This window comes from Pseudoxanthomonas sp., from assembly GCF_027498035.1.
Lineage (GTDB): Bacteria > Pseudomonadota > Gammaproteobacteria > Xanthomonadales > Xanthomonadaceae > Pseudoxanthomonas_A.
On sequence record NZ_CP114978.1, the window covers coordinates 2472023 to 3394768 of the forward strand.

The 922746-nt window shown below is 66.7% G+C and carries 783 protein-coding genes, 6 tRNA genes, 6 rRNA genes, 25 pseudogenes and 3 riboswitches (2 of these 823 only partly in view); of the genes and pseudogenes, 417 read left to right on the forward strand and 403 right to left on the reverse strand.

The window, feature by feature from the left end:
• The 3 genes from O8I58_RS10725 to O8I58_RS10735 form a co-directional block, all read right to left on the reverse strand.
• Window positions 1-18, reverse strand: the 5' end (the start) of a protein-coding gene (locus tag O8I58_RS10725; RefSeq protein WP_298315508.1) for a rhodanese-like domain-containing protein. 417 nt of this gene lie to the left of the window's left edge; the window shows 18 of its 435 coding nt (coding positions 1-18); its start codon is at window positions 16-18; the stop codon falls past the left edge of the window.
• Window positions 19-105: 87 nt separating this feature from the next.
• Window positions 106-516, reverse strand: coding sequence for a hypothetical protein (locus O8I58_RS10730; protein ID WP_298315511.1), 411 nt, complete (start codon window positions 514-516; stop codon window positions 106-108).
• Between the two features lie 50 nt (window positions 517-566).
• The gene (locus tag O8I58_RS10735) at window positions 567-1025 is read right to left on the reverse strand and encodes a YiiD C-terminal domain-containing protein (RefSeq protein WP_298315514.1); all 459 of its coding nucleotides are present in this window, start codon (window positions 1023-1025) and stop codon (window positions 567-569) included.
• A gap of 18 nt (window positions 1026-1043) precedes the next feature.
• On the opposite strand from O8I58_RS10735, the gene O8I58_RS10740 reads away from it, so the two are divergent.
• The 3 genes from O8I58_RS10740 (at window position 1044) to O8I58_RS10750 (ending at window position 4165) form a co-directional block, all read left to right on the forward strand.
• A complete protein-coding gene (locus O8I58_RS10740) occupies window positions 1044-1814 on the forward strand; it encodes a uroporphyrinogen-III synthase (protein WP_298315517.1) in 771 nt (256 codons plus the stop codon).
• A 105-nt stretch (window positions 1815-1919) separates the two neighbouring features.
• Window positions 1920-2906: a uroporphyrinogen-III C-methyltransferase gene (locus O8I58_RS10745; RefSeq protein ID WP_298315518.1), complete on the forward strand. Its 987-nt coding sequence runs from the start codon at window positions 1920-1922 to the stop codon at window positions 2904-2906.
• Window positions 2903-4165, forward strand: coding sequence for a heme biosynthesis HemY N-terminal domain-containing protein (locus tag O8I58_RS10750; protein ID WP_298315521.1), 1263 nt, complete (start codon window positions 2903-2905; stop codon window positions 4163-4165). Before O8I58_RS10745 ends, O8I58_RS10750 begins: the two co-directional genes overlap by 4 nt.
• A 4-nt stretch (window positions 4166-4169) precedes the next feature.
• On the opposite strand, the gene O8I58_RS10755 is transcribed toward O8I58_RS10750, so the two are convergent.
• The 3 genes from O8I58_RS10755 to O8I58_RS10765 form a co-directional block, all read right to left on the reverse strand.
• Window positions 4170-5192 (reverse strand): DUF4349 domain-containing protein, encoded by a 1023-nt coding sequence (locus O8I58_RS10755; protein WP_298315525.1) that lies wholly within the window; start codon window positions 5190-5192, stop codon window positions 4170-4172.
• Window positions 5193-5291: 99 nt separating this feature from the next.
• Window positions 5292-6503: an MFS transporter gene (locus tag O8I58_RS10760; RefSeq protein WP_298315528.1), complete on the reverse strand. Its 1212-nt coding sequence runs from the start codon at window positions 6501-6503 to the stop codon at window positions 5292-5294.
• Window positions 6504-6660: 157 nt separating this feature from the next.
• Window positions 6661-7941: an acetyl-CoA C-acetyltransferase gene (locus O8I58_RS10765; RefSeq protein ID WP_298315531.1), complete on the reverse strand. Its 1281-nt coding sequence runs from the start codon at window positions 7939-7941 to the stop codon at window positions 6661-6663.
• 222 nt (window positions 7942-8163) lie between these two features.
• Here O8I58_RS10765 and O8I58_RS10770 point away from each other — a divergent pair, with 222 nt between their 5' ends.
• Entirely contained in the window at window positions 8164-9048 is an 885-nt protein-coding gene (locus tag O8I58_RS10770; RefSeq protein ID WP_298315534.1) for a hypothetical protein, read from the forward strand.
• 107 nt (window positions 9049-9155) lie between these two features.
• Here the strand turns inward: O8I58_RS10770 and O8I58_RS10775 are convergent, their stop codons facing one another.
• The 7 genes from O8I58_RS10775 to glnA form a co-directional block, all read right to left on the reverse strand.
• Window positions 9156-9761, reverse strand: coding sequence for a superoxide dismutase family protein (locus tag O8I58_RS10775; RefSeq protein ID WP_298315537.1), 606 nt, complete (start codon window positions 9759-9761; stop codon window positions 9156-9158).
• A 51-nt stretch (window positions 9762-9812) separates the two neighbouring features.
• Window positions 9813-10406 carry a superoxide dismutase family protein gene (locus O8I58_RS10780; protein ID WP_298315539.1) on the reverse strand — a complete coding sequence of 198 codons (594 nt, stop codon included), beginning with the start codon at window positions 10404-10406 and terminating at the stop codon, window positions 9813-9815.
• Window positions 10407-10547: 141 nt separating this feature from the next.
• A complete protein-coding gene (gene ntrC / locus O8I58_RS10785) occupies window positions 10548-11972 on the reverse strand; it encodes a nitrogen regulation protein NR(I) (RefSeq protein ID WP_298315542.1) in 1425 nt (474 codons plus the stop codon).
• Window positions 11962-13014 (reverse strand): two-component system sensor histidine kinase NtrB, encoded by a 1053-nt coding sequence (locus O8I58_RS10790; RefSeq protein ID WP_298315545.1) that lies wholly within the window; start codon window positions 13012-13014, stop codon window positions 11962-11964. Before O8I58_RS10790 ends, ntrC begins: the two co-directional genes overlap by 11 nt.
• A 90-nt stretch (window positions 13015-13104) precedes the next feature.
• Entirely contained in the window at window positions 13105-14553 is a 1449-nt protein-coding gene (amt, locus tag O8I58_RS10795; RefSeq protein ID WP_298315548.1) for an ammonium transporter, read from the reverse strand.
• Between the two features lie 21 nt (window positions 14554-14574).
• Window positions 14575-14913, reverse strand: a complete 339-nt coding sequence (locus tag O8I58_RS10800) for a P-II family nitrogen regulator (protein WP_014159242.1) — start codon at window positions 14911-14913, stop codon at window positions 14575-14577.
• A gap of 335 nt (window positions 14914-15248) precedes the next feature.
• Window positions 15249-16658, reverse strand: coding sequence for a type I glutamate--ammonia ligase (glnA, locus tag O8I58_RS10805; protein WP_298315565.1), 1410 nt, complete (start codon window positions 16656-16658; stop codon window positions 15249-15251).
• Between the two features lie 223 nt (window positions 16659-16881).
• Here glnA and O8I58_RS10810 point away from each other — a divergent pair, with 223 nt between their 5' ends.
• Complete coding sequence (locus O8I58_RS10810) at window positions 16882-17721, forward strand: undecaprenyl-diphosphate phosphatase (protein ID WP_298315569.1); 840 nt, start codon at window positions 16882-16884, stop codon at window positions 17719-17721.
• Between the two features lie 140 nt (window positions 17722-17861).
• Here O8I58_RS10810 and O8I58_RS10815 read toward each other — a convergent pair whose 3' ends face one another.
• The 9 genes from O8I58_RS10815 to O8I58_RS10855 form a co-directional block, all read right to left on the reverse strand.
• Window positions 17862-18479, reverse strand: a complete 618-nt coding sequence (locus O8I58_RS10815; protein WP_298315572.1) for a YbhB/YbcL family Raf kinase inhibitor-like protein — start codon at window positions 18477-18479, stop codon at window positions 17862-17864.
• A 23-nt stretch (window positions 18480-18502) separates the two neighbouring features.
• Window positions 18503-19450 (reverse strand): hypothetical protein, encoded by a 948-nt coding sequence (locus tag O8I58_RS10820; protein ID WP_298315574.1) that lies wholly within the window; start codon window positions 19448-19450, stop codon window positions 18503-18505.
• A gap of 58 nt (window positions 19451-19508) precedes the next feature.
• Complete coding sequence (locus O8I58_RS10825; protein WP_298315577.1) at window positions 19509-20579, reverse strand: YheT family hydrolase; 1071 nt, start codon at window positions 20577-20579, stop codon at window positions 19509-19511.
• A gap of 2 nt (window positions 20580-20581) precedes the next feature.
• On the reverse strand, window positions 20582-21376 hold the full coding sequence (locus O8I58_RS10830) for a lysophospholipid acyltransferase family protein (RefSeq protein WP_298315582.1): 795 nt from the start codon (window positions 21374-21376) through the stop codon (window positions 20582-20584).
• A gap of 129 nt (window positions 21377-21505) precedes the next feature.
• Window positions 21506-21931, reverse strand: a complete 426-nt coding sequence (locus O8I58_RS10835) for a hotdog fold thioesterase (RefSeq protein WP_298315584.1) — start codon at window positions 21929-21931, stop codon at window positions 21506-21508.
• A 24-nt stretch (window positions 21932-21955) separates the two neighbouring features.
• The gene (locus O8I58_RS10840) at window positions 21956-23953 is read right to left on the reverse strand and encodes a phospholipase D family protein (protein WP_298315587.1); all 1998 of its coding nucleotides are present in this window, start codon (window positions 23951-23953) and stop codon (window positions 21956-21958) included.
• 8 nt (window positions 23954-23961) lie between these two features.
• A complete protein-coding gene (locus O8I58_RS10845; RefSeq protein WP_298315590.1) occupies window positions 23962-24549 on the reverse strand; it encodes a YceI family protein in 588 nt (195 codons plus the stop codon).
• A 7-nt stretch (window positions 24550-24556) separates the two neighbouring features.
• Window positions 24557-25033: a SixA phosphatase family protein gene (locus tag O8I58_RS10850; protein ID WP_298315593.1), complete on the reverse strand. Its 477-nt coding sequence runs from the start codon at window positions 25031-25033 to the stop codon at window positions 24557-24559.
• A 19-nt stretch (window positions 25034-25052) separates the two neighbouring features.
• Entirely contained in the window at window positions 25053-25682 is a 630-nt protein-coding gene (locus O8I58_RS10855; protein WP_298315596.1) for a nucleotide-binding protein, read from the reverse strand.
• A 129-nt stretch (window positions 25683-25811) separates the two neighbouring features.
• Here O8I58_RS10855 and O8I58_RS10860 point away from each other — a divergent pair, with 129 nt between their 5' ends.
• Window positions 25812-27296, forward strand: a complete 1485-nt coding sequence (locus O8I58_RS10860) for an AAA family ATPase (RefSeq protein WP_298315601.1) — start codon at window positions 25812-25814, stop codon at window positions 27294-27296.
• A gap of 220 nt (window positions 27297-27516) precedes the next feature.
• Window positions 27517-28317, forward strand: a complete 801-nt coding sequence (locus tag O8I58_RS10865; protein ID WP_298315604.1) for a hypothetical protein — start codon at window positions 27517-27519, stop codon at window positions 28315-28317.
• 53 nt (window positions 28318-28370) lie between these two features.
• Here the strand turns inward: O8I58_RS10865 and O8I58_RS10870 are convergent, their stop codons facing one another.
• On the reverse strand, window positions 28371-29288 hold the full coding sequence (locus O8I58_RS10870; protein ID WP_298315607.1) for an AEC family transporter: 918 nt from the start codon (window positions 29286-29288) through the stop codon (window positions 28371-28373).
• A 167-nt stretch (window positions 29289-29455) separates the two neighbouring features.
• On the opposite strand from O8I58_RS10870, the gene O8I58_RS10875 reads away from it, so the two are divergent.
• A complete protein-coding gene (locus O8I58_RS10875; RefSeq protein WP_298322908.1) occupies window positions 29456-33160 on the forward strand; it encodes an indolepyruvate ferredoxin oxidoreductase family protein in 3705 nt (1234 codons plus the stop codon).
• 430 nt (window positions 33161-33590) lie between these two features.
• Here O8I58_RS10875 and egtD read toward each other — a convergent pair whose 3' ends face one another.
• Window positions 33591-34577: an L-histidine N(alpha)-methyltransferase gene (gene egtD / locus O8I58_RS10880; RefSeq protein WP_298315610.1), complete on the reverse strand. Its 987-nt coding sequence runs from the start codon at window positions 34575-34577 to the stop codon at window positions 33591-33593.
• Complete coding sequence (gene egtB, locus O8I58_RS10885) at window positions 34574-35869, reverse strand: ergothioneine biosynthesis protein EgtB (protein ID WP_298315614.1); 1296 nt, start codon at window positions 35867-35869, stop codon at window positions 34574-34576. The genes egtD and egtB overlap by 4 nt, the downstream gene beginning before the upstream one ends.
• Window positions 35870-35967: 98 nt before the next feature.
• Between egtB and O8I58_RS10890 the strand changes: the two genes are divergently transcribed.
• A complete protein-coding gene (locus O8I58_RS10890; RefSeq protein ID WP_298315617.1) occupies window positions 35968-37122 on the forward strand; it encodes an aminotransferase class V-fold PLP-dependent enzyme in 1155 nt (384 codons plus the stop codon).
• A 54-nt stretch (window positions 37123-37176) separates the two neighbouring features.
• Here the strand turns inward: O8I58_RS10890 and O8I58_RS10895 are convergent, their stop codons facing one another.
• From O8I58_RS10895 to O8I58_RS10940, 10 genes and pseudogenes are all read right to left on the reverse strand, one after another.
• Window positions 37177-38310 carry an alpha/beta hydrolase gene (locus O8I58_RS10895; protein WP_298315620.1) on the reverse strand — a complete coding sequence of 378 codons (1134 nt, stop codon included), beginning with the start codon at window positions 38308-38310 and terminating at the stop codon, window positions 37177-37179.
• A 3-nt stretch (window positions 38311-38313) separates the two neighbouring features.
• Window positions 38314-40647, reverse strand: coding sequence for a TonB-dependent receptor (locus O8I58_RS10900; RefSeq protein ID WP_298315622.1), 2334 nt, complete (start codon window positions 40645-40647; stop codon window positions 38314-38316).
• 108 nt (window positions 40648-40755) lie between these two features.
• Window positions 40756-42184 (reverse strand): annotated as a pseudogene (locus O8I58_RS10905) (glycine betaine ABC transporter substrate-binding protein).
• Between the two features lie 44 nt (window positions 42185-42228).
• Entirely contained in the window at window positions 42229-42972 is a 744-nt protein-coding gene (locus O8I58_RS10910; protein WP_298315625.1) for an ATP-binding cassette domain-containing protein, read from the reverse strand.
• 42 nt (window positions 42973-43014) lie between these two features.
• Entirely contained in the window at window positions 43015-44160 is a 1146-nt protein-coding gene (locus O8I58_RS10915; RefSeq protein WP_298315627.1) for an acyltransferase family protein, read from the reverse strand.
• Complete coding sequence (locus tag O8I58_RS10920; protein WP_298315630.1) at window positions 44157-45449, reverse strand: lytic murein transglycosylase; 1293 nt, start codon at window positions 45447-45449, stop codon at window positions 44157-44159. Before O8I58_RS10920 ends, O8I58_RS10915 begins: the two co-directional genes overlap by 4 nt.
• 173 nt (window positions 45450-45622) lie before the next feature.
• Window positions 45623-46234: a DUF938 domain-containing protein gene (locus tag O8I58_RS10925; protein WP_298315632.1), complete on the reverse strand. Its 612-nt coding sequence runs from the start codon at window positions 46232-46234 to the stop codon at window positions 45623-45625.
• A 10-nt stretch (window positions 46235-46244) separates the two neighbouring features.
• Window positions 46245-47748: pseudogene (locus tag O8I58_RS10930) on the reverse strand (ATP-binding protein).
• A 6-nt stretch (window positions 47749-47754) separates the two neighbouring features.
• Complete coding sequence (locus O8I58_RS10935; RefSeq protein ID WP_298315634.1) at window positions 47755-48195, reverse strand: response regulator; 441 nt, start codon at window positions 48193-48195, stop codon at window positions 47755-47757.
• On the reverse strand, window positions 48192-50021 hold the full coding sequence (locus O8I58_RS10940) for a sensor histidine kinase (protein ID WP_298315637.1): 1830 nt from the start codon (window positions 50019-50021) through the stop codon (window positions 48192-48194). The genes O8I58_RS10935 and O8I58_RS10940 overlap by 4 nt, the downstream gene beginning before the upstream one ends.
• A 272-nt stretch (window positions 50022-50293) precedes the next feature.
• On the opposite strand from O8I58_RS10940, the gene O8I58_RS10945 reads away from it, so the two are divergent.
• From O8I58_RS10945 to O8I58_RS10970, 6 genes are all read left to right on the forward strand, one after another.
• Window positions 50294-51907, forward strand: coding sequence for an OpgD/OpgG family glucan biosynthesis protein (locus tag O8I58_RS10945; RefSeq protein WP_298315640.1), 1614 nt, complete (start codon window positions 50294-50296; stop codon window positions 51905-51907).
• Between the two features lie 330 nt (window positions 51908-52237).
• On the forward strand, window positions 52238-53425 hold the full coding sequence (locus O8I58_RS10950) for a glycosyltransferase family protein (protein WP_298315643.1): 1188 nt from the start codon (window positions 52238-52240) through the stop codon (window positions 53423-53425).
• Between the two features lie 136 nt (window positions 53426-53561).
• Complete coding sequence (gene rfbF, locus O8I58_RS10955) at window positions 53562-54335, forward strand: glucose-1-phosphate cytidylyltransferase (RefSeq protein ID WP_298315646.1); 774 nt, start codon at window positions 53562-53564, stop codon at window positions 54333-54335.
• Window positions 54336-54340: 5 nt separating this feature from the next.
• On the forward strand, window positions 54341-55387 hold the full coding sequence (locus tag O8I58_RS10960; RefSeq protein WP_298315648.1) for an NAD-dependent epimerase/dehydratase family protein: 1047 nt from the start codon (window positions 54341-54343) through the stop codon (window positions 55385-55387).
• Window positions 55384-55947 carry a dTDP-4-dehydrorhamnose 3,5-epimerase gene (gene rfbC, locus O8I58_RS10965; RefSeq protein ID WP_298315650.1) on the forward strand — a complete coding sequence of 188 codons (564 nt, stop codon included), beginning with the start codon at window positions 55384-55386 and terminating at the stop codon, window positions 55945-55947. Before O8I58_RS10960 ends, rfbC begins: the two co-directional genes overlap by 4 nt.
• A gap of 13 nt (window positions 55948-55960) precedes the next feature.
• Window positions 55961-57220 (forward strand): NAD(P)H-dependent oxidoreductase, encoded by a 1260-nt coding sequence (locus O8I58_RS10970; protein WP_298315651.1) that lies wholly within the window; start codon window positions 55961-55963, stop codon window positions 57218-57220.
• Between the two features lie 42 nt (window positions 57221-57262).
• Here O8I58_RS10970 and O8I58_RS10975 read toward each other — a convergent pair whose 3' ends face one another.
• Window positions 57263-58201 (reverse strand): LysR family transcriptional regulator, encoded by a 939-nt coding sequence (locus O8I58_RS10975; protein WP_298315653.1) that lies wholly within the window; start codon window positions 58199-58201, stop codon window positions 57263-57265.
• Between the two features lie 168 nt (window positions 58202-58369).
• Between O8I58_RS10975 and dctA the strand changes: the two genes are divergently transcribed.
• Both dctA and O8I58_RS10985 read left to right on the forward strand, forming a co-directional pair.
• A complete protein-coding gene (dctA, locus tag O8I58_RS10980) occupies window positions 58370-59683 on the forward strand; it encodes a C4-dicarboxylate transporter DctA (protein ID WP_298315656.1) in 1314 nt (437 codons plus the stop codon).
• Window positions 59684-59746: 63 nt separating this feature from the next.
• Window positions 59747-60910, forward strand: coding sequence for a mandelate racemase/muconate lactonizing enzyme family protein (locus O8I58_RS10985; RefSeq protein ID WP_298315658.1), 1164 nt, complete (start codon window positions 59747-59749; stop codon window positions 60908-60910).
• 57 nt (window positions 60911-60967) lie between these two features.
• Here the strand turns inward: O8I58_RS10985 and O8I58_RS10990 are convergent, their stop codons facing one another.
• The 9 genes and pseudogenes from O8I58_RS10990 to O8I58_RS11030 all read right to left on the reverse strand — a co-directional run bounded on the left by O8I58_RS10990 (window position 60968) and on the right by O8I58_RS11030 (window position 74082).
• Window positions 60968-61414: a universal stress protein gene (locus O8I58_RS10990; protein WP_298315660.1), complete on the reverse strand. Its 447-nt coding sequence runs from the start codon at window positions 61412-61414 to the stop codon at window positions 60968-60970.
• Between the two features lie 178 nt (window positions 61415-61592).
• Entirely contained in the window at window positions 61593-63800 is a 2208-nt protein-coding gene (gene uvrD / locus O8I58_RS10995; RefSeq protein ID WP_298315662.1) for a DNA helicase II, read from the reverse strand.
• A 77-nt stretch (window positions 63801-63877) separates the two neighbouring features.
• Window positions 63878-65146: a cation:proton antiporter gene (locus O8I58_RS11000; RefSeq protein ID WP_298315664.1), complete on the reverse strand. Its 1269-nt coding sequence runs from the start codon at window positions 65144-65146 to the stop codon at window positions 63878-63880.
• Window positions 65147-65186: 40 nt separating this feature from the next.
• Window positions 65187-66707 (reverse strand): tryptophan halogenase family protein, encoded by a 1521-nt coding sequence (locus tag O8I58_RS11005; RefSeq protein WP_298315667.1) that lies wholly within the window; start codon window positions 66705-66707, stop codon window positions 65187-65189.
• Between the two features lie 22 nt (window positions 66708-66729).
• Complete coding sequence (locus O8I58_RS11010) at window positions 66730-67749, reverse strand: cupin-like domain-containing protein (protein ID WP_298315669.1); 1020 nt, start codon at window positions 67747-67749, stop codon at window positions 66730-66732.
• A complete protein-coding gene (locus O8I58_RS11015; RefSeq protein ID WP_298315672.1) occupies window positions 67733-68440 on the reverse strand; it encodes a SapC family protein in 708 nt (235 codons plus the stop codon). The genes O8I58_RS11010 and O8I58_RS11015 overlap by 17 nt, the downstream gene beginning before the upstream one ends.
• Before the next feature lie 14 nt (window positions 68441-68454).
• A complete protein-coding gene (locus O8I58_RS11020) occupies window positions 68455-69954 on the reverse strand; it encodes a tryptophan 7-halogenase (protein WP_298315675.1) in 1500 nt (499 codons plus the stop codon).
• Between the two features lie 94 nt (window positions 69955-70048).
• A pseudogene (locus tag O8I58_RS11025) lies at window positions 70049-73136 on the reverse strand (TonB-dependent receptor).
• A gap of 319 nt (window positions 73137-73455) precedes the next feature.
• Window positions 73456-74082: a TIGR00645 family protein gene (locus O8I58_RS11030; RefSeq protein ID WP_298315678.1), complete on the reverse strand. Its 627-nt coding sequence runs from the start codon at window positions 74080-74082 to the stop codon at window positions 73456-73458.
• A 112-nt stretch (window positions 74083-74194) separates the two neighbouring features.
• Between O8I58_RS11030 and O8I58_RS11035 the strand changes: the two genes are divergently transcribed.
• Together O8I58_RS11035 and O8I58_RS11040 are read left to right on the forward strand one after the other, a co-directional pair.
• Entirely contained in the window at window positions 74195-74890 is a 696-nt protein-coding gene (locus O8I58_RS11035) for a glutathione binding-like protein (protein WP_298315681.1), read from the forward strand.
• A 178-nt stretch (window positions 74891-75068) separates the two neighbouring features.
• Entirely contained in the window at window positions 75069-77273 is a 2205-nt protein-coding gene (locus O8I58_RS11040) for a S9 family peptidase (protein ID WP_298315683.1), read from the forward strand.
• Between the two features lie 121 nt (window positions 77274-77394).
• Here O8I58_RS11040 and O8I58_RS11045 read toward each other — a convergent pair whose 3' ends face one another.
• Complete coding sequence (locus O8I58_RS11045; RefSeq protein ID WP_298315685.1) at window positions 77395-77862, reverse strand: hypothetical protein; 468 nt, start codon at window positions 77860-77862, stop codon at window positions 77395-77397.
• A 276-nt stretch (window positions 77863-78138) separates the two neighbouring features.
• On the opposite strand from O8I58_RS11045, the gene hemB reads away from it, so the two are divergent.
• The 6 genes from hemB (at window position 78139) to O8I58_RS11075 (ending at window position 82984) form a co-directional block, all read left to right on the forward strand.
• The gene (gene hemB / locus O8I58_RS11050) at window positions 78139-79128 is read left to right on the forward strand and encodes a porphobilinogen synthase (protein ID WP_298315687.1); all 990 of its coding nucleotides are present in this window, start codon (window positions 78139-78141) and stop codon (window positions 79126-79128) included.
• Window positions 79129-79139: 11 nt separating this feature from the next.
• The gene (locus O8I58_RS11055) at window positions 79140-79475 is read left to right on the forward strand and encodes a hypothetical protein (protein WP_298315690.1); all 336 of its coding nucleotides are present in this window, start codon (window positions 79140-79142) and stop codon (window positions 79473-79475) included.
• A 76-nt stretch (window positions 79476-79551) separates the two neighbouring features.
• A complete protein-coding gene (gene aroE / locus O8I58_RS11060; RefSeq protein ID WP_298315693.1) occupies window positions 79552-80391 on the forward strand; it encodes a shikimate dehydrogenase in 840 nt (279 codons plus the stop codon).
• 161 nt (window positions 80392-80552) lie between these two features.
• Entirely contained in the window at window positions 80553-81500 is a 948-nt protein-coding gene (locus O8I58_RS11065; RefSeq protein WP_298322911.1) for a methionine ABC transporter ATP-binding protein, read from the forward strand.
• On the forward strand, window positions 81497-82168 hold the full coding sequence (locus tag O8I58_RS11070) for a methionine ABC transporter permease (RefSeq protein ID WP_298315696.1): 672 nt from the start codon (window positions 81497-81499) through the stop codon (window positions 82166-82168). The genes O8I58_RS11065 and O8I58_RS11070 overlap by 4 nt, the downstream gene beginning before the upstream one ends.
• Before the next feature lie 15 nt (window positions 82169-82183).
• Window positions 82184-82984 carry a MetQ/NlpA family ABC transporter substrate-binding protein gene (locus O8I58_RS11075; protein ID WP_298315699.1) on the forward strand — a complete coding sequence of 267 codons (801 nt, stop codon included), beginning with the start codon at window positions 82184-82186 and terminating at the stop codon, window positions 82982-82984.
• A gap of 66 nt (window positions 82985-83050) precedes the next feature.
• Here O8I58_RS11075 and O8I58_RS11080 read toward each other — a convergent pair whose 3' ends face one another.
• A complete protein-coding gene (locus O8I58_RS11080) occupies window positions 83051-84625 on the reverse strand; it encodes a thioredoxin family protein (protein ID WP_298315702.1) in 1575 nt (524 codons plus the stop codon).
• A 230-nt stretch (window positions 84626-84855) separates the two neighbouring features.
• Between O8I58_RS11080 and O8I58_RS11085 the strand changes: the two genes are divergently transcribed.
• The 4 genes from O8I58_RS11085 to O8I58_RS11100 all read left to right on the forward strand — a co-directional run bounded on the left by O8I58_RS11085 (window position 84856) and on the right by O8I58_RS11100 (window position 89450).
• Window positions 84856-85887, forward strand: coding sequence for an NADPH-dependent curcumin/dihydrocurcumin reductase (locus O8I58_RS11085; RefSeq protein ID WP_298315705.1), 1032 nt, complete (start codon window positions 84856-84858; stop codon window positions 85885-85887).
• 85 nt (window positions 85888-85972) lie between these two features.
• Entirely contained in the window at window positions 85973-88105 is a 2133-nt protein-coding gene (gene dinG / locus O8I58_RS11090) for an ATP-dependent DNA helicase DinG (RefSeq protein ID WP_298315708.1), read from the forward strand.
• Window positions 88106-88273: 168 nt separating this feature from the next.
• Entirely contained in the window at window positions 88274-88705 is a 432-nt protein-coding gene (locus tag O8I58_RS11095; RefSeq protein WP_298315711.1) for a hypothetical protein, read from the forward strand.
• A gap of 148 nt (window positions 88706-88853) precedes the next feature.
• Window positions 88854-89450 (forward strand): TetR/AcrR family transcriptional regulator, encoded by a 597-nt coding sequence (locus O8I58_RS11100; RefSeq protein WP_298315714.1) that lies wholly within the window; start codon window positions 88854-88856, stop codon window positions 89448-89450.
• Between the two features lie 40 nt (window positions 89451-89490).
• On the opposite strand, the gene O8I58_RS11105 is transcribed toward O8I58_RS11100, so the two are convergent.
• Complete coding sequence (locus O8I58_RS11105; protein ID WP_298315717.1) at window positions 89491-90108, reverse strand: NAD(P)-dependent oxidoreductase; 618 nt, start codon at window positions 90106-90108, stop codon at window positions 89491-89493.
• A 116-nt stretch (window positions 90109-90224) separates the two neighbouring features.
• Between O8I58_RS11105 and O8I58_RS11110 the strand changes: the two genes are divergently transcribed.
• Window positions 90225-90605, forward strand: coding sequence for a winged helix-turn-helix transcriptional regulator (locus O8I58_RS11110; RefSeq protein ID WP_298315720.1), 381 nt, complete (start codon window positions 90225-90227; stop codon window positions 90603-90605).
• A gap of 12 nt (window positions 90606-90617) precedes the next feature.
• On the opposite strand, the gene O8I58_RS11115 is transcribed toward O8I58_RS11110, so the two are convergent.
• Complete coding sequence (locus O8I58_RS11115) at window positions 90618-91211, reverse strand: NADPH-dependent FMN reductase (protein ID WP_298315723.1); 594 nt, start codon at window positions 91209-91211, stop codon at window positions 90618-90620.
• Window positions 91212-91365: 154 nt separating this feature from the next.
• On the opposite strand from O8I58_RS11115, the gene O8I58_RS11120 reads away from it, so the two are divergent.
• Window positions 91366-92880 carry a succinyl-CoA:acetate CoA-transferase ScpC gene (locus tag O8I58_RS11120; RefSeq protein WP_298315725.1) on the forward strand — a complete coding sequence of 505 codons (1515 nt, stop codon included), beginning with the start codon at window positions 91366-91368 and terminating at the stop codon, window positions 92878-92880.
• A 68-nt stretch (window positions 92881-92948) separates the two neighbouring features.
• Window positions 92949-94217, forward strand: coding sequence for a glucosylglycerol 3-phosphatase (gene stpA / locus O8I58_RS11125; RefSeq protein ID WP_298315727.1), 1269 nt, complete (start codon window positions 92949-92951; stop codon window positions 94215-94217).
• A gap of 19 nt (window positions 94218-94236) precedes the next feature.
• Here stpA and O8I58_RS11130 read toward each other — a convergent pair whose 3' ends face one another.
• From O8I58_RS11130 to O8I58_RS11150, 5 genes are all read right to left on the reverse strand, one after another.
• Complete coding sequence (locus tag O8I58_RS11130; protein WP_298315730.1) at window positions 94237-94566, reverse strand: thioredoxin family protein; 330 nt, start codon at window positions 94564-94566, stop codon at window positions 94237-94239.
• Window positions 94567-94638: 72 nt separating this feature from the next.
• Complete coding sequence (locus O8I58_RS11135; RefSeq protein ID WP_298315733.1) at window positions 94639-95472, reverse strand: NYN domain-containing protein; 834 nt, start codon at window positions 95470-95472, stop codon at window positions 94639-94641.
• A gap of 300 nt (window positions 95473-95772) precedes the next feature.
• The gene (locus tag O8I58_RS11140; protein WP_298315736.1) at window positions 95773-97848 is read right to left on the reverse strand and encodes a pyrroloquinoline quinone-dependent dehydrogenase; all 2076 of its coding nucleotides are present in this window, start codon (window positions 97846-97848) and stop codon (window positions 95773-95775) included.
• A gap of 179 nt (window positions 97849-98027) precedes the next feature.
• Window positions 98028-99068 carry a dihydroorotase gene (pyrC, locus tag O8I58_RS11145; protein WP_298315741.1) on the reverse strand — a complete coding sequence of 347 codons (1041 nt, stop codon included), beginning with the start codon at window positions 99066-99068 and terminating at the stop codon, window positions 98028-98030.
• A 145-nt stretch (window positions 99069-99213) separates the two neighbouring features.
• Complete coding sequence (locus tag O8I58_RS11150; protein WP_298315743.1) at window positions 99214-99882, reverse strand: glutathione S-transferase family protein; 669 nt, start codon at window positions 99880-99882, stop codon at window positions 99214-99216.
• Between the two features lie 165 nt (window positions 99883-100047).
• Between O8I58_RS11150 and O8I58_RS11155 the strand changes: the two genes are divergently transcribed.
• A complete protein-coding gene (locus O8I58_RS11155; protein ID WP_298315745.1) occupies window positions 100048-101484 on the forward strand; it encodes an amino acid permease in 1437 nt (478 codons plus the stop codon).
• 77 nt (window positions 101485-101561) lie between these two features.
• On the opposite strand, the gene aqpZ is transcribed toward O8I58_RS11155, so the two are convergent.
• From aqpZ to proP, 3 genes are all read right to left on the reverse strand, one after another.
• Window positions 101562-102302: an aquaporin Z gene (gene aqpZ / locus O8I58_RS11160; protein ID WP_298315748.1), complete on the reverse strand. Its 741-nt coding sequence runs from the start codon at window positions 102300-102302 to the stop codon at window positions 101562-101564.
• Window positions 102303-102408: 106 nt separating this feature from the next.
• Window positions 102409-104412, reverse strand: coding sequence for a bifunctional 2',3'-cyclic-nucleotide 2'-phosphodiesterase/3'-nucleotidase (locus O8I58_RS11165; RefSeq protein ID WP_298315752.1), 2004 nt, complete (start codon window positions 104410-104412; stop codon window positions 102409-102411).
• Window positions 104413-104492: 80 nt separating this feature from the next.
• Window positions 104493-105983, reverse strand: a complete 1491-nt coding sequence (proP, locus tag O8I58_RS11170; RefSeq protein WP_298315755.1) for a glycine betaine/L-proline transporter ProP — start codon at window positions 105981-105983, stop codon at window positions 104493-104495.
• A 415-nt stretch (window positions 105984-106398) separates the two neighbouring features.
• Here proP and fabV point away from each other — a divergent pair, with 415 nt between their 5' ends.
• The 4 genes from fabV to O8I58_RS11190 all read left to right on the forward strand — a co-directional run bounded on the left by fabV (window position 106399) and on the right by O8I58_RS11190 (window position 112362).
• Entirely contained in the window at window positions 106399-107604 is a 1206-nt protein-coding gene (fabV, locus tag O8I58_RS11175) for an enoyl-ACP reductase FabV (RefSeq protein ID WP_298315758.1), read from the forward strand.
• A 79-nt stretch (window positions 107605-107683) separates the two neighbouring features.
• Entirely contained in the window at window positions 107684-108718 is a 1035-nt protein-coding gene (locus O8I58_RS11180) for a LacI family DNA-binding transcriptional regulator (RefSeq protein ID WP_298315761.1), read from the forward strand.
• A gap of 274 nt (window positions 108719-108992) precedes the next feature.
• A complete protein-coding gene (locus O8I58_RS11185; protein WP_298315764.1) occupies window positions 108993-111428 on the forward strand; it encodes a membrane-bound PQQ-dependent dehydrogenase, glucose/quinate/shikimate family in 2436 nt (811 codons plus the stop codon).
• 379 nt (window positions 111429-111807) lie between these two features.
• Window positions 111808-112362 (forward strand): flavodoxin family protein, encoded by a 555-nt coding sequence (locus tag O8I58_RS11190; protein ID WP_298315767.1) that lies wholly within the window; start codon window positions 111808-111810, stop codon window positions 112360-112362.
• A gap of 113 nt (window positions 112363-112475) precedes the next feature.
• On the opposite strand, the gene O8I58_RS11195 is transcribed toward O8I58_RS11190, so the two are convergent.
• From O8I58_RS11195 to O8I58_RS11210, 4 genes and pseudogenes are all read right to left on the reverse strand, one after another.
• A complete protein-coding gene (locus tag O8I58_RS11195; RefSeq protein WP_298315770.1) occupies window positions 112476-113357 on the reverse strand; it encodes an ABC transporter permease in 882 nt (293 codons plus the stop codon).
• Window positions 113354-114166, reverse strand: a complete 813-nt coding sequence (locus tag O8I58_RS11200; protein ID WP_298322914.1) for an ABC transporter ATP-binding protein — start codon at window positions 114164-114166, stop codon at window positions 113354-113356. The genes O8I58_RS11195 and O8I58_RS11200 overlap by 4 nt, the downstream gene beginning before the upstream one ends.
• Before the next feature lie 20 nt (window positions 114167-114186).
• Window positions 114187-115246 (reverse strand): annotated as a pseudogene (locus O8I58_RS11205) (ABC transporter substrate-binding protein).
• 38 nt (window positions 115247-115284) lie between these two features.
• The gene (locus tag O8I58_RS11210) at window positions 115285-116181 is read right to left on the reverse strand and encodes a TauD/TfdA dioxygenase family protein (protein ID WP_298315772.1); all 897 of its coding nucleotides are present in this window, start codon (window positions 116179-116181) and stop codon (window positions 115285-115287) included.
• 211 nt (window positions 116182-116392) lie between these two features.
• Here O8I58_RS11210 and O8I58_RS11215 point away from each other — a divergent pair, with 211 nt between their 5' ends.
• Together O8I58_RS11215 and O8I58_RS11220 are read left to right on the forward strand one after the other, a co-directional pair.
• Window positions 116393-116632, forward strand: coding sequence for a hypothetical protein (locus O8I58_RS11215; protein WP_298315775.1), 240 nt, complete (start codon window positions 116393-116395; stop codon window positions 116630-116632).
• Between the two features lie 143 nt (window positions 116633-116775).
• On the forward strand, window positions 116776-118326 hold the full coding sequence (locus tag O8I58_RS11220; protein WP_298315778.1) for a TerC family protein: 1551 nt from the start codon (window positions 116776-116778) through the stop codon (window positions 118324-118326).
• Between the two features lie 63 nt (window positions 118327-118389).
• On the opposite strand, the gene O8I58_RS11225 is transcribed toward O8I58_RS11220, so the two are convergent.
• From O8I58_RS11225 to O8I58_RS11240, 4 genes are all read right to left on the reverse strand, one after another.
• Window positions 118390-119871, reverse strand: coding sequence for an OprO/OprP family phosphate-selective porin (locus O8I58_RS11225; RefSeq protein ID WP_298315781.1), 1482 nt, complete (start codon window positions 119869-119871; stop codon window positions 118390-118392).
• Window positions 119872-119920: 49 nt separating this feature from the next.
• Entirely contained in the window at window positions 119921-120928 is a 1008-nt protein-coding gene (locus O8I58_RS11230; RefSeq protein ID WP_298315784.1) for an alpha/beta hydrolase, read from the reverse strand.
• Between the two features lie 503 nt (window positions 120929-121431).
• Window positions 121432-121614, reverse strand: coding sequence for a hypothetical protein (locus O8I58_RS11235; protein ID WP_298315787.1), 183 nt, complete (start codon window positions 121612-121614; stop codon window positions 121432-121434).
• A gap of 83 nt (window positions 121615-121697) precedes the next feature.
• Window positions 121698-122039 carry a hypothetical protein gene (locus O8I58_RS11240; RefSeq protein WP_298315791.1) on the reverse strand — a complete coding sequence of 114 codons (342 nt, stop codon included), beginning with the start codon at window positions 122037-122039 and terminating at the stop codon, window positions 121698-121700.
• 415 nt (window positions 122040-122454) lie between these two features.
• Here O8I58_RS11240 and O8I58_RS11245 point away from each other — a divergent pair, with 415 nt between their 5' ends.
• From O8I58_RS11245 to O8I58_RS11255, 3 genes are all read left to right on the forward strand, one after another.
• Complete coding sequence (locus tag O8I58_RS11245; RefSeq protein WP_298315794.1) at window positions 122455-123654, forward strand: serine hydrolase domain-containing protein; 1200 nt, start codon at window positions 122455-122457, stop codon at window positions 123652-123654.
• Window positions 123655-123732: 78 nt separating this feature from the next.
• Window positions 123733-124098, forward strand: coding sequence for a hypothetical protein (locus tag O8I58_RS11250; RefSeq protein WP_298315796.1), 366 nt, complete (start codon window positions 123733-123735; stop codon window positions 124096-124098).
• 184 nt (window positions 124099-124282) lie between these two features.
• Window positions 124283-124882 carry a nitroreductase family protein gene (locus O8I58_RS11255; RefSeq protein ID WP_298315799.1) on the forward strand — a complete coding sequence of 200 codons (600 nt, stop codon included), beginning with the start codon at window positions 124283-124285 and terminating at the stop codon, window positions 124880-124882.
• A gap of 167 nt (window positions 124883-125049) precedes the next feature.
• Here the strand turns inward: O8I58_RS11255 and O8I58_RS11260 are convergent, their stop codons facing one another.
• Window positions 125050-126000: a hypothetical protein gene (locus O8I58_RS11260; protein WP_298315802.1), complete on the reverse strand. Its 951-nt coding sequence runs from the start codon at window positions 125998-126000 to the stop codon at window positions 125050-125052.
• Between the two features lie 2 nt (window positions 126001-126002).
• Window positions 126003-126359 carry a PadR family transcriptional regulator gene (locus tag O8I58_RS11265; protein ID WP_298315805.1) on the reverse strand — a complete coding sequence of 119 codons (357 nt, stop codon included), beginning with the start codon at window positions 126357-126359 and terminating at the stop codon, window positions 126003-126005.
• 370 nt (window positions 126360-126729) lie between these two features.
• Here O8I58_RS11265 and O8I58_RS11270 point away from each other — a divergent pair, with 370 nt between their 5' ends.
• Complete coding sequence (locus O8I58_RS11270) at window positions 126730-127161, forward strand: hypothetical protein (protein ID WP_298315809.1); 432 nt, start codon at window positions 126730-126732, stop codon at window positions 127159-127161.
• A gap of 31 nt (window positions 127162-127192) precedes the next feature.
• A complete protein-coding gene (locus tag O8I58_RS11275) occupies window positions 127193-128332 on the forward strand; it encodes an XVIPCD domain-containing protein (RefSeq protein WP_298315812.1) in 1140 nt (379 codons plus the stop codon).
• Window positions 128333-128491: 159 nt separating this feature from the next.
• Here the strand turns inward: O8I58_RS11275 and O8I58_RS11280 are convergent, their stop codons facing one another.
• A complete protein-coding gene (locus O8I58_RS11280) occupies window positions 128492-129490 on the reverse strand; it encodes a LacI family DNA-binding transcriptional regulator (protein ID WP_298315815.1) in 999 nt (332 codons plus the stop codon).
• Between the two features lie 396 nt (window positions 129491-129886).
• On the opposite strand from O8I58_RS11280, the gene O8I58_RS11285 reads away from it, so the two are divergent.
• From O8I58_RS11285 to O8I58_RS11300, 4 genes are all read left to right on the forward strand, one after another.
• Window positions 129887-130456, forward strand: coding sequence for a sugar dehydrogenase complex small subunit (locus O8I58_RS11285; RefSeq protein WP_298315818.1), 570 nt, complete (start codon window positions 129887-129889; stop codon window positions 130454-130456).
• 68 nt (window positions 130457-130524) lie between these two features.
• Complete coding sequence (locus tag O8I58_RS11290; RefSeq protein WP_298315820.1) at window positions 130525-132135, forward strand: GMC family oxidoreductase; 1611 nt, start codon at window positions 130525-130527, stop codon at window positions 132133-132135.
• An 11-nt stretch (window positions 132136-132146) separates the two neighbouring features.
• Window positions 132147-133610 (forward strand): c-type cytochrome, encoded by a 1464-nt coding sequence (locus tag O8I58_RS11295; protein WP_298315823.1) that lies wholly within the window; start codon window positions 132147-132149, stop codon window positions 133608-133610.
• Between the two features lie 107 nt (window positions 133611-133717).
• On the forward strand, window positions 133718-135001 hold the full coding sequence (locus O8I58_RS11300) for a carbohydrate porin (protein WP_298315826.1): 1284 nt from the start codon (window positions 133718-133720) through the stop codon (window positions 134999-135001).
• Between the two features lie 57 nt (window positions 135002-135058).
• Here O8I58_RS11300 and O8I58_RS11305 read toward each other — a convergent pair whose 3' ends face one another.
• Complete coding sequence (locus tag O8I58_RS11305) at window positions 135059-135796, reverse strand: hypothetical protein (protein ID WP_298315829.1); 738 nt, start codon at window positions 135794-135796, stop codon at window positions 135059-135061.
• A gap of 11 nt (window positions 135797-135807) precedes the next feature.
• Between O8I58_RS11305 and O8I58_RS11310 the strand changes: the two genes are divergently transcribed.
• Complete coding sequence (locus O8I58_RS11310; protein WP_298315832.1) at window positions 135808-137007, forward strand: MFS transporter; 1200 nt, start codon at window positions 135808-135810, stop codon at window positions 137005-137007.
• A gap of 75 nt (window positions 137008-137082) precedes the next feature.
• Here the strand turns inward: O8I58_RS11310 and O8I58_RS11315 are convergent, their stop codons facing one another.
• Window positions 137083-137511: a hypothetical protein gene (locus tag O8I58_RS11315; RefSeq protein ID WP_298315835.1), complete on the reverse strand. Its 429-nt coding sequence runs from the start codon at window positions 137509-137511 to the stop codon at window positions 137083-137085.
• Window positions 137512-137713: 202 nt separating this feature from the next.
• On the opposite strand from O8I58_RS11315, the gene O8I58_RS11320 reads away from it, so the two are divergent.
• From O8I58_RS11320 to O8I58_RS11335, 4 genes are all read left to right on the forward strand, one after another.
• Window positions 137714-137947 (forward strand): hypothetical protein, encoded by a 234-nt coding sequence (locus tag O8I58_RS11320; RefSeq protein WP_298315838.1) that lies wholly within the window; start codon window positions 137714-137716, stop codon window positions 137945-137947.
• A gap of 163 nt (window positions 137948-138110) precedes the next feature.
• Window positions 138111-138821 (forward strand): outer membrane protein, encoded by a 711-nt coding sequence (locus tag O8I58_RS11325; protein ID WP_298315841.1) that lies wholly within the window; start codon window positions 138111-138113, stop codon window positions 138819-138821.
• Between the two features lie 187 nt (window positions 138822-139008).
• Window positions 139009-141597: a DEAD/DEAH box helicase gene (locus O8I58_RS11330; protein ID WP_298315843.1), complete on the forward strand. Its 2589-nt coding sequence runs from the start codon at window positions 139009-139011 to the stop codon at window positions 141595-141597.
• Window positions 141594-142856 (forward strand): ribonuclease H-like domain-containing protein, encoded by a 1263-nt coding sequence (locus tag O8I58_RS11335; protein WP_298315845.1) that lies wholly within the window; start codon window positions 141594-141596, stop codon window positions 142854-142856. The genes O8I58_RS11330 and O8I58_RS11335 overlap by 4 nt, the downstream gene beginning before the upstream one ends.
• Before the next feature lie 217 nt (window positions 142857-143073).
• Here the strand turns inward: O8I58_RS11335 and O8I58_RS11340 are convergent, their stop codons facing one another.
• The 8 genes from O8I58_RS11340 to O8I58_RS11375 all read right to left on the reverse strand — a co-directional run bounded on the left by O8I58_RS11340 (window position 143074) and on the right by O8I58_RS11375 (window position 152230).
• Window positions 143074-144852 carry a M56 family metallopeptidase gene (locus tag O8I58_RS11340; protein WP_298315848.1) on the reverse strand — a complete coding sequence of 593 codons (1779 nt, stop codon included), beginning with the start codon at window positions 144850-144852 and terminating at the stop codon, window positions 143074-143076.
• Window position 144853: 1 nt separating this feature from the next.
• Window positions 144854-145240, reverse strand: coding sequence for a BlaI/MecI/CopY family transcriptional regulator (locus tag O8I58_RS11345; RefSeq protein WP_298315851.1), 387 nt, complete (start codon window positions 145238-145240; stop codon window positions 144854-144856).
• Between the two features lie 392 nt (window positions 145241-145632).
• Window positions 145633-146025, reverse strand: a complete 393-nt coding sequence (locus O8I58_RS11350) for a hypothetical protein (protein ID WP_298315854.1) — start codon at window positions 146023-146025, stop codon at window positions 145633-145635.
• A 55-nt stretch (window positions 146026-146080) separates the two neighbouring features.
• Window positions 146081-147511, reverse strand: a complete 1431-nt coding sequence (locus O8I58_RS11355) for an efflux transporter outer membrane subunit (RefSeq protein ID WP_298315857.1) — start codon at window positions 147509-147511, stop codon at window positions 146081-146083.
• The gene (locus O8I58_RS11360) at window positions 147511-148560 is read right to left on the reverse strand and encodes an HlyD family secretion protein (RefSeq protein ID WP_298315860.1); all 1050 of its coding nucleotides are present in this window, start codon (window positions 148558-148560) and stop codon (window positions 147511-147513) included. The genes O8I58_RS11355 and O8I58_RS11360 overlap by 1 nt, the downstream gene beginning before the upstream one ends.
• Window positions 148561-148583: 23 nt before the next feature.
• The gene (locus O8I58_RS11365; RefSeq protein ID WP_298315863.1) at window positions 148584-150104 is read right to left on the reverse strand and encodes an MFS transporter; all 1521 of its coding nucleotides are present in this window, start codon (window positions 150102-150104) and stop codon (window positions 148584-148586) included.
• Window positions 150105-150249: 145 nt separating this feature from the next.
• Window positions 150250-151173 carry a LysR family transcriptional regulator gene (locus tag O8I58_RS11370; protein WP_298315866.1) on the reverse strand — a complete coding sequence of 308 codons (924 nt, stop codon included), beginning with the start codon at window positions 151171-151173 and terminating at the stop codon, window positions 150250-150252.
• Window positions 151174-151273: 100 nt separating this feature from the next.
• A complete protein-coding gene (locus O8I58_RS11375; RefSeq protein WP_298315869.1) occupies window positions 151274-152230 on the reverse strand; it encodes a LysR family transcriptional regulator in 957 nt (318 codons plus the stop codon).
• 146 nt (window positions 152231-152376) lie between these two features.
• Between O8I58_RS11375 and O8I58_RS11380 the strand changes: the two genes are divergently transcribed.
• The 3 genes from O8I58_RS11380 (at window position 152377) to O8I58_RS11390 (ending at window position 155427) form a co-directional block, all read left to right on the forward strand.
• On the forward strand, window positions 152377-152628 hold the full coding sequence (locus O8I58_RS11380; RefSeq protein WP_298315872.1) for a hypothetical protein: 252 nt from the start codon (window positions 152377-152379) through the stop codon (window positions 152626-152628).
• A gap of 218 nt (window positions 152629-152846) precedes the next feature.
• Window positions 152847-153032: a DUF2798 domain-containing protein gene (locus tag O8I58_RS11385; RefSeq protein ID WP_298322917.1), complete on the forward strand. Its 186-nt coding sequence runs from the start codon at window positions 152847-152849 to the stop codon at window positions 153030-153032.
• Between the two features lie 382 nt (window positions 153033-153414).
• A complete protein-coding gene (locus tag O8I58_RS11390) occupies window positions 153415-155427 on the forward strand; it encodes a TonB-dependent siderophore receptor (RefSeq protein WP_298315875.1) in 2013 nt (670 codons plus the stop codon).
• Between the two features lie 366 nt (window positions 155428-155793).
• Here O8I58_RS11390 and O8I58_RS11395 read toward each other — a convergent pair.
• From O8I58_RS11395 to O8I58_RS11410, 4 genes and pseudogenes are all read right to left on the reverse strand, one after another.
• Window positions 155794-156226: pseudogene (locus O8I58_RS11395) on the reverse strand (DOPA 4,5-dioxygenase family protein); the annotation flags it as partial.
• A 9-nt stretch (window positions 156227-156235) separates the two neighbouring features.
• Window positions 156236-156634, reverse strand: coding sequence for a hypothetical protein (locus tag O8I58_RS11400; RefSeq protein WP_298315879.1), 399 nt, complete (start codon window positions 156632-156634; stop codon window positions 156236-156238).
• Window positions 156635-156686: 52 nt separating this feature from the next.
• Window positions 156687-157409 (reverse strand): response regulator, encoded by a 723-nt coding sequence (locus O8I58_RS11405; protein WP_298315882.1) that lies wholly within the window; start codon window positions 157407-157409, stop codon window positions 156687-156689.
• Window positions 157390-160053: an ATP-binding protein gene (locus O8I58_RS11410; protein ID WP_298315884.1), complete on the reverse strand. Its 2664-nt coding sequence runs from the start codon at window positions 160051-160053 to the stop codon at window positions 157390-157392. Before O8I58_RS11410 ends, O8I58_RS11405 begins: the two co-directional genes overlap by 20 nt.
• A gap of 269 nt (window positions 160054-160322) precedes the next feature.
• Here O8I58_RS11410 and O8I58_RS11415 point away from each other — a divergent pair, with 269 nt between their 5' ends.
• On the forward strand, window positions 160323-160559 hold the full coding sequence (locus O8I58_RS11415; RefSeq protein WP_298315887.1) for a hypothetical protein: 237 nt from the start codon (window positions 160323-160325) through the stop codon (window positions 160557-160559).
• Between the two features lie 13 nt (window positions 160560-160572).
• Window positions 160573-160854, forward strand: a complete 282-nt coding sequence (locus O8I58_RS11420; RefSeq protein ID WP_298315889.1) for a hypothetical protein — start codon at window positions 160573-160575, stop codon at window positions 160852-160854.
• Window positions 160855-161151: 297 nt separating this feature from the next.
• On the opposite strand, the gene kdpC is transcribed toward O8I58_RS11420, so the two are convergent.
• The 6 genes from kdpC to O8I58_RS11450 all read right to left on the reverse strand — a co-directional run bounded on the left by kdpC (window position 161152) and on the right by O8I58_RS11450 (window position 166850).
• Complete coding sequence (gene kdpC / locus O8I58_RS11425) at window positions 161152-161745, reverse strand: potassium-transporting ATPase subunit KdpC (protein WP_298315891.1); 594 nt, start codon at window positions 161743-161745, stop codon at window positions 161152-161154.
• A gap of 65 nt (window positions 161746-161810) precedes the next feature.
• Complete coding sequence (gene kdpB, locus O8I58_RS11430) at window positions 161811-163871, reverse strand: potassium-transporting ATPase subunit KdpB (RefSeq protein WP_298315893.1); 2061 nt, start codon at window positions 163869-163871, stop codon at window positions 161811-161813.
• A gap of 10 nt (window positions 163872-163881) precedes the next feature.
• A complete protein-coding gene (gene kdpA / locus O8I58_RS11435; RefSeq protein ID WP_298315895.1) occupies window positions 163882-165579 on the reverse strand; it encodes a potassium-transporting ATPase subunit KdpA in 1698 nt (565 codons plus the stop codon).
• A gap of 10 nt (window positions 165580-165589) precedes the next feature.
• The gene (locus tag O8I58_RS11440) at window positions 165590-165682 is read right to left on the reverse strand and encodes a potassium-transporting ATPase subunit F (protein ID WP_298315898.1); all 93 of its coding nucleotides are present in this window, start codon (window positions 165680-165682) and stop codon (window positions 165590-165592) included.
• A 14-nt stretch (window positions 165683-165696) separates the two neighbouring features.
• Window positions 165697-166392 carry a TorF family putative porin gene (locus tag O8I58_RS11445; protein WP_298315901.1) on the reverse strand — a complete coding sequence of 232 codons (696 nt, stop codon included), beginning with the start codon at window positions 166390-166392 and terminating at the stop codon, window positions 165697-165699.
• A 281-nt stretch (window positions 166393-166673) separates the two neighbouring features.
• Window positions 166674-166850 (reverse strand): hypothetical protein, encoded by a 177-nt coding sequence (locus O8I58_RS11450; protein WP_298315903.1) that lies wholly within the window; start codon window positions 166848-166850, stop codon window positions 166674-166676.
• Window positions 166851-166946: 96 nt separating this feature from the next.
• Here O8I58_RS11450 and O8I58_RS11455 point away from each other — a divergent pair, with 96 nt between their 5' ends.
• From O8I58_RS11455 to O8I58_RS11495, 9 genes are all read left to right on the forward strand, one after another.
• The gene (locus O8I58_RS11455; RefSeq protein ID WP_298315906.1) at window positions 166947-167270 is read left to right on the forward strand and encodes a hypothetical protein; all 324 of its coding nucleotides are present in this window, start codon (window positions 166947-166949) and stop codon (window positions 167268-167270) included.
• A 284-nt stretch (window positions 167271-167554) separates the two neighbouring features.
• Window positions 167555-167917, forward strand: a complete 363-nt coding sequence (locus O8I58_RS11460; RefSeq protein WP_298315909.1) for an I78 family peptidase inhibitor — start codon at window positions 167555-167557, stop codon at window positions 167915-167917.
• 213 nt (window positions 167918-168130) lie between these two features.
• Window positions 168131-172588 carry a glutamate synthase large subunit gene (gene gltB, locus O8I58_RS11465; RefSeq protein WP_298315911.1) on the forward strand — a complete coding sequence of 1486 codons (4458 nt, stop codon included), beginning with the start codon at window positions 168131-168133 and terminating at the stop codon, window positions 172586-172588.
• A gap of 154 nt (window positions 172589-172742) precedes the next feature.
• Window positions 172743-174194, forward strand: coding sequence for a glutamate synthase small subunit GltD family protein (locus tag O8I58_RS11470; protein ID WP_298315914.1), 1452 nt, complete (start codon window positions 172743-172745; stop codon window positions 174192-174194).
• Window positions 174195-174271: 77 nt separating this feature from the next.
• The gene (locus O8I58_RS11475; protein ID WP_298315917.1) at window positions 174272-175459 is read left to right on the forward strand and encodes a benzoate/H(+) symporter BenE family transporter; all 1188 of its coding nucleotides are present in this window, start codon (window positions 174272-174274) and stop codon (window positions 175457-175459) included.
• Between the two features lie 237 nt (window positions 175460-175696).
• Window positions 175697-176722, forward strand: a complete 1026-nt coding sequence (locus tag O8I58_RS11480) for a glycoside hydrolase family 5 protein (RefSeq protein WP_298322919.1) — start codon at window positions 175697-175699, stop codon at window positions 176720-176722.
• Between the two features lie 408 nt (window positions 176723-177130).
• Window positions 177131-178174, forward strand: coding sequence for a glycoside hydrolase family 5 protein (locus O8I58_RS11485; protein ID WP_298315920.1), 1044 nt, complete (start codon window positions 177131-177133; stop codon window positions 178172-178174).
• 207 nt (window positions 178175-178381) lie between these two features.
• Window positions 178382-178999, forward strand: coding sequence for a hypothetical protein (locus tag O8I58_RS11490; protein ID WP_298315923.1), 618 nt, complete (start codon window positions 178382-178384; stop codon window positions 178997-178999).
• Between the two features lie 187 nt (window positions 179000-179186).
• On the forward strand, window positions 179187-179504 hold the full coding sequence (locus O8I58_RS11495) for a hypothetical protein (protein ID WP_298315925.1): 318 nt from the start codon (window positions 179187-179189) through the stop codon (window positions 179502-179504).
• A 38-nt stretch (window positions 179505-179542) separates the two neighbouring features.
• On the opposite strand, the gene O8I58_RS11500 is transcribed toward O8I58_RS11495, so the two are convergent.
• The 12 genes and pseudogenes from O8I58_RS11500 to O8I58_RS11555 form a co-directional block, all read right to left on the reverse strand.
• Window positions 179543-180403 carry a D-hexose-6-phosphate mutarotase gene (locus O8I58_RS11500; protein ID WP_298315928.1) on the reverse strand — a complete coding sequence of 287 codons (861 nt, stop codon included), beginning with the start codon at window positions 180401-180403 and terminating at the stop codon, window positions 179543-179545.
• A gap of 72 nt (window positions 180404-180475) precedes the next feature.
• Window positions 180476-181537 (reverse strand): NAD(P)-dependent alcohol dehydrogenase, encoded by a 1062-nt coding sequence (locus O8I58_RS11505; protein ID WP_298315931.1) that lies wholly within the window; start codon window positions 181535-181537, stop codon window positions 180476-180478.
• 168 nt (window positions 181538-181705) lie between these two features.
• The gene (locus O8I58_RS11510; RefSeq protein WP_298315934.1) at window positions 181706-182104 is read right to left on the reverse strand and encodes a YchJ family protein; all 399 of its coding nucleotides are present in this window, start codon (window positions 182102-182104) and stop codon (window positions 181706-181708) included.
• Window positions 182105-182109: 5 nt separating this feature from the next.
• The gene (locus O8I58_RS11515) at window positions 182110-182691 is read right to left on the reverse strand and encodes a manganese efflux pump MntP (RefSeq protein ID WP_298315936.1); all 582 of its coding nucleotides are present in this window, start codon (window positions 182689-182691) and stop codon (window positions 182110-182112) included.
• A gap of 8 nt (window positions 182692-182699) precedes the next feature.
• A riboswitch (yybP-ykoY riboswitch) is annotated at window positions 182700-182882 on the reverse strand.
• Window positions 182883-182928: 46 nt separating this feature from the next.
• Entirely contained in the window at window positions 182929-183465 is a 537-nt protein-coding gene (locus tag O8I58_RS11520; protein WP_298315939.1) for a cytochrome b, read from the reverse strand.
• 65 nt (window positions 183466-183530) lie between these two features.
• Window positions 183531-184133 (reverse strand): GTP cyclohydrolase I FolE, encoded by a 603-nt coding sequence (folE, locus tag O8I58_RS11525; RefSeq protein WP_298315942.1) that lies wholly within the window; start codon window positions 184131-184133, stop codon window positions 183531-183533.
• 265 nt (window positions 184134-184398) lie between these two features.
• Window positions 184399-184759 (reverse strand): annotated as a pseudogene (locus O8I58_RS11530) (DDE-type integrase/transposase/recombinase); the annotation flags it as partial.
• Window positions 184760-184820: 61 nt separating this feature from the next.
• Window positions 184821-185460, reverse strand: a pseudogene (locus O8I58_RS11535) (transposase); the annotation flags it as partial.
• Window positions 185461-185828: 368 nt separating this feature from the next.
• Window positions 185829-186689, reverse strand: a complete 861-nt coding sequence (locus O8I58_RS11540) for an IclR family transcriptional regulator domain-containing protein (protein WP_298315945.1) — start codon at window positions 186687-186689, stop codon at window positions 185829-185831.
• 229 nt (window positions 186690-186918) lie between these two features.
• On the reverse strand, window positions 186919-189345 hold the full coding sequence (locus O8I58_RS11545) for a membrane-bound PQQ-dependent dehydrogenase, glucose/quinate/shikimate family (protein WP_298315948.1): 2427 nt from the start codon (window positions 189343-189345) through the stop codon (window positions 186919-186921).
• 389 nt (window positions 189346-189734) lie between these two features.
• Complete coding sequence (gene mnmG / locus O8I58_RS11550; RefSeq protein WP_298315950.1) at window positions 189735-191624, reverse strand: tRNA uridine-5-carboxymethylaminomethyl(34) synthesis enzyme MnmG; 1890 nt, start codon at window positions 191622-191624, stop codon at window positions 189735-189737.
• A 511-nt stretch (window positions 191625-192135) separates the two neighbouring features.
• Window positions 192136-192669, reverse strand: a complete 534-nt coding sequence (locus O8I58_RS11555; RefSeq protein WP_298315953.1) for a hypothetical protein — start codon at window positions 192667-192669, stop codon at window positions 192136-192138.
• A gap of 146 nt (window positions 192670-192815) precedes the next feature.
• On the opposite strand from O8I58_RS11555, the gene O8I58_RS11560 reads away from it, so the two are divergent.
• The 4 genes from O8I58_RS11560 (at window position 192816) to O8I58_RS11575 (ending at window position 195289) form a co-directional block, all read left to right on the forward strand.
• Complete coding sequence (locus O8I58_RS11560) at window positions 192816-193772, forward strand: pyridoxal-phosphate dependent enzyme (protein WP_298315956.1); 957 nt, start codon at window positions 192816-192818, stop codon at window positions 193770-193772.
• Window positions 193757-194377, forward strand: a complete 621-nt coding sequence (locus tag O8I58_RS11565; protein WP_298315959.1) for a YdcF family protein — start codon at window positions 193757-193759, stop codon at window positions 194375-194377. The genes O8I58_RS11560 and O8I58_RS11565 overlap by 16 nt, the downstream gene beginning before the upstream one ends.
• A gap of 71 nt (window positions 194378-194448) precedes the next feature.
• Window positions 194449-194880, forward strand: coding sequence for a ketosteroid isomerase-related protein (locus tag O8I58_RS11570; protein WP_298315962.1), 432 nt, complete (start codon window positions 194449-194451; stop codon window positions 194878-194880).
• 91 nt (window positions 194881-194971) lie between these two features.
• Entirely contained in the window at window positions 194972-195289 is a 318-nt protein-coding gene (locus O8I58_RS11575) for an EthD family reductase (protein WP_298315965.1), read from the forward strand.
• 14 nt (window positions 195290-195303) lie between these two features.
• On the opposite strand, the gene bioC is transcribed toward O8I58_RS11575, so the two are convergent.
• From bioC to bioF, 3 genes are read right to left on the reverse strand one after another with little or no spacing between them, the layout of a single operon-like run.
• A complete protein-coding gene (bioC, locus tag O8I58_RS11580; RefSeq protein ID WP_298315968.1) occupies window positions 195304-196182 on the reverse strand; it encodes a malonyl-ACP O-methyltransferase BioC in 879 nt (292 codons plus the stop codon).
• A gap of 45 nt (window positions 196183-196227) precedes the next feature.
• Window positions 196228-196998, reverse strand: a complete 771-nt coding sequence (gene bioH / locus O8I58_RS11585) for a pimeloyl-ACP methyl ester esterase BioH (RefSeq protein WP_298322922.1) — start codon at window positions 196996-196998, stop codon at window positions 196228-196230.
• 52 nt (window positions 196999-197050) lie between these two features.
• Entirely contained in the window at window positions 197051-198250 is a 1200-nt protein-coding gene (bioF, locus tag O8I58_RS11590; protein ID WP_298315971.1) for an 8-amino-7-oxononanoate synthase, read from the reverse strand.
• A 318-nt stretch (window positions 198251-198568) separates the two neighbouring features.
• On the opposite strand from bioF, the gene O8I58_RS11595 reads away from it, so the two are divergent.
• Window positions 198569-199273 carry a ComF family protein gene (locus O8I58_RS11595; RefSeq protein WP_298315974.1) on the forward strand — a complete coding sequence of 235 codons (705 nt, stop codon included), beginning with the start codon at window positions 198569-198571 and terminating at the stop codon, window positions 199271-199273.
• Between the two features lie 21 nt (window positions 199274-199294).
• Here O8I58_RS11595 and O8I58_RS11600 read toward each other — a convergent pair whose 3' ends face one another.
• Complete coding sequence (locus O8I58_RS11600) at window positions 199295-200737, reverse strand: short-chain fatty acid transporter (RefSeq protein ID WP_298315977.1); 1443 nt, start codon at window positions 200735-200737, stop codon at window positions 199295-199297.
• A gap of 186 nt (window positions 200738-200923) precedes the next feature.
• Window positions 200924-201817, reverse strand: coding sequence for a 4-hydroxybenzoate octaprenyltransferase (gene ubiA / locus O8I58_RS11605; RefSeq protein ID WP_298315981.1), 894 nt, complete (start codon window positions 201815-201817; stop codon window positions 200924-200926).
• Window positions 201818-201936: 119 nt separating this feature from the next.
• Here ubiA and kdsA point away from each other — a divergent pair, with 119 nt between their 5' ends.
• On the forward strand, window positions 201937-202803 hold the full coding sequence (gene kdsA / locus O8I58_RS11610; protein ID WP_298315986.1) for a 3-deoxy-8-phosphooctulonate synthase: 867 nt from the start codon (window positions 201937-201939) through the stop codon (window positions 202801-202803).
• 15 nt (window positions 202804-202818) lie between these two features.
• Here kdsA and O8I58_RS11615 read toward each other — a convergent pair whose 3' ends face one another.
• Window positions 202819-203049, reverse strand: coding sequence for a hypothetical protein (locus O8I58_RS11615; protein ID WP_298315989.1), 231 nt, complete (start codon window positions 203047-203049; stop codon window positions 202819-202821).
• 227 nt (window positions 203050-203276) lie between these two features.
• On the opposite strand from O8I58_RS11615, the gene O8I58_RS11620 reads away from it, so the two are divergent.
• A tRNA-Arg gene (locus O8I58_RS11620) sits at window positions 203277-203353 on the forward strand.
• Between the two features lie 334 nt (window positions 203354-203687).
• Here O8I58_RS11620 and O8I58_RS11625 read toward each other — a convergent pair.
• Complete coding sequence (locus O8I58_RS11625) at window positions 203688-203900, reverse strand: hypothetical protein (RefSeq protein WP_298315992.1); 213 nt, start codon at window positions 203898-203900, stop codon at window positions 203688-203690.
• Between the two features lie 208 nt (window positions 203901-204108).
• Here O8I58_RS11625 and O8I58_RS11630 point away from each other — a divergent pair, with 208 nt between their 5' ends.
• A complete protein-coding gene (locus tag O8I58_RS11630) occupies window positions 204109-204876 on the forward strand; it encodes an SDR family NAD(P)-dependent oxidoreductase (protein ID WP_298315994.1) in 768 nt (255 codons plus the stop codon).
• Window positions 204877-205180: 304 nt separating this feature from the next.
• Here O8I58_RS11630 and O8I58_RS11635 read toward each other — a convergent pair whose 3' ends face one another.
• Window positions 205181-206374 (reverse strand): FAD-dependent oxidoreductase, encoded by a 1194-nt coding sequence (locus O8I58_RS11635; RefSeq protein WP_298315997.1) that lies wholly within the window; start codon window positions 206372-206374, stop codon window positions 205181-205183.
• 102 nt (window positions 206375-206476) lie between these two features.
• Between O8I58_RS11635 and O8I58_RS11640 the strand changes: the two genes are divergently transcribed.
• From O8I58_RS11640 to O8I58_RS11660, 5 genes are all read left to right on the forward strand, one after another.
• The gene (locus O8I58_RS11640) at window positions 206477-206734 is read left to right on the forward strand and encodes a hypothetical protein (RefSeq protein ID WP_298316000.1); all 258 of its coding nucleotides are present in this window, start codon (window positions 206477-206479) and stop codon (window positions 206732-206734) included.
• 41 nt (window positions 206735-206775) lie between these two features.
• The gene (locus O8I58_RS11645; RefSeq protein WP_298316003.1) at window positions 206776-208632 is read left to right on the forward strand and encodes a phytoene desaturase family protein; all 1857 of its coding nucleotides are present in this window, start codon (window positions 206776-206778) and stop codon (window positions 208630-208632) included.
• Window positions 208633-208727: 95 nt separating this feature from the next.
• A complete protein-coding gene (locus O8I58_RS11650) occupies window positions 208728-209546 on the forward strand; it encodes an SDR family NAD(P)-dependent oxidoreductase (RefSeq protein WP_298316006.1) in 819 nt (272 codons plus the stop codon).
• Entirely contained in the window at window positions 209543-210157 is a 615-nt protein-coding gene (locus tag O8I58_RS11655) for an NAD(P)-dependent oxidoreductase (RefSeq protein WP_298316008.1), read from the forward strand. The genes O8I58_RS11650 and O8I58_RS11655 overlap by 4 nt, the downstream gene beginning before the upstream one ends.
• 28 nt (window positions 210158-210185) lie before the next feature.
• Window positions 210186-210743, forward strand: coding sequence for a PepSY domain-containing protein (locus tag O8I58_RS11660; RefSeq protein ID WP_298316010.1), 558 nt, complete (start codon window positions 210186-210188; stop codon window positions 210741-210743).
• 34 nt (window positions 210744-210777) lie between these two features.
• On the opposite strand, the gene O8I58_RS11665 is transcribed toward O8I58_RS11660, so the two are convergent.
• The 7 genes from O8I58_RS11665 to O8I58_RS11695 form a co-directional block, all read right to left on the reverse strand.
• Window positions 210778-211176: a RidA family protein gene (locus O8I58_RS11665; protein WP_298316013.1), complete on the reverse strand. Its 399-nt coding sequence runs from the start codon at window positions 211174-211176 to the stop codon at window positions 210778-210780.
• Window positions 211173-211562, reverse strand: coding sequence for a Rieske (2Fe-2S) protein (locus tag O8I58_RS11670; RefSeq protein WP_298316016.1), 390 nt, complete (start codon window positions 211560-211562; stop codon window positions 211173-211175). The genes O8I58_RS11665 and O8I58_RS11670 overlap by 4 nt, the downstream gene beginning before the upstream one ends.
• Entirely contained in the window at window positions 211543-212478 is a 936-nt protein-coding gene (locus O8I58_RS11675) for a VOC family protein (protein WP_298316018.1), read from the reverse strand. Before O8I58_RS11675 ends, O8I58_RS11670 begins: the two co-directional genes overlap by 20 nt.
• Before the next feature lie 260 nt (window positions 212479-212738).
• Window positions 212739-213779: a hypothetical protein gene (locus O8I58_RS11680; protein WP_298316021.1), complete on the reverse strand. Its 1041-nt coding sequence runs from the start codon at window positions 213777-213779 to the stop codon at window positions 212739-212741.
• 56 nt (window positions 213780-213835) lie between these two features.
• Window positions 213836-214768: a nuclear transport factor 2 family protein gene (locus tag O8I58_RS11685; protein ID WP_298316024.1), complete on the reverse strand. Its 933-nt coding sequence runs from the start codon at window positions 214766-214768 to the stop codon at window positions 213836-213838.
• 61 nt (window positions 214769-214829) lie between these two features.
• Complete coding sequence (locus O8I58_RS11690) at window positions 214830-216962, reverse strand: TonB-dependent receptor (RefSeq protein WP_298316027.1); 2133 nt, start codon at window positions 216960-216962, stop codon at window positions 214830-214832.
• 105 nt (window positions 216963-217067) lie between these two features.
• Window positions 217068-217670, reverse strand: a complete 603-nt coding sequence (locus O8I58_RS11695; RefSeq protein ID WP_298316030.1) for an EF-hand domain-containing protein — start codon at window positions 217668-217670, stop codon at window positions 217068-217070.
• Window positions 217671-217909: 239 nt separating this feature from the next.
• On the opposite strand from O8I58_RS11695, the gene O8I58_RS11700 reads away from it, so the two are divergent.
• Entirely contained in the window at window positions 217910-218992 is a 1083-nt protein-coding gene (locus tag O8I58_RS11700) for a LacI family DNA-binding transcriptional regulator (protein WP_298316033.1), read from the forward strand.
• A gap of 232 nt (window positions 218993-219224) precedes the next feature.
• On the opposite strand, the gene O8I58_RS11705 is transcribed toward O8I58_RS11700, so the two are convergent.
• From O8I58_RS11705 to O8I58_RS11725, 5 genes are all read right to left on the reverse strand, one after another.
• Window positions 219225-221588: a TonB-dependent receptor gene (locus O8I58_RS11705; protein ID WP_298316036.1), complete on the reverse strand. Its 2364-nt coding sequence runs from the start codon at window positions 221586-221588 to the stop codon at window positions 219225-219227.
• 248 nt (window positions 221589-221836) lie between these two features.
• The gene (locus O8I58_RS11710) at window positions 221837-223321 is read right to left on the reverse strand and encodes a hypothetical protein (protein WP_298316039.1); all 1485 of its coding nucleotides are present in this window, start codon (window positions 223319-223321) and stop codon (window positions 221837-221839) included.
• Between the two features lie 75 nt (window positions 223322-223396).
• Window positions 223397-225601 carry a TonB-dependent receptor gene (locus O8I58_RS11715; RefSeq protein ID WP_298316042.1) on the reverse strand — a complete coding sequence of 735 codons (2205 nt, stop codon included), beginning with the start codon at window positions 225599-225601 and terminating at the stop codon, window positions 223397-223399.
• 102 nt (window positions 225602-225703) lie between these two features.
• Window positions 225704-227458: a hypothetical protein gene (locus O8I58_RS11720; RefSeq protein WP_298316045.1), complete on the reverse strand. Its 1755-nt coding sequence runs from the start codon at window positions 227456-227458 to the stop codon at window positions 225704-225706.
• A 589-nt stretch (window positions 227459-228047) separates the two neighbouring features.
• Window positions 228048-229628: a hotdog family protein gene (locus O8I58_RS11725; protein ID WP_298316049.1), complete on the reverse strand. Its 1581-nt coding sequence runs from the start codon at window positions 229626-229628 to the stop codon at window positions 228048-228050.
• A 380-nt stretch (window positions 229629-230008) separates the two neighbouring features.
• Between O8I58_RS11725 and O8I58_RS11730 the strand changes: the two genes are divergently transcribed.
• Entirely contained in the window at window positions 230009-231250 is a 1242-nt protein-coding gene (locus O8I58_RS11730; protein WP_298316052.1) for an MFS transporter, read from the forward strand.
• Window positions 231251-231360: 110 nt separating this feature from the next.
• Entirely contained in the window at window positions 231361-232509 is a 1149-nt protein-coding gene (locus O8I58_RS11735; protein WP_298316054.1) for an alpha/beta hydrolase family protein, read from the forward strand.
• Between the two features lie 64 nt (window positions 232510-232573).
• Here O8I58_RS11735 and O8I58_RS11740 read toward each other — a convergent pair whose 3' ends face one another.
• Window positions 232574-233566, reverse strand: a complete 993-nt coding sequence (locus O8I58_RS11740) for a LysR family transcriptional regulator (RefSeq protein ID WP_298316057.1) — start codon at window positions 233564-233566, stop codon at window positions 232574-232576.
• 181 nt (window positions 233567-233747) lie between these two features.
• On the opposite strand from O8I58_RS11740, the gene O8I58_RS11745 reads away from it, so the two are divergent.
• The 8 genes and pseudogenes from O8I58_RS11745 to O8I58_RS11780 form a co-directional block, all read left to right on the forward strand.
• Window positions 233748-234692, forward strand: coding sequence for an NAD-dependent epimerase/dehydratase family protein (locus tag O8I58_RS11745; RefSeq protein ID WP_298316059.1), 945 nt, complete (start codon window positions 233748-233750; stop codon window positions 234690-234692).
• Window positions 234685-235740 carry an SMP-30/gluconolactonase/LRE family protein gene (locus O8I58_RS11750; RefSeq protein WP_298316062.1) on the forward strand — a complete coding sequence of 352 codons (1056 nt, stop codon included), beginning with the start codon at window positions 234685-234687 and terminating at the stop codon, window positions 235738-235740. The genes O8I58_RS11745 and O8I58_RS11750 overlap by 8 nt, the downstream gene beginning before the upstream one ends.
• Window positions 235737-236033, forward strand: coding sequence for an antibiotic biosynthesis monooxygenase family protein (locus tag O8I58_RS11755; RefSeq protein WP_298316065.1), 297 nt, complete (start codon window positions 235737-235739; stop codon window positions 236031-236033). Before O8I58_RS11750 ends, O8I58_RS11755 begins: the two co-directional genes overlap by 4 nt.
• A 42-nt stretch (window positions 236034-236075) precedes the next feature.
• The gene (gene hisD, locus O8I58_RS11760) at window positions 236076-237365 is read left to right on the forward strand and encodes a histidinol dehydrogenase (protein WP_298316068.1); all 1290 of its coding nucleotides are present in this window, start codon (window positions 236076-236078) and stop codon (window positions 237363-237365) included.
• Between the two features lies 1 nt (window position 237366).
• Complete coding sequence (locus tag O8I58_RS11765; protein ID WP_298316071.1) at window positions 237367-238122, forward strand: SDR family NAD(P)-dependent oxidoreductase; 756 nt, start codon at window positions 237367-237369, stop codon at window positions 238120-238122.
• 111 nt (window positions 238123-238233) lie between these two features.
• Window positions 238234-239226 (forward strand): fumarylacetoacetate hydrolase family protein, encoded by a 993-nt coding sequence (locus tag O8I58_RS11770; protein ID WP_298316073.1) that lies wholly within the window; start codon window positions 238234-238236, stop codon window positions 239224-239226.
• 213 nt (window positions 239227-239439) lie between these two features.
• Window positions 239440-239898, forward strand: a complete 459-nt coding sequence (locus tag O8I58_RS11775; RefSeq protein ID WP_298316076.1) for a VOC family protein — start codon at window positions 239440-239442, stop codon at window positions 239896-239898.
• Window positions 239899-240191: 293 nt separating this feature from the next.
• Window positions 240192-241463: pseudogene (locus O8I58_RS11780) on the forward strand (malic enzyme-like NAD(P)-binding protein); the annotation flags it as partial.
• A 129-nt stretch (window positions 241464-241592) separates the two neighbouring features.
• Here O8I58_RS11780 and O8I58_RS11785 read toward each other — a convergent pair.
• Together O8I58_RS11785 and O8I58_RS11790 are read right to left on the reverse strand one after the other, a co-directional pair.
• Window positions 241593-241868, reverse strand: coding sequence for a hypothetical protein (locus tag O8I58_RS11785; protein ID WP_298316080.1), 276 nt, complete (start codon window positions 241866-241868; stop codon window positions 241593-241595).
• Between the two features lie 76 nt (window positions 241869-241944).
• Window positions 241945-242400 (reverse strand): Lrp/AsnC family transcriptional regulator, encoded by a 456-nt coding sequence (locus O8I58_RS11790; RefSeq protein ID WP_298316082.1) that lies wholly within the window; start codon window positions 242398-242400, stop codon window positions 241945-241947.
• Window positions 242401-242501: 101 nt separating this feature from the next.
• Between O8I58_RS11790 and O8I58_RS11795 the strand changes: the two genes are divergently transcribed.
• The 5 genes from O8I58_RS11795 (at window position 242502) to rpmG (ending at window position 245684) form a co-directional block, all read left to right on the forward strand.
• On the forward strand, window positions 242502-243395 hold the full coding sequence (locus O8I58_RS11795; protein ID WP_298316086.1) for a 2-dehydropantoate 2-reductase: 894 nt from the start codon (window positions 242502-242504) through the stop codon (window positions 243393-243395).
• 40 nt (window positions 243396-243435) lie between these two features.
• On the forward strand, window positions 243436-244053 hold the full coding sequence (locus O8I58_RS11800) for a LysE family translocator (RefSeq protein WP_298316090.1): 618 nt from the start codon (window positions 243436-243438) through the stop codon (window positions 244051-244053).
• A gap of 9 nt (window positions 244054-244062) precedes the next feature.
• Entirely contained in the window at window positions 244063-244911 is an 849-nt protein-coding gene (gene panB / locus O8I58_RS11805; RefSeq protein ID WP_298316092.1) for a 3-methyl-2-oxobutanoate hydroxymethyltransferase, read from the forward strand.
• A 360-nt stretch (window positions 244912-245271) separates the two neighbouring features.
• Window positions 245272-245508 carry a 50S ribosomal protein L28 gene (gene rpmB / locus O8I58_RS11810; RefSeq protein ID WP_014159265.1) on the forward strand — a complete coding sequence of 79 codons (237 nt, stop codon included), beginning with the start codon at window positions 245272-245274 and terminating at the stop codon, window positions 245506-245508.
• Between the two features lie 11 nt (window positions 245509-245519).
• On the forward strand, window positions 245520-245684 hold the full coding sequence (gene rpmG, locus O8I58_RS11815) for a 50S ribosomal protein L33 (RefSeq protein ID WP_093143674.1): 165 nt from the start codon (window positions 245520-245522) through the stop codon (window positions 245682-245684).
• 41 nt (window positions 245685-245725) lie between these two features.
• Here rpmG and O8I58_RS11820 read toward each other — a convergent pair whose 3' ends face one another.
• The gene (locus O8I58_RS11820; RefSeq protein WP_298316131.1) at window positions 245726-245974 is read right to left on the reverse strand and encodes a hypothetical protein; all 249 of its coding nucleotides are present in this window, start codon (window positions 245972-245974) and stop codon (window positions 245726-245728) included.
• A gap of 134 nt (window positions 245975-246108) precedes the next feature.
• Between O8I58_RS11820 and cls (O8I58_RS11825) the strand changes: the two genes are divergently transcribed.
• Entirely contained in the window at window positions 246109-247530 is a 1422-nt protein-coding gene (cls, locus tag O8I58_RS11825) for a cardiolipin synthase (protein WP_298316134.1), read from the forward strand.
• A 703-nt stretch (window positions 247531-248233) separates the two neighbouring features.
• On the opposite strand, the gene O8I58_RS11830 is transcribed toward cls (O8I58_RS11825), so the two are convergent.
• Window positions 248234-248890, reverse strand: coding sequence for an alpha/beta hydrolase (locus O8I58_RS11830; RefSeq protein ID WP_298316137.1), 657 nt, complete (start codon window positions 248888-248890; stop codon window positions 248234-248236).
• Entirely contained in the window at window positions 248887-249702 is an 816-nt protein-coding gene (locus tag O8I58_RS11835; protein ID WP_298316140.1) for a dioxygenase family protein, read from the reverse strand. The genes O8I58_RS11830 and O8I58_RS11835 overlap by 4 nt, the downstream gene beginning before the upstream one ends.
• A gap of 102 nt (window positions 249703-249804) precedes the next feature.
• On the opposite strand from O8I58_RS11835, the gene O8I58_RS11840 reads away from it, so the two are divergent.
• Together O8I58_RS11840 and O8I58_RS11845 are read left to right on the forward strand one after the other, a co-directional pair.
• On the forward strand, window positions 249805-250734 hold the full coding sequence (locus O8I58_RS11840) for a LysR family transcriptional regulator (RefSeq protein WP_298316143.1): 930 nt from the start codon (window positions 249805-249807) through the stop codon (window positions 250732-250734).
• Window positions 250735-250743: 9 nt separating this feature from the next.
• A complete protein-coding gene (locus O8I58_RS11845) occupies window positions 250744-252123 on the forward strand; it encodes an FAD/NAD(P)-binding protein (RefSeq protein WP_298316146.1) in 1380 nt (459 codons plus the stop codon).
• A 26-nt stretch (window positions 252124-252149) separates the two neighbouring features.
• Here O8I58_RS11845 and O8I58_RS11850 read toward each other — a convergent pair whose 3' ends face one another.
• The 3 genes from O8I58_RS11850 to O8I58_RS11860 form a co-directional block, all read right to left on the reverse strand.
• Window positions 252150-255593, reverse strand: a complete 3444-nt coding sequence (locus tag O8I58_RS11850; protein ID WP_298322925.1) for a hybrid sensor histidine kinase/response regulator — start codon at window positions 255591-255593, stop codon at window positions 252150-252152.
• Between the two features lie 229 nt (window positions 255594-255822).
• Window positions 255823-257106, reverse strand: coding sequence for a sensor histidine kinase (locus tag O8I58_RS11855; RefSeq protein ID WP_298316149.1), 1284 nt, complete (start codon window positions 257104-257106; stop codon window positions 255823-255825).
• Window positions 257096-257800, reverse strand: coding sequence for a response regulator transcription factor (locus O8I58_RS11860; protein WP_298316152.1), 705 nt, complete (start codon window positions 257798-257800; stop codon window positions 257096-257098). The genes O8I58_RS11855 and O8I58_RS11860 overlap by 11 nt, the downstream gene beginning before the upstream one ends.
• Before the next feature lie 289 nt (window positions 257801-258089).
• Here O8I58_RS11860 and O8I58_RS11865 point away from each other — a divergent pair, with 289 nt between their 5' ends.
• Both O8I58_RS11865 and O8I58_RS11870 read left to right on the forward strand, forming a co-directional pair.
• Window positions 258090-258752, forward strand: a complete 663-nt coding sequence (locus tag O8I58_RS11865) for a phosphatase PAP2 family protein (RefSeq protein ID WP_298316155.1) — start codon at window positions 258090-258092, stop codon at window positions 258750-258752.
• Window positions 258749-260455 carry a phosphoethanolamine transferase gene (locus tag O8I58_RS11870; protein WP_298316158.1) on the forward strand — a complete coding sequence of 569 codons (1707 nt, stop codon included), beginning with the start codon at window positions 258749-258751 and terminating at the stop codon, window positions 260453-260455. The genes O8I58_RS11865 and O8I58_RS11870 overlap by 4 nt, the downstream gene beginning before the upstream one ends.
• A 36-nt stretch (window positions 260456-260491) precedes the next feature.
• Here O8I58_RS11870 and O8I58_RS11875 read toward each other — a convergent pair whose 3' ends face one another.
• The 5 genes from O8I58_RS11875 to O8I58_RS11895 form a co-directional block, all read right to left on the reverse strand.
• Complete coding sequence (locus tag O8I58_RS11875) at window positions 260492-260965, reverse strand: hypothetical protein (protein ID WP_298316161.1); 474 nt, start codon at window positions 260963-260965, stop codon at window positions 260492-260494.
• Between the two features lie 824 nt (window positions 260966-261789).
• A complete protein-coding gene (gene zapE / locus O8I58_RS11880; protein ID WP_345781308.1) occupies window positions 261790-262893 on the reverse strand; it encodes a cell division protein ZapE in 1104 nt (367 codons plus the stop codon).
• Window positions 262890-263558 carry an alpha/beta hydrolase gene (locus O8I58_RS11885; protein WP_298316164.1) on the reverse strand — a complete coding sequence of 223 codons (669 nt, stop codon included), beginning with the start codon at window positions 263556-263558 and terminating at the stop codon, window positions 262890-262892. The genes zapE and O8I58_RS11885 overlap by 4 nt, the downstream gene beginning before the upstream one ends.
• A 147-nt stretch (window positions 263559-263705) precedes the next feature.
• Complete coding sequence (locus O8I58_RS11890; protein ID WP_298316166.1) at window positions 263706-265367, reverse strand: MFS transporter; 1662 nt, start codon at window positions 265365-265367, stop codon at window positions 263706-263708.
• Between the two features lie 12 nt (window positions 265368-265379).
• Entirely contained in the window at window positions 265380-266774 is a 1395-nt protein-coding gene (locus O8I58_RS11895) for a DcaP family trimeric outer membrane transporter (RefSeq protein ID WP_298316168.1), read from the reverse strand.
• A 254-nt stretch (window positions 266775-267028) separates the two neighbouring features.
• Here O8I58_RS11895 and acs point away from each other — a divergent pair, with 254 nt between their 5' ends.
• From acs to mgtE, 4 genes are all read left to right on the forward strand, one after another.
• Complete coding sequence (gene acs / locus O8I58_RS11900) at window positions 267029-268972, forward strand: acetate--CoA ligase (RefSeq protein ID WP_298316172.1); 1944 nt, start codon at window positions 267029-267031, stop codon at window positions 268970-268972.
• Between the two features lie 144 nt (window positions 268973-269116).
• Window positions 269117-269785 (forward strand): response regulator transcription factor, encoded by a 669-nt coding sequence (locus tag O8I58_RS11905; RefSeq protein WP_298322933.1) that lies wholly within the window; start codon window positions 269117-269119, stop codon window positions 269783-269785.
• A 24-nt stretch (window positions 269786-269809) separates the two neighbouring features.
• On the forward strand, window positions 269810-271519 hold the full coding sequence (gene aceK, locus O8I58_RS11910) for a bifunctional isocitrate dehydrogenase kinase/phosphatase (protein WP_298316175.1): 1710 nt from the start codon (window positions 269810-269812) through the stop codon (window positions 271517-271519).
• A gap of 216 nt (window positions 271520-271735) precedes the next feature.
• Window positions 271736-273139, forward strand: coding sequence for a magnesium transporter (gene mgtE, locus O8I58_RS11915; protein ID WP_345781309.1), 1404 nt, complete (start codon window positions 271736-271738; stop codon window positions 273137-273139).
• Between the two features lie 52 nt (window positions 273140-273191).
• Here mgtE and O8I58_RS11920 read toward each other — a convergent pair whose 3' ends face one another.
• The 4 genes from O8I58_RS11920 to O8I58_RS11935 form a co-directional block, all read right to left on the reverse strand.
• On the reverse strand, window positions 273192-275591 hold the full coding sequence (locus tag O8I58_RS11920) for a TonB-dependent hemoglobin/transferrin/lactoferrin family receptor (RefSeq protein ID WP_298316179.1): 2400 nt from the start codon (window positions 275589-275591) through the stop codon (window positions 273192-273194).
• Window positions 275592-275725: 134 nt separating this feature from the next.
• Window positions 275726-277186 carry a DUF2271 domain-containing protein gene (locus O8I58_RS11925; protein ID WP_298316182.1) on the reverse strand — a complete coding sequence of 487 codons (1461 nt, stop codon included), beginning with the start codon at window positions 277184-277186 and terminating at the stop codon, window positions 275726-275728.
• A 160-nt stretch (window positions 277187-277346) separates the two neighbouring features.
• Window positions 277347-278255, reverse strand: coding sequence for an EF-hand domain-containing protein (locus O8I58_RS11930; RefSeq protein WP_298316184.1), 909 nt, complete (start codon window positions 278253-278255; stop codon window positions 277347-277349).
• A 31-nt stretch (window positions 278256-278286) separates the two neighbouring features.
• Window positions 278287-279087, reverse strand: coding sequence for a DUF4198 domain-containing protein (locus O8I58_RS11935; protein ID WP_298316187.1), 801 nt, complete (start codon window positions 279085-279087; stop codon window positions 278287-278289).
• Window positions 279088-279282: 195 nt separating this feature from the next.
• Between O8I58_RS11935 and O8I58_RS11940 the strand changes: the two are divergent.
• The 6 genes and pseudogenes from O8I58_RS11940 (at window position 279283) to O8I58_RS11965 (ending at window position 287813) form a co-directional block, all read left to right on the forward strand.
• A pseudogene (locus O8I58_RS11940) lies at window positions 279283-281986 on the forward strand (bifunctional acetate--CoA ligase family protein/GNAT family N-acetyltransferase).
• A 181-nt stretch (window positions 281987-282167) separates the two neighbouring features.
• A complete protein-coding gene (locus O8I58_RS11945) occupies window positions 282168-283061 on the forward strand; it encodes a hypothetical protein (RefSeq protein WP_298316190.1) in 894 nt (297 codons plus the stop codon).
• A 273-nt stretch (window positions 283062-283334) separates the two neighbouring features.
• Entirely contained in the window at window positions 283335-283799 is a 465-nt protein-coding gene (locus O8I58_RS11950) for a hypothetical protein (protein ID WP_298316193.1), read from the forward strand.
• A gap of 295 nt (window positions 283800-284094) precedes the next feature.
• A complete protein-coding gene (locus tag O8I58_RS11955) occupies window positions 284095-285054 on the forward strand; it encodes a TerC family protein (protein ID WP_298316195.1) in 960 nt (319 codons plus the stop codon).
• Window positions 285055-285153: 99 nt separating this feature from the next.
• Window positions 285154-285960, forward strand: coding sequence for a rhomboid family intramembrane serine protease (locus O8I58_RS11960; RefSeq protein WP_298316197.1), 807 nt, complete (start codon window positions 285154-285156; stop codon window positions 285958-285960).
• A 227-nt stretch (window positions 285961-286187) separates the two neighbouring features.
• Window positions 286188-287813 (forward strand): FMN-binding glutamate synthase family protein, encoded by a 1626-nt coding sequence (locus O8I58_RS11965; RefSeq protein ID WP_298316200.1) that lies wholly within the window; start codon window positions 286188-286190, stop codon window positions 287811-287813.
• On the opposite strand, the gene O8I58_RS11970 is transcribed toward O8I58_RS11965, so the two are convergent.
• From O8I58_RS11970 to O8I58_RS11980, 3 genes are all read right to left on the reverse strand, one after another.
• The gene (locus O8I58_RS11970) at window positions 287810-288217 is read right to left on the reverse strand and encodes an acyl-CoA thioesterase (RefSeq protein ID WP_298316203.1); all 408 of its coding nucleotides are present in this window, start codon (window positions 288215-288217) and stop codon (window positions 287810-287812) included. The genes O8I58_RS11965 and O8I58_RS11970 overlap by 4 nt on opposite strands.
• Before the next feature lie 104 nt (window positions 288218-288321).
• Entirely contained in the window at window positions 288322-289341 is a 1020-nt protein-coding gene (locus tag O8I58_RS11975; RefSeq protein WP_298316206.1) for a ribonucleotide-diphosphate reductase subunit beta, read from the reverse strand.
• Window positions 289342-289469: 128 nt separating this feature from the next.
• Window positions 289470-291902: a ribonucleoside-diphosphate reductase subunit alpha gene (locus O8I58_RS11980; RefSeq protein WP_298316209.1), complete on the reverse strand. Its 2433-nt coding sequence runs from the start codon at window positions 291900-291902 to the stop codon at window positions 289470-289472.
• Between the two features lie 167 nt (window positions 291903-292069).
• Window positions 292070-292294, reverse strand: a riboswitch (cobalamin riboswitch).
• A gap of 231 nt (window positions 292295-292525) precedes the next feature.
• Here O8I58_RS11980 and O8I58_RS11985 point away from each other — a divergent pair.
• Together O8I58_RS11985 and O8I58_RS11990 are read left to right on the forward strand one after the other, a co-directional pair.
• Window positions 292526-293443, forward strand: a complete 918-nt coding sequence (locus tag O8I58_RS11985; RefSeq protein ID WP_298316212.1) for a ZIP family metal transporter — start codon at window positions 292526-292528, stop codon at window positions 293441-293443.
• 252 nt (window positions 293444-293695) lie between these two features.
• The gene (locus O8I58_RS11990) at window positions 293696-295921 is read left to right on the forward strand and encodes a TonB-dependent siderophore receptor (RefSeq protein WP_298316214.1); all 2226 of its coding nucleotides are present in this window, start codon (window positions 293696-293698) and stop codon (window positions 295919-295921) included.
• Between the two features lie 55 nt (window positions 295922-295976).
• Here O8I58_RS11990 and O8I58_RS11995 read toward each other — a convergent pair.
• Window positions 295977-297006 (reverse strand): annotated as a pseudogene (locus O8I58_RS11995) (patatin-like phospholipase family protein).
• A gap of 77 nt (window positions 297007-297083) precedes the next feature.
• Window positions 297084-297989 (reverse strand): AraC family transcriptional regulator, encoded by a 906-nt coding sequence (locus tag O8I58_RS12000; protein ID WP_298316217.1) that lies wholly within the window; start codon window positions 297987-297989, stop codon window positions 297084-297086.
• 228 nt (window positions 297990-298217) lie between these two features.
• Between O8I58_RS12000 and O8I58_RS12005 the strand changes: the two genes are divergently transcribed.
• The 3 genes from O8I58_RS12005 to O8I58_RS12015 all read left to right on the forward strand — a co-directional run bounded on the left by O8I58_RS12005 (window position 298218) and on the right by O8I58_RS12015 (window position 300674).
• Complete coding sequence (locus tag O8I58_RS12005; RefSeq protein ID WP_298316219.1) at window positions 298218-298517, forward strand: BufA2 family periplasmic bufferin-type metallophore; 300 nt, start codon at window positions 298218-298220, stop codon at window positions 298515-298517.
• A 65-nt stretch (window positions 298518-298582) separates the two neighbouring features.
• Entirely contained in the window at window positions 298583-300208 is a 1626-nt protein-coding gene (locus O8I58_RS12010) for an MNIO family bufferin maturase (RefSeq protein WP_298316222.1), read from the forward strand.
• 25 nt (window positions 300209-300233) lie between these two features.
• Window positions 300234-300674 (forward strand): DoxX family protein, encoded by a 441-nt coding sequence (locus O8I58_RS12015; protein ID WP_298316225.1) that lies wholly within the window; start codon window positions 300234-300236, stop codon window positions 300672-300674.
• 110 nt (window positions 300675-300784) lie between these two features.
• Here the strand turns inward: O8I58_RS12015 and O8I58_RS12020 are convergent, their stop codons facing one another.
• Window positions 300785-301789 (reverse strand): TIGR00266 family protein, encoded by a 1005-nt coding sequence (locus tag O8I58_RS12020; RefSeq protein ID WP_298316228.1) that lies wholly within the window; start codon window positions 301787-301789, stop codon window positions 300785-300787.
• Window positions 301790-301956: 167 nt separating this feature from the next.
• On the opposite strand from O8I58_RS12020, the gene O8I58_RS12025 reads away from it, so the two are divergent.
• The gene (locus O8I58_RS12025; RefSeq protein ID WP_298316231.1) at window positions 301957-304236 is read left to right on the forward strand and encodes a TonB-dependent receptor; all 2280 of its coding nucleotides are present in this window, start codon (window positions 301957-301959) and stop codon (window positions 304234-304236) included.
• Between the two features lie 119 nt (window positions 304237-304355).
• Here O8I58_RS12025 and O8I58_RS12030 read toward each other — a convergent pair whose 3' ends face one another.
• Both O8I58_RS12030 and O8I58_RS12035 read right to left on the reverse strand, forming a co-directional pair.
• Window positions 304356-306590, reverse strand: coding sequence for a TonB-dependent receptor (locus O8I58_RS12030; RefSeq protein WP_298316233.1), 2235 nt, complete (start codon window positions 306588-306590; stop codon window positions 304356-304358).
• A 148-nt stretch (window positions 306591-306738) separates the two neighbouring features.
• Window positions 306739-307365, reverse strand: coding sequence for a nicotinamidase (locus tag O8I58_RS12035; protein WP_298316235.1), 627 nt, complete (start codon window positions 307363-307365; stop codon window positions 306739-306741).
• Between the two features lie 181 nt (window positions 307366-307546).
• Here O8I58_RS12035 and O8I58_RS12040 point away from each other — a divergent pair, with 181 nt between their 5' ends.
• Window positions 307547-308242, forward strand: coding sequence for an MgtC/SapB family protein (locus O8I58_RS12040; protein ID WP_298316237.1), 696 nt, complete (start codon window positions 307547-307549; stop codon window positions 308240-308242).
• 9 nt (window positions 308243-308251) lie between these two features.
• Here O8I58_RS12040 and O8I58_RS12045 read toward each other — a convergent pair whose 3' ends face one another.
• Window positions 308252-308917 (reverse strand): epoxyqueuosine reductase QueH, encoded by a 666-nt coding sequence (locus tag O8I58_RS12045; RefSeq protein ID WP_298316239.1) that lies wholly within the window; start codon window positions 308915-308917, stop codon window positions 308252-308254.
• Between the two features lie 56 nt (window positions 308918-308973).
• Window positions 308974-311265: a 5-methyltetrahydropteroyltriglutamate--homocysteine S-methyltransferase gene (metE, locus tag O8I58_RS12050; RefSeq protein WP_298316241.1), complete on the reverse strand. Its 2292-nt coding sequence runs from the start codon at window positions 311263-311265 to the stop codon at window positions 308974-308976.
• Between the two features lie 212 nt (window positions 311266-311477).
• Window positions 311478-311733, reverse strand: a riboswitch (cobalamin riboswitch).
• Window positions 311734-311916: 183 nt separating this feature from the next.
• On the opposite strand from metE, the gene O8I58_RS12055 reads away from it, so the two are divergent.
• Complete coding sequence (locus tag O8I58_RS12055) at window positions 311917-312723, forward strand: YdcF family protein (protein WP_298316244.1); 807 nt, start codon at window positions 311917-311919, stop codon at window positions 312721-312723.
• Between the two features lie 449 nt (window positions 312724-313172).
• Here the strand turns inward: O8I58_RS12055 and rrf (O8I58_RS12060) are convergent.
• The 5 genes from rrf (O8I58_RS12060) to O8I58_RS12080 all read right to left on the reverse strand — a co-directional run bounded on the left by rrf (O8I58_RS12060) (window position 313173) and on the right by O8I58_RS12080 (window position 318357).
• A 5S ribosomal RNA gene (rrf, locus tag O8I58_RS12060) occupies window positions 313173-313287 on the reverse strand.
• Between the two features lie 153 nt (window positions 313288-313440).
• Window positions 313441-316307 (reverse strand): 23S ribosomal RNA (locus O8I58_RS12065).
• 239 nt (window positions 316308-316546) lie between these two features.
• Window positions 316547-316623: transfer RNA gene (locus O8I58_RS12070), tRNA-Ile, on the reverse strand.
• Window positions 316624-316642: 19 nt separating this feature from the next.
• Window positions 316643-316718, reverse strand: a tRNA-Ala gene (locus tag O8I58_RS12075).
• A 94-nt stretch (window positions 316719-316812) separates the two neighbouring features.
• Window positions 316813-318357: ribosomal RNA gene (locus O8I58_RS12080) — 16S ribosomal RNA — on the reverse strand.
• A gap of 781 nt (window positions 318358-319138) precedes the next feature.
• Between O8I58_RS12080 and O8I58_RS12085 the strand changes: the two genes are divergently transcribed.
• Entirely contained in the window at window positions 319139-320500 is a 1362-nt protein-coding gene (locus O8I58_RS12085; protein ID WP_298316247.1) for a 2-oxoadipate dioxygenase/decarboxylase HglS, read from the forward strand.
• Between the two features lie 175 nt (window positions 320501-320675).
• Window positions 320676-322376, forward strand: a complete 1701-nt coding sequence (gene acpA / locus O8I58_RS12090) for an acid phosphatase (protein WP_298316250.1) — start codon at window positions 320676-320678, stop codon at window positions 322374-322376.
• Window positions 322377-322524: 148 nt separating this feature from the next.
• Here acpA and O8I58_RS12095 read toward each other — a convergent pair whose 3' ends face one another.
• Window positions 322525-323421, reverse strand: a complete 897-nt coding sequence (locus O8I58_RS12095; RefSeq protein WP_298316253.1) for a LysR family transcriptional regulator — start codon at window positions 323419-323421, stop codon at window positions 322525-322527.
• 181 nt (window positions 323422-323602) lie between these two features.
• Here O8I58_RS12095 and O8I58_RS12100 point away from each other — a divergent pair, with 181 nt between their 5' ends.
• Window positions 323603-324805 (forward strand): MFS transporter, encoded by a 1203-nt coding sequence (locus tag O8I58_RS12100; RefSeq protein WP_298322939.1) that lies wholly within the window; start codon window positions 323603-323605, stop codon window positions 324803-324805.
• A 4-nt stretch (window positions 324806-324809) separates the two neighbouring features.
• Entirely contained in the window at window positions 324810-325190 is a 381-nt protein-coding gene (locus O8I58_RS12105) for a VOC family protein (RefSeq protein ID WP_298316258.1), read from the forward strand.
• Here the strand turns inward: O8I58_RS12105 and O8I58_RS12110 are convergent, their stop codons facing one another.
• Window positions 325191-325913: an SDR family oxidoreductase gene (locus tag O8I58_RS12110; RefSeq protein WP_298316261.1), complete on the reverse strand. Its 723-nt coding sequence runs from the start codon at window positions 325911-325913 to the stop codon at window positions 325191-325193. It lies immediately after the preceding gene.
• Window positions 325914-325986: 73 nt separating this feature from the next.
• On the opposite strand from O8I58_RS12110, the gene O8I58_RS12115 reads away from it, so the two are divergent.
• The 3 genes from O8I58_RS12115 (at window position 325987) to O8I58_RS12125 (ending at window position 328895) form a co-directional block, all read left to right on the forward strand.
• The gene (locus tag O8I58_RS12115) at window positions 325987-326619 is read left to right on the forward strand and encodes a TetR/AcrR family transcriptional regulator (protein ID WP_298316263.1); all 633 of its coding nucleotides are present in this window, start codon (window positions 325987-325989) and stop codon (window positions 326617-326619) included.
• The gene (locus O8I58_RS12120; RefSeq protein WP_298316268.1) at window positions 326616-327455 is read left to right on the forward strand and encodes an NAD-dependent protein deacetylase; all 840 of its coding nucleotides are present in this window, start codon (window positions 326616-326618) and stop codon (window positions 327453-327455) included. The genes O8I58_RS12115 and O8I58_RS12120 overlap by 4 nt, the downstream gene beginning before the upstream one ends.
• A gap of 339 nt (window positions 327456-327794) precedes the next feature.
• Window positions 327795-328895, forward strand: a complete 1101-nt coding sequence (locus tag O8I58_RS12125) for an NADH:flavin oxidoreductase/NADH oxidase (RefSeq protein ID WP_298316271.1) — start codon at window positions 327795-327797, stop codon at window positions 328893-328895.
• Between the two features lie 157 nt (window positions 328896-329052).
• Here O8I58_RS12125 and O8I58_RS12130 read toward each other — a convergent pair whose 3' ends face one another.
• Together O8I58_RS12130 and O8I58_RS12135 are read right to left on the reverse strand one after the other, a co-directional pair.
• Window positions 329053-330882 carry a tannase/feruloyl esterase family alpha/beta hydrolase gene (locus tag O8I58_RS12130; protein ID WP_298316274.1) on the reverse strand — a complete coding sequence of 610 codons (1830 nt, stop codon included), beginning with the start codon at window positions 330880-330882 and terminating at the stop codon, window positions 329053-329055.
• Between the two features lie 126 nt (window positions 330883-331008).
• Window positions 331009-332205 carry a LysR family transcriptional regulator gene (locus tag O8I58_RS12135; protein ID WP_298316276.1) on the reverse strand — a complete coding sequence of 399 codons (1197 nt, stop codon included), beginning with the start codon at window positions 332203-332205 and terminating at the stop codon, window positions 331009-331011.
• Window positions 332206-332564: 359 nt separating this feature from the next.
• On the opposite strand from O8I58_RS12135, the gene O8I58_RS12140 reads away from it, so the two are divergent.
• From O8I58_RS12140 to O8I58_RS12165, 6 genes are all read left to right on the forward strand, one after another.
• On the forward strand, window positions 332565-334841 hold the full coding sequence (locus tag O8I58_RS12140; RefSeq protein ID WP_298316278.1) for a TonB-dependent receptor: 2277 nt from the start codon (window positions 332565-332567) through the stop codon (window positions 334839-334841).
• 115 nt (window positions 334842-334956) lie between these two features.
• Window positions 334957-335628, forward strand: a complete 672-nt coding sequence (locus O8I58_RS12145; protein ID WP_298316281.1) for a 4-carboxy-4-hydroxy-2-oxoadipate aldolase/oxaloacetate decarboxylase — start codon at window positions 334957-334959, stop codon at window positions 335626-335628.
• Window positions 335621-336676: a 4-oxalomesaconate tautomerase gene (locus O8I58_RS12150; protein WP_298316283.1), complete on the forward strand. Its 1056-nt coding sequence runs from the start codon at window positions 335621-335623 to the stop codon at window positions 336674-336676. The genes O8I58_RS12145 and O8I58_RS12150 overlap by 8 nt, the downstream gene beginning before the upstream one ends.
• Before the next feature lie 33 nt (window positions 336677-336709).
• Window positions 336710-337732, forward strand: a complete 1023-nt coding sequence (locus tag O8I58_RS12155; RefSeq protein WP_298316286.1) for an amidohydrolase family protein — start codon at window positions 336710-336712, stop codon at window positions 337730-337732.
• A 119-nt stretch (window positions 337733-337851) separates the two neighbouring features.
• A complete protein-coding gene (locus O8I58_RS12160; RefSeq protein WP_298316288.1) occupies window positions 337852-339111 on the forward strand; it encodes an MFS transporter in 1260 nt (419 codons plus the stop codon).
• A gap of 74 nt (window positions 339112-339185) precedes the next feature.
• Window positions 339186-340445: a gallate dioxygenase gene (locus tag O8I58_RS12165; RefSeq protein WP_298316291.1), complete on the forward strand. Its 1260-nt coding sequence runs from the start codon at window positions 339186-339188 to the stop codon at window positions 340443-340445.
• Window positions 340446-340635: 190 nt separating this feature from the next.
• Here the strand turns inward: O8I58_RS12165 and O8I58_RS12170 are convergent, their stop codons facing one another.
• Window positions 340636-341979, reverse strand: a complete 1344-nt coding sequence (locus O8I58_RS12170; RefSeq protein ID WP_345781310.1) for a mechanosensitive ion channel family protein — start codon at window positions 341977-341979, stop codon at window positions 340636-340638.
• A 253-nt stretch (window positions 341980-342232) separates the two neighbouring features.
• Between O8I58_RS12170 and O8I58_RS12175 the strand changes: the two genes are divergently transcribed.
• The 5 genes from O8I58_RS12175 (at window position 342233) to O8I58_RS12195 (ending at window position 346985) form a co-directional block, all read left to right on the forward strand.
• Window positions 342233-342655, forward strand: a complete 423-nt coding sequence (locus O8I58_RS12175; RefSeq protein ID WP_298316294.1) for an XVIPCD domain-containing protein — start codon at window positions 342233-342235, stop codon at window positions 342653-342655.
• Window positions 342656-342701: 46 nt separating this feature from the next.
• Window positions 342702-343553 carry a formyltetrahydrofolate deformylase gene (gene purU / locus O8I58_RS12180; RefSeq protein WP_298322945.1) on the forward strand — a complete coding sequence of 284 codons (852 nt, stop codon included), beginning with the start codon at window positions 342702-342704 and terminating at the stop codon, window positions 343551-343553.
• A gap of 179 nt (window positions 343554-343732) precedes the next feature.
• A complete protein-coding gene (locus O8I58_RS12185; RefSeq protein ID WP_298316298.1) occupies window positions 343733-344488 on the forward strand; it encodes a glutathione S-transferase family protein in 756 nt (251 codons plus the stop codon).
• 281 nt (window positions 344489-344769) lie between these two features.
• Window positions 344770-345825 (forward strand): LacI family DNA-binding transcriptional regulator, encoded by a 1056-nt coding sequence (locus tag O8I58_RS12190; protein ID WP_298316300.1) that lies wholly within the window; start codon window positions 344770-344772, stop codon window positions 345823-345825.
• A 26-nt stretch (window positions 345826-345851) separates the two neighbouring features.
• Complete coding sequence (locus O8I58_RS12195; RefSeq protein WP_298316303.1) at window positions 345852-346985, forward strand: MFS transporter; 1134 nt, start codon at window positions 345852-345854, stop codon at window positions 346983-346985.
• 163 nt (window positions 346986-347148) lie between these two features.
• Here O8I58_RS12195 and O8I58_RS12200 read toward each other — a convergent pair whose 3' ends face one another.
• Together O8I58_RS12200 and O8I58_RS12205 are read right to left on the reverse strand one after the other, a co-directional pair.
• The gene (locus O8I58_RS12200) at window positions 347149-347361 is read right to left on the reverse strand and encodes a tautomerase family protein (RefSeq protein ID WP_298316306.1); all 213 of its coding nucleotides are present in this window, start codon (window positions 347359-347361) and stop codon (window positions 347149-347151) included.
• Between the two features lie 28 nt (window positions 347362-347389).
• Window positions 347390-348127, reverse strand: a complete 738-nt coding sequence (locus tag O8I58_RS12205) for an SDR family oxidoreductase (RefSeq protein ID WP_298316309.1) — start codon at window positions 348125-348127, stop codon at window positions 347390-347392.
• Window positions 348128-348249: 122 nt separating this feature from the next.
• On the opposite strand from O8I58_RS12205, the gene O8I58_RS12210 reads away from it, so the two are divergent.
• Window positions 348250-349158, forward strand: a complete 909-nt coding sequence (locus O8I58_RS12210; protein WP_298316311.1) for a LysR family transcriptional regulator — start codon at window positions 348250-348252, stop codon at window positions 349156-349158.
• 6 nt (window positions 349159-349164) lie between these two features.
• Here O8I58_RS12210 and O8I58_RS12215 read toward each other — a convergent pair whose 3' ends face one another.
• Window positions 349165-349854 (reverse strand): response regulator, encoded by a 690-nt coding sequence (locus O8I58_RS12215; RefSeq protein WP_298316315.1) that lies wholly within the window; start codon window positions 349852-349854, stop codon window positions 349165-349167.
• Entirely contained in the window at window positions 349851-351233 is a 1383-nt protein-coding gene (gene baeS, locus O8I58_RS12220; protein WP_298316318.1) for a sensor histidine kinase efflux regulator BaeS, read from the reverse strand. Before baeS ends, O8I58_RS12215 begins: the two co-directional genes overlap by 4 nt.
• 146 nt (window positions 351234-351379) lie before the next feature.
• Here baeS and O8I58_RS12225 point away from each other — a divergent pair, with 146 nt between their 5' ends.
• The 5 genes from O8I58_RS12225 (at window position 351380) to O8I58_RS12245 (ending at window position 358611) form a co-directional block, all read left to right on the forward strand.
• A complete protein-coding gene (locus O8I58_RS12225) occupies window positions 351380-352582 on the forward strand; it encodes an efflux RND transporter periplasmic adaptor subunit (protein WP_298316321.1) in 1203 nt (400 codons plus the stop codon).
• 9 nt (window positions 352583-352591) lie between these two features.
• On the forward strand, window positions 352592-355729 hold the full coding sequence (locus O8I58_RS12230; RefSeq protein WP_298316324.1) for an efflux RND transporter permease subunit: 3138 nt from the start codon (window positions 352592-352594) through the stop codon (window positions 355727-355729).
• Window positions 355726-357195: an efflux transporter outer membrane subunit gene (locus O8I58_RS12235; protein WP_298316327.1), complete on the forward strand. Its 1470-nt coding sequence runs from the start codon at window positions 355726-355728 to the stop codon at window positions 357193-357195. Before O8I58_RS12230 ends, O8I58_RS12235 begins: the two co-directional genes overlap by 4 nt.
• The gene (locus O8I58_RS12240; RefSeq protein ID WP_298316331.1) at window positions 357192-358403 is read left to right on the forward strand and encodes a multidrug effflux MFS transporter; all 1212 of its coding nucleotides are present in this window, start codon (window positions 357192-357194) and stop codon (window positions 358401-358403) included. Before O8I58_RS12235 ends, O8I58_RS12240 begins: the two co-directional genes overlap by 4 nt.
• Window positions 358404-358476: 73 nt before the next feature.
• Window positions 358477-358611, forward strand: coding sequence for a hypothetical protein (locus O8I58_RS12245; RefSeq protein ID WP_298316334.1), 135 nt, complete (start codon window positions 358477-358479; stop codon window positions 358609-358611).
• Between the two features lie 79 nt (window positions 358612-358690).
• Here the strand turns inward: O8I58_RS12245 and O8I58_RS12250 are convergent, their stop codons facing one another.
• Window positions 358691-359593 (reverse strand): LysR family transcriptional regulator, encoded by a 903-nt coding sequence (locus O8I58_RS12250; RefSeq protein ID WP_298316338.1) that lies wholly within the window; start codon window positions 359591-359593, stop codon window positions 358691-358693.
• A 100-nt stretch (window positions 359594-359693) separates the two neighbouring features.
• Between O8I58_RS12250 and O8I58_RS12255 the strand changes: the two genes are divergently transcribed.
• From O8I58_RS12255 to O8I58_RS12285, 7 genes are all read left to right on the forward strand, one after another.
• A complete protein-coding gene (locus O8I58_RS12255) occupies window positions 359694-360755 on the forward strand; it encodes an aldo/keto reductase (RefSeq protein WP_298316341.1) in 1062 nt (353 codons plus the stop codon).
• Between the two features lie 101 nt (window positions 360756-360856).
• A complete protein-coding gene (locus tag O8I58_RS12260) occupies window positions 360857-361900 on the forward strand; it encodes an aldo/keto reductase (protein WP_345781339.1) in 1044 nt (347 codons plus the stop codon).
• A 176-nt stretch (window positions 361901-362076) separates the two neighbouring features.
• On the forward strand, window positions 362077-363072 hold the full coding sequence (locus O8I58_RS12265) for an aldo/keto reductase (RefSeq protein WP_298316346.1): 996 nt from the start codon (window positions 362077-362079) through the stop codon (window positions 363070-363072).
• Window positions 363073-363428: 356 nt separating this feature from the next.
• Window positions 363429-364166, forward strand: coding sequence for a DUF6624 domain-containing protein (locus tag O8I58_RS12270; protein ID WP_298316349.1), 738 nt, complete (start codon window positions 363429-363431; stop codon window positions 364164-364166).
• Between the two features lie 29 nt (window positions 364167-364195).
• A complete protein-coding gene (queF, locus tag O8I58_RS12275; protein WP_298316352.1) occupies window positions 364196-365014 on the forward strand; it encodes an NADPH-dependent 7-cyano-7-deazaguanine reductase QueF in 819 nt (272 codons plus the stop codon).
• 259 nt (window positions 365015-365273) lie between these two features.
• A complete protein-coding gene (locus O8I58_RS12280) occupies window positions 365274-365807 on the forward strand; it encodes an RNA polymerase sigma factor (protein WP_298316355.1) in 534 nt (177 codons plus the stop codon).
• Window positions 365804-366553 carry an anti-sigma factor family protein gene (locus tag O8I58_RS12285; protein ID WP_298316357.1) on the forward strand — a complete coding sequence of 250 codons (750 nt, stop codon included), beginning with the start codon at window positions 365804-365806 and terminating at the stop codon, window positions 366551-366553. Before O8I58_RS12280 ends, O8I58_RS12285 begins: the two co-directional genes overlap by 4 nt.
• A 12-nt stretch (window positions 366554-366565) precedes the next feature.
• Here the strand turns inward: O8I58_RS12285 and dmeF are convergent, their stop codons facing one another.
• Window positions 366566-367546 (reverse strand): CDF family Co(II)/Ni(II) efflux transporter DmeF, encoded by a 981-nt coding sequence (gene dmeF / locus O8I58_RS12290; RefSeq protein ID WP_298316360.1) that lies wholly within the window; start codon window positions 367544-367546, stop codon window positions 366566-366568.
• Window positions 367547-367600: 54 nt separating this feature from the next.
• Here dmeF and O8I58_RS12295 point away from each other — a divergent pair, with 54 nt between their 5' ends.
• The 4 genes from O8I58_RS12295 to O8I58_RS12310 all read left to right on the forward strand — a co-directional run bounded on the left by O8I58_RS12295 (window position 367601) and on the right by O8I58_RS12310 (window position 369778).
• A complete protein-coding gene (locus O8I58_RS12295) occupies window positions 367601-367873 on the forward strand; it encodes a metal/formaldehyde-sensitive transcriptional repressor (protein ID WP_298316363.1) in 273 nt (90 codons plus the stop codon).
• A gap of 98 nt (window positions 367874-367971) precedes the next feature.
• Window positions 367972-368586, forward strand: a complete 615-nt coding sequence (locus O8I58_RS12300; protein ID WP_298322947.1) for a flavin reductase family protein — start codon at window positions 367972-367974, stop codon at window positions 368584-368586.
• Window positions 368587-368693: 107 nt separating this feature from the next.
• Window positions 368694-369083, forward strand: coding sequence for a tautomerase family protein (locus O8I58_RS12305; RefSeq protein ID WP_298316365.1), 390 nt, complete (start codon window positions 368694-368696; stop codon window positions 369081-369083).
• Window positions 369080-369778, forward strand: a complete 699-nt coding sequence (locus O8I58_RS12310; protein WP_298316370.1) for an alpha/beta fold hydrolase — start codon at window positions 369080-369082, stop codon at window positions 369776-369778. The genes O8I58_RS12305 and O8I58_RS12310 overlap by 4 nt, the downstream gene beginning before the upstream one ends.
• Window positions 369779-370041: 263 nt before the next feature.
• Here the strand turns inward: O8I58_RS12310 and O8I58_RS12315 are convergent, their stop codons facing one another.
• Window positions 370042-370944: an NAD-dependent epimerase/dehydratase family protein gene (locus O8I58_RS12315; RefSeq protein ID WP_298316373.1), complete on the reverse strand. Its 903-nt coding sequence runs from the start codon at window positions 370942-370944 to the stop codon at window positions 370042-370044.
• Window positions 370945-371280: 336 nt separating this feature from the next.
• Window positions 371281-372495 (reverse strand): MFS transporter, encoded by a 1215-nt coding sequence (locus O8I58_RS12320; RefSeq protein ID WP_298316376.1) that lies wholly within the window; start codon window positions 372493-372495, stop codon window positions 371281-371283.
• A 287-nt stretch (window positions 372496-372782) separates the two neighbouring features.
• On the opposite strand from O8I58_RS12320, the gene O8I58_RS12325 reads away from it, so the two are divergent.
• Window positions 372783-373685: a LysR family transcriptional regulator gene (locus tag O8I58_RS12325; protein WP_298316378.1), complete on the forward strand. Its 903-nt coding sequence runs from the start codon at window positions 372783-372785 to the stop codon at window positions 373683-373685.
• A 196-nt stretch (window positions 373686-373881) separates the two neighbouring features.
• Here the strand turns inward: O8I58_RS12325 and bglX are convergent, their stop codons facing one another.
• Window positions 373882-376068 (reverse strand): beta-glucosidase BglX, encoded by a 2187-nt coding sequence (bglX, locus tag O8I58_RS12330; RefSeq protein WP_298316380.1) that lies wholly within the window; start codon window positions 376066-376068, stop codon window positions 373882-373884.
• Window positions 376069-376218: 150 nt separating this feature from the next.
• Window positions 376219-377181, reverse strand: a complete 963-nt coding sequence (locus tag O8I58_RS12335; protein ID WP_298316383.1) for an aldo/keto reductase — start codon at window positions 377179-377181, stop codon at window positions 376219-376221.
• 237 nt (window positions 377182-377418) lie between these two features.
• Between O8I58_RS12335 and O8I58_RS12340 the strand changes: the two are divergent.
• The 3 genes and pseudogenes from O8I58_RS12340 to O8I58_RS12350 form a co-directional block, all read left to right on the forward strand.
• Window positions 377419-378177: pseudogene (locus O8I58_RS12340) on the forward strand (methyltransferase); the annotation flags it as partial.
• Between the two features lie 15 nt (window positions 378178-378192).
• Complete coding sequence (locus tag O8I58_RS12345) at window positions 378193-378447, forward strand: DUF2164 domain-containing protein (RefSeq protein ID WP_298316389.1); 255 nt, start codon at window positions 378193-378195, stop codon at window positions 378445-378447.
• 51 nt (window positions 378448-378498) lie between these two features.
• Window positions 378499-379041 carry a pseudouridine synthase gene (locus O8I58_RS12350; protein WP_298316391.1) on the forward strand — a complete coding sequence of 181 codons (543 nt, stop codon included), beginning with the start codon at window positions 378499-378501 and terminating at the stop codon, window positions 379039-379041.
• Between the two features lie 117 nt (window positions 379042-379158).
• Here the strand turns inward: O8I58_RS12350 and O8I58_RS12355 are convergent, their stop codons facing one another.
• Together O8I58_RS12355 and hrpB are read right to left on the reverse strand one after the other, a co-directional pair.
• Window positions 379159-379575 carry a hypothetical protein gene (locus tag O8I58_RS12355; RefSeq protein ID WP_298316394.1) on the reverse strand — a complete coding sequence of 139 codons (417 nt, stop codon included), beginning with the start codon at window positions 379573-379575 and terminating at the stop codon, window positions 379159-379161.
• A gap of 130 nt (window positions 379576-379705) precedes the next feature.
• A pseudogene (gene hrpB / locus O8I58_RS12360) lies at window positions 379706-382211 on the reverse strand (ATP-dependent helicase HrpB).
• Between the two features lie 68 nt (window positions 382212-382279).
• Here hrpB and O8I58_RS12365 point away from each other — a divergent pair.
• Entirely contained in the window at window positions 382280-383074 is a 795-nt protein-coding gene (locus tag O8I58_RS12365; protein WP_298322949.1) for a TatD family hydrolase, read from the forward strand.
• 16 nt (window positions 383075-383090) lie between these two features.
• Here O8I58_RS12365 and O8I58_RS12370 read toward each other — a convergent pair whose 3' ends face one another.
• The 5 genes from O8I58_RS12370 to O8I58_RS12390 form a co-directional block, all read right to left on the reverse strand.
• Window positions 383091-383600, reverse strand: a complete 510-nt coding sequence (locus tag O8I58_RS12370; RefSeq protein ID WP_298316397.1) for a hypothetical protein — start codon at window positions 383598-383600, stop codon at window positions 383091-383093.
• Window positions 383601-383666: 66 nt separating this feature from the next.
• Window positions 383667-384605, reverse strand: a complete 939-nt coding sequence (gene panE, locus O8I58_RS12375; RefSeq protein ID WP_298316400.1) for a 2-dehydropantoate 2-reductase — start codon at window positions 384603-384605, stop codon at window positions 383667-383669.
• Window positions 384606-384702: 97 nt separating this feature from the next.
• Window positions 384703-385734: an OmpA family protein gene (locus tag O8I58_RS12380; RefSeq protein WP_298316402.1), complete on the reverse strand. Its 1032-nt coding sequence runs from the start codon at window positions 385732-385734 to the stop codon at window positions 384703-384705.
• Window positions 385735-385872: 138 nt separating this feature from the next.
• On the reverse strand, window positions 385873-386676 hold the full coding sequence (locus O8I58_RS12385) for an ABC transporter permease (RefSeq protein ID WP_298316405.1): 804 nt from the start codon (window positions 386674-386676) through the stop codon (window positions 385873-385875).
• Entirely contained in the window at window positions 386673-387644 is a 972-nt protein-coding gene (locus O8I58_RS12390; RefSeq protein WP_298316408.1) for an ABC transporter ATP-binding protein, read from the reverse strand. Before O8I58_RS12390 ends, O8I58_RS12385 begins: the two co-directional genes overlap by 4 nt.
• A gap of 141 nt (window positions 387645-387785) precedes the next feature.
• Between O8I58_RS12390 and O8I58_RS12395 the strand changes: the two genes are divergently transcribed.
• The 6 genes from O8I58_RS12395 to O8I58_RS12420 all read left to right on the forward strand — a co-directional run bounded on the left by O8I58_RS12395 (window position 387786) and on the right by O8I58_RS12420 (window position 392806).
• Entirely contained in the window at window positions 387786-388496 is a 711-nt protein-coding gene (locus O8I58_RS12395) for an FAD-binding oxidoreductase (RefSeq protein ID WP_298322952.1), read from the forward strand.
• A gap of 57 nt (window positions 388497-388553) precedes the next feature.
• On the forward strand, window positions 388554-389141 hold the full coding sequence (locus tag O8I58_RS12400) for a hypothetical protein (protein ID WP_298316411.1): 588 nt from the start codon (window positions 388554-388556) through the stop codon (window positions 389139-389141).
• Window positions 389138-389332, forward strand: a complete 195-nt coding sequence (locus O8I58_RS12405; RefSeq protein WP_298316413.1) for a type II toxin-antitoxin system RelB family anti-toxin — start codon at window positions 389138-389140, stop codon at window positions 389330-389332. The genes O8I58_RS12400 and O8I58_RS12405 overlap by 4 nt, the downstream gene beginning before the upstream one ends.
• Before the next feature lie 92 nt (window positions 389333-389424).
• Complete coding sequence (locus tag O8I58_RS12410) at window positions 389425-390885, forward strand: alpha/beta hydrolase (RefSeq protein WP_298316416.1); 1461 nt, start codon at window positions 389425-389427, stop codon at window positions 390883-390885.
• The gene (locus O8I58_RS12415; protein ID WP_298316419.1) at window positions 390882-391628 is read left to right on the forward strand and encodes an ABC transporter ATP-binding protein; all 747 of its coding nucleotides are present in this window, start codon (window positions 390882-390884) and stop codon (window positions 391626-391628) included. Before O8I58_RS12410 ends, O8I58_RS12415 begins: the two co-directional genes overlap by 4 nt.
• On the forward strand, window positions 391625-392806 hold the full coding sequence (locus tag O8I58_RS12420) for an ABC transporter permease (RefSeq protein WP_298316421.1): 1182 nt from the start codon (window positions 391625-391627) through the stop codon (window positions 392804-392806). The genes O8I58_RS12415 and O8I58_RS12420 overlap by 4 nt, the downstream gene beginning before the upstream one ends.
• Window positions 392807-392886: 80 nt before the next feature.
• Here O8I58_RS12420 and O8I58_RS12425 read toward each other — a convergent pair whose 3' ends face one another.
• From O8I58_RS12425 to rpmH, 5 genes are all read right to left on the reverse strand, one after another.
• Window positions 392887-393918 (reverse strand): energy transducer TonB, encoded by a 1032-nt coding sequence (locus O8I58_RS12425; protein WP_298316425.1) that lies wholly within the window; start codon window positions 393916-393918, stop codon window positions 392887-392889.
• A 93-nt stretch (window positions 393919-394011) separates the two neighbouring features.
• On the reverse strand, window positions 394012-395358 hold the full coding sequence (gene mnmE, locus O8I58_RS12430) for a tRNA uridine-5-carboxymethylaminomethyl(34) synthesis GTPase MnmE (RefSeq protein WP_298316427.1): 1347 nt from the start codon (window positions 395356-395358) through the stop codon (window positions 394012-394014).
• Between the two features lie 104 nt (window positions 395359-395462).
• On the reverse strand, window positions 395463-397232 hold the full coding sequence (gene yidC / locus O8I58_RS12435; RefSeq protein ID WP_298316430.1) for a membrane protein insertase YidC: 1770 nt from the start codon (window positions 397230-397232) through the stop codon (window positions 395463-395465).
• A 13-nt stretch (window positions 397233-397245) separates the two neighbouring features.
• Complete coding sequence (gene rnpA / locus O8I58_RS12440; RefSeq protein WP_298316433.1) at window positions 397246-397686, reverse strand: ribonuclease P protein component; 441 nt, start codon at window positions 397684-397686, stop codon at window positions 397246-397248.
• A 91-nt stretch (window positions 397687-397777) separates the two neighbouring features.
• The gene (gene rpmH / locus O8I58_RS12445) at window positions 397778-397918 is read right to left on the reverse strand and encodes a 50S ribosomal protein L34 (RefSeq protein WP_014162171.1); all 141 of its coding nucleotides are present in this window, start codon (window positions 397916-397918) and stop codon (window positions 397778-397780) included.
• 196 nt (window positions 397919-398114) lie between these two features.
• Between rpmH and dnaA the strand changes: the two genes are divergently transcribed.
• The 11 genes from dnaA to O8I58_RS12500 all read left to right on the forward strand — a co-directional run bounded on the left by dnaA (window position 398115) and on the right by O8I58_RS12500 (window position 410221).
• Window positions 398115-399449, forward strand: a complete 1335-nt coding sequence (gene dnaA / locus O8I58_RS12450) for a chromosomal replication initiator protein DnaA (RefSeq protein ID WP_298316454.1) — start codon at window positions 398115-398117, stop codon at window positions 399447-399449.
• A gap of 297 nt (window positions 399450-399746) precedes the next feature.
• Window positions 399747-400850 (forward strand): DNA polymerase III subunit beta, encoded by a 1104-nt coding sequence (gene dnaN / locus O8I58_RS12455; protein ID WP_298316456.1) that lies wholly within the window; start codon window positions 399747-399749, stop codon window positions 400848-400850.
• Window positions 400851-400932: 82 nt separating this feature from the next.
• Complete coding sequence (gene recF, locus O8I58_RS12460; protein WP_298316475.1) at window positions 400933-402015, forward strand: DNA replication/repair protein RecF; 1083 nt, start codon at window positions 400933-400935, stop codon at window positions 402013-402015.
• Window positions 402016-402141: 126 nt separating this feature from the next.
• Window positions 402142-404610 (forward strand): DNA topoisomerase (ATP-hydrolyzing) subunit B, encoded by a 2469-nt coding sequence (gyrB, locus tag O8I58_RS12465; RefSeq protein ID WP_298316480.1) that lies wholly within the window; start codon window positions 402142-402144, stop codon window positions 404608-404610.
• Window positions 404611-404623: 13 nt separating this feature from the next.
• A complete protein-coding gene (locus O8I58_RS12470) occupies window positions 404624-405463 on the forward strand; it encodes a CPBP family intramembrane glutamic endopeptidase (protein WP_298316483.1) in 840 nt (279 codons plus the stop codon).
• A gap of 52 nt (window positions 405464-405515) precedes the next feature.
• The gene (locus O8I58_RS12475) at window positions 405516-406331 is read left to right on the forward strand and encodes a M48 family metallopeptidase (protein WP_298316486.1); all 816 of its coding nucleotides are present in this window, start codon (window positions 405516-405518) and stop codon (window positions 406329-406331) included.
• 149 nt (window positions 406332-406480) lie between these two features.
• Window positions 406481-407671, forward strand: a complete 1191-nt coding sequence (locus O8I58_RS12480; RefSeq protein ID WP_298316489.1) for a heme biosynthesis protein HemY — start codon at window positions 406481-406483, stop codon at window positions 407669-407671.
• A gap of 158 nt (window positions 407672-407829) precedes the next feature.
• Window positions 407830-408504, forward strand: a complete 675-nt coding sequence (locus O8I58_RS12485) for an energy transducer TonB (protein WP_298316491.1) — start codon at window positions 407830-407832, stop codon at window positions 408502-408504.
• A 69-nt stretch (window positions 408505-408573) separates the two neighbouring features.
• Window positions 408574-409329, forward strand: coding sequence for a TonB-system energizer ExbB (exbB, locus tag O8I58_RS12490; RefSeq protein ID WP_298316493.1), 756 nt, complete (start codon window positions 408574-408576; stop codon window positions 409327-409329).
• A gap of 46 nt (window positions 409330-409375) precedes the next feature.
• On the forward strand, window positions 409376-409807 hold the full coding sequence (locus tag O8I58_RS12495; protein WP_298316496.1) for an ExbD/TolR family protein: 432 nt from the start codon (window positions 409376-409378) through the stop codon (window positions 409805-409807).
• Between the two features lie 3 nt (window positions 409808-409810).
• On the forward strand, window positions 409811-410221 hold the full coding sequence (locus O8I58_RS12500) for an ExbD/TolR family protein (protein ID WP_298316499.1): 411 nt from the start codon (window positions 409811-409813) through the stop codon (window positions 410219-410221).
• Window positions 410222-410329: 108 nt separating this feature from the next.
• On the opposite strand, the gene O8I58_RS12505 is transcribed toward O8I58_RS12500, so the two are convergent.
• The 3 genes from O8I58_RS12505 to cls (O8I58_RS12515) are packed head-to-tail and all read right to left on the reverse strand — an operon-like array spanning window position 410330 to window position 412892.
• Entirely contained in the window at window positions 410330-411109 is a 780-nt protein-coding gene (locus O8I58_RS12505; protein WP_298316502.1) for a pyridoxine 5'-phosphate synthase, read from the reverse strand.
• Window positions 411099-411377, reverse strand: a complete 279-nt coding sequence (locus O8I58_RS12510; RefSeq protein WP_298316505.1) for a hypothetical protein — start codon at window positions 411375-411377, stop codon at window positions 411099-411101. The genes O8I58_RS12505 and O8I58_RS12510 overlap by 11 nt, the downstream gene beginning before the upstream one ends.
• 60 nt (window positions 411378-411437) lie before the next feature.
• Window positions 411438-412892 carry a cardiolipin synthase gene (gene cls, locus O8I58_RS12515; RefSeq protein WP_298316508.1) on the reverse strand — a complete coding sequence of 485 codons (1455 nt, stop codon included), beginning with the start codon at window positions 412890-412892 and terminating at the stop codon, window positions 411438-411440.
• Window positions 412893-412949: 57 nt separating this feature from the next.
• Between cls (O8I58_RS12515) and O8I58_RS12520 the strand changes: the two genes are divergently transcribed.
• Window positions 412950-414026, forward strand: a complete 1077-nt coding sequence (locus O8I58_RS12520; RefSeq protein ID WP_298322955.1) for a PA0069 family radical SAM protein — start codon at window positions 412950-412952, stop codon at window positions 414024-414026.
• A gap of 61 nt (window positions 414027-414087) precedes the next feature.
• Here the strand turns inward: O8I58_RS12520 and O8I58_RS12525 are convergent, their stop codons facing one another.
• Together O8I58_RS12525 and O8I58_RS12530 are read right to left on the reverse strand one after the other, a co-directional pair.
• Complete coding sequence (locus tag O8I58_RS12525) at window positions 414088-414456, reverse strand: BON domain-containing protein (RefSeq protein WP_298316510.1); 369 nt, start codon at window positions 414454-414456, stop codon at window positions 414088-414090.
• Between the two features lie 138 nt (window positions 414457-414594).
• Window positions 414595-415425, reverse strand: coding sequence for a dimethylarginine dimethylaminohydrolase family protein (locus O8I58_RS12530; RefSeq protein ID WP_298316513.1), 831 nt, complete (start codon window positions 415423-415425; stop codon window positions 414595-414597).
• A 153-nt stretch (window positions 415426-415578) separates the two neighbouring features.
• On the opposite strand from O8I58_RS12530, the gene O8I58_RS12535 reads away from it, so the two are divergent.
• Window positions 415579-416010: an Lrp/AsnC family transcriptional regulator gene (locus O8I58_RS12535; RefSeq protein ID WP_298316516.1), complete on the forward strand. Its 432-nt coding sequence runs from the start codon at window positions 415579-415581 to the stop codon at window positions 416008-416010.
• Between the two features lie 13 nt (window positions 416011-416023).
• Here the strand turns inward: O8I58_RS12535 and O8I58_RS12540 are convergent, their stop codons facing one another.
• From O8I58_RS12540 to O8I58_RS12565, 6 genes and pseudogenes are all read right to left on the reverse strand, one after another.
• A complete protein-coding gene (locus O8I58_RS12540) occupies window positions 416024-416311 on the reverse strand; it encodes a hypothetical protein (protein WP_298316520.1) in 288 nt (95 codons plus the stop codon).
• A 28-nt stretch (window positions 416312-416339) separates the two neighbouring features.
• Window positions 416340-417044 carry a 2OG-Fe(II) oxygenase gene (locus tag O8I58_RS12545; protein ID WP_298316523.1) on the reverse strand — a complete coding sequence of 235 codons (705 nt, stop codon included), beginning with the start codon at window positions 417042-417044 and terminating at the stop codon, window positions 416340-416342.
• A gap of 28 nt (window positions 417045-417072) precedes the next feature.
• Window positions 417073-418666 (reverse strand): annotated as a pseudogene (locus O8I58_RS12550) (APC family permease).
• Window positions 418667-418784: 118 nt separating this feature from the next.
• Complete coding sequence (locus O8I58_RS12555; protein ID WP_298316526.1) at window positions 418785-419789, reverse strand: class 1 fructose-bisphosphatase; 1005 nt, start codon at window positions 419787-419789, stop codon at window positions 418785-418787.
• A 71-nt stretch (window positions 419790-419860) separates the two neighbouring features.
• A complete protein-coding gene (locus O8I58_RS12560) occupies window positions 419861-420502 on the reverse strand; it encodes a response regulator (RefSeq protein ID WP_298316529.1) in 642 nt (213 codons plus the stop codon).
• A pseudogene (locus O8I58_RS12565) lies at window positions 420499-421743 on the reverse strand (histidine kinase). The gene O8I58_RS12560 and the pseudogene O8I58_RS12565 overlap by 4 nt, the downstream one beginning before the upstream one ends.
• Window positions 421744-421776: 33 nt before the next feature.
• Here O8I58_RS12565 and O8I58_RS12570 point away from each other — a divergent pair.
• From O8I58_RS12570 to lldD, 3 genes are all read left to right on the forward strand, one after another.
• Window positions 421777-422352: a methyltransferase family protein gene (locus O8I58_RS12570; RefSeq protein WP_298316531.1), complete on the forward strand. Its 576-nt coding sequence runs from the start codon at window positions 421777-421779 to the stop codon at window positions 422350-422352.
• Window positions 422353-422450: 98 nt separating this feature from the next.
• Window positions 422451-423254, forward strand: a complete 804-nt coding sequence (lldR, locus tag O8I58_RS12575; protein ID WP_298316534.1) for a transcriptional regulator LldR — start codon at window positions 422451-422453, stop codon at window positions 423252-423254.
• A complete protein-coding gene (gene lldD / locus O8I58_RS12580; protein WP_298316537.1) occupies window positions 423251-424396 on the forward strand; it encodes an FMN-dependent L-lactate dehydrogenase LldD in 1146 nt (381 codons plus the stop codon). Before lldR ends, lldD begins: the two co-directional genes overlap by 4 nt.
• A 263-nt stretch (window positions 424397-424659) precedes the next feature.
• On the opposite strand, the gene O8I58_RS12585 is transcribed toward lldD, so the two are convergent.
• A complete protein-coding gene (locus tag O8I58_RS12585; RefSeq protein ID WP_298316540.1) occupies window positions 424660-425862 on the reverse strand; it encodes an amino acid aminotransferase in 1203 nt (400 codons plus the stop codon).
• 267 nt (window positions 425863-426129) lie between these two features.
• Here O8I58_RS12585 and O8I58_RS12590 point away from each other — a divergent pair, with 267 nt between their 5' ends.
• Complete coding sequence (locus tag O8I58_RS12590; RefSeq protein ID WP_298316543.1) at window positions 426130-426432, forward strand: YciI-like protein; 303 nt, start codon at window positions 426130-426132, stop codon at window positions 426430-426432.
• 69 nt (window positions 426433-426501) lie between these two features.
• A complete protein-coding gene (locus O8I58_RS12595) occupies window positions 426502-426705 on the forward strand; it encodes a hypothetical protein (RefSeq protein ID WP_298316547.1) in 204 nt (67 codons plus the stop codon).
• A gap of 590 nt (window positions 426706-427295) precedes the next feature.
• Here the strand turns inward: O8I58_RS12595 and O8I58_RS12600 are convergent.
• From O8I58_RS12600 to adh, 8 genes are all read right to left on the reverse strand, one after another.
• The gene (locus O8I58_RS12600) at window positions 427296-427667 is read right to left on the reverse strand and encodes a DUF779 domain-containing protein (protein ID WP_298316548.1); all 372 of its coding nucleotides are present in this window, start codon (window positions 427665-427667) and stop codon (window positions 427296-427298) included.
• Window positions 427668-427705: 38 nt separating this feature from the next.
• Entirely contained in the window at window positions 427706-429847 is a 2142-nt protein-coding gene (locus O8I58_RS12605) for a TonB-dependent receptor family protein (protein ID WP_298316551.1), read from the reverse strand.
• Between the two features lie 232 nt (window positions 429848-430079).
• Window positions 430080-430532, reverse strand: a complete 453-nt coding sequence (gene azu / locus O8I58_RS12610; protein ID WP_298316554.1) for an azurin — start codon at window positions 430530-430532, stop codon at window positions 430080-430082.
• 89 nt (window positions 430533-430621) lie between these two features.
• Window positions 430622-431803 carry a porin gene (locus O8I58_RS12615; RefSeq protein ID WP_298316557.1) on the reverse strand — a complete coding sequence of 394 codons (1182 nt, stop codon included), beginning with the start codon at window positions 431801-431803 and terminating at the stop codon, window positions 430622-430624.
• A gap of 337 nt (window positions 431804-432140) precedes the next feature.
• On the reverse strand, window positions 432141-433370 hold the full coding sequence (locus O8I58_RS12620) for a c-type cytochrome (protein ID WP_298316559.1): 1230 nt from the start codon (window positions 433368-433370) through the stop codon (window positions 432141-432143).
• Window positions 433371-433395: 25 nt separating this feature from the next.
• A complete protein-coding gene (locus tag O8I58_RS12625) occupies window positions 433396-435108 on the reverse strand; it encodes a methanol/ethanol family PQQ-dependent dehydrogenase (RefSeq protein WP_298316562.1) in 1713 nt (570 codons plus the stop codon).
• 43 nt (window positions 435109-435151) lie between these two features.
• Window positions 435152-437401 carry a TonB-dependent receptor gene (locus O8I58_RS12630; protein WP_298316565.1) on the reverse strand — a complete coding sequence of 750 codons (2250 nt, stop codon included), beginning with the start codon at window positions 437399-437401 and terminating at the stop codon, window positions 435152-435154.
• A 286-nt stretch (window positions 437402-437687) separates the two neighbouring features.
• Window positions 437688-439217: an aldehyde dehydrogenase gene (adh, locus tag O8I58_RS12635; protein WP_298316567.1), complete on the reverse strand. Its 1530-nt coding sequence runs from the start codon at window positions 439215-439217 to the stop codon at window positions 437688-437690.
• A 241-nt stretch (window positions 439218-439458) separates the two neighbouring features.
• Between adh and O8I58_RS12640 the strand changes: the two genes are divergently transcribed.
• Window positions 439459-441360, forward strand: coding sequence for a sigma-54-dependent Fis family transcriptional regulator (locus O8I58_RS12640; protein WP_298316570.1), 1902 nt, complete (start codon window positions 439459-439461; stop codon window positions 441358-441360).
• A gap of 120 nt (window positions 441361-441480) precedes the next feature.
• On the opposite strand, the gene O8I58_RS12645 is transcribed toward O8I58_RS12640, so the two are convergent.
• Window positions 441481-441792, reverse strand: a complete 312-nt coding sequence (locus O8I58_RS12645) for a hypothetical protein (protein ID WP_298316573.1) — start codon at window positions 441790-441792, stop codon at window positions 441481-441483.
• A gap of 101 nt (window positions 441793-441893) precedes the next feature.
• Window positions 441894-442916 carry a sugar kinase gene (locus tag O8I58_RS12650; protein WP_298316577.1) on the reverse strand — a complete coding sequence of 341 codons (1023 nt, stop codon included), beginning with the start codon at window positions 442914-442916 and terminating at the stop codon, window positions 441894-441896.
• Window positions 442917-443225: 309 nt separating this feature from the next.
• On the opposite strand from O8I58_RS12650, the gene O8I58_RS12655 reads away from it, so the two are divergent.
• From O8I58_RS12655 to O8I58_RS12670, 4 genes are all read left to right on the forward strand, one after another.
• Entirely contained in the window at window positions 443226-446000 is a 2775-nt protein-coding gene (locus O8I58_RS12655; protein WP_298316582.1) for a TonB-dependent receptor, read from the forward strand.
• 251 nt (window positions 446001-446251) lie between these two features.
• A complete protein-coding gene (locus O8I58_RS12660; protein WP_298316584.1) occupies window positions 446252-449029 on the forward strand; it encodes a TonB-dependent receptor in 2778 nt (925 codons plus the stop codon).
• Between the two features lie 219 nt (window positions 449030-449248).
• Window positions 449249-450256 (forward strand): pectinesterase family protein, encoded by a 1008-nt coding sequence (locus tag O8I58_RS12665; RefSeq protein WP_298316587.1) that lies wholly within the window; start codon window positions 449249-449251, stop codon window positions 450254-450256.
• Window positions 450257-450402: 146 nt separating this feature from the next.
• Window positions 450403-454185 (forward strand): LamG-like jellyroll fold domain-containing protein, encoded by a 3783-nt coding sequence (locus O8I58_RS12670; RefSeq protein ID WP_298322958.1) that lies wholly within the window; start codon window positions 450403-450405, stop codon window positions 454183-454185.
• Window positions 454186-454196: 11 nt separating this feature from the next.
• Here the strand turns inward: O8I58_RS12670 and O8I58_RS12675 are convergent, their stop codons facing one another.
• From O8I58_RS12675 to O8I58_RS12690, 4 genes are read right to left on the reverse strand one after another with little or no spacing between them, the layout of a single operon-like run.
• Window positions 454197-454853 carry an HAD-IA family hydrolase gene (locus tag O8I58_RS12675; RefSeq protein ID WP_298316591.1) on the reverse strand — a complete coding sequence of 219 codons (657 nt, stop codon included), beginning with the start codon at window positions 454851-454853 and terminating at the stop codon, window positions 454197-454199.
• A 60-nt stretch (window positions 454854-454913) separates the two neighbouring features.
• Complete coding sequence (locus tag O8I58_RS12680; protein WP_298316593.1) at window positions 454914-455948, reverse strand: D-hexose-6-phosphate mutarotase; 1035 nt, start codon at window positions 455946-455948, stop codon at window positions 454914-454916.
• 33 nt (window positions 455949-455981) lie between these two features.
• Complete coding sequence (locus tag O8I58_RS12685; RefSeq protein WP_298316596.1) at window positions 455982-457589, reverse strand: carboxylesterase/lipase family protein; 1608 nt, start codon at window positions 457587-457589, stop codon at window positions 455982-455984.
• Window positions 457586-458623 (reverse strand): alpha/beta hydrolase, encoded by a 1038-nt coding sequence (locus O8I58_RS12690; protein ID WP_298316599.1) that lies wholly within the window; start codon window positions 458621-458623, stop codon window positions 457586-457588. The genes O8I58_RS12685 and O8I58_RS12690 overlap by 4 nt, the downstream gene beginning before the upstream one ends.
• 146 nt (window positions 458624-458769) lie before the next feature.
• On the opposite strand from O8I58_RS12690, the gene O8I58_RS12695 reads away from it, so the two are divergent.
• The 8 genes and pseudogenes from O8I58_RS12695 (at window position 458770) to O8I58_RS12730 (ending at window position 466784) form a co-directional block, all read left to right on the forward strand.
• Window positions 458770-459588 (forward strand): 2-keto-4-pentenoate hydratase, encoded by an 819-nt coding sequence (locus tag O8I58_RS12695; protein WP_298316602.1) that lies wholly within the window; start codon window positions 458770-458772, stop codon window positions 459586-459588.
• A 39-nt stretch (window positions 459589-459627) separates the two neighbouring features.
• Entirely contained in the window at window positions 459628-460623 is a 996-nt protein-coding gene (locus O8I58_RS12700; protein WP_298316604.1) for a TRAP transporter substrate-binding protein, read from the forward strand.
• A 13-nt stretch (window positions 460624-460636) separates the two neighbouring features.
• A complete protein-coding gene (locus O8I58_RS12705) occupies window positions 460637-461164 on the forward strand; it encodes a TRAP transporter small permease (RefSeq protein ID WP_298316608.1) in 528 nt (175 codons plus the stop codon).
• A gap of 3 nt (window positions 461165-461167) precedes the next feature.
• Window positions 461168-462451 carry a TRAP transporter large permease gene (locus O8I58_RS12710; RefSeq protein ID WP_298316611.1) on the forward strand — a complete coding sequence of 428 codons (1284 nt, stop codon included), beginning with the start codon at window positions 461168-461170 and terminating at the stop codon, window positions 462449-462451.
• A gap of 160 nt (window positions 462452-462611) precedes the next feature.
• Window positions 462612-463676 carry a LacI family DNA-binding transcriptional regulator gene (locus O8I58_RS12715; RefSeq protein WP_298316614.1) on the forward strand — a complete coding sequence of 355 codons (1065 nt, stop codon included), beginning with the start codon at window positions 462612-462614 and terminating at the stop codon, window positions 463674-463676.
• A 132-nt stretch (window positions 463677-463808) separates the two neighbouring features.
• Window positions 463809-464657: a 5-dehydro-4-deoxy-D-glucuronate isomerase gene (gene kduI / locus O8I58_RS12720; protein WP_298316617.1), complete on the forward strand. Its 849-nt coding sequence runs from the start codon at window positions 463809-463811 to the stop codon at window positions 464655-464657.
• Between the two features lie 63 nt (window positions 464658-464720).
• A complete protein-coding gene (gene kduD / locus O8I58_RS12725) occupies window positions 464721-465479 on the forward strand; it encodes a 2-dehydro-3-deoxy-D-gluconate 5-dehydrogenase KduD (protein ID WP_298316621.1) in 759 nt (252 codons plus the stop codon).
• A gap of 170 nt (window positions 465480-465649) precedes the next feature.
• Window positions 465650-466784: pseudogene (locus O8I58_RS12730) on the forward strand (GDSL-type esterase/lipase family protein).
• A 15-nt stretch (window positions 466785-466799) separates the two neighbouring features.
• Here O8I58_RS12730 and phhA read toward each other — a convergent pair.
• Window positions 466800-467690: a phenylalanine 4-monooxygenase gene (gene phhA, locus O8I58_RS12735; RefSeq protein WP_298316624.1), complete on the reverse strand. Its 891-nt coding sequence runs from the start codon at window positions 467688-467690 to the stop codon at window positions 466800-466802.
• 129 nt (window positions 467691-467819) lie between these two features.
• On the opposite strand from phhA, the gene O8I58_RS12740 reads away from it, so the two are divergent.
• From O8I58_RS12740 to O8I58_RS12755, 4 genes are read left to right on the forward strand one after another with little or no spacing between them, the layout of a single operon-like run.
• A complete protein-coding gene (locus O8I58_RS12740; protein ID WP_298316627.1) occupies window positions 467820-468299 on the forward strand; it encodes an Lrp/AsnC family transcriptional regulator in 480 nt (159 codons plus the stop codon).
• A gap of 10 nt (window positions 468300-468309) precedes the next feature.
• The gene (locus O8I58_RS12745) at window positions 468310-468675 is read left to right on the forward strand and encodes a VOC family protein (RefSeq protein WP_298316629.1); all 366 of its coding nucleotides are present in this window, start codon (window positions 468310-468312) and stop codon (window positions 468673-468675) included.
• A gap of 7 nt (window positions 468676-468682) precedes the next feature.
• Entirely contained in the window at window positions 468683-469297 is a 615-nt protein-coding gene (locus O8I58_RS12750) for a glutathione S-transferase family protein (RefSeq protein ID WP_298316632.1), read from the forward strand.
• On the forward strand, window positions 469298-469669 hold the full coding sequence (locus O8I58_RS12755) for a TfoX/Sxy family protein (RefSeq protein ID WP_298316635.1): 372 nt from the start codon (window positions 469298-469300) through the stop codon (window positions 469667-469669).
• A gap of 154 nt (window positions 469670-469823) precedes the next feature.
• Here O8I58_RS12755 and O8I58_RS12760 read toward each other — a convergent pair whose 3' ends face one another.
• From O8I58_RS12760 to O8I58_RS12775, 4 genes are all read right to left on the reverse strand, one after another.
• The gene (locus O8I58_RS12760) at window positions 469824-470150 is read right to left on the reverse strand and encodes a hypothetical protein (protein ID WP_298322961.1); all 327 of its coding nucleotides are present in this window, start codon (window positions 470148-470150) and stop codon (window positions 469824-469826) included.
• Between the two features lie 99 nt (window positions 470151-470249).
• A complete protein-coding gene (locus O8I58_RS12765; RefSeq protein WP_298316638.1) occupies window positions 470250-470648 on the reverse strand; it encodes a roadblock/LC7 domain-containing protein in 399 nt (132 codons plus the stop codon).
• Entirely contained in the window at window positions 470641-471186 is a 546-nt protein-coding gene (locus O8I58_RS12770) for a GTP-binding protein (RefSeq protein WP_298316641.1), read from the reverse strand. Before O8I58_RS12770 ends, O8I58_RS12765 begins: the two co-directional genes overlap by 8 nt.
• A 2-nt stretch (window positions 471187-471188) precedes the next feature.
• Window positions 471189-472025, reverse strand: a complete 837-nt coding sequence (locus tag O8I58_RS12775) for a hypothetical protein (protein WP_298316643.1) — start codon at window positions 472023-472025, stop codon at window positions 471189-471191.
• On the opposite strand from O8I58_RS12775, the gene O8I58_RS12780 reads away from it, so the two are divergent.
• Window positions 471987-472508, forward strand: a complete 522-nt coding sequence (locus O8I58_RS12780; RefSeq protein ID WP_298316644.1) for a hypothetical protein — start codon at window positions 471987-471989, stop codon at window positions 472506-472508. The two genes, O8I58_RS12775 and O8I58_RS12780, sit on opposite strands and share 39 nt — an antisense overlap.
• A gap of 74 nt (window positions 472509-472582) precedes the next feature.
• On the opposite strand, the gene O8I58_RS12785 is transcribed toward O8I58_RS12780, so the two are convergent.
• Complete coding sequence (locus O8I58_RS12785; protein ID WP_298316645.1) at window positions 472583-474814, reverse strand: NADP-dependent isocitrate dehydrogenase; 2232 nt, start codon at window positions 474812-474814, stop codon at window positions 472583-472585.
• A 298-nt stretch (window positions 474815-475112) separates the two neighbouring features.
• Here O8I58_RS12785 and O8I58_RS12790 point away from each other — a divergent pair, with 298 nt between their 5' ends.
• Window positions 475113-476279 carry a class I SAM-dependent rRNA methyltransferase gene (locus tag O8I58_RS12790; RefSeq protein WP_298316653.1) on the forward strand — a complete coding sequence of 389 codons (1167 nt, stop codon included), beginning with the start codon at window positions 475113-475115 and terminating at the stop codon, window positions 476277-476279.
• A complete protein-coding gene (locus O8I58_RS12795; protein WP_298316656.1) occupies window positions 476279-476701 on the forward strand; it encodes a hypothetical protein in 423 nt (140 codons plus the stop codon). Before O8I58_RS12790 ends, O8I58_RS12795 begins: the two co-directional genes overlap by 1 nt.
• A gap of 35 nt (window positions 476702-476736) precedes the next feature.
• Here the strand turns inward: O8I58_RS12795 and O8I58_RS12800 are convergent, their stop codons facing one another.
• Together O8I58_RS12800 and O8I58_RS12805 are read right to left on the reverse strand one after the other, a co-directional pair.
• Entirely contained in the window at window positions 476737-478149 is a 1413-nt protein-coding gene (locus tag O8I58_RS12800) for an XVIPCD domain-containing protein (RefSeq protein ID WP_298316659.1), read from the reverse strand.
• A gap of 18 nt (window positions 478150-478167) precedes the next feature.
• The gene (locus O8I58_RS12805) at window positions 478168-478767 is read right to left on the reverse strand and encodes a hypothetical protein (protein WP_298316662.1); all 600 of its coding nucleotides are present in this window, start codon (window positions 478765-478767) and stop codon (window positions 478168-478170) included.
• 263 nt (window positions 478768-479030) lie between these two features.
• Between O8I58_RS12805 and O8I58_RS12810 the strand changes: the two genes are divergently transcribed.
• Window positions 479031-480269, forward strand: a complete 1239-nt coding sequence (locus O8I58_RS12810; protein WP_298316665.1) for a dipeptidase — start codon at window positions 479031-479033, stop codon at window positions 480267-480269.
• A 208-nt stretch (window positions 480270-480477) separates the two neighbouring features.
• On the opposite strand, the gene O8I58_RS12815 is transcribed toward O8I58_RS12810, so the two are convergent.
• Window positions 480478-481485 carry an integron integrase gene (locus O8I58_RS12815; protein WP_298316686.1) on the reverse strand — a complete coding sequence of 336 codons (1008 nt, stop codon included), beginning with the start codon at window positions 481483-481485 and terminating at the stop codon, window positions 480478-480480.
• Between the two features lie 542 nt (window positions 481486-482027).
• Between O8I58_RS12815 and O8I58_RS12820 the strand changes: the two genes are divergently transcribed.
• The 17 genes from O8I58_RS12820 (at window position 482028) to O8I58_RS12900 (ending at window position 500786) form a co-directional block, all read left to right on the forward strand.
• A complete protein-coding gene (locus tag O8I58_RS12820) occupies window positions 482028-482438 on the forward strand; it encodes a hypothetical protein (protein WP_298316688.1) in 411 nt (136 codons plus the stop codon).
• A 916-nt stretch (window positions 482439-483354) separates the two neighbouring features.
• Window positions 483355-483660: a hypothetical protein gene (locus tag O8I58_RS12825; RefSeq protein WP_298316690.1), complete on the forward strand. Its 306-nt coding sequence runs from the start codon at window positions 483355-483357 to the stop codon at window positions 483658-483660.
• A 331-nt stretch (window positions 483661-483991) separates the two neighbouring features.
• The gene (locus O8I58_RS12830) at window positions 483992-484369 is read left to right on the forward strand and encodes a hypothetical protein (protein WP_298316692.1); all 378 of its coding nucleotides are present in this window, start codon (window positions 483992-483994) and stop codon (window positions 484367-484369) included.
• A 3002-nt stretch (window positions 484370-487371) separates the two neighbouring features.
• Window positions 487372-487782 (forward strand): hypothetical protein, encoded by a 411-nt coding sequence (locus O8I58_RS12835; RefSeq protein ID WP_298316695.1) that lies wholly within the window; start codon window positions 487372-487374, stop codon window positions 487780-487782.
• A gap of 2958 nt (window positions 487783-490740) precedes the next feature.
• Window positions 490741-491529: a toll/interleukin-1 receptor domain-containing protein gene (locus O8I58_RS12840; protein ID WP_298316696.1), complete on the forward strand. Its 789-nt coding sequence runs from the start codon at window positions 490741-490743 to the stop codon at window positions 491527-491529.
• Window positions 491530-492351: 822 nt separating this feature from the next.
• On the forward strand, window positions 492352-492531 hold the full coding sequence (locus O8I58_RS12845; RefSeq protein WP_298316698.1) for a hypothetical protein: 180 nt from the start codon (window positions 492352-492354) through the stop codon (window positions 492529-492531).
• 82 nt (window positions 492532-492613) lie between these two features.
• Window positions 492614-493108: a hypothetical protein gene (locus tag O8I58_RS12850; RefSeq protein WP_298316700.1), complete on the forward strand. Its 495-nt coding sequence runs from the start codon at window positions 492614-492616 to the stop codon at window positions 493106-493108.
• 440 nt (window positions 493109-493548) lie between these two features.
• The gene (locus tag O8I58_RS12855; RefSeq protein WP_298316702.1) at window positions 493549-494055 is read left to right on the forward strand and encodes a GNAT family N-acetyltransferase; all 507 of its coding nucleotides are present in this window, start codon (window positions 493549-493551) and stop codon (window positions 494053-494055) included.
• A gap of 405 nt (window positions 494056-494460) precedes the next feature.
• Window positions 494461-494754, forward strand: a complete 294-nt coding sequence (locus O8I58_RS12860; protein ID WP_298316704.1) for a hypothetical protein — start codon at window positions 494461-494463, stop codon at window positions 494752-494754.
• Between the two features lie 205 nt (window positions 494755-494959).
• Entirely contained in the window at window positions 494960-495385 is a 426-nt protein-coding gene (locus O8I58_RS12865) for a hypothetical protein (RefSeq protein WP_298316705.1), read from the forward strand.
• Window positions 495386-495477: 92 nt separating this feature from the next.
• Complete coding sequence (locus O8I58_RS12870; RefSeq protein WP_298316706.1) at window positions 495478-496143, forward strand: YoaK family protein; 666 nt, start codon at window positions 495478-495480, stop codon at window positions 496141-496143.
• Window positions 496144-496268: 125 nt separating this feature from the next.
• Window positions 496269-496811, forward strand: a complete 543-nt coding sequence (locus tag O8I58_RS12875; protein WP_298316708.1) for a GNAT family N-acetyltransferase — start codon at window positions 496269-496271, stop codon at window positions 496809-496811.
• Window positions 496812-496900: 89 nt separating this feature from the next.
• Complete coding sequence (locus O8I58_RS12880; RefSeq protein WP_298316711.1) at window positions 496901-497359, forward strand: DoxX family protein; 459 nt, start codon at window positions 496901-496903, stop codon at window positions 497357-497359.
• Window positions 497360-497430: 71 nt separating this feature from the next.
• Window positions 497431-497910, forward strand: a complete 480-nt coding sequence (locus O8I58_RS12885; RefSeq protein WP_298316714.1) for a GNAT family N-acetyltransferase — start codon at window positions 497431-497433, stop codon at window positions 497908-497910.
• A 455-nt stretch (window positions 497911-498365) separates the two neighbouring features.
• Window positions 498366-498707: a carboxymuconolactone decarboxylase family protein gene (locus O8I58_RS12890; RefSeq protein ID WP_298322964.1), complete on the forward strand. Its 342-nt coding sequence runs from the start codon at window positions 498366-498368 to the stop codon at window positions 498705-498707.
• A gap of 116 nt (window positions 498708-498823) precedes the next feature.
• Complete coding sequence (locus O8I58_RS12895) at window positions 498824-499285, forward strand: hypothetical protein (RefSeq protein WP_298316717.1); 462 nt, start codon at window positions 498824-498826, stop codon at window positions 499283-499285.
• Between the two features lie 136 nt (window positions 499286-499421).
• Window positions 499422-500786, forward strand: coding sequence for an Hsp70 family protein (locus O8I58_RS12900; RefSeq protein WP_298316720.1), 1365 nt, complete (start codon window positions 499422-499424; stop codon window positions 500784-500786).
• 152 nt (window positions 500787-500938) lie between these two features.
• On the opposite strand, the gene O8I58_RS12905 is transcribed toward O8I58_RS12900, so the two are convergent.
• Window positions 500939-502303 carry a glycoside hydrolase family 30 protein gene (locus O8I58_RS12905; RefSeq protein ID WP_298316723.1) on the reverse strand — a complete coding sequence of 455 codons (1365 nt, stop codon included), beginning with the start codon at window positions 502301-502303 and terminating at the stop codon, window positions 500939-500941.
• Window positions 502304-502577: 274 nt separating this feature from the next.
• Here O8I58_RS12905 and O8I58_RS12910 point away from each other — a divergent pair, with 274 nt between their 5' ends.
• From O8I58_RS12910 to O8I58_RS12940, 7 genes are all read left to right on the forward strand, one after another.
• On the forward strand, window positions 502578-505388 hold the full coding sequence (locus tag O8I58_RS12910; RefSeq protein ID WP_298316726.1) for a TonB-dependent receptor: 2811 nt from the start codon (window positions 502578-502580) through the stop codon (window positions 505386-505388).
• Window positions 505389-505647: 259 nt separating this feature from the next.
• Window positions 505648-506385, forward strand: coding sequence for a gluconate 2-dehydrogenase subunit 3 family protein (locus O8I58_RS12915; protein WP_298316728.1), 738 nt, complete (start codon window positions 505648-505650; stop codon window positions 506383-506385).
• A 2-nt stretch (window positions 506386-506387) separates the two neighbouring features.
• Entirely contained in the window at window positions 506388-508163 is a 1776-nt protein-coding gene (locus tag O8I58_RS12920) for a GMC family oxidoreductase (RefSeq protein ID WP_298316730.1), read from the forward strand.
• A gap of 10 nt (window positions 508164-508173) precedes the next feature.
• The gene (locus O8I58_RS12925) at window positions 508174-509553 is read left to right on the forward strand and encodes a cytochrome c (RefSeq protein ID WP_298316733.1); all 1380 of its coding nucleotides are present in this window, start codon (window positions 508174-508176) and stop codon (window positions 509551-509553) included.
• Between the two features lie 303 nt (window positions 509554-509856).
• Window positions 509857-510540, forward strand: a complete 684-nt coding sequence (locus O8I58_RS12930) for a heavy metal response regulator transcription factor (RefSeq protein ID WP_298322967.1) — start codon at window positions 509857-509859, stop codon at window positions 510538-510540.
• Window positions 510537-511985 carry a heavy metal sensor histidine kinase gene (locus O8I58_RS12935; RefSeq protein ID WP_298316735.1) on the forward strand — a complete coding sequence of 483 codons (1449 nt, stop codon included), beginning with the start codon at window positions 510537-510539 and terminating at the stop codon, window positions 511983-511985. The genes O8I58_RS12930 and O8I58_RS12935 overlap by 4 nt, the downstream gene beginning before the upstream one ends.
• 79 nt (window positions 511986-512064) lie before the next feature.
• Window positions 512065-512571 carry a hypothetical protein gene (locus O8I58_RS12940; protein ID WP_298316737.1) on the forward strand — a complete coding sequence of 169 codons (507 nt, stop codon included), beginning with the start codon at window positions 512065-512067 and terminating at the stop codon, window positions 512569-512571.
• Between the two features lie 9 nt (window positions 512572-512580).
• Here the strand turns inward: O8I58_RS12940 and O8I58_RS12945 are convergent, their stop codons facing one another.
• Window positions 512581-513492, reverse strand: a complete 912-nt coding sequence (locus O8I58_RS12945; RefSeq protein WP_298316739.1) for a LysR family transcriptional regulator — start codon at window positions 513490-513492, stop codon at window positions 512581-512583.
• A gap of 99 nt (window positions 513493-513591) precedes the next feature.
• Between O8I58_RS12945 and O8I58_RS12950 the strand changes: the two genes are divergently transcribed.
• Both O8I58_RS12950 and O8I58_RS12955 read left to right on the forward strand, forming a co-directional pair.
• Window positions 513592-514602 (forward strand): zinc-binding alcohol dehydrogenase family protein, encoded by a 1011-nt coding sequence (locus O8I58_RS12950; protein ID WP_298316741.1) that lies wholly within the window; start codon window positions 513592-513594, stop codon window positions 514600-514602.
• Between the two features lie 80 nt (window positions 514603-514682).
• The gene (locus tag O8I58_RS12955) at window positions 514683-515192 is read left to right on the forward strand and encodes a hypothetical protein (protein WP_298316743.1); all 510 of its coding nucleotides are present in this window, start codon (window positions 514683-514685) and stop codon (window positions 515190-515192) included.
• Window positions 515193-515202: 10 nt separating this feature from the next.
• On the opposite strand, the gene O8I58_RS12960 is transcribed toward O8I58_RS12955, so the two are convergent.
• Window positions 515203-515568, reverse strand: a complete 366-nt coding sequence (locus O8I58_RS12960) for a ribonuclease E inhibitor RraB (RefSeq protein WP_298316745.1) — start codon at window positions 515566-515568, stop codon at window positions 515203-515205.
• Window positions 515569-515658: 90 nt separating this feature from the next.
• Here O8I58_RS12960 and rmuC point away from each other — a divergent pair.
• Window positions 515659-517213: pseudogene (gene rmuC / locus O8I58_RS12965) on the forward strand (DNA recombination protein RmuC).
• 112 nt (window positions 517214-517325) lie between these two features.
• Entirely contained in the window at window positions 517326-517868 is a 543-nt protein-coding gene (locus tag O8I58_RS12970) for a glutathione peroxidase (protein ID WP_298316747.1), read from the forward strand.
• 155 nt (window positions 517869-518023) lie between these two features.
• Here O8I58_RS12970 and O8I58_RS12975 read toward each other — a convergent pair whose 3' ends face one another.
• Genes O8I58_RS12975 through O8I58_RS13000 form a run of 6 tightly spaced genes read right to left on the reverse strand, consistent with a single transcriptional unit; the run spans window position 518024 to window position 522180 of the window.
• A complete protein-coding gene (locus O8I58_RS12975; RefSeq protein WP_298316750.1) occupies window positions 518024-519055 on the reverse strand; it encodes an MlaA family lipoprotein in 1032 nt (343 codons plus the stop codon).
• A gap of 54 nt (window positions 519056-519109) precedes the next feature.
• On the reverse strand, window positions 519110-519421 hold the full coding sequence (locus O8I58_RS12980; protein WP_298316752.1) for an STAS domain-containing protein: 312 nt from the start codon (window positions 519419-519421) through the stop codon (window positions 519110-519112).
• Between the two features lie 7 nt (window positions 519422-519428).
• On the reverse strand, window positions 519429-520088 hold the full coding sequence (locus O8I58_RS12985; RefSeq protein ID WP_298316754.1) for an MlaC/ttg2D family ABC transporter substrate-binding protein: 660 nt from the start codon (window positions 520086-520088) through the stop codon (window positions 519429-519431).
• Entirely contained in the window at window positions 520085-520630 is a 546-nt protein-coding gene (gene mlaD / locus O8I58_RS12990; RefSeq protein WP_298316756.1) for an outer membrane lipid asymmetry maintenance protein MlaD, read from the reverse strand. The genes O8I58_RS12985 and mlaD overlap by 4 nt, the downstream gene beginning before the upstream one ends.
• 11 nt (window positions 520631-520641) lie before the next feature.
• Entirely contained in the window at window positions 520642-521391 is a 750-nt protein-coding gene (locus O8I58_RS12995) for an MlaE family lipid ABC transporter permease subunit (RefSeq protein ID WP_298316758.1), read from the reverse strand.
• Between the two features lie 3 nt (window positions 521392-521394).
• Window positions 521395-522180, reverse strand: a complete 786-nt coding sequence (locus O8I58_RS13000) for an ABC transporter ATP-binding protein (protein WP_298316760.1) — start codon at window positions 522178-522180, stop codon at window positions 521395-521397.
• A gap of 465 nt (window positions 522181-522645) precedes the next feature.
• Here O8I58_RS13000 and O8I58_RS13005 point away from each other — a divergent pair.
• The 5 genes and pseudogenes from O8I58_RS13005 to recD form a co-directional block, all read left to right on the forward strand.
• Window positions 522646-524985, forward strand: a pseudogene (locus tag O8I58_RS13005) (putative Ig domain-containing protein); the annotation flags it as partial.
• A 656-nt stretch (window positions 524986-525641) separates the two neighbouring features.
• The gene (locus O8I58_RS13010; RefSeq protein WP_298316762.1) at window positions 525642-526466 is read left to right on the forward strand and encodes an autotransporter outer membrane beta-barrel domain-containing protein; all 825 of its coding nucleotides are present in this window, start codon (window positions 525642-525644) and stop codon (window positions 526464-526466) included.
• A 54-nt stretch (window positions 526467-526520) separates the two neighbouring features.
• Window positions 526521-529889, forward strand: coding sequence for an exodeoxyribonuclease V subunit gamma (recC, locus tag O8I58_RS13015; RefSeq protein WP_298316764.1), 3369 nt, complete (start codon window positions 526521-526523; stop codon window positions 529887-529889).
• 634 nt (window positions 529890-530523) lie between these two features.
• Entirely contained in the window at window positions 530524-534147 is a 3624-nt protein-coding gene (locus O8I58_RS13020) for a UvrD-helicase domain-containing protein (RefSeq protein ID WP_298316766.1), read from the forward strand.
• Between the two features lie 79 nt (window positions 534148-534226).
• Window positions 534227-536191, forward strand: a complete 1965-nt coding sequence (gene recD, locus O8I58_RS13025; RefSeq protein WP_298316768.1) for an exodeoxyribonuclease V subunit alpha — start codon at window positions 534227-534229, stop codon at window positions 536189-536191.
• Between the two features lie 351 nt (window positions 536192-536542).
• On the opposite strand, the gene O8I58_RS13030 is transcribed toward recD, so the two are convergent.
• The 6 genes from O8I58_RS13030 to O8I58_RS13055 all read right to left on the reverse strand — a co-directional run bounded on the left by O8I58_RS13030 (window position 536543) and on the right by O8I58_RS13055 (window position 541438).
• Window positions 536543-536797 (reverse strand): hypothetical protein, encoded by a 255-nt coding sequence (locus tag O8I58_RS13030; protein WP_298316771.1) that lies wholly within the window; start codon window positions 536795-536797, stop codon window positions 536543-536545.
• 250 nt (window positions 536798-537047) lie between these two features.
• On the reverse strand, window positions 537048-537242 hold the full coding sequence (locus O8I58_RS13035) for a hypothetical protein (RefSeq protein WP_298323229.1): 195 nt from the start codon (window positions 537240-537242) through the stop codon (window positions 537048-537050).
• A 41-nt stretch (window positions 537243-537283) separates the two neighbouring features.
• Window positions 537284-537496: a KTSC domain-containing protein gene (locus O8I58_RS13040; RefSeq protein WP_298316774.1), complete on the reverse strand. Its 213-nt coding sequence runs from the start codon at window positions 537494-537496 to the stop codon at window positions 537284-537286.
• A gap of 3 nt (window positions 537497-537499) precedes the next feature.
• Window positions 537500-539284: an ATP-binding protein gene (locus O8I58_RS13045; RefSeq protein WP_298316777.1), complete on the reverse strand. Its 1785-nt coding sequence runs from the start codon at window positions 539282-539284 to the stop codon at window positions 537500-537502.
• Complete coding sequence (locus O8I58_RS13050) at window positions 539281-540504, reverse strand: SIR2 family NAD-dependent protein deacylase (RefSeq protein ID WP_298316780.1); 1224 nt, start codon at window positions 540502-540504, stop codon at window positions 539281-539283. Before O8I58_RS13050 ends, O8I58_RS13045 begins: the two co-directional genes overlap by 4 nt.
• 100 nt (window positions 540505-540604) lie before the next feature.
• Window positions 540605-541438, reverse strand: a complete 834-nt coding sequence (locus O8I58_RS13055; protein WP_298316784.1) for a restriction endonuclease — start codon at window positions 541436-541438, stop codon at window positions 540605-540607.
• A gap of 275 nt (window positions 541439-541713) precedes the next feature.
• Here O8I58_RS13055 and O8I58_RS13060 point away from each other — a divergent pair, with 275 nt between their 5' ends.
• Window positions 541714-542397: a DUF2306 domain-containing protein gene (locus O8I58_RS13060; protein WP_345781311.1), complete on the forward strand. Its 684-nt coding sequence runs from the start codon at window positions 541714-541716 to the stop codon at window positions 542395-542397.
• 140 nt (window positions 542398-542537) lie between these two features.
• On the forward strand, window positions 542538-543635 hold the full coding sequence (locus O8I58_RS13065) for a DUF5671 domain-containing protein (protein WP_298316787.1): 1098 nt from the start codon (window positions 542538-542540) through the stop codon (window positions 543633-543635).
• 23 nt (window positions 543636-543658) lie between these two features.
• On the opposite strand, the gene O8I58_RS13070 is transcribed toward O8I58_RS13065, so the two are convergent.
• The 5 genes from O8I58_RS13070 to O8I58_RS13090 all read right to left on the reverse strand — a co-directional run bounded on the left by O8I58_RS13070 (window position 543659) and on the right by O8I58_RS13090 (window position 547176).
• Entirely contained in the window at window positions 543659-543991 is a 333-nt protein-coding gene (locus tag O8I58_RS13070) for a hypothetical protein (RefSeq protein WP_298316790.1), read from the reverse strand.
• Between the two features lie 236 nt (window positions 543992-544227).
• Complete coding sequence (locus tag O8I58_RS13075; RefSeq protein ID WP_298316793.1) at window positions 544228-545151, reverse strand: type II toxin-antitoxin system RelE/ParE family toxin; 924 nt, start codon at window positions 545149-545151, stop codon at window positions 544228-544230.
• A gap of 249 nt (window positions 545152-545400) precedes the next feature.
• Entirely contained in the window at window positions 545401-546300 is a 900-nt protein-coding gene (locus tag O8I58_RS13080) for a hypothetical protein (RefSeq protein WP_298316796.1), read from the reverse strand.
• A 36-nt stretch (window positions 546301-546336) separates the two neighbouring features.
• On the reverse strand, window positions 546337-546744 hold the full coding sequence (locus O8I58_RS13085) for a hypothetical protein (protein ID WP_298316799.1): 408 nt from the start codon (window positions 546742-546744) through the stop codon (window positions 546337-546339).
• Window positions 546745-547011: 267 nt separating this feature from the next.
• On the reverse strand, window positions 547012-547176 hold the full coding sequence (locus O8I58_RS13090) for a hypothetical protein (RefSeq protein ID WP_298316803.1): 165 nt from the start codon (window positions 547174-547176) through the stop codon (window positions 547012-547014).
• Between O8I58_RS13090 and O8I58_RS13095 the strand changes: the two genes are divergently transcribed.
• Window positions 547175-547303 carry a hypothetical protein gene (locus O8I58_RS13095; RefSeq protein ID WP_298316806.1) on the forward strand — a complete coding sequence of 43 codons (129 nt, stop codon included), beginning with the start codon at window positions 547175-547177 and terminating at the stop codon, window positions 547301-547303. The genes O8I58_RS13090 and O8I58_RS13095 overlap by 2 nt on opposite strands.
• A 50-nt stretch (window positions 547304-547353) precedes the next feature.
• Here the strand turns inward: O8I58_RS13095 and O8I58_RS13100 are convergent, their stop codons facing one another.
• Window positions 547354-548184: an NAD-dependent epimerase/dehydratase family protein gene (locus tag O8I58_RS13100; RefSeq protein ID WP_298316809.1), complete on the reverse strand. Its 831-nt coding sequence runs from the start codon at window positions 548182-548184 to the stop codon at window positions 547354-547356.
• A gap of 89 nt (window positions 548185-548273) precedes the next feature.
• Between O8I58_RS13100 and O8I58_RS13105 the strand changes: the two genes are divergently transcribed.
• Window positions 548274-549113: a helix-turn-helix domain-containing protein gene (locus O8I58_RS13105; protein WP_298316812.1), complete on the forward strand. Its 840-nt coding sequence runs from the start codon at window positions 548274-548276 to the stop codon at window positions 549111-549113.
• 288 nt (window positions 549114-549401) lie between these two features.
• On the opposite strand, the gene O8I58_RS13110 is transcribed toward O8I58_RS13105, so the two are convergent.
• On the reverse strand, window positions 549402-550757 hold the full coding sequence (locus tag O8I58_RS13110) for a metallophosphoesterase (RefSeq protein WP_298316815.1): 1356 nt from the start codon (window positions 550755-550757) through the stop codon (window positions 549402-549404).
• A gap of 143 nt (window positions 550758-550900) precedes the next feature.
• Between O8I58_RS13110 and O8I58_RS13115 the strand changes: the two genes are divergently transcribed.
• Window positions 550901-551449, forward strand: a complete 549-nt coding sequence (locus tag O8I58_RS13115; protein ID WP_298316818.1) for a YdeI/OmpD-associated family protein — start codon at window positions 550901-550903, stop codon at window positions 551447-551449.
• A gap of 132 nt (window positions 551450-551581) precedes the next feature.
• Window positions 551582-553528, forward strand: a complete 1947-nt coding sequence (locus O8I58_RS13120) for a M61 family metallopeptidase (protein ID WP_298316821.1) — start codon at window positions 551582-551584, stop codon at window positions 553526-553528.
• Window positions 553529-553588: 60 nt separating this feature from the next.
• Here the strand turns inward: O8I58_RS13120 and O8I58_RS13125 are convergent, their stop codons facing one another.
• The 21 genes and pseudogenes from O8I58_RS13125 to O8I58_RS13225 all read right to left on the reverse strand — a co-directional run bounded on the left by O8I58_RS13125 (window position 553589) and on the right by O8I58_RS13225 (window position 577421).
• Window positions 553589-555631, reverse strand: a complete 2043-nt coding sequence (locus tag O8I58_RS13125; protein ID WP_298316824.1) for an FUSC family protein — start codon at window positions 555629-555631, stop codon at window positions 553589-553591.
• A gap of 19 nt (window positions 555632-555650) precedes the next feature.
• Complete coding sequence (locus tag O8I58_RS13130; RefSeq protein ID WP_298316827.1) at window positions 555651-557093, reverse strand: efflux transporter outer membrane subunit; 1443 nt, start codon at window positions 557091-557093, stop codon at window positions 555651-555653.
• Window positions 557090-558013, reverse strand: coding sequence for an efflux RND transporter periplasmic adaptor subunit (locus O8I58_RS13135; protein ID WP_298316830.1), 924 nt, complete (start codon window positions 558011-558013; stop codon window positions 557090-557092). The genes O8I58_RS13130 and O8I58_RS13135 overlap by 4 nt, the downstream gene beginning before the upstream one ends.
• Entirely contained in the window at window positions 558010-558219 is a 210-nt protein-coding gene (locus O8I58_RS13140; protein ID WP_298316832.1) for a DUF1656 domain-containing protein, read from the reverse strand. The genes O8I58_RS13135 and O8I58_RS13140 overlap by 4 nt, the downstream gene beginning before the upstream one ends.
• An 87-nt stretch (window positions 558220-558306) precedes the next feature.
• A complete protein-coding gene (locus O8I58_RS13145) occupies window positions 558307-558747 on the reverse strand; it encodes a MarR family winged helix-turn-helix transcriptional regulator (protein ID WP_298316835.1) in 441 nt (146 codons plus the stop codon).
• Window positions 558748-559379: 632 nt separating this feature from the next.
• Window positions 559380-560495 (reverse strand): annotated as a pseudogene (locus O8I58_RS13150) (IS3 family transposase).
• A 226-nt stretch (window positions 560496-560721) separates the two neighbouring features.
• Complete coding sequence (locus tag O8I58_RS13155) at window positions 560722-561654, reverse strand: alpha/beta hydrolase (RefSeq protein ID WP_298316838.1); 933 nt, start codon at window positions 561652-561654, stop codon at window positions 560722-560724.
• A gap of 231 nt (window positions 561655-561885) precedes the next feature.
• On the reverse strand, window positions 561886-562269 hold the full coding sequence (gene pcaC, locus O8I58_RS13160) for a 4-carboxymuconolactone decarboxylase (RefSeq protein ID WP_298316841.1): 384 nt from the start codon (window positions 562267-562269) through the stop codon (window positions 561886-561888).
• 40 nt (window positions 562270-562309) lie between these two features.
• Window positions 562310-562501 carry an alpha/beta fold hydrolase gene (locus O8I58_RS13165; protein WP_298316844.1) on the reverse strand — a complete coding sequence of 64 codons (192 nt, stop codon included), beginning with the start codon at window positions 562499-562501 and terminating at the stop codon, window positions 562310-562312.
• Window positions 562474-563091 (reverse strand): alpha/beta fold hydrolase, encoded by a 618-nt coding sequence (locus O8I58_RS13170; RefSeq protein ID WP_298316847.1) that lies wholly within the window; start codon window positions 563089-563091, stop codon window positions 562474-562476. Before O8I58_RS13170 ends, O8I58_RS13165 begins: the two co-directional genes overlap by 28 nt.
• A 28-nt stretch (window positions 563092-563119) precedes the next feature.
• Window positions 563120-564457 (reverse strand): 3-carboxy-cis,cis-muconate cycloisomerase, encoded by a 1338-nt coding sequence (locus tag O8I58_RS13175; RefSeq protein ID WP_298316850.1) that lies wholly within the window; start codon window positions 564455-564457, stop codon window positions 563120-563122.
• A gap of 686 nt (window positions 564458-565143) precedes the next feature.
• Entirely contained in the window at window positions 565144-565707 is a 564-nt protein-coding gene (gene pcaG, locus O8I58_RS13180) for a protocatechuate 3,4-dioxygenase subunit alpha (RefSeq protein ID WP_298316852.1), read from the reverse strand.
• 3 nt (window positions 565708-565710) lie between these two features.
• Window positions 565711-566421 carry a protocatechuate 3,4-dioxygenase subunit beta gene (pcaH, locus tag O8I58_RS13185; RefSeq protein ID WP_298316854.1) on the reverse strand — a complete coding sequence of 237 codons (711 nt, stop codon included), beginning with the start codon at window positions 566419-566421 and terminating at the stop codon, window positions 565711-565713.
• Between the two features lie 223 nt (window positions 566422-566644).
• Window positions 566645-567854: pseudogene (gene pcaF / locus O8I58_RS13190) on the reverse strand (3-oxoadipyl-CoA thiolase).
• A gap of 11 nt (window positions 567855-567865) precedes the next feature.
• Window positions 567866-568510 carry a 3-oxoacid CoA-transferase subunit B gene (locus O8I58_RS13195; RefSeq protein WP_298316856.1) on the reverse strand — a complete coding sequence of 215 codons (645 nt, stop codon included), beginning with the start codon at window positions 568508-568510 and terminating at the stop codon, window positions 567866-567868.
• Window positions 568507-569187 carry a 3-oxoacid CoA-transferase subunit A gene (locus tag O8I58_RS13200; protein ID WP_298316858.1) on the reverse strand — a complete coding sequence of 227 codons (681 nt, stop codon included), beginning with the start codon at window positions 569185-569187 and terminating at the stop codon, window positions 568507-568509. Before O8I58_RS13200 ends, O8I58_RS13195 begins: the two co-directional genes overlap by 4 nt.
• A 269-nt stretch (window positions 569188-569456) precedes the next feature.
• Window positions 569457-570764, reverse strand: a complete 1308-nt coding sequence (locus tag O8I58_RS13205; protein ID WP_298316860.1) for an MFS transporter — start codon at window positions 570762-570764, stop codon at window positions 569457-569459.
• 140 nt (window positions 570765-570904) lie between these two features.
• Window positions 570905-571798, reverse strand: coding sequence for a type I 3-dehydroquinate dehydratase (aroD, locus tag O8I58_RS13210; RefSeq protein WP_298316862.1), 894 nt, complete (start codon window positions 571796-571798; stop codon window positions 570905-570907).
• 49 nt (window positions 571799-571847) lie between these two features.
• Window positions 571848-573152: a carbohydrate porin gene (locus O8I58_RS13215; protein WP_298316864.1), complete on the reverse strand. Its 1305-nt coding sequence runs from the start codon at window positions 573150-573152 to the stop codon at window positions 571848-571850.
• A gap of 69 nt (window positions 573153-573221) precedes the next feature.
• Entirely contained in the window at window positions 573222-574748 is a 1527-nt protein-coding gene (locus tag O8I58_RS13220) for a right-handed parallel beta-helix repeat-containing protein (protein ID WP_298316866.1), read from the reverse strand.
• Window positions 574749-575069: 321 nt separating this feature from the next.
• A complete protein-coding gene (locus O8I58_RS13225; protein ID WP_298316872.1) occupies window positions 575070-577421 on the reverse strand; it encodes a Tex family protein in 2352 nt (783 codons plus the stop codon).
• Window positions 577422-577593: 172 nt separating this feature from the next.
• Here O8I58_RS13225 and O8I58_RS13230 point away from each other — a divergent pair, with 172 nt between their 5' ends.
• Window positions 577594-577950 carry a hypothetical protein gene (locus tag O8I58_RS13230; protein WP_298316875.1) on the forward strand — a complete coding sequence of 119 codons (357 nt, stop codon included), beginning with the start codon at window positions 577594-577596 and terminating at the stop codon, window positions 577948-577950.
• A 31-nt stretch (window positions 577951-577981) separates the two neighbouring features.
• Here the strand turns inward: O8I58_RS13230 and O8I58_RS13235 are convergent, their stop codons facing one another.
• Window positions 577982-579196 (reverse strand): MFS transporter, encoded by a 1215-nt coding sequence (locus O8I58_RS13235; RefSeq protein WP_298316877.1) that lies wholly within the window; start codon window positions 579194-579196, stop codon window positions 577982-577984.
• An 85-nt stretch (window positions 579197-579281) separates the two neighbouring features.
• On the opposite strand from O8I58_RS13235, the gene O8I58_RS13240 reads away from it, so the two are divergent.
• The 4 genes from O8I58_RS13240 to O8I58_RS13255 all read left to right on the forward strand — a co-directional run bounded on the left by O8I58_RS13240 (window position 579282) and on the right by O8I58_RS13255 (window position 582500).
• A complete protein-coding gene (locus O8I58_RS13240) occupies window positions 579282-580094 on the forward strand; it encodes an AraC family transcriptional regulator (protein ID WP_298316879.1) in 813 nt (270 codons plus the stop codon).
• Between the two features lie 256 nt (window positions 580095-580350).
• On the forward strand, window positions 580351-580833 hold the full coding sequence (locus O8I58_RS13245) for a hypothetical protein (RefSeq protein WP_298316882.1): 483 nt from the start codon (window positions 580351-580353) through the stop codon (window positions 580831-580833).
• 18 nt (window positions 580834-580851) lie between these two features.
• A complete protein-coding gene (locus O8I58_RS13250; protein WP_298316884.1) occupies window positions 580852-582138 on the forward strand; it encodes an XVIPCD domain-containing protein in 1287 nt (428 codons plus the stop codon).
• 188 nt (window positions 582139-582326) lie between these two features.
• The gene (locus O8I58_RS13255) at window positions 582327-582500 is read left to right on the forward strand and encodes a DUF1328 family protein (RefSeq protein WP_298322969.1); all 174 of its coding nucleotides are present in this window, start codon (window positions 582327-582329) and stop codon (window positions 582498-582500) included.
• A 60-nt stretch (window positions 582501-582560) separates the two neighbouring features.
• On the opposite strand, the gene O8I58_RS13260 is transcribed toward O8I58_RS13255, so the two are convergent.
• Together O8I58_RS13260 and O8I58_RS13265 are read right to left on the reverse strand one after the other, a co-directional pair.
• Window positions 582561-583616 carry a Rossmann-fold NAD(P)-binding domain-containing protein gene (locus O8I58_RS13260; RefSeq protein WP_298316888.1) on the reverse strand — a complete coding sequence of 352 codons (1056 nt, stop codon included), beginning with the start codon at window positions 583614-583616 and terminating at the stop codon, window positions 582561-582563.
• 54 nt (window positions 583617-583670) lie between these two features.
• Complete coding sequence (locus O8I58_RS13265; protein ID WP_345781312.1) at window positions 583671-584345, reverse strand: DUF3313 domain-containing protein; 675 nt, start codon at window positions 584343-584345, stop codon at window positions 583671-583673.
• A 148-nt stretch (window positions 584346-584493) separates the two neighbouring features.
• On the opposite strand from O8I58_RS13265, the gene O8I58_RS13270 reads away from it, so the two are divergent.
• Window positions 584494-585135 carry a TetR/AcrR family transcriptional regulator gene (locus tag O8I58_RS13270; protein WP_298316894.1) on the forward strand — a complete coding sequence of 214 codons (642 nt, stop codon included), beginning with the start codon at window positions 584494-584496 and terminating at the stop codon, window positions 585133-585135.
• 197 nt (window positions 585136-585332) lie between these two features.
• Here the strand turns inward: O8I58_RS13270 and O8I58_RS13275 are convergent, their stop codons facing one another.
• From O8I58_RS13275 to glyQ, 11 genes and pseudogenes are all read right to left on the reverse strand, one after another.
• Complete coding sequence (locus O8I58_RS13275) at window positions 585333-587480, reverse strand: S46 family peptidase (RefSeq protein ID WP_298322972.1); 2148 nt, start codon at window positions 587478-587480, stop codon at window positions 585333-585335.
• Window positions 587471-587977 carry a hypothetical protein gene (locus O8I58_RS13280; RefSeq protein ID WP_298316898.1) on the reverse strand — a complete coding sequence of 169 codons (507 nt, stop codon included), beginning with the start codon at window positions 587975-587977 and terminating at the stop codon, window positions 587471-587473. The genes O8I58_RS13275 and O8I58_RS13280 overlap by 10 nt, the downstream gene beginning before the upstream one ends.
• Window positions 587978-588130: 153 nt before the next feature.
• Window positions 588131-588505, reverse strand: coding sequence for a hypothetical protein (locus tag O8I58_RS13285; RefSeq protein ID WP_298316900.1), 375 nt, complete (start codon window positions 588503-588505; stop codon window positions 588131-588133).
• 54 nt (window positions 588506-588559) lie between these two features.
• Window positions 588560-588943, reverse strand: a complete 384-nt coding sequence (locus tag O8I58_RS13290) for a YbjQ family protein (protein ID WP_298316903.1) — start codon at window positions 588941-588943, stop codon at window positions 588560-588562.
• 80 nt (window positions 588944-589023) lie between these two features.
• Window positions 589024-589266, reverse strand: a complete 243-nt coding sequence (locus tag O8I58_RS13295) for a hypothetical protein (protein ID WP_298316906.1) — start codon at window positions 589264-589266, stop codon at window positions 589024-589026.
• 60 nt (window positions 589267-589326) lie between these two features.
• The gene (locus tag O8I58_RS13300; protein ID WP_345781340.1) at window positions 589327-590784 is read right to left on the reverse strand and encodes a translocation/assembly module TamB domain-containing protein; all 1458 of its coding nucleotides are present in this window, start codon (window positions 590782-590784) and stop codon (window positions 589327-589329) included.
• Window positions 590785-590851: 67 nt separating this feature from the next.
• Complete coding sequence (locus tag O8I58_RS13305) at window positions 590852-593176, reverse strand: translocation/assembly module TamB domain-containing protein (RefSeq protein WP_298316909.1); 2325 nt, start codon at window positions 593174-593176, stop codon at window positions 590852-590854.
• Window positions 593173-595230, reverse strand: a complete 2058-nt coding sequence (locus tag O8I58_RS13310) for an autotransporter assembly complex protein TamA (RefSeq protein ID WP_298316912.1) — start codon at window positions 595228-595230, stop codon at window positions 593173-593175. The genes O8I58_RS13305 and O8I58_RS13310 overlap by 4 nt, the downstream gene beginning before the upstream one ends.
• Before the next feature lie 74 nt (window positions 595231-595304).
• Window positions 595305-597458: a glycine--tRNA ligase subunit beta gene (gene glyS / locus O8I58_RS13315; protein WP_298316913.1), complete on the reverse strand. Its 2154-nt coding sequence runs from the start codon at window positions 597456-597458 to the stop codon at window positions 595305-595307.
• Between the two features lie 15 nt (window positions 597459-597473).
• The gene (locus O8I58_RS13320; RefSeq protein WP_345781341.1) at window positions 597474-598091 is read right to left on the reverse strand and encodes a glutathione S-transferase family protein; all 618 of its coding nucleotides are present in this window, start codon (window positions 598089-598091) and stop codon (window positions 597474-597476) included.
• A gap of 36 nt (window positions 598092-598127) precedes the next feature.
• A pseudogene (gene glyQ / locus O8I58_RS13325) lies at window positions 598128-599033 on the reverse strand (glycine--tRNA ligase subunit alpha); the annotation flags it as partial.
• Between the two features lie 92 nt (window positions 599034-599125).
• Here glyQ and O8I58_RS13330 point away from each other — a divergent pair.
• The 3 genes from O8I58_RS13330 to O8I58_RS13340 all read left to right on the forward strand — a co-directional run bounded on the left by O8I58_RS13330 (window position 599126) and on the right by O8I58_RS13340 (window position 602623).
• Complete coding sequence (locus tag O8I58_RS13330; RefSeq protein ID WP_298316915.1) at window positions 599126-600931, forward strand: GspE/PulE family protein; 1806 nt, start codon at window positions 599126-599128, stop codon at window positions 600929-600931.
• The gene (locus O8I58_RS13335; RefSeq protein WP_298316917.1) at window positions 600928-601653 is read left to right on the forward strand and encodes a glutamine amidotransferase; all 726 of its coding nucleotides are present in this window, start codon (window positions 600928-600930) and stop codon (window positions 601651-601653) included. The genes O8I58_RS13330 and O8I58_RS13335 overlap by 4 nt, the downstream gene beginning before the upstream one ends.
• 61 nt (window positions 601654-601714) lie before the next feature.
• Complete coding sequence (locus O8I58_RS13340) at window positions 601715-602623, forward strand: BPSS1780 family membrane protein (protein WP_298316919.1); 909 nt, start codon at window positions 601715-601717, stop codon at window positions 602621-602623.
• A gap of 167 nt (window positions 602624-602790) precedes the next feature.
• Here the strand turns inward: O8I58_RS13340 and tatC are convergent, their stop codons facing one another.
• The 4 genes from tatC to O8I58_RS13360 all read right to left on the reverse strand — a co-directional run bounded on the left by tatC (window position 602791) and on the right by O8I58_RS13360 (window position 605256).
• Window positions 602791-603564 (reverse strand): twin-arginine translocase subunit TatC, encoded by a 774-nt coding sequence (gene tatC, locus O8I58_RS13345; protein WP_298316922.1) that lies wholly within the window; start codon window positions 603562-603564, stop codon window positions 602791-602793.
• On the reverse strand, window positions 603545-603967 hold the full coding sequence (tatB, locus tag O8I58_RS13350; RefSeq protein ID WP_298316925.1) for a Sec-independent protein translocase protein TatB: 423 nt from the start codon (window positions 603965-603967) through the stop codon (window positions 603545-603547). The genes tatC and tatB overlap by 20 nt, the downstream gene beginning before the upstream one ends.
• Before the next feature lie 56 nt (window positions 603968-604023).
• The gene (gene tatA / locus O8I58_RS13355) at window positions 604024-604257 is read right to left on the reverse strand and encodes a Sec-independent protein translocase subunit TatA (protein WP_298316928.1); all 234 of its coding nucleotides are present in this window, start codon (window positions 604255-604257) and stop codon (window positions 604024-604026) included.
• Window positions 604258-604359: 102 nt separating this feature from the next.
• Window positions 604360-605256: a lipid-binding SYLF domain-containing protein gene (locus O8I58_RS13360; RefSeq protein ID WP_298316931.1), complete on the reverse strand. Its 897-nt coding sequence runs from the start codon at window positions 605254-605256 to the stop codon at window positions 604360-604362.
• A 156-nt stretch (window positions 605257-605412) separates the two neighbouring features.
• Between O8I58_RS13360 and hemH the strand changes: the two genes are divergently transcribed.
• Both hemH and O8I58_RS13370 read left to right on the forward strand, forming a co-directional pair.
• The gene (gene hemH, locus O8I58_RS13365; protein ID WP_298316933.1) at window positions 605413-606417 is read left to right on the forward strand and encodes a ferrochelatase; all 1005 of its coding nucleotides are present in this window, start codon (window positions 605413-605415) and stop codon (window positions 606415-606417) included.
• Window positions 606417-607271 carry an alpha/beta fold hydrolase gene (locus O8I58_RS13370; RefSeq protein WP_298316934.1) on the forward strand — a complete coding sequence of 285 codons (855 nt, stop codon included), beginning with the start codon at window positions 606417-606419 and terminating at the stop codon, window positions 607269-607271. Before hemH ends, O8I58_RS13370 begins: the two co-directional genes overlap by 1 nt.
• Before the next feature lie 28 nt (window positions 607272-607299).
• Here O8I58_RS13370 and O8I58_RS13375 read toward each other — a convergent pair whose 3' ends face one another.
• From O8I58_RS13375 to bamE, 4 genes are all read right to left on the reverse strand, one after another.
• Window positions 607300-608091 carry a M48 family metallopeptidase gene (locus tag O8I58_RS13375; RefSeq protein ID WP_298316935.1) on the reverse strand — a complete coding sequence of 264 codons (792 nt, stop codon included), beginning with the start codon at window positions 608089-608091 and terminating at the stop codon, window positions 607300-607302.
• 45 nt (window positions 608092-608136) lie between these two features.
• Window positions 608137-609039, reverse strand: a complete 903-nt coding sequence (locus O8I58_RS13380; protein ID WP_298316937.1) for a recombination-associated protein RdgC — start codon at window positions 609037-609039, stop codon at window positions 608137-608139.
• A 245-nt stretch (window positions 609040-609284) separates the two neighbouring features.
• The gene (gene ttcA, locus O8I58_RS13385) at window positions 609285-610154 is read right to left on the reverse strand and encodes a tRNA 2-thiocytidine(32) synthetase TtcA (protein ID WP_298316940.1); all 870 of its coding nucleotides are present in this window, start codon (window positions 610152-610154) and stop codon (window positions 609285-609287) included.
• 51 nt (window positions 610155-610205) lie between these two features.
• A complete protein-coding gene (bamE, locus tag O8I58_RS13390; protein WP_298316943.1) occupies window positions 610206-610778 on the reverse strand; it encodes an outer membrane protein assembly factor BamE domain-containing protein in 573 nt (190 codons plus the stop codon).
• Window positions 610779-610983: 205 nt separating this feature from the next.
• Between bamE and O8I58_RS13395 the strand changes: the two genes are divergently transcribed.
• Both O8I58_RS13395 and O8I58_RS13400 read left to right on the forward strand, forming a co-directional pair.
• Window positions 610984-611193 (forward strand): YdcH family protein, encoded by a 210-nt coding sequence (locus O8I58_RS13395; protein ID WP_298316946.1) that lies wholly within the window; start codon window positions 610984-610986, stop codon window positions 611191-611193.
• Between the two features lie 191 nt (window positions 611194-611384).
• Window positions 611385-612053 (forward strand): hypothetical protein, encoded by a 669-nt coding sequence (locus O8I58_RS13400; protein ID WP_298316948.1) that lies wholly within the window; start codon window positions 611385-611387, stop codon window positions 612051-612053.
• Window positions 612054-612099: 46 nt separating this feature from the next.
• Here O8I58_RS13400 and plsB read toward each other — a convergent pair.
• The 4 genes and pseudogenes from plsB to O8I58_RS13420 all read right to left on the reverse strand — a co-directional run bounded on the left by plsB (window position 612100) and on the right by O8I58_RS13420 (window position 617699).
• A pseudogene (gene plsB, locus O8I58_RS13405) lies at window positions 612100-614785 on the reverse strand (glycerol-3-phosphate 1-O-acyltransferase PlsB).
• Complete coding sequence (locus O8I58_RS13410; protein WP_298316950.1) at window positions 614785-615756, reverse strand: hypothetical protein; 972 nt, start codon at window positions 615754-615756, stop codon at window positions 614785-614787. The pseudogene plsB and the gene O8I58_RS13410 overlap by 1 nt, the downstream one beginning before the upstream one ends.
• A 300-nt stretch (window positions 615757-616056) precedes the next feature.
• The gene (gene pyrF, locus O8I58_RS13415; protein WP_298316952.1) at window positions 616057-616779 is read right to left on the reverse strand and encodes an orotidine-5'-phosphate decarboxylase; all 723 of its coding nucleotides are present in this window, start codon (window positions 616777-616779) and stop codon (window positions 616057-616059) included.
• Entirely contained in the window at window positions 616776-617699 is a 924-nt protein-coding gene (locus tag O8I58_RS13420) for an HAD family acid phosphatase (protein ID WP_298316954.1), read from the reverse strand. Before O8I58_RS13420 ends, pyrF begins: the two co-directional genes overlap by 4 nt.
• A 131-nt stretch (window positions 617700-617830) precedes the next feature.
• Between O8I58_RS13420 and O8I58_RS13425 the strand changes: the two genes are divergently transcribed.
• Complete coding sequence (locus O8I58_RS13425; RefSeq protein WP_298316956.1) at window positions 617831-618499, forward strand: YceH family protein; 669 nt, start codon at window positions 617831-617833, stop codon at window positions 618497-618499.
• A 60-nt stretch (window positions 618500-618559) separates the two neighbouring features.
• Entirely contained in the window at window positions 618560-619900 is a 1341-nt protein-coding gene (locus tag O8I58_RS13430; RefSeq protein ID WP_298316958.1) for a lysozyme inhibitor LprI family protein, read from the forward strand.
• A 94-nt stretch (window positions 619901-619994) separates the two neighbouring features.
• On the opposite strand, the gene O8I58_RS13435 is transcribed toward O8I58_RS13430, so the two are convergent.
• Window positions 619995-621974, reverse strand: coding sequence for a UvrD-helicase domain-containing protein (locus O8I58_RS13435; protein WP_298316960.1), 1980 nt, complete (start codon window positions 621972-621974; stop codon window positions 619995-619997).
• A gap of 231 nt (window positions 621975-622205) precedes the next feature.
• On the opposite strand from O8I58_RS13435, the gene O8I58_RS13440 reads away from it, so the two are divergent.
• Window positions 622206-622826 carry a thymidine kinase gene (locus O8I58_RS13440; RefSeq protein ID WP_298316964.1) on the forward strand — a complete coding sequence of 207 codons (621 nt, stop codon included), beginning with the start codon at window positions 622206-622208 and terminating at the stop codon, window positions 622824-622826.
• Here O8I58_RS13440 and O8I58_RS13445 read toward each other — a convergent pair.
• The 4 genes from O8I58_RS13445 to O8I58_RS13460 all read right to left on the reverse strand — a co-directional run bounded on the left by O8I58_RS13445 (window position 622774) and on the right by O8I58_RS13460 (window position 628158).
• Complete coding sequence (locus tag O8I58_RS13445) at window positions 622774-625659, reverse strand: serine/threonine-protein kinase (RefSeq protein ID WP_298316967.1); 2886 nt, start codon at window positions 625657-625659, stop codon at window positions 622774-622776. The genes O8I58_RS13440 and O8I58_RS13445 overlap by 53 nt on opposite strands.
• 19 nt (window positions 625660-625678) lie before the next feature.
• Window positions 625679-626248 carry an ECF-type sigma factor gene (locus O8I58_RS13450; protein WP_298316970.1) on the reverse strand — a complete coding sequence of 190 codons (570 nt, stop codon included), beginning with the start codon at window positions 626246-626248 and terminating at the stop codon, window positions 625679-625681.
• A 91-nt stretch (window positions 626249-626339) separates the two neighbouring features.
• A complete protein-coding gene (gene mutM, locus O8I58_RS13455; protein ID WP_298316972.1) occupies window positions 626340-627152 on the reverse strand; it encodes a bifunctional DNA-formamidopyrimidine glycosylase/DNA-(apurinic or apyrimidinic site) lyase in 813 nt (270 codons plus the stop codon).
• A gap of 190 nt (window positions 627153-627342) precedes the next feature.
• Entirely contained in the window at window positions 627343-628158 is an 816-nt protein-coding gene (locus O8I58_RS13460) for an ABC transporter ATP-binding protein (RefSeq protein WP_298316976.1), read from the reverse strand.
• A 68-nt stretch (window positions 628159-628226) separates the two neighbouring features.
• Here O8I58_RS13460 and O8I58_RS13465 point away from each other — a divergent pair, with 68 nt between their 5' ends.
• From O8I58_RS13465 to O8I58_RS13485, 5 genes are all read left to right on the forward strand, one after another.
• Window positions 628227-628772, forward strand: a complete 546-nt coding sequence (locus O8I58_RS13465; protein WP_298316979.1) for a TlpA family protein disulfide reductase — start codon at window positions 628227-628229, stop codon at window positions 628770-628772.
• 101 nt (window positions 628773-628873) lie between these two features.
• Window positions 628874-630073: a DesA family fatty acid desaturase gene (locus tag O8I58_RS13470; RefSeq protein WP_298316981.1), complete on the forward strand. Its 1200-nt coding sequence runs from the start codon at window positions 628874-628876 to the stop codon at window positions 630071-630073.
• A 132-nt stretch (window positions 630074-630205) separates the two neighbouring features.
• Window positions 630206-630490 (forward strand): EF-hand domain-containing protein, encoded by a 285-nt coding sequence (locus O8I58_RS13475; RefSeq protein WP_298322978.1) that lies wholly within the window; start codon window positions 630206-630208, stop codon window positions 630488-630490.
• A gap of 108 nt (window positions 630491-630598) precedes the next feature.
• Entirely contained in the window at window positions 630599-631459 is an 861-nt protein-coding gene (locus O8I58_RS13480) for an EamA family transporter (protein ID WP_298316983.1), read from the forward strand.
• A gap of 63 nt (window positions 631460-631522) precedes the next feature.
• Window positions 631523-631912: a MerC domain-containing protein gene (locus O8I58_RS13485; protein ID WP_298316985.1), complete on the forward strand. Its 390-nt coding sequence runs from the start codon at window positions 631523-631525 to the stop codon at window positions 631910-631912.
• Between the two features lie 3 nt (window positions 631913-631915).
• On the opposite strand, the gene O8I58_RS13490 is transcribed toward O8I58_RS13485, so the two are convergent.
• From O8I58_RS13490 to zwf, 4 genes are all read right to left on the reverse strand, one after another.
• Window positions 631916-633631, reverse strand: a complete 1716-nt coding sequence (locus O8I58_RS13490) for an ExeM/NucH family extracellular endonuclease (protein WP_298316987.1) — start codon at window positions 633629-633631, stop codon at window positions 631916-631918.
• 86 nt (window positions 633632-633717) lie between these two features.
• Window positions 633718-634236 (reverse strand): c-type cytochrome, encoded by a 519-nt coding sequence (locus O8I58_RS13495; RefSeq protein WP_298316989.1) that lies wholly within the window; start codon window positions 634234-634236, stop codon window positions 633718-633720.
• Between the two features lie 141 nt (window positions 634237-634377).
• A complete protein-coding gene (pgl, locus tag O8I58_RS13500; RefSeq protein ID WP_298316992.1) occupies window positions 634378-635094 on the reverse strand; it encodes a 6-phosphogluconolactonase in 717 nt (238 codons plus the stop codon).
• A complete protein-coding gene (gene zwf / locus O8I58_RS13505) occupies window positions 635091-636575 on the reverse strand; it encodes a glucose-6-phosphate dehydrogenase (protein ID WP_298316995.1) in 1485 nt (494 codons plus the stop codon). The genes pgl and zwf overlap by 4 nt, the downstream gene beginning before the upstream one ends.
• Before the next feature lie 134 nt (window positions 636576-636709).
• Between zwf and O8I58_RS13510 the strand changes: the two genes are divergently transcribed.
• Window positions 636710-637459 carry a GntR family transcriptional regulator gene (locus O8I58_RS13510; RefSeq protein ID WP_298316998.1) on the forward strand — a complete coding sequence of 250 codons (750 nt, stop codon included), beginning with the start codon at window positions 636710-636712 and terminating at the stop codon, window positions 637457-637459.
• A gap of 70 nt (window positions 637460-637529) precedes the next feature.
• Here O8I58_RS13510 and O8I58_RS13515 read toward each other — a convergent pair whose 3' ends face one another.
• Window positions 637530-637775 carry a hypothetical protein gene (locus tag O8I58_RS13515; RefSeq protein ID WP_298317001.1) on the reverse strand — a complete coding sequence of 82 codons (246 nt, stop codon included), beginning with the start codon at window positions 637773-637775 and terminating at the stop codon, window positions 637530-637532.
• A 235-nt stretch (window positions 637776-638010) separates the two neighbouring features.
• Here O8I58_RS13515 and O8I58_RS13520 point away from each other — a divergent pair, with 235 nt between their 5' ends.
• The 3 genes from O8I58_RS13520 to O8I58_RS13530 all read left to right on the forward strand — a co-directional run bounded on the left by O8I58_RS13520 (window position 638011) and on the right by O8I58_RS13530 (window position 640427).
• Window positions 638011-638298: a hypothetical protein gene (locus O8I58_RS13520; protein ID WP_298317004.1), complete on the forward strand. Its 288-nt coding sequence runs from the start codon at window positions 638011-638013 to the stop codon at window positions 638296-638298.
• A gap of 160 nt (window positions 638299-638458) precedes the next feature.
• Window positions 638459-639601 carry a DUF3182 family protein gene (locus O8I58_RS13525; protein ID WP_298317007.1) on the forward strand — a complete coding sequence of 381 codons (1143 nt, stop codon included), beginning with the start codon at window positions 638459-638461 and terminating at the stop codon, window positions 639599-639601.
• Window positions 639585-640427, forward strand: a complete 843-nt coding sequence (locus O8I58_RS13530; protein ID WP_298317010.1) for an alpha/beta hydrolase family protein — start codon at window positions 639585-639587, stop codon at window positions 640425-640427. The genes O8I58_RS13525 and O8I58_RS13530 overlap by 17 nt, the downstream gene beginning before the upstream one ends.
• A gap of 122 nt (window positions 640428-640549) precedes the next feature.
• On the opposite strand, the gene O8I58_RS13535 is transcribed toward O8I58_RS13530, so the two are convergent.
• The 4 genes from O8I58_RS13535 to O8I58_RS13550 are packed head-to-tail and all read right to left on the reverse strand — an operon-like array spanning window position 640550 to window position 643610.
• Window positions 640550-641446, reverse strand: coding sequence for a ParB/RepB/Spo0J family partition protein (locus tag O8I58_RS13535; RefSeq protein WP_298317012.1), 897 nt, complete (start codon window positions 641444-641446; stop codon window positions 640550-640552).
• Window positions 641446-642246, reverse strand: coding sequence for a ParA family protein (locus O8I58_RS13540; protein WP_298317014.1), 801 nt, complete (start codon window positions 642244-642246; stop codon window positions 641446-641448). The genes O8I58_RS13535 and O8I58_RS13540 overlap by 1 nt, the downstream gene beginning before the upstream one ends.
• A gap of 36 nt (window positions 642247-642282) precedes the next feature.
• Entirely contained in the window at window positions 642283-642936 is a 654-nt protein-coding gene (gene rsmG, locus O8I58_RS13545; RefSeq protein ID WP_298317016.1) for a 16S rRNA (guanine(527)-N(7))-methyltransferase RsmG, read from the reverse strand.
• 41 nt (window positions 642937-642977) lie between these two features.
• On the reverse strand, window positions 642978-643610 hold the full coding sequence (locus O8I58_RS13550; protein ID WP_298317017.1) for a 4'-phosphopantetheinyl transferase family protein: 633 nt from the start codon (window positions 643608-643610) through the stop codon (window positions 642978-642980).
• A gap of 197 nt (window positions 643611-643807) precedes the next feature.
• Here O8I58_RS13550 and O8I58_RS13555 point away from each other — a divergent pair, with 197 nt between their 5' ends.
• Complete coding sequence (locus O8I58_RS13555; RefSeq protein WP_298317019.1) at window positions 643808-644059, forward strand: GlsB/YeaQ/YmgE family stress response membrane protein; 252 nt, start codon at window positions 643808-643810, stop codon at window positions 644057-644059.
• Between the two features lie 80 nt (window positions 644060-644139).
• Here O8I58_RS13555 and xth read toward each other — a convergent pair whose 3' ends face one another.
• Both xth and O8I58_RS13565 read right to left on the reverse strand, forming a co-directional pair.
• Window positions 644140-644907: an exodeoxyribonuclease III gene (gene xth, locus O8I58_RS13560; RefSeq protein WP_298317021.1), complete on the reverse strand. Its 768-nt coding sequence runs from the start codon at window positions 644905-644907 to the stop codon at window positions 644140-644142.
• A 109-nt stretch (window positions 644908-645016) separates the two neighbouring features.
• Window positions 645017-646507, reverse strand: coding sequence for a coniferyl aldehyde dehydrogenase (locus O8I58_RS13565; protein WP_298317023.1), 1491 nt, complete (start codon window positions 646505-646507; stop codon window positions 645017-645019).
• Between the two features lie 50 nt (window positions 646508-646557).
• On the opposite strand from O8I58_RS13565, the gene O8I58_RS13570 reads away from it, so the two are divergent.
• Window positions 646558-647109, forward strand: coding sequence for a gamma carbonic anhydrase family protein (locus O8I58_RS13570; RefSeq protein WP_298317025.1), 552 nt, complete (start codon window positions 646558-646560; stop codon window positions 647107-647109).
• 84 nt (window positions 647110-647193) lie between these two features.
• Window positions 647194-648090, forward strand: coding sequence for a DUF2167 domain-containing protein (locus tag O8I58_RS13575; RefSeq protein WP_298317027.1), 897 nt, complete (start codon window positions 647194-647196; stop codon window positions 648088-648090).
• Between the two features lie 4 nt (window positions 648091-648094).
• Here O8I58_RS13575 and O8I58_RS13580 read toward each other — a convergent pair whose 3' ends face one another.
• Window positions 648095-648385: a YkgJ family cysteine cluster protein gene (locus tag O8I58_RS13580; RefSeq protein ID WP_298317029.1), complete on the reverse strand. Its 291-nt coding sequence runs from the start codon at window positions 648383-648385 to the stop codon at window positions 648095-648097.
• A gap of 154 nt (window positions 648386-648539) precedes the next feature.
• Here O8I58_RS13580 and O8I58_RS13585 point away from each other — a divergent pair, with 154 nt between their 5' ends.
• From O8I58_RS13585 to O8I58_RS13610, 6 genes are all read left to right on the forward strand, one after another.
• Window positions 648540-649232 (forward strand): RDD family protein, encoded by a 693-nt coding sequence (locus O8I58_RS13585; protein WP_298322980.1) that lies wholly within the window; start codon window positions 648540-648542, stop codon window positions 649230-649232.
• On the forward strand, window positions 649229-650230 hold the full coding sequence (locus tag O8I58_RS13590; RefSeq protein WP_298317031.1) for a stage II sporulation protein M: 1002 nt from the start codon (window positions 649229-649231) through the stop codon (window positions 650228-650230). Before O8I58_RS13585 ends, O8I58_RS13590 begins: the two co-directional genes overlap by 4 nt.
• Window positions 650220-651743, forward strand: a complete 1524-nt coding sequence (locus O8I58_RS13595; RefSeq protein ID WP_298317033.1) for a DUF4129 domain-containing protein — start codon at window positions 650220-650222, stop codon at window positions 651741-651743. Before O8I58_RS13590 ends, O8I58_RS13595 begins: the two co-directional genes overlap by 11 nt.
• A complete protein-coding gene (locus tag O8I58_RS13600) occupies window positions 651740-652903 on the forward strand; it encodes a DUF4350 domain-containing protein (RefSeq protein WP_298317035.1) in 1164 nt (387 codons plus the stop codon). The genes O8I58_RS13595 and O8I58_RS13600 overlap by 4 nt, the downstream gene beginning before the upstream one ends.
• On the forward strand, window positions 652900-653901 hold the full coding sequence (locus O8I58_RS13605) for an AAA family ATPase (protein WP_298317037.1): 1002 nt from the start codon (window positions 652900-652902) through the stop codon (window positions 653899-653901). The genes O8I58_RS13600 and O8I58_RS13605 overlap by 4 nt, the downstream gene beginning before the upstream one ends.
• Window positions 653902-654097: 196 nt before the next feature.
• A complete protein-coding gene (locus O8I58_RS13610; RefSeq protein WP_298322983.1) occupies window positions 654098-655399 on the forward strand; it encodes a DUF58 domain-containing protein in 1302 nt (433 codons plus the stop codon).
• Window positions 655400-655429: 30 nt separating this feature from the next.
• On the opposite strand, the gene O8I58_RS13615 is transcribed toward O8I58_RS13610, so the two are convergent.
• From O8I58_RS13615 to O8I58_RS13625, 3 genes and pseudogenes are all read right to left on the reverse strand, one after another.
• Window positions 655430-656428, reverse strand: a complete 999-nt coding sequence (locus tag O8I58_RS13615) for a hypothetical protein (protein WP_298317039.1) — start codon at window positions 656426-656428, stop codon at window positions 655430-655432.
• A 197-nt stretch (window positions 656429-656625) separates the two neighbouring features.
• Window positions 656626-657783: pseudogene (locus O8I58_RS13620) on the reverse strand (glutathionylspermidine synthase family protein); the annotation flags it as partial.
• Entirely contained in the window at window positions 657783-658319 is a 537-nt protein-coding gene (locus tag O8I58_RS13625) for a DUF1190 domain-containing protein (protein WP_298317041.1), read from the reverse strand. The pseudogene O8I58_RS13620 and the gene O8I58_RS13625, both read right to left, overlap by 1 nt.
• Window positions 658320-658481: 162 nt before the next feature.
• Between O8I58_RS13625 and ilvD the strand changes: the two genes are divergently transcribed.
• The 3 genes from ilvD (at window position 658482) to O8I58_RS13640 (ending at window position 662127) form a co-directional block, all read left to right on the forward strand.
• Entirely contained in the window at window positions 658482-660320 is a 1839-nt protein-coding gene (gene ilvD, locus O8I58_RS13630; protein ID WP_298317043.1) for a dihydroxy-acid dehydratase, read from the forward strand.
• 115 nt (window positions 660321-660435) lie between these two features.
• Window positions 660436-661113 carry a YoaK family protein gene (locus O8I58_RS13635; protein ID WP_298317048.1) on the forward strand — a complete coding sequence of 226 codons (678 nt, stop codon included), beginning with the start codon at window positions 660436-660438 and terminating at the stop codon, window positions 661111-661113.
• Window positions 661114-661224: 111 nt separating this feature from the next.
• Window positions 661225-662127 carry a cyclase family protein gene (locus O8I58_RS13640; protein WP_298317051.1) on the forward strand — a complete coding sequence of 301 codons (903 nt, stop codon included), beginning with the start codon at window positions 661225-661227 and terminating at the stop codon, window positions 662125-662127.
• Window positions 662128-662169: 42 nt separating this feature from the next.
• Here O8I58_RS13640 and O8I58_RS13645 read toward each other — a convergent pair whose 3' ends face one another.
• Window positions 662170-662730, reverse strand: coding sequence for a DUF2058 domain-containing protein (locus tag O8I58_RS13645; RefSeq protein ID WP_298317053.1), 561 nt, complete (start codon window positions 662728-662730; stop codon window positions 662170-662172).
• Window positions 662731-662816: 86 nt separating this feature from the next.
• Between O8I58_RS13645 and O8I58_RS13650 the strand changes: the two genes are divergently transcribed.
• Window positions 662817-663410: a YdeI/OmpD-associated family protein gene (locus tag O8I58_RS13650; RefSeq protein ID WP_298317055.1), complete on the forward strand. Its 594-nt coding sequence runs from the start codon at window positions 662817-662819 to the stop codon at window positions 663408-663410.
• A 61-nt stretch (window positions 663411-663471) separates the two neighbouring features.
• Here the strand turns inward: O8I58_RS13650 and O8I58_RS13655 are convergent, their stop codons facing one another.
• Entirely contained in the window at window positions 663472-663780 is a 309-nt protein-coding gene (locus tag O8I58_RS13655) for an RcnB family protein (protein WP_298317057.1), read from the reverse strand.
• A 209-nt stretch (window positions 663781-663989) separates the two neighbouring features.
• On the reverse strand, window positions 663990-664604 hold the full coding sequence (locus tag O8I58_RS13660) for a hypothetical protein (protein WP_298317059.1): 615 nt from the start codon (window positions 664602-664604) through the stop codon (window positions 663990-663992).
• 430 nt (window positions 664605-665034) lie between these two features.
• On the opposite strand from O8I58_RS13660, the gene O8I58_RS13665 reads away from it, so the two are divergent.
• A complete protein-coding gene (locus tag O8I58_RS13665) occupies window positions 665035-665883 on the forward strand; it encodes an NAD(P)-dependent oxidoreductase (protein ID WP_298317062.1) in 849 nt (282 codons plus the stop codon).
• 129 nt (window positions 665884-666012) lie between these two features.
• Here the strand turns inward: O8I58_RS13665 and O8I58_RS13670 are convergent, their stop codons facing one another.
• Window positions 666013-667134 (reverse strand): NAD(P)/FAD-dependent oxidoreductase, encoded by a 1122-nt coding sequence (locus tag O8I58_RS13670; RefSeq protein WP_298317065.1) that lies wholly within the window; start codon window positions 667132-667134, stop codon window positions 666013-666015.
• Window positions 667135-667301: 167 nt separating this feature from the next.
• Between O8I58_RS13670 and O8I58_RS13675 the strand changes: the two genes are divergently transcribed.
• Window positions 667302-667883 (forward strand): phosphatase PAP2 family protein, encoded by a 582-nt coding sequence (locus O8I58_RS13675; protein ID WP_298317067.1) that lies wholly within the window; start codon window positions 667302-667304, stop codon window positions 667881-667883.
• Window positions 667884-667909: 26 nt separating this feature from the next.
• Here the strand turns inward: O8I58_RS13675 and O8I58_RS13680 are convergent, their stop codons facing one another.
• On the reverse strand, window positions 667910-668281 hold the full coding sequence (locus O8I58_RS13680; protein ID WP_298317072.1) for a VOC family protein: 372 nt from the start codon (window positions 668279-668281) through the stop codon (window positions 667910-667912).
• 119 nt (window positions 668282-668400) lie between these two features.
• Between O8I58_RS13680 and O8I58_RS13685 the strand changes: the two genes are divergently transcribed.
• The 4 genes from O8I58_RS13685 to O8I58_RS13700 all read left to right on the forward strand — a co-directional run bounded on the left by O8I58_RS13685 (window position 668401) and on the right by O8I58_RS13700 (window position 670934).
• Window positions 668401-669486, forward strand: coding sequence for a DUF1615 domain-containing protein (locus O8I58_RS13685; RefSeq protein ID WP_298317075.1), 1086 nt, complete (start codon window positions 668401-668403; stop codon window positions 669484-669486).
• Window positions 669487-669616: 130 nt separating this feature from the next.
• Window positions 669617-669847 carry a hypothetical protein gene (locus O8I58_RS13690; protein ID WP_298317078.1) on the forward strand — a complete coding sequence of 77 codons (231 nt, stop codon included), beginning with the start codon at window positions 669617-669619 and terminating at the stop codon, window positions 669845-669847.
• 61 nt (window positions 669848-669908) lie between these two features.
• Complete coding sequence (locus tag O8I58_RS13695) at window positions 669909-670613, forward strand: glutathione S-transferase family protein (protein WP_298317080.1); 705 nt, start codon at window positions 669909-669911, stop codon at window positions 670611-670613.
• 90 nt (window positions 670614-670703) lie between these two features.
• Window positions 670704-670934 carry a hypothetical protein gene (locus O8I58_RS13700; RefSeq protein ID WP_298317083.1) on the forward strand — a complete coding sequence of 77 codons (231 nt, stop codon included), beginning with the start codon at window positions 670704-670706 and terminating at the stop codon, window positions 670932-670934.
• 55 nt (window positions 670935-670989) lie between these two features.
• Here the strand turns inward: O8I58_RS13700 and O8I58_RS13705 are convergent, their stop codons facing one another.
• The 3 genes from O8I58_RS13705 to O8I58_RS13715 form a co-directional block, all read right to left on the reverse strand.
• Complete coding sequence (locus O8I58_RS13705; protein WP_298317089.1) at window positions 670990-671883, reverse strand: ketopantoate reductase family protein; 894 nt, start codon at window positions 671881-671883, stop codon at window positions 670990-670992.
• 62 nt (window positions 671884-671945) lie between these two features.
• Entirely contained in the window at window positions 671946-673634 is a 1689-nt protein-coding gene (locus O8I58_RS13710; protein WP_298317092.1) for an FAD-dependent oxidoreductase, read from the reverse strand.
• Between the two features lie 164 nt (window positions 673635-673798).
• On the reverse strand, window positions 673799-674902 hold the full coding sequence (locus tag O8I58_RS13715; protein WP_298317095.1) for a tetratricopeptide repeat protein: 1104 nt from the start codon (window positions 674900-674902) through the stop codon (window positions 673799-673801).
• Between the two features lie 209 nt (window positions 674903-675111).
• On the opposite strand from O8I58_RS13715, the gene lepB reads away from it, so the two are divergent.
• Window positions 675112-675735 carry a signal peptidase I gene (gene lepB / locus O8I58_RS13720; protein WP_298317098.1) on the forward strand — a complete coding sequence of 208 codons (624 nt, stop codon included), beginning with the start codon at window positions 675112-675114 and terminating at the stop codon, window positions 675733-675735.
• Window positions 675736-675760: 25 nt separating this feature from the next.
• Here the strand turns inward: lepB and O8I58_RS13725 are convergent, their stop codons facing one another.
• Window positions 675761-676090, reverse strand: coding sequence for a DUF2782 domain-containing protein (locus O8I58_RS13725; RefSeq protein ID WP_298317101.1), 330 nt, complete (start codon window positions 676088-676090; stop codon window positions 675761-675763).
• Between the two features lie 99 nt (window positions 676091-676189).
• Between O8I58_RS13725 and polA the strand changes: the two genes are divergently transcribed.
• Window positions 676190-678955, forward strand: a complete 2766-nt coding sequence (polA, locus tag O8I58_RS13730) for a DNA polymerase I (protein ID WP_298317104.1) — start codon at window positions 676190-676192, stop codon at window positions 678953-678955.
• A gap of 531 nt (window positions 678956-679486) precedes the next feature.
• Here the strand turns inward: polA and hemF are convergent.
• The 3 genes from hemF to O8I58_RS13745 are packed head-to-tail and all read right to left on the reverse strand — an operon-like array spanning window position 679487 to window position 683535.
• Window positions 679487-680431: an oxygen-dependent coproporphyrinogen oxidase gene (gene hemF, locus O8I58_RS13735; RefSeq protein ID WP_298317107.1), complete on the reverse strand. Its 945-nt coding sequence runs from the start codon at window positions 680429-680431 to the stop codon at window positions 679487-679489.
• A gap of 60 nt (window positions 680432-680491) precedes the next feature.
• A complete protein-coding gene (locus tag O8I58_RS13740) occupies window positions 680492-681091 on the reverse strand; it encodes a hypothetical protein (protein ID WP_298317110.1) in 600 nt (199 codons plus the stop codon).
• A gap of 59 nt (window positions 681092-681150) precedes the next feature.
• Entirely contained in the window at window positions 681151-683535 is a 2385-nt protein-coding gene (locus O8I58_RS13745) for a S9 family peptidase (RefSeq protein ID WP_298317113.1), read from the reverse strand.
• Between the two features lie 247 nt (window positions 683536-683782).
• Here O8I58_RS13745 and O8I58_RS13750 point away from each other — a divergent pair, with 247 nt between their 5' ends.
• The 3 genes from O8I58_RS13750 to O8I58_RS13760 are packed head-to-tail and all read left to right on the forward strand — an operon-like array spanning window position 683783 to window position 687548.
• Complete coding sequence (locus tag O8I58_RS13750) at window positions 683783-685093, forward strand: AMP-binding protein (protein ID WP_298322986.1); 1311 nt, start codon at window positions 683783-683785, stop codon at window positions 685091-685093.
• Between the two features lie 59 nt (window positions 685094-685152).
• The gene (locus O8I58_RS13755) at window positions 685153-686517 is read left to right on the forward strand and encodes an AMP-binding protein (RefSeq protein WP_298317115.1); all 1365 of its coding nucleotides are present in this window, start codon (window positions 685153-685155) and stop codon (window positions 686515-686517) included.
• A complete protein-coding gene (locus O8I58_RS13760) occupies window positions 686517-687548 on the forward strand; it encodes a hypothetical protein (protein WP_298317117.1) in 1032 nt (343 codons plus the stop codon). The genes O8I58_RS13755 and O8I58_RS13760 overlap by 1 nt, the downstream gene beginning before the upstream one ends.
• Before the next feature lie 211 nt (window positions 687549-687759).
• Here O8I58_RS13760 and O8I58_RS13765 read toward each other — a convergent pair whose 3' ends face one another.
• Both O8I58_RS13765 and O8I58_RS13770 read right to left on the reverse strand, forming a co-directional pair.
• A complete protein-coding gene (locus O8I58_RS13765; RefSeq protein ID WP_298317126.1) occupies window positions 687760-688773 on the reverse strand; it encodes a chorismate transformation FkbO/Hyg5 family protein in 1014 nt (337 codons plus the stop codon).
• The gene (locus tag O8I58_RS13770; RefSeq protein WP_298317128.1) at window positions 688770-690164 is read right to left on the reverse strand and encodes an NAD(P)/FAD-dependent oxidoreductase; all 1395 of its coding nucleotides are present in this window, start codon (window positions 690162-690164) and stop codon (window positions 688770-688772) included. Before O8I58_RS13770 ends, O8I58_RS13765 begins: the two co-directional genes overlap by 4 nt.
• A gap of 134 nt (window positions 690165-690298) precedes the next feature.
• On the opposite strand from O8I58_RS13770, the gene O8I58_RS13775 reads away from it, so the two are divergent.
• The 10 genes and pseudogenes from O8I58_RS13775 to O8I58_RS13820 all read left to right on the forward strand — a co-directional run bounded on the left by O8I58_RS13775 (window position 690299) and on the right by O8I58_RS13820 (window position 698909).
• Window positions 690299-690568 (forward strand): ApeE family acyl carrier protein, encoded by a 270-nt coding sequence (locus tag O8I58_RS13775; protein ID WP_298317131.1) that lies wholly within the window; start codon window positions 690299-690301, stop codon window positions 690566-690568.
• Window positions 690543-691298: a COG4648 family protein gene (locus tag O8I58_RS13780; RefSeq protein WP_298317133.1), complete on the forward strand. Its 756-nt coding sequence runs from the start codon at window positions 690543-690545 to the stop codon at window positions 691296-691298. The genes O8I58_RS13775 and O8I58_RS13780 overlap by 26 nt, the downstream gene beginning before the upstream one ends.
• A 142-nt stretch (window positions 691299-691440) precedes the next feature.
• A pseudogene (locus O8I58_RS13785) lies at window positions 691441-692204 on the forward strand (lysophospholipid acyltransferase family protein).
• A gap of 11 nt (window positions 692205-692215) precedes the next feature.
• On the forward strand, window positions 692216-692512 hold the full coding sequence (locus tag O8I58_RS13790) for an ApeI family dehydratase (RefSeq protein WP_298317137.1): 297 nt from the start codon (window positions 692216-692218) through the stop codon (window positions 692510-692512).
• Complete coding sequence (locus O8I58_RS13795) at window positions 692509-693492, forward strand: lysophospholipid acyltransferase family protein (protein WP_298317140.1); 984 nt, start codon at window positions 692509-692511, stop codon at window positions 693490-693492. The genes O8I58_RS13790 and O8I58_RS13795 overlap by 4 nt, the downstream gene beginning before the upstream one ends.
• Entirely contained in the window at window positions 693443-694081 is a 639-nt protein-coding gene (locus O8I58_RS13800) for a LolA-related protein (RefSeq protein WP_298317142.1), read from the forward strand. The genes O8I58_RS13795 and O8I58_RS13800 overlap by 50 nt, the downstream gene beginning before the upstream one ends.
• Window positions 694078-696420: an MMPL family transporter gene (locus O8I58_RS13805; protein WP_298317145.1), complete on the forward strand. Its 2343-nt coding sequence runs from the start codon at window positions 694078-694080 to the stop codon at window positions 696418-696420. Before O8I58_RS13800 ends, O8I58_RS13805 begins: the two co-directional genes overlap by 4 nt.
• A complete protein-coding gene (locus O8I58_RS13810) occupies window positions 696407-696835 on the forward strand; it encodes a hotdog family protein (protein WP_298317148.1) in 429 nt (142 codons plus the stop codon). Before O8I58_RS13805 ends, O8I58_RS13810 begins: the two co-directional genes overlap by 14 nt.
• Window positions 696836-696942: 107 nt before the next feature.
• Window positions 696943-697689: a 3-oxoacyl-ACP reductase FabG gene (gene fabG / locus O8I58_RS13815; RefSeq protein ID WP_298317151.1), complete on the forward strand. Its 747-nt coding sequence runs from the start codon at window positions 696943-696945 to the stop codon at window positions 697687-697689.
• Between the two features lie 182 nt (window positions 697690-697871).
• Window positions 697872-698909, forward strand: coding sequence for an MASE2 domain-containing protein (locus O8I58_RS13820; RefSeq protein WP_298317153.1), 1038 nt, complete (start codon window positions 697872-697874; stop codon window positions 698907-698909).
• A 119-nt stretch (window positions 698910-699028) separates the two neighbouring features.
• On the opposite strand, the gene O8I58_RS13825 is transcribed toward O8I58_RS13820, so the two are convergent.
• Genes O8I58_RS13825 through O8I58_RS13840 form a run of 4 tightly spaced genes read right to left on the reverse strand, consistent with a single transcriptional unit; the run spans window position 699029 to window position 703435 of the window.
• Window positions 699029-700651 carry an NAD(P)/FAD-dependent oxidoreductase gene (locus O8I58_RS13825; RefSeq protein ID WP_298317155.1) on the reverse strand — a complete coding sequence of 541 codons (1623 nt, stop codon included), beginning with the start codon at window positions 700649-700651 and terminating at the stop codon, window positions 699029-699031.
• Window positions 700652-700668: 17 nt separating this feature from the next.
• Window positions 700669-701466, reverse strand: a complete 798-nt coding sequence (locus O8I58_RS13830) for a glycosyltransferase family 2 protein (protein ID WP_298317158.1) — start codon at window positions 701464-701466, stop codon at window positions 700669-700671.
• Window positions 701463-702248 carry a beta-ketoacyl synthase chain length factor gene (locus O8I58_RS13835; protein WP_298317161.1) on the reverse strand — a complete coding sequence of 262 codons (786 nt, stop codon included), beginning with the start codon at window positions 702246-702248 and terminating at the stop codon, window positions 701463-701465. The genes O8I58_RS13830 and O8I58_RS13835 overlap by 4 nt, the downstream gene beginning before the upstream one ends.
• Window positions 702245-703435 carry a beta-ketoacyl-[acyl-carrier-protein] synthase family protein gene (locus tag O8I58_RS13840; protein ID WP_298317163.1) on the reverse strand — a complete coding sequence of 397 codons (1191 nt, stop codon included), beginning with the start codon at window positions 703433-703435 and terminating at the stop codon, window positions 702245-702247. Before O8I58_RS13840 ends, O8I58_RS13835 begins: the two co-directional genes overlap by 4 nt.
• A 217-nt stretch (window positions 703436-703652) precedes the next feature.
• Between O8I58_RS13840 and O8I58_RS13845 the strand changes: the two genes are divergently transcribed.
• The 3 genes from O8I58_RS13845 to O8I58_RS13855 are packed head-to-tail and all read left to right on the forward strand — an operon-like array spanning window position 703653 to window position 707658.
• The gene (locus tag O8I58_RS13845) at window positions 703653-703907 is read left to right on the forward strand and encodes a YcgL domain-containing protein (RefSeq protein ID WP_298317166.1); all 255 of its coding nucleotides are present in this window, start codon (window positions 703653-703655) and stop codon (window positions 703905-703907) included.
• Complete coding sequence (locus O8I58_RS13850; RefSeq protein ID WP_298317168.1) at window positions 703900-707247, forward strand: ankyrin repeat domain-containing protein; 3348 nt, start codon at window positions 703900-703902, stop codon at window positions 707245-707247. Before O8I58_RS13845 ends, O8I58_RS13850 begins: the two co-directional genes overlap by 8 nt.
• A 54-nt stretch (window positions 707248-707301) precedes the next feature.
• Window positions 707302-707658, forward strand: coding sequence for a tRNA-binding protein (locus tag O8I58_RS13855; protein WP_298317174.1), 357 nt, complete (start codon window positions 707302-707304; stop codon window positions 707656-707658).
• Between the two features lie 21 nt (window positions 707659-707679).
• Here the strand turns inward: O8I58_RS13855 and O8I58_RS13860 are convergent, their stop codons facing one another.
• Window positions 707680-709491 (reverse strand): monovalent cation:proton antiporter-2 (CPA2) family protein, encoded by a 1812-nt coding sequence (locus tag O8I58_RS13860; RefSeq protein WP_298317177.1) that lies wholly within the window; start codon window positions 709489-709491, stop codon window positions 707680-707682.
• A gap of 115 nt (window positions 709492-709606) precedes the next feature.
• Here O8I58_RS13860 and O8I58_RS13865 point away from each other — a divergent pair, with 115 nt between their 5' ends.
• Window positions 709607-710395, forward strand: a complete 789-nt coding sequence (locus O8I58_RS13865; protein ID WP_298317181.1) for an energy transducer TonB — start codon at window positions 709607-709609, stop codon at window positions 710393-710395.
• 130 nt (window positions 710396-710525) lie between these two features.
• Here the strand turns inward: O8I58_RS13865 and rho are convergent, their stop codons facing one another.
• Complete coding sequence (gene rho, locus O8I58_RS13870) at window positions 710526-712322, reverse strand: transcription termination factor Rho (protein WP_298317184.1); 1797 nt, start codon at window positions 712320-712322, stop codon at window positions 710526-710528.
• A 224-nt stretch (window positions 712323-712546) separates the two neighbouring features.
• Window positions 712547-712888, reverse strand: a complete 342-nt coding sequence (gene trxA / locus O8I58_RS13875) for a thioredoxin TrxA (RefSeq protein WP_298317187.1) — start codon at window positions 712886-712888, stop codon at window positions 712547-712549.
• Window positions 712889-713108: 220 nt separating this feature from the next.
• On the opposite strand from trxA, the gene rhlB reads away from it, so the two are divergent.
• The 6 genes from rhlB (at window position 713109) to O8I58_RS13905 (ending at window position 718349) form a co-directional block, all read left to right on the forward strand.
• Complete coding sequence (rhlB, locus tag O8I58_RS13880) at window positions 713109-714881, forward strand: ATP-dependent RNA helicase RhlB (protein ID WP_298317191.1); 1773 nt, start codon at window positions 713109-713111, stop codon at window positions 714879-714881.
• Between the two features lie 141 nt (window positions 714882-715022).
• Window positions 715023-715709, forward strand: coding sequence for a cell division ATP-binding protein FtsE (ftsE, locus tag O8I58_RS13885; protein ID WP_298317194.1), 687 nt, complete (start codon window positions 715023-715025; stop codon window positions 715707-715709).
• 37 nt (window positions 715710-715746) lie between these two features.
• Window positions 715747-716715 (forward strand): permease-like cell division protein FtsX, encoded by a 969-nt coding sequence (gene ftsX / locus O8I58_RS13890; protein ID WP_298317197.1) that lies wholly within the window; start codon window positions 715747-715749, stop codon window positions 716713-716715.
• Between the two features lie 15 nt (window positions 716716-716730).
• Window positions 716731-717573 (forward strand): response regulator, encoded by an 843-nt coding sequence (locus tag O8I58_RS13895; RefSeq protein WP_298317199.1) that lies wholly within the window; start codon window positions 716731-716733, stop codon window positions 717571-717573.
• Between the two features lie 9 nt (window positions 717574-717582).
• Entirely contained in the window at window positions 717583-717945 is a 363-nt protein-coding gene (gene folB, locus O8I58_RS13900) for a dihydroneopterin aldolase (protein WP_298317202.1), read from the forward strand.
• Window positions 717942-718349, forward strand: a complete 408-nt coding sequence (locus tag O8I58_RS13905; protein WP_298317204.1) for a 2-amino-4-hydroxy-6-hydroxymethyldihydropteridine diphosphokinase — start codon at window positions 717942-717944, stop codon at window positions 718347-718349. Before folB ends, O8I58_RS13905 begins: the two co-directional genes overlap by 4 nt.
• Before the next feature lie 269 nt (window positions 718350-718618).
• Here O8I58_RS13905 and O8I58_RS13910 read toward each other — a convergent pair whose 3' ends face one another.
• Window positions 718619-719359, reverse strand: a complete 741-nt coding sequence (locus O8I58_RS13910) for a pteridine reductase (protein ID WP_298317206.1) — start codon at window positions 719357-719359, stop codon at window positions 718619-718621.
• Between the two features lie 204 nt (window positions 719360-719563).
• Between O8I58_RS13910 and O8I58_RS13915 the strand changes: the two genes are divergently transcribed.
• Both O8I58_RS13915 and O8I58_RS13920 read left to right on the forward strand, forming a co-directional pair.
• A complete protein-coding gene (locus O8I58_RS13915) occupies window positions 719564-721012 on the forward strand; it encodes a circularly permuted type 2 ATP-grasp protein (protein ID WP_298317209.1) in 1449 nt (482 codons plus the stop codon).
• Window positions 721012-721953, forward strand: coding sequence for an alpha-E domain-containing protein (locus tag O8I58_RS13920; RefSeq protein WP_298317212.1), 942 nt, complete (start codon window positions 721012-721014; stop codon window positions 721951-721953). Before O8I58_RS13915 ends, O8I58_RS13920 begins: the two co-directional genes overlap by 1 nt.
• Window positions 721954-722118: 165 nt before the next feature.
• Here O8I58_RS13920 and O8I58_RS13925 read toward each other — a convergent pair whose 3' ends face one another.
• Window positions 722119-722958 (reverse strand): proteasome-type protease, encoded by an 840-nt coding sequence (locus tag O8I58_RS13925; RefSeq protein ID WP_298317214.1) that lies wholly within the window; start codon window positions 722956-722958, stop codon window positions 722119-722121.
• A 148-nt stretch (window positions 722959-723106) separates the two neighbouring features.
• On the opposite strand from O8I58_RS13925, the gene O8I58_RS13930 reads away from it, so the two are divergent.
• Both O8I58_RS13930 and O8I58_RS13935 read left to right on the forward strand, forming a co-directional pair.
• Window positions 723107-724291: a class I SAM-dependent methyltransferase gene (locus tag O8I58_RS13930; protein WP_298317217.1), complete on the forward strand. Its 1185-nt coding sequence runs from the start codon at window positions 723107-723109 to the stop codon at window positions 724289-724291.
• 62 nt (window positions 724292-724353) lie between these two features.
• Entirely contained in the window at window positions 724354-724686 is a 333-nt protein-coding gene (locus O8I58_RS13935) for a VanZ family protein (RefSeq protein WP_298322988.1), read from the forward strand.
• Here O8I58_RS13935 and O8I58_RS13940 read toward each other — a convergent pair.
• From O8I58_RS13940 to O8I58_RS13950, 3 genes are all read right to left on the reverse strand, one after another.
• The gene (locus tag O8I58_RS13940; protein WP_298317220.1) at window positions 724683-726668 is read right to left on the reverse strand and encodes a hypothetical protein; all 1986 of its coding nucleotides are present in this window, start codon (window positions 726666-726668) and stop codon (window positions 724683-724685) included. The two genes, O8I58_RS13935 and O8I58_RS13940, sit on opposite strands and share 4 nt — an antisense overlap.
• Before the next feature lie 134 nt (window positions 726669-726802).
• Entirely contained in the window at window positions 726803-729139 is a 2337-nt protein-coding gene (locus tag O8I58_RS13945; protein ID WP_298322990.1) for a family 20 glycosylhydrolase, read from the reverse strand.
• A 19-nt stretch (window positions 729140-729158) separates the two neighbouring features.
• Window positions 729159-730241: a glucokinase gene (locus O8I58_RS13950; RefSeq protein WP_298317223.1), complete on the reverse strand. Its 1083-nt coding sequence runs from the start codon at window positions 730239-730241 to the stop codon at window positions 729159-729161.
• 706 nt (window positions 730242-730947) lie between these two features.
• Here O8I58_RS13950 and O8I58_RS13955 point away from each other — a divergent pair.
• From O8I58_RS13955 to O8I58_RS13975, 5 genes are all read left to right on the forward strand, one after another.
• Window positions 730948-733230, forward strand: a complete 2283-nt coding sequence (locus O8I58_RS13955) for a TonB-dependent receptor (protein ID WP_298317226.1) — start codon at window positions 730948-730950, stop codon at window positions 733228-733230.
• Window positions 733231-733453: 223 nt separating this feature from the next.
• Window positions 733454-735673, forward strand: coding sequence for a beta-N-acetylhexosaminidase (locus tag O8I58_RS13960; RefSeq protein ID WP_298317227.1), 2220 nt, complete (start codon window positions 733454-733456; stop codon window positions 735671-735673).
• A gap of 29 nt (window positions 735674-735702) precedes the next feature.
• A complete protein-coding gene (locus O8I58_RS13965) occupies window positions 735703-736854 on the forward strand; it encodes an anhydro-N-acetylmuramic acid kinase (protein ID WP_298317229.1) in 1152 nt (383 codons plus the stop codon).
• 199 nt (window positions 736855-737053) lie between these two features.
• Entirely contained in the window at window positions 737054-738601 is a 1548-nt protein-coding gene (locus tag O8I58_RS13970; RefSeq protein WP_298317232.1) for a sodium:solute symporter, read from the forward strand.
• A gap of 3 nt (window positions 738602-738604) precedes the next feature.
• Entirely contained in the window at window positions 738605-739597 is a 993-nt protein-coding gene (locus tag O8I58_RS13975; protein WP_298317234.1) for an N-acetylmuramic acid 6-phosphate etherase, read from the forward strand.
• A gap of 4 nt (window positions 739598-739601) precedes the next feature.
• On the opposite strand, the gene O8I58_RS13980 is transcribed toward O8I58_RS13975, so the two are convergent.
• From O8I58_RS13980 to O8I58_RS13995, 4 genes are all read right to left on the reverse strand, one after another.
• Window positions 739602-740003 carry a hypothetical protein gene (locus tag O8I58_RS13980; RefSeq protein ID WP_298317236.1) on the reverse strand — a complete coding sequence of 134 codons (402 nt, stop codon included), beginning with the start codon at window positions 740001-740003 and terminating at the stop codon, window positions 739602-739604.
• A 74-nt stretch (window positions 740004-740077) separates the two neighbouring features.
• Window positions 740078-742381: a family 20 glycosylhydrolase gene (locus tag O8I58_RS13985; RefSeq protein ID WP_298317238.1), complete on the reverse strand. Its 2304-nt coding sequence runs from the start codon at window positions 742379-742381 to the stop codon at window positions 740078-740080.
• A gap of 115 nt (window positions 742382-742496) precedes the next feature.
• A complete protein-coding gene (locus O8I58_RS13990; RefSeq protein ID WP_298322993.1) occupies window positions 742497-745181 on the reverse strand; it encodes a TonB-dependent receptor in 2685 nt (894 codons plus the stop codon).
• 148 nt (window positions 745182-745329) lie between these two features.
• Window positions 745330-746325 carry a glucokinase family protein gene (locus O8I58_RS13995; protein ID WP_298317239.1) on the reverse strand — a complete coding sequence of 332 codons (996 nt, stop codon included), beginning with the start codon at window positions 746323-746325 and terminating at the stop codon, window positions 745330-745332.
• 932 nt (window positions 746326-747257) lie between these two features.
• Between O8I58_RS13995 and O8I58_RS14000 the strand changes: the two genes are divergently transcribed.
• The 9 genes from O8I58_RS14000 to O8I58_RS14040 all read left to right on the forward strand — a co-directional run bounded on the left by O8I58_RS14000 (window position 747258) and on the right by O8I58_RS14040 (window position 759942).
• Complete coding sequence (locus O8I58_RS14000; RefSeq protein ID WP_345781342.1) at window positions 747258-749816, forward strand: TonB-dependent receptor; 2559 nt, start codon at window positions 747258-747260, stop codon at window positions 749814-749816.
• 140 nt (window positions 749817-749956) lie between these two features.
• Complete coding sequence (locus O8I58_RS14005; protein WP_298322995.1) at window positions 749957-752206, forward strand: alpha-N-acetylglucosaminidase; 2250 nt, start codon at window positions 749957-749959, stop codon at window positions 752204-752206.
• Window positions 752203-753348, forward strand: coding sequence for an acyltransferase family protein (locus O8I58_RS14010; protein WP_298317241.1), 1146 nt, complete (start codon window positions 752203-752205; stop codon window positions 753346-753348). The genes O8I58_RS14005 and O8I58_RS14010 overlap by 4 nt, the downstream gene beginning before the upstream one ends.
• Window positions 753349-753441: 93 nt before the next feature.
• Window positions 753442-754197 carry a GntR family transcriptional regulator gene (locus O8I58_RS14015; protein ID WP_298317243.1) on the forward strand — a complete coding sequence of 252 codons (756 nt, stop codon included), beginning with the start codon at window positions 753442-753444 and terminating at the stop codon, window positions 754195-754197.
• An 81-nt stretch (window positions 754198-754278) separates the two neighbouring features.
• Window positions 754279-755547, forward strand: a complete 1269-nt coding sequence (locus tag O8I58_RS14020; protein ID WP_298317245.1) for a sugar MFS transporter — start codon at window positions 754279-754281, stop codon at window positions 755545-755547.
• Window positions 755548-755583: 36 nt separating this feature from the next.
• Window positions 755584-756651: a LacI family DNA-binding transcriptional regulator gene (locus O8I58_RS14025; protein WP_298317248.1), complete on the forward strand. Its 1068-nt coding sequence runs from the start codon at window positions 755584-755586 to the stop codon at window positions 756649-756651.
• Window positions 756648-757712 carry an SIS domain-containing protein gene (locus tag O8I58_RS14030; protein WP_298317251.1) on the forward strand — a complete coding sequence of 355 codons (1065 nt, stop codon included), beginning with the start codon at window positions 756648-756650 and terminating at the stop codon, window positions 757710-757712. The genes O8I58_RS14025 and O8I58_RS14030 overlap by 4 nt, the downstream gene beginning before the upstream one ends.
• On the forward strand, window positions 757709-758860 hold the full coding sequence (gene nagA, locus O8I58_RS14035; protein ID WP_298317253.1) for an N-acetylglucosamine-6-phosphate deacetylase: 1152 nt from the start codon (window positions 757709-757711) through the stop codon (window positions 758858-758860). The genes O8I58_RS14030 and nagA overlap by 4 nt, the downstream gene beginning before the upstream one ends.
• Before the next feature lie 5 nt (window positions 758861-758865).
• A complete protein-coding gene (locus O8I58_RS14040; RefSeq protein WP_298317256.1) occupies window positions 758866-759942 on the forward strand; it encodes an acyltransferase family protein in 1077 nt (358 codons plus the stop codon).
• Between the two features lie 128 nt (window positions 759943-760070).
• Here the strand turns inward: O8I58_RS14040 and O8I58_RS14045 are convergent, their stop codons facing one another.
• From O8I58_RS14045 to O8I58_RS14055, 3 genes are all read right to left on the reverse strand, one after another.
• Window positions 760071-761186 carry a S41 family peptidase gene (locus O8I58_RS14045; RefSeq protein ID WP_298317257.1) on the reverse strand — a complete coding sequence of 372 codons (1116 nt, stop codon included), beginning with the start codon at window positions 761184-761186 and terminating at the stop codon, window positions 760071-760073.
• A gap of 64 nt (window positions 761187-761250) precedes the next feature.
• A complete protein-coding gene (locus O8I58_RS14050; protein WP_298317259.1) occupies window positions 761251-762660 on the reverse strand; it encodes an ATP-binding protein in 1410 nt (469 codons plus the stop codon).
• A 25-nt stretch (window positions 762661-762685) separates the two neighbouring features.
• A complete protein-coding gene (locus O8I58_RS14055; RefSeq protein ID WP_298322998.1) occupies window positions 762686-763393 on the reverse strand; it encodes a response regulator in 708 nt (235 codons plus the stop codon).
• Between the two features lie 245 nt (window positions 763394-763638).
• On the opposite strand from O8I58_RS14055, the gene O8I58_RS14060 reads away from it, so the two are divergent.
• Genes O8I58_RS14060 through O8I58_RS14070 form a run of 3 tightly spaced genes read left to right on the forward strand, consistent with a single transcriptional unit; the run spans window position 763639 to window position 768267 of the window.
• Window positions 763639-764847, forward strand: coding sequence for an efflux RND transporter periplasmic adaptor subunit (locus O8I58_RS14060; protein ID WP_298323001.1), 1209 nt, complete (start codon window positions 763639-763641; stop codon window positions 764845-764847).
• 13 nt (window positions 764848-764860) lie between these two features.
• Window positions 764861-766822 (forward strand): MacB family efflux pump subunit, encoded by a 1962-nt coding sequence (locus tag O8I58_RS14065; RefSeq protein WP_298317263.1) that lies wholly within the window; start codon window positions 764861-764863, stop codon window positions 766820-766822.
• Window positions 766819-768267, forward strand: coding sequence for an efflux transporter outer membrane subunit (locus tag O8I58_RS14070; RefSeq protein WP_298317266.1), 1449 nt, complete (start codon window positions 766819-766821; stop codon window positions 768265-768267). Before O8I58_RS14065 ends, O8I58_RS14070 begins: the two co-directional genes overlap by 4 nt.
• A 670-nt stretch (window positions 768268-768937) precedes the next feature.
• Here the strand turns inward: O8I58_RS14070 and O8I58_RS14075 are convergent.
• The gene (locus tag O8I58_RS14075; protein ID WP_298317268.1) at window positions 768938-769987 is read right to left on the reverse strand and encodes a YeiH family protein; all 1050 of its coding nucleotides are present in this window, start codon (window positions 769985-769987) and stop codon (window positions 768938-768940) included.
• Between the two features lie 85 nt (window positions 769988-770072).
• Here O8I58_RS14075 and O8I58_RS14080 point away from each other — a divergent pair, with 85 nt between their 5' ends.
• Window positions 770073-770975 carry a LysR family transcriptional regulator gene (locus tag O8I58_RS14080; RefSeq protein WP_298317270.1) on the forward strand — a complete coding sequence of 301 codons (903 nt, stop codon included), beginning with the start codon at window positions 770073-770075 and terminating at the stop codon, window positions 770973-770975.
• A 93-nt stretch (window positions 770976-771068) separates the two neighbouring features.
• Here O8I58_RS14080 and O8I58_RS14085 read toward each other — a convergent pair whose 3' ends face one another.
• The 7 genes from O8I58_RS14085 to O8I58_RS14115 form a co-directional block, all read right to left on the reverse strand.
• Window positions 771069-772010, reverse strand: a complete 942-nt coding sequence (locus O8I58_RS14085; RefSeq protein WP_298317272.1) for a bifunctional helix-turn-helix transcriptional regulator/GNAT family N-acetyltransferase — start codon at window positions 772008-772010, stop codon at window positions 771069-771071.
• A gap of 214 nt (window positions 772011-772224) precedes the next feature.
• Complete coding sequence (locus tag O8I58_RS14090; RefSeq protein WP_298317275.1) at window positions 772225-773454, reverse strand: multifunctional CCA addition/repair protein; 1230 nt, start codon at window positions 773452-773454, stop codon at window positions 772225-772227.
• A gap of 26 nt (window positions 773455-773480) precedes the next feature.
• Window positions 773481-775445: a transglycosylase SLT domain-containing protein gene (locus O8I58_RS14095; RefSeq protein WP_298317277.1), complete on the reverse strand. Its 1965-nt coding sequence runs from the start codon at window positions 775443-775445 to the stop codon at window positions 773481-773483.
• 75 nt (window positions 775446-775520) lie between these two features.
• Window positions 775521-776261, reverse strand: a complete 741-nt coding sequence (locus O8I58_RS14100) for an endonuclease/exonuclease/phosphatase family protein (protein WP_298323003.1) — start codon at window positions 776259-776261, stop codon at window positions 775521-775523.
• Window positions 776262-776307: 46 nt separating this feature from the next.
• Window positions 776308-777117: a thiol:disulfide interchange protein DsbA/DsbL gene (locus O8I58_RS14105; protein WP_298317279.1), complete on the reverse strand. Its 810-nt coding sequence runs from the start codon at window positions 777115-777117 to the stop codon at window positions 776308-776310.
• 83 nt (window positions 777118-777200) lie between these two features.
• Window positions 777201-777842, reverse strand: coding sequence for a thiol:disulfide interchange protein DsbA/DsbL (locus tag O8I58_RS14110; protein WP_298317281.1), 642 nt, complete (start codon window positions 777840-777842; stop codon window positions 777201-777203).
• 129 nt (window positions 777843-777971) lie between these two features.
• Window positions 777972-778802 (reverse strand): c-type cytochrome, encoded by an 831-nt coding sequence (locus O8I58_RS14115; protein ID WP_298317283.1) that lies wholly within the window; start codon window positions 778800-778802, stop codon window positions 777972-777974.
• A gap of 221 nt (window positions 778803-779023) precedes the next feature.
• Between O8I58_RS14115 and yihA the strand changes: the two genes are divergently transcribed.
• On the forward strand, window positions 779024-779656 hold the full coding sequence (gene yihA, locus O8I58_RS14120; protein ID WP_298317285.1) for a ribosome biogenesis GTP-binding protein YihA/YsxC: 633 nt from the start codon (window positions 779024-779026) through the stop codon (window positions 779654-779656).
• A gap of 16 nt (window positions 779657-779672) precedes the next feature.
• Here yihA and O8I58_RS14125 read toward each other — a convergent pair whose 3' ends face one another.
• Window positions 779673-780365 (reverse strand): VIT1/CCC1 transporter family protein, encoded by a 693-nt coding sequence (locus tag O8I58_RS14125; protein ID WP_298317288.1) that lies wholly within the window; start codon window positions 780363-780365, stop codon window positions 779673-779675.
• A gap of 255 nt (window positions 780366-780620) precedes the next feature.
• On the opposite strand from O8I58_RS14125, the gene O8I58_RS14130 reads away from it, so the two are divergent.
• A complete protein-coding gene (locus O8I58_RS14130) occupies window positions 780621-781985 on the forward strand; it encodes a glutamate--cysteine ligase (RefSeq protein ID WP_298317291.1) in 1365 nt (454 codons plus the stop codon).
• A gap of 59 nt (window positions 781986-782044) precedes the next feature.
• Here O8I58_RS14130 and O8I58_RS14135 read toward each other — a convergent pair whose 3' ends face one another.
• Together O8I58_RS14135 and O8I58_RS14140 are read right to left on the reverse strand one after the other, a co-directional pair.
• Window positions 782045-783583 carry a sensor histidine kinase gene (locus O8I58_RS14135; protein WP_298317293.1) on the reverse strand — a complete coding sequence of 513 codons (1539 nt, stop codon included), beginning with the start codon at window positions 783581-783583 and terminating at the stop codon, window positions 782045-782047.
• Window positions 783580-784293 (reverse strand): response regulator, encoded by a 714-nt coding sequence (locus O8I58_RS14140; protein WP_298323006.1) that lies wholly within the window; start codon window positions 784291-784293, stop codon window positions 783580-783582. The genes O8I58_RS14135 and O8I58_RS14140 overlap by 4 nt, the downstream gene beginning before the upstream one ends.
• A 594-nt stretch (window positions 784294-784887) precedes the next feature.
• On the opposite strand from O8I58_RS14140, the gene O8I58_RS14145 reads away from it, so the two are divergent.
• The 5 genes from O8I58_RS14145 to fghA all read left to right on the forward strand — a co-directional run bounded on the left by O8I58_RS14145 (window position 784888) and on the right by fghA (window position 788600).
• Window positions 784888-785286, forward strand: coding sequence for a hypothetical protein (locus tag O8I58_RS14145; RefSeq protein WP_298317297.1), 399 nt, complete (start codon window positions 784888-784890; stop codon window positions 785284-785286).
• A 345-nt stretch (window positions 785287-785631) separates the two neighbouring features.
• Window positions 785632-785907 carry a metal/formaldehyde-sensitive transcriptional repressor gene (locus tag O8I58_RS14150; RefSeq protein ID WP_298317300.1) on the forward strand — a complete coding sequence of 92 codons (276 nt, stop codon included), beginning with the start codon at window positions 785632-785634 and terminating at the stop codon, window positions 785905-785907.
• Window positions 785908-785964: 57 nt separating this feature from the next.
• A complete protein-coding gene (locus O8I58_RS14155) occupies window positions 785965-787074 on the forward strand; it encodes an S-(hydroxymethyl)glutathione dehydrogenase/class III alcohol dehydrogenase (protein ID WP_298317302.1) in 1110 nt (369 codons plus the stop codon).
• 70 nt (window positions 787075-787144) lie between these two features.
• Complete coding sequence (gfa, locus tag O8I58_RS14160) at window positions 787145-787720, forward strand: S-(hydroxymethyl)glutathione synthase (protein WP_298317305.1); 576 nt, start codon at window positions 787145-787147, stop codon at window positions 787718-787720.
• A 49-nt stretch (window positions 787721-787769) separates the two neighbouring features.
• Window positions 787770-788600 carry an S-formylglutathione hydrolase gene (fghA, locus tag O8I58_RS14165; RefSeq protein ID WP_298317308.1) on the forward strand — a complete coding sequence of 277 codons (831 nt, stop codon included), beginning with the start codon at window positions 787770-787772 and terminating at the stop codon, window positions 788598-788600.
• 75 nt (window positions 788601-788675) lie between these two features.
• Here the strand turns inward: fghA and O8I58_RS14170 are convergent, their stop codons facing one another.
• Window positions 788676-789590 carry an intradiol ring-cleavage dioxygenase gene (locus O8I58_RS14170; protein WP_298317311.1) on the reverse strand — a complete coding sequence of 305 codons (915 nt, stop codon included), beginning with the start codon at window positions 789588-789590 and terminating at the stop codon, window positions 788676-788678.
• A 179-nt stretch (window positions 789591-789769) separates the two neighbouring features.
• On the opposite strand from O8I58_RS14170, the gene O8I58_RS14175 reads away from it, so the two are divergent.
• The 9 genes from O8I58_RS14175 (at window position 789770) to virB11 (ending at window position 797773) form a co-directional block, all read left to right on the forward strand.
• Entirely contained in the window at window positions 789770-790450 is a 681-nt protein-coding gene (locus O8I58_RS14175; RefSeq protein ID WP_298317314.1) for a lytic transglycosylase domain-containing protein, read from the forward strand.
• Window positions 790447-790743 (forward strand): TrbC/VirB2 family type IV secretion system protein, encoded by a 297-nt coding sequence (locus O8I58_RS14180; RefSeq protein ID WP_298317317.1) that lies wholly within the window; start codon window positions 790447-790449, stop codon window positions 790741-790743. The genes O8I58_RS14175 and O8I58_RS14180 overlap by 4 nt, the downstream gene beginning before the upstream one ends.
• 10 nt (window positions 790744-790753) lie before the next feature.
• Window positions 790754-791038, forward strand: a complete 285-nt coding sequence (locus O8I58_RS14185) for a VirB3 family type IV secretion system protein (protein ID WP_298317319.1) — start codon at window positions 790754-790756, stop codon at window positions 791036-791038.
• Complete coding sequence (locus O8I58_RS14190; RefSeq protein ID WP_298317322.1) at window positions 791035-793422, forward strand: VirB4 family type IV secretion/conjugal transfer ATPase; 2388 nt, start codon at window positions 791035-791037, stop codon at window positions 793420-793422. Before O8I58_RS14185 ends, O8I58_RS14190 begins: the two co-directional genes overlap by 4 nt.
• Window positions 793422-794567: a TrbL/VirB6 family protein gene (locus O8I58_RS14195; protein ID WP_298317325.1), complete on the forward strand. Its 1146-nt coding sequence runs from the start codon at window positions 793422-793424 to the stop codon at window positions 794565-794567. The genes O8I58_RS14190 and O8I58_RS14195 overlap by 1 nt, the downstream gene beginning before the upstream one ends.
• Window position 794568: 1 nt before the next feature.
• The gene (locus O8I58_RS14200) at window positions 794569-795402 is read left to right on the forward strand and encodes a TrbG/VirB9 family P-type conjugative transfer protein (protein ID WP_298317328.1); all 834 of its coding nucleotides are present in this window, start codon (window positions 794569-794571) and stop codon (window positions 795400-795402) included.
• Window positions 795392-796456, forward strand: coding sequence for a TrbI/VirB10 family protein (locus tag O8I58_RS14205; protein WP_298317331.1), 1065 nt, complete (start codon window positions 795392-795394; stop codon window positions 796454-796456). Before O8I58_RS14200 ends, O8I58_RS14205 begins: the two co-directional genes overlap by 11 nt.
• Before the next feature lie 66 nt (window positions 796457-796522).
• Complete coding sequence (locus O8I58_RS14210; protein WP_298317336.1) at window positions 796523-796813, forward strand: hypothetical protein; 291 nt, start codon at window positions 796523-796525, stop codon at window positions 796811-796813.
• A complete protein-coding gene (virB11, locus tag O8I58_RS14215; RefSeq protein WP_298317338.1) occupies window positions 796814-797773 on the forward strand; it encodes a P-type DNA transfer ATPase VirB11 in 960 nt (319 codons plus the stop codon).
• Window positions 797774-797776: 3 nt separating this feature from the next.
• Here virB11 and O8I58_RS14220 read toward each other — a convergent pair whose 3' ends face one another.
• From O8I58_RS14220 to O8I58_RS14235, 4 genes are all read right to left on the reverse strand, one after another.
• Window positions 797777-798958 carry an arabinose transporter gene (locus O8I58_RS14220; protein ID WP_298317341.1) on the reverse strand — a complete coding sequence of 394 codons (1182 nt, stop codon included), beginning with the start codon at window positions 798956-798958 and terminating at the stop codon, window positions 797777-797779.
• Window positions 798959-799161: 203 nt separating this feature from the next.
• Window positions 799162-800319, reverse strand: a complete 1158-nt coding sequence (cfa, locus tag O8I58_RS14225) for a cyclopropane fatty acyl phospholipid synthase (protein WP_298317345.1) — start codon at window positions 800317-800319, stop codon at window positions 799162-799164.
• Between the two features lie 168 nt (window positions 800320-800487).
• Window positions 800488-801288, reverse strand: coding sequence for a Dph6-related ATP pyrophosphatase (locus O8I58_RS14230; protein WP_298317348.1), 801 nt, complete (start codon window positions 801286-801288; stop codon window positions 800488-800490).
• On the reverse strand, window positions 801285-802700 hold the full coding sequence (locus O8I58_RS14235; protein ID WP_298317350.1) for an aminotransferase-like domain-containing protein: 1416 nt from the start codon (window positions 802698-802700) through the stop codon (window positions 801285-801287). Before O8I58_RS14235 ends, O8I58_RS14230 begins: the two co-directional genes overlap by 4 nt.
• Window positions 802701-802805: 105 nt before the next feature.
• Between O8I58_RS14235 and O8I58_RS14240 the strand changes: the two genes are divergently transcribed.
• On the forward strand, window positions 802806-803723 hold the full coding sequence (locus O8I58_RS14240; RefSeq protein ID WP_298317353.1) for a DMT family transporter: 918 nt from the start codon (window positions 802806-802808) through the stop codon (window positions 803721-803723).
• A 51-nt stretch (window positions 803724-803774) separates the two neighbouring features.
• Here the strand turns inward: O8I58_RS14240 and O8I58_RS14245 are convergent, their stop codons facing one another.
• Together O8I58_RS14245 and O8I58_RS14250 are read right to left on the reverse strand one after the other, a co-directional pair.
• Window positions 803775-804110, reverse strand: coding sequence for a hypothetical protein (locus O8I58_RS14245; RefSeq protein WP_298317356.1), 336 nt, complete (start codon window positions 804108-804110; stop codon window positions 803775-803777).
• A 65-nt stretch (window positions 804111-804175) separates the two neighbouring features.
• On the reverse strand, window positions 804176-805120 hold the full coding sequence (locus tag O8I58_RS14250; RefSeq protein ID WP_298317359.1) for a DegV family protein: 945 nt from the start codon (window positions 805118-805120) through the stop codon (window positions 804176-804178).
• 348 nt (window positions 805121-805468) lie between these two features.
• On the opposite strand from O8I58_RS14250, the gene O8I58_RS14255 reads away from it, so the two are divergent.
• The gene (locus O8I58_RS14255; protein ID WP_298317362.1) at window positions 805469-806023 is read left to right on the forward strand and encodes a DUF924 family protein; all 555 of its coding nucleotides are present in this window, start codon (window positions 805469-805471) and stop codon (window positions 806021-806023) included.
• A gap of 70 nt (window positions 806024-806093) precedes the next feature.
• Here the strand turns inward: O8I58_RS14255 and grxD are convergent, their stop codons facing one another.
• The gene (gene grxD, locus O8I58_RS14260) at window positions 806094-807023 is read right to left on the reverse strand and encodes a Grx4 family monothiol glutaredoxin (RefSeq protein WP_298317364.1); all 930 of its coding nucleotides are present in this window, start codon (window positions 807021-807023) and stop codon (window positions 806094-806096) included.
• A gap of 60 nt (window positions 807024-807083) precedes the next feature.
• On the opposite strand from grxD, the gene O8I58_RS14265 reads away from it, so the two are divergent.
• Window positions 807084-807911: a polysaccharide deacetylase family protein gene (locus tag O8I58_RS14265; protein WP_298317367.1), complete on the forward strand. Its 828-nt coding sequence runs from the start codon at window positions 807084-807086 to the stop codon at window positions 807909-807911.
• Window positions 807912-808030: 119 nt separating this feature from the next.
• Here O8I58_RS14265 and O8I58_RS14270 read toward each other — a convergent pair whose 3' ends face one another.
• The 3 genes from O8I58_RS14270 to O8I58_RS14280 are packed head-to-tail and all read right to left on the reverse strand — an operon-like array spanning window position 808031 to window position 809777.
• Complete coding sequence (locus O8I58_RS14270; RefSeq protein ID WP_298323009.1) at window positions 808031-808708, reverse strand: methyltransferase domain-containing protein; 678 nt, start codon at window positions 808706-808708, stop codon at window positions 808031-808033.
• Between the two features lie 56 nt (window positions 808709-808764).
• Window positions 808765-809373, reverse strand: a complete 609-nt coding sequence (locus O8I58_RS14275; protein ID WP_298317369.1) for an SGNH/GDSL hydrolase family protein — start codon at window positions 809371-809373, stop codon at window positions 808765-808767.
• Window positions 809370-809777, reverse strand: a complete 408-nt coding sequence (locus O8I58_RS14280) for a MerR family transcriptional regulator (RefSeq protein ID WP_298317371.1) — start codon at window positions 809775-809777, stop codon at window positions 809370-809372. The genes O8I58_RS14275 and O8I58_RS14280 overlap by 4 nt, the downstream gene beginning before the upstream one ends.
• A 71-nt stretch (window positions 809778-809848) precedes the next feature.
• On the opposite strand from O8I58_RS14280, the gene O8I58_RS14285 reads away from it, so the two are divergent.
• Window positions 809849-810223 (forward strand): EthD domain-containing protein, encoded by a 375-nt coding sequence (locus O8I58_RS14285; RefSeq protein ID WP_298317374.1) that lies wholly within the window; start codon window positions 809849-809851, stop codon window positions 810221-810223.
• A 21-nt stretch (window positions 810224-810244) separates the two neighbouring features.
• Here O8I58_RS14285 and O8I58_RS14290 read toward each other — a convergent pair whose 3' ends face one another.
• A complete protein-coding gene (locus O8I58_RS14290; protein ID WP_298317380.1) occupies window positions 810245-811525 on the reverse strand; it encodes a pyridoxal phosphate-dependent aminotransferase in 1281 nt (426 codons plus the stop codon).
• 239 nt (window positions 811526-811764) lie between these two features.
• On the opposite strand from O8I58_RS14290, the gene rsgA reads away from it, so the two are divergent.
• Together rsgA and O8I58_RS14300 are read left to right on the forward strand one after the other, a co-directional pair.
• Complete coding sequence (rsgA, locus tag O8I58_RS14295) at window positions 811765-812859, forward strand: ribosome small subunit-dependent GTPase A (protein WP_298317383.1); 1095 nt, start codon at window positions 811765-811767, stop codon at window positions 812857-812859.
• Between the two features lie 70 nt (window positions 812860-812929).
• The gene (locus O8I58_RS14300; protein ID WP_298317385.1) at window positions 812930-813742 is read left to right on the forward strand and encodes a COG4705 family protein; all 813 of its coding nucleotides are present in this window, start codon (window positions 812930-812932) and stop codon (window positions 813740-813742) included.
• Here the strand turns inward: O8I58_RS14300 and O8I58_RS14305 are convergent.
• The gene (locus O8I58_RS14305) at window positions 813684-814646 is read right to left on the reverse strand and encodes a LysR family transcriptional regulator (protein ID WP_298317388.1); all 963 of its coding nucleotides are present in this window, start codon (window positions 814644-814646) and stop codon (window positions 813684-813686) included. The genes O8I58_RS14300 and O8I58_RS14305 overlap by 59 nt on opposite strands.
• A 117-nt stretch (window positions 814647-814763) precedes the next feature.
• Here O8I58_RS14305 and aceB point away from each other — a divergent pair, with 117 nt between their 5' ends.
• The 5 genes from aceB to O8I58_RS14330 all read left to right on the forward strand — a co-directional run bounded on the left by aceB (window position 814764) and on the right by O8I58_RS14330 (window position 819567).
• Window positions 814764-816410, forward strand: coding sequence for a malate synthase A (gene aceB, locus O8I58_RS14310; RefSeq protein ID WP_298317389.1), 1647 nt, complete (start codon window positions 814764-814766; stop codon window positions 816408-816410).
• Between the two features lie 151 nt (window positions 816411-816561).
• Window positions 816562-817872, forward strand: a complete 1311-nt coding sequence (aceA, locus tag O8I58_RS14315) for an isocitrate lyase (RefSeq protein ID WP_298317391.1) — start codon at window positions 816562-816564, stop codon at window positions 817870-817872.
• A gap of 90 nt (window positions 817873-817962) precedes the next feature.
• Window positions 817963-818334, forward strand: a complete 372-nt coding sequence (locus tag O8I58_RS14320; RefSeq protein ID WP_298317393.1) for a hypothetical protein — start codon at window positions 817963-817965, stop codon at window positions 818332-818334.
• Window positions 818335-818354: 20 nt separating this feature from the next.
• Window positions 818355-818591, forward strand: a complete 237-nt coding sequence (locus tag O8I58_RS14325) for a hypothetical protein (protein WP_298317395.1) — start codon at window positions 818355-818357, stop codon at window positions 818589-818591.
• A 37-nt stretch (window positions 818592-818628) separates the two neighbouring features.
• On the forward strand, window positions 818629-819567 hold the full coding sequence (locus tag O8I58_RS14330) for a 2-hydroxyacid dehydrogenase (RefSeq protein WP_298317397.1): 939 nt from the start codon (window positions 818629-818631) through the stop codon (window positions 819565-819567).
• A gap of 19 nt (window positions 819568-819586) precedes the next feature.
• Here the strand turns inward: O8I58_RS14330 and O8I58_RS14335 are convergent, their stop codons facing one another.
• From O8I58_RS14335 to speE, 7 genes are all read right to left on the reverse strand, one after another.
• Window positions 819587-820024, reverse strand: coding sequence for a GFA family protein (locus O8I58_RS14335; RefSeq protein ID WP_298317400.1), 438 nt, complete (start codon window positions 820022-820024; stop codon window positions 819587-819589).
• 52 nt (window positions 820025-820076) lie between these two features.
• Window positions 820077-821591, reverse strand: coding sequence for a YifB family Mg chelatase-like AAA ATPase (locus O8I58_RS14340; protein WP_298317401.1), 1515 nt, complete (start codon window positions 821589-821591; stop codon window positions 820077-820079).
• Window positions 821592-821623: 32 nt separating this feature from the next.
• On the reverse strand, window positions 821624-821878 hold the full coding sequence (locus O8I58_RS14345) for a ubiquinone biosynthesis accessory factor UbiK (RefSeq protein WP_298317404.1): 255 nt from the start codon (window positions 821876-821878) through the stop codon (window positions 821624-821626).
• 162 nt (window positions 821879-822040) lie between these two features.
• Window positions 822041-822700, reverse strand: coding sequence for a BUD32 family EKC/KEOPS complex subunit (locus O8I58_RS14350; protein ID WP_298317407.1), 660 nt, complete (start codon window positions 822698-822700; stop codon window positions 822041-822043).
• A gap of 526 nt (window positions 822701-823226) precedes the next feature.
• Window positions 823227-825533 (reverse strand): TonB-dependent receptor, encoded by a 2307-nt coding sequence (locus O8I58_RS14355; protein WP_298317410.1) that lies wholly within the window; start codon window positions 825531-825533, stop codon window positions 823227-823229.
• A 223-nt stretch (window positions 825534-825756) separates the two neighbouring features.
• A complete protein-coding gene (locus O8I58_RS14360) occupies window positions 825757-826866 on the reverse strand; it encodes a glycerophosphodiester phosphodiesterase (RefSeq protein ID WP_298317413.1) in 1110 nt (369 codons plus the stop codon).
• A gap of 188 nt (window positions 826867-827054) precedes the next feature.
• On the reverse strand, window positions 827055-827915 hold the full coding sequence (gene speE, locus O8I58_RS14365; protein WP_298317416.1) for a polyamine aminopropyltransferase: 861 nt from the start codon (window positions 827913-827915) through the stop codon (window positions 827055-827057).
• Window positions 827916-828083: 168 nt separating this feature from the next.
• Between speE and speA the strand changes: the two genes are divergently transcribed.
• The 3 genes from speA to O8I58_RS14380 all read left to right on the forward strand — a co-directional run bounded on the left by speA (window position 828084) and on the right by O8I58_RS14380 (window position 831805).
• On the forward strand, window positions 828084-829973 hold the full coding sequence (speA, locus tag O8I58_RS14370) for an arginine decarboxylase (RefSeq protein ID WP_298317419.1): 1890 nt from the start codon (window positions 828084-828086) through the stop codon (window positions 829971-829973).
• Between the two features lie 63 nt (window positions 829974-830036).
• The gene (locus O8I58_RS14375) at window positions 830037-830636 is read left to right on the forward strand and encodes a hypothetical protein (protein ID WP_298317422.1); all 600 of its coding nucleotides are present in this window, start codon (window positions 830037-830039) and stop codon (window positions 830634-830636) included.
• A 95-nt stretch (window positions 830637-830731) separates the two neighbouring features.
• Window positions 830732-831805: an acyltransferase family protein gene (locus O8I58_RS14380; RefSeq protein WP_298323012.1), complete on the forward strand. Its 1074-nt coding sequence runs from the start codon at window positions 830732-830734 to the stop codon at window positions 831803-831805.
• Between the two features lie 46 nt (window positions 831806-831851).
• On the opposite strand, the gene O8I58_RS14385 is transcribed toward O8I58_RS14380, so the two are convergent.
• From O8I58_RS14385 to radC, 6 genes are all read right to left on the reverse strand, one after another.
• The gene (locus O8I58_RS14385; protein ID WP_298317425.1) at window positions 831852-832601 is read right to left on the reverse strand and encodes an SDR family NAD(P)-dependent oxidoreductase; all 750 of its coding nucleotides are present in this window, start codon (window positions 832599-832601) and stop codon (window positions 831852-831854) included.
• A 28-nt stretch (window positions 832602-832629) separates the two neighbouring features.
• Window positions 832630-833481: a carboxylesterase family protein gene (locus O8I58_RS14390; protein ID WP_298317429.1), complete on the reverse strand. Its 852-nt coding sequence runs from the start codon at window positions 833479-833481 to the stop codon at window positions 832630-832632.
• A gap of 37 nt (window positions 833482-833518) precedes the next feature.
• Window positions 833519-833920: a hypothetical protein gene (locus tag O8I58_RS14395; RefSeq protein WP_298317432.1), complete on the reverse strand. Its 402-nt coding sequence runs from the start codon at window positions 833918-833920 to the stop codon at window positions 833519-833521.
• A 44-nt stretch (window positions 833921-833964) separates the two neighbouring features.
• On the reverse strand, window positions 833965-834780 hold the full coding sequence (locus tag O8I58_RS14400) for an SPOR domain-containing protein (protein ID WP_298317435.1): 816 nt from the start codon (window positions 834778-834780) through the stop codon (window positions 833965-833967).
• Between the two features lie 28 nt (window positions 834781-834808).
• Window positions 834809-836500 carry an arginine--tRNA ligase gene (argS, locus tag O8I58_RS14405; protein ID WP_298317438.1) on the reverse strand — a complete coding sequence of 564 codons (1692 nt, stop codon included), beginning with the start codon at window positions 836498-836500 and terminating at the stop codon, window positions 834809-834811.
• Between the two features lie 93 nt (window positions 836501-836593).
• Window positions 836594-837268 carry a RadC family protein gene (gene radC / locus O8I58_RS14410; protein ID WP_298317442.1) on the reverse strand — a complete coding sequence of 225 codons (675 nt, stop codon included), beginning with the start codon at window positions 837266-837268 and terminating at the stop codon, window positions 836594-836596.
• A gap of 203 nt (window positions 837269-837471) precedes the next feature.
• On the opposite strand from radC, the gene coaBC reads away from it, so the two are divergent.
• Genes coaBC through O8I58_RS14425 form a run of 3 tightly spaced genes read left to right on the forward strand, consistent with a single transcriptional unit; the run spans window position 837472 to window position 841487 of the window.
• Window positions 837472-838689, forward strand: a complete 1218-nt coding sequence (coaBC, locus tag O8I58_RS14415; protein WP_298317448.1) for a bifunctional phosphopantothenoylcysteine decarboxylase/phosphopantothenate--cysteine ligase CoaBC — start codon at window positions 837472-837474, stop codon at window positions 838687-838689.
• Window positions 838686-839144, forward strand: a complete 459-nt coding sequence (gene dut / locus O8I58_RS14420; protein ID WP_298317451.1) for a dUTP diphosphatase — start codon at window positions 838686-838688, stop codon at window positions 839142-839144. The genes coaBC and dut overlap by 4 nt, the downstream gene beginning before the upstream one ends.
• A gap of 18 nt (window positions 839145-839162) precedes the next feature.
• Window positions 839163-841487 carry a phosphomannomutase/phosphoglucomutase gene (locus tag O8I58_RS14425; protein ID WP_298317454.1) on the forward strand — a complete coding sequence of 775 codons (2325 nt, stop codon included), beginning with the start codon at window positions 839163-839165 and terminating at the stop codon, window positions 841485-841487.
• A gap of 168 nt (window positions 841488-841655) precedes the next feature.
• Here O8I58_RS14425 and O8I58_RS14430 read toward each other — a convergent pair whose 3' ends face one another.
• Together O8I58_RS14430 and pyrE are read right to left on the reverse strand one after the other, a co-directional pair.
• Window positions 841656-842312, reverse strand: a complete 657-nt coding sequence (locus tag O8I58_RS14430) for a hypothetical protein (protein WP_298317457.1) — start codon at window positions 842310-842312, stop codon at window positions 841656-841658.
• A 20-nt stretch (window positions 842313-842332) separates the two neighbouring features.
• Window positions 842333-842992 (reverse strand): orotate phosphoribosyltransferase, encoded by a 660-nt coding sequence (gene pyrE, locus O8I58_RS14435; protein WP_298317460.1) that lies wholly within the window; start codon window positions 842990-842992, stop codon window positions 842333-842335.
• Between the two features lie 103 nt (window positions 842993-843095).
• Here pyrE and O8I58_RS14440 point away from each other — a divergent pair, with 103 nt between their 5' ends.
• From O8I58_RS14440 to O8I58_RS14450, 3 genes are all read left to right on the forward strand, one after another.
• A complete protein-coding gene (locus tag O8I58_RS14440) occupies window positions 843096-843896 on the forward strand; it encodes an exodeoxyribonuclease III (RefSeq protein WP_298317462.1) in 801 nt (266 codons plus the stop codon).
• On the forward strand, window positions 843893-845248 hold the full coding sequence (locus tag O8I58_RS14445) for an AmpG family muropeptide MFS transporter (protein WP_298317465.1): 1356 nt from the start codon (window positions 843893-843895) through the stop codon (window positions 845246-845248). Before O8I58_RS14440 ends, O8I58_RS14445 begins: the two co-directional genes overlap by 4 nt.
• Window positions 845249-845345: 97 nt before the next feature.
• Entirely contained in the window at window positions 845346-845573 is a 228-nt protein-coding gene (locus O8I58_RS14450; protein WP_298317469.1) for a hypothetical protein, read from the forward strand.
• A gap of 46 nt (window positions 845574-845619) precedes the next feature.
• Here O8I58_RS14450 and O8I58_RS14455 read toward each other — a convergent pair whose 3' ends face one another.
• The gene (locus O8I58_RS14455; protein WP_298317472.1) at window positions 845620-845922 is read right to left on the reverse strand and encodes a ribbon-helix-helix domain-containing protein; all 303 of its coding nucleotides are present in this window, start codon (window positions 845920-845922) and stop codon (window positions 845620-845622) included.
• Between the two features lie 260 nt (window positions 845923-846182).
• On the opposite strand from O8I58_RS14455, the gene O8I58_RS14460 reads away from it, so the two are divergent.
• The 5 genes from O8I58_RS14460 (at window position 846183) to dld (ending at window position 851633) form a co-directional block, all read left to right on the forward strand.
• Window positions 846183-846734 carry a hypothetical protein gene (locus O8I58_RS14460; RefSeq protein WP_298317475.1) on the forward strand — a complete coding sequence of 184 codons (552 nt, stop codon included), beginning with the start codon at window positions 846183-846185 and terminating at the stop codon, window positions 846732-846734.
• Between the two features lie 36 nt (window positions 846735-846770).
• Window positions 846771-848357: a GMC family oxidoreductase gene (locus tag O8I58_RS14465; RefSeq protein WP_298317480.1), complete on the forward strand. Its 1587-nt coding sequence runs from the start codon at window positions 846771-846773 to the stop codon at window positions 848355-848357.
• Between the two features lie 120 nt (window positions 848358-848477).
• Entirely contained in the window at window positions 848478-849269 is a 792-nt protein-coding gene (locus O8I58_RS14470; protein ID WP_298317483.1) for an acetoin reductase, read from the forward strand.
• A gap of 73 nt (window positions 849270-849342) precedes the next feature.
• Window positions 849343-849876, forward strand: coding sequence for a lactoylglutathione lyase (gloA, locus tag O8I58_RS14475; protein ID WP_298317486.1), 534 nt, complete (start codon window positions 849343-849345; stop codon window positions 849874-849876).
• 32 nt (window positions 849877-849908) lie between these two features.
• Window positions 849909-851633: a D-lactate dehydrogenase gene (dld, locus tag O8I58_RS14480; protein ID WP_298317489.1), complete on the forward strand. Its 1725-nt coding sequence runs from the start codon at window positions 849909-849911 to the stop codon at window positions 851631-851633.
• Between the two features lie 24 nt (window positions 851634-851657).
• Here the strand turns inward: dld and O8I58_RS14485 are convergent, their stop codons facing one another.
• Window positions 851658-852776 (reverse strand): anhydro-N-acetylmuramic acid kinase, encoded by a 1119-nt coding sequence (locus O8I58_RS14485; RefSeq protein ID WP_298323016.1) that lies wholly within the window; start codon window positions 852774-852776, stop codon window positions 851658-851660.
• A gap of 32 nt (window positions 852777-852808) precedes the next feature.
• On the reverse strand, window positions 852809-854260 hold the full coding sequence (locus O8I58_RS14490; RefSeq protein WP_298317492.1) for a M23 family metallopeptidase: 1452 nt from the start codon (window positions 854258-854260) through the stop codon (window positions 852809-852811).
• Between the two features lie 181 nt (window positions 854261-854441).
• On the opposite strand from O8I58_RS14490, the gene tyrS reads away from it, so the two are divergent.
• The 8 genes from tyrS (at window position 854442) to O8I58_RS14530 (ending at window position 863352) form a co-directional block, all read left to right on the forward strand.
• Entirely contained in the window at window positions 854442-855650 is a 1209-nt protein-coding gene (tyrS, locus tag O8I58_RS14495; RefSeq protein WP_298317495.1) for a tyrosine--tRNA ligase, read from the forward strand.
• Between the two features lie 559 nt (window positions 855651-856209).
• Window positions 856210-857755 (forward strand): 16S ribosomal RNA (locus O8I58_RS14500).
• A 94-nt stretch (window positions 857756-857849) separates the two neighbouring features.
• Window positions 857850-857925: transfer RNA gene (locus tag O8I58_RS14505), tRNA-Ala, on the forward strand.
• A gap of 19 nt (window positions 857926-857944) precedes the next feature.
• Window positions 857945-858021, forward strand: a tRNA-Ile gene (locus O8I58_RS14510).
• Window positions 858022-858260: 239 nt separating this feature from the next.
• A 23S ribosomal RNA gene (locus O8I58_RS14515) occupies window positions 858261-861127 on the forward strand.
• Window positions 861128-861280: 153 nt separating this feature from the next.
• Window positions 861281-861395, forward strand: a 5S ribosomal RNA gene (gene rrf / locus O8I58_RS14520).
• A 404-nt stretch (window positions 861396-861799) separates the two neighbouring features.
• Window positions 861800-862153 (forward strand): glycine zipper 2TM domain-containing protein, encoded by a 354-nt coding sequence (locus O8I58_RS14525; RefSeq protein WP_298317498.1) that lies wholly within the window; start codon window positions 861800-861802, stop codon window positions 862151-862153.
• 275 nt (window positions 862154-862428) lie between these two features.
• On the forward strand, window positions 862429-863352 hold the full coding sequence (locus O8I58_RS14530) for a DUF808 domain-containing protein (RefSeq protein WP_298317500.1): 924 nt from the start codon (window positions 862429-862431) through the stop codon (window positions 863350-863352).
• A 35-nt stretch (window positions 863353-863387) separates the two neighbouring features.
• On the opposite strand, the gene O8I58_RS14535 is transcribed toward O8I58_RS14530, so the two are convergent.
• Both O8I58_RS14535 and O8I58_RS14540 read right to left on the reverse strand, forming a co-directional pair.
• A complete protein-coding gene (locus tag O8I58_RS14535; RefSeq protein WP_298317503.1) occupies window positions 863388-864002 on the reverse strand; it encodes a DUF998 domain-containing protein in 615 nt (204 codons plus the stop codon).
• 215 nt (window positions 864003-864217) lie between these two features.
• A complete protein-coding gene (locus tag O8I58_RS14540) occupies window positions 864218-864619 on the reverse strand; it encodes a winged helix-turn-helix transcriptional regulator (protein ID WP_298317506.1) in 402 nt (133 codons plus the stop codon).
• 107 nt (window positions 864620-864726) lie between these two features.
• Here O8I58_RS14540 and O8I58_RS14545 point away from each other — a divergent pair, with 107 nt between their 5' ends.
• The 3 genes from O8I58_RS14545 (at window position 864727) to O8I58_RS14555 (ending at window position 868476) form a co-directional block, all read left to right on the forward strand.
• On the forward strand, window positions 864727-865713 hold the full coding sequence (locus O8I58_RS14545; RefSeq protein ID WP_298317509.1) for an acrylyl-CoA reductase (NADPH): 987 nt from the start codon (window positions 864727-864729) through the stop codon (window positions 865711-865713).
• Between the two features lie 84 nt (window positions 865714-865797).
• Complete coding sequence (locus tag O8I58_RS14550; protein ID WP_298323019.1) at window positions 865798-866433, forward strand: Rossmann-fold NAD(P)-binding domain-containing protein; 636 nt, start codon at window positions 865798-865800, stop codon at window positions 866431-866433.
• 156 nt (window positions 866434-866589) lie between these two features.
• On the forward strand, window positions 866590-868476 hold the full coding sequence (locus tag O8I58_RS14555; protein ID WP_298317512.1) for a DUF1302 domain-containing protein: 1887 nt from the start codon (window positions 866590-866592) through the stop codon (window positions 868474-868476).
• Window positions 868477-868555: 79 nt separating this feature from the next.
• Here the strand turns inward: O8I58_RS14555 and O8I58_RS14560 are convergent, their stop codons facing one another.
• Window positions 868556-869455, reverse strand: coding sequence for a TIGR01777 family oxidoreductase (locus O8I58_RS14560; RefSeq protein WP_298317514.1), 900 nt, complete (start codon window positions 869453-869455; stop codon window positions 868556-868558).
• Between the two features lie 270 nt (window positions 869456-869725).
• On the opposite strand from O8I58_RS14560, the gene O8I58_RS14565 reads away from it, so the two are divergent.
• The 3 genes and pseudogenes from O8I58_RS14565 to gnd all read left to right on the forward strand — a co-directional run bounded on the left by O8I58_RS14565 (window position 869726) and on the right by gnd (window position 871827).
• On the forward strand, window positions 869726-870382 hold the full coding sequence (locus O8I58_RS14565; RefSeq protein ID WP_298317518.1) for a DUF2242 domain-containing protein: 657 nt from the start codon (window positions 869726-869728) through the stop codon (window positions 870380-870382).
• Window positions 870383-870605: 223 nt separating this feature from the next.
• Window positions 870606-870809, forward strand: coding sequence for a hypothetical protein (locus tag O8I58_RS14570; RefSeq protein WP_298317521.1), 204 nt, complete (start codon window positions 870606-870608; stop codon window positions 870807-870809).
• 111 nt (window positions 870810-870920) lie between these two features.
• Window positions 870921-871827: pseudogene (gnd, locus tag O8I58_RS14575) on the forward strand (phosphogluconate dehydrogenase (NAD(+)-dependent, decarboxylating)).
• 61 nt (window positions 871828-871888) lie between these two features.
• On the opposite strand, the gene O8I58_RS14580 reads toward gnd, so the two are convergent.
• Window positions 871889-873055 carry a PQQ-dependent sugar dehydrogenase gene (locus O8I58_RS14580; protein WP_298317525.1) on the reverse strand — a complete coding sequence of 389 codons (1167 nt, stop codon included), beginning with the start codon at window positions 873053-873055 and terminating at the stop codon, window positions 871889-871891.
• 225 nt (window positions 873056-873280) lie between these two features.
• Here O8I58_RS14580 and O8I58_RS14585 point away from each other — a divergent pair, with 225 nt between their 5' ends.
• The 7 genes from O8I58_RS14585 to O8I58_RS14615 all read left to right on the forward strand — a co-directional run bounded on the left by O8I58_RS14585 (window position 873281) and on the right by O8I58_RS14615 (window position 876900).
• The gene (locus tag O8I58_RS14585; protein ID WP_298317527.1) at window positions 873281-873796 is read left to right on the forward strand and encodes a CcdC protein domain-containing protein; all 516 of its coding nucleotides are present in this window, start codon (window positions 873281-873283) and stop codon (window positions 873794-873796) included.
• Window positions 873797-873831: 35 nt separating this feature from the next.
• A complete protein-coding gene (locus O8I58_RS14590; protein WP_298317530.1) occupies window positions 873832-874020 on the forward strand; it encodes a CPXCG motif-containing cysteine-rich protein in 189 nt (62 codons plus the stop codon).
• A gap of 80 nt (window positions 874021-874100) precedes the next feature.
• Window positions 874101-874502 (forward strand): hypothetical protein, encoded by a 402-nt coding sequence (locus O8I58_RS14595; RefSeq protein WP_298317532.1) that lies wholly within the window; start codon window positions 874101-874103, stop codon window positions 874500-874502.
• Window positions 874503-874714: 212 nt separating this feature from the next.
• Window positions 874715-875074, forward strand: a complete 360-nt coding sequence (locus tag O8I58_RS14600; protein ID WP_298317535.1) for an EF-hand domain-containing protein — start codon at window positions 874715-874717, stop codon at window positions 875072-875074.
• A gap of 207 nt (window positions 875075-875281) precedes the next feature.
• Entirely contained in the window at window positions 875282-875545 is a 264-nt protein-coding gene (locus O8I58_RS14605) for a hypothetical protein (protein ID WP_298317536.1), read from the forward strand.
• Between the two features lie 141 nt (window positions 875546-875686).
• A complete protein-coding gene (locus O8I58_RS14610; RefSeq protein ID WP_298317539.1) occupies window positions 875687-876412 on the forward strand; it encodes an HAD family hydrolase in 726 nt (241 codons plus the stop codon).
• Entirely contained in the window at window positions 876409-876900 is a 492-nt protein-coding gene (locus O8I58_RS14615) for a hypothetical protein (RefSeq protein WP_298317541.1), read from the forward strand. The genes O8I58_RS14610 and O8I58_RS14615 overlap by 4 nt, the downstream gene beginning before the upstream one ends.
• A 29-nt stretch (window positions 876901-876929) precedes the next feature.
• On the opposite strand, the gene O8I58_RS14620 is transcribed toward O8I58_RS14615, so the two are convergent.
• Complete coding sequence (locus O8I58_RS14620) at window positions 876930-879146, reverse strand: AAA family ATPase (RefSeq protein WP_298317544.1); 2217 nt, start codon at window positions 879144-879146, stop codon at window positions 876930-876932.
• 189 nt (window positions 879147-879335) lie between these two features.
• On the opposite strand from O8I58_RS14620, the gene dusA reads away from it, so the two are divergent.
• From dusA to O8I58_RS14640, 4 genes are all read left to right on the forward strand, one after another.
• On the forward strand, window positions 879336-880310 hold the full coding sequence (dusA, locus tag O8I58_RS14625) for a tRNA dihydrouridine(20/20a) synthase DusA (RefSeq protein WP_298317547.1): 975 nt from the start codon (window positions 879336-879338) through the stop codon (window positions 880308-880310).
• A gap of 17 nt (window positions 880311-880327) precedes the next feature.
• The gene (locus tag O8I58_RS14630) at window positions 880328-881239 is read left to right on the forward strand and encodes an arginine deiminase-related protein (protein WP_298317549.1); all 912 of its coding nucleotides are present in this window, start codon (window positions 880328-880330) and stop codon (window positions 881237-881239) included.
• Window positions 881240-881846: 607 nt separating this feature from the next.
• Window positions 881847-882530 carry a response regulator transcription factor gene (locus tag O8I58_RS14635; RefSeq protein ID WP_298317552.1) on the forward strand — a complete coding sequence of 228 codons (684 nt, stop codon included), beginning with the start codon at window positions 881847-881849 and terminating at the stop codon, window positions 882528-882530.
• On the forward strand, window positions 882530-883981 hold the full coding sequence (locus O8I58_RS14640) for an ATP-binding protein (protein WP_298317554.1): 1452 nt from the start codon (window positions 882530-882532) through the stop codon (window positions 883979-883981). Before O8I58_RS14635 ends, O8I58_RS14640 begins: the two co-directional genes overlap by 1 nt.
• A 30-nt stretch (window positions 883982-884011) precedes the next feature.
• On the opposite strand, the pseudogene O8I58_RS14645 reads toward O8I58_RS14640, so the two are convergent.
• Window positions 884012-884704, reverse strand: a pseudogene (locus O8I58_RS14645) (M90 family metallopeptidase).
• A 59-nt stretch (window positions 884705-884763) separates the two neighbouring features.
• Window positions 884764-885045, reverse strand: a complete 282-nt coding sequence (locus O8I58_RS14650; RefSeq protein WP_298317575.1) for a hypothetical protein — start codon at window positions 885043-885045, stop codon at window positions 884764-884766.
• 77 nt (window positions 885046-885122) lie between these two features.
• On the opposite strand from O8I58_RS14650, the gene birA reads away from it, so the two are divergent.
• The 9 genes from birA (at window position 885123) to O8I58_RS14695 (ending at window position 891497) form a co-directional block, all read left to right on the forward strand.
• Entirely contained in the window at window positions 885123-886133 is a 1011-nt protein-coding gene (gene birA / locus O8I58_RS14655) for a bifunctional biotin--[acetyl-CoA-carboxylase] ligase/biotin operon repressor BirA (protein ID WP_298317579.1), read from the forward strand.
• 2 nt (window positions 886134-886135) lie between these two features.
• On the forward strand, window positions 886136-886894 hold the full coding sequence (locus O8I58_RS14660; protein ID WP_298317582.1) for a type III pantothenate kinase: 759 nt from the start codon (window positions 886136-886138) through the stop codon (window positions 886892-886894).
• Window positions 886895-886904: 10 nt separating this feature from the next.
• The gene (locus tag O8I58_RS14665) at window positions 886905-887660 is read left to right on the forward strand and encodes an SPOR domain-containing protein (RefSeq protein ID WP_298317585.1); all 756 of its coding nucleotides are present in this window, start codon (window positions 886905-886907) and stop codon (window positions 887658-887660) included.
• Between the two features lie 30 nt (window positions 887661-887690).
• A tRNA-Thr gene (locus O8I58_RS14670) sits at window positions 887691-887766 on the forward strand.
• 168 nt (window positions 887767-887934) lie between these two features.
• Window positions 887935-888090 carry an entericidin A/B family lipoprotein gene (locus O8I58_RS14675; RefSeq protein ID WP_298317588.1) on the forward strand — a complete coding sequence of 52 codons (156 nt, stop codon included), beginning with the start codon at window positions 887935-887937 and terminating at the stop codon, window positions 888088-888090.
• A 196-nt stretch (window positions 888091-888286) separates the two neighbouring features.
• Window positions 888287-888496, forward strand: coding sequence for a CsbD family protein (locus tag O8I58_RS14680; protein WP_298317591.1), 210 nt, complete (start codon window positions 888287-888289; stop codon window positions 888494-888496).
• A 180-nt stretch (window positions 888497-888676) separates the two neighbouring features.
• Window positions 888677-889975, forward strand: coding sequence for a tryptophan--tRNA ligase (locus tag O8I58_RS14685; protein ID WP_298317594.1), 1299 nt, complete (start codon window positions 888677-888679; stop codon window positions 889973-889975).
• An 81-nt stretch (window positions 889976-890056) separates the two neighbouring features.
• A complete protein-coding gene (locus O8I58_RS14690; RefSeq protein WP_298317597.1) occupies window positions 890057-891016 on the forward strand; it encodes an MBL fold metallo-hydrolase in 960 nt (319 codons plus the stop codon).
• A 94-nt stretch (window positions 891017-891110) separates the two neighbouring features.
• Window positions 891111-891497, forward strand: coding sequence for a hypothetical protein (locus tag O8I58_RS14695; RefSeq protein WP_298317600.1), 387 nt, complete (start codon window positions 891111-891113; stop codon window positions 891495-891497).
• A 10-nt stretch (window positions 891498-891507) separates the two neighbouring features.
• On the opposite strand, the gene O8I58_RS14700 is transcribed toward O8I58_RS14695, so the two are convergent.
• The 3 genes from O8I58_RS14700 to fusA all read right to left on the reverse strand — a co-directional run bounded on the left by O8I58_RS14700 (window position 891508) and on the right by fusA (window position 894922).
• A complete protein-coding gene (locus O8I58_RS14700) occupies window positions 891508-891894 on the reverse strand; it encodes a VOC family protein (RefSeq protein ID WP_298317603.1) in 387 nt (128 codons plus the stop codon).
• Between the two features lie 58 nt (window positions 891895-891952).
• Window positions 891953-892711 carry an SDR family NAD(P)-dependent oxidoreductase gene (locus O8I58_RS14705; RefSeq protein WP_298317606.1) on the reverse strand — a complete coding sequence of 253 codons (759 nt, stop codon included), beginning with the start codon at window positions 892709-892711 and terminating at the stop codon, window positions 891953-891955.
• A gap of 174 nt (window positions 892712-892885) precedes the next feature.
• Window positions 892886-894922 carry an elongation factor G gene (gene fusA, locus O8I58_RS14710; RefSeq protein ID WP_298317609.1) on the reverse strand — a complete coding sequence of 679 codons (2037 nt, stop codon included), beginning with the start codon at window positions 894920-894922 and terminating at the stop codon, window positions 892886-892888.
• A gap of 477 nt (window positions 894923-895399) precedes the next feature.
• Between fusA and O8I58_RS14715 the strand changes: the two genes are divergently transcribed.
• Window positions 895400-895735 carry a DUF6172 family protein gene (locus O8I58_RS14715; RefSeq protein WP_298317612.1) on the forward strand — a complete coding sequence of 112 codons (336 nt, stop codon included), beginning with the start codon at window positions 895400-895402 and terminating at the stop codon, window positions 895733-895735.
• Between the two features lie 32 nt (window positions 895736-895767).
• Here O8I58_RS14715 and O8I58_RS14720 read toward each other — a convergent pair whose 3' ends face one another.
• From O8I58_RS14720 to O8I58_RS14750, 7 genes are all read right to left on the reverse strand, one after another.
• Window positions 895768-897033 carry a DEAD/DEAH box helicase gene (locus tag O8I58_RS14720; RefSeq protein WP_298317615.1) on the reverse strand — a complete coding sequence of 422 codons (1266 nt, stop codon included), beginning with the start codon at window positions 897031-897033 and terminating at the stop codon, window positions 895768-895770.
• A gap of 149 nt (window positions 897034-897182) precedes the next feature.
• Window positions 897183-898553: a dihydrolipoamide acetyltransferase family protein gene (locus tag O8I58_RS14725; RefSeq protein WP_298317618.1), complete on the reverse strand. Its 1371-nt coding sequence runs from the start codon at window positions 898551-898553 to the stop codon at window positions 897183-897185.
• 257 nt (window positions 898554-898810) lie between these two features.
• Window positions 898811-899170, reverse strand: a complete 360-nt coding sequence (locus O8I58_RS14730; protein WP_298317620.1) for an SH3 domain-containing protein — start codon at window positions 899168-899170, stop codon at window positions 898811-898813.
• 13 nt (window positions 899171-899183) lie between these two features.
• Complete coding sequence (locus tag O8I58_RS14735) at window positions 899184-900188, reverse strand: alpha-ketoacid dehydrogenase subunit beta (RefSeq protein WP_298323022.1); 1005 nt, start codon at window positions 900186-900188, stop codon at window positions 899184-899186.
• A gap of 46 nt (window positions 900189-900234) precedes the next feature.
• Window positions 900235-901320 (reverse strand): pyruvate dehydrogenase (acetyl-transferring) E1 component subunit alpha, encoded by a 1086-nt coding sequence (gene pdhA, locus O8I58_RS14740; RefSeq protein WP_298323027.1) that lies wholly within the window; start codon window positions 901318-901320, stop codon window positions 900235-900237.
• A gap of 187 nt (window positions 901321-901507) precedes the next feature.
• Window positions 901508-903277 carry a hypothetical protein gene (locus O8I58_RS19280; RefSeq protein WP_345781343.1) on the reverse strand — a complete coding sequence of 590 codons (1770 nt, stop codon included), beginning with the start codon at window positions 903275-903277 and terminating at the stop codon, window positions 901508-901510.
• Between the two features lie 22 nt (window positions 903278-903299).
• The gene (locus tag O8I58_RS14750; protein ID WP_298317623.1) at window positions 903300-905045 is read right to left on the reverse strand and encodes a Calx-beta domain-containing protein; all 1746 of its coding nucleotides are present in this window, start codon (window positions 905043-905045) and stop codon (window positions 903300-903302) included.
• Window positions 905046-905225: 180 nt separating this feature from the next.
• Between O8I58_RS14750 and O8I58_RS14755 the strand changes: the two genes are divergently transcribed.
• Window positions 905226-906095: a tryptophan 2,3-dioxygenase gene (locus tag O8I58_RS14755; RefSeq protein WP_298317626.1), complete on the forward strand. Its 870-nt coding sequence runs from the start codon at window positions 905226-905228 to the stop codon at window positions 906093-906095.
• Between the two features lie 220 nt (window positions 906096-906315).
• A complete protein-coding gene (locus O8I58_RS14760; RefSeq protein WP_298317629.1) occupies window positions 906316-907842 on the forward strand; it encodes a peptide MFS transporter in 1527 nt (508 codons plus the stop codon).
• 80 nt (window positions 907843-907922) lie between these two features.
• Here the strand turns inward: O8I58_RS14760 and O8I58_RS14765 are convergent, their stop codons facing one another.
• A complete protein-coding gene (locus O8I58_RS14765) occupies window positions 907923-908462 on the reverse strand; it encodes a MarR family winged helix-turn-helix transcriptional regulator (protein ID WP_298317632.1) in 540 nt (179 codons plus the stop codon).
• Between the two features lie 77 nt (window positions 908463-908539).
• Here O8I58_RS14765 and hppD point away from each other — a divergent pair, with 77 nt between their 5' ends.
• Both hppD and hmgA read left to right on the forward strand, forming a co-directional pair.
• The gene (gene hppD, locus O8I58_RS14770; protein WP_298317636.1) at window positions 908540-909649 is read left to right on the forward strand and encodes a 4-hydroxyphenylpyruvate dioxygenase; all 1110 of its coding nucleotides are present in this window, start codon (window positions 908540-908542) and stop codon (window positions 909647-909649) included.
• Window positions 909650-909704: 55 nt separating this feature from the next.
• Complete coding sequence (hmgA, locus tag O8I58_RS14775; protein WP_298323033.1) at window positions 909705-911063, forward strand: homogentisate 1,2-dioxygenase; 1359 nt, start codon at window positions 909705-909707, stop codon at window positions 911061-911063.
• 10 nt (window positions 911064-911073) lie between these two features.
• Here hmgA and O8I58_RS14780 read toward each other — a convergent pair whose 3' ends face one another.
• Complete coding sequence (locus O8I58_RS14780; RefSeq protein WP_298317639.1) at window positions 911074-911625, reverse strand: hypothetical protein; 552 nt, start codon at window positions 911623-911625, stop codon at window positions 911074-911076.
• 159 nt (window positions 911626-911784) lie between these two features.
• Here O8I58_RS14780 and O8I58_RS14785 point away from each other — a divergent pair, with 159 nt between their 5' ends.
• The gene (locus tag O8I58_RS14785; RefSeq protein WP_298317642.1) at window positions 911785-912405 is read left to right on the forward strand and encodes a lectin; all 621 of its coding nucleotides are present in this window, start codon (window positions 911785-911787) and stop codon (window positions 912403-912405) included.
• A gap of 110 nt (window positions 912406-912515) precedes the next feature.
• Here O8I58_RS14785 and O8I58_RS14790 read toward each other — a convergent pair whose 3' ends face one another.
• From O8I58_RS14790 to O8I58_RS14810, 5 genes are all read right to left on the reverse strand, one after another.
• Window positions 912516-913808, reverse strand: coding sequence for an APC family permease (locus O8I58_RS14790; RefSeq protein ID WP_298317645.1), 1293 nt, complete (start codon window positions 913806-913808; stop codon window positions 912516-912518).
• Window positions 913805-914608, reverse strand: a complete 804-nt coding sequence (locus tag O8I58_RS14795; RefSeq protein WP_298317648.1) for a L,D-transpeptidase family protein — start codon at window positions 914606-914608, stop codon at window positions 913805-913807. Before O8I58_RS14795 ends, O8I58_RS14790 begins: the two co-directional genes overlap by 4 nt.
• A gap of 19 nt (window positions 914609-914627) precedes the next feature.
• Window positions 914628-915479, reverse strand: a complete 852-nt coding sequence (locus tag O8I58_RS14800; RefSeq protein WP_298317651.1) for a MurR/RpiR family transcriptional regulator — start codon at window positions 915477-915479, stop codon at window positions 914628-914630.
• A gap of 850 nt (window positions 915480-916329) precedes the next feature.
• A complete protein-coding gene (locus O8I58_RS14805) occupies window positions 916330-917427 on the reverse strand; it encodes a dipeptide epimerase (RefSeq protein ID WP_298317652.1) in 1098 nt (365 codons plus the stop codon).
• Window positions 917424-918782, reverse strand: a complete 1359-nt coding sequence (locus tag O8I58_RS14810; RefSeq protein WP_298323036.1) for a C40 family peptidase — start codon at window positions 918780-918782, stop codon at window positions 917424-917426. Before O8I58_RS14810 ends, O8I58_RS14805 begins: the two co-directional genes overlap by 4 nt.
• A gap of 547 nt (window positions 918783-919329) precedes the next feature.
• On the opposite strand from O8I58_RS14810, the gene O8I58_RS14815 reads away from it, so the two are divergent.
• The gene (locus O8I58_RS14815) at window positions 919330-922221 is read left to right on the forward strand and encodes a TonB-dependent receptor plug domain-containing protein (protein WP_298317654.1); all 2892 of its coding nucleotides are present in this window, start codon (window positions 919330-919332) and stop codon (window positions 922219-922221) included.
• Window positions 922222-922688: 467 nt separating this feature from the next.
• Window positions 922689-922746: the 5' end (the start) of a TonB-dependent receptor domain-containing protein gene (locus tag O8I58_RS14820; protein WP_298317656.1), read on the forward strand. The gene runs 2747 nt beyond the window's last position; the window shows 58 of its 2805 coding nt (coding positions 1-58); its start codon is at window positions 922689-922691; its stop codon lies beyond the right edge, outside the window.

Below are 922746 nucleotides of genomic sequence, written 5' to 3' on the forward strand. Positions count from 1 at the left end.
GAGTTGTTCGAAGTTCACGGCAGAAGAAGGTCGGTAGGCGTGAAAAGGCCGGCGATTGTCGCACAGCGCGCTGTCCGGGACGTGCCGCCCCGGCGGATGGTTCCGTTATTGCCCCTGCCAGAGGTCGGGCAGGCCGTCCTGCAACCACCACTGGCCGTCGGCCTCGTCCCAGCGCCAGCGTTCGCGCACGCGCAGAGTGCGTTCGGCCATGGTGTTGCGGTTGACCACGCGCATCTCGATCACGCGCACCACGATGTCGTCCGGCTCGCTCATGCTGCCGATCTCGCTGTAGCCGGTGACTTCCACCTGCTTGTAGCGCGACAGCTCCAGCCCCGTCAGCCCGCGCGATTCACGCGCCTTCGGGTCGACCACGCTCCAGGCCTGTTCGAACTCGCCCCAGCGCATCGCCTTGGTGAACAGCGTCTGCGTATCGGTCAGCTTGCGCTGCTTGGCGCGGTTGCTCGCCGCCTGCGCCGGCAGGGCGCTGCTCACCAGCAGCAGGACGGCCAGCGTCATCCAGAAAAGTCGTCCCACGTCGATCGTCCCCTTGGCTTCTGGTCCGCATCCTACCCTTTGACCAGGGCCACGTAGCGGCCGGACAACTCGGCGGCCACGCCACCTTCAGGCAGCAGGACCTGAGCCCGCAGCTGCGCACGCGCCTTGCCGCGGCGACGGAAGGTGTCGACGAAATCCTCCCAGCGTGTGTCCGGATCCAGCCACGCCTCGGCGTGCAGATCCGACAACAGCGGCGCGCGGTAGTGCACGGTGCTGTCAGCCACGTACACCTCGGCGTCGAAACCCGCCTGCTGCAGCTTGAGCGTGACCAGCCCCCAGCCGGCGATGGTCATCAGCCCGCTGAGGCTGCCACCGAACGCGGTGCCCTTGTCATTGACGTTCGCCGCCAGCGGCGCCTCCACCTGCAGCCGTTCGCCATCGAAGTGGCGCAGCGACAGCTGCATCGCCGTCAGCGGCGGCATGGCCGCACAGGTGGCGCGCAGAGGAACGAGCAAGGCATCGAGGTCCATCACGTATTCTTCGTAGCCATGGGTCTGGACAAAGCGCGCGCATGGTACGTCATCTCGCTGCGACCGCAGGGGGAACATGCGGCGCTACGCCGCGCCGCCGCACGCATGCAGGCCGGCGTGATCGCGCTATCGCCCTGGGCGTTGGCGCCGCGCCGGGACGCCAGCACTCGCAACGCGCTGCAGGCCGCGCTGATGGCCGATGTCGTGCTGTTCACCAGCCCTGCCGCCGTGCGTTTCGCCGCGACGCTGCAGCCATTGGAAGCACGCGCCACCCAGGATTGGATCGCCACCGGTGCAGGCACGCGCCTGGCCCTGCACCGCGCCGGCATTGCCCGGGCCATCGCACCAACGCGCATGGACAGCGAAGGCCTGCTGTCGCTGCCGGCGCTGGCCGATCTGCATGGCCGAACCCTTGGACTGATCACCGCACCGGACGGTCGCGGCGTGCTGGCGCCGGCATTGGAAGCGCGCGGTGCCAGTGTGCGATTGGCCGAAGTCTATGAGCGCCTGTCCATCACCCTGCCGCCAGCGGCGGTCCAGCACCTTGAAGCCTTGGTCCAGCCAGCCTGCGTGGCCATCACCAGCAGCGGCGCCCTGCAGCAAGCGCTGCAGCAGCTGCCCCCACAAGCCGCCCAACGCCTGCGTGCCTGCGCGGCGATCACCGCCAGCGCGCGCCTGTCCGCACTCACAAAGCAGGAAGGTTTCGCAGATGTCGTGCAGGCGCAGGGGCCGCGCCCATCGCAGCTGATGCTCGCGGCGAACGCCTGGTTCTCACATCGCATCCGTTAGCATGCCGCGGCGCGCCATCCACGCCCCGCACGTTTCCCCGGAGTACCCGCTTTGAACGACGTCCTTGCCGACCGCGATCCATCCGACCGACCGCGCCGCAGCGTCATGCCCTTGCTCCTGGGCGTGGTATTGCTGGCCGCGATCGCTGCTGCGGGTTGGTATGGCTGGTCGCAATGGCAGGCCTGGAATGCACGCCAACAGAACCAGGCCCAGCAGCAGCTCGGTGCGCTGGAACAGCGACTGGACACGCTGCGTCGCGACCAGCACGCGCAGGGCGAACGCATCCAGGATGCGGCCGCCACCAACCGCGTGCTGCGCGATGAAGTCCTGGGCCTGAGCCAGCGCGGTGCACTGCTGGAAGACAGCGTGGCCAAGCTAGTCGACTCGACCCATCAGGGCGTTGCCGCGTTGCGCCTGGACCAGGCCGAGCTGGAACTGCACCTGGCCGCGCAACGCCTGACCATCGCCGGCGACCTGCCCGGCGCACGCCAGGCCTATGCCCTGGCCGCCGACACCCTGCACGGCCTGGACGATCCGCGCCTGCTCAACGTCAAGCAGGCGCTGGAACAGGAGCGGGCCGCGGTCGAACAACTCGGCGATGGCCCGCAAGCGAAGGCCGACGCGCAGCTGACCGAAGCCTCGGCCGCATTGGCACAGCTGCCACGGAAGGCCACCGTCGAAGACACCACGCGCCCGAGCTGGCAGCGGATCCTCTCGCCGCTGATCGACGTGCGCCCCAGCGGCACCCGCGTGGCGGTGGCCCCGGCCCAGCGCGCCGCGTTCGAAAACGCCCTGCAGCTGGAACTGACCCTGGCCCGGGCCGCGCTGGAGCGCAACGACCGGCCAGCATTCCAGGGCGCGATGACACGCGCCGCGGCGTGGCTGCCGCGGCTGTGGCCCGCCTCGCCGCAGGCCAGCGCAGTGGAAAAACAGTTCGGCCAGATCGCCGCGCTGCCGCTGCAGCCCGACCTGCCGGCGCAGGGCAGCACCCTGCGCCTGCTGCAGTCCGTGCGCAGCAGGCCAGCCGCGCCGACGCCACTGCCTGCAGCGCGCGCGCATGACGCCAACCCGGGCACCGGAGACACCCCATGAAGACCCTGCGCATCGCCCTTGTCCTGCTGGTGCTGGTGGCCGTGGGTGTCCTCGGCGCGCAATGGCTGTCGCACGAAGAAGTCCGCGACTGGGGCGAGGTGTTCGTCCGCGTCGGCGGCTACGACGTCAATGCCAGCCTGCCCGGCGCGATCCTGGCGTTGATCGCCGCCGCGCTGGTGCTGTGGATCGTGTGGACCCTGCTCACCCTGCCGTTCCGCGCCTGGGGCCGGCATCGCCGCAAGCGCGCCCGCGCCCAACTGATCGAAGGCCTGGAGTCGCTGCAGCACGGCCATTACCAGCGCGCCGAAAAGCAGCTGGACCGCGCCGCCCAGGACAGTGAGGTCGGCGTCATCGCCCGCACCGCCGCAGTCCGCGCCGCGCAGGCCCGCGATGACGCACCGGCGGTCGAACGCCATCTGCAGGCGCTGTCCGAACGCAGCGCCACCGCCCACGCCCTGCTCTTGGCCGAAGATGCCCTGGCCAGCGCCCAGCCCGCCCAGGCCCTGGTCGCACTCGATGCGCCCGATGCCCAGCCACTGCCACCGCGCGGCCTGGCGCTGCGGGCGCAAGCCCTGGCCCAGGTCGGCCGTGCAGGCGATGCCTGGGGCCTGCTGGGTCCGCTGCGCCAGCAGAAGGCCTTGTCGACCGCCGCATACGCCAGCCTGGAGACGCGCCTGGCCACGCAGTCGCTGCAACAGGCCAATGACGCCAACGTGCTGGCCGAACGCTGGGAAGCCCTGCCCAAGCCTCTGCGCACCGACGCCGACGTCGTAGCCGCCTATGCCGAACGCGCCGCCGCACTGCGCTGGGACGATGCCGCGACCCACGCGCTGGAACACGCGCTGGACAGCCGCTGGGACGAAGGCCTGATCGCGCTGTACGGACGACTGCCGGTGGGCAAGCTGGATTCACGCCGCGCCAGCGCCCAGCGCTGGCTGCACGGCCATCCCGACAGCCCGGCGCTGCTGCTGTCGCTGGCCCAGCTGGCCCGGCAGCAGGGCCAATGGCCACAGGCGCAGGACTTCCTGCATCGCGCCCTCGCCCAGGGCGCCGGCGCCGATGCCTGGGAAGAACTTGGCCACGGCCACGCCGCCGATGGCGATGAACTGCTGGCCCGCCGCAGCTATGCCAACGCGCTGTCCAGCCATCGTGGCGAATCCGCCGCGGCACTGCCGGGTCGTGACCTGCGTCAGCAAATCCACGACCACGCCGTGTCCGAAACGCGCGACGAGCACGGCCTGCCGCACCTGCGCGGCTGAGGCCTCAACGCGGCGCGCGCCTGCGCAGCAGGCGCAGTCCGGCACGCACCCCCAGCGCCACGGCCGCCAGCACCAGCCACAACGGCCAGGCCAGCGCCAGCCGCAACGCCAGCGCCTGCGCGCCTTCCCAGCCACCGCGCAGCGACTGCCCCAGCCGCCACAGGAACGACGGTGCATTGTCATCCAGCACCGCCGCTACATCCGGCAATTCGGTGCGGCGAATCATCGACGGCTGGTACAGCGAAAACGTCAGCGTGCTGAAGGCGATACGGTCTTCGGTGCGGCGCTGCTCCACCAGCGCACCGTCACGGCGCTCGCGCGCCTGGCGGCGTGATTCGATCACCGCCACCAGCTGGTCCGCACGCGCATTGCGTGCGCTCGCCTGGCCCAGTTCCTGTTCGGCCTGTGCATCGCGGCGCTCGGCCTGCGTCTGGGCCAGCAGGTCGAACTGCACATCGTCGGCCTGGAAGCGGCGTGCATCCAGGAACTCCACCTGCGCGGCCATCGCCCGCAGCAGTGCCTGGGTGTTCTCGCTGGGCACGCGCACGGTCAGCGTGCCGTTGACGGTGTATTCGGCCACTTCCAGCAGGCGCTGGTGGCCGATGGAGCGCTGCCGGGTGTCGAGCACGTGCGCGTTGATGTCGTTGAGCACGACAAAGCCATGTTGGCGCGCGACCAGGTCCTCGATCGCCAGCGCCGCGGCGTAGGTATCGCGCACCCGGAAACGCGCATCGGCGGTGCGCACGAAACGTCGCTGGCCGTCGGTGTAGGCATTGGCCGACGAGGCGAGCTGCTCAGGCGACACCGGCACTGGCTCCGATGCCGGACGCGGCGCCGCCCGTGCCAACATCATCGGGGCGGGCGGGGCCGGTGGCGCGAATGCATCCTCGGCCATCGGCGCGGCAGCGCCGGTCGCCATCGCTGCGGCATCGGCCGCCTGCGCGGCACCAGGCTGGCGCGCGCAGGCCACCAGCAGCAGGGGCAACACCACCACACAACGGACCACGCGTTCGGGGAAAGCCTTCATGGCACAGCATCCAGTTGGAGAACTGGAAGCTGCAAACGCACGGCCCACCGCAACGGGGTTGGCGCCGTTCGAGCCTCGACGCGTCGAACGCGCCCCGCGCTACTTCAGCGCGACATGCCGCCGCGCCAGCAGCAGGCTCAGGCCGGCCGCGCCCAACGCCGCGATGCACGCCACCAGGTAGATCGCGCCGAAATCCACCTGCGCCGCCAACAGGCCGGCCAACGGGCCGGTGATCGCCAGCGCCATGTCCAGGAACAGCGAGTAGATGCCCAGCGCGGTGCCACGGTTGCTGTCGGACACCCGGCGCACCGCTTCCATGCCCAGCGACGGAAACACCAGCGCGAAGCCCGCCCCGGTCACCGCCGCACCCAGGGCCGCATACAGCGGCTGCGGCGCCCACCAGATCATCAGCAGCCCGGCCGCTTCCACCGCCAGCGATACCACCGCCACCCGGTAGCCGCCGTAGCGCGTGATCGCATTGGGGAATACCAGTCGCGTCGTCACGAAGGTCACGCCCAGCATCGTCACCGCCAGCGCCGCATCGGCCCAATGCCGGTCGCCGTAATACAGCGCGATGAACGCGGTGATCGCACCAAAGCCGATCGAACCCAGCCCCAGGCACACGCCGAACGGCAGCATCCTGGCCAGCACCTGGCGCGCGGGGATGCGCTCGCCGGGCACGGTCTCCACGCCACGCCGCAACCACACCCCGATGAAGGCGCCCACGGCCAGCACGGAGGTCAGCGTGCCGATCATGAAGAAGTCGAAACGCCCCACCAACCACACGCCCACCGGTGCCGATACCGCCAGCGCGCCGTAGGTGGTGACGCCATTCCACGAGATCACCCGCCCGGTGTGCTGCGCACCCACCGCACCGATGCCCCAGGTGATCGTGCCGGTGGTGACCAGGCTTTCACCGCAGCCCAGCAGCAGCCGTCCGACGAACAGCAGCGCCATGCTCGCCACCGGCAAGGCCACGCTCATGGCCGCCGCAAAGGTCAGCGCACCTGCGCCTGCGCAGGCGATGAACCCGTACAACACCGAGGTCCGCGGTCCGCGCACATCGCACACCCTGCCAGCGAAGGTGCGGCTGAGCAGGGTCGCCACGTACTGCAGGCTCACCGCGAGTCCCGCCAGCACCGTGCCGTAGCCCAGCGTGGTGTGCACATAGCCAGGCACCACCGCCAGCGGCAGCCCGACGCAGGCATAGATGATGAAGTTGAAGACCACGATGCCCAGCACGCGCCGGGTGACCGGACCATCGGCAGCCACCGCAGCACCCGCCGGTGCGGATACGGAAGATTCGTTCAAAGCGATACGGGCGCGCCGCGGATCGCGGCGCGTACTCACTGTCAGTGGGGAGGGGAAACGCAGGCCATGATGCGCCCTCGCCACGGCCCACCGCCGCCTGAATGCCCGACGGCGTTGCCGAATTCTGGTCAGCGGATCAACACGCCGACCGGATCATTCAGCGTTCGACGATCGCCACCACGCCCATGCCGCCCGCGGTGCAGATCGACACCAGCGCACGGCCGCCGCCGCGCTGGGCCAGTTCCTTGGCGACGGTGCCGATGATGCGTGCACCGGTGGCGGCGAACGGATGACCGGCCGCCAGCGATGAACCGTTCGGGTTGATCTTGGCCGGATCGATCCGGCCCATCGGTCCGGGCAGGCCCAGGCGGTTGGTGCAGTAGTCCTCGCTCTCCCAGGCGCGCAGCGTGCACAGCACCTGCGCGGCGAACGCTTCGTGGATCTCGTAGATGTCGAAGTCCTGCAGGGTCAGGCCATGGCGCGCCAGCATCTGCGGCACGGCCACGGTCGGGGCCATCAGCAGGCCTTCGCCGTGGACGAAGTCCACCGCCGCGCTCTGCACGTCCTTCAGGTAGGCCAGCGGGGTGTGGCCGTGGGCCGCGGCCCATGCCTCGCTGGCCAGCAGCACCGCGGCGGCACCATCGGTCAGCGGCGTGGAATTGGCCGCGGTCAGCGTGCCGCGCCCGGACGCCTTGTCGAACGCCGGCTTGAGCGTGGCCAGTTTTTCCAGCGAGGTGTCCGGACGCAGGATGTTGTCGCGGCTGACGCCGCGGAACGGCACGACCAGGTCATCGAAGAAACCGCGCTCGTAAGCGGCGGCCAGCTTCTGGTGCGAGGACACCGCCCATTCGTCCTGCGAATCGCGCGAGATGTTCCACTCCTTGGCCATGTCCTCGCAGTGCTCGCCCATCGACTTGCCGGTGCGCGGCTCGCCCACGCCGGGGAACTCGGGCTTGAGCTCGGAGAACTTGAAGCCCTTCAGCAGCGCCCGGGCCTTGTCCTTCGGCGTCTTGGCACGGTTGGCCGCCAGCAGGCGCGCGCGCAGCTTCTTGCCATAGACGATCGGCACGTCGGAGGTGGAATCCGAACCGCCGCCGATGCCCGATTCGATCTGGCCCAGCGCGATCTTGTTGCCGATGTAGGCAATGGTGTCCAGGCTGGTGCCGCAGGCACGTTGCATGGTGATACCGGGTGTCAGTGCCGACAGGCCCGACGACAGCGCCGCTTCGCGGCCCAGGTTCCAGTCGCTGGCGTGCTTGATGACCGCGCCCATCGCCACTTCACCCAGCGCCTGGCCATGCAGGCCGAAGCGCTCGACCAGCGCCCCCAGCGTGCGGACCGACATGCCCAGGTTGCCGACATCCGAATAGGCGGTGTTCTGGCGGCAGAACGGAATGCGGACGCCGCCGAGGATGGCGACGGGACGGGGTGCTGACATGGAAGGACCTCGGTGGACAGCCGTGTTCGAAGAGGAGGGTCTGCGCATGCGCAGGCGTATGGCGAAGTGTAGCGGCGCGACCCGGTGGCGGCCATCGTCTGTCTCGACCTTGCGCGTGGGCGCGTGAATGACGCGCGTGGATGGCGTGTCACGGCTCCCGGGCCCGGGCTGGATAGAATGGCGCCACACGCACCGTCTTTGGCACGCAGGCAAGCAAACCGCATGACGCAAGCACACGAAACCGCGCAGGTGATGGGACTGGTGGCACTGGAACTGGCCGGCGGCGCACCGCCGCGGGTTGCGGCCCTGTCCCAGCAGGATGCCGGCACGCTGGCGGAGAAAATCGCCCGCGACCTGATCGGCCTGGTTCCGCAGGTCACCACGCTGGAGCTGACCCTGGCGGCCGCCCATTTCGACCCGGCCGAAGCCCTGCGGCCGGGCTGGCCGCTGCATCGCCGGCTGGACGAACTGCGCCAGCGCGCGCCGGGCCGCGATCAGGGGCCGCGCGTGATCGCCTTCGGTGCCGCGGCCGATGGCGCGGTGCCGCTGCCGTTCCAGGCCGATCCGGACCTGGTCGGCGGCGCGCTGCGGGTGCTGCCGTTCCTGCTCAGCGGCACGCCGGCCGATGTCGATGCGGTGGGCGAAGCGCTGGAAGAAGTCCTCATCGAACGCGGCATGGCCGGCGCCGATACTGCCCTGCAACTGCAGGATGGGCTGGGTGCGAAGGTCGAGCACGTGCGCTTCATGACCCTGCACGACCTGGCCGCGATGATGGCCTTGCAATACCAGCACCAGAACCTGGAAGGCCTGTGGCCGGTGATCGAAACCGCGCTGCTGGCCCCGGAAGACGAACAGTGGCTCGACGCACCACCCGAACCGCTGCTGCGCTACGCCGACGGCGAGGTGCGCATGGCGCTGCTGGACACCGCCGCCTGGAAGAAGCGCAACACGCCGCCGACCGAGGATCCCGAACGCCTGGCACGCAGCTACGAGCATTACCTGATGCGTCAGCGGCAGCTGGCCGCGGTGCTCGAAGCCCACGGCATCCCGGTCACGTTCGCCCATTGCCCGGACGATGGCGACCTGTGCGCGCATCTGAACGGCTGACACGCGCTTCGCACTGAAGCCCGGAACGAAACAAGGCGCCAGAAGGCGCCTTGTTTCGTTCTGCACCGCGCACGCCCACGCAGCAGCGCGGCGGCGCAAGCGCAGGATCACATCGCCGGAGCGGCCTCGATCACGCCGCAGGCCAGGCGGCCGCCGGCATCGCCGGTGGGCTGGGTCTTGTAGTCATCGGCCTTGGCGTGAACGATCACGCCCTTGCCGACGATGTCGTACTTGTCGCCCTTGCCGATGTCCACGTTGCTGGACAGCATCTGGTTGACGGTCGCGTTGCCATCGGCATCGGCGGTGATGTTGTTGCTGTCGCCGGCGTGGTGGACTTCGGCGGTGATCTGGCCGTGCTCCACGCCGTCCGGATTGAAGTGGCCGCCGGCGCTGGCACCGTCCGGTGCGCTGCAGTCGCCCTTCTCATGGATGTGCAGGCCGTGCTCGCCCGGGCTCAGGCCGGTCAGTGAACCGGTGACGTGCACGCCGCCTTCCATCGACATGAAGCTCAGTTCGCCAGCCACCTTGTTACCTTCGGTCGGCTTCAGGGTGACCTTGGCCATGCTCATGCCACCAGCCTCCGGTGCTGGCGTGGCGGCCGGGGCCGAGGCTTCCGGGGTCACCGCCTCGGGTGCGGCGGCGGGTTCGGGCTTGCTGCAGGCCGCCAGCGCCAGCACGGTAGCAGCGCACAGCAGGGTCTGGGTCAGTCGCATGGGTCTTCTCCTTATTACGGGGTGGAAAAAGCATGCGGGCAACGCATGCGGTCAGCGGATCACCTTGATCACGCCACAGGCCACCCGCGGGCCGGCGTTGCCGGCTGGCTGGGTGGCGTAGTCGTCGGGGTTGGCGTGCACGACCAGTGCGCGGCCGACCAGGTCGGTCGACCCGCCCCCGCCCAGCAGCACGCCACCCAAGAGGGTGTCGATGCGGGCCACGCCTTCGGCGTCGGCCACGATGTTGTCCATGTCGCCGAGGTGGTGCGCGCCGATCTTGGCGCTGCCATGTGGCTGGTGGGTGGGATTGAAATGACCGCCCGCGCTGCTGGCATCGACCGCACTGCAATCGCCGGTTTCATGCACGTGGAAGCCGAACCGGCCCGAGGCCGGCAACCCGCCGACGATACCGGCGATGCGCACGCCGCCCTGCACGGGGGTCAGGGTGAGCTTGCCGCTGACCAGGCTGGCCGACGCCGAACGCATGATCGCCTGTGCTTCCTGCGCCATCGGCGTGGCCACCGCCGCGGGTGCTGCGGGCGGAAGTGATTTGGGCGCGGGAGCGCTGCTGCAGGCCGCCAGGACCAGTGCGGACGCCAGGGTCGGCACGGTCAACAGGCGGCGGAAAGTACGGTGTGCAGGCATCAGGGCGGCAACGCTAGCGACGGCGGCGTTCAGGTGCAATGAAGGCACGACGTCACGCTGTGACAATCATGTCAGCGCCGGCGTGCCGCGAAAGCAGCCCGCGCGATCGCGACCGACACCGGATGCGGCACGGGACTGGCATCAGTTGCGCTTGCGGCCCGAACCGAGTTTGCGCGTGACCGTGTTGCGGCCCACGCCCAGGCGCGCGGCGGCGTCGGCACGGCGCCCGTTGGTGAACTGCAGTGCCGCTTCCAGCAGGATGCGGTCCAGGCGTGCACGCGCTTCGGCATGCAGGCCTTCGGCACCTTCGGCCAGGCGCGCGCGCGCCCACAGGCCCAGCAGCGCATCCCAGTCGCCCGGGCTTTGCGTCGCAGGCTGGGTGGTCCGGCTCAGGGATTGTTCGACATCACCGACGGTAATGGTGTCCGAAGGCGCCAGCGCGGCCAGGCGCCAGCACACGTTTTCCAGCTCGCGGACATTGCCGGGCCAATCGTGTGCGCGCAGCGCGTCGCGTGCGGACGGCGCGATGCGCTTGGCCGGCGTGCCCAGCTTGAGGCAGGCCTGGGCCAGGAAGTTTTCCGCCAGGCGCGGCACGTCACCGCGCCGCTCACGCAGTGGCGGCAACTGCAAGCGCACCACATCCAGGCGATGCAGCAGGTCGGCGCGGAAACGGCCCGCCCGCACCAGTCCCTCCAGGTCCTGGTGGGTGGCGGCGATCACGCGCACGTCCACGCGGATCAGCTCGCGGCCACCAACGCGGAAGAACTCGCCTTCGGCCAGCACGCGCAGCAGCCGGGTCTGCAGCGGCAGCGGCATGTCGCCGATTTCATCGAGGAACAGCGTGCCGCCGTCGGCCTGTTCGAAGCGGCCGTGATGGCGGCGCTGGGCGCCGGTGAACGCGCCTGCTTCATGGCCGAACAGCTCGCTTTCCAGCAGCTCGGCCGGAATGGCCGCGGTATTGAGCGCCACGAATGGTTTGCGCGAACGCGGCGATTCGTTGTGCAGCGCGCGCGCGACCAGTTCCTTGCCGGTGCCGGTCTCGCCGGTGACCAGCACCGACAGCGGCGCCTGCGCCAGCCGGCCGATGCCGCGGAACAACGCGCGCATGGCCGGGGTATCGCCGATCAGTTCCGGGGTGCCGCCATAGGACCCGGACATCGCCTCGGGCAGCACCACGTCGCTGGATTCGACACTGGGCAGCGCGCGCGCGGCCAAGGCCACCGCGTCGTCCAGATCGAACGGCTTGGACAGGAATTCCTGGGCGCCGCCGCGGAACGCACCGGCGGTGCTAGCCACGTCGGTATAGGCCGACATCACGATCACCGGCAGCTGCGGATGCGCATGCTTGAGCCGGTCGAGCAGCTTCAGTCCGTCTTCGCCCGGCATGCGCACGTCGGTGAACAGCAGGTCCGGCACCCCGCGCGTGCCCAGGGCCTGCAAGGCCGAGGCGGCGCTGTCGAAGCCGTCCACGTCGTACCCGGCATCGCGCAGGGCGGTGGCCAGGACGAAGCGCACGGAGCGGTCGTCGTCGACCACCCAGATGCGCTGGCTGTCTTCAATGGACATGGTGTCCCTCCTCGCCGGCGTCGCGCGACTGCGGCAGCAACAAAGTGAAAACGGTATGGCCCGGCCGCGAACGGAAGCTCAGCGAGCCGCAATGCTCGCGCGCGACCTGCTGGGCCAGCGCCAGTCCCAGGCCGCTGCCTTCGGCACGCCCGGACACCAGCGGCAGGAACAGGTGCTCGGCCAGTTCTTCCGGCACGCCGCGGCCGTCGTCGATGATTTCCAGGCGCAGCGCACGCGCATGCATCTGGTCATGGATGCGCAGGCCGTGTTCGACCCGGGTCCGCAGGGTGATCAGGCCCGCGCCAGCCTGCATGGCATTGCCGACCAGGTTCCAGACCGCCTGGGTCAGGCGGTCGGCATCGCCGTGGAGTTCGGGCAGGCTGGGGTCGTAGTCGCGCTGCAGGCGCACGGTCCAGCTGCCTTCGGTCTCGGCCAGGCGCAGCACCCGTTCCAGCACGGCGTGGATGTTGAGCGAGGCATGCGGCCGCTGCGGGGTCGGCGACAACAGGCGATCCAGCAAGTCGTTCAGGCGTTCGGCTTCGGCTTCGATCAGGCCGATGAGCTCGCGCTCGTCGGCATTGTCATTGCGGTGCTGGGCGCGGCGCGCCAGCAGTTGTGCGGCGCCCTTCAGACCGGCGAGCGGATTGCGCAGTTCATGCGCCAGGCCACGCAGGGCCGCCGCCAGGGCGCTGGGCAGCGCCTGGGCCGGGTCCAGCGCGGGAAAATCATCGACCGGGTGGGCTTCCATCAGCCAGCCACCGGCATCGGTACGCGACAGCCAGCCTTCGGCAAAGCGCGGCATCTCACCGGGAAATCCAAGCGCGACCCGATGCAGGCGCAGCAGATCGCGGTCCGTGTTGTCCATGAAACGGGCCATGGCATCGCCATCCATTTCCAATGCGGCCAGGGGGCGCCCGATCAAACGTCGGGGGCTGACGCCCAGCCAGCGTGCGAACGCGGCGTTGGCGCCAAGGACGGTGCCTTGCGCATCCGCCCAGGCCACCGGTGTGCTGAGTGCGTCCGGGGTGGGTGCGTCGGTCACGGGTCCTACGGGGTCTTCGAATAGCGGGGTTACGGAGTCCGGGGGCGGCATTGCACCATCTTAGTGCAATGCCGCCGTCCGGTTGCTGGATCAGGCCTCGTAGGCCGATTCGCCGTGCGAGGTGATGTCCAGACCCTCGCGCTCGGCGTCTTCGCTCACACGCAGGCCGAACACGACCTTGGTGATGAGCAACGCGATGACCGTGGCCACGGCGCACCAGACGATGGTGAAGCCGACGCTGACCACCTGCACCCAGACCTGGTGCCCGATATCCAGGTCCGCCTTGGTGCCGCCCAGCGACGCCGCACTGAACACGCCGGTCAGGATCGCGCCGACGATGCCACCGACGCCGTGGACGCCGAACACGTCAGCGGTGTCGTCGACCTTCAGCAGCTTCTTCAGGCCGGTCACGCCCCACACGCAGATCACGCCGGCCGCCAGGCCGATCACGATCGCGCCCAGCGGGCCAACCGTGCCGCAGGCCGGGGTGATGCCCACCAGGCCCGCCACCGCACCGGAGGCTGCGCCCAGTGCCGAGGGCTTGCCCTTGGAGATGGCTTCCACCACCGTCCAGCCCAGCACCGCGGCGGCCGTGGCCAGGATCGTGTTGATGAAGGCCAGCGATGCCACCGTATCGGCCGCTGCGGCCGAGCCGGCGTTGAAGCCGAACCAGCCAACCCACAGCAGCATCGCGCCGATGTAGGTGAACGGCACGCTGTGCGGCTTCAGCGCACTCTGGCCGAAGCCCAGGCGCTTGCCCAGGAAGTACGCGCCCACCAGGCCGGCCACGCCCGCATTGATGTGCACCACGGTGCCGCCGGCGAAGTCGATCGCGCCCATCTCGCCCAGGTAGCCGCCACCCCAGACGATGTGCGCCATCGGGATGTAGCTCAGGGTGAACCAGATGGCGGAGAACAGCAGGACCGCCTTGAACTTGATGCGCTCGGCGAAGGCACCGACGATCAGCGCGGTGGTGATGCCGGCGAAGGTCGACTGGAAGGCCACGAACAGGTAGTCGGGCAGGCCCGCGATGGGCGTGTTGCCGACCGAGTCGGGCGTGAAGCCCTTCAGGAAGGCGAACTTGGTGAACGAGCCGAAGAACGCATTGCCTTCGCTGAAGACGGCGCTGTAGCCATAGGCCACCCACAGCAACAGGATCAGCGAGAACACCACCAGCACCTGGCTGAGGATGGACAGGATGTTCTTCGAACGCACCAGGCCGCCATAGAACAGGGCCAGGCCAGGCACCACCATCAGCAGCACCAGCAGGGTCGAGGTCAACATCCAGGCCACGTCACCGTGGTCGAAGGTCGGTGCGGCTGCAGCTGCGGCCTCTGGCGCGACGGCGGCAGGAGCTTCGGCGACCGGCGCTTCCGCGGCGGGGGCTTCGGCAGCAGGGGCTTCGGTGGCGGCTGGCGCAGCGGTGTCCTGCGCAGCGACGGAGAAGGCAGTACCAGTTGCCAGGAGGCCGAATGCGGCAGCCAGGCACACCACTTGCAAACGGGTCTTCAACCCGGAGAGCAGACGACGAGTCTTCATGGGGGTTCTCTCCGAGTTGGGTTAGAGCGCGTCGGCGCCGACTTCGCCGGTGCGGATGCGGATGACCTGGTCAATCGAGGTCACGAAGATCTTGCCGTCGCCGATCTTGCCGGTCCCGGCGGCCTGCTGGATGGCTTCAATCACAGCCTCCAGGCGCTCGTCGGTGACGACGGTTTCGATCTTGATCTTGGGCAGGAAATCGACGACGTACTCGGCGCCGCGGTACAACTCGGTGTGGCCCTTCTGCCGTCCGAAGCCTTTGACTTCGGTAACGGTGATGCCCGAGACGCCTGTCTGCGACAGCGCCTCCCGGACTTCGTCCAGTTTGAACGGGCGGATGATGGCGGTGATCAGTTTCATGCACATTCCCCGATGGTGGATGGAACGACCGGCGCTGCCGGCCGACGTTGCTGCATTGCTACCCAGCGCCTGGCGCATCCCCGCGCCAGTGCCATTCGTGGAGCCACCCATGGGCCGCGCCGGACAGACGGGGCAAGGGCCCGCTGCTCGGCATGGGAGGGAGGGCGTTGCGGCCCATGGGTGCCCACCTTTTGCTTTCCCCGGTCCTGCGTACTGCGTGCGCGATCACCCCAGTCCTGCGTCACGCACCATCGATCGGCAAGACGGTGCGAGGAGAAAAAGTGCGACGATGGCGGAGGGTGGGAGGGGAGATCCGCCGCCATCGCCGCGGTTGCTCAGTTGGCGTAGTACAGCTGGTATTCGAGCGGGTGGGTCGCCGCGCGGAACTTGGTGACTTCCTGCATCTTCAGGTCGATGTAGCCATCGATCAGATCGTCGGTGAACACACCACCGGCCTTGAGGAACTCGCGGTCCTTGTCCAGCGCTTCCAGGGCCTGGTCCAGGCTGGAGCAGACCTGCGGGATCAGCTTCTCTTCTTCCGGCGGCAGGTCGTACAGATCCTTGTCGGATGCTTCGCCCGGGTCGATCTGGTTCTTGATGCCATCCAGGCCGGCCATCATCAGCGCGGTGAAGGTCAGGTAGCCGGACTGCAGCGGATCGGGGAAGCGGATCTCGATGCGGCGCGCCTTCGGGTTGGACACCCACGGAATGCGGCACGAGGCCGAGCGGTTACGGGCCGAGTAGGCCAGCATCACCGGCGCTTCGAAACCCGGGACCAGGCGCTTGTAGCTGTTGGTGCCCGAGTTGGCGAACGCATTGATCGCCTTGGCATGCTTGAAGATGCCGCCGATGTACCACAGCGCCATCTGCGACAGGCCGCCGTAGCCGTCGCCGCTGAACAGGTTGCTGCCGCCCTTGAACAGCGACTGGTGCACGTGCATGCCGCTGCCGTTGTCGCCAACGATCGGCTTGGGCATGAAGGTGGCGGTCTTGCCGTTGCGGAAGGCGACGTTCTTGACGATGTACTTCATCGCCAGCAGCTCATCGGCCTTCTTGACCAGCGAGTTGAACTTGGTGCCGATCTCGCACTGGCCGGCAGTGGCCACTTCGTGGTGGTGCACTTCGGTGGCGATGCCCACCTGCTCCAGCGTCTTGACCATTTCAGCACGGATGTCGTGCAGCGAGTCGGTCGGCGGGACGGGGAAATAGCCGCCCTTCACGCCCGGACGGTAGCCGCTGTTGCCGCCTTCGTACTTGGCGCCGGTGTTCCAGGCTGCTTCCTCGGAATCGACCTTGAAGAAGGTGTTGCCCATCTCGTTGGAGAAGCGGACCGAATCGAAGATGAAGAACTCCGGCTCCGGGCCGAAGAACGCCACGTCGGCGATGCCGCTGGACTTCAGGTAGGCCTCGGCCCGCTTGGCCACGCCGCGCGGGCAGCGCGAGTACGGGGTCATGGTGGCTGGGTCCAGCACGTCGCAGGTGATGTTGATCGTCGGATCGGCGTAGAACGGATCCAGGTAGGCGGTGTCGGCATCCGGCATCAGGACCATATCCGACTCGTTGATGCCCTTCCAGCCGCTGATCGAGCTGCCATCGAACATCTTGCCTTCTTCGAACAGGCCCGGCTCGACGATGTTGATCGGGAAAGTGACGTGCTGCTCCACGCCGCGCAGGTCAACGAAGCGAAGGTCGACGAACTCGGCCTTGGAATCCTTGATCAGCTTTTCGACTTTGTCGACGGACATCTTTGCTCCTCGAATCGGTGGTGATGTGGAATGTGTGACAGGGGTATCGCAAAGCGCGTGCCAACTCCAAAATCTGCATAACTCATTGTTTTTACTTGAAACACACCCCGCCCGACCCTCTCGAAATGCACCAATGAAGGGAACATCATTTCAATTTGCACCAATGACGTGCATTTCGAAACCATCGTATTCTTTTCGATCCCCCCCGCTTCGCCTACTCCCCATGTCCGAACTGTTCGCTGCACTGTTGCTTGGCATCCTTGAAGGCCTCACCGAATTCCTGCCCGTGTCCAGCACCGGCCACCTGCTCATTGCCGAGCGCTGGCTGGGCCACCGCAGCGACCTGTTTAACATCGGCATCCAGGCCGGCGCGATCCTGGCGGTCGTCCTGATCTACCGCCAGCGCCTGCTGCAGCTGGCGCACGGCTTCCTGAAGCCGGACCAAAGCGCACTGGCCACCATCGATGGCGACACGCCGCGCGGCTATGCCATGAAGCTGGCAGTGGCCTTCCTGGTGACCGCGGTCCTGGGCCTGGTGGTGAAGAAGCTCGGCTTCCAGCTCCCTGAAACCGTCACGCCGATCGCCTGGGCGCTGGTGATCGGCGGCATCTGGATGATCGCGGCCGAATACTTCGCCGGCCGTCGCGCGCTGACCCTGGGCGAGCGCGCCCGCATTACCTGGACGGTGGCCATCCTGGTCGGTATCGCGCAGGTCGTGGCGGGCGTGTTCCCGGGCACGTCGCGCTCGGCGGCGACCATCTTCGTGGCGCTGCTGGCCGGCACCACCCGCCGTTCGTCGGCCACCGAGTTCGCGTTCCTGGTGGGCATCCCCACGATGTTCGCCGCCAGTGGCTACGAGCTGATCGACGTGGTGCGCTCCGGGCAGGCCGCGCATGAGCCGTGGGGCCTGTTCGCGGTGGCGTTCGTGGCCAGTGCGGTGACCGCCTTCATCGCGGTGAAGTGGCTGCTGGGCTACATCCAGAGCCACCGCTTCACCGCGTTCGCGGTGTATCGCATGGCGCTGGGCGCGGCACTGCTGCTGTTCCTGCCCAGCGGCGCCTGAGCGACCGACCGGCGCCCGCAAGCAATGCCGGGGCATATTGACCTCGCCCCGTGGCGGCCCGAATGGCGACCGCAGTAATCGCGCACCACAAAAAAAGCCCGCGGTCATCCGCGGGCTTTTTGCTACGCAAGTTCCAGGGCTCAGCCCGCGGCCACCTTGGCGTTGAGCGTATAGGTGCCAACCCATTCGGCCTGGGCCAGCACATGGCCTTCGACCGCGGCCAGCAGCTCCTGGCCGGTAAAGCCCGCCTTGACCGGCAGGGTGGCCACATCCAGCGCGTACAGGCGGAAGTGGTAGTGATGCATGCGCAGGTCGTTGTACGGCGGGTACGGACCGTCATAGCCGAAATATTCGCCGCCCAGCTCGGCATTGCCGGAAAAATAGCCGGTGTAGTCGTTCAAACCCTGGCGCGCGCCAGCGGGGCCTTTCGGCGCACGCTTGCCCTTGGCGGTGAAGCCATCGCTGCAGCTGCCGGCCGCCAGTTCGCGCGCGTCCGCCGGAATGTCTGCCATCACCCAGTGGAAGAAGTCCGCGCGTGGCTGGTCCACCGGCACTTCCATGTCATGGCGGTTGGTGGTTTCCGCGACGGTCGGCACGTCCGGGTCCACGCAGACCAGGGCGAACCCGCGCGTGCCCTCAGGCACCTCGCTCCAGGCCAGCTGCGGATTGCGGTTGGGCGCGAAGCCGTTGGCGTGACCGCCGGCGAATTCGGCCGGGATCAGGGCGCCGTTGGTGAAGCTGTCACTGTGGATGCGCATGCACGTTCTCCTGGAGGAAGGATTCAATCGGCCGGGTAGCCCAGCCGCATCGCGACCGGGGCCAGCGTGGCGAAAGGCTCGGCCAGGGCCTCGGCGTACTGCCGCCAATGCCCCGCGGGCAGGCGCGGCGGGCCCAGATGCGCCGGCGCGGCCAGGTCAGTACTGAATAACTGGTTGATCTGCGCAGTGGCCGCAGCCGGATCATGGCCGATTGCGTCGGTGCGCAGGATCCGGTGCGGAAACAACTGCGCCTCGCCCAAGGTGACCACCTGACCCAGGCTGACGGCCAGCCAGTCCGCCGCGGCCTGCGGTGAATCCGGGGCGAAGGCCGCCGCCGCGCCGTAGGCCAGCCAGTCCAGCAGCATGTCGCGCGGATCGCGCAGGGCGATGACCAGGGTCGCTTCGGGCAGATACGGGCGCAGCACATGCAGCAGTGCGTTGTCCCACCACGGCAGCCAGTCGGCGACCGTGCCTTCAACCAGGCCGCGGCGCGGCAGCGTCGCCCACCAGCGCGCGGCGACCTGGGCGGGATCAAGGGTGCCATCGGTCAAGCCCGCGACCAGCGCAGGATCCTGGAAACCGTCATCCGGCGGACTGTCGCCGAAACGGTCGGCGCTGAAGTGATCGCGCACCGGTTCCATCACCGCCGCCAGCCGGTCCACCGCCGATCCCGGCGCGCCCCAGACCAGCACCACGCGGCGCGCATCGGGCGCGCGCTCGGCCATCGTGGGCCAGCCCTGGGCCGTCGCGCTCTGCGGCGGCAGCGGCGCACGCCCCTGCGCAGCAAGCTGTTGTTGCATGCGGGTCCAGGCGGCGATCGCCGCATCCGCCTGCCCGGCCGCGTCGCAGGCCAGGCCCAGCAAGTGCCAGCGGCCGGGCTGCTCGGGGGCCTGCGCCACCCAACCCTGCGCCAGTGCCAGCGCGCGCGCGGACTGGCCGGCGTGGAGCGCCCGGAGGATCTGGTCCTGCATGCCTGAACTACCTAGATCGGAACCCGCCCATTCTACCGGGCCGCCCGAAGACGGCCGCTCAGCCCCGGGTCAGCCGGTCGGTGACCCAGCGCTCGCCGAAGCCGTCGCAGTGGGCGTTCTCGATGAAACCGCAGTGCCCGCCCCAGCGGGCGACTTCGAGTTTGGCGCTGGCCGGCAGTTGCCAGTCGGCGAAATCGGCGAAGGGAATCACCGGATCGTCCTGGGCCATCAGGATGTTGGTCGGCACGGTCATCTTCGCCAGGCGATCGCCGGCGACCGAATAACCGTCCAGGTAGTTGTCCAGCGTACCGAAGTCGGTTTCGTTCTCGACCATCCAACGGGTCAGCTCGCGCACGCTCAGCGACAGGGTCTGGTCATCGTAGACGTGGCGCTCCGGAAACAGCGCCCGCTTGAGTTCCAGCGAGTGGCGCCATTTGCGCTGGAAATACCAGTGGTACAGCGGCAGGCCGCGCTCCATCCCCGTCAGTGCTGCATGCGGGTCCAGGACCGGGCACACCGCGGCCACATGCTTGAGCGGCAGGCCGGCTTCCGGTGCGCGCAGGGCCAGGCGCAGGGCGAAGTTGCCACCCAGCGAATAACCGGCAGCCACCATCGGCCGCTGCGGGAATTTTTCCGCCACGTCACAGGCCGCGTGCAGCACTTCCGGCAGCAGGCAGGAGTGGAAGATGTCTTCGTTGAGGTGATGGGTGTCGCCATGGTCGCGGAAGTTCAGCCGCACCACTTCGTAGCCGGCTTCCAGCAGGCTGGCGGCGGTCATGCGCATGTAGCTGGAATCGGCGCTGCCTTCCCAGCCGTGCAGCAGCAGCGCCAGGCCGCGGATCTCCATGCCGGGGATCACCGTATGCCAGCCCTGCAGGCGCACGCCGGCGCCGCCGTCGAAGATATGTTCTTCGCTGACCGCGCCCAGCGCCTGCAGCCTACGCAGGCCGCGACGCCGGCGCAGGTCGCTGGAACTCAGGATCGACTGCAGGTGGGCGTTGCGCAGCCAGCGCGGCGGCAGGTAGTCATCGGGCGAAACCGGGTCGCGTGAAGTCTGCGGCACGTCCCCAGCCGCCGCCGGCACCGGGCTGGCGCCGGGTACCGCAGGCCTGCCGCCGAAGCCGAGCATGCTCACGCATCCATCGCCGCGACGATGCGCGCGCGCGCGGTGTCGGCGATCTGCCGGCGGCCCTGCACCTGGTCGGGGAAGATCGGCTCCAGGAAGCACACGTCCGCCGTGCGCGACGGCTCGCCCAGCAGGCGCAGGAAATTCGTGAAAAAGCTCTCGCGCGGGCCGAAGGCCACCACCGCTTGCGCATCGCCGTGGTCACCGTAGCGCAGCGCGACCGGCTGCACCGGCACCGAGGCCTCGACGGCCGGCTGGAAGATGCGGGCGTGGAAGGGGCCGACCTCGCCACCATCGCGGGTGCGGCCTTCCGGGAACACCGCCACCGGCCGGCCCTGCTGCAGGCGCTCGAGCATCGCCTCCATCACCCCGCCCAGCGATTCGGTGCTGCCACGCTGGTGGAAGATGGTTTCGCCGCGTTCGGCCAGCCAGCCGACCACCGGCCAGGCGCGGATCTCCTGCTTGGCCACGAATCCAACCATGCGCTGGCTGTGGACCATCTCGATGTCCACCCAGCTGACGTGGTTGGAGACGAACATCACCGCTCCCTTGAGCGGCACGCCGCTGCTGCGCAGGCGAAAGCCGAAGATGCGCATCAGCGCAGCCGACCAGTGCTCGACGGAAAACTGCTTCAGCGTGCGCCCCGCCACCGGCAGGCCTGCCCACAGCGGCACCATCATCAACAGCAGCAGCGGCAGCATCACGAACACGTGCACCAGCAACAGCGGCGTGCGCAGCAGGTAACGGAATGCGCGGCCCGCACCGCTGGCCGCCGGCACGGGGGTAGATGTCGAAATCATGACGGCACGATACCGGAACGGCTCGGTGTCCTGCTACTGGAACGCCCTTAAATGCAGCGTTCCGTCAGCGGCCGGCAGGTTTTCACGCGTCCTTGCACGCACTCGGCGACAGGCGCTGGCGTCCTCGCATCAAACCGGCTTGTTGATCACCGCGAGCGTCAGCCGCGACAGGCAGACCAGCTTGCCGGCGGCGTTCTCGATGCGGATCTCCCAGACCTGGGTGCTGCGGCCGACATGCACGGCGCGTGCGGTGCCGGTGACCAGGCCACTGCGTTCGCCACGCAGATGATTGGCGTTGATCTCCAAGCCGACCACGGCCTGGGTCTGCGGGTCCACGCACAGGCCGCCGGCCATGCTGCCCAGGGTCTCGGCCAACACCACCGAGGCGCCGCCGTGCAGCAGGCCGAAGGGCTGGTGGGTCCGCGCATCCACCGGCATGGTGCCGCGCAACCAGTCATCGCCGGCCTCGGTCATGACGATGCCCAGGTGGCCGACCATGTTGCCGGCGGCCATCGCATTGATGGCATCAAGATCGACGGGGGCGCGGAAGGCCATGGGGAATCCTCGTGGATGTGTGGGTTACAGGATCGGCACCAGGCCGGCACCAAAGGCAATCAGGATGCGCGCGTACAGCCGTTTCGGGCCGATGCTGACTTCAGGGAAATCGCCGACCGAGGTGTAGCAGGCATGGAACATCGGGTCGTTGACCTGCAACGGCTCCGGGCACTTTTCGCTGCGCACGAATGCATAGCTGGTGGCGTAGCGCCACGGCCAGATGTCGAACAACGGCAACGAGGATGACACCTTGTCCAGGCTGTAGTTCAGGCCGGAAAACACGATCGGCTTGGCCCGTGGCGCGATCACCCAGGAGTTTTCCGGTTCGATGTCGCGGCGGATGCTGGCCTCCACCTGCTGGGCGAAGGCGCGGTCTGGGATGACCACCACCGCCTCGGTGTTGTAGTCGATCGAACGCGGATCGAAGTTGTGGGTGCCGATCACGGCGATATCGCCGTCGATCACCATCGACTTGGCGTGCAGGCCCATGCGCACGCCGGCGCGCTTGAGCGGCAGCGGGTCGCTGCCGGGCCCCTTGCTGAGGAACGAAGGACGGTTCTCGGTGCGCTGCAGGCGCCGGTCGATGCGGTTCTTCTGCCGGGCCCGGCGCTTGGCGCGGTCCTGTGCCTCGTCGCGCTCGACCACGCCGAACGGCCGGCTGCCCGGCATCCAGCCGCGGATGCGCGTGTCGCTGTCGTCCTGCTCGGCCGTGTCCACCGGCGACGCGCTGCCATCCGGCAACGCCACCGGCGGCGGCAGCATGGTGGCGTAGTCCACCGGCGCGTCTTCCGGGAACGGCTTGTACTCGTACAGGCGGAAGCCCAGCTTGCGCAGGTACATGCGCTTGTACTTGGCCGACACCGAATAGACGATCGGATTGTCGGTGGCGGCCAGGCTGTTGGTGGACACCACCACACGTGGCGGATCGGCCCGCTTGCGCAGGTTCTTGAAGAACTCCTCGGCCTTGTCGGACATCACCAGGTACGGGGTCTGCATCAGGATCTCGTCCCTGGCGCCGGCCAGCAGCGTCACCAGCTCGCCGTCCGATGCCGCCGCCGCTTCCGGATCCTTGGCCCGATGCTTGCGCGGCGTGTCGGCGATATAGCTGACCTTGCCCACGGGCAGCGCGCGCGCGACCAGGCGTTCGTCGATCACATCCGGATCGCTGGCGTCCTCGTCCATGTCGGCCACCCGATCGGGACGCTTGAAGTTTTCCGCCGGCATGGCGGGCACGCCCTGGTGCAGCAGGGCCTTGCCGACATCGTCCAGGCGTTCGACCGGGATGCTGCGCGGCGCGCTCCAGAACTGATCGAAGCTGCGGCCCATGTCCCCGCCTGCGGGACCTGCGATCAGCACGTCGCGATCACGGAAGTTGTACTCCGCATCCCAGTCGTAATAGTCGTCCTGGTAGTTGCGCCCGCCGGTGATGCCCACCGCGTCGTCCACCAGCAGCAGCTTGGTGTGCATGCGCTGGTTGAAACGGCGGAAGCAGCACAGCACGCTGGCCGCGTAATCCAGGTAGCCCGGCACGGCCTGGTTGAAGGTGGGGTTGTAGATGCGCAGCTGGAAATTGCGGTGCGCGCCGGACAGCGCTGCCAGCATGTCCAGGTTGGAGATCGCCGAGAGCTGGTCGATCAACACGCGCACCTGCACGCCACGCTTCGCCGCCGCCAGCAATGCGTCGAGCACCAGGCGCGAGCTGTCATCGGTGTCGAAGATGTAGGTCTGCACGTCGACACGGCTGCGCGCGGAGCGGATCAGGTTCAACCGCGCCAGCAGCGAATCCTCACCGCGGTCCAGCAACAGCGCGTAATGACGCGGCGCGGCGGGGGTGGATTCGGCCACCGCCGTATCGGCCAGCGCGCGCAGTGCCGAGGGTTCGGCACAGGCATTCAACCGGTCGCAATCGACCACCTGCGAACGCGCAGCCAGGGCGATATCCACCGCACGCGCATGCTCGGCCTGCGACAGGCTTGCGCAACCGCTGCCCAGCAGGGACAGCAGCAGGGCCAAGGCCCCCATCCATTGCCTCAAGGCGTATCCCCCGGCGGCTCGAGCCGCGCGTGCAGGAGGAACACCACCCGGTCGTTGATGGCCAGCTTAAGGCTGTCCATTTCGTAGTCGCTGCGGCGCACCGCACCGGACAACACCACGTCGCAGTCCAGCGCCGGGCGCAGGCACTGGGCCGGTTCCACGGTCAGGGTTTCCGGACGGCGGATGCCGCGGATGACCAGTTCACCGGCGATCTGGCCGCCACCGATCAGCGTGGCGGCGTCATAGGGATGGGAAACAAACACCACTTCGGGCCATCTTTTCGAGTCGAAGAACGCGCTGCCGCGCGCCCATTTTGCGTAGCGCTCATGATCGGCGATCTGCACGTCGGCCGTATACATCCGCAGCGACACCTGGTGGCGGCCATCGGGCAGCACGTTCACCACGCCGTCGTAGCGCGGGAACTGGCCTTCCAGGGTTTGCCCCCAGCGAGTGGAGAGTTCAAACCCCAGCCGGGTGTGCTGCTTGTCCAGCGGCATGGCACGCGATTGTGCCGCCGCCGCCGCGCACAGCGTCAGCCCGACGCTGGCGCAGGCGCGGATCAGATTCTTGAAACTCACGGCCATCTGAAACTCACGGCCACCAGAACGCCGACAGGGTGGCCACGCCCGGCTCCACCGGCCCTTCGCCGGCAAAGGCCAGTACCGCCACCGCACCCGGCGGCATGCCGCGGTACTCGCTGCTGCTGCCGCTGTGCAGCAGTGCGGCCAGCCGTTCCAGGCCCGGGTTGTGGCCCAGCAGCAGCAGCCGGTCGACGTCCCGGTGGGCATCGGCCAGCGCGATCAGGGTGCCGGCGGTCGCTTCGTAGATGCTGTCCTCCAGCCGCTGTTCGACATAGCCGGTGATCCCCAGCACCGCTTCGAGCGTCTCGCGGGTGCGGCGCGCCGGGGAATACACCGCCCGGTCGGGGATCAGCCGGTGTTCGCTGATCCACTTGCCAGCGGCTTCGGCTTCGCTGACACCGATCGGGGACAAGGGGCGATCAAAATCCGATTGCCCGGACGCGGCAGGTTCGGCATGGGCATGGCGTAGCAATATCAGTTCACGCATCGGGAAACCGCCTTGGCTTTCAGGCCTGGGCGAGCCACTTGAACAGTGGCTGCCAGTCTTCCTGGTGATCACGCACATGGGCCGAGTGATAGTCGAACAGGCTGCGGCCCAATCCAGCCATGACCACATACCCCTGGGTATCGCGCACGGTGGTCAACACCGGGTACGGCCACTGGCCCAGCATGTCCAGCGCCTGCTGGGCGACATTGGTCCACGGCTTGGCGCGATTGAGCACCAGTCCGACTGGAAGCTTACGCTTGTGCACGCGCGGCACCTTGGCCAGGGTATTGAGGAAGCCGACCGTGGCTTCGATGTCCAGCCCCGAAGGCAGCACCGGCACGATCACGGCATCGGCCACTTCCAGGAAGGACTCCAGGTCATCGGCCATGGCCCCGGCGCGTCCATCGACGATTACCGTCTCGGTATCCGGCGGCAGCTTGGACAACCATTTGCGGCCGGTGCCGTCGATGGGCAACACGGCGCTTTCCAGGCCGGCACGACGCTGGGCCCAGCGGGTCGAGGATCCCTGCGGATCGGCATCCACCAACACGGTGCGCTGCCCCTGCAGGGCGAAGTGGGCCGCCAGGTTGGTGGCGATGGTGGTCTTGCCGGCACCGCCTTTGGAGCTGGCGACCAGGATCGTCTTCATGCGCACACGCCTTTGCACTCGTCCGGGAAGCCGGAGCGTACACCGGACGACGTGAATACGAGAACCGCGAGCCCGGCCGAGCCGGCCACGCCGGTCTGCTAGTGTTCGCCGGCCCTGCATGGAGTGCACATGAGCGAACTGCAAGACCTCACCGCCCTGATCCGCGCCAACACCGCGTTGATCGTGATCGAGACCCAGGACGAGGTCCGGGTGGTGCACTTGTTCCGACAGGCCCTGGCCCAGGTCTGGCGTGCGCTGTATCGCTGGTCGGCCACTGAAGGCCTGCGTCGCCTGGACATGGACCGCGAGGATCCGCCCGAAGGCGCGCCCGAAGCCGGCGCCGCGCTGCAGGCGATCAAGGCCGCCGAACAGCGCGGGATCTACCTGCTACTGGATTTCGCCCACTACCTGGAATACGCCGGCCACCAGCGCGGCTTGCGCGACATCCTGCAGCGCCGCCACTGCCAGCCGCACGTGGTGGTCATCGTCGGGGCCAAGGTCGAACTGCCCGAGGAACTGGAGCCGCTGGCGGTGCGCTTCACCCCGCGCCTGCCCGATGCGGCGGCGCTGCTGAAGATGCTGCGCGAGGAAGTGGCCGCCTACCCGCCCGAGAACGGCGGCCGCCGCGTGGAAGTCGATACCGAGGCGGCCCAGCAGATCATCCGCAACCTGGCCGGGCTGGACCTGGTCGATGCGCGCCGCATCGCCCGGCACCTGATCTACGACGACGGCGCGCTGGGACCGGGCGACCTGCCGCAACTGGCCAAGCTCAAGTTCGAACTGCTCGGCCGTGGCGGCCAGCTGCATTACGAATACGACGGCACGCGCCTGGACGAGGTGGCCGGCGCCGACCGGCTCAAGCGCTGGATCGCCCAGCGCCGCAGCGTCTTCACCTCGACCACGCCGCCACCCGGCCTGGACCCGCCACGCGGGATGCTGCTGCTGGGCGTGCAGGGCTGCGGCAAGTCGATGCTGGCCAAGGCCACCGCCGCCGGTTTCGGCGTGCCGCTGCTGCGCATGGACCTGGGTGCGCTGTACGACAAGTACCACGGCGAAACCGAGAAGAACCTGCGCAAGGCGCTGGCCGCCGCCGAACAGCTGGCACCGTGCGTGCTGTGGATCGACGAAATCGAAAAAGGCCTGGCCAGCGGTGGCGGCGAAGACGGCGGCGTCTCGCGCCGGGTGCTGGGCACGCTGCTGACCTGGATGGCCGAACGCACCGCCCAGGTGTTCATCGTCGCCACCGCCAACCAGGTCCACGACCTGCCGCCGGAGCTGCTGCGCAAGGGCCGCTTCGACGAGATCTTCTTCGTCGACCTGCCCGGCCCGGACACGCGCGTGGAGCTGCTCAAGCTCCACCTGGGCCGGCGCAAGCTGCACGCCGAATCGTTCGAACTGCCAGCGCTAGCGGCAGCGAGCAACGGATTTTCCGGCGCCGAGATCGAGCAGGCCATCGTGTCCGGCCTGTATTCGGCCTACGCCGACAACCGCCCGCTGGACACCGACGGCCTGATGCGCGAGATCCGGGCCACCCGGCCACTCTCCGTGCTGATGGCCGAACAGGTCCAGGCGCTGCGCGACTGGGCCAGGGAACGCACGGTGCCGGCGCACTGACCCGGCTTCACCGCGGCCCTGCGCTCGATCCCGGCTTGAATCGACCACACCGCCGAGACACGCCGTGCCATGCAACGCCGGGAAGGGTGAGCGACACGCGTTCCCGCTACCGATCCTCACTAAAATCCTCGGTTTTTCAATTACTTGTCGCTTGCCGCATCTCCTTTCACTGCCGTACGCTCGGCGTCCCCACGCGGACCGATGGAGTGGAACGAACGCAATGGAGCAGCACCCTCACTCGCTTCCGGACCCATTGGAGACGGCGGGCACCGATACGCCTGGCGACGCACTCAGGCGCCTGGCGACCCACCTGATCCTGACGCATCAGCGAGCCGACGGCCGGCTTGCAACCCGGAACCTGGCCGGGCAGCTGGCTTCCGCAGCGGAGGCCGGCAACGTGCCGTTGCCGGCGCTGCTGTGCGCGGTGGTGTTGCAGCTTCCACCTGCCTCGGCACGACGCCTGGCGCCACGCGCGCCCTGGCGACGGAAGGGCTGCGTCTATCGCATGTTCGATGTGCTGGCTCCCATCCGCTGGTCGCGCTACCAGCTGCGCCAGTCACGTTATGCCTGGGTGCGCCAGCGCGCCGCCGATCGCCTGGGGGTTGGCGCGTTCACCCTGGTCGAGCGGGCCACCGACGTCGCGGTCGCCCGCTTCGCGCGCGTGGTCAACCTGCGCTGCTTCGCCTACCTGTTCGCGCAGGACCCGGCCTTCCGCAATCGGACCGTACAGCTGGTCCGCGCATTGGCCACACCCGTCCTGGCCAATCCTTCGGGCGCGGTGGCGCGCCTGAACATGGTTGCCCTGTCCGACCTGACCGCCTGGCACGGCACGGCCACGCCCTCGCATGCAACCGCCGATTACCAGCTCGGCGCCGAACTGGTGATGCTGGCCATCCCTGCCACCGTGTTCGACGACATCACCACGCAGATCCGCGCGTTGATGGAGGTCCATGGCAGCAACGTGCCGGACGTCGCAAGGCGCACCCCGGACATGCCGCCTACAGATCTGCAGGCCTGCTGAAACCGCCAGTTGGTGCGCGGGCGACACCACCCACGCAGGAAGACATCAGCCGCTCAACCCACTAGGTGCGGCAACAGCCAGGTCAATACCGGCAGCGTCACCAGTGACAGCACGATGGAATAGCCGGTAATCGCCGCACACAGGCGCGGGGCGAGGTTGTGCGAGATCGCCAGCGCAGCGGCGGTGATCATGGTGGGCATGGCCGACTCCAGCACGTTGACCTGGAACAGCTCGCCGCGCAGGCCAAAGGCATAGGCAATCGGCAATGAGATCAGCGGCATCACCACCAGGCGCAGCAGCACGCCGACGGCCAGCGGCTTGAGTTCGCGACGCGGCAGCCTGAGCTGGATCGACAACCCCACCGACAGCATCACCAGCGGCAGCATCGCATCGGACAGCTGCTGCAGGCCGCCGCCGATCCAGTGCGGCGGCGACGCCGGCATCAGCGTCAGTGCGAACGCCAGGGCCCACAACGGCGGGAACTTCACGATGCGCAGCGCGATCTGGCGCGTGGTCGGCGTGGTCTCGCCCGAGTAGCGCGCCAGGATGTAGATGCCCAGCGTGGACAGCATCAGGAACGTGCCGAACTGGTCGTACACGACGGCATAGGGCAGCGCATGGTCGCCGAGCAGCGCGCGCACCATCGGATAGCCGATGAAGCTGGAGTTGGAAAATCCCACGCAGATCAGCAGGGCGGCGTGCTCGCCACGCTGCAGCTTCAGCATCCGCGTCGCCAGCGTGACCAGCACGAAGGTCGCGCCCATCAGGATCCAGGGCGTGGCGACCAGGCCGATCAGCGACGGATCCAGGTGCAGGCGCGGCACGAAGGTCAGCACCGCCGCCGGCAGGCACACATAGAGCACCACCAGGTTGAGCACGTTGGCCGCGCCGTCCGGGAACAACTTCAGCCGCGCGAAGACCATGCCAAGGGCCAGCATGGCCAGGATCAGGGCAAACGCATCAAAGGCCACGGCAAGTCCTGGGAAGAGGATTCGCGCAGTCGTCCCGCGCTGCAGCATTGTCCGCGCCAGCCACCACGGCCGCAAATGCTGCATCGCCCACGCGCAGAAAGTTTCAGATGAACGCATTGCTAGACTCGGGCCGACGCCATCGCCACCCGCTTCCACCGGGCCAGCCAATGACCAGCACTGCCGAACTGATTTCGCCGTCATCCGCCAACACACCGGCCATCGCGACGCTCGACAACGACTACACGCTCGAACACAAGTACACGCGCACCGATGGGCGGATCTACCTGTCCGGCGTGCAGGCGCTGGTGCGGCTGCCGCTGATGCAGCGATTGCGCGACGACGCGGCCGGCTTGAACACCGCCGGCTTCGTCAGCGGCTATCGCGGCAGCCCGCTCGGTGGCTTCGACCTGGAGCTGTGGCGCGCGCGCAAGCACCTGGAAGCGGCCAAGGTGAAGTTCCAGCCCGGCCTCAACGAGGACCTGGGCGCGACCATGCTCTGGGGCACCCAACAGACCAACCTGTTCCCCGGCGCCACCGTCGATGGCGTGTACGGCATGTGGTACGGCAAGGGCCCCGGCGTGGATCGCAGCGGCGATGTGTTCAAGCACGGCAATGCGGCCGGCACCTCGCCGCTGGGTGGCGTGCTGGCACTGGCGGCCGACGACCACGCCTGCCGCAGCTCGACCCTGCCGCACGGCAGCGAAGAGGAATTCGTCAGCGCGATGATGCCCATCCTCAATCCGGCCGGGGTCCAGGACATCCTGGACATGGGCCTGGTCGGCTGGGCGATGAGCCGCTACACCGGGCGCTGGATCGGCTTCAAGACGATTGCCGAAACCGTGGAGTCCTCGGCCTCGGTCAACGTCGATCCGTTCGCGCGCAGGATCGTGCTGCCGGAGGATTTCATGATGCCCCCGGCGGGCCTGAGCATCCGCTGGCCCGATCCGCCGCTGGAGCAGGAAATGCGCCTGCATCGCTACGCCGTCGCGGCGGCACAGGCTTTCGCCCGGGCCAATCACATCGACCGCATCGTGCTGGATGCGCCACGCGCGCGGCTGGGCATTGTCACCACAGGCAAGAGCTACCTGGATGTGCTGCAGGCGCTGGAATATCTGGGCCTGGACCAGGCGGCCTGCGCCGACATCGGCATCCGCGTCTACAAGGTCGGCATGACCTGGCCGCTGGAACCGGTCGGGATCACGGCCTTCGCGCAGGGGCTGGAAGACATCGTCGTGGTCGAAGAGAAGAAGGCCTTCATCGAGCGGCAGATGAAGGAGCTGTTTTACAACTGGCCGGCTCACGCCGGTGCGCGTCCGTCCATCGTCGGCAAGTACGACGAAGCCGGCGAATGGATTCTTCCTTCGACCGGAGAACTCACCCCGGCCACGATTGCCGGGGTGATCGGCAGGCGCATCCAGCGCTTCGCCAACACCGAATCCATCGAACAGCGCTTGCACTGGATGGAAGCCAAGGAAGCCGAAATGGCGCTACCGCGCGCCAGCTTTCCGCGCGTGCCGCACTACTGCAGCGGCTGCCCGCACAACACCTCGACCGTGGTGCCCGAGGGCGCGCGCGCGATGGGCGGCATCGGCTGCCATTACATGGTGACCTGGATGGACCGGTCCACCGACACCTTCACCCACATGGGCGGCGAAGGCGTCACCTGGTCGGGGCAGGCGCCGTTCACGCAGACACCGCATGTGTTCCAGAACCTGGGCGACGGCACCTACTTCCACAGCGGCTCACTGGCGATCCGCCAATCCATCGCCACCGGCGTCAACATCACCTACAAGATCCTCTACAACGACGCGGTCGCGATGACTGGCGGCCAGCCCGTGGATGGCACGCTTACCGTGCCGGACATCGCCCAGCAGATGCGCGCGGAGGGTGTGCAGGTGATCGCGCTGCTGTCCGATGACATCGACAAGTGGCATGACCGCGCGGTGTTTCCCGATGGCATGACCTTCCACGACCGCAGCGAGCTGGATGCGGTGCAGCAGCACCTGCGCGCGGTGAAAGGCACCTCGGTCCTGATCTTCGACCAGACCTGCGCCACCGAGAAGCGCCGCCGCCGCAAGCGCGGCAAGCTGGTCGATCCGCCCAAGCGGGTGATGATCAACTCGCTGGTCTGCGAAGGCTGTGGCGATTGCGGGCAGAAGAGTTTCTGCGTGTCGGTGCTGCCGAAGGAAACCGAGTTCGGCCGCAAGCGCCAGATCGACCAGTCCAACTGCAACAAGGATTATTCCTGCGTGTCGGGCTTCTGCCCGAGCTTCGTCACCGTGCATGGCGGCAAGCCGCGCAAGGGCCAGCGCAGCGACGCGGCGACGCTGCTGGATGACCTGCCCGCGCCGGTCTTCAAGTCAGACCTCGCCCAGCCCTGGAACATCCTGATCACCGGCGTCGGCGGCACCGGCGTGGTCACCATTGGCGCGCTGCTGGGCATGGCCGGCCACCTGGAAGGCAAGGGTGCCAGCGTGCTCGACCAGACCGGCCTGGCGCAGAAAGGTGGCGCGGTCACCACCCATATCCGTATCGCGCGCACGCCGGAAGACATCCACGCCGTGCGCATCGCCGCCGGCGAGGCAGACCTGGTACTCGGCTGCGACATGGTGGTGGTCAACGACTACTGGGTGTTGTCCAAGGTCCGCGGCGAACGCGCGCAGGTGGTGCTCAACACCTACGAGGCGATGCCCGGCACCTTCACCACCCACCCGGACATGCAATTCCCGGCCGCCGAGATCATCGCCGGCGTGCGCGTGGCGCTGGGCGGGCGCGATCCGCTGCTGCTCGATGCCACGCAGCTGGCGACCGCGCTGCTGGGCGATGCCATCGCCACCAATCTCTTCATGCTGGGCTACGGCTGGCAGCAGGGACTGGTGCCGATCTCGTTCGAAGCGCTGATGCGCGCCATCGAACTCAATGGCGCCGCCATCGAGATGAACCAGCAGGCCTTTGCCTGGGGCCGGCTGGCAGCGATTGACCCGGCCGCCGTCGCCCAGGCCGCCGGCGTGATCCACACCCCGGGCACCCGCGAAGAACACACGCCGCAAGCGCTGCATCTCCTGCCGCCCGGCCAATGGGAAACCACCGAATGGGGTGCCAACAGTGCGCCGCGCAATCCGCACAACGCACGTCAGCTCCGCGACCTGCCCGAGACGGCCGCCGGCGACGGCGTGGCGCTCCTGCCGCTGGACGATGCACGCCTGTCGCGTTCGCTGGATGAAGCCATCGCGCGACGCAGCGCGTTCCTGGTCGATTACCAGGACGCGGCCTATGCGCGCCGCTATACCGATTTCATCGCCACGGTGCGCGATGCCGAAAGCGCCAGCGCGCCCGGTTCGACCGCGTTGACCGAAGCTGCCGCGCGCGTCCTGTTCAAGCTGATGGCCTACAAGGACGAATACGAAGTCGCCCGGCTCTACACCAATGGCGAGTTCCAGCGGAACCTGGAGCAGCAGTTCGAAGGCGACTACACGTTGCGCTTCCATCTCGCCCCGCCGCTGCTGGCCAGGAAGGACGCGCAAGGCCGACTGCTGAAACGGGAATACGGCCCGTGGATGCTCAAGGCCTTCGGCCTGCTGGCAAGGCTGAAGTTCCTGCGTGGCGGTGCGCTGGACATCTTTGCCCGCACCGAAGAACGACGCATGGAGCGGCAGCTGATCGAGGACTACCGCGCCACCGTGTCAGGACTGCTGACGACGCTCGACGCCACCCGCATCCCGCTGGCCGTGCAGATCGCCAGCGTGCACGAACAGATCCGCGGCTACGGTCACGTCAAGGACGCCAACCTGCACGCCGCCAAGGCCCGCCAGGCGCAGCTGCTGGCGCAGTGGAACAATCCGAAGGCGATCCCGATCGTGCAGGCCGCCTGACGCTTCTTGTAGAGCGGAGCTCGCTCCGCTGCACTCCGGTCAGATCGGAGGGAAAGCCCTAGCGGAGCAAGCTCCGCTCTACAAAAAAATTAAAGATCCGGCGTGCCTGACGGCGTCGCCATCCTGTAGAGCCGAGCTTGCTCGGCTGCGCTCCGGTCAGGTCATGGAAAAAGCCCTAGCGGAGCAAGCTCCGCTTTACAAAATAATAAAGACCCGGCGTACTGACGGCGTCGCCATCCTGTAGAGCCGAGCTTGCTCGGCTGCTCTCCTGGCAGGTTATGGGAAAGCCCTAGCGGAGCAAGCTCCGCTCTACAAAGGAATAAAGATCCGGCGTCCCTGACGGCGTCGCCATCCTGTAGAGCCGAGCATGCTCGGCTGCGCTCCGGTCAGATCGTTGGGAAAGACCCAGCGGAGCGAGCTCCGCACTCCATCAAGCCGGCTGCAACAGGCGCAGGCCGAACCAGTCGCGCGCGTCATTCCAGCCGTGGGTGGTCCTCAGGCCCGCATGCGTCGCCAGTGCGTTGAACCCGGCATCGGTGTACTTGTGGCTGTATTCCACCTGCATCGCTTCATCGGCTGCAAAGTCGAATGTCCTGCCCGCCAGCTGCACCGATTGCGCCCGCTGGCTGACCAGGAAGGTTTCGATGCGGCCGCGTTCGCGCGCATAGACCGCCTTGTGGCGGAATCCGCCCAGATCGAAGTCGCTGCCGATCTCGCGATTCAGCCGCGCCAGCAGGTTGAGGGTGAATTGCGCCGTGACACCGGCCGCATCGTTGTAGGCCGCCTCGATCAGCGCATCGTCCTTGTCCAGGTCGATGCCGATCAGCGCACAGCCATGGGCGCCCATCGTCTGGCGCATGGCGACCAGCAACCTGGCGGCTTCATCAGTGGTGAAGTTGCCAAGGGTGGAGCCGGGAAAGAACATCACCGTGCGCTGCGCCGGGCGCTTGGCCCCGGGCAGCGCCAGTGGCCTGGTGAAGTCGGCGCAGACCGGCAGCATTTCGATCTGCGGGAATTGCTGGGACAGCCGCGCGGTGCTTTCGATCAGGGCCGTGCGTGAGATCTCCACCGCCGTATAGGCCACTACATCGTGCAGGCTTTCGAGCAGCAACTCGGTCTTGCGTCCGCTGCCACTGCCGTATTCCACCACGTGCACGCCGGGGCCGATGGCCTGCGCGATCGAGGGCAGGCTCGCCTCAAGCAGGGCCAGCTCGGTGCCGGTGAGGTAGTACTCGGGCTGGCGGGTGATGGCCTCGAACAGGCGCGAGCCTTCCGCGTCGTAGAAATACTTGGATGGCAGGGTCTTGGGCGTCTTCGACAGGCCAGCCACCGCATCGGCGGCAATGTCGTCGGGCAACGGATGCAGGTCGGTCAACGCGGAGCGGGCGCGCATCAACGCGCTGGCGGCGGCATTCAAGGCAGATCCCTGGCAAGCCGCACGCCGGCGAACTGCCAGCGTGCATCGGCGGGGAAGAAGTTGCGATAGCTGGCGCGGATGTGGCTGCGCGGCGTTGCGCAGCTGCCGCCGCGCAGCACCCACTGCGCGTTCATGAACTTGCCGTTGTATTCGCCCAGCGCGCCCGGCCACGGGGCAAACCCCGGATACGGCAGGTAGGCGCTGCCGGTCCATTCCCAGACATCGCCGAACAGCTGCGCGAAGCCAGCCTCCGGGACCGCGGCAGAACGCGGGTGCAGCAGCCCGTCCTCGGCGAAGTTGCCGGCCATCGTGATGCCGGTGGCGGTCTGCTCCCATTCGGCTTCGGTCGGCAGGCGCGCGTCGGCCCAGCGCGCGAACGCGTCGGCCTCGAACAGGCTCAGGCCGCTGACCGGCGCGTCGGGATCGCGTTCGCGCCAGCCGCCCAGGGTGAACTCGCGTGCGCCGTCTTCATGCCAGTACAGCGGCCGCTGCCAGCCACGCGTTTGCACGGTGGCCCAACCATCGCTGAGCCAGTACGCGACCTGGTGGTAACCGCCGGCCTCGACGAAGGCCTGGAATTCGGCATTGCTCACCGGCCGGCTGGCCAGCGCATGCGCAGCCACCAGCGCGCGATGGCGCGGCGATTCATTGTCGTAGGCGAAGGCCTTCACCTGCGGCCAGGCATCAGCGCCGATCTGCACGATCTGTTCGTCGCGTTCGATCCAGCGCAGCGGCGACGCGCCGACACGGTCGTGGTGCAGGTTTTCACGATACGCCGGCTGCAGCGGATTGCTCCACAGCGCATGCCGGATGTCGGTCAGCAGCAGTTCCTGGTGCTGCTGCTCGTGCTGGATGCCGAGCTGCAGGATGTCCAGCGCCGCCTCGTCCAGCGCCTGCGCCTGCAGGCGTTCTTCCAGCTGCACTTCGACGTGGTCGCGATACGCCCAGACCTGTGCCAGCGATGGCCGCGACAACACGCCGCGCCGGGCACGCGCGTGCATCGGCCCGACGCTGGTGTAGTAGCTGTTGAACAGATAATCCCAGGCCGGATCGAACGCGCGGTAGCGCGCGTCGCTGGCCAGGATGAAGCGCTCGAAGAACCAGCTCGTATGCGCCAGGTGCCACTTGGCCGGACTGGCGTCGTCCATGCTCTGCACCATCGCGTCCTCGGCGCTGAGCGGCGCGGCCAGGGTGCGCGTCAACCCGCGCGTGGCACGGAAGCGTTCGAGCAGATCGGTCGTGCGCAATGTCCGGTCATCGCGGGGGATGGCCGCCGGTGGAGTTGCATGCATGCGTCAAGCTTAGGTGTGGATGGTGAAAGCCCTGTTAGATCGCGTTTTCACGCCGCGATAAGCTCGGCGGCATGCCGACGCGCACTGCAGACCTCATCATGCCACCGGTCGCCTGGGAAGATCGCCATGCCGCGTTCGCGCTGCCCGACGACGTGCGCTACCTGGATGTAGCTTCGACGGGGCCGCGACTGGCCAGCGTGCAGGCCGCCGCGCATGCCGCGGTGGAGCTGGCGGCCACGCCGTGGCGCAGCCCGCATGACGCGGTGATGCAGCAAGTTCAATCCGTCCGGCAACGTGCCGCCGATCTGCTGTTCGGCGGCGACGTGGACGGCGTGGCGATGATTCCTTCCGCGGCCTACGGGCTTGCGACGGCGGCACGCAATGTCCCGCTGGCACGCGGCGATGCGGTGCTGGTGCTGGACGGGCAGTTCCCTTCCAACCTGATTGCCTGGCAGCAGCGTTGTGCAGAAGTCGGCGCGCAGGTGGTCGCGGCAACCCCCGCGCCGGGGCAATCGCTCACCGATGCGGTGCTGGCCCAGCTCCAGGACACGCCGCGGATCGCGGTGGTGAGCCTGCCGCACTGCCACTGGCATGACGGGCGGCTGCTGGACCTGGATCGCATCGCACCGGCCGTGCAGGCGCGCGGCGCGGCGCTGGTGCTCGACCTCAGCCAGAGTGCCGGCGTGCTGCCGGTCCGGCTGGACCTGTGGAAACCGGATTTCGTGGTGTCGGTCGGCTACAAGTGGTTGCTCGGCCCGATCGGCCTGTCCTGGCTCTGGGCCGCGCCGCGCTGGCGCAGCCAAGGCACGCCGATCGAGCAGCACTGGATCACGCGCGATCCCGGCGCGGACTGGACGTTCCCCATCGCAGCGCCACCGCCGTTCCTGCCGGGCGCGCGCCGGTTCGATGCCGGCGCCATCAACGATCCGATCCGGCTGGCGATGGCCGCCGCCGGCCTGGCCCAGCTGCAGCACTGGGGCCTGCCGCGTATCGCGGCGGCGTTGGCCGAGGTCACTGCGGCACTGGATGCTGCATTGGAAGCACGCGGACTGGCGGACTGGAAGACGCCGGGCCACGCGCCGCATCTCACCGGGCTGCGCGTGCCCGGCGCCCGCCTGGACGCGGTGGCCGCGGCGTTCGCCGCACACCGGATCCTCTGCGCGCGGCGGCAGGGTGGCCTGCGGCTGGCGCCCTCGCTGACAGTGCGCCCCGCGCAGATGCAGGCCGTGGTGGAGATCGCTGCCAGCGCCTGACGCTGCAACCGCACTCGGTCATCCCGCGTGTTGCGGTGAGGACGCCCTGGTCGATCAACCCCCGCCACCGCCATGCCCGGTCCCGGCGACATGGTCGGCAACCACTGGCAAGCCGGCGTAGGACGACCAGGCGTTTGCGCAATCCGGCGCGCCAGGCGCCTGCGTCAAGCCCGCCTTGTCGGCCAGGAACTGGCAGCTGGCCGCGAACACCTGCGGCGCCGACTTCGAGCGCAGCGGCGAGGCAATCACGTGGTTGTCGGCCTGCGGGAAATCCACCATCTCGCGCGCGGCCGGCGGCGTGCCCAGCTGCGCGAACATCGCCCGCATCGCCGGCACCGAAACGGTCGGATCCTGGTGCTGCTCATCGCGGTAGAAGTAACCCAGGAACACCGGCATCCGGATCCTGGAAAACACCGCCGGCAGCATGCCGCCGCGGCTCAGCGCCACCAGCGCGCGATAGCCATCGACGTGGATCGCATCGGCCCAGTAGGCACTGCCGGCCGGATGCCGCAGCACCGGGTCGCCCCCATTCTTGCTCCACAGCAGCAGCTGTTCGCCCCAGGGCCACAACAGCGGCTGCAGCTGGTCGTCGCGTTCATGCACCAGCGGCGACCACAGCAGCAGCGCCTGCACCTGGCGCGGGTGCGCCGCCGCGGTCTGCACCGCCAGGGCGCCGCCCATCGAGGTGCCGATCAACACCACCCGGCGGCCCAGGGCCTGGCCCACCGCCAGCGCTTCGGCGGAGGCATCCAGCAGGCGCTGGGCATCGATGCCACGCAGCGCATCGGCAGCTTCCAGTCCATGCCCCGGCAGGCGTGGCAGGTAGAGGTTGCAGCCGAACACCCGCGCCAGCCGCTCATGCGCCGGCGCGCCCTCGCCCTGGCTGGCGCTGAAGCCATGCAGGTAGACGATCGCGCAACTGCTGCGCGCCGGATGCGCTGGATCGGCCCAGACGATGCGTGCGCGGGTGTCCTTGCGCAGCCCCGGCGTGGCGGCTTCGCGTGCATCGATCCAGGCCTGCAGGGCCAGCGGCGACTGCGGTACCGACGGCAGCGGCGAGGCCACCAGCCGCGGCACCACCCGCGGACCCAGGGCCAGCACGGCCAGCAACACCAACCCCAGGGCCAGCGCCAGCCACGCGTAGCGACGCCAGCGGCGCGGCGGCCGGCCCCCGACAGTCGTGGCCATGCCTCAGAACCGCCCCGACAGGCTGACCCCGAAGGTGCGTGGCGCGCCGCGGATGTAGGTCGGCAACCCGAACGTGGCGCCGGTGTTGCCGGCGTCGATCAGGTACTTCTCATCGGCCAGGTTGGCGCCGAACAGGCCCACGTCCCAGCGGCCGTTCTGGAAGGTGACCCCGGTGCGCAGGTTGACCAGCCCGTAGGCCTTCTGCGCCAACCCGGCGGTGTTCTCGTCGTCGAAGAACATCTTGTCCTTCCACTCATAGCTCGGGCGCAGGTAGAAGCGCCGGTTGCCACCGATGTCGTGGCCATACATCAACACCAACGACGCGCTGTTGTCCGGGCTCATGCGCAGGCGGTTGCCGCCCAGTTCCTGGGCCGACCCATCCTCGTCAACCGCGTTGAAGCGCGCCTTCATCCAGGTGTAGTTGAACAGCACACCCAGGTCGGCGTTGAAGTTGTGCTGCAACGACATCTCCAGTCCCGGCGCATGCGCGCGGCCGGCGTTCTGGGTCTTGTACTGGCCATCGACGTAGGCGCTGGACTGGAAGTTCTTGTAGTCGTAGTAGAACGCCGACAGGTCGTACAGGAACTTGCCCTGCGCCAGTTCGCCCTTCAGGCCGATCTCGCCGCTGGTCAGGATCTCCGCCGGCAGCTCGGTGGTGGCATCTGGCTGCACCTCGATCACGTTCGGCTTGCGGCCGCGCGAGACGCTGGCATACAGGTTGGCGCTGTCGCCCAACTGGTAGTTGGCCACCAGTCGCCCGGTCACGCCCCAGAAGCTGTCCGAAGCACGCAGCATCTGGCCGTTGGTGGTGGCGAACAGGTTGTTCGGCGTCACCGGGACACCGCTGGTGGTCAGGCCGAGCAGGCCCAGCGTGCCGGTGCCATCGGCGTTGATCGTGCGGTAGCCGGAGGTGATGTCTTCATGCGAGACACGCAGGCCGGCGGTCAGCTGCAGGCGGTTGGTCACATCGAAGCTGAGGTCGCCGAACGCTTCCACTGCATGGGTGGTCGATGCGTTGACGTAGCCTTCGGTGATGTCGTTGTTGAACGGCACATAGGCGCCGGCCAGCAGGTACTGGACCGGGTTGAGGTTGGATGCCACCAGTCCGTCGACCGCGCTCTGGTACGCAGCGTAGGCCGGATAGGACTGCAGCAGCAGCGGCCAGACCACGTTGGAGAACAGCGCGGCCTCGTCGGTCTGCAGCGTGACCTGCTGCTGGCCCTTCTCGTAGAACACGTTGCCGCCGACGAAGCCGCGCACGCGACCGCCACCGTCGTAGTTGAAGCGAAACTCCTGGCTGAGCTGCTTGCTCTTGACGTACTCGGACATCTCCAGCAGGTCCAGGTTGCTGCCGTCGGCGTCGAACTTCTCGTAGGAATTGAACCGGCGCAGGCCGGTGGTGGAGTTCAACTGCCAGCTGTCGCCCAGGCGGAAATTGCCCAGCACCGTCAGGCCCTGGATGCTGCGGTCCAGGCCGAGGTCGCTGCCGCGGTTGAGGTCCGAGTCGCCGTAGACATCGGTGGAGCCATTGCGGTTGGCCAGCGTGGCGCTATGGAAATCGGTGCCCGGCGGCGTGTCTTTCTGGTAGTTGAAGATGGCATCGACGCTGCCATCCTCCAGGTCGAAATGCAGGCTCAGGCGCGCGGCCTTGGTGTCCTCGCCATTGAGGTCGCCGCCGCTGAGATTCTTGACGTAGCCATCGTGCTGGGCATCGTAGATCGCCACGCGCGCGGACACCGCTTCGTTGAGCGGGGTGTTGTAGAAGGCGCTGAGCTTGTGGCTGGAATAGTTGCCCAGCTCGGCGTCGAAGCCGGAGGCCGTCGTGTTGCTGGCCTTGTTCTGGATCAGCGAGACCGCGCCGGCCTCGGCGCCACGGCCGAACAACGTGCCCTGCGGTCCACGCAGCACCTCGACCCGGTCCAGGTCATACAGCGCCACCGCCGAACCGCGCGAACGGCTGATGTCCACGCCGTCCTGGAAGATCGACACGCGCGAGGTCTGGGTGCTTTCGCCACTGTCGGTGGTGATGCCGCGGACCACGTAGCCGGGGTTGTTCGGGCTCTGCAGCTGGGCGTGGAAGCCCGGCACGAAGGCACTCAGCTCGTCCATGCGGGTGATGCCCAGCTTGCGCAGCATTTCGCCGCTGTAGGCGCTGATGGAGATCGGCACGTCGGCCACCTGCTGCTCGCGCTTCTGCGCGGTCACGGTGATGCGTTCAAGCTGCGAAGGCGTCGTTTCAGCCTCGGCCGCCAGCGCCGGCAGCGGGGCCAGGCAGGTCAACAGGGCCAGCGACAGCGGCGAGCGCCGCAACGGACGGAGCGTACGGATCAGGGTCATCAGCAAACAGACGGAAACGTGGCGAGCTGCCACCTATTCAGTCTGGCCGACGATCATGACAATTACGCTTTGCGCGACCGCCCGGATGCGCGCCGCGCGGCCACGCGCCTAGACCCTGGCCGCCAGCCGCAAGCCCCGCGGCGTCATCGCCCGTTCGAACAGCTCGAACATCCCCTGCACCAGCAACGCCAGCACCGCCGCCGGCACCGCGCCCTCCAGGATCATGCCGATGTTGTCCAGGCGAATGCCGGTAAGGATCGGCTGCCCGTAGCCACCGGCACCGATCAACGCGCCCAGCGTCGCGGTGCCCACGTTGATGACCGCGGCGGTTTTCACCCCGGCCAGGATCGTCCCCAGCGCCAGCGGCAATTCGACCCGCCACAAGCGCGTGTGCGCCGGCAGGCCAATCGCGGACGCCGTCTCGCGCAGGTCGCGTGGAATCCCGGTCAGGCCCGCATGGGTGTTGCGCACGATCGGCAGCAACGAATACAGGAACAGCGCGGCAATCGCCGGCTTGGCGCCAATGCCGAAGATCGGAATCATGAAGACGAACACCGCCAGCGACGGCAGCGTCTGCAGCACCCCGGTCAGCGACAGCACGACCTGCCCCAGGCGCGGGCGGCGCGCAGCGAGGATCCCCAGCGGCAGCGCAACGAGCAGCGCCAGGCCCAGCGAAATGCCGACCAGCGCCAGGTGCTCCAGGGTGCGCTGCGCGATGCGTGCAGCACGCCCGCTGGCCTGCGGCGCCTCCACGCCCAACCAGGCCGAGGCGACCTGCGTTTCGGTTTGGTGCTCCAGCTTGACCTGCGCGTTGAGCCGCTGCATCGCCGCCGCATCGATCCTGCCCTGCAACGACTGCAGCGCCTGGATGAAGCCGGGTGCGCGCTGCGCCAGGTCCTGTCGATACAGGAACACCGCCTGGTAATCGGGGAAGTAATGGCGGTCGTCCTCCAGCACCACCAGGTCGTAGTACGGGATCTCCGCATCGGTGCTGTACAGGTCGGTCACGTCGATCGCGCCGCTCTGCAGCGCGCGATAGGCCAGGTCGTGATCTAGCCCGCTGGGCTGCTGCGGCAACCGGTACGCATCGCGTACGCCCGGCCAGCCATCGACACGCTGCAGGAACTCGTTGCTCAGGCCGAGCTTCAGCCCGGGATGCCGGGCCAGGTCGCCCAAGGTGCGGATGCCCAGCTGCGCGGCGCGTGCCTTGCGCATGCCGAAGGCGTAGCTGTCCTCGAACCCCAGCGACCCGGTCATCGCCAGGCCCTTTCGTGCGAGCGCCGCACGCACCTGCGCGTCGTCGGCATCGGGTTGCTGCAGCAGCTCCTGCTTGAGCGTGCCGGTGTACTCGGCGTAGGCGTCGATGTCGCCCGCCTCCAGCGCGCGCCACAGGATCCGGGTGCCGCCAAGCTGGCGCCTGTGTTCGACCTCGATGCCGGCCTTGCCGTGCCTGGCCGGCGGCGATCTCGCCCAGGATCACCGCTTCGGTGAAGTTCTTCGAGCCAACGACTCCTTTGTCCTCTCCCAGTGCGGCCATCGGTGCGCACAGGAGCCACAACGCGACGCCCCATCCGGCCCACCTCATGCCGCATCGTCCAGGCTGCGCTGCGCGGTCAGGAACCGGGTGACGAAGTCATCGACCGGATGCGCCAGCAAGGCGCGCGCCGTGCCCTGCTGCAGCACGCGGCCGGCGCGCATCAACACCAGCGTGTCGGCCAGATAGGCGGCTTCGGCCACATCGTGGGTCACCAGCACCACGGTCTTGCGCAGATGGGCGAACAGCGTGCGCATCTGGGTCTGCAGTTCGTGGCGCACGATCGGATCGAGCGCGCCCAGCGGTTCGTCCAGCAGCAGCACCGGTGGGTCCAGCATCAGCGCGCGGATCAGGCCGACGCGCTGGCGCTGGCCACCGGAGAGTTCCGCCGGGAAGCGCACCAGCAGTTCGCCCGGCAGCTGGCAGAGCCGGGCCAGTTCGGACAGGCGCGCATCGATGCGCGTGCGCTCCCAGCCCAGCGTGCGGGCGAGCAGCGCCGCGTTGTCGCGCACGCTCAGGTGCGGGAACAGGCCGCCCTCCTGGATCACGTAGCCAATGCGCCGACGCTGGGCCAGCAGGGTATCGCGCCGCAACGGCTCGCCGCCGAAGCGCACCTCACCGCGGTCCGGCCACTCCAGGCCGACCAGCATCCGCAGCACGCTGGACTTGCCGGCGCCACTGGGGCCGATCAACGCCGTGGTGCGGCCGGGCGCGATCTCGAGATCGACGCCATCCAGCGCCACGGCCTGGCCGTAGCGGCGCGTGACGCCATGCAGGGAAAAGTTCGCCATGGCCCGATGCTGGCACAGGCCACGGCGACATGTCGCCCAACCTCAGCCAGCGGGTGACGACGTCGCCTTGCCCAGCGGCGCGCCACGCAGCCAACGCTGCTTGATCCAGCGCTCGGCCGGCAGCGTCCACGCCTGGGCGAAGGCCCAGGCCAGCACCCAGCACAGCGGCAGCAGCGCCAGATACCACCATGCGCCATGGCGCACGTCCGCGCCCAGCCGCCGGTACACCCCGACCAGCGCGAACACCACGAACATATGGGTCAGGTACAACTCGTAACTCAGCCGGCCGGCGCTGCGCAGCCAGCGCAATGTCCGCATCGGCGTGCGTGGCGGCATTGCGTGCAGGCCAGCGATCAGCAGCGCGGATGCACCGGTCAGGACCAGCATGTACCCGTTACCCAGCGACGCCCACAGCTCGCGCCCGCACAGCAGCACCGCCAGCAGGCCGATCACGCCAGCCGCGCGACACCAGCGCGCGGTGGAAGCGGGCATCGCCCAGTGCTTCACTGCCAATGCCGTCAGCACGCCGGCCGCAATCGCGGAGAAGCCAGGCAGATACGCCTTCTCCTGCCAGATCTCGTTGCCGTCCAGCGCCGCGCGCGTGACCGGCAACGACACCGCCAGCAGCGACAGTGCGATCACCAGCCACGCCCGCCTGCGCAGCACCAGGCACAGCAGCGGGAAGACCAGGTAGAACACCTCCTCGATCGACAGCGACCACAGCACGTCCCAGCCGCCGGGCAGCCAGCCGGTGCGGCCCTCGTACCAGTTGAGGGTGAAGCTCACCGCCGCTGCCAGCGCGCCCGGCAGCGATTGGTCGTCGCGTTCGATCACGTACTGCGCCACGCCCAGCAGGTGCATCGCCGACAACACCGCCAGCAGCAACGCCAGCGGCGGCACGATGCGGGCGACGCGGCGCAGGTAGAAGCGCCGCACGTCAATCCGCGCCAGCGATGGCGCCCGTTGCAGCGCATGCCAGGTGATCAGGAAGCCGGAGATCACGAAGAACACGAAGACCGCTTCGTAACCGTTGTAGCTCAACGCGCTCAACAGGCGGCGCGGCAGCCAGTCGGCCAGCGCGGTGTCGCGCAGCGGGATGCGCAGCGCCAGGTGGTGGATGAGCACCAACAGGATCGACACGCCACGCAGGGCGTCGATGCCGGCGTTGCGCTGCGACGTTTCGGTCACGGCGCAGGCGCAGGCGTTGCGGGTGCGGCCGCAGGCGGCAACGCCACCGGTGGGCCCGCCGCACGCAAGGCGTCCAGGATCTTCTGGCCGGCGCGACCATCGGCCGGCAGCAGGCCCAGGCGTTGCTGTTCTTCGGCAATCGCGCGACGGGTCACCGCCCCCATCAAGCCATCGGGCGTGCCGATGGCATGGCCACGGGCCAGCAACAGTGTCTGCAGCTCCTTGCGCGCCGCGCGGTCCAGCGGTGGATCGTCGGTGGGCCAGCGCGCGACCAGCGGCCCGCCACCACGCAGGCGATCAGCTAGCAGCGCGATCGCCAGCGCATAGCTTTCGGCGGCGTTGTAGCTGTAGATCGCATCGAAATTTCGGAACACCACGAACGCCGGTCCGGCCACACCCGCCGGCAGCAGCACCGCGGCTGGCGTGTCGCTGGGATCGATCGCGCCACCGTCGATGCGGGTCACGCCGCGTGCCACCCACTCGCGCAGCGGACGCTTGGCCTTGCGACCGGCCAGCAACGCATCGAAGCCCGCCGGCAGCTTCACCTCGTAGCCCCACGGCTGGCCGGGCTGCCAGCCGGCACGGTCCAGGTAATTGGCGGTGGAGGCCAGCGCGTCGGGCACGCTGTGGACCAGGTCGCGGCGGCCATCGCCGTCGCCATCCACTGCGATGCGCGCATAGGTGCTGGGCATGAACTGGGTCTGCCCGAACGCGCCGGCCCACGAGCCGGTCAGGCCATCGGTGGTCAGGTCGCCGGACTGCAGCAGCTTCAACGTGGCGATCAGTTCACCACGGAAGAACGCCTGCCGCCGTCCGAAGCAACTCAGCGTGGACAGCGACACCAGCAGCGGCCGCTTGCCCTGCACCCGGCCGTAGTCGCTTTCCACGCCCCATACCGCGGCCACGGTCGCCGCATCGACACCGCTGGCCTGGGCGACCCTGGCGAAGGTATCGGCATGTTCAATGAGCAGTGCGCGGCCATCGGCGATGCGCGCGTCATCCACCAGCGGCGCCAGATAGTCCCAGATCGGCGTGGAGAATTCGGGCTGGCTGTCCAGCAATGGCAGCACGCTCATGTCCGGCGTGATGCCGGCCAGGAAGCGGTCGAAGGCCTCGCCTGCCACGCCGCTGGTGGCGGCCAGGCCGCGCAGTTGCGCGCTGCAGGTGGCGAAGGCGCGCTGTTGTTCCGAGGTCGGCAGACCGGGGGCTGGGGACACCTGCTGGGCCTGGACGGACGAAGCCAGCAGCACCAACGCCAGCGGCAGGGAGCGTGCAACGATGGGAGGCATGGGCAATGCGCGGCGGGAAGGATCCTGGCGATTGTAGGCCGGGCCCCGGGCGGGTTCGCAGCGCCTCAAGGCCGCTGCTGTTTGCTGGTCGCGCCGAGCTTGTGGAAACCCCTGGGGACTCGGTTGCTCATCGGCAGGATCGCCGCACAGGACCCAGCGGGGTGGACTCCGCGTTACGCGTGGTGGGCTCGACCGCGGCGCCACACCAGCAGGCGGTTGTTCGCCGGCATCGCATGGTCCGCCTCCAACCGCAGGCCAATGCCGCGCGCCAATGCATCCACCGCCTCGAAGTCACGAATGCCGCTGGCCGGATCGCGCGCCTTCAGCCATTGATCGAACTGCGCATTGCTGTCGCTGGTGAACGCGCCGCCGTCGTTGAACGGCCCGTACACCGCCAGCGTGCCGCCGTCGGCCAGCACGCCATCGACGCCAGCGAAAAACGCCTGCACCTGCGGCCAGCCCATGATGTGCAGGGTGTTGGCGCTGAAGACCGCGTCGAATCGCGCGGTCGGCCAGGGACCGGTCGCCACATCCAGCGTCAACGGCAGTCGGGTATTCGGCAAGGCCGCCTCCTCCAGCCACTGCACGATGCCGGGCAGGTGCTCAGCCCGCTCGCTGGCCTGCCAGACCAGCCACGGCATGGCCGCGGCGAAATGCACCGCGTGCTGGCCGGTGCCGCTGCCGATTTCCAGCACGCTGCGCGCAGCGCGCAACGCCACGGACAGCACGGCAAGAATCGGGTCGCGGTTGCGTTCGCAGGACGGCGCGAAAGGTTTGTCGTGCATCGTCCAGGCGTCAGAGCGTGCCGGTGGCCAGGGCTTCGGCGACGGCCTCGAACACCTCGTCCAGTTCCAGCGGCTTGTCCAGCAGGTAGACCGGCAGGTCGCTGGGCAGCGCGGCCTGGTCGAACGGCCTGGCCGGGTCCTGCAACAGGATCACCGGTCCGCGATAGCCACGCTGGACCAGCGCACGCATCAGCGTCAGCGCCGGCAGCAGCACCAGATCGCTGTCGATGACGAACAGGCCCGGCATGCCATCGACGGTCACCGCCCGTAGCGCATAGGCGCCATCGGGTGCGCGGGCGGGGGCGTAGCCGTGGCTTTCCAGGGCCGAGCACAACAACGTCTGCCGGGTGCTGTCGCCCATCCACCAGCAGGATCCGCTGGCCCTGGCCGGACGCGACGCGCCTGGACTGCGGCGCCGGGTCACTGGCCAGGGTCGGCAGGAAGACCGAGAAGGTGGTGCCCGCCCCCGGCGTGCTGTCCACGTCGATCCGCCCCTGGTACTGCTCGACGATGCGCAGGCAGGACATCAGCCCCAGGCCGGTCCCGTCGGGCTTGGTGGTGAAGAACGGCGTGAACAGCTGCTTGCGGACCTTCTCGTCCATGCCGGTGCCCTGGTCGGACACGCGCATGCACACGGCACCGGGTGCGTCGTGCGCCGACACCGTCAGCGTGCCGCCGGCCGGCATGGCCTGGATGCCGTTGAGGCACAGGTTGATCAACACCTGCTGCAGCTCGACATAGTTGGCGTCGATCTCCATCGGGGCCAGCGGCGGCTGCAGCTGCAGCGTCACCTTGTCCGGCAGGCTGCCCTGTAGCAGCACCTGCACGGCCTGGAACAGTTCGCCCACCGACACCGGCTCGCGTGCCTTGCGCGCGCCGCGCACGAAGGACAGCATCGATTCGGCCATCTCGTGGCCGCGGCGGCCTGCCTCGGCGATCACCTCGCCCAGCTTGTGGATCTTGGGATCGTCGCTGTGGATGGCCAGCAGGTCCGGCACGATCAGCAGCGGTTGCAGGATGTTGCGCAGGTCGTGGCTCAGGCCGGCGGCCAGCATCGCCATCGAGTCCAACCGCTGCGAACGCAGCAGTTCCTTCTCCACGCGCTCGTGTTCGTACCTGCTGCGCGCTTCGCGGATCGCGCGCGCCGCCGCGGACGGCAGGCGCGCGGTCTTGTCCTTGAGGATGTAGTCGGCCGCGCCATCGCGCAGGGCCTGCACCGCGGTGTCCTCGCCCATGGTCCCGGACACGAAGATGAAGGGCACCGGCGGTTCCAGCGCCCGCACCGCCCGGAGCGCGTCGTAGCCGGAAAACCCCGGCATGCTCAGGTCCGACAGGACCAGGTCCGGATCGAATTCCTGCAGGGCGCGCCGCAGCCCGGCTTCCGAATCCACCCGCTGGAACTCGGCCTCCAAGCCAGCCTCCAGCAGTTGTCCGGAGGTCAGTTCCGCGTCTTCGGACGAATCCTCCACCAGCAGGATGCGGACCGGGCCAATCGGGGTGGTACTCAACGGCATCTTCAGTCAGTCCTGGCCCGGCGCTTCGTTCAAGACCGCCCAGAACGTGCCCAGGGTCTTGACCGCGGTGAAGAACTGGTCGATGTCCACCGGCTTGACCACGTAGGCATTGGCGCCCAGGTCCCAGCTGCGGGCCAGGTCGCTCTCTTCGCGCGAGGACGACAGGATCACCACCGGCATGGTCTTGAGGCTCTCATCCTCGCGGATGCTGCGCAGCACTTCCATGCCGTCCATGCGCGGCATCTTGATGTCCAGCAGCAGCACCGCCGGCAGGCCTTCGGCGCGGTCGGCATAGGCGCCGCGGCGGTGCAGGTAGTCCATCGCCTCCACGCCGTCCTCGACGTGCACGATGGGATTGACCAGGTTGGCTTCGCGCAGCGCGTCGATGGCCATCTCGGCGTCGGCGGTGCTGTCTTCGGCCAGCAGGATGGTGCGGATGGCACTCATGCAGTGAACTCCGGGGATGAAGGGGTGCGGGTGACCGGGACGTTGTCCTGGGAACCGGGGATGACGAAATGGAGCGTGGCGCCCTGCTCGGGCTGGGCTTCGGCCCAGACCCGGCCGCCATGGCGGGAGACCACCCGGCGCACGCTGGCCAGGCCGATGCCGGTGCCGGCGTATTCGCTGGCCTTGTGCAGGCGCTGGAACACGCCGAACAGTTTCCCGGCATAGGCCATGTCGAAACCGGCGCCGTTGTCCTTGACCCAGAAGTGGTGCCCGCCTTCGCCTTCCGGCGCGTGGCCCACCTGGATCCGCGCCACTTCGCGCTTGCTGCTGTACTTGACCGCGTTGCCCAGCAGGTTCTGCCAGACCTGGCGCAGCATGTTCTCGTCGCCTACCAGGATCGGCAGCGGCTGGATGTCCCAGTCCACGCGCAGCGGCAGGGCGTGTTCGTCGGCCCTGACGTTGGCATCGAGCATGGCGCGGGTTTCGTCCACCAGCGACTGCATGTCCACCGCCTGCAGGCGCAGCGCGCTGCGACCCAGGCGCGAATACACCAGCAGGTCGTCGATCAGCGAGGACATGCGCCGGGCCGAATCGCCGATCACCTGCAGGTAATGGCGGCTGCGCTCGTCGGCGGCATCGCCCAGGTGCCGGGCCAGCTTGTCGGAGAAGCCCGAGACGTGCCGCAACGGCGCGCGCAGGTCGTGCGACACCGAGTAGCTGAAGGCCTCCAGCTCGCGGTTGACGTCGGAGACCTGTTCGATCTTGCCTTCCAGCTGGCGGTTGAGGTCGATGATGCGCTGCTGGCTGACCTTCTGGGTGGTCACGTCGCTGATGGTCATCAGCACCGCTTCGTCGTCGCGGTCGGGCAGCGACATGCGACGGGCGTTGAGCAGCAGCACGCGCGACACGCCACCGGCGGTTTCCTGCTGCACTTCGTAGTCCCACAGCTCACGCCCGCGCGCGAAGACGTCGGTCAGGCGCTGGAGCACCACATCGTCGTTCCAGCCGTCGCTGACCTGGGCCAGGGTCAGATCGACCCCGGCTTCCCCTTCGAGCGCATACAGCTCGCCGAAGGCGGCGTTGTACATCAGCACGCGCTGGCCGCCATCCAGCAGCACGATCGGTTCGCGCACCGATTGCAGGATCGCCGATGAGCGCGCGGAACTGCGCGCGGCGCGGCTTTCGGCATGCAGGCGATGGGCGATCTGCCGGCCCAGCACCACAGTCACCACGGTCAGCAGCAGCAGCTGCACCAGCAGGCCACCCCAACCCACCCAGTTGGCCAGCCTGCGGGTCTTGTCCGACCCGGCGGTACGGCGGGTGGCGAACCGCTGCTCGGTGTCCTGCAGCGCGCGCATCAGCGGCACGATCGGATACTTGTCGACCAGTTCGGACATCAGCGCACCGCGCTGCTCCGGGGGCGCATCCAGCAGCGCCTGGGCGATGGCCACGCGCTGCTCCAGGACTTCCTTCAGCTGGCCCAGCCGGACCTGCTGCTCCGGCGAATCCCGGGTGAGGACCATGACATTGGCCAGCATGGGCTGCAGGGTGTCACCGCCACGTTCGACCCGGGTGCGCAGGCGCGGTGCGGGCACGCCCAGGCTGACCAGGACGGCCGACTGCTCGATCTCGTCGATCTCCACGTTAAGCGCGCCCAGCTCGGTCTGGACCTGGCGTGTATGGGCCAGCAGGTCGGCCGCGACCAGGGTGTCGTCCTGCAGCGCCTGCCGCAGCACGGCGGGCGCGACCACGATCAACAACACCGCCACCCCGATCAAAGGCAGTCGCCAGCGCCCCCACTCCACGCGGGCCAATCGTTTCCGCATTCACACCCCGGCTCACATGGAAATCAACAACTGCGATATCGCATCCGAATTGTCACAAAAACACCAAACCGCCGCATCCGGAGCCTCTGCCCGTTCAGCGTTGGCGCATGTCCGCGTGACCCACGAACATGCATCCGAGGCCAGCAGCAGGGCCTTGCAGATGACGGCCATGGTCGCACGTCCGGCATCGGTACTGCCCGCGCACTCACTCCACCATGGACCGGCCTTGGCTAGGATGCGACGCTTCTCGTCCCTGACCGCATCCCCTGCCCATGATCCGACGCCAGTTCCTCAGCCGCGCCGCCGGCACGCTTGCCGCCCTTGGCCTGCCGCCAGGCCTGTTGCTGTCCCAGTCCGCCTTCGCTGCGGCCAGGACCGGCAAATCCAACCTGGTGTTTGGTCCGGCCGAGCCGTTCGACTACGCCAGCCTGAAGGGCCAGGCCCGCGCACTGGCAGCCAAGCCCTATCACGCCCACGGCGGTCCGCTGCCGGCCGCGCTGGACGGACTGAGCTGGGACCAGTACCAGGCCATCGGCTACCGCAGGGACCACGCGCTGTGGGCCGGACAGGACGACAAGTTCCTGGCCCAGTTCTTCCACATGGGCCTGTACTTCAAGAAACCGGTGACCATGCATGAAGTCGCCGACGGCCAGTCCCGCGAGATCAAGTACAACGCCGGCATGTTCGACTACGGCAAGAGCGGGCCGGGCAAGGCCCGGCTGCCCGACACGCTGGGCTTTGCCGGTTTTCGACTGAACACCAAGGACGATCCCAGCCGCGATTTCGCCGCGTTCCTAGGCGCCAGCTATTTCCGCGCGGTCGGCAAGGAAGGCCAGTACGGCCAGTCCGCGCGCGGCCTGGCGATCGACACCGGTAGCGGCAGGCCGGAGGAATTCCCCGATTTCGTTGCCTACTACCTGGAAAAGCCCGACCCGGATTCGGACACGCTGGTGATCTATGGCCTGCTGGATTCGCCCAGCGTGGCCGGCGCCTACCGCTTCGCGCTGACCCCGGGCGAGCCGCTGCTGATGGACATCGACTGCGCGCTGTATCCGCGCACCACCATCGACCGCATGGGCCTGGGCCCGTGCACCAGCATGTACCAGACCGGCGAGAACGACCGCCGCATGGCCTGGGACTGGCGCCCGGAGATCCACGACACCGATGGCCTGGCGCTGCACACCGGCAGCGGCGAATGGATATGGCGGCCGCTGACCAATCCGCCGCAGCTGCGTTTCAACGCCTTCGCCGACAACAACCCGAAAGGCTTCGGCCTGCTCCAGCGCGACCGCGACTTCGACCACTACCAGGACGATGGCGTGTTCTACGAGAAGCGCCCGTGCCTGTGGGTGGAACCCAAGGCCGGCTGGGGCGAGGGCTCGGTGCAGCTGATCGAGATCCCGACCATCGACGAGACCTTCGACAACATCGTCGCGTTCTGGAGCCCCAAGGACAAACCCAAGGCCGGCGACGAGCTGCTCTACGGCTACAAGCTTTACTGGGGTTCGGCCGCGCCGATGGTGCCGACCCAGGCGGTCTGCGTGGCCACCCGCACCGGCCTGGGCGGGGTGGTCGGACAGAAGCGCAACCACTGGTCGCAGCGCTTCGCGGTGGATTTCACCGGTGGCAACCTCGCTGCGCTGGAAAAGGCCGACGCCAAGCTCGAGCCGGCGCTGCAGATCACCGGCGGCACGCTGGAAACCGTGTCCTGCCGGCCGCTACGCGAGCTCAAGGGCTTCCGGGTGATGTTCGACGTGGTCCCCGACAAGGACGACAGCAGCCAGATCGACCTGCGCCTGTACCTGAAGGACGCCACCGGCGCGCTCAGCGAAACCTGGCTCTACCAGTTCAGCCCACCGCCGCTGGCCGAACGCAGGATCTACTGATCCGCCCGGGGGCGCAGACGCCCCGGCGACGTATTTGGCACGGGCAGAAGGCCCGGCGAATCGGAGGCGTCCGGTTGGCCGGGCCTTCTGCGTTGAATCCCGGGTAACCGCCGAGTCGTGGTGCCTGCACGCCGCCCCCTTTCCGACTTCCGTCAGGACAGGGCGGATGTGCCGGGCAGCGCCGGCTAGCGGTTGCATCACGTGCGGTCGCGCGATTGCGACCGATGTTCCGAACCACGATGGTCCATCGCCCGCCTGGATGCGGCGATTCCCATTGGACGTCGGGCGCCACGTGCGTCAGGTACCCCCCAGCTTGACGAGGGATCTTCCATGGCCGACCGGTCTGTCCTGCTGTCTTCCAATTTCAACGCCTGGCCGGAGCCGTTCAATGGCCAGGCCTACGCTTTCCTCAACGTCATCGAGCAGGTCGAGGACGCCGACATCATCGCGCCGCGGCCTCCGCCCCATGCCGATGGCCGCGGCGTGAATCCCAGCGTCGGGTATCTGTGGAACGAACTGCGCCACCGGCTTGCCTCGCAGGCGTGGCGCCGGTTCGGCAATGCCGGGCTGTCCAACGCGCAGCCGGTCCACGTCGCGCGCGACTACGACGTGTTCCTGTTCGTATGCCAGTTCCCGCTGGAGCTCACCGCGCTCAAGCGCATGCATGGCTGGCGCGAGCGTTCGGAAAGGGCCTACGTCTACCTGCTGGAGGGTTGGCCGGAACGCTTTCCGGCGCAGGCGCAGGAGCTGCGCATGCTGGACCAGTTCGACCACGTCTTCGTGCTCAACGCCGAAAGCATCCCGGCGCTGCGCCAGTACACCTCCACGCCGGTCTCGTTCCTGCCCAGCGCCTGCGATACCGCGCTGGCGTGTCCTTACCCGGGCACGCCCCAGCGCGGCATCGACGTGCTCAGCCTCGGCCGCCGCATGCCCGAGCTGCACACCAAGCTCAGCGCACTGGCCGCGCAGGACGGGGATTTCTTCTACGTCCACGATGTGCTCAAGGCCGGCGCGGTCACCGACTGGGCCGAACACCGCGCCCAGTCGGCGGCGATGATCAAGCGTTCCAAATACTTCATCGCCTACGACTTCACCGTCGACACCACGGGCATCTTCAAGGGCGTGCGCAAGAACGCGCTGGCCACGCGCTACTTCGAAGGCACCGCCGGCGGCGCCATCGTGCTGGGCGCGCGCCAGCAGTGCCCGGAATTCGCTGACCACTTCGACTGGGAAGACGCGGTGATCGAACTGCCGCCGGGCACTCCGGACGTGGGCGCCTTCCTGTCAGACCTCAACAGCCAGGGCGAGCGCATCGAACGGGCACGCACCACCAACATCAGCCAGGCGCTGCGCCGGCATGACTGGGCCCATCGCTGGGGCCAGCTGCTGGACATCGTTGGCCTGCCACGCAGCGCACGCCTGCAGCAGCGCATCGAGCGGCTGGCCAGCATGGCGGCGATGGTGGAAGTCGCGCATGGCGCTCCCCGGGGGGTGCGACGGCATGACATGACGGCATGAGGGATTGGGGAACGCTTCACCCCGGCGGCGGGATGCCGTCGCCTCGCCTGCGCATGGACCAGGGCGGTCCGTGGCAGGAACAACACGCAGCCGGCATGCCGGCGAAGGACGAGCACGTGGCGCGGAAGGAGTTCGAATGAAGGCCGTCATCCTGGCCGGTGGCCTGGGCACCCGGATCTCCGAGGAAACCTCGGTGCGCCCCAAGCCCATGGTGGAAATCGGCGGCAAGCCGGTGCTCTGGCACATCATGAAGATCTACAGCCATTACGGGATCAACGATTTCATCGTGTGCCTGGGCTACCGTGGCGAGGTGATCAAGGATTTCTTCATCAACTACCACCTGATGGAATCCGACGTGACCTGCGACCTGTCCACCAACACCACCACCCTGCACAACTCGCGCGCCGAACCGTGGCGGGTGACGCTGGTGGACACCGGCGCGTCGACCATGACCGGCGGCCGCCTCAAGCGCGTCATGCCATACCTGCAGGACGAGGAAGCGTTCTGCCTGACCTATGGCGATGGCGTGTCCGATGTCGATATCGCCGCCGGCATTGAACTGCACCAGCGCGAAGGCCGCTTGGCCACGGTCACCGCGGTCCAGCCACCGGGCCGCTTCGGCGCACTGCGCGTGGAAGGCGACCAGGTCACCGGTTTCCGCGAAAAACCCGCCGATGGCGATGGCCTGATCAACGGCGGCTTCTTCGTGCTCTCGCCCAAGGTGGTCGATTTCATCGAAGACGACGCCACCGTGTGGGAGAACGCGCCGCTGGAAGGCCTGGTCGAACAGGGCCAGCTCAGCGTCTACAAGCACGAAGGCTTCTGGCAGCCGATGGATACGCTGCGCGACAAGAATTACCTCAACGACCTGTGGTCCACCAACAAAGCGCCGTGGCGCGTATGGGAGTGAAGACGATGCGCATCCTGATCACCGGCAACATGGGCTACATCGGTCCGGTCCTGGCGCGCCACCTGCGCCAGCGCTTTCCGCAGGCGCATCTGGTGGGTGTGGACCGCGGCTGGTTCGCCCACTGCCTGTCCGACAAGCGCGGCCTGCCCGAAGTGGTGCTGGACGAACAATGGTTCCGCGACGTGCGCGACCTGACCGCGCAGGACCTGACCGGCTTCGACGCGGTGGTGCACCTGGCCGCGGTGTCCAACGACGCGATGGGCAAGCGCTTCGAGATCGTCACCGACCAGATCAACTGCAAGGCCAGCCTGTCGGTGGCCCAGGCGGCGGCCGATGCCGGGGTGAAGCACTTCGTGTTCGCCTCCAGCTGCAGCGTGTACGGCGCCGCGGCCGACGGCACGCCGCGCTCGGAGACCAGCCCGATCGCGCCGCTCACTGCCTACGCCCATTCGAAGATCGACACCGAGACCGGCCTGGCGGCGATGAAGACGGACATGACCATCACGGCCTTGCGCTTTGCGACCGCGTGCGGCGCGTCGCCACGGCTGCGGCTGGACCTGGTCCTGAACGACTTCGTCGCCGGTGCGGTGGCCAGCGGCAAGGTCGAGGTGCTGTCCGATGGCACGCCGTGGCGCCCGCTAATCCACGTGCGCGACATGTCGCGCGCCATCGAGTGGGCGATCCAGCGCCCGGCCGACACCGGTGGCCGCTACCTGTTCGTCAACGCCGGCTCCGAGCGCTGGAACGTGCAGGTGCGCGACCTGGCCAATGCGGTGGGCGATGCCATCCCGACCGCCGAGGTTTCGATCTCCACCAACGCACCGGCCGACAGCCGCTCGTATCGCGTGGATTTCTCGCTGTTCGAAAAGCTGGCACCCTACCACCAGCCGATCGAAACACTGGAAGGCACCATCGCCGAGCTGCGCGACGAACTGCAGCGCACTGCGTTCTCCGACCGCAACTTTCGCCAGAGCGGCTTCATCCGCCTGCGCATCCTGGAAGGGCTGGTCGACAGCGGGGTGCTGGCGCCAGACCTGCGGGCGGCCGCATGAAATTCCACGAGACGCCGCTCAAGGGCGCGTATGTGATCGAGCCAGAGAAACGCGGCGACGAACGCGGCTGGTTCGCCCGCGTGTTCTGCGAAAAGGAAATGGCCGGCGCTGGCCTGGTCGACCGCTTCGTCCAGGTCAACAACTCCTACAACGCCGAAGCCGGCACGCTGCGTGGCATGCACTACCAGCTGCAGCCGGCCGCGGAGGTCAAGATCGTGCGCTGCGTGCGCGGTGCGCTGTGGGACTGCATCGTCGACCTGCGCCCGGATTCGCCAACCTACCTGAAGTGGCACGGCGTGGAACTCACCGCGGAAAACCGGCTGGCGTACTACGTGCCGCGCGGTTTCGCCCACGGCTTCGTGACGTTGGAGCCGGACACCGAGGCCTTCTACCTGGCCAGCGCGTTCTATGAACCCACCGCCGAACGCGGCCTGCGCTGGAACGATCCGACCTTCAATATCCAGTGGCCAGCCGAAGGCAGGATCATTTCAGACAAGGACGCCAATTGGCCGGATTTCGATCCGGACTACCACGGCGTGGACCAGCTGCGCGGCCTCTAACGAAGGAACCCCCATGGTGATCGATCGACTGCTGCAGGAACGCCAGGCCGCCGGCCTGCCCATCCGTGTGGGCCTGTATGGCGCCGGTTTCATGGCCAAGGGCATCGTCAACCAGATCGTGCATTCGGTGCCCGGCATGGTGTTGTCGGTGATCTGCAATCGCAACGTGGACAAGGCCCGCACGGCTTTCGAACAAGCCGGCGTCATCGCAGCGGTGGTCGATACCGGCCATGCCCTGTCCGAAGCGATTGCCAGCGGCACCGCCGCCGTCACCGACGACCCCGCGCTGCTATACGAATGCGATGAACTGGACTGCCTGGTCGATGCCACCGGCGCGGTCGAGTACGGCGCCCACATCAGCCTGGCGGCGATTGCGCATGGCCGCGACATGGTCACGATGAACGCCGAGCTGGACGGCACGGTCGGCCCGCTGCTGAAGAAAAAGGCCGATGCCGCAGGCGCGATCTTCACCGCCTGCGATGGTGACCAGCCGGGCGTGCAGATGAACCTGTTCCGCTTCGTCCGGTCGATCGGGCTGACACCGCTGATGTGCGGCAATATCAAAGGCCTGCAGGACCCGTACCGCACCCCGACCACCCAGGCCGGGTTCGCGGCCAAGTGGGGCCAGGACCCGCACATGGTCACCAGCTTCGCCGACGGCACCAAGATCAGCTTCGAGCAGGCCATCGTCGCCAACGGCACCGGCATGTCGATCCTCAAGCGCGGCATGACCGGCCATGACCATCGCGGCCATGTCGATGAGCTGACCAAGGTCTACGACATCGACGCGCTCAAGGCCGTCGGTGGCGCGGTGGATTACGTGGTCGGCGCGCAGCCCGGGCCCGGCGTGTACGTGCTGGCCACGCACGACGATCCCAAGCAACGGCACTACCTCAACCTCTACAAGCTGGGCGAAGGCCCGCTGTACAGCTTCTACACGCCCTACCACCTGTGCCACTTCGAGGTGCCGCTGTCGGTCGCGCGCGTGGTGCTGCTGCGCGACGCGGTGCTGCAGCCGCTGTGCGGTCCGTTGGTGGAAGTGGTCGCAACAGCCAAGCGCGACCTGCAGGCAGGCGAAACCATCGATGCGCTCGGCGGCTATCTCACCTATGGCCAGTGCGAACGCGCCGATGTCACCGCCGGCGAAGCGCCTGCTGCCGATGGGCGTGGCCGAGGGCTGCGTGCTCAAGCGCGCCATCGCCAGGGACACCGTGCTGACCTACGACGATGTCGAACTGCCGCAGGGCCGGTTGATCGACCGCCTGCGCGATGAGCAGGCGGCGATGTTCACCACCACGCCTGAAGCCGTGGGCGTCTAACTGGGCAGCGGCTCCGCACCAGGCACCGGCGCGGCGGCGGCGAAGAAGTCCCACATCGCCTCGGCCGCCTTCGGTAGGCGCGCGGCCGGACGGAACAGGCGGATCTCGATCGGGATTCGCAGCGTCGACGATGCCGGCGCCGCTTCCACCAGCCGGCCATCGGCCAGGTCGCGCGCCGCCAATGACCGCGGCAGCCAAGCCACGCCGTCGCCTGCCCGCGCCATCGCCAGCAGCGTGGCGGCCAGGTCGGAGGTGAACACCGGTGTGGCCTTGGCGATCACCGGCGCGAGCGGCGCATGTCCGGACAGGATCCTGCCCAGGCCCGAGTCGGCGCTGTAACCCAGGTACGCAGTCTTCGCGTTGGGGCGTTCACTCAATGGCCAGCGCGGGCGACCATCGTCGCGCGGCGCGCATAGCGGCAGCAGCACGTCGCCGCCGACCAGCACGCTGCGGAACTGCGACGGTTCCAGCATCAGCCGCATGCGCGGATGGTGGTGGCAGAGCAGGAACTGCGCGCCACCCTGCACCATCATCCGCTCGCAGGCGCGCATGGTGTCCGACACCAGCTTGAACGTGCCCAGCTCGGCCAGCTGCGGATTGCCGCGGATCCATTCGGGGAAAAAGGTGAAGGACAGCGCGTGGGTCGCGGCGAAGGTCAGCGACGGCGCGCTGCGACCGGCCACTTCCAGCGTCTCGCTGCGCAGCTGGTGCATGGAACGCACCAGCGCGGTGGCCTGGGTGCGGAAGTGCTCGCCGGCCGGCGTCAGCTGCACGCCCTGCCGCGAACGCTTGAACAGCGGCGTGCCCAGCCACTGTTCCAGCGCGCGGATGCGCCGGCTGAAAGCCGGCTGGGTGACATGCCGCAGTTCGGCGGCGCGGGAGAAGTTGAGCGTGTCGGCCAGGGCGACGCAGTCTTCGAGCCAGATCAGATCCATGATGCCTATTGTGCATCACGCGACGGTGGATTGGCATTGGATCAGCCGCCGAGCCGGCTCCTAGGATGACTGAATAACCGATGCACTCTGGCGGGGAAGGACGCCGCAGTGCATTGGCCATCCACTATTTCTGGCATCACGCCAGCATGTCGACGGGAGCGGACGAGCATGCAGGGGCAAGCGAAAAAGGGGCTGCTGAGGCAGCTCTACATCCAGGTGTTGATCGCCATCGTGATCGGCGGCCTGGTCGGCTATGCCTGGCCCGGTTTCGGCACGGCGTTGCAACCGGTAGCCGAGGGCTTCATCAAGCTCATCAAGATGATGCTGGCACCGATCATCTTCGCCACCGTGGTCGTGGGCATCGCCAAGATGGGCAGCATCCGCGATGTCGGCCGGACCGGCGTCAAGGCGCTGGTCTATTTCGAGGTGGTGTCCAGCGCGGCGCTGGCGATCGGCCTGATCGTGGTCAACCTCATGAAGCCCGGCGTGGGCATGAACATCGATGCGACCACCATCGACAGCAGCGAAGTCAGCCAGTACGTACAGCGCGCGCATGAAGGCGGCATCGTCGAGTTCATCCTCAGCATCATCCCGGCCACGCTGGTGGATGCCTTCGCCAAGGGCAACATGCTGCAGGTGATCCTGGTGTCGGTGTTGTTCGCCATCGGCCTGCTGCAGTTGGGCGAACGCGCCAAGCCACTGGTGGAGTTGATCGATACCGGCCTGCAGGGCCTGTTCCGGATGATCAACATGATCATGCGCCTGGCGCCGATCGGTGCCGGCGCGGGTGTGGCCTACACCATCGGCAAGTACGGCATCGGCACGCTGGCCTCGCTGGGCCACCTGATGCTGGGCGTGTACCTGACCTCGGCGCTGTTCGTGTTCGTGGTGCTGGGCGTGATCGCGCGCTGGGCAGGCTTCCCGCTGCTGCGGCTGCTGCGTTTCATCAAGGACGAAATCTTCGTCACCTTTGGCACCTGCTCCACCGAGGCGGTGCTGCCCCGCATGCTGGTCAAGCTGGAACAGGCCGGCGTGCGCAAGTCCACCGTCGGCCTGGTGCTGCCGACCGGCTACACCTTCAATGCCGACGGCACCAGCATCTACCTGTCGATGGCCGCGGTGTTCGTCGCCCAGGCCACCAACACCGACCTGCCGATCTACCAGCAGCTGGTGCTGATGGGCGTCCTGCTGCTGACCTCGAAAGGCTCGGCCGGCGTGGCCGGCGCCGGCTTCGTCGCGCTGGCGGCCACGCTGTCGACGCTGCATACCGTGCCGGTCGCCGGCCTGGTCCTGCTGCTGGGCGTGGACCGCTTCATGAACGAGGCGCGCGCGGTCGTGAACCTGATCGGCAATGCCGTCGCAACCATCGCCGTGGCCAAGTGGGATGGCGCGTTCGATCCGGCCAAGGCCCAGGAACTCATGCGTCGTCAGGACGCGGGCGAAGCCATGCCCGCGGCCATCGCCAAACCCACCGATCACTGACCTGCCGCGCTGCGCCCGTGCGCAGCCAAACCAATTTTCCGAAACGATTCGAGGAGACCCCGCATGCGCATTCTTGATGTTGTCGAAATCACCCAGCCGATCGCCTCGCCGATCCGCAACGCCTACATCGATTTTTCGAAGATGACGGCCAGCCTGGTCGCGGTGGTCACCGACCAGGTGCGTGACGGCCGCCGCGTGGTCGGCTACGGCTTCAACTCCAACGGCCGCTACGGCCAGGGCGGATTGATCCGCGAGCGCTTCCGCGACCGCCTATTGCAAGCCGAGCCCACATCGCTCCTCAACGACGCCGGCGACAACCTCGATCCGTCCAAGGCGTGGGCGGCGATGATGTCCAACGAAAAGCCCGGCGGCCACGGCGAGCGCTCGGTCGCGGTCGGCACGCTGGACATGGCGATCTGGGATGCCACCGCCAAGATCGCCGAGATGCCGCTGTTTCGTTACCTGGCGCAGATGAAGGGCCGCGAAGCCAACCCGCGCGTGTTCGTGTATGCGGCCGGCGGCTACTACTACCCGGGCAAGGACAACAGCGCGCTGCGCAAGGAAATGCGCGGCTACCTGGACCGCGGCTACACCGTGGTCAAGATGAAGATCGGCGGTGCATCCATCGACGAAGACCGCGGCCGCATCGAATCGGTGCTGGAAGAAATCGGCAGCGAAGCGCGGCTGGCGGTGGATGCCAACGGTCGCTTCGATCTGGAAACCGGCATCGCCTACGCCAAGATGCTGCGCGACTATCCGCTGTTCTGGTACGAGGAAGTCGGCGACCCGCTCGACTACGCGCTGCAGGCCTCGCTGAGCGAGTTCTATCCCGGGCCGATGGCCACCGGCGAAAACCTGTTCTCGCACCAGGACGCGCGCAACCTGCTGCGCTACGGCGGCATGCGCCCGGACCGCGACTACCTGCAGTTCGACTGCGCGCTGTCCTACGGCCTGGTCGAATACCTGCGCACGCTGGAGGTGCTGGAACAGTTCGGCTGGTCGCCGTCGCGCTGCATCCCGCACGGCGGCCACCAGATGTCGCTCAACATCGCCGCCGGCCTGGGCCTGGGCGGCAACGAGAGCTATCCGGACCTGTTCCAGCCCTACGGCGGCTTCCCCGACACGGTGAAGGTGCGCGACGGCCACATCGTCATGCCGGAACTGCCGGGCATCGGCTTCGAAGGCAAGTCTGACCTGATCAAGGTGATGCGCGACCTGGCCGAATAACGCGCGGCAGTGCATCCGCGGGACCCGGCCCCGCCCGTCCCGCGACGCGTCATCGGTTCAACGCACCACCAGCACCGGCACGGTGCTGCGGGTGACCACCTCGGCGCTCTGGCTGCCCAGCAGCACGCGGGTCAGCCCGCGGCGGCCATGCGAGGTCATCACGACCAGGTCGCTGCCGCGCTCCAGCGCGGTCTCCAGGATGCCGTCGGCCGCATACCGGTCCAGCACATGGACCGGTTCGGCTTCCACTTCCATTTCCGCGGCACGGTCCAGCGCCGGCTGCAGGATGGCGTTGGCGGACTGCTCGCGCTCGGCGCGGTATTCCGGCCCGGCCTCGTAACCGACCGCCCAGCCCTGCACGTCGGCCATGCCGCCGGCCCAGGGTTCGGACACGGTGACGATGTCGACCTTTGCGCCCAGGTGCGCGGCCAGGGACAGGCCGTGTTCCAACCCGCGCAGGGACAGGTCGGAACCATCGATGGCAATCAGGATTCTGGTGTACATGGCGTGCCTCCAGCGTCTGCGATGAAGGTATTGAACGCCCGTTAGCGTTAGCGCGCCTTGATCGTGATCAACGCCTAGTGATGCGGGGGCGTAGGGCGGGTCTTGACCCGCCATCATCGAAGTCCTGACCCGCCATCGCAATGCCCGCCGACCCGCAGGCGGTGGGTCAAGACCCGCCCTACGCCGGTTGCAGGTTGGCGTAGGCCATCACCAGCCACTTGGCGCCTTCGTCGAACTGCACCTGCACGCGCGCGTGCGCGCCGGCGCCTTCGTAATCGATGACCACGCCTGCACCGAACTTCGGGTGCGACACGTTGGAACCCAGCTTCAGCGCTGGCGCTTCCAACGGGGCGTGACCACCGCCGCGCGACGCACCCAGCGACGCCGGGCGCGAGACCTGCACCTTGGGCCGCACTTCGTTGAGCAGCTCGCGCGGGATTTCGCGCAGGAAGCGCGAGGGCACGTTGTAGTTGTCCATGCCGTGGATGCGGCGCGACTCGGCATAGGTCAGCACCAGCTTCTCGCGCGCGCGGGTGATGCCCACGTAGGCCAGGCGGCGTTCTTCCTCCAGCTTGCCGACCTCTTCCACCGAGCGTGCACTGGGAAACAGGCCGTCTTCCAGCCCGACCAGGAACACCAGCGGAAATTCCAAGCCCTTCGCCGAATGCAGGGTCATCAGCTGCACGCCGTCCTCGCCGGCCTGGGCCTGGCCTTCGCCGGCCTCCAGCGCCGCGTAGGACAGGAACGCGACCAGCTCGCTCATGGTCTCGGCCGCGTCGGCCGTGTCGTCCAGGTCCAGCGGATTGTTTTCCGCACGGGCGAAACGCGAAGCCACCGAGACCAGTTCGTCCAGATTCTCGGTGCGCGAATCCGAATCCAGCCCGCCCTTGCTTTCCTTGGCCCAGTGCTCGCGCAGCGCCGAGCGCGCCAGCACGTGGTCGATCTTGTCCTTCAGGTCCAGCTCGGCGGTCTCGCTGTTGAGCTGTTCGATGACCTGGGTGAACGCGGCCAGCGCGTTGCGCGCGCGCCCGGCCAGGTCGCCGCCCTGCGCGCATTGCTGCGCGGCATCCCACAGCGACAGCGAACCACCGCGCGCGACCCGGCGCACTTCATCCAGGGTGCGCTCGCCGATGCCGCGCGGCGGCGTGTTGACCGCACGCTCGAACGCGGCGTCATCGGCCCGGTTGGCGACCAGCCGCAGGTAGGCCAGCGCGTCCTTGATCTCGGCGCGCTCGAAGAAGCGCATGCCGCCATACACGCGGTACGGCACCTGCTGGGCGATCAGCGCTTCTTCCAGCGCGCGCGACTGGGCGTTGCTGCGGTAGAGCACCGCGACCTCGCCATAGCTGCCACCGTCACGCACCCACTGGCGCGCGCGTTCGACCACGTAACGCGCTTCGTCCATCTCGTTGTACGAGGCGTACAGGTCGATCGGGTCGCCCTGGCCGGCGTCGGTCCACAGCTCCTTGCCGATCCGGTCCGGGTTATGGGCGATGACCGCATTGGCCGCGCCAAGGATGTTCGCGGTGGAGCGGTAGTTCTGCTCCAGGCGGATGGTCTGCGCGCCGGGGAAATCCTTGAGGAAGCGCTGCACGTTTTCCACTTTCGCACCGCGCCAGCCATAGATGGCCTGGTCGTCGTCGCCGACCACGAACACATGCCCGGTGTCGCCGGCCAGCAGGCGGATGAAGCCGTACTGGATCGCGTTGGTGTCCTGGAATTCGTCCACCAGCAGCTCACCGAAACGGTGTCGGTAATGCGCCAGCAGCGCGGGCGTATCGCGCAGCAGCTCGTGCGCGCGCAGCAGCAGCTCGGCGAAATCGACCAGCCCGGCCCGGTCGCAGCGCGCCTGGTATTCAGTGTACGCGGCCACCATCGCGGTCAGCCACTCGTCGCGGCCTTCGGGCTGGATGTGCTGCGGGCGCCTGCCTTCGTCCTTCTGCTGGTTAATCCACCAGGCGATCTGGCGCGGCGGGTACTTGCCGTCGTCCAGTTCCAGCGACTGGGCCACGCGCTTGACCAGGCGCTGCTGGTCGTCCGAGTCCAGCACCTGGAAGCTTTCCGGCAGTTTGGCGTCCTGCCAGTGCAGGCGCAGCAGGCGGTGGGCCAGGCCGTGGAAGGTGCCGATCCACATGCCGCGGCCGCCGTTGCGCAGCTGCGCATCAGTGCGGTGGCGCATTTCGGCTGCGGCCTTGTTGGTGAAGGTCACCGCCAGGATGCCGTGGGTCGGCACGCCGTGGACCTCGTTGAGCCAGGCGATGCGGTGGGTGAGCACCCGCGTCTTGCCCGAGCCGGCGCCAGCCAGGACCAGGTAATGCCCCGGGGGGGCGGACACGGCCTCGCGCTGGGCCGGATTCAAATCATCGATCAGGTGGGAGACATCCATTGCCCCGCCATTCTACCGGGCCTGTCCAGCCCGGTCCGCCTGCCGGACGACCCGGCGTGTGCCGGGGAACGCCGTCGTCAGCGTCCCGGCCGCCCCGCGCCATGCACGGCAGACGCTTCGGCGCCGGCGCGGCCGCGCTGGAACGCCGCCACCATCGGCGAGGCCATCAGCGTGGTCACCAGGGTCATGCCAAACAGCAGGGTGAACAGGTCCGGGCCGATGACCCCGCTGTCCAGGCCGATCTTCATCACCACCAGCTCCATCAGGCCACGCGCGTTCATCAGCGAGCCCACGGTCAGGCTGTCGCGCCAGTCGTAACCACTCAGGCGCGCGCCCAGCGTGCAGCCGACCAGCTTGCCGACCACCGCCACCGCGATCACCAGCGCAAACCCGGCCACGCCGGCGCCGGCCAGGGCCTGCGCACTGGTGGCCTGCCCGGCCAGCGCGAACAGCACCGGCATCAGCAAGGTGATGGCCAGCGGCTCGATCCGCCCGGCCAGATGCTCCAGCAGGCGGTCTTCGCGCGGCAGGCAGATGCCGAACAGGAATGCGCCGAAAATGGCATGCAGGCCAATCCACTCGGCCGCCGCCGCGCACGCCAGCAGCCCGATCAGCACCCACACCAGCGCCGTCGGCGCAAAGCTGCCATCGCTGGCACGCGGGGTGAGCAGGCGCGCATACACCGGCCGCAACCCCAGGAAGACCACGCCCACCAGCACCAGCGCGCCGGCCGCGGTGAAACCCACCCCGCCATGGGCGCTGTTGCCACCGGTCAGGGTTAGCACCACCGCCAGGAACAGCCACACCGTCGCATCGTCGATCACCGCCGCGCCCAGGGCCAGCCGCCCGGCCGGCGTGCGGGTCATGGTGCGGTCCTTGAGGATGCGCGCCAGCACCGGGAAGGCGGTCACCGACATCGCCGCGGAAATGAACAACGCGAACGGCCAGAAGCCGATCCCGGCCGGGGCAAAGCGCGGGAACAGCCAGGGCGACGCGGCCAGGCCCAGCAGCAGCGGCAACGCGATGCCGGACAGCCCGACCGAGAACGCCGAACGCACCTGCGCCCTGGTGCCCTCGGGCGCGCGCAACTCCACGCCGACGATGAACATGAAAAGCACCACGCCCAGGTTGGCCAGGCCCGACAGCGGCGGCAGGCTGTCCTTGGTGAACAACGTGTGGTGCAGGTCGGGCATCCAGGCGCCGAACACGATCGGCCCCAGCATCAGGCCAGCGGCCATCTCGCCGATCACCGGCGGCTGCCCGAAGCGCTGCAGCAGCTTCCCGCACAGACGCGACGCGCCCAGGATCACCGCCAACTGCACCAGCAACAACGTGGTGGGATTCATCCGCGCATTCCTTCCGTTGGAGATCTGCCGAGCAGGCGCATCAGGCGCCTGCCCCGGCCAATGCCGGCGGCACGGCCGGGCAGTAGCGGCGCAGATACTCCATGTGTGCGGGCAGTTTTTCAACGACGTCCGACACGCGTTTGCCAATCCCGTCGAGGAACTGCCGCAGTTCCGCGTCCCCCATCAGGTCCGGCGCCGGATGGCGATGCCGCGGGGTGATGCCCTGGCCCAGCATCACCTGGATCCAGGAGTTCTCGGCGAACAGCTCGCCGGGGACGTGGAAGACAGTGCCGGTTTCGCGGAACAGGTCGATGCGATGCTGCAGCGTCGCCGGCAGTTCCATGTTGGCCACATATTCCCAGTACGGCGTGTCGCGCCGTTCGGTGGCGTGGTAATGCAGCACCACGAAATCGCGCACATGCTGCAGCTCGTCGTTGAGCTGAGCGTTGTACTCGTCGACGGCCACCTGGGTGATGACCTGCGGGAAGGACCGCATCAGGTTGACGATGCCGCGCTGGATCAGGTGGATGGTGGTCGATTCCAGCGGCTCGATGAAGCTGCCCGCCAGGCCCAGCGCCACGCAGTTCTTCTCCCAGCATTTCAGCCGACGCCCGGGGCGGAAGCGCACCGGCCATGGGTCCTTGATCACCTCGCCCTCGACGCTGGCCAGGAACTCGGCCTTGGCCTGGTCGTCGCTCATGTGCTTGCTGGAATACACGATGCCGTTGCCGACCCGGTGCTGCAGCGGAATCCGCCATTGCCAGCCCGCCTTGCCGGCAATCGCACGCGTATACGGCACCGCATCGCGCACCGCCGTGGTCTGCATGGCGATGGCGCGGTCGTTGAGCAGCCAGTGCGACCAGTCCTCGAATCCCACGCCCAGCGTCTGCCCGATCAGCAGCGCGCGGAAGCCGGTGCAGTCGATGAACAGATCGCCTTCGATCACGTCGCCGCGTTCCAGGCGCAGCGCGGCGATGTTGCCGCTGGCAGCGTCGGTCAGCACCTCGACGATCCTGCCTTCCACGCGCCGGCAGCCATGCGCCTCGCTCAAGGCCCGCAGGAAGCGCGCGTAGTAGCTCGCATCCAGGTGGTAGGCATAGTTCATGTGATGGCCAGGCACGTGCGCGAAGCGGTCGGCCAAAGCCGCTTTCAATTCGATGCAGTAGTCGTCGTAGCTGCCGGCCAGGCCGCGCTCGCGCCCCTTCAGCCAGAAATGCTGGAAGCCCGCGCTCCAATGGTCCTTGCCGGTGGCGCCAAAGGAATGGATGTAGCGGTGCTGCCGCGTGCGCCAGTTCTCAAACGAGATCCCCAGCTTGATGGTGCCTTGGGTGGCGGCCATGAACTGGCGCTCGTCGATGTCCAGCAGCCGGTGGAACGTGGCCAGTGAGGGAATCGTCGCTTCGCCGACGCCGACCGTGCCGATCTCCTCGGACTCGACCAGCGTGACCTGCACGACCTTGCCAAGCACGCGCGAGATGGCGGCCGCGGCCATCCAGCCGGCGGTGCCACCACCGGCGATCACGACGCGCCGGATCGGCGTTGTCTGCGGACTGTCTGTCATGCAACTGCTTCCTCTTGGGGCGTCAGCGATTCAAGCGCTGTAGCAGGCGTGCGCGCAGTTCGCGCGCGCGGGTTTCATCCATCGGCGCCAGCGCACCACGGGCCTCGGCCGCGATGTGCGCGGCGGTGCCGGCGTCGGCATCGAACACGTAATGACGGAACACCTCGCGCCAGTGTTCGCGCTCGTGCGCGGGCAGGTCGCGCACGCTCAACAGCGCCAGCATCAGCGCGTTCATCGGCGAATCCATGTAGGCCGGCGACTGCCGCCACCAGTAGTTCACCAGGATGTTGAACGGCGCCAGCCCTTCCATGTGATGCCACCACAGCGAGGGAATCAGCACGGCGTCACCCGGCTCCAGCACGGCCACCTGCGCGTGCTGCAGTGCCTGCGCGAAACGCGGATGCTGCTGCAGGTCGGGCGCGGCGAAATCCACCAGGCTCACCGCCTGCCCGGCCGGCGTGCGGTCCAGCGGGCCGATATACAGGTTGCGCAACTGGTCGGGCGGAAACAGCGTCACCCTGCGCCGGCCCGCGACCACGCAGGCAATGTTGTCGGGCACGTCCTGGTGCGCCGCGATGCGGGTGCGATTGCCGATCCAGATGCTGGCCAGTGGCGTGTGTGCGCCGAGATCAAGATCGTTCTCCGCGCGGAAGCCGGGCAGCCAGGTATCGATGGTGGTGGAGCCCACGTAGATCGCCGGTGGCGTGGCCTGTTCCAGGTATTTCAGCAAGGTGTCCAGCACCACCGGAAGCGGCACCCGCTCCTGGCGGAAATTGAAGCCCTGCTGGTCCTGCGTGTAGAAGAAACGGCCGCCCGATTCCGGCGCGGCGACCGAGGCCACGACCGGATCGGGCCGGGCGAAGCGCCGTAGATAGTCCACCGCGGCCTGTGCGGACACCGCACCGGCCCGCGCCATCGGCCAATCCCTGACCAGCCCACGCAGTACCAGCGGACGGCCCGCGGCCAGCAGCGCCGGATCCAGCGCGTCTGGCGCCAGGCCATGACGCTCCTCGATCGGCGCGGCGTCAGCCAGCGACGGCATGCGCGTGCTCCATGCGGCCGATCAGATCCCGCAGGTGCGCCATCGAGGCCACCGCCATGAAGATCGGCTCCAGATACCCCGCCTGCGACAGCGCGTGCAGCGCGACGGCGTCCAACGCACGTAACCGTTCCTCGTGGATGGTGTAGCAGCCGGTCAGGCGCCCGCTCTGCCCACCGGAAAGCTTGATGTCCAGCACGAAGGATTCCAGCAGCGCATGCGCAAGCAGTGCGTCGATGAAGGCAGCATTGCCGGCCAGCCCTTCGTGCAACGTGCGCAGTACCGAGGCGATGTGCTGCAGCAATGGTGTATGGCCGCCATGTTCGAGGAACAGCGGCTCGCCGGCCGGATCGATCCGCGGATGATCCAGGTCCACGTGCAGCAGCGGCTCGCCCTGCGCATCGTGGCCGATCGCGAACGGCTGGCGCTCGATTGCCAGTGGCAGGTAATGCGCATCCCAGCCGTCGCCGCGCAGGAACACGTTCTGTCCCGGCTGCAGCCCAAGCAGCGCCAGCGGGTGGAAGACGCCCTGTCCGTCCTTCTGGAACACGATCGGGTAATACGCCTGCAGCGCACGGAACTCGCCCGGGAAGGTCACCACCGACATCACCTCGTCGCCCAGGCCGGCGCCACGCCGGGTGCTGACGCGCAGGTCGCGATGGTCGATGTTGTTGAGCAGGGCGTGACGCGGCATCGGGAGGTCCTGGATCAGAGACGGGGCAGGCCGTGGGCCTTGATGTGCTCCACCAGCGCGCGGTGCGCGGGCAGTGCCGGCAGCATGCGCTGGGTCGATGCCGCACTTTCGGCGAAACAGGCTTCGGCAGCCAGAAGACTTTCGGCCAAGCGCGCCGGGCGCGGCTGCGGGCGCGCGCCCATGCCGTAGAGGATGTATTGCCAGCTGGCGGACGGAAAGATCTCTTCGCTGCGCGGAAAGTCGCTGCGCGAGGGCGGCTGGTGCTGCCACAGCTGCAGCAGCTCGCGCAGGCGCTGCGGGATCGTCTCTTCGCGCCGATGCGCCTGCCAGTACGGCGTCTGGCGGTGGCTGAGCGCGTAATGCAGCTTGAGGAATTCGATCACCCGCTGCCAGCGATAGGCGAAGCTTTCGTTGAAGCGTGCGGCCAGCAGCGCCATGTCGGCGCGGTTGGCCGGCATCTCGTCGGCCAGGCGCGCGGCCGCCAGTTCGACCAGGACCAGCGAGGAGGCTTCCAGTGGCTCGACGAACCCGCTGGCCAGGCCCACGGCCACGCAATTGCGATGCCAGGGCGTGGCGCGATAGCCGGGATTGAGATCGATGCGCCGTGCCGCCGGCAGGCTGGCGGCGGCCGGGCCACCGCTGGCCTCGATATAACGCCGCAGGTCGTCTTCGGCCTGGTCGTCGCTGGTGTAGGTGCTGGCGTAGACATGGCCGACGCCGCGACGCGCGGACAGGCCGATGTCCCAGATCCAGCCCGCACGCTGCGCGGTGGAGATGGTCTGGCAGGCGATGGGGCCGTTGGGATCGGCGTAGGCCACCTGCAACGCCAGCGCGCGGTCGTTGAACAGCGTGTCATCGACGCGAACCGGCGCGATCCCGTAGTGCTGGCCCAGCAACAGCGCGCGCAGGCCGGTGCAGTCGACGAACAGGTCACCGGCCAGCGCGTCCTGCCCACGAACCTGGAGCGCGGCGATGTCGCCGTTGTCGTGGCTCATCACCGCGTCCATGTGGCCCACGACGTGGCGTACGCCGAGCGTGCCCACGCAGTGCTGGCGCAGGAAACCGCCCAGCGCGGTCGCGTCCAGGTGATAGGCATAGTTGGCCACCGCCGCGTATTCGGGCGTGGCGAACTGCTTGGGGCCACGTCCGGCATCGCATAGATGCGGCTGGACGCTGGCCAGGTGGGCAAACGAAGCGTGGCCGCGCGCGTTCCAGCCCACCGCCAGCTGGGTATCGCCGTAACCCCTGGGCAGGGAGAAAGGATGGGTGTAGCGATCCTGCGCGCTGCCATCGACCCAGCCGACGAACTGCGAACCCTGCTTGAAGGTCGCATCGCACGCACGGACGAAATCGGCCTCGCCCACGCCGATCGCCGGCACGTCCGGAGATTCGAGCACCGTGACGTCCAGGCTAGGACCTGCACGATCGCGATGCTCGGCTGCGATCAGACCTGCGGTCAGCCAGCCGGCCGAACCACCACCCACGATCACGACATGACGGATGGCCTGCTCCACGGTTCCTCTCCCGCTCCGACACCGGTGTCCGTGACAACGCGAAGGGCCACTGGAATTCCAGTGGCCCGTGCGCAACTTCCCGTGCGGGCAGCGCTCAGAACCTGTAGCGCGCGCCGAACATGTAGCGTGGCCCGAACTGATCCAGCGTATACACCTGATGCGAATTCCGGCCGTGTACGCGAGCGGTTTCGTCGGTGACGTTGATGCCTTCCACCGACAGGGTCAGGTTCTCGGTGACCTGGTAGCTGACGTTCAAGTCGAGCTGGCCATAGGCCTCGGTATACAACGGGTTGGAGCCCTTTCCGTCAGTCAACGCATTGAGGAATTCGTCGCGCCAGTTGTACGCCGCACGCGCCTGCCATGGCCCCTTGTCGTAGAAGACCACGAAGTTGGCCGAATCACTCAGACCTGTCAGCGCGAACTGCGTTCCCAGCACGCCGTTGTTGTAGGTCAGGCCCGAATCGACCTTGGTGTAGTTGGCCGACAGACCGAAGCCGCTTTCCCCGAACACGTGCTGGATGTTGAACTCCCATCCATCGAGCTTGTCCGAGCGGTTGTTGACCGGACGGGAAATGTTGAACTCCAGCGACGGGTCGCCGGGCTGTCCAACGATGCTGCCCGTGGCCGCATTGACGCCTGGGTTGCCCATCGTAATTGGCGAAGATGTAGTTGCGGATGCAGACCCGGTTGCTGGCAGCGCAGCCACCGGTCCCGATGGCCTCGTTCCAGTAGGCGCCACCCGCAGGCGTGGTCAGGCCGGGAAGCGGGGTTTCGCGCACCGTCTGGCTGGCGATGAAGTTATCGATCTTCTTGTAGAAATAGCCAACCGACAGGTAGCTGCCTTCGGCGTAATACCACTCATAGGACAGGTCAAAATTCCTCGACACCAGCGGCTTCAGCCCGGGGTTGCCGGAGCTGCCACCACCGCCATCGAACCGGGCCGGGCTGCCGAAGCTCTGCGCGGCATTGAGGTCGCTCCAGTTCGGTCGACCGATGGTCTTGCCGGCACTGAAGCGCAGCTTCATCGCATCATTCAGATCGAGCGCCAGGTCCAGGCTTGGCAGCCAGTACTTGTATTCGCCGCTGCGCGTATTGAACTGAGAACCTTCATACACAAGGTTGAATTCATTTTCCGAAGCCCAGTTGACCGCAACGGGCGCCGGCTGCAGTGCGTTGGCCGTCACTTCGGTGTCTTCGTAACGCATGCCGATATTCACGCTCAGCGGCATCGCCAGATCGAAGGTATTGCTCCACTCAACGAAGGCGCTGCGCGATTTCTCGCGCACACGACTGTCGCCGACGGTGCGGCTGGCCGAGGTTCCCTGGACCGTCGCGCCGCTGTAATCGGTCGAGGCCAGGTAGTCCTCCGGCACGCCCAACCCTGCCGCCGTGCGCGCATTGGCCGCAAGCTGACGCATCGTCTCGAAGTCGAACAGGAAGAACGCGTCCGTGAAGTTGGGATTGCTGGAACCGGGGATATCGAAGAAGTCACCCATGTGTGCAATCGGGAAGGCTTCGTCCGGATAGGCCGCCGGACCTTCGGGCACGTTGCCGCCCCAGGTATCGAGCTGCACGTTGGTGAAGGCCGAGCGGTTCTTGTAATCGGTGCTGGACACACCGAAGTTCAGCTTGGAATAGTCCTCGAACTGGAACTGGCCGCCGACCTGGAACTGCTTGATCGTGGCCTTTTGATAGTCATTGCGGAACACCGAGCCGGTCGCCTGCATCATCGACGGATCGATCTCGGTCATGCCCGGCGGGAGTTCCAGGGTCAGGACCGGGAAGTCACCGCTGAAATCAAGGCCGGCGCCCTGGCGGAAGAAGCCCGCGGTGGACATGCTGTTGCTGGTGCCATACGGGCTGTCCGGGCGCGATTCGGCGCTGGAGTCGTGGTAATCGAAGTTCAGGCTGAAGGAATCATTGACCTGCCACTCCACGTTGAAACCCAGCGACTTGTTCTCGTGCACGACCGCGGTCTTCTGCGCGGCCATCGCAAAGTCCGAGCAACCCGGATCGGTGGCACCGGTGCTGTAGGTCCTGGGCGTGCAGGTGTAGGACTCGTGGTATTCCAGCGGCGACGACCCCGAACCCGGCGTCCAGGCGCTCTGGTCGGGCGTCATGTTCATCCACACCGACATGTCGTTGCGCAACGACTGGATCTTGTTTTCCGAATAGGTGTAATCCAGGGTCGCGGTCAGGTTGTCGGTCGGCGCGAACTGGAAGGCCAGCTGGCCATTGGTGCGTTGGCGGTGCACCGAGTTGATCGCGTAGCCCAGGCTCTGCGGCATCGAATAGACATCGTTGGCGCCCGGCCGGTTGGTGACCGCCGGCGAGCCATCCGGCTGCAGGTTGGAGTTGCGCGGAATGCCGTCGGGCTGCAGCGTGTCGATGTAGGGCTGCCAGCCATTGCCCGGCGCGACGAAGGCCGAGGCCGAACCCGACTCGCGCTCCTGGCGGCTCGCGCTCAACGAAATACCGAAGCGGTTGTCGGCCCAGGTGTTGCTGAAGATGCCGGAGATTTCCGGCGTGACCGAATCGCCCTTGTACTTGCCCGGCAGGTCGTCGTCGGACGTGTCCACCACGCCCTTGACGCCAGCGCTGGCGTGGAAGCCCGGGTTGTCCAGCGGACGCGCGGTCTTGATGTTGATCGTGGCGCCGATGCCGCCGACCGGCGTGCTGGCGCGGCTGGTCTTGTAGACCTCGACCGCGGAGATCGACTCGGAGGCCAGGTCGGAGAATTCAAACGCGCGGCCGCCGGTGGAGGTCGGCATCTGCCGGCCGTTGAGCAGCACCAGGTTGAAGTCCGGGCCGACGCCGCGCACGGTGACCTTGGAGCCTTCGCCATTGCTTCGATCGATCGACACGCCGGAGATGCGCTGCAGCGACTCGGCCAGGTTGGTGTCCGGGAACTTGCCGATGTCCTCGGCCACGATGCCGTCGACCACACCCTGCGAATCACGCTTCAGGTTGGCTGACGAGATCATGCTGGCGCGGATGCCCTTGACCTGGACCGCGTCCAGATCGGTCGGCGTGCCGGCATTGCCAGGTACCGCTTGTGCAGCCGGATCGATCGGCTGCTCCTGGGGCTCGGTCGTGGTCTGCGCAACCACTGGCGCGGACAGCGCAAGCAGCATTGCGGAAACAAGCAGCCGCTTTTGCGGCACGGTGTTGGGATGCTTCATGGAACGGCCCTCCCCAGGGAATTCGCAGCGTCACGGTGGCTGTTTGGCGCCGGAAGCGAACACAGCCCGCCACCAGCGGGGCGGATTTGTGTCATCCAGTGACAGCGCTGTCACGCCGCACCGCAGCACCATGGCCGAAACGCTTAAAGCCCGTAGGGAAAGGGCTTTTGAGTGCTGCCATGCAGCAAAAACAGTGCGCAGCCACACGCCATCCAGAGCATGTCTGGATGCACGTATGACAACGTTTACAGATGTGTGCCGATGCTTGCCAACCCCGCCACCAAATTCCTGCGGCCGGTCGTTGGCGGCCGCGCGCCCGTCAGTGGCTGGCCGGACGATCCCCTCGGGCAGGATGCGGGGCATTCATCAGGCGGTCGGTCCAGGCGATACCGATCGCCGACAGGATGAAGACGCAGTGGATGATGGTCTGCCACAGCACGCCGTCGCGGGTCAGGGTGGAGCAGGTCGCATTGGCGCCGATGCTGCTCGCCGCCTGGGCCAGCATGTCCGGCGAACAGAACGGCAGGCCACCCAGCGCGCCGGCCGCGATGAAGGTCTTGAGCAGGTGGATCGAGGAGATGCCGATGATGGCCATCGCCAGCTTCACCTTGAGCACGCTGGCGTTGACGTGGCTGAGCCACTCCGGCTGGTCGGGATGGTTCTCCAGTCCCAGGCGCGAGACGAAGGTCTCGTAGCCGCCCACGATCACCATCACCAGCAGGTTGGAGATCATCACCACGTCGATCAGGCCCAGCACGATCAGCATGATCTGCTGCTCGCCCATGCTCGGTGCCTCGTGGATGAGGTGGTAGAGCTCCTTGGCGAACAGGAACACGTAGACGCACTGCGCCAGGATCAGCCCCAGGTACAGCGGCAGCTGCAGCCAGCGCGAGGCGAAGATCAGGCCGGCGATCGGGTTGAGCTTGGGGTGCGGTTGCGGAGACATGGGCGGAACGCTCCATTACGTGGGCGCGGCAGCGTAGCGACGGGCCGGGACACTGCCAAGCGCAGGCCCCGCGTAACATCGGCTTCTTTCAGCACTGTAAGGAAAGCCCCCGATGATCGACCTGTATTACTGGCCCACGCCCAACGGCCACAAGATCACCTTGTTCCTGGAAGAAGCCGGGCTGGACTACACGATCAAGCCGATCGATATCGGCAAGGGCGACCAGTTCGCCGCCGATTTCCTTGCCATTTCCCCCAACAACAAGATGCCGGCCATCGTCGACCACGCCCCCGCCGATGGCGGCGCAGCGGTCAGCGTGTTCGAATCCGGCGCGATCCTGCTGTACCTGGCGGAAAAGACCGGGCGATTCCTGCCTGGCGATGCGCGTGCGCGGATCGAAGCGCTGGAATGGCTGTTCTGGCAGGTCGGCGGACTGGGACCGATGCTGGGCCAGAACCATCATTTCAACCAGTACGCACCGGAAAAGATCCCCTACGCGATGGACCGCTACGTCAACGAAACCCGTCGCCTGTACGGCGTGCTGGACAAGCGCCTGGAAGGCCGCGCCTTCCTGACCGGCGACGATTATTCCATTGCCGACATGGCCGCCTATCCGTGGATCGTGCCGCACGCCAAGCAGCAGATGGATCTGGTGGACTTCCCCAACGTGCAGCGCTGGTTCGAGGCGATCGGCGCGCGTGCGGCCACGGTCAAGGCCTATGCCCTGGCATCGCAGGTCAATCCGACGCTGGGCGCGCCACTGACCGATGAGCAGCGCAGGCATATGTTCGGCCAGCAGGCCAAGTAAGCGTCTATCCGCCGAGGCCCCACCTGTAGAGCGGAGCTTGCTCCGCTGGGTCTTCCCTGCGATCTATTCGAAGAGCAGCCGAGTCCCCAAAAGGGGATTGCAACAAGCTCGGCTTCGCAAGGAGACCGCTGACCCGCGCCCGCTTACCCTGCTCCAGCTCTCCCTTTCATCGCAACGCATGCCCACTCCACTACCCGCCACGCCCTTGACCCTCGACGCCATCACCGGCGACAAGCCGCTGAGCGGACCGACGCTGCTGAAGCCGACGCTGTCGCCCGACGGCACGCGCGTGGCTTACCTGCGCGGCCGCGACGACGAGCGCTATCGGCTGGACCTGTGGGAGTACCACCTGGCCAGCGCGCAGCATCGGTTGCTGGTGGAAGCCTCGGCCGTGCTGTCCGGCGAGGAAACCCTGAGCCAGGAAGAACAGGCGCGCCGCGAGCGCCAACGCATCGCGGCCTACCGCGGCATCGTCGATTACCAGTTTTCACCGGATGGGCAGCGCCTGTTGTTTCCGCTGGGCGGCGAGCTGTACCTGTTCGATCTTGGCGGCAGCGGCGCCGATGCCGTGCGTCGACTCACCCATGGCGAAGGCTTCGCCACCGACGCCAAGCTTTCGCCCGCGGGCGGCTTTGTCGGCTTCATCCGCGCGCGCAACTTGTGGGTGATTGACCTGGCCGACGGCACCCAGGTGCAGCTGACTTTCGATGGCAGTGCGGTGATCGGCAACGGCGTGGCCGAGTTCGTCGCCGACGAAGAGATGGCCCGGCACACCGGTTACTGGTGGGCGCCGGATGATTCGGCCATCGCCTTTGCGCGCATCGATGAATCCGGAGTGCCAGTGAAACAGCGGCACGAGGTGCATGCCGACCGCACGGTCGTGGTGGAACAGCGTTACCCGGCCGCTGGCGAGCCCAACGTGCAGGTGCGACTGGGCGTGATCGCCCCGCGTGCCGGCGCCGCGACGCAGTGGATCACACTGGGCGAAGAGGCCGACATTTACCTGGCGAGGGTGGACTGGCGTGATCCGCAACACCTGACCTTCCAACGCCAGTCGCGCGACCAGCAGACGCTGGCACTGATCGAACATCGCCTGCAGGACAACGTGCAGCACACGCTGCTGACCGAACATGCGAAGACCTGGGTGCCGCTGCACGATGCGCTGCGTTTCCTCGAGGACGGAGGCTTTGTGTGGGCCTCCGAGCGTAGCGGCTTCCTGCATCTGTATCGCTGCAGCGAAGACGGCCGCACGCAGACCGCGCTGACATCGGGCGCCTGGCCGGTGGATGCGCTGCTGGCCATCGACCAGGCCGCCGGCCTGGTGTACTTCAGCGCCGGGCTGGACGACGGCCTCCCGGCGCCGCGCCAGATGCAGCTATTCGCCGTGCCACTGGCCGGCGGCCCGATCCGCCAGCTGTCGCGGGACACGGGCATGCACGCCGCCAGCTTCGCGCGCGATGCGCAGGTGTACGTGGACAGCTGGTCCAGCACGACCGTGCCACCGCAGCTGACCCTGCACCGCGCCGATGGCGAACGGCTCGCCACCCTGATTGCCAATGACTTGGACGATCCCGCGCATCCATACGCGCCTTACAGGGACGCGCAACGTCCGCTCGCATTCGGCACGCTCATCGCCGCCGACAGCAGCACGCCGCTGCACTACAGCCTGCTCACGCCACCGGGCTTCGACCCGACCAAGCGCTATCCGGTCGTGGTGTACGTCTACGGTGGGCCGGCCGCGCAGACCGTCACCGACAGCTGGGCCGGCCGCGCCGATGCGCTGTTCAACCAGTACCTGGCACAGCAGGGCTATGTGGTCTTCAGCGTGGACAACCGCGGCACGCCGCGGCGCGGGCGCGACTTCGGCGGCGCGCTATACGGCTGCCAGGGCACCGTGGAAGTGGCCGATCAACTGGCCGGAGTGGACTTCCTCAAGCGTCAGCCATGGGTCGATGCAACGCGCATCGGCGTGTACGGCTGGTCCAATGGCGGCTACATGACGTTGATGCTGCTGGGACAGGCGCCGCAGGTCTATGCCTGCGGCATCGCCGGTGCACCGGTCACCGACTGGGCGCTGTACGACACCCACTACACCGAGCGTTACATGGACCATCCACAGGCCAACGCGGACGGCTATGCCAACGCCAGTGTATTCACCCATGCGGCGGGCATCGCGCCCGATGCGCTGCTGTTGCTGCACGGCATGGCCGACGACAACGTGCTGTTCTCCAATGCGACGCGGTTGATGAGCACGCTGCAGGCCGCCGGCACGCCGTTCGAGCTGATGACCTTCCCCGGCGCCCGGCACGGCCTGCAGGGCACCGACCTGCACTACCGTTACCGCCTGACCGAAGCCTTCCTGGCCCGCCGCCTGAAATCCTGACACCGCAAGCATCGCGCATGCGGCGTGGCGCTGATGCCGGCGCGATGAGCGTCATGGAGTCCGGCTTCAGCGGTGCGGCTTCTCTCCCTCCACAACGGCGACAAGGCGCGCGTGCCGCGCCCTACTCCGTGCGCGGCGGCTGCACCTGCGGCTGATCGTCGACCGGAGGCTCGGCGCCCGGCGGCACATAGATCGCCACGCCCGCACCCTGCTTCTGCTGGGTCGGAATGCCGATGCCGATCCCGCCGCCGACATGGCCGCCATAGGTGCCTCCGCCGACCGACACACCCACCGGCGAACGGCCACCGCCGCCCACGCCGATCAGCACGATGCCATTGGCGCCGAGCTTGGCGGCTTCGTTCTTCAGCCGCCGGACCACCGCGTCGGTCTGGCCCTGGGTGCCGAAACCGACCGCGCTTTTGGCATCGAGCTGGGCAATCTGGATGGACCCCGGTGGCACCGCCGTGTAGATGCGTACCGTGGCCGGGTCCACCGGCGGGCGGGCATCGGACAACATCACCTTGGACGTGCCGGCGCAGGCGGCCAGCGACAACAGCAACGCAGCGGCAAGGACAGGACGCAGGTTCATGGCACACCTTCTGTGGCAGCGAAATGGCAGGACGCCATCTTGACCCGGAATGATCGGCCAATCGCACTGAATCCGCACCGACACGCCCTTACCTGCGGGCACCGCATCCGGGCGTGAGGATGCCTTCACTGCTTTCCCACGGCGACGCAACCGCGCCTCCGCGCCAATGCGCGCAAGGCGAACCTGGCCGCGAACACGTCAGCGCCAAACCGTCCGTTGCAAGGGGCTGCGCCAAGGCCGGGCGTATCATGGCCGGGTTCAGCAGGAGTCCCCTCGATGTCTTACCCCGCCCAGCGTCCGCGCCGCATGCGCCACGACGATTTCTCGCGCCGCCTGATGCGCGAGAACACCCTGACCACCGACGACCTGATCCTGCCGGTGTTCGTGCACGAAGGCGAAGGCCGCATCCCGGTGCCGTCGATGCCGGGCGTGGAGCGGCTGTCGGTCGATGAGCTGCTGCGCGTGGGCGAACAGGCACTGGAACTTGGCGTCCCGGTACTCGATCTGTTCGGCGTGCCCGATCCGGCCGCCAAGACCGCCGACGGCCGCGTGGCCTGGGACGAGAACGGCATCATCCAGCGCGCCGCGCGGGCGCTCAAAAGCCGCTTCCCCGAACTGGGCCTGATGACCGACCAGGCGCTGGACCCGTACACCACGCATGGCCAGGACGGCCTGATCGACGACACCGGCTACATCCTCAACGACGACACCATCGAAGCGCTGGTCAAGCAATCGCTCTCGCATGCCGCCGCCGGCGTGGACATCCTCTCGCCCAGCGACATGATGGATGGCCGGATCGGCGCGATCCGCAGCGCACTGGAAGGCGCCGGCTTCATCCACACCCGGATCATGGCGTATTCGGCCAAGTACGCTTCGGCGTTCTATGGTCCGTTCCGCAGTGCGGTCGGCAGCGCCGGCAACCTGGGCAAGGGCAACAAGTTCACCTACCAGATGGACCCGGCCAACCTGGACGAGGCCATGCACGAGATCGCGCTGGACCTGGAGGAAGGCGCGGACATGGTGATGGTCAAGCCGGGCATGCCGTACCTGGACGTGCTGCGCCGGGCCAAGGACACCTTCAAGCGCCCGACCTTCGTCTACCAGGTCAGCGGCGAATACGCGATGCTCAAGGCGGCGGCCGCCAACGGCTGGCTGGACGAGCAGGCGGTGATGATGGAATCACTACTGGGCTTCAAGCGCGCCGGTGCCGACGGCATCCTGACCTACTTCGCCTTCGACGCGGCCAAGCTGCTGCGCCAGCGCTGATGGATACGGCGATGGCGCTACAGGCACTGCTCGGCCTGCCCATGGTCTGCGCCACCGCCTTCGCATTGGTGATCGCGCTGGTTGCCCCGCAGGTGCCGGGCCGGGGCCTGGCACGCTGGGGTGCGGCGCTGATGCTGGCCAGCCAGCTTGGCGCGCTGGCGGTCAGCGTCGGCCAGATGTCGTTGATCCAGCACAGCCTAGCCCAGGGCAGCGACGGCCTGCGCCAGGTGCAACTGGTGATCGGCATGGTCCACATGGGCCTGGGCGTGGTCGCGGTGGTGGGCATCTGCCTGCTGGCCTGTGGCTTCCTGCGTACCGCCCGGGTGGCCGCGCGCGCCACCCCGTAAAGCCGGTGCCGGCATGCCGCGCCGTCGACGCGCGGCGTGGGACACTAGGCCACTTCGGTTCCGCACGAGTTCCCACATGAGTCGCTACGCCCTGTTCGGCCGCTCCGTTTCCAAGTCGCCGTCCCCGCAGATCCATGCCGCGTTCGCCCGCCAGGCCGGTATCGCGATGGCCTACAGCGCCATCGACGTCGAACCCGAAGCGCTGGATGCCGCGCTGGATGCCTTCGTCGCCGGCGGTGGCCGCGGCGCCAACATCACCGTGCCGCACAAGGAAGCCGCCTTCGCCCGCTGCACAGCGCTGAGCGAGCGCGCCCGCAAGGCCGGCGCGGTCAACACCCTGCGCCTGGACGAGACCCAGTGGTACGGCGACAACACTGATGGCGCCGGCCTGATCCGCGACCTCACCGGCCGCCACGGCCTGGACCTGCGCGGCCGCCGCACCCTGCTGCTGGGCGCCGGTGGCGCCGCGCGCGGGGTCGCCCCGGCCCTGCTGGATGCCGGCGTGCGTGAGCTGGTCATCGTCAATCGCAACCCGGAACGGGCCGACGCACTGGCCGATGTGCTGGGCGAACCCGCACGCGCCCACACCCGCTACTGGGAAGACCTGGCCAACATCGGCGACTTCGAACTGGTCATCAACGCGACGTCCGCCGGCCGCGACGACGGCGTGCCGCTGTCGCTGCCGTTCGCCCTGTGCAACGACCTGACCGCGGCGGTGGACCTGAACTACGGCGAGGTCGCGATCCCGTTCCTGGCCTGGGCCCGTACCGCCGGCCTGCGCACCATCGTCGATGGCCTGGGGATGCTGATCGAACAGGCCGCCGAGAGTTTCGAGATCTGGCACGGGGTGCGGCCGGAGACCGACGCGGTGTATGCGCTGCTGCGGGCGCAGACGCCGGAGCCGAAGGCGGCGTGAGGCTTCGCGCCCTCCACCCGGCAGCCACTTGACCCGGTGATGCGCCCCTATAATTGCGTGCCACGCCGCACGCCGGCCCGCGCTTTCTGGTTGCTAATGCCGTGATTCAATTACAGGACGTCTCCAAGATCTACCGCACCTCCAGGCGGGACGTCACGGCGCTGTCTTCGATCAGTCTGGACATCCGCCGCGGTGAGGTCTTCGGCTTCATCGGTCATTCGGGCGCGGGGAAGTCCTCGCTGATCCGCCTGATCAACGGGCTGGAATCGGCGACGTCAGGCACGGTGACGGTGGACGGCGAAGCAGTCGGCCGTCTCGATGCGACCGCGCTGCGCGTGCTGCGGCGCCGGATCGGCATGATCTTCCAGCATTTCAACCTGCTGTCGTCGCAGCGCGTGCGGGACAACGTGGCGTTTCCGCTGCGGCTCGCCGGCCTGCCGGAACAACAGATCAAGGCGCGCGTGTCCGAACTGCTTGCCCGCGTGGGCCTGGAGAGCCATGCCGATGCCTTTCCCGCGCAGCTCTCCGGTGGACAGAAGCAGCGCGTGGGGATTGCGCGTGCCCTGGCGACGCAGCCGAGCATCCTGCTGTGCGATGAGGCGACCAGCGCACTGGACCCGCAGACGACGGCATCGGTGCTGGACCTGCTGGCCGAACTCAACCGCGAGCTTGGCCTGACCATCGTGCTGATCACCCATGAGATGGAAGTCATCCGCAGGATCTGCGACCGGGTGGCCGTGCTGGACCAGGGGCGCATCGTGGAAACCGGCCCGGTGAGCGAGGTCTTCCTGAATCCGCAGCACCCGACCACGCGCCGGTTCGTGCAGGAGTCCGAGCCTTCGCCCGAGGCAGGCATCGCCAGCAACGCCACTGCGCACGCGGGCCGGATCGTGCGGATCACCGTGCTGGGTGCCGATGTCGACCAGCCGCTGCTCAGCGAAGTCGTCAAGCACACTGGCGTCGATGTCTCGGTGCTGTCGGGCCGGGTGCACCGGATCAAGGACGTGCCGTATTCGCAGCTGGTCCTGAAGGTGTCCGGCCAGCAGGTCGACGCCGCCTTGCAGCAGCTCGCCGCGCTTGGCGCCCGGGTCGAGGAGGTGGGCGCATGAGCTTTTTCCAGCACCTTGACGCGGGCAAGTGGATCGAGATCCTGGCCGCCACGCGCGACACGCTGATCATGCTGGCGGCCTCGCTGCCGCTGACCCTGGCGGTCGGCCTGCCGCTGGGCGTGGCGCTGTACCTGACCGGCAGCAGCCAGCCCACCTCGCGTCCCTGGGTCAACCGCGGCGTCTCGTTCGTCATCAACGTGCTGCGCTCGGTGCCTTTCATCATCCTGATGATCTGCATGATCCCGCTGACGCTGCTGGTCATGGGCACCTCGCTGGGCGTGCGCGGCGCGATCCTGCCGCTGGTGGTCGGTGCGGCGCCGTTCTATGCGCGCCTGGTCGAAGGCGCGCTCAGCGAAATCGACAAAGGCGTGGTGGAAGCCAGCCTGGCCATGGGCGCGACCACCCGGCAGCTGGTGTTCCGCGTCCTGCTGCCGGAAGCCACGCCCGGCCTGATCGGCGGCGCCACGGTGACCGCGATCGCGCTGGTCGGCTTCACCGCCATGGGCGGTGCGATCGGTTCCGGTGGCCTGGGCGACCTGGCTTATCGCGAAGGCTACCTGCGCTCGCATACCGACGTGGCACTGGTGACCGTGGTCCTGCTGTTGATCCTGGTGCAGCTGTTTCAATTCGTGGGTGAGCGCATGGCCGCCCGCTACTCCCATCGCTAAATCCCTGGAATCGTCATGAAGCCACGCACCTCCCTCCTGTTCCTGATGGCCGCCGGCCTGTCTGCCTGCGGTGGTGGTGGCGCGCCCGCGTCCGGCTCCTCGCACCTGAGCGTGGCGGCCACGGCCGTGCCGCATGCGGAAATCCTGGAAGTGGTCAAGCCGATCCTGGAAAAGGAAGGCGTCCAGCTGGACATCAAGGTCTTCAACGACTATGTCCAGCCCAACGACCAGGTCGTCCAGAAGCAGATCGACGTGAACTACTTCCAGACCGAGCCCTACCTATCGGCCTACAACAAGGACCGCGGCACCCAGCTGGTGACCCTGGTCGGCGTCCACATCGAACCCTTCGGCGCGTACTCGCGGCGCTTCAAATCGCTGGACGCCCTGCCCCAGGGCGCCGATGTCGTCATCCCCAATGATCCAAGCAACAACAGCCGCGCGCTGATCCTGTTGGACAAGGCGGGCCTGATCACGCTGAAGGATGCGTCCAACCCGCTGTCCACGTTGCGCGACATCACCTCCAACCCCAAGCAGCTGAAGTTCCGTGAGCTGGACTCGGCGATGCTGCCGCGCGTGCTGGACCAGGTGGACCTGGCCTTGATCAACACCAATTACGCGCTGGATGCCGGCCTGGACCCGACCAAGGATGCCCTGGCGATCGAAAGCCGCGACTCGCCGTACGTGAATTTCCTGGTGGGCCGCGCCGATGAGAAGGACGATCCGCGCGTGCTGAAACTGGAAAAGGCGCTGACCAGCCCGGAAGTCAAAGCCTTCATCGAATCCAAGTACAAGGGCGCCGTCGTCCCGGCGTTCTGACGGCGCGTCGACCTGCATACGGCTGGACGCCTGGCGTCTCCAGCCGCTGCATCCCCTGCTTGAACCTCAGCTGCGCAGCCAGTGTTCGCATGCGGCCCGGTCGCTGCCGGCAGCCTCTGGCCTGGCGCACTGCCGTTGCATCTGCGTCTGCAGCTGGGCCAACGTGCTCGCGCCGTGATGCGCATCGCTCCATGCCGTCAAAGCCTTGCCCAGGCTCTCGAACCGTTGCTGGGTGCGCTGGTGATAGCCGGCGCCCTGGGTGTCGAGTTCGCCGATGACCGACGAGGCGGCCTGTTCGATGGCCGCGGCGTCGTTGGGCGTCAGGCGGATCAGGCCGGTCACATACAGCACGCCCCACTGCACGCGCGTGGCCGGACCTTCGGAACTCTCGTAAGCCTTGCGCAGCCACGCGACGGCGGCCTTGGTGTCACCGCGCTTCTCGGCCAGGTCGGCCAGGTCGGGCATGTAGTAATACGGCGTGTGGCTCTGGCTGAGTTCGGCGGTGAGCAGGGCTTCGGCGCCGGCGGCATCGCCGGCTTCATCCAGCAGCGAGGCGGCGTTGCTGATGGTCGCCTGGCGTTGGTAAGGGGTCTTTGATCCGGCATCGGCCGCGGCCACGCTGGCCTTGACCTTGTCCAGCAACGCGGTGGGAAGCGCGGCGTCCGGATGCTGCGCACGCTGCAGCTGGATTTCGGTGTAGAGCAGGCCGAGCTGGTCGTCGACATCGTTGCCGCGCGCCTTGAGCGAGCCCTGCAGCGCGCCGATCAGCTGCGCGCCAAGTTGCTCGAACTCGCCCGCATCGGGACTGGCCAGCTGCACCAGCGCCGGGCCGCGGTAACTGAGCAGGTCGAAGTTGGTACGGACTTCTTCCGGCGAGGACAGCGTGGCCTGCAGCAGGCTGCGGATCTGCGCCGGGTTCGGCTTCGGTCGCGCGGCATCCTTGGATGAGGATGCGTCAGCCAGCGCCAGCAGTTCGAAGCGCCGCTTCAGCGGTTCGTCCGGGGCTTGCCGGGCCAGCGCCGTGAACACCGCACCAGGGCCGTCGGCACCGGCGAGGTGATTGGCATCGACCTCCCAGCCGTAGTCGCTGAGCAGCTTCCAGTCGTCCGGCTGCAGTGCTTCAGGCTGGGCCAGCGCCGTGCGCAGGATGTCAGCCACCGAGGCGCGACGCCCGACCGCCAGCGTGAGCGCGGCGGTGATGCGGTCGGTGTCGCTGCCGCCAGCCAAACGCGTGATCTCGCGCTTGTCCGGGGTCAGGACGATCAGGGTCGGATAGCCCTTGACGCCGAAGCGCTCGCCCCAGGCCTGCGCGCCCGGCAGGTCGCCATCCAGGTACACCGGGATGTAGTTGCGGGTCAGCGCGATGAAATCCGGTTCCTGGAACAGCGTCGCCTTGAGCTTGTTGCAGGGCGGGCACCACACCGCGCCCCAATACAGCAGGACCGGCTTGCCGGATTCGACCGCTTCGGCAAATGCGTCGTCGACATCGCCCTTGCGCCAGGCGATGCCGGCCTGCGCGTCGTGTGCGGCTGCAGTCGCTGCCGGCGTCGCCGCGACCGGTGCGGCAGGCGGCGACTGGGCGCCCTGCGAGCAACCTCCCAGCAGGACAAGCGTGGCGGCAAGCGTGGGGATGGCGCGCATGGGAATCCGTTGGATGGTCGGGAGTGAGCCGGACGATTGTAGGAGCTGCCCGGCGCTGCATCGCATGGCGCTCATGTCGATTGGTTATGCCGTCAGTGGACGGCATGCGCATCGCCCGACCGGCGCAGCGGCGGCATGGAACACAGCTTTCGCGGTGTCCTGTTTTGCCGACCCGGGTGCCGGGCTACGGTGCCGCCGGAACATCCGCACCCAGCCCCAGGAGATCCCCCATGGCAGAAACGAACACGCGCGTTGTCCTGGCCTCCCGGCCCAAGGGCGCGCCCGTTCCAGTCAACTTCCGGCTCGAAACCCTGGCGGTCCCCGACCCGGGCCCCGGTGAAGTGCTGGTCCGCAATCTTCATCTTTCGCTCGATCCCTACATGCGCGGTCGCATGGACGATGGCCCCTCGTATGCCGCGCCGGTGGCGCTGGGCGATGTGATGCAAGGGCGGACGGTGGCGCAGGTGCTGCAATCGCAGCGCGCGGATCTGCGGCCCGGCGACCTGGTCGTTGCGCCAGGTGGCTGGCAGACCCACGCAGTGCTGCCGGCGCAGACGCCTGTCCGTCCGCTCGATCGCAATGGCCCCCCACTGATCACCGCGCTGGGCGTGTACGGCATGCCGGGCTTCACCGCCTATGCGGGCCTGCTGGAAATCGGTCGGCCGCAGCCCGGCGAAACCCTGGTCGTCGCGGCGGCCAGCGGCCCGGTCGGCGCCACGGTTGGGCAGATCGCCAAACTGCGTGGCGCGCGGACGGTCGGCATCGCCGGTGGGCCGGACAAGTGCCGCTACCTCAGGCAGATCGGTTTCGATGTCGCCCTGGACCACCGCGCGCCGGACTTCGCTTCAGCGCTGGAAGCGGCGGTCCCCGGCGGCATCGACATCTATTTCGAGAATGTCGGCGGCAAGGTCTTCGATGCAGTGCTGCCGCTGCTCAATGATTTCGCGCGGATCCCGGTGTGCGGCACGATCGCCAGCTACAACGCACGCGGCCAGGCCGGTGCCGGTCCCGACCGCGTGCCGCTGCTGTTGAGCCAGATCCTGCGCCAGCGCCTGACCGTGCGCGGCTTCATCCAGACCGATCTGCAGCATCTGTTCCCGCAATTTCTTGACGACATGGGCGCATGGCTGCAAGCCGGTGTGATCCAGCATCGCGAGGATGTGGTGGATGGCCTGGACCACGCGGTCGAGGCCTTCATCGGCCTGCTGGAAGGCAGGAACTTCGGCAAGCTGGTGATCCGGCTGGATCCGGACGCGCCGTAAGCACGAATGCTTCGCGCAGGACCCGCGGCGCGTTGGACGCCGCGTATCTCGGCCCACGCGACGCCCCCATGCGAAAATAGCGTCCATGAGTGATGGCACCGGCCCAGCAGCAAGCAAGGACACGGCCGAAGCGGGGCGCAGCCTCGACGAGGCGGTGAAGACACGCATCCGCGAGGCCTACACCGCCCTGCGCGACAACACGCCGGGTTTCACCACCCGCCGCGCGCAGAGCCAGATGATCGGCGTGGCCTCGCGGGCGCTGGGCACCAGCGGCGGCGTGGGCGTGGTCGAAGCACCCACCGGCGTGGGCAAGTCGCTCGGCTACCTGACCGCCGGCGTGCCGATCGCGCTGGCCGCGCGCAAGAAGCTGGTGATAAGCACCGGCACCGTCGCGCTGCAGGCGCAGCTGGTGGAGCGCGACATCCCCGCCTTCCTCAAGGCCACCGGCATCCAGGCCAGCGTGGCCCTGGCCAAGGGCCGCACCCGCTACCTGTGCACGCGCAACGTGGCCGAACTGCAGGGCGGCACGCCGACGCAGGAAGGCATGTTCGGCGACGAGGGCGCGCTCTACGACCGCCCGCTGACCCCGGCCGATGCGACCCTGGCCAACCGCCTGGCCAAGCTGTTCACCGACAACCAGTGGAACGGCGACCTGGATGCTTCGCCCGAGCTCGTCAGCCCGACCCTGCGTGGCCGCATCACCACCAACGCCGCAGGTTGCGCGGGCCGCAAGTGCACCTACGCCAGCCAGTGCCCGGTGTTGAAGGCCCGCACCAACGTGCGCGAAGCGCAGATCGTGGTCACCAACCACGCACTGCTGCTGTCCACCCTGTCGCTGGGCGACAACGAAAACGGCCAGCCGCTGATCGCCACGCCCAGCGAGATGCTGCTGGTGCTGGACGAAGGCCACCATGTCGCCAACGTCGCCATCGACCAGGGCGCAGCACGCCTGCCGATGGACGACATGAGCCGGCGCACCGGCCGCCTGCAGACGCTGATCGCGGCCACCTACCGCATGGTCGACAAGGACACCATCAGCCAGCTGCATCCCAACGAGGCGATCGACCTGGCGGTCAACGTCAGCCGCCAGCTCAAGGCCTTCCGCGATGCGCTGGATGCGGCGTGGACGCCCGACCCCAGCGAACGCGAACCACAGTGGCGCGCACCCAACGGCCGCCTGCCGGTGGAATGGTCGCCGTCCATCGACGCCCTCGCCGATGACACCCGCAACCTGCTCAACTGGGTCACCGCCGCCGCGCCGCTGGTCAACAAATCCAAGCAGGAAGACGCCACCAAGGAGCGTGTGCAGCGCAACCTGGGCATGGCGCTGGAAATGATCCAGGCCCAGTACGACCTGTGGGCCGGCTGGAAGCGCGAAGACCCCGACGGCGCCCCGCCGATGGCGCGCTGGATGACCCGCGACCGCGATGGCGACCTGGTCTGCCACTGCTCGCCGGTGTCGGCCGCGCACGTGCTGCGCCAGCTGCTGTGGAAGGAAGTCGATTCGGTGGTGATGACCTCGGCCACGCTGACCGGCGGCAATGGCTTCCAGGCGCTGTCCATCGACACCGGCCTGCCCGATCACGCCGAGATGGTCACCCTGACCTCGCCGTTCGACCTGGCCACCCAGGCGCAGCTGGTGGTGCCGAAATTCCCGGTCGCCCCGGATGACCGCGAAGGTCACCCGAAGGAAGTGGCCAAATACCTGGTCCGCGAGCTGGACTGGGGCAAGGGCTCGATGGTGTTGTTCACCTCGCGCTGGAAGATGGAAAAGGTCGCCGACCTGCTGCCGGTCACCCAGCGCAACCGCGTGCTGGTCCAGGGCGAAGGCAACAAGTCGCAGATCATCGGCGAGCACCTGCGCCGCATCGCCGCCGGCGAAGGTTCGGTGCTGTTCGGCCTGAACTCGTTCGGCGAAGGTCTGGACCTGCCCGGCGAAGCCTGCACCACGGTGGTCATCACCCAGGTGCCGTTCGCAGTGCCCACCGATCCGCAGACCGCGACCTTGAGCGAGTGGCTGGAGAGTCGCGGCCACAACGCCTTCAACCTGATCGCGATCCCGCACGCACTGCGCACGCTCACCCAGTTCGCCGGGCGCCTGATCCGCACCTCGACCGACACCGGCCGGGTGATCATCCTCGACTCACGCTTGCTGACCCGCCGCTACGGCCGCCAGATCATCGATGCGCTGCCGCCGTTCGCGCGGGTGATTGGGTGATTGGGTGATCATTCCATCAGCGGCTAGCAGGAAATGCGGCTGATCTGCCTGGATGTGCGGACATCCTGCTTAGTGATAACTTGATCGTCGAGCTCACGTTCACCGTGATCTTCAAAGGATGCGCCTCCGGGCGCTTATTGATTTCCAGCCCGCTCAAGGACCAATACGATGCATCACAAGGCCATGTTTGCCGCTGCCCTGCTGTCTGTTTCTTTTCTCGCTGCCGTGGGCAGCGCCAAAGCCGCAAGCTGTGAAGACAACTTCTCCGTGGAAGGCTCGTTCTTCAAGGGCAAGCAGTTCAAGACCTGGGCAGAGCACTCGGGTGTGAGCTATGACAGTGCTTTCCGCAAAGTCGCCCAGGCGGTTGCCGCCGGAGGCTTTGGTGCGGTCGCGTCCGACAAGGACACCGGCATCATTACTGCCGGTCAGGCCGTGACGATGGGCAACGGCTCGGTCGCCCCCCTGAACATCATCGTGCAGGAGAAGGCGGGAGGCCTGATCCATGTCGATGCCAATTTCAGTATTGCCGGGGGCCAATCCGCATCGGCTGATACCGCCAAGAGTGAACTCTGCAGGATCGCGAACGCACCTGCGGGCTGATTGCCAGCAGGCTGCTGCCCGGCTGGCGTCGTGGCCCGCCGGGCCAGTGTTTCTCCTGCAGCCGCTTTTTGTTCGCTCACGGACCTGATGTCGCACCACGACCCCGGTTTGCCGCTATGGTGGCCTAGTCACATTGCCCACCCCGCTCATGACGTCCGCTGCCCCCGCCCCGCTCCGCCGCCGTGCCGATGCCGCGCAGAACCGCGCGGCGCTGCTGCGTGCGGCCGAGGAGGTCTTTACCGAGCTGGGTGTGCAGGCGCCGCTCGATGCGGTGTCCAAGCGTGCCGGGCTGGGCCGGGCCACGCTGTTCCGCAATTTCCCGGACCGGCAGACGCTGGTCATGGCCCTGCTGGAAAGCGCGATCGAGCAGATCACCAGCGAATCCCAGCGGTTGCTGGGCACGCCGGACGAACTCATCCAGCTGCTGCACTTCATCCTGGACCGCATGGTGTTTCGTGCGCCGCTGGTCGAGTACTGGCAGACCTCCGGCCGCCTGCAGCCGGAGATGCAGGCAGCCATCGCATCGGTGATGGCGATCTTCGAACCCGTGATCCAGCGCGCGGTGGCTGCGGGCCGTTGCCGCGCCGATCTGGTGTCCCGCGATGTCCTTCCGCTGCTGGCGATGTTCAGTGGCTCGCTCTGCGGTTGCCCACTGGAACAGCGCGACGCACTGGCTGCCCGCACCTGGGTCTTCGCGATGGATATCGTCAAGCCAGCCCCGGCCCAGCCTCCGATCAAGGGGTGAGTCCCCGCCTGCACGACCGCGCAGGCGGGGCTTGTACCCATCAGTAGGCGATGCTGAAACGCTGGCGCACGTGCTTCAGCGTTTCGATTTCATCCAGCAGCGCAACGGCGTAATCCTCGTAGGAAATCGCGCTGTTGCCTTCGGCGTCGACCATGAAGGCATCGCCGCCCAGGCGGAAGCTGCCGGTGCGCTGCCCGGCATGGAAATACGCGGCCGGCGACAGGAAGGTCCAGTCGATATCGCTCACGCCACGCAGGTCGTCCAGGAACTGCGCGCCCGGCGTGGCTTCGGATTTGTATTCGGCCGGAAACTCCGGGGTGTCGAGCAGGCGCACGCCCGGCGCCACTTCCAGCGATGCGGCGCCGCCGACGACCAGCACCCGCTTGATGCCGGCCGCGCGTGCGGTGGTCAGTACGTGTTCGGCGGTGACCGTGGCAAAGCGCGCCGCGCTGACCAGCACGTCATGGCCGGCGAGCCTGGCGCCCAGGCCGGCCGGGTCGGCGGCGATGTCGCCTTCGACGAAGCTGACGCCTGCGCCGGCCAGGTCCTGCGCAGGCTTGCGGGCCACGACGGTGACGGTGTGGCCGCGGCGCAGGGCCTCGGCGAGGATGCGGCGGCCGACGTTGCCGGTGCCGCCGATCAGGGCGATGGAAGACATGGGTGACTCCTGTGGTTACGAAAAGGAACCATGGCATGATGAGCGCCTGGCGACGCCCTGCCAAGAAGGGATCGGTACGTCGCCAGGTAACCCCTGTGTAACCCATTGGACCTGCCATGACCCTGCGCCGCTCTTCCGCCCCCTATGCCGCCAACTGCCCGGTGCGCGATGTACTGGATCGCCTGGGCGACCGCTGGAGCACGCTGGTGCTGCAGGCGCTGGAACCGGCGCCGCTGCGGTTTTCGGCGCTGCAGCGGCAGGTGGACGATGTGTCCAAGCGGATGCTGGCCAAGACCCTGCGCGGTCTGGAAGAAGACGGACTGGTCACCCGCACCGTGTTCCCCAGCAAGCCGCCGGCGGTGGAATACGCGCTGACCCCGCTGGGCCGCAGCTTCGTGCCGCATATCGCCGCGCTGGTGCAGTGGGCCACCGACCACCACGACAGCATCCGCGCATCGCGCCTGGCCTACGCGACAGTCGACCGCGCCGCCGCCTGAGCGGCAGTCGCCTTAGCCCGCGTCGGCCTGGGCGTCGGTGCGCGCTTCGGCCGTCCTGGCGATCCACTGGCTGAAGCGCGCAACCCACTTGTCCAGGAACACCCGCGTGCGTTCGTCGGACACCTGGCCCTGGGCGTCGAACAGGTCCGGCTTCCAGGTGAAATACAGCTCAGGCTGGCCCATCAAGACCATGTCGCACACCGTGACCAGACCCTTGAGCGCGTTCTGCGCCGCGGCGGTGCCGATCGCGCCGGGACTGGTGCCGATGATCGCCGCCGGCTTGGCTTCCCAGCAGTTCTGGCCGTACGGGCGCGTGCCCCAGTCGATGGCGTTCTTGATCACCGGCGAGAACGAGCGGTTGTACTCGGGCGTCACGAACAGCACCGCATCGGCCGCTTCAACCCGTGCCTTCATCGCCAGCACGGCGGCGGGCGGGTCGGCCCACAGGTCGTCGTTGTACATCGGCAGTTCGTCCAGCGCGACCGGCAGCAGCTGCAATCGATCGCCAGCCAATGCAGCCAGTGCATGCACCAGCTTGCGGTTGATCGAATCGCGGCGCAGCGACCCGATCAGCACGGCCACGGTAGGGGAAGACGTCGACGACATGGCAGGCACCTGAGTGTGTGGAAGGCCGCTACGGTGACAGATGCGGCGTCAAGACGAGGATGCGTCCACGCAGCCCATCCGCCACGCCACCGAACCATGTCCAGGCCGCGATGCGCGGCGCGATAATCGGGCTCCCCACGCCAACACCGATCCCATGTCCGTCGAACGCATCCTGGACACCCGTCTTCATCAGCGCATCGTCTCCGCCGAAACCGCCGCCGCCATGATCCAGCCGGGCGAAACCGTCGCCATGAGCGGTTTCACCGGTTCGGGCTACCCCAAGGCCGTGCCACTGGCATTGGCCCAGCGCATTGAAGCGGCGCACCTGGCCAACCAGCCCTTCCAGATCAAACTGATGACCGGCGCCTCGACCGCACCCGAGCTGGATGGCGCGCTGGCCAAGGCCGAGGGCATCGCGCTGCGGATGCCGTTCCAGACCGATCCCGATGCCCGCAACCGCATCAACGCCGGCACCCTGGACTACATCGACATCCACCTGAGCCATGTCGCCCAGCATGTGTGGTTCGGCTTCTATGGCGAGATCGACACCGCGGTGGTCGAAGTCTCTGCCATCCGCGAAGACGGCGCGCTGGTGCCATCCACCTCGGTCGGCAACAACAAGACCTGGCTCGACCTTGCCAAGAAAGTGATCATCGAGGTCAACGAATGGCAGCCGTCGGCGATCGAGGGCATGCACGATGTGTACTACGGCACCGCGCGTCCGCCGCACCGCAAGCCGATCCCGCTGGAACACGGCGATGACCGCATCGGCCAGACCACGCTGCGCTGCGACCCGGACAAAATCGTCGCGGTGGTCCGCACCAATGGCCCGGACCGCAACAGCCCGTTCAGTCCAGCCGACGAGAACAGCCGCCTGATCGCCGGCCACCTGATCGAGTTCTTCAAGCACGAAGTCGCCAGGGGACGCCTGCCGGCCAACCTGCTGCCGCTGCAGTCCGGCGTGGGCAACATTCCCAACGCGGTGCTGGCCGGGCTGGCCGACAGCGGCTTCCGCGACCTGGAGGCCTTCACCGAGGTGATCCAGGACGGCATGCTGGACCTGCTCAAATCCGGCGTGCTGCGCTACGCCTCGTGCACCGGTTTCGCCTTGAGCCCGGCCGCCAACGAGGAATTCAAGCGCGACATCGATTTCTACCGGCAGCGCATCGTCATGCGCACCCAGGAGATCTCCAACCACCCCGAGCTGGTGCGGCGCCTGGGCTGCATCGGCATGAACGGCATGATCGAAGCCGACCTGTACGGCAACGTCAATTCCACCCATGTGATGGGCACGCGGATCATGAATGGCATCGGCGGGTCCGGCGACTTCGCCCGCAACGGTTTCCTGTCCACGTTCCTGAGCCCATCGACTGCCAAGAACGGGACCATCTCGGCCATCGTGCCGATGGTCAGCCACGTCGATCACACCGAGCACGACGTGGCGATCATCGTCACCGAGCAGGGCCTGGCCGATCTCCGCGGCCTGTCGCCCAAGCAGCGCGCGCGGGTGGTGATCGACCAGTGCGTGCACCCGGATTTCCGCCCGCAGCTTGAAGACTATTTCGATCGCGCCTGCCACCACAGCTACGGCAAGCACACCCCGCACCTGCTGCCTGAGGCACTGTCCTGGCACCAGCGCTGGCTGGACACCGGCAGCATGCGCGCCTGACGCACACCTGCCGGCCAGTGGCGCGCGCCTTGCCGGCATCGCCACGCGCCACTGGTTACCCTGTGCCGATGAAGTCGAGACCACCCGCGTTCTCGCAGGACCATGACGCCCTGCTCGCCTCGCTGGCCGCCACGCCGGACCTGCTGCTGATCCAGGACCTGGACGGCGTGTGCATGGAACTGGTGCGCGATCCGCTGACCCGGCGGATCGAGCGTCGCTACCTGGACGCGGCACATGCACTGAATGGCAGTTTCCAGGTGCTGACCAATGGCGAACACATCGGCACGCGCGGCGTGAATGCCATCGTCGACCGCGTGTTCGACGCCGATGCCGGCACGCACGGCCGCTATCTGCCCGGACTGGCCGCCGGTGGCGTGCAGCACCAGGACCGGCACGGGCAGGTGCGTCATCCGGGCGTGAGCGAAGCCGAGCTGGCGTTCCTGCAGACGGTGCCGATGCGCGCCACGCGCTTCCTGTCATCGCTGCTGCTGGGCGCGCCGTATCACGTCGAACCACACCAGCTGGCCTCGCTGGTGCATGCGGCCGTGCTGGACAATCCAGCCTCGCCGACGCTCAACCTCAACGTGCTGCATCGGCATTTCGATGCACAGCCAGGCCTGTACGCACAGCTGCAACGGCAGGTGCAGGCCTTCGGCCAGTCGCTGCTGCACGATGCCCATGCGGAAGGCCTGGAGGGCGCGTTCTTCATCCATTACGCGCCCAACCTGGGCCGCGATGCCGATGGCGTCGAGCGCCTCAAGCCCGCCGATGCACACAGCGCCGGCACCACCGACTTCCAGTGCATGCTCACCGGCGCGGTCAAGGAGACCGGCGTGCTGGCGCTGTTGAACCAGCACATCCACCAGCGCAGCGGACGCTGGCCGCTGGGCGAGGACTTCAACGTGCGCCGGGCACCGCGCTCCATCGATGCGCTGGTGGCGTTGGCCAAGGAGAAAATCGAACCGACCGACATGCCGCGCATCGTCGGCGTCGGCGACACGGTCACCAGCGTCGCACAGACTGTCGATGGACAGACGCAATGGCTGCGCGGCGGCAGCGACCGCGGCTTCCTCACCCTGATCCAGCGTCTGGGCGAGGCCTTCGGCACCGACAACCGCGTGCTCTACATCGACAGCAGCGGCGGTGAAGTGCTGCGCCCGGCGCTGGATGCGGCGCAGCTGCGGCGCAGCGCCGACGATGCTTCACTGTCAGCCCACGAGGCAGCGGCCGGCATCACCGATGCCGACGATCCGCTGCGACTGGACGTGGTGTTTCCCGGTGGGCATGCGCAGTACGTGGATTTCTTCTGCGCGCTGGCGCAGCGACGTGGTGCCTGATGCCTGCGATGGGCCGCTCCTACGGTTCCGGCAGCAGCGCCAGCGCGCGCTGGATGTCGTCGGCCGAGCGCGGGCGGATCATCCGCGCCACTTCCACGCCATCGCGCATCAGCACGATGGTCGGCCACAGCTTGACCCGGAACGTGCGTCCCAGCGGCCGGCCGCGGCCGTCTTCCACCTTGACGTGGGTGATGTCGGGGCGGGCGTCGAACGCCTGCTGCAGCGGCGACTGCGCGGAAATGCAGTGCGGGCACCAAGCGGTGCCGAATTCCACCGCAGTGATGCCGGACATCGCATCAATCTGTTCGCGCGCCGGTTCCGGCGTGGCAAAGCGTCCGGTGTAGGCCATCGTTCGCCCCTCCCAAGGCGGGTTGATCGGGCCACCCTACCTGCCCGCGCATGACGCGTGCACGAATGGCGGCTACAGCGAACGCACGTAGAGGTGCTTGCCGCCGTTGGCGCCCGGCGCCGGACGCTCTTCCACCGCGAAATGCTTGGACTGGCTGCGGAACAACCCGCTCAGCTTGGCGTGGCCATACAGGCGCTGGTCGAAGTCCGGGCGGATCTTGTTGAGATAGCCGCCGACCGTGCCCAGGAACGCCCAGCCCGATTCGTCGGAAGCTTCCTCGATGGCCTGGCGCAGCAGCGACAGCGGCGGCGTGCTGCCCTTGGCCTGCGCGGGTGCAACCACCGGCGCCTCTAGGTCGGGACCGGTCGCTTTGACCGCGGCACGCTTTTTGGCCGGCTTGGGCGCGGCGACCACGCGCGCGGTTTCCTGCGGCTCGGCCATGCGCAGCACGTCGTTGTAGATGAACTTGTCGCAGGCCTGGACGAAGGCGTCGGGCGTCTTGCGCTCGCCGAAGCCATAGACCACCAGGCCTTCCTCGCGCAGGCGCTGCGCCAGCCGGGTGAAGTCGCTGTCGCTGGACACCAGGCAGAAGCCATCGAAGCGATGCGTGTACAGCAGGTCCATCGCATCGATGATCAGCGAACTGTCGGTGGCGTTCTTGCCGCTGGTGTAGGCGAACTGCTGCACCGGCGCGATCGAATGCTTGAGCAGCGCGGCCTTCCATTGGGTCATGCGGGTGCTGGTGAAGTCACCATAGATGCGCTTGACGCTGGCCACGCCGTACTTGGCCACTTCCGCCAGCAGGCCTTCGATCACCGAAGGCTGGGCGTTGTCGGCATCGATCAACACGGCCAGGCGCTGCTGGTCGTCGTCGGCATCGGGCTTGAGCGAGGTCTTGTTTTTCATGGGCATTCCCGGCAGTGCAGATGGCATCGTACTGCGATGCCCTGCAACAGGATGTCGACCGGCGGAAACTGTTCCGGACATGCATCTCACCCGGGTGCGCTGCGCTTACCAGGGCTACGCACCGTAGAGCCGAGCTTGCTCGGCTGGGCCTTTCCCAGCGACCCGGCCGGAGAGCAGCCGAGCAAGCTCGGCCCTACGGGAATCGGGCGCGTCCAGACATAGGAGCGGACATGACCGCGACGCCCCTCACTGTGAAACCCAATCGCGCCCATGTCCCCCGAAGATGGGAAAAAAGCGCTCCTACGCTCGCCGCCGCCTGCGCCACCAAAGCACCGGCAGGGCCAGGATTACGATTGCCGCCAGCGCCAGCACCGTCATGCGCACCGCGATGCCGTGCTGGAACACCAGTTCCTTGCCGGTCCCGTCGAGCGTGTAGACCACCAGCGCGTCGTCCAGCTTGCCGAAGCCTTCGCGCCCGCCGGCGGCAATGGCGATGTATTGCCGGCCCTTCACCGCATACACCGATGGCGTGGCGTGTCCGCCAGCCGGAAGCTTGGTGTCCCACAGCAGTTCACCGCTGGCGGTATCGAAGGCGCGCAGCCGCGAATCACCGGTCGCGGCGATGAAGGTCAGACCGCTGGCGGTGGTCACCGCGCCACCGAGCAGCGGCATGCCGACGTCCAGCGGCAGCCAGGGCAGCACGTCTTCCAGCGTGCCCAAGGGGCGCTCCCATGCGACGGTGCGCGTGCGCAGGTTCACCGCCACCAGCTTGCCCCACGGCGGTGCCACGCATGGCGTGCCCTTGGGCGAGAGCAGCGCGCCGCGGCGCATGGCGTAGGGCGTGCCGTCCATGCCGTTGAATTCCTGGCCGGGGAAGCGCTCGCGCGCCTGTTCGGACGTCAGCGCCTCGTAGTCGGCACGCGGGATCAGCGCGACCTGCATCGGCAGGTCCATCACCGGCAGGATCGCCAGCTGCCGCTGCGGGTCCACTGCGATCCCGCCCCAGTTCACCCCGCCGGCCCAGCCGGGCAGCGCGATGGTCCCGCGCACGCTGGGCGGGGTGAAGATGCCTTCCGAGCGCAGGCCGCCGATCAGGTCGGCACAAGCCTGGCGCGAACTGGGCAGCACGCCCCAGGCGTCGGCCGCAGTGATCGGCGCATGCCGGGCCAGGCGCAGCGCGGGCTCCGGCATGGGCTGGGTCGGCGAGGCGTGTTCGCCGGGCACATCCGAGGCCGGCACCGGCACTTCGCTGATCGGGAACACCGGCTCGCCGGTACGCCGGTCGAAGGCGAACAGGAAGCCGGTCTTGGTCGCCTGCAGCACCGCTTCGCGCGGGCCCTGCGCGGTCTGCACCGTGGCCAGCGTCGGCTGCGAGGCCAGGTCGTAATCCCACAGGTCGTGGTGCACCAGTTGCTGCGCCCACACCCGGCGCCCGGTTTTGGCGTCCAGCGCGACCAGTGAGTTGGCATCGCGGTTGTCGCCCGCACGCTCGCCGCCGTAATAGTCCGGGCTGGCCGAGCCGGTGGGCACGTAGACCAGGCCCAGCGCCGGGTCCACCGACAGCGGTGGCCAGGCGTTGGCCGAACCCACCGTGGCGGCCTGTTCGACCTGCCAGCCGCTGGCGCGCGGATCGTCCGTGTTGCGCGGCACCGGATCCCAGCGCCACAGCTGCCGGCCGCTGCGCACGTCGTAGCCGCGCACCACGCCCTGCTCCTGCGTGTGCGCGCGGTTGTCGCCGACCGAACTGCCACTCACCAGCACGTCGCCAGCGACCACCGGCGGCGAGGTCACCGCGTAGTTGCGCCAGGGCTTGTCGGGTTCGTCGATGCTGTCGATGCCCACGTGCAGGTCGACCATGCCGCCATCACCGAAGCCGCGGCACGGCTGGCCGTTGGCCGCATCCAGCGCGACCAGCCGCGCATCCAGCGTGCCGAACACGATCCGCGCGGCGCAGGCCGCACCGGCGGTCGCCTGCGGATCGCGCCAAAAGGTGACCCCGCGCGAGGCCGGGTCGCTGTAATGCTTGTCGCGGGCGATCTTCGGGTCGAACGACCACAGCTTCGCCCCGCTCGCCGCATCCAGCGCGAACACGATGTCGGTGCCGGTGGTCAGGTACATCCGCCCGTCCACGACCAGCGGATTGGCCTCGAACCGCATCCGCTCAGGGTCGGACAGGCCGGCGCCTTTCTCGCCGGTGTGGAACGACCAGGCCACCTTCAGGCGGCCGACATTGCCCGGCGTGACCTGGGTCAGCGGCGAGAACTGGCCGCCGCCCGGCGCGCCGCCGTAATGCGCCCAGTCGCCTTCGGCCGCCGTGCCGGCACCGGCCAGCCATGCCAGCGCCGCCCCGGTTGCCCATGCCATCCATCCACGCATGACCCGCTCCCACCTTGTGTCGATGGGCAAGTCTGGGCGCCTCGTCACCACACCCGCCAGCGGTCAGTGACCGGCCCACGTCCCTCCGGGACGAACCGCGGGCACAGAGGGATGAATCCCGGGGCGAATCACGCCGCGAGGACGGCGACGCGGGTCCGTCGCACTGGACCAGCCCGGACTTACCGCACCAGCGACCAGGCGACAGCATCACCGGCACGCATCGGCACGCAGGTCGAGCCAGCCAGCGGAATGGTGGCCGGCACCGTCCACGGCGTCCGCTCCAGCATGATGCGGTCCTGGTTGCGCGGCAGGCGATAGAAATCGGGGCCATGGAAGCTGGCGAAGGCTTCCAGCCGGTCGAGTCGACCGACCTGCTCGAACGCTTCGGCGTACAGCTCGATCCCGGCATGCGCGGTGTACAGCCCGGCGCAGCCGCAGGACGTCTCCTTGGTCTCGCGCGCATGCGGCGCGCTGTCGGTGCCCAGGAAGAAATGCGGATCACCACTGGTCGCCGCTTCCAGCAAGGCCTGGCGATGGGTTTCGCGCTTGAGGATCGGTGCGCAGTAGTTGTGCGGGCGGATGCCGCCTTCAAACAGCGCATTGCGATTGAGCAGCAGGTGATGCGCGGTGATGGTGGCCGCGACGTTGGCCGGCGCGCTGGTGACGAAGTCCACGGCATGCTTCGTGGTGATGTGCTCCAGGACCATGCGCAGCCCTGGGAAGCGCGCCTGCAGCGGCAGCAGGTGGCGTTCGATGAAGATCTGCTCGCGGTCGAAGATGTCGACCGCAGGATCGGTCACCTCGCCGTGCAGCAGCAGCGGCAATGCGTGCTTCTCCATCGCCTCCAGCACTGCATGCACGCGCGACAGTTCACGCACGCCCGACTGCGAATTGGTGGTCGCGCCAGCCGGGTAGTACTTCACCGCGAAGACACTGTCGCTGGCCTTGGCCCGCGCGATCTCTTCCGGCGCGGTGTCCTCGGTCAGGTACAGCGTCATCAGCGGCTGGAACGCCGAACCGGCCGGCAGGCAATCGAGAATGCGCTGACGGTAGGCTTCGGCCTGCGCCACGGTGGCCACCGGCGGCTTGAGGTTGGGCATCACGATGGCGCGTGCGAACCGCTCGGCGGTGTGGCCGACCACCGATGCCAGGGCATCGCCATCGCGCAGATGCAGGTGCCAGTCGTCTGGACGGGTGATTTCAAGGCGCGTGGAAGTCATAACGTGTCGGCGGGAACCCATGATTCGAAGTGGCGTCACGGCACGTGCGAGGCCTCACCGTACCGAATCCGGCCGGGAAATCCTGTGCTGTGGGCGAGGCCGTCATGATATCGCTTCATGCCGCCCGGGCCACGCGCTTCCGGTATCAGGCGGATGCTGTTCCCGCGGCCGGCTGCGACTGCAGGAACACCGCCTCCTGCGCCGCGTAGGCGCGCTGGTAGGCCGGCCGTGCAGTGGCGCGTGCGACGAAGGCGGCCAGGTTCGGGTACCCGTCGACCAGGCCCGAACTGCCCAGGCGCAGCAGCACGCTGGCCATCATCAGGTCGCCCGCACTGAACGCGCCATCCAGCCACGGCGCCTCCCCGAGACGACGCGACAACTCGCCCAGCCGCTGATGCACCCGCGCTTCCAGCACCGTCATGCGCTGCGCATACCAGGGTTCTTCGCGCTCGAACAGCCAGGCCATCGAACGTTCGACGATGGGCGGTTCTACCGTATTGAGCGCGGCGAACATCCAGCTGATCGCACGCATCCGCGCGTGCGCATCGTCCGGCAACAGGCCCATGTGCCGTTCAGCGAGTCGCAGCACGATGGCCCCGGACTCGAACAGGATCAGGTCGCCCTCCTCATAAGTGGGGATCTGGCCAAACGGATGCCGCGCAAGGTGCGGCGGCTGCTTCATCTCGGCCAAGCTCACCAGCCGGACCGCATAAGGCTGGCCGACCTCCTCCAGCGCCCAGCGCACGCGCATGTCGCGTGCCAGACCCTTGCCGCGATCAGGCGAGGTTGCGAATGCGGTGATGGTCGGGGTCATCGGAATCTCCTGTTGCGTGATCGTCTGCCGTCACGACGCATGGGCGTGGCGGAAATCGACAGGGCCCGGGCATCCGGCGCACGCCCACGCCGGTGCACCACGACGTGCAATGTGCACGTGGCATCGGCCACACTCGCGGTCTTCATCTTCGATCGAGGCACACGCATGTCGAGCTGGCTGCGCCGCAAGGACATCAACACCGTCACCGTGCACGAAGCCGGGCGCCAGCTGGTGCCCACGCTGAGCTGGCCGCACCTGATCGCGCTGGGCATCGGCGCCATCGTCGGCACCGGCATCTACACGCTGATCGGCGTCGGCGCCAACCTGGCCGGGCCTGCAGTGCTGATCTCGTTCCTGGCCGCGGGCATCGTCTGCGCCTGCGCGGCGCTGGCCTACGCCGAGATGTCCACGATGATGCCCGCGGCCGGCAGCGCCTACACCTACAGCTACACCGTGCTGGGCGAAACCATCGCCTGGGTGGTCGGCTGGAGCCTGATCCTGGAGTACTCGCTGGTGGTCAGCACCGTCGCGGTCGGCTGGTCCGGCTATGCGGTGGGTTTCCTGCAGGGCCTCGGCGTGGACCTGCCGCTGGCGCTGACGGCCGGGCCGCACGCCGGCGGCCTGCTCAACCTGCCGGCGGTGGTGATTACCTTCGTCGTCGCCGGCCTGCTGATGGCCGGCACCCGCGAGAGCGCCACGCTCAACGCGATCCTGGTGGTGGTGAAGATCGTCGCGCTGACCGTGTTCGTGGTGATCGCGCTGCCGCACTTCGACGCCAGCCACATGCAGCCGTTCATGCCGCATGGCTTGCAGGAAACGGTCCAGAGCATCGACGCGGATGGTAAGCCGGTCACCGTGAAGTACGGCGTGATGGCCGCCGCGGCGATCATCTTCTTCGCCTTCTATGGCTTCGATGCGATCTCGACGGCTGCCGAAGAAACCAAGAAGCCCGAGCGCGACCTCGCCATCGGCATCGTCGGTTCGATGGTCGGTTGCACGCTGATCTACGTGCTGGTGGCGCTGGCCGCGATCGGTGCGATGAGCTACACGATCTTCGGCAAGAGCGCCGAGCCGCTGGCGCTGATCCTGCGTGAACTGGGCTCCCCCGGCGCGGCCAAGGTGATTGGTGCCGCCGCGGTGATCGCCCTTCCGACGGTGCTGCTGGCGTTCCTGTACGGGCAGAGCCGCATCTTCTTCGTGATGTCGCGCGATGGCCTGCTGCCGCGTGGCCTGTCCAAGGTCAACGCGCGTACCGGTACGCCCATCGCCACCACGCTGTTCACCGCGATCCTGGTCGCCGCGCTGGCCGGCGTGGCACGCCTGGACGAAATCGCCGCGCTGGCCAACGCCGGCACCCTGGCCGCCTTCACCGCCGTGGCCGCATGCATGCTGGTCCTGCGCAAGCGCGAGCCGGATCGCGCCCGTAGCTTCCGCACGCCGCTGGCGTGGATCGTCGGGCCGGTGGCGATCCTGGGCTGCCTGTATCTGTTCTTCAGCCTGCCCAGCAAGACCCAGCTCTACTTCGCGATCTGGAACGTGATCGGGCTGCTGGCGTATGTCGCGTATGGAAGGCGCAATGCGGTGCTGGGGAAGGGCCGCTGACCCACTGGATCTGGGACCCAGCAGGCGGATACTGCGGTGTTGCTCGGGCGAATCCCGGCAACACCGCAGGAAATACCTCAGCCGTTGCCGACAATGGCTGGTTCGTCGCGGCCCAGCCAGCCGTACAGGCCGCCGCCGATCAAGCCACCGATGATCGGCGCCACCCAGAACAGCCACAGTTGCGACACTGCGCCGGAGCCCGCGAAAAACGCCACGGCAGTTGAACGCGCCGGGTTGACCGAGGTGTTGGTCACCGGGATGGAGATCAGGTGGATCAGCGTCAGCGCCAGGCCGATGGCGATGGGCGCGAAGCCGACCGGGGCACGGGTGTGGGTAGACCCCATGATCACGATCAGGAACACCGCCGTCAGTACCACTTCGGTGAGGAACGCGGCCGTCACCGAATAACCGCCGGGCGACAGGTTGCCGTATCCGTTGCTTGCGAAGGCACCGGCGGCGGTGGGGTCGATGGCGAAGCCCGCGGCTCCCTTCGCAATGGTCAGGATGACAGCGCCGGCCAGCAGGCCGCCCAACACCTGGGCCACGATGTAGGGCACAAGATCCTTGCCCGGGAAGCGACGGCCGGCCCATAGGCCGATGCTGACGGCAGGATTGAAATGGCCGCCGGAAATGTGGCCGAACGCATACGCGCCGGTCAGCACGGTCAGGCCGAACGCCAGCGAGACGCCGACGAACCCGATCCCCAATGGATTGCCGTCGCCGCCGAATTTCGCAGCCAGCACGGCACTGCCGCAACCGCCCAGGACGAGCCAGAACGTACCGATGAACTCAGCGATCAATCGTTTTGAACGTGTCATGCCGATTCCTTTGCTGGAGTGACGGCAGCCGGTTGGCTGTCGTTGAACGTCATGCGCCTGCACACTCAGGACGTGCCAGCGCCAACCTTCCCCGACAGCCGATGGATCATTTCCGGCCTGACAGATCGATCGCACACAACGCCGTCCCGTCGCCATCTTGGCTGACTTCGCGGATCGGCGGGAGTTTCTCGGCCTTGGCGACATCCAGCTTGCCGGCCGGGCAGGCGAAGGTCAGTGGACCGGCAGCCTTGACCGGGGCGAAGCGCCAGGACGTCCGCTCGATGTCCTTCGCCGTCACGGTGCCCTTGTCCTTCAGCCACGCGGCCAGGATCTCGCGGCTGCCGTCGGGCGCAGCCAGGACCACGTTGCGGCCGTCCAGGCCGGGGAAGTCACCGCCGCCGCTGGCGCGGTAGTTGTTGGTGACCACGATGAAGGGCTGGGCCGGCTGCACCGGCTTGCCCTGGTAGGTCAGCGAGGTGATGCGCTGGCCGGCGGGCCTGGTGATATCGATGACGTAGGCGATGCCGCCCTGGATCTGGTCGACGTTGTAACCCACGTAGTGCGTGTTGATCAGCGCCTGCGGACCGGGCTTGGCCGGTTCGATGCGGTTGTAGCGCTGAGCCGATTGTTCCAGCCAGGCCTTGACCCCGGCGCCGTCGATCTTCACCGCGCTCAGGGTGTTGGGATAGAAGTACAGGTCGGCCGCGCTGCGCAGGGTCAGGGTGCCGGCCGGCACGTCGGTGTAGTCATCCGGGCCGCCGAAACCGGTGCGGAATGGCGAAGCCGCGGTCAGCACCGGCACGCCGGCCAGCTCCGGATGCAGGCGCGGCAGTTCGCGCTGCACGTAGTCGCGCTGGGCCGCGTTGACCACCGCCAGCGCACTGCTGTTGCCTTCATCGGCGAAGTAGCTGGTGAACGCCATTTCGCTCTTGCCGATGGCCGTGTTGACGTAGGCCTGCGCGGCGGCGTGCGCCTGCGCCACCAGCGGCGCGATGGCCGGGTCGGCCGGCACGCAGTCGCCCTTGGCCTTGCAGATCGGGCGCACCTCGCTATGCGTGGTAGCCGGGTCGATCACCCAGCGGCCGTCCTTGCGCACCAGCTGCAGGTCGATCACGCCCAGGTCCTTGCCGAAGAAGCCGCCCATCACCGCCGGCTTGCCGCGCACGAAGCCGCGCGTGGCATCGGTGTCGGGCAGGTCCTTGTAGCGCGGCCCGGGGAATTCGGTATGCGAATGGCCGAGCAGCAGCACGTCGATGCCGTCCAGGCCAGCCAGGTGCCAACCGCCGTTCTCCATGTCCGGCGTGTACGGCGCGGCGTTGAGCCCGCCGTGCAGGATGCCGACCACGATGTCCGGGTGCTGCGCTTCGAGTTCGGGCAGGTAGCGCTGCGCGGCTTCCATCACGCCGATGACCTTCACCTTGCCTTCCAGGTTCTGCTTGTCCCAGGCCATGATCGGCGGCGGAGTGAAGCCGATGATGCCCACGCGCAGCGGCACGGTCTGCGGCTTGCCGTCGGCACCGGTCACGGTGATCTGCCTGGTGACGACGGTGTACGGCTTGAAGATCGGCTGGTCGTCGCGCGTGCTGAACACGTTGGACAGCACCAGCGGATAGTTCGGCCCCTTGCACTTTTCGGTGGTGCCGCCGTCGACGTTCATCGGCGTGCCGCTGACCTGGGACAGATAGCCCAGGCCGTAATTGAACTCGTGGTTGCCGGCGGTGCCGCCGTCGTAACCCATCGCGTCGAAGGCCTTGTAGATGCCCAGCTCCTCGTCGCACTTGACCCGCTGCACCTTGGCCTGGAAATCGGCCAGCACCGTGCCCTGGATGGTGTCGCCGCTGTCGAACAGGAAGCTGTTGGGAAACTCGGCGCGCGCCTGGCGGATCAGCGTGGCCACGCGCTCGTAGCCCAGCGAGGTGTCTTCCTTCTGCTTGTAGTAGTCGTAGCTGAGGATGTTGGAGTGCACATCGGTGGTCTCCAGGATCGCCACCTGTGCGGTGGCGCCATCGGCCAATGCAGTGCTGGCAGATTCGGCGCCGGTGGTGGCACAACCGCTCAGCGCGGCAACGACGGACAGGGCAAGCAGGAGACGCGAAGAACGAGCGGGCATGGCAAGGCGGCCGTGGAAAGAACCGCGAAAACTTACCAGATCACCCCGTCCGGGAAATGACAGCCCTGGCTGCGATTCCGTCAGGTCGGCATGGCCTGCGAAGGCGGGTCCTGGCGCTCCGGAAGCTCCGGCAACGCGGCATCGACGGTCACCGGCTCGTCGCTGCGTAGCAGCGCGCGGGCCTCGGCATCGCTGGCCACCGCCGGCGGCGAACCACGCAGCGGCAGGTTGGCCGTTTCGCGCACGCAGGCCATGGTCACGATGCCGATCACCGCCGCACCCATCAGGTAGTACGCCGGCACCAGCGGATCGCCGGTGCGCTCGACCAGCCACGCGGTGACCAGTGGCGTGGTGCCACCGAACAGCGACACCGACACGTTGAAGGCGATCGACAGCGCGCTGTAACGCACCGGCGTGTAGAACAGCGCCGGCAGCGTGGACGGCATCGAGCTGGTGAAGCCCACCAGCGTCAGCCCCAGCAGCATCAGGCCCAGGAAGATCAACCAGTCATTGCCGCTGCCCACCAGCAGCAGGCAGGGCACGGCCAGCACCAGCAGCGCCGCGCAGGCGCCGATCACCATCGGCTTGCGCCCGAGCTTGTCACTGAACAAGCCACCGACCACGTTGAGCGGCATCATCACCAGCATCACGATGATGATCAGCAGCAGGCCCTTGCTCTCGGCATAGCCCATGGTGACGCTCAGGTAGCTGGGCATGTAGGTCAACAGCATGTAGTCGGTGACGTTGAACACCAGCACCAGGCCCACGCACCTGAGCAGCTGCGGCCAATGGACGCGGAATAGCGCAAGCAAGCCCGGCGCGTCGTGTTCGCGCTTGCCGGCTTCTTCGGCATAGGCCTGGAAGGCCGGGGTTTCCTCCAGCTTCATGCGCATGTACAGGCCGAGCAATCCCAGCGGGCCTGCGATCAGAAAGGGAACGCGCCAGCCCCAGTCCAGCATCTGCGCATCGCTCAGGGCGAAATGCAGGGCAGTCACCGTAGCCGCGCCGGCGATGTAGCCGGCCAGCGTGCCGAACTCCAGCCAGCTGCCCATGAAGCCGCGATTGCGGTCGGTCGCGTATTCGGCGATGAAGGTCGCCGCGCCGCCGTATTCGCCGCCGGTGGAAAAACCCTGCACCAGCCGTGCCAGCAACAGCAGGATCGGCGCCCAGATACCGATGCTGGCATAGGACGGAATCAGTCCGATCGAGAACGTGCCCAGCGCCATCAGGATCATGGTCGCGGCCAGCACTTTCTGTCGGCCGTACTTGTCGCCCAGCGGACCGAACACCAGGCCGCCCAGCGGCCGCACCAGGAAGGCCACGGTGAAGGTGGCGAATGTGGCGATCAGCTGCGCGGTCGGGCTGCCGGTGGGGAAGAACACATGGCCCAGGGTCACGGCGATGTAGCCGTACACGCCGAAGTCGAACCACTCCATCGCATTGCCCAGCGCCGCGGCACCGACGGCCTTCTTCAGCATCGGTCGGTCGACGACGGTGACTTCGTCCACGTGCATCTGGCGTCGGCGTTTGTACCAGCCGAAATGGGCGTGCGCGGCGTGGGAATCGGACATGTGCTTCTCCTTGAAAACGTGAGGTCATGGCCTCCCCACGCCCGCCAACCGGCAGGACACACGCTAGACGGAAATCACGGCGCGACGCGCCATCGCTGTCTGCAAGGGGAGCCATCCCGGACGGCCGCGTGGATCCAACGACGCTGCGGGATGAAGGACTGGGGAAATGGGGCGCGGTAGTCGCGCAGCCCAGTCAGGGCGAGCATTGTATACGACGGGCTGTGAAGCCCACCTTGACCGATGCGCAAAAAGCAGCCAAAAACAGCCAAATGCGCCGTATCGGCACGCTTCGTTGCGGTCATCGGCGCAGCGCATCGTCGCTGCATCGCTCGCCGCCATACGCCCGCGCACGTGGCCGTACGGCGGTGCGGGGATTAAGATGCCGCGCGCACAGCATTCCCACGAGGCATTCGTTTTGATCATCCATCCCAAGGTCCGCGGCTTCATCTGCACCACCACCCATCCGCTTGGTTGCGAACTCAACGTGCGCGACCAGATCGCCGCCACCCGCGCACAAGGGCAGCGCAGCGATGGCCCGAAGAAAGTGCTGGTGATCGGTGCCTCCAGCGGTTACGGCCTGGCCGCACGGATCACCGCCGCATTCGGCTTCGGCGCCGACACCCTGGGCGTGTTCTTCGAAAAGCCCGGCAGCGAGAAGAAAGCCGGCACCGCGGGCTGGTACAACGCGGCCGCGTTCGACAAGTTCGCCAAGGCCGAAGGGCTGTACAGCAAGTCGATCAATGGTGATGCGTTCTCCGACGAGGCGCGCGCCAAGGTCATCGAGCTGATCAAGACCGAGATGGGCGGCCAGGTCGACCTGGTGGTGTATTCGCTGGCGTCGCCGGTACGCAAGCTGCCCTCGACCGGTGAACTCAAGCGCTCGGCGCTCAAGCCGATCGGCCAGCCGTACAGCTCCACCGCCATCGACACCAACAAGGACGCCATCACCCACGCGTCGATCGAGCCGGCCACCGAGCAGGAAATCGAAGACACCGTGACCGTGATGGGCGGCCAGGACTGGGAACTGTGGATCAATGCGCTCAGCGACGCTGGCGTGCTGGCCCCGGCCACCAGGACCGTGGCCTTCAGCTACATCGGCACCGAGATCACCTGGCCGATCTACTGGCACGGCGCGCTGGGCAAGGCCAAGGTCGACCTGGACGCTACCGCACAACGGCTCAACGCCAAGCTGTCCGCCAACGGCGGCAGCGCCAATGTCGCGGTGCTCAAGTCGGTGGTGACCCAGGCCAGTGCCGCGATCCCGGTGATGCCGCTGTACATCTCCATCGCCTTCAAGGTGATGAAGGAACAGGGCCTGCACGAGGGCACCATCGAGCAGCTGGACCGCCTGTTCCGCGCACGCATGTACCGCGAAGACGGCGCACCGGCTGAAGTGGACGAGGAAAACCGCCTGCGCCTGGACGACTGGGAACTCAAGCCGGAAGTGCAGGACGCCGCCAAGGCGATCTGGCCCACGGTCACCACCGAGAACCTGTTCGACACCACCGACTACGCCAGCTACAAGCACGAGTTCCTGAAGCTGTTCGGCTTCGAACGCGACGACGTGGATTACGATGCGGACGTCGATCCGGACGTGAAATTCGACGTGATCGAACTCTGAGCCACCGGCACCACCGCCGGTCGTGAGCGATGCCCGCCCCGTGCGGGCATCTTCACTTTCAAGCCCTCGGACCCCTGCCATGCCCGTCCGCAAGACCAGTTTCCAGGACATCGCCGACCTCGCCGGCGTCAGCCCCAGCACCGTCGACCGGGTGATGAATGGCCGCGCCGGCGTCTCTGCCGTACGCCGCCGCAAGGTGATCGAGGCCGCGCGCCAGCTGGGCAGCAACCGCCTGCCGGCGTTGTCGGAGGACTACACGCTGCGGGTCCTGGTGGTGCGCACCGCCGAGGACGATGAGTACTTCCACCGCATCGATGCGGCATTGGACGCGGCCGCCGCGGGCATGCGCCCTCGCGTGGAGCTGACCCGTGTCCACCACGTGCGCGCCGCCGATGGCCTGGGCGCGATCATCAAGGACGCCAGCCGCCACTGCCACGGCATGGTCGTGCTGGCCCACGATGGCGCCGAGATCCGCAAGGCCCTGGGTCGTGCGGCCAAGGCCGAAATCCCGATCGCGGCGCTGACCAGCGACATCAGCTTCCAGCAGCAGCGCACCTACGTGGGCATCGACAACGTCGCGGCCGGGCGCAGCGCCGCTTTCATGATGAGCCGCTTCATGCAGCAGCCTGGCCGGGTGCTGCTGATGACCGGGCCGCAGTCCTACGTGGTCCACCGCCAGCGCACCACCGGCTTCGTCGAAGGCCTGGCCCGGCACGCACCGTGGCTGCAGCTGATCGGCCCGATCGACGTCGGCGACGTCAACGCCCGCGCACAGGTGGCCATGCGCAATGCGCTTCATGGGCACACCAGGCTGGTCGGCGTTTACAACAGCGGCGGCGCCAACGAAGGCGTGCGCAGCGTGATCGAAAGCCTGCCGCCAGCCGAACGCCCGGTGTGGTTCACCCACGAAACCCACCCTGGCAATATCGACCTGCTGCGTCGGGGAGTGATCTCGCTGCTGATCGACCAGGACCCTGCCGCGCAGGCGCTGGCGGGGCTGCAATCGATCCTCTACGCCAATGGCGAGATCGCGCTGCCGCCGGATCAGCACGTGCGTTTCCACCTGGTCACGATGGAAAACGTCGAAACCGCAGGGCTCGACCCACACCGATAGACCGGTTTCTGGGTGGATCTCGTCAGATTTGGAAAACCTGACGGTTTGGCCAGTTCGGGCGCTGTTTAACATCCCGCCCCGCGCTGGCCTGCATCGCTTCTCGCCAAGCAGGCTTCGACCGTTCCTCACAGGGTCTTCGTCGGATCCCGGCAACGCATGAGCAATCCGTGTGCGGTTTCGGCCGTGCCGACGGGCTTGTCCATGCGCGAGGAATTGCCCGGCGCTTTCTCCATCGCCCCCGGGCACTCACGCCCGGGGCACTCACGAGGCGTGTATGCGAAAACTATTGACGGGGCTGACCATCGTGGTTGGCATTGTCCTGGCCCTGGCGGGCCTGGGCTTGGCGGGAGGCGGGGCGTATCTGCTCTCCCTGGGGGGTTCCTGGTTCTATCTGCCGGCTGGCCTGGCGATGGCCGCGGTTGGTGGCCTGCTGGTCGCGCGGCGCGCGCTGGCGTTGTGGATCGCGCTGGGCCTGCTGGTGGTCGCGGCGATCTGGGCAGTGACCGAGGTCGGCATCGACTTCTGGCAGCTGGTGCCGCGCCTGATCGCCTTCCTGGTGATCGCGCTGGTCGCCTCGGCGGCCGCGCCGCTGCTGCGTCGCACCGGTGGCGCGCCTGCACTGGGGTGCAAGCCGGCCGGCGTGTTGGCGGCGGTGTTCGCCCTGGGCCTGGTGGCCTTCTTCACCGGCATGTTCCGTCCGCACCCGACGGTAGCGGCCGATGGCAGCATTGCGCCGGTGGTCAAGCCAGATGCCGGCCAGGCCGATGGCAACGACTGGAGTGCCTACGGCCGCAACACCAGCGGCGAGCGCTTTGCCCAGTTCGACCAGATCAACAAGACCAACGTCAAAGACCTCAAGGTCGCCTGGACCTATCGCACTGGCGATCTGGCCGTCGATGGCGCCGAGTACCAGGTCACCCCGCTCAAGATCGACGACACCGTCTACCTGTGCACGCCGTTGAACAAGGTGATGGCGGTGGACGCGACCACGGGCAAGGAAAAGTGGCGCTTCGATCCCAAGGCCGTGGTCAGCCCCAGCACCAAGGGCTGGAAGCGCTGCCGCGGCCTGGGCTATGCCGACCTGGACAAGCTGGCCGCCGCTTCGCCGGCACCGACCGCACCGGTCGCTGACGGCGTGGCCCCAGCCGCTGCACCCACCTGCCGCAAGCGCATCATCGAAACCACCATCGATGCGCGCCTGCTCGCCCTGGATGCGCAGACCGGCGAGCTGTGCCAGGACTTCGGCCACCAGGGCTATGTCGACCTGACCATCGGCATCGCGCCGGCTCCTGCAGCCAGCGACCAGGGCACCTACAACGTCACCTCCGCCCCGCTGGTGGCCGATGGCGTGGTCATGGTCGGTGGTCGCCTCAACGACAACCTGAGCGTCGACGAGCCGGGCGGCGTGGTCCGCGGCTACGACGTGGTGACCGGCAAGATCCTGTGGGCCTGGGATGCCAAGCGTGGCGCCACCGACGGCACCCTGGCGCCGGGCGAGCTGTTCCCGCTGGAAACCCCCAACTTCTGGGGCACCGCGGCCTACGACCCGAAGCTGGGCCTGGCCTACTTCCCCACCGGCAACCAGACGCCCGACTTCTGGACCGGCGACCGCCATCCGTACTCGGACGAGTACAACGATGCGATCGTGGCGGTGGACCTGAAGACCGGCAAGGAAGCCTGGCATTTCCGCACCGCCAATCGCGACCAGTTCGACTATGACGCGACCGCGCAGCCGATCCTGTACGACCTGCCGCAGAAGGATGGCTCCACCACCCCGGTGGTGATCCAGCTGACCAAGCGTGGCCAGGTGTTCATGCTGGACCGCCGTGACGGCAAGCCGGTCGCGCCGGTGGAATACCGCAAGGTCGCCACCGATGCGATGCCGGGCATGAACGTCGCCCCGACCCAGCCGTACTCGTCGATCGCCGTGGGCGCCACCGCGTTCAAGGAATCGGACATGTGGGGCGCGTCGATCTTCGACCAGCTGTACTGCCGCATCGAGTTCAAGCAGATGCGCTGGGAAGGCGAGTGGACGCCACTGTCGGACAAGCAGCGCACGCTGATCTACCCGGGCTACTACGGTGGCTTCAACTGGGGCGGCGGCGCGCTGGATGCCTCCACCGGCACCCTGATCGTCAACGACATCCGCATGGCGCAGTGGGGCCGCTTCATCAAGCAGGCCGAGGCCAAGCGCATCGGCCTGAAGCCCTCCACCGAAGGCGAGTACTCCGAGCAGGCCGGCACCCCGTGGGGCGTGGAACGCTCGATGTTCGTCTCGCCGCTGGGCGTGCCGTGCTTCAAGCCGCCGTTCGGCACCATGACCGCGATCGACCTGGCCACCGGCAAGACCAAGTGGCAGGTGCCGATGGGCAGCATCCAGGACGCGCCGGTGCACGGCATCGTGCCGGGCGTGCGCATCCCGCTGGGCATGCCGACCATGGGCGGCCCGCTGGTGACCAAGGGCGGCCTGACGTTCTTCCACGGCACGCTGGATTACTACGTGCGTGCGCTGGACAACGACACCGGCGCCGAACTGTGGCGCGGGCGCCTGCCGGTCGGTGGCCAGGGCGCGCCGATGAGCTACATCGGCAAAGATGGCAAGCAGTACATCGTGGTCGTGGCCGGTGGTGCGACGCGTACCGGCACCAACGACAACCGCGGCGACTACGTGATCGCCTACGCGTTGCCGGACAAGCCGTCCGCACCGTGATCGGGTGAACCCGCTTCGATGCGGCAGCCGTCGCATCGAAGCCATCGCCGCAAGGACACAGCCCGCTTCACGCGGGCTGTGTCTTTTTTTTGCGTCGGTTCGCAGGGCGAACGGCCTCACGGCAACGCCCATGTCCATCATCGTCCGTGGGCCTGGACACAGCGCCATGCGCGAAAGCCAACGCCCTCCCATCGGAACGCATCGTCATGCCTGCATGGCCATCGGGGCAGATCGGTGACCGCTATGCTCCGTCCGGGTGGCATGACACCCGTTCGCTGCAACCCATCAACGCCCGGGCCGACACCCTGTCACCCGGTACCCCACACCCGAAGACAGGCACGCATCCTGCACCGCACCTGCTTCCACCAAGGAGTCACCCATGGCACAGACCGCAGTCGTGTATTTTTCGGGCTACGGCCACACCAAGCGCGCCGCTGAAGTCGCCGCGCAGAGCGCAGGCGCGGCGCTGATCGAGATCGACGCCGAGGGCAACATCCTCGAATCGGACTGGGACACGCTGGACCAAGCCGACGCCATCCTGTTCGGCACCCCGACCTACATGGGCTCGGCGGCATGGCAGTTCAAGAAATTCGCCGATGCCACCTCCAAGAAGTGGTTCACCCGTGCCTGGCAGGACAAGGTGTTCGGTGGCTTCACCAACAGCGCCAGCCTCAACGGCGACAAGCAGGTCACGTTGATCTTCCTGCAGACGCTGGCCTCGCAGCACGGCGGCATCTGGGTGAGCCTGGGCCTGCCCCCGGCCAATACCAAGGCCGCGACGCGCCAGGACACCAACAACCTGGGCGGTTCGGTCGGCGCGCTGGTGCAGTCGCCTTCCGATGCCGGTGCCGACGAGATGTCCACGGGCGATCTGGAAACGCTCAAGCAATACGCCGCGCGCGTGGCCGGCATCGCGGTTCGCCTGCACGGCTGAAGCCGCTGTGTTCCAGTCGGCGACCCTGCCGGCCTGACCCCGCCTTGAGTCCGCTTGAACGACGAAGCCCGCGCGATGCGGGCTTCGTCGTTCCTGCAGGTACGCCAATCACCTCAGCGCTGCATGCCCCAGCGGCGCACGGTGATGCGCTCCAGCCCGGCGAACACCACCACTTCCACCAGCAGGCCCAGCACGATCACCATCGCCAGGCCGGCGAACACCTTGTCGGTGTAGAGCTCGTTGCGGTTCTGGAAGATGTACCAGCCCAGTCCGCCCTGGCGCGAGGTCGCACCGAACACCAGCTCGGCCGCGATCAAGGTGCGCCAGGCGAACGCCCAGCTGATCTTCAGGCCCGACAGGATCGCCGGAAGCGCGGCCGGCACCAGCAGCTGGAACACATAGCGCGGCCCGCGCAGGCCAAGGTTGCGGCCGGACATGCGCAGCGTCTCGGGCACCGACTGGAAGCCGGCGAAGATGTTCAGCGCCAGTGGCCACAGCACCGAGTGCACCAGCACGAACACCAGGCTGCCGTTGCCCAGGCCGAACCACAGCAGGGCCAGCGGCAGCAGCGCGATGGCCGGCAACGGGTTGAACATCGCCACCAGCGTGCCCAGCACGTCGCGACCGATGCGCGTGGACGCCGCCAGTGCGGTCAGCGCGAAGGCACCGGCCACGCCCAGCGCGTAGCCCTGTGCCAGCACCCACAGCGAGGTCGCCACCCGGCGCGGCAGTTCGCCACTCACCACGCCGTCGTAGAACGCACGCGCGGTCTGCATGACGCTGGGCAGCAGCAGGTCGTCATTGACCAGGCGGGCGGCGATCTCCCAGGCGATGGCCAGCACCAGCAGCACCAGCGCGCGACGCACGCCGGCGGGCAGCTGGCGATGGCGTGCCTGCGGCGCGACCGGCAGCGAGGCCTGCACGCGCACGACCTGGTGCTCGTATTCCGGGCGTACCGGCGGCAGCCGGCGCAGCGGCGTGGCGGCCGCACTCATGGCGTGGCCTCCTGGCGCGCGCGCAACGGCGTCGGTTCGGCCGCTTCGACCGGCGTCTCGAACAGCAGCCGGTGGATGCGCTGGGTCGCCTGCTGGAACGCCACGCTGGCGCCGCTGGTCGCGTCGAACTGGTGCGCGTTCAACTCCGCGCGCACCTGGCCCGGATGCGGCGACAGCAGCAGCACGCGGGTGCCGACCACCAGCGCTTCCTCGATCGAATGGGTGACGAACAACAGGGTGAAGCGCAGCTGCTCGGCCAGCTCCAGCAGCAAGCCCTGCATGCGCTGGCGGGTCAGCGCATCGAGTGCGGCGAAGGGTTCGTCCATCAGCAGTACGCGCGGCTGCATGGCCAGCGCGCGGGCGATGGCCACGCGCTGCTTCATGCCACCGGACAAGGTGTGCGGATAGGCATCGGCGAACTCGATCAGGCCCACCCGCGACAGCGCGTCATCGGCGCGCGCGATGGCATCGGCACGGCTGATCCTGCCCGCCGCGCGCAGGCCGAACACCACGTTCTGGCGCACGGTCTTCCACGGCGCCAGCTGGTCGAATTCCTGGAACACCACCACCCGGTCCGGACCCGGACCCTGCACGGCCTTGCCGTCCAGCCGGATCTGGCCCTCGCGCGGCGCGATGAAACCGGCCACCGCCTTGAGCAAGGTCGACTTGCCGCAACCCGAGGGCCCCAGCAGCACGAAGCGGTCGGCTTCGTGCACATCGAAACTCACCCGGTGGGTGGCACGCACGATGCGCGCGCCATCGGCGTACTCCAGGCTGACATCGTCCACCTGCAGCAGCGGCGTCGGCAGCGCATGCACGGTCACAGGCTCTAGCTCCCGCCCGCGATCAGCGGGTCATCGAAGAAGTAATCGCCCACCGCGGTCGGCGCCTGCTTGATCGCACCGACGTCGTGCATGAACTTGCCCAGCCCCAACGTGTTCTGCGGCGCGATCTTGAACTGCACCTGCGGGTCCTTCAGCACCTGCAGCACCTGCGCACGGTCGCTGCCGGGGTTGCGCTTGACGAACAGGTCGGCGGCTTCCTCGGGATGGGCGGTGACGAAGGTCGCCGCTTCATCCAGCGCCGCCAGGAACGCGTGGTAGGCCTTCGGGTTGTCCTGGCGGTACTTCGCGGTGGCATACAGCACCGTGGCCGAGGACGGCCCACCCAGGACCTGGTAGGAATCCAGGATCACGTGCGCCTTCGGATTACGCGCCAGCTCCTGCTGCTGGTACGGCGGGCGTGGAGAAATGCGTGGTGACCTCGTTGCCACCGGAAATGATGGCCGCCGCAGCATCCGGGTGCGGCAGCGCGACCTGCAGGGGGTCCAGCTTCAGCGCCTGGTCCTGGCCCCAGCGCTGGGCCGAGGCATATTGCAGGATCCGCGACTGCACCGACACGCCCACCGCGGGCACGGCGATGCGGTCGTCCTGGCCCAGGTCGTCGATGCTGGTCACGCGCGGGGAATTGCTGATCAGCTGGTACGGGAAATTGCCCAGCGAGGCGACGCCACGCACCTCCTGGCGGCCGCGGGTGCGGTCCCAGATGGTGAACAGCGGCCCGGTGCCGGCGCCGGCGATGTCGATGGCGCCACTGAGCAACGCATCGTTGATGGCCGAGCCGCCGGACAGCTGGCGGCTCTCGACTTTCAGGTCGATACCCTCGGCCTTGGCCTGTTCGGTGATCAGGCCGCGCGCCTCGGCCACGTCCAGCAGCAGGTAGACGATGCCGAACTGCTTGCCGATGCGCAGCGTGGCGCTTTGCGGTTCCTGCGCCGGCGATGGCGACGTCGTGCCGCCGCACGCCGCCAGCAGCACGCACAGCAGCGCAGCCAGCAACGGGAACAGGCCGCGCGGTCGGCGCGGGGCGGAAGCAGAACGTGGGGACATGGCGACAGCTCGGGGAGAGGGGAAAACAGCAGCGGCCGTCAGAACGGCGCGTCGCCTTCAATCGTGGTGCGGTAGAGCAGGCGGCGTTCGTGGTCCGGCGTGCCGGCGGCCAGGTGCATCACCGAACGGTTGTCCCAGAACACCAGGTCATGCGGCTGCCACTGGTGCCGGTAGACCAGCGATTCCCGCGTGCTCAGCGCGAACAGCTCGGCCAGCAGCGCATCGCTTTCGTCCTGCGGCAGGCCGACGATGCGCGTGGTGAAGTGCTCGCTGACGAACAGCGCGCGCCGGCCGGTTTCCGGATGGGTGCGCACGACCGGCTGCTGCACCGGCACGACCTCGTCGATCTGCGCCTGGGTCAGCGCCGGCCGGTACGGATTGCGCGCACGCAGCTCCTCGTACTTGGCCAGGTAGCTGTGTTCGGCCAGGCGGCCATGGACGGCACTGCGCAACTCCTGCGGCAGGGTGTCCCAGGCCAGGTGCTGGTTGGCGAACAGGGTGTCACCGCCTTCGCCCGGCAACTCTTGCGCGTGCAGCAGCGAGCCCAGGCTGGGCTTTTCCTTGTAGGACAGGTCCGAGTGCCAGTAAGCCCCGGCATCGCCCAGGCCGATCGGCTTCCCGTCCTCCTTGATGTTGGAGACGATCAGGACTTCCGGATGCCCTGCCAGCTGGAAGTTGCGCAGCACATGGATCTGCAGCGGGCCGAAACGACGGCTGAAGTCGACCTGCTGGGCCGGCGTGATCCGCGCATCGCGGAACACCAGCACGTGGTGGTCCAGGTGTGCCTGCTTGATCCGGGCGAAGGTCGCCGTGTCGACCGGGCGTGACAGATCCAGGCCGAAGACCTCGGCGCCGAGCGGCGCGTCGAAGGGCACGATCTGGACGGCATCAGGAAACGGCGCCGAGGGGGAGATGGCAACGGCAGCGGAGGCCATGGCAGAACACCTGTACACGGAAGGGAACCGGCGCTTCCCTGTGCCGGACCGCCACCCTAGGCAGGCCCGTGCCCGGCGTGAAATGGCGATCGGCACCACCCATATGCGTTTTCCGTCATAAGCGGGTGCATCAGTCGCCGTGGCGGGCATTTCCGCCGTTTGGCCTGCAGTGGGGTGGCATGCACTACCCTGCGCCAGCGTTGTGCCAGCCGTGCAACGCAACGACTTTTTTGTCGCCGCCATCCCTGGCGGCAATCCCCGGATCAAGTCCGGGGCAGGTGCTCCGGGCCATCGCTACGCGATGCCAAAAACCTGCTCCGGACAGTTTTTGGCGCGCCGATTGCGCTTGCAGGTGCCCGCCTCGCGCGGGCATCTGATTTTCCATAACGCTTGCAGTGATCCCGCAGCAGGCGGCCGCAACCCGGCGCCGGGCTTCAACCGCAGCTTCTGAAGATCGTATGGCAACCGCCAACGGCGCCACGCGCCGCGGGCGTCTTCCTGCGCGGCCTTGGGATGACAGGCCTGACAGCGGCCAACGGCGCCCTCACGATCCCATGCGAGACTGCGCGGCCTGACGTGATTTGAGATGTAACGATGGAATGGCTTGCCGACCCCTCGATCTGGGTGGGTCTTCTGACACTGGTTGTCCTGGAGATCATCCTGGGCATCGACAACCTGGTGTTCATCGCCATCCTGACCGACAAGCTGCCGCCCGCGCAGCGCGACAAGGCGCGCTTGATCGGCCTGGGCCTGGCGCTGGGCATGCGCCTGATCCTGCTGGCGACGCTGTCGTGGATCATGAAGCTCACCGATCCGCTGTTCGCCATCGCCGGCAAGGCGTTCTCCGGGCGCGACCTGATCCTGCTGATCGGCGGCGCGTTCCTGCTGTTCAAGGCCACCATGGAACTGCACGAACGGCTGGAGCCGTCCGAGGCGCACCACGGCCAGGCCAGGGCGTATGCCGGCTTCGGCCTGGTGATCACCCAGATCGTGGTGCTCGATGCGGTGTTCTCGCTGGACTCGGTGATCACCGCGGTCGGCATGGTCGACCGCCTGGGCGTGATGGTCGCGGCGGTGATCATCGCCATGGCGGTGATGATGCTGGCCAGCAAGCCGCTGACGCGCTTCGTCGGCCGCCATCCGACGGTGGTGATCCTGTGCCTGGGCTTCCTGCTGATGATCGGCTTCAGCCTGCTGGCCGAAGGCATGGGCTTCAAGGTTCCCAAGGGCTATCTGTACGCGGCGATCGCCTTCTCGATCCTGATCGAGGGCTTCAACCAGTGGTCGCGCTTCAACCGTGAACGCCATGCCCGGCAGAAGCCGTTCCGCGAACGCACGGCCGAAGCGGTGATGCGCCTGCTCGGAACACGCACCGACGCGCAGGACGGCCACGACGATCCGGAACAGGCACGGGATGCGACCGAAACCCTGCACCCGGCCGAACACGACATGATCCGCAGCGTGCTGACCCTGGCCGAGCGCTCGGTCTCGACGGTGATGACGGTGCGCGCCGACCTGGACTGGGTCGACACCAACCGCAGTCCGGCATCGACCGTGCAGAAGCTGATCGAGTCGCCGCACACGCGCCTGCTGGTCTGCGACGGCGAACTGGACAGCCTGCACGGCGTGGTCCAGAGCCGCGACCTGCTGGCCAGCGTGCTGCGCGGCGAAGCGCTGGACCTGGTCGTGGCGGCGCGCGAACCGCTGGTCCTGCACGAGAGCACCACCGCGCTGCGCGCGCTGGAGCAGATCCGCGAACACCCGATTCCGCTGGCGGTGATCGTCGACGAATACGGCGGCATCGAAGGCCTGGTCACCGCCAACGACCTGCTGGCCGCCATCGCCGGCGACCTGGCCGACACCCAGGATGCCGACTATGGCGTGGAAACCGTCAGCGACGATGTGTGGATCGTCGATGGTTCGATGAGCATGGACGAGATCGAACGCGCCACCGGCGTGGCACTGCCACGCTCGGTCAACTACCAGACCCTGTCAGGCCTGTTCCTCAACGCGCTGGACCGCCTGCCGGTGGCTGGCGATACGCTGACCGTCGGCACCGTCATCGCCGAAGTGACGACCCTGGAACGCCGCCGCGTCGGCAAGGCCCGCCTCAGCCGCCGCGCGGCGCCCGACAGCACCGTATAAACCGGCGTGCAGGCAGGCCCTGGCCTGCCTGCAGATCCAGCCCGGATCGGGAACACCAGCGGATTAGAACGCCACCTGCGCGCGCAGGCCCACGGTGTTGCCCGAGTCCTGGCCCTGGTAGCTGCCGACCTTGTTGTTGGTACTCCAGTGGACCACGTTGAGCATCAGCCGCGACCAGTTGTTGAGGTACCAGTTGACGCCCACCGTCCACGCATCGCCTTCGCCGCCACGGGCGGTGTCGGTGTAGTCGTAGTCGTCATAGCGGGCCAGCAGCTCGAACGCGCCCCAGCCCCCTTCGGTCACCGGATTGAGCACCTTGGTGGTGCTCCACAGGCCGGAGCGGGCGGAGAAGCCGGGCTTCTCGCCGGTCAGCAACCAGCCGGCGGAGTAGCTGCTGGCCTTCTGCTCGCGCGAGGCCTCGCTGGAGGAGTTGATGGTCCGCACGGTGGTTTCGGCGAAGGCCCAGCCGCTGCGCCACACGCCGCCCAGTTCCGCGCCCCATGCATGGTCGTCGGTCGGGTTGGCGATGGAGCTGGCCGAAACACGCACTTCGCCATTCCAGCCCAGTGCGACCTGCGAGGTCTTGTTGATGCTGGTGACATCGCCACCCAGGTCCTCGTACCAATACCAGCCGCCGACATGCAGGAATCCGGCGCTGCCCTTGACCGGATTCCAGTGGGCGCGGGCCAGGTAGGCGATGGTGTCGTTGGCACTGCTGTCGTTGCCCACGTCGTCGCCGGTCACCGCCAGGCTGGCGTGCCAGTTGTCGCCATAGACCTTGGTGGTCAGGCCCAGGCCGAAATAGCCGCTCTGCATGCCGCCGACCGAGGCCACCGCATTGCGCTCCATGAACGGCGTGGTGGTGTTGCCGGTGGCGCCGTCGATGCTGCGGTCCTTGAGCTTGTTACCCACGTAGAACTCGGTCGGCAGCCCGCCGATCCTGGTCTCGTAGGAAGCGTAGATATCCTTCAGCGTGACTGCGTTGCCGGCGAAATCCGCTTCGATCTTGTAGCCCACGTCGCCGTAGGTGCCTTCGGCGCCAAGGCGGCCGCTGGCCAGGTCGGTGCCGGTGACGTTGCGCGCATCGAAGCCCGAACCATGCGTGCTGCTGAAATCCATCAGCACCCGTCCGCGCGGATGGAAGGTGAAGGTGCCGTCGGCCGACTTGAACTCCGGCCCGCCCTTGCGCCAGTTGACGTTGCCGTCGCCACCGGTGCCCTTGGTTGCCATCTGCGCGACCTGCGCCTGCAGGATCGCCAGGTCATCGTCCTGGCGGGTATCGGCGACCGCCGCGGCGACCTGTACCTGGGCCGGATCAGGGGCGGGCGATGCCGATGCATCGGGTGCCGCCTGGTGTTCCAGTGCGGACAGGCGCTGGTTCATGGCCGACAGCTGCGTCTTCTGTTGTTCGATCTGCTGGGCCTGCAGTTCGATCATCCGGCGCAGCTGCGCCTCGGTTTTGCTGTCGGCCAGCGCCGGCAGGCTGACACCGGCCAAAGCGGCCGCCACGGCCGCGCCGAGCGCAGCCTTGCGTGCATGGATCATGGTGGTTCCCCGTGAGTGGAATGGAGGCCTGCGCGCGGCAGGCGCGGCGTCAGTCGCCATCGCCGGAAACAGCCGGCGCCTGTTTGCCTTGGTCATCCGCCGCGCCCGATGCGCCGGCCGGGGCCGTCCCCCCCAGGAAGCCATGCCGGCGTGCCCAGGTAGCGAACAGCCGCGGCCACTGCGCCGGCGCCGTGCCCGGGACGCCCATGCCCCAGCTGTGGCCACCGGTTTCGAATTCATGCAGCTCCACCGGTACCTTGGTCTTCAGCGCGGTCTGGTACAGCAGCAGGCTGTGGCCGACGTCGACGATCGGATCGTCCACGGCCTGGGCGATGAACATCGGCGGCATGTCGGCGCGCACGTGGTCTTCCACCGAATACGCACTCTGGTAGTCGGGCTGGGTGGACAGCTCACGCGCGCTGCGGGTCTTGTCCAGCGGCGGCTTCATCGACACCACCGGGTACAGCATGCCGAGGAAGTCCGGCCGCGAGGACAGCGTGTCCACCGCATCGATGCGCGGGTAGAAATCGTGGTCCCAGCGGGTGGCGGTAATGCCGGACAGGTTGGCGCCGGCGGACGAACCGATGATGCCGATCTTGTCCGGGTCCACGCCCCACTCGGCGGCGTGGCTGCGCATCAGGCGCATCGCGCGTTGTCCATCCTGGAACGGCGCTTCAGCCTTCCAGCCATCGGCCGGCAAGCGGTAATACAGCACCGCGCTGGTCACGCCGATCGAAGCGAGCCACTGCGCCATCGGCCTGGCAGCGGTGCCGATCTGGATGCGGAAATAGCCACCGCCACCGACGATCAGCGCGGCACTGCCGTTGGGCTTGGCGGCGCGATAGATCTCGATGCGGGGGTTGGAGACGTTGCTGACCGCGCCGTTGGCGCTGCCGTTGCTGCCGACTTTTTCAGGTCCGGACGTCGCCTTGGGCAAGCTGCCCGCGGGCCACAGATCGATGGTTTCCACCGTGCCGGCCTGCGCCCACGCAGTGGGCACGATGCCCAGGCAGGACAACAGGCACGACAGGACGATGACGCGGGTTGATACGCGCATGGATGGCCCCTCCCAAGGCTTCTGTTCCAGCACATGACCGTCGGATCGGCGGCGTATGTGCCCAATCGCCCGACGTGTCGCCGGGCGAGGCAGGATTTATAGGCCAACCCTGCTCGGCTGCAGATAGCGAATTGGAGTTAGGCCGATGGAACTATGCAGGACGCAGGCCCGGCGTTCGGCCTTGCGGAGGGACTGCCTGGTCCACGCAACGGCACAACGCCCACCGTGGATCGAAGCCTGTCGCCGACGCCTGGCCGCCAGCGCGCCAACCGGGACGGCGAGGCACAAAAAAAATGGCCGGGGGGAACCGGCCAAGAAGGGGATTGCCCCCGACCCTGCGTGCGACCTGCTCATGGCCGCGCCCGGGGTCCTTGCTGAGCGGCATCCATGGCCGGTGCGGGGCTGCTGTCGGGGGCAGGACCAGCATGCCTGCGCGCCTGGACGAGGTCTGTCGGTCGATGGCCCGCTGGCCAGTAGGAAAAGTCCGAATGCGGAGCGCGCGGCTACAGATCCAGCAGGCGTTCCAACTCCTGCAGCGCAATCGCACCACTGGCCACGTCCTCGGCCAGGGTGAAATCAAGATCGGATTCGGCATCGTCGTCATGGAGGGTATAGCCATGGCGTTCGAGCAGCGCGCGCTTCTGCGCGGCATTCAACAGGTACAGGACCGAGGGAAACTTCTGCATCGAGGGGCGGTGTGGCGGCAGGCCGGAAGCGGAAAACCCACGAATTCTAACGATGCCTGCGCCCAATGGCGGCCCCGCATGGCTCAGGCCGCGTGCTCGTCCAGCGTCGCCGTCCGCAGGCTCGCCCGCAGCCCTGCCCGGGCGCTGGTCCAGCCAGGACAACCGAAGCCGACCAGGATGGTATCGGTGGCGATCTCGAAGGCCGCGGTCTGCTGCGGGGTGAAATTGCGCGACAGGTCGTCATAGACCTCGGAGAACGCGCCCCACCAGTCGATTCCGTCGCCCTGGCTGTACTGCTGGGTGGCGACGTATTCAAGGATGAGATCGATGGCCTGGCGAACTTCCTGGTCGCTGACGCCACGGCGGAAAATGCGGACCTCCACGTCTGACGCGGCCTGCGCCAGGAAAGGATCAACTACGTTCATGCGATGCCACGGGGACTGAATTCGGGCGGCATGGTGGTGCCTGCATTGTTTACGGCGGGTATACGCAAACCGAACTTCCCATGACACCTGGCATGCAGCGCGCCGATGCCGCAACGCACCACGCGGCGATGCGCCAACGAGATCGCCGGAATGCATGCATCGCAGCGCTTTTCTGAATCAAGCGTGTCGTTTCAAAGACGCCAACCCTGGATGTCCAGGTGCTGACTGCACGGTCATCCCACGCGGCGAGGCCGCTCACGATCGTCATGCCCGGCGCCACGTCTTCGAACCTGCGGATGAAGCGCCGCACCTGGCCGACGTTGCTGTCGCAGCAATGTCATTACCGCACCGAACATGCGAGCGCACCCGCGTTTGCCGCAAGATGCGATGCACCGTTGCCGATCAAGGCTCCCGCATGCGCCGACTCGCCTGCTTCTGTGCCGTCCTGCTGTCCATCGCCACTGCGACCGCCGGCGAACCCATCGCCGCCGTGCGCGTCAACTTCGACCGCCATGGCATCACCGACAGCAGCGCGCGAGGCATGGCCGATGTGGCGACCCAGCGTGCGGTGACCCCGGACGATCCGGTACGCGTGGCGTCGATTTCCAAGCTGGTGGTCGCCATCGGCGTGATGCGGCTGGTCGAGGCCGGCACGCTGGATCTGGATGCCGACGTCTCCCCGCAGCTGGGCTGGACGCTGCGCAATCCGCGCTTCCCGAAACGGCCGATTACCTTGCGCCTGCTGCTGTCGCACCGCTCCAGCCTGACCGATGCGGCCGGCTACTACGCCACGCCACTGGATGGGCAGCTGAAAGACACGCTGGATGACCCGCGCGCGTGGGATACCGAACACGCGCCAGGCACGTTCTACCGCTACACCAATCTCAACTTCCCCATCGTCGCGGCGGTGATGGAGCGCGCGACCGGCGAACGCTTCGACAAGCTCATGCAACGGCTGGTGCTGGCGCCACTGCAGCTGGACGCCTGCTACAACTGGGAAACCTGCAACGACGCGACGGCCGCGCGCGCGGTGGTGCTGTACGACAAGGACGGTGTGGCGGTGAAGGACGACAACCACGGCGCCAGGCCGGCGTGTGCGGTGGTGCCGGCAGCCGATGGCCGCTGCGATCTGTCGCTGTGGAAGCCGGGCCGCAACGGCGCCACTTTCGCCCCGCAGGGCGGCCTGCGCATCTCGGCCAAGGGACTGGCCAGGATCGGTCGGCTGCTGCTGGGCGATGGCGAAGTCGATGGCGTGCGCCTGCTGGCGGCGAAGTCGGTCCGCACGCTCGAATCCCCGCTGTGGACCTACCGCCCCGGCAACGGCCAGGCCTTCGAGGACGACGACGGCGCCGCACCCGGCCAGGCCACCCTGTGCCGCTATGGCCTGGCGGTGCAGACCCTGGCCACCCATCGTCGTGGCTGCGGCGATGACCTGTTCGGCGATGGCATCGCCCGTGTCGGCCACGCCGGCGAGGCCTATGGCCTGCTGTCCGGCCTGTGGATCGACCGCAAGGCCGGCACCGGCGTGGCCTACTTCGCCACCGGCGTCGAAGTCACCCCTGCCGGCAGGCATTCGGGGTTCAGCGCGATCGAGGAAGCGCTCGCTGCACCTTGAGACCCATCGTCCGGCACCCTATCTCAATCCGGAATCAGCCGCCTGTCACCGGGCCGTTATCTGACTGATGGATCGCCCATGCTCGAATGGATGAAATCCCTGTTCAACCCCGTCTGGTACCGGCCGGAGAACCTGGCCCGCGTCTGGGTGCGGGAGCGCGTCGGCGCCAAGCTCATGCGCCTTTGCACGGTCATGGTGGTCCTGGCGCTGTGCACCAGCTTCATCTCCCTGCCGCTGGCTGGCTACGTCGACTCGGTGGGGCTGGATGCAGCGTTGTCGATGCTCGACCTGCAGCTCAGCGTGTGTCTCGCGTTGTTGATGGTGCCGGTGGTCGGCTTCATCCGGCGCAAGACTCCGAGACGGAGGCGGGTGAGCTTCCTGCGCAAATTGCGAAACCTCAGGTTGCTCAGGGAGCTTATCGCCACGCCCTGGTATGAACGTTGATTGCGGCGCCCTTCCCAAGCTACCCGGCCGCCGAGAATCCATCAGATCCAGACGTCAGCGGCAATCCGTGCGCGCACGTCCAGGATGATTGCCATTTTCGGAAATGGATTGTCTCGCCTGGCGGTCTGGTTGCCGGCGGGGCGGCCGCTTAGGCTGCCTGCACTTTCCCACCGAGCCCGCCACCATGACCAATGCCTTCCTCCACGCCCACAAGACGCGCCGCACCCAGTACGTGCTGGGCAAGACCCTGCCGCTGCCGCAGGACGAGCTCAGCGCTCTGATCCAGGATGCGGTCAAGCACACGCCGTCCTCGTTCAACTCGCAGAGCTCGCGCGTGGTGATCCTGTTCGGCGACCAGAGCGTCAAGTTCTGGGGCCTGGTGGCCGACGAGCTGCGCAAGATCGTCCCGGCCGATGCCTTTGTCGCCACCGAGCAGAAGCTGAGCAGCTTCGCCGCCGGCGCCGGCACCGTGCTGTTCTATGAAGACCAGGACGTGGTGAAGGGCCTGCAGGAGAAATTCGCCCTGTACGCCGACAACTTCCCGGTGTGGTCCGAGCAGGCCAGCGGCATGGCACAGCTGGCCGTATGGACCGCGCTGGCGACCGTCGGCGTGGGTGCCAGCCTGCAGCACTACAACCCGCTGCCCGATGCCGCCGCTGCGGCCGAATGGAACCTGCCGGCCAGCTGGAAGCTGCGTGCACAGATGCCGTTCGGTTCCAACGAAGCACCGTTCGGCGAGAAGGGCTTCATGGATGATGGCGAACGCTTCCGCGTCTTCGCCTGATCCATCACCGCGCCGGGCGCCTGACGCCCACGTGTGCTGACCCGCAACGCCCCGGTGGAGTCCTTCCACCGGGGCGTTGCGCTTGGGGAGATCCGTTCGCTTCCGGTGCAGGACCCTGGCTCCAGGTCGCCTCCGGCACCGATGTACGCCAACTTCAACGCGCGATGCTAGCTATGCCGCACGCCGACCTGCGGCGTGGGTCGCACGCTGCGATACGCAACGACCGCCATATGCACCAGGCTGTACAGGGCCACCAGCACCACCAGGCCCTTGAAGGCGCTGTCGCTGGCCTGGGTCATGAACGCCGGGCCATCCAGGACGGTCCAGATCATCGCCGCGCAGGTCAGCAGGCCCAGCCCGAGTTCGAGCCTGCGCAGCAGCGGCGACCAGCGGCCACGCACCATCACCGCGGCAAACAGCGGCAGGTTGAGCAGGATCAGGCCGAGCAGCACCGGCGCTTGGCGGTGCAGGAACTCCGGCGTGTACGTCAGCGCCGCATACGCGGCCGGCGCGGCGCGCCCATGCCAGAGCACATCCAGCATCCAGGTCGGATCGAGCAGCACCGCCACGCCACACACGATGCCGACCATCCCGAACGCCATCGCCACGCGACTGCCCTGGATGCGGTCCGGCGCACGCGGCGTCCATTCGGCGCGCTGCGGCTGGCGGCGGCGCGCCCATGCGGCCAGGCCGAAGCCCAGCACCAGCGCACCCGGCCACCACAGCGCGCCTGGCAGCGCGGCTCCCCACCAGCGGCCCAGACCCAGCCAGAACGCTTCGGCCGATGCCGCCGGCTGCTGCAGCTGGCCCAGCAGGCCCGCGCCCCAGATCACCGCAAGCCCGATGACCGTCGTCCACAGGAAGGCACGGCCGTCGACTGGATCGATGATGGTCACCGTGGGCCGGTAGCGCGCCGCCGCTTCCGCTGGCCGACCGAAGCCGCGTACCAGTCCAATCGCCATGTCAGCATCGGGCGCACGCCCGGCCGACGCGGCGCGGTCCTGCAGCTCCTCGTCCAGCAGGGCACGCAGCTCGAAAGCCACATCGTTGCGCTGCCGGCGCGGCAGGCGCACGGCGACGTCGGTGACATAGGAATCGATCACATCGTGTGCGTTCATCGTCATGCCTCTTCAAGGAGTCGGACCATCGCTTCGTTCATGCCCTGCCAGGATGCGGTGAGCTTCTTCAGCAATTTCCGGCCTTCCGCGTTGAGCGCGTAGTAGCGCCGCGGCGGGCCGTCCTCGATCTTCCATTCACTGCTCAGCACGCCCTGCGCCTCCAGTCGGCGCAGCAGCGGATAGAGCGTGCCTTCCTCGATCGGCAGGCCGCTGTCGGCCAGCGCCTGGCGCAGGCTGTAGCCATAGCGTGGCTTGCGCAGCTGCGACAGCGTGGCCAGCACCAGCACCCCGCGGCGCAGCTCCAATTCGAGTTTCCCGAAAGCCTCTATATCACCCATGCCGCGCACACTACTGTGCATCACACAGCCATGTCAACGAGGAATTCGGTCGGACGGATTCCCCGAAGAGCACCTGCAGTTCCGGCATCTCTTCCCGGCGAGACCGCGCGGACGCCTTGCCCGCCCGACACCTCGATCCGATGCTCATTGATCTAGCGATTGGTCTATGGCCATCGCACCGATGCTGTCTGGAGCACGCGGTCCAGCACTACCATTTCGACGAGAATCCTGTCGATTTACTGGGTGTCACGCTCCTCGTCGCCGTTGCGCGATACGCAGTGCACGTGCAAGAACATCGACGCTATTGCATGAATCCCAGGTTCAAGGAAATAACACCGCCTTTGGTTTAACCTCCAGGCTCTGTGCCACACCCTGCGTCACTGGAGGATGCATGCGAACAATCCACGGAAGCCGCGCGTCGACACCCATCGGTGGCTCGCCAGCGCCGCCTTACTCCAAGCGACTCAAACGCTCGCTCTGCACCATGGGCATGGCGTCTGCTTTTTTCCTCTCACTGACGGCGTGCGCCATGCAAGATACGGATACCTTTGATTCAAATGCTTGGAAGGCACAGCGCGGCGTAGAGTTCGAGAAGAACCAGCGTGTCCATATGCTTTCTGCCATGAAAAAATTCATCCATGTCGGAATGGCTCGCCAAGAGATCATTGCCCTTCTGGGAGAACCCGATTACAGCGATAAGGACGGCACGCAATCGCTCGATGTCTATTACATGGGGATTCCCGAATTCAGTATCGATACCCAGCAATACGAGATCCGCTACCAGAACGGAAAGATCACGAGTCATCGCGCATCACAGGGCTGATGGCGCTTAAGTACTTCAAGAGGAAACAAGGATGTCGGACAGAACTGATCTCAACGAGATCCGCACACAATTTCAGGTCGCCGAAGAGCCCCTCATTCAGTATCACCCAAGGCTCATGGGAATGGTGGACATTCCAGGAACTCATGCGGTCGAATTGACGGAAACAGAAGGAACACTCATCGACCGGATGGTCGGCAACCGAGGTCTTCCGGGTCTTTTTGACCTCAAAGGCACCTACGACCTTGCCTTTAGCGAAAGCAAAGCGCGCTATCCAAACAACCCGTTGCCCGCTGGCATTCCAGAAGAACGCAGCAACGAATGGCAACAGAACGACGGTCATCGTGACGCGTATCGACACGCCTACTGGAATGCATTATTGGGCAAGGAGTTCGGCGACGACTGGGCAACAGCGTTTGCCACAGCACATGAAGGGCGCCCCGGCAATCCGGCAAACAGAGAGGCCATGGACCTCTACAACAACCAGATTGGACGCGCTATTGCCATTGCAAATCCGCATGCTTCCAAAGAAGAGCTTGCAACACTTGTCGGGGGCGCGCTGCAGGAAGGGCGGCTTGTACTGATGGACAGCAAAGGTCAATTGGCTTGGAGTGATCAGGTTGCAGTGGGGCAACATGGACTTTCGCCAAACGAGGTCATCCAGGCGCAACGGAACACTCCAGAAATCGTTCCATCCGAGTCGTCCCTGCGTGGTCGTTCGAACTCATCAAGCGCTGCGGATGACGCCCCCTTCATTACCCCAGACAAGACTGGCCATCCGCGCCACAGCCTCCACCAGCAGTGCAGCGCTGGCGTTGACGCGCTCGACCAGCAGCTTGGGCGGCCGTCGGACCAGAGCAGTGCGTGCATGAAGGCCAGCCTGACCACGCTGGCGGCGACCAATGGGTTCGAGCGCGTGGACCATGTTTTGCTCAGCAGGAACAGTGGCGAGACGCAGGCCGGGCAGAACGTGTTCATCGTCCAGGGCGATCCGAGAGATCCGACGCACCTGCGTGCACACATGCCAACCGGGCAGGCGGTCAACACACCGGTGGACGTCTCGTTCCGCGAGCTGGCGCAGGTCGATCAGCAGCAGGCGCAGCTGCAGGCCACGCAGGTGATGACGCCGCAACAGGATGCGTTCGGCCACGGTGCACGCACGATGGGAGCATGAGCTAGGTGCTCGACCCCCGCTGCTCGCAGCGTCGATCATCGGGGCGCCACCTGACCCGTTGCTGATGTCGCGCAGCGCCTGCGGTTCCTCCGGTGCAAGCGAACACGCGGTTTGATGTTCAACTGCGTCGATGCTCGACATCAACGCGATCGGCCGGCGCTATCCGAGCTTCCTCACCGATCTGCGCAGGATCAGCTCCACGGGTACCACGGTATTCATCGCGGCGGCCGACGGATCGCGCATCCGCAACTGCAGTGACTGCACCGCCCATCGAGCCTGCTCCACGACGTTTTGCCGCAGCGTGGTCAGCGACAACATTTCGCTGGAGGCGGCGGGGATGTCATCGAAGCCGATGACAGACACATCATCCGGCACCCGCAATCCGAGCGCATGCAGGCCATTGATGGCGCCGATAGCGACGAAATCGTTGACGGTGAAGATGGCCGTTGGCGGTTCGGGTTGGCGCATCAGTGCATGGCTGCCGCGCCAACCCGAATCAGTGTCGTTGCGACCGATCTGCACCTGCGGCGTCAGCCCGGCCTCGGCCATCACCTGCAGATAGGTCTGCAGGCGCTCAGCGTCGGCCGGCTCCGGGCCGCCGCCGATATGCGCGATCCGGCGATGCCCCAGTGCGATCAGATGCAGCATGGCCGTGCGCACGCCAGCTTCGTCATCGGCACTGACCGTGGAAACATCGGGGTGATCGACACTGCTGCCCAGGTAGACGCAGGGCAGGCGCCGGGCGATCTCCGCGATGGCCTTGCCGCCATGCGGGGTACTGATCAGCAGCACTCCGGCCGCACGCAACGAGATCAGCCGGTCGCTCTCGCGCAGGCTGGACGCGTCATCCAGCGCACGCAGCGAGACCACCGAATCCAGGCCAGCGCGCGCCAGCTCGGCATCCAGCGCCTGGGCCAACTGCATGTGATACGGGTTCATCGGCTCGCCGATGGCCAGGCCGACCGTGTTGGACTGCGCCGACGCCAGGTGGCGGGCGGCCATGTGCGGGCGATACCCCAGCGCCGTGGCGGCCTTGACGACGCGCTCGCGGGTGCTCGGCTTGACCCCCAGGTCGCCGCGCAATGCCCGGGACACCTGCGCGCGCGACATGCCGACGACGTTGGCCACGTCCTCGAGCGTTGCATATTTTTCCGCCACACCACCTCCTGACCGTGCGCCTGGAAGGTCCTGGTTCGCAGTTCCGCCACCAGGCGCGCCGAGCGGCGGAAATCCTAACCCATTGACACCTGGGGACCGCCTGCCTACATTGCCCCGACCAAAAATGACCGCGCTCTCATTTTCGCCGATTGCAACACCCCCGACGCCACGATGTGGTGCTCGCCGGCGTTGTTTCCTCGTCAGGGAAGCACGACCCAATCACGCCCGCACCGATGCACGACAGACGAACACCCGTCTTTTTCAAAGAAAATGACCGCGCTCTCATGAATCGAAATACGCCGCTCGATCCGCACCCCGCGGGCCGACCCGGCCACCCCAATGCCCGGCGCGGCTGATGGCTCCTACGCGCCCACCACTCCCCATCGAGATCTCGCCATGACGCACCCATCGATCCCGCCGGAGCAGCATCCCGGCACCTTGCCCCGGCGCAAATTCCTGGTCACCGCCCTGTGGGGCATCGGTGCGGTCAGCGTGGCCACCAGTGCCACCTGGAGCTGGGCCCAGGCGGTATCCGCCACGGACACGCCACGCGCACCGGCCAGCTTCATCGCGGTGTCGCGGCTGTTGACCGGCCACACCATCGACGCATCGCTGGCCGACCGCGGCTGGGCGGCCATCAGCGCACGCGAGACCGACTTCGCCCAGCGCTTCAGCCAGCTGGAAGCGGCCATCACGCGCGCCGGCCTGACCGACATGCAGGGCTGGTCCGGCTCGGCCATCGCAGCCGATCCCGCGCTGAAGGCCACCGCATTGGCCATCGTCAGCGCCTGGTACCTGGGCGTGGTCGGCCAGGTCAAGGACCGCGCCGAGGATGGCCCGGCCTTCATCACTTACGAAGGCGCGCTGATGTGGCGGCCGACGCTGGATGTGACCGTCATCCCCACCTATGCGCGCGGCCGTCCGGGCTTCTGGAAGGACAAGCCGGCCAGCGTCGCCACCGACTGAAACGCCCCGCCCTCTCCCTCTTAACCCAGCCAGGAATGCCATCGCATTCCCGGAGCCAGGACCCCCCCATGGCCAATACCCAATACGACGCCGACGTCATTGTCGTCGGCTCAGGCGTGATCGGCAGCATCGCCGCCCATAACCTCGCCCAGCAGGGCAAGTCCGTCCTGCTGCTGGAAGCCGGCCCACGCGTGCCGCGCTGGAAGATCGTCGAGGCCTTCCGCAATTCCGGCAACGCCAGCTCCAACGGTGGCAACCGCAACCAGCCTTATCCCAACGAGGAATGGGCACGGACCTCGTTCACCCCGGGCTACATCGAAAACAGCGGGCCGGTCGAATACATCCCCGGCATGCTGCGCCTGGTCGGCGGCACCACCTGGCACTGGGGCGGCGCCTGCTGGCGGATCCTGCCCAACGATTTCAAGCTCAAGAGCCTGTACGGCGTGGGCCGCGACTGGCCGATCGGCTATGACGAGCTGGAGCCGTACTACGCCCGCGTCGAAGTGGAGATGGGCATCTCCGGTGACGACCACGCTGACTACAGCGGGCATGCCGGTGCCCCGTATCCGCCGCGCAGCATCCCCTTCCCGGTCCGTCCGCAGGAACTGAGCTACTACAGCCAGCGGTTCGCCGAACGCGTGGCCGCCGGCGGCTATCCCTTCACCTACCAGCCCAATGGCCGCGCCACCGATCCCTACGGCGAGCGCCCGGCCTGCGTGGGCAACAACAACTGTTCACCGATCTGCCCGATCGGCGCGCAGTACAGCGGCGATCGCCATGCCACCAAGGCCGAGCGCGTCGGCGCCACGCTGATCGACAACGCCCCGGTCTACAAGATCGAAAAGGCCGCCGACGGCAAGAAGATCGTCGCGGTCCACTACCACACGCCGGAAGGCAAGAGCGTGCGCCTGACCGCGCGCTATTTCATCATCGCCGCGCACGCGATCGAGACCCCGCGCCTGCTGCTGCTGTCGGACGTGGCCAACTCCTCGGACATGGTCGGTCGCAACCTGATGGACCACAACGCGTTCTCGCTGACCCTGCTGGCCGACGAGCCGCTGTGGTCCGGCCGTGGCCCGGTCCAGCAGGGCGACGTGCTGAAGTGGCGCGATGGTCCGTGGCGTTCCAAGCACGGCGCGATCCGCTACGAAATCGGCAATTTCGTCGGCAACGTGCAGATCGCCCAGCGCCTGCTCGCGCAGGGCGTGATGGGTCCGGAACTGGACCAGCGCATCCGCCACATGGCCGCACGCTGGACGCCGATCTCCTCCAACATCGAAAGCCTGCCCGACCCGAGCAACCGGGTCACCCTGCATGCCAGCAACAAGGACAAGTTCGGGCTGCCACTGCTGAACATCCACTACGACGTCAGCGACTACGTGCGCGCGGCCGGCGAAGTGGTCAAGCAGGATTTCGGCAACTTCCAGACCCTGCTCGGCGCCGAGGTGTTCGAGAAGAACGTCAGCACTTGGGAGAACCGCGACCATCCGATGGGCACGGTGATCATGGGCACCGACCCGAAGGACTCGGTGGTCAACCACGAGTGCCGCACCCACGACCACGACAACCTGTTCCTGGCGACCACGGGCGTGATGCCGGCCTCGCAGGCCAACAACCCGACGATGACCGGTGCGGCGCTGGCCATGCGCTCGTCAGACATCATCGCCAAGGAACTCTGAGGACCACCGACATGAAAAGCACGACTGCATTGAAACTGCTGGTCGGCGCCGTGTTCGGTGCCGCCGCCTTCGCCGCCACCGCGGCCGATGACAGCCACGAAGCAACCGCCATGCAGGGCGAGTACGTCGCCCGCGCGGCCGACTGCGCGGCTTGCCACACGGCCAGCGATGGCGGCAAGGCCTATGCCGGCGGCTACGCGATCCAATCGCCGCTGGGCACGATCTACGCCACCAACATCACCCCGTCCAAGACCGCCGGCATCGGCAACTGGAGCGAGGCGCAATTCGCCCGCGCCGTGCGCCAGGGCGTGGCCGCCGATGGACACCACCTGTATCCGGCCATGCCGTATGCCGACTACAGCGGCATCAGCGATGCAGACATCCATGCGCTGTACGTGTACCTGACCACCCAGGTCGCCGCAGTCGATACGCCGCCCACGCAGGTGACCAAGCTCGGTTTCCCGTATGGCATCCGCGGGCTGATGGGGTTCTGGAACCAGTTGTTCGTGGACAAGCCCGACACGTCCGCGCCGGCGCCGCAGGACCCGCTTGCGCGTGGCCGCTACCTGGTCGATACGCTGGGCCATTGCGGCAGCTGCCACACCCCGCGCAACCTGTTCATGGCCAGCGACAAGGACCAGTACCTGGCCGGTGGCGACGTGGCTGGCTGGCATGCACCCAACATCACTTCCGATCCGGTCTCCGGCATCGGTGACTGGTCCGAAGACGAACTCGCCCAGTTCCTCAAGACCGGGCACGTCGCAGGCAAGGCCCAGGCTGCTGGTGGCATGGCCGAAGCGGTCGAGCACAGCCTGCGCCACCTGTCCGACAGCGACCTGCACGCCATGGCCGCCTACCTCAAGCAGGTGCCCGCCAAGGCCGCCCCGGGCCAGGACAAGCCGGCCTCGAGCTATGGCCAGGCGCCGGCGCAGGCCTATGGCTTCGATGACCCGGACAGCACCCAGACGCTGCGCGACGCGGCGGCAAGCACGCCAACCGGCGATGCCCTGCTGGCCAGCCGCACCTATACCGATGCGCCCAAGGTCGAAGACGGCGCGCGCCTGTATGCCGATGCCTGCGCCAGCTGCCACCAGCCCAACGGCGGCGGCACCGGTGACCATTACTACCCGTCGCTGTCGCACAACAGTGCGGTCGGCGCGGCCAGGCCCAACAACCTGGTGATGGCGATCCTGCATGGCGTCGATCGCACCGGCGCCGATGGCCCGACCTACATGCCGGCCTTCGCCCGTGACATGACCGATGCCCAGGTCGCCGCGGTGGCCAGCTACGTCAGCCAGCGTTTCGGCAACCCGGCCACCAAAGTCGACGCCAAACAGGTCGCCGAACTGCGCGCCGGTGGTCCGGCACCGGCACTGAAGGCGCTGACGCCGTGGCTGCTCGGCCTGGGCGTCCTGGTGATCGTGGTGTTGCTGCTGCTGGTTTCCCGCCTGTTCCGTCGCCGCAAGGCGGCTTGAGCCGAACCCTCGCCGGTGCCCATGGCACCGGCAGTTTTCCGATGGCTGGGCGCATGCGCGTCCAGCCTTCTCCTGTTCTTGATTGACGTCTTTCGAAGGCCTTTCCCATGAAGTCGAAACACTTGCTGCCTGCCCTGATCCTGCTGCCACTGGCCGCCCCCGCGCTGGCGCAGGACAGCAATCCCTATCTGTTCGGCGGCTGGAATGGCGAGCGCCAGGCGCTTGCCGACAAGGGCGTCGAGTTCAATTTCGGCTACACCTCCGAGGATTACCGCAACGTCGGCAGCGGCGGCCGCTCGGTCGGCGCCCATGCCGGGCAGCTCACGCTGTCCAGCAAGTTCGACCTGGAAAAACTCTGGGGCCTGCCTGGTGCGGAAGTGCACCTGGACGTGAGCTACCGCGATGGCGACGACCTCCGCAGCCGCGGCGTGGACACGTTGATGCAGCCGCAGGAGGTCTACGGCCGCGACCAGACCTGGCGCCTGACCGGTTTGTGGTGGGGCCAGCACCTGTTCGATGACCACCTGTTCCTGAAGCTGGGCCGGCTCACCGTGGGCGGCGAGTTCGGCGATGTCGAATGCACCTTCGTCAACCAGGGCCTGTGCGGGACCGAGGCCGGCAACATCAACGGCGACTACTGGTACAACTGGCCGATCAGCCAGTGGGCCGCGGTGGGCCAGGTGCAGTTCGATGCCACCCATTACCTCAAGCTGGGCGTCTACCAGGTCAACCCGGCGCTGCTCGAACGCGGCCACAAGTTCACCCTCAATCCTTCCGGCACCACCGGTAGCCTGTTCCCGGTGGAACTCGGCTGGACGCCAAAGTTCGCAGGCGATCTGCCCGGCGCTTACAAGGTCGGCGCGTGGTACAGCAACATCGACAAGGCCGATGTCTTTACCGACGTCAACGGCGATCCGTCCGCGTTGAGCGGGCTGAATGCCCGCATGCGCGATGGCGTGTACGGCGGCTACTTCACCTTCGAGCAGCAACTCACCCGCGGGCACCAGAACAGCGCCCGCAGCGGGCTGCGCACCTTCGTCAACGCCACGGTCTCCGACCGGCGCACCAGCACCATCGACCGGACCCTGGCAGTCGGCGCCATCTATGCGGGGTTGTTTGCGTCCCGGCCGACCGACGAGATCGGCGTGGGCGCGTCCGCGCTGCATGTCAACGAACGCGAGAAGTCCTACCAGGCGCTGCTGTACCAGCAGGGCCTGAGCACCCTGCCTGCGGATGGCTCCGAGTACACCGCCGAGCTGTTCTACGGTTGGCAGGCCACCGGCTGGCTGCGCTTCCAGCCCGAAGTCCAGTGGATCTTCCACGCCGGCAACGGCGCGGCGAACCTGGACAACTACACCATCGTCGGCGTCAAGACGAGCATCAACTTCTGAGTGAAACCCGTGCCCGCCTGCAGTCGCAGCGGGCACTTTCGCACAGCGTGGGCAGCCTTATTCATTCGGTGCGGCAGCGTCCTGCGATTGGCGGATGCGAGCGGCGCGCTCCATCTGTTCCAGGTCCAGCGGCGGCGGGCGGGCGATGGCGGGCTGGACCTCGCCCTTGATGCCGGGGATCTTCTGCAGGCCTTTGGCGACGACCCCGGCGCCCTTTTCAAGCAGCAGTCCCAGGCCGTAGTAGAGATAGCCGCCGCTCTCGGAAATCTCCTTCGGTGACGGCGGCGGATGGTAGCTGTTGCTGAAACGATTGGACTCGACCTTGATCGGGTTATCGAATGCGTAGAGGTCCAACGCCTCTTCGTCCGGCGGCAGCGCGCGGACTTCTTCCAGCGTGGTGACCAGCGGGGCCTGTGGTGGTGTGGCACCCATCGGCGGTGTGGCGTCCTGCGCGACGGCCTGCCCCGCCAGCGTGATGCATGCGCCCACGCTGCCGCACACCCAGCACCTGATCCTGATCATCCGCGTCGTCCCCTCGTCGTTGCGGTGTAGCCAGCGCACGGGCGTGGCCATGTTGCTCCCGGCGCGTGCTGCACGACTGTAGGTGACGGTGCGGCGCGCGTGGTTTGTTTTCCGTTGCGCTGCAGCCTGCGCGATGGCGCCTGCGAAAGCACGGATGCGAGACGCGTGGTGTCGCCCGTGCCAGCCGCGCGCGATGCACCGATGCAGCGGGTGTGTTCCGTTGCCGGTCTCGGCCGGCACGCCCGACTTGCCTATGATGGCCGGCCACTTCACGGAGCGCCCACGTGTCCCCACACACGTCTTCCTCCGATGCACGCGCTGCGCGCTGGGCGTTGTTTGCCCTGGCCATCGGCGCCTTTGGCATCGGCACCACCGAATTCTCCCCAATGGGCCTGCTGCCCGAGATCGCCCAGGGCGTGGGTGTGTCCATCCCGACCGCAGGGCTGCTGATCAGCGCCTACGCCATCGGCGTGACGGTGGGCGCGCCGATCATGACCCTGCTGCTCAGCCGTTATGGCAAGCGCCCGGCGTTGATGCTGCTGATGGGCATCTTCACCGCGGGCAATCTGTTCAGCGCGTTTGCATCGGGCTACCTGCCGCTGCTGTTGTCGCGGCTGTTGACCAGCCTCAACCACGGCGCGTTCTTCGGCCTTGGCGCGGTGGTGGCCGCCAGCGTGGTGCCAGCCAACCGCCGTGCCAGCGCGGTGGCCACCATGTTCATGGGCCTGACCATCGCCAACATCGGCGGCGTTCCCGCATCGACGTGGATCGGCCAACACCTGGGCTGGCGCTGGGCCTTCGTCATTGCCGCAGCGCTGGGCGTGATCACCATGCTTGCGCTGCGTCTGGCCTTGCCGGTGGGTCAGCCCGGCCGCAAGCCCGATATCGCGGCCGAGTTGAAGGTGCTCACCCGGCCGCAGGTCCTGACGGCGCTGGCCACCACCGTGGTGGGCGCCGGCGCCATGTTCACCGTGTACACCTACATCAGCCCGTTGCTGACCACCTTGACCCACGCCAGCGGCAATTTCGTGACCCTGATCCTGGTGCTGGTGGGGGTGGGTTTCACGCTGGGCAACTGGCTGGGTGGGCGGCTGGCCGACTGGTCGTTGATCGGTTCCACGCTGGTGTTCTTCCTGTCGCTGGCGGTGCTGATGCTGCTGATGCCCTGGACCATCGGCCACACCTGGAGCGCGGCGCTGATGTTCGTGTTGTGGGGTGCGGCTGCATTCGCGATCGTGCCGCCGGTGCAGACCCAGGTGATGCAGGTCGCCGAACAGGCACCGGGACTGGCGTCGTCGGTCAATATCGGCGCTTTCAACCTGGGCAACGCCCTGGGCGCGGCCCTGGGCGGCGGCGTGTTGCAGCTGGGCCTGGGGTACACGGCCGTGCCCCTCGCCGGTGGCGCACTGGCGGTGCTCGGGCTTGGGCTGGTCGGCCTGAATCATCATCTCGCCAACGCCAGGTCCGCCGCGCCCGCGGTGTAGCGCTTGAGCGCGGGCGCAGTTGCCGTTCCGCGGTCTGCAGACCTGCGCATGATTCGCTGGCGCATGTGGCCGGGCTCAGTGCCCGGCTTCAACGCCCTGCGTGAGCGCTGATTGCTCCGCTGCCCTGCGCATCTGGTCCTCGGTCAGCGGCGGCGGCCTGGCGATGGCGGGTTGTTCGTAAGGCCGCATGCCGGTGAGCTGCTTGAAGCCTTTCCAGGTTTCGTACAGCCCGCGGTTGATGCCGTAGTTGATGTAGCCACCGTGGTGCAGCGCCATCTCCTCCGGGCTGATGCCGGCGTCATAGGCCTTGTCGAAGCGGTTGGAATCGACGGTGATGGGATTTTCGAAACGGTAGAGGTCCAGCACCTCTTCCTCGTCCGGCGGCAGGGCGCGCACTTCTTCCAGGGTCCGTACCACCGGCAACGCGGGCACAGGCTGCGATGGATCGCCTGCCTGCTGTGCACTAGCCGATCCCGCCAACGCGAGCAGCGCACCGGTCCACATGCTGCTTGCCTTCTTCCAGGTCCGTCCCAAGCCGAGTTGCTCCTTGTCGTGCCGCAGTGACTGATCGTGGTCGAGGCTGCATGGCTCCCCGATGGGGAAGCATTGAAGACGCAGGCGGGGACCACACCCACCGAAAGATACGCGATCCCGACGCCCGCCTTCTGCAGCCGCGCATACGCGTCGCCCGGATGCCATGACACCCATGGCGATCGGCGCCACGCGTGCGCGCATCACCAGGATCGAAAAGCACAGTCCCGGTGCCTGCCGCGCGCCGCTTCGAAGTGCGTCGGGCGCAATCGCCGAGCATCGGAACGCGCATGCAGGCCGCTCATCATTCCGCATCGCCTTTCAAGCGCGGCCGCTTGGCATCGGGCAACAAGCACACATCGGGATCACGCAATTTCGCACTGTGCTCATGCGCGTAAACCTGCTTTGAACGGGCCGTTAAACAAGACTTTTTAAAGCGTGAATATTTCGATGCGCTTCAGGTCGAAAGTCCTTTACTGACGCCACGTCGCACATGTGTCCGCACCGACGTCCAATCGCGCACACGCCGCTACGGTTTGGCATGTCCGCCCAAGTATTAAAGGAATCCTGAAGTGAAAAAAATCATTCTTTGCGCAGCCCTCGCAGCGGCTCTTGTTGCACCTTCCGCCTTTGCCCAGAGCAGCAGCGGCGACACGTATCGCCCCGATCTGGATGTCGGCCAGGGCAACTGGTTTGCCTCCGGCACGGTCGGTCGCACCGATGGCGGCACTGCCGGACGTTTCGGCAGCGGCGACTTCAACGCTTTCCATAGCCGCGACGGTCGTCGCACCGGCTACGAGCTCGACGGTGGGTATCGCTGGAAGCTCGGCCCGCAATGGGGCCTGGGCGTGGAAGGCGGCTACGTCGATCTTGGCAACCTGGAGGTCAGCAACGCCCTCAGCGACGATTCGATCAACGAGCGCAAGAGCGAGAACGCGCTGCGCGGCTGGACCCTGGGCGGCAATGCCCGCTTCAACCTGACGCCGGCCTGGTACATCGGTGCGCGTGGTGGCTTCTTCCGCGCTTCGGACAACGACGCCAACTACTACAACTCGGCAGGCCAGGATCTTGGCCTCACCAGCGGTGGCCGCGACGGTCGCAACAGCTGGTATGCCGGTGTCGGCACGGGCTGGAACGCCACCCAGAACTTCAGCGTCGGCCTGCATTACGACTACTTCCGCGCCAAGTCGGGCGAGCTGCGTGACCCAACGACCGGCGACCAGTTCGACGGTCCGAAGCGCTCCACCGCGCTGCTGGGCGTGACGGCTGAGTACGCGTTCTGATCCACGCATCGGCAACGCCATGATGTAGACCGCACGGGCACCTTCGGGTGCCCGTGTCCTTGTCCGCCCCGGCCAATTGCACGGACCGATGGTGCAGGACCTGCCCGCGTAACTGCTTGACCGACAAGGCGTCTCACCCGCTGAGACCAGCATCGGTTTCCCTGTGTGTCTTTGGGGAATGCAGACCATGGCCTACGCGCTGGCCCGCCGCACCGAAGATGCCGAACACGCCCTGGCCACCACCGATGGCCAACCGTCGAAAGATGGCGCGCTGTTGACGCAACGCCTGGAGCGCCGTTACCGCGATCGCATCACCGGCAGCTTCATGTTGCCCGGGCGCGAAGGCCGCTACGCGCCGATCCCCGACGACGTGCCGGCGGCGCTGGCCGATGCCCTGCGTGCGCGCGGGATCGAGCAGCTGTATTCGCACCAGGCCGAGGCCTGGGCCGCAACCCAGCGCGGCGAACACGTCGCCATCGTCACGCCCACCGCCAGCGGAAAATCGCTGTGCTACACGCTGCCGGTGGTGAGCGCGGCGATGGGCGGCCGGGATGGCACGGCGCCCGCTTCGAAGGCGCTATACCTGTTCCCGACCAAGGCGCTGGCGCAGGACCAGGTGGCCGAACTGCTGGAACTCAACCGCGCCGGCGAGCTTGGGGTCAGAGCCTTCACCTTCGACGGCGACACGCCGGGTGACGCGCGCCAGGCAATCCGCCTGCACGGCGACATCGTGGTGAGCAACCCGGACATGCTGCACCAGGCGATCCTGCCGCATCACACCAAGTGGGCGCAGTTCTTCGAGAACCTGCGCTACGTGGTGATCGACGAGATCCACACCTATCGCGGCGTGTTCGGCAGCCACGTCACCAACGTGCTGCGGCGGTTGAAGCGCATCTGCGCGTTCTATGGCGCCAACCCGCAGTTCATCCTGTGCTCGGCCACCATCGGCAATCCGCACGAACACGCGCAGGCATTGATCGAAGACCGCGTGCATGCGATCACCGAATCCGGCGCGCCCAGCGGCGACAAGCACGTGCTGCTGTGGAACCCGCCGGTGGTCAATGCCGATCTCGGCCTGCGCGCGTCGGCGCGTTCGCAGGCCAACCGGATCGCGCGCATCGCCATCAAGAGCGGGCTCAAGACGTTGGTGTTCGCGCAGAGCCGGCTGATGGTGGAAGTGCTGACCAAGTACCTGAAGGACATCTTCGACCACGATCCGCGCAAGCCGCCGCGCATCCGTGCCTATCGCGGCGGCTACCTGCCCACCGAGCGGCGCGAAGCCGAACGCGCGATGCGCGACGGCCGCATCGACGGGATCGTCAGCACCTCGGCGCTGGAACTCGGCGTGGACATCGGCAGCCTGGACGTGGTGATCCTCAACGGCTATCCCGGCAGCGTGGCGGCAACGTGGCAGCGCTTCGGCCGTGCGGGCCGACGCCAGCAGCCGGCGCTGGGCGTGCTGGTGGCCAGTTCGCAACCACTGGACCAGTACGTGGTGCGGCATCCTGACTTCTTCGCCGACTCGCCACCGGAACACGCACGCACCGCGCCGAACCAGCCGCTGATCCTGTTCGACCACATCCGCTGCGCCGCCTTCGAACTGCCATTCCATGCCGGCGAACCGTTCGGCCCGGTCGATCCACTGGTGTACCTGGAAGCGCTGGCCGAAAGCGAAGTCGTGCACCAGGAAGGCGAGCGCTGGGAATGGATCGCCGACAGCTATCCAGCCAATGCGGTGAGCCTGCGTTCGGTCGCCGATGGCAACTTCGTGGTGGTCGACAAGACCGACGGCAAGCAGAACATCATCGCGGAAGTGGATTATTCGGCCGCCGCGTTGACCCTGTACGAAGGCGCGATCCACATGGTGCAGTCCACGCCGTACCAGGTTGAACGGCTCGACTGGGAGGGCCGCAAGGCTTACGTCACCCGCACCCACGTGGGCTACTACACCGACAGCATCGACTACACCAAGTTGAAAGTGCTGGAGCGCTTCGACGGCACGGAAGCCGGACGCGGCGACAGTCATCACGGCGAAGTGCATGTGGTGCGGCGCGTGAGCGGCTACAAGAAGATCCGCTACTACACGCACGAAAACATCGGCTACGGGCCGGTCAACCTGCCCGACCAGGAGCTGCACACGACTTCGGTATGGTGGCAGCTGCCGCAGGCGACGCTGGGCAAGGCCTTCCCGTCGAAGCAGGACGCGCTGGATGGCTTCCTGGGCGCCGCATACGCACTGCACGTGGTGGCGACGGTCGCGGTGATGGCCGACGCGCGCGACCTGCAGAAAGCCGTGGGCAACGGCGACGGCGCGTGGTTCGCGGTGGCCGACCAGACCGGGCGCGGCCAGCTGCGCGGCGTGGAAGCAGGCGACGGCGCGGGCGTGCTGGAGCATGTCACCCTGGAGCAGGCCTTCGTGCCGACGGTCTACCTGTACGACAACTTCCCCGGCGGCGTGGGCTTGAGCGAACCGCTGTGGCTGCGCCAGGCCGAGCTGGTGCAGCGTGCGGGCGAACTGGTGCAACGCTGCGACTGCAAGGCGGGCTGTCCGGCGTGCGTGGGTCCGGTCCTGGCCGCGCATGAGGAAAGCGATGGCGCGTCGCCCAAGACCCTGGCGCTGAAAGTGCTGGCCTTGCTGTCGGAACTTGGCCAGTGCGACGAACGGCAGGCCGACGACGGCGTGGACACGCGGGTGTCGGCGTCGCACGACGAAGCGCTGGACGTGAAGCGACGCGCATTGCTATCCGACCGCGACGCGCTGGATCAGCTGCCATGAGTGTGAGCCTGGAGCGCCTGCGGGCTCTGCGCAGACAGGCTGGCGACACGACGGTACGGGAAGCACCTGCGACTGTGGCGTTGCAGGAGGGTGCCAATCCAATGCAGGCAGGCGATGGACATGCCTCGGGTGATGCCACTGCCGTGACCCGGACGACGTCCGATGCTCCAGCGCGCGCGGAGTTGAATTCGTCATCCCCGCGCAGGCGGGGCCCCCGCGACGTTTCTTCGGAACGGGCGCAAGGCACTGGACGCCCGCCTGCGCCGGCGCGAAGGGATCAGGAAACACTGACTGCTCCAGGTGCGAGCGAGCCTGCATCAGGCCCGCCGCGCCGACTGCCGCCTTCACAAGGAATCAGGCGCACCGGCGAACGCTCGGTCCTCGACTGGATGGCCCCGCCATCGATGCCCGCAGCCAACGACCAGGCGCGCCGCGGCGTGCAACCCACCAGCATCGATGCGCTGCGCCGGCTGATCGCCACGCGTGAGCGCAAGCCGGTGGCCGGTGCCGCAGTGGTCGCGCGCGCGACGCGTGAGCCACTGGATCGCCATCTGCCCGGCACCGAACTCTCGCCGGGCCTGCACCTGATCGAAGCCTTCGTGCCGCAGGCCATTCCGCCAGCGGCGCTATCGCTGTCCTTCGCCAAGCGCGCGGACGACGTCGTCGAGCCACGGCACCTGCTGTTCTTCGACACCGAAACCACGGGGCTGGCCGGCGGCACCGGCACGCGCGCCTTCATGGTCGGTGCGGCGGACTGGCATGACTGCCCGCAACGCGGACCGGGCCTGCGCATCCGCCAGCTGATGATCTCCACCATGGCCGCCGAAGGCGCGATGCTGCGCGCGTTCGCCGACTGGCTGTCGCCGCACACGGTGCTGTGCAGCTACAACGGCCGCAGCTATGACGCGCCGCTGCTGAAAACACGCTATCGACTGGCCCGCCTGCACGAACCGATCACCGCGCTGGATCACGTCGATCTTCTGCATCCCACCCGCCGGCGTTATCGCGGTACGTGGGAGAACTGCAAGCTGGCCACCATCGAACGCCAACTGCTGCGCATCGTGCGCGAGGACGACCTGCCCGGTTCGGAAGCCCCCGCCGCGTGGCTCACCTATCTGCGCGGCGGCAGCGCCCGCAACCTGCGCCGCGTGGCCCACCACAACCACCAGGATGTAGTGACCCTGGCCTTGCTGCTGCAGCGGCTGGTGCAGGCCGAGCAGGACGACCGCGAGGTGCTGGCGTTCGAGGAAGCGCCTTAGGGAAGGTCTGAACAACCCTGCTTTTGCTCGTCATTCCCGCGAAGGCGGGAACCTAGTGACTTTGCTTTCAATGACTTGAAGCCACGGGATCCCCGCCTTCGCGGGGATGACGGCAATTGTTCAGACCTTCCTTAGCGCACGCGTCTGGATGGAGTCGGCGACCCTTGCGCGCGCGGAGCGGCGCAGGGACTTCACTCGCGCTCCAGCGCGACGCGCATCACCCGTCGATGCGCTGGGCCAGGCCATCCTTGATGGCGCGGTCGATGATGGCTTGCGCTTCCTTGGCGGCGCGCTGGGCGATGTCGGCCTGCTTGGCGCCCAGGTCGGCCTGCTTCGCGCCGAGTTGCGCCTGCTGTTCGGCCAGCGCGGCGATCTTCTGCTCCATGCCCTGCTGGCGCGCGTCGTGCATGGCCGCGTCCACCTGGCGCCGGATGGCATCGGCATCGATCTGCGCAGCCTGCGCGTCGGCCGCAGCGGCGGCGGCATCGCGCAGGGCGTCCTGCTGGGATTGCGAGCGCAGCGCGTGTTCGTGCGCCTTCATCGCCGCCGCACGCGCCTTGTCGGCACCAGCCAGCGCGACCTGAGCCTGCTGCATGGCGCGGTCGGAAACCTGCGTGCTCAGCTGCGCCATCTGCCGGCCCAGTTCGCCCTGTTGCCGACCCAGCGCACCCTGCTGCTGGCCCAGTGCCCTGCTCGGTGCGTGCAGCGCATTCAAGCGCTGCACGGTCGCCGGATCGCGGATCACGTAAGTCTGCTGGTCACGCTGGAAGACGACGCTGTGCTGGTCATGGATGCTCAGCCCGGTGATGGACCTCGGCGGGACCGGGGGCGCGGGGGGCGCCACGGGCGGTGCCGGTGGAGGCGGCGGCACCGCGGCCGGCGGCGGCGGGACGCGTCTGCTGGTCACCGGCATCGCCGCCGGGGCTGCGGCCGCAGCGGGCGCAGGCGCGGCCGCGGGCATCGCATCGGCCGCGTCTTTGGCGCCAGTCACGACCACCGGCTTGGCCGCGGGCGCGGTCTGCGCCACCAGCCGCAGCGGCGTGACGCCGACCACGCCGACGAACGCCAGGATCAGGGCCGCGCCCAGGCGCGGGAATGCATCAGTGTGCTGCAGCATGAGCAGTCTCCGTTTGAGGCTCAGGTAGGACGGCGAAGCGCTGGCCAGACCGGCACCGGGACGCGGCGCCACGCCCAGCCGCATCAGCAGCCGGCCGTAGTCGCTGCGGCAATGCCGGTTGCCCGCGACCACCGCGGCATCGACTGCCGCTTCGCGCGCGACGCCGTATTCGCGCAGGGCCAGGTGGATCAGCGGGTGGAAGAAGAACAGGTGCTGGGCCAATGCGGGCAGCAGGCCCCAGGCCAGGTCGCAGCGGCGCAGATGGACCAGTTCATGGGTCAGTGCCATGTCCAGGTCGTCGTCGTTGATCGACGACAGGCCATGCGCCGGCAGCAGCAACGACGGTGCGAACACGCCCACCAACTGCGGCGAGGTGATCCGCGTGGACACCAGCAGCGGTGGCGTGCGGCGCAGGCCGTGGGCTTCGGTCGCCAGGCGCAGCGCGCCGACCAGCACCGCGTCGGTGCACAGCCGCGCGTCGCGCACCAGGCGGCGACTGGCGTTCCAGGCGAACGTGGTCCGGGCCAGCATCACCAGGACGCCGGCTGCCCACAGCGCCAGCACGACCAGCTGCCAGCTGATCACCGGTTGCGCGGCCGCTTCCGGCAAGCCGGCGATGGCTTGCGTCGTCGCATTGGCGCTGGCGACGAAGACCGGCGCGACCTCGACAGGCGCGGCCGGCAGCAGTGCAAGTTCCAGCGGCCTGGCGACCAGGCCCAGGACCGCCTGCAGCGACACCGACCACCACAACCAGCACTGCGTGGACGCCGGCAGGCGCGGCAGCGCACGGCACAACGCCCACACCAGCGCGGCCAGCAACACGGTCTGCACGCTGGTGGCCGCCAGGCGCTGCAGCAGTTCAGAGGCGATCATGTCCATGTCAGGACTCCTTGCGCTGCGATTGCAGCTTGGCGACGAGGGCTTCGAGTTCGGCCAGTTCGGTCTCGCTGACCTCGGCCCGCTGCGACATCCAGGCCACGAATGGCGACACCGAGCCCTGCAGGGTTTTTTCGACGAAGCTGCCGACCGCGCCCTGGACCACGTCATCCTGCTCGGCGGTGGTGGCGTAGCGGTACACGCCCTCGGCCTGGTGACGGGTCAGGTAGGCCTTGGTGCGCAGCCGTTCCATCATGGTCAGCACGGTCGAACGGGCCAGCCCGCGCGCCTCGCCAAAGCTGGCGGCGACCTCGCCGACCGTGGCCTCGCCCTGCTCGCCGATGTACTGGAGCAGGGCCAGCTCCTGATCCCCGATGCTCTTGCGGCGCATGGCCGTTCTCCGTTGCCTACACTTGTAGTCAACCTAGTCTTGACGACAGCTGTAGTCAACCCTGCCGAAGGTCATTCCCGACGAACGGACGGGGACGCTCTGTCGATCCTCGACGCTGAAGGCAATACGGCCTTTGCTGAGCTCCCGTCCGAACACAAGCAAGCCTTGCTCGGCATTGCCGAGACGATGACTTGGGTTGCCCACACCGGGCAAAGCTCGATAGGTTTCGATGACCGGCGGGACGAGCTGCCATGGCTGGTCGCTCTTGGAAATGCCGGCCACCCGCCAGCGGATGCCCTAGCGGATACAACGCGTCGTTGGAGGCATGCAATGGCATTACGCCGCGGCGCGTGACCAAGCCACGCCAAGCGCAGGCCTGGCAGCTCCTGCGCCTAACGTCGCGAATCAAGAAGTGCCTGACCGACCGAAATCGCGTGCTCACGCGTTACCACCATCTTCATGGGGTAGCCCCAGAATTTTTCATACATCACAGCAAACCCGGCGCTTGCGGTCCTTAGTCGCTCGCTGGGTTCAATGAATACGGCACCTTTGACGTAAGAACGCAGCGCGGTCTTGTTCCGCTTCATCCAGAGCGAGATCTGCTTGCGCTGGTCTTGCGTCTGCGCTTCGCCTGGAGTTGCAAGCCCTTCGTCGTTTAACAGGACGAAAGGGCGCTGCAGGGCCAGCAACGCTTCGAACTGCGTGAACATCACCGGGCCTTGTCCATCGCCTATCGATTTGTAGCGCGTCCAGACGAGCGGAAAATCAGTTGTATTCATCTGCATGATCAATCTTCATTTTCGAGTTGGAATATGGCGCCGCGGCGGACCTGGGTGTCTTCTATCCCCAGCCTTGTCCAAGGGCACGGTAGAGCGAGACCATTGCGACCGAGACCGCCGTGGTGCTGTCCGCTAGCGCCGCCTCGTTGTTGAGCATGGATTGCTGCATGGTGAGCACGTTGAGCATGTCGACCGTTCCGGCCTTGTACTGTTTCTGCGCGCTGTCCAACGCAATGCGGCTTTGGTTCACGGCTTCTCGCAGGTACTGCTGGCGTCGCTGCTGGGTTCGATATGCGGAGACGGCATCGTCTACCTCAGACCAGGCAAGCAAGACGGTCTTTTGGTACTGCAGCGCTGCTTCTTCCTGGCGCAGCGTGCTCAGTCGAAGGTTGGCGCGTAGCCGCCCACCATCAAATAGCGGCAGGCTCAGCACAGGGCCAATGCCAAACCTGCGGGCACCCCAATCCCCCATGCTCGATAGCTGTTGCGCCTGATAGCCGGCGTCACCGGAAAGACTGATCCGCGGGTAAAAGCTCGCCTTGGCGAGGCCGATATTTGCGGTTGCCGCATGCAGCGCGGCCTCGGCCCGCACGATATCCGGCCTGCGCTGCGCAAGTTCGCTCGGCAGGCCGACGGGCACGTTGATCGGTCCAGCGGGTACCGGCCTGGCTTGTCGAAGCTCAGTTGCCAATGCTCGCGGCGATTGGGCCAGCATGACGCTCAGCGCATTGATGAGCGAAGCCTGCTGCTGCTCAAGCGCGGGAATGCGCGCCTGGATCGCTGCCACCTGGGCTGCAGCACTGGCCACTTCCAACTGTGTCGCAACGCCCTCACCCAGGCGCACGTGGGTGAGATCCAGCCCCGCTTGCGCACTGACAAGATTGTCCTGCGTGATGGCTGTCAGCGCCTGTACACCGCGCAGCTGCAAGTAGTCTTGTGCTGTCTCGGCCATCACCGCCAGCGCCGCGCCCTGGCGATCGGCACGGGCCATCGCAATCTGCGCGTCGGCGGCTTCTACCTGGCGTCGCACACGCCCCCACAGGTCCAGCTCCCAGGACAGGGACAGCCCACCTTGGTAGAGCCCGTAATCATCGAGTCCCGCATGACCTGATGGATCTGACAAGCCGACCTGGCTGTTGCGCGCGCGCATGGCTGAGGCACCGGCGGACACCGCGGGACTGCGATCGGCTGCCGTCGAGCCGCGCACGGCTCTGCTCTGCGTCAAGCGCACATCCGCTATCTGCAGGTCCAGGTTGCTTTCGACGGCGCGCTGTACCAGTGAAACCAGCAGCGGATCACCAAACCTCTGCCACCAGGCTGGAGCAGCCTGGATAGGCGCCTGCTCAAGCTGTCCAGGTACATCGTCGGCCCGTTCAAACGACCACGCGGCCGGCAATGCCGGAGTTGGCGCGCGAAAATCCGGACCGGACACGCATCCAGCAAGGCTGGCTGGCAGCAGGGCGATGCCTGCAACCAGCAGTGCCTTGCGCATCACGCCCCCGCTCCTACAGCCGAATCATGTCCGCTATCCAGATCGATGTCCGCTTCCACCGACATGCCAACACGCAGCTGTCGGCGCAGCGCTTGGTCGTGATCCAGCAGCACCTTCACCGGGATGCGCTGCACGACCTTGGTGAAGTTGCCAGTGGCATTCTCAGGCGCCACCGCGGCGAAGGTCACGCCCGTTGCCGGGGCAATGCTGTCGACATGGCCATGCAGGACCTGGCCTGGAAACACGTCCACGCGTATCTGCACCCGCTGCCCCGGACGAACGTGGGTCATCTGGGTTTCCTGATAGTTCGCAATGACGAACGCATGCTGTAGCGGTACGACGGCCACAAGCGGCGTACCCGGAGTCACGTACGCGCCGACGCGCAAACCACGCCGCCCGACCATGCCATCGACCGGCGCACGTAGTTCGGTATGACTGAGATCGAGCTCGGCACGGGCCAGGGCCGCCTGGCCGCGCTGCACGCTGGCCTGGGCGGCATGCACGCCCGCTTCAAGCAAAGGTGCCTGTTGGATCGCCGCCTCCAGCGCTGCCTGGCGCTCAAGATGGTGAGCTTGTGCCGATTCGAGGCGTGCACTGGCCTGCTGTGCGTTCTGCACGGTGCCTGCGCCCTGGTCGGAGAGGTTCTGGTAGCGCCGTCGCTCGGCACCTGCCAGGCGCAGGTCGGCGGCATCACTCTGGACCACTGCACGTGCCTGGCGTACCAGCGCTCCCTGGCGTTCCAGCGCGGCCTGCGCGCTGGCCAACTGGGCCTGTGCACTCGCCAGATCGGCCCGTGCCGTTTCCCGTGCCACGTCGTAGTCACGCGCATCAATGCGCGCCAGCAGTTGGCCGCGTTTGACGGACTGGTTGTCTTCGACCAGGACGGCCTCGACAAAGCCGCCGACCTTCGGCGCGACCAGGACCGAATCTGCGCTCACATAGGCATCATCGGTGGACTGGCTGCTGCCATCACGCGTAACCGCCCAGCCAGAAAGGGCCAGCACGCACACGCCAAGGGCAATGAACAAGAGCGAAGTATTCCGTTGCATGAGGTAGCTCCTCGAAATCAGAATCAGGAAGGCGCGCGCGGGGGATAGATCCGCGTGGCCACAAGGGGAATCAGGACGATGAGGCCGGCCGCGATCGCGGCCACCAGCAGGTAGAGGTCGGACGAAGTCAGTGCCGTCACCTGCGCATGAAGGCGCGTGCCGAGACCCAACTGCCCGTCAGGTTCCAGGATCGGCATCTGGCCCAGGCGATCCACCAGAACACTGGAGTGGTAATGACTGCGCGCTGTCGTGAACGCGTCCAGCAAGCCGCTGGCCAGCACTGCCGCAAACCCTTTGACGGTGTTGAACCAGGACGATGCAAACGGGCCATCCTGCGGCGCCAATCCGGTGGTCGCCAGCATCAACAGCGGGATCACCGCCATCGGCTGGGCGAAGATCTGGACGGCCTGCAGGGCGTAGAAGTTCTCCCGCGTCCAGGCAGAGGTCACGTGCGATCCCATCCAGCATGCCAGCGACAGCATGGCCAAGCCGCACGCCAGCACCCAGCGGCAATCCACCTTGCGCAGGTTGCACAGCGCCGCAGTCAGCGGCAGGGCAATCAACTGCGGCAGCGCGACCCACAACAACACCGGTGCGGTCTGTCGCGGGCGGTACCCCTGGACTTTCGCGAGAAATGCCGTGGGGATCAGGATCACCGCCAGCAACACGAACAGGACGCCCCCCAGTGTGATCAGTGCGTGGGTGAGATTGCGGTTGCGCAGCAGTTGCAACTTGAAGAACGGCAGTGGATGGGACCACTCGTTGAACAGGAACAGGCCCAACAGGCCACTACCGCCGCCGATAAGCCACACGATGGCGTCGGAGGAAAACCAGTCAAGGCGCGGACCTTGGGCCAAGCCCAGCACCACCATGCATAAACCTGGCAGGCCCAACGCCAGGCCCACGCCATCGAACTGCGCGAAGCGCTCCAATCCAAGCGGATCCCGCGGAAGCCCCCAGGCCACCGCAGCCATTGCCACCATCGACCACGGCACGACCTGCCAGAACGCCCAGCGCCAACCCAGCCACTCCACGCTCAAGGCGGCCAAGGGCACGCCAAGACTGGGGCCGAACGTCGCGGTCAATGCATAACCAGCTAGTCCGTAGAGCTTGATGCCAGGTGGCAGGAAGCGCAGCGCGACAGACATCAGCATCGGCGGCAGCGCGCCGCCGGCAAGGCCCTGCATGGCGCGTAGCACCAGCAGCGTGGGCAGGTTCGGCGCGAATGGGCAGAGCACGCCCAGGACCGCAAACAGGGCGATGGCGACCATCGTGAATCGCCGGAGCGAAAAGGTGGCCGCGCACCACGGTGCGAAGGCCATGGCACTGACCGACATGGCCGTGTACAGGCTCACAACCCAGGTACCCTGATCGACGCTGAGCCCCATGGCACCGCGGATGTCTGCCAGGGCCATCTTGGTGACGTTCTCGTTGATGCCCGAGATGAGCACCGCCAGGAGCACGCCCAGCAGGCCGGTGGCGATTTTCCCGCCCAATGCCGAACTCGGCGCGCTGCTGGTCACCGCTGCCGCGGCCGCGCTCACGCCGCTAGCTGCCAGGCAACTGCGATCACCGTAAACCCCATCATCGTGCTGGCCCGTCCACTTGAGGACGCGCAGTCTAGAAAGGGCTTACCTGTCGGGAAATGCAGTGATCGCTAATCCTGCCGTGCGCCGGACGCACGCATGGCTAGCGTGAACCGGTCACCGCTGACTGCTCGTCGCAAATTTGCTTGATGGTGCGCCTGAGCCATTGATGGGCCGCGTCCTGGTCCAGGCGGGGGTGCCATGCCTGGGTCAACACCACGGTTTGCAAGGGAATGGGAAGCTCGAAGGTCCGCAGTGGCAAGCCAAGGCGCTGCACGGCCGCCAGCATGGCGCGCGGCATCTGCGGCAGGATCAGGTCGCCATCGACCGCCGCAAAGATCGCGGCATGAAAGGTCGGGACGATCAATGACACGCGCCGCCTGAGCCCCAGGCCGTCCAGCACATCGTCGATGGGGCCGTACATGCGTCCTCGCCGCGAGACCGCAATGTGATCGAAAGAAGCAAAGCTCCTGGCGTCGATCTGGCTGGAAAAGATGGGATGGGTCGCGTGTGCGAGTCCGACGAAGGACGTGCTGAAAAGCGTCTGCATCTTGATATCAGCGGCGAACTGACGCGTGGCGCTGATATAGAGGTCGATCCTTCCCTGCTCCATGGCGTCATCGTCCACGTCGCTTTCCGGGACGAATCGCAGGATCGCGCGTGGCGCCTGCTTGCGAAAAGCCTCGCGAAGCTGCGTTCTGTAGGCCGCGATGAAAACGTCATTGGCGCGGATGCTGAAGGTCCGTTCCAACGTGGCGAGATCGACCTCCCGCCCGGCATGGAACACCGAGTGCGCCTGCTCCAGCACGCCCCGGACCTGTTCGCGCAACTGCAGGGCCCTCGGGGTCGGAATCAATCCACGCCCAGAGCGCACCAGAATCGGATCACCCACCGCTTCGCGAATACGGGCCAGGGTCCGACTCATGGCCGGGGCGCTCAGATCCATGCGGCGCGCGGCGCCAACCACACTTCCCTCCTCGATCAACACATCCAGGGCAACGAGCAGGTTCAGGTCGGGCATTTGCATGCGCTCAGCATAATTGCTCGGCAATTGGGTGGCGAATATCGAGCGCGCGGCGCGCTTCTTCCATGCCCCGGGTGGGACATCAGGCGCCGGGGGTCAAACGCTAAGCGGCACCGCCGCCGTTGCCGTCTGCCAGCGGCTGGCGCCACGCCGCAGGCAGGCAGGAGTGCAGGTGCTGGAGAAAGGATTGCAATTTGGGGGTCAGATCACGGCGATCGCTCAGACACATGTGGATCCGCATCGGCTCAGGCTCCGCATCGAACTGCGCAACGCGCTCTTGCCCGGTCAATGCGACCAGTGTTCCCTGCGCCAGGTAAGGCTCGGCGACGAAGGCGGCCAGACGGCTAATCCCGGCGCCGGCGGCTGTCATCGCCGCAATGGCGTCTATGTCGTTGCTGACAAGCGCGGGCTTCAGCTCCGGCACGATGCGCTGCCCGTCGCGCACGAAGCCCCAGCGAAGATGGCGCCCATCAGCTGGCTGCCGAAACAGCACGCAGTCATGGGCCGCCAACTGTTCGGGATTTGAAGGCGATCCATGCCGTGCCATGTAGTCCGGCGCAGCACACAGCACGAATGGGATCACCGCGATGCAGCGAGCGACCACGGTATCTTCCAGCTGCTCCTGGATGCGCAGACTGGCATCGAGTCCGTCGCGCGCATGATCGGCAAAACCATCCTCGACGCGCAGCTCGAGCTCCAGGCGCGGATGGCGCGCACGTAGCGATGGCAACATCGGCGCGAGGACGTGACGCGCGAATGCTCCGCTGCTGGCGATCCGCAATCGACCGGAAGGTGCTTCGTCGTCAACGGTCGCGGCCTGGTGGGCACGCTCAAGCTGCCGATCAATCTCCCGGACCTGCTCGAAGTAGCGTGCTCCGCGCTCGGTCAAGGCCAGGCTGCGTGGGCTGCGATTGAGCAGGCGTACGCCCAGCTCAGCCTCGAGTCGGGCGATGTTCTGGCTGACGGCCGCCGCACTGATCCCCAGGCTTCGGGCACCGCCAGCGATGCTGCCCGCCTCGACCGTGCATACGAAGCTACGGATCAACTGCAGGAGATTCATGCGGGAAGAGATTAGCGAGGCCATGCATAAGTTGCGCTTGATATTGCTTCAAGTACGCCAGGACTGGTGGCGGCGCGGCGCGCAGCATACCGTCAATCACATCCGCACCGTCACGGTGCACACATTCGATGTCCGGGGAGGCTCGTGTGATCAACCTGATCCTGTTGCACGGAGACGAGCGCTTTAGCCGCCGACTTGGCAATGAGGCCCCGGAACTGCTTGAGCATGATGGCCTTGACTACTCGCTTCGGGCAGGTCCGCGCACTCCGCGGCCTACCGCTGGAAATTCAAGCGACCCGATCGCCGTCTATGCACCGGACGAAGCGACCGATGAGGAATTTCAGGAGATGTACGCAGCAGCACGCCCGCATGTGGCTGAGTTCAACCTGGCTTTCTGAGCCATGCATCGGGGCAGCCGGTTCTCGGACAAGACCTTAAGCAAGCCTTGATGTAGAACCAAGCCAATGGCGGCTACTGGCACCGTTGCCGTGGCGGCAGGATGGACTGCCATGTCAGTGCGACGTCTCCAGGAATTCCATCCGTGTCCTCACCCTTGTCCGCTAGCCGCGGACGCAGACTCCCGCGCCGCGCCACGCCCATTGTTTTTGCCTTCTACATGGCCACCATCATGGCCATGCTGATGTGTCTCGTCATTACCGCAGGCGAGAGCGGCACCGGACCCGGCTACTTTCATCAAGTACTGAGCGCCTATCGGTTGGCCATGCCAGCGGCGTTCTGCTGTGTGCTCGTTGTGCGGCCGCTGGTTCTACGCCTGGTGGCACTGACGGTTCACCCGCATTGAACCTCGTTCCAACCTGGCCAGGAAACGCTGGACGGCCTTGAGAATGGCCCGGGCTCTACCCCCGTCACCACGGTGCCCAGTCGTGAGGTAGCCGTGTCAGGAGAATGGCAAATATTGCAAATGCGACACATTCTCATGTAAGGTCCGCGCACTTAATGACCGCCTGGACGGGTGCTGGCCTGCCTATCTGGCCAAGGAGTGCACTGTGTCCTGGAATGTTGTTCGCGCCTCGGCGCCGCGTTGTTCTGCTCTGTCGCTTGGGCTGCTGGCCGCCTGCTTTGCCGCACATGCCCAAGATGCAGCGACTTCCCAAGCCGAGGCAGCACAGAACGACACAAAGGAAGCGCTCAGCTCCGCCAAGGACGCCCAACAGCTCGATACAGTGCTGGTCAAAGCCGAGCGCCTCAACCTCAACCTCAATCTGGATCAGAACTCGACCACCGGTGCCCTTGGCGCCAAGCGGCTGTTGGACACCCCGTTCTCGGTAACGGTCGTCAATCAGGATGAGATCGCCAAGCGTCAGGCCACGACCCTCGGGCAGATCTTCATCAACGATCCTTCAGTCTATGCAGCCGAACCGTCGGCGAGCACGAACTGGTGGGGGACGCAGATCCGCGGCATCGGCGTCCAGAACCACTACGTCGATGGCGTGCCCATGCTGATGGAATGGGGTGGCCAGTTCCCACTGGAAGCCGTGGAGTCCGTCCAGGCACTCAAGGGGCTGGGCGGCTTCATGTATGGCTTCGGGTCGCCCGGTGGCATCATCAGCTATCAGACCAAGCGCCCGACCGATGACCTGCTACTGGCCACCACGGTTGGCTATCGCAATGACAGCGTCTTTTCAGGTGCGCTGGACGTCGGCGGTCGATTGAATGGTCCGGACTCCCTGGGCTACCGGCTCAACGCAGCGGTGGAGAACGGCGATGCGTACAACGGATCGGGCATCGATCGAAAGATGGTGTCTCTGGCTGTCGATCAGCCGATTGGCGACAGCCTGACCTGGCATGCGGAAGTCATCCATGAGGACAGCACGCTCAAGCACGAGCCGCTGTATTTCTATTGGGACTCTTACGAAGGCGACCATCTCCCGGACCCGACCTACCAGTACGAAAATTTCAGGGTCGGCAATTCGTTCTACAAGTCCAAGACCCTGCATGCCACCACGGGCCTGAAATGGCGCATCAGTGATACCTGGAGCGCGGACCTCACCCTGGGAAGCAGCCGCCGCGAGCACTACTCCCACAAGATGTTCGCCGATCTGCTGGACGAGGCAGGCGATTACAACGGATACGTCTACGACTTCGGCGCAGTGCTGCGCAGCAGCGTCGCCCAGCTGGTCGTCTCCGGCAATGCCACCACAGGCCCCATCGAGCACGACCTGGTCTTTGGCTTCTCCCAGCAACGTACCTGGGACCAGTGGAGCAACGCGTTCTACTACAGCAACGATTTTGATGGAAACCTGTATCAGCGCCAGACGTTCCTGTCCGCGCACACGCCGAACTATGGCCTGGCACCGGTGAGCGCTGATCTTCGCCAGAAGGCGGTCTTCGCCAGCGACACGCTGCATTTCGGCGAACATTGGCAGGCCATCCTGGGCGCACGCCAGGTGGATTACGAACAGCGCGATCTGGATGGCGACCCGGATGTGGATAGCCGCTACACCACCTCGGTCGTGACGCCCACGGCCGCCTTGATCTACAAGCCGGTGGATGAGGTCTCGCTCTACGGCAGCTATGTGGAATCGCTGGAACCTGGCAGCCGCGTTGGCACCGATGCCAGCCCTCCCTATGCCAACGCCGGCGAGATCCTGGATCCGACGGTGAGCAAGCAGTACGAGATCGGAGCGAAATACCAGACCGGCCGGATCGGATTGACCGCCGCTGCGTTCCGGGTGGAGCGCGCCGCGCAGGTCGACCAGTTGCGCGATGGCCTTCGCTATCTGACCCAGGATGGCATGACGCTATACAAGGGCTTCGAGATCACCAGCAGCGTCGGCATCACCGACAACCTGGACCTGGGCCTGGGCGGCCTCTGGCTGGATGCGAGCCTGGAAGATCTGTCGCCCGACAACGCAGCACTACAGGGCAACCGCCCCGCCGGCGCATCGCGCAGGCAACTGCTCGCCAATTTCGAGTACCGGCCAGCGGCCGTGAATGGATTGAGCCTCCATGGCAACGTCCGCTACTCAGGCGATGCCTACTACGAAGACCAGAACCGGGTCCTCATTCCCGGGCATACGGTCGCGGGCCTGGGGTTCCAATACAACCTGACGCTGGCAGGCAGGGGCGCGACCCTGACGGGGAACATCAACAACCTGTTCAATCGGAAGTACTGGAACTTGAACACCATGGGCGAAGAGATCAACGGCTCGCTGGACCTGCGCATCAACTGGTAATGCTCAACGGCCGTCTGTCCTTGGCGATTCGGCCATGAAGATGTCGTTGGCCGCTTGCGGGATCTCCAGTAGCTCACCGGCGCGATCAGGCTGTGGTCGCCTAGGGAAGGTCTGAACAATTGCCGTCATCCCCGCGAAAGCGGGGATCCAGTAGCTCAGGTCATTGAAGGCAAAGTCACTAGGTTGACCAGCTATTCGGCTGTTGAGAAGCGATATCCGCCTTCGCGGGGCTTTCAACAGCCGAATGGCTGGTAATGACGAGCCTTGGCTCCGCGTGCCAAGTTGGGTTCGGGCGCCCTGTAAAGCCACCGAGCGCGACAGTCCCGGCACGTGATCCACACGTCGGGCACTGGGCGCGTGCGCGGCTCAGGTTTCCAGCGGAACCGTTGGCACGATGTTGGGATAGATGCGCTCCAGATTCCGCGCACCGCCCTTTTCCAGATCGGGCATGCCGTAACCATTGACCGGCTGCGAACGGTTGACCCACAGCGCGTAGTACAGGTGATCGGCGCGCTCATCGCCGGTATTGGGATGCAGCAGGATGGTCAGGCCCAGGCTGTTCAACTGCAGCCACGGCACCAGCACCGGCAGCAGGTCGTTGGTGAAGCCGAAGTAGAACGACGGCGTTACGTGCGGGCCGCGCGGCTCCAGGTTCCAGTTGCCCAGTTCGACCGGGAAGCGCTTCGCCTCATGGACTGGTGCCGACATCGGGCGGCGGCATGATCCCACGAAAGCTCGGCTTGCCCGGCTGAGTGAGGTTGTCGCCGATCTTAGGCGCCGCCGTGACGCTGCCGCTGGCCGGCGCAGCCTACCTCCAGAGCACGACGCCGTCAGGGCGAAGCAATAACGGCTCGGTCACCGTAAATCTCTTGCCCGCCTTCCAGGCACGCGTCCGGATCTCGACCTGAAACAACCCATCGTCGCGGGGCAGCCAGGCAATAGGTAGCGTTTCGAATCGATCGGCGTCGCGCCTGTCGGTGCCCGACTTGCCGAAGTTACCACCCTCCACCGCGCTCACATCGACTTCGAGAAAGTGACCATCGCGCTGCTTCAGATAAGCGGTCAGACGCGTTCCTGATGATGCGGGTACTGCGGTGATGGCCGCGGTCTTCTGAGTATTCCAAAAGGCATTGGCTGGTGGCTCACCAGCCATCGCCGCGCAGCTGTATCCAAAGCCCAGCAAAACGAGTGTGATGATGCGCGGCACGCGGCGTTCCCTTCTTCGTTGCGAACGTGGCGTCAAGCGCATCGACGCGCGCTCAGCCTCCAATGAATCGTAATCCCACGCCCGGCTCAGTCGCGATATAGCGCGGATGCAGCGCCGAATCTCCTAGCTTCACCCGCAGCTTGCCGACCAGGATGCGCAGGTAGTGGGTGTCTTCGGCGTGGGTCGGGCCCCAGACTTCGCGCAGCAGTTGCGGCTGGGTGACCACGCGGCCGGCATTGGCCAGCAACAGCGAGAGCAGCGCGAATTCCTTGCGGGTCAGCACCACCGACGCGCCGTCCAGGTGGACTTCGCGGCGGACCAGGTCGATCTGCAGGTGGCCGTCGTCGAACAGCGGTGATGCGCCGGCCTCGCTGACCACGCGCTGGCGCAGCAGGCCGCGCACGCGGGCCATCAGTTCCTGCGTGCCGAACGGCTTGGTGACGTAGTCATTCGCGCCGGCATCCAGCGCGGCCACCTTTTCGCTTTCGGCCGAACGCACGGTCAGCATCAGCACCGGCACCTGGCTCCACTGGCGCAGCTGGGCCAGCACCTCGTGGCCGTCCAGGTCAGGCAGGCCCAGGTCCAGGATCACCAGCTCGGCGCCCTGGGTGGCCAGCAGTTCCAGTCCGCTGCGGCCATCGCCGGCCTGCAGCACGAGGTAACCCTGCGCGCGCAAGCTGATCTCCAGGAAGCGGCGGATCTGCGCTTCGTCATCGATCACCAGCACGCGCGCTGGCGGCGCGCTGGCGACAGGATCACTCGAGGTCGTCGACATCGTCGGGGGGCGGCGGTTGCAGCAGGGGCAGGGTCATGCGGATCAGGGTACCGCGCCCGTCGCGACCGGGCAGGGCTTCGACGCTGCCGCCGTGGGCGCCGATCATGCCCTGGCAGATGGTCAGGCCCAGGCCGGTGCCGTGGCGGCCGCGATCGCCGCGCTCGACGCTGTAGAACATATCGAAGATGCGCGCGCGTTCGGCCTCCGGGATGCCCGGCCCGACATCGCCCACGTCGATGCGCAGGCCGCCCTCGGCCAGGCGCGCATCGACAGTGACCGCCTCGCCGGGCGGGGAGAACTTGGCCGCGTTTTCCAGCACGTTGAACACCGCCTGCTCCACCAGCGCCGGATGCACCCAGATCATCGGCAGGTCGTCGGCCAGGGTCATCGCCAGGCGCACATCGGGCTGGTAGCGCTGCAGGCGACGCGCAGCTGAGCCGACCAGTTCGTCCACGCCGATCCAGTCGCGGTTGAGGCTCAGGCCGTCGTGGCCCAGGCGGGTCATGTCGAGCAGGTTCTGGATGTAGCGGTCCAGCCGCTCGCCTTCGGTGAGGATGGTGTCCAGCAACGCGCGACGGTCTTCCAGCGGCATGGCCTCGGCATAGCCGGACAGGCTGCTGGCCGAGCCGATCATCGCCGCCAGCGGCGAGCGCAGGTCGTGCGACACCGACGACAACAGGGCCGAGCGCAGGCGCTCGGTTTCGTTGCCGACGCGGGCGGTTTCCAGGTCAGCGACCAGGCGCGTGCGCAGGGCGGCCTGGGCGATGTCCTCGATCATCGCCTCGGCCAGGCGGCGCTGTTCGTAACCCAGGCGCGGACCGGCGCGGTCCACATGCAGGCCGGCCACGCCGATGGCGCCCTGCTCGCCAGCGCGCATCGGCGCGAACCACCACTGCGCGCCGGCCAACGTGTCGGTGCCGCGTCCGCTGGCCGTGCCGTGGCGCTGGGTCCAGGTGGCGGCCGCCAGGTCGGTGTCACCGGGCGTGGCGACGACGCCGGTTTCGATGAGGTCATCCACGCGCAGCCAGGCCTGCGCGTCCAGCGCACGTTCCAGCGACAGCCGGCCGGCGTGCAGCACCTGGCCCAGGTCGGCGGCGGTGGCCAGTTCGCGCCCGAGCGTCTGCAGCGCGGTGGCGTGGCGGTTGGCCGCACGCAACGCCAGCACCTGCATGCGCAGGCGCGAGGCCAGTCGCCCGGCGACCAGCGCGGCGGCCAGGAACAGGAACACCGTGACCACGCCCTGGCGCGCGCCGATGGCAAAGGTGAAGCGCGGTTCGATGAAGAAGAAGTTGTAGGCGAAGAAGCACAGCGCCGCGGTCAACACCGCCGCGGTCATGCGCGTGCGCGTGGCCACCAGCACCACCGCCACGATGAACACCATCGACAGATCGTCCAGGCCGATCCAGCGCTGCGCCAGCCACGACAGGCCAACCGCAGCCAACGTGGCGGCCAGCACCAGCAACACATCGTGACGAGCCAGGCGCGTGCCGATCCCATGCGCGGCGCGACGCGCGCGGGCCCGTGCCAGCGGCGTGCTGACGATGTTGATCTCCAGGTGGGCGCCATGCTGGATCAGCTGCTGGGTCAGCGTGCGGTTGATCATCCGCGCCAACGGCCGCTCGCGCGTGCGGCCCAGCACCAGCGTCGACACGCTGTTGTGCCCGGCGCAGTCCAGCAGCGCATCGGCGATGCCCGGGCCATGCAGCAGCTCGGTGTCGCCACCCAGGCGTCGCGCCAGGGCAAAGGCCTGGTCGATTTCCTGCTGGGTGTCGGGATCGAACGCGCGCCGCTGCACGGTCACAACCGTCCACGGCGCGCCGCGGCGTTCGGCCAGACGCCGCGCCACGCGCACCAGGTACTCGCTCTGGCCGCCGCCATCGATGGCCACCAGCACGCGCCGGCGCACCGGCGTGCCGGTCTGCCCGCGCGCGGCATGCGTCTCGCGCAAGGCGTTGTCCACGTGCTCGGCCGCGGTCTGCATGGCCAGCTCACGCAGCGCGGTCAGGTTCGAGGGTGAGAAGAACGCCTGCAGCGCCTGCGCCGCCTGTTCCGGCAAATAGACCTTGCCCTGTTGCAGGCGTTCGACCAGTTCGCGCGGCGGGATGTCCACCAGCACGATGTCGTTCAGCTGGTCGAACACCACATCGGGCACGGTCTCGGACACGCGCACGCCGGTGATGCGCAGGACCATGTCGTTGAGGCTTTCCAGGTGCTGGACGTTGACCGTGGTCCACACATCGATGCCGGCATCGAGCAACTCCACCACGTCCTGCCAGCGACGCTCATGCCGGCTGCCCGGCACATTGCGGTGCGCCAGTTCGTCCACCAGCACCAGCGCCGGCTTGCGCGCCAGCAGTGCGTCCAGGTCCAGCTCGTCCAGCAGGCGGCCCTGGTGCTCCATGCGCCGGCGTGGCTGCTGCGGCAGGCCTTCGGTGAGTGCGGCGGTCTCGCTGCGGCCATGGGTCTCGACGATGCCGATCACCAGGTCGGTGCCGCGCTTGAGCTGCTCGCGCGCGCGGCTGAGCATGGCGTAGGTCTTGCCCACGCCGGGCGCGGCGCCGAGGAACACGGTGAGCTTGCCGCCGTGTTCGCGCGCAAGGCCGTCGATGAGGGCGTCGGCCTGGCGGGTGCGGGAGTCGGTCATGGTTGGGGATTGTCTGCTTTTGTCGCAGGTTGTGGCATGAGGTGCTTTGGCTGTGTGGAGATCAGAAGCAGAGCGTTCGCGCCGCTGCGCGGCACGCCCTACTTTTGTCTTGGCAAAAGTAGGCAAAACCGTCTTCGCCGGTCCCAAAAAGGGGATTGAAAACACTCGCCGGCGCGCTGCGCCGGTGCCCTGTGCTCCTCGCTGGACGCGGCACGGCGCGGAACTCGCTGCGCTCAAACACCGCGCCTCTTCGGCCACGCCCAGCTCCGGTGCTCGGCTCGCTTTACGGCTCGGTTGGATCAAGCGCGAACAGCAAAAGCCGAAGCGGCAGCGGCAGCGGCAGCGGCAGCGGCAGCGGCAGCGGCAGCGGCAGCGGCAGCGGCAGCGGCAGCGACGAGTATCGCGCTGCACCCTTTCAGATCGTCATTCCCGCGAAGGCGGGAACCCAGGGACGTTGCTTCCTCAAAGAAATGAATCAGCGTCTAGATTCACCAGGTGAGCTGTAAGAAATCAAAGTCCTTGGATTCCCGCCTTCGCGGGAATGACGGATTGAAGAGTGCGGCAAGACTCAGCACCACAGGCCCGCCAAGCCAAGCCAAGCCAAGCCAAGCCAAGCCAAAGTTTGCTTCGGCTCTGATCTGCGTTCACCCGATAAATGTTGAAAACGTTCTTTTTATTGCACGTGACAATTCTGTTGCAACGCTCGTTCCGGTGATCCTGCGTTTCTTTCTGTTTCTGTTGCTGTTGCTGTTGCTGTTGCTGTTGCTGTTGCTGTTGCTGTTGCTGTTGCTCAGATGTTGATCTTGATTCTGACGTTCAGCGCCTTAAAGCGAACCGAGCACCGCAGGCTGAAATGGACGAAGAGGCGCGGGTGTCTGAGCGTAGCGAGTTCCCGCGCCGTGCCATTTCAGGCGAGGAGCGCAGGGCACCGATGCGCAGCATCGGCGAGTGTTTTCAATCCCCTCTTTGGGACGGTGCTGGCGGTTTTGGCTACTTTTGACAAGTACAAAAGTAGCTCGCGCCGCGAAGCGGCGTGAAAGCCTTTGCCTTTGCCTTCGTTCCGCATGACGCACATAAACCATCCAAACCCACAAGCAATCAACGCCGAGCAACCACCGCCTCCAACGCCAGATTCAACTTCAACACATTCACCCGCGCCTGCCCCAACACCCCAAACTGCGGCCCCAACGTATGCGCCTGCACCAGCGCCTCCACCTGCTCGACCGGTAAACCACGCGCCCGTGCCACACGTGCAACCTGGATGCGCGCCGCAGCCGGCGAGATGTCCGGATCCAGCCCACCACCGGACTGGGTCACCAGGTCCGAAGGCACATCTGCACGCGCCACACCCTCGCGCGCAGCCACTTCGCTGATCGCTGCGTCGACGCGCTTGCGCAGATCAGGATTGCTGCGCGCCTGGTTGCTGCCGGCCGCGGCCATCGGGTCGTAGCTGGCAGCCGATGGACGCGGATGGAACCAGCCCGCGCCGGTGAACGGCTGGGCAATCAGCGACGAACCGACCACCGTCTCGCCTTGGCGGACCAAGCTGCCGGTGGCCTGGTCCGGAAACGCAGCGCGTCCCAGCCCGGTGCCGGCCAGCGAATAGACCAGGCCCAATCCAACCAACGTGATCAACGACAGCACGATGGCCGGGCGCCACGCGGCGCGGCCATGCAATACAGGGGACGACATGGCGATACCTCGAACGGGGTTCTTGTTGGGTAAGGACGCAAGCAGGTGGGCGAGGTCGACGCGGCTCATGCGCCCACCACCGCGGCCAGCAACAGGTCGATCAGCTTGATCGCCACGAACGGCAGCGCCACACCGCCTACGCCGTAGACCAGCATGTTCCGACGCAGCAGCACCGTGGCCGTAGCCGGACGAAAACGCACGCCGCGCAGGGCCAGCGGAATCAGCGCCGGGATGACCAGTGCGTTGAAGATCAGCGCCGCCAGCACCGCATTGCGCGGGCTGGACAGGTGCATCACGTTGAGCGCAGCCATCGACCCCATACCAATAGAAGCGGGCGCCGCGGCGAACAGCGCCGGCAGGATCGCGAAGTACTTGGACACGTCGTTGGCCAGTGAGAAGGTGGTCAACGCGCCGCGCGTGATCAGTTGCTGCTTGCCCACTTCCACCACCTGCAGCAGCTTGGCCGGATCGCTGTCCAGGTCGACCATGTTGCCGGCTTCCTTCGCCGCCTGAGTGCCGGAATTCATCGCCAGGCCCACGTCGGCCTGGGCCAGCGCCGGCGCATCGTTGGTGCCGTCGCCGACCATCGCCACCAGGCGCCCGCCGGCCTGCTCGGCGCGGATGCGGGCCAGCTTGTCCTCGGGTTTCGCTTCGGCGATGTAGTCGTCGACGCCGGCCTCGGCGGCGATGGCCGCGGCGGTCAGCGGGTTGTCGCCGGTGATCATCACCGTGCGGATGCCCATCTCGCGCAGGCGGGCGAACTTCTCCTTGATGCCGTGCTTGACCACGTCCGACAGCTCGACCACGCCCAGCACGTGGCGCCCTTCGGCCACCACCAGCGGCGTGGCGCCGCCGCGCGCGACCTGCGCGACGCGACCGGCCAGTTCCGGCGGCACGCTGCCACCCAGTTCGGCCACATGGCGGGCGATGGCATCGGTGGCGCCCTTGCGGATCGCGCGCCCGGCCACGTCCACACCGGACATGCGCGTCTGGGCGCTGAAGGCGAGGTAATCGGCAACTTCAGGTTCTGCCGTGGCGCAGCCCTGTTCGCGCGCCAGCCTGACGATGGATTTTCCTTCCGGCGTCGGGTCGGCCAACGAGGACAGCAGCGCCGCCTCGCGCAGCTGCGACGCGTCCACGCCCGCCAGCGCATGGAACACCGTGGCCTGGCGGTCGCCGTGGGTGATGGTGCCGGTCTTGTCCAGCAGCAGCACGTCGACGTCGCCGGCCACTTCCACCGCCTTGCCGGATTTGGCCAGCACGTTGGCGGCCAGCGCGCGGTTCATGCCGGCGATGCCGATCGCCGGCAGCAGGCCGCCGATGGTGGTCGGGATCAGGCACACCAGCAGCGCGATCAGCAACAGCGGATCCACGCGCACGCCGACGAACGCACCGATTGCCGGCAGCGTGGCCACCACGATCAGGAAGGTCAGCGTCATCGCCGCCAACAGCAGCGTCAGCGCGATCTCGTTGGGCGTCTTCTGCCGGTTGGCGCCTTCGACCAGGGCGATCATGCGGTCCAGGAAGCTGTGCCCCGGCTCGGCGGTGATCTTCACCACGATCTCGTCGGTCAACACCTTGGTCCCGCCGATCACGCCGCTGCGATCGGTACCGGCCTCGCGCAGCACCGGGGCCGATTCGCCAGTGACGGCAGCCTCGTTGATGGTCGCCAGGCCGCGCACGATCTCGCCATCGGCCGGGACGAACTCGCCGGCCGAAACGATCACGTAATCGCCGGTGCGCAGCTCGGAGGCCGGCGTGCGCGCCTCATGGGCGTGGCCACGCACCGTATCGACCTTGCGCGCCACAAGATCCTGGCGTGCACTGCGCAGCGAAGCGGCCTGCCCGCGGCCGCGCGCCTCGGCGATGGCTTCGGCGAAATTGCCGAACAGCACCGTCAGCAGCAGGATCGCGCTGACCGTCAGGCCGAAGCCCAGCGGCGCGTTGCCGCTCAGCGTGACAATCAGGCTGACGAGCGTGCCGGCCATGACCACGGCCATCACCGGGCTGTGCGCCAGCTTGGCCGGGTTCAACTTCAGCACGGCATCGCGCAAGGCCGCGCGCAGGCCGGCACCGTCGATGAGCTTTTGTTTGGCGCGATGGGAGGGAAGGGTTGTCGTGTTCATTGGAAAGGCCTTAGTGCGCGTTGAGCGCAAGGTGTTCGGCGACCGGGCCCAGCACCAGCGCCGGCATGAACTGCAGCACGGTCAGCACGGCGATCACCGCGATCAGGGTCAGGGCGAAGGTGGGCGTCTCGATCTGCAGGCTGCCCGGCGACTCGGGCGCACGGCGCTTGGCGCCCAACTGCGCGGCCACCACCAGCGGGATGATCAGCGCCGGGAAGCGGCCCAGCAGCAGCACCGCCACGCAACTCAGGTTCCACCACACCGTGCCATCGCCCAGCCCTTCGAAACCCGAACCGTTGTTGGCGAAGGCCGAGGTGTACTCGTAGAACACCTGGCTGATGCCGTGGAAACCTGGATTGGAGTTGCCGGTGATCGACGGGATGGCCAGGGTGAAGGCGGTGAAACCCAGCACCACGATCGGCTGCAGCAGGATCAGCAGCGCCAGCAGGCGCACCTGCGGCGTTTCGATCTTGCGGCCGAAGATCTCCGGCGTGCGCCCGGTCATCAGCCCGGCCAGGAACACGGTCAGCAGCAGGTAGACGATGAACTGCAGCAGCCCGCAGCCCACGCCGCCCCAGATCGCGTTGACCAGCATGTTGACCATCGCGACACCACCCGTCAGCGGCGCCAGCGAGTCATGCATCGCATTGACCGAGCCGTTGTTGACCTGGGTGGTGAGCGCGGACCACAACGCCGAGCCATCGACGCCGAAGCGCAGCTCCTTGCCTTCCATCAGCAGCGGGCTGGCGGCGGTGGCCGAGTGGCCTTCCGACCACAGCGAGGCGCCGGTGGACAACACCGACATCACCAGCATGCTGCCGAACACCAGGCCGGTGAGCTTCCTGCGCCCGGTGAAGCCACCGACCATGAAGACGATGGCCAGCGGGATCAGGACGATGCCCAGCAGCTCGATGAAGTTGGACAGCGGGGTCGGGTTCTCCAGCGGCATGGCGCTGTTGGGGCCGTACCAGCCGCCGCCGTTGGAGCCCAGCTGCTTGACGGCGACCATCGCCGCGACCGGGCCCAGCGGGATCTTCTGCGCGGTGAACGCGGTGCCCTGTTCGACCGGCGTGGCGGTGGGACCGGCCTGCAGCGTGGACGGCACGCCCTGGCTGGTCAGCAGCAGCGTCCACACCAGGCACAGTGGCAGCATGAAGCGCACGCTGGCGCGGATCACGTCGGCGTAGTAATTGCCCACGTTGATGCTGCGGTCGTCGCCCTCGCTGCGGCGCGCGTCATCGGGGAAGAACCCGCGCAGCGTCGCCACTGCCAGGGCCAGGCCCATCAGCGGCGTCACCACCTGCAGGCCGACGATGCCGGTCATCTGCGACAGATACGACAGCTGCGCCTGGCCCGAGTAATGCTGCTGGTTGGTGTTGGTCAGGAACGACACCACCGTGTGCAGCGCGGTATCCCAGCGCATGTTGGGAATCGCATCGGGATTGAGCGGCAGCCATGCCTGGGTCATGAACACGACCCAGGTCAGTCCGCCGACGATGGCATTGCTCAGCAGGAACGCGCCGACATAGCCGCGCCAGGACATGCCGCGGCCGGGCCGGGTGCCCAACAGCGCGTACAGCGGCTTTTCGATCAGGCCGAAGACGCGATCGCCGCGCATCGGCGCACCGCGCATCACCCGCGCCAGGTACAGGCCCAGCGGCCAGGCCAACGCGATGGCGATGACGAACAGGAGAAGGGTTTGGGTCATGTCGGCGTCCTCAGAAGTCTTCAGGACGCAGCACGACGTACAGCAGGTAGGCGGCGGCAATCAGCACCAGCGCACCGCAGAACAACGCAAGCCAGCCAGGCATGGCACATCTCCAGATCAGAAGGACGCTTGCACGGCCGCTTCCACGCGCGACCCGGCCAGGCCGGGGAACAGCGCGCGGGCGGCATGGTCGGTGTCGTGCCAGGTCACGCGCAGTTCGAACGGGGCCTTGAACGCCCACACCGCGCCGAGCTGGGCGTGCGAGTAGCTGTCGCCATAGGCGTTGTCTAGCCAGTAGTGGCCGACCGCGCCTTCGATGCGCCAGGCCTCGCCCAGCGGCACGCGCGTCCCGAGCTGCGCGTAGGTGCCGGTCGCGTCGGTGGCGAGCACGTCGTTGGACCAGCCGACCTGCAGCCAGCTGTGCTGCTTCCAGGTCAGCGTCGCGCCCAGCTCGGTCCAGTCGAGATCGACCGTGGTCGACGGATAGCGGTAATGGGTCAGGCTGGTATCGAGGGTCCAGTCCGTCGACAGCGCGCCGCTCCAGCCAACGACCAGATCCAGTTCGCTGCTGGCATGGGTCTCAGGCGAAAACTCGACGTTCGAGCCCCAGGCCGATGCGTAGATGCCGCTGTCGGCGGCCCACTTCACCCCGGCCTGCGTGGAGAAATCGCCCTGGGTCTGGGTGGTCCCGCGCCAGACGTAATCGTTGGTCAGGGTGGCATTGCCCGAGAGCGTTGAAGCCTGCGCGGCCGGGCCGAACAGGGAAGCCGCCGCCAGGCCGATGGCCGGCAGCGCGCGTTTGAACTGACGCACACACATGTTGTTGTCACCCCAGGCGGAACCGCTCCGCCGCAAGGTCGCCATGGTCCGGCCGCGCTGCGTAAAGTCTCCACGGCACACACGACCGCCCGGCGTAAAGAATGCATAAATTCCACGCGCTCCGGCGTGTCCAAGGCTGTTATCGAATGCAGTCGATGCCGCGTATCGAAGACTTCATGCAGCACCGCTTGCACCGGCATGGTCGCCGTTACGCGTGCCACGCCTCCAGTGGACCTCACGCACCGCGGTGCACCCTGCAACGCCTATGTCCATCTTCATTTGCCGGAACCCGGCGCCGGGTTGCGCTGGTCGATGACGAAATCTGCTCGGGCGACCAGGCCATGGCCCGGGGTCAGCTGGTGCAGTCTTCGGCCGTACTGACGAATGCCGCAAGCGACGATGCCTTGCCGGATGTTGACGCGGCTTTGAGCCATTCCGTCAGCGCGGGCCAAGGAGACTTTTTGACAACATCGACACCGAGTTTCATCAAGCCTCAACACGTAGCGGGCAATGCTTCGCTGCGTTCGCGCCCGACCGGAGAGACCCACATGCGCCTTGCCCTTGTTGCCGTAGCCGTTGCCCTGCCACTTGCCCTGTCCGCCTGTGCCTCGGCGCCGCTGGCGTTCGAACCGCTGGACGGCACCATTTCCGGCACCTGCCACACCGACATGGTCAAGGGCGCGGTCGGCCTGGCCGCCGCGCAGCCCACGCTGGAGCGCATCCGCGTGGACAGTGACAGCACGGCGCTGACCACCGGCGGCAACGGCGATGCCGCATCGACCGAAGGCGGCTCGACCGTCAACGTGCAGATCGGCGACAACAACGCGATCACCGCCGTCAGCTGTAGCGGCACCCAGGTCGCCGCCAACTGAGGTTGGCGTTTCCCGCACCGGCCACCATCACGGCCGCCTCAGGGAAATCACGACAGAACGCGGAAGGCCGGCGCCAGCGTCGGCCTTCTCGTTTTCAACACGGCCGCCTGGGCACGCGCCTGATTGCCAAGGCCCGCGCCGCCCCGGACGGTGGTGGAAGCAGGGCGCGGGGCACAGGCCACGCGCCGTCCAAGGTGCCGCGATGGCCATCAAAACACCGCCAGGCGTCCGCGCAGGCACGTCGCCGATGGTTAACATGGCTCCTCACTGTCCGGAGCCTTCGCATGTCACGCATCGTCCTGCCGCTGTCCCTGCTTGTCCTGTCCCTGGCCGCGTGCAGCGGTCCTGCGCCGGACGAACAGCAACAGGCCGTCGCCCAGTCCGAGCAACGCGCCGAAGCCGCGGCCACCAGCACGCCTGATGCCGCTCCGCCGGCCGATGCCAACGCCTGCGATGCCACCCAGGCCCAGTGGATCGTCGGCAAGACGCCGACCGAGGCCGACACCACCCAAGCCAAGGGCGATGCCGGCGCGTCCAGTGTGCGCCTGCTCAAGCCCGACCAGGCCGTAACCATGGAATTCAACGCCGCGCGCCTGAACATCGAAGTCGACGACCAGGGCGTGGCCGTTTCAGTGCGCTGCGGCTGAGGCAGGAAGTGCCCGGTTCTGGCGGCATTGCGGCGATGCGCGCACCGCTTTTTCGTTGCCCCTGAAACCGTCTGCGCACCATGTTGGCGCGACCGTTGCGGCGGCGCACCAACTTGTGGTGTTATCGCAAGTCCGGTGACACCTCTACTCGTCTGCGCCGCCCAATGAAGGGCACGGGTGCCGCCTCACCCTCCCTGTTTTGAGGTAGCACCAATGGCCCCCCGCAACCGCCACGGGCTGTACGACCCCAACGATGAACGCGATGCCTGTGGTTTCGGCATGGTCGCGCAGTTGGACGATCAGCCATCGCGCCAGCTCGTCGATACCGCCATCGCTGCGCTGTCGCGCATGACCCACCGCGGTGGCGTCGCCGCCGACGGCCTGACCGGCGACGGCTGCGGCCTGCTGATCCGCAAACCGGATGCCTTCCTGCGGGCGCTGGCGCGCGAGGCGAATATTTCGCTCGGCGCGACGTTTGCCTCGGGCCTGGTGTTCCTGCCCAACGATGCCGACCTGGCCGCGCAATGCCGCACCCAACTGGAAGCCGAACTGGCCACCGTCGGCGCGCGCGTGCGCGGCTGGCGCGTGCCGCCGACCGACGAATCGGTGTGCGGCGAACTGGCCAAGAGCACCCTGCCGCGCATCGAACAGATCTTCGTCGAAGCCGGCGAAGGCCAGGACGTGGAGGCCTTCACCCTGGGCCTGTTCCTGGCACGTCGCCGCAGCGAACAGGCCGTGCGCGAAGCCACCAATGACTATTACGTGGTCACCCTGTCGCCGCATTCGATCGGCTACAAGGGCATGGTGCTGCCGGACAAGCTGTCCACCTTCTTCCAGGACCTGCAGCGCAGCGACCTGACCTCCAGCGCGATCGTGTTCCACCAGCGTTTCTCGACCAACACGTTGCCGCGCTGGCCGCTGGCGCACCCGTTCCGCATGCTCGCCCACAACGGCGAGATCAACACCATCGAAGGCAACCGCTCCTGGGCGCAGGCGCGCAGCAAGGTGTGGAAGACGCCGAAGTTCGACATCGGCCAGTTCAACCCGGTCATCTCCATGCACGGCTCCGATTCGCAGAGCCTGGACAACATGCTGGAGCTGCTGATCGCCGGTGGCATGGACCTGCTGCAGGCGCTGCGCATCCTGGTGCCGCCGGCAACCCAGTCGCTGGAGTTCAAGGATTCGGACCTGGCCGCGTTCTACGAGTTCTACGGCCTGAACACCGAGCCGTGGGACGGCCCGGCCGGCATCGTCGCCTGCGACGGCCGCTATGCCGCGTGCATGCTCGACCGCAACGGCCTGCGCCCGGCGCGCTGGATGCTGAGTTCCGACCGTCACTTCCTGGTCGCCTCCGAAGCCGGCGTGTGGGAACTGCCGGCCGAACGCATCACCCGCAAGGGCAAGCTGGGCCCGGGCGAGATGATGGCCATCGACCTCAAGCGCGGCGACCTGCTGGATTCGGACGCCATCGACCGCGTCAATCGCGCGCGCGCGCCGTACAAGCAGTGGCTGCAGCAGGGCGTGACCTACCTGCAGACCGAGCTGATCGATCCGTCGCTGGTCGAGGAACCCTTCGACGAGAAGACCCTGCGCAGCTACCACAAGCTGTTCCAGCTCAGCACCGAGGAAGTGGAGCAGGTGCTGCGCCCGCTGGCCGAGATGGAGCAGGAAGCCACCGGCTCGATGGGCGACGACACGCCGATGGCGGTGCTGAGCCAGCACACCCGGCCGCTGTACGACTATTTCCGCCAGGCGTTCGCGCAGGTCACCAACCCGCCGATCGATCCGCTGCGCGAAGACTGCGTCATGTCGCTGTCCACCCAGTTGGGCCGGGAGACCAACATCTTCCACGCCGGCCCGGAGACGGTGAACCACGTCATCCTGAATTCGCCGGTGCTGAGCCAGCGCAAGCTGCGCCAGCTGTTGAAGATGGAGCAGTACGCGGCCAAGAACCGGCTGATCGACCTGTCCTACAGCGTCGAGGAAGGGCTGAAGGCCGGCATCGAACGGATCTGCGCCGCCGCCGAAGCCGCCGCGCGCGACGGCATGGTCATGCTGCTGCTGTCCGACCGCTACCCGACCACCGACCGGCCGATGGTCCATGCACTGCTGGCCACCGGCGCGGTGCATCACCACCTCTCACGCGCCGGCCTGCGCTGCGACGTCAACCTGATCATCGAAACCGGCACCGCGCGCGATGCACACCACATGGCCTGCCTGCTGGGCTATGGCGCCACCGCGGTGTATCCGTACCTGGCCTACCAGACCCTGTTCGACCTGGGTCGTCGCGGCATCCTGCAGCTGAAGAAGGGCGGCGAGCAGGCCCAGATCGGCCGCAAGTACCGCAAGGGCATCTACAAGGGCCTGTCCAAGATCATCTCCAAGATGGGCATCGCCACCATCGCCAGCTACCGCGCCGCGCAGCTGTTCGAGATCATCGGCCTGGACGATGACGTGGTGGAGTTGTGCTTCACCGGCACCGCCTCGCGCGTTGGCGGCGCCGGCCTGGCCCGCCTGGATACCGAAGCGCGCCAGCTCAGCGCACGCGCCTGGAACGACCTGCTCAAGCCCGAAGTCGGCGGCCTGATCAAGTACGTGCATGGCGGCGAATACCACATGTACAACCCGGACGTGGTGCTGACCCTGCAGCGCGCGGCGCGCAGTGGCCAGCAGGGCGACTGGCAGAAGTACGCCGATGCGGTGAACCACCGTCCGCCGTCGGCCCTGCGCGACATGCTGGTGCTGAAGAAGTCCGACACGCCCACGCCGCTGGACCAGGTCGCCGATGCGTCGGAGATCCTGCGTCGCTTCGACACCGCCGCCATCAGCCTGGGGGCGCTCTCGCCCGAGGCGCACGAAGCGCTGGCCATCGCGATGAACCGCCTGGGCGGGCGCAGCAACTCCGGCGAAGGTGGCGAGGATCCGGTCCGCTACGGCACCGAGAAGCGCTCCAAGATCAAGCAGGTCGCCTCCGGCCGCTTCGGCGTGACCCCCGAATACCTGGTCAACGCCGAAGTGCTGCAGATCAAGGTCGCCCAGGGCGCCAAGCCCGGCGAAGGCGGCCAGCTGCCCGGCCACAAGGTCAACGAACTGATCGCCAAGCTGCGCTACGCCAAGCCCGGCATCGGCCTGATCTCGCCGCCGCCGCACCACGACATCTATTCCATCGAAGACCTGGCCCAGCTGATCTACGACCTCAAGCAGGTCAACCCGACCGCGCTGGTGTCGGTGAAGCTGGTCAGCCATGCCGGCGTCGGCACGATTGCCGCGGGCGTGGTCAAGGCCGGCGCGGACCTGATCACCGTGTCCGGCCACGATGGCGGCACCGGTGCCAGCCCGCTCAGCTCGATCCGCTATGCCGGCGGCCCGTGGGAACTGGGCGTGGCCGAATCGCACCACGCGCTGGTGGTCAACCAGCTGCGCGACCGCGTGGTGCTGCAGACCGACGGCGGCCTGAAGACCGGCCTGGACGTGGTCAAGGCCGCGCTGCTGGGCGCCGACAGCTTCGGCTTCGGCACCGGTCCGATGATCGTGCTGGGCTGCAAGTACCTGCGCATCTGCCACCTCAACAACTGCGCCACCGGCGTGGCCACCCAGGACGAGCGCCTGCGCGCGGAGTACTTCACCGGGTTGCCCGAGCGCGTGGAAAATTACTTCCGCCTGCTCACCGAGGAAGTGCGCCAGTGGCTGTCCTACCTGGGCGCCAGGTCGCTGGATGAAATCATCGGCCGCACCGACCTGCTGGAACAGCTCAACGTCTCTCCGCGCGAAGGCGTCAACGTCGATCTGTCGCGCCTGCTGGCCGGCGCTCAGTTCGACAGCAGCAGCTGCGGCGCGCAGCGCCTGTATGAATCGCCCGACAGCCTGGCGACCCAGCTCGATGGCCTGCTGGCCGAACCGATCCGGACCAAGGCCGGTGGCGAACACCGCTTCCTGATCCACAACACCGACCGCTCGATCGGCACGCGCCTGTCCGGCGCCATCGCCAGGGTCCACGGCAACCAGGGCATGGCCGATACGCCGCTGCACCTGCGCTTCCGCGGCAGCGCCGGGCAGAGTTTCGGCGCGTTCAACGCCGGCGGCCTGCACATGGAGCTGGAAGGCGAAGCCAACGACTACGTCGGCAAGGGCATGGCCGGCGGCCGGCTGGTGGTGCGTCCGCCGCGCGGCGCGCGCTTCGAGGCCCGCAACACCGCGATCATCGGCAACACCTGCCTGTACGGCGCCACCGGCGGCGAGCTGTTTGCCGCGGGCCGTGCCGGCGAGCGGTTCGGCGTGCGCAACTCCGGCGCGCTGGCGGTGATCGAAGGCGCCGGCGACCACTGCTGCGAATACATGACCGACGGCGTGGTGATGGTGCTGGGCCGTACCGGGCTGAACTTCGGCGCCGGCTTCACCGGTGGCCTGGCCTATGTGCTGGACATGGATCGCGACTTCGTCGACCGCTACAACCACGAGCTGATCGACATCCACCGGATCAGCCCGGAAGGCTTCGAGAACTACCGCCAGCACATCCACACGCTGATCCAGCGCCACCGGGAACTCACCGGCAGCATCTGGGCCCAGCAGATCCTGGATGAGTTCCGCGACTACATCGGCAAGTTCTGGCTGGTGAAGCCGAAGGCGGCCAGCATCGAATCGCTGACCGACGCCCTGCGCAGGGCCGCGTGATGATCCACCGCCCTGCCGCACCGCGCCTGCCTGGCAAGGACACGCGAAAACCGGCGCGCGCGTAACCCGCGCGCCGACCGCTTCGACCTTCCTTCCACGCACGCCGCATTGCCCGGCCGAACACGCCGGGCGCACGACTGAGCCGAGACACGCCATGAGCCGCAAGCAAGCCTTCCAGTTCCTCGAATTGCCCCGCCAGATGCCCCAGCGCATCCCGGTGGAGCTGCGCACGTCCGGCGACTGGGGCGAGCTGTACGGCAAGTTCGACAAGGCCGACGCCCAGTACCAGGCTGGTCGCTGCCTGGACTGCGGCAACCCGTACTGCAGCTGGAAGTGCCCGGTCCACAACGCCATCCCGCAGTGGCTGCAGCTGGTCCAGGAAAACCGCATCCACGAAGCGGCCACCCTGTGCCATTCCACCAACCCGCTGCCGGAAGTCTGCGGCCGGGTGTGTCCGCAGGATCGGTTGTGCGAAGGCAGCTGCACGCTGGAGGAATTCGGCGCGGTGACCATCGGCGCGGTCGAGAAGTACATCGTCGACACCGCCCTGGCCACCGGCTGGCGCCCGGACATGTCCAGCGTCACGCCCACCGGCAAGCGCGTGGCTGTGATCGGCGCGGGCCCGGCCGGCCTGGCCTGCGCCGACAAGCTGGCCCATGCCGGCATCCACGCCGTGGTGTTCGACCGTTACGAACAGATCGGCGGGCTGCTGCAGTTCGGCATCCCCAGCTTCAAGCTGGACAAGTCGGTCATCGCCACCCGCCGCCACGTGCTGGAAGGCATGGGCGTGGAGTTCCGTCTGGGCGTTGAAGTCGGCCGCGATGTATCGGTCGCCCAGCTGCTGGAAGAGTTCGACGCGGTGTTCCTGGGCACCGGCGCCTACCGTTACACCGATGGCGGCCTGCCCGGCCAGGACCTGGAAGGCGTGCTGCCGGCGCTGCCGTTCCTGGTGCAGAACGCGCGCATCGTCACCGGCGGCGACACCTGGGGCCGGCCGATTGCCGGCTGGGAAGACAAGATCACCCTGCCCGACCTGACCGGCAAGCGCGTGGTCGTGCTGGGCGGCGGCGACACCGGCATGGACTGCGTGCGCAGCGCGATCCGCCTGGGAGCGGCCAAGGTCACCTGTGCCTACCGCCGCGACGAGGCCAACATGCCCGGCAGCGCGCGCGAAGTGGCCAACGCGCGCGAAGAAGGCGTGCGCTTCCTGTTCAATCGCCAGCCGCTATCGGTGGAAGCCGGTGCCGATGGCAAGGTCAGCGCGGTGCAGGTGGTCGAAACCCGCCTGGGTGAACCCGACGCTCGCGGCCGCCAGAACGCCGAGCCGATTGCAGGCAGCGAATCGCTGCTGGACGCCGACGTGGTGATCATCGCCTTCGGCTTCTCGCCGACCCTGCCCGAATGGCTGTCGGCGGTGGGCGTGGAAGGCCAGTCCAACGGCCGCATCATCGCCGGTGGCGAAGCCGATGGCCGCCTGCCCTACCAGACCACCAACCCGAAGCTGTTCGCCGGTGGCGACGCAGTGCGCGGCGCCGACCTGGTCGTGACCGCCGTGGCCGAAGGCCGCGACGCCGCCGCCAGCATCGTGACCTCGCTGCTGGGCTGATCCAACGCAGGCGCGAACCGCGCCTGCTTCCACCGGCACCGGTCCAACCGGCGGCCGCCTTGAAGAAAGTTGCGCCGATGTCCGTTTCGTCCCCCACCCGCGTCCTGCGCGATTCCTCCCTGTCGGCGCTCGCGGCCGGCTTTGTCACGGTGCTGGTGGGCTTCGCCAGTTCGGCGGTGATCGTGTTCCAGGCGGCCCAATCGGTCGGCGCCAGCCAGGCGCAGATCAGCTCGTGGATCCTGGCGTTAGGGCTAGGCATGGGCGTGACCTGCATCGGGCTGTCACTGCGCTATCGGGTGCCGGTGGTGACGGCGTGGTCCACGCCCGCGGCGGCGATGCTGGCGGCGACCACCACCGGCCTGCCGCTGTCCGATGCGATCGGCGCATTCGTGGTGTGCGCCGTGCTGGTGGCGATCGCGGGATTCTCCGGCGTGTTCGAGAAGATGCTCGGCCGCATTCCGCTGCCGCTGGCCGCAGGCATGCTGGCCGGCGTATTGCTGCGCTTCGGCCTGGATACCTTCGTCGCGCTGAAGACCCAGCCGGCGCTGGTGCTGGCGATGCTGGCCGTTTACCTGCTCACACGACGCTTGTGGCCGCGCTATGCGGTGATCGCCACGCTGCTGGTGGGCATCCTGGTGGCGGCCAGCAGCGGGTTGCTGCACCTGGGTGGCGTCACCCTGGCGCCGGCGCGACCGGCCTGGGTCACGCCCAGTTTTTCCTTCGCCGCGCTGCTGGGCCTGGCACTGCCGATGTTCGTGGTGACCATGGCCTCGCAGAACGTGCCCGGCGTGGCGGTGATCCGTGCATCGGGCTACCAGGTACCGGTGTCGCCGGTGATCGGCTGGACTGGCGCGCTGAACGTGCTGCTGGCGCCGTTCGGTGCGTTCTCGCTGAACCTGGCCGCGATCACCGCCGCGATCTGCATGGGCCCCGAAGCCCATCCCGATCCGGCGCGTCGCTACATGGCCGCGGTCTGGGCGGGCGTGATCTACCTGGTCGTCGGGCTGTTCGGCGCGACCGTGGTGACCCTGCTGGCGGCTTTCCCGAAAGAACTGGTGATGGCCATCGCCGGCATCGCCCTGCTGGGCACGCTCGGCGGCAGCCTGAGCGGTGCGTTGAAGGACGAAGGTAGCCGCGAGGCCGCGCTGGTGACCTTCCTGATCACCGCCTCGGGACTGACCCTGGCCGGCATCGGCGCCGCGTTCTGGGGCCTGCTGGGCGGCGCCCTGACCCTGCTGGTGCTGCGCCCGCGCGCCGCGCACTGAGTGGAACGGCCTGACTGCACGGTCAGGCAGGCGACGGTATCGGTTTCATCCTGCGGTTGCATTGGATGACCTAGGCTGGTCGCGGCGATGCATCCGCCTTCCCCCACCGCAGCCTGCGTTGCTGCCATGGCCACCCCGCGATCCTTCGCTGACGACGGCGCCGTGGTGGCCGCATGCCAGGAGTTGCCCATGCGCCCGACCCTCTTCCGCACCCCCGGCCTGCTGCTGGCGCTCGCAATGGCAGGCACGCCACTGGCGGCCATGGCCCAGCAGCGCGTGCTGCAGTACGCCGGCGTCAATCTGGCCGGCGCCGAGTTCAAGTCCAGCCAGAAGCCCGGCACGCTGTTCAAGGACTACACCTACCCATCGGAGAAGGATTTCGTCTACTTCGCCAGCAAGGGCATGAACGTGGTGCGGCTGCCGTTCCTGTGGGAGCGCCTGCAGCCGCAGCCTAAGGGCGAGTTCGACCCGACCCAGCTCAAGCTGCTGCAGAAAACCGTGGAAACCGCATCCAAGCACGGCATCAGCGTGCTGTTGGATATCCACAACTACGCCCGGTACAACGGCCAGAAGATCGGCAGCGACGCAGTGCCCGTGGAGGTCTTCACCGACCTGTGGACACGCCTGGCCAGGGAGCCCGCCTTCGCCAACAATCCGCGGGTGCTATTCGGCCTGATGAACGAGCCGCACGACATGGGCGCCAGCGACTGGGCGCAGTCCGCGCAGGCGGCGATCGACGCGATCCGTGCGGCCGGGGCGAACAACCTGATCCTGGTGCCGGGCACCGCCTGGAGCGGCGCGCACAGCTGGGGCAGCCTGACCGCCGGCCGCGGGACCTCCAATGGCGACGCGCTGGCCAAACTCACCGACCCTGCCAACCAGATGGTGTTCGAGGTCCATCAGTACATCGACAAGGATTCGTCCGGCACCAAACCCGAATGCGGCAGCGATGACAGCATCGGCGTGCGCCGGCTGGAAGGCTTCACCCGCTGGCTGCGCGAACACGGCAAGACCGGCTTCCTGGGCGAGTTCGGCGCCAGCACCGATCCGACCTGCCTGGCCGCGCTCGACAAGATGCTGGCCTACATGCAGACCAACGGCGATGTGTGGCGCGGCTGGAGCTATTGGGCCGCGGGCGGGTGGTGGCCACCGAGCTACATGTTCAACGTGCAACCGGACAAGGAAGGCAACGACACGCCGCAGATGGCGGTGCTGTCGAAGTACGCGCGTGAGGTGACCGGCGCGAAACAGAGCGCCGACTGAGGACACAAATCGACCATCGCCGACACCCTGACAGCCGCTCTCCCGAGCGGCTGTTTTTCCAGGCGCGTGTCCGAATGCACAGTTCCGCGCGATGCAATGTTTCCCGTGCCACGCGCGTGCACGGCACCCTGTCACAACACGCGACATGCCCGCCCTCGATCGCTTGCGCACGGCATGGGACATGCGAGATTCCTTGCTGACTTCGACAAGAGAGGGCGGGACCTGCTGCACGCGATGCAGCTGCGTTTCTCTTCGACGGAGTACCTCGAGCAACACGCCGACGTCAGTCAAGGCGGCACACCCGCGGATGCCACCCGCCGCCGCGCCGCCACGGATTCCGCCGCCAGCACGACGTCCTCCCCCATCGCGTGCGCGTACCGCCATGCCACGCCCGACAGGAATTCCCCCATGCGCCTTTCGATCCCCACGTCACTGTCCGCACTGGCCCTTGCCACCGCACTGGCCAGCACCTCCGCCGCACACGCCCAGACCACCCTCGCGTACGCCGGGGTCAACCTCGCCGGCGCCGAGTTCAACGCATCGGTCAAACCGGGCGTGCTGTACAAGAATTACGTGTATCCCTCGGATTCCGACTTTGCCTATTTCGCCGGGCAGGGCATGAACGTGATCCGGCTTCCGTTCCTGTGGGAGCGGCTGGAGCCCCAGGCCGGCACCACGCTGGATGCCGCGCAGTTGTCCTACATCACCACGGCGGTGACGCGCGCCAGGAACCATGGCCTGAAAGTCATCCTGGACCCGCACAACTACGCCAAGTACAACGGCGCGCTGATCGGCAGCAGCAGCGTGCCCGATGCGGTCTTCGCCGACCTGTGGAGCCAGCTGGCCAGCGCCTTCGCCAACGACGATGCCGTGATCTTCGGCCTGATGAATGAACCGGCCGGACTGTCGTCCACGACCTGGGCCGATGCCGCACAGGCGGCGATTGATGCGATCCGCGCCACCGGTGCGAAGAACCTGGTGCTGGTGCCCGGCGTGGCCTGGACCGGCGCGCACAGCTGGAACAGCGCCTCGGCCGGCGGCGGCGTGTCCAACGGCGACGCGCTGGCCAACCTGAGCGATCCGGCCGCCAACCTGGCCTACGAAGTGCATCAGTACCTGGACCAGGATTATTCGGGCACCTCGGCCACCTGCGTCAGCACCACCATCGGCGCGGACAAGCTCGAGGGCTTCACCGAATGGCTGCGTGCGAACAACAAGATCGGCTTCCTCGGAGAATTCGGTGCCGCCGATAACGACACCTGCATGACCGCGCTGGACGGCATGCTGGAGTACATGCAGGCCAACGATGACGTGTGGCTGGGCTGGACCTACTGGGCCGCTGGCGCGTGGTGGAACACGAGCTACATGTTCAGTGTGCAACCGGTCGATGGCGTGACCCGGGCACAGCTGCCGGTGCTGTCGGAACACGCCCGCGAAATCACCGGCAAGTAAGCCGTCGCTCACCGCGCGCGCCGGACCGAGGTTGGCGCGCGTGGAAAATGATCTGGAGACGATGCAAGAACGCAGGCCGCCACGCCAGGCGGCCTGCTGTTGCATGGCGCACGCGCTGCGCATGCGCGGTGTCCTGAAAGCGCCGCAAAAGGGGTTCTGAAAAGGACAGAAGCCGGCTTCCCCCACCCGGCACTCCCCGGAATTCCCATGCGTCCACGTCGCCCCCTCGACGTCCGCCTGCGTCTGATCCTGATCCTGCTGATGCCCTCGCTGCTGATGGCGTGCGGCAAGTCGCCGCCCGCTGCCCAAATAACCGCTCCGGCCGAACCCACGCCACCGCCGCCCGTTGCGGCATCCACGCCAACGGTGGCCAGCACGCCATGCGAGCTGATCACCGATGCGGAACTGCACGCGGTCTTCAGCAGCACCGTCAGCAGCAGGCCGGAGCGGCACGATGCCTTCGGCATTGCCGCCTGCGAATGGAATGGCGACTTCGGCCGCCTGCTGCTGCAGCAATGGCCATCCAAGGGCCACACCCCGCAGGACGAAGTCCGCGACCTGGTCAGCGGCTTCATCGACACCGGCATGCCCGGCGCGCGATCGCGCGTGCGGCTGGTATCGCTGCAGGGGCTTGGCAATTTCGCGACCGCGGTGGTCGAGGCGCGCGATGCGAAGAACGGCGTGCTGGCCGACATCGCGGTGCTGTCCATCGCCCGCAACGGGCAGACGCTGGTGTTCCTGACCGATGGCCTGGACGAGGACGAACGCGAGGAAGCGCTGCGCAAACTGCGCGAGCTGGGCCATTACGCCTACGCCCGGCTCTGAGCGGTTGCGCGCATCCGGTTGCGTGAGCGGCGGACCGCCGTCGTTCGCCCGACCAGGTAGCGGGCTGTGGCCTGACAGTGTCCGGGTTGATGCGCCCCGTGCCGTTGTTTCTTCACACGCGGCCTGCATTCGCTGCTGCGCGCCTGGAGGGCAATCCACAATGCGTGCTTCACATCGTCCCCTGCGCATGACCTGCACGTGGCTGCTCGGCGTGACACTGCTATCGGCCTACGTCCCGATGACGCAGGCACCGGCCGCGACTTCGTTCGCACCCACGATCAACGCCGTGTCCGGCCCGGCCGACAGCCTGGTCTGTGCGCTGCTGGCCGATGCCGGTACGCAGCTGCTGGTTGCGACCGCCGGTCATGGGCAGCTTGGAAGAATCCGCCGGCACGCCGGCATCAACAGCTGCGGCACCGAAGGCGACACCAGACGATCCGCCCGACGCGCAGCGGGCGTGGTCGATGCCATCGTGGCGTTGGCGGACGACAGCCACGGCCGCTGAGACGCCGCCGCAAGCCGCACCCAATCCACTCGCCGGCGTTACCCCAGCGGCAGCACTTCCACCGTCTGGGCCAGCGTGTGCGTGGCGCCAGGGGCCAGGGTGACGATGTCGCGCGCGGCGTTGGCCGCTTCCACGCACAGGAAGTCGTGCCAGGCCGCATCGGGCACATCGCCCATCGCCTGGGCACCGGCCTGGCCCGGGTTCCAGACCACCAGCGCATGGCTGCCGGTCGTGCTGATGCGCAGGCGACGCCCGCGTGCGGGATCGTGCAGCACGTAGTGCCCGCCGGCCGCGTGGTAGATGCGATCGCTACGGCCCGGATCGCGCGGATCGTCCAGTGACCAGTCGCCGGACTGGGCGAAGGTGTCGCCGGTGTACTTGTCGGCGTAGTCCAGCCCGTCCAGGCCTTCCACGCGCACCCGCGAGGCTTCGCCCACCGCGAAGTAGCTGTGCAGTGCCTGGGTGAAGCCGAGCCTGACATCGGACGGGTTGTGGGTGATCAGGGCCTGCTGCAGGCCGACGCCCAGCACCAGCGTCTGCCTCAAACGCAGTGGCGTGCTTGCATCTTCTGGCAGCGAGAGCGTCAGGTGCAGGTTGCCGTCGCCGTCCTCGCGCGTGTCGTCCAGCGTCCATGTCGTGTTGCGGGCGAAGCCGTGCTGCTGCGCGTCGGCCGGCTGGTTCTCCTTGCCGAAATACGGCCAGCACACCGGCACGCCGCCGCGGATCGCGCCGGGCGCCCCCTTGGCCAGCGGCGACAGCCACAGCACGTCATCGCCACCGGCCGGGATGAACGACAGCAGCTGGCCGCCATGCAGCGACAACGCCGCGCGGCACAGCGGCGTTTCCACCCGCAGCACGGGCAGGCCAAGCAGGGTGTCTTCGGTCAGGGTGTAAGGCATGTCGGCTCGCGCAAACAAAAACGGGCGGCCAGTCTAGCCAGCCGCCCGTTGTTCCGTCGTTGAGGCGAAGCCTTACGCAGCCTTGTCCAGCTTGGCCAGGTCCATCACGAAGCGGTACTTCACATCGCCCTTGAGCATGCGCTCGTAGGCGTCGTTGATCTGCGCCGGGTCGATCACTTCGATGTCCGACACGATCCCGTGCTTGGCGCAGAAATCGAGCATTTCCTGGGTCTGGGCGATGCCGCCGATCAGCGAGCCGGCAATCGTGCGGCGACGCATGATCAGGTTGAACACGGTCGGCGTGGGGTGCGGATGCTCCGGCGCACCGACCAGCACCATCGCGCCATCACGCTTGAGCGCGTTGAGGAACGGGTCCAGGTTGTGCGAGGCGGCCACGGTGTTGATGATGAAATCCAGCTTGCCGCCCTGCGCGGCCATCTGCGTTTCGTCCCTGGAGATCACCACTTCATCGGCGCCCAGGCGCTTGCCGTCTTCGCGCTTGCTTTCCGAGGTGGTGAACAGCACCACATGCGCACCCATTGCCTTGGCGATCTTCACCGCCATGTGGCCCAGGCCGCCCAGGCCGACCACGCCCACCGACTGGCCGGGACCGACCTTCCAGTGCGCCATCGGCGAGTACACGGTGATGCCGGCGCACAGCAGCGGGGCGACCGCGGCCAGGTTGTCGGTGCCGTGGGTCACGCGCAGGACGTACTTTTCATCGACCACCACGTGGTCGGAATAGCCGCCATAGGTGTTCTCGCCACCGCCGAACAGCGGGCCGTTGTAGGTGCCGGTGAAGCCGTTGTCGCAGTACTGCTCTTCGCCCGCCTCACAGGACGGACAGGTACGGCAGCTGTCGACCATGCAGCCGACGCCGGCCAGGTCGCCGACCTTGAAGCCGGTGACATCACTGCCGACGGCGGTGACGCGGCCGACGATCTCGTGGCCCGGCACCGACGGGAAGACGGTGTTCTGCCACTCGTTGCGCGCGGTGTGCAGGTCGGAATGGCAGATGCCGCAATACAGGATGTCGATCTGGACATCGTTCGGGCCGGGCGTGCGGCGTTCGAAAGCGAACGGCGCCAGCGGCGCATCGGCGGACAGGGCGGCGTAGCCGTGGGCATGGGACATGGGAATGCTCCGATGTTGGGAAAAAAGGGGGGATGCGCGCGCGACCGGCGGCAGGGGGTGCAGATGCTAGCCCCCCGGCGTGAAGAACCGGCTGCAACGCAGTATTTCGGCGGTCTGTTGACGCTTTCACCGCAGATGCATGCCATCGGCAGCGTGATCGCCTGCGGTTCAGCGCACCTCGCCATCCAGGTAGAACCAGTGCCCGTCTTCACGCATGAACCGGCTGTGTTCGTGCATGCGCTGGGCCGAGCCGCCGCCCACGCGCAGGCGTGCGGTGAACACCACTTCAGCCGTGTCCTCGCCGGTGACGGTGTGTGATTCCACCTTCAGGCCCAGCCAGGTGGTGCGCTGGCCAGGCGCGTCGGCCAGCGACAGCTCGGCCGGACGCGTAGACGCGTGCCAGCTGGCACGCAGGTAGTCGGCATCGCCCAGCACGTAGGCGCTGTAGCGCGAACGCATCAAGGCCTTCGCGTCCAGCGCGGGCGCACCGGCGTGCAGCGGGCCACAGCAGCGCGCGTAGGGCAGGCTGCTGTCGCAAGGGCAGGCAGTGGGAACAGGCGTGGCCATCGCGATCAACCTGCCGCGCCGCTGAGGTGCTCGTACAGGATCGCCGCACCGACCAGGATCAGGATCACGCCGCCCACCAGCTCGGCGCGACGCCCGATCACCGAACCCAGCGCGCGCCCCAGCATCACCCCCAGCGTGACCATGGTGAAGGTGCACAGGCCGATCACGCCGGCCACCACGAAGATCGGCACCTGCACGAAGGCCAGGCCCACGCCAACGGCCATCGCGTCGATGCTGGTGGCCAGGCCGGTCAGGGCCAGGGTGACGATGTTGCCGTGCTTGTGGTCGGCGCCTTCCGCATCGTCTTCGTCAGTCTCGTGCAACGCCTTCCAGATCATGTGCAGGCCCAGCGCGGCCAGCAGGACGAAGGCGATCCAGTGGTCCCAGGCTTCGATGTAGCGGGAGGCGGCCGAGCCGATCAGCCAGCCGATAACCGGGGTGATGGACTCGACCACGCCGAAGATCAGGCCGACGCGCAGCGCCTGCGGCCACTGCGGCCTGGTCATGGCCGCGCCCTTGCCAAGCGCAGCGGCGAACGCATCGGTGGACATGGCCAGGCCGAGCATCAGGATGGAAACGGGATTCATGGGGTTCAAAACACCAGGCCGGGAACGCGGACGAAACGAACGGCCCTGCACGCCGGCCATGAGCCGTGCTGGGCTGCTCGTTGGTCTCGCCAACCGAAAGTGGTTGCATCCGCCATGGCCGATGTGGGCCAAGTATGTTGACGGCTACGCTCGCTCCGCAGTGCGGAAGAGCCGGCTACTCCCCAAGGAGGTTCCCCGCCGGCATCGCCAACGGGGCGCGCAGTATACACATCGCCGTCAAAGCATCCGCTGGACCACGTTGTCCCGGCGCACCAGCAGGTGGAACAACGCCGCCAGGATGTGCAGGCCGATCACCCAGTAGAAGGCCGTGCCCAGCCACACATGGGCCGACTTCAACGCGTGCGACAGCGCCTCGTGCGTGCCGAAGAACCCGGGGATGCGGAACCCGCCCGGCAGCCCCACGCCCTTGCCATCGGCCAGGCCCGACACCAGGCCGAGCAACGGCTGGATGACGATGAAGGCGTACAGCAGCACGTGGGTCAGCTGCCCGGCCCGGTGCATCCAGCCCGGCGGCGGTGGCTGGATCGGCGGCGTGTGCGCGCCCAGGCGCGAGACGATCCTGGGCAGGGCCACCAGCAGCACCGCCAGGCCGAACAGGAAGTGGGACTGCATCACCAGCGTCCGCTCGGGGGTGCCCTTTTCCAGCAGCGTCCGCACGTTGATGGTGACGTAGGCCCCGGCGACCAGGACGACGGTCAACCAGTGGAAGACGCGGGTACGTGCGCTGTAACGCGTGCTGGACACCGGGGTCATGCGGGCCTGGGCGGTCGGGAAGACCTGGCGATCCTACCCCGTCCGGCGCGGCCCGATGGCCCGGCTCAGCGCTTGGTGCCGACTTCGATGAACTGCAGGAATTCAGCGCGCGTGCGTGCGTCTTCGCGGAACGCGCCCAGCATCTTGCTGGTGACCATGCTGACGCCGCGCTTGTGCACGCCGCGGGTGGTCATGCACTCGTGCGCGCCCTCCACCACCACAGCCACGCCGCGCGGCTGCAGCACGTCCTGGATGCACTGGGCGATCTGCGCGGTCATCTTTTCCTGCACCTGGAAGCGGCGCGCGTAGGCCTCCACCACCCGCGCCAGCTTGCTGATGCCCACCACCTTGCCGTCGGGCAGGTAGCCCACGTGGACGCGGCCGATGATCGGCGCCATGTGGTGTTCGCAGTGGCTTTCGTACTCGATGCCACGCAGCACGATCAGCTCGTCGTAGCCGGCCACTTCCTCGAAGGTGCGGGCCAGGTATTCGTGCGGATCGCGCTGGTAGCCGCTGAACCAGTCGCCGTAGGCCTTGGCCACGCGCTTGGGCGTGTCCAGCAGGCCTTCGCGGGCCGGGTCTTCGCCGGCCCAGCGCAGCAGGGTGCGCACGGCATCCTCGGCCTGGTCGCGGCTGACGCCGCCACGGGTGTTGTCCGAATCGCTCATGGCGGTCCTTTGATGAGGCAGAAAAACAGGGCCGGCATCGTACCGGACGGGCCGATGGGCGTCTTGGCAGGGGCGGAACGCAGCGGACCGCACGGCGGACAGGCCGGCTGTGGAGGTCCGTATATGACGCAAGCAGGAAATATTAAGAATCAATAACTTAGCCCACCACCGGCCGCCTATCGCGCGAACGCTCTACTAGCCAGGGTTCTACCCCCAAGACCACGGACGGTTGCGAAAGGGTGGAGAACCTCATCAACACTTCGTCGCCCTGGCGGTGCCAGGCCGCCATCTGCACCGCCCGGATCACCATCTGTCGGTCCTGCCGGTGATTCATTGACCAGCCTGCGGCCCGGTGGTCGAACAGGTCCAGCACGATGCACAGGTACAGCCTGCTCTCGCCGGTCATGATCTCGGTGATATCAGTGACCCACTTGGTCTCTGGCTCCAGAGCGCTGAAGTCCCGCCCCAACAGGTTGCGCATGCCCGGCGGCGTCAGCGCTGGCTGGCTGCGCTGACCGCACCGCTTCGGACGGACAACCCTGCAGGCCGTCAGCCGCCATCAGTCGAGCCGCCCGGTTCAAGCTGGCCGTCTCGCCTTCATCGGCAAGATCTATCCTGCGCTTTGACATGAACACTCCTCAGGCCTCCCGGAGCAACCTTCCTGTAAGTGTCCGGGATAATGGGGTGAACCCAGTCGACCGACCAGACCGCATCAGGCAGCGCCGGGATGTAGAGCGCAACGCGCTCTCGCTTGGGAAGGCGCCGCTTGGCGGCGCGACGCAGGTTGAGCTTCATGGCCTTGTACACGCGATAGATCCGCTTGGGGTTCCAGTCCGGGTGTGTCTTGCGCAGCTGATCGCTGCACTTCCAGAAGCCGCGGCTTGGGTGGGCTTCCACGAAGCCGGCGATGGCCGCGATCAACTCGGCATCGCGCACCGTCCAGTCCAATGGCGGCGCGTACCACGCCGCTCTCGACAGGCCGACACAGCCACAGGACCGACGCAGTGGCCGCCCATGCACCTCCACCAGATGCTGGACGGCTTGGCGCTTACGCGCCGGCCCTAGAGTTTTTTTGCGATCAGATCCTTCATCGCCGCGTTGTCCAGCGCCAGCTCGGCGTACATCCGCTTGAGCTTGGCGTTCTCGGACTCGAGCTCCTTGACCCGGCGCAGCTCGGAGGCTTCCAGGCCGCCGTACTTGCTCTTCCACTGGTAATACGTCGCTGTGCTGATCCCGGCTTGGCGGCAGAGGTCCTTGACCGGTAGGCCGCATCAGCCTGCTTGAGCGTGGCGACGATCTGCGACTCGGTGAACTTGGATGTACGCATGAAACCTCCTGGCTGGGAAAGATGCCAGAAAGTTCTACTTATGCGGTCTCTGTCAGGCGGGGGAGCTTACGCTTGATCTTCAGCGCCTTAGAGCGAGCCGAGTACCACAGGCTGAAATGGCCGAAGAGGCGCGGGTGTCTGAGCGCAGCGAGTTCCCGCGCCGTGCCATTTCAGGCGAGGAACACAGGGCACCGATGCGCAGCATCGGCGAGTGTTTTCAATCCCGTCTGTGGGACGGCGCCTGCGGTTTTTCTTCCTTTTGCCAAGACAAAAGGAAGTTGCGCGGCGAAGCCGTGCGAAAGCTCTGCTTCAAAGCAGTTGCTTCAACCCGGTGCAGCAGCGCGCAAGAAGCGCGCCAGAAAAAAGCATCAACTCAACACCGCCCCCAACCGCAACGCCGCCTCCCGTAGCGGCGGCAGCAACTGCGTATGCATCGTCTGCAGGCTGATGCGCCCGGCCTGCGTGCCGATGTTCAGCGCCGCCACCGTCTCGCCCCTGCGGTTGCGTACCGGCACCGCGATCGAACGCAGGCCGATCTCCAACTCCTGGTCGGTCAGCGACATGTCGTCGCGGCGGACCTTGGCCAGCAGTTCCAGCAGGTCGGTCGGATTGGTGACGGTGCGTTCGGTGCGCGGGCGCAGCGGATTGCGTTCCAGATAGCCTTCCAGCGTGTCTTCCGGCAGCGCGGCCAGCAGCACGCGGCCCATCGAGGTGCAGTACGCCGGCAGGCGGCTGCCCGAACGCAGGCCGATCGACATGATCCGCACGGTTTCGGCACGGGCGATATAGAGCAGGTCGTCGCCGTCGAGCACGCCCAGCGAGCACGACTCGTGCACCGCATCGCGCAACGCATCCAGCACCGGCTGGGCGGCCACCGCCATCGACGCCGAGGCCACGTAGGCGCCACCGATGGCCAGCACCCGCGGCAGCAGCACGTAGCCGCGGCCGTGTTCGCCCACGTAGCCCAGCTTGGCCAGCGTATACAACGCGCGCCGCACCGCCGCGCGCGGGATGCCGGTGTCGGCGCTGATCTGCGACATGGTCACCTCGCGCCCATGCTGGGCGAACACGCTCAACACCGCCATGCCGCGCGCCAGCGAGGTCATGAAATCCGGGTCGCCCTGGGCGCTGTCGATCTGGCGCATGATCTCGCGCGCCAGGCCACGCTCGCTGGGTGCGGGCGCGGCGCTAGCACGCCGGGTGCGGGAAGCCTTCGGGGAATCGGTCATTGCGTGGCGTACGTCGGGGCTGGGCTGGCGGTCTGCCATGGTAAGCGCATGCCGTCGCCGGTGCCCGCGGTGCCGGACGCCCCACGCCCCGCGCGAACGGAAGGAAAGACACTGTCCGCGTTGAATGGGAAAGTGCCACACCGCAGGCGGATTCGACGCAAACCGCGCCAAAGAAAACGGGCGGACCGCCACGCGATCCGCCCGTCATCAAACGCGATGATCCCAGTACTTACTTCTGCTCAGGCAACGCGTAGGCGATCACCGCGTCGCCACGATCCGGCGACTGGCGTGCGCCGCCGGCGGTGATCACGATGTATTGCTTGCCGTGCTGGGTGTAGGTCATCGGACCACCCTGGCTGCCCACGGGCAGACGGCCCTTCCAGAGCTCCCTGCCATTGGCCGTGTCGAAGGCGCGCAGGTAGTAGTCCTGGGTGCCAGCGATGAACAGCAGGCCACCCTGCGTGGACAGCGTGCCACCCAGCGTCGGCATGCCGATCTGCATCGGCAGGTGCATCTTGATACCCATCGGGCCGGTGTCTTCGACCGTGCCCACCGGCACCTGCCAGGCGATCTGGCGGGTCTTCAGGTTGATCGCCGTCAGGCTGCCGTACGGCGGGGCCTGGCAGGGCACGCCGAGCACCGACATGAAGCGGTTCTTGTTGACCGCGTAGGGCGTGCCCTTCAACGGCACCGCGCCCATGCCGGTGTTGACCGCTTCACCACCACTGGAGGCGGCCGCGACGCTGTCCTGCTGCTGCGGGATCATCTGCACCCACAGGCCCAGGCGCATGTCGTTGGCGAAGATGTAACCATGCACCGGATCGACCGACAGGCTGCCCCAGTTCATGCCACCCAGCGAACCGGGGAAGCTCAGCGACTTGTCCGTGCCCGGCGCGGTGTACAGGCCTTCATAGCGCATCTGCTTGAAGGCGATGCGGCACATCATCTGGTCGATCGGCGTGGCGCCCCACATGCCCGACTCGGTCAGCGGCCCAACGCCGATCTGCGGCATGCCCACCGACCGCGGCTGGGTGAACGAATACTGCTCGCCGGTGATGTCCGAGCCCTTGACCGGCGTCTCCTGCACGTCGGTCAGCGGCTTGCCGGTGGCACGGTCCAGCACGTAGATCTGCCCGGCCTTGGTGCCGATCACCACGGCCGGCGTGCTGCCGCCGTCCTGGTTCGGGAAATCGATCAGGCTGGGCTGCATCGGCAGGTCGAAGTCCCACAGATCGTTGTGCACGGTCTGGTAGACCCACTTCACGTTGCCGGTGGTCGCATCCAGCGCGGTGATCGATGCGCCGAAGCGATGGTCCAGGCCGGTGCGCTTGGCACCGTAGAGATCGGTCGAGGAACTGCCCATCGGCATGAACACCGTGTTCATCGCCGGATCGTAGGACATCGGCGCCCACGAATTGGGCGTGCTGCGTACGTAGGTCTTGCCGTCGACCGGCGCGGCCTTGTCGTCAGGGTTGCCCGGATCGAACGCCCAGCGCTGGGCGCCGGTGATCACGTCGAAGCCGCGGATCACGCCGCCAGGCATGTCGGCCTGCACGTTGTCGGCCACGCGCCCGCCCACCACCACCGTGGTCCCGGCCATCGTCGGCGCCGAGGTCAGCTGGTAGAACGGATCGGGCGCATCGCCCAGGCCGGCTTTCAGGTCCACCTGGCCATGCTGGCCGAAGCCTTCGCACAGCGCGCCGGTGTCGGCATCGATAGCGATCAGGCGGCCATCGATGGTGTTGTTCAACAGCCGGCGACGGCAGCTGGCGTTGTCCGCCAGCACCACCGGGGTGACCGGCGAAGCACCGGCCAGGGTCGGCTGCTGCAGCGGTGCATCGGCGTCGAAGTAAGCCAATCCACGGCAACGCTGCCACACCGAGGCCTTGGCGTTGATCTCGCGCTTCCACAGCTGCTTGCCGGTGGCTGCATCCAGCGCGATGACATTGTTGTGCGGCGTGCACACGAACAACTTGTCGCCTACCTGCAGCGGCGTGTTCTGGTCTTCGGCACCGTTGCCATCGCTGATCGCCACGTCACCGGTGTGGTAGGTCCATGCCACCTTCAGGTCTTTCACGTTGCCGCGATTGATCTGGTCCAGCGCCGCGAAACGGCTGCCACCGGCGGTGTTGCCGTAGGCGGCCCAGTCTTTCTGCGCATGGGCCGGATCAACCGGCGTCAGCCCCGGCCCATGCCCATCGGCTTCCACTTCCGGGTGCGCCACGAACATGCCGGCAAAACCGGCAGCGAACCCCACCGCGACCACCGCGGCCAGCGCATAGGCACCACGCCCACCCGTCTTGCCCGCCAGCCGCTTGAGCGTGGGATAGGCCAGGGCCACCAGCACGGCAAAGGCGGCCGGCATCATCAACCGCGAGATCAGTGGCCAGAATGCCAGGCCCGCATCCACCAGCGCCCACACGATGGTGAGCGCGAAGGCGAGCAGATACAGCAACGCGCCACTGGGCCGGCGCAGCAGCACCAGCACGCCGGCCACCAACGTGGCCGCGCCCATCAGGCCGAAATACAGGCTTCCGCCCACCATGGCCAGCTTCACGCCGCCCACCAGCAACACCACGCCCAGCAACACCAGCAGCACGCCCAACAGCACCAACGCGCCACGGCACAGGGCCGAAACTCCAGTCTGAGTCTTCACGACATCGTCCTTTGTTGTTCAAGGTCAGGAAGCGGCCACATCGGCCCTCCCCTCCGCCCGTGCACGCGGGCAACCTCAGCGGTGCGGGCGAGTCGGGTCCAACCAGTTCGAACGACGCGCATGGGGAATGACCTCATCGCCATTGCGCATCCGGAGCCTCCACGCAGGCCATCCATCGGGGACCATGCCTACCGACCAGCGGGACGTTCGCGCTTCGAATGATCGCGGCGATTATCACGCCGGGAATCGTCCATTCGCACGGGCCTCGGACAAACGGCAGCGAGTCTGAACAGGCAGGAACATCCCGCCAGAAAGCTGACGGGAAACCCTCCGTTTGCGTCTGTTCGGTGTGACGACGGCGCGGCACGGCGCACCGTCTGCGCAGAAACTCAGGCCACCGCGCTGCGGCGCGCGCGCTCCAGATGGACCAGCAACAGCGAGATCGCCGCGGGCGTCATGCCCGGAATGCGTTGCGCCTGCCCCACGGTCTGCGGCTGTACGCGTTCAAGCTTCTGCGCCACTTCCAGCGACAGGCCGCGGACGCCGGCGTAATCGAAGCCGACCGGAATCGCCGTGCCTTCGTTGCGCTGCTGGCGTTCAATCTCGGTGCGCTGGCGATCCAGGTAGCCGGCGTACTTGACGCTGATCTCGACCTGCTCGGCCACCTGTGCATCGTCCACGCCCGGCCCCAGCGCCGGCACCTGCATCAGCTTGGCGTAGTCCAGTTCGGGGCGCTTGATCAGGTCCAGCGCATTGGTCTCGCGGGTCACGGCCACGCCGAGGGTGGCTTCCAGTTCGCGGCCGATGCCGTTGCCGGGCGAAGCCCACAGCGCGCGCAGGCGGGTGGTTTCCTGCTCGACCGCTTCGCGCTTGGCCTCGAAGCGCGACCAGCGTGCGTCGTTCACCAGGCCCAGCTCACGACCGACCGGGGTCAGTCGCGCATCGGCATTATCCTCGCGCAGCTGCAGGCGGTACTCGGCGCGGCTGGTGAACATGCGGTACGGCTCGGTGGTGCCGTGGGTGATCAGGTCATCGACCAGCACGCCCAGGTAGGCCTCGTCGCGGCGCGGCGACCAGGCTGCTTTTTCCTGGGTGAAGCGTGCGGCGTTGACGCCGGCCAGCAGGCCCTGCGCGGCGGCCTCCTCGTAACCGGTGGTGCCGTTGATCTGGCCGGCGAAGAACAGGCCGGACACCTGCTTGGTCTCCAGCGAAGTCTTCAGCCCGCGCGGATCGAAGAAGTCGTATTCGATCGCATAGCCCGGGCGGGTGATGTGTGCGTGTTCGAAGCCGCGGATCGAACGCACCAGGTCCAGTTGCACGTCGAACGGCAGCGAGGTGGAAATGCCGTTCGGGTAGATCTCGATCACGTCCAGGCCTTCGGGCTCGACGAAGATCTGGTGGCTGGCCTTCTCGGCGAAGCGCACCACCTTGTCCTCGATGGACGGGCAGTAGCGCGGGCCGATGCCTTCGATCTGGCCGCTGTATAGCGGCGAGCGGTGCAGCGCGGCGCGGATAATCTCGTGGGTGCGCTCGGTGGTGTGGGTGATCCAGCAGCTGACCTGGGCCGGGTGCTCGGCGACGCTGCCCATGAAGGACATCACCGGCAGCGGATCGTCGCCGGGCTGTTCGTCCATCACCGTGTAGTCCAGGGTGCGGCCGTCGATGCGCGGCGGCGTGCCGGTCTTCAGGCGATCAATCGCGAACGGGCGCTCGCGCAGGCGCGCGGCCAGGGTGGTCGCCGGCGGATCGCCCATGCGCCCGGCCGCGTACTGGGTTTCACCAACATGGATCTTGCCGGCCAGGAAGGTGCCGGCGGTCAGGACCACGGCCGGCGCGTCGAAGCGCAGGCCGGTCTGGGTCAGGACCCCGCGCACCGCGTCACCTTCGATCACAAGATCATCGACCGCGGCCTGGAACAAGGTCAGGTTCGGCTGCGACTCGACGATGCGGCGGATCGCGCTGCGATACAGCGCGCGGTCGGCCTGGCAGCGCGTGGCACGCACGGCCGGGCCCTTGGAAGCATTGAGCGTGCGCCACTGGATGCCGGCCAGGTCGGCCGCATGCGCCATGGCACCACCGAGTGCGTCGATTTCCTTGACCAGGTGGCCCTTGCCGATCCCGCCGATGGCCGGGTTGCAGCTCATCGCACCAACGGTTTCGATGTTATGGGTCAGCAGCAGGGTGCGGGCACCGCCACGGGCCGCAGCCAGCGCGGCTTCGGTGCCGGCGTGGCCGCCGCCGATCACGATGACGTCGTAGGAATGAAAGGAAGCGCTCATGACGCGGATTTTCTCATGCGGGGATGCAGCGCGGCTGACAGCGGCACTCGGCTGCGAAAAAGTTGGCACGGCTCCTGCTTGGTACTTCCCGCACCCAACGTGGCAAGCGACTTCGGGCGCCTAAGGCTGGTATTGGAACAGGGGCCAGCCGCTAGCGCACGTTGGGGATGCCGGGGCCGGCAGTCGGGGGACTGTCGGCCCCACTTTTTTTCCGGATCCTGGCCACTGGCCCGGCAATCCCGCAAACAACAACGCCCGGCATTGCCGGGCGTTGTTGTTGTTAGGCGCCGACGACCGGCAAGGGCCGGAACAGGGGGGATCCAGATTTCCCACCGGGCGTCGGCATAGAGCTGGGAAGCCTTATGCCCCTGTTACGTCATAAAACGACGCAACCGGTCAACGACGGTTAGCTTGCGTGGACACTCCCGCCGGCGCAAGCCTTCGGCGCGTGTCACTGCCCGACCGAGTGCCAAAGTGAGACTCCCTTGGCACTCGTTGGCGCAGCGATCGGTCACGGCTTCGCCCGCCGCGCCGGCCGATCTGGCGCGGATTGCGATGATGCCGGGCGCGAAGGTCGGGCACTGCCTTCGGCACGCGGCGGCATCGGCCGGCCGGTTGGCGGGCGCAGACGATCCGGCAGCGTGGGGCGCGGACCATCCCCGCCGCCCGAAGACGGCGGACGCGGGCGACCATCGCCGGGCCGGCCGGGCCGCGGGCCACCCGGTGGTGGACGATGGCCGCCGCCATTGGCATCGGGAGGCGGGCGGTGATCGTTGCCGTGACCGCCATGCGGCGGGCGCGGCTGGGGACGGATCACGTAGTACGGGCGGTTGTAGTACCCGTAATAGCCTGGTGAATAGCCATAGCCACCATAGCCGTAGTAGCCGGACCCGTAGCCACCGTAATAGCCGTCCGGATAGGAATACTCGTACCTCGGGCTGCCGCTGTAATAGCCGCCCGGGCCGCTGCTGCGGGCATCGTCATAGTAGGTGGCACAACCACCCAGCCCGGCCAGGGCGATGACGGGAATCAGAAGACGTCGCATGGGTGGCCCCCCGGCCTGCACCGAACTGACAAGGTGTCAGCCTGGACCTAAACCATTGAACCCGTGATTAATTCTTGCCGGGCGTGCGCAGGCGTTGCGGCTTCATGCCATGCATGTCGTGAAGGGCATCGGTTAATCTTGAGCGCATGCCTGCCCTGCCCTGTTTCGACGACGTCCTCGACGCCGCCGCCCGGATCGCGCCGCACGCGCGCGTCACGCCGGTCCTGACCTCCCGCTCGCTCGACGCGCTTGCCGGTGCTCAGCTGTTCCTGAAAGCCGAACACCTGCAGCGCAGCGGCGCGTTCAAGTTCCGCGGCGCCTGCAACGCCGTCTGGGCGCTGGATGACACCCAGGCCGCCAAGGGCGTGGTCACCCACTCCTCCGGCAACCACGGCGGTGCGCTGGCATTGGCCGCGCGCAGCCGGGGCATTCCCTGCCACGTGGTCGTGCCCGAGAACGCGATCGAAGCCAAGCTCGCCGGGATCCGCCGCAACGGCGCGGTCGTGCACCTGTGCGCACCGACCATCGCCGCGCGCGAAGCGGTCTGCGCCCAGGTCCAGGCCGACACCGGCGCACACCTGATCCATCCGTACACCAACGTCCACGTCATCGCCGGCCAGGGCACCGCTGCGCTGGAACTGCTTGCCGAAACCGGTCCGCTGGACGTGGTCATCACCCCGATCGGCGGCGGCGGCCTGGCCTCGGGCACCGCCCTGTCGGTTCGCGCCAAAGCTCCGCAGGCCGAACTCTGGTTTGCCGAACCGGAGGGCGCCGCCGATGCGGCACGCTCGATGGCCGCCGGCAGCCTGCAGCTGGATTTCACGCCCGATACGGTGTGCGACGGCCTGCGCGGCACGCTCGGCGCGCCCAATTTCGAGCTGCTGCGCCAGCAGGACGTGCAGGTGGCAACCGTGTCCGAAGCGGACACCCTCGCCGCCATGCGCCTGCTCTGGCAGGTGACCAAGCAGACCGTGGAACCCTCCTCGTCCATTGCCCTGGCTCTGGTCCTGGCGCGGCCGCAGGACTTTGCCGGCAAGCGCATCGGCATCGTGCTGTCGGGCGGCAACGTGGATCTGGATGCATTGCCATGGATGGCCGCCTGAGCAGGCGCCGTCGACGCTGGGGCCTGGGTGGCTGGTGCTGGCGCCTGGCCTGCGTCGTCCTGCTGTGGCTGGCCGGCGTGTCGGCCTACATCGTCTGGATCGGCCAGCGTGACCAGGCCGCGCCGGCCGATGTCATCATCGTGCTGGGCGCGGCTGCCTACGACGCGCGCCCTTCACCGGTGTTCGAAGAGCGCCTGCGCCATGGCATCGACCTGTACCAGCGCGGCCTGGCCAGGCGCCTGCTCTTCACCGGCGGCTTCGGCGGCGCGGGCGCGCGCTTTGCTGAATCGCAGGTTGGTCGGCGCTATGCGCTCAGGGCCGGCGTGCCGGCCGGTGCGATCCTGATCGAAACCGTCTCGCGCACCACCCGCCAGAACCTGCAGCAGGCCGCCCGGCTGATGCAGGCCAACGGCTTGCATACCGCGATCATCGTCAGCGATCCGCTGCACATGGCGCGCGCCATGCGCCTGGCACGCGAGGAAGGTATCGACGCACTGGCTTCGGCCACACCGACCAGCCGCTTCCGCACCTTCAGCACGCGCTGGCGGTTCTTCCTGCAGGAGCTGTACTTCTTCCACCGTGATCTGTTCATGGAAGCGGTCTGACCCGGAAGCCGCCTGAGGCCGACGGCGCCGAGCGCTATCATCCACGGGTCTCCCGCTTCCCAGACATGCCCATGAAGATCGACGGTACCCGCCGGCAGGACCGCGCCACCGAACTGGTGCTGGCCTATTACGCGGCTTTCAATCGCGGTGACCGCGACACCATGCTGGCGCTGCTGACCGACGACATCGCCCACGATCTCAACCAGGGCGCCCGCGAAACCGGGCGCGATACCTTCGCCGCCTTCATGCGGCGCATGGACACGTCTTACAGCGAACAGCTGCGCGACATCGTGGTGATGGTCTCGCCCGATGGCGCGCGCGCGGCGGCCGAATACGTGGTCCACGGCACCTACCACCACAGCGATGAAGGCCTGCCCGAAGCCACCGGCCAGACCTACGTGCTGCCGGGCGGCGCGTTCTTCGAGATCCGCGGCGAGCAGATCGCCCGGGTCAGCAACTACTACAACCTGCAGGACTGGATCGCGCAGGTCTCGGCGGGCTGATCCGGCCCTGCTGCACTGCACGCCTGGCATTGCGGGCCGGCGTGCGATGCTCGCGCCTCCCCGCGCCGCATCCCCTCAAGGAGTGTCTTCGATGGTCAAGGTCAGCGTGATGTATCCGTTCAAGGCGGGCGCACGGTTCAACCACGATTACTACGCCAATACCCACATGCCGCTGGTCGCGGCGCGCATGGGCGGGGCCTGCCTGTACTACACGGTGGACAAGGGCCTGTCCGGCGGCATGCCTGGCAGCGATCCGGCTTACGTGGGCATGTGCCACATCTTCTGCGACTCGGTGGACAGCTTCAGCGCCGGCTTCGGCCCACATGCGCAGGAGATCCTCGGCGACATTCCCAACTACACCGATCTTGAGCCGGTGATGCAGATCAGCCAGATCGTCATCGGCCACTAGGCCGGACGGCCGCGTCAGCTGCCGCGGCGACGGATCGGAATGCGCGCCAGCGGCACCGACGCCACATCGTGTCCGCCTTCGCGGATCGGCGTACCGGCTTCCGGCGCCCAGGCGTGGGCGTACATGACTTCCCAGGTGCTGGGCAGCCGGCCTTCGGCGGTGCGCATCGGCTCGTAGGCCTGGGCGGCAGCGGCGAAGCGCGACCTGCCGGTCAGGCTGGCGCGGCGGTTGGCCAGCGCATTGGTCGCGCCGATCTGGCGCAACTCGCGCATCAGCGCCGGCAGGTCCGGATAGGTCAGGGTGAACTGGTCGCGGTCCAGCACCGGATCGCGGAAGCCGGACATCATCAGCGCATCGCCGAACTGGGCGATCTGCGCGAACGGACTGACATGCGGCGCCGGATCACCGGCAAAGGCCTCGCGCAGTTCCACCAGCGTCTGCGGACCAAAGGTGGAGCACAACAGCAGTCCACCCGGCTTGAGCACGCGGCGGAATCCGGCGAACGCCGCCGGCAGGTCTTCCACCCATGGCAGGCACAGGTTGCAGAACAGCACGTCGACGCTGTCGTCGGCCAGCGGCAGCGCGCGCGCATCGGCGGCAACGCGCGCGAACGGTTTCCACCAGCCGGCCTGCTTCTTCGCCTCGCGCAGCATCGGCAGGGCCACGTCCAGCGCGACCACCTGCGCCTTGGGCCAGCGCTTGCGCATGCTGGCCGCGGCCGTGGCCGGGCCGCTGCCCACGTCCAGCACCACCTGCGGCACGCGGGCTTCCAGGTAATCCAGGGATTCCAGCAGGCGCTTCTCCACCTCGTGGTGGAGCGCGGCGGCGGCGTCATAGGTGCCGGCCGCACGCGAGAACGCGCGGCGGATGTGGCGGGAATCGAAAATCGGCATGGCGCTATTGTCCGCCAGCACACGCGCCGGGGCGACCGGCAAGCGTCAGGATGCGCGGAACGCTTTGTCCAGGAACGGCACCAACGCCGCTTCCACCTGATCCAGATGGCCCAGGAACGGGGCATGGCCGCCACCGGCAATTTCCAGGAATGCGGATTGCGGGGTCAGCGCCGCGGCCGCTTCCATTCCGCGCGGGTGCACCAGCCGGTCGCGGGTGCCGGCAATCCACAGCGACGGCACGTCCAGCCCTGGCAGGGTGTGGCGCAGGTCGCTGCGTTCCAGCAGGCCAAGCCCGGCCTGCAAGGCGGCTGCGGTGGGTTCGCCGCGGGCGTAGAGCATCTGGCGCAACGCCTGCAGTTCGGCACGGCCCTGCTGCGTGCCCAGCGTATCCAGGGCGATGAAGCGCTCCAGCGTGCCGCGATAGTCCTGCTGCAACGCCACGCCGAACTGGGCGAACACCGCCGGGTCCACCGCCTGCGGCCAGTCCGGCGCGGTACTGAAACGCGGTACCGAGGACACCATCGCCAGCGCGCGCACCTGGCCTGAAACCGCCGCCGCCTTCAACGCGAACAGGCCACCCAGCGACCAGCCCAGCCATGCAGCGGGTGGGGTGGCGTCGCAGATCGCATCGACGCAGGCCTGCAGGGCCAGCGGCACCGCACTGTCGCGGCTGCCACCGTGGCCGGGCAGATCGACGACGTACAGGGTGAAGCGGTCCGACAGCCGCTCGGCCAGCGCACCGAACACGCCGCCGTGCAGCGCCCAGCCGTGGACCAGCACCAGCGGTGGGCCGCTGCCAATCGTCTCGATCTGCACGTTCATGTGCGCCGCGTGCCGGCGCCGAACCATCGATTCACGCGCCCGCGCATCAGGCCAGGCTGACCGCCTGCTGCTGCGGTTCGCGGGCGCGGACCAGCGCATCGACCAAACCGTCGATGTCTTCCGGCGAATGCAGCGCCGACAGGGTCACGCGCAGCCGCGCCCCGCCTTCGGGCACGGTCGGCGGGCGGATCGCCGGCACCCAGTAGCCGGCATCCTCCAACGCGGCCGACCAGGCCAGCGCCTGCGCATCGGCGCCGCATAGGACCGGCTGGATCGGCGTGTCCGACACCATCAGCTCCAGCCCGGCGGCGCTGGCCCGGGTGCGGAAGCGATCAACCAGGCCGGCCAGCTTGTCGCGGCGCCAGTCGTCGCGGCGCGCCTGGCGCAGCGCCTCGCTACTGGCCGCGGCCAGCGCCGGCGGCAGCGCCGTCGTATGCAGATAGGGGCGCGCGGTTTCGGCCAGGTGCTGGATCAGTGCGGCATCACCGACCACCGCCGCGCCATAGCCACCAAGCGCCTTGCCCAGGGTGACCAGCTGCAGCGGCGCTTCCTCCACGCCCAGGCGCGCTTCGGCCACGCTGCCGCGGCCGTTGGGACCACGCACGCCGACGCCGTGGGCGTCGTCCACATACAGCAGCGCCTTCTGGACGCGCGCCACCAGCGCCAGCGCGCGCAGCGGGGCGACATCGCCGTCCAGGCCGAACACGCCGTCGGTGGCCAGCATCGCCGCGCCCTCGGGCACGTTGCGCAGCTGGCGGATGGCGCCTTCGGCATCGCCGTGCGGATAGCGGCGCAGCCGGCAGCCGGCCAGGCGCGAGGCATCCAGCAGGCTGGCGTGGTTGAGCCGGTCCTGCACGCAGGCGTCGCCCTCTTCGCTCAGCAGCGCCTGCTGCACGGCCAGGTTGGCCAGGAAGCCGCTGCCGAACAGCAGCGCGGCCGGCATCTGCAGCCACTCGGCGATCTCCCGTTCCAGCGCCGCATGCGCGGCATGGTGCCCGCTGGCCAGGTGCGAGGCACCGGCGCCCACGCCATCGCGCGCGGCCGCGTCCTGCAGTGCGGTGGTCACCTGGAACTGCTGCGACAGGCCCAGGTAGTCGTTGCTGCAGCACTCGACCAGCCAGCGGCCGTCCACTTCGACCCGCACGCCATCGCGCCGGGTAACGGTTCGGCGCACGAGGACGCGGCCCTGAGCCACCCGCAGCTTGCGCAGCGACGCGATGCGGTCGTGGAGGTCGGGGCGGGCCATGGAGCGTCCTGTGCGATGGGTGCCAAGCCGGCTAGCGTAATTCAGTGGGACTGGTCGGTGATGACCGGCGGGCCGCCTTTTTCACGCCGCGCGTCCGCGCAGATGCCACTTCGACGGCACCGCCGGGACCAACATCCGTCGGTGAAGGCTGGCCACGCACCGTGGCGGCCCGGCGAACAGCCGCGCGAACAAGGCGAAGTTCCCTGCATGGCCACGCCGTGACGCGGCGATGCGACCGGCTTGGACGGAGCGTTGTCACGGCCTCTCGCAAGGGTAAAGTCCACGGGTCTGGAGATCGTGGGCAAGGCTGCCAACCGCATGGATGCGAAACACGTTGACCGATGGTTGCGACGCGCCGGCCAGCTGCTGCTGGCGCCGCGCTGCCTGGTCTGCAGCGAACCCGGTACCGGCGGCCTGGATCTCTGCAGTGCCTGCACCGATGCCCTGCCCTGGAACCACAGCGCCTGCCCGCGCTGCGCGCTCCCCACGCCGCACGGCGATCTCTGTGGGGAATGCCTGCAGTCGCCGCCCCCGGTGGCCGCGACCCAGGCCGCCTTCGTCTACGGCTTTCCACTGGACCGGCTGGTGCCGCGCTTCAAGTTCCACCAGGACCTGGCCGCCGGGCGGCTGCTGGCCGAGGTGATGGCCCAGGGTCTGGCGACGACGACCCGGCCGGATGCGCTCGTACCCGTCCCGCTGCATGCCACGCGCCTGCGCCAGCGTGGCTATGACCAGGCCCTGGAACTGGCCCGGCCTGTCGGACGTCGGCTGGACGTGCCGGTGCTGACCACGGTGCTGCTGCGCCAGCGCGACACCGCGCCGCAGTCCGAACTGGATGCCGCGGCGCGGCGACGGAACCTGCGCAAGGCCTTCGCGATTCGTCCGGACGTCGCCTTGCCGGCGCATGTCGCCCTGCTCGACGACGTCATGACCACCGGCGCCACCCTGCACGCCGCCGCGCGGGTGTTGCTGCGCGCCGGGGTGAAGCGCGTGGATGCCTGGGTCTGCGCGCGGGCTCCGTGAGCCCCGACCTCATTCCCTCGGTCAGCCGCCCGCCGCCGGCATCACCGGCGCCACGTATGGCAGGGTCAGGCCCAGCAGCCACAGCAGGCCGATCACCAGCGGGATGTGCACCAGCAGCTGCATGAAGGTGAAGCCAACGATGTCGCGCGCTTTCAGCCCAAGCACGCCCAGTAGCGGCAGCATCCAGAACGGATTGATCAGGTTGGGCAATGCCTCGGCTGCGTTGTAGACCTGCACCGCCCAGCCCAGGTGCGCGTGCAATTCGTTGGCGGCCTGCATCACGTAGGGCGCTTCGATCAGCCACTTGCCACCGCCCGACGGCACGAAGAAACCCAGCACCGCCGAGTACACGCCCATCACCGCCGGGAAGGTGTCCTGCGTGGCCACGTGCACGAACAGCTGCGAGAGATGGTGCGCAAGGGTGTCGCCATCGGCGCCCTTGGCCCCGGTGAGGATCATCGCGATACCGCCGTACAGCGGGAACTGGATCAGCACGCCGGTGGTGCTGGGCACCGCCCTGGCCACCGCGTTGAGGAAGCTGCGCGGCCGCCAGTGCAACAACAGGCCCAGCGACAGGAACAGGAAGTTGTAGGTGTTGAGATTGGCGATCGCGCTGACCAGCGGCTTGCTGGCGAACTCAGAAAACAGCCAGCCGAAGGCCAATAGCGACAGCAGCACGGTCAGCAGCGGGCTGTATTCCAGCCACTCGCCCGGGCGGGTGCGCGGCGGCAGCGCTGCCTTGGCCTCGGTCGCAACGGCTTCATCGAAGTCGGCCACGGTGCGCGCGGCCTTGCCGGTCGGCGCGGTCAGCCAGCAGATCAGCAACGACACGGCGATCAACACCGCGGTCAGCACGATCGACTGCCACAGGAAGATCGTCTCGGTGAAAGGCAGCACGCCGGTGATGTCCAGCAGGCCCGGCGGCATGGACGCCGGATTGGCCTGCAGCTGCGCGGCTGACGAACTCAAGCCCATCGCCCAGACCGCACCCAGGCCCAGATAGGCTGCCGCACCGGCGGCGCGGTAATCCATCTTCAGCTCGGTGCGGCGGGCCAGCGCGCGCACCAACAATCCACCGAACACCAGCGAAAACCCCCAACTCAGCAGCGAGGCCAGCATGCTGACCAAGCCGACATAGACGATGGCCCCGCGCCCGCTGCGCGGCACCCTGGCCAGCTGGTCGATGAAGCGCGCCACGACCGGCGCGGTCGCCAGCGCATAGCCACCGATGACCACGAAGGCCATCTGCATGGTGAAGGGAATTAGGCTCCAGAAGCCGCCACCGAACGCCTCGGCCGTGGCCTTGGGCGTCGCCCCGGCGGCCATGGCCGCGAGCGCGACGATGACCACGCCCAGCACCGCGAACACGTATGCATCGGGGAACCATTTCTCGGCCCAGGCTGCACTGCGCAGCGCGGCCCGCGCCATCAGGCCCTGGCGGGCTTCTCCATTGGTCGTTGCCATTCCCGGTCTCTCCGCGCGGTGTCCGCCGCATTGTGGGAACACCGGCTGCACCGGTCTGCTGGACCTTGGTCTTGGGTCAGGACAATGCGGGTTCCACCCCATCGCTCCCCGCGCGCAGGGAAGCGGGACGGAGTGAGTGGAAAGCGGATATCACCGATCCCCAGGAGAAGCACCCCATCGCCCGGGTTACCGCAGCAGCTGGTCGGCCACGATCCCCGCAAACACCGCCGCGCCAACCCAGTTGTTGTGCAGGAACGCACGGAAGCATGGCCCGCGCTCGCGATGGCGGGCGAGGAAGAACTCGTAGACCACCAGCAGCACGCCCACGCCCAGCCCGGCCCAGTAGGCCGCGCCCAGTCCGGCCCGGTGCCCCACCAGCAGCAGCGTGGCGAAGGTCAGCGCGTACAGCACGCCCTGGATCACCAGGTCCAGGTCGCCGAACAGGATCGCGGTGGACTTTGAACCGGCGCGGATGTCGTCCTCGCGGTCGACCATCGCGTACCAGGTGTCGTAGGCGGTCGCCCACAGGATGTTGGCCGCATACAACAACCAGGCCAGCGGCGGCACCGTGCCCTGCACCGCGGCGAAGGCCATCGGAATGCCGAAGCCGAACGCCAGGCCCAGATACACCTGGGGCAGGTAGGTGTAGCGCTTCAGGTACGGATAGCTCGCCGCCAGGAACGCCGCGATACCACTCAGGGCGATGGTCAGGCCGTTCATCGTCCACACCAGCGCGAACGCCACCAGCATCAGCACCGCGAACACCCACAGCGCCTCGCGTCCCGACACCCGCCCGGCGGCCAGCGGCCGATCCCTGGTGCGTTCGACCTTCGGATCCAGCCAGCGGTCGGCGTAATCATTGATCACGCACCCGGCCGAACGGGTCAGCCACACGCCCAGCGTGAACACGACCAGCGTCCACCACGGCGGCATGCCGCCCGCGGCCAGCCACAGCGCCCACCAGGTCGGCCACAGCAGCAACAGGACCCCGATCGGCTTGTCGCCACGGATCAGTTTCCAGTACTGGCCCAGCCGCCCGGGCGGCCGCACCACCGGTGCATCGAATCGTTCGTAACCCATCGTCAAAAGGTTAGCAGGCCGGGCGCGGCGGTGACCGGGTGAAGGCCGGCGCCGGGACATCACTAGAATGTGCAGGCTGCAACGTACCGCGCGCCCCCGACAAACCTCCGAGCCCTGCCATGACCGCCTCGACCCAACCTCTCGCCATTGCCGTCAACGACGCGATCCGCGTCGCCAACGACGCACCGTTCGTCCTGTTTGGCGGGCTCAACGTCCTGGAAGACCTGGATTCCACCCTGTTCGCCGCCGAAACCTACAAGCGGGTCACCGACAAGCTGGGGATCCCGTACGTGTTCAAGGCCTCGTTCGACAAGGCCAACCGGTCCTCGATCAATTCCTATCGCGGCGTCGGCCTGGACGAAGGCATCCGGATCTTCGAGGAAGTGAAGCGCCAGCTGGGCCTCGCGCTGATCACCGACGTCCATGAGGTGGCGCAGGCCGCGCCGGTGGCCGAGGTCGTGGACGTGCTGCAGATTCCCGCCTTCCTGGCCCGGCAGACGGACCTGGTGGCCGCCATCGCCAGGACCGGGCGCGCGGTGAACATCAAGAAACCGCAGTTCCTCAGCCCCACCCAGATTAAGAACATCGTCCACAAGATCCGCGAGACCGGCAACGAACGCATCATCCTGTGCGAGCGCGGCGCGCAGTTCGGCTACGACAATCTGGTGGTGGACATGCTGGGCTTCCGCGAGATGACCGAATCCACCGGCGGCCTGCCGGTGATCTTCGACGTCACCCACAGCCTGCAGCGACGCGATGCCGGCGCCGAAGCCTCCGGTGGGCGTCGCCGCCAGGTGCTGGAACTGGCACGCGCCGGCATGGCGGTGGGCATTGGCGGCCTGTTCCTGGAAGCGCACCCCGACCCCGACCACGCACGCTGCGACGGACCCAGCGCGCTGCCGCTGGATGCGCTCGAACCCTTCCTGGCCCAGATCAAGGCGATCGACGACCTGGTGAAAGGCTTCGCGCCGCTGGAGATCAGGTAAAGCACCACGCGCCCGTCACGGCGCGGGCATGGCCTTTGCCTGGGCACACCAACGCCATTCCACACGAGAGACCGGATGGTCATGCCCGGCCAGGCGTGCACCCACCCGGGCCATGATCCGCTCGCTGGGTAACCTGACCTGCTGCTGGGTGGCCCACGGAATGCACAGGCAGGCGGCCGGGATGAAGACGGCCTTCTTTTCCAGCTTCAACGCACAACTGGCAAGCAGCCGCAGCGAGGCCAGCACAAAGGACGTCTTCCGCGGCTCGCGTGGCAAGACAGGAAAACATGGTGCCGTTGCAGGGCGGCCACCAGCACACGGAACTGGGCAACCTGAGCGCACGGGGCCGCGGCGCCGCGCGCTGGGAGCCCGCTGGTGGAGGCAGGCCTCACCGGGGCGGTTCGCTTCGGGCGCCGCTTTCAGTGATAATGCCGCGCTGTCGCCGGCCCAGCCGCGACGGACTGCAGTTCCAAGCGCCTGTAGCTCAGCCGGATAGAGTAGTGGCTTCCGAAGCCATTGGTCGGGGGTTCGAATCCCTCCAGGCGCACCAGCAGACATCCCTGGAAAGTCCAAAACCCTCGAGGAATCGGGGGTTTTTTGTGCCCGACAATCCTGCGCTGCCCAGCCCGATCCATTGAAGTCCGACCTGCTGGGGGCATGGATAGGGAGCGGTCTCTACATCGATCTCTCCTGCAGGCGGGAAGCCATCCATGGCAGCGGAGCGCGCGCAACTTCAGTACGACTGCGAAGAAAACGCGCCGTCCTGATCGGGAGTGGATTGCTTGGAGCTCCCAGCCTTCCCTGGACAAAGCCCTGGGGCCTGAGTCCTCAGCGCGTGGCAGCGCCCGCGTCTGCGCGCAGGACTGCGCCTGCGATGGTTCGAATCAGCTGTCGCTGTCTGCCGCGCAACCCAGCGAACAGGAATTCCAGACCGTCATGCCCACCTGGCGTCGGCGTTGCTCCGAGGTGGTGGCCGTGTCGTTTTCACTGGCCGTCACGTCAGCGGCTTCGTCCGGCGAGAACAACCATCCAGCCGCCGCTTCCAGTCCATGCCGGACCGAGCTATCGACACCTGAAAAAATCATGCGCAACGTCATGAACTCATCTCCGGCACAGAAAAAACCACGCGATTTCCTGCTCGCTTTTAGCACTGGCCATCGAACCCCGGAATGGAACCTTAGTCGAACCCATGCCGCGCCAGGCGATGAAATAAGAGCGCTGAATGCCAGCAATCGCGAGTCGCGATTTCTGCCGCGGCGTTCCGCTGGTTATCGTGCGGAATTCATTGCATACACGAGACCGGACATGGATCGGCTGAAAGGAAAGATTGCAATCGTGACCGGGATCGGCAGCGGGATCGGCAAGGGCTGCGCGCTGCGCTTCCTGGCCGAGGGCGCCACCGTGGTGGGCTGCGACCTGGACCCGGTGGCCGCCGCGGCGACGGTCCAGGAAGCAAGCCAGCGCGGGCTGTCTCTGGACAGCGTGCATCCATGCAACCTGACCCGGCCCGAAGACGTGCAGGCGCTGGTCGCACATACGCTGCAGCGCCACGGCGGCATCGACATCCTGGTGAATGCGGCGGCATGGGGAGCATTCGAATTCATCGAATCGATGGATTACCAGTCGCAGTGGAAGACCACCCTGACGGGCGAGATCGACGTGGTCTTCCTCGCCTGCCAGGCGGTCTGGCCGCACATGCAGCAGCGCGGCGGCGGGGCGATCATCAACTTCGCCTCGGCCAATGCCTACCAGGCCCTGCCTGGGTCCGGCGCGCTGGCCCACTGCGCCGGCAAGGGCGCGGTCCTGGCCATGACCCGGCAGCTGGCGATGGAAGGCGGCCCGCACCGGATCCGCGCCAATACCATCTCGCCGGCGCTGGTGGTCACCGGCGCGACCCAGCCGCGCCTGGACAACGAACCCGGCTTCCGCGAGGCGGTGACCGCCAAGATGATGATCGGCCGGCTGGGCACGCCGGACGACATCGCCTGGTGCGCCACCTACCTGGCCTCGGACGAGGCCGGCTGGGTGACCGCCGCCGATTTCAGGCTGGACGGCGGCGCCACGGCCTGGTGACACGCTTTTGCGCGTGTCCCTGCGCATTGGCGCAAGAACGCCGCGGTGCGCTTCGCAACGGCGCACCCAGCTCCCAATCCCCTGCGCCTTCGACGCGCCCCTAACCAAGGCGGCTTTGCTCCAGATTGTTCAGTTGGTCAGAGCAGGACTCGCTATCGAGACACGGAGACAATACCCGCCCGGGGTGCGTCTACTTCCGAAGACCGTGCCCTGGAAGCTTTGGATTTGGCTTTGCACGCATTGCATCCAGGCACGACAAAGGCGGCCTGATGGCCGCCTTTGTCGTGCGTTGCGCCGATCCCCCTCAGATCGGCGATCGCAATACCTGCAGGGCCTCGGACATCAACCGGCTCTGCTCCAGCGGCGAGCCATGGCGCATTTCCAGCTCACCCAGCTTCACCGAGTTCTCGATCACATGCCGGCAGCGGTCGAAGCGCCGGTCGGTGAAGCGCTGCAGCGCCTCTTCCAGCGTGCCGCCCTTGCCCAGCTCCTCGGCCAGCACGATGCCGTCCTCGATCGCCATGCCCGCGCCCGAGGCCAGATGCGGCGTCGTGGCATGCGCGGCGTCGCCGATCAGCACCACCCGGCCGCGATGCCACGGCGGCGGCAGCAACTGCACTTCCAGTGGCTTGTAGTTGACCGACTCGGCGTTCTTGCCCAGCACCGTCTCGCGGATCTGCGGCACGAAGCTGCCGAAGCCGGCCAGCTTCTGGTACAGACGCTCGCGCTGCTGCTCCACTGTCAGCCACGGATTCTCCGGGTCGGCATATAACAGGAACATGTACATGTGAGTCGGCGAGACCGGGTTGAAGCCCAGCTTGATCTCATCGCCCATGAAGAAATGGGTGCGATCAAAGCCCTCCGGCCGCTCGGCCAGCAGGCGGAAGATCACCTGGCCGGTGAAGTTCGGCTTGGGTGCGTCCGGGAACAAACGCTGGCGGGTCTGCGAGTACAGCCCGTCGGCGCCGACCACCAGGTCGTAACGCTCCTGTCGGCCATCGCTCAACCAGGCCAGCACGCCGTCTTCGTCCTGGCTCAGGTCGACCAGACTCACGCCCAGCGACACCTCGATGCCGGCCGCCAGGGTCTTGTCGGCCAGGATCTTGTGTAGCACCGGGCGCAGGATGCCACCGGTCGCCGGCAGCCCATCGTCCAGCGGCGGGATCGGCATCTCGGTCAGCAAGGCGCCCTGCTGGTCGTGCATCTTCGCCCCGCTCCAGGTCGCGCCCTGGGCGACGACCTCGTCGAGCACGCCCACCGTGCGCAGCGCGCGCAGGGTCGGCCCGGTGATGGTCAAGCCTGCGCCATAGGCGCGCCAGTTGAGGTCGATATCGATCAGGTGCACATGCAGGCCCTGCTTGCGCAGCTGCAGCGCACAGGCAATGCCAGCCACGCCACCGCCAATCACCAGCACCTTGCGCACCTGCGCTGCCGGGACGGCCGCCACCGGCACGTCCTGCCCGAACGCGCCGAGCGCGTCTTCGCTTTGTTTCATCATGGACTTTCCCTCCCCCCGCTCGAGACATGGACAGTGCGAGGACCGGCTAACGCTAGGCGCTCGGCCCCAGGCTTGGGAAGCGGCTTCTCGTGATCGCAGCCATTGTCCGCGCTGATGCATTGCGCCGGATGCCAGGGCAAGGCCATCGCGACCGACATCGCCCGCGCGCGCCGATGTCGTTCGTCCGAGCGCCTGCACGGCCGGCGTGGGCATCTGCCCTTCCTGGACCTGTTCCAGCGGCGCCACGGCACCTGCAGGACGACGCGGTTCCGGCGCTGGGCGGCGGGCATGGCTGAACGCATTCCGATCGGCCATGTCCAGAATCACCACAAACGATTGGCCGTCACCGCGGTGCGCTGAATACAGTGGCTTCATTATCGAATGCATGTAGCGAAGCCATCTTGAACACCCACTACGACATCGTCGCGATGGGCGCCGGCCACAATGGCCTGGTCGCCGCCGCCTACCTGGCCAAGGCCGGCAAGAAGGTGCTGGTGCTGGAACGCAAGTCCCATCCGGGCGGCGGCGTGTCCACCCAGCAGCTCAACACCCCCGGCTACTGGCATGACGAGCACTCCAGCGTGCACATCATGATCCAGGGCAACCCGATGCTGCGCCAGGACGAACTGGGCCTGCTGTCCCAGCACGGGCTGAAGTACCACTACTCGCACGTGCCGCACGCGACGATCTTCCCCGACCAGTCGGTGCTGTACACCTACAAGGACCTGGACAAGACTTGCGAGTGCTTCGCCAAGGTGTCGCCGAAGGACGCCGAGACCTATCGCGGCTTCGTCAAGGTCAGCCAGCAGATCCTGCAGGTGTTCATGCCCGGCCTGTACTCGCCGCCGCCGCCGCTGGGCGAACTGGTGGCCATGCTGGACCGCAGCGACGAAGGCCGGCTGATGCTGGAGTACATGACCCGCGACTGCCTGAGCCTGGTCAACGACCTGTACGAATCGGACAAGATCAAGATCCACCTGCTGCGGCTGGTCAGCGAGAACCTGCAGCACCCCAACGAACTGGGCACCGGCATGGGCGTGCTGCTGATGCCGGGCATCATCCACACCTACGGCGTGTCGCAGCCGATCGGCGGCAGCGGCAAGCTGACCGAATCGCTGGTGCGCTGCATCGAGTCCTACGGCGGCGAAGTGCGTTGCAACGCCGAGGTGGCGCAGATCCTCACCCGCGACGGCCGCGCCAGCGGCGTGCGGATGGCCGACGGCGAGCAGATCCTGGCCAAGGACGCGGTGATCGGCGCGATCCACCCGCACGTGGTGCGCAAGTTCGTCGAAGGCGTGCCCGAGCCGGTGCTGAAGAAGGCCGAGCGCACCCAGCTGGCGCCGTTCTCGATCATGGTCAGCCATTACGACCTGAAGCGGAACTGCGAGTACTACGCCGGTGAGGACGTCGGCTACGCGACCATGCTGGAGTTCATGGCCACCGACAACCTCAACGAGATGCTGGCCGACTTCGACGACCTCAAGCGCGGCCTGATCACCGAACGCCGGCTGTGCGCCGGTGGCGATGAGAGCATCGGCGACAAGACCCGCGTGCCGGCCGGCGCCGGCATGTTCCACGGCATCACCTTCGCGCCCTACCAGGTGACCGACAAGCGCTGGAGCGGCCAGCACTGGGACGAGTTCAAGGAAGAGATCGGCGACCTGTCGTTGCAGCACTACCGCAAGTTCGTTAAGAACCTGGACAGCGACAACATCATCGCCCGCAAGATCGTCAGCCCGCTCGACCTGGAGCGCAGCTCGCCCAACAGCATGATGCGCGGCGACCTGCACGGCGTGGCGCCCTACTTCCACCAGAGCGCCGGCGCGCGTCCGACCCAGGACCTGGGCCAGTACACCGTGCCGGGCGTGGAGCGGCTGTACCTGGCCGGCCCATTCCAGCATCCGGGCGGCGGCGTCTACGGCGCCGGGCGCGCCACCGCGATCAAGATGTTCGAGGAACTGGGCATGGACTTCGGCAGCGTCGCCGGCGGCGTGCGCCAGGACACCGGCACCGCCGAGACGGTGGCGGCAGTCAAGCGCCGCGGCATGGTGCTGCGCGGCCCGGCCGACGAGGAACTCATGCAGGTCGAGTCGCTGGATCGGATCGGCGACGAGCTGGTGATCAAGGGCAAGAGCTTCGGCACCATGCCGATGGAAGCGCGCCTGGATGCCGACTCCGCGCGCGCCGGCCTGAAGCTGCTGGGCATGCGCAAGCTGGCGTTCCTGGCCTCGCTGCCATTCCGCAAGGGCCAGGCCTGAGGGCCACGGGATTCCCATGGGGACCTCCTACCCGGACTTCATCCGCACCGGCGCCCGCGGCGTCACCCACCACATCGGCATTCCGCACTGATCCCATGAACTCGCAAACCCTCAAAGGCAAGATCGCCATCATCACTGGCGCCGGCGGCGGCATCGGCAGCGCCACCGCCCGCGTCATGGCCCAGCGCGGCGCGCGGCTGGTGCTGGCCGACCTCCACCTGCCCGGCGCCGAGCGCGCCGCCGCCGAAGTGACCGCCGCTGGCGGCAGCGCCGTGGCCGTGCACCTGGACCTCAACGATCCGGCCAGCATCCAGGCGATGGTCGACCACGCCATCGCCACCTACGGCCGGCTGGACATCCTGCACAACAACGCCGCCGACCAGGACCCGCAGCTGACCATGCGCGACGGCAACATCGCCGACATGGACATCGAGGTCTGGGACCGGGTGTTCCGGGTCAACGTGCGCGGCACCATGCTGTGCTGCAAGGCGGCGATCCCGCACATGCTGGCCCAGGGCGGCGGCTCGATCGTCAACACCGCCTCCAACCTGGGCCTGCAGGGCCAGGTGATCCAGGCCGCCTATGGCGCCTCCAAGGCCGCGATCCTGCAGATGACCCGCTCCATCGCCGCCTCCCACGGCCGCCGCGGCATCCGCTGCAACGCGGTGCTGCCCGGCCTGGTGCTGACCCCGGCCGCGCGCGACAACCTGCCGCCGGCACTGCTGGAAACGGTGGAAAGCGAAACGCTCACGCCCTACCTGGGCGAGCCGGACGACATCGCCTACGCGGTGACCTACGTCGCCTCCGACGAGGCGCGCTACATGACCGGGCAGAACATCGTGGTCGACGGCGGCACTTCCACCCACGTCCCGGGCTTCGCCCGCTTCAGCACCCTGTTCGGCGCCGCGCAGTGAAAGTGGCGCTGCTGGGTGCCACCGGCAACGCCGGTTCGCGGATCCTCGACGAGCTGCTGGCGCGTGGCCACCAGGTCAGTACGATCATGCGCCGGCCGGCCAGACTGGCCAGCCGCGTCTCCAGGCAACTGACGTTGCTGGAGGGCGACGCCAGCGATGGCGCATCCCTGGCCGTGCTGCTGCGCGGCCACGACGCCGCGCTCAGCGCGATCAAGTTCCATCAGGTGCCGGCGGCCACGCTGATCCAGGCCGTCGCCGAGGCCGGTGTGCCACGCTACCTGGTGGTCGGCGGCGCCGGCAGCCTGCAGGCCTGGCCGGGCATGCTGGAAATGGACCGGCCGGACTTCCCGCCCAAGGTCGTGCCCGAGGCTCGGCTGGGCGCGGACTTCCTGCGCCAGCTGCGCGCCAGCGACCTGGACTGGAGCTTCCTGTCGCCGTCGCGGCTGTTCGTGCCGGGCCTGCGCAGCGGCCGCTTCCGGCTTGGCGGCGAGCAGCTCTTGTTCAACGCCGAAGGCACTAGCGCGATCTCCTTCGAGGACTACGCGATGGCGCTGGTGGATGAGCTGGAACACCCGGCCCATTCGCGCCAGCGCTTCACCGTCGGCTACTGACCTGACCCTGCCACCGGGAGCACCGGGCATGCGCAAGTACCACCGTTGGCTGGCCCCTGTCTTCGGGCTGTTCCTGCTGTTCATGAGCATCACCGGCACGCTGCTGGCGCTGGACGACATGACCTCGCCAACCGCGCTGGAACGCCGCGGCAGCAAACCGGTAGCGCCCAGCGCCCCGGCCGCGGCGCTGCCACTCGAGGAAAGCGCCGCCCTGCTGCAGAAAGCGCTGCGCCAGGCCGGCAACGAAAACCTTGCACTGCGTTCGATCACCTTATCCGCACAGGGCCCGCAACTGCGGATCGAGCTGCAACCACAGGGGCACGGCGCGTCGATCCTGTTCGACGCCCGCAGCGGCGTGCGACTCCCGCTGGCTCCGCCCGGGCCGGACGGGATGCCGGCCTGGCGGGGCAGTGCGCACGGCTGGCTCGAATACCTGCACCGCGGCGCCTTCGCCAGCTGGCCCGGGGTCATGCTCGTGCTGTTGAGCGGCATGGCCCTGTTGGTGTTTTCGATCACCGGCCTGACCGTCTACCTGGACATGGCCAGGCGCCGCTGGAAAAGCGGCCGTAAGGAATGGTTCTGGTAGGCAGCGCAGGCCAGCTGCCAGGCCCAAAGTGCCTTCAACCCAACGCCACGCCGTCAATCTCGACCAGCAACGCCGGCCGGGCCAGCGCATGGACCACCAGCAGCGTGCTCGGCGGATAGCGACCATCGGGAAACAGGCGCGGCATCAGGTCCGCCATTTCCGCTTCAAACGGCAGCACCAGCGCGCTGTCGACCAGATAGATCGTGATCCGCAGCAGGTGGCGCAGTCCCAAGCCCTGCGATTCGAGCGCGAGCCGCAGGTTCTCGAACACCTGCCGGGCCTGGGAAGCGACATCGACTCCCAGACGGCCTTCGGCGTCGCTGCCCGCCTGTCCGGCAAGGAACACCAGGTAGCCGGCCCGGCTCAGGTGCGAATAGGTCGCCGGAGGCGGCTTCAAGGTGGCCGGATTGAGGTACTCAGGCACGGGTGTCATTGGGACGCCTGGTCAGGCACCGGCGAAAGCGCCACCCAGATCCAATCGGCGTGCACCCGCACAGGCAACGTCATGAGGCGTTCGCCGAGGCAGGGCCCATAACTGCAGACGCCATCGACGATGTTGAAATGCGCGCCGTGGGCGTAGCAGATGATGTCGCTGCCATCGGCGCTCAGGAACCGGTCCTTGGCGTACTCCAGTGGCCGCAGGTTGTGCGGGCACAGGTTGCGGTAGGCATACAGCCCGCCGTCGCGCTTGACCACGAAGGCGCCATCATCGCCACGCGGATCGGTAGCGAAGCCGCGCGCCCTGCCGTCGGCCAGGTCATCCAGCCGACACACCGGTTGCCAGGGTGCCGGCAGCGCCTCAGTGCGGGTCGCCGCCACGCGGGAACCACAGTGGACGATGTTCGAACAGGAAGATCTGCGACGTATCCTCGGCCGCATCGACCTCACGCGGCACCCAGCTGTCGTCGTGCAGGTCCATGTCGGCGTCGTACTCGATCGCCCCGCCGAACGGGCTGTTGAAGTACCAGAAGTAGTTGGAACCGAAGATGTGCCGGCCCGGGCCCCAGAAGCCCTTCCAGCCCTTCTCGCGGAACTTCCAGCCAGCCTGCAGCAGCTCGCTGGCACCGGCCATGTGGAAGGTGAAGTGGTTGATGCCCAGCATGTGCTCGGGCGCCTGGATCAGGAACAGGGTGTGGTGTTCCTGGGTCCCGGCCGGGCGCAGGAACGGCCCCACGTTGGAGAAGCGGTCGATCATGCGGAAGCCCAGCCGTTCCACGTAGAAGCGCTCTGCCTTGGCCACATCTGGCACGAAGTACACCACGTGCGAGAGCGAGCGTGGCTCCGACATGGCGCCGGGGTCGGCGGCGACCACGTTCGGCGGCCGCTGCGGGGGCATGCCCGGCACGTTGATCAGCACCGGCGGGGCCACGATCGGCCGGCGCACGGTGACCCGGAAGCCGATGGCGATGCCGGAATCGTCGCGGCTGTGCAGCACGCCCTCGGCATCGAGCAGCGCCGGGCGGTCCTTGGACAGCTCGGCGCCGATCGCGTCCAGGGTCGCCTGGTCGGCGACGCCGTAGATGGTTTCTCGGATGTTGGGCGAGCGCGAGATCGCGCTGGGCAGGCCTGCGTCGCCGGCACGGCGCACCTCGATGGAGGTGCCGTCCAGCGCCTCGTAGAGGCCGCCTTCCATGCCACGGTGCGCCTGCTTCAGGCCGTAGTCCTGCAGGCAACGCACCGAGGCGTCGTAATCGTCGACGCCGAAGACCAGCGAATCCAGACCAATGATGTTCACGCACTTCCTCCCGATAGCCCCCGCCTTGTCCAGGACAGCGCTCAGGGCCGCCCCCACGACGGGGTTTTCCCACATTAGCCGGCCACTGTTGCCGGCGGAAATGGGGTTTCGCCATGCTTGCCATCTACGCGGCGCATACCCCGGGGCAGGCATGGGAACACCACGCCGTATCCGGCGGAATCCTCCGCACGATACGGCGTGGTCGAACGCCAGCAGCACCGGAGCCAATCGACGATGGACCGCTTACACGCCGCTGTGGATCAAGGCACCCACAACGACCTGGAGCCTGGTCCCAACAGGTGGACGTTGATCTGCGAACCCTGCAGCTTGCCGTCGTAGACCTGCAGCACCTGCATCGTCTCGCCCACCGCCGGCATCGGCTTGACCAGCCCCGCGCCCTTGCCGACCAGCTGCTTGTCCAACCATTGCTGCTGGGCATCCTGGGCCTGCTTCATCTGGTCGGGAATGAAGGCCGAGATCATGTGGCCGTAGAAGGGATACGGATACACGCGGCCGGGGACCATGCCGGCATCGACCACGATGCCCAGCTCTTCGTCGATCACGATCTCGCGGGCCTTGCTGTCGACCGGCCGGAACGGCGGGAACATGCAGCCCAGCGGCGCGTTCGGGTCGCCCGGTCGGTCGCTGTCGCCCAGGCCCGGGTCGATGACCTTCGAACCGGCTTCCAGGAACGAGCAATCCGGGTCAACCGCGATCTCGTAGGGAACCTCGGTGCTGAAGGCCGCCCGGCTCAGCTGCTCCAGTTCGGCGCGGCTCGCCTTGGCCCGGTTGCGCGGAGGCGTCATCCAGCGCTTCAGGTTGGCCGGCGCGTCCTTGGCCGAGTACGAGAAGCCATGGTCGCCACGCGAGCGGTTGATGAAGAACTCCAGCTCGGACAGCTTGCGGTCGACCACCTTGACCCGGCCCCACAGCATCGACGGGCTGCCGCCCTCTTCGATCTGCAGTTCGAAGAACGCCTGGCCGGCGACGGTATCGATGGCCAGCAGGTCCGGCCTGCCCGCCCGGGTGACCGAACTCCACAGCGTCATCATGCCCAGCGCGGCCGGGTGCGAGTTCTCGCTGGCCGAATACGCGCGCGCCAGCGGCAGGCGGTCGGGATCGCGCGCCACCATCGATTGCAGGAGCTGGTCGACCAGCGAGGACATGCACTGGCGGTCGCACGCCCCACTGGCAGTGGTGGGGGCGGCCTGTGCCGCCAACGGCACAACTGCACCGGCCAGGGCCAACAGCGGCGCGGCCAGCCAGGCCGTCGCCTTGGACGCATTCTTGTTCGTTTTCATGGAATCTCGCTTCTGAGTGACCCTCCACCCCGGCAGCCCGGGGTGGGGGCAAGGGATTACGGGGAGCTGGCCTCGGCCGGCACGTCCTGCTCGCAGTTGCAGTTGGTGTACTTGGACTTGCTGAAGGTGGCGTACGGCTCGGGCAGCTTGGGCCAGATCACCGAGGCGCGCTGCGGGCTGTAGGCCGGATAGCTGTACAGCGGCTTGCGGAAACCCTCGGGCAACTCGCCGCCCATGCGCTCGCCAGCCTCGCCCCCGGTCTGCTTCAGCGGGTGCCCCAGGGCCAGCGCGCCCAGTTGCTCATTGAGCTGCTTGAGCATGTCTTCCGGCAGGCCCGGCACGAAGTCGTAGGCCATCTGCAGGTGCCAGATCCTCCACTTGCCATCCTCCTTGATGAAGTCGCCGCCGTACTTCTCGTTGAACAGCATCGACTGCAGGTGGATCTTGCCGTCCTGGTACTGCGGCATCACCCCGATGCCCGGCGAATACCAGGCGCCCTGCGCGGTCTTGCCGTCGTCGGCGATCTCGATGATCGGCGTGGTGCTGTTGTGCATGACCCACTCGGCGCCGGCGCCGAAGAACGCATCGGTGTCCTTCACCGAAGGATCGATTCCTGACAGCTGCTTGCGCGCTGCCTCGGCGTCGGCATGGCTCTTCTCGCCGTAGGCCTTGCGGATGGTCTCCACCCCGTACATCACCCAGGCCGGGCTGCCGAAGGTGGCAGTGGCGGCGAACTTGCCGTTGCGCGAGACCCAGTAGCTGTCCAGTTCCTCCAGGTTGCGACCGGCGGCGTGCATGTATTCATGCCGGCTCATCAGGTTCTGGATCTGGATGGTGTCCACAGCGCGCTGGCCGTCGGAGATGCTTCCGGTCGCTGGCGCCGCCGCTTCAGCAGGCGCGCCCGGTGCGGTGCCTTCGACGGGCTGCTGCTTGCATGCGCTCAAGGCCAGGCCAAGTGCCAGGCCGGCCGCCAATGCTTTCATTTTCATCCGATGTTCCCTGCGTTGATAAAGGATCGGCCTGGCCTTGACGAGGCGCGGCCGCTGCGTTTCAGAAATTGACGTTGACCGCAACGCCATAGGTGCGCGGGTCGCTGACCATGGCGCCGGCAATGGCGGCATTGGGCACCAACGAGAACAGCAGCTGTGCCTTGTTCTCGATGTTGCGCACGTAACCACGCAGGCCCCAACGCCCGGATGCCGCGGTGTAGTTGAGCGAGAAATCGCTGCGGGTGAAGCCGGACTGGATGTCCCAGCCGCCGGCGACGTCGTCGATGCTGGAGTCGTACTTGCCCGAATAGCGCACATCAAGCCGCGCATTGATGCTGGCGCCAGAGGCCAGGTCCCAGTAGTGGCTGTAGCTGAAGAGTCCTGACAGCGTCGGCGAGTTCGGCATCTTCTCCCCCGTCCGGTCGACCACGCCCGAACTGTCGGTATAGACGAAGCGGCCAAAGCGGGCATGCAGGTAAGCCACGCTCAGGTCGAAGCGGTCGCTGGTGGTCGGCATCCAGCTCGTTTCCAGTTCGCCACCGTAGATGCGCGCGGTCGCTGCGTTCTGGATCTTCTGGCTGAAACCGCCCGAGGCGGTGGCATCCGGGTACGCCAGGTTGGCCTGGAAGTTCTTGTAGTCGTAGTAGTACGTGCTGGCGTTGATCTGCAGGCGATTGTCGAAGAAGCGGTTCTTGATGCCGGCCTCGAACGCAGTGATCTTCTCCGGCTCGTAGATGGATCCGTCGACATTGTTGATGCCACCGGCCTTCAGGCCGTTGCTGGCTTGGGCATACAGCATCGAGTGCTCGGCCAGGTCGTATTCCAGTCCTTCCTTCCAGGTCCAGGAATGCCAGCTGGCCGAGTAGTCCGGACCGACCGTGAAGCTGTGCTCGGCCTGGTAGATCAGGAAGTCCTTGGACTTGTCATCGATGGTGTAGCGGCCGCCGGTGACCAGGCGCAGCCGCTCGGTGACCGGAAACGTGGCCTGGCCATACAGCGCATAGGTGGTGGATTCGGACGAGCTCAGGATCAGGTCGCCGGCACTGGAGCTGCTGTGGGTGGCGTTGACCTTGAGCGTGGGGTCCGGGTTCACCGTATCGGTGGCGTTGAAGTAGTACATGCCCGCCACCCACTTGACCGGGCTGTCCTTGGACACCAGCCGGAACTCGTTGGATTTGGCGTACTCGGAGGTGTCCTGCGCACTGGCGCCGACGATCAGCAGTTCCGAATCCTGATACTGGTGGGTATGGGCATAACCCGGCAGCCAGGAGAAGGTGGCAAAGCCCAGGTCGTAGTCCAGCTGCGCATACACGCGCGACATCTCGGTGTCCTGCACGCCGGACACGACCACGGCCGCCCATGGGTCGGAACTGGACAGCGGCAAGGGCACGGTCGCCTGCGGCGTGCCGGTCTCACGCGAGTGGTCGGCGGTCAGGCGGATCTTCAGCTTGTCGCTGGGCTCGTACAGGAACTTCACCCGCGCTGAGTTGCTGTCCTCGGCATTGGCGCCATTGGAGAGGTAACCATCGTGCTTGGCGGTTGCGTAGGCCACCCGCACCGCCAGCTGGTCGTTGACCGGCAGGTTGATCGCCGCATCGGTGCGCACGGTGTTGTAGTTGCCCAGCTGCAACTGGGTACTGCCGGAGAACTCGCCCAGCACCGGGTCGTTGGTGATGATGTTGACGCTGCCGGCGTTGGAATTTCGACCGTATAGCGTGCCCTGCGGGCCACGCAGCACTTCGATCCGTTGTACGTCCAGGGTGTTGGCCAGGGCGACCGCGGCCTGCTGCTGGTAGAAACCGTCCAGACTCATGTTGACGGCGGGGTCTCCACCTTCTTGGGCGTCGCCGGTCGAGCCGACGCCGCGGATGAAGACACTCTGTCCCTTGCTGGTGTTCTGCATCACCACGGCCGGGGTCTGCGACAACACGTCGCCGATGTTGACCAGGCCACGCTCGCGGATCTGCTGGCCGTCAACGGCACTGATCGCCACCGCGGTTTTCTGGATGTTTTCCTCACGACGTTCGGCGGTCACGGTGACCTGGCCGAGGGTGCGCGGCTCGCTCTTGCCGGTGCTGGCAACTGATTGGGCGGCGGCCTGCGCATCGTCCTGCGTGGCTTCCTGGGCGACGGCCAATACCGGCCACTGCAGGGCCAACATCACCGCTATTGCCAGGGTGTTCTTGTGATTCATGGTGTTCTCCAATGCCTGATCACGGCCATAGCTCGCCGTGCCGCGCCGGGGGCGCTGTCGTTGCCGGGTGGTTGGAACGCAAGTGGGCGCCGGGCCCACGCGGGATCACTGCTGCACGGGCGCAGGTCTGTCTTTCATCAGCGGCGCCATCTTCTTGTCGAAGGCCTTCATTTCAGCCAACGTCAGCTTGCCATCGCCATTGGCGTCGATGCCGCCTGGCGCGGACTCGTTGAACATGCGCTCGTAGGTGACGCAGCCCTTATCGTCCTTGAGCATGTTGTAGGACGACAGCGGCGCCCCAGCCTTCACCACCCATTCCTGATAGCTCATGCAGCCGTCATGGTTGGCATCCACCTCATCGACGTAAGGGCGGATGTCCAACGAGCGTGGTGCCATCATCTTCGGCCCACCAGCCGCGGCGACGTCCTGCTCCGCGGCCAGGGCGGCGACACTGACACCCAGCAGCAGCGATAGCACGCCCATGCCGATCTTGTTGCGCGATAACTTCTTCATCGGTATTCGATCCAGACCCGTTGGAATGCGAAAAGTGGCGACAAGGCACGCAGCGACCACTCCCGCGCGGCACTGCGGAGCGGCGCGGTCGGAAAGGTGCATTGCGGTGGAGCGCGCCAGGGCGGCGCAGGCGACTAGGTGACGCGGCGGTGGCGCGTTCGATTGCGGTGCATGGTTACCCTCCCAGGCAATCATCAAGTCTTCGGTTGCCGGGAATAACGACGAGAAACCCGCCGGCGCCTTGCGAAGCCCCGGCCATCGTGGCGGGTGACTCCGGATTTACTTTGCATACGTATGCAAACCAATGCAAAAATGTACCTCGTTACTACGCAACCGACTATATTCAGGCGCGGGGCTCCCATGAAATCGAAATTGCTGATGACAGCAATGAGCAGGCTGAATTCCCGGCCACGCCGGTACAGGATCGCCACCTGATGCCACCCAGACTCCCGCCGGGCCGGCCGGCCACCGCCTCGGATGTGGCCGAACTGGCCGAGGTGTCGCAATCGGCGGTGTCGCGCACCTTCACCCCCGGTGCGAGCGTGTCCGAGATCACCCGCGCGCGCGTGCTGGCAGCAGCCGCCAAGCTCAACTACACACCCAACCACCTGGCCCGCTCGCTGAGCACGCAGCGCTCGCAGATCGTCGGGGTGGCGCTGACCTACCTGGACAATCAGTTCTACCCGCAGGTGCTGCAGCGGCTGTCCGACGAACTGGGCAAGGCCGGCTACCGCGTGCTGCTATTCATCACCCATGGCCGCAGCGAGGCCGACCCTGCGCTGGAAGAGTTGCTGCGCTACCGGGTGGACGCCTTGATCCTGGCCTCCACCAGCCTGTCCTCACGGCTGGCCGCCGAATGCGCGCGGGTGGGCGTGCCGGTGGTGATGTTCAACACCGTCGATGCCGACAGCACCACGCCCGGGGTCAGTGGCAGCAACGTGCTCGGTGGCCGCACCATCGCCAGCTATCTGGCCACCGGCGGCCACCAGCGCTTCGCGTTCCTCGCAGGCGCCAGTGAATCCTCGACCACCCGCGAGCGCGAGCGCGGCTTCGTCGAGCGCCTGGCCGAGCTGGGCCATCCCCGGCCGCGGCGCGAGGAGGGTTACTACACCTTCGACGGCGCTCTGGCCGCCACGCGCCGGCTGCTCAAGCCCGCCCAGCGCCCGGATGCGATCTTCTGCGCCAACGACCACATGGCGATGGCGGCATTGCAGGTGGCGCGGATCGAATTCGGGCTGGAACCGGGCCGCGACGTGTCCATCGTCGGCTTCGACGACGTGGACATCGCTCGCTGGCCCGGGTTCTCGCTGACCACCTATTCGCAACCGGCGGCGTCGATGGTCACCGAGACCATCCGCATCCTGCGCCAGCTGTTGGCGGGCAAGCCGCCCGCACAGCAGCGTACCCAGGTTCCCGGAAGGCTGATCGTGCGCGGCTCGGCCAGGCAGCCGGCCACCGGCGTACGCCAGGACGAAGACGGCATCGCGTTCTGGGAAGACGTCTCGGCAACGGCATAACGCGTGACGCCTGCCATTGCCGGGGCAATGGCACATCCGGCGCTAGCCGCCGAGGTTCCGTTCCCAGCACTACTGCAACTGTTCCGGCGCCAGCGAACTCACCGCCCACCCCGCCCAGCTGGATCGAGACGGCGTGGACAGCCAGGTGGCCGTACTGGCCGGGTTGGGGCCGTACCGATCGACTCCCGGCAAAGGCCCGTTGCGGCGGAAGCCGCGCCTGCACACGATCGCGTCAGTCAAAGTTCCAATTCAGGCGCACGCCGGCATAGCGACTCGAATCGCGCGCCGGCTGGCCGGTGATGGCAATCGCCGAGTCGCTCCAGATGCCGCTGAAGTTATCGGTGACGTTGACCAGGTAGAACTTGTCGAACACGTTGTTGACGAACAGCGAGGCAGTGAACTTGCCGTTGTTCCATTTGCCGGTCAGCGACAGGTTGAACAGGCCGAATGCCGGCTGCCAGGTGTACGGGTTGTTGTCGGCCTGCATGTAGGTGCCGCTGCGCCAGGCGTACTGACCGGACAGGGTCAGGTCGGGGCGCTTGGCATTGTTGCCAAACCAGGTGTAGTCCACGCCGACGTTGGCTTTGAACTTCGGCGCATCCGGCATCGATTTGCCGGAGAGGTCCTGGTAGGTGCCATCGACGCAGCCCTCGGCCTCGGTCTGGCTGGTATTGCCACCCCAGCACGGCGCACCCTGGAAATCGACGAATTTGGCCTGGATCCAGGCCAGGCTGCCAGTGACACGCAGGGCTTCGCTGGCGGCCCACTTCACGTCCGATTCGACGCCGCGGGTGCGCGCCTTGCCCGCGCTGGACAGGTGCAGGTCGGCCAGGTAGCCGTTGCTGGTTTCGTAGGTCTGGACCTGGTAGTCGCGATAGGTGGTCTGGAACAACGCGCTGTCGATCGTCAGGCTGCGATCCAGCAGCGACAGCTTCAGGCCCAGCTCGATGTTGTCGACGGTCTCGTTGTCCACCGGATCCAGCGCATCGTTCGAGGAAAGCGCTGCGGCGGTGTTGAAGGCCATCGGCTTGTAGCCGCGCGCCAGGGTCAGGTAGCCCATTGCATCGGGCGTGAAGTGCTTGCGCAAGGTCAGGTCGCCAACCCAGGTGTTTTCGCTGGCCTCGTTGCTGCTGTAGTAGTAGGTGGCCTGGTTGTCGTAGCTGCCGTACTTCCAGTAGCTGACCTTGTCATGGTTGAAGCGCAGGCCGGTCAGCAAGTCGAAATCGCCCGGCAGCTTCCAGGTGAAACGGCCGTAGGCATCCAGGGTCTTGGTGTTCGAATCCACCACGTAGTCGTAGGGATTGAAGAACATCGTACGCAGGCCGCTGCTCCATACGTCGGTCTCGGAGTAGAACACGCCGGCGACGAAGCTGACCGGGCCATCCAGCGGCGAGGCGATCTTGAATTCCTGCGACTTGGTGGTCGGCTTGAGGATGATGTGCTGGGCGTTGTCCCAGGACGCAGCGCAGAACGCAGCGGCACCGGTGAGATCGCACATCGCATCGGTCAGGCCGTCTTCCCAGTAGGTCGCGACGGCGCCCGCGTCCTGCACCATGTGCTGACGCTCGCGCTGGTAGGCGGTGGTCGAGCTGATGGTGTAGTCGCCCAGGCGCCAGTCGACGTTGGCGCTGAAGTCGCTGCCGCTGGTCTGTGCACGCATGTCCACCGGCGAGTTGTAATCGGTATTGCCCCAGTGCGGGGTGACCCCGGCCATCACTGCGGAGTACGCGGCGCTATCGGCCGTCACCGGCAAGCGCCCGGAGAAGATGTCCTGCTGGGTCAGGTACTGGTAGGTGAAGCTGCCGCCCCTGGCGTCGATCTTGTAGCCGTGCGCGGCCAGGGTCACGTCCACGTTGTCGGAGGGCCGCAGCAACAGCTTCAGGCGCGCGCCATCGCTGTCGGTCGTGGAGTCCTTGCTGGTGGCGATGTTGTGGATCGGCAGCACCACGTGGTGGTTGTAGGCCGACAGGCTGAACGAGGCTCCCTCGCTGATCGGGCCGGACAGGAACGCATCCACCTTGTTCTCACCGTCGTTGGTCCCCATCGCGCTGAACGCGCCGCTCCAATAATCGGTCGGCTTGCGCGTCACCAGGTTGATCACGCCGGCCGAGGCGGCACGGCCACCCAGGGTGGACTGTGGTCCCTTCAATACCTCGACGCTGGCCAGGTCGGACAACTCGTTGACGCCCGCCGCGTCGGAAGACACCGGCACGCCGTCGATCATGATCAGCACGCCCGAGGTCAGGCCGACGGTGGTCTCGTCGGCATTGGTGGAGATGCCGCGCATCGCGATCGGCACGCGGCCGTTGTTGGTGCCCTTCAATTGCACCGACGGCACCAGCTTGTTGAGGTCGGAGATGTCGCTGGCGTTGGCGTCTTCCAGCGCTTGCTGCGACACCACGGCGGCGGACACCGGGGTGTCCTGCAGACGCTCACTGCGCTTCTGCGCGGTCACGACGACTTCATCCAGGGTCTTGGTCTTGCTGGAAACTTCGTCCTGCGCATGCGCAAGCACGGGCAGCGCCAGGCAGGCCATGATGGCCAACGGAAGATGCCGGCGCGTCGGCGCCGGGGTGCAACGGTGGTACCCGGACATATTGGTTCCCTCCCAGGAATCATGTGCTGCGGACCAGATCGGAAGCGCTTCCCGCGGGACTACCGGCGGCGGCATCTACGCCACGGCGGCACCGTGTTCGCGATCACGCCAAACCTGAAAATTTCGTTCGTTCGGTCGCGTCGGCGGGGACGCTACTCCGGCCGCAGTGCAGCAATGAAATCGGATATTGGAATGCTCCCCATGGATGCCGGTGATGGTTGCCGGCCTGCCGGGTGGTGCCGATCGCGTCAGTGCGTGGGCTGGCCTTGCGTGATCTTCAGGGTGCCGCCACTGGCCAGGCGCTGGGTGCCGGTGAGCGTGCTGCCCTGGCCGGCCACGGCCTCGATGGTGACGCCGGTGGGGGCATCGATCTGCGCCAACTGCACGCTGCCGGCCAGCAGCACGCGGGAATTGCCGGTGGCCAGCCAACGGCTGCCCGAGTCCAGGCTGACTTCGGCATCGTGGATGGCCCCCTTCAGGCGGCTGTCCTTCAGGCTCAACTGCATGTGGCGGTCGCCGTCCTCATGGACGATGTTGCCCTCGACCTGGGTATGGGCCAGGCTGACGCGCACGCCGCTCACCTGCTCGCCGTTGACCTTGGTGGCGGCGCGGTCGTCATTGACGATCGCATGTACGAGCACGCCGTTTCCGGCCTCCAGCGTGGCCCCGTCGATCTCGATGTCAGCATTGGCGCTCTTGACCAGGATGGCATCGGAATCGCTGCGGTACTGGCCGCCCTTGATGGCCAGTTTGCTGATCTCCGCGGGCTTGCCCATGACGCTGTGGATCATCACGGTATTGCCGTGCGACATCGACTTGAGGCCGTTGAAGGTCAGGCTGCCGGGGCCGGCGACCACGCCGGCATAGCTGGGCACGTCGAAGCTGCCGCGGTTGATCACGACTGTGCAGTCGTGGTCGGCATAGGTGCCGTAGCCGCTGTTGTTCACCTTTACGATGGTGTCGTTGGCTTCCAGGTAGGAAGCGCCGGGCGCATCGGTGGACAACGCGCCCCAGCCATCGGCGATCACCGTGCTGTTGTAGAAATAGCTCTTGGAATCCCCTGCGGTCAGCGCGGCGCGTGCGGTGCCGGTAATCTTCAACGGCGCCGGCACCTCCATCATGCCCGGGCCGATGTGCGGCACGTAGCCGGGCGGCAGCGGGCCGCCATGCGCATGCAAGGTGGAGTCGTAGACCTTGAGCACGCCCTTGGACAACGCCGCAATGGTGCTGGCGATCACGCCATAGGTCTGGATGCTGCTGTCGCGGATGACCAGGGTGGCGCCGCCTTCGACCATCGCGCCGGCGCCCAGGCCGAGGAAGTCGTTGCTGCCATCCCCATGCAGGTCGAGCTTGGCGTGGCTCAGGGTGTACTGGCCATTGCCACGCACCAGCACCGCATTGAAATCGTTGCGGCCCTGGGTGGCGATGGCCAGGTTATCGGCACCGCCGTCCTTGACCTGGCCACCGCCAAAGGCGGTCGCCTCGGTTCTGTCCTTGACCACCTTGCCGTCGACCACGTACAGGCCGGCGCGGTAGTCGGTCTGGGCGGTGCTGGGCATCTCGGGGAAGCCGCCGCCGGCCGGGGCAGCCGCCGCGGGAGCAGCGGCAGGTGCGGTAACGGAGGCGGTGGCCGCGCCCTCCGGCGCCGGCGTGGCCTGCTGGCAGGCGCCCAGCAGCAGGGCGGTGGACAGGGCCAGGGACAGCGACTTCAGGGCAGGCAAAGGCTGGGACACGGGAAACTCCGGAAGATCGGCAGACAGCAGCCCGCCCCGGTATCGAGCCGGGGCGGGAGCGGCAACAGGGCGGGATCAGAAGCGCGCGGTGAAACTGACGCCGTAAGTGCGCGGCGCGCTGATCGATCCCATCGTGGCGGTGCCGGCGGCGTTGGCCTGGTAGATCACCGCTTCGTTGCTGAGGTTGTTGCCATAGACGCTGACCGTATACCGACCCGTGGGATCGTCGTAGCTCAGGTTGGCGTCGTAGATGGAATACGCCTTCTGCACGAAGTACTGCGGGTTGAGGTAAGTGAAATAGACCAGGTCGGTCACGTACTTGGTCGAATACTTGGCACCGATCCGGCCGGTCAGGCTGCCACCGTTGGCCAGGTCCCAGATATGGCTGTAGCCGGCGCTCAACTTCCACTTGGGCATGCGCGCCATCTCGCGGCCGCCCATGCTGGTGTAGCCATCCGAACTGGCGCCCAGCAGCACATCACCATGGGCGTAGTCGTTGTAGCTGTAGGCAGCCGAGAAATCCACGCTGTCCTGCGCGGTGAACAGCCACCTGCCCTCGACTTCGATGCCACCGATCAGGGTCGTGCCCGGGACGTTGGCGGTGCGGGTTTCGTACTCGGCCACGCTCGGGTCCGGGTACCAGTTGGTGCTCAGCTGGTAACCCTTGTAGCGGTACCAGAACAGGTCGGTGTTGAGCACCAGCGAGTTGTCCAGGAACTTGCCCTTCCAGCCAAGCTCCAGGGCGGTGATCGTTTCCGGCGCATAGGTGTAGATCTCGCCGGTGATCGAACTGACGCCGACGCCGCCCTGGCGGTAGCCGGTGGACAGGTTGGCGAACAGCATCGTGTTGTCACCCACGTCCTGCTCCAGGCCGGCCTTGTAGGTGAACTTCTTCATCGAGGCGGCGGCGACCAGCGTGGTGCCGCTGCTGGTGGTGTTGGTTTCGTACTTGTCGCGGGTATAGCGGCCGCCGATGGTCAGGCGGGTGGTGTCGCGCAACGGGATGGTGGCTTGGCCGAAGAGGGCCGCGGTCTCGTTGATGTTCTTGTCGGTCTGGGTATCGCTGTTGAACGAGTAGTTATGCACCCAGCCGCCGGAAGCGTCGTACTTGAGCCAGTACAGGCCGCCCACCCAGGTCACCGGCGAGTCGTCCTTGGATGACAGCCGCAGTTCGGTCGATGACTGGCTGACCGGGGTATGGGCATCCTCAAGCAGGTAGGAATAGACCTGCCGGTAGTCGCTGCTGAACGTCTGGTGGGCGGCGATGAAGGTCAGGTTGCTCCAGCCCAGGTTCCAGTCCAGCTCGGCGCGGCCGCTCTTGTTCTCGGTGCGCTGGTAGGGCTCGCAGCTGGGGGTGTCGGTTTCGCCACAGATGGTGCTGCCGGCGAAGCTCAGGGTGGAGTAGCCGGGCGCGTACCAGGCATCGCCGCGCGAATCGGTGGGCAGGTAGACGTTGCCGGTGCCCTTGCCACCATTGCGGGCGTAGTCGGCAGTCAGCAGCACCTTCACGTCCTCGTTGGGCTTCCACAGCCACTTCACCCGCGCCGACTTGCTGTCCTCATCGTTGAGGCCGTTGCTCAGGTAGCCGTCATGGCTGCTGGTGCCCAGCGCCACGCGCAGCGCGGTGGTCTGGGTCAGTGGCACGTTGAACGCGGCCGAAGTGCCCACCTTCGAATAGTTGCCGGCCTGCACGGTGACATCGCCAGAGGTCTCGCCCAGGATCGGGTCGTGGGTGATGATGTTGACGGTGCCGCCGGAGTTATTGCGGCCATACAAGGTGCCTTGCGGGCCGCGCAGCACCTCGATGCGCTCCACGTCGAGCATGCCCAGGTTGGTCAGTTCCGAACGCGCCTGGAACACCCCGTCGTAGAAGGTGGACACCGGCGAGTCCACGCCGGGCAGGCGCGCGCCGATACCGCGCACGTAGAAGCCACCGCCGGTATTGGACTGCTGGAACTCCACGCCCGGCACGTTGGCGATGGCGTCCTGCAGGGTCACCTTGCCCTGCTCCTTGAGCGCCTCGGCGTTGACCGCCGTGATCGCCGTGGCCACTTTCTGGATGTCCTGGCTGCGGTGCTCGGCGGTGACGGTGACCGTCTTCAGCGTGGTGGTCTCGTTGGCCCGCTGGGCCTTGCCTTCCTGCGACACGGCAGCGGGATCGGTGACACCATCGGGCTCGGCGACCTGCGCCCCGGCCACCGGAGTCCACAACGCGGCGGTGATCGCCAGGCACAACACACCCTTGGCACCCATCGCGGGCGCTTGGCTACGTATGAACATGATCCCCTCCCAGGGCTTTTCGATTGTGCGGATTCATCCGCCGCCCAATTGACCGTGGTCCGGGCGGGGTCTTTCGGCGCGATTGCTACGCTAGAACATGGGTCAATTCAGGGCCTGCACGTCCACCACCAACTTGCCCTGGTAGTGGCCCGGCTTGAGCGCCTGCACCTTGCCGTCCACGCTCAGGCTCAGCTTGTAACCGGGTGCGGCCACCACCTCGCTGCCCTTGGCCAGGTCCAGGCCGGTCAGGTACGAAGTCTTGGTGACGACCCAACGCGAACCTTCACCGACCTTGACGGTGGCGCCGTTGGCTTCCGGCGTTGGCGCGAAGGTGTTGATCACATGGCCGATCTGCCAGTAAGTTTTGTCAGTGGGCTCCTGGCCGCCGAGCGCGGCCTGGGTCCCGGTGGAAACCGCACCGACCAGGCTGGAATCGCGCAGCTCCAGGTTCAGCCCGCCTTGCTTGGTGCGGGTGTTGATGAAGTCGCCGGTGAGCTTCATGCCGTTGGCCAGCACGTCCACGTCCGGATGCGGCGGCGGCTCGGGGGTGGCGCCTTCCGGGCCCTGCTCGCCGACGATCGGTCCCGGCGGCGGGCCACCGGCCATCATCTTCTTCATGAACGGGTCGTCGTTCTCCATGGCCTGCAGCACGATGCCGTTGCCGGCATTGACCTGGGCATGGTCGAGGATCACCTGCCCGCCACGGCCTTTGGCCTCGATCGCGGTGGAACGCGAGTTGATCACGCTGCCCTTGTCCACGGTCAGGGTGCCGGCGCCGTTGCCGGCGTGCATCATCACGCCATAGCGGCCTGAATTGACCACGCTGCCATCGGTGAACACGCCCGAGCCCTGCCCGGCCATGATCAGGCCGACGTCGGCGACGTTGAGGGTGCTGTTGCTGAAGGAATCGATCGAGTCGCCAATCGAGTAAGCGCCGTAGCCGCTGTCGATGACTTCGATCAGGCTGTCCTTGACATACATGCGGGTGACCGCGGCATCGTCGGTCGACAGCGCGCCCCATCCCTGCGCCTTGATGTGCGCACGGGTGTAATAGACGGTGCCGTGGTCGACCAGGTTGGTGGCGCGGACGTTGCCATGCAGGCCCAGCATCCACGGCACTTCCATCATCTTGCCCACCTCGATGGTGAACTTGTAGTCGGCCGGCAGCGTGCCGTTGTAGACCTCGATGTCGGCATCGTTGACGTGCATGGTGCTCTTGCCGCCGACGAAGATCGCGGTGCGGATCGCACCGTGGGTGCGGATCTTGGGCCTGTTGACGGTGACCTCGGCGTTGCCGCTGGACATGATCGCCGCGCCGTAGCCGGCGAAGTCGTTGCCACCGTTGCCGACCAGGTCGATCACCGGCGCGTCCAGGGTGTACTTGGAGTCACCGGTCACCACCACGCCGTTGAAGCGCGCCTCGTTCGAGTCGATCCTGACGCCGCGCGCGCCCTGGTCGTCGACGCTGCCGCCCTGCACTGCCGCGGCCACCGACTTGCCAGCCACATAGCGGCCGTCGTTGACGTAGATCGCGCTGCGGAACTGATGCGGGTCGAGTTGCTTGTAGGTGACCACCACGTCGTCGGTGGGCGTCAGCACCACCTTGCCCCGGTAGCTGCCCGGCGCGATCGGCGTGGTCATGCCGTCCACCGTCATGGTCAACTGCTTGCCTGCCGCTGCCACCGGCAGCGCGCCTTCCTTGATGACCAGCCCATCAGACGTGGCCGGCGCCTGCACCACCCAAGGCTTGCCGGCGGCCAGCGCCAACGGCGCGGCGGCCAGCAACGAAGTGATCGCGAATGCCATCGCGGTGGTGCGGACGCGGGTGATACGGGCGGAACCTGACTGGACACGCATGTAAACCATCCTGTTGATTGATTCGTTTCGATTGGCTTTCCGGCGCCGTCCTGCGCCGTCCTGCAAGTGACCGGCATTGGCCGGCGTCGCCGCGGAGAAGCCCTTCTCCTGATGGCGGCCTGAATGCAGCGCATGGCAAGCCGCCCATCGACGATGCGCCGATCCTACGGAGCAGGCAGGACCGGGCGGAAATCGCGATTTCTAATGGGCTGCAACAGGCGATTCAATTTCTGCGGTGCAGCAATGCTTGAACGGCGACAAGCCATCGCACGCTCCAGCGACACCACGGAGCCAGCTGACCATGCATGAAGGACGCTCCCGAGAACGAGTCCATGCGCTGGACGCCGCACATTCGCGACGCACACCATTGGAGGGCATCGATCGCCGCGGCAGGGCGATAGGCAGTGACCACAGGCAAGCCACGCGACACTCGCGCCCGCGCCGTCCCGATCTCGCTACGCGCTGCACTGCTGGTCGCGAAGTGAGCGGAATGGCCAAGAGAAAAACCGCACCCGGAGATCACCGGGCGCGGCTTGGATGCGGCAGGTGCATGCGGTGCCGGCATTGGCCGCCGCCATCGGCACGCGGGCTACAGCCCGGCAGCGCCGCCCTTGTCCTGGGCCACCCGCTTGGACGGCAACCGCACGGTCGCGCCACCGGCGGTCCAGATGTGGCCGTCGATGGTTTCCACCCACCAGGCCAGTTCCACGTACGGCTGGCCATCGCGGAAGTACTTGTCGTAGACGTAGGACCTGACGATGGCGACATCGCCGGTGAGCCCGTGGGCATCCACGTCGCGTCCCTTCAGGAACGGGACCTTGTCCAGGAAGTGCTGCGCATCGGGATTGACCGGCACCGGCATGCCGAACTGGGCATGCAGCGTGGCCGGCATGATCCCCCAGCGCAGGTTGCTGATCCAACCGGCGTCGCCCATCCAGTTGTTGATGTGGTGGATGGCCGAATCGCGGCCGATGTAGTTCAGCAGGGGCGCACGCTCCTTGCCCTTCTTCTTGTGGATGTCGGTGGTATCGATGGCGCCGTCATCCTTGCCGCCGCCCGGGGCCTGCGCCATCGCGTTGTCGGGCACTGCCGGCACGTTGTCGGCCTGGTTGGCCATCCGATAGATGCCATCGTCACCGCGGACCATCTTCTTGAAGGTCTTCGGATTCATCACCTCATGCTTGAGCGTGCGGTTGCCGCCCACGCCCATCCCGTACGGCGCGACGGGGATGATGAACGCATCGAACGGGCCATCCAGGGTCCACGCTGGCTGGTCGCCAACCTTGACGTCCTCCCAGTAGCGCGGCGTGGCGCCACGCACTTCCTCATTCGCCCAGATCTTGCGGATCGTCTGCCAATCGGCATCGGTGTAGAGGTGCTGCGGCCGCTGGGTCCAGGTGGGCGCCTTCCACATCTGCATGAAGTCGAGCTTGCCGGCCGGCTTCTTCTCCGGGCGGTAGATGCTCACCGTCTCCATCACCCGGAACACCACGTCCTCGACTTTCTCGCCGCGCTGGTTGTAGATGCTGCCCTCGGTGCGGATCACGATATCGCGCGCGTAAGCGCCTTCGGTCGGGGTCAGGTCGGACAAATCGCGGCGGTTGGCCACCAGGTACAACTGGTCGCCCGGATAGACCGGCTTGTACGACGTGATGCTGTGGTTGAGCTGGGAGACCTGCAGCTTGTCGCGCGCCTCGCCCGGGTAGGGAACCATGAAGGTGTCGTCGTGGGCGGCGAAGGTCGGGAAGGCGAAGATGTCCCGGTAGCCCAGCGCGCGCGCGTAGGCGGCGTCGTTGAGCACGCGGTTGTCCGGATCGTACTTCTGGTTGTCGTAGCGGACCATCGCCTCGGTGACGGTGATCGGCCCACGCACGCCGGGCGTGCCGGCCGGCAGGTTGCCGTGGATCATCGCCTGCACGTCGATCGGTCCGCGTTGCAGCAGGGCCTGGTTGTCGGCCAGGTACTTGCCGACCAGGCTGGCCTCGCGTTCGCTGGGCACGCCGGGATGGACCCGCACGAAATCGCGGTCCTGCGTCGTCGCGCTTGCGGCGACGGCATCGGCATAGGCATGCCCGGACTGGCTGGCCAGCGGCAGCATCGCCGCGACCAGGATTGCGCCAGCGAGGCGTGTGACGAAACGCCCGTGACCGGGTACTTGCTTGGACTGCATGGGTTGTCTCCCTAGAAGGGCGCGGGCGCCGCCGGAGCCTCGGCTGCCGGCCACGCATCGCGCCTGGATGATGTCGGCGGCCCCCGCTCCCAGGGTGCCCCGCCGATGCTCACCCTAGTCAGCCCGGCCTGGTGTCGGAAATGGCGTCTCGCGCTGGCAGCAATCGGCACTGCCGATACCTGTCACGGTCGGCCACATGCCGCGACGGGAGGTGACTGGCGCCGGCCGCCACCCCCGCGGCATGCGGGATGCATCGCGTTCGCGGTTCTGCGGTATCGGCTTAAACGATTGGTGCCGGTGCCAGGCAACTCCCAGTATCGGCTGCAGCAAAAATTCCCGCGATTACCCGTTACTCATCTAGCCTGGGAGGGCACTGAAACATGGCATCCGTCACTGGGGTTTCCACCCCGCAACAGGCCGGTACCGCCACCGGCCTGTCCTTGATCCTGCCGGTCGCACTGTCGACCATGGGCGCGGTGCTGCTCGCACCGATCGTGCCCAAGTTGTTCGAGCAGTTCCACGACGTTCCCAATGCCAACTACTGGGTGCCGGCGCTGCTGTCGGTACCTGCATTGTGCATCGCGCTGTTCTCGCCGTTCGTGGGCGCGCTGGCCGACCGCATCGGCCGACGCCGGTTGCTGATTGCCTCGATGATCATCTATTCGTTCTGCGGGATGGCGCCGCTGGTGCTGGACGACTTCGTCGCGCTGTTCGCCAGCCGCATCGGCGTGGGCATCTGCGAAGCGGTGGTGATGACCTGCAGCACCGCGCTGATCGGCGACTGCTTCGCGCCCGCACAGCGTGACCGCTGGCTCGGTAGCCAGGCTGCGACGGCCGCGATTACCGCGTTCTGCATGTTTCCGCTCGCCGGAAAGCTCGGTGACCTGTGGGGCTGGCGCGGCCCGTTCCTGATCTATGGCAGCGGCCTGCTGTTCCTGATCGGCATCCTGCTGTTTACCCGCGAACCCAAGCGCAGCGAAGCCTTTGGCCTGGACGAATCGTTCGCCGGCAGCGCCCCGTCCGGTGCGTTCCCGTGGCGCCATATGCTCACCGTTTGCATCATCACCGTGGTCGGCGGCGTGCTGTTCTACATCCTGCAGTTCCAGATGGCCTCGGCGATGCAGGCACTGGGCGTCAAGAACGCCACCAACACGGGCCTGCTGATCTCCATCGCCAGCCTCGGCGTGCCGGTTGGCGCGATCACCTTCGGCTACATCAAGCGCTCGCTCCGCATCCGCTCGTTGCTGCTGCTGGAATTCGCGATGATGGCGATCGGCTTCTACGGCATGTGCAAGGCCACCAGCCCGCAGGTGTTCATCATCCCCGGCATCATCAACCAGATCGGCGCCGGCCTGATGCTGCCGACCCTGCTGACCTGGGGCATGCAGCCGTTGAGCTTCGAGAACCGCGCCCGCGGCACCGGCATCTGGCAGGGGACCTTTGCGGTGGCGCAGTTCTTCAGCACCCTGGCCTTCTCGTTCGTGATGGCCCGGGTCAGCGGCCTGCAACCGGCGTTCGGCGTGTTCGCCGGGGTGGCGGCGGTCAGCGTCGTGCTGATCGTGCTGTTCTCGCGCTTCATCACCGGCCGCGCCGATGGCGCCAGGGTGAACCCGGGGCACTGAGCGGCCGGATCGTTCCCGGACACGATCCGGCGGCGGCCTGTCCTTCGTCGCCGGACCGGTCCACTTGGCCGCCCTCGCCGGCGGCCATCTTCATTCTCAGGAGATGCTTCATGTTCGAACCCTTCCCCGGCAATTACGTCTGGAACCTACAGACCAACCTGGCCCTGGTCTGCGGCGGCAACCACGGCGAGATCGACGTGGCCAACCGACCCCTGATCGAAGCGGCCAAGGCCGGCGCCGATGCCGGGTCGGCGGCGCTGTTCGACAGCTGGATCGCGGTCGCCGACCAGGTGACCCGCAATGCCGCGGCCGACGAAGCCGCCGGCTATCGGCTGTCGGCCGGCACCAAATACCTGCGCGCCGCCGGCTACTACCTGGCCGCCGAGCGCATGCAGAGCCGCGACTATGCGCCGCGCTGGATTGCCTACGACAAGGGCCTGGCGCTGTATCACAAGGGTGCGGCGTTGCGCGGCCTGCACATCGAGAAGGTTGAGATTCCCTACGAGGATTCCAGCTACACCGGCATCTTCGTCCACGACGGTAGTGGCACCCCGCGTCCGACCCTGGTCTCGGTCAACGGCCTGGACTCGATGAAAGAGCAGGTCAACATGGCCGGCCATGGCGCCTCCAACCTGGAGCGTGGCATCAACACGCTGTTCGTCGACCAGCCCGGCACCGGCGAGGCGATCCGCAAGCGCGGCCTCACCGCCGTGTTCGATGCCGAGCGCTGGGGCTCGCCGGCGTTCGACTACCTGCTGACCCGCAGCGACGTGATCCCGTCCAGGATCGGCATCTTCGGACTGTCCTTCGGCGGCTACCACGCCCCACGCATCGCCGCCAACGACCCGCGCTATGCGCTGTGCGCGGTGATGGGCGCCAACCACGTCTGGGGTCGACGCCAGCGCGAACGGGTCAGGAACGAGGGTGAAAATCCCGTGCCGCACTATTGGGACCACGTGATGTGGGTGTTCGGTTTCGACGACCGCGACGCGTTCCTGGACTACGCCGACCAGATCACCCTGGATGGCCAGGTCGAGAAGATCAGGGTGCCGTTCCTGGTGACCCATGGCGAGAACGACCGGCAGATCCCCGCCTTCAACGCCCAGCTGTCCTACGACCAGGCGGTCAACTCGCCCAAGCGCGACCTGCGGGTGTTCACCCACGCCGACTTCGAAGTGGAGCATTGCGGTGCCGACAACGGCACCGCAATGCGCGACTACATCGCCGACTGGTGCGCGGAGACGTTCGCGCAGTTGTGATGCGTCGCCGCAGCGCGGGCATCTGCCCGCGCTGCGGGGCTAGTCGGCGTGCAGGCGTGGGCGGTTACGCGCCGGCCGCGCGCAACGGCACCACGCTGGCTGCCGGCTTGGCCGGAACGGCACCCAGCGGATGCACCGCCTCCAGTGACGGAATCTGCCGCGCCATCTCGATGATCCGCTCGCGCACCCACTGGTTGCCCGGGTCCTGGTCGCGATAACGGTGCCACTGCAGCACCTCCACCAGCCTGGGCACCTCGAACAACGGCCGCACCAGCCGGATCGGCAAGCCCTGCAGGAAGGTGCTGGCCATGCGCGCATGCAGCGTGGCGACGCGGCCGGTACCGACCACCAGCTGCGGCAACACATGGAAGGAATTGGTCACCACCTCGACCCGGCGCGCATCCTCGCCGTGCTGGCGGCCAAACCAGGTTTCGAACATCGGCAGTCCCTGGCTGCTGCTCTGGAAGGTGACGTGGCTGGCCGCCAGGTATTGCTCCAGGCTGATGGTGTCGCCGATCTGTTGGTTGTCGCGGGCCACGGCCATCACGTAGCTGTCTTCGAACAGCACCTCGTGTGACTGCGTGATCGACGCCAACTGCTCCGGATGGATGATGAAGTCCACCTCGCCGCTTTCAAGCTGGGCCGGGGCGCGCTCGCTCGGGGCACACAGGCGCCAGGTGATCCCGGGGGCCTTGCTGTGCACGCGCCGCAGCACCTCGCACAGGAACACCGAGGACACATAGTCCGACACGACGATGGTGAAATGCCGGCGCATCGCCAGCGGATCGAAATCCGGGCGGGTCGCGATGGTCGCGTCAATCCGCAACAGCACGTCGTTGACCGGCTCGATCAGGCTTTCGGCCAATGGCGTCAGTTCCATCTTGCGACCGACCTGGACGATCAGCGGATCGTCGAAGTAATCGCGCAACCGCGCCAGGATGCCGCTCATCGCCGACTGGGTGACGTACATCTCCTCGCCGGCGCGGGTGACGTTCTTCTTTTCCAGCAGCACTTTCAGCGCCGACAGCAGATTCAGGTCCAGCTTTTGGTATCGCATTGCTCACTCCGTCCAGCGCGCTTGAGCGCTGTCGGCGAGTCTAGGTCGCGGTCCACGATGCACGCATGCTGCGTCACAGCAATCGAGCAATGGGCGAACGTGATGCTGCGCATCGTGAGGTTCGATTTCCGCCGTATGGCAGCGCTGGCGAAGATGCCTCATCTTCTTCGACGCCTCTCCTATGCACCTGCTTGTTACCGGCACCAACGGCTTCATTGGAACGGCCCTGGTCGCTCGCCTGCTGCGCGACTGGCCCGGTCTTGAGCGATTGACCGCACTCGACCTGAAGGCCCCGGCCTTCACCGATCCGCGCGTGGTTTCCATGCCTGGCGACATCACCGATCCGGCCCTGCTGGCACGTGCTTTTGCCGAGCCGGTGGACGTGGTGTTCCACCTGGCCAGCGTCCCTGGTGGCGCCACCGAGCGCGACCCGGCGCTGGGCTACCGGGTCAACGTCGCCGCCACCGCTGCACTGCTGCAGCACGCGGCCGCCTCCAACGCCCGCTTCGTGTTCGCCAGCTCGATCGCGACGCTGGGTGCGTCCCTGCCTGACATCGTCGACGACAGCACCCCACTGCGCCCGACCATGAGCTACGGCGCGCACAAGCAGATCGGCGAGATCCTGCTGCACGATGCCAGCCGCCGCGGCCAGGTCGATGGCCGTGGCATCCGCCTGCCGGGCATCGTGATGCGTCCGCCGGCACCGGCTGGGCTGCTGTCGGCTTTCATGAGCGACCTGATCCGCGAAACCGCCGCCGGACGTCGCTTCGTCTGCCCGGTTTCGGCCGGCGCCCGGCTCTGGCTCATGTCATCGCAACGCATCGTCGACAATTTGTTGCACGCCGCGCAAATGCCCGATCCGGGCCTGCAAGTGCGCAACTGGACCCTGCCGGCGCTGCTGGTGACCGTGGCCGAACTGGTCGACGCGGTCGGCCGGCAGACCGGCCAGGACGCCGCCGCCCTGGTCGAGTACCAACCCGATCCGGCGCTGGAACAGGCGTTCGGTGCCTACCCCTTGCTGTCCACACCCGCTTCCGAAGCCCTCGGCTTCCAGCACGACGGGGACGCGGTCGCGCTGGTCGCAAGCGCCCTGCAAGCCGACCAGGAGCGCCTCGCCCATGCTTGACCTCGACACCGCCACGACCACCAATCCACTGCACGGCTTCCGCGTGGAGCGCAGCCAGATCCGCAACGTCGGGGTTGGCCTGCAACGCCCCGAATGCATCCTGGCCGAAGCCGACGGCACCTTGTGGACCGCCGATGCGCGCGGCGGGGTGATGCGGATCAATCCGGACGGCCAGCAGCACCTGATCGCCCAGCATGAGGCCGGCAACGACGGCAGCGCCGAGGACCTGATCCTGGGCAAGACCCTGCCCAACGGCATCGCCTTCGACCGCAACGGCGACATCCTGATCGCCAACTTCGGCACCGACGCGATCGAGCTGATGACGCGCGACGGCCAGTCGCGCACGCTCTACACCGAGATCGACGGCCAGCCGCTGGGCAAGATGAACTTCATCCTGACCGACTCGCGCGGCCGGATCTGGTTCACCGTCACCACCCGCCTGCAGCCGTGGACCCGCTCGATCAACGAGAAGGCCCCCGACGGCTATGTCGGCCTGATCGACGAGACCGGCATCCGCGTGGTCGCCGACGGCTTCGTCGGCACCAACGAGATCCGCTTCGACGCCAACGAAGAATGGTTGTACGTGGTCGAATCCAACGCGCGGCGGATCTCGCGGCTGCGGGTGCACGCCGACGGCAGCCTGAGCGACCGCGAAGTGTTCGGCCCGGCCGACCTGGGTGGCACGCCCGACGGCTTCGCCTTCGACGCCTACGGCAACCTGTGGATCACCCTGATCCTGGCCGAGCGGCTGGTCGCGCTGACACCGGAAGGCGAGCTGCTGACCCTGCTCGACGATGGCAAGCCCGAGCAGATCGAGATCTACGACCGCCACTTCTTCGCCGGCACCGTGACCCCGCAGCTGATGGATTCGTGCTCGGGCACGCTGGCGCCGTGGATGGCCAGCCTGACCTTCGGCGGCCCTGACCTGAAGACGGTCTACCTGGGCAGCCTGAAGGGCACCACGCTGGCTTCGTTCCGATCCCCGGTGGCGGGGCTGCCGCTGCCGCACTGGCATGCGCGCCGGACGCGCGCGGGGGAGCCCGCATGATTCTTGAGATCGCCACCTTTGACATCACACCCGGCGGCCAGGCGGGTTTCGAGCAGGCCTTCGCGGAAGCACGCAAGGTCATTGCGCAGGCACAGGGCCACCTGGGCCACGAGCTGCTGCGCTCGCACGAACAGCCGGCCCAGTACGTCCTGCTGGTGCGCTGGGAAACCGTCGAAGACCACACCGAAGGGTTTCGCGGCTCGTCCCTGTTCGGACAGTGGCGCGCGCTGCTGCAACCGTTCTTCGCCACCGCTCCGTCGGTCGGCCATTTCCATTCCATCGCAGCGCGCTGAAGCGCCAGCGATATCGCACACTCCATCACCGGGAACCACACCATGATCCGCCATATCAAGCAGGGCAAGCCGGCCGAGGCAAAGGCCGAACTCAACGCCCAGGTCCGCGACACCGTCGAGAAGATCATCACCGACATCGAAGCGCGCGGCGAAGCGGCGGTGCGCGAGTATTCCGAGAAGTTCGACAAGTGGAACCCGCCGTCGCTGCGGTTGAGCGCCGAGGACATCCAGGCCTGCATCGACAGCCTCTCCCCGCAGGCGATCGAGGACATCAAGTTCGCCCAGGCGCAGATCCGCCGCTTCGCCCAGGTGCAGCTGATGTCGCTGCGCGATGTCGAGGTGGAGACGCTGCCGGGCGTGGTGCTCGGCCACAAGAACATCCCGGTCAACTCGGTGGGCTGCTACATCCCCGGCGGCAAGTACCCGCTGCTGGCCTCGGCGCACATGAGCGTGCTCACCGCCAAGGTCGCCGGCGTCAAGCGCGTGATCGCCTGCGCGCCGCCGTTCGACGGCAAGCCGTCACCGGAAATCATCGCCGCCATGGCGCTGGCCGGGGCCGATGAGATCTACGTGATGGGCGGTGTGCAGGGCGTGGCGGCCATGGCACTGGGCACCGAGAACATCGCCCCGGTGGACATGATCGTCGGCCCGGGCAACGCCTACGTGGCCGAGGCCAAGCGCCAGCTGTTCGGCCGTGTCGGCATCGATCTGTTCGCCGGCCCGACCGAGACCATGGTGATCTGCGATGACAGCGTGGACGCCGAACTGGTCGCCGTGGACCTGCTCGGCCAGGCCGAGCACGGCCCGACCTCGCCGGCCTACTGCCTCACCACCAGCAAGAAGATCGCCGAGGAACTGCCGGGCCAGATCGAGAAAGTGCTGGCGCGCCTGGACACCGCTCCGATCGCCAGCGTTTCCTGGCGCGACTACGGCGAGATCATCCTGTGCGACACCGACGAGGAACTGCTGGCCGAGTCCGAGCGCCTGTGCTCGGAGCACGTGCAGGTAATGACCCGCGACCCTGAGTGGTTCCTGCAGCGGATGACCAGCTACGGCGGCCTGTTCCTGGGCCACCGCACCAACGTGTCCTACGGCGACAAGGTGATCGGCACCAACCACACCCTGCCGACGATGGGCGCTGGCCGCTATACCGGCGGCCTGTGGGTGGGCAAGTTCATCAAGACCCACACCTACCAGCGCATCCTCACCGACGAGGCCAGCGTGGCGATCGGCGAGGTCTGCTCGCGGCTGTGCGCGCTGGAACACTTCTCCGGCCACAAGGAGCAGGCCGACATCCGCGTGCGCCGGCTCGGCAAGCCGCAGGCCGCCTGAAATGACCGCGGACGCACGCGCGGTCGCGGTCGTCACCGGCGGCGCCGGCGGATTGGGTGCGGCAATCTGCCAGTCACTGGCACAGGCGGGACTGCGGGTGGTGGTCACCTACCGCAGCTCGGCCGATGCGGCCAGGGCTTTGGCAGCCACGCTTCCCGGTGACGATCACCTTGCCCTGCCCGCCTCGGTCACCGACAGCACTTCGCTGCAGGCGCTGGCGACGTCGGTGCAGGCCGCCTGCGGCCGCGCCGATGTGCTGGTCAACTGCGCTGGCACCACCCGCTTCGTCGCCCATGCCGACCTGGATGGGCTGGACGACGCGCTGATCGACGAGATCCTCAGCACCAACGTGCGCGGCGCCATCGCCGCCACCCGCGCGTTGTTGCCTTTGCTGCGCGAAAGCCAGCTCACCGGCGGCGGCGTGGTGATCAACATCAGTTCGATCGCCGCGCGCACCGGGATGGGCAGCAACATCGCCTACTGCGCCTCCAAGGCGGCGCTGGACAACCTGACCCTGTCGCTTGCGCGTGCGCTGGCGCCGCAGGTGCGGGTGCTGTCAGTCGCGCCCGGCCTGGTCGATACCGAGTTCGTCAAATCGCTGGACGTGGAATGGCGCGACCGCCAGTGCGCATCCACCCCGCTCGGCCGGCTCGCCGAACCGGCCGAGATCGGCCGTGCGGTGGTGGTGGCAGTACGTGACCTGACCTTCTCCACCGGCTGCATCCTGCCGGTCGATGGCGGCCGCCCGCTTGGGTGAGGACGACCCGCTTGCACGGCACCGCCGCGCGGGTCGCCCGAGCGCCCGGCGCGCTGCGCCGGACCGGGTCGCACCGAGATGCACTTTCCTTCTACCGATGAGAAACCGCCCATGAAACTCGCCTCCCTCCGCAACGGCACCCGCGATGGCCGCCTGGTGGTGGTCTCGCGCGACCTGACCCGCGCGCTCGATGCGACTTACGTGGCCGCGACCATGCGCGCGGCCATCGATGACTGGGCAGTGGCCGAACCGGGCCTGCGCGCGCTGGCCGCCACCCTGGAAGACGGCAGCGCCGACGGCGCATTCGCCTTCGACCCGAGCCAGGCCCTGGCCCCGCTGCCACGCAGTCACCAGTTCGTCGATGCCTCGGCCTTCCTCAACCATGGCGACATCATGGAGCGGGCCTACGACCTGGCGATCAAGAAGACCCCGGGCATGTGCATCCTGGTGCCACGCCAGGGCGACGATTTCCGCGGCCCGCGCGATGACTACGAATTTCCAACCGCCGAAGACCAATGCGATTTCGAAGGCGAGTTCGCGGTGATCACCGACGACGTGCCCATGGGCGCGACGCCGAAAGAAGCACTCACCCACGTCAAGTTGGTGACCATCCTCAACGACGTGAGCATGCGCAAGCATCTGTTCCGCGAGATCTCGCTGGGATTCGGCCTGGTGATGGCCAAGCCGGCGACGATCTTCGCCCCGGTGGCGGTCACCCCCGACGAACTGGGCGAGGCCTGGCACGATGGCCGGGTCCTGCTGGATATGCAGGTCCACCGCAACGGCGAACCGTTCGGTCACCCCAACGGCCGCGGAATGGACTGGAGTTTCGGCGAACTGCTGGCACAGCTGGCCTATAACCGCCGCCTGGGCGCCGGCATGGTGCTGGGATCGGGCACGGTGTCCGACCGCGACTATCGCAACGTCGGTTCGGCCTGCCTGGCCGAGCGACGCGCGCTGGAAAAACTGGACAGCGGCGAATCGGTGACCCCGTTCATGCAGTACGGCGAATCGCTGCAGTTCGAGGTGTTCGGGCTCGACGGGCAGTCGGTGTTCGGGGCGATCGACACACGCCTCGTGCCGGCCACGCCCGCCAATGCCTGACTGCGGCGCACCGCCTGCCGCGGGATGTGGCGCTGGCCCGGCCACCGTTGCGGCCTCCTCGCTGGACATGCTGCGCTACACCGAAGGACTGTAGTACCGATGCTCGGAACTACAGTCCTTGTTGCACGCCAGTAACGATGCCGACATCACGGTCCATCCCACTGCCGGCTATTTTTCCCTCATCGTCGCCCGACGCCTTCCAGGTTCATGATCATGTCGACCGAACACGCTGCCGCCAGCGCGGCCACCGCGGCGCTGCCGCTCAAGCACCACCACGGCGCGATGAGCGTGCCCGATCTGAACGCGGCCATCGCCTGGTACGCACGCGTGCTCGGCTTCGCGTTGGAGCGCCGCTTCCCGATTCCGGCCATCCCCGCCGAAGTGGCGATGCTGCGGCGCGGGCCGATGCGCATCGAACTGTTCGAGGTGCCCGGCGCTGCACCGCTGCCACCGGAACGCCTGCTGCCGGACAGCGACAACCGCACCCACGGCAACAAGCACGTGGCCTTCGCCGTGCCCGACGTGGATGCCGCCGCCGCGCACCTGCACGCACAGCAGGCCGATGTCGTCTGGGTCAAGCGTTTCCCGTGGGGCGCCAACATCTTCCTGCGTGATCCGGCCGGCAACCTGATCGAACTGGTCGAAGAACCCGAGCTCTGGCAGGCCGACTGACGGCCAATGCGGCATCCCGGGTCCCACGACCGCTGGCGTCCCTGATCAGCCTGCTGCCGAAAGCCGATGCACGGCCACGCCAGTCATCGGAGCCGATGCTCGCCAGCATCGGTCGAATCGATTTGTCGGCCCGGGGTGCAACTTCCACTATCGCAGGCCAGGGTCCCGGCGGCACGCGTGATGGTCCGCATCGGGACACGCGCCGTTCCACCAGCGATTCCCATGCCGGCGCCAGCGCCGCATGGCCTGCGTCCGGACTGGCCGTGACCTTCCCTTCCCATTCGATAGCCGCCATGAAGACAGACGCCCATCCCCCGAGCCCCCCTGCAGCGACCGACCAGCGCGAAGCCGCCCTTGCGTACCATCGCTGGCCGCAGCCGGGCAAGCTGGAGGTCCGGGCGACCAAGAACGTCGCCAGCCAGAACGACCTGGCCCTGGCTTATTCGCCAGGCGTGGGTTACGCCTGCGAGGCGATCGTCGCCGATCCGTCCCAGGCCGAGGCGTTGACTGCACGCGGCAACCTGGTCGGCGTGGTCACCAACGGCACCGCGGTACTGGGCCTGGGCAACATCGGCCCACTGGCCGGCAAGCCGGTGATGGAAGGCAAGAGCGTCCTGTTCAAGCGCTTCGCCGGCATCGATGCGTTCGACATCGAACTCGATGCCAACGATCCGCAGCTGCTGATCGAGATCGTCGCGGCGATGGAGCCGACCTTCGGCGGGATCAACCTGGAAGACATCAAGGCGCCGGAGTGCTTTGCGATCGAGCGCACCCTGCGCGAGCGCATGGGCATCCCGGTCTTCCATGACGACCAGCACGGCACCGCGATCGTGGTCGGCGCGGCGGTGACCAACGCACTGCAGCTGGTCGGCAAGCGCATCGAAGCGGTCAGCCTGGTGGTCTGTGGCATGGGGGCGGCCGGCGTGGCCTGCGTGGACATGCTGGTCTCGCTGGGCCTGCGCCGCGAGCAGGTGCTGGCCGTGGACCGCAGCGGTGTGATCCACAGCGGCCGCAGCAACCTGGATCCGACCAAGGCGGCCTACGCCCACGACACCGACAAGCGCAGCCTGGCCGACGCCCTGCACGGCGCCGACATCTTCCTCGGCCTGTCCGGTCCAGGCACGCTGACCCAGTCCATGCTCGCGACCATGGCCGCCGACCCGATCGTGCTGGCCCTGGCCAATCCGTATCCGGAGATCCTGCCGGCCGACGCCCATGCGGTGCGCCCGGATGCGATCGTCGGCACCGGCCGTTCGGATTTCCCAAACCAGATCAACAACGTCCTGTGCTTCCCTTACCTGTTCCGCGGCGCGCTGGACGTACGCGCCACGCAGATCAATACCGCGATGAAGATCGCCTGTGTCCACGCACTGGCCGCACTGGCCGCGTCGCAAGTCAGCGATGATGGCAGTGCGCGGCTTGGACGCGACTACCTGATCCCGCATCCGCTGGACCCGCGCCTGCTGGTCGAACTTCCCGCCGCGGTCGCCAAGGCCGCCATGGAAAGCGGTGTCGCCACGCTGCAGATTTCCGACCTGGACGGCTATCGCCAGCGTCTCGCGGAGTTGGCCACGCGACTGGCGTAAGACTCAAGGACGGCAGCCGTACGGAGCGAATCTCCGGCAATGGGCTCGCCCGCCTGCACCGGGTGCGTCAGCACGGCCGCCTGACCGGCAACGTGCGCGGCCACCGGGTTATCCCCATACGCGCCAGTCAGCCCGAAAGCCGCCGAGGGATGCAGGCCGTGATCGACCAATGCCCCTGTAGTCACAGGTCAGAACATCGAATCCATGGCCGAAAAGATAAGTCGCGAAACGGGAATAGAAGCGTGCCACGACCGATGTGGCTGGATTGACGATCACGACCGGCCGGAAGCCCGCTTTGGCGTCACCGTGATGCCGCCAGATCTGGCCTTGCAGCTTGTCGCCATCAGCGGCGTCGAAGGCCATCGGCTCTGGCGCAAGGCTCATACAGCGTCCAAATCGCGTAACCCGGTTGCCCGTCAGTCCTTCACCGCCAGAATCTCGGTCGCTGCCATCTGGAGCACTAGAAAACTGCGAGGGGCCTGGGGCTCACGACATCCTTCATGACCAGCGTGGACGTCAATCTCAGCACACTCGGCAATGAAGCCAGCTTCTGGTCGTACAGCTGCTGGAATGCCGCCAGATCGCTGACGATGACATGCAGCAGGTAGTCAGGGTCACCAAAGAGACGCTGGGCCTGGGTGACCTGAACGACATCGGCGACAGCCTTCTCGAAGGCTTCGACGGCAGCCCTGTCGCCGTCACGAAGGGTCACGAACACGACTGCCGAGAAAGCCAGGCCCACGGCGGATGGATCAAGTTCCGCTCGATATCCCCTGATCACACCGGCCTGCTCCAACGCCCGAACCCTGCGGTGGCATGGAGAGAGGCTCAGCCCGATTCGCGCTGCCAGGTCCGTCACGCTCAGGCGCCCGTCCATTTGCAGCTCAGAGAGAATCTTCCTGTCGTAAGCGTCCAATCGAGATTTCCTCCTAATCCAGGCCCTGCCAGAGGGCAGATATAGGAACACATTTCCCATTCTTGCGAATACCATTTTTCGCCACCAAACGGGAAAGTTCGATGAAGACGAGAGCGGGGCCGCGCGTAGCGATCATTGGGCCAGGCGCAATCGGGCTTTCAATCGCGGCCATCCTGGCGAAAGCAGGCTGCTCGGTTGAAGTGTGCGGCGGCAGTCACAGGTTTGAGCACTGCACCGTTGTTGATGCGCGTGGTTCGTGGAGCTTCCCGGTTGCCCACCATGACAATCCATCTGCGCTCGAGGGCATCAACATCGCGGTGCTGGCGACAAAAGCCCAGCACACCGATGCCGCCCAGCACTGGTTGAGGGCCCTGCCGGACGGGACCAGCGTACTCATCGCACAGAACGGGATCGAGCTTGAGGAGCGTGCCGTGAAGCACGTCGGCCAATCCGCATTGATTCCCTCCGTGATGTACCTCAATGCCGAGCGCACCTCCCCAGGTTGCGTGACCATCCGACAGGTTGGCGACGCAGATGTGTGCCTGCCTGATGTGCAAGGCGGCCGGATCTTCATCGATCTGCTGAAAGCCGGAGGCCTGCGCGTCGCGACATCTGCGGACCTCAGGACGACAGCCTGGGCGAAGCTGCTGACCAACATCACGGCGAACCCGCTGACCGCGCTGACGGGTAGGCGGGTGGACGTCATTCGGGAAGCTGGAATCACCTCGCTCGCAAGAACCCTGATGAACGAGGCTGCAGCCGTCGCGCGCGCTGACGGCGCCGCGCTGACCGACCGGCATGTCGAGGACGCGCTGCAGTGGCTGCTGAATGCTCCGCCAGACGCCACGACATCCATGCGGGAGGACCGCCTGGCGGGCCGTCCGATGGAATACGACGCATTGACCGGCGCCGTCCTTCGGGCCGCAGACCGGCACGGGATGGATGTTCCCGCCAATCGCCTGATCCATTCCTTGCTCGTGGCGGTACAGCCTTGAAGCGTGCCAGCGACGTCGCTCCCCAGCATCCAGCACTGACATGACGACCCATCTCCTTCTCGCCTTCTGGGCGGTGTCCATTCTCTTTGTGATCACGCCCGGCGCCGACTGGGCTTTTGCCATCTCCGCCGGCATCCGTGGAAAGGCCGTCTGGCCAGCCGTCACAGGCCTGCTCTCTGGACACATCGCCGCAACGCTGGTGGTCGCAGCCGGTGTGGGCACCCTGGTGGCACAACAACCGGATGTCCTGACTGTTTTGACCTGTATCGGCTCCACGTACCTGCTTTGGCTGGGGATCAGGATGCTCCTCGCCCGGACCGTCGACATGCGCGCAAGCCCAACCGGGGAGATATCAGCGCTGAGCTGGTGGACAAAGGGCGCCTGTGTGAGCGGCTTGAACCCAAAGGTCTTCCTGCTCTTCCTGGCCTTGCTTCCCCAGTTCGTTGATCCCACCTCCCGCTGGCCCGTTTCGGCTCAGATGGTGACGCTGGGCCTGGTCCATATCCTGAGCTGTGCCGTGGTCTACGTCGCTGTCGGATTCGGCGCAAGAAAAATGCTGGGCGCCCGCCCCAGCGCTGCAACAACCGTCACGCGCATCTCTGGCGCGGCCATGCTCGCAATCGCCATGGTCCTTCTCATTCGGCAATTTTTCAGTTGATCCCTGCACATGACTAAAGAGCAAACCTCCCCCTACGGCACCGGCTCCAAGCCCTGGGACAACGCCACACGCGTTCGCATCCCTCACTTGAAGCAGATGAAGGAGCGTGGCCAGAAGTGGGCGATGCTCACGTCCTATGACATGTACACGGCCGCGATCTTTGAGGAGGCCGGGATTCCCGTCCTCCTCATCGGCGATTCGGCATCGAACAATGTCTTTGGCAACGAGACCTCCCTCCCCGTCACGGTGGACGAACTGCTGCCCCTGGTGCGCGCCGTCTCGCGATCATCCAGGCGTGCACTTGTCCTGGCCGACCTTCCCTTCGGCTCTTACCAGGCATCTGCCGAGCAGTGCTTCCACACCGCCGTGCGCTTCATGAAGGAAGCTGGCGCGCACGCCGTCAAGCTTGAGGGCGGCGTGGAGATGCTGCCGCAGGTGGAGAAGCTGAGTCGCAATGGCATTCCCGTCATGGCCCATATCGGCTTTACCCCCCAGGCAGAGCATCAGCTGGGTGGCTACAGGATTCAGGGCAAGGGCCAGGACGCGCAGCGCCTTATCGACACCGCGCTCGCATTCGAGTCGGCAGGTGCGTTCTCCCTGCTTCTTGAGATGATTCCGGGCGATGTCGCCGCGCGGATCACGTCATCGGTGTCCATCCCGACTGTCGGCATAGGTGCTGGAAACGCCTGTGACGCGCAGGTTCTGGTCTGGCAGGACATGGCTGGCTTGCGCACTGGCAACCTGCCCAGGTTCGTCAAGCAGTACGCAGACCTGCATGGCCAGCTGCTCTCCGCGGCAAGGGCTTACGCGGAAGACGTGGCGGCGGGCACTTTTCCCGAAGCCAAGCACACCTTCTGACCGACCGACGCCCCTCCCGACACCCCGGGTTCCTCCGGTTCTCCCGGGCTGTCCTGAATCAGGCTTGGGGATTCCGCTGCCGCCATCCGATCGGCCGCGGATGCGCTGGTCGCGCCGATCCGCAGGATGGTTCCTGTCCGCCGCATCCCGGCCGCAAGTGCTTGCACGGACAGGGAAAGCTGCCCATAATGCGCGGCTCACTGCGTCCGGCTCCTGCCGGAACAGGACTGGAAGCGCGATTCCGGCCCGCCAGCAGTGGTTCCAACCTCCCGTATCGCATGGCCTGGTCCGCTGTCGGATTCAGGCCGGGGCCGCCATCTCCCAGGCTATGGGCGATCAAATTCATATCGAGGTGCACAGATGTCCCGTGTATGCCAAGTGTCCGGCAAGCGCGTGATGACGGGTAACAACGTCAGCCACGCCAACAACAAGACCCGTCGTCGTTTCCTGCCCAACCTGCATGAGCGCCGCTTCTGGGTTGCCAGCGAGAACCGCTGGGTCAAGCTGAAGGTTTCCGCGCACTCCCTGCGCACCATCGACAAGAACGGCATCGACTCCGTTCTGGCTGAGCTGCGTGCGCGCGGCGAAAAGATCTGAGGAGATAAGTCATGGCAGGCAAGCGCGACAAGATCCGTCTGATTTCGACAGCCGGTACCGGTCATTTCTACACGACCGACAAGAACAAGAAGAACACCCCGGGCAAGATGGAAATGAGCAAGTACGACCCGGTCGTGCGAAAGCACGTGCCCTACAAGGAAGGCAAGATCAAGTGACGTGATGGCCCGTGCGCGATGCGCACGGCTTTGCCATCACGTCATCCCCGCGAAAGCGGGGATCTGGTGCCTGAGAAGAAACCCGCCGCAAGGCGGGTTTCTTCGTACAGGCCAACGACGATCTCATCGCGGGCGCTAGCGCCCGCCTTTGCCGCGCCGTCATCCCCGCGAAAGCGGGAGGCGCCTTTCAACAGCGTGTAGCGCTGGTCATCCAGCGCCTTGAAACAAAAAGCCCGCCGCAAGGCGGGCTTTTTCGTGGACGGCCCATGGTCTTCCACGACAACGGGCACGCTGCTCCGGCTGGGCTCGCCTTCTCATTGCACCCGGATGCCACAACGGCTGGCACCACCCTGACAGCCCCCTCACTATCGTGTTCACCGCGCGGACGGCAGAATCCGGGCATGACCCGATCACCGGAGCTTCGATGACCGAGCCGTCCTCCATCGGCGCGTGGCTGCTGGCCCTGGACTGGGTGATCCGCCTGGCCGCGCTGGCGTGGATTCCCTCGCGCACCACCCCTGCGGCCGCACGCAGCTGGCTGCTGCTGGTGTTCTTCGTGCCGCTGGCCGGGCTGCCGCTCTACCTGCTGCTCGGCCATCCCTGGCTGTCACGCGAACGCCTGCGCCGCCAGGCCGAAGCCTCGTTGCTGATCCGCGAAGAACAGAAACTCCTCGGCGAACTGCGTTGGGCACCGGAAGGCGACGGCGCGGAAAGCGAGATGGTCCCGTTGATCGAGCGGCTGGGCGATTTCATGCCCACCCACGGCAACGCGGTGACCCTGCTGGATGACTACGACGCCTCGCTGCGGGCGCTGCTGGAAGACATCGCCACCGCGCACGACCGCGTGCACCTGCTCTATTACCTGATGTTCGCAGACCAGGTCGGCGACCTGGTCTGCGAGGCGCTGCTGCAGGCCGCCGCACGCGGCGTGGAATGCCGGCTGATGCTCGATGCGGTCGGCGCGAAACCGGGCATGCGCGCCTATGCCGGGCGCCTCCGCGCCGGCGGCGTGCAGGTGCAGGAACTGCTGCCCGGCGGCCTGCGCTGGCGTCGCAGTGGCCGCATCGACCTGCGCAACCATCGCAAGCTCGCCGTGATCGACAACCGCGCCGGTTACGTGGGCTCGCAGAACCTGGCCGATGCCGGTGCGTTCGTGCGCGGCTATCCCAACCGCGAACTGGTCGCGCGCGTGGAAGGCCCGGCGGTGTCGCACCTGGAAGCGGTGTTCGCCAGCGACTGGTACCTGGAAACCGGGGAGCGGCTGGACGTGATCGCCACCACGCCGGTGCGCGATGCGAACGTGGCCGCGCAGCTGCTCCCGAGCGGCCCTGCATATCCGTTTTCCAACGCGCGCGACGTGGTCTGCGCGCTGATCCACCTGGCGCAGAAAAAACTGGTGCTGACCACGCCGTACTTCGTGCCCGACGACGGCACCCTGAGCGCGCTGCGCATCGCCGCGCTGTCGGGCGTGGACACGCAGTTGATCCTTTCGCGCAGCAACAACCAGCGGCTGACCGCATGGGCGCAGGAGTCGTACTACGGCGAGCTGCTGGCCTCGGGCGTCAAGATCGCGCACTACCGCCCGCATTTCCTGCACGCCAAGCACCTGAGCGTGGACGATTCGATGGCCCTGGTCGGCTCGATGAACCTGGATATCCGCTCGTTCGCGCTCAATGCCGAAATCGGCATGCTCTGCTACGGCGCCGACGTGGTGACCCGCATGCGGCAGGTGGAGGCGGAATACCTGGCCGACAGCGATGTGCTGACCCTGGCCGAATGGAACCGGCGGCCTGCGTGGAAGCGGAGTCGTGAGGGCATTGCGCGGTTGGCGGATTCGTTTATCTGAGTTTTGCTTTTTCGGCTTTTTTACTCAGCCGATTAGTGCCGTTTGCGAGGTGGAGAAAAAGTAAAAGCTTTCGCGCGGCTTTGCCGCACGAGCTACTTTTGTCTTGGCAAAAGGTAGCCAAAACCGCCAGCGCCTGACACTCGCCGCCGCGTTGCGGCGGTGCCCTGTGCTCCTCGCCGAAAACGGCACGGCGCGGGAACTCGCTTCGCTCAGACACCCGCGCCTCTTCGGCCGTTTACAGCTCCGGTGCTCGGCTCGCTTTGAAGGCGCTGAAGATCAAGGGCGGAGCAACAGCCAAGCAACAGCGAAGGCAAGAGCCTCAGCCGGAGCGGCCTAGCAAGCTCAACCTCAGGCAAAGGCTTTTGGCGAATGACGAGCCAGACGGGCTGTTCCGCTCTTCGCTCTTGCTTCGGCTCTCAAACCCTCCGTGAGGCACGGCGAAGGGGCGAGGTAAGACCCGCAGAGCCTGCCCCGTACTTGATACGGGGGCGCCGCACATGGAAGTGCGGCGTTTTTGGAAGGGACATGGATGTCCCTTCCAAAAATCCCTCGGCCCGTAGCGGACCTGCGAAGCAGGCGTGCCGCCCCGGGGCGTGTTTCTTTGCCCAGCTTTCTTTGCACGAGCAAAGAAAGTGGGTCGGGCGGCGAAGCCGCACGAAAGCTCTCGCTCCTAAAAAAGACGTCCCGCGTCGGATGAGGCGGCTCAAACCGCCACAAACTCCGGCAACCGCGCCTCCACCCATGCCACGAAATCTGCCCGCATCTGCGGGGTCAGCTCGTGGTCGGCGTCATACGCCTTCAACGCATGCGCCACGCCATGCCCGGCCAACAACGCCTGCGCGCGTTCGGCGAAGAAATAGCCAAGCTTGGAATCGCGCGTGCCGTGCAGCACCAATCCGTGCAGCGCGTGGCTGGCAATGTCGGCAGGAATCAGCGGCTCGATCTCCGGCAGGATGCGCCCGCTCAGCACGCCGAAGCCGGCCACCGATGCCGGCGAGGTCAGCGCCACGCTGGCGCTCATGATCCCGCCCTGGCTGAAGCCAGCCACCAGCGTGCGCGATGGCACGATCCCCAGCCGCGTTTGCTGTTCGGCGATGAAGTCGATCAGCGCCCGACGGCTGGCGTCGGCCTGCGCCGCGTCGATCTGCGGGCCCTCGGCGGTGAAGCGCACCGGGAACCACGCATGCATGCCCGGCCCCAGCGCCAGCGGCGCGCGCACCAGGACCACCTGCAGGTCCGCCGGCAATTCCAGCGCCAGCGGCCACAGGCTGCCTTCGTTGGCACCCACCCCGTGCAACAGCACCAGCAGGCCGCGCGGCGTGCCGCTGGCCGGGCGTTCGATGTAATGCAGCGCGCTCATGCCGCGGCCTGCACGGTCAGCGCATCGTCGAAGCGATAGATGTCCATCGCCAGGAAGCCCATGTCGATGCCGGCATCGATGCGGGTGGCGCGGAAGTGTTCGCCGGCCGCGCCCATGGCCACGTAGATCGGCTGCCAATGCTCATCGGTGGGATGGGCACGCTCGGCATCGGGTGCCTGGCGGCGGTAGTCGAGCAATGCGTCCACGTCGCCTTCGGCCAGCTTGCGCTCGACCCAGTCGATGTAGGGCTGCACGTACGGCGCCTGCTTGCCTTCGCTGTAGCTGCGCCAGTCGTGCAGGTTGTGGGTGATGCTGCCCGAGCCGATCACCAGCACGCCTTCGTCGCGCAGCGGTGCCAACGCGCGGCCCACCGCCAGCTGGTGCGCCGGACCGGCCATCGGCTGGATCGAGACCGGCACCACCGGGATATCCGCATCCGGATACAGCAGCCGCAGCGGTACCCACACGCCGTGGTCCAGGCCGCGCTGCGGATCGATGTGCGGGTCCAGACCGGCCGCGTGCAGCAGCTCGGCCGCGCGCAGGGCCACCTCGGGCGCGCCCGGCGCCGGGTACTGGATGTCGAACAGCGCCTGCGGGAAACCGCCGAAGTCGTGGATCGTCTCCGGCTGCGCGGCACCGCCCACCAGCGGCGCACGCGCCAGCCAATGCGCGGAGGCGACCACGACGGCCTTGGGCCGCGGCAGGTCGCGGGCCAGCTCGGCCAGGCGCATGCCGACCAGCTTGGGGTCCAGCGCGGTCATCGGCGAACCGTGGGAGATGTAGAGCGAAGGCAGGCGGGCGGTCATGTTCATGCAAGCACCTGTTCTGGAAGAGAACGAGGGAGCCAGCCTATTGCGTCACCGTTAGCGGATAAACTCCACGGGAAGCCAGAATTTGTTACGGGGCAAGAAACAATGGACACCATCGAAGCCATGCGCGTCTTCGCCACGGTGGTCGAGCGCAGCGGGTTTTCCGCCGCCGCCGACGCCCTGGACATGTCCACGCCCAGCGTCACCCGCCACATTGCCTGGCTGGAGCAGCGCCTGGGCACGCGCCTGCTCAACCGCACGACCCGCCACGTCAGCCTGACCAGCGCCGGCGCCGCCTACCACGAGCGCTGCCTGAAGCTGCTGGCCGAATTCGCGGCCACCGAGGCCGCCGTCGCCGCCCAGTCTCTGGAACCCTCGGGCACGCTGCGGGTCAATGCACCGGTGAGCTTTGGCATCGCCCGACTTGGAGACCTGGTGGCCCGTTTTGGCCAGCTGCATCCGCAGGTGACCATCGACCTGGACCTGTCCGACCGGCTGGTCGACCTGGTGGAGGAAGGCTACGACGTGGCCATCCGCATCACCCGGCAGCCGGCCGGCTCGCTGATCGCCCGTCCGCTGGCCGAATCGAGCATGGCCCTGTGCGCCTCGGAAGACTATCTGCGCCGCGCCGGCATGCCGCAGACGCTGGCGGCCTTGGCCGACCACGACGTACTGGGCTACCGCTACTGGGCCGGCGGCGACGAATGGCGCCTGGAAGGACCCGATGGCGAAGAAACCGTGCGCGTGCGTGAACGCCTGCGCGCCAACAATGGCGACATCCTGCGCGAGGCCGCCATCGCCGGCATGGGCATCACCCTGCAACCGGACTTCATCGTCGGCGATGCCATCGCCGATGGCCGGCTGGTCCGCATCCTGCCGCAATACGACATTCCCCCCGTGCGGATCTTCGCGGTGTACGCCAGCCGCAGCCACCTGGCGCCGAAGGTCCGCAGCTTCATCGATTTCCTGGTCGAATCCCTTGCCGACGGCTGCCCACGGCAGCCGGTGGCGGGCGACCCGCCGGACGCTGCTTAGGAACGCCTGATGTTTGCTTCAACCCCGCTTTACGACATCGCCATTGCCGGTGGCGGTGCCGCCGGCACCCTGCTGGCGATCCAGTTGCTGCGCGCCGCCCGCGCGCCGCTGCGCATCGCCGTGCTGGAGCCGCGCGCCCAGCTGGGCCGCGGCGGTGCGCATGCGACCCGCCATGCCGAACACCTGCTCAACGTCCCCGCCGGTGGCATGAGCGCGTTCAACGACGCGCCCGGCGATTTCGTCGACTGGCTGCTGGCTGGCCAGGTCGAGGCCACGCGCGAGGCGCTGGCCGCGCGCTTCGTGCCGCGTCGTGCGTTTGCCGATTACCTGACCCAGCGCCTGCAGGAGGCGCGCGACGCCAGCACCGGCGTCATGGTGCATCTGCAGACCCGCGCCACCGGCATTGAACGCATAGCCAACGGCCTGCGCCTGGAACTGGAAGACGGCACCACGCTGTCGGCCACCACCCTGGTCCTGGCCACCGGCAACGCACCGCGCCCCCTGCCCGCGCGCGGCGCGTCGGCGCTGCCGGCGGCGCAACGGATCGAGGCCTGGGACACCGTCGCGGTGGACAGCATCGCCGCCGATGCGCAGGTCTGCGTCATCGGTTCGGGCCTGAGCATGGTCGATACCGCGATGGCGCTGCTGACTGCCGGCCACCGCGGCACGCTGCACGTCCTGTCGCGCCATGGCCTGATGCCACTGCCGCACGTCGAGGGACAGCCGCCGTCGTACGCGCTCGATGTCGATGCATTCGCCGCACTGCCGCTGCGCGGCCGGATGCATGCCCTGCGCGCGCATGCCGCGCGGGCAGTCGCCGCGGGCACGCCCTGGCAATCGGTGATCGACGCCCTGCGTCCGCACGTGCAGCGCCTGTGGACCACGCTGTCGTGCGTCGACCAGCGTCGTTTCCTGCGGCATGTGGTGCGGTTGTGGGATGTGCATCGCCACCGCATCGCCCCGGCGGTCCATGCCCGCCTGCAGCAGGCGCTGACCAGCGGCCAGTTGCAACGCCACCGTGCGCGGCTGGATTCGGCCATCGCTGGCGAGCGCTGCGTGCAACTGCAGGGCCATGGCCCGCACGGGCGCACGCTGTCGCTGGAAGCTGCGTGCGTGGTCAATGCCACCGGCGTGGAGCTGCGCGTGCAGGCCATGCGCAATCCCCTGCTGAGCGAACTGACCGGGCGTGGCCTGGCCCGGCCGGGACCACATGGGATCGGGCTGGATACCGACGGCGATGGACGCGTGCTGGAGGCCGATGGCGTCGCCCAGGCCGATCTGTTCGCGCTGGGCAGCCTGCGGATGGGATCGCTGTGGGAGAGCCTGGCGATTCCCGAACTGCGCGGGCAGGCGGAGGCGATTGCCAAGGCGTTGCTGGGCGCTCGGTAGGCGCGGCGCAGTGCGGGTGCCGCGATTCAGGTGCTGCGGTCGGTATGTGCGGCCAGGAACGAGCGCAACGAAGCGGGCTTCACCGGCTTGGTCAGCAGGCGATAGCCGCGTTCGCGCGCTTCCACCTTCAGCTCGTCGCGGCCATCGGCGGTAAGCAGCGCGCCGGCAATCGGGCGCGGACTCGCAGCGCGCAATGCATCGAGCGTATCCAGTCCCTCCAGGCGATCGTGCAGGTGGTAATCGACCAGCATCACCGCCGGGCCTTCGGCGACGCGCTCCAGCGCTGCATCGACGGTGCTGGCGGTGATCACATCCACGCCCCAGCGACCGAGCAGCACGCGCATGCCGTCCAGGATCTCCTGGTCGTTGTCCACGCACAGCACTTTCAAGCCAGCGAGCGAATCGCTGGCCGGCGCGCGCCGCGGACGCACCGCTGGTTCGCTGATGCCGGCTGCACGCGGCACGGTGATCGAAAACATGCTGCCCTTGCCGACATTGCTGCGCGCATCCAGCGGCGCATCCAGGACGCGCGAGATGCGCTGGCAGATCGACAGGCCCAATCCAAGGCCCTGCTCGCCCCAGTCGAACGGCTGCTGGTAGCGCTGGAACTCGTCGAAGATCTGGCGCATGTGCTGCGGCGGAATGCCAGGCCCGGTATCCCACACCTGCAGCTCCAGCAGCGCGCCGCGGCCACGCATGCCCAGCACGATCCGGCCCGAACGCGTGTAGCGCAGCGCGTTGGCGATGAAGTTCTGCAGCACCCGGCGCAGCAGGCGGCGATCACTGCGCACCGGCGCGGTGCCGCGGGTATGGATGCGCAGCTGCAGGCCACGGCCACCGGCCACCGGCGCGTACTGCGCGGCGAGTTCGCGCAGGATCTCCGCGGCGTCGAAGTCGGTGAGTTCGGCGCGCAGGCGATTGGCATCCATGCGCGAGACGTCCAGCAGCCCGTCCAGCAGTTCCTCGGCCGCGCGCAGTGAGGCATCCACGCGTTCGGCCAGGCGTATCTGCTCGGCTGCATCGCCGCCGCTTTCGCGCAACGCCGAGGTGAACAGCCGCGCGGCATTCAACGGCTGCAGCACGTCATGGCTGATCGCGGCCAGGAAGCGGGTCTTGGACTGCTGCGCCGATTCAGCCTCCTGGCTGCGCTCGGCCACGCGCTGTTCCAGGTTTTCATTCACCTCCAGCAGCGCCAGTTCGACGCGCTTGAATTCGGTCACGTCGTTGTAGCTGGTCACGTAACCGCCGCCGGGCAGCGGCTGGCCGCGCATCTCGATCACCTGGCCGTCGCTGCGCACGCGTTCGAACACATGCGGCGAACCGGCACGCATGTAGCTGATGCGCTTGTTGACCTGCTCTTCCACCTGGCCGTCGCCCAGCTCGCCCTTCTCGGCGTTGTAGCGGATCAGGTCGGCAACCGGGCGGCCGACGTAGAGCATGCCTTCGGGATACCCGAACATGGTCTGGTAGCGGCGGTTCCAGGCGACCAGGCGCATGTCGGGATCGACCACGCTGACCCCGGAGCTGATGTTCTCCAGGGTGCTGGACAGGATCTCGCGGTTGAAGCGCAGCTCCTGGCCGGCCTCGTCCAGCACCGCCACCACTTCGCCCAGTTCCATGCCCGAGCCGCGCAGCACGCTGGTCAGCACCAGGCGCGCCGAGGCGGCACCGATGGCCGAGGCCAGCAGGCGTTCGGTGAACTGCACCCAGGCGCGGTCGGCGTTGGCCTCGGGCTTGAGTTCGCGGCCCAGCTCCTGGGCCTGTTCGGCGAAGGCGCGGCCGGCATGCCGCTCGCCGACCACGCGCTGGGCCAGCGAGACCAGGTCGGCCACGCGCACGTTGCCCGGCCACTCGCTGGCGATCAGCGCGCGCCGCTGCGCATACGGGTCAAGGAACGGCACGATCCGCAGGCGTTCGTCCAGGCTGGGACGCCAGCGCGCCGAGACGATCATCATCGTGCCGGCGTTGAGCAGCAGCGACCAGAACGTACCGTGGGTCAGCGGGTCCCAGCCGGTCAGGTTGAACAGCTGCTGCGGACGCAGCCACGACACGCCGAAGGGACCGGTGGTGAGCCACTCCGGCCCCAGCCAGCCCGACGCCGACAGGGTGGGCAGCAGCAGCGTATAGGTCCAGGTGGCAAAGCCCACCGCCATGCCAAGTTCCACGCCGTGGCGGCTGGCGCCGCGCCAGTACAGCGCGCCGAACAATGCCGGGGCGAACTGCGCCACCGCGGCGAAGGCGATCAGGCCATAGCTGGCCAGGGTGCTGTCGACATTGCTGTTGCGGTGGTACGCGTAGGCGCACAGCGCCAGGACCAGGATGGTGAAGCGGCGGATCCACAGCACGCGCGTGGCCATGTTGGCGGCGTCATGGCGCTCGCCCCAGCCGCGGCGCAGCAGGATCGGCATGACCAGATCGTTGCTGACCATGGTGGCCAGCGCGATGCTGGCCACGATCACCATGCCGGTGGCCGCCGAAAACCCGCCGATGTAGGCGGCGATGGCCAGGCCTTCGTTGCCGATGCCCAGCGGGAAGGCCAGCACGTAGGTATCCCCGGCGATCGCCCCATGGCCACCCAGCAGTTCGGCGCCGGCGGTGGCGATGGGCACCACCATCGCCGAGATCACCACCAGGTACGCACCGAACAGCCAGCGCGCGCGGCGCACGTCGGCCACGTCGCCGCATTCGACCACCGCCACGTGGAACTGGCGCGGCAGGCAGACGATGGCCAGGAAGCCGAGCAGGGTCTGGTTGAAGAAGCCCACCGGCGGGGCGTTCTCGAACAGCGTGCGGGCCGACTCGCCCAGCGCCTGTTCGCGCGCGCCCAGCCAGCGCCAGGCGAACACGCCCACCGCCACGATCGCCGCCAGCTTGATGATCGATTCCAGCGCGATGGCCAGCATCATGCCGTGGTGGTGTTCGGTCGCATCGACCTGGCGGGTGCCGAACAGCGCGGCGAACAGCGCCATCAGCAGCGCCACGTACAGCGCCGGATCGTGGAAGAAACTGGTGGTCTGCGGGTTGTAGCCGGTCAGCACGCCCAGGCTCATCGCCACGGCCTTGTACTGCAGCGCCAGGTACGGGATCACCCCGACCAGCGCGATCACCGTGACCAGCGCCGCCAACCGGCGCGAGCGTCCGTAGCGCGAGGAAATGAAATCGGCGATGGACACCGTGTTCTGGCTGCGCGCCACCAGCGCCAGGCGTTCGATGATCCGCCAGCCGAAGATCAGCAGCAGCAACGGGCCCAGGTAGATCGGCAGGTAGCCGATGCCGTTGCGCACCGCGCTGCCGACCGCGCCGTAGAAGGTCCACGAGGAGCAGTACACCGCCAGCGCAAGCGAATAGATCGCCGGCCGCAGCCAGCGCCGGTTGGGATAGAGCGGATAGCGGTCGCCGAACCAGGCGATGCCGAACAGCAGCACGGCATAACCGATCGAGATCCCCAGCAGTACCCAGCCTGAAATCATCATGTCCCCTGGAGGTCGCGCATGTGGCGCGGCGCACAGGCGCGCCGCATGGAGCGCTGCAGTTTACGTGGCGGGGAAAACGCGTGGGGCCAGCATCGGCCTGCTGTAGCGCGGAGCTTGCTCCGCTGGGGCTTTCCCGATGGTCTGAACGAAGCGCAGCGGAGCAAGCTCCGCTCCACAGGATTCGTGCCTGACGATCCGACCAAAGCGCAGCGTGGCAAGCTCCGCGTTACGGGGTTTGCGCCGGCGCGAAACTCAGGCGGGCCACCGTGCCGCGGCCCGGGTCGGACTCGATCCGCAGCTGCCAGCCCAGGTGTTCGCACAGGCGCGCGATCAGGTCCAGGCCGATGCCGCCGCCGTCGCGACTGCCGCCACCACGGGCCAGGCGTCCGTACACGGCGCTGATTTCTTCCGGCGACATGCCGTGGCCGGGGTCGCGGATGACCACGGTGGCATCGGGCTCCAGGCCGACTTCGATCCGGCCACGGTCGCTGTTTTCCACCGCGTTGCGCAGCAGGTTGCCGATGGCGGCCTGGACGATGGCCAGCGGCGCGCGGATCACGCACTCGGGCAGCGGGGCCAGCACCAGCTCCAGGTCACGGCCTTCGGTCAGGTGGCGATGGTCGTTGACCACTTCCGGCAGCAGGTCTTCCAGCGACACCACATCGGCGCTGCGGGCCAGGCGCGAAGGGTCCTTGGCCAGGACCAGCAGCAGCGAGATCAGCTGCTCGACGTTGCGTGCGGTGCGGCGCACGCGCAGCAACGGCTGGCGCGCGGCGGCGGGCAGTCCGGGTTGCTCCAGGGCCAGTTCGTTGGCGCCGGCAATCACCGCCACCGGCGTGCGCAGTTCATGGCTGGCGCTGTCGATGAAGGCGCGTTCGCGCTCGACGAAGCGCGCGTTGCGCTCCAGGTAATCGTTGAAGGCCTGGCCGATCACGCGCAGCTCTTCGCTGGCGTCGTCGGCCACCCGGATGCGTGCGTTGGATGCATCCGGCTGCAATCCGGCGATCTCGCCAGCCATGGTGCTCAGCGGACGCACCGCCAGGCCCAGGCCCCAGGCCATCAGCAGGCCGAACACGGTGATGGCCACCGTCGCGGTGCTCAGGGTACTCACCGTGACCCAGCCTTCCACGCCTTCGAAGCGGGTCAGGTCCAGCGCCAGCGCCAGCCGGCCCAGCGCGGTGTCATCGACCAGCACCACGTGCTTGACGCCATCGATGACGAAATCATCGTGCAGCCCGGGCTTGAGCGCGGCCAGGTCGGCCGGCACATGGGCGTCGGTCTGCAGGAAGTACATGTGCTCGGCCGGATCGTCGATCCAGTTGTAGCGCGGGTCGGCCTGGCGGCGTTCGACGAAGTGCTGCAGGTCCGAGCGCATCAGCGAGCGCCACACCTGGCGTTCGGCGTGTTCGTTGACCACTTCGCCGCCCAGCACCACCGCGGCGGTGACCACGACCAGGTAGACCAGCGCCCAGCGCAGCAGGCGCGTGCGCAGCGAAGACCTACGCGCCATCGGACGCACCGTCGGCACGATGTTCGGCGTGCAGGCGGTAGCCCACCCGCGGCAGGGTCTGGATCAACTTGGTCGCGAACGGGCCGTCGACGCTGCGACGCAGTTCATAGATATGCGAACGCAGCATGTCGCCGTCCGGCGGCTCCTCGCCCCACAGCGCGTATTCCAGGCGTTGGCGGGTGACGGCGGCGGGACTGGCCTGCATCAGCACTTCCAGCAGCTTGCGGCAGGCCGGGTACAGGTGCAGCGGCTCGCCGGCGCGGGTGGCCTCCAGCGTGGACAGGTCCAGGCTCAGGTCACCGACCTGCAGCACGCGCCGGCGGTTGCGGCCGTTGGCACGGGCCAGCAGCGCCTCCAGGCGCACTTCCAGCTCCTGCATGGCGAAAGGCTTGGTCAGGTAATCGTCGGCGCCGGTGCGGAAGCCATCGACCTTGTCCGGCAGTTCGTCGCGCGCGGTCAGCATGATCACCGGCACCGCGCTGGCATGTTCGGTGCGCAGGCGGCGCAGCACTTCGCGGCCATCCATGCGCGGCAGCATCCAGTCCAGCAGCACCGCATCGAAAGCCTGGGTGGTGGCCAGGTGCAGGCCGGTGACGCCATCGGGCGCGGCATCCAGGGCATGCCCACGCGGCTCGAAATAATCGAACAGGTTGGCGACCAGATTGCGATTGTCCTCGATGACCAGCAGCCGCATGACCTTAGCTCTTCTCCAGGGGGCGACCGCGATGCGGCCGCCGTGACCGCGCGCATGGTTGGGATGCCGATGTCGGAATTGCGTTGGAGCGCGCGGGCGCGGGCATTCTCCCATAGCCACCGGAAGCTGAACGGTTCAGCGCGAAGGGCGCCATTCCGACGCAGCTCCGACACGCGCCGACACAGGATCGATGGCGATCCTTCCGCAATACCGTGCGCTTGCCATGCAGATTCCCGCCGTTGCCAGACCGCGAGCGCTCGTTTCGCTCCGCTTCCAACCCGATCCCCTGTTGTGGGGCCCGCTGTGCGCGGCCGTTGCGGCCATCGCGCTGCTGCAGGGCCTCGGCGGGGACCTGTGGGTCGCCGACCACCTGTATGCCGCCGAAGGCGGCCGCTGGGCGCTGGAACACCACTGGATCACCGAGACCCTGGTCCACCAGTGGGGCAAGCGCCTGGACATCGTGGCGTGGCTGCTGCTGGCCATGGTCCGCGTGTCGCTGCCGCGCCATCCAGCGGCACGCGCCTGGGCCAGGCCGCTGAACTACCTGCTGGTCGCCACCCTCGCCGGCCCGCTGCTGGTGTCGTGGATGAAGTCCTGGACCGACGTCGACTGCCCCTGGGACCTGGTCCGCTACGGCGGCCTGCATCCCTATGTGGAGCTGTTCCAGCATCGCCCGGCCGGTTACGGCCCGGGGCAGTGCTTCCCGGCCGGGCATTCCAGCGCCGGCTATGGCTGGGTCGCCCTGTTCTTCGGGCTGGGGGCGATCAAGCCGCGCTGGGGCTGGATCGGCCTGGCGGCCGGACTGTCGGTGGGACTGCTGTTCGGCATCAGCCAGCAGCTGCGGGGCGCGCATTTCCTGTCCCACGACGTCGCCTCGGTCACGGTCTGCTGGCTGGCGGCCTGGGGATTGCAACGCCTGATGCTGCGCACCTCGAAGGAGGCACGGGGATGAGCACCCACCTGCCAGTGCCGCGCAAGCAACCCCACGAAGGCGGCATCAGCCTGCCCGGCTGGGTCCAGCGCCGGCCGCGGCTCACCAGCGATGCGCTGGTGCTGCTGGTCAGCCTGTATTTCGCCGTCTTCAGCAATGCCCGTTTCTGGTCCGCGGCGATCACCACACCGACCCAGCAGTGGCCGATGGCGATCGCCCTGTTCGCGCTACTGGTCGGGCTGCACGCGCTGCTGCTCGGCCTGGTGGTCAACCGCTGGACGGCCAAGCCGCTGCTCACCGTGATCCTGCTGGTCACGGCGATGGCCTCGCATTTCATGGTCGCCTTCGGCCTGTATCTGGATGCGGACATGGTCCGCAACGTGCTGGCCACCGACCGACGCGAGTCATCCGAACTATTGACCTGGGCGCTGCTGACGCCGCTGTTGCTGGGCATGGTCCCGGTGGCCTTGCTGTGGCGCGTGGAGCTGATCCGCCGCCCGATGAAGCAGGCGATCGGCGCGCGCGCACTGCTGCTGGGCAGTGCCCTGGCGGCCAGCGTGATCGCCGCGATGGCCGGCTACCAGCCGCTGGCGGCGTTGATGCGCAACCAGCATGACCTGCGCTACCTGGCCACGCCGGGCAACTGGATGGTCTCGCTGGGCAATGTCGCCTTCGCCAGCCCGCCCGGCGCCAGGAAGCCCAAGATCCCGATCGGCACCGATGCGATGCAGATGGCGGTCCGCCCGGCCGGTGCCAAGCCACGCCTGCTGGTGATCGTGGTGGGTGAAACCGCGCGCGCGCAGAACTGGGGCCTGGACGGCTACGCACGCGACACCACCCCGGAACTGCGCCAGGCCGGGGCGATCAACTTCCCCGACACCAGCTCGTGCGGCACCGCGACCGAAGTGTCGCTGCCGTGCATGTTCTCGCCGTGGGGCCGCCACGACTACGACGAGACGAAGATCCGCGCGCACCAGTCGCTGCTGCACGTGCTGGACCATGCCGGCGTCGGCGTGGTCTGGCGCGACAACCAGGCCGGCTGCAAGGGCGTGTGCGACGGCCTGCCAACGCAGTCGGTGACCGACTCGAAAGATCCTGAGTTCTGCAACGGCGAGCGCTGCTGGGACGGCATCCTGCTCAAGGACCTGGACAGCGCGCTGGCGATGGCCAAGACCACCGGCGGCGACAAGGTCCTGATCCTGCACATGCTGGGCAACCACGGCCCCAGTTACTACGACCGCTACCCGCCGGCGTTCGCCCGCTACACGCCGGCCTGCCAGGTGCCCGACCTGGGCCGCTGTTCGCAGCAGGAAATCGTCAACGCCTACGACAACGCGCTGTCCTACACCGACCACGTACTGGCGTCGGCCATCGGCAAGCTGGCGGCGCGTCCCGACGTGGACACCGCGCTGATGTACATGTCCGACCACGGCGAATCGCTGGGCGAGAAAGGCCTCTACCTGCACGGCGTGCCCTACGCCATCGCCCCGCGCGAGCAGACCCACGTACCGATGATCATGTGGTTCGGTGACCACTTCGCGCGCGACGAAGGCCTGGATGTGCAATGCCTGCGCCAGCGTGCAACGCAGCCGACCAGCCACGACAACCTGTTCCCGTCGGTGTTGGGGCTGCTGGACGTGAAGACTTCGGTCTATGACGCATCGCGGGATCTGTTTGCGCCCTGCCGCGGCCTTCCGTATTACAAAGCTCATCCGCCGGCGTAGAAGCCGTCGGCTGAACCGAGAAACAGTAGCTGGTAGCTACTGCGTGCTACCCATTTTCGTCGCAGTGAAGGAGATCAACTGCCACGCCGAACCATCCCAACGCTCAGTCGCGCTGTAGGACCATCCGGAATCCGTCCATGTGTGGGTCACGGTGTCGCCCACTGCCAGACTTGGCTTCGCATCCGGAATTCCTGCAGCAAAGGCCTCTTGCCGTGTCATGACATCCGAATGCACGAAAGCCGCCTGTACGTCCTTGCTATTAGGTGCAAGGGGGCTGCTATCAAAGCCGAATCGACTCAACGAGAAGGCGCCTGCACCCAACGCCTGATTCAATTCATTGACCGCCGCCTTTCCAATTACGGATCGCGAGATCTGCACCTGAGCGTCTTTTTTCATCGCTTCAAGCTTGGCCTGCATCTGGGCCGGCGTGAGCACTACCTGCGCGGATGCTGATTGCAACCCCACGCCAATAGCCAACATTCCAATGAATAGAGCGTATCCGACCTTCATCCTGTAACTCCTGTTGTTTCACTCCTGTGCGGCGACGGTAGCGATCACGCGCGCAAGCAAAAATGAATTCCGTCACAGAATAACCTCAGCACTAATCCCGGCAAGTATTCCCGCACCTTCTGCACTGATGGAATGATTGGAATTGATCACGTAAATAAGCCCGCTCTATAGGCTCCGCACCCGGGGATATCCGTAGGGCCGAGCTTGCTCGGCTGCTCTTGGCCGTTGCCGTTGCCGTTGCCGTTGCCGTTGCCGCGGATTTTGATCTGGCTTTGGCTCGGCTTCGGCTTTTGATCTTCAGCGCCTTAGAGCGCGCCGCGCACCGCAGGCGGAAACGGCCGAAGAGGCGCGGGTGTCTGAGCGCAGCGAGTTCCCACGCCGTGCCGTTTCCGGCGAGGAGCACAGGGCACCGGTGCGCAGCATCGGCGAATGTTTTCAATCCCCTCTTTGGGACGGCGCTGGCGGTTTTGGCTACTTTTGCCAAGACAAAAGTGGCTCGCGCTGCGAAGCAGCGTGAAAGCTCTGCATTTGTTCCTGCTTGATTGAATTGTTCGAAGCCGAAGCAATGCTTTCACGCGCTTCGCGCGCGCCCTACTTTTGTCTTGGCAAAAGTAAGCAAAACCGTCTTCGCCGGACGCGATCCGCCGCTGCGCTGCGGTTCCCTGCGCTTCTCGGAAGCCAGGGCACGGCGCGGAACTCGCTGCGCTCAGACATCCGCGCCTCTTCGGCCCTGCCTTCCTGCGATGCTCGGCTCGCTCTACGGCTCGGGTAGACCAAGGTCACGAACAACAGCAAGTTCAAAAGCGGGGCGACAGCCGCCGCATTCACCCGCGGTGCGGCGTCCCCAGATACTCCGCACTCTGCATCTCGATCAACCGCGACGCCGTGCGCTCGAATGCACCAGCCAAGCGCGTGCCGGCATACAGCTCCACCGGTGAAGTGTCGGCGCTGCAGACCAGCTTGACGTGGCGGTCGTAGACCTCGTCGATCAGGTTGACGAAACGCCGTGCGGCGTCCTCGTTCTTGCGGTCGAAGTGCGGGATGCCGCCGATCAGCAGCGTGTGGAACTCACGCGACAACTCGATGTAATCGGTCGCCGAACGCGGGCCTTCGCACAATTCGGAAAAATCGAACCAGGCGATGTCCTTGCCGCGTCCGCGCAGGGCAATCGCGCGGCCTTCGATTTCGATCTCGCCGGCCTGCGCCGGATCGCCGGCCAGCTCCTGCCAACGCTGCGCCAGCCAGGCGTCGGCGCCCGCGTCCAACGGGGTGCGATACACCGGCGAACGGGTCAGCGCGCGCAGTCGATAGTCCTGCTCGCCTTCGGCGTACAGCACCACGCAGTGCTTCTGCAGCGCGGCGATGGCCGGCAGGAAGCGATCGCGCTGCAGGCCATCCTTGTAGAGGTTTTCCGGCGCGGTGTTGGAGGTCGTCACCAGGGTCACGCCCTGGGCGAACAGGCGCTCGGTCAGGCGGCCGAGCAGCATCGCATCGCCGATATCGGTGACGAAGAACTCGTCCAGCACCAGCACCCGCAGCGAATCCTTCCAGTCCTGCGCGATGCGTGCCAGCGGGTCGCTCTGGCCTGCGTGTTCGTGCAGCTTCTCGTGGATGTCGCGCATGAAACGGTGGAAGTGGGTACGACGCTTCTGCTTGACCGGCAGCCCGTCGTAGAACAGGTCGACCAGGAAGGTCTTGCCGCGGCCCACGCCCCCCCAGAAATACAGGCCGCGCACGGCCTGTGGCTTCTTCCAGAACGCGGACAACCGATCCAGGAACCCGTCCTGGTCGTCATCGCACAGCCCGATGTGGATCCGGTCCAGCTCGGCCAGCGCCGCGTGCTGGGCGCGGTCGTCGCTCCATTTCCCTTCGCGCGCGCCCTGCGCGTAGCGCTGCGATGGCAGCAGGTCCGCCTGCGGCGCGCTCACGCGCTGGCCGCCGGCAGCCAGCCCTTGACCGCGTGCTGGATGGCACCGCGCAGGTCGATCAGCTTGCGATGGAAGAAGTGGCTGGTGTCGGGCATGCGCACCAGCGTATGCGGTGCGTCGATGGACGCCAGCCAGTCGAACACGGTCTGCGGGTCGACGATTTCGTCGCTTTCGCCCTGCACCACCAGCCAGCGCGGCGGCGGCTGCACGCCCTCGAACGCCCAACCGCGCCCGGTCGGCGGCGCGATCGACACCAGCACCTGTGGCCGCAGCGATGCGCTGGCCTTGAGCGACACGTAGGCGCCGAAGCTGAAGCCAACCAGCCACAGCGCCGCGTCCGGATGTGCGGCGCGGACCCAGGCCACCACCGCGGCCAGGTCATCCAGCTCGCCCACGCCGTCGTCGAATTCGCCTTCGGACTGGCCGACGCTGCGGAAGTTGAAGCGCACCGTGGCCAGGCCCAGCTCGCGCACCGCGCGCGCGACCATGGTCACGACCTTGTTGTGTAGGCTGCCGCCATCGGTGGACAGCGGATGGCAGACCACGGCGATGGCCGCGACCGCGGGGACGCCGGCATCAGGCGGGTCGACGGCGAGCTCCAGCGCGCCGGCCGGGCCGTCCAGCAGCAGCATGGTCGATTCAGTGGGGAATGCGGGGGTTGGCATGGGCCCATGATAACCGCCGCTTCGCTCGCGCCCTCCAGGCCACGACGGCCGGGCCGCGCAAACAGCGACGCCGGCCCCTTGCAGGACCGGCGTCGGTGTGGGCCGGCGAACTCCGCCCCGGCCCGTGGCGCCCCTCCCAGGGTTGTCTTACTTGGTGATGTCCACGCCCTTGGTTTCGCGCAGGAAGATCGCACCAATGACCAGCGTCATGACCGCGATGCCAATCGGATACCACAGACCGTAATACATGTTGCCCGTCGCCGCGACCAGACCAAAGGAGATGGTGGGCAGGAAGCCGCCGAACCAGCCGTTGCCGATGTGGTACGGCAGCGACATCGATGTGTAGCGGATCCGGGTCGGGAACAGCTCGACCAGCCAGGCCGCGATCGGCGCATAGACCATGGTCACGAAGATCGCCAGGACGAACAGCACCGCGATGACCATCGGCTTGTTGATGCGTTCCGGATCTGCCTTGGCCGGGTAGCCGGCCGTGGTCAGCGCCGCTTTCAGCTCGCCAGTGAAGGCATCGCCCTTGGCCTTGCCGTCTTCCTTGGACAGGCCGCCGCCTTCGTACGAAGCGATCGCGGCGTCGCCGACGTTGACCGTGGCGACCGTGCCGGCCGGTGCCCGCTTGACCGAGTACGGCACGCCGGCCTTGGTCAGCGCGGTGGCAACGATGTCGCACGAGCTGGTGAAGGTTTTCTTGCCGATCGGATCGAACTGGAAGCTGCAGGTGTTCGGGTCGGCGTTGATGACCACCGGTGAGCTGGTGCGGGCTTCTTCGATGGCCGGGTTGGCGTAGTGGGTCAGCAGCTTGAACATCGGGATGTAGCCGACGGCCGCCAGCAGGCACCCACCCAGCACGATGCCTTTGCGGCCGATCTTGTCCGACAGCCAGCCGAAGAACAGGAAGAACGGCGTGGCCAGCGCCAGCGCGCCGGCAATCAGCAGCGCGCCGGTGGTGGCATCGACCTTCAGCGCCTGGGTCAGGAAGAACAGCGCGTAGAACTGGCCGCCGTACCACACCACGGCCTGGCCGGCGGTGGCGCCGAACAGCACCAGCAGCATCAACTTGAGGTTGCCGCCCTTGAGGCTGTCGCGGAACGGGGTCTTGGAGCCCTTGCCTTCGGCCTTCATCTGCTGGAACAGCGGCGATTCGCTCAGCTGCAGGCGGATCCACACCGACACGCCCAGCAGCACGATCGACACCAGGAACGGAATGCGCCAGCCCCAGGCTTCAAAGGCCTCGTTGCCCAGCGTGCTGCGGCAGGCCAGGATGATCAGCAGCGACAGGAACAGGCCAATGGTGGCCGTGCACTGGATGAAGCTGGTGTAGAACCCGCGCTTGTTGGCCGGTGCATGCTCGGCCACGTACGTCGCCGCGCCACCATACTCGCCGCCCATCGCCAGGCCCTGGGCCAGGCGCAGCACGATCAGGATCACCGGTGCCGCCACGCCGATGTTGGCATAGGACGGCAACACGCCTACCAAGAAGGTGGACAAGCCCATGATCAGGATGGTCACCAGGAAGGTGTACTTGCGGCCGATGCGGTCGCCCAGGCTGCCGAAGAACGCCGCGCCGAAGGGACGCACGAAGAAACCCGCCGCGAACGCCAGCAACGCGAAGATGAAGCCGGTGGTTTCATTGACGCCGCTGAAGAACTGCTTGGCGATGATCGCGGCGAGCGAGCCGTACAGGAAGAAGTCGTACCACTCGAACACCGTGCCGAGGCTGGACGCGAGGATGACCCGCTTGTGTCCGGAGGTCAGCGTACCGGTGGCAGGCTGCGAGGAAGCTGTCGTTGACATGGGTGTCTCCGGTTAGAAGCTGTATTTCACGGATGTCTGGATGCGCTTGATGTCGCCGGCGCGGTCGTCTTCCAGCTCACGACGGCCCCAGCTCAGTTCTGCGCCCAGGTCGAGCTTGGGGAACGGCGAATAGATCAGGTTGGCGTGCCAGGATTCGGACCGCTCGGTGACGCCATAGCCGGTGTATTCGACTTCGTTGTCCAGCACGGCCAGCGCGTAGTACAGGTTGGTACGCAGCTTGGGCGAGAACAGGTGGCGCCAGGCCACCCAGCCGCCATAGGCGTTTTCCGCATGCAGGCCGCCATTGGCATCGACCACCGTATCCGGCGCCAGGCCCAGGGCCATGTAGCGGCCGATGCCCTTGCCGCCGTTGACCTGGTAGCGGATGTCGTCGGTCTTGCCCAGGTTGAACTTGCCGGCGACGCTCAGCGCGCCGCCGGTCGCGTCTTCATCCAGCGACTTGAACTGACGCAGCAAGCCGGACACGCTGAAAATGCCCCAGTCGCCCTTGGTCTGCCACTTGGCGGTGATGTCCGGCAGCGCGTTGTCGCCGGAGTTGGAACGCACGCCGGTCTGGTAGGCGCTCATTGTGGTCTGCGGATTTTCCAGCGAGACCGAGAAGCCGCCATTGGTGTAGCGCAACTGCGCCTGGCGCACGAAGGCGATGCCGTCCACCGGGCCGAGGAAGTCGACCGAATCCGGCAGCACATCGGCATTCATGAAGTTGGACCAGGTCTGGCCGGCCAGCCAGTTGTTCCAGCTCACGTACGCGTGGCGCAGGGTGAGTGCATAGGTGTTGGTCGCGGTCTCGTTGCCGGCAAACGCATTGCTGCCACCGCCGAACATGTCCGCTTCGATGAACGCCTTGATCTTGTCGCCGTTCTCGGTGACGGTGTCGGCGCTGAAGTTGAAGCGCGAGAACTGCGCGTGGAAATCGGTGTAGCCATCACCGCCATCGGCACCCGCGCCGCCCACGGGCGTGGCGCTGGGCACGTAGAACAGGCGACCGGACGAGCCATCGGCGATGCGGCCGTCGGAAGTCTCGGTGTACATGCCGTCCATCTTGATGAAGCCACCGAAGGTGAAGGTGGTGTTCGGCATCGAATTAGCCATGACCGACTGCGCCTGGATTGGCTGCTTGCCGGCCGGCACCTTGGCCACGGTGGTGCGCACTTCGTCGAGCTGGGTCTGGGTCTGGGTGACCTGGCCCTGGGTCTGCGTGATCTGGGAGGCCTGCTGCTGGCTGGAATTCAGCAGTGCCTGCACCTGCGCTTCGAGTTGCGCCACGCGCGCTTCGAGTTCCTTTTCCTTCTTCGTCTGGGCCAGCGCAGCGCCGGGTACCAGCAGTGCAAACACCATCGCAACCGCAAGCGGCCGACGCGACATCGATGCAAGGCGTGTGGTCATTTCCCCTCTCCCAAGAAGTCCGTGATGTGCACGCGTGTCGCGCCTCCCCCGGGACGTGACCGCCGCAGAGTGCGGCGTGCGTGACAGTGCTCACCATTCACCTTTGGTCGAAACAAAGAGGCTTTAAGACCAAGGTCTAACGGGCTTGCTGCGCTGCGCAAACAGTGGATCGGTCAAACTTCTGGTCCCCGCGTCACCGCCGGTTTTTCGTCGCCCGGCCCCTTGTTCGCAACACGCTCCAATGAGGAGGTTCCATGTCCGATCTGTACCCCGTCGATCCCGCATTCGCCAAGCAGGCGCTGGTGGATGCCGAGACGTATGCGCGTGATTACCGCGCTTCGATCGACCAACCCGAGGCGTTCTGGAAAGCCGCCGCGCAGCGGCTCGACTGGATCAAGGAGCCGACCCAGATCAAGGACGTGAACTTTGATGTGGAGGATTTCCGCATCAAGTGGTTCGCCGATGGCGAGCTCAATGCCAGCGTCAACTGTCTGGATCGTCAGCTGGAAAAGCGCGGCGACAAGATCGCGTTGCTGTTCGAGCCTGACAGCCCGGACAGCGAAAGCTATGGCGTGACCTATCGCGAACTGTACGAACGCGTGTGCAGGCTGGCCAACGCGCTGCGCAGCCTGGGCGTGGTCAAGGGCGACCGCGTCACCATCTACCTGCCGATGATCCCCGATGCGGCCGTGGCGATGCTGGCCTGCGCGCGCATCGGCGCGGTGCATTCGGTGGTGTTCGGCGGTTTCGCCGCCAACTCGATCGCCGACCGCGTGATCGACTGCGGCAGCAAGCTGATCATCACCGCCGACGAGGGCCTGCGCGGCTCCAAGAAGATCCCGCTCAAGGCCAACGTCGACGCCGCGCTGAAACTGCCCGGCACCACCTCGGTGGAAACGGTGCTGGTCGTGCGCCACACCGGCGGTGCGGTGGACATGCAGGCACCGCGCGACCGCTGGTTCCACAATGTGGTCGATCCGCAGCCGGCGCAGTGCGAACCCGAGCGCATGAATGCCGAGGACCCGCTGTTCATCCTCTACACCTCCGGCTCCACCGGCAAACCCAAGGGCGTGCTGCACACCACCGCCGGCTACCTGCTGTGGTCGGCGTATACCCACGAAGTCGTCTTCGACCTGAAGGAAGACGACATCTACTGGTGCACCGCCGACGTGGGCTGGGTCACCGGCCACAGCTACATCGTGTACGGGCCGCTGGCCAACGGCGCGACCTCGCTGATCTTCGAAGGCGTACCCAACTACCCGGACAACTCACGCTTCTGGCAGGTGGTGGACAAGCACAAGGTCAGCCTGTTCTACACCGCGCCCACCGCGATCCGCGCGCTGATGCGCGACGGCGATGCACCGGTGAAGAAGACCTCGCGCGCCTCCCTGCGCCTGCTGGGCACGGTCGGCGAACCGATCAATCCGGAAGCCTGGCGCTGGTACTACGAAGTCGTCGGCGATTCGCGCTGCCCGATCGTGGACACCTGGTGGCAGACCGAAACCGGCGGCCACCTGATCACCCCGCTCCCCGGCGCGACCGCGCTCAAGCCCGGTTCGGCCACCGTGCCGTTCTTCGGCGTGCAGCCGGCCGTGGTCGATGCCAACGGCGTCATCCTGGAAGGCGAGGCCGAAGGCAACCTGATCATCACCGATTCCTGGCCGGGCCAGATGCGCACCGTCTACGGCGACCACCAGCGCTTCATCGACACCTATTTCCGCACCTATCCGGGCAGCTACTTCACCGGCGACGGCTGCCGCCGCGATGCCGACGGCTACTACTGGATCACCGGGCGCGTCGATGACGTCATCAACGTCTCCGGCCACCGGATCGGCACGGCCGAGGTGGAAAGCGCACTGGTCTCGCATCCCAAGGTGGCCGAGGCCGCCGTGGTCGGCTTCCCGCACGACATCAAGGGCCAGGGCATCTATGCCTACGTCACCCTGATCGCGGGCGAAGTGCAGAGCGACGAACTGCTGAAGGAGCTGATCGCGCACGTGCGCAAGGAAATCGGCCCGATTGCCTCGCCCGATCACCTGCAGTGGGCGCCGGGCCTGCCCAAGACCCGCTCGGGCAAGATCATGCGCCGGATCCTGCGCAAGATCGCCGAAAACGCGCCGGATCAGCTCGGCGACACCTCGACCCTGGCCGACCCGTCGGTGGTCGATTCGCTGGTGTCCGAGCGCAAGGTCAAGTAAGGGAGCGCGCCGCTCGTGAGCAGCGAATCGTCGAAAGCCGATCGCGTGGTCTGGCACTATGCCAACCGTGCCAGCCTGGATCCGTCGTCGCATGACCGCGACGGCGACCGGGCGCACGACCCCACTCCCACGGCCCCCGCATCCATGACCACCCTGCTCATCGCCGACGATCACCCCCTGTTCCGCGAGGCCCTGCGTGGCGCCGTGCAACGCGTGCTGCCGGGGGTGAACCTGCACGAGGCCGACACCGTCGATGCGCTGTACACGCTGGTGGAAGCCAACCCGGATGCGGACCTGCTGCTGCTGGACCTGAACATGCCCGGCGCGCACGGCTTCAACGCGCTGGTGCACCTGCGGGCGCTGCACCCGCAGCTGCCGGTGATCGTGGTGTCGGCGCGCGAGGAACCTGCGGTCATGCGTCGCGCCCTGGACCACGGTGCGATGGGCTTCATCCCCAAATCGGTCGATTCGGACACGATTGGTGAAGCCATCGGCCAGGTGCTCGATGGCGAGCGCTGGGCGCCGGAAGAAGCCCACAACGCCCCGGCCATCGGCCGTGACGAGGCCGAAGTGGCCCAGCGCCTGCGCGACCTGACCCCGCAGCAGTTCCGCGTGCTGCAGATGCTCGGCGCCGGCCGCCTCAACAAGCAGATCGCCTACGACCTGGGCGTATCCGAAGCCACCATCAAGGCCCACGTCACCGCCATCCTGCGCAAGCTGGGCGTCACCAACCGCACCCAGGCGGTGCTGATGGCCGGGCGCCTGTCGGTCGATCCGGGTGGCCTGATCCCACCGCCGGAAGACCAGGAATAACCTCGGCCCCGGTGGCCGTCCCGCATGGATGACGCTGCCGCCTTTGCCTCGCTGATCAGCGAGGCCTTTGCCGATTACCACGCGCAGTTCGCCGCGATCACCCAGCGCGCGCGACGCCGGTTCGAGCAGCGCGACTGGAATGCGGCGCGCGCCGATGCGGTCGAACGCATCGCCCTGTACGACGCCTGCGTGGACGAGTGCCGGCTGCGGCTGCAGGCGGTGCTGGGGCCGCGCGCGTTCGACCGGGTGCTGTGGCAGGCGATCCGCGACCGCTATGGCGGGCTGATCGAAGCGCTGATCGACCGCGAGCTTTACAAGACCTTCTACAACACCCTGAGCCGGCGTTTCTTCAAGACCCGTGGCGTGGATGCGCAGGTGGAATTCGTCGCGCTGGACATCGCACCCACCGATGCGATCACCCACCCGGTCGCGCGCCACAGCTATGCGGTATCGCTGAAGCGGCCCACCGACACCTTCGAGCGGGTGCTGGGCAACTACGCCTTCGACGTGCCCTACGCGCACCGCACGCGCTGCGCCGCGGCCGTGGCGGTACGCCTGCAGGATGACCTGGTCCACTGGGGCCACGACCCGGTGCGCGCCATCGAGCTGCTGGACACGGTGTTCTATCGCGAACGTCGCGCCTACCTGGTCGGCCGGGTGCTGGGCGAATCGCGCTTCTCGCCGTGCGTGATCGCGCTGATCCACGATGAGGACGGCCTGCGCGTGGATGCGGTACTGACCGGGCGCGCGGACGTGGCCCAACTGTTCGGCATCTCGCGCAGCTACTTCCATGCCGACCTGCCCACGGTGGGCGATGCGGTGGTGTTGCTGCGCACGCTGCTGCCGCACAAGCCCATCGACGAGCTATACACCGTGCTGGGCCGGGCCAAGCAGGGCAAGACCGAGCGCTTCCGCACGTTCTTCCACCACTTCGACGAACGCCCCAACGAGCAGCTGACCCGGGCCGACGGCACCCCGGGCATGGTCATGGCGGTGTTCACCCTGCCCAGCTATCCGCTGGTGTTCAAGCTGATCCGCGACCGATTTTCCGAAACCAAGCAGGTCACCCGCAAGGACGTGCTGGAGCGCTACGCGCTGGTGTTCAACCGCGACCGCGTCGGTCGATTGCTGGACGCGCAGCCATACCGCTCGCTGCGCTTCCCGGTGACGCGCTTTGCCCCGGACCTGCTGGAAGAACTGCGCCGCACCTGTGCCGGCAGCCTGGTGTTCGACGGCGACGACGTGATCATCGCGCTGTGCTACGTGCAGCGCCGACTGCGCCCGCTGAACCTGTACCTGCGCGAGCAGGCCGCCGATGCCGCGCGCGCGGCGGCGCTGGAATACGGCCAGGCCATCGTCGACATGGCCCGCAACAACATCTTCCCCGGCGACATGCTGCTGAAGAACTTCGGCGTGTCCCGGCACGGGCGGGTGGTGTTCTACGACTACGACGAGGTGCGGCTGATCACCGACTGCAACTTCCGCGACTGGCCCAAGGCCCAGAACGAGGAAGACCAGATGGCAGCCGAGCCCTGGTTCCATGTCGCGCCCGGCGATGTGTTCCCCGAGCGCTTCGCCCAGTTCATGGGCCTGCCCGCGGCCCTGGCCAGGACCGTGCAGGCCGTGCACGGGCAGCTGTTCGATGCCGGCTGGTGGCGCGCCCTGCAGGCCGAACTGGCGCAGGGCCGTTATCCAGATACGCCGCCCTATCCACCCAGCCTGCGCGTTGCCTGAACCGTTTGGCGTCGCCAGCAGGACCCAGGTCCGGCCACGATTGACCCCCGTGCGATGGCAGCGGAAAATCGCGCCACACCGGCGCAGCCCAGCGCGCCGGTCTCACTCCCGCAGGACTCCTTTCCATGCCCAGCGACCCTTCCAGTCGATCTCGCCTGCCGTCAACGGTGGCTGCGCGCTGAGCCTGTGCGGGTTCGGCCGGGCTGCCGTTACGGCATGCCCAACCAGGCCGTCCCGATGCACCTGACCCGCTTTTCCTTCAAGACCGCCGACCAGGCGGCCCTGCAGCTGCAGTCCTTCCAGTCGCTCAATACCGCCGACGTGGTCGAGCGGCTCAATCGCCTGAAACCCGCGCTGGCCTGTGCCACGTTCGTGGGGTTGGCCGACGACCGCGCCATCCACGTCCTGGAACAGCCCGAACTGCAGCGCGCCCCGGCGTTGCTGCTGGCGTTGCCACGCGCCCGCCAGGCGCTGCTGCTGGAAGGCATGGCCGACGACCGCGCCGCCGACCTGGTCCAGGCGCTGGACCTGGATTCGCAGGCCACGGTGCTGGCCGACCTGGCCACGCAGGCGCCGGCCAGCGCGCACGCGATCCAGAAGCTGATGCGTTACCGGCCGCGCACCGCCGGCAGCCTGATGACCACCGAGTACGTGGCCGTGCCGGCCGACTGGACCGTGGGCCAGGTGCTGGACCACGTGCGCGAAGTCGAACGCAGGCGCGAGACCGTCTACGCCATCCACGTGCTGCGCCCTGGCAGCGATGTGCTGCAGCAGGTAGTGACCCTGCGCCGGCTGATCACCGGGCAGGCCGGGGCCAACATCCTCAGCGTGGCCCAGGTCAATCCGCCGGTGACGGTCTCGCCGCTGACCGACCAGCAGGAAGTCGCGCGGCTGATCCGCCGCCATGACCTGCTGTCGATTGCGGTGGTCGACGAGCAGCAGCGGATGCTGGGCATCGTCACCGTCGACGACATCATCGACACGATGATGGAAGAAAGCACCGAGGACGCGCACAAGTTCGGCGGCCTGGAAGCGCTGGACGCGCCGTACATGCAGATCGGCTTCTGGCAGATGATCCGCAAGCGCGCCGGCTGGCTGTGCGCGCTGTTCGTCGGCGAGATGCTCACCGCCTCGGCCATGCAGCACTTCGAGGGCGAGCTGGACAAGGCGCTGGTGCTGACCCTGTTCATCCCGTTGATCATGAGTTCCGGTGGCAACTCCGGTTCGCAGGCGACTTCGCTGCTGATCCGCGCCCTGGCATTGCGCGAACTCGCCTTGCGTGACTGGTGGCGCGTGGCCCTGCGCGAGCTGCCCACCGGGCTGCTGCTGGGCGCGATCCTGGGCGTGATCGCCATCGTGCGCGTGGCGGTGTGGCAGCAGGCCGGCATCTACGACTACGGCCCGCACTGGATGCTGGTCGGGCTGACGGTGGGCGCGGCGCTGGTGGGGATCGTGACCTTCGGCTCGCTGTCCGGTTCGCTGTTGCCGTTCCTGCTGCAGCGGCTGCGCTTCGATCCGGCCAGTGCCTCGGCACCGTTCGTGGCCACGCTGGTCGATGTGACCGGGCTGGTGATCTATTTCAGCATTGCGTTGGCGATTTTGCGGGGGACATTGCTGTAGGGCCATCCCCGGCCCCGCACGCCATGACCAAGCCACGGCGTGCGGGTTCACCTCACAGGAAGTTGTAGCTGATGGTGAAGCGCGCGTTGCGCCCCGGCTGCGACCAGCGGCCGATGCCCTCTGCGCTGGTGTTGCCCTGGAAGATCGTGGTGCCGGCGCCCGCGGTGCGCACGCGGTTCCACAGGTAGTACTCCTTGTCGAACACGTTGTAGATGCCACCGGTCAGGTGCAGGCGCGAGGTGATGTTGTAGGTGCCGAACAGGTCGAGCAGCGTGTATTCGCGGGCCTTGTAGGCGTATACCGGCACCACTTCGACACCGTAGCTGGAGTTGGTGATGCTGGTGCCGTAATCCGACGGGTCCTTCTGCTGCTGGTGGGTGATGTTGGCCGTGGCGCTCCAGCGGCCCGAGGGCGCGTTGTAGCTCAGGCCCAGCACGGTCTTGGCCGGGATGATGCTGGCCAGCGGCTCGCCGTCAGCGTCCTTGCCCTCGTTGTAGGAGTAGGCCAGGCGGGCCAGCCAGCTGTCGGCCAGCAGCCACAGGCCTTCGGCTTCGACGCCCTTGACGATCACTTCGCCGCGGTTGATCGGCATGGTGTAGGTGTAGCCGTTGGTGATGGTGGTGACACCGCGGCTGGTGGCGCTGTACTGCACGTCTTCGTCCGCCACGTACTGCGCGGTGTCAATGAAGTTGCTGTACTTGTCGCGGAAGGCCGAGATGCCCAGGCGCAGGCGGTCGCTCTGGTAACGCCAGCCCAGCTCGATGTTGAGGCTGCGCTCGGCGTCCAGGTCCGGGTTGCTCTTGCCATCGGGCACCGACACGGTGGCGCCGTCGGACACGCGCGTGACTTCGGTCGTAGACGAGCTGCCGTACATGTCGTTGACGCTGGGCGCGCGGAAGCCGCGGCCGAACTGGGTCCACACCGACTGGGTGTCGGTGAACTTGAACTCAGCGCCCAGGTTCCAGGTCGGCGAGGAGAACTTGGATACGCCGACGCTGTTGGCGTCATCGGTGTAGCCCGATTCGCTGCCGGACGTGGCGCCCGTTTCCGGTGTGTACTTATAGCTGTCGTAGCGCAGGCCGCCGGTCAGTGAGAAGCGATCTTCGAGCAGCTGCACCTTGTCGCGCACGTACGCGGTCCAGTCGGTTTCCTTGGTGTCCGGCCACAGCGAGGCATCGGTGTCCTGGCTGTACAGCACGCCGGTGTTGCCCCAGCGCGAGTCGACCGAGTTCCAGTGGATCTTGCTCTGTTGCCAGGCCGCGCCGTAGACCAGCGTATGGCGCAGGCCACCAGCCTCGAAACGCTTGTCCAGATCCACCGCGACGCGGTCGGTCTTCTGGGTGTCGAAACGGTTCTCCTGGCGGCTGCACAGCGCGACGGTCGAACAGCTGGTGCCGTAGGTGGCCGCAGTACCGCTGGCTACCAGCACGTTGGTCTGGCCCTGGATGTAGGCCTTCTGGTGGTCGGCAGTGGCTTCGAGGGTGTCGAACCAGGCGTTGTCGGCCTTCCAGGTGTACTTGATGCCGTAGCGATCGCGGTCGTTGCGGTCCACGGCGGTACGCTCGTAATAGGAGCCGGTGCCGTCGCTGCGGGTCCAGTTGTCGACATCGTTGGTGGCGCGCGCGCGCTCGTAGACCACGCCGAAGGTCTGGTTGTCGGTGGCCAGGAAGTTCACTTTGGCCAGCAGGTTGTCGCTTTCGCGGTCGATCGGATCTGGCGTGCGGCGGTCCGCGCCCAGGCGCGCGATGGTGGTCTTGTACCAGGACTCGGTCTCGTGGCCATCGCGCTTGGTGTACACCAGCAGCGACTCGAACTTGCCGGTGCGGTTGGCGAAGGTCAGCGTGCCCATGTTCTCGTCGCTGCTGCCGGTGTAGCCGTACTTGATCGAGCCGAAGCTGTCGTTGCCGCTGGCCTTGAGGAAGTCGGCCGGGTCCTTGGTGGTGAACATCACCGCACCGCTGAGCGCGCCGCTGCCGGCGGTGATCGCGTCGGCGCCCTTGACGATCTCCACGCTCTTGACCGCTTCCAGATCCACGCTGCCGCGACCGGAACGGAAGAACTCATACGGCTGGTAGCTGCCCGGGTCCATGCTCTGCGGGAAGCTCAGGCCGTCGAGCGTCATCGACACGCGGTCGGCCTCCAGACCACGGATGTTGAAGCCGTTGAAGCCCGCGCGCCCCAGGTCGACCATCTCCACGCCGGGGACGTAGCGGATCGCGTCTTCCATGCTCTGCGCGCCCTGGTTCTGCAGGTCCTTGGACGAGAGCTTGGTGACGTTCTGGTTGTCGGATTTCTTGCGCGTCTCGGTAACGCGGATCGTGTCGAAGGTGCTGGTGTCGTCGGTGTCGGTGACGGCCGCACCGGCGACTGCGTCATCGGCCGCGTGTGCGGCCAAGGGCAGGGCCAGGCTGGCCGCGACGGCCAGGGCGAGCAGGGTGGGTTGCAACTTCATCGGGAAACTCCGCAGTGGGTGGTGGAAGGACGGCCCGCCCGGCCGGCATGCGGTGGGCGGGAGGCTCCTGGCTGCGGGTGCCGGCGATGCGGCGCTATGTGCGTTGCTGGGAAGAAAGGGGGATACGTGTGTTGCTAGGGTTGCGCGGCGCCGCGCAGGGTGATCGCGCCGATTTCCGACACGCCCGTGCGCTGGACCTGCACGGCTTTGTGACCATCAAGCTGGAACGGCAGGGTCAGCAGCTCATGCCCGCCGTCCTGGCGTGCGGCCTCGACCTGCACCAGGTAATCGCCTGGCGGCACGCGCAGGCCGGTGTCGTCGCGCCCGTCCCAGCTCACCGAATAGGCACCAGGCATCCGCGTGGGCCGGGCGATGCCCTGGATCGCCTGCAGATCGTCGCGGCCGTAGCGGCGCCACCACTGCGGCAGCTCCAGCAGGTAATGCGACCGATCGCCCAGCACCAGCAGCTGGCGTACGGCGGCGCCATCGGGCCGGGTGATCCAGATCGCCAGGTAGGGAGCGTGATAGCGCGCCGCCTGCAAGCGCGGGATTTCGTAATCCAGCACCAGCGCTTCGTCATCACGCACGGTGGTGGCCTGCGCGGCATCGTCTGCCAGCAACGCCGGCCAGTCACGCGAGACGAACGGGATGCCGGTCTCGCTGAGGATCAACGCCGCCACGCCGGGCGACGCATCCGCCAACGCCAGGCCATCGCGGATCGGCATCACTGACAGTGCGGTCGCGAGCGCGTCGGCGCTGGCGGCATCATCGGCGGTGACCGTGGCCGACGGCGCGAACTGCATCGGCCAGCCGGACAGCGGATCGAGGATGTGGCTGTAGTGGCGTCGGCCAACCTGATAACCGCGCGTGGCATGGCCGCTGGCAGCGATCGCGCTGCGTCGTAGGCTCAACATCGCGATCGGCGTGCCGTTATCGCGTGGATCACGCGCATCGGCCACGCCGACGCGCCACGGCGTGGCTTCGTTCGTTGCCTGCCAGTAAATCGCATCGCCGCCGATGTCGAGCTTGATCGCTGTGGCCTGCGGCGCAGCCTGGCGCGCGGCCGCCAGCGCGTGGTCGAGGATGTAGCCCTTGGCCAGGCCGTCGACGTCGAAGCGCATCACCTCTGGGCGGGTCAGCGGACCCGTCTGCGGCACGCCGAAATCGGCCTGCGCCAGCGCCGATGCCAGTGCGCGCAGTTCCGCACGCGGCGGCAGGGCGCCGCTGTCGACCGCCTGGCGCCAGCGCGCGGCCAGGCTGCCGAGGCGGCAACTGAACAAGCCTTCGGTCCGCGCGCGCCATTGTTCGCACAGCGACAGCACCGCGCGCAGGTCGGATGACACCGCCTGCGGGCCGGTGCCGGCATTGAAGCGCGCCAGCTCGCTGTCGTCGCGCCAGGTACTGAGCACCGCATCCAGCCGCGCGACCTCCGCCAGAGTAGCCAGCAGCGCAGCCCCCGCGACTTCTGGAGCGGCGTCAACGCGCAGCTCGAAAGAGGTCCCCAGCACGTCCTCGCGCTGGAACTGGACCATCTCCGCCGCCCGCGCATGCATGCCGGCCACGGTCAATCCCAACGCCAACGCAAGGCGCGGCACGCACGTCTTCATCTGCAGTCCCCCTGCAACCTGGTCAACGGACCACCCCGCGCCACCGCCGCGGCCGTGCTGGCCGCGCGTGGTCGGGACGTCACTGGATGGGTGGCCCACACAACGGATCCGGGTCCGCCACCCGCGGACCCGGACCGCATGACCGCAGTTAGGGCTGGCGCCTGGGCGCCGGCAACCTGGCATCGGCTGCATCGACAACGCCATCGTGGTTGCGATCGGCAGTGTCGAACAGGCGCTTACCCGAAGCCTGGTACTCGGCAAACGTCATCTTGCCGTCCTTGTCGGTATCGAGCACGCCGAAGCGCACGTGCACCTGGCGATCCTCGCCCTGGTTCAAGGTGGCGATGCGGCGATCCAGTCGGTCTTCGAACTCGGCCAGGTACTCGTCCTGGCTCAGTGCGCCATCGCCATCGCGGTCGGTGCGGGTGAACTGCGCGTTGCGGGCCTGGTCGAACTCGGCGCGTGTCACCTGGCCATCGCCATTGCCGTCGTAGAGCACAAGGAATCCTTCTGCGGTGTGGCTGCTCGGCATGCCCAGGCGGTCGTTGCCGGCATTGTCGAAACGTCGCGCGGCTTCGCCGGTCTTGGCTTCGCCCGGCTTGTAGGCCGACTTGGCCTTGCCCTTGTCGGCGAGCGCGCGCTGGCCGCCCTGCCAGGTCTTTTCGGCTGTGGCATCGAACTCGGCGCGCGAAATCCTGCCGTCCTTATCCGCATCCAGCGCGGCAAAGCGCGTGCGGGTTTGCTCGAGTTGCGCGGCGCGCTCACGTTCCAGTTCTTGCGCTTTGCGCGCCTCGAACTCGGCAACGTATTCGGCCTCGTCGACGGTGCCATCGTGATTGCTGTCGCTCGCATCGAAACGCACCCGGCGGAAGGCCTCGAACTCGGCCCAGGTCACGCGGCCATCGCCGTTGTCGTCGAACTCGGCGATGAAGGCCTCGACGTTGTTGCCGTGGCCTCCGATCAGCGGACGCGCTGATGCGGCAGGCGCCTGCGCGGCGGCAGCGAGGGGGAACAGCAGCGTGCACAGGCACGCGCCAGCGAGGACACCGGTTTTCATTGCAGACCTCTGGGGAGTCGGGAGTGTGGCGTTACGGGTTGAGGACGCGGAAGGTCAGCGTGTAGCTGTTGCTGTACTCGGCCACCGGCGCCGACGCCGGTGCCGGCGTGCGATGGCGGCTCAGCGCGACCCAGGTGCCGGCCTGTTCCAGCTTGAAGCGGGCTTGGCCCTGGGCATCGGTGATCAGCTCGACCACCCGCGGCTTGCGGTCCGAGCTCCAGACCGCCTCGGTGATCTCCACCTTCTGCGCGGCTAGCGGCTTGCCGTCGTACTGGACGACGAAGGCGAACTGCTCGCCGACATACAGATCGTCCGGGTGGTCGACCGGCACGAATTCAAGGCCTTCGCCGCGCGAGGCCAGGGCAGCGCGGTCGGGCGCGCCGACGCTGAGATAGGTCTCGGCCAAGGTGCGCGACTGGAAGTCGGAAATGACCTTGGCCCCGGCCGGGATCTTCACCGACGCATCGCGCGAGCTCTCGCGCTTGCCGCCGATTTCCCAGCTGCGGAACAGTGCGCCCAGGCGCAGGCCGGTGCTAAGCCGGTAGGTGCCGGCGGCCGCTTCGGGCAGGGTGAATTCGGCGACGGTGCGGGTCTTCATGGACTGCGCAACCAGCGCCTGGGCCTGGCCGTCGGGGCCGGTCACGCTGAAGCGGCTGTCGTCGAAGGCCGCCTCGGGGAGGAAGAAGGTTTCGGCAAACGCCGCATCCAGCGCCACGGTCTGCCCCGCATGCGGTGCGAAGTCGCTGGTCAACAGGTAGGGCGTGTGCGCGAGGGCAGGCGCGATCAGCGCGGCGCACAGGGCGCCGGCGGCAAGCAACGACATCGGTTTCATGGGGATCCCCGTTCCAGTGGTGGTGAAACGCTGGCGGAACGGATGTCCTGATGCTGGCGGGCGGCATTGTAGGGCAAACCACGCGCCTGATGAACAGCCACGCACCGGCATGCAGCCGGTGCGGCGCGTCATGCCGCCCGCGTGCCGGCCCGTGTAACGTTCGCGCATGAGCGCACGCGCGAACCACCCAATCGCATGAGTACCTATCGCCTCAAGTCCGTGTTCGCCCCGCAGTCGATCGCCATCATCGGCGGCAGTCCGCGTGAGCGTTCGGCCGGGCGGGCGGTGGTGCGCAACCTGAAGGCCTCGGGGTTCCCCGGCAAGATCGCCTGGGTCAATGCGCGCTACGGGCAGATCGACGGCATGGCCACGGTGCGCGAACTGGCCGACCTGGCCTACGTGCCGGACCTGGTGATCATCACCGCGCCGGCGCCGATCGTGCCCAAGGTGGTGGCCACCGCGGCCCAGCGTGGCGTGGCCGCGGCCATCATTCTCACCGCCGGTCTGGGCGAAGGCCCCGGCTCGCTGGCCGAGGCCACCGAACGCGCCGCGCGCGCCCACGGCCTGCGCATCCTCGGCCCGCACTGCCTGGGCGTGATCGCCCCGCACGCCAGGCTCAACGCCAGCATCGCCGCGCACACGCCGCTGCCGGGCGACCTGGCGTTGATCTCCGAGTCCAGCGCGATCGCCGCGGCGCTGGTCGAATGGGGCGTCGCGCACCAGGTCGGGTTCTCCGCCGTGGTATCGCTGGGCGATGCGCTGGACGTGGACTTCAGCGACCTGCTGGACCATTTCGCCACCGACCATCGCACCCGCGCGATCCTGCTCTACGTCGAATCGATCAAGGACGCGCGCAAGTTCATGTCGGCCGCGCGCGCCGCCGCGCGCGGCAAGCCGGTGGTGGTGGTCAAGTCCGGGCGCGCGCCCAGCAGCGGCGGCGCCACCCACACCCAGACCCTGGCCCGCTCGGATGCTGTGTACGACGCGGCCTTCCGTCGCGCCGGCCTGCTGCGCGTGGGCGCGCTGGACGAGCTGTTTGCAGCGGCACAGACGCTGGGCCGGCTGGGCACCTTCCCCGGCCGGCGCCTGGCGATCCTGTCCAATGGCGGTGGCGTCGGCGCACTGGCGCGCGACCAACTCGGCGCACTCGGCGGCACCCTGGCCGCGCTCTCCGGTGCCACGGTCGACAAGCTGGATCGCGTGCTGCCCGACTGGTCGCGCAGCAACCCGGTGGACATCGTGGTCGACGCCGATGGCGAGCGCTATGCCGCGGCCATCGAAGCCCTGCTGTCGGACAGCGAGAACGACGCGGTGCTGGTGGTCAACGTGCCGACCGCCTTCACCTCATCGGCCGATGCCGCGCGCGCCCTGACCCGCAGCGTGGGCGAACGCTCGCGCCACAGCCGGGCCAAGCCGGTGTTCGCGGTGTGGCTGGGCGGCGGCGATACCGCGCTCTCGGCGCTCAACGCCGCGCACATCCCCAGCTACGCGACTGAATCCGATGCGGTGGCCGGCTTCATGCACCTGGTGCGCTACCGCGAAGCGCAGACCGCGCTGATGGAAACCCCGCCCAGCCTGCCGGAAGACTTCGTGGTCGACACCGCCGCCGCACGCGCGATTGTCGAAGCGGCGTTGGCCGATGGCCGCCAGCGGCTGGACCCGATCGCGGCGAGCAACGTGCTGCGTGCCTACGGCATTCCCACCGCGCGCATCTGGGCCGCGGCCGATGCCGACGCGGCGGTCAAACGTGCCCAGCCATTGCTGGACGAAGGCCTCCCCGTCGCGGTGAAGGTCCTGTCGCCCGACATCACCCACAAGTCCGACGTCGACGGCGTGCGCCTGAACCTGGTCTCGGCCGAGGCCGTGCACGCGGCGACCAGCGCGCTGATCGAACGCGCACGCCGGCTGCGTCCGGATGCGCGCATCGACGGCGTGGTGGTGCAGCCGACCGTGCTGCGGCCCAAGTCGCGCGAGCTGATCGCCGGCATCGCCGACGATGCGGTGTTCGGACCCGGTGATCGTGTTCGGCCGCGGCGGTACCGCGGTGGAAGTCATCGACGATGTCGCCCTGGCGCTGCCGCCGCTGGACCTGCGCCTGGCCCACGAGCTGATCGGCCGCACCCGCGTCTCGCGCATCCTCAAGGCCTATCGCGACGTACCGGCCGCCGACGAACGCGCGGTCGCGCTGGTGCTGGTCAAGCTGGCCCAGCTGGCCGCCGATATCCCCGAGATCCGCGAACTGGACATCAATCCACTGCTGGCCGATGCCAGTGGCGTGGTCGCGGTCGATGCGCGGATCGCGGTCGCCCCGTCGCGCCAGCTGCACAAGGGCCGCGGCCATCCGCGGCTGTCGATCTTCCCGTATCCCAAGGAGTGGGAACGCCACATCACCCTGGGCGATGACAGCAGCGTGTTCGTGCGGCCGGTGCGGCCAGAGGACGACGCGCTGTTCCGCGCGTTCTTCGCCCGGGTCACCGACGAAGACCTGCGCCTGCGCTTCTTCCAGTCGGTGAAGCATTTCAGCCACGAGTTCATCGCCCGCCTGACCCAGCTGGACTACGCGCGCTCGATCGCGCTGGTGGCGATCGACCCGGCGTCGGGCGAGATGCTCGGCGCGGTGCGGCTGCTGGCCGATGCCGATTACGACCGCGGCGAGTACGGCATCCTGATCCGCTCGGACCTCAAGGGCGCAGGCCTGGGCTGGGCGCTGATGCGGATCATGATCGAGTACGCGCACTGGCAGGGCCTGCGCATGGTCGAGGGCCAGGTGCTGCGCGAGAACCGCACCATGCTGGCCATGTGCCAGCAGCTGGGCTTCACCCTCAAGCCCGATCCGGACGACCCGTCGATCACCAACGTCACCCTGCCGGTCAGTGCACCGGTGCGGCCCGTCCACTGACGCCAACACGGGCGAAAATCGCGCGCGGCGTCACCGTCCTGGGATTTCCTGCTGTCGCCTGTCATGGCGGTCACGGTAGGCTGCCCGATTCCGTCCGCCGCAGCGCGCGACGACGTGGCAAGGGGCGTGTGTGATCAGGGTGTCGATCGTGGGGTCTGACCTGCAGACGGAGGTGTCGCTGATGCGACGCCTGCAACGCATTTCCATCTTGCCGGCCACCGCCCTGGCGATGGGCTACGAGGTGGATGCCTGCGACCTGGTCGTGGTCCATGACGGCTCCACCCCGCACGTCGCCAGCACGCACGCCGCCAGGCCACTGTGGCTGATCGACGCCGGCGGGCGCCTGTCCGATCCGGCACAGGGGACCGCACCACTCAGCGAAGACGCCATCCGCCAGACCCTGCAGGCGTTGTACGCGCCGCATGCAGCCCAGGCCGAAGTCCGGCCCGGTCTCCCCCGGGCACCGTTCGCCCAGCAGCTGCGCATGCTGCTGGCCGGGCGCCGCGGCCAGGCCGTGCTGTCGCTGGATGGCGTGGACGTGCTGCAGCTGGACTTCGCCAAGGCCACCGCGCAGCCGTTGCACAGCGCGCGCCAGGCCGACAACGTGCCCGGCCTGCTCGGCCTGGGCTTCGAACGCCTGATGCTGCGTACCAGCGAGCAGCCAGCGGCCGACGAGGCCCCGGGCCTGCCGCTGGCGCCGCTGCTGTGGCAGACCGCGCTGCGCATGCGGATGGTCCCGAAGCTGATCGAACCGTTGACCGAGGCCACCGCCTTGCGCGTGACCCAATGGCCCGACTTCCGCGTGCTGGCCCACCGGCATGACGACTTCCGCCTGTGCACGCTGCTGCTCGAACAGGCCTGTACCGCAACAGCCGCCGCCGAGTTGCTGGGGATCGATGCCGGCGCGGCGCGCGCGTTCTTCAACGCGGCGTATCTGAGCGGTTACGCCACGCCCGAAGCAGGCATGCTCCCCTCGCCATCACCATCGGTGACGGCGCCAACGCCCCCCCGCTCACGCCTGGCCAGGCTGTGGCGCGGCATGCGCGGCGGCGGCAGGCGGCAGGGCGATGGCTGAGACACGGCGCGTGGTGGCCGGTGCAGGCCGCGTCGAAAGGCCCGCCGATGGTGCCGTGCGGGCCAACCGGATCTTCACCGGCGGACGGCTCGCCGGAAGCCGCTGACCGGGCAGGGGCATGACCGGGCATGACGCCCTGGACATGCACCGGCATCGTCCCGGCCAGCCTGGGTTTAACGCGCGACTGCTAGCGTGGGCAGGTGCCGCCTGGGTGATGCGCCTGGTGGCACGCCACGCGCACGCCTGCTGCGCCCCTTCGAAGGTCTTCGCCGTATGAACGCCGCCACCGTCCTGTCCCTGTTGCTGCTGGCCACCCCGCTCACCGCGCTGGCCCAGACCGATCCGCTGGACCTGAAGCTGAAGGACAGCACCTCCTTCTCTGGCGACGGTGATCCGCCGGGCACCTATTACGGCGACCACAGCGGCCCGGCGCCGGCCGACAAGGACAAGCCGCGCTCGGAGCTGGATGACGGCAAGGCCCACCTGCATGGCAGCTTCACCACCGGCATGGGCTATTCGAAGGGCTACGGCAGCAGCACCTACAACGCCGCCGACATCAACATCAGCAAGGCCTTCACCAGCGACTCCGGCCGCACCAGCGTGATGAGCATGGACATCCACGTCAGCAAGAGCGACGGCCCCGGCTATGGCTACGGTGGTTACCGCGGTTATGGCTATGGCCCGCGCTCGGCCTCGGGCGCCAGCTTCAGCTGGGCCCAGGACGCCGCCTCGGAGTGACAAAGCCGTCAGTCCAGGCGGTTCCTGAACCCCTGGCTCAGCTTTCCGATTGACCCGTCGCGGCGCCAGCCGCGACAATCCCCGACAGAAGGGGAGTAGCTCCCACGCGCTGTGATCGTCATGACGGGCCTTGTGCCCCGGTCCAGCGGCAACCGGTCCCAGTTCCACGGCCGGCTGTGAGCAAGACCTTCGCCGCAACGGCGAAGGTGTGTGCCCCGGATCCCTCCAAGATCTTTTCCGCGCGCAGACTGGACTCCGTCGCTCCCGTCCCTTGGCTTACGCGTGGAGAAACATGATGCAGACAATTGCCAACCCCTGGTTGTGGGGTGGATTCGTGGTGGTGGTGATCGCCGCCCTGTTGGCCGACCTGGTGCTGATGCGCCACGGTGGCCCGCACAAGGTCACCTTCAAGGAAGCGGTGTGGTGGTCGCTGGGCTGGGTGGCGCTGGCGCTGGCCTTCAACGGCGGCCTGTGGTTCTACCTGCGCGAGACGATGGACATCGCCAGCGCCAACCGGATCGGCCTGGAGTTCCTGACCGGCTACCTGGTCGAGAAGTCGCTCGCGGTCGACAACATCTTCGTGTTCCTGATGGTGATGACCTATTTCGCCGTGCCCGAAGAACAGCGCCAGCGCGTGCTGGTGATCGGCGTGCTGGGCGCGATCTTCCTGCGCGCCATCATGATCTTCGCCGGCGCCGCGCTGCTGACCCAGTTCCACTGGCTGTTGTACGTGTTCGGCGCGTTCCTGCTGTTCACCGGCATCAAGATGTGGTTCTCGGCCGGTTCCGAACCGGATCTTGAAACCAACCCGGCGCTGAAATTCATGCGCAGGCACCTGCGCCTGACCGATGGCTACGTGGGCAACGACCTGTCGGTCAAGCGCGACGGCAAGCGCTGGTTCACGCCGATGTTCATGGTGCTGATCCTGATCGCGGTGACCGACGTGATCTTCGCGGTCGATTCGATCCCTGCGATCTTCGCCATCACCACCGACCCGTTCATCGTGCTGACCTCGAACGTGTTCGCGGTGCTGGGCCTGCGCGCGATGTTCTTCCTGCTGGCCGGCATGGCCGACCGCTTCCACCTGCTGCCGTACGGGCTGGCGGTGATCCTGGTCTACATCGGCACCAAGATGCTGGTGATCGACTTCATCAAGATCCCGGTGCTGGTGTCGCTGTTCGTGGTGTTCGGCATCCTAGCCATCACCGTGTGGTTGAGCCTGGTCCGCCCGCCCAAACCTGAAATGCAGGGCTGATCGCTTTTCAAGCGAGCTGGCACCGCGCCGCGGCGTTCCACTCACGGGAACGTCGCGGCGCGCTTGTTTTAGGCCTTCGACGCCGCCATCGAAGCGGTCATGGACGCCCATCACCCCGACGACCCGCGATTCGATGCCACCGCGCAGGCGCGTGCCGACCGGCGGCGCCTGCTGCGGGCGTTCAACCTGTCGCTGGGCTTCATCGTGTTGATGGTGCTGGCGTATTCGGCCCAGGGCAGTTTCGACTGGCGGCCGTTCGCGATTGCACCGCACACGGCGCAGGGCCTGGTCGGCATCCTGACCGCGCCGCTGCTGCATGGTTCAGTCGAACACATCACCTCCAACGCCATCGCGCTGCTGATGCTGGGCACGCTGGCCGGCAGCGTGTATCCGCAGGCCACGCTGCGCAGCCTGCCGCTGCTGTGGATCGGGTCGGGCATCGGCGCGTGGTGGCTGGGCGATGCGGGCACGCGCCACCTGGGTGCCAGCGGCCTCGGCCACGGGCTGATGTTCCTGGTGATCGGGCTGGGCGTGCTGCGCCGCGACCGGGCGGCCATCGCCACCGGCTTCATCGCCTTCCTGTTCTACGGCGGCATGCTGCTCACCGTGCTGCCGCGCGAACCAGGCGTGTCGTGGCAGGCGCACCTGGGTGGCGCGGTGGCCGGCCTGATCGCGGCCTGGTGGTTCCGCCGCAGCGATCCACCGTTGCCACGCAAGCGCTACAGCTGGGAACTGGAAGAAGAACAGGCGCTGGTCGACGAGGCCGACACGTTGGAACCGCCCTCGCCACGCGAGGTGCCGGTGCTGTGGGAGCGCCCCGCGCCACCGCATGGCGTGGTCCTGCCGTTCCCCACACCAACCGCACCCCGGCACACGCCGGATGACAAACCGCAGCGGCCGGACTGACTCACCCGACGACGTGCGTTCCCTGTTGGTGTGGGAACGCGCGCTCCCTACCGCGCGAAGCTTGTGGCAATCCCATCCTGGGGACCCCGCTGCCTTTCGCGCAGGTCGAGGCGAAAGCCCCAGCGGAGCAAGCTCCGCTCTACATGCGACAGACCGCCGCCTTCTGTCGGGAAGTGCACAACACCCTCTAGACTGGCCGACATGCTCCCTGCCAGTGATTCGCGATGATGAGCCGTTACCTGGGCTGGATGGCCGCCCTGCTGATCCTGCTGCTCAGCGTGATGCTGGCGATGCATTGGCCGGGCTGGTGGTGGGTGGCTGCCGTCGCGGCTGCGCCCAGCGTGCTGGGACTGGTCGACGTGCTGCAGCGGACCAGCGCATTGCGTCGCAACTACCCGGTGCTGGCGCACTTCCGTTACGGACTGGAATCGATCGGCCCGGAGATCCGCCAGTACTTCGTGCAGAGCGACCTGGAGGACGCACCGTTCTCGCGCCAGCAGCGCCAGCTGGTCTACCGCCGGGCCAAGAACGTGATGGACGTGGTGCCCTTCGGCACGCTGCGCAGCACCTACGCGAACGACTACGAATGGATCAACCATTCGCTGGCCACCACCGACATCCATGACCACGATTTTCGCGTGGCCATCGGCGCCGGTCGGGCCAAGCCCTATTCGTCCAGCGTGTTCAACATCTCGGCGATGAGCTTTGGCGCCCTGTCTGCCAACGCGATCCGCGCGCTCAACGAGGGCGCGCGACGCGGCAACTTCTCCCACGACACCGGCGAAGGTTCGATCTCGCCCTACCACCGCGAGAAGGGTGGCGACCTGGTGTGGGAAATCGGTTCGGGTTACTTCGGCTGCCGGGGGGATGACGGGAAGTTCGACGCCGAACGCTTCACCGCCAACGCCACGCTTGAACAAGTGCGGATGATCGAGATCAAGCTGTCCCAGGGCGCCAAGCCGGGCCACGGCGGAGTGCTGCCAGCGGCCAAGGTCAGTGCCGAGATCGCCGCCACGCGCGGGGTTCCGATGGGCCTGGATTGCGTGTCACCGTCGCGTCACTCCGCGTTTTCCACGCCATTGGAGCTGCTGCAGTTCGTCTCACGCCTGCGCGAGCTGTCCGGCGGCAAGCCGGTCGGGTTCAAGCTGGCCATCGGCCATCCGTGGGAATGGTTCGGCATCGCCAAGGCCATGCACGAGAGCGGGCTGCTACCGGATTTCATCGTGGTCGATGGGGCCGAAGGTGGCACCGGCGCGGCGCCGGTCGAGTTCGTCGATCACATGGGCGTGCCGATGAACGAGGCGCTGATGCTGGTCCACAACACCCTGGTCGGGCTGTCGCTGCGCGAGCAGGTCAAGCTGGGCGCGGCCGGCAAGATCACCAGTGCGTTCGATATCGCCCGCACCATCGCGATGGGCGCGGACTGGTGCAATGCCGGGCGCGGCTTCATGTTCTCGCTGGGCTGCATCCAGTCGCTGAGTTGCCACAGCGACCGCTGCCCGACCGGCATCGCCACCCAGGACCCCAAACGCTGGCGGCACCTGGACGTGACCGACAAGGCCACGCGCGTGCACCTGTATCACACCAACACCTTGCGGGCGCTGGGCGAGCTGTTGAGCGCGGCCGGCCTGGATGATCCTTCGCAACTGGGTCCAGAGCACATCGTGCGCCGGATCTCGCCGGTGGAGATCCGTTCGCTGGCCACGCTCTACCGCTTCGTCGAACCCGCCGCGCTGCTCAACGGCAACATCCCGGAACACGCGGTGTTCCAGCAGTTCTGGGCCGAGGCGCGCGCCGACACCTTCCAGCCACCAGCGCGCATCCGTGCGCTTCGCCAGAGCAAGTCGCGCTAAGCATTCACCGGCAGCGCCGGCGCAGCGGTCGGCCGGCCCAGCGGGTCCAGCGCGATCATCACGAAACGCCCGCGCGTGCACAGCTTGCGTTCGCCGCTGAGCAGGTCCTCGGTGACCACTTCCACATCGACGTTCATCGAGCTGCGGCCGACCTTGACGATGGTGGCGATCACTTCGACCAGATCACCCTTGTGGATCGGCTGGTTGAAGTCGACCTGTTCCGAACGCGCCGTGACCACGGTGGTGCGCGCATAGCGCGAGGCGACGATGAAGGCCGCCATGTCCATCCACGCCAGCGCCTGGCCGCCGAACAGCGTGCCCAGGTGGTTGGTGTGGTCGGGGAAGACCATGTGCAGCAGGCGGGCCTCGATCGGCCGGGCCTCGGTGGTGGGAACTTCGGACATGGTGGGGGTCTCCGGAAACTAGGCGTGCGCGGGTGCACGGCACGCGCCATTGTCCTCCAGCCGGCCGGACAATGCTGCCCGACCGACACCGCGAGTCCCGCAGGTCAGAACGCGTGGTCGAACCCGACTTCACCCTGCACGCCGACCTGGTAGGACGACACCCGGCGCTCGAAGAAGTTGGTCAGCTCCTGCACGTCCTGCAGCTCCATGAAGGGCAACGGATTGCGCACGTTGTACTTGCGCTCCATGCCCAGCTTGGCGAAGTGGTTGTCCGCGCAGTGCTGCAGGTACTGGCGCATGTCGCGGGTGGAGATGCCGGCCACGCCGCCGGACAGCACGTCCTCGGCGAACTGCAGCTCGCATTCGATCGCCTCTTCCAGCATCGCGTAGACCTGCTGCTTCATCTCATCGTCGAACAGGTCCGGCTCTTCCTCGCGCACCACGCGCACGCCTTCGAAGGCGAAGTTCATGTGGCAGCTCTCGTCGCGGAACACCCAGTTGGTGCCCGAGGCCAGGCCCGGCAGCAGGCCGCGCGAACGGAAGTAATACACGTAGGCGAAGGCCGCGAAGAAGAACAGGCCTTCGATGCACGCGGCAAAGCAGATCTGGTTGAGCAGGAACTGGCGGCGGTGCGCGCGCGTTTCCAGGCGGCTGAGGTCCTGGATGGTGTCCATCCACTTGAAGCAGAACTCGGCCTTCTTCTTGATCGACGGGATGTTCTCCACCGCGGCGAACGCCTTGATGCGCTCGGCCGGGTCCGGCAGGTAGTTGTCCAGCAGGGTCAGGTAGAACTGCACGTGCAGCGCTTCTTCGTACAGCTGGCGCGACAGGTACATGCGCGCTTCGGGCGCATTGATGTGCTGGTACAGGTTCAGCACCAGGTTGTTGGACACGATCGAATCGCCGGTGGCGAAGAAGGCGACCAGCCGGTGGATCAGGTGGCGATCGGCCGGGGTCATCTTGTCGTGCAGGTCGGTGATGTCGATCTGGAAGTTGATCTCGTCCACCGTCCAGCTGTTCTTGATCGCGTCGCGATACATGTCATAGAACTGCGGATAGCGCATCGGGCGCAGGGTCAGTTCAAAACCGGGATCGAGCAGCATCTGGCGGGGTTGGGCGGACATGGGTTTCTCGCTTGTGTTCGGTATTGCTTTGAAAAAGCACGCGTGCGGCGCGCCGGATGAACATCAGGATCAGCGCGCATCGCGCGCCGACCGCGCCGCTTTCCAAAAAGAAAGCGGCGTGATGGGTCTTACTGGCAGGCCTCGCAGGCTTCCGGGTTTTCCAGCGAGCAGCTGACCGCTTCGTCCGGGGTGAACACCGGCTTGGGGGCTTCGCTGGCGCCGTGGCTGATGGTGGCCTTGGCGATGCGGGTGGCCGGACGCGAACGCAGGTAGTAGGTGGTCTTGATGCCCTGCTTCCACGCGTACATGTACATGGAGGACAGCGCGCCGATGTTCGGGCTTTCCATGAACAGGTTGAGCGAGGCGGACTGGTCGATGAAGGCGCCACGGCCGGCGGCCATGTCGATCAGCGAGCGCATCGGGATTTCCCAGGTGGTGCGGTAGATGTGGCGCAGCGTTTCCGGGATCTCGGCGATGCCCTGGATCGAGCCTTCGGCCAGCTTGATGGCGTCGCGGATTTCCGGGGTCCACTGGCCGAGCTTCTTCAGCTCGCCCACCAGGTAGCGGTTGACCTGCAGGAAGTCGCCGGACAGCGTCTCGCGCTTGAACAGGTTGGACACCTGCGGCTCCACGCACTCGTAGCAGCCGGCGATGGAGGCGATGGTGGCGGTCGGGGCGATGGCGATCAGCAGCGAGTTGCGCAGGCCGTGGGTCTTGATGCGCTCGCGCAGGGCATCCCAGCGCGCGGCGTCGTCGGGCACCACGTTCCAGGCGTCGAACTGCAGCTCGCCGTTGGCCGCGCGGGTGTCGGCGAAGGACGGATGCTTGCCGCGTTCCTGGGCCAGTTCGCACGAGGTTTCCAGCGCGTGGAAGTAGATGGTCTCGGCGATCTTGTTGGAGATCGCGCGCGCCTCGGCGCTGTCGAAGGCCAGGCGCTTCTTGAAGAACACGTCCTGCAGGCCCATGCAGCCCAGGCCGACCGGACGCCAGCGCAGGTTGCCGCGACGCGCGGTTTCGATCGGATAGAAGTTCAGGTCGATCACGCGGTCCAGCTGGCGCACGGCCAAGCGCACGGTCTCGGCCAGCTTCTCGAAATCGAAGTCACCGTGGGCGTCGAAATGGCGACCCAGGTTGATCGAGCCCAGGTTGCACACCGCGGTCTCGTCGTTGGAAGTGACCTCCAGGATTTCGGTGCACAGGTTGGACAGGTGGATCACGTTGCCGGCGCGCAAGGTCTGGTTGGACGCCTTGTTGCACTTGTCCTTGAACGTCATCCAGCCGTTGCCGGTCTCGGCCAGGGTGCGCATCATCCGGGCGTAGAGCTTGCGCGCGGAGATGGTCTTGGAGGCCTTGCCCTGGGCTTCGGCCTGCAGGTAGGCGCGCTCGAAGGCTTCGCCGTACAGGTCGGTCAGTTCCGGGGTGGTCTTGGGATCGAACATGGACCACTGCGCATCGGCTTCCACGCGCTGCATGAACAGGTCCGGCACCCAGTTGGCCAGGTTGAGGTTGTGGGTGCGGCGGGCGTCGTCACCGGCGTTGTCACGCAGCTCCAGGAAGTCTTCCAGGTCGGCGTGCCAGGTTTCCAGGTACACGCAGGCCGCGCCCTTGCGCTTGCCGCCCTGGTTCACAGCCGCGACCGACGAATCCAGCGTCTTCAGCCACGGCACGATGCCGTTGGAATGGCCGTTGGTCGACTTGATCAGCGAGCCGCGCGCACGCACGCGGGTGTAGCTGACGCCGATGCCGCCGGAGAACTTGGACAGCTGGGCGATGTCGCCGTACTTGGAATAGATCGACTCCAGCGAATCCTGCGGCGAGTCCAGCAGGAAGCACGAGGACAGCTGCTCGTGGGTGGTGCCGGAGTTGAACAGCGTCGGCGAGGACGGCAGGTAGTCCAGGTTGCCCATGCGCTGGTACAGCGCCAGGGCTTCGGGCACGTCTTCGCTCAGCGCGCTGGCGATACGCAGGAAGAACTGCTGCGGGGTCTCGATCACCTTGCGGGTGTGCGGGTGGCGCAGCAGGTAGCGGTCGTACAGCGTGCGCAGGCCGAAGTATTCGAACTCCTTGTCCAGGTTGATGTCGATCGCATCGTTGAGCTTGCGCGCGTTGGTCTGCGCGAAGTTCAGCAGGCGGTCGTTGATCAGGCCCACTTCGTGGCCGCGGCTGATCGACTGCGAGAAGGCATGGATCTCCTGGCCAGAGACTTCCTTGGCGATGAAGTTGGCCAGCAGGCGCGCGGCCAGGCGGCCGTATTCGGGCTCTTCGCCGATCAGCAGCGCGGCGGTACGGATGGACAGTTCGTCCAGTTCCTGGGTGGTGGCGCCGTCGTACAGGCCGGAGATGGTGCGGGTGGCCACGCGCATCGGATCGACCGCATGCAGGCCTTCGGCGCAGCGCTGGATGGCGCGCACGATCTTGTTCAGGTCCACGGCCTCGTCGCCGCCGTTGCGCTTCTTCACGCGCATCGCGGTCGCGGTCGGCGGCGAGGTCAGCAGGAATTCTGCATCGGCCGGGCGCGCAGCCGCGGCGGTATCGGTCTGGGTCACGAGTTGGTTCTCCATGCGTGGTGCACACCCCGCGCCTGTCCCTAAGCAGGCGTGGAACGGCGTTGGTGTTCGAGTGTGGGAAGGCGGCGTCGCAAGCGCCGCGACGCACGGGTGTACCGGCGACGGTGCCTGCTTCGCCAGCCATCTCCCCTCGGAGACTCCTCGGCCGGCACCGCGCGTTGTGCTTGCGCGCGGCTGTCGGCAGGTCTTCGGACTCATGGGCATGAAGGCCAGGCCTTCTCCTCCTCCGCCGCTTCCCGGGCCATGCAGGCCCCAGTGCTTTTATGACGAAGTCGTTCCCAATTACCGCTGCGGGGCAGTGTCGGCCTAGGCCCTACAGGCCGCACCGACTTCCCTTTTCATCCGTGGGCAAGCACGCCCGCGGAACCGACGGCCCCAAGATAGTGGGGTCATTCCCGGTCGTCAACGCTAAATGTAGTGAGTTTTCGACATGTCCAGATGCCATGGGCGTTCCACGGGTTTTCGCCGTGGAGCATCACCCGCACCCCGTGACCATGGCTGCGGGTTGCCGGGGAGTTGACGCGCCCTTGCCTGCCGGTGTCCGATCTTGCGCAGGCACCTTCCGCCGACCGGCGGTGACGGCACCCCTTCCGCGTCCCGTCCACGAAGAGTCCGCCATGCACGACAACGCTTTTTCCCCCGGTCACTCCACCCTGCGCCGCGCCGCGCCATTCCTGCTGCTGGCGTTGGCCGCCCTGCTCGGCGCCTGGCTGGTGCAGGCGGTGGTGGCGCACTGGGACGTGCAGCCCGGCCTGCGCCAGGCCATGCGTGATGGCCTGATCTGTGCCGGCGCCACGGCGCTGGGCGCGCTGCCGGTGCTGGCCATCGGCCGCATTCCGCAACGCCTGGCCGATTGCCTGATGGGCTTCGGCGCCGGGGTGATGTTGGCGGCGACCGCGTTTTCGCTGATCGTGCCGGGGCTGCAGGCTGCCAGGGAGCAACATTTCGATGGCGTCGGCGCCGGCCTGGTGATCAGCGTGGGCATCTGCCTGGGCGTGGCGATGATGTTGCTGATGGACCGGGCGGTGCCGCATGCACACCTGGACCAGGAGGGCCACACCACCCGCAGCGTCGCCGGACAGCTGGCCGAGTGGCTGCCGCCGCGGGTGATGCTGTTCGTGCTGGCCATCACCCTGCACAACATTCCCGAGGGCATGGCGGTGGGCGTGGCGTCGGGTTCGGGCATGGCCAATGCCGAACCCTTCAGCATGGCCATTGCCTTGCAGGACATCCCCGAAGGCCTGGTGATCGCACTGTCGCTGGCCACCGCCGGCGTGCGCCGCAGCCGCGCGGTGTTGATTGGCGTGCTGTCGGGACTGGTGGAGCCGGTCGGCGCGCTGGTCGCGGCGCTGGCGGTCGGCGCGTTCTCCACCCTGTTGCCGTGGGGCCTGGCGTTCGCGGCCGGGGCGATGCTGTTCGCGGTCAGCCACGAGGTCATTCCCGAATCGCACCGCAACGGCCACGAGACCTCAGCCACCATCGGCCTGACCCTGGGCTTCTGCCTGATGATGGTGATGGATACCGGCCTGGGCTGAAGGCAGGTCACCAGCGACGTCTGCCTGCGGGATTCCTGCGGGAATCGATGACGCCGCATCGCAGTCTGTGTCTTGCGCGTCATTTGAGAGTCATTTACATTTGCGCGCCGCGAGCGTCTGCATGACGCCTCGCACCCGGTCGTCCAGACCGGTGCCAGCCCAGCCTGGGCCAGCCCTCCCTCTGCTCATCGTGACCGTCCGCCGCGCCTTGCGTCGGTCATGGCCCCCTGCTGCCTGCGCATCGAGATCCCCATGACCGCCTCCGCTCTCCCGCGCGCGCCTGCCGCGCTGTTCCGCTCACCGCTGGCCACGGCACTGCTGCTCGCGCTGGGCGTGCTGGCCCTGCCCGCGCTGGCTGCCGATGAAGACAGCGACACCGAAACAAAACGCCATGCGCCCAAGACCCTGGGCAACGTGCAGGTCACCGGCAATCGGGTCGAGCCGTCCACCACCACGCGCCTGCCGATCAGCATCCAGGACACGCCGCAGTCGGTCAGCGTGATCGGCCTGCAGCGTCTGGAAGACGAGTCGATGTTCAGCATCAACGACGTGATGCGCAACGTCACCGGCGTCAACGTGTCCTTCTACGACACCCAGCGCCCGCTGTACTACGCGCGCGGCTTCCAGATCACCGACTTCCAGGTGGACAGCCTGCCGACCTACAGCGGCTCGACCAACCAGGAATACGACACCGCCTTCTATGACCGCATCGAAGTGATCCGTGGCGCCAACGGCCTGCTCAGCGGCGCCGGAATTCCCTCGGCCACGGTCAACCTGCTGCGCAAGCGCCCGGGCCGCGAGTTCGATGCGTCGGTCACCGCCAGCGCCGGCAGCTGGGATTTCAAGCGCGTGCAGGCCGACGTGAGCGTGCCGCTGACCAGGGATGGCCGTTTCCGCAGCCGCTGGGTCGGCGCCTGGACCGACCGCGACTATTACTACGACCGCTACAGCGAGAACAAAAAAGCCGGCATGGCCGTGCTGGAAGGTGACCTGACCGACAGCACCACGGTCACGGCTGGCTACCAGATCCAGGACAACAACCCGGTCGGTTCGACCTGGGGCACGGTGCCGTTCTTCGCCGCCGATGGCTCGAAGGCCAACCTGTCGCGTTCGACCAATTTCGCCCCGCGCTGGACGCGCTGGCAGCGCAAGACCAGCACCGCCTTCGCCAACCTGGAACAGCGCTTCGGCGAGGACTGGCTGCTGAAGGTCAACCTCGCGCACACGACCGGCGACGTGCAAAGCCTGCGCGCGTACGGCAGCGGCTATCCCGATCCGGTCACCGGCACGGGCACCTACATCCAGGCCAGCGCGGGCGAGACCAACGACAGCCGCGATGCGGTCGATGTGTACCTGTCGGGCAAGTTCTCGCTGTTCGGCCAGACCCACGACGTGGTGGTCGGCGGCAGCTGGCAGGACCTGCAATCGACCACGCCGGGCACGGCGCTGGTGTACCCCGGTGACTGGGTCGCACTGGGCAACGCACGCGCCTATTACGTGCCCAACCTGTACGACTGGGACGGCGATGCCGGCGCGGTCAGCTACACCCACACCGGCGCATGGCGCCAGGCCCGCACCAGCCAGCGCGGTGTGTACGCCTCCACTCGCCTGCACCTGGCCGAACCGCTGTCGCTGATCGCCGGCGCGCGCCTGAGTTCGTGGGAAACCCGCACCCGCGCGTATGACACCGCCGGCACCTATACCGGCACCAGCGGCCGCTACAAGGTCAGCGACGAGGTGACTCCGTACGTGGGCATCGTCTACGACCTCGTCCCGGACGTATCGGTCTACGCCAGCTATACGGAAATCTTCAATCCGCAGAACTACAAGGACAAGGACAACAACCTGCTGGCGCCGGTGGAAGGCTCCAACCTGGAAACCGGCATCAAGGCGCAGCTGTTCGGCGGCAAGGCGCTGGCCACCGCGGCGGTGTTCGAGGCCAAGCAGGACAACTACGCGATGCGCGACACCAGCCAGCCCGAAGGCTCGCTGCCCGATGGCAGCAGCGCCTACGTCGGCGTCAACGGCACCAAGAGCCGTGGTTGGGAAGTGGATTTCAACGGCGAGCTGCTGCCGGGCTGGACGCTCAACGCCGGCTACACCCACGTCAAGGTGACACGCGCACCAACCGATGCGATCTACGCCAACCTGCCGGAGGACTACCTGCAGCTGTCCACGCAGGTGCGCCTGCCGGGCAGCTGGGACCGCCTGAGCCTGGGCGGCGGCGTCAGCTGGCAGAACAAGGTGCAGGGCTTCAACATCCTGCGGCCCAATGGCGATGGCACCACCACGCCGGTCACGGTCACCCAACCGTCGTACGCGCTGGTGCACTTCAACGCCAACTACCGCATCAACGACCAGTGGACCGCGACGCTGTCAGTGCGCAACGCGCTGGACAAGACGTACTGGGCCAACCTGGACTACCAGAACTACGGCGAGCCGCGCTTCGTCTCGGCCAGCGTGCGCTGGCGGTTCTGAGTCACGCGTCTGCGACGCGTCGCCAGCCGCAGGGATGCGGCGGCGGCGCGTCGTTCTATTTAGCAGGCGTCACCGGACACGGCTCGCCGCGGAAGGTCAGACGCTGCAGCCGTGTCGGTTCCACGCACGGCGGCGCCTTGGGTTTTGCGGCCGCCGCCGCAGCTGCAGCGCGTTCGTGCTGCAGCTGGGCCAGGCGCGCCTTGATCTGCGGCATCACCGCCAGGGTGGCCTTTTCGCCTTCCAGGATCGCGGCGCCGCGCTGGGTGAAATCGGCCGCGCCGATATCGTTGACCTTGGGCCGGATCACCACGTCGGCACGCGCCAGCTCCTGCTGGCCGGCGCGCTGGCCCATGATGGCGATGGACTGGTTGACGATGCCCAGCATGCCGCTCGGCGTGGTGCCGTTGGCCTTGTTGGAGATATCCACGGCGATGACGAAGTCCGCGCCGAGCTGCTTGGCCGCATCCACCGGCACCGGACTGACCACGCCACCATCCACGTAGTGGTATTTGCCGATGCTCACCGGCTCGAACACGCCCGGCACGCTGGACGAAGCACGCACCGCCTGGCCGGTGTCGCCGAGGTTGAACATCGTGCGCTCGCCGTCTTCCAGGCGCGTGGCCACCGCAACGAAAGGCTTCTTGAGGCGCTGGATCGGGGTGTTGCCGACCTGGCCATTCCACGTAATCCTGCAGCGCGCGGCCCTGCACCAGCCCACCGGAGAACAGGCGCACGTCGCGGATGGACGACTCATCCAGCGCCACCGCCTTCTGCTGCATCTGGAACACATCCATGCCGCTGGCATAGAGCGCGCCAACCACGCTGCCGGCGCTGGTGCCGGCGACCACATCGGGCTTGATCCCGTTGGCTTCCAGCATCTTGATCACGCCGATATGCGCAAACCCCTTGGCCGCACCGCCGCCCAGCGCGATGCCGATCACCACCGGCTTGGTGTTGGCCGTCGGCACCGGCGGCGGCACGATGGTCGTCGCCGGCGGTGTGGTCTTCACCGCCTCGCCGCCACAGGCCGAGAGCAGGGTCACGCAGGCGGTCAGCAGCAAACAGGTCAGGCGAGGGGCAGGCATGGGATGGCGCGATGTGTGGAAAGTGCGCAGCTTAGCCAGCAAATGCCAAACGGTGGGCAACCCGGTGATGGAATGCCTTACTCGTCGGCGTTGCGGCTGCGCGCCTTGCCCGGGCCGATGCCTTCGAGTCGCTTGAAGAACCGGCGGAACGCCGCTTCGCTGCGATAGCCCAGCATCTCGGCCACCGCTGCCACCGACAGGCGCCGGTTACCCAGCAGGCGCCGTGCTTCGGTCGCCCGCCACTGCGACATGTACTGCATCGGCGGGGCACCGACGGTGGCGGTGAACAGCTCGGCGAACGCGGTGCGCGACATGCCCGCCACCTGCGCCAGCGACTGGATAGTCCAGTCTTCGCCAGGCTGTGAATGCATGGCCGAAAGCGCCAGCGACAAGCGCGCGTCGGTCATCGCCGCCAGCAGCCCACGCGGACGCTCTGCACTACGCACGTACTCGCACACGGCCATGGTGAACAGCGAATCGGCCAGCTTGTTCTGCACCATCTGCCGGCCCCAGCGACGGTCGCGGCTGGTAGCGGTGAGCATCTGCGCCAGCTGGCGGAAGGCCTCGCTGCTCTGTTCCGAGCGCACCACGAAGCAGGTCGGCAGCGCGTTGAAGATCGGGTTGTTGTTGCCCGAGACGAACTCCAGCTCGCCGCACAGCATCGTGGTGTCGCCGGGTTCTTCCTCCGGCGGCTGGTGCGGATCGGGCGAGGATGAGAGCAGGTGGCGCACGCCGCCGGGAAACACAATCAGGTCACCGCGGCGCAGGTGCAACGCGCATTCCAGCGCCTCGCCGCTGACCCAGCATTCGCCATCGGTCATCAGGTGGAACTGGCCGAAGTGCGTGGCCGGCTCGCGATCGAACCAGGTCCCGCAATAGCGCACGTCGGCGGTGATTTCCACGCGCATGCGATACGCGCCCAGCACCGTCTCCAACACGGCATCGCGGGCGTCGTCGAGTCCAGTGGTCTGGGCAAAGTCCATGTCACGCATCGTACGGCGCCCCATAGCGACGCGAACATGACCGCCAGCCCGGCCCGCTATGCCCGATCGTCCGGCCAGGCTGAACGATTCACGATTTCCGGACGCCTGGGCATATCCATGGAACGCACGGGGATGGTCCGCGCCCTGCGCCGGGAGCCCAATGCCTGCACCGGCCAACACCGCGCCGGTCCCGTGTCCGATGTTCCTCAAACCACAAGGATCCACCACATGAACAGCAAGTCCGTCACTGCTTCCGGCCTGTCGATGGCCATCGCCGCTGCTGCCCTGTTCATGGGCGCGCCCATGGCCCAGGCCGCCGACCAGGGCAAGACCGAAATGGGCCACTGCGTCGGCGCCAATGCCTGCAAGGGCCAGGGCGCCTGCAAGAGCGCAGCCAACGCCTGTAAAGGGCAAAACGCCTGCAAGGGCCAGGGCTTCACCGAAGCCACCGCCAGCGCCTGCAAGACCGTCGGCGGCAAGTTCGAGATGCCGGCCCCGGCCAAGAAGGCCGAGAAGTCCAACAGCTGATCCACGCCGGCCACGCCGCCCGCATGGGCGGTGGGGCCTTCTTCCTTTCGAAGCAGGACATCGCCATGACCGCCTTGCAGGGATTCGGACTGGGCTTGCGCCCGCAGCACTACGACGCGCTGTTGAACGGCACGCCGAACGTCGACTGGCTGGAGATCCTCAGCGAGAACTACCTGGTCGATGGCGGCCGCCCGTTGCACATGCTCGACCGCATCGCCGAGCGCTGGCCGCTGGCCATGCACGGCGTGTCGATGAACATCGGTGGCAGCGATCCGCTGGACCGCGACTATCTGGCGCAACTGGGCCAGCTGGCACGCCGCGTGCGCCCGCACCTGATTTCCGATCACCTGTGCTGGACGCGCCACGACGGCATCCAGCTGCATGACCTGTTGCCGCTGCCGCAGGATGACGCGGTGGTGCGCCACGTCGCCGCGCGCGTGCGCCAGGTGCAGGACACCTTGAACACCCAGCTGGTGCTGGAGAACGTCTCCAGCTATCTGCAGTTTTCAGGCGACACGCTGGACGAGGCGCACTTCCTTTCCGCGATCGTCGACGCCTCCGGCTGCGGCCTGCTGCTGGACGTCAACAACGTCTACGTCAACGCCCACAACCACGGCTTCGACGCGCGCGCGTTCCTCGATGCATTGCCGGTTCACGCAGTGCGCCAGATCCACCTGGCCGGGCATGCGCCCGATGCGCTCGGCAGCGGTCTGTTGATCGATACCCACGACGCGCCGGTCTGCGATGGCGTGTGGTCGCTGTACGCCCATGCCGTGCGCCGCTTCGGCGACGTGCCGACCATGATCGAACGCGACGACCACATCCCGCCGCTGCGGGATTTACTGGACGAACTCGACATTGCCCGCGCCGTCGCGGCTGGAGCAGGCCGCATGAGCGCCGTGCTGGCCCGCCGCCAGGCCGCGCTGCACGACTGGCTGCGCGGTGGCGATGCGGCGATTCGCATGCACGTGGCCACGCCACCGCAGGTGCCCGCCGATGCCGCCACACGTCTGCGCATCTATGCCGATGGCTACCGATTGCGCTTGATCGCCGTGTTGTCCCAGGATTTCCCCGTGCTGGCGCAGTGGCTCGGCACCGAACATTTCACTGCGCTGGCAGGCGATTACCTGCGGGACCATCCCTCCACGCGCCCGTCCGTGCGGCATCTGGGTCACGCGTTCGCCGACTGGCTCGCTACGCAATGCGATGTCGATACAGGCGCCGTGGAACTGGCGCAGTTCGAATGGACGCAGGGCGAAGTCTTCGATGCGCCCGATGCACGCGCTGCCACGTTGGCGGAGGTCGCGGTGCTGCCAGTCGAAGCCTGGCCGACGCTGCAACTGTCATTCCAGCCCGCACTGCGCTGCCTGCCTCTGCAAACGTGCGTGCCGGCACTGGTGATCGCACATGCGGCCGAACACCCCTTGCCCGAAAGCCCCGACGCAGATCCTGCCGACTGGCTGCTGTGGCGGCAGGACTTCGACGTGCATTGGCGCCGTCTGCCCGCGGACGAAGCCAGCGCGCTGCGGCACATGGCCGATGGCGGTACTTTCGGCGACCTTTGCGCGCAGCTGGAAGCCGAACACGGTACCGAAGCACCGCTGCGCGCGGTCGGCCTGCTCAAACGCTGGATCCACGACGGCCTGGTGACGGCGTTGCAGGCCGCACCGCAGGTCCACTTCGAACACTGACGCTGCACCCGACAGGAGACCTCCCATGCAACCGACCTCCGTGCGCCTGCACGCCTCCGCGCTGTCTTTCTTCCGCCGCATCGACTGGCTCGGCCCGCTGCTGGTGCGGCTGGTCTTCGGCTACTTCTGGGCCGAGACCGGCTGGGCCAAGCTGCACAACCTGGACTTCTTCAGCGCGCGCTTCGTCGAATGGGGCATTCCCTTCCCCGCGTTCAGCGCCGCGCTGTGCGCCGGCACCGAGTTCGTTGGCGGCGTGCTGATCCTGCTCGGCCTGGCCACGCGCCTGACCATGATCCCGATGCTCATCAACATGCTGGTCGCGCTGGTCGTGGTGGTGCTGCCGGGCATCTCGACGCTGGACGAATTGGTCGAGCTGGACGAAGTGCTGTACGTGACGCTGTTCGTCTGGCTGCTGATCGCCGGGCCAGGCCGCGCCAGCCTCGATCACCTGATCGCCCGCGCCTAGCGTGGCGGCGCTGCCGTGCACGGCACGGCGCTACCGATGCGTTGAAGCAAGCGCAAACGACAAAGCCGCATTACTGCGGCTTTGTCGCGGGTGGCCAGGGCGATGACGCTTTAGAAGTTGTTGTCGCCGTCCAGGATCCGCCCCAGCCCACCCAGCACCGAACCTTCGCCGCGCGAGCCGCCGTTCTGCGGCGCGGCCTGCAGCATGCGCCCGGCCAGGCGCGAGAACGGCAGCGACTGCAGCCAGACCTTGCCCGGCCCGGTCAGGGTGGCCAGGAACACGCCTTCGCCACCGAAGAACATGCTCTTGATGCCGGCCACGCGGCGGATGTCCATGTCCACGCCGCCGTGATAGGCCACCACGCAGCCGGTATCGACGTCGATGCGCTCGCCGGCGGCCAGCTCGCGTTCGACCACGGTGCCGCCGGCATGCACGAACACCCAGCCATCGCCTTCGAGCTTCTGCATGATGAAGCCCTCGCCGCCGAACAGGCCGGTGAGGATCTTGCGCTGGAAGGCGATTCCCAGCGACACCCCGCGCGCGCCAGCCAGGAAGCTGTCCTTCTGGCAGATCAACCGGCCACCATGTTCGGACAGCTTCAGCGCGATCACCGTGCCCGGGAACGGCGCGGCGAAGGCGACCTTGGCCTTGCCGCTGCCGGTGTGCGTGTAGACGGTGGTGAACAGGCTCTCCCCGGTGACCACGCGCTTGCCGGCCGAGAGCAGCTTGTCCATGAAACCGCCACCGGCGCCGCTGCTGCGGCCATCGCCGAACACCGTGTCCATCTGCACGGAGGAATCCTTAAACATCAGCGCGCCGGCTTCGGCCACCGCGCTTTCGCCCGGGTCCAGCTCCACTTCGACGAACTGCATGTCATGGCCGACGATGCGGAAATCGATGTCGTCCGCGCGCATGCCCGCGCTCGGCGGGGGCGGCATGTGTGACGGCGCGCTGCCGCCCAGCTCGGCCAGCGACGCGGCGGGCTGCCAGCCGGCCTGGCCTTCGCGCCAGGCCAGCGCGCCCGGGTTGCGGCGCGCGAAATCCTGCGCGGCGGTCGTGTCGAACGGGCCCGAGCGGGTCTGCTCGGCACCGGTGAGGAAGTACCACTGGCTCATGGCCGCATCACCTGTTGAAGAAGTGCGCCGAGTCTAGCCCGCACCCCTGACCGTTGCGCCCGTGCTCAAGGTCATTGTGGCGCCGGTTGCTGACGGCGCCACAGTTCTGCAACATGGTCCGCATCCTCGGTGTCGTGCCGCCGCCCGTCCGCCCAAGAGCTCTCGCCATGCCTCGATCGCCTCGCCTGCGCGTGCGTCCGCACCGCCTTGCCCTGTCGCTGGCCCTGGCATTGCCGCTGCCGGCCGCCCTGGCCCAACAGGCCGAACCAACCGCCGAAGATCACGCCCTGACGGCGGCGATCCTGGACACGGTCAAGGTCACCGCCCAGCGCCGGGTGGAAAACATCCACGACGTGCCGGTGTCGATCACCGCATTGAACGCGGAAAAGCTCGGCGTGCTGGGCTCCGGTGGCGGCGACATCCGCTTCCTGTCTGCACGCGTGCCCAGCCTGAACATCGAATCCTCGTTCGGCCGCGCCTTCCCGCGCTTCTACATCCGCGGGCTGGGCAACACCGACTTCGACCTCAACGCTTCCCAGCCGGTATCGCTGGTGTATGACGACGTGGTCCAGGAAAGCCCGCTGCTGAAGGGCTTCCCGGTATTCGACCTGCAGAGCGTGGAGGTGCTGCGCGGCCCGCAGGGCACGCTGTTCGGCCGCAACACGCCGGCCGGCGTGGTCAAGTTCGATTCGGTCCGCCCCTCGCAGGACCCCAGCGGTTACCTGCAGGCCTCGCTCGGCAACAGCGGCCTGTTCAACGTTGAAGGTGCCTACGGCGGACCACTGACGCAGCGCTGGTCGGCGCGCGTGTCCGGCCTGTACCAGCACAAGGACGACTGGGTCGACAACACCGATGCCGCCGGCCCGACCCGGCACCTGGAGGGCTACGACGAGTCCGCCGGTCGCGTGCAGTTGCTGTACGAAGGCGATGCGTTCGAAGGCCTGTTCAACCTGCACAAGCGCCACTTGAACGGCAGTGCGCGGGTGTTCCGCGCCAACATCATCACGCCGGGCACCAACGATTTCGTCCCGGGCTTCGACAAGGACAAGGTGTCCCAGGACGGCCTGAACTTCTCCAGGCTCGACACCTGGGGCGGCAGCGCCCGGCTGAGCTGGAGGCTGGATTCGGTCAACCTGTATTCGATCACCGGCTACGAGACCGCCGACTCGATCAACCACGGCGACATCGACGGCGGCTACGGCGCGTCATTCCTGCCCGACTCCGGCCCGGGCGTGATTCCGTTCGCCTCCGAATCGGCCGACGGCCTGCCGCACCACCGCCAGTGGAGCCAGGAATTCCGCGTCGAATCCAACGACTGGGGCGCCTTCGACTGGCAGGCCGGGCTGTTCTACTTCGATGAAGACGTGCGCATCGACAGCTTCAACTACGACTCGCTCAGCCCCGGCAACCCGCAGGCCGGCCATGCGGTGCAGGCACAACGCAACAAGACCTGGGCGGCGTTCGCGTCGGCCAACGCTGAGGTGACCGACGCGTTCAAGCTGCGCGGCGGCGTGCGCTATACACAGGACAAAAAGGACTTCACCGCCAGCGTGCTGGAATCGGCCCCGTTCGGCGCGCCGGTCGGCGGTCCTTACCCGGTCCATACCGACGTGGACGACGTCAGCTGGGATCTGTCCGGCGTCTATACGCTCAATCCCGACGTGAACCTGTACGCCCGCGTGGCCAAGGGCTTCCGCGCGCCATCCATCCAGGGCCGGCTGCTGTTCGCCGACCCGAGCGCACCGAACGGCGGCGTGTCCACGGCCGATTCGGAGAAAGTGATCTCCTACGAAATCGGCATCAAGGCCGACCTGTGGGACAAGCGCGCGCGCCTGGGTTTCGACGTGTTCCGCTACGACGTGGACGGCCAGCAGCTGGTCGCCGTGGGCGGCGCGGCCAACACGGCCATCCTGCTCAACGCCGACAAGACCATCGGCCAGGGCGCCGAGCTGGACCTTGAAGCCTATGTCGCCGACAACCTGCTGGTGACACTGGGCAGCAGCTTCAACGACACCCGGATCGACGACCCCAACCTGGCCGTGGCCGTGTGCGTCGCCTGCACCGTGACCGATCCACTGGATGCCAGCGGACGTGCGCTGATCGACGGCAATCCGCTGCCGCAGGCACCGCGCTGGATCCACAACCTGACTGCGCGTTGGGGGCTCCCGCTGGGCGATGGCAGCGAGTTCTACGTCTACACCGACTGGGCCTACCGCAGCGAAGTGAACTTCTTCCTGTACCAATCCACCGAATTCCGCGGCAAGTCCACGCTGGAAGGCGGCCTGCGCATCGGGTATGCGTGGGACTACGGCGACTACGAAGTGGCCCTGTTCGGCCGCAACATCACCGACCAGACCCGCATCGTCGGCGCGATCGATTTCAACAACCTGACCGGCTTCATCAACGAGCCACGCACCTATGGCCTCGCGTTCAGCGCGCGCTTCTAGGCGCGCTCCGGCAAAACAGCGCCCATGAAAAACGCCGCGTGGAGCCAGGCTCCACGCGGCGTTTGTTTTTCCCGAATCGATCTACCGCGACGCACGTCCTGCGCGCCGCGGCCACGCCATCAGAAGTTGGCGCGGAACGAGGCGCCGATGATGCGCGGGTCGTTGATGAAGCCGGTCAGGTTGTCGAAGTCGATGCCGCCGGTAGCGCGGATCTGGTTGGTGCAGTTGCGGCAGAACACTGAGGCTTCGTACTGGCCCGCATTCCAGCTGTAACCGATCTTCAGGCCGCCTTCGAACAGCGGCTGGCCGACGAACTCCTTGGACTGGTACAGGAAGAAGTTCACTTCGCTGCGATATGACCAGTCGGTGTAGAAGAACAGCTCACTGGAATCGCCCATCGGCACGCCGTAACGCAGGTTGACGTTGCCGATCCACTTGGCGGCCTGCGGCAGCGGATTGCCGTCGATGTAGGCCTGGCCGGCGGCGTTGACCGGATCGGTCACGGTGCACACCCAGGCCGAGCAGGTCGAGGTCGCCAGGCCCGGATCCTTGATCTCGGTGTGGTTGTAGCTGCCGTTGAAGCCGAAGCGCAGGTTCTCGGTCAGCAGCAGGTCGAAGTCCAGCTCGGCGCCGTAGGCCTCGCTCTTCTTGGCGTTCATCAGCTGCACGGCGTTGGAGGTGCCGCCCACGGCGGTCAGCTGCTGGTCCTTGATATCCATGCTGTAGACGTCGAAGGCCAGGCGGCCGCGGCGATCCCACAGGTCGGCCTTGACGCCCAGCTCGTAGGAATCCACGACTTCCGGACGGGCCACGGTCACCGGTACGCCAGTCGAGGGCGGGCCGAAGCTCGCACCGCGGTAGCCGCGGGCCGCGCGCGCATACAGGTTGACCGCCTCGCTCAGCGCATAGGTCGCGCTGACATCGCCGGTGACCTTGGAACCGCTGGTGTCACCGCCGATCGGCGGCGCGCTGTCGCGGTCCCATTGCAGGATGTCGAAGGTCTTGTGATCGTGGGTGTAGCGGATGCCGCCGCGCAGGTTCAGCGCATCGGTGGCCTGGTAGTTGAGCGAGGCGAAGGCCGCCCACGACGAGGTCTTCTGCCGGGTCAGGTCGTAGCCGGTCAGCGCGCCGCCACCGATGGTGTCGTAGTCGTACGCCTCACCCTGCACGTTGTCGTAGAAGTAATACAGGCCGCCCTGCCAGTTCAACGGACCGGCATAGTTGGACTGGGCGCGGAACTCCTGGGTGAACTGGTCCAGGCTCTTGATGCCACCGGCGGTTTCCACCGAGAACGGGATGAACCCCGGGCCATAGGGCTGCGACGGGTCGACAAACGCGCCGGCGCCGTAACCACCATCGATGTCACCACGGCTGTAGTACTTGGAAATGCCTTCGTAGCCGGTGATCGAGTGGAAGCTGACGTCGCCAGAGGTGAAGGTCAGGTTGGCGCTGCCGCCGTAGGTGGACAGCTCCTGGGCGTTGTGGCCATCGATGTAGGCCTTGTTCTCGTCGAAGCCATCGGCCAGCTGGTTGCTGCCAGCGCTGAAGATGTTGGCGCGGAACAGGCGCGCAGTGCCGTTGAGCTTGCGGGCGTGGGCGTTGAACAACGCGCTGAAATCATCGCCGGGCTGGAACAGCAGCTGCAGGCGCAGGGCCGCGTCGTCGTAGCCTTCCAGCTTCTGGCCGGTGACCTGGCTGGTCACCCAGTCGTCGCGGTGCTGCTGCAGCAGCGAGATGCGCGCGGCCCAGTCGGTGCCCAGCGGCAGGTTGAGCGCGCCTTCCACCGAGCTGGTGGCATGGGTGCCGTAAGAGACGCTGGCATAGCCTTCGGTCGAGCCCAGCACCGGTTTGGCGGAGTTGAACTTGACCACGCCGGCCGGGGTGTTGCGGCCGAACTGGGTGCCTTGCGGGCCGCGCAGCACTTCCACGCTCTTCAGGTCGAACATCGGGAAGCCTTTCAGGAAGGCGTTCTCGTAGACGATGTCGTCGTACACCAACGACACCGGCTGCGAGGCATAGGTGGTGAAGTCGGTGTTGCCATAGCCGCGGATGTAGAAACGCGGAAACACGCGGCCGTTGGACGACTCAACATTCAGGCTGGGGGTCTTGCCGGCCAGGACGCGCACGTCGGACGCGCTGGTCGAAATGGCATCCAGGAACTCCGGACGCAGGACGGTGGCCGAGACCGGGACGTTCTTCGCGTCCTCAGCCTTGCGGTCTGCAGTGACCTGGACCGAGTCCAGTTGGGCGACCGAGCCCGTGCTTCCTGCCTGCTGGGCAAATGCGCCGGCGACGAACGCGGCATTGATGGCAACGGCAAGCGTGCTGGCACGCAACAGGGTAGTGGCGGACATGGGGACTCCACGGGTGGCTGGGAACTTGCGGGATACGTGCTGCCGTGCAACACATTTAACGCAAAATACACACACACCCCGGGGCATTGTCAATGCCGCTCGTCCATGGCAAGGGACGCCAAGGACCTGACAACGGTGGACCGGAACGTCAGACGATGGCGATCCCGGCGTCCTGCAGCGCTGCATGCGTGGGCGCGTCGCCATCCGGCGTCACCGGACGGGTGAGTTCCCACAGGAACGACACCCGGAAGCCCTCGGCGCGCGCGTCCTGCGCGGTCCACAGCACGCACACATCGCGCGCCAGGCCGCAGACATGGACTTCGGAAATGCCACGCCCGCGCAGCCAGCCGGCCAGGCCGGTGCTGGGCCGTGCGCCATCGGGCCCGTGGTTCTCGCGGAAGGCGCTGTAGGAATCGACCTGCGGATGGGTGCCCTTGCGCAGGATCAGGTCGGCCGGCGTCCAGTCCACGCGCGGATCGAGCGCCGCGCCCGGCGTGCCCTGCACGCAATGCGCCGGCCACAGCATCTGCGGCTGGCCATGCAGGTCGATCACCTCGAACGGTGCATGGCCGGCATGTTGCGCGGCGAACGACGCGTGTGCCGCCGGATGCCAGTCCTGCGTGGCCACCACGGTGCCGTAGCGACGCGATGCCAGCAGCTGCGCGATGCCGGGCACGATCGCATCGCCTTCGAAACAGGCCAGCGCGCCACCGGGCATGAAGTCCGGCTGCAGGTCGATGACGATCAGCGCCGTGTCGGCGGAAAAAGCAGTCATGTGGATCTCTCTTCAAACGAGCCGCGAGCCTATCGACTGCCCGATCAGGCCTCAAGTCGCCGCATCGCATCCAAGCATGCGTGCCCATCTTGAAACCGCCTTGACCAAGGCAGGCCTAGACTCTGTCGCCTTGCTCGCACCTGCATGCCGCATCGCCGCGGGCGCCGCTGGAGGAAATCGCATGGTCACGACCTGGGACATCGCGCTGCGGCTGCTGCTGGCCGCGGCCCTGGGCGGCATCATCGGCGCCAACCGTGGTCGCCTGGAATGGACCGCCGGCCTGCGCACGCACATGCTGGTCTGCGTCGGCGCGTCGCTTGCGATCATCGTGTCCGAATACGGCTTCAGCGACGTACTGACCAGCCCACATGTGGTGCTGGACCCATCGCGCATCGCCGCGCAGGTGATCAGTGGCGTGGGTTTCCTAGGTGCGGGCACCATCCTGTTCCTGCAACGCGAACAGGTCATCCGCGGCCTGACTACCGCGGCCGGGCTGTGGGCAGTGGCATCGATTGGCCTGGCGGCGGGCAGTGGGTTGTATGCCGCCGCGATCATGGCCACCGTATTGCTGTGGAGCATCCTGGCACTGCTCAAGCCCATCGAGCGTCGCTATCTGCAGAAGCGCAGCGCGCCGGCCACTGGCCTGCGGATCACGCTGTCGCGCGGCTCGGCACTGGCGAAGCTGGAAACGGCATTGTCCGACCTGCAGCTCCCCGTGCGGCGCATGGTGCTCAAGCGGCATGACGACTGCGAGGACCAGGTGGACGTGCGCTGCCCGCCCGGCATCGAGCGCGCGCGTCTGCTTGAAGTCGCCGATGCGCTGGGCGATACCGACGGTGTCATCTCGGTCAGCCTGCTGGGGCCAGTCCCGCGCTGAAGGCACGCTTCATTCTTCCGGCGTGTCGCTTCCGTAATACAGCACGCCCAGCTGGATCCGATCGCGGCCCTGCGCGCGGCGGTGGCGGTTGGTGTCGCGCAGCGAGTACACGCAGCCGCAATATTCCTGCTGGTAGAACTGCTCGCGCTTGCTGATCTGGATCATGCGCTGGCTGCCGCCGCCCTTGCGCCAGTTGTAGTCCCAGTACAGCAGGCCCTGGTAGGGCGCCACGGCCCGTTGGCCGCAATCGTTGATCTGCTGCATGTTCTTCCAGCGCGAGATGCCCAGTGAACTGGTCATCACCGGGAAGCCATGTTCATGCGCATACAGCGCGGTGCGCTCGAAGCGCATGTCGAAACACATGGTGCAGCGGATGCCGCGCTCGGGTTCGTTCTCCATGCCCTTGGCCCGGGCGAACCAATTGTCGGTGTCGTAGTCGCCATCGACGAACGGCACTCCGTGCGCGTCGGCGAAGCGGATGTTTTCTTCCTTGCGCAGCAGGTATTCCTTCTGCGGATGGATGTTGGGGTTGTAGAAGTAGATCGTGTAGTCGATCCCCGAAGCCAGGAAGGCTTCCATGACCTCGCCCGAACAGGGCGCGCAGCAGGAATGCAGCAGCAGCCGGTCTCCCTGTGGCAGGACCAGGCGCTGGCGGGGGTTTGTCGTGTGTTCCATGGTGGACTCCGTTGCATCGACGGGCCCGGCGCAGCGGCCGGACCCGTCGCGTTGGCTCAGGCGGCCTGCGCGCACTCGGCGCGCAACTGCCGCGCCGCCTGCACCAGGGCGGCCAGCGCCGCCTTGGTCTCCGGCCAGCCCCGGGTTTTCAGCCCGCAATCCGGGTTGACCCACAGCTGCTCGGCCGGAATCACTCCGCGCGCCTTCTCCAGCAACGCCACCATCTCGGTCGTGTCCGGCACGCGCGGCGAATGGATGTCATACACGCCCGGTCCGATCGCGTTGGGGTAACGGAACTGGACGAATGCATCCAGCAGTTCCATGCGCGAACGCGAGGTCTCGATCGAGATCACGTCGGCATCCATCGCCGCCACCGCATCGATGATGTCGTTGAACTCGGCGTAGCACATGTGGGTGTGGATCTGCGTGGTATCGGCCACGCCACCGGCGCTCAGGCCGAACGCTTCCACCGCCCAGGCCAGATACGCGGCCCAGTCGGAACGTCGTAGCGGCAGGCCTTCGCGCAGCGCGGGCTCGTCGATCTGGATCACGCCGATGCCGGCCGCTTCCAGGTCCAGCACTTCGTGACGCAGCGCGAGCGCGATCTGCCGGCAGGTCTGCGACCGCGCCTGGTCATCGCGCACGAACGACCACTGCAGCACCGTCACCGGTCCGGTCAGCATGCCCTTCATCGGCCGCTGCGTCAGCGACTGCGCATAGCGCGACCAGTACACCGTCATCGGTGCCGGGCGGCTCACGTCACCGAAGATGATCGGCGGCTTCACGCAACGCGAGCCATAGCTCTGCACCCAACCCAACTTGGTGAACGCGAAGCCTTCGAGCTGCTCGCCGAAGTATTCGACCATGTCGTTGCGTTCGAACTCGCCATGCACCAGCACGTCCAGGCCGAGCGCTTCCTGCTCGCGCACGCAGCGCTGCGTCTCGGCCGCCAGGAAGAACTCGTAGTCGGCATCGGACAGCTTGCCGCTCTTATGCTGGGCACGCGCATGGCGAACCTCATGCGTCTGTGGGAATGAGCCGATGGTCGTCGTCGGCCAGCGCGGCAGCTTCAAGCGTGCGGCCTGCACCTGCGCCCGCACCGGATACGGCGAGCGGCGGCTGGCGGCATCGCCTGGCAATGCCGCCAGCTGCGCGGCGACCTGCGGATTGTGGACGCGCGGCGAACGACGGCGTGCTTCCAGCGCATCGCGCGCCTGCTGCAGACGCGGCTCGGCATCAATGCTGCCATCAAGTGCATCGGCCAGCGTGCGCAGCTCTTCCAGTTTCTGCACGCCGAACGCAAGCCAGCTGCGCAGTTCGGCATCCAGCTGCTTTTCCTGGGCCAGGTCCACCGGCACATGCAGCAGCGAGCACGACGGCGCCAGCCACAGGCGGTCGCCGCCCACGTGGCCCGCGGCGTAGCGCGCGAGCAGCAATGCGTTGTCCAGGTTCGCGCGCCAGACGTTGCGGCCGTCGACCACACCAATCGACAGCACGCGGTCCTCGGGTAGAGCTTTCAACACGTCGTCGAGCTGCTCCGGCGCACGGACCAGATCCAGGTGCAGGCCATCGACCGGCAGTGCGGTGGCCAGCGGCAGGTTTTCGCCCAGCGGGCCGAAATAGCTGGCCAGCAGCAGCTTGGGCCGGGTCGCGTGCGACAGCAGTGCGTAGGCGTGGCGCAGCGCGTCCTGCACCTGCGGGGTGAGGTCCAGCGACAGGATGGGTTCGTCGATCTGTACCCATTCCGCGCCCGCCGCATGCAGGCGCGACAGCAGCGCGGCGTAGGCCGGCAACAGCTGGTCGAGCAGTGCGAAGCGATCACTGCCATCGGTGGTCTTGGCCAGGTGCAGGAAGGTCACCGGCCCGATCAGCACTGGACGCGTCTGGATGCCCAGCGCCTTGGCTTCCAGATATTCGGCTACCGGCTTGTCGCCGCGCAGCGTGAACACCTGCCCGGCCTGCAGCTCCGGCACCAGGTAGTGATAGTTGGTGTCGAACCACTTGGTCATTTCCAGCGCATGCAGGTCCAGTCCGTCGCGCTGGTAGCCGCGCGCCATCGCGAACTGGCCGGCGAGTGGGTCGGCTTCGAACACCGGGCGGTAACGCGCCGGCACCGCATCGAACAACAGCGCGGTATCCAGGACCTGGTCGTACAGGCTGAAGTCGTTGCTCGGCGGTAGGTCGACGCCGGCGGCGCGTTGCCGCTTCCAGTGGCGTTCGCGGAGTTCGCGGGCGGTCTGTTGCAACTGGTCGGCGCTGGATTCGCCACGCCAGTGGCTTTCCAGGGCGTGTTTGAGCTCACGCCGCGCGCCAATGCGCGGGAAGCCCAGGTTGGTCACTCGTGTCATGTTGTTTCCTCATTGCGTTGGGCATTGAGGAACGAAGGAACCGCGCGCCAGGCGCCCGGTTGCCCGTACGACTGCCACGCCAGCGACCTTCGCCCCCGCGGGCGAACCGGTCTTCCAGCGGGACAGGCACAAGCAGATGGCTCCACGCGGACCGCGGAGTCATGCGCCCTCGCTTCTCCCGCGAGAAGCACCAGGTCGAAACGGACAGGCATGAAAGGCCTGCCGGTCGTGGCCGGTCTTCGGGCTCATGGACAGGACGCGTGGGGCGCGTCGCCTACTGTCCGCCGCTTCCCAGCCGCGCCGTGTGGGCGAAGCCAGTGCAGATGGCGAAGGTCGTTTCCAATAACCGCTGCGGGGCAGCTCCGGAATGGTGCGAACAGGCTGGGCCTGGGCGAACGTCACCGGATTCCCGTTTAATCCATCGCTTCATTGGGATGAAGCGATGAAACCACGACCCGCGCACGATACGCAGGCGCCGTTCGTGGGTCAAGCAGCGCCGAGGTTGGCCTTCCATGTTTGCCTCGAAGCGCGGCCGGGATCTCCGCCGCTGCGAGGCCGCTTCTCCCGGTCATCGCTTCTTGCACGCATGACATGGAAGACGGTCGCACCGATCTGCAACCATGCGCGTCTCCTTCTCTTCGGACGCACGCGATGTCCCTGCTGTTGCTTGCACTTGGTGTCGTGGTCGTCCTGCTGTTGTCACGTCTTCGCAGCCCGTGGCCGGCGCGTATCGTGGGCCTGTCCGGGTTGACCGCGTTCTGGCTGCTCGGCAACGGCGTGCTGACGGGCTGGATCGTCGATTTCACCCAGCGGGGGCAGACCGCGCGCAGCATCGCCTGGCAGCCGGATTCGGTCATCGTGCTGCTCGGCATGGGCATGCAGAAGCTGCCCCACGAAGGCGACGTCGAGCCACAATCCTTGGCCTATAGCCGCATCCTGCGTGCGGTGCAGCTCTACGACCGTTGCGCCCGGGCCACGGATGGCTGCAGCGTTCTGGTCTCAGGTGGGGATCCGGCCGGCCTGGGTAAGACGGAGGCCGAGTTGTACGCCTCGCTGCTGGAAGAAGCCGGCGTCCCGGCCGAGGCGGTGATCAAGGAGAACGCTTCGCGGAACACCTGGGAGAACGCCAGGTACACCGCCCGACTGCTGGCAGCGACCCATCACGGCCCGCTGGTCCTCGTGACTTCCGGACTGCACATGCGTCGAAGCCTGCTGTACTTCGCACACTTCGGACTGCATCCGGCCCCCGCGCGCAGCGACTACACCGCACCGTTTCCGTCCTGGTTCCCCAACAGCTACAACCTGCTGATCAGCGACCTGGCCACGATCGAGTGGCTCGGTATCGCGCGCTATCACTGGTACAACCTGCTCGGCCGCAACCAAGCGCCGGTCAAACCGGAAACTGAGACAGATCCATCTCCTGACAAACGGGCACTCACGCTTCCGTCCGCGCAGTAACTTCGATCTGTGGAGGCTTTGGGCAATACATGTTTGGAAGCCGGAACGCTGGGCTTTGGATGGCGAGCGTATGGATCAAAGCACCGCCAGCACTGCTGCTGCCCCAGCGGATCGGGCTACAAGGAGCCTGAGTAGCGCCGGACGGCTCAAACGTTAGCGCGTCCATCGGCCACATTACCTGGCGCTGGGCAGTGCCAGGAGCGATGCCTTCGACGACTTCGAATGCTTCCACAGCCCGCGCGTGCAGCGCGAGCTCGATGCCGCGGCTGAGATCTTCATCCCCTGCCCCGTAGTCCGTGGCAGGTTGTAGCGCCCGAGCCGCGCATTAATGCCAGCGTCTCCGTATTAACTCGCGCCAGCTTTTGCCAGTGCCGAGTCCTGGGCGCCCTTTTGCTTCGGGCAAAGAAGAACCCCGCAGATCTTTCGATCTACGGGGTTCTGGGGTAAGGCCCTGGCGATGACCTACTCTTGCATGGCTTAAGCCACACTACCATCGGCGCAGCTGCGTTTCACTTCCGTGTTCGGGATGGGAACGGGTGGGACCACAGCGCTAATTTCACCAGGGAGACAGTTGGAGCGTCGCTATCCGTTGAAGCTGGATTGAGCGCCTGACTCGCGTATTTACTTGTGACGTAGTGAGTTCGTTTTGATGCCATCGACACGTGTTGTCGAGGTTAAGTTGGTCATCGGGTTAAGCCCGAAGCCACTTGAGGTTATATGGTCAAGCCACACGGATCATTAGTATCAGTTAGCTCAATGCATTACTGCACTTACACACCTGACCTATCAACCACCTAGTCTTGATGGTTCCTTTAGGGGACTTGTGTCCCGGGAGATCTCATCTTGAGGCGCGCTTCCCGCTTAGATGCTTTCAGCGGTTATCGCTTCCGAACATAGCTACCCGGCAGTGCCACTGGCGTGACAACCGGAACACCAGAGGTTCGTCCACTCCGGTCCTCTCGTACTAGGAGCAGCCCCTCTCAAATCTCCAACGCCCATGGCAGATAGGGACCGAACTGTCTCACGACGTTCTGAACCCAGCTCGCGTACCACTTTAAATGGCGAACAGCCATACCCTTGGGACCGACTACAGCCCCAGGATGTGATGAGCCGACATCGAGGTGCCAAACACCGCCGTCGATATGAACTCTTGGGCGGTATCAGCCTGTTATCCCCGGAGTACCTTTTATCCGTTGAGCGATGGCCCTTCCATACAGAACCACCGGATCACTAAGACCTACTTTCGTACCTGCTTGATCCGTCGATCTTGCAGTCAAGCACGCTTATGCCTTTGCACACAGTGCGCGATGTCCGACCGCGCTGAGCGTACCTTCGTGCTCCTCCGTTACTCTTTGGGAGGAGACCGCCCCAGTCAAACTACCCACCATACATGGTCCCCGATCCGGATAACGGACCTAGGTTAGAACGTCAAGCACATCAGGGTGGTATTTCAAGGATGGCTCCACTGCAGCTAGCGCCACAGTTTCATAGCCTCCCACCTATCCTACACAGACGAACTCAACGTTCAATGTAAAGCTATAGTAAAGGTTCACGGGGTCTTTCCGTCTTGCCACGGGAACGCTGCATCTTCACAGCGATTTCAATTTCACTGAGTCTCGGGTGGAGACAGCGCCGCTGTCGTTACGCCATTCGTGCAGGTCGGAACTTACCCGACAAGGAATTTCGCTACCTTAGGACCGTTATAGTTACGGCCGCCGTTTACTGGGGCTTCGATCAAGAGCTTCGCCTTGCGGCTGACCCCATCAATTAACCTTCCAGCACCGGGCAGGCGTCACACCCTATACGTCCACTTTCGTGTTTGCAGAGTGCTGTGTTTTTGATAAACAGTCGCAGCGGCCTGGTCACTTCGGCCTCCCCCAGCTATTCACCAGAAGAGGCGCACCTTCTCCCGAAGTTACGGTGCTATTTTGCCTAGTTCCTTCACCCGAGTTCTCTCAAGCGCCTGAGAATTCTCATCCTACCCACCTGTGTCGGTTTACGGTACGGTCTGCGTAAGCTGAAGCTTAGGAGCTTTTCCTGGAAGCGTGATATCAGCAGCTTCGCCCTAAAGGGCTCGTCCTTAGTCTCAACGTTGCTCCCCCGGATTTGCCAAAGGGAACCGCCTCAACTCTCTCACCAGGACTACCAACGCCTGGCCTGCCTAACCTTCTCCGTCCCTCCATCGCACTTACGCGAGGTGCAGGAATATTAACCTGCTTCCCATCGACTACGGCTTTCGCCCTCGCCTTAGGGACCGACTAACCCTGCGTCGATTAACGTTGCGCAAGGAAACCTTGGGCTTTCGGCGTGGGGGCTTTTCACCCCCATTATCGTTACTCATGTCAGCATTCGCACTTCCGATACCTCCAGCAACCTTCTCAAGTCACCTTCAACGGCTTACGGAACGCTCCTCTACCGCGCATCACAAAGTGATGCACCCCAAGCTTCGGTTCACTGCTTAGCCCCGTTAAATCTTCCGCGCAGACCGACTCGACCAGTGAGCTATTACGCTTTCTTTAAAGGGTGGCTGCTTCTAAGCCAACCTCCTGGCTGTCTATGCCTTTCCACATCGTTTTCCACTTAGCAGTGAATTTGGGACCTTAGCTGTGGGTCTGGGTTGTTTCCCTTTTCACGACGGACGTTAGCACCCGCCGTGTGTCTCCCATACAGTCCGTCTTGGTATTCGGAGTTTGCAATGGTTTGCTAATCCGCGATGGACCGCTAGCCATAACAGTGCTCTACCCCCAAGAGGATACATATGAGGCGCTACCTAAATAGCTTTCGAGGAGAACCAGCTATCTCCGGGTTCGATTAGCTTTTCACTCCTAATCACAGCTCATCCCCGTCTTTTGCAACAGACGTGGGTTCGGGCCTCCAGTACCTGTTACGGCACCTTCACCCTGGCCATGACTAGATCACCCGGTTTCGGGTCTACTGCCCGCGACTATGCGCCCTTATCAGACTCGGTTTCCCTTCGCCTCCCCTATACGGTTAAGCTTGCCACGAACAGTAAGTCGCTGACCCATTATACAAAAGGTACGCAGTCACTCCTTGCGGAGCTCCTACTGCTTGTACGCACACGGTTTCAGGATCTATTTCACTCCCCTCTCCGGGGTTCTTTTCGCCTTTCCCTCACGGTACTGGTTCACTATCGGTCGATCAGGAGTATTTAGCCTTGGAGGATGGTCCCCCCATGTTCAGACAGGGTTTCTCGTGCCCCGCCCTACTCGATTTCACTGATATGGCCCTTTTAAATACAGGGCTGTCACCTTCTATGGCTAGTCTTTCCAGACTATTCTTCTAAAGCCATATCAGCTTAAGGGCTGTTCCCCGTTCGCTCGTCACTACTCAGGGAATCTCGGTTGATTTCTTTTCCTCCGGGTACTTAGATATTTCAGTTCCCCGGGTTCGCCTCCAGCAGCTATGTATTCACTGCAGGATACCGCCGAAGCGGTGGGTTTCCCCATTCGGACATTACGGGCTCAATGCTTGTTGCCAGCTCCCCCGTACTTTTCGCAGGCTGCCACGTCCTTCATCGCCTCTGATCGCCTAGGCATCCACCGTGTGCGCTTATTCGCTTGACCATATAACCCCAAGTTGCCTCAGAGCTACATGCCATGTTCCAGGGGTACAAAGCCTGCAACACGAATATAACCACTCAATTTCTTAGGGACTCGAAGTCCCCGCCTTAGCCTCAACGACACGTGTTTAGATGATCATCTAAAACGCTCGCTACGTCACAAGTTGTTAAAGAGCAGAATGCAGGCCTCAACGCCTGACACTCAAACTTTGAAAATTCGTATGCGCAATCAAACATCCAGAATGGTGGGTCTAGGAGGACTCGAACCACCGACCTCGCCCTTATCAGGGGCGCGCTCTAACCACCTGAGCTACAGACCCAATAAATCGTCGTGCCAGATGGTGGAGCCTGTCGGGATCGAACCGACGACCCCCTGCTTGCAAAGCAGGTGCTCTCCCAGCTGAGCTAAGGCCCCAAATAGGGACTATTCCGATCGGTCCGTACCGATCAGGAAACTCTGGATGCAGGTTACTTGTGTGGACGCCTACAAGAAGCGCTTGTCATGCTCAAAAGGAGGTGATCCAGCCGCACCTTCCGATACGGCTACCTTGTTACGACTTCACCCCAGTCATCGGCCACACCGTGGCAAGCGCCCTCCCGAAGGTTAAGCTACCTGCTTCTGGTGCAACAAACTCCCATGGTGTGACGGGCGGTGTGTACAAGGCCCGGGAACGTATTCACCGCAGCAATGCTGATCTGCGATTACTAGCGATTCCGACTTCATGGAGTCGAGTTGCAGACTCCAATCCGGACTGAGATCAGGTTTCTGGGATTGGCTCACCGTCGCCGGTTTGCAGCCCTCTGTCCTGACCATTGTAGTACGTGTGTAGCCCTGGTCGTAAGGGCCATGATGACTTGACGTCATCCCCACCTTCCTCCGGTTTGTCACCGGCGGTCTCCTTAGAGTTCCCACCATTACGTGCTGGCAACTAAGGACAAGGGTTGCGCTCGTTGCGGGACTTAACCCAACATCTCACGACACGAGCTGACGACAGCCATGCAGCACCTGTCTCACGGTTCCCGAAGGCACCAATCTATCTCTAGAAAGTTCCGTGGATGTCAAGACCAGGTAAGGTTCTTCGCGTTGCATCGAATTAAACCACATACTCCACCGCTTGTGCGGGCCCCCGTCAATTCCTTTGAGTTTCAGTCTTGCGACCGTACTCCCCAGGCGGCGAACTTAACGCGTTAGCTTCGATACTGGGTTCCAAGTTGAACCCAACATCCAGTTCGCATCGTTTAGGGCGTGGACTACCAGGGTATCTAATCCTGTTTGCTCCCCACGCTTTCGTGCCTCAGTGTCAGTGTTGGCCCAGATAGTCGCCTTCGCCACAGATGTTCCTTCCGATCTCTACGCATTTCACTGCTACACCGGAAATTCCACTATCCTCTACCACACTCTAGTGATCCAGTATCCACTGCAATTCCCAGGTTGAGCCCAGGGCTTTCACAACAGACTTAAACCACCACCTACGCACGCTTTACGCCCAGTAATTCCGAGTAACGCTTGCACCCTTCGTATTACCGCGGCTGCTGGCACGAAGTTAGCCGGTGCTTATTCTTTGGGTACCGTCAGAACACCCGGGTATTAACCGAATGCTTTTCTTTCCCAACAAAAGGGCTTTACAACCCGAAGGCCTTCTTCACCCACGCGGTATGGCTGGATCAGGCTTGCGCCCATTGTCCAATATTCCCCACTGCTGCCTCCCGTAGGAGTCTGGACCGTGTCTCAGTTCCAGTGTGGCTGATCATCCTCTCAGACCAGCTACGGATCGTCGCCTTGGTGAGCCATTACCTCACCAACTAGCTAATCCGACATCGGCTCATCTATCAGCGCCAGGCCCGAAGGTCCCCGGCTTTCCCCCGAAGGGCGTATGCGGTATTAGCGTAAGTTTCCCTACGTTATCCCCCACCAAAAGGTAGATTCCGATGTATTCCTCACCCGTCCGCCACTCGCCACCCAGAGAGCAAGCTCTCCTGTGCTGCCGTTCGACTTGCATGTGTTAGGCCTACCGCCAGCGTTCACTCTGAGCCAGGATCAAACTCTTCACTTAAAACTACATTGCCTTGCGGCAAAAGCTTTGAATGCAGATGTCTAACCCAAGCTACGTATCGCTTGCATTTCTACAATCTCTATGTGCTTGTATAAGTCATCTGCAAGATGGACAGCTCGTCCTTCCTGCAGGCGCCCACACAAGTCACCTGCGCATACTTTCAAAGAGCTTCGAAGTTGGCCTCAGCGCCTTCCTCGTTGGCTGCAGCGTTTCCGCTTCAGCGAGCCGCCCATTATAGGGCAGTTTCGGAGTTCGTCAACACCTCGTTGCGAGGGATTTTCGAACTTCGCTTCCGTCGAACCAGTCCGTTACCGCTGAACCGTTTCTGCCGAAGCGAGCCGCCCATTATGCGGCAATTCCGCGATTCGTCAAGCGCTTCGTTTGAAGCTTTTCCGAATCCCCGTTTCAACCTCGTCGGCAGTGCCGAGTCCGTTCAAGCGGGCCGCGAATTATGCGGACTTCCTGCGATTCGTCAAGCACTTCGTTTGAAGTCTTTTCGAACCCCTGCTTTGGTGGTTCCGGACATGCCGGGACTGCCGAAGCGGGCCGCGAATTATGGGCGGTTTTGCAAAAGCGTCAAGCACTTTTTCTGCCCATGTTGCTACGCGCCCATCCAACCCTGCCCGCACACCGGAAGCGGAGCGTCATCTACTGGAAGCGAAAGGAAGATCATGCCGCTGGCGCCGCGCCACCGTGGCGGCGCGGCGCCAGCACGCGGACAATGGCGGACTGCCGGACGCGCCCCACCGCGCCGGACTTTCCCTTGTTCTGGAGCGTCCCGATGTCCCGCGTCTTTCTGTCTTCCGATGAGATCCGCAGCCTGTTTGCCCAGGCAATGTCGGACATGTACCGCAACGAGGTGCCGCTGTACGGCGCGCTGGTGGAACTGGTGGCCAAGGTGAATGCCGAGACGCTGGCCGCCAACCCGGCGCTAGACGAGCAGATGACACGCAACGACGAACGAGCCCGCCTGGACCAGGAGCGCCACGGCGCGATCCGGGTCGGCAGCGCCGACGAGCTGGCCACGCTGCGCCGCCTGTTCGCGGTGATGGGCATGTCACCCGTGGGCTATTACGACCTGTCGGTGGCTGGCGTGCCGGTGCATTCGACCGCGTTCCGCCCGACCACGGCCGCAGCGCTGGCGCGTAATCCGTTCAGGGTCTTCACTTCATTGCTGCGCCTGGAGTTGATCGAGGACGCGGGCCTGCGTGCGCAGGCCGAGGAGATCCTGGAGCAGCGCGACATCTTTACGGAAGGCGCACGTGCCCTGATCGCCCAGTGCGAGCGCGACGGCGGGCTGGAGGAAGCCGATGCCCATCGCCTCGTGGCCGAGGCGCTGGAAACGTTCCGCTGGCATGGCGATGCCAAGGTCTCGCACGCGACGTATCAAGCGCTGCATGACGCGCATCGGCTGATCGCCGACGTGGTGTCGTTCCGCGGACCGCATATCAACCACCTCACCCCGCGCACGCTGGATATCGACGCGGCGCAGGTCGAGATGCAACGACGCGGCATGGAAGCCAAGGCGGTGATCGAAGGTCCACCGCGTCGTGCGGTGCCGATCCTGCTACGCCAGACCAGCTTCAAGGCACTGGAGGAAGCGGTCGCGTTTCCAGCAAATGCCGGTGAAGAACACGGCACGCATACCGCGCGTTTCGGTGAGATCGAGCAGCGCGGCCTGGCGCTGACGCCGAAAGGCCGTGCCCTGTACGACCAACTGCTCAACCAGGCGCGTGATGCCGGCGGTGCGGGAAGCACCGGCGCCGATTACGCCGCACGGCTGGCCACGGTCTTCGAACAGTTCCCGGATGATCTGGACACGCTGCGGCGCGAAGGGCTGGGCTATTTCCGCTACGCGCTGACTCGCGAAGGCCTGGCCGCGTCGGCCGCCGAGCGCGCGTTACCAGCCGATGCCTTGATCGCCTCCGGCCTGGCCGTAGCCGATCCAATCGTCTATGAAGATTTCCTGCCAGTCAGTGCCGCCGGCATCTTCCAGTCCAACCTGGGCGGCGCCGAGCAGCATGCTTATGAAGCACATGAGAGCCGCACGGATTTCGAGGCGGCGCTGGGAGCAAAGGTGATGGACGAATTCGGAATCTATGCGCAGTTGGAGCGCGATTCACTCGACGCCTTGTCCCGCTGATCGCCGGCCATTCGGCCGCAATCCCGGCTGTCTGAACGAAACACCGCCTGGGGACGCAATGACGTCAAACGGCGGCACAGGCCGTGACCTTTGTGCCTGACGCCTGTCATCGGCAATGGGCACACTAGCAAGCGCTCCGGAAGGGGCGCTTTCTTGTTTCCACGACCGGTCCACGATGAGCCAGCACGACGACACCCCTGATTCGCAGTCACCTTCCGATCCACAACGCCGTCGCCTGCTGGGCGGACTGGCCGCTGCTGGTGCAGCGCTCGCGGCCGGTGGCGAGGCCATCGCCGGCACGACGGCCAAGGCCAAGATGGCTGGGACGGCCAGGGCCACGCCGACAGCAGTGACCGATGCGCAGCTGGGCGAGCACATCGACACGGTCGTGGTGCTGTATGCAGAGAACCGCAGCTTCAACAACCTGTTTGCCGACTTCCCCGGGTTGCAGCAGCCGTTGAAGAGCCTGGATCCAGCCAGGAGCGTGCAGCACGATCGCGATGGCCAGCCGTTCAAGACGCTGCCGCCGATCTGGGGCGGGATGGTGCCCGACGTGCAGGTGGTCAACCACCGCAGCTACCAGGTCAAGCAGGATGACGTCATCGGCCTGCCCAACGCGCCGTTCGAACTGAAAACCCTGGCCGGCGAGCCACTGCCGCATGGCGTGGTCACCCGCGACCTGGTGCACGAGTTCTACCGCAACCAGATGCAGATCAATGGCGGTCGCAACGATGGCTTTGTCGCCTGGGGCGACAGCGGCGCGCTGCTGATGGGCCATTACGGCGATGCGGCGGTGAACCTGCGCCTGTGGCGGCTGGCCGAGCAGTACACCTTGTGCGACAACTTCTTCATGGGCGCCTTCGGTGGTTCGTTCTTCAACCACCAGTATCTGGTCGCCGCACAGCCGCCGTTCTATCCGGACGCGGACAAGGGTCCAGCCAAGCTGCATATCGCCGTCACCGCGAGCGGCACGGCCGAAGGCAACGCACTGATTCCGGCCGAAGGCAGTCCCGCCAGCGCGATGGATGGCGTGGCCAGGTTCACCTCGCGCCCCACCCTGACCCCGGATTTCTGGGCGGTGAACACCATCGGGCCGGCGTATTCGCCCGGCTTCAACGTGGACAAGCACGACCCGGCGCTGGCCGACGCCAGCAGCCCAAATACGCTGCCGCCGCAGCAGCACAAGCACATCGGCGACATGCTCAGCGCCAAGGGCGTGGACTGGGCCTGGTATGGCGGCGCGTTCCAGGCGGCGCTGGACGGCGTGGGCGACAGCAACGATGGCAGTTTCCCCAGCCATCCCAATTTCCAGCCCCATCACCAGCCGTTGAATTATTTCGTCAGCCTGGCGCCGGGGACGGCAGCGCGCAAACAGCATCTACGCGATGGCGGCCTGGGCGAAACCGCGGCCACCAACAGGTTCCTGGCCGATGCCGCGGCCGGCAAGCTGCCGGCGGTGAGCTATTACAAGCCGCAGGGCAACCTGAACATGCACGCCGGCTATTCGGACGTGGAAGCCGGCGACCGCCATCTGGCCCGTATCGTGCACGCGCTGCAGAACAGCCCGCAGTGGAAACGCATGCTGATCGTGATCACGGTGGATGAGAACGGCGGTTGGTGGGACCACGTATCGCCTCCCAAGGGCGACCGCTGGGGACCGGGGACGCGCATCCCGGCGCTGATCGTCTCGCCGTTCGCCAAGCGCGGGCACGTGGATCACACGATCTACGACACCGGCTCGATCGCCCGCTTCATCACCCGCCGCTGGGGCCTGGAGAAACTGCCTGGCCTGAAGCTGCGCGAAGACGCGATGGTTGCGGCGGGCGGCCCCCCGCCCGGCGATCTGACCGGGGCGCTGGATTTCAGCAGGGTGTAAAGCAACAGAGGCCGCCGATGGGCGGCCTCGTCCGTTGCGGCACGCGGGCACCGGCCTGTCCGCGGCGACACAAGCCTGCATCCGGCGCGGCTCCGCGCAGTTTGGCTTGCCCGCTGATGTTGCGGCCCAGGCTGCAGGGCACGCGGCCTTATGCCGCAGTCCAGCGCGCGGCCAGTCCCAGCAGGTGGCGCAGGACCGGGATGGTGTCGGCGGCCTGCGGCACGCTGGCCAAGGCCAGGCGGGCCATCGGCGCGGCGCCTTCGATATCGAGGTAGCGCACCCCGGGCAGTTGCACCTGCATGGTGGAAGCCGGCACCACCGACACGCCCAGTTCGGCCGCGACCAGGTTGACGATGGACGACATCTGCGGCGCTTCCTGGCTGATCAGCAGGCTGAAGCCGGCCTGGCGGCAGGCACCCAGGATCTCGTCGTACAGGCTGGTGCCGAAGCTGCGCGGGAACAGGATGAAGGCGTCGTTGGCCAGCGCAGACAAGGGCGCACTGGCGCGGCTGGCCAGCGGGTGCGCAGCCGGCACGGCGATCTTCATCGGCTCGTCGGGGAACTTGAGCAGCTGCAGTTCCTTCGGGGTGGACACGCTGTAGCGGATGAAGGCCGCGTCCAGCCGGCCCTCGGCCAGGGCGGTCAACAGGCCGGCGGTGTTGGTTTCCTCCAGCGCCAGTTCCACCGCGGGCCAGGCGCGACGGAAGTCGCGGATCAGCGCCGGCACCACCGGGTTGAATGCCGCCGAAGCAGTGAAACCCAGCCGCAGCCGGCCGCTTTCGCCCCGCGCGGCGCGACGTGCGGTGTCGGCGGCGCGATCCACGTCGACCAGCACCCGGCGCACGTCCACCAGGAAGGCCTCGCCGGCATCGGTCAGGCGCGCGCCCTGCGGGGTACGCACGAACAGCGGCGTGCCCAGCTCCTGCTCCAGCGCCTGGATCTGCTGGCTCAGCGGCGGCTGGTTGATGCCCACGCGCGCGGCGGCGCGGGTGAAATTGCCTTCCTCGGCCACGGCCAGGAAGTAGCGCAGGTGGCGCAGCTCCATCTCGCTCCATATCTAAAAAAGATAACGACCGCCTGCATCATATATTGGACCCGCAGTTCCAGCGCGCAGATACTGCCGGCCCCTCACCACCGCCACGGCCATGAACCGGCCCTCCGCCACTGCCCTGGGTGCCCAGGCAATACCTGTCGCCGCCGCCGACACCACAGACACGCCGCTGCCGATGGGCCGCATCCGTCTGGCCCTGTTCCTGGCCGGGTTCGCGACCTTCTCGCTGCTGTACTGCGTGCAGCCGCTGCTGCCGGAATTCGCCAAGAGCTTCGGTGTGAGCGCGGCGGCCAGTTCGCTACCGCTGTCGCTGGCCACCGGTGGCCTGGCGATCGCGATCTTCTGCGCCGGCGCGCTGTCGGAAAACCTGGGCCGGCGCGGACTGATGTTCGCCTCGATCGCGCTGGCCGCGGTGCTCAACGGCATCGCCGCCTTCATTCCGCACTGGGAAACCCTGGTGGTGGTGCGGGCGTTGTCGGGCATCGCCCTGGGCGGGGTGCCGGCGGTGGCGATGGTCTACCTGGCCGAAGAACTACCTGCGCACAAACTGGGCGCGGCCACCGGCCTGTATGTGGGCGGCAATGCGTTCGGCGGGATGATGGGCCGGATCGGGATGAGCTTCCTCACCGATCATTTCGACTGGCGCACGGCGCTGGCGGTGTTGAGCGTCTTTGACCTGCTGGTGGCGGTCGGCTTCGTCCTGCTGCTACCGCCCTCGCGGCACTTCGTGCGCCGTGCGGGCGTCAACCTGCGCTTCCACCTGCAGGCCTGGGGCGGGCACCTGTGTCACCGGCACCTGCCGTGGCTGTTCTCGATCCCGTTCCTGCTGATGGGCACTTTCGTCAGCGTCTACAACTACGCCGGCTTCCGCCTGGGCGGGCCGGAATTTGGCCTGAGCCAGAGCCAGATCGGGCTGATCTTCAGTGCGTACGTGTTCGGCATCGTGGCCTCGTCGGTGGCCGGGGTGGGTTCGGACCGGTTCGGCCGCGGACCGGTGGTGCTGGGCGGCACGGTGCTGGCCATCGCCGGCCTGCTGCTGACCGCCACCCACACGCTACCGATCATCATCTTCGGCATCGTGCTGCTGACCATTGGCTTCTTCATCGCCCACGCCGCGGCCAGTGCCTGGGTTGGCCGGCTCGGCGGCGCCAACAAAAGCCATGCCGCCTCGCTCTACCTGCTGGCGTATTACGTGGGCTCCAGCGTGGTCGGCTCGGTCAGCGGCTGGTTCTGGGAACACGGCGGCTGGAACGCGCTAGTGGGGTTCTGCCTGGTGCTGTTGTGCGTGGCGCTGGCCGCCGCCCAGGTGCTGCGCAAGGGCGCCGATGACTCAAAGCCGTATGGCCGCTTCGGCCCGCATCCACCGCGCGGAGAATGACGCGATGAAGATCGAACGCCTGGATCATCTGGTCCTGACCGTGGCCGATGTCGAGGCCAGCTGCGATTTCTACGCGCGCGTGCTGGGCATGGAGGTCGTGACCTTCGGCCAGGGCCGCAAGGCGCTGGCATTCGGCCAGCAGAAGATCAATCTGCATCCGCACGGCCGCGAATTCGAACCCAAGGCGCACGCGCCCACGCCAGGCTCGGCCGATCTGTGCCTGCTGGTGGATACGCCCATCGACCAGGCCGAAGCGCAACTGCATGCACTCGGCATCGCCATCGAAGACGGCCCGGTGGCCCGCACTGGCGCCACCGGGCCGATCCTGTCGCTGTACTTCCGCGACCCGGACGGCAACCTGATCGAGATCAGCCGCCTGGCGTGATCACCACGGCAAGCGCCCGCCTTCGGTGAAGAAGCTGCCGGTGCCCAGCTCTGACATGGCCACGCGCGCCACGGTGGCGGCGGCCTGTTCAACGGTGAGCGTGCCGCTGTGGCCATTGAGGTCGGTCGCGGTGTAGCCGGGATTGACCGCATTGACCGCGAAACCTTCGGCATACAGCTCCTTGGACAGCAGCACGGTGAAGGCGTTGAGCGCGCTCTTGGACGAGCAGTACGTCAACCCGTTGACGAAGCCGTACTTGAAGTTGGGGTCGCCATGCAGCGTGGCCGAGCCCAGCTCGCTGGAGACATTCACGATGCGCTTGAGCGTGCCGGCGCGCAGCAGCGGCAGCATCGCCTGGGTCACCAAGACTGGGCCGAACACGTTGGTTTCGTAGGTACCACGCAATGATTCCAGGGTGGCCTTGGACGGCGGTTCGATGTCCAGCGCGATGCCCGCATTGTTGACCAGCACGTCCAGTCGGCCGGCATCTTGCTGCACGGTGTCGGCCGCGACCTTCAGCGCCGCGACATCGGTCACGTCCAGTGCCAGCACGCGCACATCCAGCGTCGCCGGCAGGCTGTCGCGTGCGGCCTGGCCGCGCGCGACATCGCGGCTGCCCAGGTAGACGGTCCAGCCGGCGGCGGCCAATTGCCTGACCAGGCCCAGGCCGATGCCCTTGTTGGCGCCGGTGACCAGCGCAACGGGAGAAGTTGGGGTCGTCATGGTGAGTGTCCTTGCGTTGTCTTTGGGGACACCCAAGATATGCAGCATCTTTCCGCATGGGAATTCGCATTCCATGAGCGTCCTGCCCGACACCCTGCAAGCCCGCAAACAGCCGCTCCAGTCGCGCTCCAGGGCCACGGTGGAAGCAATCCGCGAGGCCAGCATTCAGGTTCTGATCGCGCACGGCCTGGCCGGCACCACCACCACGCGCGTGGCCGAGCGCGCGGGCGTCTCGGTCGGCAGCCTGTACCAGTACTACCGCAACCGCAGCACCATGCTGGCCGCGTTGCTGGAATGGCACCTGGACACGGTGGCCAGCGCGGTGGAGGACGCCGGCGCGCGCAAACGGGGCGCCACGCTCGACGAGACGGCCGATGCGCTGATCGAGGCGTTCGTGGCCGCCAAGCTGGAGCACGCCGACATCTCGCTGGCGCTGTATGGAATCGCGGAGATGCATGGCGGCGCGGCCCTGCTCCTCGCAGGACGCACGCGCATGGAGGCGGCGATGACGGCCATGCTGGGTTCGGTCCGTGATGCGCGCTTTGCCGATGCCACGCAGGTGTCCGCAATCCTGCTGGGCGCGATGGTCGGCCCCATGTGCGACCTGCTCAATGCCGGCGCGCCACGGGCGCGTGTCGCGCCGTTGCGCGCCCAACTCACCCTGCTGGCGCGTGGCTACCTGCATGCCGCCAAGGTCACGCCATGAGCGCAACGCCGGCCATCGCATCGCCTGTGCTCGGGACACACGCGCTGCGCGATTTCATCGAACGCCACCCGCGGATCTTCGTCTTGACCGGTGCCGGCTGCAGCACCGATTCGGGTATTCCCGACTACCGCGACGCCGATGGCCAGTGGAAGCGTGCGCAGCCGGTGACCTACCAGGCCTTCATGGGTGAACTGGCCACGCGCAAGCGCTACTGGGCACGCAGCCTGGTGGGATGGCCACGCTTTCTGGCGGCACAACCCAACGGTGTGCACCGCGCGCTGGCAGCGTTGGAGAACGACGGCCAGGTCTCGCTGTTGCTCACCCAGAACGTGGACCGCCTGCACCAGGCGGCCGGCAGTCGCGAAGTGATCGACCTGCATGGCCGACTGGACGTGGTGCGCTGCATGGGCTGCGAACGGCGCCTGCCGCGCGAGGATTTCCAGCACGCACTGATGGCCCGCAATCCTGGCTGGCACGACCTGGAGGCGGGTACCGCGCCGGATGGCGACGCCGACCTGGAAGCGAACTTCGATGCCTTCGATATCCCTGCCTGCGCGCATTGCGGTGGCGTGCTCAAGCCCGATGTCGTCTACTTCGGCGAGAACGTGCCACGCGAGCGCGTCCAGGCCGCGCAGCATGCGCTGGAAGACAGCGACGCGATGCTGGTGGTGGGTTCCTCGCTGATGGTCTATTCGGGGCTCCGCTTCGCCCAATGGGCACACAAGGCGGGCAAGCCCATCGCCGCCTTGAACCGCGGCCGCACCCGCGCCGACGACCTGCTGGCGCTGAAGGTCGAACACGACTGCGCCGACGCGCTGGCCTTCCTCCGCACCTGAAGAATGCAGGTGGCAGCCGCTTCAGCGGCGATGTGGGTTTGCCGGAAGACCCTATCGCCGCTGAAGCGGACCATCTGTAGAGCGGAGCTTGTGGCAATCCCCTCTTGGGGACTCCGCTGGGGCTTTCCCGCGGTCTGGCCACCAGGCAGCCGAGCAAGCTCGGCTCTACAGGGATGCCGCGACGGGGGTGAGAAGACGGTTGCTGCAACACAGGCCTCGGCCCGCGTACCCGCCGTCAGGCAGGGCCTGGCGACCATGACGCAGTGATCCACTGGTCCCGTTGAGCCAGCGCCGCCAAGGCAGTGCAATGGCGTTCCTGATCACCAACCGGATTGCGCCGTGAGCCAGCTGTTCTCGCCCCTCGCCCTGGGGCCACTGTCCCTGACCAACCGCATCGTGATCGCGCCGATGTGCCAGTACTCGGCCGACGAAGGCCGCGCCAGCGACTGGCATGCGCAGCACCTGGGCAACCTGGCCCAGTCCGGCGCCGGCCTGCTGATCCTGGAAGCGACGGCGGTCGAAGCACGCGGACGGATTTCCTGGGGCGACCTGGGCCTGTACGACAACGCCACCGAAGCCGCGTTGCGCACCGTGGTCGACAGCGTGCGCCGCTGGTCGCCGATGCCGCTGGGCATCCAGCTGGCCCACGCCGGACGCAAGGCGTCCACCCACAAGCCGTGGGAGCACGGCGGCGCGGCGATCGCGCCGGAGGCCGAACATGGCTGGCAGACGGTGTCGTCCACCGATCGGCCGTTCAACGAAGGCGCGCCGGCACCGCAGGCGCTGGACCAGGCCGGGATCGATGCGGTGATCGCCGCATTCGTCGAAAGCGCCCAGCGCGCGCATCGCCTGGGCTTCGAACTGATCGAGCTGCACGGCGCGCATGGCTACCTGCTGCACCAGTTCCTGTCGCCACTGAGCAACGACCGCACCGATCAATACGGTGGCACGCTGGAAAACCGCCTGCGCCTGCCGTTGCAGGTGTTCGACGCGGTGCGTGCCGCGGTGCCGGATACCGTGGCGGTTGGCATGCGCATCTCGGCCAGCGACTGGGTCGACGGCGGGTGGGACGTGGCCCAGAGCATCGCCCTGGCCCAGGCGCTGGAAGCACGCGGCTGCCACTTCCTGCACGTGTCCAGCGGTGGCCTGGACCCGCGCCAGCAGATCAAGCTGGAAGACGGCTACCAGGTGCCGTTCGCCAACGACATCAAGGCGCAGCTGAAGACCATGCCGGTGATCGCAGTCGGCCTGATCACCGACCCTGGACACGCCGAACACATCGTGGCCCATGGCCAGGCCGATGCCGTCGCATTGGCCCGCGGCATCCTGTACGACCCGCGTTGGCCGTGGCACGCCGCTGCCGCACTGGGCGCTTCGGTGCACGCTTCACCGCAGTACCTGCGCTGCCAGCCGCGCGGATTGAAGCACTTGTTCGGCTGATGCACGCGCTGTAGATGGTGCCGGGCGACGCCGTATTGATGGCCACGCCTGGCTGAGTCGGCCAAGCCGGACAGCAGCGGCACCATCGCGGCCAGGCGCAAAAGCAATGGCCGGCATCATGCCGGCCATTGCCCGTCAATCCTGACCCCGACGCGTCTTATTCGCGCGGCGCGTATGGCTGGAAGAAGTCCTTGCCCGCCCAGTCCGGCGTGGCCTCCGTAAAGAGCGGGGCGCCGCAGGTCTGATGCGTGCCGTCGACTCCCTGGCCGTCCTTTGCCGCTGCCGCGATCGAGGGGTAAGGGCAGATGAGGAAGGGGGACTTGATCGCGTCCTTGGCAGTGGCCACCTCGCCGGAAGGCAACGGCGGCAGGTCTTCCGGCTTCACACCCGCCGGCAAGGGCGGCAGATCACCCTTGCCACCTGATTTACCACCGCCTGGCTGGCCAAAGGACGACTGCGAAGCGGTAGCTGCTGGATGTGCAACGAATGCACCCGGCGCGATGCCGCGCTCGACCCAGTCCATCATGGGTGACAACAGGTCAAAGCTCGATGGACCCTCGCCACCGCCGCAATGGGCCACACCGGGCAGCAGGTACAAGCGCTCGAATGCCTCCACCTTCGCGTGACCCATCTGCTTCTCGACGGCCTCGTGATAGGCAATCGTGTTGATCGGCGAAATGTGCTGGTCACCCCAGCCATGCCACAGCATCAGTTTGCCGCCCGCATCAGCGAAGCCGGACAGATCTGGATTGGTCGCGTCGAACAATGGATGACGGGGGCGAAGCTTGTCGTAGGTTGCGGTCTCGAACTTGAGATCGGCCAGGGAGACGTCTTTTTTGCCATCGTCGAAGATCAGGCCATTCAGCGCGCCCAGGACGATCTGTTTGCTGAAGACGCCCTGCTTGGCATCTATCGGGACGAACACACCGGCCCAGTTGAGCTCGCTTCCATACTGCGGCCCGCCGACCAGCAGGCGCTCTCCGGTCTTTGGATCACGCGGGCCGTCGTAGATCTTGCGCACCGTCTCCACCTCGGCCGAGGTCAGGCATTGGCTGGTGTCGGCCGTGCCGCTGGCGCACTGCAGGATGCCGGGATCGAAATGACACAGACGCGGCTCAGCCACCAGCCCGTCCTTGATGCCGTCGAGTGCGTCGCAGGCCTTGAGCACCGCCGAGTGCAGCAGCGGCAGGCGATCGGCGATCAGCACGGCCCCGCCGTCGGCGCTGGTGTTGGAAACCGCCAGCCAGCCATGATGGAGGCTGTTCTGGACCTGGAAGATCAGCGCCGGGGCGCCTGCGATGATGCCGCTGAAGTCGTCCGGGAACCGCTGTGCCTCGACCAGGGCCTCGCGACCACCATCGGAACAGCCATTGAAGTAGGAATAAGCAGGATCTTGCCCGTATAACAGCTTGACCAGCTTCTTGGTCGCAACAGCAGTTAGATGCTGTGCCCGATATGCAAAGTCCGCCCGCTTCTGGGGGTCGTAACCGAAATCGCCACTCATGCCCTGGTGCCCCATGTCGGTGGCGGCAAGGACGAAGGCGCCGCTGTCTGACGGGACGCAGCCGTCGGCTGCACCAACCTGCATGTTGATGTTGCCGCACAGGCCGCCACATCCCAACTGCATGTAGCGCTGTGTCCAGCCTTCCAGCGGCATGCGGACCTGGATGTTGATGCTGGGTGCGAGCGTGACCTCGACCTGGCAAACGCTGCGCCCGTCGATATCGGCTTGATCAGCCTTGGTCACCTTGCTGCCGGCACCCCCAATGTCGGTCAGGTCGGCAGCGGTCAAGCTCGTGCACGCCTGCACCGGCGCGACTACGGCAAGCGCCTTGCCGGGACTGGGCGCAGCCGCGGCTTTCGCAGCCGGTGTGCCTGGGGGCGCTGGCGCCGGCGCGCGTTGGGAGCAGCCGGCCATGAGCAGAAGCAGCGACATGATGGTCGAGCCTGCAAGGAGCAGGGATCGCCCGCGGGGCGGAATCGACATGGAACCTCCTGTGAAACGAATGAGCGCCCGTGAGGGGCATGGGTGGGGCAGCCGACGTGGGCGGCCATCGGAGCATGTCCGTGGCAATCCTGCTATTTGATTTGCGGCAAGCGCCATAACATCCTGCTATTCGGTCGTCCTGCGAGAGGCATTCTTTGGAGATGCGACTGCGTGCAGGTCATCGATGAAGCGCTGTTGAGCGTTGGTCGGCAGCCACTCCCGGCGAATGGTCATGCCGATCTCGCGACTGGTCCGCGCAAGCGTGACGGGCAGCCTCGCCAGGGCGCCCAACTCGATCTCGCCGGCAACCTGCGTGGCTGAGATGCAGCCGATGTGATCGGTGAGGCGAAGCAGCTCCCGCATCAACACCATCGATCCGGTTTCCACCAGGCTCAAGGGCGACAGCCCGGCTTCCCGGAACATGCGATCGAAGGCCAGTCGCGTCGGTGTTTCCGGCGGCGACACGACAAAAGGAAAATCGCGGAGCCTGGACATGTCCAGGTTCCTGGCGCGTGCCAGCGGATGACCCGTTCTGGCCACGAACACCAGCGGGTCGTTGAGGAGATGGTGCTGTTCGACATCGGAAATGGGCGATGGATATCGCAGCGCACCGATCAGCAGGTCCAGCTCGCCCCGGCGCAGTCGGTTCAGCAGATCCTCGTAAGGCCCCTCCACCGTGCGTATGAGCAGGAGCGGATAGCGCTCGCGGAAGCGGGCGATCACGCGCGGCAGGAGCGAGAAGCGCGACAACGGCATGGCACCGACCACGATGCGACCGACTTCCTGTCCCAGCAGCGCCGCCAATTCGGCCTCTGCCTGCTCCAACTCCGCGAATGCCAGGCGCGCTCCCTGGGCCAGGGCCAGGGCCGGACGCGTTGCGATCATGCCGTGTGACGTGCGTTCGAACAGTGCACGGGCTGCGGCCTGCTCGAGCTGCGTTACCGCGCGATGGACAGTGGGTTGGGCCAGCCCGAGGCGGCTCGCGGCCAGGGTGAAGTTCTCCGTCTCGCAGACTGCGATGAGTGCCTTGAGCTGGGAGGTGCTCACGACATTGCGGAGCCGCGGCGACAGCGCATCAAGCGGCGGATGCAGGTGCAGGAACGTGCGCCTGATCCGCTCTGAAAGCGCAACGCCGGCAGGGGTCGTGAAGAGGCCCTGCGCCCGCCTCAGGAACAGCGGCTGCTGTGCGATGCGCTCCAGCTTGCCGATCACCTGCGTGACGGCAGGCTGTGAGACATGACACCGCTCCGAGGCGCGGGTCACCGAGCCAGTCTCGGCGACCGCCAGGAAGAGGCGCAGGTGTCGAAGATTCGAATTCAGCACGACCCGGCATACCCGATTGTGATGCACTGCATCATATCCCCTGCTGCCGGGGAACCAAGCACACCGCATGAATGGTGCGGGCAAATGAAAGCGCCGTTGCATTCCGAGGTCAAGACGACCCTGCAGGTCTATAGCGATTTCTTATGCCTCTGGCCGAACAAATGAATGGTCAGCCGCACAAGCCGGCGACACGATGTCGCCCGTCATCGGAATAACACGGCATCACACAACGCCCATCCTCCTGCACCGGTACGAGAGCCAAGCGACGTCGCGTCGGGTGGCGCGGAAGCAGGTTGCGGCAGAACCAGTTCCTACATCGACAACACACCACGCAACACGGTCCGCCTCGGGAGGGTGTCATGACCAAGTACCGTAAGTCCGCATTGGCCTTTGCCATCGGGTTCGCCATTGTCCAGGCCGATGCATCGGCCCAGCAGGCCCCGTCAACTGACGCATCCACAAACGATGCCGTCACGTTGAAAGAGGTGACGGTTACCGCCACAAAGCGCGCCGAGCCGCCATCGAAAGTGCCAGTGGCGCTTTCCGTGCTGGAAGGCGACCAGCTGCACGCACTTGGCGTGACCAGTGTCAGCGACATCGAACAGGTGGTACCAGGCGTGACCGTGGGCCGCGACCTGTTCGGCGTGAACGTCGCCATCCGCGGCGTCACCACCACCGACACCACGTCCAAGGGCGAGCAAGGCATTGCCTTCAATGTCGATGGAATCTTCATCGGGCGCCCGGCAATCCAGGGCCTTTCGTTCTTCGATATCGATCACATCGAAGTGCTGCGCGGACCGCAGGGCACGCTCTACGGCAAGAGCTCGACCGGGGGCGCGTTGAACGTCATTACGCGCAAGCCCGAGCTGGGCGTGACCTCTGGACGCGTCCAGCTGGAGGCAGGCAACTACGACACGCGCCGGGTCGAGTTCGGCCTGAACCTGCCGATCGGGCAGACGATGGCCATTCGCCTCGCCGGATCGGTCAACGAACAGGATGGCTGGCTCAAGCCCGTGGATGGCAATGCATCCGAAGGGTTCTACACGAGCGCAGCCGGACAGGATGCCAAGAACGACACCAGCAATCGTTCCGCCCGCCTGTCTTACCTGTGGCAACCCAACGATCAGTTGCGGGCACTGGTCAACGTGACCGGCGGCCATGTCGGCGGTACCGGTCCGGGCGTGGCCGTCGTCGACATGCTCAATGCCGGTGGCTCGTCGAAACTGCATATCCTGCCCAATCCCTTCAAATCCAAGCAGGACGAGGACTTCCTCAACTTCAACACCGATGTCAGCTATGACTTCGGCGGTGCGACCCTGACATGGGTGGGCGCCCGGCATCATTTCGAAGCGAACGATTTCAGTTCATCCAACAACAATCCCGATGCGAACTACCAGGGACCACCCGCTGGGTTCCAGTCACTCTATGGCTGGGGCCAGTATGCCGGGAAGGTCAACACGGACTCGCATGAGCTGCGTCTATCCAACACCGACCCGGGACGCGTGGACTACGTCGCAGGCTTGAACTACTACCGGGAAGACATCCACGAAAGCGACCACGACTGGACCGCGCCGGTCAGTGATCCCAGCTACGAAGCCAGCATCAACAGCATTGACCCGGTCAACAACACGGTACACACCTCGCGTGGCCTGTTTGCCCAGGCGACGTGGCACCTGAATGATCGATGGGGCGTCGTGACCGGCGCGCGTTACTCGTCCGATGAAGTCCGGCGTGTCGGCACGTTCGCGGCAGGCGCAGGGCCTTGGCCCGACGCCTCCGGTGGCACCTGCGTGGCACCCGAGGATTGCATCGGTCCTTCTGCTGACGGTTACCAGAAAGCGAATAAATCGACCTGGAGGCTTGGCCTCAATTACCAGGCAACGCCCGATGACCTCTGGTACGCCTCCCTCGCCACGGGCTACAAGGCTGGCGGCTTCAATGACTTCGATCCGGTCACCCTGAGCATGGGCACTTACGAGCCCGAGGAACTGCTTGCCTATGAGGCTGGCTACAAAGGCAAGTTCGGGCAGGCGGTCCGCCTCAACTCGGCCGTCTACTACTACGACTACTCCAAGATGCAGGTCAGCAGCCTGGTCAACATCTCCGGCAGCACGGTCATCTTCACCCGAACCGTGCCAGCGCAGATGTATGGCTGGGAGAACGACGCGACCTTCGACTTCTCGGCCAACACCAACGTGGTGGTCACTGCCGCCTGGCAGCACACCGAGTTCAAGGAGTTCATGGCAGGCGTGAACCAGGACGTGGACTGGTCGGGGACGGCCATCGACAAGACACCGAAGTTCGTCGGTTCGGTCGCGCTCAACCACAGCTTCATGTTGGGAAGTGGCGACGAACTGCGCCTGCGCCTGTACTCCAAGTACAGCAGCAAGTACCTGGTCAGCGACTTCACCACACCGGTCCGACTGACCCAGGACGACTACACGCGCAGCGACGCCAGCCTGACGTGGTATCCGGCCGGGCGCTCATGGAACCTGCAGGCATTCGTCAACAACATCGAGAACGATGTGCAGATGATTGGTCAGGTCAACACCTACAGCTCCTCCATCGCCAACGCCACGACGATCGCCGTGTCACAGCCTCGTATGTACGGGCTGCGTTTCAGTGCCGATTTTTGACCAGGTAAAGGGAACAACATGAAGCCTCCATTGCTTCGCGCGTTTGTAACAGCACCTCGATGCAGGACGGTCGGTCGCTGCTGGAGGATTCCGCAATCTGAGGGAGCGGCTTGAGATGCCCGTTGTGATCACGAAGGTGCAGCGGCCGGATGCGGCGACCGTAGATGGGCTGGCCCAGCTTGGGGTGGCCACGGTCCATGAGGCCCAGGGGCGGGCGGGATTGGCGCACCAGCGACTGCGGCCGATCTATGCCGGCGCACGCCTGGCTGGAACTGCCGTCACCGTCTCCGTGCCCCCGGGAGACAACTGGATGATGCACGTCGCCATCGAGCAGCTTCAGCCCGGTGACGTGCTGGTGGTCGCGCCCACCAGCGACTGCACGGACGGCTATTTCGGCGACCTGCTGGCAACCTCGGCCCAGGCACGCGGTTGTCGCGGGCTGGTCATCGATGCCGGCGTCCGCGACGTGCGCGACCTGACCCAGATGAAGTTCCCGGTGTGGAGCCGGGCGATCCATGCGCAGGGCACCGTCAAGGAGACACTGGGTTCGGTGAATGTCAGCGTGGTCTGTGCTGGCGTGCTGGTCAGGCCGGGAGACGTCGTGGTCGCCGACGACGACGGCGTCTGCGTGGTTGCCCGCGAGCAAGCCGCCTCGGTGCTGGCCAATGGCCTGGAGCGGGAGGCCAGGGAAGCGGAAAAGCGCGAACGACTGGCCCGCGGCGAGCTCGGACTCGACATCTATGGCATGCGTGAGCGATTGACGGCCAAGGGATTGCGCTATGTCTGAGGCAGTGCGGGCAATGTGGATGCGCGGCGGAACGTCCAAGGGCGCCTTCTTCCTACGGGAGGAACTTCCGGCGGACACCAGCGCACGCGACGCATTCCTGCTGCGCGCATTCGGCTCCCCCGACCCTCGCCAGATCGACGGCATCGGTGGGGCGGACCCACTGACATCCAAGGTGGCGATCGTCTCGCGTTCGGACCGTCCCGACGCAGACGTGGACTACCTGTTCCTGCAGGTCTTCGTGAACCAGGCATTGGTCAGCGACGCGCAGAACTGCGGCAACCTGCTGGCTGGAGTCGGGCCCTTCGCCATCGAACGCGGCTTGCTTGAGGCGGCGTGCGGCCGGACCGAGGTGCGTATCTTCATGGTCAACACCGGCACGTTCGCCACGGCCATTGTCGAGACGCCTGACCGCCACGTCACGTACGCAGGCGATGCCAGCATCGACGGCGTCCCGGGCACCGCCGCGCCGGTTCCGCTGATCTTTGCGGGTATCGCGGGGTCTTCCTGCGGAGCGCTGCTCCCCACCGGGAGGGCGGTGGACCTGATTGATGGGGTGCAGGTCACCTTGATCGATAACGGCATGCCCTGTGTCGTGCTGCGCGCAGAGGATCTGGGCGTGACCGGGAGCGAGGAGCCGAACGCCCTGGACGAGAACATCGTGCTGAAGAAGCGGCTGGAATCGATCCGGCTCCAGGCCGGCCCGCTGATGAACCTGGGCGATGTCCGGCAGCAGTCGGTGCCCAAGCTGATGCTGGTTTGCGCGCCGACGCGCGGCGGCGCGATCAAGGTGCGCTCCTTCATCCCTCACCGGTGTCATGCCTCGATCGGCGTGCTTGGTGCGGTCACGGTGGCCACGGCCTGCCTGCTTGAAGACACGCCAGCCCATGATTTGGCCCAGGTCCCACAGGGCTTCTCCAAGACACTGGCGGTTGAACATCCGAGCGGGTCGGCCACATGCGTGCTCGACATTGATTCGGCCGGATCGGTCACCCGGGCAGCGACCCTGCGCACCGCGCGAAAGCTGTTCGACGGCCTGCTGTTCGGCTGAACACTCCCAGGCAATACCAGAGAATCAACTTCAATGATCATCGATTGCCACGGTCACTACACGACCGCACCTGCGGGCCACGACGCCTTCCGCAAGGCGCAGGTCGCGCACTTCAAGGATCCATCGTTGCCCGCGGCGCAGTACCCGGCCATCTCCGACGACGAACTGCGCGAGAGCGTGGAATCCAACCAGCTGCGCCTGTTGCGTGAGCGCGGTGCGGACATGACCATTTTCTCGCCGCGCGCCAGCACCATGGCCCATCACGTCGGTGACGAAGCAGTGAGCCAGCAGTGGACCCGCCACTGCAACGACCTGATCGCGCGCGTGGTGCAGCTGTACCCGCAGACCTTCATCGGCGTGTGCCAGCTGCCGCAGTCGCCGGGCGTGTCGATCGAGCATTCGGTTTCCGAGCTGGAGCGCTGCGTCAATGAACTGGGCTTCGTCGGCTGCAACCTCAATCCCGACCCCTCCGGCGGCCACTGGACCGGCCTGCCGCTGACCGACAAGGCCTGGTATCCGTTCTTCGAGAAGATGGTCGAGCTGGACGTGCCGGCGATGGTGCATGTCTCCGGCAGCTGCAACGCCAACTTCCACGCCACCGGTGCGCATTACCTCAATGCCGACACCACCGCCTTCATGCAGTTCCTGCAGGGCGAGCTGTTCAAGGATTTCCCTGAGCTGCGCTTCATCATCCCGCACGGTGGCGGCGCGGTGCCGTATCACTGGGGGCGGTTCCGCGGCCTGGCCGACATGCTGGGCAAGCCGCCGTTGTCCGAACACGTGATGAAGAACGTGTTCTTCGACACTTGCGTCTACCACCAGCCGGGCATCGACCTGCTGTTCGAGGTGATCGACGTGGACAACATCCTGTTCGGTTCGGAGATGGTCGGCGCGGTGCGCGGGATCGACCCGCAGACGGGGCATTACTTCGACGACACCAAGCGCTACATCGATGCGCTGGACATCCCGCAGGAGGACAAGCGCAAGGTGTTCGAAGGCAACGCCCGTCGGGTGTACCCGCGGCTGGATGCACAGCTGACGCGTCGGGGCCTGTGATGATTGACGGAACCGCTTCGCTCGAATCCTCGGCCCCGCTGCTGCCCGGTGCATCATCGCAATCGATCGTAGACCTGCAGCAGTGGATCAATAGCCGGCCGGTCAGCCGTGGACAGTGGTTGATCCTGGCCCTGTGCTTCATCGTGGCGGTCCTGGATGGCCTGGACGCGGCGATCATGGGGTTCGTGGCACCGGCCCTGATGCACGACTGGAGCATCACCCCGGCAGTCTTCGGCTCGGTCATGGGAGCTGCCATGTTCGGGCTTGCCTGTGGCGCGCTGGCTGCGGGGCCCTGCGCCGATCGCTTTGGTCGCAAGGGCATATTGCTCGGCGCAGTGGCGTGCTTCGGCATCTTCGGTTTGCTATCGGCCTATGCCAATTCGATCGGAGCGCTGGCCGTGCTGCGCTTCCTGACCGGCATGGGGCTTGGTGCAGCGATGCCGATTGCCAACGTCTTGCTCTGCGAGTATCTGCCCTCGCGTCGTCGTGGCTTCCTGATGACGTTGATGTACACCGGCTTCAACCTCGGCTCGGGCTGCGGCGGCTTCATCAGCGCATGGCTGATCCCTTCCCATGGCTGGCAGGGCACACTGATCTTCGCCGGGGTGCTGCCGCTGCTGATGGTGTTCGTGCTGTTCCTGTTGCTTCCCGAATCGATCCGCTTCCTGGCGCTTCGCAAGGGCAACGACGCCCGCATCGCCACGGTCCTGCGACGCTACGGGGGGAGCTTCGCCCCGGACACGCATTTTGTCTGCAACGAGACGACCGTGCAGAAGCCGGGGGCCGGCCAGCTCTTCCGCAATGGATACACGTCGCTGACGTTGAAGCTGTGGATCACCAACTTCATGGGCCTGTTGGTGATCTATCTGCTGACAGGCTGGCTGCCGACCCTGCTCGGCGCGCGCGGCATCGACCTCGGTCACGCCGCAGTGGTCACCGCGATGTTCCAGATCGGCGGAACGGCCGGGGCGCTGCTGGTCGGTTGGCTGATGGACCGGACCACGCCGCGCAGGGTGATCGCAGGGGCTTATGCGGCTGGTGCCGTCTCGCTGGTGCTGCTGGGCGTGTTTGGCCAGGAGGGGTTCAGCCTGATCGCACTGGTGACCGCCGCCGGCTTCTGCATGAGCGGCGCCCAGACCGGCCTGAATGCACACGCGCCGATACTGTACCCAACCCTGATCCGCGGTACCGGCGTGAGTTGGATGCTGGGCGTGGGTCGGTTCGGCGCGATCGTGGGCTCGTCGGTGGGGGGGGTGCTGCTTGCCACTCCGCTGGGGGCCAGTGGCGTGATTGCACTGTTGTGCATCCCTGCCCTGCTGGCCGGCACGTCGATGGTCGGCAACCGGCCGCGGCCAGGCGAGAGGCGGGCCAGGCCTTGATGGCTTGCCGTGCAGCATCGGCAGGACGCTACCCACGGTCGTTTCATCCCGTTCTTGTGTAGGAATCAGCAGACATGGCAAAAATTTTGGGCGGCCTGGCCGTCTCGCACACTCCGACGATCGGCTTTGCGGTCGACCACGACAAGCGCGAGGACCCGGCCTGGAAGCCGATCTTCGAAAGCTTCGCGCCGATGCGCGCCTGGCTGGAGGAGAACAAGCCCGACGTGCTGCTGTATATCTTCAACGACCACGCCACCTCGTTCTTCTTCGACCACTACTCCACTTTCAGCCTGGGCATAGACGACAAGTACGAGGTCGCCGACGAGGGCGGGCTGCCGCGTGACCTGCCTGCCGTTGGCGGGGATTCGGAGCTGGCTGCGCACATCGGCATGAGCCTGGTGGCCGATGAGTTCGACATGTCCTTCTTCCAGGATCGCCCGTTGGACCATGGCCTGTTCTCGCCCCTCTCGGCGCTGCTGCCGCATGATGCCCAGGGCGGCTGGCCGGTCAGGATCGTGCCGCTGCAGGTCGGGGTGATCCAGTTTCCCGTGCCGACGGCGCGTCGCTGCTACCGCCTGGGCCAGGCGCTGCGCCGTGCGATCGAGAGTTATCCGTCCGATACCAAGGTGGCGATCGTGTCCACCGGCGGGTTGTCGCACCAGGTCCATGGCGAGCGCTGCGGATTCAACAACACCGCCTGGGACGAGCAGTTCCTGGACATGCTGGTCAACGATCCTGAGCCACTGACCGAGATGACGACGGCTGAGTACGCGCGCCTTGGCGGGGTTGAAGGCTCGGAGGTTGTCATGTGGCTGATCATGCGTGGCGCATTGTCGGCGCGGGTCAACAAGCTCCACCAGGGCTATTACCTGCCATCGATGACCGCCATTGGCACGTTGATCCTGGAGAACGAGGCCCGCACGCCTACGCCGGAAGTCAGCGAGCGCCGCCGCCTCCACGTGCACTCCCAGCTCAGCGGGGTGGAGGATCTCGAGGGCAGCTATCCCTTCGACCTGCTGCGCAGCCGCAAGGGTTACCGGCTCAACCGGTTCCTGCACCGCCTGGTTGTGCCGGCCTGGCGCGAGCGTTTCCTGGCCGACCGCGAGGCGCTGTTCGAAGAAGGCGGGCTATCGGAGCAGGAGCGCACCATGCTGCGCGACGTGGATTGGCGCGCACTGATCCAGTACGGGGCCAGCTTTTTCGTGCTGGAAAAACTCGGCGCAGTCGTCGGTGTCTCCAACCTGCATATCTACGCCGCCATGCGTGGGCAGAGCCTGGAAGAGTTCCAGAAAACCCGCAATCAGCAGGTCCTCTACTCCGTCGCACGCAAGTAGTACCCACGCTTGCGTGACGTGCGCCAGGAAGGAGGCGCGACACCGGGTTGGTGCTGATCGTCCGCGGCCTGCTGGAAGACGGCTGACTGACCCTGATGTTGCGCGACCGGTTCCTGTTCGCACAGCGCTCGGGGCCGCTGTGCGAACCAGCCATCGCCGTACCGGCCGGGAATGCGCGGGCAGCGCGGGCTCAGCCGGTAATCGCGGCGAGAATGTGCTTGCGGTCCAGCTGCTTGCCCTCGGCCTCGCGCATCAGCATGGCGTCGCTGGAGACCTGGAACACATGCAGGTCGAACGATGGCAGTACCGCCAGCAGGTGGTCGATGACGTCGGCCTGGATGCTCTCGTAACCGATGATTCCGGTCTCGCTGGCAAAGCACCAGATCTCCATCGGCAGGCCGTTGGCGTCCGGCTGCAGTTCACGCACGAACTGCAGCATGTCCGGCTTGATGCGCGGATGATGCTTCAGGTACTGGTCCACGTAGGCGCGGAACGCACTGAGGTTGGTGATCCGCCGTTCCACGGTCGGGGCGATGCCTTTCTCGGTGAACCCCGCCTTCCAGGCCTGGAACTCGCTGTGCTTGTCCTCGACGTAGGCATTGAGCAGGGGAAACTGGCGCAGCCGCTCGACTTCCTCGTCACTCAGGAAGCGCACGCTGTGCTGGTCCAGGTGCAGCGCGCGCTTGATCCGCCTGCCGCCCGAGGCGTACATCCCGCGCCAGTTCTTGAACGATTCGCTGATCAGCTTCTTGGTGGGGATCGCCGAGATGGTCATGTCCCAGTTCTGCACGGTGATGGTGTGCAGGGCGATGTCGGTCACGGTGCCGTCGGCGTTCTGGCTGGGCATCTCGATCCAGTCCCCGACCCGCACGCGTCCGTCGCTGCTGATCTGCACGCTGGCCACCAGCGACAGCAGCGTGTCCTGGAACACCAGGATCAGCACCGCCATCACCGCCCCCAGCCCGGTCACGATATGCGTGAAGGTCACGCCGGACAGGGTGGCGACCACGGACAGCCCGGCCAGCACGAACAGGACGATCTTGATGATCTGCAGGAAACCCTTGATGGGCCTGTTGCGAGCATCGGCACGGCGCTCATAGAGCACATTGATGACGTTCAATGCGCTGGAGATGGCCAGCACGACCGTCAGCACGATCCATGCCTGGCAGGACGCACGCAGGACTTCCTGCAGCTTGGCCGGAAGATCGGGGATCCAGCCCAGTCCCGCCTGGATCACCAGGGCCGGCACCACGTTGGCCAGGCGCGGAATCATCGACAGGCGCAGGGGTTTGCCGCCTTCGGACGTGTCGCCCCCGTTCTTCCCCCACCACGGCAACCGCGTCAGCAGCTTCCGCAGGGTGCGCAGCAACACCCGTTTCGTCACCCAGTTGGCCAGCCATGCCAGCAGCAGGAGCAGCCCCACCATGCTCAGGTCGTAGGCCCACGGATAAGGGGCCAGCACCCGCTGCAGCGCGTTGAGTCGTTCGTCCAGGAGCAACTGGTCGGCCTGCACGCCGGTCTTGGGGATTGCCATCAGGCGTTTCTCGTTCGATGTCTTGCGCTGCCCGCACGTGCCTGCGCTTCAGGCACCCGCAAGGGGGAGCATGGGGGCGACATGGTAGAGCCTCGGGTGCGACGACGGCGCGGTCGCCAGACCCGGACGTGCGTCCTTGAGCCAGGACGCACACTGCGGATAAGGTGCCCACGCTCGCCCGTGTCATTGGAGGACACATGCATTTCCGCTTTCATCGTCCAGGCCGCACCCCGTCCAGGCCGGAGCTTCGACCGTGAGCGCCGAGGCCCAGGCGCATTCCTCGGAGGTGATCGGACCGGACCATCCGGAACATCCCGAGCATCGGCTCTACGAACAGATCGCGCGCGGCGTGCACCAGCTCGATGCCGAAGTCGGTCGTGAACCCGATGACACCAGCGCCCGGATGATCGCCCGGCTGATGCCCCTGGCCCGCGAGAAGGGCTTCCGCCGCGTGGATCACGTGGTGCTGAGCCGGCATATCGGCCTGGTGGAACAGGGCGAACATGTGTTCCTGGTGCAGGGCCGGCTGGAAGATCCAGGCCACAAGCGCGCCTTCATCACCACCCAGGAAGCGGTGGAAACGCCGGTCGCCGAATCGTTGGAACGGCTGGAGGCGGCCAACGCGCGCCGCCGCCATCGACGCAAGCACCGCCAGGACGAACAAGACGACGATTGAAACGATTGGCCGCAAGCAGGGCGCCGGGCCTTAAAATCCCGTGCCTATGCCCCGCGACCACATCCTCACCCTCTCCTGCCCTGACCGCACGGGCATCGTCTACCGCGTCAGCGGCCTGTTGTTCGACGCCGGCTGCAACATCTCCGATGCCCAGCAGTTCGGCGATGCCGACACCGGCCGGTTCTTCCTGCGCGTGCATTTCGACCTGCCGCAGGCGCTGGATGCCGAGGCGCTGCGCGAACGGTTCGCACCGCTGGGCGCCGAATTCGCGATGGACTGGCAGATCCGCGACGCCAACGCCAAGGCGCGCCTGCTGGTGCTGGTCAGCAAGCACGGGCACTGCCTCAACGACCTGCTGTTCCGCACCCACAGCAAACAGCTCAAGGTCGAGATCGCCGCGGTCGCGTCCAACCATGCCGATTTCGGCCCGCTCAGCGACTCCTACGGCGTGCCTTTCCACCACCTGCCGGTGAACGCGGACAACCGCGCCGAACAGGAAGCCGCACTGCTGGCGCTGGTCGAACGCGAACGCATCGACCTGGTAGTGCTGGCGCGCTACATGCAGATCCTCTCGCCGCAGCTGTGCACCGCGCTGGCCGGGCGCGCGATCAACATCCACCACAGCTTCCTGCCCAGCTTCAAGGGCGCCCAGCCGTACCACCAGGCGCACGCGCGCGGGGTCAAGATCATCGGCGCCACCGCGCATTACGTGACTCCGGACCTGGACGAAGGCCCGATCATCGAACAGGACATCGCCCACGTGAACCACGCCATGACCCCGCGCGACCTGGTCCGCCTGGGCAGCGACATCGAATCGGTGGTGCTGTCGCGCGCGGTGCGCCGCCACGTCGAACACCGCATCCTGCTCAACGGCCACCGCACCGTGGTGTTCCGCTGATGGCCTCCTGGTTGCTGCTCGCGTTGCTGGCCCTGGCCGCCGGGCTGGTCCTGGCCCTGGTGGCGGTGGGCATCAAGCTGCTGCTGGAGAAGCGTCGCCGCTGATCGCACGCGGCCAGCACCGCGCCCGGGTGCAGCAGCCGTTAGCATCGTGCTTCCACACGCACCCGGGAGGGATGCATGAGCAAGCCGGTCTATCACATCGTGGGCAGCTACCTGTCGCCCTACGTGCGCAAGGTGCTGGTGTGCATGGGCATCAAGGGCCTGCGCTACACCATCGATCCGATCGCCCCGTTCCTGGGCGGCGATGACTTCGAGAAACTCAGTCCATTGCGCCGCATCCCGGTGTTGATCGACGGGCCGCGCGTCATCAACGACTCCAGCGTGATCTGCCAGTACCTGGAAGACCGCCACCCCACGCCGTCGCTGTATCCGGCCGACATCGGCGAACGCGCCCAGGCGCGCTGGCTGGAGGAATACGCCGACGCGCGCCTGGGCGAAGTCATCGTGGCGAAGATGTTCTACCAGCGCGGGCCCAAGCGCTTCCTGTTCAAGGAAGACCTGGACGAAGCATCGTTCAACCACGCGCGCGATGTGGACCTGCCGGCGTGCCTGGACTGGCTGGAACCGCAGATGCCGCAGGACGGGTATCTGCTGGGCGCGCTGTCCATCGCCGACCTCTCCATCGCCAGCTTCTTCCGCAATGCCGGCCTCGTGCGTTTCGAGGTCGACGCGGCGCGCTGGCCGCGGACCGCCGCCTGGCTGCGGCGCACGCTCGGATTGCCCGAGTTCGTACGCCTGGCAAAGATCGAAGACACCATCGCCCGCGTGCCGCTGACCGAACAGGCAACCGTATTGCGTGAACTGGGCGAACCGGTCACGCAGGACACCCTGGGCACCAGCACGCCACGCAAGGGCGTGATGCGGCTGGATTGAATGGTGTGCATGTTCGTGTGCGCTTCCAGCTCACGACGCGCATCGCGCTTGTCATGCCCCATGAAGTCACACAGCGTGCGGCAGGCCAGCCTGCCTTCACGCCACGCCGGCAAGGCCCGATGGAGCCCGACCTGCCCGCTGCCTGCAACAGGTCCGGGGCGGCTGCCATCGCCTGACGCCCGGGCTGGGCACGCGCAATCGCCCGACGTTTCGCGGCATTGAGTTTAGCGATAAACCTCCCTAGCCTGCGCGCCATTCTTTCACCGAGGCGGCGGTGTCCAGTGGCCAGGCGCAATCGCAGTTCCAGCGCAGTGACGCTCAAGGCCGTGGCTGACATTGCTGCGGTCTCGACCATGACCGTGTCCAATGTCATCAACGGGACCGGCAAGGTCGGCGCCGAAGCCAGGCAGCGCGTGCGGGAGGCCATTGCCCAGACCGGCTATGTGCCGAACATTGAAGCCAGGCGCCTGGCCGGCGCGTCCGGCACCCGGATCGCCCTGCTGTATCCGGACACCCGCACGCCTTTCCTGACCGAGGTACTGCTGGCCACGCTCAACGCCGCCAACGCACGCGGCACACAACTGTTGGTTCGCGATACCGCAGGCGTCCTGACCGCCGATGCCGAGACATTGGTGGCCCAGGCCCTGGCAGGCGGGGCCGAGGCGCTGGTCCTGGTGCCTCCGTTCGCCGAGTGCCTGGCCGACTCGCCCGTGTTTGGCCGACTCGGCATCCCCGCGGTCGCCCTTGCCGCAGCCGGTCCCTTGAACCAGATGCATACGGTCAGGATCGACAATCGAAAGGCAGCCGATCAGCTCACCTCGCATCTGATCGAATTGGGACATCGACAGATCGGCTTCATCACCGGCCCCGCAGGCCACGGCGACAGCGGGCAACGCCTGCGCGGCCATCAGGATGCGATGGCGCGTGCTGGCCTGCCCGTGCGCAAGCCGCATGTCATCGCCGGGGATTTCACGTTCCAGGCAGGCTGCGCAGCCACCGCCAGGATGCTTGCGGGCACACCGCGCCCCACGGCGATCGTGGCCAGCAACGATGACATGGCCATGGGTGCGCAGTGGGCCGCGCAGCAGGCGGGGCTGCGTCTGCCGGGCGCGCTGTCCGTTGCAGGGTTCGACGACACGGCCGCCGCGAGGCGCGCCTGGCCGGCGCTCACCGTGATGCAGCAGCCGATCGCGCAGATGGCGTCCACTGCGGTGGACCTGCTGCTGGATGCGCTGACGTGCGCGGCGATGCCGTCGTGGCGCGAGGTCATCCACCCCCACGCCCTTGTCACCCGCGACTCGACGTCCGCGCTCCAGGCCACCCGCACCCGCCGATAAGGCACTTCCCGAACGTCCATTCCCTCATGCTTTCTTCCCCGAAGTCCCAGCAACACGCCACCCGCATCGCCTTTTTCATCCCCGGATTCGTCACCGCCGTCTGGGCCACCATCGTGCCGTTTGCAAAACACCGCACCGGCATGGACGAAGCGACCCTGGGCGTCGTGCTGCTGTGTCTGGGCATCGGTTCGCTGGTCGCCATGCCCGTGGCCGGCGTGCTGGCCGCCAGGCAGGGCTGCAGGAACGTCATGGTGGCCAGCACCTTGCTGATGCTGGCCATGCTGCCGCTGCTGGCGCTGGTGGCCACGCCGTTCTGGCTGGGTGCCACGCTGCTGGTGTTCGGTGCGGCGATGGGCGCGATGGACTGCACGATGAACGTGCAGGCCGTGACCGTCGAGCGCGAAAGCGGACGCACGATGATGTCCGGGTTCCACGCCTTCTACAGCATCGGTGGCTTCGTCGGCGCAGCGCTCATGACCTTGATGCTGGGCTTGCGGCTGCAGCCGTGGTTCGCCGCGCTGCTTGCGGTGGTCGCCATGGTGGCGCTGGCCGCCGTCGCGCTCCGGCACTGGCGCAGCGACCGGGTCGAACAGGATGCACCCACGTTCGCAGTGCCCAAGGGCGTGGTGCTGCTCATCGGCCTGCTGGCCTTTGTCGCGTTCCTCGCCGAAGGCGCTGTGCTGGACTGGAGCGCGGTCTTCCTGACCGAGGTGCGCCAGGTCGATCCGGGCCATGCCGGCCTGGGCTACGTCGTCTTTTCGCTGGCGATGACCATCACCCGGCTGTTGGGCGATGCACTGGTCGAACGCTTCGGCCGTACGCGCTCGATCGTGCTCGGCGGCATGCTCGGGGGCGCGGGCTTCCTGGTCGCCACGCTCACTCCGGTCTGGCAGGTCGCGCTGGTGGGCTACGCGCTGATCGGACTGGGCTGCGCCAACGTCGTGCCGGCGCTGTTCTCCCTCACCGGCCTGCAGCGGGCCATGCCCGAGAGCATCGCCATCCCCGCAGTGACCACGATGGCCTACGCCGGCGTGCTTGCCGGACCGGCGCTGATCGGCTTTGTGGCGTACGGATCAAGCCTGGTCCTGGCCCTGGTCGGCGTTGCGATGGCGCTGTTCGCGGTGGCGCTGTGCGCACCCTGGCTCAGGATCGGAAACTAAAACACCCTTCTGTCGAACGCGCGTCGCCAGCGCCTGCGCCGCGCAGCCACCGATGAACACCCGCGAGGGCCTGACGACGAAGTCTTCGTGCATCGCCTCGGTCGTGCACCAGCGGGCAAGTCCCCAGTCCGTCACACGCGCCGCGCACGATCGCGGCCATGGATCAGGCCTTGGACAATCCCATTTTCGCCAACGTGAGGGTTTCGTCGGCGCGGCCCCAGCCACCGTCGGCGACTTCCTCGACCAGGACCATGCTGTAGGGGCGCACGCCTTCGCCAAAGTATTCGACGAACAGCGCCGTCGTGCGGTGGATGAGGTCTTCCTTGCGCGCGGCATCGAGGATGCCTTCGGGGAACTTGTAGTTGGCAAACGGCATGACAAAACTCCTAGGTTGTGGGGATGGATCAGGCAAAGCCGCCGTTGGCGCGCAGCACCTGGGCGTTGACCCAGCCGCCATCGGCACCGGCGAGAAAGGCAACCACCGCGGCGATGTCCTCCGGCGTGGCCAGGCGTTCCAGCGGCGGCAGCTTGGCCAGCTGGGCGATCTGTTCCTCGCTCTTGCCGGTCAGGAACAGCTCGGTGCTCGTTGGCCCGGGCGCGACGGCGTTGACGGTCACGTTGCGCCCACGCAGCTCGTTGGCCAGCACCTTCACCAGGCCTTCGACACCGGCCTTGGTGGCGATGTACGGGCCATAGTTGGGAAAGGACTTGGCGATCACGCTGGTCGACAGCGCGACGATGCGGCCGCCCTCGGCCACGTGCTGCGCGGCCCGGGCCAGCACCAGGAAGGCGCCGCGCAGGTTGGTGGCGACCATCGCATCGAACTTGTCCAGGCTGTCGGTGGTGATCGGTGCCATGTCCATCACGCCGGCGCTGTTGACCACCACGTCGACGCGGCCGAAGCGTGCGAGGGTTTGTGCGAACAGGGCGTCCACCGCGGCCGCATCGGCGACGTCGGCCTGCACGGCGATGGCCTGGCCACCGGCACCGGTGATGGCGTCTACGGTCTCGGCTGCCTTGGCCGCGTTGCCGGCATAACCAACCACCACATTGAAACCGTCGGCGGCCAGGCGCTGGGCGATGGCGCGGCCGATGCCGCGGGAAGCGCCGGTTACCAGCGCGGTCTTGGTCGAAGGGTGCATGGCGAAGTCCTCATCGTGTGCCGGCCAGGCCGGCGGGATGGGCACAGTCTGGCTATTGGCCCTGGCTGGATAAATCCGCACCAGTTGCCAGAACCATTCAATCTGGGACAACAATGGCGACCATGGACCGCTTCGACTCGCTGCACCTGTTCGTCCGCATCGTCGAGCTGGGCAGCTTCACCCGTGCCGCAGCCGAACTGGACCTGCCGCGCGCCACCGCCACCCATGCGATCAAGCAGCTGGAGGCCCGCCTGGGCAGCCGCCTGCTGGAACGCACCACCCGCCAGGTGCGCACCACCGTCGACGGCCAGGCCTTCTACGAGCGCTGCGTGCACCTGCTGGCCGACCTGGAGGAAGCCGAAGGCGCGCTGCGCAATGTCGCGGCCCGTCCGCGCGGCAGCGTGCGCGTGGAGATGCACGGCAGCCATGCGACCCAGCTGGTGCTGCCACGCCTGCATGAGTTCCATGCGCGCTACCCGGACATCGCGCTGGTGATCAGCAGCGGCGACCGGCTGATCGACCTGGTGCGCGAAGGCGTGGACTGCGCGCTGCGCAGTGGGCCGTTGCGCGACTCGTCGCTGGTGGCGCGGCGCGTGGGCACGCTGCGCGAAGTGGTCTGCGCCAGCCCGGGGTACCTGGCCGCGCATGGCACGCCCGTGCATCCCGAGCAGCTGGCGCAGCACCAGGCAGTGGGCTTCTTCGCGCCCAACCACGACATCGGCTATCCGTTTGCGTTCCTCATCGACGGCCAGCCGCGCGATTTCCCCATCGGCGGCTGGCTCAAGGTCAACGAATCACGCAACTACGTCGCCGCCGCGGTGCACGGCCATGGCCTGATCCAGATCCCGCCGCTGGGCGTGGCCGACGAACTGGCCAGTGGCGCGCTGGTGCAGGTGCTCGCCGACTGGGCACCACCACCGATCCCCGTGCACCTGCTGCTGCCCAGCCGCCACCCGCCGCCGCGTGTGCGCGCGTTCGTGGACTGGGTCACGCAGGTGTATGCAGAGGCGTTGGGCGATCCGCAGGGCTGAGCGCGCTCAGGCTTCCAGCCGGTAGCCCATGCCGTAGATCGAGCGGATCGGGTCTTCTTCCAGGCCGGCCTCGAGCAGCTTGCGCCGCAGGTTGCGGACGTGGCTGTCCACGGTGCGGTCGGTGACGACGCGGTGGTCGGCATACAGGTGATCGAGCAACTGTTCGCGCGACCACACCCGGCCCGGGCTGCCAAGCAACGTGCGCAGCAGGCGGAATTCGACCGCGGTCAGGTCCAGCGCCTGTCCATGCAGCAGCGCGCGCGTCGCCGCTTCATCGATGGCCAGGCCGGCCACCGGTGGATTGGACTGGCCGTGTCGATAGCGTCGCAACACGGCACCCACGCGCGCGATGACTTCCTTCGGACTGAAGGGCTTGCAGATGTAGTCGTCGGCGCCGACTTCCAGGCCAAGCAGGCGATCGATCTCCTCCACCCGCGCGGTGACCATGATCACCGGCACGTCGCTGATCGCGCGGATGGCGCGACACAGGTCCACGCCGTCGCGGCCGGGCAGCATGATGTCCAGCAGCACCAGGTCCGGGCGCCGCGCGTGGAAGGCCTCCATCACCCGCGCGCCATCGGCCACCCACTCGCTGTGATAGCCGGCCGCGTGCAGGTAGTCGCGCAGCACCGCGGCCAGGCGCGGTTCGTCCTCGACGACCAACACGGAACCGGCGCTGTCGGTCGGTATGTTCATGCGGCCAGCGGCAGGGTCAGCACGATACGCAAGCCGCCCAGCGCGGAAGGCTCGGTGGCGATGACGCCATCATGGGCCAGCACGATGTTGTGGCAGATCGCCAGGCCCAGGCCGCTGCCGCCGCTGGCCCGGTTGCGCGAGCCTTCCACACGGTAGAAACGCTCGAACAGGCGCATCCGCTTGTCCGCATCCACGCCTGGCGCGCTGTCCTCGATCACGATCCGCGCCTGGCCATCCACAGCCTGCGCCTGCACGGCGACCACTCCCCCGGCGTCGGTGTAACGCAGGGCGTTTTCCAGCAGGTTGGCGAACAGCTGCTGCAGCCGGCGTTCGTCGCCCAGCAACGTCAGCGGCGCGCCGTCGTCCGGCGCCATCACCGCCAGGCCGGCACCGGCGAAACGGCCGCGCATGCCATCCAGCGTGGACCGCAGCACCGCGCCCACGTCCAGCGCGCTGCGCTGGTAGGCCAGCGCACCGGACTGCGTCAGCGCCAGGTCGTGCAGGTCATCGATCAGCTTGCCAAGCTGCTGCACCTCGCCCTGCAGCGGCGCCAGCGTGGCCGGCGTCATCGGCCGGATGCCGTCCTGGATGGCTTCCAGTTCCGCCCGCAGCACCGCCAGCGGCGTGCGCAGTTCGTGGGAGATGTCGGCCATGAACGCGCGCCGGTTCCGCTCGGTGCTGTCCAACGCATCGGCCATGCGGTTGAAGTCGCGCGCCAGGCCGCCGATCTCGTCGTCGCGCCCGGCTTCGATGCGCGTGGCGTAGTCGCCGGCCGACAGGCGATGGGTCGCCGTGGCCAGGCCGCGCAACCGGCGCAGCAGCGCGCGCGACAGCAGCCAGGCCAGCGTGGCGGCCACCAGCACGCAGGCGATGCCGATCGCCCACCAGCGTTGCTGCTGCTGTTCGATGAAGGCGCGTTCGTTGGCGGCCAGCACGCGCTGGAACGGCACCATCGCCATCCAGCCCACGGTGCGGCCGTCGACCACGATCGCGCGCCGCACGTCCTCGTTGCCGATGTCGGGATTGCCGATCACCCGCTGGCCGTGCACATCCAGCAGGGCGAAGCGGAACACCGCGCCGCTCTGGTCCGAAACCGGCGGTGCGCGTAGTTCCAGGTCACTGGCATCGATCTCGCTGGGGCGCAGCAGCGTGAACCATGCATCGGGCTGGCCACGCACGAATTCCCAGCTGCCGTGCTTGCGGTATTCGGCTTCCAGGCGCGGCAGCAGGTGCTCCATGCGGCCGGTGCCCTGGTCGTTGAGATAGCCCATGAAGCCGCGTTCGAACACGATCCGGGTGGCCACGCCGTTGACCACCAGCACCACCGCGCAGGCGGCCAGCATGGCGCAGAACAACTTGGCAGTGATTCCGAATTTCATGCGGGCGGCGGGACTTGCGCAGCGGTGGACCGGGCCATTAGTGACGCCCGCGTCAGGCAAAGCAAGCACCTCGCGACAATCTCCATATTTGCTGCACATTTTCAGGGCACAGTGGCAGCCTGGAAAAAAACCCGAGTGCCGCCTGCATGCCAACCCTCCCTCACCGCCGTCCTTCCCTGCGCCCGCTGGTGCTGCCACTGATGCTGGCGGGCTGCCTGGCCGCGTGTTCGAAATCCGAAGCCCCCGCCCAGCCGCAAGCCACCGTCGGCGTGCAGGCCGTGTCCACCCAGCGCCTGGCGATGGACCAGACCCTGCCGGGACGCACGGTGGCCTACATGACCTCGGACGTGCGTCCGCAGATCAGCGGCATCATCCAGAAGCGCCTGTTCACCGAAGGCCATGAGGTCAAGGCAGGCCAGGTGCTGTACCAGATCGATCCGGCCACCTACCAGGCGGCTTACGACGCGGCCCGTGGCGACCTGGCCCAGGCCGAAGCGGCGGTGCAGTCGGCTAGGCCCAAGGCGCAGCGCTACCAGAACCTGGTCAAGCTGGACGCGGTGAGCAAGCAGGATGGCGACGACGCCATCGCCACGCTGCGCCAGGACGAAGCCGCCGTGCTCGCCGCCAAGGCCACCCTGCAGACCGCGAAGATCAACCTGGACTACACCCACATCACCGCGCCGATCAGCGGCCGCATCGCCACCTCCACCTACACGCCGGGCGCGCTGGTCACCGCCAGCCAGGACACCGCACTGACCACCATCCAGCAGCTGGACCCGATCTACGTGGACGTCAGCCAGTCCAGCGCCCAGCTGCTGGCGCTGCGCAAGCAGCTCGATTCCGGCGCGCTCAAGTCCGTCGACGGCAAGGCCCAGGTCAGCATCACCCTGGAAGACGGCAGCACCTACGCCCACACCGGCACGCTGGAGTTCGTCGGCACCTCGGTCGACACCGGCACCGGCAACGTCACCCTGCGCGCGGTCATCCCCAATCCCGACGGCCTGCTGCTGCCGGGCATGTACGTCAACGCCGTACTGCCGATGGCGATCAACGACAACGCCATCCTGGTGTCGCAGAGCGCGATCACCCGCAACACCAAGGGCGAGGCGGTGGCGAAGCTGGTCGGCAGCGACGGCAAGGTGGTCGAGCAGGTGGTGCAGACCGGCCTGGCGACCAAGGACCAGTGGGTGGTCACCGCAGGCCTGAAGGCCGGCGACAGGCTGATCGTCGATGGCGGCAGCAAGGTCAACGCCGGGCAGGTGGTCACGGTGGCCAGTGCCTCCTCCTCTGCCGGTGCCGCGACCGCGGCGCCTGCGGCGGCGCAGGCCGACTCCGCCAAGGCCGACTGAGGACCGCACATGTCACGTTTCTTCATCGACCGGCCGATCTTCGCCTGGGTCATCGCCATCGTCATCACCCTGGCCGGCACGCTGGCGGTCTTCACCCTGCCGGTGGAGCAGTACCCCGACATCGCCCCGCCCACGGTCTCGATCCGCGCCACCTACACCGGCGCCTCGGCCGAAACCACCGAGAACTCGGTCACCCAGGTCATCGAGCAGAACATGACCGGCCTGGACAACCTGATGTACATGGCGTCCAGCAGCACCTCGTCGGGCAGCGCGCAGGTCACCCTGACCTTCGCCTCGGGCACCGACCCGGACACCGCCCAGGTGCAGGTGCAGAACAAGCTGCAGCAGGCCCAGTCGCTGCTGCCTGATTCCGTGCAGAGCACCGGCGTCACGGTCACCAAGTCGTCCGGCAACATCTTCATGGTGTTGGCCTTCACTTCCGACGACGGCAGCATGAACGGCACCGACATCTCCGACTACATGGTGTCCTCGCTGCAGGACCCGCTGAGCCGGGTCAATGGCGTGGGCAACGTGCAGGTGATGGGCTCGGAGTACTCGATGCGGATCTGGCTGGATCCGGAGAAGCTGCGCACCTACTCGCTGATGCCCTCGGACATCACCAGTGCGATCAGCGCGCAGAACAGCGACGTCACCGCCGGTTCGCTGGGCGCGTTGCCTGCAGTGCAAGGCCAGTCGCTGGCCGCCACCGTGACGGCGCGCAGCCGCCTGAAGACCGTCGACCAGTTCAAGGCCATCGTGGTCAAGTCCGACGCCAGCGGCGCGCGGATCCTGCTGTCCGACGTGGCCAAGGTCGAACTGGGCAGCGAGAGCTATTCGGCGGTGAGCAAGTTCAACGGCAAGTCCGCTGCCGGCATCGGCATCGAACTGGCCTCCGGCGCCAACGCCATGGACGTGTCCGAGGCGGTCGAAGCCAAGCTCACCGAGCTGCAGCCTTATTTTCCGAGCGGGCTGAACTACCACGTGGCCTACAGCACCACGCCGTTCGTGAAGATCTCCATCGAGGAGGTGGTCAAGACCCTGATCGAAGCCATCATCCTGGTGGTGGCGATCATGTACCTGTTCCTGCAGAACTGGCGCGTCACGCTGATCCCGGCGATTGCGGTGCCGGTGGTGCTGATGGGCACCTTCGGCGTGCTGTCGCTGCTGGGTTATTCGATCAATACCTTGTCGATGTTCGCGATGGTGCTGGCGATCGGCCTGCTGGTGGACGATGCGATCGTGGTGGTGGAGAACGTCGAGCGGGTGATGAGCGAGGAAGGGCTGTCGCCCTACGAGGCCACCCGCAAGTCGATGGGCCAGATCACCGGCGCCCTGGTCGGCATCGCCCTGGTGCTGACCGCGGTGTTCCTGCCGATGGCCTTCTTCGGTGGCTCCACCGGTGCGATCTACCGCCAGTTCTCGGTGACCATCGCCTCGGCGATGATCCTGTCGGTGCTGGTGGCCATGACCCTGACCCCGGCGCTGTGCGCGACCATCCTGACCCCGATCGAGAAGGGTGGCCACATCACCACGCGCGGGCCGCTCGGCCGCTTCTTCGGTTGGTTCAACCGCTTCTTTGACCGTAGTGCCGAGCGCTATGGCCACGGCGTGGAGAAGGTGGTCACCCACCGCAAGCTCGGCGTGGGCGTGTACGTGGTGGTGCTGCTGGTGATGGGCCTGCTGTTCTGGCGCTTGCCGACGTCGTTCCTGCCCGAGGAAGACCAGGGCATGCTGATGGTGCAGGTCAAACTTCCCTCCGGTGCCACCCAGCAGCAGACGCTGAAGGTGATGGATGAGGTCACCGCCTACGTCCAGCAGCAACCGGAAGTGGACAGCATCATGTCGGTCGCCGGCTTCAGCATGGGCGGCAGCGGCCAGAATTCGGGCATGGGCTTTGTCAAACTCAAGGACTGGAGCGATCGCAAGGCCGATGCGACGTCCATCGGTACTCGGGTCACCATGGCGATGGCGCAGAAGTTCCGCGATGCGCAGATCTTCGCGATGGCACCGTCGGGCATTCCCGGCCTGGGCCAGAGTGCGGGATTCACCCTGGAACTGCAGGACACCGGCGGCGCCGGCCATGAGGCACTGGTGGCGGCCAAGAACCAGCTGCTGCAACTGGCCAACCAGAACAGCGCGGTCACCGCGGTGCGCTACGGCAGCCTGGAGGATGCACCGACCTTCGACGTCAAGATCGACGATGCCAAGGCCGGTGCGCTGGACCTGAGCCAGAGCGACATCAACGCCACGCTCAGCACCGCGATGGGCAGCACCTACGTCAACGACTTCGTCAACGGCGGCCGCATCAAGAAGGTCTACGTGCAGGGCGAAGCCAGCGCCCGCATGCTGCCGCAGGACATCAACCGCTGGTCGGTGCGCAACAGCAACGACGACATGGTGCCGTTCTCGGCGTTCTCCACCACCGGCTGGGGCTATGCGCCGGCCTCGCTGGCGCGCTTCAACGGCACCGCCTCGATGGAGATCAGCGGCCAGGCCGCCAGCGGCGTCAGCTCGGGCACGGCGATGGCGCAGATGGCTTCGCTGGTCAAGCAGATCCCCGGCCAGTTCGGCTATTCGTGGTCGGGTCTGTCCTACCAGGAACAGCAGTCCGGTTCGCAGGCGCCGCTGCTGTATGCGGTGTCGCTGCTGTTCGTGTTCCTGTGCCTGGCGGCGCTGTACGAAAGCTGGTCGATCCCATTCTCGGTGATGCTGGCGGTGCCGATCGGCGTGCTGGGCGCGCTGCTGCTGACCACCCTGCGCGGACTGGAGAACGATGTGTATTTCCAGGTGGGCCTGCTGGCCACCGTGGGCCTGGCGGCCAAGAACGGCATCCTGATCGTCGAGTTCGCCAAGGAGCTTGAAGACAAGGGCGAATCGCTGATCAAGGCCACGCTGCATGCATCGCGCCTGCGCCTGCGCCCGATCCTGATGACCTCGCTGGCCTTCATGCTGGGCGTGCTGCCGCTGGTGGTCAGTACCGGTGCCGGCTCCGGTGGCCGCCATTCGCTGGGCACCGGCGTGATCGGCGGCACCCTGGCCTCCACGGTGCTGGGCATCTTCTTCGTTCCACTGTTCTACGTGATCGTGCGCAGTCTGTTCCCGGGCAAGGGCAAGGCCGCAGCGCGCGACGCCGAGGTGACTCCATGATCCGTTCCTTCCTGCCGCGTGCCGTGCTGGCCGCGGCCTGCCTGGCCGCGCTGTCCGGCTGCGTCAGCATGGCCCCGCGCTATGCCCGTCCCGATGCACCCGTGGCGGCGCAGTTCCGCGACACCGCCGCCGCGGGCGCCAGCGACCAGACCACCACGCCGGTGGCCGAACTGGACTGGCAACAGGTGTTCCTGGATGCACGCCTGCGCCAGGTCATCACCCTGGCCCTGGACAACAACCGCGACCTGCGCATCGCCCTGCTCAACATCGAATCGCAGCGCGCGCAGTACCGGATCCAGCGCGCGGACCTGTTCCCCACCATCGATGTCAGCGGCAGCCAGTCGCGCAGCCGCACCAGTGCCAGCAGCAGCACCACCGGGACTGGCAGCGTCAGCCAGAGCGCCACTGCCGAAGTGGGCATCAGCAGCTGGGAACTGGACCTGTTCGGCCGCATCCGCAGCCTCAAGAACGATGCGCTGGAAACCTGGCTGGCCACGTCCGAGACCCAGCGCAGCACGCGCCTGACCCTGGTGGCCGAAGTGGCCGCCGACTGGCTGACCGTGGCCGCCGACCAGCAACGCCTGCAGCTGGCCCGGGACACCCTGGCCAGCCAGCGCCAGTCGCTCAAGCTCACCCAAGCCCAGCACGACGAGGGTGTGATGTCCGGGGTGGACCTGGCCGCGATGCAGAGCACGGTCGAGAGTGCGCGCGCCGACGTCGCCAGCTACACCACCCAGCTGGCCCAGGACCGCAACGCGCTGGAACTGCTGGTCGGTGCGCCGGTCGGCGATGCACTGTTGCCAGGCGCCGATGCGCTGGACGCTTCGGTCGCCCTGGCGCCGCTGCCGGCCAACCTGGATTCGCGCGTGCTGCTGCAGCGACCGGACGTGCTGTCGGCCGAACACACGTTGAAGGCGGCCAACGCGAACGTCGGTGCGGCGCGCGCGGCGTTCTTCCCGACCATCTCGCTGACCGCTTCGACCGGGCGCGGCAGCGATGCGTTGTCCAGCCTGTTCGACAGCGGCAACCGCACCTGGTCGTTCGTCCCCACGATCACGCTGCCAATCTTCGACGCCGGCGCGCTCAAGGGCGCGCTGGATGTCGCCAAGATCGAGAAGAGCATCGAAGTGGCCACCTATGAAAAGGCCATCCAGACCGCGTTCTCCGAAGTGGCCGACGCCCTGGTCGCACGCGCCAACCTGGCCGAGCAGCTGGATGCACAGAACGCCCTGGTCGATGCGACCCAGCGCAGCTACACCCTGGCCGATGCGCGTTATCGCAATGGCGTGGACAGCTACCTGGAAGCGCTGACTTCGCAGCGTTCGCTGTACAGCGCCCAGCAGGACCAGATCACCCTGCGCCTGACCGAAGCCAGCAACCGCGTCACGCTGTACAAGGTCCTGGGTGGCGGTGCGGATGCGCAGTCCGCGACGGCCAACGCCGACACCACGCAGACTGCGCAGTGAGTGAAGTGGCGGAACGCGACCGCCGCGCGGTGCGCCACGCACCGCCGCGGCTGGTGCTGCTGCTGGGTGCGCTGAGCGCCTTCGCACCCTTCGCCACGGACATGTACCTGTCCGGCTTCCCCGCCATCGCCCGTGACCTGCACACCGATGTCGCCCATGTGCAGATGAGCCTGTCCAGCTTCTTCCTGGGCCTGTGCGTGGGCCAGCTGCTGTACGGCCCGATGACCGATGCCTGGGGCCGGCGCGGCCCGCTGCTGGTCGGGATCTGGCTGTTCACCGTGACCTCGCTGCTGCTGGTGCTGAGCCCGCACGTCGAGCTGCTCATCGGCGTACGGGCGCTGCAGGCCGTCGGCGGCTGCGCCGGCATGATCGTGGCGCGCGCGGTGATCCAGGACCTGATGGAACCCCGCGAAGCCGCACGCACGCTGTCCACGATGATGATGGTGCAGGGGCTTGGCCCGGTGCTGGCACCGTTGCTGGGCGGCTGGTTGCTGGCCCTGGCCGGATGGCGCAGCGTGTTCGTGTTCCTGGCGCTGTTCGGTGGTGCCTGCCTGATCTCGGTCTGGCGCGGCCTGCCGGAAACACTGCCGTCCCACCGCCGCCGGCCGCTGCACCTGGGCGACAGCCTGCGCACCTTCGCAGCGTTGCTGCGCATGCCCGGTTTCATCGTGCCGGCGCTGACCGGTGCGACCGCGATGGCCGCGATGTTCGCCTACATCGCCGGCTCGCCGTATGTGTTCATGTCATTGCACGGCGTCAGCCAGCAGCACTACGGCTGGCTGTTCGCATTCAACGCCGTCGGCATGATCATCGCCGGCCGCGTCAACGTTGTGCTGCTGCGTCGGCTTTCCCCCATCGCGGTCCTGCGGGTGGCGGTCTGCGTGATGGCCGCCACTGCGGCGACGCTGCTGATCCTGCGCGACAGCCCGGCATTGCCGTTGCTGGTGGCGCCGCTGTTCGTGTGCATCGGCTGCGTGCCGATGGTCGCTGCCAACAGTGTCGCGCTGGCGATGGGCGTGGGCCGGTTTGCGGCCGGCAGTGCCTCATCGCTGGTCGGTGCATTGCAGTTCGGGCTGGCCGCTGCGGCCAGTGCGCTGGTCGGTACGCTGGACGATGGCTCCGCGCTGCCGATGACGGCGGTGATGCTGGGATGTGCGGGCACGGCCGTGGTGTTGGCCTGGTGGCCGCGGCGCGCGGCCGCGGCCTGAGTTCGCAGGCGCGCGGCCGCCTACCCGCCGGGCAGCTTACTCACGACCGGTCAGAGGGACCGCGATCGCGGTCGTGGCGGTCGCCATCCTGATGATCCCCATCACGATGGTCATCATGGCCACGATCATCGCCGTGGCGGCCAGGACCATCATGCCGTGGCGGCGGCAGACAGGCAGACAGGACAAGCGCGGTGGCCGCAGCCAGTAGCACGGTTCGCAGTTGCATCTCATCACCTCGTTGAGGAGTCGGTCCTGGCGAACCTACGCGCGCCCATGTGCAGGCCACATCACAAACCGGCGGACACGCCCTCCCGCAGGAACTCCACGAACACCCGCAGCTTCGGCGGCAGATGCTCCCGTGCCGGGTAGTAGATGTGGAACCCCGGGAACGGCAGCTGCCAGTCATCCAGCACCCGCACCAATCGCCCGGCTGCCAGGTCGGCCTCGGCCAGCTCCTCGAAACACTGGGTCAGCACCGCCCCACCCAGCGCCGCGCGATAGACGATCCCGCTCTCGTTGCTCACCAGCGGCCCGCTGACCGCCACATCGAAGTCCTGCCCATCGCGGGTGAACTCCCACGCCATCAGCCGACCGCTGCTGAGCCGGTGCACGGCGCAAGCGTGGTCGACCAGATCGGCCGGGGTCTGCGGCACGCCATGGCGGGCGAAATAGCCCGGCGTGCCCACCACCACCTGCCGGTGCGGCGGGCCGATCGGCAGCGCGATCATGTCGCGGGCCAGCGACTCGCCCAGGCGCACGCCCGCATCGAAGCCTTCGGCGACCAGGTCGACCAGATGCGGGTCGATGAACAGTTCCACCTGCACCTGCGGGTAACGCGCGTGAAAGTCATGCAGCCGCGGCAGCACCAGGCGTTCGGCCACCAGCCGCGGCAAGGTGATGCGCAGCAGGCCGGCCGGCGTGTCGCGCACCGCGTCCAGGTCCTGGAAGGCCGCGTCGATCTGCTCCAGGCCCAGCCGCACCCGTTCCAGGAACCGCGCGCCGTGTTCGGTCAGGCCCACCCGGCGCGTGGTCCGGTGCAGCAGGCGCACGCCCAGCTGGGCTTCCAGCGCGCGCACGGTCTGGGACAGCGCCGACGGGCTCACCCCCAGTTCGTCGGCGGCACGGCTGAAACTGGCGTGGTGGGCCACGCGGGTAAAGGCGACCACGGCGGGCAGTGGGCTGGCGGCCATTGTGAAGTCCTGCTTCAAGGCTGATGCGTATTTGGCCAGTTTATCGACATGGCGCCGCGCGCGATCCTGCCCGCCTTCCTTCCGGCTAAGGCCATGCACCATGCAACTCGACGATTACCGCCTGCTGGGCCGTTCCGGCCTGCGTGTCAGCCCACTGGCGCTGGGCACGATGACCTTCGGCCAGGACTGGGGCTGGGGTTCGGACGAAGCCGAAACCGCGCGCATCCTGGATGCCTACCTGGAACGCGGCGGCAACTTCATCGACACCGCCAACTTCTACACCTTCGGCAGCTCCGAAACCCTGCTCGGCCAGCTGCTGCCCGGCCGCCGCGAACGCGTGGTGCTGGCCACCAAGTACACCCTGAGCATGGACCCGGCCAATCCCAATGCCGGCGGCAACCATCGCCGCGCGATGCTGCGCTCGGTCGAGGACAGCCTGAAGCGGCTGGGCACCGACTATCTGGACCTGCTGTACCTGCACGCCTGGGATGGCACCACGCCGGTCGAGGAAGTGATGCGCGCCTTCGACGACCTGGTGCGCGCCGGCAAGGTCATGTACGCCGGCATCTCCGACACCCCCGCCTGGCAAGTCGCGCGCATGCAGACCCTGGCCGACCTGCGCGGCTGGAGCCCGCTGGTGGCGCTGCAGATCGAATACAGCCTGCTCCAGCGCAGCGTCGAATCCGAGCTGCTGCCGATGGCCGATGCGCTTGGCCTGGGCGTGCTCGCGTGGTCGCCGCTGGCCAGTGGCGTGCTCACCGGCAAGTACAGCCGCGCCGATCTTGCACCGCCGGCCGAGGCCAAGCCTACCGGCACACGGCGCGAGGTCGCCATCGCCAACGGCGCCCTGACCGAACGCGCGCTGGAGGTGGCCGATGCGGTGCGCGCGGTCGCGCAGGAGACCGGCCACAGCGCCGCGCAGGTCGCCATCGCCTGGCTGCTGCAACGACCGGGCGCCGGTGCGATCCCCATCGTCGGCGCGCGCACGCTGGCCCAGCTGGAAGACAACCTGGGCGCACTCGACATCACCCTCACCGCCGCGCAATGCGCGCGGCTGGAAGCGGCCGGCGCGGTGGAGGCGCCGTTCCCCCACGATTTCCTGCGCTCGCCACTGGTGACGCGCAACATCTTCGGCACGGCACGCGTGCAGGCACGCGCCTGATGCGGTCGTCTTTTCCCACCCAAGGAGTCCACCCGATGAAAACCCGCACCCTTGGCCGCAACGGCCCCACCGTATCCGCGCTTGGCCTGGGCTGCATGGGCATGAGCGCCTTCTACGGCGGGCGCAGCGATGACGCCACGTCCATCGCCGTCATCCACCACGCGCTGGAACGCGGCGTCAGCCTGCTCGACACCGCCGACATGTATGGCCCGCACACCAACGAAGTGCTGGTCGGCAAGGCCATCGCCGGCAGGCGCGACCAGGTGTTCCTGGCGACGAAATTCGGCATCAAGCTCGATCCCAGCGACCCGTCCGTGCGCGGCATCGATGGCCGCCCGGAATACGTGCAGGCCAGCGTCGAAGGCAGCCTCAAGCGGCTGGGCGTGGACCACATCGACCTGTACTACCAGCACCGCGTCGATCCCAACACGCCGATCGAGGACACCGTGGGTGCGATGTCGCGCCTGGTCGAACAGGGCAAGGTGAAGTATCTCGGCCTGAGCGAGGCCGGCGCGGACACGATCCGTCGCGCGCACGCCGTGCATCCGATCACCGCGGTGCAGACCGAGTATTCGCTGTGGTCGCGCGATGCCGAGGACACCGGCGTGCTGGCGGCCGTGCGCGAGCTCGGCATCGGCTTCGTGCCGTACTCGCCACTGGGCCGCGGCTTCCTGACCGGCGCAATCCGCTCACCGGCCGACTTCGAAGCCGACGATTACCGCCGCAGCAGCCCGCGCTTCCAGGGTGACAACTTCGCCGCCAACCTGGCGCTGGTGGACAAGGTCAACGCGATTGCCGCCGACAAGGGCTGCACGCCGGGCCAGCTCGCCCTGGCCTGGGTCCTGGCCCAGGGTGAGCCAGCGCGCTTGGCGAGCACGGCTCGCCGCGCTGGCGAACGCCTGGCCAGGGATGGCCAGGCCGGGGCATCCGAAAGCCAGCAGGGTTCCGCCATGGAGGGCCGCGAGGAACTTCACATCGTTCCGATTCCTGGCACCAAGCGCATCGCCTATCTGGACGAAAACCTGGACGCGCTGGACGTCGGCTTGAGCCCCGAAGAACTTGCCGCCATCGAAGCGGTGTTCACCCCACAGTCCGTGTCCGGCACGCGTTATCCCGAAGCGATGATGGCCGCGCTCAATCGTTGATGCCAATGCGTGATGCCGTCGACCACATCGGCTGCATCGCGCATGCGGAACACTGCAGCGCCCGGACGGGCGCAATGGGTCACGCGCACGCAAGGCCTGCGGCGGGACAATGGCGGCCTCGCCTGCATTGCATCCACGCGCAGGCACCGACGCTTCGCAACACAGGATCTCCCTTGATGAAAACCCGCACCCTTGGCCGCCATGGCCCCACCGTGTCCGCGCTTGGCCTGGGCTGCATGGGCATGAGCCAGTCTTACGGTGGCCGCGTGGACGACGGCAGCGCCATCGCCGTGATCCACCACGCGCTGGAGCGCGGCGTGACCCTGCTCGACACCTCGGACATGTACGGCCCGCACACCAACGAAGTGCTGGTCGGCAAGGCGATTGGCGACCGCCGCGACCAGGTGTTCCTGGCGACCAAGTTCGGCTTCGTGTACGAACCCGGCGCGACCCGGCCCAGCGGCGTCAGCGGTCGTCCCGAGTACGTGCGCAGCAGCCTGGATGCCAGCCTCAAGCGCCTGGGCGTGGACCACATCGACCTGTACTACCAGCACCGCGTCGATCCCAACGTGCCGATCGAAGACACCGTCGGCGAAATGGCGCGCGCGGTCGACGCCGGCAAGGTGCGCTTCCTCGGCCTGTCCGAGGCCGCGCCGGCGACGCTGCGTCGCGCCCACGCAACCCATCCCATCACCGCGCTGCAGACCGAATACTCGCTGTGGTCGCGCGACCCGGAAACCGATGGCGTGCTGGCCACCGCGCGCGAACTCGGCATCGGCTTCGTGCCGTATTCGCCGCTGGGCCGTGGCTTCCTGACCGGCGCGATCCGCTCACCGGACGATTTCGATGCCGACGACAACCGGCGCAACCATCCGCGCTTCCAGGGTGCCAATTTCGCCGCCAACCTGGCGCTGGTGGACAAGGTCAACGCGATTGCGCGCGAGCGCGGCGTCACCCCTGGCCAGCTCGCCCTGGCCTGGGTGCTGGCGCAGGGCGATGACCTGGTGCCGATCCCCGGCACCAAGCGCATCAAGTATCTGGACGAAAACCTGGACGCACTGGACGTGCGCCTGAGCGATGCCGACCTGGCTGCCATCGATGCGGTCTTCCCGACCGGCGCCGCGGCGGGCCAGCGTTATCCGGAAAGCAACATGGCCCAGCTCAACCGCTGAGCGTCATGCGATCAACCCGCTGTCGTGGGAGCCGCCATGGCGGCGATGGACATCACGGTAAATTTTCATCGCCACCATGGCGCTCCCACCGGTGCTAGCTACCTGCGTCATGACCAATGGCACATCGCATCCATGAGTAGGCAGGCGTAACTAGATATTCATTCGGATAAGGAACGTCCCCCATGCAGCCTCGTCGTCTCGTCCTGCTGTCCGCACTGCTTGCCGGCGGATGGATCACGCAGTTGCACGCCGCACCCGCTACCGCGCAATCGGCCTATGACGCCAAGGATTGGAAGACCTGCGCGGTGCTGTATGGCGCGTTGGCCGACCGGCAGCCGCCGCAGGCAGGTGCCCAGATGGGCGCCGCCAGCTGCCTGGCGCGCGCCGGCGAGCATGACGCCGCGTTCGCGCGGTTGCAGCGCACGGATTACAAGGATCGCCCGTCGATCGAGATAATCGCGAATGACGCCGATCTCGCATCGCTGCATGACGATCCACGCTGGCGCGCCTGGCTGGACGCCGAGCGCAAAGCGCAGGCCGCACGGGGCTACGATCCGGTGCTGGCCAAGGAACTAGCGGAGCGCACCACGCGCGACCAGGCTATCCGCGAGCAGGTGATGGTGCGGCCCCGCGACGTCAAGCTCAACCAGCAGGCCCTTGAGATCGATCGCGACAACACCGGCTGGCTCAAATCCGTGGTCGACCGGCAAGGCTGGCCGCTGGTGCGGCAGGTTGGATCGGAAGGCGCCAACCAGGCCTGGCTGCTGGCCCAACATGCCGATGCCGATCCCGCCTTCCAGGAGCGCGTGCTGGGATTGATGCAGTCGGCGGTGGCGCAAGGCGAAGCTTCCGGCTCGGACCTAGCCTACATGACCGATCGCGTTCGGCGCGCACAAGGCAAACGGCAGGTCTATGGCACGCAGTTCCAGCAGGTGGATGGCATGCTGCAGATCCAGCCAGTCGAGGACCTAGACGGACTAGACGCGCGGCGCGCTGCGATCGGGCTGGAATCGATGGCGGACTATGTCGCGCAGGGCGAGCGCCAGATGCATCGCAAGATCCAGTGGCCGCCGGCGTCTGAGCCCGCCAACTAGGCGACGGATGCAGGGCTTAAAATAGTGGCATGAATACGCCTGAAGACTCCCTGCTGGGCCGCGAGGTCGCCTATCCCTCGCACTACGACCCGGACCTGCTGTTCCCGATTCCGCGCGCCGGCGCGCGTGCGGAGCTGGGCCTGGACAACGCCGCCCTGCCTTTTGTCGGCCACGACCGCTGGCATGCCTACGAGCTGGGCTGGCTGGACCTGCGTGGCAAGCCGCAGGTCGCCACCGCGACGCTGACCGTGCCGCAGGAGTCGCCGGCGCTGATCGAATCCAAGTCGCTCAAGCTGTATCTCAATTCGCTCAATGCCGCGCGCTTTGCTTCGGTCGAAGACGTCTGCGCGCAGGTCGCGCGCGACCTGTCCGCGCGCGCCGGCGCGCCGGTCACGGTGGTGCCGGGCCTGCCAGTGTTCGGCTCCGAGTCCGGTGCCCTGCTGATCGACACGCTGGACGTGGACATCGACGACTACGGCCCGCCGAATCCTGCGTACCTGTCTGCTGCCGGCGACGCCGTCACCGAGACCCTGGTCTCGCACCTGCTCAAATCCAATTGCCCGGTGACCGGCCAGCCGGACTGGGGCAGCGTGGTGCTGCGCTACGAGGGGCCGAAGATCGACCGCGAAGGCCTGCTGCGCTACCTGGTCAGCTTCCGCGACCACGCCGGTTTCCACGAACAGTGCGTGGAGCGGATCTTCGCCGATGTCGCTGCACGCTGCGCACCGGCCAGGCTGTCGGTGGAAGCGCGCTACACGCGGCGCGGCGGGCTGGACATCAATCCGTGGCGCATCACGCCCGGCTGGGAAGACAGCGCACCGGCACCGCTGCGCGAGCTGCGCCAGTAAGTCCTGGCCTCGATGGACCCAAGCGCGGCGCCCATGGCGCCGCGCTTTTCTTGCGCGAAGGTGTGCCGCGCGACGGCCTCGACCTGCCGGCACCGATCCACCGCATCGCTGCCACCCACCAGTGCAGCAGGCGCGGTGCCGCGTCGGGCCGCCTCCCGGGGCGGCCATCGCGACGCAGGCGTGGGCATCGGCTCACGGGCCATGGAATACCCTGTCACCTCGCGCGTCTGACCTGTGACCTTCCGCCGCCACGCCGCTCATGGATTCGCCCGCCGCCACCGAACTGGATGACGCCACCTTGCGCACGCTGATCCCGCGCCTGCGCCGGTTCGCGCGCTCGCTGGTGCACGAACCGGCCGCAGCCGACGACCTGGTCCAGGCCACGCTGGAACGCGCACTCACCCATGGCCGCACCCGGCACACCGCCGATGCGCTGCAGCCATGGCTGTTCTCGATCCTGTACCGGCAGTTCGTCGATGAGCATCGCCGCCGCCAGCGCTGGCGGCGGCTGGCGCAGCTGTTCGGCCAGGCCGAACCCGAGCACGCGCCGTCGGCCGAAAGCATCACCACCACCCGCACCACCCTGGCGGCGTTCGACACGCTGCCGGCCGAACAGCGCGCGCTGTTGCTGCTGGTCAGCGTGGAGGGCTTCAGCTATCGCGAAGTAGCCGACACGCTCAAGGTGCCCATCGGCACGGTGATGTCGCGCCTGGCGCGTGCGCGGCAGGCACTGCGCGCGGCCAGTGATACCGCGCCCAAACCCGCGCGGCCCACCTTGAAGGTCCTGCGATGACCTTCCGCACCGCCCCCAGCGAAGCCGACCTGCACGCCTATGTGGATGGGCAGCTGCCGCTGGAGGCGCGCGCCGAGATCGAGCGCTGGCTGGGCGCCCATCCGGAGCGCGCCGCGGTGGTCGCCGACTGGAAGCACGACGCCGAACGCCTGCGCACCAGCCAGGCCATGCCGGAAAGCTGGCCGGTCAATCCCGCGCTGGAACCTGCGCATCTGCGCCGCCGCGTGCGGGCCCGTCGGCGCACACGCCTGGGCGTGGTGGCGGCGATCCTGCTGTCACTGGGCCTGGGCACCGGCGTGGGCTGGCAGGCCAGGCAGATGCAGATCGCCGCAAGCCGGTTGCCGATGGCCGATGCGGTATCGGCCTACCGGCTGTTTGCCGTAAGCGATCGCACGGACACGCTCGACCCAGCCGGTCGCGCGCAGCTGCAGGACTGGTTGACCACGCACTTCGGTCCGCTCGGCGCCCTGCCCGACCTGCAAGCGCAGGGCTTTCGCCTGGTCGGCGGCCAACGGCTTTCGACCGAACAGGGCGCGGCGGCGATGCTGGTCTACGCCGATGGCACGGGCGCACGCATCGGCGTGTACCTGCGTCCGGGCGGCTGGTTCCGCGAACCGGGCCTGCGCCGCGACGGCGACCTGCTGGCCCAGTACTGGTCGCGCGGCAACACCAGCTTCGCCGTGGTCAGCCCGTTCGACGATGCCCGCGCGCGCAGCGTGGCCTCGGTGCTCGGCCCGCAGGGCTGAGCGCGCATGCCATCAGGCCGCAGGCGCGGCGTTGATCTCCACCGTCACGTGGACCAGTTCTTCATGGATGGACAGCGCCTCACGCACGGCCTGCGGTGACAGCGGCCCGGTGGTGACCAGGCTGACGATGGCCGCGTACTGGCCACGGCCAACGCGCCACACATGCAGGTCGCTGATCGCGGTGGGCTGCGGCAGCGTGGCGATCACCTCGCGCACTTCCTCCACCACCGGCGCGTCCATTTCCGCATCCAGCAGCACCCGGCCGGTGCTGCGCAGCAGGCCCACCGCCCACACGGTCACCAGCACCGCGCCGGCGATCCCCATCACTGGGTCCAGCCACGATGCGCCGAAGAAACGGCCCGCCAGCAGCGCGACGATGGCCAGGACCGAGGTCGCCGCATCGGCCAGCACGTGGATGTAGGCCGAGCGCAGGTTGAGGTCGGCATGATGATCACCGTGTTCTCCATGCGCATGGCCGTGTGCATGTTCGTGGTGGTGATCATGTCCATGGTCGTGCCCGTGGTGGTGGTGACTGTGGTCATCCTTCAACCACCAGGCGCAGACCAGGTTTACGGCCAGGCCGATCACGCCCAGGACGATGGCCTGGTCGTAGTGGATCGGCAGCGGATTGACCAACCGCTGCAGTGACTGCACCGCCATCAGCAGCGCCACGCACAGCAGCAGCACCGCACTGGTGTAGCCGCCGAGGATTTCGATCTTCCAGGTGCCGAACGCAAAACGCCGGTCCTGGGCGAAACGGCGCGCACCGGCATAGGCCAGCAGCGACAGGCCCAGCGCCAGCGCGTGCGAGCTCATGTGCCAGCCGTCGGCCAGCAGCGCCATGGAATTGAAGATCCAGCCGCCGGCGATCTCGGCCACCATCATCACCGCGGTCAGCACCACCGCGCGGCGGGTGTTGCGTTCGCCCGAGGTGTTGCCGGTGACGTACTGGTGGTCGTGGCGGTGCGCGTTGACGGCGTGGTCGAGGGACATCGGGGTGGCCAGGGAGTTAAGATACCCCCCTAGGGTATATGAGGAATCGCCACGATGTCGCATGTCATCCACGACGCCACCCGGCTGAACCACCGGGTCAAGCGCCTCAAGGGCCAGGTGGCCGCGCTTGAGAAAGCCCTGGCCGGCGCGCCCGAATGCCTCGCGGTGCTGACCCAGATCGCCGCCATCCGCGGCGCGGCGCAAAGCCTGCTGCTGGAAGTGCTGGAAGGCCACATGCAGGAACACGTGGCCGAAGAGAAGAACGCCGCCAAGCGCAGCGCCGAGGTCAGCGCGGTCAACAAGGTCCTGCGCTCCTACCTGAAATAGGCACGCGCGCGTCGCGAAAAGCAGCGTTGCCGGCATCGCGACGCGCAGGCGTGCATGCTGCGCGCCTGATTCGTCCCCTGGATGCACGCGTGAGCCAGATGCACTTCTACCGGCCCGGCGATGGCCACGGCCTGCCGCACGACCCGTTCAAATCCATCATCGCGCCGCGGCCGATCGGCTGGATCGGCTCGGTGTCGCCCGACGGCGTACGCAACCTGGCGCCCTACAGCTTCTTCAACGCCTTCGGCGACAGCCCGCCGATCATCGGCTTCAGCAGCTCGGGCTGGAAGGACAGCGTGCGCAACGTGGAAGCCTCCGGTGTGTTCACCTGGAACCTGGCCACGCGCGCGCAAGCCGATGTCATGAACCTCAGCTCCGCGCCGTTTGCGTCGGATGTGGACGAGTTCGAACGTACCGGCCTGACACCCGTCCCCGGCCAGGTGGTCAACGCACCGTTCGTCGCGGGTTCGCCCGCGTCATTCGAATGCCGGCTCACCCAGTTGATCCAGCTTACCGACGTGGCCGGCAGCGCGCTGGATCAATGGCTGGTGCTGGGCGAGGTGGTTGGCGTGCACATCGACAAGCGCTACCTGGTCGACGGCATCTACGACACCGCCGCGGCCGCACCGATCCTGCGCGCCGGTGGTCGTGGCAGCTATGCACAGATCACGCCCGAGGCGATGTTCGAGATGGTCCGGCCCACCCGCGCCTGAGCCTGCATCACACCGATCCCGACAACGCCCGCATGTTGTCTTCGAAGACACCGCAACCATCACAGGCGTCGCCTGTGTCCCCTTTCTTCCCTCACCTGAGTACTGCCATGCCCCTGGTCCGGATTGATCTGCACGCCGCTACCACCGACGCCTTCCGCGCCACGGTCGGCGATGTGATTTACGACGCGATGCGCGCCACTTTGAATGTCCCGGAAGACGACCGCTTCCAGGTCTTCCACCAGCATTCGAGCAGCGAGCTGATGCTCGACCCGACCTACCTGGGCATCGCGCGCAGCGAGGCCTGCCTGGTGATCCAGGTGACGCTCAGCACCGGCCGCACGGTGGCGATGAAGCAGGCTTTCTACAAGGCGGTCGCCGATGGCCTGCACCAGCGCCTGGACCTGCGTCGTGAGGATGTCTTCATCAGCCTGGTGGAAGTGGCCAAGGAAAACTGGTCCTTCGGCAACGGCATCGCGCAATACGTCGATCCCGCATGAACCGGCCGCGTCCCGACCTGGTCCTGCTGCCCGGCCTGCTCAACGATGCCGACCTCTGGCGTGCCCAGCTAGCTGATCTGGCCGACCTGGCCGACTGCCAGGTCGGCGATTTCTCCAGCGTCGATTCCATGCGCGCGGCGGCCGGGCAGGTGCTGGACACGGCGCCGCCAACCTTCGCGCTGGCGGGGTTCTCGCTGGGCGGTTACGTGGCCCAGGAAATCCTGCGGATTGCACCGCAGCGCGTGCAGCGGCTCGCGCTGCTGGATACCTCCTACCAGCCTGATTCGCCGGCGCGGGCGCAGCAGCGACGTGGCCAGCAGGCGGCGGTGCGCAGGGGCGCCTTCCACGGCTTCGGCGAGACGCTGATGCGTGCCTACACCGACCCTTCGCATCACGGCGATGCGGCGCTGATGGAGCGCATCCGCGCGATGACCCAACGACTGGGTGCCGAAGTCTTCCTGCGCCAGAGCGCTTTCGAACGCGAGGACGGCAGCGCGGTGCTGCGAGCCTTTGATCGCCCGGCGCTGGTACTGGTCGGCGAACACGACGGCATCACCCCGCCCGCCGTGCACGAACAGATGGCCGCCCTGCTGCCCGATGCCACGCTGGTACGCGTGGCGCAGGCAGGACACCTGACGCCACTGGAGCAACCCGAAGCGGTCAGCGCCGCACTGCGTGCGTGGCTGCTGCGTTGACAGGCGCCTGGCTTCGGTCGGCGCCGCCAAGTGGCGATGGAGATTTCCCACAACGCCCGTCGCGGCGGCGGCTTCCATATATGGAGCGGAGCTTGCTCCGCTGAGGCTTTACCAGCGATCTGTTCGAAGAGCAGCGGAGCAAGCTCCGCTCTACAGAGGACGCAGACCCGGCCGACCCAACCCAGCGATGGAGATTTTCAACCACACCCATCGCGCACCGCCCACGGCACGCGGCCGTCAGCGATGCATGCACATTGGCGCACTCAGTCCAGCGGCATCTCGGTTTCGATCCAGCGGGTGACCGAATCGTGCCGCGGCGCCCAGCCCAGTTCCGCGCGTGCACGCTTGGCGCGCACGCGGCTGTTGGAACCGAACGAATAGCGCGCGTGGCCTTCGCCCCACACCGCCGAGGCTTCTTCCACCGTCCATGACTGCACCGGGCCCTGGCCCAGCCGGTTGGCGATGGCCTGGCCGATCTCCGCGTATGAGGCCTCGCCGTTCTCGACGAAATAGAACGCGCCGGCCGGGGCGTCCTTCAGCGCCAGCGCGTACAGCTCGGCCACGTCGTCGATATGCACGTTGGACCAGCGGTTGATGCCCTGCCCGACCACATGCACCGCACCGCGCGCCTGGGCCTCCTGCAGCAGCGGCGGAATCTGCACGCTGTCGCGGTGCAGGCCGCGTCCACTGCCGTAGATCATGGTGTTGCACAGCACGATGCCGCGCACGCCGTTGTCGCTGGCGGCCAGGATTGCGTTGTCCAGCGCGTGGCGCGCCTGCTTCTTGTCCTCGACGATCAAGGGCGTGTCCTCGTCGAAGATGTTGGGCGAGAGCACGTCGCCGCGCACGTCGTCGCCGATCACGCTGGAGCCGCTGGTGTGGATCAAGGTCTTGCCGCTGCCCTGCAGTGCGGCAAGCAGCGCGGTGATGCCGGCGCGATGGTCGCTGCTGGCGGCATTGATGACGGCATCGGCCTGCTGGGCTTCGCGCGCCAGGAGGTCGCCATCGTCCAGGGTGCCAAGCACCGGGGTGATGCCGCTGGCGGCGAGTTGCTCGGCAAGGTCGGGGCGACGGACCAGGCCGCGGATCTGGTGGCCGTCGGCCAGCAGGCGCTGGGCAACGGTGCCGCCGATGTAGCCGTTAGCGCCGGTGATGAAAATGTTCATGGTGATGCTCCTGAAAAATAAATGTGAGATAGCTTGCGGTGGGCCGGACGAGGAACAGGTGAGCGACGTGGGCCGTGGTTTTTGCCGTGGCCTTGCTTCAACGAGCCGTAGAGCGAGCCGAGCACCGGAGGCTGAAGCGGCCGTAGAGGCGCGGATGTTTGAGCGAAGCGAGTTCCGCGCCGTGCCGCTTCAGGCGAGGAGCGCAGGGGACCGCCGCAACGCGGCGGCTCGCGTCCGGCGAAGGCGGTTTTGCTTCCTTTTGCCAAGACAAAAGGAAGTCGCGCCGACAGGCGTGAAAGCCTTGCTTCAAAAGCCAACGCGCCAAGCGCGACAGCATCAATGCGCAGCGACGGCAATCCCTTCCGCCTTGGCGCTGACGCCCTCGCCGCGATCCAGTCGTCCGGCGAGTGCGGTCAAGCCGTAGGCACCCAGCACCACCAGCGCACCGATCCACGGGGTGTGGCGCAGGCCGATGTGTTCGACCACCAGCCCGCCCAGCGAAGCGCCCAGGGCAATACCGACGTTGAACGCGGCGATGTTCAGGCCCGAGGCGACATCGACGGCCTGCGGTGCGAAGCGCTGGGCCTGCTTGACCACGTAGACCTGCAGGCCGGGCACGTTGCCGAAGGCCACCGCGCCCCAGGCCAGCACCGTCAGCACCACCAGCCACGGATTGCCCATGGTGAAGGTCAGCACCAGTAGCACCGCCGCCAAGCCGGCGAAGATCAGCTTCAGCGCGGGGATCGGGCCACGGCGGTCGGCCAGGCGGCCGCCCCACAGGTTGCCGATCGCCACCGACACGCCGTAGACCAGCAGCACGCCGCTGACCGCATTGGCGGAGAAGCCGCTGAGCTGCTGCAGGATCGGCGCCAGGTAGGTGAAGGCCAGGAAGCTGCCGCCGTAGCCCAGCGCGGTGATCGCGTACACCAGCAGCAGCCGCGGCTGGGCCAGCACGCCCAGCTGCTGGGCGAAGGTCGCCGGCGTGCTGCGGGCGATATTTTTCGGAACGAACGCCACCGCACCGATCAACGCAACCACGCCCAGCCCAGCCACCGCCAGGAAGGTCGCGCGCCAGCCCAGGTGCTGGCCGATGAAGGTGCCCAGCGGCACGCCGGTCACCAGGGCCACGGTCAGGCCGGTGAACATGATCGCGATCGCGCTGGCGGCCTTGTCCTTGGGCACCACCGAAGTCGCGATGATCGAACCGATCGAGAAGAACACGCCATGCGCCAGCCCGGTCAGCACCCGCGCGACGATCAGCGCGCCATAGCCCGGCGCCATCCAGGCCACCAGGTTGCCGGCGGTGAACAGCGCCATCAGCGCGACCAGCAGGGTCTTGCGCGGCACCTTGCCGGTCAGCGCGGTCAGCACCGGCGCGCCAATGGCCACGCCCAGCGCGTACAGCGAAACCAGCAGGCCGGCCGAGGGCAGGCTGACCCGCAGGTCGGCGGCGATGGTCGGGATCAATCCGACGATGACGAACTCGGTGGTGCCGATGGCGAACGCGCCGAGGGTGAGGGCCAGCAAGGCCAGGGGGATGCCGCGTGACATGACGCCACTCCGCAAGAAAGGAAGGCGCGCAGTCTGGCCGCTGGATCGTTGCGGAAAAACCTCGTTATCCACCAATTACTTTTGCGTTTTGGTTGATAATCTGGCCGCTCGCCACGGGAAGAAACAAGCCGTCATCCCCGCGAACGCGGGGACCCAGGGCCTTTGCCTTTCCCGGTCAGCGCCCAAGTCGCTTGGTCCCCGCGTTCGCGGGGATGACGGCTTCTTCCTTATGTCGGTAGCGACTTCGTTGTCTCCGCCCACCTCCAATCCACCGCACCGAGCCGCCCATGAAAACCACGCTCGACGAACTACAAGCCTTCATCGCCGTGGTCGACACCGGCTCGCTCACCGCGGCGGCCGAAGCCCTGGGGCAGACGGTCTCGGCTACCAGCCGCAGCCTGGGCCGGCTGGAGGAAAAACTCCGCACCACCCTGCTCCACCGCACCACCCGCCGCCTGCAGTTGACCGAAGAAGGCGCGGCCTTCCTGCAGCGCGCACGCGCGATCGTGGCGGCGGTGGATGAAGCCGAAAGCCATATGGCGCACCGGCGCGAACGCCCGGCCGGACGGCTGCGGGTGGATGCGGCTTCGCCCTTCATGCTGCATGTGATCGTGCCGCAAGTGGCCGGTTACCGCGCGCGCCATCCAGAGGTGGAGCTGCAGCTGAGCAGCAACGACGGGATCATCGACCTGATCGAACGCCGCACCGATGTCGCCATCCGCATCGGCCCGCTGCGCGATTCCACCCTGCATGCGCGCCCGCTGGGCAGCAGCCGCATGCGCCTGCTCGCCAGTCCGGATTACCTGGCGCGACGCGGCCAGCCAAAGACGATGGCCGCACTGTCACAGCACGCACTGCTGGGCTTCACCCAGCCCGAGGTCCTCAACGACTGGCCGTTGCGCCGGGCCGATGGCGGGCTGCTGCACATCACCCCGACGATTGCCGCGTCCAGCGGCGAGACCCTGCGCCAGCTGGCGCTGGCCGGCAACGGCATCGCGCGGCTGTCCGATTTCATGATCGGCGCGGACCTCGCCGCGGGCCGGCTGGTCGAGCTGCTGGCTAAGGACACGCTCGACATCCGCGAATCGATCAACGCGGTGTACTACCGCAACACTGCGGTATCGGCGCGGATCACCTCGTTCCTGGATCATCTGGTCGAACAGCTCGGCCCGTCACCGTTTTCCAGCTGATCCAAAAAGAACGGCCACCTTGCGGCGGCCATCTTCGTCTTGCGTGATGCGGTGCCCGGCGCACTGGTGGGCAAGACCCCTTGCTCCTGTAGAGCGGAGCCCGTTGCCCCCCCTTTTGAGGACTCCGCTTGGGCTTTCCCCGCAATCGGACCGGAGAACAGCGGAGCAAGCTCCGCTTTACGGCTCCCGGGCGCGATCAGGCCTTCGGCGGCAGCAGCTCGAACTGCACCGGCGTGCCGCCCACCGACGAATCGGTGATCCACACGTCGAACACACCCGGCTCGGCGCCGAACACCAGGTCGGTGCCGGTGAAGGCCAGCAGGCTGCGGTCCAGCTGGAAGCTGACCTGCGCCGATTCGCCGGCCAGCAGCGCGATCTTGTTGAAACCCTTCAGCTCGCGCACCGGCCGCACGCGGCTGGCGACGCGGTCGTGCACGTACAGCTGCACCACGGTTTCGCCGGCCACCGCACCGGTGTTGGTGACGGTGCTGGTCAGGGTCAGCGTGTCGTCCCAGCCCAGCTTGTCTGCAGACAGCACCGGCGCGCCGTGTTCGAAGGTCGTGTACGACAGGCCATGGCCGAACGGATACAACGCATCGGCCGTCATTTCGCGCCAGCGCGACTTGTACTCGTGCATGTCCGGCAGCTCGGGGCGGCCGGTGCGCGGGCGGTTGTAGAACAGCGGCTGCTGGCCCGAATCCTGCGGGAAACTCACCGGCAGGCAGCCGGCCGGGTTGTAGTCGCCAAACAGCACGTCGGCCACGCCATGGCCGGTCTGGCTGCCCAGGAACCAGGTCACCGCAATCGCGGACGCCTCGCGCACCGCGCCGTGCAGGGCCAGCGCGCGGCCATTGCGCAGCAGCACCACGACCGGCTTGCCGGTGGCGACCAGCGCCTCGGCCAGGGCCTGGTGCGCGGGCGGCACCACGATCTGGGTGCGCGACTGCGCTTCGCCGCTGTAACGCTGCGGCTCGCCGATCGCCAGCACCACCACGTCGCTGGCGTTGGCGGCGGCCACGGCGGCGTCGATCCCACCGTCGATGGCCGCTTCCAGGCCACAGCCGTCGACCACGGTCAGCAATGCGTCGTCGGCCATCGCCGCGCGCACGCCGGTTTCCAGGGTGACGTACCGCGACTTGTCGCCGAACAGCGTCCAGCAGCCTTCGATGTTCTCGGTATCGCGCACGAACGGCCCGACCAGCGCGATCTTCTGCCCGGCCTTCTTCAACGGCAGCGCGTTGCCTTCATTCCTGAGCAGCACGATCGAGCGACGCGCGGCATCGCGCGACAGCGCCTCGTGCGCGGCGATGTGCGACGCATCGGCTTCGCGCACCGGATCGAGCGAGCGGTACGGGTTGTCGAACAGGCCGATCTGCTCCTTGACCCACAGCACCCGGCGCACGCCTTCATCCAGCTGCGCCATGGTCACTTCGCCGCTTTCGACCAGCCCGCCCAGGTGCTGCTCGTAGAAGCCGCTCTGCATGCTGATGTCCAGGCCGGCGGTGAACGCGCGGCGGGTGGCATCGCGGTCGTCGGCGGCATAGCCGTGGGCGACCAGCTCCATGTCGGCCGTGTAGTCGGACACGACCAGGCCGGGGAACTGCCAGGCGCCGCGCAGCAGGTCGGTCATCAGCCAGCGGTTGGCGCTGGCCGGCACGCCGTTGATGTCGTTGAAGGCGCTCATCGTGGTGATGGCGCCGGCATCGAAGGCCGCCTTGAACGGCGGCAGGTGCACGTCGCGCAGGGTCTGTTCGGAAATATCGACCGTGTTGTATTCCAGGCCGCCACCGACCGCGCCGTACGCGGCGAAATGCTTGGGCGTGGCCAGCAGGCTGTCATCGGCGGTCAGGCCGGCGTCGCCCTGGAAACCCTGCACGCGCGCGGCGGCAAAGGCGCAACCCAGCAGCACGTCCTCGCCCGCACCTTCGGCGCCACGGCCCCAGCGCTGGTCGCGGGCGATGTCCACGGCCGGGGCGAAGGTCCAGTGGATGCCGGCGGCGGTCGCTTCAACGGCGGTCGCACGCGCGGTGCGGCGGGCCAGATCGGGTTCGAAGCTCGCAGCCTCGCCCAGCGGGATCGGGAACACCGTGCGCATGCCATGGATCACGTCCGATCCCAGCAGCAGCGGGATGCCCAGGCGCGACTCTTCCACCGCCAGGCGCTGGGCCTCACGGCCTTCGACCGCGCCCACGCCGTTGAACAACGCGCCAATGCGACCGGCACGGATGCCCGCGCGCACCTCGGCGGCACCCTGGGCGTTGGCCTCGGGGTTCACGTCGGGGGCGAATGGCCGCAGCGCGTCGGCAAAGATGCCCAGCTGGCCCACTTTCTCTTCCACCGTCATCTGCGCGATGAGGCTGTCAATCCGTTCCGAGTTCGACATCCGGCCCTGCCATGAAAACGTTTCCATGCATTCTAAGCCATGCCCGGCGGAAGCCAAGCCCCGATGGCTGGCCCTGCCCTGCAGGCCACGCGAAACCACGCAGGCTGCACTGGCAGGGTCGATCTGTCGAGAGGCGCCCGTTCTGCCGGTTCAAGCGGCGCTGGCAGCCTCCAGCGCCTGGACCTGGGCCGGCGTCAGCACCAGGCGCGCGGCCTGCATGATCTCCTGCAGCTGCTCGACGCTGCTGGCGCTGACGATCGGCGCGGTGATCGATTCGCGCGCGATCAGCCAGGCCAGCGCCACCTGGGCCGGGGTGGCCGCATGCGCGGTGGCCACGCCATCCAGCACGTCCAGGATCGCCTTGCCGCGCGCGTTGAGGTACTGCTTGACCACCTGCGCGCCGCGGGCCGAACTCTTGGCCGCGTCGGCAGCGTGGCGGTACTTGCCGGTCAGGAAGCCGCTGGCCAGCGAGTAATAGCTGATCACCGCCAGGCCTTCGGCCTGCACCAGCGGCTCCAGCGCGTCCTCGTAACCGGCACGGTCGTAGAGGTTGTATTCCGGCTGCAGGGTTTCGTAGCGCGGCAGGCCCTGGCTTTCGGAACAACGCAGTGCCTGCTCCAGCCGCTCGGCGCTGTAGTTGGACGCGCCGATGGCGCGCACCTTGCCCTTGTCGATCAAGCGCGCGAACGCGCCCAGCGTGGCTTCCAGCGGCACCGACTCGTCATCCTCGTGGGCCTGGTACAGGTCGATGGTGTCGATGCCCAGGCGACGCAGCGAATCGTCGACCGCCGCTTCGATATTGTCCGGCGACAGGCCCGGGTGTTCGGCCCACTTGGCCACCTTGGTCGCGATCACGACCTGGTTGCGCTTGCCGCTGGCCTTGAGCCACTGACCGATCAGCGCTTCGGATTCGCCGCCCTTGTTGCCCGGCACCCAGGCCGGGTAGATGTCGGCGGTATCGATCAGGTTGAAGCCACCGTCGACGAAGGCATCAAGCAGCCTGCCGGTGGCGGCCGCGTCCTTGACGCTCCAGCCGAAGACGTTGCCACCGAAGGCCAGTGGCGCGACGGTGATGCCGGACCTGCCGAGCGGACGCTGTGGAAGGGATGTCATCTGGGGGGATCTCCTTGGTTCGCAGGCAAAATCGTGGCGCCACAGCCTAGACCGGGCGCGTTTAAACCTACGTGCAGGCAGGGGCTGCGGCAACCGGCTGCGGGCAACGCTGCGTGCTAGGCTCGGCGCCACTTTTCCTGCCAAGGAGCCGTCATGCGTCGTCCGCTTGTCATGTTCGCGTTATGCGCTGTCCTGACGCCGGCGCTGCCGGCCCTGGCACAGACCACGGCCACTGCGGCAACCACCATCACCGTCCCGGCACCGCTGCAGGCGGCCATCGACGGCAGCTGGCGCAAGCCCGCCGATGTCGCCCGCGACCGCTATCGCCATCCCGGCCAGACCCTGGCGTTCTTCGGCGTGCAGCAGCACGACACCGTCATCGAGATCACCCCGGGCAGCGGCTGGTACTCGGCCATCCTGGCGCCGTACCTGAAAGGCCAGGGCCACTACATCGCCGCGGTCGTCGACCCGGCCGCAGTTGCGGAAAGCTCGCGCGCCTACCAGCAGAAATCCAGGGACAGCCTGGAGGCCTTCTACCAGGCCTCTCCCGCGCAGTACGGCGAAGCCAAGTTGGTGGCGTACGCACCGGCCACGCCGAGCTTCGGCCCGGCCGATTCGGCCGACGTGGTACTGACCTTCCGCAACGTGCACAACTGGCGCATGGCCGACAACGACGCGGCGATGTTCAAGGGCTTCTTCGCCGTGCTCAAGTCCGGCGGCACCCTGGGCGTGGTCGAACACCGCGCGGCCAAGGCCGTGCCCGATGGCGATGAGAGTGGCTACGTGGGCGAGGAACAGGTGATCGCGCTGGCTACCGCGGCCGGCTTCAAGCTGGACGCCAGGAGCGAGATCAACGCCAACCCGCGCGACACCAAGGACTATCCCGGTGGCGTGTGGACGCTGCCGCCGACCAACAAGCACGCCCCTGCCGACGACGCCAAGTACCAGGCCATCGGCGAAAGCGACCGTATGACCCTGCGCTTCGTGAAGCCCTAACTCGCAAGGCGTTCCATGGCGGAGATCCGTTTCAGCGAAGACGAGAAGGCGCAGATCGTGCGCCGCATCCGGCTGTATTTCGACCAGGAGCTGCGCCAGGAGATCGGCCGGTTCGACGCCGAATTCCTGCTGGATTTCTTCTCCAACGAGGTTGGCGGTTATTTCTACAACCGCGGCCTGTCCGACGCGCAGGCGGTGTTGAGCAACAAGATCGACGAACTGGGCGAGGCGATCTACCAGCTGGAAAAGCCGACCGAGTTCCGCAAGTGAGGCGTGCGGCCGCACACTAGGCGGCCGTTCGTTCGTGCCACGCCTGCCGCTGTGCTGATCGCCTTCAACAAACCGTTCAACGTGCTGTGCCAGTTCACCGACCGCAGCGCGACGCCGCGGCGCACGCTGGCCGAGTTCGGCCTGCCCAAGAACGTGTATGCCGCCGGGCGCCTGGACTACGACAGCGAAGGCCTGTTGCTACTCACCGACGACGGCGGGCTGGCCCATCGACTGACCGATCCGCACCACAAGCAGGACAAGACCTACTGGGTGCAGGTGGAAGGCACGCCCATGCCAGAGCAGCTGCGCGCGTTGCGCACAGGGGTGCCGTTGAACGATGGCCCGACCCTGCCTGCGCGCGCGACGCTGCTGGAAACACCGCCACCCCTGTGGCCACGCGATCCGCCGGTCCGCGTGCGCAAGACCGTGCCCGATGCCTGGCTGGAACTGACCCTGCGCGAAGGCCGCAACCGCCAGGTGCGGCGCATGACCGCCGCCGTTGGCCTGCCCACGCTGCGGCTGGTACGCGCTTCGATGGGCGCAGTGGCGCTGGATGCGCTGCAGCCTGGCCAGTGGCGCATCCAGCAACCCTGAGCCGGGCGCCTTGAGGCCGGATAGCACGACGCCCGGTCATGCCGGGCGTCGTGATTTTCGTTTCGGCAGTGGTTCGATGCCCGCGTTGCGGCGCATCGAGCGCGCTGCCGCGAGGCCTCAGCTTTCGCCGGGCGTCTTGGGAGCCACGCGGCTCTGCTGTGCGGTGCGCGAGCGCACGCCGGCATTGCCACGGGTGGTGGCCGGCTCCAGCCGGCGCGCGCTGCCCTCGATGGCGGTGGTGGCCTGCTTCTGCTTGTACTTGCGGAACACCGCATAGCCGATCAGGCCGATGCCCACCGCCGCGGCCGCGCCCACGGCCACCGGGTTGCGCTTGACGAAATTGCCAGCGACCTTGCCGCCGGTGCGGACCGCACCAAGTGCGGCGCTGTTCTTGATGAACCGGTCCCTGGTCCGGCGCGAGGGCACCAGGTCGCGGACGCTGCTGCCGGCACTGCGCAGGCCGTCGCCGGCCTGGTGGACCAGGTCCAGGGCCGTTTCCAGCGCGCGATCGCTGATGTCGGTGAACTTGCTCATTGCTGGACCCCTTGGCCGATGAAAGGGGGCCCAGTGTCCCGGCAGGCATGTCGAGGCCATGTGTGCGGCAGTGCGGCAGACCGGCCGTGGGCTGAACACTTCGGCCTTTCTCATCCAGGGCCGATATCTTTCAGGTCCCGCGCGGCTTGGCCCGATGCGTCGCCATCGCGTTCCACGGATCGTCCGGCCACGGATGCCTGGGATACCGGCCCTTCATTTCCTTCTTCACCTCGGCATAGGTGTTGGCCCAGAAGCTGCGCAGGTCCTGGGTCACCTGCAGCGGCTTGCCGCCAGGCGAGAGCAGGTGCAGGGTCAGCGGAATGCGGCCGTCAGCGATGCGCGGCGTGTCGCCCAGGCCGAACAATTCCTGCAGCTTGACCGCCAGCACCGGCGCGCGCGGGCTGCCATCGTGCTCGACGGCGTAGTCGATGCGTCGCTCCATGCCCGACGGCACCGCCATGCGCGTCGGCGCCAGCGTGTCGATGCGCTGGCGGGTGGACCAGTCGGTGGACGACTTCAAGGCTTCGCCCCAGTTCGCTTTCGTCGAGCGCGTCCAGGCGGGTCTTGCCGGCGAAGGCAGGCTTGAGCCACACATCCAGCGTTGCCAGCAGCGCTTGGTCGGACAGGTCCGGCAGGTCGAGTTCCGGCATCCAGGCGCGCAGGTTGCGCACCCGGGCGCGCCATTGCTGCAGGTTGTCGGTCCAGGACAACGCATCCAGGCCCAGCTCGCGCACCGCATCGGTGAGTGCGGCCGCGGCGTGTTGCGGGTCGATCTTCCCGGCCGGGCGGGCGTCGAGCACGATCGCGTCGAAACGCGACTCGCGCTGGGCCACCAGCGCGCGGCGGTCGCCATCCCAGCGCACATGGTCACCCGTGGAAAAGTGACTGGCGAAGCGCGCCCGCAGGAAGCTTTCATCCACCGGCGCGCCGCGCAGGATCAGGCCATCACGCGCTTCGAACCGCAGTTCGTTGGCCACGATCCATGGCTCGCCGCGCAGGGCGCTGTCGTCGAACAACCGCGCGGTGCGGCCATTGGCCAGCGCATAACGCAGCGGGTCGGTGGCATGGCGATAGCCGATGCGGTCGGGGAAGGCCAATGCCAGCAGGTCGCCGAGCGCGTGGGCTTCGGTCTCGCGCGGCGGCGGCGCGTCTTCGCGCAGGCGGCGGCGCCACTGCTTGGCGGCCGCGTCGATGGCGGCAAGTGCGGAGCGATGCGCATCGGCCGGCGCGCGGCCATGCCGGAACGCGGCCAGCGCACGCCAGCGTGCGGCCAGGGCATCGCCACCACCGCGCAAGGGATCGCGCGCTTCCACCAGCGCGGCGATATCGCCGGCCAGTGCGCGGCTGGCACCGGCCGGCGCGGTCAGCAGCATGGTGGCCAGGCGCGGGTGGGTGCCGAGCTTCAACAGCTGCTTGCCCAGCGGGGTGATCGCATGGCTGCCATCGAGTGCACCCAGCCGCTGCAGCAGGTCGCGCGCGGCGGCCAGCGGACCCGGCGGCGGCGGATCAACGAAGCGCAGGTCGTCGCTGCCCCAGGCCGCCAGTTCCAGCGCCAGGCCTGCGAGTTCGACCTGGGCGATTTCCGGCCGGCGCTGCGGCTCCAGGCGCTGCGAGGCCGGCCACAACCGCCAGGCCACGCCTTCGGCGACACGGCCTGCGCGACCGGCACGCTGGTCGGCCGAAGCCTGGGCGATATGCACCACGTCCAGCCGCGAGAAACCGCTATTGGGATCGAAGCGCGGCTCGCGCGCCAGGCCGCTGTCGATCACCACGCGCACGCCCGGCAAGGTCACCGAAGACTCGGCCACGTTGGTCGCCAGGACCACGCGGCGACGGCCATCGGGATCGGGCTGCAGCACGGCCGACTGCTGTTCGACCGGCAGCTCGCCATGCAGGGCGAGCACGCTGACCTCGGCCAGGGCCGCGCTGTCGCGCAGCGCGGCGTCGACCCGCGCGATCTCGCGCTGCCCGGGCAGGAATACCAGCACATCGCCCGGGTGCGCAGCGATGGCCGCCTCGACCGCACGCCGGGCCTGCGGTTCCAGCGCCTCGTCGCGGCGCGCGGGGAAATGCGAAACGGCGACCGGCCAGCTGCGGCCTTCACTGGACAGGCGCGGCGCGTCCAGCCACTGCGACAGGCGCGCACCATCTAGCGTGGCCGACATCACCACGATGCGCAGCTCCTCGCGCAGCGCGCCCTGCACATCCAGTGCCAGCGCCAGGCCGAGGTCGCCGGCCAGGTGGCGCTCGTGGAATTCGTCGAACAGCAGCGCACCGACGTCTTCCAGCAGCGGGTCGTCCTGCAGCATCCGGGTCAGGATGCCTTCGGTGACCACTTCGATCCGGGTGCGCGCGCTGGTCTTGTTGTCGAAGCGGATGCGGTAGCCGACGGTGTCACCGACCACCTCGTTCAACTGCCTGGCCATGAAGCCGGCCGCGGCGCGCGCAGCCACGCGCCGCGGCTCCAGCATCACGATCCTCTTGCCGGCCAGCCATGGCGCATCCAGCAACGCCAGCGGCACCTGGGTGGTCTTGCCGGCGCCGGGCGGGGCTTCCAGCACCAGGCGCGGATGCTCCTGCAGCGACTGCATCAGCTGCGGCAACAGGGACGAAATGGGGAAGGACGCGGACGACATCGGCACAAGGATAAGGCGCGCGGGCCGTGCACCCTACAATGCGCGTCCCACGTCGCACCGTCTCCCGCATGCACCTGATCGATATCGGCGCCAACCTGACCCACGATTCCTTCGACCGCGACCGCGACGCCGTGCTGCAGCGTGCACGCGCGGCCGGCGTGGCCCAGCTGGTGATCACCGGCGCCAGCCGCGAGCATTCACCCAAGGCGCTGGAACTGGCGCGCGCGCATCCAGGCTTCCTGTTCGCCACCGCCGGCGTGCATCCACACCACGCCACCGAGTACACCGACGAATGCGACGCGGAGATGCGCGCGCTGCTCGCCCAGCCCGAAGTGGTGGCGGTGGGCGAATGCGGGCTGGACTACAACCGCGATTTCTCGCCGCGCCCGGCCCAGCGCAAGGCGTTCGAACGCCAGCTGCAAAGCGCAGTGGATACCGGCAAGCCGCTGTTCCTGCACCAGCGCGACGCGCATGCGGATTTCATGGCGGTGATGAAGCAGTTCGCCGGGCAGCTGCCGGCCGCGGTGGTGCATTGCTTCACCAGCACCCGCGAAGAACTGTTCGACTACCTGGACCAGGACTGGCACATCGGCATCACCGGCTGGCTGTGCGACGAACGCCGGGGCGCGCACCTGCGCGAACTGGTGCCGCACATTCCGGCCAATCGGCTGATGCTCGAAACCGACGCGCCCTACCTGCTCCCGCGCACGCTCAAGCCGCTGCCGAAGGACCGTCGCAACGAGCCGTCGTTCCTGCCGCATATCGCGCAGGAAGTCGCGCGCGACCGTGGCGAGGACATCGCGATCACCGCCGCCCACACCACCGACACCGCGCGCGCGTTCTTCGGATTGCCCGCGGCCTAACGGGCTGACGCCGGGGTCACTCGACCTTGTCGTCTTCCTGCTTGGCGTCTTCCATTGCTTCGGGTTCCAGCTCCTCGGCGGCGCGGTTGAGTTTGATGAACACGCCCCAGGCGATCAGCAGCACTGCGGCCGTGAGCCCGATCGCGCCGGCGTAGGGCAGCCTGGTCGGATCTTCGTGGACCAGTTCGAAGGTCATCACCAGGGTTTCGATCGACAGCGCGATCACGATGACCACCATGAAGCGCGACAGATACCGGCGCACGCGGGTTGGCCCGCTGACCTTGACGTCTCGCATCACCTCTTCCTCAAAGATCGTCTGGCCCAGCTCCATCGACACCAACGCGATGGTCAGCAGGCCGATGCATTCCAACACCAGGTTGAAGCGTGCGCGTGCGTCGCCCGTGTCCTGTTGGAAGGCGTGCAGCAGCTCGGTGCCGGCCATCCACATCAGGCCCACGCCGCACAGCACGAACAACACGATCACCACGACGTGGCCGACCAGGAACACCTTTTCGAACGCCTTCATTGCCGTGCTCCGCGCGAATCGTGGCGTCGGAGCATGGGCAGTGTGACGTCGCCTCCGCGCGAAGGCTCAGCCGGCGGACGCGGCCTGGAACACCTGCAGGTGGATCCACGCGGTTTCCAGGCGCGGCGCGCGCAGGCCGGCATGGGCCGCGCGATGGACCATGTCGCCGACGATATGCGCCGCTTCCACACGCTGGCCCGATTGCAGGTCGCGCAGCATCGAGGCGGTCAGGTCCGAACCGGGCTGGGTCAGGCGTTCCAACATGCTGACCTGCATGGTTTCCGGAATCGCCGCGCCGCTGGCCCTGGCCACGTCCACGCACTCGCGATACAGGCCGGTCATGAAATCGCGCCCGCCTTCGGCCGCGACGATCGCGCCGACGCTGCCGCGCAGCAGGCAGGTTGCCGCCGCCAGCGCCGTGAGGAAGCTGTACTTGGTCCACTGCGCCAGCGCGATATCGGCGGGATGTTCAAAATGCAGGCCCGCCTGCCTGCACACCGCAGCCAGCACCTGCGTGCGTACGCTGTCGGCTTGTCCGTCGCGCTCACCGAAGGTGATCGACGCGGCCTTGCCCAGGTGCAGCACTTCGCCGCCCTCGCCCTTCGTCGCACTGATGAAGCACAGCCCACCCAGCACCTTGTCCGCACCGAACCGCGCATCCAGCGCCGCGTAGTGCAGCAGTCCGTTGAGGATCGGCAGCACGGTCGTGCCCGGGCCGACCGCAGGCGCGATGGCTTCGATCGAACTATCCAGGTCGTAGGCCTTGCAGCTCAGCAGGACCAGGTCGAACGGCGTGTCGGCAGCCAGCGCTGGCAGCGCGTCGGCGGTGACATGCGCCACCGGCAACTGCGCATCGCCCACCGGGCTCTTGATGATCAGGCCATTGCGCTGCAGCTGCGCGGCGCGGCCCTCGCGCACCAGGAAGGTGACATCGGCCCCGCCCTGCGCCAGCCGTCCACCGAAATACCCACCGGTGCCACCGGCACCCAACACCAGAATCCGCATCCGACCATCCACGCAACAAGGGGACCGGCATGTAAACACGTGTACCTGCACCTCGCCAACGGTGTGCGCCAACCGCTGACGCGCACCACCGGGCGCGTTACTGCTTGACCAGCTCGACGCGACGGTTCTGCGCCTTGCCGTCTTCGCTTGCGTTGTCGGCCACCGGTTCGGCGGCGCCGAATCCTGCCGCCGACAACCGACCCGCATCGATGCCCTGCTCCGTGATGGCGGCGGCGACCGCCTTGGCCCTACCTTCGGACAGGATCTTGTTGTGCACCGCATCGCCGCTGTTATCGGTATAGCCGTTGACCGCCAAATTGAGCGGTGCATCCTCCTTGAGCAGTTGCACGACCTGGGTGATCTGCGGCTGCGAATCGGGCAGGATCTCGGTCTTGTCGGTAGCGAAGTTGACGTGCAGGGCGACCTTGCCGGTCTTGTCGATCTGCGCCTTCAATTCCGCCGCGGGTAACAGCCCGGCGGTGATCTGCATCGGGGCGGTCTCAGCGATGAGCAACCCGCCGCCGAACTGGTAGCTGGACAGGTTGATCCAGATGTCGCGATCGGCGCGATGGACGACAAACACCTTGACCGGGTTGCCAAGCACATTGCCAAGGCCATCGTTGAATCGCACGAGCGGATCGCCAGGCCAGGATTTGAGCGCGTCTTTCGCCACGTCCGGAATGTCTCCGCCGAAGATCTCCTGGCCGCCCATCGCGGTCACGACAGTCTCTATGTTGCGAGTCAGCTCCAGCTGCGAAAACGTCTTGCCGCTGGCCGTGCTGACGCCGGTCCACCAAATCTTTCCCTCCACCGGCTCAAGCCGGTCGCCGGTCCACAGCGGGACCTGGTCGAAATCCGCTGTCTCCGTCCGGTTAGTCGGCTCGTAACCATCAGGCAGCTTGATATAGGGGAAGGCACCCAGCGCAACGCTCGACACCGGCAAGCTGGCCACATCAAACACCTTGGCTGCGGGGGATGCTGTGGCTGGCGCGGATGCGGCCTGGTCAGTTGCGGCGGAAGTTACAGCCGCGGCTGGCGTGTCTTGCGATGTTGGCGGTTCCTGCTTCTTGCAGGCCCCCAAGCCCATGACGATCGCTGCCAACAGTGCTGCCGTGTTGACCTGATTCATGCCTGACTCCCTTGTCCGATGCGAGAGGCGCAGTCTAGTGGGCCGCTCGATGGCACGACAAACAAGGGGAGTTTTCAGGGTCCTGCCGTCAGCCGAAGCTGATGGACACCCCTGGCCAGGACAAGCACATCGCGTGGGTCAGCTCCGCAGTCCCACGCCACGCTTGAGCAGCCACAGGCCCAGCGCGCCCAGTGCCACCACGAAGCCCAGCATCAGTGCGTAGGCCACCCATAGCGGCACGTCCGAGCTGCCCAGCAGGCCGTAGCGGAACGCGTTGACCATGTAGAAGATCGGGTTGAGATGGGTCAGCGCTTCGGCCCAGCCCGGCAGCAGCTTGACCGAATAGAACACGCCGCCCAGGTAGGTCAGCGGGGTCAGGATGAAGGTCGGGACGATGGCGATGTCGTCGAACTTGCGCGCGTAGGCTGCGTTGACGAAGCCGGCCAGCGAGAAGATCGTCGCGCCCAGCAGCACCGTGGTCAGGGTCACCAATGGATGCGGCACGCGCACCGGGGTGAAGAACATCGCGATCACCAGCACGATTGCGCCGACCATCAGCCCGCGCAGCACCGCACCGGCGACGTAGCCCAGCAGGATCACCCAGTTGGGCATCGGGCTGACCAGCAGCTCTTCCACGTGGCGGCCGAACTTGGCGCCGAAGAAGCTGGAGCTGATGTTGCCGTAGCTGTTCTGGATCACGCTCATCATCACCAGGCCCGGCACGATGAACTGCATGTAGCTGTAGCCGCCCATGTCGCCCACGCGCGAGCCGATCAGGCCGCCGAAGATCAGGAAGTACAGGGTCATGGTGATCGCCGGCGGCACCAGAGTCTGGCCCCAGATGCGCAGGATGCGCGCCACTTCGCGGCGGGCGATGGTCCACAGCGCAGTCAGGTTGCGCTGGGTGTTGCTGGTGGTCGGTACCTGGGTCGGGTTGCTCATGCGGAAGCCTCCGTGGACGTGGCGGCGGGCGCGGCGATCATGCGCACGAACAACTCCTCCAGCCGGTTGGACTTGGTGCGCATCGAGCGCACGCGGATGCCGGCGGCCGCCAGCGCTTCGAACACACGGTTGAGGTCCATCGCGCGCGGCATGTCCAGGTCCAGCGTGTGCGGATCCGCCGCGATCAGGGTGGTGCCTTCGATCACCGGCAGCTGCGCGGGCAGTTCACCTTCGATATCGAACAGGAAGCCTTCCACGTCCAGCTGCGCCAGCAACGCGCGCATCGGCCCCTGCTGCACGATCCGGCCGTGGTTGATGATCGCCAGGTTGCGGCACAGGCTCTCGGCCTCTTCCAGGTAATGCGTGGTCAGGATGATCGTGGTGCCGGCGACGTTGATGTCCTTGAGCGTCTTCCACATGCCGCGGCGGATCTCGATGTCCACGCCGGCGGTGGGTTCGTCCAGGATCAGCAGCCGCGGCCGGGTCATCATGGCGCGGGCAATCATCAGCCGGCGCTTCATGCCGCCGGACAGCGTGCGGCTCATCATGAAGGCCTTGTCCCACAGCTGGGCGCGCTTGAGTTCCTCTTCGGCGCGCGGGCCGGCTTCGCTGCGCGGGATGCCGTAGAACCCGGCGTAGTTCACCAGGATGTCGTAGGGCTTCTCGAACAGGTTGAAGTTGATTTCCTGCGGGACCAGGCCGATCAGGCGCATGGCCGCATCGCGGTGCGTGTCGATGTCCACGCCGAACACCTTGACCGAGCCGGAAGTCAGGTTGACCAGCGAGGAGATGATGCCGATGGTGGTCGACTTGCCGGCGCCGTTGGGGCCAAGCAGGGCGAAGAAATCGCCAGGTTCGACATCCAGCGAGACGCCCTTGAGCGCTTCGACGCCGTTGTCGTAGCGCTTGGTCAGGTCGACGATGGACAGCGCCGGGACGTTGCCGGCCGCCGTGGGAAGAGAAGTCATTGGATGGGCCTTTGCGCGGACATCAAGGCCCGCTGGACAGCGATTGCCTATTATAGGCGCCCCGCCCAGAACGCCCGGGCACCAGACCGTTCCACTGCCTTGGCCATTCCCCAGTTCCCGCTGAAGCTCGCCGAACGCCGCATGATCGCGCCCACCGTGGGCCATTACGTGTTCACCCGGGCCGATGGCCAACCGCTGGACTTCATCCCCGGGCAGTTCATCCAGGTCCATTTCAGCTACGCCGACGGCACCGCCACGCGTCGCAGCTATTCGCTGGCCAACCTGCACGACCACGCACTGGGCCCGGGCGAATCGGTGGAGATCGCAGTGAGCTATGTGCCCGGCGGTTCGGCCACGGCGCTGTTCGAAGGGCTGGACATTGGTGGCGAGGTGCAGGCCAGCGGGCCGTTCGGCCGTTTCTGCCTGCAGCCGGGCGACCACAACGGCCGCTACCTGCTGATCGCCACCGGCACCGGCGTCACCCCGTACCGGGCGATGCTGCCGGCACTGGCCACGCTGATCCGCGAGCGCGGCATCGAAGTCATCCTGCTGCAGGGCGCGCGCAACCTGGGCGAGCTGCTGTACCACGACGAGTTCCGCGCCTTCGCCGACGCGCATCCGGAGTTCCGCTATCTGCCCTGCCTGTCGCGCGGCCTGCCCGACGCGGCCCATCCCGAGATGCGCCACGGCTACGTGCAGCAGTTCCTGGCCGAGATCGGCCCGGACCCGGCACGCGACATCGCCTACCTGTGCGGGAACCCGGACATGGTCGATGCCACGTTCGAAGCCTTGAAGGAAACCGAACTGCCGGTGCCGCAGATCCGGCGCGAAAAATACGTCAGCTCGAAATAAGCGGGCACTTGTCTTGTAAAGCACGCTTGACATGTCCGGCCACCCACGCGCAGGATGATGTCAACCTCCCTTGACACCTGGTGCGCCATGTCGACGCCTGCTCCTCGCTCCCTGCGCTGGCGCCTGCCGCTGATCGGGCTGTTTGTCCTGGTCACGGCCGTGTTGGCCTTGGTGCCGAGCTTGTTGCCCAGCCTCGGCACGTCCCAGCGCGACACCCTGCAAGGCATGGCGGCAGGCGCCGCCTGTTCACTGGCGTTGCTGCTGTTGGTCCTGGCGGTTCCCGCGGCGCGGCGCGCTTACTTCCAGCTGGTGGAAGCGCGCGAGCACGGCGGCCTGCGCGACAAGCGCGTGGCGTGGCTGTCGTGGACGGCGGTGGCGCTATACGTGGCGACCCTGGCCATGGCGCTCTACAGCACCGCCATGGTGTTGCACCTGCGCCAGCTCGACGAGCTGATGCGCAAGATCGAGATGGAAAGCTGGGCGCTGTCGGCGCTGGTGGTCTCGCAGGCCTACTTCGCCACCTGGGTGCTGCTGAAGGCGGGCCTGGTCCACGTCGATACCGGCAACGCGCTGCTGTGGCTCGGCGTGTGGCTGCTGATCGTGCGCACCGGCTTCTATGTCTGGCTGATGCGGCGCTACCTGTGAACAGCCGCGTGCGCGAACTGCGCGAGGCGCAGGGCTGGTCGCAGGCCACGCTGGGCGAACGTCTGGGCGTGTCGCGCCAGACCATCAACTCCATCGAAACCGGCAAGTACGACCCCAGCCTGCCGTTGGCCTTCCAGATCGCCCGGCTGTTCGGCGAGCCGATCGAGGCGATCTTCCTGTTCGATCCGTAATCCCCGCCCCTGCCTTCGGTCACATCCGTCGGCACGACACGTCGTGTCAGCATCCACGCAGGAAATACCGCTGTCCTTCAAGGAGTGTCCTCATGCAGCACCGTTGGTTGTTCCCCGCCCTGATCCTGGCCGCATGCGCGCCAGCGGCGCAAGGCCGTCCCCTGGGCAAGCTTGAATTCAAGCCGTGTGCGTTGAGCGCGCCGCTGTCCGCCAGTGTGGTCCAGGCACAGTGCAGCACCCTGGCGGTGCCGGAAAATCCCAAGGACCCGCAGGGCCGCAAGATCAACCTGCGCATCGGCTGGATCCCAGCCCAGCAGGACACCGCGGCCGAGCCCGACCCGGTCTTCATGCTCGCCGGCGGCCCCGGCCAGTCCGCGCTGGACAGCTACCCGCAGGTGCAGCCGGCGTTCGCGGAAATCGTGAAGAAGCGCAACGTGATCCTGGTGGACCAGCGCGGCACCGGCGGCTCCAATCCGCTGCAGTGTGCGAACCCCGCCGAAAGCATGGACACCGATTCGCCACAGGCTGCCGGTGATTACGCGCGTAGCTGCATGGCGCAGCTGCAGAAGAAGGCCGACCTGCGCTTCTACACCACCGGTGACGCCATCGCCGACCTGGACACCGTGCGCCAGGCCATCGGCGCCGACAGGATCGACCTGGTCGGCGTGTCCTACGGCACCCGCGTGGCCCAGCAATATGCGGCCACCTATCCGCAGCACACCCGCGCGATCGTGCTCGATGGCGTGGCGCCCAATTCGCTGGTGCTGGGCAACGAGTTCGCGCAGAACCTGGAGCACGCGCTGGACCTGCAGTTCGGCCGCTGCGCCAGGGATGCGGCCTGCACCCAGAAGCTCGGCGATCCACGCCAGCGCCTCAATGCCTTGATGAAGACGCTCAAGGACACACCACCGACGGTGAGCTTCCGCGATCCAGCCACCGGCGAGGCCAGGCAGGAAACCCTGCATGCTGGCGACGTTGCGGTGCTGGTGCGCATGTCGGCGTACCTGCCGCTGATGACCGCCACCTTGCCGCTGCAGTTTTCCGAAGCCGCGCAGGGCCGCTACGACACGCTGGCTGCGACCGCCAAGATGATCGGCGGCTCGCTGGCCGATGCGATGGCGATGGGCATGCAGCTGTCGGTGATCTGCGCCGAGGATGGCAGCGAGCTGAAGGCCGATCCGTCGCAGGAGGGTTCGCTGCTCGGCAACGCCATCATCGAAGGCTTGAAGGCGCAATGCGCGGTGTGGCCGAAAGGCACGCGCGCAGCCAACTTCCGCAAGCCGCTGTCCACGGACGTGCCGGCGCTGCTGCTCAGTGGCGAGTTCGATCCGGTCACCCCGCCACGCTATGGCGACGAAGTGGCCAAGGCGCTGCCCAACGCGCGCCACCTGGTGTTGCGCGGCCAGGGCCACAACGTCATCGCGGTCGGCTGCACGCCGCAGCTGTTGGGCAAGTTCCTCGATGGACTGGAGCCGAGGGCGCTCGATGGCAAGTGCCTGGACAGACTGACCGACACCCCGCCTTTCACCGGCTTCTACGGATGGGACCCATGATCGCCCTGCAGAATCTCCACAAGACCTTCAAGACCAAGAAGAGCGAGGTCAAGGCCGTCAGTGGCGTGGACTTCACCGCCGCCGATGGCCAGATCACCGGTCTGCTTGGCCCCAATGGCGCCGGCAAGACCACCACCCTGCGCATGCTCTACACCCTGATGCAGCCCGACGCGGGCCAGGTGCTGATCGATGGCGTGGACGTGGCGACCGACCCGATGGCCGTGCGCCGCTCGCTGGGCGTGCTGCCCGATGCGCGCGGCGTGTACAAGCGCCTGACTGCACGCGAGAACATCGCCTACTTCGGCCAGCTGCACGGCCTGGACGGCGACACGATCAACACGCGCACCGAGCGCCTGGTGCAGGCGTTGAACATGCAGGACTTCATCGACCGTCGCACCGAAGGCTTCAGCCAGGGCCAGCGCACCAAGACCGCCATCGCCCGCGCGCTGGTGCATGACCCGCGCAACGTGGTCCTGGACGAGCCCACCAACGGCCTGGACGTGATGACCACGCGTGGCCTGCGCGAATTCCTCAAGCAGCTGCGTGGCGAAGGACGCTGCGTGGTGTTCTCCAGCCACATCATGCAGGAGGTCGCCGCGCTGTGTGACCGCATCGTGATCATCGCCAAGGGCACCGTGGTGGCCGCCGGCACTGCCGACGAGCTGCGCGCGCACTACGGCGAAGAAAACCTGGAAGACGCCTTCGTCAAGGCGATCGGTTCCGAGGAGGGTCTGGTCGCATGAACAGCCTGAAGACCCTGTGGATCGTGATGTGCAAGGAACTGAAGGATCTGTTCCGCGACCGGCGCACGGTATTCCTGTCGCTGGCACTCGGCCCGATCCTGCTGCCGATCCTGCTCATCGGTGTGTTCACCCTGACCGAAAACCGGATCCGCGACCTGTCGGAAAAACCGCTGGAGCTGCCGGTGATCGGCAAGGACAACGCGCCAAACCTGATCGCCTGGCTGGAAGGCCAGAACGTCACCATCAAGGATCCGCCGAAGGACATCGCGGCGGCCATCGCCAACCAGAAGGAAGACGTGGTCCTGCGCATCGGTGACGACTATGCCGAGAAGTGGCGCAAGAGCGAACCGGCGCCGGTGGAAGTCCTCAGCGACAGCACCCGCCAGAACGCTGAAGTGCCGGTCAAGCGTGTGCAGGCCTTGCTGAAAGCCTATAGCGGCCAGGTCGGAGCGCTGCGCCTGCTCGCCCGCGGGGTGAGTCCTTCCACCGCCGCACCGCTGCAGATCGCCGACACCGACCTGGCCTCCGAAGAAGCCAAGCGCGGTCGTCTGGTCGGTGTGCTGTTGCCTTATCTGCTGATCCTGAGTGCGTTCATGGGTGGCGCCTACTTGATCATGGATGCCACGGCTGGCGAGCGTGAGCGCCAGTCGATGGAGCCGCTGCTGGCCACGCCGGCGGCACGTGGTGCGATCGTCAGCGGCAAGGTCGCCGCGGCGTGCGCGGTCGCGCTGCTGTCGCTGGCCTTCACCCTGCTGATGTTCAAGCTCACGGCGGTCATCTCGCCGACCGTGGGCCGGCAAATGGCGGTGAGTTTCTCCACGATCGCCATGCTGCTGCTGATCCTGATGCCGATGGTGTTCATCGGGACCACGCTGCTCACCTTCCTCTCGGCCACCGCCAAGAGCATGAAGGAAGCACAGAGCCACATGAGCTACCTGATGCTGCTGCCGATGCTGCCCTCGATCATCCTGATGGTGAATCCGGTCAAGACCCAGCTCTGGCAGTTCGCGGTGCCGTTCCTGTCGCAGAACCAGCTGATCCTGAAAGTAGTCCGCGGCGAAGCGATCGAGGTGGTGCAGTGGGCGGTCTATCTTGCGACCAGCTTCGGTCTGTCGGGATTGATGTGGTTCCTGGCGGTGCGCCGTTACCGTGGCGAACAACTGGCGATCTCGGGCTGACGAAATCCCGATTCGACACGTGCCATGCAGAAGGGGCCGGATTTCTCCGGCCCCTTCTTTGTACTGCGCTTGCCGGAGGATCAGCCCGGATTGAAGGCGATCGTGCGGCGGGTGGTGCTGATGCCGCCGGTGGGCTCGAACTTCCAGCGCTTGACCGCGGTGAGCGCGGCGCGGTCGAACAGGCGCGGCGGGTTGGCTTCGACCACCCGGGCATTGGTCACGTCGCCGTCGCCGCCAATGGTGATCTCCACGACCACCTGGCCACTGGTGTTGGCACGCAGTGCGTCCATCGGATAACGCGGCGGCGGGGCGCTCAGCAGGCGGCGTTCGCCGGAACTGGCAGCGGCCGGTGCGGCAGGGCGTGGCGCGGGCGCTTCGGCGACCGGTGCGGGGCGCTCGACCGCCGCCGCCGGGCGCGGTGCTGGTGGCGTGTCGGCCGCTGCTGCCCGCGCGGATTCGGCGCGGGCGGCCTCGGCACGCTGCTGGGCGGCCAAGGCATCGGCGGCCTGTTTCTGCTGCGCCGCCTGTTCGGCCACGCGCTGGGTTTCCTTGGTCTTGGCGTCAGCGGCCGCCTTGGCCTTGCTGGCCTCGTCGGTGGTCTGCTGGGCAACGAGCTTCTCGCCGCTGGTGATGGCCTGGCTCAGGCGCGGCAGCGCCGGTGCCTTGGGATCGGCCTTGGTGATCAGCGCCTGCAGGCGTTTGGCTTCCTCGAAGTCCTTGCGGCTGATGCTCTGTTCGGCGGCGATCACCGTGTAGGGCATCAGGTCGGTCAGGGCGCTGGTGGTGGCCGGGTCGTCGGGCTGCTTGTCGCGCAAGGCCAGGTAGTACTCCATGGCGTTGTCGCCGCCCGGTGCATAGATCCGGTTCTGGCTCAGCGCCGTGTTGGCCGCGGCGCGCAGGTCATCGGCACTCATGGCCTGGACGCTGGCAGCCACGGCCGGCTTGGGCGGGGTATCGGCGGCGACGGCCTGGGCGGCGGTGGCCGGATCGTTGGGACCGGTGCTGGCGCTCCCGGTGGCGGCGTCAGGCTGCTTGGGCGAACAGGCCGCCAACAGGCCCAGCAGCGCGAGCGCTGCCACGGGCCGCAATGCGGTCAGTGTGTGCTGTGACATCTGGTTGTTTCCCCTGGGTGAGCATTTCTTGACGAATGCCTGCGAGGTGAAAATCGCGGTAATCGCCAGGTGTTGTCAACAGGCGGCAAGCGCCTATTTGCCGATACAGAACGTGGAAAAGATCCGCCCCAGCAGTGCATCGGGTGAGATCTTCCCCGTGATCTCCCCCAGCGCGTCCAGTGCGAGCCTCAATTCTTCAGCGGCCAGCTCAAGAGTTTCGTGACCAATCTCTCGTTTTGCGTTGCCCGCGTGCCCCAGCGCCAGCTCCAGCGCCAGCACGTGCCGGGCGCGGGCCGAGAATTCCCCGTCGGCCGATTCGCTGGCCTGCCCGGTCACCAGTGCCTGCAGGCGAACCACCAGTGTGTCGATCCCGGCGCCGGTGCGGGTGGAAATCCCCAGCGCGTGGTCCGGCACCGTGGCCGTATCGGCCAGCAGGTCGATCTTGTTGTACAGCCACAGCTGGCGGGTGCCAGGGTCGAGCACGCCGGCAACCGCAGCCTGGCCGGCATTCGGATCGCGCGCGTCCACCATCACCAGGGCGATATCGGCACGCTGCAGTTCCTCACCGGCGCGGCGCATGCCTTCGCGCTCGATCGCATCACCGCCATCGCGCAGACCAGCGGTATCGACCAGGGTCAGTTCCAGGCCGTCGACACGGATGGTTTCGTGCAAGGTGTCGCGGGTGGTGCCGGCCACGTCGGTGACGATGGCGCGCTCGCGCCCGGCCAGTGCATTGAGCAGCGAACTCTTGCCGGCGTTGGGCGGGCCCACGATCACTACGTGCAGGCCATCGCGCAGGCGACGGCCGCGTTCGGCTTCGGCCAACAGTTGGGTCAATGCTTCGATCACCGCGTCCACACCGGCGCGCACCGCTGCGCCACCGAGTGTGTCGAGCGGTTCGTCGACAAAATCGATGGCCGCTTCCACGTGGACCCGCAGCCGCACCAGCTGTTCGGACAAGGCGTCGACACGACGCGAGAACACGCCGTCGAGCGAGCGCCGCGCCGCGCGCGCGGCGCGCGCATCACCGGCGGCGATCAGGTCGGCGATCGCTTCGGCCTGGGCCAGGTCGAGCTTGCCGTTGAGGAACGCCCGTTCGGAAAATTCGCCTGGCCGCGCCGCACGCGCACCCAGCGCACAGGCCCGCGCGACCAGCGTACGCAGCATGACCGGACTGCCATGGGCCTGCAGTTCCACCACGTCCTCGCCGGTGAAGCTGGCCGGCGCAACAAATGCCAAGGCGATGCCATCGTCGATCACCGTGCCATCGCCATCGACGAAGCGCGCGTACCGCGCCTGCCGCGGCTGCAGTTCGGCGGCGCCCAGCGCGGCCGCAATCGACAACGCCTGCGGTCCGGACAACCGCACGATGCCTACGCCGCCCGCGCCCGCCGCAGTGGCAACGGCGGCAATGGTGTCGGGCATGTTCGGTGTCGGCATGGGCCCCTCCTGGTGTGCGATGGGCCTCGTGCGGTGCCCCATAACGAAAGCCCGCCTTGCGGCGGGTCTTCGTTGAATCTTATGCGATGTCCGGCGGGCCTGGCTTACTTGCCCTTGGACTTGAGGTCGTCCTTGGTGTGGCCCTTGCCGTCGGTGTCGGGCTTGGCCAGTACGGGCTGACCATGGATGCGGCCCATCCACCACTGCTGCAGCAGGCTCAGGCTGCCGTTGGTCACCCAGTACAGCACCAGGCCAGCCGGGAAGAACGCCATGGTCACGCCGAAGATCAGCGGCATGAACTGCATCATCTTGGCCTGGGTCGGGTCCATGCCCGGGTTGGGCGACAGGCGCTGGGTCAGGAACATCACCGCCACGTTCAACACCGGCAGGATGAAGAACGGGTCACGCGCGGTCAGGTCCTGGATCCACAGCATCCACGGCGCCTGGCGCAGCTCGACCGATTCGTTGAGCACCCAGTACAGGCACAGGAAGATCGGCATCTGGATCAACGTGGGCAGGCAGCCGCCCATCGGGTTGATCTTCTCCTTCTTGTACAGCTCCATCATCGCCTGTTGCAGCTTGGCGCGGTCTTCGCCGTAGCGTTCCTTCAGCTGCGCCATGCGCGGCTGGAAGCGACGCATCTTGGCCATCGACTTGTATTGCGCCGAGGACAGCGGGAACAGCACCAGCTTGACCACCACCACCAGGCCGATGATCGACCAGCCCCAGTTGCCCAGCAGCGTATGCAGGTGGCTCAGGATCCAGAACAGGCCCGAACCGATCACCGCCAGCGGCGCGAAGCGGCTGTAGTCCACCGCGCTGTCCAGGCCCGGGATGCCCGAGGCCTTGATCTTGCTCACCAGCTTCGGACCCACCCACAGGCGGGCGTCGGTCGTGCCGGTCTGGCCGGGTGCGACGGTGACGCTGGGGCCGGTTTCACTGACCAGGTAACGCTGGGTCCCGCCGATCACGCGCTCGTCCAGCGACACCTTCGTCGGCTGCTTCGGGTCCGGGACCCAGGCGCTGAGGAAGTGGTGTTCCAGCATCGCCGCCCAGCCACCGGTGGTGTCCTGGTTGAGCTTGCCGTCTTCCAGATAGTCCTTGTCGAACTTGCGACGTTCGTAGGCGCCCGACGCGGTGCGCCATGCGGCGCCGACCAGGCTGAAGGCATGCGGGTTGGTGAAGCCACCCTTGACCGGCGGCGGCGGCACGCGTTCCAGCTGGCGATAGACCACCGCGGTCCACGGCGTGGCGCCGGTATTGGTGACCTGATCGGACACGCCCACCAGATAATCGCCGCGATGCACGGTGAAGGTACGCACGATGCGCACGCCGCTGCCTTCCCACACGAACGGAATGCTCAGGCTGTCCTGGCCAGCGGCCAGCGCGTACTCGTGCTGCGGCTGCTCGGGATGGAACACCGCGCTCTGGTCCGGAGCCGCGCCAGACTGCGCAATCCAGGCCAGGCCCGCGGTGTACAGCTGGGCCGAACTGTCGTTGAACAGCTCGACCGGCGGCGCGCCTGCATCGCGCGTCTGCGGGTACTGCAGCAGCTGGGCGCGCAGCACCTTGCTGCCGTCGATCACCAGCTTGAGCGTATCGGTGCTGACGGTGACCTGGGTACCCTGCACGGCCGGCGCAGCAGCAGCCGAACTCGCCGGCGCGGTGGCCTGCTCGGCGACGGTCGCCGAGGGCGATGCCAGGCCGTCGGCACTGGGCACACCGTTGCCCTGGTCAGGCAGGCCGGTCGTGGTGGCAGTGGCAACCGGCGTGGCGGGCTGGTCCTGGGCGGTCTTCCACTTGCCCCACTCCATCCACAACAAGGTCGCCACCATCAGCCAGGCGAAAAACAGGAAAACACGGGTCTGGTTCATCAGGCAGGCAGTCTCAGCCGGTTGCAGCGTCCGGCGTGGAAATGGAGGAAGAAGGAGTCATCGATGCGGGGCGCATTGTGCCGCCGGTGCCCGGAGGGGGCAACGCACCGGCACGCACCAGCAGCCCCATGAAGGCCTCGCGCAGCTGCTCTGGCGATGCCGCGGCCGCCGACGGGCGTGCCACCAGTACGTAGTCACCGCCACGCAGTTGCGCGCGCAGCTGACGGAACTGGTCGCGCAAGGCTCGCTTGATGCGATTGCGGCCAACGGCGCGCTTGTCGACCTTGCGCGAGACCGCCAGGCCCAGGCGCACGCCCTCGCCACCGGCGGCCCAGTGCAGGGCCAGCATCGGTGCGGCGGTGCGGCGCGCGGTATCGAAGACCCGTGCGTACTCGGCCGATGTCCGCACACGGGCGGAGCGGGGAAACGAAAAGCCAGGCATTTCAGAGCTCATGGCACGACAAAGCCCGCACCGTTGTCTGGCGCGGGCTTGGTGTGCAAACGCTTTGCGATGTCAGCGCCGCGCAATGGCGCGGCAGCTGGCATCAGGCGCAGAGCGTCTTGCGGCCCTTGGCGCGACGACGGGCAAGAATCTTGCGGCCATCAGCGGTCTTCATACGGGCACGGAAGCCGTGATCGCGCTTGCGCTTGAGGTTGCTGGGCTGGTAGGTGCGCTTGGTGGCCATGAGTGACTCTGACGGCGTTGCGTGGAAAGAACCGGAAATTCTACGGGGCTCCAACTTGCCGAGTCAAGTCTGCCTGTGGATGGATCTGTGGATGACCCGTGGGCCAGCGGTGCATCGTGGTACCCTGCGCGCCCCTTTTTCCCTTGTGCCACGCAGGTTCTTTCATGACCTGCGGGCAGGATGACCGATCTCGCAAATGGATGCCTGGCCCCGCTGCCTAGAACGCCTGGAAGCCGAATTACCGGCTGAAGATGTCCACACCTGGCTCAAGCCGCTGCAGGCCGAACAACGTCCCGACGCGGTCGTGCTGTACGCACCCAACGCCTTCATCGTCGACCAGGTGCGCGAGCGCTACCTGCCGCGCATCCGCGAGCTGCTGGACCATTACGCGGGGCTGGACCAGGTCTCGCTGGCGGTCGGTTCGCGCGCCAAGGCCCCCGAGCCGGCACCTATGGGCGGCGCGCCTGCGTCCCTGGGCACCACCGCCACTGCGCCCATCGAGCCGTTCGCCGGCAACCTGGACAGCCACTACACCTTCGACAACTTCGTCGAGGGCCGCAGCAATCAGTTGGGTCGCGCCGCAGCCTGGCAAGCCGCGCAGAAGCCTGGCGACCGTTCCCATAATCCGCTGCTGCTGTACGGGGGCACGGGCCTGGGCAAGACCCACCTGATGTTCGCTGCCGGCAATGAGCTGCGCCGCCAGAATCCAGCCGCGCGGGTGCTGTACCTGCGCTCGGAGCAGTTCTTCAGCGCCATGACCAAGGCCTTGATCGAGCGCTCGATGGACCAGTTCAAGCGCCGCTTCCAGCAGGTCGACGCGCTGTTGATCGACGACATCCAGTTCTTTGCCGGCAAAGACCGCACCCAGGAAGAGTTCTTCCACACCTTCAACGCGCTGTTCGACGGCCGCCAGCAGATCATCCTGACCTGCGACCGGTATCCGCGCGAAGTGGAAGGCCTGGAACCACGGCTGAAATCCCGCCTGGCCTGGGGCTTGTCGGTGGCGATCGACCCGCCGGATTTCGAGACCCGCGCGGCGATCGTGCTGGCCAAGGCGGCCGAACGCGGAACCAACATCCCAGACGACGTGGCGTTCCTGCTGGCCAAGAAGATGCGCTCCAACGTGCGCGACCTGGAAGGGGCGCTCAACACGCTGGCCGCGCGTGCCAACTTCCTGGGCAAGGCGATCACGCCAGAATTCGCTCAGGAAACCCTGCGCGACCTGCTGCGCGCCCAGCAGCAGGCCATCGGCATCCCCAACATCCAGAAGACCGTGGCCGACTACTACGGCCTGCAGATCAAGGACCTGCTCTCCAAGCGCCGCACGCGCTCGCTGGCGCGTCCCCGGCAAGTGGCCATGGCGCTGACCAAGGAACTGACCGAACACAGCCTGCCGGAGATCGGCGATGCGTTTGCTGGCCGCGACCACACCACCGTGCTGCACGCCTGCCGCCAGATTCGCACGCTGATGGAATCGGACGGCAAGCTCAAGGAAGACTGGGACAAGTTGATCCGCAAACTCAGCGAGTAATAACGCGCCCCGTGGCGCGGCGAGGTGGATATGCTGTGCAGGTTGGCCGGTGCGATGAACAACCGGTGGGTCGATGGGTCCTGAAGCTGTGGATAAGGCGTGGATCGAATTCAACGCCAAATTTGTCCACAGCTTTTCCCACCAGACGTGCCAGACCTATGCACCGGGTTTTGATCGAAAAAAACATATACGAAACAGTGGTTTGGACGTGTTTTCCCGCAAAACAGCCCCTACCATCACCACCAGCTTTTAAGATTTATACACTTCTAAAAACCTAAAGCACCGGGACACCACACGATGCGTTTCAGCCTGCAGCGAGAAGCTTTCCTCAAACCCTTGGCGCAAGTGGTCAATGTCGTCGAGCGTCGCCAGACCCTGCCCGTGCTGGCCAATTTCCTGGTGCAGGTGCAGAACGGGCAGTTGTCCCTGACCGGTACCGATCTGGAAGTCGAGATGATTGCGCGCAGCGCTGTCGAAGACGCCCAGGATGGCGAGACCACGATCCCGGCACGCAAACTGTTCGAAATCGTGCGCGCCCTGCCCGACGGCAGCCGGATCACCGTCAGCCAGACCGGCGACAAGGTCAGCGTGCAGGCCGGACGCAGCCGCTTCACCCTGGCCACCCTGCCTGCCAACGATTTCCCCTCGGTGGATGAAGTCGAAGCCAGTGAGCGGGTCACCGTTCCGGAAGCGGCGCTGAAGGAGCTGATCGAGCGCACCTCCTTCGCCATGGCCCAGCAGGACGTGCGCTATTACCTCAATGGCCTGCTGTTCGACCTGCGCGATTCGATGCTGCGTTGCGTCGCCACCGACGGCCATCGCCTGGCGCTGTGCGAGTCGGGCCTGGAAACCGGCGGCTCTGGCACCAAGCGCCAGATCATCGTCCCGCGCAAGGGCGTGACCGAGCTGCAGCGCCTGCTGGAAGGTGGTGAGCGCGTGCTGGAGCTGGAAGTCGGCCGTAGCCATATCCGGGTCAAGCGTGACGATGTCACCTTCACTTCCAAGCTGATCGATGGCCGCTTCCCCGATTACGAGGCCGTGGTTCCGATCGGTGCCGATATCGAAGTGAAGCTGGATCGCGAAGTGTTGCGCGCCGCGCTGCAACGCGCAGCGATCCTGTCGAACGAGAAGTATCGCGGTGTCCGCGTGGAGCTTTCGCCCGGGCAGATGAAGATCAGCGCGCACAACCCGGAGCAGGAAGAAGCCCAGGAAGAGATCGAGGCGGAGACCAAGGTCGACGGCCTGGCGATCGGCTTCAACGTGAATTACTTGCTGGATGCCTTGTCCGCGCTGCGCGACGAGCACATCGTGATCCAGCTGCGCGATGCCAATTCATCGGCATTGGTCCGCGAGGCCAGTAGCGAGCGCTCACGTCACGTCGTGATGCCGCTGCGCCTCTGACCCATCGGCTGCACTTGTTCCACGTGAAACACACCAACGCCCGGCTTCAACCGGGCGTTGTCAGTTCAGGAAGATCGACACGATGCACGTCACACGACTGGCGGTTGGCGGTTTGCGCAGGTTCGCCCAGGTCGAACTTGCACCGCTGCCCGGCCTGAACCTCATTACCGGCGACAATGGCGCGGGGAAAACGAGCCTGCTGGAGGCCCTGCATCTGATGGCCTGGGGCCGGAGCTTTCGCGGACGGGTGCGCGATGGGCTGATCCGGACGGGTTCGGACGCTGTGGAAGTCTTCGTTGAATGGCGCGAGGGCCAGGATGCGCGAACGCGCCGGGCTGGACTCCGGCATAGCGGGCAGGAATGGACAGGACGCCTGGATGGCCAGAACGTGGCCCAGTTAGGGGATCTGTGCGCTGCGTTGGCGGTTGTCAGTTTTGAGCCGGGCAGCCACGCGCTGGTGACCGGGAGTGGAGAACCCCGGCGCCGGTTCCTCGATTGGGGCCTGTTCCACGTGGAACAGGACTTCCTTGGCGTGTGGCGGCGCTACAACCGGGCGCTAAAGCAGCGCAATGCCCTGCTGAAGTCCGGTGGTGGCGGCAGCCAGCTCGATGCCTGGGACGCCGAGCTGGCCGATTCCGGTGAAGCGGTGACCTGGCATCGCCAGACCTACCTGGATCGCCTGCGGGACCAGCTTCGGGAGGTCGCCGATGCGCTGGTTCCCATGCTGGGCCGGGCGCAACTGGAATTCCAGCCGGGTTGGCGGCGTCAGGAGCTTTCCCTGGCCGATGCCCTGCTCGTCTCGCGTGACCGCGACCGCCAATTCGGCCATACCGGGGTCGGGCCGCACCGGGCGGACTGGCGGGTGGAGTTCAGCACCTTGCCCCAGCGCGAACCGTTGTCGCGCGGGCAGGCCAAGCTCACCGCGTTGTCCTGCCTATTGGCCCAGGCCCAGGATTACGCGGCTCAACGGGGTGAATGGCCGGTCGTTGCGCTGGACGACCTTGCTTCGGAGCTGGATCGCCGGCATCAGGCCGGTGTGCTGGCCCGGGTCATGGCCACCGGTGCCCAGGTCTTCATCACTGGGACAGAAGCGCCTGCAGCACTCGAACAGGTCTCGCCGCAGGTGTGGTTCCACGTGGAACACGGTGAAATCGTCCAGCGCTGACGCCCCAGCCGCCGGATCAGGGCCAGAAGGGGCGCGGTGCTATAATTCTCGATTCCTTTCAAGTGCCGGCGGCACCCGCGAATCCTTTCGTGGCGCGCCCCGGCCGTGCAGGCGATCGACACGCGAATGACCGAAGAGACCACACCGGCAACCCCCGGCCAGAACGGCAACTACGACGCCAACAGCATTACGGCCCTGGAAGGTCTGGAAGCCGTCCGCAAGCGCCCCGGCATGTACATTGGTGACGTGCACGACGGCACCGGTCTGCACCACATGGTCTTTGAAGTCGTCGACAACTCGATCGACGAAGCCCTGGCTGGCCACGCCGACAGCGTGGTCACCACGATCCACGCCGACGGCTCGGTATCGGTGTCGGACAACGGCCGCGGCATCCCGGTGGGCAAGCATGCGCAGATGAGCGAAAAGCTGGGGCGCGAAGTTTCCGCCGCCGAGGTCGTGATGACCATCCTGCACGCGGGCGGCAAGTTCGACGACAACAGTTACAAGGTTTCTGGCGGCTTGCACGGCGTCGGCGTCAGCGTGGTCAATGCCCTGTCGGAAAAGCTGCTGCTGGATATCTTCCAGGGCGGCTTCCACTACCAGCAGGAATTCAGCAACGGCGCAGCCGTCGGCCCGCTCAAGCAGATCGAGCCCAGCGCCAAGCGCGGCACGACCCTGCGCTTCTGGCCCTCGACCGTGGCCTTCCACGGCAATACCGAATTCCACTACGACATCCTGGCCCGGCGCCTGCGCGAGCTGTCGTTCCTGAATTCCGGCGTCAAGGTTGTCCTGGTCGACGAGCGCGGCGAAGGCCGCCGCGACGATTTCCATTACGAAGGCGGCATCGCCAGCTTCGTCGAGCATCTGGCCAAGGCCAAGAACCCGCTGCACCCGCATGTGATCTCGGTGACAGGCGAGCACAACAACATCACCGTGGACGTGGCCCTGCAGTGGACCGACGCCTACCAGGAAACGATGTACTGCTTCACCAACAACATCCCGCAGAAGGACGGTGGCACGCATCTGGCCGGCTTCCGCGGCGCGCTGACGCGCGTGCTGAGCAACTACATCGAGCAGAGCGGCATCGCCAAGCAGGCCAAGGTCAGCCTGACCGGCGACGACATGCGTGAAGGCATGATCGCCGTGCTGTCGGTCAAGGTGCCCGACCCCAGCTTCTCCTCGCAGACCAAGGAAAAGCTGGTCAGCTCCGATGTGCGCCCGGCCGTGGAAAACGCCTTCGGCACGCGCCTGGAAGAGTTCCTGCAGGAGCACCCGAACGAAGCCAAGGCCATCGCCGGCAAGATCGTCGATGCCGCCCGCGCCCGTGAAGCGGCGCGCAAGGCCCGCGACCTGACCCGCCGCAAGGGCGCGCTGGATATCGCCGGCCTGCCCGGCAAGCTGGCCGACTGCCAGGAGAAGGACCCGGCGCTGTCCGAGCTGTTCATCGTCGAGGGAGACTCCGCCGGTGGCTCGGCCAAGCAGGGCCGCAACCGCAAGAACCAGGCGGTCCTGCCCCTGCGCGGGAAGATCCTCAACGTGGAACGTGCCCGCTTCGACCGCATGCTGGCTTCGGACCAGGTCGGTACCCTGATCACCGCGCTGGGCACCGGCATCGGCCGCGACGAATACAACCCGGACAAACTGCGCTACCACCGCATCATCATCATGACCGACGCCGACGTGGACGGTTCGCACATCCGCACCCTACTGCTGACCTTCTTCTACCGGCAGATGCCGGAGTTGATCGAGCGCGGCCACGTCTACATCGGCCTGCCGCCGCTGTACAAGCTCAAGCAGGGCAAGCAGGAGCTGTACCTGAAGGACGACCTGGCGCTGAATGCCTACCTGGCCAACAGTGCGGTCGAAGGCGCTTCGCTGATCCCGGCCACTGGCGAGCCACCGATTTCCGGTGAAGCGCTGGAGCGCCTGCTGATCCTGTTCGCCAACGCGCGTGACGCGATCAACCGCAACGCCCATCGCTACGATCCGGCGCTGCTGGAGGCGTTGATCGATGCTGCGCCGCTGGATGCATTGCTGACCCTGTCCGAGGAGGCGCTGCGCACCGAGCTGACGACGCTGGAAGGCATGCTCAACAGCAAGAGCATCGGTAGTCCTCGTTACACTCTTGAACTGCAGCACGCTAACGAGCAGCGCCCGGCTGCCCTGCTCGCCCATCGCCGCCACATGGGCGAGGAGCTGACCCAGGTGCTCGCCATGAGTGCATTCGAGGGCGGAGAGCTGCGCTCTCTGCGCGAGGTGGCCGCCCAGCTGCATGGCCTGGTGCGTGAAGGCGCCCAGATCCAGCGCGGCACCCGCAGCCAGGACGTGTCCAAGTTCGCCCAGGCGCAGGCCTGGCTGCTGGACGAAGCCAAGAAGGGTCGCCAGATCCAGCGCTTCAAGGGCCTGGGCGAAATGAACCCCGAGCAGCTGTGGGAAACGACGGTCAATCCCGATACCCGGCGCATGCTGCAGGTGCGGATCGAGGATGCCGTCGCCGCCGACCAGATCTTCAGCACGCTGATGGGTGATGTGGTGGAGCCGCGCCGCGACTTCATCGACGCCAACGCGCTGAAGGTCTCCAACCTCGACGTCTGACGGCCGCGTGCGCATGGATGCCGCTGTGCGTGCCGTGGGGCACGGGCCGGAGACGCTGCCCCCACCGAACGCCGTGCTGCCCCTTGGGCGGGCGCTGCGGCGCTTCTCGCTGGATCTGCTGATCGTTGCCGGCTTGTTCGCCCTGCTCTCGCTGCTGGGCGCCCTGGCCTGGGGAGTCTGGCGTGGGGTGGAGCTGGCATTTCAGGGCATGCCGACCGACCCCAAGGCGATCATGCAGGCTGTGGGAAGCCCGGGGCCGTTGGCGACCATCGCCTTGAGCGTCATCAGCGTTGGAGGCACCGCGGTGCTGGCCATGCTGTGGCGTGCGCCGCCCAAAGCGGCCGAACGGATCGCTGCTCGCGCCTCCTTGCGCAGCCCCACAACCTGGGTCCTGGCGGTGTTCACCGGTGCCGCCGCCATTACCTGCAGCTTGATCGTGGCGCAGATCGCCGCCGCCATGCAGGAGACCCTGGACCCGTCCAACATGAGCCTGGTCCGCGGCACACTCCACCAGTACCCGCTCCTGTTGCTGGTCTTCGCCGTGGTCGCCGCACCGGTGTACGAAGAAATCCTGTTCCGCCGGGTCCTGTTCCGCCGGCTCTGGCGCGATGGCTGGCCGATGCTGGGCGCAGTGCTGAGCGGCATCCTGTTCGCCTTCATGCATGAACCGCCTTTCGTCGGCGGCAAACCGTTGGCGGCCCAGCTGCCGCTATGGCTGGTCTATACCTGCATGGGCCTGGCCTTCGCGTGGGTCTACCGCCGGACCAATTCACTGGGTGCTTCGATCGCCGCGCACAGCCTCAACAATGCCTTCGCGATCGGCGTGATGATGCTCTCCGGTGTCGCCAATTGACCGTTCGGGTTTGACGAAAAATTCATGGCTTATGTGTCAACACTGACACGCAATGAAGCCCAACTCCCGCCGCCTTGCTGCCCCGTTTCTGTGCGGCCTGACGCTGAGCCTGCTGGCCACGTCCTGCGCGACCATGACCTCCTCCACCGGCCGACGCCAGAATGTCGGCGGGGTGTCCCAGCAGCAGCTGGACCAGCTGGGTGCGCAAGCCTTCGCCGAGGCCAAGAAAAAGCAGGCCGTCAGTACAGATCCCAGGCAGAACGCCTACGTCCGCTGCGTGGTCAACGCGCTGGTGGCACAGCTGCCGCCGGCAGAGCGCGCGATTCCGTGGGAAACCGCCGTGTTTTCCGACAAGGAGGCCAACGCCTTCGCCCTGCCCGGTGGCAAGGTCGGGGTGAACGCAGGGATGTTTCCCGTGGCCAGAACCCAGGACCAGCTGGCCGCAGTGATTGGCCATGAAATCGGCCACGTGGTCGAGCATCACTTCGAAGAGCGCATCACCAACCAGGTGCGGACCTCGCAGGTGCTGCAGATCTTCGGCGCGCTGGCTGGTGACTACGGTTCGCTGGTCACCCAGGGCGGCGGAATCGCCGCCAATGCCGGATTCCTGCTTCCCAATTCCCGCGCCCAGGAAAGCGAAGCCGATGTGGTCGGCCAACGTCTGATGGCGCAGGCCGGCTTCGACCCGCGCCAGGCGGTCGACCTGTGGCAGAACATGTCGGCGGCCGGCGGCAATCGTCCGCCGCAATGGCTGTCCACGCATCCTGATCCGAGTTCCCGCATCCTCGAATTGAAGCGCCGTGCAGACGCACTCGTGCCCACCTGGCAGGCCGCGCAGGCAGCTGGAAGACGGCCCAGATGCAGCTGATCGCAGGATCAGCACAAACGCGCTGCAAGGAACAACGAAATCCGCACACATTGTTAAAGCGATTCTGCTAGTTTGCCGACCCGGCTTTCCATTGGCCCGTTGTTCAGCCCCCCGCACCCACGTAAAACCGATTCCGCAAGAGGTGATCCATGTTGTTGCGCACCCCGAAACATGCCCTGCTCTCCCTGGCCGTCATTGGTCTGCTCGCCGGCACCGTTGCCGTTGATGCATCGGCACAGCAGACGCGTGAGCGCGCAGATCGCAAGAAAGGCGAGACCAAGCAGGAAGTGCTGTATCCGGAAGCCACGCGCCAGGCACCGGAAGCCAAGAACTCCCGCAAGGTCGCGCCCAAGGCCGAGAAGATGATCAAGGCCTACAACGATCAGGATTGGGCCAAGGCGCGGGCCGATGCCGATGAGATCATCGCCAACCCGGATGCCAACGATTACGACAAGGCCCTGGCCGCACAGATCGCCTCGCAGGCCGCCTATAGCACTGACGACGAAGCCGCGACCGTGGCGTATCTCAAGCAGGTCATCGACCTCAACGCGCTGGACAACAACGGCCACTACCAGGCCATGTACATGCTGGCCCAGCTGCAGCTGCAGGCCGAGCATTACCCGGAAGGCCTGGCCACGCTCGACAAGTACCTGGCCGAAACCAAATCGACCAAGCCGGAAGACCTGGCGCTGAAGGGCCAGGCGCTCTACCAGGCCGAGCGCTATGCAGAGGCCATTCCGCCGCTCAAGCAGGCCATCGCCGCCGCACCGGAACCCAAGTCGCAATGGGTGCAGGTCCTGATGGCCAGCTACGAGGCCAACAACCAGTCCGCCGAGGCCGTGCAGCTGGCCGAACAGCTGGCTGCCAAGTCGCCGAACGACAAGAACGCCCAGATCAACCTGGCCGTGATGTATTCGCAGAACGACCAGAAGGACAAGGCCGCCGCGATCCTGGACAAGCTGCGCGCTTCCGGCCAGCTGACCGAAGAGAAGGAATACCGCCAGCTCTACGCGACCTACAGCAACATGGAAGGTCAGGAGAAGAACACCATCGCGGTGATCCAGGACGGTCTGGCGAAAAATATCCTCAAGCCGAACCTCGAGGTGTATCAGATCCTGGCCCAGGCGTACTACTATTCAGAGCCGCCTCAGCTTCCCCAGGCCATCGAGTCCTGGCAGAAGGCGGCGCCCATGGACACCACCGGCGAGACGTATCTCAATCTCGCGCGCGTCCTGATGCAGGAAGGACGTCCAGCCGAGGCCAAGAAGGCCGCTCAATCGGCGCTGGACAAAGGCGTCAAAAAACCGCAGGACGCGAAAAAGATCCTTGGTTCCAAGTGATCGTTTGAAACCGATTACACAGCAGTGGATAACTGCTGGAATCGCGACAAAGGATTGGGTTAAGCTGGGGATTCCCCTGCACTTCTGCAGTGGAATCCAACCGAACCGACATCGGCGTGCATCACCGCACGCCCCGTTTCCATTGAGTCCACTGGCGCATGACTGAACAACTTGTCATCAATCGCTACAGAGAGCAGGAAGAGCCCAACGGGCTCAACTGGTCCCGCATCATTGGCTTCGCATTCGTCATTGCGTTGCATGTTGCGGTCTTCCTGCTTCTGTTGATTCCCGCTGTCGCACCGCCGGCGCAGAAGGAGGAGGAACAGAAGATGCTGGTTCAGATCGTCGACCCGCCGCCGCCTCCCCCGCCGCCGCCGCCGCCGCCGCCGAAGCAGGACACGCCGCCGCCGCCGGTGAAGGAACTGTCGCCGCCGAGGCCGACGCCCGTCCCGCCGCCGCCGGAAGCGCCGCCGGTGGACGTGCCTGACCCGCGCCCGGTCGATACCTACACGCCGCCTGCCCCGCCGTCACCGCCTGCTCCGACCCCGGACATCGGTGCCAGCGTGGACATCTCGTCCAAGAACATGAATCCGCCGCGTTATCCGCCGTCGGCCGCCCGCGCTGGCGTCGAAGGCACGGTGATTCTGATCATCGACGTCGATGCCAGCGGCAACGTCACCAACGTCTCGGTCGAAAAATCCAGCCGCAATCGCGATCTCGACCGTGCCGCGATGGAAGCAGCACGCAAGTGGCGCTTCAACCCCGGTAAGTCAGGCAGCCAGAGTGTCGCAGGGCGCGTCCGCGTCCCCGTCGACTTCAGCATGGGCGGCTGACCCGGAACTGTTACACCCAGATAAGCGTCACCTAACCTCTCCACCAAATTTCCAACAAAGGTAAGCGTCATGCTGCAGGAAACTCTGATCGCCGCCGCCGCGGGAGGCACCAATGCCGCCGCTGCTCTCAACCAGATGGGCTTCTCCCACCTGATCTCCGAAATGACCGGCAACCCGGGCTCCTTCGTGGTGTCGTGGGTGGTGTTGCTGACCCTGGTCATCATGTCCGCTGCGTCCTGGTACTGGACCATCGTCAACATCATCAAGGGCGTGCGTCTGCGTTCGCAGGCTGATCGCGTGACCTCGGCTTTCTGGGAAACCAGCAACGCCCAGGACGCCATCCGCATCATGGAAGAGCAGCCGCGCAACGAGCCGTTCTCCAAGATCGCGCTGGACGCCGCCCAGGCTGCTGCCCACCACCAGCGTGCCGAAGGCACCGGTACCGGCGAAGCCCTGAGCCGTTCGGAGTTCGTCGACCGCGCCCTGCGCCAGGCCGTCACCCGCGAGAGCACCAAGATCCAGTCCGGCATGATCCTGCTGGCCACCGTCGGCGCGACTGCTCCGTTCGTGGGTCTGCTGGGTACGGTGTGGGGTATCTACGGCGCCCTGATCAAGATCGGTGCGACCGGCAACGCCGGCATCGACGCCGTCGCCGGCCCGGTGGGTGAAGCGCTGATCATGACCGCTATCGGCCTGTTCGTCGCGATCCCGGCCGTGTTCGCCTACAACTTCTTCAACAAGTTGAACTCCACCACGATCGCCAAGTTCGATACGTTCGCGCATGACCTGCACGACTTCTTCGCGACCGGCGCCCGCGTGCGCTGATTCGCGTAGATAACGAACTTACCGACTAGAAGTATCCGGAGGCCGTATGGCATTCAGTAGCGGGGGCGGCAGTGGCGGCCCCATGGTAGACATCAACGTGACGCCCCTCGTGGACGTGATGCTGGTGCTGCTGATCATCTTCATCATCACCACGCCGCTGATGTCGCAGAAGGTCAAGGTGCAGTTGCCCGAAACCACGTTCGTCCCCAACCCGGATGAATTGGCCAAGCGCACGCCGCCGATCAACATCGCGGTGCTCGAGGACGGTTCGGTGTACTGGAACGACGAGCCTGTGACCAAGGACGTTCTTGAGTCGCGTCTGTCCTCGGCGGCCCAGCAGACACCGCAGCCGTCGTTGAACCTGCGTGGCGACAAGACCACCAAGATGTCCACGATCAACGAGATCACGCGCATCGCGCAGGGTCAGGGCATGCTGGACGTCGGTTTCGTTTCCACCAAGCCAACGAAGGGAGGCTGAGCCATGGCCTTCAGTAGTGGTGGTGGCAAGGGCGCCATGTCCGAGATCAACGTGACCCCGTTGATCGACGTCATGCTGGTGCTGTTGATCATCTTCATCGTGACCGCGCCGATCATGACGTACCCGATCGACGTGGCGCTTCCGCAGCGTTCGACGACACCGCCGCCGACGCAGGAACCGCCGCCGCCGATCGATCTGCGGATCGACGCGTCCAACACGGTGTACTGGAACAACAATCCGGTCGCGGTCAGCGCGCTGCAGAGCATGATGGAGAACGAGGTCCAGAAGGACCCGACCAACCAGCCTCAGCTGCGCATCGACGCCAATCCGGATTCGCAGTACCAGACGATGGCCCAGGTGTTGGCTGCAGCGAAGAACGCACAGATGCTCAAGATCGGTTTCATGCAGCAGTAATCGATCCGCGCATTGCTTGAAAGACAACGCCGCCCGAAGGGGCGGCGTTGTTGTTTGCGTCAGCGAATCACGTCGAGCGCCAACGCGAGCTGGCCGCGCGGAAAACGATCAGCGCCGGCGAATGTCTGTCGTGATGTCCAGGTAGCGGCGCACCGTGGTTTCCAGCCCGTCGTACAGGGCTTCGGAAATCAGCGCGTGGCCGATGGAGACTTCCTGTACGTTCGGCACCTCGGCGAGGAACAGGCCGAGATTGTCCTGGCTCAGATCGTGTCCGGCATTGACGCCCAGGCCGAGCTGCCCGGCGCGCAGTGCGGTTTCACGAAACAGGCCGAGCGTGTCCTGTGGATCGCCAGCCGGCCAGGCTGCCGCATAAGGGCCGGTGTACAGCTCCACGCGATCGGCGCCCATGGCCACGGCCGTAGGGAGCCCCGTGCAGCCGGCATCGACGAACAGGCTCACCCTGCAATCCCAGGCCTTGAGCTGGCGCACCAGCGGCGCCAGCCGGACGCTGTCGCGCTCGAAATCAAAGCCATGGTCGGAGGTGAGCTGATCGTCGGAGTCAGGAACCAGTGTCACCTGCGCCGGACGGAGCTGCGCGCACAGATCCATCAGGCCGGGATAGCCCACGCGCGGCGGCGCGAAGGGATTGCCTTCGATGTTGAGTTCGACCTGGAATTGCGCGGTGAGTCCGACCAGAGCGACCACGTCTTCGGCGGTGATGTGGCGACGATCCGGACGCGGATGCACGGTGATGCCCTGGGCACCAGCGGCCAGGCAGGTGTGCGCGGCCCGCACGACATCGGGTTCGATGCCGCCGCGTGAATTGCGCAGCACCGCGATCTTGTTGACGTTGACGCTAAGCGCGGTCGTGGCAGATTCAGTTGCCATCGCGCGGTTCCATCGAGGTGGCCGAAGCGCTCTGCCCGGCGGCCTTGCGTGCAGCGGCCTGCTCGCGCAGGCGATGCAGCTCGACCGGGTCGATCATGCCGCGGCCGCTGGTGTCGCTGTTGCCGGCGCGGGCCGAATACCAACCCATGATCCAGGCAACCAGCAGCGCCAGCGCGGCGAGCATGCTGACCGCCATCAAGACCATCGACGTGGTGCGCAGGGCCACGGCCATGGCGCCCAGCGAAAGCAGCAGGAAAAGCCAGTACATGAAGTGCCCGTCCGGTAAGGAGACGCTGTCGATTCTACCGATCTGGGCCAGCCCCGCGCGCTATAGAAATGGCGATGCCAGTCGGGCCAATGCCTCGGGCAGGCGGTTGCGCCAGAGGGAGCGGTTGCGTTCGTTGTGCACGCGGTTGGCGTTGGCGAATTCGCCTTCCAGCAGCGTGCTCAAGCGCGCGTTGAAGGCCGGTTCGCGGAACAGCAGCGCGACCTCGAAGTTCAGGCGGAAACTGCGGTGGTCAAAGTTCGCGCTACCCAGGATCGCCAGGTTGTCATCGCACAACAGCGCCTTGGTATGCAGCATGCGCGGGCCGTATTCGTAGACTTTGACCTTGGCTGCCAGTAGCTCGTCGAAATAGGAGCGCGCGGCGAAGGTCACCAGTTTCGAATCGCTTTGCTTGGGCACCAGCAGGCGCACGTCCAGGCCAGCCAGCGCGGCCGAGGTCAGCGCCATCATCGCCGCCTCGCCAGGGACGAAGTACGGGGTCACCAGCCAGACACGGCCGGTGGCCTCGTGGATCGCGCCCACCTGCAGGCGATGGATCGCTTCCCAGTCCGAATCCGGGCCGGATGTCAGCACCTGCACCGCAATCTGGCCATGTGGCTGTTCCACGTTCGGCGCCCACAGCGTGGTGCCCTTGAAGTCTTCGCGCTTGTGGCCGCTGGCATAGATCCAATCCTCCACGAACACCTGCTGCAGTCCGCGCACGATCTCGCCTTCCAGGCGCAAGTGCAGGTCGCGGTAGGCATTGGTGTTGAGCGCGTCGTTCTCTTCGTCGGTGATGTTGATGCCGCCGGCAAACGCGACGGTGCCGTCGATCACCACGATCTTGCGGTGCGTGCGCAGGTTCACCCATGGCCGGGTGAAGGGACGGAATTGGGTGGGGTGGAACCAGCACTGCTGGCAGCCGGCGTCGAGCAGCGGTTTGAGGAAGCGCTGGTTGACCCTGCCCGCGCCGACGGCGTCCAGCAGCAGACGCACGTGCACACCGGCGTTCGCGCGTTCGATCAGCGCATCGCGGATCCGCGTGCCGGTGCGGTCGCGTTCGAAGATGTAGTACTCCAGGTGCACATGATTGCGTGCCCGGCTGATCGCCTCGACCAAGGCATCGTAGGTTGCCGCACCGTCGACCAGCAGGTCCACGCGCGTGGCCGATGACGGCGGCAGACCGGTCACGGCCTGGCCCAGCAGTGCCAGCTCGGTGCAGATCTCGCTGGGCGGACAGATGGCTTCGTGGGCGCCCATGCCATCGCGCGAACGGTTGCGGCGCAGGCGCTGGCGTTTGATCTTCTGCGGACCCAATGCGAAGTAGATCAGAAAGCCCAGGTACGGTAGCGCCGCCAGCGACAGCACCCAGCTGACGGTGGCCACGGGTTCGCGCTTCTGCAGGATGATCCAGCCGCCGAGCACCAGCAGGTAAGCCAGCCAGGCGGCGGTGAGGTAGGTCTTCAGGTGCGGAATATCCGCGATGTCGTGCCAGAGCGTGGCGAGCAGGGCGAGCATGCGGCGATTCTAGAGGCTGTCGCGGACGCTGAGATGCGCGCTGGCTACGCTGATGGCATGGGCGAGGCGATCAAAGGGCGTGGTTCGACCGGTTGGCTGCCGGGGCGTTTTGCCGTGACCACATCGGATGCGACCGACGACGGCTGGCACGAACGCGACCAGGATGGCGAAGTGGACGTGCTGCCGCGCACGCAGGTCACCGAGGAGCGTGCGCGCAGCATCATCAGCCGCAACAGCTCGCCGGACCTTCCGTTCTCGCAGACGCTCAATCCCTACAAGGGCTGCGAGCATGGGTGTTCGTATTGCTTCGCGCGCCCAAGCCACGCATATCTGGACCTGTCGCCGGGCCTGGATTTCGAAACCAGGCTCTATGCCAAGACCAATGCGCCTGAAGTCCTGCGCCGCGAACTGGCCAAGCCCGGGCATCAGGTCACGCCGATCTCGCTGGGCATCAACACCGACGCCTACCAGCCGCTCGAACGCCGGTTGAAACTCACCCGCCAGCTGATCGAAGTCTTCGCCGAAACCCGGCACCCGTTCACCCTGATCACCAAGAACGCGCTGGTCGAACGCGACCTGGATCTGCTCGCGCCGCTGGCTGCGCAGAACCTGGTGCATGTCGCGTTCTCGATCACCTCGCTGGACAACAAGCTGTCGTCGAAGCTCGAACCCCGTGCCTCGGCACCGCACGCGCGGCTACGCGCGATGAAAGCGCTGAGTGATGCCGGCGTGCCGGTCGGGGTGATGTTCGCGCCGGCGATCCCGTGGGTGAACGACGCGCATCTGGAAGGCGTGCTGGAAGCCGCCCGCGAGGCCGGCGCGCGTTCGGCCGGCTACGTGCTGCTGCGCCTGCCGCATGAAGTCGCGCCACTGTTCCGCGATTGGCTGGCCACGCACCTGCCGGATCGCGCTGCGCACGTGATGAGCACCGTGCAGCAGCTGCGCGGTGGCAAGGACTACGACAGTCGCTTCGGCAGCCGCATGCGCGGGCAGGGCGTCTATGCGGATCTGCTGGAGCGGCGGTTTGTGCTGGCGAGCAAGCGTTTCGGCTACGACCGACAGCGCTGGCCGGCGCTGGATTGCAGTCGCTTCATCGCCCCGCGCAAACCTTCGCCGCAGGGCGAGCTGTTTTAAGCCGGAACAACAACGGCGCCCGAAAGCGCCGTTGCCGCGCTGCTTGCAGTGCAGGCCCGGACTACATCTTGCCGCCGACGACCAGCTTGTCGGCTTCGACTTTCTTGACGCCTTCGATCGCCTTGGCCTTGGTGACGGCGCGGTCCTTCTCGGCCCGGGTGGCGGCATGGCCGCTCAGCCAGACCACGCCGTCCTTGGTTTCCACCGAGACATCAGTACCGGATACGCCTTTGCTGGCCAGCAGGTCCGATTTCACCTTGGTGGTGATCCAAGTGTCCGTCCCGGGCTGGTTGGATGTTTCCGGCGGTGCCTGGGTGTCATGCGCCATGGTGCTGTGGTCGGCGCTGGTGGACTGGGCCATGACCGGCGCCGCCACGATGCCGAGTGACATCACGCCGACGAACAGCAACGAAGTACGTTGGGTCTTCATGGTGGGCTCCTTGGCAGAGCGTTGAGGTGGGCGCACCGTGACCTGAATCCGGTTGGGCGACGGTGACAGGAAACGCCTTCCCGTCGTCGCGCCGATTGAACGAATCGTGCTGCGTCGCGCCAGCGGTGCGGCAAACCCTTATGCCAGGCCCGGTTCGTCCAGGCGCAGGGTCAAGCACTTGGCTGAACCGCCGGCTTTGAGGAACTCGTCCAGTGGCGTTTCGCGCACGCGGTAACCGGCCTGTTCCAGCTGTGCGCGCAGCGCCGGCGTGGCACGGTTGAGGATCACCACGTTGTCCAGGTTCACGGCATTGCAAGCGAAGGCCAGCGCGTCTTCTTCCGAGACGGCGATGCGTTTGTCGGCCGGTACGCGCGCGGCGATGGCGGCCTGGGCGGCTTCGTCGAACGCAGCGGGGAAGTACAGCAGGTGGCCGCCGGACAGCGGGCACAGACAGGTATCCAGGTGATAGAAGCGCGGATCGACCAAGCGCAGCGGCACCACGTCGATGCCCAGCAGCGCGTGTAGCGCACCGGCGGCGCGGGCGTCGCTGCGATGGCCGTAACCGAACCACAGGCGTGATGCCGCGCGGTCTAGCAAGGCGTCACCGGCGCCTTCGAATTCGATCCCGTCCAGCAGGTCCACGTCGAACCGATGCCCGGAGAACCACCGGGTGAAGTGGGCTTCCTCGCCGGCGCGCTCGGCATGGCGGAAGCGGCTGGGCACGGCCACGTCGCGATAGACCAGGCCGGCGTTGGCGGTGAACACCATGTCCGGCAGGCCGGGCACGTGTTCGATCAGTTCCACGTCGGCGGCATCGGCCACCAGCGCCCGCAGGTCGTCCCACTGGCGCCCGGCACGGGCGCGGTCGGCCTGGTCGCGGTTGCCGGTCATCCAGGGGTTGATGTCGTATTCCACCGAGAAGTGGGTGGGCGGGCACATCAGCACACGGGGGCGGGGCGAAGTCGACATGGCGGCAGGCGTCTCGTGAATGGCGTTATGTCATGCTAGGTCGCGCGCTAAACAGTCAACAGCACGCACAACGCCATTGTTTTTCCACAAGCTGTCATTTCGATGACAGTCGTTGGCGAATCGCCAGAATCGCACTGCAGCATGGACACACCCATGGCCGATACCCTCGACGCGCTGGACCAGGATCTCATCGCCTTGTTACGGGCTGACAGCCGCATGCCCGCGGCACTGCTGGCCAAGCAACTCAAGGTTTCACGCAGCACCGTGCAGAACCGCATCGCACGGCTGCAGCGCAGCGGCCTGTTGCTGGGGTTCACCATCAAGCTGGCCAGCGAAACCGGCCTGCACGGCGTGCGAGCCATTACCCAGATTGAAGTCCGCGGTGGCGCCACCGACAAAGTGGTGGTGGCGCTGCGGCGCCTGCCCGAAGTGGTGAGCGTCTATTCCACCAACGGCCGCTGGGACCTAGTGGCCGAAGTCCGCACCGAGGACCTGGCCGGCTTCGACCAGGCCCTGCGCCGCCTGCGCGACATCGAAGGCATCGCCGCGTCGGAGACCAGCCTGCTGCTGGCCGAGCAGCGCTGACTGAAGCGTTTGATCAGCTCAATGTACGGATCTGCGAGAGCGTCCATGCACCCAGCGTGATCATGGTCAGATGGAGCGCCGAGATGATCCAGCTGGTTGGCTTCAGCCAGCCACCTGAGGGCAGAGCGTTGGCTGAGATGCCTGCCGCGATACCCGCCAGCGTGCCCAATCCAGACAGGGCCAACACGACTCGAAGGTCCAACCAGTTGGGCAGATGCGTCAGTAACCAGGGCAGGGCGACCAGCGCGCCTCCGGATAGCAGGACCAAGGCTAGACATAGATTGCGACGGCTTTCATCCATGAAGCACCTCGTAGACGTGTGAAAACTCTCAGCGTGTTTCGCCGTACAACGTCGCCGCCGGCTGGAACAGCGCCCAGCTGGTGGCGATGTATTTGTCGCCGCCGATCGGGCGGTTGCCGCGATGGGTGTGGGTGAAGGCGGTCGGGGCGATCAGCAGGCTGCCGGTGCGCGGCGCGATCTTGCGCTGCTGGTGGAAGAACTCGGTTTCGCCCGCGTCGAAGTCGTCGTTGAGGTACAGCGTCCACAGCACGTGGCGGTGCAGGGTCTCGGCGTGCTTGTCCTTGGGATACAGCTCGCAGTGCCAGTAGGGATAGCCGCCTTCGCCGGCACGGTAGCGTTGCAGGTTGATCTGGCCCGGGCGCAGCACCGTCATCAGCAGCTGGGACAACCTGGCGTCGTCCATATCCAGCATGTCGTCGTAGCTGATCCGGCTGGTCTGGCCGGCTTCGTCGGTGTGCTGCAGCATCACCGGCGCGATCAGGGCGAACGGGTAGCGCCGCAGGTACTGCATCAGTCCGCCGAACACGGCCTGGTTGAGCGCCTGTTCCACGTCCGACCAGCCGTGCTGGCCACTGATGCTGATGTCGCTGCTGCGCTTCAGGTCCGGATAGTGGCCACCGCCGACCAGGCCAGGATGTTCCTGGCCGCTGGCTTCGAAGCGCTCGACGATGGCCGCGCAGGTGGCGGCATCGATGGTGTCGTGGAAGACCTCGATGAAGTCGGCTGGTTGCATCGGCCCACGATACCAGCGCGGTCCGGCCTCAGCGGGAAGTGGCCTCGGCCAGGGCCGGGGTGCGCCAGCCTGCGCGCACGCCCCACAGGTAGAACACCACGCCCACTACGGCCACCACGGCCAGGTCGGCGCCGTAGGGCAGGTAACCACGGCCGCCGAAGGTGGTGCTGCCGGCCCAGGACAGGAACGCCACGACCGGCAGGTACGCCACCAGCCAGGCCGCGCCGCGGAAGTGACGGGCGAAATCCTGCCAACCCTGCTTGCGCTGGTAGTAGACGTAGACCGGCAGGGCAACGCCCATCAGCAGGATAATCTGCCCGGTCAGCGGCCAGCGCGCCCAATACAGCAGCTCGGTGGCCATGACGAAGGCCACGCCGGCCAGCACCGGCAGGGCGACCAGGCGGAACGGACGCGCCAGGTCCGGCGCGCTGCGGCGCAGGGACATCGCGCTGACCGGGCCGGTCAGGTAGGAAATGATCGTCGCCACCGAGATCACCGCCGCCAGCGTGCCCCAGCCGCGGAAGAAGAACAGGAACAGATACGACACGCCCAGGTTGAAGCCACATCGCCGGGCGCGGCACGCCCCAGCGCGGATGCAGCCGGCCCAGCACCGCCGGCAGCGTGCCGTTGCGCTGCATGCCGTAGATCATTCGCGAGGTGGTGGCGGTATAGGTGATGCCGGTGCCGCTGGGGCTGATGAAGGCATCCACGTACAGCAGCATGGCCAGCCAATGCAGGTTGACCAGGATCGCCAGCTCGGCGAACGGCGAACTGAAATCAATCCCGTGCCAGCCGGCCTTGGCCAGCAGGTCCGGCGGCACCGCGCCCAGGTAGGCCACCTGCAGGATCACGTAGACCACCGTGGCGATGGCGATCGAACCCAGCACCGCGAAGGGAATGCTGCGGCCGGGGTTGCGCGCTTCGCCAGCCAGGTTCACCGGGCTCTGGAAGCCGTTGAAGCTGAAGACGATGCCGGCCGTGGCCACGGCCGTGAGCACCGCGGCAAAGTCGATGTTGTGGCCGTCGCCATGGACGCCGACGCTGAAATTCTCCGCGTGGAAGCCGCTGGCGACCAGGGCCAGGCCGGTCGCGGCCGGTACCACCAGCTTGAACACGGTGATCAGCGTGTTGGAGCGCGCGAACAGCTTGACGCTCCAGAAATTCAGCAGGAAGTACACCAGCACCAGCACGGCCGCGATCAGCAGGCCGGGGATGCCCAGCTCGCCATGGCCATCGGGCAGGTGCGTGTACAGCCCCTGCGCCCAGGCCCAGGGCCAGGACGCCATGTACTGGACCGAGGCTTCGGCCTCGACCGGGATCACCGAGACGATGGCGATCCAGTTGGCCCAGCCGGCGATGAACCCCACCAGCGAGCCGTGCGAATAGTGGCTGTAGCGCACCATGCCGCCCGATTCGGGGAACATCGCGCCCAGTTCGGCGTAGGTCAGTGCAATCGTGGTGATGATCGCCGCGCCCAGGACCCAGGCCCAGACCGCGCCGGGACCGGCCAGGCCAGCCGCGCGCCAGGCGCCGAACAGCCAGCCAGAACCGATGATGGAGCCCAGGCCGGTGAGCATCAGGGCGAAGGGGCCGACATCGCGGCGCGGGGAAGACTGGGACATCACGGACAACCTGCACTGGCGCCGCATGCGCGGCCACAAGTCCTCGATTGTCTCAGGAACCTGTCGCCACCGTCAGGTTCCACTCGGCGCCGGCGTTGGCCGGCGCCCTGCAGGGCCTTCAGGCCTGGGCGTGATAGCGCTCGGCCGCTTCGACTTCGGCGCGTGAGCCCATGAACACCGGCACGCGCTGGTGCAATTGCTCGGGCTGGATGTCCAGGATGCGGGCGCGGCCGGTGCTGGCCAGGCCGCCGGCCTGTTCCACCAGCAGGCCCATCGGGTTGGCTTCGTACATCAGGCGCAGCTTGCCGGCCTTGCCCGGGTCCTTCTTGTCCCACGGATAGATGAAGATGCCGCCGCGGGTCAGGATGCGATGCACGTCGGCGACCATGCTGGCGATCCAGCGCATGTTGAAGTCCTTGCCACGCGGGCCTTCCTGGCCGGCCAGCAGGTCGGCCACGTAGGCCTGCATCTGCGGTTCCCAGTGGCGCTGGTTGGACATGTTGAGCGCGAATTCCTTGGTCTCGACCGGGATCTGCATGTTGGCCTGGGTCAGCACGAACAGGCCCTGCTCGCGGTCCAGGGTGAAGGCGTGTGTGCCGTGGCCGGTGGTCAGCACCAGCGTGGTCTGCGGCCCGTAGATGCAGTAACCCGCGGCGACCTGGGTGTTGCCCGGCTGCAGGAAGTGTTCGTCCTTCGGGTCGTCGATGCCCTCGGGCGGGCAGCGCAACACCGAGAAGATGGTGCCGACCGACACGTTGACGTCGATGTTCGAGCTGCCGTCGAGCGGGTCGAACAACAGCAGGAAGTCGCCCTTGGGATATTCGGCCGGAACCGGCTGGCAGTGGTCCATTTCCTCCGAGGCGCAGGCGGCCAGGTGACCGCCCCAGGCGTTGGCTTCCAGCAGGATGTCGTTGCTGATCACGTCCAGTTTTTTCTGTGCCTCGCCCTGCACGTTGCCGGTGCCGGCCTCGCCCAGCACGCCGCCCAAGGCGCCCTTGCCGACCGCGATGGAGATGGTGGTGCAGGCACGCACGACCACGGAGATGAGCTGGCGCAGTTCGGCGCCGATGCGCCCTTCGCGCTGCTCTTCGACCAGGTAACGGGTGAGGGTGACAGGCTGCATCGTGGACGGTGCCTCATGACGTGGGGGTGGGCATTGTCGCCGCAATCGCATGACAGGCGCAGCCCACGCCGTCAGATCACCCGTAGCGTGATCGCCTTGAGCACCGCGCGGGTGCGGTCGCGGGTGCCGAGTTTGTCCAAGATGGTGGAGACGTAGTTCTTCACCGTGCCTTCGGCCAGGAACAGCGTGCGCGCGATTTCCTTGTTGGAATACCCACCGGCCAGCAGCCGCAGGATCGCTACCTCGCGTTCGTTGAACGGTTCACGCGGTGCGTCCTGCTCGCGGTACTGGTAGCGCGCGCGGACCGGATCGGTGCTGACCGGCTGCAGCAGCGTGTCGCCGGCGGCGACCCGGGCGATGGCCTCGCGCAGGTCTTCTGGCGCGGCGTCCTTCAGCAGGAAGCCCTGCGCGCCGGCCTGGGTCGCGCGCAGCAGCAGGTCGGCATCGTCGAAGGTGGTCAGCAGCATCAATGGCGTGGCGTTGCCGGCCGCGCGCAGCTGGATCAGCGCATCGATGCCATCGATGCCAGGCATGCGGATGTCGCTCAGCACCACGTCCACCGGCGCCTCGGCCAGGCGTGCGATCAGCTCGGCGCCGTCGCTGGCTTCGAACACCACCACGATGCCTTGCTGTTCCAGCAGCGCCCGCAGGCCGGCGCGGACCAGGGCCTGGTCGTCGGCCAGGGCAACGCGGATTGGAGCGAGATCGGTCATGCGGGAATCCTGGCGGCGATGCGCAGCGCACCGCGTGGGTTGGTGTCGAGGGTCAGGGTGCCGCGTGCGGCGGCGATGCGTTCGCGCATGCCGGACAGGCCGATTGCCTTCGCGCAGGCGCGCGCCGCGCAGGCCGTCGTCTTCGATCTGCAGCAGCAACGCATCGCCCTCGCGCAGCAGCTGCACGAACAGGGTATCGGCATCGGCGTGGCGGGCGGCGTTGGTCAGGGCTTCCTGCACGATGCGCAGCAGGGTTTCGGCCACAGCCGGGTCGGCGACGGTGGCGTCGTCGGCGATCTCCAGCTGCAGGGCAGGGCGCGGCATCGGTGCGGCCAATGCACGCAGGGCCGTGTGCAGGTCCAGCCCGCGGGTATCGCGCAGCGCCTGCACCACGTGTCGGATGTCGTCGAGCAGTTCGCTGGAGAGCTGCTGGGCGATGCGGACCTCGCTGCGCTGGCCCAGCACCGGATCGGCGGCCAACGCGCGCAGGTTGAGCTTCATCGCGGTGAGCTTGTGCCCGGCCACGTCGTGCAGCTCGCGCGCCACGCGCAGGCGTTCGGCATCGCGCGCGCTGTCGGCCAACAGAGCGCGGGTGGCAAGCAGGTCGGCGTTGACCAGGGCCAGGGCGTCGCGCGCGCGCCGAGCGTTGAGCGCGTAGTACACGCACAGCGCGCTGAAGACCTGGAAGCTGGCATTGATCAGCACCACGACGAACGGGTTGCCGAAGCCGGCGCGCCGCAGGATCCAGTAGAACGCGAAATTGGCGGCCAGCGCGCTGACCAGCACGATGCGACGCGGCCAGAACCCCATGGCCATCGCCACCCAGATCACCAGCAGGACCGGGGCCACGCCCGGCCGGGGATCCAGCATGATCAAGGCCAGTGCCAGCAGCGGCATCGCCGCGGTCGGCAGCCACATCCACGGCCCGCGTTCGCAGCGCTCGGGCAAGGCATTGGCCAGGACGAACAGGGCCCCGAAAGCGGCCAGCAGCAACCAGCCCGAGAGCCGCCCGGCGGGGCTGTCCAGGTACGGCATGACCAGCGCCACGGCACCCAGGGCGATATAGCCGGCCAATGACAGGGGTTCCAGCAGGCGACGAACGATCTCTCTCATGGGCGCAGATGCTGACCGCGCCGCGCAACGCCCGCAATGGATGCAGGGCAAGTGGTGACTTCCGGCAGGCTCACGCGGTGACAGGTGGCATCTGTGAACCAGTGGACGAACGTGCACACTGATCGCATCGGGCTCGCGCTCATGCCGCCAGGAGGTTCCCCATGCGCATCGACCTGCCGCAACTGCTGTTCTGGATGGTTTGCGCCGCCTGGTGGGCGATGGAGGTCTTCATGAGCCACCGTCGCCGCAGCCAGGACGACCCATCGCGTGATGCCGGCACGCTCAAACTGCTGTGGACGGTGCTGTATGCGGCGATCTTCGTGGCCGTGGTGTTGTCGATGCGCGGGATTGGCCGTTGGCCCGCCGAATGGCGCGAGCCGCTGCTGTGGGCCGGGACCGCGCTGGTGTTCGGTGGGCTCGTGTTCCGGCGCTGGGCGATTGCCGTGCTGGGCCGCCAGTTCACCGTGGATGTGGGCATCCAGCCAGGGCATGTGCTGATCACTGCCGGCCCGTACCGCGTGCTGCGCCACCCGTCCTATACCGGCGCGCTGGCCTGCTTCTATGGATTGGGCGTCGGCCTGGGCAGCTGGGCGTCGCTGGTGGTGATCGTGATTGCGACCACGGCGGCCTTCCTGCACCGCATCCAGGTGGAAGAGCGCGTGCTGGCCCAGGCGTTCGGCCCAGCCTGGGCGGCCCATGCCCAGCGCACCTGGCGACTGCTGCCAGGCGTGTGGTGATCCTAATGATTCAATTGGTCCTACCAAGTGATGGTAAGAGCCGGCGTTTAGTTCCGAGCAGGTTGCTTTAACGGCGGGATGGGCGTTCAATACGGCGCATGAGCACCATTATTGGTCAGACCGAAGATGTTGGCGAACCTGCGCCACGGCGGATTTCCGATCGTGTCGCAGCGCAGGTGCGTGCGCTGATCCGCACCCGCGGGCTCAAGGCTGGTGATCGCCTGCCGGCCGAACGCGCGTTGGCGCTGGAGCTGGCGGTATCGCGCTCGGCGCTGCGCGAGGCCATCGCGCAGCTGGCCAGCCAGGGCCTGCTGGTCAGTCGTGTCGGCGGCGGCACCTATGTGCAGCCGGCCGCATTGGGCTGGCAGCAGCAGCGCATCGTCGCCCCGCTCAGTGGCCTGATGCAGGACAACCCCGACTACGCCTTCGACGTGCTGGAGATCCGCCATGCGCTGGAAGGCGAGGCCGCCTGGCATGCCGCCCAGCGCGCCACCGACGATGACCGGGCCCGCATCGGCGCCAGTTTCGAAGCGATGCTGGCCGCGCATGGCCGCGGCGACCACCTGGCCGAAGCGCGCGCCGATGCCGATTTCCACCTGTCCATCGCCGAGGCCTCGCACAACCTGGTGCTGCTGCAGGTGATGCGCGGCCTGTTCGACCTGCTGCAGTCGAGCATCCGCGAGAGTCGCGAGAAGCTGTACCTGTCGCCGCGCACTTTCGAGTCGCTCTCGCAGCAGCATCGCGTGCTGATGGACGCCATCGTCCGTGGCGATTCCGCCGCCGCGCGCGATGCTGCGCAGTCGCACCTGCGCTTCGTCCATGATTCCCTGCGCGCGCTGGACGAAGACCAGGCCCGGCGCCTGCGCGCCTCACGCCTCCCCACGCCCGTGGACACGCCATGATCATTTCCGCTTCCACCGACTACCGCGCCGCGGCGCAAAGTCGGCTGCCGCCGTTCCTGTTCCACTACATCGATGGCGGCGCCTACGCCGAGCACACGCTGCGCCACAACGTGTCGGACCTGTCCGACATCGCCCTGCGCCAACGCGTGCTCAAGGACATGTCGGCGCTGGACCTGCGCACCGAACTGTTCGGCGAACAACTGTCGCTGCCGATCGCATTGGGGCCGGTCGGCCTGACCGGCATGTTCGCCCGCCGCGGCGAAGTGCAGGGCGCACGCGCGGCCGCGTCGCGCGGGATTCCCTTCACCCTGTCCACCGTGTCGGTCTGCCCGATCGAGGAAGTGGCACCGGCGATCAATCGGCCGATGTGGTTCCAGTTGTACGTGCTCAAGGACCGCGGTTTCATGCGCAACGCGCTGGAGCGCGCGCAGGCCGCAGGCGTGACCACGCTGGTGTTCACCGTGGACATGCCGACACCGGGCGCGCGCTATCGCGACGCGCATTCGGGCATGAGTGGGCCGAACGCGTCGATGCGCCGGATGTGGCAGGCCGCCACGCATCCGCGCTGGGCCTGGGACGTGGGCCTGCACGGCAAACCGCACGACCTGGGCAACGTGTCGGCCTACCTGGGCACGCCGACCGGGCTGGAGGATTACATCGGCTGGCTGGCCAACAATTTCGATCCCTCGATCTCGTGGAAGGACCTGGAATGGATCCGCGAATTCTGGAAGGGGCCGATGATCATCAAGGGCATCCTGGACCCGGACGACGCGCGTGACGCGGTGCGGTTCGGCGCCGACGGCATCGTGGTGTCCAACCATGGTGGCCGCCAGCTCGATGGTGTGCTGTCCACCGCGCGGGCCATGCCGGCCATTGCCGATGCGGTGAAGGGCCAGATCAAGCTGCTGGCCGACTCGGGCATCCGCACCGGCCTGGACGTGGTGCGCATGATCGCGCTGGGCGCCGACGCGGTGCTGCTGGGCCGCGCCTGGATCTACGCGCTGGCCACCGCCGGTGAGGCCGGCGTGGCAAATCTGCTGGACCTGATCGAAAAGGAAATGCGCGTGGCGATGGTGCTGACCAGCTCCAGGACCATCGCCGATATCGGCCCGCAGTCGCTGGTGTCGCGCGCGCATCTTTGATTTGTCCCTGCTGGAAGCCACTGTCTCTTCAAATCTCGCGGTGGCGGCCTTCCTGTAGAGCGGAGCTTGCTCCGCTGCTCTTCGTTCGGCCCATGAGAAAGACCCCAGCGGTGGGAGCCGCTTCTACGCCGATGATTTCCACGGGCAGGCCTCATCGCCACTGCAGTGACTCCCCCACAAAGCGCACAAAAAACGCCGGCAATGCCGGCGCTTTTTGATTCCTCGCAATGCCGCCCGGTCAAGCGGGCGATGTTGCCAAACCCTCAGCCTTTCACCACCGAAGCGATGGCCTTGGCCACGCGCTCCAGGTTGCCGGCGTTGAGCGCGGCCACGCAGATACGGCCGGAGGTGATGGCGTAGATGGCGTGTTCTTCGCGCAGGCGCTCCACCTGGTCCTTGGTCAGGCCCGAGTAGCTGAACATGCCGGCCTGCTTGGCGATGAAGCTGAAATCGCCGGCACCGGCGTCGGCCAGCTGCTGCACCAGGCCTGCGCGCAACGAATGGATGCGCTCGCGCATCGCGGTCAGCTCGGTTTCCCAGTCCGCACGCAGCTCCGGGTTGTTCAACACGCCGGCCACCAGCGCCGCACCGTGATGGGACGGGCTGGAGTAGATGGTGCGGATGATGCGCTTGACGTGCGACTGCACCGCCTTGGTCTGCTCGGCGGTGGCGGCCACGATGGTCAGTGCGCCCACGCGCTCGCCGTACAGCGAGAACGACTTGGAGTACGAGCTGGCGACGATGAAGTCGGTGATGCCGGCCTCGACCACGGTCTGGATCGCAGCCGAGTCCTCGACGATGCCCTTGTCGAAGCCCTGGTAGGCCATGTCGATGAACGGGAACAGGTCGCCGTCCTTCAGCACCTGCGCCACTTCCTTCCACTGCGCCACGGTCAGGTCGGCACCGGTCGGGTTGTGGCAGCACGCGTGCAGCAACACGGTGGTCTTGGGCTTAAGTGCCTTCAGATCGGCCAGCATGCCGGCGAAGTCCACGCCATGGCTGGCAGCGTCGAAGTAGGTGTACTCATCGACCTGGAAACCGGTGGCTTCGAACACGGCGCGGTGGTTTTCCCACGACGGACGGCTCAGGGCCAGGGTCGCGTGCGGCAGCAGCTTGCGCAGCACTTCGGCACCGACGCGCAACGCGCCGCTGCCGCCCACGGTCTGGGTGGTGGCCACGCGGCCGGCGGCCAGCAGCGGCGAATCCTTGCCGAACAGCAGCTCGCGGGTGGCCTGGGTGTAGGCCGGCAGGCCGTCGATCGGCAGGTAGCCGCGCGGCTTGGCTTCCAGCGCCAGCGCTTCTTCGACCTTGCCCACGGCCTTGAGCAGCGGAATGCGGCCGGACTCGTCGTAGTAGATGCCCACGCCCAGGTTGACCTTGCCCGGACGGGGGTCGTGGTTGTAAGCCTCGGTCAGGCCCAGGATGGGATCGCCCGGGACCTGTTCAACAGATGCGAAAGAAGACACGGCGTGACTCGATGTGGCGGGAGAAAGAGGGGGCGCATCCAGCGCGTTTTCCGGCCCGTGGCGCCAGGCGCCGGAGCGAAAAATGGGGGCCAATCGTAACAGGGCCGGACCGGCCAGACCCAGCAGCGGCCCGGCTTTTTGTTCCGCCAGACGGTTACAGGCGACAACGTTCGGCCCGGCGCGGCGGCGGTGACGTTGCGGGCATTGAAGGTGGCGTCATCGGTCACCACACTGGCGACCCGCCTTCCCCCGCGCCGGAGCCTGGCCATGCACTTCCTGCTGCTCTACGACACCGCACCGGATTACCTGAGCCGCCGCGGGGAATTCCGCCGCGCCCACCTGGCGTATGCGCAGGCCGCGGTCGCCCGCGGCGAGCTGGTCCTGGGCGGCGCCGTGGGCGATCCGGCCGACAGCGCGCTGCTGCTGTTCCAGGGTGACAGCGATGCGGCTGCGCGGGCCTTCGCCCAGGACGATCCGTATGTGCGCAACGGCGTGGTCGTGGGCTGGACGGTCAAGCCGTGGGCCACAGTGGTGGGCGCCACGGCTAGCCAGCAGCTGACGCTGGACTGAGGTTGGCGCACCGCGCGCGGGCGGCGGTTCTAGACTGCCGCTTCCACCTAGGCCGAACCGGGATATTCGATGGACACCGCTAACCTGGTCTGGGGGATGCTGTTCGGCGCCATTGGCGGCGGCTATATGGTCTATGGCGTGCGCCAGAAGATGCTGGTGCCGTCGTTGTGTGGATTGGCGTTGGGATTGTTTACTTGGTTTGTGGATTCAGCGTGGTTGACGGTGGTCATCGGGGTCGTGCTGATGGCTGGGCCGTACTTCTTCCGGTTTTGATTGCTTCGCTTGGTCGTTGATTTTCGCGAAGTGCAGAGCTTTCGTGCGGCTTCGCCGCACGACCTACTTTCTTTGCTTGTGCAAAGAAAGCTAGGCAAAGAAACACACTCCGGGCGGCACGCCCTCGCTTCGCGAGGGTTCGCTATGGGCCGAGGGATTTTTGGATGGGACATCCTGTCCCGTCCAAAAACGATGCACATCCATGTGCATCGCCCTGCGGGTCTTTGCCTCGCCCCTTCGGCCTGCCTCACGGAGGCCTGAAAGCACGAGCAAGAGCAGGAGCAACACCGCGCGCGGCGCCGATTTTGTTCTTTGCTGTTGCTCCGCTCTTGATCTTCAGCGCCTTCAAAGCGAGCCGAGCACCGCAGGCGGAAACGGCCGAAGAGGCGCGGGTGTCTGAGCGAAGCGAGTTCCCGCGCCGTGCCGGTTCCGGCGAGGAGCACAGGGCACCGGGCTGAAAGCCCGGCGAGTGTCAGGCGCCGGCGGTTTTGGCTACTTTTGCCAAGACAAAAGTAGCTCGCGCTGCGAAGCAGCGTGAAAGCCCTGCTTCTGAAGAAATGGGCAAAAAACCCGACCTGCGAAAGGAAAGGTCAAACCTTCCCCTCCACCTTCAACGCCGCAAACTCCTCATCGGTGAACAACCGCGAGCGCACCAGGAACCGTACCCCCTCGCCGTTCTCCAGCGAGAACATCCCGCCGCGCCCGGGTACCACGTCGATGATCAGCTGGGTGTGCTTCCAGTATTCGAACTGCGAGGGGCTGATGTAGAACGCCGCCCCGCCGATTTCGCCCAGCTGCACGTCGTTGTCGCCGACGATGAAGTCGTCGGTGGGGAAACACATCGGCGAGGAGCCGTCGCAGCAGCCGCCGGACTGGTGGAACAGCACCGGTCCGTGGCGCTGGCGCAGCTTGTCGATCAGCTGCAGGCTGGGGATGGTGGCGATGACCTGACGGGTGTCCATGGCGATCTCCTGGTGCGATGTGGGGTGCGGAGCGTGGATCAGCCGCCGTCGCCGCCCCAGGTCCAGCGGCCGCCGACCATCACGCCGCGGCCCGGGCCGGGTTCGTAATAGCGGCCGTTGCCTTCGTTGACGATGACCGAACCGATGTAGTCCTGGTCCAGCAGGTTGTCGACGCGGACGAAGCCCTTGAGCGCGCCATGGGTGAAGTCCCAGCGGTAGCCGGCTTCCAGGTTGGCCAGGAAGTAGCCCGGCGCCATCGCGCTGCCCTGGTCGTTGGCGCTGACGTTGCTGACGCCTTCGCCTTCCAGGCTGGCGTTCCAGGCGCCGTGGCGCCAGCCCAGCGTGGTGCTGAACTGGTTGCGTGCGGTGCCGGGAATGCGCGTGCCGGCCGCGACCAGCGTGTTGGCCACAGTGCAGCCGGCGGCGGTGCAGATCGGGAAGCTGTCGCGGAAGGTCGCGTCCAGATAGGTGTAGGCCACGTCCAGCGACCAGTCCTGAGCCAGCGGCACGCCGGCGCTCAGTTCCAGGCCCTGGCGGCGGGCATCGCCGACGTTGCGATAGCTGCTGCGGCCGCCGACGTTGCGGGCCACGGCCAGTTCGTTGTGGGTACTGGCGCGGAACAGCGCGACTTCGGCATGCGCGCCGGACTGCGCGCGCCATTTGGCGCCCAGCTCATAGTTGCGGCTGACCGCCGGCTGCAGGTCGAAGGCCAGGCCGGCGCCGCCGTCGGCGCGGTAGCCGATCTCGTTGTAGCTGGGCGTTTCGAAGCCGCGACCGGCCGAGACGTAGAACCGCAGGTCGTCGGTGGCGGCGAAGCTCAGGCCGGCCACCGGCGTGGTTTCCGAGTAATCCTTGCTGCCGCTGTCATCGGGATTGGTGCCGACGATGTAGTAATCCTTCGAGGCGAAACGCACCTGGCTGTGGCGCGCGCCGACCAGCAGCGACCAGCGTGGGATGAATTCCCAGAACGCCTGCGCGTACTGGTCGAAGTTCTCCACGGTGTTGCGCTCGTTGCGACGCAAGTCGCCGCGCACGCCCAGCACGTCGCCGACATAGTCGTTGTAGCCGGTGCGGTGCTGGCGCTGGCGCTCGAAGTTGCTGCCGGCGGTGACTTCCAGCGGACGCCTGGCCAGTTCGCCATCCCACGACCAGCGGCCATCGACGCCGCCGTAGTCGTTGTCCAGGTCGATCACGCCGCCGGAATTGAGCGGATTGGCCTGGGTGGTGATGGGCAGCGACAGGTACTGCACCACCTTGCGGTTGCCGCCCCAGGCGCTGATGCGGACTTTCTGGTGTTCGCCCACCGGCAGCGTGTACAGCGCGCCCAACTGGTTCTGCTGGATCGACTTGCGAGTGTTGTACTGCTCGGCTTGCGAGGTGGCCTGGGTGCGGTCTGCCTGCACCTGAGCCCAGGTCAGGCCCAGCGGGTCCTGCGCATCGGACTGGAAGCTGTTGCCGACCAGGTCCAGCGTCCCGGCGGCGCCAAGGTCGAAGGTGAACTTGGCATTGCCCGAGTTGCGTTCGGCCGCACTGTGATCGCGATAGCCATCGGTCATGAAGCGCTGCACGGCCACGTTGTAGCCGACCGGGCCGCTGGTGCCGCGCACGCGCGCGCCGGCGGTCCAGCTGTCATCGCGGCCGTAGGTGGATTGCACGGTGAATTCCGGGGCCTGGGTCGGCGCGGCGCTCCACAGCTGGATCACGCCGCCGGCCGAGTTGCCGTACAGCGCCGAGAACGGCCCGCGCAGCACTTCCACGCGCTCGCCGCCCAGCAGGTTGAAGTGCGACACCTGGCCCTGGCCATCGGGCATGGTCGCCGGGATGCCATCGGAATACAGGCGGATGCCACGCACGCCGAAGGTGGAACGCGCACCGGCACCGCGGATGGAGATCTGCGTGTCCTGCGCGTAGTTCTGGCGGTCGCGCGCCAGCAGGCCGGGCACGCCATCCAGGTAGTCGGAGACATTGACGTCGTTGTGGCCACCTTGCCCCAGGTCCACGGTGGTGGTGGAGGCGGGCACGTCGAACGCAGGAACGCGCTCAAGACGTGTGGTCACCACCACGCGATCCAGCGTGACCGGATCGGCGGCCGTGGTGGCCTCGTCGGCCAGGGCCGGCACGCTGGTGAACAGGACGGCCATGCAGGCCGTATGCAGCAGGGTGGTGCGCGGGGATTTCATGGGCGTGCGTTCTTCTTGTGCGGAGGACGGCGGCTGGGTCGTCAGCGCGACGTCGTGTGCCGCCAGTGTGTGCGGAACGGGGCTGCCGTCGCACGACGACATGTTACGACTTTGGTCGGACCGGCCCGGTCGACGCGACACGGGAAAAAGATGGGAATCCGTCCGGAGCCGGCGCAACCCCGCGTCCGCAGGTGCGCGGTGACCGGCACACCTGTGGCGCGCAGCGGCGGCATCAGCCGAAGACGAACTTGCCCTTCATGATCGACGAGTGCCCCGGGAACGAGCAGAAGAAACTGTAGTCGCCACCCTTGGTGAGCTTGGACGTGGCGAAGGTGACGGTGTCGGACTGGCCGCCACCGATCACCTTGGTATGGGCGATCACGCGCGCATCGTCGGCCTTGATGAAGCCGGCGGCCATGCCGGCCTTCATGCCATCGGCGTCGATGCCGGCCATGTCCGCGGTCTTGGCCAGCACCCAGTCGTGGCCCATCACGTTGGCGGCCAGCTTGCCGGTGTGCTTGAGGGTCACCGCGACCTGGGTGCAGCTGGATTCGATCTTGATCTCGGTCTTGTCGAACTTCATCGCGTCATCGCCGTTGATGGTGACCGCACAGGTCTTGGCGAACGCGGACGGGGCCATCGCGGCCAGGCACAGCAGCAACAGCGTGGGGATCAGCTTGCGCATCGTTGACTCCATTTCATGCAGGGGTGGCGGGGAAAAAAGACCCGCACCGCACGCATCCCCCGCGGACACGTACGGCACGGGGTGAAACGCTAGAAGAAGATGATGCCGCCGACCGAACCACCGTTCATGTCCACGGTGGTGCCGTCGAAGCCTTCCGAACGCGTGCGGCTGCCTTCCAGCGCCAACGTCACGGATTTGGTGATCTGCCAGTACACGCCCAGGGTGGCGTTGGCGTTGGACTTCAGGCCGCCGGTAGCCAGGGTTTCGTCGCGGTTGCGGCTGATGCCGTAGTTGGCGCCCAGCTTCACCTTGTCGGTGATGCCGAAGGTGCCCTGCGCCAGCCAGTTGGTGGACTTGGTGTCTTCCTGGTCGCCATCGGCCAGGATGCCCAGGCCGGTGCCGGTCTGGATGTTGACCAGGCCGCCGAAACGTCCGGCGGTGACCGACGCACCGGCTTCGAATCCGCGCATGGTGAACTGGTCGTCCTCGTCGAGCTCATTGTAGAAACGCTGGGTCTTGGCGCCGACCCAGGCCTTGAAGTTGTCGTTCTTCCATTGCACCTGGCCCTGCACCTGCGGCGTCGACTTGGACTCGTAGGCGCCGTTGTTGCCGACCGGGCTGATCAGGGCCACGGTGGCACTGAAGCCATTGAGGTCGGGGCTGGTCCAGGCGATCTGTCCGTAGTTGCCCAGGTAGGTGTAGCCGGCGCCGATATGGCCCAGCGACACGCGACCACGCTGGGTGGCCTGGACCGGCGCGCCCACGCCCATCAGGGTCATGTCGCCCAGGATCGCGTTGGAGCCGAACACGCCGTAGTCGCGGCCCAGCTTGAAGCTGCCGATGTCGGCGTTGCCGATGGTGAAGAACGCCTGGCGCACGTCCACGCCACTGTTGGGGTCGATGGCGCTGTCGGTGGCGGTGTGGGCCATGATCGCGATCTGGCCGCCGATGTCGTAGCCCTCCTGCTCGGTGGAGAACTTGGTCACCAGTGCGTTGGGCAGCAGCCCGTTGCCGATGGTGGTGCGGCTGGATTCGCCGCCGCAGCCCAGGGCCCGTCCGGCCAGGGCCAGGCCGCCGACCGCGCCGCTGCCGCAGCTGACGCTGGTGTAGTAGGCGTTGATGTAGCCGCCCACGTCGATCTTCCAGTCGCCTGCGGTCATTTCCACGGCATTGGCCGCTGGCAGCGCGGCCAGTGCGATGGCCGCCGACAGCAGGCGTAGCGGCAGATGGTGTTGGCGGTGGCTGGCATGTGGATGTGTCTGCTTGCTCATGTCGTTGTCCCTCCCCGGGATGCACGTCGGTTTGCCGGTCGGTGGCGCCGGCCTCGGTTGAACCGCCGCTGCGGCGGTCCCAACGGGGCCGGTCCGCGACGGCAGGCAATGCGGCGGCCAGGCGCAGGCCCTTGCGGGAGCCTGCACACGTGCTGCCTCTGGATGAATCCGCGTGCGTCCGTTGCGGGGTCGGACGTCGCCCAAGCTCCCGTGCCATCGGCCTGTGGTGCAGGTGGTGGCACTGGCGTCGGTGGGTGCGGGGAGGCGCCACCAACGGTGCGGCGTGTTGCTTCAATCCGGTCGCGCCGGCGTTGCCATCGGCGCGACCGTGTCGCGGTTACTGCTCGGTGCCGTGATAGACCAGGGGCACCTTGGAGGCCTTCGCGTCATCGAAGGTCAGTTCCTTGTCACCGGCGGGATAGCCGTTTTCCTGCAGCAGGAACGCCATGATGTCGGCGTACATCTTCGGGTCCAGGCTGGCTGGCTGCGTCGCCGGCATGTTCTGCGAGACGATGGTGAAAATATCGCCAACGTGGAAGTTGGCCGCCGGGTTGGCGAAGTGCTTGCCCTTCAATGCCGGGCCGGCACGCCCGGCCAGCGTGTCGCCATGGCAGAGCGCGCAGTTCTCTGCGTAGTCGGCCTTGCCCTTGTCGGCCTGTGCGCTGGTGTAGAGCTTGTCGATGGCGCCACCGCCTGCAGCGGCCGGGTCTGCCTTCGGTGCGCCGGGCGTGTTGCTGGCCAGCTGCGCGCCACGCTGCAGCATCGACAGGGTCGTTGCATTGGCCTGGCTGTTGCCGGATGCCGCATCGGCGACCACCGCATACGGATCGAGCAGCTTGCCCAGCGCGCCGCTGGCCTGCAGTGCCTTGATGCTGGCGTCGAAGGACTGGGCCACCGCAGCGTTGGCCGGGTCGTACAGCGCGACCAGGTTCCAGCGGGCGTGCGGCTCGTCCAGCTCGGCGTAGTCGAACTGCTTTTCCTCCTGGTGCTGGGCCAGGTAGCCCACCACGGACGGGCGCCACAGCATCGCCGCGCCGACCTTCTTCTGTTCCAGCGCGGAGATGGCGTCATCGTTGGTCAGGTGCACGTCGGCCTGCAGCTTCGGGTAGTCGACGAAGTACAGATTGGGCGTGGTCTGGTAGGTCACCGCCACCTGGCTGCCTTCGGGCAGCCTGGACAGCGAATGTGCCGGTGCGGCCACCGGCGTCACCAGCACGAAACCGGTGCGGCCGTAAGCACTGGTCGCCTTCAGCCCATCCGGCAAGCCGCTGGCGGAGGTATCGACCGGGAAGCCCATGACCAGCTGGCAGTCGTTGGCCGCCATCTTGTTGAACTCTTTCAGGTCGAAGCCTTCCTCGTCGTCGCCGGTGCCATCGAAGGCATGCACGGTGAGGGTGGTCTTCTGCTGCTTGGCCACGGCCGCGGCGATGGCCTTGTCCATCTCCACGGTCGGGCTGGAACTGTCCACGCAGACCGAGACGGCGGCCTGCGCGGCGCCGATGCCGCTGGCGACGAGCGCCAGCGACAGGACGGTGCGGAGGAAAGTGGGGTGCGGGGTGTGTTTCATTTCCTGGCTCCGGTGACTTGATTGCTTACAGCGAGAACACGTACAGGTGGCCGCCCAGCGGAAGGTTGCGGACCTTGGGATCCTTGGCCATCTCACCGCCCCAGATCGGCACGGCGCCGCCCCAGCCGGCGAACACGCCGACGTATTGCTTGCCGTTGACGGTCCAGGTGGAGGGCACGCCCAGCACGCCGGAGGCCATCTGCGGGCTCTTCCACAGGACCTTGCCGGTCTTGGCGTCGAAGGCGTACAGGTAGCCATCGGCGCTGCCGGAGAACAGCAGGCCGCCGGCGGTGGTCAACATGCCGCCGTTCCACGGCAGCTCGGACGGGAAGGTCCACGCCTGCTTGCCGGTGTTCAGATCGATCGCCTGGACCGAGCCCCAGTGGTTGGGGAACGCCGGGTCACGCTTGACCAGGAAGGTCTCGCCCAGGAACGGCAGGCCCGCCTTGTAGCTGACCGCGCCGCCCTTCATGGTCATGCAGGTGTGCAGCGTGGGCACGTAGGCCATGTGCGTGTCGGGGCTGACCGAGATCGGCCACCAGTTCTTGCCGCCCAGGAAGCTGGGGCAGGTGAACACTTCCTTGTCCACGGTCGGGCGCATTTCCGGATCGGTGATGGCCTTGCCATTGGCGTCGAAGCCGCTGACCGAGGTGGCCGTGGCGAATTTCTCGGCGTAGATCAGCTTGCCGTTGGTGCGATCGATCGCATAGAACCAGCCGTTGCGGCTGGCACTGACGATGGCCTTGTACTTCTTGGTTTTGTAGGTGATGTCGGTCAGCACCGTCTCGTTGGTGCCGTCGTAATCCCAGGTGTCGTTGGGCGTGTACTGGTAGTGCCACTTGATCTTGCCGTCGGCCGGGTTCACCGCGATGACCGAATCGGTGTACAGGTTGTCGCCCGGGCGCAGCGTGGCCAGCCATGGGCCGGGATTGCCCACGCCCCAGAACAGCGTATCGGTGTCGGCGTCGTAGGAGCCGGTCAGCCACGCCGCGCCGCCGCCGGTTTCGGCCGCGCCCTTGGGCCAGGTGTCGCCGCCCGGTTCGCCCGGTAGCGGCACGGTGTGCAGCTTCCACACCTGCTTGCCGGTGTTGGCGTCCAGCGCCTCGACGAAGCCGCGCGCGCCGTACTCGCCACCGGACACGCCGACGATCACCTTGCCCTTGACCACCAGCGGCGCCAGCGTCATCGCATAGCCCACGTCGGGTGCGTTGAGCTGCTCGTTCCAGGCGACCGTGCCGGTCTTGGCGTCCAGCGCCACCACATGGTTGTCCAGCGTGGCCATGTAGACCTTGTCGCCGTACAGGGCCACGCCGCGGTTGACCACGTCGCAGCAGATGGTCTTCAGGCCGACGTTGGACAGGTCGTGCTCATAGGTCCACAGCTGCTTGCCGGTGCTGGCCTGGAAGGCGATCAGGTGGTTCTTCGGCGTGGTCACGAACAGGTAGTCGCCGTTGACGATCGGCGGGGCTTCATGGCCCATGTCCAGCGGGCTTTTCCAATCCCAGGCGGGCTTGAGGTTGGCCACGTTCTTGGTGCTGATGGACTTGAACGGCGCATAGCCACGGCTGGTGTAGTCGCGGCGGTACATCAGCCAGCCATTGTCGGTGGCCGCGCTCTTGAGGCGCGCATCGGTGACCGGCGCGTAGTCGGCTTCGGCCGCGGCAGCCAGGCCGGTGCAGGCCAGCAGCGTGGCCACGACCAGCGCCTTGCAGGTGATGGATGGACGGTGGTGTTTCATGTGTCGCTCTCCTGGGTAGTGGGTTGCCTTGGGGACGTGACGCTCAGAAGCGGTAGCGGGCCCCCACCCAGCCACCACGCGGGGCGCCCGGCCCCAGGAACCGGGGATCGGAATCCCCGGGGAAGACTTCGTCGGGCTCGCCCAGCGTTCCGAAGCTGGCGTAGCGCTTGTCGAACAGGTTTTCGACGCGCGCGCTCAGCTGCAGGCGTGGGGTGACATCCCACGTGGCCTGCAGGCCGAACAGCGCGTAGCCGGCGATCTGCGGCAGGTCGTTGGATTCGTCGCCGCGCAGGTACTGGCTGCTGCGGTACTGGGCATTGGCGCCCACGCGCAACGTTGGCGTCAGCGCCACTTCCACCGCGGCCTTGAGCTGGTGACGCGGCAGGCCCGGAATGCGGTCGCCGCGCTGGACGGTGATCAGGCCATCGTCATCGGCGGTGGGATTGTTGGCCGCGTTTTCCTGGAAGCCGTCCAGGTAGGTCGCATCCAGCCACACATAGCTGGCCGACCACTCCACCACGCCATCATGCAGCGCGCCCTGGGCATTGGCTTCCAGGCCCTGGCGGCGGGTGTCGCCGACGTTGGCGAAGAACCCTTCGTTGGAGGTGGTGCCGCCAGTGGTCTGGAACAGGATGTCGTCGTGGCTGGTGGTGCGGAACAGGCCGGCCTGCCAGCTGAGCGTGTGGCCGACCTTGCCGCGCAGGCCGGCTTCCCAGCTCTTGGCCACCACCTGGTTGAGCGGTGGGTCGGAGATGAACTGGTTGGGCAGCTTGCAGGGCGCGTCCTCATCCGAACAGGTCAGCTCCACCGGCGTGGGGGCCCGGGTGGATTCGCTGTAACTGCCGTAGGCGGTGAGCGTGTCGTTCAACTTCCACGCCAGGCCGGCGGCCGGATTGAGCCGCGAGAACACATGGTTGCCATTGAGGTCCGGGTTTTCGCCGGACTGGTCGGCAATGCGGGTGCGGGTCTCGTTGTAACGGGCCGACACGGTCAGCGCGAGCGCATCGGTGACGCTGAAGGTGTTGGTGGCATACCAGGCGTAGGTGCGGGTGCTGGCGTAGACATCCAGCGCGTCCTCGGGGATTTCCAGGCCCGAATCGCGCGAGGTGCTGCGGTCGTCCAGCAGCACCGCCGGTTCGACGATGCTGGCGTAGCGCACGTTGCCGCTGAGGAAATCACCGCCGACCACCAGCTGGTTATCGTGCCCGGCGATGTCCTGCGAGAACACGATCTGCACGTTGCCGCCGTGCGCGCGCTGGCGACGCTTGCCGATGTTGTTGACCGCGTCGTATTCGGATGAGATCGGGTTGCCGTTCTGGTCGACGATGACTTCCTGGTTGCCGTCGTCGTCCTCCTCCTCGCACAGGATGTCATCGTCGGCTTCGCATTCCTCCGCTTCGCTGCCGTCGCCGTTGAAGCTGCGCGTATCGACCTTGCGGTCGTAGACCATCGCGCTCAGCACGGTCTCGTCGTTGAAGTGGAAGCTGCCGCGCAGCGTGGCCTGGGTGAGGTCGTTGTCGGTCTGGTCGGGCGCGGTGAAGATGCTGTCGCGGTCGCGGCGCAGCTGTTCGATGGACTGCGCGCCGTTGCCGGTGAGCCGGGTCTTCGCCTTGGCCAGCGACAGGTCCAGCGTGGCGCGCTCGCCATGCCAGCCGAGGTTGGCGAAGTAATGCCGTGCGTGGCTGGGCGAGAGGTCGCGCCAGCCCTGTTCGTACAGGTTGTCGGCCAGCACGTAGTAACCCCACGCGCCGTTGTTGCCGCCGGATTCGACGCTGGCCACTTCGCGGCCGAACGAGCCGCCTTCATACGACAGCTGCGTCCCCGGGTTGTCGAAGCCGTTCTTGCTGTGCAGGACGATCGCGCCGCCCAGCGTGTTGAGGCCGAATACCGGATTGGCGCCGGTGACCACGTCCAGCCGGTCGATGGCCTGCTGCGGCAGCAGGTCCCAGTTGACGGTGTCGCCGAAGATCTCGTTGACGCGCACGCCATCCTGGTAGACCGCGATGCCCTGGGCGATGCCCAGCAGCGGCGAACCGGTGAAGCCGCGGAACTGCACGTCCGGCTGCAGCGGATTGCCCTGCACGCTGTTCAAGGTGACGCCCGGGACCGAGCGGTCCATGGCCGCGGTCAGGTCGACCGAACGCATGCGGTCCAGCTGGTCGGCATCCAGTCCACGCACCGGGTACGGCGATTTGTCGGCCGGCAGCGTCGCATCGCCAGACGGCGTCACACCGACCACGTCGAGCGTGGGCAGGGTGGTGATGCCTGGCAATTCGTCTGCAAGCGCGGGCATGACAAGGACGCCTTGGGTCAGCAGTGCCAGCGACAGCGCCCTGACCAGGGCGTGGCGCGATGGCCTGCGGAAACGGGATGGGAAAGCGCGGTGTGCATCGCCTGGCATGCCGATGGCATGCATTGCACGGGCGCAGCAGTCCTGCGGGTCGCCATTTCGGACGGCCATATGAATCTCCTCGACAACGGTTGCGGGGACGCCGGGAGACGTGGCCGGTGAAGGCCACGCCACCGCGGCGCTGGATCGCACCCCGACGCGGGGAGGTGCGGTGCGATCCATCAACCGGTCAGAAGAATCCGAGCTTCTTGGGCGAGTAGCTGACCAGCAGGTTCTTGGTCTGCTGGTAGTGGTCGAGCATCATCTTGTGGTTCTCACGGCCGATGCCTGACTGTTTATAGCCGCCAAACGCCGCGTGTGCCGGATAGGCGTGGTAGCAATTGGTCCAAACCCGGCCGGCCTGGATGGCGCGGCCCATGCGGTACAGGCGCGAGGCATCGCGGCTCCACACGCCGGCACCCAGGCCGTAGAGCGTGTCATTGGCGATCTCCAGCGCTTCGGCTTCGTCCTTGAAGGTGGTGACAGAGACCACGGGCCCGAAGATCTCTTCCTGGAACACGCGCATCTTGTTATGGCCCTTGAACACGGTGGGCTTCATGTAGAAGCCGCCGGCCAGGTCGCCACCAAGCTTATTCTGCTCGCCGCCGATCAGCACTTCGGCACCTTCCTGCTTGCCGATGTCGACGTAGGACAGGATCTTTTCCAGCTGCTCGCTCGACGCCTGTGCGCCGATCATGGTGTTGGGGTCCAGCGGGTCGCCCTGCTTGATCGCCGCCACGCGGGCGATCACTTTTTCCATGAACTTCTCGTAGATCGATTCCTGCACCAACGCACGCGACGGACAGGTGCAGACTTCGCCCTGGTTGAAGGCGAACAGCACGAAGCCTTCGACCGCCTTGTCGAGGAAATCGTCGTCCTCGGCCATCACGTCGGCGAAGAAGATGTTCGGCGATTTTCCGCCCAGCTCCAGGGTGACCGGGATCAGGTTCTGCGAGGCGTACTGCATGATCAGGCGGCCGGTGGTGGTTTCGCCGGTGAAGGCGATCTTGGCGATGCGCGGGCTGCTGGCCAGCGGCTTGCCCGCTTCCAGGCCGAAGCCGTTGACCACGTTCAGTACGCCCGGCGGCAACAGGTCGCCGATGACTTCCATCAGCACCAGGATCGAGGCCGGGGTCTGCTCGGCCGGCTTCATCACCACGCAGTTGCCGGCGGCCAGTGCGGGCGCCAGCTTCCAGCACGCCATCAGCAGTGGGAAGTTCCACGGGATGATCTGGCCGACCACGCCCAGCGGCTCATGGAAGTGATAGGCGATGGTGTCCTTGTCGATCTCGGAGATGCCGCCTTCCTGGGCGCGCACCGCGCCAGCGAAGTAGCGGAAATGGTCGGCGCACAGCGGCACGTCGGCATTGAGGGTTTCGCGGATCGGCTTGCCGTTGTCCCAGGTCTCGGCGTAGGCCAGCAGCTCCAGGTTCTGTTCGATGCGGTCGGCGATCTTCAACAGGACATTGCTGCGCTCGGTCGGCGAGGCTTCGCCCCAAGCAGTCTTGGCGGCATGGGCGGCGTCGAGCGCGGCCTCGATGTCGTCCTTGCCCGAGCGCGGGATCTGGGTGAACGCCTTGCCGGTCACCGGCGAGATGTTGTCGAAGTACTCGCCGCCCTTGGGTTCGATCCACTTGCCGCCAATGAAGTTGGCATAGCGCTTCTTGAAGATGGACTGCGGGTCGGTGGACAGCGGCTTGGTGCTGGTGACGGCGTTCATGCGGAAGCTCCTGGTGCGGGGTTGTGTGGTGCCCGTTCGGCTCCCGAAGAAAGCGCAAGGGCGGTGCCAAAAAACCGGTGTTGCGACGCGTCACGAGGTTTTCCCATGGGATTGCGAAACTCCCGCTTCGTCGCTGCTGCAACGCATCACAGCTACTCGTTGCGCATGCGCGCCGGCTGTGATGTTTATTGGGACAACGCACTGTTGCGGTGTCGCAAATTGCGACACCCCGGAGAGGAATGTGGCACAACAGCAATCCCAGTCCGAACGTCATCTTGGCCAGGCCAGGCGCGCTTTCTTCGAACACGGCGGCGCGCCGGTGGGCAAGGTGCCAGACACCATCCTGCGCTCGTGGGTGCGGTGCCAGCGCCAGGGCCTGGCCGTTGAAGCCTCGCCCAGCATCGAGCCGGTCACTGCCGGCCGCCTGCGGGAAATGCGCGAGCGCCACGAGAAACTCTGGCGCCTGGCGCGGGCCGAGCTGGAACTGCTGTCCGGTGATGCGGCGTCCACCGGCAGCATCGTGATCCTCACCGACGAGGACGGCTGGATCCTGGATGCCGAAGGCAGTGCCAGCTTCCTGGACCGTGCCGGCCGCGTCGCGCTGATGCCAGGTGCCTGCTGGAACGAAGCACAGGTGGGCACCAATGCCATCGGCACGGCGATTGTCGAAGGCCGCTCGGTCGTGGTCCACGGTGGCGAGCACTACCTGACCCCGCACGGCATCCTCAGCTGCTCGGCTTCGCCGATCTTCGACCCGTATGGCCTGCAGGTGGGCGTGCTGGATATTTCCGGCGACTCCAAGGTGCAGCACATGCATGCGCTGGGCCTGGCACGGCTGGCGGTGGCCAACATCGAACACCGCTATTTCGACGATGGTATTCCCGATACCGAACTGCTGCGCCTGCATCGTGACCCCGCGCTATTGGGCACCGCGCGCGAAGGCCTGCTGGCGTTCCGCAATGGCCGGTTGATGGCGGCCAACCAGGCTGGGCTGCAGCTGTTCGGGCTGGAACGTGGCGAGCTTGGGCGCGCGTCCTACACCGCGCTGTTCGAAGATGCGCTGGGCAAACTGCGCGACGACGGCATGCTGCTGGATCGCCAGGGCCGCGCGCTGTATGGACGGGTGGACGATGGCGAAGCACGGCCCAAGCGTCCGGCTGCACGTCCTCCCATCACCGTGTCGGCCGCGGTCACGCCGCAGCCCGCGGATGCGCCGTTGTTCGATGCCAGCCAGGAAGCCGAACTGGTCCGTGCCTGCCGCGTGCTGGATGCCGGCCTGCCGGTGCTGGTGCAGGGTGAGACCGGCACCGGCAAGGAAGTCTTCGCACGCGAGCTGCATCGCCGCTGCGCGCGTGCCGGCAAGCCGTTCGTGGCGGTCAACTGCGCGGCCCTGCCGGAAGGCCTGATCGAGGCCGAACTGTTCGGCTACGAGGACGGTGCCTTCACCGGCGCGCGCAAGAACGGCAATCCCGGGCTGCTGCGCCAGGCCGATGGCGGGGTGCTGTTCCTGGATGAAATCGGCGACATGCCGCTCGCACTGCAACCGCGCCTGCTGCGGGTGCTGCAGGAGCGCGAACTCTCGCCGTTGGGTGGTGGCAAGCCGATCAAGCTGGACTTCGCCCTGGTCTGTGCAACGCACCGCGAGATGGACCAGGCGATGGCCGAAGGCCGCTTCCGGCCCGACCTGTATTACCGCATCGCCCACCACACCGTGCGTATCACGCCGCTGAGCGCCAACGGTGACCGCGCCGGGCTGGTACAGGCGCTGTGGCAGCGCCTGGGCCAGGGGCGCGCGCTGACCGACGAAGCGCAGCGGCAGCTGTCCGGCTACAGCTGGCCCGGCAACCTGCGCCAGCTCACCGCCTGCCTGCGCACGCTGGTGGCCCTGAGTGAGCCGGATGCATTGATCGGGATCGAACTGCTGCCGTCCTACCTGCACAACCTGCGACCGGTGCTGCATTCCTCACCGTTGATGGGTGCTGCGGAGGCCGCGTCGGGATTGGATGCCATGGCCGAAGCGGCGATGCGCCAGGCGTTGCTCGAATGCGAGGGCAATGTCACCAAGGCCGCGCGCAAGCTCGGCATCAGCCGCAGCACGCTGTACCGCCGTCTGGGCGAAGGCATGCACGGCAGTCCGAACTAGCCGGCCACGCCGGCGGGAGCCGCGTCAGCGGCGATCGGACGTCACCGGGAAAACCCATCGCGGTCGTGCCCCCGAAAGGGGGGATAAAGGCCGCGCCCACGGGCGGCACTCGCGGAGAACCTAGGCCGCGCTTGCCTGCGCGACCTGGCGACGGAACATGGCGTCGAGCAAGGCGCGCATGCGGCCCAGGTCGCGCATCGCGGCCGTGGCCAGTGTGTCGTCACTGGCTTCCAGTACATGCTGCGCGGCGTCGGAGAGATCGTGCAGCACCTGCGCCGCATCGATATCCAGGAAGATGCGCAGGCTGCGCAGATGGCGTTGCAGTGACTGCTGCAGTGACAGGTCGGCGCTGCCCGGCTGGGCGGCAATCGCGTTCAAGGTCAGGTCAAGCTGGGAGAGTTCGTCGAACAGCTCATCGGCACTTGGGCGCATACAGGTGTATCCCGTGGGTTACCTCGTTCGTCACACGAACGCGGTTTGCGCGATCCTCGGGTCAGTGACGTGAACAGGTGGTTACGGGCGGCCCTGGCCGTTCAGCGACGCACATCCAGCCGGTCCTCGCCCATCAGCGCGTGGACTTCGGCCTGGCTGACCCGATTGAAGTCGCCCTCGATGGAGTGCTTCAGGCAGCCGGCGGCCAGCCCGAAGCCCAGTGTTTCGGCGTCGGGCAGCTGCGAGAACAAACCATGCAGGATCCCCGCCGCGAAGGCATCGCCGCCGCCGATACGGTCCACCACGGCCGACAGCGTGCGCTCGGGCGCAAGGTGCACCTCGCCGTTGCGGTTGAACAGCATCGCGCCCAGGCCCTGGTGGTCGACGCTGTAGGTCTGGCGCAGGGTGCAGGCCATGTGGCGCAGGCCTGGAAAGGCTTCGAAGGCGGCGCTGGCGGCGGCGCGATTCCGCTCGGTGGTCTCGGCCTGGTCAAACGACAGGCCCAGGACCACCGCGATATCCCGATGGTCGGCGAACAGGACCGTGGCCTGTTCCATGAGCTGGCGCAGGATGCCTGGCGCATTGCCCTGCCAGGCCTGCCATAGCTGTGGCCGGAAGTTGCCGTCGAACGACACCCCCAGCCCCAGTCGACGTGCCGTCCGGGCGGCATCGATGGCGGTCTGCGCCACCGCGGCGCCCAGCGCTGGCGTGACACCGGACAGGTGCAGCCAGCCGGCGCCATCGAGCAGCGCCGGCCAGTCGTAGTCGGCCGGGGTGCCACGTGCGAAGGCTGAGTCGGCGCGGTCGTAGATCACCTCGCTGGGCCGTTGCAGCGCGCCGGTGGTCAGGAAATAGAGGCCCATCCGGCCCGCGGCCGCCTCGACGCGCGAGGTATCCACCCCGTGCCGCCTGAGTTCACCCGATGCGGCATCGCCCAGCGCGTTGGCGCTGACCCGGCCGATCATGCGCACCGCGTGCCCCCATTGCGACAGGGACACCGCGACGTTGGCTTCGGCCCCACCGATATGCACGTCCAGGACAGGGGACTGCAGCAGCCGTTGGCGCCCGGGCGCGCCCAGCCGCAGCAGCAGTTCGCCATAGCAGGCAACAATGCCGGTTTTCATCCAGTACACCCTCCAGAACACGGGCGGCGACCTGTGCGCGCCCAACGCCCATTAGCCTGCCATAGGAATGGCTATCGGTGTCATTTGCGATTCCGCGGGAGTGGCATGAAACCCCGCGAATCTGGCGATTTCGTTTGAAAACAGGCCTCTCCGGCCTGGCGGCGTGGTCGCGATGGTGCATTGCAAGATGCTCACCGGCGGGAGTGTTGTTAGATTTTTGACCAGCGGTGTCATTTCTCTCCGCGGAACGAGCGGCACGGGGTGCCGGCTTCGGGCAAACCATGTTCATGCGCCCTGGGAGGGGATCTCATGCGAACCAAGACACGTCGTCGTCTGCCATTCACGCTGCTTGCCCTGTCGGTCGGCATGGCCCTGCACGGCGCCGGCACCGCACAGGAAGTTCCTGCCGCGACGGCAGACCAGCCCGCCGACAGCGCCTCGCCTCAGGCCGATGCGGTCGATGCCACCGACCTGGGCAGCGTCAAGGTGACCGGCTACCGCGCCAGCGTCGAGAAGGCGCTGGACATCAAGCGTGCGGAGAAAGGCATGGTCGACGCGATCGTGGCCGAGGACATCGCCAATTTCCCTGACCTGAACCTGGCCGAATCGCTGCAGCGCATTCCCGGCGTCACCATCACCCGCGACGCCGGCGAAGGCCGCAACATCTCGGTGCGTGGCCTGGGCGCGGATTTCACCCGCGTGCGCATCAACGGCATGGAGGCGCTGGCCACGGTCGGCGGTAGCGACCAGAGCGGCGGCACCAACCGCAGCCGCGGCTTCGACTTCAACGTGTTCGCCTCGGACCTGTTCTCCGAACTGGTCGTACGCAAGACCGCGTCGGCCGACGTGGAGGAAGGTTCGCTCGGTGCCACCGTGGACCTGCGCACCGCGCGGCCGTTCGACTACGACGGCTTCACCTTCGCCGCCAGCGGCCAGGGCAGCTACAACGACATGTCGGAGAAGGCCTCGCCGCGCGTGGCCGCGCTGATCGCCAACACCTGGGCCGACGGCACCTTCGGCGCGCTGCTGTCGGTGGCCTACTCCGAACGCAAGGTCCTGGAGGAGGGCAGCGGCAGTGGCCGCTGGTACGGCGGCACCAGCAACGGTGGCTTCAGTCCGGACTCGCCCTTCCAGGAGGGCCTGGCCGCGAACGTGTGGTCGCCGTACTTCCCGCGCTACACCCTGCTGGAGCACCAGCAGAAGCGCCTGGGCGTGACCGGCTCGCTGCAGTGGAAGCCCAGTGACGACACCGAATTCTCGCTGGATACGCTGTATTCGAAGATCGATGCCAAGCGCAAGGAGAAGTACATCGAGGCGATCTCCTTCGCCTACTCGGCGCAGAAACAACAGATGCTGCTCAACGATGGCTACATCGATCCGACCTCCGGGGCGATGCTGTATGGCCAGTTCGACAACGCCGGCATCCGTTCCGAGCAGCGTTATGACGAATGGAATACGACCTTCAAGCAGATCTCGTTGAGTGGCGAACACCGCTTCGGCGATGCGTTCAAGATCAACGGCCAGATCGGCACGTCCAGTTCCAAGCACGACAATCCGATCCAGACCACGATCATCATGGACAAGGCGGTGGATGGCTACAGCTATGACTACCGCGACAGCTACACCTCGCCGGTATTCGATTACGGCGTCGATCCCACCGATGCCAGCGGCTGGACGCTGGCCGAAATCCGGATGCGACCGCAGTACGCCAGCAACGAGTTCGACACCGGCTCGCTCGACTTCACCTGGAACATGGGCCCGGCCTTCACTCTCAAGGGCGGCGTGCTGGCCAAGGACTACAAGTTCCGCACCAGCGAATACCGCCGCACCTCGGAAACGGCGGTGCCCACGTTCGCCGACGGCACCACCACGGTGCCGGTGGACTTCACCGAGATCGCCAGCCTGTCGGGCATCACCGGCTATCCCAACAGCTGGGTGATTCCCGACCTGGACGCGGTGGCCGATGCGCTGGATATCTACAGCGGCACCGGCACCTTCGCACTGAGCGAGCGCGTCGCCAGCACGCGCCGGGTCGAGGAAAAGGATCGCGGCGGCTGGCTGATGGGTGAATTCGCCTTCGACATCGGCGCCATCCCGTTCTCCGGCAACCTCGGCGTGCGGTACGTGAAGACCAGCCAATCCTCCACCGGCTATTCAACCGTCAATGGCGACGTGGTCCTGACCACGGTCTCGCGCGACTACAACGACACGTTGCCGTCGTTGAACCTGGTGGCCGAGATCACCCCGGACTTCCTGATCCGTTTCGGCGCGGCCAAGGTCATGGCGCGACCGAGCCTGAGCAGCCTGACCCCGGGCACCACCCTGAGCCTGTCCAGCGGCTACCGCTACGTCAATGGCGGCAATCCCTACCTGGATCCGATCCGCGCCAAGACCGCGGACCTGGGCTTCGAATGGTATTTCCAGGAGGGCGCGCTGCTGGGCCTGGCGTTGTTCTACAAGGACATCGACAGCTTCGTGCAGGGCACCAGTACGGTGATGCCGTATTCGGCCGGCGGCCTGCCAGCGAGCCTGCTCGACGGCACCGGCGTGTCGGTCGATGAGCTGTTCACCTTCACCCGCCCGCTCAATACCCCGGGTGGCGACCTGAAGGGGGCGGAGTTCAACTACGCCCAGCCCTTCAGCTTCCTGCCGGGCAAGTGGAGCAACCTCGGCCTGCAGCTCAACTACACCTACGTGCAGTCGCAGATCCAGTACCTGACCAGCACCGGCGCCAGTTCGCTCAATACCGACCTGACCGGGCTATCGAAGAACGCCTACAACGGCACGTTGTTCTATGAAGGCCCGAAGTTCGGCGGCCGCGTGTCCTATACGCATCGGGATGGCTATTACACCCAGGTCCCGGCAAGCGTGGCCGGGTTCTCGTTCCACGGCATGGACGCGGTCAACACCGTCGACGCCTCGCTGAGCTGGAAGCTCAACGACCGCCTGGAACTGAGCCTGGAAGGCATCAACCTCACCAACGAGGTGTCCTACGAGTGGGTCGGCACATCGGCGTGGAAGTTGCCGCTGACCTATGCCCAGACCGGGCGCGAATTCCTGGCGGGCGTGCGCTACAAGTTCTGAGCCAGGGTGACGGCGTCGCGATGACCATCGGTGTCATGCGCGCCACCCCGGTTCCGGCCGTCCGGGTCGGGATCGGGGAACGCGCCCACCGGGCATGTCCCGGGACATGCCGCGGATTTGCCGTGGAACCTGCTGCACTGCAAGATGCTGCTGCATTTTTCAGCTGATAGTGTCGCTTTGACCAGCGGTGTCATTTGTGGCGATCCGTGCGCGATGACCGCTCACTTCATGTGCCCTCGGGAGGGGTGAACATGCAATCACGTTCTCGAATCAGAAAGACACCGGTTACCTTGCTGGCCTGTTCGATCGCCCTCGCCTTGCAGGCCGTGCCGGCGCTGGCGCAGGACGCCAGCGTGGCCCAGGCCGAAGCCGCGCAGGAAACCGCGCCGGCGCAGACCCCGACCGAGCTTGGCGCGGTGACCGTCACTGGCTACCGCGCCAGCGTGGAAAAGGCACTGGACATCAAGCGCGCTGAAAAGGGCATGGTCGATGCCATCGTGGCCGAGGACGTCGGCAAGTTCCCCGACAACAACCTGGCCGAATCGCTGCAGCGCATCCCGGGCGTGGTCGTCACCCGCGACGCCGGTGAAGGCCGCAACATCTCGGTGCGTGGCCTGGGCCCGGATTTCACCCGCGTGCGCATCAACGGCATGGAGGCACTGACCACGGTCGGCGCCAGTGACCAGAGCGGCAGCACCAATCGCAGCCGCGGCTTCGACTTCAACGTGTTCGCCTCGGATCTGTTCAACCAGATGCTGGTGCGCAAGACCGCCTCGGCCGACGTGGAAGAAGGTTCGCTCGGCGCCACGGTCGACCTGCGCACGGCGCGGCCCTTCGACTATGACGGCTTCACCTTCGCCGCCAGCGGCGAGAGCAACTACAACGCCATGGCCGAGAAGGTGGACCCGCGGGTGGCTGGGCTGGTCGCCAACACCTGGGCCGACGGCACCTTCGGCGCGCTGCTGTCGGTGGCCTATTCCGAGCGCAACATCATCGAGGAAGGCAGCGGCACCACGCGCTGGGCCAACGGCACCACCAACAACGGCTACAGCAGCGCTTCGCCGTTCGCCGAGGCCAATAGCACCTCGGTCTACAGCCCACGCATCCCGCGCTATACGCAGATGGAGCACGACCAGAAACGCCTGGGCGTGACCGGCTCGCTGCAGTGGAAGCCCAACGACGACACCGAGTTCTCGCTGGACGGCCTGTACTCCAAGATCGACGCCAAACGCTACGAGCACTACATCGAGGCGATCAGCTTCAGCCGTGGTGCTTCACAGGGCGGCAAGCCGGAGATGGTGGTCAACGACGGCTACGTGGACCCGAGTTCCGGCGCGCTGCTGTACGGCCAGTTCGACAACGTCGACGTGCGCTCCGAAAACCGTTACGACGAGTGGAATACGGTCTTCAAGCAGCTCAGCCTCAATGGCGAGCACCACTTCAGCGACAGCTTCAAGATCAACGGGCAGGTGGGCACGTCCAGCTCCAAGCACCGCAACCCGATCTCGACCACGGTCATCATGGACAAGCTCAATGTCGATGGTTACAGCTACGACTATCGCGACAGCCTGACCTCGCCCACGTTCAACTACGGCATCGACCCGACCGATGGCAGTGGCTGGACCCTGGCCGAGGTGCGCATGCGCCCGCAGTACGTCGATAACGATTTCGACACCGGTTCGCTGGACTTCGAATGGAACTTCGGCCCCAGCTTCACCCTGAAGGGCGGCGTGCTGGCCAAGAACTATTCGTTCGGCACCAAGGAGCTGCGCCGGAGTTCGGAACTGGATGTCCCGGACTTCGCCGACGGCACCACGACCATCCCGGTGGAGTACACCGCACTGGCCAGCCTGCAGGGCATCTCCGGTTCGCCCGGGACCTGGGTGGTGCCGGACCTGGATGCGCTTGCCGATGCGCTGGGCATCTATAGCGGCACGGGCATCTGGACCCTGGCCGAGCGCGCCGCCAACACCCGCAGCGTGGAAGAGAAGGACCGCGGCGGCTGGTTGATGGGTGAGTTCGGTTTCGATATCGGTTCGATCCCGGTCTCGGGCAACGCCGGCGTGCGCTACGTCAGGACCAGCCAGTCCTCGACTGGTTTCGCCACGGTCGGCTCGGCGCTGGTCAACACCACGGTCGAACGCGAGTACAGCGACACCCTGCCGTCGTTGAACCTGGTGGCCGAGATCACCCCGGACTTCCTGATCCGCTTCGGTGCGGCCAAGGTGATGTCGCGTCCCGGCCTGGGCAGCCTGACACCGGGCGTGACGGTCAATGTTTCCGGCGGCGCGCGCACTGTCAGCGGCGGTAATCCGAACCTGGACCCGATCCGCGCCAAGACCGCGGACCTTGGCTTCGAATGGTATTTCCAGGAAGGCGCGATGCTGGGCCTGGCGCTGTTCTACAAGGACATCGAGAGCTTCGTGCAGACCACGCGCACGGTCGCTTCCTATGCGAGCAGTGGCCTGCCGCTCAGCCTGCTCGACGGCACTGGCGCGGCCGCCACCGATGATTTCGTCTTCAGCGTGCCGCTCAATACGCCGGGCGGAAAGCTGAAAGGCGCCGAGTTCAATTACATCCAGCCCTTCACCTTCCTGCCGGGCAAGTGGGCCAACTTCGGTACCCAGCTCAACTATACCTACGTGGATTCGCAGATCCAGTACCTGACCAGCAGCGGTGCCAACTCGCTCAACACCGACCTGACCGGGCTGTCGAAGAACGCGTACAACGCCACGCTGTTCTACGAAGGCCAGAAGATCAGCGGCCGGGTGTCCCTGACCCACCGCGACAGCTACCTGACCCAGGTGCCGGCCACCGAAACAGGCTTCGACGTCCACGGCATGCGTGGCTCCAACCTGGTCGATGCCAAGCTGACCTACAAGATCGACGAGAAGCTGGACATCAGCGTCGAAGGATCGAACCTGACCAACCAGGCGTACTACGAGTGGGTCGGCTCGGACATGCAGCTGCCGCTGACCTACAGCGAAACCGGCCGTCAGTACTCCATCGGCGTGCGTTACAAGTTTTGAGCGCCGGAACTGGCCTTGTCCGCAGGGTACAACCCCGCAGGCCGACACCTGCCGTCCATCGCGAGCGTGCGATGGACGGCGCCTGCGTCGTGATGCCGGCGGCGACCCGATGGACCGCCAGGTCGAGCGGCCCGCTTCGAGCCGGGCGCTTCCGGCAACCGCTACGATGGTGCCGCCGCGCATGACCACGATGCCGCGCGACCGAGGCCTTTCCATTCCATGACCCGCAGACCCGACGCCAAGACGATGCCGGCTTTGACCCGATGTTCCGAGCGGCGGCCGTTGCGGCCACTGCTGTTCCTGATGCTGCTGGCGAGCCTGCCGGCGATGGCCCGCGACTGGGTGGTTGCCGCCGATGGCAGTGGCGACTATCGAACCCTGCAGCAGGCGCTGGACGCAGTGCCCGATGGCAACCGCGAGCGCCAGGTGATCCGCCTGCGCGCGGGCTTCTACCCGGGCGTGGTGACGGTGGCCAAGGGCAAGGACCAGGTCAGCGTGATCGGCGCTGGCGCCGGTGCCAGCGTGATCAGCTGGAACAACTACGCCGACCGGATCGACCCGGCCACCGGCAAGGCGCTGCGGACCAGCGGCTCGGCGACGATGTACGTGTATGGCGATGGGTTCATCGCCGAAGACCTCACGATCGAGAACACCGCCGGCAACGTCGGCCAGGCATTGGCGTTGTATGCGGCCGCGCCGCACGCCGGGTTCCGCAACGTGCGCCTGCTCGGCAACCAGGACACGCTGTACACCCATCTGGGCAGCGTCCTGCATTTCAAGGATTGCTACATCGAGGGCACGGTCGATTTCATCTTCGGCGGGGCCACGGCGTTGTTTGACGACTGCACGGTCGTCTCCAAGGGCCCGCTCGGCTATGTCACCGCCGCCTCGACCCCGGAAGGGCAGCGTTTCGGCTATGTGTTCCGACGCGCGATCCTGCGCGGCGAAGGCAGTGCCACCACGTACCTGGGGCGGCCGTGGCGTCCGTTCGCGCGCACGGTGTTCATCGACAGCGACCTGGGCGGGCACCTCTTCGCCGCCGGCTGGCACGACTGGGACAAGCCTGATGCGCAGGCCACCACCTACTACGGCGAGTTCGGCAGCAAGGGCGCCGGCGCCGCGCCCGAGGAGCGGGTGTCGTGGTCGCATCACCTGTCCGGCGATGAAGCCGCGCAGTACACGACGACGGCGATCCTTGGTGACTGGCGCCCGTTCGAAGGGGACTAGGGCCGAAGCCGGGTTGGCCGATGCGGAGGCGTTCGCAACCGGCAAGGCTGCAGAACAGGGGATGCGCCGGCGGCGGTGTTGCGATGATGGCAAGCGAAGGGAGTGGGCTGGTGCGATCGAGGCAGGTGTGGACATGGGTGGCCCGGCTGGGCCTGTTGGGGCTGTGCAGTGGCTCGGCGTGGGCGGCACAGCCACCGCAGCTGCTGTTCCGTGTCAGTGCCGATCATGGCTTCGACGCCGATGTCGCCGGCGGGCAGGCGGTGCCGAACTTCCGCGACAAGGTGAAGCTGGTCGACAACGGCAAGTCGGGCAAGGCCATTGAATGGGCCGACGATGGCGTGCTGTCGTGGAACGCGCCGGGCAACCTGTACACCCAGCGCGGCACGCTGTCGTTCTTCTGGCGCTCGCGCGAGCCGGTGGGGCAGGCGCCGTTCGTGATCTTCCGGGTCGGCTATGCCGACCACACCAGCTGGGACATGGCCTGGCTGCGCATCGACTGGAACGGGCACGGCTTCGATGCCTTCGTCACCGACGCCAACCTGGCCCGCGTCCGGGTCTCGTTCGACCTGCCCGCCGCACCGGCCGCCAGCGACTGGACCCACATCGCCTTCGCCTGGGACGAAACCCTTGGCGTGCGCCTGTACGTGGATGGCAAGGAAGCCGCGCGCAGGGACACCACCATCGACCTGGACGCCGGCCTTGACCAGTTCGGCCTGGCCGGGCGGGTGATGTCGCCGCACCAGGTGCAGAGCCGCTACAACTTCCTGCGCGGCAGCGACTTCGACGAGATCCGCATCTACGACCGCATGCTCGACGGCGCCGGCATGGCCGCGCTGGCCGCCCTGCGCGACCCCGCATCGGTCCAGTCCGCCGGCGACGTGCAACAGGCCTGGCTGCATCGCTATGGCTGGGACCGGCACGCTCCGCCGGTGCTGGACGCGTCGGTCACCGCGATCCGCAAGGTCGAGTTCGCCGATGCGCGTGACCTGAAGGCTTGGATGTTCAAGGGCACCGACGGCATCGCCGAAACCACCTGGCCCGGTGTCTACAACCGCTCGCGCCTGGCTGGTCGCACCGACTACTTCGAGCTGCCTGACTGGAACGTCTACGTGGAAGGCGGCAAGGCCCTGGACCTTGCCCTGCCCGACGAGCCGTTCAACCGCATCGAGATCCGCGGCGCCGCCTATGGCCGCGCGGCCTGGTCGGCACAGGCTCTTGCCAGCGACGCGTCGGCGCAGATGCTGTTCGAGCGGCCGCAGGGCGTGGTGCGCAGCGTCGATCAGTTCGCGCCGCTTCGTGGTGGGCACCTGCGCTTCACCAATGTCGAACAGGAAACCCCGATCCAGGAGATCTGGGCCTACAACGTCGCCGCCGGCCAGGTGCCACGCGGCGCGGCCACGCTGGACTACACCGTGCAGGCCAATGCGCTGCCGGACTACGACAACCTGGCCGAGCTGCGCGCGTTCATCGACGGCCGGTATCCGGTGGCCGAGCGCAGCACCGTGGTCGCCCTGCCGAACCGCGCGCCGGCGCGCGTGCGCAAGCCGATGGCCGCTGTGCAGGACGCGCGGCCCATCGTCCACATCCTGGTGCCGTCCACCCTGGGCGATCCGCCGCCGGACCAGCCGCTGATGCGCAGCTGGGCCTATGGCTGGACCAACATGCATGACGGCCTGGACGGCATCGCCATCGACCTGCCCGCGCTGGACCTGCCGGCGGTGCGCGATGGCCTGATCCCGCTCAATCTCCAGGTCAAGGACCCGATCTGGCCGGCGCGCGACATGATCGATGTCAGCGTGTCGGTGCGGCCTGGCCAGGCGCGCACGGTGTGGCTGGACCTGCGTGACCGGATCCTGCCCGACCAGGCGCTGTACCTGTCCATCGCCTCGGCTGCGCCGGGCTTCAACGCCGCCGCGCTGGAGGGTGCCGGCATCCACCTGGTGTTCAAGCCGCGCGCGCAGGCCGTGGTCGAACACGTCGCGGACCGCTTCAACCAGGCGCGCGACAACTGGGGCTTCCTGGTGGAAGAACACACCACCTCGCGCCGCCAGCTGCTGTATCGCCGGCTGGAGCGCGACATGCACGACCTGCTGCGGGTGGACCCGGAGCACACGCTCGGCCGGGTGCTGTGGAACGACATCAGTTACGGCAACCAGGACGCGCTGCCGGTCGAACAGCCGGTAGCGCCCAAGGACGTGCCGGCATGGGCGTTCTGGCAGCTCGAGGACCTCAAGCTGTCGCGTGCCTTCGTCAACTGGTGGATCGACCAGCGCCAGGTGGACTACGGCGATTTCGGTGGCGGCATCTCCGACGATACCGACCTGACCCAGCAATGGCCGGGGCTGGCGCTGATGGGCGTGGACCCGGACAAGTTCAATGCCTCGATGCTGGCGCTGTCCGAGGCCAACTACCGCAACGGCATGTTCACCAACGGCCTGTCCACGATCGAGACCGATGAGCTGCACTCCTACGAGGAAGGCATCAACCTCAACAGCGAGCTGCTGTACCTCAACTGGGGCGATCCACGCACGGTCGAGCGGATCATGCAGACCACCCACGCGCTGACCGACATCATCACGGTCAACCCGCATGGCGACATGCTGTTCTCCAGCAACTGGTTCGGTGGCCGCAAGGTCTATCGCGAGCCCAACTGGCAATGGCAGAAGCCGTACTCGTTCCCCATCGTCCACCCGCTGATGCAGCTGGGTGCGTACAACGCCGACCCGACCGCGCGTGGCCTGATCACCGGCCTGGCCGATGGCTACCTGGCCCACGCTTATACCAACGCCAAGGGGCAGTGGGCGTTGCCCAACGAGATCCACTGGGCCACCGGCGCCACCCGCGGCGGCGAGCTGTTCGATGGCAGTGGTGGCTCGGAACTGATGCACACCTTCTGGGCGGCCTGGCGCTTCAGCGGCGACGACAAGTACCTCAGGCCGCTGGACTATCGCGTGGATCGCGCCGGGCCGGGCGGGCTGTCGCTGCTGGGCGAGAACTTCCTGGATGCGCTGGGCAAGCGCGACAGCTGGGGCCAGCGCATCGCCGCCGATGCCGACAAGGACGACGCCTCGCCGTTCGCCCGGTTCACCGCCTGGGAGGACAGCGGCGACACCGCGCAGCTGGCGACGCTGTTCCGTACCGAAGCCCGCGAGAAGCAGCAGAACTTCTATCTCAACACCGATGGCCAATGGTGGAGCGACCGGGTCGAATCACCGACCGAGTCGCTGCAGCGCGCGCGCCTGGGCGGGGTGGCGCTCAAGCGCAACCAGACCTGGCAGGGCAACACGGTCAGCTGGCGCTTCGATGATCCCGACGGCGCGGTCCAGGTCGGCCTGCTGCTGCCGCGGCCCACGCCCATCAGTTTCACCGTGATCGGCTACAACCTGTCGTCCAAGGCGCAGGCCGCCACGATGACGGGCTGGAACATCAGCGCCGGCCGCTGGCGCATGACCAGCGGCGTGGATCGCGATGGCGATGGCCGCATCGACGGCAAGGCTGAAACACGCGAGTTCGACTGGCAGAAAAGCGGCACGGTTGCGGTGCGTTTCCCGCCGCGCCAACAGTGGGTGATGACCCTGGAACTGGTCACGCCTGCCGCCACCCCGGTCGAACAACGTGCCGACGTCGGTATCGGCATCGGTGACGTGCAGCGGGCCGATGGTGCAGTGATCGTGACGGTGCACAGCCTGGGCCATATCGACGCACCGGCCGGCCTGGTGTTGCTGGAGGACGCGCAGGGTCGCCGCGTTGCGCAGGCGACGTTCCCGGCATTGGACGCCCCGCGCGACCTGCAGCCCCGGACCGCCCAGGTGCGCCTGGAATTGCCAGCCGGCTTCAAGGCCGAGGGGGCGCGGCTGCGCCTGGTCACCAACGGTGAGGTGCCCGAGGTGACGCTGCGCAACAACACGCTGGCGCTGCCGGCGCGGTAAGCGACGCGGGACTACCGCGCGCTGTCGCGCAGCTGCAGTCCGTCGGGGTGAGACACGGCCTGCAGCTGGTGGAAATCCCGCGCGCTGCGGTGCGGCGTCTCCAGGGGATCGGCGTGGGTGGCGGTGATCACCAGCACCTCGGCACCGGCGGCTTCGCCTGCGCCGATCCCAGCCGGTGCGTCCTCGAAGATCAAGCAATGCTTCGCATCAACGCCCAGCCGCGCCGCGGCCAGTCGGTAGCCGGACGGATCGGGCTTGCCGCGTTCGACGTCCTCGGCTGCCACCATCACGGCAGGCGGCGACAAGCCCGCCGCCTGCAGCCGGCGCACGGCCAGTTCGCGCGGCGCGGAAGTGACGATGGCCCAGGCCTGCGGCGGCAGGCTGGCGGTGAACGCCGCGGCGCCGGCGATGGCCTCCACGCCGGCCATGTCCTCCAGCTCCCAGGCGGTGATGCGTGCGGCTTCGACGTCGGCATCCATGCCCGGTAAGGCCACCCGGCGCACGGTGTCGATGGCACGCGCACCGTGGATGGTGGGGATGAAGGTCGCCACGTCCAGGCCGTGTTCGCGCGCCCAGCGTGTCCAGACCCGCTCGGCGGCGGCGATGGAGGTCAACAAGGTGCCGTCCATGTCGAACAGGAAGGCGGCGTAGTGCGGGATGGCGGTCAATGCGGTGTCCAGCGGCGGGGCAGGCCAGCCTAACGGCCGTCGCCTGTGTGCCGGGTCAACTCACGCCGGGTCCACGCGGATCCGCTGCACCAGCCGGTGCTGCGCGCCGGGGACCAGTTCCACCACATCGGCGCCGGCGTTGGTTGCTTCCAGGCACACGTAGTGGCGCCAGCCGGGGCCGATGTCGGGGCTGCGGGTCTCGACGGCGATGCCGGGGTTCCAGGTCACCACGCTGTTGCTGCCTTCGGTGCGCAGGTGGATGCGACGGTGCAAGATCGGATCGTCAATGGTGTAGTCGCCAGCGGTGCCGGTATAGAGGCGGTCGGCCTGGCCGCCGATATCCGCCAGCGACCAGTCGCCACGCTGGCGATAGGCGTTGGCGAAGCCTTCGGACTTTTCGCGATAGGTCGCGCCATCCAGCCCCCGCACGCGCACCTGCAGCGCATCGCCGACCCGGTAATACGTGTGCAGCGCCTGGGTGAAGCGCACCGGCGTGGTGCCGGTATTGGTGGTCAGCAGGGTCTGCTCGAGCGTCTTGCCCAGCTGCACGGTCATCTGCAGCGACAGGCCCAGGCCTGGCAATGCCGGCGGTGCCATCACCACGCTGAGCGCGCCGTCTGCCGCGCGTTCGGCCGAGACGACCCGCCACGGCAGCGTCCGCACCAGGCCGTGCGCGGGCATGTCCGCGCGCTGGCCCTGGCGGGCGAAGTACGGCCACAGCACCGGCACGCCGCCGCGTACCGGCGCGGGCGGGCGCGGGCTCAGCGGTGACAGCCACAGCACCTCCTGCCCGCCATGCGGCACGTAGGACAGCAGGTGGCCGCCGAACAACGCGATCACGGCCGTGCCCTGTGGCGTCTCCAGCTGCACTGCGTCATAACCTTCGAACTGCACCCGCGACAGCCCCGGCACGTCCGGCAGCGTGGTCATCGCGGCGACCGGTTCGGCCTGCACCGCGGCGAACGCGGTCTCGCCGACATCACCGATGCCGGCGGGCGCCTGCAAGGTGCGCGGTGCCGCGCAGGCGCACAGGACCGACGCCAGCAAGGCACCGAGCCACCACGGTGCCGGGCGCCGGTGCCGCAAGGTGAGCATGGGGTTGCGGCGAAACGACACGCGCGGCGGCGCTCAGAACGTGCCGCGCTGGACGAACGGCACCTGCGCGTACAGCCGGCGCTCGCCTCCGCGCGGGTCGTCCTGCAACTCGCTGGTGTCGTCGAACACCATCGTTTCGCGGCGTGCCATCGAATACGGCTTCCAGGCCGGCAGCCCGGCGTGGTTGGGATCGCCATGGCGGGCGAAGGCCAGCAGCGTGTCGCACATCTGCGTGGCCATGCGCCTGGCGGCCGCGCTGGTGCCGGTGCGCGAACCGGGCTGGGCGATGGTGTCGAACACCAGCGGGATGTCCAGCGTGTGGCAGGCGCGGAGTCTGGCCGCGGGGCCAGCGCGGTCGTACCAGTCCAGCTGGTAGGCCCAGGTCGGCGCGCCCTGGCGCGCGCGCGCTTCGAGTTCCTCCACCGCACCGCGCCACGAGCGCCCGGCGGTGGTGGCGGCGAAGAACACGTCCGAGGGCGTGGCGTGCGGATAGAGGCGGCGGTATTCGGCGATGACCGTCGCCGGCAGCAGGTCGACGAACTGCTGCTGCTCCAGCAGCGCCGGCAGTTCGTCCCAGGACAGTTCGAAATGGTGCGGGTCGTTGCCCAGGAAGGCGCGGGTTTCGTCGTGGGTATTGCCGATCACCATCGGCAGCTGCGCCGATTGCCGTGGCGCCTCCGGCCAGAACGGATGCGCCGGCAGCACGCCGCCGTCCATGACCGGCCCCAGGTACAGGGCGGTGTCTTCCGCGCGCGACGGGTCGCGCACGTGCAGGCCTTCCAGCAGCCGTTCGACCGGCAGCGTGCGCAGGCCTGCGGCGTCCTTGACGCCCAGCGCGTCCATGTAGATCCGCGCGCGCTGGGTGGCCGCACGTGGCCCGCAGGCGGTGACCTGCTGGCCGCTCATCGTCCAGGCGCGGTGGAACAGGCCCTGGGCCGCGGGCATCGCCATCAGTGTGGCGATCTTGGCGCCGCCGCCGGACTGGCCGAACACGGTGACATTGCCGGCATCGCCGCCAAATTCCTGCGCATGCTGGCGGAGCCACTGCAGCGCCTGCACCAGGTCGAGCTGGCCGACGTTGCCGGAGTCGGCGAAGGACCCGTCGCCCAGCTGCGCCAGGTACAGATAGCCGAAGGCATTGAGCCGGTGGTTGACGGTGACCACCACCACGTCGCCGCGCCTGCACAGCGGCACGCCATCGTAGAGCGCGTCGCTGCCCGAGCCGTTGTTGAACGCGCCACCGTGGATGTAGAACAGGATCGGCCGCTTGCCGCCATCGCGCAGCGCCGGTGTCCAGATATTGAGGAACAGGCAGTCCTCGCTGGTGGCTTCCTCGGCCTTGGCCTGTGGCGCGGCGGCGCCAGCTCGGGTGGCATCGCGCACGCCCTGCCAGGGCTGTTCCGGCAGCGCCGGCTGGAAGCGCCGGGTCGCGGTGTCTGCGCCGTACGGAATCCCCTTGAAGACCTTGATGCCGCCGTCGTTGTAACCCCGTAGCTGGCCGCTGCGAGTGCGGGCCAGTGGCGCATCGGCGCTGGCGCCGTGCGTTGCCTGGGCCGACCACGCCGGTGCAGTGGCCAGGGCCAGGCCACCGAGCGCGGCCTGCCGCAGGAATGCGCGGCGCGCACCGCCGTCGTGGCTCATCGTGCGGTCTCCGCGGACTTGCCCGCATCCCCTTGCGTGTACTGCCAGCGCATCCAGTCCATCGCCAGCCGCGGCCAGGCCGACAGGGTCAGCCCGTCGGCCTGGCCGATGCCAAAGCCGTGGCCACCCACCGGGAAGACATGCAGTTCGGTGGACACCTGGTGGGCCAGCAGCGACTGGGCATAGACCAGGGTGTTGGCCACCGGTACCACCGTGTCGTCCTGGGCGTGCACCAGGAAGGCCGGCGGACTGGCGGCAGTGACGGTGTTCTGCGCCGAATAGGCTTGGCGCGCGGCGGCGTCGTTGCCGGCACCGAGCAAGCGCTCGCGCGAGCCGGCATGGGCGATCTCCAGCCCCAGGTCGATCACCGGGTAGACCAGCAGCTGCAGGTCCGGCCGGGCCGACTGCCGGTCTGCAGCGTCCAGCGGCGCATAGACCCTGGCATCGAAACGCGTGGCCAGGCTGGCGGCGACATGGCCGCCGGCGGAGAAACCCAGTATCCCGACCTTGTGCGGATCGACCTGGTAGTCGGCGGCGTGGGCCCGGATCAGGCGCATGGCGCGCTGCGCGTCGGCCAGCGGCACGTCGCGCGGGTCCGGGTGGCCTTCGGCCGGCAGCCGGTAGCGCAGCACGAACAGGGTGAATCCGCCACGCTCGACGAAGTCGGGCACCAGCCCGGTGCCTTCGTTATCCAGGACGATCCGCCCGTAACCGCCGCCGGGCGTGACCAGCAGGGCCATGCCGTTGGGCCTGGCCGGGCGGTAGACCACCAGGTAGGGATGGCTGACCCGGTCGATGAAACGGTCTGGCTTGGCCGAATCGTCGCTGCGGTCGGTGATCCGGTCGGCGTCTTCCAGCGCGGTATCGCCCGGGGCCAACCCACCGGGCCACAGCAGGATCCGGCTGTCACGTTCGCCCGGCGACTCGCCGGCGCGGTGTTCGGCGGCCGTGGCGGTCGCCGGCCCGCAAAGACAGGCCAGCGCGGCCCAGGCCAGCAGGCGCGCTGCGGCGCCCCAGGTTTTTCCAGTCTGCATTTGCAACCCCTCCCAGGGTGTCCAGCGAGGCGTGCATCAAGCCATGTCGCGGTGCACATTGCCAATGACACCGGTTTACCATATACATCGACCCCAGGCGCTGTCGATGGGCAGTGCAACAACTTCCGCCTACGCAGGACACCGTCTTGAGCAAGGACAGCAACCAACCCGATCCGCCGCCCGCCGATGCCGACGCCATTGCGCGCAGCTTCGTGCGGGCCCGCCAGCAGGGCGTTTCGCTGCCGGGGTTCCCCGGGACGATCCCGGAAGACCTGGAGCGCGCCTACGCGGTGCAGGACCTGGCCATCGCCCAGTGGCCGGACACCGTGGTCGGCTGGAAGGTGGGCTACATCGCCGCCGGGCGCCGCGACGCCAGCGGTGACGACCGCCTGCTGGGCCCGATCTACGCCCGCCAGTGCTGGGATGCCACCGGTGCCATCGTGGAATTCCCCGTGTTCGTGGGGGGCTTTGCGGCGGTCGAGGCCGAATACGTGCTGCGCCTGGAACAGGACGCGCCTGCCGACCAGCTGGCGTACACGCCCGAACAGGCCGCGGCCATCGCCTCGACCCTGTTGCTGGGCGTGGAGATCGCCAGCAGCCCGCTGGCCACCATCAACCAGCTCGGGCCGCGCGTGGTGGTCTCGGATTTCGGCAACAACAACGGCCTGATCCTGGGGCCGGTCGTCCCCGATTGGCAGGCGCTGGACGAAACCGCGCTGCGGGCCGAGACCCTGATCGAGGGCCGCAGCGTCGGCACCGGCGGTGCGACCCTGCTGCCGGGCGGGCTGCGGGCGGCGTTCGCGTTCGCCCTGGGGCGTTCGGCCCGGCGCGGGCGGCCGTTGAAGAAAGGCGATCTGATCGCTACCGGCAATGCCACCGGGATTCACGACATCGAAGCCGGCCAGCAGGCGCTGATCCGGTTCGAGGGATACGCAGAAATTTCATGCAAGGCCATCGCCGCGTAACGTTGCGCACGATGGGGTGACAACGCGCGGGAGGGCGCCATGATCACTCGCAGGACCATGCTCGGTGCCACTGTGGGCGCGCTTGCCGCGTTGCCACGGCTGGGCCAGGCAATCACCCGGACCGGGGGCGGGCAGCTGCTGACCGCCAGCGACGTCCACGTGGCCGACTACCCCACCGTGCAGGCGGTGCAGTGGATCGGCCAGACCCTGGAGCGCCAGACCGGCGGGCGCCTGCGCCTGCGCATGTATTACGCCGGCCAGCTGGGCCGCGAGGCCGAGGCGATCGACATGGCGCGCTTCGGTGCCATCGACATCACCCGGGTCTACGCCGGTGCGCTCAACAACGCGTTTCCGCTGACCAGTGCGCTGTGCCTGCCGTATGTCTTCGATTCGGTCGCGCACCTGCGCCGGGCCATCGATGGCGGGGTGGGCGACGCGGTGCTGCGTGGCTTCGAAACGCGCGATCTGGTCGGCCTGGCGATCTACGATTCCGGCGCGCGCTGCTTCTACAACACGCACAAGCCGCTGGTCGAGCCGCACGACCTGCACGGGTTGAAGATGCGCGTGGCCGCCTCGGACATGTTCATCGAACTGATGCGGATGCTGAGCACCAATCCCACGCCGATGTCGCTGGGCGAAACCTTCCAGGGCATGGAAACGCGGATGATCGACGGCGCGGAGAACAACATCCGCAGCTTCCATTCCAGTCGCCATTTCGAGGCCGCGCATTACTGGTCGCGTAGCGAGCACTCCTACGCGCCGGACGTGTTGTTGATGTCGCGCCGCAGCTTCGAGGCGCTGCGCCCGGACGACCGTGCGCTGGTGATCGAGACCGCGCGCGCCTCGGTGCCGGTGATGCGTCAGCTGTGGGATGCCTCCGAAGACCAGGCGCGGGCCGCGGTGGTCGCCGCCGGGGTGAAGTTCAACGACGTGGATACCCCGGCCTTTCGGGCCGCGACCGCGCCGCTGCTGGCCCGCTACCGGGCCATGCCCGGGATCGAGCCGCTCTACCGTCGCATCCGCGATTTCGCCTGAGGACGCCATGCGAATGTCCGAGACTCAAGTTGCTTCATTCCCGTTGCCTGTTGCCGGCGTGGGCCGCGCGCTGGACCGGCTGGCCAGCGGCGTGATCGGCATCGCCGCCGCCGCGTTGCTGGGCCTGGTGGTGGTGCAGGGCTGGCAGGTCTTTGCCCGCTACGTGCTCAACGATTCGCCCAGCTGGACCGAGCCGGTGACGCTGCTGCTGCTGAGCACGGCCATGTCGATGGGCGCCGCGGCCGGGGTGCACGACAACCGCCATTTCGGCTTCTTCCTGCTGGCCCAGCGCGCCCATGGTGGCCTGCGCACCGTGCTGGAAGCGATCAGGCCGCTGGTGATCGTGGGCGTGGGGGCGGTACTGGCGTGGTGGAGCGGGGTGCTGCTGCTGGACGGCCTGACGATCAAGGCGGCCGGCGCACCGCTGCCGCAGAGCATCAACTACGCGCCGCTGTGCCTGGGCGGTGCGCTGATGGTGGTGTTCGGGTTGTACCGGCTGGTCCTGGCGCTGCGCCCGGCGGCCGTCGAAGGGGAGGGCTGAACCATGGGCATCGCATTGTTGTTCGGGGTGTTCATTCTGCTGCTGGTGGTTGGCGTACCGGTCGGGTATGCGCTGGGCGCGGCGGCATTGGCCGCGCTGCTGTACTTGGATCTGCCGACGGTGGTCCTGGTGCAGCAGGTGCAGGCCGGGGTCGGCTCGGCGGCGTTGATTGCGATCCCGCTCTTCATCTTCGCCGGTGAAATCATGCTGCGTGGTGGCATTTCCGAGCGGCTGATCGCGCTGGCCGCGTCGCTGGTCGGGCGCATGCGTGGCGGCCTGGGCCAGGTCAGCGTGCTGTCCTCGCTGTTCTTCGGCGGCGTGTCCGGTTCGGCCATTGCCGATGTCTCGGCGGTGGGCGGCACCATGATCCCGCAGATGGTCAAGCGCGGTTACGACCGCGATTTCGCGGTCAACGTCAGCATCACCGCGGCACTGGTCGCACTGCTGGTGCCGCCTTCGCACAACCTGATCCTGTTCTCGGCCGCGGCCGGCGGCGGGCTGTCCATTGCCGACCTGTTCGCGGCGGGCATCGTGCCGGCGCTGTTGATGACCGCCGCGATGATGGTCACCGGCTATGCGGTGGCACGCCAGCGTGGCTATGGGGTGGAGCCGTTCCCGGGCATGCGCGCAGTGATGCTGCGGCTGGTGTCGGCCCTGCCGGGCCTGGGTTTGGTCGGGCTGATCTTCTTCGGCATTCGCGCTGGGATCTTCACCGCGGTGGAAAGCGCCGCGCTGGCGGTGGTCTATGCGCTGGCGGTGACGGCGCTGCTGTACCGGCAACTGGGCTGGCGCACCTTCCTGGCCACGGTCACCCACGCGGCGCGCACCACCGGCGTGATCCTGTTCGTGATCGCCACCGCGGCGGTGTTCGGCTGGCTTCTGGCCTATCTGGAAGTGCCGATGCGCGCGGTCGAGTTCCTGCAGTCCTTCGCCCACAGCAAGGCGATGGTGCTGCTGATGATCATCGTGATGCTGCTGATCCTGGGGACCTTCATGGACCTGGCGCCGATGATCCTGATCTGCACGCCGATCTTCCTGCCAGTGGCCAAGGCCTATGGCATCGACCCGATCCACTTCGGCCTGGTGCTGGTGCTGACCGGTGGCATCGGCCTGGTCACCCCGCCGGTGGGGTCGGTGCTGTTCATCGGCACGGCCATCGGCGAGATCAGCGTGGCCCAGAGCATGCGGACGATCTGGCCGTTCTGGCTGGCGGCGCTACTGGTGCTGCTGGCGGTGACGTTCTTCCCGCAGTTGTCGATGTGGCTGCCGGCGCTGCTGCGCGCCTAGCGGCGCCAGGCCGCGGGAACCCCGCGACGGGCAGGCGCGGCGGGCGCGGGCCTGCACGGCCGCAACGCAGGAGGCACGGGCCGGTGCGCCGGCCTGGCCGGTCCAACGGCGGTTGACCGCCGACCCGCTAGACTTCCTTCTTTTCGCAGCGGGGACCGTCATGTCGCGCAAGAAAGCTGAAGCGCCCACGTCCAGCCTGCCTGCGGGCCGGGTCGCGACGATCAACGACATCGCGCGCCTGTCCGGGGTGTCGAAGAAGACCGTGTCCCGGATCATCAACGATTCGCCACTGGTCCGGCCCGACACCCGCGACAAGGTCCAGGCACTGATGCGCGAGGTGGGTTATTCGCCCGACCCGCTGGCGCGCGCGCTGGCCTTCCGGCGCTCATTCCTGATCGGCATGGTCTACGACAACCCGACGGCGCAGTATGTGGTGGACATGCAGAACGGTGCGCTCGACGCGCTGCGCGGTTCCAGCTACGAGCTGGTGGTGCATCCCTGCGACACCCGCAGCCCCGGCTACATCGAAGGCGTGCGCCGCTTCGTCCAGCAGCAGAAGCTGCATGGCGTGATCCTGGTGCCACGCGCGTCCGAGGACCAGGCGCTGGCCGACATGCTGGCCCAGATCGGCTGTCGCTACGTGCGCATCGCGTCGCTGCCGCTGGATTCGGGCTCGCCCACGGTGGTCACCCACGACCGCGAAGGCGCCACCGAAGCCGCCGACTACCTGCTGTCGCTGGGCCACCGCGACATCGGCCTGATCACCGGCCCCAGCGTCTACCGTTCCAGTCAGGAGCGCACCGCGGGCTTTCTGGAAGCGCTCAACCGGCGCGGCATCGAGCTGCCCAAGGCGCGCGTGGTCGAAGCCGGCTACACCTTCGAATCCGGCGTGGCCGCGGCCGAGAAGTTGCTGCTCAAGGGCAAGCGCCCCAGCGCCATCTTCACCGGTAATGACGAAATGGCGGCCGGCGTCTACAAGGTCGCCCTGCGGGCCGGCATGATCCTGCCGCGCGAGTTGTCCATCGTCGGCTTCGACGACAGCCCGCTGGCCTCGCGGCTGTGGCCGCCGCTGACCTCTGTCCGGCGCAATACGCGCGACACTGGCCGCACCGCGGCAGCCATGTTGATCCGGCCGGACGATGTGCCGGTCACCACCCTGCCGGCTGCCAGCGTGCGTCCCCACCTGGTCGTGCGCGACTCCTGCCAGCCGCCGGAAACCGACTGAGTCCCGAAAGATCAGGGTCATTGCGGCCATGGTCGTGCAACGCAAAATGACACCGGTAGCCAATCATCGTTAGACTGGCCCGGTCGATCACGTCAGCGCCCCCTGTTGGCGCCCACAGCCACGGAGCCTGCCATGTACTGCAAGACCCATTACGCCACCCATCCGGCCGCCATCGAAGGCGTCGACAACGACGCCCTGCGCGACCTGTACCTGCTGGACGGCCTGTTCGCGGCCGGCAAGGTGGTCCTGAAGTACACCCACTACGAGCGCTTCGTCCTGGGCGGCGTCAGCCCGGGCGCCGAGCCGCTGCGCCTGCCCGACCAGACCGAACCGGCCTCGGCCGCCGGCCACCCGTTCCTGGAGCGGCGCGAACTGGGCGTCATCAACGTCGGTGGCGGCGATGGCACGGTCAGCGTCGACGGCACCGTCTACACGCTGGGGCCGAAGGATGGCCTGTACGTGGCCATGGGCAGCAAGGACGTCGTGTTCGCCTCGCAGGATGCCGCTAATCCGGCCCAGTTCTACCTGGCCTCGACCCCGGCCCACGCCCGCTTCGAGACCAAGCAGCTGTCGATCAAGGACGCCGTGGCGCTGGATCGCGGCGCGCTGGAAACCAGCAACGAGCGCACCATCTACCAGTACATCGTGCCGGCCACCTGCCAGTCCTCGCAGCTGCTGCTGGGCCTGACCGTGCTGAAGCCGGGCAGCGTCTGGAACACCATGCCGCCGCACCTGCACGATCGGCGCAGCGAGGTCTATTTCTACTTCGACCTCGGCGCGAACGATCGCGTCTACCACTTCATGGGCGAGCCGCAGGCCCAGCGCCACATCGTCATCCAGAACAACGAGGCGGTGGTCTCGCCGCCGTGGTCCATCCACATGGGCGCCGGCACCAGCAACTACGCCTTCATCTGGGCGATGGGCGGCGAAAACCTGGACTACACCGACATGCACGTGCTGGACATCTGCCAGCTCAAGTGACGCCAGCGTTCCGCGTTCCACGCGTCCCCGTTCAACCGCCCGCAACCAACCCGGAGCCACTGCATGGCAGGCAATCCTTTCAGTCTTGAGGGCAAGGTCGCCCTGGTCACCGGCGGCAACGTCGGCCTGGGGCAGGGCATCGCCGTGGCCCTGGCCCAGGCCGGCGCGGACATCGTGTCGGTCGCACGCCGGCCGTCGGACGAAACCGGCGAACAGGTCCGCGCCGCCGGCCGTCGTTTCCTGAGCATCGAAGCCGACCTGGGCAGCCTGGCGCCCATCGCCGGCATCGTCGCCGACACCTTGAAGGCCTTGGGTGGCCTGCACGTGCTGGTCAACAACGCTGGCATCATCCGCCGCGCCGATGCGGTCGATTTCAGCGAGGACGACTGGGACGCGGTGATGGACGTGAACCTGAAAAGCACGTTCTTCCTGACCCAGGCGGTGGGCCGGCACTTCATCGCGCAAGGGCACGGCAAGGTGATCAACGTGGCCTCGATGCTGTCCTTCCAGGGCGGCATCCGGGTGCCGTCCTACACCGCCAGCAAGTCCGGTCTGGCCGGCATCACCAAATTGCTGACCAACGAGTGGGCCGGCAAGGGCATCAACGTCAACGCCATCGCCCCGGGCTACATGGACACCGACAACACCGCGCTGCTGCGTGCCGATGCCGCGCGCAACAACGCCATCCTGGAGCGCATCCCGGCCGGTCGCTGGGGCAATCCGGACGACCTGGGCGGGGCCGCGGTATTCCTGGCCAGCAGCGCTTCGGATTACGTCAACGGCGCCATCCTGCCGGTCGATGGCGGCTGGTTGGCGCGGTGATTTCCAGCGCCCTGCGCGCAGGGCGCTGAGATCGCTGTAAGCCCCGCTTCCCCGCGGGAGAGGAGGGGGCGGGGTACGGGCGAAGCCGCACGGTGAGCGAAAGCGCCAGGCTTCATCGCTTGCCACCGATCTGCCGGTACTGCGCCCTCTCCGCTGCAAAGGCCACGTCCATGCCGCGCATCCTGATCTGCCTGTTCCTCCTGCTGGGCTGGGCGCTGCCGGTTGACGCCCAACCCCGCCGCGTCTTCCTTGCCGGCGATTCCACTGTGGCCGAATACGGGCCCGATCGCGCCCCGCAGGCCGGCTGGGGCCAGGTGCTGCAAAGCTACCTGGACCCGCAGCGCTGGCAGGTCCGCAACCATGCCAAGGGGGGGGCGCAGCGCCCGCAGCTTCATCGCCGAAGGACGACTCGAAGCCATCGCCGCCGAACTGCAGCGCGGCGACGTGTTGATGATCCAGTTCGGCCATAACGACGCCAAGTTCGAAGACCCGAGCCGTTACGACGCCCCGGACACCGATTACCCGGCGTTCCTGCTGCGCTACATCGCCCTGGCCCGTGACAAGGGCGCCACGCCGGTGCTGGTCACGCCGCCACCGCGGCTGCTGTACGACTTCGGGTCGCTGCTCGACACCCACGGCCTGTACACCCGCGCGATGCAGCAGTTGGCCGCGCGCGAGCAGGTCGCCCTGATCGACCTCAACGCCAGCGCATCGGCGTGGGTCCGCGCGCTGGGCGAGCAGGCCGCGCGCCCGTACTTCCTGTTCGTGCCTGAGCAGGACAAGGCCGACGGCACCCACTTCAGCGTCGCCGGTGCCACCGCGATGGCCTGCCAGGTGGTGCGTGGCTGGGTGGCCGTCGACCAGGACGTGCGCAGTGCGCTGGTGCGCGACATCGACTGCGACATCCCCGCCGATGCTGCTGATCGTCGCGCCAACCAGCCACGGCCTTCGGTGGTGGAGCGCGCCACCGACCGCGCCATCGAACAGCCCGGCCCACATGCCGGCGCCGGTCGGACCACGGCTTATCCGTTCTTCGCCGAGGCCAGGGACCTGCCGTTCGTGCTGCGCAAGCGCGTGCTGCATCCGGGGGCTGGCATCGGCCTGCACCTGCACGACAAGGACGAGATCTACTACATCGTCAGCGGCAATGGCCTGTACGTGCTGGATGGCCAGCCGTACCAGGTGGCTGCGGGCGATGCATTGCTCACCCGCCCCGGCAGCACCCACGCGCTGCAGCAGCAGGGCACGGACGACCTGGTGATCCTGCTGGCGTATCCGGCCAGGGCCGTTGTCGAACTGCCCTGACCATGCGGCACCGGATCAGACATCCCCACCTTCGGCCCAACCTTCACCCGTGCCGCGATGGAACACCTGGTCGCTGTCCTGCACGCGGCCGGCGGGCAGGGCGTCGGCGTGTTCCAGCTGGGCGTAGAGCGGGGTGAAGTCGGGCGCGGTGGCGTCGATCAGCTGGTCGAAACTGTCGATCACGAAGTAGGTCTTCTGGTAGTCGTCGATGCGGTAGCGCGTGCGCATGACCCGCATCAGGTCGAAACCGATCCGGTTGGGTGCGTTCGATTCCAGCGCGTACAGCGATTCGCCCTTGGACGAGACGATGCCACTGCCGTAGATGCGCAGCCCCTGCGGCGTGCTGATCAGGCCGAACTCCACCGTGTACCAGTACAGCCGGGTCAGGTTGACCAGTGCTTCCGGGCCGATGCCGTGCGCCTTGACCCCGCCGCGGCCGTAGGCCTGCATGTAGTCGGAGAACCTGGGGTTCATCAGCAGCGGCACATGGCCGAACAGGTCGTGGAACAGGTCCGGTTCGGCGATGTAGTCGATCTGCTCCGGCTTGCGGATCCACCAGGTCACCGGGAAGCGCTTGTTGGCCAGGTGCTCGAAGAAGGTCAGTTCCGGCAGCAGGCCTTCCACGCCGACCAGCTGCCAGCCGGTGGCTGCGCCCAGCACGACGTTGAGGTCGTCGAAGCGCGGGATCTGGTGCGCGATCATGCCCATCGCATCCTGTGCGGCCAGGAACTCGTCGCAGGCGCGGCCCTGCAGCAGGCTGCGCTGGCGCTCGAACAGCTGGCCCCAGGTGTCATGGTCGGCGTCGGTGTAGCTGTCCCACGGCTGGGCCACCACCTCGGTCGTGTAGACCGGCACATAGCCCTTGTCGGTGAGCTGGTTCTCGACGCGGCGCGGGGTGGCGTTCATGCGGATTTCCACAAGACAGGACAGGCCTGCCACGCTACCGGCAACCCGGCGCAACAGGCTTGCGAAAGTTGCACTGCGTACGCCGTCCGGCGCAATCTAATTGCGTCATTGTTTGTTGCGACGCAGAAAATGGACGCCAATCCCACGCTGGATCGCACGGATCTTCGGCTGCTGGCCCTGTTGCAGACGCAGGGCCGCGCCAGCAATGCCGAGCTGGCCGCGCAGATCAACCTGTCGCCGTCGGCCTGCCTGCGCCGTACCCAGCGGCTGGAGGCGGCCGGGGTGATCAGCAGTTACGGCGCGCGGCTGGAAGCCCGCGCGCTGGGGCTGGGCCTGCAGGCGTTCGTGCGCGTGCAACTGGAACACCACGACCAGCCGACCATCGACCGCTTCGCCGCCGCGGTGACCAGTTGGGACGAAGTGGTCGCCTGCCACGCGCTGACCGGCGACATGGATTACCTGCTGCAGATCCTGGTGCGCGACCTGGACCACTTTTCGCGTTTCCTGCTGGACAAGCTGTTGGCCGCCTCTGGCGTGGCCGACGTCAATTCCAGCTTCGTCCTGCGCACGGTCAAGGATGCCGCCGGGATTCCGCTGCCCACTCCCTGAGGAGCCTGTGATGGATGAGACCACCTTGAAGTCGCTGCAGCCGTTCGTGCCGGGCGGCGCGGACTATGCCGCCAGCCGCGCGTTGTTCGCCGCGCTGGATTTCGTCGAAGCCTGGGACGTGGGCGATGTCTGCGGGTTCCGCAGCGGCGCGGTGGAATTCATCCTGCAGGATTTCCACGACGATCACTTCGCCCACAACCTGATGCTGCGGATCTGCGTGGCCGATGTGGATGCCTGGTGGCGGGTGATGCAGGCGCGTGGGCTGGAGCAGCGCTTCCCGGGCTTCCGGCTGGGCACGCCGACCGATTTTCCGTGGGGCCGCGAAGTCCACATGATCGACCTGGCCGGCGTGTGCTGGCACGTGGCCAACGCGTGAGCGCCCGGTGCTGACACTGCTCGGAAAACCCACCTCGATCAACGTGCGCAAGGTCCTGTGGCTGTGCGAGGAACTGGCGCTGCCGCTCCTGCACGACCCACTGGATGCGCCCGGCGACGGGGCGCGGCTGCGGGCGCTCAACCCCAACGGCCTGGTGCCGGTGCTGATCGACGGCGACGCTGTGCTGTGGGAATCCAACACGATCTGCCGCTACCTGGCCGCGCGCGAACAACGCCACGATCTGCTGCCGGCCGATCCCCTGGCGCGTGCGCGCGTGGAGCAGTGGATGGACTGGCAGGCCACCGAGCTCAACACCACCTGGCGGCCGGCGTTCATGGCGCTGGTACGACGCAGCCCCGCCTATCAGGACGCGGCCGCCACCGAGGCCAGCATCGCCGGGTGGAATCGGCTGATGACGCTGCTGGATGCGCAGTTGGCGCACACCGCTGCGTATGTCGCCGGAAGCGACTTCACCCTGGCCGACATCGTGCTGGGCCTGTCGGCCAATCGCTGGCTGATGACGCCGATGGCGCGCCCGGACCTGCCGGCGGTCGCGGCCTGGGTCGCACGCCTGGAGACGCGTGCCGGGTATCGTGCGCATGGACGCAACGGAGTTCCCTAGATGGCCACCGATCCGGATTTCATCGCTTACGTGCATGCCCAGTCCGCGCTCGGCGCGGTGCTGGAATCGAAGAAGATGTTCGGCGAATACGCCCTGTACCTGGACGGCAAGGTGGTCGCGCTGGTCTGTGACAACCAGGTCTTCCTCAAACCCACCGCGGCCGGGCTGGCGCTGCTGCACGAAGTCATCGAACAGCCGCCCTATCCCGGTGCCAAGCCGCATTACCTGCTGGCTGATGCGCTGGAAGACACCGATGCCCTGCAGCGCCTGCTGCGGGCCACCGCCGATGCGCTGCCGATGCCGAAACCGAAGAAGGTGGCAGCGAAGAAAGCCGTGGCAAAACGCGCGGCACGCAAGCCCGGAAAGACCTGATCCGCCACGATGGTCAGTCGTCCCGGCGAATGAAGCCGAGCAGCCTGCGCCTGCGTGGTGCGCGCCGGGAGGCTGTCGCTTGCGGTGACACCATCGGGTCGCGGCGGCACCAGCCAGCACGATGGCTGGCTGGTCGACCGACGCGCGTGGCCTGCTACATCTCCAGCTTGGATTCGACGTCGAGTACGGAACGCCGCGCCATCGCGAGGTTGGAGCGCGTGCGGTCCAGCACCAGGTAGAAGAACAGGCCTGGCGAGGCCGCGACCGGACGCATGATGTGGTACGCCTTGCCCAGCGAGATCAGGATGTCCTCGATGTTGTCATTGAGGTTGAGCGAGCTGGCGGTCTTCATCTTGGCGCGGATGACCTCGGTGTTGCCGGCCGCGGCCAGCTCCAGATCGATGCCGCCGCCGGCCGAACCCAGCAGCATGCCGCTGGTGTAGTCGACCAGGGCAACGGCCTGAGCGCCGTCCAGGCTCATCAGAGTGTCGAGGGAGTCTTTCAGATTGGCCACGGGAAACCTCTTTGTGGTTGGGTGGTGGGACATGGGTGGAACATGAAGCGGGACTTGCGGTGGAACTCATGTGCCTCGGAGGTCGTCGGCGATGCGCCGGCTGCAGGCGCGGGCGGCCCACAGCACGTTGCCGGTGAGGATCCGGCGCTCGCAGGCCGCCATCAGCAGCAGCGGGACCGGGGCCGGGATGGCCAGCATCAGGACCTTGCCTGCGCTGGCTTCGGCCATCAGTGATTCCAGCTCGCCCAGCGCCAGCTCGCGCCCGACCGCCGCGGCCAGGGCCAGCATCGAACTGGTCATCGCCGCCAGGCGTTCGCCGCTGCCGGGCGCGCCATTGGCGACCGCGATGGCAAAGCCGTCCACGCTGGCGACCACCGCGCTGCGCACGCCGCCGACCTCGCTGGCGAAGGCCTGCAGGTGTGCCTGGACCAGGTCGCGCTGCTGCGCGGGCAATCCATCAATCATGGCGGCCGACCAGTTCGGTGGATTCGATCTCACTCATCAGCACATCCATCACCATCAGGATCTGGTCGACTTCGCGTGCGTCCAGCGGCAGCACCGGCAGCGGCCGGCCGCGTTGCTCAAGGCGCCCATGGAAGGGGTCAAGGCTGGCATCGGGCTTCAGATCCAGGCGCGAGATGCCGACCACGGTCGGCACCTGGGGCGCGTGGGCTGCCAGCGCATCGAGGTACGTATCGAAATGGGCCGCGGCCTGGTCGCTGGCGCCATCGACCAGCACCACGATCCCGGCCGCGCCGGTCAGCAGGATCGGCCAGATGAACTCGAAGCGCGCCTGCCCCGGCGTGCCGACCAGGCGCAGCCGGTCGCCATTGGGAAGGTCGACATCGGCGTAGTCCATCGCCACGGTGGTCAGCGCCTTGGTCAGGCTGGCGTCGGTGTTGTGCACGTCGGTGTCCACGACCCGGCCATTGGCCACGGTTCGTACCAGCGTGGACTTGCCCGCGCCCATCGACCCCAGCACCACGATCTTGTGCTCCCGCACGTTCAACCTCCTCTTGTGCGACGCACGCCGCGCCACATGCTGGCCAACAGGGCGCCGGGGCCACGGTGGCGGGTGGGCGGTGGCGTTGGCTCCACCGCGGTTTCAGCTTCCACCTGGGCGTAGCCGGACAGCCAGGCGGCGTTGAAGAAAGCGCGGACCGCGCCTGGGTCCACGCCGAGGGCATGGCTGGCTTCCATCGCCGTGCAGGCACGGCGCAGCAACAACGAGCACAGGCGGAAGTCGTCGTGACGATGGGCCAGCACGCGGAAGTCCGGCCAGCGCTGTAGGCGCAGGCGGTGGTTTTCCTCCATCGGCGCCAGCAACAGCGGTGTCGTGGTCATGCGCAACCCGGCCTGCCACAGCAGGGGAATCAGGGCGACGCTGTGGAGTTCGACAAACAGTGCCGAATAGCGCGGCGCCGGCAGCGTGCGCAGCGCGAGCTTTTCGAATGTCCGGCTGAGCAACTGGGCTGGTGGTTCGTCGAGGCCCGTCGCGCCGGGCGGCACGAGGGCCAGCAGCCGGCGGAAATCCAGCAGCAGGACATCGTGTCCGTCCAGCGACAGTGCGGCCACCGTACCGGCCTGCAGCAGGCGCGCGCGCAATGCCTCGCTCAGGGGCGAGGGATCTTCGGCTGGCGTGTCGGGGGCAACGACAGGCATGGCCGTCGCGCCTGGTGCGGCGATGGCCTGCAGGCGTTGCAGGGTCTCCTGCACCTGCGCATCGGCCAATGGCGCGGGCGGCTGGTGCAAGGCGTCACAGAGCGTGCCGTCCTCGCGCAGCGACCACATCGGCAGCCAGGGATGGTTGGCGACGATGCGCTGTGCCGCACTGCGCAGCATGGCATCGTCCCGGACCACCAGCAGGTCGCAATCGGCGAAGTCATGGGACAACTGCAAAGCTGGAGACTGCATGCCAGCCGTGGCCTGCAACCGTTGCAGCAAGTCGAGCTCGCCGTGAAGGTCCGATCCGAGGATCAATACCTTGGTCATGCGACAGTTCCTCATCGCACCACGCACTGCATGATGCCGGTCACCCCCCTGGCGACCGTCGATGTCATGAATCTAGGCGGCCGCCAACGCGCTGTGGGTGATGCAGCACGCAGTTCCGTGAATGCAAGGATGATCGCGTTGAACAGGTGTGAGGTGTTCGATGTTTACGGACACGACAACATCCGCGTCACTGTCGGGATTGTCACCGGCACGACATACCGCGGTGATGGTTGGCAGGGTTTGTCGAGCGAGGCCCGTATGTGCGGATCGATGATTCCGGCGCGACGCGCGTTGGCCAAGTCCATCCCCGCCAGGCCGTCGATCGCGATGTAGTGCGGGCAGCCCAGAATGAGAACGGGCCCGCTTCCTTGCGAAAGCGGGCCCGTTGCTTCATCGCGGCGGTGGGCTTACTTGCCCAGCAGCGCCAGCGCGTCGTTGAAGGTCTTGCTGGGACGCATCGCGGCACCGACCTTGGCCAGGTCCGGGTGGTAATAGCCGCCGATGTCCTGCGGCTGGCCCTGGGCACCGTTGAGCTCGGCCACGATGGTGGCTTCGTTGTCGGTCAGCGCCTTGGCCAGCGGGGCGAACTTGGCCTTCAGTGCGGCGTTGTCGTCCTGCGCGGCCAGCGCCTGGGCCCAGTACAAGGCCAGGTAGAAGTGGCTGCCGCGGTTGTCGATCTCGCCGACCTTGCGGGCCGGGGACTTGTCGCTGTCCAGGAACTTGCCGTTGGCCACGTCCAGCGCCTTGGCCAGCGTGGCGGCGGCGGCGTTGTCGTAGGTCTGGCCCAGGTGTTCCAGCGAGGCGGCCAGGGCCAGGAACTCACCCAGCGAATCCCAGCGCAGGTAGCCCTCTTCGACGAACTGCTGCACGTGCTTGGGCGCCGAACCGCCGGCACCGGTTTCGAACAGCCCGCCGCCGGCCATCAGCGGCACGATCGACAGCATCTTGGCGCTGGTGCCCAGCTCCATGATCGGGAACAGGTCGGTCAGGTAGTCGCGCAGCACGTTGCCGGTCACCGAGATGGTGTCCTGGCCCTTGCGGATGCGCTCCAGCGAGAACTTGGTGGCTTCCAGCGGCGGCAGGATGCGGATATCCAGGCCGGTGGTGTCGTGGTCATTCAGGTAGGCCTGGACCTTGGCGATCACCTGCGCGTCGTGGGCACGCGCGCTGTCCAGCCAGAACACGGCCGGGGTCGCGCTCAGGCGGGCGCGGGTCACGGCCAGCTTGACCCAGTCCTGGATCGGCGCGTCCTTGACCTGGCACATGCGCCACAGGTCGCCTTCTTCCACGGCGTGTTCGAACACGGTTGCACCCGCCGCATCGGTGACGACGACCTTGCCGTCGCCGACGATCTGGAAGGTCTTGTCGTGGCTGCCGTATTCCTCGGCCTTCTGCGCCATCAGGCCGACGTTGGGCACCGAGCCCATGGTGGCCGGGTCGAACGCGCCGTTGGCACGGCAATCATCGATGGTGGCCTGGTACACGCCGGCGTAGCAGCGGTCCGGGATCACCGCCTTGGTGTCCTGCAGCTCGCCCTTGGCGTTCCACATCTTGCCGCTGTCGCGGATCATCGCCGGCATCGAGGCATCGATGATCACGTCCGACGGCACGTGCAGGCTGGTGATGCCCTTGTCCGAGTTGACCATCGCCAGTGCCGGGCGCTTGGCGTATTCGGCATCGACGTCGGCCTTGATCGCCTCGGCCTGCTCGGCCGGCAGCTTGGCGATCACCGCATACAGGTCGCCGATGCCGTTGTTGGGGTTGAAGCCGACCGACTTGAGCACTGCGCCGTGCTTGGCCAGCACGTCCTTGTAGAACTCGCCCACCACGATGCCGAACAGCACCGGGTCGGAGACCTTCATCATCGTGGCCTTCAGGTGCACCGAAAACAGCACGCCCTGCGCCTTGGCATCGATGATCTGCGCATCGATGAAGCTGGCCAGCGCCTTCTTGCTCAACACCGCGGCATCGACGATCTCACCGGCTTTCACCGCCACCTTGTCCTTGAGCACGGTGGTGCTGCCATCGTTGCCGACGAAGCTGATCTTCAGCGCGCCAGCCTCGGCCACCGTCACCGACTTTTCGCTGCCGAAGAAATCACCCGATTCCATGTGCGACACGTGGGTCCTGGAGTCGGTCGACCACTTGCCCATGCGGTGCGGGTGCTTGCGGGCGTAGTTCTTGACCGACAGCGGCGCGCGGCGGTCGGAATTGCCTTCGCGCAGCACCGGGTTGACCGCGCTGCCCTTGGTCCGGTCGTAGCGGGTCTTGATGTCCTGCTCGGCATCGGTGGCCGGCGCGTCCGGGTAGGCCGGCAGCGGGTAGCCCTGGTCCTGCAGTTCCTTGATGGCGGCTTTCAGCTGCGGCACCGATGCGGAAATGTTGGGCAGCTTGATGATGTTGGCTTCCGGCGTGGTCGCCAGCTCGCCCAACTCGGTCAGGTCGTCGGCAACTTTCTGCCCGGCGCTCAACAGGTCCGGGAACTGGGCCAGGATGCGGCCAGCCAGCGAGATGTCGCGGGTCTCGACCACGATGCCGGCGGTGTCGGTGTAGGCATCGACGATGGGCAGCAGCGACTGGGTCGCCAGGAACGGGGCTTCGTCAGTCAGCGTGTAGATGATCTTGGGCGTGTTGGACATGCGGGATCTGTCTCTCTTGCGGATGCGGGGACGCGGGAATGTGAAGCGCGGCGCACGCCGGTGGGCGAATCGGGGGGCTGCCCATCGAACGTGCCGCTGGCATCAAGGCCGGGCCTCCGGCGTGTTCCTTGCCGCAGGCGGGGCCGTGAGCAGCCAAGCACGCCATTGTCGCGGCTAACGCGTGGCAGGGCAAAGCTGCGCACCCGTATGGCGCGGGTTGCTGTGTTGCAGTCGTCGTGCCGCAGCAATGGTTGCCGCGGAAAGCATCAAATCGCGCGCGGCCTTCTACAATAGGCGCATGAACATGCCCAACCCCGCCGTCCGCCTGAAGAACGCCTGGCGTTCCAGCCACCCTTGGATCTTCCAGAAACTGGTGGACAAGCCGCCGCAGAAGCCCAAGCCCGGCACCATCGTCGACGTGTTCGGCGTGGACAACGCCTGGGTGGGCCGCGGTTTCTACAACGGCCATTCGCGCATCGCCGTGCGCATCCTGGAAACCGATCCGGACGTGCAGGTGGACCAGGCCTGGTTCAACGACAAGATCGCCCAGGCGGTGTCGCTGCGCCGCGACGTGCTCAAGCTGGATGACGTGTCCGACGCCTGGCGCGTGGTCCACAGCGAAGGCGACGGCCTGTCTGGCCTGGTGGTGGATCGTTATGGCGACCTGATCGTGGTCGAGTTCTTCGCCGCCGGCATGTTCCGCCACCGCGAGTGGGTGTTCGAGGCGCTGCGCCTGCAGTTCCCGGGCTGCCGCTTCCATGTGTTCGCCGAAGAACACGTGCAGAAGCAGGAGAGCTTCGATTTCCACAGCACCTCGGGCACCGAGGCCGAAGTCATCACCGAATACGGCGTGAAGTTCCGCGCCGACCCGGCCGGCGCGCACAAGACCGGCTTCTTCGCCGACCAGCGCGAGAACCGCCAGTGGCTCAGCCAGCTGGCCGCCGGCAAGACCGTGCTGGACCTGTGCTGCAACACTGGCGGTTTCGCGGTGTACGCGGCCGCGCGCGGCGCCAGTGAAGTGGTCGGCGTGGATATCGACGAAGACGTGATCGCCATCGCCAAGGGCAATGCCAGGCTCAACGGCGTGCGGCCCAAGTTCGTCCAGGCCGACATCTTCCCGTACCTGCGCGATGCCGCTGCGCGTGGCGAAAGCTACGACATGGTGATCCTGGACCCGGCCAAGATGACCCGCGACCGCGAGCAGGTGATCCCGGCGCTGAAGAAGTACCTGGACATGAACAAGCTGGCGCTGGGCGTGGTCAAGCCCGGCGGCCTGTTCGCCACGTTCTCGTGCACCGGGTTGGTGGCCGAACATGAGTTCCTGGACATGCTGCGTCGCGCGGCCTACTTCTCCGGCCGCACCATCCAGATCCTGAAAGTCTCCGGCGCCGGCCCCGATCATCCGTTCATGGCCCACGTGCAGGAATCGCGCTACCTCAAAGCCGTGTTCTGCCGGGTGTTCTGATGAGCACGGCGCGCGCGGCGGGCAGCAGACTCACCCGCGCGCTGTTCGGCCTGTCCGACTTCGTCGCCAGCCTGGTGCTGGTGTTCGCGGTCCTGGGCATGGTCCTGGCGCCGATGGTGCTGACCCAGCCACGCGTCAACGGCACCGAGCCATTGACCCATGTGGAAGGACTGCTGGTTGCGGCCGACTGCGCGCTGCTGGCGCTGGGCGCCTGGTTCACCGGTCGCCGGCGCATCACCGGCCTACTGGTGCTGATGGTTGCGGCGGCGGTGGCGTTGCTGCTGCCCGCCGCGGGCGTGTTGTTGCTCGCCCTGGTGTTGATGGCGATCTTCGCGTTGCCCCTGTTCTGCGCATGGCGTGAGCTGCGTGGACAGCGCGGGGCGGCGCCGGAAAGCACGGCCCCGCGTCGCGCGCCAGACTGACGCGGAGGCGCGGCGGCGTGTCCGCGGGCGTTGCGCTACAGCGTGACGCGCTGCGGCTCCTGCGTGGGCTGCGCCTGCGTGGTGGAGGCGGGATCGCGGGCCTGGTTGATCGCATCCACCCGCTGCAGGGAATCGGCCTGCGGGGTCTGCATGGCCAGGCCGGCATCCATCGACGCCCGGCGCTGGCCGGGGTCCTGCAGGTTGCCTTCCACCAGGAAGATGTTCGGGCCGCCCCCGGCGCTGGTGCCGCGCCCCAGCATCACGTGGTCGACACGATGGAAGCCCTGTTCCTTCGCCAGGACCAGCAAGCTGTGGCTCATGCGGCTGGCATCTTCGCCCCGCGCATAGCCCTGTGCAGTCACGCCCGCTTCGATCTGCTTGAACAACGGGTGGTCCGGATGGCCCGCCTGGTCCGGTGCCAAGCGCGTCGGTGATCCATCGGGCGCGGCCGCGCCCTGGAACACGATCGGTACGTGGGTGAAGGTACTCGCGGTGTGGTCGAAATGGTGCGCGGTCGGTGGCGTGGTGCTGGTGTCCTGGTACGGCATGGCGCTGGTGTTGCGACCCAGGTTGATGCCGTTCTGTTCCATCAGGTCTTCGCTCAGGTGCAGCTGCTGCAGGTTCATCTGCAGCGAAGCCTTGCCATCGCCGTAGGCACGTTCGGACTGCACGATCAGGCCGACGCCCCACGACCCGTAATAGTTCGCATAGTCCGAGTTGCCGTTGTGGCCCAGTCCGGTCTCAGCCGGGGAATGGTCGAAGTAGTTCTTGCCCATGCCTTCCACGTTGTGCGCGGTTGGCTGCAGGTGCAGGTCCGCATCCAGGCTGAGGTTGGGCTTGGCGGTGTAGGTGTAGTTGGGCGGCGTACCGGCGCGATCGATGAAGTCGGCCGCTCGGAACGGACTGGCGGTGTAGACGTCTTCCAGCGTGGCGGCGGGCTTGCCGGTCTGGACCATGCCGACCAGCGCATTCCAGCCGGCCACTTCGGCGCCAGCTTCGTCACGGCGGTTGGCGGCGATCAGGTTCCCCAGCACGGGCGTGTAGTCATGCGTCGCGCCCTTGCTTTCGGCGACTTTCTTCGCGTCATCGATGAAGTCCTGGGTGGCCTTGCTGGTCGCGGCATTGTTGAAGCCGTGCTGCAGCTCATGGCCCAGCACGAAGGTCGGCTCGGCGGCGTCGAACGGCGTGCCGGCGTGCGGCGTGGCCAGCACCGACAGCGGCAGGCGCATTTCCTTGGCGCTGCCGTCGTACTCACCGCCGGCGTTGGTGCCGACCGGCAGCGGCACGATGTGCTTGAGGTGCCCCGCCTTGACGGCATCGTTGATCTGGCTCACCAGCGCAGGCGAACCGTTGATGACATGGGTGAGGTTGGCGGCGTGGTCGGCGCTCACGCCGGGCTGCTTGGCGAATTCATCCACCAGCGCCTGGGCTTCCTTGGTCAATGGCATGTCGGCACTCCTTGGCCTTTAAGGGATGGTCACCATGCGTACGCAGCGGTGCGCGGCGGCCTCGGCGGTCTCGCCCTGCGGATAGACGCTGACGCGCAGGCCGGGCTTGTCGAACCATTCCTTGACGAAGCGCCCGTGCTCGGCGCGATACGGGGTGCGGGTGAACCCCATCGCTTCCAGCTTGGCGGTGAAGGCGTCGTAGTCCATCTGGCAGATCGGCGTCATCGGCGCGTCGGCCTGCGAGGGATTGAAGGCGAATTCGAACCTGGACGCATCCGGCGTCGTCGCATCCAGCCCCACGCCGTAGGTCCACTGGGTGTCGAGGGCCTCGCCGAAGCCGTAGCGCGCGCTGCCATCGCGTGCGGTCTCCATCGGGATTCCCATCACCTGGCTGATGTGCGCGGGTGTCAGGTCGGCCAGGCCGTGGCTGTCGTCGATCAGATCCAGCACGCGTTGCAGGGCCTGCGGTGCGTCGAGCCTGGGTGATGCGATGGAAGCGGGTGCGGCGGTGGTCATGGCGGGCTCCTCCTTGGAAGACGTGGCGCGTAGGGCATGCGAACACGCCGGCAACGCCATGCAGGCGGCCAGCAGCAGCGGAGTGGAACGGGCAGGGCTCATGTGGCGGGGGATCCTCATGCAGCGGTGCGGTCTTGGCAGATAGGGGACTGACAAGCGGTACCGGAGTGAAGCACCAAGTGCCAGATGGCGCAACACGACGTGTGAGGAGGTGAGAACTTCGACAACGTCGGGCCTGTTGCGATGCTGCGCCCGGGGCCGGAGTGGAACGCGGTTCACACCGACGAGCAGGTTCTGATCCCGGCCGGCGGCGCGGCTATGATCGGGCCGTGCATCCTCCCCTCCCACTTGCGATCCGAGACCATATGAAACGTCGCGCTTTGAGTCTTTCGCTTGCGCTGCTGCTGGCCGCGCCGGCCGTTGCCGGTGCCGTCGAGTTCACCCCGCAGGAGCTGGCCCGCGCCACAGCCCTGCAGAAAAAACTGGTGACCCTGGATTCGCACCTGGACACGCCGGCCAATTTCGAACGTGCCGACTTCGACATCCTAGCCGCGCACCCGGGCAACCTGCTGTCGCAGGTGGACTACCCGCGGATGGTGCAGGGTGCGCTGGATGGCGGCTTCTGGGCCGTGTACACCGGCCAGGGCGACCGCAGCGAGAAGGCCCACCTGGACGATCGTGATGACGGCCTGCAGCGCCTGTCGGTGATCCATCAGCTGCTGGCCGCGCACCCCGACACGTTCGAGGAAGCCACGACCCCCGCCGATGCAGCGCGAATCAAGGCCGAAGGCAAGCGCATCGTCTACATCAGCATGGAGAACGCCAGCCCGCTGGTCGCCGATCCCTCGCTGCTGTCGTTCTATTACAAGCAGGGCCTGCGCCTGATGAGCACGGCGCACTTTCTCAACAACGAGTTTGCCGACTCGGCCACCGACCCCAAGGGTCCGGAATGGCACGGGCTGAGCCCGGCCGGCAAGGCGTTGGTGCAGCAGGCGCAGAAGCTCGGCATCGTCATCGACCAGTCGCATGCGTCCGATGACGTGTTCGACCAGTTGATCGCTATGTCGCCGGTGCCGATCCTGCTTTCGCACAGCGGCGCACGCGCCGTGCACGACCATCCGCGCAATATCGACGATGCCCGCTTGAAGGTGCTGGCCGCGCATGGCGGCGTGATCCAGATGAATTCCTATAGCGGCTACCTGATCGACAACGGTGCCAGCCCCGAGCGCAAGGCCGCCGAAGGCGCGCTGATGGGCAAGTACGGCGACTGGGAACACATGAAAGTCGCCGACGGCGCCAAGCTCACCGCCGACCTGAAGGCGCTCGATGCCAAGTACCCGGTCCGCAAGGCCACGCTGGATGATTTCCTGGCCCACTTCGACCACACGCTCAAGCTCATCGGCCCCGAGCATGTCGGCATTGGCATGGACTGGGATGGCGGCGGTGGCGTGGCCGGCATGGAGGATGTGTCGGACCTGCCCAAGATCACCGCCTGGCTGTTGCGCAAGGGTTATACCGAACAGCAGATCGCCGATATCTGGGGCGGCAACGTCCTGCGCGTGATGCAACAGGCCCAGGACTGGGCGGCCAGTCAGGCGCACTGATCCTTCGCCTCCAGGCAACGGCCAAACCGGAAAGGCGGCGAGAAGGACCTGTGTGTAGAAGTGGCCCATGGCCGAAAGGCTTTACCGGGGACACCTCATCGCGGCCATGGGCCGCTCCTACAACGGCCATGCATCAGCACGTAGCCCGGGTAAGGCCAAAGACCGCACCCGGGGAGATCTTGCGGCCAGGTGTGCGGCACCATCGACGTCAGCGGTCCAATGGACTGAGCACGCCATGGACGCCCCGGTTCAACACGTGCGTGTAGATCTGCGTGGTGGTCACGTCCTTGTGGCCGAGCAGTTCCTGCACGGTGCGGATGTCGGCACCTGTTTCCAACAGGTGCGTGGCGAAGCAATGGCGCAGGGTGTGCGGCGTGACCGGCTGGTCCAGGCCCAGGCCGATCGCTGCGCGACGGACTGCGCGCTGCAGCACCTTTTCATCGATGTGATGTCGCTTGCGCACCCCATCGCGCGGGTCTTCTGAAATGCGCGTGGCGGGGAACACGTATTGCCAGGCCAGCTCCTGTGCCGCGTTGGGATATTTGCGCGCCAGCGCATGCGGCAGATGCACCCTTCCAAGCCCCACCGCCAGGTCGCGTGCATGGAGCAGGCGCGTGTCCTGCAACTGCCGTTCAAGCACGGGCCGTAGCGTTCCCGGCAGTACCGTCACCCGGTCCTTGCCGCCCTTGCCATCGCGCACCAGCAGCATGTTGCGCGCCAGATTCACGTCCTTTACCCGTAGGCGGATGCATTCCATCAGCCGCAGGCCGGCGCCATAGAGCAACCCGGCCATCAACGCCTCACGACCTGACAGCTGTCCCAGCAGTTGGCGGACCTGCGTCTGCGAGAGCACCACCGGCAACCGCCTTGGAGCCTTGGCCCGCACGACGTTCTCCATCCAGGGCAGATCGATGGCCAGCACTTCCCGGTACAGGAACAGCAGTGCCGACAGTGCCTGGTTCTGGGTGCTGGCTGCCACATGGTCGCGCGTAGCCAGCCGGGTCAGGAAAGTCTCAACATGTGCCCCGTCCAGCTGCGCAGGATGGCGCATGCCATGTTCGCGGATATACCGGCGAATCCAGCCCAGATACGCCTGCTCGGTGCGCAGGCTGTAATGCTTGACGCGCAACCGCGCGCGGACCTGTTCCAGCATGCGTGGCCTCGGCCGGACCTGCTGCGCGTCTTTTATCGGGGTATGCAGCTCGTCATATGACATCGCAGGGCCTCCATGCCCTCCATCCATCGCCATCCTGACCAGCAGCATTTTCCAGGACAATCAGTAACGTCTTCAATCAACGTAGGAATTTCCCGATTGACCAGTTCGAATCGCCGGCAGAAGATGCGGCATACGCCCCAGCTTGGGGTCTACTAGTAGTTAGCCGCCTCACCAGACCATCCGCAGTCCCAAGGGGGAGCACGTGGGAAACATTTTGGCAGTTGTTATCTGGGCCATCATCATGGCTTGGATAAGTGCATACGCGACAAAGAAGACAAAGGAACTTGAGGGCACAAGAAAATTGCGAGCAATTCAAGCCCTTCTCGTAATAGGAGTGGCCGCTATAGTTGCCTTCGCCTATTACAGAATAAAATCTTCATACAGCTAGGGCCGCCGCAGAGAGGTGGCTAACAATTCATTCAAGCCGAACTTGTTTCGTTACAGCAAAAGCGTGGCAGAAAAAGCTTGCCACGCTTTTGCCTCCACTACACAAGTCGGCTTAATTCAGGCGTTAGAGCTGCACTGGTGCATAAAGGGGGCACATGAGAAAGCCAGATCAGACCAAAGAGATTGGCCAGGCAATCGTGGTAGCCACAAAGCCAGAAAACCTTGACGCTCTCAGAGTCTGGGCGCAGACAATGCTTGATATAAGAGCCAGTAAAGCGCCTGCTCTACAGAAAGCTAAGGCCGCAATAGTGGCTTCCACGGACAAGAAGGTTCTGGCGCCGATCCTTCAAGTTGCTTGGAAAGAGTTGAAGCGTGTTGGCTGGGAGGAACGTGGGCTCCCCGCACGTATGGCTATGGCTGCAGCAGTCGCTGCACTAACTCTTTCTGGGCAAGGCGCTGGGATAGCTGCGTTGGGTGGCGCAATTGGCGTTCCACTCTTTGTCGTGTTTGGCGCGGGCGGTGCTCTGGCTGGGGTGATTGTCGACGAGATCAGGCGAAAGAAGTGACTATTGCCTGCAGCCCTAACAATTCATTCAAGCCGATGCCGCTTCACGGCTCGGCTTAATTCAGGCGTTAGAGCCCACGTGAGATTCCCGGCACCGACAAATGAAGAGATCGCTGAAGTTGAGAGTACGGTTGGCTACTCCCTCCCATCCGCGCTCATTGGGCTTTATGCAAAACGTGGAAATGGTGGCTTCGGGCCGGACTATGGCTTGCTCGGCTTGGGTTCCGGCCATCTGACGGACCAAGGCGACACGGCTATAAGCCTCTACCGCATCTTCAATGAGCCAGACCCTGAAGATCCTGGCTGGGCTTGGCCCAAGAGCTTACTTCCCATCCTCCACGTTGGCTGCGCCATCCACTACTGCATAGACTTGGCCGAGCCAGACAATCCTGTCGTCAAGTTTGATCCAAATGGGTTTGGTCCGGGGGACAACTGGCACGCTGCGTTTTCGGTAGCTTTTCCAAAGCTGGAGCCTTGGCTTGGTGGGCTCTAACAATTCATTCAAGCCGATGCCGCTTCGCGGCACGGCTTAATTCAGGCATTAGGCCTCGCATGACAGCACCCCGACGAGTTGCAATCGCATACGGCGTCATTGTTGCTTTGGCCGCAGCATGGGCTTGGTACGTAGACGTGCGCCTTCTTCACTCCGCTCAGGAGCATCTCTTGCCCGACATTGTGCTGGCGGCTGTGTCACTTCCCGCGTCGCTCTCCGTCGGCCCTATGTACGAGACCTGGCCCACGTTCTTCTCACGCCCTTTCACCCCACTCGCCTGGCTGACCCTTTGCGGCGCTGGGCAGATCACCTTATTGTTCCTCGCTTCGGGTCTGCTGCCGCGCGTATTGCGCAGCGAGGCCTAACAATTCATTCAAGCCGAACCCGCTTCGCGGGTCGGCTTAATTCAGGCGTTAGGCCGCTTATGGACATGGCCGCAAGGTCAAGAAAGCCGCATCTCGCAGTTTGGCTGCTTACCTGCCCACTTCTCTTGGTCGCGGCGGTCCTGGTGCTGCCGCGCTTCAACCTCTATGGCACGCCCGCAGAGAGGTACACGCTTCTTGCTCTCCTGGCTTTGCCCTTGGTCGGCGCGATTGGCATCGCCCGTTACATGCAATCCACGCTTCTGGCTCGGCTGCTGCTCGCAGCGGGCTATCTGATTGCGGGCCTTGTGTTAGCTCTGTACGCGGTTATCTTCGTCGGCTGTTCGTGGGCAGGCGCATGCTTCTAGTGCGCGGCCTAACAATTCATTCAAGCCGAAGCCGCTTCGCGGCTCAGCTTAATTCAGGCGTTATGCGGCTGTAGGGCAGGGGAGTTTGTTCGTGCTGCAATCGGATCGGCCGCATCACATCCAGCATTATGGTTCGCTTGTACTGGCGCTGGTTTGGCCTTCGGACAACGCCCATGGCTTGCGTCGCGGTTTCGCCTCTGGTCCTTCGGTGGCTTGGCCGGGTGCGCTGACGCGCACGGCTGTTGTGGTGTCTGGTACTTTGCCGCATAACAATTCAATCAAGCCGAACTGGCTTCGCCAGTCGGCTTATTTCGGGCGTTAGGTGCCCAAAGTGAAACTCCGCACTTTGACAAAGGTTTTCACCTTCCTTGTAGGCGCATGCATCGCCTTGCTTGGAGTGGTTTGGGTCTTCGTGGCGGCATCGGGCGCGGTCAAAACCGATCCAGTCGCAGGCTATGTTGCTGGTGCTGGGTTCTTGCTGGTAGCAGCGCCACTGCTGGCATTTCCCTTTTCTACTCGCGCCGCCAAGTCTTTGCTTGTTCTTGCCATGTTCGTTCTAGCGTTCGGCATGCTTTGGCTTGCATTCCAGCCCAGCTCGCCTGCCAATCACCCAGCGCTTGTCCAAGTGGCTGCTATCGCATTTGCTGTAATGTTGGTCGCACGTGTTGTGCTGGTTCTGCGCCGCAAACGTTCCGCGTTGGGCACCTAACCAGTCGTTCAAGGCGGACGGCTACGCCGCCGCTTAACTCCAGCGTTAGGCCCCTTGCTCAGCAGGATCGCAAACTTGATAGATCTCAAACCAACTCGGCTTGCACTCGGTGCAGTCTGGGTTGGCTGCGCGCTTCTACTGGGGCCTTTCGTTGTTGTCCTGCTTGTTGTGGGCTTTCGCGAGCCCGGACTTCTTGCGCTGGGCCTAGGAGGTGCCGCCGGTTTTCTAGGTGCCTTTTTCCGCATCGGCGCCGGCCGCCGTTTTTTTATGCTTACCAAATGGGAGCGCGGAGGCATAGCCATTTCCATAGCCAGCGGGGTAGCTGCCTCATTCCTCGCGGCACTCGCTTTGCCCGGAAACATCTACTGGAGCACACTCACTCCACCAATTGGGTTAATCGGCTTGCTTCTTCTGGCAGGCTCACTCAAAGGTCCCGCACCGGGGCCTAACAATTCGTCCAAGCCGACGCCACTTCGTGGCGCGGCTTAACTCAGGCGTTAGGCCGCGGGAGATAAGGTGCGCGACATTGACGCAATCATTGCTCAGCTGTATCTGACACATCCGAACATATCGGCAGCGCAGCTTACTGTCTTACATCCCGAGAGTGACGATGACGGTTTGTGGTTCTTCCGCCATCCGGCTACTGACATTGAGGTGCAACTTGAGTCCAGTTCCGGATCTTGCCCGTTCTTGTTTGAAAGTTCGAGGTCGTCTGATCGGCTCACCGCGAGCAATGTCGAGCAAGCTGTTGCATTCGTGGTCGCTGGACTTGGCCTCCCCGGGCCAGCGGCCTAACAATTCATTCAAGCCGAACCCGCTTCGCGGGTCGGCTTAATTCAGGCGTTAGGCCCGTCAGGAAAGACTGTGGCGATTGGTAAGAACAGCAACTTAGAACTGAAAGCGTGCCCCGCTTGTCGCGGTAGCGGTAAGGTCAAGTGCCCTGACTGTCACGGCAAGGGAAAACCTCATGACTGTCAAACCTGCTGGGGCACATCCAGTGAGCCGCTGAGTGGCCGGAGTGTTCTCTGCCACAGGTGCAAAGGTTCAGGTCGTGTTTCGCGCATCTGAGCTTGCGGACGGGCCTAACAATTCATTCAAGCCGAAGCCGCTTCGCGGCTCGGCTTAATTCAGGCGTTAGGCCGCTCTGGAGATTCGCGCATGTGCAACGCATGGAATCACGATCCTAGCTGCACATGCGGTTTTGGCGGAGAGGGCACGGCAACAGAGCCTGATATCGCTCGTAGTCGTGTCGCTGGCACAGTATCTCAATGGGACCATTCAGATGAATTCTGCAGCCCAACCAACTGCCCAGAATGTGGCGCTAGTGTCTACTTTATTCGCCACAACGGCGGCTCTGTTTGGCTAGATGAGCTTGGTAGTCCCTGGCCAAAACATGGTTGCTTCGATATGACCTACGTTGGATACAAGATCAAAAGCACGATCACCGAGATAACTAGCAGACTTGGCGTCGTGACAGAGACAGAGGTACTTGAGCCTGGGGAGACAGGCCGCATTGTTATTAAATGCAATGACGGATCCGTCATTGACTCAAGATTCAAGACGAATTGGGATTTGGTAAAACTTGTCGGCATCCTGGTGGCTATACATCGCACAGATACGGGACTATCCATCGTGCGCATTGGAGCGGCCTAACAATTCGTTCAAGCCGAACCCAAATCGTGGCGGCGCCCACGTGCCTACGCTACGCTAGCACGCAGTCGCCGCCCCGCTCCGGGTCGGCTTAACTCAGGCGTTATGCGGCTGTAGGACAAGGAGAGTTCGTTCGTGCTGCAATCGGATCGGCCGCATCACATCCAGCATTATGGTTCGCTTGTACTGACGCTGGTTTGGCCTTCGGACAACGCCCATGGCTTGCGTCGCGGCTTCGCCTCTGGTCCTTCGGTGGCTTGGCCGGGTGCGCTGACGCGCACGGCTGTTGTGGTGTCTGGTACTTTGCCGCATAACAATTCAATCAAGCCGAACTGGCTCCGCCAGTCGGCTTATTTCGGACGTTAGGCGTGTTGCTTTTTGTTGGGCTGGCATCGCGGCTTGCTGATACGTCTTGGCTAGCTGACACTTGTTAGGTCACCGCATCGGAGCGTTCACGTGACAAGCCCTGCATCGGAAGCATCGCAAGACATTCAGCACGTCGGCTTGCCAGCCTGGCCGGCGACCTTCGTTGGGCCATGCTGGCCTAACCAGTCAATCAAGCCGAAACCGCTTCGCGGTTCGGCTTATTTCCAGCGTTAGGTGGCTGCCATGACATTTCGTGAAGTTCACATACTCTCGTACTTCTCGCTGCTCACTGATTTGGCTGCATCCTTACAGAGCTGGCCCGAGTTTCATGGCGGCGACGAGTATCACGTTGACCTATTGGACTGCCGCGAGAAGGTAGCTGTCCGTCTCATCGAGCCAAATGGCGAGTCACCGTACGTTTCGGTTGCGGGGCAAGGTCGCGGGCGACTCTTTGATCAAGTTCTTGGTTTTGTCATCCACTCGTTGGCAGCTCACAGTGACAATCTGATGGTGGACCGTGTTAGCTAGCACGCCACCTAACAATTCATTCAAGCCGAACCCGCTTCGCGGGTCGGCTTAATTCAGGTGTTAGGCACCTAAGGAGAAATATGGACGTCTTACGGAAAATTTCAGCGAGTCTCCTGGCTTTAGCCCCACTGACAGCGGCTGCCGCTGAGGCTGCCGAGAAGACTCAAGATGCCGCTACTAGGTCAGGCGTCTCGGCCATCTGGATTCTTGCAAACGTCAGCTACGCAGGGATGCGCGCGCAAAATAGCTCCAGCGCCGTCTGGCGAATCGTTGCATTTATTTTTGGCTTCCCTGGCACCTTTATTAGCTTTCTGGCTATTAAGGAGGGTGGTGAGAGAGCCTATGGAGTTGAGCTCCCCCGCCGCGCGCCCCCCAGCAACGGTGCCTAACAACTCAATCAAGCCGAACTGGCTTCGCCAGTCGGCTTATTTCTGACGTTAGCCCGCAGGGAGCGCTTCATGACGTTCAAGGTCGGACCTTCAAAGCCCCTCGATGAGATCTCTGCACAGGACGCGCAGACACACCCTATCTGGCTTTGGGTGTGGGAGGTCGGTCCCGAGGATCAGGCCGACGATGAGACTTGGCAGTGCCCTGTCCTTGATACAAAGGATGTCTCGGAAGCAATGACGGAACCGGTCATTACTCTCATCACTAAGGACAGCAGCCTCATTGCCTCTGCTAGCTACATGTCGGAGAGCGAGCAACTTGAGGGCATTGCCGTCTGGCAGGGCGGCGCCTGGGTTGGGATTGGCGAGGCAGCCCTGCCTACACCAATCACGCTGGTTGCCGTCCCAACAATACGGGGCATCGCAAACGTTGAGTTCATTTGCAGCCAACTCGCCGAAGATCGTGCATCGCGTGCGGGCTAACAATTCATTCAAGCCGAACCCGCTTCGCGGGTCGGCTTAATTCAGGCGTTAGGCCGCATGGACAGATTCAGTATCATTTTGATAACTACGTTATCTTTCCCGTTCGTGCTGTGCGCATGCGCCCCGGATGAGCAGGGTAGGCCAGCAACCACGCTATGCGCAAAGGCATCATTTCGTGTAACTGGAAGAGCTGACATCCTTGAAGCACGGGAGTTATTCTATAAATCAGCACTCCTTTTACGTAAAAACTTCTCAGATACCAGCCATACATCAACGGGCAATGAGCTTGCTCCTTGGTCATACACGCATGCGGAGATCACGACAGGATTTGGCCCCAAGATAGTCCTAGGAGGTCATAGCGACTATCCGTTAGGCAACGGCAATGACCCGGCATCAGATATGGACATTTACTTGTTCGATGTGCGGCAGCCGGACAAGGTTAAGCCGTGCGATCAACATGCAAGGATGCTCTACGAACAGGTAATAGACGTTATGGGTAAGAGATGGCCTGTTACACATTCAGGCATTCAGCCTCATAAGCTGCGGCCTAACAATTCATTCAAGCCGAACCCGCTTCGCGGGTCGGTTTAATTCAGGCGTTAGGCCGCTTATGGACATGGCCGCAAGGTCAAGAAAGCCGCATCTCGCAGTTCGGCTGCTTACCTGCCCACTTCTCTTGGTCGCGGCGGTCCTGGTGCTACCGCGCTTCAACCTCTATGGCACGCCCGCAGAGAGGTACACGCTTCTTGCCCTCCTGGCTTTGCCCTTGGTCGGCGCGATTGGCATCGCCCGTTACATGCAATTTACGCTTCTGGCTCGACTGCTGCTCGCAGCTGGCTATCTGATTGCGGGTCTTGTGTTAGCTCTGTACGCGGTTATCTTCATCGGCTGTTCGTGGGCAGGCGCATGCTTCTAGTGCGCGGCCTAACAATTCATTCAAGCCGAAGCCGCTTCGCGGCTCGGCTTAATTCAGGCGTTAGACTTCGCCTATGAACCACACGCACAACTTTGAGGAGTCAGGCTGGGCTTTCGACGCCCTGGTCAACACCGCGTCGTTTACAACGAGGCACGTTCTTGAAGGTTCTCGGCCAATCCTCGAGGTTTATCACGACCATGACGGAGAGTGGCAGTTCATGTGTGGCACAACCAATGCCACGGCGGATGCAAAACTTGTCTGCCTTGGCTGCGTGATTGAGCGTGACCCGACCCTCACTCAGCTTGCCGACATGCCAGCCGGGTGGCTTGCTTACCGAGAGTCACCGGAGCATCCGTGGTCCAGAGAGGAGTACGCGGACAGTGATACAGCGGATGAGGTCTAACAATTCATTCAAGCCGAACCCGCTTTGCGGGTCGGCTTAATTCAGGCGTTATGCGGTTGTAGAGCAAAGGAATTTAGTTCGTGCTGCAATCGGATCGGTCTCATCACATCCAGCATTCTGGTTCGCATGCGCTAGCGCTGGTTCGGCCTGCGGACAACGCGCTTGGCTTGCGTCGCGGCTTCGCCTCTGGTCCTTCGGCAGCTTGGTCGGGTGCGCTGGCGCGCACGGGCGTCGCGGCGTCTGGTACTTTGCCGCATAACCATTCAATCAAGCCGAACCTGCTTCGCAGGTCGGCGTATTTCAGGCGTTAGCGAGCAAAAGGAGACTCCATGGCACGGACCTATAGAGCGCATCACCTCGCAGCTTTTGCATGCCTCGCGATAGGCTGCAGCGGTGTAGCAAAGTTTCCTGGCACCAGTGGCTTGGTTGGACTTTTCGGCTTCCTTGGCCTCGCAAGCTGCTTCCTCCTTGAGCCATCGCTGGCAAGCCAGACTAATCTCCGCCAGCTCCGACACCCCAAAAAAGCTAGCTTGGCCATGGCAACATCTTTGGCATTCGTGGTTACCAGCGTCGCCATCTGGGGCTTCGCTCGCTAACAATTCATTCAAGCCGAACTTGTCCGCTGACGTGGCCAAGTCGGCTTAATTCAGGCGTTAGGGCTCACTCATGGGTAGAACCAGCGGATCGAGCTTCAACAGGCAGGAACTTCTCGCCAGTGAGATTGCAGTTTGCTATTACTGCTCAACCCAGTTCTCCCCGTCTGAGATAGCGTCATGGTGTGATGGTGACGAGCCTGGCCAAACCGCTATCTGTCCCTATTGCAGCGTTGACTCTGTTGTTGGTTGGAATGGCGCGGTGGATCCGGAGTGGGTAGCCACAATGCATAATTCGGCATTCGGGTAGCACGGTAGTGAGCCCTAACAATTCATTCAAGCCGAACCCGCTTCGCGGGTCGGCTTAATTCAGGCGTTAGGTGCCATGACAAGCATCCCGGTAGTTGATCCAAATAACCATTGCGGAGTGGTCGCATCGCTGCGCTGACATTCGGCGCTCGTCACGTAAATTCCTGATCGGCTGGCTCGTTCTTCTGGAACTTCTAGTCATGCCACCCATTCTCGGTTGGGTAAAGCCATATCCGTACTCGCTGCTTGCGGGATTCGGTGCCCTATTTGTGCTGGCTGCCCGCGCTCAGTTTTCCCGCTATACGCTTCAGTGCCCTAACTGTGGCAACCAGCCCGTTGCCGCTTGGCAGCAAACTCCACTATGGCAAATTGACCACTGTTCAAGGTGTAATCATTGGCTGCGAGACCCAAGGCGCGGCAATGGCACCTAACAATTCATTCAAGCCGAACCGGCTTCGCCGGTCGGCTTAATTCAGGCGTTAGGCGGTCGGCGGCTTTTTCAGTGTGGGCCAGTGATTGCTTTTCGTGCAGTGACTGCCGGACACTTCGCTGGGGTTAGATCGGAGAGATTACGGGTTGGGGATTGCATCGGACGCATCGCAGGACAATCAGTGGGTCGGCTTGCTGGCAAGGCGTGCTCCTTGCCCTGGGCACTGCTGGCCTAACAACTCAATCAAGCCGAACTGGCTTCGCCAGTCGGCTTATTTCGATCGTTAGGCCCCTTTTGGAGAGTTTCGTTGATCTTCATTTCGCACAATTATAAAGACAAGGCCCTCGTCGAGCAGATTGCCTTGCGGCTCAAGGATATCTTTGGCCAAGAGAACGTCTTCTACGATTCTTGGTCTATCCAGCCGGGCGATGGAATCATCGACAAGATGAATGAAGGGCTAGGTGCTTGTAAGCTCTTCCTATTCTTTGTGTCGAAGAACAGTTTGCTAAGCAACATGGTCAAGTTAGAGTGGCAAAACGCTGTGCTCCAAGCAGCCAAAGGAACGAGCAAGCTCATTCCAGTGAAGCTTGATGATTGCTTTATGCCGCCTATCCTGGCCCAAAACTTGTACATCGACCTATATGGTCACGGCCTTGAAGTTGCTCTTCGGCAGATCGTAGATGTTTCCGAGGGCCGCAATACCTTTCAGGCTGGTCCGCAAGAGTTCTCTAATCTGCGCGCGTATGCCTATGAAGATGGTGCCTCAACCTTCATCGAATGCCATGCCGAGCACTATTTGGAGCCTATTTCAAATTTCGTATTTCTCGTGGAGAACAAGGCCGGCGAACTGAACTTCGTGTACAAGTCGGGAAATACGTGCAATGCCGGCTTCAATGAAGGCGTCAAGCTAGACAACGGCATGGTCGTGAACGGGCAGCTAATCGGCGTCGACCGCGGAACGGTGCCAGGCTTCCCTGTTGTCGTGCAGGTCATCCCGGTCGGCAGTGCCAAGGTTCGCCTGATAGGTGTGCTGCACGAGAAGAAGGCAGGCAATTGGTCCGGCATCCCGGTGGTGGCCGGTCGCAAAGGGGCCTAACAATTCATTCAAGCCGAAGCCGCTTCGCGGCTCGGCTTAACTCAAACGTTAGGCGACGCTTAGCCGTTTGGCGAATTCAAACCAGGGCAATAGGGGGCGTTCTATGGGTGGATTGAGCTTGTGGCATTGGAGCATTCTTCTGGTCTTCTCGTTGGCGTGGATAATCCCGCTCTGGCGAATCGTCGGCAAGGCTGGCTTTCCAAGCGCACTATCCCTTCTAGCGCTTGTGCCCGTCGTTAACTTCGTAATGCTTTGGGTCTTCGCGTTTGTTCGTTGGCCAGTTCGACGGGATGCCGCCTAACAATTCATTCAAGCCGAAGCCGCTTCGCGGCTCGGCTTAATTCAGGCGTTAGGCCCCTTGCTCAGCAGGATCGCAAACTTGATAGATCTCAAACCAGCTCGGCTTGCACTCGGTGCAGTCTGGGTTGGCTGCGCGCTTCTACTGGGGCCTTTCGTGGTTGTCCTGCTTGTTGTGGGCTTTCGCGAGCCCGGACTTCTTGCGCTGGGCCTAGGAGGTGCCGCCGGTTTTCTAGGTGCCTTTTTCCGCATCGGCGCCGGCCGCCGTTTTTTTATGCTTACCAAATGGGAGCGCGGAGGCATAGCCATTTCCATAGCCAGCGGGGTAGCTGCCTCATTCCTCGCGGCACTCGCTTTGCCCGGAAACATCTACTGGAGCACACTCACTCCACCAATTGGGTTAATCGGCTTGCTTCTTCTGGCAGGCTCACTCAAAGGTCCCGCACCGGGGCCTAACAATTCGTCCAAGCCGACGCCACTTCGTGGCGCGGCTTAACTCAGGCGTTAGACCGCAAAGGAAACTCCATGACGCTTGAAGAAGAAGCAGAAGGTGCTACCAAGCTGCTGGCCGGACGGGTAGTTGAGACTATCTGGCGTCGTCGCCCAGGAGAGATCGTTATCCAGTTCACCGATGGGAGTCGACTTTTTGTCGACATCAATGACGCTTCCCTTGAGCTTTCCGTCACCAATTGCAACGGCGGTTAGTCAAGCTGCTAGGCAGCGGCCCAACAATTCATTCAAGCCGAACCCGCTTCGCGGGTCAGCTCAATTCAGGCGTTGGCGCCTTATGACAATTGATCAGCAGGCCCGAGCAACTTTGGCCGAGTCAACTCGCTGGCTCATTGGCGCTCGCATTACCAATTTCCAGTTCGACGATACGGTGCCAAAGTCAGCCGATCCGGCGATCCGTGAAATCTACAACCAGTTTTTGTGGTTGCTCTACTGTGACCTTCGGGAGCATCGCCTGATCGGTGCTGACAAACTGTCGCAAATGCAAAGAGACATGGCAGTCCGCTGTGTACTCTTCCTCAAGTCGGGTCTTCCTTACTTGTGGCCCGTTCTCTCTCGCGGTCAGTCCGTACTGCTAACCTTTGGCAACTTGCTGACATTTGGCTTGGCCGGACGCATCTACTTCCGTTGGCTAAGTTCCGCCGGCGACATGTCGTACTGGCCATTCTTGTCTCAGTCTCAGTACGCTGCCGCACTCGGCGCGCCTGTGTACCTATCCGGGACGGGCGCTAACAAATCGTTCAAGCCGATGCCGCTTCGCGGCACGGCCTAACTCAGGCGTTAGGCCTCTATGAAACTTCGCATATGTCTTGTCGCCGCAATTGCAGTTCTACTGGCTAGCTGCACTACTGGCCGCTCCGATATCACGGAAAACGAGTGTGACATCTCTTGGATTGGAAGCAGTCAACTATCGCCTCAGAGAGCGTGTGACCTGCGAGCTCTCGCGAAGCGCTGTGCTGCGTCTGATCGTTGTCAGATCCAATGCGAAGCTAGGGGTGGCCCTCCAAACGTAGGCGGTGGGTGTGCTCATGTGTGCAGTAGTGACATACAGACTGATGGGGACATTGCAAAGAATGGAGGCACATTTTCCACCACAGAGTCCGTCGCTTGCTACAACCAGACACGGTAGGCGGCCTAACAATTCATTCAAGCCGACGTTGCCTCGCGGCGCGTTTTAACTCAAGCGTTAGGAATTCCTTCGACGATCCCGCCATGCTGCATATCCGTCAGTTTCAAGAGTCCGACTCGATCACCGAACTTACGTCATTGCTTCATCGGGCATATGCTCGTCTCGGCAACATGGGGTTGAACTACACCGCAGTGAGTCAAACACCGGAAGTCACCGCCAAGCGCATTCGCGGCGGGAACTGCTTCGTTGTCGCCACCGGCCCGAAGCTCGTCGGAACAATCGTTGCCCAACCAACATATGCAGAGAATGAGTGTGAATACTTCACCCGCCCCGGTGTAGCGGCGGTACACCAATTTGCAGTCGACCCGGAGCATCAGGGTTCAGGCATCGGCCGCATGCTCCTTCAACGCGCAGAGCAATGGGCCAAAGAGTCTGGCTTCGTTGAGCTCGCGATGGACACTGCCGAACAAGCCACACATCTCATTGAACTCTACGCCCGTCTTGGCTACCAGCACGTCGGTTGGGTTCAGTGGCATGGCAAGGTGTATCGCAGCGTGGTTCTTAGCAAACGCCTCGCCACGAATGCCTAACCCTTCCTTCAAGCGGACAGTCAACGGGCTGCGCCCGTCGTTTGCCACTTAAGTCAAACGCTAGGCGCGATAAATGAGCCGAGCTGATACTCGTAGAAAAGCGAGGTCTGATCGATTACTTGCGAAGCGCAAGGAGTCTGCTTCCGCGCGAGCCGAGGTGAGTAGCCGCAAGCAACAGCAGTATGATGCGTTTTTGGATGAGCACGGCCATCGCTTCAGGACAAGAGATAAGCTCCTCTTACGACCTAAGTTCATCGCCGGTCTACTTTGGTGGCCCATCAAGATTTGGTCGCCGGACGAGTCTCTACATCAACAGCGGCGTCGCGGCCGTCATGGCAATCGCGCCTAACAACTCATTCAAGCCGAGCCCGCTCCGTGGATCGGCGTGCTCCGAGCGCTAGCCGCATGAAACGGTCCACCGCATCCAATGTTGCAATCGCTCTGGCCGTGTTTTCCTGGCCACTCGTGTGCTATGGGGCAATGTCGCAGCTTGGCGACTACGCGCCATCAACGCCGAACGAGGTCATCGTGGCCAGTCGGCACCGGTCGTTCTCCATCCTGGTCGTTGGCTTGTTGTGCTGGGTATCTTCCATCTGGCTCTCCGGCTATGGCTTTTCCGGTGCCAAGGTTCGCTCGTCCATTGCGTTTGCCGGCTGCTTGTCGCTGCCGTTGGTTGCTATCGTCGGTCTGTGGAGCTGACAATGTGGCCAAAGATGGGCTGAAGCCGAATGGCCGGTCATGACCAGCAGAAGCGGGGGTTATCCGGTCTTTTTCTGACAGCCGTTCAAGCCGGAATGGCTTCGCTCTTCCGAGAGGACGTTGTGGATCAGCTCGGCGGCTCGGATCGCGCTGTTGTGGGCCGCCAGCACAGCTGACTGGGTTGAGTTGAGGATTGGGTTCGATGATGAAGCGATTGCTGCCGCTGATGGTCATGCTGGGGGTTTCGGGCGGCGTCAGAGCGGCCAGCGTCTGCGAGCGCCTGCCCGTGGATCCGGAGTTCCCCGCCGGCTTGAGCGGTAGTTACGAGATCGTGGGGAAGGATCCGGCAAAGGGGACTGTTTACACCGGCACTCTCACCCTCGACTACGGTAAAGACAGCTATGTGCTTAGCCGGGGTACTGACGGTCAGACGCTTCACGGCGTTGCCTGGATTCAGCGTTGTGGCGTGGACAAGATCAGGACCCTGCTCGTCCGATATGACACGCAGCCAGCAATAGAGATGGCCTGCGCGCTGCAAACAGATGGTGACAACTATTATCGGGCAACATGCAGGACGCGACAGGGCGGGGACCAATCGGGTGGGCTGGAGGCTTGGTTTCAGAAGCCATAAGTGCGCGCATTGACGAACCATTCGAGAAGAAGCCGCTCTGCGGCTCGATTTAAATCAAACAGCTGGACTGTTTTCAGGCGCGACGCGGCCCGATGATTTCAAAATTTCCTCGTTGGGTGTGGGCCGGAACATGGGTGCTTGCCTTCATCGCGGGCATCGTCAATGTCGTGGGTCTGCTCGGCTTCGAGCATCAGGGCATTACCCATCTCACGGGTAATTCGTCTTTGCTGGCTGAATCGCTGGCCACGTTGAATATTCCGGGGATGCTCCACTTCTCGGCGCTCATTGGTTCTTTTGTCGCTGGCGCGGTCATCAGCGGAATCCTCATCCGGGACAGCGCACTTCAGCTCGGCCGCAGGTATGGTGTCGCGCTGTTTCTGGTGTCGTTGCTGCTCTTTACCGCTGTTCCACTGCTTCAGCATGGAAGCGCGTATGGCATGTATGCCGCCGCGTGTGCGGTTGGCCTGCAGAATGCCATGGTGAGTACGTATAGCGGGGCTGTCGTTCGCACGACACACGTGTCCGGCATGTTCACGGATCTCGGCATCTTCCTTGGCCATGCATTGTGCGGCCTACCTGTTGATACGCGGCGCTTGCAGCTCTGTTTACTGGTCATCTCAGGGTTCGTCTGCGGGGGAATCGCGGGAACTTTTGCGTTCCGAGCGTTCGCCTATTCCGCGCTCCTGTTCCCGGCGGTCCTCACTGCGGCAACTTCCATTGCTTATGGGATCTATCGGACTCGCAAGGTGCGCGGGTAGTCCGTTGGTAATCAGCGGTCCAACAGTTCGTTCAAGTCGCCCGGCGTTTCGCGGTCGGGCCTATGCGTGTTCCACATCTCCGCGCTGCTACGTGCAGTCGGCTTCACCCAGGCGGTAAGCGTCGAATGTTCAATCCTCCAGACTCCATCGTGGGGGCAAGCGTCCGCCTCAGGCGCTCAACGCCGGCCGATTCCGAAGCGATGTTCCGGGCAGCTTCGGACCCCGATGTCATGCGCTTCATGGAATGGCCAGCGCACGAATCGGTTGCCGACGCCGAGGCCTATATGGGTGGCTGCACCGCGCGTTGGGCTGCCGGCGTGGAGTATCACTGGGTCATTGAACGCAGTGCCGGTGGCCCGCTACTCGGCTGCATCGCCTGTCGCGTGAAGGGGCACGCCGTCGATTTCGGGTACTTCCTTGCCAGGTCGGCCTGGGGGCAAGGCATCGCCACGGAAGCCTCTTCGCTTCTTGTCGCCTGGCTCCAAAGCCAACCGGCCATCCTCCGCATCTGGGCCACTGTCGATGCAGAGAACGCCAGATCGGCAAGCGTCCTTGTGCGGCTGGGGATGCAACGCGAAGGCCTGCTCCGCATGGCGACATATCGGCCTAATATTGGTGGCCTTCCCCGAGACACTGTCGTCTATGCCCTCTGCAAATCCGACGCCTGACCCCTTCATCGGAGGGGCCTCCTGCGCCTACGCGGAAAGTGCCCTCAATTCGAACATCAGGCATCACACCACGTATCCGGGAGCAGTTGATGGATGACCTGATCCTCATCATGGTCTGCGTGGCACCACTGGCCATTCGTTGGGCGACGGCGGCGGGGCGGGACTTTGATGCTGCACGCTATGCCGCGTTCGGGCTTGGGGTGGCCTTTTTGTATTTCTCACTCGGTCACTTCGTTGTAACCGACCAGCTCGTTCAAATGCTGCCTGGGTGGGTTCCGCAAAGACGGCTGGTTATTTACACCACCGGTCTTCTGGAAGCGTTGACGGCGGTTTCGCTATTTACCAAGCAGTGGCGACGTATCGGCGGCATCGCCGCGGCCGTGATGCTTGTGCTGTTCCTGCCCGCAAACATTTATGCGGCGGTTCACCATGTCGGCGTAGGCGAGCATCAGTCCGGTCCAGGCTATCTGTGGATTCGCATACCCATGCAAGTGTTCTTTGTTGCATGGGCGCTCTGGCCCGTATGGCGGCGTCGCAGTGACGCCTGACAGTGCATTCAAGCCGAGCCCGCTTCGTGCGTCTGCATGAATCAGGTATCGGGCGCCATGAAGAGGCCGTAATGAACATCTTTCCGTTCGAAGTACAGCACGCCAGTGGCGTCGTCGATCTCATCCTGCCGATACAGCAGATCGAATTCGAGGTCCCCGTCTCGTTGGAGGCACAGCCGGACCTGCAGGAGATCCCCCGCTTCTATCAGCATGGCAACGGTAACTTCTGGGTCGCCGTGCACGCTCAGGAAGTCGTTGGCACGGTGGCGCTGCTGGACATCGGAAACAACCAGGTTGCGCTGCGAAAGATGTTCGTCGGTGCCGGGTATCGAGGCCCCCGGCATGGCACGGCCAGCCGTCTGCTTGGAACCGTTGTTGCCTGGTGCCAGGCCCGTGGGGTCCAGGAGATCTATCTCGGTACGACCGCCAAGTTCCTTGCGGCACACCGGTTCTACGAGAAGAACGGCTTTCACGAGATTGCCCGTACCGCACTGCCGGCTAGCTTTCCCGTCATGCTGGTCGACACGAAGTTCTATCGCCGGGTGCTCTAGGAGCATGGCGCCGCGCCCTTCCTTCGAGCCAACCGGTTTTCGGCCAGCTACTCACGTTGTAGGACAGGCCACTTCGAGGAGGCGCATGCCATCGGTGAAATCGCTGCGGACGCACTTGGTGGAGTGTCGGGCGCCTGTTCTTCGAATTCATCTTCGAGCTGGTTATTCAAGGCATCGGGCAGGCGTTGATTCGAGTCGTCAGGCCATATCCGGAGCCAGGTGACACCGCCTGCACTCTCGTTGGCATACTCTTCTGGACTGCAGTCGGCGCCGGTGGCTACGTCATCTACCGCGTGGCAGCGGCCTAGGGATGGTCTGAACAATTGCCGTCATGATCAGCAAATGCCGGGGTGTTCAGACCTTCCTTGGCAATGCATTCAAGGGAAAGCCGTTTCGCGGCTCGGCTTGACCCAGATACACAGCCGCATTGGAAATGAACCGGAGGTCTTATCATGATGCTCGACTGGCAGTCATATCGTGGGCAACTTGCGCAGCGGATCGGGGAAATCGGCCATCTGAGCCCAGACACGATCCGCGGCTATCGTGGCCTTAGCCAGGCTGGTGAAAAAGCCAATCTGCTCGGCGCGAAGACCCGCGAACTGATCGCGCTCGCCGTTGGTGTCACAAGGCAATGCGATGGATGTATTGCGGTCCATACCGCCGCGGCGATCAAGGCGGGTGCAACACAGGAAGAGATTGCAGAGGCGCTCGGCGTTGCCATCGCCGTCAATGCCGGTGCTGCCCTGGTTTATTCGTCGCGGGTCATGGATGCCTTGGCCACCACGGATGCGGCTTAGGCATCTGTTCTAACGGGGCCGGCTTCGCGGTTCGACCCGGACGGGCCGCGATCTTCGATGATTTCGTCAACCCGATCCATTCGCAGCGGGTCAGTTCAACTCAGGCGTCAGCTGTCGTGAACACATTATTCAACTGTTTGACGGTTGTGCTTCTGACCCTTTCCGGAGTCGCGGGTTGTTCCAAAGAGAGGCAACCTGTGCCGAATCAAACGCCGGGATCGGGCGTTGGTGACCAGAAGACGGAAAGCGAAGGGCCCAGCAAGGACATTTTCAGAATTTACGACGAATTCGTCGCTGCGCAGACCGTTGCTGGTGAATGTGAAGTTCATGAGCCGGGACTTGAAGAACAGCACAGGAAAAATTTCCTCTCCGTAAGTCGCGCGGTGAGAAGGGAGTTAACCGGAAAGCATGGGAAGCCTGAAAGTACGCTCGACGAATTTCTCCGTGGGCATGATGCGGTGGTTCGTACCAGAACTTTGGAGATGCTCAGATCCCACCCGTGCGACAGTGCGGACGCGCGGGTCGTCATCGAGCGTTACAGGGCGCAATCCCAGTGGAAAGTGCCTGCTGGCCGGTGACAGTTCGTCGCGGCGGGTACCGTTTCATCGCTGATCCGCACCGTACGAGTTCCGGCCCGGGACTCGCCACCGATTGCACCGGACGCCGCGCTCCTGCACAGTGCGCGGCCCCTTTCGCGCAGTGGCGTTTTCCCTCATGAAGCTCGGCATCGATTTCGGCACCAGCAACTCGGCCGCGGCAGCGGTGGTGGACGGGGCGATCGTGCCGGTGCAGTTCGGGGCGGACGCGCAGTTCAAGACCTCGGTGTACTTCCCCGAAGTCATGCGCGAGCCGGAGGATTTCACGCTGACCTCGGCGCAGGAATACCAGCTGGACCAGCTGATCGATGCCGGCCGCCGCGATGCACAGCTGTCCGGCCACGCCCGCACCGAAGAGGCGCTGCGTGCTGCGGCGCTGCGCGTGGTGCGCCGGGAGTGGATGGAGGCGCAGATGCGCGAGCCGCGCAGTTCGGCGGCGCTGCTGCAGAACGCGGTCTACGGCGAGGACGCACTGGATGCGTATTTCGCCGAGGGCGAGGGCAACCTGGTGCAGAGCCCCAAGTCGATGCTGGGTTACGACCTGCACCCGCGCGCCAAGCAGACCATCACCGGCATCGCCACCCACATCCTGGAACACATCCGCCTGACCGCGCAGCGCCAGCTGGGCCAGCCGGTGCGCGCGGCCACGCTGGGCCGGCCGGTGCAGTTCCGCAGCTCGATGGGCGATGCCGGCAACGTGCAGGCGCTGGACATCCTGCACGCCGCGGCGCTGGCGGCGGGCTTCGATGCGGTGGATTTCCTGGAAGAGCCGTCCGCGGCCGCCATGCGCCACCACGCCGCCAGCGACGCGCGGCATGAGGTGGTGGTGGTGGACATCGGCGGCGGTACCACCGACGTGGCCCATGCCGATGTCGGCGGGGACGAAGCGCCCCGCGTGCGCAGGGCCTGGGGTATCGCGCGCGGCGGCACGGACATCGACCTGGCGCTGAGCCTGGCCGGCTTCATGCCACTGTTCGGCCGCGGCCAGACCCGCGTGCCCAATCACCACTACACCGATGCGGCGACCGTGCACGACCTGGCCCGCCAGCGCGACTTCGCCCGCGTGCGCTTTGGCGACAAGGTGCCGCAGCCATTCCGCAACCGCCTGCACGCGCTGCAGGAAACCAGCAACACCGCGCGCCTGTCGCGCAATGTCGAACGCAGCAAGATCGCGCTGAGCGCGACGGCCACGCATGTCGCCGATCTGGGCTACATCGAGCCGGGCCTACGCGCGGAGCTGCAGGCGGAAGGCCTGGCCACGGCTGCGGGCGGTTTCCTGGGTGAAATGACCGTGCTGCTGGACCAGGTGGCGGCCGATATCGGCCACGATCCGGAAGCGGTGTTCCTGACCGGTGGCATGTCGCGCGCGCCGTATGTGCGCGAGGCGGTGGCGGCAGCCTTCCCGCGTTCGCGCATGGTCCATGGCGACCCGTCCTTCGGTGTCGTGCAGGGCCTGGCGCTGGCGGCTGCACGCGGCAACTGAGGCCACTGCGCCGCGTTGCCGGCGCGCATCGATAACGGTGCTGTCGTCGGGAAGACCCAGCGCGAGGCACCTGTCGCGCGGAGCCTGCTGCGCTGCGCTCCGGTCGGTAGGGAAAGCCCCAGCCGAGCAAGCTCGGCGCTACAAGTCGGTGCCTACGGCGACCAGGTGAAGGTCGCCAGGCTCTTGCCTGGCAGCGTGTAGCGGAACGTGGCGTCGCCTTCGCGCACCGAGAACGTGCGCGGCAGCGGTGCCGAGTTGGTCACCACCAGCACCCGGCCGCCATCGGGATTGATGAAAGCCACGTTGTCCACGCCGTCGACTTCATCGCTTGAGCCCACGCGATGCGCCCCCGGCGGCACGAAGCGGCTGGCGTGGGCCAATGCGTAGTACTCGTCGGTGCGGGTGATCGTGCCGGTGCGCGTATCGATGTCGACCACGCCGCGGCAGGTGTCGCAACCACCGGTGTGCGGGCCGCCGTCCTGGTCCAGCGCCAGGTTCCAGAACAGCACGCCGCGTGCGTCATGGCGCACCGATTCGATGATCAGGCGTCGCGCCTGCAGGGTCAGGCCGCCGCTGATCAGCGGTTCCCAGGCGCCGCCCGAGCATTCGGTCATGTAGACGTCCTTGTCCGGAAAGGCGGCATGCACCGGCGACTGCGCATCCGGCGTGCCTTCGTAGCAGTGCCAGGCCACGGCGTTGACGTAGCGGCTGGCCTTGGGATCGTTGAGCACGCCCAGCGGTTCGTGCGGCTTGCTCCAGTTGTGGTCCCAGTCGAACAGCAGCGGCGCTGCTGCACCACGCGCGGCCAGCAATGGGCCGAGGTGTTCGCCGATGAAGCGGGCGCGCGCCGGCGCGTTGAAGCGCATGCCCGGATAGCTGGCCGGCTCGAAGTCCGGTTCGTTCTGCACGGTCAGCGCCCAGATCGGGATGCCTTCTTCGGCATACGCATCGACGTACTTGAGCAGGTAGCGGGCGAAGGCGTCATACGCCGCAGGGTCCAGCGTGCCCTGGATCAGGTTGCGGTTGGATTTCATCCACGCCGGGGCGCTCCATGGCGAGGCCATGACTTTCAGGTCCGGATTGATCGCCAGCGCCGCGCGCGTCACCGGCACCACGTCGGCCAGGTTGGGCGCGATGGAAAAGTGCGCCAGCTGCGGATCGGGCGCGTTGCCGGGGCTGTCATCCAGCGAATAGTGGCTGCGCGAGAAGTCCGAGGCACCGATGGTCAGCCGCGCGAAACTCAGGCCAATGCCGTCGCCCTGGCGACCGAACAGCTCCTGCAACAGGTTGGCGCGTGCTTCGGGCTGCAAGTTCTGGATCAGGAGTGCCGACGCGTCGGTGATCGAGGCGCCGAACCCGACCATCGCCTGCCGCTGGTCCAGCGGAGCGATGTCGATGGCGAGCGGCAGGTCCTGGCCGTTGCCGAAGGTGGCCGGTGCCATCGGCGCCAGCGCGTACTGGTGGTTGTTGGTGGTCAGCCAGACCTGGGCCTGGCGCGCCGGTGCTGCTGCTGACACGCTCGCCACACTCAGCGTCAGTAGAGCGAACAGGCAGCGGACAGATGGGGCGCGTGCGGGACAGGGCATGGACATAAAGCCAGTCAAAAACGGACTGCAACCCTGCCGCAGACCTGCGCCAGGCGCATGCTGCGGCGCCGCATAGGCACGAGACGCGACCGCGCTTAACGTCGGTTTTACGTGGAATCGTTTTTTCACTGGAGTGAAACGATTGACACACTCTGACACCAGATCGTATGACAGCGCTGTCAGACCGCCCTGGGAGGGCTACAACATGGCTTCATCTTCCGCATGGGGGCAGCGCGCCTCCACGTTGCGTGCGCCCGTCGCACGCCGTCTCGTTTCTGCCTGCTGCCTGGCGCTGCTGTCCATGCAGGCCCAGGCCCAGCAACAGTCCGAGGCCCCCGCCTCGGCCACCGACAGCATCGCCCAGCAAGACGCCAAGACCCTGGACAGCGTCAAGGTCACCGGCATCCGCGCGGCCATCGCCAATGCGGTGGAGAAGAAGAACGAGGCGACCTCGATCGTCGAGACCATCTCGGCCGAGGACATCGGCAAGCTGCCCGATGTGTCGATCGCCGACTCGATCTCGCGACTGCCGGGCCTGGCCACCCAACGCGTGGACGGCCGCTCGCAGGTGATCAACATCCGCGGCATGTCCGAGCAGTTCGCTGGCACGCTGCTAAACGGCCGCGAACAGGTCAGCACCGGCGACAGCCGTGGCGTGGAATTCGACCAGTATCCGTCCGAGCTCATCAACGCGGTCACCGTCTACAAGACCCCGGATGCGGCGCTGATCGGCCAAGGCCTGTCGGGCACAGTCGACCTGCAGACCATCCGTCCGCTGGACCTCAGCGAGCGCCGTGTGGTGTTCGGTGGCCAGGGCGAATACAACTCGCTGGGCAATGTCAGTGCCGACGGCAAGGACAAAGGCTACCGCGCCAGCGCGTCGTACGTGGACCAGTTTGCCGATGACACCATCGGCGTGGCGCTGGGTGTGGCGCGGTTGAACTCGCCGTTCCAGGAGCAGCACTACAAATCGTGGTGGTGGGCCGATCTGGACCGCGTGGACTGGGATGGCCCGTACCAGACCGGCCGTCCGCTTAACGCCATCGCCTTGCAAGGTGACGAGGCTTGGGTGAAGTCGCGCGACCTGCAGCGCGATGGCGTGATGGGCGTGTTCGAGTTCAAGCCCAACGACCGCTTCCACAGCATCCTGGACCTGTACTACTCCAAGTTCGACCAGGACGAGACCACCCATGGCCTGATGTGGAGCAACGATTCGTCGTTCGTGGGCGATGCCGGCGGGGTGACCTACAGCAACGCCCAGACTACTGACGTCAACGGCTATCCGGTGGTCACCAGCGGCACCCTCAACGGCGTGCAGCCGGTCGTGCGCAACGACAGCAACCGGCGCCAGGACAAGCTGTTCTCGGTGGGCTGGAACAACGAATTCAAGGTGACCGAATCGGGGGCGCTGACCGCCGACCTGAGCTACTCGCGGGCCAAGCGCGACCAGTCCGCGCTGGAACTTTACGCCGGCCGCCTGGGGCCGCAGAGCGTGGACTTCAATATCAAGACCACCCCGGGCTATTCGCAATTCGGCTTGCCGGATATGGCCGATCCCGACGCGGTCTACCTGTGGGATCCGCAGCTGTACAACCACGATGGTCGCCTAGAGATCTCCGAGCAGAAGGACACCATCAAGGCCGGACGCCTGAACTGGACCCAGCAGCTGGACAACGCAGTGATCCGCAGCGTTGATATCGGCGCCAACTTCAACAAGCGCACCAAAGAGAAGGTTGCCGACGTGTACTTCGCCTTCCTGCCGGGCGAAGATCGCACCCCGACCCTGGTCGATCCGTCGCTGCTGTATTCGCCGACCTCGCTGGGTTTCGTTGGCATGGGCGACATCCTGAGCTTCAACCCGCGCGCACTGCTCAACCAGTACTACGACGTCACCCTGAGCGAGAGCAACGACGACCTGCGCAAGGACTTCATCGTCGAAGAGAAGGTCAATACCTTCTACGTGCGCGCCAACATCGACATGGACCTGACCGACACCATCCGCGTGCGCGGCAACGCCGGCATGCAGTACATCACTTCCGACCAGTCCTCGACCGGCTTCAACGCCGCCAATAATTCGGTGCTGGGCTCGCAGACCCTGGGCAAGCAGTACAGCGACTTCCTGCCCAGCGTGAACCTGATCTTCGACTTCGGCGAAGGCTGGCTGATCCGTGCGGCTGCGGCCAAGACCCTGATGCGTCCGCCGATCAATTACCTCAGCGCCGATTCCAGCGCTGGAGTGGCAACCACCGGAGCCGAGATGGGCCTGTGGTCCGGCAGCGGCGGCAATCCGTTGCTTGAACCGTACCGGGCGATGGCCTTCGACCTGTCGTTCGAGAAGTACTTCGGCGAGGGCAGCTATGTCGGCCTGGCGCTGTTCCGCAAGAACCTGCAGACCTATATCTACCGCCAGAACCTGGAATGGGATTTCAGTGGCTATACGCCTGATCCAGACGCGCCGACCCCGATCTCCAACATCGGCACCTTCACCACCTGGGCCAACGGCAAGGGCGGCTACATGCGCGGCGCCGAGCTGTCCACGGCGCTGGCTGGCAACCTGATCAGTGATGCGCTGGATGGCTTCGGTGCCCAGGTCAACGTGTCCTACACAGAGTCGTCGATCGACCCCGATCCCAACGACGACTCGGCCGGCACCGACACCATTCCAGGCCTGTCCAAGATCGTGGCCAACGCCACCCTGTACTACGAAAAACACGGCCTCGGCGCGCGGGTGAGTCAACGCTACCGCGATGGCTACCGCGGTGAGTACAGCGCCTTGTTCGGCCAGCGCCAGTACCGCAACACGCTGAGCGAGCGCACCACCGATCTACAGCTGAGCTATGCCTTTGCCGACACCAGTCGATTGAAGGGCCTGTCGCTGCTGTTCCAGGTCAACAACCTCACCGACGAACCATTCCGTACCGAAGTCAGCGAAAGCACCGGCACCGGCCTGTTCTTCCCCGAGGAGTACACGCAGTACGGCCGCCAGTACATGCTTGGCTTCCGCTACGAGCTGTAAGCAGACCGCATGACCACCGCCGGCGCCTGGTGTGTCGGCGGTGTTGCAGCGAGCCGGGCGCGTGTTCGTGATCGGCGAAAGATTCGCCAGTGATGCGCGAGGCGCATCGCGCAATGCGCAAACGGCATTGGGCCACAGCGGGATTCACATCAAGAATGCAGGCCTGCCGCGTTAATCGCGGCGGGCTTCTTGTCGTGCTGCCGGTCGGTACCAGGATCAAGAGCTCCCCAGCCAACTCTCCACCAGGGAGGAGTCAGCCATGTCCGCCTCGGACGATGATGCAACCTCGGTGTCGCCTTCACGACGCCGCTTCTTCCAGGGTCTGACCCTGATTCCCTTTGCCGCCGCGCTGCCAGGTTGCAGCGATGACAAGAACGGCTCAACGGCAAACGCGGCGACGGCGCGTTCCAGGCCGGAAGACTTCAAGCCCAGTTTCTTCAGCGCCGCGGAGTTCGCCTTCGTGGTGGCGGCTTGCGACCGCCTGATCCCGCACGATGAGGTTGGCCCCGGTGCGGTGGAGTCGGGCGTGCCAGAGTTCCTGGACAAGCACATGCAGACGCCTTACGCCAATGGCGCGATCTGGTACATGCAGGGGCCGTTCGTCGAAGCCGCCAAGGAGTTCGGCTACCAGGGCAAGCTGCCGTTGCGCGATCTGCTGCGCGTGGGCATTGCGGCGATGGACGCGCACTGCAGGCAGGCCTTCGACGGCAAGACCTTCTCCGGGCTGGAAACCGCGCAGCAGGAAGCGCTGCTGAAGGATGCCGAGGCCGGCAAGCTGGAGCTGGAAGGCATTTCTTCCAAGACCTTCTTCTCTTACTTCCTGGGCGAGGTGAAGAACGGCTACTTCGCCGACCCGGTCCATGGCGGCAACAAGGACATGGGCGCGTGGAAGATGATCGGTTACCCCGGCATGCGTGCCGATTACATGGACTGGGTCGAGGTGCGTGACAAGCCGTATCCGCTCGGGCCCGTCGATCTGGCCGGCAGGAGGGGCTGAGCATGGCGAACACCAAACCGAAAGTGGATGTGATCGTGGTCGGACTGGGCTGGACCGGTTCGATCATGGCCAAGGAACTCACCGATGCTGGCATGAACGTGGTGGCGTTCGAGCGTGGCCCGGATCGCGACACGCAGCCTGATTTTTCCTATCCGCGCGTGGTGGACGAGTTGGAAGGTTCGGTGCACCGGCGCTACCTGCAGAGCCTGCACCAGGAGACCGTCACCGTGCGCCACGGCCTGTCGGACACGGCCGTGCCCTACCGGCAGATGGGTTCGTTCAAGCCCGGCACGGGCGTGGGCGGGGCGGGCAGCCACTGGTCGGGCTGCCATTTCCGCCCGCTGCCCGAAGACATGAAGCTGCGTACCAACGTCGAGCAGCGGTACGGGAAGAAGTTCATTCCCGAGGACATGACGATCCAGGATTTCCCGATCACCTATCAGGATCTGGAACCGCACCTGGACATGTTCGAAAAGGTCTGCGGCACCTCCGGCAAGGCCGGCAACCTGGGCGGACAGCTCCAGGCGGGCGGCAATCCTTTCGAGGGCGCACGCTCCAGCGAGTATCCGCTGCCGCCGAACCCGAACTACCTGGGTGCCGAATGGTTCTACAAGGCCGCGCGCGAGATGGGCTGGGACCCGTATCCGATCCCGGCGTCCAATGCGTCGCGCTCCTACGTCAATCCGTATGGCTGCCAGATGGGGCCGTGCAATTTCTGCGGCTTCTGCAGTGACTACGGTTGCCTGAACTACTCCAAGGGCACGCCGAACGTCTGCGTGCTGCCGGCGGTGCGCCGCAGCGGTCGCTTCGAGCTGCGCGCGCATTCGCAGGTGCTCAAGGTCAACCTGGACAGCACCGGCAAGAAGGCCACCGGCGTGACCTACCTGGATGCGCAGGGCCGCGAGACCGTGCAGGAAGCCGATCTGGTCCTGTTGTGCGCGTTCTCGCTGTACAACGTGCACCTGATGCTGGTGTCGGGCATCGGCACGCCGTACGACCCTGAAAGCAACACCGGCACCATCGGTCGCAATTATTCCTACCAGAACCTCAACCGCGTGGTGTTGTTCTTCGGCAAGGAGGTGCAGGCCAACGGCTTCATCGGCAACGGCGGCGCCGGTACCACGATGGACAACCTCAACGGCAAGCAGCTGGACAACGCGGCGGCGGGGTTCGTCGGCGGCGGCATCATCTGGGCGCGCCAGCCGGGCGCCGGCCCGGTGCGTGGCATCAACGTGCCGCCGGGCACGCCGGCCTGGGGCAGCCAGTGGAAACAGGCTGCGGCCGATGCGTTCCGTCATTCGTTCTATTACGAAGTGCAGGGCGCGTGCATGTCCTACCGCCAGCACTACCTGAGCCTGGACCCGACCTACAAGGATGGCTTCGGGCGGCCGCTGCTGCGCATGAACTTCGACTGGCACGACAACGAGATCAAGGCCTCGCAGTTCCTGGTGGACAAGGCGCTGCAGATGAGCAAGTTGCTCGATCCGCAGGCGTTGTCCGGCGATGCCAAGAAGCCGGGTACGCACTACAACATCACCAACTACCAGAGCACCCACACCTGCGGCGGCGCGATCATGGGCGACGACCCCAAGACCTCGGCGCTCAATCGCTACCTGCAGAGCTGGGATGTGCCGAACGTGTTCGTGATCGGTGCCAATGCCTTCCCGCAGAACAACGGCTACAACCCCACCGGGTTGGTCGGTGGCCTGGCGTACTGGGCGGCGGCGGCGATCCGCGAGCAGTACCTCAAGTCACCCGGTCCGCTGGTCCAGGCGTAAGGAGGCCACCATGAAGAAGTTCCTGCTGACCGTGGTGGCGCTGGCGGTGATCGTGCTGATCGCCGCGCTGGTCTATGCCTTCATTCCCACCAGCACGCCGGCCATCGCCGGCGGCGAACCGGCCGCCAGCGATGCCGCGCTGATCGAACAAGGGCGTTACCTGGCTGCGGCCGGCGACTGCACCGCCTGCCACACCGCGGCCGGCGGCCAGCCGTTCGCCGGCGGGCTGCCGATCGCCTCGCCCATCGGCACGATCTACAGCACCAACATCACCCCGGATGCGGATACCGGCATCGGCCAGTATTCGCTGGACGACTTCGACCGCGCGGTGCGCCACGGCATCACCCCGGCCGGCGGCACGCTGTATCCGGCGATGCCGTATCCCTCGTACGCACGCATGACCGATGCCGACGTGCGCGCGCTGTACGCGTACTTCAAGCACGGCGTGCCGGCGGTCAAGGCGCAGAACCGCGGGACCGACATCCCCTGGCCGCTGTCGATGCGCTGGCCGCTGGCGATCTGGCGCAAGACCTTCGCGCCGGATCCGCACGCCACCGGATTCGATGCTACCGCCTACACCGATCCGCAGATCGCCCGTGGCGCGTACCTGGTGCAGGGCCTGGGCCATTGCGGCAGCTGCCACACCCCGCGTGCGCAGACCTTGCAGGAGCTTGCGCTGAGCGAACACGGCGACAAGGGCACTGCCTATCTGTCCGGTGGCCAGGTGATCGACGGCTGGGTCGCGGTGAACCTGCGCGGCAACGCGGCCGATGGCCTGGGTGACTGGTCGCAGCAGGACATCGTCGACACGCTCAAGACCGCGCGCAATCCGCATGCGGCCGTGGTCGGCAACGCGATGGCCGATGTGGTCGAACACAGCACCCAGCACCTGAGCGATGCCGATCTCAAGGCGATGGCCGCTTACCTGAAGACGCTGCCTGCCTCGACCGGCGACGCATCCGCGTTCAAGGCCGACCCGGCCACCGCGACCGCGCTGCAGTCCGGCATCAACGACAGCCGCGGTGCCGAGCTGTACGTGGACAACTGCGCCGCCTGCCATCGCACCGATGCCGAAGGCTATCCCCATGCCTTCCCGAGGGTGGCAGGCAACCCAAGCGTGCTGGCCCCGGACCCGACCACGCTGGTGCGGCTGATCCTGGCCGGCAGCGCGCTGCCCTCCACCCAGGCCGCGCCGTCCAACCTGGGCATGCCCGGCTTCGCCTGGCGCCTGAGCGACGAGGAGGTGGCCAAGCTTGGAACCTTCGTGCGCAACAGCTGGGGCAACAAGGCGCCGGAGGTCAGCGTGGCCCAGGTCAAGGCGGTACGCGACAGCCTGGCCAAGGACGGCGCGCCGCACGATCCAGCCCAGACCGATCCTGGCGGCAAGTAGTCCAGCGGCGGCATGCACCACCCACGCAACGCCCGGTCCGCCGGGCGTTGCGGTTTCCGCCTGACGGGATTGTCAGCGCCGCGTCAGGAAGGCGATGGGGGCCGGCGGACAGAATCGGTGCCACTCCCTGACGTTCCGATCGCTGCCCTGGCGGCGCTGTCCGGTCGTTCCGGGTTGAATGCCGCGCACGTCGTTTCCGGCGTCCGTGGAGTGGATTTGCCACCGCCGCAGGCGCCCCCGCGTCTGCACGCCTGAACGGACCTTCGCCGCATGAGCCAAGTCGCAACGCCGTACCATGACGCCATGAAACTGCTGATCATCGAGGACGAGCCCAAGACCGCCGGCTACCTGACCCGGGGCCTGGGCGAAGAGGGCTACAGCGTCGATCACGCCGCCAACGGTGTCGATGGCCTGCACCTGGCGCTGACCGGCGACTACGACGCGGTGGTCCTGGACATCATGCTGCCGGGCATGGACGGCCTGCAGGTGATGCAGTCGCTGCGCGCCCAGCGCGATACGCCGGTGATCATGCTGACCGCGCGCGACCAGGTGGACGATCGTCTGCGCGGCCTTGGCGCCGGTGCCGACGATTACCTGGTCAAGCCGTTCTCGTTCCTGGAACTGCTGGCCCGCGTGCAGGCCATCACCCGCCGTGGCCGCGCGCATGAATCCACCCAGATCCAGGTCGGCGACCTGCACATCGACCTGCTGGCCCGTCGCGCCACCCGTCGCGGCCGCCGCCTGAACCTGTCGGCCAAGGAATTCGCGCTGCTGGCCGCACTGGCGCGCCGCCGCTCGCAGATCCTGTCCAAGACGGTGATCACCGAGACGGTCTGGGACATCAATTTCGACACCAACACCAACGTGGTCGAAGTGGCGATCAAGCGCCTGCGCGCCAAGCTGGAGTACCCGGGCGAAGCCAAGCTGCTGCACACCGTGCGTGGCATGGGCTACGTGCTGGAGTTGCGCGAGGACGACGCCGAATGAGCACCCGCTCCATCGCGGCGCGGCTGGGCCTGATGTTCGGCCTGGCGGCCACGGTGGTGCTGGCGGTGCTGGCGGTGTCACTGTTCCTGTTCCAGTCCTACGAGCTGCAGCGGCACAACCGCGATCAGCTCAGTGCGCGGTTGATGATCGTCGAGCGCCTGTCGCTGCGTGCCACCGATGGCGAGCACTGGGCTTACTTCCGCGACAAGCTGGCTGACTTCACGCCCGAGGACGGCAGCCTGTATTTCCTGGTGGAAAGCAGCGACCCGCGGTTCCGCGTGGGCACCGGCTTCCTGGACCGGGCGCAGTTCGATGCACAGGCCGAAGGCTTCGGCGAAGCGATCCTGCCCAACGGCCAGCGTTACCTGACCCTGGCGCACACGTTGCCGGCCGCGGGCGAGCGCCCGGCGGTGCGGCTGATCGTGGCCGAAGGCCAGCGCAGCATCGAGGCGGCCGAATGGCTGCTGGCCGTGGGCATCGTGGTGCTGTCGCTGGTGGCCATCGCCGCGGTGTCCGGGCTGGGCTGGTGGATCGCCCGGCGTGGCCTGGCACCGGTGGACCGGCTCAGCGCCTACGCGCGCCGGCTGGATGCGCGCGACCTGACCCTGCGCCTGCCCGCCGACCACCTGCCGACCGAGCTGGATGGCATGGTGATGTCGCTCAACGAGGCATTGGCCCGCCTGCAGCGCGCCTACGAACAGCTCAACGCCTTCAACGCCGATGTCGCCCACGAGCTGCGCACGCCGCTGGGCAACATGATCGGCGAGACCCAGGTGACCCTGGCCCGCGCCCGTTCGGCCGATGCGCTCGAATCGACCCTGCAGTCCAACCTGGAAGAACTGGAACGGCTGCGCGCCATCGTCAACTCGATGCTGTTCCTGGCCCGTGCCGATCGCGGCGAATCCGCGCGCGACCTGGTCGAGGTGTCATTGCGCGAGGAGACCACCAAGGCCGCCGAGTTCATGGACATGGTCATGGAAGACGCGGGCATGGCGCTGCAGGTCGAAGGCGACGCCCGCGCCCGCGTGGAGGGCTCGCTGTACGCCCGGGCCATCACCAACCTGCTGGACAACGCGCTGCGCCACGGCGACCCGGGCGGCACCATCGAGGTGTTCATCGCCGAAACCGGCGACACCGTCAGCGTCACCGTGCGCAACCGCGCCGCGCCGATCGCGCGCGAGGCGCTGGACCATCTCTTCGATCGTTTCTACCGCGCCGATCCCTCGCGCACCGGCTCCGATCAGAACCACGGCCTGGGCCTGGCCATCGTCAAGGCCATCGCCCAGCTGCATGGCGGCACCGTGTTCGCGATGTGCGAAGACGGCTATGTGTCGGTCGGCCTGCGCTTCCCGCGCGTGGCGGCGCTGGGCGAGGCGGCACGCGTCGGGCGCCGGGCATCGCGCCGGGGGCGCACGCCCAGGATCAGCCCGCAGCCTTCGGCCTGAGGTTCCCGGGTGGCCCTGCGGCCGCCGTCGCCGGTACATTGCAGGCCTCGCATCGCCCGCCGACGGGCGCGGAAGGTCCATGCTCGCCATCGTCTTCAACACCATGCTGGCCGTGACCGCGGCCGCCGCGCCGGCCACCAGCGCCGTGCAGGTACAGACCGTCATGCCCGCGCGCTGCATCGCCGTCTACCAGGGCTCGCCCGAGGGCTCGCACCTGCTGGTGTCGGCCGACAGCCTGGATACCCTGGCCAGGTCCGATGCCGCAGGCCTGCCGCTGGACGCGCGCATGACCCGGATCATGGGCCTGCGGGCCAAGGCCCTGGTCGAACAGGCCAAGACCGCCAAGCCTGATGCGCAGGGTTGCCGGCAGCTGAGCCTGACCGAGGCCGGCGACGCCGGCCTGGCGCTGATTTCCCTGATCGAAGCCGGCCGCGTCGCGGTCTGGTCCGACCCGCGCCACGCGCTGGTCCCGGTGATCCGCACCGAACAGGGCGCCTGCAGCCTGGACGCCCCGGTCGCCGGCTTCAGCGCCCAGATCGTCGGTGAACCCAAGGCTTTCCTGGTGCTGATGACCTGCGTGGTCTGAGGCAGCGCTTCAGCCTGCGGGCAATCGCGCGGTCAGCGCTTCGAAACGCGGCTGCAGCAGCGCGTGCAGCTGGCGGATCGCGGGCGAGAACTGCTTGCGGTGTGGGCAGACCAGGTGCAGTGGCACGCTCTCGCCGTGCTGCGGGAACAGCAGTTCAAGGCGGGCATCGCGCACGTCATCGCAGACGTCCAACCACGACTTGTAAGCGATGCCCTGGCCGGCCACGGCCCAGCGGCGGGTGATCTCGGCGTCGTCGCTGAGCAGGGCCGCGCGCATCGGCACCACCTGGCGGCGGCCGTCCACTTCGAAAGCCCATTGATCATGGGTGCGCCCGCCCAGCGTGTAGAGCAGGCCGTCGTGCTGGCGCAGGTCGTCCAGCGTCTGCGGGCGTCCGCGCGCGGCCAGGTACGCCGGCGACGCCACCAGCACCCGGCGATTGGCCGGGGCCAGCGGCAGGGTCACGTAGCGCGCATCGTCGAACCGTCCCAGCCGGAAGGCCACATCCACCGGATCGCGGAACACGTCGGTCACCTGGTCGGACAGGAACAGCCGCAGGACCAGCGCCGGATGCGCGGCGCGGAATTCGGTCAGCCATGGCAGCAGCGCGTTGCGGCCCAGGTCCGAAGGCGCGGCCACGCGCAGCACGCCGGTCAGCGGGCCATCGGCGGCGCGCAGGCGCTCGCGCCCGGCATGCAGGGTGTCCAGCACGTCCCGCGCGGTGCCCAGGTACTGCTCGCCTTCGGTGGTCAGGCGCAGCGCGCGGGTCGAACGCACGAACAGGCGCAGGTCCAGTTCGCGCTCCAGCCGCTTGATCGCGGCGCTGGCCTGGCCCGGCAGCAGGTTGGCCTCGCGCGCGGCCGCCGAAAAGCTGCCCAGCGCAGCGGTACGGACGAATAGCGACAGGTCATCGAAACGGATCATCTTCACTCCAGCAGTGAAACTGCTTCCCGATTGTGCGTCTTTCTCACGAAAAAGCGCGCGCCACAATGGATGTCTGATCCGCCTCTACTGGAGTTGCCCATGAAAGCCATTGCCTACACCCAGGCCGGCCTGCCGATTGAAGACCCGGCCTCGCTGATCGACATCGAACTGCCGCTGCCCGAGCCGGGAGCGCACGACCTGCGGGTCAAGGTGCAGGCCATTTCGGTCAATCCGGTCGATACCAAGGTCCGCCACCGCGCCGAAGTCAGCGCGCCGCGGGTGCTGGGCTGGGATGCGGTCGGCACGGTCGAGTCCGTCGGCAGCGAGGTGAGCTTGTTCAAGACCGGCGACGTGGTCTTCTATGCCGGGGTGATCAACCGCCCGGGCAGCAATGCCGAATATCACCTGGTCGACGAACGCATCGCCGCGCGCAAGCCCGCGACGCTGGAAGACGCCCAGGCCGCGGCCCTGCCGCTGACCGCCATTACCGCCTGGGAGCTGCTGTTCGATCGCCTGCGTATCCCCGAAGGCGGCGGCGAGGGCCAGGTGCTGCTGGTCACCGGCGCGGCCGGCGGCGTGGGTTCGATCCTGGTCCAGCTGGCACGCAAGCTGACCGCGCTGACCGTGGTCGGCACGGCCTCGCGCGCGGAAACCCAGGCCTGGGTCAAGGAACTCGGCGCCCACCACGTCATCGACCACAGCCAGCCACTGCTGCCGCAGCTCAAGGCGGTCGGGATCGAACAGGTCCAGCACGTGGCCAGCCTGACCCACACCGGCAGCTACTACGCCCAGTACGTCGAGCTGATCGCGCCGCAGGGCCAGCTGGCGCTGATCGACGACCTGCCCACGCTGGACGCCATGCCGCTCAAGCCCAAGAGCATCTCGCTGCATTGGGAGTCGATGTTCACCCGCGCCGTCTACCAGACCCCGGACATGCAGGCCCAGCACGACCTGCTGACCCGCGTGGCCGCGCTGATCGACGCCGGCACCCTGCGCACGACCTTCGGCGAGCACTACGGCACCATCAACGCCGCCAACCTGCGCCGCTCCCACGCGCTGATCGAAAGCGGCAAGGCCAAGGGCAAGCTGGTGCTGGAAGGCTTCGACTGAGTCGCCCCGGCGCGGTCCGGCCGGGCCATCGCGCCGCCTCCCCGGCATACTCGCGCTTTGCGAGACACGGGACGATGGACATGGACGGTCGGCAGCAGCCAGCACCCGCTGCAGGGGTGCTGACCTATCGTGCGACAGGGCTGGCCCACGTGGGCAGCGCGGTGATCGGCCTGTTGGCGCTGGCGTTTGCCGGCGCCGGCTTGCGCAGTGGCGCGTACGGCATGGCGGCGGTCGCGCTGATGCTCGGTGCGATCCCCGTCTGCGCCACCCTGTGGCTGCGCCTGGAACTGACGACCCGGCAGCTGCGCTATCGCACCGTGCTGGATACCCGCACGCTGTCGCTGGACCAGATCAGCGCTGTCTGGATCGAGGCCCCGCGCGGCGCCTGGTCGTACTGGCGCGCGCTGCCGATGCTGGTGCTGTCCGTGCATGGCGCCAAGCCGCTGGTGCTGAACCTGCGGACCCTGCCCGATGCCGCCGTGGTGGCGCTGGGTCAGGCGCTGCATCAGCGCGGTATCGGGATCGGCGTGGCCGATTCACCGGCGGCGCGCAGGACGGCCGCACGGATCTGGCCGCCGTCGCGCCGCTAGGAAGGCGCGGTCAGTCTTCGACCGGCACGCCGGCCTGCTGCATGCAGCCCCAGCCGGTGCAGTTGCCGGCGTAGTGTTCGGCCACGTCCTGCAGGTACTGCTCGAAATGGGTGATCTCGGCATGGCGCGGGGTCATGTTGGCCACCACCAGCACGCTCCAGGATGATGCCGGTTCGTCTTCCACGGAGGATTCCAGCTGCACCTTCAGCTCGTTGCGGAACAGGAACATCCCGCAGTCCAGCGCGGACTGTTCGTCCGGGAATTCCAGGGTGAAGTCGATCTCGCGCGGGATGCTCAGGTCGTCGCCGGCCGAAGCCAGGCGCCACAGCACATCGCCGTTGTCGTCATCGGGAAACAGGGCGGGATTGCGTTGCATGCGGACGGTCCATCGGCCATCGGGCAGGGGCCGGCAGGATAGCGCGCGCCGGCGCATCTGCTGAGACGTGCGGCCGATACACTGGCTTCCATGCAACCTGACATCCTGATCCTGGGCGGCCTGATCGTCGCCGTCATCGCGCTGCAGCTGGTCCTGCTGCTGCGCCGTTCCAACACCACCGCGCTCGAAAACACCTTGCGCGAAGAGCAGCGCGGCGGCCGCGGCGAGCTTCGCGAACAGCTCGAAGGCCTCGCCCGCCAGCAGGACGCGCGCATGGACAGCTTCGCGCGCAACCTGGCCGAACTGGGCGTGCGCATCGACCAGCGCCTGGACGTGTTGCGTGACACCCAGAGCGAGGACGCGCGCAAGGCCCGCGAGGAAGGCGCGCTGTCACAACAGCGGGGCGCCGACCTGCTGGCTGCGCGCCTGCAGGACATGCGGACCCAGCTGGAGGTCTTCGGCCAGCAGCAGGAAGCGCGCATCGTGGCGTTCGGCCAACAACTGTCGGCGCTGCGCGAGCAACTGGCCGAAGACGCGCGCAAAGTCGCGCGGCGAAGCCGGCGAATCGCAGCAGCGCTTCGCCGATGCGCAGGGCCTGCGCCTGACCGAACTGACCCAGCGCAACGAAGCCCGCATCGCCGAGATGCGCGCCACCCTGGACCAGCAGCTGCAGCGCCTGCAGGCCGACAATGCGGCCAGGCTGGAACAGATCCGGGTAACCGTGGACGAGAAGCTGCAGGGCACGCTCAACGAGCGCCTGGATGCGTCCTTCAAGCTGGTGTCCGAACGCCTGGAGCAGGTCCAGCGCGGCTTGGGCGAAATGCAGCAGCTGGCTACCGGCGTAGGCGACCTCAAGCGCGTGCTGACCAACGTCAAGAGCCGCGGCGGCTGGGGCGAAGTGCAGCTGGAGAACATCCTCGAACAGACCCTCACCGCCGAGCAGTACGCACGCAGCGTCAAGCTGCGCACCGACAGCAACGAGATGGTCGACTTCGCCGTGCGCCTGCCTGGCCGCGGCGATGCCCACGATGCGCCGGTGTGGCTGCCGCTGGATTCCAAGTTCCCGCACGAGGACTACGAGAAGCTGCTCAACGCGCAGGAGCTGGGCGATGTGGAAGCGGTACGCGTGACCGGCGCGCAACTGGAGCGCGCCATCCGCATCCAGGCCAAGTCGATCAGCGACAAGTACATCGTGCCGCCGCAGACCACCGACTTCGCGGTGATGTTCCTGCCCACCGAAGGTCTGTATGCCGAAGTGATCCGCCGGCCCGGACTGGTCGACCTGCTGCAGCGCGAGCACCGCGTGGTGATCGCCGGGCCAACCACCGTGACCGCGCTGCTCAACAGCCTGCAGATGGGCTTCCGCACGCTGGCCATCGAACAGCGCTCCAGCGAGGTCTGGGCGCTGCTGGGCGCGGTCAAGGGCGAGTTCGGCAAGTTCGCCGGCATCCTGGAAAAAGCCGAGAAGCAGATCAACACCGTCGGCAAGAGCCTGGGCGACGCCAGCCGCAAGACCCGCACCATCGAGCGCAAGCTGCGCGGCGTGGAGACACTGACCGAATCGCAGTCCCAGGCCCTGCTCGGCGACCTGGGCGGCGAGACCGCCGACGACACGGAGGCGACAGGCGAAGACGAGGACAGTTGAGCATCGGTCCGCGCGCCTGCCACACGATCCCTACATCGCGCTAACACCGTCCCTGGCGCCACACGTTTAGACTCGCCGCCATCCCTCCCATCTCACATTCCCAGGCCTCGCCATGACCACGCTTTACGACATCCCCCTGAAGACCATCGAAGACCAGCCGGCCACGCTGGGCGATTACCGCGGCAAGGTGCTGCTGGTGGTCAACGTGGCTTCCAAGTGCGGCCTGACCAAGCAGTACGAAGGGCTCGAGGCGCTGTACCGCGGCAAGCATGACGCCGGTCTGGAAGTGCTGGGTTTCCCGGCCAACAACTTCAAGGAACAGGAGCCGGGCAGCAATGCCGAGATCGCCCAGTTCTGCAGTGCGAACTTCGATGTGACCTTCCCGCTGTTCTCCAAGATCTCGGTGGCTGGCAACGCGGTGCATCCGCTGTACCAGGCGCTGGTCGATGCCCAGCCGGTCGCCACCGGCGAAGGCCCGATGCGCGAGAAGCTGGTGAGCCTGGACATCAAGGTCAACCCGGCGCCGGGCGTGACCTGGAACTTCGAGAAGTTCCTGATCGGTCGCGATGGCCGCGTGGTCGCGCGTTTCGCCCCGGACGTGGCCGCCGACGATCCGCGCCTGGTCGCAGCGGTGGACGCAGCGCTGGCCGCCTGATCCGGCCAAGCTTGCGACCGGCGTGAAAAACGGCAGGACAGCCGTTTTTCATGGCTCGGCCGCCCGAAGCGGTGGCACACAGGGAGGTGCGCCATAAAAAAGGCCGCCCTTGCAGGCGGCCTTTTCTTTGCAACGTCACCCGGCGGATGCCGGACTCAGCCGCCGGTGGCCGGGAACACCGACGGGATGGCATCCATCGGCACGGTCGGGTTGTCGTCCTCGTCGCGCAGGTAGTCCGGCAGATCGTCGTCGGACTTGCCCTTGCGGCGGTTGCGTTCGCCCTCGTCGCTGATCTGGTAATTGCGCCGCTGCAGCCAGCCATCGCGGAACAGCGCGTATTCGTCCAGCGCGCCTTCACGCAGCGAGTCGATCGCCATCAGCTGGGTACGCACGTCGACCAGCTGCAGGCCCTGCAGGAAGATGCGGGCCTTGTCGTTCTCGATGCGCTGCAGCGGTGAAAGCGGCGCGTCGCCGACCAGGCCGAAGGTGTCGCGCACGGTGCGCGGACCGAACAGCGGCAGCTCGACGTAGCGCGACTGCTTCCAGCCCCAGACACCCAGAGTCTGGCCGAAATCCTCGTCCCGGTTGGGGACCTGCTCGTGGGTGGCCACGTCGAAGATGCCGACGACGCCGAAGGTGGTGTTGATCAGGAAGCGGCCGAAGGCGTCCCAGGCTTCGCCCGGCTTGCCCTGCAGCAGGCTGTTGACCACCGTCAGTGGCTGGCCGAGGTTGTCGAAGAAGTTGTGCACGCCGTTGCGCACCGGACGCGGCACCACCTTGACGTAGCTGGTAGCCAGGGGCCTGGCGACATAGCGGTCGACCCCCATGTTGAACACGTGGACCTTGCGGTTCCACTTCTCCCATGGGTCGTAGCTGGGTGGTGCGCCCGCGGCCGGCGGCGGCAGGGTGGGATCGGCCACCGGGTTGTACGGCGAGCCGCCGTAGATGGCGCTGAAGTCGTTCTCCGCACTGGTCGGCGCGGTGGTGGACGCGGCAACCTGCGGTTCGGACGCAGTGGCGTCCGGAGTGGCTTCCGCTGTCGCGGTCGAGGCTTCGGCGGGCACGGGCGCGTCGGTCGGTGCGATCACGCTGGACGCGGGGGGCGTGGAGGCGACCGGCTTGTTCGACGCGCAGGCCGCGACCAACGTGGTCAGCAGCAACAGGGGGATGACACGCAAGGTTTTCATTTCCAGATCCCTATGGGGAAACCCGTGCGCCGTTGTGGGGGCGCACGACGCCGGTCAGTCCGGCTGAGACGCCGGGACATAGTCCAGCGCGGGGGTAAGGCGGTAGGCGGCGCATAGTTCGGACAGACCGGTCGGCGCGCCTTCGACCGCAACGCTGGCGATGCCGGCCGCGCGCAGGCGCGTGGCGGCGGCCACCAGCAGGGCCAGGCCAGCGCTGTCCACGCTGGGCACTGCCGACAGGTCCAGCCGCTGCGCGCCGTCCAGCACGCGCAGCGTGGCCGGCCACAGGGCCCGGGCGGCGGCACGGTCCAGCGCGCCGGTGAACACCAGCGCATTGCCGTCACGTTGGACCGAGGCCTGGCTCATGTGGACCTCAACGCCCGCCGCTGCTGCCGGAGGCCTGCAGGCGGCCGGCACGCAGGTCGGCGGTGACCTGGGCGATCGACTTCTGCCGCAACGGTGCGTCGAACTGGTTCTTGAAGGTCTGCACGTAGGAAATGCCTTCGATCATCACGTCGAAGATCTTCCACTGGCCACCGACGTTGCGTAGCAGGTAGTCCACCGGCACCGGGTCGCCGCTTTCGCGCAGCATCTCGCTGGACACGCGCACGCCCTTGTTGTTGGGCAGCGGGGTCTCGGACTTGATCCGCACGCGCAGGCGCTGGTTGAAGTCCAGCAGCGACTGGCCGTAGCGGGCGGTCAGGTTGTCGGCCAGGGCGTCGGCGAAGCCGTTGACATCGGCGTCGGAAGCGCCGCGGCCGTGCAGGCCCAGCACCAGGCGCGCGGCGTAGTTGCCGTCGAACGCGGTGTTGAATTCTTCCTTGATGAAGGTCTTCAGCGCGGCCGGATCGGCCTTGAACTCGGCCCGGCGCTGCTCCAGCGTGGTCAGCACGCGGGTCGCATTGCCCAGGACCAGGGCGCTGGCCGAGCCCTGCGCAGGCGCAGCGGCGGCCGGCGCCTGGGCGAGCGCGGCGGTGGGGGCTGCCGCGGCCAGGACGGCGGCCAGGGCGAGGGTGATCATGGAACGCTTCATGGGGTGTCTCCCTTGGGGGCGGCAGGCGCCGACGCGGCTTGCGCGTCCGGAGCTGTCGCGGAATCGTCGCCGGCAGGCTTGCCACCGCCGCTGAACATGTACTTGCCCACCAGCTGCAGCAGGTCCACCGCCGGCTGGGTGTAGGTGATCTCGTCACCGGGCTTGAGCGGATCCGGGTCGCCGCCAGGCGACAGGCCGATGTAGTTCTCGCCCAGCAGGCCGCTGGTGAAGATGCCGGCCGAGGTATCGCTTGGCAGGTCCTTGTACTTGCCATCGATGCGCAGGGTCACCACCGACTCGAACTGCTTCGGGTCCAGGGTGATGTCGCTGACCTGGCCGATGACCACGCCGCCGATCTTGACCGGCGCCTGCACGCGCAGCTGGCCCAGGTTGGTGAAGCGCGCCTTGAGTTCGTAACGGCTGCTGCTGCCGAAGCCGAAGGAACGGTTGGTCGAGGCCAGGGCCAGCACCAGCAGCGAGGCCAGCGCCAGCAGCAGGAAGGCGCCGACGGCAAATTCGAGTCGTGGTCCGCGTGCGGCCATGGTGATCTCTCTTACTGAAACAGAAGGGCGGAAAGGACGAAATTCAGCATCAGCACCAGCAGCGAGCCGTTGACCACCGCGCGGGTGGTGGCGACCGAGGTGCCTTCGATCGTGGGTTCGGCGTGGAAGCCGACATAGGACGCGACCAGCGCGGCGACGCCGCCGAACACGGCCGATTTCATCAGTGCCACGCCGAAGTCGTCCCAGGCATCGACGCTGCCCTGCAGGGCCGACCAGAAGGTGCCGTTGTCCAGGCCCAGCACCTTGACCGCCTCGAACCAGCTGGCGCTGATCGCCAGCGAGCAGAAGAAGCCGGTCAGCAGCGGCACGGTCAGCACCGCGGCCCAGAAGCGCGGCGCGACCGCCTTGGCGATCGGGTCGATGGCCATCAGCTCCAGCGCCTTGATCTGGTCGGTGGCACGCATCAGGCCCAGTTCGGCGGCGATGGAACTGCCGGCGCGGCCGATGAACAGCAGCGCGGTCAGCACCGGGCCCAGTTCGCGGTACAGCGACAGGCCCAGCAGCGTGGACAGCGCGTCGGAGGCGCCAAAGGTGGTCAGCGTGCGATAGCCCTGCAGGGTCAGCACCAGGCCAACGAAGGCGCCGCCCACGGCGATGATCGGCATCGAGCGCGCGCCGATCTTGTAGATCTCGCGGACCAGCTCGGCCCAGAAATCGCGGGTTGGTACCGAAGAACGCAGCACCGACAGCGAGAACAGCCCGGCGGCGCCCAGTGATCGGATCGAAGCAGCAAATGCCATGGCTTACGCCGCCCGCGCCGAGGCGGCGCTGTCGAAGGGAATCGGGCCGTCCGGTGCGCCGCGCAGGAACTGGCGCACCAGCGGGTCCTGGCTGGCTTCCAATTCGGCTGGCGTGCCGGAGAACACCAGTCCACCGTTGGCGATCACCAGCGCCTGGTCGCAGACCGGCATGGTTTCGTGCACGTGGTGGCTGACGATGATGCTGGTCAGGCCCAGCGAATCGTTGAGCCGGCGGATCAGCGACATGATCACGCCCGAGGCGATCGGGTCCAGCCCGGTCAGCGGCTCGTCGTAGATCATCAGCGGCGGGTCCAGCGCCAGCGCCCGGGCCAGGGCCACGCGACGGGCCATGCCGCCGGACAGCTCGCGCGGGAACAGGCCTTCGGCCGTGCGCAGGCCGACCGCATTGAGCTTCAGGTCCACCAGCTGGCGGATCAGCGCATCGGGCAGGTCGGTATGGGCGCGCAGCGGCAGGGCCACGTTCTCGCCCACGGTCAGGTCGGTCAGCAGGCCATTGCCCTGCAGCAGCACGCCGACGTTCTTGCGCAGCTCGCGCAGGGCGCGGGTGCCACGCGGGATCGGTTGGCCGAACAGTTCCACCGTGCCCGAGGCCGGGACCAGTTCGCCGGTCAGCGCCGCCAGCAGCGTGGACTTGCCGCTGCCCGACGGGCCCAGCACGGCCGTCACGCTGCCGCGCGGCGCGCTCAACGTCACGTCGCGCAGGATGGCGCGGCCGCCGCGTTCGAGGCGCAGGTTGGCAAGGCGGATGGTCGGAGTCGAGGAAGTCATCGGCAGGTGTAGGGGGCCTGGTCGGTTCGGGCTGGTGTGCGTGGCGTGGATAAAACGACGGAACAGCTTCGTCGCACCGCCCTGAATAAAACCGCACTGGTCAGTATGCTTATTGTGACAGATCGGACACGGTTGCTGGCATGGGCCGAAAGTGACGGGCGCGGGACGCGTCGTTGCACGGGTCTCGCCGAGTGCGACCGGCCGTCCCAAAGGACATGGACGCAAGCCCCATAAGGTCACACCAGCCCGGACAGGGGGGCTTGCGGCGGGAAGTTCTGCTCTAATGCCGCCTGGGGATCCGGGCATCCATCAGCGACAGGGGGTCGCGATGTGGCCGGAGCTGGGAATGATTGAATGATCGTGCGTCTTTTTGCTTGGGGCGTGCGTGGCGCCATCGGTGCCATGCCGTCAAACACCGTTACTGCGAATCGGCGTCTGATGCCGTGGCTGATGTTTCTAGCCTTGATGGTCTTGGCGCCCTTGGCCGGTGCCGAGGTCCCGCCACAGTTCGAGGGCGTGTCGCCAGCCAGCGGTCCCAGCAGTGGCGGCACCGAGGTGGTCCTGACGGGGAGCAACTTGACGGGCGCCACTGCGGTGTCGTTTGGCGGAATCGCTGCGGCCAGCTTCACGGTCGAGAGTGACACACAAATCCGTGCCATCACGCCGGCTGGGAGTGCGGGTAGCGTCGACGTGGCTGTCGCCTCGGCTAACTTCACATTCTTTAGGCAAAACGCGTACACGTATCTTCCGGCTGCGCCGGTCGCTACCATCATTGACATCACCCTGTCCTATGGTGATGACCCCTTCACATTCCCATTGTCATTGACTTCTGCCACGGCGACGTCGGTGGCCATTGTGACGGTGCCTAGCCACGGCACCGCCGTTGTCTCGGGGACTTCGCTCATCTACACCCCGGCCGCGTCCTATGTCGGTCCAGACAGCTTCCTCTATACCGCCAGCAACGCAGGCGGGACGTCTGACCCTGCCACGGTGAGCATCACCGTCAACCCACCCACGCTGGTATACACGCTGGTCAACCCGTCTGGAGGGGTGGTCGGCGTGGCGTATTCACAATCCTTGGCCGGCGCCTCGGGGGGAGCCGCGCCTTACACCTATGGCATTGGCTCGGGCACGCTGCCGCCCGGGGTGACCCTGGCGGCCGACGGCGCGTTGAGTGGCACGCCCACTGCCGCAGGCACTTTCAATTTCACTGTTACTGCGACCGATGCCAGCACGGGCACCGGGCCGTTTTCCATCACCAGCAGCACACTGAGCCTGACGATTGCGGCCCCGACGCTTACGCTCACCCCAACTACCGTGCCCACGCCAGTGCTGGGAACGGCCTACAACACGAGCATCGTGGCCAGCGGCGGGCTTGGGCCCTACACGTATGCGATCACGTCCGGCGCATTGCCTGCAGGCCTGTCGTTGAACATTTCGACTGGTGTCATTTCCGGTACGCCCACGGCCGTCGGCGCAAGCGCTTTTACGGTAATGGCCACTGATGCGCAGGGCTTCGCAGTTGCCCAGGCCTACACGCTGAACATCACGGTAGGTCCCCCGGGGGTGCCAACCATTGGCGTGGCCACAGCGGGCAATGGCCAGGCGACCGTAACGTTTACCGCACCTGCCAATACCGACGACGCAGCAATTACCGGCTACACCGTCACGTCCAGTCCCGGTGGCATCACCGGCACGGGAGCCGCCAGCCCGATCACCGTCGCCGGGCTGACCAACGGGACCAGCTACACCTTCAGCGTCACGGCCACCGGCAGTGGGGGCACCGGTCTTGCTTCAGCGGCCTCAGCGGCGGTCACGCCGATGGGCAGCCAGACCATCACCTTCCTGAATCCTGGCAGCTTGAATTTCGGCGCCACCTACACACTTGGGGCCACGGCCAGTTCGGCATTGCCGGTCAGCTACGCGTCCAGCACGAGCAGTATCTGCAGCGTGATTGCCGACACGGGAGTCGTCACGGGCAAGGCGCCCGGCAGCTGCACCATCACCGCCAGTCAGGCAGGGAACGTGGCTTACACCGCGGCCGCATCCGTGACACAGACGTTCCAGGTCGTGGTGCCTGGTGGCGCGGTGTCGATCACCAGCAGCGGAACGCTGCCGCCGGCCATCGCGGGGACCGCGTACTCGTCGCTGATCAACGCCAGTGGGGGCGCACCGCCCTACACGTTCTCGATCACGGCCGGGGCACTGCCGATCGGTCTTTTCCTCACATCGGCCGGAACGCTGGGTGGAACGCCGCTCGCCGCGGGAACCTTCAGTTTCCGCGTGCGGGCAGCTGACAACGCAGGGCAAACGGCCGAGGAACTTTTCACACTGGTGGTCGCATCCCCGGCACTGGCATTGACTCCGGCGACGCTGCCGGCTGGTGAGGTGGGTCAGGCATACAGTCAGACGCTGACGGCCAGTGGCGGTGTCGCGCCGTACAGCTATGCGATCACGTCCGGCGCGTTGCCTGCAGGGATCGCGTTGTCCGCCACCGGTGTGTTGTCGGGCACGGCAACGGCCGATGGCGAGTTTCGTTTCCGCGTGCAGGTCAGTGATGCACTGGGCTTCTCCGGCGAGGCCGATTACGTCTGGTCGGTGACGCCGAACGCGCCGCAGGTGGCCGACGATGCGGCCACGGTGCTCGGCGGCGGCAATGTGCTGATCGCGGTGACAGGCAATGACCAGGGCACGATCAATGCAATCGCAGTGACGTCCCCGCCTGCCCATGGCCAGGCCGTGGTGGAAGCCCTGCAGGTGCGTTACACACCGCAGGCCGGGTATTCGGGCGATGACAGTTTCACCTACACCGCGAGCGGTCCGGGTGGAACGTCGGCACCTGCCACGGTGCGCGTCACGGTCAACCCGTTGCCGGTGGTGATTGACCATGCCGCCGCGGCCACTGCCGGCACCGCCACCACCGTAGAGCTGACCGAAGGCGCCAGCGGTGGGCCGTTTACTGGTGCCACGCTGGTTTCGCTAGCACCGGCCGATGCGGGCACGGCAGTGATCCAGCGCAGTGGTCCCGGATCGAGTGCGGGCTATACCTTGACCTTCACACCCTCGGCCCAGTCCTCGGGCGTGGTCGTGGCGCGCTACACCTTGACCAATGCCTACGCGACCTCGGCCCAGGGGACGGTGACCTTTCAGGTCAGCGCCCGCCCGGATCCTTCCAAGGATCCGGAAGTCGCCGGGCTGATCGAAGCGCAGGCGGCCTCGGCGCGTCGCTTTGCCACGGCGCAGATCGGCAACTTCCGCCAGCACATGGAAACCCTGCACGGCGGACGCCAGGACGGCACCGGCTTCCGCAATGCCGTCACCTTTTCCGCCAGCTCGCGCTGCGAAGAGAACATCGGCCGCTTGCCGGGACAGGCCTGTGAGCGGGTGGCCGAGCGTGACGTGCAAATGCCGCAGGACCGTCGTGTCGTGCACCGGCCGATCAGCGGGGGCCACTGCTCGGGTTGTGGAGTGCCGGCACCATCCGTTCGGGCGGCACCCAGGGCAGCGGCCAGCGCACTAACGTGGATTTCCAGACCGATGGCGTCAGCGTGGGTGCGGATTACCGCGTCAATGGCCGGTTCGCCTGGGGCGGCGGCTTTGGCTGGGCGCGTGACGACAGCGATGTTGGCCAGCACGACAGCCGCAGCGATGCCACCGCCCAGACCATCGCGCTGTACGCCAGCTATCACCCGGGGCAACGCTGGTTCGTGGATGGCTTGATCGGCTACCAGAACCTGTCCTTCGATCTGGCGCGTTACCTCACGGCCAACGGTGGCCGTGTTGACGCCAACCGCGACGGGCGCCAGTGGTTGGCTTCGTTGTCGGTGGGTGCGGACCTGGCTTTCGGCCAAGGCCTGACCCTGACCCCCTACGGTCGCGTGGATGTGGCCCACGGCACGCTGGATGGTTATGTGGAGCAGGGCGATGCGTTCTATGCGCTGCGCTATGCATCGATGGATGTGGCCACCACGACCGGCAATGCGGGCATGAAGCTGGATTTCCGCCGCCGCATCGGCTGGGGCTGGTTTGCGCCGCTGCTGCGCATGGAGTACCAGCACGACTTCCAGGGACGCAGCACCGCGCGCTTCGGCTATGCCGATGTGCTCGGCGCCATGCCTTACAGCAGCACGGCAGCCGATCAGGATCGCAATCGCTTCAACGTTTCTGCCGGCGCCCAGCTGCAGACCGAAGGCGGCTTCAGCACCCGCCTGGAAGTGCAGAGCACGCTGGGTAACGGAAGCGACAGCGATCATGGCGTGATGCTCAACATCGAGAAGCGCTACTAAGCCACGCCGGCCGGGTCGCATCGGTTGCGACCCGGCTCCGGCACAATGATGCGCATGCAGGATTCGCGCCCGGACTTTCGCCTCTATCCCTCCAACTCACTTGAAGTGCTGGCCGGCCTGCTGGCGGCCGAACTGCGCCGGCCCGTACCCGGACAGTCGATCCTGGTCCCCGAGGTGGTGCTGATCCCGCAGGTGGCGATGCGCCGCTGGCTGCAGGCCACGCTGGCCGCCGCGCACGAGGTGGCGGCGAATCTGGAGTTCCTGACCCCTGGCGAGTTCATCGCCCGCGCGCTGGAAGCCAATCTCGGCAAGGCCCAGGACGAACTGGACGCGGCCACCCTGCAGTGGCGCCTGTATGCCGCACTGACCGATGACGCCCTGCTGGCGCAGCCGGCGCTGGCCGCCTTGCGCGGCTATCTGTCCGGTGATGACGCCCTCAAGCCCTGGGCCCTGGCCGGCGAACTGGCCAGCGTGTTCGAGAAATACCAGGCCTGGCGCCGCGACTGGCTGCTGCGCTGGGAAGCCGGCGCCGATCCGCTCGACCCGCAGGCCGTGTTGTGGCGACACGTGGCACAGGGCCGCGGTTATCGCGCGCGGCGCATCCAGGATTACCTGGACCGGTTCAGTGGCGACACCGCCGCGCTGCCGGTCGGGCTGCCCAGGCGCGTGTTCGCTTTCGCCACGCTCAATATTTCACCCGACGTGCTGCGCGTGCTGGCCACCCAGGCGCGGGTCGGCACGATGCATTTCTACCTGCCCACGCCGACCCAGTCCTACTGGGGCGACCTGCAGACCCTGGCCGCGAGGTTGCGCGAGGGCGATGCCAACCCGTTCGGTGACGAAGCCGGCGAAAACCGCCTGCTCCAGGCCTGGGGCGCGGCCGGCCGCGACTTCATGGCGGTGCTGGGCAGTTACGAAGTGGTCCACCCGACCGGCGAGATCGCCGCCTACGACGACCCGGAAGAACGCGCTGGCCGCACCCGCGCCGACGGTGGCCTGGCAGACAGCCTGCTGCACCGGCTGCAGGCCGACCTGTTCCACCGTCGCGGCAGGCCGGGTGGCGCGCTGCGTGACACGCTGGACCGCGACGACCCCAGCCTGCAGGTCCATGCCTGCCACACTCGCCTGCGCGAACTGCAGGTGCTGCACGACCAGCTGCGCGGCTTGCTGGAAGACCCGCGCTTCGACCCGCCGCTGCAGCCGCGCGAGATCGCCGTGCTGGCGCCGGACATCGATCCCTACGTGCCGTACCTGGAAGCGGTGTTCGGCGGCCGCGGCCAGGACGACCGCATTCCCTACGCGCTGGCCGACACCAGCCCGCTGGCCGGCGAGCCGCTGGCCGAGGTGTTCGTGCGCCTGCTTGGCCTGCCGGTGTCGCGCTTCGGCTTGAACGAAACCCTGGACCTGCTGGCCAGCCCGCCCCTGGCCGAGGCCGCCGGGCTGGATGCGGCCGCGTTCGAACGCCTGCACGGCTGGCTGCAGGCCGCCGGCGCGCGCTGGGGGCTCAATGCCGAACACCGCGCCCAGCACGCCGCGCCGCGCGACGACGCCTACACCTGGCAGTTCGCGCTCGATCGGCTGCTGCTGGGCTATGCCAGCGGCAGCGAGGACGAGATCGAAGGCGTCGCGCCATGGCCGCAGCTGGAAGGCGGCGCGCTGTCGGCGCTGGACGCCTTGATCCGGCTGCTGCGGGTGCTGTCGCGCGCGCAGCAGGCGCTGGGCGAAGCGCTGCCGCCGCAGGCCTGGCGCGAACGCCTGCTCGGCCTGCTCGATGCCTTGCTGCCGCAGACGCCATCGGCCCAGGCAACGCAGCGCGCGCTGGACCGGCTGCGCAAGCTCATCGACGACTTCGCCAACGCGGCCGAGCGCGCCAGCTTCGACGCGCCGCTGCCGGCCGAGGTAGTGCGCGCGCATTTCGCCGCCGTGCTGGCCGAGGCCGACACGCGCGCGCCGCTGCTGACCGGTGGCATCAGCGTCGGCCGCATGGTGCCGATGCGGCTGTTGCCGTTCCGCGTCATCTGCCTGCTGGGCATGAACGATGGCGATTTCCCGCGCCGCGATCCGGCCGCCGGGCTCAACCAGCTCACCGCGCAGCTGGGCACCGACCAGCGCCGCCACGGCGACCGCTCCACCCGCGAGGACGACCGCTTCCTGTTCCTGCAGCTGTTCGCCTCGGCGCAGGACGCGTTCTACCTGAGCTACCTGGGCGCAGATCCGCGCGATGGCAGCGTGCGCGAGCCGTCGGTGCTGGCGACCGAACTGATCGCCGCCGCCGCCGATTATCACGTCGACGCCAAACAAGCGGCCGAGGCCATGACCGTGCGCCATGCCTTGCAGCCGTTCGCGCCCGCTGCGTTCGGCGCCGATGGCGATCCGCGCCGATTCAGCTATCGCGGCCAGTGGCAGCCGGCAGCGGGACGCATCGGCGGCCACCGCGAACGCCTGAAGCCCTGGTTCGATCACGCACTGCCGGCGCTGGAGCACATCGAAAGCGAACTGTCGCTGGACGAGCTGCGGCGTTTCTTCACCGCACCGGCCACCCAGTTCCTGCGCCAGCGCCTGGACCTGCGCCTGGCCGACGAAGCCGAAACCAGCCAGGACGTCGAGCCGTTGCTGCTGGCCGGTGGCGGCCTGGAAAAACTGCAGCTGCAGCACGAAGTCTTCGACGCGCTGCTGACCGGTAGCGATGCGGATCTGTACGCACGCCTGCGGGCCCGCGCGCTGCTGCCGTCCGGGCCATTGGGCCGGCGTGAACTGGACGCGCTGGTCGATGCCACCCGGCCGTATGCCGAGGCGTTGTCCGCATGGCGCAGCGATGCCGAGGCGACCTCGCAGCGTGTGGAAGTGGAACTGGATGGCGTGCGCCTGCACGGGCGATTGGCGGGCCTCTATCCACACGGCCAGGCGCAGCTGCGTTTCGGCGCCCTCAACGGCCCGGCCGCGATCCGCCAGGGCCTGGACTGGCTGCTGGCCAGCGCTGCCGACCTGCGTTTGCCGCAGGTGCGTTTCCATGACGGTGGCGAAGCCGGCATCGGCCCGTTCGAGCGCCCCGTACTGGCGCCCGACATCGCGCGCACCGTGCTGCGCCACCTGCTGCAGCTGCGCCGTGACGGGCTGCAAGCGCCGCTGGTGTTCGGACCGTATAGCGGCTGGGAATATTTCAACGGAGCCGATGCCGACAAGGCCACCAAGGCCGCCGCGGCCAAGTGGCGTGGCAGTGACCGCGCATGGGGCGAAGGCACCGCCGAAAGCTATCGCCTGGCCCTGCGCGGCCGCGATCCCTTCGCCGATTCCACGCTGCTGGCCCAGTTCGCCAACACCAGCTTCGCCGTGTATCGCGCGGTGATGGACGGCGCAATCCACACCGGCTTCGGCGAAGACCGCAGCTTCACGGTGGAAGCGGATGCGGAGGTGGACGCGTGAGTGGCAGCGAGCGTGGATTTGAAATGCGGCGCCGTCAGCTGCCTTCGTCTTCTCCCCGGGTTTCGATCTGGACTTGGCGTGTTGCGCATTTCGCGTGCGTCATCGGGTCGGGACGTGACATCAATGAAGGGCGTCATCTCTGCGAAGGCGGGAGGCGCTTCACAACAGCGCATTGCGCTGTTCATCCAGCGGCATTGCACATTGAAGGCGAAAGTCCCTGGATCCCCGCCTTCGCGGGGATGACGATAGAAATTTCTTCGAGGGCCCTTAAGTGCCCGACTGGCGCTAACTCAAAATCCCTTCCTGCATCTGCATCTGCATCTGCATCTGCATCTGCACCTGCACCTGCTCTTTTTGCCTTTGCTTCAAGCTCCTCGCCTTTGACCCACCCGAGCCGTAAAGCGAGCCGAGCATCGCAGGAAGCCAGGGCCGCAGAGGCGCGGATGTCTGAGCGCAGCGAGTTCCGCGCCGTGCCCTGGCTTCCGAGAAGCGCAGGGGACCGCCGCGTAGTGGCGGCGCGCGTCCCGGCGAAAACGGTTTGGCCTACTTTTGCCAAGACAAAAGTAGGTCGCGCAACGCGCGAAAGCTTTTTCGCTCCCCCGACGATGCAGGCAGATCACCCGGGAGGACGCGAATGAACGAACAAGACCCCTACCTCACCCTCCCCCTCACCGGCACCCGCCTGATCGAGGCCTCCGCCGGCACCGGCAAGACCTTCACCCTGGCCACGCTGGTCACCCGGCTGGTGGTCGAACGACGCCTGCGCATCGGCCAGATCCTGGCGGTGACCTTCACCGAGGCCGCCACCCAGGAACTGCGCAAGCGCATCCGCGAACGCCTGGCCGTCGCTGTGCGCGTGATTGGCATGGCGCCGACCGAAGAGGAAGCACCCGACGTCGCACTGAGCCGCGCGATCATCGCTGCGCACCTGCAGGACAGCGACGAAACCGCTGACGCCCTGCAGCGTCGCCTGCAGCAGGCCGCCGACGAGATCGACCTGGCCGCCATCTTCACCATCCACGGCTTCTGCGCGCGCGTGCTGCGTGAACATGCGCTGGAAAGCGGCCAGACCTTCGCCCCGCCGGAACTGCTGGCCAGCGACCGCGAACTGCGCGATGAACTGGCCGCCGACCTGTGGCGCGTGCATGCGGCCGATCCACACGATGTCGATGCGCTGGTCGGGCTGTGGAAGGAAGGTCCGGATGCGCTGGCCCGCGACCTGGGCAAGCTGATCGCCCAGCCGGTGCTGTTGCCTGCGCCGACGCCGGCCGATCCGGGCGATGACCCCGAGGCCGCGCTGCACGCCGCCGCGCGTGCGCTGGCAGAGGCCTTCGCCGCGCATGGTGATGCCTTCCTTGCCGACCTGTTGAAGGCTGTGGAAGACAAGGTCCTCAACAACACCAGCTACAAGCCCAAGTGGATCAACGAATTCTGGGTCGAGCTGCGCCAGTGGTGCCGCCGGGGGCACTGGTCGGTTCCCTTGGGCGCGCGCCTTGCGCAGCTTTCCGTTGAAGCACTCGAATCCAAGACCAGCGTCAAGCACGTCGGTCGCACCCCCACCTCGCCGATCTGTGCGTCGATTCCCGCCTATCTTGAAGCTGTCGCCGCGCAGGCGGCAGCCCGCGAGCGTGAGCGCGTGCGCCTGCTGCACCGCATCCGAGACGAAGCGCGCCTGCGCCTGGCCCAGCTCAAGCAACAGCGCCGCGTGCAGACCTACGACGACCTGATCGACGGCGTGGCCGTCGCGCTGGAAGGACCGCACGCCCACGCGCTGGTGCAGCGCCTGCGCGCGCAGTACGCCATCGCGCTGGTCGACGAATTCCAGGACACCGATCCGCGCCAGTGGCGCATCTTCCACACCGTGTTCGGTGATTCGGATGCAACGCGTGCGCTGGCCCTGGCGCCGGCGCTGTTCTTGATTGGCGATCCCAAGCAGGCCATCTACGGTTTCCGTGGCGGCGATGTGCAGACCTACCTGGCCGCCGCAGCGGTGGCCGAACAAGCGCCGCCGCTGGATCGCAATTTCCGTTCGCGGCCCAGCGTGCTGGCCGCAATCGAAGCGCTGTACGCGCAGGCTGGCGAGGGCGCCTTCATCGAGGCCGGCATCAGGTTCCACCCGGTTGCGCCCGGCACCCAGCGTGTCGATGCCGATTACCAGCGCGATGACAAACCCGCGCCGGCGTTGACGTTGTGGCGTGCACCAGCGTCGGAGCAGCTGGATGCGAAGAACCAGCCGAAGGTACACAGCTCGCCGCGCTCGCGCGAGCTCGCCACCGATGCCTGCGTGGCCGCCATCCATGCGGTGCTGACCGAAGCACGTGCGGGCAGGGCCGCGATCAAGGACAGGCCGATCCAGCCGGGCGACATCGCCGTGCTGGTGCGCAAGCATGGCGAGGCCACGCGTATCCAGCAGGCGCTGGCTGCGGTTGGCATTCCCGCCGTCGCTGCCGGCAAGCAGAGCCTGTTCGCCACGGGCGAAGCACACGAACTGCTGACCCTGCTGCTGGCCCTGCTGCACAGCGCCGACGATGGCCGCCTGCGCGCGGCGCTGGCGACGGTGCTGCTTGGTGTGGATGCCAGTGGCATTGCAGCGTTGGAAACCGATGGCGATGCGCATCGCGCCTGGCAGCTGCAGGCGCTGGACTGGCGCGAACGCGTGCAGCGCGGCGGTCCGCTCGCCCTGGTCAGCGACCTGTGCGCGGCCCAGGCCGAGCGCCTGCTCGGCCTGCTCGATGGCGAGCGCCGCCTGACCAACTACCTGCAGTTGGGCGAACTGCTGCAGCACGCGCAGGCACGCGCGCTGGGCTTGCATGGCCTGGTCGACTGGCTGGTCCTGCAGATCAGCGAGGCCGACAGCGACGATGAAACCCAGTTGCTGCGCCTGGAATCCGACGCGCGCCGGGTGCAGATCGTCACCCTGCACAAGTCAAAGGGCCTGGAGTATCCGCTGGTGTTCCTGCCGTTCGTGGGCATCGGTGGCAAGCCGCCCGATCCCGGCCACGCCTGCGTCGTGCAGGATGCTGGGCACCAGCGTGTCCTGCACTGGAAACTGCAGGCCGAGACTTCGGGTTGGAGCGCCGCGCGTGATGCCTGGATCGAGGCGCAGCGTGCCGAAGATGCACGCCTGCTCTACGTCGGCCTGACCCGCGCCGAACACGCGCTGTGGGTCGCCACCGGCGACTTCTACAACGTCCGGCAGACCGCGCTGGCACCGATGCTGCAGGACCGCGATGCGCTGGCCGCCGTGCCGGGCATCGTCATCGAAGGCGACACGCTGCCGGTCGTGCCCGCATGGCTGCCGCCAGAAGCCGAAGCCGCGCCACCGCAGGCCCGCCACGTTGCGCGCGCGCTCTCGCATGACTGGTGGGTCTATAGCTTCACCCAGCTGGCCAACGCCGACAGCGGCGCCGAGTCGGTGGCCAGTGCCAATACCGTCGCCACAGCCGGCGGTAATGACGAACCCGCAGGCGACGCCGAGGATGTCGCGCCGGTGCCGGCCGAGGTGTTCGATCCGCGCTTTGCCGGCAATCGCTTCGGCGTGGTCCTGCACGATGCGCTGGAACGCAGCGACTTCGCCCTGTGGCAGCACTGGCAGCCTGGTGATGTCGCGCCGGCCGCGGACATCGAGATCATCCATGGCGCGCTGAAAGCCGGCGGCTATCCGGCCGAGGACATCGACGACGGCACCGGCGTCATCACCACGATGATCGGCCAGACCCTCACCGTCGCCCTGCCCGAAGGCGTGCGCCTGTGCGACGTGCCGGCCGATGCACGCCGGCCGGAAATCGAATTCCAGTTCGCCCTGCAGCCGACCGCGGTCGATGCACTGCTGCACCTGCTGCACGCGCATGGCGTGGTCCGCGAACGCCACAGCTTCGGCCTGCGCCGCCAGTTGGAAGGCCTGATGACCGGCCTGATCGACCTGACCTACCATCACGATGGGCGCTGGTACGTGCTGGACTACAAATCCAATCGGCTGTCCGCCTACGACGCCGCATCGTTGCAGCGCGCGATGGCGCACAGCGAGTACGACCTGCAGGCGCTGATCTACACCCTGGCGCTGCACCGCTGGCTGCGCTTCCGCATCGCCGATTACGACTACGCACGCGATTTCGGCGGCATCCGCTATCTGTTCTGCCGTGGCCTGGACGCCACGTGCGTCGATTCGCCCGGCGTGCACGCGCAGCGGTTCGCCCCGGCGCTGATCGAAGCGCTGGATGCGTTGTTTGCTGGCCAACACACGGAGGCAGCGGCGTGAGCCTGATGACAACGGCATGCGCTTTGGCCCTCTCTCCCACAAGTGGGGGAGAGAGGACAGAAGCGAGGCGATTCGGCCCATGACTTCCAACCTCCTTGCCGCCCTCCTGCGCGCCGGCGTGTTGCGCACGCTCGACCACGCCTTCGCCCAGAGCCTGCGCCGGCTGGAACCAGACACGCCCGACGACGTCCTGGCCGCCGCCGCACTGGCGTCGCTTGCCGTGGCCCAGGGCCATGCCGGGTTCGACCCCGCGCGCCCGCAGCTGCTGACCGACGCACCGCTGGACTGGCCTGACGCCGTGCAGTGGCACGCCGCGATTGCCGCTTCGCGCTGGGTCGCCCGGCCTGTCGAAGCCGCCGAGGCCAGCGCCACCGACGCGCCGCTGGTGCTGGAAAACAACCTGCTCTATTTGCGCCGTTATCGCGAGTACGAACGCCGGCTCGCGGTGAACCTGCAGCGCATCGCCGCCCAGGCGCTGGACGCAGGCGACACCCCCCGAAGAGGGACTTGCTTCGCTGCGCAGGCGGTCGCCGAGGTGTTCGCCACGTTGTTCCCCCGAGGGCGCACGGGCGAAGACCGCCAGGCACGCGCCGCAGCACTCGCCCTGCGCCGCGCGCTGTTGCTGGTCACCGGCGGCCCCGGCACCGGCAAGACCACCACCATCACCCGCCTGCTGGTGCTGCGCATGGCGCTGGCGCAACAGTCCGGCGCCACGTCGCCGCGCATCGCGCTGGCCGCGCCCACCGGCCGCGCCGCCGAGCGCATGGCCGAAAGCCTGCGCAAGGCCGCCGCCGGCATCGTCGCCAGCGGCGTGGACGCAGCGCTGTGCGCAGGCCTGCCGGAAAGCGCCAGCACCCTGCATCGCCTGCTCGGCACCATTCCCGATTCGCCGGTATTCCGCCACACCGCCGACAACCCGCTGCCGTTCGACGTGATCGTGGTCGACGAAGCCTCGATGGTCGACCTGCCGCTGATGTGCAAGCTGGTCGAAGCGGTGGCCGACGGCACCCAGCTGATCCTGCTCGGCGATGCCGACCAGCTGCCGTCGGTGGAAGCCGGCGACGTGCTGGCCGCGATCCTCACCGCCGCCGGCCCCGGCGATGCGCTGGCCGCCGCCGATGCCAAGGCCTTGCAACCCCTGCTGGGCGATGCCGTGCCGGTCGATGCGGATGCCAGCGGCCTGCACGGCCACCGCGTGCAGCTCACGCGAGGCTATCGCCAGGATGCCGACTTCGACCTGCAGCCGCTGGCCAACGCCACGCGCTATGGCGACGCCGAGACCGCGCTGTCGCTGCTGCGCGACGGCGACCTGCGCGGCGTCACGTTCCACGAGGACGTGCTGGACCCATTCGAGGCACGGCGCGAGGTCTTCCTGTCGCACTGGCGCGCCCTGGCTGACGCGCCCGATCCGGCCACCGCCCTGCTGCTGGCCCAGCGCCTGCGCCTGCTCACCGCCGTGCGCGAAGGCCCGCAGGGTGCACGCGGTTTGAATGCGCGCATCGAGGAACTGCTGTCCGGCCGCCGCACCGGCAGCGCGCCGGCCTATTTCCACGGCCGCCTGCTGCTGGTCACCGAAAACAGTTACCGCCATCGCCTGTTCAACGGCGACATCGGCATCTGTCTCAGGGACGGCAGCGGCGCGCTGATGGCCTGGTTTGCCGGTGGCCAAGATGGCGGCGTGCGCCCGTTCCATCCGTCTGCCTTGCCCGCACACGAAAGCGCCTTCGCCATGACCGTGCACAAGGCCCAAGGCAGCGAGTTCGACGAGGTCTGGCTGCAACTGCCGCGCGCGGCGAACCGCGTGCTCTCGCGCGAACTGGTCTACACCGCCATCACCCGCGCCCGCACCCGCCTGCACGTCGCCGGCAGTGCCGAAGTCCTGCGCGATGCGCTGGCACGACACGCCGTGCGCATGTCGGGATTGGCGTGGCGGCTGGGCGGCAGCACGCCGCCGGAAGCGTTGCAGATTGCCGAGCCAACGCCGACGGCAACGCCAGCATCGTCCATCAACGAAACGCCGCCGCAACAGGGTGCGTTGTTCTGATTGATTGGTGTATTGGCCAAAACAGCCGGTGCAATCAGTCGTCATTCCCGCGAACGCGGGAACCCAGGGACGTTGCTTTCGTTGTCCCCGCGAGCGCGGGAAGCACCCTGCGACGGTGAGCAGTGCTGATCATCCAGGGATACTTCAGTCGCCATCACCGCGAAGACGAGGATGCAGTGGCTTCAAATCATTGAGCGCAAAGTCACTGGGTGACCAGCCATTCGGCTGTTGTGAAGCACCTCCCGCCTTCGCGGGAATGACGAGCCAAAGACAGATGATTCGAGGATTCGCTTGATCCTGCGTCCCCGCCTTCGATATGCAGATCAAACCAGGAACCCGCACCAGGCGAACCTACTTCCCCGCCGCCCGCATCTCCGCGGCCTTCTGCGCCAGTTCCTTGATCTTCAGTTCGCGCGCGTGTTCGGCGCGCTTCAGCGCGGCGCGGGCTTCCTTGATGACTTCGTGCGCCAGGTTCTGGTTGGTGTGCAGGCGCTTGGCGTCCATCGCGGTATCCAGCTGGTGTTGGGCGCCGGCCACGCCCTTGTCGACGCGATACAGCGGGTCCTGCGCGTTGGTGGTCAGCGGTGGGTCGTAGCGCTTCTTCATGGCAGGTCTTCGGAATCAGGGCGCCACGATAGCCAGCCTGGCCCGACGTTGCACGCGTCGTGTCGCGATCAGCCGGCGCAATAGCGCGTGTTCACAGACGGTGCGCGGCCCTCGCACTGATGCCGTGCCCGGCCTCGGCGCGAATGCCGCCGCCCTTGCCGTCATCCCCGCGCACGCGGGGACCCAACGCCTTCAAGCCAAAATCCCAGGCAAAAATGGCGTGGCCTGCTGCTGGCCGCGCCGTGATGGCTTACTTGGTCTCGACGCGCTGGTACTGGTCGCTGCCGGTGTTGAGGTGGCCGTTGGCCTGGTCGATGGCAAAGCTCGCAGTTTCACCGTCGTTGTTCACCTGCCGCGCGCCGTCCTTGTAGACGGCGGGGTAGCTGTCGGTCCTGAGCTTGCGGCTGAAGAATTTCGGCGTGAAAAAAAGGCCAGCAACGCCCAATTGACAAGCGCGTGCCGACCTCCGGAGTTTCCTCTTAACCTTTAGATCTGGCTGCAGGCGTAAGAATTCTTTATATCGGAGTTGAAAAACTGCCCGATTGAAGCGGATTGCATCATTTGGTCATAAATTAATTGCGGAACATTGTAATATTCATAAACAGCCCCATTTTTTAAAAATTCAATCTCAAGTGTTTCCGAATCTGATTTGTATCCAACAGATGCAATGTTTGAAGAGCTGACGGGTTGGCGCTCCATGTGCTAATCCTCCTTCCAACGTGGGTTTTGTGAGCGCCAAGTGGCGACCACGGCCGAGTAATCTTCTTTTTGGCGGGTTCGCCGCCAGCTTTCATTTACTTTTGGATCTTCACTGGCGGGCCTTTTTCCTTCCTCTGGCAATATTACGCGGCAACGAACAGGGAGTTTTGCGGCTTCGCCAGTGATTACTGCTTCACCAGTGCGAAGCACTGGTAGGCTATCCACGACACCGCTTAAGCTGTCTGGGAGCGCCGCTTGGACTTTGCTCCTATCTGAAGCATTGGAAAGTCTTAAAGAGAAAAATGTCCCGCACTGTGACAGGATCGTGTCGTCAATCTCCGCGGGTCTTTGACTTACGATCATTGCTCCGATACCAAATTTACGTCCCTCTTTTACGATGCGTTGGACTGCATCTCTAGCGAGGCTTACCTCTCCTTGACCAAGGTATCGGTGAGCCTCTTCCATTACGACAAGTAAGGGCCGCTGTCTGCCGCCTTCGGTTCTTTCGCGGCTCCAAAATAAAGCTTCATAGATTATGTTGAGAATTCCGCCGATAAGGCGCATAAGGACCGAGCTTGGAACCCCGGATAGATCAAGTACAGTTATGGGCTTGTCATGGCCAATCCAGTTTTCAAGGAGTTCTGGCAAATCACTTTTCGGAACTCCGTCAAGGTTTGGCTCCCAGTCGCCTGGATGAAGCATGAAGTCAAACTGACGATCTAGAAGTCGAGAGCGCAACTGGTCTAGCTGACGTCTTATTGACAAGACATTTGTCTTGTTCACGAATGGTGTGCTGTTTCCTGCGCCAGGAAGCGGGTAGCTAGGTGCGGTAAGAGTAAAGGCGTCGCCGGGAGCGGTTTGGGCTGATGTAATCTGCGTATTCTCTTTCCAAGTTTTTATTTCTGGATCAAGCAATGAGAACCAAAGTGCCTTGAGGCTGAAGGGGAGTGGGCTATCGGCCGTTAGTGAATTCTCATCGACACCCATCGGCTTTTGCTTCTTCGCTGCACTCAATTTCATACGAAGGATCTGGTCTTGAATAGCGGAAATTGCCTTCTCTTCCGTTTTCCCAAGTACAAATCCGAGCAGATCGCCTAAGTTGAGTGCCCAGTACGGGATGTTGAGAGGTGACTCGCCCGCCAGGGGGTTAACACGAAAGACCTTGGCAACGTCTCCTAGGGATTTTCCATACTCTCCATGAATATCGATCAACAATACCCGGGCGCTCGGGAAGCTGCTGTTTTCGCCTTGGCCTGCGGAGATCGATCTCAGAAGGCTACTCACCGTTGTGGATTTTCCCGCCCCGGTTGATCCGAGGACAGCGGAATGGCGAGTGACAAGCTTGTCGAGGTCAATGCGAACAGGAATGCTCTCTGCACCCGAGAGGCGTCCTACCGTTACTTGTCCAGCCTCGCTTGTCCCATAAATGCGTACAAGGTCTTCTTCGACGACGAGGTGTACTTGATCGTTGATTGCTGGATACTGGCTTATTCCGCGTTCGAAGGTGGTTTCGACTACTTCTCCTACTAGCTGGACTTTCATCCATCGTTCGCCGCGGGCCTCGGTATTTACTAGCGTCTCTGGAGTGGCAGAGGCTCCGACGTCTGAAATAATTCCATAAAGATCATGGTATCCCTGTGGAATTCTAACGAAACTGCCAACTTGTCCAACACGATAGCTTCTACCTCCGATTATCGCTATTCCGGAGGCGATTCCTTCGTATTGTTTAATGCTTATGGTTGATCCGGCGACAGCGCCGACATGGCCCAGCAAAGTTGACAATTTCATTTCTTGTTCTCAACGTCGAAGGGAGGCTCAGCCACAGCTGGGATAGCGAGTGGTGGGCTTGTCAATATTTGAATTGATCGCGAAGCGGAGAAAAATTTAGCGAAATCCTCAATTGCGCCGAGAGTAAACTCGTAAGGTTTGTCTCTTTCTGATTTTCCCCAATATGAGGATCGAATTGCTCCCCAATCCTTGGAAGGCAGCTCCTGTGGGACCTTCCAATTTCCGCGAGTTCCGTTAATTATGGCGGCATCGCGAGCATATACGCTGAAATTTTGCAGTCTCGCGCCTATCTCGCTAGCACAGGTTTCGATTTCAAGTTTTTGAAATTGAAAGGCGAACACACTAGCTGATGGGTTTGCAGCTAGACCCTCGTCAATTCTCGCTGATATATGTGCGTCGGCAAACGAGAAGCCGACCGAGATAAGTAAGGTGTCTGATGTTGCCAGGAAGGCTCTCAGTCTGTCGAGGAGAGCGGCATAGGGAGCCTTCTGAGTTTGTTCATATTTTAGGTGCTCAGGGAAAACTAGATGATTGGAGCTTGCTATTCCAGATCTGATTACTTCTCCCTTCTCATTGGATCGCCATCCCAGTGATCCGTGGAGCTTCCATAATCGTGTCCATCGCTTAGGAAGGTCATTGTTTGCAACAGTTACGGGGTCGAAAAATGGGTGTCTTCCGCCCGTGAAACCATCGAAATAAGGGGCTCGAACTCTTTCAAGGGCTTCTTCGAGTAGTAGATCGTAATTCGTGGTGAATATTTCAACGGGATGTTCACGTGCAGCGCCAATTATCCACGTGACGAGGTCGCTATAGGCTGACCCGCTTTCTGGCAAGGTCACATTTACAATTTCACCAATTTCTTTGCATATTTTCTCGCCAAGAATGGCGTATCCCGGACCATCAAGGTCATGAACTTTTGCAGCGCCAATTACTTTTGCGAGCGCCCTCACGCGCGAAAGTATTGTCTCAATGTCATCTTTAGGTGCGAGTTCTTTCTTCAGTTCATCAATTTGCTTTTTATATTCAGGGGTGAGATTTTTCAATACGGTTTTGGTCAGGCCGGCGACGGCTGGTATGAGCGGGTACGTGTCATCACTGTTCTTCATGCCGGCGGGAGCGCCTGCGCCGAGCAGTAGTCCTATTCTTTTTCGACCTCCGGCGATGATGGTTCGCAGGGCGGCCATATATTGATCTGGGTTATGGACTGTCTCATTCGGCATTTTTAGTCCTAATTCTCGGTCTAGATTATTTGGTGGCGGCGGAGAGCAGGGATGGAAGAACGGGGGGCTAGAGTGCGCTTTCTGGCCTTTGATGAATCACTCAGGCGGTCCCCCTGCATCTCGGGAACTGGCTACACCCTAGAAACGCCTCACCCGTTCGCCGATTGCTCCGCTGAACCAACGCGCTGCCACAGCGCGGACAAGCCGTCGGCGCGACGGGTGCAGGCGCAACTTCAATGGGCAACAGAACCGGCTCGATGCGGGCTTGTTGAGGGATAGGTGCCGGTGCGGCTTCGCGTTGCACCGCGCGAATCATCTCCAGCAACTGCTCGCCGCCCATCAGCTCAATCGGCTTGCCCTGGGCGAAGCGCTCGGCGTCCTTGGTATAGCTGCCGATGCAGACGATCTTCACTGCGTGGGCCTGGTGGTGGGCGAGCAGGCCGGCCATTTCGCGCACGACGCTGACGCCGACCTGCTGGCGCTTCCACTGCTTGCATTGCACCAGGGTGCGGCGGCCGTCCTTGCGCAGGATCAGGTCGATGCCGCCATCGGCGCCGCCCAGGCCGGTTTCCTCCACGGCATAGCCCTGGCGGCGGAAGGCTTCGCCCACGAGCAGTTCGAACTGGCGCCAGCCGCCTTGGCTGAGGCTTTCCAGATCGGTGCGGGTATCGAGCAGCTTGCGGCGCTGGCGACTGCGGAAGAAGGACATCAGCGCGCCCAGCCAGCACACGGCCAGCACCAGCCACGCCAGCGGCGCGAGCGTGCTGCCGTCGTGTTGCTTGAATCCCGATGCCAGCAATCCGCCGTGGTGGGTCATCCACCAGACGACGCCATGGCGCACCGCGATGTATCCCATGATCCCGGCGATCAGCCCCACCGGCCACGGCATGGCGGCCAGCACCCCGATCCCGCCTTCCCTGCGTCTACGCCCCATGCAAGAAACCCCCGTTCCTGCCTGGGAACATACCGTGCAGGCGGGCGATTGTCAGCCGGGGTTGTCCTGCGCGCGGCGTTGGCCATGTCCGGCGTGATGATGTGCTGCGCCGGTGCTGCGGTCACCTGCTTGCTTCGCGCCTGTCCGCTGGGCTTGATCGGCGGCATTGCTTCGCTGGCGGGCGCTGCCTGTCGCACTGCGCCAAGGCCGGTCGCGGCCGCGTGTTAGCGTGCCGGCGGCGCTGCCCGGCCATGCCGGGACACGGGAGATGGACGATGACCGGATCATTCCAGGGCACGGCAAGGGTTGGCCGTTCGACCGCCGCGTTTGGCGTGGTGGGGATCGTGTTGTGGCTGGCGCTGGGCGTGTTGGGCGTCGGCTTCCTGCATGCGGCGTATCTCAAGTACGCGTCGCTGGATTCACCTGCGTACGCCATGTTCCTGTCGCGGCGGGGCTGGTTGTGGTGCCATCTGGCCGGTGGCGTGGTCGGCATCGTGCTGGGGCTGCTGCAGTTCGCCACGCAGCGCTGGCGGCGGGCGTGGCGCCTGCATCGCTGGTCGGGCCGGGTGTACTTCGTGGCGATGCTGGTGGCGATGTTCGGCGCGGCCGGGTTGATCGCGACCTCGCCGGCACCGGTGGTGATCCGCCTGGCCTTCACCGCGACCAGCCTGGCGTGGCTGGTCACGGCGGGCTTCGGCCTGGCGGCGATCCGTCGCGGGCGGGTGCAGGCCCACCGGCGTTGGATGGTGCGTGCCTATCTGGTGACGCTGGCACCGGCCGTGTTCCGCCTGGCGCTGGCGTTTGCGGTGGGCCACGGCGTGGCGCCTACGCCGGCGTTGATCGCGGTGATGCTGTGGGGCAGCTGGGTGTTGCCGCTGCTGGTCCACGCGTTGGGCCAGCGCGTGGCTGCCACCCTCAGCGCAGCAGTGCCCCGTGAAGCCGACGCACGACCGCAGTAACCGGTCGCGGTACCTGCGAGCGCAGGTAAGCCATGGGTGGAAGCAGGGTGGCTTGCATCGCAACAGGTACGCCGGCCGCACGGGGTCGCGCGGGCTGCCGATGCGGTAGGCTTCACCGCATTCAAGGAAAGGGGATGGGCATGGCCGCCGCAACACAGGACCTGGAACGTTTCGTGCGCGATGCGCTGTCGCAAGGGCAGCCGCGCCCCCAGATCGAAACCGTGCTGGCGCAGGCCGGCTGGCCGCCGGAGCAGGTGCGCAGCGCGTTGTCGGTGTTTGCCGACGTGCCTTTCGCTGTGCCGGTGCCGCGCCCGCGGCCGTACCTGTCCGCACGCGAGGCGTTCTTCTATCTGGTGCTGTTCGCCACGCTGTACATGTGGGCGTTCCAGATCGGCAGCCTGCTGTTCGACCTGATCAACCATGCCTTCCCCGACCCCAGCAAGGACTACGACATCTGGGGGCGCGGCCGCGAGTCGATGCGCTGGTCGGTGGCGTGGGTGCTGATCGCCTATCCGGTGTTCCTGTTCGTCGCGCGCAGGCTCTCGCGCGAGCTGGCGCGCAGCCCGGTCAAGCGGCTCTCGGCGGTACGGCGTTGGCTGACCTACCTGACGCTGTTCATCGCCGCGACCACGCTGCTCAGTGACATGGCGGTGCTGGTCTACAACGTGCTGGGCGGCGAACTGAGCGTGCGTTTCGTGCTGAAGGTGCTGGTGGTGGGCCTTACTGGCCGGCGGGGTCTTCAGCTACTACCTGCTGGACCTGCGCCGCGAAGAGGTGGAAGCATGAACACACCGACCTTCGGCCGTGCCCTGTTGGTCGCCGCCACGCTGGCGGTGATCGCCACCGTTGCGGCAGCCATCGTGGTGATGGGTACGCCCGCCCAGCAGCGCGCGCTGCGGCTGGACCAGCGCCGTGCCAACGATCTAGGCCGCATCGTCGAAACCGCGCGCGAGTACGCCGACCGCACCGGCGCGCTGGCGCCGGACCTGACCACGCTGGCCACGCGTCCGGGCCTGCGCCTGGCCATCATCGATCCGGAAACCGCCGTGCCCTACGCATACAAGGTGCAGGGCGCGCGTGAGTTCCAGGTCTGCGCGACCTTCGCCACCGATACCGCGGCCGACGACACAGACGCACGCGCCTCACGCGACGAGGACTGGCTGCATCCGGTGGGCACACAGTGCTTCAACCGCAGCTGGAAGCCAGAGCCCAAGCAGGCCGAAGCCACCGCGCAGTAACGCGGGGGCTGCCGGCAGGGCGATCAACGCCCCGAATTGTCGTCCGGCATCAACAGCACCAGCGGCGCGCAGGCCGCGGCGGTGCAGCCGAACGTCCGCACCACATCGCCGCTGGTCCAGGTCGCGGTGGCGGCCGCATTGATCCGGTAGTCCCAGGTCCTGCCTTCGGCCTGCAGCTGGCCGCTGATGGTGCACGGCAACCAGTAGAAAGCGTCTTGGGTGCCATCGGGATATTCGCGGCTGGCGGCGAAGAAGCGTGCGACGCCCGCGCGGTCCAGTGCCCAGGCCTTGCAGCTGGCTTCCAGCGCGGGATCGGGTGCCCTCCCCACCTCGGGCGTGTAGACAGCCGCTTCCACGCTTCGGATGACGAGGCTGGAGCCGGTGGTGGGTCGTTGTGCCGCGTCCGGCTCAGCGGGTCGGGCCGGTGGGTTGCTGCACGCCGCCAGCAGCGGCAGCGCCAGGCACGTACAAGCCATCGCCCTCGCCCTGCGTCTTGTACGAGATGGTGTCGTGCTTGTAGAGGTCATGGTCGTCCAGTTTATTGCCGCGCTACAGGAGCAGCTGCATCAGCCGACACCCAGGACCGCCATCGCTACCGGTACGGTCCCGGTCCCTTCCACACCAGGTCGCCCTGTTTGTAGACGGCGGACATGGTGATGATCTGGCGGGCATCGCCGATGTGCTTGGCTTCTTCCGAATCGGGATCGAGCGCGCGGCACTTGCCGGAGCCGCGGCGCAGGGCGATGTCCAGCGAGCAGGCCATGTAGAGGCGCGTGCCGGGCAGGGGAATGGCGAACTCCTTCATGCCCTGGGCCATCCAGGCGCGCACCTTCTCGTCGCTGGTGGTGTCGTAATAGACCTGGTAGCCGCCCAGCTCCAGGCTGTTGCCGGCCGAATTGAGATCGTTGCGATTGCCGCGGCTGGGCGAGGGACTGTTGCCCGGGCCCATGTCGTCGAGTGCGGTGTCCTGCGCCTGCATGCCCGGCGGGCGGCCCCATTGGGCCGAGCGTTGCTGGCTGGGCGGCGGCGGGCTCTCAGGTGCCTGGCTCTGCTGCTGCGGGCGCTGGGCCTGGGTGGGCATGGACCAGCTGTCCGCGGCGGTGGTGGTGGGAATCTCGTCGGTGTCGTCGGGCACCGGGTCGGCAGCATGATCGACCAGCGTGGTCTGCACGCGCGATGCGACCGGCTTCTTCTGCACGGTGGGTTTCTTCGGTTGCTTGGGCGTGGGGGGCGTCGGCGCGCGCGTGGGTGGCGGGCTCGGCGGGGTCTTGGTCGCCGGGTCGGTCGTGGCGCCAAGGAACTCCATCTTCATCCGCCCGCCGCTGGCACCGCCCTGCGGTGCCGAGATGACGGGCAGGGAGGAGTGCAGCAGGATCAGCAGCATGAGCAGATGCAGCAGAACGGTCAGGATCGCGGAGATCCACGACTGCAGGCGTTCGCTTCTGGTGGGCTGGTCGCCGGGGCGCGCACGCCTGAATCCGGCCGGGCTGTCCGCGGGTGTCGACGCGTTGCTCATGCCATCGGGGCGTCGATGCTGCGGGACTTCATGCGGTGTCTATGGCGTGCTGTGGCTGGGGTGCGCATCGTAACGCGGACACACGCAGGTTCACTTGTCAGCGCCTGTCGCTGAAGTTCCGTCCGTTGCGGTGATTCAGCCAGCCACCGGCAAGCCTGGCGTCGTACGGATCAGCCGTGGCGGCGGCCAGCAACAGCGCAGGGCCCTGTGCGACGGGACGGGCGCCGCGAGGGACGTGCCCCGGTTACATCACCTTCCAAGCGTGGGCGAGACCTGCTGATCCTGCGAGGGCGGCCCGGCAGCGAGTGCCTGGCTGCGGGCCAGGGCGTCTTCGAGCGCGAGCGCAGGCTGGGACAGATCCGTCTGGACCCGGAGTCCGGGCGTTTGCGATGAGAATACCCAAGCGGTGTCCTGATGCACCGAGGCCTGGGCCTTCACGGCGGCATCGAGGACATGTGCGTCGGCCACCGATGCGGGTAGCTGGCCTCGCAAGGCCTTGAACATCGGGGCGGCAGGATGATCATTGTCCAGAGCGGGCTGCTGGTCCTGTGGGGCGGGGAGCCTGCCGGTGCTGCGGAGCCAGGGCACCACGGCGGTGTCGTAATGGCCGCCGTAGTAGTCGCGATAGTCGCCTTGAGGGGCGACGGAGGGATGCTCGTTGCCGAATGCGGTGGCGATGCCGGACAACGCTGCTTCGCGGTTGATCCTTCCCGCCGAAAGATCTCCGGCGATCTTCTCGTACGCCACGTGGTTGCTGCCCGCGATCCCGATGTCTGGTCCCCCTGCCGCGCGGATCTCGTCCCTGACCACGGCATTGCTGAGCGTCGCGGTGGCCTCGTTGCGGAGCGAGCGATTCACATAAGCGTCGCGTGAGCTGTAATCCTCGGGTTCCTTGAAGCTGTGGTGTCCGTACTCGTGCGAAAGCGATTGCACGATGGCCGCGCCGTGCCCCATCTGGTTCCGATCAACGACGATGCGCGAATGTGGGGCGTCGTAATACGTGCCTTTCCCGGCGTCGCCCCACTCGACGGTGAAGCCATCATGCCGAAGTTGCTGCAGGTCCTGGCGCAAGGTGGCCGACTGTTGAAGCAGCACCGTGACGGTCGGGTCCTGGAGCGGTGTTGCGGGCGGCGTCGTTGGGTTAGGCATTGTGCAATTCCTTTGCAGCGTGCAGGGACGTTCGCGTCAGTGCTTGCGGATTGAAAGCTGGACCAGGTGCTGCTGGCTGTTGTCCATGCCAAGCACGATCGTCGCGTCGCCTTTGTGGACTTCCCAATAGGCGCTGGAGCTGGGTGATTCCGGACGTGGCGGATTGGGCGTGGCGCCGGCCCATTGCGCGCCATCAAACGGGATGCCGCCCTCATCGAAAGACAGCAGCAGCACGCTCGTCCCCTGTCCGTCGATGCTCGACCGAAGCGTGATGTCGTGTACGGGAACTCCGGCAAAGTTTCCGGTGGCCGCCGTCTGTGTGCGCCAGCCATCCTGCTCGGCGGGAGCACCAAGCTCGCTTCCAAGCAACGTCTGCAGGCGCGCAGTGTCATTGAAGGGGGTGGCGATCAAGCGATCCACATCCTGTTTGATGCGTTCGATCACGGCATTGCTCCTGCTGGTACTGGTGGGGTCGACCGACGTCGACGGCGGAACGGGCGAAGTCGTACATGCTGCAACCGTGCAAGCCAGCGACAGCACGAGGCAACGGCACGGTAGCGAGAAAGCTGGCCTCATCCTGGATCCGCGCTCCTTGGGGATTGTTCAATCTAGAAGATGTGAACCGGGATGTAAAAAGCGTCCGGCGAAATCGTGACAGGAAGCTCCTGGATCCGTCCTTTCAGCGACGGCGTGCGGCAAATGTAATCAGCGTCAGGGCTCCCTGCACTCGGCCAGCACCAACGCGCGTAGCCAGCGGTGTCCGGTATCGGCGTGCAGGTGCGGGTGCCACAGCTGCGAGACGGTGATGTCTTTGCCCGGCGCGGGCAGGTCGAAGCGATGCAGGCTGGCCGACCCGACCTGGGTGCGCACCGACATGCGCGGCCCCGCCGCGCGCCTGAGCATCGAAGAGAGCATCCCCAGCCTGGTCGACACGATCACAGCGCAGGAAGGAACAGCAGGATTGCAGTACCTGGATTACCTGGGGCGGACGGTGCCCTGGTGAAACACCGGCGCCAGTGGCCAAGCTGGCACCGGCACCATGCGCTCCGTGGCCTACATCCGCCCCGCGGCCAGCGCGTCCGCAAGGCGTGGAAAGGCCGGTTTGAAGCCGAGATCCTCGCGCAGGCGGCTGCCATCGGGAAGCGCGCCGAAAGCTGCAGCACGTTCGGCATCGGTGCCATCGGGCGGTGGCTGGCCGACCGCTGCGAACAGCGTCGCCAGGTCGGGCGCCTCATCGTCGACCACGTTGTAGATCCGGTACGTGGGCGAAGCCGCATCCAGCACGCGCATCACCGCCTGGGCAATGTCCGCATGGTGGCCGAGCGCCATGCGTTGGCCCGGCGGGAAGCCGCGCGCGAACGGAATGATCTCCTCGATGTGCGGATCGCCGTCGCCGTAGACGAACGGCAACCGGAGTATCCGGACATCCAGCCCTTCGACCCCCAGCAACACGCGTTCGGCGGCGAGTTTGCTCAGCGGGTAGGCATCCATGGGCGCGCAGGGATCGTCTTCATGGGCCTGGCGTCCAGCATTGGGGCCGTAGACCAGGCCCGTACTCAGAAACACGAAGCGCCCGACGGACGCATCGCGGGCTGCGCTGGCCAGGTGTCGCGTGCCCAGCTCGTTGACCGCGTGCGCCTGTTCGGGCGTCGCGCCCCTGAAGAAGGCGGCGCAATGCACGACGGCATCGATGCCGCGCATGGCGGCGGAAAGCGAACCGGGGTCCAGGAGATCACCGCGGACGAGTTCCGCCTGATCGCCACAGATCGCCGCCGCACGGATCGGGTCACGGACCAGAGCACGGACGTGATCGCCGCGTCGCACCAGATGGGCAAGGAGCCTGCTTCCAACTTTTCCGGTCGCACCGGTGAGGAGAATGTTCATGTGGCACAGCGTAGACCGCGATGCAGGCGCGGAATTGGAAGAAACGGCCAACGTTGCATGCGCGCCATGGCTGCGATCAGAATCCTTCCATGCCCGCCGACTTCCATCGATATCAGCTGCCAAAAGGTGCGTTGATGCCGAATGCCGTCGCCGCGCTGCTGGTGGACGAATGCAGTCGCGATCTGGCGCGTGTCGTCGTGCCCAGTCCGGAGGTGCATGTGGTGGTCCGCTTCGGGTCCTCAGTGCCCGGCGGAGTCGACGTGCATGCGCTTGGCATCCGGCCGACGGTGCACCGCAAGTTGGTCCGGGGCGGGCAGCGCGTCATCCTCGCGCGCCTGCGATTGGGAACCCACGCGGCAGTGCTTGGCAGCCCGGCATCTGAGCTGGCCGGACGGGTCGTGACGCTTGAGGATCTGTGGGGAAGGAGCGCGGCACAGTGCCTGCTGGACAGGCTCGCCGGTGTCCGGGATGTTGAACCTGCAGCCAGGATCCTGGAGCGGGCCATCGCCGCACGGACCACGAACAGCCGCCGATCCGATGCCCGGCTTTCGCTGGTGACAGCCGCTGCGCAGCGGCTGGAACATGCCAGCGTCAGCGCGGTTGCCCATCAGTTGAGCATGAGCGAACGCCATCTGCGGCGTGTGTTCAGTGACGCGACCGGCCTGAGTCCGAAGACCTTCGCCAAGTTGAAGCGCTTTGGGCGTGCCGTGGAGGCTGTGGAAACCACGGCTGAGACGTCCTGGTCACAGGTGGCGGCGGGGGCCGGATACTACGATCAGGCGCACATGATCGCGGAGTTCCGGTCCATTGCCGGCGTCACGCCCCGCGCGTTTCTCACAGAGCTGCGGGGGCAGGCGGATGATCAGCTGGCACGGGTCGCGGTCCATGTCCTTGACGCGGGCGAATGGCGCGCCGCGGAGCAGCGTTGATCGCAGTTGGGGAAGGTCTGAACAACCCTGCTTTTGCTCGTCATTACCAGCCATTCGGCTGTTGAAAGCCCCGCGAAGGCGGGAACCTAGTGACTTCGCTTTCAATGACTTGAAGCCATTGGATGACCAGCCATTCGGCTGTTGTGAAGCACCTCCCGCCTTCGCGGGGATGACGGCACTGTTCGGACCTTCCTTAGGGGATGTTGAGTCGCGCGGGATCTGATTCCCTTCAAGCGAATATCCCGCGAAAACGTGCGCGTTGATGGGGAATCCCTGTGCCGTCCCCGATCACTGTGCTTGTGGGATTCGAGATAGCGTCCAGAACTCCTTGCCCATGGCGATCAGTAATTGCCAGTCCCGCGTGTCCAGCAGGTTGAGTCTGCGCCGCCTGGGCGACGGCTCCTGGCCAAGGTTCCGGGCGACGCCAAGTGCCACCACGCGCGGAACGCCATTGGTGAAGACCAGGGCCTCGGCAGCGGCCTCATCGTCATTGACATCGACCGCCCACACGCGCCCTCCATGCAGCTGCTTCACCCGATCAACCAGTGTGTGGCCCACGACAATCTGATCCACGTTGAACTGCGTCAGCGTCTCGTCGATCTGCGCCTGTGTGGCGGCGGGATAGGACGCTGCCAGTGCTTCGAAATAGCCGCGGTAGCGGGTGACCCCTGCCAGTCCGAGTACCGCGTTTGCGTTGCCATCCCGTTGCGCGTGGCCGCCGTGCGCTTCGTTCTTCCAATAAGCATGCATAGCGGCGTTCAGTCCGGGCACGCCAAGACCGGTTTCAAGCACTGCGGGTGAAATGCCGCCATGTACGAACAGGACGCGGCCCAGAGTCAGGGTGACGGGCTGTTCGCGTAGCCACGCACCGATGACGGTATCCGCAGCGAAGGCCTGGGAATAGCCGCCCATCGCTTTCAAGGCATATCGGTGGTCGGGGTGAGCGCGTGATGGATTGGCCTGCAGCACGTATTGCTCGTGATTGCCCAGCAGTACGTGGACCGCGCCACCCGCGGCCTGTGCCTGCGCTGCAAGCGCGCGTAGTCGCCAGAGCACGGCAAACACGTCCTGGCCACGGTCCACCGAATCCCCCAGGATCACCAGGTGCCCGGTTCCGAAAGTCCACGTGCCGTTGTCGCCGGTGACGCTGAGCGCGCGTAGCGCCGCTTCCATGAAGGTGCTGTTCCCTTCCAGGTCGCTCAACACGACAACCTGCGCGGGCATCGGGGATATCGCGGGCGGCGGACGCACGGTGGCGAGCGAATACGCATGGCGCTTACCGGCGCATGTGATTTCCAGGACGTTCCCCGTGGTCGCCTGCCGGTGGACTGCATCCTGGCAGTACCACGTCGAAGTCCAGCTGTGCGCGTCGACCCGGCGTACAACGGGGCCATCCAGCCGATCGGGCAGCAAGACATGCTCTCCGGTGCCGGTGTAGATCGGGATGGCAATGGCCTGCCTGAAGACGGGAATCAGAAGACGTTTGTGGGCACCGCCGGGCGTCATTTCGATCTGGGCGCCGTGCAGCGCGATGAGCGCAGCCAACAGCGCAAGGCCGGTCATGAGCAGGGCGAGGCGGCCCAGCCCTCTCAGGGTCGGTCGCAGTTTCATGGCATCTGCCCCTGCGTTGCCTGAGCGTTCCATGTCCCATCCCGGCCTGGCTTCATGCCCTGTGGCTCCAACGTTTGTTCGTGGCGACGGTACGTTGCGTTGGGTGGGCGAAGCCGGTGCAGGAAGTCACAGGGACGGGTGGCATGGCATCGTGACGGCGGTGCTATGGTCGGCCCATGAGCAAGGTCAGCAGCAGGATCACGTTCAAGGCAAGGCTGCTGAAGCCGGCGATGCCGGTGGAGGCCACGTGGAGCTTCCTGCTGTTGCCTGCCGCGGCCAGCGCCAGGCTGCCGACGCGCGGGATGGTCACGGTGGACGGCACGTTCGCCGGTCAGGCATTCCAGGCGACGCTGGAACCGGATGGGCAGGGCAGTCACTGGTTGAAGGTCGAGGCCGGGTTGCGTGAGGCCGCGGGCATCGCCGTGGGAGACAAGGTGGCGCTGCATCTCACGCCAGTGGCCGAAGAACCCGAACCCGTCGTGCCACCGGACATTCGCAAGGCGTTCGCCGAACACCCGGCCGCGCGCGCGACCTGGGACGACATCACGCCGATGGCGCGACGGGACTGGATCTTCTGGATGACCTCGGGCAAGAAGGCCGAGACGCGGGCCAAACGCATCGCCACCGCCTGCGACATACTGGCCAACGGCAAGCGGCGGGCATGCTGCTTTGATCGGTCGGGCATGTACAGCAACAGCCTGAGCGCGCCGAAAGCCGCGTCCTGAGGTCACGCTGCAGCGGCCGGACGTACGCGGCCGGGAACAATCCCGCCATCGCCACGACTTCCGGCCCACGCCCGGCGCCGGGCGCGGTGCTACGGTGCGCCGTTGCCTTCCGTCCTGCCGTTGGAGCCTGCCATGTCCCTTGCCCGTTGCGTTGCCGTCGCCGTGACGTCGCCCCGAACCCGTCTGTCCGTTGCGCTGGGGTTGGCGCTGATTGCTGGTGTGGCCTCGGCCCAGGTGGCGCGCACGCCCGACGTGCCGGCGCCGCAGGACGTGCCGTATCCGGGCCAGATCGCGTTGAAGGTCGATGCCAGCGACACGACGCAGGGCATCTTCCGCGTGCATGAGTCGATCCCGGTGCAGGCGGGCAAGGTGACGCTGCTGTATCCGGAGTGGATTCCCGGCGCGCATTCGCCGAGCGGCCCGATCGCGCAGCTGGCCGGGTTGAAGTTCAGCGCCAACGGCAAGCCGCTGGCGTGGACGCGCGATACCTACGATGTGTACGCCTTCCACGTGGACGTGCCGGCCGGGGTGACCACGCTGGAGGCGCAGTTCCAGTACCTGTCGGCACGCGATGGCGGCTTCCAGATGACCGACAAGCTGCTGATGCTGGATTGGGACCAGATGTCGCTGTATCCGGCCGGCTATTACACGCGTGGCATCCAGGTGCAGCCGAGCGTGACCTTGCCGGCCGGCTGGCAGTTTGGCAGCGCGCTGCGTGCGTCGAGCAAGGACGGCGCGACCACCACCTTCCAGCCGGTGCCGTACAACACGCTGGTCGATTCACCGATCTACGCCGGTCAGCATTTCAAGCAGGTCGATCTGACCCCGCCGGGTGGCGCGCCGGTATTCCTGGACATGGTCGCCGACGATGCCAAGGACCTGGAGATGACGCCCGAACAGCTGGCCGCGCACCGCGCGCTGCCGGTGCAGGCGACCCGGTTGTTCGGCTCGCATCACTACGACCACTACGATTTCCTGTTCTCGCTGTCCGACCACTTGGCGGGCAACGGGCTGGAGCACCACCAGTCCAGCGAGAACGGCCTGGGCCCGGGCTACTTCACCGACTGGAAGGACAACCCGACCGACCGCGACCTGCTGGCGCATGAGTTCACGCATTCGTGGAATGGCAAGTTCCGCCGCGGCGCGGACCTGTGGACGCCCAACTTCAACGTGCCGATGGGTGATTCGCTGCTGTGGGTGTACGAGGGTGCGACGCAGTACTGGGGCTTTGTGCTGACCGCGCGGGCCGGGCTGTGGACGCCGCAGCAGTTCCGCGACGCGCTGGCGATGGTGGCGGCCAACTATGACCGCAACCGGGTCGGCTTCGATTGGCGCACGCTGGAAGACACCACCAACGATCCGACCGCCGCGCATCGCGCGCCGCTGCCGTACCGCAGTTGGCAGATGAGCGAGGAGTACTACAGCGCCGGCCAGATGGTGTGGCTGCAGATCGATGCGCGGCTGCGCGCGCTGACCGGTGGAAAGAAATCGCTGGACGATTTCGCCAAGGCGTTCTTCAGCGTGGACGATGGCAGCTACGTGACCCATCCGTATACGTTCGAGGACGTGGTCAGCACGCTGGACGGCGTGGCCCACGACGACTGGGCCGGTTTCCTCAAAAGCCGCGTGCAGAGCGTGCAGCCGTCGTTGCTCGATGGCATCGCCGCCAGTGGCTGGAAGCTGGTCTACACCGATACGCCGAGCGAGTACGAAACCCAGTACAACAGCAACCCGCAGTCAGCGCGGCACCGCTACAACTTCGCTTGGTCGATTGGCCTGACCATGAACGACGACGGCACCATCAACGACGTGCGCTGGGATGGCCCGGCGTTCAAAGCGGGGGTGAGTACCGGCGCCAAGCTGATGGCGGTCAACGGGCGCGATTATTCGGCGGCGGTGCTCAAGCGCGCGATCAGCACGGCCAAGGGCAGCAGCGCACCGATCACCTTGCTGTTGCAGTTCCAGGGCGGCGTGCGCACCGTACAGGTCGATTACCACGACGGCCTGCAGTATCCGCACCTGGTGCGCGTGGATGGCACCCCGGATTACCTGAGCGAGAGCATCAAGCCGAAGGGTTGAGGCGAGCGTCGTGGTTCCCGCGCAGGCGGGAATGACGATTCCGGGTGTCGATTGAAATGATCAGCTCGCGGCCACCGCCAGTGGCTGGTTCTTCGGCGCGCTGCGGCTGAACAGGCCGTGGCGCAGGCCCACCAGTCCCAGCAACGCGGCATCGCGCGTGGCACCGGCGGGCAGGCCGCCCAGGCGCGATAAGGATGCATCCAGTGCATCGCGCAGGGCTTCGGGGGCGTCGATCTGGTGCCCGGCGTCGGCCTGGGCGCGGTAGTGCGCGGTGATCCGGGCCAGCAGCGCATCGACGTTGCTGGCCGAAGGTTCGGGCAGTTCGCGCCGTGCCCGGCGCAGCTGCAGGATGTTCAGGCCGATGCGGGTCTCCTCCAGCAGGTCGACCGTGGCCAGGTCGCTGCCTTCGGCGGTGGCCGCCAGGCGCGGCGTGGCCAGGCCGAGCAGGTCGAGCATGCGGCCAGTGAAGCGCGCGCGGTCCTGCTGGCCGTGGCCGGCAGCGGCATCGGCCAGCAATGACCAGCCCGCGCGGACCAGGCGGCGCGCGCTCCATTCGGCACCGACCGAGCGGAACAGCCGCGTCATCACGATGGCGAACACCAGCCCCAGCAGCATCGACACGGCGGTGTTGATGTAGGTCTGGAAGTCGGCGTGATAGCTGCTCTGCAGGCCGAGCAGTGTCGACATGTTGGCCAGCATGATCAGGCCCATGAGCATCGTCGCGGGGCGATAGACCAGCAGGCCCAGCGGCAGGAACACCGGCGCCAGCACCAGCACCAGCGCGCCGAAATCCTTGACCGCCGGGAAGATGCCGAAGATGTAGATGCCGGCCACCACGCAGGCCACGATGGTGCCCGACAGGAACTTGAGGATGTTGGGGACCGGGTCGTCCATGCCGGCGAAGAACGCCGTGCCGACCGCGGCCATCATCGCGCCCAGGCCTCCGGCCGGCCAGCCGGTCCAGATCCACAGCAGGCAGTAGGCGAACACCGTGGCGCCGGCACTGAGCGCGCCGAACAGGACCATCGGCAGGTCGATGTGGCGTTGTTCGATGCCGGTGTCGAAGCCGGGTCCGCGCGCCGGGCCGAACACCGGCAGGCGTTGTTCGTGGCCGGTGCCGATGTCGTGCTGCAGGCGACGGCACTCGTCCCACAGCGTGAGCAGTTCATCCAGTCGCAGCAGCAGGCTGTTGCCGACCAGTGCGTCGATGTCGCGGGTCAGTGCCGGGCGCAGCGCGGTGATGCGTGCGCGCAGGGCATCCAGGGTCTCCGGCGCCGGCGTGGCCTGGTGCTGCCAGGCGCTGATGTCTTCGATCAGCGTGGTGAGCTCGACCGAAAGCGCCGCATGATCGTGCAGCGTGTCCATCCGGTCGGTGATGCCGGCCAGGGTGGGGATGAGTTCGAGCATGCGTGCGCGCAGTTCGCGCATCTGGGCATGCACCTGCGGATGGCGCGTGCTGTCGCGGCTGGCCATGACGATCAGTTGCTCGAACTGGCCAAGATCGGCGGCCAGGCGACCGCGGCGCGCATCGCGATGGCCGTCGCGGCGCAGCACCAGCGTGCACCAGGCCACCGCGTCGTCCATCCAGGCACCGATGCGGCCGGTGATCACCGACTTCATCGACGAGGGGAACACCAGCGCCGCCACCAGCACCGCGCACAGCGCACCGACGATGATCTCCTCGCTGCGGGCGACGGCCACGTCGAAGATGCCTTCAGGCTGGGTCACGGCGGGAAAGCCGATGAAGGCGGTGGTGTAGCTGGCCAGCAGGAACACATACGCCGACGGCCCGCGGTTGAGCAGCGAGATGCACAGGCAGCCGGCCAGCCACAGCGACAGCGCCAGGCTCAGCAGGACCGGCGCCTGCGACAGCGGCGGCAGCAGCATCACCGTGCCGACCGCGCCGATCAGCGTGCCGACGATGCGATAGAGCCCGCGCGAGCGGGTCCCGCCCAGCATCGGCTGGATCACGATGTAGACCGTGGACATCGCCCAGTACGGCCGCGGCAGGTTGCCCCACAGGCCGATGAACAACGCCGCCACCGCGGCCAGGTAAGCCTTGCTGGAGAACAGCCAGGCGCGCTTGTCCAGCAAGACGTTCATGCGATGGTGTCCGCGTGGATCACGGCGTGGCCGTGGCTTGCTGCCAGCCACCACCCAGGGCCAGGAACAGGCGGATCTGGTCCTGCGAGACCTGCGCCTGCGCATCGGCCAGCGCGGTTTCGCTGCCCACGCGGGTGCGGTCGGCATCCAGGCTGGCCAGATACGGGCGACGTCCGGCCTGGTACAGGCGGCGGTCTTCATCGGCGGCGCGCTGGGCCTGTTCCAGCGCCTGTTGCAGCGACTGCACGCGTTGCAGGTCCTGCACGTAGCGGCTCAGTGCGGTCTGGGTTTCGCGCAGCGCGTTGAGCACGGCCTGGTCGAATTCGGCCAGGGCCAGCTGCTGGCCGGCCTTGGCCACTTCCACCCGTGCCTTGGCGCCGGCGCTGGGGATCGACCAGTGGATGGCCGGGCCGATCGACCACTCCTGCGTGGCCGGCTTGCCGAAGTCTTCCAACAGGCCGGCCGCGCCGACCGAGGCGCCGATGGTGATGTCCGGGTACAGCTCGGCCGTGGCCACGCCGATCTCGGCGGTGGCGGCATGCAGCTCGCGTTCGGCACGGCGCACATCGGGACGACGGCGCAGCAGGGCGGCGCCATCGCCAATCGGGATTGCGCGGGCCAGTTCTGGCGCATCGGCGCACTGGTCCACGCCATCGGGGATCTGGTCCGGGGTCTGGCCGAGCAGCGCGGCCAGTTCGTATTCGGCAGCGAGCTTGCGTGCGCGCAGCGGCGGCAGCGAGGCCTGCAGCGTGGCCAGTTGGGCGCCGGCGCGATCGACCGTGCTGCTGGTGCCGCGACCGGCGGCGTGCATGCGCTGGGCCACGTCCTGGGTGCGCTGCTGCAGGTCGATGGAATGGGTTGCGATGTGCAGCTCGTGATTGAGGTGGCAGGTTTCCACGTAGCTGCCCACCACCTGGGCGACCACGCTGATGCGGGCCAGGTCGCGCGCGGCCATCACCGACTCGGCGCTGGCCTGCGAGGCTTCGGTTGCGCGCCGCAGCTTGCCGAACAGGTCGGTCTGGTAGGACGCGGAAAAGCCGCCGCTGGCCAGGTTGAACACCGGCAGCTTTTCTTCCTGCAGGAACGATTCGGCCGAGACCTGCGCGCGCTGCACGCCGGCTTCGGCGCCGAAATCGAAACCGCCCGCGGCCGCGGTCTGCTGGTACATCGCGCTGGCTTTATCCAGGCGCGCACTGGCCACGCGCAGTTCCACGCTGTTGTCGAATGCTTGCTGGACCAGCCTGTCGAGCAGCGGATCGTCGTAGAGCTTCCACCACTGGTCGACCGCGGCATCCCCGCTGTCCAGCGCGGCCGAATCGCCGGTGTCCAGGGTCAGTGGCTGCGCCTGCAGCTGCGCGTAGCGCGACTCGGCCGGCAGCACGTAGTTGGGGCCGACGGTGGTGCAGGCGGCCAGCGCGGCGCTCAGCGCGGCCAGGCCGATGACAAGGCGCGGGTGGCTCATGACTGCGGCCTGGTCCCGGTCTGTGCGGTGGCCGGGGGGGCGTCGGTTTTCGCTTCGGGCGGCAGCACGTTGACCGTGGCGGTGCGGCCGACCACCAGCTGCAGGTCGGCCGGCGCGTCTTCCACGCTCACCCGCACCGGGATGCGCTGGGCCAGGCGCACCCAGTCGAAGGCGGGATTGACATTGGGCAGCAGGCTCGCGCCCTGGGTGCGGTAACGGTCCTCGATGCCGGCGGCGATGCTCAGCACGTGGCCGTGCAGGGTGCGGCCGTCGCCCATCACCCGCACTTCCACCGGCTGGCCGGGGGCGATGCGGTGCAGGCGGGTTTCCTCGAAGTAGCCGTCCACGCGCAGCGAGGCGGTATCGAGCACGGCAAACACCGGCTTGCCCGCCGTGACGTAGTCGCCGATGCGCACGGTGCGGTCGGTCAGGCGCCCGTCGACCGGACTGTGCACTTCGGTGCGGGCCAGGTTGAGCCGGGCCAGGTCGACGCCGGCCTGGGCGGTGGCCACCGCGGCCAGGGCTTTGTCCAGGTTGGCGCGGCGCTCTTCGATCTCCTCGGCCGACACCAGGTCGCGCACGCCGTGGTCGCGGGCGACCTCGCGCTTGAGCTGGGCGACCACGGCCTGGGCCTGGGCCTGGGCGGCCTGGGCTTGTTCCAGCGCGATTTCGTAGCGGGCGCGGTCGACCACGAACAGCCGCTGGCCTTTCTTCACCGCGGCGTTGTCATCGACCTGCACGTCGGTGACCAGGCCCGAGACATCGGGTGCGACCTGGACGATGTCGGCGTTGACGTGGGCGTCGCGCGTCCACGGCGCTTCCATGTAGTAGCCCCACAGATGGTTGACGGCCAACGCCGCCACGCCGAGGGCAAGCACGGTGATCACGACGGGCTTGGCCCGCGCCAGAGGGGTTTTCATGGGGAAATCCAGTGCAGCAGCCGGTACAGGCCGTCGAGGAGGATGAGGAACAGGGCGAAGTTGAAGAGCGAGGGATGCCAGATGTGGTGGTAAGCACCCAGCCGCTGCAGGACGAAGCGCACGCCGCCCTTGAGCAGGTACGCCAACGTCATCAGGGCCAGCAGCGTCGGGACAAAGACGCCGTAGACGGTGAATTCTCCGGGCATGGGAGTGTGTGGATTTCGCAACGAGGGAGGGGAGGGGGCAGGACCCGCGCCGTGGGGCGCGGCACGACACGACGGGATGCAGCGGGGTCAGGAAGCTTTGGCGGCCTCTTCCACGATCTGGTACAGGCGCAGGATGGTGTCCATCTCCTGTGCCGACAGCGCGCCGAAGGTGGCCCGACGCAGGTCCGCCAGCTGGGTTTCGAGCTGCTGGAGCAGCACTTCGCCCGCTTCGGTCAGCCACAGCAGGTTGGCGCGGCGGTCGTTGGCGTCGCATTCGCGGCGCACCAGTCCGGCCGTGGCCAGCTTGTCCAGGATTCGCACCAGCGAGGGGCCCTCCACCCCGATCAGCTGGGCCAGTTCCACCTGCCGGATGCCGCCGCCGGAGCGGCCGATCATCAGCAGGGGCATGGTCATGGCATTGCTGATGCCCTGTCCGGCCAGCGCGTTGTCGACGACCTTCTGCCACTGCCGCCCGGCCAGGATCAGGCCGGAGGACAGCTGGAAACGGAGGTGGTCTGGCGTGGGCATCGGAATATGATGCTCGTCTATTAATGAGTTTGCTATCTATTTTTTTGGCGAATCTGCGTCGGCCGCAGCGGATGCTGATGTGGATCGATACATGTCATGCAACTCGCCGACACCTAACGTGCAATTTGTCGACGCAAATCATGCAAGTCGCTTAGGAACGTCTTCAGAAACAAGTTGTTGATTCGTTGAGAGATCGAGCGCAGAAAACATATCCACAGCCGCACAGGCATTGACCAATGGACCAGAAAGCACAAGCGCAGGCGCTTGATTGCTTATTTCGACTCGTGCCTAACTGATCGTTAGCACTTACAACTGGTTTTTCCATGCCGAGATGCGGGGCAGTTCGTAGAGCAGGAACTCCAGTGTTTCGATAGCCTTAGTCTATGGCTGGGCGAGATTCCTCTCTCAATAAGCACTTAAACCACTTGGAGCAATGGAATGCAGATCTACTGCCGAGGCATCGCAAAAATCCAGCACGCCGACACTCAACTCATCTATGAGATCGATGCTGATGAATTGGACTGGCAAGACTCGGGCTCTGATGAAAGGGGTATGGGCCCCGAGTATCACTACGAAGCGGTGATCGAACATCCTGAACTAGGAATCATGACGTGGGGTCGTAAACTCCCCCGTCAAGCAGACACATTAAAAGTAGAACTTCCGGCGTGTTGGTTGCGGTACTCGACAGGCGTCATGCCGCCAAGCGAATCGTGGGGTCGCAGTTCGTTGTAGTCGATCATCCACCAGTGCACAGCCTCGCAGACATCAACGAGTCTGGCGAACAGATGCTGGTCGAGTATTTCCTCACGGAAGGTGCGGTTGAAGCGCTCGATGGAAGCATTCTGGTTGGGCTTGCCGGGTTGGATGTACTGGATCGCCACGCCGTTGGCCTTCAGCCAGCTGGTGAGCACTTCACCGAGGAACTCAGGCCCATTGTCCGAGCGAACCACCTGCGGCAGGCCATGGTCGCACTTGATCTGCTCGAACACGCGGACCAGCCGTTGCGAATTGATCGAGGTGTCGATCTCGATGTGCAGTGCCTGGCGGTTGAAGTCGTCGACGACGTTGAAGGTACGGAAGCGTTGCCCACATGCCAGGGCATCGCTCATGAAGTCGACCGACCAGACCGTGTCAGGCAGTGCGGGGACATAGAGCGCAACGCGCCCTCGCTTGGGAAGGCGCCGCTTGGCGGCACGATGCAGGTTGAGCTTCATGGCCTTGTACACGCGATAGATCCGCTTGGGATTCCAGACCGGGTGTGCCTTGCGCAGCTGATCGCTGCACTTCCAGAAGCCGCGGCTTGAGTGGGCTTCCACGAAACCGGCGATGGCCGCGATCAACTCGGCATCGCGCACCGTCCAGTCCAATGGCGGCGCGTACCACGCCGCTCTCGACAGACCGACACAGCACAGGACCGACGCAGTGGCCGCCCATGCACCTGGACCAGGTGCAGGACGGCCTCGCGCTTACGAGCCGGCCCTAGAGTTTTTTTTGCGATCAGATCCTTCATCGCCGCGTTGTCCAGCGCCAGCTCGGCGTACATCCGCTTGAGCTTGGCGTTCTCGGACTCGAGCTCCTTGACCCGGCGCAGCTCGGAGGCTTCCAGTACCGCCGTACTTGCTCTTCCACTGGTAATACGTCGCGGTGCTGATCCCGGCTTGGCGGCAGAGGTCCTTGACCGGTAGGCCCGCATCAGCCTGCTTGAGCGTGGCGACGATCTGCGACTCGGTGAACTTGGATGTACGCATGAAACCTCCTGGCTGGGGAAAGATGCCAGAAAGTTCTACTTATGCGGTCTCTGTCAGGCGGGGGAGCTTACGAAAATTCCACTTCTGACTCCTGCTAATCCGCGGGGGGATTACCAATTGTCCGCAGCTCAGGCCAGCCTTAAGTGGTCGCGTTGCTGTTGAAGCGCGTCAGGGGAGTGGTTGCTGCATCGAACTCAAGCGCGATACGCGTAGGCCGGGTGTGTCCTCAGCGCGGTCGCTGCAGGAAATCCACGATCGACTGCACCCAGGCGGCGTGGCTGTCTTCGACATGGGCGACGTGGTCGGCGTGGGGCAGGGTGACCCAGCTGCGGTCTTCGCTGCCCAGGCGCACGTACAGGTGGGCGTTTTCGGCCTGGGTGGCGAGGGGATCGTTGACGCCGCGTAGCAGCAGGACGGGTAGGTCCTTGACCTGCTCGGGCTGGAAGTCGAACTGCGCGCCTGCGCGCCAGTCAGTGCGGACCGGATCGGCGGCCAGCGCCTGGTCGACATAGGCCTGTCGCACGGCATCCGGTACGGCGCCGGCGGTGATGAAGTCCGAGGCGGCGCCATCGGCGGTGGTGCGTTCGCGTGGTGGCTTGCCGGTCGGTTCGGGCTGGGCCGGTTCGGGCGCATCGACATCGTTGGGAAAGCCGTACAGCACCAGTGCCGATAGCGTCTTGGGTTGCGCTTGGGCAGCCAACAAAGCCACGCGCGCGCCGTTGGAATAGCCCAGCAACGCCGGCGCTGGCAGTTGTGGATGGCGCGCGGCAATCCAGGCCAGGGTCTGTTCGACATCGGCCACTGCGCGCACGGGCGTGTTCCAGCCATCGCGTTGGCGCGGCGTGGCGCCGTAGCCGCGCAGGTCCAGGGCGTAGGCGGCGTAGCCGGCCTTGGCTAGCGCGGCCAGCACCGAACGCGAATCGGTCGCTTCGCCCGGCACCTGCAGGTCGAAGTTGGGCAGCGAACTCCAGGTGCGGCCATGCACCAGCAGGATCGCACCGCGCGGCTGCGCCGGCACGCGCGACCAGACCGCGAGCGACTGGCCGTCGTCGGCCTTGACCTGCTGCAGTTGGGTGCCCGGCCCGGGTTGCGGCCGCGCCTGCAGGGCAAAGGTGGGTAACAGCAGCAACAGGGCCAGGCAGGCAGTGCGGAGCTTCATCGCGCGTGTCTCGTCGTGGGGGTGAACAGGCCGGCGTTCGCCGGGCCAGGTCGCATGATCGCCTGATTCGTTGAAGCTTCTACATGGCCGCAGGTGATGCGCTCATGCCGAAGCCCATGTAGAGCGGAGCTTGTGGCAATCCCATCTTGGGGACTCCGCTGGGGCTTTCCTGGTGACCCGTCCGAAGAGCAGCGGAGCAAGCTCCGCTCTACAGGTTGGCCGTATTGCGGGTTATTCGGCAGCCTGTTCTTCCAGGATCGGCTTGGCCAGCGCGAAGGCATGGTTAGCCGCAGGCACGCCGCAGTAGATCGCGGTCTGCAGCAGCACTTCCTTGATCTGGTCGGCACTGACGCCGTTGTTGCGCGCGGCGCGGATGTGCAGCTTGAACTCTTCGTCGTGGCCCAGCGCGACCATCATCGCGATGGTCAGCAGCGAGCGGGTATGGCGCGGCAGGCCTTCGCGCGTCCACACCTCGCCCCAGGCAGCGCGGGTGATGAAGTCCTGGAACTCGGTGGTGAAGTCGGTGCGTGCCTCCAGCGAGCGTTGCACGTGCGCCTCGCCCAGCACCGCCTTGCGTACCGTCAGTCCAGCTTCGTAACGGGCTTGTTCGTCCATCGTGGGATCTCTTTGAGTGTGTGGGTCAGGCGCGCAGGGCTCAGTCGTTCAGGAACGCGCGCAGCGCGCCGGTGAAGCCAGCCGGTGATTCGACGTTGCAGATATGGCGGCCGGGCACCTGGGCGAAGCGGCCATCGGCGACGGTGTCGGCGATGTGCTGCAGATCGCTGGGTGGGCAGACCGGGTCGTCATCGCCGGCGATGGTCAGCAGCGGCACGGTGATCTTCGACAAGGTCTCGCGGAAATCCGCGCCGCCCACGGCATTGCAGCAGCCGGCGTAGCCTTCTGGCGTGGTCGCCAGGAACACGTCGATGATGTCCTTGACCTGTTCTTCGTGGGAGTCGACGTGAAGTGCTCGGTGAACCAGCGCGTGACCGTGCCTTCGGCCAGCGGCTTCATGCCACTTTCCAGCACGCCGGTGATGCGCTGCGCCCAGCCCTCGGTATTGCCGATCTTGGCCGCGGTCGTGCACACCACCAGCTTGTCCAGGCGCGCGGCGGCGTTGAGGCCCAGCCATTGGCCGGTGAGGCCACCGATGGACAGGCCGCAGAAATGGGTCTTCCCGATCTGTAGCGCATCCCACAGCGCGATGACATCGCCACCGAGTTGATCGATGGTGTACAGGCCATCGGCGGCGGTGGACTGGCCGTGGCCGCGACGGTCGTAACGCAGGATGCGGAAGTCCTTGGCCAGCTCGGCCACCTGCAGGTCCCACATGCTCAGGTCGGTGCCCAGTGAGTTGCAGAAGGTTAGCCAGGGCGCGCCTTCGGCGCCGTCGATGCGGAAATGCAGGCGATGGGTGGGCAGGTCGAGGAAGGGCATGGGGCGTTGCTCCGTTGCTTTCAGAAAATCAGTCGGCCGCGAGGACGCGGTCGATCCAGGTATCGGCCATGCCGCGCCAGCTGTCTGCGGCGAACAGGGCGTCGAGTTGCGTGGCGCCGAGGACCGCGGTGACGTGCGCGTCTTCACCCAGAACCTCACGCAGGTGGCGGCCTTCACCGACCGAGCGCTTGGCGGCGGCTTCGACCAGCGCATGCGCAGCGGCCTTGCCCAGCGAAGCGGCCAAGGTCACCGACACGGCTTCGGCGTAGAGCAGGCCGCCAAAGCTGTCCAGGTGCGCCGCCATGCGTGCGCGGTCCAGCTGCAGGCCGTCCAGCACGATGCGCATCTGCGCCAGGCTGCCGGCGGTGAGGCGGATGATCTCCGGCAGGGTTTCCCATTCGGCATGCCACTGGCCGGGTGCGCGTTCGTGCGGCTGGTTCATCGCGGCGAACAGCGTGGAGACCAGGCCAGGCACGCGCGTGGCGGCGGCAATCGCGCCGACGCAGCCGACCGGATTGCGCTTGTGCGGCATCGCCGACGAGCCGCCCTTGCCTACGCCGGAAGGCTCGAAGGCCTCGGCGACTTCGGATTGCATCAACAGCACGAGATCTGTGGCGATCTTGCCCAGCGCACCGGCCAGCAGCGCGAAGGCCGTGCCGACTTCGACGATGCGGTCGCGCGAGGTATGCCACGGCAATGCGGGCAGCGGCAGCTTGAGTTCGTCGGCGAGCGCTTGTGCAACCTCCAGCCCGCGATCTTGCAGCGAAGCCAGGGTGCCGGCAGCACCGCCGAACTGCAGCACCAACGCCTCCTCGCGCAGCGCATGCAGGCGCTTGCGTGCGCGCTGCAGCGCGTCGAGCCAGCCGGCAGCCTTCAGCCCGAAGGTGACCGGCACCGCCTGTTGCAACAGCGTGCGGCCGGGCAGGCCGGTCGCGCGCTCAGCATCGGCGAGCGCATGCAGGGTGGCGCAGACCGCATCGAGCTTCGGCGTGATCGCATCCAGCGCGGCGCGTAGCTGCAGCACCGTGCCGGTATCGATCACGTCCTGGCTGGTCGCGCCCCAGTGCACCCAGCGCGATGCGTCTTCGTCGAGGGCCATGACCTTGGCGGTCAGGGCCTTGACCAGCGGGATCGCCGGATTACCGGACAGGGCGGTGGCTGCACCGAGCGCGGTGATATCGAAGGTGCCCGCGTCGCAGGCACCGGTGATGTGCGCGACGACGGTTTCGGGGATGACGCCGCATGCGGCTTCCGCACGCGCCAGCGCCGCCTCGAAATCCAGCATGCCCTGCAGGCGCGCGGTGTCATCGAACAGCGCATCGATTGCGGGATCGCCGAACAAGGGTGCAAGCAGCTGGGAAGTCATCGATCCGGATCTCGGGTGTTCGGTGGTTGTCGGTGATTATGCTGCGCCAGGTGGGCGAAGCATGACGTCAAGCTTTTCTGCTGTTGCTGTTGCTGTTGCTGTTTTTGCTTTGGATCTTGATCTATTCGAGCCGTAGAGCGAGCCGAGCATCGCAGGAAGGCAGGGCCGAAGAGGCGCGGATGTCTGAGCGCAGCGAGTTCCGCGCCGTGCCCTGGCTTCCGAGAAGCGCAGGGGACCGGCGCGTAGCGGCGGCGAGTGTCCGGCGAAGGCGGTTTTGCTTCCTTTTGCCAAGACAAAAGGGAGTCGTGTCGCGAAGCGGCGCGAAAGCTCTGCAATTGATTGTTCTTTCATCGTTGTCACGGATCAAAAGCGCCGTGCAGAGCAGGAGCAAAGCTTTCACACCGCTTCGCGGTGCGAGCCACTTTTGTCGTGGCAAAAGTAGCCAAAACCGTGGGCGCCGACGCGAGCCGGCCTACGGCCGGTTCCCTGCACTCCTCGTCTGATCGGGCACGGCGCCCAAACTCGCTGCGCTCAGACAAGGGCGCCTCTTCGGCCCGATCAAGCTCCGGTGCTCGGCTCGCTTTAAAGGCGCTGAAGATCAAAATCACGAGCAACCGCAACCGCAACCGCAACCGCAAAAAACAAAACAACCTCAGCAACAAGGCCGCCTTTCGGCGGCCCTTGGATCAATAGCTGAAGAACACCGTTTCACCGGTGCCCTGCATCCGTACATCCCAGGTGTATTGGCCCGGTGACAGCTGCCGGGCGACCAGCGTGTCGCGGCGCTCGGCCGGGACCAGCGCCAGGATCCCATCCTCCCCATTGCTGGCCTCGTCGGAAAAATAGATCCGCGTCGGCGAGGCCTTCAACAGGCCGCGCATGAAGACCAGCGCCACCAGGTGTGGCGCCTGCTTCGCACCCTTCAACCCCGGCACGCGTCCCGGCTTGATCGTGGTGAAGGAGAAGCGGCCCTGGTCGTCGGTCGGCACGCGGCCCCAGCCGTGGAAGGCCGGATCGTGGTCGCCGTGGCGGGGGTCTTCGGCATGCGCGTAGATGCCGTCGGCATCGGCCTGCCACAGTTCCAGCACCGCATCGCTGACCGGAGCGCCCAGGCCGTCATACACGGTGCCGGTGACCTGCACGCGCGTGCCCTTGGCATCGGCCGGGGCGATATCGGTGTTGTAGAGCGGCTCCAGGCCAAGCCGGTAGTACGGGCCGACGGTCTGCCAGGGTGTGGATTGAAAGCTCATGGTTTACTCCCAGACGGTCTGCTTGCGACCGCGCAGCACGATGTCGAAACGGTAGCCCAGCGCGAACTCGTTCTCGGTGGTTTCCCAGTCGAAGGACGAGACCATGCGCAGCGCGGCTTTTGGATCGGGCACGCAGTTGTAGATCGGGTCGAACGCCAGCAGCGGATCGTTCGGGAAATACATCTGGGTGACCAGGCGCTGGCCGATGCCTCCGCCATGCAGCGAGAAGTGGATGTGCGCCGGACGCCAGGCGTTGTAGTGGTTGCGCCACGGGTAGGCGCCGGGCTTGATCGTCTTGAAGCGATAGCGGCCGTGTTCGTCGGTCAGCACCTGGCCGGTGCCCTTGAAATTGGGGTCTAGCGGCGCGTCGTGCTGGTCGCCCTTGTGCAGGTAGCGGCCGGCGGCGTTGCACTGCCAGACCTCGACCACAGTGTTGCGCACGGGCTTGCCGTTCTCATCCAGTACGCGGCCGGAGACGATGATGCGCTCACCCAGCGGCTGGCCCGGGAAGCCGGCAGTCAGGTCGGCGCCGTGTTCGCCCAGGGTCAGGCGGTCCAGCGTGGGGCCGGTCACTTCCGACAGCGTCACCGGGATCGCGATGGGCTCGCTACCGACGCCACGCAGCACCGTCGATGCGTAGGACGGGTGGATGAAAGGTGGTTGCGAGCCGGGGTAGGGCTTGCGGTAACCGAGGAGGGGCTTGGATTCGCTCATCGCGGACTCCGTTGGCGGGGCGGCGCTGGACGCCGCGGGCTTGCTTGTTGTTGTCTTTGTAGAGCGGACCTTGGTCCGCTGTTGTTGCTTTGCTGCTGCTTGGCGCGCTTGGAAGGATGCATCGCTTCGGCCCAATACTTCGGTAAGGCCGCAGCGGAGTCCCCAAGATGGGATTGCCACAAGCTCCGCTCTACAAAAACGCAGGGCGGGGCATTCCGATGGATCAGACGCGTTCGATCGCCAGCGCCACGCCCTGGCCGACGCCGATGCACATGGTCGCAAGACCACGCCTGCCACCGGAAGCCTCCAGTTGCCGCAACAGCGTCAGGGTGATGCGTGCGCCGCTCATGCCCAGCGGATGGCCGATGGCGATGGCGCCGCCGTTGGCATTGACGTGCGCGGCATCGTCGGCGATGCCGAGTTCACGCATGCAGGCCAGGCCCTGCGCGGCGAAGGCTTCGTTGAGTTCGATTGCATCGAAGTCGCCGATCTTCAGGCCCAAACGCGCCATCAGTTTCTGCGTGGCAGGGACCGGGCCGATGCCCATGTAAGCCGGTTCCACGCCGGCCGAGGCGAAGCCCAGCACGCGGGCACGCGGGGTCAGGCCCAGCGCCTTGACCTGTTCGCCCGAAGCCAGCAGCAGCGCGGCGGCGCCGTCGTTGATGCCCGAGGCATTGCCGGCGGTCACCGTGCCCGGCTGGCGGAAGATCGGCTTGAGCTTGGCCAGTGCTTCCAGGGTGGTGTCGGCGCGCGGATGTTCGTCGCGGGTCACCTCGATGGTCTCGCCACGCTTCTTGCCCGGCGCGGTCACCGCGGTGATCTCGCCGTCGAAGAACCCTGCCGCCTGCGCGGCGGCCGCGCGCTGCTGGCTGCGTAGCGCGAACAGATCCTGGTCCTCGCGCGAGATGCCGTAGCGTGCGGCCACGTTCTCGGCGGTTTCGCCCATCAGATCCACGCCGTACTCGGCTTTCATCTTCGGGTTGATGAAACGCCAGCCCATCGTGGTGTCTTCGATCTGCTGGTTGCGGGCGAAGGCGCTCTCGGCCTTGCCCATCACCCAGGGCGCGCGCGACATCGACTCGACGCCACCGGCGATGGCCAGGCCCAGTTCACCGGCGCGGATGCCGCGCGAGACGGTGCCGATGGCATCCAGGCCCGAGCCGCACAGGCGGTTGAGCGTGCTGCCCGGCACGGTCGAATGGCAGGCCGGCCAGCAGCAGGCTCATGCGCGCGACGTTGCGGTTGTCTTCGCCGGCCTGGTTGGCGCAGCCCAGGTACACGTCTTCGATCAGCGCCGGGTCGATGCCCGGATTGCGCGCGATCAGCGCTTTCAGCGGCACCGCGCCCAGGTCGTCGGCGCGCACGCCGGCCAGCGCGCCGCCGTAGCGGCCCACGGGTGTGCGGATGCCATCGATGATGAAGGTTTCGCTCATTGCATCGCTCCTCAGTGCGCCAGCGTCAGGCCGGTCAGGCGCTGCAGCTCGTCAATCGAAAGGCCGTCGACCAGTTCGACCACGCGTGCGCCATCGGCGCCCAGATCGAACACGCCCAGGTCGCTGTACACGCGGCTGACGCAGCGCAGGCCGGTCAGCGGATACGTGCAGTCGGCGACCAACTTGCTTTCGCCGGTCTTGGTCAGCAGGTCCATCATCACGTAGGTCTGCTTGGCGCCGATGGCCAGGTCCATCGCGCCGCCCACGGCGGGGATCGCGTCGGGTGCGCCGGTGCTCCAGTTGGCCAGGTCGCCGTGCTGGGACACCTGGAACGCACCCAGCACGCACACGTCCAGATGGCCGCCGCGCATCATTGCGAACGAGTCGGCATGGTGGAAATAGCAGCCGCCGGTGAGCAGCGTCACCGGCTGCTTGCCGGCGTTGATCAGGTCCGGATCTTCCTCGCCTTTGGCCGGCGCCGGGCCCATGCCGAGCAGGCCGTTTTCGCTCTGCAGGAAAATCTCTTTATCCGCCGGCAGATAGTTGGCGACCTGTGTGGGCAGGCCGATGCCGAGGTTGACGTAGGCGCCTTCGGGGATGTCGCGGGCCACGCGTTCGGCCATCTGTTCGCGGGTCAGTCGCTGGTAGCTGCTCATGCGCTGGCCTCCTTGTGGCCGACCGCAATCACGCGCTGGACGAAGATGCCGGGCGTGACGACGGTTTCGGGATCGAGCGCGCCGAGGTCGACGATTTCATGCACCTGCGCGATCGTGCAGGCTGCGGCCATCGCCATCAGCGGGCCGAAATTGCGCGCGGTCTTGCGATACACCAGGTTGCCCCAGCGGTCGCCCTTGTGCGCCTTGATCAGGGCGAAGTCGGCGCGGATCGGGTATTCCAGCACGTAGTGCTTGCCGTCGATCTCGCGCGTTTCCTTGCCGTCGGCCAGTTCGGTGCCGTAGCCGGTGGGGGTGAAGATCGCGCCCAGGCCATTGCCGGCGGCGTGGATGCGTGCGGCCAGGTTGCCTTGCGGGACCAGTTCCAGTTCGATCTCGCCGGCGCGGTAGGCCGCGTCGAAATGCTGCGAGTCACTCTGGCGCGGGAACGAGCACACGATCTTGCGCACGCGCTTGTGCTTGATCAGCGCGGCCAGCCCGGTCTCGCCGTTGCCGGCGTTGTTGTTGACGATGGTCAGTTCGCGCGCGCCGTGTTCGATCAGCGCATCGATCAGCTGGTCCGGCATGCCGGCCGTGCCGAAGCCGCCGATCATCACCGTGGCGCCGTCGTGGATGTCGGCTACCGCCGCTTCCACCGAATCCAGGGTCTTGTCGATCATGGCCTCGCATCCTGAGCGCGATCACGCGCGGTGCGGAGCAGGAGTGCGCCAGGGCGCGGGAGAGCGATGGAAAACATCGAAAGCACATCCTCGGCAGTGGAACCGGGCGCACGCCACGCGCACGCGGGGAAGGCCACGGTGAACCTGGAGCAAAACAGCGTCAATCCGAATATCGGAATTATGTGCGTTATTCGCACAAAATAGACCAAGGTCTAATCCGGTGTGCCGTGGCTGTTTTCCGCGATGTCGAGGCGGGCGCGTGGCGCGCTTCAGCGCCGCGCTGCCAGCCGCATCGACAGCACCGCCACCACCGCCACCAGCAGCGGTAGCGCCAGTACGTAGTACAGGTTGGCCGGCTGCCAGCCGGCGTCGACCAGCACACCGACGGTCATCGGCGAAAGGATCGCGCCGATGCGGCCGATGCCGATCGCCCATCCCAATCCCGTCGTGCGCACCGACGCGTCGAACACGATCGGCGCCACCGCATACAGGCCGGCCATCGAGCCGAACAGCGCCGCGCCGATGACGAAGGCCACCGGGAAGGCCAGGTTCAACTGCGTGCCCAGCCAGGCGAACACCACCATGCCGACCGCGGCGATGACGAAGCTGCCGGCCGTCAGGCGCGTGATCAAAAAGCGCGACGCCAGCCAGCCAAACAGCGCGCCGCCGAAGATCCCGCCCAGGTTGAGCAGCACGCCGCCGGTGATGCCCTGTTCGGCCGACATGCCCGCCTGGACCAGCAGCTTGGGCGTCCAGCTCAGCACGAAGTAGAACGCGAACATGTGCATGAAGAAGCCCAGCGCGATCAGCACCGTGTTGCGACGCAGGCCGCTGGTGAACAGCGCTGCATAGCCGGCCCTGGGCGGCGTGGCCGGCGCTGCGGGCAATGCGGTGAGCGCCGGTTGCTGCATGCGCGCCAGCAGCGCGTTGAGGCGCTCCAGCGCGCCGTCGGGCCGCCGGCTGACCAGGAAATCCAGTGACTCGGGCAGCAGCGCCAGCACCACCGGGATGCACAGCAGCGAGGCCGCCGCGCCGAACACGAACACCGAATGCCAGCCCCAGTGTTCCAGCATGGCCGCGGCGATCAGGCCGCCGATGGTCGCGCCGATGGGATAGCCGGTGGCCTGCAACGCCACCGCGGTGCTGCGCCACTTGGGGCTGGCGTACTCGGCGGTGATCACGCCCACGCCGGCCAGCATGCCGCCGATGCCGATGCCGGTGAACACGCGCAGCGCAGCCAGCTGCCAGGCGTCCTGGGCGAACGCCGACAGCAGCATGCCCACGGTCAGGATCACCAGGCACCACAGGATCATCGCGCGCCGGCCGTATTTGTCGGCCAGCGGTGCCAGCACCAGCGAGCCCAGCGCCATGCCGACCAGCCCGGCGCTGAGCATCAGGCCCAGCTCCTTGCCGCTCAGGCCCCAGTCGGCCGATACGTGCGGTGCGGCGAAGGCCATGACCATCACGTCGAAGCCGTCGAGCATGTTGAGCAGTACGCAGATGGCGATGGCCAGCCACTGGAAACGGCTCATGCGGTTCAAGGTGACAACGGCGGATGTGGCGTTGGCGTGGGCCATGGCGGCTCCTTCGGTCCTGCGTGACGGGCCTGGCCCGGTGGTCCCGCACTTCGTCGGGACGGTATCGCCAGCCATGGCAGACGGGCACGCCGCCCTCGCGGCGGCGCGTGCAACGACGCGGGCGGCTGCCCGGCGCGGGCCTACTGCGGCTTCTTGGTGGCGTTGTCCAGCGTGGTCAGGATGCCGCGCAGTGTGCCGACTTCGATCTGGCCCGGCGCCGAGGCGGTGCCGATCATGCCGAAGGTCAGTGCCTGGCCGAAGGTCTCGCCGGCCAGGCGCGAGACCACGCCGGTCGGACCCATCGACATGGTCAGCAGCGGCCGGTCGCTGGTCTGGCGCAGCTGCCAGGTGGCATCCAGCAGTTTGAGCACATCGCCCGGGTTCTGCGGCATCACCGCGATCTTCAGTACGTCCGCGCCCAGGGCCTGCTGCTTGTGCAGGCGCGACACGATTTCCGCCGTGTCGGGGGTGGCATGGAAGTCGTGGTTGGACATCACGATGTACGCGCCGGCCGTGTGCGCGGCCGCGATGATCTGCTTGACCACCGCTTCGTCGCGGAACATCTCCACGTCGTACAGGTCTGCCGCCTTTGCCTTGATCAGCGCCGCGTACAGCTTGCCGTAGTCGGCATCGCTGATCGCGGTGGCGCCGCCTTCGTTGCTGGTGCGGAAGGTCAGGATCACCGGCTTGCCGCCAGCCGCCGTGGCGATTTGCGGGGCCAGCTTGATCAGTGCCTTGGCATCGCTGGCGATGTCCAGGTAATCGATGCGCCACTCGACCACGTCGGTATCGGCATTGGCGCCGATCGTCCGGGCCTGGGCCAGCTGTTCGGCCGCGGTCTTGGCGGTGACCGGCACGATGGTCTTGGGCGCACCCTCGCCAATGACCACGCCCTTGACGGCAATGGTGCGGACGGCAGCGGCGGAGGCGGGGGCGTTGGTCATGTCGGCAGCAAGGGCAGCGGTGGTGGCGCTGGCCGTCATCGAGATGGCCAGCAGCACGCGGGCGGCTAGGGTAGTACGGACAAGCTTCATCTGAATCCCTCCCAGGAGGATGTCTTGGCGCAGTGGTGCGGGAAAAACCTTAGAACGTGATCTTGGCCTGCAGGCCCACCGCCAGCGCGTTGTCGGTCTGGGTGTAGGCGAACGTGCCGGGGTTGGTGATGTACTGCACGTCCGGGCGCAGCATCAGCCACGGATTGACCTGGAAGCTGTAGGACAGCTCGAACAGCTCTTCGGCGCCGGTGAGGGCGTACAGCGGCGAATCGGTGGCCACGCCGGCGTTCTGCAGCGTGGCGCGTCGCGCGTCCACCAGGCGGTGGTTGATGTCGGCGCCCACGTAGCCCAGCGCGATGCGGTCCTTGGTCCGCGAGCCCACGCCCTGCCAGACGCCGCCAACCGCGTACCAGCGCTTGAGCTGGGCGGTATCGGTGTCCGACTCCATGTACTGGGCGAAGCCGGTCAGGCCGATATCGGCCTGGCTGCCCGGTGTGTAGACCTTCTGTTCGACCAGCACGTAGGCGCCATCGCGACCGGTGACCGAACTGGTGTCCAGGCCTTTCTTGGCCACGCGCGAAGAGTCGTAATAGCCGCCGAACTTGTACACGCCCGGGTAGCGGGTGCCGGTGCCGGGTTTCCAGGTCACTTCCACCGGGAACAGCGAGCCGGTGGTGCCCGACACGCCGGGGCGGAATGCGTTGTGGACGTTGTCGCCGGCCAGGTTCGGGTTCACCTGGAACCAGCCCGCGCGCAGGTTCACTTCCTTGGTCAACTGCTCGGCAAATTCACCGCCCCAGCGCGCGGTCGGATAGTTGTACCAGCCGCTGTTGCCACTCATGGCCAGCGGGTGCGCGCAGAAGGCGGCATTGACGAAGTTGGTCAGCAGCGTGTGCGAACCGAACTGGTTGCCCATCGCATAGAAGCCCAGCTTGAAGTACGACTTGCCGCCGTTGAACTTCTGGTCGTAGCTGAGCTCGGTCAGGCGCGTGTACTGGCCGCCGTAGGCCTCCTGGATCGGGAAGCGGTTGCCCACCAGGTCGGCCGAGGTGCTGTTGCCGCGCCGGTCGTTGAGGGTGAAGTGGATCGTGCCGCCGTCCCAGCCGGCCAGCTTGCCCATGTCCAGGTCCATGCCCACGCGCACCTGCTGGGCGTAGCGCGCGCCGGTGTCCTTGCCGCCATCGACGATGCCCATGGCCTCGCCGACGTAGTCGCCGCGCAGGGTGATGCCCTTGTCCACCAGCGAGGCGCGCTTGCCATCCCAGCCGCCGAACAGAGAGTCGGTGTCGTAGGCATCGGCGGCGCTGGCGATGCCGGGCAGGGCCAGCAGCGCGGCGGCCAGCGGCGCCAGGGCGAAGGATGGACGGAACGAAGCGGCGTGACGGTACGACATGGGGAGAGGCCTTGCGTTGAATGCGTCGAAAGAGGGCTGCGCATCGGCGTGGATGCGCGGCAGGAGGCGTCAGCGGCCGACGGCGTGCGGGGCGGACAACGGCGAGGTCGCACCATCCAGGGCGGTCACGGTGCTGGTGACGCCGCCGACTGCGGTGGCATCGTCAGAGGTGTAGCTGAAACGGCCCTGGCCCTGCGTGTCGGTGGCGACCGAGATGCTGCCCAGGTAGTGCGCCGCTTCGTCATCGCTGGCCTTGGCATTGCCGAAGACCTCGATGCGATGCACGGTGCTTGGGACACCGCTGAAATGACCGTCGATGGACAGGCCCTTGCCGCTACGGCGCGCGCTGTCGATGACAGGCGCGACGATACCCCCGTTGGGCGCGGGCTGGCAGTTGTCGTTGATGTGATCGCTGCAGATTTTGGCCTTCTTCGCAGGATCGGGGTCCACGCCGATGCCGCGCGAGCCGACGAAAATGGCATGTTCCAAGCCCGGCACGCCGAATACGATCGCCCCGCGCGGCTGTCCCGGCACGCAGGCGCCGCCGGCCTGGCAGCGTTCGATCTTCAGCCCGTTGCCGGTGATGACGTTGGCGCTGATGCGGTTGGGCAGCGAGGTCGGCTGCGGGCGCACGGCCACGCCGATACCGTTGCCAGTGATGGTGTTGCCATCGACCACGTTGTCGCGGCCGGTCAGGCTGACGCCGATGGAGTTGCCGGTGAAGGTATTGGCCGCGATGGTGTTGCGGTTGCCCCAGTTGATCTGCAGGCCGTCGGAGTAATTTTCGAAGCGGTTGCGGATCACCGTGTTGTCGTTGCCCCACAGGATCTCGATGCCCTGCGAGGGCTCGGCATTGGCGTCGGTGGAGCGGAACACGTTGTCGGCCACCAGGTTCCAGGCCGCGCCGCGGGTCAGCTCCAGGCCGTCGCCGTTGTCGATGAACTCATTGCGCACCACGCGGTTGTGGACCGTAGTGGTCGGCGTGGACTGGCCATTGCCGTCATCGCCGGTCAGCATCAGGCCGGCGCCGCCCTTGTTGGCGACGATCCGGTTGTCGTGGATCTCGCTGCCGCTGGCACGGTTGACCAGCACGCCGATGCAGAAGTTGCGCACTTCCAGGCCGGCCAGCTCCACGCCCTGCGTATCGCGCAGGACCAGGCCGGGCAGGGTGGTGGTGCGCACGTTGGTGCCGAACTGGCCTTCCACCGCACCCGGGCAGGCCTTGGTGCCTTCGCCGGTGACATAGGCCGACCCGTCGATGGCCACGAACTGCCCGGCCTGCTGCCACGGCACGCCGACGATGGCGACCGGGCCCTTGATCTCCGGCAGCGGCCGGGTCGGCTTGATCACGTACGGCGCGGCGCCAACAGCGGCGATTTCGATGCGGTACCTGCCCGGCGCGGCGTTGGCGGTGGTGATCGCCCAGCGCAGTGAGCCTTGCGCCTCGTCATCGGCGTAGCGGTTCACGACCAGCACCTCGCGCGGGACCGGCGCGGGTTCGGGCTGGTAGGCGCTGGCGGCACCCGGCAGGCAGGCCAACAGGCAGGCTGGCAAAGCCCGCAGCAACGGGCTGGGCGTGAACGTGGGACGACGCATGGACATCTCCGGGTGCAATCGGGACCGGGCCGGCAGGCGGCGCGGAGGGCAGGCAGACGTGTCGCGAACCCTCCGCGAAGACGGCTTCCAGCCGGCACCACTGCATGGGTACACACGCTAGATTCTCCGCAGTGCAGCATTCAAGTTCGAATATCGCTTGCAAGGGCGATATTCGGACAAAACATCTAAGACCTTCGTCCAATGCGTATCGATGCACGGCTCGCTTCGGCGAGTGCAGTGGGGTCGGATCGAGTGTGTTGGCCGCGGGAGCGGGCCTGTTCGATGCAAAGAAAAGGGCCGCTGTGAGCGGCCCTTCGGGTCTTACTTGCTGCGTGCCTTGGCGAAGGCGGCGGCCAGGGCGTTGTCGGCCGGCGGGGCAGTCGGCTTGGGTGGGCGCATGGCGTTGCCGCCGGGGCGTCCACCGCGGTCGTTGTTGCGTGCGCCCCGGTCCTCGCGCGGGCCGCTGGTGGCTGCCCCGGGCACATCGTCCATGCGCCGGGTCAGGGCGATGCGCTTGCGGGCCACGTCGACCTCCAGCACCTTCACCTTGACGATGTCGCCGGCCTTGACCACGTCGCGCGGATCCTTGACGTAGGTGTCCGACAGCGCGGAGATATGCACCAGGCCGTCCTGGTGCACGCCGATGTCGACGAACGCACCGAACGCGGCGACGTTGCTGACCACGCCTTCCAGGATCATGCCTTCGCGCAGGTCCTTGATGTCCTCCACGCCGTCGGCAAAGCGCGCGGCCTTGAACTCCGGGCGCGGGTCGCGGCCCGGCTTTTCCAGTTCTTTCAGGATGTCGCGCACCGTGGGCACGCCGAACTTTTCGTCGGTCAGGCTTTCGGCCTTGAGGCTGCGCAGGAAGGCGGTGTCGCCGATGATCTGCTTGACGCCCTTGCCCTGCGCCGCTGCGAGAATGCGCTCGACCACCGGATAGGCTTCCGGATGCACCGAGGACGCATCCAGCGGCTGCTCGCCGTCGGCGATGCGCAGGAAGCCGGCACATTGTTCGAAGGTCTTCTCGCCCAGGCGCGGCACTTTCAGCAGCGCCTTGCGCGAAGCGAACGGGCCGTTCTGGTCGCGATACACGACGATGTTCTCAGCGACCGTCGACGACAGGCCGGACACGCGCGTCAGCAGCGCCGCCGAAGCGGTATTCACGTCCACGCCGACCGCATTCACGCAGTCCTCGACCTTGGCATCCAGCGCACGCGCCAGACGGAACTGGTCCACGTCGTGTTGGTACTGGCCTACGCCAATGGCCTTCGGTTCGATCTTCACCAGCTCGGCCAGCGGGTCCTGCAGGCGGCGTGCAATCGAGACCGCGCCGCGGATCGACACGTCCAGGTTCGGGAATTCCTTGGCGGCGGTTTCCGAAGCCGAATACACGGATGCGCCGGCTTCGCTGACCACGATCTTCTGCAGCTTCGGGTTGTTGCAGGCCTTGATGACGTCACCGGCCAGCTTGTCGGTTTCGCGGCTCGCTGTGCCGTTGCCGATGGCGATCAGTGCGACGTTGTGCTGTTCACACAGGCGCTTGATGGTGTGCAGCGACTGGTCCCACTGGCGCTTGGGTTCGTGCGGATAGATCGTGTCGGTGGCGACCAGCTTGCCGGTGGCATCGACCACGGCGATCTTGCAGCCGGTGCGGATGCCCGGGTCCAGGCCCAGCACCGCGTGCGGGCCGGCCGGCGCGGCCAGCAGCAGGTCCTTGAGGTTGTCGCCGAACACGTCGATGGCCTCGCCTTCGGCCTTCTCGCGCGCCTGGTTGAACAGGTCCAGCATCAGGTGCAGGTGCAGCTTGGCGCGCCAGGTCAGGCGACACGCTTGTGCGAGCCATGCATCGGCGGCGCGGCCCTGCACGCGGATGCCGGCGGCCAACGCGATGCGTCCCTCCGCGTAGGCATTGCCGGCGTCGATGTCGCTGCCCGGATCGAGTTCGAGCTGGATGAATTCCTCGCGGCGTGCACGGAACAGCGCCAGCAGGCGGTGCGAAGGAATCTTGGCCAACGCTTCGCTGTGCTCGAAGTAGTCGCGGTACTTGGCACCGGCGTCTTCCTTGCCTTCGATCACCTTGGCGCGGATCACGCCATTGCTGTCCAGCCAGCTGCGCAGCTCGCCCAGCAGTGCGGCGTCTTCGCCCCAGCGCTCCATCAGGATGGCGCGTGCGCCTTCCAGTGCGGCCTTGGGATCGGCCACGCCTTTCTCGGCATCGACGAAGCTGGCGGCGAATTCTTCCGGCACGCGGGTGGGATCTTCCAGCAGGCCATCAGCCAGCGGTTCAAGCCCGGCTTCGCGCGCGATCTGCGCACGCGTGCGGCGCTTCTGCTTGTACGGCAGGTACAGGTCTTCCAGGCGCGATTTGGTATCGGCGGCCAGCAGATCGTCGCGCAGGGCATCGGTGAGCTTGCCCTGTTCTTCGATGCTGGACAGGATCGCGGCGCGGCGGTCTTCCAGTTCGCGCAGGTAGACCAAGCGCGTTTCCAGGTTGCGCAGCTGGGTGTCGTCCAGGCCGCCGGTGACTTCCTTGCGGTAGCGCGCGATGAACGGCACCGTGGCGCCTTCATCCAGCAGCGCGATGGCGGCCAGCGCCTGTGCGGCCTGGGCGCCGATCTCGTCGGCGATGGTCTGGGCGATCTGGCGCGCGAGCGCTGCGGAGAGTTCTGCCATTGCGTTGGGTTCAACCGGGACTACAGGGCCGGCGATTGTGGCGTCCTCCGTGCGCCAGTCCAAGCCGTTGACTTTCACCCCGCATGGGCAGACTGCGGTTTGACGCCGGGCTGGACCGCTGCTAGAAGATCCTGCGGCCGCCCTGGCCATCATCACCAGACAGGACGTCACCATGACCCTCGATCCGGAGCAGCTGGCAGAACAGCACGTGCGTGAGTTCGCTGGTCCGCAAGACCTGATGCTGCGGCAGGCGGGTCGCGCGCTGGAGGCCGCCGTCCAGCACTTGCCCGAAGCCGAGCAGATCGCCTTTGCCGACCGCTACATGGAACGGCTGGCTCGGCTGACGCTGCCGCAGTCGCGGGCCGGCCGCCCAAGTGACGCCATCAAGGGTCAGCCGCCGGTCGTGTCGGGCCTGTTGGGTGACGCCGACCCGCGAACCCAGCGATCACGCTTTCGACTGTTGCTGCCGATGCTGGTCATCCTGGCGGTGATCGTGGTTTTACTGATCAAAGGAGTGGGGGCGCAGTAGAACACCGTGCGCGTGCTGGGTCATGACCGGCTTACGCGTGCCGGCGATTGGGCAGGAACGCCGCCACGATCCCCAGCAGCGGCAGGAACGAGATCACCTGGTACACCCAGAAGATGCTGGTGTGGTCGGCCAGCACGCCCAGCACTGCCGCGCCCAGGCCGCCCATGCCGAAGGCAAAGCCGAAGAACAGCCCGGACACCGTGCCGATGCGGCTGGGCATCAGTTCCTGTGCATAGACCAGGATCGCCGAGAACGCCGAGGACAGCACGAAGCCGATGATCATCGTCAGCACCGTGGTCCAGCCCAGGCTGGCGTAGGGCAGGGCGAGCGCGAACGGTGCCACGCCCAGGATCGAGGCCCAGATCACCGGCTTGCGGCCGATGCGGTCGCCGACCGGCCCACCGATCAGCGTGCCGGCGGCCGATGCCAGCAGGAAGCCGAACAGATGCAGCTGCGCGCTCTGCACCGACAGCTGGAATTTCTGGATCAGGTAGAACGTGTAATAGCTGCTCAGGCCGGCGATGTAGAAGTACTTGCTGAAGATCAGCACCAGCAGGATGCCGACCACCCACATCACGGTGCGACGCGGCAGCGGCGCGACATCGGCTACGACAGCGCGCTTGGGCGCGTTCGCACTGTTGACCAGGTGCTGTTGGTACCAGCGGCTGACGTAGCTTAGCAGGCCGATGCCGATCAGCGCCGCGCCGGCAAACCACGCCACGCTGGTGCGGCCGTTGGGCACGATCACCGCCGCGGCGATCAGCGGGCCGATTGCGGTGCCGGTGTTGCCGCCGACCTGGAACACCGACTGCGACAGCCCATGGCGCCCGCCCGAGGCCAGCCGTGCGATGCGCGAGGATTCGGGATGGAAGATGGCAGAGCCGATGCCGACCAGCATCGCCGCGCACAGCACCAGCGCGAAGCTCGGCGCGTAGGCCAGCAACACCAGGCCGCACAGCGTGGAGGCCATGCCCATCGGCAGCGAATACGGCGCCGGCTTGCGGTCGGTGCGCAGGCCGATCAGCGGCTGGAACAGCGAGGCGGTGAGTTGGTAGGTCAGCGTGATCAGGCCGACCTGGGCGAAGCTGAGTTGGAACTGGCCCTTGAGGATCGGATACAGCGCCAGGATCAGCGACTGCATCATGTCGTTGACCAGGTGCGAACTGGTGATCGCCGCGAGTACGCCCACGGCGACCGGGCGATGGGTGGAAGCGGGAACTGCCAGTGGCGGCGCGGTCGTGGACATGGTGATCGGGACAGGAAGGCGCGCTGCGGCGCGGACCGGGCGCATGGTAGGGTGCGCAGATTCGCCCTTCCTGCGCGATCTGGTCATGGCTCTTTCCAAAAAGGACATTTCGAGGCGAGCCACGGGCGGCAACACCGGGCGCGAGCGGCCGGTCGTCGAGGCATCGGGGACAGCGGTCTATTGCCGTGCGCGCGATTACGCCCGCGACACGCATATTCCGCTGCATCACCATCCGGACCGGCATCAACTGGTCTATGCCGAAACCGGCGTGCTGGTGGTCAAGGCCGGGCATGGCCGCTGGGTCGTGCCCAGCACGCGCGCCATCTGGATGCCGGCGGGCATGGGCCATGCGGTCAACTGCATCGGCGAGGTCCGCATGCGCAGCCTGTACATCCTGCCCGATGCCATCGCCCACCCGCCGGTTGAGGCCTCGGCCGTCTCGGTGACGCCGCTGTTGGCGGCGCTGATCCACGACGCGGTGGAGGTGGAGCAGCCTTACGCGGAAGACTCGCGCGACGGCCGCCTGATGCGCTTGATCCTGGACGAACTGCAGACACTGCCGGTGCTGCCGTTGCACCTGCCCGAACCGGCCGACCCACGCCTGCGCATGATCGGCCAGCGCCTGGAGCAGCAGCCCGAAGACGCCTCTACGCTGCAGGACTGGGCCACGCGCCTGCAGGTGGACGTCAAGACGATCCAGCGCCTGTGCGCGCGCGAGCTGGGCATGACCTTCGGCCAGTGGCGCCAGCAGTCGCGCCTGCTGCGCGCGCTGGAGCGCCTGGCCGTGGGCGAGAAGGTGATCGACGTGGCGCTGGCCCTGGGCTACGACAGCCCCAGCGCGTTCGCGACCATGTTCAAGCGCCGCTTCGGGCAATCGCCGAGCCAGTTCTTCCGCTGACAACGCCAGGCTGGGACGGCGTTCACGGATGGCAGGTTTGACGGCATGGGGAGTGGCTGATAGAAAACGCTACGGCCTTCGGGGAGGCTTTCCACACGCAATGAGATGGATCTCCATGCCCCGTTTCCCGCTGCCCGCCGCTGTCCTGCACCTGATCTGCCTGGCCACCATGTGCCTGGCGATGCCGGGATGCACGGCGCCTGCGCGCAAGGGAGACGTCCCCGCCGCTGCTTCCATCCCTTCGAAGGATCCGATGATGAACGCCATCACTTCACCGTCCCTCAGCGTGGACGATCTCAACCAGCGCGTGCTGCAGCTGATCGACAGCATCCGCACCCGCGACGATCTCGCGCCGCCACACATCCAGCGCCTGACCGGCGTGGACGTCGAGGTCAATGCCGTTGACCCCACCGTCTACGGCATCGCCGGCGCCGTGCAGGGCAGCGGCCGCTACAGCCTGGTGTCCTCGCACAAGAACGCCGCCGGGCAAGTGGACAGCCTGCTGTTCTCGCTGGAACCCAACGACGCTGCCGCGCCCTGCGCCAAGGTCGACGACTACCGCACCGCGTTGTCTGCCGCCGGCTTTGCCGGCCAGCATCTGCCCGCCGGGCATCGCGGCCAGGAATCTTGGTACTTCACCCGCGACGGCGTGAGCGTGAACCTGCACGTTCGCGACGCGCGCGGTGCGCCAACGCCGCAGGCCTGCGTGGCCTCTCTGGTGATCGGCGTCTATCAGTAACCCTGCGAGGACAAGGACATGAACGACACGAACGTCGAACGCCGTACCCCGCAGACCCAGACGCCGGAGCAGCAGCTCCAGACCATGCTCGATGCCTTCGACAAGGCCAATGCCAAGGGCGACGTGCATCCCGGCCAGGATCTGAAGGCGGTGCTGGACAGCACCCCTGGCCTGAAGACCAACGTGCTTGATGCCATCGGCAAGAACCAGCTGCAGAAGATCGAAGCGCTCAACGTCGATGGCGCGCTGGGCGTGTACATGGGCGATTCGCGCACCATCCAGATCTCGCCGGACCAGCTGCACATCGCCCGGACCGACCCGGAGATGCTCAATTCGGTGCGCTTCACGCTCGGGCACGAGGTCAAGCACGCGGCCGACCGTGCGCAGATCATGACTTCGGATGCGAATCTGGAGAAAGGCATCAATGCCGTCGCTCAGAGCGATGGCAAGGTCCACGATTACACCGCGGCCATCAAGCAGTTCAACGAGACCTCGCGCAGCCTGGAGACGCACGCCGAACTCACCGGCTACAACGTGGTGGTCGATCAGGTGCTGAAGGACAACCCCAAGGCGACCCTGCGCGATGTCTACAACACCTCGCCCAGCGACATGGATCCCTACATCGAGAAGGGCGGCACCCCGGGCAACCCGGCCTATACGCCACGCGCAGGCATCACCCTTGATGGCCTGAAGATGCCGGAGACCAAGGAGAACCTGGCCGCGGTCAACACGTACTTCTACGAGGCGCGTGGCTACCCGCAGCAGAACGTCTCCAACCTGCTGGACTACGCCGGCCAGGTCGAAGCCCAGCTGCATCCAGGCAAGGATGCACCGAAGATCCAGGTCGACCTGGGGGCCATCGGCGTCAAGGCGAGCGATGTGTCGACCAGCACGCCCTACGTCGATGCCAGCACCATGCACAAGCGTGCGGCGCCTGTGAACGACGGTACGTCGCCCGAGCTGTCAGGCAACCCGCTGTACGACGGCGCCGCCGAAGGCCTGGGCCGGACCAGGGCAGGTGCCGCACTGGAAGGACAGGCGTTCCAGCAAGCCGCCGCCGCGATGGCCGTGCAGGCACAGCAGGATGGCCTGAGCCGGATCGACAGCGTGCATGAGGGCCAGGATGGCCGCCTGTTTTCCATCCAGGGGCAACCGGGCGCACCCGATGCCCTGCGCAGCCACGTCGACCGCGAACAGGCTGTGCGCCAACCGTTGGAGCAGAGCGCGCAGACGCTGCAGGCGCCCGCGCCGCAGGTCCAGGCGCGCGAGCAGGACGTGCAGCAGCACGCGCCACTGATGCGCTAGCAGCGCGCCAGCGGCCTCCGTCAGTGCCGGTGGCGACGTTCAACGACCACTTCGGCCCGTTGGCCGCACTGGTGCATCAGCCGGCCGGCGATGCTTTCGATGGCGTGATTGCGGGGTGGCCGTGTCGTCACCTGCCAAGCACTCGTGCATGGCTAGCGTGGCGTTTTCCGCATCCGGAGGCGTCGACCATGATCAAGTGGGCCATCATTTTCGCCATCATCGGTGTGATCGCTGGCGTCCTCGGCTTCGGCGGCATCGCCGGTGGCGCGTTCGCCATCGCCAAGTTCCTGTTCTGGGCCTTCATCATCATCGCCGCGATCCTGCTGGTGCTCGGCGTGACGGTCTTCAGGAAGGTCACCTGACGGCGGGTCGGAGGCGGTACCCTGCATCTCGCTTCGGAAGCGGCGCGATGCGGGTGTCGATCAGGCACCGGTCGTGGTCTGTGCTGCATCCGGGATCGGGCTTGCAGATTGCGAACGATGCGCGGCGCACACGAGCATGCTGCGTGCCGCATCGATCAGTGTTTGCTTGGCACTGTATCTGCCCCACTCCGTAACTGCGCCGCCATCCACGTGTCCAATCTCGGGCAGTGCGGGGGGCCGCTTGTGGAGACTGGGAAGAATCCGCCGTGCTTGCGCGTTGGTGATCGCCCGTGTCAGGACGTAGAAATCGCTCGCGGTCCTGACGGGAAACGCGGCTGATAGCTGCGGGAAGCGCCGGCGCAGGATCTGCGCGATCTCGTGCATCCAGACGAATGTTCCGGGGAGGTCGATGGAAGCCCCTGGCTGGGGGAACGCCATGCCATGGTCGATGAGCCAGGATGCGGCATCGCGTACGTCGGCGATCTCGTAGCCCAGGCGTGGGATCCGGCTGACGGTGCCATTGAGCAAGCGCTCGATCACCACCATTGAGCCTGGCACCCTGGCATTGAGCAAAGGCCCCATCAGGCTTGGCACACTGATGTTGAGCTGGGGACGTGCAGCGGTTGGGCCGAGCAGGTCCCTGGTCGGATCGAAGGGGGCTACGTTCGCGACATCCGCTGTCTGCCTAGCAGGCCGCAGGCGTTGCGGCGCCATGCCATGCACGGCGATGCACTTGGCGCGTTTGCTTCGCGCCGCTTGCCACAGGGCCTGCGTGGTTCCCACCTCGTCAGCGGACAGCTTTCCCGAGCTGGGCATCGCGCGGGCGACATTGGTGGCGACCTGGATCACGTACTCGCTGCCGTCGATGGCGTGCTTCCACTCGGAGGCAAGGTGGGTTCCGCCTGGCACCAGCTCCAGTCGAGCGGATGTGCCGTTCGGGGCCAGTTGCGCGCGAAGCCGCCGCTCCCCACGCATGTCAGCCAGGCTCGCTCTCACTGCGAATCCGCGCTCCAGCAGCAGCGAGATGACCTGGCTTTGAAGAAAGCCGCCCGCTTCTGCCACGAACACGCACGGCTTGGCGGTCGACACCGGTGCTTTGCCTGTCGCGTGGGTCATCCCGTTGCTCCTGGAAGCGTCGCTGCCTGGTCTTCGACGCAGCTGCCGGCCGCTTCAGCGGGCCCGGGTCTTGGCCAGCGTTGCGACAAGTTCCTCGGCGCCCAACTGGATTCCTTTCTTCGAAGCAGACAGCGCGCCGATGTTGGCCTTCACGTTCATCGCGTTGGGGTACTGCTTGCTCACGTAGGCATCGAGCAGGCGACCGCTCTGTGCGTCGTAGACCTCGACGGCGTAGGTCACCGAGCCGGACATGGCGCCTTCCTTGCCGCGGATGGATTGGACGAGGTTGTAGGAGCCGCCACCGATGTCAAAGCGCGAGGCGGCCGCCAGGAACTTCTTCGACGCCTTGGCGCCGGTCAGTGTGAGCTTGATCCGCAAGGTGTCCGGCCCTGCCACGTTGGTCAACTGGAAGGCCTTGCCCAACGCCGCTTCGAACTCGACCTGCATGTAATCGGCCAGTGCCTGCCGCTCCGGCAGCGGTACCTTTCCGAACTGCGCATCCGGACCTGCGTAGACGGCCACCGGCTCGAGCAGCACCAGCCCGTATCGCTTGCTGTCGGCACGATCGTTGTAGCGATAGGGAATCCTGTTGTCGCGGCGGTCGGGATTGACGTGCAGCTGCGCGGCGGAATCGAGTCCGGCATATCTCACTGGTGCGGTCGTTGCGCACCCGGTCAAGGCGGTGGCCAGGCCAAGGGCAAGAAGGGGGAGGTGGGGCTTGATCTGCATGGTGAATTCTCAAGGGGATGTCAGGGGCTAGCGCGGCGGGCGCTTCGGCGTTAGCCTTGATGAAGAACCGTACCGTACGGTTCATTTATACGCACGCCGAAACCGGCGTCAACAAAAACATACCAACCGGTACACTTTTGAGGTCGGAATGAAAGTCAGAACTGCCGAAAAGCGGGATGCGATCGTGGGCGCTGCAGCGCGTTTGTTCCGCGAACATGGCTATGACGGCGCTTCCATGAATGAACTGGTCCGGCGGATGGGGGGCTCGAAAGCCACCATCTACGGCTATTTCCCGTCCAAGGAGGCGCTGTTCTCCGCCGTCGTCCGCTCTTTCGCCACGTCACATCTCACGAAAGCCGCCAGGGAACTGGTCGCAGCAGTTGGCCGGAAGGAGCCTGTCGAGCAGTGCCTGACCCAGTTCGCCACTGGTGTCCTGGAAATCCTCACCAGCGACCACACGGCACTGGCCGTGGCGCGGATGGTGATCGCCGAATCCGGACGTTCGGATGTCGGGCGGATCTTCTACGAGGCTGGTCCCCAGGAAACCAAGACCATCCTCGCCAGCGTGCTTGAAGAGATGATGCGGAGTGGCGAACTCAGGGCGTTCGATCCGGTCGTGGCAGCCGATCACTTGCTTGCCTTGATCACCGCCGAAGCGAACAGACGCCTCTACGAGCGTGAGCCTGCCTTGATTACCAGCGAGGCAAGGCAGCGCATGGTGCGGGATGCGATCGACCTGTTTCTCCACGGCATGGCCGTGCGACCGGCTGACGGCTCGCGCCGAGCGTGACGCTGCATTCGGCTTGGATGGCGCGGGGGCGTGCCATCTCATCGTGTTGGTCGCCAGGTGTTGTTCTGGGCCTTCATCATCGCCGTGATTTTCCTGGTGCCCGGCGTGACGGTTTTCAGGAAAGTCACCTGACGCGCGCGGCTCCTGGCGACGCGGGGTCAACCGAAAAGGGCGACGTTTGACGTCGCCCTTCTTCGTTACTCGGCCGGCAGCTGCATTTCCTGCAGCAGCTGCGGCGCCGGATAGACCTTGGCCAGCAGCCAGCGGATGTAGCGTGCGTCGACGTGGATGGCGCGCTTCATCGACGGGTCGTACCACCAACTGGCACTGACCGCTTCCCAGTTGCTGTCGAAGTTCAGGCCCATCAGCTCGCCCTTGGCGTTGAGCACGGGCGAACCGGAATTGCCGCCGGTGGTGTCCAGGTTGGTCAGGAAATCCACCGTCTGGGTCTTCAGCGCAGGATCGGCGGTGCTGCCGAAATCGCCCTTGGCAATCGCGTCCAGCAACGGCCTGGGCGCGTCGAACGGCACCTGCCCGGTGTTCTTCTGCACGATGCCGGCCACCGTGGTCACCGGCGCGAACGCCACCGCGTCGCGTGGCAGCAGCGGCGTGACCCGGCCGAAGCTCACCCGCAGCGTGCTGTTGGCGTCGGGATAGGTCGCGCGGCCCTGCTGGGTGCGCCATGTGGCCAGCGCCTGCATGTAGGCCGGGCGCAGCCGCAGCTGGTCGCCTTCGCGGGCCTTGCGGGCATCGTCCAGCTGGATCTGCGCCGGCACCAGCCTGGCGGCCAGCGCGATCAGCGGATCGTCGGCCAGCGGCTTGCCTTCGCGTGCGGCGGCGAAGCGCGACAGGCGCTCGGCTTCGGTGCCCAGGGTGGTGCCGGCATACAGCGTGTCCAGTGCCTTGGCGAGGCTGTCGGCGGTGCGGCCGAAGGCGGCGTCGAACACCGGTACGCGCTGCGCATCGGGCAGTTGTTGGTAGCGGCCGAGCAGCGTGGTCAGCAGGGCTTTTTCAGTGTCGGCGTCATAGCGGCGCTGGACCTGCTTGAGCAGGCCTTCGATCAGCGCTTGGTCGCGCTGCTGGTAGCCGGTTTCGCGCTCGGCGTCGGGCTTGGCCGATTCGATCCGCAGGCGCTCCAGCGTCAGCGCCGCGCGCATCAGCTGGGTCTGGGTAGCGATCAGACCCAGCAGCAGGTCGCGGTCGCCCTGCGCACTGCCTTCGGACAGGATCTTCTGCAGCTGCGCGATCCGCTGTTGCTGCGTGCCATGGGTGGCGGCCAGCATGCCGCGCTCGTCCTCGCTGCGCAGGTGCACCGCATCGCTGCGCAGCAGGCCTTCCAGTTCGCCGGCGGCGCGCTTGCGGTTGTTCTTCAGCGATTGCAGCTGCGAGGCATAGCGCGTGCGTGCGTCGGCATTGGCCTTGCCGGCCTGCTCGATGGTGTCGATCAAGGCATCGAACACCGACACGCGCGCCGGCAGCACGTGGCCGACCTGTGCGTCGAACTCGGTCGCGGTGCGGTTGCGGTAGGTGATGCCCGGATAGCCGGCCAGCATCGCGAAGTCGCCATCCTGTGGCCCGTCGGTGGCCACCTTCAGGAACGCCGGCGCCCTGTACGGCACGTTGTCCGCGCTGTAATCGGCCGGCTTGCCGTCCCTGCCCACATAGGCGCGCAGGAAGGTGAAATCGCCGGCATGGCGCGGCCACATGAAGTTGTCGATCTCGTCGCCGTAGTTGCCGATCGCGCGTGGCGGTGCATACACCAGGCGGATGTCGCGCAGCTCCAGCTGGGTGATGCGATAGAAGTCGCTGCCGTAGTTCATGTTGGCCACGCTGCAACGCACGCCGCCCTGCGCTTCGCATGCGGCGACGATACGCTTGCTGGCGCTGTCCACCGCGTCGTAATACGCGCGTCCGGTCTTGCCCCTGGCGTCGGCCAGCACCTGGGTGGTGACGTTGTCGAACGCGGTGGTCACCAGCACCCGGAAGTCCGGGTTGGCAGGCAGTTCGCCGCTGCGATTCTTCGAAACAAAACCATCGTCGATCAGGTTGGCGCCGGCCTTGGTGTTGTACTGGATCACGCCGTAGGCGACGTGGTGGTTGGTCAGCAGCAGGCCATCGGGCGACACGAACGCACCGGTGCCGCCGCCGATCTTCACCACCGCGCTCAGCGGCGCCTGGGTGACATCGGCCAGGTCCTGCGGATCACCGCGGAAACCGGCCTCGCGCAGCTTTTCCGACAGCGCCGGCAGCTGGGTGGGCATCCACATGCCTTCATCGGCACGGGCGGTGGAAGACAGCAGCAGCGCCAGCGAGGCGGCCAGGGGCAGGGTGCGGGTCATGTGGATCCGGGAAGCGAACAAAACGTGGCGGCGACAGTAGCGGCCACGCGGGGTGCGGGCAAATGGCGCGTGCATGACGGTTCGGTCATGGGCGTGCTGACCCACGTGCGTGCCGATGCAGCCGTGCGGCGGACCAACGCCCACCACAGCACATGCAAGTGCAGCCACAGGTGTCGACCCGCGCTTGCCTGGCGCAACCTGCGGGATATCCATGCGCGCACGCCGCGACAGAGCGGCCAGCGCCGCGTACCCGCGCCCAGCCACTGCAGCGCCGGTGCCAGTACGGCGTAGCGCAGGCCACGCAGCATCGGCACCAGCACATCGGCATAGGTCGACAGGATCTGTGCGCCGAACAGCATCAGCAGCACGTCCAGGCCGATCGCGTCCACCAGCATCACCATCAACCGCACTTCTGCCAGATTCGATGCGAAATACAGCATGATCAACAGCACGACGGCCCAGCGGATACGGCGTCGCCAGCGCGGCGAAAACATGGACAACATGTCGGATTCCCCGGGCCGGTTCCGACGACCCTGACGAAGACATGTGGTCAGGCGCGCGCAGGACAAGCGCAGGCATGACGAAAGAATGCGGGATGGCTTAGACCTTCGCTGATGCTGCAACGTCGCGAAGCGGCATTCGGATTGGACCCGCGGTCAGGTGCGATCGATCGGAACACCTGCTGCTATCCGCGCCCTGCGGTCGGCGGCTGGAAAGGCAAGCGCGCGGTCTGCCAACAGGTATCCGGACACGCTGGCGGCCCAGGCGCCAAGAAACATGTCTTCGGCAAACGCCATCGCCAGGACCAGCAGCCCGATGCCGCACAGCCAGCCGAGGAGATTGGCCGTGCGTGCGGGCAACCCCGCCGTGGTTGCGCGTGCGCGCAGGCGTCCGGCGATACAGCCCAGGCCGATTCCGAACAGCGTCAATGCCCACGGCTTTGGCGTGGTGGTGAAAAATGCAGCAACCAGTCCAAGCCCGAGGAACGCGAGGACCCCGAATCTCAGTGCTGTTCCCAAACCCTTGCGCATGGTGTTTGTCCGAACTGATCCAGTCCGCAAGGCGGTCCCGGCGTGAATGCGTGGCTAGGCGTTGTGTGGTTCGACGACAACCGCCGTGCCGTAACACAGGACCTCGGTCAGGCCCGCCATGAGTTCGGTGGCGTCATACCGGACCGCAATGATCGCGTTGGCGCCCAGGTGGCGGGCGTGTTGCACCATCTCCTGGTAGGTCTCCTGCCGCGCCTGCTCGCAAAGCGCGGTGTAGATGGTGATGTTGCCGCCAAACAGCGATTGGATCCCGCCAAGGAAATTGCCGACGACCGAGCGCGACCTGACCGTCAGACCGCGCACCAGTCCGAGGCTTCGGGTCAAGCGGTAACCCGGCAGTTCCAGCGCCGAGGTCACCATCGCGTCGCTGAGCACGGTCAGGGAAGGGCGTACGGGATTGGAGTTGTAGGGGTCACCCATTGGCTTGCCTCATGAAAACCCCCGGTGCCTGAGTCAAGCCGCACCGCGGGCGTGGTTCGAATCAATGTGTGGACAACGCCTTAAAGCTGCCTGGCGACGGAGTGCTGAAAGCCATCGCGGAAACCGGAAGAAAAGTCCGCCAGCCCGAACGCGCAGCTCAGGACGAGTGCCGATGCCAACAGCACATTGCGGCTGTTCTTGCGATAGCCGATGAACAGCCCGACCGCTCCGGCGGCAGCCAGAACTAACTCAAGGATTTCCATATCTTCTCCGAGGCCTTGGCCCTCAAGGCGGGGCGCCCGCGGAATATTCAGGACCTGCATGCTGCTGTCAACGGCACGCCTGGTCGCCGGGCGTTGCCGCTATCGGCTTCCTTCTGCCTTTTACTTTTCCTTGCGCCAGTTGAGCGACCCGCGGGTCTCGACGGTGGACGATTCGAGCTCGGCGTTGAAGCCCTTGCGCATCAGGTATTTCAGGGTGACGACCGAGCCTGAGCCGACCATGGCCACGCCGTAGCTGACGTAGAGCTTGGGCGTGAGGTACTTGCCGACGCCGAACACCGAGCTGCCCATGGTGCGCGATTCCAGCACGCCGGCATCGTCCAGGCCGATCTTGGCGCCCAGCTGCGAAGCGAGCAGGCCGGCACCGGCCGACAGCGCCGAAGAAGCCGCGCTGACCTGTGCGCTTTCCTCGCTGCTGGCGGTGCTCAGGCTGCGGCCCAGGACCAGGTAGGCCAGGGCATCGGATTCGGAGGTTTCCGGGTTGGACCAGACGCTGGCGCGCGGCGCACTGGCGCGACCGGTGACGTCGATGCCGGCGGTGACATTGGCGCTGACCACTTCGCGTTCGGCGCGGATGTTGATGTTGGGGTCATCGACATCGTCGTTGCTCCAGCTCAGCTGGCCACGGGTGATGCTGAGCTTCTGCCCGTAGGCGGTGTAGCGGCCGTCCACGTTGAGCTGGCCGGTGGCCGACATGGCGCGGCCGGCGCGCGAATGCACGCTCATGTCGCCCTGCAGCGAACCTTCCAGGCCGAAGCCCTTGAGCTTGACGTCATCACCCAGGTTGACCGCCAGGTCCAGCTTCAGCAGCGAGCTGCCGCCGGCTTCCGGATCGGCCGGGTCCAGCACCACCACGTCTTCGGACGTGGACACGCCTTCGCTGAGTTTCTCCAGGTTGATGTTGGCCGAAGGCACGCTGACCTTGCCGCCCACGCCCAGCACCTTGCCCTGCAGGGCGATGGTCATGTCCGGTGCGATCACCGCGCGCAGCTCGGTGGTATCGGAGGCCAGGAAATTGTTACCGCGCACCTTGAACAGCAGTGGCTCGTCCTCGCCCTGCCAGCCCAGCGAACCATCGATGTCGAGCGTGCCGCCGGTGGCCTCGCCGCCGGTGGCCGACTGCGATTTCATGCTGCCGGCGATTTTGGCGGTGCCGTCGGCCAGCGCGGTGAGCGAGGCCTTGCCTTCGATCAGGGTGATGCCCAGCGCAGGCAGGTCGCCGGTGAAGTCGGACAGGTCGGCCTCGCCGCTGAGCAGCGGCTGGCCGCGCGTGCCGGCGATGCCGACATGGCCTTTCAACTTGCCTTGCGGGCGGACCAGGTCGGGTGAGAATAGCTCCAGCCAGAACAGGCGGTCGTTGTAGAGGTAGACGTTGCCGGTGAGCGGGGCGAAGTCGTCCCAGCCGGTCTCGAAGGTGGCATCGACGAAGCCGTTGCCGGCAAAGCCGGTGCCCAGGCGGCCATGGATGTGCTCCGGGGTCATGTCCACGTCGATGCTGAAGTGGTCGTAGTGGACGACTTCGCCGCGCGTGTTCTTGCCCATGCGCAGGCCGCCTTCCATCGACGCGATGTGCACCTGGCCCTGCCAGGCATTGCCCTGCGGCTTGAGGTTGGCGTCCAGGGTCAGATCACCGCGCAAGGTCAGCGGGCGTCCGTCGCTGGGCGGCAGCCATGGCTGGATCAGTGTCAGTGGCAGCTTGTCCGAATGCGCGCTCACGCCGTTGCGTGGCCAGTCGGCCGAGACGCACAGGGTGCCGCCATCGCCGCCGGCCAGGCAGCTGTCGGACAGGGTGAAGGCGCTGCCGGCCTGGGTGAAGCGCGCGGCCTGGGTCAGTGCCCAGGCATCGCCCTTGGACGGCACGATGCGCAGGGTCTCCAGCGCGCCGGACCAGGCTCTCGCCCTTTTGCTGCGCGGAACCGGCCAGGGTCAACGAGGCCATCGGGTTGTCAGCCTGCACGTTGAGCTGCAGGTCCTGGATCGCGCCGCGTGCGTCCACGCTGAGCTTGTCCAGCAGCAGGCCGGCCTGTACGGCGCTGCCACGCAGGGCCAGCTCACCACCGTGGCCGGTCCACGGCAGGTGGCCACGCAGGCTGATCGATTCGGCGGTGTAGGTGTCGTACTTCAATGCGTTGCCGGACAGGTCGGCATCGATGGTCGGTGCGTTGCGCGGGCCGGTCAGCCTGACCGTGCCGGACAGGTTGCCGGTGGCCTTGGGCAGCAGGTCGGCCAGCTGCAGCGGCGAGAGCTGCGCGTCGATGTCCAGCGTATCTGCGACCTTGCCCTGCGCCTGCACGTGGCTGCTGCCCAGAGTGAGGTCCAGCTTGCCGTCGCCATTGAGGCCATGCAGGTTGAAATGGCCGCTGCCGGCCAGCTTGCGATCGCGCAGGCGGCCGCCCAGCTGCGGGATGTCCAGCGTGGCATCGAAGCCATCGCCCTTGCCCGCGGCCGGATCACGCGCGGCGCCCTGGCTGGCCAGCGTGCCGGTGACCGCGCCATTCCAGCCGGCGGCGAAATAGCCGGGGTCGAAGTCTCTCAGGTCGGCTTGCACGTCCCAGGCCAGCTGCGGTGCCCAGCCGACCTGGCCGGTGACGTCGAGCGAACCAGCCGGCGTGGTCGCCTGCAGGGTTTTCAGCAGGACTTTTTCCAGGTCGCCGCGGCCGTCGAAATCGACCTTGGCCGTGTCCTTGCCGCGGGCCAGGTCGGCCTTGCCGATCGCGACCCAGTGCGCCTTGCGCCCGGCCACGCCCAGGTCGGCGTTGGCGTCGATGCGCTGGTCGGCTTCGCCCCATTTCAGGTCGCGCGCGTTCACCGCGAACTTGAAGGTGGGGTCTTCGGTGTTCTCGAAATCGGCGTGCCCGCGCAGGGTGATGCGGCCGCCGAGCAGCTGCACCGCCAGTGGCTGCACGGTCAGCGTGGTGCCGTCGATGCGCACGTGCGAAGGCTCGATCACCACCAGGTTGTCGCCCTGCCTGGCCTGGCCGCTGATGGCCGCGCCACCGTCGGTGCCGCTGGCCTGCAGGTCGAATGCCAGCGGCGCCGCATCGGCCGCGCCCACGCCGAACAGCGACAGGTCCAACTGCTTGCTCACCGCCAGCAGCGCCCAGTCCGGCTTGCTCGCGCCGCGCACGTCCAGATGGAGCTTCACCGGCGCCGGTGCGTTGCCGCCGACGGCGACTTCCATGTGGCGCACGTCGCCGCGTGCGACCAGTCCCAGCCGTGCCGGGGTCTTGCCGCGTGGCGCGGGGAAACCAGCCGACACGGTCAGGTCGGTGGCGTAGCGCTTGCCCGGACGGTAGTGGCCATCGACCGAGACATTGCCCAGGTTGCTGCGCAGCTTGAGTGCAGTCGCTTCGGCATAGCCGTCGCCGATATCGATGCCGCCGCGCGCGCTGGATACATCGATCACGGTCTTACCGGCGGAGGTGTAGCGGAAGCCGTCGACCACCAGCGTGTCGGCCTGGATGTTGATCGGCAGTTCGATCTGCGGCAGCACGTCGGGCCAGCGCGGCAGCTCGAACGGTTCGTCCGGGCTGGGCGGCATGTCCAGCACGGCAGACTCCACTTCCATCGTGTCCAGGCGCAGGCGCTTGCCCAGCAGTGGGCGCAGGTCCGGGTCCAGGGTCACGCGCCTGGCGGTGAAGTCGATGTCATCCAGGTGGAAGTGCACGTCGCGCAGCGTCAGCGGCCCGGCCACCGGGCCTTCGGCGCTGCTGTAGGTAAAGGTGGAACCGGCCGGCAGGCGCGCGGTGATCTGCGCCAGCAGCACATCGCGGCCAGCCACGGTCTGCAGCAGCCAGTACAGCACCACCAGCAGGCCGACCACCACCACGCCCATGCCGATCGCACTGCGCAGTGCGAGTTTGCGCATGCGCGCGCGACGCTGGGCGCGAAGTTCGGCGATGCGCGCTTCGCGCGCTTCCGGCGTCAGCGCGTCCGAGGGGCGCCGGCTCACAGATTGGCTCCGATGCTCAGGTACAGCTGCACGATCGAATCGGGATCATTCAAGCCGTGGGCGATGTCGATGCGCACCGGGCCGATGGGTGACTTGTAGCGCACGCCGAAACCCACGCCGGTCTTGAAGTCCGGTGAGTCGTTGTAGGCGCTGCCCGAATCGACGAACACCGCGCCGCCGAACGGACCGCCCTTGTAGTAGTGCTCGTACTCGACGCTGCCGGTGATCAGCTTGTTGCCGCCGACCGAATATTCGCCGCCTTCGGTCTTCACCCGCGGACCGACTTCGCGGTACTGGTAGCCGCGGATGCTGTTGTCGCCACCGGCGTAGAACCGCAGGCTCGGCGGCAGTGCATCCTGCGAGGCGACCGAGGTCTGGCCGACTTCGCCGCGCACGAGCAGGCGGTCGTTGAGGCCGAAGCCCTTGTACCAGCGTCCGATGAGCTGGATCTGGCCGAAATTGGTGTCCGAGCCGGCGCCTTCCAGGCCGCCACGCAGGGTCGCGGTGGCGGAGATGCCGCTACGCGGGAACAGGCGGTCGTCGACGTTGACGTACTTGGCTTCCAGCTGCGGGTACACGTAGGTCGCATAGCGGTAGGGCGCCGCGCGTTCGGCACCATCGCCGTCGTCGTCGGTCAGTTCCAGCTTCCAGCGCTCGCGCAGCGCATGGATCGACGCGGTGGCCGTCCAGTTCTCGTTGAGCTGCCCGCTGCGGCTGGCGATCAGTTCGATGCGGCGGGTGTCGATGTAATCGGTCTGTTCGTCATAGAGCTGCGCGGTGCCCGCGTACCAGCCATCGAGCCACTTGAACGCGGGAATGCGATAGGTGGTGGTCAGCGACTTGCGGTTCTGCGCGTAGTCCAGCAGCGTCTTGAGCTTGTGCCCGCGCGAGTTGACGTAACGCCGCTCCACGCCGGCCAGGAAACCGGCGCCGTATTCGGTGCCGTAGCTGACGCCGTACTGGTAGACGGTGCGTGGGGCCAGCTTGAGGTTCACCTCAATCGGCACGCGTCCATCGACCGCGCTGTCCACGTTGGGCTGGATATCGATGTTGCTGAAGTAGTCCAGCGACACCAGCGACTGGCGCAGGCGGTCCAGCTTGCCCTGGTGGTAGTAGCTGCCTTCATCCCAGTACACCAGCTGGTCCAGCAGGCCCGGGCGGAAGTAGGTCTGGTTGAAGTGGGTCGGCCCCATGTCGTAGCGGATGCCGCTGATCCAGGACAGGTCGATGTCGGCCGCGTGCTGGGCGCGGGTGACTTCCACCTTGCGGGTTTCGAAGTCCGCATCCAGGTAGCCGCGTTCGGCCAGCCGGCGCACGATCTTCAGTTTGCTGGCCTCGTAGGTCTGGTGGTCGAACACGGCCCCTTGCGCCGGCGCGAAATCCTTGAGGTCCTGGGCCAGGTAGCTGTCGTTGCCGCCTTCACCATCGATGCGGATGTCGGCATCGCGGACGCGGACCGGTTCGCCCGGGGTCACCGTCACGGTGACGGTCATGTGGTCGGCTGGCGTGCGCTGGCGCGATGCGCTGCCGGTGGTCGATGCCGCGGCTGCGGTGGCCTGCCCGGTGGCGCTGTCCGTGCCGTTGGCGGGGTTGGCCGGTGCGACGGACGTGGTCACCTTGCCATCGGCATCGCTGCCGTCGCGTTGCACATTGCCGGTTGCGGCACTGGCCGCGTCCGCGGTGCTGTCCTGGTTTTGCGCGTCCTTGGCCGTGCTGCCTTTCTTTTCCTTGTCGATCCCGGCGACCTCGGCGGCGCTCAGGCGCTGCGAGGTGACCTCGACCGTGGGCGAGTAATAGCCGAACGGTTCCAGTGCGCCGGCGGCCTCGTCCCTGGTCTGTTCCATCAGGTATTCCAGCCGGGCTTCGCCCAGGCGGGTGCCCAGCGCATCGTTGAGCGTCAGGGCCACGCGGATGTTCTCGGCCATCGCGCGCTGGATGTCGTCGTCTTCGTCCAGGCCCTTGATCTGGACCTTGTCGACGATGGCCGCTGCCATCGACGTCGCGGGTATCAGGAACAGTACGGCGGCGATGGCGAACGGGTGGGGAAAGCGCATGACCGCAGCATACCCGGCGATCCCGACAGGCCGGGTTAAGGCGTCATGATGGCGCGCATCCTGCGCGCGTGATCTCATGCGGACAGCTGGGCGATGTCGGCCACCGCACCGAAGCGGCCATGCAGGCGCTGCAGTAGCGCCAGGCGGTTGGCGCGCACGGCCGGGTCCTCGGCATTGACCATCACGCCGTCGAAAAAGCCATCCACCTGATCGCGCAGCAGCGCCAGGCGCGAGAGCACCTTGACGTAATCGTGGCGGTGCAGGGCATCGTCGGTATCGCCCAATGCGGCGGCCACCGCTTCGCCCAGGGCGAGTTCGGCCGGGTCGGTCAGCAGGGCGTGGTCGATGCTGTGCGGAATCTCCACCTCGCCTTCGGCCTTGCGCAGGATGTTGCCGATGCGCTTGTTCGCCGCGGCCAATGCAGCGGCTTCGGGCAGCGCGGCAAAGGTGGCGATGGCTTCGATGCGGCGGTCGAAGTCGTACAGCGAGGCCGGCTTGAGTTCGGCCACGGCGTTGAACTGCGTGGTGGTCACGCCCTTGTCGGCGTAGTAGCCGCGGAGGCGGTCGAGGATGAAGTCGTAGAGGTCTGCCGCGAGAACGCCACGGACAACCCCAACTGCGACGCTAGCTTTGTTGCTGCCCTCTGCGATCTTTGCATCAGCAGCACCACGTGCAGCTGCGAGCGCAGCAACAGGAATCTCCGCTGCGACCAGTAGTTCTCCGAGATCCAGATCAAATCCACTTTCGATGACCGTCCGCGCCAGCCCCAGCGCATTACGGCGCAGCGCGAACGGGTCCTTGTTGCCAGTCGGCTTCAAGCCCGCGGCGAAGCCACCGGCCAGCGTGTCCAAGCGTTCGGCAATGGCCAGCACCTTGCCCAACGGGCTCAGGGCGATATCGTCACCGGCAAAGCGCGGCTGGTAGCTCTCGTCGATGGCCAGCGCGACCTCGGACGATTCGCCTGCGGCAATGGCGTAATGGCGGCCGGCGATGCCCTGCAGTTCCGGGAATTCATTGACCATGCGCGACTGCAGATCGTTCTTGGCCAGCTGCGCGGCGCGGCGCGCCTGCACAGCATCGGCACCAACCTGCTGCGCGATCACTTCAGCCAGCGCGGCCACGCGCGCGACCTTGTCGGCCACGCTGCCCAGCTTGGCCTGGTAGGTCACGGTTTTCAGGCCATCGCCCATCGACACCAAGCCCTGCTTGAGGTCCTCGTCGAAGAAGAACTTGGCATCGGCGAAACGCGGACGGATCACGCGCTCATAGCCGGCGCGCACCTGGGCCGGATCGCGCGATTCGATATTGGCGATGCCGATGAAATGCTCGGTCAGCTTACCGTCGCGCAGCACCGGGAAGAACTTCTGGTTGATCTCCATCGTCTCGATCAGCGCTTCCTGCGGCACGGCCAGGAACTCGGCTTCGAAACTGCAGGCAATCGCGCTGGGCCATTCGGTCAGGCAGACCACCTGTTCCAGGTTGTCGTCGGTGATGCGGGCATCGCCGCCCACGCCACGCGCCGCGTTTTCCACCTGCTCGATGATGCGCGTGCGGCGCTGCTGCGGATCGACCAGCACGTGCGCGGCCGCCAGCGCCGCGACGTAGTCGCCCGGCGTGCCGATCCACACCGGCTTGTCGTGTTCGAAGCGATGGCCGCGGCTCATGCGGTCCGCGGCGATGCCCATCAGCGGCATCTCGATCACCGCATCGCCCAGCAGCACCACCAGCCACTGCACCGGCCGCGCGAAGGCGTAGTCGTGGTCACCCCAGCGCATCGGCTTGGGGATCGGCATGGCGGCGATGGCTTCGGCAATCACTTCCGGCAGCAGGTCGGCGGTCCTGGCGCCCGGCTTGGTCGCGCGATGCACGAAGCGCTCGCCCTTGGCATCGGTGGCGCGCTCCAGCTGGGTCCATTCCACGCCGGCCTTGGCGGCGAAACCCGACAGCGCCTTGGTCGGCTGGCCGTCACCGTCCAGCGCGATGTTGACGTAGGGGCCGAACACTTCGCTGGCCTGTTCGGGCTGCTCGGCCGATACGCCCGGCAGCAGCACGGCAAGACGGCGCGGGGTGAACAGCGGCCGTGCATCGGTGGCATCGACGGCGACGCCGCGCTTTTCCAGCCCGGTCTTGATGCCGTCGAACAGCGCGTCGGCCAGTCCCGGCAGCGCCTTGACCGGCAGCTCTTCGGTGCCCAGTTCGATCAGGAGGGGTTGCATCTGTGAATCCATGGAAAAAACATCCGCTCAGGATTTGGGGGCGTCGAACGCCACGTGGAATTGCTGGAACACCGGCAGTGCTTCGTAGCGCGCCACGCGCGCCTGCAGGGCCGGATAGGGCGACAGATCGAATGGCACCGCTTCGGCGGCGAAGGCGCAGCAGCAGGCGACGGTGATGTCGGCCTGGGTCATGCGCTCGCCGATCAGCCAGTCATGGCCTGTGCGCTGGGCGCAGTGCGCTTCCAGTGCAGCCAGTGCCTGCCTGACCTGCACGCGGCAGCGCTCCAGCCACGGGTCGTGGCGCTTGTCTTCCGGGCGGAACACGCGCTCGTAGACCATCGACACGGCCTTGTCGCCCACGCCGGTGGCCAGCGCGATCAGCTGCAGCGCATGGCGACGCTCGGCGCCGCTGGCCGGCAGCAGGGCCTTGTCCGCACCGGCGGCTTCGTCCAGGTAATCCAGCACCGCGGACGATTCGAACAGCACGTCTTCCGAATCGAGCACCAGCGTCGGCACCCGGCCTAGCGGGTTGTAGGCGCGGATCTGTTCGGCATCGCGGCCGGTGGACCAGTTGCGATGGTCGAACGGCACGCCGAGTACCGTCATGCTGATCGCCACGCGACGCACGAACGGCGAATCGAACATGCCGATCAGGATCACGCCGCGGCCTCGACTCGCGTTGCGCTTCAGGCCTGGAAAGCCGAGCTTCTCGCGCTGGGCGAAATACGCCTTGGCCACGGCCTGGGACAGCGTGCGCACGCGCAGGATGTAGCGCTGGCGTTCGGTCACGCTGATCGCGCGGCGCGCGTCCAGCAGGTTGAAGCAATGGCTGGCCTTGCAGACCTGTTCGTAGGCCGGCAGCGGCAGGCCGAGTTCGACCAGCTTCTGCGACTCGGCTTCGCAGGCGTCGAAGCGGTGGAAGAGTTCTTCCACGTTGGCGTGTTCGAAGTTGTAAGTGCTCTGCTCGACTTCGTTCTGGTGGAACACGTCGCCGTAGGTCACCGGCGTGCCGTCCGGGCCGTAGGTCCAGATCAGGTCGTAGACGTTGTCGCAGTCCTGCAGGTACATGCACAGGCGTTCCAGCCCGTAGGTGATCTCGCCCAGGACCGGCTTGCACTCGATCCCACCGGCCTGCTGGAAATAGGTGAACTGGGTGACTTCCATCCCGTTCAACCACACTTCCCAGCCCAGGCCCCAGGCGCCGAGCGTCGGCGATTCCCAGTTGTCCTCGACAAAGCGCAGGTCGTGCACGCGCGGGTCGATGCCCAGCGCCTTCAACGAATCCAGGTACAGCTGCTGGATGTTGTCCGGGTTGGGCTTCATCGCCACCTGGTACTGGTAGTAGTGCTGCAGGCGGTTGGGGTTTTCGCCGTAGCGGCCGTCGGTGGGACGGCGGCTGGGCTGCACGTAGGCCGCGTTCCACGGCTCCGGGCCCAGCGCGCGCAGGAAGGTCGCTGGGTGGAAGGTACCGGCGCCGACTTCCAGGTCCAGCGGCTGGATCAGCACGCAGCCCTGGTCGGCCCAGTACTGGTTGAGGGTCTGGATCAGGCCCTGGAAGGTGATGGCGGTGGCCGTCGTGGCAGTCATGCGGCGAAGGGCGGAAAAAGGGGTGGGCTAGTATACGCAGCGTGTTGTGGCCGCTTCGGCCGCACGGGCAGTGCCAGGGGCTTGGATCTTCGATGGAGCAGCAGCGCAAGGCCGATTTCTCCCCTGAATCCACCGCGCTGGGCTCGGGCCGGCTGGACTTCGCCCAGGTCACCCGCGCGCTGCTGGCCGATGGCCTGGTGGCGCAGGCCGACACCGGCCGCATCCAGATGTCGGCCTCCGGTGCGCGCAGCGCCAGCGAGGTGCATCCGCTGGTGCTGCTGGCCAACCTGAAACTGGCGGCCAGCAGCGGTGGCGAACTCAGCCTGGAGCGCCTGACCGAATGGCTGGCCCAGCGCCTGGGCGTGCGCTACCTGCGCGTGGATCCGACCCGGGTGGACGTGGCCAGCGTGACCGCGGTGATCAGCCAGGCGTACGCGCGCCGGTATCGGATCCTGCCCTTGGCGGTGGAACACGACCGGGTGCTGATCGCCACCAGCGAACCGCTGGAGGTCAGCTGGAAGCCGGACCTGCAGCACCTGACCCGGCGCAACATCGAGCTGGTCCTGATCAATCCGCTGGACCTGCATCGCTACACGATGGAGTTCTTTGGCGTGACCCGCTCGGTGCGCGGCGCCAAGGACACGCGCGAGCGCGAACAGAACGCGATCATGCCCAGCTTCGAGCAGCTGGTGGACCTGGGCGGCGGTGGCGAAGTCGGTGCCGACGACCACCACGTGGTCCAGATCGTGGACTGGATGCTGCAGTACGCCTACGAGCAGCGCGCCAGTGACATCCACATGGAACCGCGCCGCGAGCTAGGCCGGATCCGCTTTCGCATCGACGGCGTGCTGCACAAGGTATTCGAACTGCCGCCGCCGGTGATGACCGCGGTGGTCAGCCGGATCAAGGTGCTGGGCCGCATGGACCTGGCCGAACGCCGGCGCCCGCAGGACGGCCGCATCAAGACCCGTTCGCCCGGCGGGCGCGAGGTGGAAATGCGCCTGTCGACCATGCCCACCGCGTTCGGTGAAAAGTGCGTGATGCGTATCTTCGACCCGGATACCGCGTTCAAGCCGATCTCCGAACTGGGCTTCAGCCCGACCGAGGCGGCCGGCTGGAATGCGCTGGTCGAGCAGCCGCACGGGATCGTGCTGGTGACCGGGCCGACAGGCTCGGGCAAGACCACCACGCTGTATTCCACGCTGCGCAAGCTGGCCACGGCCGATGTGAACGTGTGCAGCGTCGAGGACCCGATCGAGATGATCTCGCCCGAGTTCAACCAGATGCAGGTCCAGCAGAACATCGACCTGGACTTCGCCTCCGGCGTGCGCACCCTGCTGCGCCAGGACCCGGACATCATCATGATCGGCGAGATCCGCGACCTGGAGACCGCGCAGATGGCAGTCCAGGCCTCGCTGACCGGCCACCTGGTGCTGTCCACCCTGCACACCAACGATGCGCCCTCGGCGATCACCCGCCTGCTCGACCTGGGCGTGGCCCACTACCTGGTGGCTTCCACCCTGACCGGGGTGCTGGCCCAGCGCCTGGTGCGGACCCTGTGCCCGCACTGCAAGGCGCCCGCGCCGGTGCCGGCCCACGCGTGGGAGATCCTGCTGGAAACCGGCCGTCGCGTGCCCGAGGACGCCAACCCGCACGGTCCGGTCGGCTGCCTGGAATGCCGGCGTACCGGCTACATGGGCCGGGTCGGCCTGTACGAGTTGATGCCGCTGACCCCGCAGCTGCGCGCGATGATCCGCGCCGACATGGACCTGGCCGCGTTCACCCGCGCCGCACGCATCCAGGGCATGCGCACCCTGCGTGATGCGGGCCTTGACATGGTGGCCCGTGGTCTGACGACAATCGAGGAAGTTGTCTCGGTCCTGCCCCCACGGGAATGAACGCTCCATTCTTGATTGTCGAAACCGGCCAGCCGCTGCGCTCGCTCAAGCGCCATGGCGGCTTTTCGCACTGGATCCGCGTCGCCGCCGGCCTGGAAGCCCACGAAACGGTGGTCACCAACGTCGAGCGCGGTGACCCGTTGCCGTCACGCCAAGGCTTCGCCGGGATCATCGTGTCCGGCTCTTCGGCCATGGTCACCGACCGCGCCGACTGGAGCGAGCATGCCGCCGGCTGGCTGCGCGAGGCCGCCCACGAGGGCGCATCGCTGCTGGGCATCTGCTATGGCCACCAGCTGCTGGCCCACGCGCTGGGCGGGGAAGTGGCGGACAACCCGGCCGGGCGCGAATCGGGCACCGTGCGCATCGACCTGCATCCGCCGGCGTTCGAAGACCCGTTGTTCGCGCACCTGCCGGCTGATTTCGTCGCCCACACCAGCCACGTGCAGACCGTGTTGCGCGCGCCGGAAGGGGCCACGGTGCTGGCCCGCTCGCAGCGCGACGACTGCCAGGCCTTCCGCTGGGGCGAGCGCGTCTGGGGCATGCAGTTCCACCCGGAATTCGCCACCCACCACATGCGCGGCTACGTCGCCGCCCGGGCCGAGCACCTGCGCAGCACCGGCCAGTGCCCGGTCCAGATCAACCGCGAGGTGACGGCCGCTCCGCAGGCGCGCACACTGTTGCGCCGTTTCGTGCGTCACGCCCGCCAGGCGCGTGCACGCTGAACCGACCGCCCCGTGGTCGGTCCAAGTGGTTCCCCCCCGCAGGCTTTTTCCGGATTTTTCGATGTCGATGATCAACAAGGTGCCGGCCAGCGCCGGTGCGCAATGGCTGCTGGATGGACTGGCCACCCTGCGCCAGGCGCCGCTGCAGCTGGGTGTGCTGGGTGCGCTGTGGGCGCTGCTGTCATTGGTGGCCGCGCAGTTGATGATGCTGGCCACGGTGCCGGGCCTGTTCCTGCAGCTGCTGCTGGGCCTGGCCTCGCCGGTGTTGTTTGCCGGCGTGCTGGGCGCGGTGCGCAAGGCGGCGGCTGCCCAGCCGGTGAAGCCGGGCGATCTGTTCGGCGGTTTCCGCAGTGGCCACGTGCCGAGCCTGGTGGCGACCCTGCTGCCGCAGGTGCTGCTGGCGCTGTTCGCCGGCCTGTTGCTGATGGTGCTGCTGGGCACCGAAGGCGTGCAGCAGCTGCAGACCGTGATCGCCCACCTGGAAGAACAGGCCGCCAGTGGCGGTCAACCTGATCCGGCGCTGGTGGCCCAGCTTCCCGCCGGGCGCCTGCTGCTGTGGCTGGTGCTGCTGATCGCCGGCGCGCTGGTGGCCAGTCTGCTGGTGTTCGTGGCGGTGCCGGATGTGACCTTCGCCGGCCGTCGCGGCGGTGAAGCGATGTTCAACAGCCTGCGGGCCTGCCTGCATAACCTGCCGGCGGTGGTGGTGTTCTACCTGCTGCTGTTCATCGTGCTGGTGCCGCTGCTGGTGATCGTGCAGCTGCTCGGCCTGGCGGTATCGATGGTGGCCGGGCAGATGATCGGCGTGCTGCTGACCAACGTGCTGCTGATGGGCGTGATGCTGCCGTTGCTCGGTGGCTGCGTGACCAGCGCCTGGCGCCAGTTGCTGGGCCAGGGTCAAGATTCGGCCGTGAGCGGAGGGATTTCGCCGCCGCCCGCGCCGCCGTCCAACCCGGGGACCTTTGCCGCCTGATCGGCGGCCCGTGCTGCTGGCAAGCGCTGTCGCCGGGTAAGCAAAACGCGTTCGGCGCGGGGGGTGCCTGGAGTCTGGTTCGGGGTGCGCTTGATCTACCCGGCCGACCAGGACGGATCAGCGCGTACTCGCATGAAATGAAAAAGTCCGCGAAAGCGGGCTTTTCTTTATGCGCTGGGGTCGCCGCGCAGGTCGCCACGCTTGCGTGGCAGCACCCAGCGGCAGGCGAGGATGCCCAGTTCGTAGAGCAGGCACATCGGCAAGGCCAGCATCAGCTGCGAGACCACGTCCGGCGGGGTGATCACCGCGGCGATCACAAACACGCCCACGATCGCGTAGCCACGCGACTCCTTGAGCTGTTGCGGGGTGACCAGGCCCAGCGCCACCACGATCACCATCGCCACCGGCAGTTCGAAACTCAGGCCGAACGCCAGGAAGATCACGATCACGAAATCCAGGTACTTGGCCGGGTCCGGCGCCAGCGTCACCACGTCGGGGGTGAAGATGGTCAGGGCATGGAACACCGCTGGCAGCACTGCGAAGTAGGCGAACGCGCAGCCGGCGAAGAACAGCACGATCGACGACACCAGCAGCGGCACGGCCAGGCGCTTCTCGTGCTTGTACAGGCCCGGCGCGACGAAGCTCCAGGCCTGGTAGATCAGCCACGGCGAGGCCACGAACAGCGACAGGTAGAACGCCAGCTTGATCGGCGCGAAGAAGCCCGAAGTCGGGTCGGCCGCGATCATCTTCTGCGCCTGGTCCACCGGCAGCGCGGCCAGCAGCGGCATGGCCAGGTGGTCGAAGATGCGCTTGGCGAACGGCACCGCCACGACCAGCACGATCGCCACGCCCGCCATGCCCCGGATCAACCGCATGCGCAGTTCGATCAGGTGCTCCATCAAGCTGCTTTCAGCCTCGTGGTCAGGCGTGTGGCCGTTCATCGCCTGGATCTTTGCGTGTGGCGGGTTCCGGCGTGGTTTCCGGTGCGGAAGCCGCTGCGACATCGGCGGCGGTGTCGTTGGACCTGACCGCGTCGGTGGTGTCGCGGACCGAGTCCTTGACCGCGTCGCGGGTTGCGTTGAATTCGCGCTGTGCCTCGTCGTGGCCGCGACGCAGCGCCTCGTCGGTCCGGCGCAGGGCTTCCTGCGCGTCGTGCAGGTTGCGCTTGAGTTCGTCAGCGGCCAGTTCGCGTTCCAGCTCGCTCTTGACCGAGTCCCATTGGTTGCGGGCACGGCGCACCCACAGCCCGGCGAAACGCGCCGCCTTGGGCAGGCGCTCGGGACCCAGCACCACCAGCGCCACGATGGCGATGACGATCAGTTCGGGAAAGCCGACGTCGAACATGACTGCGGGCGCCCGTCAGTTGGGCGCGAAGAAGGGTGACACGACCTGCCTCGCGGTCAGCGGTCGTCGCCGCTGCGTTCGCGCTCGCGGTCCTTGGCGGCCGCTTCCTCGGCGTTGCGTGCTTCGTCGGACAGGCGCGCTACCGGCTTGTCCTCGTCACGCATGCCTTTCTTGAATTCCTTCACCGCGCTGCCCAGGTCCTTGGCGCCGCTGGTCAGCCGCTTGGTGCCGAACACCAGCAGGACGATGGCCAGAACGATGATCCAATGCCAGATGCTTAAGCCGCCCATGATGGACTCGTCGGAAAAAATGAGCGTTGAGGATACCGCACGCACGTGGCGGTGGCGTCGGTGATCTTGCGATGTCGGCGCAGAAAGGTGCCGATAAAACAGTCAGTTCAGCTGCTCGGTGCGGATTTCACCTTCCTGCACGGGCTGGAAACCCTGTTGCGGCGCAGGTTCGGTGGTGGCCGGATGGCTGCCCATCGGTGCGGTTTCGACAGACGGGGCGATGCCCGTCGGCGGTGGCGCGGTCGGCGTGCCGGTGGTGACCACGGGGCGGCCATCGGTACCGCGGCTGGCGCGGGCATTGGCGGTGGCTTCTTCCAGCGTGTCGCGGAACGAAACCACCTGTGACGAGGGCTGGCCGGCGCGGTTCTCGAAAATCGCGCGCGGGGTCGCGGTGGGGCCGTAGGCATCGGCGTTGGCGTCCTTGTCGATCGACAGCACCGCGCCGTCCAGGGCGATGCCGGCGAACAGGCCGCGCGCGCGCGACCACGACCAGATTTCCGCCTTCAGCTGGCCGTCGGTGGCGGCCGAGGCATTGCGGCCGACCGGACCGGCAGCCACGCCGGCATCGGCACCCAGGGTGAACTTGCCGTTGACGATGTTGTTGAGCGAACGGTCGTTGCGGAACACCAGGACGATGTCCGAGGACTGCACGCCGGCCTGGAAGCCGACGCTGCCGCCGGTGAGCTTGACGAACACCGGTTGCGACCAGGTGCCATCGGGGCTCTTGACCGACATCAGGCCGTGGCCGCTGCGGCCGCCGAACACCAGGCCGACCTTGAGCGAGTCGGGGATGACGATGATCGCCTTGCCTTCGTCCAGCAGCTTTTCGGGAATGGACTCCTCGGGGATGCGCTGGATGTCGTTCAACACACGCGTGGCGTCGGCGGCGCGTTCGTCCACCTCGGTGCCGGCGAAGGCCTGCGTGGCGGCCAGGCCGGCCAGCAACAGGACGCCCAGGCGGGCCAGACCGCGACGCGGTGCGAAACGGGACAAGGTCATGCGGGGCGACTCCAGTGGAGGTGATGAGGCGTTGTAACCGATGTGCGCGGCGATGACATCCGCCGCCATGCAACGCCGCGAGCCTAGTCACGGCAGGGTGAATCGTCGATGAGTTCCAGGGCCGCCGCACGCGGGGCATCTGTCATCATGCCGCACATGCCCCACGCCTTCTCCGATGCCGCCGTCGGCGCATCCACGCACGCTCATTCGCCTTCCAGCACCGCTGGCACCCTGCTGCTGGTCAACCTGGGCACGCCCGAGGCGCCTACTGCGTCGGCCGTGCGGCGTTACCTGGATGAATTCCTGACCGATCCGCGGGTGGTGTCCATCCCCGGCTGGCTGTGGAAGCCGCTGCTGCGCGGGTTGATCCTGCCGCTGCGCAGTCCGAGGTCGGCCGAGAAGTACGCCAAGGTGTGGCTGGATGGCGGCTCGCCGCTGGCGGTCTACACCACCGGCCTGGCCGCGCAGGTGCAGGCGCTGTTGCCGCAGTGGCGCGTGTTGCCGGCGATGCGCTACGGCGAGCCGGCGCTGCGCGCGTTGCTGCAGCGGCTCAAGGGCGAAGGCGCACCGCTGCGCGTGCTGCCGCTGTATCCGCAGTATTCGACCACCACCACCGCCTCGGTGCAGGACGTGGTGGACGCCGCGTTCCCGCAGGCGGTGTCGGTCAGGGATTACGCGGAAGACCCGGACTGGATCGCGGCAGTGGTCGCTTCGATTGCCGGGTGGCGCCAGGCCAACGGCCGCGGTGAACATCTGCTGTTCTCCTTCCACGGGCTGCCGCAGCGCGTGGCCAACAATGGCGATCCGTATCCGCAGCGCTGCGAGCGCAGTGCCGCGTTGATCGCCCAGGCGCTGGGCCTGGGTGAGGGCGACTGGACGCTGACCTACCAGTCGCGTTTCGGCAAGGAGCGCTGGCTGGAGCCGGCCACCGATGTCGAACTGAAGGCGATGGCCGCGCGCGGCCTGCGCACAGTCGACGTGGTCTGCCCCGGCTTCGCGGTGGACTGCCTGGAGACGCTGGAGGAAGTGGGCATGCAGTTCGCCGAAGGCTTCGCGCACGACGGCGGCACGCTGCGCTACATCCCCTGTCTCAACGACACCGCTGATCACGCGCGCGCGCTGGTTGCGATGCTGGAGCGCCAGCTGGGATCGATGCGCTGATGTTGTTGTCCGAATGCATCCTGCCCGCGGCGCTGGGCGAGCTGCACGCATTGCGCGGCGGTGATTCGGAGGGTCCCAAAGTCGTCGCCCTGCACGGCTGGCTGGACAACGCGGCGAGCTGGGTGCCGCTGCTGGGACTGTTGCCGCAGCCGCTGGACGTGGTCGCGCTGGATCTGCCGGGCCATGGCCGCAGCGCGCACCTGGGACCGGGCGCGGAATATTCGCCGTACGTGGCGATCAATGCGGTGCTGGACGCCGCCGACGCACTGGGCTGGGAGCGCTTCGCGCTGCTGGGCCATTCGATGGGTGCAGCGATTTCCAGCCTGGTTGCGGCGGCCTGTCCGCAGCGCGTGCGTCGTCTGGTGTGCATCGAGGCACTGGGTGGCCTGGGCGAAGACCCGGCCCACGCGCCCGAACGCATGCGTGATGCGATGACCGCGGCACGCGCCAAATCGCGGCGCGGCCTGCGCGTGTTTCCCAGTCTGGCCGCGCCGGTGCGCGCGCGCATGCAGGTCAATGGCCTGAGTGAATCCAGCGCGCGCCTGCTGGTCGAACGCGGTGTGCGCGCGCTGGACGATGGCTGGGTATGGAGCACCGACCAGCGCCTGACGCTGCCGTCGTTGTATCGCGCCACGCATGCGCAGGTCGATGCGATCGTCGAATCCATCGACTGCCCTGCGCAGGTGATCCTGGCCGAACAGGCCCAGCCGTATTTCCCCGAGCCGCTGCGCAGCCAGCGTGCCGCGCGCCTACGCCACGGCCGCACGTTCGTGCTGCCCGGCAGCCATCACCTGCACATGGACAACGCGCAAGCGGTGGCCGAGGTGATCGGCGGGTTTCTGGGCGAAGACTAGGGCCGGCTCCTACCGACCCCGTCATTAATCAGGCTTGCAGCAACGCGCGCAGCTGGGCCTTCAGCAGGCGCCCTTCCTCGTGGAAATAGGCACGTTCCGCGCGCCAGTCGGGGAAGCGCTGTTCCACTTCATGCCAGAACGCCGGCGAGTGATTGGCCTGGGCCAGGTGGCACAGCTCGTGGACCAGCACGTATTCGAACGCGCTGGGCCGGGCCAGCACCAGCGACAGGTCCAGCGCCATCGTGCCGTCCGGGCTCAACGAGCCCCATTGCGAAGACATCATCTTGAAGCGGATGCGCCCGGGCACGCGCGGCAGCCCGGTCAAGTGGCGTGGCATCCAGCGGCCGATGTCGGCGCGTGCCTGTGCTTCGTAGAACGCGTGCAGGGCGCGCGACAGCATCGCCGCGCTGGCACGCTCGGGCCACTGCAGGTGCAGGCCGTCGTCATCGAGTTGCAGGCGGGTGTAGCGACCGGGTTGCCAGTGCAGCGGCACGGCCTGGCCACGCAGCGGCAGTGCGGTGGTGATGCCCGGCTGCAGCGGCCGCACCGACTCGGGCGCCGCGCTGCGCGCCAGCTGTTCGACCAGCCAGTCGCGATGCAACTCCAGGAAACGATCGCCAGCGACCAGACTCGCGCGCAGCGGCAGGGTCAGGCGCGCACCGCGTTCATCCACGCTCAGGCGGATGCGGCGTGCGCGCGGATCGCGCACGCGCTGCACCACGATCGGCGCGCCACCGTATTCGGCAGGCACCAGCACGGTGTCGCGTTCGACACTGCGGGTGGGTTTGGCAATGAGCCGGCGCAGCAACATGGCCGGCATTGTACGGGCGCCGATGGGACCGTCGTTTGACAGCGCTTGCTGCGCTTATTCGACCTTGCTGAGCTTCAGTGCGCCTTCCAGGATCACGAACAGGCGGCGCACCTCGGCGGCCATCAGCACGAAGCGTGCCTCCAGCTCGGCGCGCAGGTCGTCGCCCTGGCTGTTTTCCAGTTCGTCCACGGCGCCTTCCAGGAACTTGAGCTTGCGCACGATCAGGTCATCACCCAGGACGAAGGAAATGTGATCGTCCAGAATCAGCGCCAGCTTGGTCACCTGCTTGCCGGCTTCCAGGTGCTTGTCGATTTCTTCGCAGCGCAGTTCCTGGTGCTGGCATTTGACGATGGCGCCGCCGTCGATGGGGTCCTTCATTTCGCATTCCTCGCCCAGGCTGAGGCCTTCGGGCAGGGGCTCGCCGGCGATCCAGCCGGTCAGGATGGACTGCGGCGCCACTTCGGCATTGACCGGCATGGCTGGGAAGCTGCCCATCACCCCGCGCAGTTCGGACACCACGTTCTCGGCGCTCTTGCGCGAGGAGGCATCGACGGCGATGAAGCCGCACTTGAGGTCCAGCAGCGCGTCGATGCGCGAGGGTTTGACGAAGGCGCGCGGCAGCAGTTCGTGCAGCAGGTCGTCCTTGAGGCGCTTGCGGGTCTTGCCACCGGGGCGGCGCCCTTCCTTGGCTTCGATTTCGTCCAGCTTGCGCGCCAGCAGGTCGTTAACCACCGCGCCGGGCAGGATCTTGTCCTCGCCGCCCACGCTGACCCATATCGCGTCTTCGGCGCGATGGGTGGCGACGTCCTCGCTGCGGCCGAACGGATTGATGAAGCCGCGCGAATTCATTTCCAGCGGGCCGACCGGCTTGAGCGGGGCCTGCGCCACCTGGGCGTCGAGTTCGGAGAAATCCAGCGAAGTGGGGAAGCGGAACAGGGTCAGGTTGCGGAAGAACATGTGGGGGACCGTGAAGTGGCGCGGCGCGGCTGCAAGCAGCGCCCGGCGCGGAAGAGGGTCGTCGATTATCGCCGCTTGGGCCCGCCCCGGACAGCCTTGACAGGCCGGGGCGGCGGCGGTCCCGGATCGGGTCGTCGCGATGACCTCACTGTAGCGCCGAGCTTGCTCGGCTGGGGCCTCACCGGGAAAGCTTCAGCCGAGCAAGCTCGGCTCTACAGGAATCGGGCCAGTCCTACGACGAGGGGTCAGCCATCGGTCGGCGCATCCGCGTGCGGCCGGGCTGCCAGCGCGGCGAAATCGAACAGCTTCGGATCCGCCAGCTGCGCCGGTCGCACATCGGCCAGGGCACGCGCGATCTGGTCCACCCGTCCGGGCGTATCGCGGTCCCATTGCTGCAGCATCTGGCCGATCCGCCGTCGCTGCAGGTTCTCCTGGCTGCCGCACAGGTTGCAGGGAATGATCGGGAACCGACGTGCCTGGGCATGGGCGACGATGTCGGCTTCGCGCACATAGGCCAGCGGCCGGATCACCACGTGGCGAGCGTCGTCGGACAGCAGCTTGGGCGGCATCGCGGCCAGCTTGGCGTGGTGGAACAGGTTCATGAAGAAGGTGGCCACCATGTCGTCGCGATGGTGGCCCAGGGCGATCTTGGTGAAACCGTGCTTCGCCGCATGGGCGTACAGCGCGCCGCGGCGCAGGCGCGAACACAGCGAGCACATCGTCTTGCCTTCCGGGACCACTCGGCTGACCACCGAATAGGTGTCCTGCTCGATGATCTGGAACGGCACGCCGAGCGCCTCCAGGTACTGCGGCAGCACATGTTCGGGGAAGCCGGGCTGCTTCTGGTCCAGGTTGACCGCGACCAGTTCGAACGGCACCGGGGCCTTTTTCTGCAGCTGCAGCAGCATGTCCAGCAGGGTGTAACTGTCCTTGCCACCGGACAGGCAGACCATGACCTTGTCGCCGGCCTGGATCATCCCGTAATCGGCGATGGCCTGGCCGACCTGGCGTCGCAAGTGCACTGCCAGCTTGGCCTGTTCGCCGGAGCCACGCGTGGTGGGATCGCGGCGCGGGGCCGGGTCGTCAAGGACGTGCAGGGGCAGGGATCGGGACATGCGGCGCCCAGTCTAGCGACCTGCCACGGGTGACGATGCGGTGGTCGGGCCTCAGTCCAGCCACACCCGGCGGCGGGTTGCCGATTCGGCATCCACATCGCGCACCGTGCCATCGGCGGCGAACAGCACGTGGAACTCGGTGAAGCTCTGCAGCCAGTACTTCCAGGTGTCGGCCTGCAGGTCGGGGTTCTCGCTGGCCATGGGATAGCCCAGGGCGACAAGCACCTGTTCGCGGCTCATGCCGGCGGTGACCTTGCTGGCGGCGATGGCCGACTGGATCCTGGCCGGGTAGCCGGCGATCTTTTCCCTCGGGTCCTGTGCGACCACGTAGCGGCGGGCGAAGGTCTGGATGTCCAGATCGCGGCTGTAGTCATTGCCGATGTCCTGGCGCTTGCCGTCGATGCGCACCTTGACCTGGTCACCGCCATAGCCGACCACGCTGACCGGCGTGCCCGCAGGCAGCATCACGCTGGTGTCCTCGACATAGTTGCTGTCGCTGATCCAGCCCTCGTAACTGCGCATGTTGCAGCACAGGTAGCCGGCGAACTTCTCCTTGGCAGGGGCCTGTGGCGAGGCCACCAGCCAGGCCAGGGACAGGGCGATCAGGGGCAGGGTCTGGCGCATCGAAGCTCCTTGTCCAGCGGCCGCGCGTGCGGCGCAGGAAAGTCATGGTGGAAGGGCCACGCACAGGCACCGCGCATGGCGGTGGTCATTCCCGGTGCAGGTCCCCTGCCGAGCGGCTCCCCACCGCCCTGGCGTGGGCGATCATACCGGCAACCCCAGCGGCCGGCCGCGTGGCACGGGCGGGATACGGCGGTATGCTCGGCCCGTGGACAACACCATCCCTACCACCGAGGTCGTCTCCCGTCTCAATGCGTTGCGGCGCGAGCACCGCGACCTGGACGCGGAGATCGCCCAGCGCACGGCCGAGATCCAGGCTGACGAGCTGACGGTCAAGCGGTTGAAGAAGCGCAAGCTGTGGCTCAAGGACTGCATCACCCGGCTGGAGAGCGCACTGATTCCCGACGAGCCGGCCTGAACGGGCCGGTGCGGATTGCGGCAGTTCCGCGCCACGAATGACGCGTGGCGTCAGGTTGGTGCATCGGTGGGCGTGGACCGGGACGCCCCCACGTGGTGGTTCCGGGGCTTATCGCCGGTCGCCTCCATTGGCGCGATGTTTGCTTGGATCTGGGTATTCGACCCGGGCCGTCCGGGCGCCCACGGTGTTCCATGTATCCGGTCGCTTCCACTGCGGCAGTCGGTGTGTTCCTGCCCGATCCCCAACCAGCGCTCCAGGCCGTGCGTTTCGGCCCGGGCCAGGGGGGGGCTGCGCTTGCCGCCCTGCGTCGCCGCCTGGACGACGAACAGGGCCACGGCCTGGCCCTGGACGACCAGGCTCCTGAGGTCAGCGGCAGCAGCGTGGCGGTGGCCGATGGCGAAGACCTGGTCGCTGCGCTGCGCATTCATGCCGCGGGCGCCCTGCAGGTGCGTGGCGAGCTGGGCGCGCTGCTCCACCTGGAGCGTTTCGCCAGCAACTGGCCGGCGGAAAGCCTCGTGGTCGGCGCGGGCCTGGCGGTGCTGGCCGACTACCGGACCCGTCCGGTCATCGACCTGCTGATGCGCGAAACCTACCGGCTGGCACGCGATTCGGGCGTGCGCTTCGGCCTGATCAGCTGCGCGCCGGAGCTGCACGACCTGTTCGCCTTCTACGGGTTCCGCGAATACCTGCCCCCGGCGATCCTGCCCGGCGGCACCGCGACCCTGCGCATGGCGCTGGTCTGCGAAGACCTGCCCGGCCTGTGCGCCAGCGACTCGCCGCTGGCGGACCTGGTACGCCAGCCGGAGCTCGGCGAAGCGGCCCATGCCTGGCTGGTCCAGGCGTTCCCGATGCTGGGTTGATCCACGCCGCCTGCGGAGACGAAAAAGGCGCCGTGCGGCGCCTTTTTCATGGAGTCACTCGGACGGGTCCCGGGACCGGTTCGGGGCGCGCGGCCTCGGGGCTGACCCGTTCGATGGTGTGGCGCAACTCGCGGCCCAGGATGACCTTGGCATCGCGGGCCCAGGCATCCAGGCGTGCGTCGAACCGCAGCTTGCTGTTCTCGTCGGGCCAGACCAGCTTGAGCTCGCGCAGCTTCTGGATGAAGCCACGGAACAGGGTCTTGTCGAAGAACTCCGGCGCGGCCGGCGCATACAGCAGGCTCAGGCGCTGGGCGGCCTGCTGGCACAGGCTTTCCAGTTCGGCGGTGCCGAGCACGCCCGGGCCGTTCTTCACCAGTACCGAGATGGCAATGTAATAGCGCTCGAAGGCCTGCTGCAGCGAGTGGCCGATCGCACGCAGGCGGAACACCTCGTCGGTCTGGCCGGCGTTGCGCTGCAGGATGCCGCCGTCGTCATCGCCTACCTGCTCGAGCAGGTGCGCCTCGACGAACACGTCGATGGTGCGCTCGATGCGCTCGGCAAACTGCTCGGAGGTCCACGGCAGGAACAGCTCGGCCTGCAGGAACGGATACAGCTGCACGCCCAGTCCGACCAGGCGCTGGCGCGACATGCGGCGGTTGTTCTGGAAGCAGCAGGCGATCCACGCCGCGGCGGTGAACAGGTGCAGCACGTTGTTGCGGTAGTAGCTCAGCAGCACCGCGGTGTCTTCGTCGACCACGTCCAGCACATCGCCCAGCGGGTGGGAGATCCGGCGCAGGACGTTGATCTCCAGGCCGTGGGCGATGATCCGCTCGGGGCTGTGCGGGGACACGGTGACCCGGTCCGAATACGGCAGTTCCGCCAGCAGGGTCTTGGACAGCTCGATCTGCGCGATCAGGTCGGCTTCGGCCATCGCGTGCTTGGGCGTGGACAGCAGTGCCAGCGCCAGCAGGTTGATCGGATTGACGTCGGCCGCGCCGTTGATGCGGGTGTGGATGTCGGTGGCCAGCGCATCGACCACCTCGCCCAGCCAGCTGGGTTTTTCGTCTTCCTTGAGCGGCTCGCCGCTCCAGTCGGGCGCGCGCTGCGCCAGGACCTGGCTCAGCGCGATGGGTTCGCCGAAGTTCACCACCACCTGGCCGTAATTGCGGCGCAGGATCTTGGGGATGTTCCACAGCAGGACCCAGATCGATTCCTTCTGCTTGGGACGGCCGGACAGTTCGTCCAGGTAGCTGTTGCCTTCGATCAGCTTCTCGTAGCCGATGTAGACCGGCTGGAACAGCACCGGCTTGCGTGGCTGGCGCAGGTAAGCGCGCACGGTCATGGAGATCATGCCGCCCTTGGGCGGGACCAGCCGGCCGGTGCGCGAGCGCCCGCCTTCGATGAAGTACTCCAGCGAGTAACCGCCCGAGACCAGCTGGGCCACGTACTCGGTGAACACCGCCGAATACAGCGGATTGCCGCGGAACGACCGGCGCATGAAGAACGCGCCGCCCTTGCGCAGCAGCGTGCCGATCACCGGCAGGTTGAGGTTGATGCCGGCGGCGATGTGCGGCGGCACGATGCCGCGTTCGTACAGCAGGTAGGACAGCAGCAGGTAGTCCATGTGGCTGCGGTGGCTGGGCACGTAGACCACTTCGTGCCCGGGCGCGGCTTCCTTGAGCTTGTCCAGGTGGTGGACCAGCACGCCGGCGTAGATGCGGTTCCAGACGTGGCTCAGCAGGAAGCTGGCCGAACGCACCACCGGGTTGGAATAGTCGGCGGCGATTTCCCAGGCCATGGCGTGGGCTTTCTTCCACGCGTCTTCCGGCTTGATGTTGTCGCGGCGGGCCTGGTCGGCGATGGCGTCCTTGACCGGATCGGCGGCCAGCACCTGGTCCACCAGCAGGCGGCGGGTGGACAGGTCAGGGCCGATCACCGATTCGCGGATGCGGTGGAAGTGGGTGCGCAGCACGCGCGAAAGCTTGCGCACGGTGCGTTCGGGCGGGAGCTGCTCTTCGATCGAATCGCGCACCGACACCGGCGGCGAGAACCGCACGATGGTGGTGCGGCCGTTGAGCAGGATCGCCAGCAGCCGGCGGAAGCGGCCTACCAGCGCCCAGTTTTCCGAGAACAGCACCGAGAACCAGCCGCTGGCCTTGTCCGGCGAGCGACCGACGAAAATCGAGACCGGCACCAGCTGCACGTCCAGGGCCAGGTTGTGGCGATGGGCCTGCAGCAGCCGCGCCAGTGAATCCGAGTGGGTCTTGGTGCTGCCGGCCTCGGGGATCAGGGTGCTGGCGTTGCGCCGCGACAGGGCCAGGTAGGCGCGCTTGCGGCGGATCGGGTCGCCCGGCATCGGCAGCAACGGCGAGGGCAGCCCGGCGGCCTGGCAGGCACGGTCCAGGATCAGGGCGTTGGACAGGCCGTAGTCTTCCAGTACGTAGCAGACCGGGCGGCTGTCGATCAGCGCGCTGGGTGCCTCGGGTTCGATGTCGATGTTGACCCAGGGATCGACCAGCTTGTGCATCAGGCGCGCCCACAGCGGCGTCTTGCCGGGCCGGCCGATCGGTTGCGGAGACCGGGATCGGCAGCTGCGGGGAAGCCGGTGTGGCGTCTTCAGGCGCGGGCGACGGAGCGGACGCGGCCTGGGTGTCGGCGACGGTCGGTCGCTGTTCTTCCGGGCCTTTGCCGTCCGGGAAGGGCAGGGGATTCTGTTCGGGCATCGGCATCATTATGCCCAATGGCCCCCGATCGCCGTCCGCACCGCTTGCGCGACCTTGCCGTCCGATGAGGGAGGCAAGGTCGCCGGCGGGGCCGGATCGGCCGGTGGTTCCGGGCTTTCCTGCAGGGTTTTGCGCAGCGCCGCGGCCTGGTCCATGTAGTCGGCCACGTACCAGTGCCCGGCCTGTCGGCGCAGGGTTACGGTCAGCTGGATGGGCTTGGTGGCCAGCGGATAGGTCACGGCGACCATGGCGACATCGTCCTTGGTCGTCACCGTGCCGGTCTGCAGCTGGGCCAGGCTGTCATCCAGCGGCAGGCCGTAATCGGACAGCACGCCCTTGAAGGCGGCCAGGAACGGGTCGAGCTGGGCGAGCGCGCGCTCCATGCCCGCTTCCTTCAGGTCGGCGTCGCTGTCGATGTGGGCATCGCGGGCGGCCGCGACCAGGCTGCGCAGGGCGGTGTGGGCGCGCGGCGCATCGGCCAGCGGTGCGCTCTGGGCCCAGGTGGACAGCACCGGGATGACCTGGCCGAAATGCGCACGCTGGCTGGGAGTGAAATCACCCTGGGTCTTCACGTATTGGCCGATGAACAGTCCCAGGGTCTGGGCCGCGTTGCGCAGGTCTGCACTCTGTCCGGCCAGCTGGCGGTCGTAATCCTGGCCGAGCTGGCGTTCGGCATCGTTGGCCGATAGGGCGGCCAGCATCGGCACGATCTTGTCCGGCAATGGCAGCTCGCTCAGCGGCCAGCGGCTCAGGTCGTGCTGCCAGGCGTCGGCGAAGGTGCGGTAGTCCTGGGGCGGCACGGCGCTCCTGGCAAATCCGGCCAGGTCGTTGTCCTGGAGCAGCTGGGCCAGGTGGCGCACGGTGGCAGCTGGTCCGTCGGGCGTATCGGCCACCTGCGGCGCGGTGGGCTGGGTGCAGGCGGCCAGTGCGCCCAGGGCGCAGGCGAGGACGGCGGCGGTGAGGCGCTGGGCCTGGGACATGGCATTACCCCCTGTGGAATGGTCATCTTGGCGGGTGTCCGCCGGCGACGGCAAGGCCGCCCATCACGCGCGCAGGAAATGGCCGGGAGAAATCGTCCGACCTCGCAATGCGATGGCCCCAAACGCGACAGGCCGCAAAAAAACAGGCCCGGTCGGTGACGACATCGGGCCTGGTAAATCCGGGTCGGACCCGGAAGACAACGGTTGTAGCAGCACGCCGGCGCAGGGCCGGACGCGCACAGCCTAACGTCTGAACAGATGCGAGGCAACACTTGAAGTATTGCGATACAAGTTATTGTTTTATTTGACGAGAGCTGCGATTTCTGACTGCATGGCTTCGGCGGCGACACGCGGATCGGCGGCCTGTCGGATCGGCCGGCCGACCACGATCGCGTTGGCGCCTGCCGCGAAGGCTTCGGCCACGCCCATCACCCGCTTCTGGTCGCCGATGGCGCTACCAGCCGGGCGGATGCCCGGGCAGACGATGTCGAACCCGGCGCCGGCCGCCGCGCGCACCAACGCAGCTTCCTGGCCCGAACAGATCACCCCGTCGATGCCGGCGGCCTGCGCGGCCAATGCACGCTGGACCACCACCTCGCGCGGATCGGCGTCGATGCCCATCGCACCCAGGTCGCCGCGGTCCATCGAGGTCAGCACGGTCACTGCCAGCAGGCGCAGCTCGCCGCTGCGGGCATTGGCAGCGGCTTCCAGCATCGGCGCGTGCCAGCCGTGGAGGGTGGCGAAGGTCACGGGCCAGCGCGACAGCCCGGCAATCACACCGGCCACCGTGGCCGGGATGTCGAAGAACTTCAGGTCCACGAAGATCTTCTTGTCGCGCTTGGCCAGCGCGTCCAGCACGGTGAAGTAATCGCCGGAAGCCAACAGCTCCATGCCGATCTTGTAGAAGCTCACCGCATCGCCCAGCCGGTCGACCCAGGCCAGCGCCTGCGCGCCGGTGGGTTCGTCCAGTGCCACGATCAGGCGATCACGCACGTCCAGCTGCAACGGTGCCCGCTGGCTCATCGGGCCAGCTCCAGCGCGGCGCGCTTGGCGGCGCGGCGGGCCTCGACCGGCTGGTCCCAGTCATTGTTGAACAGCGCCGGCTCCCACGACCCGTAGGTCGGGCCGGCCAGCATCCACCAGCGTTCACCGAACCAGTCGCCATACTGGTCCAGCAGCTGCTGGCGACCTTCCTCGGTGTTGGCCACGACCTGGACGAAATCGCCCAGCTGGTCGCCGAACTGCATCAGCACCCGGTACTTCTGCCCGGCCAGCTTGCGGCGGCAGTTCTTCTCGGTGCCGTTCTGCTCGCAACCCGGGACGTTGGTGCCCAGGCCCAGGAACACGCTGTCATCGGCTACCGGCAGGCCGGCGGCCTTGAGGTTGGCGATGGTGGCGTCTTTCAGGTGCACGGCGCGGTTGGAGATGTACAGCAGGGTCACGCCCTTGGCGTTGGCCGCCTTGGCGAACTCGACCACGCCCGGCACGGCCTTGGCCTTCTTCTCGGCGACCCACTGGTCCCAGGTGACTTCGTCGTACTGGGCGTGGTCGGCGATCAGGCGGGCCTGGTAGGGCGAGTTGTCCAGCACGGTCTCGTCCACGTCCAGGACCACGGCGGGCTTGAGGCCGGTGGCGGCGTTGCCGCGTTCGTCCGGCACCAGCGCGTCCCAGTTCTTCGCTTTCAGCGCGGCGTCCAGGTGGTCGGCCGCGGCGCGGTAGGTCTGGATCGCGTTGGCCTGGTATTCGGCCGAACGCTGCACCCACAGGACCGCGTTGAGATTGTCGTCGGCCGCGGCGGTGGGCGTTGCCGGGACCGGCTGGGTGGCCGGCTTGGACGTGGCGTCCGGCGTGGAAGCCGCCGGCGCGGCGGGTTCGGTGCCTTTGCAGGCAGACAGGGCCAGCAGGGTGCAGGCGCTCAAAAGCAACGGACGGAGTCGGGTCACGGAAGGCCAAGTCGACGCGAAAGGAAACGCCAGTTTACCGGCTGGGCGTGACCGCCGGACTTCAGTGCGACGCCGCGCCTGATGCGGGCGACGGCTATCCTTGCCGGCCCCGCCGTACCGGAGTGACCCGCATGAATGACGCCGCCGAGCTGCCCGTGCTCGATGCCGCCCAGGCCCGCCTGTTGGGTTGCCTGATCGAAAAGGAAGCCACTACCCCGGACGTCTACCCGCTGACGGTCAACGCCGCGGTCTCGGCCGCCAACCAGAAAACCGCGCGTGACCCGGTCATGAGCCTGCAGGCCGGCGCGGTCCAGCACGGCCTGCGCGCGCTGGAGTCGCTGGGCCTGGCCCGGCAGCAGTTTTCCTCGCGCGCCGACCGTTACGAGCACCTCACCGGCAAGCATTTCAGTCTGCCCAACCAGCAGGTGGCGCTGCTGGGGTTGCTGTTGTTGCGCGGTCCGCAGACGGTCAACGAACTGCTGACCCGCGCCGAGCGGCTGGTGAACTTCGCCGATGCTGAAGACGCGCGCCACCACCTGGAGCGCCTGGCCCAGCGCGAGCCTGCGCTGGTGGTGCAGATCCCGCGCGGTCCGGGCCAGCGCGAGGATCGCTGGATGCACCTGCTGTCCGGCCCGGTGGACGTGGACGCCATCAGTGCCCGCATGCCGGCGTCGTCATCGTCCGCCGGGAGCAGCGCGCTGGATCAGCGCGTGGCCGAGCTTGAAGCGCGCGTGGCCGACCTCGAAGCATGCCTGGCGCTGTTGCAGCCGGGCCAGGCCGCTCCCGGGCAGCTGTCCTGAGGCCGTCGCCTTCGGCGTGAGCGTTGTTGACGCGCGCAAGCGCCCACGCGGAACCAACCCATGCGGATGACCCTGCCGGCAGGCGTCCTGCTGTGTGTCGCGCTGGCCGGCTGCGACCGCCAGTCGTCGACGGCGCGCGCCGCACCGGTCGTTCCGTCGTCCCCGCTGGATGGCATTCCGGACGGGCCGGCGCCGCCGGTCACGATCAAGGCTTCATTCCAATGCCCCAAGCCGCCGGTCGAAGGCGAGCCGATCCTGCCACTGGACACGCCGCTGACCGAGCTGCAGCAACTGATCTGCGCCGAACCTGAGCTGGCCTTGCTCGACCGCCAGGTCCACGAGGCGTATCTGGCCGCGCGCCTGCGCCGAGGCGTTGATCGCGCGGGGTTGTCCAAGGCCGAGCAGCAGTGGAAGGCCGATCGCGACACCTGCCTCAAGGCGAGCGACCCGCGCGACTGCGTGTCCGAGGCCATCCGCACGCGCCTGGCCGAGCTGGTGCTGCAGGATCCCACGACCGTGGCGCGCACCCAGCTGGCGTTCGCCTGCAAGGGCACGGGCACGCCGCTCACCGCCGCGTTCTACAGCCGGCTGGACCCGGCGTTCGCGGTGCTGGGTTTCGGCCGCGAGCGGGCCATCGTCTTCGTTGAACCGAACAATGCCGGGCTCAAGTACGGGCGCACCGGCGTGGCCTTCTTCGTGCGGCAAGGACAGGTCAGCGCCGAGTTCTACGGTCGCACGCTGGCCTGCGTCTCGCCCTCGTGGCGCCCGTCGGTGATGCCGGCACCCGTGGTCGCGGCGCAGGCGACCGATGCGCTGGTCGAACAGGTGACACCGGCGGCGCCGACCGCGACGGTTGCGGGGGCGAGGGAGGAACCCATCGTGCCGCCCATGCCGACACGTTCGTCCGCTCCCGCAGTGCCGGTGACGGCCGATCAGCCGATGGTCGCGCAGGTCGTCACACCGGCCCCGAACTCGCCGGCACCGATGCGCTCCGCGAGCTCCACCCCGGCTGCGTCCACGGCGCCGGTCAACGTCGCCGCTGCCATGCAGGGGCCGGAGGCGCGGATCGAGCAGGCCACGCTGCCCGCCACGTCATCGGCGTCATCCGCCCATGCAAGGACGCCTGCGCGGTTGACGGCCGCGCTGGCGACCGATGCGCTGGTGCGGCAGGTCACGTCGTCGCATGCGCCTGCGTCGTCTCTAACCGCACCGATGCCATCTTCTTCACCGGCACGATCGCCCGTCGTCACAAGGTCGAACGCGAGCACGAAGGCTTCGCAGGCGACCGATGCGCTGGTCAGGCAGGTCGTGTTCCAGGCGCAGGCCGTCCCCGTTTTGGTGGACGCAGAAGGGCCGGCCGAAACGCCGGTTCCGCCAGCGGACGCCGGCGCGCAGCCCTAGGGAAGGCCTGGACGCCCCTGCTTCTGTTCGTCATGAGCAGCTCCAGGTTTTCCGTGCCTTCCCTTTCATTGCGCGAAAGGGAGAGGCAAGCCGGTCAGTCGTCGAACAGCGCCTGGATCGCGGCCAGTCCGGCCTTGGCGCGCTCGTGCTTGCTGGCCGCGTCCAGCACCGGGTCGGCGCCGTCGCGTTGCAGTTCGGCCTGCGGCAGCTCGTCGATGAAGCGGCTGGGCTTGAGCCGCATCAGTTCGCGGAACTTGCGCGTGGTGCGGCTGTGGCTCAGGTACAACCCTTCCTTGGCGCGGGTGATGCCCACGTACATCAGCCGGCGCTCTTCCTCCAGCGAGCCTTCTTCCATCGCCGCCTCGTGCGGCAGCACGCCGTCTTCGCAGCCGACGATGAACACGTAGCGAAACTCCAGGCCCTTGGCCGCGTGCAAGGTCATCATCCGCACCTGGTTGCCGCCATCGTCCTTGTCGTTGCGCGACAGCAGCGCCAGCTGCGCGGCCAGGTCACCGGCGGTCGCGCCGCGTGGGCCGCCGCTGAACCAGTCGGCGAGTTCTTCCAGGTTGGCCTTGCGGCGCTGGAACGAGGGCTCGTCCTTGGACTGCACGCGCAGGTCGGCCAGCAGGCCGGAGCGCTCGGCCAGCAGGCGCACCAAGTCGGCGGCCGGCAGCTTGGGCGCCTGCGCGCGCAGTTCCTGCAGGGCATCGTTGAAGGCGACCAGGCCATTGGCCGCGCGCGGCGGCAGCGCCTGCAGCGCGCCGGTGATCTCGGCGGTGCGCGCCATCGGCAGGTGCCGCAGCTGGGCCATCTCGGCCAGCTTGGCCAGCGAGGTCGCACCGACTTCGCGCTTGGGTGACTGGACTGCGCGCAGGAACGCCGCGTCGTCGTCCGGATTGGCCACCAGCCGCAGCCAGCTCAGCGAATCCTTCACTTCCTGGCGCTCAAGGAACGCCGTGCCGCCGGTCAGGTGATACGGGATGCGCAGCAGCTGCAGCGCTTTTTCGATCACGCGCGACTGGAAGTTGCCGCGGAACAGGATGCAGAACTCGTTCCACGGCACCTGCTTGGCGGTCTGCAGGTAGGCGATTTCCGCAGCGACCTTTTCGGCTTCGTGGTCGTTGTCGCGGCATTCCCAGACGCGGATGCGCTCGCCATCGGCCTGGTCGGACCACAGCTGCTTGAGATGCTCGTGCGGGTTGTTGGCGATCAACGCGTTGGCCGCGCGCAGCACGCGATTGGAGCAGCGGTAGTTCTGCTCCAGCTTGATCACTTCCAGCTGTGGATACTCCTGCGCCATCTGGGTCAGGTTCTCCGGGTTGGCGCCGCGCCAGGAATAGATCGACTGGTCGTCGTCGCCCACGCAGGTGAAGTCGCCGCGCGGGCCGGCGATGGCCTTGAGCAGGCGGTACTGGGCGTCGTTGGTGTCCTGCGATTCGTCCACCAGCAGGTAGCCGATGCGTTCGCGCCAGCCGGCGGTGATCTCCGGGTTGTTCTCCAGGATCTGCACCGGCAGCCGGATCAGGTCGTCGAAATCCACCGCATTGAAGCTGGCCAGGCGCGCCTGGTAGCGCGCGTACAGCGCGGCGGCCTGCACCTCGCGCGGGCTGCGTGCCAGTTCCGCGGTCTGCTCCGGCGACAGGCCGCCGTTCTTGGCACGCGAGACCAGGTTCTTCATCAGTTCGACCGCGTCGGGCTTGGCGCCCGGCATCAGGTCCTTGAACTGCGCGTTGGCATCGTCGGCATCGAAGATGGAGAAGTTGCGTTTCAGCCCGGCCGCGGCGTGTTCGATCTGCAGGAACTTCAGCCCCAGCGCGTGGAACGTGCAGATGGTCAGCCCTTCGGCCGCCTCGCCCTTGATCCGCTTGGCCAGGCGCTCGCGCATTTCCTTGGCCGACTTGTTGGTGAAGGTGATCGCCGCGATGCGCTTGGCCGGCATCCGCTTGGACGCGATCAGGTGTGCGATCTTCTCGATGATCACGCGCGTCTTGCCACTGCCGGCACCGGCCAGTACCAGCAGAGGGCCGTGGGTGTGCAGGACCGCTGCGCGTTGTGGAGGATTGAGGCCGTGCATGGGCCGCGCATTGTACCGGTGCGCGCTGACGCCGTTGTACGGCCGCAGCCTGCTCGACCGGGGCTTTCCTGTGACCTGACCGTAAAGCGCAGTGTGTAGCCCGGGTAAACGCAGCGCACCCGGGCGAGGCGTTCCCGCGAAAGCCCCTGGGTGCGGCAGGTGGTCTTACCCGGGCCAAGCCTGCTGCCGAGCAGGCTTGGCCCCATCGGCCAGCCGCTTAGAATTGCAGCCATGGCCAAGCTCTATTTCTATTATTCGGCGATGAACGCCGGCAAGACCACCACGTTGCTGCAGTCGGCGCACAACTACCGCGAGCGCGGCATGCGGGTGTTGATCCTGACCCCGCGCCTGGACCACCGCGCGGGCACGGGCGTGGTGGCCTCGCGGATCGGGCTGCGGGCCGAGGGCACCGCGTTCACCGCTGGCGACGACCTGTTGCGCGTCGTCGATGCCGACATCGCCGCGCAGGGACCACTGCATTGCGTGTTGGTGGACGAGGCGCAGTTCCTGGCTCGCGCGCAGGTCTGGCAGTTGAGCGAGGTGGTGGACCAGCGCCGGATTCCGGTGCTGTGCTACGGCCTGCGCACGGATTTCCGTGGGGAGTTGTTCGAAGGCAGCCAGGCGCTGCTGGCCTGGGCTGACGAACTGACCGAAATCAAGACCATCTGCCATACCGGCGCCAAGGCGACGATGACCGTGCGCGTGGATGCCAATGGGCGGGTGCTGCAGGACGGGCCGCAGGTGGAGATCGGTGGCAACGAATCCTATGTTTCGGTCAGTCGCGCCGAGTACAAGAAGATCACCCGTGGCGAGTCGGCGATGGTGCCGGTGCAGGCACCGCTGCCGCTCTGACCTGGCGTCGCCGCGCTGACGACCGCATGGCCAGCAGGCGCTGGGCGCAGCGGTCGCGGATGGCGAGCACATCACGCGTGATCACGCCGCCGTCGGGTTGTTCGGTCTTCAGCTGTTCCAGCAGGGCATCCAGCGGCCGCAGCGCGGTTTGCGAGGGCGTTGCCTGGCAGCGCGCTTCGGCGGCGAAGGCGGTCGCGCTCCAGCGCAGCCTGGGGATTTCGCTGCCGTGGCCAACCTGGTGGGACAGGCTGTCCAGCGTGCCCAGGGCGGCATCCAGGTTGCCCAGGCGTGCCTGGTTGCGTGCCAGCCAGAGTTCGGCGAACAGGCGGCGTGGATGGTCGGCCGGATAACCGCGCCGGGTGAGGTTGACGGCGTTTTCGAACCACGGCTGCGCTGCCGCTGCGTCGCCCCGGTCGGCCATCACCTCGCCGATCATGCGGTCGGTGTCGCCGACCAGCGGATGTGACTGGCCAAAGCTGGCGACGCGCAGGGCGCGCGCCTCGCGCAGGGCGGCCAGAGCCTGGTCATCGCGGCCGTCGGCGTGCAGGACCATGCCGTAGTTGAACAGGCCGCCAGCCAGCTGGGTCCTGCCGTCCGGCGTGCGCCAGGTGGCGACGGCCTTGCCGATGTCATACCGCGCTGCGGCCAGGTCGCCGCGCTCCCAGGCGATGATGCCGGCGGTATTCCACGCCAGCCCGGTCTCGCGGTGTTGCGGACCCATCGTCTGCACGGTCTGCGCCAGCAGGGGCGGCATCTGGGTCGAAGCCAGCTTGTAGTGCCCCAGGTCCACCTGCAGCGCCACCAGCTGACGCTGCAGCCCCAGCGTGATCGGATGCCCGGGGCCGTTGATTTTTTCGGAAATCTGCAGCGCCCGCCGATAGCTGGCCTGGGCGTTGGCGGCGTCGCCGCGCACGCGCCAGGCGGCACCGAGCGCGCGCAGGATTTCCACCGCCAGCGGGTGTTCGCGGCCGACATGGCGATCGAGGTGATCCAATGCGGCGCGGAAACCATCCAGGGCGTCCTGCTCGCGCGCCATGTCGGTATCCAGCAACGCCAGGTCCAGCATGTTCTCGGCCACGCCGGCTTCGTCGTGCAGTGCCTGTCGACGTGCCAGCGAGCGGTTGAACAGGTCGCGCGCCTGGGTGAGGTCGCCATGCAGGCGCAGGCAACGCCCGTACTGGGACAGGAATTCGGAAACCTCGGCATCGCTGCCCTGCAGGGTGCGGGCCAGCGGCAGAAGGGGGGCCAGTTGGCTGGTGCAGGTGTCGCCGCGGCCAAGCAGGCGCAGCGCGCGGCCATGCTGGGCGGCGATCTGCAGGCGCAGTTGCGGCGAGGCATCGCGCTGGCCCACCAGCAGCGACCGGGCCTGGTCCAGCAGCACCAGCGCTTGCCCGTAGTCGCCACGCCCGATCCGCAGCCGCGCGACCACGCTCAGCAGTTCGGCATGGGCCAGCGGTTGGTCGGCCAGCTCCTGCGCACCCCGGGCGACGCCGGCATCGAGCAGTGTCCCGGTGTTGAAGCCGTCCCCGCGCGCGGTCGCGCCGCTGTTGTCGAACAATCCGATCACGAAATCCTGCATGGCCTGCGCGCGCTGCGCTTCGCGCACGGCCTCGCGCGCCTGGCGCAGGCTGATGCCGGCCGCACCCAGCAGCACCAGCCCGGCCATGCCGCCGGCCAGCAGCCACCAGCGCTGGCGCAGCACGTACTTGCCCAGCCGATAGCCGATGCTTTGTCGCTGCGCCTGCACCGGCATGCCTTCCAGGTGGCGACGCAGGTCGGCCGACAGGGCCTCGGTCGAGGGATAGCGCTGCTCGGGCTTCTTGGCCAGCGCCTTCAGCACGATACGGTCCAGGTCGCCGCGCAGGCGCCGGGCCTGGCGGCGATAGTCGAGCTGCAGCGTGTTCTCCTGCACGGCGGCCAGCAGCGCCTGCGAGGGACGCATCGGCTCGACCGCGATGATGGCTTGTTCCCAGGCCAGCGGATTGTCGCCGTGCAGGCGGTAAGGCTTGGCGCCGGCCAGCAGTTCGCACAGCACCACGCCCAGCGCGTACACGTCGGTCCGCGTGGTCACCGGCTCGCCACGCACCTGTTCGGGCGCGGCGTAGTGCAGGGTGAAGGCGCGCACCTCGGTGCGGGCACTGCTGCCATCGGGCGAATCGAGCAGCTTGGCGATGCCGAAATCCAGCAGCCGCGTATCGCCGTTGGCGGTGACCAGGATGTTGGAGGGCTTGAGGTCGCGGTGCACGATCAGGTTGGCGTGTGCGTGGCTGACCGCCAGGCAGACCTGGCGGAATAGTGTCAGCCGGGCTTCCACGCCCAGGGCGTGCTGCTGGCAGTAGTCGGTGATCGACACGCCTTCGACATATTCCAGCGCCAGGTAGGGCTGGCCCTGTTCGCCCACGCCGGCATCGAGCAGGCGCGCGATGTTGGGATGTTCCAGCCGCCCCAGGATGTCGCGTTCGCGTGCGAAGCGCTGGCGGAGCCGATGATCGGCAACCCCGGGATGCAACAGCTTCAGCGCGACGCGGCGTTGATAGCTGCCGTCGGCCCGCCTGGCGGCCCAGACCATGCCCATGCCGCCTTCGCCCAGCAACTGCTCCAGCCGATAGGGCCCTACGCATGCGCCCTGGTGCAGGTGTGGTTGGGCCTCGTGCAGGGGCGGCGGCCATTGCCCGTCGCTGTCGCCTTCCAGGGCCAGCAGCGTGCTGATTTCATCGGCCAGGGACGGGTCTTCCCGGCGGATCAGGTCCAGCTGGTGGGCGCGCTGCTGCGCATTCATGTCCAGCAGCAGGTCCAGCATCGGCGACAGGCGTTGCCATTGGGCGGCGTCCATCGTCTCTGCGCCCCCCGGACTACTCGTCCTGCATGGCCGCCAGCAGGAACAGGCGCGCCTTCTGCCAGTCGCGTCGCACGCTGCGTTCCGAGCGCTGCATCAAGTCGGCGATTTCCAGCTCGGACAGGCCGGCGAAGTAGCGCATCTCCACCACCTTGGCCAGCCGGGGATCGGCGTCGGACAACTTGTCCAGCGCGGTGTTGAGCGCCAGCGTGGTTTCGTCCAGGCGCAGCAGATTGCTTTCCACGTCTTCAGGGATTTCGGCCACGCGCTTGAGGTCGCCGCCGCGCTTGCGCGCCAGCCGGCTGCGTGCGTAATCGACGACCACTGAACGCATCGACGATGCCGCATAGGCGAAGAAGTGCGCGCGGTCGTCGAACTTGGCGCCGCCCCGGGCGCCAAGTAGTTTCAGATAGGACTCGTGGACCAGTGAGGTCGCGTCCAGCGTGTGGCCTTGGTGTCCGGCCAGCTGCCGGCGCGCCATGGAATGCAGCTCCTGGTAGAGCGTGGACAGCACGCGGTCCAATGACGCGCGGTCACCCGAACGCGCGGATTCCAACCACACAGTGATATCGGCGCCGCCTTCCATGATTCCGCTCCGTGCATGGCTGCAGCGCAGACTATAGCCGCATGAAACGTGACGCGTGTATCAATACGCGACTGTAATGGCGAATTTCCGATCAACGTTGGCAACGCGGGCACCAGACGGTGGTGCGTTGGCCGATCTGCTCTTCTTTCAGCGTATTGGCGCATTTTTTGCAGGGCTGGCCTCCGCGGCCGTAGACCCACAACTCCTGCTCGAAATAGCCCGGCGCCCCGTCCGGGCTGATGAAGTCGCGCAGGGTTGTGCCGCCACGTCGGATGGCACGGTCCAGGATGTCTTTCACCGCCGTCGCCAGCGCCGCATAGCGCTCACGGGAGACCTTGCCGGCCGCACGCAGCGGGTGGATGCCGGCCTCGAACAGGCTTTCGGCCGCGTAGATGTTGCCCACGCCGACCACGATGCGCTGGTCCATCAGGAAGGTCTTGACCGATGCGCTGCGGCCGCGGCTGCGCTCGAACAGAAATTCGCCATCGAAGTCCTCCGACAGCGGCTCCGGTCCCAGGCCCTGCAGCAGCGCATGGGTCGTGCCCGTTGCCTGCCACAGCAGGCTGCCGAACCGGCGCGGATCGTTGAAGCGCAGCACCCGCCCGCCCTCCAGTGCCAGGTCGACATGGTCGTGCGCCTTCACCGGCGTGGCCGCGGGTAATACCCGCAGGCTGCCGCTCATCCCCAGGTGCAGCAGCGCGCTGCCGGCGTGGGTGTCGAGCAACAGGTATTTGGCGCGGCGACGCACCGCCTCGATGCGTGCGCCGGGCAGGTGCACGCGGATTTCGGTGGGGATCGGCCAGCGCAGGTCGTCGCGCCGCTGCAGCACCGCGCGCACGATGGCGCCTTCCAGGTGCGGGGCCAGGCCGCGACGGGTGGTTTCGACTTCGGGAAGTTCGGGCATGGCGGCGGCGCTGGAGCGGGTCAGGTCACGAATGGGGCGAGGGTACGCGCATCGGTCTTCTCGGAGCTTCCGGCGGCCTCCCTATAGAGCGGAGCTTGTGGCAATCCCATCTTGGGGACTCCGCTGGGGCTTTCCCCGCGCCCGTCCGAAGAGCAGCGGAGCAAGCTCCGCTCTACAGGGGCAAGCCCGCTTAGTGCGCTGCCGCGCGGTAGACGCCGCCTTCGCAGCGCACCGACAGCGTGCCGTCGTAGACCTGTGACAGCAGGGGGGCGGTCAGGGTCTGGGCGCGGCTGCCATCGGCGACGATCCGGCCCTCGCGCATCAGCAGCACGCGGTCGATCTCCGGGACGATTTCTTCCAGGTGATGGGTGACCAGCACCAGGGTGATGCCCTGGCGCGCCAGCTCGCCCATCAGGGTGCAGAACTGCTGTTGTGCGACCAGGTCCAGGCCGGCGGTGGGCTCGTCCAGCAACAGCGCCTGTGGCTGGTGGACCAGTGCGCGGGCGATCAGGACCCGGCGCATCTGGCCGGTGGACAGCTCGGCGACCAGGCGCCCGGACAGCGCCTGCGCGCCGACGCGCTGCAGGGCTTCGGCAGCCCTGGTGCGCATCTCGGCGGTGACTTCCTGGTCGATCGGCAGGACGAAACTGGCAAAAAAGCCGGTGACGACCGCGTCATCCACGCTCAGGTGCGGCATGTCCTGCAGGTCGCGGGTGGCATCGCTGGTGACCAGTCCCAGGCGCGTGCGCAGCTGGGACACATTCCAGCGGTTCAGGCCGAACACCTTGACCGGCGCCTCGCCTTCGCGCGCCAGCGGGTACAGCTCGCGGTTGATCAGCTTGATGAAGGTCGATTTGCCGCAGCCGTTGGGGCCCAGCAGCGCGGTGTGCTGGCCCAGCACGATGCGCAGGCTCAGTGCATCCAGGACGGCAGTGTCGCCGCGCACAACGGTGGCGCGGTCCAGTTCGATCAAGGGCGTTCCCGTGGGGATGGGCGCAACGGACATCGGGCGTGGGATCTCTATCTGGCAGCGGGGCGGTGAGCTTAGACTGGGGACATCAAGGAAAAAATGGAATGGATGCCATGCTTCGATCCGTGTGGGGCGCCTGCCTGCTGCTTGTTGCCGCTTTCGCCAGCCATGCCGCGACGCCACCGGAGATCGGAGACCTGGCGCCCACCGCGCTCGGCCAAGGCTGGAAAAGCGGGCCGGTCGATCTGGCCCAGTACCGCGGCAAGGTGGTCGTGGTGACCTTCTGGGCGTCGTGGTGTGGGCCGTGCCGTCGTGAACTGCCGGTATTGGACGCATTGCAGAAGCAGGTCGGCGGCGACTGGCTGAAGGTCATCGCGGTCAATGCGCAGGACGACACGGAAAACTACCGGGCGATGATGCGCCAGATGCGCGATTTCGGCCTGGTCCAGGCGCGCGACCGCGATGGCGACATCTCGGAGGCCTACGGGGTCAACGCGTTCCCGAACCTGTGGATCATCGATCCCCGGGGCCGGGTTGGCAGCCATCATGTGGGGTACGGAGAAGGCTCGACCGAGGCGATCATCGAGGAGATCCGGCGCATCGTCACCGAGGAGATCGCGCACCAGCAGGCGCCACCCCCCGCGGCCTGAACGCCATACGCAGGCGACGGGTGAAGTTTGCCGGGCCAGGCGCCATGATGGGTGGGTGCACCGGGTCCTTGCCCGGCGCTGCGTTCCCTGGAGGGGGAAACATGCATCCGACCCTGATCGATTTCCTCACTGGTGGCTTGCTGCAGTTCAGCTGGTGGGAGCTGGCGCTGGTGCTGCTGGTGTGCGTCCAGCTGACCATCTTCTCGGTGACCCTGTACCTGCATCGCAGCCAGGCCCATCGCGGCGTGGATTTCCACCCGGTGCTCAATCATTTCTTCCGGTTCTGGACGTGGCTGACCACGTCCATGATCACCAAGGAGTGGGTGGCGATCCACCGCAAGCACCACGCCAAGGTCGAAACCGACGAAGACCCGCACAGCCCGCAGACCAAGGGCATCCGCAAGGTGTTCTGGGAAGGCGTGGAGCTGTACCGCGAAGCCCGCTGGCAGCGTGCCGATATCGAACAGTACGGCCGCGGTGCGCCGGAAGACTGGATCGAGCGTCGCCTGTATACGCCGCTGGCGACCTGGGGTCCGGTGACGCTGGCGTTCGTGCAGTTCGCGTTGTTCGGCCTGCCGGGCATCGCGTTGTGGGCAATCCAGATGGCGTGGATCCCGTTCTGGGCTGCCGGCGTGGTCAACGGCCTGGGCCACTGGTGGGGTTACCGCAACTTCGAATCGGCCGACACCTCGACCAACCTGACCCCGTGGGCGTTCTGGATCGGCGGCGAAGAGCTGCACAACAACCACCATGCGTTCCCCAGTTCGGCCCGCTTCGCGATGCGCCGCTGGGAGTTCGACATCGGCTGGGCGGCGATCAAGGGCCTGGAAGCCGTGGGCCTGGCCAAGGTGCTGCGTGTGGCGCCGCGCCTGGACATCCGGCCGAACATCTCGGTGCCCGACGCTGACACGGTCAAGGCGCTGTTGTCGCACCGGTTCCAGGCGATGACCGACTACCAGCGCAACGTGTTCAAGCCGGTGCTGGCCGAAGAAGCCGCGCTGGCCGGGCAGAAGCTGCGCCAGCTGCTGCCACGGCGGATGCGTCGCGGCCTGGTCGACGACGGTCGCTGGCTCAAGCCCGACGCGCGCGACGCCCTCAACAGCTGGGTCGCCCAGCGCCCGCGCATGCAGGCGCTGGTCGAGCACCGCAAGCGCCTGGCTGCGGTGCTGGAGGCGCGCTCGCACGACGCGGCCGAGCGCCTGCGCCAGCTGCAGGCCTGGTGCAGGGAAGCCGAGGAAAGCGGCATCGCCTCGCTGCAGGCCTATTCGCAGCGACTGAAGGGCTACGCGTTGGCGCATTGAAGCCGCGCGGTTGCCGATGACACGCGCCCCGGCTTGTCCGGGGCGTGCTGTTTCCAGGGGCGCCGGTGCTGGCACACTCCCCGCATGCGTCGACGACTCTTCATTGCCCTGTGCTGCTGCGTGTCACCGGCGATGGCCCAGGTGCCGGCCGGCACCGCCGATTACCTGACGCGCATGGACAGCGACCACGACGGGCGTGTCAGCGTCGAGGAGTACGTGGCGTGGATGACCTACGCCTTCGATGCGCGCGATGCAGACCATAACGGCGTGCTGGAAGGCGCCGAGCTGCCTGGCAGCCGCGGCAAGCCGATCACGCGTGCCGCGCTGGTCGAGCAACTGCACCAGCGCTTTGCCAGGCAGGATCGCAACCACGATGGCTTCCTGGATGCGAAGGAACTGGCCTCGCCGCCGCAGTAACCGCAACGCGGCACGTCCCGAATAGAGGCTTTGACGGCAACGCGATCCACCGGCACTGCCGGCGCGCGGCGATAATGCACGCCTCTGGATTCTTGCGGTGGCTGTCCGATGTGGTTGCTTGCCCTGGCCGTGCTGTGCAGCGTGGCGGTATCGGTCCTGTTCCGCCTGGCGCCGCGATTGCGGCTGGATGTGCCGCAGGCGGTGACCTGGAATTACCTGACCGGCGCGTTGTTGGCGCTGGGCCTGCTGCATCCGCCGCTGGCGGAACTGCAGGGACCGCATGCGTCGTGGGGATGGTGGCTGCTGCTGGGCCTGCTGCTGCCGGGATTGTTCCTGGTGCTGGCCGCGTCGGTGCGACGCGCCGGCATCGTCCGTACCGATATTGCCCAGCGGCTGTCGCTGCTGCTGTCGCTGGTTGCGGCCTTCACCCTGTTCGGCCAACGCGCCGGTGGCGTGCAGCTGGCGGGTCTGGCGCTGGGGTTGCTGGCGATTCCCTGCCTGTTGGCGCGTCCGCGCGCCGGTGCGGCGCCCGAGGCGGTCGACTGGCGCCTGCCGCTGGTGGTGCTGGTGGGTTGGGCGACGACGGACGTGCTGTTCAAGCGCATCTCCGCCGATGGCGCGCCGCTCTCGGTCTCGTTGCTGGCGACCTTTGCCATCGCCTTCGTGCCGATGCTGGCCTGGCAGCTGTGGCGTCACGCGCACGGCACGGCACGGCTGCAGCTGCGCAGCGCGGTCGGCGGGCTGGTGCTGGGCGTGCTCAATTTCTCCAACATCGGCCTGTACCTGGCCGCGCACCGCGCGCTGTCGCATGCGCCGGCAACGGTGTTTGCCACCATGAACATCGGCGTGGTCGTGGTCGGGACGCTGGTCGGGGCACTGGTGTTCCGCGAGCGCCTGGGCCGGCTCAACCTGCTGGCGATCCCCCTGGCAGTGGTCGCCATCGCCCTGATCGGCCATGGCATGGGCTGACATCGCGCGGCTTGACAGGGTGTGTAGTGTTATTGTGTAACACCACTCTGGAATCCCCCCTCGATGAAGGTTTCATCTTCCGCGCACGCCATGTGCGATGCCTCGGCCATCGGCCTGTCCGCGCTGTGCCTGGCGCATTGCCTGTTATTGCCCGTGCTGGCGGCGCTGCTGCCGGTGTTCGGCAGCTGGGCGCAGGCCGAATGGGTGCACCTGCTGTTTGCCTGCATCGCCTTGCCGCTGGCCGGCGCTGCACTGTGGCGCGCACACCGGCTGCGCCCGTTGCCGCTGCCGTTGGTTGCGATGGCGGCGCTGGGCCTGGCCGGGCTGATGGCCGGTGCGTTCGAGTTTCCCTCGCATGCCTGGGAAACCCCAATCACCGTCAGCGGTAGCCTGCTGCTGGCCGCGGCGCACCTGTGGAACTGGCGCCGTCGCCCGCATTGCGCGCTGGACTGAGTCTTACAGGTCGAAGCCCAGCAGCATCGGGTCGTGGTCGGAGCTGCGCCACGGGCCGGTGACGTCGGCGCCTTCGTAGCCATCGCCGAAGGGCTCATCGGCGTTGGCGTGCCATTCGGCCGCGCCCTTCAGATGCGGAGTGAGTGCCGGTGACAGCAGCGCGTGGTCCAGGCGGCCGGTCTGGCCGTCGTAGACGTAGCTGTAGGGCGACTCGACCTTGGCCACGGCGAAGGCATCGGCCCAGCCCGCGCCGCGCAGGGTCACCAACGGGGTTTCCTGCGCATAGGCGTTGAGGTCGCCGACGATCAGGGTGCGGGTCGCCTGCTGCCCGGTTGGATCGGATTTGAGCCAGGCGTCGACGCGGCGGGCCGATTCGGTGCGGGTCGCATTCCAGCAGCCGGCGCCGTCGTGCTGGTCGGCATCGGAGCCAGCGGCCTGGCCGCAGCCCTTGGACTTGAAGTGGTTGGCCGCGACCACGAACACCGGGCCGGTCCCGCGACGGAAGGCCTGCGCCAGCGGCACGCGGCTGTGTTCGACGAACGGGCCGCCCTCCAGCACCGCCGGCTTGCCGACCGGCGTGACCTTCGAGGCGCGATAGATCAGGCCGACCCGGATCGGGTTGTCGCCCGGGCCGCTGCCGGCGTCGATGTACCGCCAGTCGCTGCCGGTGGCGTTGAGCGCATCGACGAACTGGGCCAGCGAGGACTGCGGCCCGTAGCCGTCGTTCTCCAGCTCCATCAGCGCGGCGATGTCGGCGTCGAGCGGGGTCAGGGTGGCGACCAGTTTGGCGACCTGGGCTTTCCATTCGTCCAGCGTCTTGGCGCCGCGCAGGGTCGGGAAGCCGCCGCCGTTGCCGTCGCCGTTGAACAGGTTTTCCAGGTTGAACACGGCGATTTTCAGGTTTCCCGGCACCTGCGGCGGGGCCGGGCGCGCCGCCGCCTCGACTTTGAGCGGCTGGGTCACCTGCAGGCGCCAGGCGTCGTGGCGGAAGTCGACGATCCCGGTCACGCCGGTGGCAGTGGAGCCGGTACGCACCGGGCCATTCGGCAGATAGGGCAGGGTCTTGGGATCACGCGCGTCGCTGCCGTCGTCCAGCACGATCCGGCGGCGCGCGTTGTCGGCGATGACCGCGGCCATCGCCGGGCTGCCGGCCACCGCGCGTTCGGACGGTGCCCACAGGCGGCCACCGAAGCTGGCGATGGTCTGGCCGAAGCGGGTGTCGGTGCCGTCCAGGGTCAGCGGCACGTCGATGCGCACGCGCATGCCTTCCAGCGCGGCCCAATCCGTCGGTGGTGCGGTGAGTACCTTGGGGCGCGGCGTCACCAGCGCTGGGCCCAGCATGCGGGCCTGGCTCAGCTGCAGGGTGGTGACGGTGTCGGGTGCCCTGCCTGTTTCGTTGACCACACCGGTGATCTGCCAGCGCTGGCCAGCGTGCACGTCCGGCAGTGGCGTGCCTGGCGCGGCAGTGACGAACACGGCATCGGAGGTGCCGTCATTGCCATCGCCTTCGTCCTGCAGGAAGAAACCACCCAGCCCGTCGCGGAAGTCCGCCGTCACCGTGCCTTCCACCGTCACCGACTTGCCGACCAGCGCGCTGCCCGCGCCATGCCCCTGCACCTGACCGATCTTCAACGGCGCCTCGGCCCGGGCCGGCGCACTGGCGCAGGCACACAGTGCGGCAAGGGACAGCGACAGCAGCAACGGGCGGTTCGGGGACATGCAGCTTCCAGAGAGACGATGTTGAAGGGAACGAAACGACGATGCCGCCCGAAGGCGGCATCGGAACAGGCAAGTGTGGCCTGTGATTACTTCGATTGTTCGAGCATCCAGTCGACCGTGGCGTGGATCTGCGCTTCGCTCAGGCCCGCGTTGCCGCCCTTGGGCGGCATCACGCCGCCATCGGGGCCGGTGAAGCCTTCGATGGCGTGCTTGTACAGCGTGTCCTTGCCCTTGGACAGGCGCGCGCCGAACCCGGCGGCGTCCAGCTTGGGCGCGTTGCCGATGCCGGCGGTATGGCAGGCGGTGCAGAGCTGGTCGAAGACCGTCTTGCCATCCAGGGTGCCGCCGTAGGCGCCTTGCGCGGCCTGGGCCGCGGCAGCGGCCGCAGCGGCTGCTGCCTGGGCGGCGGCACCGGTGCTGCCGGCGTAGACCGCGCCGACCGGTGTGATCCGCGCTTCCAGTTGCTTGGCCGCCACCGGCGAGACTTCCGGCGGAATGGTCTTGGACAGGAAGTACGCGCCGATGATCAGCCCCACGGTGACCAGGCCAAGAAAGCCGATCACCATCGAGAAGCGCTTGAGGAATTCCAGGTCGTAATTGCGCACAGTCCACCTTTGGCAGCGCCGTCGAGCGGCGTGGCTGAAAACACTCGGGATTGACGAATGTTCCGGTCGTGGGGGCGCCCGGTCGCCACATCCGTTCAGGCTGTGGCTGTCCGCATTATAAGCAGGCCGACCAGCCCGGCCTCAAGGACACCAGTAGGTCTGGACTGGGGCTTTAGTCGCATGCAGGACCGCGGCAATGGGCGGGCCGGCCGGCGCGGCCAGGGCCTCGCGCAGCACCTGGGCCTTCTGTTCCCCTTCGATATGCAGGTACAGATGGCGGGCAGCGGCCAGCACCGGCAGGGTCAGGGTGATGCGCGGCTCGCCCGCGGCCGGGGCATGCATGGGCACGACCCTGGCGCGGCCGGCCGGGTCCAGGGCGCGGTCCAGCCAGTCACCGCCGGGGAAGAACGAGGCCGTATGCCCATCGGTGCCCATGCCCAGCACGGCCACGTCCAGTGGCAGCGGCAGGTCGGCCAGTGCCGTTTCCAGCGCGGCCAGGGATTGTTCCGGGCCGCCAGCGTCATCGCGGTACAGCGGCAGGAAGCTGGCCGCCGCGGCGGCGCCGGACAGCAGGTGCTGGCGGACCAGTGCGGCATTGGAGCGCGGGTTGGCCTCGTCGACCCAGCGTTCGTCGACCAGGGTCACGTGGATCTGCTCCCACGCCAGTGGCTGTACCGACAGGGCCTGGAAGAAGCGCAACGGCGTGGTCCCGCCCGACAGCGCCAGCGACGCGCGGCCGCGTTCGGCCAGCGCAGCGCGCAGGTCAGCGGCGACCGAGGCGGCCAAGGCTTCGGCCAGCGCGTCGTGGTCGGCGCAGGCGTGGACCTGGGCCAGGTTTTGCGGAAGGGCCAGGCTCACGTGCCGGTGTCCTCGTGCCAGGTGCGGCCATCACGTTCGATCAGGGCCACGGCGGCGTTCGGGCCCCAGGAGCCGGCGGTGTAGGACTTGGGTGCTTCGGGCAGTTGCTCCCAGGCTTCCAGGATCGGATCGATCCAGGCCCAGGCCGCTTCGACCTCATCGCGCCGCATGAACAGCGACTGGTTGCCGCGGACCACGTCCATCAGCAGGCGCTCGTAGGCTTCGGGCTGGTGCACGCCGAAGGCCTCGGCGAAGCTCATGTCCAGCGGCACGTACTTCATGCGCAGGCCGCCCGGGCCCGGGTCCTTGATCATCAGCCACAGCTTGACGCCCTCGTCGGGCTGCAGGCGCAGGACCAGGCGGTTGGGCTGGGTCGGACCGGCGCTGGAGTCGAACAGCGAGTGCGGCACCGGGCGGAAGGCCACCACGATTTCCGATACGCGCTCGGGCAGGCGCTTGCCGGTGCGCAGGTAGAACGGCACCCCGGCCCAACGCCAGTTGGCCACTTCGGCCTTGATCGCCACGAAGGTTTCGGTGCGCGAATCGTTGCGGCCCAGTTCGTCCAGGTAGCCCGGCACGGCCGCGCCGCCCGAGGCACCGGCGCGGTACTGGCCGCGCACGGTGACATGGCTGACGTCGTCGGCGGTGATCGGCTTGAGCGAACGCAGGACTTTCAGCTTTTCATCGCGCAGGGCGTTGGCCTGCAGCGTGGCCGGCGGTTCCATCGCCACCATGCACAGCAGCTGCAGCAGGTGGTTCTGGACCATGTCGCGCAGCGCGCCGGAGGTGTCGTAGTAGCCAGCGCGCTTTTCCAGGCCCACGGTCTCGGCCACGGTGATCTGCACGTGGTCGATCCGGTTGGCGTTCCACAGTGGTTCGAACAGGATGTTGGCAAAGCGCAGCGCCAGCAGGTTCTGCACCGTCTCCTTGCCCAGGTAGTGGTCGATGCGGAAGGTCTGGGCTTCGCTGAAGACCGCGCCGACCGCGTCGTTGATCGCCGCGGCGCTGGCCGAATCCTTGCCGATCGGCTTTTCCACCACGACGCGGGCGTTGCCGTTGTTCAGGCCGGCATCGCGCAGGCGCGAACACAGGTCCACGAACAGGCTCGGGCTGGTGGACAGGTAGAACACGCGGATGCGGCCCTCACCGGTCTGCTTGAGCAGTTCGCCGAATTCATCCCAGCCTTCGTCCTTGGTGGCATCCAGCGGGCGGTAGTCGAGCAGTTGCAGGAAGGCAGGGATACGCGCGCGCAGCAGTGGATCGCTTTCGGCGATCTTGTCCAGCGCCTCGCCGACCTTGGCCCGGTACTCGGCGCCGTTCTGCGGGTCGCGCGCCACGCCGACGATGCGGCTGTCCTGCGGGATCTGGCCATCGGCATAGCGGCGCAGCAGGCCGGGCAGGAGCTTGCGCAGGGCCAGGTCGCCGGTGCCACCGAAGATCACCAGGTCGAAGCTGTCCACGGGTACGGTCTTGGCAGTCACGGCAAAGCCTTGTTGGAAGAAGAGAGCGGGCAAGACGATACCACCGCGCTACCACGGCTCCCAGCCCCACACCTGACCGCGTGAAAAATGCAGTAATCATTGAAACCTTGGTATCGCATTGGTACTTTCCCGGCATGCTTCCCGCCATCGCTACCGAATACCTGCGCCTGCAGTCGGCCGAAACCAGCCGCACCCTGGCTTATCTGCGCCTGCGGCGCGCCATCCAGCACCTGATCGACACCGGCGTGCTCGGCCCGGGCCACGGCCTGCCCAGTGAGCGTGACCTGGCGTCTGGACTGGAGCTGTCGCGGGTGACCGTGCGCAAGGCGCTGTCCGGCCTGATCGACCAGGGGCTGCTGAGCCAGCGCCAGGGAGCCGGGACATTCGTGTCCGAACGGATCGTGCGCAGCTTCTCGCGCCTGACCAGCTTCACCGACGACCTGCGCGAACGCGGCCTCAACCCGCAGGTGACGTTCCTGGAGCGCGGCATCGGCGAGGTCACGCCCGAAGAGGCGATGGCACTGAACCTGTCGCCTGGCAGTGGCGTGGTCCGCCTCTATCGCCTGCGCCACGTCGATGGTGCGCCGATTGCGGCCGAACGCACCCTGGTGCCGCACGCGCTGCTGCCCGAGCCGCAGCGGATCGGGGCGTCGCTGTACGAGGCGCTGGACACCTACGGCCATCGCCCGCGCCGCGCGCTGCAACGCCTGCGCGCGGTGGCGCTGGACGCAGAGCCGGCGCAGTTGTTGCACCTGGAATCCGGTGCGCCCGGATTGCTGGTCGAGCGTCGCGCGTTCCTGGCCGATGGCCGGGTGGTGGAGTTCACCCGTTCGTTCTATCGCGGCGACGCCTACGATTTCGTGGCTGAACTGCAGAGCGACTGACCCGCGCACAGCCTGCGGTCGCGCTTGTCGTGCAAGCGCGCGCTTGCAGGCGGTCTTCGTCGGGGCGACATCAGCACGGCGGCAGCGGATGGCGCTGGCCTGCCGACAGCAGTCGCTGCGCGTCCACGCCCAGCTCATCGAAGATCGCACCGATCCGCTCGATCGCGTGGCGCGCCTGCGCGGCATCTTCCACGTGCTGCAGGATCGCGGCCGCATCGGCGGCGCAGTCATCGAAGAAGGCCTGCTCCAGCGGCGCGCCGGCCGCGACCTTGTCGTGGAGCAGGTTCAGTTGCAGGTCCAGTTGTGCCTGATGCATGGCTGCGCCCTCGGTCGTACACCACGGATGGGTGAAACCCATCGTGAGGGGTGAATGCCCCGGCGCCCGTGTGTCCTGTGGAATGCGCTGCACACTTCGCGCATTACCGTCATGACCAGATGGAATCTCCACCGTGACATCCCGGCACGATGCGTCGCGACGTGTTGCCGCATCGTGATCGGCGCGGCAGCGTGGGCTTCGCGCCGGATTTACGCAGGCGTGCTATCACTCCTGCATGGCTGATGGACACCCGCATTTGCTTGCGCAGGTCACGCCTGTTCCGGAGCTTCCCGGCGCCGTCAGCGATCTGGCTGGCGCGCTGACCCGGGTGCAGGCCTATCTGAGCGCGACCCAGCACCGCTATGTCAGCGAGGACAGCTGGTGGCAGGGATTCGCCCGGCTGTTCATGGAACTCGAAGCGCAGTCCCGCAATCCCATTGCACTGGAGATCGCTGTCGATCAGCTGCTGGCGCGGCACGGAAGCACCAGTTGGTCGATCCAGCGTTCCCGCCTGTTGCGGTAACGCACTGCAAGCCATCGTTCCAACGTGCCGGGCCATCCGGCGACCACCTGCAAACGCACCACGCAGTCCCGCGCACCTTCGCGTTCGATCGTGAACGCTCCGCCTCGGGCCGCCTTGCGCGTGTCCGCATCGCTGTCCCCTCCGCAGGCAAGGGAAAACCATGGCCGCCATCGTCGATCTCCAGCCGTTACACGCGTTCGCAGCGCCGATGCCGATGCTGCATGCGCCGCCGGTCACGCCGCTGTTCACCGACTCGGCGCGTGCGCCGCACGAACGGGCCAGCGTGGCCTGCTTCGGCCGGCGCCTGGCATCGCTGATGGGCCGGGGATTCCGCGAACAAGCCTTGCTTGGGCTGCCTGGCTATTTCATTCCCATGGAAACGCTGACCTGCGAGGACGCGGCAATGCTTGGCATCACCTGCGCACGGGACCTGTTTGGCGGCGTGGTGCCGCTGGCCTTCGTGGCCAGCAAGTTGGTGACCCACGGTTTGGTCGAGGCGGGTCGTGGCGCGCCCGAGGGTTGGCAAGCCACGCTGGGCGAAGCCCTGGGTGATGCGGTGCTGCCCGGCTATTCGGTGTTCACCCGCCACGATCTGCGCACGGCCGTGAGGCAGCTGCTGCCGCTGGGCAAGGTGCGCTGCAAGCTGGCCCATGCGCGCGGCGGCAACGGGCAGAAGGTGCTGGCATCGACCGTCGGGCTGGAGGCGTGGCTGGCCGATGTCGCGGATGCGGAGATCGCCGATGGCGTGGTCGCGGAAACCAACCTGGAGTCCGCACTGACCTTCAGCATCGGCTGCGTGGAGGTGGGCGGAGATGCCATCGCCTATTTCGGCACCCAGCGCACCGTGGAAACGCCGAGGGGCGATACCGTCTATGGCGGTTCGGTCCTGCGCGTGGCGCGGGGCGGCCTGGATCAGCTGCGGCACGTGCCGCTGCCGCTGGAAGCGGCTGCCGCCATCGCCAAGGTCCAGCATTACGAAGCGCAGATTGCGTCGGCTTATCCCGGATTCTTCGCCTCGCGCCGCAATTACGACGTGGTGCACGGGTGCGATGCGCAGGGCGTGGAGCGCTGCGGCGTGCTGGAGCAGTCATGGCGGTTTGGCGGGGCCAGCCCGGCCGAGATCCTGGCGCTGGAAGTGCTGGCCGCCGAACCGTCGGTGCCGTGGCTGGATGCAATGACCTACGAGACCTGGGACGACGAGCCGGTGCCCGGCGATGCGGTGGTGTACTTCCAGGGCGAAGTGGCTTCACTCGGCCGCCTGACCAAATACGCTAGGGTCGTCGGCGATGGACGTGACCCTTGAACACATCGGTTTTCCCGTCGATGCGGACCAACTTTCCGGCACCTTGCTGGCACCGGCGCGTGCGCTGCCCGGGGTGCTGTTCGTGCATGGCTGGGGTGGCAGCCAGGACCATGACCTGGCGCGTGCGCGCGAGGCCGCCGGCCTGGGCGTGGTCTGCCTGACTTTCGACCTGCGTGGCCACGAAGGTGACGCGCAGATGCTGGAGCGGGTGACGCGCCAGCAGAACCTGGATGACCTGCTGGCGGCCTATGACTGGTTCGTGCAGCAGCCCAACGTGGACGAGAACGCGATCACCGTGGTCGGCATCAGTTACGGCGCCTATCTGGCCGCGATCCTGTCCTCGTTGCGGCCGGTACGCTGGCTCGCCCTGCGCACGCCGGCGCTGTACAAGGATGAAGACTGGGCCTTGCCCAAGCGTCAGCTGCACCAGGACCCGGACCTGGTCCCGTTCCGTCATCGCCAGGTGGCCTGGCAGGACAACCGCGCGCTGCGCGCCTGCGCCGATTTCCAGGGCGACGCGCTGATCGTCGAAGCCGAACTGGACCAGATCATCCCGCACCAGGTGATCGACAACTACATGTCTGCCTTCACCCGTGCCCGCTCACGCACCTCGCGCGTGATCGCCGGTGCCGATCATGCGTTCTCGGAGAAGCCGGTGCAGCGCATCTATACGGCGGTGCTGGTGAAGTGGCTGACCGAGATGGTGGTCGGTGCGCGCGAACACGCGGCCCGCGAGAAGATCAACGAACGCAAACGCGTGCGCGATGGGCAGTCGTCGGCGCCATCCAGCCATGCGGCGGCCGCAGGCGATGCGATGACGCGTTGAGCGGGCATCAGGCCTGCAGCAGCGCGTTCTTGTAGAGCCGAGCTTGCTCGGCTGCATTTCGGAACGACGGCTGCGGAATGCCCCAGCGCAGCAAGCTGCGCTCTACGGGACTCCGTACAGACTTACTCGCGCTTGCCGCGCAGCCGTTCCAGCACGCCTTCCAGGGTGTCCAGGTCGGTGTAGTGGATGACCAGCTTGCCCTTGCCGTTGCGGCCGTGGGCAATCGCCACCGTGGTGCCCAGGGTTTCGGACAACTCGTTCTGCAGCGAGGCGATATCGGCCTGCGGCGTGGTCTTGGCGGGCTTCTTCTTGCCGTTGACCGGTACCCGGCCGGCGGCGAACTGCGAAGCGCGGTGTTCGACTTCGCGTACCGACCAGCCTTCGTCGGCCGCTTCGCTGGCCAGCTTGCTGGCCAGTTCGGGCGAGAGGGTCAGCAGGGCACGGGCGTGGCCCATTTCCAGGCGGCGCGCTTCGAGCAGGGCGCGGATCGCCGGCGGCAGTTCCAGCAGGCGCAGCAGGTTGGACACCGCCGCGCGCGAGCGGCCGACCGCTTCGGCCGCTTGGCCGTGGGTCAGCGAGAATTCGCTGATCAGGCGCTGCAGCGACTGCGCCTCTTCCAGCGGATTGAGGTCTTCGCGCTGGATGTTCTCGATGAGCGCCATCGCGATGACGGTGCGGTCGTCGAGTTCGCGCACCACCACCGGCACTTCGGCCAGGCCGGCCAGTTGCGAGGCGCGCCAGCGGCGTTCACCGGCGACGATTTCATAGCCGCCCGTGTCGTTGGCCCGCACCACGATCGGCTGGATGACGCCCTGGGCGCGGATCGAGTCGGCCAGTTCGTCCAGCTTGGACGGGTCCATCGCCATGCGCGGCTGGTACTTGCCGGGCTGCAGCTGGCCGACCGCCACGTTGCGCAGGGTTTCACCGGGCTGGGCCTCGGTCGGCGGGGTTTCGGCGCCCTTGGGGCCGAGCAGCGCTTCCAGGCCGCGGCCAAGGCCGCGCTTCTTCGGGGCGGACATCAATGGGTCTCCATGGGGACATGCGCGGGCCGGTTGCGCTCCTTGTGCCGGCGCAGGATCTCGCCGGCCAGGCCAAGATAGGCCACGCCACCGCGCGAGGTGCGGTCATAGCCGACGATGCTCTGGCCGTGGCTGGGGGCTTCGGCCACGCGCACGTTGCGCGGCACGATGGTGCGGAACACCTTGTCGCCGAAATGCTCGGTGAGTTCGGCCGACACCGCGTTGGCCAGGTTGTTGCGCACGTCGAACATGGTGCGCAGCACGCCTTCGATTTCCAGCGTCGGGTTGAGCCGGCCGCGGATGGCGTTGATGGTGTCCATCAGCGCGCTCAGGCCTTCCAGCGCGTAGTACTCGCACTGCATCGGCACCAGCACCGAATCGGCGGCGGTCAATGCATTGAGCGTCATCAGCGACAGCGCCGGCGGGCAGTCGATGATGATCCAGTCGTAATCCGGGCGCAGGGGTTCCAGTGCGGCTTTCAGGCGCTGCTCGCGTGCGCTGGCATCCATCAGCTGGATCTCGGCGGCGGTCAGGTCGATGTTGGCCGGCATCAGGTCGAAGTCTTCGCCGGTGCGCACGATCGCCGCGCGCGGCTCGCTTTCCTGCAGCAGGACTTCGAAGGTCGAGGCCTCGATCTCGCGCTTGTCCACGCCGCTGCCCATGGTGGCGTTGCCCTGGGCATCCAGGTCCACCAGCAGCACGCGCTGGGGCGTGCGTGCGAGCGCGGCGGCCAGGTTGACGGCGGTTGTGGTCTTGCCGACGCCGCCCTTCTGGTTGGCGATGGCGATGATGCGGGCCATGCGTTCGGCTCTTTGGGGAAACGGTGGAGCCGGGGATTATGCGGGTTTCGCCGCGGCGCGTCCCACCGTGACCAGGTGACGTTCGCCGTCCAGGCCCGGCACGGTCAGGGGAACGGCATCCACCAGCGACCAGCCAGCGGGCAGTGCGGCGATTTCGTCATGCGGCATCACGCCCTTCATCGCCAGCAGGGTGCCGTCGGGTTTGAGCAGGTGTCCGCCGACTTCGATGATGCCGTCCAGGGTGTCCAGCGCACGGGCAGTCAGGTGGTCGTAGGCGGCCGGTTCGTCGAGTGCCTCGGCGCGGCTTTCGGCGACCCTGGCATTGGTCAGCTTGAGCTGGCGCACGGCCTCGCGCAGGAAGCGGGCCTTCTTGCCGTTGCTCTCCACCAGCGTCACCTGCAGCTGCGGGTGGGCGATGGCCAGCGGGATGCCGGGCAGGCCGGGGCCGGTGCCCAGGTCGGCCAGGGTGCCGGTCGAAACGAAACGGTGCATGGCCAGCGAATCGAGCAGATGGCGGGTGACCATCTGCCGCGGGTCGCGCACGGCGGTGAGGTTATAGGTGCCGTTCCAGCGCACCAGCAGCGTCAGGTAGGCCAGCAGCGGCGGTACCAGGTCGGGTGACAGGCCGAGGTCGGCCAGCCCGTCGCGCAGCGGCGCGTCCAGGCCAGGGGGCAGGGAGTCGTGGGTCATCGGTGGGGATTATCGCAGGCCCGCGCCGGGGGTGCTTGGCTTCATCCCGCGGGACGGGCGCGCCATGCCACTGCGGCCAGGTAATGCGGATGTGGCTGCCACTGGTGCAGGGTCCAGTCGTCCGGCGCGCCCAGCTGTGGATCGCAGGCCACCAGCTGCAGTGGTGCGTCGGCACGGATCGGGGCGAATTCCAGCCGCTGCAGGCCGAAGGAAATGCCGTGCCCATGCGCCTTCAACACCGCTTCCTTGGCGCACCACAGGCGCAGGAACGCCAGGTTGCGGTCGGCCTCGGCCAACGCGTGCAATGACGCGGTCTCGGCCCGGGTGAAGAAGCGCGCGGCCAGCTCCAGGGCACGTGGGCGTGGGCGCAGGCGTTCGATATCGGCGCCCACTTCCACGCCCGGGCCGGTCGCCAGCAGCAGCGCATCGCCGCTATGGCTCCAGCTGACATCATGTGGCGCCAGCGTGCCCTCAAGGCGTGGCTTGCCGCGCGCATCGCGCCGCAGTGGCAGCGCGCCGGGCGCCAGGTGGAACCAGCTCTCCAGCAGCGGGCGCGCAGTCGGCTCGCCGGAACTGCGCGGGGGATGGTCGGTCCACCAGACCTGCAACGGCCCGATCCGCTGTTCTGAAAAAAAGCTTTCCGGTGATTCAGCCATGTGCAGGCGTTCGTCCATGTGGCCGGCAAGCGGCCCGCCGGCAGCTGCCCGCTTGTGAAGGCCTGCATCGCATGGCGGCGGGGAAAGCACGTCCGCTCCCTGCTTCCGGCCTCACGCCAGGCGACTCGTATACGGCGGTTTCACGGACACGCACGCTCAATCGTCGGGCGCCCTGCGGCGCGGGGCATCCACTCACCGAATCTGGGAGAACGGCTATGGGCATCATCATCTGGTTGATTATCGGCGGCGTGGTCGGCTGGCTGGCCAGCATCATCATGCGTCGCAACGCGCAGCAGGGCATCATCCTCAACATCGTGGTCGGCATCGTGGGTGCCGCCATCGCCGGATTCCTGACAGGGCACAGCATCAACGATGGCGTGTCGGTTTCATCGTTCCTGTGGTCGCTGCTCGGTGCGGTGATCCTGCTTGCCATCGTCAACCTGTTCACCCGCAAGAGCGTGCGCTGACGCGCCTGCGGTTCGAACGACGGGGTGGAAGAGCCCGGGCTGGTCCCGGGCTTTTTCCTGTCTGTCGTGCTGAATTGGATTCAGTCGATCTGCACCCACGCCGGTGCGTGGTCGCTGGGGCGTTCCAGGGTGCGCGGCTCGCGGTCGATGCCGGCGGCGGTGGCGCGTGACTTCAAGGCGTCCGACACCAGCGTCAGGTCGATGCGCAGGCCCAGGTTGCGGCGGAAGCCAGCCATCCGGTAATCCCACCAGCTGAAGATGCCGGCATCGTCATGGTGCAGGCGGAAGGCATCGTGCAGGCCCAGGTCGAGCAGGCCCTGCAATGCGGCGCGTTCGGCGGTGGAGGTGAGGATGTGGTCTTCGTTCCACACCGCCGGGTCGTGCACGTCGCGGGCGTCGGGGGCGATGTTGAAATCGCCCAGCACCACCAGCTGCGGATGCACCGCCAGTTCGGCCTTGATCCAGTCGTGCACCGCCGCCAGCCAGCGCAACTTGTAGGCGTACTTGTCGGTGCCCACGTCCTGGCCGTTGACCACGTACAGGTTGATCACCCGGATGCCATCGATGGTGCCGGCGATGACGCGTTTCTGTTCGTCGTCGAAGCCGGGGATGCCGATCTGCACGTCCTCGATGGCGCCGCGCGCCAGCAACGCCACGCCGTTGTAGGTCTTCTGCCCGGAAAACACACTGCGATAGCCGGCCGCGACTAATGCCGCATCGGGGAACTTGTGGTCTTCCTGCTTGGTTTCCTGGATGCCGACGACATCGGGGCCGAAATCGCGCAGCCACTGTTCCAGGTGCGGCAGGCGCACGTTGAGCGAGTTGACGTTCCAGCTGGCGATCTTCATGGGAATCCGGGTTCTGCAGGGGTGGGACGGCCGCCTATGGTGCCGTCCACAGGGGCAATGGAACAGCACGACGTGCACGGGCGCCGTGCGGTGGTCTGGCAGACGGCACTTAGCGCAGCAGCAATTTCAGCAGGCCGGCGATGGAGGTGTAAGGCGGCTTGAGGCGATCACTCAGTGCCCAGCGTGGCTGCCACAGCACCGGCATCCTGTGGCCCATTGCATCGAAGCCGGCGCGTGCATGGTAGGCGCCCATGCCGCTGGCGCCCACGCCGCCGAACGGCAGCCCGGTGGCGGTGAAATGCAGCAGCGTGCCGTTGACGGTCACGCCGCCGGCCACCACGGTTCCCAGGATGCGATCCAGCGCGCGACGGTCGTGGCTGAAGGGGTACAGCGCCAGCGGCCTGGGCTGCCTGGCCACGATCGCCAGCGCCTCGTCCAGGCTGTCGTAGCAGAGGACCGGCAGCAGCGGCCCGAAGATTTCCTCCTGCATCACCGTGGCTTCCGGCGGCGGATCGAGCAGGACGGTCGGCGGCAGCAGGCGCCCGGTCTCGCCGCGGGTTTCGGCCAGCGGAATGATCTCCGTGCCGCGTGCCGCCGCGTCGTCGAGGTAGTCCCGCAGCCGCGCGAATTGCTGCTGATTGACGATCCACGCCAGGTCGCCGTCGGCGCCCACGGTGCCGTAGCGCTGGGTGACCTGTTCGCGCAGGGCCTGCACCAGCGCGAAGCGTCGTGGCCGGTCGATCAGCACGTAATCCGGGGCAATGCAGGTCTGGCCCGCGTTGAACCACTTGCCGGTGGCCAGCCGCGCGGCGGCCGCGTCCACCGGGTAATCGGCACACACGATGGCCGGCGACTTGCCGCCCAGCTCCAGCGTCACCGGGGTCAGGTTGCGCGCGGCGGCCTCGGCGACCTTGCGCCCGGTAACGGTGGACCCGGTGAACACCAGGTGGTCGAACGGCAATGCGCAGAAGGCCTGCCCCACCTCGGCCCCTCCCTGGGCCACCGCGACGCGTTCGGGCGGAAAGACCTGCGCCAGCAGGTCGGCCAGGAAGGCGCTGGTGCGTGGGGTGATTTCCGAAGGCTTGAGGAAGACATGGTTGCCGGCGGCGATGGCCGTGGCCAGTGGTACCAGTGCCAGGTTGATCGGGTAGTTCCATGGCGCCACCACGCCGATCACGCCCAGCGGCTGGTGGCGCAGTTGCGCGCGCGCGGGCCACAGGCGCCAGCCCGCGGCGACCCGGCGCGGCCGCGTCCATGCGCGCAGGTGACGGCGCAGGTGGTCGATCTCCGCCAGCACGGTCATGCCATCGGCGATCAGGCTTTCCTCGCGGCTGCGATGGCCGAAGTCGGCGCTGATGGCGGCGGCCATTTCCTCGATCCGGTCCTTGAAGCATCGGCGCAGCCGCGCCAGGTCTTCGCGCCGCTGGGCGATGGACGGCCTGTGCGTCAGCCAGCCGGTGCGCAGCCGGTCCAGCGTGGGGGCAAGGTCGTGGATCGCCGTGCTCGCGGGTGCACCAGCGTCATCCGGCCCCGCAGCCGTGTTGTCTGCGGCTGATGCCGTGTTGCTGGCGGGCGTGCTGGCGTCGGCTGGGGCATTCATGCGGCGAGTGTAGGCGCTCGATGACGGACCCGGCGCACTACAATGCGGTCATGCCATCCAATACGAATTTGCGTCCGTACAAGGACAAGCGCCCACTGCTGGGGCAACGCGTGTACGTGGACCCGGCCTGCACCGTGATCGGCGATGTGGTGCTGGGCGATGACGTGTCGGTGTGGCCGGCGACGGTGATCCGCGGCGACGTCAACCATATCCGGATCGGTGCACGCACCAACATCCAGGACGGCACCATCATCCACGTCAGCCATGAGAGTCCTTACAACAAGGGCGGTTATCCGACCCTGATCGGCGAGGACGTGACTGTCGGCCACGGCACCATCATCCATGCCTGCACGATTGGCGATGCCTGCCTGATCGGCATGGGCGCGTGCATCCTGGATGGCGCGGTGATCGAGAAGCATGCCTTCATCGGCGCCGGCGCGGTGGTCGGCCCGGGCAAGCGGGTTGGCAGCGGCGAGCTGTGGGTCGGCAACCCGGCCCGGCCGGCGCGCCAGCTGTCGGACAAGGACATCGAAGGCCTGCTGTATTCGGCCCAGCACTACGTGCGGATCAAGGACCAGTACCTGGCCCAGGACGACACCTGACCCTATTGTCAGTAAGCCCCGGCGCACGCGACACTTCGCGGCACCGGGCATGGGGATGCCCTCAAGGACGATGGGGAAAGACCAATGAAGAACACAGTCCGTGGCCTGCTGGCCGCGTGCACGCTGGCGCTTGCCGTTCCTGCCTTCGCGCAGGACGTACCGGACCAGGCCAGGCAGCTGATCGACAGCCTGCATCTGCGCAGTGGCGAGGTCGAGGTGGCCGAAGCCGGCGCGCATTTCAACCTGGGGCCGCAGTTCCGTTACCTGGACAAGGCCGACACCCGCAAGGTGCTGGAGCAGCTGTGGGGCAACCCGGAGGACGACAGCGTGCTGGGCATGGTCGTGCCGACCCATCCATCGCTGGAAGAAACCGGCAGCTGGGCGGTGGTGGTGACCTATGAGGCCGAAGGCTACGTGTCCGATGCCGACGCGGCCAAGATCGACTACGACGACCTGCTCAAGACCATGAAGGAAGGCACCCAGGAAGCCAACGCCGCGCGCGAGAAAGCCGGCTATGGCCGCGTGGACCTGGTGGGCTGGGCGGTGCCGCCGCGTTACGACGCCGGGTCCAAGAAGCTGTACTGGGCCAAGGAGCTGGCCTTCAATGGCGAGTCGTCGCACACGCTCAATTACGACATCCGCGTGCTGGGCCGGAACGGCTACCTGAGCCTCAACGCGGTATCGGGCATGGACGAGCTGCCACTGGTGCAGGCGGGCATGCAGCAGCTGCTGCCGATGACCGACTTCAATGCCGGCGCGCGCTATGCCGACCACAATCCTTCGACCGACAAGGTGGCTGCCTACGGGGTGGCCGCGCTGATCGGCGGTGGGCTTGCAGCGAAGACCGGCCTGCTGGCCAAGTTCGGCCTGATCCTGGCCAAGCTGGGCAAGCTGCTGTTCGTCGGCGTGATCGCGCTGGTGGCGGGGATCAGGAAGTTTTTCACCTCGCGTCGCGAACGCGCCTCGGGCACGGTGCGCTGACGCGTCAGCTGTGCGCCTGGGATGACGGACGCGTGGCGGCTTCCAGGTCGCGCAGGTACGCCATCGCCTCGCTGCGCGAGATGCCGCACATGGCCGCGTCCGGGCGCAGGCTGGCGCACACGGCGGGGCGCTCGGGCTGGCCGAAGATGCGGCAGCGCAGGGCGTCATCCAGCTGCACGCAGGGCACGCCGGCCGGCTTGCCGTATGGCATTCCGGGGATCGGCGAGCTGATGGACGGCGCGGTGCAGCAGGCGGCGCAGCCGCTGCGGCAGGCCAGGACGGACGGCTGCGACATGGCGTCATTTTAAGGCGTGTCGATCGCCGCCGGGATGGGCAAGCACGGCGTGGGCGGCTACAGTCTGGCCCGGAGCATCAGGGACGAAGTTGGGCATGGACCGTCGCCAGCAGGCACGCAATCGGGGATCGCAATGACGGCAGTGCCGCAGGCGGTGCGTGGGCCCGTGCTGGATACCTATCGTGAAGTCATCACGCCCGAAGGCGTGGCGCTGCAGCTGCCTGCGGCCGGCCCGGTGCCGCGTGCGGTCGCCTGGGGCGTGGACCTGGTGGTGCGCATCGCGCTGATGTTCGTGATCTCGCTGCTGCTGGGGCTGCTGGGCAAGCTGGGTAGCGGCCTGACGCTGATTGCCGCGTTCCTGGTCCAGTGGGGCTACATGATCGTGCTCGAAGCGTTGTGGCACGGGCAGACTCTGGGCAAGCGAACGATGGGCCTGCGCGTGGTCCTGGCCAACGGCGCGCCGATCGGCTGGCCGGCGGCCATTACCCGCAACCTGCTGCGGGTGGTGGACATGCTGCCGTTCGCCTATGCCGCCGGCCTGCTGGTGAGCCTGGTCGACCCTTGCGCGCGCCGGCTCGGCGACCTGGCGGCCGGCACGCTGGTGGTCCATGCCGAACGCAGAGAGCGCAGCGGCCAGGCGCCGGTCAATGCGGTGTTCGTGCCGCCGGCCACGCTGCGGCCGGAGGAACAGGCCGCCATCGTCGCTTTCGGCGAACGCGCGCCGCGGCTCACGCCCGAGCGCCAGGCCGAACTGGCCGATCTGGCCGAACCGTTGACCTCGGCGCGTGGTCCAGCCGGCGTGCTGCGCCTGTTCGGCATGGCCAACTGGTTGTTGGGGCGACGATGAGGCAGGAGCAGTTCGTCGCCCGTCACCAGCGGGAGTGGTCCGAATTCGAGATCTGGCTGCACACCCGTGCCGATGCGCGCCGCGCGCAGGGCGCGCGCAACACCGGCGTGCTGGGCGATGACGCCATGCCGCAGCGCTATCGGCGCATTGCCCAGCAGCTGTCGCTCGCCCGCCGGCGTGGCTACAGCCCGCAGGTCACCACGCGGCTGCAGGACATGCTGGAACAGGGTCACCAGGTGCTCTATCGCACGCCACCGGTGCGCTGGCGCGCGGCGCTGGAATTCCTGATGGCCGGGTTCCCGCGGCTGGTGCGCAGCGAGGCGCTATGCATGTGGGTGGCGCTGGTGCTGTTCGCGTTGCCGCTGGTGGGGATCACGGTGCTGCTGCAATACCGTCCGGAGCTGATCCACGCCTTCATGGACCCGGTGCAGGTCGCGCAGATGGAACAGATGTACGACCCATCCAATCCACGCATCGGCCGCGACAGCGGTGGTGATTGGCAGATGTTCGGCTACTACATCATGAACAACATCGGCATCGGCCTGCAGACCTTCGCCAGCGGCCTGCTGGTGGGCGTGGGCAGCATCGTGGTGCTGGTCAGCAACGGCATGACCATCGGCGCGGTGTTCGGCTACCTGACCCAGATCGGATCGGGCGGGCCGCTGTGGAGTTTCGTCTGCGGGCATGGCGCGTTCGAACTCACCGCGATCGTGATTGCCGGCGGTGCCGGCCTGCAGCTGGGCCTGCACTGGCTGGCGCCGGGCCGGCGCACGCGCGGCCAGGCCCTGGTCGAGGCCGGGATGAAAGGCGCGCGGCTGTGCATGGGCGTGGCCTTCATGCTGCTGGTGGCGGCCTTCATCGAGGCGTTCTGGTCGTCGATCGCCAGCGTGCCGTATCTGGTCAAGTACACCGTAGCGGGCGTGCTGTGGAGCGGCGTGCTGGCCTGGTTGTGGCGCGGTGGCCGCAACCGCGTGGACAAGGATGGCGATGCGCGCTGAACAGCTGACGGTCGAGTTACGCGCGCGCTCGCCGTGGGAAGCGGTCGAGCTGGGCACCGCGCTGGTCCGCCGCCATGCGCGTGCGGTGTGGCTGCCGTGGCTGTGGCTGGCCGTGCCGGTGTTCGTGCTGGTCAACGCCGGGGCGTGGGCGCTGTCGATGCCGCTGGCCTCTTGCCTGGTGCTGTGGTGGATCAAGCCGGTGTTCGACCGCATTCCCTTGTTCGTGATCTCGCGCGGCGTGTTCGGCGAAGCGCCGACCGTGCGCCAGACCCTGGCCGCGCAGCTGCGCTGGGGCTGGCGGCCGATGCTGGGCTACCTGACCTGGCGACGCTTCAGCATGGCGCGCAGCCTGTTCCTGCCGATCGAACTGCTGGAAGGCGACACCGGTGCGCGCCTGCGCGCGCGGCGCAAGGTGCTGGGGAGCACCATCTACGGCAACGCGGCGATGCTGTCGCTGGTGTGCCTGGGGTTCCAGCTGGCCCTGACCCTGGCCGGCATCGCGCTGGTCTTCATGTTCATCCCGATCGATTACCTGCCCGAGGCCGCGCGCGCCGGCCTGGCGATGATCAGCATGCCGCCGCTGTGGGCGCAGCTGGGGTTCAACGCGTTCTTCTGGCTGGGCGTGGGGCTGATCGAACCGTTCTTCGTCGGCGCGGGCTTTGGCCTGTATCTCAATCGGCGGACCCAGATCGAAGCGTGGGACGTGGAGATCGCCTTCCGTCGCCTGCGCCAGCGGTTGCTGGATGCGGCCACGCCGCTGCTGCTGGTGTGCGTGCTGCTCGGTGCGGGCCTATCGCCGGCGCGTGCGCAGGACGCAGGCACCGACACGGAAGACACGCCCAAACCGCCCGGCGTGGAGCAAGTGTTCGGCGATGAGCGCGCGGACGACCGCGGGTTCCGCAAGGCCGTGCAGCAGGCGTACCGCGACCCGCTGTTCGACCGTCACCGCATCGACCGCCACTGGCAGCGCAAACCGCAGGCGCCAGCACCGGAGACCAAGCCGCCGGACCTGAGCTGGTTGCGCGGCCTGCAGGGCGTGCTGGCCTTCATCGGCGAATGGGGGCTGTGGATGCTGCTGGCGCTGGTGGTGATCTTCATCGTGGCAAGCGCCAGGCACTGGTGGCCGTGGATGCGCGGCGTGCGGACCCCGCGCCCGGTGCTGGCCGAGGCCACCGTGACCGCGATGGCACTGCCGGAACGCCTGCCCGACGATATCGCCACCAGCGCACGCCAGCTGTGGGCACGGGGCGAGCACCGCCACGCGCTGGCGCTGCTGTATCGCGCCAGTGTCGAGGCGATGGCCCAGCGTGCCGGCGTGGTGCTGCCGCCGGGCGCGACCGAATCCGAATGCCTGCGTTTCTCGCGGCGCCAGCCCGAGGATGCCGATCGCGGCCTGTTCGCACGCATGGTGCGTACCTGGCAGTACGCCGCCTACGCGCAGCGCCTGCCCGATGACGCCGAATTCGACAGGCTGCTGGGCGACCTGCAGGCACGCTATCGGTGGGGCGCATGAGCGAGAGCACGCGCGGCGCCAGGGGCGGGCTGATGCTGCTGGGCGGCGGCGCATTCCTGTTCGTGCTGATGGCCTGGTTCGCGGTCAATTACGAGCGCGTCGAACGCCGGATCGACCTGCCGCCGATGGGTGAGGCCGCGTGGAATCCGCTGTACGCACTCAAGCAGTCGCTGCGCGCCGATGGCATCCAGGCCGAATCACGCCCGCGTTTCACCCAGGCGGTGGGCACGCTGGGCCGGCGCGACACGCTGGTGCTGCTGGACGACCCGCGCTACATCACCGCCGCGCGCGCGGACGAACTGCTGGCCTGGGTAGAACGTGGCGGGCACCTGGTGGTGCGTACGCCACCGGGCGCGCAGCTGAGCAAGCACGAAAGCCTGCCGCTGCTCGATGCGCTGGGCCTGCAGGCCATGGGCGTGGGCGACTGCGAGAAATTCCAGGTCACCGGTGAAGCCGAACACGTGGAGTTCTGCGGCGACCGCCGCTTCGTGTTTGAGGACGTGGAGCCGGAGCTGTCGTGGGGCAACCTGCGCGATGGTTACGTCTATGCGCGCCTGGCCCACGGCCAGGGCCATGTCGACGTCCTGGCCGATGTGGATTTCCTCGGCAACGGTATTGGCCCGCGCGGCACCACGCCCGCACGCAATGGCCTGCGCGATGTGCCGCACCAGGTGCTGGCGCGGCAGATCCTGGCGCCCAACTACGGTCACGGCACCGTGCACCTGATCTACGCCGTGCAGATGCCGTCGCTGTGGCGCACCCTGGTCGAACGCGGTTGGCCGGTGTGGCTGCCGCTGCTGCTCGCGCTGCTGGCTGGACTGTGGGCCAGCGCACAGCGCTTCGGTCCGGTGCTGCCGGTGCCGGGCACCGCGCGCCGTTCGCTGCTGGAACACGTGCGCGCCAGTGGCGAGCACCTGTACCGCTACGGCAAGGGCGCACTGCTGTATGCCGCCGCGCGCCAGGCGTTCTTGATGCGGCTGCGCCGGCGCGATCCGGTCGCCGCGGCACTCACCGGTGAAGCACAGGCGGCTGCCTTGGCCGACCGTTTCGGCCTGCCTGCCGCACGCCTGCAACGCGCGTTGCAGGTGCCGTCCTCGCGCGAACGCCGTGAGTTCGCCGACCGCATTTCCCTGCTGATGCACATGAGAAACCGACTATGAGCGAGCTTCCCAACGACCTTCCCGCCGCAGATGCGGGGGCGACCGCCGGCAATGTGGCCGAACGCGTGGCGGCCGTGCGCGACGAGGTCGCCAAGGCCTTCATCGGCCAGCCCGAGGTGCTGGACCAGATCCTGATCGCGCTGCTGGCCGGTGGCCATGTGTTGATCGAGGGCGTGCCCGGTCTGGGCAAGACGCTGCTGGTGCGCGCACTGTCGCGGGCGCTGTCGCTGGACTTCGCGCGCGTGCAGTTCACGCCCGACCTGATGCCTTCGGACGTGTCCGGGCATGCGGTGTTCGACCCGGGCAGCCAGCGCTTCGAGATTCGCCGCGGCCCGGTGTTCACCCACCTGCTGCTGGCCGATGAAATCAACCGCGCCCCGGCCAAGACCCAATCGGCATTGCTGGAGGCCATGCAGGAAGGCCAGGTCACCATCGAAGGCCAGTCGTTCCCGCTGGCACCGCCATTCCTGGCCCTGGCCACGCAGAACCCGGTCGAGCAGGAAGGCACCTATCCGCTGCCCGAAGCACAGCTGGACCGCTTCCTGCTGAAGATCCTGATCGGCTATCCGGCGCTGGAAGAAGAGAAGCGCATGGTCGATGCCATCACCACCGGCCGCACCGCCGCGGACTTCGACCTGTCGCAGGTGCAATGCGTGGCCGGTGCGGCCGACGTGGTCGCGCTGCAGCAGGCCACCGCCGCGGTGCAGGTGGACGCGCAGGTGATCGACTACGCGGTACGGCTGGTCGCGGCCACGCGCACCTGGCCGGGCATCGCCCTGGGCGCAGGCCCGCGCGGCAGCATCGCGCTGGTGCGTGCCGCGCGCGCGCAGGCGGTGTTGAATGGCCGCGACTTCGTGACGCCCGATGACGTGCGCGACATCGCCGTGCCGGCGCTGCGCCACCGCATCGCATTGGCGCCGGAACTGCAGATCGAAGGCCAGTCACCGGACGACGTGCTCGGCGCGCTGCTGGTCAAGGTGGAGGCGCCGCGCAAGTGATGGCGATTCGACTGCGTGACAATTGGTTCGCAGCCGCGCACTTTTCGAAGGGCCGCTTTGCCCCCTCTCCCCTGCGTGCGGGGGAGAGGGCCGGGGTGAGGGGGATGCTTCGATGCCTGAATCACTCCAGCTGCGTTCAACCTCGGGTCCGCTGCGCTTACCTGGGCTGCGCAGCTGGCATGGGCGCTGTCGCGCGATGAGACCCGCACGGCCATTGGTCGCGTTGCTGTGTGGCTGGGGTGTGTCCGGGTTGGCGGTGCTGTTCGCCGGCCTGCCGTTGCTCGCCTGGCAGCTCATCGGCGCAGCCATCGCGTTGCTGGCGCTGGTCGATGGCGTGTGCGTGTGGCGTCGGCCGACCCCGGTGGCGCGTCGGCGCGTGCCCGAAGTGCTTGCCTTGGATATGGAGCGTGAAGTGCTGCTGCGCATCGAATCACCAGCGCATGCGCAGCGCGTGGACGTGTTCGACCTGCATCCGGGCCCTTGGCCGTCGCAGGGGCTGCCGCGCACGCTGGCCGTGCCACGCGACGGCGCGATGGAGTTCCACTACCGCCTGCGTCCCACCGCGCGTGGTGATGCCCACTTCACCGGCGTGCAGCTGCGCCTGTCTTCGCCGCTGCGGCTGTGGCGGCAGTCGCGCATCGCACCGTTGCCGCAGACCGTGCGCGTGTATCCGGATTTCGCGCCGCTGGCGCGGTTGGCGCTGTTCAGCGCCGACCAGGCTTCGCGGCTGGTCGGCGCGCACATCAAGCGGCGTCGCGGCGAAGGCACCGACTTCCACCAGATGCGCGAGTACCGGGTCGGCGACAGCCTGCGCCAGATCGACTGGAAGGCGACCTCGCGCGCGCGCAAGCTGATCTCGCGCGAATACCAGGACGAGAAGAACCAGCAGCTGGTGCTACTGCTGGATACCGGCCGGCGCATGCTGGCACGCGAGGATGGCCTGGCCCATTTCGACCACGCACTCAACGCCGCGCTGGTGGTGTCGTATCTCGCGCTGCGCCAGGGCGACGCCGCCGGCCTGATGTCCACCGGCGAACAGCCGCGCTGGGTGCCGCCACGGCGCGGCATGGCCGGCATCGACACCTTGCTGCGCGCCAGCTACGACCTCCAGCCCGCACCCCTGGCCAGCGATTACCTGGCGATGGCGACCGAACTGTCCGCACGCCAGCGCCGCCGCGCGCTGGTGATGCTGGTCACCAACGTGCGCGACGAGGACATCGAGGACCTGCTGGTGGCCGTCCACCTGCTGCGTCGCCGCCACCTGGTCTGCGTGGCCAGCCTGCGTGAATCGGATCTCGACCATGCGCTGGAGAGCGAAGTCACCGACCTGACAGGCGCCATCCACGCCGGCGCCATTGCCCGCTACCTGGAACAACGCGCCGCCGCCCACGACGCCCTGCGCGGCCACGGCGTGATGGTGCTCGACGTCACCACCGCCCAACTGCCCGCCGCGCTGGTGGAACGCTACCTGGCGGTCAAGCGCGAGGGGCTGTTGTAGGAGCGCCGCCGTCAGCGTCGAAAACGCTGATCAAGGAGTGCCAACAGAAGACTTACAGTCTGCACACGCAAGCCATGCGGTGTCATGCGAATAGTCGAGCGTCATGACGAAGTTCTGCCAGAGGTTGGCACCGGCGGCACCGACGACGGGACCGTCCATGTACTGGCTAATTCCTGTGTGTTCATCGAATGCACCGTCCGGACGTTCGGTAAACCACAGCGGTCCGACCGACCAGCCCGCGATCTCTACAGAAGGAACTTCGATGATGCGCATCCCGTCCATCAATGCATCGCCTTTGTCGACCAGGCGCCATGTTTGATGTTCGCGGTGCCAGCGCTCAAGCATGCTGGTGGTGATGTAGGACGTTACGCCGATACCACGGGCGGTATCGATGTGGCTAGCTTCCAGCCCGGCTGGCGTGGGTTTTGCGGTGGCGCCGGTGTCCAGGAGAAAGTCCAGCGGCTGGCCGGCAATGTTCAAAGTGATGCGTGGCAATCCAGACCAACGATCGCCCGCTGCATTCTTCGGGAAGCTCATGTGTAGCGGGCGCAGCTGCGATGCGGCCTTCCAGTTGGAAGACTCGCGCCACAGCGTTTTGGCCGGATAATCGAACGTCCAGGTGAAATGCGGAAGATAGCCGGCGCCGAGGTTGCCATCGGCATCGCCAAGTTCCGTGTAACCATCAGGCACCAAGGCCATGGCGTCACAGCCCCGGTGCTCCACCACCGGCAGTCCCTTCCACTTCGGCGCGGGCAAGTCCACAACGATGCTGGCTTCATCGCCGGTGCCGCAGGTGCGTGTCGCCAGATGCTCGCGGACCACGGCGGCCGGGGTCAGGATGAACCTGCCGATGCCGCCACCGCCACCACTGTCGACTACCAACCGAAGGCGTTGGCCTTCGCTGCTGTTCAAGGTGATGAAGAAGTGGCCTGCCTCGTAGTCCGCCGCGAGTTTCTCGTGTGCCGTTGCGGGGCTGGCGCTAACAGATAGCGCGATGCAGCAGCCAACGGCGAGGAAGACCCTTTCCATGGCAAGACTCCTTTGGTTCGACGCGGTGAATGTAACTAGAGAAATCGATCATTCTCCGCTGCGCTCGAGTCCAATAAGTACCATTGGTTGGGCGACCTATCTGGACAAGGTTGCACCGTATCCCGGGTAAGCGCAGCGCTTGCCCGAGATACGGGTTTACGTGCAGGCGTTTGTCTTACGCGTAGAACACGCCCGGTTGCCTCGTCGATGATCGCGTGCGGGACGAAGCGGGCGCTGTCGCGGGTGATGCGGCTGGCGTCTTCGCGGATGCCGATGCCACAGGCGGTATCGCCGACCACCCAGCTGCCGATCAGCGGGTAGTGGCCGTCGAAGGCGGTGAGCGGATGCGCGGCCTGGCGGATGCAGGGGCCGGTGTACGGGCCTTCGCTTTCCTGCCAGCTGCCGTCGGCCAGGTACAGGGCGACGTTGGCGCCTTCGCGTGAATGCAGCGGCTTGCGCACCCAGCCCGGCTGCAACGCATCGCCTTCGTCGAAGAACGCCGGCAGCAGGTTGGGATGGCCGCGATAGCGCTCCCACAGCAGCGGCAGGATGCCCTTGTTGCTCAGCACCGCCTTCCAGGCCGGTTCCAGCAGCTGCAGGCCAGAAGCTGGCAGCGCCTTGCCGAAGTCCTCGCCGAACAGGTCTTCCAGCGGATACAGCTTGAACAGCGTGCCGATCACCTCGTCGTCCAGATTGGTGAAGCGGCCATCCTCGGACAGGCCCAGGTCTTCCATGGCGATGAATTCACCGCGCAGGCGTGCCTGCGCCGCGCAATCACGCAGGTAGGCGACCGTGCCCTGGTCTTCATTCGAACCACGCACCGCGGCGAACATCAGCGGCCGCGGCAGGGCACTGGCGATTTCGCCGAAGCGGGCCACCAGGGCTTCATGCAGCGAATTGAACTGGTCGGCATGGTCGGGCAGGCGCCGCGCCGCGCGCTGGTCTTCCAGCCACTGCCACTGGAAAAAGGAAGCCTCGAACAGCGAGGTCGGCGTGTCGTAGTTCAGCTCGTACAGCTTGGCCGGCCCGCGCCCGTCGTAGGCGAAGTCCAGGCGTCCGTACAGGTATGGCTGGCGCTGCTGCCAGCTGTCGGCGATCCACTGCCAGTACGGTTGTGGAATCGCCAGGCGTTGCAGCTTGGCCTCGTCGCGCACGACCTCGTCGACGAGGTCTAGCGACATGGCGTGCAGTTCGGCGCTGGGGTCTTCCAGGTCATCTTCGATCTGGCGCAGGGTGAAGGCGTAGTACGCCGTCTCATCCCAGTACGGCGCGCCGTCGATGGTGTGGAAGTTGAACCCGCAGTCGGCTGCCTGCGCGCGCCAGTCGCCGCGCTCGGTGATGGTGACGCGGCGCATCAGCCGCCGAAGCTGCTGCGGCCGGCGCTGCGGGCGCCAAAGCCGCCGCGGCTGACCGTCATCGCCTTGTTGGGCGTGGCGTTGATCGGGGTCATCGCCGTGTTGCCGGTGCGGAAGGCGTTGGACGTGTCCGGCCGCGCGCCCGGCGTCGGGCGGACCCAGCCGTTGTTGCGGCCTTGGTAGGCCGGCGCACCGGCCAGCCCGGCCCGGTTGTTGAGCATCTGCGACATGAAGAAGCCGGCCATCAGCGGGCCGACGAATGAATGACCTTGGCTGTCGCGCTGCTCGGTGCAGCGGTCCTCGCCCCAGTCGGCCTTGCACTGGTCCTGCGAGGCGTAGCGCGGTGCCTGTTCGGCGGACTGTTGCTGCGCGCTGGCAAAGGCCTCCTGGCAGCTGGCGCGGTCGCCGGTCTCGCGGGCGCAGGTGTCCACCGAGGTGTACAGCCCTTCGCGGACTTCGGGTTCGCGCTGGCAGGCGCTGAATAGCAGGGGCGCGGCGCCCATCAGCAGCAGGGACGTGGTTCTGGAGCGTTTCATCAGGTTCTGGTCGATGTCATGCGATGTCCCATGATGCCTGCCGGGGCCAACGGCCGGATCGACATGGCTGAATCGTCAGTTGCAGCAGCAACCGAGGAAAACGCGGAAAATGCGCGTTTCCAACACCAAAGCCAGCCGCGCGCTCGCCGAAGAGTCCCCGCCATGCCCGAGTACCGCTCCAAGACCTCCACCCACGGCCGCAACATGGCCGGCGCCCGCGCGCTGTGGCGCGCCACCGGGATGAAGGACGCCGACTTCCACAAGCCGATCATCGCGATCGCCAACTCCTTCACCCAGTTCGTGCCCGGCCACGTGCACCTGAAGGACCTCGGCCAGCTGGTTGCGCGCGAGATCGAACGCGTCGGCGGCGTGGCCAAGGAGTTCAACACCATCGCCGTGGACGACGGCATCGCGATGGGCCACGACGGCATGCTGTACTCGCTGCCCAGCCGCGAGATCATCGCCGACTCGGTCGAGTACATGGTCAACGCGCACTGCGCCGACGCGCTGGTGTGCATTTCCAATTGCGACAAGATCACGCCCGGCATGCTGATGGCCGCGCTGCGCCTGAACATCCCGGTGGTGTTCGTCTCCGGCGGGCCGATGGAAGCGGGCAAGACCAAGCTGTCCGAGCACGGCCTGGACCTGGTCGATGCGATGGTGGTGGCGGCCGACGACAGCGTGTCGGACGAGAAGGTCGCCGAATACGAGCGCAGCGCCTGCCCGACCTGTGGATCATGCAGTGGCATGTTCACCGCCAACTCGATGAACTGCCTGACCGAAGCCCTCGGCCTGGCGCTGCCCGGTAATGGGTCCACGCTGGCCACGCATGCCGACCGCGAGCAGCTGTTCCTGCGCGCCGGCCGCCTGGCGGTGGAACTGTGCCATCGCTGGTATGGCGGTGAAGACGCCACTGCGCTGCCGCGTGGCATCGCCACGTTCGAGGCGTTCGAAAATGCGATGACGCTGGATATCGCCATGGGCGGTTCGACCAACACCATCCTGCACCTGCTGGCCGCCGCGCAGGAAGGCGAAGTGCCGTTCGACCTGCGCGACATCGACCGCCTGTCGCGCAAGGTGCCGCAGCTGTGCAAGGTCGCGCCGAACATCCAGAAGTACCACATGGAAGACGTGCACCGTGCTGGCGGCATCTTTTCGATCCTGGGCGAACTGGCGCGCGGCGGCCTGCTGCATACCGACGTGCCGACCGTGCACAGCAAGACGCTCGCCGAGGGCATCGCCAAGTGGGACGTCACCCAGACCGACGATGAAGCGGTACACACTTTCTTCAAGGCTGGTCCGGGCGGCGTGCCGACCCAGGTCGCCTTCAGCCAGGCCACACGCTGGAAGACGCTGGATATCGACCGCAGCGGCGGTTGCATCCGCAGTGTCGAACACGCGTATTCGGCCGAAGGTGGCCTGGCTGTGCTGTACGGCAACCTGGCGCTGGACGGCTGCGTGGTCAAGACCGCGGGCGTGGACGAATCCATCCACGTGTTCGAAGGCAACGCCAAGGTGTTCGAAAGCCAGGATGCGGCGGTCAAGGGCATCCTGGCCAACGAAGTGGTCGCCGGCGACATCGTCGTGATCCGCTACGAAGGCCCGAAGGGCGGCCCGGGCATGCAGGAAATGCTGTACCCGACCTCGTACCTGAAATCCAAGGGCCTGGGCAAGCAGTGCGCGTTGCTGACCGATGGGCGTTTCTCCGGGGGCACCTCGGGCCTTTCGATCGGCCATGCCTCGCCGGAAGCGGCCGGCGGCGGTGCCATCGGTCTGGTGCGTGATGGCGACAGAATCCTGATCGACATCCCCAACCGTTCGATCAACCTGCTGATCGACGATGCGGAACTGGCATCGCGCCGGGCCGACCAGGATGCGAAGGGCTGGAAGCCGGCCGACGCGCGCCCGCGCAAGGTCACCACCGCGCTGAAGGCCTACGCCCTGCTCGCCACCAGCGCCGACAAGGGCGCGGTACGCGACAAGGCGCTGCTGGACGGCTGAAGGCCTACCCTTCTGGGGGTAGGGCGGCTCGAGCGCATCGCCTAATGTCGCGCTGTTGAGGCCTCGCATCAGGGGGCTGCGAGGACAGGCTGTGGCTGACGATTCCGAGACTTTCATGGCCCGCGTGGGTCTGCTGCTGGGCTTTGTGGGCGGCTTCGTGGACACGGGGGGGTTCCTGTCGCTGCAAGGGTTGTTCACCGCGCATGTCACCGGCAATTTCGTGACCCTGGGCGCCTCGCTGGTGCATGGAACATCAGGCGGGCTGGCCAAACTGCTGGCATTGCCGCTGTTCTGCATGGTGGTCGCCGGCACCCGGCTGGTGTCCTGCCGGCTGCAGCAACGCGGCGTGCAGGTGCTGCCGCGGTTGTTGTGGACGGTCTGCGGCCTGCTGGCAGTTGGCGTGGTGCTGTCTGGCTTGCTGGGTCCGTTCCATGACGGTGATGGCGCCGGCGCGTTCTGGACGGGCATGACGCTGGTTGCGGCGATGGCCATCCAGAACGCGGCCAGCCGCATCCATCTGGCCAAGCTGCCGCCGTCGACGATGATGACCGGGACCACCACCCAGGTGATGGTGGACCTGGCCGATCTGCTGCATGGCGTGGATGCCGCGGCGCGTGCAGCGGTGATCGATCGCCTCAAACGCATGCTGCCGGCGCTGGGCGTGTTCGCGCTGGGGTGTGCGGCGGGGGCCTGTCTCTTCGCCAGCGTGTATCAGTGGTGCCTGGTGCCGGCGCCACTGCTGATGCTGATCGTGCTGCTGCCGGCGCGCCGCTGGCGGGCATTGCCGCATTGAGCGCAGCGCGGCGTCCGCGGCGATCGTGCCACGCTGACCTATGATCGAAAGCGGCGCGCCTGCGCCGCATCCGCCATCGGGCTGGATGCAGCTTTCCCGCGAGGTCTCCCCATGCGTCGCCTGCTGCTGTCCCTGTCGCTCTGTATCGCCATCCTGCCCACCGCCCGCGCCGCCGACGATAACCGGCTGTGGGACGTCTATGCGCAACAGCTCAAGGGCGTGAAGTACGTGTCGCTCTCGCACGTGATCGCGCCGGGCATCCCGGTGTGGCATGGCTTCGGACCGTCGAAGTTCGAGCCGGCGATCGACCCGGCCGATGGTCATGCCTATACCTACGCCAAGGATGGATTCGAGGCCACGCGCTACACGCTGTCCACCGATCAGTTGGGGACCCAGCTCGATCCGCCCGCGCACTGGGCGCCGGAATATCCGTCCATCGATGAGTTGCCGGCCAGCTACACGCTGCGGCCGCTGGTGGTGATCTCCATCGTCGACCAGGTGAAGCAGACACCGGGCTATTCGCTCAGCGTGGCCGACATCGAAGCCTGGGAGAAACGGCACGGGCGGATCCCGGAGGGTGCGGTGGTGTTCGTGCGTTCGGACTGGTCCAAGCGCTGGCCCGATCCGGCGCTGGCGGCGCTGGAACACTTCCCCGGCGTGTCACTGCCGGCACTGAAGTTCCTGCACGAGCAGCGCCATATCCTGCTGCACGGACACGAGCCGCTGGATACCGACGACAGCCCCAACCTGGAAGGCGAATCCTGGCTGATGCACCACGGCTATGCGCAAGCCGAGGGCGTGGCCAACCTGGACCAGGTTCCGGAAACCGGTGCGCTGGTGGCGATCGGGTTTCCGCGCTTCCAGGGCGGCACCGGCGGCTATGCCAGCTTCACCGCGATCTGCCCGCCGGACTGGCCGCACGGCGTGGCCGCCGATCCGCGTCGCGATGCACCGTTGCCGCGCTCGGACAAGTCGCTGAAATGGGACACCGCCAAGGGCGTGCGCGTGCGTTGAGGCGGCGTACGCATCGTCCCGCCGTGGCGGGACGATGCGAGATCACCAGATCAGGTCGTCCGGGATCTTGAACTGGTCCTGGTCGTAGAAGTCGTCGCCTTCGTTGGAGGCCGATGACGATGCGGCAGTGCTGCGCTTGCCGTTGTCGAGCAACACGTAGGACGCGTCGCGTTCGTAAATCTTCTCGGCGGCCGCGCGCGGGATCAGTTCCACGCCATCACCGTGGCGCGCGATCACCAGGGCGCCGCTGATCAGCTGGGTGCGCAGGGCGGCGTTGACCAGCACGGTGCGGATCGCGGCGCCGTCGTTGAACCGGTAGTCGATCTCGCCGCCGCGCTTGACCTTGTTGGTGTCCACGATCTGGCGGATCTGGGCCAGTACTTCCTGGCGCCTGGCCTGCGCATTGCGTTCGGCGGCCAGGGCGCGGTCACGCTCGGCGCGTTCGGCCTGCAGCCTGGCGGCGTCGACCTTCTCCTGGTCGCTGGGTGGCTTGGCGCCACCTTTGGCCAGGCGCGCCTTGACCTGGTCGCGGGCGATCTGGTCGGCCTTGCCTTTCTTGACCAGGCCGGCCTTGAGCAGCTGTTCCTGCAGGGGATTGCGCATGACGACAAGCAATGGAAAGACGGCCGCGCAGTGTAGCGCCGGGCGCCAGTTGCGGCATCGGCCCCAGGGCAGGCACGCTCGCGGCCATGGCCAGCCAGGATCCGCGCGTCGACGCGTACATCGACACTGCCGCCCCGTTCGCCCAGCCGATCCTGCGTGAGATCCGCGTGCGGCTGCATACCAGCTGCGACGGGCTTGAAGAGGCGATCAAATGGGGCATGCCCGGCTTCATGTACCGCGGCAAGATCCTGTGCGTCATGGCCGCGTTCAAGGCGCACGCCACGCTGGCGTTCTGGCGCCGCGACGAACAGGCGCCGAAGTCCGGCAATGCCGGCGAAGCGATGGGCGAATTCGGCCGGCTGACCCAGGTCAAGGATCTGCCGGGCAAGCGCGCGTTCGCGGTCAAGGTGAAGGAGGCGATGCAGCGGATCGAAGCCGGGGTCCCACAGCGCGTGGTCAAGCCGCGTGCGCCAGTGGCGATGACGCCGGCGTTCGCGCAGGCATTGGCGCAGGACACGCCGGCCAGGACCGTGTTCGACGGGTTCAGTGCCGGCTACCAGCGCGACTATCTGGAATGGATCGGCGAGGCCAAGACCGAGGCGACCCGCGACAAGCGCATCGCACAGGCGCTGGAATGGCTGGCAGAAGGTAAGCACCGCAACTGGAAGTACGAAAAGTAATCCGCATCCAGCGCGGCCTGGATGGAAACGAGGCGCCCGGGGACGCCTCGTTCCGTGGTGCTTAGTGGCTGGCCGCGATCACGCTGCTGATGATGCCGGTGGTCACGGCGATCAACACGTAGTCGTTGTCGACCTTGCGCCATTCGTGGCCCTTCGGCGGCGCCTTCAGGCCGTGCTTGCGGTAATCCGGCACGCGGTCGCCGCGCGAGCCCTGCGCCAGGCGATCGCCTTTCTTGTGCGGATTGCCGTGCGACTGTGCGTGCTGGTCCTGCTTGTGCCCGTCGTCATGGTGGTCGTCGTGCTGCTGGGCCAGGGCCGCGCCGGAGAAGCACAGGCTTGCGGAAAGGATCAGGGCGGAAATCAATTTCATGGGAGAGTCCTCGTTTGGGTGCAGGGCGGCGGTCGTCCGCCCGGACATCACGCTAGGGTTCCGTACGTGAACGGCGCGACCCCTGCGCTGTCTTGCCAAGGGGCGCGATGCAGCTTCGCCAGCGGCAGGTGAACGCGCGGTGTCGAATGTGTCGGGCTGGTGTCGCTTCGTGTCATCGGTCCGATCGGGTAGGCAGGGGCATCACGGTCTTACGGCGATTGCACGCAGTGCATGTTGGCCGAGGCGATCTCCGAAGCATCGGCAGCGGTGAACTGGGTGGCGGCCCAGTCTTTCTGCGTGCCCTTCGCCGCTTCGTTGCGATAGAGGCCGCTCAGGTGGCACACGCCATCGACTTCCTGCGAGTTGCCGCGCACGCGGATCTCCAGGCCGCCCGGTTCACCGTTGGGGTTGGCCAGCTTGAAGACATTCACATCGGTGTCGTTGCACTTGGGTTCGTCGTGCGATTCCAGCGCCAGTACCACGACCTGGCCGTCTTCCTGCGGGGGGGCGGTACTGACGTTGTTCTGCGCATCGACGGTGGGCTTCCACACCGGGATCGGGGTGCGGTTATCGCCGGTCTTGCAGGCGGGAATGCCGGGTACCAGGTCGCCGGCTTCGGCCATGGCGGCCTGCCCGGGCGGCGGTGCGGAAGCCTGCGCGCCTTCGCCCGTGGTCGGGCTAGGTGCAGCGGCACCGGGCGCGCCGGGTTGGGCGGCCGGCGCCTGTGACGGGGCAGGCGGCGAGGTCGCAGGCGGCGCAGGTGTGGACGGCTGGCAGGCGGCGCAGGCCAGGCCCAACGCGGCGGCCAGGAACAGATGCTTCATGAAGACTCCGGGGGTTGGATCAATGACGCAAGCAAGCCGGCATGGATAACCCTCGCGACATTAAAAAGATGTTGCCGCGCCAAGGCGGGCACGTTTCAACGTGATCTGTTCTGCAGCACTGCGCGGGCGTTGAAGGCGTGTTGTGGAAGCGGGCGCATCACTGGGTTTGCATTTGCACGGGTGAAGCTGGCCGCGATCGATCGCCCGTCCGGGAGGTGCCGACGCCGGGGCCGTCCACCGCGCGCGCGGCAGCGGAAGGTGGCGCCGCCGGTTCGGACGAGACCGCACGGGCATGTCGGCTGCAAGCGCGTGGCCTTCGTGTCCCTCCTGCTGGAACAATTCCCTGATGGCGCACCATTGTCGGGCGCACGCTGCTGCATTGATGGCGCACGATGGCCGCCTACGAAAGACGCTCGCGGGAGGTTGTTGCATGTCGATCACATTGGCGTTGGTGGCGCCGGGTGCGATGGGTTCGGGATTGGCTGCGCGACTGGCTTCGCATGGCGCGCAGGTCCTGACCACGCTGGAAGGACGCAGCACGCGCAGCCGCGAACGTGCCGCGCAGGCCGGGATGCACGAAGTCGCGCCGCAGGCATTGCTGCAGGCGCCCTGGTTCTTCTCGGTGGTGCCGCCGGCCGATGCCCTGGCGCTGGCGCGGCAGTTCGCGCAGTGGTGCGAAGGCGCCGCGCGCAAGCCGGTCTACGTCGACCTCAACGCCGTCAACCCGGACACGGTGCGCCAGGTGCAGGCAGTGGTGGAAGCGGCCGGCGCGAAGTTCGTCGACGGCTGCATCGTCGGCTTCCCACCGACGGCCGATGACGTCGGCCCCACGCTGTACCTGTCCGACGATGCCGCCGACATCGCCCTGGCGCTCAACGCCCATGGCGTGGTGACCCAACTGTTGTCCGGTGGCGTGGGCGCGGCCAGCGCACTGAAGATGGCGTATTCCGGGCTGAGCAAGGGGGTCGGTGCGCTGGGCGCGGCGATGGTGCTGGTTGCCGAGCGCCACGGCGCAGGCGACGCGCTGCGTGCCGCACTGGCCGAGACGCGTCCGGGCCTGCTGGCGCTGCTGGATCGCGGCCTGCCGGACCTGCTGCCCAAGGCCTGGCGCTGGGCGCCGGAGATGGAGCAGATCGCAGCCTTCATCGGCGGTGATCGTCCCGAAAGCGCGATCTTCACGGCGATGGCCGCCCAGTACCGCGCGGTGGCTGCCGACTTCGAAGGCAGCGGCGAGGAAGCGGCCGTGCTGCGCGCCTTCGCCCAGGTGCCGAAGGCTTAGTCCGCACCGCAAGCTCCATCAAGTGCAGAAGTAAGGCGGCATGGTGGTGCATCGCGGGTGCCGGAATGGCCTGCGTCCCGCGGTCGCGTGGACGCTGTGCCCGGAAGGCCGCCCGGATACGAGCGTGTTTCAGGCGGTCAGCGGCTCGGTCAGTTCCAGCAGGGCGCAGACGTGGTCGCCGATGGCCAGGCTGCTGGTCAGGCCGGGTGACTCGATGCCGAACAGGTTCACCAGTCCGGGGATGCCGTGCGTTGCCGGGCCGTCGATGCGGAAATCGGCGTTGGCCTCGCCCGGGCCACTGATCTTGGGGCGGATGCCGGTATAGGCCGGCTGCAGGGCGTGGTCGGGCAGGCCCGGCCAGTAGCGGCGGATCGCGGCATGGAAGCGCTCGGCGCGGGCCGGGTCCAGGCTGTAGTCCAGGCCGTCCACCCATTCGACATCCGGGCCGAAGCGGGCGCGTCCGGCCAGGTCCAGGGTCAGGTGCGTGCCCAGGCCGCCGGGCTCGGGCAGCGGATAGATCAGGTGGGTGAAGGGCGTGCGTGCCGACAGGCTGAAGTAGCTGCCCTTGGCATACCAGGCGCGCGGGACGTGTTGCGGCGCCAATCCGCGCATGCCTGCGGCCAGGAGCGGCGCGCCATGCCCGGCGCAGTTGACCAGCGTGGTGGCGTGCAGGCGCATCGGCGCCTCGCCGCCGACCTCGATGACGAAGCCGGGGTCTTCGCAGGCCAGTCCGGTGACCGGCGCGCGCAGGGCGAGCACGGCGCCGTGCCGTTCGGCATCGCCCTGCAGCGCCAGCATCAGGCCGTGGCTGTCGATGATGCCGGTGCTGGGGGACAGCAGTGCGGCGACGGCGTGCAACGCTGGTTCCAACGCGTGCAGCTGAGCGCCATCAAGCAAGCGCAGGTCCTCCACGCCGTTGGCCCGTGCATGCTGGCGGATCTGCTCCAGTCCATCGGTCTGGCCGTCGTCGGTGGCCACGATCAGCTTGCCGCAGCGGCGATGCGCCACGCCGAAGCGCTGGCAGAAGTCATACAGCGCCACGCGCCCGGACACGCACAGGCGCGCCTTGAGCGAACCCTTTGGGTAGTAGATGCCGGCGTGGATGACCTCGCTGTTGCGCGCACTGGTGGCGGTGCCGATGGCGCCCTCTGATTCAAGGATCAGCACCTCGCGCCCGGCCAATGCCAGCGCCCGTGCCACCGCCAGGCCAACCACGCCCGCGCCGATCACCACACAGTCCACGCGTTCCATGAAGGTCCTTGCAGCTGGGCAGGCCGCAAGCCTGCGGCATCTGTCTGGGATACGGCAAACACGAGGCGGGAAGGCCGCCGCCGCGCCACACGCCCTGCCCGCACGACCTGTTGCCAACGTCGGCTGCGTTAGCTTGCTTCGACGCCTTCGTCTGCCCTGGATCTTCCATGCCTGCCGCCCTCGACACGCTGCTGACCTGGATGGGCGACAGCCGGCTGGTGCTGCCGGTGATGGCCGCGCTGGGGTGGCTGTGGTGGAAGCGCAACCCACGCGTCGCGCTGGAGTGGGCCATCTGCCTGGGCGCGCTGGCGACGACGGTGGTGGTGTCGAAGCTGGCCTACAAGGCGTTTGGCGTGGACTGGCGCACGATCGGCTTTTTCACCGTCAGTGGTCACAGCGCGCTGGCGGCGGCGCTGTACCCGCTGCTGGGATATGCGCTGCTGGCCGACGCGCCGCCACCGCTCCGCCGTGCGGCGGTGGCGCTGGGTGGCTGCATCGCGCTGGCGATCGCGCTGTCGCGGGTACTGGGTCATCGGCATACGCCAGCGGAAATCATCACCGGGCTGGCGGTGGGCTTGGTGGTGGCTTGGCTGATGCTGCGCCGCTGGCATGGCGCGCTGGGCATCCCGCTGCGCTCGACGCCGGTGGTGGTGGGCGCGGCGCTGGTTGCGGTGCTGGCCGTGGCGATCCTGCCCAACGTGCCAGCCGAGCGGGTGCTGTCGCACATCGCCTGGCGCCTGCGCACATGATCAACAAGTGACCAGGCGCCGGGCACTCACTGCATCGAATGCAGGCCGATCAGGTTGCCTTCGCTGTCATTAACGAGGGCGATGTAGCCATAGGGTCCGATCGCGGACTTTTCCTTGAACACTGTTCCGCCTGCGTCGACCGCGCGAGCGGCTTCCACCGCACAGTCGGCGCAGACGAAATACACCACCGTGCTGTTGCCGCCCGAGGCCATGCCGTCGTATTGCACCAGCGCGCCGGACGCACCGGCGGTTTCGGCCAGCATCGGGAAGGCCCACATCTCCAGGCCCGTGCCGGGCAACCGCTCCAGGCTGATGCCCAGCACCGCCTCGTAGAAGGCCCGTGCGCGCGCGATGTCCTGCACGTAGATCTCGAACCAGCCGACCGGATTGTGTGGCATCGCAAGGCCTCCTGTGCGGGCCGAAGCATGGCGTTGGCCAAGCCTAGCACCGCCGTCGATGACGCCCGGCGGCGACGTGCGTGGCACGATGACGCCCCGTTCGTCGTGCTGTCCCGACCATGACCCAACGCCTGTGCTGGACCCTGTCGCTGCTCCTGCTGCTGGCCGGCTGCGCCACCCAGGCGCCGCTGTCTTCGCAACGGCGGCCGGACGAGATCCGCGCCGAGATCGTGCGCAAGCTGCCGGCCAGTCTGGCCGACCGTGAGGGCTGGGCGGCAGATCTCTACGTGGCCCTGACCGCGCAGGACATCGAACCCAGCAGCGCCAACCTGTGCGCGGTGCTGGCTGTGGCGGAGCAGGAAAGCACCTACAACGCCGATCCGGCCGTGCCGGGATTGCCGAAGATCGCGCGGGCCGAGATCGACCGTCGCGCCGATGCGCTGCATGTGCCTGGCTTCCTGGTCAGCGCCGCGTTGCGGATCGATTCGCCCGATGGCCGCAGCTACGCGCAGCGGCTGGAGCACGTGCGCACCGAGCGCGACATGAGCGAGCTGTACGAAGACTTCATCGGCATGGTGCCGCTGGGCGGCAAGCTGTTCGGCGGGCTCAATCCAGTGCACACCGGTGGGCCGATGCAGGTCAGCATCGACTTCGCCAGGGAGCATGCGCGCGGCTATCCGTACCCGCTCGATGCGGGCGTGCGCCACGAAGTGTTCACCCGGCGCGGCGGCCTGTATTTCGGCACCGCGCACCTGCTGGGCTATCCGACCCACTACGACGCCCTGCTGTATCGCTTCGCCGACTTCAACGCCGGCTGGTATGCCAGCCGCAATGCGGCCTTCCAGGGCGCGGTCAGCAAGGCGTCGGGTATCACGCTGGCGCTGGACGGCGACTTGCTGGCACCGGGTGCGGACCTGCAGCATCCCGGCACCACCGAACGCGCGGTGCGCGCGCTGGGCAGGCGCATGGACCTGGACGATGCGCAGATCCGTCGCGCGCTGCAGCGCGGCGACCGCCTGGATTTCGAGGACACCGAGCTGTACACGCGCGTGTTCGCCCTGGCCGATGCGGCCGCGGGCAGGCCGCTGCCGCGCGCGGTGCTGCCGGGCATCGTCTTGGAGAGCCCCAAGATCACCCGCCAGCTGACCACCGCCTGGTTCGCCGATCGCGTCAACGCACGCTGGCAGCGCTGCATGCGGCGCTGATGGCACGGTTGTCGCGCGGCTGGAACCGGGTTTTCCGCCGCGGGGTCGATGTCGTAGGTGCGCGGCGCTTACCATGGCGTCCCGGTGTGCGGCGCCGCGATCTCCCTTCGATGTGACTGTCTTGAATCCGATGGCCAGCCAATACGCAACACCGCAACAGCTCGAGGCCATGCTGGGTGCGCTCGAACACGACCTGCCCGGGCTGGTCGCCGCGCATCCTTCTCCCGGCGACTTCTGGGATGCCTTCATGCGTCGCGTGGACCCCATCGAGGACAGCACCACGGAAGACGACGCCACGCTGCTGCCGCGGATCAACGCGATGCTGGCGCCGTACGGGATGCGGATCGCCGCGGTCGAATGACGGTGCCTTACGCCGGGGCGATGTAGCGTTTCGACGCCTGTCCTTGCCCTGGAGCTGCCGCATGCGCGACCTGTCCGGTTTCCCGATCACCCGCCGCTGGCCGGCGCGCGATCCTGACTGCATCCAGCTGTATTCGCTCAACACGCCCAACGGGGTGAAGGCCTCGATCATGCTGGAGGAAACCGGACTGCGCTACGAAGCGCACCTGGTCGACATCGGCGCCAACCAGAGCCACACGCCCGAGTTCCTGTCGCTCAATCCCAACGGCAAGATCCCGGCGATCATCGATCCGGACGGGCCGGGCGGGCGGCCCATCGGCCTGTTCGAATCCAACGCGATCCTGGTGTACCTGGCCGACAAGACCCGCCGCTTCATTTCCGATGATGCTCAGCTGCGCTGGCAGACCCTGCAATGGGTGTTCTTCCAGGCGGCCGGGGTCGGGCCGATGTTCGGGCAGGTGGGGTTCTTCAACAAATTCGCCGGCAGGGAGTACGAGGACAAGCGCCCGCTCAAGCGCTACGTGGACGAATCACGGCGCCTGCTCGGCGTGCTGGACACGCAGCTGGCGGGACACGACTGGCTGGTCGGCGACGACTACACCATCGCCGACATCGCCCACCTGGGCTGGGTGCGCAACCTGATCACCTTCTACGAAGCACGCGCGCTGGTCGGCTTCGACGATTTCACGCAGGTTGGCGCGTGGCTGGAACGTGGCCTGCAGCGTCCGGCCGTGCAACGCGGGCTGGCGATTCCCGGCAGGGGCTGACGCGCCCGCCATGACCTCCTGCACTGTCTGTCATGCCCGGCCAGCGCCGAGCATCACGGGCATCCACTTGTCACCACGGGGCAACACGTCATGAGCGAAGGGCAGGGTTCCAGCGGCAACGTCATCGCCGCCATCTGCAGTTTCTTCATTCCCGGGCTGGGGCAGTTGTTCCAGGGGCGGTTGATCTCGGCGATCCTGTGGTTCGTGATCGGTTGCGTGGCGTTCGCCATCACCTGGCTGATCACGCTGTCTCTGCTGCCGTTCGGCTGGTTCATCATCAGCGTGCTGTCGTGCATCAACGCGGCGGTGTACCGCCGGTAGGCGCGCCCGGTCGCGGCGCTGCGCACACGCGATAAGCGAGCTTAAGGTCTCGGGTTCACCGCGCCCGCGCTTCCAGCAGCTTCACCGCGCACCACAGGCTGCGGTTCACCGGCGTGGCGATGGCATGGGCGCTCCCCAGCCGCACGACGGTGCCGTTGAGGTGGTCGATCTCGCTGGGTTTGCCACGGGCCAGGTCCTGGGCGGTCGAAGAACGCTGCCCGGCCATGGTGTCGGCGATGGCCAGGGTGGCCTCCCAGAGCGTTGCGGGCAGGTCGATGCCCTGGGCACTGGCGACTGCCAGGCATTCATCGAAGGCATCGCGCATTACCTCGCGCACGCCGGCGGCCTGGATCAGCGCCCCATAGGGCTGTTGTGCGATGGCCGACAGCGCGTTGTAGGCGCAGTTGATGACCAGCTTGGACCACAGCGCTTCGAGCACTGCGTCGGAGACTTCGGTTGGAATGCCCGCCGCGCCCAGCTGGGCGGCCAGGGTTGCGCTGTGCGGTGACAGGCCGATCACCAGTTCGCCGCGCCCGTGGTGGCGGACATGCGCCGGGCCGGCCATCTCGGCGGCCACGTAGACCACGCTGGGGATCACCTCGCGGCCAAGGACCTGGGCCAGTCGTGCGGCGTTGTCCACGCCGTTCTGCAGGCTCAGGACCGGCGTGTTGGCGTGCAGGTGCGGCATCAGCTGCAGGCCGGCAGCCTCGGTGTCGCCGGACTTCACGCAGAACAACACCAGGGCTGCATCGTGCACGGCGGCGGGGTCGGTGGTGGCTTCGACCTGGACCTGTCCGGTGAAGGCCGCCGATTCCAGGTGCAGGCCCGCGTCGTGGACCGCATCGACCAGCGCAGGGCGCCCGATCAAGGTGACGGCATGACCCGCGCGGGCCAGCATCGCGCCGTAGTAACAGCCCACGGCGCCAGCGCCCATGACGGCGATACGCATTCCAGCTCCTGTTGCAGTCGAGGGGCCGGTGACTTTAGCCAATCACGGCCCGGGCCGTGCGTTCAGCGGGTGCGGGCGCCGTCGCGCCTCCCGTCCACCAGCAGCGGGCTGGGCCCGCAGTGCCTGGCCCTGGCCGTCTCGCGGATGCGGTCCGCCAGGCGCAGCGACAGCGCCACGATGGTCAGCGTGGGATTGGCGTAGCCGCCGCTGGGGAACACGCTGGAGCCGGTGACGAACAGGTTGTCCAGCCCGTGCACGCGGCCGTTGCGGTCGACCACGCCGTTGCGTGGATCGTCGTGCATGCGCGTGGTGCCCAGGAAATGAGTGGTGGAGGTGGTCTTGATCTCGAACGGCCGGCGGATGTTGAACGTGCCCACGCCGCTGCGTGCCAGTTCGCGCGCCAGGATGTCCTGGCTCCTGTGGACCAGCGCGATGTCCTGGTCATGCCAGCGCCACTGGATCTCGATCCGGCGATTGCCCAGGTCGTCGCGCTCCTCGCCCAGGCGCACGCGGTTGTCGTAGCGCGGCGGCTGTTCGGCCTGGTGCAGCACTTCGAAATGGTCCAGGCGATGGCTGGGCGTGCCGGCCTTCGACCAGCCGCCGACGCCGAGGTGTGAGATCGGATGGCGCTTGCGGTCGTTGTACTGCTGGGCCACGCCGTCCAGGCCGTACAGCATGCCCAGGATGTCGCGCTTGCGCAGGCGGCCCCGTCGCTGCAAGGCATCGCGCACGCGCTGCGAGGCGCGGAAGCCGATCTCGCGCCGCCGCGACATGCTGCGGCGGGGGAACAGAATGGCACTCAGGTTCACGCAGGGCTCGCCACGCAGGGTCTGGTCGGTCAGCTGCAGGTGGCCCATGCCGGGGGCGCCCTCCAGTCGGCGCAGGTCGTACAGCGCCATGCGGTCGATCAGCTTCGGCGAACTGGGGGTAAAGGTCCCGCCGAAGATCAGCGGGTGATCCATGAAATAGCGACCCACCAGGTCGTGCTGGTTGCCGATGCCGCCGGCATGGTGATCACTGGACGCCAGTAGCAGCTGCGGCGTGGCCAGCCCGCCCTGTGCCAGCACGACGGTGTCGGCGTCGAAGGTGACCTCGTGCCCGGGCTGGGGCGTGACCCGCACCGCGGTGACGCGCGTGCCGGCCTCGTCCATCTTCAGGCGGGTGGCGGTGGCGTTGAAATAGCAGGTGATGTCGCCGGAGGCACCGATCAACTCGCGGCTCCGGCCCAGCACCACGGCCTTGTCGGCGAATTGGAACATGGTCGTGCGCAGGCCACTGCCCTGCAGCGGCAGGCGCGGTGCATCGCCGCGCTCCCAGTCTTCGGGGCCATAGCCGCACTGTGGCAGCTCAAACCAGGACTGGGCGCGAGCGTAGAACGGCCTGAGTTCCTCCAGCGTCAGCGGCCAGCCGCTGCCAGGCATCCAGGCGCGCGCTTCGAAATCGGCCGCGCTCAGGGTGGCCAGGCGCAGATGGTTGGCGCCCAGTCCGGCATCCACCAGCCAGCGGTTGGCATTGCCACCAAACCGGCGCGTGGTCCACAGCCCGCGGTGGCCTTCGAAGGTCGAGCTACGGGCCGGCTGGCCCCGGTCGCTGCAGTCCTCGTTCAGTCCGCCGCTTTCCAGCAGGGTCACGCTCAGCCCGCAATGACGCAGTTCGGTGGCCAGGGCGATCCCGGCCGGTCCCGCGCCGACGATGCAGATGTTGGAGCGGATGACCGAACCGCGGGGCAGCGCCCTGGCATCGACAAACATGGAAGACAGTCCTATCAGACAGTTGACCCCGAAGACGCCTGCGGCGTCCTCACACAGATTCAACAACGGGAGTCGTTTTTCTGACAGGACAGACAGTTGGTTGTCAGGCGATGGGTCCCAGGCGCGCCCCTGCGCCGTCGCGGAGGGCGTGCCCCTGGCACCTGTCAGGGCTGGATGCTCGCGGTCTGCCCGGACAGGCGGCGTAGGCCATCGAGCTTGGCCTGGTAGCGCTGCTGCTCGTCGGGTGGGCCGAGGCTGCGGGCGGTGCGCAGCTCACGGTCTGCCAGGGCGAGGTCGCCCGACAGGAAGGCCGCGCGGGCCAGCCCGAAGTGGAACTGGTGCGCATCCGGATACAGCTTGATGGCGTTGGCGTAATGGCGCGCGGCCTCCGCGTAGCGCCCGCTGCGTTCGGCCTCGATGCCGAGCGTGTACTGGTAGAACGGATCGCGCGCGTGTACTTGCTGCAGCCTGGCCAGCAGCATCCCCGCGTGCACCTCGTCGCCCAGCCGGCGGAACAGGTTGAGGGCGTTGCCGAGGGCGGCGATGTGTTGCGGTTCCAGCGCCAGCGCGCGGTCGTAATCGCCCGCGGCGGCGGTCAGTGCACCGGTGCGTGCGTCCAGCAGGCCCAGGTTGTTCCAGGTATCGGCCAGCTGCGGGTCGCTGCGCAACGATGCCTGGAAGTACCCGCGGGCCTCGTCGTTGCGACCGTCGGCCATCAGTTCGGCTGCACGGTTGTTGTAGTAATGCGCGAACAGGCGCTTGTCGGGAATCATGCGTGGCCCGCGCCGATCCATCTGGATGCTGCTATCCAGGTCGACGGTGATCAGGCGCCCGTCCATCCGGATCCGCGCGTTGACATGGCCGTTGCTGTAGGCCATGCCGTCCTTCTCGTACCAGCTGACCACGCCGGCAACTTCCTGCGCGCGTGCGTCCAGGCCGACATCGCGCGCCAGGGCGACGAACATCAGGGTGAACGACAGGCAGTTGATGCGTCGTGTTGCATAGCTTTCGGCCACGCTGTGGGTGTCGCTGGCGCCGTATTGCAGGGCCAGGCCCTCGGGATCGAACATCAGCGTCACCAGCCGTTGCAGGCGCTCCGGTTCGGACTGGCTGCGTCGCACCACGCGCTGCAGCAGCAGGTGGTGCAGTTCGGGCGGGATGTCCATCAGCGTGTCCGCGGCGGGCGGTGGCGAAGGCGCGGAGGGGGCGGCAGGCGTCGGCGTAGTGGCCAACGCAGTGGCGAGCAGGAGCGAGGCCAGCACGGACATCGGACACCTCGACGCGTCGAAGATGCGATGGACTCTACGCCTGTGGCTGCCGGATGCAGGCGCTGGGCCGCAGGAAGCGGGCACTTGCCGATCAGTGGTCATCGCTTCGGCCATGCTGGCCGGCCATTGGTCACGGTGACCCCAGACACTGGAGCGCAGGGCGGTCGCGGGGCGAGGCTGGCATTCCCCGTCATTGTCAGGAGCCGGCCATGTCCAGTGCATCCAAACCCGCCGCGGATACCGCACGCCAGCCCGGCTGGCGCCAGGAACTGCCGCGGCTGGCCTTGTTGCTGGTGCTGCTGTTCGTGGCGCGCTCGTCCTTCGCCAACCACTACGTCGTGCCGTCCGGCTCGATGCAGCACAGCCTGGAGATCGGCGACCGGGTGGTGGTGGACATGCGTGCCTACGGCCTGCGCCTGCCGATCACCGACACGGTGCTGTGGCCGACCGGTACGCCGCAGCGTGGCGATGTGGCGGTGTTCGATTCACCGCTCGACGGCACGCGACTGATCAAGCGCGTGGCGGCGGTGGGCGGCGACCATGTCCGGTTGCGTGGTGGCCGGTTGTGGATCAACGGCCGGGCGCTGGCGGGGCTGGATGGCCTGGAAGAACACTTCCAGCATGGCCACTCGCAGCTGGACCTGGATGCCGGAGGTGGCCCGGACATCGATGGGCTGGTCGTCCCGGCCGGGCAGGTGCTGATGCTGGGCGACCATCGTGGCGACAGCGCAGACGGGCGCTATTTCGGCCTGGTTCCGGCGCAGTCGCTTTATGGCCGGGCCACGGCGGTGTACTGGCGCAGCGGCGAAGGGCTGACCTGGGACCGGTTGTAGCCGGTCCGGGGGGCGGACGGCGGGCTTACCAGCCGTAGAGCTTCCAGTAGACCGGCGAGATGTCGCCCTTGTTCGGGGAGCTGCTGTGGTCCAGCTTGCCGTCGCCGTTGTCGTCATACAGGTAATAGGCCGGGCCGCGGGTCGGCGTGATCTTGACCATGCGCAACGCGCCGGCGACGCGGAACTCCTGGATCACATCGCCGTTGTCGGCGGTCCGCACGGCCACGTCGGGATTGTCCAGGTCCATTTCACTGACCGCACGGGTCGAGTCGCCTTCGTTGCGCATCGACGCGCAGCCCGACATCAGCAGCGTGCAGGCCAGCAGCAACGGGGTCAGTAAGGTCAGGGCTTTCATGGCGGCGCTCGTTTCGAAGGTCTGGCGGGAATTATCCGCTGCCGGCGCCATCGCATGCGTGACGGCAGCCGGCGAAAACGGGCGGCGTAGAATTGGCCCATGAAAAAACTCGTGCTGATCGACGGTTCCAGCTACCTGTACCGCGCCTTCCATGCCCTGCCGCCGCTGACCAACGCGGCCGGTGAGCCGACCGGTGCGCTGTTCGGCGTGGTCAACATGCTGCGCGCGACCCTGAAGGAAAAGCCCGAGTACGTGGCCTTCGTGGTCGACGCGCCGGGCAAGACCTTCCGCGATGATCTTTATCCGGACTACAAGGCCAACCGCGCGGCGATGCCCGACGACCTGCGCGCGCAGGTCGAGCCGATGTGCACGATCGTGCACGCGCTGGGCATCGACATCCTGCGCGTGGACGGGGTGGAGGCCGACGATGTGATCGGCACGCTGGCATTGCAGGGCCACGCCGACGGCCTGCAGGTCACCATTTCCACCGGCGACAAGGACTTCGCCCAGCTGGTGCGCCCGGGCGTGGAGCTGGTCAACACCATGAGCGGCAGCCGCATGGATTCGGACGAGGCGGTGATGGCCAAGTTCGGCGTGCGTGCCGACCAGATCATCGACCTGCTGTCGCTGATGGGCGACACCGTGGACAACGTGCCCGGGGTGGAGAAGTGCGGCCCCAAGACCGCGGCCAAGTGGCTGGGCGAATACGGCACGCTGGACAACGTCATCGCCAATGCCGGCGGCATCAAGGGCAAGATCGGCGAGAACCTGCGCGCGGCGCTGGGGCGCCTGCCGCTCAATCGGACCCTGGTGACCATCAAGACCGACGTGGCATTGGAGGTGGCCGCACAGGATCTGGTCCTGCGCGACCAGCACGTGGAAGACCTGCGTGGCCTGTACGCGCGCTACGGCTTCAACCAGGCGTTGAAGGACCTGGACGGGGGCGCGCCGTCCGGCGCCGTGGCGGAGAAGGAACCGGGCAAGGCGCGTGGCACCGGCTTCAGCGCCGCACCCGCACCGGTTGCATCTGCGGACTTGGATCCGGCGCTGTCTGTCGCAGGCGAGTACGAAACCGTGCTCACCGCCGAGCAGCTTGATGCGTGGATCGCCACGCTGAAGCGCGCTGGCCGTTTCGCCTTCGACACCGAAACCGACAGCCTGGACCCGATGCAGGCCAACCTGGTCGGCCTGAGCTTTTCCAGCGAAGCCGGCAAGGCCGGCTACGTGCCGTTTGGCCATGACTATCCCGGCGCACCCGTGCAACTGGCGCGTGACGCGGCGCTGGACGCGCTGCGCCCGCTGCTGACCGACTCGGCCATCGAGAAGATTGGCCAGCACGGCAAGTACGACCTGCACGTGATGCGTCGCCACGGCGTGGACATTGCCGGCTACGCGCAGGACACGCTGCTGGAGAGCTTCGTGCTGAACTCCGGTAGCGCCCGCCACGACATGGACAGCCTGGCCAAGCGTTACCTGGGCTACGACACGATCAAGTACGAGGATGTCTGCGGCAAGGGTGCCAAGCAGATCGCCTTCTCGCAGGTCGCGCTGGACGATGCGACCCGCTATGCCGCCGAGGACGCCGACATCACCCTGCGCCTGCACCAGGTGCTGTCGCCCAAGCTGGCGGCCGAGCCGGGGCTTGAAGCGGTCTACCGCGACATCGAGATGCCGCTGGTGCCGGTGCTGGCGCGGATCGAGGCCAACGGCGTGCGCGTGGATGCCAATGAACTGCGCCGGCAGAGCGCCGACCTGTCCAAGCGCATGCTCGCCGCCCAGCAGAAGGCGACCGAGCTGGCCGGGCGCACTTTCAACCTGGATTCGCCCAAGCAGCTGCAGGCGCTGCTGTTCGACGAGCTGGGCCTGCCTGCCGTGGTCAAGACGCCCAAGGGCCAGCCCTCGACCAACGAAGAAGCGCTGGAGGCGATCGCCGACCAGCACGAGCTGCCGCGGGTGATCCTGGAATACCGCGGCCTGGCCAAGCTGCGCAGCACCTATACCGACAAGCTGCCGGACATGATCCATCCCGACACCGGTCGTGTGCATACCAGCTATCACCAGGCCGGTGCGGCGACCGGGCGGCTGTCCTCGTCCGATCCGAACCTGCAGAACATCCCGATCCGCACCGACGATGGCCGCCGCATCCGTCGTGCCTTCGTCGCCCCCGCGGGCCGCAAGCTGGTCGCCTGCGATTATTCGCAGATCGAGCTGCGGATCATGGCCCACCTGTCCGGCGATCCCGGCCTGGTGTCGGCGTTCGAATCCGGCGCCGACGTACACAAGGCGACCGCTGCCGAGGTATTCGGTCGGAAAATTGACGAGGTCACGTCAAATGAGCGCCGCGCCGCCAAGGCGATCAATTTCGGCCTGATGTACGGCATGAGCGCCTTCGGCCTGGCGCGCCAGCTGTCGATCGGCCGCGGCGAGGCCCAGGATTACATCGCGCTGTACTTCAGCCGCTACCCAGGCGTGCGCGATTACATGGAGTCCACCCGCCAGCAGGCGCGGGAGAAGGGCTACGTGGAAACCGTGTTCGGTCGCCGCCTCTACCTGGACTACATCAACGGCGGCACCCAGGGCCAGCGCGCTGGCGCCGAGCGCGCCGCGATCAACGCGCCGATGCAGGGCACAGCCGCGGACATCATCAAGCGGGCAATGGTCAGCGTCGATGGCTGGCTGGCCGGTCATGCCGACAAAGCCCTGATGATCCTGCAGGTGCACGACGAACTGGTGTTCGAAGTCGATACCGATTTCGTCGACACGCTGACTGCACAGGCGAAAGCGCTGATGTCCGGTGCCGCGCAGTTGGCGGTGCCGCTGGAGGTGGATTGTGGCGTCGGCGACAACTGGGACGAAGCACACTGATGGGTGTGTTTCAGCGCGTTGACCCTTGCGCTTGACGGCTTCGAACGAGGTGCACGCCAGGCTACGGATGCATCCACCGGCGCGTACGCCGTCGTATGTTCTGTGTGTCGGTTTTGACCATATTTCGGGCGATTACATAACGCCGAGGTCATTCGCTGAAAATAGTTTCAGAACTGAAGAGTTTATGATCTGAATATGCCTTAAATCCAACGGGTTTTTAACTGGAATCTTCACGATTCATCCATGTTGGGAATGCTCTTATAGCCCTCGACAGATGCAAGGTCTGTCGCGGATCGCCCTCCCCATCCCCTGGGGGGCCGGTCCTCTGGTACGAAGGGCCCCTCCCCAGGTCCCCGTACCCTGGCCCCGCTGAGCTCCCCCTGCTCTGCGGGGCTTTTTTATGCGCGTCGTTTGTCGCCGAAGCGATACGCCATGTAGAACGGAGCTTGCTCCGCTGCTCTTCGGCAAAATGGTCGATAGAGCTCCCAGCGGATCAAGCTCCGCTCTACAAAAAAAAGTAAGTCAAGCGGTTTATTTCTCCGGCGACTCGGAGAGCCAGTCGCGTGGCACCAGGTAGTCGGCCAGGCGCGCCTCGGCGCTGCCTGGCTCGGGCGCATAGCCGTATTCCCAGCGCACGTTCGGCGGCAGGCTCATCAGGATCGATTCGGCGCGGCCGCCGCTCTGCAGGCCGAACAGGGTGCCGCGGTCGTAGACCAGGTTGAATTCCACGTAACGGCCGCGCCGGTACAGCTGGAAAGCACGTTCGCGCTCGCTGTACGACGTGTCCTTGCGCGCGGCGACGATCGGCAGGTACGCGTCGAGGAAGCCGTTGCCCACGGCCTGCATGTAGCCGAAATCGCGTTCGAAATCGCCGTGCAGGTCGTCGAAGAACAGCCCGCCCACGCCGCGCGTCTCGTTTCGGTGCTTGATGAAGAAGTACTCATCGCACCAACGCTTGTGCGCTTCATAGCGCGCCTGCCCGCCGAAAGGCGCGCACAGGTCGCGTGCGGTGCGGTGCCAGTGCCGCACGTCTTCGTCGACCGGGTAGAACGGGGTCAGGTCGAAGCCGCCGCCAAACCACCAGGCCACCGTCTCGCCTTCGCGCTCGGCGCGGAAGTGGCGCACGTTGGCGTGGGTGGTGGGCAGGTGCGGATTGCGCGGGTGGAACACCAGCGACACGCCCACCGCGCGCCAGGATGCGCCAGCGAGCTCGGGCCGCGCGGCTGTGGCCGAGGGCGGCAGCCTGCTGCCGGACACGTCGGAGAATCCGATGCCCGCCTGCTCGAACACCGCGCCATCGCGCAGGATCCGGGTGCGCCCGCCGCCGCCAAGCAGCGCTGCGCCAGCGTCACCCGCGCCTTCGCGGGTCCAGGCGTCTTCGACGAAGCGGGCGCTGCCGTCGGCGGTTTCGATGGCCGCGCAGATGCGGTCCTGCAGTCCGGTGAGGTAGTCGCGGACGGTGTCGATGCTGTTCATGCGTGCAGTGTAAAGGCCGCCTGCGCGACCGCATTGATCGCGATCAATCCGCTCGTGGCGTCAGGGCATGGGTTTGAACTGCACGCGCACGGCCTGCGTGCACAGCTTCCAGATGATCCCGCCGTGCAGGCCGGCGAAGACCACCGCGATGCCGGCGCTGAACACCGTGGCGATGGTCTTCATGCTGGCCAGCTCCGGAGGCAGCGGCTGGCCGGGCGACTGCAGGCCAGGCTGCAACGACAGCGTCTGCTCGATCAACGCCGGCACCAGCCAGACGATGCCGAAGGTCAGCACCGTGCCGGCGACCAGGGAGGCGATGAAGCCCAGGCGTGCCCATTCCCGGCGCCGCAGCAGGCCCCAGCCCAGCCACAGCGTCAGCGCGGACAACGCGATGCTGGCCAGGCTGAGCTCGAGATTGTGGGCCATGGTCCAGCGCAATATCGGCGGCAGCGGAAGCGTGCCGGTCCTGAGTGCATCCATCAGCAGCTGGAGGTTGGGGTCGTTCGCGGCCTGCGCCGGGAGTAGCTGCAACACGCCCGAGCCAACGCCCAGTGCGCCGAGCGCGATGGTGAGCCAGGCCAGCACGGTCACGAACCCCTGTGCTGCATTGGGCGGTGGTGCGTGTGCGGTCGAACCGGGCAGCGGCGGCGGTGCGTTCATGGGGTCAGTGTGGGCTGCGGCACCGGGCACGACAATCGACGCACCCGGTGTGTCGCGGTTTACGGCGTGGGCTTCAGCGTGTCGTCGAACAGGTTCAGCACGCGCTTGTATTCATCCAGCCAGGAATCGGCACGGGTGAAGCCGTGGCGCTCCAGCGGATAGGGCGCGATCGACCAGTGGTCCTTGTGCAGTTCGATCAGCTTCTGGGTCATGTCGACCGAGTCCTTGAAGAACACGTTGTCGTCGATCATGCCGTGGGCGATCAGCAGGCGGTCCTGCAGGCCGTCGGCGTATTCGATCGGCGAGGAGGTCTTGTAGGCCTGCGGATCGATATCCGGGGTGTTGAGGATGTTGGACGTGTACTCGTGGTTGTACTGGGTCCAGTCGGCCACCGGGCGCAGCGCGGCACCGGCCTTGAACACGCCCGGCGCCCGGAACAACGCCATGTACGTCATGAAGCCGCCGTAGCTGCCGCCGTAGATGCCAGCGCGCGCGCGGTCGCCCTGGTGGTTGGCGACCAGCCAGTCTAGGCCGTCCAGGTAATCGTCCAGTTCCGGATGGCCCATGTTGCGGTAGATCGCCGTGCGCCAGTCGCGGCCGTAGCCGGCGCTGCCGCGATAATCCAGGTCCAGCACGATGTAGCCCTGCTGGACCAGCAGGTTGTGGAACATCTGCTCGCGCGGGTAGGGCGGATAGCCGGCGATGGCGTTCTGCAGGTAACCGGCACCGTGCACGAACATCACGATCGGGTATTGCTTGCCTGGCACCATCTGCGCCGGCGCGTAGTACTTGCCCCAGATCGTGCCGGCGCCGTGCTTCGAAGGTACCTGCACCAGCTGCGGCTGGGCCCACGGCTGGGCCTTGAACGCGGCGGTGCGGGTGTCGGTCAGCACCTTGGCCTGGCCGCCGCCGGCCGGGACCACGGCCAGCTGGGTCGGCAGGTAGCTGGCCGAGTACTGGACCAGCAACGAACGCCCGTCCGGCGACTGGGTGAAGCCTTCCACGCCGCCGTCCAGCGCGGTGACTTCGGCCAGCTTGCCGGTCTTGAGGTCGGCCTGGCAGACCTCGTAGCGGCCGGGCGCGGCGCGGTTGCACAGGAAATAGAAGCCGTCGCCATTGGCCGACAGCACCGGCGCGGAAGCTTCCCACTGGCCCGTGGTCAGCGCCTTGGCCTTGTCGCCGCCGCGCTGGGTATAGAGCTGCGAATGGCCGCTGCTTTCGGACAGCAGCCACAAGGTCTGGTTGTCCGGCATCCAGCCGAAGTCGTTGAATGCCCAGTTGATCCATCCCGGATCGGTCAGGCGGTCGCGCACCTGCAGGCGCGCGTTGCCCAGGTCGACGCCAGCGATCCAGCGGTCCTTGTTGTCGGTGGCCCGCAACAGCACCGCGACGTTGCGTGAATCGCTGCTCCAGTGGATCGCTGCGCTGCCGCCGTCGCCGTCGCTTTCCACGCGCAGCGGGCGGTCGCCCTTCAGCGGCGGCTTGGCAGCGGCCTTGCGCAACTCGGCCAGCGGATCGGTGGTGATGCCGGGCAGGGCATCGAAGGACAGCGGTTTGACCGTGCCGGTGCGCATGTCGGCCAGCCACAGTGCCTGTGGCACCGGCGAGTTGCGGCCGACCAGGGTGCGGGCTTCCTGTTGCTCGGCGTAGCCGGATTCGGTCACGTATTGCGGGACCTTGCCCGCGTCGCCGGCCTCGGCGCTCTTGTCATGGGTGACGATCAGCAGCCACTGGCCATCGGGCGACAGCGCGGTGTCATCGATCTGGACCTTGGTGCCCAGGTAGACCGGCGCCGGCGCGCGGGTCGGGTCGGCCTTGCGCCAGCTGTCCTGCTGCGCGCGCAGGGCGTCACGCATCTGCTTGTCGTGGGCCAGCGTGGACAGGGTGCGCAGCTGCTGGTCGCGCAGCAGATCCTCGGGTTGCGGCTTGGCCGGATCGTCCTCGGCCTTGACCTGGGCGGCCTGGGCCACGGCGCTGCCATTCCAGCGGAACCACTGGTTGCCCACGCGCCAGACCAGCGCGCCGTCGCTGCCGAACTGCGGCGCGGCTTCCTGTTCCAGGGTGCGGGTCAGCTGGGTCAGCGCGCCGCTGCGCAGGTTGCGCACGAAGATGTCGCCATTGCGCACGAAGGCCTGGTGCTGGCGCTTGGCGTCGTAGACCGCGCCGGTGGTGTTGAGGGTGTCGCGAGCGTCGTCGGACACCCGGGTGGCCGCACCGCTGCCGTTGGCGTCCTGGCGGAAGGTGTCGCGAATCGGCGAGCCGTTGCGCTTCAGGTCGTATTCCACGCCGCGGCTGTCCCAGGTCCAGCGCGCGTCCTCGACCGGCGGGCCGATCCAGTCCAGGTCGGCCATGACCTGTTCGATGGTCAGCGGCGCGGTGGGCGCCTGGGCGAAGGCGGCGGGCGACAGCAGCAGGCAGGACAACACGGCGGCGGACAAGCGCATCGGCAGGATCAATCCGGGGAAGACAGGCAAGCGGGAAAGGGTAGCAGCCGGGTCCGGGCGGCCACACCGGCCCAAGGTCATGTCCACCGGGCGCGGGCAGGCGCCGAATCTGAACATCGCGGCTTGCCCGGCCGGCCTCCAACGGCCAAAGTACGACCGGACTTCCGGCATCGTTGCGCCGGATCGCAATGGGGAAGCAGGACCTTCTATGTCAGCCGTCATCCACCCAGCGCCCGGCGCGCAAGGCATGTGCGCCCTTGGCGTGGGCCCGCTGGACCGCATCATCGCCCGCAGTGGCGGCCAGGCCATCGACCTGGCCACCTTCCACGCGCACGTGCGCGCCCTGGCCGCGCAGCTGCCGGCAGGCCGCCATGCGGTGAACCTGTGCGAGGACCGCTACCGCTTCCTGGTGGCGTTCTGCGCGGTCGCCCTGCGTGGCCAGATCACCCTGCTGCCGCCTTCGCGCGCGCCGGCGGTGGTGCTGGATGTCATGCAGCGCCACGCCGACAGCTACGCGCTGGGCGACGCTGCGGCTGACGGCACCACGCCCGGCGGCTATTGGCGCATGCCGGCGGTGCTGGAACAGCTTGCGGGCCCGGTGCCGGAAGTGGCCGACGACGCGGTGGTGGTGATCGGCTTTACCTCCGGCAGCACCGGCGCGCCCAAACCCTTCCCCAAGACGCTGGCTGCCTTCCGCACCAGCAACGCGCAGAACCTGAGCGCCGTGGCCGACCTGTGGGGCGAACGCACGCCCAGCCTGGTCGCCACCGTGCCGCCGCAGCACATGTACGGCATGGAGATGTCGGTGGTGATGCCGCTGCTCAGCGACGCCACCGTGCACGGCGGCAAGCCGTTCTTCCCCGAAGACGTGGCCCAGGCGCTGGCGCAGATGCCCGAGCCGCGCCTGTTGGTGACCACGCCGGTGCACCTGCGCGCGCTGGTCGAATCGGGCGTGTCGCTGCCGCCGATTGCCGGTTATGTCTCGGCGACCGCACCGCTGGAGCAGGCGCTGGCCCAGGCGGCCGAAGCGCGCTTTGGCGGCGAGCTGCGCGAAACCTTCGGTTCGACCGAGACCTGCATCTTCGCCCGCCGCCGCACCGCACTGGAAACCGCCTGGACGCCGCTGCCCGGCGTGTGGGTGCAGCCACAGCCCGATGGCACCCTGGTGCACGCGCGCCATCTGCCGCAGCCGGTGCCGCTGGCCGACCTGATGGAAGTCGAGGCCGACGGCCGCTTCCACCTGCGCGGGCGCCAGGCCGACCTGCTGGAAATCGCCGGCAAGCGTGCCTCGCTCGGTGACCTGACCCGTCGCCTGCTGGCCGTGCCCGGTGTGCGCGATGGCGCGGTGATGCAGCTGGAACCGGACGATATGGGCGTGCGGCGCATCGCTGCGCTGGTGGTCGCGCCGGACCTCACCGAAAACCAGTTGCTCGACGCGCTGCGTGGGGCGATGGATCCGGTGTTCCTGCCGCGCCGCATCCGCCTGGTCGCCGCGCTGCCGCGTGGTGAAACCGGCAAGCTGCCGCGCCACGAAGCGCTGCGCCTGCTGGAAGGCTGAGGCGCGGGAACGGAACAGGCAACGTCGCCACGTTGGCGATGCGAGGATTTCAGGAAGCCATGTCGGCCGTCATCGAAGCAGACCTTCGCCCAGCAGGACGCTGCGCGCTGGGCACCGGGCCTCTGGACCGGATCATCGCCCACACCGATGGGCGCACGGTCAGCCTGCGCAGCTTCCACGCGCAGGTGCGTGCGTTGGCCGGGCAGCTGCCCGCCGGGCAGCACGCGGTGAACCTGTGCGAAGACCGTTACCGTTTCATGGTCGCGTTCTGCGCGGTCGCCTTGCGCGGCCAGGTCACGCTGCTGCCGCCCTCGCGCGCGCCGGCCGTGGTCCAGGGCGTGATGGAGCGCCAGCCGGCGACTTACGCCATCGGCGATGGTCCGCTGGACACCGAACCGGCTCATTACTGGCGCATGCCCGACACGCTGGACGAAGCCGATGGCGAACTTCCGCAGATCGCTGACGACGTCACCGTCGCCATCGCCTTCACCTCCGGCAGCACCGGCACGCCGAAGGCGTTCCCGAAAACCCTGGGCCAGTTCCGCACCAGCACCGCGCAGCTGGTCGCTGCGATGTCCGACCTGTGGGGCGGGCGGGCGCCGAGCATCGTGGCGACGGTCCCGGCGCAGCACATGTTCGGGCTGGAGCAGTCGATCCTGGTGCCACTGCTGACCGATGCGACGCTGCATGGCGGCCGTCCGTTCTTCCCGCAGGATGTGGCGCGCGCGCTGGCCGAGGTGCCGTCGCCGCGCATGTTGATTTCCACGCCCATGCACCTGCGCGCGCTGGTCGAATCGGGTATCGCGCTGCCACGGATCGCAGGTTGGGTGTCGGCGACCGCGCCGTTGGAGCAGGGGTTGGCGCAGGCAGCCGAAGTGCGCTTCGGCGGACAGGTGCGCGAGATCTTCGGTTCGACCGAAACCTGCATCTTCGCCACCCGCCGCACCGCATGGGATGCCGCCTGGACGCCGCTGCCCGGCGTGAGCGTGCAGCCACAACCCGACGGCTGCCTGATCCACGCACCGCACCTGCCGCAGCCGGTGGCACTGGCCGACCTGATGGAAGTCGAGGCCGACGGCCGCTTCCACCTGCGTGGCCGCCAGGCCGACCTGCTGGAAATCGCCGGCAAGCGTGCCTCGCTCGGCGATCTCACCCGCCGCCTGCTGGCCGTGCCCGGCGTGCGCGATGGCGTAATGGTCCAGCTCGACAGCCCCGGCAAGGTGCGCCGCATCGTCGCACTGGTGGTCGCTATGGGGCTTTCCGAAGGCGACGTGCTGTCCTCGTTGCGCGAAGCCATGGACCCGGTGTTCCTGCCGCGCAGGATCCGCTTCGTCGACACGCTCCCGCGCACCGACACCGGCAAACTGCCGCGCGTGGATCTGCTGCGCTTGCTGGGGGACATGGACATGCCGAGGGCCACCTGATGGGCGTTTCGCGTCGTGATTCAATCGTGGCCGTGGTCGTCTTCCTGACCGTCGCTGCTGGCCTGGCACTGTGGTGGCGTGGACGTGCGACCCCGGCTGGCGCGCCGACGGTGTCTGCGGATGTGGTCGCGCAGCAGCCGGACTCGACCACCCCGGGAATCGCGCGCCTGAGTGCCGTCCAGACACCGTTGCCCGACGACGGCACGCCGTTGCGGCTGGTGTTCGATGGGCTGAAGCAGCGCGCCAACGGTGGCGATGCGCGGGCGGCGTGTCGGTTGGCGGCGGAGCTGGAGCAGTGCGAGCGCGTGCGCGTGCAGCTGGCGCAGTTCGACGAGCAGCTTGATCGACGCATGGGCATGGAAGAAATGGTGGCCGGAAATCCGCAGGCCACTGCGGAAAGGCGTGAAAGCACGGACCGCATGTTTGCTGACCGCGGGCAGCAGTTGCTGCAGGCTTCGGAGCAATGCGACGGCGTGCCGTTCGTTTCACCGGCCGAACGCGCCAGTCTGTGGCGCAGCGCGGCCCTGGGCGGCAGCCTGCCGGCGTTGACCCAGTACGCGGTCGGCAACGCGTTCCGCACCCGCGACACGCTGGATCTGCTGCCGCAGCTGCAGGTCTATCGCAACGAGGCCGAGAGCCTTGCATTGCAGGCCGCGCAACGCGGCAGCACGCGCGCGACGCTGGCGCTGGCGGCCGCGTATTCGCCGAGCCGCGATACCGGGCGGCGCACCTACCTGGCGCAGGTGGTGACGCCGGATGCAGGTAAGTCCCTGGCGCTGTACCTGCAGGCGCAGCGCGCGTTCACTGCCGAAAGCAGCGCCAACGGCAGGCCATCGATGCGTCAGGCGTCCGTTAATCGCAGCATCGATGCGCTGCGCAGGGGCATGGATGCGGCGCAGATCGCCCAGGCCGAATCACAGGCCGCGCGCTGGCGGCAGGACTGGGCCGCGCCGATTGCGGCAGAGCCGGGCAGCACGTTCTCGCGCGACGGCGGCACCTCGGATATCGAACCGCAGGCCTGCAGCAAGTAAGGCCGCTTCCTATAGAGGATCTCCCCGACATCGCGGGAGCCGCTCCAACGGTGAAGGGCTTTCCCGCAAGGTCACGTCGCCGCTGAAGCGGCTCCCACCTGTAGAGCGGAGCTGGCTCTGCTGCTCCTGGTCCGGTTCGTGGGAAAGGCCCCAGCGGAGCGAGCTCCGCTCTACAGGGAGGCCGTGGCCAGATTTGAGGAGACAGTGGTTCCTACGCGCCGTGGACGCCGTCGATCTCGACCCGCAGGTCGCGGCGGCAGATCGTGGCATGCAGCAGCAGGCGCGGCACGCTGGCCGGCAGGCGCGCGTCCAGCAGCGCCGCCACCAGCGGCAATTCTTCCGCATCGCGCACGTAGACCTTCAGCCGACTGGCGGGGTCGAACGCTTCCGGCAGCGACGGTGCATGCCGATGCGCGCTGGCGATCAGTGCCTGGAAATTGGCGAAGGTTTCGTCCAGCTGTGCCTCGGTCGATTCCGGATGCAGGGTCTGGTGGCCGACCACCGCGGCGGTGCCGGACAGCAGCATCGGCGTCTCGACGCCGGCCGGCGGCAGCATCGCGCGGGCGAAACTCGGCGACTGCAGGCCGTACTGGCGCGGATAGCGATAGGCGCTGACCTGGCGTGGGTTTTCCACCGGTGTGCCGGGGCGGTTGCAGGCCAGCCAGTACACCTGCAGCGTGCGCACGCCATCGACGCGGCCGATGCCGGTGGCTGCTGGAAGATGGGTGTCATCGAACTGGCCCAGCCCGCGCGCGCGGCCGACGCAGAACTGGCGGTAGCGCTCGTCGTCGCCTTCGCCGTCGGTGATCGCGTCCAGGTAATTCCAGACGCGCAGCAGGTGCGGCGTGGCGCTGCCCGGCAGGAACTGCGAGAGCAGGGCATAGGCCTGCTCGCCGGCGGTTTCGATGTCGCCATCGACTTCGTCGACCTCGATGGCACCGAACTGCAGCGTGCCGTCGCTGGCCCAGGCCACCGCGCCGTCGCGGCCACGCACCACCGGTCGGGTGCTGCGCCAGACTTCCAGCGGCGCGGCGCCATACGGGGACAGCGGCACGCGCAGGTAACGCGGATCGTCGCTGCCCGGCGCGTCCGGGCCGAAGCCGAACACCGCCAGCACCTGGTCGTCGGCCAGCAGTGCGTCCAGCGCCTCGGCGGCCACGTAGTCCACGCTCAGGTGCGAGGCATCGACCGGTCGGGGGGCGTGCGTGGTTTGCGGCTGGCTCATGCGTCGCCTGCCTGGCCCGGCTGCAAGGTGTCGCCGCTGAAGCCTTCGGCAGGTTGGCGCCGGCGCCGGCGCCAGGCACTGAACGCCTGCGGCACCATCGACAGGGCATTGATGCCGTAGATCAGGCGGAACAGCCGCAGGCGCCGCTTCACCCGTGGCGAATCGAACACATCGCCGGCCAGCATCGCCACCACGGCCGATTCAATCTGCAGGACGTTGCGCGGATTGGCGAACAACAGGCGCATGGTCGGCGAGGTGAAGCGGTAGATGAACCACTTGAACTCGCGCGTGCCCGCATCCTGGCGCCGCTGCAGGGCGCGTCGCATGGCCGGTGCACGCTGCGGCGCACGCAGCGCGGCATCGACCATCGCCGCGCCCTGGTCGGCGCTGTGCATGGCCAGGTGCACGCCTGAGGAGAACATCGGATCGACGAAGGCATAGGCATCGCCCAGCAGCAGCCAGCGCGGCCCGCTCATCCGGGTGGAATCGTAGGCGTAGTTGCCGGTGGCATGGACCGGTGCCACGCGCTGCGCGCCGGCCATGCGCGTGGTCACTTCCGGGTGCAGCGCCAGGGTTTCGTGCAGGAAGGCTTCCAGGTCGCCGCTGCGGGTTTTGAGATAATCCGGGAAGCACACCGCGCCCACGCTCATCACATCGTCGGGCAGCGGGATCAGCCACATCCAGCCATGCGGATGACGGTAGATGCTGATGTTGCCGGCGTCATCGCCTTCGCGCCGGGCCACGCCGATGTAGTGGCTGAACACCGCGGCGGACTGGTGATCGGCGTTCTTGCGGCGCACCTTGAGCCGGCTGCCCAGGAAGGCATCGCGACCAGAGGCATCGAGCAGCCATTGCGGGCGGATCTCCAGGGTGCGCTGGCCCTGGCGCGCCTGGACCACCGGCTGGTCACCTTCGAAGGCCACCGCGGTGACGGTGGTTTCCTCGTGGGCATCGACGCCCTCGCTGCGCGCCTTTTCGAACAGGATCTGGTCGAACTTGGCCCGCGGCACCTGCAGCGCGAAGCCGCGCTTGGCATCCAGCGCCTTGTCGAAGCGGAAGGTGTTGTAGGTGCCGGCGTCGTTGGGGAAATCCGCGCCCAGCTTGAGCGTGCCGATTGCACGCATGTCCTCCATCACGCCCAGCTTTTCCAGCAGCGGCATGGTCATGGGCAGCAGCGACTCGCCGATGTGGAAGCGCGGGTGGCGCGCCTTTTCCAGCAGGGTGACCCGCCAGCCGGCGCGGGCCAGCAGGATGGCCGCGGTGCTGCCGGCCGGGCCGCCGCCGATGATCAGCACGTCCGGCGCCGGTTGCGGGGTGCGCTCCGATGATGTGTCGGCGTGGGATGCGGCATCGGCCGCGGGCGTGGCGATCACGGCTTCAACGGGAGTCATGCGTGCGAACCTTCGCGTGTGGCAGTCCTGACAAGGGCGTCATCATAGCTTGCGCCCCGCGCGCGTCCCACGGTTGCGCGGGCGCGCCCGATGCACCATCGTGTCGCACCTTCACGCATTGGAAGCCTTGTCGCATGTCCGCCCAAACCGCCGCAGAACACGAACTGGCCGAGCTGCTGGTCGAGAGCCTGAACCTGGAAGACGTGAATGCCGGCGAGATCGATCCCGACGCGCCGCTGTTCAACACCGGCTTGGGCCTGGACTCGATCGACGCGCTGGAACTGGCGCTGGCCATCGGCAAGAAATACGGATTCCAGCTGCGTTCGGACAGCGAGGACAACCAGCGCATCTTCGCTTCGCTGCGCACGCTGTCGGCGCATGTCCAGGCCAACAAGACCACCTGAGATCAGCGCGTCGGCGCCCGCAGCCGATCCCGGCGCCCCGCCGTGGGCGCTGGGCGTGGCATTGCTGCTGGCGGTGGGCTATTCGCCGCTGGCGCACTGGGCCAATGCGTCCGGTCGCAGCGAACTGGCCGTCCTGGCCGGCGTGGCGCTGGTCCTGATGCTGCTGATCGAACCGATCGCGCGCCTGCGCTGGTGGGCCTGGCTGTTGGCCGCCGCGCTGCTGTCCGCGCTGGTGCCGCTGTGGCATTCGCCGCGCGCGTTGCTGCTGCTGACCGCGCCGCCGGTGGTGTTCACCGGCTGGGTGGCGTGGTTCTTCGGCCGCAGTCTGCGGGCCGGCCGCACGCCGTTGATCACCCGGATCGTCTCGGGCCTGTATGCGCAGGCCGGGCAGGCGCTGTCGTCCGCGCAGCGGGTGTATACGCGCCGGCTGACCCTCTGCTGGGCGGGCCTGCTGGCGGGCATGACGGTGGTCAACCTGCTGCTGGGGCTGTGGGCCGTGCCCGGCGGCGTGCTGGCCCAGCTGGGTCGGGTACCGCCACTGGCCATTGCCGATGAACAGGCGTCGCTGTTCGCAAACCTGCTGAGTTATGGCGTGATCGGCGGTTTCTTCGTCGGCGAGTACATGCTGCGTTCGCGCTGGTTCCCGGTGCGGCCGTACCGGAATTTCCTCGACTTCGCGCGCCAGATGGCGCGGCTGGGTCCGGCCTTCTGGCGTGACGTGCTGCGCTGAACCAGCTTGGCGCCGGTGGCTGGCGCCAGCGAACACCGTTCACGCCAGCAGCGGCATTCACCGTTAAGAAAACGCAAATCCATGCCGCCCAAGCGGGCGGTGGCCGGGTATCCTGTCGCACATGAGCACCTCGACCGACAACATGGATGTGCAGTCGTCGCGGGCCTCCGGCAATCTTGGCTGGAGCGTCCTCAACGCACTGCAACTGGTCTTCACCCTGGCCTGGACGGCCACCTGGATCACCCTGGCGCTGTTGCTGCGCGCGGTGGGGGTGAAGCCCGAGCGAGTGCTGCGCATGGCCGCCACCTGCTGGGCGCCCGGCCTGCTGGCAAGGGCGGCAACATCAAGCTGGTGGTGGAAGGCGGGCAGGGCATCGACTGGTCACGGCCGCACCTGCTGGTCTCCAACCACCAGTCGGTGATCGACATCTGCGTGTTGTACATGGCCGTGCCGGTGCCGCTGCGGTTCCTGCTGAAGGCCGAGATGCTCAAAGTGCCGTTCGTGAACTGGTACGCCAAGGCCACCGGCATGTTGTTCCTGGACCGCGACAGCCGCCGCGCCGGTGCGCTGGTCCGGCGCAAGGCGGCCGCGCTGCTGGGCCAGGGCCAGAATCTGTGCCTGTTTCCCGAAGGCACCCGCAGCCGCACCGGCGCGCTGGCGCCATTCAAGGCCGGCCTGCTGCAGGCTGCCATCGACGCCGGCGTGCCGGTGGTGCCGGTGGCCATCGATGGCTGCGGCAAGGTGCTGCCGGTGCAGGGCTTCTTCCGCGCCCGTCCGGGCACGATCCGCCTGCGGATCGGTGCACCGATCCAGGTGGTCGATGCCGGCGGCGCGCTGCTAGACCGGCAGACCCTCACACAGCGTGCGCACGAGTCGGTGCGCACGATGCTGGAACCGCGGATCTAAGCAGCCGGTCCATGGAATTCGCAGTCCCGCACGACCATCCCGCCTTGCCAGGGCATTTTCCCGGCCGTCCGATCGTGCCCGGCGTGCTGGTCCTGGATCACGTCCTGGAGGCAGTCGAAGCCCTGCACGGCCCGTTGCGCGGTGGCCTGCGCCTGCCGCAGGTGAAGTTCCTGCAGCCGCTGCTGCCGGGTGAAATCGCCTGTATCGCGCTTGACGGCGTGGCGCCGCGCTGGCGTTTCAAGGTGCTGCGCGGGGATATCCTGCTGGCCAGTGGCGAAGTCGTCGCGGTTGCGGAGGACATCGCATGAACAGCACCTGGAAACAACGCCCCGAGGGCGGCGGCAAATTCGCGCTGTGGCTGCTGCGCGGCATCGCCTGCCACGGCGGTCGTGGCCTGGCGCGCACGCTGTTGCTCCCGATCACCGCGTATTTCATGCTGGTGCGCGGCCCCGAACGCCATGCCTCGCGTGCATATCTGACGCGTGTCCTGGGCCGGCCGTCGGGCTGGCGCGAGACGGCCCGCCATATCCACACGTTCTCGTCGGTGATCCTGGACCGGGTGTTCCTGCTGAGTGGCCGCATGGACCAGTTCCGGGTCGATGTCACCGGCCTGGAAAATCTGCACACGCAGCTGGACAAGGGCCGTGGCCTGCTGATCTTCGGCTCGCACCTGGGTAGCTTCGACGCGCTGCGGGTGCTGGCGCAGAAGCGCCCCGACGTGCAGCTCAGGGTGGTGCTGGACAAGGCCCAGGCGCCGGCCCTGACCGAGTTGCTGGGTGCGCTGAATCCGCAACTGGCCAGTTGCATCATCGATGCCAGCATGGACAGCACGTCGATCGTGATGGCCATCAAACAGGCCACCGACGAAGGCCACCCGGTCGCGATGCTGGTGGACCGCAGCCGACCGGAAGACGCCACGCTGCCGGCCCAGTTCCTGGGCGCGCAGGCGCCATTCCCGACCTCGCCCTGGCTGATCGCCGCGCTGCTCAAGGTGCCGGTGGTGCTGGCCTTCGGCCTGTACCACGGCAAGGCGCATTATTCGCTGTCGTTCGAGGTCTATAGCGAGGGCCTGGAGGTTTCGCGCCGCAACCGCGCTGCGACCCTGGGTGCGCTCATCCGTGGTTATGCCGAACGGCTGGAGCATTACGCCCGGCTTGCGCCCTACAACTGGTTCAATTTCTATGATTTCTGGAACACCAAGCATGTCGAAGGCAGCGTCCAAGCGGACCTGGATGCTGATGCTGACGCTGCTGTGCAGCGCCGGACCGCTGTCCGCCGCGTCGCCTGAATCCACAGCGGGGCAGCAGGCCGACCCGGCCTGGATCCTGTCCAAGATCGCCCGGCCCGGCGCCATCACCACCCAGTTCGTCGAACTGCGCGGCTCGGCCCTGCTGAAGACGCCACTGCGCGTGGAGGGCCGTTACGCACGCGATGCCGACGCCACGCTGGTGCGCGAAGTCACCGCGCCCTACCACGAGAAGATCACCTTGAAGGGCGACCAGGCCACGCTGGAACGCGACGGCAAGAAGCCGCGCACCTTCTCGCTGTCGCGCGCGCCGGAACTGGCCGATCTGCAGCGCGGCTTCGGTGCACTGCTGTCCGGCGATGCGACCGAGCTGGAACAGCACTACGCGCTCAGCGCCGCCGGCACTCACCAGGCCTGGCAGTTGAAGCTGGACCCCAGGGATGCTGCCGCGGCCAAGGCGCCGGTGCGCGACATCCAGCTGTACGGCAAGGGCGCGGAACTGCGCTGCATCGAAACCACCAGTGACAAGGGCGAGGTGCAGCGCACCCTGCTGGCCGGCGCGGCCCAGGCGGCGGCCAAGGTCAGCGAGGCCGATGCCCTGACCGCACTCTGCCGCGGCCACAACGGGTGAGGCTGCCTGCCTTCGCGCGGACCGGCCTGGCGGTGCTGTGGCTGGTGTTGCTGCTTGCATTGGGTGCCTGGCTGGGCAACACCATCAAGCTGTCCGGTGACCTGCGCAAGTTCATGCCCGAGGCGCGCACGCCCGCGCAGAAACTGCTGCTGGACGAACTGGGCGAAGGCCCGGGTTCGCGCCTGCTGCTGATGGCCATTTCCGGCAGCGACCCGGCTACGCTGGCGCGCCAGTCGCAGGCGCTGCGGGTCAAGCTGGACGCCGACAACGACGCCTTCGCGATGATCACCAACGGCGGCGAGTCGCCGGCCGATGCCATCCCGGCCAAGTGGCTGCCGTACCGGTTCCTGCTGAGCGACCGCTACGACCAGCATCGACTGGATGCGGCCACGCTGAAGTCCGAACTGGCCGAGCGTGTGCAGGACCTGGGGTCACCGGCTGCCGGCATGATCGAGCCGCTGCTGCCGCGCGACCCGACCCTGGAACTGCTGCACGTGGCCGAAAGCCTGCAGCCGACCAAGACCCCGCAGCAGATCGAAGGCGTGTGGTTCGACAAGGCCGGCAAGCGCGCGCTGTTGGTCGCCCAGACCATCTCCGGTGGCTTCGATCCCAATGGCCAGCAACAGGCGGTGGGCGAGATCAATGCCGCCTTCGACGAGATCGCCAAGGGCACGCACAGCCAGCTGCTGCTGACCGGGCCAGGCGCGTTCTCGGTGGAGATCAGCACCCGCACCCAGGCCGAGACGCAGTGGATCGGCGTGTTCGATACGGTCGGCCTGATCGTGCTGCTGCTGGTCGCCTACCGTAGCTGGAAGACGCCGCTGCTCGGCGTGCTGCCGCTGGCCAGCGCCGGCCTGGCCGGCATGGTCGCGGTGATGCTGTGCTTCGACCAGGTCCATGGCATCACCCTGGCGTTCGGCTTCACCCTGATCGGCGTGGTCCAGGACTATCCAATCCATCTGTTCAGCCATCAGCGACCGGGCCTAGACCCACGCGCCAACGCACGCCACCTGTGGCCGACCCTGGCGACCGGCGTGGTCTCGACCTGCATCGCCTACATCACGTTCTTCTTTTCCGGCGTGGAGGGCCTGCGCCAGCTGGCGGTGTTCACCATCAGCGGCCTGGGCACTGCGGCGCTGCTGACGCGCTTCGTGATGCCGGCGTTGCTGGACCCAGCCACGCGCGATTTCGCCGATTCAAAATTGATGGCACGCCTGAACGATGCCATCGGCAAGTTGCCGCGTCCGCGCTGGTCGCTGGCGGTGCTGGCGGTGGTGGCCGCGGTGGTGGTCGTCGCCATGCCCACGCCGTTCTGGCAGAACGACCTGTCCAAGCTGACGCCGGTGCCTGCCGCATCGCTGATGCAGGACCAGGACCTGCGCCAGGAACTCGGTGCGCCCGATGTGCTGTACGTGCTGGCCGTGCAGGCGCCCACGCGCGAAGGCGCGTTGAAGGCCTCCGAAGCCCTGCGCCCGCGCCTGGATGCACAGGTGGCCAAGGGCGAGCTGAGTGCCTACGACATGGCGGCACGCTACCTGCCGAGCCTGGCCGTGCAGCAGCAGCGCCAGCAGCAGTTGCCCGATCCGGCCGCGGCCAAGGCGATGCTCGATGCGGCGCTGGTCGACTCGCCGTTCCGCAGCGAGGTCTTCGCCCCGTTCCTGGCCGACCTGGAGCAGGCGCGCACGGCCAAGCCGCTGCGCGAGGCCGACCTGGCCGACACGCCGCTGGCGTCGATGGTGCAGGGCCTGCTGCTGGATGGCGGCGACCACTTCACCGCGCTGGTGTCGATGAGCGGCATCCGTGATCCGCAGGCGCTGGCCGCTGCGATGCAGGGCACCGGTGCGCAATTGATGGACCTGCGCGAAGCCTCGCGCACGCTGGTCAACACCTACCACCGCGTGCTGGTGGCGATGGGCGTGGCCGCGGTGCTGCTGGCCATCGCGGTGAGCATCGCCCTGCGCGAGCGTCGCCGGATCGTGCGCGTGCTGTTGCCGATGGGGCTGAGCGTGCTGTTGATCCTGGCGGTGCTGCGCGGCATGGGCGTTGAACTGAACCTGTTCCACCTGATCTCGATGATCCTGGGGGCGGGGCTGGGCCTGGATTACGCACTGTTCTTCGATCACGCCGGCGACGACGAGCGCGACCAGCGCCGCACCCTGCATGCGCTGATCGTGTGCAGCCTGATGACCTTGCTGGTGTTCGTGCTGCTGGCCCTGTCCAGCATCCCGGTGCTGCGCGCGATTGGCGCCACCGTGGCGATGGGCGTGGTGTTCAACTTCGTGCTGGCGCTGCTGGTCTCGCGCCAGCCGACCCTGAAGGTGGCCGATGCGCGGACGTGAGACCATCGCCGCGCTCATTCCGCACCAAGGCCTGATGTGCCTGTGGGAAGAAGTCGTCAGCTGGGACGACACGCGCATCGCCTTGCGCAGCACCGGCCATCGCGACGCGGCCCATCCGCTGCGTTCGCACGGTCGCCTGCGCGCAGTGCACCTGTGCGAGTACGGCGCCCAGGCGATGGCCGTGCACGGCGGCCTGCTCGGCCAGGCCAGTGGCGCGCCGGTGCGCCCGGGGATGCTGGTCGCGCTGCGCGGCGTGCAGTTGCACGTCGACACCCTGGATGACCTGCCAGGCGCGCTGGAAGCCGAAGCCGAAGTGCTGATGCAGGGCGATGACAGCCAGCAGTACGCCTTCCGCATCCATCACGCCGGCAGCTTGTTGGCCGAAGGCCGCGCCTCGGTGGTGCTGGGCACGTAGGAGCAATGGTCTACTCGACGCGTTCGGCCCCTCTCCCCGCGAGCAGGGGAGAGAGGCAAAGCCCCGGCGATGCGACCGTGCTTTTTCCGGCTGCTAGCATGTCGCGCATGACTCCAGAAACGATTCAAAAGCCTCAACGCCGCGCGCTGGTCACCGGTGGCAGCGGCGACCTGGGTGGAGCGATCTGTCTTGCGCTGGGTGCGGCGGGCTTCCACGTGATCGTCCACGCCAATATCGCACTGCCACGTGCGCAGTCGGTGGTCGACGGCATCGTGCAGGCGGGCGGTCGCGCCGAAGCGGTCGCCTTCGATGTGGCCGACGCGGACGCCAGTGCATCGGCGATGGCGTCCCTGCTGGAAGCCGGGCCGATCCAGGTGGTCGTCAACAACGCCGGCATCCACGATGACGCGCCGATGGCGGGCATGACCGCGCAGCAATGGCATCGGGTCATCGATGTGTCGCTGCATGGTTTCTTCAACGTCACCCAGCCGCTGCTGCTGCCGATGGCGCGCACGCGCTGGGGCCGCGTGGTGTGCGTGTCCTCGGTGGCCGCGGTCACCGGCAACCGCGGCCAGACCAACTATGCCGCCGCCAAGTCCGCGCTGCATGGCGCCACCAAATCACTGGCGCGCGAGATGGCCAGTCGTGGTATCACCGCCAATGTCGTCGCGCCAGGCGTGATCGAAAGCGCGATGGTCGGCGAACAGTTCCCGCCCGAGGTGCTCAAGCAGATCGTGCCCGCGGCCCGCGCCGGCAAGCCGGACGAAGTCGCCGCGCTGGTGGCGTTCCTGTGTTCGGATGCGGCCGGCTATATCAACGGCCAGGTCATCGGCATCAACGGCGGGATGGGCTGAGTCGCGTGTTTCGCAGATGACCGCGCCCGGCGACGGTACGGGCCCGCTTAGGGCACCATAGCGACAGGGGGGCGAACGGCAGGGGACACCTGATGCCGTTCGCGGACTCCGTGCAGGCCTTGCTCGGGTTCGTCATGTCACATCACATTCCGGCGCCGGTAGGCGATCAAAGTACGCGGGGCATGCGCTTCGTCCGCCGCATGCACCGCATGCGCATGCTGGGCGTGGTGCTGACCGCGGTGCCCATTGCCGCGTTCCTGTCCGAGCGCGACACCCCACCGTGGCTGTGGGTCGCGCTGGCCGCCAATGTGCTGCTCTGGCCGCAGTTGGCCTGGTGGTTCGGCCTGCGTGCCCGCAGGCCGACCAATGTCGAACTGTGGAGCCTGACCCTGGACGCAGCCGCCGGTGGTTTCTGGGTGGCATTGATGCAGCTCGGCGCGCTGCCCAGCGTGCTGGTCGCATCGATCCTGTTGTCCGACCGCTATGCCGCTGGCGGCTGGCTACTGGTGCGGCGCGCGGTGCCTGCTTTCGTGGCAGCGTTGATGATCACGCTGCTGGCCCGCGGTGGCGCTATCGATTTCGGCGTGAGCGAGCGGGTAACGCTGGCATGCCTGCCGCTGCTGGCGGTCTATCCGCTGGCGTTGAGCATCCTGAGCCGCCGGCTGTCGGTGCGCGTGGCGCATCAGGGGCGGGAGCTGGCGTCGTTCGAACGGTTGGGCGTGCGGGGTGAATTGCCCACGCGCCAGCAGCTGAACGTGCAGGTATCCGCCTTCGTGCGCATCCCGGCGGTGGACGAATCCGGCGCGGCGCTCATGCTGCTGCGGCTGGACCAGGCGGCTGCAATGCAGTCGAGCTACGCGCCCGCGGTCGAAGAGGCGGTACTGGCCGCGGTGGCCGAGATCGTCAAGGACGCCGCGCGCGACAACGGCATGCCGGCGCGCTGGGCCGGCAGCGAATTCGCACTGCTGCTGCCACGCATGGATCCCGAACTGGCCACCGCACTCGGTGAGCTGATGCGCATGCGGGTGCGCCAGGTCGCGCTGGACGAATACCCAGAACTGCAATGCACCGCCAGCGTGGGCGTGGCGATCTGGCCGGGACATTGGAATGGACCGGGCGACTGGGTCAAGGGTGCCGAGGGCGCGATGCAGCACGCGCGCCGCCTCGGCGGCGACTGCGTTTATGTGGCCAAGCCACCGCCGTCGGTCGCGCTGTCCTGAACCGGCGCGGTGTTGTGTGCATCGCGCGACGCCGTGTCGTGCTGCTGCTCGCCGATGACGCTGCGAGGCAACGCCTGCAGCAGGCGTGACCTCGCGCGATGACGCAGGCGAAACCGGGCTCAGGCGATGTCGGCGTACCAGGCCGGATCCAGTGACTCTTCGCGGATCGGCACGCCACTCAGCACGGCCGTCAGGCCGTGGTCGTCGATGTCGGCGTGGTGCGCGCGTGCGCGCGCCAGGATTTCGCCGGCCAGCCATTCCATGCGCGCGACGTTGGACTGCAGGCGCGCGTTGAACGCGTCGGCATCCAACTCGTCGATCAGCGCGCGATTCATTTCGTGGAACCAGCCGATGATGTACTGGTCCAGCATGCGGCCGTCGGTGAGCGGCTGCGACGCGGCGGTATTGCGCCTGCCCCAGTCGGCCAGCAATGCCTGCAGGCCGATGTTCAGCGCACGTCCGCGCAGCAGCAGCGGACGCAGCCGGCCCAGCAGCGAGACATCGGTCAGGCGGCCGGCAAAGAACAGCGGCGCCAGCAGTGCCCAGTAATAGGTGTAATCCCAGATCACCTTGACCGGCATCACCTGCGCATCGCCGAACAGCGGGTACTGATCCTGGTACAGCGTCAGGGTGTTTTCATAGAAGCTGAAATACAGCTGGTTGAAGATGTTGGCGTAGGGCGCGAAGTCGCCGCCGGCGCGATCGCGCGCGATCAGGTCGGCCACGTAGGTGTTGGAGATGGCGATGAAGTCGCTGCCCGGCGAATAGAACGGGTCCAGGAACACGCCGGCCTCGCCGGTCAGCGCCCAGCGGTCGCCGGAGAACACCTGCTTGCAGCCGTAGGAGAAGTGGCGCAGGAACAGGAAGTCCTGCAGCGTGTGCTCGCTCTTTTCCAGCGAGGCGGCCACGCGCGGCTGGTGCTCGCGCAGCCAGGCCATCGCCTTCTCGTGGGTGTTCATCGTGTCCAGCGGATGCATGTCCGCATCGCAGACGATGCCCAGCGAATGCGCGCCGGAGGACAGCGGGATCAGCCAGAACCAGTAGCCCGGCCCGCACATGTGGTTGGTCGAACGCCAGCGGTCCGGCGGATTGCAGCGTGCCAGCCATTGCGGATCGTCCGACCACTGGTTGGGATCGACGAAACCGTCCACGCGCCACCACACTGCATTGGCGTTGTGGTCGTTGGCCTGGGCCAGGTCGAGCTTGCGCTTGAGGATGCCGGCGCGGCCACTGGCATCGACCACCCAGCGCGCGGCCAGCTGCGCGGCTTCACCGCCGCGCTCGTAACGCACGCTGTGATCGTCCTGGCCGCTGGCCAGGTCCACGCCGCGCACGCTGGCGCCATCGATGAACTCAACGCCGGCATCGCGCGCCTGCTCGCCGAGGAAATTCTCGAAGCGGCCGCGGTCGATCTGCCATGACGGCGTCGGCAGCAGCTGGCTCACGCCCAGCTCGGTGCACTGGTCGATGTGCTGCTGGCCTTCGGAGAAGAAGAAGCGAAACCCGAACTTGCGGATCTGCTCGGTCTCCAGGTGCTCGCGCAGGCCCAGCACGTGGGCGAAGTAATGCGCGCCGATCTCCACGGTCGATTCGCCGACCTTGAAGGCGGCTTCGCGCACCGGATGGGCGCGGCGTTCGATCACGCTCACCGCGATGCCCGGGTCCTGGCGCTTGAGTTGTAGGGCCAGGGCCAGCCCAGCCAGGCCGCCTCCCAGGATCGCGACATCGGTGTGAGCGGTCATCTGAGCATCCGTTGCGTTTAAGACGAGGCGGGCACGGTAGCAAATTCGCCGCTGGGATCGTGGATCACCGGCGCGTGCCGGCGGGCGTTGCGGTATTCGCGGATCACGTGGCCGTAGGCCACCACCTGTGCGACCACGTGCGTGGTGATCTTGACCAGGTCATGGACCAGGCGGAAATGGCTCTGGCGGAACTCGCCGCCTTCCAGGTGCAGGTAGCGCGTTTCCACTGGCACCGAGACCACGCGTGCGCCGGCACGGCGCGCGGCACTGATCAGCATCTGTGCTTCGAACACGAAGCCTTCGCCGGCCACGTCGGGCAGGGTGAACACGCTGCGCGGATAGAAGCGCTGGCCGCTCTGCGTATCGACCAGGCGGAAACCGCAGGCCCAGGCAATGCCCCAGTCGCCGAAGTCGTTGCCGATCCGGCGGATCATCGGCTGGCTGGCCCGCTTGCGCAGGCGCGCACCGTTGACCACCCAGCCCGGATACGCGTTGGCCGCCGCGAGCATGCGCGGAAAATCGCTGGCCTTGTGCTGGCCATCGCCGTCCATGGTCAGCACGCCCTGCGCGCCCATGCGCGCAGCCTCGGCAAAGCCGGTGCGCAGCGCGGCGCCTTTGCCCATGCGTTGCGGGTGGCGGATCAGGGTGACGGGCAGGCCGGCGATGCAGTCGCTGGTGCCATCGTCCGAGCCATCGTCGACCACGATCACGTGCGGGCACACGGCCAGTGCATCGGTGACCACTTCGCGGATGCGTAGCTTCTCGTTCAATGCCGGAATCAGCACCGCCACGTCCTGCAGGGTCAGCGTGGTCACCGCACGATCTCCACATGCAGCTGTGCGCCGTTGCCGGCATCCAGGCGACAGTGCGCGGCACCGTTGGCAAGCGCGTCGAACAGCGGCAGCATCGGCGCCATCGCATTGCCGGCCGCGAGGTGTTCCAGGCGGCCGGCCGGGCTGCGGTCCTGGCCGCCGGTGCCCAGCGTGACGCGCAGCAGCGGGCCGTCGCCATCGGTGCCCAGCACCAGTGCGCCGCCGAGCAGTCCCTGGCTGTGCGACACGCGCCCCAGCGGGCCGGCCGACTGGCTGTCGTAGCCGACCAGCAGGATTTCATCGGTGCCGGTGGCCAGTTGGGTCAGGGCTTCCAGCAGGCCCTGGGCGAAGCTGCCGTGGAAGGCGCTCAACGCGGTGGCTGGCGCATGCGCTTCCACGCCGATGGTCCAGTAGCCGGCGGCGGCGTTGTGCACCGAGTTGTGGAAGCGGATCGGCGAGATCCCGGCCGGGTCATCGGCCAGCTGGCGGCACATGTAGTCGGTGATCGCCAGGTCGCCATGGGTGGAAGTGAACACCGACGGCAGTGTCTTTGGATCGCGCTGTGCGTCGATGCAGGCGGCCAGTGCGACCTCCAGGGCCACGGCCACTGTTTCCGGCGCGCGTCGGCGTTCGTTCGGTGCCAGCAGCTGCGGCGAGGGCTTGTTGGGTGCATCGGCCGGCAGTTCGCCACCTTGCGCGTAAGCCTGCGCGATGGCCCACGAAGGCAGGCCGCGAGACCAGAAACCGATGCCCGCGATGCGGGCCGAGAGGACGACAGGACTCATGCGCGGCCGAACACCAGCGCGCAGTTGTTGCCGCCGAAGCCGAAGGAGTTGTTCATGGCGTAGCGCACCGTGCGCCGTTCGGGCGCGAAGCGGATCTGCGGCCCGCAGGCCGGATCGGGAAGATGGGAATTGAGCGTGCCGGGCAGCTGCCCGGATTCCAGCGCGATCAGGGCGAACACCGATTCGACGATGCCGGCCGCGCCCAGGGTGTGACCGGTCCAGCCCTTGGTCGACGCCGCGTGCAGCGCATCGGGGAACATGGCGGCTACCGCGATGGCTTCGACCGTGTCGTTGGCCGGGGTCGAGGTGCCGTGCAGGTTCAGGTAATCCAGCTGCGCCGCGTCGATGCCGGCGCGGGCCAGCGCATCGGCCATGGCTAGCTGCGCGCCCAGGCCTTCCGGATGCGGCGCGGACATGTGGTGGGCGTCGCTGGATTCGCCGTAGCCACGCAGCTGCAGCGTGGCGCCTGCATCGGCGCGCTCGACCAGCGCGAAGCCACCGGCTTCGCCCAGTGACAGGCCATCGCGGTTGGCGTCGAACGGCTTGCACGGTTCCGTCGAGACCAGCTGCAGCGAGTTGAAGCCATACAGCACGCTGCCGCACAGGCTGTCCACGCCGCCGACCAGTGCTGCATCGACCAGCCCGGCCTCGATCAGGCGCGCGGCCTGGGCAAACACCTTGGCGCTGGACGAACACGCGGTGGCCACGGTCATGCACGGCCCGGCCAGGCCGGTGGCGTGCTGGATGAAGTTGCCGATCGAATGCGGGGTGTGCACGATCGACCGGCGCAGGTCTTCGGGGAAGTGTTCGCCGCCGGCGTCCTGCACCAGGCGGGTATAGGCCTCCTCGCTGGCGCCGATGCTGGAGGTCGACGTCCCCATCACCACCGCCACGCGCGCCGCGCCGTAGCGCTGGGCTGCATCGCGGGCGGCATCAAGCAGGCCGTCCTGCTGCAGCGCCAGCCAGGCCAGGCGGTTGTTGCGGCAATCCCATGGCATCAGTTCGGCTGGCAGCTGCACGTCTTCCACGCCATCGACCCGGCCGATCCAGCAATCCAGCCGCGGCGCGGCGCCGAAATCGTTGGGACGCAGGCCGCTGCGGCGCTGCTCAAGCGCCTGGGCCTGGGCCTGGCGGCCAGCGCCCAGGGCGGTGGTGGCGGTGTAGGCCGTGATCGCCAGGGGCGTCATGCGAGGCTTTGGCGACATCTATGTCTGTGTGTCTCAGCGAATGACGGGCGAGTATAGCGAGGCCCGGCGAAGCCGCCGCCAGACACCGGCCGATGGCGGCCGCGAGGCGCGCGCGTTCATGTTGAACGTGCCAATGCGGCGCATTCGGGTTCCGTCGCTGCGGCATTTCCCGCACAATCGTGACACTTTCCTTCAAGAACCTGCCGCACGCGCCTGTATGCATGCGTTCGTCTACAAAAGCCTGCGCAAGGCTGATACCTACGTCTACCTGACGGCCCGCGATGATTTCGCACGCCTGCCTGAAGCGCTGCGTGCGCAGATGGGCCAGCTGTCCTTTGTGCTGGAAGTGACGCTGACCCCGGACCGCAAGCTGGCCCGCGACAACGTCGCCGTGGTCCGCCAGAACCTGGCCACGCAGGGCTTCCACATCCAGTTCCCACCCACCCAGCTGGACACCATGCCGGATGCCTGAGCCCGCGCGTCGACCGATGCCCGCGGCCTGGCTGGCCCTGGTGGTCGGTCTGTCACTGGCAGCCCTGACCTACCTGGGTGGTTGGATCGCCGCGGCCGGTGCGCTGCTGGCGCAGCCGGCGCTGGCACTGGCGGTGTCCTGGCACGCGCGCACGCGCGGGCCGGCGGGTCGGGATTTCCTGAAACGCGACCTGGCGGCCCTGTTGGGACTGTGGGCCGTGGGATTCGCCGTGGTGGCCGTGCTGTTGGTGTGGCCGCTGCAGGCGCTGCGCAGCGGTGGCAGCCTGGCTGCGGCGGTTGGCCTGAGCGCGGTCAGCGGTGCCTGCCTGATCGGGCTGTGGCGTACCTGGCCGCTGTGGCAGGCGGTGGAATGCGAAGGTGGCACGCTGTCGCGCCAGTGGCGCGCCATGGCCAGCCGCGAGGCCGGTGACTGGCACGGTCTGGCCGTGGCGGCGGCCGTGGCGGTGGCCATCGGGTTTGGCCTGAGCCTGGCCTGGCCGGCGCTGTGGTCCAGCACCCTGCGCGGCGTGGGCACGGCGCTCTATGTGATCGCCTTGCCGCTGCTGCACTTCGGCCTGCAGCGCACGGTGCGCGCCGGCGGCCTGCCGGTGCTGGAAATGCCCGCCCGCCCGCCCGCCGCCCGGGTCGCGCCAATCGTGGCGCCGAAGCCGGTAGCGGCCGCGCCCACCGTCGAACCTGCGCGTTCGGCGCCAGTGCATGCGCCGGCGCTGGATGCCGAGCTGTACGAAGCCGCGCGCGGTGGCCGGGTCGAGCGTGCGCTGCAGCTGATCGAGGCCGGCGCCAATCCGCGTGCATTGCCCGCGGCGGGTGCGCGTGACCAGCGCAGCCTCGCGGTCCTGGCCGCGGTGCTGCCGGACCTGCGCCTGCTGCGGCTGTTGATCGGCAAGGGCATCGACCTCAACCAGGTCCACGCCGGCATGACGCCGCTGCTGGCCGCCACCCGTGACAGTTGGCATGGACGTCCCGATGCGGTCACCACGCTGCTGACCAACGGCGCCGACCCGCGCCGGGCCGATGCCGATGGCAATACGCCACTGCATCACGCCGCGCGCAGTTCCGACCCCGGCGTAGTCGCCCTGCTGCGCGATGCCGCGGCCGAACTCGACGCCCGCAATGCGGAGGGCGTGACGCCGCTGGGCATCGCCTGCATCGCCGGCAACTGGCGCCTGGCGAAGTTCCTGCTGGAGCGTGGTGCCAGGCCCGAACCGGCCGGTGGCCAGCCGGTGCTGCTGGCCGCCGCGGGTACCGAAGAGGACGACCCGGCGGGCGTGCAGCTGCTGCTCAAGCACAAGGCCAAGGTCGATGCCCGCGGTGCCGGCGGGCGCAGCGCGCTGCATGCCGCCGCGCTGGCTGGCCATGGCGAGATCCTGACGGCACTGCTGGCCGCAGGTGCGGCAGCCGACTTGCACGACGACGCCGGCAACACGCCGTGGCTGGAAGCCGCCCGCAGCGGCAATCTGGTCGCGATCGACATCCTGGCCAGCGCCGGCGTGGAGATCGGCGCGGTCGATGCGAATGGCCGCAACGCCCTGATGCTGGCGGCCACGGGCGAACAGGTATCGTCCACCCTGATCCGCCGCCTGCTGGAGCTTGGCCTGGACCCGGCCCAACGCGATGCCGGTGGCCAGCGCGCGGTCGATGTCGCCGCCGCCGCGGGACGCTGGGCGCTGGTCTCCCAGCTCGATCCCGACTACCCGCTGCCCAATGCCGTGTCGGTTGCCGACAGCAGCCAGCCGCCACCGGACCAGGCGCCGCTGGGTCTGCTGCGCGAAGCATTGGAGCGTGGTGACGCCGCCGATCTGGACGGCCTGGCGCGGCTGTGTTCGCCAGTGGAACTGGGCAGCCTGCTGCACGCGCCGACCCTGTCGACCACCCCGCGCGTGCTGCAGTGGCTGCTGCGCCACGGCGCGGTCGGTGAACCGCGCGATGTGTACGGCGATGTGCCGCTGATCGCCAGCCTGGCGCGTGGCCCCTCGGCATTGCCGGCCATCCGCGTGCTGCTCGATGCGGGCCTGTCGCCGGCCGGTGGTGCGGGTCTGGCGCGCTTCCTGTCCGCCTGCGTGCAGGCCGGTGCACGTGACGATGCCGCGGCACGCTCGCTCGCGCTGGAGCTGCTGCAGCGCGGCGCCGATCCCTTCGCGGCCACGGTCGCCGGCGACCAGCCGTTATCGCTGGCGGTGCAGTTGGACTGGAGCCCACTGGTCGAGGCGCTGCTGGCGATCGGCGTGGATCGGGAAACCCGTGATGCGCGCGGCATGTCCGCGCTGCACCTGGCCACCGCGCTGGGCAACGTGCCGATGGTGCGTCGCCTGATCGCCAGCGGCGCCGCGCCGGATGCACGCGCTGCCGATGGCCAGACGCCGCTGGGCGTGGCCTTGTCCAGTGGTCGTCGCGACCTGGCCGACTGGCTGGACTGGCGCGTGTGGCCGCTGCCGCGCCGGCCGTTGCGCAGCGGCGACCTGCCGCTGGCCGCGATTGCGGGCGATGTCGACGCGGTGCGCCGGCTGCTGGACCTGGGTTTCGACGTGGACGCCCCCGACGCGCAGGGCTGCAGTGCATTGCTGCGGGCCGCCGGTGGCGGCCATGGCGCCGTCGTGGATCTGCTGCTGGCGCGCGGCGCCGACCCGCAGCGCACCGCGCGCACCGGCGCCACGCCGCTGTCGGCGGCAGTCAGCATGCGCCAGGCCGCGATCGTCAACGCGCTGCTCGATGCGGGCGCGGACATCGAATACCGCCTGCCCGGCGAGGTCAGCGTTTTGATGCTGGCCGCGGCCCTGGGCCTGCCGGACATCGCCGCACGCCTGCTCACCGCCGGCGCGAACGTGCATGCCGTCGATGCGCAGGGCCTGACGCCGCTGCACTGCGCCGGCCTGTTCGGGTTCATCGCCCGCGACCGCTCGCGCCTGCTGGCCTTGATGGACACGCTGCTGCTGGCCGGTGCCGAACCCGATGGCGCCGGTGCCAGCAGCGTCAGCCCGATGCTGCTGTTGCTGGGCGCCCGCGCCGAACCGGGCACGGACTGCGATGAGGACGTGATCCTGGCTGGCCTGGACCGGCTGCTGGAGGAGGACATCGCCCTGGACGTACGCGACCCGCGCGGTTTCGGCCCGTTGCACCTGGCGGCCTTGCATGGGTTGCTGCGCGTGGTCCAGCGGCTGCTCCGCGCCGGCGCCGATCCCGACTTGCGCGATGGGCTGAACCGCAGTCCGCGCGAAGTGGCGATCATGCGTGGCTTCGTCGATGTCGCTGGTGAGCTGTCGCCCGGTGTCCGCCCCGGCAGCGGCGCGCCGATCGCGCGTTACCTGCGCGACCAGGGTTGATCTTCCCGCGTCGCGCGCGGACGGTCCGCGCCGATGCCCCAAGGAAACACCTCGATGTCCCACGCCACGCCTGTCGACGCCGCACCGATCACCTGGGCCGATTTCGAGAAAGTGCTGCTGGTCGCCGGCACCGTCCTCAGGGTCGAGGCCTTTCCGGAGGCACGTCGTCCGGCCTACAAGGTATGGGCCGATTTCGGGCCGTATGGCGAGCGCAAGACCAGCGCCCAGATCACGAATCTGTACGCGCCTGAAGACCTGGTCGGCAGGCAGATCGTGGCGGTGATCAATTTCCCCGAGAAGCAGATCGGGCCGTTCAAGTCGCAGTTCCTGCTGACCGGTGCCTACACCGACGAGGGCGTGGTGGTGACCACGCTGGAACGCACGGTGCCCAACGGCGCACGCCTGGGCTGAAGCGCCGGCCCGCGCGTGGCTTCAGCTGCGCTCGGGCGTGGGATCGTCGCGGACGATCCCGTCGTCGCCGGAAATGTCGGCGGCGAAGAGCTTTTCCAGGTCACGGCGCGCGTCCTTGGCCGTCTGCAGCAGGGCCGCTTCGTCGTCGTAGATCAGGTACTGCTCGCGCAGCAGCTTCTCGTCATGCGCGCGGAATTGCCGGGCGTGCTGCGCGGCGGTGCTGGCGGGAATGCCCAGCGCGGTCAGCACGCGCTCGCCCATCTCCAGGCTGGAACCGAAGGTCTCGCGGAAAGGCTCGGTGCCCAGGTCCATCAGGCGCCACGCATGCTGGCGGTTGCGCGCGCGCGACAGCACGATGGCCTTGGGATACATGCGCCGGATCAGGCGCGTGGCGCGGATGTTGGTGTCCGGGTCGTCCATCGCCACCACGAACACCTTGCAGTGCTGGGCACCGGCGGCGCGCAGCAGGTCCGGGCGCGTGGGATCGCCGTAGAACAGCCGCGCGTTGCCGAAGCGGCGCAGGTTGTCCACCGTCTCCGGGCTGTGTTCCAGCGCCACGAACGGCAGCCGCTGTGCGGTCAGCAGGCGCGCGACGATCTGGCCGAAGCGGCCCATGCCGGCGATCAACACCTGCGGCTGCTGGTCGTCCACTTCGTCGAAGGCGCGCTTGGGCGCGTCCGCCGGCGCGTGGTCCAGCCAGCGGCCGGTGGCGATCAGCAGCAGTGGCGTGGCCGCCATCGACAGGCCAACCATCGCCACCAGCCGGTCGTGGTGCTCGACGCTGAGCAGGTTGGCCTGCACGGCCTGGTTGAATACCACGAAGGCGAATTCACCGCCCAGCCACAACACGCCGCCAAGTTTCAGCGCCGAACGCCAGCTCATCTGCTGCTGCCAACGGCCGAGCACGAACAGCACACCCACCTTCACCAGCAGCAGCGCGACCACGCCGGCGGCGATGATCTGCGGCTCGGCGCGGATGCGGTCCAGGTCGATGCTCATGCCCACGGCGATGAAGAACAGGCCCAGCAGCAGGCTCTTGAACGGTTCGATCTGCGATTCCAGTTCGTGGCGGAATTCCGAATCGGACAGCAGCACGCCGGCCAGGAACGCGCCCAGGCCCGCGCTCAATCCCGCCAGCTCCATGAACCAGGCCGTGCCCAGCACCACCAGCAACGCACTGGCGGTGAAGACCTCGGGCATGCGCGTGCGGGCGACCACGCGGAACAGGTGACGCAGCAACAGCCGGCCGCACAACACCACGATCACGATGGCGCCGACTGCATGCAGCGCCGCCGACCAGGTCAGGGTCTGGTTCTTGGCCCCACCCAGCAATGGAATCGCGGCCAGCAACGGGATCGCCGCCAGGTCCTGGAACAGCAGCACCGCAAATCCGGTGCGGCCGTAATCGCTGGTCAGCGCCTTGCGTTCGGCCAGCAGCTGCAGGCTGACCGCAGTGGACGACAGGGCCAGGCCCATGCCCACGATCAGTGCCGATTTCCAGCTCAGCCCCAGGCCCATGCAGATGCTGCCCAGGATCAGCGTGCACAGCAGCACCTGCAGTCCACCGGTGCCGAACACCGGTTTGCGCATCACCCGCAGGCGCGCAGGGGACAGTTCCAGCCCGATCACGAACAGCAGCATGACCACGCCGATCTCCGACGCATCGAGGATGCGTTCGGCATCGCGCACGAACCCGAGCCCATCCGGCCCCAACACCGCCCCGGCGACCAGGTACGCCAGCACCGCGCCCAGCCCGAAGCGCTTGAACGCCGGCACGGCAATCACGCCGGCCAACAGGAATACCAGGGCGAGTTGCAGACCACTGCCGTGCATCGGATGACTCCTTCAAACGGCCTGCATTATGCGGCCGGGCGCGACGCACACGGCGCCGGAATCTTGCTAGATTGCAGGCTTCAATGGAAAGCTGCATGCAGGCAAGGGGGCAGGGATGAGCAAGGTGCTTGGGATGTTGTTGTTGCTGGTCGGCCTGGTTCCGCTGGCACATGCAGCAGACCTGCAGATGCAGGTGGTAGGCGAGGTCGGTATCGATCCGGATGGCAAGGTCTTCGCCACCGACATCAAGACGATCGTAACGCCGCAGGTCAAAGACCTGATCGAGAAGACGGTTCGTGACTGGCAGTTCGAGCCGGTCCTGGTCGACGGCAAGCCAGGACACGTCAAGGCCAACATGAATCTGACGCTGCTGGCCAAGAAGTCGGATGGCGGTTATCAGTTGCAGGTGGAGCGCGCCAGGTTCTACAGCGCAAGAGCCACGACCAGGATGACGCCACCGCGTTACCCACCTGAGCCGGCCAGAGCGGGGATTGGCGCGAATGTCCTGGTCGCCGTACGTGTGGATGCGCAAGGCAAGGTCATCGATGCGGTCGCGGTCGAGACGTCGCTTCCCTATCGCAATGTCAACGCGAAAGTCGCGCGCAGCTGGGGAAAGTACTTTGAAAAGGCCACGATCCAGGCGGCCCGGGACTGGGAGTTTGCCCCGGCGCGGGTCGAGTTTGGTGACGTGGCTGATGCGACGTTGATCGTCCCGGTGACTTATCGCATCGGAGAGATGCCATCCGATGGCTGGCAGAACAACTCGGAAGGGGAGCGGCGGCAGATCCCCTGGCTCGCCACCGAGTCCCAGCAGTTCGATCCCGCTGGCCTGAAACAGGGGGAGTCCCTTGCACTGAATCAGCGCGTCAAGCTCAGGACGCAGGTCGAGGGAATAACGCTTTAGGCAAGCGCAGTCATGTGATGTGATTTTCTCCGGGGATCTTCCCCAATCGAGAAAGCCCCGCATTGCGGGGCTTTTTCGTTGCTTCCAAGAAGCGCCGGAACTCAGCGCTCCATCGCGCTGGAGAACGCGCTTATCTCTTCATGGAAGAGAAGAATTCATCGTTCGACTTGGTGTTCTTCATCTTGTCGAGCATGAACTCCATCGCGGCGATTTCGTCCATCGGGTGCAGCAGCTTGCGCAGGATCCAGATCTTCTGCAGCAGCTCCGGCTCGATCAGTAGGTCTTCGCGGCGGGTGCCGGAACGGTTGATGTCGATGGCCGGGTAGACGCGCTTCTCGGTGATGCGACGGTTCAGGTGCACTTCCGAGTTGCCGGTGCCCTTGAACTCTTCGTAGATCACCTCGTCCATCTTCGAGCCGGTCTCGACCAGCGCGGTAGCGATGATGGTTAGCGAGCCGCCTTCCTCAACGTTACGCGCCGCGCCGAAGAAGCGCTTCGGGCGATGCAGGGCGTTGGCGTCCACGCCACCGCTGAGCACCTTGCCCGAGCTCGGCACCACGTTGTTGTAGGCGCGGGCCAGGCGGGTGATCGAGTCCAGCATGATCACCACGTCCTTCTTGTGCTCGACCAGGCGCTTGGCCCGCTCGATCACCATCTCGGCGACCTGCACGTGGCGCGCGGCCGGTTCGTCGAAGGTCGAGGAGATGACCTCGCCGCGCACGGTGCGCTGCATTTCGGTCACTTCTTCCGGGCGCTCGTCGATCAGCAGCACGATCAGGTGCACGTCGGGATGATTGGTGGTGATGGCCGTGGCCACCTGCTGCATCATCATCGTCTTGCCGGCCTTGGGCGGGGAGACGATCAGCGCGCGCTGGCCTTTGCCCTGCGGCGCCATCAGGTCGAGGATGCGGCCGGAAATGTCTTCCGACGAGCCGTTGCCACGCTCCAGGGTGAAGCGCTTGCGCGGGAACAGCGGGGTCAGGTTCTCGAACAGGACCTTGCCCTTGCTGGCTTCGATCGGCTCACCGTTGATGGTGTCCACGATCGACAGCGCGAAGTAGCGCTCGCCATCCTTTGGGAAGCGGATGCGGCCGGCCAGGTGGTCGCCGGTGCGCAGGTTGAAGCGACGGATCTGGCTGGGCGAGATGTAGGTGTCGTCCGGGCCGGCCAGGTAGCTGGCCTCGGCCGCGCGCAGGAAGCCGAAGCCGTCGGGCAGGATTTCCAGCACGCCATCGGCGGCGACGCCTTCGCCATGGCGGGTCAGGACTTTCAGCAGGGCGAAGATCACGTCCTGCTTGCGGGCGCGGGCGACGCCTTCGTGGATCTGCAGCTGGTCGGCGATGTCCAGCAGCTTGAACGCCGGCATCCGCTTGAGGTCGCTCAGCGAGTACTGCGGGAAGCCTTCCGGCACCTGCGGGTGCGGACGCGGCACGAAGTTCTCGTTGGCGCCATCGGCCGGGAAGCCGTCACCGCCGTAGCCGCGGTTGTTGTTGCCGCCGCTGCGATCACGGTCGCGCCGGTTGCGGAAGCGCTCACGCCGGTTGTTGCCCTGGCCCTGGCCTTGCTGGTTGTTGTTCTGCTGGGGACGGTTGTTGCCGCCCTCGTTGCCGCCGGCATTGTGCTGCGGGTTGCGCGGCTCGCCAGGCTGGTTGGATTCGCCGGCGTCGCTACGCGGGGCCTGGGATTCGCTCGGCTCGCTCTTCGGGGCCTGCTGCTGGGGCGCAGCAGCCGCGGGCGGGGCGAGGGTTTCCGCGGCGGCGGGCTTGGGTGCGGCGGGCGCTGCTGGTGGCGCCGCGGGGGCGCTGTCCAGGGCCAGGTTGGCCTGCGGCGCGCCGGCGTCGCTCTTGGCGGTGGCGGCCTTGGTCGCGCGCGGCTTGCGCACGCGCTTCTCGGCGGTTGCTGCGCCGGTTTCGTTGCTGTCGGACAAAGTGCGATTCCTCACTGAGAGGTTGCGAGCGGCCGGCGACAAGGGCGCGGGCGGCTGGAGTGACTGGGAAGTGGTACTGCAGAAGGGTGCGGCGCTTGGATCCCCGGCGCCGGATGCTGCTGACACTAGCACTGCGCCGGGACCGCTTCAAGCGTGCCCCGGCAACAGGTTGCAACGGATTCAGGCGCCGACGCGCGCCCTGGGCGGCGCGTCGGGCGTCTGGATCAGGCGGCGGCTGCGCCGATGGCCTTGTCGATCATCTGGGTCAGCTGACCCTTGCCCACGGCGCCGACCTGGGTGGCCTGGACCTGGCCGTCCTTGAACAGCAGCAGCAGCGGGATGTTGCGCACGTGGTACTTGATGGCCGTGGCACGGTTGTCGTCCACATTCAGCTTGACCACCTTCAGGCGGCCGCCGTAACTGTCGGCCAGCTCGTCCAGGACCGGGGCGATCATCTTGCACGGGCCGCACCATTCGGCCCAGAAGTCCACCAGGACGGGCTCGCTGGACTGCAGGACGGCTGCGTCGAAATCGGCATCGCCGACGTGGGTTACCTTGTCGCTCATCGGGGTCTCCGTGGGGTTTTCGCGGTGCGGGGCCGAAGATGGCCGCCGGATGCGGTAAAATGGGGTGTTTCGCGGCCTGATCAAGCCCTGCATGCAAGGGGAAGGTCGCACCACCCGGCATCGAGTCGCCAGTTTGCGACCGGGGTGCTGGCGATGCAAGCGGACGTTTCCGCCCCTTCACACCTGCCGTCGCCCATGCGACTCGGCGCAAAGAGAATTCATGAGCGACAAGCCCCTTACCGACGTCACCTTCAACACGTTCGACCTGCATCCCAGCCTGCTGGCCGGGCTGGAAGCGGCCGGTTTTTCCCGCTGCACGCCGATCCAGGCGCTGACCCTGCCGGTGGCCCTCGCCGGCCGCGATGTCGCGGGTCAGGCCCAGACCGGCACCGGCAAGACCCTGGCGTTCCTGGTGGCGGTGATGAACCGCCTGCTGACCCGTCCGGCGCTGGCCGACCGCAAGCCGGAGGACCCGCGCGCGCTGATCATGGCGCCGACCCGCGAGCTGGCCATCCAGATTCACAAGGATGCGATGAAGTTCGGTGAGGCCCTGGGCCTGCGCTTCGCCCTGATCTACGGTGGCGTGGACTACGACAAGCAGCGCGAGCTGCTGCAGCAGGGCGTGGACGTGATCATCGCCACCCCGGGCCGCCTGATCGACTACGTCAAGCAGCACAAGGTGGTGTCCCTGCACGCCTGCGAGATGTGCGTGATGGACGAAGCCGACCGCATGTTCGACCTGGGTTTCATCAAGGACATCCGCTTCCTGCTGCGGCGCATGCCCGAGCGCGGCACCCGCCAGACGCTGCTGTTCTCGGCCACGCTGAGCCATCGCGTGCTGGAGCTGGCCTATGAGCACATGAACGAGCCGGAAAAGCTCGTCGTCGAAGCCGAGACCATCACTGCCGCGCGTGTGCGCCAGCGCATGTACCTGCCGGCTGACGACGAGAAGATCCCGTTGCTGATCGGCCTGCTGTCGCGCAGCGAAGGCGCGCGCACCATGGTGTTCGTCAATACCAAGGCCTTCGTCGAACGCGTGGCCCGTGCGCTGGAGCGTGCCGGTTACCGCGTCGGCGTGCTCTCGGGCGATGTCCCGCAGAAGAAGCGCGAAACCCTGCTCAAGCAGTTCCAGGCCGGTCGCCTCGAATTGCTGGTCGCTACAGATGTGGCCGCGCGCGGGCTGCACATCGACGGGGTCAGCCACGTCTACAACTACGACCTGCCGTTCGACGCCGAGGACTACGTGCACCGCATCGGCCGCACCGCGCGCCTGGGTGCCGAGGGTGATGCGATCAGCTTCGCCTGCGAGCGCTATGCGCAGAGCCTGCCGGACATCGAGGCCTACATCGAGCAGAAGATCCCGGTCGAGCCGATCACCACCGAACTGCTGACCGCGCTGCCGCGCCCGGAGCGCGCGCCGCTGCCGGCCGCCGAAGAAGGCGAGGAAGCTGAAAGCGTCAGCGCGATCTTCCGTGAAGCCCGCGAGCAGAAGGCCGCCGACGAAGCCCGCCGTGGCGGCGGACGTTCGTCCGGTGGCCCGGGTGGCCGCAGCGGCGGTCCGCGCGAGGGTGGGCGCAGTGGTTCGGGCGGTGGTGCGGGTGGCCGTGGTCCCCGCCCGCCGCGTCCACCGCGCAGCGCGCCGGCGGCGACAGACAAGGCCGCCGTGCCGCCGGCGGGTGATCCGCTGGTCGCTGCCAAGGCCGGTCCGGTCCAGGCGAATGCGCCTGGTGCCGTGGCCGATGGCCAGGCGCCGCAGGGCGACAAGCCGGCGCGCAAGCGTCGTCGTCGTCGCCACGGCCGTCCAGTCGAAGGCGGTGAAGCCACGCAGGGCGCCGCGTCGAGCGTTGGTGGCGACGTCGCCGCGAAGGCCCCGCGCACCGCCGGCAACCCACCGCCGAAGGCGCGCCCGGCCGATGCGCCGGTTGTTGCCACCAGCAACGACTCGTTCCTGACCCGTCTGGGCCGCAAGATCAAGTCGCTGGTGGGCGGCTGATCCAGCCGCGCCGCTGCAATACACGGGAGGGTCGCCGCAGGGCGGCCCTCCTGCGTTTCAGGCCATCGAACGTGACCCCCACGACGCCGATCGGTGCTGCAAGCGCCCACCGCTCACGAACCGATAGGCATAATCGCGGCCATGACCGTCCTGCGCTTTGAAAACGTCAGCAAGCAGTATCCCGGTGGCCACGAGGCCCTGTCCGATGTGAGCTTCGAGGTGGCCGAAGGCGAGATGCTGTTCGTCACCGGCCACTCAGGTGCCGGCAAGAGCACGCTGCTGAAACTCATCCACCTGAGCGAGCGTCCCACGCGTGGCGCGGTGCTGCTCGGCGGGCGAAACCTGCTCAAGGTGCGTGGCGGCAACGTCGCCCTGCATCGTCGCCATGTCGGCGCGGTCTACCAGGACCATCGCCTGCTGACCGACCGCACCGTGGCCGAGAACGTGGCCCTGCCGCTGATCCTGCGCGGCGAGCGTCGCGGCGACATCGGCAAGCGCGTGCGCGAGGTGCTGACCCGGCTGGGCCTGGGTCACCGCGAACGCGCGCTGCCGACCCAGCTTTCGGCCGGCGAACAGCAGCGCGTGGGCATCGCCCGGGCGATCGTGTCCGAACCGCAGCTGCTGGTGGCCGATGAACCCACTGGCAACCTGGACCCGACCCTGGCCGCGGAGATCATGTCGCTGTTCGCCTCCATGCCCGAGCGCGGCACCTCGGTGCTGGTGGTCAGCCACGACCTTGGCCTGATCAAGCGCATGCGCAAGCGCGCGCTGATCCTGGATCATGGCCGGCTGATGGATGACATCTCGCCCGACGACCTGGCGGACTGAGGCCAATGAACGACGCAATGCACCCGGTGGCACGCGCATGAGCGAGCCGACGCCGAATCCAAAAATCGAAACCAACCGTCCGGCCCCCGGCCCGCGTTCGGGACTGGGCATCTGGCTGGACCAGCATCTCTACAGTTTCGTTTCCAGCCTGGGCCGCGCGCTGCGCCGGCCGTGGTCGACGGCGCTGACCATCGGGGTGATGGCGGTGGCCTTCGCCCTGCCGCTGGGGCTGTGGCTGGCGCTGGGCAACGTGCAGCACTTCGCCGGCAACGTGCAGGCCTCGCGTCAGGTGGATATGTTCCTGAAGCTGGACACCTCGGCCGAGCGCGCCAGGGCGCTGGCCGACGAGGTCCGCGGCCGCAGCGACGTGGCCAGCGTCGAACTGCGCACGCCCGAACAAGGCCTGGCCGACTTCCGCAAGCTCAGCGGGCTGGATGCAGCCATCGACGCGCTGGACGACAACCCGCTGCCAGCGCAGCTGATCGTGATCCCCAGCGGCGATGACGCCGCGCTGGCGGCTGCGTTGCAACAGCTGCCGGAAGCCGACGTGGTCCAGCACGATGCCGTCTGGCGCCAGCGCCTGGATGGCTGGCTGCAGTTCGGCACGCGCCTGGCCTGGGTGCTGGCGGCGTTGTTCGGACTGGGCGCGTTGCTGGTGGTAGGCAACACCGTGCGCCTGGACATCCAGTCGCGGCGCGAGGAAATCGGCGTGCTGCAGCTGCTGGGTGCGACCGATGGCTTCATCCGTCGGCCTTTCATCTACCTGGGCGCCTGGTACGGCCTGGGCGCGGGCGTGCTGGCGCTGGCCCTGGTGCTGGGCGCCGGCATCGCCCTGCGTGCGCCGCTGGACGCGCTGGCCCGCAGCTATGGCAGCAGTTTCGCGCTGGACGGGCTGGACCCGGCGCGCGCCGGGCTGGTATTAGTGGCGGCCTTGATCATTGGCTGGCTGGGGGCCTGGTGGGTGACCGGTCACTTCCTGCGCCAGACGCGCCCGACCGACACCTGACCTCTTCGGGCCCCCATGCCTCCACAAGACCTGCAGCACCTGATCAGCGAAACGCCACGCGTGATGGTGGTCGATGGCTCGAAGATGGTGCGCAAGCTCATTACCGACGTGCTCAGGCGCGACCTGCCGCAGGTCGAGGTGGTTGGTTGCGCGACCCTGGTCGAGGCGCGCCAGGCATTGGTTGAAGGCCCGGTGGACCTGGTGACCACTGCGCTGTCGCTCAAGGACGGCACCGGGTTGGAAGTGGCCCGTGCGGTGCGCGAGTCCGCAGGCCAGGCCTATGTGCCGGTGATCGTGGTCTCCGGTGAGGCCCAGGCGCACCTGGAAGAGCGCCGCTTCACTGAATTCGTCACCGACTATTTCGACAAGGCGCTGGGCCACGAGGCCCTGGCCGCCTTCATCCATGGCTATGTGCAGCCGGAATCGGTGCCCGGCGCCACCGTGCTGTACGTGGAGGACAGCCGCGTGGTGGCCGAGACCACCAAGCGCATGCTGGAACGCCACGACCTGAAGGTGGTGCACGTCCTGCGTGCCGAAGACGCCTTCGCCCTGCTCACCGCCGAATCGCTGGGCATGTCCACGCACCGCTTCGACGTGGTCCTGACTGACGTGACCCTGAAGGGTGAGCTGAGTGGCGTGGATATCGTGCAGCGCGTGCGCGTGGATTTCGCCTATGGCAAGCGGCGCCTGCCGATCCTGGTGATGACCGGCGACAGCAATCGCGACAACCAGGCCGAACTGCTGCAGCTTGGCGCCAACGACCTGGTGCTCAAGCCGATCGAAGAACGCCTGCTGGTGACCAAGGTGCTGTTCCAGCTGCGCCTGGCGCGCATGGCCGGCCCGCGGCAGGACGACTAGGACAACACCGTGGACGATGTGATTTTCATTGATGGCCTGCAGGTGCAGGCGCTGATCGGTGTTTACGATTTCGAGCGGGACGCGACCCAGCCGCTGGTGTTCGACGTGGAGATGACCGTCGATACGCGTGGCGCCGGTGGCAGCGATGCGTTGGCCGACACCGTGGATTACGCGGTGGTCGCGCAGGTCATTGAATCGATCTGTGCGCAGTCAGGGTTTGCCCTGGTCGAAGCGCTGGCCGAGACGATCGCCGCACAGCTGCTGCGGAATTTCCCGATCCAGACCGTGAAACTGCGCGTGACCAAGCCGCAGGCGGTGCCCGCCGCGCGCGGCGTGGGTGTGTGCATCGTGCGTCGGCGGGGCGCGGCGTGAGCACCCACCGCTACGTGCTGCTGCTGGGCAGCAGCCTGGCCTCGCCACAGGTCCTGCAGCTGGCGCGTGAGCAGCTGTCCACGCATGGATTGGTGGAGGCGGTATCGCGCTGCGTGGAAGGGCCCAGCGTCAGTACCGACGATGGCCGGCGTTTCCATAACCAGGCACTGGTCCTGGCCACCGGCCTGGCCAACGATGCGCTGCTGCCCTCGTTGAAGCTGATCGAAGCCGATCTTGGTCGCGTGCCCGGTGAGCGGCAGTGCGTGATCGACATCGACCTGGCCTGCGAATGCGATGCGCACGGCATCGTGCTGTGGCGTGACGATGCCAAGCTGGCCCATCCGCTGTTCGTCAGCCTGATGCAGGACGTGCTGGACCAGCTGCGCGGGACGAAACTGGCCTGATCGATTGCGTCGCGCTGGGGACATCGGCGTCGTTGATGGCATCACTGCGTCGGGCGCAAGCCGCTCCTACGAAGCATCGTGTGCGAATAGGCGCTCGCGCACCTCCGCGCAAGCCGTAGGTCGGGGCCACGCCCCCCGACGGATCGTTCAATCCGCTGGACACACGTCGGCCGCGTAAGGCCGACCTACCGCTCTACAAGGAGGCCGCTACGAGATTTGAGGAGACAGTTGCTCCTACTAGGGTGCCCACGTTCAACGAGCCTGGGTCTTTAGACGAACACCGAGCGGCCGCCATCGATGGCGATGATCTGGCCGTTGACGTAGGCATTGCCATCCAGCAGCCAGCGCACGGCCGAGACGATGTCGTCGGGCGAGCCCTGGCGCTGCAGCGGCACGCGTTCGCGCAGCACGCTTTCGGTTTCGGCCTTGACCGGATTTTCCGACCACAAGATGTTGCCCGGCGCGATGGCGTTGACGCGCACGTGCGGGCCGAGCTCGCGCGCCAGTGACTGGGTCATCATCACCAGCGCGGCCTTGGCCATGCAGTACACGGTGTGCTCGGGCAGCGGCCGCTGGGCATAGATGTCGGCGATGCTGACGATGGCCCCACCACTGTCTTTCAGGTGCGGCGCGGCCGCCTGCGACAGGAAGAACGGCGCGCGTGCATTGGAGGCGAACAGCGCGTCCCACTGCGCTGGCGTGGCCGTGCCCACCGGCGTGGCGTAGTAGGCCGAAGCGTTATTGACCAGGGCATCGAGCCGGCCGAAGCGTTCGACGGTGCGCGACACCAGCAGCGGCAGTTGTCCGACATCGGCCAGCTCGGCCTGCAGCACCAGCGTGCTGCCCGGGCGCACGGCCTCCAGTTCGGCGGCCAGTGCTTCCATCTCCGCGACCGAGCCACGGTAGTGCAGGGCCAGCGCATAGCCATCGGCGTGCAGGGCGCGTGCGATGGCCGCGCCGATCCGCTTGGCTGCACCGGTGACCAGGGCGACGCGGGGAAGATCGGACATGGGAGAAGGCACCGGGAAAGATGGCGCGATTGTGGCATCCCGGTGCGTCAGCGCCTGCAAAGGCGCATGAATCTGCACCATCGCGGCGCATGCGCATCGCATTCCGTCGATTGCTTGACGCCCGTCGTGGTTTGCGGGCATGTTGCCTGACATCCCCTTCCGCACCGCTTTCCGCTGGCTGCAAGGGTCAACGGATCGGAGCGAATGGACTGGGAGAAATACCGGAGTTCCACGTTTGACGAACTGATCCAGGCCGACGGCCAGGCGCGACCCGCGGCGCGTCGCCTGGTCGAATATCTCGGCGGCCTGTCCGGCCGCGAGATCGCAGAGCGCCAGGTTGCCGCCGACGTCGTCGCCCGGGTCATGGGCATCACCTTCACCGTGTATTCGGATGGCCGCAACGTCGACCGCACGCTGCCGTTCGACCTGATCCCGCGCGTGATCCCACGCAAGGAGTGGGAAGTCACCGAAGCCGGCCTCAAGCAGCGCATGCGCGCGCTGAACCTGTTCATCGGCGACATCTACGGCAAGCAGCAGATCGTCAAGGACAAGGTATTCCCGGCGATGCTGCTCAAGGATTCGGTCAACTTCCGGCCGCAGTGCGTGGGCATCACCCCACCGTTGGGCGTGTGGGCGCACATCTGCGGCTCGGACCTGGTCCGCGATGGCGACGGCACGCTGTACGCGCTGGAGGACAACCTGCGCATCCCGTCCGGCGTGAGCTACATGCTGGAGAACCGCATGGTGGCCAAGCGCGTGTTCCCCGAGCTGTTCGAGACCAGCTCGATCCTGCCGGTGGACGAATACCCCAGCCAGCTCTACGACACCCTGGCCGCGCTGTCGCCGCGTCCGGGGGATGCGCCGGTGATCGCGCTGCTGACGCCGGGCGTGTTCAACAGCGCGTATTTCGAGCATGCGTACCTGGCGCAGTCGATGGGCATCGAACTGGTCGAAGGGCCTGACCTGTTCGTCGCCGACGACGACTGCACCTACATGCGCACCGTGTACGGCCCGCAGCGGGTGGATGTGATCTATCGGCGCGTCGATGACCTGTTCATCGATCCGGAAGTATTCCATCCCGATTCGATGCTCGGCGTGCCAGGCCTGATCCGCAGCTGGCGCGCCGGCAAGGTGGCGCTGGCCAATGCGCCGGGCGCGGGCGTGGCCGATGACAAGGTCGTGTTCGCCTACGTGCCCAAGATGATCAAGTACTACCTGGGCGAGGACGCGATCCTGCCCAACGTGCCCAGTTTCCTGTGCCACGACGACAAGGACCTCAAGCACGTGCTGGCCAACCTGGACAAGCTGGTGGTCAAGCCGGCCAACGAATCGGGCGGCTACGGCATGTTGATCGGCCCGCGCGCCAGCAAGGCCGAGATCGAGAAATTCCGCGGCCTGATCCAGGCCGATCCACGCAACTACATGGCCCAGCCGACCTTGAACCTGTCCACCGCGCCGATCGTCACCGACGAAGGTCCCTCGCCGCGCCACCTGGACCTGCGGCCTTTCATCCTGTCGCGCGAGGACACCTACGTCACCACAGGAGGCCTGACCCGCGTGGCGATGACCGAAGGCTCGCTGGTGGTCAATTCCTCGCAGGGCGGCGGCGCCAAGGACACCTGGGTGGTCGACACCGACGAGGACACGCTCTGATGCTCTCGCGCGTCGCAGACAATCTCTACTGGTTCAGCCGCTACATCCGCCGCGCGGAAAACACCGCACGCCTGGTCGGCGTGGGCAGCATGCTGCAGCTGGACCTGCCGCGCTCGGTGCGCTTCACCTGGCGGCCCATGATCGACACGGTGGGTTCGGGCGAGGTTTTCACCGCGCTGCATCCTGATGCCGGCCTCGATGTGGCCGATGCCGAGGTGGTGCGCTTCCTGCTGCTGGACGAGAACAATCCGTCCTCGCTGACCGTGTCGATCACCGGTGCGCGCGAGATCCTGCGCAGCATCCGCGACACGCTGCCGCAGGACGTGTGGGAAGCGGTCAACGACCTGCACCTGTATGTGGCCGCCAGTGGCGACCGCGCGCTGCAGCGTCGTTACCGGCTGGAGTTCATCACCCGCATCGTCGATGGCTGCCTCAAGGTGTCCGGCCTGCTGTCGGCGAATGTGAGCCGCGACATCGGCTATCAGTTCCTGCGTCTGGGCACCGGCATCGAACAGGCCGACATGACCACGCGCATCATCGATGCCGGTGCCTCGGGACTGATCACGCCACGAAGCGAGGAAGACCGCGAGGCCTTCCGCAACATGCAGTGGATGGCGGTGCTGCGTTCACTGGCGGCCTACCAGATGTATCGCCGCCACATCCGCCAGCGCGTCACCGGTGAGCATGCATTGCGTTTCCTGCTGCAGAACACCGAATTCCCGCGCAGCGTGCAGTTCTGCCTGACCCGCGCCCAGCAGGTGCTGCCGACCATGCCGCCACGAGTGGGCGTGGATCGCCATCTCAACCGGGTGGTGGGTATGATCCGCAATGCCGATCCAGTGTGGCTGGCGGCGCAGAACCCGGCCGCCTTCATGGATGAGATTCAGGTCCACCTGAGCAGCCTGCACAACGCCATCGTCGAAGGGTATTTCTACAACTGACCGCTGCGTTGCTTCGGGTGTGTGTAGAGCGGAGCTTGTGGCGATCCCATCTTGGGGACTCCGCTGGGGTCTTTCCCACGCTCTGACCGAAGAGCAGCGGAGCCCCCAAGATGGGACTGCCACAAGCTCCACTCTACAAGGGGTATCTGCGCAAAAAAGCAGTAGCTACTGCTGCCCTGCGTCGTCGCCTGGATCCTGGCGCGAGGCGATCCGGCGCGGTGGTGCCACCACCTGGCGGGCCGGCGGCTCGTCGGCATCGTCGCCTTCGCGCGCCGGTTCCCACGGGAAGCGCGGCAGGGTGCGTACCGCGTTTTCCAGCTTGCGCGACCAGGTGTCGTGGATTTCCGCATACAGCGGGGTGTCGCCTTCCAGGCGCATCTGCTGGGTGACCTTGAGGTCGCCGGCACGGATCAGTGCCATGTCCAACGGCATGCCCACCGACAGGTTGGAGCGGATGGTCGAATCCAGCGACACCAGCGCGCAGCGTGCCGCGTCTTCCAGGGTGGTGCCCGGGCGCAGGATGCGGTCCAGGATCGGCTTGCCGTACTTGGATTCGCCGATCTGCAGGTACGGGGTTTCCGGCGAAGTGGCGATGCAGTTGCCCAGTGGATAGACCATGTACAGGCCGGGGCGTTCGCCGGCGATCTGGCCGCCCAGCACCAGGGTGGACTGCACGCTGACGCCGCTCTGCTGGGCCTGGTCGTTGACCGCCGACTGGCTGGCCACCAGCACCTCGCCCACATATTCGGCCACCTCGAACAGGTGCTTGAAGGTGCGCAGGCTGCGGGCACAGGACGGATCGTCCGCATCGCGCTTGAGCCGCGACATGGTCAGCTGGGTGGTGGCCAGATTGCCTGCGGACAGGATCACGAACACCCGGTCGCCCGGGTACTCGAAGATGTGCATCTTGCGATAGACGCGCACGTCGTCGAACGAGGCGCTGGTCCGGGTATCCGCGGCGAAGACCAGGCCTTCGTCCACTTCGATGCCGACGCAATAAGTCATGTCACAACCGGGGAAGAGTGCAACACGATCATAGGGGCGGCCCCCGGTGCTGGCTAGGCCTGCCGGGACGGAATTCCGCCCGGATCTCGGCGGCGTGGCCACCGGGTGCCGCGTAACATGGCCTCCTTTGCCGCCATACGCTTGCCCGATGAACGACTTGCCGCTTCCCGATGCCGATGCCCTGGCCCACAGCGACCGATTGGGCGCGATGATCCGCGCCGAGATCGCCGCTTCCGGCGGCTCGGTTCCGTTCTCGCGTTTCATGGAGCGCTGTCTGTACACGCCGGGGCTGGGCTACTACAGCGCCGGGGCGACCAAGTTTGGCGAAGCCGGCGACTTCGTCACCGCGCCGGAGATCGGCCCGCTGTTTGCCAGCGCCGTCTCGCAGGCGGTGGCCCCGGTGCTGCAGGAACTGGGGCCGGAAGCCTGTTTCCTGGAGATCGGCGGCGGCAGCGGCGCCTTTGCCGAAGTGATGCTCAAGCGCCTGCTATCGCTGGATGCGATGCCGGCCAAGTACTGGATCCTGGAACCCAGCGCCGACCTGCGCGAGCGCCAGCGCGAACGCCTGGGCCGTCGACTGATTCCGCCGGTGTTCGACTGCGTGGAATGGCTGGACACCCCGCCAGCCGAAACCTGGAACGGCGTGGTGTTCGCCAACGAGGTGATCGACGCGCTGCCTACGCCGCGTTTCACCCTGCGCGAGGGCGAAGTGTTCGAAGAGCACGTCGCCCTGGACGGGGAAGGGCGCTTCATCGCCACCGACCGTCCGGCAGATCCGCTGCTGGCCGCCGCGGTGCGCCATGTCGAGCGTTCGCGGGACGTCTTGTTCGAGGACGGTTACCGCTCCGAGCTGCTGCCGCAGCTGCCGTACTGGGTGCAGGCGGTGATCGGCAAGCTCGACGCCGGCGCGCTGCTGTTCTGCGACTACGGCTACCCGCGCAAGGAGTTCTACCTGGAGCAGCGTGACGGCGGCACCATGCGCGCCTTCTATCGGCACCGCATGCACAACGACGTGCATCGCTGGCCGGGCCTGCAGGACATCACCGCATCGGTGGATTTCACCGCGCTGGCCGAAGCAGGTACCTCGGCGGGCTTTGCGCTGGCTGGTTACGCCACGCAGGCCGGGTTCCTGGTGGGCAATGGCTTGATCGAGCGATTGGCCGAAGCAGAAGCCCGCGCGCCGGACGAGGCGACCGTGATGCGCCTGCGCAACGAGTTCAAGAAGCTCACCCTGCCCAATGAGATGGGCGAGCGCTTCCAGTTCATGGGGTTCGCGCGCGACTGCAATTTCGACGCGGCCTTCCTGTCCGGAGACCTGACGTGGCGGCTGTAAGCATCCCTGCGTTGAAGCCGCTGCGCTGGCCGGCGTTCTGGGTCGGCCTGTGGGCGCTGGCGATGGCGGTGGTGGTGACCACCTGCCTGCTGCCGGGCGACGACATTCCCAAGGTCTGGCCGGGCGTGGACAAGCTCGAACACGCCGGATCGTTCTTCGTGCTGTCGGTGTGCGCGGTGCAGCTGTTCGCCACGCGACGCGCCTTGCTGCGGGCCGGCGCATGGCTGGTGGTGCTGGGCGTGCTGATCGAGTTTGCCCAGGGCGAGTTCACGGCCGACCGCACGCCCGACCCGATGGACGCACTCGCCGATGCGACGGGCGTCCTGCTGGGCCTGTTGATCGCGATGACACCGGCCCGCGACCTGTTGCTGCGGATGTTCCCGAGGCGCGCCTAATCGGCGTATGGCGCCAGGCAGGTCGCCAGGTCTTTTTGCTGCAGCGTGGCAGCCGCGTGGGGCCAGGCAACGGGTTGGCCGCTGGCAAGGGCCTGCAGCACAGCAACGATGGTCAGCTCCACCTCGGGTGTCTGTGCGGCTTCCGGCAATGCGTGGCGTTGCTCGATCGCTTCGAACATGACGGCATTGGCGTCCGCATAGCTCAGCGGCGTGCTGGTGCCATGCGCCTTGCGCCAGGCGGTACTGGCCAGTGCTTCATTGACCAGTGACTGGATCAGATGGGTGGCGCGGCCGTAGAGCTTCAGGTTGCCCGGTTGTACCGAGGTCATGGTGTTACCCACTACGCGGCCGAGCTTGGCCATGACGCCGGTGGAATGGGCATTGAGCAGCATCTTGAGGACGATGGCCTGATTGAGGCCGAAGGGATCGCGCTGCGGGACCTGCACATCGACGAAGGTCGCCGTCGGCGCAGCTGCGCGCAGCGATGCATCCAGTGGCTGGTCCGAGACCGAAAACACCACCTGTGCCGCGTTGGCCGCACGTACCTGCTGCAGCCAACGGAGGGCGATCGGCGACAGGCTTTCGTGGCCCAGCAGCACCAGGACCCCGAGGTCGCCGGGTCGTGGGCCGGCCTGCTGCAGTTGGGTGGCTGAAGCCGAAAGGTCATACAGAACCTGCTGTTCGGCCCCGGCCGATTTCAGGCTGTGCAATGCCGAGGCCCGCAGGTAGGGGTCATCGATCTGCTGCTGGAATGGTCCGGAATAGCGGGTTGCATCCAGGCCATGGAACGGACGCTGCAGCAGCGCATCCCATGCCTGCTGTGGGGTCTCCACCGGTGCCCAGACCTGGATCCACGAAGTGCGCTGGGCAGTGTCACACCGATCCAGGGGCGCCAGCCGGAACGTCGGCCCGCGTTCGGTAACATCCACGAACACCGGCATCAACGCGCGCTGTGCCAGGTAGGTGGCATGGCACGCATTGCGATAGGTGATTGTTTCCAGGTTGGTCCACGGCGCCAGTTGTGGGGCGGCGCTGGCAGCGATCTTCTGCAGCTGGCCGAACCTGCGCAGGCCGCTGGCGATGGTGGTGCCGGGGTGGAAGCCCAGCGCCTGCATCTGCTCGGCCGACAGCACCGGCGTAAGCAACTGCTGCAAAGCGTCTTCCAGCACCACGCCCAGCGCGTACAGGCTGGTGGTGGTGGCCTGCATGCGCGTGGAGCCGGTGATGGATTGCGGGCCGGTGGCCAGTTCGATCTTGCCGATGCGTGCGTCGTCCAGCACCTGGCGACTGCGATCGAACGGGCGCAGCACGTGGTCGGGATTGTTGTAGACAAACCATGTGTGGCCGGCGGTGGCGCCCTCCTGCGCGGCGGCGGCCAGGGCGGTGCCGATCACGGCCGAGGTCTCGCCGCCCTCGGTCACCGCAAACACCACGTCCTGTGCGCTGATCGCGTGGTCCTGTAATTGCAGCCTGCCGATCAACGGCAGGTCCTCGAAACCTTCCAGCGAGCTGATCAGGGCGCGGTCGCCACCGGTGATCTCACCGCGGACGCGGGCCTCGATTCCCGGGAAGCGCGCTTCGAGCGCTTGCCACAGGGCCGGGTATTGCAGCGCCAGGCGTCGCCAGAACGGGCGCCACAGGCCGCTCTCCAGCGTCTCGGCCAGGCGCCCGGTCGAACCGGTGCCGTAGAAATAGATGCGATGGCCATCGCGTAGCGCCTGTTGCACGGCCAGCGAGGCGGCCTGCAATCGGGCCAGTTGCTCAGGGTTGGCGGCGACTGCGTCGAAGGTCGCGATGATGTCCTGGTCCACCGAAAGCAAGTCGCGCAGGCCGGCAGTCGTATCGCTGCCGATGCATTGGCTCAGGCCCGTGGTCCGCGGATGGCGCTGCTCGGTCAGCAGTGCATGCAGCTGGAACTGTTGCTTGTGCTCCAGATAATCGATCGACTGCGCGCAAGGGGTGATGCCAAGCCGTTCAATCAACGTGGGGGTCTCATTGGGAGAGGCGCCTGACGTTTCGGATACAGCCGGCAGACCATCGTTGGCGATAGGGGAAGAAGGCATGGGGGCGTGATTGGCGAGTTGGCGCGGAAAGGGAGGCGGAATGGATGGATGACTCATTCGGGATCTGTCGGCTGCAGGCTGATCTGGTCCAGCACCCACATCTGCGGGCGGGTATCTCCGCTGAAGCGGATACAGAGCGTATGCGCTCCGCGTGCCGGCAGCCGGACCGGTGCCAGCACGGTGGCCAGGCCTTCAGCGTCCACATGCGCAGGCATCGCGGCGGTGGCCAAACGTGGGCCATCACAGCCGTCGATGCGGATGTCGAGTTCGCCCTGCGCTGTCGTCGCCGGCAGGAACCTGCGGCGGCGTTCTTCCTCGCTGCCGAGGCGGAACCGATAGGGGAGGCGGGCGGCGCGCACCCGGATCGTACCGATGCCATCAAGCGGGGCATCACTCCAGCGCCAGCAAGGTGCCAGGATGGCGACGTTGAACAACCCGCCTGCCTCGGGCGAGCGCGGATTCGCCATCCGCAGTACCGGGCCGTCCTCGGCGCACTGTTCCAACTGTTCGTCTTCGTGACGTAGCAGGGTGGTTGCGTCGATCAGGCGTGACATCGGCGCGGCCAGAACCTTGCCATCGGCGAAGGCTGCCGCGGTGATCGTCACGGGTAGCGCCAGGTCCAGCGGTGCCCGATAAGCAGGCGATGAAGTATCCGGCGGGCCACCATTGATGTTGTAGTGGATTGGGTATCCCAGCGGATTGGACAAGGTGATCCGTGCACGGCCCTCGCCGGTTGCCGCGGCGGTGAGTACGACCGAGAACGGCGTGCTCGCATAGCCGATGCCCAGTTCGCGATAACGGCGCAATTGCGTGGGCAGACGGGCCAGGAAGGTGTCGTAGTCCTTGTCCGCCTGCGGCGTCCAGCCAGTTTCGGCGACAGCGGCCAGGCGCGGAAATGCGGCATGTTCCAGGCCCGCCAGGTCGGCGATGTCGCCGGTCCAGAGATTGGCCTGCAGGCCCAGCACGTGTTGACGCTGTTCGCTGGTTAGCTCGGCCGGCACCGGGTCGAAAGCGTAAACCGTCCGCAGCGGAACGGTCTTGGGTCGTCCGGCGGGCTCACCGGGCGTATCGGTCTGCAGGTAATCCAGATACAGGTCCGGCGACGGGCTCATCACCACGTCATGACCTGCACGTGCAGCAGCGATGCCTCCATCCGTGCCTCGCCAAGACATTACCGTGGCGGAGGCTGGCAACGCGCCTTCAAGGATCTCGTCCCAGCCGATCAGGCGCTTTCCGCGCTTCACCAGCATGGCCTCCAGGCGAGTGATGAACCAGGCCTGCAGTTGCGCCTCATCCGCCAGTCCGAGTTCGTGTCGCCGCTGCTGGACACGCGTCGAGGCACGCCACTGGTCCTTGATGGCCTCATCGCCGCCGATGTGAATGTAGTCACCGGGAAACAGTTCGGCTACTTCGGCAAGGACCTGGTCGAGGAATTCGAATGTGCCTTCATCCACGTTGAACAGGTTTGCATGGATGCCGCGTTCATTCGATACCGGCAAGCGCTGGCCGGTGGTGCCCAGCTGCGGATAGGCGGCGATCGCCGCAGTGGCATGGCCAGGGACGTCGATTTCGGGTACGACCGTGATCTGGCGCGCAGCGGCGTAAGCCACGATCTCCCTGATCTGGGCCTGTGTATAGAAGCCACATTCCTGGCTTCCTGCTCCGGGCATGTCGACTTTTTCGCGACAGCCCCCGACCTGTGTCAGGTTGGGATAGCGCAGGATCTGGATGCGCCAACCTTGGTCGTCGGTGAGATGCCAATGGAAGACATTGAGCTTGTGCACCGCCATGGCATCGAGCAGCTGCTTGACCTGTTCCGGGCTTTGGAAGTGACGCGCTGAGTCGAGCATCAACCCGCGCCAGGGAAAGCGCGGTGTGTCTTCGATGTGTACTGCCGGGATGGCGATGTGATCGTCCCGTCCCGGGGGAAGTAGCTGCCAGAGCGTGATGGCGCCATAAAACAAGCCGGGTGCCTGCGCCGCCACAACCTCGATGCGCAGTGGACCGACGGTCAGTCGATAATCTTCGGGCCCTAGCTTCGCAGTAGGATCCAGTACGAACTCGATGCCGGCGCCGGAAGTCGGAATACTGCTCGGCGTGGGTTGCAATGAAATCGCGTGGCTGCGCGCAAGCAGCCGGGCGAATTCATCGGCGGCCGATGCGGAGGCCTGGCCGGAATACTGCAGGCGCGTGGTGGCATCGAGGGTATAGCGGCCTTTTTCCTGGGTGACGTGTGCCGGCATTGGGATCAGTGCCAGCGATTGCGCCGATGCCGGGCGCTCAGGCAGCAGCACGCCGGCCAGTAGAAGGCACGCCGTCAAGGTGGCGGAGCGGAGCCACCCGTGAAACGACGTTACATGGGGTGAAGTCCTGCATGCACTGCGCATCATGTCGTCCAAGAGAAGGGGGTCATTGACCGTGTTGCTGGTCCAGATACCAGTGGGCAGCGCCAATCACGCCGAGCTGACCGTGTTCGACGAGTCGGACGGGAATGCGTTCCAGTGCTGCGCGCATCGGTCCTTTATTGAGGAACCGGCTGACAAAACTGCTATGCAGGAGGAACTGGCTGATCTGCGGAAGGATGCCGCCGGCAAGGTAGATTCCTCCCTTGGCGCCGTAGAGCAGCGCCATGTCGCCGACGGTACTGCCTAACAGCCCGCAGAAGATCTCCAGGCTCTGGTGCGCGCGTTGATCGTGTCCCTGCACGGCGGCCTCCGTGATCTGGCTGGGAGTTGTATATCGAGGGTCGACCTCAGCCAGGTAACACAATGTGGTGTAGAGGTTCATCAGGCCAGGGCCGGAGAGCGTGTGTTCGATTGAAACGTGATCGTGTTGGGCAAGCAGTTGCGAGAGCACTTCGATCTCCATCGCATTGCCAGCAGCCAGCGACGCCTGGCCCGCCTCGGTTGCCAGGATGATGGGTCGCGCGGGCGTGGGAATCCACAATGCCGCACCCAAGCCGGTGCCAGGGCCGAGAATCAACACCGGGCCATCATGACCGGGCGTTGTCTCCGGTCCGCTAAGCCGCAGCACTTGGCTGGAATCCATGTGGGCGGCTGCGTAAGCAACGGCAGCGAAATCGTTGACGATACGCAGGTCGTCGAAGTCGATCGTCCTGCGGATGGTGTCTGGAGAAAGTGACCAGGGAAGGTTTGCGCTGATGATCCTTCCGTCGTCCATCGGATAGCCCGCGGTAGCGACGACGCCCCGGCGGACATGACGGGTCTCTGGTTGGGCCAGGAAATCCCCGAGGATCTCATCCAGGCCCGTGTATTCATTGCACGCATAGTTGCGATACGACGACACCTGCAGCGGGCTGATGTCGCTTCCGGGCCGGATCAGGCCGATACGGACGTGGGTGCCGCCCACGTCTGCCGCGATGAAGGTGTCGTCGCGGACGGAGTGTGTTTGCGTTGGAACGTGACTCGTGGTGGTGGCCACCGGCTCTCCGCGTGCTCGATGAAAGAGAAAGCAGGCCTGCGGCGTGCTCATATTGAGCCGATCCTAAAATTTGAATGACAACGATGTCAATCAAATGAGGGTTGCAATGAAAACGTATATCTCTGGGAACAGGCGCAGCTTGGCCATGTCGATCGAGGTGATGTTTCGAGTGCGCCCGCCAGCGTCTTGTCAAAAAATGACGTAAATATAGATGTGGTGGAAAATTTATCGGCACAGGTGATGGCATGCCGATTATTGCCGCAGCATGCAATCGAGTGCGTCGATAAAATGCGCTTGATCCTCTTGACAGGCCTGTATTTGCATCGTAATACTCGTTACATGACAACGATATCAATTCATGTAAGGGCCTTCCGGAACTGATGGGGGCGAGGGAGCCGTGGCTCCTGGAGGTTGTCGCTGGAGGAGTGAGGTTGGCCGGGGTCAGGGCCACTGATGGATCGCTGGGCTTGTGATGCGTATCGCCAGGGCGCCCCCGTTGATCAGGGCATCAGGTGCACCCGCATCCAGGTTGTAGGTCGATAGGCCCAGGAAGCCAAGCTGCAGCGGAAGTAAGTAACGAAGTATCAGGTAAGTCCCGTGGGGTCGGCGAAATGCCGTCTACCTCTGTCTCACGCCCTTGCGATCAATCCGGTTGCCATTCTCGCCCGATACCAAGGGGCGGAGTCCTGTGCATGCGTGGTAATTGCCCGGGCGTGGATTCACCTCAATTTGCTTGCGCCCAAGAGGAGTAGCCAACGTGCTTTGTAGAAAGAAGAAGCTGTCGATCATCATCGCCGCGTGCCTGGACATGACAGTGGTGATGCACGCCCAGGCGGCGGACCAGGATGCCCAGGAGAAGCTGGCGAAGAGCGAAAGTGTTCATGACCTCAAGGAGGTCACTGTGACCTCCACGCACAAGGTCCAATCGGTCCAGAAAGTCCCGATCCATGTTGATGTTATCGATGGGGAAAAGCTGAAAGCGCTCAACAGCAGCGATATCTCCAGCATCCAGTATCTGGCACCAGGCATTTCCTATTCGATGGACGTGGCCGCGGACGGCGGCGGCTTCAAGGTGCGCGGCATTGGCACGCAGTCGTATAACTACGGCACTGAGCAGACCGTCGGTACGGTGGTTGATGACGTGATCATCAGCCTGCCGCGCGATCCGGGTGCTGGTGGGTTCAGTGACGTCGAGCGGATCGAGGTCCTGCGCGGCCCGCAGGGCACCCTGTTCGGAAAGAATGCATCTGCAGGTGTGGTCTCGATCATCACCAAGAACCCGGACACCTCCTCCGACAGTGCCGATATCCACATGGCGGTCGGTAGTCGCAATGAGCAGGTCGCCCAGGTCAATGGAAATCTGGTGGTATCGGATAATTCCGCGCTTCGTATCTCCGGGTATTACCAGAAGCAGGACGGCGCGGTCAGCAACATCTACAACAGCTGGAACGCAGGCGATCTCAAGAATTCCGGTATTCGTGCGAAGTACCTCTGGGACATCAATGACAAGCTTTCGGTCCTGTTGACTGCCGAGCACCAGAACATCTTCACGCGCTCCCCCTATCTGGTCTATTCGTTGGGTACCGACAGCAGCTATAACGCGTTGCTGTCAGGCTACAAAGTAGACGGCAGCCAGTTGCTGAGTTTTGCCAATGAAGACTGGTACGCGTGGACCCGCACCAGCGGCACATCGGCCAAGGTCGATTACAAGTCCGACTGGGGCGATATCACCTCGATCACGGCCTTTCGCAAGATGAACCTGGTCCAGGTCGCCGACATCGACCTGTCACCGGCAAACTATGTCGATAACAGTGAGACTCGGAACAATGATCGGCAGCTGAGCCAGGAATTCCGGCTGAGTGGCGACGCATTTGACGGCCGCCTCGATTATGTCCTGGGTGCTTTCTACAGCAAGACATCGATCACGGCCAACGAGCTCAAATACGGCGCATACACCTATGACGCCGATTACGTGCCGACCTTCCTCTATCTCCGTGGCGCACAGGGCATCGCGCACTATCTTGTCAACACGAAAAGCTCTGCCTTGTTCGGTTCGACCACCTATGCCATCAACGAGAAGCTGTCTTCCATCGTCGGCGCGCGCCTGACCCACGACTCCATCAATGCGCGGTTCTCGGTGTATCCGGTGTCAGAAATTGATGGTCTCCCAACAGTGGCGCTCGCGACCAAGAGCGGCTCCTATGGTTCGACCTCCAAGTCCAATGTCTCCGGGAAGGTGGGCTTGCAGTATCAGCACACCCAGGATGTGATGAGCTACGCAACGGTTTCGCAAGGCTATAAAGGCCCTTCCGTCGACGTGCTGAGTGGTACCGCAAACAAGATCAAGCCAGAAACATCAATCAATTATGAAGTCGGCATCAAGTCGAAGTTCTTCGATCGTCGCTTGACGCTGAACGCAGACCTGTACTGGGACATCTTCCATGACTTCCAGGCGACAGCGCTGAACTACGAGACGATGCTCACCCAGCTCACCAACGCAGACAAGATGCGTACGCGAGGTGCGGAGCTGGATACGTCGTTCTCGGTGACGCCGAACCTCACGTTGTCGGCCAACGCCGCATATACCGACGCGGAATTCCTGTCCTACATCAGCAGCTGTCCGTCGCCGGGCTCCCTGCCGTGCTACACGGTCTCGGGGGTTTCAGTGGCGAACTTCAAGGGCCAGCGCCCGGCCTATTCATCGAAGTATTCGGCCGCGCTGCAGGCCGCTTACCAGCATGGGCTCGGCGACAACCTGTCATTGGATATGAGCGGTGGATGGAGCTGGCGCAGTTCTTTCTACAACGCCATCGGACAGGAGCAGACCATGACGGGCTCCTATGGAATCGTCAATGGCACCGTCGGCATCGGCTCATCCGATGGCCGCTGGCGCGTCGGGGTGTATGCACGCAATTTGTTCGACAAGCGATATCGCGCGTACATCATCTCGACGGCGGTGCTCAACCCTTATGGGCTTGATCAACAGTTCGCAAGCGATTCGTTCCGCACCGTCGGCCTTTCGCTTGACATGAAGTTCTGATGACTTGAGCGTGGCGCGCCCTTTCGCTTTCGCCTTCGCAGGCAATGGCCTGGATCGCCCCGTGGAGGCGATGGGGCGGCGTCCACACCTGGCGGGTTCACACAATCAACGCACCGAAAGTGTGGCCTGAGATAGAGATGCTGGAGACACGATGAAGCGTTCGCCAACGAGCGGCCGAACTGGGCCCTGGGCGCGCAAGAATGGACTTGTAGCCCGGATCGTCATGCCTGGCCGCTCACTCTGCCTGGGCCTGACGTTGCTTGGGCTGGCATGGATACCAGGTACCGTGGTTGCTGCGGGAAACACCGCTCCGGCATTGATGCCCTATCCGGTCTCCGCGCACATGGATGGAAGCGCGCTACGTTTTGAAGGAGGGTTCGACGTTCGATGGAGCGCGGCGCCGACCGTGCTGCTATCCGACGCGCTGGGACGCTTTCGTGCAGATGCTGCGCGGCTGACTGGTCTGGACGAAGGGGGCGCGCCGGCTGTTTCCTTGTCGATCACGTGTTGTGCCGCAACGCCTGACGAGCCTGCTGCAGGTGGAGGTGTGGAAGAGGCCTATACCTTGCGCGTCGACGAGCAGGGCGTGCAGATCAGCGCGGATACGCCGGTGGGCGTGCTGCGTGCTTTGGCCACGTTGCGGCAATTGATCGTGGTCCAGGATGGGCGGGCGCAGATTGCCCATGCGGTCATCGGCGACGCACCGCGGTTCGCCTGGCGGGGATTGATGATCGATGTGGCCCGCCATTTCATGGCGGTTCCAACGCTCGAGCGGCAGATCGATGCGATGGAGCGGGTCAAGCTCAATGTGCTGCATCTCCACCTGAGCGACAACGAGGCTTTCAGGGTGCAAAGCCGGCGTTACCCGCGATTGACCCAGGGAAATCAGGGGCGGTTCTATACCCAGGAACAGATCCGGGATCTCGTGGGCTACGCGCGCGCGCGGGGCATTCGCGTTATTCCGGAAATAGATCTTCCAGGTCATGCCAAGGCGATGATCGCCGCCTATCCGTTGCTTGCGTCGGGGCCAGTGGATGCGGCCATTCCGGGAGGCCCTGCGATCGATGTTTCCAAGACGGAGACGTACGTATTCCTCAGGAATCTTCTGAATGAGGTCGCGTCGCTCTTCCCTGATCGTTATTTCCATATTGGCGGTGATGAGGTCAACGGCGCTGACTGGATGGACAATCCCCGGATCGCTGACTACATGAGCGTGCACCGGTTCGCGGACAAGGAAGCCTTGCAGGAGCATTTCCTGCTCCGGCTGAAGAGGATGCTGGCCGACCAGGGCAAGAAGGTCATCGGCTGGGAAGAAATCGAATCGGCGCATATGCCGGAAGATGTCGTTGTCCAGGTTTGGAAAAGTTCCGGAGCGATCGATCGTGCGACACGGCGTGGCCATCAGGTCATTGTTTCGGCCGGGTATTACCTGGACCACCTCTGGCCGACGGCCTGGCATTACCGGATCGATCCGTTGGATCCGGCTGCATTTGGCTATCTCAGTGCAGCCGACCGACAGGAGATGCTGGCGCAACATCCAGAGCTTGCCCGGATGATGACTCAGGACATGGTGAGGCCCGCGGGCGGCACGGAGCTCACGGCCGAACAGCAGCAGCGGGTCATCGGTGCCGAGGCGCCGCTGTGGAGCGAGCTTGTCACCGACGAGATGCTGGACGGGAGGATCTGGCCGCGGACAGCCGCCTTGGCCGAGCGCTTCTGGTCAAGCGCGGAGGTCAACGACACATCGGATATGTATCGGCGGTTGGCGGTGGTGCAGGATCAGCTGCGCGTGCAGGGTCTGGAAGATGCTGCCAACGCAGAGCGGATGCTCGCGCGACTGGCGCCCGGGCGTAGCGCGGCGCTGTCGGATCTGGTCGCCGTGACCGTGCCGGTACGCAACTTCGCCCACATGAACAAGATCCGCAGCATGGTTGACGGCGTGGCACGTGGCGCGCAGACGTTCAATACGCTCGCCGATGCCGCCCTGCCCGAGAGCCTCGAAGCGGCTTCGTTCAACCTTGCCGCGGCCTCGCTGCGGCAAGGTGACCTGGAGCCAATCGCCTCGCTAAGGGCACGGATGCAAGGCTGGAGGGCTGACAGCCAGAGCGTCCAGCTATTGGTCAGAGAATTCCCCGGACTTCAATCTGTCGCCAAGATCAGCGCAGACGTGGCAATGCTGATGGATACGGGCCTGGAGGCTCTGGCGAAGATCCAGTCAGGACAGGCGCCCGATGCCGCGTGGCTGGCAGATGCGCGCGCGATGCTGGAACGACATGTGCACGACGAGCAGGCTTCGGCATCCATGTATGCCGTCCTGACATCACCCGATCAGCCGACGGCAGATCTTTTATTGGCCATCGTTCCCGGTGTGCGTGATCTGGTAGAGACGTCGGCCAGCCTCCCGAAGCAAGGGGAGGCGCGTCATGCTGAATCGCTGCACTGAGCGCGGACGTCTGCGGGTCGGAGAGCGCGTTGCAACGCCGGGATTTCCACGCGGAGATCGATCGCATGGGATGTGCTGAAATGCGGCGCGTGGCCGGCTTGATGAGTGGAACATCACTGGACGGCGTGGACGCCGCGCTCATCATCACCGATGGTTGCTCGGTGCAGGCCAGTGGTCATGCTGTGACCATACCGTATACGCCAGGGGAGCAGGCGGCGCTTGGGCAAGCGGTGAGGGATGCGTTGACGATGCGGGAAGGGCAGTGCAGTCCCGCCAGCTTCAGTAGCGCCGAACAGATCATCCACCAGACTCACGTGCGAGCGGTCCGGGAGCTGCAGCGTCACGAAGGTGCGATTGACCTGATTGGCTTTCATGGACAGACACTGTTGCATCGCCCCGAGTGTGGCCAGACCCTGCAACTCGGCGATGCCGGCGCATTGGCAGAAGCGCTGGGAATCGATGTGGTCGCCGACTTGCGGCTGGAAGACATGCGCCAGGGCGGGCAAGGTGCCCCGATCGTTCCGGTGTATCACGCCGCGCTGGCGCAACGCTTGCCGCTCCCTCGGCCGCTGTGTTTCCTCAATATCGGTGGCGTGGCTAATCTGACCTGGATTGGCGCCAATGAGGAACTGATGGCGTTTGATGTAGGGCCGGGCAATGGACTGATCGATGAATTCGTCTGGTCGCGGGGCTTGGGCCGGTATGACGCCGATGGTCGACTAGGGCTATCCGGCGTGGTCGACAATCGTGCGCTGGGGTTGCTGATGCAACACCGATTTTTCGGCGAGAGGCCGCCGAAGTCGCTGGATCGCTATGACTTCAAGCTTGATGCGGTCGCCGGAATGGCACCAGCCGATGCGTGCGCGACGCTGGCGGCATTCACGGCCGAAGCCGTGGCGGCCGCAGTCGCGCTGCTGCCGGCTGCGCCCAGCACCTGGGTCGTCTGTGGTGGTGGATGCCGGAACGCGGCCATCATGCAGCAGCTTGGACAGCGCCTGGCAGCCCCGGTGATGGATGCTGCGCAACTCGGGCTGCGCGCCGACGCGCTGGAAGCGGAAGCCATGGCGTATTTGGCCATGCGTTCGCGAGCAGGGTTACCCATCACTTATCCGATGACAACCGGGGCGCCACGACCTTTGCGAGGCGGGCACTTCTATCCCGCTGCGGGATCCGGCCGATGATGCCGTGCATGAATGCGGCGGCAGGCCGGATGTCTCTGGGCGGTCGCCGACCCGGCGTGCTTCGCAATGCACCGGACGCACGGCTCGCCGGTTTCGATGTCGTCATGACCCATTTTCGGGCAGAGAACCAGAAGGAGAACAAGAGGCAATGAGTCCGCAATTTGGTTTGCTCGACTGGGCGGTGGTCCTGGCCTACTTCATGGCGTTGGTGCTGATGAGCTGGATGCTCAACCGGGGCGGCGCACGCGATACCCGCGACTACTTCCTGGCCGGTGGCAGGATTCCTGCCTGGCTGGCGGCCATTTCGGTGCTGGCAACAACGCAATCGGCGGCCACGTTCCTGGGCGTCCCAGACAATGGCTATCGCAGCGATTACAGCTATATGGCCACCAACATCGGTGCGGTTTTCGCGGCCATGCTCGTGGGGAAATTCTTCATCCCGCGCTTCTACGCAGCAGGCGTGAGCACGGTCTACGAACTGCTCGATGTCCGCTATGGCCGTCGCGCCATGCGAGCGGCGGGCTTGATGTTCCTGGTCGGGCGGATCCTGGCCGGCGGCGCGCGCCTGTACCTGGCGGCGATTGCGGTCTCGATGATCATCTTTCTTGAGGTGACGCCACAGGGAATCATCATCGCGTCGCTGGTCCTGGCGCTGGCCTCGCTTGTGTTTTCCCTGCATGGGGGATTACGGACGGTCGTGTGGATCGATCTGCTGCAGTTCATCGTCTACGTCAGTGCTGCAGTCGCAATATTGGTGTTCATCCTCCATCGTATCCCGGGTTCGATGCCGGAGATCGTGCATGGGCTGATCCATGCGCCGGGGGGGGAGAACAAGCTTCGGGTACTGGATTTCTCCCTGAAGCTGGACAAGCCATATTCGATGCTGGCGGTGATGACCGGGATTCTCCTGCTTCACCTGGGGAATTTCGCACTGGATCAGGACACCACGCAGCGCCTGCTGGCTTGCCGTGACGCGCGCCAGGGAGCCCGTGGGCTCTACATGTCGCTGATGGCCATCATCCCCGTGACGCTGGTGTTGATCGTCATCGGCAGCCTGCTCCACGTGTTCTATCAGCGACCGGAGTTGATGCATGGCGAAACTGGTGCCGCGCCTGGGGCGACGTCCGGTTACGGCAACGTCACCGTGCTCATGTACTTCATCTTGAGCGAGGTTCCCGCCGGCCTGCGTGGTTTGGTGGCCGCCGGGATCATCGCGACAGCGGTGGGCACCACGATGTCCGCACTGAACGCCATGGCGTCGGTCATGGTGGAGGATTTCTATCGGCCCTGGCGCAGTGCGCGTGGCAAGCTGGATGAACGCCACTTTGTCCATGCAGGGCGGATCAGCAACGCCATTATGGCCGCAGCCACGCTGGCAATGGCGGTGTTTTCCTATTACTGGCAGAAGTACAGCGCACTACCGTTGCTGGACTTCGTGCTGGGCGTGATGTCCTTCGCCTATGCAGGGCTGCTTGGTATCTATCTAACGGCCGTGTTCACTCGCAGAGGCTCGGAGCGTTCGGCGCTGGCGGCGCTGGCTGTGGGTTTCCTGGTTGTCCTGCTGATGCAGGGCTATGTGGTCGACCTGCTGGGCCTGCCCCAGGAGATCAAGCGCCTGGCTTTCCCCTGGCAGCTATGCGTGGGAACGGCAGCAGCCTTCGTTACGTGCATGGCAGGTTCCCGGAAATCCGCGCCTCTGGTCGCGCGAGAAAACACACCCCTTGCCATCGAACTCCCACTGAGGTGATGCATGTCCACGGAAGCCGTTGATCCACGCTACATCGAAATAGACCAATGGCCGACGGTGACGGCCGTGGAGGCCATGCTGGAGGGCCAATTGCTGGCCGTTGCATCGGTCCGTGATCAATGCCAGTCCATCGCCGAGGCCAGCGAGGCCATTGCCCTGTGTCTGCGGGCGGGGGGGCGGCTGGTCTACGCCGGCGCCGGGACGTCCGGGCGCATTGCGGTGCAGGACGGTGTGGAACTGACCCCGACTTACAACTGGCCCCCGGCCAGGCTGGTCTTCCTCATAGCAGGGGGGATGCGGGCACTGGCTGTTGGCGTGGAGGGCGCGGAAGACGATGTCCTCCGGGCAAGGGAGGAGGTCGCTGAACACGCCCTGGGGCCGAACGACGTCGTCATCGCTGTGGCGGCCAGTGGCCGCACTCCTTACACCGTTGCGGTGTTGGAGGCCGCAGCCTCGCGCGGGGCGTTGACGATTGGCCTCTCGAACAACGCCGACGCGGCATTGTTCAAGCATGCGCGGCATCGCCTGCTGGTGGAGACCGGGAGTGAGCCGGTCGCGGGTTCGACCCGAATGAAAGCCGGCACGTCACAGAAGGTCGTCCTGAACCTGCTCTCGACCGCCGCCATGCTGCGTTGCGGCCTGGTCTGCAAAGGGCTGATGGTCAACATGCGCATTTCCAACGCGAAGCTACGATCACGCGCCAATGCAATTACCAGCCGACTCGCGGAAGTGAGCGAAGAAGCGGCTGCGTCGGCCCTGGAGCGCGCAGCCGGTGATATCAGACTTGCGGTGCTCATGGCGCGGGGCCTCGAGCTCCACCTTGCGCAGGATCTGTTGGCCAGTGCATCGGGCAACCTGAGCCAGGCCATCGCGATGGGGGCATCAGGTCCTGGTTCGCATGGCATTGGGTCTCCCGGTCATGTCGCCCCGATGCTGGAACCTGGGCGGCGAACGCCTGAATTAAGCCGAGCCGCGAAGCGGCTTCGGCTTGAATGAATTGTTAGGGCTCAACCGTGACACTTGCGAACCCCGCCCTCTGGAGAACCAGCGTAACTTTGCCAATGATTGGGTCTGAAGCAGAAATCTTGTTTTTGCCAAGGAGCTTTTGCATGAACGTGCGACTCCGCTCAAGCATGACGTGCCACTCACCATAGTCTGGGCGAGCGGCATCCTCATCTGAATTGCCGGCTACGCACATGAGATAGGTGATGCCTTGGTACTCGGCGATATTGGCCCAGCCAAAGTCCTCCATGCAGATTATGTCTGAATCAACGCCTGTGCCAGAAAGCTCTGCTACAAGCCATTTGGAGAAATCCTCGCCAAAGCAACAGTCGTTAATGAAGTCTTCCCCGACAGCGGACAGATTGAACCGGTCGGTCTTGCAGGTGATTTCAACAATCACGAGACTCTTCCCCCTTGAGCCCTAACCTGATCTGAGCGCCGCGCCAGATGGTATGGCGCCCTCTTGCTGGCCGGTCAGTTGCCCGCAGCCGGCACCAGTGTGATCCGATCCAGCACCCACATGTTGGGGCGCGTGTCGCCGGTGAAGAACACGCACAGGTTGGCCTGGCTCGATGCGTTCTGCAGCGGGATGGTCAGGGTCTGGAAACCGTCGGCGCCCGGATCCTTCGGCAGCGGCAGGCTGCCGATCAGCGCGCCGTCGCAGCCATCGTGGATCTCCAGTTCGCCGAACGCGGACTTGGCTTTCTTGAACGTGCGCAGGTGCTCGTCGTGGGCCAGTTCGAAGAAGTAGGGCATGCGGCCGGCGCGCACGGTGATGCTGGCGATGCCGGCTAGCGGTGCGTTCTTCCACTCCCAGCACGGGTTGAAGATGTCCACGTTGTAGACCGCACGCGGCCCTTCGCGTGGGCCGTCGTCTTCCAGTCGCAGCATCAGCGCGCCGGTGCACATGGCCAGCTGTTCGTCGCTGCGCGTGCGTAATGTTTCGGACGTCAGCTGCAGCGTGGTGGCCGGCGCCAGCGGCTTGTCATCGAAGAACACGGCCGCCTGCAGCGTGGTCGGTATCGGAACCGTCAGCGGTGCGGTGTAGCGTTGCGAATCGGCCTTGGGCGCGCTGCCATCGGTGGTGTAGCGGATGTCGGCGTAGTCCAGTGGATCGCGCAGCCCCACGGTGGCCTGGTGTCCGTCAGCCGACGGCGTGGTGTCGAACAGCACCTGGAACGGCGTGCGTGCGTAGCCGATGTGCAGGGCGCGGTAATGCGCCAGCAGGTTGGGCAGGCGCAGCTTGAAACTGTCCAGGTCGCGGCTGGCCTGCGGCGACCACGCCACCTCGGCAAGCGCGGCGATGCGCGGGAACACTGCATGCTCGACCCGGTCGAAGTTGTGCATATGCTCGGTGAACACGTTGGCCTGCACGCCGATGATGTGCTGGCGCTGGGCTTCATCCAGTACCGCGGGCACCGGGTCGAAACCGTAGACCTTCTGCAGTGGAATCAGCAGCGGGCGTCCCGGTGGCTCGGCCGGCGAATCGGTCTGCAGGTAATCGAAATACAGATGGGTCACCGGCGTCATCACGACGTCGTGGCCCTTGCGCGCCGCTTCGATGCCGCCATCGATCCCGCGCCAGCTCATCACCGCGGCGCCATCGGGTAGCGGGCCGCCGGCCAGGATCTCATCCCAGCCGATGATGCGTTTCCCGTGCTGGGCCAGGTAGGTGCCTAGGCGATTGACCATCCAGCCCTGCAGCGCTTCCTCGTCCTTCAGGCCGAGCTGCTTGATCCGGGCCTGCATGTGCTTGGACGTCTTCCAGCTGTCCTTGACCGCCTCGTCGCCACCGATGTCGAAGAAGGTACCCGGGAATAGCGGGATGACTTCGCCCAGCACGTTCTCCAGGAACGTCATCGTTGATTCGTCGGCATTGAACAGATTGGGGAACACGCCAGCGCCATTGGCGACCTGCAGCTGAGGGCGGTCCACGCCCAGCTCCGGATACGCGGCGATCGCCGCGGTGGCGTGGCCGGGGATGTCGATCTCCGGCACCACGGTGATATGGCGCTGTGCGGCGTAACGCACCACCGCGCGGATCTGGTCCTTGGTGTAGAAGGCGCATTCCTGGATCGGCTGGCCGTTCTCGCCGATGCCACCATCGCCCATCGGCACGCGGCAGCCGCCGACCTCGGTCAGCAGCGGGTACTGGTCGATCTGGATGCGCCAGCCCTGGTCATCAGCCAGGTGCCAGTGGAAGACGTTGAGCTTGTGGATGGCCATCGCATCGAGCAGGCGCTCGACCTCTTCCACGCTCTGGAAGTGCCGCACCGAATCCAGCATCAAGCCGCGCCAGGCCAGGCGTGGGCGGTCGGTGATCGACACCGAGGCGATCTGCACCGGCGACTGCGCGTTGCCGGCAGGCATCAGCTGCCACAGGCTCATCGCGCCGTAGAACAGGCCCGCCGACTGCGTGGCGCTGATCTGGATGCGTTCGGGCGTGACCTGCAGCGAATAGGCTTCAGCGCCGCCAGCAGCGGGCGTGACGATGAACTGGATCGGAGCATCTTCCGCATTGCCGTCTTCGGCCAGTGTCAGCGCCGGTCCACCGCTGTCGTGCAGCAGATCGATGAACTGCTCGGCGGTCCTGCGTGCGTCTTCGCCCCGCGCGTCGATGGTCATGCCCGGCTGCAGGCTGAAATGCCCTTCGCCTGGCGTGGCCGATTGCGGCGCAGGGATCAGCGGCAGTGGACTGGCGAAAGCCGGTGCACACACCAGCGACAGGGCCGCCAGCGCGACACGCAGGACGGGACGGAAACAGGCAGGCAGACGCATCGGACACCTCATGCAGGAGCGCGCCGCCAGCGGCACCGCGCATCGTCAAAACAAAGGCGGGCCCGGACATGATCCGGGCCCGCCTGGGGTCAAGCATGCAACATCTTGCGGCGGATCAGAACTTCAGGCGGACGTTGAAATAGTACTGCCGGCCATTGTTATAGAACGACGTCGGGATAGCTGCGCTCTGGTAGTACTTGATGGTGGGGTCATTGAGGTTCAGGCCGTCTAGGCTGAAGCTAAGCCAGTCGGTGGCCTTGTAGCTCAGCGACGCCGATACCGTGCCCAGGTCATCCTGGTAATACGGGTTGGCGCCGGACAGGCCAATCAGGAAGGACGATCGACGGGTGTAGCTAACCCGTGCCCCGAAAGTTTCGTTCTCGAAATAGGCGCCGACGTTGTAGGTATTCTTTGAGTTGCCCAGCAAGTTGTCGCTACCGTCGGCCCATGTATGGGACGTACTGCCATCTGAGTAGGTGTAATTGGCGTTGACGCCGAAGTACTCGCCAATGGGCTGCTCATAGGCCACTTCCACGCCATGCACTTTTGCATCGGCATTGATCGGTACTGAAACTTGATAGGCCTCAAGCTGATGGGTCAGCTCGCTGAACAACATCTGTGTTTCCGTGCCGTAGGCAACGTAGTCCTTCAGGTCCATCGCGAACGCGCCAACCGATACCAGGCCACGTGGCATGAAATACCACTCCAGGTTCGCATCGAAGTTGGTGGAAATGACTGGCTTCAACTTTGGATTTCCGCCGCCGCCAGTCTTGTTCAGATCCGAGCCCCAGCTCGAAGTACCAAGTGCCGAGTAATCTGGCAGGGTCTGCGTTTGCGAAGCGGCGAATCGCAACACCAAGTCATCGGAGAGATTGAGTTTGAGATTCGCGCTGGGTAGCAGGCGGCTGTGTTTGTTGTTGGTGGGTTTGCGGATCCAATTGCCGAACAGACTCGAGACATCGGCATTGGTCGGATCGGAGACGGACTGGTAGCTGTCGATGTCTTGGTCGATGTTGACGTAGCGCAGGCCGATGTTGCCGCTCCAGATATCACTGGTGAAGTTGGCCTGGACGTAAGCGGCCAGATTCTTCTCTTTCACCTTCCACTCTGCGCCGTAGTTATGACGCCCAGTCGGCCCGTCGTTATCGGACAACCAGGTCGAGTTGGCGAGGATGGCATCCTTCAGCGCACCCGGCGTGTAGTACCACACGTCCCGCGGAAAGTTTCCGCCGATGCCATCCGCGAACCCGCTCGGATAGTTTCCCGTCGCGCCGCCCTGCAACGCGGACCAGATATCGCCTGGCGAGGCGCCTTCCGGGGATAGCGCTTTGCGTTCGTGATCGGCATAGCGCGCGCCAAAATCCACGGAGGACAGCAGGCCGGCGTCGAAATACTGGGTGAAGTCGGCCGTGAACCAATCCTCGTCGTCCTTGGCTGTTACTTCCTGGTTGCCCCACGTGCCGAAGCTGGTGACGCCTGCCGGCGAGATGTCGCCGCCGACGTTCCAGTCGAGCGGAGACCCAGCGCCATGCGTGGCCCAGTTGGCGCCGCCGCCATCGGCCAGCGTGACTTCGGCAATGAACTGGCGTGGGGTCGAACCTGTTGCGCTGGTGGTACCGGCCTGGAATTTGGATGTCAGGCTGTCGGTGATCTTCCAGTCGGCATCTAACGTGATGTAGTTGCTCTTGGATTTTGCTTCGCGATAGATCATGTCATAGACGGCATACGGCGTGCCGGCCACGCCGGCGTAGCTGGCGTTACTAAGCACGCCATCGGTCACCGTGTAGCCCGGGTCCGGCGCTTGGCTCTTGGCGAAGTTGCCGCTCCACATCATGAAGTTGCGGTTGTAATTGTTGGCCTTCATGTCCGAGCTGAAGCCGCTGAGACCCAGCGTCAGGTCATCGTTGGGCTTGAACTGGAATTCCACCAGGCCACCCTTGCGGTCGCGCGTCTGCTCGAACAGCGTCGAGCCCACCAGTCCGGGGACGTAGACGCCGATCAGGTCTGGATTGGTGGCGGCGACCGGGTCGGTCGCCGTGATCTGGGAGAAACCGCCTGGGATCTCCTGTGCCTCGCGGCGCAGTTCGCGCTTCTGTTTGAATGCCTGCACCGTCACACCGAAAGTGCCCTGGTCATTCTTGTAGTTGAACAGGCCCGACAGCTGCGGATCCGTGCTTTCGGCCTGGTCAGAGTAGACCGCGCCGATGGAGGCTTCGGCGGTGATCTTCTTTGCGAAATCCAGCGGTTTGCGAGTGATGATGTTGACCGTGCCGGTAGCGCCGCCGTCCTGAAGTTTGGCTTCGGATGACTTGTGGACCTCGACCGAACCCACCAGCTCGGCGGGCAGTAGGGTATAGCTGACGCTACGGCCGACATTGCCACCCTGGCTGAGCACGAACCAGTCGGCCGAACCAACGCTGTGGCCGTTGATCAGGGTCTGGGTCAGGCTGGGGCTGGTGCCGCGCAGGCTCACGCGGTCAGCTTCGTCGAAGCCGCCTTCGTCGGCACTGGACGAGCTGATGTTCACGCCAGGCAGTCGCTGCAGGGTGTCGGCCACGTTGTGGGCCGGTAGCTTGCCGACATCCTCGGCGGTGACGACTTCGATGCGGGCGTTGGCTTCGCGCTTGGTATCAAGTGATTTTTCCATCGAGCCGCGAATACCGGTCACCACGATGGTGTCCAGGTTGGTGGCATCGGTGGCCGTGCTGGTGGACTGGCTGCTGTCAGCCTGCTGTGCCTGTGCCGCGAAGGTCAGGCTTGTCAGGATGGCCACGCTGAGGAGGGATTTCTTGCAGTTCATGATGCTTCCCCGAAGAGTTTGTTGGGTTGTGGCAGTGGGCTGCCAGGCCTGTACGTCGTTGCGGTCCTGCAATGTCGAAACAAACTTGTTGCGTGCTGCGGTGCCGAATGTCCCGACCAGCAAAAGCCGCGGGCGGCCTTCGATGACTTCAGTGCGGTGCGGCGGTCTGGCCCAGATACCAGTTGGCGGCGCCCAGGACGCCCAGCTGCCCGTGCTCGACCAGTCGCACGGGAATGCGCTCCAGCGCAGCTCGCATCGGCCCCTTGTTGAGGAAGCGTTCGACGAAGCTGCTCTGCAGCAGGAACTCACGGATGCGCGGCAGGATGCCGCCGGCCAGATAGATGCTGCCGGTGATGCCGTATAGCAGGGCCATGTCGCCCACGGTGCTGCCCAGCAGGCCACAGAACACGTCCAGTGCTTCGCGGGCCAGCGGGTCATCGCCGGCCGTTGCGGCGGCGGTGATCGCATCGGGTGCGGTATGCATCGGCGTGACGCCGCGCACTTCGCACAGGGCGGTATAGAGGTTGAGCAGGCCGGGGCCGGACAGCGCATGTTCGACCGGAACGTGCGAGCGCTTTTTCAGCATCTGGCCCAGCAGCGCCAATTCGAGTTCGGTGCCCACGCTCAGTGCGGCCTGGCCGGCTTCGGTTGCCAGCACGGTGGCGCTGCGGCCGGTGGGAATCCAGACCGCGCCGCCCAGGCCGGTCCCCGGACCAAGCACCAGGGTCGGGCCACGCTCGGAGACATGTTTCGGGCCGGTCAGGCGCAGCACTTCCTGGTCGCCCACCAGCGCGGCGGCGTATGCGACAGCTTCGAAATCGTTGACCAGGCGCAGGTCATCCAGGCCCAGTTCGCCCTGGATTTCGCGCGGTGACAGACGCCAGGGCAAGTTGGCGGTGATCACCGTGCCGTCCTCCATGGGAAAGCCGGCGCTGGCGATCACGCCGCGGCTGACGCGTGTGCCGTCCAGTCCGCCGATGAAGTCGCCAATGATCTGCGCCAGGCCCGGGAACGCCGCGCAGGCGTACTTGCGATAGCTGAGGATTTCGACCGGCTGCAGGTCCTTGCCGGTTGGGCGCACCAGTCCAAGCCGGACATGCGTGCCGCCGACATCGGCCGCGATGAAGGGCGCTGCGTCGCTCATGGGCGTTCCTGTGGACGGTAAGGCTTGGGCGAGCACGTCTTTCCCCGGACTGATACAGCGCCATGGGCGCAACCGCGGCGCCCCGTTATGTTTCGAGTCTGTGACGCGTTTGACAACGTTGTCAACACGTCGCCATGAAATTTGTATCGGGAAGATCTGTGCATCTGATAAACGGCTCCGGGCAGGGGTGTATGGGTTTTCATTGGGTCTTTTGTTCTTAAGTGATTGATTGGAATTGAATATTTCTACCCGCATGCGCCAAGGCGAATGGACGGGTGGTGCCAGGAGAATTTCCTCTCCTGCCAGATCAGGCCCTGTTTAGTGGGTTTTGTTAGTGGTTTCCTGGTGGTCTTATGACAACGTTGGACGCACACTGTCGTGTATGACAGGGCGCTAAGCCGGTGGCGTGGTCAGTGGCGCAAATAAAAATAAATAAAATCAGCTAGATATATCGTTGTCAGTGCCTTGGCTCATCCGTGCGACAGGCGCGAAATACGGCGGCACAGAGAATTCTTACAGACCGTTGACAAAACATTTTTAATACCATATCAATGCTTTCACGCGATTGGTATGCAAACCAATGTCGCGTCGCAGCAGGGGAAAACACGGGTGTCCGGGCGTCTTCGGGGAAGGGGTCGACGCGGGCTCCGGCACAGCAACCACAGAGCACGTGGGCCTTCGTGGCGGTCTTGACCGCGATGCGGGGGCAGGCCTGGGAGGCCTGTAGGGCGGGGTGCCCCGTGAATGCATTCGACCTGTCGTCTCCAACGCCATCCATTCGAGGAACAGCCGTGAGCCGTAGTCCCAACCCCATAGCGATTTCCCTGCTGGCCGCCGCGATCGGCGCCAGTCTTTTCGTTCCCGCCCAGTCGGCCGGCGCGCAGGAAGCTGCGGTTTCCGCAACATCCGCCGATGACCTGTCGGCCAAGACGCTGGACTCGGTCACGGTGACCTCTAGTTTCCAGAAGAGCCTGGATACCGCGCTAGACAAGAAGCGCGACGACACCCGCATGACCGACGGCATCTCGTCCGAGGACATCGGCAAGTTTCCGTCCGAGAACATCGCCGAGGCCATCCAGCGCATTCCCGGCGTACAGATCTCCAGCATCAACGGCCGTGGTTCGACCATCAGCATCCGTGGCCTTGGCCCGCAGTACGCGCTGACTACCATCAACGGGCAGACCTTCAAGAGTGCGGACTTCACCGACGGATTCCGCTTCGACATCATCCAGCCGGAGCTGGCTGCCGCCGTCGATGTGATCAAGTCGCCGACTGCCGATATGGACGCCGGCGGGCTGTCCGGGACGGTGAATATCGAGACCGTCAAGCCGCTGGATTACAAGGAGCCCAAGCTGATCGTGTCTGCGACGGGCCAGTATTCCGATTCAGTGGGCGGCACGCCGACGGGCAAGTACGTCGGCACCTACATCGACAAGTTCAAGGTCGGTGATGGTGAGTTGGGCGTGTTCCTCAATGCGGGTTACCAGAAGCTCAAGGACCGCGCGGACTATTTCTGGATCGATCGCTGGGGCACCAAGACCTACAACGGCGAGTCGGTGATCACTCCGACGCGCACGCGGTTCCGCCGGATCGACCGCGAAACCGAGCGCAAGATGTTCAATGGCGCGCTGCAGTGGAGGCCGGGTGACGACTTCGAAACCGGCTTGACCTTCATCTATTCCAAGGACAAGACCGAGAACGACATCAAGCAGCAGGTATTCCTGCTGAGCTCGGGCACCGAAACCGTGCTGGCGGCGGCCAATGGCTACGCCACCAAGGTGCAGGCCGACAACTACACGCTGGAAAACAACCGCCAGCTGGAAGAGCACAACTGGCTTTCGGAAATGGTGACCTGGGACTTCAAGTGGACCCCGGGCGACTGGACCGTCACCGGCGCAGCCAACCACGCGCTGGGCAAGACCCATGAAAGCGAGGCCGCGGTCATCGTCGGCGTGCCGGTGGGCCAGAGCATCCTGGACATCAGCGATGCATCCAGCCCCTCTTTCAGCACCTCCAATGATTTGACCGACGGCAGCCTGTACGACGCGGCCACGCTGGCCGGCGGACGCAATCAGTACCCGAATGGCGCGATCAAGCGGCTGCGCAACCAGGAAGATTCGCTGCAGCTTGATGGCCTGCGTTACCTGGGCTGGGGTTGGCTGGACTCGGTCAAGGTGGGTGCGAAATATCGGCGCGAGACCCTTTATCGCGACGTCTGGCGCCATGACCGCCTGACCGATGCGGACATTGCCTCGCTGCCGACCATGTCCAGCTCCGGACAGGTGGCGTCGGGCTTCCTGGATGGCGAATACGACATCCAGCATTCCTTCATCATTCCCAACCTGAGCGCGTACGCGGCCGCCCTGGCGGCAGAAGGCGAGGTGGTGCCGAACCTGTTCGTCCCGCAGAGCAGCTACTACATCACCAACACGATCAAGTCGGCCTATGCGATGGCCAACATCGATACCGACCTGGGCTCGATGCGGCTGCGTGGCAACGTCGGCCTGCGCTACGAGGACACCAGTCGCGAGACCAAGACCTACCTGACCTCCGAATCGGATCTGGACGAGGGCGAGGTCTACAACATCGAGGGCACCGCGCAGTCCACCTACGACTATCGCAACTGGTTGCCCAGCCTGAACATGGTGCTGGAGTTGCGTCCGGACCTGCTGCTGCGTGCATCGGCAGCCAAGGTGTTGGTCCGGCCGATCCTGACCAGCAGCACGGCGATCGCCACGACCGAATCCACCGCAGAGGGCGCCGGCGGCGTCGTGACCCACGAAGTCTCTCTGGGCCAGACCGATCTGAAGGCGCTCACCGCCAACCAGGCCGATCTGTCGCTGGAGTGGTACTACCAGGGCGGCGCGCTGACGGCCAACGGCTTCTACAAGGCCATCAAGAATGGCACCTACAACCGCAGCAACTTCTGCCTGGACAGCTACAACGGTGTCTCCATCATCCAGCAGAGCGATGGAACATGCCTGGGAAGCAACGACGAGGCCTATGAATTCAGCCAGACCCTCAACAGTCCCGACGTCAATCGCCTCAAGGGCTACGAGCTGGCCTGGACCCAGTCGCTGGATGCCTGGCTGCCGGTCAATGGTTTCGGCGTGACCGCCAACTACACGCGGGTCATCCCCAGCTACAAGGCCGATTACGTCATCAGCAACCTGTCGGAGAAGACCTGGAATGCGACCGCCTACTGGGAGAACGCGATGTTCAGTGCGCGGGTTTCGGCCACGCACCGCAGCGAGTACTACCAGACCAAGTCCGATAGCTTCTTCGCTTATGCGGGCCACCAGATGAAGGCGCGCACCCAGCTCGATGGGGCCCTGGGTTACCGCCCCAACGACACGCTCAGCTTCACCCTGGGGCTGGTGAACATCACCAATGAGCGTGAAGAGGCGTACTACCAGGTGAGCGACGTGTGGCAGATGACCGGCGTCACCGGGCGCAGCTACTACCTGACCGCGCAGTGGAACATCTGGTAACTACGATAAGCGTGCGGCGATCCTTAGGGGTCGCCGCATCTTCTTGGATTACCGTTTCCCGTCAGTTGCGGTTGTTGGAGTAAAGAATGAAGGCTCGTGAATTGCGTCGGCTCCCGGCGCCGTGTTGGTTCCTGGTTTGTCTGTTGGCAGGTGCGAGCGGTGTAGCGCAGGCATCGGAACAGGACGTCCGGGGTGTCCTTGAGCGGACGCTCGGGGCGGGTGCCGATCGGATCGCCCTGGAGCCTGTGTCCAGGCCTGGCTCGCAGGACTGGTATCAGGTGGAGGTGCGCAAGGGCCAGTTGACCGTGCGTGGTTCCAGCGACGTCGCCCTGGCCCACGGTGCCTACGCCTACCTGGGTTCGATCGGCGCGGCTTCGGTGAGTTGGGAAGGTGCGCGCGTGGCGTTGCCCGCGCAGTGGCCGGTGGCAGCGAGCGGCGTGGTGCGGACGCCGTTCCAGCATCGTGCCTATCTCAACACCTGCACCTACGGCTACACCACGCCGTTCTGGGACTGGGCGCGCTGGGAGCGTGAGATCGACTGGATGGCGCTGCACGGCATCGACCTGCCGCTGGCGATGGAGGGCCAGGAAGCGGTGTGGCAGCAGCTGTGGCGTGGCCTGGGCGTATCCGATGCCGGTCTGGCCGAATATTTCTCCGGCCCGGCGTTCACTCCTTGGCAGCGCATGGGCAACATCGAGGGCTATGACGCGCCGTTGCCGCAGGCATGGATCGACAAGAAACAGGTCCTGCAGAAGCAGATCCTGGCGCGCATGCATGCGCTGGGGATGAAGCCGGTGTTGCCGGCGTTTGCCGGCTACGTGCCCAAGGCGTTCGCCCAGGCCCATCCGGAAGCGCGTATCTACAGGATGCGTGCCTGGGAAGGTTTCCACGAAACCTACTGGCTGGACCCGGCCGATCCGCTGTTTGCGAAGATCGCCAGGCAGTTCATTGACCTTTACACCCAGACCTATGGCCCCGGTGACTATTACCTGGCCGATGCGTTCAACGAAATGGTGCCGCCGGTGGCCGAGGACGGCAGCGACGCGCAGCTGGCCAAGTACGGCGACAGCACCGCCAACAGCGCGGCAACGCATACGGTGGCGCAGGTGTCGCCCGAGCAGAAGCACAAGCGTCTGGCCGCCTACGGCGCGGCGATCTACGACTCCATCCGCCAGGCGAACCCGAAGGCAACCTGGGTGATGCAGGGCTGGCTGTTCGGTTCGGACAAGTCGTTCTGGACGCCTGACGCCATCGCTGCGTTCCTGGGCAAGGTCCCCGACGACAAGTTGATGGTGCTGGATATCGGCAACGACCGCTATCCGGGCACGTGGAAGAAATCCGCCGCCTTCGACGGCAAGCCGTGGATCTACGGCTACGTGCACAACTACGGCGGCAGCAATCCGGTCTATGGCGATTTCGATTTTTATCGCAACGATCTGACCGCGCTGCTGGCCGACAAGCAGCATGGCCAGCTGCGTGGCTTCGGTGTGTTCCCGGAAGGCCTGGACAGCAATTCGGTGGTCTACGAATACCTGTACAGCCTGGCCTGGGAAGGGACCAAGCAGGACTTCGCCGGCTGGTTCGGCCAGTACGCCAAGGCCCGTTATGGCCACGCCTCGCCGCAGCTGGCGCAAGCCTGGAAGTCGCTGCAGGCCGGCGTGTTCGGCGTGCGCTACTGGGACACGCGTTGGTGGAAGAGCCGGGCCGGCGCCTATCTGCTGTTCAAGCGGCCGACGCCGGACATCACCAGTTTCGAGAAACACCCCGGCGACATGGAGCAACTGCGCGCGGGTGTCGATCAGCTGCTGGCGGTGGCACCGCAGTACGCCGACGCGCCGTTGTTCCGGCATGACCTGGTGGATTTCACCCGGCACTACGCGCTGGAACGCCTGGACCAGGTGCTGCAGCAGGCGGTGCAGGCCTACCAGCATGGGGACCTGGCCAAGGGCGATGCGTTGGCGGGGCAGGTGGCGTCCCTGGCGCAGTCGATCGATGCCTTGCTGGCCGCACAGCCCGAATCCCTGGCGCAGTGGCAGCAACAAGCCGCCGCTTACGGTGACGACGCGGAGACCTCGGCGTATTACGTGCGCAATGCCCGCGCCCAGGTCACGGTCTGGGGTGGCGAAGGCAACCTGTCCGATTACGCATCCAAGGCGTGGAGCGGCATGGTGGCCGGCTATTACCTGCCGCGCTGGCAGCAGCTGTTTGCGGCCCTGCGCGCGGCCGCCACGCAGGGCGTCGCGTTCGATGACGCAGCATTCCGCGCCCAGGTCAAGCAATGGGAACTGGCCTGGGTCGCGCAGACTGCGGCGCCGGCAACGCCGGTGCCACCGGCCGATGTCGTGGCCTCGGCCAGGGCGCTGATGCAGCAGCTGGATGCGCAGCCATGAGTGCAGTGGGTGCGGCTGCGCCCGACAAGCCGGGGCGTGAGCGCTTCCTGTCGCTGGACGTGTTCCGTGGGCTGACCATTTTCGTGATGATCCTGGTGAACACCGCCGGCCCCGGTGCCGCTTCCTATGCGCAGCTCTCGCATACGAAGTGGTTCGGTTTCACCCTGGCCGACCTGGTGTTTCCCACGTTCCTGTTCGTCACCGGCAATGCGTTGGCGTTCACCGCCGGCGGTGGCAGCGAGCGTGACTTCCTGCTGCGAACGGGCAAGCGTGCGGCGCTGATCTTCCTGTGCGGGTTCCTGATGTACTGGTATCCGTTCGTGCACCAGGCAGCGGATGGCGGCTGGGCGTTCAACGCCTTCGGCCAGACCCGGGTGATGGGCGTGCTGCAGCGGATCGCGCTGTGCTATTTCGCCGGTGCACTGGCAGTCCGCTACCTGCCGCTACGCGCGTTGCCGGTGCTGGCCATCGGCCTGCTGCTGGCGTACTGGGGCATCCTGTATGGGTTCGGCGCAGCGGGTGCGGAACTGGACAAGCTCGGCAATGCCGGCACCCGGCTGGACCTGTGGCTGCTGGGTCGCGACCACCTGTATCGCAAGGATGGCGGCTTCGATCCGGAAGGCGTGCTGGGCACGCTGCCGGCCATCGTCAATGTGATCGGTGGCTTCCTGGCGGGGCGCTTCCTGATGACTGCAGGCAAGACCCCGCGCGCGGTGCGGCTAATGCTGACGGCTGGCGTGGCGCTGGTGTTGCTGGCGCTGGCCTGGCATCCGCTGTTCCCGATTGCCAAAAAACTGTGGACCGGCTCGTTCGTGTTGCTGACCGTGGGCCTGGACCTGCTCCTGCTGGGTGCCTGCGTGGGCTGGATCGAGTTGGGCGGCCACGCGGGCGGGTCGAGCTTCTTCACCGCGATGGGCAAGAACCCGCTGGCGATCTATCTGTTCTCCGAATTGTTCGTGGTCACCCTGCAGCTGGTCCGCGTGGCGCCGGGCATGGGCCTGTACGACTGGGTGGGAATCTCGGTGTTCCAGGCGCTGACGCCGGGTCCGCTGGGGTCGTTCCTGTGCGCGCTGGCCTACACCCTGGCCTGCTGGGCGCTGGCCTGGTGGCTGGATCGGCGCAGGATCTATATCCGATTGTGATAAGCGGCCCTGTTGACGAATTCCCCCGGGGCAGGCAAATTGGTTCTAGATTGGACCTAATGACTTGCGAGCATTTCGCACAGGGAGTTCCTGATGGCACGGCCCAAGGCGCCGGCTGACCCAAGGCTGGCATCCATCGTCGTCGATGCCTCGGCGCCGACGCCGCTGTACCTGCAGCTGACCACCCAACTGGTGGACGCCATCAAGAGTGGCCTGTGGAAGGCGGGCGAAGCCCTGCCGGCCGAGCGGATGCTTTGCGAACAGCTGCAGGTCTCGCGCGTGACCCTGCGGCAGGCGATGGATGCGTTGGTGGAGCAGGGCCTGGTGACCCGCCGGCAAGGCGCAGGTACGTTCGTGACCTCGCAGATCACCCATCCACTGACTGGCCTGACCAGCTTCAGCGAAACCCTGCGCCTGAAGGGCTACCAGCCCGGCAGCCAGTGGCTGGATCGGCGCATCCGCCCGGCCCATGGCGAGGAAATCCTGCGCCTGGGCCTGTCGCCGGACGCGCGGGTGGCGTCATTGACGCGCCTGCGCCGTGCCGACAAGCGGGTGATGGCCTACGAGCACGCGGTGATTCCGCAGCGGGTACTGCCCGAGCCTACCGATGTCGGCGAATCGCTGTACGCGTGGCTGGACGAACACGGCACGCCGGTCGTGCGCGCGTTGCAGTATTTCCGCGCGATCAACCTGACCGCGCGCATGGCCGAACACCTGGGCATGGAAGAAGGCGACGCCATCCTGCACGTGGTCCGCGTGGGCTACGCGCGCGATGGCAGCGCCATCGAACTGACCGATACCTACTGCCACAACGACTTCTACGACTTCGTCGCCGAACTGCGACGTTGAGCTTTTCCGCCGCGTCGTGGACCTGGTGTCCACGCGCTTCGGTTCCATCCATCACGAGCTTCAGCCCGGAGTCCATGTTCCATGTCGTCCGATCAGCCAAAAAGCTTTGCCAGTTCGCTCGCCGTCACCGGCCTGCTGTTCTTCATCATCGGGTTCTTCACCTGGATCAATGGGCCGCTGATCACCTTCGTGAAGCTGGCGTTCGACCTGGATGAGGTCAAGGCGTTCTTCGTGGTGTTCGTGTTCTACATCTCCTACTTCGTGCTGGCGCTGCCGGCGGCGGCCGCACTCAAGCTGACCGGCATGAAGAAAGGCCTGGCGCTGAGCCTGGTGGTGATGGCGATCGGCGCGGCGATGTTCGGCCAGTTCTCGACCCAGCGCTGGTATGCCGGTGCGTTGTCGGGGTTGTTCGTGATCGGCGGCGGCCTGGCGCTGCTGCAGACCGCGGTCAATCCCTATATCTCCATCCTGGGCCCGATCGAGACCGCGGCGCGCCGCATCGCGTTGATGGGCATCTGCAACAAGTGCGCCGGCATCCTGGCGCCGGTGCTGATCGGTTCGCTGGTGCTGCACGGCATCGGCGATCTGTCGGCGCAGGTTGCGGCCGCCGATGCGGCCACCAAGGAACAACTGCTCAACACCTTCGCCGCGAAGATCCACGGGCCGTACCTGGTGATGGCCGGTGTACTGGTGCTGGTGGCGATCTTCATACTGTTCTCGCCGCTGCCCGAATTGAAGCCCAGCGAGGCCAATGCCGAGCGCAGCGACAGCGTTGCGCGTGGCAGCATCTTCCAGTTCCCGCACCTGTGGCTGGGCGTGCTGTGCCTGTTCACCTACGTCGGTGTGGAAGTACTGGCAGGCGATGCCATCGGCACCTACGGCAACGGCTTCGGCCTGCCGCTGGATGAAACCAAGTTCTTCACCTCCTTCACCCTGGGCGCGATGCTGCTGGGCTACCTGGCGGGCCTGGTCGCGATCCCGCGGCTGTTGTCGCAGCAGGCCTACCTGGCGCTGTCGGCCACGCTGGGCGTGGTGTTCGCGCTGGGCGCGTTGTTCACCCATGGCTATGTGTCGGTGGGCTTCGTGGCCGCGTTGGGCTTTGCCAACGCGATGATGTGGCCGGCGATCTTCCCGCTGGCGATCAAGAGCCTGGGCCGTTTCACCGAAACCGGTTCGGCCCTGCTGGTGATGGGCATCGCCGGCGGCGCGGTGGTATCGCAGAGCTTTGCCATTCTCAAGCAGCATTTCGATTTCCAGTGGGTGTTCGCCGGACTGGCCGTCCCTTGCTACCTGTACATCCTGTTCTTTGCCCTGCGCGGCCATCGCGTGGGCCAGGGCGCCGCGCGCTGACGCGCGGTTTCCGCACTTCTAGGCAGACCCGCTCCCATGCGTAGACCCACCATCAAGGATGTCGCCGAACGCGCCAAGGTGTCGTTGAAGACCGTGTCGCGCGTGATCAACAACGAGCCATCGGTGATGCAGGGCACGCGTGCGCGCGTGCTGCGTGCCATCGCCGAGCTGGATTACGAGCCGGACCCGGCTGCGCGCAACCTGCGCAGCGGCACGCCGTTCGTGATCGGCCTGGTTTACGACAACCCCAATCCGTACCACATCATCGGCGTGCAGAACGGCGTGCTGGCCGCCTGCCGTGAAACCGGGTTCGGCCTGCAGATCCAGCCCTGCGATTCCACCTCGCCATTGCTGGCCGAGGAGCTGGCCGAATTCGTCCAGCGCTCGCGCCTGGCGGGACTGGTGCTGACCGCGCCGATGTCCGAACGCCCGGAGCTGATCGCGGCATTGACTGCGCGCGGCATCCAGCTGGTGCGCATCATCGCCGCCACCGAAGACCCTGGCGATGGCCCGCCCTGCGTGTACGTGGACGACAAGGACGCGGCCTACGAGATCACCGAGCACCTGATCCAGCTGGGACACCAGCGCATCGGCTTTTTGATGGGCGGGCTGGCGCATCGTTCCTCCACCGAGCGCTACGCCGGCTACGAGCAGGCGCTGAAGGATTACGGCATCACCCTGGACAAGCACCTGGTGATTCCGGGTGACTACACCTTCGACGACGGCTTCCGCGGTGCGCGCCGATTGCTGGCGCTGCGCGAACCGCCCACGGCGATCTTCGGTTCCAACGACGAGATCGCCGCCGGCGTGCTGGCCGCGGCCAAGTCCACCGGCATGAACGTGCCTTACGACCTGTCCATCGCCGGCTTCGAGGACAGCCCGTTTTCCAAGCAGTCCTGGCCGCCGCTGACCACCGCCAAGCAGGCCACCGAGGACATCGCCAAGCACGCCGCGCGCTTGCTGATCGCGCGCCTGCGCCAGGACGCCTACGACGAATCTCCCATCGCCATGCACAACCAGGGCTTCACGCCGCAGCTGGTGGTGCGTGGTTCCACCGCGCCGATGCGACCCGCCCGCGCCGAACCCAAGACCCAGACGCCATGACTTCTGCAACACCGCTGCCCGCCGCAGCCGACACCTTGATGTTCAACGAAGCCGCTTCGACGGCCGACGTGATCGCCGCGCAATTCGCGCGCAACCACGATGCCATCGCCGCGCTGGCCGCCTCGCTGCGGGAAACGCCGCCGCCATTCGTGGTGACCTGCGCGCGCGGCAGTTCCGATCATGCCGCCACCTTCGGCAAATATCTGTTCGAAACCCAGCTGGGCGTGGTGACGGCATCGGCATCGCCGTCGATCGGTTCGGTCTACGCGGCGCCGCTGAAGCTGGCCGGCACGCTGTTCATCGTGATCTCCCAGTCCGGCAAGAGCCCGGACCTGCTGCGCAATGCCGAAGCGGCCAAGCTGGCCGGCGCGCGCGTGGTGGCGCTGGTCAACGTGGAGGATTCACCGCTGGCCCAGTTGGCCGACGTGGTGATCCCGCTGTGCGCCGGTCCGGAAAAATCCGTGGCCGCCACCAAGAGCTACCTGGCCTCGCTGGCCGCGCTGCTGCAGTTGGCCGCGCACTGGTCGCAGGACGCCGCGCTGCTCGCGTCGCTGGATGCGCTGCCCGGCGCGCTGCGCAAGGCATGGGCCGTCGATTGGTCGCCGTTGGCCGAAGGCCTGGCCGGCGCGCACAACCTGTTCGTGCTCGGCCGCGGCCTGGGCCTGGGCGCGGCGCAGGAAGCGGCGCTGAAGTTCAAGGAAACCTGCGGCCTGCACGCCGAAGCCTACAGTTCGGCCGAAGTGAAGCATGGCCCGATGGCGCTGGTCGGCCCGGGCTTCCCGGTGCTGTGCTTCGCCCAGCCCGATGGCACCGAAGCCGGCATGCTGGCCCTGGCCGAGGAGTTCCGTGGCCGCGGCGCGCAGGTGTGGGTCGCTTCGGCATCCGACGACCCCGGATCAAGTCCGGGGCAGGCTTTGCCGCTGGTCGCCGCGCCGCACCCGGCCTGCGCGCCGCTGATCACCATCCAGAGTTTCTACAAGGCGATCAATGCGCTGGCGTTGGCGCGCGGGCACAATCCCGATGTCCCGCCGCACCTCAACAAGGTGACTGAAACCGTATGAGTGCCTGTTTTGCGCTGGTCAATGCGCGCGTCTTCACCGCCGGTGGCCTGATCGACAACGCGGCGGTGGTCGTGGACGCCGGGCGCATCGTCGCCATCACCGATGCAGCAGGCGCGGCCGCTAGGACCGCCGATCTGCATGACCTGGGCGGCGCCTGGCTGGCGCCCGGCTTCATCGACGTGCAGGTCAACGGCGGCGGCGGCGTGCTGTTCAACAACACGCCCACGGCCGAAGGCATCGACGCCATCGGCCGCGCGCACCGCAAGTTCGGCACGACTGCCTTCTTGCCCACGCTGATCAGCGACGACGCGGCGACTATGCGCACGGCGATCGATGCCACGCGCGATGCCATCACGCGCGGTATCGATGGCGTGCTCGGCATCCACCTGGAAGGCCCGTACCTGGCCAGGGATCGCAAGGGCACGCACGACGCCGGCCAGTTCCGGATTCCGGAAGCCGACGAGATCGCCATGGCCACCGCGCTGGACAACGGCATCACGCTGTTGACCGTCGCGCCGGAACAGGTCGGCCCGGAACGCATCGCCGCGCTGATCGCGCGCGGCGCGATCGTGGTGGCCGGCCATACCGCCGGCAACTACGAGCAGATCCGCGCGGGACTGGAAGCGGGCCTGCGTGGCTTCACCCATCTGTTCAACGCCATGTCGCCGTTGCAGGGGCGCAGCCCCGGCGCGGTGGGCGCGGCGCTGGAGGACCGCGACACCTGGTGCGGCATCATCGTCGACGGCGTGCACGTGCATCCGGCGAGCCTGCGGGTCGCGCTGGCGGCCAAGCCACGCGGCAAGCTGCTGCTGGTGACCGACGCGATGCCGATGGTTGGCGCCGACAGCCCCAGCTTCGACCTGTACGGCGAAACCATCACCGAAGTCGATGGCGTGGTGCGCAATGCCGCCGGCACGCTCGCTGGTTCGGCACTGGACATGGCCAGCGCGGTGCGCAACAGCGTGGCGCTGCTCGGCCTGCCGCTGGAAGAAGCGCTGCGCATGGCGGCGTTGTATCCGGCGCAGTTCCTCAGGCTGGAGCACGAGCGCGGCAGCATCGCGCCGGGCCTGCGTGCGGACCTGGTGGCGTTGGATGATGACCTGCAGGTCATCGAGACCTGGGTCGGCGGCGTCGCGTCCGCCGGCTGAAAGCGATGGGTAACCCCACGGCCCCGCGTTTTGCCTCGGTCGATGCGCTGCGCGGGCTGACCGTCGCGGCCATGCTGCTGGTCAACGATCCGGGCGATTGGGCGCATGTCTTCGCGCCCTTGCTGCATTCGGAATGGAACGGCTGCACACCCACCGATCTGGTGTTCCCGTTTTTCCTGTTCATCGTCGGCGTTTCGATCGCGCTCGGCGTGGTGCCGCGGATCGAGGCCGGCGCCGATCCAGCGCCGCTGCGGCGTGCGCTGTGGATCCGCGCGCTGCGCATCATCGGGATCGGACTGGCGATCAACCTGCTGGGCTGGTGGCTGTTGGACAAGCCGTACTTCCGGCCGTGGGGCGTGCTGCAGCGGATCGGCCTGTGTTTCCTGGTCGTGGGCTACGTGGCGACGCGACCGGCGCCGCGCGTGCAGGACACGCTGATCGCCGTCTTGCTGCTGGGGTACTGGGCACTGCTCGGCCTGACCGGTGGCTTTGCGCCGTGGACCAACCTGGCCAGTCGCGTGGACACTGCATTGCTGGGTCCGCTGGTATACGAATTCGATCCAGTGACTGGCCGCGGGCACGATCCGGAAGGCCTGCTCAGCACGCTGCCGTCCATCGCGACCACGCTGATTGGCCTGCATGCCGGCGGCTGGCTGCGTCGCGGCCGGGTGCATCGGCTGCTGCCCGGCGCGCTGGGTTGCCTGCTGGTCGGCTGGCTGTGGTCGGCTGCGGTGCCATGGAACAAGAACCTGTGGACGCCTTCATTCGTGCTGTGGACGGCCGGATGGGCGATGGCGCTGCTCTGGCTCTTCCATCAGTTCGTCGACCGTCGCGGCTGGCCGCCGCTGGGCCGTGCGCTGGGCATCAATGCAATCACCGTGTACGCAGGTTCGGCGGTGATGTTCCTGCTGCTGTACGCGGTGGGCGCTTGGGATGCCATCTATCGCATCGGCTATGCCGACTGGATGACGCCACGCTTCGGCCCCTACCTGCCGTCACTGGCTTTCGGGCTGGTGTTTACCGGCATCTGGTGGGCGATCGCCAAGTGGATGGAAAAGCGCGGGATTGTGATCAAGGTGTAGGTCACGCTGACCGGTGCCAGCATTGCTGCGGCACCGGTGTTGTCCGCTTGCTCTGCCCGTCACGGATCGATGCACGTTGATGCAAAGCTTCGTTTGCCGCGGGCATTCCGGCGAGCACGCAGGGGCGATCAAGGTGCTGCAACAGTGTCCCGCGTCGCGCAGGCCTGCATGAGCCAGTCAGTGGCAGCAGCGACCGCATCGTCGGTCTCGACATCGGGCACCAGCGCACCGTCGTAGATCCTGCCGTTGCGGTCCTGGTCACGCCCGTGGGTGAGGAGCAGTGTGCCGCCGTTACGAAGTCGGAACACACGATTGGAGCTGGTGAATCCCGCGCTCGGCTGGCCGAAGGAGCGCGCATTGTCCTGGCCGATGAAGAGAATCGTCAGGGCCTCCCCCGAACTTGCGGTGCGGCCGTCCTGCAGGACGGCGATGTGCGTTGGCAGATGGGGAGGCTGCGTGCCTTGCCCGGGCGGCAGTCTTGTATCCAGGTGCCCGCCCAGGCTCACGCCTTCTGGAAGCTTCACGATGGGCGAGGCGATACCTTCGCGATCCACGAAGGCGCCCAGCTTCCCGGGATTCAACAACGGCAGCACGCCCCACACCATCGGCCACATGTTGCCGCCGCGATTGCCGCGCAGGTCCAGCAGCAGGCCGCAACTGGGCTCGGCCATGGCGGCGTTGAGTGCAGCGCGCACGCGCTGGGAAGCCTCGTCCAGATCGCTGCCCATCCAGCCACGCACGGTGAGCATCGGCAGGTTCGAGGCCGTCCGCGAGGCGCTGCCGATGGCGGGCCTTGCATCCGAAGACCCGGCCTGGGATGTCGCGCGCGCGGCACGCGGTGGGGCATAGAAGGTGTGTCGATTCCCCAGTGCCTTGATCACAGCGCCAATCGCCAGCGTCAGGCCTGCCTCGCCTGGCGTGTCGGTAAGGATCGCCTGCGCCTCTTGCGTGGTCGTTGGCCAGTCAACCCGCTTGGCGTCCAGCGCTTGCCGCTGTGCAAGTTGCAGCACCTGGTGCAAGGTGGCCTGGCGCGGATCGACTTCCGCCGGGTCAGGTTGTTGTCCGCGTGCTGTACCGACGCATGAAAACAGGAGAGCAAGACAGACTGAAAGCGTGCAGCTTCGCGTGCGTTCCATGCACAGGGTCCCTGGGGTTGAATGAGGTGAGTCACCTGGTCGGTGAGTGATCTGGCTTTGCGTGGTGTCAGGACATGGACTGCGTCCAGCCGCCCATGCATCGTGCACGGACTGTAGGCGGGAGAAAAGACGCCGCCGGTCAACATCGAACGCATTGCCCCGAAGCTCAGCATTACCCGCCGCGCGCAAACACCACGCGCGCTTCCAGCCCGCCGCCTGGGGCGTCGTGCAGGGTGAGCGTGGCGCCGTCTTTTTCGGCCAGGGCGCGGGCGATGGTCAGGCCAAGGCCGGCGCCGCCGGTTTCGCGCGAACGCGAGGTCTCCAGCCGTACGAACGGATCGAAGACGGCTTCGCGATCTTCTTCCTGCACGCCGGGACCGGCATCGCGCACGGTGACAGTGACGCCGTGCGTATCGGCATGCGCGGCGACGCGCGCGCTGTGGCCGTACTTGAGGGCGTTGTCGATCAGGTTGGAGAACAGCCGGCGCATCGCCAGCGGGCGCAGCATCAGGGTCGCGCCGCAGCCGTGTTCGAAGACCGCCACATCGCCGGCATCCACGGCGTCTTCGACCAGGCTTTCCAGCAGCGAATCCAGGTCGAGCGGTGCGGGCTCTTCCGCGCTTTCGGCGCTGCGCGCCAGCTCCAGGCCTTCGCGGATCAGGGCCTGCATCGCGGCGAGATCGGCGATGAGTTTTTCGCGCAACGCGGGTTCTTCGACATTCTCCAGGCGCAGGCGCAGGCGAGTCAGTGGCGTCTGCAGGTCGTGGGTGATCGCCGCGAGCATGTGCGTGCGCTCGGCCAGGTGACGCTGCAGGCGGGCCTGCATCGCATTGAAGCGGCCCGCGGCGTGCTGCACTTCGGACGAGCCGGTCAGCAGCATTGGCGGGCGCTGCAGGTTCTGGCCGAGTTCGGCGGCGGCCTGGCCCAGCCGGCGCACCGGCGCGCTGGCGATGCGCGCGGCCAGATACGAAAGCAGTACGATCGCCGCGCCCAGCAGCGACAGGAACACTGGATCGAAGGCCAGCGCCTGGTCGCGTGCCAATGGCGGCGTGTCGATGCTCAGCTGCAGGCGCGTGCCGTCGCCGAGGGTCAGCGTGACCAGGCGACAGGAGGGTTGCACCAGATCGCCGTCATTGCCGCCGCGCCGGCTGTCGCCGCCATCGTCGCGCGCGGGGTTGCGCTGGCCGCGCGACAGGCCGGGAATGCGTGGGAAATCCGGCGCGCACTGGCGGCCACGCAGCTGCTGCGCCGTCGCATTGGCGACCACGCCATTGCGCGCACGCAGCAGCGCGGTGAACGCGGCATCGTCGGCCACGCCCTGCGGCGCATCGCTGCGCACGCGGATGCCTGGGCCGCCGACCCGGAGTAGGTTCGCGCGTAGCTGGCCTTCGCTGCTGTCCAGCAGTTCCACGTAGCCTTGCAGGCGTTCGGCGGTGCGCTCGGCCAGCTGTCGGTCGAAGTCCTGGCGTCGCTTGGCATTGGCGATCAGGGTCGCGCCAATGGCGGCGGCCGACATGCCCAGCACCAGGATCAGGAACAGCCGCCCGGCCAGCGAGCCGAAGAACCCGCGCAGCCGGCTCATCGCGGCATGCTCGTCGTGCGCCGGCTCATTCCAGCGCCACCGTCGTGGCCAGCACATAGCCTTCGTTGCGCACGGTCTTGATCAGGCCGTTGCCGCCTTCGTCGCCGAGTTTGCTGCGCAGGCGGCTGATGGCCAGGTCGATCGCACGGCCCTCCGGCTCATGCGCGCGGCCGCTGCTCAAGGTGACCAGCTGCTCGCGGGTCAGCACCTTGTTGGCGTGGCCGACGAACACGCGCAGCAGCCGGAACTCGGCGCCGGATAGCATCACCACGCGGCCGTTGGGATCGACCAGGTGGCGATGCTCCACATCGAGCATCCAGTTGGAAAAGCGCGCGCGGCGCACCGACAGCGGTTCCAGGTTTGCCGGCAGCGCTTCGGTCCGGCGCAGCACGTTGCGCACGCGCGCCAGCAGCTCGCGCGGTTCGAATGGCTTGGCCAGGTAATCGTCGGCACCCATTTCCAGGCCGAGCACGCGGTCGATCGGTTCGGCGCGCGCGGTCAGCATGATCACCGGCGTGGACGACCTGGCGCGCAGGTCGCGGCACAGGGTCAGGCCGTCCTCGCGCGGCAGGTTGAGGTCCAGCACGATCAGGTCGACGTGCTCGCGTTCCAGCACCTTGCGCATGGCTGCGCCATCCTCGGCCGTGCTGACCTGATAGCCAGCGCGGCCGAGCTGTTCGGCCAGCAGGGTACGGATGTCGACGTCGTCGTCGACCACCAGCAGGCGGTGCATGGCAGCGGGCTCGCTCATGGGAAGGAAGTGTCCATGGTATCGGAGCGCCGCGCGCGGTCCGTTGGTGTCCGCCGGTATCGCCTGGAGGCGCTGATACAGGGCGTTACATGCCGGGCTGAACCTGATACGCAGCGATACAGGCCGTGCGTTGTCGTGGTCGGTCGCGGTTTCCATGCTGGCATCGACCCAACGCCAAAGGCACCGTCGACGTGAATCTGATTCCCCGAACCCGCCGCGGACGCATCATGGCCGGCATCCTGCTGTTGATCGTCGTCGCCGCCATCGCAGTATGGCTGCTGAAGCCGCCGCCGATGCCGACCCTGGCCACCTCGCCGGTGACCCGCGGTGACATCGAGCAGACCGTGGAGGCCACCGGCACCATCAAGCCCTCGCAGCTGGTCAGCGTCGGCGCGCAGGTGTCCGGCCGCATCGAGGTGTTGAAGGTCAAGCTGGGCGATGAAGTGAAGGCCGGCGACCTGATCGCCGAGATCGATTCGCGCACCCAGCTCAACACCCTGGAGAGCGCGCAGGCTTCGTTGAAGAACGCCCGCGCCAACCGCCAGGTGCAGGTGGCCAACCTGCGTCAATACGAACTGGCCTTCAAGCGCCAGGAAACGATGCTGGCCGCGCAGGCGACCTCGCAGGCCGACTACGACACCGCCCGCGCGGAGCTGGAATCGACCAAGGCGCAGATCGACGCGCTGGACGCCACCATCGTTTCCCAGGAGACCACGGTCAGCACCGCGCAGACCAACCTGGGCTACACCCGGATCACCGCGCCGATGGATGGCACCGTGGTGGCGGTGGTGTCCAAGCAGGGCCAGACGGTGAACGCCAGCCAGAGCGCGCCGACCATCGTGATGCTGGGCAACCTGGACACGATGACCGTGTACGCGGACATCTCCGAGGCCGACGTGGTCAAGACCCACGAAGGCCAGGACGCCTACTTCACCATCCTGGGCAACGCCGAAAAGCGCTACACCACCACGCTGCGCGACATCGCGCCGGCACCGGAATCGGTGACCGACGAGGACAGCAGTTCGTCCAGTTCGTCTTCCTCGTCCAGCTCGTCCTCCACCTCGTCCAGCACCGCGATCTATTACAACGGCCTGTTGGATGTGGCCAACACCGACCACAGCCTGCGGACGTACATGACCGCGCAGGTCAGCATCCTGCTGGGCAGTGCCAGCAACGTCCTGCTGGTTCCTTCGGCTGCGCTTGGCGACAAGGCCCGCGACGGGAGCTATACGGTCGAGGTCGTTGGCCCCCAGGGCAGGCCCGAGCCGCGCAAGGTGACCATCGGCTTGAACAACAACGCCAATGCCGAGGTCAAGAGTGGCCTGCGCGAAGGCGACCGCGTCGTGGTCGGCGAGGCCACCGCGCAGACCGAGGCCGCTTCAGAAGCCAAGCAGCAGCAACGGCGTGGCCCGGGCGGCCCGCCGCCGATGATGTGAGGAGGCGCATCCCATGACCGACGCACTGCTGCAGCTGCGCGACCTGCGCCGCGAATTCCCGTCCGGCGAAGACACCATCGCCGTGCTCAAGGACGTGAACCTGGACATCGCCGCCGGCGAGATGGTCGCCATCGTCGGCCAGTCCGGTTCGGGCAAGTCCACCCTGATGAACATCCTGGGCTGCCTGGACCGGCCCACCACCGGCAGCTACCGCGTGGCCGGGCGCGAAACCGGCGCGATGCTGCCGGACGAACTGGCGCAGCTGCGCCGCGAGCATTTCGGTTTCATCTTCCAGCGTTACCACCTGCTGGGTGACCTGGATGCCACTGGCAACGTCGCCGTGCCTGCGATCTACGCCGGCACGCCAGGCACGGCGCGACTGGCGCGGGCCGCGGCCCTGCTCGGTCGGCTGGGCCTGACCGATCGCACCGGGCACAAGCCCGGCCAGCTCTCCGGTGGCCAGCAGCAGCGCGTGTCGATCGCACGCGCGCTGATGAACGGCGGCCAGGTGATCCTGGCCGATGAACCGACCGGCGCGCTGGATACCGCCTCGGGCGAGGAGGTGATGAAGATCCTGGCCGAGCTGCATGCCGAAGGCCACACCATCATCATCGTCACCCACGATATGTCGGTGGCCCGCCACGCCCAGCGCATCATCGAACTGCGCGATGGCGTGGTGATCGGCGACAACCCGAATCCGGCCGTGGCCTCGCATCGGGCCACGCGCGTGCTGCCGGCCCATGCCGATGGCGGCAATCGCTTCCAGGCGCTGCGCGACCGCTTCATCGAAGCCTTCCGCATGGCGTTGCTGGCGATGAACGCCCATCGCCTGCGCACCTTCCTGACCATGCTCGGCATCATCATCGGCATCGCCTCGGTGGTCTCGGTGGTGGCACTGGGCAACGGCTCGCAGCAGCAGATCCTGTCCAACATCTCGGCGCTGGGCACCAACACCATCGAGGTGTATCCCGGCAGCGGTTTCGGCGACATGCGCTCGGGTCGGGTACAGACGCTCCGTGCCGGCGACGCCACCGCGCTATCGCAGCAGAGCTACGTGGACAGCGCCACGCCCAACGTCTCCACTTCGATCACCGCGCGCTACGGCAACCTGGCGGCGACCGCCGCGGTCAGTGGCGTCGGGGATCAGTATTTCCGGGTCAAGGGCCTGAGCCTGTCCGAAGGCGCGTTCTTTGATGCCGACGCCGTCGCCGGCATCACCCAGGTCGCGGTGATCGACCAGAACACGCGCAAGCAGTTCTTTGGCAACAGCCGTGAAAGCCCGGTCGGCAAGATCATCCTGCTGAGCAACGTGCCGGTGCGCGTGGTGGGCGTGGTGAAGAAGCTGACCACCGGCTTCGGCAGCAGTTCGTCGCTGACCATCTGGGTCCCCTACACCACGGCGATGACGCGCATGCTTGGCCAGACCTACGTGTCCTCGATCACCGTGCGGGTCTCCGACAGCACACCGATGAATGCGGCCGAGCAGGCTGTCACCCGCCTGCTCAAGCTGCGCCACGGCGGCACCGAGGATTTCTTCCTCAGCAACAGCGCCGAGATCCGCGAGACCATCGAGAAGACCACCCGGACCATGACCTTGATGATCGGCGCCATTGCCGCCATCGCGCTGGTGGTCGGTGGCATCGGGGTGATGAACATCATGCTGGTCTCGGTGACCGAGCGGACCCGCGAGATCGGTGTGCGCATGGCCGTGGGCGCGCGGCAGGGCGACATCCTGCAGCAGTTCCTGATCGAGGCGGTGCTGGTATGCCTGTTCGGTGGCGTGCTCGGCGTGGCCCTGGCGCTGGGACTGGGCCAGGTGTTCGCCGCGGCCGGTGGCTCCTTCAGCATGATTTTTTCCACCGGCTCGATCGTGGCGGCGTTCGCCTGCTCGTCGCTGATCGGTGTGGTGTTCGGCTTCCTGCCCGCGCGCAATGCCGCGCAACTCGACCCCGTGGAGGCGCTGGCGCGCGAATGAACAAGACCGCTTTCTCCTTCCTGCGTCATGCCGGCCTGTCGCTGGCGATCACCGTCACGCTGTCCGCATGCGCCAGTGTCGGCGATTACCGCGCCGCACCGATCTCGGTGGCCGGGCAATACGGCCGCGGCGATGCCTCCATCAACGCACCCAGCCAGCCGCTGGAAACCCAGGCCACCTATCCGGCGCGCAACATCGGCGACGATGCCTGGTGGCGTGGCTTCGGCGACGAACGCCTGGATCGCATGGTCACTCAGGCATTGCAGGTCAATGCGAACCTGGCCTCGGCAGGACTCACGCTACGCCAGGCGCGGCTGCAGGCAGGCCTGGCCGAGACCGACCTGTGGCCGTCGGTCACCGGCAGCGTCAGCAGCAGCGGTTCGCGCCAGCTCGACACGCATGACAGCGTGCAGCGTTCGTCCAGCGCCAGCGTGTCGCTGAGCTGGGAGATCGACCTGTGGGGCCGGCTGCGTGCCGAGCGCGACGTCGCCACCTGGGAAGCCAAGGCAACGGCCGAAGACCGCGAGAACACCGCGCTGGCGCTGGTGGGCGAGGTCTGCCAGCAGTACTGGACCCTGGCGTATCTCAACCAGAGCATCGTCGCCGGCCAGGCCAACCTGGACTACCTGCAGCAGGCGCTGGCACTGGTGCGCGTGCAGTTCGATGCCGGCAACGTCTCGCGTCTGGAAGTACGCGAGGCCGAGCAGAACGTGGAGAGCGAGCGCACCGCGCAGAGCCAGCTGGTGCAACAGCGCGTGGAAGTGCGCAACGCGATCACCGTCTTGCTGGACGGCACGCCGTGGCCGCAGGCCGATGAGCCGCAGGACCTGGCAACCTCTCGCAGTCCCGTACTGGCAGAGGGTGTGCCGGCTGAAGTGCTTGGCCGACGCCCGGACCTGCGCGCGGCCGAGCTGCGCCTGCGCGAATCGCTAGCCAGCATCAAGGCGACCGCGCGCAGCTATTACCCGGCGTTCTCACTCACCGGTTCGGTCAGTGGCAGCAGCACCTCGCTGTCCGATGTCGTCAAGAATCCGGTCGGTGCACTGGGCGCGGGCCTGACCCTGCCGTTCCTCAACGTGCGCCAGGCCCAGCTCAACACCGAGATCGCCGGCACCAGCTACGAGATCGCCGCCAGCGACTTCCGCACCACGCTCTACACTGCGTTGAGCGAGGTGGACAACGCCTTGTCCTCACGCGAGCAGCTGGCCCAGCAGGCAGATTCGGCACGCAAGTCGTTCGAAGCCGCACAGGACGTGGCGCGCATGTACCAGGTCCGCTACCAGGTCGGCGCCACCGATCTGCGCACCTGGCTGGATGCGCAGCAGACGCTGCGGACGTCGGAGCTGTCGTTGGCCCAGGTGCGGCTGAACCAGCTGGTCGCCGATGTCACGCTGTACCAGGCGTTGGGTGGGAGTGATGCGGCGGCGGTGCCGCCGGCGTCATGAGGCCAGTCGCGTAAGGATCGAGATTCCGGATGTTCGTGGAGTGCAGTGCTGTTGCTTGGCTTGGCTTGGCTTGGCTCTCGCTGTTCGCTTCACCTGACCGAGCCGTAGAGCACGCCGAGCACCGGAGCCTGATCAGGCCGAAGAGGCGCGGGTGTTTGAGCGCAGCGAGTTCCCGCGCCGTGCCTGAGCAGGCGAGGAGCACAGGGAATCGACGCGTAGCGTCGACGTGCGTCCGGCGAGAAGCGGTTTTGCTTCCTTTTGCCGCGACAAAAGGAAGTCGCGCCCGAAGGGCGTGAAAGCTCTTGACCCTGCTTGCAGCTTTGCATCGCCTGCACAGCGGGAAGCCACTTAGGGATCAATGGCATCGCGCCTTCGACGCGCCCAAGTGCAGGGCTTTCGCGCCTGCGGCGCGAGTGACTTTTGTCGCGGCAAAAGTCACCAAAACCGCTTCTCGCCGGACGCGATCCGCCGCTGCGCGGCGGTCCCCTGCGCTTCTCGGGCGTCAGGGCACGGCGCCCAAACTCGCTACGCTCAAACAAGGGCGCCTCTTCGGCCCTGACGCCCTGCGATGCTCGGCTCGCTTTACGGCTCAGTCGATGAAGCGAACGGCCAAAGCAACAGCTAACGTCGAAAGCCACAGCCACAGCCACAGCCACAGCAGCGTCGAGCGTCAGCCCAGCAGTGCCATCGCCCCGCGATTGAGCAGGTAACCACCACCGATCAGCAGCACCCACAGGATCGACGCCAGCAAGAGTGGCTTGGCACCGGCCTGGCGAATCGAGCCCCAGTGCGTACGCAGGCCCAGTGCGGCCATCGCCATCGCCAGCAGCAGCGTGTCCAGCATCTGGATCGCATCGATCACTGCACTTGGAAGCAGTTGCAGCGAGTTGAACCCGGCGACTACCACGAACAACAGCGCGAACCACGGGATCGTCAACGGCGTGCCGCCTGCGCTGCTCGTGTTGTTGCGGCGGCGCAGCCAGGCGCCCAGCACCAGCAGAAATGGTGCGAGCAGCATCACCCGCAGCATCTTCTCGATCACCGCGGCCGAAGCGGCTTCCTCGCTGACCGCGCGTCCGGCGACCACCACCTGCGCCACTTCGTGGATGGTCGAACCGGCGTAGACACCGTAGTCATGCGCACCCACGCCCAGCAGCGGAAACATCCACGGGTACAGGAACATGGCCAGCGTGCCGAATACCACCACCGTCGCCACCGCCACCGACACCTTGTGGGCCGGGGCGCGGATCACCGGTTCGGCGGCGAGCACGGCGGCAGCGCCGCAGATGGCGCTGCCGGCCCCGATCAGCATCGAGGTCTCGCGGTCCATCTTCAGCACGCGCGTGCCGATCCACGTCGCCGAGCAGAACACGCCAGCCACCACCGCCAGGTCGATCACCAATCCTGCCGCGCCCACGCCGAGTACGTCCTGGAAGGTCACCCGGAAGCCGTACAGCACGATGCCCGCGCGCAACAGCGCGCCCCTGGCGTAGTCCACGCCGGTGGCGGTCCGGGGCGCGATGGACGGGAATACCGTATTGCCCAGCGCGATGCCGATCACGATGGCCAGGGTCAAGGCGCTCAATCCGGCGGTCCTGGCCCAGGCCAGGTTGGACAGCCAGAACCCGGCCAGGGCGACCAGCAGTACCAGGATCAGGCCGGGCCAGAAACCGGGGTTTCGGGCCAATGCGGGTGAGGACGGCGCGGCAGTGCTGGACATGGCGGCAGCGTTCGAACGGCAAGGAAGATGCCGCCATGCTCCGCCCGGCACTAGAATGCGTCCAATACATCATTCTCAACTTTCCATGAATTCAGCTCATGGCTTGAACCTGCACCTGCTGCGCGTGTTCTCCGCGGTGGTGGAGCACAACGGCTTCTCGCGCGCGGCCGAGGCGCTGTTCGTGAGCCAGTCGGCGGTGTCCAAGGCCCTGCGCGAGTTGGAGAGCCAGCTCGACCTGCCGCTGATCGACCGCTCCGGTGGCCGCGGCGTGCGGCTTACCGACGGTGGCCAGGCGCTGTACCGGCACGCGCGCGGCATCTTCGCGATGGAGCGTGCGGCGCTGGAGGAAGTGCGCGAACGCGTCGGCCTGCGCCGTGGCGGCCTGCGCATCGGCGCCAGCACCACGGTGGCCGCGTACTGGCTCGCGGACGTGTTCGCCCGGCATGTGGCCCAGTACCCGCAACTGGACAGTGCCTTGGTGGTGGGCAATACCGAAGAGGTGTCGAACGCGCTGATCGACTGCCGGATCGACGCGGGCTTCGTCGAAGGCCCGCCGCATGACGAGCGCATCGTCGCCACGCGCTGGCGCGAGGAGCCGCTGCAGGCGGTGGTGTCGGTGACGTCATCGCTGGGTGTGCAGCGGCGTGCCAGCGCGAAGCAGTTGGCCATGCAGCGCTGGCTGGTGCGCGAATCGGGATCGGGCACGCGCGAAGTCGCGCAGACCCTGCTGGAAGCGCGCGGCATCGTCATGGCGCGCACGCTGGAGATCGGCAGCAACGAGGCCATTGCCCGCGCCGTCGCCGCCGGTGACGGGGTCGCGATCCTGCCGGCCGCCGTGGTCGCTGATCTGATTTCGGTGGGGAAACTTCGCGCCCTGGCGCTGCCCGATGGACCGGCGATGCAGCGGCCGCTCTATCGCCTGGAGCTGCTCAACCGTCCGCGCTCGCCCGCATTGACGGCGTTCCTGCAGTCGCTCGAAGCACCGTGATACCGCGCCCTGCGCAACGCAGGCGCTGCTTGCGCCGACCATCCTGATCGATGCGCATCGATCAGGCGTCCTGGAGAAGACGGTGTCCGGTGCTTACGGTCGGAGCCTGACGAAATGCTGTTCCAGGACTTCCTTGCCCCATTGGCTGCCAGTCTGCTGCTCGGCCAGCGCAAAGCCCTTGGTTTCGTAAAGGTGGCGCGCGGCATCCAGTCCGGAAAACGTCCACAGGTGCGTCTCGGAAAAATCGCCTTCATCCGCGAATGCCAGGGCGGCATCCAAGAGCCTTTTCCCCACCCCGGTGCCGCGGGCGCTGTCATCAAGAATGAACCAGCGCAGATGCGCGATGCCCGCCCCGAGATCCTGGCCGTCCATCGCAATCGAGCCGACGATCTCGCCATCCTGGATCGCCGTCCAGATGGCGTTGCGAGGACTTTCGAGGCGGTTGCAGAAGTCTGCCAGGCCGCCGGCCACACCCGATTCGAACCGCAGGCCAAAGCCGGATTCGCGGGCATAGTAGAGCGCATGTATCCTCGTGATCGCAGCGATGATGCCGGGTTGGTAGCCAGGAATGATTTCGGCTTCGGGAGGCACGGGCAGGTGTTCTGCCTGGGGGGCAAGGGCCTGGGAATACAGGCGCAGGCCTTCGCGTACCGTCCGTGACTGCCCCTGCGTCAGGTGCCTGAGGGCCCCGGTGACCTGTGCGTGCCCGAACACATGGATGGCCTCGAGCCGTCGCTTGCCGGCGGCGGTCAATCGCAGGCGCTTGATGCGGCTGTCGGCCTTGCCCGCCTGCATCCGCACGTCGCCGGACGCCACGAGCTTGTGCAGCATCCGGCTGACGCTCGACTTTTCGAGGCGAAGCTTCAGCCCAAGGTCGCGTGCGGTCATGTCGCCTTTTCCGATCTCGATGAGCGCATGCACCGCCGACGGCGAGAGCTCGGTGCCGGCGAAGCTTCCGCCCATGAAACCCAATTCACGGACCATCGCGCGCGACGCGGATCGGATTTCCTCGATATGGGCAGGGTGGGTGGGCACGCAGGGATCCTTTTGGTTGGCCAAGGTGCACGTTACAATCCAGTAGTTGTATCGTGCAACTTAATCCGGCACGGGATTTCCGGGAGGCGTCTGCGTGGTCCCACGCGCTTTTCTAGCGTGGGCGTGGGCTAGCTGTGCTTCGATCAGAGTGCGGGAAAACCCCAGCGGACCAAGGTCCGCGCTGCCGTGGTGGGCATCGTCGGCGGATGCATGTCTAGGTGGACGTGGCGCGGGCCTGCGCAATCGCGGCGATGCGCGCGCGGCGCACGGCTTCGCCGATCTGCGGGCCACGCAGGCCTTCGCTGGCGACATCGCGGGCGTTGATGGCGCAGGCAGCGGCGTGCAGGCGAACGAGTTCACGGCCCTGCGGATAGTCGTCCTCGGCACTGCCGGCGCGGCCGCGTTTGTCGCACGCGCAGACCAGCGCCAGCTGGGCGATGCGCGCGGGTTTGCGGAATGCGTCGCAGCGGGCCAGCAGGTCGTGCACGGTGGCGTCGCGCAGCTCTGCCAGGCGATGCACATTGAGGTGTTCGCGGCAGGCCATCACCGCCAGTTCGCGATGCTCGCTGGGGACCTTCAGCCGTTCGCACAGCGCCTGCAGCGGCTTCAGCCCGGCCTGTTCGTGGCCGATATGGCGTGGCAGCAGCTCGGCGGGCGTCAGTGCCTTGCCCAGGTCGTGGGTGAGCGCGGCGAAACCGATCACCTCATCGCCCGGCGCCAGCCGTGCGGCCATGTCGCTGACCAGTTCCTGGTGCACGCCGGTGTCGACTTCCGGATGGAACTCCGCGCGCTGTGGCACGCCGTACAGCGCGTCGAGTTCGGGCAGCACGTGCGTCAGCGCGCCGGCGTCGTGCAGCGTGCGCAGGAACGCGCTGGGCTGCGCGTAACCCAGCGCGCGACGCAGCTCCTGCCAGACGCGCTCGGGCACCAGGGTGGACAGCTCGCCGCTGTCGGCCATCTGCCGCATCAGCGCCAGCGTTTCCGGCACGACGGTAAAGCCCAGCGGCGCGAAGCGCGCCATGAAGCGCGCCGCGCGCAGCACCCGCAGCGGATCTTCGGAGAACGCCGGGCCGACATGGCGCAGCACGCGCGCCTCGATGTCGCGCGCGCCGCCGTACGGATCGACCAGCGTGCCGTCCGCATCGCGTGCCATCGCGTTGAGGGTGAAGTCGCGGCGCTGCAGGTCTTCTTCCAGCGTCACCGATGGATCGGCATCGACCACGAAGCCGCGATAGCCGCGCCCGGACTTGCGTTCGGTCCGTGCCAGCGCGTGTTCTTCCTGGGTGTCCGGGTGCAGGAACACCGGGAAATCCTTGCCCACGGCGCGGAAGCCTTGCGCTTCCATCTCCGGTTGCGTGGCGCCGACCACGACCCAGTCGTGGTCGCCAGCAGGCAGGCCGAGCAGGGCATCGCGGACTGCACCGCCAACGAGATAGGTCTTCATCGCGCCATGATGCCTGAGCGCCTGGGTCAGTTCGCCACGCCCTGTGCGCCGGTGCAGACGAAGGGCTTGCGCTTGCCGTCGAGGCGGCCGTTCATGCGGTCGGTCAGCGACAGCGCGTCCTTGTTCAAGCGCCAGTCGTAGATCACGCTGAAGGCCAGCACGCGGGCCACGTACTCGCGTGTTTCCTTGTAGCTGATGGTCTCGATCCATATGTCCGGATCGAAGCCCGGGCGCTGCGACTGCCAGCGCGCGGTCGGCGTCGGGCCGGCGTTGTAGGCGGCGATGGTCATGTATGGCGTGCCGTACTTGCCCAGCAATTCGCGCAGGTAGGCGGTGCCGATGGCGATGTTGGTGTCCGAGTCGTACAGGCTCGGCGCGCCGGCGTAGGCAATGCCGTTGCGCTGGGCCACGCCGGCGCCGGTGCCCGGCAGCACCTGCATCAGGCCCATTGCATTGGCCGGCGAACGTGCGTTCGGATTGAAGATGCTCTCGGCACGGATCTCGGCAGCGACCCAGGCCGGGTCGATCGCGTTCTTCGATGATTCGCGGCGGATGGCGGTGTCGTGGTGCAGCGGGAAGCGCAGGCTGTAGAGCTGCAGTTCGTCCGGCTTCTTGCCCAGCGAGAACACCGCGCGGTCGAACCAGCCGTTGTCGCGCGCCACTTCCACCGCCATGCGGCGCTGGTCGTCGTCGAAGCGGGTCAGTGCGTCGTTCCACTCGGCGGTGGCCCAGGCGGCGCGGTCCAGTTTCCACAGCTCGATGGCGCGGATCAGCGCCGGGTCGCGCGCCACGGCCGCTTCGGCCTGGGGGCTGTCCTGCGGCTCGCGCGGGCACAGCGCATAAGGCTGGCCCAATCGGTCGGCGGCCATGAAGCCATGGAAGGTCGCGGTCTTGGCGGCCTCGGCATACAGCCGCGTGGCCTGGGCGGGCTGGCCGGTCTTGTCGAGCATGCGGGCTTCGAACCATTCCCAGCGCGCATCGCTGCGCTGTGCCGGCGGCATCTCCTGGATGGCTTTCAAGGCCGATGGCCAGTCGCTACGCGACAGCGCTTCGCGGGCCTGCCATTCGTGCAGGCGTTCGTCAAAGGCCGCGTCGGGCACCGCGGCCAGCCGGCGTGCGGAATCGGGCAGGTACGAGGCGACGGTCCACAAGGCGATCTGGTAACGCACCTGGCCCTGCTGGTCGGCGGTGAGGCCCAGGACCTGCGCGTACTGGGGCAGCAGGCGTTCGGCGTTATCCGGGTCCTTGCGGGCCAGCAGTTCCAGGCCATCGCTGGCCATCTGCCGGCTGCGATCGGATTTCTCCCAGCCCAGGCCTTGCGAGGCGGGGGCGTCCAGGAAACCGGCGTAGGCCACGGCTCGGCTGCGTTCACCCGCGGACAGGCCATTGGCAGCCGCGCGCATCACCGCGGTCTGGCCCAGCGCGGCCGCGGCATCGATCCGCTCCCAGCGCAGTGCGTCGGTGAGCTGGCCCTGGCTGGTGAGCGCGGCGAACACCGGATCGCAGCCGTCGGGCAGTGGCTTGCCGGTGGTACGCCACAGGTCCTGTGCGTCCTTGGTCCAGGTGGCATCAGCCTTGCCCTGGACCCACAGCGCCTGCAGGCGCGCGCAGCGAAGGCCGGTGTTCTCGGTCGGCTGCCAGTTGGCCAGCAACGCGTCCCAGTCCTTGCGGCGGGCCAGCGCGGGCAGCCAGGTGCTGCGGAAGGCCGCCGCGACCGGCTGGTTGGCGTAGCGCTTCAGGAAGTCCTGCGCCTGCGCGTTGCTGGTCGTGTCGATGTTGCGCTTGAGCTGGGCGAACTCGATCCAGCCACGCAGCGGATGATTGGCCAGGGCCAGGGCCGGGTCCGGCAGTGAGGCATTGGACTGGCCGCGTTCGGCGGCCTCCAGCGCGCTGCGCACCAGCGGACGCTGGGCGTCCAGGTCCTGCGCACCCGCCAGCGGGGCCACGGTGCACAGGGTGATCAGAGCGGAGAGCAAGGCAATGCGGGTCATGCCGCCGATGATAAGCACGCCCGGATGAATCGGATTTTGCATGGCCCGCGCAGGCGTTCGCGCGGGCTGCCGGCCTTACTGGCGCAGCGCCTCGGTCGGCACGTCGATCTCCAGCGCCAGCGCGAGGTGATCGGAGAACGCGGCAGGCACCGCGCGCGCGTTGGCATGGGCCAGGTGGTCGGTGACCAGGATGTGGTCGATCGCGCGCTGCGGGCGCCACGATGGAAACGTCGGCACGGAGAAGCTCGGCGGGCGCAGATAGGTGCCCGCATACAGCAGGTCCATTTCCGGCACGTCGGACACGCAGTTGAAGTCGCCCATCAGCACCGAATGCTTGTGCGGGGCCAGCAGCTCGGCGATGAAACCCAGCTGCATCCGCCGCGAGCCGTTGCCCAGCGACAGATGCGCCACCGCCACCACCAGGCCGTCGTCGCCCTGGCCGAAATGCGCCAGCAGCACGCCGCGCCCGGCGATACGACCCGGCAGCGGATGCATCGCCACCTTGACCGGTTCCAGCTTGCTCATCAGGCCGTTGGCGCTGCCGGCCACGCGGGCCACGTTGCGGTTGGGCTGGTGGCTCCAGTACTCGAAGCCGGCCCGCTGCGCCACGTAATGGGTCTGGTTGGTGAAGCCGGACCGCAGGCTGCCGGGGTCGGCTTCCTGCAGTCCGACGATGTCGTGCCCACCGGCCAGTTCGGCGATCGCATCCAGGCTGGTGCGCTTGGCGCCCACCGGCAGCGCGTGCGACCAGCTGCGGGTGAAGTAGTCGCTGTAGCGGCGGGTGCTGGAGCCGGCCTGGATGTTGGCGCTCAACATCCGCAGCCGGCGTGGCGAAGCGGGGGACTCGGACATCATTCCAGCCTTACTTGGCGGCGGCCGCCTGGCGCTCGCGCGCGATCAGGTGGTCGGCGATGCGCAGCATGTCGGCCATCGACTTGCCCTTGACCAGGTACTTGCCGGCCACGATCACCGACGGGGTGCCGCCGATCTGCGCACGCATCAGGAACTGGTTGGCCTTGGCCATCTTGCCGGCCACGGCGAAGCTGCCCACGGTCTGCTCGAACTGCTCGGCGCTCACGCCGTACTGGGTGTACCACTGCGCGATCTTCTTCAGGTCGATGCTCTGGCCTTCACCCGGCAGGGTCTTGTCCACGTGGATCGCCTTGAAGATCGCGTCGTGACTCTGCTTGTCCACGCCCAGCGCCTGGGCGGCGTAATAGACCTTGGCGTAGTCGCGGAAGTCAGGGCGGAACTGCGCCGGCACGTAGACCACGCGCACGTCGGCCGGCTCCTTGGCCTTCCACTGGTTGAACAGCGGCTCGAACTGGGCGCAGGCCGGGCAGATGTAGTTGAACGCTTCGACCACTTCGATCTTGCCGTCGGCCGGCTCGAACGGCTGGCCATCGGTGATCACGGTGTAGTCGCTGCCTTCGACCGGTGCGGCGCCTTCGGGCACGACCGGCGGATTGTTGTTCGGTACATCGGCGGCGGCCTGGGCTGGAGCGGCGGCGGCCGGAGCCGTGGCGGCTTCGTCGGTGGCCGGGGCGCTGGCGGCAGGCGCACTGGTGGCCGGGGCTGCGGTGTCGGCGGCAGGCGCGGCGGCTTCGGGCTTGGAACAGGCGGCCAGGACGGGCAGCAGGGCCACCAGGGCCAGGACGAAACGGGTCTTCATGTGCAACACACTCCTTGAAAGCATTGTGTGGGAGGCCGGCCGGCATCATGCCCGGCCGCCCGTTTATTTCAGATGTGGGTGGCTTATTTGGCCGCAGCCAGTTCGCGCTTGATCAGGAAGTCGGCCACCTTCAGCACGTCGTCCGGATTGGCAACCTTGATGCGGTACTTGCCGTTGACCACTAGGGTCGGGGTGCCGGTGATGCCGCTGGCCATGCCGAAGGCACGGGCCTTGTCCAGCTGGGCAGCGACCTGCGGGGATTCCATGGTGGCGGCGAACTTGTCCGGGTCCGGCCCGAAGCGTGCGTAGAACCCGGCGATTTCCTGGTCGCTGGCATTCTGGATCGGCAGCTCGTGGGTGTCGTGCAGGGCGGTGAAGACCGCCGCGTGGCTCTGCTTGAGCACGCCCATGTTCTGCGCGGCGTAATAGGCCTTGGCGTAGGGAATCCAGAAGCCGCCGAACGCCGCCGGGACCGTGGTCACCCGCACGCTGGCCGGCTGCTTCTTCTGCCAGGCCTCGAACTGCGGCTCGAAGTGCGCGCAGTGGATGCACACATAGCCGAATACCTCCACCACCTCGACCTTCTGGCCACCGGTGAGCGGGGCGAACGGCTGGCCACCGGCGATCACATCGTAGTCATCCCCTTCGGTGGGGTTGGTCGGCGAAGCACAGGCGGCCAGGGGCAGCAGGGCGAGCAGGGCAAACAACAGCAGGCGCGGTTTCATGCAGGTGGCGTCCTTCCAAAGGGCGTGGGGAGAGGGATTGTCCGGCAAAAACGACAACGCCGGCCATGGTGGGGCCGGCGTTGCAATGATCAGGGTGACAGCCGGCTGTGCCGCCGGACGCCTTTGACACTAGGACTGCTGCGTTGGTTCCGCGGCCGGTGCAGCGGCTGCCGGTGCCGGCGTGGTGCCGGCTTTGGCCGCGGCGGCATCGGCGCTGCTGTCATGCAGGCCCTGGATGTAGCTGGCCAGGGCCTGAATTTCCTGCTCGGTCAGCGGCTTGGCCACCTGGGCCATGATCTGGAAGTGGGCCGGATCCTTGTAGGTCGTCGTGCCGGCCTGGTACTCCTGCAGGCGCCGGACCACATAGTCCGACGGCTGGCCACCGATGTGCGGATACGGCGGGCCGGGATTGCCGGCACCGCTGGGGCCGTGGCAGGACATGCAGGCCGGGATGCCGCGCTTGGCGTCGCCGCCGCGGAAGATCTGCTGGCCGGCCTCGTAGAACTTCAGGCCTTTGTAGGGGCCGTCGGTGATCGGGGTGTCGTCGGCCACGCCGGCACCGGCTTTCTGGCTGGCGAAGTACGCGCCGACATCACGCATGTCCTGGCTGCTCAGGGTCTGGGCGAAGGGCAACATCACCGCGGCCATGCCGGTGGTGCGCTGGCCGGTGGCGAACAGCGCCAGCTGCTGGGCGATGTAGCGTTCGCCCTGGCCAGCCAGGCGCGGATAGATCGGTGCGGCCGGATTGCCGTCGGCACCATGGCAGGCGGCGCAGGTGGCGGCCTTGGCTGCGCCGGCCTTGGCGTCGCCCCAGTGGGTCTTGGCCAGGTCGATCTCCAGCGGCTGGGACTCGACCGGCGCGTTGTCCGGCAGTGGGGTCACGCTGGTCTGCGCGTAGGCGATGGCGCCCGCGGCAAGCAAGGCAAGGCTGGATAGTCCCAAGACACGAGCGTGGCGCATTAGCTGGAGCTCCGTGGTTCCTTTGGATCGCGCATGCCGGGTTCGGGTGGCGCGAAGCGGGCCGATTATCGTCATGGCCCGCGCAGGTGGTCAATGCGACCCCGGTCGGGGATGGCGCTTCTGTCGCTTTGGCAGGAAATCGCGGGCAGATGCCGGAAAAAGATGGCGCACTGCAGCACGTCTGCCGGTTGTCGCCCCCGCGCCCGTGCGATCCTATGCACATGGCCGTTTCCAACTATCTCAATGCCGCGCATTACCTGCTGTCGGCCCACAACACCCGCCAGCTGCCGCCGGACGAAGGCTTTGAAGTGGCTTTTGCCGGCCGCTCCAACGCCGGCAAGTCCAGCGCGCTCAATGCACTGGCCGGGCACAACGCCCTGGCCCGCGTGTCCAAGACGCCGGGCCGCACCCAGCAGCTGGTGTTCTTCGAAGTGAAGCCGCAGCGCTGCCTGGTCGACCTGCCGGGCTACGGCTACGCCAAGGTGCCGATGGACCTGCAGGCGCACTGGCAGGCCTTCATCGACCAGTACTTCGCCAGCCGCCAGGCCCTGCGCGGGCTGGTGGTGGTGATGGACATCCGCCACCCGCTCAAGGACTACGACCGGCAGATGCTGGGTTACGCCGTCCAGCGCGGGCTGCCGGCGCACGCGCTGCTGACCAAGGCCGACAAGCTGGGCCGTGGCCAGCAGATGCAGGCCATGGCGGCGGTGAAGAAGGAGCTGCACTCGGCCTACGGCGACAGCGTGGGTGTGCAGGTGTTTTCTTCCGAATCCAAGCTGGGCGTGGACCAGGCGCGCACCGTGGTGCAGCAGTGGCTGGAACTGATGCCGGCCAGCGCACCGCAGCCAGTCTGAGCAACCGAGCCCGGCGTCAAACCGGGACGTGGAACAGCAGGCCGACGCCATGCGCGGCGGCCATCGCCAGGGCTCCCCAGAACACCACGCGTGCCGCGCCGCGCAGCACCGGCGCGCCGCCGGCCCTGGCCGCCAGCGTGCCCGACAGCACCAGTGCCAGCAGGGTGGCGGCGATCACCGCCACGCTGGCATGGGCATGGAAGGCCAGCGCCGCGAAGAGCGGCAGCAGTGCACCTACCGAGAACGCACACGCCGAGGCCAGCGCCGCCTGGACCGGCCGCGCGCGCAGCGTGTCGGTGATGCCGAGTTCGTCGCGGGCGTGGGCTTCCAGTGCGTCGTGCGCGGTGAGTTGTTCGGCCACCTGCCGGGCCAGCGCCGGTTGCAGGCCGCGCTGCTCGTAGATGTGGGCCAGCTCGATCAGTTCGTTGTGCGGGTCTTCGGCCAGCTCGCGTTTTTCCAGGGTCAGGTCGGCGTGTTCGGTATCGGCCTGCGAGCTGACCGACACGTATTCGCCAGCGGCCATCGACATCGCGCCTGCGACCAGCCCGGCCACGCCGGTGGCGATCAGGGTCGGGGCATTCGCACCGCTGGCCGCCACGCCCACCATCAGCCCGGCGACCGAGACGATGCCATCGTTGGCGCCGAGCACGGCGGCACGCAGCCAGCCGGTGCGGTTGCTGCGGTGGATTTCGGAGTGGTGCGTGCGCATGCAGCGTCCAATGCAGGGAAGCGGATCCGCAGCGTAGCGATTGCCGGTGGTGGATGGCGAAGTGCGAGGCCAGGTGCGAATGCGATGCGCCTGCCGATGTAGTAGCCCGCTGCTGCGCGCCACGGCGATGGAATGCTGAAAGCCGTTCCGGAGCAGCGATGCTGCACATCCGGCCCGGTATAGTGCGGCCCTTGCGAGGGTCGGCGCGCCGGAGACGGGCGCCTCACTCCACCCACGGTCACTGCGAGTTGCCCCTTGTCGAGTCCCAGCCACGTTGCCGATACGCCCATCACCGACCTGTCGCAGCTGGTGGAATATTCCGCGTCCGGCTCGCGCCCGCGCGAAGACTGGCGCATCGGGACCGAACACGAGAAGTTCGGCTTCCGTACCGACGACCTGCACCCGCCGGCCTTCGATGGCGAGCGTGGCATCGAAGCCCTGCTCAATGGCCTGACCCGCTTCGGCTGGGAAGCGGCGCCGGAGAACGGCCGCACCATCGCCCTGCTGCGCGATGGCGCCTCGGTCACGCTGGAACCGGCCGGGCAGCTGGAGCTTTCCGGCGCGCCGCTGGAAACCATCCACCAGACCTGCGTGGAAGTAGGTAGCCACCTCAACGAAGTGCGCCAGGTCGCCGACCAGCTGCAGCTGGGGTTCCTGGGCATGGGCTTCCAGCCCAAGTGGCGCCGCGACGAAATGCCGTGGATGCCCAAGGGTCGTTACAAGATCATGCAGTCCTACATGCCCAAGGTCGGCCAGCTCGGTCTGGACATGATGACCCGCACCTGCACGGTGCAGGTCAACCTGGACTATGGCTCCGAAGCGGACATGGTCAAGAAGTTCCGCGTGTCGCTGGCGCTGCAGCCGATCGCCACCGCGCTGTTCGCCGATTCACCGTTCACCGAAGGCAAGCCCAACGGCTACCTGAGCTACCGCTCGCACATCTGGACCGATACCGATCCGGACCGCACCGGCATGCTGGATTTCGTGTTCGAGGATGGCTTCGGCTTCGAGCGCTATGTCGACTACCTGCTCGACGTGCCGATGTATTTCTCCTACCGCGATGGCATCTACCACGACGCCAGTGGGCAGAGCTTCCGTGACTTCCTCAAGGGCAAGCTGCCGGCGTTGCCGGGTGCGCTGCCGACGCTGCGCGACTGGTCCGATCACATGACCACCGCCTTCCCGGAAGTGCGCATGAAGAAATTCCTGGAGATGCGCGGCGCCGACGGCGGCCCATGGAATCGCCTGTGTGCGTTGCCTGCCTTCTGGGTCGGCCTGCTCTACGACGATGCCGCACTGGATGCCGCCTGGGACCTGGTCAAGGACTTCACCCTGGAAGAGCGCCATGCCTTGCGCGATGGCGTGCCGCGCCATGCGTTGAAGCTGCCGTTCCGCGGCGCGACCGTGCGCGAGCTGGCGATCGAAGCCATCAAGATTTCCCAGGCCGGCCTGCGCCGACGTGCACGCCTCAATGGCAACGGCGCCGACGAATCTGCGTTCCTGGACGTGCTGGCCGAAATCGCCGAGACCGGCCAGACCGCTGCCGAGCGCAAACTCGAGCTGTTCCACGGCGCCTGGAACGGCAGCGTCGATCCGGTGTTCCAGGAATTCGCGTACTGAGCCGCATCCGCTGCTGCGCAGGCGCCCGTCACGGGGCCTGCGCAGGCTAAAGCAGGCGCTTACTGCTCGTTCTTCGCGCGCGGCAGGATCACCCAGGCGCGCAGGCCGCCGCCTTCGCGGTTGCTCAGTCCGATTTCACCGCCATGGGCCAGCACGATGGCGCGGGCGGCCGACAAACCCAGGCCAATGCCGCCGGTTTCCTTGTTGCGCGAGTTCTCGCCGCGGAAGAACGGCATGAACAGCTTGTCGCCCAGGGCCGGATCGATGCCCGGGCCGTCGTCGTCGATTTCCAGCCTTGCGTGGCCGTTGTCCTGGCGCACGCGGACCCGCGCGCACCGGCCGTACTTGACCGCGTTGCCGATCAGGTTGCCGGCCACGCGCCGCAGTGCCAGCGGGTCGCCGTCCAGCATCACGCTGTCGCCGGGCTCCAGGGTGACGTCCTGGCCGATGTCGGCGGCGTCGTCGACCACGCTCTCCACCAGCTGCTGGAAATCCAGGCGGTCGCGCGGGCCGCTGCGCGACTGGTCGCGCAGGAATTCCAATGCCACCGTGATCATGTGCGCCATCTCGTCGATGTCGGCCGCGGCGCGCTCGCGCAGCGGTGAATCGATGTCGTTGAGGCGGAACGCCAGTCGTGCCAGTGGCGTGCGCAGGTCATGTGCGATCGCCCCGACCATGTGCGTGCGCTCGGCCACCATGCGGCTCAGGCGCGCCTGCATGGCGTTGAATGAGTCGGTGGCCTGGATGATCTCGGCCGGGCCACGCCGCTCCAGCGGGGATGCATCCGGGTCACGGCCCAGGCGGTCGGCGGCGGCGGCGAATTCGCGGATCGGTGCGGACAGCGCGCGCGAGAACCACCACGCCAGCGGCAGCATCAGCAGCAGGCCCAGCAGGAACAGCACCGCCAACTGCACCTTGAAGGCGTTCGACAGCGTCACGCCGTTGTAGCGCACCACGCGCCAGCTGCCATCGGCCTGCTGGGCGCCGGCAATGAATCCGTTGGCTACCAGCGTGCGCGGTCCGAAGCCGAACGCGCGGTTCTCGCCGAGCTGATCGTCGGACGCGTCCGGCGGCATCATCTGGCCTGGCGGCCTGAAATCGGGTGCATCGTCGCGTGGCGGCGGTGGGGTCGTGCGGTCCTGCGAGGCGGCGCCGTCGGGTTCGCCGTTGGGCATCTGCCGTACCCAGGGCGGCCCATTGCGCAGACGCGGCGGCGGCATCCCGCCGGCGTCGTTCATGCGCGCGTCGAACGAGGCGGTGTGCTTGGACTTGGCGCGGAAAAAATGCACCTGGCTGGTCGGCTGGCGCATCCATTCGGCCAGGATCGCCCGCATGAAGGGGTCTTCCACGTTCATCGCGCCGGTGCCCTCTGGCGCCTGGGGCTCGTCGGTGACCGAGACTTCCTTATTGGACGCCGGCATGCGGGTGGACAGCAGTGCGACCACTTCGGGCAGGTCGACCGGTTGGTTCCAGACCGGCGTGCGCATGAACAGCAGGGCCAGGCCAATGCACTGCGCCAGGACCAGTGCTGCCGCAAGCAGCACGAAGGTCCTGGTGAAGATGGAGCGGCCGGAGCGGCCTCCGGCCGCGTCGGTCATAGGCGCGTGACTGCAGGCAGCAGCATGTAGCCCTCATTGCGCACGGTGCGGATCAGTTCGGCATGGCCACGGCCGTTGATCTTGCGGCGCAGGCGGCTGACCTGGCTGTCGATGGCGCGGTCGAACACTTCGGTGCCGCGGCCACGGGCCAGGTCCAGCAGCTGATCGCGGCTCAGGACGCGCTGGGGGTGTTCGACGAAGGTGCGCAATAGCGAGAACTCGCCGTCGGACAAGGTGATGTAGTTGCCGGCCGGGTCACGCAGGTCGCGGCGCACCGCGTCCAGGCGCCAGCCGCCGAATTCGTACTGGCTGCCGCGGACTTCCGGCGCGGCGCCAAAGGCTTTCTGGCGACGGAGCAGGGCGCGCACGCGGGCGAGCAGTTCACGCGGGTTGCAGGGTTTTGCCAGGTAGTCGTCGGCGCCCACTTCCAGGCCAACGATGCGATCAGTGTCGTTGCCGAGCGCGCTGAGCATCAGCACGGCCGGGCCATTGCCGGAGTTCAGCCGGCGCGCCACGCTCAGGCCATCTTCGCCCGGCATCATGACGTCCAGGATGATCAGGTCGGGGCGGCCCTGTTCGAGGGTCTCCCACATCTCCTTGGCATTTTCTGCCTCGTCCACGACGTAGCCGTGGCCGATCAGGAAATCAACGGTGAGTCGGCGCAGGTCCGGGTCGTCGTCGACGACCAGGATGCGGAATTCAGGGTCCATATCAGCGAGGATGGCGTTCATGGCGGGAAGAAATACCCCGCCAGTGTAGGCGTCGTTTGTCAAGTTGACAAAGATGTCGACACAAACCCTGTGGTATTCAGCCGCCGGCAGGGCATCTGGAAATGCCGGGGGCTGCCATGCGGTGGCAACGGCCTGCCATGTCATCCGGCCAATTTAGCGTTGGGTTCTTGCGCGGTGATCGTCAGGTCGTGGCCGCGATGCAACCTTCGGCGAGATTCTCCCGGTAACGACGCTGCTTCGGTGCGGCCGTTAGCCTGGCGTGACCGGGAGATTCGCCGATGCCATACAGGGGCCGGGTATGGCCGGATGTTCGCGCCGTGGGCAGCAGGGAAGGCTGCGGTGCATTGCGTCGTCAAGGGCTGGCATTGCGGGCACATCGTGGCCTGCCAGTCTGCATCTGCACCGGGCGGGCCTTGCGGTCGTCGGTGCCGGGCATCCGGCCGACGCCGGTGCTCGTGGGGACAAGTGAGTTGTCGTTGAGCCAATCGCGTGGCCATGAGGCTGCGCCCAACAGGAACCGGCCTGTCCGGCGCGCCAGCGCACCGGCAGCCGGATACGCCAAGGAGAAACTGCATGCGCCTGATCCGTACCCATCATCTCGCCGCCGCAACGCTGCTCGCGTTGCTGTGTGTGGGCTCCGCCTGGGCGAGCCCAGCGTCGGTCGCCGTTGACGCGGCCCCGTCCGATCTGCCGCCGCCCGGCCCGCCGGGCCCGCCGGGCCCGCCGCCACCGCGTGATCCCAAGTTCGCCGCAGCCATGGATGCCTGTGCCGCCGAGCAGGGGCTTCCGCCGCCGCCCAAGCCGGGCGAGCGTCCCGACGGTCCGCCGGCGGAAGGCAAACGTCCCGACCACGCCAAGTTCGAGGCCTGCATGACGGCCAAGGGCTTCAAGCGCCCGCCGCACCCGCCGGGTGACCACCGCGGTCCGCCGCCGCCGCCGCCGGAAGATGACGCCGATGGTGGTGGTAACTGATCGCGCTGGAATGGTGATGGACTGGGCCGCGTAGGCCGCGGCCATGCCCACGGCGGGTCATGGCTAGAGGCCATCCCGTCGTATTCAAGTCCCTTGACAGGTCCTAAGTTGCTTGATTGACGGTCTCCTCCCCGGGGGAGGCGCAAGGTCGACCCGCATGTGTTTGTCACATGCGGGTCTTTTTTTGTTTCCGCCATCCTTGGCGGAAGCACTGGGGGCCATCGCTGCGCGATATCAAGAACCTGCTCCAGGCTTTTTTGCCTCGACGGGTGCGCCGCGACCTCGGCTTGCGGTCGGCCAGGTGAGCGGGGATACTGTCCCCCAGTATCAGGATCGCCTGCGCAGATGCCCCATTCGCCCACCGAAAAGAAACGTGTCCTGACCCGCCTGCGCCGGATCCGCGGGCAGACCGAGGCTTTGGAGCGCGCGCTGGAAGCCGGTGCCGAGTGCGGCCCGGTGCTGCAGCAGATCGCCGCCATCCGTGGTGCGGTCAACGGCCTGATGTCCGAGGTGCTGGAAGCCCATATGCGTGAAACCTTCGGCCATCCCGCCGACGGCGAGGCCCAGCGCGAGGCGCGCGTGGCCGAAATGACCGGGTTGGTGCGGTCCTATCTCAAATAACGCGCGTCGCGCGTCGTTCCGTTTCCCCCCATTACGTAAAAGCAGGAGTCCACATCCATGAAATCCCGTGCCGCCGTTGCGTTCGGTCCCGGCAAGCCGCTGGAGATCGTCGAGATCGATGTCGCCCCGCCCAAGGCTGGCGAAGTGCTGGTCAAGATCACCCATACCGGCGTCTGCCACACCGACGCCTTCACCCTGTCCGGTGACGACCCGGAAGGCCTATTCCCGGCCGTGCTGGGCCACGAAGGCGCCGGCATCGTGGTCGAAGTCGGCGAGGGCGTGACCAGCGTCAAGCCGGGTGACCACGTCATTCCGCTGTACACCGCCGAATGTGGTGAATGCCTGTTCTGCAAGTCGGGCAAGACCAACCTATGTACCTCGGTGCGTGCCACCCAGGGCAAGGGCGTGATGCCCGACGGCACCACGCGCTTCTCCTACAACGGCGAGCCGATCTACCACTACATGGGCTGCTCGACCTTCAGCGAGTACACCGTGGTGGCCGAAGTCTCGCTGGCCAAGATCAACCCGGAAGCCAATCCCCAGCACGTGTGCCTGCTCGGTTGCGGCGTCACCACCGGCATCGGCGCGGTCCACAACACCGCCAAGGTCCAGGAAGGCGATTCGGTGGCCGTGTTCGGCCTGGGCGGCATCGGCCTGGCGGTGATCCAGGGCGCGCGCCAAGCCAAGGCCGGGCGCATCTTCGCCATCGACACCAATCCGTCCAAATTCGAGTTGGCCAAGCAGTTCGGCGCCACCGACTGCGTCAACCCGAAGGACTACGACAAGCCGATCCAGCAGGTCATCGTCGAGATGACCACCTGGGGTGTGGACCACACCTTCGAGTGCATCGGCAACGTCAACGTCATGCGCGCCGCGCTGGAATGCGCACACCGTGGCTGGGGCCAGAGCGTGATCATCGGCGTGGCCGGTGCGGGCCAGGAAATCTCGACCCGCCCGTTCCAGCTGGTCACCGGACGCCGTTGGCTGGGCACCGCCTTCGGTGGCGTGAAGGGCCGTAGCCAGTTGCCGGGCATGGTCGAGGACGCCATGAAGGGCGATATCGAACTGGCGCCGTTCGTCACCCACAGTTTGCCGCTTGAAGAGATCAACGAGGCCTTCGACCTGATGCATGAAGGCAAGTCGATTCGTACGGTGATTTCCTACTGACCGTCGCCGTGCGCTTGGGCGTGCGGAAGCCTCCGCACGCTTTATCTGTCGTGTAAACGGGAGGAAACAGATGAGCGCTTTATCGATACATCCGAGTGTGGATCATGGCGTCAAGAAAGGGGATGCCGGCTTCGGTGGCGGCACCCTGCAATGCAGGTGCGGCAGCGACAAGGTCGAAGTGAGGGTCGGCTCCAATGTCGCGCACAACCATGCCTGCGGCTGCACCAAGTGCTGGAAGCCGCAAGGCGCGGCGTTCTCGGTGGTCGGCGTGGTGTCACGTGACAACGTCAGCGTCACCGCCAACGCGGACAAGCTGTCCATCGTCGACGAGAAAGCCACGATCCAGCGCCATGCCTGCAAGGCCTGTGGCACGCACATGTATGGCCGCATCGAGAACAAGGACCATGCGTTCTACGGCCTGGACTTCATCCACGTCGAGCTTTCGCCGCAGCCCGGTTGGGAAGAGCCACGCTTTGCCGCGTTCGTCTCGTCCATCATCGAAGGGGGCGGTGCGCGCCCGGAACAGATGGATGGCGTGCGTGCGCGCCTGACCGAATTGAACCTGCCCCCGTACGACTGCCTCAACCCGCCGCTGATGGACATCTTGGCCACCCAAACCGCCAAGCTCAGCGGCGTGCTGCAGTAACGCAATCCGACGTGGCGGCGCGGGCCGCCACGTCCTTCAAGGACATCCAATGGAACGCATCGAACATCGCGCCGTCAGCGGCGGCTGGCAGGACGTCTATCGCCATCGCTCCGAGGTGCTGGATTGCGAGATGAATTTCGCCATCTACCTGCCACCGCAGGCGGCCACGCAGAAGCTGCCGGTGTTGTACTGGCTCAGCGGTCTGACCTGCACCGAGCAGAACTTCATCACCAAGGCCGGCGCACAGCGGTATGCCGCGGAACACGGCGTGATCGTCGTGGCGCCGGACACCAGTCCGCGCGGCGATGGTGTCGCCGATGCCGAGGGTTACGACCTGGGCAAGGGCGCGGGCTTTTATCTCAATGCGACACAGTCGCCGTGGGCGGCGCATTACCGGATGCACGATTACATCGCCGCCGAGTTGCCGGCGTTGATCGAGGCACATTTCCCGGTCACCGGTGCACGCAGCATCAGCGGCCATTCGATGGGCGGCCACGGTGCGCTGGTGATCGCGCTGAAGAACCCCGGGCGTTACCGCAGCGTGTCGGCGTTCTCGCCGATCGTGGCGCCCTCGCAGGTGCCGTGGGGCGAAAAGGCCTTCACCGCCTATCTGGGCGAAGACCGCGCTGCATGGCATGCGTGGGATGCGACCGAACTGGTCAAGACCGCGCAGGAACGCCTGCCGCTGCTGATCGACCAGGGTGAGGGTGACGAGTTCCTGGCCAACCAGCTCAGGCCGGAGCTGTTCCAGGCCGCCGCGGCGCAGGCCGGCTACCCGATCACCCTGCGCCTGCAGCCTGGTTACGACCACAGCTATTACTTCATGGCCAGCTTCATCGGCGAGCACATCGCCCACCACGCCGCGGCGTTGAAGGCCTAGCCGATCGGGGGCGTGCCCCCGCGGGCGTTCGCGCTGCCGGCGCTCAACCGAACCGGCGGCGCGATGCCCGCCGCGTCACGCCGAGATGCCGACCGTGATGGTGGCGGTATAGCCGTTGGTGGTATCGCCGCTGAAGGTCGGCGTCTGCCAGGCGATTTCCTCGTCGCTGTTGTCGCCGAACACATTGTCGCTGGACAGGCTGACCTTGGCCTTGTTGGTGACGCTGGCGCTGTAGCCGCTGACGCTGGCATAGACCGCGTCGCAGACATCGCTGTCCATCGCCATTTGCGAAGTCAGCACCTTGTTGGTGTAGCTGGTGGCGCTGTCCAGGCTGGGATAGACCTCGAAGTGGATGTGCGGCCAGCGGCCGTCGTAGCAGGCCGGGAAGATCGTGGTGAAGGTGATCTGGCCGTTGCTGTCGGTCTCCTGCACGCCACGCAGGTAGTTCTGGTCCAGGATGCCGGTGCTGTACAGCGAGTAGGTGCCGTCGCGGGTGCAGTGCCACAGGTAGATCGCATAGTCCTCCAGCACGGCGCAGCTGTCGTTGACGTTGACCAGGGTGATCGTCAGCGTCAGCGGCAGGCCCTCGGCGGTGCCGGTGTCGTCGCCGAAGCTGGTGGTGATATCGCTGCGCACGATGCCGCTCTGCGAGAGCACGTTGACCACGCTGCCGCTGACGCTGTTGGAGCCGTCGGCCGGGTAGGGCCCCTGGGTTTCGGTTGGATCGACCAGGCAGGTGTCACCGGAATTGCTGGTGCCGGTCGTGGTGGTCGTGCTGGTCGTCGTGGTGGTGGTCGCCGTGCTGGTTGAAGTAGTGCTGCTTGAACTGCTGCTCGAGCTGCTCCCGCCACCGCCGCAGGCCGTCAACAGCGCCATCGTGCCGCCCGAGGCGATCCAGCCCAGCACGCGTCGGCGCTCGTTGTGCCGGAGTTGGATGGTTTCCAGGTCAAACTGCAGACCGCGGTCATGGTCTTCCACGTGATCAGTCATGGCGTGCTTTCTCTAAGCGTGGCTGTGTCGGAGAGGTGGCCTGTCGATGGGGGGAACAGGTCGTCAAGTCTTGGCCCGCGGTCGTCGCGACGATTTGCCTGAATGTCGCCAAAAACGGCAAATGTCGACCGTGCGTTGCATGCGAGGATCGCGGCGCCTCCCTCCTTCCCCCCAACGAAATGTCGTTCCCCGCCGCCGTGCCAGCCCCGCTTTGTCACCGACGCCTGCGCACCCTGCAGCGCGGCCGTGCCATGGCGTTGACGGGGTTGCAGCTGCTGGCCGCGTGTTCGGCGCTGCTGCTGGCGTGGTGCGCCGATGCGCAGGTGCTGGAGATCGATGACCTGGGCAACGTGCGCCAGGTCGGTGCGGGCTGGAGCGCGCCGCCGCGGGCGCCTGAACTGACGGCCCTGCAGGCGCCGCCCGAGCGGTATGCCGCGGCGTTCGCCGCCGCCGCGGCCGACTACGGCATCAGCGTGTCCCTGCTGCAGTCCCTGGCCTGGTCCGAATCGCGCTTCGACCCCGACGCTGTGTCGCCGGCCGGCGCGATCGGCCTGATGCAGTTGATGCCCGAGACCGCGCGCGCGCTGGGCGTGGACCCACGCCAGCCGCTGCAGAACATCCGCGGCGGCGCGGCCTACCTGCGCCAGCAGCTGGATCGCTTCGACGGCGACCTGGAAAAAGCGCTGGCCGCCTACAACGCCGGCCCCGGCTGGGTTGAACAGCACCACGGCGTGCCGCCTTTCGCCGAGACCCGGCGTTATGTCGCCAGCAACCTGGAGCGCCTGGCCAGCGACAGCCTCGCCGCGCCCGCGCCTGTCGCGCTTTTCTCTTCGACCGAAATTTCCGGAGGCACACCATGAACCTGCGTTCCGCCCGCATCTGCTTCGCCCTTGTCGCGCTGTGCCTGCCGTCGCTGGCGCTGGCAGCGGACCCGGCCGGTTCCGGCCCGATCCTGTCGGCGCTGGACTGGATCCAGGGCACCTTGCTGGGCAACGTCGCGACCGCGGTGGCGGTGATCGCGGTGGCCGTGGTCGGCTTGATGATGTTGACCGGGCGCGTGCACTGGCGCTTCGGCGCGACCGTGATCCTGGGTTGTTTCGTGCTGTTCGGCGCGACGACCATCGTCGCCGGCATTCGCTCGGCCGCGGGCTGAGGCCACGACGATGAGCCGGCTGCGTGCGACACCGATCTTCGCCGCGTTGACCCGGCCGCAGATGTTTGCCGGCGTCACCTACAGCTTCTTCATCGTCAACGGCGTGGTCACCACCGAGGCGTTCCTGGTGACGCGTTCGTTCTGGGCGCTGGTGGTGGCGGTGGCGGTGCACGGGATTGGCTATCTGGCCTGCCTGCGTGAACCGCGCATCTTCGACCTGTGGCTGGCCCGGGTCAGTCGCTGTCCGCGCGTGCGCCACTGGCGCCAGTGGCGCTGCAACAGCTACGCGCCATGATCGGCAGGCGCGAACAACGCGCGGGCGATCACCTGCCCTACGCTCGGATGCTGGATGCGCATACCGTGCAGTTGCGCGATGGCGCGCTGCTGCAGTGCCTGCACCTGGGCGGGTTGGCGTTCGAAACAGCCGACAGCGAAGAGCTGGACTACCGCCAGCAGGCGCGCGACGCGGCGCTGCGCGCGATCGCCGATTCGCGCTTCGTGCTGCACCACCACGTCGTGCGGCGACGTGCCAGCGCCGACCTGGACGCAGCCCATGACGATCCGGTGTGCGGCCTGATCGACCAGCGCTGGCGGCAGCGCCCGGGCGCGCAACGGCTGTTCGTCAACGAGCTGTTCCTGAGCGTGCTGCGACGTCCCTCGCGCGGCAAGGCCGGCCTGGCCGAACGGTTGGCGCGCGGGCTGCGCCGTGGCTTGGGCAGCCAGTCGCAGCAGCAGCTGCTGGAACGCGACCTGCGCGACCTGGAGGCCGCGCGCGATGCGCTGCTCGCTGCGCTGCAGCCCTACGGCGCGCGCCTGCTTGGCGATTACGACAGCGCGCACGGCGTGTGTTCCGAACCGCTGGAACTGCTGTCGGCGCTGTACAACGGCGAGCTGCGGCCACTGCTCAAACCCATTGGCGATGCCGGCCATTACCTGCCGTACCGGCGGATCAGCTTCGGGCTGGAAGCGATCGAACGCAGTGGCCCGGGGCCTGCGCGCGATTTCGCCGCGCTGTTGTCGCTGAAGGAATATCCAGCGCAGGCGATGCCCGGCATGTTCGATGCGCTGCTGCGGCTGCCGCACGAACTGGTGCTGGCCGAGAGCTTCGGTTTCGTCGAACGCCAGCTGGGGTTGGAGCGACTGTCGCTGGCGCTGCGCCGGCAGCGTGCGGCCGATGAGGATTCGGCATCGCTGCGCCAGGGCCTGATCGAGGCCAAGGACGACCTGGCCTCCGGCCGCAGCGTGTTCGGCGAACACCGGTTGCAGCTGCAGGTGCGTGCGCCGTCGCTGGATGCGCTGGATGCGGCGGTGGCCGAATGCGCATCGGCGCTGGCCGACCTGGGCGCGGTGGTGGTCCGCGAGGATCTGGCCCTGGAACCTGCGTTCTGGGCGCAGTTTCCGGGCAACGAGGCCTATGCCGCGCGCAGTGCGCTGGTCTCCAGCGCGGCCTTCGCCGGGCTGGCGTCGCTGCATGGGTTTCCGCTCGGCCAGGCCAGCGGCAATCATTGGGGTGATGCGGTGACGGTGCTGGAAAGCACGGCGGCCACGCCGTACTTCTTCAACTTCCATCGCGGCGACCTGGGTAACTTCACCGTGATCGGCCCGTCGGGTTCGGGCAAGACCGTGGTGCTGAATTTCCTTGCCGCGCAGGCGCAGAAATGGCGGCCGCGGCTGCTGCTGTTCGACAAGGACCGTGGCGCGGAAATCTTCATTCGCGCCATCGGTGGGCGCTATGCCGGGCTGCGTACCGGCATGGCGACCGGCTTCAATCCGCTGCAGCTGCCGGACAACGCCGGCAACCGCGCATTCCTGCGGCAGTGGATCGCGCGCTTGCTGTGCGCGCCGGGACAGCGGCTGGACGCGGACGAGGAAGCCATCGTCGCCGCCGCGGTCGATGCCAACTACGACCAGGCGGTCGAGTTCCGCCGGCTGCGCTGGTTCGCCGAGCTGCTGGCCGGCCGGCGTCGCCCGCAGCCGGGCGACCTGGCCGCGCGACTGGCGCCGTGGCACGGCGACGGCGAGCACGCATGGCTGTTCGACCATGCGCAGGACCAGCTGGATCTGTCGTTGCCGGTGCTCGGGTTCGACATGACCGAACTGCTCGACGCGCCGGTGCTGCGCACGCCGGCGATGATGTATCTGTTCCACCGGGTCGAGGAGCGCCTGGACGGCACGCCAGCGATGATCGTCATCGACGAAGGCTGGAAGGCGCTGGACGACGAGGTGTTCGCCGCGCATATCCGCGATTGGATGAAGACCCTGCGCAAGCGCAACGCGATCCTGGGCTTCGGCACGCAGAGCGCGCGCGATGCGCTGGACAGCCGTGTCTCCAGCGCGATCATCGAACAGGCCGCCACGCAGTTGTTCATGCCTAATCCGCGCGCGCGCGCCGACGACTATTGCGAGGGCTTCGGCCTGACCCCGCAGGAACTGGAACTGGTGCGCACGCTGCCGGCCGGCTCGCACTGCTTCCTGGTCAAGCACGGCCACGACAGCGTGATCGCGCGGCTGGACCTGTCGGCGATGCCGGAGCTGCTGACGGTGCTGTCCGGGCGCGAATCCAGCGTGCGCAGGCTCGACCAGCTGCGGGCCGAAGTCGGCGATGCGCCGACCCAGTGGTGGCCGGCGCTGACCGGCGTGCCGTATCCGCAGCCGCGCGCGGCTGGGGCGGTGGCGTGATGCCGAGTTGCCCGGCGATCCCGATTGATGGCAACGGTGGCCTGGCCGGCGCGCTGACTGCGATCGACTGCCAGCTGGGTGCGGTGGTGCAGGCCGGTTATGGCCGGATCTTCGGCGACGCGGGCGGCCTGGCGCTGGCTCTGCGCGGCTTGCTGGTGATCTGGGTGGCGCTGCTGGCGCTGGGCCTGATCGGCGGCCACCTGCGCGCCCGGGCCATGGGGCCGCGGCTGTTTGGATGCGTGCTGGTGCTGACCTTCGCCACCGCGTGGCCGGCGTACCAGACCGTGGTCTACGGCCTGCTGGTGGGCGGCCCGGGCCAGATCGCCTCGGGCCTGCTCGGCGGCAGTCATGGCGCCACCCAATTGTTCGCCGCGCGTCTGGACCGCTTGTTCGGCAGCCTGGTCGAACTGGGCCGGGTCTTCGATGCGCAGGGCGACGACGCGTCCGCAGCGTTGAAGCTGGCGTCCCGCCTGGTCTGGGGCAGTGCGTTGAGCCTGCTGTTTTCCACCGTCGGCCTGCTGGTGGTGGCGCGGATCGTGCTGGCGCTGCTGCTGGCGCTGGGACCGGTGTTCATTGCCTTCGGCCTGTTCCGTGGAACCCGCGGACTGTGCGAGGGCTGGCTGCGGATGGCGCTGGCGTTCGCGCTGCTGCCGATGCTGGTGACGCTGTCCGGCGCGGCGTTGCTGCGGGTGCTGGACCCGTTGATCGACGCCATCGCGCAGGACCCGCTGGCCGCGGCCGAACAGCAGAAGCCGCTGATGATGCTGTCCCTGGGCTGCGGGATTTACCTGGGCCTGCTGCTGGCGCTGGCATGGACTGCCGCTGGCATCGTGCGCGGTTGGCGATTCGCCCGCGCCGGGTCTGCATCCCCTGCGGCGGCCGCGCCGTCTGCGTGGTCGCCGGCCGCGGTCCACGCGCCCGGCCATGTGGCGCGCGCGGCGGTCGTGCAGGCACAGCTGCACGCGCCCGATGCTGCGAGGGTCGCGGTGCAGGTGCGCACCGCCGATCCCGCGCGCCTGCCTTCGATTGCACCATCACCGCCTGCCGTCCTGGCAGCGACTTCTCCCCCGCCGCGCCGCAGTGGCCTGGGCCAGCGCCTGCGGCCCAAGGCGCCGGCGACACCGTTGACGCCCCGTGCCCGCTGACATGCCCATCGACATTCCCACGCCTGCGCGCGCGCTCGGCACCGGCCTGCTGCTGTGGCTGGCCGCGGCAGCGCTGCCGGCCAGCGCCGACAGCCGCATCCGCGAGATCGATTACAACGACCGCGTCGTGGTGCGGCTTGAAGCCTGCTACGGCTTCCAGACGATGATCGAATTCGGCGCCGACGAACGTATCGAGAACGTCGGCCTGGGCGAGGCGTCGCAATGGTTGGTCGTGCCGAACAAACGCGCCAACCTGCTGTTCGTCAAACCCGGCTACAAGGTGAGCCACAGCAACATGACCGTGGCCACCGACCGCCACCGCTACAGCTTCGAGCTGGTCGCGCGCGACAGCGAGGCCTGCAAGCGCGGCCAGGTGGTCTACGACCTGCGCTTCCGTTACGCCGATCCGGCGCCCGTGGTGGTGGCGCCGGCCGCCGCGCCCGAACCGGCCACGCCGGTGGTCGCGCCGATGCCGGCAGCGGAAGTACGCAACCGCGCCTACAGCTTCAGCGGCGCGCGCGAAAACGTGCCGCTGCGGGTGTTCGATGACGGCACCCGCACCTGGTTCCAGTGGGCCAGTGGGGCCAGCGCGCCGGCGGTGTTCGCGGTGGCCAGCGATGGTTCGGAAACGCTGGTCGGTTTCACCGCGCAGGGCGATTACCTGGTGGCAGACCAGGTCGCGCCGAGCTTCGTGCTGCGCCGGGGCGAAGCGGCGGCCACGCTCTATAACGATGGCTATCGCGTGCCGCAGCTCGATGCACAGTCGCCGCAACCGCGCGCGGTGCCGGCCAAGCGCCGGTTCTTCCTGTTCGGAGGCAAGCGCGATGCGCAATGACGCGCCCGGTGGCGGCGATCCGCGTCGCCAGCTGGACTCCGATGCGCTGCATGCGGCCTCGTTGCGCGCCGCGCCGCAGGTCGCGCGTCCGGCGCGTGCCGGCGATAACCTGGGGTTCGTGTTCGGCGTGCTTGGCGCCATTGCCCTGGGCGGGCTGACCCTGGTGCTGCTGTCGTGGCAACGCCAGGCACCGCCACCGGCGCCGCCGCCTCCGGTGAGCGTGCCAGTCACGGTACCCGCAGCGGCGCCAGCCATTACCGCGCCCGTGGCCATTCCCGCGAAGGCCGTCGCGCCGGCTGCAGACGATGGCGCCCCGCAAGGCCGCCAGTCGCGGGCCATGCCGATGATCATCGACAACAGCGTGGTCGAACCTGCGGCTGCGGCCCGCTCCGGCGAAGGCAAGGCCACCGCGGCCGCCGGCGAAGGCAGGCCTGCCGGTGCCGTACTCAACGCCGACGAGCAGTTCGCGGTGCGCATTGGCGATGACGCGCCGCCGCTGGCGCAGGCCGTCGCGCTGGCCCATCCGCAGGCGACGGTGGTGCAGGGCACGATCATCCCGGCGGTGCTGGAAACCGCGCTCAACACCGACCTGCCGGGCTACGCGCGGGCCATCGTCAGCCGCGACGTGCGCAGCTTCGATACCAGCGTCGTGCTGATCCCGCGCGGCAGCCGCCTGGTTGGCCAGTACCGCAGTGGCATCAGCACTGGGCAGAGCCGCGCGTACATCATCTGGTCGCGGGTCATCCGCCCCGACGGCGTGTCTGTGCAGCTGGGTTCGCCGGCCATCGATGGCGAAGGCCAGACCGGCCTGCCGGGCGAGGTCAACCGCCACTTCTGGCAGCGCTACGGCGCCTCGATCCTACTCTCGGTGGTGGGTGGCGCGGCCAGCGCACTGGGCGGTGACACCGGCACGCTGGTGATCGGCACATCGGCCAACAGTGCATCGGCGCAGGCGTTGTCCACCGACGGCAAGATCCCACCGACCATCCAGGTGCCGCTGGGCACGCCGATCCAGGTCTTCACCGCGCGCGACCTCGATTTTTCCGGCGACTGAGCCGAAGGGCCGCGCGTTTCATCCCCTGCTGCACAAGGACTCCATCCGTTGAACCATCGTGTCTGCATGTTCGCCCTGATCCTGGCTTCCACCCTGGCCGGCACTGCCTGCGCGCAGCAGGCGGGCGGGCCGCCATCGGGCAAGGGCGCGCCCAATCCCCAGGTCGAGGCAGCGATGAAAGCCTGCGCCGCCGAACAGGGCGCCAGCGCACCGACCGCCGGCAGCCAACCCAGCGGCACGCGGCCGGACATGCAGGCATTCGACGCCTGCATGTCCGCCAAGGGCTTCCCCAAGCCGAAAGGCGCACCGCCGCAGGGTGGCGACGGCGGTGGCAACCCACCGCCCGGCAACGGCTGAGTGGGCCAGGCCCGCACCCGCGCGATGCCACAGGACGTCTACCTGCAGCGCTACCTGCAGCCACTGCAACCGTGGCTGCAGGCGCCGGACGTGACCGAAATCCTGGTCAACCGACCGGGCGAAGTGTGGATCGAACGCCTTGGCCAGCCGCGCATGCAGTGCGTGCAGGTCGAGGGCGTCGATGACCAGCTGCTGGAGCGGCTGGCCACGCAGATCGCGCGGGTCAGCCATCAGGCCGTCAACCGCGTCCACCCGCTGCTGGCGGCCACCCTGCCGGGCGGCGAGCGCGTGCAGATGGTGTCGCCGCCGGCCACGCGCCGGCACTGGGCGCTGGCGATCCGCCGCCACCTCGACATGGACCTGCCGCTGGACGGCTACCGCTTCGCCGACCCGATCGCGCGCGACGACGCCAGCTGGACGCCGGCACCGACCCTGGATGCGTTGCGCGAAGCGGTGCGGCGGCGGCGCACTATCCTGATTTCCGGCGGCACCTCGTCGGGCAAGACCACCTTCCTCAATGCGCTGTTGAAGGAAGTCCCGGCGCATGAGCGGATCCTGGCCGTCGAGGACACGCCGGAAATCCACCTCGGCCAGCCCAACCACCTGGGCCTGGTCGCGGTGAAGGGCGAGCAGGGCGAAACCCGCATCGGCACCGGCGACCTGCTCCAGGCCGCGTTGCGGCTGCGCCCGGACCGACTGTTGCTGGGCGAGGTGCGCGGCCCCGAAGCGGTGACCTTCCTGCGGGCGATCAACACTGGCCATCCCGGCTCGTTCACCACCATCCACGCCAACAGCCCGGCTGGCGCGCTGGAACAGCTGGCATTGATGGTGATGCAGTCCGGGCTTGGCCTGGGCCGCGCCGACACGCTGGCCTACATCCGCAGCGTGGTCGACGTGGTCGTGCAGCTGGGCCGGGTCAATGGCGAACGCCGGATCCTGGCGTTCGAACCGCTGGCCTGAGCGTCAGCCCGTGGCCTGCACGACGGTGCGCCGCTGCAGCATGACCGTGACGGCCACGCCAGCGGCGGCCGACAGCGCCGCCACCGCGAAGATCGACGCATAGCCGAAGTGGGTGGCGATGATCCCGGCCACCGGCCCGGTCACCGCATAGGCGATGTCCTGGAACGCCGCATAGCCGCCCAGCGCCGTGGCCCGCATCTGCGGCGGCACGCGCTGCACGACCACCACGCCCAGGGCCGGGAACACCAGCGAGCAGCCCATGCCGGCGATGAAGGCGCCGACCAGGGCGGAGGTCGGCGTGGTCGCCATGGCCAACACGGCCAGGCCGACGCATTCGCCGATCATCGACATCATCGCCACGCGCGCACCGCCGAAGCGGTCCAGCGTGCGCGCCAGCAGCAGCCGCGACAGCACGAAGCCACCGCCGAAGGCGCTCAAGGCCAAAGCGGCGCCGGTCCAGTGCTGGTCGTTGAAATACAGCACCGCAAACGCACTGATCGAAGCGAAGCCCATGCCCTGCAGCGCCAGGCCAATCGATGGCAGCGCGATCCGGCCCAGCACGTCGCGCAACGGCAGGCGCGCGCCGGCCACCGGTGTCGTGGCCGGCACGCTGCCGGTCAGGGCCAGTGCGGCCAGCGGCAGCAACAGGCAGGCCACGGCGACCGCGGGGAAACCCAGCGCATCGGACAGCCCAACGCCGATCGGCGCACCGACTGCCAGCGAGGCGAAGATCGCCAGGCCGACCCAGGTCATCACCCGTCCCGCGCGCGGCTGGCCGACCGTGCCGATGCCCCAGGCCAGCACGCCGGTGACCAGCAGGCTTTCGCCGACACCAGCCGCCAGGCGCCCGGCCACCAGCAGGATCAAGGCGGCACCGGGCAGCAGGCCGGCAAGCAGGTAGGTGGCGCCGGAAACAGCCAGCAGCACGCAGCCGCGCCGCATCGCGCGAGCAGGGCCTGCGGTATCGGCGATGCGCCCGGCCAGCCCGCGGGTCAGCACGGTGGCGACGAACTGCACGCCGATCACGCAGCCGACCACCACATTGGCTTGATGCAGGGTGTCGCGGACGAAGACCGGCAGCACCGGGAGCGGCAGGGCGATGGCCAGGTACGCGGCGAAGACGGCCAGGCACAGGCGCACCAGGCGCCAGGTCGCGGTCTGGGATTGGGTTTGAACGGAAGACATGGACAACGGACCTCGATGGGGTCGGCGGCGTGTCGGTCCGCCCGGGTCCAAGCCCATGCGCGACCGACGTCCGGACCGAAGATGCCGGCCGACGTGGTAGCGCGTTGGTTGACGTAAACGCTTACGCGGAACCGTGCCGCGGCACGGTCCCGAAGGGCGCGCAGCCTAACGCAGGCCAGGCAGCGGCGACAACCGCGCCGGTGTCACGGCGCCAGCGGCCGCTGGTATCCGCCTTCCACGCCATGCCGGGACAGCACCAGTTGCCACAGCTGCAGGCTGCGCGCGCGGAAGGCGCCTGCGCAGGACAGCAGGTAGTAGCGCCACATCCGGCCGAAGCGCTCGCCCAGCTGCTCGGCAAAGCGCGGCCAGGCCTGGGCGAAGTTGGCGTGCCAGGCCATCAGCGTGCGGTCGTAGTCGGCGCCGAAGTTGTGCACGTCCTCGACCACGAAGCGGCCCTCACCGGCCGCGGTGATCTGTGCCAGCGTCGGGATCTCGCCATTGGGAAAGATGTAGCGGCTGATCCAGGCATCGGTGGCGCCGGTGTCGGCCTGCTTGCCGATGGTATGCAGCAGGAACAGGCCGTCGTCGGCCAGGCAGCGCGCGGCCACGTCCATGAAGTCGCGGTAGTTGCGATGCCCGACGTGCTCGAACATGCCGATGCTGACGATCCGGTCGAACTGCCCGGTGACCGCGCGGTAGTCCTGCAGGCGGAATTCCAGCGGCAGTCCGGCGTAACGCTGCTGGGCCCAGCTGGCCTGTTCCTTCGAGATCGTCACGCCCACGCATTCGACGCCGTGGCGCTGCGCCGCGTAGCCCATGAAGCTGCCCCAGCCACAGCCAATGTCCAGCACCCGCATGCCGGGTTCCAGCCCCAGCTTGCGACAGACCAGCTCCAGCTTGTCTTCCTGCGCCTGGGCCAGGGTCTCGGCGTTGGCCCAATAGCCGCAGGTGTAGGTCATGCGCGGGTCGAGCATCGCCGCGTAGAAGTCGTTGCCCAGATCGTAATGGGCCTGGCCCACCTGCCAGGCGCGCCGGGCGGTCTGCAGGTTGAACAGGCGCGCGCGCAGGTGGTGCCAGAGCAGTTCCGTTGGATGCAGCTGGTGGCCGAGGTCGGCACGCAGCACCCGGTGAAACAGCACGTCCAGCTGGTCGCAGTCCCAGTGCCCTTCCATGTACGCCTCGCCCAGGCCGAGGTTGCCCTGGGCAAACACCCGCGCCGGTACGTCGTCATCGCGCAGGCGCACGTCCCAGGGGCGGTCGCCATCCAGCCGGACGTCGGCCTGCTGCAGCAGCGCGCCCAGCTTGCGGGTGAGCGTGTCCTGGCTGTGTTCGGGCAGCGTCCCGCTATCGAAGGTCAACATGCTGGCATCTCCAATCACCGTTGGGTGATCCCGCCAGCCTGGAACATGGCACGTCGCGGCAGACGCAGGTCATGGAAGCGCACGCCACTGGCGATGCCGCATCGCAGGGATACGGGATCGAAAAACGACCGGTCAGGGATGCCGGGACGACGATGCGTGCACGGCACCTCAGCCTGCGATGCTAGCGCCAACAGGCGTGGCGATGACGTCGACGCAGGTCCTTGATTGGATCAACGGTGTGTTCCGCCTGTCCTGCCCAGGGCCAGGCGCGTCGGCCGGCAGCCAGTCGGTACAGGCAAAGCGCCCGTCACGCAGCATCGTTGCGCCACGCGTCAGTGCCAGTGGCGCTTCGAACATCGGACCTGCCCATACGCAGGTGTGGAATTCGCCGTTCTCGCCACAGGGATCGACCGGGGCGGGCAGTGCATCCAGCAGCCCGTGGTCGAAGGCGTGTCCCGCGAAACCTGCATCCAGCTGGGTGGTGTCCACGCAGCACAGGCTGGCGCGCAGGCCGCCATCGATCATCTGCCGCGCCAGCACGGGCGTATCGGCGTCGAACAGCGGCGTCATGACTTCCCAGTCCAGTGCTGCGAGACGCTGCACGCGGTAATCGCGGATGTCCTGCAGGAACAGATCGCCGAACGCAGCGGTATTCAATCCTGGCCATCGCTGCGCGGCCTGCTGCAGGGCGCGGGCCATCGCCATGTCGTAGCTGGCGTTGTCACCACCGGCGACGATGTCCTGCTCGAGCAATGGCAATCCGGCCGCGGCGGCCTGCGCGCGCAGGATCTCGCGACGCACGCCCTGCATCGATGAGCGGCCGTCATTCGCCGTGACCGTGGTCAACAGCGCGACGACCTCGACTTCGCGACGCTGCCGCAATACGTGCAGCGTCCAGGCCGAATCCTTGCCGCCACTCCAGGCCAGGATGACCTGCCGCCGTCCAGAGGTCGTGTGCACGCGGCTCATCGCGCGTCGCGCGGCTGGGTGGCCGCCAGTTCGCCCAGGCGGCGCAGTGCCTGGTCCAGGCGCGCATCCCAGGGCATGCCGCAGCTCAGGCGCACGCAGTCGGTGTAGTCGCCGCGGCTGGAGAACAGGGTGCCGGGCGTGATCCCGATCTGCTCGGCCAGCGCCGCTTCGAACAGCGCCTGGCCATTGCCGCCCGGCGGCAACTGCAGCCACAACGACAGTCCACCCGCAGGCGCGCTGCAGCAGGTGCCTGCGGGCCAATGCCGGGCGATGGCATCGCGCATGCGCTGGCCGTTGTCGGCCACGGTGCGACGCAGGCGGCGCAGGTGCCGTTCCAGGCCATGACGGGTCAGGTAATCGGCCACTGCCAGCTGCGGTAGGCTGGCGCTGCCGCAGCTGGAAAAATACTTGGCCCGCGTCAGCGCCTCGCTCCAGCCTGCGCCGGCCAGCCAGCCCACGCGCAGTCCCGGCGCCAGCGTCTTGGAAAACGAGCTGCAGGTGATCACGTTGCCGGTCGTGTCCCAGTGGCGCAGCGGCAACGGGCGCTGGCCCGACCACGCCAGTTCGCCGTAGATGTCGTCCTCGATCACCACCGTGCCGTGGCGCGCGCAGCTGGCCACCAATGCCGCCTTGTCCGCATCGGAGGTCAGGCCGCCGGTGGGATTGCTGAAGTTGGGCACCAGCACCGCCGCGCGCACCGGCGTCTGCTGCAGCAGGCGGTCCAGCCGCGCCACGTCGATGCCGTGGCCCGGGCGGCTGGGCACTTCCAGTACCTTCAGCCGCAGCGCGGCCACCGCCTGCAGGATGCCGTAATAGGTTGGTGTTTCCACCAGCACCACATCGCCCGGTGCGGTGACCGTGCGCAGCGCCAGGCTGATCGCTTCCATCGCCCCGGCAGTGATCACGATTTCCTCGGTCGTCATCGCTGTGCCGATCTGCTCGTAGCGCAGCGCGATCTGCCGGCGCAGGGCCGGGTCGCCTTGCGGTGGCGCGTAATCGAACGCCGCGGTCGGCCGCCGCCGCAGCGTGCGCGAGAGTGCGGCGCCCAGCGCGGCGTGCGGCAACAGCGATGGATCGGCGACGGCTGCATGCAGCGGCAGCAGGCCCGGGCGTTCAGGCAGCTCCATCAGGTCCTGCAGTGCGGGATTGCTGACCATGCCAGGCGCGCGTCGCCGCGGCGCGACAGCAGACGGCGTGAGCGAGGGCGCGGCGTGGACGAAATACCCCGAGCGCGGCCGCGCCTGCACCAGGCCTTCGCGCTCCAGCTGCAGGCAGGCCTGCACAGCGGTGGCCGGGCTGATCTGGTGGGCCTGGGCCAGCTGGCGAACCGAAGGCAGGCGTTCGCCAGCACGCAGCGTGCCCTGGGCGATCTGCCGACGCAGGCCGGTGGCGATGGTTTCGTAGAGCAGCATGGCACGCCTTCAATCTGTACTGGTTAAATTTCAGAATATCTGAATCTGTATTGCCGCTGCACGCAGGCCTAGCCTGTCGTTCCCCACTTTTCAGGACTGCGTGTCATGGCACCAACTTCCGACCGTCCCGCCTCGCGCACCGCGCTCTGGCAACTGCTGGTGGGCGAGGTGCTGATCGGTTCGGTCGGCGTGTTCGTCCACGAGAGCGGCCAGGATCCGGTCACGGCGGTGTTCTACCGCTGCCTGTTCGGCGCGTTGTTCCTGATCGCCTGGGGTCTGGCGCGCGGTCATCTGCGCGGCCTGTGGCAGGACCGCGTGCTACTGCGCGGCGCGATCGTGTCCGGCGTGCTGCTGGTGCTCAACTGGGTGGCGCTGTTCGCCGGGATGGCGCGCTCGTCGATCGGCGTGGCGACGATGGTCTATCACTTCTTCCCGTTCGTGATGCTGATCCTGGCCGCGCTGGTGCTGGGCGAACGCACCCGGCCGGCCGACTGGGGCTGGACCGCGCTGGCCTTTCTGGGCGTGATCGGCTCGGCCGATCCGCTGCGCCTGCTGCGCCAGGCCGATGTCGGCTATCTGTCCGGCATCGGCTTGACGCTGCTGGCGGCGGTGTTGTGCGGCGCCTCGCTGCTGATGTCGCGCAGCGTCGGCCGGCAGCGGCCGTTCGCGGTGGTGACGGTGCAGTGCTGCGTCGGCACGCTGATGCTGGGCGCGTTCGCATCGCCTGCCGCGCTGCATCCCGGGCCACACTGGATCTGGCTGGCCGGGCTGGGCGTGATCCACAGCGGCATCGTCTACGTGCTGTTTTATTCGTCTTACCGGCACCTGCCGGTGGCGACGATCGCGGTGGTGGCGTTCGTCTATCCGCTGGTGACACTGGTGCTGGACTACGCGCTATATGGCCATCGACTGGATGCGGTGCAGCTGGTGGGTCTGGCGCTGATCATCGTGGGAACGCTGGGCGTCAACCTGAAATGGCGGCTGGCGCCGCGACGTGCCGCAGCGTTGGATGTCATCCCCTGAAACGAAGAAGGCCGCGCATCGCGCGGCCTTCTTCAAACAAACGCTGCGAGCTCAGCACACGTCGCGCAGTTGCCAGCCGCTGCCGGCGAGTAGGCGCAGGCGATGCTTGAGCACTTCACCGGGAATGGTGGTCTCGGCAAGCAGGTCGATATGCAGGTCGTCCACCTGCCCGGTCACGCGTGCGGTTGGATCGACCGCGCCCAACGACGGTTCGACGTCGTCGGGTTCGTTCTGCGCATTCCGCCAGCGCGTGAACAGGCCATTGGTGCGCAACGCATCCTGCAGCTGCTGGGCGAAGCCCTCGGCGCCGCTGGCGTTGAAGCTGAAGGCGGGTTCGGTCCCGCGCGCCTTGGCTGGATCGGGCAGGGCGATGTAGTAACGCGGCATGGACAGACCCTCCACGGTTTCTCGAAGAGGGCCAGCCTAATCGCGGCGTTGTCAGCGGCCCGTGTTCATGCCGAGAACGTGTGCGGCTTGGCGGCAAAGCCCACGCCCAGCGCACCCTTGCCCACGTTGACCATGCCGGTCAGGCTCATCACCGATTCGTACACGGTGACGCCGTGTGCGGTGCAGGTCTCGCGCAGGCGCGCATAGCCGGGCAGGGCGTGCAGTTCGGCCAGTTCGCCGCCGTAGCCCAGGTTCACGACCGGCGTCAGCAGGCCTTCGCGGACCTTGTTGCCGGTGAACTCGAACAGCTTCTGCGCGGCCGGTTCGAAGCCCTTGAGCTTGGCCACCGGTTCGGTCGCGCCGCGGTAAGCGCGCAGCACCGGCTTGATGTCCAGCGCACTGCCCAGCGCCGCGCCGATCAGGCCGACGCTGCGGTCGCCCTTAGTCCGTGCGCGGGCGCGCAGGTAGTACAGGTCGCGCGGGATCATGTAGCCGTAAGTGTTCTCGGCCAGGTGTTCCATCTGGGTGCGGATCCCGGCCACGCCGTCGTTGGCATCGCGCATGCGCACGGCCTCCACCGCGGTGATGCCCTGGCCGGCGAACAGGTTGAGCGTATCGATCACCCGCAGTGCGAACGGCGAGTTGTGCCCGGCCGCCTGCCGCACCGGCTTGTAGTCGTTGAGGATCGCGAAGCTGGCCTGGGTCGCGTTATCGTGGATCTGGCTGCGCAGCTTGGAGATGGTCAGGCAGAACACGTGGTCGTAGTCGATCACCAGCCGCTGCAGGAACAGGTCGCGGATCTGGTTGACCGAAAACGGCGTGGTCTCGGCTTCATGCCCGCGCTCGGCCACATGGGCGCGCAGGAATTCCAGCGTCGCCTCCTGGTCGCGGTGATCGGCCAGGACCGCTTCGCCGATCCGCACCGTGATTGGCAGCACGATGATGTTGTTTTCCTTGATGAACTCCGGCGGCAGGTCGCAGGCCGAGTCCACCACGATTCCGATACGCATGCGTCCCCTCCGGGCATGTGATCTGCGTTGTGTGCAGCGCGCTGTGTAGCACGCGCACGAGGCGTGCGTCGAACCGCAGTGCAGCGCGTCGTTCCCGCGGCACGGCTGTTCATTGATCGTGGTGGCAAGGCGGGCCGGCGCACGCGCTGGCAGGGGGCAAGCTGACCATCCAGTCATTGGGGGGTGACCGGTCGGAGCGCTTGCACGTGGGGTTCATGGCGGGCCCTTATGCTCGCCGCTCCTTTGCAGGCTGGGTACGGACATGAACTTGCAGAACCACACCGGCAACGGCCGCTGCGCCGCTGGGCGGGACCTGGCAGGCGGGTGGCAGGCACCGGCGGTCGTGGCATGGCGGTGACGCACGCGCCGTCCCGCGCGCGGGATGTGGTGGCGTTCTGGCGCCAGGCGGGCCCGGAGCGCTGGTTCGCGAAGCACGCGTCGTTCGATAGCCACTTCCACCAGCAGTTCATCGAAGACCACCACGCCGCCGCGCGCGGTGAACGCGCCGACTGGCTGGACACGTCCGAGGGCGCGCTGGCGCTGCTGCTGTTGCTGGACCAGTTCCCACGTAACTGCTTCCGCGACAGTGGCCATGCCTGGGCCACCGACGGGCTGGCGCTGCAGTACGCACGGCAGGCGCTGGACGCGGGCCACGACCAGGCGACCGAGCCCGCGCTGCGCCCGTTCCTGTACCTGCCGTTCGAACACGCCGAAGACGCGGCCGAGCAGGCGCGTTCGGTCGAACTGTTCGCCGCGCTGGGCGACCCGGAAAAGCTGAAGTACGCGCTGGCCCACCAGCAGGTGATCACCCGCTTTGGTCGCTTCCCGCATCGCAATGCCTCGCTGGGACGCGCCAGCACCCACGACGAGCAGGCCTGGCTGGACGCCGGCGGCGGCTTCTAGCGATCTACCCGCGTCCACGAAAAAGCCGGCCACGTGGGCCGGCTTTTTCCATGCGTCCTGCCGCGACTGATCAGTAGCGGGCGACGTTGGGATCCACCTCGGTGGACCAGGCATCGATGCCGCCGGCCACGTTGTGGACATTGGTGAAGCCCAGCACCCGGAACTGCTCGGCGGCCTGGTGGCTGCGGCCGCCGGCGTGGCACAGGAACGCGATCTGGGTGTCCTTGGGCAGGGCTTCCAGCTCGGCGCGGCCGTTACCGTCGAAGGTCTTGAACGGCATGTTGACTGAAGCGATGGCGCGCTCGTCGGCCGGGCGCACGTCCACCAGCAGCAGTTCGCCCAGGGCGATCTTGGTGGCGGCCTCGGTGACCGGCATCTGGTTCACCGTGCGCGGCGCGTTGGGATTGTCGATGGCCAGGCCCTTGCCGCGGATGTCGTCGACCCAGTCGATGGTCACGCCCTCGGCGCGGCGCGCGCTGGCCAGGTCGAACTGGATCCGCACGCCGTTGGATTCGGTGGCGATGGCTTTGGCGTCGAACGCACCCAGCTGGAAATTCGGCTGGAACTGCGCGTCGATGGCCAGGATCAGTGCGGCGCCGGGCCCGGCATCTTCCAGCGCATTGGCCAGCATTTCCGCCGCGGCCGGGGTGACGGTGATCGATGGCGGGGTGCGGTCCGGCGCGGCCACGCCCAGCACCGCGGCCAGTTCGCCGGAGTTGGTCATCTGCTCGATGATGTCGCTGCCGCCGACCAGTTCGCCGTCGATGTACAGCTGCGGGATGGTCGGCCAGTCGCCGTAGGCCTTGATGCCTTCACGGATGTCCTGGTCGGCCAGCACGTTGACGTGGGCGTAGTCCACGCCCAGCGAAGACAGCGCGCCCACGGCCTTGGCCGAGAAACCGCATTGCGGCATGGATGGCTGGCCCTTCATGAACAGCACCACGCGGTTGGACTGCAGCAGGGAATCGATGCGCGAACGCAGGGCGGGATCGAGGGACATGTCAGTTACCGGCGGGTGTGAGCGAATGGGGGATTTTACGCGCGTGGCATGATGCGCGGCATGCAGGAGCACGCAACGCAGCATCATGTGCCACGGACGCCCCGACTGAGGTTGGGGCTGCTGGCGTTATCGCAAGTGGCGGTGGTCGGCCTGTGGTGGCTGGTCGGCTGGAAGAGCGGCCTGGCGGCGCTGGTCCTGACCCACGGCGCGGTGCTGTGGTCCACCTTCAATCCGCGTTCGCAGCTGTTCTGCCCGGCCCTGGTGCGCCTGCCTGGCGAAGCGAAGCAGGTGTGGCTGACCATCGACGATGGCCCGTCCGACGACACCTTGCCGATCCTGGACCTGCTGGACGCCCGCGGCGCCAGGGCCACGTTTTTCCTGGTCGGCGAGCGCGTTCGTGCCCGGCCGGAACTGGTGCGCGAGATCGTCCGCCGCGGCCACGGCGTCGGCAACCACAGCGACAGTCACCCGCAGGCCGCGTTCTGGCGACTGGGCCCAGCCACGCTGGAGGCCGAGATCGCCGCCAACCAGCGCACCCTGGCCGAAGTCGCCGGTAGCGCGCCGTGCTGGTTTCGCTCGGTCGTGGGCCATACCAACCCCTTCATCGCCCCGATCCTGGCCCGCCACGGCCTGACCCGCGTGGCCTGGAGCGCACGCGGCTTCGACGGCGTCTCGTGCACGCCCGATCAGGTGTTGTCGCGGATCGAACCGGATCTGAAGCCCGGCGCCATCGTGCTGCTGCACGAAGGCGCGGCGCATGGTCACAACGTCGAGATCCTGCGGCGGGTGCTGGTGGCGCTGGAGACACGCGGCTTGGCTGCGGCCCTCGCCCCTAATCGTCATTCCCGCGAAGGCGGGAACCCAGCGCCTTTGCTGCGGAAAGCGTGAAGCCAGCCTCGTAGCCCGGGTAAGCAACGCGCACCCGGGTAGGGCCTGGTCGGGTGCGTCTTCCCGGGTGCGGCCTTCGATTTTACCCGGGCGACTTATCTCCCAGGCTCCGCGCATGGTCAGCCAGCACGCCGCTCCGCCACGATCAACCAATTGTTGAACGGGGTATTGCCGTAGAGCGGCGAGAACGTCGCGCTCAGGCCGGCATTGGCCAGGTGGCCTTCCAGGCTTTCCCGGGTCGGGTAGCTCTTGGGGACTTCCTGCATCCAGCCGGCGAAGTGGGCCATCAGGTCGGTGACTTTCGAGGTGCGGCCGCGGCCGCTGTCATCGCCCAGGGCGCTGCGGATGACCAGCTTGTTGCCGGGCGCCAGCATGCGCGAGACATGCGCTAGCATGCCGGCCTGCACCTGGCTGGGCAGGTACTGCAGCATGTCCAGGATGGCGACGTTGCCGGTGTGTTCGGGCCAGCGGGCGCCCAGGTCGACCACTTCGAAACGGGCGTCCTTCAACCCGGTGCGGCGCGCGATCTGCCGCGCACGTTCGATCTTGCTGGCATCGATGTCCACGCCGTAATAGGCACGTGGCTGGCCATCGACATGCAGCGCGTGCGCCAGCAGGCCCAGCCCGCAGCCCAGGTCCAGCACCGGTCCAGGCGTGTCGCGCAGCGCGGCCAGCACGCCGGGATAGAGCGGATCGGTGCGCAGCTTGGCGCGCGTGTAGTAGTAGTCGTAACGGTTGCCCCAGGGGCGCTTGGGCAGGAAGGCGCGGGCAATGGCCAGTGCCTGCTGCGGTGGCATGGGACGAATGGTGTCGCTCACGTCGTTCCTTCGGCGTTCTGGCGGTTGCAAGGCCCTCAGGCTAGCGCATTGCGGGCCGTTGGGTACGCCAACATGGTCCACAGCGTGTACATGGCGGCCGAAGGATGCAGGCCGTCATCGACCAGCATCGCCGGTTCGGCGCCGTGCTGGCGGCTGGCGGAGGTGACATCAATGAAGGACACGTCGCGGTGTTGGCAGGCCATGCGCGCCTCCTGGTTGAAGGCATCGATCTGTTCGGAGATCTGCGTGAGGTCGCGACCGGAGGTGGCCGCAAACGGCGTGGCGCCCCAGTCAGGGATCGACAGCACGATCACCCGTTGCGTGCGCCCTGCGGCCAGGGTGATGGCGCAGGTGAGCAGCGCTTCGAACTGCTGCAGGTACTCCGCCAGCGGCCGGCCGCGGTACTGGTTGTTGACCCCGATCAGCAGGGTGACTAGATCGAAACCGGGCGCAGGCGCGGCCTGGTCGAGGGCTGCCTGCAGCTCGTCGGTGGTCCAGCCGGTGGTGGCGATGATCCGGGGATCGTCGATCCCGACGCCATCGGCGCGCAGCGCACGGGCCAGCTGCATCGGCCAGCGGTCTGCAGCGGTGACGCCTTCGCCGATGGTGTAGGAATCGCCGAGCGCAAGGAATCGGCGTGTCATCGTCCGGTAGCCCTGGCATTGCGCACGGACGGGCCGTCCGTCGCTGCCGGCGATGGATATGTGCGCAGTGTTTCCAGGTAATCGGCCAGCTGCAGGCGATCACCTTCAAGCGACTGGATGTGCTGCTGCAGCGTCTCGATGCGTTCCAGCAGCTTGTGTTGCAGTGCCTGGCAGGGCTGTACGCCTTCATGCGGACTCATGCAGGCGAGGAGCGGTGCGATTGCAGCCAGCGGCATGCCGATCCGGTTGAGCTGGATGATCCTTTGCAGGAGTTGCACGTCGGTGTCTGCGTAGCTGCGATAGCCAGCCGCAGTCCGCGTCGGCGAGACAAGCCCCTGCGCTTCGTAGTACCTCAGCATGCGCACGCTGATACCGCTGCGCCGCGCCAACTCACCAATCTGCATGGGCCACGCTTGACTTTACCAGTGGTGTCACAGTTTAGCGTGCGGGCCTGTCAAACCTCAGGAGGTACGCCATGCTCAAGCTGAATATGTGGATCCGTCGTCGCGATGGACTCGATGTCGCGCAGTTCCAGCGCTACTGGCGCGATCACCACGGCCCGTTGGTGCGCGGCTACAGCGCGCTGCTGGGGATTCGGCGTTATGTGCAGACCGTGCCGCTGGCCCAGCCCGGGCCCCAGCAGGCGCTGCGCGACAGCCGGGGCGCATTGCCGGCTGATTTCGACGGATGCGCCGAGCTGTGGTGGGACGATATGGAGTCCCACCTGGCCGCGCGCCTGACGCGCGAAGGCGCGGCCGCGTTGCAGGCGTTGGTGGAAGACGAAGCGCGGTTTGTCGACCTGTCGCGCTCGCTGCTCTGGTACGGCAGCGAGTACGAGGTCATCGCCTGACGTGTACGCGCCGGGCCAGCGTCAGGCTGCGGCGTTGCGCGACTTGGGCTTGAGCGTGACGACCTTGGTGTTGGCTTCGGCGCGACGCGCCAGGGCGCGGTCGATGCGGGCGAACACATCGCGCATGGACACTGCATCGGGCAGCAGCGTCACGCGGAAATGGTTGCGGTAGGGCACGTTGAAGCTGGAGCCCGGCACGACCAGCACGCCTTCGTCTTCCATCAGTTCCAGTGCGAACTGGTAGTCATCGAAGCCCTTGGCGGCAGCGCCGACCACCGCCGGGAACGCATACAGCGCACCGGCCGGCGCATACAGCTGCAGGTGCTCGCTGGTGGCGCAGGCGTCGACCACGGCGCGGCGGGTTTCATACAGGCGGCCGCCGGGCACGCAGAGCGAGGTGATCGTGTCCGGGCCGCTGAGCGCGGCTTCCACCGCGTACTGGCCGGGGACGTTGGCGCACAGGCGCAGTGCGCCCAGCAGGTCCATCGCGTGCAGCAGCGGCGTGATCAGTTCGGTGCTGCCGGACAGCAGGGCCCAGCCCACGCGCCAGCCGCAGGCGCGATGCACCTTGGACAGGCCGCTGAAGGTGATGCATGGCACGTCGCCTGCCAGGGGGGCCAGTGGTTCGAAGGTCGCGTCGTCGTACAGGATCTGGTCGTAGATCTCGTCGACCAGCAGCAGCAGGCGATGCTTGGCGGCGATGGCGACGATGCGCTTGAGCAGCTCGCGCGGATAGGTCGCGCCGGTCGGATTGTTCGGATTGATCAGCACGATGGCGCGGGTGCGGCTGGAGACCAGCGTTTCCATCTCCGATGGATCAGGCTGGAAGCCGTTGCTCGCGTCGCACTGGTAGTACACCGGACGGCCATCGTTGAGGATCGTCGCGGCCGACCACAGCGGATAGTCGGGCGAGGGCACCAGCACTTCGTCGCCGGGATTGAGCAGGGCGCGCAGCGACAGGTCGATCAGCTCGCTCACGCCATTGCCGATGAATACCCGGTCCGGGTGGGCATCGGGCGTGTTGCGGGCGGCGTAGTAGGCGGCTACGGCTTCGCGCGCGGCCGGCAGGCCCTGCTGGTGGGTGTAGGGATCGGTGCGACCCATGTCATCGGCGATCGCGTGCTGCAGGTGCTCGGGCGCGCGGAATCCGAACGCGCCCGGATTGCCGATGTTGAGCTTGATCAGCTTGCGGCCCTGGGCTTCCAGCTCACGCGCTCGTCGGGCCAGGTCGCCGCGGATTTCATAGCGGACTTCGGACAGGCGTTCACGGACGGCAAGTGGCTTGCTGGGAGCGGAGGGCATGGCACGTTTTCGAGGGTGAAAAACGGGGCAAGCATACGCCTGATGCCTGGCTTTGCGGGCGTTGCAAGGGAAACTATCCCGGCCTGATTCATCCCACGCGCGCTGGGTTTCACGGGGGCGGATCAGCGGAGAATCCCGCCGTCGTGGCGACGCTGATCCGGCGCTTCCTGCGGTCGCGTTGGCCAGCCTCCGTGGCGCCGTGGCGGTCCCGTCCGGCGCCAGCCCGTAGAATTGCGGCCATGAACGATGCTGTTTCCGACTACGCCGACCTTCGGGTGATTGGCTGGCCCTGGCCTGGCGCGCCCGAAGGTGATGCTGCCTGGCAGGCGCTGTTTGCCGCCCATCCCGGCGCCCGGCCCATGCGGGTGGTCGAGCAGCACCGCTCCGGCTACGTCGTGGCGCACGGTCCAGAGGCCGCCCAGACCCTGAAGCCCGAATCGCTGCCGGAATGGCAGCGCCCACGCTTCCCCGCACACGAGCGTCCGGCGGTGGGTGACTGGGTGCTGGTGGAAGCAGGCAAGCGCATCGTGGCGCTGTTGCCACGGCACACGGCGATCAAGCGCGCTGCGGCCGGCGAGCACTACCACCAGCAGGTGATCGCGGCCAACGTCGATACCGTGTTCATCGTCTGCGGGCTGGATGCGGACTTCAATCCGCGCCGGATCGAGCGCTACCTGATGCTGGTCGGTGGCGGCGGCGCCCAGCCGGTCGTCATCCTGACCAAGGCCGACCGCACCGAATACGCCCAGGACGCGCTGGACGTGCTCGCCGACCTGGCCGCGCAGGACATCCCGCTGCGCACGCTCAACGCCAAGGACCCGGCCAGCGTCGCCCAGCTGCATGGCTGGCTGGGCCCGGGCCGGACCGCGGTGCTGGTGGGCTCGTCCGGCGCTGGCAAGTCCACGCTGACCAACACTTTGCTCGGCATCGAAAAGATGAAGACCAATGCGGTCCGCGAGAACGATTCGCGCGGCCGCCACACCACCACCCATCGCGCGCTGATCCCGCTGCCGTCCGGCGCCTGCCTGATCGATACGCCCGGCATGCGCGAACTCAAGCCCACCGGCGAGGAAGACCTGGCCGAAGGCGGTTTCGCCGATATCGAGGCGCTGGCCGCCCAGTGCCGGTTCCGTGACTGTGCCCACCAGGGCGAGCCCGGCTGCGCGGTGGAAGCGGCCATCGAGCGCGATGAGATCGACCCGGGCCGCCTGGCCAACTACATGAAACTGCAGGAAGAGGTCGCCGCCGCGGCCGCCAAGCTGGCCAAGCGGGTGGCCGAAAATGCGGGCAAGGGACCGGGCCGGCGTCCGGCCGGACGCCCTGGCCGCCGCTGACGCCGCTGGGACCAAAATCCGACATCGCCCCTGACAGGGTGCGCAGGCATTCCAACGCGCAGGTCGGGTCATGTCGAAACACCTTCCGCCGCCCGGAGCCGCGGGCAAGGTTGCCGCGGTCACGCTCGGCTTCTGGATCATCAAGATCCTGGCGACCACGCTGGGCGAGACCGGCGGTGACTGGCTGACCATGACGCTCGGCCTGGGCTATGGCGCCGGCTCGCTGCTGTTGCTGGGCATCTTCGCGCTGACCCTGGTGGCGCAACTGCGGGCCTGGCGCTTCCAGCGCTGGCTGTACTGGTCGGTGATCTTGTCCACCAGTACTGCGGGCACGGCGATGTCGGACTTCATGGATCGCACGCTCGGGCTGGGCTATCTGCGCGGGGCGTTGCTGCTGGTCGGCCTGCTGGGGCTGGTGCTGGCCGCGTGGTACCGCAGCGAAGGCCATCTGTCGGTGCAGCGCATCGCCAGCCGCCGCGCCGAAGGTTTCTACTGGATGGCGGTCCTGGCCAGCAACACGCTGGGCACCGCGCTGGGGGATTTCCTGGCGGATTCATCGGGCCTGGGTTTCGCAGCCAGTGCGTCGCTGATCGCGGCGGTGATCGCCGTCGCGGCGCTGGCGTACCGGTTCACGTCGCTCAGCCGGGTGTTGCTGTTCTGGCTGGCGTTCGTGATGACCCGGCCGTTTGGCGCGACCTTCGGCGACCTGCTGACCAAGCCGGTGTCGCACGGCGGGCTGGAACTGGGCACTGGCGGCGCCTCGCTGGTGCTGGCCGTCCTGCTGGTGGCGGGCCTGCTGGTCCAGGGCTGGCGCGAACGTCGGCTCAGCGTTCCGAATGCCCCGATTCGTCGTAGTCGCGTTGATGGAACAGGTCCGGCCTGATCAACGCGATGAAGGCCCGCGCCTGCGGTGACAGGTACTTGCCCTTGCGCACCACCACCCCGTAACTGCGCGAGGGGAAATACGCGCTCAGCGAGCGCGCGGCGATGCGGCCGCGGTCGCCGTCGTCCAGGCAGATCGAGCTGACGATCGACAGGCCCATGCCCATCGCCACGTACTGCTTGATGACCTCCCAGCCGCCGACTTCCAGCACCACGTTGTAGGGCACGCGCGCCTGCTGGAAGGTCAGGTCGACCAGCCGGTAGGTGATCTGCCGGCGCGGCGGCAGGATCAGGCCGTAGGGCGAAATGTCTTCCAGGGTGACCTTGGATTTCCTGGCCAGCGGATGGTCGTGCGGGGTGATCAGCATCGGTTCGAAGCGATACACCGGCTCGTAGCTCAGGTCGGACGGGACGTCGACCATCGAACCCACCGCCAGGTCCACCGCATCCTCGCGCAGCAGGTCGGTGCCGTCGGCGCTGATCGCGTTGTGCAGGGTCAGGCGCACCTCCGGGTACTGCTGGCGGAAGGCGTCCACGATCCGCGGCAGCAGGTACAGGATGGTCGAGCTGTTGGCGGCGATGTTGAGTTCGCCTGCGTCCAGGCCGCTGACCTTCTCGCGGAAGTTCGCCGCCAGCCCGTCCACGCCCTCGACCAGGGGCTGGGCCATTTCGAACAGCAACTGGCCCTCCCGGGTGGGTGACAGCCGCCGCCCGCTGCGCTCGAACAGGTGCGAGCCGTACTCGCGTTCCAGCGCCTGCAGCTGCAGCGAAATGGCCGGCTGGCTGACAAACAAGGCCTCCGCGGCGCGCGAGACCGAGCCCAGGCGCACCACCTGGCAGAAGGCGCGCAGCGGCTTCAGACGATCGGATTTGTAGGAAAAACGGGGAGTTAGCGGATTGCTCATGGCTTGGTTGCCAATGTGTATGAGTTGGTCTTATGAATTTCATTGATAAAACTAAGTTGTCAAATACTAACCTCGGAGAGCACGGTGGCGACCCAGTCCACACGACAGGATTCATCCATGTCCGCACCTGCTTATGCCCTGCCTCCCCGTGATCCGGCCATTGCCGGGGCCACGCCCGGGCTTGCGCTGACCCGCCAGGACGCTGGACAGGACGCATTGCTGCCGCCGGCCCTGCTGGCCCTGCTGGTGACCCTGCACCGAGCCATCGAGCCGGCCCGCCAGGCCCGGTTGACCCAGCGCCAGGCGCGCCAGGCTGAATTCGATGCCGGTGCGTTGCCAGACTTCCGCACCGATACCGCGGCGATCCGTGCCGACGACTGGACCGTGGCGCCGATCCCGGCTGCGCTGGCCGACCGCCGCGTGGAGATCACCGGCCCGACCGATCCGAAGATGGTCATCAATGCGCTGAACTCCGGCGCCAAGGTGTTCATGGCCGACTTCGAGGATTCGACCTCGCCGACCTGGACAAACCTGTTGACCGGCCAGCGTGCGCTGATCGGTGCGGTCGTCGGCGACCTGCAGTTCTCCGCACCTTCGGTGGGTGGCAAGCCTGGCAAGCACTACGCGCTGAAGCCGCGCGACGAACAGGCCACGCTGATCGTGCGGCCGCGCGGCTGGCACCTGGACGAGAAGCACGTGCTGGTCGATGGCGCCCCGATTGCCGGTGGCCTGTTCGATGTCGCCGTGTTCGCCTTCCACAATGCGCGCGCGCTGCAGGCCCAGGACCGTGGCCCGTACTTCTACCTGCCCAAGCTGCAGTCGATGGAAGAGGCCGCGCTGTGGGATACCGCGCTGTCGCATATCGAAGCGGTGCTGGGCTTGCCGCAGGGCCAGATGAAGGTGACGGTGCTGATCGAGACGCTGCCGGCGGTGTTCGAGATGCACGAAATCCTGCATGCACTGCGCAGCCGCATCGTCGGTCTGAACTGTGGCCGCTGGGACTACATCTTTTCCTACATCAAGACCTTCCGTGCCCACGCCGACCGCGTGCTGCCCGAGCGTGGCCAGGTCACCATGACCCAGCCGTTCCTGAAGGCGTACTCGGAACTGCTGATCCAGACCTGTCACAAGCGTGGTGCCCACGCGATGGGCGGCATGGCTGCGCAGATCCCGATCAACCACGATGCGGCGGCCAACGAACAGGCGATGGCCCGGGTGCGCGCCGACAAATTGCGTGAAGTAACAGCCGGCCATGACGGTACCTGGGTTGCGCATCCAGCGCTGATCCCGGTGGCGATGCAGATCTTCAACGAGCACATGCCGCAGGCCAACCAGCACGGCGTGACCCGCGCTGATGTCCATGTGAGCCGCGATGACTTGATCCGCCCTTCGCAGGGCACGATCAGCCGCGCCGGCTTCGAAGGCAATGTCGAAGTCTGCGTGCGCTACCTGGCCGCCTGGCTGGATGGCAACGGCTGCGTGCCGATCCACTGGCTGATGGAAGACGCGGCCACGGCGGAGATCTCACGTACCCAGATCTGGCAATGGCTGCACACCAGCGGCATGCACCTGGACGACGGCACCGCGATCGACAACGCTTTGCTGCAGGCCACGCTGAAGCGGCTGCCGACCACGCTGGGCGATACCGCCGCGATGCCGGGCGCTTCCAAAGTCACCCAGGCCATCGCGCTGCTGGATGAACTCTCGCGCAGCGACACGTTGGCCGAGTTCCTCACGCTGCCGGCGTATGCGCTGATCGATTGATCCAACAGCAATCCGTCACGGCCCGGCGTGCGTCGGGGCATGACGGCTAAAGAGCGACAGCAACAGATTCAGAGACAAGACCGCTTTCCACAGGCGGCCATGGGCCGCTGCACCCTTCAAGAACCCGCCGATCCACACGAGGACTGATGTCATGAGCAAGCTGGGCACCGCCGAAGAAATCCAGAAGGACTGGGACACCAACCCGCGCTGGGAGGGCATCACCCGCAACTACACCGCGGCCGACGTGGTGCGCCTGCGCGGCACCGTGCCGATCGAATATTCGATCGCCAAACTGGGCGCGGAGAAGTTGTGGAAGTCCCTGCACACCGAGGATTTCGTCAATGCGCTGGGCGCGCTGACCGGCAACCAGGCCATGCAGCAGGTCAAGGCCGGGCTGAAGGCGATCTACCTGTCCGGCTGGCAGGTGGCGGCCGACGCCAACCTGGCCGGGCAGATGTATCCAGACCAGTCGCTGTACCCGGCCGACTCGGTGCCGGCAGTGGTCAAGCGCATCAACAACACGCTGTTGCGCGCCGACCAACTGCACCATGCCGAAGGCGATGACAGCATCGATTTCCTGCAGCCGATCGTGGCCGATGCCGAAGCCGGTTTCGGCGGCGTGCTGAATGCGTTCGAGCTGATGAAGGCGATGATCGAGGCCGGCGCGTCCGGTGTGCATTTCGAAGACCAGCTGGCGTCGGTCAAGAAGTGTGGCCACATGGGTGGCAAGGTCCTGGTTCCCACCCGAGAGGCGGTGGAGAAGTTGAATGCCGCGCGCTTGGCCGCCGACGTGATGGGCGTGCCGACCTTGCTGGTCGCGCGTACCGATGCCGAGGCCGCGGACCTGCTGACCAGCGATGTCGACGCCAACGATGCGCCGTTCACCACCGGCGAGCGCACCGTCGAAGGTTTCTACAAGACCAGGAACGGCCTGGACCAGGCCATCAGCCGCGGCCTGGCCTATGCGCCGTACGCCGACCTGGTGTGGTGCGAGACCGGCAAGCCGGACCTGGAGTTCGCGCGCAAGTTCGCCGAAGCCATCCATGCCAAGTTCCCCGGCAAGCTGCTGGCCTACAACTGCTCGCCCAGCTTCAACTGGAAGAAGAACCTGGACGACGCGACGATTGCCAAGTTCCAGAAGGAAATCGCCGGCTACGGCTACAAGTTCCAGTTCATCACCCTGGCCGGCTTCCATGCGCTGAACTACTCCATGTTCAACCTGGCCCACGGCTATGCCCGCGAGCAGATGAAGGCCTTCGTGGAGCTGCAGGAAGCCGAGTTTGCCGCTGCGCCGAAGGGCTTCACCGCGGTCAAGCACCAGCGCGAGGTCGGCACGGGCTACTTCGACCAGGTGACCCAGGCGATCCAGCAGGGCAAGTCCTCGACCACCGCATTGACCGGCTCGACCGAAGAAGAGCAGTTCACTGCTTCGGAAGCGCCGGTCGCGACCAAGGCGGCCTGACGCCCGCGCGCGCCGTCGCAAGGCGGGGCGCGGACGAATACGTCGCAACCGTTCTACCCACAGCGTCTTTCAACGAAAGGAAGGTGCAACATGCTCAGAGCACGACACGCCAACAGCTTCAACGGCCAGGATGCATTGATGTTCCGCGGCGACCGCCACGGCATCGCGATGCTTGCCTGCATGCTCGACCATCTTGCTTCCAGCCCGCGCGTCGATGCGGTCGGCCGGCGTCACGCCATTCCCGGCGTGGACAACGTCAGCCTGGAAGTCACCGAGTCGGTGTCGCGCCTGGTCCTGGACAGCGCCGATGCCGCGCCGTTCGTCTGGCAGCTGAAGTGGAACGACCTGTCCGACTGCGGCGCCCAGCTGGGCGCCCTGGCCAGCCAGCCGAGTGCGCAGCTGCGCATCCGCGGCGAGCGCGATGACCTGCAGCTGGTGGTCTCGGTCGGCCAGGAGGCGTAGGGCACAAGATCGTGCGTGTCGTGACCACGGCACGCGCAACGGCGCGGGGCGTTGGCCGCAAGGATGCGGCCGGCGCTTTTTTTGTTTGCACCGGGCCGCCCGCCCTGCGCGATGTTCCGCGATGCCGGTATCGGCATGCCGATGCCCGCCGGCCACCGGTGAAGCATGGGAGTGTCTTCACTGGCACGCAGGCGTGGGATGGGGAACACGCCCTGCACATCGATCTGGCATTGTTCGATGCCGCGCCGATCGCATGACGGCGCGGCCCGCCACGTCGTCGCAAGGAATCAATGCATGTCCCGCCACCGCATCCTGCAGCTGTGCCCGCTGTCTCCGGTACTGGACCGGTCGTTGTCCGAATGCTTCGAGGTGCAGGCATGGTGGACGCAGGACGATCCTGCCGCGTTCCTGGTCGCAGCTGGCGCTGGCATCGGCGGCATCGCCACCAGCGCGCAACTGGGCGTGCCCGGGGCGGTGCTCGATGCGCTGCCGGACCTGAAGGTGATTTCCAGTCGTGGCGTCGGCATGGACAAGATCGACCTGGACAGCGCCAGGGCGCGCGGCATCGCCGTTGCCGGCAGCTTCGGCACGTTGGATGACTGCGTGGCGGACCTGGCGATGAGCCTGGTGCTGGATGTGATGCGCCAGGTGTCCGCGGCCGATCGCTACGTGCGCGCAGGGCGGTGGACGCAGGCGCGGTTTCCGTTGACCACGCGGGTCAGCGGCAAGCGGCTGGGCCTGGTCGGGCTGGGCCAGATCGGCCAGGTGATTGCCCGGCGGGCCGGCGGCTTCGACATGGAGATCCGCTACCACAGCCGCAGGCCGGTGGCCGATTGCGCCTTCATGCACGAGCCGGACCTGCAGGCGCTCGCACGTTGGTGCGATGTGCTGGTGGTGGCCGTGTCCGGTGGCGCGGGCACGCGCGGGCTGATCTCGGCCGAGGTGCTGGAAGCGCTGGGCCCGCAGGGCTATCTGGTCAACATCGCGCGCGGCAGTGTGATCGATGAGACGGCGCTGGTCAGCGCCTTGGTCGAGCGCCGCATCGCCGGCGCCGGCCTGGACGTGTTCGCCGACGAGCCCAACGTGCCGCAAGCCCTGTTGTCGTTGGACAACGTGGTGCTGGCCCCGCACATGGGCAGTGGCACGCATGAAACCCGCAAGGCGATGGAAGATCTGGTGCTGGCCAACCTGCAGCATTTCTTCGAGGCCGGTACGGTGCTCACGCCGGCCTGAAGCGGTTGGCGCCACCGCCTCAGGCGTCTTCGGACCGCCGTCGCGGCAGCCCATCGTTCGGGTCCACCGCGCACCAGTCCACATGGGTGTCCCAGTGCGTGTGCGCCTGCGGCGCGCGATCCAGCGGCGTGGTGAAGTTGGCGACCACCACGTGCAGTTCGCCCGGCCAGCGTGGTGACCTGAAGAACAGCGTGCTGCCGCAATGCGTGCAGAAGCCGCGTTCGGCCTGTGTGTCGGCGCGGTGCCAGCGCAGCAACTGCCCCGGGTCGTGCAATGCGCAGCCGGCTTCGTCCAGTCCCACCCAGGTCACGAACGCCGCGCCATGCGCGCGCCGGCAGCGGCTGCAGTGGCAGTGCGACAACCACAGGCTGGGCAGGCTGGCATCCAGCTGCACCGCGCCGCACAAGCACTGCGCATGCGCGCGGGTGGCTGCAGGATTGAAGGAGGGCGGTGGCATGCGAACCCCGTGCGTTCTGCAGGAGTGTTGATGCTACGCCGTGCCTGTCCGCTCAGGCTGCGTGTGCGGCGCTGCGCGGCTCCATGCGCCGGTAGCCCAGCGCTTCGGTCAGATGCGGGGTTGCGATGTCGTCCGCACCTGCAAGGTCGGCAATGGTGCGCGCCACGCGCAGCGTCCGCTGCATGGCGCGAGCGGACAGCTGCAGCCGGTCGATGGCGCGTTCCAGCAGGGCCTGGTCGGCATCGGACAGGCGGCAGCAGGCGAAGGTGGCGGCCTGGCCCAGCCGGGCGTTGAGTACGCCGTCGCGGGCCAACTGCCGTTGCCGTGCGGTCGCGACCCGGTCGCGCACCGCGGCGCTAGCTTCACCCGGCGGCGCATCCGGCCGCAGGTCCTGCGGCGGCACCCGCGGCACGTCGACCTGCAGGTCGATCCGGTCCAGCAGCGGACCGGAGATGCGGTTGCGATAGCGCGTGATGACCTCGTTGCTGCAGCGGCAACGACCGCTGCTGTCGCCGGCCCATCCGCACGGACACGGGTTCATGGCGGCTACAAGCTGGAAGCGCGCGGGGAACTCGGAGCTGCGTGCCGCGCGCGAGACGGTGACGGCGCCGGACTCCAATGGTTCGCGCAGCACTTCCAGCGCCCGCCGATCCCATTCGGTCAACTCATCGAGAAAAAGCACGCCGTTGTGCGCCAATGAAATCTCGCCGGGACGCGGCTGTGCGCCACCGCCGACCAGGGCGACGGCACTGGCCGTGTGGTGCGGAGCCCTGAAGGGGCGCTGCCGCCAGCGTGCCGGGTCGAGTCCGCGGCCACTGACCGAGGCAATCGCCGCGCTTTCCAGTGCTTCGCTTTCGCTCGACAGGGGCAGGATGCCGGGCAGGCGCGAGGCCAGCAGCGTCTTGCCGCAGCCAGGGCTTCCCACGAACAGCAGATGATGACCGCCGGCCGCGGCGACCTCCAGCGCACGACGTGCATGCAGCTGGCCGCGCACGTCGCGCAGGTCGGGCATCGGTGCCTCGGCCGTGCGGGTCGCTTCGGCGGGCGTGGTCGCGCGGGTACCGGCCAGCATCGCGCAGACCTCCAGCAAGGTGCGCGCGGTACAGGCACCGCCATCGTGCACCAGCGCCGCTTCGCCGCCATTGGCCAGCGGTACGACCAGTCGGCGATGGTTGGCTGCGGCCGCGAGTACCGCCGGCAGCACGCCGTCGACCGGCCGCAGTTCGCCGGTCAGGCCGAGTTCGCCCAGGAATTCCCATTCGGCCAGCGCCTGGCGGTCGATCTGGCCGCTTGCGGCCAGGATGCCCAGCGCGATCGGCAGATCAAACCGGCCGCCATCTTTCGGAAGATCCGCTGGCGCGAGGTTCACGGTGATACGGCGCGCCGGGAATTCGAACTGCGCACACAGGATCGCGGCGCGCACGCGGTCGCGGCTTTCGCGCACGGCGGCTTCGGGCAGGCCGACGATCTGGGTGGATGGCAGGCCGCCGGACAGGTGCACCTCCACCTGGACACCGGGGGCTTGCACGCCGGTCCGCGCACGGCTGTGCACCAGGGCAAGACTCATGGGGACACTCCTTGTCCGCCGATGGCGAGGGGCTAGCTGCGCGGGCTGATGCGCGATTCCAGGGCGGCCAGCTCACGTTCCAGCGCGTCGAGCTTCTCGCGGGTACGCAGCAGGACCGCGCGCTGCACTTCGAACTCCTCGCGGGTCACCAGGTCCAGTCGTGACAGGCCGGATTGCAGGGCGCTCTTGAAGGTGCGCTGCAGGTCTTCGCGCGATTCGCGCAGGCCCGGCGGCACCAGGTCGCTCAGGCGGCGGGCCAGGTCGTCGATGGGGTTCAGGTCGATCATGGGGCGTCTCCCGTTGGTGACCGCAAGGCTCGCACGCACGTCCGGGGCGCTGCCATCGGCAAATTCCGCACCCGCAGCTCGGAAAAATCCGAGCGCCGGTACGGACGAAGGGTCACATTGGAACGGATGGATGGCCGATGACGCAACGCCGGTACAGCTGGATCAGGTCTTGCTCCAGGCGTAGAAGCGCTTCCAGCTGTTGCGGATGGCGGTCACCCACGGGCGCTGCGCCACGATCTGCGCACGTGCGCCGGTGACCTTGCGGCCGGTCAGACGCTGCTGGATCTTCAGTGCGTTGGCCAGGTCCGAGCGGCGCAATTCACGCAGCAACGGCAGGCGCATCATCCAGCGCGGCAGGCGCATGGCCGAGGCGTAGTCCAGCAGCACCAGGGTGCCGCCGCTGACCATCAGGTTGGAGCTGTGCAGGTCGTTGTGGGTGATGCCTGCGGCGTGCAGCTGGGCGATCAGGGCGCGCAACTGGCGGAACACGGCTTTGCCGGTGTCGACCGCTTCGCCACCCAACGCGGTGCCGGAAATGAATTCCATGCCCAGCAGCAGGCCGCCGGCGGTGCCCAACAACATTGGCGCATGGCGCCAGCCCTGCAGGTGCCTGAGCATCTTGGCTTCGCGCCAGACCAGCAGGCGCGCCAGCAGCGCCATCGGCGTACCGGCGTAGCGGCGGTAGTCCTTGACCACGACCGGGCGGCCCTCGTACGGGGTGACGTAGACGTCCGGTTCCAGCACGCGCTCGCCGCGCTTGAGCAGCTTGGCGGTGGCGGGCAGGCGGGCGCCGGGATGAAAGGGGAGCAGGGCGGTATTCATGGGATGTTTGCGTACGGCGGTTGCGCGGTCCGGGGGATCAGGCGCTGCAAGGGCGGTTTCGCAATTACTGAACTTGTTGTATCGGCAAACAATTCTAACGTCTTTCCGACATCAGGATGTAACGAATTTCCGACATAAGCGGCCCCGGGCACCGTACAGACTGTTCTGGCAGCCGCGCTGATATCCCTGATTTATCAGTAATTTAGATTTCACACGACGCTGCCGTCGTGGCCTCGCAGCCAGCGGGACCGGTGCCAGGCAGGCCGGGAGTCAAGGCATGCTGGCGAGGGCGGAAGGGCCTGGGGCGCAGCATCCAGCGCCAGGCACGGGGCGCGAAAACATGGCCGCGGGGCGCCGCCGCATAGGTGTTGGGCGAACTCAGTAGGTGCGCGATGCGCGGCCCATCTGCCAGCGCCGATGCCAGGAAGGCCGAGCGGCCCGGTGAGCGTGGGGATTCGGCTGCCACAAACGACAGCGGGGCGCGGAAGATTCCGCGCCCCGCTGCGTTTCAACGCGAAGTTGCTGTCTAGAACTCGGCGCCGAACGTCAGGAAGATCTGGCGCGGCGCGCTGGCGTGGATCGCATACAGCGTGCCGTTGGGATCGGCCGCGGCGGTGGAACTGATCTGCGCGGCGTAGCGCTTGTCGGTGAGGTTGGTCACGTTCAGGGCCACGTTGATGTTACGCAGGCCCATGCCCTCACCAAAGTTGTAGCCGCTGCCGAAGTCGAAGGTGGTCACGCCCGGCACTGACTGGTCGTTGGTGTAGGTGTAGTAGCGCTTGCCGGTGTACTTGCCACGCAGGCTGACGTTGAAGCCATCGCGACGCCAGGTCAGTTCGCTCGACGCCATCTGCTGCGGTGTATCGACCGTGATCTTGCCGGCGACCGGTACCTCGACGCCACCGGCGACGTAGTTGTCCTCGTAGGTGGTCTTGTTCCAGGACAGCGCGTTGTACCACTCCAGTCCGTCGATGGGCTTGAGGATGAAGGTCAGTTCGGCGCCGTTACTCTTGACCGAGCCGACGTTGACGAACTGGGTCACGCACTCGGGCCGGGTGCCGACTTCGATGCTTGAACACGGATTGAGCGAGAGCAGGCGGTTGTCGAACAGCACGTGGTAGACCGCCAGCGAGGCCTGGTACTTCTCGCCGAAGTTGCGCCAGCCCGCTTCCAGCGTGCGTGACTTCTCCGGTTGCAGTCCCGCGGCAGCGGCAAACGATGCGGGCGATACCTGCAGCGGGCCGCCGCTGCCACCACCGACGAACGCGGCGATGTTTTCGGCGTAGGAAGCAAAGACTTCGTTGGCGGCGTTGATGCGGAAGCCGGCGCCGATCTGCGGCAGGATCGTTTCCTTGGCGACCAGCGTACCGCTGGCCAGCGAGGTTTCGGTACCGGCCTTGGAGACTGCTTCCATCTCGGTGCGCGGGCTCTTGAAGCCCACGTCCACAGTCAGGCGGTCGTCGAGGAACTTCATCCGGTCCTGCACGTAGAACTGGCGCGTGTGGATGGCGAAGTCCTGGTCGAACAGCCGGCGGTCCGGATGGTTGACGTAGAAGTCGTCCACGAACGGGCCGGTCACATAGTAGAAATTGCGCTCGACGTTGTGGTCGTTGTACTCGTACCAGAAGCCTGCCTCCAGCGCGTGGATGCCCCATTGCCAGGTCAGCGCCGCGGTCATGCCGGTGCGGTTGATGGTGTAGTTGGTCGAGCGGATCGAGATCGGCAGTTCCTCGTCCGTGCCCGGGTTTGAAGCCTGGCCCGGCGCCCACCAATGGCCCTGGCCGCGGTTCTCGTGGTGGTAGGCCATCACCTTCAGGCGCGCGCTGTCGCCCAGGGCGATGTCGCCATCGAGCGAATACAGGTTGTCGTCACGCAGGGCGCGGGACTGGTAATACGCATCGTCGATGCTGTTGACGTCGCCGGTGAACGCGCACTGCGCCGCGTCGTACGTGGCGGGTGCGCAATAGGCCGCGGCGACGGCGCGGTCCCAGTCCGGCGCGTAGATGTTCCAGTCCCAGCCCAGGCCGCGCGCCAGACCGCTCTTGGACAGCGAGGCGTAGTTGGCCTGGCTCACGCGCGAGGTCGCGACGAACGCGCTGAAGCGGTTGTCGCCGATGTTCCACACCGCCTTGGCATTGAACTGTTTGGTGGTCTGGTTCTGGCTGGGCGCGGTCCACATGTCCGCGTCCTGGCGCACGCCGGACACGTACGCGGCGAAGCCGTTGTGGTCGCCGGTATCCACGCGCACGAAGGTGCGGTTCTCGCTGTCGCTGCCCACGGTCTGCGCGACGCGGCCGCCGAATTCGGTGGAAGGGTCCTGCGAAAAATACTGGATCGTGCCACCCAGGTTGCTGGTCGAGGCCACGCCGAGCGAGCCGATGCCCTCGGACAGCTCCGCGCCGGCCAGGTTCTCGGGAATCAGCGCGCGGGCGATGCTCAGGCCGTTGTAGTTGCCGTAGCTGTTGTCACCCAGCGGAATGCCGTCCAGCGTGTAGCCCAGGCGGCTCTTGTCGAAGCCGCGCAGGCTGATGGTCTGCGATTCCTCGTTCGCGCCGAAGGCGTCGTTGGACTGCACAGATACGCCCGGCAGGCGGTTGAGGATCTTCTGGCCGCTGGTGCCAGGCGGCAGCACCTGCTTGTCGACCTCGCTGATGCGCTGCACCTGGCGGGTTTCGCCGGCGCCGATCACCGACACGTTGTCGAGCGTCTTGGCATCGGTGTTGCTGGCTTCGGCCGGTGCGGCGGCAGGCGTGTCGTCGAGGGCGTTAGCGGCATGGGCGTGGCCTGCGCAAAGCGCAAGCGACACCGCGACCGTCAGGGTGCGGATGTGCATGGTGTTCCGTGGTGGGGAGGGGGTACACGACAGCGCAGATGCGTTGCGCGCGACCACACCATGACCACGGAAGATGAAAGGTTTCTTACATCGTGCTGCGCGATGTCATGCAGCGTGACGTGGTGTTGATTTTTTGCGGCTCCGACATGAATTCACGCCGGAAGTCCGGCAATGCGTGCGGTGCGCGATCGCACGACACACGCATTGCACCGGGCCCGCGAGGTCAGGGCTTGCGCCAGCCATCCACCGCGGCGCGACCCAACGCGGGATCATCGGTGAAGAAGCCGTCGATGCCGGCATCCAGCAGTGCGCGCATTTCGGCGATGCTGCCGGCGTCATGGCGCGTGGTGGGCGCGTCGCCGTCACGCAGGTTCCCGGGCAGGAAATAATTTTCCGGGCGGAAGGTGTAAGGCTCCACCTTCAGGCCGGCCGCATGCGCATCACGCACCACCGACGAGGGCGTTCCGAGGTTCTGCTGCGCATCGAACGGAATCACGCTGCGCAGGTTCGGTCCCAGGATCTGCGCGTAGCGGGCCACCTCGCGCAGGCCTGCTGCGCTGAGGATCTGCGCATAGGTCTGGCTGCCACCGGCGGCGAGCACGTCTCCCGGCTTTTCATCGGGCGCGCCGGTGAGCTGCAGCAGCTGGATGTTCGGATGGTTCTTGCCCAGCAGCGTGTGCAACTGCTTGAGGTTGGCGAGCTCGAAGGACTGGATCACCACCGGCGCGCTGCGCGTATAGGCATGGGCCTGCAGCGTCGCCAGCACCTTGGCTTCCATCGCCAGGCCGTGCTGCTGGAAATAGGTGGGGTGCTTGATCTCGGGAATGAGGCCGATGACGCGGCCACGCGCGGCAGCTTCGGCCGCGGCGAAGTCGATGATCTCGTCCAGCGTCACGATCTGGAACTGGCCATCGAAGGCGGTACTGCGCAGCTGCGGCAGGCGTTCGCGGGCGCGCAGGGTCTTCAGCTCGGCCAGGGTGAAGTCTTCGGTGAACCAGCCTTCGATCCGCTCGCCGTCGATGGTCTTGGTCGTCTTGCGTGCTGCGAATTCCGGATGCGCAGCGACATCGGTGGTGCCGCCGATCTCGTTCTCGTGGCGCGACACCAGTGCGCCGTCCTTGGTGGACACCAGGTCAGGCTCGATGAAGTCGGCGCCGTCCTCGATGGCCTTCGCATACGAAGCGAGTGTGTGCTCGGGGCGCAGCGCGCTGGCGCCGCGGTGGCCGATCACCAGCGGCTTGTCGGTCGGCAGCGGGCGCAGGTCCTGCGCCGAGGCGGTGGAAGAAAGCGTCGCGCCCATGCAGGCCACCAGGAACAAGGTCGAACGGATCATGCAGGTCTCCGAAAGCGGTTGCCATCCGGCGAAGGACGGCAGGGTCATGACGTTGTAGCGTCGCGCATGGCCAAGGCAAGGGCATGACATCGGCGGGTCGATCTGCAGAAGCCGAACTGCGGGCACAAAAAAGCCGCGCGGCATGACCCGCGCGGCTTGGTTCAAGCCGGCCTGAAGCGGGCCTGGCGTCAGGCTTCGCCCAGTGCCTTGGCCACGAACGGCGGTGACACCAGCACGCCGGTATGCAGCGGCGCGGTGTAGTACAGGGTGTCGAACGGCTTGGCGGCCGCATCGGCCTGGCGGAAGGCGAAGTCCTTGCCCGCGTGCTTGGACGCGATGGTCACGCTCCACCAGCCGGTCGGGTAGCACGGCTGCGGGAACGGCAGGGTCTTGAACGACTGGAAGCCGGCCTTGCCCATTTCCGCACGCATGTCCTTGATCAGGTCCAGCAGCGCCAGCGGCGACTCGGACTGCTGCACCAGCAGGCCATCGGGCTTGAGCGCCTTGAAGCAGCTCTCGAAGAACGCCTTGTTGAACAGGCCTTCGGCCGGACCGACCGGGTCGGTCGAGTCCACGATCACCACGTCCACGCTGCCCGGGGCGCAGTTGGCCATGTAGGCCACGCCGTCGTCGAACAGCAGCTCGGCGCGCGCGTCGCCGTTGGATTCGCACAGCTCCGGGAAGTACTTCTCGGCCATGCGCGTGACCTGCTCGTCGATGTCGCACTGGGTGGCGCTTTCCACGCCCGGGTGCTTGAGCACCTCGCGCAGGGTGCCGCAGTCGCCGCCGCCGATGATCACCACGCGCTTGGGCGCGGCGTGGGTGAACAGCACCGGGTGGCTGATCATCTCGTGGTAGAAGAAGTTGTCCTTGGTGGTCAGCATCATCGCGCCGTCGATCACCATCAACTTGCCCCAGTCGGTGCTGTCGTAGATCTCGATCTTCTGGAACGGCGACTGCACCTCGTCCAGCTTGCCCTTCAGGCGGAAGCCGATGGCCGAGCCGGTGGGCTGGAAATGTTCGATGAACCAGGAATCGTTGGCGGTCATGGGATGTCCTTGCAGGGGCAACGCGCCTGAAAGGGCGGCGCGTCGCGGAGGTATCTGGAAAGGCGGCGACAGGCGGGGCCTGGCCGCGGGCGGCGCATTGTAACGAAGCCCAACCCCCCAGACGTTACAATCCGCGGCCATTTTCCCCGCAGACAGGCCTTCACCCCGATGAGCGAGTGGTCCACCGACCAGGCACGCAAGACCTATTCGATCCCGCACTGGGCCGACGGGTATTTCGACGTGGACGGCGCCGGCCGCATCACCGTGCGCCCACGGGGCGAGGCCGGCCCGACCGTGGCACTGCCCGAGGTGGTCGATGCCGCGCGCGCCAATGGCGCCAAACTGCCGATGCTGGTGCGGTTCCCGGACATCCTGGGCCAGCGCCTGGGCAAGCTGCAGGCCGCTTTCCAGCAGGCGCAGTCCGACTGGAACTATGCCGGTGGCTACACCGCCGTCTACCCGATCAAGGTCAACCAGCACCGCGGCGTGGCCGGCACCCTGGCCAGCCACCATGGCGAGGGCTTCGGCCTGGAAGCGGGCAGCAAGCCCGAGCTGATGGCCGTGCTGGCGCTGTCGCGCCCGGGCGGGCTGATCGTCTGCAACGGCTACAAGGACCGCGAATACATCCGCCTGGCCCTGATCGGCCGCAAGCTGGGCCTGCAGACCTTCATCGTCATCGAGAAGCCTTCCGAGCTGAAGCTGGTGCTGGAGGAATCCAAGGCGCTGGACGTCAAGCCGGGCCTGGGCGTGCGCATGCGCCTGGCCTCGCTGGGTGCGGGCAAGTGGCAGAACAGCGGCGGCGACAAGGCCAAGTTCGGCCTGTCCCCGCGCCAGGTGCTGGACTTGTGGAAGTCGCTGCGCGACACCGAATACGCTGAATCCTTAAGCCTGCTGCATTTCCACATGGGCTCGCAGATCTCCAACGTGCGCGACATCGCCAACGGCATGCGCGAGGCAGTGCGTTACTTCGTCGAGCTGTCGCGCCTGGGTGCCAAGATCAGCCACGTCGATGTCGGCGGCGGCTTAGGGATCGATTACGAAGGCACGCGTTCGCGCAGCTATTACTCGATCAATTACGGGCTGAACTCCTACGCCGGCAACATCGTCCAGCCGCTGGCCGAGGCCTGCGAGGAACACGGCCTGCCGCCGCCGCGCATCGTCACCGAGTGCGGCCGCGCGATGACCGCGCACCACGCAGTGCTGATCGCCAATGTGTCTGAAGTCGAGGAAGCGCCGGAAGGCCGCGTGCCCGACGCGCACGACGACGAGCCGGCCGCGGTCCGCCACCTGCGCGAGATCCACGAAGAGCTGGACGTGCGTCCGGCGGTGGAGCTGTTCCAGGAAGCGCAGCACTTCCACGCCGAAGGCCTGAGCGCCTACGCACTGGGCCAGATCGACCTGCCGCAGCGGGCGCGCATCGACGACTTGTTCTACGCCATCGCCCACGGCGTGCGGGCGCGCCTGAGCCACGAGGAAAAGAGCCACCGCCCGATCCTGGACGAGCTCAACGACCGCTTGGTGGACAAGTATTTCGTCAACTTCAGCGTGTTCGAATCGATCCCGGACGTGTGGGCGATCGACCAGGTGTTCCCGATCCTGCCGATCGAGCGCCTCAACGAAGCGCCCGAGCGTCGCGGCATCATCTGCGACATGACCTGCGACTCGGATGGCATGGTCAAGACCTATGTCGAGAACGAGAGCCTGGACACCTCGCTGCCGCTGCACGCGCTGAAGTCGGGCGAAAGCTATCGGATCGGGTTCTTCCTGGTCGGCGCGTACCAGGAGATCTTGGGCGACATCCACAACCTGTTCGGCGATACCGACGCAGTGGAAGTGGCCTGCGAGGGCGATGGCTACAAGCTCACCCAGCAGCGCCGCGGCGACACCACCGACGTGATGCTGGATTACGTGGGCTACGCGCTGTCCGACCTGCGCGCCGCCTACGCCCAGCGCGTGGCCGAAGCGGACCTGTCGCCCGAACGCGCGCAGGAACTGTCCGCCGCGCTTGAAGCCGGCCTGACCGGCTACACCTACTTGAGCGACGAGCCGCTGGGGTAAGGCGCAGGCCCGGTGTCTGGCCTATGCTTGAGGCCATTCGCCATCGCAAGGATGCTGCCGCGCATGTCCAACAACAGTTATCTCATCGTCGGCACGACGCCCGGCTGGCCTTATGCCCCGGATGGGGAGTTGTTTTCCGACGCCGAAATCCTGTTGTACGCACCGTTGCATGTGCCGCTGCTCTGGCTATGCCTGTTCGTGCCGGAGGACATCGCACCGGTCCGCCGCGGAGAGATGTCGGGCGAACCGAACCATTGCATGGTGAGTGTGGCCGCTGAAGTTGCGGTCAGTCGGTTGAAGGCGCGGATCGGTTTGCTGGATTCGCTTTTCGGGCAGCAGGGGAGTCTGTCTCATCACTGCGGTTTGCTCGCCGATTACCTGCTGGCCCATGCCCGGCTCAGGCCTTGGCTCGTGCTGGACATGACCGAGCTGACCGACCTGCATGGGGGCGATGACGGTGCTGTCTTGGGCCGGATCTTCCGGCAACTGCACGCAAGCGATCCCATGGCGCGGACCGGGCTGCTCGAGTGGTCGACGGTCTATCCGGACGTCCCGTTCATCACTCTCGATCGTGCTGGTGTGTGTAACGAAGAGGAAATGCACAATTTCTTCCGATTGATGGGTACCGGGTACAGCCGCCGGACCGAGACGCCGTGGGACTGAGGTCCGGACGCTCTGAAGGAACTGGGGATGCAAGCGAGCCCGCGGGACGCTTGCCTGGTCTCGACCTGCTGCGTGCTATCGCCATCGTCTGGGTGATGTTCTTCCATTCGTGGGTGGTGGGTGGACTGGGGCCGGAATGGGCGTGGTTGTCGCGCTACGGCTGGATGGGCGTGGACCTGTTCTTCGTGCTGAGCGGGTTCCTGATTGGCCAACAGGTGCTGCTGCCGCTGTCGCGCGGTGAGCGGCTGCGCTTCGGCGATTTCTACCTGCGGCGTGCGTTCCGGATCCTGCCGGCGTACTGGGTCGTGCTTGCGATCTATGTGCTGGTGCCGGGGTGGAGCGAGTTGCCGGGCCTGGAGCCGCTATGGAAGTTCGTGCTGATGGTCGTGAACCTGGGCAACGACTACGGCAACCCGGCGTTCTCCCATGCCTGGTCGCTGTGCGTGGAAGAGCACTTCTACCTGGTGTTCCCGCTGCTGGCCTGGTGGCTGACGCGCCGCCGCGCTGCCTGGAAAGTGCTGTCGCTCGCAGCGTTCGTGGTGCTGGGCGGCATCGCCTTGCGCGCCGGTGTGTGGCTGCACGACACGGCTGCGGAAGCGGCGGGTGCGCCGCAGCGCAACTGGTTCATCGAAGATCTTTACTACCCGACCTGGAACCGCCTGGATGGGCTGCTGTGCGGCGTGCTGCTGGCGACGATGAAGGTGTTCCGGCCGGCATGGTGGTCGCGTCTGCAGCTGCGCGCGAACGCGGTGCTGCTGGCCGGGATCGCGGTGATGGCGCTGGCGCTGTGGCTGTTCCGTGCGCGCTCCGGATTGCTGGGCAATGCGATCGGCTGGCCGGTGCTGTCGGCGGGGCTGGCGCTGCTGGTATTCGCCGGTGCTGGCACGCGTAGCGTGATCGGTCGGTGGCACGTGCCGGGTGCGGCCTGGTTGGCGGGGATTTCCTACAGCCTTTACCTGGTCCACAAAGCGGTGTTCAAGCTGGTGCAGGTGCACCTGGGTGAAAGCATCGCCGGCTGGGGCGTCTTGCAGGTGGCGGTGTATGGGGCTGCTGCGCTGCTGGTCGCGGCACTGCTGCACTACACGGTGGAACGTCCGTTCCTGAGGCTGCGCGGACGCATGCTGGCGCCGCGGGGCGCGACCGGCACGCAGGTGGCCGAGCGCGCCTGATTGCTGCACGCCGCCGTGATCCGGCGACGTGCGTGTCGCCGATGCGTCAGCCGCGCGCGACCTGGAAGCCGGCGAACGATTGCGTCACCGGCATGATCTCGATGCGATTGATGTTGAGGTGTGCCGGCAGCGTGGCGACGTAGAAGATCTGTTCGGCGATGTCTTCGCCGGTCATCGGGGTGGCGCCGCCGTAGAGCTTGTCCGAGGCGGCCTGGTCGCCGCCGGTGCGGACCAGGGTGAATTCGGTTTCGGCCATGCCCGGCTCGATGCTGGTCACGCGCACGCCGGTGCCATGCAGATCGCTGCGCAGGCCCAGCGAGAACTGGCGCACGAAGGCCTTGGTGCCGCCGTAGACGTTGCCACCGGTGTAGGGATAGGTCGCGGCCACCGAGCTGATATTGATCACCGCGCCCTTGCGCGCGATCAGCGTGGGCAGCAGGCGGTGGGTCAGGGTGACCAGTGCGGTGATGTTGGTGTCGATCATCTGCTGCCACTGCAGCAGGTCGGCGCTTTGCGCCGGTGCGGTGCCCAGCGCCAGGCCGGCGTTGTTGACCAGCACGTCGATGTCGGCGAAGGCGGCCGGCAGCGCGGCGATGGCGGCGTCGAGCGCGCCGGCGTCACGGATGTCGAAGGCCGCGGTGTGTACGAGGTCGGCGCCGAATTCTTCGACGAACGGCGCCAGGCGCTCGGCGCGACGACCGGTGGCGATGACTTTCCAGCCGGCACTGGCGAACTTGCGCACGGCGGCGGCGCCGAATCCGGAGGTGGCACCGGTGATGAGGACGGTCTGGGTCATGGGGGACTCCTGTGGGCGAAATGCGGGTTCAGTGGGTCTGGCGATGCTGGGCGAACATCCAGTCGCGCCACCAGTCACCGGGGATGAAATCGCCGGGCGGCTGATGCGTCAAACCGACATATTCGCGCAGGCGCATCTGGCGTCCGTTTGCGAGATGGAGGGCCGCAGCCCATTCACGGTCCGAAGCAATCGGATTTTCGGTATCGGCATCGCCATGGAAGGCAAGCGCGGGCAACTGTGCCAAGTCCGCCGCGAGCCGGCGGTCCGGCGCCACGGCGCTGACCGACACCACGGCCGCGAAGAACTGGGGGCGCGCCACGGCGGCCAGCCACGTCGTCGATCCCCCCATCGAAAAACCGGTGGCATAGAGGCGTCCCGGGTCGACGGGATGCTGCGCAACGATGGCATCGATCAGTTCCAGCGACGCCTGCAGCTGCGCCGTGGCATGGGCGACCTGCGGTCGTTCCGGGTCGTCGTAATCGGCGCTGCGGGCCGAGAACTGGGGAATCAGCACGAAGCTTGGATGGCGTGCGCGGACCGAGGGCATCGCCCAGGCCCGGGCAGAAGCGTCCTTCTCGATCTGCGCGCGATTGTCGGTGCCGATGCCGCTGGAGTTGTGGAACTGCACCACCAGGGGATATCGCCGGCCAGGTTCGATGCGCTCCGGCGTCAACAGCCGATATGGCAATACGGTGCCATCGGCTGCGGTGAAGCGGCCCGCGGTGAAATCGTCGGGCGAGATCCCGGCGACCAGACTGCGATCCAGTGGCGGGACATCGCGCAGGATCTGGGTCGTGGTGCTCGCGGTACATCCGGCCAGCGCCGCGCAGGCCAATAGCCAGGCAAGCGGCATGCAGGCCAGGCGCATGGGCAGGTTCATGTTCAACGCGTTGCACCGGCGATGCGGGCGGCCCGGCTCATGGGACGCCCTGTGCGGCGGGAAAGAGGACGCGCGTGCGATGCAGGGCTGCGCCAACCAGCGCGCCGATGGCGGCAGCCAGCAGCTGCAGGCCGAAGCCCAGCGCGTTGCTGGCCAGCACCTGGCGCATGATCAAGGGCAGCGGGCGCTGGGGCATCGCGCCGTGGGCCATCTGGATCAGTAGCGCCAGCGCGATCAACTGCAGCAGCAGGACCAGGACTACGCCAACCGGCAGGAACCTGCGTCCACCGATCCAGCCGCCGAGCAGCAGGCTGATCGCGACCGCCGCGCAAGCCACCGGCTGGATGAAGCTGTTCCCGTGCAGGGTCAGGGTCTGCCAGCTTGCGGGTAACAGCTTCGCGCCGGCTAATCCCAGCGCAAAATCAAGTACGAACGCCACGGCGGCCGCCAGGATCAGGCGCTGCCGCAGTGTCGCCGGGCGGATCACCGGGCCTTGATCGCCATGGCAGGCAGGCCGCCGCCGGACAGCTTCTGCTTGGCTTCGGCCAGTTCGCTGGCGGTGCCATAGGGGCCCATCCGCACGCGGTAGACGGTCTTGCCGGCCGAGTCGCCCGATTCGACCCGGGCGCTCAGGCCGAGCATCGCAATCTTGGCCTTGACCGCTTCGGCATCGCCCGAGGCGCTGAAGCTGCCGGCCTGCAGGATGTAGGCCACATCGCCGGCGGCGCTGGCCACGGCATTGGAGGCGGCTGCTGCGGCGACGCTGGTCTGGGTCGGCGTCGCCGACGGCGTCTTGGTCATTTCATCCAGCGGCGTGGGCTGCTGGCGGGCCAGGGTGGCGGCGTCGGGACTGGTGGCCGGCGTGGCAGCCGCGTCCTTGGCGGCCTTGGCCTGCGCGGCGGCGGTTTCCCTGGCTTTGCGCTGGTCTTCGGCGCGCGCGCTGGCGGCGAGTTCGGCGTCGGACATCTGCACTTCGCGCCCGGGCAGCAGCGTGTAGAAATCGTACTGGGTCGGCTTCTCCGGCGGTGGCTTGCTGGCCGTGGTTGCCGGGGCCGGCACCGACGCGGCGGGCGTGTCGGTGGTGGTCGCCGCGCTGTCGTCGTCGCTGGTCACCTGGGCCGGGCGCGCGTCGGGGTTGGGCTTGGGCCGCAGGAAGTTGTCGCCGTCCTTCTTCATCAGGTCCGGCACGATGAAGAACGCCGCGGCGCCAATCACCAACCCTGCGATCAGCCAGACCCAGCCGGGCGTGCCGTTGCTGGTGTTGCGCCTGGCTTGTGATTTACCGCGTCGTGCCGCCATCTGCGTGTTCGTCTCTTCGAAGTCTTGGTTACATGCGCTCGGGTGCGGAGACACCCAGCAGGTCCAGTCCGTTGGCCAGGGCCTGGCGCACCGCGCAGGCCAGCGCCAGGCGCGCATTGCGCGCTGCGGCGTCGTCGATCAGGATCGGCGCGCCGTCGTACCACGTCTGGAAAGCATAGGCCAGTTCGCGCAGGTATTGCGCGATGGCATGCGGCTCCAGCGCGATGCCTGCGGCCTCGACCACTTCCGGATACCGCGACAGCTCGACCATCAGGTTGAGTGATGCGTCGTCGTCCAGGGTGGACAGCGCGGCGATGCCGGCAGCCTGGTCGTAAGCGACAAAGCCCTTCTCGGTGACCCGGCGCAGCAGGCTGCACACGCGGGCGTGGGCGTACTGCACGTAGAAGACCGGGTTGTCCTTGCTCTGCTCGCGGGCCAGGTCGATGTCGAAGGTCAGCTGCGAATCGGGCTTGCGCGCGATCAGGAACCAGCGCGTGGCATCGGCGCCGGCTTCCTCGATCAGGTCGCGCAGGGTCAGGTAGCTGCCGGCGCGCTTGGAGAGCTTCACTTCCTCGCCGCCGCGCATCACCGTGACCATCTGGTGCAGCACGTATTCGGGCCAGCCCTGCGGAATGCCCACGTCCAGCGCTTGCAGGCCGGCGCGCACGCGCGCCAGCGAGCCGTGGTGGTCGGCGCCCAGCTCGGTGATGGCGCGGGTATAACCGCGCTGCCACTTGGACAGGTGGTAGGCCACGTCCGGCACGAAGTAGGTGTAGGTGCCGTCGGACTTGCGCATCACCCGGTCCTTGTCGTCACCGTAATCGGTCGACTTGAGCCACAGCGCGCCACCTTCCTCGTAGGTGTGGCCGGACTTGACCAGGGTGCTCACGGCCTCTTCGACCTTGCCGTCGTTGTACAGCGAGCTTTCCAGGAAATAGACGTCGAAGCCCACGCCGAACGCGGCCAGGTCGCCGTTCTGCTCGCGGCGCAGGTAGGCCACGGAGAACCGGCGGATCGCGTCCAGGTCCTCGATGTCCTTGGCGGCGGTGACGGTATGGCCTTCGATCTCCACGCTGTCGCCGCGCAGGTAGGCGTCGGCCACGTCCTGGATGTAGTCGCCGTTATAGGCGGTCTCCGGCCACTGCGCGTCGCCCGGCTTCAGGCCGTGCAGGCGCGCGAAGGTCGAGCGCGCCAGGTTTTCGATCTGCACGCCGGCATCGTTGTAATAGAACTCGCGCTGGGTGTTCCAGCCGTTGGCGGCCAGCACCCGGCCCAGGCAGTCGCCGATCACCGCCGCGCGGCCATGGCCGACATGCAGCGGGCCGGTCGGATTGGCCGACACGTATTCCACGCCGACGGTCTTGCCGGCGCCGGAGGTGTTGCGGCCATAGTCGGCGCCGAGGGTGAGCGCGGCGACGGCTTCGCGCTGGTAGGCGGCGTTGGCGAGGTGGAAGTTGATGAAGCCCGGGCCGGCGATCTCGATCCTGGCGATGTCGGCACTGGCCGGCAGCGCGTCGACCAGCGCCTGGGCCAGGGCGCGCGGATTGCTGCGCGCCGGCTTGGCCAGCAGCATCGCGGCGTTGGTGGCGAAGTCGCCGTGGTCGCGCGTCTTGGGGCGTTCGACGGTGAATTCCGGCGTGGCGGTCTCGGCGGGCAGGGTGCCGGCCTGACGCAGGGCGTCGATGCCCTGGGCGATGAGGGCGCGGAGTTCGGATTTCACGTGGGGAGTCACTGCGGCAAACGCGGGACCGGGCATTTTAGCGCAGACCGTGCGCGGCGCCCGGCCCGGACTGAACGCGGCGCGGCGGCCGGCTCAGATCCAGCCGCGCGCCGCCAGCGACACCGGCGGCCCGTCGCCGATCACGAAATGGTCCAGCAGGCGCACGTCGACCAGCGCCAGGGCCTGCTTCAGCTGGGCGGTGACGGTGCGGTCGGCGGCCGAAGGCTCGGGATTCCCGGATGGATGGTTGTGCGCGACGATCAGCGCCGCCGCGTTGTGGGCCAAGGCGCGGCGGACCACTTCGCGCGGATGGACTTCCGAGGCGTCCACGCTGCCGGAGAACAATTCCTCGTACGCCAGCGCCCGGTGCCGGGTGTCCAGGAACAACGCGGCGAACACCTCGCGCGGCTGCGCCCGCAGCTTCAAGGCGAAGTAGCGGCCCGCCGCATGCGGGTCGGTCATGGCTTCGCCGCGTTCCAGGCCGGCCGCCAGGTGGCGCTGGCCCAGTTCCAGCGCCGCGGCCAGCTGGCAGGCGCGCGCCGGGCCCAATCCGGGCAGCTGCGCCATCGCCTTGGGCGTGCGGTCGAGCAGACCACGCAATGGGCCGTGCGCACCGAGCAGTTCGCGCGCGGTCTGCACCGCGTCGCGGCCAGGCAGGCCCGAGCCGAGGAAGATCGCCAGCAGTTCGGCATCGGACAACGCGCTGGCGCCGCGGGCGAGCAGCTTCTCGCGGGGGCGTTCGTCGGCGGGCCAGTCGCGGATATGCATGTCGGTGGATGCCAGGGGAAAAGGACGAAGCGGGGGCGCCATCGCTGGACCGACAAGGCGCGCAGGCTGGCCGATGAACGCACCGGAAAGCGCAGTTCCCCTGCTTCATGGTCAGTATTCCGCTGCTTATGCTCGTGGGATATCAGGCGGCTCCGACCCTTCGGGTAAGCTGTTGTCCTGTTTTTGGATCGGAATTTTCTGACGTGGCCCAGGCCCTGGAAGGACAGCGCATCCTCTTATGCGTTGGGGGTGGCATTGCCGCCTACAAGTCACTGGAACTGGTGCGGCGCCTGCGCGACGCCGGTGCGCGCGTGCAGGTCGCCATGACCGCCGGCGCGCAGCAGTTCGTCACCCCGTTGAGCTTCCAGGCGCTGTCGGGCCAGCCCACCCGGACCACGTTGTGGGACAGCGCGGCCGAGGCCTCGATGGGCCACATCGAGCTGGCCCGCTGGGCCGACCGCGTGGTCATCGCCCCGGCCACGGCCGACCTGCTGGCGCACCTGGCGCACGGCCTGGCCGATGACCTGGTGACCACGCTGGCGCTGGCGACCACCGCGCCGATCACGGTGTGCCCGGCGATGAACCACATCATGTGGAAGCACGCCGCCACCCAGGCCAACTTGGCCACGCTGCGCGCCCGCGGCGTGCAGGTGATCGGGCCGGAAGACGGCCCGCTGGCCGAAGGCGAGTCCGGCCCGGGCCGCCTGTCCGAACCCGATGCCATCGTCGCCGCACTGGCCGACAACGTGCAGGCGGCCCTGCCGGTGATCGAAGGGCCGCTGAAAGGCCTGCATGTCGTGGTCAGCGCCGGCCCGACCTATGAAGACCTGGACCCGGTGCGCTACCTGGGCAACCGCAGCAGCGGCAAGATGGGCTTTGCCGTGGCCCAGGCCGCTGCGCGCCGCGGCGCCACCGTGACCCTGGTCGCCGGGCCGGTCAGCATCAAGACGCCTGCGGGCGTGACCCGCGTGGACGTGCGCTCGGCCGCGCAGATGCGCGCGGCGGTGTTCAATGCGTTCCCGGCCGACATCTATATCGGTGCGGCCGCCGTGGCCGATTACACGCCGCGGATGCCGGCGGCCAACAAGATCAAGAAATCCAGCGAATCGCTGGCCCTGGACCTGATCCGCACGCCGGACATCCTGGCCGAGGTCGCCATCTCCGAGCAGCCGCTCAAGCTGGTGGTCGGCTTTGCCGCCGAAACCGAGAACGTGGCCGAGTACGCGCGCGGCAAACTCATCGCCAAGCGCCTGGACATGATCGTGGCCAACCGCGTGGGCATCCCCGACGGTGGTTTCGAAAGCGACAGCAACGCGATGACCGCGTTCTGGAAAGACGGGCAGCGCGAGTTTCCCTCCGCGCCCAAGACCGAACTGGCCGATGCGCTGATCGAACTGATCGGGGAGCGCCTGAGCGCATGAGCCTGCCATTGGAAGTGAAACTGCTGGATCCGCGCTTCGGCGACAGCTGGCCGCTGCCGGCCTATGCCACCGAGGCGTCGGCCGGCCTGGACCTGCGTGCCGCGCTGGAAGCGCCGTTGACCCTGGGCGCGGGCGAATCGGCGCTGGTGCCCAGCGGGATTTCCATCCACGTCGCCGACCCGAACCTGTGCGCTGTGGTGCTGCCACGTTCGGGCCTGGGCCATCGCCACGGCATCGTGCTGGGCAACGGCACCGGCCTGATCGATGCCGATTACCAGGGGCCGCTGCTGATCAGCCTGTGGAATCGCAGCAACGAGGCCTTCGTCATCCAGGCCGGGGACCGGGTCGCGCAACTGGTGGTGTTGCCCATCGCACGCGTTCAGTTGAAGATCGTGGATACTTTTGTGGAAAGCGCACGTGGCAAGGGGGGCTTCGGCCACACGGGCGTCCGCTGACAGGGGGCAGGACCGCGCATGGCTGGATTGAAACTGGGGAAAGGCAGACAGGATTCCGGGCAGAAGATCCTGTTGCTGGCCCTGCTGCTGGTGATCCTGGCAGGGTGGTTCGGCTGGAATGGATGGGGGCAGTACCGCGAGGGTGCGCGTCGTGACGCGCTGATCCAGGCGCGCGACGCCGCCGTGGCTGGCTTGTCGCGGAACATCCAGGCTCAGGTCACCAAGCTCGACAAGCGCGTGGCCGAACCGGCCATGCAGGCCGCGGTCGCCGCCGATGACACCGCTGCGGTTGGCGCTGCGGTCAAGACCGGCTGGCCCGAGGTCGAAAACGTCGATCTGCTGCCAATGGACCTGTCGCAGGCCTATGCCGGTGCGGCCGCGTTCGGCTACAGCAAGCTGGCCCTGCTGGAGGCCGCGCAGCTGGCCAACAAGGCCGTGGTGCGCTCGGTGCGCGATGGCAAGGATTCCGGGCTCGGCATGGCCGTGCCAGTGCAGTCGCGCCTGCTGTTCGTGCGCCTGCCGGTGAACCTGCTGACGGCGCCGATGGACCAGGCCGCGATCCCTGGCACTTACCTGGCGCTGCGTCAGGGCGGTTTCACGTTGCGCGAAGTTGGTGAAACCGCGCTGTCCGGCAGCGCCGACGCCTTGTCGCGTCCGGTAGGCGAAACCGGCCTGCGCGTGGTGGCGGGCGTGGCCGATGGCACCGAAGGCCCGATCGGCCTGGGCGCATTGCCCTGCATGGTCGTGTCCGCGCTGCTGGCCGTGCTGGCATGCCTGGTCGCCCTGCTGTCGATGGGGCGCCTGAAGATGCCGTCCCTGCCGAGCAAGGCGCGCGGCGAAGTCGTTGATGAGGGGTTGACCCTGGGCCAGGCATTGCGCGCGGCGCCGGCCGCGGCGACACCGCCTGCGGTTCCGGCCGAAGGGGATGCCACCGTGCGCGCCGACGCGGCCAGGGTTGCCCGTGGCGGCGCGGTTGATTCGGGCATCTTCCGCGCCTACGACATCCGCGGCGTGGTCGGCAAAACGCTGAGCGTGCCGGCGGCCGAGCTGATCGGACAGGCCATCGGTTCGGTGATGGCCGAGCAGGGCCTGACCGAAGTGGTGGTCGCCCGCGATGGCCGACTGTCCGGCCCGGAAATGTCGTCCGGCCTGATCGAAGGCCTGCGCAGGGCCGGCCGCGACGTCATCGACATCGGCATGGTGCCCACGCCGGTGGCGTACTTCGCCGCGTTCCACCTGCGCACCGGCACCTGCGTGGCGGTGACCGGCAGTCACAACCCGCCGGATTACAACGGCTTCAAGATCGTCATCGGCGGCGAGACGCTGTCCGGCGCCAGCATCACCGACCTGTACACCCGCATCAGCGAATCGCGCCTGCTCGGCGCCGAGCGCGGCAGCCTGCAGACCCGCGAGATCGCCGAGGATTACATCCAGCGCATCGCCGGCGACGTGCAGCTGGCGCGCCCGCTCAAGGTGGTCGTGGATGCCGGCAACGGCGTGGCCGGCGAGATCGCGCCGCAGCTGCTGGAAGCCATCGGCGCCGAAGTCATCCCGCTGTACTGCGACATCGATGGCACCTTCCCCAACCACCATCCCGACCCCAGCGAGCCGGGCAACCTCAAGGACCTGGAGCAGACGGTCAAGCGTTTCGATGCCGATATCGGCCTGGCCTTCGACGGCGACGGCGACCGGCTGGGCGTGGTCACCAAGGAAGGCAAGGTCATCTTCCCCGACCGCCTGCTGATGTTGTTCGCCGCCGACGTGCTGGAACGCAACCCCGGCGCGATGGTGATCTACGACGTCAAGTGCACCGGCAAGCTGCAGGGCTGGACGCTGCGCAACGGCGGCACGCCGCTGATGTGGCAGACCGGCCATTCGCTGATCAAGGGCAAGATGCGCGAGACCGGCGCCGAACTGGCCGGCGAGATGAGCGGCCATTTCTTCTTCCAGGAACGCTGGTACGGGTTCGACGATGGCCTGTATGCCGCCGCGCGCCTGCTGGAAATCCTGGCCGCCCGCGACGAAACGTCCAGCGAAACCCTCGATGCACTGCCCGACGGCGTGTCCACGCCGGAGATCAAGGTCGATGTGCCCGACGACCAGGCCCATGCGATCGCACAGCGGTTCGTCGAGGCCGCGCGCTTCGATGGCGCCCGCCTGTCGACCATCGATGGCCTGCGCGCCGACTGGGACGATGGCTGGGGCTTGCTGCGTGCCTCCAACACCACCCCGGTGCTGGTGCTGCGTTTTGAAGCCGACGACCAGGTTGCGTTGGACCGCATACGCGATGCGTTCCGCGACCAGCTCCAGGCCGTGGCGTCGGAGCTGAAGATCACCTTCTAAGCCTGCGTGGGAGCCCTGGCGCGGGAACATGCGGCCTGGCGACAACGGTAGAGCCGAGCTTGCTCGGCTGGGGCTTTCGCGACGATCCGACCGAAGCGCAGCGAAGTTCCCAGGATGGGATTGTCACAAGCGCCGCTCTGCAAGGAAGGGTCCAGCCGAAGGAAGGGCCTAGCCGCCGGGCTGGGCGGCGGTCTTCATCGCGCGGTAGCGCTGCAGGGTGTCTTCCACTTCACCGTCCAGCTGCGTGCGCTGCTGCTGGAAGCTGAGCAGCAGGCTCTGCTGGCGGACCAGCTCGCTGTGGCGTTGGCGGATCTCGTCGGCCAGTTTGGCGGCCACCGGGCGGCCGGCCAGCTCCGCATCGCCGGCCATCTGCAGCTTGGTGACCAGCGCATCGCGCATGCTGGTCACGTTGTACCGGGCGGTGTCGACGCTGTTGTCCACGAGGGTGGTGCGTTCGGTAAACACGCGCTTGAGGTCGCCTTCGCTGGCATAGGACAGCAGCATCGCCTGCTCGGTGCGCTTGCGGGTCTCGATGGCAGCCTGGTCTGCGCGGGCCTGGGCCTGGGCGGCGGCGGCATCGGCACGTTCTTCGGCGGTCATGGCGGCGTTGACCGCACCGACGCGGGCGCCGCTGTTGACGCTGAATTCGTCGCGGGCGTTGTTGACCTGCTCGGGCGGCAGCGCATCGCTGCAGGTGCGCCCGCTCTTGGGGTCATTCCAGCAGTAGAGCTTCTTGGCTTTCGGCGCATCCTGCGTGGCCGCCGTCGCGGTCAGGGCCGCGGCGGCAAGCGGGACGAGCAGCCATTTGAATGTCGATGCGGCCATGGACAGCCCCCTGCTGTCAGTTACTTCACCGCGCTGCCGTAGCGGGCCCGGTAGGCCAGCAACTGCTCGCGGTGGCCGACAAGTTCGGCGTTTTCCCCGGCGAATGCAAGCAGGTCATGCAGGGTCGCCACCGCGGTCACGGGCACGCCGGTTTCCTCGGCCACGCGCTGGGCGGCGGAACGGCGCTCGGCACCTTCGCCCAGCACTTCCTGGCGGTCCAGGGCGACCACGATCCCGGTCGGGCGGCCGCCGGCGGCGGTGATCATGCCCAGCGCCTCGCGGATGGCAGTGCCGGCGGTGATCACGTCATCGACGATCAACACCCGGCGGCCGTCCAGCGGCGCGCCGATCAGGGTGCCGCCTTCGCCGTGGTCCTTGGCTTCCTTGCGGTTGAAGGCTAGCGGCAGGTCGCGGCCACGGCGGGCGAACTCGATGCCCAGGGCCGTTGCCAGCGGAATGCCCTTGTAGGCCGGGCCGAACAGCAGGTCGAACTGCACGCCCGACGCCTCGATGGCATCGGCGTAGCAACTGGCCAGGTCGGCCATCGCCGCGCCGCTGTCAAAGCGCCCGGCGTTGAAGAAATAGGGGCTCAGGCGCCCGGACTTGAGCGTGAATTCACCAAAGCGCAGTGCATTGGCGTGCAGGGCCAGCTGCAGGAAACGTGCGCGGTAGTCGGACATGGCGGAGGCTGTTGGCGGTGGGGATGGAGAAGGGTAGCAGGAGGCGGGGGCAGGCCCGGGCGTTATGCTGGGCGCTGCTCCGCTTCAGATCCGCCCACAGCACATGCGCATCATCAGTTTCAACGCCAATGGCCTGCGTTCGGCCGCCTCCAAGGGATTTTTCGACTGGTTCACCACCCAGGACGTCGACGTGCTGTGCGTGCAGGAGACCAAGGCCCAGGAGCACCAGCTGGCCGGCCCCGAATTCCTGCCGGCCGGCTACAAGGCGTATTTCCGCGATGCCAGCACCAAGAAGGGCTATTCGGGCGTGGCCATCTACAGCAAGGTCGAGCCGGACGAGATCCGCACCGGCCTGGGCTGGCCGGAGTTCGACGAGGAAGGCCGCTACATCGAGGCGCGCTTCGGCAACCTGAGCGTGGTGTCGTTCTACATCCCGTCCGGTTCGTCGGGCGAACTGCGCCAGGGCTACAAGTTCGAGGTGATGGCCTGGCTCAGGCCGATCCTGGAACAGTGGCTGGCCAGCGGCCGCGACTACGTGCTGTGCGGCGACTGGAACATCGTGCGCTCGGCCCTGGACATCAAGAACTGGAAGTCCAACCAGAAGAACTCCGGCTGCCTGCCGCCCGAGCGCGACTGGCTCAACGGCCTGTGCGCCGACCTGGCCGATGAAGCGGACGCCGCCAGCGGCCGTGGCTGGGTCGATGCGTATCGCGCGCTGCATCCCGAAGGCCAGGACTACACCTGGTGGAGCAACCGCGGCGCGGCCCGCGCCAACAACGTGGGCTGGCGGATCGACTACCAGTTTGTGACGCCGGGCCTGCGCGAGCGCCTGCAGGCGTGCTCGATCTACCGCGATGTGCGCTTCTCCGACCACGCGCCGTTTGTCGTGGATTACGCCGGATGATCACCGCGCTCAGGCAGTGGTGGCAGTCGTTCGACGTCTATGCCAACCCTCGGGTGCGGGCGATGCTGTTCCTCGGGTTTTCCTCGGGGCTGCCTTTTGCGCTGGTGTTGACCACGCTCTCGGCGCGCCTGCGCCAGGCCGGGATCGATCGCACCACCATTGGCTACTTCAGCCTGGTGGGACTGGCCTATTCCCTAAAGTATTTCTGGTCGCCGGTCGTGGATCGCCTGCCGCTGCCCGGGCTGGCACGGCTGGGGCGCCGGCGCAGCTGGATGCTTCTGGCCCAGGTGTGCATCGTCATTGGACTGCTGGCCATGGCCTTCGCCGATCCCGGCGTGGACGCGCAGCAGGTCGCATGGCTCGCGGTCTTCACCGCATTCGCATCGGCTACCCAGGACATCGCGGTCGACGCATACCGGATCGAGGCGGCGCAGACCGACACGCAAGGTGCGATGGCAGCGGCGTACCAGACCGGATACCAGCTGGCATTGATCTGCACCGGCGCTGGCGCATTGACGCTGGCCGCCGAGCTGGGCTGGAAAGCCTCGTACGCGGTCATGGCGGCATGCGCGCTGGTTGGCCTGGTGACCACCCTGGTGATCGCCGAGCCAGACGTGGGCAAGGCCGCGGCGGTGCGCCCGCCCGAACCTCTGGTCGATCGTTTCGAGCGCTGGGCAGCGGGCTGGCCCAGGCCGCTGCGGATTCTGCTGTCCTGGTGCATCGGTGCGGTGGTCTGCCCGTTCGTGGACTTTTTCACCCGAATGGGCTGGAAGACCGCGCTGCCCATCCTGGCGCTGGTGGTGACCTACAGGCTCAATTACACGACGATGGGCGTGGCGGCCAATACGTTCTATCTGGATATTGGTTTCACGCTGGAACAGATCGCGCTGGTGTCCAAGGTCTACGGCATCCTGATGACGATTGTCGGGGCGTTTCTGGCCGGTGTCCTCATCCGGCGCTACGGTGTGCCGCGCACATTGCTGATCGGGCTGGTTCTACTGAGCTGTGCCAACCTGGTCTACGCCCACATTGCCAGTATCCATCCAGGGATTGCCTGGCTGGCCACGGCCGTCAGTGCCGATAACGTGGCCAATGGCATCGCCGGAACGGCGTTCATCGCCTTCATGTCATCGCTGACCAGCGCCAACTACACCGCAACCCAGTACGCGCTGTTCGGCACGCTGTGGAGCCTGCCCGCCAAGTCGATCGCCAGCCAGTGGGGCAAGATCGTCGATGCGTGGGGATATCCAGCGTTCTTCATCTATACCGCTGCCATCGGTGGACTTGCACTGCCTTTGGTGCTTTGGCTGATCTGGCGCGAACGACGCAAGGCATCGTCATCGACAATATGAACAAGGGGGGCCGCCCGTCATGGCCGCGTGGGCTTGCTTGCGTCGCTGTGGCGTCGTATCAAGGAGCCCGAACCTGGGACTGGCGTTGCCGACACTCATGACCGACCTGCTCATCCGTGATCTTGACGCGATCCTGATCGACCGCATCCAGCGGGTGTCCACGGCACGTCGCTGGAGCGTCGACGAAACCATCTCGCGGCTGCTCGAACACGGGCTGTTTGCGGTGGAATCCGAAGTGCGTGGCGGTTTCAGCGACCCGGAAGTCGATGCGCTGTCCGATGCCATCGCCGCGCTGCGCGCGGTGCCGCAGGGCGCCACGTTCTGAACCCCACCGCCTGCGCAAGCCCGTGGCGCGGGCGGCGCCGGGTCGATCAGGCGCGGGCGCGCACCGGTTCGGGGGTCTTGGCCAGTTCGGCCTGGCCGTGCAGGTAGACCGCACAGGCTACGCGCAGCATCGAGGCCAGGTTCGGCACGTCGCCCTTGTCGGCGGTGACCTCGTCGTAGAGCTTGCTGATGAAGCGCGCGGTGGTCATGGACTGGTCCGCGGCCAGGACATCGAGGATGCCCCAGAACTCGTTTTCCAACCGCACGCTGGTGACATAGCCCTGCAGGCGGACCGAACGGGTGGTGCTTTCATAGCGCGACGGTTCCGTCGACGCATAGACATGACACATCGAAAACTCCTGGCGTGATCGTTAGCTGTGCTCACGATGCGTGCAGCGCAGCAGGCCGCGCCGCCGTGGCCGAACCTTAGCACTGCCGCGCAAAGTCGGCGTATGCGACCTAAGTCGCTGTAGTACGTCACTGTTACCCGGGAACACGGCGCGCGGATTAGCTTGGCCTGCACTGCGGAACGCCACAGCCTTCCGCCCTTCGTGACGTGGCCACACCAACGGTGGGCCGCGATGGAACACACCTCGGGAGGGGTTGAAAGATGTCCGTGATCCAACTCACACGTCGCCGTTTCCTGCGCAACAGCGGCGGCATGCTGGCCGGCACGCTGCTTTTCGCGGCCGGGCCAATCGCGCTGCTTTCACCCACGAAAAGCTGGGCCGTGCCAATGCAGACCCTGGACGACCACCAGGCCAGGACGCTGCTGCGCCTCAGCCGACACCTGTACCCGCACAAGGACATGGAAGACGCGGTCTATGCACTGGTGGTCAAGGATCTGGACGCCGCCGCGGCCAAGGACCCCGCGGTGAAAAAGCTGCTCGTCGACGGCGTGGCCGAACTGGACAGGGCGGAGTGGCTGGCCAAGTCGCCCGATGCACAACTCGAAGCAGTGAAGGCCATCGCCGGCACGCCGTTCTTCGAGAAGGTCCGCTCCACCGCGGTCGTGTCGCTCTACAGCAACGACATGGCCTACGCGTACTTCGGCTACGGCGGCGCCGAAGGCGATGCCGGCTACGTCTTCCGCGGCTTCAACGATCTGACCTGGTTGCCGGATCCACCGGCCAGCGCCAGCGGCCCCGTGCCGACGGTTTAAAGCACGCACCCAGACATAGATCCAGGAGCACTCGCGATGGGCGATTACGACAACAAGAAAACCTTTGCCGCCACCGACGACAGCGTGGTGGTGATCATCGGGTCCGGTGCTGGCGGCGGCACCCTGGCCAACGAACTGGCCCAGAAAGGCGTGGACGTGGTGCTGCTGGAAGCCGGTGGCCTGCACGAGCCGGGCGACTTCATCGCTGACGAATGGCCTTCGTTCCAGCAGCTGGCGTGGACCGACATGCGCACGGTCACCGGCGACTGGCGCGTGGCGCGCGACTTCCCCAACCTGCCGGCGTGGATCTGCAAGACCGTCGGCGGCACCTCGGTGCATTGGGCCGGCGCCAGCCTGCGCTTTGAAGAACATGAGTTCCGCGCGCGCAGCACTTATGGCGAACTCAAGGATGCGCAGTTGCTCGACTGGCCGGTGACGCTGGACGAGATGGCGCCGTTCTACACGCGCGCCGAGCAGAAGATGGGCATCACCCGCACCGAAGGCCTGCCGGGCCTGCCGGGCAACAACAACTTCAAGGCCATGTATGCCGGCGCCACCAAGGCGGGCTACACGCAGTGCAGCACCGGGCGCATGGCGATCAATCCTGTGGTGCGCGACGGGCGCATGCACTGCATGCAGCGCGGCTTCTGCTTCCAGGGCTGCCGCTACAGCGCCAAGTGGTCGACGTTGTACACGGAGATTCCACGCGGCATCGCCACCGGGCATCTGGAACTGCGCAGCGGCGCGCACGTCTCGCGCATCGAGCACGATGCCAAGGGCAAGGTCAGCGCGGTGGTGTACTTCGACAAGGACGGTAAGGAGCAGCGGCAGAAGGCGCGCATCGTCGCGGTGGCCGGCAACGCCATCGAAACCCCTCGCCTGCTGCTGAATTCGGCCTCCAGCACCTTCGATACCGGGCTTGCCAACAGCTCCGACCAGGTCGGCCGCAATTACATGCGCCACACTACTGGCAGCGTCTGGGGCGTGTTCAACGAACCCGTGCACATGTTCCGCGGAACGACCATGGCCGGCATCGTGCGCGATGAGGCGCGCCACGATCCTTCGCGTGGCTTTGTCGGCGGCTACGAGCTGGAAACCATCTCGCTCGGGCCGGCGTTCATGGCGGCATTCTTCGACCCGGGCGGCTGGGGCAGCGACTTCACCGCAGCGATGGACCGCTATTCGCACATGGCAGGCATGTGGATCGTCGGCGAAGACATGCCGCGCGCCACCAACCGGGTGACCATCAACGGCGCAGTCAAGGACCAGCTGGGCATCCCGGTGGCCAACGTGCACTACGACGACCATCCCAACGACCTGGCGATGCGCGAACATGCCTTCCAGACCGGCGAGAAGATCTACAACGCCGCCGGCGCCACGCGCGTGTATCGCACGCCGCCGTACCCGTCCACGCACAACCTGGGCACCTGCCGCATGAGTGCGAGTCCCAAGGACGGCGTGGTCAACGCGCACGGGCAGAGCCACGACATCAAGAACCTGTTCGTCTCCGATGGCAGCCAGTTCACCACCTCGGCGCAGGAAAACCCGACCCTGACCATCGTCACCCTGGCCATGCGCCAGGCCGAATACATCGCCGCGCAGATGCAGGCGCGGGCAGTCTGACCTTTCGCCACCCACGCCCGCGCAACACCGCGCGGGCTGCGGCCGCCCGATGTTCCAACGCTGCTTCCTGCCAGGCAGGAGGCGGACGCTTTTCCCGTCGCTGAGCAAGGAATCATTCCCATGACTGCAACATCCTCCAATCGCGTGGCCCTGGTCACCGGCGCCGGCCGTGGCATCGGCAAGGCCATCGCGCTGCGCCTGGCTGCCGACGGCCTGGACGTGGCCATCAACGACATTCCCGCAAACAAGGCCATCGCCGAACAGACCGCTGAGGAGGTCCGTGCCAAGGGCGTGCGCAGCACGGTCGCGTTGGCCGATGTGTCCAGGGAAACCGACGTCGCCGGTATGGTCGAAGCGGTCGCCAAGGACCTGGGCAAGCTCGACGTGATGGTCGCCAACGCCGGCATCGCCAACGTCACCTCGCTGCTGGAAGTGGACGTGGACACCTGGGACCGGATCATGTCGGTCAACCTGCGTGGCGCCTTCCTCTGCTACACCGCAGCGGCGCGGCAGATGATCAAGCAGGGCGGTGGTGGCAAGATCATCGGCGCCGCCTCGATCGTCGCCTATCGGCCGTTCGCGTTGCTGGGCCCGTATTCGGCGTCCAAGTGGGGCGTGCGTGGCCTGACCCAGGCCGCGGCCATGGAATGGGCCAAGCACAAGATCACCGTCAACGCGTACTGCCCGGGCATCGTCGGCACCGACATGTGGGAGCTGATCGACGAGAAACTGGCCAAGGAAGAGGGAATTCCGCAAGGCCAGGCGATCAAGAAATATTCCGAAGCCATCGCGCTGGGCCGTGTGTCGGTCCCGGAAGATGTCGCACAATTCGTCTCTTACCTGGCTTCGCCGGATTCGGATTACATGACCGGCCAGTCGGTGATGATCGACGGCGGCATCCAGTTCTCCTGATGCCATCGCTGCACTCCCCCACGCGGGCGCTGCGTGATTGCAGCGCCCTGTTCAAATCTTCATCGAGGTTCCCATGATGTTTACCAGTGAACAGCAGCCCGGCGTGAAGCCGGTGACGCCCGAAACCGACGGCTTTGTGTTCAACCACTCCATGCTGCGGGTCAAGGACCCGGCCGTGGCGCTGGCGTTCTATACGCACGTGTTCGGCATGACCCTGCTGCGCAAGCTCGACTTCCCGGAAATGCAGTTCTCGCTGTTCTTCCTGGCCAAATTGAATGAGGCCGACCAGGTGCCCGAGGACGTCGGCGCGCGCACCAGCTGGACCTTCGCCCAGCGCGGCATCCTGGAGCTGACCCACAACTGGGGCACCGAAACCCAGGCCGATTTCGCCTATCACAACGGCAACGCGCAGCCGCAGGGCTTCGGCCACATCTGCTTCGCCGTCCCCGACCTGGGCAAGGCCGTGGCGTGGTTCGACAGCAATGGCGTGGACTACGTGAAGCGTCCGGAGCAGGGCAAGATGAAGGACGTGGCATTCGTGAAGGACCCGGATGGCTACTGGATCGAGATCGTGCAGCCGGACCTCAACGCCAATCTGGGTCGATAATCGCGCCTGACGTCGCTTCCTGGTCCGCTTGAATGAATGTCCTGCGCCACGCGCCTGCCTTGTCACCACTGGATTCGTCGGCGCTGCTGGAGGCGCTGCGCGGCGTGGTCGGGCGTCGGCATCTGCTGACCGGCGATGCGCCCACGCGTCGCTTCCGCAGCGGGTTCCGCTTCGGCAGCGGTCCGGTGCTGGCAGTGGCGCGACCCGGTTCGCTGGTCGAACAGTGGCGCGTACTCGAGGCCTGCGTCGCGGCCGATGTCATCGTCATCATGCAGGCAGCCAATACCGGCCTGACCGGTGGTTCGACGCCGGACGGTGCGGATTACGACCGGCCGGTGGTCATCATCAACACGCTGCGCATGCGCCAGGTGCAGCTGCTCGATGAAGGTCGACAGGTGCTGTGCCTGCCGGGCGCCACGCTGGACCAGCTGGAACAGCTGCTCGCCCCGCTGGGGCGCGAGCCGCATTCGGTGATCGGCTCGTCCTGCCTGGGCGCCTCGGTGCTGGGCGGGATCTGCAACAACTCCGGCGGGTCACTGATCCATCGCGGCCCGGCGTATACCGAAATGGCGCTGTTCGCGCGGCGCGATGCGGAAGGGCGGCTGGAACTGGTCAATCACCTGGGCATCACCCTGGGTGACGATCCGGAAGCCGCACTGGCGAAACTCGATCGCGGTGACTACTGCGCCAGCGATGTCACGCCCGGCGGTTGCGCTTCCGACCACGATTACGCCACGCACGTACGCGATATCGATGCCGACACGCCCGCGCGCTTCAATGCCGATGCGCGTCGCCTGCACGAAGCCGCTGGCTCGGCCGGGCACCTGGCGGTGTTCGCGGTGCGCCTGGACACCTTTCCCAGGCACGACGAGACCGCGGTGTTCTACATCGGCACGGATGATCCGGATGAATTGACCCGGATCCGCCGCGACCTGCTGTCGAGCTTCCAGTCGCTGCCGGTGGCGGGGGAATACCTGCACCGCGATGCGTTCGACATCGGCGACCGCTACGGCAAGGACACCTTCCTCACGATCCAGAAACTCGGCACGCGCCGGCTGCCGGCGTTCTTCGCCGCCAAGTCGCGCGTGGATGCGTTCCTGGAGCGACTGGGTGTGTTCCCGAAACACGTCAGCGACCGCGTGCTGCAATGGCTGTCCGAGCGTTTTCCCGATCATCTGCCGTCGCGCATGCGCGACTACCGCCGGCGCTACGAACACCACCTGCTGCTGAAGATGTCCGGCGCTGGCATCGATGAAGCGGCGGCCTACCTCAAGGCGTTTTTCAGCGATGCGACCAGCGGCGACTATTTCGCCTGCACGCCGGACGAGGGCACCAAGGCGTTCCTGCTGCGGTTTGCCGTCGCCGGCGCGGCGGTGCGCTATCGCGCGGTGCATCCGAGCCAGGTCGAAGACATCGTCGCGTTGGATATCGCCCTGCGCCGCAACGACCGCGACTGGTTCGAACGCTTGCCGGCCGAGCTCGATGCGCCGGTGCTGCACAAGCTTTATTACGGGCACTTCTTCTGCCACGTGATGCACCAGGACTACATCGTGCGTCCGGGCACCGACTGCCATGCGCTGGAGGAGGCGATGCTGGAAGTGCTGGACAGGCGCGGCGCGCGTTATCCGGCCGAACACAATGTCGGCCACCTGTATCAGGCGCCGGCATCGCAGGTGGATTTCTTCCGCCAGCTCGATCCGCACAACGGCTTCAATCCCGGCGTGGGCAAGACCTCGAAGCTGCGCGACTGGGCCTGAGCGGCCCAGCGTTGTACAGACCGATCAGGCCGGGTAGAGCGCGCCCAGCACGCGCAGGCCCTTGGCGCCGCTGACGCTGGGCAGGTTGCCCGGGCGGCCGGCGAGCGTTTCGCGGGCCAGCCAGGCAAAGCCCATCGCCTCCACGTAATCCGGATGCATGCCGTGGGCTTGGCTGGATTCGACGGTCATGCCGGCCAGGTGCGCGGCCAGGCGCTGCATCAGCACCGGGTTGTGCACGCCACCGCCACAGACCATCACCCGCTTGGTGTCGGGCTGGGTCGCGCGCAGGGCGTCGGCCACGGTGATCGCGCTGAGTTCCAGCAGCGTAGCCTGCACGTCGGCCGGGGCCAGTGCAGCGTCGCCGAGCTTGGCTTCGACCCAGGCCAGGTGGAACTGCTCGCGGCCGGTGCTCTTGGGCGGGGGTAAAGCGAACCAGGCCTCGTCCAGGAGCCTCTCCAGCAATGCCGCATCGACCTTGCCGCTGGCCGCGAAGGCGCCGCCAGCATCGAAGGCCATGCCGGTGTGACGCTCGCACCAGGCATCCAGCAGCGCATTGGCCGGGCCGGTGTCGAAGCCGCGCACTGGGCCGTTGGCCGGCAGCAGGGTGAGGTTACCGATGCCGCCCAGGTTGAGCACCGCTCGGTCTTCGGTGGGGCTGTGGACCATGGCGGCATGGAAGGCCGGCATCAGCGGTGCGCCGTGGCCACCGGCGGCGACATCGCGCCGGCGGAAGTCGGCCACGGTCGGGATGCCGGTGCGTTCGGCGATCACGTTGCCGTCGCCCATCTGCCAGGTGAAAGGAAAGGTGCCGTCGGGCCGGTGGCGCACGGTCTGCCCGTGCGAGCCGATCGCGCGCACCTGCGCACGGTCCAGCCCGGACTGGGTGATGAGCCTGCCAGCGGCATGGGCGAATGCCTGCGCGACCTGGACGTCGAGTTCGCCCAGTTCGTCCAGCGAGGTCGCTTCACCGCCCTGGCCCAGCTCGATCAGGCGCGTGCGCAGCGCATCGTCCCAGCGATAGGTGCGGCCCATCAGCAGCTGTGGCTCAGGATCGAAGCGCACCAGCGCCACGTCGATGCCATCGGCGCTGGTGCCGGAGATCATGCCCAGATACAGGTCACCCAGCGCTGGCTTGCGTGCCAGCGGTCCCCCGGCGCGGGGTGCTGCCGGCGGCGTCACTGCTTGCTGCTGCGCGTGCGCGAAGCGTCCAAAGCCTCGGCCAGCGCCCTGGTGCTGGCCGGAGCGGGCGCGGCATCGGCATAGATCGCGCTTTCGACCGTGCGGATACGCGCCAGTGCGTTCGACGTCTGGGTCTTGAACTGCGCCAGCACCGGCCCGCCGAGTGGCTCCGGCGGCGGCAGCGTCACCTGCAGCGGATTGCGGTGCACGCCGTTGACGCGGAATTCGTAATGCAGGTGCGGGCCGGTGGCCATGCCGGTTGAGCCGACATAGCCGATCACCGTGCCCTGGGCGATGCGGTCACCGCGATGGATCTTGGAAAAACGCGACATGTGCCCGTACAGCGTGGTGCGGCCCTGGCCGTGATCCAGGATCACCACATTGCCGTAGCCGTTCTGCTGGCCGACGAACTGCACGCGTGCGTCACCGGCGGCCATGATCGGGGTGCCGGTCGCGGCGGCGTAGTCCACGCCCTTGTGCATGCGCATCTTGCCCAGGATCGGGTGGTTGCGCGCACCGAAGCGCGAGCTCAGCCGCGCGTACGGGATCGGCATGCGGATGAAGCTCTTCTTCAGCGGCTTGCCGGCGGCGGTGAAGTATTCCGGCTGGCCGCCCGGGCGGGCAAAGCGGAAGCCCGAATGCAGTGCGCCGTTGACGGTGAAGGTCGCCGCCCGCACCGGTCCGGTGGCGACCAGCTGGCCTTCGCGCCAGGTCTGCTCGACCACCACGCTGAAGCGGTCGTTCGGGCTCAGGTCGGAGTTGAAGTCGATGTCGTACTTGAAGATGTCGTCGGTCAGCGCATTGATGTTGGCTGCGGTCAGGCCGGCCTTGCGCGCGGCGCGGTTGAGCGAGCCGCCAACCTTGCCGCTCAGCACCGCGGTGCGGACGCTGACGTCGCGCTTGATGATCTTTTCTTCCACCGAGTCGTCGGTGACGTTGAGCTGGATGCGGGTGGCCATGTCGCGGTCGTAGCGCAGGGCGCGCAGGGCGCCGCCTTCAGGCAGGTCGAAAGCGATCTCGTCGCCCGGGTGCAGGCGACGCAGTGCGGCGGCGGCATCCTTGTTGCCCAGGATCCGGTGCAGTGTGCCAGCCGGCACGCCCATGCTTTCGAAGATGGCGCTCAGGGTCTGGCCCGGGCGCACGCTGATGGATTGCCAGTTGTCGCCCGGCGTGGCTACCAGTTTGTGGGGTTCCATGTCCGGCAATGCCAGTGGCACGGTGGCCAGTGGCTTGATTTCCGGTTTCATCGCGGTGGAGAAGCCCGGCACGATCGTGGCCACCATGATGCCGATGGTGGTGAACAGCGATGCGTGGATCCACTGGCGGCGTGTCCAGCTGCTCTTGGGCAGGTGCCGGGTGACGTGGTGATGGAGTGCTGACTCTCGAAGGACGTCCAGTCGTTCGCGGAACCGTTGCTTGCGGCGGCTGCCATCCCCGTGTGTCTGCATCGATGTCTTCACCCTGGGGCCCAAGTGGAAGGCCCAATCGGGCTACCATAGTCAGGCATCAAGGACAGGTCAAACCTTTGAGTGGATTGGCTTTTTCATCCAGCGCACCGTTAACCTGGCTTTAACTGGGCGTTCAACTTTGTCATCACGGCGCGGCCGTGTTCATTTTCCGGGAAGTCACGTGTCACAGGCAGAAGCACTGCAACTGATCGGCCGCGGTGCCGACGAAATCCTCAAGGTCGAAGAATTGCAGCAGCGCCTGCAGACTGGCCGCCCGCTGCGGATCAAGGCCGGCTTCGATCCGACTGCGCCCGACCTGCACATCGGCCACACCGTGCTGCTCAACAAGATGCGGCAGTTCCAGGACCTGGGCCATCAGGTGATCTTCCTGATCGGCGACTTCACCGGGATGATCGGCGACCCGACCGGCAAGAACGTCACCCGCAAGCCGCTGACCCGCGAGGACGTGCTGGCCAATGCCAAGACCTACGAAGACCAGGTCTTCAAGGTGCTGGATCGCGAAAAGACCGAGGTCCGCTTCAATAGTGAGTGGTTCGGCCAGATGTCCGCCGCGGACATGATCCGCCTGGCGGGCCAGCACACCGTGGCCCGCATGCTGGAGCGCGACGACTTCGCCAAGCGCTACGCGGCACAGCAGTCCATCGCCCTGCACGAATTCCTGTATCCGCTGGTCCAGGGCTACGATTCGGTGGCATTGAAGGCCGACGTGGAGCTGGGCGGCACCGACCAGAAGTTCAATCTGCTGATGGGCCGTGGCCTGCAGGAGCACTACGGCCAGGCGCCGCAGATCGTTCTGACCATGCCGCTGTTGGAAGGCCTGGACGGCGTCAACAAGATGTCCAAGTCCCTGGGCAACTACATCGGCATCAATGAGCCGGCCATCGACATGGTCACCAAGACCATGAAGGTCGGCGACGAGCTGATGTGGCGCTGGATCGATCTGCTCAGCTTCGATATCAGTATCGACGAGGCCAGGCATCTGCGGGCCGAAGTGGCGTCGGGCGCGCTGAACCCGCGGGACGTGAAGCTGCGCCTGGCGCTTGAGCTGACCACGCGCTTCCATGATGCAGCGCAGGCCGAAACCGCCATCGCCGGCTGGCACGCCGTGGTTCGCGGTGAAGGGGACACCTCTCTATTGCCGCTGCAGGATGTGACCGTCCCGGCGGAGGGCCTGCGGATTGGCGCCTTGCTGACGGCCGCAGGTGTGACGCCCAGCAATTCGGAAGCCAGTCGCAAGCTCAAGGAGCGTGCGGTCAAGGTGGATGGCGTGGTGGTGGAAGATTCGCAGCTGTTGTTCCAGCCCGGATTCGAGGGCGTTTTGCAGGTGGGTAAGCGCAACTTCGCCCGCGTCCGCCTGCTGGCGGGCTGATGCCGGAAGTCAGAAAGCCCGCTGTTGCGGGCTTTCTGCTGTTTGAGGCCATCAATGTTGAAAAAAGTTGTCATGACCCCTTCACAAACCTCTGAAGCACGCCCATAATTCGCGCCCCGCTTCGGTGGCGCCGGCAACAACGGCGACACGGCAAGCAGGGGATTCGGAAAAGCTTCAAACGAAGCACTTGACGAATCGCGGAATTGCCGCATAATGGGCGGCTCGCTTCGGCAGAAACGGTTCAGCGGTAACGGACTGGTTCGACGGAAGCGAAGTTCGAAAATCCCTCGCAACGAGGTGTTGACGAACTCCGAAACTGCCCTATAATGGGCGGCTCGCTGAAGCGGAAACGCTGCAGCCAACGAGGAAGGCGCTGAGGCCAACTTCGAAGCTCTTTGAAAGTATGCGCAGGTGACTTGTGTGGGCGCCTGCAGGAAGGACGAGCTGTCCATCTTGCAGATGACTTATACAAGCACATAGAGATTGTAGAAATGCAAGCGATACGTAGCTTGGGTTAGACATCTGCATTCAAAGCTTTTGCCGCAAGGCAATGTAGTTTTAAGTGAAGAGTTTGATCCTGGCTCAGAGTGAACGCTGGCGGTAGGCCTAACACATGCAAGTCGAACGGCAGCACAGGAGAGCTTGCTCTCTGGGTGGCGAGTGGCGGACGGGTGAGGAATACATCGGAATCTACCTTTTGGTGGGGGATAACGTAGGGAAACTTACGCTAATACCGCATACGCCCTTCGGGGGAAAGCCGGGGACCTTCGGGCCTGGCGCTGATAGATGAGCCGATGTCGGATTAGCTAGTTGGTGAGGTAATGGCTCACCAAGGCGACGATCCGTAGCTGGTCTGAGAGGATGATCAGCCACACTGGAACTGAGACACGGTCCAGACTCCTACGGGAGGCAGCAGTGGGGAATATTGGACAATGGGCGCAAGCCTGATCCAGCCATACCGCGTGGGTGAAGAAGGCCTTCGGGTTGTAAAGCCCTTTTGTTGGGAAAGAAAAGCATTCGGTTAATACCCGGGTGTTCTGACGGTACCCAAAGAATAAGCACCGGCTAACTTCGTGCCAGCAGCCGCGGTAATACGAAGGGTGCAAGCGTTACTCGGAATTACTGGGCGTAAAGCGTGCGTAGGTGGTGGTTTAAGTCTGTTGTGAAAGCCCTGGGCTCAACCTGGGAATTGCAGTGGATACTGGATCACTAGAGTGTGGTAGAGGATAGTGGAATTTCCGGTGTAGCAGTGAAATGCGTAGAGATCGGAAGGAACATCTGTGGCGAAGGCGACTATCTGGGCCAACACTGACACTGAGGCACGAAAGCGTGGGGAGCAAACAGGATTAGATACCCTGGTAGTCCACGCCCTAAACGATGCGAACTGGATGTTGGGTTCAACTTGGAACCCAGTATCGAAGCTAACGCGTTAAGTTCGCCGCCTGGGGAGTACGGTCGCAAGACTGAAACTCAAAGGAATATGACGGGGGCCCGCACAAGCGGTGGAGTATGTGGTTTAATTCGATGCAACGCGAAGAACCTTACCTGGTCTTGACATCCACGGAACTTTCTAGAGATAGATTGGTGCCTTCGGGAACCGTGAGACAGGTGCTGCATGGCTGTCGTCAGCTCGTGTCGTGAGATGTTGGGTTAAGTCCCGCAACGAGCGCAACCCTTGTCCTTAGTTGCCAGCACGTAATGGTGGGAACTCTAAGGAGACCGCCGGTGACAAACCGGAGGAAGGTGGGGATGACGTCAAGTCATCATGGCCCTTACGACCAGGGCTACACACGTACTACAATGGTCAGGACAGAGGGCTGCAAACCGGCGACGGTGAGCCAATCCCAGAAACCTGATCTCAGTCCGGATTGGAGTCTGCAACTCGACTCCATGAAGTCGGAATCGCTAGTAATCGCAGATCAGCATTGCTGCGGTGAATACGTTCCCGGGCCTTGTACACACCGCCCGTCACACCATGGGAGTTTGTTGCACCAGAAGCAGGTAGCTTAACCTTCGGGAGGGCGCTTGCCACGGTGTGGCCGATGACTGGGGTGAAGTCGTAACAAGGTAGCCGTATCGGAAGGTGCGGCTGGATCACCTCCTTTTGAGCATGACAAGCGCTTCTTGTAGGCGTCCACACAAGTAACCTGCATCCAGAGTTTCCTGATCGGTACGGACCGATCGGAATAGTCCCTATTTGGGGCCTTAGCTCAGCTGGGAGAGCACCTGCTTTGCAAGCAGGGGGTCGTCGGTTCGATCCCGACAGGCTCCACCATCTGGCACGACGATTTATTGGGTCTGTAGCTCAGGTGGTTAGAGCGCGCCCCTGATAAGGGCGAGGTCGGTGGTTCGAGTCCTCCTAGACCCACCATTCTGGATGTTTGATTGCGCATACGAATTTTCAAAGTTTGAGTGTCAGGCGTTGAGGCCTGCATTCTGCTCTTTAACAACTTGTGACGTAGCGAGCGTTTTAGATGATCATCTAAACACGTGTCGTTGAGGCTAAGGCGGGGACTTCGAGTCCCTAAGAAATTGAGTGGTTATATTCGTGTTGCAGGCTTTGTACCCCTGGAACATGGCATGTAGCTCTGAGGCAACTTGGGGTTATATGGTCAAGCGAATAAGCGCACACGGTGGATGCCTAGGCGATCAGAGGCGATGAAGGACGTGGCAGCCTGCGAAAAGTACGGGGGAGCTGGCAACAAGCATTGAGCCCGTAATGTCCGAATGGGGAAACCCACCGCTTCGGCGGTATCCTGCAGTGAATACATAGCTGCTGGAGGCGAACCCGGGGAACTGAAATATCTAAGTACCCGGAGGAAAAGAAATCAACCGAGATTCCCTGAGTAGTGACGAGCGAACGGGGAACAGCCCTTAAGCTGATATGGCTTTAGAAGAATAGTCTGGAAAGACTAGCCATAGAAGGTGACAGCCCTGTATTTAAAAGGGCCATATCAGTGAAATCGAGTAGGGCGGGGCACGAGAAACCCTGTCTGAACATGGGGGGACCATCCTCCAAGGCTAAATACTCCTGATCGACCGATAGTGAACCAGTACCGTGAGGGAAAGGCGAAAAGAACCCCGGAGAGGGGAGTGAAATAGATCCTGAAACCGTGTGCGTACAAGCAGTAGGAGCTCCGCAAGGAGTGACTGCGTACCTTTTGTATAATGGGTCAGCGACTTACTGTTCGTGGCAAGCTTAACCGTATAGGGGAGGCGAAGGGAAACCGAGTCTGATAAGGGCGCATAGTCGCGGGCAGTAGACCCGAAACCGGGTGATCTAGTCATGGCCAGGGTGAAGGTGCCGTAACAGGTACTGGAGGCCCGAACCCACGTCTGTTGCAAAAGACGGGGATGAGCTGTGATTAGGAGTGAAAAGCTAATCGAACCCGGAGATAGCTGGTTCTCCTCGAAAGCTATTTAGGTAGCGCCTCATATGTATCCTCTTGGGGGTAGAGCACTGTTATGGCTAGCGGTCCATCGCGGATTAGCAAACCATTGCAAACTCCGAATACCAAGACGGACTGTATGGGAGACACACGGCGGGTGCTAACGTCCGTCGTGAAAAGGGAAACAACCCAGACCCACAGCTAAGGTCCCAAATTCACTGCTAAGTGGAAAACGATGTGGAAAGGCATAGACAGCCAGGAGGTTGGCTTAGAAGCAGCCACCCTTTAAAGAAAGCGTAATAGCTCACTGGTCGAGTCGGTCTGCGCGGAAGATTTAACGGGGCTAAGCAGTGAACCGAAGCTTGGGGTGCATCACTTTGTGATGCGCGGTAGAGGAGCGTTCCGTAAGCCGTTGAAGGTGACTTGAGAAGGTTGCTGGAGGTATCGGAAGTGCGAATGCTGACATGAGTAACGATAATGGGGGTGAAAAGCCCCCACGCCGAAAGCCCAAGGTTTCCTTGCGCAACGTTAATCGACGCAGGGTTAGTCGGTCCCTAAGGCGAGGGCGAAAGCCGTAGTCGATGGGAAGCAGGTTAATATTCCTGCACCTCGCGTAAGTGCGATGGAGGGACGGAGAAGGTTAGGCAGGCCAGGCGTTGGTAGTCCTGGTGAGAGAGTTGAGGCGGTTCCCTTTGGCAAATCCGGGGGAGCAACGTTGAGACTAAGGACGAGCCCTTTAGGGCGAAGCTGCTGATATCACGCTTCCAGGAAAAGCTCCTAAGCTTCAGCTTACGCAGACCGTACCGTAAACCGACACAGGTGGGTAGGATGAGAATTCTCAGGCGCTTGAGAGAACTCGGGTGAAGGAACTAGGCAAAATAGCACCGTAACTTCGGGAGAAGGTGCGCCTCTTCTGGTGAATAGCTGGGGGAGGCCGAAGTGACCAGGCCGCTGCGACTGTTTATCAAAAACACAGCACTCTGCAAACACGAAAGTGGACGTATAGGGTGTGACGCCTGCCCGGTGCTGGAAGGTTAATTGATGGGGTCAGCCGCAAGGCGAAGCTCTTGATCGAAGCCCCAGTAAACGGCGGCCGTAACTATAACGGTCCTAAGGTAGCGAAATTCCTTGTCGGGTAAGTTCCGACCTGCACGAATGGCGTAACGACAGCGGCGCTGTCTCCACCCGAGACTCAGTGAAATTGAAATCGCTGTGAAGATGCAGCGTTCCCGTGGCAAGACGGAAAGACCCCGTGAACCTTTACTATAGCTTTACATTGAACGTTGAGTTCGTCTGTGTAGGATAGGTGGGAGGCTATGAAACTGTGGCGCTAGCTGCAGTGGAGCCATCCTTGAAATACCACCCTGATGTGCTTGACGTTCTAACCTAGGTCCGTTATCCGGATCGGGGACCATGTATGGTGGGTAGTTTGACTGGGGCGGTCTCCTCCCAAAGAGTAACGGAGGAGCACGAAGGTACGCTCAGCGCGGTCGGACATCGCGCACTGTGTGCAAAGGCATAAGCGTGCTTGACTGCAAGATCGACGGATCAAGCAGGTACGAAAGTAGGTCTTAGTGATCCGGTGGTTCTGTATGGAAGGGCCATCGCTCAACGGATAAAAGGTACTCCGGGGATAACAGGCTGATACCGCCCAAGAGTTCATATCGACGGCGGTGTTTGGCACCTCGATGTCGGCTCATCACATCCTGGGGCTGTAGTCGGTCCCAAGGGTATGGCTGTTCGCCATTTAAAGTGGTACGCGAGCTGGGTTCAGAACGTCGTGAGACAGTTCGGTCCCTATCTGCCATGGGCGTTGGAGATTTGAGAGGGGCTGCTCCTAGTACGAGAGGACCGGAGTGGACGAACCTCTGGTGTTCCGGTTGTCACGCCAGTGGCACTGCCGGGTAGCTATGTTCGGAAGCGATAACCGCTGAAAGCATCTAAGCGGGAAGCGCGCCTCAAGATGAGATCTCCCGGGACACAAGTCCCCTAAAGGAACCATCAAGACTAGGTGGTTGATAGGTCAGGTGTGTAAGTGCAGTAATGCATTGAGCTAACTGATACTAATGATCCGTGTGGCTTGACCATATAACCTCAAGTGGCTTCGGGCTTAACCCGATGACCAACTTAACCTCGACAACACGTGTCGATGGCATCAAAACGAACTCACTACGTCACAAGTAAATACGCGAGTCAGGCGCTCAATCCAGCTTCAACGGATAGCGACGCTCCAACTGTCTCCCTGGTGAAATTAGCGCTGTGGTCCCACCCGTTCCCATCCCGAACACGGAAGTGAAACGCAGCTGCGCCGATGGTAGTGTGGCTTAAGCCATGCAAGAGTAGGTCATCGCCAGGGCCTTACCCCAGAACCCCGTAGATCGAAAGATCTGCGGGGTTCTTCTTTGCCCGAAGCAAAAGGGCGCCCAGGACTCGGCACTGGCAAAAGCTGGCGCGAGTTAATACGGAGACGCTGGCATTAATGCGCGGCTCGGGCGCTACAACCTGCCACGGACTACGGGGCAGGGGATGAAGACCTCGGCTTTGGCATCAACGGTGGGCGGTGACTGGGTTACCTGCCTGAATCCACCACCCTGTGCAGCGCGGACGTTTCGAAAAGGTGCGCTCACTTCAGGTTGATGTCATGTGCTCGCCGCTGAACAGTGGCCGCGCGTTCCACGGAGATCGTGGCTTCTTCACCACGGATTCTGATGCGGCGTGGCCTGATGGAATTCGCATCAACGCAGTCAATGGAGGTGCGCCATGAAAGCGAACACACTGATTCTAAGTGCCGGCCTGCTGGGCATTGCCGCTACGGCATTCGCACAGGCCTACGGGCCGGAAGATGAAGGGCGTCGTTTCAATGATGGGACGCGCGTGGTCTGCAGCAATGTCGAGGTCCAGAAGAACAGCAAGGATCCGAACCGAATTGCCGGTACCGCGACCGGCGCCGTCCTTGGCGGACTGCTGGGTAGCCAGGTCGGCGGCGGCAAAGGCAAGAAGCTGGCCACGGTCGGAGGTGCTGTCGCGGGAGGCGCAGCAGGGCGGACAATCCAGGGCAACAGGCAGATCGACAAGGGCGATCGCGTGGTCGAGAAGCGGTGCGTGCGCAGATAGCGGGTTGATCCATCGCATGATCCAGAAAGCGCCGGGCATTGCCCGGCGCTTTTGTGTTGGATGCCAGTGTGACGGCCTTGGAGGAACGAGGGATTCCGTTGCTGGACGGTCTGCCAGCCCTTGTGGCGATCTACGGGCCACATCCCCTTCGTGGTGGATGCCCTGGCGCATGGCTGCGGGCCAGGGAAGATTCGCTATTCATTTGGTCGCGTGTTCCCGTTTTCCTGGGGCGCCATGCACAATGCGGGCCTCACCCACTTTGGTAGATGCACCGCATGGCCGGAGCCAGCCTGTTCACCCTGCTCGACGATATCGCCAGCATGCTCGACGACGTCGCGGTGATGACCAAGGTCGCCGCGAAGAAGACCGCTGGCGTGCTGGGCGACGACCTGGCGCTCAATGCGCAACAGGTCACGGGAGTGAAGGCAGATCGCGAACTGCCGGTGGTCTGGGGTGTGGCCAAGGGCTCGCTGGTCAACAAGGCAATCCTGGTCCCGGCGGCATTGGCGATCAGCGCTTGGCTGCCGGCTGCGATTCCCTATCTGATGATGATCGGTGGCGCGTATCTGTGCTTCGAGGGCGTGGAGAAGCTCGCGCATAAGCTCCTGCATTCCAAAGAGGAAGACGCGACTCGGCGTACCGAACAGCTCAAGGCGTTGTCCGACGACAGCGTGGACGTAGTCGCCTTGGAGAAAGACAGGATCAAGGGGGCGATCCGGACCGATTTCATCCTGTCGGCCGAGATCATCGTGCTGTCGCTTGGGGTACTCAGCGAACGCTCGCCGCCGCCCCCGTTCCTGCAGGAGGTCCTGGCGCTGGTGCTGATTGCCATTGCGATGACCGTCGGCGTTTACGGCCTGGTCGCGGCAATCGTGAAGCTGGACGACCTGGGCCTGTGGCTTACCCGGAAAGGTACCGCGCTGGCGACGATCGGCCGAGGCCTGCTGGTGGCCGCGCCGCTATTGATGAAATTTCTCTCCATCGCCGGCACGATCGCGATGTTCCTGGTGGGCGGTGGGATCCTGGTCCACAACATCGGGCCCCTGCACCACGTCATCGAGGGCGTGCTGCCACAGGGCATGGCCGGTACGGTCGTCAGCACGCTGTTCAATGCGGTTGTCGGCATCGCCGCGGGCGCGATCGTGCTGGGCGCGGTCTTGTTGTTCGGCAAGTTGCGCGGCAAGCAAACCGCACATTGATGAAAGCGGGCGGGCGCAGGCATGTGTCCGCTGCCCTATCGCTCGGCCGTTTCCTGCAGGCGGACCAGGCGTAGCTGGCAGAGCGAGACCGCGCCGAGCCAGCCCAGGATCACGACGATCACCGACTTCTGGCCCAGTCCGATCATCGATTCGGGGCAGAGCCCCAGCAGCGATAGCGACAGGAAGCACAGCATCGCCCAGGGCAGGGCCCACACCATGTGCGGGCGCCAGCTCCGGTCAAGACGAAAGGCCATGGCCTGCCAGTTGACGCCGATCGCCGCCGCCAGGAACGTGGTCGTCGCGGCGTGGCGATGCAGGCGGCCCTGCATCGTGACCGGGACACCGGGCATGTCCATCCACGCATAGGCCGTGACGCACAGCGCGACGGCGGCAACGCCGAACAACAGTAGGGGCACCACGCTGCGCGCGCGTGGCTGCAGGCTGCCGTGCAGGCCGAAGACCAGGGCCAGCATGCCCAGGCTCAGCAGGCAGTAACCCGATTGCAGCAGATGGCCCCAGGGGCCGATCAGGTAAAGACTCATCTGGTTGCGCACCACGTCCAGATCCGGACGCAACAGATGCACGCTGATGGTGATCAGGATGAAGCCGGCCAGGCTAGCCAACGCGAAGCACGGCAGGATCACCGGCATGCGTGGTGATCGTGAAACAACGAGGGCAGTGTCGGTCAGGGGGGCCGTTCCTGGCATGTCTGTCGGCTTGGGGGCTGGCTATGCTTCGTGCAAGGCCATGATTCTAGTCAACCGCCTGATGCTTGGCGATGCGGAGTCGTCAGTTCTGCGCGTTCAGTGATGCCGTTTTCGCAGCATCGCGGTGCGCGGGAGCATGGCGACGACGCCTGGGAACCTCAGGCACGCGCAGTCGCGGTGCGACCTCCAGGCTTGCAGCTGTTCACCTCGGCTGGCGGGGGCTCGTCGGCAGGGCGCAGGGTCTCCATGTGGGTCGAGCCCCAGTCGCGCAGCATCAGCAGCACTGGTTCCAGGGTACGGCCGAACCCGGTCAGCTCGTATTCCACGCGCGGAGGCACTTCGGGAAAGACCTCTCGCCGGATCACGCCATCGGCTTCCAGTTCGCGCAGCTGCAGGGTCAGCATGCGCTGGGTCGCGTTGGGCACGCGGCGTTGCAGCTGCATGAAACGCAGCTTGCCGGTCAGCAGGTGGAATAGGATCAGCGGCTTCCACACGCCGCCAATGACGTGCAGCGTGACTTCCACGGTACAGCCGCTTTTGAAATCCAGTTGCTTGCGCATGGCCACAGGAACACCGGTGATACTGACGCACACGATTGTACGTTCTGTCCCGCTCACGGCATGACGATTAGCATGCCCGGCTTCGCACAGAAGCAGGAGCAAGCACGATGGCGTTCAAGGCATTGCAGGTCACCAGGACAGAGCATGGCTTCGCCCCGGAACTGGTGTCGCTGGAAGACAGCGACCTGATGGACGGCGAGGTCACCGTCGCAGTCGACTATTCCACGGTCAACTACAAGGACGCACTGGCGCTGAGCGGCAAGGCGCCGGTCGTGCAGGTATTTCCGCTGATCGGTGGCATCGACCTGGCCGGCAGCGTGGTCGAATCGAACAATCCGCAATTCAAGGCGGGTGATCCGGTGCTGGTCAATGGCTGGGCGCTCAGCCAGACCCATCACGGCGGTTACGCGCAACGCGCACGGGTGAAGGCCGAATGGCTGGTGCACCGCCCCGCGGCGTTCGATGCGCGCCAGGCCATGGCCATCGGTACGGCCGGCTATACCGCGATGCTGTCGGTGCTGGCGCTGGAGCACAACGGCGTGAAGCCCGGCGATGGCGAGATCCTCGTCACCGGCGCCAATGGCGGCGTGGGCTCGGTTGCGATCGCGGTCCTGGGCAAGCTCGGCTATCGCGTGGTGGCTTCGACCGGGCGCCTGGAAGAAGCGGCGCATCTGAAGTCGCTTGGCGCGGCAGAGGTCATCGATCGCCAGGCGCTCGGCGAAGCCGGCAAGCCCGTGCAGAAAGAACGCTGGACAGGCGCCATCGACAGCGTCGGCAGCCACACCCTGGCCAACGTGCTGGCGCAGACGCGCTACCGCGGCACCGTCGCCGCGTGTGGCCTGGCCCAGGGCAGCGACCTGCCCACCACCGTGTTGCCCTTCATCCTGCGCAACGTGACCTTGGCGGGCATCGATTCGGTCAACGCGCCGCAGCCCGTGCGCGAGGAAGCATGGCGTCGCCTGGCCACGGACCTGGATCCCTCCCTGCTGGAATCCATGACCACGCAGGTGGGCTTGGCCGATGTTCCGCGTGTGGTGGATGACTTGTTTGCTGGCAGGGTGCGTGGCCGGGTGGTGGTGGACGTCAACGCCTGAAGCCGTGGCACATGGCGCACGTGAGCGCCTGCCTGCGCTAGGCTTGGGGTTGGTCTTGTTGCGTGTGTGGTGCGGGTCACGATGATGCAGGTGATGCTGGTGGGCGCGACCGGGTTGGTCGGTCGCCATGTGCTATCGCAGTTGCTGGTGGAAGACACGGTGGAGCGCGTGGTCGCGCCGACGCGTCGTTCGCTGGAAACCGTGCACGCCAAGCTGCTCAACCCGGTGGTGGATTTCGATGCACTACCGGTGGATCAGGATTGGTGGAAGGCGGACAGTGTGATCTGCACGCTGGGCACCACCATGAAACAGGCCGGTTCGCGCGAGGCCTTCGCCCGCGTCGATCACGACTATCCGCTGGCGGTCGCGCGCCTGGCCCTGCAGGGAGGCGCGCTGTCGTATGCATTGAATTCGGCCGCCGGTGCCGACCCGGATTCGCGCTTCTTCTACAACCGGGTCAAGGGCAACCTGGAGCGTGATCTCGAAGCGCTCGGCTATGTCTCGCTGACGCTGGTGCGCCCCGGGCTGATCGGTGGCGAGCGTGCTGGCCGGCGCACGGGTGAACACCTCGCGGGTATCGCACTGCGGGCCCTGGGTCCGGTACTGCCCAGGCGCATGCGGGTGAACCCGGCCGAGCGTATCGCCACGGCCCTGGTCGATGCCGCGTTGCAGGCGCGCCCTGGCCGGCATGTCGTCGCGGCGGAGGCGCTTGCCGACTGAGTGGATCCCGATCAACGGGGTGATTTCCATCACGCGCCATATCGTGCGCAGATGCCTGAATTCACGGGGTTTTGGTAACCCCTGCAACCAAAGTCGGCACCTGTCGCCACGGGTGGTATAAAGCACGCCGCTTTTAACGCCCCGGTAACGAAGATGATGTCGAAGTCCGCTGCTTTCCGTCCTGCGCGCGTGGCCATGCCCGCGCTGTGCCTGCTGGCTGCCGCCATCGCCGGGCCGCTGCATGCCGCCGAATTCAAGCTTGCCGACGGCGAAGTCACGGGTATCTGGATCACGCGCGCCACCTTCGGCATGGGCGTGCGCACCACCGGCGCCTCCTCGCACCTGGTGGGCAAGGGCTTCCGCTCCGACGGGCAGGCCAAGGGCGGCGACGGCAGCGACACCTCCGACGACGGCAACCTGAACTACGACGCCGGCGACACCTATTCGGCGCTGTTCAAGGTCACCACCGGTGTGGACCTGAAGTGGCGCAACTTGGGCGTGGCGGTCAGTGGTCGCGCCTGGTACGACACCGCACAGAAGGACAATGACGTGCCGCAGGGCAACCAGCCCAGCGGTTTCGAAGCCAATGCGCCGTTGAGTGACGACGGGTTCTCGCAGTCCAACAAGTTTTCCGGCGGCATGCTGCTGGACGCCTATCTGTATGGCCGCTGGAACCTGGGCGAGCACACCCAGCTGGATTCGCGCGTGGGCAAGCAGCGGGTGAAGTGGGGCGAGGGCGTGTTCTTCAATGGTCTCAACCAGGTCAATCCGCTGGACGCCACCACCCTGCGCCGCCCGGGCACCGATGCGGCCACCGAAGCCCAGCTGCCGGTCGAGATGCTGTGGAACAAGCTGAGCTTCGACAACGGCCTGAGCGTGGAAGGCTTTTACCAGTGGAAATGGCGCGCGGCGGAGCTGGACCCGTGCGGCACGTTCTGGTCGGGCACCGACATCGGCATCGACAGCGGCTGCTCGGGCCTGCAGTCCAATGCCTATTACCCGATCAACGCCGCGTCGGCCGATGCCGGGCAGTGGCTCAGCGACGGTTACATGAATGCGGTGGGCGCCTATCTGCCGCGCGGCACCGACATCGAAGGCAAGGACAGTGGCCAGTACGGCGTGGCTGCGCACTACACCCTCAAGCCGATCGCCACCGAGATCGGCGTGTACTGGATGCGCTACAACTCGCGCACGCCCATCCTCAACGCCACCACGCCCAACAGCGCGCTGACCAATCCCACGCTGACCGCGACCCTGGAAGCCGCCGGCGTGCCGGCCACCTACGCCGCGTTGTCCACGCGCCTGTCGACCATCACCGAGTCCTGGGAATACCCCAATGGCATCCACCTGATGGGCGCGTCGGCCTCGCACAAGGCCGGTAAGTGGAAGTTCGCCGGTGAAGTGAGCTATTCGGACAACCTGCCGGTGCAGATCAACACGGCCGACATGTTCGCCGCGCTGACCCGCAACGGCGGGCCGGTCGGCGACCGGACCCTGGGCCAGGACGAAGGCTTCCTGCTGAAGGGGTACGACCGCTTCCACAAATGGCAGGGCCAGCTGTCGGCGCTGCGGAGCTTCGGCCCGCTGCTCGGCGCGCAGAGCGGTTTGCTGGTGGGCGAAGCTGCCTGGCAGCACGTCAACCTGCCAGGGCTGGACACCGCACGTTATGGCCGTGGTTTTGCCTGGGGCTATTCGCCGGAAGGCTATGACGGCAGCTGCTCGGCCGTGCAGAACCCGCAGGGCTGCGTGAACAAGGGCTACTTCACCAAGATGGCCTGGGGTTACCGGATCAAGGGCCAGCTGAACTATGCCGTGGGCAGCACCACGCTCTCGCCCAGCCTGACCTTCGGCCAGGACGTGCATGGCTACTCGGTGGACAGCGCGCTGGTGGAAGATCGCAAGACCGTTGCGCTGGGGCTGGCGGCCAAGTTTGCCGGCAACTATTTCGCCTCGGTGGCCTACACCAACTACCTGGGCAACAACGACTACGACGTGCTGGCCGACCACGACAACGTGGTGATGGCGATCGGCGCCACGTTCTGAGTCGCCTCGCCAGCTGCATGCGGTCAACCGGCGCCGCGATCGCTTTCGGGCGATGGCGGCGTGGGATGGATTTCAAGGCTCAGCCGGCCTGATCGCCCACGATCTGGTCCAGGGCGTTGTCGATGTCCGGATACAGGAACTGGAATCCCTGGCCCTGGGCACGCGCGGGGATCACGCGCTGGCCATCGATCAGCATCTGGCCCATTTCGCCGAACGCGGCCTTGAGCGCGAAGCCGGGCGTCGGCAGCAGGGCGGGACGGTGCAGGGCACGGCCGAGTGCGGTCGCGAAATCCTTCTGCCGGACCGGCGTGGGCGCGGTGCCGTTGACCGGCCCGTGCAGCGTGGCCTGGTCCAGCAGCCACAGGATCAGGCGGACGATGTCGTCCAGATGGATCCAGCTGAACCACTGGTTGCCGTCACCGATCGGCCCGCCCAGGCCCATGCGATAGGGCGTCAGCAGCTGCTGCAGGGCGCCACCGCCGCCGCCCAGGACCACGCCGGTGCGCAGCAGGACCGTGCGTACGCCCAGCTCGCGGGCGGGCAGGGCCGCGGCTTCCCAGTCGGCAGCCAGCTGTGCGCCGAAATCGCTGCCGGCCGGTGCAGATTCGGCCAGCGGGGTGTCGTCGCATGGGCCGTAATAGCCGATGGCCGAACCCGACACCAGCACCGCCGGGCGCACGCGCAGGGTTTCCATCCAGGCCAACAGGTCTTCGGTGGTGCGCAGGCGCGATTCGCGCAGGGTCTGCTTGTAGGCATCGTTCCAGCGGCGTCCGGCCAGAGGGGCGCCCGCCAGGTTGATCACCGCATCGGCACTGTGGGCGCCTTCCACGTCGGCCAGCACCCGGACCGCGCCGGGCAGCTTGCGTGCGGCCGCCTGGATGTCGCGCGACACCACCGTGACCTGCCAGCCGCCTGCCAGCAGGGCCGGGCACAACGCCTGGCCGATGAAGCCACTGCCGCCAGTGATCAGGGCCTGCATGGGAACGCCTCGGTGCCGGGAGTGGTCGCAGCCTAGGCGCCGGACCGTGACGGGGTCGTGGGGGCATGTCGCCCGGTGTCGGCGACACGAAAGTCGGTGTCAGGCAGAACGAAAACTGAGCGAACCGTGCACGCCAATGAAACCGTTTTCGCGGGTCGGGGTTATGCTTCGGGGGTTCCCGTTCCGGTACCACCCGTCCCCATGCGAACTTCCCTGTTGCGCTGTGCACCCCTGGCTGTCGCCATCTTCCTGCTCTCTGGCTGTGGCCACGTGCCCTTTTCCAAGCGGGGCGAGATGCTGGCGGCGGAGACATTCGACTCGGATGGCACCTACTCGCGCACTTTCGACCGCGGCGCCGACCAGGTCTGCGAAGCCTCGCGCCGCGCGCTGCTGAGCCAGGGCTACGTGGTCAGCCGTTCGGATGCGTCGATGGTGGAAGCCAACAAGAATTTCCAGCCCGAACCGGAAGTGCACGAACAGGTCGCCATCCGCGTGTCCTGCGTGGGGCAGACCTCCGGCGACGCCTGGGTGTTCGCCAGCGCCACCCAGGATCGCTACAACCTGCGCAAGTCCAACACCTCGGCTAGCGTCGGGACCGCGCTTGGCTCGCTGTCGCTGCCCTTCGGCAGCACCGATGATTCGCTGGTGCGCGTGGCCAGCCTGACCGTGCAGGATCCCAACTTCTACCGCTCGTTCTTCAAGCTGGTCGAGCGCTACCTGCCGCCGCCGGTGAAGAAGCCCCCACCCCCGGCGTCCAAGCCGGTTGAAGAAGTCCCGCCGCCGGCGCCGGAACCGCTGCAGCCGCAGCCGGTGGGCGAAACCGTCCCGATGCCGGTCGAAACCCCGGCCGCCGGGACGGTGGTGCCGTCAGCCCCGGCAAGCGATGCCAAGCCCAAGACCGAGGCGGGCACCAGCACCACGCCCTGATTCCAGCACCGGGCGCGCATGAAACAGGCCGATCCGCGAGGGTCGGCCTGTCTTTTTGCAGCGGCGTGAACATGGACGTCCCGGATGTCCTGCTCGGTCGGTTCCGGCCTGCGCAGCGAGGCGGACGGTGGGATTGGAGCGCGCAGCACCTCCGGCGTGCAGGCGGTCTTAATGCCCACGGGCCTAGGCTGCGCGTCACATCGCATCCTTGGAGGGACTTACGATGGAAACCCGCTACTTCACCGCACAGGACAGCACCGGCGAGCGTCGCCGCGTGCGCATTCTTCCCACCGGTCACGACAGCGCCGCCAGCGGCCATCCGCGCGATGGTTACGCACTCGACGACGGCAGTCCGGTCCGGCGCGTGGACAACGATACCTTCCAGGTCGTCGGCAGCGGCGCCTACATCACCCGCGTGCCGGAGTAACCGCCGGCGGTACGGTCCGTGCCACGCGTCGCCCGCGACGCACACCACCTGCTTACGCTCCAGCGAGGATCATGTGCGCCACGCGATGACGCGGCATGAGATGGAGTGGGCATGGAACTGGGCATGGTGGGACTGGGACGCATGGGTGCGAACATGGCCCAGCGATTGGTGCAGGGCGGTCATACGGTCGGCGGCTTCGACCCGTTCCCCGAGGCGCGCCAGCGGGCCGGGGCCCATGGCATCACCCCGTCCGAGTCACTGGCCGCACTGGTCGCGACCTTGCCATCGCCGCGCGTGGTCTGGCTGATGGTGCCGGCCGGGCAAAATCGTCGACGAGACCCTGGACACCCTGCTGCCGCTACTGTCGGCCGGCGACATCGTCATCGACGGTGGCAACTCCTACTACAAGGACAGCGTGCGCCGCGCCGCGCGCCTGGAGGAAGCCGGCATCGCCTTCGTGGACTGCGGCACCAGCGGCGGCGTGTGGGGCCTGACCGATGGCTACAGCATGATGATCGGCGGTGCCGACGCGGCCATGGCCCACCTCAAGCCGCTGTTCGAGACGCTGGCACCATCGCCCACCACCGGCTGGGGCCATGTCGGTCCGGTCGGTGCGGGTCACTTCACCAAGATGGTCCACAACGGCATCGAGTACGGAATGATGCAGGCCTACGCCGAGGGCTTCGCGATCCTGGAGCGCAAGGACGATTTCAAGCTCGACCTGCACCAGGTGGCGCAGGTCTGGCAGACCGGCAGCGTGGTGCGTTCCTGGCTGCTGGACATCACCACCGATGCGCTGAAGGAGAATCCAACCATGGCCGGCATCGCGCCATACGTGGAGGACTCCGGCGAAGGCCGCTGGACGGTGGCCGAATCCATCGACCTCAACGTTTCCGCGCCGGTGATCACCCTGTCGCTGCTGGAACGGCTGCGTTCTCGCGAAAAGGATTCCTACGCAGACAAGCTGTTGTCGGCGATGCGCAATGGCTTCGGCGGGCACAAGATCACCAAGGAATAGCGACCCGCTGTGCGCGGGGCGACCGACGGAAGAGCGGGACGGGACGCGTTGATCGAATCGGCTATGCCGCCGGCGTCAGCTTGAGCAGGCGGCCATCGCTTCCATCTTCGCCGTCTTCCAGCAGCCACAGCGCGCCGTCCGGGCCTTGTTCGACTTCGCGGATGCGCTGGCCCATGTCATAGCGGGCGGCTTCGTGGGCGTTGCCGCCGTCGAATGTGATCCGCACCAGGCTGTGCGAGGACAGCCCGCCGATGAAGGCATTGCCTTTCCAGTCCGGGAACTGGCTGCCGGAATAGATCAGCAGGCCGGCTGGCGAGATCACCGGATTCCAGGTGATCTTGGGCGCGGCGAATTCGGGGCGGGTGGGGTGGTCGGGAATGTCGCGGCCATCGTAATGGTCGCCGTTGGAAACGATGGGATAGCCGTAGTTGGCGCCGCGTTCGACCAGGTTGAGTTCGTCGCCGCCCTTGGGGCCCATTTCCTGCGCCCACAGCCGCCCCTGCGCATCGAAAGCCAGGCCCAGCACGTTGCGATGGCCCAGCGACCAGACCTGCGCGGCCACGCCGCCCTGGCTGGCGAACGGATTGTCGGCCGGCACGCTGCCGTCGTCGTTGAGTCGCACGATCTTGCCCAGGTTGCTGGCCATGTCCTGGGCCGGGTCGAACTTCTGGCGTTCGCTGGAACTGATCCACAGCTTGCCGGTGCGATCGAAGGCCATGCGGTGGCCGTAATGGCCGCGCCCCTCCACCTTGGGCACCTGTCGCCAGATCACCTTGAGATCCTGCAGCGTGCCACCACCGGCGGCATCCAGCGCCAGGGTTGCGCGGGCGACCGCCGCGCCGCGCGTGTCGCCTTGGCCGGCCTCGGCATAGCTTAGGTAAAGCACGCGGTTGTTGGCGAAGTCCGGGTGCAGCACGACATCGCCAAAACCGCCCTGGCCGCCGTAGTCAACCTGGGGCACGCCGTGGATTTCGGTTGCCGTGCCGGTCTTGAGATCGAACAGCTGTAGATGGCCGGCTTTCTCGGTCACCAGCAGGCGGCCATCGGGCAGGAACGCCATCGCCCAGGGTTCCTTGAACGCATGCACCGGGGTCACGGTGAAGGGCAGGGCGGTGCCATCCGCCGCCTCCACACCGGCGACCGCTGGCGCCTTGGCACCGCCGCAAGCGGCCATGGCCAGCAACGCCGGCAGCAACAGGACGCGCAGGCCGTGGACGGATGGATGCATGACAGGCTCCAGTGCAGAGGCCGGCGAAGTGCGCGGCAAGACCGGCGTTGTAGCGGCTGTACGCGGCGAAGTTGTTCAGGCCATGTCAGTTCTGACGGCTTCGTCAACAAACACCGGCAGCGGGCTGGCCGGGGATGTCAGGGCGAAGAGGTGACACTTGGCATCTTGTACGCGGCGTCCCTGGGTTTCACTCTGCACGGGTCGCCCGCCCATCAGGACCGTGCCATGCCTGCCCATGCTGTTGCACCTTTGACGCCGTACCTCTCGATGGTGGCGTTTGCCTTCATCTACTATCGCCGCATCCGCCGCAGTTTCGGCCGGCAGCAGTGGAAATCCACCCGCGCCATCGTGCGCTTGTCGATCCTGGGCCTGGTCACCGCGATGCTGGTGCTGGCGGCATGCTTCCTGCCGCATGTCGCCCTGGGGATCGCGTTGGGTGCACTGCTCGGTGCGGGCCTTGGCCTGCTCTCGCTCCGCCACACGCACACCGAATGGGCCGATGGCAGCGGCTGGTACACGCCCAATCCGTGGATCGGTGGCGCGCTGAGCGTGGTGCTTCTGGGCCGGCTGATCTGGCGTTGGTCGCAGGGCGCCTTTTCGACGGGAGGGACGTCTGGCCAGAACGCCAGCCCGCTGACGATGGGGATTGCCGCGGCGCTGGTGGTGTATTCGCTGGTCCACGTTGGTGGCTTGTGGCTGCGCATGCGCGCGCTGCGTCCGGCGCTGCCCGGTCGCGCCTGACCGTTTCCTCACAGCGGGTCCGCCAGGCTGCGCCGATGCTCGCATTCCAGACCATCCATTGCCCGTACTGCGGCGAGCCGCTGGACATCGCCGTGGACGTGTCGGCGGGCGACCAGCAATACATCGAGGACTGCCAGGTCTGCTGTCGCCCGATCAGCATGACGCTGATCGTGGAGGAAGACGGCGATGCCCAGCTCATCGCCCGCGCGGAAAACGACGCCTGAAGCCGCAGCGCCGGGCGGCGTTGTTACAGTAGCGACCTGCGCCGTCTTCGCGCGCGCACTCCCACGAGTCGTCGCTCCCCATGAATCTTCCATTGCATTTCGGCCTGCTCGGCGCGCTTGAAGCCGGTGCGATCGCCCTGTTGGTCGGCCTGCTGGTGTACACGGCGTGGCATTGGATCGCGGCACGTGCCGACCTCCATCACGCCCACGCCATCGGCTGGAGTTGCGTGATGGCCGTGGCCATCGGTGCGGGCATCGACTTCTGGCACATGTTCTACCTGGGCATGGTCAAGCTGGAGTCGCCGGTCTACGCGCGCATCGCGCTGCAGAAAATCCACGATCCCGACGGCTTGGGCGCGCGCGTGATCCTGGAAGCCATCGGTGCGGTGGTCGGCGTGGTGCTGGCGCGGCTCGCATTCAGCCCGCGTTCGCATGAAGACGACGCTGCCAAGCCAGGCACCGCAGTCGATACCGAGCACTGAATCCTGCAACGCATCACAGGGCAACGCGTGGCTTACCTTGGCACCACGTGCCGTTAACGGCACGCCTAGCGCGTCGCTGCGCGCATGGGGTTAACAAGCCGTTGGGTGCTGTTTTCCAGGGTCTTTTCCATTCAGGCGGAACCGGCCAGGGTGGGGCCGTGCGCTGCATTGCGCATCATCCCGAATGGAAAGCACAGGAGTTCCCAAGACAGATGAAGACCATGAATCGCAAGCCGCTGTTGGCCATGATCGCATTGGGCGCCGCGTTCGCCGCGCCAGCCTTTGCCCAGCAGGCGCAGCAGGCCGATGCCGCAACCGCTGCACCCGCGACGGGCGCGCAGACCCCGTCGTCCGCAGCGGCTTCCGGCGGCCAGGGACAGCAGGGTTGGAACGACCTGGACACCGACAAGGACGGCGCCATCAGCAAGGCCGAATCGGCGGCCAATCCCGGCCTGTCGCAGATCTTCAGCCAGGCCGACGGCGATGGCGACGGCAAGCTGACCCAGGAGGAATACAAGGCCTTCGTGGTCAAGAACTATGGTGGCGGCGCAGGCCAATCGCAGGGCCAGTAACGGCTTGCGCGGAGTTGATGCGGTGGACTGGATGGCACTGCCCGGAGGTGGGCTTACTTGACCGCGACCCCAGGACATCGTTTCATGCGGACAGGGCATGCCGGCTGTGGTGCCTTGTATTGCCACCACCCCGCGTATCAAGCAGTTCACCCCATGTCCGGGCTTCCTGCCTGATTGCAGGGCCCACCACGCAACAAGGAGCATTCGATGAAGATCCGCAACACGTTGTTGGCCCCGGCCGCCCTGGCCGTCGTCCTGACCGGCTCGCTGCTGCTGTCGGCCTGTGGTCCCAAGGCAGAAGAAGCCGCGCCGCCGGCCGAATCGGCTCCGGCCGAAGCTGCACCGCCGGCCGAGGCCACCCCGCCGGCAGATGCGGCTCCGGCCGAGTCGACCCCGCCGTCGATCGAAGCACCGGCTGAGTCCACGCCTCCGGCTGATTCGACCCCGCCGGCCGAACCGGCCAAGTCGTAATCGATCGGTCGGTCTGACGCTGCCGCATCGCGGTGGCGCCAGGGCAGAAACGGGCGGCTTTCGGGTCGCCCGTTTTTTTTTGGATGGGCCGGTCTTCCCGTGCCCGGTATGCTGGTCGGCCCGAAAGAAGCAGGACCGGCCATGACGCAGATCGACTGGGTAGGTTTCGACGGCGACGACACGCTGTGGAAGAGCGAGGACTACTACCGTGCCGCCGAAGCCGCCTTCGAGCAGATCGTCGGTCACTACATCGACCTGTCCGACCGGCGCACGGCCGAGCACCTGCTGGCGGTGGAGCGGCGCAACCTGCGCATCTTCGGCTATGGCGCCAAGGGCATGATGCTGTCGATGATCGAGTCGGCCATCGAACTGACCGAGGAGCGCATCAGCGCCCGCCACGTGCAGGACATCATCGCCATCGGCCGGGCCACGCTGGACCATCCGGTTGAATTGATCGAAGGCATCCGCGCGGCCGTGGAGGCCATCGCCGCCCATCACAACATCGTGCTGATCACCAAGGGCGACCTGTTCCACCAGGAGGCCAAGATCGTGCAGTCGGGGTTGTCCGACCTGTTCCACCGCATCGAAGTGGTGTCGGAGAAGGACACGCCCACCTACCAGCGCGTGTTGCGCGAGCTGGACGTGGCGCCGTCGCGTTTCGCGATGATCGGCAACTCGCTGCGTTCGGATATCGCGCCGGTGGTTGGCCTGGGCGGCTGGGGCATCCACATGCCGTACCACGTGACCTGGGCGCACGAGACAGAACACGACCTGGCCGAGAACGCGCCGCGCCTGCTGCAGGTCGAGGCGGCATCGGAACTGCCTGCGGCATTGGCGCGGATTGAAGCGGCGGTGGTGGACCCATGATCCGCGCGCTGCGCGCATCGGTGGGCCTGCTGCTGTTGGCCACGGTGTCGTGCTGGCAACCGGCGCAGGCACAGGCTGGTGCGACGGCACCGCTGGTGGGCGCGCTGTCCACGCAGCAGCCTTATGACGTCGAGACCGGCGATGCCTGGATCGATGCGCGCCTGAAGGATATCAACGACTACGCACCGCGTTACCCGGATGCGTTCGCTGATGAGGTTTCGCGCTATCTGGATGTACCGCGCGCCTACGTGGTGGCGCTGGGCCAGCAGCCGGGCTGGGCACCGGGCGATGTGTACTTCGCCTGCGCCCTGGGCAAGGTGCTGGCCCAGCCATGCCGCGTGGTGGTGCGCGCACGCGCACACGATGCCGAAAATGGCTGGAAAGGCATCGCCAGCCGCGTCGCGGGTGAGGGCAAGCCTGTTCCCACCCGTGCCTTGCGCGACCTCCTGCGCAGCAGTTACGGGCACTGGGAACGGCCGCTCGACTGAAGCCGCCATGCCGGTTGCCGAGCGCGCCATCACGATGCGGTGCGGAAGTCTTCCAGTTCCAGTCGTACCGAAGCGGCGTCACCGGCCTGCACTGCGCGGATCACCGCGCGCTGTTCGGCCTGTTCGACCCAGCTGCGCAGGTCGCGACCACTGACACCATCGCTGTGTTGGGCCAGCACGCGCGCGGTATCGTCCAGCGCAAAGCCCAGCGGCTTGCCCTGCAGCAGCACCTGCAGCAGGCGTGCGCGGCCATCGGCGTCGGGCAGCGGGATCTCCATGCGCCGCGGGAAGCGTGACAGCACCGCTGCATCGACCTTGTCGGCACGGTTGGTCGCGGCCAGCACGAACACGTGCTGCGCGTGGGCGGCGAAGCCATCCAGTTCCTGCAGCAGCTGGCCGACGATTTCGGCGGTGAAGCTGTCACCGTCACCGCCGCGTGCGCCGGCGACGATGTCCAGTTCGTCCAGGAACAGCAGCGACGGCGCCGACTCGCGCGCGCGTTCGAACAGCTCGCGGACCTTCTGACCGCTCTGGCCGACGAAGCCCTGCTTCAGTTCCGCCGTGGACGCGGCGATGAAGCGCAGCCCCGTCTCGTTGGCCAGCGTGCGCGCGATCTGGGTCTTGCCGGTGCCGGGAGGTCCGTACAGCAGCAGTCCGCGCGGCACGCTGATGCCTCGCGCGGCGAAGGTCTCGGCCTCCTTCAACAGGCCCGCGGTGGTCTGCAGTGCCTGCAACGTGTCGGCGGGCAACACCAGTGCCGGCCAGCGCGCGCTGGCATCGGTGGCGGTCGAGCCCTGCGCGCGGGTGCGGCTGGTGAAGGTATCCAGCACGGCATCGGTCAGCGGCCCGGTGTGTTCGCGATGCAGGCGCCGGGCCAGGCTGGACAATTCGCGCCCGGACATGCCCTGGGTGAACTGCGCGGTTGCAGGTGGCAGCGCACCGGCGGCACCGAGCGATTGCAGTTCGCCCTGCAGGATCTGCAGGCGTGCCGGTGCATCGGGCAGGCCCAATTCCACCTGCTCATCGAAGCGCGACAGTACCGCGGCATCGAGCAGGTCGCGCCGGTTGGTCGCGCCGATCACCCACACGCTGGCACGCTGTGAAAAGCCATCCCAGCGTGCCAGGAACGCGTTGACGATGTCCTCGACGAAACCATCGGTGTTGACCGCGTCGCGGCGGGCGAACACGCCATCGCATTCGTCGACGAAGATCACCGCGCGGGGCTCGGCCAGGGCGCGGTCCCATAGTTCGCGCACGCGTTCGGAACTCTGGCCGATGTGGCCGGCTTTCAGATCCGGCAGCGACAGCGGAAAGAACGCACAGCCCAAGCTGTCGGCCAGTGCGCGCGCCACCCGGGTCTTGCCGGTGCCGGGTGGGCCATACAGCAGCAGGCCGCGCGTGGCTGATGCGCTGCCGCTGGCGAAATGCGTGGCCAGTGACTGCACCCGCAGGCGCGTGGTCTGCGGCACGTGCAGCCCGGCCCAGGCCGTGTCCGGATCAACCGCGGCGCGGTCCTGACGGGTCGAGCGCAGTACGCGGCTGCGTTCCAGCGCCGCCGCATTGGCGGCATAGCGGTCGCAGGCCTCGTCGAAAGCGTGGGCCAGCGCGCGGGTGGCGTCACGCAGCGGCGGCAGCACGTTGTCCTGGTGCAGTTCCCGATCCCACACGCTGACCGGCAGGCGGCCTTCGGTACGCAGCGGGATGATCGCCACACCGCGCTCGCCGCGCGCGCTGACAGAGACCACCAGATCGCCTGCTTCAACGCCCAGCGCGCGGCGCCAGTAGACCTTGCCAAAGCCGCTGGCGGGGTCCGGCAAGGGTGACACCAGATAGGCGTCCGGATGCAGGCCGCTGCCATCGGTGCTTTCCAGCCGCATCAGCCGGAAGCGGTAACTTGCCAATGACAGGCGCGGCCGCAGCCAGGTTTCCAGCCACCACGCGGCCAGCAGTGGCAACAGCATCGGCGCATAGGCCAGCCAGGGTTGCTTCAGGCCGACATGCCAGATCCAGGCCAGGCTCGATGCGGCGACCAGCAGCGTCCACCATGACACCTGCCAGGCCGAGGCCGGCTGCCCGCGTTCGGCTGCCGAGCGCATCGGTTGCAGGAGTGCGCGCAGCTGCCGGGTGGCGAACTGACGTCGCAACACCCGGTCGATCCCGCGCGAGAACTTCAGCAGTTCGGCCTCGGTGGCCTTGAGGTCCGCCGCCATCTGGGTAGGGCGGGATGCTTTTGACGTGCGATCCATGCGATGTCCTGCGCCGACGGCAGACCGGCGCCCAGCAGCCGGTATAGGACCTGATGCCGGCCTGCGCAAGCAGGCCGGTCACATGCGGGGATGCCAGCCGCAAGAGACGCTCCGGCGCGCTGGCATAATGGCGGCCTCCCCGATCCCCGCTGCGGCCGTCCCCACGACGCGCCACGCCCGTGCCTGCCGATGAACCCCTTGATTCAAGTCGCACCGATGATGGACTGGACCGACCGGCACTGCCGGGCGTTCCATCGCGTGCTGGCGCCCAATGCGCTGCTCTATACCGAAATGGTCCACGCCAATGCGGTGTTGCAGGGCGATCGCGAGCGCCTGCTGGGTTTCGATGCAATGGAACATCCGGTTGCGCTGCAGCTGGGTGGTAGCGAGCCGGATCGGCTTGCTGCGGCGTCGCGCGTGGGCGAGGACTACGGCTATGACGAGGTCAACCTCAACGTCGGCTGCCCATCGGACCGGGTGCAGGCCGGGCGCTTTGGCGCCTGCCTGATGAAAGAGCCGTCGCTGGTGGCCGAATGCATCGCCGCGATGCGCGATGCGGTGAAGATTCCGGTCACGGTGAAGTGCCGCCTGGGGGTGGACGAACTGGAGGATTACGGCCATTTCGCCGGCTTCATCGACACGATTGCCGCGACCGGTTGCGACACCTTCGTAGTGCATGCGCGCAAGGCCTGGCTCGATGGCCTGTCGCCGAAGGAAAACCGCGAGATCCCGCCGCTGCGTTACGAATGGGCTTACCAGCTCAAGCGCGAGCGTCCGCAGCTCAATATTTCGCTCAACGGCGGCGTCACCACGCTGGAGGCGATCCAGACACACCTGGGCCAGGTCGATGCGGTGATGCTGGGCCGCAGCGCCTACCACGACCCGTATTTCCTGCATTGTGCCGACGCGCAGCTGGCCGGCACCGCAGTGCGCTCACGCGAGGAACTGCTGCGCGCGCTGCAGCCTTATGTCGAAGCGGCGCTGGCGCGCGGCGCGGCGCTCAAGCACATCACCCGTCACGTGCTGGGCCTGTTCGCGGGGCAGCCCGGTGGCCGCCAGTTCCGCCAGATCCTCAGTGAAGGCGCACATCGTCCGGGTGCGGACTGGTCACTGGTCGAACAGGCGTTGGCTGCGACCAACGCCGCGCAGGCCAACGCAGCCTGACCTGCAGGAAGCCTGCCTTGATCACCCGCGATCCCGATGCCTTCCTGGCCCTGGTCCGCACCCTGGCGCCCGATGCGGGCCCGGCGACGGCGCGCGGGGTGTTCCTGGTTTCGCCCGACGGCTTTGCCCGTGCCGACGAATCGGCACGCGACAATGTCTACATGGCGCAGGCCGGCTTCGATGCTGCAGCAGCACTCGCCGAACACCGGCAGTTGCACCAGGCGTTGTCGGCGCAGCTGCCGGTGGTCGCGTTCGCCGGTGATGCCGCCACGCCCGACGCGCTGTTTCCCAACAACGTGTTCGCCACCGCGCCGGGGCGGGTGATCGTCGGCCGGATGCGTCATCCGGTACGCCAGCGCGAAGCGCAACGCGCCGATATCCGCGGTTTCTTCACCGACGTGCTGGGCTATGCCGAAACCGACCTGGCCACCCAGCCACACGTCTGCGAGCTGACCGGCGCGCTGGTGATCGACCGGGCGCGCGGGATCGGCTTCTGCGGCCTGTCCGAGCGCTGCGATGCGCAAGGCGCGGCGCTGATGCACGCCGCCTTCGGCCTGCGCGCCACGCTGGTCTTCGATCTGGCGCCCGGCGAATACCACACCAATGTGGTGTTGGCGCTGCTGGCTGGCCGCGCAGCGCTGGTCAGTCCGGACGGACTGGCGACGCCACGGGCGATGCTCGATGTGCTGGCTGCGCTGTATGGCCCGCACGTGGTGGTCCTGTCGGCGGCCGAAAAACTGGCCTTTGCCGGGAACGCGATCAGCCTGACGGCAGACTCGGTCTGGATGAGCCAGGGCGCTGCCGCCGGGCTTTCGCCTGCCAGTCGTCGAGGGCTGGCCCAGGCTGGGCTGGGGCTGCGCAGCGTGCCGATGTCCGCCATCGAAGCCGCAGGTGGCTCACTAAGATGTTGTGTGGGCGAGATTTTCTGAGGATTCATCGGCCTGAATCGGGCCATCGGCCCGTTCAGAAAGTTCAGAGCGGATTCACTGCATCGCGCCAAGACTGGCCGTCCCTTCTCGTCGGATGTCGGTCGCGGTTCATCCCTGCATGGAAAGTTCCGTTACGATTCCGTTATGACTCAGTCGCGCTTTCTCTACCACCGCCTGACCCTTGCGATCGCCTGCTGCGTCGCGGGTGCGGCGTGGGCGCAGGCGTCGGGAGGTCCACCGTCGTCCGGGGGTGGACAGGCCGCGCGAGGGGGATTCGCTGATGACGGTGCCGGGTCGCGCAACATGGCGGCCGATGCGGTCCGTCGTGCGCAGGCCGAGAGTGGCGGGCGGGTGTTGGGCGCCGAGCGCGTTCAGTTTGATGGTCGCGACATCATGCGGGTCAAAGTGATGGATGAGAGCGGGCGTGTCCGTTATATGGACGACGATCCGGCCAGCCAGAGCCGTCAGCGCCGCGACGCTGGAACTGAACGGAATGACATGAGTTCGCAGCGTCCACGCGGGCCTAACCCCTCAAGACCGTAATCTGAATGGAACGGCGCCTGGTTCATCCGCCGCATTCCATCAAGTCAAATTTTTAGGAGAACCCATGCGCATTCTGCTGGTCGAAGACGAAGCCCCCCTGCGTGAGACCCTTGCCGCGCGCCTGAAGCGCGAAGGCTTTGCCGTCGACGCCGCCCAGGATGGCGAGGAAGGCCTGTACATGGGCCGCGAAGTCCCGTTCGACGTGGGCATCATTGACCTGGGCCTGCCCAAGATGTCGGGCATGGAGCTGATCAAGGCCCTGCGCGACGAAGGCAAGAAATTTCCCGTGCTGATCCTGACCGCGCGTTCGAGCTGGCAGGACAAGGTCGAAGGCCTCAAGCAGGGTGCCGACGATTACCTGGTCAAGCCGTTCCACGTCGAAGAGCTGCTGGCCCGCGTCAACGCGCTGCTGCGCCGCGCCGCCGGCTGGTCCAAGCCGACCCTGGAGTGCGGTCCGGTCGCGCTGGACCTGGCGGCCCAGACCGTCAGCGTCAACGGCGGCAACGTCGACCTGACCAGTTACGAGTACAAGGTGCTGGAATACCTGATGATGCATGCCGGCGAGCTGGTCTCGAAGGCCGACCTGACCGAGCACATCTACCAGCAGGATTTCGACCGTGACTCCAACGTGCTGGAGGTCTTCATCGGCCGCCTGCGCAAGAAGCTCGACCCCGATGGCGCGCTCAAGCCCATCGAAACCGTGCGCGGCCGCGGCTACCGCTTCGCCATTCCGCGCAACGAGGGCTGATGCCCGAAGTCCCGTCCCCCGCGCAGGCGACGGCAGGCGGCGGGCGCGAACCGATCGTCAAATGGCGCCCGCGCTCGTTGCGCGCGCGCCAGGTGCTGGTCGCGAGCATCGGCTTGCTGGCGTTCCTGGCGCTGGCCGGCTATGCGTTGGACCGTGCCTTCGTCACCACCGCCGAGGACAACCTCGAGCGGCGTCTGGAAGGCTATGCGTACTCGTATGCGAACAAGGTCGACTTCGCCCGCGATGGGCAGCTGCTGCCCCCGTCCGACAGCCAGATTGATCCGCGCTTCGCCCAGCCCGGCAGCGGGCTGTATGCGGAAATCGTGCTGCCCAACGGGCGCTGGGGCTCTGACTCCACGCTAGGTCCGTACCTGCCATCCAGCCGGATGCTCAAGCCGGGCCAGAAGGATTTCGAAGGCCCGCTGGAGATGACCCAGCTCGATGGCAGCAAGGGCAGCGTCTATCGCTTCGGGCTTGGCACCATCTGGGGTGCGCGTGGTCCGCAGAGCGAGTTTTCCTATTCGATTTACGTGCTCGAAGATACCGAGGTCCTGAACTCCCAGCTGCAGACCTTCCGGCACGCGCTGTGGGTCTACCTGGGCAGTGCTGGCGTGGTGCTGTTGCTGTTGCAGGGGTTGATCCTCAACTGGAGCCTGAAGCCGCTGCAGCGCGTGATCGCCGAATTGAAACGCGTGCAGCGCGGCCAGGCCCAGGGCATGACCGAGCACCATCCACGTGAACTGGAACCGCTGACGGAAAGCATCAATGCCTTCATCGAGTCCGAGCGCGAGAACCTGGATCGCCAGCGCAATACGCTGGCCGACCTGGCGCACAGCCTGAAGACGCCGCTGGCCGTGCTGCGCGCGCAGCTGGATGACGGCGTGCATGCGATGGCCTTGCGCGACGAGCTGGACGTGCAGCTCAAGCGCATGAACGACCTGGTGTCCTACCAGCTGGCGCGCGCGGCTTCGACCGGGCATGCACTGTTCTCCGCGCCAGTGGCGATCGAGCCCTACGCCGATGTGATCGTGCGTGGGCTGGAGAAGGTGTACGCGAACAAGGGCGTGATCTGCGAATTCGAGATCGATGAGGAAGCGCGGTTCCACGGTGAGCCGGGCGACCTGCAGGAACTGATGGGCAACCTGCTGGAAAACGCCTTCAAGTGGGCAGGCTCGCGCGTGCTGCTGACCGTCGCGCCGATCACCAGCGTCGGCAATCGCCGTGCCGGCCTGTTGCTGGCGGTGGACGACGACGGCCCTGGGATCGCCGAGGAAGACGTGGCCAAGGTGCTGCAGCGTGGCGTACGCGGCGACGAGCGCGTGCAGGGCCACGGGATCGGCCTGGCAATCGTCCAGGACCTGGTGCGCGGCTACCGCGGCGAACTGGTCGTCAGCCGTTCGCAGGAACTGGGCGGTGAGCGTTTCGAAGTGCAGTTGCCGCCAGGCCTGTAGCCCGGCGCCCAACCGTGAGCGGTGCGCGCGTCAGAACAGTCGCGGCGGCGCACCGTAGAGTCTGATCAGATGTTCAGCCACTTCCGGCATGGCCTCGCGTAGTACCTGCGGGGCGGAGAAGTGGTACTCGCTGACCACCGCGAAGAATTCCTCGGGTGACTCGGCGGCATAGTCATCGATGCGCGTGCGCCGGCCGGCATCCACGCGTGCGCACAACGCGTCGTAATGCCGCTGGAAATCCAGCGTCCATGCGCGTTGCCAGGCGCTGGGCAGTGGCGGGCTGCCATCGGCCAGGCCGTTGAGTGCATCGAGCTTGTGCGCCATCTCGTGCACCGCCACGCAGAAACCAGATGCTGGATCGTCCAGGTCGGCCTGCACGTCGGCCCAGGACAGGATCAGTGGCCCGCTGTCCCAGGCTTCACCGGCCAGTTCGTCTTCCCATTCGTGCAGCACGCCAGCGGCATCGACATGACTGCGGTGCACGCGGAAGGCCTCGGGATAGACGATCAGCTGCGACCAGCCGCGCAGGCCGCCAGCGCCGAACTCCAGCAGCGGCAGACAGCACAGTGCGGCCAGTTGGACGCGGGCGACGTCGTCCAGCACCAGTTCGCCAAGCGGCGTGATCGTCTTCTAGTGGAGGAAGCGTGCGGCGAGGTCGCGCAGGGTCAGGCGCTGCGCCTGGGTCAAACCCCGCACCCACGGCAAGGCCTCGCTGGCTTGCAGCCAGGTCGCATCGTCGATCGGGGAAGGCTAGCCGCGCAGCCAGCGCAGCAACGGCTGGATCAGCGGAACATTCCGGGCAGGAAGCTGTTCCATTTCGGCACGCGCATGCGGATCACCGCGTCTTCGTCTCCGCCGCCGCCCTGGCTGGTTGCCGGGGTCGAGGGGCGGACATAGCCGCTGGAAGCAGCCGGCTTTTCCGGCGCGGTGGTGGCGCTGGCGCCAGCGGTGCGATTCGTCGCGTCGGCAGTGCCAGGCGCGGACACGTCGCCGCGCCCGTTCTGCGCGAGCACGGGCGAAACGGCACAGGTCAACAACACAACAGCAAGGCAGGCGCGAAGCATCGGAAGACTCCGGGGCGGGCACACAGCAGCGGACCCGCATCATAGCGTGGTTCGGGCTACGCGGCGGGTATCGCATAATGGCCCGGATGAATGCCTCTCCTGTTCAGCTTTCAGCGCCTGCGCAGCGCGAACGCCAGCTATTGCTGCGCCTGGCCCAGGGCCCGGTGTCTGGCGATCTGCTGGCCCAGGAAACCGGCCTGACCCGCACCGCCATCTGGAAGCGGGTGCAGGCCCTGCGCGAAGCCGGCGTGGCGATTGCCGGCAGCGCCGGCCATGGCTATGCGCTGGAGCAGCCCTTGGACCTGTTGGAGGCCGACGCGCTGTTGGGCGGGTTGCCAGCGTTGGCGCAGGCCGAAATCGCCTCGCTGGAGGTGGCCTGGACCGTGGACTCCACCAATTCCGAACTGCTGCGGCGCGACACGCCGGCCGCCGGCTGTGCGGTGCTGCTGGCCGAGCGCCAGACCGGCGGCCGCGGCCGTCGTGGCCGTTCCTGGACCTCGCCGCTGGCTGCGCATATCTACCTGTCACTGGCGCGCCGTTTCAGCGGCGGGCTGGTGCGATTGGGGGGCTTGAGTCTGGTGGCCGGGGTCGCCGTCGCTGAAGGCCTGCGCGAGCTGGGTCTGTCCCAGCTCGGGCTGAAGTGGCCCAACGACCTGGTGATCGATGGCCGCAAGCTCGGTGGCCTGCTGGTCGAGGGCGGCGGCGAAGCGGGTGGTCCGGTGCGCGCGGTGATCGGCGTGGGCCTCAACGTGCGCATGCCGGCCGCGCAAGCCGAGTTGATCGACCAGCCCTGGCTGGACCTGGCCCAGGCGTTGCCGGAGCCGGTGTCGCGCAACGCCGTGGCGCAGGCGGTGTTGGGACGACTGCTGCCGGCGCTGGCGTTGTTCGATGCCGAAGGCCTGGCACCGTTCCGGCCCCGCTATGCCGCGCTGGATGCGCTGCATGGTCAGCGTGTGGTGGTGCGGCTGGACAGCGGCGACGTCTTCGGAACGGCCGAAGGCATCGCCGACGACGGCGCCTTGCGCCTGCGCACGCCGCAGGGCCTGCGCGATTTCCATGCCGGTGAAGTCAGCGTGCGGGCGGTTTGAGCATGGCCGACGGGCTGCCCGAGCGCTGGCTGTTCGACCTGGGCAACACCCGGCTGAAGTGCGCGCGCGTGCAGCCCGACGGCAGGCCCGGCCAGGTGCTGGCCATTGGCCATGGGCAGGGCGACCTGATCCAGGGACTGGCCGGACAGCTTCCGCCTGACGGCCTGTCTGCCTGCCTGGCCAGCGTCGCCTCGCCGGCGCTGACTGCGGCGGTGCTGGAGGTCCTGCAGGCACGTTTCCGGATCGTCTCGCTGGCGCGTACCCAGGCATCGCTGGCCGGCCTTCAGGTGGCGTACGCAACGCCGGGGAAACTTGGCGTGGACCGGTTCCTGGCGATGCTGGGCGCACGCACCCGTGGCCCGGGGCCGTGGCTGGTGGCCGGGGTCGGTACGGCGCTGACCATCGACGTAGTCGCGGCGGATGGGCGTCATCTGGGCGGACGCATCGCACCCTCGCCACAGCTGATGCGGCAATCCCTGCATCGAGCCGCCGTGCAGCTGCCGGCCGAAGGTGGGGTGTTCGACGAATTCGCGCGAGAGACGCCCGACGCCCTGGCATCGGGTTGCGATGGGGCCGCCGTGGCATTGATCGAGCGCAGCCTGGCACAGGCGGCGACGCTGCTCGGCGTGGTGCCGACCCTGCTGTTGCATGGTGGCGGCATCGAATCCCTGCTGCCGTTGCTGCCCCAGGCGCGACGCGTGGATGGACTGGTGTTGGAAGGCCTGGCCGTGTGGTCAGCCGCTCCGGTCACCGCCGACTAGAATCGAACCCATGCTGATCCGCGCACTGATCGTCCTGCTGGTATTTCTCAATCTGGGAGTGGCTGGATGGTGGCTGAAGCACGCCGAGGCCGCGCCAGTGGTTCCCGAGCAGCCGCGCGATGTCGCCCTCCTGGAACTGGCCCGGGTGAACCCTGCGCCTCCATCGGGGGCGACACCCCCTGTGTCCGCACCCTCCGTCGCGACGCCGCCGGCCAAGACGAAACCTTCCCTGGCACCGACGCCATCAGCGCAGCCCGCTGCACTGCCGGACACGGTCGCAGCGACATCATCCAGCACGCCGCCGGCGCCTGAAGTGGCAGCCCGTACGCAGTGCGTGGCACTGGGGCCCTTCGTCGACCAGTCGGCCGCACGCGCGGCACAGGCGCGTCTGAGCCCGGCGCCGCGCCGCGCCGGGGTACGAGCCGAGACATTGCCGGCCAGGGCGTACGCGGTCCTCCTGCCACCCCTGGCCGACCGTGCCGCGGCGCAGGCCATGACCGAACGCATCACCGCAGCCGGCTTCAGCGACCTGATGTTGATCAACAGCGGCCCCTCGGCGAATGGCGTGGCGCTGGGCCGCTATGGCAGCCGCGAGGCAGCACAACGCCGCCAGGCCGAACTGCGCGCCGGTGGATTCGAAGCGCAGTTAGAGCCGGTCGGCCAGGACACGCAGTGGTGGCTGGACGTGACCCTGGGCGAAGGCGAAGGCGCACTTGCCCGCCGACAGGCGCAGGCTGCGCGTGCCGTGTCGCGTGACTGCGGCTAGAATGCTCGCCCGGCCACGCAGCCGGCCCGTGCCGCTTTAGCTCAGCTGGTAGAGCAACCGCCTTGTAAGCGGTAGGTCATCCGTTCGATTCGGATAAGCGGCACCACTTTTCTCCTGTCTGCTGTTTCGGACCATGGTGTGTGCGCCCGTGGAATCCTCGAATCCCGTCCGACTGGCGTTCAGCAGGTTCACGCAGTGTCCACGGCGGCGTCGGCAGCCTTCACGGCAAGGTTTTCCGAGGGGGAAAACCAGGAAGCCAAACTGGAGAATGTCCATGAAGCGCATGATTGCCCTGCTGGTGTTGTCGGTTTTCTTTGCTGGTTCCCTCGCTGCGTGCAATACCGTCAAGGGTGCAGGCAAGGACGTCCAGAAGGTCGGCAGCAAGATGGAAGATTCCGCCGACAAGACCGGTGGCACCGGCACCAAGTAACCCTGGCGCGGGGCCTGGCCCCATCGCAGCGAGAAGCCGGCGCAAGCCGGCTTTTTCGTGCACGTCGTTGGCAAAAGTCGATCGGTGGGCTGAACGGATAACGTGGCCTGCACGCATGCCTCATGGCTGCACAACGTGGCGTTGGCCAGGATGGTGGCGCAACAGCAAGACACCACCGCAACCGATGAGGTGACGTATGAACAAGGACATCATTGCCGGCAACTGGAAACAGCTCAAAGGCAAGGCCCAGGCCAAGTGGGGCGATCTGACCGACGACGTCTTCGACGTGGCCGAAGGCAATTCCAAATACCTGGCCGGCAAGCTGCAGGAGCGCTATGGCTGGGACCGCGACCGCGCGGAGCAGGAAGTCAGCGCGTTCCAGCGCGATCTCGACAGGCATCACTGATCGCGCCAGTTCTTCCATGCGCGCAACGGGCCTTCGGGCCCGTTGTCATCTGCGCCCAGACAGGCCCCGCTGCGCAGGTGGGGCATTCCGGTGGTCTGCGAGGGCACGTATACCGCCAGCGCGGTGGCTGCGACCCGGGCGGGTAAACTGGGCGACCTGCTTCCGCTATCGACTTCGCGCATGACCACCCGTGTCCTGACCGGCATCACCACCTCCGGCACGCCCCATCTGGGCAACTTCGTGGGCGCGGTGCGTCCGGCCATCGCCGCCAGCCGCGCCGCTGACACCGAGAGCTTCTATTTCCTGGCCGACCTGCACAGCCTGATCAAGGCGCAGGATCCGGCGCGAACCCAGCGTTCGACCCTGGAAATCGCCGCGACCTGGCTGGCTGCCGGTCTGGAGCCGGACAAGGTGTGGTTCTACCGGCAGAGCGATGTGCCCGAGATCCCGGAGCTGACCTGGTTCCTGACCTGCGTGGCCGGCAAGGGCATCCTCAATCGCGCCCATGCCTACAAGGCCGCCGTGGACAAGAACCGCGCCGATGGTGAGGACGACGATGCGGCGGTGAGCGCCGGGCTTTTCATGTACCCGGTGCTGATGGCCGCGGACATCCTGATCTTTAATGCGCACCAGGTGCCGGTGGGCCGCGACCAGATCCAGCACATCGAGATGGCGCGCGACTTTGGCCAGCGCTTCAATCATGTGTACGGGCGCGAGTATTTCACGCTGCCTGAGGCGCTGATCGACGACCACGTGGCCACGCTGCCTGGGCTGGATGGTCGCAAGATGAGCAAGAGCTATGGCAACACGATTCCATTGTTCGCCAAGCCCGCCGAGTTGAAGAAGCTGATCTTCTCGATCCTCACCGATTCGCGTGCGCCGGGCGAGGCCAAGGACACCGAAGGCTCGCCACTGTTCCAGCTCTACCAGGCCTTTGCCACGCCGGAAGAAACGGCAGCGTTCGCGCAGGCCTATGCCGATGGCATCGGCTGGGGCGATGCCAAACAGCAGCTGTTCGACCGCATCGAGCGCGACATCGCACCGCTGCGTGACCGCTATGAAACGCTGATCGCCAGGCCTGCCGATATCGAAGCGATCCTGCGCGACGGTGCGCAGCGCCTGCGCGCCAAGTACGCCACGCCGTTCCTGCGCGAACTGCGCGATGCGGTGGGCCTGCGCGACCTAACGTCCACCGCGACGGTGGCGGTGCAGGCGGTGGCCAAGGCAGCACTGCCGGTGTTCAAGCAGTACCGCGAAGCCGACGGGCGCTTCTATTTCAAGCTGTCCGATGCGCAGGGCAACGTGCTGGTGCAGAGCCGGGGTTTCGACTCGCCGCGCGATGCCGGCCAGCTGGTGGCCGTGTTGAAGAGCGCGGAGACCTCTGAGCAGCTGCAGACCACGGATATCGTGCTGCAGGTGTCAACGGACGAGGTGCTGGCTGCGCTGGCGCAGCTGCGCGAAGCCGCCGCGCAGGCGTAAGCAACTGCGACCAAGGGTGGATCGTGCGCGCATGGCGCGCTGCCTAGAATCGGGAGTCATCTCCCCGATCCGACGCGCGCCATGAGCCAGCACGGCATCCACACGATCCACACGATCCACACCGTCGATACCGCATTCCAGCGCGAACATTTCGGCGCGGCCTATCTGGTGGTGGAAAACGGCCGCGGTGCGTTCATCGATTGCGGTACCAGCCATTCGATGCCGCTGCTGATGCAGGCCGTGCAGGACGCAGGACTGACGCCGGCCGAGATCGACTGGGTGATGCCCACACATGCGCACCTGGATCATGCCGGTGGCGCCGGCATGCTGATGCAGCAATTGCCCAACGCGATGCTGGTCGCGCATCCGCGCGCGGCACCGCACCTGATCGATCCTTCGCGGCTGATCGCCGGTGCCACGGCGGTCTATGGCGCCGAGGAAATCGCACGCAGTTACGGCACGGTCGTGCCGGTGCCGGCCGAGCGGGTGGTAATCGCGCAGGATGAACACGTCGTCGACCTGGCCGGTCGCCCGCTGCTGTGCATCGATACGCCGGGCCACGCGCGCCATCACTATTGCGTGTGGGATGCGTTGAGCCGCTGCTGGTTCACCGGCGACACCTTCGGCTTGTCGTACCGCGAACTGGACAGCGCGCAGGGCGCCTTCATCCTGCCGACCAGCTCGCCGGTGCAGTTCGAGCCGGACGCGCTGAAGCATTCCATCGCCCGCATGCTGGCTTACGAGCCACTCGGCATGTACCTGACCCATTACGACCGCGTCGGCCAGTCCTATGCCGATGTCGAAAAGCTCGCCCGGGATCTGTACGTGCAGATCAACGCGATGGAAAAACTCGGCCGCGACGCCGATGGCGAACCTGATCGCCACGCCAGGCTGCTCAAGGCGTTGACTGCGCTCTACCTGCAACGTGCGCACGAGGCGCAGGTCCCGCTGGACGATGCGCAGGTCGAGCAGGCACTGGCGATGGACATCGAACTCAATGCACAAGGCCTAGCTTGCTGGTTGGATCGCGAGCGGCGGTGAGCTTGTAGAGAAGTATGTTTTGTGAGATCCAAATCCAATTCGCATTTCCCCGAGCCAATTAATCTTGAATCTCACTCATGGAAGGGGACCAGAAATGCTGAATTTTCTAAGCCGCGCCACCTTGCTCAGCTGGCTTTTGATGGCAATGCTGCTCAGCATTGCGAAGCCTGCAGCTGCGACGACATCCGTCTGGTTTTCAAGCAAGCACTACAGCCTGACGTTTGAAGTAGGCCATGATGATCGTCCGGTCATTACAGGCATGCAGATCATCTTCGACGAGATGAAAGAAATTCCTTGGGTGAGATCGCCGGATCTAAAAGTGACGCGCTTTGACTACGACGCACAGTGGATCGAAGTTGAGTACGTCAATCCCGGCGACACTTCCAAGCCACCTTCTTTCCATTTGTCGGCAAAGGGAAACAAGGGCACGATCCGATTTAAAGGGCACAGCGAAACCGGCGAGTTTCTCTGGACGATCTAGCCGGCAAGCATTAAACGTATTTGTTTGGCGCCGTACGTCCACGTTCTTCCTTCATCGGCACCACGCAGAAGCGATGGCCGGTTGGCGCTTCCATCACCCACCAGCGCTCGCGGATGCATTGGATGCGCTTGGCGCCGAGGGTTTCCAGGCGCGCGACTTCGGCGTCGATGTCGTCGGCCTCGATATCCAGGTGCACGCGTGACGGGTGCCCAACCTTCTGCACTTCGACATGCAGGCCGCCCGGACCATCCTGCAGGACCGTATAGCGGTCTTCGCCGCCTTCGTCAGGATCGGTGACGGGCAGGCCCAATGCCTGGCTCCAGAACGCTGCGTGTTCGGCCAGGCTGCCGTCCTGGCAGTCGATGATGAAACCGGCAAGGCGACTGCGGTGGGCCATGGTGTGTTCCCTGATGGGGCATGCGATGACGATGCGGCGAGCTTACGCCGTGCCCGCGTCAGGCACCCAGCGCCTGGCCGCCATCGACCGCCAGCACCTGGCCGGTGATCCAGCGTGCGCGCGGCGAAGCCAGGAACACGGCGGCTTCGGCTACGTCCTCCGTCGCGCCGAAGCGACCGAACGGAATGCTGTCGCGGATGCGTGCGTACAGCGCCGGTTCGGCGGTCCTGCGCTTGTCCCACAGGCCGTCGGCGAATTCGATGGAGCCGGGGGCGATGGCATTGACGCGGATCCTCTCGCGCGCCAGTTCGGCGGCCAGGGTCACGGTGTAGTAGTTCAGCGCGGCCTTGGCGGTGGAGTATGCGGCGGCGCGTGGCGTCGGCACCGAGCCGTTGATCGAACTGATGTTGATGATCGATGGCGACGCGCTACGGCGCAGGTGTGGCAGCGCGATGCGGTTGGTGCGCACCGCGGCCATCAGGTCGACGTTGAAACCGGCCAGCCAGCTGGCGTCGTCGCTGCCGTTGCCGTAACCCGAGGCGTTGTTGACCACCACGTCGATACCACCGAAGGCCGCAGCCGCAGCCGTGACCCAGGCTTCGATCTGGTCCGCGTCAGACAGGTCACAGGACAGGGCATGCACGGCGCGCCCGTGCCGTGACAGCGTGGCGACGGCGTCCCGTAGCGAGCCTTCGCTGCGCGCGCAGATCGAGACCTGTGCGCCTTCGCGGGCGAACGCGTCGGCCATCGCCAGGCCAATGCCGCGACTGCCGCCGGCTACCAGGATGCGCAGGTCATGCGGATTGGAATCGGTCATGGTGGGTTCCTTGGTGAGATTGCTCGATTATCGATGCGTCGGCGGGGTGTTGTAGAGCGGAGCTTGCTCCGCTGCCTTCCGACCAGATCTCCGGTACGGCTCCAGCGGAGCGAGCTCCGCTCTACAAAAAAGGGAGCCGGATGACCGGCTCCCCAATCCAATGGCCTGCGTGCTTCATGCCGCGCGTGCGGGCGCGTAGCGGTCGAACTGCAGGCTGGCCGACGCGCGTCCCTGGGTCAGCGAACGCAGCGCGGTGGTGTAGGCCTGCAACTGGGCCAGTGGCGCCAGCGCCAGCACTTCCGCGCGCGCGCCGTGGTCTTCGATCGTCAGGACGCGGCCGTCGCGTCGCTGCAGGTCGCCGACCACATCACCGACATGGCTGGCCGGCGTATCGATGGCCATCGCCATTACCGGCTCCAGCAAGACCGTCCCGCTGCGTTGCAAGGCGGTGCGGACCGCCTCGGACGCCGCGCGCTGGAACGCCATGTCCGACGAATCCACCGCGTGTGCCTCGCCATCGACCAGCGCGACCTCGACCCCGACCACCGGATAGCCACGCGGGCCTTCGGCCAGTGCCGCACGCACGCCTTTTTCGGTCGCGGCGATGAAGGCCCGCGGGACCACGCCGCCGGTCGTACGGTCGACGAACACCACCTGCCCGTCCTCGCGCGGTGCGATGTCCAGCACCACGCGCGCGAACTGGCCGTGTCCGCCAGTCTGCTTGGACAAGCGGCCTTCCACGCCGTGCAGCACCACGCGTGGCGTCTCCTGATAGGCCACCCGTGGCGAACCGGTGCGCACATCGACCTTCCACTCCGTCCGCAAGCGCTCGACCATCACCTCCAGGTGCAGCTCGCCCATGCCCCAGATCAGCGTCTCGCCGGTGTCTGGATCACTGGCGACGTGGAAGGACGGGTCCTCCTGCGCCAGTTGTGCCAGGCCCTGGCCGAGCCGGATCAGGTCGTTGGCATTGGCCGCACTCAGCCGCCACGACAGCACTGCCGGTTGCGCCTGGATGCTTTCCAGGCGTAACGGCCGCGCGGTCGCACTCAGCGTTTCGCCGCTGGCCACGTCCTTCCAGCCGAGTACCGCGACGATCTCGCCGGCCTGCGCCTGGTCGATGTCGTGCACGCGGTCGGCCTGGACCACGGCCAGCCGGCCGATCCGGCGCGGGCGATCCTGCTGCGAAGACGCAACCTGGTCGCCCACCCGCAACGTGCCCGAATACACCCGGACGAACGCCAGTGCCGCGTGTTCCTGGTGGGTGATCTTGAACACCAGCGCCGCCAGCGGACCGGCCGGCTCGGCGGCGAGCTGCACGTCGCCATCGCTGCTCTCTGCGTGCACCGCCGGGCGATCCAGTGGCGAGGGCAGGTAGTCGACGATGGCGTCCAGCAGCAGTTCGACGCCCTTGTGCTTGAACGCCGAGCCCACCAGCACGGGAACGCCGGCACCGGCCAGCGTGCCGCGGCGCAGGGCGGCGCGCAGCAGGTCCGCACCGATGTCGCTGCCGTCCAGATAGGCATTGGCCAGCGCGTCGTCGTGGTCGGCCACGGCGGCGATCAGCTGTTCGCGGGCAGGCGCGTAACGGGCGTGTTCGTCGTCGGTCCACGGCCGCCGTGTCGCCGGCTGCGGATGCTGCCAGCCGACGATGCTGCGTTCGACCAGATCGACCCAGCCGTCGAAGCTGCCATCGTCGCCCAGGGCGATGCCGAGCGGCCACGGCGTGGCATCGAGCTTGTCGTGCATCTGGGCGATGACCTTGTCGAACGCCGCGCCGGCGCGGTCCATCTTGTTGACGAAGGCCAGCAGCGGTACGCCGTGCCGGCGCGCCTGGCGCCACACGGTTTCCGACTGCGGCTGCACGCCATCGACTGCGGAAAACACCGCGACCGCGCCATCAAGCACGCGCAGCGAGCGCTCCACCTCAATGGCGAAGTCGATATGGCCGGGCGTGTCGATCAGGGTCAGGTGATGTTCGGGCTCGGTGCGCGGCGCCCAATGCGCCTGCACGGCGGCCGCACCAATGGTGATGCCGCGTTCGCGTTCGATGGCCGAAAAATCGGTGGTGGCTGCGCCGTCGTGGACTTCGCCGATCCGATGGATCGCGCCGGTCCGCCACAGCAGGCGTTCGGTGAGGGTGGTCTTGCCCGCGTCGATATGGGCAATGATGCCCAGGTTGCGGCGGCGGGACAGGGGCGTGGTGTTCATACGGGTGACTCCAATGCGTTGCCAACGAAAGTGGCCGTCCGCATCGGTTGGCTTCGACGCGGACGGCTAGGGTTTGGTTTCCGGATCGAGGTGCATGGCACGTGCTCCTTGGGGTTTGCAGCGGTGGAAAGGCATAAAAAAAGCACCCGGGTGGGTGCTTGATCGGTAGAGCGGATGGCGCGCGCGGATCAGCGGGATCCAGCGTCCATCGGCCAGCACAGGCACACCCGGCCCGCGCTTGCGCGTGGGGTCATCGGCAATATCAACAGCGGATTGCGGGACATGGAGGTGTGCGGGAATGGGGCGGTGAGGCGCGCATTCTCTGCCTGCCCGGGCGTCGCTTCAAGCCCCGGGTGGGCTTATTGATGGAACGATGTGGAGCTAATGGCGCCCATCGTTCTGCCTGGTCCGGCTGCGGCATTCGCGCTGCGGTGCCGCTGGGCCTCACAATAGGCGGCCGTTTTGGATCGATGTGCCATGAGAAAGACCTACCAGCTCCAGATTGAAGGCAAGAACCGCGACCGCCTGTTGGAGGCCAGCAAGCACGAGATCCGCAAGTACATCGCGCGCGAACAGCGCAAGGCGCTGCCGGCTGGCGCGGACGTGTGGCGTTTCGATGCGCGCCTGGGCGCCGATGAAGCCAGTGCCGCGGCGATTTCTTCCGGTGAATTGATCCGTGGGATCGATGCGCTGCTGGCGGGTGGTGGCCATCAGTTCTTCGTCGAAGTGCTGGCCAAGCCGGGCACGCGCAATGCGCCTCCGGCCGAGAAGGCTGCGCCATCGGCCGAACTGGATTTCGACGACGAAGATTGAAGCAGCGGCCGCGCTGGCGGCCGTGCGTGGAATCAATCGGGCGTGTTGGCCGCGGCTTGCGCCGCGCGCAACTTGTCCTTCTTGCTGGGCCGGCGGCCCTTGATGCCGCCGTTGTGATCGCCGACCACCGATGGCACGGCTGCCTCGGCTGATGGTTCGAAGCCGGTGACGCGTTCGCGCGGCACGCGCACCCGCTGGCGTTTCTCGATCAGCCGCAGCTGCGGCTCGGTCGATGCACTGACGAAGCTGATTGCGGTACCGCTGGCGCCGGCGCGGCCGGTGCGGCCGATGCGGTGGGTGTAATCGGCCGCAGCGCGCGGCAGGTCGTAGTTCACCACCAGCGGCAGCGCCGGGATGTCCAGCCCGCGCGCGGCGACATCGGTGGCGACTACCACCTGGAGTGCATTGGCCTGGAAATCGCGCAGCACCTGCTGGCGTCGGCCCTGGCTGAGGGTGCCGTGCAGCGCCTGCGCGGCGATGCCGTTGCGTTCCAGCTTGTCGGCGACGGTGTCGGCGGTGTGGTGGCTGGCGACGAATACCAGTGCCTGGGTCCAGCCTTCTTCCTGCAGCAGGTGGCGCAGCAACGCGGTGCGCTGCTGCGGATCGACCTCGATCGCGCGCTGGGTGATGTCCGGTGGTGGCTGCGTGCTGTCATCGCCATCCACCTGTTGCGGCGCATGCAGCAGGCGCCGTGCGAGCGCGGCGATGTTGTCGGGCAGCGTGGCCGAGACCAGCACGGTCTGGCGCCTGGCCGGCAGCAGCTTCTGGATGGCGTCCAGTTCATCGCCGAAGCCCAGGGCGAGCAGCTGGTCGGCTTCGTCCAGCACCAGCGTGGACAGCGTGTCCAGGCGCAGCGCGTTGTGCTGGACCAGGTCGAGCAGGCGGCCGGGCGTGGCGACCACGATCTCGGCACCGCCGCGCAGGGATTTCAATTGTGGATTGAGCGACACGCCGCCGATGGCCGTGGCCACGCGCGGGCGCTGCGGCAGCTGGCTGCCGAGCTGCACCAGTGTCTCGCTGACCTGGGTGGCCAGTTCGCGCGTGGGCACCAGCACCAGCGCATGCAGCTGCTGGGCGGTGCAGCGCGGCGCCTGCGCGCAGCGCTGCAGCAGCGGCAGTGCGAACGCCGCAGTCTTGCCGCTGCCGGTCGGCGCGCGGATCAACACGTCCAGGCCCTGCAGCAGGGGCGGAATAGCGCGTGCCTGCACCGGACTGGGCGCGGTGACGCCGGCCTGTTCCAGTGCACGGGCCAGGAACGGCAGCAGATCGGGGGCGAAGCCAAGCGAATCGAAGGACATGCAGCGCATCGGAAGCGGAAGGGGAGTGCCACGCATCGGCAGGCGGGGCGCGAGGACCAGGGCCGCATCCTACGCTGGCCGCGGGCATGGGCCGGAAACGGCAACGCCGGCTTGCGCCGGCGCTGCCTGGGTGACGCGAGGCGACTGGGTCAGTCGGCCAGCGCCAGATCGTCGATCAGCGCGCGCAAGAAGCGCGCCGCTTCGCCGCCGGTGCAGGCTCGGTGGTCGAAGGTGACAGACAGCGGGATGACCTTGTGCGATTCGAAGCCGCCCATCACCGGGGTCATCTGGAAGCGCGCGCGGCCGGCGGCGACGATGCTCACGCACGGCACCACCACGATCGGCGTGGCGTAGCGCCCGGCGAACATGCCGAAGTTGCTCAGCGAGATCGTGTAGCCGGTCAGCTCGGTGGCCGGGATGGAGCGGTCGAGCACCTGCGCGCGCAGGCGATTGACCGATTCGCGCACGCCGCCGGCGTCGAGCAGGTCGGCATTGCGCAGCGCAGGCACGAACAGGCCGTCGTCGGTGTCCACGGCGATGCCGATGTCCACGTGCGGATGCAGGGTGCGGGTCAGCGCCTGGCCGTCGAACCAGGCGTTCATCGCCGGCACCGCCTTGCACGCGGCCACGATGCCGCGCACCAGGCGTGCGGTGACATCGCTGCCGGGCACCCAGGCGTGGATGTCGGCGTCGTCGTTGAGGGTGGTGGCCACGACCTGTGCATGCGCGTCGGCCATGACCCGGGCCATGTTGCGGCGGACGCCGCGCAGCGGCTCGGGCTGGCCGCTGGCGCTCACGCCCGGAGGGGCGGTGCGCATCGGCTTGCCGCTGGCCGACAGCGCGGTGCGCGCGCGGTTGGGGTCAATGGCGGGCGCGGGGCTGGGTGCGGGCGCTGCGACGCGTGCGGCAGGCGTCGGCGTGGCACCGACCTTGGCCGAGCCATCGGCCGCGGCCTGCTTCACATCGGCCATGGTCACCACGCCCTCGGCGCCGGTGGCGCGCACGCGAGCCAGGTCCACGCCCAGCTTGCGCGCCATCGCGCGCACCGCCGGCATCGCCTTGACCCCGCCGACGGCCACGGCCGCTTCGGTCTGTACGGCATTGGAGGACTGCATCGCGCCGACCACGGTGCCGGCATCGTCGCGCTCGTGGTCGAAGCTTTCGACCACCGTCTGCGGCGCAGGCGCCGCGGCAGGCCTGGCGGCGGCAGGCGCGGCTTTCGGCGGGCCATGCGAATGGCCGGTGTCCTGGCCGTCGGCGCGCTGGGGCAGGTTCGGGTCGGGTTCGAACTGGGCCAGCATCGCGCCGGTATCGACGATGTCGCCCGGTGCGCCGGCCAGCTTCAGCACCTTGCCCGACACCGGGGAGGGCACTTCGACCACGGCCTTGGCTGTTTCCATCGACACCAGCGGCTCGTCCAGGCGCACCACGTCGCCTTCCTTGACGAACCACTCCACGATGGTCGCATCGGGCAGGCCTTCGCCCAGGTCGGGAAGGTGGAAGGTCTTGCTCTCACTCATGGTTGGGTCCTACTGATGTGATTGGGGCCATCCACGTTGTCGTGTCCGGCCGCCAGGTGGTTGTGCGCGGCGCAGTTGCAGGCTTGCCGCCCGTTCAAGCCGCGCGCGGCCGGCTGGCGGCCGGACACGGCAACCCGGAGGGCCGCGCTTGAGTGCACGCGGTGCGGCGTCATCACTCGGTCATTTATCGACATAAATTCCTTCGTTCTTCCTTGCTCCACGCGCACTCAAGTGCGGCGTGGTTGGTCCCAGTCACATCAGTAGGACCCATTCTCTTGAATCAATTCAATGGCGCGTGCGGGGATCCATCCGCTGCGTCCGTACGCATCGTGCGCCCACCACCAGCCGGCGTGTTCGCGTTCGACGGTCAACAGGTCGTCGACGTCGGCTTCCAGTTCCCGGGTGTCGTAATCCTGCTGGGCGATGGCCGTGCCGACGTCATCCAGGTGGAAGACATCGGCGGGCATCCAGCCGCCCAGTCCCTGCGCCAGCGTGGCCCAGACGAAATCGGGCCACTCGGTGTCCGATGCGCCCAGCACCGCGCCTTCGCCGCGCGCAATGCGGATTGCTTCGCGGTCCGGTGCACGGTGTGCGGTGATCACGCGCGCGCGCGACATGGCGGTGTCCTGCCTAGCCGCGGGCGAGGGTGCGTCTGGCGGCCGCGACCACGCGTTCGGTGCTGGGCATGTATTTCATTTCCAGTCGGAACAGCGGCATGTGCGTGTCCGGGCCGGTCACGCGTTCGACCGGCGCCAGCAGGTCGTACATGCATTCCTCGGCCAGGCGTGCAGCGATTTCCGCGCCGAAGCCCGCGGTGCGCGGCGCCTCATGCACGATCACGCAGCGGCCGGTCTTGGCCACCGACTCGGCGATGGTGTCGAAGTCCAGCGGGGTCAGCGTGGCCACGTCGATGACCTCGGCGCTGATGCCTTCGGCGGCCAGTGCATCGGCCGCTTCCAGCGTCTCCTTGACCTGCGCGCCCCAGCTGACCAGGGTCACGTCCGCGCCGTCGCGTAGGACGAAGCACACGTCCAGCGGCAGTGCCTCGCCGTCATCGGGCACCAGTTCCTTGTACTGGCGGTAGATGCGCTTGGGCTCGTAATAGATCACCGGGTCCGGGTCGCGGATCGCCGCCAGCAGCAGGCCGTAGGCGCGCTGCGGCGAGGACGGCATCACCACGCGCAGGCCGGGCACGTTGGTGAACATCGATTCGTTGGCTTCGGAGTGATGCTCCGGTGCGCGGATGCCGCCGCCCCACGGCACGCGCAGCACCATCGGGCAGTGCAGGCGACCACGGGTGCGGTAACGCAGGCGCGCGGCATGGCAGATCAGGTGGTCGATCATCGGATAGACGAAGCCGTCGAACTGCGCCTCGGCCACCGGTTTCATGCCCTGCGCGGCCATGCCCACGGTCAGGCCGGCGATGGTGGTCTCGTCCAGCGGCGTGTCCAGGATGCGCGCGGAACCGAAGCGCTTCTGCAGCCCGGCGGTGGCGCGGAACACGCCGCCGTTGACGCCCACGTCCTCGCCCAGCACCACCACGGCCGGATCGTGCGAAATCTCCCAGGCCAGCGCCTGGGTGATGGCTTCGATCAGGGTGATCGGCGTGGCGGTCGGGGTTTCGGAATCGGTCATCGGCGCGGACTCCGACACGGTGTCATGGCTGGCGGTGGGCTTGTGGTCATCCATGGCGCTGCTCCTGGTCGCGCGCGATGGCTTCGGCGCGCTGCTTCAGCAGCTCCGGCGGTGGATCGGCGTACAGATAGTCGAACATGGCCTCCACCGGCTGCACCGGCGTGGACAGGTAGGCGTTGACCTCGTCGTCGACGCGGTGGCCGCATTCCTCCTTCCAGGCGGCTTCCCGTGCTTCGTCCCACAGGCCTTGCGCGGTCAGCCAGGCACGCATGCGCGGCACCGGATCACGCTCCCAGGCGGCCTTGACTTCGGCGTCGTCGCGGTAGCGGCGGGCGTCGTCGGCGGTGGTGTGGTCGGACAGGCGATAGGTGACGAACTCCAGCACCGTGCCGCCGTTGCCGCTGCGCGCGCGCTGCATCGCCTGCTCCATCGCGTCGAGCACGGCGATCAGATCGTTGCCGTCCACCTGCAGGCAGAACAGGCCACCCGCCAGGCCCTTCTGCGCCAGCGTCTGCGCGCCGGTCTGGGCCGAACGCGGCACCGAGATCGCCCAGCCGTTGTTGACGATGCCCAGCACCAGCGGCAGCTGGTAGGCGCCGGCCGAATTGAGCGCGGCATAGAAATCGGTCTTGGACGAACCGCCATCGCCGCAGGTGCTGACCGCCACGCGGTCTTCGCCGCGCAGCTTGAACGCCAGCGCCGCGCCGGAGGCATGCAGGCACTGGGTGGAAATGGGCACCGACCAGGCGAAGTCGTTGCGCGGAATTTCGAAATCGTTGCCGCGCTCGTCGCCACCCCAGTACAGCAGCACTTCGCGCGGCTTCACCCCGCGCATGAACTGCGCGCCATATTCGCGATAGCTAGGTGCGAACACGTCTTCCGGCCGCATCGCCGCGCCAATCCCCACGTGCGTGGCTTCGTGGCCCAGGCAGCTGGCGTAGGTGCCCAGCTTGCCGGTGCGCTGCAGGGCGATGGCCTTGGTGTCGAAGACACGGGTGAACAGCATCTGCTTGAACAGTTCGACCAGGCGGGCGGTGTCCTGTGCCAGCGCGGGCAGCGTGCGCCCGTTGGAAGTACCGTCCGGGTTGAGGTATTGCAGGTATTCGATCTGGAAACTGGCTGCCAGGGTCATGGCATCGTCGGTCTTGCGGAATGTGGACTTCATCATAGCCGCGCAATGGTAATGACCGAACCCCGGTTTGCCTTCGTGCAGCGCAGCAGCAACCGTTTCCGTAGGGTCGCGTTCACACAAAAAAACGCGGCCCATCAAGGGCCGCGTCGTTTGTTGCCGGATTCTCGTCAGGCGATTGACCGTGGCGTTACTTGACCAGGGTGGTGAATCGCGCGCTGTTGTTGCTGGTGTTGGCTTCGCTTGACGTGGTCGAGACGGTGGATTCGACCAGGACGGTGCCGCCACGGCGTGCCGTGCCGGTGGTCACCCAAACCGGGAAGCTGGCCTTGGCGCCGTTGGCCAGCGCCTTGTTGCCGGTGCAGCGGAACTGGATGTCGCGCAGGTTGCCCTGGCGGCTGCAGCTCCAGCCCGACGGCGGGTTGATCAGCGACAGGATGTTCATCGTGTTACCGCCAATCACCACCACCGGCCTGGTTGCCGGCTGGCCGGCGTTGGTGGCGGTGACCACGTAGCGGGTCAGCAGCTGATAGGCCTTGATGGACGCCGGCCCGTCGATGGATACGGCGATGTCGGCGGTCGGCGGTGCGGCGACCTGGATGCTGGTCACGGCCTGGTTGTTGGCCGAATCCGGATCGAAGGTCTGCGAGGTGGCCGCCACGGCCAGCGTTGCGTTGCTGTCCGACTGCGCAGCGATGGACGTTGCGCGGATGGTGAAGCTGGCGCTGCCGGCGTTGTCCAGCGTGGCGGTGTTGCACGCCACGGAGGTCATGCCATCGGCGACCTGGGCGGTGTCGCAGCTCCAGCCGCTGGACGGGGTGACCGCCAAGTCCGGCAGCGCGCCGGCGATGGAGAAGCCCACGCCCGGGGCGCTGGCCGTTTCCGGGCCGTCGTTACGCACGGTGGCGGTGTAGGCCAGGGCCTGGCCGGCGGTGACGCTGCCGGTGCTGGACGTGGCGGTGACGGCCAGGTCGGCCTTGGGCGCCAGTTCGAAGTAGGCCACCACCGGGTCGTGGTCGGACAGGCGGGCTGGCGAGGTGGCGTCGTTGCGGGCCACTTCCGGGAAGTCCGCGTTGATCCGGGCATGGTCCATGCCGAACGCGGTCGTGGCCAGCACCAGCGCGTCGTTGACCAGCACGTGGTCCAGGGTCTGGGCGCTGCCGTCGTAGGTGAACGAGTAGTTCTGGCCGTCCGGGAGCAGTTCGCCCAGGTTGGTCAGGTCCGGGTTGACCAGGTCGGCGCCGTCGCCGGTGACCACGGTCTGCGCGTCCGGCGTGGGCGTGCCCATGACGGTGTTCATCGCATCCACGTAGCCATCGTTGAACTGGAACGCGTTGAAGTCGCCCAGCACGGTGATGCGGCGCTCCGGGTTTTCTTCCTGCATGCCCTGGATCAGGTTGGCCAGGAACACGGCCTGGGCCTGGCGCTTGGCGCGCACCCGCTCACCCGCTGCATCGAGCGTGTCGGCGCCATTGAGCGAACGCTGGTGCACGGCGATCACGGTGATCGGGAAGGTGCGGCCGTCGGCCCAATGCACCACGGCATCCAGCGCCAGCGGCGGACGGTCGTTGAGCAGGCTGGTGCTGCCAGCCGGTTCGGTCCATACGGTGTCCTTGCCGTACTGGGTGACGCCGCTGACGTCGACGCGCGACACGCTGGCGCCGACCGATGCGGTCTTGACCAGGAAACCCACGTCGATGCCGCCGACGTCGTTGCCTTCCTGCAGGTATGGCACGTACTGAGGATCGGCCAGGCCTTCGGCCACCGCATCGGCGTTCACCTTGTTGGCGACCTGCTGCAGGGTGGACAGGTTCTCCATCTCCACCACGGCCAGGATGTCGGGCAGGTTGAGGTAGTCGCGGATCGCCACCGAAGCCTTGGACAGGCGCGTGGCGAACGCGGCAGCGGTCAGGGTCGGCGCGCCGTTGCCATCGGCGGTGGTGTCGAAAAAACGCTCCATGTTGTAGCCGGCGACGGTGAACTCATCGCTGGTGGCCGCACGCGCGGCGGCCGGGCTGACACCGGCAGTGGTGCCGATGGCGACGGTTGGATCGCGCACGATCACGTAGTGGCGGTAGCTGTAGTCCAGCGGGCCGGTCAGGCCGGTGATGACTGCGCCGGTGGAGACATCCAGCGCGGTGCTGGCGCCGCCGATCGTGTCGCTGTCGATGGTCAGCAGTTCCGGGTTGCCATCCCACTGCGGGACTTCGCCAGTGACCGGGGTCGGGGCTTCGATGCCGGCTTCGCGGAACGGACGGGCGGTATCGCCGATGACCGCATAGAACAGGCCGTCGCTGGTCCCGGTGGCGCTGCTTGTCATTGGTGTAGCCACCGGTCGGGGCGACCACGCGCAGGCTCGGCACGGTGACGCGCATGCCTTCGAAACGCTCCAGCTGGTCCAGGCCGCCGCCGGCGGTGAGCATCGAGGCATCCAGCGGGATCGCAGCCGGCAGGGCCTGGCCGCTGGCCAGCAGGGCGACGCTGATGCCACCGCTGAGTTCGGTCAGCGGACGCTGGTAGGGATCGGCGCTGGGGATGTATTCCTGCACCGTGCCCGAAACACGCACCAGGTTGCCCACGGCCACGGCTGCCGAGGACGTGCTGCCGGTGTAGACGTACAGGCCTTCGGAGGTGGCGGGGTTGTCGTCCACTTCCGCGTCCGGGGTCTGCAGCCAGAAGCCGGCACTCTTGACCGCGGTGACGACGCCGGTGGTGTAGACCAGCGAGCCGGCGATCGGCGAACTGATGCCGGCGCCCTGGATGTCGTGGATCGCGGTCAGCGAGATGTCGTCGTTGACGATCGTGCCGGTGGCCTTGGCCGAGCCCAGCAGCGCTTCGCCGACCAGGTTGGTCAAGGTGACGGTGAAGGTCTCGTCGGACTCGGTGATGGCGTCATCGATCAGGGTCACGCTGACCGTGGTGCTGGTTTCGCCCTCGGCCAGGGTCACGCTACCGCTGGCGGCGACGTAGTCGCTGCCGGCGTTGGCGGTGCCGTCGGCGGTGCTCCAGTCGACCGTGATGCCACCGGCCGGGGCCGGCTGGGTCAGGCTGATGGTGAAGGTGAGCGGGCCGGCGCCTTCATCGCCCGAGGCATCGGCGATGGACAGCAGCGGCGTGCCGCTGGCGCCGCAGATCGAAGCGGTCGTCGCGCCGTTGCGCGGGACCGGCGTGCCGGTGCTGAAATCGGCGGCGTTGTCGTTGGTGTCGGTGCAGCCATCGCCGGCGCGCAGCACCGCCAGGGTATTGCTGGGCGCCGGCGCGGCGCCGCTGCCTTCGTAGCAGCTGGCGGTCGTGCCGAAGCCGACCAGGTCGGCCGCACCGGTCGGGCAGGTGCCCGACAGCGCGGTCTGCGTGGCCGACAGCGCGACCTTGCCTGCCGTGCCGGACATGGAAATGGTGCCGGAGACGTCCGGGGTCGGCAGGTCGGAGGTGCCGCCGCTGCCGTCGGCTTCCTTGACCAGGAAATACCCGCCCGGGCCGATGCTGCCGGTGAGCGCGGTCAGCTGCCAGCTGCTGCCGGCGGCGCTGGCGTACTGCACGCTGTAACTGGACAGGTCCACCGTGCTGGTGCCGGTGTTGTGCAGTTCGATGAAGTCGCTCTTCCAGGTGGCGCCGCTGTTGCCGCCGCCGCCGTAGACCTGGCTGATCACCACCTGGGCCTGCGCCGCCGAGGCGCTTCCCAGTCCCAACAATGCAAGCGCCAACAGGCGCGACAACGGCGTCGTCATCGACGGCTTCTCCATAGCGTTTTCGGGGGAACGCGCCGGATCCCCTGGCGCGTATCCCGACTATGAACGAATCCTGAGTAAATTGCATGACAGGTCACGCGGTGCCTTCCGCCGGCACCGGAGCGTCGCGCCGGGCATGACCGGCTACCATGCCGATCCTTCGATGGCTTGGCGCTTTTCATGCAGATCCAGGACAACCAGCGGCCGCTGGAAGACGGCATCCACACCGATCTGGCCGGTCGCACCACTTACGGTGGCTACCTGCACCTGGACCGGCTGCTGTCGGCCCAGCAGCCGTTGTCCAGCCCCGCCCACCACGACGAAATGCTGTTCATCGTCCAGCACCAGGTGTCCGAGCTGTGGATGAAGTTGATGATCCACGAGCTGAGCGCGGCGCTGGACTTCCTGCAGCGCGACCAGGTCTGGCAGGTGCGCAAGGTGCTGGCCCGGGCCAAGCAGGTGCTGCGCCAGCTGACCGAGCAATGGTCGGTGCTGGAGACGCTGACGCCGTCGGAATACATGGGCTTCCGCGATGTGCTGGGGCCCTCGTCGGGCTTCCAGTCCCTGCAGTACCGGCAGCTGGAATTCATGCTGGGCAACAAGAACGCGGCGATGCTCAAGGTGTTCTCGCACGACCCGGCCGGCCAGGAGGCCCTGCGCGGTGCGCTCGAAGCGCCGAGCCTGTACGAGGAATTCCTGCGCTACCTCGCACGCTTCGGCCACGCCGTGCCGCAGGAGCACCTGGAACGCGATTTCAGCCACGCGCACGTGCGTGACGAGGCGCTGCTGCCGGTGTTCGAGCGCATCTACCAGGACACCGACCGCTACTGGCGCGAGTACTCGCTGTGCGAGGACTTCGTCGACCTGGAAACCCAGTTCCAGCTATGGCGCTTCCGCCACATGCGTACGGTGATGCGGGTGATCGGCTTCAAGCGCGGCACCGGCGGTTCGTCCGGGGTGGGCTTCCTGAAGCAGGCGCTGGAGTTGGAGTTCTTCCCGGAGCTGTTCCAGGTGCGCACGGTAGTCGGGCTGGCGCCACCGCAGCCCTGATGGGTCCGGTGGTGTTTCGCAGGAAAAGACGGACCGTCATTCCCGCTTGACCCGCCATACGACTGCTAAAAGCCGCGGGAATGACGGGCTCGGAAGCTGACGGACGTTGCGCCAAGTTGGTTTCATTTGACGCGAAGGGCTCGCAGCGGCGATCCTGCCGTGTCCCCCTGATGGGACGCTTTGTTTCTCTTTTTGCAATTCTTTCAAGGGGATATGACGCATGACCGTGGAAGCCAAGTCGCCCACGCTCGAACCCGTGCCACCGATGCCAGGCGATCCGCCGGCCTTCGGCACCCTGATGGGGCATCCGCGTCCGCTGTGGATGCTGTTCATGACCGAGTTCTGGGAACGCTTTGCCTTCTACGGCATCCGCTGGGCGATGGTGTTGTACATCGTGGCGCAGTTCAAAGGCGGCGATCCGGCCGGTGAAAAAGACGCCAGCCATCTCTACGGCGCCTATCTGGCGCTGGTCTACGCGGCCGCGATCTTCGGCGGCTACATCGCCGACAAGCTGATCGGCTACCAGCGCGCCATCCTGACCGGCGCGGTGATCATGGCCGCCGGCTTGTTCATGCTGGCCGCGCCGACCGAGCCGCTGTTCAAGCTCGGCCTGGCCACGGTGATCGTGGGCAACGGCCTGTTCAAGCCGATCATCTCCACCCTGGTGGGCAAGATCTACCGGCAGGGTGACGAGCGCCGCGATTCGGGCTTCACCATCTTCTACATGGGCATCAACCTGGGGGCGATGATCTCGCCGTTCCTGACCCAGATCCTGGCGCAGTACGTGTTCGGCAGCGACGGCATGCCGGCCTACAAGGTGGTCTTCATCACCTCGGCCATCGGCATGGTGCTGAGCTTCGTGTGGTTCCTGTTCGGCCGTTCGGTGCTGCAGGGCGTGGGCGAGGCCGATGCGGCGCAGGCCAGCAACTCGCGCCTGGCCAGCGTGGTCGTGGTGAGCCTGGCGATTGGCATCCCGCTGTTCTATTTCCTGCTCAGCATCGACGCGAAGATCCTCAACTGGATCCTGATCGCCTGTTTCGTGGTGCCGGCGATCATGCTGGCGGTCGAAGGCGTGCGCGAAGGCACGGTCGCGCGCGACAAGGTGTTCGCGATGCTGATCATCCTGGCCTTCAACGTGTTCTTCTGGTGCTTCTTCGAACAGGCCGGCAGCAGCTTCACCTTCCTGGCCGACAAGGTCGTCAACCGCGACCTGGGGTTCATGGAGTTCCCCAACGCGTGGTTCCAGTCGGTCAACTCGGTGGCGATCATCGTGCTGGCACCGATCATCGCGTGGATCTGGCTGCGCATGGGCAAGAACAACCCGAGCATCCCGCGCAAGTTCAGTTTTGGCCTGATCTTCAACGGCCTGGCCTTCCTGCTGCTGATGTTCGCGCTGTCCAGGCTGGTGGACCCGGCCAGCGGCAAGATCCCGTTCTGGACGCTGTTCGCGGTGTACTGGATCCAGTCCATCGGTGAGCTGTGCCTGTCGCCGATCGGCCTGTCGATGACGACCAAGCTCGCTCCGTCGCGCCTGACCGGCTTCGCCATGGGGGCCTGGTTCCTGTCGGTGGCCATCGGCAACAACCTGGCGGGCCTGTTTGCGGGCGAAGCCAGTGGCGATGCTGGCATGACCGTGCAGAGCGCCTATTCGGCCTATAGCCAGGGCTTCTGGATCCTGATGGTCGCCGGCGTGCTGCTGTTCCTGGTTGCCCCGCTGGTCAACAAGCTGATGCATGGCGTGAAGTAACGCGCCCGCCAGTGCCTGGAACGAAGAACGCCGCGGTCACCCGCGGCGTTCTTCGTTCCAGGCACTGGCGCTTGGGTGGATCAGCTCTCGGAAGGATTGACCTGGGCCGAGGACACCGGGCTGACCGGGACGTCCTTCAACCCGGACACCAGGCGCTCCATGCCTTCGCTGCCCAGTCGCTCCATCAGGTGGTGCAGTTGGGCCAGCTCTTCGGCATCGAGCACCGACAACAGCCGGTGCTCGCATTCCAGGACCAGCGGCGCGACCGTGTCGTGCAGGGCCTGGCCCTTGGTCGACAGCGCCAGTACCGAGCGGCGGCGGTCGTCGCCGTGGATGTCGCGGCTGACCAGTTCGCGTTCCAGCAGGCGGGCGACCGCGCGGCTGACGGCGACCTTGTCCATGGCGGTCTGCTCGGCAACCTCGCCGGCCGACAGGCCGGGATAGCGCGCCAGGACGCACATGGTGCGCCACTCGGTCATCACCAGCCCGAAGCGCCGGTAGTACTCGGCCGAAATCGCCTGGCTGACGCGGTTGGACAGCACGCTCAGCTGGTAGGGGATAAAGGTTTCCAGCTGCAGGGTGAGCGGCTGGGCGGGCGGCAGGGGATCGGGCTGGGTCATGGTGCGCTGCGGCTTGCTGCTGGTTTCAGATGAAACTATGCTGCCGCGAGTTCCTTTGCAAGTAGGGAGAAGTTTCCATGAGTGCCCAGCCCTCCATGCAGGCCCCCGGAACGAACGTGAAAGATGCCACGTTCGACAACCCGATGGGCATCGATGGCTTCGAATTCGTCGAGTTCGCCGCGCCGGCCGGCCAGGGTGGCCAGTTGCACGACTACTTCCGCAAGCTCGGCTTCACCCAGGTGGCCCGGCACAAGACCCGGGCGATCAGCACCTACCGGCAGAACGACTGCACGTTCCTGATCAACGAGGATCCGGATTCGTTCGCCGCCGACTTCGCCGCCCAGCATGGTCCCAGCGCCTGTGGCTTCGCCATCCGGGTCAACAAGCTGGCCGAATGGGCGCGCGTGCAGGCACTGAAGAACGGCGCCGAGCAGATCGGTGCGCGCGAACTGACCAAGGCGGTGGCCGCGCCGGTGATCAAGGGCATCGGCGGCTGCATGCTGTACATCGTCGACCGCTACGACAGCACCGGCACCATCCACGATCCGGACTACGAATGGCTGCCCGGCGTGGAGCGGATGCCGAAGGGCTTCGGCCTGACCTTCATCGACCACCTGACCCACAACCTCTACGCCGGCAACATGGCGCAGTGGGCCGACTACTACGAGCGGTTGTTCAACTTCCGCGAGATCCGCTACTTCGATATCAAGGGCGCCAAGACCGGCCTGCTATCCAAGGCGATGACCGCGCCGGACGGCATGGTCCGCATCCCGCTCAACGAGTCGACCGACCCGAAGTCGCAGATCAACGAATACCTGGACGCCTACAAGGGCGAAGGTATCCAGCACATCGCCTGCTTCACCGACGACATCTACACCACGGTGGAGCGGATGCGCGAGGCGGGCGTCGAATTCCTGGACACGCCGGAGACCTACTTCGAGGTGATCGACCAGCGCATCCCCGACCATGGCGAGGATGTGCCGCGCCTGACCCGCAACAAGATCCTGATCGATGCGGACGTGGAAACGCACAAGCGCAAGCTGCTGCAGATCTTCACCCAGAACGCGATTGGTCCGATCTTCTTCGAGATCATCCAGCGCAAGGGCAACGACGGTTTCGGCGAAGGCAACTTCCAGGCGCTGTTCGAAAGCATCGAGCGCGACCAGATGCGGCGTGGTGTGCTGTAACGCTTAGCGCCCCTCTTCCTTCAGGAGAGGGGTTTTGAATATCGCGAGCATCGAGATGGCTGCCAAACTCAACCCCGAGTACATGACCGGCTTCGGCAACCACTTCACCAGCGAAGCCATTGCGGGCGCGTTGCCGGTCGGGCGCAACTCGCCGCAAAAGGTGGCGTTCGGCCTGTATGCCGAGCAGCTGTCGGGCACGGCGTTCACTGCACCGCGCGGCGAGAACCGGCGCAGCTGGCTGTATCGGATTCGTCCCGCGGCGATGCATGGCACGTTCGCGCCGTTCGAAAGTGCGCCGCAGTTCCACAACGTGTTCGGCGATGGCCCGGTAAGCCCGGACCAGCTGCGCTGGTCGCCGCTGCCGTTGCCGCAGGCACCGACGGACTTCATCGAAGGCCTGGTCACCATGGCGGGCAACGGCTCGGCCGAAGCCCAGCACGGCGTCGGCATCCACCTGTACGCGGCCAATCGCGACATGGCTGGGCGCTGGTTCTACAACGCCGATGCCGAACTGCTGATCGTGCCGCAGCTGGGTCGCCTGCGGCTTGCGACCGAGTTCGGCGTGATCGACGTCGAGCCGCAGCAGATCGCGGTGATTCCACGCGGCGTGCGTTTCGCGGTGACGCTCCCTGACTTGCAGGCGCGCGATGCGCAGGGAAGTGCGAGTGTCGCGGGCGCAGGATGCGCTGGAGCGAGCGGTTATGTGTGCGAGAACTTCGGCGCGCCGCTGCGCCTGCCGGAGCTGGGGCCGATTGGCGCGAACGGGTTGGCCAACGCGCGCGATTTCGAAACCCCGCAGGCCGCGTATGAAGACATCGAGGGCGACTTCGAACTGGTCGCCAAGTTCCAGGGCCACCTGTGGCGCGCGCACATCGGCCATTCGCCCTGCGACGTGGTGGCCTGGCATGGCAACGATGCGCCGTACCGCTACGACCTGCGCCGCTTCAACACGATTGGTTCGATCAGCTACGACCACCCGGATCCGTCGATCTTCACCGTGTTGACCTCGCCCAGCGACACCCCGGGCACGGCGACCCTGGATTTCGTGATCTTCCCGCCGCGCTGGCTGGTGGCACAGGACACGTTCCGGCCGCCGTGGTTCCACCGCAATGTCGCCAGCGAGTTCATGGGGCTGGTGCACGGCGCCTACGACGCCAAGGCCGAAGGTTTCGCGCCGGGTGGCGCGTCGCTGCACAACGGCATGAGCGGGCACGGACCGGATGCGGCAACGTTCGAGAAAGCCTCGCACGCCGACCTGTCCAGGCCGGACGTCATCACCGACACGATGGCTTTCATGTTCGAGACGCGGGCGGTGCTGCGGCCGACGCGGCAGGCGCTGGAATCACCGCACCGGCAGCGCGATTACCAGCAGTGCTGGGCCGGGCTGAAGCGCAACTTCCAGCCCCCAGCGTAGGGGGCGTCACTCAGGCTTCGAGTGGCTGGCCGATGCGGGCCAGTGCGGGCAGGTGTGCTTCGGGCAGGACTTCGCCCAGGCGCGCCTGCACGCGCTGGGCGTAGCCGGGCGAGGTGAGTTGCGGCAGCAGCATCAGCGCTTCGAGCATGACGTCGACCACCGCGTGTTCGTCGGTGGTGCGATGCAGCTGTTGATGCAGCTGCTGGGCGGCCGGGTCGCGCTGCAGTTCCAGCATGCCCAGCAGGTACAGGCGCGCGGCGACCAGGGAGCGGCGGTGGGCGGCTGGTGGGACGGGCGCAGGGGTGACCGGTGGCGGCGCAGCGGGGGCCTGCACTGGCGCGGCCAGTACGTCATGCAGGGTCGGTTCGGCATCCAGGGTCAGATAGCCTTCGTCGATCAGTGTGGCCACGTGCTGGGCGGTTTCCGGCCCCAGCAGCTGGGTGAGTTCGCCCAGCGAGCGCTGGCCGTCGGCCATGATCAACACCCTCCGCTGGCGCATGTCCAATCCCGCGCGGTGGCGCTGCAGGGCGGTGTGGGCCAGGGCAGTCTTGCGCGGTTGCATGGCAGTGGATCAGGGAGAGTCGGCGCAGGGTGAGCGCTGCAGATGAAACGGCAGTGACATGCGGTCGGCTTTTCGCACAAGGCGCAAGCGGGTGCGGGTTTTCGCTGGATTCACCCTCACGGGCTAGGCTGGCAGTCTTGAAGTGCTGGAGGACCACCCATGAACAAAGCCCTGCTTCCGTTGTCAGCCGCCGTGCTGATCGCGCTGTCAGCCTGCAAGCCTGCCGATGCGCCGCAGCCATCCACCGATGGCGCGCCCCCTGCCAGTACCCCGGCTGCATCGTCGCCGGCGGCGCAGCCGGAACCCGGCGAAGCCTCCGGCCAGTCCACGTCGAGTCCACTGGCCAGCTTCAAAGGCTATGGCGACCTGACGCTGGGCAGCACCGCGGAGCAGGCCAAACAAGCCTGGGGTGGCGAACTCAATAGCAGCACGCCCTCCGAAGCCGGTGCCTGCTACCAGCTGACGCCCAAGTGGGCGACCGACAAGGCCGACGTGGCTTTCATGATCGAAGGCGACCACTTCGTGCGCTATGACGTGACCACTTCCAGCGAAGTCGCGCCGGGTGGTGGCAAGGTCGGCATGACCGAAGCCGAACTACGCGCGCTGTATGGCGCCAAGCTGCAGGCCATTCCGCACAAGTATGTGGAAGGCGGCAAGTACCTGAGTGTCGAAGCCGCCGGTGGCGCCAAGCTGGTGTTCGAAACCGATGCCGATGGCAAGGTCACAAGCTGGCGCGTGGGCCTGCCGCCGCAGATCGACTATGTGGAAGGCTGCGCGTAGGGGCAAAAGCCCGCAGGCGCTGCTTCAGGCCGTAGCCCGGATAAGCGAAGCGCATCCGGGACGGTTCCGCGGGCGTCTGCACCCGGGTGCGGCCTGCGGCCTTACCCGGGCTACGCCTTGCGTGGAAACAGGTAGATCACCGTGCCCACCACGATCGCGGCGCCGACCGCCAGCAGATTGGCCGCGCTGGCACTGCACAGCAGGCCCAGGGTGAGCAGCAGTGCCAGGATCGGAATCAGCGAACCGCCCGGTAAGCGCAGTGCGTTCGGGTTCTCGCGATGGCGCCGTGCCAGCACGATCACCGCCGCTGCCGTGCCGATATAGGCCAGCAGGCGCGTCACCATCGACAGCAGGGCCAGGTTCTCGAACGAGCCGGACAGCGCCAGCGCCACCGACAGCACGCCCTGGGTGATGATCGCCGCGGCCGGCGTGCGGAAACGCGGATGCACCCGTGCCAGGAACTTCGGCCCGAACCCATCCTGCGCCAGTGCGAACAGGAAGCGCGGCCCCAGCATCACCGTGTTGCTGGTGGTGCCCAGGATCGACACCACCGCGCCGACGGTGAGGATCAGCGCCAGGCCTTCGCCACCGAAACGACTGGCGGCGTCAGCCAGCGGCGTGGCCGAATCGGCCAGGCCTGGCAGGGTGCCCATCGCCACCACCTGCACTGCGGCGTAGATCAGCGTCACCAGCGTGATCATGGTGATCAGCGCGAACGGCACATCGCGGCGTGGATTGCGGAACTCGCCGGCGGCGGCCGGGATGTTCTCGAAGCCGGCATAGGCGAACAGCAGCAGCAGCGCGGCCTGGCCCAGGTTGGGCAGGTCGCCCAGGTCCGGCGCAGTGCCGGCGAAGGCCATGTGCCAGTCCATGAAGAACAGGCCGACCACCACGAACAGCAGCAGCGGCACCAGCTTGCCGATCACCAGCGCTACGCCAGTGCGCGCGGCCGAGCGCACGCCGATCACGTTGATCACCGTCAGCAATGTGAGCGAACCGACCACCACCAGCAGCCGTCCCGCACCGGTTGCGGCGTAAGGCCAGAAGCGCGACACCGCATCGGCCAGGCCGTTGCCCAGTGCCGCAGCCGAGCTGATCCGGGTCAGCCAGATCATCCAGCCGACCTGGAAGCCGGCGTAGCGACCAAACGCCTCGCGCGCATACAGGTAGCTGCCGCCAGGCTGGTCGAAATAACTCGCGGCTTGCGCGTAGCACAGCACCAGCAGCGCGACGGCGATGCCGGCCAGCAGCACGGCCCACAGGCTCAGCGGCCCCATCAGGGCCACGGTCGCGGCTGGCAGCAGGTAGATGCCGCTGCCGATCACGTCATTGATCGACAGCCCGACGATCTGCCAGCGGCTGACCGCGCGGACCAGTTGCCCGTCTTGCGGTGCGGCGCTCAATGCGCCAGCCCGGCAGTCAGCAGCGGCAGCGACCAGGCGTGTTGCAGGCGGATGTATTCGGCCCTGGGCAGCAGCACGAACAGCGGCTGCTTTTTCGGATCGAGCCAGGCCTGCAGTGCCTCCATGTTGGCTGGTTCCATCGCCGTGCAGCCGGCGGTGGGTTCGCCCGGCGTGCGCCAGACGTGGGCGAAGATGCAGCTGCCGCGGCCGGGCGTGCCGCTGGCGTTGTGCGCGATCACGAAGCCCTGCTCGTAACGCACGTCACCGTTGTTGTGCAGGTCCAGGCGCATGTGCTCGCTCGCGCCTTCCACGCCGAGCGCGCCGACGTCCTTCTCATCCACGATCTGGTTGTAGAACGGCGAGCCGGGCACGTCGATGCACCAGTTGCTGGCCTGCATCTGCTGGTACTTGAGCCTGGTGTTGACCGAAGCCGCATAGCCGAAGGCTTCGCCGATGCCGTAGATGCCGGCGGGGCTGCGACCGTCGCCTTCGCGCTTCTGCGGGCCGGCCTTTTGCGCGGGGAACACGCCATCGCCCCAGGCGCTGCCGCTCTTGCCGATGGCCACCGCGTACGCCAGCGCAGCCGGCTTCCAGTCCTTGCCATCGCGCACATAGGTCTGCAGGTGGCCCTGGTTGTCGTCCCAGCCGGAGGTGGTGACGACCACCAGCTGCTGGGCTTGCTGCATCTTCGGGATGGCCTGGGCCGGCGTCTTTGCCAGTGCGGGTGTCGCCGCCAGCACGGCCAGCACGGCCAGCCAGCAGGTGGATCGGAGTGGGCGCAGGCGGGCGGGCAGGGGCATGGTCATTCCGAGGGAAGGGTCAGGAATCGAGCAGGTGCTGGACCCGCTCCAGGTTCACCGCCAGCTGCCGCTCGCGGTCGGGGTTGGTCTGGCACAGCAATACAAACACGAAATCCAGCAGCGACTGCAGGGACGAACGATAAAGCAGTTGCTCGATGTGCGGCGCCGGATCATGCGCCGACACCACCAGCGCTGCATCGGCATGGGCGCGCAGCGGGTTGGCGGTGTGGCGGGTGATCGACACGGTGGCCCCGCCGGCATCCTGGAACTGGCGCGAGATCTGCGACAGCTGCGGCAGCTTGCCGAACTCGGAGAACACGATCAGCACATCGCCCGGGCGCGCGGCCGAGACGTTGGTCATCATCAGGATCGAATCGGCGTGGTGCACGGTCAGCACGCCCAGCAATGACAACCGCATGGCGAACTCGCGTGCGAACAGGCCGTCGTCGCCCAGTCCGCACACGAATACCTTCTGCGCCTGGTCGATGCGCGCGACGATCTGTTCGATCAACGCACGGGGATTGAGCAGGCGGGTTTCCTCTTCCGCGGCCGCCTTGCTGCGACGCACGCTGTCCTGCAGCTGTTCGTAGGCATCGCCGCTGGTGCGGGGTGCATCCGGCGAGGCGGGTTGCGGCCCGCCACCGCGCGCGAGTGCCTGGCCGACCGAGTATTTGAGATCCGGATAGCCCTTGAAACCGAGCTTCTGGCTGAACTTGACCACGCTGGACTGGCTGATGCCCAGCGCGCTGGCGAGCTGCTGCGAGGAGTAGTCGCGCAGCAGGTGCGCGTTGTCGAGGATGTAGTCGGCGATGCGGCGCTCGATCGCCGACATGCTGTCGCGTTCGGAACGGATCTTGACCAGGGGCGGCATGGGGTCGTGGTCTCCGCGGGCCATCAGGCGCGCTGTCCGATGTTGCTGTTGTTTGTGCTGGTGCTGGCGCTCTTGCTCTTGGCTCTACCGGGTCCCCATCCGCAGCGGTGGCGCCGGTGGGTCAAACCCCGCAGGGGCGACGCGCATGGATGCGCGGCGTTTTCGGCAGGGGCAGGATGCCCCTTCCGAAAATTCCCGTCGGCGGAGCGGACCCGGAGCGCCGCAGGCGCGCAGGGCGCGGAGGCTGGGGCGTGTTTTCTTTGGGTTACCTTTCTTTGCACGAGCAAAGAAAGGTAACTCGCTCCCCGAAGGGGAGTGAAAGCCTTCGCTCTTGCGAATGCATTGCACCCGGCAATGTTGGTCTTTGCAGCAGAAGTTGTTTTTTCCGTCATCGGAAGGGAGTCGAAAAAACCGAAGCCAAAGCGTTTCACGCCCTGTCGGGCGCGAGTCACTTTTCTTTGCGTGGCACATCCATGTGCCACGTCCTTCGGACCAGCTTCGCTGTCCTGCGCCGCTCCTGCGGCGCAGTGCTCGTGCAAAGAAAAGATAACCAAAAGAAAGCACGCCCTGCCTACGCGCCTTCCGCGCTGCGCGCTCCAGGTCCGCATCCCGGACGGGAATTTTCCGAAGGCACATCCTGTGCCGTCGGAAAACGGCGCGCGTCCGTGCGCGCCGCCCCTGCGGGATTTGACCCGTCCGGCACGCCGCTGCGGAAGGGAACTCGGTGAATCAAGGGCAGGAGCAAAGGCAAGATCACTGGCAACGGCAACGGCAACGGCAACGGCAACGGCAACGGCAGGAGCGGGTCGCTCGCCGTTTGCTGGGCTGCCAGCGCAGACACCGCGCGTCATCACGGCGACAACATCTCCAGCCCACGAATCTCCTGGATACCCAGCCCCGGCGCATCCGGGATGCTGATCTCCGATTCGTTGAACAGCACCCCGCCCACCACCGGGTTGAACTGGCCCAGCGAGGGGCCGTCCAGGTCGATCTTGGTGATCACGTTCGACTTGGCCACCGCCACGTGCACCGCCGCGGCCACGCTGATCGAGGACTCGATCATGCAGCCGATCATGCAGTCCACGCCGTACAGCGCGGCGATGTCGGCCATGCGGATGGCGTTGGAGATGCCGCCGGTCTTCATCAGCTTGATGTTGATGATGTCGGCCGCGCGCAGCTTGATCAGGTCGAAGACCTGCTGCGGGGCGAACACGCTTTCGTCGGCCATCACCGGCGTGCTGACCCGGTCGGTAACGTACTTGAGCCCTTCGATGTCGGCGGCCTTGACCGGCTGCTCCAGCAGTTCCAGGACCACGCCGGCGTCTTCGAGCTTCTGCATGGCATAGACGGCCTGCTTGGCGGTCCAGCCCTGGTTGGCATCCAGGCGCAGCAGGGCGCGGCCTTCGACGGCGGCGTGGATCGCCTTGACCCGTTCGATATCCAGGCCCAGGTCCTTGCCGACCTTGATCTTCAGCGACTCGAAGCCGCGGTCCAGCGCGGACAGCGAGTCGGCGACCATCTTGTCGATGTAGTCCACGCTGATCGTGATGTCGGTGGTGATGAGCGGGTCGCCGCCGCCAAGCAGCTGGTACAGCGGCGCGTCGTACAACTGGGCCCACAGGTCGTACAGGGCAATTTCGACCGCGGCCTTGGCGCTGGTGTTGCGCTCCATCGACGACTGCACCAGCGCAGTCAAATGGTTGAGGTTGGCGATGTCCTGGCCGATCAGGCGCGGTTTGATGAAGTGGTTGATGGCCGCCACGATCGAACCGTGCGTATCGCCGGTGATCACGGCGGTGGCCGCCGCTTCGCCATGGCCTGTATGGCCGGTGTCGGTGCGGATCAGCACGACCACGTCTTCGACCGTGTCGACGGTGCGCAATGCGGTCTTGAACGGAGTTTTCAGCGGCACGCGCAGCATGCCCAGCTGGATATCGGTGATCTTCATTCTTCGGACTTCGGTCGGATGCGCTGGATGTTGGTGATGCGGTCGATGTAGCTCACGGTGTCGCTGGCCAGCATCGGCTCCAGGGGGGTCACCGAGACGCCGTTGAGGTGGCCGGCGACGCGCGCGCCATCGGGGCCGGGCCAGCCGCCACCGGCGGTGTCGTGGATCACATAGGTCAGCCCGCCGACATGGCCGAGCACCACCATCACGTGGCCGGGGATGTAGACCATGTCGCCCAGGCGCAGCTGTTTCACCGCGGCGCTGCGCCTGGCGTCCGGGTCGCTTTCGGAAAAGGCGATGCGGTCCAGCGCCGGGCTCACGGCCTGTTGCGAGGTGTTGCGCGGCAGCAGCACGCCGAACGCGCGATAGATCTCGGAAGTAAAGCCGCTGCAGTCGCGCGCATCGTAGGAATGCCCCCAGCCATAGCGCTCGCCCAGGAATTTGAACGCCTGGGTGATGAAGTTGCGTGGCGTCAGCGGCAGGTAGTCGGCGGCGGTGTCGGCGATGCGCGGCAGCAGTGCCGGCACCAGGTCCAGGGTGCCGTCGTCCCGGCGGATCGGCAGCTGGATCACCCAGGCGGTGTACGGCATCTGGCCGTTGACCGGATCGGTCGGCTTCCAGTCGGCAAGCACCGGCACGCGCACGCCCATGTCCAGCTGCAGTTGCGATACCTGCGGCTGCTCCGGGGTAAAGGTGGTGGTGACGTTCGCGCCAGTGACCACGCGCTGCGGACCGGCCGCGCCGTAGCCGAACACCTGCTGCGCGCTGCCGATGCCGACGTAGCGCTTCTCGATCCATGCACTGTAGCGCTCGCTGGTGACGAACAGCCACTGCCCGTCCCGGCTTTCGTGCAGCACCGCAACCGCATCGCCGGGGAACAGTGCGCTTTCCTGGAAGCGGTCGATGTCGTGATCGTCGGTGCTGCTGAAGACGCGCTGCGCCGTGGGGAAGGTGCGCAGGTCGGCGCGATGGGTCACCAGGCCGTAACGCACCGGGGTGGTCGCGGCGACGGCATCCAGCGCCAGGCGATCGTGCAGGGCATCGAGCACCTTGGCGTCAAGGACCTGGCCTTGCAGGTCATACAACGTGCGCCTGGGCGTGGACGACAGCGCCTGGATGTCTTGCTGCACGGCATCGCGCGACAGCTGCGCGGGCAGGGCCCGCAGGTCGTGGATGGCCGGGTCCTGCGCGCGCATCCGCGCGTTCTGCGCCGCGATGCCGGCGCGGTCCAGCAGGATCCGGTCCGGATGCTGCTCCTGGTCGATCCAATAGGCTGGCGTGAGCTTGGCTGGATTGACGCCGACCACGCCGGTGACCGGGTCGATGGGGACCTGTGGCGCGCTGACATGTGCCATCGCGGGCGTCGTGGCCAGCAGCACCCACAGCGAGGTCGACAGGGCAGCCATGCGCGGCGAGCAGGCCGTGCGACGGCATGCGGAAGAGGGGCCGGTCATGGCGCAGCGCTCGAAGAAAGGATGCGGGGAATAGTTATTCCAGTCCCAAGAAAAATCAAGAATAAATTATTGACCATGATCTTGGCGCGTGTTACATCCATGTGGCGGACTGTGTCATGACACCCGCTTCGTGTGGCAGGGGATGTGCCATTCGGCAAGCAGTGACGGCCATGGACCGAGCGTCGACTCCAGCAGGTGCGTCAGCGAAACAGCGGCCTTCGCCCGTGTGGCGCAGCTGCGTTTCGTCGGCCGTGCCGCGCTCGCCCCTCGCGGGCATGCGGCGCAGGAGTCGTCGACCGGGCCGGGCAAAGGGCGCCATTGACCGGATGGAACCGGTGCAGCGGCCGTGTGCATCAGGTGCGGGTTCCGGAAGGGGAGCCGGGGCGCGCAGCCGGATGGCCACAGGTGAAGTCAGGTATCCACACATTGGCTCTGGAGAGCGTGACCCATGTCTGTTGAATCTTCGTTGTTCCTCCGTCGCAACCGCCTCGCGATCGCGCTGCTGACCTCGCTGTGCCTGCCGGCCGTGGCCCAGGCGCAGTCGGCCGACCAGGCCACGCCCGATGCCACCACCAAGCAGCTGGACAAGGTCAGCGTGACCGGCTCGCGCATCAAACGCACCGACATCGAAACCGCACTGCCGATCACCGTCATCAAGCGCGAGGAGATCGAGGCGCAGGGCATCAGTTCGGCCGAACAGCTGATGAGCTACCTCAACATCTCCGGCAACGGTTCGGACAACCTGGCCAGTAACGTGGGTATCGTCTCGGGCGTGGACCAGCGCGGCAACAACGGCGTGTCCGGCGCCGACCTGCGCGGCCAGGGCGCCGACGCGACGCTGGTGCTGCTCAATGGCCGGCGCGTGGCGGCCCAGGGCCTCAAGGGCCGCATCGTCGACCTGAACTCCATTCCATTCGCCGCCATCGAGCGCGTGGAAGTCCTGCGCGATGGCGCCTCGGCGATCTACGGCACCGACGCCATCGGCGGCGTCATCAACTTCATCACCAAGACCGACTACCAGGGACTGGAAGTGTCCGGCTTCACCGACACCACCGAGCATGGCGGCGGCAACATCTTCCGCGGCAACCTGCTGGTCGGCGGCGGCGATCTGGATACCGATGGCTGGAATGCGTTCGCCAGCGTGAGCTACAAGAAGAACGAAATCCTGCGCGGCACCGATCGCAGTTTTTCCAACGGCTTCCAGCCCGAGCGCGGCCTGTCGCCCGATACCCGCGGCACGCCGTATGCGACCGTGGCTAATCGCGCCGACACGCTGATCGGCAACGGCGTGATCGACCCGGCCGACGGTTCGACCCAGCAGTACATCAATCCGCTCGACCTGCCCGGCGCGGCCGGCTGCGAGACTGGCAGCGCCAACGGCCTGATGGGGGCCTACGACAACACGCTGTGGGGCGTCGGCTCGGCGCGCTATGCGTGTTCCTACGATTACCCGGCCGCGGCGGTGATCAGCCAGCCGGTGGAGAGCAAGGACATCATCGGCCGGGCGACCTTCAAGATCTCCGACCAGCACCGGGCCTTCGTCGAATTCACCGGTTCGGAAGTGGATGTGGAAAAGAGCTTCGAGGCCTACCAGATCTCGCCCAACAGCACTTTCGACGCGGCCACGTTCTACCCCAGCACGGGCGCGTCCTATGACGAGGTCTACAACGCGCTGGCCTCGTACTTCGGCGCCGGCCAGCTGAACTACGGCGCGCCGATCGCCTACCGCTGGCGCTGTGCGGCCTGCGGCCCGCGCCAGATTTCCACCAACACCAAGTCCTACCGACTGCTGCTTGGCTTCGAGGGCGAGCTCGGCAGCTGGGACTACAACGCCGGCATCGCGCGCGCGTCCAGCAAGTCCACCTCGACCCTGGGCGGCGGTTACTACGACACGGCCAAGCTCCGCCAGTTGCTGGGCAGCGGCGTGCTCAATCCGTTCCTGTTGCCGGGCCAGTCGCAGTCGGCCGAAGCGATGGCCGGGCTGGCCGATGCCTCGGCCGCCGGGACCACGCTGTATGGCGGCACCTCGACCACCACCAGCCTCGATGCCAGCGTGTCAGGCGGCCTGGGCTTCAGCCTGCCGGGCGGCGAAGTGCAGCTGGCCACCGGCATCGACCTGCGCCGCGAGGAATACAAGTTCGGTGGCAACGTGGAGGCCGAAGGCACCCTGGAAGATCCCTACGACGGCGTCTACCAGGCCCCGTTTGACAACGGCAACATCCTGCAGAACGTCAGCCGCGACACCAAGGCCGTCTACGCCGAGTTGTACCTGCCGCTGCTGGACACGCTGGAGCTGACCCTGGCCGAACGCTACGACCATTACGAAGGCTTCGGCGGCACCGCCAACCCGAAGGTCTCCTTCAAGTACCAGCCGTTCGACGCACTTGCTTTCCGCGGCGCCTACAGCACCGGCTTCAAGGTGCCGACCTTCAACCAGCTGTACTACGGCGAGTCCGAAAGCCCGTACACCGGCCTGGACCTGGCCGACCCGGCGACCTGTCCGGGCGGCGTGGCCAACCCGAACGTGGCGGGATGCGAAAGCATCCAGCCCAACCTGCTCACCGGCGGCAAGAAGGACCTGGACCCGGAAGAATCCAGGCAGAAGAGCCTGGGCGTGGTGATCGCGCCGGTGGCGTGGTTCAACATGAGCGTGGACTGGTGGGAGATCAAGCGCGAGAAGACCATCCGCTCGGGCGTGGACATCGACACGCTGGTGGCCAACTACGACACCTTCGCCAGCAACTTCATCCGCGACGCGGACGGCAACATCACCGCCATCGACCAGCGCTACGTCAACTCCGGCGGCAGCCTGATGCGCGGCATCGAAACCGACATCAACGTGACCTTCGACGACGTGCTGGGTGGCGACTGGCGCGTGCACCTCAACGGCAGCTACCTGGACACCTACAAGACCCAGGACCTGGACACGCTGCCCTACAGCGGCAACCTGGTTGGCGACTACGTGCGTTACTACAGCCTGCCGATCCGCTGGAAGCACACCCTAAGCGTGAGCTACCTGCGCGGCAACTGGTCCCAGTCGATCACCCAGATCTACCGCGCCGGCTACAAGGACGAAGAACCGGTCAGCGTGCGCAACGGCACCTACATCCCGCCGCGGTGGGACCCGGACGTGGACAGCGACACGACCTACAACTACAGCCTGACCTACAAGGGCTTCGACAAGCTGGGCGTGACCTTCGGCATCAAGAACCTGTTCGATACCGATCCGCCGTTCACCGCGCACATGAACGACTACGCCGCCGGCGCCGGCTGGGAGCCGCGCGTGGCCGATCCGCGTGGCCGCGCCTACACGCTGGAGCTGTCCTACAAGTTCTATTGAGGATCCGGGACATTGGCGACGGCCCGCTTCGGCGGGCCGTTGTTTTTCGGATGTTGCGGCCCTTGCGGAATAAATGCGTATATGACAATTTCTGACAAGAATAATTTATTGACCGGGCCGAATTTCGCGTGATACATCAAGGCTGCGCGGACGCAGATCGCCAGTGGGACTGGCGGCACGTGGATGCCACGGGGCGACATGGGTCGACCCGCGGCGCGGGACCACGCGCAGCGTCGTTCGGACCGTCGCCGGCCAGCCCGGCGTTGCGGACAGCGGCCGCCATCACAGGGTGCACAGCGCACCTGCCGGGATCAGAAGTGACGCAGGCCAGGCGCCGGCGCGGGCGGTGCCATGGGCAGCGGTCGTGGCGGCGTGTGGGCCGGGTGCCGCAAGGCATGGGCGGGCAACTGGAGACGGCGGGGGGACGCACGCCCGTCACCGCGTTCCATCCTCCAGGAGAGCCCACCGTGTCAGCTCGTTCCATTTCGATCCCGCTCCACCGCTTGAGCCTCGCGCTGGTGGTGG

Excerpts from the sequence above, each read along its gene's own strand:
- O8I58_RS10730 (WP_298315511.1), bottom strand. The coding sequence starts at position 516 with ATGACGCTGGCCGTCCTGCTGCTGGTGAGCAGCGCCCTGCCGGCGCAG.
- O8I58_RS10735 (WP_298315514.1), bottom strand. The coding sequence starts at position 1,025 with ATGGACCTCGATGCCTTGCTCGTTCCTCTGCGCGCCACCTGTGCGGCC.
- O8I58_RS10740 (WP_298315517.1), top strand. The coding sequence starts at position 1,044 with ATGGGTCTGGACAAAGCGCGCGCATGGTACGTCATCTCGCTGCGACCG.
- O8I58_RS10745 (WP_298315518.1), top strand. The coding sequence starts at position 1,920 with ATGCCCTTGCTCCTGGGCGTGGTATTGCTGGCCGCGATCGCTGCTGCG.
- O8I58_RS10750 (WP_298315521.1), top strand. The coding sequence starts at position 2,903 with ATGAAGACCCTGCGCATCGCCCTTGTCCTGCTGGTGCTGGTGGCCGTG.
- O8I58_RS10755 (WP_298315525.1), bottom strand. The coding sequence starts at position 5,192 with ATGAAGGCTTTCCCCGAACGCGTGGTCCGTTGTGTGGTGGTGTTGCCC.
- O8I58_RS10765 (WP_298315531.1), bottom strand. The coding sequence starts at position 7,941 with ATGTCAGCACCCCGTCCCGTCGCCATCCTCGGCGGCGTCCGCATTCCG.
- O8I58_RS10770 (WP_298315534.1), top strand. The coding sequence starts at position 8,164 with ATGACGCAAGCACACGAAACCGCGCAGGTGATGGGACTGGTGGCACTG.
- O8I58_RS10775 (WP_298315537.1), bottom strand. The coding sequence starts at position 9,761 with ATGCGACTGACCCAGACCCTGCTGTGCGCTGCTACCGTGCTGGCGCTG.
- O8I58_RS10780 (WP_298315539.1), bottom strand. The coding sequence starts at position 10,406 with ATGCCTGCACACCGTACTTTCCGCCGCCTGTTGACCGTGCCGACCCTG.
- ntrC (WP_298315542.1), bottom strand. The coding sequence starts at position 11,972 with ATGTCCATTGAAGACAGCCAGCGCATCTGGGTGGTCGACGACGACCGC.
- amt (WP_298315548.1), bottom strand. The coding sequence starts at position 14,553 with ATGAAGACTCGTCGTCTGCTCTCCGGGTTGAAGACCCGTTTGCAAGTG.
- O8I58_RS10800 (WP_014159242.1), bottom strand. The coding sequence starts at position 14,913 with ATGAAACTGATCACCGCCATCATCCGCCCGTTCAAACTGGACGAAGTC.
- glnA (WP_298315565.1), bottom strand. The coding sequence starts at position 16,658 with ATGTCCGTCGACAAAGTCGAAAAGCTGATCAAGGATTCCAAGGCCGAG.
- O8I58_RS10810 (WP_298315569.1), top strand. The coding sequence starts at position 16,882 with ATGTCCGAACTGTTCGCTGCACTGTTGCTTGGCATCCTTGAAGGCCTC.
- O8I58_RS10815 (WP_298315572.1), bottom strand. The coding sequence starts at position 18,479 with ATGCGCATCCACAGTGACAGCTTCACCAACGGCGCCCTGATCCCGGCC.
- O8I58_RS10820 (WP_298315574.1), bottom strand. The coding sequence starts at position 19,450 with ATGCAGGACCAGATCCTCCGGGCGCTCCACGCCGGCCAGTCCGCGCGC.
- O8I58_RS10825 (WP_298315577.1), bottom strand. The coding sequence starts at position 20,579 with ATGCTCGGCTTCGGCGGCAGGCCTGCGGTACCCGGCGCCAGCCCGGTG.
- O8I58_RS10830 (WP_298315582.1), bottom strand. The coding sequence starts at position 21,376 with ATGATTTCGACATCTACCCCCGTGCCGGCGGCCAGCGGTGCGGGCCGC.
- O8I58_RS10835 (WP_298315584.1), bottom strand. The coding sequence starts at position 21,931 with ATGGCCTTCCGCGCCCCCGTCGATCTTGATGCCATCAATGCGATGGCC.
- O8I58_RS10840 (WP_298315587.1), bottom strand. The coding sequence starts at position 23,953 with ATGGGGGCCTTGGCCCTGCTGCTGTCCCTGCTGGGCAGCGGTTGCGCA.
- O8I58_RS10845 (WP_298315590.1), bottom strand. The coding sequence starts at position 24,549 with ATGGCCGTGAGTTTCAAGAATCTGATCCGCGCCTGCGCCAGCGTCGGG.
- O8I58_RS10850 (WP_298315593.1), bottom strand. The coding sequence starts at position 25,033 with ATGCGTGAACTGATATTGCTACGCCATGCCCATGCCGAACCTGCCGCG.
- O8I58_RS10855 (WP_298315596.1), bottom strand. The coding sequence starts at position 25,682 with ATGAAGACGATCCTGGTCGCCAGCTCCAAAGGCGGTGCCGGCAAGACC.
- O8I58_RS10860 (WP_298315601.1), top strand. The coding sequence starts at position 25,812 with ATGAGCGAACTGCAAGACCTCACCGCCCTGATCCGCGCCAACACCGCG.
- O8I58_RS10865 (WP_298315604.1), top strand. The coding sequence starts at position 27,517 with ATGGAGCAGCACCCTCACTCGCTTCCGGACCCATTGGAGACGGCGGGC.
- O8I58_RS10875 (WP_298322908.1), top strand. The coding sequence starts at position 29,456 with ATGACCAGCACTGCCGAACTGATTTCGCCGTCATCCGCCAACACACCG.
- egtB (WP_298315614.1), bottom strand. The coding sequence starts at position 35,869 with ATGCATGCAACTCCACCGGCGGCCATCCCCCGCGATGACCGGACATTG.
- O8I58_RS10890 (WP_298315617.1), top strand. The coding sequence starts at position 35,968 with ATGCCACCGGTCGCCTGGGAAGATCGCCATGCCGCGTTCGCGCTGCCC.
- O8I58_RS10895 (WP_298315620.1), bottom strand. The coding sequence starts at position 38,310 with ATGGCCACGACTGTCGGGGGCCGGCCGCCGCGCCGCTGGCGTCGCTAC.
- O8I58_RS10900 (WP_298315622.1), bottom strand. The coding sequence starts at position 40,647 with ATGACCCTGATCCGTACGCTCCGTCCGTTGCGGCGCTCGCCGCTGTCG.
- O8I58_RS10910 (WP_298315625.1), bottom strand. The coding sequence starts at position 42,972 with ATGGCGAACTTTTCCCTGCATGGCGTCACGCGCCGCTACGGCCAGGCC.
- O8I58_RS10920 (WP_298315630.1), bottom strand. The coding sequence starts at position 45,449 with ATGCCTCCCATCGTTGCACGCTCCCTGCCGCTGGCGTTGGTGCTGCTG.
- O8I58_RS10925 (WP_298315632.1), bottom strand. The coding sequence starts at position 46,234 with ATGCACGACAAACCTTTCGCGCCGTCCTGCGAACGCAACCGCGACCCG.
- O8I58_RS10935 (WP_298315634.1), bottom strand. The coding sequence starts at position 48,195 with ATGAGTGCCATCCGCACCATCCTGCTGGCCGAAGACAGCACCGCCGAC.
- O8I58_RS10940 (WP_298315637.1), bottom strand. The coding sequence starts at position 50,021 with ATGCGGAAACGATTGGCCCGCGTGGAGTGGGGGCGCTGGCGACTGCCT.
- O8I58_RS10945 (WP_298315640.1), top strand. The coding sequence starts at position 50,294 with ATGATCCGACGCCAGTTCCTCAGCCGCGCCGCCGGCACGCTTGCCGCC.
- O8I58_RS10950 (WP_298315643.1), top strand. The coding sequence starts at position 52,238 with ATGGCCGACCGGTCTGTCCTGCTGTCTTCCAATTTCAACGCCTGGCCG.
- rfbF (WP_298315646.1), top strand. The coding sequence starts at position 53,562 with ATGAAGGCCGTCATCCTGGCCGGTGGCCTGGGCACCCGGATCTCCGAG.
- O8I58_RS10960 (WP_298315648.1), top strand. The coding sequence starts at position 54,341 with ATGCGCATCCTGATCACCGGCAACATGGGCTACATCGGTCCGGTCCTG.
- rfbC (WP_298315650.1), top strand. The coding sequence starts at position 55,384 with ATGAAATTCCACGAGACGCCGCTCAAGGGCGCGTATGTGATCGAGCCA.
- O8I58_RS10970 (WP_298315651.1), top strand. The coding sequence starts at position 55,961 with ATGGTGATCGATCGACTGCTGCAGGAACGCCAGGCCGCCGGCCTGCCC.
- O8I58_RS10975 (WP_298315653.1), bottom strand. The coding sequence starts at position 58,201 with ATGGATCTGATCTGGCTCGAAGACTGCGTCGCCCTGGCCGACACGCTC.
- dctA (WP_298315656.1), top strand. The coding sequence starts at position 58,370 with ATGCAGGGGCAAGCGAAAAAGGGGCTGCTGAGGCAGCTCTACATCCAG.
- O8I58_RS10985 (WP_298315658.1), top strand. The coding sequence starts at position 59,747 with ATGCGCATTCTTGATGTTGTCGAAATCACCCAGCCGATCGCCTCGCCG.
- O8I58_RS10990 (WP_298315660.1), bottom strand. The coding sequence starts at position 61,414 with ATGTACACCAGAATCCTGATTGCCATCGATGGTTCCGACCTGTCCCTG.
- uvrD (WP_298315662.1), bottom strand. The coding sequence starts at position 63,800 with ATGGATGTCTCCCACCTGATCGATGATTTGAATCCGGCCCAGCGCGAG.
- O8I58_RS11000 (WP_298315664.1), bottom strand. The coding sequence starts at position 65,146 with ATGAATCCCACCACGTTGTTGCTGGTGCAGTTGGCGGTGATCCTGGGC.
- O8I58_RS11005 (WP_298315667.1), bottom strand. The coding sequence starts at position 66,707 with ATGACAGACAGTCCGCAGACAACGCCGATCCGGCGCGTCGTGATCGCC.
- O8I58_RS11010 (WP_298315669.1), bottom strand. The coding sequence starts at position 67,749 with ATGCCGTCGCTGGCTGACGCCGCGCCGATCGAGGAGCGTCATGGCCTG.
- O8I58_RS11015 (WP_298315672.1), bottom strand. The coding sequence starts at position 68,440 with ATGCCGCGTCACGCCCTGCTCAACAACATCGACCATCGCGACCTGCGC.
- O8I58_RS11030 (WP_298315678.1), bottom strand. The coding sequence starts at position 74,082 with ATGTCTCCGCAACCGCACCCCAAGCTCAACCCGATCGCCGGCCTGATC.
- O8I58_RS11035 (WP_298315681.1), top strand. The coding sequence starts at position 74,195 with ATGATCGACCTGTATTACTGGCCCACGCCCAACGGCCACAAGATCACC.
- O8I58_RS11040 (WP_298315683.1), top strand. The coding sequence starts at position 75,069 with ATGCCCACTCCACTACCCGCCACGCCCTTGACCCTCGACGCCATCACC.
- O8I58_RS11045 (WP_298315685.1), bottom strand. The coding sequence starts at position 77,862 with ATGAACCTGCGTCCTGTCCTTGCCGCTGCGTTGCTGTTGTCGCTGGCC.
- hemB (WP_298315687.1), top strand. The coding sequence starts at position 78,139 with ATGTCTTACCCCGCCCAGCGTCCGCGCCGCATGCGCCACGACGATTTC.
- O8I58_RS11055 (WP_298315690.1), top strand. The coding sequence starts at position 79,140 with ATGGCGCTACAGGCACTGCTCGGCCTGCCCATGGTCTGCGCCACCGCC.
- aroE (WP_298315693.1), top strand. The coding sequence starts at position 79,552 with ATGAGTCGCTACGCCCTGTTCGGCCGCTCCGTTTCCAAGTCGCCGTCC.
- O8I58_RS11070 (WP_298315696.1), top strand. The coding sequence starts at position 81,497 with ATGAGCTTTTTCCAGCACCTTGACGCGGGCAAGTGGATCGAGATCCTG.
- O8I58_RS11075 (WP_298315699.1), top strand. The coding sequence starts at position 82,184 with ATGAAGCCACGCACCTCCCTCCTGTTCCTGATGGCCGCCGGCCTGTCT.
- O8I58_RS11080 (WP_298315702.1), bottom strand. The coding sequence starts at position 84,625 with ATGCGCGCCATCCCCACGCTTGCCGCCACGCTTGTCCTGCTGGGAGGT.
- O8I58_RS11085 (WP_298315705.1), top strand. The coding sequence starts at position 84,856 with ATGGCAGAAACGAACACGCGCGTTGTCCTGGCCTCCCGGCCCAAGGGC.
- dinG (WP_298315708.1), top strand. The coding sequence starts at position 85,973 with ATGAGTGATGGCACCGGCCCAGCAGCAAGCAAGGACACGGCCGAAGCG.
- O8I58_RS11095 (WP_298315711.1), top strand. The coding sequence starts at position 88,274 with ATGCATCACAAGGCCATGTTTGCCGCTGCCCTGCTGTCTGTTTCTTTT.
- O8I58_RS11100 (WP_298315714.1), top strand. The coding sequence starts at position 88,854 with ATGACGTCCGCTGCCCCCGCCCCGCTCCGCCGCCGTGCCGATGCCGCG.
- O8I58_RS11105 (WP_298315717.1), bottom strand. The coding sequence starts at position 90,108 with ATGTCTTCCATCGCCCTGATCGGCGGCACCGGCAACGTCGGCCGCCGC.
- O8I58_RS11110 (WP_298315720.1), top strand. The coding sequence starts at position 90,225 with ATGACCCTGCGCCGCTCTTCCGCCCCCTATGCCGCCAACTGCCCGGTG.
- O8I58_RS11115 (WP_298315723.1), bottom strand. The coding sequence starts at position 91,211 with ATGTCGTCGACGTCTTCCCCTACCGTGGCCGTGCTGATCGGGTCGCTG.
- O8I58_RS11120 (WP_298315725.1), top strand. The coding sequence starts at position 91,366 with ATGTCCGTCGAACGCATCCTGGACACCCGTCTTCATCAGCGCATCGTC.
- stpA (WP_298315727.1), top strand. The coding sequence starts at position 92,949 with ATGAAGTCGAGACCACCCGCGTTCTCGCAGGACCATGACGCCCTGCTC.
- O8I58_RS11130 (WP_298315730.1), bottom strand. The coding sequence starts at position 94,566 with ATGGCCTACACCGGACGCTTTGCCACGCCGGAACCGGCGCGCGAACAG.
- O8I58_RS11135 (WP_298315733.1), bottom strand. The coding sequence starts at position 95,472 with ATGAAAAACAAGACCTCGCTCAAGCCCGATGCCGACGACGACCAGCAG.
- O8I58_RS11140 (WP_298315736.1), bottom strand. The coding sequence starts at position 97,848 with ATGCGTGGATGGATGGCATGGGCAACCGGGGCGGCGCTGGCATGGCTG.
- pyrC (WP_298315741.1), bottom strand. The coding sequence starts at position 99,068 with ATGACTTCCACGCGCCTTGAAATCACCCGTCCAGACGACTGGCACCTG.
- O8I58_RS11150 (WP_298315743.1), bottom strand. The coding sequence starts at position 99,882 with ATGACCCCGACCATCACCGCATTCGCAACCTCGCCTGATCGCGGCAAG.
- O8I58_RS11155 (WP_298315745.1), top strand. The coding sequence starts at position 100,048 with ATGTCGAGCTGGCTGCGCCGCAAGGACATCAACACCGTCACCGTGCAC.
- aqpZ (WP_298315748.1), bottom strand. The coding sequence starts at position 102,302 with ATGACACGTTCAAAACGATTGATCGCTGAGTTCATCGGTACGTTCTGG.
- O8I58_RS11165 (WP_298315752.1), bottom strand. The coding sequence starts at position 104,412 with ATGCCCGCTCGTTCTTCGCGTCTCCTGCTTGCCCTGTCCGTCGTTGCC.
- proP (WP_298315755.1), bottom strand. The coding sequence starts at position 105,983 with ATGTCCGATTCCCACGCCGCGCACGCCCATTTCGGCTGGTACAAACGC.
- O8I58_RS11180 (WP_298315761.1), top strand. The coding sequence starts at position 107,684 with ATGCCCGTCCGCAAGACCAGTTTCCAGGACATCGCCGACCTCGCCGGC.
- O8I58_RS11185 (WP_298315764.1), top strand. The coding sequence starts at position 108,993 with ATGCGAAAACTATTGACGGGGCTGACCATCGTGGTTGGCATTGTCCTG.
- O8I58_RS11190 (WP_298315767.1), top strand. The coding sequence starts at position 111,808 with ATGGCACAGACCGCAGTCGTGTATTTTTCGGGCTACGGCCACACCAAG.
- O8I58_RS11195 (WP_298315770.1), bottom strand. The coding sequence starts at position 113,357 with ATGAGTGCGGCCGCCACGCCGCTGCGCCGGCTGCCGCCGGTACGCCCG.
- O8I58_RS11210 (WP_298315772.1), bottom strand. The coding sequence starts at position 116,181 with ATGGCCTCCGCTGCCGTTGCCATCTCCCCCTCGGCGCCGTTTCCTGAT.
- O8I58_RS11220 (WP_298315778.1), top strand. The coding sequence starts at position 116,776 with ATGGAATGGCTTGCCGACCCCTCGATCTGGGTGGGTCTTCTGACACTG.
- O8I58_RS11225 (WP_298315781.1), bottom strand. The coding sequence starts at position 119,871 with ATGATCCATGCACGCAAGGCTGCGCTCGGCGCGGCCGTGGCGGCCGCT.
- O8I58_RS11230 (WP_298315784.1), bottom strand. The coding sequence starts at position 120,928 with ATGCGCGTATCAACCCGCGTCATCGTCCTGTCGTGCCTGTTGTCCTGC.
- O8I58_RS11235 (WP_298315787.1), bottom strand. The coding sequence starts at position 121,614 with ATGCAGAAGTTTCCCTCGGTCCTGTACCTGTTGAATGCCGCGCAGAAG.
- O8I58_RS11240 (WP_298315791.1), bottom strand. The coding sequence starts at position 122,039 with ATGAACGTAGTTGATCCTTTCCTGGCGCAGGCCGCGTCAGACGTGGAG.
- O8I58_RS11245 (WP_298315794.1), top strand. The coding sequence starts at position 122,455 with ATGCGCCGACTCGCCTGCTTCTGTGCCGTCCTGCTGTCCATCGCCACT.
- O8I58_RS11250 (WP_298315796.1), top strand. The coding sequence starts at position 123,733 with ATGCTCGAATGGATGAAATCCCTGTTCAACCCCGTCTGGTACCGGCCG.
- O8I58_RS11255 (WP_298315799.1), top strand. The coding sequence starts at position 124,283 with ATGACCAATGCCTTCCTCCACGCCCACAAGACGCGCCGCACCCAGTAC.
- O8I58_RS11260 (WP_298315802.1), bottom strand. The coding sequence starts at position 126,000 with ATGAACGCACACGATGTGATCGATTCCTATGTCACCGACGTCGCCGTG.
- O8I58_RS11265 (WP_298315805.1), bottom strand. The coding sequence starts at position 126,359 with ATGCACAGTAGTGTGCGCGGCATGGGTGATATAGAGGCTTTCGGGAAA.
- O8I58_RS11270 (WP_298315809.1), top strand. The coding sequence starts at position 126,730 with ATGCGAACAATCCACGGAAGCCGCGCGTCGACACCCATCGGTGGCTCG.
- O8I58_RS11275 (WP_298315812.1), top strand. The coding sequence starts at position 127,193 with ATGTCGGACAGAACTGATCTCAACGAGATCCGCACACAATTTCAGGTC.
- O8I58_RS11285 (WP_298315818.1), top strand. The coding sequence starts at position 129,887 with ATGACGCACCCATCGATCCCGCCGGAGCAGCATCCCGGCACCTTGCCC.
- O8I58_RS11290 (WP_298315820.1), top strand. The coding sequence starts at position 130,525 with ATGGCCAATACCCAATACGACGCCGACGTCATTGTCGTCGGCTCAGGC.
- O8I58_RS11295 (WP_298315823.1), top strand. The coding sequence starts at position 132,147 with ATGAAAAGCACGACTGCATTGAAACTGCTGGTCGGCGCCGTGTTCGGT.
- O8I58_RS11300 (WP_298315826.1), top strand. The coding sequence starts at position 133,718 with ATGAAGTCGAAACACTTGCTGCCTGCCCTGATCCTGCTGCCACTGGCC.
- O8I58_RS11315 (WP_298315835.1), bottom strand. The coding sequence starts at position 137,511 with ATGTGGACCGGTGCGCTGCTCGCGTTGGCGGGATCGGCTAGTGCACAG.
- O8I58_RS11320 (WP_298315838.1), top strand. The coding sequence starts at position 137,714 with ATGGCGATCGGCGCCACGCGTGCGCGCATCACCAGGATCGAAAAGCAC.
- O8I58_RS11330 (WP_298315843.1), top strand. The coding sequence starts at position 139,009 with ATGGCCTACGCGCTGGCCCGCCGCACCGAAGATGCCGAACACGCCCTG.
- O8I58_RS11335 (WP_298315845.1), top strand. The coding sequence starts at position 141,594 with ATGAGTGTGAGCCTGGAGCGCCTGCGGGCTCTGCGCAGACAGGCTGGC.
- O8I58_RS11340 (WP_298315848.1), bottom strand. The coding sequence starts at position 144,852 with ATGGACATGATCGCCTCTGAACTGCTGCAGCGCCTGGCGGCCACCAGC.
- O8I58_RS11345 (WP_298315851.1), bottom strand. The coding sequence starts at position 145,240 with ATGCGCCGCAAGAGCATCGGGGATCAGGAGCTGGCCCTGCTCCAGTAC.
- O8I58_RS11350 (WP_298315854.1), bottom strand. The coding sequence starts at position 146,025 with ATGCAGATGAATACAACTGATTTTCCGCTCGTCTGGACGCGCTACAAA.
- O8I58_RS11355 (WP_298315857.1), bottom strand. The coding sequence starts at position 147,511 with ATGCGCAAGGCACTGCTGGTTGCAGGCATCGCCCTGCTGCCAGCCAGC.
- O8I58_RS11360 (WP_298315860.1), bottom strand. The coding sequence starts at position 148,560 with ATGCAACGGAATACTTCGCTCTTGTTCATTGCCCTTGGCGTGTGCGTG.
- O8I58_RS11370 (WP_298315866.1), bottom strand. The coding sequence starts at position 151,173 with ATGCAAATGCCCGACCTGAACCTGCTCGTTGCCCTGGATGTGTTGATC.
- O8I58_RS11375 (WP_298315869.1), bottom strand. The coding sequence starts at position 152,230 with ATGAATCTCCTGCAGTTGATCCGTAGCTTCGTATGCACGGTCGAGGCG.
- O8I58_RS11385 (WP_298322917.1), top strand. The coding sequence starts at position 152,847 with ATGGCCACCATCATGGCCATGCTGATGTGTCTCGTCATTACCGCAGGC.
- O8I58_RS11405 (WP_298315882.1), bottom strand. The coding sequence starts at position 157,409 with ATGTCGACGACCTCGAGTGATCCTGTCGCCAGCGCGCCGCCAGCGCGC.
- O8I58_RS11410 (WP_298315884.1), bottom strand. The coding sequence starts at position 160,053 with ATGACCGACTCCCGCACCCGCCAGGCCGACGCCCTCATCGACGGCCTT.
- kdpC (WP_298315891.1), bottom strand. The coding sequence starts at position 161,745 with ATGTCGTCCCCTGTATTGCATGGCCGCGCCGCGTGGCGCCCGGCCATC.
- kdpB (WP_298315893.1), bottom strand. The coding sequence starts at position 163,871 with ATGAACACGACAACCCTTCCCTCCCATCGCGCCAAACAAAAGCTCATC.
- kdpA (WP_298315895.1), bottom strand. The coding sequence starts at position 165,579 with ATGACCCAAACCCTTCTCCTGTTCGTCATCGCCATCGCGTTGGCCTGG.
- O8I58_RS11440 (WP_298315898.1), bottom strand. The coding sequence starts at position 165,682 with ATGCCTGGCTGGCTTGCGTTGTTCTGCGGTGCGCTGGTGCTGATTGCC.
- O8I58_RS11455 (WP_298315906.1), top strand. The coding sequence starts at position 166,947 with ATGCGCCTTGCCCTTGTTGCCGTAGCCGTTGCCCTGCCACTTGCCCTG.
- O8I58_RS11460 (WP_298315909.1), top strand. The coding sequence starts at position 167,555 with ATGTCACGCATCGTCCTGCCGCTGTCCCTGCTTGTCCTGTCCCTGGCC.
- gltB (WP_298315911.1), top strand. The coding sequence starts at position 168,131 with ATGGCCCCCCGCAACCGCCACGGGCTGTACGACCCCAACGATGAACGC.
- O8I58_RS11470 (WP_298315914.1), top strand. The coding sequence starts at position 172,743 with ATGAGCCGCAAGCAAGCCTTCCAGTTCCTCGAATTGCCCCGCCAGATG.
- O8I58_RS11475 (WP_298315917.1), top strand. The coding sequence starts at position 174,272 with ATGTCCGTTTCGTCCCCCACCCGCGTCCTGCGCGATTCCTCCCTGTCG.
- O8I58_RS11480 (WP_298322919.1), top strand. The coding sequence starts at position 175,697 with ATGGCAGGCACGCCACTGGCGGCCATGGCCCAGCAGCGCGTGCTGCAG.
- O8I58_RS11485 (WP_298315920.1), top strand. The coding sequence starts at position 177,131 with ATGCGCCTTTCGATCCCCACGTCACTGTCCGCACTGGCCCTTGCCACC.
- O8I58_RS11490 (WP_298315923.1), top strand. The coding sequence starts at position 178,382 with ATGCGTCCACGTCGCCCCCTCGACGTCCGCCTGCGTCTGATCCTGATC.
- O8I58_RS11495 (WP_298315925.1), top strand. The coding sequence starts at position 179,187 with ATGACCTGCACGTGGCTGCTCGGCGTGACACTGCTATCGGCCTACGTC.
- O8I58_RS11500 (WP_298315928.1), bottom strand. The coding sequence starts at position 180,403 with ATGCCTTACACCCTGACCGAAGACACCCTGCTTGGCCTGCCCGTGCTG.
- O8I58_RS11505 (WP_298315931.1), bottom strand. The coding sequence starts at position 181,537 with ATGTCCCATGCCCACGGCTACGCCGCCCTGTCCGCCGATGCGCCGCTG.
- O8I58_RS11510 (WP_298315934.1), bottom strand. The coding sequence starts at position 182,104 with ATGGCCACGCCTGTTCCCACTGCCTGCCCTTGCGACAGCAGCCTGCCC.
- O8I58_RS11515 (WP_298315936.1), bottom strand. The coding sequence starts at position 182,691 with ATGAATCCCGTTTCCATCCTGATGCTCGGCCTGGCCATGTCCACCGAT.
- O8I58_RS11520 (WP_298315939.1), bottom strand. The coding sequence starts at position 183,465 with ATGACCCCGGTGTCCAGCACGCGTTACAGCGCACGTACCCGCGTCTTC.
- folE (WP_298315942.1), bottom strand. The coding sequence starts at position 184,133 with ATGAGCGATTCGGACAACACCCGTGGCGGCGTCAGCCGCGACCAGGCC.
- O8I58_RS11540 (WP_298315945.1), bottom strand. The coding sequence starts at position 186,689 with ATGACCGATTCCCCGAAGGCTTCCCGCACCCGGCGTGCTAGCGCCGCG.
- mnmG (WP_298315950.1), bottom strand. The coding sequence starts at position 191,624 with ATGAGCGCTTCCTTTCATTCCTACGACGTCATCGTGATCGGCGGCGGC.
- O8I58_RS11555 (WP_298315953.1), bottom strand. The coding sequence starts at position 192,669 with ATGCGACGTCTTCTGATTCCCGTCATCGCCCTGGCCGGGCTGGGTGGT.
- O8I58_RS11560 (WP_298315956.1), top strand. The coding sequence starts at position 192,816 with ATGCCTGCCCTGCCCTGTTTCGACGACGTCCTCGACGCCGCCGCCCGG.
- O8I58_RS11565 (WP_298315959.1), top strand. The coding sequence starts at position 193,757 with ATGGATGGCCGCCTGAGCAGGCGCCGTCGACGCTGGGGCCTGGGTGGC.
- O8I58_RS11570 (WP_298315962.1), top strand. The coding sequence starts at position 194,449 with ATGAAGATCGACGGTACCCGCCGGCAGGACCGCGCCACCGAACTGGTG.
- O8I58_RS11575 (WP_298315965.1), top strand. The coding sequence starts at position 194,972 with ATGGTCAAGGTCAGCGTGATGTATCCGTTCAAGGCGGGCGCACGGTTC.
- bioC (WP_298315968.1), bottom strand. The coding sequence starts at position 196,182 with ATGCCGATTTTCGATTCCCGCCACATCCGCCGCGCGTTCTCGCGTGCG.
- bioF (WP_298315971.1), bottom strand. The coding sequence starts at position 198,250 with ATGGCCCGCCCCGACCTCCACGACCGCATCGCGTCGCTGCGCAAGCTG.
- O8I58_RS11595 (WP_298315974.1), top strand. The coding sequence starts at position 198,569 with ATGGATGCGAAACACGTTGACCGATGGTTGCGACGCGCCGGCCAGCTG.
- O8I58_RS11600 (WP_298315977.1), bottom strand. The coding sequence starts at position 200,737 with ATGGCAACGACCAATGGAGAAGCCCGCCAGGGCCTGATGGCGCGGGCC.
- ubiA (WP_298315981.1), bottom strand. The coding sequence starts at position 201,817 with ATGGGTTACGAACGATTCGATGCACCGGTGGTGCGGCCGCCCGGGCGG.
- kdsA (WP_298315986.1), top strand. The coding sequence starts at position 201,937 with ATGACCGCCTCGACCCAACCTCTCGCCATTGCCGTCAACGACGCGATC.
- O8I58_RS11625 (WP_298315992.1), bottom strand. The coding sequence starts at position 203,900 with ATGACGTTGCGCATGATTTTTTCAGGTGTCGATAGCTCGGTCCGGCAT.
- O8I58_RS11630 (WP_298315994.1), top strand. The coding sequence starts at position 204,109 with ATGGATCGGCTGAAAGGAAAGATTGCAATCGTGACCGGGATCGGCAGC.
- O8I58_RS11635 (WP_298315997.1), bottom strand. The coding sequence starts at position 206,374 with ATGATGAAACAAAGCGAAGACGCGCTCGGCGCGTTCGGGCAGGACGTG.
- O8I58_RS11650 (WP_298316006.1), top strand. The coding sequence starts at position 208,728 with ATGAACTCGCAAACCCTCAAAGGCAAGATCGCCATCATCACTGGCGCC.
- O8I58_RS11660 (WP_298316010.1), top strand. The coding sequence starts at position 210,186 with ATGCGCAAGTACCACCGTTGGCTGGCCCCTGTCTTCGGGCTGTTCCTG.
- O8I58_RS11665 (WP_298316013.1), bottom strand. The coding sequence starts at position 211,176 with ATGACACCCGTGCCTGAGTACCTCAATCCGGCCACCTTGAAGCCGCCT.
- O8I58_RS11680 (WP_298316021.1), bottom strand. The coding sequence starts at position 213,779 with ATGAAAACGAACAAGAATGCGTCCAAGGCGACGGCCTGGCTGGCCGCG.
- O8I58_RS11685 (WP_298316024.1), bottom strand. The coding sequence starts at position 214,768 with ATGAAAATGAAAGCATTGGCGGCCGGCCTGGCACTTGGCCTGGCCTTG.
- O8I58_RS11690 (WP_298316027.1), bottom strand. The coding sequence starts at position 216,962 with ATGAATCACAAGAACACCCTGGCAATAGCGGTGATGTTGGCCCTGCAG.
- O8I58_RS11695 (WP_298316030.1), bottom strand. The coding sequence starts at position 217,670 with ATGATTGCCTGGGAGGGTAACCATGCACCGCAATCGAACGCGCCACCG.
- O8I58_RS11700 (WP_298316033.1), top strand. The coding sequence starts at position 217,910 with ATGCCACCCAGACTCCCGCCGGGCCGGCCGGCCACCGCCTCGGATGTG.
- O8I58_RS11705 (WP_298316036.1), bottom strand. The coding sequence starts at position 221,588 with ATGTCCGGGTACCACCGTTGCACCCCGGCGCCGACGCGCCGGCATCTT.
- O8I58_RS11715 (WP_298316042.1), bottom strand. The coding sequence starts at position 225,601 with ATGTTCATACGTAGCCAAGCGCCCGCGATGGGTGCCAAGGGTGTGTTG.
- O8I58_RS11720 (WP_298316045.1), bottom strand. The coding sequence starts at position 227,458 with ATGCGTGTCCAGTCAGGTTCCGCCCGTATCACCCGCGTCCGCACCACC.
- O8I58_RS11725 (WP_298316049.1), bottom strand. The coding sequence starts at position 229,628 with ATGCAGTCCAAGCAAGTACCCGGTCACGGGCGTTTCGTCACACGCCTC.
- O8I58_RS11730 (WP_298316052.1), top strand. The coding sequence starts at position 230,009 with ATGGCATCCGTCACTGGGGTTTCCACCCCGCAACAGGCCGGTACCGCC.
- O8I58_RS11735 (WP_298316054.1), top strand. The coding sequence starts at position 231,361 with ATGTTCGAACCCTTCCCCGGCAATTACGTCTGGAACCTACAGACCAAC.
- O8I58_RS11740 (WP_298316057.1), bottom strand. The coding sequence starts at position 233,566 with ATGCGATACCAAAAGCTGGACCTGAATCTGCTGTCGGCGCTGAAAGTG.
- O8I58_RS11745 (WP_298316059.1), top strand. The coding sequence starts at position 233,748 with ATGCACCTGCTTGTTACCGGCACCAACGGCTTCATTGGAACGGCCCTG.
- O8I58_RS11750 (WP_298316062.1), top strand. The coding sequence starts at position 234,685 with ATGCTTGACCTCGACACCGCCACGACCACCAATCCACTGCACGGCTTC.
- O8I58_RS11755 (WP_298316065.1), top strand. The coding sequence starts at position 235,737 with ATGATTCTTGAGATCGCCACCTTTGACATCACACCCGGCGGCCAGGCG.
- hisD (WP_298316068.1), top strand. The coding sequence starts at position 236,076 with ATGATCCGCCATATCAAGCAGGGCAAGCCGGCCGAGGCAAAGGCCGAA.
- O8I58_RS11765 (WP_298316071.1), top strand. The coding sequence starts at position 237,367 with ATGACCGCGGACGCACGCGCGGTCGCGGTCGTCACCGGCGGCGCCGGC.
- O8I58_RS11770 (WP_298316073.1), top strand. The coding sequence starts at position 238,234 with ATGAAACTCGCCTCCCTCCGCAACGGCACCCGCGATGGCCGCCTGGTG.
- O8I58_RS11775 (WP_298316076.1), top strand. The coding sequence starts at position 239,440 with ATGTCGACCGAACACGCTGCCGCCAGCGCGGCCACCGCGGCGCTGCCG.
- O8I58_RS11785 (WP_298316080.1), bottom strand. The coding sequence starts at position 241,868 with ATGAGCCTTGCGCCAGAGCCGATGGCCTTCGACGCCGCTGATGGCGAC.
- O8I58_RS11795 (WP_298316086.1), top strand. The coding sequence starts at position 242,502 with ATGAAGACGAGAGCGGGGCCGCGCGTAGCGATCATTGGGCCAGGCGCA.
- O8I58_RS11800 (WP_298316090.1), top strand. The coding sequence starts at position 243,436 with ATGACGACCCATCTCCTTCTCGCCTTCTGGGCGGTGTCCATTCTCTTT.
- panB (WP_298316092.1), top strand. The coding sequence starts at position 244,063 with ATGACTAAAGAGCAAACCTCCCCCTACGGCACCGGCTCCAAGCCCTGG.
- rpmB (WP_014159265.1), top strand. The coding sequence starts at position 245,272 with ATGTCCCGTGTATGCCAAGTGTCCGGCAAGCGCGTGATGACGGGTAAC.
- rpmG (WP_093143674.1), top strand. The coding sequence starts at position 245,520 with ATGGCAGGCAAGCGCGACAAGATCCGTCTGATTTCGACAGCCGGTACC.
- cls (WP_298316134.1), top strand. The coding sequence starts at position 246,109 with ATGACCGAGCCGTCCTCCATCGGCGCGTGGCTGCTGGCCCTGGACTGG.
- O8I58_RS11830 (WP_298316137.1), bottom strand. The coding sequence starts at position 248,890 with ATGAGCGCGCTGCATTACATCGAACGCCCGGCCAGCGGCACGCCGCGC.
- O8I58_RS11835 (WP_298316140.1), bottom strand. The coding sequence starts at position 249,702 with ATGAACATGACCGCCCGCCTGCCTTCGCTCTACATCTCCCACGGTTCG.
- O8I58_RS11840 (WP_298316143.1), top strand. The coding sequence starts at position 249,805 with ATGGACACCATCGAAGCCATGCGCGTCTTCGCCACGGTGGTCGAGCGC.
- O8I58_RS11845 (WP_298316146.1), top strand. The coding sequence starts at position 250,744 with ATGTTTGCTTCAACCCCGCTTTACGACATCGCCATTGCCGGTGGCGGT.
- O8I58_RS11850 (WP_298322925.1), bottom strand. The coding sequence starts at position 255,593 with ATGATTTCAGGCTGGGTACTGCTGGGGATCTCGATCGGTTATGCCGTG.
- O8I58_RS11855 (WP_298316149.1), bottom strand. The coding sequence starts at position 257,106 with ATGGCGCGTAGGTCTTCGCTGCGCACGCGCCTGCTGCGCTGGGCGCTG.
- O8I58_RS11860 (WP_298316152.1), bottom strand. The coding sequence starts at position 257,800 with ATGCGGCTGCTGGTCATCGAGGACAATCGCAATCTGGTCGCCAACCTG.
- O8I58_RS11870 (WP_298316158.1), top strand. The coding sequence starts at position 258,749 with ATGAGCACCCACCTGCCAGTGCCGCGCAAGCAACCCCACGAAGGCGGC.
- O8I58_RS11875 (WP_298316161.1), bottom strand. The coding sequence starts at position 260,965 with ATGAAGGTCGGATACGCTCTATTCATTGGAATGTTGGCTATTGGCGTG.
- O8I58_RS11885 (WP_298316164.1), bottom strand. The coding sequence starts at position 263,558 with ATGCCAACCCCCGCATTCCCCACTGAATCGACCATGCTGCTGCTGGAC.
- O8I58_RS11890 (WP_298316166.1), bottom strand. The coding sequence starts at position 265,367 with ATGTCAACGACAGCTTCCTCGCAGCCTGCCACCGGTACGCTGACCTCC.
- O8I58_RS11895 (WP_298316168.1), bottom strand. The coding sequence starts at position 266,774 with ATGACCACACGCCTTGCATCGATGTCGCGTCGGCCGCTTGCGGTTGCG.
- acs (WP_298316172.1), top strand. The coding sequence starts at position 267,029 with ATGTCCGATCTGTACCCCGTCGATCCCGCATTCGCCAAGCAGGCGCTG.
- O8I58_RS11905 (WP_298322933.1), top strand. The coding sequence starts at position 269,117 with ATGACCACCCTGCTCATCGCCGACGATCACCCCCTGTTCCGCGAGGCC.
- aceK (WP_298316175.1), top strand. The coding sequence starts at position 269,810 with ATGGATGACGCTGCCGCCTTTGCCTCGCTGATCAGCGAGGCCTTTGCC.
- mgtE (WP_345781309.1), top strand. The coding sequence starts at position 271,736 with ATGCCCAACCAGGCCGTCCCGATGCACCTGACCCGCTTTTCCTTCAAG.
- O8I58_RS11920 (WP_298316179.1), bottom strand. The coding sequence starts at position 275,591 with ATGAAGTTGCAACCCACCCTGCTCGCCCTGGCCGTCGCGGCCAGCCTG.
- O8I58_RS11930 (WP_298316184.1), bottom strand. The coding sequence starts at position 278,255 with ATGAAAACCGGTGTCCTCGCTGGCGCGTGCCTGTGCACGCTGCTGTTC.
- O8I58_RS11935 (WP_298316187.1), bottom strand. The coding sequence starts at position 279,087 with ATGAAACCGATGTCGTTGCTTGCCGCCGGCGCCCTGTGCGCCGCGCTG.
- O8I58_RS11945 (WP_298316190.1), top strand. The coding sequence starts at position 282,168 with ATGCGACGCCTGCAACGCATTTCCATCTTGCCGGCCACCGCCCTGGCG.
- O8I58_RS11950 (WP_298316193.1), top strand. The coding sequence starts at position 283,335 with ATGAACGCCGCCACCGTCCTGTCCCTGTTGCTGCTGGCCACCCCGCTC.
- O8I58_RS11955 (WP_298316195.1), top strand. The coding sequence starts at position 284,095 with ATGCAGACAATTGCCAACCCCTGGTTGTGGGGTGGATTCGTGGTGGTG.
- O8I58_RS11960 (WP_298316197.1), top strand. The coding sequence starts at position 285,154 with ATGGACGCCCATCACCCCGACGACCCGCGATTCGATGCCACCGCGCAG.
- O8I58_RS11965 (WP_298316200.1), top strand. The coding sequence starts at position 286,188 with ATGAGCCGTTACCTGGGCTGGATGGCCGCCCTGCTGATCCTGCTGCTC.
- O8I58_RS11970 (WP_298316203.1), bottom strand. The coding sequence starts at position 288,217 with ATGTCCGAAGTTCCCACCACCGAGGCCCGGCCGATCGAGGCCCGCCTG.
- O8I58_RS11975 (WP_298316206.1), bottom strand. The coding sequence starts at position 289,341 with ATGTCCGCCCAACCCCGCCAGATGCTGCTCGATCCCGGTTTTGAACTG.
- O8I58_RS11980 (WP_298316209.1), bottom strand. The coding sequence starts at position 291,902 with ATGGAGAACCAACTCGTGACCCAGACCGATACCGCCGCGGCTGCGCGC.
- O8I58_RS11985 (WP_298316212.1), top strand. The coding sequence starts at position 292,526 with ATGCACGACAACGCTTTTTCCCCCGGTCACTCCACCCTGCGCCGCGCC.
- O8I58_RS11990 (WP_298316214.1), top strand. The coding sequence starts at position 293,696 with ATGACCGCCTCCGCTCTCCCGCGCGCGCCTGCCGCGCTGTTCCGCTCA.
- O8I58_RS12000 (WP_298316217.1), bottom strand. The coding sequence starts at position 297,989 with ATGGACTTTGCCCAGACCACTGGACTCGACGACGCCCGCGATGCCGTG.
- O8I58_RS12005 (WP_298316219.1), top strand. The coding sequence starts at position 298,218 with ATGAACAGCAAGTCCGTCACTGCTTCCGGCCTGTCGATGGCCATCGCC.
- O8I58_RS12010 (WP_298316222.1), top strand. The coding sequence starts at position 298,583 with ATGACCGCCTTGCAGGGATTCGGACTGGGCTTGCGCCCGCAGCACTAC.
- O8I58_RS12015 (WP_298316225.1), top strand. The coding sequence starts at position 300,234 with ATGCAACCGACCTCCGTGCGCCTGCACGCCTCCGCGCTGTCTTTCTTC.
- O8I58_RS12020 (WP_298316228.1), bottom strand. The coding sequence starts at position 301,789 with ATGAGCCAGTGGTACTTCCTCACCGGTGCCGAGCAGACCCGCTCGGGC.
- O8I58_RS12025 (WP_298316231.1), top strand. The coding sequence starts at position 301,957 with ATGCCTCGATCGCCTCGCCTGCGCGTGCGTCCGCACCGCCTTGCCCTG.
- O8I58_RS12030 (WP_298316233.1), bottom strand. The coding sequence starts at position 306,590 with ATGTCCGCCACTACCCTGTTGCGTGCCAGCACGCTTGCCGTTGCCATC.
- O8I58_RS12035 (WP_298316235.1), bottom strand. The coding sequence starts at position 307,365 with ATGACTGCTTTTTCCGCCGACACGGCGCTGATCGTCATCGACCTGCAG.
- O8I58_RS12040 (WP_298316237.1), top strand. The coding sequence starts at position 307,547 with ATGGTCACGACCTGGGACATCGCGCTGCGGCTGCTGCTGGCCGCGGCC.
- O8I58_RS12045 (WP_298316239.1), bottom strand. The coding sequence starts at position 308,917 with ATGGAACACACGACAAACCCCCGCCAGCGCCTGGTCCTGCCACAGGGA.
- metE (WP_298316241.1), bottom strand. The coding sequence starts at position 311,265 with ATGACACGAGTGACCAACCTGGGCTTCCCGCGCATTGGCGCGCGGCGT.
- O8I58_RS12055 (WP_298316244.1), top strand. The coding sequence starts at position 311,917 with ATGTCCCTGCTGTTGCTTGCACTTGGTGTCGTGGTCGTCCTGCTGTTG.
- O8I58_RS12085 (WP_298316247.1), top strand. The coding sequence starts at position 319,139 with ATGTCCCGCGTCTTTCTGTCTTCCGATGAGATCCGCAGCCTGTTTGCC.
- acpA (WP_298316250.1), top strand. The coding sequence starts at position 320,676 with ATGAGCCAGCACGACGACACCCCTGATTCGCAGTCACCTTCCGATCCA.
- O8I58_RS12095 (WP_298316253.1), bottom strand. The coding sequence starts at position 323,421 with ATGGAGCTGCGCCACCTGCGCTACTTCCTGGCCGTGGCCGAGGAAGGC.
- O8I58_RS12100 (WP_298322939.1), top strand. The coding sequence starts at position 323,603 with ATGGGCCGCATCCGTCTGGCCCTGTTCCTGGCCGGGTTCGCGACCTTC.
- O8I58_RS12105 (WP_298316258.1), top strand. The coding sequence starts at position 324,810 with ATGAAGATCGAACGCCTGGATCATCTGGTCCTGACCGTGGCCGATGTC.
- O8I58_RS12110 (WP_298316261.1), bottom strand. The coding sequence starts at position 325,913 with ATGACGACCCCAACTTCTCCCGTTGCGCTGGTCACCGGCGCCAACAAG.
- O8I58_RS12115 (WP_298316263.1), top strand. The coding sequence starts at position 325,987 with ATGAGCGTCCTGCCCGACACCCTGCAAGCCCGCAAACAGCCGCTCCAG.
- O8I58_RS12120 (WP_298316268.1), top strand. The coding sequence starts at position 326,616 with ATGAGCGCAACGCCGGCCATCGCATCGCCTGTGCTCGGGACACACGCG.
- O8I58_RS12130 (WP_298316274.1), bottom strand. The coding sequence starts at position 330,882 with ATGTCGATTCCGCCCCGCGGGCGATCCCTGCTCCTTGCAGGCTCGACC.
- O8I58_RS12140 (WP_298316278.1), top strand. The coding sequence starts at position 332,565 with ATGACCAAGTACCGTAAGTCCGCATTGGCCTTTGCCATCGGGTTCGCC.
- O8I58_RS12145 (WP_298316281.1), top strand. The coding sequence starts at position 334,957 with ATGCCCGTTGTGATCACGAAGGTGCAGCGGCCGGATGCGGCGACCGTA.
- O8I58_RS12150 (WP_298316283.1), top strand. The coding sequence starts at position 335,621 with ATGTCTGAGGCAGTGCGGGCAATGTGGATGCGCGGCGGAACGTCCAAG.
- O8I58_RS12155 (WP_298316286.1), top strand. The coding sequence starts at position 336,710 with ATGATCATCGATTGCCACGGTCACTACACGACCGCACCTGCGGGCCAC.
- O8I58_RS12165 (WP_298316291.1), top strand. The coding sequence starts at position 339,186 with ATGGCAAAAATTTTGGGCGGCCTGGCCGTCTCGCACACTCCGACGATC.
- O8I58_RS12170 (WP_345781310.1), bottom strand. The coding sequence starts at position 341,979 with ATGGCAATCCCCAAGACCGGCGTGCAGGCCGACCAGTTGCTCCTGGAC.
- purU (WP_298322945.1), top strand. The coding sequence starts at position 342,702 with ATGCCCCGCGACCACATCCTCACCCTCTCCTGCCCTGACCGCACGGGC.
- O8I58_RS12185 (WP_298316298.1), top strand. The coding sequence starts at position 343,733 with ATGAGCAAGCCGGTCTATCACATCGTGGGCAGCTACCTGTCGCCCTAC.
- O8I58_RS12195 (WP_298316303.1), top strand. The coding sequence starts at position 345,852 with ATGCTTTCTTCCCCGAAGTCCCAGCAACACGCCACCCGCATCGCCTTT.
- O8I58_RS12200 (WP_298316306.1), bottom strand. The coding sequence starts at position 347,361 with ATGCCGTTTGCCAACTACAAGTTCCCCGAAGGCATCCTCGATGCCGCG.
- O8I58_RS12205 (WP_298316309.1), bottom strand. The coding sequence starts at position 348,127 with ATGCACCCTTCGACCAAGACCGCGCTGGTAACCGGCGCTTCCCGCGGC.
- O8I58_RS12210 (WP_298316311.1), top strand. The coding sequence starts at position 348,250 with ATGGACCGCTTCGACTCGCTGCACCTGTTCGTCCGCATCGTCGAGCTG.
- O8I58_RS12215 (WP_298316315.1), bottom strand. The coding sequence starts at position 349,854 with ATGAACATACCGACCGACAGCGCCGGTTCCGTGTTGGTCGTCGAGGAC.
- baeS (WP_298316318.1), bottom strand. The coding sequence starts at position 351,233 with ATGAAATTCGGAATCACTGCCAAGTTGTTCTGCGCCATGCTGGCCGCC.
- O8I58_RS12225 (WP_298316321.1), top strand. The coding sequence starts at position 351,380 with ATGCCAACCCTCCCTCACCGCCGTCCTTCCCTGCGCCCGCTGGTGCTG.
- O8I58_RS12230 (WP_298316324.1), top strand. The coding sequence starts at position 352,592 with ATGTCACGTTTCTTCATCGACCGGCCGATCTTCGCCTGGGTCATCGCC.
- O8I58_RS12235 (WP_298316327.1), top strand. The coding sequence starts at position 355,726 with ATGATCCGTTCCTTCCTGCCGCGTGCCGTGCTGGCCGCGGCCTGCCTG.
- O8I58_RS12250 (WP_298316338.1), bottom strand. The coding sequence starts at position 359,593 with ATGGCCGCCAGCCCACTGCCCGCCGTGGTCGCCTTTACCCGCGTGGCC.
- O8I58_RS12255 (WP_298316341.1), top strand. The coding sequence starts at position 359,694 with ATGCAACTCGACGATTACCGCCTGCTGGGCCGTTCCGGCCTGCGTGTC.
- O8I58_RS12260 (WP_345781339.1), top strand. The coding sequence starts at position 360,857 with ATGAGCGCCTTCTACGGCGGGCGCAGCGATGACGCCACGTCCATCGCC.
- O8I58_RS12265 (WP_298316346.1), top strand. The coding sequence starts at position 362,077 with ATGAAAACCCGCACCCTTGGCCGCCATGGCCCCACCGTGTCCGCGCTT.
- O8I58_RS12270 (WP_298316349.1), top strand. The coding sequence starts at position 363,429 with ATGGGCGCCGCCAGCTGCCTGGCGCGCGCCGGCGAGCATGACGCCGCG.
- queF (WP_298316352.1), top strand. The coding sequence starts at position 364,196 with ATGAATACGCCTGAAGACTCCCTGCTGGGCCGCGAGGTCGCCTATCCC.
- O8I58_RS12280 (WP_298316355.1), top strand. The coding sequence starts at position 365,274 with ATGGATTCGCCCGCCGCCACCGAACTGGATGACGCCACCTTGCGCACG.
- O8I58_RS12285 (WP_298316357.1), top strand. The coding sequence starts at position 365,804 with ATGACCTTCCGCACCGCCCCCAGCGAAGCCGACCTGCACGCCTATGTG.
- dmeF (WP_298316360.1), bottom strand. The coding sequence starts at position 367,546 with ATGTCCCTCGACCACGCCGTCAACGCGCACCGCCACGACCACCAGTAC.
- O8I58_RS12295 (WP_298316363.1), top strand. The coding sequence starts at position 367,601 with ATGTCGCATGTCATCCACGACGCCACCCGGCTGAACCACCGGGTCAAG.
- O8I58_RS12300 (WP_298322947.1), top strand. The coding sequence starts at position 367,972 with ATGCACTTCTACCGGCCCGGCGATGGCCACGGCCTGCCGCACGACCCG.
- O8I58_RS12305 (WP_298316365.1), top strand. The coding sequence starts at position 368,694 with ATGCCCCTGGTCCGGATTGATCTGCACGCCGCTACCACCGACGCCTTC.
- O8I58_RS12310 (WP_298316370.1), top strand. The coding sequence starts at position 369,080 with ATGAACCGGCCGCGTCCCGACCTGGTCCTGCTGCCCGGCCTGCTCAAC.
- O8I58_RS12315 (WP_298316373.1), bottom strand. The coding sequence starts at position 370,944 with ATGAACATTTTCATCACCGGCGCTAACGGCTACATCGGCGGCACCGTT.
- O8I58_RS12320 (WP_298316376.1), bottom strand. The coding sequence starts at position 372,495 with ATGTCACGCGGCATCCCCCTGGCCTTGCTGGCCCTCACCCTCGGCGCG.
- O8I58_RS12325 (WP_298316378.1), top strand. The coding sequence starts at position 372,783 with ATGAAAACCACGCTCGACGAACTACAAGCCTTCATCGCCGTGGTCGAC.
- bglX (WP_298316380.1), bottom strand. The coding sequence starts at position 376,068 with ATGTCGAACTCGGAACGGATTGACAGCCTCATCGCGCAGATGACGGTG.
- O8I58_RS12335 (WP_298316383.1), bottom strand. The coding sequence starts at position 377,181 with ATGACATCCCTTCCACAGCGTCCGCTCGGCAGGTCCGGCATCACCGTC.
- O8I58_RS12345 (WP_298316389.1), top strand. The coding sequence starts at position 378,193 with ATGGCGGAGATCCGTTTCAGCGAAGACGAGAAGGCGCAGATCGTGCGC.
- O8I58_RS12355 (WP_298316394.1), bottom strand. The coding sequence starts at position 379,575 with ATGAGCAAGTTCACCGACATCAGCGATCGCGCGCTGGAAACGGCCCTG.
- O8I58_RS12365 (WP_298322949.1), top strand. The coding sequence starts at position 382,280 with ATGCACCTGATCGATATCGGCGCCAACCTGACCCACGATTCCTTCGAC.
- O8I58_RS12370 (WP_298316397.1), bottom strand. The coding sequence starts at position 383,600 with ATGAAGGCGTTCGAAAAGGTGTTCCTGGTCGGCCACGTCGTGGTGATC.
- panE (WP_298316400.1), bottom strand. The coding sequence starts at position 384,605 with ATGCGGATTCTGGTGTTGGGTGCCGGTGGCACCGGTGGGTATTTCGGT.
- O8I58_RS12380 (WP_298316402.1), bottom strand. The coding sequence starts at position 385,734 with ATGAATCAGGTCAACACGGCAGCACTGTTGGCAGCGATCGTCATGGGC.
- O8I58_RS12385 (WP_298316405.1), bottom strand. The coding sequence starts at position 386,676 with ATGAGCAACCCGACCCAGGTACCGACCACCAGCAACACCCAGCGCAAC.
- O8I58_RS12390 (WP_298316408.1), bottom strand. The coding sequence starts at position 387,644 with ATGACTTCTCTTCCCACGGCGGCCGGCAACGTCCCGGCGCTGTCCATC.
- O8I58_RS12395 (WP_298322952.1), top strand. The coding sequence starts at position 387,786 with ATGATCGCGCCCACCGTGGGCCATTACGTGTTCACCCGGGCCGATGGC.
- O8I58_RS12400 (WP_298316411.1), top strand. The coding sequence starts at position 388,554 with ATGTCAACCTCCCTTGACACCTGGTGCGCCATGTCGACGCCTGCTCCT.
- O8I58_RS12410 (WP_298316416.1), top strand. The coding sequence starts at position 389,425 with ATGCAGCACCGTTGGTTGTTCCCCGCCCTGATCCTGGCCGCATGCGCG.
- O8I58_RS12415 (WP_298316419.1), top strand. The coding sequence starts at position 390,882 with ATGATCGCCCTGCAGAATCTCCACAAGACCTTCAAGACCAAGAAGAGC.
- O8I58_RS12420 (WP_298316421.1), top strand. The coding sequence starts at position 391,625 with ATGAACAGCCTGAAGACCCTGTGGATCGTGATGTGCAAGGAACTGAAG.
- O8I58_RS12425 (WP_298316425.1), bottom strand. The coding sequence starts at position 393,918 with ATGTCACAGCACACACTGACCGCATTGCGGCCCGTGGCAGCGCTCGCG.
- mnmE (WP_298316427.1), bottom strand. The coding sequence starts at position 395,358 with ATGCCGACACCGAACATGCCCGACACCATTGCCGCCGTTGCCACTGCG.
- yidC (WP_298316430.1), bottom strand. The coding sequence starts at position 397,232 with ATGAACCAGACCCGTGTTTTCCTGTTTTTCGCCTGGCTGATGGTGGCG.
- rnpA (WP_298316433.1), bottom strand. The coding sequence starts at position 397,686 with ATGAGCTCTGAAATGCCTGGCTTTTCGTTTCCCCGCTCCGCCCGTGTG.
- rpmH (WP_014162171.1), bottom strand. The coding sequence starts at position 397,918 with ATGGCCACCAAGCGCACCTACCAGCCCAGCAACCTCAAGCGCAAGCGC.
- dnaA (WP_298316454.1), top strand. The coding sequence starts at position 398,115 with ATGGATGCCTGGCCCCGCTGCCTAGAACGCCTGGAAGCCGAATTACCG.
- dnaN (WP_298316456.1), top strand. The coding sequence starts at position 399,747 with ATGCGTTTCAGCCTGCAGCGAGAAGCTTTCCTCAAACCCTTGGCGCAA.
- recF (WP_298316475.1), top strand. The coding sequence starts at position 400,933 with ATGCACGTCACACGACTGGCGGTTGGCGGTTTGCGCAGGTTCGCCCAG.
- gyrB (WP_298316480.1), top strand. The coding sequence starts at position 402,142 with ATGACCGAAGAGACCACACCGGCAACCCCCGGCCAGAACGGCAACTAC.
- O8I58_RS12470 (WP_298316483.1), top strand. The coding sequence starts at position 404,624 with ATGGATGCCGCTGTGCGTGCCGTGGGGCACGGGCCGGAGACGCTGCCC.
- O8I58_RS12475 (WP_298316486.1), top strand. The coding sequence starts at position 405,516 with ATGAAGCCCAACTCCCGCCGCCTTGCTGCCCCGTTTCTGTGCGGCCTG.
- O8I58_RS12480 (WP_298316489.1), top strand. The coding sequence starts at position 406,481 with ATGTTGTTGCGCACCCCGAAACATGCCCTGCTCTCCCTGGCCGTCATT.
- O8I58_RS12485 (WP_298316491.1), top strand. The coding sequence starts at position 407,830 with ATGACTGAACAACTTGTCATCAATCGCTACAGAGAGCAGGAAGAGCCC.
- exbB (WP_298316493.1), top strand. The coding sequence starts at position 408,574 with ATGCTGCAGGAAACTCTGATCGCCGCCGCCGCGGGAGGCACCAATGCC.
- O8I58_RS12495 (WP_298316496.1), top strand. The coding sequence starts at position 409,376 with ATGGCATTCAGTAGCGGGGGCGGCAGTGGCGGCCCCATGGTAGACATC.
- O8I58_RS12500 (WP_298316499.1), top strand. The coding sequence starts at position 409,811 with ATGGCCTTCAGTAGTGGTGGTGGCAAGGGCGCCATGTCCGAGATCAAC.
- O8I58_RS12505 (WP_298316502.1), bottom strand. The coding sequence starts at position 411,109 with ATGGCAACTGAATCTGCCACGACCGCGCTTAGCGTCAACGTCAACAAG.
- O8I58_RS12510 (WP_298316505.1), bottom strand. The coding sequence starts at position 411,377 with ATGTACTGGCTTTTCCTGCTGCTTTCGCTGGGCGCCATGGCCGTGGCC.
- cls (WP_298316508.1), bottom strand. The coding sequence starts at position 412,892 with ATGCTCGCCCTGCTCGCCACGCTCTGGCACGACATCGCGGATATTCCG.
- O8I58_RS12520 (WP_298322955.1), top strand. The coding sequence starts at position 412,950 with ATGGGCGAGGCGATCAAAGGGCGTGGTTCGACCGGTTGGCTGCCGGGG.
- O8I58_RS12525 (WP_298316510.1), bottom strand. The coding sequence starts at position 414,456 with ATGAAGACCCAACGTACTTCGTTGCTGTTCGTCGGCGTGATGTCACTC.
- O8I58_RS12530 (WP_298316513.1), bottom strand. The coding sequence starts at position 415,425 with ATGTCGACTTCGCCCCGCCCCCGTGTGCTGATGTGCCCGCCCACCCAC.
- O8I58_RS12535 (WP_298316516.1), top strand. The coding sequence starts at position 415,579 with ATGGCCGATACCCTCGACGCGCTGGACCAGGATCTCATCGCCTTGTTA.
- O8I58_RS12540 (WP_298316520.1), bottom strand. The coding sequence starts at position 416,311 with ATGGATGAAAGCCGTCGCAATCTATGTCTAGCCTTGGTCCTGCTATCC.
- O8I58_RS12545 (WP_298316523.1), bottom strand. The coding sequence starts at position 417,044 with ATGCAACCAGCCGACTTCATCGAGGTCTTCCACGACACCATCGATGCC.
- O8I58_RS12555 (WP_298316526.1), bottom strand. The coding sequence starts at position 419,789 with ATGCAGCCTGTCACCCTCACCCGTTACCTGGTCGAAGAGCAGCGCGAA.
- O8I58_RS12560 (WP_298316529.1), bottom strand. The coding sequence starts at position 420,502 with ATGACCGATCTCGCTCCAATCCGCGTTGCCCTGGCCGACGACCAGGCC.
- O8I58_RS12570 (WP_298316531.1), top strand. The coding sequence starts at position 421,777 with ATGCGCATCGACCTGCCGCAACTGCTGTTCTGGATGGTTTGCGCCGCC.
- lldR (WP_298316534.1), top strand. The coding sequence starts at position 422,451 with ATGAGCACCATTATTGGTCAGACCGAAGATGTTGGCGAACCTGCGCCA.
- lldD (WP_298316537.1), top strand. The coding sequence starts at position 423,251 with ATGATCATTTCCGCTTCCACCGACTACCGCGCCGCGGCGCAAAGTCGG.
- O8I58_RS12590 (WP_298316543.1), top strand. The coding sequence starts at position 426,130 with ATGCACTTCCTGCTGCTCTACGACACCGCACCGGATTACCTGAGCCGC.
- O8I58_RS12595 (WP_298316547.1), top strand. The coding sequence starts at position 426,502 with ATGGACACCGCTAACCTGGTCTGGGGGATGCTGTTCGGCGCCATTGGC.
- O8I58_RS12600 (WP_298316548.1), bottom strand. The coding sequence starts at position 427,667 with ATGGACACCCGTCAGGTCATCGCCACCATCCCCAGCCTGCAGCTGATC.
- O8I58_RS12605 (WP_298316551.1), bottom strand. The coding sequence starts at position 429,847 with ATGAAATCCCCGCGCACCACCCTGCTGCATACGGCCTGCATGGCCGTC.
- azu (WP_298316554.1), bottom strand. The coding sequence starts at position 430,532 with ATGCGCAAGCTGATCCCCACGCTGTTGCTGCTGTGCCTGGCCGCGATG.
- O8I58_RS12615 (WP_298316557.1), bottom strand. The coding sequence starts at position 431,803 with ATGAGCAAGCAGACACATCCACATGCCAGCCACCGCCAACACCATCTG.
- O8I58_RS12620 (WP_298316559.1), bottom strand. The coding sequence starts at position 433,370 with ATGAAACACACCCCGCACCCCACTTTCCTCCGCACCGTCCTGTCGCTG.
- O8I58_RS12625 (WP_298316562.1), bottom strand. The coding sequence starts at position 435,108 with ATGAAACACCACCGTCCATCCATCACCTGCAAGGCGCTGGTCGTGGCC.
- O8I58_RS12630 (WP_298316565.1), bottom strand. The coding sequence starts at position 437,401 with ATGCCCGCGCTTGCAGACGAATTGCCAGGCATCACCACCCTGCCCACG.
- adh (WP_298316567.1), bottom strand. The coding sequence starts at position 439,217 with ATGAACGCCGTCACCAGCACCAAGCCGCTGTCCACCGACCCGCAGTCC.
- O8I58_RS12645 (WP_298316573.1), bottom strand. The coding sequence starts at position 441,792 with ATGCGCCCAAGTGCCGATGAGCTGTTCGACGAACTCTCCCAGCTTGAC.
- O8I58_RS12650 (WP_298316577.1), bottom strand. The coding sequence starts at position 442,916 with ATGAAAACCGGCATTGTTGCCTGCTATGGCGAACTGCTGCTGCGGCTG.
- O8I58_RS12655 (WP_298316582.1), top strand. The coding sequence starts at position 443,226 with ATGCGAACCAAGACACGTCGTCGTCTGCCATTCACGCTGCTTGCCCTG.
- O8I58_RS12660 (WP_298316584.1), top strand. The coding sequence starts at position 446,252 with ATGCAATCACGTTCTCGAATCAGAAAGACACCGGTTACCTTGCTGGCC.
- O8I58_RS12665 (WP_298316587.1), top strand. The coding sequence starts at position 449,249 with ATGACCCGCAGACCCGACGCCAAGACGATGCCGGCTTTGACCCGATGT.
- O8I58_RS12680 (WP_298316593.1), bottom strand. The coding sequence starts at position 455,948 with ATGCTCACCTTGCGGCACCGGCGCCCGGCACCGTGGTGGCTCGGTGCC.
- O8I58_RS12685 (WP_298316596.1), bottom strand. The coding sequence starts at position 457,589 with ATGAGCCACGACGGCGGTGCGCGCCGCGCATTCCTGCGGCAGGCCGCG.
- O8I58_RS12690 (WP_298316599.1), bottom strand. The coding sequence starts at position 458,623 with ATGCAGACTGGAAAAACCTGGGGCGCCGCAGCGCGCCTGCTGGCCTGG.
- O8I58_RS12700 (WP_298316604.1), top strand. The coding sequence starts at position 459,628 with ATGATCACTCGCAGGACCATGCTCGGTGCCACTGTGGGCGCGCTTGCC.
- O8I58_RS12705 (WP_298316608.1), top strand. The coding sequence starts at position 460,637 with ATGTCCGAGACTCAAGTTGCTTCATTCCCGTTGCCTGTTGCCGGCGTG.
- O8I58_RS12710 (WP_298316611.1), top strand. The coding sequence starts at position 461,168 with ATGGGCATCGCATTGTTGTTCGGGGTGTTCATTCTGCTGCTGGTGGTT.
- O8I58_RS12715 (WP_298316614.1), top strand. The coding sequence starts at position 462,612 with ATGTCGCGCAAGAAAGCTGAAGCGCCCACGTCCAGCCTGCCTGCGGGC.
- kduI (WP_298316617.1), top strand. The coding sequence starts at position 463,809 with ATGTACTGCAAGACCCATTACGCCACCCATCCGGCCGCCATCGAAGGC.
- kduD (WP_298316621.1), top strand. The coding sequence starts at position 464,721 with ATGGCAGGCAATCCTTTCAGTCTTGAGGGCAAGGTCGCCCTGGTCACC.
- phhA (WP_298316624.1), bottom strand. The coding sequence starts at position 467,690 with ATGAACGCCACCCCGCGCCGCGTCGAGAACCAGCTCACCGACAAGGGC.
- O8I58_RS12740 (WP_298316627.1), top strand. The coding sequence starts at position 467,820 with ATGGACGCCAATCCCACGCTGGATCGCACGGATCTTCGGCTGCTGGCC.
- O8I58_RS12745 (WP_298316629.1), top strand. The coding sequence starts at position 468,310 with ATGGATGAGACCACCTTGAAGTCGCTGCAGCCGTTCGTGCCGGGCGGC.
- O8I58_RS12755 (WP_298316635.1), top strand. The coding sequence starts at position 469,298 with ATGGCCACCGATCCGGATTTCATCGCTTACGTGCATGCCCAGTCCGCG.
- O8I58_RS12760 (WP_298322961.1), bottom strand. The coding sequence starts at position 470,150 with ATGAGCCTGGACGGCGCTCAGGCCGTTGCCCTGGTCGACTACACCAGC.
- O8I58_RS12765 (WP_298316638.1), bottom strand. The coding sequence starts at position 470,648 with ATGATTGATGGATTGCCCGCGCAGCAGCGCGACCTGGTCCAGGCACAC.
- O8I58_RS12780 (WP_298316644.1), top strand. The coding sequence starts at position 471,987 with ATGGTTGGCGACGATGCGCTGTGCCGCACTGCGCAGCATGGCATCGTC.
- O8I58_RS12775 (WP_298316643.1), bottom strand. The coding sequence starts at position 472,025 with ATGCTGCGCAGTGCGGCACAGCGCATCGTCGCCAACCATCCCTGGCTG.
- O8I58_RS12785 (WP_298316645.1), bottom strand. The coding sequence starts at position 474,814 with ATGTCCAACACGCCCAAGATCATCTACACGCTGACTGACGAAGCCCCG.
- O8I58_RS12790 (WP_298316653.1), top strand. The coding sequence starts at position 475,113 with ATGAACATGCCCAACCCCGCCGTCCGCCTGAAGAACGCCTGGCGTTCC.
- O8I58_RS12795 (WP_298316656.1), top strand. The coding sequence starts at position 476,279 with ATGAGCACGGCGCGCGCGGCGGGCAGCAGACTCACCCGCGCGCTGTTC.
- O8I58_RS12800 (WP_298316659.1), bottom strand. The coding sequence starts at position 478,149 with ATGCCATTGACCAAGGAAGCCCAGGCGCTGGTGGATGAATTCGCCAAG.
- O8I58_RS12805 (WP_298316662.1), bottom strand. The coding sequence starts at position 478,767 with ATGAGCCCTGCCCGTTCCACTCCGCTGCTGCTGGCCGCCTGCATGGCG.
- O8I58_RS12810 (WP_298316665.1), top strand. The coding sequence starts at position 479,031 with ATGAAACGTCGCGCTTTGAGTCTTTCGCTTGCGCTGCTGCTGGCCGCG.
- O8I58_RS12815 (WP_298316686.1), bottom strand. The coding sequence starts at position 481,485 with ATGTCATATGACGAGCTGCATACCCCGATAAAAGACGCGCAGCAGGTC.
- O8I58_RS12820 (WP_298316688.1), top strand. The coding sequence starts at position 482,028 with ATGAGAAAGCCAGATCAGACCAAAGAGATTGGCCAGGCAATCGTGGTA.
- O8I58_RS12825 (WP_298316690.1), top strand. The coding sequence starts at position 483,355 with ATGGACATGGCCGCAAGGTCAAGAAAGCCGCATCTCGCAGTTTGGCTG.
- O8I58_RS12835 (WP_298316695.1), top strand. The coding sequence starts at position 487,372 with ATGACGTTCAAGGTCGGACCTTCAAAGCCCCTCGATGAGATCTCTGCA.
- O8I58_RS12845 (WP_298316698.1), top strand. The coding sequence starts at position 492,352 with ATGACGCTTGAAGAAGAAGCAGAAGGTGCTACCAAGCTGCTGGCCGGA.
- O8I58_RS12850 (WP_298316700.1), top strand. The coding sequence starts at position 492,614 with ATGACAATTGATCAGCAGGCCCGAGCAACTTTGGCCGAGTCAACTCGC.
- O8I58_RS12855 (WP_298316702.1), top strand. The coding sequence starts at position 493,549 with ATGCTGCATATCCGTCAGTTTCAAGAGTCCGACTCGATCACCGAACTT.
- O8I58_RS12860 (WP_298316704.1), top strand. The coding sequence starts at position 494,461 with ATGAAACGGTCCACCGCATCCAATGTTGCAATCGCTCTGGCCGTGTTT.
- O8I58_RS12865 (WP_298316705.1), top strand. The coding sequence starts at position 494,960 with ATGAAGCGATTGCTGCCGCTGATGGTCATGCTGGGGGTTTCGGGCGGC.
- O8I58_RS12870 (WP_298316706.1), top strand. The coding sequence starts at position 495,478 with ATGATTTCAAAATTTCCTCGTTGGGTGTGGGCCGGAACATGGGTGCTT.
- O8I58_RS12875 (WP_298316708.1), top strand. The coding sequence starts at position 496,269 with ATGTTCAATCCTCCAGACTCCATCGTGGGGGCAAGCGTCCGCCTCAGG.
- O8I58_RS12880 (WP_298316711.1), top strand. The coding sequence starts at position 496,901 with ATGGATGACCTGATCCTCATCATGGTCTGCGTGGCACCACTGGCCATT.
- O8I58_RS12885 (WP_298316714.1), top strand. The coding sequence starts at position 497,431 with ATGAACATCTTTCCGTTCGAAGTACAGCACGCCAGTGGCGTCGTCGAT.
- O8I58_RS12890 (WP_298322964.1), top strand. The coding sequence starts at position 498,366 with ATGCTCGACTGGCAGTCATATCGTGGGCAACTTGCGCAGCGGATCGGG.
- O8I58_RS12900 (WP_298316720.1), top strand. The coding sequence starts at position 499,422 with ATGAAGCTCGGCATCGATTTCGGCACCAGCAACTCGGCCGCGGCAGCG.
- O8I58_RS12910 (WP_298316726.1), top strand. The coding sequence starts at position 502,578 with ATGGCTTCATCTTCCGCATGGGGGCAGCGCGCCTCCACGTTGCGTGCG.
- O8I58_RS12915 (WP_298316728.1), top strand. The coding sequence starts at position 505,648 with ATGTCCGCCTCGGACGATGATGCAACCTCGGTGTCGCCTTCACGACGC.
- O8I58_RS12920 (WP_298316730.1), top strand. The coding sequence starts at position 506,388 with ATGGCGAACACCAAACCGAAAGTGGATGTGATCGTGGTCGGACTGGGC.
- O8I58_RS12925 (WP_298316733.1), top strand. The coding sequence starts at position 508,174 with ATGAAGAAGTTCCTGCTGACCGTGGTGGCGCTGGCGGTGATCGTGCTG.
- O8I58_RS12930 (WP_298322967.1), top strand. The coding sequence starts at position 509,857 with ATGAAACTGCTGATCATCGAGGACGAGCCCAAGACCGCCGGCTACCTG.
- O8I58_RS12935 (WP_298316735.1), top strand. The coding sequence starts at position 510,537 with ATGAGCACCCGCTCCATCGCGGCGCGGCTGGGCCTGATGTTCGGCCTG.
- O8I58_RS12940 (WP_298316737.1), top strand. The coding sequence starts at position 512,065 with ATGCTCGCCATCGTCTTCAACACCATGCTGGCCGTGACCGCGGCCGCC.
- O8I58_RS12945 (WP_298316739.1), bottom strand. The coding sequence starts at position 513,492 with ATGATCCGTTTCGATGACCTGTCGCTATTCGTCCGTACCGCTGCGCTG.
- O8I58_RS12950 (WP_298316741.1), top strand. The coding sequence starts at position 513,592 with ATGAAAGCCATTGCCTACACCCAGGCCGGCCTGCCGATTGAAGACCCG.
- O8I58_RS12955 (WP_298316743.1), top strand. The coding sequence starts at position 514,683 with ATGGACGGTCGGCAGCAGCCAGCACCCGCTGCAGGGGTGCTGACCTAT.
- O8I58_RS12960 (WP_298316745.1), bottom strand. The coding sequence starts at position 515,568 with ATGCAACGCAATCCCGCCCTGTTTCCCGATGACGACAACGGCGATGTG.
- O8I58_RS12970 (WP_298316747.1), top strand. The coding sequence starts at position 517,326 with ATGACCACGCTTTACGACATCCCCCTGAAGACCATCGAAGACCAGCCG.
- O8I58_RS12975 (WP_298316750.1), bottom strand. The coding sequence starts at position 519,055 with ATGAAAACCTTGCGTGTCATCCCCCTGTTGCTGCTGACCACGTTGGTC.
- O8I58_RS12980 (WP_298316752.1), bottom strand. The coding sequence starts at position 519,421 with ATGAGCCAGGCCTCGGTCCAACGTGACGGCAATGCGCTGGTGTTCACC.
- O8I58_RS12985 (WP_298316754.1), bottom strand. The coding sequence starts at position 520,088 with ATGAAGCGTTCCATGATCACCCTCGCCCTGGCCGCCGTCCTGGCCGCG.
- mlaD (WP_298316756.1), bottom strand. The coding sequence starts at position 520,630 with ATGGCCGCACGCGGACCACGACTCGAATTTGCCGTCGGCGCCTTCCTG.
- O8I58_RS12995 (WP_298316758.1), bottom strand. The coding sequence starts at position 521,391 with ATGGCATTTGCTGCTTCGATCCGATCACTGGGCGCCGCCGGGCTGTTC.
- O8I58_RS13000 (WP_298316760.1), bottom strand. The coding sequence starts at position 522,180 with ATGACTTCCTCGACTCCGACCATCCGCCTTGCCAACCTGCGCCTCGAA.
- recC (WP_298316764.1), top strand. The coding sequence starts at position 526,521 with ATGCAGGATTCGCGCCCGGACTTTCGCCTCTATCCCTCCAACTCACTT.
- O8I58_RS13020 (WP_298316766.1), top strand. The coding sequence starts at position 530,524 with ATGAACGAACAAGACCCCTACCTCACCCTCCCCCTCACCGGCACCCGC.
- recD (WP_298316768.1), top strand. The coding sequence starts at position 534,227 with ATGACTTCCAACCTCCTTGCCGCCCTCCTGCGCGCCGGCGTGTTGCGC.
- O8I58_RS13030 (WP_298316771.1), bottom strand. The coding sequence starts at position 536,797 with ATGAAGAAGCGCTACGACCCACCGCTGACCACCAACGCGCAGGACCCG.
- O8I58_RS13040 (WP_298316774.1), bottom strand. The coding sequence starts at position 537,496 with ATGGAGCGCCAACCCGTCAGCTCTTCAAACATTGCATCTGTTGGATAC.
- O8I58_RS13045 (WP_298316777.1), bottom strand. The coding sequence starts at position 539,284 with ATGAAATTGTCAACTTTGCTGGGCCATGTCGGCGCTGTCGCCGGATCA.
- O8I58_RS13050 (WP_298316780.1), bottom strand. The coding sequence starts at position 540,504 with ATGCCGAATGAGACAGTCCATAACCCAGATCAATATATGGCCGCCCTG.
- O8I58_RS13055 (WP_298316784.1), bottom strand. The coding sequence starts at position 541,438 with ATGGGGCGTAGACGCAGGGAAGGCGGGATCGGGGTGCTGGCCGCCATG.
- O8I58_RS13060 (WP_345781311.1), top strand. The coding sequence starts at position 541,714 with ATGACCGGATCATTCCAGGGCACGGCAAGGGTTGGCCGTTCGACCGCC.
- O8I58_RS13065 (WP_298316787.1), top strand. The coding sequence starts at position 542,538 with ATGGCCGCCGCAACACAGGACCTGGAACGTTTCGTGCGCGATGCGCTG.
- O8I58_RS13075 (WP_298316793.1), bottom strand. The coding sequence starts at position 545,151 with ATGAGCAACGCGTCGACACCCGCGGACAGCCCGGCCGGATTCAGGCGT.
- O8I58_RS13080 (WP_298316796.1), bottom strand. The coding sequence starts at position 546,300 with ATGCCTAACCCAACGACGCCGCCCGCAACACCGCTCCAGGACCCGACC.
- O8I58_RS13095 (WP_298316806.1), top strand. The coding sequence starts at position 547,175 with ATGCGCGGCCCCGCCGCGCGCCTGAGCATCGAAGAGAGCATCCCCAGC.
- O8I58_RS13090 (WP_298316803.1), bottom strand. The coding sequence starts at position 547,176 with ATGTCGGTGCGCACCCAGGTCGGGTCGGCCAGCCTGCATCGCTTCGAC.
- O8I58_RS13100 (WP_298316809.1), bottom strand. The coding sequence starts at position 548,184 with ATGAACATTCTCCTCACCGGTGCGACCGGAAAAGTTGGAAGCAGGCTC.
- O8I58_RS13105 (WP_298316812.1), top strand. The coding sequence starts at position 548,274 with ATGCCCGCCGACTTCCATCGATATCAGCTGCCAAAAGGTGCGTTGATG.
- O8I58_RS13110 (WP_298316815.1), bottom strand. The coding sequence starts at position 550,757 with ATGGAACGCTCAGGCAACGCAGGGGCAGATGCCATGAAACTGCGACCG.
- O8I58_RS13115 (WP_298316818.1), top strand. The coding sequence starts at position 550,901 with ATGAGCAAGGTCAGCAGCAGGATCACGTTCAAGGCAAGGCTGCTGAAG.
- O8I58_RS13120 (WP_298316821.1), top strand. The coding sequence starts at position 551,582 with ATGTCCCTTGCCCGTTGCGTTGCCGTCGCCGTGACGTCGCCCCGAACC.
- O8I58_RS13125 (WP_298316824.1), bottom strand. The coding sequence starts at position 555,631 with ATGAACGTCTTGCTGGACAAGCGCGCCTGGCTGTTCTCCAGCAAGGCT.
- O8I58_RS13130 (WP_298316827.1), bottom strand. The coding sequence starts at position 557,093 with ATGAGCCACCCGCGCCTTGTCATCGGCCTGGCCGCGCTGAGCGCCGCG.
- O8I58_RS13135 (WP_298316830.1), bottom strand. The coding sequence starts at position 558,013 with ATGAAAACCCCTCTGGCGCGGGCCAAGCCCGTCGTGATCACCGTGCTT.
- O8I58_RS13140 (WP_298316832.1), bottom strand. The coding sequence starts at position 558,219 with ATGCCCGGAGAATTCACCGTCTACGGCGTCTTTGTCCCGACGCTGCTG.
- O8I58_RS13145 (WP_298316835.1), bottom strand. The coding sequence starts at position 558,747 with ATGCCCACGCCAGACCACCTCCGTTTCCAGCTGTCCTCCGGCCTGATC.
- O8I58_RS13155 (WP_298316838.1), bottom strand. The coding sequence starts at position 561,654 with ATGAAGCTCCGCACTGCCTGCCTGGCCCTGTTGCTGCTGTTACCCACC.
- pcaC (WP_298316841.1), bottom strand. The coding sequence starts at position 562,269 with ATGGACGAACAAGCCCGTTACGAAGCTGGACTGACGGTACGCAAGGCG.
- O8I58_RS13170 (WP_298316847.1), bottom strand. The coding sequence starts at position 563,091 with ATGCCCTTCCTCGACCTGCCCACCCATCGCCTGCATTTCCGCATCGAC.
- O8I58_RS13175 (WP_298316850.1), bottom strand. The coding sequence starts at position 564,457 with ATGACTTCCCAGCTGCTTGCACCCTTGTTCGGCGATCCCGCAATCGAT.
- pcaG (WP_298316852.1), bottom strand. The coding sequence starts at position 565,707 with ATGAGCTTTCAATCCACACCCTGGCAGACCGTCGGCCCGTACTACCGG.
- pcaH (WP_298316854.1), bottom strand. The coding sequence starts at position 566,421 with ATGAGCGAATCCAAGCCCCTCCTCGGTTACCGCAAGCCCTACCCCGGC.
- O8I58_RS13195 (WP_298316856.1), bottom strand. The coding sequence starts at position 568,510 with ATGAGCAGCTACCAGCGACTGACCCGCGAACAGATGGCCGAACGCGTG.
- O8I58_RS13200 (WP_298316858.1), bottom strand. The coding sequence starts at position 569,187 with ATGATCGACAAGACCCTGGATTCGGTGGAAGCGGCGGTAGCCGACATC.
- O8I58_RS13205 (WP_298316860.1), bottom strand. The coding sequence starts at position 570,764 with ATGGCCCACGCCAACGCCACATCCGCCGTTGTCACCTTGAACCGCATG.
- aroD (WP_298316862.1), bottom strand. The coding sequence starts at position 571,798 with ATGAAGCTTGTCCGTACTACCCTAGCCGCCCGCGTGCTGCTGGCCATC.
- O8I58_RS13215 (WP_298316864.1), bottom strand. The coding sequence starts at position 573,152 with ATGTCGTACCGTCACGCCGCTTCGTTCCGTCCATCCTTCGCCCTGGCG.
- O8I58_RS13220 (WP_298316866.1), bottom strand. The coding sequence starts at position 574,748 with ATGCGTCGTCCCACGTTCACGCCCAGCCCGTTGCTGCGGGCTTTGCCA.
- O8I58_RS13225 (WP_298316872.1), bottom strand. The coding sequence starts at position 577,421 with ATGGCAGAACTCTCCGCAGCGCTCGCGCGCCAGATCGCCCAGACCATC.
- O8I58_RS13230 (WP_298316875.1), top strand. The coding sequence starts at position 577,594 with ATGACCCTCGATCCGGAGCAGCTGGCAGAACAGCACGTGCGTGAGTTC.
- O8I58_RS13235 (WP_298316877.1), bottom strand. The coding sequence starts at position 579,196 with ATGTCCACGACCGCGCCGCCACTGGCAGTTCCCGCTTCCACCCATCGC.
- O8I58_RS13240 (WP_298316879.1), top strand. The coding sequence starts at position 579,282 with ATGGCTCTTTCCAAAAAGGACATTTCGAGGCGAGCCACGGGCGGCAAC.
- O8I58_RS13245 (WP_298316882.1), top strand. The coding sequence starts at position 580,351 with ATGAACGCCATCACTTCACCGTCCCTCAGCGTGGACGATCTCAACCAG.
- O8I58_RS13250 (WP_298316884.1), top strand. The coding sequence starts at position 580,852 with ATGAACGACACGAACGTCGAACGCCGTACCCCGCAGACCCAGACGCCG.
- O8I58_RS13255 (WP_298322969.1), top strand. The coding sequence starts at position 582,327 with ATGATCAAGTGGGCCATCATTTTCGCCATCATCGGTGTGATCGCTGGC.
- O8I58_RS13260 (WP_298316888.1), bottom strand. The coding sequence starts at position 583,616 with ATGACCCACGCGACAGGCAAAGCACCGGTGTCGACCGCCAAGCCGTGC.
- O8I58_RS13265 (WP_345781312.1), bottom strand. The coding sequence starts at position 584,345 with ATGCAGATCAAGCCCCACCTCCCCCTTCTTGCCCTTGGCCTGGCCACC.
- O8I58_RS13270 (WP_298316894.1), top strand. The coding sequence starts at position 584,494 with ATGAAAGTCAGAACTGCCGAAAAGCGGGATGCGATCGTGGGCGCTGCA.
- O8I58_RS13280 (WP_298316898.1), bottom strand. The coding sequence starts at position 587,977 with ATGTTGTCCATGTTTTCGCCGCGCTGGCGACGCCGTATCCGCTGGGCC.
- O8I58_RS13285 (WP_298316900.1), bottom strand. The coding sequence starts at position 588,505 with ATGCGCAAGGGTTTGGGAACAGCACTGAGATTCGGGGTCCTCGCGTTC.
- O8I58_RS13290 (WP_298316903.1), bottom strand. The coding sequence starts at position 588,943 with ATGGGTGACCCCTACAACTCCAATCCCGTACGCCCTTCCCTGACCGTG.
- O8I58_RS13295 (WP_298316906.1), bottom strand. The coding sequence starts at position 589,266 with ATGCAGGTCCTGAATATTCCGCGGGCGCCCCGCCTTGAGGGCCAAGGC.
- O8I58_RS13300 (WP_345781340.1), bottom strand. The coding sequence starts at position 590,784 with ATGGAAGGCGGCCTGCGCATGGGCAAGAACACGCGCGGCGAAGTCGTC.
- O8I58_RS13310 (WP_298316912.1), bottom strand. The coding sequence starts at position 595,230 with ATGCGCTTTCCCCACCCGTTCGCCATCGCCGCCGTACTGTTCCTGATA.
- glyS (WP_298316913.1), bottom strand. The coding sequence starts at position 597,458 with ATGGATTCACAGATGCAACCCCTCCTGATCGAACTGGGCACCGAAGAG.
- O8I58_RS13320 (WP_345781341.1), bottom strand. The coding sequence starts at position 598,091 with ATGTTCGATTCGCCGTTCGTGCGTCGCGTGGCGATCAGCATGACGGTA.
- O8I58_RS13330 (WP_298316915.1), top strand. The coding sequence starts at position 599,126 with ATGGAGCAGCAGCGCAAGGCCGATTTCTCCCCTGAATCCACCGCGCTG.
- O8I58_RS13335 (WP_298316917.1), top strand. The coding sequence starts at position 600,928 with ATGAACGCTCCATTCTTGATTGTCGAAACCGGCCAGCCGCTGCGCTCG.
- O8I58_RS13340 (WP_298316919.1), top strand. The coding sequence starts at position 601,715 with ATGTCGATGATCAACAAGGTGCCGGCCAGCGCCGGTGCGCAATGGCTG.
- tatC (WP_298316922.1), bottom strand. The coding sequence starts at position 603,564 with ATGAACGGCCACACGCCTGACCACGAGGCTGAAAGCAGCTTGATGGAG.
- tatB (WP_298316925.1), bottom strand. The coding sequence starts at position 603,967 with ATGTTCGACGTCGGCTTTCCCGAACTGATCGTCATCGCCATCGTGGCG.
- tatA (WP_298316928.1), bottom strand. The coding sequence starts at position 604,257 with ATGGGCGGCTTAAGCATCTGGCATTGGATCATCGTTCTGGCCATCGTC.
- O8I58_RS13360 (WP_298316931.1), bottom strand. The coding sequence starts at position 605,256 with ATGACCTTGTCCCGTTTCGCACCGCGTCGCGGTCTGGCCCGCCTGGGC.
- hemH (WP_298316933.1), top strand. The coding sequence starts at position 605,413 with ATGCCCCACGCCTTCTCCGATGCCGCCGTCGGCGCATCCACGCACGCT.
- O8I58_RS13370 (WP_298316934.1), top strand. The coding sequence starts at position 606,417 with ATGTTGTTGTCCGAATGCATCCTGCCCGCGGCGCTGGGCGAGCTGCAC.
- O8I58_RS13375 (WP_298316935.1), bottom strand. The coding sequence starts at position 608,091 with ATGCCGGCCATGTTGCTGCGCCGGCTCATTGCCAAACCCACCCGCAGT.
- O8I58_RS13380 (WP_298316937.1), bottom strand. The coding sequence starts at position 609,039 with ATGTTCTTCCGCAACCTGACCCTGTTCCGCTTCCCCACTTCGCTGGAT.
- ttcA (WP_298316940.1), bottom strand. The coding sequence starts at position 610,154 with ATGTCCCGATCCCTGCCCCTGCACGTCCTTGACGACCCGGCCCCGCGC.
- bamE (WP_298316943.1), bottom strand. The coding sequence starts at position 610,778 with ATGCGCCAGACCCTGCCCCTGATCGCCCTGTCCCTGGCCTGGCTGGTG.
- O8I58_RS13400 (WP_298316948.1), top strand. The coding sequence starts at position 611,385 with ATGTATCCGGTCGCTTCCACTGCGGCAGTCGGTGTGTTCCTGCCCGAT.
- O8I58_RS13410 (WP_298316950.1), bottom strand. The coding sequence starts at position 615,756 with ATGTCCCAGGCCCAGCGCCTCACCGCCGCCGTCCTCGCCTGCGCCCTG.
- pyrF (WP_298316952.1), bottom strand. The coding sequence starts at position 616,779 with ATGAGCCAGCGGGCACCGTTGCAGCTGGACGTGCGTGATCGCCTGATC.
- O8I58_RS13425 (WP_298316956.1), top strand. The coding sequence starts at position 617,831 with ATGAATGACGCCGCCGAGCTGCCCGTGCTCGATGCCGCCCAGGCCCGC.
- O8I58_RS13430 (WP_298316958.1), top strand. The coding sequence starts at position 618,560 with ATGCGGATGACCCTGCCGGCAGGCGTCCTGCTGTGTGTCGCGCTGGCC.
- O8I58_RS13435 (WP_298316960.1), bottom strand. The coding sequence starts at position 621,974 with ATGCACGGCCTCAATCCTCCACAACGCGCAGCGGTCCTGCACACCCAC.
- O8I58_RS13440 (WP_298316964.1), top strand. The coding sequence starts at position 622,206 with ATGGCCAAGCTCTATTTCTATTATTCGGCGATGAACGCCGGCAAGACC.
- O8I58_RS13445 (WP_298316967.1), bottom strand. The coding sequence starts at position 625,659 with ATGGACGCCGCCCAATGGCAACGCCTGTCGCCGATGCTGGACCTGCTG.
- O8I58_RS13450 (WP_298316970.1), bottom strand. The coding sequence starts at position 626,248 with ATGGAAGGCGGCGCCGATATCACTGTGTGGTTGGAATCCGCGCGTTCG.
- mutM (WP_298316972.1), bottom strand. The coding sequence starts at position 627,152 with ATGCCCGAACTTCCCGAAGTCGAAACCACCCGTCGCGGCCTGGCCCCG.
- O8I58_RS13460 (WP_298316976.1), bottom strand. The coding sequence starts at position 628,158 with ATGTCCGTTGCGCCCATCCCCACGGGAACGCCCTTGATCGAACTGGAC.
- O8I58_RS13465 (WP_298316979.1), top strand. The coding sequence starts at position 628,227 with ATGGATGCCATGCTTCGATCCGTGTGGGGCGCCTGCCTGCTGCTTGTT.
- O8I58_RS13470 (WP_298316981.1), top strand. The coding sequence starts at position 628,874 with ATGCATCCGACCCTGATCGATTTCCTCACTGGTGGCTTGCTGCAGTTC.
- O8I58_RS13475 (WP_298322978.1), top strand. The coding sequence starts at position 630,206 with ATGGCCCAGGTGCCGGCCGGCACCGCCGATTACCTGACGCGCATGGAC.
- O8I58_RS13480 (WP_298316983.1), top strand. The coding sequence starts at position 630,599 with ATGTGGTTGCTTGCCCTGGCCGTGCTGTGCAGCGTGGCGGTATCGGTC.
- O8I58_RS13485 (WP_298316985.1), top strand. The coding sequence starts at position 631,523 with ATGAAGGTTTCATCTTCCGCGCACGCCATGTGCGATGCCTCGGCCATC.
- O8I58_RS13490 (WP_298316987.1), bottom strand. The coding sequence starts at position 633,631 with ATGTCCCCGAACCGCCCGTTGCTGCTGTCGCTGTCCCTTGCCGCACTG.
- O8I58_RS13510 (WP_298316998.1), top strand. The coding sequence starts at position 636,710 with ATGCTTCCCGCCATCGCTACCGAATACCTGCGCCTGCAGTCGGCCGAA.
- O8I58_RS13515 (WP_298317001.1), bottom strand. The coding sequence starts at position 637,775 with ATGCATCAGGCACAACTGGACCTGCAACTGAACCTGCTCCACGACAAG.
- O8I58_RS13520 (WP_298317004.1), top strand. The coding sequence starts at position 638,011 with ATGGCTGATGGACACCCGCATTTGCTTGCGCAGGTCACGCCTGTTCCG.
- O8I58_RS13525 (WP_298317007.1), top strand. The coding sequence starts at position 638,459 with ATGGCCGCCATCGTCGATCTCCAGCCGTTACACGCGTTCGCAGCGCCG.
- O8I58_RS13530 (WP_298317010.1), top strand. The coding sequence starts at position 639,585 with ATGGACGTGACCCTTGAACACATCGGTTTTCCCGTCGATGCGGACCAA.
- O8I58_RS13535 (WP_298317012.1), bottom strand. The coding sequence starts at position 641,446 with ATGTCCGCCCCGAAGAAGCGCGGCCTTGGCCGCGGCCTGGAAGCGCTG.
- O8I58_RS13540 (WP_298317014.1), bottom strand. The coding sequence starts at position 642,246 with ATGGCCCGCATCATCGCCATCGCCAACCAGAAGGGCGGCGTCGGCAAG.
- rsmG (WP_298317016.1), bottom strand. The coding sequence starts at position 642,936 with ATGACCCACGACTCCCTGCCCCCTGGCCTGGACGCGCCGCTGCGCGAC.
- O8I58_RS13550 (WP_298317017.1), bottom strand. The coding sequence starts at position 643,610 with ATGGACGAACGCCTGCACATGGCTGAATCACCGGAAAGCTTTTTTTCA.
- O8I58_RS13555 (WP_298317019.1), top strand. The coding sequence starts at position 643,808 with ATGGGCATCATCATCTGGTTGATTATCGGCGGCGTGGTCGGCTGGCTG.
- xth (WP_298317021.1), bottom strand. The coding sequence starts at position 644,907 with ATGAAGATCGCCAGCTGGAACGTCAACTCGCTCAACGTGCGCCTGCCG.
- O8I58_RS13565 (WP_298317023.1), bottom strand. The coding sequence starts at position 646,507 with ATGAATGCCCCAGCCGACGCCAGCACGCCCGCCAGCAACACGGCATCA.
- O8I58_RS13570 (WP_298317025.1), top strand. The coding sequence starts at position 646,558 with ATGCCATCCAATACGAATTTGCGTCCGTACAAGGACAAGCGCCCACTG.
- O8I58_RS13575 (WP_298317027.1), top strand. The coding sequence starts at position 647,194 with ATGAAGAACACAGTCCGTGGCCTGCTGGCCGCGTGCACGCTGGCGCTT.
- O8I58_RS13580 (WP_298317029.1), bottom strand. The coding sequence starts at position 648,385 with ATGTCGCAGCCGTCCGTCCTGGCCTGCCGCAGCGGCTGCGCCGCCTGC.
- O8I58_RS13590 (WP_298317031.1), top strand. The coding sequence starts at position 649,229 with ATGAGGCAGGAGCAGTTCGTCGCCCGTCACCAGCGGGAGTGGTCCGAA.
- O8I58_RS13595 (WP_298317033.1), top strand. The coding sequence starts at position 650,220 with ATGCGCGCTGAACAGCTGACGGTCGAGTTACGCGCGCGCTCGCCGTGG.
- O8I58_RS13600 (WP_298317035.1), top strand. The coding sequence starts at position 651,740 with ATGAGCGAGAGCACGCGCGGCGCCAGGGGCGGGCTGATGCTGCTGGGC.
- O8I58_RS13605 (WP_298317037.1), top strand. The coding sequence starts at position 652,900 with ATGAGCGAGCTTCCCAACGACCTTCCCGCCGCAGATGCGGGGGCGACC.
- O8I58_RS13610 (WP_298322983.1), top strand. The coding sequence starts at position 654,098 with ATGAGACCCGCACGGCCATTGGTCGCGTTGCTGTGTGGCTGGGGTGTG.
- O8I58_RS13615 (WP_298317039.1), bottom strand. The coding sequence starts at position 656,428 with ATGGAAAGGGTCTTCCTCGCCGTTGGCTGCTGCATCGCGCTATCTGTT.
- O8I58_RS13625 (WP_298317041.1), bottom strand. The coding sequence starts at position 658,319 with ATGAAACGCTCCAGAACCACGTCCCTGCTGCTGATGGGCGCCGCGCCC.
- ilvD (WP_298317043.1), top strand. The coding sequence starts at position 658,482 with ATGCCCGAGTACCGCTCCAAGACCTCCACCCACGGCCGCAACATGGCC.
- O8I58_RS13635 (WP_298317048.1), top strand. The coding sequence starts at position 660,436 with ATGGCCCGCGTGGGTCTGCTGCTGGGCTTTGTGGGCGGCTTCGTGGAC.
- O8I58_RS13640 (WP_298317051.1), top strand. The coding sequence starts at position 661,225 with ATGCGTCGCCTGCTGCTGTCCCTGTCGCTCTGTATCGCCATCCTGCCC.
- O8I58_RS13645 (WP_298317053.1), bottom strand. The coding sequence starts at position 662,730 with ATGCGCAATCCCCTGCAGGAACAGCTGCTCAAGGCCGGCCTGGTCAAG.
- O8I58_RS13650 (WP_298317055.1), top strand. The coding sequence starts at position 662,817 with ATGGCCAGCCAGGATCCGCGCGTCGACGCGTACATCGACACTGCCGCC.
- O8I58_RS13655 (WP_298317057.1), bottom strand. The coding sequence starts at position 663,780 with ATGAAATTGATTTCCGCCCTGATCCTTTCCGCAAGCCTGTGCTTCTCC.
- O8I58_RS13660 (WP_298317059.1), bottom strand. The coding sequence starts at position 664,604 with ATGAAGCATCTGTTCCTGGCCGCCGCGTTGGGCCTGGCCTGCGCCGCC.
- O8I58_RS13665 (WP_298317062.1), top strand. The coding sequence starts at position 665,035 with ATGTCGATCACATTGGCGTTGGTGGCGCCGGGTGCGATGGGTTCGGGA.
- O8I58_RS13670 (WP_298317065.1), bottom strand. The coding sequence starts at position 667,134 with ATGGAACGCGTGGACTGTGTGGTGATCGGCGCGGGCGTGGTTGGCCTG.
- O8I58_RS13675 (WP_298317067.1), top strand. The coding sequence starts at position 667,302 with ATGCCTGCCGCCCTCGACACGCTGCTGACCTGGATGGGCGACAGCCGG.
- O8I58_RS13680 (WP_298317072.1), bottom strand. The coding sequence starts at position 668,281 with ATGCCACACAATCCGGTCGGCTGGTTCGAGATCTACGTGCAGGACATC.
- O8I58_RS13685 (WP_298317075.1), top strand. The coding sequence starts at position 668,401 with ATGACCCAACGCCTGTGCTGGACCCTGTCGCTGCTCCTGCTGCTGGCC.
- O8I58_RS13690 (WP_298317078.1), top strand. The coding sequence starts at position 669,617 with ATGGCCAGCCAATACGCAACACCGCAACAGCTCGAGGCCATGCTGGGT.
- O8I58_RS13695 (WP_298317080.1), top strand. The coding sequence starts at position 669,909 with ATGCGCGACCTGTCCGGTTTCCCGATCACCCGCCGCTGGCCGGCGCGC.
- O8I58_RS13700 (WP_298317083.1), top strand. The coding sequence starts at position 670,704 with ATGAGCGAAGGGCAGGGTTCCAGCGGCAACGTCATCGCCGCCATCTGC.
- O8I58_RS13705 (WP_298317089.1), bottom strand. The coding sequence starts at position 671,883 with ATGCGTATCGCCGTCATGGGCGCTGGCGCCGTGGGCTGTTACTACGGC.
- O8I58_RS13710 (WP_298317092.1), bottom strand. The coding sequence starts at position 673,634 with ATGTTTGTCGATGCCAGGGCGCTGCCCCGCGGTTCGGTCATCCGCTCC.
- O8I58_RS13715 (WP_298317095.1), bottom strand. The coding sequence starts at position 674,902 with ATGTCCGTGCTGGCCTCGCTCCTGCTCGCCACTGCGTTGGCCACTACG.
- lepB (WP_298317098.1), top strand. The coding sequence starts at position 675,112 with ATGTCCAGTGCATCCAAACCCGCCGCGGATACCGCACGCCAGCCCGGC.
- O8I58_RS13725 (WP_298317101.1), bottom strand. The coding sequence starts at position 676,090 with ATGAAAGCCCTGACCTTACTGACCCCGTTGCTGCTGGCCTGCACGCTG.
- polA (WP_298317104.1), top strand. The coding sequence starts at position 676,190 with ATGAAAAAACTCGTGCTGATCGACGGTTCCAGCTACCTGTACCGCGCC.
- hemF (WP_298317107.1), bottom strand. The coding sequence starts at position 680,431 with ATGAACAGCATCGACACCGTCCGCGACTACCTCACCGGACTGCAGGAC.
- O8I58_RS13740 (WP_298317110.1), bottom strand. The coding sequence starts at position 681,091 with ATGAACGCACCGCCGCCGCTGCCCGGTTCGACCGCACACGCACCACCG.
- O8I58_RS13745 (WP_298317113.1), bottom strand. The coding sequence starts at position 683,535 with ATGCGCTTGTCCGCCGCCGTGTTGTCCTGCCTGCTGCTGTCGCCCGCC.
- O8I58_RS13750 (WP_298322986.1), top strand. The coding sequence starts at position 683,783 with ATGTGCGCCCTTGGCGTGGGCCCGCTGGACCGCATCATCGCCCGCAGT.
- O8I58_RS13755 (WP_298317115.1), top strand. The coding sequence starts at position 685,153 with ATGTCGGCCGTCATCGAAGCAGACCTTCGCCCAGCAGGACGCTGCGCG.
- O8I58_RS13760 (WP_298317117.1), top strand. The coding sequence starts at position 686,517 with ATGGGCGTTTCGCGTCGTGATTCAATCGTGGCCGTGGTCGTCTTCCTG.
- O8I58_RS13765 (WP_298317126.1), bottom strand. The coding sequence starts at position 688,773 with ATGAGCCAGCCGCAAACCACGCACGCCCCCCGACCGGTCGATGCCTCG.
- O8I58_RS13770 (WP_298317128.1), bottom strand. The coding sequence starts at position 690,164 with ATGACTCCCGTTGAAGCCGTGATCGCCACGCCCGCGGCCGATGCCGCA.
- O8I58_RS13775 (WP_298317131.1), top strand. The coding sequence starts at position 690,299 with ATGTCCGCCCAAACCGCCGCAGAACACGAACTGGCCGAGCTGCTGGTC.
- O8I58_RS13780 (WP_298317133.1), top strand. The coding sequence starts at position 690,543 with ATGTCCAGGCCAACAAGACCACCTGAGATCAGCGCGTCGGCGCCCGCA.
- O8I58_RS13790 (WP_298317137.1), top strand. The coding sequence starts at position 692,216 with ATGGAATTCGCAGTCCCGCACGACCATCCCGCCTTGCCAGGGCATTTT.
- O8I58_RS13795 (WP_298317140.1), top strand. The coding sequence starts at position 692,509 with ATGAACAGCACCTGGAAACAACGCCCCGAGGGCGGCGGCAAATTCGCG.
- O8I58_RS13800 (WP_298317142.1), top strand. The coding sequence starts at position 693,443 with ATGCTGACGCTGCTGTGCAGCGCCGGACCGCTGTCCGCCGCGTCGCCT.
- O8I58_RS13810 (WP_298317148.1), top strand. The coding sequence starts at position 696,407 with ATGCGCGGACGTGAGACCATCGCCGCGCTCATTCCGCACCAAGGCCTG.
- fabG (WP_298317151.1), top strand. The coding sequence starts at position 696,943 with ATGACTCCAGAAACGATTCAAAAGCCTCAACGCCGCGCGCTGGTCACC.
- O8I58_RS13820 (WP_298317153.1), top strand. The coding sequence starts at position 697,872 with ATGCGCTTCGTCCGCCGCATGCACCGCATGCGCATGCTGGGCGTGGTG.
- O8I58_RS13825 (WP_298317155.1), bottom strand. The coding sequence starts at position 700,651 with ATGACCGCTCACACCGATGTCGCGATCCTGGGAGGCGGCCTGGCTGGG.
- O8I58_RS13835 (WP_298317161.1), bottom strand. The coding sequence starts at position 702,248 with ATGAGTCCTGTCGTCCTCTCGGCCCGCATCGCGGGCATCGGTTTCTGG.
- O8I58_RS13840 (WP_298317163.1), bottom strand. The coding sequence starts at position 703,435 with ATGACGCCCCTGGCGATCACGGCCTACACCGCCACCACCGCCCTGGGC.
- O8I58_RS13845 (WP_298317166.1), top strand. The coding sequence starts at position 703,653 with ATGCATGCGTTCGTCTACAAAAGCCTGCGCAAGGCTGATACCTACGTC.
- O8I58_RS13850 (WP_298317168.1), top strand. The coding sequence starts at position 703,900 with ATGCCTGAGCCCGCGCGTCGACCGATGCCCGCGGCCTGGCTGGCCCTG.
- O8I58_RS13855 (WP_298317174.1), top strand. The coding sequence starts at position 707,302 with ATGTCCCACGCCACGCCTGTCGACGCCGCACCGATCACCTGGGCCGAT.
- O8I58_RS13860 (WP_298317177.1), bottom strand. The coding sequence starts at position 709,491 with ATGCACGGCAGTGGTCTGCAACTCGCCCTGGTATTCCTGTTGGCCGGC.
- O8I58_RS13865 (WP_298317181.1), top strand. The coding sequence starts at position 709,607 with ATGAGCAAGGTGCTTGGGATGTTGTTGTTGCTGGTCGGCCTGGTTCCG.
- trxA (WP_298317187.1), bottom strand. The coding sequence starts at position 712,888 with ATGAGCGACAAGGTAACCCACGTCGGCGATGCCGATTTCGACGCAGCC.
- rhlB (WP_298317191.1), top strand. The coding sequence starts at position 713,109 with ATGAGCGACAAGCCCCTTACCGACGTCACCTTCAACACGTTCGACCTG.
- ftsE (WP_298317194.1), top strand. The coding sequence starts at position 715,023 with ATGACCGTCCTGCGCTTTGAAAACGTCAGCAAGCAGTATCCCGGTGGC.
- ftsX (WP_298317197.1), top strand. The coding sequence starts at position 715,747 with ATGAGCGAGCCGACGCCGAATCCAAAAATCGAAACCAACCGTCCGGCC.
- O8I58_RS13895 (WP_298317199.1), top strand. The coding sequence starts at position 716,731 with ATGCCTCCACAAGACCTGCAGCACCTGATCAGCGAAACGCCACGCGTG.
- O8I58_RS13910 (WP_298317206.1), bottom strand. The coding sequence starts at position 719,359 with ATGTCCGATCTTCCCCGCGTCGCCCTGGTCACCGGTGCAGCCAAGCGG.
- O8I58_RS13915 (WP_298317209.1), top strand. The coding sequence starts at position 719,564 with ATGGACTGGGAGAAATACCGGAGTTCCACGTTTGACGAACTGATCCAG.
- O8I58_RS13920 (WP_298317212.1), top strand. The coding sequence starts at position 721,012 with ATGCTCTCGCGCGTCGCAGACAATCTCTACTGGTTCAGCCGCTACATC.
- O8I58_RS13925 (WP_298317214.1), bottom strand. The coding sequence starts at position 722,958 with ATGACTTATTGCGTCGGCATCGAAGTGGACGAAGGCCTGGTCTTCGCC.
- O8I58_RS13930 (WP_298317217.1), top strand. The coding sequence starts at position 723,107 with ATGAACGACTTGCCGCTTCCCGATGCCGATGCCCTGGCCCACAGCGAC.
- O8I58_RS13935 (WP_298322988.1), top strand. The coding sequence starts at position 724,354 with ATGGCGGTGGTGGTGACCACCTGCCTGCTGCCGGGCGACGACATTCCC.
- O8I58_RS13945 (WP_298322990.1), bottom strand. The coding sequence starts at position 729,139 with ATGATGCGCAGTGCATGCAGGACTTCACCCCATGTAACGTCGTTTCAC.
- O8I58_RS13950 (WP_298317223.1), bottom strand. The coding sequence starts at position 730,241 with ATGAGCACGCCGCAGGCCTGCTTTCTCTTTCATCGAGCACGCGGAGAG.
- O8I58_RS13960 (WP_298317227.1), top strand. The coding sequence starts at position 733,454 with ATGCCTGGCCGCTCACTCTGCCTGGGCCTGACGTTGCTTGGGCTGGCA.
- O8I58_RS13970 (WP_298317232.1), top strand. The coding sequence starts at position 737,054 with ATGGCGTTGGTGCTGATGAGCTGGATGCTCAACCGGGGCGGCGCACGC.
- O8I58_RS13975 (WP_298317234.1), top strand. The coding sequence starts at position 738,605 with ATGTCCACGGAAGCCGTTGATCCACGCTACATCGAAATAGACCAATGG.
- O8I58_RS13985 (WP_298317238.1), bottom strand. The coding sequence starts at position 742,381 with ATGCGTCTGCCTGCCTGTTTCCGTCCCGTCCTGCGTGTCGCGCTGGCG.
- O8I58_RS13990 (WP_298322993.1), bottom strand. The coding sequence starts at position 745,181 with ATGAACTGCAAGAAATCCCTCCTCAGCGTGGCCATCCTGACAAGCCTG.
- O8I58_RS13995 (WP_298317239.1), bottom strand. The coding sequence starts at position 746,325 with ATGAGCGACGCAGCGCCCTTCATCGCGGCCGATGTCGGCGGCACGCAT.
- O8I58_RS14010 (WP_298317241.1), top strand. The coding sequence starts at position 752,203 with ATGAGTGCAGTGGGTGCGGCTGCGCCCGACAAGCCGGGGCGTGAGCGC.
- O8I58_RS14015 (WP_298317243.1), top strand. The coding sequence starts at position 753,442 with ATGGCACGGCCCAAGGCGCCGGCTGACCCAAGGCTGGCATCCATCGTC.
- O8I58_RS14020 (WP_298317245.1), top strand. The coding sequence starts at position 754,279 with ATGTCGTCCGATCAGCCAAAAAGCTTTGCCAGTTCGCTCGCCGTCACC.
- O8I58_RS14025 (WP_298317248.1), top strand. The coding sequence starts at position 755,584 with ATGCGTAGACCCACCATCAAGGATGTCGCCGAACGCGCCAAGGTGTCG.
- O8I58_RS14030 (WP_298317251.1), top strand. The coding sequence starts at position 756,648 with ATGACTTCTGCAACACCGCTGCCCGCCGCAGCCGACACCTTGATGTTC.
- nagA (WP_298317253.1), top strand. The coding sequence starts at position 757,709 with ATGAGTGCCTGTTTTGCGCTGGTCAATGCGCGCGTCTTCACCGCCGGT.
- O8I58_RS14040 (WP_298317256.1), top strand. The coding sequence starts at position 758,866 with ATGGGTAACCCCACGGCCCCGCGTTTTGCCTCGGTCGATGCGCTGCGC.
- O8I58_RS14050 (WP_298317259.1), bottom strand. The coding sequence starts at position 762,660 with ATGAGCCGGCTGCGCGGGTTCTTCGGCTCGCTGGCCGGGCGGCTGTTC.
- O8I58_RS14055 (WP_298322998.1), bottom strand. The coding sequence starts at position 763,393 with ATGCACCGCCTGCTGGTGGTCGACGACGACGTCGACATCCGTACCCTG.
- O8I58_RS14060 (WP_298323001.1), top strand. The coding sequence starts at position 763,639 with ATGGCCGGCATCCTGCTGTTGATCGTCGTCGCCGCCATCGCAGTATGG.
- O8I58_RS14065 (WP_298317263.1), top strand. The coding sequence starts at position 764,861 with ATGACCGACGCACTGCTGCAGCTGCGCGACCTGCGCCGCGAATTCCCG.
- O8I58_RS14070 (WP_298317266.1), top strand. The coding sequence starts at position 766,819 with ATGAACAAGACCGCTTTCTCCTTCCTGCGTCATGCCGGCCTGTCGCTG.
- O8I58_RS14075 (WP_298317268.1), bottom strand. The coding sequence starts at position 769,987 with ATGTCCAGCACTGCCGCGCCGTCCTCACCCGCATTGGCCCGAAACCCC.
- O8I58_RS14080 (WP_298317270.1), top strand. The coding sequence starts at position 770,073 with ATGAATTCAGCTCATGGCTTGAACCTGCACCTGCTGCGCGTGTTCTCC.
- O8I58_RS14090 (WP_298317275.1), bottom strand. The coding sequence starts at position 773,454 with ATGAAGACCTATCTCGTTGGCGGTGCAGTCCGCGATGCCCTGCTCGGC.
- O8I58_RS14095 (WP_298317277.1), bottom strand. The coding sequence starts at position 775,445 with ATGACCCGCATTGCCTTGCTCTCCGCTCTGATCACCCTGTGCACCGTG.
- O8I58_RS14100 (WP_298323003.1), bottom strand. The coding sequence starts at position 776,261 with ATGTTGAGCGCCAACATCCAGGCCGGCTCCAGCACCCGCCGCTACAGC.
- O8I58_RS14105 (WP_298317279.1), bottom strand. The coding sequence starts at position 777,117 with ATGAAGACCCGTTTCGTCCTGGCCCTGGTGGCCCTGCTGCCCGTCCTG.
- O8I58_RS14110 (WP_298317281.1), bottom strand. The coding sequence starts at position 777,842 with ATGAAACCGCGCCTGCTGTTGTTTGCCCTGCTCGCCCTGCTGCCCCTG.
- O8I58_RS14115 (WP_298317283.1), bottom strand. The coding sequence starts at position 778,802 with ATGCGCCACGCTCGTGTCTTGGGACTATCCAGCCTTGCCTTGCTTGCC.
- yihA (WP_298317285.1), top strand. The coding sequence starts at position 779,024 with ATGGCCGTTTCCAACTATCTCAATGCCGCGCATTACCTGCTGTCGGCC.
- O8I58_RS14125 (WP_298317288.1), bottom strand. The coding sequence starts at position 780,365 with ATGCGCACGCACCACTCCGAAATCCACCGCAGCAACCGCACCGGCTGG.
- O8I58_RS14135 (WP_298317293.1), bottom strand. The coding sequence starts at position 783,583 with ATGACCGACGCGGCCGGAGGCCGCTCCGGCCGCTCCATCTTCACCAGG.
- O8I58_RS14140 (WP_298323006.1), bottom strand. The coding sequence starts at position 784,293 with ATGGACCCTGAATTCCGCATCCTGGTCGTCGACGACGACCCGGACCTG.
- O8I58_RS14145 (WP_298317297.1), top strand. The coding sequence starts at position 784,888 with ATGCGCCTGATCCGTACCCATCATCTCGCCGCCGCAACGCTGCTCGCG.
- O8I58_RS14150 (WP_298317300.1), top strand. The coding sequence starts at position 785,632 with ATGCCCCATTCGCCCACCGAAAAGAAACGTGTCCTGACCCGCCTGCGC.
- O8I58_RS14155 (WP_298317302.1), top strand. The coding sequence starts at position 785,965 with ATGAAATCCCGTGCCGCCGTTGCGTTCGGTCCCGGCAAGCCGCTGGAG.
- gfa (WP_298317305.1), top strand. The coding sequence starts at position 787,145 with ATGAGCGCTTTATCGATACATCCGAGTGTGGATCATGGCGTCAAGAAA.
- fghA (WP_298317308.1), top strand. The coding sequence starts at position 787,770 with ATGGAACGCATCGAACATCGCGCCGTCAGCGGCGGCTGGCAGGACGTC.
- O8I58_RS14170 (WP_298317311.1), bottom strand. The coding sequence starts at position 789,590 with ATGACTGATCACGTGGAAGACCATGACCGCGGTCTGCAGTTTGACCTG.
- O8I58_RS14175 (WP_298317314.1), top strand. The coding sequence starts at position 789,770 with ATGTCGTTCCCCGCCGCCGTGCCAGCCCCGCTTTGTCACCGACGCCTG.
- O8I58_RS14180 (WP_298317317.1), top strand. The coding sequence starts at position 790,447 with ATGAACCTGCGTTCCGCCCGCATCTGCTTCGCCCTTGTCGCGCTGTGC.
- O8I58_RS14185 (WP_298317319.1), top strand. The coding sequence starts at position 790,754 with ATGAGCCGGCTGCGTGCGACACCGATCTTCGCCGCGTTGACCCGGCCG.
- O8I58_RS14190 (WP_298317322.1), top strand. The coding sequence starts at position 791,035 with ATGATCGGCAGGCGCGAACAACGCGCGGGCGATCACCTGCCCTACGCT.
- O8I58_RS14195 (WP_298317325.1), top strand. The coding sequence starts at position 793,422 with ATGCCGAGTTGCCCGGCGATCCCGATTGATGGCAACGGTGGCCTGGCC.
- O8I58_RS14200 (WP_298317328.1), top strand. The coding sequence starts at position 794,569 with ATGCCCATCGACATTCCCACGCCTGCGCGCGCGCTCGGCACCGGCCTG.
- O8I58_RS14205 (WP_298317331.1), top strand. The coding sequence starts at position 795,392 with ATGCGCAATGACGCGCCCGGTGGCGGCGATCCGCGTCGCCAGCTGGAC.
- O8I58_RS14210 (WP_298317336.1), top strand. The coding sequence starts at position 796,523 with ATGTTCGCCCTGATCCTGGCTTCCACCCTGGCCGGCACTGCCTGCGCG.
- O8I58_RS14220 (WP_298317341.1), bottom strand. The coding sequence starts at position 798,958 with ATGTCTTCCGTTCAAACCCAATCCCAGACCGCGACCTGGCGCCTGGTG.
- cfa (WP_298317345.1), bottom strand. The coding sequence starts at position 800,319 with ATGTTGACCTTCGATAGCGGGACGCTGCCCGAACACAGCCAGGACACG.
- O8I58_RS14230 (WP_298317348.1), bottom strand. The coding sequence starts at position 801,288 with ATGAGCCGCGTGCACACGACCTCTGGACGGCGGCAGGTCATCCTGGCC.
- O8I58_RS14235 (WP_298317350.1), bottom strand. The coding sequence starts at position 802,700 with ATGCTGCTCTACGAAACCATCGCCACCGGCCTGCGTCGGCAGATCGCC.
- O8I58_RS14240 (WP_298317353.1), top strand. The coding sequence starts at position 802,806 with ATGGCACCAACTTCCGACCGTCCCGCCTCGCGCACCGCGCTCTGGCAA.
- O8I58_RS14245 (WP_298317356.1), bottom strand. The coding sequence starts at position 804,110 with ATGCCGCGTTACTACATCGCCCTGCCCGATCCAGCCAAGGCGCGCGGG.
- O8I58_RS14250 (WP_298317359.1), bottom strand. The coding sequence starts at position 805,120 with ATGCGTATCGGAATCGTGGTGGACTCGGCCTGCGACCTGCCGCCGGAG.
- O8I58_RS14255 (WP_298317362.1), top strand. The coding sequence starts at position 805,469 with ATGGCGGTGACGCACGCGCCGTCCCGCGCGCGGGATGTGGTGGCGTTC.
- grxD (WP_298317364.1), bottom strand. The coding sequence starts at position 807,023 with ATGTCCCTCGATCCCGCCCTGCGTTCGCGCATCGATTCCCTGCTGCAG.
- O8I58_RS14265 (WP_298317367.1), top strand. The coding sequence starts at position 807,084 with ATGCAGGAGCACGCAACGCAGCATCATGTGCCACGGACGCCCCGACTG.
- O8I58_RS14270 (WP_298323009.1), bottom strand. The coding sequence starts at position 808,708 with ATGCCACCGCAGCAGGCACTGGCCATTGCCCGCGCCTTCCTGCCCAAG.
- O8I58_RS14275 (WP_298317369.1), bottom strand. The coding sequence starts at position 809,373 with ATGACACGCCGATTCCTTGCGCTCGGCGATTCCTACACCATCGGCGAA.
- O8I58_RS14280 (WP_298317371.1), bottom strand. The coding sequence starts at position 809,777 with ATGCAGATTGGTGAGTTGGCGCGGCGCAGCGGTATCAGCGTGCGCATG.
- O8I58_RS14285 (WP_298317374.1), top strand. The coding sequence starts at position 809,849 with ATGCTCAAGCTGAATATGTGGATCCGTCGTCGCGATGGACTCGATGTC.
- O8I58_RS14290 (WP_298317380.1), bottom strand. The coding sequence starts at position 811,525 with ATGCCCTCCGCTCCCAGCAAGCCACTTGCCGTCCGTGAACGCCTGTCC.
- rsgA (WP_298317383.1), top strand. The coding sequence starts at position 811,765 with ATGAACGATGCTGTTTCCGACTACGCCGACCTTCGGGTGATTGGCTGG.
- O8I58_RS14300 (WP_298317385.1), top strand. The coding sequence starts at position 812,930 with ATGTCGAAACACCTTCCGCCGCCCGGAGCCGCGGGCAAGGTTGCCGCG.
- O8I58_RS14305 (WP_298317388.1), bottom strand. The coding sequence starts at position 814,646 with ATGAGCAATCCGCTAACTCCCCGTTTTTCCTACAAATCCGATCGTCTG.
- aceB (WP_298317389.1), top strand. The coding sequence starts at position 814,764 with ATGTCCGCACCTGCTTATGCCCTGCCTCCCCGTGATCCGGCCATTGCC.
- aceA (WP_298317391.1), top strand. The coding sequence starts at position 816,562 with ATGAGCAAGCTGGGCACCGCCGAAGAAATCCAGAAGGACTGGGACACC.
- O8I58_RS14320 (WP_298317393.1), top strand. The coding sequence starts at position 817,963 with ATGCTCAGAGCACGACACGCCAACAGCTTCAACGGCCAGGATGCATTG.
- O8I58_RS14330 (WP_298317397.1), top strand. The coding sequence starts at position 818,629 with ATGTCCCGCCACCGCATCCTGCAGCTGTGCCCGCTGTCTCCGGTACTG.
- O8I58_RS14335 (WP_298317400.1), bottom strand. The coding sequence starts at position 820,024 with ATGCCACCGCCCTCCTTCAATCCTGCAGCCACCCGCGCGCATGCGCAG.
- O8I58_RS14340 (WP_298317401.1), bottom strand. The coding sequence starts at position 821,591 with ATGAGTCTTGCCCTGGTGCACAGCCGTGCGCGGACCGGCGTGCAAGCC.
- O8I58_RS14345 (WP_298317404.1), bottom strand. The coding sequence starts at position 821,878 with ATGATCGACCTGAACCCCATCGACGACCTGGCCCGCCGCCTGAGCGAC.
- O8I58_RS14350 (WP_298317407.1), bottom strand. The coding sequence starts at position 822,700 with ATGAATACCGCCCTGCTCCCCTTTCATCCCGGCGCCCGCCTGCCCGCC.
- O8I58_RS14355 (WP_298317410.1), bottom strand. The coding sequence starts at position 825,533 with ATGCACATCCGCACCCTGACGGTCGCGGTGTCGCTTGCGCTTTGCGCA.
- O8I58_RS14360 (WP_298317413.1), bottom strand. The coding sequence starts at position 826,866 with ATGATCCGTTCGACCTTGTTCCTGGTGGCCTGCATGGGCGCGACGCTT.
- speE (WP_298317416.1), bottom strand. The coding sequence starts at position 827,915 with ATGACCGCCAACGATTCCTGGTTCATCGAACATTTCCAGCCCACCGGC.
- speA (WP_298317419.1), top strand. The coding sequence starts at position 828,084 with ATGAGCGAGTGGTCCACCGACCAGGCACGCAAGACCTATTCGATCCCG.
- O8I58_RS14375 (WP_298317422.1), top strand. The coding sequence starts at position 830,037 with ATGTCCAACAACAGTTATCTCATCGTCGGCACGACGCCCGGCTGGCCT.
- O8I58_RS14380 (WP_298323012.1), top strand. The coding sequence starts at position 830,732 with ATGTTCTTCCATTCGTGGGTGGTGGGTGGACTGGGGCCGGAATGGGCG.
- O8I58_RS14385 (WP_298317425.1), bottom strand. The coding sequence starts at position 832,601 with ATGACCCAGACCGTCCTCATCACCGGTGCCACCTCCGGATTCGGCGCC.
- O8I58_RS14390 (WP_298317429.1), bottom strand. The coding sequence starts at position 833,481 with ATGAACCTGCCCATGCGCCTGGCCTGCATGCCGCTTGCCTGGCTATTG.
- O8I58_RS14400 (WP_298317435.1), bottom strand. The coding sequence starts at position 834,780 with ATGGCGGCACGACGCGGTAAATCACAAGCCAGGCGCAACACCAGCAAC.
- radC (WP_298317442.1), bottom strand. The coding sequence starts at position 837,268 with ATGCATATCCGCGACTGGCCCGCCGACGAACGCCCCCGCGAGAAGCTG.
- dut (WP_298317451.1), top strand. The coding sequence starts at position 838,686 with ATGAGCCTGCCATTGGAAGTGAAACTGCTGGATCCGCGCTTCGGCGAC.
- O8I58_RS14425 (WP_298317454.1), top strand. The coding sequence starts at position 839,163 with ATGGCTGGATTGAAACTGGGGAAAGGCAGACAGGATTCCGGGCAGAAG.
- O8I58_RS14430 (WP_298317457.1), bottom strand. The coding sequence starts at position 842,312 with ATGGCCGCATCGACATTCAAATGGCTGCTCGTCCCGCTTGCCGCCGCG.
- pyrE (WP_298317460.1), bottom strand. The coding sequence starts at position 842,992 with ATGTCCGACTACCGCGCACGTTTCCTGCAGCTGGCCCTGCACGCCAAT.
- O8I58_RS14440 (WP_298317462.1), top strand. The coding sequence starts at position 843,096 with ATGCGCATCATCAGTTTCAACGCCAATGGCCTGCGTTCGGCCGCCTCC.
- O8I58_RS14445 (WP_298317465.1), top strand. The coding sequence starts at position 843,893 with ATGATCACCGCGCTCAGGCAGTGGTGGCAGTCGTTCGACGTCTATGCC.
- O8I58_RS14450 (WP_298317469.1), top strand. The coding sequence starts at position 845,346 with ATGACCGACCTGCTCATCCGTGATCTTGACGCGATCCTGATCGACCGC.
- O8I58_RS14455 (WP_298317472.1), bottom strand. The coding sequence starts at position 845,922 with ATGTGTCATGTCTATGCGTCGACGGAACCGTCGCGCTATGAAAGCACC.
- O8I58_RS14460 (WP_298317475.1), top strand. The coding sequence starts at position 846,183 with ATGTCCGTGATCCAACTCACACGTCGCCGTTTCCTGCGCAACAGCGGC.
- O8I58_RS14465 (WP_298317480.1), top strand. The coding sequence starts at position 846,771 with ATGGGCGATTACGACAACAAGAAAACCTTTGCCGCCACCGACGACAGC.
- O8I58_RS14470 (WP_298317483.1), top strand. The coding sequence starts at position 848,478 with ATGACTGCAACATCCTCCAATCGCGTGGCCCTGGTCACCGGCGCCGGC.
- gloA (WP_298317486.1), top strand. The coding sequence starts at position 849,343 with ATGATGTTTACCAGTGAACAGCAGCCCGGCGTGAAGCCGGTGACGCCC.
- dld (WP_298317489.1), top strand. The coding sequence starts at position 849,909 with ATGAATGTCCTGCGCCACGCGCCTGCCTTGTCACCACTGGATTCGTCG.
- O8I58_RS14490 (WP_298317492.1), bottom strand. The coding sequence starts at position 854,260 with ATGCAGACACACGGGGATGGCAGCCGCCGCAAGCAACGGTTCCGCGAA.
- O8I58_RS14525 (WP_298317498.1), top strand. The coding sequence starts at position 861,800 with ATGAAAGCGAACACACTGATTCTAAGTGCCGGCCTGCTGGGCATTGCC.
- O8I58_RS14530 (WP_298317500.1), top strand. The coding sequence starts at position 862,429 with ATGGCCGGAGCCAGCCTGTTCACCCTGCTCGACGATATCGCCAGCATG.
- O8I58_RS14535 (WP_298317503.1), bottom strand. The coding sequence starts at position 864,002 with ATGCCGGTGATCCTGCCGTGCTTCGCGTTGGCTAGCCTGGCCGGCTTC.
- O8I58_RS14540 (WP_298317506.1), bottom strand. The coding sequence starts at position 864,619 with ATGCGCAAGCAACTGGATTTCAAAAGCGGCTGTACCGTGGAAGTCACG.
- O8I58_RS14545 (WP_298317509.1), top strand. The coding sequence starts at position 864,727 with ATGGCGTTCAAGGCATTGCAGGTCACCAGGACAGAGCATGGCTTCGCC.
- O8I58_RS14550 (WP_298323019.1), top strand. The coding sequence starts at position 865,798 with ATGCAGGTGATGCTGGTGGGCGCGACCGGGTTGGTCGGTCGCCATGTG.
- O8I58_RS14555 (WP_298317512.1), top strand. The coding sequence starts at position 866,590 with ATGTCGAAGTCCGCTGCTTTCCGTCCTGCGCGCGTGGCCATGCCCGCG.
- O8I58_RS14560 (WP_298317514.1), bottom strand. The coding sequence starts at position 869,455 with ATGCAGGCCCTGATCACTGGCGGCAGTGGCTTCATCGGCCAGGCGTTG.
- O8I58_RS14570 (WP_298317521.1), top strand. The coding sequence starts at position 870,606 with ATGGAAACCCGCTACTTCACCGCACAGGACAGCACCGGCGAGCGTCGC.
- O8I58_RS14580 (WP_298317525.1), bottom strand. The coding sequence starts at position 873,055 with ATGCATCCATCCGTCCACGGCCTGCGCGTCCTGTTGCTGCCGGCGTTG.
- O8I58_RS14585 (WP_298317527.1), top strand. The coding sequence starts at position 873,281 with ATGCCTGCCCATGCTGTTGCACCTTTGACGCCGTACCTCTCGATGGTG.
- O8I58_RS14590 (WP_298317530.1), top strand. The coding sequence starts at position 873,832 with ATGCTCGCATTCCAGACCATCCATTGCCCGTACTGCGGCGAGCCGCTG.
- O8I58_RS14595 (WP_298317532.1), top strand. The coding sequence starts at position 874,101 with ATGAATCTTCCATTGCATTTCGGCCTGCTCGGCGCGCTTGAAGCCGGT.
- O8I58_RS14600 (WP_298317535.1), top strand. The coding sequence starts at position 874,715 with ATGAAGACCATGAATCGCAAGCCGCTGTTGGCCATGATCGCATTGGGC.
- O8I58_RS14605 (WP_298317536.1), top strand. The coding sequence starts at position 875,282 with ATGAAGATCCGCAACACGTTGTTGGCCCCGGCCGCCCTGGCCGTCGTC.
- O8I58_RS14610 (WP_298317539.1), top strand. The coding sequence starts at position 875,687 with ATGACGCAGATCGACTGGGTAGGTTTCGACGGCGACGACACGCTGTGG.
- O8I58_RS14615 (WP_298317541.1), top strand. The coding sequence starts at position 876,409 with ATGATCCGCGCGCTGCGCGCATCGGTGGGCCTGCTGCTGTTGGCCACG.
- O8I58_RS14620 (WP_298317544.1), bottom strand. The coding sequence starts at position 879,146 with ATGGATCGCACGTCAAAAGCATCCCGCCCTACCCAGATGGCGGCGGAC.
- dusA (WP_298317547.1), top strand. The coding sequence starts at position 879,336 with ATGAACCCCTTGATTCAAGTCGCACCGATGATGGACTGGACCGACCGG.
- O8I58_RS14635 (WP_298317552.1), top strand. The coding sequence starts at position 881,847 with ATGCGCATTCTGCTGGTCGAAGACGAAGCCCCCCTGCGTGAGACCCTT.
- O8I58_RS14640 (WP_298317554.1), top strand. The coding sequence starts at position 882,530 with ATGCCCGAAGTCCCGTCCCCCGCGCAGGCGACGGCAGGCGGCGGGCGC.
- O8I58_RS14650 (WP_298317575.1), bottom strand. The coding sequence starts at position 885,045 with ATGCTTCGCGCCTGCCTTGCTGTTGTGTTGTTGACCTGTGCCGTTTCG.
- birA (WP_298317579.1), top strand. The coding sequence starts at position 885,123 with ATGGCCCGGATGAATGCCTCTCCTGTTCAGCTTTCAGCGCCTGCGCAG.
- O8I58_RS14660 (WP_298317582.1), top strand. The coding sequence starts at position 886,136 with ATGGCCGACGGGCTGCCCGAGCGCTGGCTGTTCGACCTGGGCAACACC.
- O8I58_RS14665 (WP_298317585.1), top strand. The coding sequence starts at position 886,905 with ATGCTGATCCGCGCACTGATCGTCCTGCTGGTATTTCTCAATCTGGGA.
- O8I58_RS14675 (WP_298317588.1), top strand. The coding sequence starts at position 887,935 with ATGAAGCGCATGATTGCCCTGCTGGTGTTGTCGGTTTTCTTTGCTGGT.
- O8I58_RS14680 (WP_298317591.1), top strand. The coding sequence starts at position 888,287 with ATGAACAAGGACATCATTGCCGGCAACTGGAAACAGCTCAAAGGCAAG.
- O8I58_RS14685 (WP_298317594.1), top strand. The coding sequence starts at position 888,677 with ATGACCACCCGTGTCCTGACCGGCATCACCACCTCCGGCACGCCCCAT.
- O8I58_RS14690 (WP_298317597.1), top strand. The coding sequence starts at position 890,057 with ATGAGCCAGCACGGCATCCACACGATCCACACGATCCACACCGTCGAT.
- O8I58_RS14695 (WP_298317600.1), top strand. The coding sequence starts at position 891,111 with ATGCTGAATTTTCTAAGCCGCGCCACCTTGCTCAGCTGGCTTTTGATG.
- O8I58_RS14700 (WP_298317603.1), bottom strand. The coding sequence starts at position 891,894 with ATGGCCCACCGCAGTCGCCTTGCCGGTTTCATCATCGACTGCCAGGAC.
- O8I58_RS14705 (WP_298317606.1), bottom strand. The coding sequence starts at position 892,711 with ATGACCGATTCCAATCCGCATGACCTGCGCATCCTGGTAGCCGGCGGC.
- fusA (WP_298317609.1), bottom strand. The coding sequence starts at position 894,922 with ATGAACACCACGCCCCTGTCCCGCCGCCGCAACCTGGGCATCATTGCC.
- O8I58_RS14715 (WP_298317612.1), top strand. The coding sequence starts at position 895,400 with ATGAGAAAGACCTACCAGCTCCAGATTGAAGGCAAGAACCGCGACCGC.
- O8I58_RS14720 (WP_298317615.1), bottom strand. The coding sequence starts at position 897,033 with ATGTCCTTCGATTCGCTTGGCTTCGCCCCCGATCTGCTGCCGTTCCTG.
- O8I58_RS14725 (WP_298317618.1), bottom strand. The coding sequence starts at position 898,553 with ATGAGTGAGAGCAAGACCTTCCACCTTCCCGACCTGGGCGAAGGCCTG.
- O8I58_RS14730 (WP_298317620.1), bottom strand. The coding sequence starts at position 899,170 with ATGTCGCGCGCGCGCGTGATCACCGCACACCGTGCACCGGACCGCGAA.
- O8I58_RS14735 (WP_298323022.1), bottom strand. The coding sequence starts at position 900,188 with ATGACCGATTCCGAAACCCCGACCGCCACGCCGATCACCCTGATCGAA.
- pdhA (WP_298323027.1), bottom strand. The coding sequence starts at position 901,320 with ATGACCCTGGCAGCCAGTTTCCAGATCGAATACCTGCAATACCTCAAC.
- O8I58_RS19280 (WP_345781343.1), bottom strand. The coding sequence starts at position 903,277 with ATGGAGCGTTTTTTCGACACCACCGCCGATGGCAACGGCGCGCCGACC.
- O8I58_RS14750 (WP_298317623.1), bottom strand. The coding sequence starts at position 905,045 with ATGACGACGCCGTTGTCGCGCCTGTTGGCGCTTGCATTGTTGGGACTG.
- O8I58_RS14755 (WP_298317626.1), top strand. The coding sequence starts at position 905,226 with ATGCAGATCCAGGACAACCAGCGGCCGCTGGAAGACGGCATCCACACC.
- O8I58_RS14760 (WP_298317629.1), top strand. The coding sequence starts at position 906,316 with ATGACCGTGGAAGCCAAGTCGCCCACGCTCGAACCCGTGCCACCGATG.
- O8I58_RS14765 (WP_298317632.1), bottom strand. The coding sequence starts at position 908,462 with ATGACCCAGCCCGATCCCCTGCCGCCCGCCCAGCCGCTCACCCTGCAG.
- hppD (WP_298317636.1), top strand. The coding sequence starts at position 908,540 with ATGAGTGCCCAGCCCTCCATGCAGGCCCCCGGAACGAACGTGAAAGAT.
- hmgA (WP_298323033.1), top strand. The coding sequence starts at position 909,705 with ATGGCTGCCAAACTCAACCCCGAGTACATGACCGGCTTCGGCAACCAC.
- O8I58_RS14780 (WP_298317639.1), bottom strand. The coding sequence starts at position 911,625 with ATGCAACCGCGCAAGACTGCCCTGGCCCACACCGCCCTGCAGCGCCAC.
- O8I58_RS14785 (WP_298317642.1), top strand. The coding sequence starts at position 911,785 with ATGAACAAAGCCCTGCTTCCGTTGTCAGCCGCCGTGCTGATCGCGCTG.
- O8I58_RS14795 (WP_298317648.1), bottom strand. The coding sequence starts at position 914,608 with ATGCCCCTGCCCGCCCGCCTGCGCCCACTCCGATCCACCTGCTGGCTG.
- O8I58_RS14800 (WP_298317651.1), bottom strand. The coding sequence starts at position 915,479 with ATGCCGCCCCTGGTCAAGATCCGTTCCGAACGCGACAGCATGTCGGCG.
- O8I58_RS14805 (WP_298317652.1), bottom strand. The coding sequence starts at position 917,427 with ATGAAGATCACCGATATCCAGCTGGGCATGCTGCGCGTGCCGCTGAAA.
- O8I58_RS14810 (WP_298323036.1), bottom strand. The coding sequence starts at position 918,782 with ATGGCACATGTCAGCGCGCCACAGGTCCCCATCGACCCGGTCACCGGC.
- O8I58_RS14815 (WP_298317654.1), top strand. The coding sequence starts at position 919,330 with ATGTCTGTTGAATCTTCGTTGTTCCTCCGTCGCAACCGCCTCGCGATC.